The sequence below is a fragment of the Oryzisolibacter sp. LB2S genome (assembly GCF_040732315.1).
Classification (GTDB): domain Bacteria; phylum Pseudomonadota; class Gammaproteobacteria; order Burkholderiales; family Burkholderiaceae_C; genus Alicycliphilus; species Alicycliphilus soli.
Genome location: NZ_CP160388.1, coordinates 646,161 through 1,322,500, shown reverse-complemented (window position 1 = coordinate 1,322,500; position 676,340 = coordinate 646,161). Strand labels below are relative to the sequence as shown.

The window sequence follows — 676,340 nt, the reverse complement described above, 5'->3', positions numbered from 1 at the left end:
CCATGCTCTCGCGCAGCTTCGCGAGCGACATCCAGCGCCACATGAAATGGCAGGATCAGAGGGCAGGCTTCGGAAACACGCAGGCGCGAACGCACCTCGACACCAGCCCTTTCCAGCCCTTCGATCTCCTCGAACAGCTTTGCGGCGGACAGCACAACGCCGTTGCCGATATAGCATTTCACACCAGGACGCATGATCCCACTGGGAATGAGGTGCAATGCTGTCTTCACACCATTGATGACCAGCGTGTGCCCTGCGTTGTGACCACCCTGGAAACGCACGACGCCCTGCGCGCTCTCGGTCAGCCAGTCAACCAGCTTGCCCTTGCCCTCGTCACCCCATTGGGTGCCAACCACGACAACGTTGCGCCCCTTGCTTGCTTTCATGTCAATCCCGATCTAAGAACCAAAATAACTCAAATGGCACGAACGACCCACTGGCCAGCGATCTGAACCAATTCCCTGTCACAGTGGAATTCGTCGACTTCTGCGCCACGCCCAGGAAGCATGCACACCACGGTTTCGCCATTGGCGCGCAAGTCAGCAATGGCCACGTGAACAGCGCGCTCCGCCCCCCAGGGAGCGCGGATGGCTGCCTTTAGCGGACGCGGAGCGACCACTCCGACCAATTGCTTGACATCCAGGCTGAAGCCCGCTGCCGGTCGGTTGCGCCCAAACACCGCTCCAACCTCGTCATAGCGCCCACCACGCACAAGCGCATCGCTGGCTCCGGAGGTATAGATGGCAAAACGAGCGCCGCTGTAGTACGCGTATCCACGCAGGTCCGCCAGGTCAAAAGTCACCTGTGCATCCTGAATCGTCGAAGAGATGGCCCGCAGGTCCGCCAGGACAGCACTCACGCCAGTAACCGATTTCAGAGCTACTTCGGCCTCATCCAACACATGTGCGTCGCCGTACAACTGCAGCAACGCCATGAGCCCCTCACGTGAAGTGGCGGGAAAATCTGCCGTCAGTGACTGCAACTCACTTGCGTCCTTGGCCGCAAGAGCCGCGTGCACCCGCCCCAAAGTCTGCCAGCCGACAGGAACACCGGCCAAAAGGCTGCGGACAATGCGCACATCAGCCAGGTCCACGGTCACGTCCCGCACATCGGCAACACGCAAGCACTCGAGCGAAAGCTGTACCGTTTCAATGTCGGCCTCTATGCCGGAATGCCCATAGATCTCTGCGCCAAACTGCAAGGGCTCACGCGTTGCGTGCGGACGATCTGGTCGCGTGTGCAGCACCGGACCGCAGTAGCACAGCCTGGTCACGCCACCGCGGTTCAGCAAATGCGCGTCAATACGTGCCACTTGTTGCGTGGTGTCGGCGCGCAGACCGAGGGAGCGTCCAGAGAGTTGATCCACCAGCTTGAACGTCTGGAGGTCCAGCGCCTCTCCTGTACCCGTCAGCAGCGATTCGAGATGCTCCAGCAGTGGAGGCATGACCAACTCGTAGCCATAGCTGCAAGCGGTGTCGAGCAGACCCCGGCGAAGTTCTTCGATATGCCGCGCCTCGGACGGCAGGACATCGGCAATGTGATCCGGCAGGACCCAGGCAGACATGGGAGAAGGTGGAGCGGTTAAAAGAGGGATTCTACCGGCTGGGGCATGAATACCCCTCATCGACGACAACTTGCGCTAGCTGAGCAGCAGCACAAGTGCGCCGGCGCACATACTCAGCAACGCGACAAAGCGAATCTGACCATCGCGCAGTTGCAGAATCTGCGTGAACATGCGCCGCCAAAATGACGGTGACACCAAGGGAATGGCGCCCTCAAGCACCAAGACCCATCCAAGTGCGAGCCCTAACCCGCTCAGCCAATCCACGGCATCAATACCAGAGATCAGGGCTTGCGCGCCGTGGCCGACGCTGCACTCGCCGGCACAGCGCCACGAAACACCTTGAAGAACTCGGCGGACGACGGATCGAGCACCATCACATCGCTCTTGCGATTGAAGCTGGCCTTGTAGGCGTCCAGGCTGCGATAGAACTGGGCAAACTGCGGATCCTTGCCGAATGCCTCGGCATATTGACGCGCCGCCTCGGCATCACCCTCCCCCTTGACCTTCTGGGCATCGCGATACGCATTGGCGATGGTGATCTCGCGTTGGCGATCGGCATCGGCACGGATCTTTTCACCTTCTGCGGCGCCGGTGGAGCGCAGTTCGTTGGCAACGCGCTTGCGCTCGGCTTCCATACGCCGGTACACGGACTCCGTGATCGCCTCCACGTAGTCCACGCGCGTGATGCGCACATCCACCACGTCCACGCCCCATGGTTTGGCGCCACGCACGGCTTCGAGCACCTCGCGCTTGACATCGGACATCAGTGCATCGCGCTTGACTGACAGCAGCTCCTTTACCGTGCGACGGTTGACCTCTTCCTGGAACGCGTTGCGCACGACGCGATTGAGCTGCATGGCACCGGCATTCTCATCAAGCCCCACATTGCGGATGTACTCCGACGGATCAGTGATGCGCCAGCGCACATACCAGTCGATGACCACGCGCTGCTTTTCCGCGGTCAGCATGGACTCGGTATCCGAGCTGTCGAGCGTCAGCAAGCGCTTGTCGATATAGCGAACGTTCTGAAATGGTGGCGGCAGCTTGAAGTTCAGGCCAGGCTCGGTGATCACCTCCTTGATCTGCCCCAAGGCGTACACCACCCCAAACTGACGCTGGTCGACCACGAACAGCATGGAGCTCAGCAGCCCGAGCAGCACCAGGACCGTCGACACAAAAAAACCGATTCTGTTCACACAGATCTCCTATCGGGACTCGCGCTCGCGGGAGCGACTGACATCGCGGGCCCGGGAATCACTGGAAAATTGCGAGGAAGGGACAGACGGAGCGCTGCTGCCGGCCGCGGTGGCCGGAGCCTCGATCGCGGCAGCGGGTACAGACTGCGCCACACCTTGCATGATCTTGTCGAGCGGCAGGTACAGCAGATTCGAGCCCTGACGAGACTCCACCAACACCTTGGTGACGTTGGAGTAAATCTGTTGCATGGTTTCGAGATACATGCGGTCGCGCGTCACCTGCGGCGCCTTCTGGTACTCGGCCAGCACCGCGCTGAAGCGCTGCGCATCACCCTGGGACTGCGCCACGATGCGCGCCTTGTACGCGGCAGCCTCCTCTCCGAGACGCGATGCCGTACCAACGGCTCTGGGAATCACGTCGTTGGCATAGGCCTGTGCCTCGTTCTTGGCGCGCTCACGCTCCTGTCCCGCCTTGAGCACATCATCAAAAGCCGCCTGCACCTGCTCTGGAGGGCGCACCCCCCCCTGCTGCAGATTGATGCCAACCACCTCGACGCCGATCTTGTAGCGATCCAGGATGGTCTGCATGAGATTGCGCACACGCGGGGCGATCTGATCACGCTCTTCGGCCAGGGCCGTGTCCATCTTCATCTTGCCCACCACCTCGCGCACCGCGGTCTCGGCCACCTGCACCACGGCATCCGCGGGGTTGCGACTCTCGAACAGCCACGCGCGCGCATCATTCAGACGGTATTGCACGGCAAACTTGATCTCGACGATGTTCTCATCCTCGGTCAGCATGGCCGATTCGCGCAGGCCGGTGCTTTTGATGATGGTGTCGCGCCCCACATCCACCGAGCGGATCTGGGTGACGAACACCAGCTCATGACGCTGAATCGGATACGGCAGACGCCAGTTGAAACCGGCGTTGACGGTGCTCTTGTACTTGCCAAACTGCGTGATGACCGCTTGCTGGCCTTCCTGGACGATGAAGAAGCCCGTGCCCAGCCAGATTAGCACCGCAATCGCGGCGATCAACCCAATGCCCATGCCGGCGTTCTTCATGTCGGGCTGAAAACCGCCATTGCCTCCATTGGAAGAGCGCCCCCGGTTGCCACCACCCCCACCGAACAGGCCGCTGAGCCTGCGGTTGAGGTCGCGCCAAAGCTCATCGAGATCGGGCGGCTGTCCAGCCGGGCCACGATCACGTCCCCGGCCCGATTGCGGGGCATCCTCGGAAGGGCGCTCTGACGGAGGTCGATCCTGCGACTCGCCCTTGCCGTCGTCACCGCGCCCCCAGCGCGGGTCGTTGAGATTGAACATCCCTCGGATGCGCTCCGGCAGCATGGCCCAACGCGAGGCGCGGTTATGAACGTTCATGCGCAATTTCTCTGGTTCTCTATGGATCTGTGTAACAGCCGGCATTGTGCCCAATCAACTCGATGGGCCCGACAAAGGCGCAGCCTGTTCAGGGGACATGGTGCGCGATGATGCTTCCGCGACCATCCCTGCCAGGCACTCTCGCAACAGCGGAACGCCCTCCCCCATCCGCGCACTGACGAAGACACGGGGCACGGGCCGGCCATCGAGCTCATACACATCGCGTCTATGCGCGGGCCTGCCCTCGGGCGCCATGGCATCGAGCTTGTTGAACACCAGCAGCTGAGGGATGTCCGAAGCGCCGATCTCCGCCAGCACCTGTTGTACCTGAACGATCTGCTCCGGAAACTCCGGATTCGCGGCATCCACCACATGCAGCAGCAGGTCGGCGTCCACAGCCTCCTGCAAGGTGGCCTGAAACGCATCCACCAACCCATGCGGCAGATCGCGGATGAACCCCACGGTGTCCGAGAGGGAGATCGAGCCCACGCCCTCGCCCAGATAGAGCTGGCGCGTGGTAGTGTCAAGGGTGGCAAACAACTGGTCGGCCGCGTACGCACGCGCCTTGACCAAGGCGTTGAACAGCGTCGACTTCCCCGCGTTGGTGTAGCCCACCAGCGAGATATTGAACGTGTTGCGCCGCTCGCGCTGACGCCGCTGGGTGGCGCGCTGACGCTTGACCTTCTGCAGACGCTCTCGTGTGCGCTTGATGGCATCGCCAATCATGCGCTTGTCCAGCTCGATCTGCGTCTCACCCGGGCCGCCACGCATGCCGATGCCGCCCTGCTGACGCTCCAGGTGCGACCAGCGCCGCACCAGTCGCGTGCTCAGGTACTGCAGACGCGCGAGTTCCACCTGCAGCTTGCCCTCATGGCTGCGGGCACGCTGGGCAAAGATCTCCAGGATGAGCATGGTCCGGTCATTGACCGGCAGCTGCAGATGGCGCTCCAGATTGCGTTGTTGCGCCGGGCTCAGGGCCTGGTCAAACAACACTTCGCGCGCGCCATGCATTTGCGCCAGGGTACGCAGCTCGTCGGCCTTGCCGCTGCCCACAAACAGCGCGGCGTCGGGCGTCTTTCGCTTGCAGGTCAGACGCGCAACCGGGTTGAGCCCCGCCGTCTGGGCCAGCAAGCCCAGTTCCTGCAATTCGGCATCGAAATGCGGAGCGCCGAAATCCACGCCGACCAACAGAACCGGCGTGGAGCGGGAATCATGGGAAGCGTGGGAACTCAAGGCCGCGGGCCCTTGCGTGCGAAGCGCGTGCGCCCAGGCAATACCTCAAGCCGCACTGCGCGATTACTGCGCGGCTCCGTCGGCAGGCTCGGCCGCGGAAAAGTTGACGGCACGCCCCGGAACGATGGTCGAGATGGCGTGCTTGTACACCATCTGGGTCACCGTGTTGCGCAGCAGCACGACGTATTGATCGAAGGATTCGATCTGCCCCTGCAGCTTGATGCCATTGACCAGGTAAATGGACACCGGCACATGCTCGCGACGCAGTGCGTTGAGGAAGGGGTCTTGAAGAAGCTGACCTTTATTGCTCACGATATTCTCCGTGTTCAAAAATGTTGTTGTAAAGCGGCACCTTACCACAGCCCAGCGGCCCTGGACGGCACAAGGGCACCCGAAATCACTTGTCCACGTAAGGATTGCTGGACGTTCGCAGCTCGATGCGCAGCGGCGTACCCACCAGATCGAACTCCTTGCGGAAGCGCCCCTCCAGGAAGCGCTTGTAGGCGTCGGAGACATGCTCGAGCGAGTTGCCGTGGATCACGATGACCGGCGGGTTCATGCCGCCCTGATGCGCATAGCGCAGCTTGGGGCGATAGCCTCCGGCACGCTTGGGCGTCTGGAACTGGACGGCCTCCTGCAGCAGGCGCGTGAGCACCGGCGTCGGCATCTTGCGGTTGGCCGACTTGTAGGCCTGGACGATGGATGACCACAACGGGCCTATGCCCTGGCGCCTGATGGCCGAGATGAAGTGCAGCGGCGCGAACTTGAGGAAGGACAGCCGCGTCTCGATGGAGCGCTCGAGCTGCTGGCGCGCGTAGTCGTCCACGGCGTCCCATTTGTTCACGGCGATGACCACGGCCCTTCCGCTCTCGAGGATGTAGCCCGCGATATGCGCGTCCTGATCCGTGACGCCCTGCGTGGCGTCGAGCAGCAGCAGCACCACATGGGCCGACTCGATGGCCTGCAGCGTCTTGACCACGGAGAACTTCTCGATGGCCTCGAACACCCTGCCCTTTCGCCGCAGACCTGCGGTGTCGATGAGCTCGAACTTCTGGCCATTGCGCTCAAACGGCACCGAGATGGCATCGCGCGTTGTGCCCGGCATGTCGAAGGCCACGAGACGCTCCTCACCCAGCCAGGTGTTGATCAGCGTGGACTTGCCGACATTCGGTCGCCCCGCGACGGCCAGGCGTATGACGTTGGTTTCGGCGTTGACGTCACCCTCGTCCGTCTCGGGCAGCGCAAGCGGCTCGAGCGCGCGCTCCACCAGACTGCGTATGCCCTGCCCGTGCGCGGCGGAGACGGGGAACACCTCCCCCAGGCCGAGTTCATAGAACTCTGCGAGGTGGGCGCTGTCCTGCATGCCCTCGGCCTTGTTGCCCACGAGCACGCAGGGCTTGCCCAGGCGGCGCAGGAAGTTGGCAATGTCGTGGTCCTGTGCCGATACGCCGGCACGCACATCCACGACGAAGACGACCACATCGGCCTCGGCCACGGCCTGGCGCGTCTGCTTGGCCATCTCGCGGTAGATGCCGCTGCCGGCATCGGGCTCGAAGCCGCCCGTGTCGATGACGATGTACTCGCGCTTGCCCAGGCGGCCATTGCCGTAGTGGCGGTCGCGCGTGAGGCCGGCAAAATCGGCCACGATGGCGTCGCGCGACTTCGTCAGGCGGTTGAACAGGGTGGATTTGCCCACATTGGGCCGCCCCACCAGGGCGATGACCGGTTTCATCCCTGAGTCCTTCGCTTGTCCATCACTCGGGGCGGAAACCGTAGACGGCACCCTTGCGCGTCACCACCACCAGGGTCTCGCCGGCGGCCACGGGTGCGGCGGCAATGCCCGAGCCGTCCGTCGTCAGCCGGTTCAGCGGCGCGGCATCCTCGCGCGACAGCAGATGCACCAGGCCCGTGTCGTCGCCTATCACCACCGATCGACCCAGCAGCAATGGCGCCGTGAGCTTGCGAAACTGCAGGCGCTGCGATGTCCATGCACGCTTGCCATCGGCACGCTGCCACGCCACCACCGCGCCGTTGCTCTCGGTGCCAAACACCATGTTCTCGTCGCCGTCCACGCCCTCATTGCCGCTGGCCGGCTGGGTCCAGAGCACCGCGCCGCGTGCCGCATCGATGCAGCCCACGGTGGCCTGGAACGCGCGTGCGCAGAGGTTGTCGCCCACGCGGCTCGTGCGGCCCACGATTTCCACCAGACGCTCGACGTCGTTCGTGCCACGCGGACTGGCCAGCGGCGCCTCCCAGCGCACCACGCCGTTGTCAGGGTTGAAGCCCACGAGGCGCCCGGACAGCCCAGCGACCAGCGTGTCACCCACGGCCATCAGCACGCCACCCTGGCGCAGGATCAATGGCTCACCCGTACGCTGCTGCCCCCAGAGGCGATAGCCGGTGGCGGCATCGAAGGCGACGACGGTGCGATCGGCCGTCAGCACGAAGACCCGGTTGCCCGCCACGAGAGGTGCCGTATAGGCCTGCGCAGGCAGGGGCTTGCGCCAGATCTCGCGCCCGCCATCGAGCACGATGAGCTGCGCGTTGGCGGACACCACGGCCGCCCAGCGGCCATCGCTGCCCACGCCCGCGGACAGCGGGGTGTTGAGCTGGGCGCGCCAGACATCACCGCCCGTGCGCGCATCGATGGCCGCCACCTCGCCCTGTGCCGACGCCAGCGTCACCGTCGTGCCGTTGACGTGCACGTCCAGCGCCAGGCGATCCACGGCGCCGGTACGGGCCACCCAGGCCTGGCGCACGCCGAGCACCGGGACATTGGGTCCCAGTTCGGCCGGCTTGGGCTTGGAAGACCCACCCCACAAGGAGCAGCCGCTCACACCCAGCAGCGTGGCCAGGGCCAGCGTGCCCAGCATCATCCGGGAATACATGCGGGCGACCCTCACTGTGCACCTCCGGCTGCGTCGGCGGCGGCCACGGCCACGGCCTGTGCCCCCAGCGCATTGAGCTTGGCCTCCACCAGACGGCGGTAGTCCACCTTGTCGCCCAGCGCCAGATAGGCGCGGCGGTATTCGGCAATCGCCTCCTGGTTCTTGCCCTGCAGCGCCAGCACGTCACCCTTGCGGTCGGCGACCACGCCGGCGAACTCCGCGGGCGTGCTGGCCGACAGCTGCGCGAGCGCCTCGTCATAGGCCTTTTGCTCGATCAGCACGCCGGCCAGGCGCACCCGTGCCAGGGCCTTGTAACCATCATCGGAAGACTTTTCGGCGACCCAGGTCAGCACGCCCTTGGCAGCATCCCATTTGCCGGCGTCGGCCAGGGCCTTGGCTGCGAGCAGGCCGGCCTGACCGGCCTGGGTGGTGCCGCCATAGCCGGACTGCAGATCGCCAAAGGCCTGCTCCACGCGGGCCATGTCGCCCGACTGCGCGGCCAGCTCGACGGCCTCGACCAGGGCCGTGGCCTGCTGTGCCTGGCGGCTCTGCCAGAGCTGGTAGCCGTTCCACGCGGCGAAGCCGCCCATGACGACGATCAGCGCCCAGGTGATGGGTGTGCCCCATTTGTTCCAGAAATGCTTGAGCTCCTCAAGCTGTTCTTGTTCTTGCAGGTCGAAGTTGTTGGCCATATTGGTGGTTTCTCGTTCAGCGCGGCGATTGTAGGCTGGCCGCCCAGTCGGCCAGGGAGGCCAGCGGGCGTTCGATCTGCTCGCCGCCGTCGCGCAGCGGCTTGATGGTGACGGCGCCGCGCGCGAGCTCGTCGGCGCCGAAGATCAGCGCAAAGCGTGCGCCGCTCGCGTCGGCCTTCTTGAACTGCGACTTCATGCTGCCCATGCCCTCGCCCGACTGCGCGGGCGCGTGCATCTGCACCGCCACACCCAGGGCGCGCAGCCGCTGCAGCGCGGCCATGACCTGGGGCAGCGCGGCGGCATCGGGCACGACGGCGTAGGCGTCGGCCGCAAGCCCCGGGGCCTGCGCCTCCTGCTCCTTGATGAGCTCGAGCACGCGCTCCACGCCCAGGGCCCAGCCCACGGCGGGCGCGCTCTTGCCGCCGATCTGCTCGATGAGGTAGTCGTAGCGGCCACCGCCGCAGATCGTGCCCTGGGAGCCGAGTTGATCGGTGATGAACTCGAACACCGTGAGGTTGTAATAGTCCATGCCGCGCACCAGGCGCGGGTTCAGGCTCCAGGCCACGCCGTTGGCGTCCAGGATGGCCTTGACGGTGTCAAAGTGCCTGAGCGAGGCCTCGCCGAGGAAGTCGATGAGCCGGGGCGCGGCATTCACCATGTCCTGCATGGCCGGGTTCTTGGTGTCCAGCACGCGCAGCGGATTGGTGTACATGCGGCGCCTGGCTTCCTCGTCCATCACGTCCTGGTGCTGCTCCAGATAGGCGATGAGGGCGGCGCGATGGGCGCGACGCTCGTCGGGCTGGCCCAGACTGTTGAGCTCCAGGCGCACGTTCTTGAGGCCCAGTTCGGCCCAGAGCGCATGGGCCAGCAGGATGATCTCGGCGTCCACCTCGGGGCCGCCAAAGCCCAGGGCCTCGGCGCCGATCTGGTGGAACTGGCGGTAGCGCCCGCGCTGCGGCCGCTCGTGGCGGAACATCGGGCCCATGTAGTACAGACGCTTGCCGCCGTCGTAGAGCATGGTGTGCTCGACCACGGCGCGCACCACGCCGGCCGTGGCCTCGGGGCGCAACGTGAGCTGCTCACCGTTCAGGCGATCCTCGAAGGAGTACATCTCCTTCTCGACGATGTCGGTGACCTCGCCCAGGCCGCGCACGAACAGCGGCGTGGGCTCGACGATGGGGGTGCGGATGTTGCGGTAGGCGTAGCGCGCCATGAGCGTGCGCACCACCCCCTCCAGCCATTCCCAGCGCGCCGAGTCGGGCGGCAGGATGTCGTTCATGCCCTTGATGGCAACCAGCTTCTGCATCTTGTATGGATTTTCGTTTTGAATGAAATTGACCTTCAGCGCTTATCCACCAAGCGCCGGCAGCTATCAATTTTGCGTTATCGCCCCGCTCGTGCCGCCAAAGCGCCGGGCGATGTAGTCCTCGACGACGGTCTGGAACTCGCGTGCGATGTCGTCGCCGCGCAGCGTCATGGCCTTTTCGCCATCGATGAACACGGGGGCGGCAGGCGCCTCGCCCGTGCCGGGCAGGCTGATGCCGATATCGGCATGCTTGCTCTCGCCCGGGCCGTTGACGATGCAGCCCATGACGGCCACCTTGAGCCTTTCCACGCCCGGGTACTGCTTGCGCCAGACCGGCATCTGCGCGCGCAGGTAGTCGTCGATCTGCTTGGCCAGCTCCTGGAAGGTGGTGCTGGTGGTGCGCCCGCAGCCGGGGCAGGCGGTGACGCTGGGCACGAAGGCACGCATACCCAGCGACTGCAGTATCTCGGAGGCCACGACCACCTCCTGGGTGCGCGCCTCACCGGGCTGGGGCGTGAGCGACACGCGAATGGTATCGCCAATGCCTTCCTGCAGCAGGATGGACAGCGCGGTGCTGGATGCCACGATGCCCTTGGTGCCCATGCCGGCCTCGGTCAGGCCCAGGTGCAGCGCGTAGTCGCAGCGGCGGGCGAGTTCGCGGTACACGGCGATCAGATCCTGCACGCCGCTGACCTTGCACGACAGGATGATCTGGTCGCCGCTCAGGCCCATCGCCTCGGCACGGCGTGCCGATTCGATGGCCGAGGTGATCAGCGCCTCGTACATGACCTGGCGCGCGTCCCAGGGCGTGCCGCGCCGGCCATTGGCGTCCATCAACTGGGCCAGCAGCTCCTGGTCCAGGCTGCCCCAGTTGACGCCGATGCGCACGGCCTTGTCCCAACGCATCGCGGCCTCGATCATCTGGCCGAACTGCTTGTCGCGCTTGTCGCCCTTGCCCACGTTGCCGGGGTTGATGCGGTACTTGGAGAGTGCCTGCGCGCAGTCCGGAAACTCGGTCAGCAGGCGGTGGCCGTTGTAGTGGAAGTCGCCCACCAGGGGCACGTCCTGTCCCATGCGGTCGAGCTGCTCGCGGATGTAGGGCACGGCCTGCGCGGCCTCGGGCGTGTTCACCGTGATGCGCACGAACTCCGAGCCCGCCTGGGCCAGCTCCTTGACCTGGATGGCCGTGCCTATGGCATCGACCGTATCGGTATTGGTCATGGACTGCACGCGCACCGGCGCGTCGCCCCCGACCGTGACGACGCGGCTGCCCCAGACGATGCGCGCCTGGCGCGTGCGGCGCGCCCGGGGCGCGGCCATGGCAATGGGGGCCGCTGTGTCAGACATGTTCATTCACTTCACCTCGAAACGCGCGACGTTGTTGCGCGCAATCGCCTTCAGGTCCATGGCCTGTCCGCGCACGACGGCCTCGGCCGCGTCGGCCCGCCCTATCACCACGGACCAGGGCGGCGAACCCTCGGCCGAATAGCTCTCACCGCTGGCCAGCTCCTTCTGCAGCAACACCTGGCCCGCGGCATTGCGCACCTGCACCCAGGTCTGCGCCTTGGCGCGGATGACCAGCGTCGGCTCGGGTACTGCGGCCTTGACAGCTTCGGGCTCTGGCGTGGCCGGCACGGTACTGGCCGCGACCGCCTGCGTTGCGACCGATGTGGCGACATCCGGCGCCTGCGCCTCGGACGCCACCAAAGCGGCATCCTGGCCGCCTGCCTGGGCCGCGGCGCCATGCGCCACGGACTGCACGACCGAGCCTGCGGGCGTGCCCGGAACCTCCCCTGCCGCCGTCGGTTCCACATCGCTTGCGCCATCGCCGCCCATGGGCAGCGGCAGGAAGGCGACCGCCACAGCGGCGAGCAGCAGCACCACGACGGCGATACCGATCAGGCGTGACTTAGGCGGCTCGAATCCGCCGCTCTTGCCGATGCGGCGCCCGGCCGAGCCCTTGACGGCCGTATTCAACGCCCTGTCGGGCGGCAGGTGGATGGGAGCCCCCTGGGGCAACAGAGCCAGTATCGGCGCCGGGTCGGCCTTCAGCGTCCGGCACATGCTCGATGCCAGGGCACGCATGAAGACGGTATCGGGAAACGCGCCGTAGTCATCGTCCTCCAGCGCCTGCAGCCTTGCCACCGGCACCTTCAGGGCACCGGCCAGCATGTCGATATGGACGCCCGCTGCCTCCCGCATCTGCCTGAGCATGGCGCCTGCCGTCATGGTGGCAGCGCCGTCCGCGGTCGGGCCGGCGTCCTGCATTGCCATCGACTCATTCATCAAATGCTCCCCTCTCAAAGGCGTGCGTTTCCCGCGCATCGGGGAAACGCTTGCGCAGCTGGTCGCCCAACTGGCGCATGGCCACCGCATCGCCCACGGCACGCTCGACCTTCACGCCCAGCCACAGCGACTCGGCGTTGGCAAACTGGCCGTTGTTGACACGGCGGATATAGAACTGTGCCCGTTGCGTTTCTCCGCGGGCCAGCAGGATGGAGGCCAGGTGGTAGCCCACCATCGGGTTGCCGGCATCGATCTCATAGGCACGCAGCAAGGCCTTTTCCGCATCGGCCACCCGTCCGGCCTTCTGATGGCACAGGCCCTGGGACATCAGGGTCTTGCTGCGCGCCGCATAGGTGGGCACAGCGAGCGCCCGCTCGAACTGCTGCTGCGCCTGGTCGTACTGCTGGCGCTGGCAAAGCAGCCAGCCAAGGTTGTGCATGATGTCCGGGTCGGCCGGCTTCATGGCCTGAGCGCGCCTGAGGCTGTCCTCGGCCAACCCGAGATCCGGCATGGCCATGTACACCAATCCACGCAGGTGGTAGGCATCGGCATAGGCGGGGTCGGTGGCAAGCGCCTGATTCACCTCTTCGAGCGCAACACTCTTCTGCCCGGCCTGGAGATAGCTGGCGGCGAGCTCCAGCCGAATGCGGGCGCGCCGGCGCGCATCGGCCTCGCCCGCGGCACTGTCCGTGGCCGTGGCCCCGGGATCCCGCGCCGCCTGGTGGGCACAGCCGGCAAGACCCGAAACGAGCAGCGCCACAAGACAGGGCGCCAGCCACCGGCTGCGCATGCGATCCGTCCTCCACGTCGTCATGATGTGCCTCTCCTCCTTGCTCAGCCGGTCAGGCGGCCGGCTTGATCGTTATGGTGCGTCGCTTGGCCATGCGCTCGTGCACGCGCGTGCGGTCCTGCACGTCGCCCGCGAGCTGACCGCAGGCCGCATCGATGTCGTCGCCACGCGTCTTGCGCACCGTGGTGACGATACCCGCATCCGAGAGCATCCTGGCGAACGCCGTCACCGCAGCCGCAGGCGAGCGCTGCAGGCCGGACGCCGGGAACGGATTGAACGGGATCAGGTTGAACTTGCAGGGCACGCCACCGTCCGCGGCCTGGGGGCCGACCAGGGCGATCAGCTCGCGCGCATGCTCGGGCCGGTCATTCACGCCGTCGAGCATGCAGTATTCGAAGGTGATGAAATCGCGCGGCGCATGTTCCAGATAGCGCCGGCAGGCCGCCAGCAGCTCCTGCAGCGGGTACTTGCGATTGAGCGGCACCAGATGGTCACGCAGCGCATCGTTGGGCGCATGCAGGGACACGGCCAGCGCCACCGGGCAGTCCTGCCCCAGGCGATCCATCATGGGCACCACGCCCGAGGTGGACACCGTCACGCGTCGGCGCGACAGGCCATAGCCATGGTCGTCGAGCATGGTGCGCAGCGCGGGCACCAGGGCCGAATAATTCTGCAGCGGCTCGCCCATGCCCATCATCACGACGTTGCTGATGACGCGCTCGGCCGTGCCCAGGCGTGCGCGCAGCTGGTGCTCGGCCCACCACAACTGGGCGACGATCTCGCCGGTGGTCAGATTGCGGCTGAAGCCCTGGTGACCGGTGGAGCAGAAGCGGCAACCCACGGCGCAGCCCGCCTGCGAGGAGATGCACAGCGTGCCACGGTCGTCTTCGGGGATGAACACGGTCTCGATGGCATTGCCGCCGCCCACGTCGAACAGCCACTTGATGGTGCCGTCGTGCGAGACATGTTCCTTCAGGATGGGGGGCGCGGCCACATGGGCGCAGCCCGCGAGTTTCTCGCGCAGCGACTTGGCCAGGTCGCTCATCTGCGCAAAGTCGCTGGCGCCGCGCTGGTGGATCCAGCGAAACAGCTGGGTGGCGCGAAAGCGCTTCTCTCCCAGTCGCTCGCAGAATGCCGCCATTCCTTCGAGGTCAAGATCCAGGAGATTCGTCGTCATCGTGCAGTCCAGTGCGCGTGCGCAGCAAAGTCAGGCGACCGGGCGGCGTGCACGCGAGGCGCAGCCCGGCCGCCGGCGCATCAGCGTGCGTAGACGTTCAGGCCGGGGAAGAAGAAGGCCACTTCCACGGCAGCCGTCTCGGCGGCGTCGGAGCCGTGCACGGCGTTGGCGTCGATGCTGTCGGCAAAGTCGGCGCGGATGGTGCCGGCCTCGGCCTTCTTGGGGTCGGTGGCGCCCATCAGCTCGCGGTTCTTCAGGATGGCGTTCTCGCCCTCCAGCACCTGCACCATCACCGGGCCGGAAATCATGAAGTCCACCAGGTCCTTGAAGAAGGGGCGCTCCTTGTGCACGGCATAGAACTGCTCGGCCTCGGCGCGCGACAGGTGAATCATGCGTGCTGCAGCGATCTTCAGGCCGGCGGCCTCGAAGCGGGCGTAGATCTGGCCGATCACGTTCTTGGCAACGGCGTCGGGCTTGATGATGGACAGGGTGCGTTCGATAGCCATGTTGATTTCCTTCTGTAAGGTGTTGCGGATTTTTTTGCGACTCAGGCAAAACCCAGCATTCTAACTTTTCGTCAAATCCCTAGCGGCTGCCGCGGCGCGGCCCATTGCCGCGCTGCTGCTTGCGCTGGCGCATCAGGCTGTCGGCACCGATGTAGCCGACCGAGGTGCGCATGGGGTCGGGCTGGGAGCCTCCCCCCGAGCGGCCCGCGCGGCCGGGCGCCTTGTCGCGCGCGCCGCCGGCCTTGGGGCCGAACGGCTTGCGCTCGCCGCGGCGCTCGTTCCTGCCCGGGCCGCCGCGCGCGGCACGCCCGCCCGCCAGATCGGCCGGAGCCCCTGCGGCCTGCATCAGCGCCCGGATGTCCTGCTCGTCGAGCTCGATCCAGGCGCCACGCTTGAGGCCGCGCGGCAGCATCATGGCGCCGTAGCGAATGCGGATCAGCCGGCTGACGGCATGGCCCACGGCCTCGAACATGCGTCGCACCTCACGGTTGCGGCCTTCGGAGATCGTCACGCGATACCAGCAGTTCGCACCCTCGCCGCCGCCCTCCTCGATGGCGCCGAAGGCGGCCATGCCGTCCTCGAGCTGCACACCGCTGGTCAAGCGCTGCTTTTCTTCCTCGCTCAGGGCGCCGAGCACACGCACGGCGTACTCGCGCTCGAGCCCGAAGCGCGGATGCATGAGCTGGTTGGCGAGCTCACCCGAGCTCGTGAACAGCAGCAGGCCCTCGGTATTGAGGTCCAGCCGCCCCACGGACTGCCACTTGCCCTGCTGCAGGCGCGGCAGCCTGCGAAACACGGTGGGGCGATTCTGCGGGTCATCGTGCGTGACGATCTCACCCGCGGGCTTGTGGTAGGCGAGCACGCGCGCGGGCGGCGGTGCGATGCGAAAACGGATCGGCTTGCCATTGACCTTGATCTGGTCGCCAAACTGCACGCGCTGGCCGATGTGCGCGGGCGCGTTGTTCACCGATATGCGCCCCTCGAGGATGAGTTGCTCCATCTCCAGGCGCGAGCCCATGCCCGCCTGCGCCAGCACCTTGTGCAGCTTGGGCGTCTCCGGCTGGGGCAGCAGCACGCGCTTAGGAAGAGTCACCTCGGCGTTGTCCTCGTCCTGGTCGAGCCGGCCCGACACCACGTCGACAAAGCGATAGCCGTCGCGATCCACAGGGCGCGCCGCATCGCGCCGGCCTTGGCCATGCGACCGCGCCGGGCGCCCCTCGGGCTGATCTGCAGCGGCCTGCGGCTGTTGCGCTGCTTCCCCCTGCATGGTGCCCGCAGGCCTGCGCTGCGGCGCGCGCGCGCGCCGACCGCGGGCCTTGCTCACTTCATCGGTGGCCCCGGCCACAACCTCGGCCGGTTGCTGCTCTGCCGCATCGGGGCTCTTGTGCGTATCGTTCATATCAACTTTCCGTGGCTTCATCGCCCGCGTCACTGCCGCCCGCTTCAGCCTCGGCTGCGGGCATGCCTTCCATCTGAGCCCCGGGGACATCCGGGGGCATGTTCGATTCCGACTCCGACGGCTCCGATCCCTGCGGCCCATCCACACCCAGGCCGGCCAGCGCGTTGAGCACCGAGGCCTGCGCGCGCGGGTCTTCCAGCGTGGGCAACTGGTCCAGGGACTGCAGGCCCAGGTCATCGAGAAACTGCCGCGTGGTGGCGAACAGCGCCGGTCGGCCCACGGTCTCGCGATGACCGATGACCTCGACCCAGCCCCTGTCCTCGAGCTGTTTGATGATCAGGCTGTTCACGGTCACGCCCCGGATGTCCTCGATGTCGCCACGCGTCACGGGCTGACGATAGGCGATGATGGCCAGCGTCTCCAGCGTGGCGCGCGTGTAGCGCGGGGGCTTCTCCGGGTGCAGACGGTCCAGGTACTCGCGCATCTCGGGGCGGCTCTGAAAGCGCCAGCCCGTGGCCACCTGAACCAGCTCGACACCGCGCAGGCTCCACTCCTGCTGCAGCTCGAGCAGCAGGGCCTTGACCGTGTCCGCCCCGAGCGCATCATCGAACAGAACGCGCAGCTCTCGCACCGTCACGGGCTGTGCGGCGCAGATCAACGCGGTCTCGAGAATCCGCTTGGCATCCACCGAATTCATGCTGCGGCTGTTCCGATAGAGGCAACCGCTCGCCATGATGGGGCCGGTGCCTGGGATTGGGGACATCAGTGGCGCGTGGATGCTGCAAGTGGCAGCGCGCCATCACTGGACAGGCAAGGCGCAAGAAATGAAACCCTGGCGCCTGCTACGAGTCAATCGTCAACGCGCATTGTACTGCAGAGCCCAGAAATCAAGGGCCTGCGCCATGTCCTGCGGCAGCGGGGCATGAAAGTCCAGCGCCTGCCCCGTCACCGGATGCGCGAACGCCAGGCGAAACGCATGCAATGCCTGGCGCTGCAGCGGCCCGGCGGCCGCGCCACCATACAGCGCATCGGCAACCAATGGGTGGCGCAGGGACGCCATATGCACGCGAATCTGATGCGTGCGCCCGGTGTGCAGCGTGCAGCGCACCAGACAGACCTGCTCGTTGCCGGCAAGGCACTCAAAGTCCGTGCGCGCGGGCTTGCCCGGATGCTGCTGCAGGTCCACGACGGCCATGCGCAGGCGATTGCGCGGGTCGCGCCCAATGGGCGCCTGCACGCTGCGCGCGGGCGCGCCATGCCATTCGCCCCAGGCCAGCGCCAGATACTGCCGGCTGACCTCGCGCGCCGCAATCTTGGCCACCAGCGCATCCATGGTGCTGCGGCTGCGCGCCACCACCATGAGACCGCTCGTGTCCTTGTCCAGCCGGTGCACGATGCCTGCGCGCGGCACCATGTGCGCCTGCGCGTCGCGCCCGAGCAAGGCATTGAGCAGCGTGCCGCTCCAGTTGCCCGGCGCCGGGTGCACCACCATGCCGGCCTGTTTGTTGATCACCAGCAGGTGCTCGTCCTCGTACACCACGTCCAGCGGCAGGGACTCGGGCTTGAAGGCCTGGCTTTGCTGGGTGGGCCGCATCTGCACGACCACCCTGTCGCCCACCCTGACCTTGTGCGCGGGCTTGGTGGCCGGCTGGCCGTTGATGCTCACCGCGCCATGGGCGAGCAACTGCTGCAGATAGCTGCGCGAGAATTCGGGCACCAGCTCCGCCAGCGCCTTGTCGAGCCGGCACTGGTGCTGCGCCGGCGTCATCAGCACGTCGCGCAGCTCGCATTCGGCCTCGTCGACCGGCGAGGCGGCCTCGTCATCCGGCCACAGGGGCGATGCGCCGGACACCTGCAGGCTCAACGCTGAGGCAGGTAGCGCGCCGGATCCACGGGCTTGCCCTGCCGGCGAATCTCGAAGTGCAGCTTCACGCGATCGGCATCCGAGCTGCCCATTTCCGCGATCTTCTGGCCCCGGCGCACGTTCTGGTCTTCCTTCACCAGCAGCGTCTGGTTGTGCGCATAGGCCGTGAGGTAGACGTTATTGTGCTTGAGGATCACCAGGTTGCCGTAGCCACGCAGACCAGCTCCGGCATAGACCACACGGCCGTCGGCCGCCGCCAGCACAGGGTCGCCGGCCTTGCCCGCGATGTCGTAGCCCTTGTTGCGCGCCTCGTCGAATCCTGCCAGCAGGGGGCCGGAGGAAGGCCAGATGAAGCTCATGCCATCACCGTTACCCGCCACGGTGGGTGCGGGCGCAGGCGCTGGCGCCGGTGCAGGGGCTGGCGTCGCATCGGCCGCGGCGGGAGCGGCACCCGACGGTTCCGTCGTTCCCGCGGGCTTGGACGCACTTGTCGCAGTCGCGGAAGCCACGGGCGAGGAGGCCACAGGCCGGGTCACGACACCCGTGTCAGAAGCCACGGCACTCGCAGGCGTGGAAACAGTGGGAGGAACCACGCGCAGCACCTGCCCGACCTCGATCAGATTGGCATTCCCCAGGTTGTTCCAACGCGCGATGTCCTTCCAGCTCTGGCCATTCTCGAGCCCGATGCGAATCAACGTGTCCCCAGGCTTGACCGTGTAGTAGCCAGGCTTGCCGGCGTTCTCGGCACCGGGCAGGGGCTTGACCTCCGGTGCGGCTGGAGCGGACGTAGAAGCCGTACCGCCATTGGCAAACGTGCCACGATCGACTACAGGAGCCCTGTTGATGGGAGTGGTGCAACCTGCCAGCCATGCACCGGCCAAGGCCACCACTCCACATATCACAAGACCACGCGAAACCAACATAAGCAATTCCTTCACACAACCCCTGATTTTAGGGGTACGAAATGCACGGCCTCCAGAACACTCTGTTTCAAGCCATGCGGAGTTTTGTCCACAACCAGCAACAGCTGGCGTCCATCGGCAGCGGCCATGGGCGCGACAAGGCGTCCGCCAACGGCCAGTTGCGCGCACCATTCGTCGGGGATGCTGTCACCGCTCGCCGCGGCAATGATGCCCGCATAGGGCGCGCCGGCCGCGTAGCCATGCATGCCATCACCAAGGATCAGATGCACATTGGCCAGACGCAGCGGGCGCAGGTTGTCCCGTGCCTTCTCGTGCAACGCACGCAGGCGCTCGATGGTGTACACCTCGCGCGCCAGCCTGGACAGCACGGCCGCCTGGTAGCCACAGCCGGTACCGATTTCCAGCACCCTGCCGAGTCCGCTCGCGCGTGCGCAATCCGCGCCCAGCAGCAACTCGATCATGCGCGCCACGACACTGGGCTTGGAGATGGTCTGCCCCAGCCCTATGGGGAGACTGGTGTCCTCGTAGGCCTGGTTCACCAGCGCGGAGTCGACGAATCGGTGCCGCTCCACCGCCCCCATGGCATTCAGCACGGACGCGGCGCCGATGCCACTGGCCGCAAGGCGCTGCACCATCCTCGTGCGCACGGCCGCGGAATCGAGTCCCACGCCCTGGGGCGTGGGTGACTGGGCCGGTCGCGCGGCGCCGGGGACGCCCTTGGTGGGCGCCTGCGGCATGTCAAGGCGCGCGGGAAAGGCGGGGCGGCGCTGCATCATGAGGCCCCACCGCCCTGCGCGGTGATGGCCAGACGCGCTGCCGTCTGCGCCCAGTACCCAAGGCCATCGTGGTCGGTCAGGTCCACCTTGAGCGGCGTCATGGACACATGGCCATGGGCCGTGGCGTGGAAATCCGTTCCCTCGGCCGCGTCCTTGGCCGGGCCGGCGCCACCGATCCAGTACATGGTCTCGCCACGCGGGCTTTGCTGCTCGATGACGCGCTCGGCCGCATGGCGGCGTCCCAGACGGCACAGTCGCAGGGGACGCAGGGCCTCGAAGGGCATGTTGGGAATGTTGATGTTCAGCAGCCAGGGGGCTTCTCCCACGAGCCTCTGGCGCAGCATCTGCTCGACGATTTCGCGCGCCTTGCGCGCCGCCGAGTCGATCTCGCCCCAGCCCTTGTCCACCTGGGAAAAGGCGATGGACGGTATGCCGAAAAGATAACCCTCCATGGCCGCGCCCACGGTTCCCGAGTAAATCGTGTCGTCCCCCATGTTGGCGCCGTTGTTGATGCCCGAGACGACCAGGTCGGGCCGGTAGCCGAGCAAACCGGTCAGCGCAATGTGCACACAGTCGGCCGGCGTTCCGTTCACATAGCGAAAGCCATTGGACGCGCGATGCACATAGAGCGGCGAATGCAGGGTCAGGGCATTGGACTTGGCGCTGTTGTTGTGCTCCGGCGCCACCACCTCGACGTCGGCAATCGCACTCAGGGCCTCATGCAGCGCGACGATCCCCGGCGCCTGGTAGCCATCGTCGTTGGAAATCAGGATTTTCATGATCGCAGTGACTGAATGCAACGCATTGTAGGAGGCGCAGCGTTCCGCGATTGTCGTGTGGCCACCTCGGCGGCGATGCCGGGCGACAGGCCGATGCTGTTCAAAGCATGCGCGCTCTGTCACACTTCGCAATAACAAAATCATCCTGCCTGCCTTGCAGATGGACCCCGTCAAATCTCCGTCCGAAATCGCGCGCGAAACACTCAAGCTCCTGGCTGCTCGGCGCCTCCCCCCCTCCCCTGAAAACTACAAGGCCCTCTACGAGGAGGTCGCCGGTGTGCGCTCCACCCCGCAGTTCCCGGCGGCGCAGCTGCGCCAGATCCTGCGCGTCATCCCATGCCAGACGCCCGGCCAGCAGCGTCAACTCAAGCTGCTGGAGAAGGCCATTGAGCAGCAGGACTGGTCCATGCTGCAGAACGTGCTGGTCGGCTATGCCAACCTGGGGCTGGCACCCATCGCCACGCCACCACCGGCGCGCACCCAGATCTCCCTGCTGCCCCCTGCACTTGCGCAGAGTCTGTCGCGCGTGGTGGACAACATGCTGCCGGCCCTGGGCGACGACGATGTCCGCGTGCGCGAACTCGCGGCCCAGCTGTGCACCTTTCTGCGCGAGGCCGATCCGCAGGTGGCCACGGCCGAACGCATGCTGGCCGACTTCGGCTACCGCGTGGCCTTCGCGGCCGAGGACCAGGCAGCGGTACGGCAGAACCTGCTCGCGCTGCTGCGCCTGATGTTCGAAAACATTGCCGCACTGAGCATGGACGAGCCCTGGCTGCATGGTCAGGCCGAGGCGCTGCTGCAGGCCTCCACGCCGCCGCTGACGCTGCGCCGGCTCGAGGATGTCCACAAGCGCCTCAAGGACGTGATATTCAAGCAGAGCGAGGCCAAGGACAGGACGATAGAGGCACAGGCCCAGATGCGGGAGCTGCTCGCAACGTTCATCGAGCGCCTGGCGCAAATGGACGCATCCAGCGGCAGCTATTCCGAAAGAATGGAGGCTTGCGCGGAGCGCATAGGCCAGGCCACGCAGCTGCAGGAGATCATGCCGCTTCTGGAGGAAGTGGTGAGCGCCACGCGCGCCATGTCGCTCAACAGCCGCATGGCACGCGCGGAACTGCATGAGCTGCGCGAGCGTGCCGAGGTCACGCACGCCGAGATCGACCGGCTGCGCCGCGACCTGGACCTGGCCAGCGCCATGGCGCGCCACGACCCCCTGACCGGAACGCTCAACCGCAAGGGACTGGACGAAGCACTGGAGCGCGAGATCGCCCGAGCGCGCCGCCAGGAGGTTCCGCTGTGCGTGGCGTTGCTGGACGTGGACAACTTCAAGTCCATCAACGACCGTCTCGGCCATGACGCGGGTGACGAGGCCCTCAGGCATCTGGTACAGGTCACGCGCGAGGTCATGCGCCCCCAGGACCAGCTGGCGCGCCACGGCGGCGAGGAGTTCGTGCTCATCCTGCCCGACACCGCGCTGGCCGATGGCGTGAAGGCCATGGAGCGGCTGCAGCGCGAGCTCACCACGCGCTACTTTCTGCAGGGCCGCGAGCGCCTGCTCATCACCTTCAGCGCCGGCGTGGCCCAGCTGGAGGACGACAAGGGCCATGCCGACGCGATACGCCGTGCCGACCAGGCCATGTACCTGGCCAAGCGCAGCGGCAAGAACCGGGTCGTGGCCGCATAGCCGCGGCCCGCATCAGGCGCGGCCCCTGTCAGGCGCGCGCCGCGGCGCTCGCGTGCAGGCAGATGGCCGCTGCTGCGCCGACGTTGAGCGACTCCTCGCCCCCGGGCTGGGTGATGCGGATGTGCTGGCGCGCGCGCTGCTGCAGCGCCGGAGACACGCCCTGCCCCTCATGGCCCATGATCCAGCCGCAGGGCCAGGGCAGGCGCGCGCGGTGCAGCCAGTCGCCCTGGTGGGAGCTAGTGGCCAGCAGCGGCACGGCCAGGCCGTCGATGTCCGCGGGCTCCAGCCCCTCGACGAGGCGCAGCGCAAAATGCGCCCCCATGCCGGCGCGCAGCACCTTGGCCGACCACAGCGCCGCCGTGCCCTTGAGCGCGGCAATCTGCGTGAAGCCAAAGGCGGAGGCACTGCGCAGGATGGAGCCCACGTTGCCCGCATCCTGCAGGCGGTCGAGCACCACCGTGGGCGCCTGGGCGTCCAGCGTCCGCTCGGCCGGCAGCGCGAGCACAAAGCCCATCTGCGCGGGCGATTCCAGACCGCTGATATCGCGCCACAGCGCGTCCGCAATAACTATGGTTTTAGGAGCTGCTTGCGCATACTGGACGGGCGCTAGCGGCCAAAAAGCCTCTGAAAACACAGCCAGGGCCGGGCGCTGGCCGCGCGTCAGCGCGGCGCTGCACAGATGGTCGCCCTCGAGCCACAGGCGACCTTGCTTGCGGTAGGCCGTGCTGTCCTGCGCCAGGCGGCGCAAGTCCTTGAGCAGCGCGTTGTCGCGCGAATGGATGAAGGTGGGCTTGGCAGTCATGGGCGTGCGCACGCGGCCTTCAGGGCGCGCGTGACCGGGGCGAACGAGCGGCGGTGCTGCGGACAGGGGCCATGCCGCTGCAGCGCCGCCAGATGCTCGGCCGTGCCATAGCCCTTGTGGCCGGCAAAGCCGTATTCGGGGTATTGCGCGTGCAGCTCGGCACACCAGCGGTCGCGCGTGACCTTGGCGAGGATGGAGGCGGCCGAGATCGCCGCCACGCGTGCATCGCCCTTGACGATGGCCTCGGCCGGCATGTCGAGCTGCGGCAGGCGGTTGCCATCGACCAGCGCCAGTTGGGGCTTGAGACGCAGGCCCTGGACGGCGCGGCGCATGGCGAGCAGCGTGGCCTGCAGGATGTTCAGGCGGTCGATCTCCTCCACGCTGGCCTCGGCAATGCTGCAGCACAGGGCCTTGGCGCGGATTTCGTCGAACAGGCGCTCGCGCCGCGCGGCCGTGAGCGCCTTGGAATCCGCGAGGCCAGCGATGGGCTGCATGTCGTCGAGGATGACGGCCGCCGCCACCACGGGCCCGGCCAGCGGGCCACGGCCAGCCTCGTCCACCCCGGCGACCAGGCCGCCGCCATGCCAGTCGAAGCGCGCCTGCTCAGGCAAGGATTTTGCGGATGGCATCGGCTGCAAGGCGCGGCGTGTCGCGCCGCAGGTCTTCGTGCAGGGTGGCAAAGCGCCGCTCGAGCGACGCGATGCGCGCGGGATCCTGCCGGGGCGCATCGAGCCACTGCTGCACGGCGGCGGCCAGCGCCTGGGGCGTAGCCGCGTCCTGCAGCAGCTCGGGCACGACGAAGTCGCGGCACAGGATGTTGGGCAGACCCACCCAGGGCTGCAGCTGCTTGCCGCGCATCAGGCGCCAGCTGATGGGGTGCATGTGATAGCCAATCACCATGGGGCGCTTGAACAGCGCCGCCTCCAGCGTGGCGGTGCCGCTGGCGATCAGTGTCACGTCGCAGGCGGCCAGCACCTGGTGCGACTGGCCGGTGACGATGGTGAGGGAATCCTGCACACCGCATTCGCGCGCGATCTGCGCGATGCGCTCACGCTGTGCGGGCACCGCAGGAACTATCATTTTGATAGCTTGTCGCGCTTGTTTGACAAGGGCTGCGGCCTGAAAGAAGGGTCTTGCGATATAGGCCACCTCGGCCGAGCGGCTGCCGGGCAGGATGGCCAGCACCTCGTCCCCGCCCGCCAGGCCCAGCTGGGCGCGCGCGGCCGCGCGGTCGGGCTGCATGGGGATGACGCTGGCCAGCGGATGGCCCACGTAGGTGGCGGCAATGCCGTGGCGCGCGAGCAGCTCGGGCTCGAACGGGAAGATGCACAGCACATGGTCGGCCGCGGCGCGGATCTTCTCCACGCGGTCGGCGCGCCAGGCCCAGATCGAGGGACAGACGAAGTGCACCGTCTTCACGCCCGCGGCGCGCAGGTCACGCTCGAGGCCGAGGTTGAAGTCGGGTGCGTCCACGCCGATGAACACATCGGGCCGGTCGGCAAGCAGGCGCGCACGCAGCGCGCGCCGGATCTTCAGAATGCCCAGCAGGCGCCGCACGAGCTCGATGCTGTAGCCATGCACGGCCAGCCGCTCACTGGGCCACCAGGCATCGAAACCACGCTCCTGCATGCGCGGCCCACCAATGCCCATGGCGGCCACATCGGGCCACTGGGCGCGCAGGCCGTCGAGCATCAGGCCCGCGAGCAGATCGCCCGACGTCTCGCCGGCCACCATGGCAACGCGGGGGCTGCGGGGCTGCATGGCGCCGGACGGCCGTTCAGCGCGCAATGCCACGCTGCGAGGCGGCGATGAAGTCGCGCAGCAGGGCGATGTCGCCCTCGGCCTCCGGGTGGGCCAGCGGCAGCTCGGCCATGGCCGACAGCGCGGCCTCGAGCGTGAGACCCTGGCGGTACAGCAGACGATAGGCCTGCTTGAGCGCGGCCACGCGCTGGGCCGAGAAGCCCCGGCGGCGCAGGCCTTCGAGGTTCAGGCCGCGCACGGCCAGGGGATTGCCGTCCACCATCATGAAGGGCGGCACGTCCTGCGAGACATGGCTGGCAAAGCCCGCCATGGCGTGGGCCCCAATGCGCGAGAACTGGTGCACGCCCGTCAGGCCGCCGATGATGACCTGGTCACCCACATGCACGTGCCCTGCGAGCGTGGCGTTGTTGGCCAGGATGGTCTGATTGCCCACCACGCAGTCGTGCGCGATGTGTACGTAGGCCATGATCCAGTTGTCGTCGCCCACACGCGTTTCGCCCCTGTCCTGCACGGTGCCGGTGTTGAAGGTGCAGAACTCGCGGATGGTGTTGCGGTCGCCAATCACCAGTCGCGTGGGCTCACCCGCGTATTTCTTGTCCTGCGGCGCGGCGCCCAGCGATGCGAACTGGAAGATGCGGTTGTCCTCGCCGATGCGGGTGTGGCCCTCGATCACGCAATGCGCGCCCACGCTGGTGCGCGCACCGATGCGCACATCGGCACCGATGACGGCGTAGGGCCCCACGGTGGCGCTGGGATCGATCTCGGCCCCGGGCGCGACGATGGCCGTGCTGTGGATGTTGCTCACGGGTTGGTGCTTCAACCGCCGACGTTGCGCATGGTGCACATGAGCTGGGCCTCGCAGGCCACATCCTCGCCCACGCGGGCCACACCGTTGAAGCGCCAGACACCGGCGCGCACGCGGTCGATCGTGATCTCCAGGATCAGCTGGTCGCCCGGCTCCACGGGACGCTTGAAGCGCGCGCCGTCGATGCCGACGAAGTAGTAGATGTTGTTCTCGTCCGGCACCTGCCCCATGGCGTCGAAGGCCAGCAGGCCCGCGGCCTGGGCCAGGGCTTCGAGGATGAGCACGCCGGGCATGACCGGACGGCCGGGGAAATGGCCCGTGAAATAGGGCTCGTTGAAGGTGACGTTCTTGATCGCGCGAATGCGCTGGTTGCGCTCAAGCTCCACCACCTTGTCCACCAGGAGGAACGGGTAGCGGTGCGGTAGTTGCTTGAGGATTGCGTGAATGTCCATCATTGTTGTGTTGCGGCTGAGCCGTCCTTGAGTGTTTGTTCCAGCGCCTTGATGCGCTCGCGCAGCCGGTAGAGCTGGCGCAGCGTGGCCGCGTTCTTTTCCCACCTGGCGTTGTCATCCATGGGAAACACCCCGGTGTACTGGCCCGGCCTGGTGATCGAATGGGTGACGACCGTGCTCGTGGAAACGTGGACATTGTCCGCCAATTGCAAATGCCCCACGATGCGCGCCGCGCCAGCGATGGTGCAATGCGCACCGATGTGCGTGCTGCCCGCCACGGCCGCACAACCGGCCATGGCCGTGTGCCGGCCCACATGCACGTTGTGGGCGATCTGGATGAGGTTGTCGAGCTTGACGCCGTCCTCGATCACCGTGTCGTCGAGCGCGCCACGGTCTATGCAGGTGTTGGCGCCTATCTCCACATCGTCACCAATGCGCACGGCGCCGAGCTGCTCGATCTTGACCCACGCGCCGCGCTCGTTGGCAAAGCCAAAGCCGTCTGCGCCTATCACCACGCCCGGATGCAGGATGCAGCGCGCGCCCACCACGCAGCGCTCGCCCACCGTGACGCGTGACTTGAGCACGGTGTGCGCGCCGATCACGGCGCCGCGCTCGACCACGCACAGCGGGCCGATGCTGGCCGTGGGATGCACCTGCGCCTGCGGATCGACCACCGCGCTCGCGTGAATGCCGGGCTGGGCGCCCTGCCCGTGTGCGCGTGCCCACAGCTGGGTGACGCGCGCATAGTAGGCATAGGGATCGGGCGCCACGATGCAGCCGCCGCGCGCGAGCGCCACGTCGCGCATGGCCGGGGCCACGATCACACAGGCCGCGCCGGAGGCAGCGAGTTGCGAGCGGTAGCGGGGGTTGCTCAGAAACGTCAGATCCCCGCCGCCGGCCGACTCCAGAGGCGCCAGACGCTCGATCTCGGTGTCCCGGCCGACGCCCTCGAGCTGCCCACCGAGCGCATCGACGATCTGCCCGAGTTGCAAACTCACGCCCTGCCCATCCGTGCGTTGGGGAAATGAATCACTTGCCGCCGTTGCCGGCAGCGTTCATGGCCTTGATCACCTTGTCGGTGATGTCGTGCTTGGGGTTGATGTAGACGGCCTCCTGCAGGATCACGTCGTACTTCTCGGACTCCGCGAGCTGCTTGACGACGCGGTTGGCGCGCTCGAGCACCTGGCCGAGCTCCTCGTTCTTGCGCGCGGCCAGATCCTCCTGGAACTCGCGGCGCTTGCGCTGGAAGTCACGGTCCTGATCGACCAGCTGGCGCTGGCGCGTGACGCGCTGGCTCTCGGCCATGGTAGGAGCCTCGCGCTCAAACTTCTCGGTCGCGCTCTTGAGGGAGTTGCCCATGTCGACGAGTTCCTTCTCGCGCTTGGAGAACTCCTGCTCCAGCTTGGCCTGGGCCGCCTTGGCGGTGTTGGCCTCACGGAAGATGCGGTCGGTGTTGACGAAGCCGGCCTTGAACTCCTGGGCCTGGGCCGGCACGGCAGCGGCCAGCGAGCCCAGCAGGATAACCAGGGGAATATGGCGGGAAAGGGATTTCATTAGAAGGAGGTTCCGATCTGGAATTGCAGTTTCTGGATTCTATCGCCGGCAAATTTGCGTACCGGATGTGCATAGGCCAAACGCAGGGGGCCAAGTGGAGAAATCCAGCTCAGGCCCAGGCCCGCGGAGGCGCGCAGCTCGCTGAGTTCCCAATTGTCCTTCTCGCCATACACATTGCCCGCATCGACAAACGCGAACCAGCGCAGCGTGCGGTCGTTGCCCGCGCCGGGGAACGGCGCGATGAGCTCCGCGTTGAGCGTGATCTTCTTGGGGCCGCCGAGCGACGCGCCGGTCACGTCACGCGGGCCCAGCGTGCCCTGGTCGAAGCCGCGCACGGAGCCCAGGCCACCCGAATAGAAGTTCTTGAACACCGGGAAGGGCTGGCCGTTCATACCCTTGCCCAGGCCCAGCTCGCCATTGAAGGCGAAGGTGTACTGCTTGGTCAGCGGAATGTACTGCTGGTACTGGTAGTTGCCGCGGATGTAGCGCGCATCACCGGCCACGGACCATTCGGTGTTCAGGCGCTGGTAGCGGCCCGAATTGGGCGCCAGCGCGCTGTCGCGGTCGTCGCGCGACCAACCTATGGTGAGCGGCAGCGACCAGCTCGTCTCGCCGAACTCACGCGCATAGGCCAGATAGGCCGCGGGAATGTTGGTGCCGGACTTGATCTCGGTGCGCTCCAGGCCGCCGCCGAAGAACACGGTGTCGGTCTCGCTGAAGGGCACGCCAAAGCGCACGCTGCCGCCGGCCGTGACCAGCTCGTAGTCGCCGCCCTGGAACTCATAGGGCTTGGCCGTGCGGTAGTACAGATCGAGCGTGCGCGAGATGCCGTCCTGTGTGAAGTACGGGTCGGTGGTCGAGAACACCAGCGTGCGGCGGTACTTGCTGGTGTTCACATCGACACCCAGATAGTTACCCGAACCGAAGACGTTCTCCTGCTTGATGCCGAAGGACAGCGAAACCTTCTCGGCACTGGAGAAGCCCGCACCCAGCTGCAGCGAGCCCGTGGGCTTTTCGACCACGTTGATCACCAGGTCCACCTGATCGGGCGAGCCCGGCACGTCCTGCGTCTCCACGTTGACCTCGGTGAAGAAGCCCAGACGGTCGACGCGGTCGCGCGAGAGCTTGATCTTGTCACCGTCGTACCACGAGGCCTCGAACTGGCGGAACTCGCGCCGGATGACTTCGTCGCGCGTGCGGTTGTTGCCGCTGACCTGGATGCGGCGCACATAGGCGCGGCGCGAGGGCTCGGCGCGCAGCACCAGGGCCACGCGGTTGTTCTCGCGGTCGATCTCGGGCACGGCCTCGACGCGCGCAAAGGCAAAGCCGAAGTTGCCGAAATGGTCGGTAAAGGCCTTGGTCGTCTCGGCCACCTTGTCGGCGTTGTAGGGCTCGCCGGGGCGGATGGTGATGAGCGACTTGAACTCGTCGTCGCGGTCGAGGTAGTTGCCCTCGAGTTTCACGCCCGAGACCACGTAGCGCTGGCCCTCGGTGACGTTGATGGTGATGGTGATGTCCTGCTTGTCCGGAGAAATGGCCACCTGCGTGGAGTCGATGCGGAACTCCAGGTAGCCGCGCGCCAGATAGTACGAGCGCAGCGTCTCCAGATCGGCATTGAGCTTGGCGCGCGAGTAGCGGTCGGACTTGGTGTACCAGCTCATCCAGCCGCCCGTGTCCTGATCGAACAGCCCCTTGAGCGTGGACTCGCTGAACGCGTGGTTGCCCACGATGCGGATGTCCTTGATCTTCGCGGGCTCGCCCTCGGTCACCGTGAACGTCAGGTTCACGCGATTGCGCTCCATCGGCGTCACCGTGGTCACGACCTCGGCGCCGTACAGGCTCTTGTTGATGTACTGGCGCTTCAATTCCTGCTCGGCACGGTCTGCCAGGGCCTTGTCAAAGGGGCGGCCCTCGGCCAGGCCCACGTCGCGCATGGCCTTCTTGAGCGTGTCCTTGTCGAACTCCTTGGTGCCGGCAAATTCCACGTCGGCAATGGTCGGGCGCTCCTCGACCACGACCACGAGCACATTGCCCACGGCCTCCAGGCGCACGTCCTTGAACAGCCCCAGCGCAAACAGCGCACGGATGGCGGCCGCGCCCTTTTCGTCGTTGTACTCATCGCCCACACGCAGCGGCAGCGACGCGAAGATGGTGCCGGGCTCGACACGCTGCAGGCCTTCGACGCGGATGTCCTGCACCTGAAACGGCGCCAGGGCCCAGGCATGGGAGGCAAGAACCATGGCCGCAACGGCCGACGCTGTGCGCACGCCCAGGCGATTGATGTGTTTTCTCATGAGTGAAAAGCTGGAGCCGCTGCCGCCGCTGGGGCAGCGTCGAATAGGTTAGCCAAATAGCCGGGTGAGATCGTTGAACAGGGCGATGGACATCATGAGAAGGAGGACTGCGACGCCCCCACGCTGCAAGCGTTCCATCCAGGCTTCGGACACGCTGCGTCCCGTGAGCCCTTCCCAAAGATAATACATCAGGTGCCCCCCATCGAGGACGGGCAGCGGCAGCAGGTTGAGCACGCCCAGGCTCACGCTGATGAGCGCCAGAAACGCCAGGTACTGCGTCAGGCCCATGCTGGCCGAGCGGCCCGCATAGTCGGCGATGGTCAGCGGCCCGCTGAGGTTCTTCACCGAGGCCTCGCCGATCACCATGCGCCCCATCATGCGCAGCGTCAGCGCCGACACTTCCCAGGTGCGCGCAATGCCCTTGGTGAGGCCTTCGATGGGCCCGTAGCGCACATCCACCATCTCCGGCACCGCGCCCACATAGGCGCCGATGCGGCCCACCGTGGCGTCGCCGTCCTGAACCGTGTCGGGCTGCACCAGGAGCTCGAGCGTCTTGCCCTCGCGCTCGACGCGCCAGTACTCCGCCACGGCCTTGCCGCCCTGCACGCCCGCGCGGATGAGCTGGCGCAGCTGCCCGCCATCGACCACGTCGTGCACGCCCATGCGCAGCACCAGATCGCCCGCGCGCAGGCCCGCGCGCTGGGCCGCCCCGCCCTCCATGACCTCGCCGAGCACCGGACGCGTCCAGGGGCCGACGATGCCTATCGTGCGAAACAGCTGCGGATCGGCGTCGCGCACCTGCAGGCCGCTCAGGGGCAGGACGAGCTCGTGCTCGGCGCCACCCTGCGCCGCACGCAGCCGAAGGCGCACATCCTCGCCCTCGAGCGCGCCGCGCGTGAGCGTCCAGCGCAGGTCCTCGAACGAGCGCACGGGCTCTGCCTCCTGCTCGCCCATGGCCGCGGCGACGACCAGCTCGCCGCCCTGCACGCCCGCGCGCTCGGCGATGGAGCCTGTCACGGGGCTGGCGAGCAAGGCCCTGGGTTCCTCGACGCCGCTCCAGTTGACGAGTGCATAGAGCAGCACGGCCAGCAGCAGATTGGCCAGCGGCCCCGCGGCGACGATGGCCGCGCGCGCGCGCAGCGGCTGGGTGTTGAAGGCCAGGTGGCGCTCCTCGGGCGCGACGGGGGCCTCGCGCTCGTCGAGCATGCGCACGTAGCCGCCCAGCGGAAACGCGCCGATGACGAATTCGGTGGGCGAGCCCTTGGGCTGCCAGCGCAGAAGCGGCCGACCAAAACCCACGGAGAAGCGCAGCACCTTCACGCCACAGGCCACGGCCACGCGGTAGTGGCCGTATTCGTGCACGGCGATCAAGAGGCCGAGCGCGACGACAAAGGCAACAATGGTGAGCATGTGGTTCAACCCCAAAAACAATAGCTGTCGACGCCCTATCTACACGGAATTCAAGGCAAAAACCACTTGAAAGCGTTGTAATCCAAGCGTGAACAGCTCTATTAACTGAAGCGCTGCGCCAGCTGCCGGGCCGCCGCACGCGTCTGCGTGTCCAGCTCCAGCAGGGCCTGCACGGTGTCCGGGTTGGAGGGCTGGACGGTCTCCAAAGTTGCAAGATTGAGCGCGTGGATCTGATCGAAGCGTATGCGCCGCTGCAGGAACGCCTCCACCGCCACTTCGTTGGCCGCATTCAGCACGGCCGTGGTGCCGGGCGCCGCGGCCAGCGCCTGCCAGGACAGGTGCAGGCCCGGAAAGCGCACGGCATCGGCCTGCTCGAAGGTCAGCGCCGCCAGCTGTGTGAAGTCGAGCACGCTCGCGCCGCTGGCGATGCGCTCGGGCCAGGCCAGGCCGCAGGCAATGGGCACGCGCATGTCGGGCGTGCCCAGCTGGGCGATGATGGACGCATCCTTGAACTGCACCATGGAATGGATGATCTGCTGCGGGTGGATCACCACCTTGATTTGCTCGGGCGCGAGATCGAACAGCCAGCGCGCCTCGATGACCTCGAGCGCCTTGTTCATCATGGTGGCCGAGTCGATGGTGATCTTGCGCCCCATGGCGAAGTTGGGGTGGGTGCAGGCCTCCTCCACGGTCACGTCGCGCAGCGTGGCCGGCTCGCGCGTGCGAAACGGCCCACCCGATGCGGTCAGCAGCACATGGTCCACGCGCTGCGCCCAGGTGGCAGGGTCCTCGGGCAGGCTCTGGAAGATGGCCGAATGCTCACTGTCGATGGGCAGCAGCGTCGCCCTGCCCTCGCGCACGGCGCGCATGAAGACCTCGCCGCCGACGACCAGCGCCTCCTTGTTGGCCAGCAGCAGGCGCTTGCCCGCGCGCGCCGCAGCCAGGCAGGGCGCCAGGCCCGCCGCGCCCACGATGGCGCCCATGACGGCATCGACCTGCTCATGCGAAGCTATTGTTTCAAGAGCATCCGGCGCTTGCAGCACCTGCGTTGGAAGGTCGTTCTGCTTCAACTTGTCGGCCAGCTGGCGCGCGTGCGCCGCGCTGGCCATGACGGCGTAGCGCGGCCGCAGCTGCGCGCATTGCGCGAGCATCAGCTCCACCTGCGTGGCGGCGCTCAGGGCAAAGACTTCGTAGCGGTCGGGGTGGCGTGCGAGCACGTCCAGCGTGTTGGTGCCTATGGATCCTGTGGAGCCCAGGACGGTGATTTGTTGTTTCATGCGTCAAAACCGAGAAAGCATCATGGCCAGCGGCAACGTGGGCAGGAGCGCGTCGATGCGGTCGAGCACACCGCCATGGCCGGGCAGCAGGCCGCTGCTGTCCTTGACGCCGGCGCTGCGCTTGATGAGCGATTCCACCAGGTCGCCGACCACGCTCATGGCCGTCATGAAGACGGCGCCCAGGGCCAGCAGCCACCAGCCATGGCGGACCAGCTGCGTGTACAGGCTGGGCGCCTGGGCCTGCCAATGCGCGTCGCCCGCCACCCAGGCGGTGGCCAGAACCAACACGCCGAGCATGCCGCCCCAGGCGCCCTCCCAGCTCTTGCCGGGGCTGATGGAGGGCGCGAGCTTGGCCCGGGTGAAGCGCAGGCCGAAGGCGCGGCCGGCAAAGTAGGCACAGGTATCGGCCATCCAGACCAGGGTCAGCACGGACAGCAGAAAGTTGACGCCGGCCACGCGCGCCTGCGCCACGGCCAGCCAGGCCAGCCACAGCGCGAGCACCCCGCCCACGATGCGCACGGCGCGCGGCACCTTCGGCCAGCCCGGCACGCCGCCGCGCAGCAGGGCCGCGCCGCCCAGCACCCAGGCCGCGCCGCCCAGCGTCCAGAGCCAGGTCAGCGGCTGCTGCAGCCAGCCGCCTGCCCAGCTCGCCGCGCACAGGGCCAGGCACAGCGCGCCCAGCGCCAGGCTGGCGCCGCCGCCCAGGCCATTGAGCCGGCCCCATTCCCAGGCGCCGGCGGCCATGAAGAGCAGCGTGATGGCCGCGAACGGCACGAAGGAGGGATAGAACAGCGCCGGCAGAAAGATCGCCAGCAGGACCAGGGCTGTGATGACACGTTGCTTGAGCATCGAAGCCCTTTCACGGAAACGGGGAAGCCGGTGCGCGGATCAGGCGCGCATCGGGGCGGGCGGCTCCTGCTGCAGTTGCTCGGAGGTGCGGCCGAAGCGGCGCTCGCGCCCGGCGTAGTCGGCAATCGCCTCGTCGAGCGCGGCCTCGTCGAAGTCGGGCCACAGGCGGTCGCTGAAGAACAGCTCGGAATAGGCGGCCTGCCAGAGCAGGAAGTTGCTGATGCGCTTCTCCCCGCCGGTGCGGATCAACAGGTCCGGGTCGGGCACATGGGCCATGTCCATGGCCGCATGCAGGCTGGCCTCGGTGATCGCCTCGCCGCGCTCGGCGAGCCTGGCCGCGGCCTGGGCGATGTCCCAGCGGCCGCCGTAGTTGAAGCAGACGTTGAGCGTCATGCGCACATTGGCGGCGGTGGCGGCCTCGGCCTGCTCGAGCGCCGCGCGCATGGCGGGCGACAGGCTGGCGCGCTCGCCCACGAAGCGCAGACGCACGCCGTCATTGGTCAGCTGCGGCACCTCGCGCACCAGGGCCTTGCCCATGAGCTCCATGAGTCCCGAGACCTCGTCCTGCGGGCGGTTCCAGTTCTCCGACGAGAACGCGAACACCGTGAGCACCTTGACGCCGCGCGCCACGCAGGCGCGCACGCAGCGGCGCAGGGACTCCACGCCCTGGCGGTGGCCGGCCAGGCGCGGCAGGAAGCGCCGCGTGGCCCAGCGGCCATTGCCATCCATGACGATGGCGATGTGATGGGGAACGACGGCTGCGGACGCCTTGGACATGGGCGTCGCGATCAGATGGCCAGAATGTCCTGCTCCTTGGCCGCGACCAGGGAGTCGATCTCTGCGATGTGCTTGTCGGTGACCTTCTGGATGTCGGCCTCGGCGCGCTTTTGCTCGTCCTCGGATGCGAGCTTGTCCTTGACCAGCTTCTTCACGGCCTCGTTGGCATCGCGGCGCAGGTTGCGCACGGCCACCTTGGCGCTCTCGCCTTCGTTGCGCGCGAGCTTGGTCATCTCCTTGCGGCGCTCCTCGCTCATGGGCGGCATGGGCACGCGAATCAGGTCGCCCATGCTGGCCGGGTTCAGGCCCAGCTCGCTCTCGCGGATGGCCTTCTCGATCTTCGCGCCCATGTTCTTCTCCCAGGGCTGCACGCTGATGGTGCGCGCATCGATCAGGGAGACGTTGGCCACCTGCGACAGCGGCACCATGGAGCCGTAGTACTCGACATGGATGGCGTCGAGCAACTGCGGGTTGGCGCGGCCCGTGCGCACCTTGGAGAGGTTGTTCTTGAGCGCGTTGATGGACTGGTCCATCTTGGCGTCGAGGTTCTTCTTGATGTCGGCAATCGTCATGTGAATTCCTTCAGCGGGCTGTCGGCGCGCACGTGCGGCAAAGCGCTCAAGCGTACACCAAGGTGCCCTCGTCCTCACCCATGACCACGCGCCTGAGGGCGCCGGGCTTGAGAATGGAGAACACGCGGATCGGCAGCTTCTGGTCGCGGCACAGCGCAAAGGCCGTGGCATCCATGATGCCCAGGTTGCGCACCATGGCCTCGTCGAAGGACAGGCGGGCGTAGCGCGTGGCCGTCGGGTCCTTCATGGGGTCGGCGGTGTACACGCCATCGACCTTGGTGGCCTTGAGCACGAGCTCGGCGCCGATCTCCGCGCCGCGCAGCGCAGCGGCCGTGTCGGTGGTGAAGAACGGGTTGCCCGTGCCCGCGGCAAACACCACCACCTTGCCCTCTTCGAGGTATTGCAGCGCCTTGGGACGCACATAGGGCTCGACCACCTGCTGGATGTCGATGGCCGACATGACGCGCGCGGTCACGCCCTGCTTGTTCATGGCATCGGCCAGGGCCAGCGAGTTCATCACCGTGGCCAGCATGCCCATGTAGTCGGCCGTGGCGCGGTCCATGCCCTCGGCACCACCGGCCACGCCACGGAAGATGTTGCCCCCGCCGATCACCACCGCCACCTGCACGCCCAGGCGCGTGACCTCGACCACCTCCTGCACCATGCGCACGATGGTGTTGCGGTTGATGCCGAAGGCGTCGTCGCCCATGAGCGCCTCGCCAGACAACTTGAGCAGGATGCGCTTGTGGGCTGGTGCGGCGTGGTTCATGGGCTGATTCTCCATAAGGTGAGGAACGGGATGGGACGGGGAAGCGGTGGTATCAGGCGCCGGCCTTGGCGGCGGCGACCTGGGCGGCCACTTCGGCGGCGAAGTCGTCGGCCTTCTTCTCGATGCCTTCGCCCACCACGTACAGCGTGAAACCCTTCACGGTGGTATTGGCGGCCTTGAGCATGGCGGCCACGGTCTGCTTGCCGTCGGCGGCCTTCACAAAGACCTGGTCGGCCAGCGACACTTCCTTGAGGTACTTCTGCACCGAGCCTTCGACCATCTTGGCGGCGATGTCGGCGGGCTTGCCGGACTCGGCGGCCTTACCCTCGGCCACGGCGCGCTCCTTGGCGATCAGGTCGGCGGGCACGTCGGCGCTGGTCAGGGCCACGGGCTTCATGGCGGCCACGTGCATGGCCACGTCCTTGGCGGCGGTGGCGTCACCGTCGAACTCCACGACCACGCCGATGCGCGAGCCGTGCAGGTAGTGCGCCAGGCTCGAGCCGGCAAAGCGCTTGAAGCGGCGGAAGGACATGTTCTCGCCGATCTTGCCGATCAGGCCCTTGCGCACGTCCTCCAGCGTCGGGCCGAAGCCGTCCTGCTCGTAGGCGAGTTGGCCCAGGGCGTCGATGTCGGCGGGGTTGTGCTCGGCCACCAGCCTGGCGGCGGCGTTGGCCATGGCGATGAAGCTGTCGTTCTTGGACACGAAGTCGGTCTCGCTGTTGACCTCGACCAGCGCACCCACGTTGCCGTTGATGCTTGCCGCCACGACGCCTTCGGCCGTCACGCGCGATGCGGCCTTGCCGGCCTTGGTGCCGAGCTTGACACGCAGCAGCTCCTCGGCCTTGGCCATGTCACCACCGGCCTCGGTCAGGGCCTTCTTGCATTCCATCATGGGAGCGTCGGTCTTGCCACGCAGTTCGGCGACCATGCTTGCGGTAATAGCAGCCATCGTATTTCTCCAGTATTTCAGTTTGCTTCGTTACAGATATGAGAGCTAAAAAAAAGGGGGCTCACAGGGGCCCCGCTTTTTTTGCGACGCATCGCGCGGCCTGTTGATCAGGCGGCGTTTTCGTCCACTTCCACGAATTCGTCTGCGCCTTCTGCCACGGCCTTGACCACTTCCTCGACGGCGCTGTTCTTGCCTTCGAGGATGGCGTCGGCGATGCCACGGGCGTACAGCGCCACGGCCTTGGCCGAGTCGTCGTTACCGGGGATCACGTAGTCGATGCCCTCGGGGTTGTGGTTGGAGTCCACCACGCCGATCAGCGGGATGCCCAGCTTCTTGGCCTCGGACACGGCGATCTTGTGGAAACCCACGTCGATCACGAAGATGGCGTCGGGCAGGGCGTTCATGTCCTGGATGCCGCCGATGTCCTTCTCGAGCTTCTCGAGCTCGCGCACGAACATCAGCTGCTCCTTCTTGCTCATGGACTCGAGACCGGCTTCCTGCTGGGCCTTCATGTCCTTCAGACGCTTGATCGAGGTCTTGACGGTCTTGAAGTTGGTCAGCATGCCGCCCAGCCAGCGCTGGTCGACATAGGGCACGCCTGCGCGCTGCGCCTGCTCGGCCACCAGCTCACGGGCCTGGCGCTTGGTGCCGACCATCAGGATGGTGCCGCGGTTGGCGGCGAGCTGCTTGGCGAACTTCTGCGCCTCCTGGAACATCGGCAGCGACTTTTCCAGGTTGATGATGTGAATCTTGTTGCGATGGCCGAAGATGTAGGGGGCCATCTTGGGGTTCCAGAAGCGGGTCTGGTGGCCAAAGTGGACACCGGCTTCCAGCATTTCGCGCATGGTGACGGACATATGGGTACTCCAAAGGTTGGGTCTGAAATCCAGCCCCCATAATTGCGCCCTGCAGCACACCTGCCCGGCATGCCTGATGCAGACCACAACACCTGGACGGGGCTGGTTTGCGATTGGTCCTGCCGCATACCACCCAGATTCACGGGCAGTACTCGGCAAAACCCTGGGATTCTAGCACACAGCCCATGTTCACCGACCTTGTCTCCACCCGCGCGCGGCTCGCCGGCAGCCACGGCAGTGCCAGCGCCGAGCTCGAGCGCTGCATAGCCGCGGCCCAGGGCCCCGCCTGCGCCCATGTGTTTCGCGACTGCTGCCACGACGAGGCACGCGCCGCCGCCCGCGCCCCCGGCGTGGAGCAGCTGCCGCTCGCGGGCCTGGCCGTGTCGGTCAAGGATTTGTTCGACATCCGCGGCCTGACGAGCGCCGCCGGCTCCACGGTGCTGGCCGACGCGCCGCCGGCCCCGGCCGACTGCACCGCCGTGGCGCGCCTGCGCCGCGCGGGTGCCGCCATCGTGGGGCACACGCACATGGTGGAGTTCGCCTTCTCCGGCGTGGGCGTGAACCCGCATTTCGGCACCCCCGCAGCATTCGATGCACGCCATGGCGCCCTGCCCGGCCCGGCGCGCGTGCCGGGCGGCTCGTCCTCGGGTGCGGGTGTGTCGGTGGCCACGGGCGCGGCCTTCGTCGCGCTGGGGTCGGACACGGGCGGCTCCATCCGCATCCCCGCGGCGCTCAACGGCTGCGTGGGCTTCAAGAACACGGCGCGCCTCGTCCCCACGGACGGCGCCGTGCCGCTGTCGACCACGCTGGACACGGCCTGCGCGCTCACGCGCAGCGTGCGCGACGCCATCGTGGCGCACGAGGTCCTGGCCGCGCGCCGCGTCACGCGCAGCTCGGCGCCGCTGTCCGCCTGGCGCCTGGCCGTGCCGCGCACGCTGATGCTCGACGCGCTCGACGCCCCTGTCGCGCGCGCCTTCGCGCGCACGCTCGAGCGCCTGCGCCGCGCCGGCGCGCAGATCGTCGACATCACCCTGCCCGAGATCGGCGAGCTCGCCCACATCAACGCCACGGGCGGCTTTTCCGCGGCCGAAAGCTACGCCTGGCACCGTGCGCTGCTCGCGCGGCACGCCGAGCAGTACGACCCGCGCGTGCGCGCCCGCATCGAGCGCGGCGCCGCCATGTCCGCCGCCGACTACATCGACCTGCTGCACGCGCGCCGCGCCTGGATGGCGCGCATGCAGGCCGCCATGGACGGCTTCGATGCCCTGCTCTCGCCCACCGTGCCCATCGTGGCGCCCACGCTCGCATCGGTGGCGCCGGGCAGCGAGCGCGACGCGGAGTTCTTCCGCGTCAACGCCCTGCTGCTGCGCAACACCAGCGTGGTGAACATGCTCGACGGCTGCGCCCTGTCGCTGCCCTGCCACGAGGCCGGCGAACTGCCCGTGGGCCTGATGCTGTGGCATGGCGCGCTGCGCGACGACGCGCTGTTGAACATCGCCCTGCTGATCGAGCAGGAACTACAATAACAATAGCTGCTCGCGCTTGTCCATCAAGCGCCACAGGTCAGTTTCATGCTCAGGTGGCGAATCCTGTTGATTCGCCTGCCAGGCCCGTCAACACCCAGCGCCGCTTGAGCCCAGTTTCACCAAGAATTTCATGCAGATAGCCATCGTGGGCGCCGGCATCGTCGGCGCGGCCACCGCCTATGAATTGGCCGCCGACGGCCACCAGGTCACCCTCTTCGAACAACGCGCCGCCGCCGCCGAGGAGGCCAGCTTCGGCAGCGCCGGCCTGCTCGCGCCCGCGCTGCTCCTGCCCTGGGCCGTGCCCGGCGTGGGCGCCGGACGCCTCTGGCGCGACCCGTCGAGCCCGCGCCTGGCACGCGGCGCCGCCAGCGCTGGTCTGGCCTGGCGCTGGCGCTGGTCGAAGGCCGGCCGCAGTCCCGGCATGCCCGCTCTCTTGAGCGCGCTCGACGGCCTGGGCCGCTACAGCCTGGCACGCACGCGCGCCCTGGCCCAGCGGTTCGACATGGACATGGAGGCCAGCCGCGGCACGCTGGTGCTGCTGCGCCGGCCCGAGGATATGGAGCCGCTGCAGCCCCTGCTGCAGAGGCTGCGCGAGGCCGGCGAGGTGCTGCAGGAAGTGGATGCGGACACGGCGCGCCTGATCGAGCCCGGCCTGTGCACCGACGCGCCGCTCGCCGGCGCCCTGCACGCACCCGACGGCCAGGCCGGCAACTGCCGGCTGTTCGCCCAGATCCTGCGCCACGCGGCCCAGGCGCAGGGCGCGCAGTTCGTCTTTGGCGCGCGCGTGCAGGCGCTCGGCCGCGGCCATGCCGGCGTGCAGATCGCGGGCGAGGCGGCGCCCCGGCGCTTCGACGCCGTCGTGCTGTGCGCGGGTCTGGCCAGCGCCGCCCTGCTGCGCCCGCTGGGCCTGCATCTGCCCATGGCGGCCGTGAACGGCTACAGCATCAGCGCGCCGCTGCGCGAGGACAGCCATGCCCCGCAGGGCAGCGTGATCGACCCGCTGCACCGCATCACCATCACGCGCCAGGGCCAGCGCGTGCGTGTCTCGGGCGGCGCGGAGCTCGGCCACGGCGGCGGCACGCCGCACGCACCCACGCTGCAGACGCTGTACCTGGCGCTCTCGGGCTGGTTTCCGGGCGGCGCGCTCACCTCGTCGCCGCAGGTGCAGGTCTGGCGCGGCGCGCGCCCCACGCTGCCCGATGGCGCGCCCGTGATCGGCGCGAGCGGCCACACCGGCCTGTGGCTCAACACCGGCCACGGCGCCTGCGGCTGGGCCCAGGCCTGCGGCAGCGCGCGCGCACTGGCCGACCTGATCGCCGATCGCGCGCCCGCCAAAGACCTGCAGCCCTTCGGCATGGGGCGCTTCTGACCTTCGGCCACAGGACGAGGCGCGCACGGGGCGCCACAATGCGCCCATGCAGCGCATCACGACTGACCAGCCCCATCCCCTGTTCGACAGCGCGGCCACGCGCCGCATCGAGGCCGCGGCCGCCGCCACCCTGCCCGCGCACACGCTGATGCAGCGCGCCGGCCGCGCCACGGCCCGCCTGGCGCTGGCGCTGGCGCCGCATGCGCGCTGCATCTGGATCGCCTGCGGCGGGGGCAACAACGGCGGCGACGGGCTCGAGGCCGCCGCGCTGCTGCGCCGCGCCGGCCACCCCGTGCTCGTCACCTGGCTGGGCACACCCGATGCGCTGCCGGCCGACGCGCGCCTGTCCTGGCAGCGCGCACGCGATGCCGGCGTGCCGTTTGCCGACACCCCGCCCACGCTGGGCCCGCAGGATCTGTGCGTGGACGCGCTGCTCGGCCTGGGCCTCACGGCCGCGCCGCGCGAGCAGCCGCCCGACGCGCGCCTGCTGGCCTGGCTCGCGCAGATGCGTGCAAGCCCCGCGCCCACGCTCTGCGTGGACCTGCCCTCGGGCCTGATCGCGGACACGGGCCAGTACGCACCCGGATTTGCCGCCAGCGGCACGGCCCTGGCACCACGCCACACCCTGACGCTGCTCACGCTCAAGAGCGGGCTGTTCACCGCCCACGGGCGCGACGCCGCGGGCAGCGTCTGGTTTGACGACCTGGGGGTTGCGCCCACCGAGGCCCCCTCCGAAGCTCCCTGCGCCTGGCTCGCCGGGCCACCACCCGCCGCCCCGCGCGCCCACGCCAGCCACAAGGGCAGCCGTGGCGACGTGGCCATCATCGGCGGCGAGGGCCTGGCCGCGCGCGGCATGGGCATGACGGGCGCGGCCCTGCTGGCCGCCGGCGCCGCCCTGCACGCGGGTGCCGGGCGCGTGCTGCTGGCCCTGCTCGACGCTGGCGCCTGCACGGCCCTGCCAGGGCAGCCCGAGATCATGCTGCGCCGCGTCGACGCGCTCGCCCTGCACCAGGGTGCCGTGGTCTGCGGCTGCGGGGGTGGCGCGGCCGTGGCCGGCGTGCTGCCCCAGGTGCTGCAGCAGGCCACGCGCCTGGTGCTCGACGCCGACGCGCTCAACGCCATCGCCGCCGATGCGGCGCTCCAGCAACAGCTGCGCGCCCGCGGCCAGCGCCCGGGCTGCGCCACCGTGCTCACACCCCACCCGCTCGAGGCCGCAAGGCTGCTGGCCTGCGACACGGCCCGCGTGCAGGCCGACCGCCTGGCCGTCGCCCAGGCGCTGGCCGATCGATTCGACTGCACGGCGCTGCTCAAGGGCTCGGGCAGCGTGATTGCCGCGCCGGGCCAGACGCCGCGCATCAACCCCACGGGCAACGCGCTGCTGGCCACGGGCGGCACGGGCGACGTGCTCGCCGGCCTGGTCGGCGCCCACCTGGCCGCCGCGCGCGAGGCCAACGCCACGGCCGCCTTCGACGCCGCCAGCCACGCCTGCTGGCAGCATGGCGCCGCAGCCGACCTCTGGCCCCCGGGGCAGGCGCTGACGGCCGGGCGGCTCGCGCGGGCGTTGGCCCGTTGAGCCTGCACAAACTCGGCCCGAACACATGCGGGTTTGCCCCAGCCGCGGCGGGCCTGCCGCGCCGCGCGCCTGCAGCACAATGCCGTCCACCCTCTTGCCCCCTCCAACAGCGCATGGACAGCATGGCAGTGACGCATTTCATACTCGCAGGGATGTTGGCCCTCTCGGTCGTGGTGCCCTTTGTGGCGCTGTACGCCGTCTCGCGCGTCAGAATGGGCCAGTACGCCACGCACGCCAGGATCCAGAAGCGGTTGTTCTGGGCCTGCATCGCCGGCGCGATCATTCTGGAGGTGCAGATCAGGCTCGCGGGCGGCTCGGGCAACTTCCTGCCGCAGGACGCCGTCGCGCGCGCACCCTTTCTCAAGCCCCTGCTGCTGGCCCATGTGGTGGGCGCGGTGCTGACCTACCTGGCCTGGGCACTGCAGCTCTTCAAGGCCGCGCGCAGCACCCGGGTCGCCGGGGTGTCGCCCGGGCATGTGCCGGCGTGGCACAGGCCACTGGGCTACTTCACGATCGCCGGGCTGTTCTACACGGCCATCACCGCCGTGCTGCTGTTTGTCTACGCGTATGTCCAGTAATGGCGTGACCCGGCGCGCCATGTAGCGTCGGCGTCGCCTTGCGATCAGCGCGCCGGTTGCCCCGCGGTTTCCACGATGGCGATCTGCCGCTCTAGCTGCGCTGCCAGTGGCGCGTCGCCCGCGGCCCGGGCCTGTTCGGCGCGCAGCCGCAGCCAGGCCCGCAGCGGGCGTGACCAGCCCTGGGCGGCGGCGGTGTCGCTGGCCAGGGCCAGCACCGCGGGCGTGGCGCGGCCGGCCTGCACGGCGGCGCCGGCGGCGACCAGGCGCGAGAGCGGGTCGGCCATCTCGGCCATTGCGCTGGCAGCCACCGCGCCGGTGGCGGCGGCGCGCTGGGCGGCGGGCAGCAGCGCGGCCTGCTCGGGCGCTAGCCGGCCGCCAAGATAGTCGGCATAGGCCTGCTCCTGCGCCGTGGCGTCCTGGCGCAGGGGCGCGAAGGCCGGGCAGTCGCCGCCCTCCAGGCTGGCGAGCCGCACCGCGCAGCGCATGAGCTCCACGCGCGCCAGCAGCTCGGGGCGGCCGGTGCGCGCCACCTCGGCACGGGCGCGCGCCCATTCCTGGCGGGCCACGCGGTCGTTGCCGGCCAGGTCGGCGGCCGTGGCGCGCTCGGCCGCGCCATGGGCGTTGGCCTGCCAGTCGGGCACGGCGGGCTGGTTGCCGCAGGCGGTCAGCAGTACGGCCAGCAGCAGGGCCGCGGCGGGCAGCGGCAGGTGGGGCGAACGTGGCGTGGAGGTCATGGCAATTTCAGCTCCGTGTCGCGCGCAAACGGCCATTTGCGGTTGATGTCGCTCACCAGGCCATCGACCTTGCGCAGGCTGGCCTCGACCTGGGCGCGCAGGGCGTCGAGGTCGGTGGTGGCCATGCGGGCGTTGGCGCCCACGGCCTTGGCCTCGGCGAGCACGGCGTCCAGCCGCGTGAGGCTCTGGCGCGCGTCCTGCAGCAGGCCGGTCAGCTGCTGTGCGCTGGCGCGCAGCTCGGGCACCAGGCCGGCCGCGCCCGGCGCGCCAAAGACCTGCTGGTCGGCCCGCGCGGCAAGCCCGTCCAGGCGCGCGAGCAGCTGCTGGCTGCGCTCAAGCGTCTGCAGCACGCGGCGCGCATCGCGCTCGTTGCCCATGAGCACGCCCAGGGCGCCGCCGGGGGCGTTCAGGCGCTGCGTCGTCTGCTGCAGCTGGGCCAGCGTGGCGGCCAGCGGCGCGTCGGGCGCGGTGATCTGCTGCAGGTTGCCCAGCAGCTCGCGCGCCGTGGCCATGAGCTGGGGTATCTCGGCCGCCGCGTCGCCGCGCAGCACGGGGCGCTCGGCGCCGGCGGGCAGCGGCGGGTCGGTCAGCACGCCGCTGTAGGCCTTGATGGTGGTGCCGCCGACCAGGCCGCGCACCAGGGTGAAGACGCTGGACTCGCGCAGCCAATGCGCGTCGCGCCGCGCCACGTCGATGAGGATGCGCACATTGCCGTCGCCGGCCAGCTCGATGCGGCGCACGCGGCCTATGGGAAAGCCCGAGAACGTCATGTCCATGCCCACGCTCACGCCCTCGGAGTCGTCGGCGATCAGCACCAGCGGCTGCGTGGGCTCGAAGGCGCCGCGCGCGTACAGCAGGTAGAGCACGGAGCCGGCGACCAGCGCCAGCGTGAGCAGCAGCAGCGCCGCGGCCTTCAGGCGCAGGTGGCGCACGGGGGGCAGCAGCTCCTCGGGCGCGGGTGCGGGCGGGGGTGCGGGCGGGGTGGGGGACATGTGGGGATCGTGCATATCAGTAGTAGTTGCCCAGCAGCGAGATCACCTCGATCAGCAGCAGCACGGCGAACATGCGCGCCAGGCCCCCCTGGCTCTGCCCACCCTGCAGCAGGCTGCGCGGCGGCGGGTACATGGCCGAGGCCATGGGGATGAGCGCCACGGCCATGCTGAACAGCAGGGTCTTGAGGCCGAACACCAGCGTGATCGAGGGCGTGAACACCTGGCCGAACATGCGCGTGTAGGCCGGCAGGCCCGCGGTGGTGAGCCCGTACACGCCAAGATAGGCCATGAACAGCGCCACTACGCAGGACAGCGCGGCCAGCGTGATGCAGGCGTGCACGCCCGCGAGCACGCGCGGCAGCAGCTCCATGCGCACCGGGTCTGCGCCGCGATCGGCCAGCGCCTGCAGGTGCCCGGCCGCGCGCAGGCGCGCGAGCTGGGCGCCGCTCGGCATGGTGCTGCGCATGGCGACGAAGAGCGCGGCCGTGAGCGGTATCAGCTCCAGCACCAGCACGCGGATCACCATCTCGAGTGCGTAGCGCGTCAGGCCATAGCTGTGGGCGGTGACGACGACGATGTGGGTGATGACCAGGCTCAAGAGCGCCGCCAGCGCCGTGAAGCCCAGCAGTATGGGCGCCGTGTCCATGAGCATCTGCCGCGCCAGGCGCGCGCGCGCCGCGGGCCGGTAGCTCGACGGCGAACAGGTCAGCACCAGCACCACGGCGCCCAGGTCGATGATGCGCCACCAGGCCAGGGCCCAGCGCAGGGCCAGCGCCCAGGCGCGCCGGGGCAGGTTCACGGACTGCAGGGCGATGCTCATGCGGCGATCATACGGGCACATGCCGTCTTTTTGGTAACAAATTGGCCTCCAGCGCCCTGCTGGCAAGCGCGAGCAGCTATCACTTGCATAGTGAACAGGCCACAGCCATCACACATGGCGGCGGGCCAGCGGGGCCAGGGCCGGCACGGGTTCGGCGTCGGCGCGCTCGTGCAGCGCCTCTATCACATGGCATTGCCCGCCCGTGCCGTCGCAGCGCGCGCGCAGGGCGAGCAGTTCCTGCTCCAGCGTGGCGAGCTCGGCCAGGCGCGTGCGCACATGCTGCAGATGGTCGTCCAGCGTGGCACAGGCGGCGTGGTCCGTGCCGCCCGCGGCCATGTCCAGCGCCAGCAGCGTGCGCACCTCGTCGAGCGACATGTCCATGGCCCGGCACAGGCGGATGAAGCGCAGCCGGTGCAGGTCGGATTCACTATAGAAGCGATAGCTGTTGCCGCCCCGCACGCCTGGCGCAAGCAGCCCTTCCTTCTCGTAATAGCGGATGTTGGCGGCCGATACGCCCGAGAGCCGGGCGGCGTCGCCTATGCGGTGGCGGGGGTGATGCTCTGCCATGCTTGACCTTGAAGTGACTTGAAGGTTTCCAATGGTCGCATGAACCACAGCCACGTTCCACATGTGCCCGGCCAGCCCCCTGCCGGCGCACACCCCCATGACCACCACCACGGCCATGGTCATGCCCATGCCCATGCCCATGCCCATGCCCATGACCATGACCATGCGCACGCCCATGCCCATGACCATGACCATGCGCACGCCCATGCAACGCCCACGGCGCAATGCGCCACGGGCGGCGCGGCCTGCGGCGGCTGCGCGGGCGAGCATGGCCACGACGCCCTGCCCCGCTGGCCGCGCATTGCCGCGGCCCTGGCCCTGGCCACGGGCGCCGAGGTCGCGCACTGGCTCGAGCAGGACATGGCCGGCATGGCGCTGGCGCTGCTGGCCATCGCGCTCGCGGGCCTTGGCGTGTACCGCGCGGGCCTCAAGGATCTGGGCCGGCTGCGCCTGGGCATCAACGCGCTGATGACGGTGGCCGTCACGGGCGCGGTGCTGATAGGCCAATGGCCCGAGGCCGCCATGGTCATGGCGCTGTATGTGGCGGCCGAGCGCCTCGAGCATGGCGCCATGGACCGCGCGCGCCACGCCATCCGCGGCCTGCTGCAGCTCGCCCCCGCCACGGCCGATGTGCTGCAGGCCGACGGCAACAGCCTGCGCCTGCCCGTGGACCAAGTGGCGCAGGGCGCCGCCGTGCGCATCGCACCGGGCGCCCATGTGCCGCTGGACGGCACCGTCACCCAGGGCATGAGCGCCGTGAACCAGGCGCCGATCACCGGCGAGAGCCAGCTGGCCGACAAGGCCCCGGGCGACCCGCTCTACGCCGGCAGCGTGAACCAGCATGGCGAGCTCTTGATGCGCGTGACCGCGCCCGCGGGCGACACACTGCTCGCGCGCATCGTGCGCGCCGTGGAGCAGGCCCAGGCCGGCAAGGCGCCGCTGCAGCGCTTCGTGGACCGCTTTGCCGCCGTCTACACGCCCATCGTCTTCGCGCTGGCCCTGCTGCTGGCGCTGGCCGCGCCCACGCTCATGGGCTGGAGCTGGCACCAGGCCGCCTACCAGGCGCTGGCGCTGCTGGTCATCGCCTGCCCCTGCGCGCTGGTCATCTCCACGCCGGTTACGGTGGTCAGCGCGCTCACGGCGGCCGCGCGCCGCGGCATGCTGATCAAGGGCGGCGGCGCGCTCGAGGCCGCGCGCGGCCTGCGCGTGATGGCGCTGGACAAGACCGGCACGCTGACCACGGGCCAGCCCACGCTGGTGCACTGGCAGGCCCTCGCGGGCATGGACGAGGCCGGCGCCGCCGCCATCGCCTGGCAGCTCGCGGGCCGCTCCGAGCACCCGGTCTCGCGCGCCATCGCCGCGGGCCTGCCCGCGGCCGAGGCCAACGGCGTGCAAAACCTCGTCGCCCTGCCCGGGCGCGGCGTGCAGGCCGACATTGCCGGCCGGCGCTGGCAGCTCGGCAATCTGCGCTGGATGCGCGAGCAGGGGCTGGCGGGCGACGATCTCGAACGCAGCCTCCAGCAACACGAGGAACTGGGCCGCAGCGTCACCCTGCTGGCCGACGGCCAGGTCGTGCGCGCGCTGTTTGCCGTGGCCGACCCGCTGCGCCCGCATGCGCGCGATGCCATAGTGCAACTGCGCGCGCTCGGCGTGCGGCCCCTGGTGCTCAGCGGCGACAACCCGGCCACCGTGCGGGCCGTGGCGGCCGAGGCCGGCATCACCGGCGCCGAAGACGCGCGCGGCGGCCTGCTGCCGCAGGACAAGCTCGACGCCCTGGCCCAGCTACAGCGCGGCTGCGGCCCCACGGGCATGACGGGCGACGGCATCAACGACGCGCCGGCCCTGGCCCAGGCCGACATCGGCTTTGCCATGGGCGGCGCGCAGGGCACGGCCATGGCCAGCGAGACGGCCGACGTGGTGCTGATGCACGACGACCTGCGCCGCATCCCCGACACCATTCGCCTGTCGCGGCGCACGCACCATGTGCTGTGGCAGAACATCACCCTGGCGCTGACCGTGAAAGCGGCCTTCTTTATGCTTGCGCTGCTCGGCATGGCCACCATGTGGATGGCCGTGCTGGCCGACATGGGCGTGAGCCTGCTGGTCGTCGCCAACGGCCTGCGCCTGCGCCGCGCCCTGCCCCCACAAGAGCCCGAGCCACAGACACCATGAGCCAGACCCGCCAACGCGCCGCCTTTGACTACCTTGTGCAGCAGTTTCACGCCAGCACCGGCCAGGCCAAGGCCGATCGCTGGCGCTACCTCGAGGCCGCCCATGTGCTCGGCCAGAGCCGCCTGGCCCTGCACCTGCGCGCGCATTGGCTGATGCTGCGCTTTGCCCGGTCGCTCGGTGACCAGTTCGAGGCCCAGGGCCAGCTGCGCCACCTGTGCATGGCGCCGTGGGGCCACCTGGTGCGCCGCATGCCCTACGGCAACAACGGCCGCGCCATCACGGCCCCGCTGCAGCCCATGGTGCCCAACGCCGCGCTGCGCGCCTGCATCGCTGAGGCCATGCGCGCCTGTGGCGGCGCGGCGCCCGACTATCCCGGGCAAAAATCCTGAGCGGATTTGACGCAACCGCACCCGGGGGCGCCCGCCGCCGGCGCACAATGGCGCCCCCATGCCATCCACCGCACAGACCACCGCACCGCTGCCCACAACCCGCCCGACACCGGCCCCCGCCCCGCATTCGCGCGGCGAGGACGCGGTGGCCATCATCACCGGCGTGGCCATGGTCTCGGTGGGCGTGGCCATGGTGGGCGGCGCTGGCCTGCTCACGGGCGGCATCACCGGCCTGGCCTTTGTGCTGCACTACGCCACGGGCTGGGGCTTTGGCAAGCTGTTCTTCGTGCTCAACCTGCCCTTCTACTGGCTGGCGCTGCGCAAGCTCGGGCTGGGCTTCACGCTCAAGACCTTTGCGGGCGTGGCCCTGCTGGCCGTGATCACCGAGGTGCAGCCGCACCTGATGCAGATCGCGCGCATAGAGCCGCTGTACGCCGCGCTGGTCGGCGGGCTGTGCATGGGCATGGGCTTTCTGGTGCTGTTTCGCCACCACTGCAGCCTGGGCGGCATAGGCATTCTGGCGCTGTACCTGCAGGGGCGCTTTGGCTGGCGCGCGGGCGCCGTGCAGATGGTGGCGGACTTCTGCATCGTCGCCGCGGCCCTGGCCACGGTGGAGCCCATGCGCGTGCTCTGGTCCATCGTGGGGGCGCTGGCGCTCAACCAGGTGCTGGCCATCAACCACCGGCCCGGGCGGTACATGGCGGCCTGAGCCCACGCCGGGAACTTCGCCAACCGCCCCAGTATCATTCCCGCCATGCGTCGCCTCCTGTCCCTTGCCCTGGTCATGCTGCTGGTCCTGCGCGGCCTGCTGGGCGACGCCATGGCCATGGGCCTGGTTCCCGCGACGGCAACGCCGCAGACCATGCACGCCGCCGGCGACCAGGACCATGGCGTGCACGCACACCAGGCCATGGAGCGGCATTGCTGCGACGCCGCGGGCGACACACATGCGGCCCATCCCAGCGGCTGCGGCGCCTGCGGCATCTGTCATTCGGCGCTGGCGCTCTCCGCCTGGATGACGCCGCCGGAGACGGCGCCGGGCCACACGCACCACCCAACACAGGGCGTGCGCTTTGCCAGCGCCCCGGCCGCTCAGGCCATCAAGCCCCCCATCGTTTGAGATGAGAGGCTGTGAGTTTTTCCCCTGTGCCCGCCTTGCACGCCAAAACACCCCCGCTCATCGTTGCAAATACTCGCCATAGCCCGAGCTATGGCTGCGTTTTGCGCCTCGATCGGGTGCGTTTTCGCGCGCCTTTCGGGCACGAGGGAAAGACTCACAGCCTCTGACGCCCAAGCTGCGTCCGCCACCGACCGCCCGCGCCCCAACGGCGCGGCATGGCGGCGCCGCGCATCCTCCGACCAACGAACGAACAATCCCATGAATACTATTCAATTGATAGCTGCTTGCGCTTTACTGGCAGCCGCCACAGCCGGTTTCTCTCATGAAAACACAGGCCACCACGGCCACACCGACGCCGCACCGCAGCAGCAGGCCTGGGGCATTGCCGGCGACGCCGCCCGGGCCACGCGCACCATCACCCTGCGCATGACGGACGACATGCGCTTTGCGCCCGCGCACTTCAGCGTCAGGCAGGGCGAGACCGTGCGCCTGCGCGTCGAGAACAAGGGCCAGGTGCTGCACGAGGTGGTGCTGGGCACCCAGGCCAGCCTGGACGAGCATGCGGCCATGATGCGCGAGCAGCCCGGCATGGAGCATGGCGAGGCGCACATGGCCCATGTCAAGCCCGGGCGCAAGGGCGACCTGGTCTGGCACTTCAACCGCGCCGGCCGTTTCGACTTTGCCTGCCTGGTCCCGGGCCATTTCGAGGCCGGCATGCGCGGCAGCTTCACCGTCACACCCTGAGGTCACGCCATGCACAGCACCAATCGCCGCCAATGGATGACTGCCATCGCCGCCGCCGCGGCCTGCGCCGCCCTGCCCGCCTGGGCCACCAAGGACAACGCCGTGGAGGTCTGGAAGGACCCCAACTGCGGCTGCTGCCAGGACTGGGTCGAGCACATGCAGGCCAACGGCTTCACCGTCACCGTGCACGAGAGCGGCAACACCGCGGTGCGCGCCCGCCTGGGCCTGCCCCAGCGCCTGGGCTCGTGCCACACAGCCCTCGTGGGCGGCTACCTGCTCGAGGGCCATGTGCCCGCGGCCGATGTGAAGAGGCTGCTCAAGCAGCGCCCCAAGGCCCTGGGCCTTGCTGTGCCCGGCATGCCCGTGGGCAGCCCCGGCATGGATGGCCCCGAATACAAGGGCCGCAAGGACCCCTACGACGTGCTGCTGGTCACCAAAAACCTGATGAACAGCGACGTCTCCACGCGCGTGTTCACCAGCCATCGCTGAAACCATAATCGGCGCCCATGCAAGCCAGCCCCCAGCACGGCGCCAGCGGCGCCATCACCGACGTTGCCGGCATCACCGTCGGCCACTACAGCGACACGCGCCGCCCCACGGGCTGCACCGTGGTCATCGCGCGCGAGGGCGCCGTAGCCGGCGTGGACGTGCGCGGCGCCGCGCCCGGCACGCGCGAGACCGATCTGCTCGCCCCCGGCAACCTGGTGCAGCAGGTGCACGCCATCATGCTCGCGGGCGGGAGCGCCTGGGGGCTGGAGGCCGCCACGGGCGCCGTGCGCTGGCTCGAGGAGCAAGGCGTGGGCCTGGACCTGGGCGTGGGCCGCCTGCCGCTGGTGCCCGCCGCCGTGCTGTTCGACCTGCATGTGGGCGACATGAGGATTCGCCCCGACGCCGCCGCCGGCTACGCCGCCTGCCAGGCCGCCAGCGGCGCGCCCCCGGCCGAGGGCAATGTGGGCGCGGGCAGCGGCGCCGTGGTCGGCAAGATGTTCGGCCTGCAGCACGCCATGAAGGGCGGCCTGGGCACGGCCTCGGTCACCGTGGCGGGCGTCACGGTGGGCGCGCTGATCGCCTGCAACGCCGTGGGCGACGTGGTCGACCCCGGCACCGGCCTGCCGCTGGCCGGCGCGCGCACGCAGGACGGCCGGGGCCTGCGCGACACGCGCCGCGCCCTGCTGGCGGGCGAGCCGCCGCAGCCGCTGCTCGCGGGCAGCAACACCACCATAGGCGTGATCGCCACCGACGCGCGGCTGACCAAGCTGCAGGCCCAGCGCCTGGCCGTGGTGGGCCACGACGGCCTGGCGCGCGCCATCAACCCGGTGCACACCATGAGCGACGGCGACACGCTGTTCACCCTGGCCACGGGCCGGCATGCCAAGCACCCCGGCATGATGGTGCTGGCCACCATGGCAGCCGAGGCCGTGGCCCGCGCCACTGTGCGCGCCGTGCGCGCCGCGCGCACGCTGACCACGGCCGAGGGGCTGCACCTGCCGGGCTGGGCCGACATGGGCGGCGCGCCTGCCGGCACCGGCGCATAGTGCCGGCCCCAGAAACAACAACGGGCCTTGCGGCCCGTCGTCATGCTGGTGCTTACTTGAGCGCCTTGTAGCGCATGCGCTTCGGGGCCGCGCCCTCCTCGCCCAGGCGCTTCTTCTTGTCGGCCTCGTACTCCTGGTAGTTGCCGTCGAAGAACACCCACTGGCTGTCGCCCTCGGCGGCCAGGATGTGGGTGGCGATGCGGTCGAGGAACCAGCGGTCGTGGCTGATGACCAGCACCGTGCCCGCGTATTCGAGCAGCGCGTCTTCCAGCGCGCGCAGGGTTTCCACGTCCAGGTCGTTCGAGGGTTCGTCGAGCAGCAGCACGTTGCCGCCCTGGATCAGCGTCTTGGCCAGATGCAGGCGGCCGCGCTCGCCGCCCGAGAGGTTGCCCACCTTCTTCTGCTGGTCCTGGCCGTTGAAGTTGAAGCGGCCGCAGTAGGCGCGGCTGGCCATCTGGAACTTGCCCACGTTGATGATGTCCAGGCCGCCCGAGACGTCTTCCCACACCGTCTTGTCGTTGGCCAGCGCATCGCGCGACTGGTCCACATAGGCCATCTTCACGGTCTGACCGATGACGACCTGACCGCTGTCGGGCTGCTCCTTGCCGGCGATCATCTTGAACAGCGTGGACTTGCCGGCGCCGTTGGGGCCGATGATGCCGACGATGGCGCCCGCGGGGATGGTCATCGACAGGTTGTCGATGAGCACGCGGTCGCCAAAGCTCTTGGTGACGTTGTGGAACTCGATGACCTGCGTGCCCAGACGCTCGGCCACGGGGATGAAGATCTCCTGCGTCTCGTTGCGGCGCTGGTATTCGTAGTCGGACAGCTCCTCGAAGCGCGCGATACGCGCCTTGCTCTTGGCCTGGCGCCCCTTGGCGTTCTGGCGCACCCACTCGAGCTCCTTCTTCAGGGCCTTGGCGCGTGCCTCCTCGCCCTTTTGCTCCTGCTCCAGGCGGTTTTGCTTTTGCAGCAGCCATTCGGAGTAGTTGCCCTTGTAGGGAATGCCGTGGCCGCGGTCGAGTTCCAGAATCCACTCGGCCGCGTTGTCGAGGAAGTAGCGGTCGTGGGTGATGGCCACCACGGTGCCGCTGAAGCGGTGCAGGAACTGCTCCAGCCATTCGACCGATTCAGCGTCCAGGTGGTTGGTGGGCTCATCGAGCAGCAGCATGTCGGGCTTGGAGAGCAGCAGCTTGCACAGCGCCACGCGACGCTTTTCACCGCCCGAGAGCTGGCCGATCACGGCATCCCAGGGCGGCAGGCGCAGCGCGTCGGCGGCGATCTCGAGCTGGTGCTCGCTGTCGGTGCCGGCGGCGGCGATGATGGCCTCGAGCTCGGCCTGCTCGGCGGCCAGGGCGTCGAAGTCGGCGTCTTCCTCGGCGTAGGCGGCGTAGACCTCATCGAGGCGCGCGCGCGCCTTGTTCACCTCGGCCATGGCCTCTTCGACCTCCTGGCGCACCGTGTGCTCGGGGTTGAGCTGGGGCTCCTGCGGCAGATAGCCGATCGACAGGCCCGGCATGGGAATGGCCTCGCCCTCGATCTCCTTGTCGATGCCGGCCATGATCTTCAGCAGCGACGACTTGCCCGAGCCGTTCAGACCCAGCACGCCGATCTTGGCGCCCGGGAAGAAGGACAGCGAAATGTCTTTCAAGATCTGGCGCTTCGGGGGCACCGTCTTGGTGACGCGGTTCATCGAAAAAACGTACTGAGCCATGGATTCTTCAAAAAAATGAGCAAAAAGAAGGCGCCGCGAACTGCGGCGCGCAACATAGATTATCGGCGCATGCGACAATAACGGGCGTCGTGGGTTCCAGTTGCCCCGACATCAGCCTAGACAAGCTGGGGACGATGGAAGCAATTTCCGGGCTCCCACCCTTGAAATCATCTGCCCAAAGAACTGGCCCAGCGGCTTGCAAGGTCGCGGGCAACCGGCAGGTACCCAGCGCCCAGGACGGGCGCAACCAACGTACATGACATTTGAAGAACTGAAGCTGACGCCAGCCATATTGCAGGCCGTACAAGAACAAGGCTATCAATCTCCAACCCCCATCCAGGCCCAGGCCATTCCCGTGGTGCTGCAAGGCCATGACCTGCTCGCCGGCGCGCAGACCGGCACGGGCAAGACGGCCGCGTTCACCCTGCCCATGCTGCAGCGCCTGGCAGGCGGCAGCGCCTCGACGAGCAAGTTCGGCAACCGCGGCGTGCGCGCCCTGGTGCTCACCCCCACGCGGGAACTGGCCGCGCAGGTCGAGGAATCCGTGCGCGCCTACGGCAAGCACCTGGACATCAAGTCCACCGTGATCTTCGGCGGCGTGGGCATGAACCCGCAGATCGAGCGCATCAAGCGCGGCGTGGACGTGCTCGTGGCCACGCCCGGTCGCCTGCTGGATCTGCAGCAGCAGGGCTTCATGGACCTGTCCACGGTCGAGATCCTGGTGCTCGACGAGGCCGACCGCATGCTGGACATGGGCTTCATCCACGACGTGAAGAAGATCCTCGCGCTGCTGCCCGAATCCAAGCAGAGCCTGCTGTTCTCGGCCACCTTCAGCGACGAGATCCGCGAGCTGGCCAATGGCCTCCTGAAGAACCCGCAGAGCATCCAGGTCACGCCGCGCAACACCACGGTGCAGCGCATCAGCCAGGTCATCCACCCCGTGGGCCGCGGCAAGAAGAAGCAGGTGCTGCTGCACATCATCCAGGAGCACAACTGGAGCCAGGTGCTGGTCTTCACGCGCACCAAGTTCGGCGCCAACAACGTGGCCGACTACCTGACGAAGAACGGCGTCTCGGCCATGGCGCTGCACGGCAACAAGAGCCAGAGCGCCCGCACCCAGGCCCTGGAAGGCTTCAAGACCGGCCAGATCAGGGCGCTGGTGGCCACCGACATTGCCGCGCGCGGCATCGACATCGACGACCTGCCGCATGTCGTGAACTACGAGATCCCCAACGTCCCCGAGGACTACGTGCACCGCATCGGCCGCACCGGCCGCGCCGGGCGCGAGGGCCAGGCCGTGAGCCTGGTGTGCATGGACGAAGAGGGCTTCATGATGGAGATCGAGCGCTTCACCAAGCAGGAGATCCCCGTGCAGCCCATCGAGGGCTTCGGCCCCGAGGAAGGCGAGAAGGCCGAGCCCATCGCCATGGGCCGCCAGACCATCTGGGGCGGCGCGGGCAAGCCGCCGAGCCGCGAGGTCATGCAGGCCGCGGCCAAGGCAGCGCGCCAGGAGATGATGGAGCGCATCCGCGCCAACAAGGCGGCCCAGGGCAGCGCGCGCGGCGGCCGCCAGGGCGATGGCCAGCGCGGCGATGGCCAGCGCGGTGACGGTCAGCGCGACGGTCAGCGCGACGGACAGCGCAACGCCCAGGGCCGCGGCGGCAATGGCGCCAACACCGGCCAGCCCGGCGCACGCGGCCCGCGTCCGGCCCATGGCGGCATGGGCGGTGCCGGCGGCGGCCGTGGCCGCGGTGGCAATGCCAACCCGCGCCGCCACGACGACAGCCAGCCGCGCGGCGAGAACGCACACCTGGGCACCCAGCTCAAGCATGTGAGCCTGGATCCGCGCCGCGGCGCGGGCAGCCGCGGCGGCCAGCCCGACCCCATGCGCACCAGCGTCGACAGCATGGCCGACCGCGGCCGCCGTGGCGGCGGCTTTCGCGGCGGCCGCGGCCAGCGCGGCGGCGGTGGCGGCGGCTTTGGCCGCTGAGCACCTGATGCATTGAAGGTCACGGGCCCGGTACCATTGCCGGGCCCTTTTTTCTGGGCGCTCGGCCATGGCGCCGCATGCGCGAAGTGCCACAGACGCCCGGTAACATCCCGCACACCATGAAGACGACCACAGCCCTGCCCCTGACCTGCGCACCGCAGCCTGTCGCCCGCCCGCGCATGAATGCGAGATTCACCGCCCCCCTGCTGACGCTCTCGGCGGCGGTGCTGTTGTCGGCCTGCGCGAGCACGCCACTGCCGCCCTGGCCCGCCGCCACGCCCGCGGCCAAGCCACCCGTGGCGGCCACGCAGGCCACCAGGCCCGTGCCCCCGCCCCTGGGCCTGCCGCCGCGCGACGAGGCCATAGCCACGCCGGTCACGATCACGCCGGTCGCGCCCAGCACTCCCGAGTCGGCCACCGCCGCCATGCCCTACGGCGAGGCCGTGGCGGCGCGCTTTCCCGAGCCGCCCGTGCGCTACGAGACACCGGGCCTGGCCGAGGGCCGGCGCGCCTTCACGACCAATGCCGAACTCTCGCAATGGCTGCTGCGCCTGGCCACCGACACCCAGGGCGCCACACGCTCACGGTTGCTCGACCTGGGCCTGTCCCAGCGCGGCACGCCCATCCAGGCCCTGCTGCTCACGCAGGCCGCGGGCACCGACATCGCCACGCTGGAGGCCAGCCGCCGCCCCACAGTGCTGCTCGTCGGCCAGCAGCATGGCGACGAACCCGCGGGCAGCGAGGCCCTGCTGGTGGTGGCGCGCGAACTCGCCCAGGGCCTGCTAGAGCCCATGCTCAAGCGCATCAACGTGATCATCGTGCCGCGCGCCAACCCCGACGGCGCCGAGGCCGGCAAGCGCGCCACCGCCAGCGGCGTGGACATGAACCGCGACCATCTGCTGCTCAAGACGCCCGAGACGCGCGCCCTGGCCGCGCTGGTGCGCGACTACCGCCCCATGGCCATCATCGACGCGCACGAGTACACGGTGGCCGGGCGCTTCCTGGAGAAGTTCCACGCCATCCAGCGCTACGACGTGCTGCTGCAGCATGCCACCACGGCCAACCTGCCCGAGTTCATGACGCGTGCGGCCCTGGAGTGGTACCGCGCCCCCATGATCAAGGCCCTGGACGCCGAGAACCTCACCCAGGAGTGGTACTACACGACCTCCACGCGCATGGACGACCTGCGCCTGTCCATGGGCGGCACGCAGCCGGACACGGGACGCAACGTCAACGGCCTGAAGAACGCCGTAAGCATGCTGCTGGAGACGCGCGGCGTGGGCATTGGCCGCGCCCACATACAGCGCCGCGTGCATTCGCATGTCACGGCCCTCACGAGTGCGCTGCGCAGCACCGTGGACCGCGCGGACAGCCTGCAGCAGGTGCGCTCCTACGAGGCGCGCGACATCGCGTCCCAGGCCTGCCGCGGCGAGATCGTGGTCGAGGCCGCCCCCACGCCGACCCAGCACGAGATCATCATGCTCGACCCCGCGACCGGCGCCGACCGCACGCTGCGCGTGGACTGGAACTCGTCGCTGCGGCTGCAGGCCCTGAAGAAGCGCCCGCGCCCCTGCGGCTACTGGCTGGCCGAGAGCGCGGACGACGCCGTCGAGCGCCTGCGGCTGCTGGGCCTGCAGGTGCTGCGCGTGGCCGAGCAGGGATCGGTGCTGGCCGACACCTACCACGAGGACAGCCGCGACACCGCCACGCGCAAGGATGTGCGCGGCAGCGTGGAGGGCGACCAGCCCATCATCCGCGTTCAGGTCACGCCCACGCGCAGCGCCATCGACATACCGGCCGGCAGCTATTACGTGCCGCTCAACCAGCCGCTGGCCAACCTGGCCATCGCGGCGCTCGAGCCCGACACGCAGAACAGCTACTTCGCCCACCACCTCATCGCCAACCTCGGCGACACGGCGCGCGTGATGGTGCCGCCGTCCCTGGTGTTCGAGGACACGGACTGAGAGACCGGGCAGGACCATCAAAAACAATAGCTGCCAGCGCGCCCACAGAGCGCGCTGCAGCCATTTTTTCATCAGATTCCATCGATTCGGCCACATCGCCATGGCGGCATTGCCGGAGCAGGCCCCGCGCCCCGGTATGATCCTGCACCTTGGCTGCACCAACTGCCCGTAGCTCAACCGGATAGAGCAATTGCCTTCTAAGCAATAGGTCGGGGGTTCGAGTCCCTCCGGGCAGGCCAGAATCCCCACTCCCACCCGCTCCACCAGCACCGCCGGCCCTGCGCCGGGCGCAGTCCCTTGATGCGGCCGGCGTCGACGGGGCCCGTCACTCAGACGGTATCGCAGACCTCGGACGGGCTCGTCTGCGGCCGGGCCTGGCCCGGGGCCAGCGGCTCGATCGCGAGCAGCGCGTCGCCGGCCGCGACTGTCTTGCCCGCCTTGCAGTACAGGGCGACCACCGTGCCCGCCTGGCTCGCCGTGACCTGGAACTCCATCTTCATGGCTTCGAGTATCACGAGCGGCTGACCGGCCTCCACCTGCTGGCCGACCTCGACCAGCAGCTTCCACACATTGCCCGACATGTCGGCCGCCACGGCGTTGTCATGCGCCGCCTGGTGGGCCGGGCCGTCCCCGTCGTCGCCCGCGTGCGCGGCCGCGTCGCTCTGCCACAGCGCCACCTCGGCCGCGTAGGCCGCCTGCTGGCGCTGCTGGAAGGCCGCGATGTCGTGCCGGTCACGTTCGAGCAGCCGCTCGTGCTCGGAGAGGTCGAACACCGCGTCCTCGACGCGCACCTGCGCCCGCCCGGCGCGGAAGTCGGCGCGAAAGCGCTCGAGCTCGGCCTCGCTGACCGGATAAAAGCGCACGCGGTCGAAGAAGCGCAGCAGCCAGGGCTCGGCGCCGAACTGGCGGTTGCTCAGAAACTTGTTCCAGATCGGCACCGTGCGGCCGACGAGCTGGTAGCCGCCCGGCGAGTCCATGCCATAGATGCACATGTAGACGCCGCCTATGCCCACCGTGCCCTCGGCGGTGAACGTGCGCGCGGGGTTGTACTTGGAGGTCAGCAGCCGGTGGCGCGGATCGAGCGGAACGGCGCAGGGCGCGCCCAGGTACACGTCGCCCAGGCCCATGACCATGTAGCTTGCATCGAACACCGTGCGGCGCACGTCCTCGCGGCTGTCCAGGCCGTTGATGCGCTGTATGAAGTCCACGTTGTTGGGCAGCCAGGGCGCCTCGGCCTTGACGGTCTCCATGTAGCGCGTGACCGCGCCCAGCGTGGCCGAGTCCTCGAAGGCCATGGGCAGGTGCACGATGCGGCTGGGCACCCTGACGCCGTCGACATCGGGCAGCTGGCGCTCCAGCGCGATCAGCCTCTGCACCAGGGCCGACTGGCCGATCACGCGGCTGTCGTAGTGGATCTGCACCGAGCGCACGCCGGGCGAGAGCTCCTGCACGCCGTCGATGCGCGCGGCCGCCATGGCCTCCATGAGCAGATGCACGCGCAGCCGCAGGCGCAGGTCGAGCACGTTCGGGCCGTATTCGAGCAGGATGTACTTGTCGCCGGCCTGGCGGTAGGCCACGGCCGGGCGATCGCCCTCGGCGGGCAGTTCGGCGAGCACGCATTCGGACACGGTGGCCGGCGCGGTGGGCAGGGCGAGCGCCGGCAGATCGGGCATGGGGCGCAGCAGGCGGATGGCCTCGTCCTGCGCACGCTCGAGCGCCAGCGCCTCGTCGAAGCCTATGCGCCGAAAGCGTATGGTGTCGCCCGGCTTGACCTGGCCCACCTTCCACAGCTCGGCCTGCGCGATGGTGGCGGCGCAGACGAACCCGCCCAGGCTCGGGCCGTCGCAGGTCAGTATGACCGGCGTGTCGCCCGTGAAGTTGATGCTGCCGATCGCGTAGACGCAGTCGTGCACGTTGGACGGATGCAGGCCGGCCTCGCCGCCGTCGCTGCGCGTCCATTCGGGCCGGGGCCCGACCAGGCGCACGCCGAGGCGGTTGGAGTTGTAGTGCACCTCGTAGTCGGTGCCAAAGAAGGTGGCGATGCTCTCGGGAGTGAAGAAGTCCGGCGCGCCATGCGGGCCGTAGAGCACGGCGATGTCCCAATGTTTGCCGTAGGTCGGGATCAGCTCGTGCGGCGGCGTCGCGGGCACATAGGCCGGCGCGGGCGTGTTGCACGCGGCCAGCTCGGGCCGGCTGATGGACAGCACGTCGCCCACGCGCAGCGTGCGGCCCGCATGTCCGCCGAACTGTCCGAGCACGAAGGTGGACTTGCTGCCCAGATAGTCGGGCACGTCCAGGCCCCGGCGAATGGCGACATAGCTGCGGCAGCCGCTGCTGGCGCGGCCTATGCGCAGCACCTGGCTTGCGCGCACGGCGATGGGCCGCCACCAGGGCAGCGGGTCGCCGTTGTCCAGCGTGGCCAGCGCGGGCGCGCCCGTGAGCGCGATCACCGCATCGCCGTGGAACTTGAGCGTGGGCCCCTGCAGCGTGCATTCCAGGCCGGCCGCGCTTTCATGGTTGCCGACGATGCGGTTGGCAAGCCGGAAGGCGTAGCCATCCATGGGCCCGGACGGCGGCACGCCGATGTCCCAGTAGCCCGTGCGGCCGGGATAGTCCTGCACCGTGGTGTAGGTGCCGGGCTCCAGCACCTCGACCACGGGCGAGACATATTCGTAGCGGTCGAGAAAGCGCGTGGACACCGTGCCCTGCGCGAACTCCGGGCTCTGCAGGATGCTGCGCAGGTAGTCGAGGTTGGTGGCGCTGCCGTGCAGGCGCGTGAGCTCGAGCGCCATCAGCAGCTTGTGGCGCGCCTCCTCGCGGTCGGCGCCGTGGGCGATGACTTTGGCGATCATGGGATCGTAGTGGGCCGACACCTCGGTGCCGGTCTGCACCCAGGTATCGACGCGCACGCCCTCGGGGAACTGCACGTCGGTGAGCACGCCCGGCGCGGGCTGAAAGCCGCGCACGGGGTTCTCGGCATAGACCCGCACCTCGATCGCCGCGCCCTGCGGCTCGGGCAGCTGGTCGAAGCTTGGCGGCTCGCCCGCGGCGACGCGCAGCATCCACTCGACGAGATCCAGCCCCGTCACCTCCTCGGTGATCGGGTGCTCGACCTGCAGCCGGGTGTTGACCTCGAGGAAGTAGAACGCATCGCGCGCGCCGTCGTAGATGAACTCGACCGTGCCGGCCGAGACATAGCCCACGGCCTCGCCGAGCTTGACCGCGGCGGCCAGCAGGGCCGCGCGCGTGGCCGGCGGCAGATGCGGCGCGGGGGTCTCCTCGATCACCTTCTGGTTGCGCCGCTGCACCGAGCAGTCGCGCTCGCCCAGCGCCACCACGCGGCCCCGTCCGTCGCCGAAGATCTGCACCTCGACATGGCGCGCGTCGGCGACGAAGCGCTCGAGGAACACGCCGCTGTCCTTGAAGAAGTTCTGGCCCAGGCGCTGCACGGACTCGTAGGCCGCAAGCAGCTCGGTCTCGTTGTCGCAGCGTGACAGGCCGATGCCGCCGCCACCCGCCGTGCTCTTGAGCATGACGGGGTAGCCTATGCGCTGGGCGGCCGTCATGGCCTCATCGAGGCTGTGCAGCAGGCCCGTGCCGGGCGTGAGCGGCACGCCCGCGGCCTCGGCGATCTCGCGCGAGGTGTGCTTGAGGCCGAAGCGCCGCACCTGCTCGGGCGTGGGGCCGACGAAGACGATGCCCGCGGCCGCGCATTGCTCGGCGAACTCCATGTTCTCCGACAGAAAGCCGTAGCCGGGAATGATGGCCTCGGCCCCGGTCTCGCGGGCGATCTCGAGAATGCGATCGCCGCGCAGATAGGTGTCGGCGGGCGCGCTCGAGCCACCGGCGTTGAGCGCCACCGCCACATCGGCGCAGGCCACATGCAGGCTGTCGCGGTCGGCATCCGAATACACGGCGACCGAGCGTATGCCCATCTTCTTGAGGGTGCGCGCGATGCGCACGGCGATTTCACCTCGGTTGGCGATGAGAACGGTCTTGAACATGGCATCAGGCTCCAGGCAATGCAGCGGCCCGGCCTGCCGCCCAGGCCGCTGGAACAAACGACGAAAGAAACGAACGGCGAGCTACTTCCGCACCAGAAAGGCGCGCCAGCCGCCGAGCGCGGTGATGTCCTCTGCGGCCTGCGTGGCCCAGGGCTCGCAGACGAAGCCCTGCACCATGCGGCCATCGATCAGCTCCAGGCTCCCTATGCCCAGCGGCGACGGAATCAATGCGACGAAGGAGCCATAGTGCTCGACCGGCATGGCCCACAGCTCGACCGCGATGGGCGCGCCGTCGCCGGTGCGCACCAGCCCGGGCTTGGGCGGCACCGTGCCAGGCAAGGCGTAGAGGCGATAGGCGGCGCTGGTGTGCGTGGCCTCGAGCAGCGTGGCGCCGCGCTCGGTGAGCTGGCCGTTGAGCGGCATGCCCGACAGATGCGCGCCCACCACGGCGACGATGACCTGGCCCGCCATGTCGCGCGCGGCCGGCGCGGACAGGGGCGGCAGCGCCTGCTGCGAGGCGCCGCGCTTCCACGGCATCGCCTCCTGCCAGAGCCTGCCGAACTCGGCCAGCCGCGCCTCGTGCCAGGCCGGCGCGATCAGCGTGATGCCCGCGGGCAAGCCGTCGGCGCGCATGCCGGCGGGCAGCGCGATGGCGCTCCAGTCGAGCAGGTTGACGAAGTTGGTGTAGACGCCCATGCGCGAGTTCAGCGCCACCGGGTCGGCCAGCAGCTGGTCGATCCTGTAGATGCTGGGCGCCGTGGGCACGAGCAATCCGTCGAGCCCCGCCATCAGCTCCTCGGCCCGGCGCGCCAGCGCCATGCGGCGGTATTCGGCCTTGTAGGTGTCGACGGCGCTGAAGTTGCGCGCCTTCTCCACGATGCCGCGCACCACCGGGTGCACGATGTCGGGGCGGGAGTCCATCACCTCCTCGAGCGCGGCATAGCGCTCGCCCACCCACGGCCCCTCGTAGAGCAGCGCGGCCACCTCGAGCAGGGGCGCGAAGTCGATGACGCGCAGCTCCACGCCCAATGCCTCGAGCCTGCGCAGCGCCTGGTCATGCACCTGCGCGGCGTAGCCGTCGCCAAACCAGTCGATGCTGGCCGGAATGCCCAGCACGGGCCTGGCCGGCCAGGCGGCGGGCCGCGCGGGCGCTCGGCGCGAGTACGGGTCGGCGGCATCGAAGCCCGCCATCACGCCAAGCGCCGCATCGGCATCGTCCACGCTGAGCGCAAACACGGTGATGCAGTCCAGCGAGCGGCAGGCCGGCACCAGGCCACCGTTGCTGACCAGCCCGCGCGTGGGCTTGAAGCCCACGAGGTTGTTGTGCCCCGCGGGCACGCGGCCCGAGCCGGCCGTGTCCGTGCCCAGCGCCAGCGGCACGAGCCCGCGCGCCACCACCGAGGCCGAGCCGGAGCTCGAGCCGCCGCTGATGTATTCGGGCCGGAAGGCATTGGGCACCACGCCATAGGGCGAGCGCGTGCCGACCAGGCCGGTGGCGAACTGGTCGAGGTTGGTCTTGCCGATGACCACGGCGCCCGCGGCCTCCAGGCGCTGCACCACGGTGGCGCTGCGCTCGGGCATGTAGGCGAACTCGGGGCAGGCGCAGGTGGTGGGCAGGCCCGCGAGGTCGATGTTGTCCTTGACGGCAATGGGGACACCGTAGAGCGGCAGGCGCGAGACATCGCCCCCCGCCTGCTGCAGCTGCTGCGCCAGCAGGCCCAGGCGGTCCTGCAGGCCGTCGGCCGACAGGCGGGTAATCCAGGCGGTATCGCCCGCGTCGAGTTCCGCGAGCAGGGTTGAGAGCAGTTGCGCAGGATCTGCGCCTTGCGCATAGGCCAGGCGCCAGTCGGCGAGCGTCCAGAAGGCAGTCGAGGGCATGGTGGCAGGGGTTGTCATCGGCATGGATGGCAGAGGTTCAGCAAACTTCATGCCCACGCCCGCCGCGCACGGGGCCAATGCCAGCGCCGCCCGGCGACCGCCCGGCATGGCCTGGCCACGGTGCATGGCGCGCCCCGCCATGGGGCATGGACCGCACCAACTTGGCCGCACCCATGGCCCGCGGCATTGCGCTGCGCGCGCGCCGCCGCAGCGGGACATGCAATGGCACACGGCTTGCTTGAAGGCTGGTACCAAGCCCGGGAAACGGTTCCCGGCCTGGCTTCGGAACCCCGCTCACTTGAAAGGTCAAACCATGCTCGAACGTCGTACCGCCATGAAAACCCTCGCCGCCGCGGCGGCCGTCGCCAGCCTGTCGCTCACGGGCCTGAGCGCACAGGCAGCAGACACCATCAAGGTCGGCGTGCTGCACAGCCTCTCGGGCACCATGGCGATCTCCGAGACCGTGCTCAAGGACACGGTGCTGATGGCCATCGACGACATCAACGCCAAGGGCGGCGTGCTCGGCAAGAAGCTCGAGCCCGTGGTGGTGGACCCGGCCTCCAACTGGCCGCTGTTCGCCGAGAAGGCCAAGCAGCTGCTCACCCAGGACAAGGTGGCCGTGGTCTTCGGCTGCTGGACCAGCGTCTCGCGCAAGTCCGTGCTGCCGGTGTTCGAGCAGAACAACGGCCTGCTGTTCTACCCCGTGCAGTACGAGGGCGAGGAGCTGTCCAAGAACATCTTCTACACGGGCGCCGCGCCCAACCAGCAGGCCATTCCCGCCGTCGAATACCTGATGAGCAAGGAAGGCGGCGCGGCCAAGCGCTTCGTGCTTCTGGGCACGGACTATGTGTACCCGCGCACCACCAACAAGATCCTGCGCGCCTTCCTCAAGTCCAAGGGCGTGAAGGACGCGGACATCATGGAGACCTACACCCCGTTTGGTCACAGCGACTACCAGACCATCGTCGCCGACATCAAGAAGTTCTCCACCGGCGGCAAGACGGCCGTGGTCTCGACCATCAACGGCGACTCCAACGTGCCCTTCTACAAGGAGCTGGGCAATGCCGGCCTCAAGGCCAAGGACGTGCCCGTGGTGGCCTTCAGCGTGGGCGAGGAGGAGCTGCGCGGCGTGGACACCAAGCCCCTGGTGGGGCACCTGGCCGCGTGGAACTACTTCATGAGCGTGAAGAACCCCACCAACAGCGCCTTCATCAAGCAATGGAGCGACTACGCCAAGGCCAAGAACATCGCGGGCCACAAGGACAAGCCGCTGACCAATGACCCGATGGAGGCCACCTGGGTCGGCATCCACATGTGGAAGCAGGCGGTGGAGAAGGCCAAGACCACCGATGTGGACAAGGTCATCGCCGCCATGGCCGGCCAGACCTTCACCGCCCCCGACGGCTTCACCGTGAAGATGGACGAGAAGAACCACCATCTGCACAAGCCCGTGATGGTCGGCGAGATCAAGGCCGACGGCCAGTTCGGCGTGGTCTGGAAGACCAAGGGCCCGATCCGCGCCCAGCCCTGGAGCCCGTTCATCGAAGGCAACGACAAGAAGAACGACGAGCCCAGCCTGTAGGCCCGCAGGCCACTCCTGCGGCACAGGAGTGGTCACCCCATTGCTACTTAACCCATAGCTGTCGGCGCTTGCTGCACAAGCGCCAGCACAGGATTGAACCATGAAACTCATGCACAAGCCATGGCGCTGGGCCCTGCTGGCCGGTCTGGGCACCATGCTGAGCCTTGCCAGCCACGCGCTGACGGCCGAGCAGGCCCATGCCATGGCCGCGGCCGACGATGCCGAGCAGCGCGCACAGGCCATACACGAGGCCGTCATGGACCCCGCCGCGCAGGCCGACGGCGGGCGTCTTGCGGCCTATCTCGCGGCACTGGCCAATGACGAGGTGCGCGTGGCCGGCGGCAAGGCCTTCGTGCTGAGCGGCGACGGCGCGAGCGACCCCGTCACGGGCGCGCCCGCGGCCCTGCCTGCCGATGCCGAGGAGGTCGTCAGCAACAACTACCTGCGCGGCGTGGTCGACTCGGCCCGCGCCGTCCTGGCGCTCGGCAGCGGCGACGTGCAGGCGCGCCGCGAGGCCGCGGCCCTGCTGGCCGCCGAGCCCGACGCCGCGCGCCTGCCGCTGATCGAGAAGGCGCTCGCGGGCGAGACGGACGCGCAGGTCAAGGCCCTGCTCGAGCGCAACCGCGCCGCCAGCCTGCTCGACAGCGGCGACCGGCGCCAGCGCCTCAAGGCCGTGGAGCTGCTCGCGCGCACGCAGACGCCCGAGACGCAGCTGCTGCTGAACCAGCGCCTGGCCGACGAGAGCGACCCCGCGGTGAAGAAGGCCATCCAGACCGCGCTCGCGCGCATTGCCGACGCGCTGGCCTGGGGCGAGCGCATGGGCGCCATTTTCAGCGGCCTCAGCCTGGGCTCGGTGCTGCTGCTGGCGGCCCTGGGCCTGGCCATCACCTACGGGCTGATGGGCGTGATCAACATGGCGCATGGCGAGCTGATCATGATCGGCGCCTACGCGACCTACCTGGTGCAGGTGCTGTTCCAGCGCTGGCTGCCTGCAGCCCTGTTCGACTGGTATCTGGTCGTGGCCCTGCCCGTGGCGTTCGCGGCCGCGGCGCTCGTGGGCGCGGTGCTCGAGCGCGGCGTGATCCGCTTTCTCTACGGCCGGCCGCTGGAGACGCTGCTGGCCACCTTCGGCATCAGCCTGGTGCTGCAGCAGACGGTGCGCAGCCTGTTCGGCGCGCAGAACGTGGGCGTGGAGAACCCCAGCTGGATGAGCGGCGGCGTGGCGCTGCTGCCCAATCTCACGCTGCCCTACAACCGCATCGCCATCATCGCGTTCGCGCTGGCGGTGCTGGGCGCCGTGGCCTTCCTGATCGCCCGCACGCGGCTCGGCCTGTTCGTGCGCGGCGTCACGCAGAACCGCGCCATGGCCTCCTGCGTGGGCGTGAACACCGCGCGCACCGACACCTATGCGTTCGCGCTCGGCGCGGGCCTGGCGGGGCTGGCCGGCTGCGCCCTGAGCCAGATCGGCAACGTGGGGCCAGACCTGGGGCAGAACTACATCGTCGACAGCTTCCTCGTCGTGGTGCTGGGCGGCGTCGGGCAGCTCGCGGGCACGGTGTATGCGGCGCTGGGCCTGGGCGTGCTGTCCAAGCTGCTCGAGGGCTGGACCGGCGCGGTGCTCGCCAAGATCGCCGTGCTGCTGTTCATCGTGGTTTTCATTCAGAAGCGTCCGCAGGGCATCTTCGCCCTGAAGGGCCGCAGTGTGGAGGCTTGACATGACTGCTGCCAACACCCCATCGCGCGCCATCGCCCTGCCCGCGCCGGCGCCGCTACTCGGGCGCCGGGGCTGGGCGCTGTGCCTCGGCGCGCTGCTCGTCATCTGCGCCCTGGCGCCGGCGCTGAACCTGCTGCTGCCCGAGGGCCATGCGCTGCATCTGTCGGACTACCTGATCGGCATCCTCGGCAAGTTCATGTGCTACGCCATCGTGGCCCTGGCCATCGACCTGATCTGGGGCTACACGGGCATTCTGAGCCTGGGCCATGGCCTGTTCTTTGCGCTCGGCGGCTATGTCATGGGCATGCACCTGATGCGCGAGGCCGCGGGGCCGGGCGCGCTGCCGGCCTTCATGGGATTTCTGGACTGGAAGGAGCTGCCCTGGCACTGGGCGCTGTCGGACAGCTTCGTCGCCACGGTGCTGCTGGTGTTTCTGCTGCCGGGCGCGGTGGCGGGCCTGTTCGGCTACTTCGCGTTTCGCTCGCGCATCAAGGGCGTGTACTTCTCCATCATCACGCAGGCGCTGACCTATGCCGCCATGCTGCTGTTCTTTCGCAACGAGACGGGCCTTGGCGGCAACAACGGCTTCACGGGCTTTGCCACCGTGCTCGGCCATTCGCTGAACACGCGGGCCATGCATGTGCTGTTGTTCGTGCTGTCGGGGCTGGCGCTGCTGGGCTGCTTTCTGTTCTCGCGCTGGCTCATCCGCAGCAAATATGGCCGCGTGCTGCAGGCCGTGCGCGATGCCGAGTCGCGCACCATGTTCTGCGGCTACGACCCGCTGCCCTACAAGCTCTCGGTCTGGGTCATCTCGGCCATGATGTGCGGCCTGGCCGGCGCGCTCTACGTGCCGCAGGTGGGCATCATCAACCCCAGCGAGATGAGCGTGGGCAACTCCATCGAGATGGCCGTGTGGACGGCCGTGGGCGGGCGCGCCAGCCTCATCGGCCCCATCGTCGGCGCCTTCGCCGTCAACGGCGCCAAGAGCTGGCTCACGGTCGCCGCGCCCGAGTACTGGCTCTATGTGCTGGGCATGCTGTTCATCGTCGTGACGCTGTTCATGCCCGGCGGCCTGATCCGCCTGCCCGAGCAGATGCGCCAGTGGCGCGAACGGCGCCGCGCCCAGGCCCGGCCATCGTCACCGCCCGCGGCCCCGGCAAGGCCGGCCGTCACCCCGCCCATGAAAGGAGCGCGCGCATGACCCCCGACCTCATGGAAGACGGCGCGCTGCGCACCGACGCGGGGCGCCAGGGCGTCGGCGCCGGGCATGTGGTGACGCCCGGCGAGGTGGACCTGCGCCACGGCCGCATCCTGTACCTTGAGGATGTGCATGTGAGCTTCGACGGCTTCAAGGCCATCAACGGCCTGAACCTGGACATCGCGCCCGGCGAGCTGCGCTGCATCATCGGCCCCAACGGCGCGGGCAAGACCACGATGATGGACATCATCACCGGCAAGACCCGGCCCGACAGCGGCACGGTGTTCTTCGGCTCCACCATAGACCTGCTGCGCCACAAGGAGCCCGAGATTGCCGCCATGGGCATTGGCCGCAAGTTCCAGAAGCCCACGGTGTTCGAGCAGCTCAGCGTGTTCGAGAACCTCGAGCTGGCGCTCAAGACCCACAAGGGCGTGGCCTCGTCCATGCGCTTTGCGCTCGACGGCGCGCAGAAGGACCGCATCGCCGAGGTGCTGCACACCATCCACCTGGCCGACAGCGTCACGCGCCAGGCGGGCCTGCTGAGCCATGGCCAGAAGCAGTGGCTGGAGATCGGCATGCTGCTCGTGCAGGAGCCGCTCCTGCTGCTGCTCGACGAACCGGTTGCAGGCATGACGGACGAGGAAACCGCGCGCACGGCCGAGCTGTTCCTCTCGCTCAAGGGCAAGCATTCGCTGATGGTCGTCGAGCACGACATGGGCTTCATCAACACCATCAGCGAGAAGGTCACGGTGCTGTGCGACGGCGCGGTACTGGCCGAGGGCACGCTGGCCGAGGTGCAGGCCGACGAGCGCGTCATCGAGGTCTATCTGGGGCGCTGATTCGATTTTTTGATAGCTACCAACGCTTGATACACAAGGGCCAGGTGCCAAAAATGCTCAAAGTCCAGAACCTGCACCAGTACTACGGCGGATCCCATATCCTGCGCGACGTCCACCTCACGGCCGAGATCGGCAAGGTCACGGTGCTGCTGGGCCGCAACGGCGTGGGCAAGACCACCCTGCTCAGGAGCCTCATGGGACTGGTGCCCATCAGGAGCGGCAGCATCCAGTGGCAGGGCCAGGACATTGCGCGCAAGACGCCCTACGAGCGCGCCCGCGCCGGCATGGGCTATGTGCCGCAGGGGCGCGAGATCTTCTCGCGCCTGTCGGTCGAGGAGAACCTGCGCATGGGGCTGGCGTACTGCGCCGCGCGCACCCGCATACCGGAGGAGCTCTACACGCTGTTCCCCGTGCTCCGGCAGATGCTGCACCGCCGCGGCGGCGACCTCTCGGGCGGCCAGCAGCAGCAGCTGGCCATTGCGCGCGCGCTCGCGCCCCGCCCCCGGCTGCTGATACTGGACGAGCCCACCGAGGGCATACAGCCGAGCATCATCAAGGACATAGGCCGCGTCATCCGCATGCTCGCGGCGCGCGGCGACATGGCCATCCTGCTGTGCGAGCAGTACTACGACTTCGCCGAGGAGCTGGCCGACCACTACGTGGTCATGGAGCGCGGCGAGGTGATTGCCACGGGCCCGGGCAGCGAGATGCGGGAGAGAAACGTGCGCTCGCTGGTGGCGATCTGAGGCGGCGCCCGCCACCGGGCGAGGTCGGGGCACGCAGCATGGACAATCGCCCTCCTCGGGGCTTTTCCCATCTTCTTGAGCCAGACACATGAAACGACGGGCCATCCATCGCCTCGCGCTCGCCGCATGCGGCATGCTGCTGCACGGGGCCGCGCGCGCCGACACCCGCGCGGCCGCGCCCGCGCTGTGGCAGGACATCGAGCACGCCGCCCAGGGCCGCCTGGGCGTGGCCGTGATCGACACGCAGACCGGGACGCTCACGGGCCATCGCCTCGACGAGCGCTTTCCGATGTGCAGCGTCTTCAAATGGCTGGCCGCGGCCCATGTGCTGCACAGGGTGGACCGCGGCGTGGAGCGGCTCGATCGTGCGCTGGCCATCGATCGCGCAGCGCTCCTGCCCTGGTCGCCGGTCACCGAGCAGCATGCCGACGCCAGCCTGCCCCTGTCCGCGCTGTGCGAGGCGGCCGTCGCCATGAGCGACAACGCGGCCGCCAACCTGATCCTCCAGACCCTGGGCGGGCCCGAGGGGCTGACGCGGTTTGCGCGCCGGCTGGGCGACCCGGTCACGCGGCTCGACCGCTGGGAGCCCGACCTCAACACGGCCACGCCCGGCGATGCGCGCGACACCAGCAGCCCACGCGCCATGGCGCAGCTGCTGCAGCGCTGCGTGCTGGGCGAGGTGCTCTCGGCCGGCGGCCGCCGGCAGCTCGCGCAATGGCTGCAGGCCACAACGACCAATCGCAAGCGCCTGGGCGCGGGCCTGCCCGCATCGTGGCGCCTGGGCAGCAAGACCGGCACCGGCGCCCATGGCACGACGAACGATGTCGGCATCTACTGGCCGCCGGGGCGCGCCCCCCTCGTCGTCGCCCTGTTCCTCACCGAGTCCCAGGCCAGCCTCGAGACCCGCGAGGCGGCGCTGGCGCGCGTGGCCGGCGCGGTCATGGGGCATTTCGCGCGCTGAGTCGCCCGAGCCGCCCGGGCCAACAGGTGGGCCGATGGGCCGCTTCCCGCACGCGCGTCTGCCCCAACCCCGGGCAGCACGCACCAGCATGGCGCATGACGGGCCGCCCACGCCCCTGAAAACCCAGTCGACAGGCCCTGGCACGCCGCTTGCGTAAGACCGTGCATTCTTATTCTTACAGCCGCAGGAGCCTGCCACCATGGCCTATCTCTCACCCGCCGAGTTCGTGACCAAGATGGTCGATACCGGCGAAGCCAAGATCTACATGTCCACGCGCGACACCTTGATCCGCGCCTTCATGGCCGGCGCCATCCTGGCGCTGGCGGCGGTGTTCGCCGTCACGGCCTCGGTCATGAGCGGCTCGGCGCTGATAGGCGCGCTGCTCTTCCCCGTCGGCGTGTGCATGCTCTACCTGCTGGGCTTCGACCTGCTCACGGGCGTGTTCATGCTCACGCCCCTGGCCTGGCTGGACAAGCGCCCCGGCGTGACACTGGGCGGCATCCTGCGCAACTGGGGCCTGGTGTTCCTGGGCAACTTCCTGGGCGCGCTCACCGTCGCGGCCATGATGGCCTTCATCTTCACCTATGGCTTTTCCGTGCCGCCCAATGAGATCGGGCAGAAGATCGGCCACATCGGGGAGGCGCGCACCCTGGGCTATGCGCAGTACGGGCTCATGGGCTGGATCACCATCTTTCTGCGCGGCGTGCTGTGCAACTGGATGGTCTCCACGGGCGTGGTCGGCGCCATGATCTCCACCACCGTGAGCGGCAAGGTGATCGCCATGTGGATGCCCATCATGCTGTTCTTTGCCATGGGCTTCGAGCATTCGGTGGTGAACATGTTTCTGTTCCCCTCGGGCCTGATGATGGGCGGCAACTTCTCCATCATGGATTACTTCCTCTGGAACGAGATCCCCGTGGTGCTGGGCAATCTGGTCGGTGGCCTGGCGTTCACGGGCCTGACGCTCTACACCACCCATGCGCGCACCGCGCCAAAGCGCAACCTGGCCTGAACGGCCAAGCCCACGCACGGCGCCCGCCTCAGCGGCAGATGCATATAGCGGCCAGTCACTTGGCATGGCGGACAATGCGCCCCTCCACGCAACACACATCACCATGGGCATCAGCCACTACATCAAGGAAATCGGCCGCGGCGCACGCGGCGCCAAGGCGCTCGATCGCGCCCAGGCGGCCGATCTGTTCGGACAGGTACTCGACGGCCGCGTGAGCGACCTGGAGGTCGGCGCCTTCTGCGTCGCCATGCGCATCAAGGGCGAGACCGTGGACGAGATGTGCGGCTTTCTGGACGCGGTGCAGGAGCGCATCGCCCGCTTCCCGGCCTGCGCTGAGGGCCGGCCGCTCATCGTGCTGCCCAGCTACAACGGCGCGCGCAAGCTGCCCGTGCTCACGCCGCTGCTGGCGCTGCTGCTCGCGCGCGAGGGCGAGGCCGTGCTGCTGCACGGCATGCGCACCGAGGCGCGCCGGGTTCTGGCATCCGATGTGCTTGAAGCGCTTGATATTTCTATGCTGACAGCTCCCAAACCAATAGCACCTGGCGAGGTGGCGCAGATCTCCACCGCCGCCCTGCTGCCGGGCCTGGCGCGCCTCCTGGCGGTGCGCGAGGCGATCGGCCTGCGCACGCCCGCGCACAGCGCCGTCAAGCTCATCACGCCCTGTGCGGGGCCGTCGCTGGTCGTGGCCAGCTACACCCACGCCGAATACTTCGAGCTGCTGGGCGCGACCTTTGCCGCGCGCGGCGCCCATGCGCTGCTCTCGCGCGGACTCGAGGGCGAGGTGGCCGCCGACCCACGCCGCCAGCCGCGCTACGACGCCTACCTGGCCGGCGCGCACCGGCTGCTGCAGGACCAGGGGCCGGGCACGCTCGAGACCGTGCCGGGCCTGCCCGCCGAGATCGACGTGGCAAGCACCGCCGACTACACGCGCCGCGTGCTCGCGGGCCAGGCCCCGGTGCCCGAGGCACTCGCGCAGCAGGTGCGCCACATCGTGCGGCTCTCGCGCGAGATTGCGGGAGAGAGCGCATGACGCCCAGCCAGACCACCGGCCGCTGCACGCTCGTGGGCGCGGGCCCCGGCGACCCGGAGCTGCTCACGCTCAAGGCGCTCAAGGCCATCGAGGCGGCCACCGTGCTGCTGGTCGACGACCTGGTCAGCGACGCCATCCTGGCCCTGGCGCCGCCCGGCGCGCGCGTGGTCTACGTGGGCAAGCGCGGCGGCTGCAGGAGCACGGCCCAGGCGGACATCGAGGCCCTGATGGTCGAGGCCGTGCGCGCGGGCGAGACCGTGGTGCGCCTCAAGGGCGGCGACCCGTTCATCTTCGGCCGTGGCGGCGAGGAGGTGCAGCACCTGCGCGCCATTGGCATAGAGCCCCAGGTGGTCAACGGCATCACCGCGGGCCTGGCCGGCATCACGGCCCTGGGTGCGCCGCTCACGCACCGCCGCCATGCCCAGGGCGTGATCTTCATCACCGGCCACAACCAGCCGGCCAGCGACGCCACCGACTGGCCGCTGCTGGGCGCCACGGCACGCGACGCGCGCCTGACCCTCGTGATCTACATGGGCATCGCCAGCTGCGCGCACATCCAGCAGGGGCTGCTTGCCGCCCTGCCCGCCCACACGCCCGCGGCCGTGATCCAGCACGCCAGCCTGCCGCACCAGCGCCATGCGGTGACCACGCTGGGCGCGCTGCAGGAGACCATCGAGCGCGAGGGGCTCGCCAGCCCCTCGGTGATCGTGATCGGCGACGTGGTGCGCGGCGTCACCGCGGTCGCGCAGGGGGCTACGGCATAGGCGCCCGAGACGGGCATGGATGTCGGCGCGGCCTATACCCTGGCCGATCTTGCGGCGGAGATTTCCAGGCAGACGGGCCGCGCCATCCCTTATGTCAACCTGCCCGAGGCAGAGTACGCCGCCGCCCTCAAGGGAGCCGGCCTGCCCGAAGGCCTGGCAGACGGAATCGCATCCTGGGATGTCGGCGCATCGCAGGGCGCGCTGTTCGATGACGGCCATGTGCTGTCGCAGCTGATCGGGCGGCCTACGACGTCGCTGCAGGAGTCGGTGGCTGCGGCGCTGCGCGTCGGGGGCGGGCCTCGCCCTGGCGGGTGGCGCCCCGGGCCGAGGTTTGGGCGATCTCGGCCTTGATCCGATCAGTCACTTGCATGCGGTCTGCGTCCCGCGTACAGGATGCAGGGGGCGACATGTTCGGCGTTGCCGGTCCAGAGCCAGAGCGCAGGCTGGTTTCCATGTTCCGCCTGTCCAGACAAGAAAAAAGCACCTACGGTTACCCGTAGGTGCCTTATTTCATTGGTAGGCGCGATTGGACTCGAACCAACGACCCCCACCATGTCAAGGTGGTGCTCTAACCAGCTGAGCTACGCGCCTGTTGTTCGTTCGAGAAGCTGCAAGTATAGCAGCAAAAAACGTCTCCAAAAGAAATTGACTCAACGTCTGCGCGCGGAGCGCACGCCCTGGACGGTGGCGACCAGTGCCAGCACCTTGTTGAGCCGCCCCGCATCCGACACCTCGACGGTGAAGGTCATCCAGGCCGTTCCCTTGACCGACTGGGTCTGGACGCCGATGACATTGGTCTTCTCGCGAGCGAAGACCTCGGAGATGTCGCGCAGCAGGCCTTGCCGGTCTGCGGCCTCCACGGCGACATCGACGGGATAGACGGCCGCGCTCGGGACCCGCCGCTGCGGTGCCCCCCACTGCACTTCGATGACACGCTCGGCATTGCGGGCCACCATCTCACGGAAGTTGCGGCAATCGGCGCGGTGCACGCTCACGCCCTTGCCGCGCGTGACAAAGCCACGGATGTCGTCGGGTGGCGCGGGCTTGCAGCATTTGGCCAGTTGCGTCATGAGCGAGTCGACACCGACCACGAGCACGCCGCCCTTGTGCGCGCCACCGGACTGGCGCGACTTTCTCACCAGCAGATCGGGCTCGGGCGCAACGGGCTCGGGCGGGCGCAGCAGCGTCTCGATGGATCGCAGCGAAAACTCGTCCTTGCCCACCATCTCGAACAGCGCATCCGCCGACTTGAAGCCCAGCTGCGTCGCCAGATCGTCATGCTTGAGCGCCGTCTTGCCCTCGCGCTGCAACAGCTTCTCGACCAGCTCGCGCCCGCGTGCCACGGTCACCTGTGTGGCCTGCGCATTGAACCAGGCGCGGACCTTGGCCTTGGCGCGGTTGCTAACGAGGTAGCCCAGATCGGGGTTGAGCCAGTCGCGCGAGGGGCGCCCCTCCTTGACGGTGGTGATCTCCACGGTCTGGCCGTTCTGCAGCGGTGTGTTCAACGGCACCATGACGCCATCGACACGTGCGCCCCGGCAGCGATGGCCAACATTGGTGTGGACGGCGTAGGCGAAGTCCACCGGAGTTGCGCCCTGCGGCAGCTCGACCACGGCGGCGTCGGGGGTGAGCACGTAGATGCGGTCCTCGAACAGGCTGCTGCGGCTGGCCGCGCCGACGAGGTCACGCTCCCAGGCCAGCAGCTGGCGCAGCACGGCAATCTTGGCGTCGTACTCGCTCGCGGCGGAAACGCCGGCATAGCCCTTGGTGCCCGCCTCCTTGTAGGCCCAGTGCGCGGCCACGCCATGCTCGGCATGGTCATGCATGGCCTGGGTGCGGATCTGGATCTCTATCGCCCGCCCGGCCTCGTCGCGCACGACGGTGTGCAGCGACTGGTAGCCGTTGGGCTTGGGGCGGGCGATGTAGTCGTCGAACTCAGCCTCGATGGAGGTGAACTGGCTGTGCACCCAGCTGAGCACGGCGTAGCAGTCCTTCACGCTGGGCACGATGACGCGCAGCGCGCGGATATCGAACACCTGGTCGAAGTTGAGCGACTTGCCGCGCATCTTCTTGACGATGCTGTAGATGTGCTTGGGACGCCCCGTGACGTCGGCGCTGATGCCCTGCGCGCGCAGCTCGGTCTCGATGCGCAGGCGCAGCTGCTCCATGTACTGCTCGCGCTCGACGCGCTTTTCATCGAGCAGGCGCGCGACCTCGCGGTAGGTGTCGGGCTCGAGGAAGCGAAAGGCCAGGTCTTCGAGCTCCCACTTCATCTGCCAGATGCCCAGCCGATTGGCCAGGGGCGCAAACACCTGCTGGGCCTCGCGTGCGATCGCCGGTGACACCGGGCGCTTGGTCGCGGCGTAGTAGCGCAGCGTCTGCAGGCGCGATGCCAGGCGCAGCATGACCACGCGCAGGTCGCGCGAGAAGGCGAGCAGCATCTTGCGCACGTTCTCGTTCTGCGTGGCGGCGTCGTCCACCTGCAGGCCGGCGACCTGGGCCTCGCGCGCCTGCATCTGCACGCGCATGAGCTTGGTGGTCTCCACGGCCAGGGCCGCGAAGTTGCTGCCGAAGGCCTTGCCGATGACCTCCTCGGGCTTGTTCAGATGCGGGCAGGTGTAGACCAGATAGGCGGCCGCCTGCGTGGTCTCGGAGCTGCCGAGCTGCTCCAGGATGGCGGCCACGGCGTCGGCATGGGCCAGCGTGTTCTCGCCGGTCTCCAGCGTCTCGCCGATGAGCAGTGGCTCGGCAAAGGCACGGGCGCGCACCAGGGCATCGGCCTGACCCGGCTCGGCCTGCGCCGTCGCGGCGATGAGCCGGGGCACGGCAGCATTTGCCTGAGTCACGGGCGCGGACTGCCCGATGACGCTGCTTTTCATGCGCTGGCCTCCCCCGATCGTTCAAGAAGAAAGCCCGCCACCGCCTGCAGCTGGTCGTCGCTGATCAGCGTGGGGGCGTGACCGACGCCGGCAAACTCCACCAGGCGCGCACGCGGCCCGCGCGCCACCATCTCCTGCGCGGTCTGCGGCGACAGCAGATCGGACTGCGCACCGCGCAGCAGCAATACCTGCGCCGTGATGCGGTCATACATCTGCCACAGCTGCTGCTCGCCGGCGCTCGCAGCCTCCTGGGTCAGGCCCTTGAACGCCACGGCGATGGCCGGGTCATAGTGCAGCCGGAACCCGCCTTGCGGCACGGGGCGCACCATGTGGCGCGACAGTTCCAGCCACTGCGCCGCCGTGTGCGGCCCAAAGCTGCTGGAGACGGCCCACAGCGCATCTGCGGCCTGCTGCAAGGAGTCGAAGTGCAGCGGCTGCCCCAGGTACTGGCCGATGCGCTGCAGTGCCGACCATTCGATGCGCGGGCCCACGTCGTTGAGCACCAGGCGCCGCACGGGCGCGGGCAGCGGCAGATCGGGGACGCCACACACACCCATGCCGATGAGGCCGCCCATGCTCGTTCCCACCCAATCGAGCGTGCCTATGGGCGCCTGCCCATGCAGGTGCTGCAGCAGCGCCAGCATGTCGGCCGCATACACCGGCACCTGGTAGGCCATGGGATCGGCCAGCCAGTCGCTGTCGCCGCGGCCGGCCACGTCGGGGCAGATCACGCGCGCATGGCGGCTCAGGTGACGCGCCAGGGTATCAAAGTCGCGCCCCTGGCGCGTGAGGCCGTGCACGCAGACGATGACATGGGGATGGGCCAGATCGCCCGTGGCATTCCATTCCCAGTAGGCCATGCGGTGGCCTTGCTCGGCGGCGCCGTCTGCGGCTGCGGGACCTGGGCACGGTACGTATTTCAGCGTAGGTTCAATCATGGGAACGATACCGTCATGCGGCGCAAGATAATGGCTCGACTGCATCGTAATTCATTCGGAGAGACTCATATGCTGAAAGGCAAGACCGCCCTCGTCACCGGCTCCACCAGCGGCATCGGCCTGGGGATAGCCCAGGCCCTGGCCCGTCAGGGGGCCCATATCGTGCTCAACGGCTTTGGTGACGTGGACGGCCCGCGCGCCCAGGTACTGGCCGCGGGCCAGGCGCATGGCATACGTGTGGAGCACCACGGCGCCGACATGAGCCGCCCGGCCGACATCGAGGACATGCACCGCTTCGCCACCGACCGCTTCGGCCGGGTCGACATCCTGGTGAACAACGCCGGCATACAACATGTGGCCAGCGTGCAGGACTTTCCCGTCGAGCGCTGGGACGCCATCATCGCCATCAACCTCACGAGCGCCTTTCACACCACGCGCCTGGCGCTGCCGGGCATGCTGGCCAACAACTGGGGGCGCATCATCAATGTGGCCTCGGTGCACGGCCTGGTGGCCTCGGCGCAGAAGTCGGCCTATGTGGCGGCCAAGCATGGCATCGTCGGCCTGACCAAGGTCACGGCGCTGGAGAACGCCACGACGGGCGTGACCTGCAACGCCATCTGCCCGGGCTGGGTGCTCACGCCCCTGGTGCAAAAGCAGGTGGACGCCAAGGCCGCGGAGCACGGCCTGTCCAACGAGGACGCCAAGAAGCTGCTGCTCGGAGAGAAGGAGCCCTCCATGCAGTTCACCACGCCCGAGGAACTGGGCGAACTGGCCGTGTTCTTCTGCTCCCCGGCCGCGAACAACGTGCGCGGCGTGGCCTGGAACATGGATGGCGGCTGGGCCGCCCAGTAAGGCTTTTACTACTGTTTACATAGCTGCCAACGCCCATCCACTGGGCGTTGGAAGGCAAAAACTACCGCAGCTGGACCGAGCCCGAGATGGTCACCGTCACCTGGGCCTTGCCGGCCTCGACGGGCACGGCGGCATCGGCCGACATGGCCGCGCTCTTGGCCTCCATGGCCAGCATGCGCGGACGCGGTCCGGGGGCAGACTCGTTGCTGTGCACCGACACCTCGCGCAAGGTGTAGCCCGCAAAGCCAAAACCGCGCGCCAGGTCGGTGGCACGCTGCCGGAAGGCCTCGATGGCCTTGCCCTGCGCATCGCCCTCGACCTTGGCGCGCGCCTCGCGTGACAGGTCGAAGGCGATGTGGCTGATGGCCATGGTCTGCACCTTGCCCGCCGTGGCGGTGATGCGCGCAAAGTCCCGCCCCTGGAGCACCAGCTCCGCACGCCCCTGCCAGCCGCTGATGCGGCCATCCTTGCCATGGCGCGGGTACATGCCGAAGGCCCCCGTGCGCACATCCATCTGCTGGGGCTGGGCTGCGACCCGCGCGACGCCGAGCGCCGCATCGAGGGCCTGCTTGAGCTGGGTCTGCACGGCCGCCGCATCGCCCCCCTCCTTGGTCGTCGCCAATGTCAATACCAGCAGATCCTGCGGCACGTCCACCGACGCGGACGCCGACAGCTGCAGCACATCCTGCGGGGGCGAGGTCAACAGGGTCTGAGCAAAACCGCCTGAAACGCCCGTCAACAAAGCGCAAGCAGCTACCATTTTCATCAAGTTGGTCATCTTCATCCTTGTCGTGACAGGCGCGCCGACGACGTCCGTCGGCGCGCCATTGCGGTGATACCAGCACTCCATGGCACTGGGCCGAACGCCGTTGCGCTGCAGGGCAAAACCTGTAACAGTTGGTCAAGCATACCGGGCAAACACGGATTTTTGCCGACAAACTGGTCAGAATCGGCGCCGTTACAAATTGGATTGGGGAAAGACAGCATGGCTTCTACGACAGGCAACCGCACCGACAAGATCCTCGTGGTGGACGACGATGCACGCATCCGCGACCTGCTGCGCCGCTACCTCACGCAGGAAGGCTTCGAGGTCATGGTGGCCGAAGACGGCAAGGCGCTCAACCGCATCCTGTTGCGCGAAACCGTGGACCTGATCGTCCTCGACCTCATGATGCCCGGCGAGGATGGCTTGTCCATCTGCAGGCGCCTGCGCGCGGCCAACGACCGCACGCCCATCATCATGCTCACCGCCAAGGGCGAGGACGTGGACCGCATCGTCGGCCTGGAGGTGGGCGCCGACGACTACCTCGGCAAGCCCTTCAACCCGCGCGAACTGCTCGCGCGCATCCACGCCGTGCTGCGCCGCCGCCCACCGCAGGAGGCCCCGGGCGCCCCTTCGGGCGACAACGAGGTCGTCACCTTCGGCCCCTTCACCTTCGACATGGGCACACGCGCATTGCAGAAGAACGGCGAGGAACTGCCCCTGACCACGGGCGAGTTCGCCATGCTCAAGGCCCTGGTGCGCCACCCGCGCCAGCCGCTGTCGCGCGAAAAGCTCGCCCTGCTGGCGCGCGGCCGAGAGTTCGAGCCCTTCGACCGCAGCCTGGACGTGCAGATCTCGCGCCTGCGCAAGCTCGTGGAGGTCGATGCCGCAGCGCCACGCTACATCCAGACCGTCTGGGGCGTGGGCTATGTGTTTGTGCCCGACGGCACCAACTGACGCGCATTTTTCCCGGACAATCGCCGGCAAGATTGTTGCCCGCAACATGGGACGCGACGCCCGCAGGCGCCGCGTCCCCAGTCATTTCTGCACCCAGCCCCTGCCATGAGCGAATCCCACGACGTGCCTCCCGACGCCACCAGCCCCGCGCCGCTGGAGACATCGGCCCGACAGGCACAGCGCTCGCGCATGGGGCTGAACCTGTTCTGGCGCACCTTTTTCCTGCTCGCGCTGCTGCTCGTCGGCTGCATCCTCGCCTGGCTGCAGACCCTGCGCGCGCTGGAGCTCGAGCCGCGCACGCTGCAGTCGGCCCAGCAGATCGCATCCATGGTCAATCTGAGCCGGGCCGCGCTGGTCCACTCCGACGCCATCGCCCGCGTGTCGCTGATCAAGACCATGGCCGACCAGGAGGGCATGCGCATATTGCCGCGCGAGCCCAAGGACACCTTCGATCTGCTACCCCCCTCGCCCCTGGGCCAGCGCCTGACCGAGGAGCTCACCCGACGCCTGGGACCGGACACCATCGTGGCCAGCAGCGTCAATGGCGAAAACGGACTGTGGGTGGGCTTTACCATCAATGGCGACCCCAACTGGCTGCTCATGGACCGCTCGCGCCTGGTGGCCCCGAGCGTCAAGACCTGGCTCATCTGGCTCATCACGGTCGGTGCGCTGTCGCTGGCCGGCGCCGCCATCATTGCCCGGCTCATCAACCACCCGCTCAAGCAGCTCAGTCACGCGGCCAACCGCGTGCGGGATGGTGACTTCGCCGTCAGCCAGCTCGACGAGGAGGCTGTCACGAGCGAGATCCGCGAGGTCAACATCGGCTTCAATCGCATGGCGCAGAAACTCGCCAAGCTCGAGCAGGACCGCGCCGTGATGCTCGCCGGGATCTCGCACGACCTGCGCACGCCATTGGCTCGCCTGCGCCTGGAGACCGAAATGAGCGTCGCCGACGAGGTGGCGCGCGAGCACATGGTGGCCGACATCGTCCAGCTCGATGCCACGATCGACAAGTTCCTGGACTACGCGCGCCCCGACAACGTCACGCTCAACCCCGTCAACCTGCATGGCGTGGTCTCCTCCTGCGTGTACGCGGTGCAGGATCACCGCGAGCTGCAGGTCAGCGTCAACGTGCCCGAAGACCTGATGGTGCTGGCCGACGAGGTGGAGCTCGCGCGCGTGATCTCCAACCTGCTGGAGAACGCACGCCGCTACGGCAAGAACAGCGACACCGGCATCACCACGGTGGACATCGCCGCCAAGGCACGCGAGAAATGGGTGCTCATCAAGCTGCGCGACCATGGCCCGGGCGCGCCTCCGGAGCAGCTGGCCAACCTGACCAAGCCCTTCTTTCGCAGCGATTCGGCGCGCACCGCCGCGGCCGGCGCGGGTCTGGGCCTGTCCATCGTGGACAAGACCGTGCAGCGCATGGGGGGCATCTTCGCGCTGGCCAATTCGGCCTCGGGCGGTCTCGTTGCCCACATACAGCTGCAGCGCGCCGGTGACCTCGAGGATGGCCAGAGCCCCGAGCAGCGCCTGCAGCGCCCCCAGGTCAAGCGCCACCTGCCGCCGACCTCGCGCCTGCCCAAGCGGCCGGTGTAGGCCGGCCCCTCCTGCCGCCGGGAAGCCTCAGGCGGCTCCTGGCGGCGCGTGCATCGTTCAATCGGCCGATGCGCCGCCATCTGCCGGCAGCCATCATGCCCAGTGAACCACCAGCCCCACCGCAGGAGACACTCGCATGAGCGCAGGCACAGCACCCAGCTTCACCCCCGGCCGCCCCATCCGCATGGCAGACGTGGCGCAATGGGACATCGAGACCGATGTCGCCATCGTCGGCCTGGGCGCGGCAGGCAGCTGCGCGGCCATCGAGGCGCGCCAGGCCGGCGCCGACGTGCAGGTGTTCGAGGTGGCCGCGGCCCCGGGCGGCAGCGCCGCGCTCTCGGGCGGCGAGGTCTATGTCGGCGGCAGCGGCGGCACGCGCATCCAGCAGGCCCATGGCTTTCACGACCAGACCGAGGACCTGATCGCCTACCTGATGATGGCCGGCGGCCCCGGCGCCGACGCCGAGCGCGTGCGCGTCTATGCCGAGAACGCCGTCGCGCATTTCGACTGGCTCGAGGCCCAGGGCGTGCCCTTCAAGGGCACCTACCTGCCCGGCAAGTGGATCGAGCCCGTGAGCGACGACACCCTGCTGTGGTCGGGCAGCGAGGCGGCCTGGCCGTTCTCGGCCCAGGCCAGGCCCGCGCCACGCGGCCACACGGCCCAGCTCGAGGGCTGGGGCGGCGGCGGCAAGATGCTCATGGGCACGCTGTGCGAACGCGCCGCCGCCGTGGGCGCCAACATCCACTGCAACAGCCGCGCGCTGTGCCTCATCGTGGACGACCGGCGTCGCGTGCAAGGCCTGGTGGTGCGCATCGACGGCACAGCGAAGTTCGTGCGCGCGCGACGCGGCGTGGTGCTGTGCGCGGGTGGCTTCATCGTCAACCGCGACATGGTGGCGCGCTTTGCGCCGGCCGCGCTCGCCTGCACCAACGTGGTCAGCGGTGGCAACGACGATGGCTCGGGCATACGCATGGGCATGAGCGTGGGCGGTGCCGCCATCCACATGGACCAGTTCTTCACCACCCTGCCCTACTTCCCGCCCAACTCCCTGGTCAAGGGAATCTTCGTGAACCAGCGCGGCGAGCGCTTCATCAACGAGGACGCCTACCACGGCCGCGTGGCCCATTACGTGCTGCGTCAGCCCGGCGGCAAGGCCTGGCTGCTGGTGGACAACGAGATCTTCGGCCGCCCGCTGCTGCAGCCCGACATCGAGGTCGCCGCCGCGGGCGATACCTGGGCCGAGGTCGAGGGGGAGCTCGGCCTGCCCGCCGGCAGCCTGGTGCACACGGTGGAGGAGTTCAACCGCCACGCCGCGAACGGCGAGGACCCCATGCTGCACAAGAGCGCCGAGTGGCTGCGCCCGCTGACCCAGCCGCCGTTTGCCGCGCTGAGCTACTGCGCGGGCGACTACCAGGTGCACGCCTTCACCATGGGCGGCCTGCACACCCGCCCTGGTGGCGAGGTGCTGGACGCCGACGGCCAGCCCATTGCCGGCCTGTACGCCGCCGGGCGCACGGCCTGCGGCCTGCCGCGCTGGGGCGAGGGCTACAGCTCGGGCATGTCCCTGGGCGACTCCACCTTCTTCGGTCGCCAGGCCGGCATCAGCGCGGCGCGCAACACCGACTGAGCGGCGGGGCCGGCTGCGCTACGCGGGGCTGCGCTCAACCTAGAAACCGCAGTTGGATGCGCCTGCCAGTGCCGTGATCGGTGCGCCAGGCAAGACGTGACGACGCAGCGCACTCCTGTGCGCAAGGAGGAGCAACGCCGCATGGCGCGCCGAGCATGGTGCTGGCGGGTGCATAGCGCCCTCACCCAGAAGGTGAGGGTTCCGAAGTGGCGCCAGGTCAGAGTTCACGCGGCATTCTCAAGGATTGTCAGCGGTCAACTACGGTTTCTAGGTTCAAGCAGCACCACGGCGCGCGCCTCCATGGCCAGGCCCTGGCCCACGGGGCCCAGGCGCTCGGCCGTCTTGGCCTTCACGTTGACCTGATCGCCCTGCAGGCCCAGGGCGGCGGCGATGCGCTCGCGCATGGCAGGGATATGGGCCGCCAGGCGCGGCGCCTGGGCCACCACGGTGCTGTCCACATTGCCGATCTCGTAGCCCGCGGCGCGCACGCGCCGCGCCGCCTCGGTGAGCAGCACGACCGAGTCCGCGCCCTTGAAGCGCGCATCGCTATCGGGGAAATGGCTGCCAATGTCGCCCAGCGCCGCCGCGCCCAGCAGCGCGTCGGTGATGGCGTGCAGCAGCACGTCGGCATCGGAATGGCCGAGCAGGCCCATGTGGTGCGGCACCTCCACCCCGCCTATGACCAGGCGCCGCCCGGGCACAAGCGCGTGCACATCCCATCCCTCGCCAATTCTGAAATTCATCACATGTACCTTGCTGCTCAGCGCGGCGCCGGGCGCGCGAAAAACGGGTTGATCGGTTCGGCCGCCGCCGCGCCGCGCTCACCGCCAAAGCGCGCCAGCGTGGCGCCATGCATGCGCTGGGCCAGCACGGCCTCGGCGAGGGCGAAGTCCTCGGGGTAGGTGACCTTGAAGTTCTGCGCGCCGCCCGGCACCAGGCGCGGGCGCAGGCCCATGGCCTCCATGGCGCTGGCCTCGTCGGTTGCGGCCGCGCCCACCTGCTCGAGCGCGCGGCGCAGCGCGCCGATGCGAAACATCTGCGGCGTCTGCGCCAGCCATTTGTCGCTGCGGTCCACGGTGGCGGCCACGCGCACGCCGCCGGGGCCGTCGGTGGCGGTCTTGAGCGTGTCGGCCAGCTTGTGCGCGAGCAGCCCGCCCACGCTGTCGTGCTGGCAGGCGTCGATCAGCGCGTCGATCTGCGCCGTGGTCACCAGGCAGCGCGCGGCGTCGTGCACCAGCACCCAGTCCTCGTCCAGGGCGCCACGCCCTAGCAGCGCCTTGAGGCCGCCGAGCACCGTCTCGGCCCGCGTAGGGCCGCCGCAGGGCACGGCAAAGCTGCCGGGGTGCGGCGCGCCGTCGAAAAACGTATCGCCCGGCGCCACCGCCACCAGCGTGCCCGAGAGCCGCGCCACGCCGGCAAAGGCCGCCAGCGTGTGCAGCACCATAGGCTGGCCGGCGACGGGCTGGTATTGCTTGGGCAGCACGGCGCCCGCGCCGGGCGGTGCGCGCAGGGCGCGCGTGCCCTGGCCCGCGCAGGGCAGCAGGGCCCAGAAGCGCGCGGGCATGGGGCGAGCAGGGTTGTAGGCGGGCGGCAGGTCGCTCATGGGTGGGCATTCTAAAATCGCCGCTTCCCGCCAAAAGCCTGCCGCCGCGCGCACCAGGCGACCGCTCCCGCATGGATCTGCCCAAACTCTCCCCCGGAAAACGCTTCACCCTGCCCCGCCCCGTGGGCAGCAGCGACGCCCTGCTGCTGGCCCGCCTGGGCGAACGCGAGAAGGCCGCAGGCCGCGTCACGGCCATCGTCACGGCCGACGCGGCCGACGCCCAGCGCCTCATCGACGAGATGGCCTTCTTCGCGCCCGAGCTGCGCTGCGCGCTGTTCCCGGACTGGGAGACGCTGCCCTACGACAGCTTCTCGCCGCACCAGGACCTGATCAGCGAGCGCCTGGCGACGCTGTGGCGTATCTCGCAGCGGGACAAGGACACGGGGGCCGACGTGGTGCTGGTGCCCGCCACCACGGCGCTGTACCGCCTGGCGCCGCCGGCATTCCTGGCAGGCTACACATTCCACTTCAAGGTCAAGCAAAAGCTCGACGAGGCCAGGCTGCGCGCCCAGCTCACGCTGGCCGGCTACCAGCATGTATCGCAGGTGGTGGGCCATGGCGAGTACGCGGTGCGTGGCGGGCTCATCGACCTGTTCCCCATGGGGTCACTCCAGCCCTACCGCGTGGACCTGTTCGACGATGAGATCGACTCCATACGCACCTTCGATCCCGACAGTCAGCGCAGCCTCTACCCCGTGCCCGAGGTGCGCTTGCTGCCCGGTCGCGAGTTCCCCATGGACGAGGCCGCGCGCGGCAAGTTCCGCCAGCGCTGGCGCGAGCTGCTCGAGGGCGACCCCACGAGGAGCCGCATCTACAAGGACATGGGCAACGGCGTGGCGACCGCCGGCATCGAGTACTACCTGCCACTGTTCTTCGACGACACGGCCACGGTGTTCGACTATCTCGGGGACGAGGCCACGGTGGTGCTGCATGGTGACCTGGAGGCCGCCTTCCAGCATTTCTGGCAGGACACGCGCGAGCGCTACCGCCTGCTGCAGGGCGACCCGGACCACCCCGTGCTGCCACCCGAGGCGCTGTTTCTGTCTGCCGACCAGTTCTACGGCCAGGCCAAGCCGCACGCCCAGCTGTCGCTGCGCCCCGGCGTGGAGGATGTGCAAGGCAGCGCCCTGTTCCAGAAGCTGCCCGACCTGTCCGTGGTGCGCGGCGCCGACGACCCGCTGGCGCGGCTGCAGGCCCATATCCGCGGCGCGACACAGTCCGGCCAGCGCGTGCTGCTGCTGGCCGAGAGCGACGGCCGGCGCGAGAGCCTGCTGGACTTTCTGCGCGCCTCGGGACTGAACCCGCCCACGTTCGACTCGCTGGCCGAGTTCCAGGCCACGCCCGCCGAGCCCGTGGGCATTGCCACGGCGGCGCTGGCCACGGGCTTTGCCTGGGTCGAAGCCGGGCTGGACCTCGTCACCGAAACCGAGCTGTTTGCCGCGGGCGCCACCACGCGCCGGCGCAGGAAGCAGGAGCAGGCCAGCGACGTCGAGGCGCTGATCAAGGATCTGTCCGAGCTGAAAGTGGGCGACCCCGTGGTGCACAACCAGCACGGCATTGGCCGCTACCGCGGGCTGATCCACATGGACATGGGCCAGAAGAACCCCGACGGCAGCCCGGCGCTGCAGGAGTTTCTGCACCTGGAATACGCCGACCAGGCCGTGCTCTACGTGCCCGTGAGCCAGCTGCAGCTCATTGGCCGCTACACGGGCGTGAGCCCCGACGAGGCGCCGCTGCACAAGCTCGGCAGCGGCCAGTGGGAAAAGGCCAAGCGCAAGGCCGCCGAACAGGTGCGCGACGCGGCGGCCGAGCTGCTCAACATCTACGCCCGGCGCGCCGCGCGCCAGGGCCATGCCTTCCGCTATTCGCCGCAGGACTACGAGCAGTTCGCCAATGACTTCGGCTTTGAGGAAACGGCCGACCAGAACGCCGCCATCCACGCCGTGGTGCAGGACATGATCAACCCGCGCCCCATGGACCGTCTGGTCTGCGGCGACGTGGGCTTTGGCAAGACCGAGGTCGCGCTGCGCGCCTGCTTCGTGGCCGTCACGGGCGGCAAGCAGGTGGCGTTTCTGGCGCCCACGACGCTCTTGGCCGAGCAGCATTACCGCACGCTCTGCGACCGCTTCGCCAAATGGCCCGTGAAGGTGGCCGAGGTCTCGCGCTTTCGCTCGGGCAAGGAGATCACGGCGGCGGTGAAGGGCATTGCCGACGGCACGGTGGACATCGTCGTGGGCACGCACAGGCTGCTCAGCGAATCGACGAAGTTCAAGAACCTGGGCCTCTTGATCATCGACGAGGAGCACCGCTTCGGCGTGCGCCACAAGGAGGCCATGAAGGCCATGCGCGCCGAGGTGGACGTGCTCACGCTCACGGCCACGCCGATTCCGCGCACCATGGGCATGGCGCTTGAGGGCCTGCGCGACCTGTCGGTGATCGCCACGGCGCCGCAGCGTCGCCTGGCCATCAAGACCTTTGTGCGCAGCGAGAACCAGGGCGTGATCCGCGAGGCCGTGCTGCGCGAATTCAAGCGCGGCGGCCAGTGCTACTTCTTGCACAACGAGGTCGAGACGATAGAGAACCGGCGCCAGAAGCTCGAGGAGATACTGCCCGAGGCGCGCATCGCCGTGGCCCACGGCCAGATGCCCGAGCGCGAGCTTGAGAAGGTCATGCGCGACTTCGTGGCCCAGCGCTACAACATCCTGCTGTGCTCGACCATCATCGAGACCGGCATCGACGTGCCCACGGCCAACACCATCCTCATCTCGCGCGCCGACAAGTTCGGCCTGGCCCAGCTGCACCAGCTGCGCGGCCGCGTGGGCCGCAGCCACCACCAAGCCTATGCCTATCTGATGGTGCCGGACATGGAAGGCCTGACCAAGCAGGCCGAGCAGCGCCTCGATGCCATCCAGCAGATGGAGGAGCTGGGCAGCGGCTTTTATCTCGCCATGCACGACCTTGAAATCCGCGGCGCGGGCGAGGTGCTCGGCGAGAACCAGAGCGGCAACATGCTCGAGGTGGGCTTTCAGCTCTACAACGAGATGCTGTCCGAGGCCGTGCGCTGCCTCAAGAACGGCAAGGAGCCCGACCTGCTCTCGCCCATGCAGGCCGCCACCGACATCAACCTGCACGCCCCCGCCCTGCTGCCCGACGACTACTGCGGCGACGTGCACCTGCGCCTGTCGTTCTACAAGAAGCTGGCCACGGCGCGCACCAGCGAGCAGATCGACGGCCTGCTCGAAGAGATCGTGGACCGCTTCGGCAAGCTGCCGCCCCAAGCCCAGACCCTCATCGACGTGCACCGCCTGCGCGTGCTGAGCCAGCCCTATGGCGTGGTCAAGGTGGATGCGGCGCCGGGCGTCATCAGCATCAGCTTCAAGCCCCAGCCGCCCGTGGACCCGATGGCCATCATCCACCTGATCCAGAAGAACAAGCACATCAAGCTGGCCGGCAACGAAAAGCTGCGCATAGAGCGCGCACTGCCCGAGCCGGCCGCGCGCGCACAGATGGTGCGCGACGTGCTGCGCAGCCTGGGCCAGCCGCTCACGGAGGCCGCCACGGCCTGAGCAAGCTATGTTTTTGGAAGCTGCCATCGCTTTACTGGCGCTGCTTACAGCCATTTTCATGCATCCATGGCGGCTGCTGGGCAACCAGAGACCGCTGGTGCATGAGGCCCATGGCCGCCCCTCGGCGCTGTGGACGCCGCTGCTCGCCACCCTGGTCATCCTGCCCTGGGCCTGGGCCCTGCCCACGCTGCACCACATGCCGCTGCAGCTGCAATGGTCGGGCGCCTGTCTGGTGCTGCTGACGCTCGGCTGGCCTCTGGCCATACCCGTGCTGCTTGCCGTGGGCGTGATCGCGGCCCTGGTCTCGCCCGGCCTGTCCTGGGGCGACGCCCTGGGCCTGGCCGTCTGGCAGGGCGTGGTGCCGGCCACGCTGGCGCTGCTGCTGGGCTGGCTCATGCGCCGGCTGATCACGACGCGCGCCTTCACGGGCGCGCGCATCTTCGTCTACGTGCTCGGGCGCGGCTTTCTGGGCACGGCCGCATGCATCTTCCTGGCCGGCACGCTGTCGCAATGGGCGGGCCATGTGCTGCCCGGCGTGGGCGAGCATCTGTCGCTCGTGGCGCGCTGGCTCATGGCCTGGGGCGATGCCGTCGTCACCGGCATGCTGTGCGCGGTCTTCGTGGCCTTCAAGCCCGGGTGGCTGGCGACCTGGTCCGACCAGCTCTATCTGCCCAAGCCCTGAACGACAATTCCCTCTTTGCCTGCACCCCGTTTGCCATGTCATCCATTCCCACCGAATTCGCCCCCGGCCTCGTCATTCAGGGCATCACGCCGCCGCTGAAGCTGAGCAACTACAAGCTCATCGCCTTCGACATGGACTCCACGCTCATCAACATCGAATGCGTGGACGAGATTGCCGACTTCGTCGGCTGCAAGGCCGAGGTCGCGGCCATCACCGAGGCCGCCATGCAGGGCGTGATCACCGACTTCAAGGACAGCCTGCGCCAGCGCGTCGCGCTGCTCAAGGGCGTGACCATCGCCGACCTGGAGCGCGTCTACAGCGAGCGCCTGCGCATCAACCCCGGCGCGGCCGAACTGGTGCGCGCCTGCCGGGCGGCCGGCCTCAAGACCCTGCTGGTCTCGGGGGGCTTCACCTTCTTTGCCCACCGCGTGCGCGAGCAGCTGGGCATAGACTTCGTGCGCGCCAACGTGCTGGAGGTACGCTCGAGCACCAACTGCGGCGAGCTCACGGGCGCGCTGGTCGAGCAGGCCTGGGGCGACATCTGCGACGGCGCCGAGAAGCGCCGCACCCTGCTCGAGGTGGCCTCGCTCCTGGGTATTGAGCCCGAGGAATGCATCGCCATGGGCGACGGCGCCAACGACCTGCCCATGATGCGTGCGGCCGGCCTGTCCGTGGCCTACCACGCCAAGCCCGCGGTGCGCGCCCAGGCCCAGGTGGCCATCAACCAGGGCGGGCTCGACAGGCTGCTGGAGCTACTGAAGTGATCATAAAAAACCACTTCGTTATATCAATATGAATTTAATTGCGTCGTAAGCATGGCGCCAAGACCGTAAACTTGGCCCCTGCGTCGCGCCCTGGCCGACCCGGTCCGGGCGCTTTTTCTTTGCTTCATTCCCAAGGTTGCATTTGATGTTCAAGCAAACCCTCTCTGCCCTGGCGGTTGCCGCCCTGGCGTTTTCTGCACAGGCCGCCGACGTGCTCAAGGTCGCGGCCACGGCCGTGCCCCACGCCGAGATCCTGAACTTCATCAAGCCCCAGCTCCAGGCCCAGGGCGTGGACCTGCAGGTCAAGGAGTTCAGCGACTATGTGCAGCCCAACATGGCCGTGGAGGACAAGCAGCTCGATGCCAACTTCTTCCAGCACCAGCCCTATCTGGACAGCTTCAACAAGGACCGCAAGACCAGCCTGGTCGTCGTGCCCAACGGCAAGGTGCATGTGGAGCCCTTTGGCGCCTACTCGAGCAAGATCAAGAACATCAAGGACCTGAAGGACGGCGCCACGGTGGCCATCCCCAACGACCCGTCCAACGGCGGCCGTGCGCTCATCCTGCTGGCCAAGCAGGGGCTGATCGAGCTCAAGGACCCCAAGAGCCTCACGCCCACGCCGCTGGACGTGGTCAAGAATCCCAAGAAACTCAAGTTCCGCGAGCTCGAGGCGCCCCTGCTGCCGCGCGCCCTGGCCGATGTGGACCTGGCCCTGATCAACACCAACTACGCCATCGAGGCCAAGCTCAACCCCACCAAGGACGCGCTGTTCATCGAGGGTGCGGATTCGCCCTACACCAACATCGTGGCCGCGCGTGCCGACCGCGCCAACGGCGCCGACATCGCCAAGCTCATGAAGGCCCTGCACACGCCCGAGGTGAAGAAGTTCATCCAGGACAAGTACAAGGGCGCCGTGGTTCCCGCGTTCTGAGGAGCGTCCCACTCCACGCGCCGAGCGCCGCCCATGGGCGGCGCTTTTTTTTTGGTTCTTCACGGATTCCCGGGGAACGCTGCCTTGATTTTGAGGAAGAAGTAGTCGGTATCCCGATACCCGTAAGCCATGCGCTTAATGACCTTGATACGGTTATTGATGCCTTCGAGCTGCCCGGTGTGCATGGGCCAGCGCACCCGGGCCAAAATACCTCGCCAGTACTTGCGCAGCCTGGCTGCAAATTGCTGCAAACACACAATGGCACTTTCCTTGCAGTGGCTCAGCCACTGATTCCAGCGCCTGCGCCACTCCCACGGATCGGGCGCATCCCATAAGCTCTTGAGCGTTTGCTTGAGCACGTACACCGTCATCAAGGCCTCATTGGCCTGCAGCACCTCCTGCAGACGCACTTGCTCACTGTCCTTGAGGTTGTCTGCGTTGCGTAGCAGCAGCCAATGGGCCTGCTTGACCACCTTCCTGCCCGGCTTGTCGTGGCGCAAGGCGTTGGCCGCATCGACTCTGACGCGGGAGATGACCTCACGACCATACTTGGCCACCACGTGAAAGAGGTCGTAGACGATGCGGGCCTTGGGGCACCAGTGGCGCACCTCCAAGTCAAATGCCGTATTCATATCCATGGCAACGGCCTCGATACGTCTGCAGCCCTGTGGGCCCAGGGCCTGGAAGAAGGGGCGTATGGCCTTGCGACTGCGATCCTTGGCGATATAGAGCACCCGGCGTGTATCCGCATCCAGAATCACCGTGGCATAGCGATGGCCCTTGTGCAGGGCAAACTCATCCATGACCAGCCTGGTGGGCTGGGGTGCGGGTAATTCTCTGACCACTTCTTGCAAGTGGCGCTTGTCGATCTGGCGCACCGTCGACCAGTGCAGCCCAAACATCTGGGCCACATGCTTGATGGGCATACGGCTGCAGCAACTGGCCACCGTCTGCGCCATCGCATCGGTGATGCGACTGAAGCGCCCCAGCCAGCGTACGTGCTGCAGGCAAGGCCCACAGTGTGGGCAGTTCACGCGCAGCAGCTGCACCTGCAGTGTCAGGATCCTGCCCACCAAAGGCAAATCGCGTACCTTGCGTTCGGTGTATTCATGCACCGAGTTCACGCGGGTCAGGCACGAACCACAGCGCAGTTGCGCCCTGTCGGGCAGCAGACGCAATTGGGCTGTATCGGCCTGTATGTAGGAATCGGCAACGTAAAAACCGGGCCAAAGGGTTGGCCAGCAGGTATCCTGATGCATGCAGCGGTGCTCCGAGGAGGATGGGTTGGTCGCACAACCATCATGCTTCGGATGTCACCGCTGTTTTTATTGCCAATGCGCTCGGCTCCACGCAAATCCGTGAAGAACCTTTTTTTTTGGGGGCCTCAGCGTCCCTCGCCCGTCTCGGGCACGTAGACCATGGAGCCGTCCTTCATGCGGTAGGCGACGCCGGCCTTCTCGCCGTCACCCTCGCCGATCTCGCCGCTGGCCTTGTACTTCTCGATCTTCTCGCCGCGCTTCTGTATGACCTCCATGCTGGGCTTGCCGGCGTCGGTGATGACCGTGACGTCCTGCTTGGAGAACGGACTCAGCAGCGGGTTCTTGGCCACGGTGATGAGCAGCGCCGCGATCACCACGAGGAACACGTCGATCAGGTTGACGACCGAGAGGATGGGGTCGTCGGCCTCGGTTTCGTCGAGGAACTTCATGCTTCGCTCCCCGCCTCGGCCATGTGGCCCGCGCCCGGCGTGCGCACGCCCTGGCGCTGCAGCCACACCAGCTCCTCGGCCAGCCAGCGCCGCTGCACCGACACCACCCAGAAGGTGATGGCCGCGGCAATCAGCGACAGGATCACGGCCGCAAAGGCCACGGCCAGGTTGTCCGACACCTGGGCCAGGTTGCCGTCGGACAGGCCCTTGAGCGCCGGCCCCATGGGAATCATGGTGGCGATCAGCCCCAGCATGGGCGCCACGCGCGTGGCGATGCGCGGCAGCTCGAGCAGTTGGTGCGCCTTCACGTCGAGCTCGTCGGCGCTCGCCTGGGGCTGGGCCTGCGCCCAGGTCAGCAGATGGTGGCCGCGCGTGGGCGCGCCGTCGCGGGCCTGGCGCCTCTGCCACCACTGCATGGCAAACATGCCGAGCAGAAAGAAGGCGTAGACGAACAGCAGGCTGATCACCACCAGCGTGGGGAACAGAAAGACCTGGCTGGCCTGGTACATCAGGGATTCAAGCAAATGGCTCACGAGTCACTCCGGAAGAAAAGAAAAAAACAAGGGGTTCAAGCAGCCGTCACAGACGACCGGGTCGCGTGGACCGGGACAACGGGATCCCCGCCTTCGCGGGGATGACAGGGACGCCGCGCCGAGGCGCCGGCATGGACCGGGGCTGCCGGCTCCCCGCCCTTGCGGGCATGGCGTTTGGGGGGCAGGGCCATCACCACTTGCCCTCCAGCGCCAGCAGCCAGGTGCGCTGGCCGGCCTCATGGGCGTCGAGCACCCAGCCCTGGCCGCCCTGGCTGGACGTGGCGCTGCGCGAGCTGCCCTCGGCGAGCAGGTTCTGCGCCGACAGGCGCAGGTTGAGCGCGGGCGTGAGGCGGCGCACCAGGTGGGCGTCGAGCAGGTTGCGCGAGCGCGTGCGGGCCTGCACCTCGCCGGGCACCTGGGTGCGCACGGCCGCGTGGTGCTGCCACTGAAAGCCCCAGGTGGACTGCCACGCGGGCAGGCTGCCCTCGTAGCCCAGGGTGAACTGGTAGCGCGGCAGCTCGCGCGGGTCGCGCGTGATGCCGAGCACCGCGTCATCGACGCGACCGCGCGGCAGCGTGAAGCTGGCGCGCAGGCTGCCCTGGCGGCCGATCAGCCCCTGCAGCCAGGGCGCCTCGCCCGTGAGCTTGGCCGACAGCTCCAGCCCCCAGTGGCGCGCCTCGCCCTCGTTGTAGGGGCGCTCCACCCAGCGCCCGCCCTCCCACAGCGTGCGCCGCTCGATGAAGTCCTGCGTGCGGCGCAGATAGGTGTTGATGCCGAGCACGCCACCCTGCACATGGCGCTCTATCCCGGCCTCGAGGTTGGCCACGCGCTCCGGCCGCAGCCAGGGATTGCCGCCGCGGTCGGGCTCGAGCGGCGTATTGGCCAGCGTGCCGCGCGAGGCCACGCTGCTCAGCTCGTCGAGCTTGGGAAAGCGGATGGCGCCCGAGAGCGAGGAGCGCGCCACCCAGCCGGGCGCGGCCTCCCAGCGCAGGGCCAGCGACGGATCGACGGCGCCATGGCTGCTGTCCCTCTGCTGCGCGTGGATGGCCATGCGCTCGCCGCGCAGGCCGCCGGTGAGCGTGAGCGCATCACTGAGCGCCCATTCGTCCTGCAGCCACAGCGTGCCCTGGCTGGCGCTGCCGGCAAAGCGCGAGTCGCCCGTGAAGGCGCCGGTCAAGGCCTGGCGGTCGTCGCGCGCGTGGCGTGCCGCGTCCAGCCCCACGGACCACAGGTGGTCGCCCGTGGCGCGGTCAAAGCGCAGCGAGGCGCTGCGCTCGCGGTCCTCGCGGTGCTCGCTCTCCTGCCAGGCGGCCGCACTGCCCTGGCGCAGGCGGTCGGCGTCGCGCCGGCCCTGCATGATGGCCGCGCGGCCGGTCCATTTGCCGCCCCAGGCGCGCCATTCGCCCTCGCTGCGCAGGCGCGCGATGCGGATGCGGTTGTCCTCGCTGTCCTGGCGCCAGCTGCCGTCCGAGCGCGCGGTACGCGTGCTGCGCTCGCCCTCGTTGTAGTACAGGCTCGGCCAGAGCGTGAGCTGGCCCGTGGCCCCGCGCCAGGCCAGGCGCGGCGAGAGGATGAATTCACGCAGGCCGTAGCGGCCCTGCTCCACATCCTGCTGGCGCACGCCGCCGGCCAGGCTGCGCGTGGTGGTCTGATCCACCGGCATGGCATGGCGGTTGAGCGTGAGCGGCAACAGCCAGGAAAAGCCCCCCTCTCCGCCGCTGCGGCTGGCGGTGAACTGGGCGTTGTTGCGGTCGCCACGCTGGCCCGCCGCCAGCTTGACGCTGGTGGCCGCGCGCGCCACCGGGCGGCGCATGATCAGGTTGACGGTGATGGGCGCGGCGCCGCCGAACTCGGCCGAGCCGCCGCGCAGTATCTCCACGCGCTCGAGCTCCCCCGTGGGCATGCGGCCGACCTCGGTGAGCGCAAAGCGCGCGTTGGCCGTGGGGCGCTCGCCGTTCACGAGGAACTGCACGGCGTCGCGCGACATGCCGCGGGCGCGCGCGCTCATGCCGCCGTCGGCGCCATGCTCGCCCGCGTCTATGCCGGGCAGCTTGCGGATCAGCTCGCCCACGGTCAGGCCGCCCAGGGCCTGGATTTCGCTGCGGTCGATGATGGTCTTCTGCGTGGCGGCGGCGCGCTGCTCGTCGAGTGCGCTGCCCTCGGCCTGCACGGTCACCTCGCCGAGCTGGCGTTCGGCCGCGGGCGGCTGCTGCGCCTTGGCGCCGGCGCAGGCCAGCGCCAGCAGCAGCCCTGCGGCGCCGGGGCGCGTCATGGAATGGGACAACATAAAACTATCAAAAAAATAGCTGTCAGCGCTTGCCCATCAAGCGCCAACGGCCGATTTGATGCCAAACCTGCCACGGCGCTGCCACCAGCCTCCGCCCAGCATGACGGCGCCCAGCACCAGGGCCACCGACAGCGTCTGCCAGACGGGCACGGCGCTGTCGCGGGGCTGCTCCTGCACCTGCTCCAGGCGCATGCCGGAGATGGGCGGCGGGGGCGGCTGCGGCGGGGCCTCGTCCTGCGGCGGGGGCTCGGCGGGCTGGGCCTGATCCTGGGGCGCTGCCTGCGCGGCGGCCGCCGGCGCAGCAGGAGCGCCGGGCGCAAGGCCATAGCCCGCGCCGCCCTGCGCCGCGCCCACAAAGCGCTCGAAGGCGGCGTTGTCGCTCCGCACATCAAAGCGCTTGGACAGATCGCGCCAACGCTCCTTCAACTCGCGCAACGTGGCCGGGTCGGCCTTCCAGTAGCCCTGGCGCGCGGCCTCGAGCATGCGCTCCATGGTCTGCGCCAGCGCATGCGGGTTCCTGGATTCGAACCAGTCCTTGAGGCCGAGGTTGTGCTTGTCGCGCACGTAGACGTCGACCATCTCCTGCCACTGGTCGTCGCGCACGATCTCGCGTGCGGTGGCCGTCCAGCCCCAGAAGTTGTTGGTGGCGTCCAGCACCTGCAGCGTGCCCGCGTAGCCCTCCTTCATCAGGCCCTGGATGTAGCCGGGGTGGAACTGGCGCGTGGCCAGCTCCTTGGCGAGGAACTGCGCCGCACCCTCGACCTTGCCACTGCCCGCGCCGCGCAGGTTGCTGATGTAGAGCTCGGGCGCCTTGCCGTCGAGGTGCCGCACGGCCAGCGCGATGCCGCCAAGGTACTGGAACGGGTCGTCGGTGGTGAGCATGCCGTAGAGGTTGGAGCTGCGCGAGAGCACCGCGCCCTCGGTGCCGCTCAGGTGTTCGGCGTAGAGGTTGACGGCCTTGCCGCCCTTGCCTGCCGCCCCCGCGACGCCGGCGCTGCCCCATTGCGCCTCGTCCGGCCCATAGGCGAACTGCATCTTGGAGAGGTAGAGCTGGGCGAGCTTTTTGTCGCCCTCGGCCTTGCCCTTCCAGGTGTCGGTGGCCAGGGCCGCGTCGTCCAGCCCGGTGCCGTAGCGCCCGCTCTCCGAGGCAAAGATGCGCGTGGCACCGGCGAGCTCCGCCGCCTTGGCATCGGCGCCCTGGGCGATGAGTCTTTGCGCGATGCGCTCGCTGTTGGCGGCCACGGGGTTGTCGGCCTCGTCCCGGGCGCGGGACGCCAGCAGCACGGCCTGGGCGAGCTGCTTCATGACGTTGGGGAAATGGTCGCGGTACAGGCCCGTGGCCGACAGCACCACGTCCACGCGCGCGCGGCCCAGCTGCTGGCGGTCGACGAGCTTCACGCCGGTGACGCGCCCGCCGTTGTCCCACACGGGCTCGACGCCGAGCAGCCACAGGGCCTGGGCCTCGAGCATGCCAAAGTGGCGCATGGTCTCCACCGACCAGAGGCTGAAGGTGAGCTTCTTCGGCTGCCTGCCGTGCAGCTTGCGGTGCTCGGCCAGCATGTTCTCTGCCGCCTGCTTGCCGGCCTCCCAGGCCTGCTTGGTGGGGATGCGCGAGGGGTCGAAGCCGTAGAGGTTGCGGCCCGTGGGATAGGCGTCGGGGTTCTTGATCGGGTCGCCGCCGTAGGAGGTAGCCAGGTAGCGCCCGTCCAGCACCGTGAGCAGGCCCTTGAGCTCGTTCTGCGCGCCGATGTCGGCATAGACCTGCGCCGCCTTCTGCAATGCTTTCTGTAGCTGCTCGGGCAGGTCGGTCGTGGCCTGGCCATCGACCACATGCTTTTTCAGCAGTTGGTAAGGCACGGTCTGCGCCAGCCTGTCCCAGGGGCCGATCAGGGCCTCGTCCAGGTCGGCGGCGCTCACGCCCGCGTGGCGCGCCGCGGCCTCCCAGAAGTCGCTGCCCAGCATGAGCAGCACGGTGCCCAGGCGGTGCAGCTCCTCGGGCGCGCGGCCCAGGGTGTGCAGGCCCTGGGGCTGGGCGGTCTGGGCGAGCTCGTGCAGGTGGTTGTGCAGCTCCTGCACGAAGTCGGCGAACTGCGCCTTGGCGCGCGCCTCGGTCCAGCCCATGTCGGCGATCACGCGCTCCTTCTTCGCGGCGGCCAGCAGGTCGGCTGCCATGCGCACGCGCACCGCGCCCTCGTCCTGGGCCTGCCACTGGTGCAGCAGGTCGTGCATCTGGGTCAGGGCCTCGTGCAGGCCGCCGGGGGCGAACGGCGGGGTCTGGTGGCTGATGATGGTGGCGCGCCCGCGGCGCTTGGCCTGGGTGGCCTCGCCGATGTTGTCGGCGATGTAGGGGTAGGCCACGGCGATGTCGCCCAGCGCCAAGAGCGGCGCGTCGTACACCGACAGGCCGCGTTCCTTGCCCGGCAGCCATTCCTGCGTGCCGTGCGTGCCGTAGTGCACCAGCGCGTCGTTGTGCCGGCGCGTCCACAGATAGGTGGCCAGGTAATGGTGCGGCGGCAGGTCGGTGGTGGAGTGGTAGATCTCCTTTTCCTTGGCGCGCGCGTCCTGGCTGCCCGGCGCCATGCCGCTGCGGCCGGGCTGGGGCAGCAGCGTGATGTGGCCGAGCTGCAGGCGCGGAATCACGAAATGGTCCGCGCCGTTCTGGCGCAGCACCCAGGGGGATTTCTCGGGCGCGCCCCAGGCGCTGGCCAGCGCCTGCTGCGTGGGCCGCGGCAGGCTGGCGAGCCAGGCGCGGTAGTCCTTGACGGGCAGCAGCACGGCCAGGCCGTCGCGGAGAAGCGGCTCAAGCTCGCCGCCGCGGTAGGCCGGGGCCAGCAGGCGCTGCAGCAGGGTGATGAGGTGCGTCTCGTCGGGCGGCACCTCGGTGCGGTAACCCGAGGCCGCCATCGCGGCCAGCGTGGTCTGCAGGCTGCGCGGCACGTTGAGGAACGAGGCCGAGAGGTTCTTCTCGCCCGCGGGGTAGTTCCAGAACATCACGGCCACGCGCTTGTCGGCGTTGGGCTTGCGCTGCAGCTTGACGAGGTTCAGCGCCTTGGCGGCCACGGCCGCGGCCTGGGCCGTGATGGGCATGATCTGCTCGTCACCCTTGCGCGTGGCAGACGCCACCTGGATGTCGGTGATGCCCGCGTACTCGGCCTGGGCCAGGTAGAAGGGCACGTCCATGGTGGCGATGCCCTGCTGGCTCGCGGCCCACTCGGCCTCGTCGCCACGGCGGTAGGTCATGGCCTGGATGACGGGGATGCCCATACGCTCGAATTCGGCGCGGCGCTCGTCGGCAAGAAGCGTGATCTGGGTGTTGATGAGCACGTCGGCCAGCACGGGCGTGCCGGGTCCGCCGGGTTGCAGCACCTTGGGGAAACCGCCCTCGCCCATCATGGGCGTGTAGAACGGCAGGGCCACGGCGCCGCCTGCCTCCACGCGCGCGACCATGTCGTCGATGTAGGCCGTCTGCATCGAGCCTATGTACTGCTGGTGCAGCGCAATCGCGATGACGGGCTTGTGCCCCGCGGCCGCCCGGTCTACACCCTGGCCGCGCAGATAGGCGTGCACGTCGCCCGTCACCAGGCCGGGCCAGCGCGGGTGGTAGATGCCGGTCTTGGGGAAGACCACGGGGTCGGGCGCCGCGGCCAGCGCGTTGCCGCCCTTGAGCTGCGCCGCCAGCGTGGCGAAGAAGCCCTCGTAGTTCTGGCGCCCGCCGCTCGCGTAATAGGTGATGAGGCGGCGCGCCACGGCCTCGGGTAGGCCCCCACCCCAGGCCGGGCGTGCGTCGTACAGCCAGGCATTGGGCGCGGCCAGGCCGGGCAGCGCGCGCACCAGGCGGTCGCGCACCTCGTCCTGCTGGTAGCTGTCGAAGAACACCGCGTCACGCCCGCGCCACAGGCCGGCATCGACGTCGGCCGGCAGGCTGTTCAGGTAACGCACCTCGACCTCGATGCCATGGGGGCGCGCGATCTCGGCAAGCTGGTGGAACTTGCCCTGCGGCACGTTGCCCGTGGCGATGAACAACACCGACGCGGCACGCGCCACGCCGACCAGCAGGAGCAGCGCGGCGCACAGCAGCCAGCGCATGTGTTTCATAGTCAAATTGGCCTCCTGCGCCCTATGGACGGGCGCTAGCAGCTACTATTTTTATAGTCAAAAGTCCAGGCGCGCCGACGCGAACACGCGCCGCCCCTGCTCGGCAAAGCCGAAGTTGGGCGACTTCTCGGCCAGGCGCAGATTGCCCATGTTCTCCAGGCCCGCGCGCAAGGTCAGGCTTTGCGTGGCATTGATCTTCCAGCTGTGGCCCAGGCTGGCATTCCACAGCGTGTAGGCCGGCAGCCTTGTGCCGTAGCTGTCCTGCTTGCCCGTGTACTCCAGACCCAGGCGCGCATCCCAGCCGGCCGCGCGCCAGGCCAGGTGCGAGGCCACGGTGGTCGTGGGGCGGTCGTTCAGGCGCTTGCCGGTCGTCTTGTCACGCGTGTGCAGCACGGTGGCGTCGGTGCTCCAGGACAGCTGCGGCGTGATGGCCCAGGTGAAGCCCGCCTCCAGGCCCTGGATGCGCGCGGCGTCCACGTTGTCGTACTGGTAGATGCGGCGTATGCCGATCTGCTGCAGCAGGCGGTAGGTGATGAGCTGCTTGACCTCGGTATGGAAGGCCGTGGCGCGCAGCGACCAGGTGGGGCTGGCCTGCCAGTCGGCGCCGATCTCGAAGGAGTTGGACGTCTCGGGCTGGATGTTGCCGTTGCCCAGGAAGCTGTGCGGCCCCTCGGCGCCCACGTAGTTGGGCGAGATCTGCTTGAGCGTGGGCGCCTTGAAGGCGTGGCCATAGCCGCCCTTGACGACCAGGCTGGGGCTGGCCTCCCAGACCAGGTAGGCGCGCGGGCTGAGCTCGGAGCCGAAGATGCCGTGGTGGTCGGCGCGCAGGCCCAGCGTGGCCATGAGGTTGCGCGTGAGCGCGAACTCGTCCTGCACGAACAGCGCCTTGTGCGTCACGTCGTCGCGTCCGCCCGTGAGGCCGGCGTTGACCAGCTCCTCCTTGCGCCATTCGCCGCCAAAGGCGATCTGGTGGCTGCCGCGGCGCATGGTCACATGGCCGTCGACCACGTCGTCCTGCATGTCCTGCGGACGCGTGGCCGACACGCCGTTGGTGCGCGTGTTCCTGATGCTCATCTCGCTGCGGTAGGCGCGCAGCTGCGCCTTGGTATCGCCAAAGTCGCCCACCCAGCCCAGGTGGGTCTGGCGCCGATCCAGGTCGTAGCGGTTGCGGTAGACCTTGCCGGCCGTGCTCACGTCGTCATAGCGGCGAATTTCCTTGCCGTCGCTGATGCCGGCCTGCAGGCGCTGCTGGGCCGTCAGGTCGTACTCGGCGTTCAGCCCCAGGTTGCGCGGCTTGCGGCCCTCGATCTCGCTGTAGCGCGGATCGTCCACGTCGGGCGTGGCATTGCGGTGGGCGTATTCGGCGTTCACCGACAGGCGCGCGCGCTCGCCCAGCGGCCCGCCCGCGTAGATCGAGGTGCCGCCCTCGCTCGCCGCGTCGCTCGACAGCCCCGTCGCGCCCGAGACGCCGATGGAGCCGCTCCAGCGGTCCTTGGGCCGCTTGGTGATGAGGTTGATCACGCCGCCCAGGGCCTCGGAGCCGTACAGCGCCGACATCGGGCCGCGGATGATCTCCACGCGCTCGATCGCCGAGATCGGCAGCCAGCCGTACTGGTAGTCGGAATGGCCGATCACGTCGTCGCTCGCGCTGATGCGCCGCCCGTCGATCAGCGTCAGCGTGTGCTTGCCCTCCAGGCCACGCAGCGCCAGCGTCTTGCGCCCGCCCACCTGGCGCCCCTGCAGCGTGATGCCGGGCGCGCCGCGCACGGCGTCCAGTAGGTCAGTGGCGTTCTTCTCGGCCAGCTCCTCGGCCGTGATCACGGTGACGCTGGCCGGCGCGGTGCGCGCGTCCTGCTCGGTCATGGTGGCCGTCACGGTGACGGCCGGCAGACCCTGGCTCGGGCCCATGGCCACGGTTTGCGCGGGCTCGGCCTGCTGGGCATGGGCGGCGCCGGCCAGGCACAGCGCGGCCGCGGCGGCGGCGAGGGGATGCGGGCGGCAGAGCCCGCGCACGGTACGGGTAGGTGCAGAAAGCATGAACGTCCTGGCGAAATACCGCGGTGGCTGGACGCTTGCATGCCTATGCGCGCGTGGGGCTGGGCGGATGGGTTGGTATGGGTGGAGTGCGTATTCCGGCAGCCGTCGATCGGGTGTACCTGCGCACAGGCGCGGCCGACATGCTCGGAGCGGCACAACTCAAATACAAATCATTGTCATTCGTATCAATGCAACTTTACCATGGGCAGCTGAACGAGACACACAGATTCGTTAATCCAGATCAACTCCCCGCTACGCGGCCGGCCCTTCGCAGCCGTCGCGCCCGTCGGTGCGCGGGCGCCACAGGCCCGGACCCACGCGCCACAGCAGCACGGCATAGGCCAGGCACCAGAGCGCGGCCGATGCCGCGAGCGCCCCCCCGCCCCACCCCAGCAGAGCCGCCAGCACACGCAGGCCCGTGGCCGCCAGGATCAGCGCGCCGCCCAGCGGTATCCACGGCCCGGCATCGGGCCACAGACCCGCGTGGGCGCGCCCGGCGATGGCGATGACCACGAACACGCCCATGCCCACCGCGCCCGCGCCCAGCAGGTGCCAGCCCGCACCCGTGCCCGCAAGCGCGCCCAGATGGGCCAGCCCCAGCGCCGCATAGCCCAGGGCCATGCAGGCGTACATGGCGTACAGCAGCAGCGGAAAGCGCCGGCGCCACAGCGCCGCTCCCACATGCCAGTCGCTCATCAGATGGAACATGGCGGCGGCCGCGGCGAGCGCAAGCCAGCCCACGAGCGCATCGCCCGGCCGCACGAACTGCGCGAGCGTCGCCAGCGTGATGCACAGCGCCGCGAGGTGGCGCTTCGGGGGCCGCGCCAGATAGGGCGGCGCGCCCGGCGTGACTTGCTCTATGGCGCGGTTGACCATGCGCATGGAGATGCGGCTTGCCGCCACCACGATGAGCAGCATGAGCACGCCCAGCGTCGCATGCAGCCAGCGCAGGCCGGCCGCGCCGCGCAGCGCATCCACATAAAAGCCCAGCGCCATGGCCGCCAATGCCAGCAGCGCCCAGCCAAACGACCAATGCGCGCGCCCCGCGGCCGTGCGCAGTGCGGGTGCCAGCACCGCGAGCACGGCCAGCGGCAGCGCCACCTGGGCCGCAGCCGCCAGCCACAGCGCCACCGCGCCGCCCCAGCCCGAGGCCCAGAAGCCCGCGCGCGCGATGAGCCAGAGCAGCACCAGCGCGCGCAGCTGCACGCGCGAGACACCCGCCACGCCCGTGAACTCGGGCAACGCCGTGAGCGCAAACCCGGCCACGCCGGCCATGGCAAAGCCGAACACCAGCTCATGCACATGCCAGACGATGGGCCCGCCCTCGACCTGCGGCGGCGCCACGCCCGCACCCAGCACCAGTCCCCACAGGCCCAGCAGCCCCAGGGCCGAGACCATGGCCAGCAGAAAGAACGGACGCATGCCGCACATCCATATCGGATGGGCGCTGCGCAAGGGGTTTCGGGAGGAATTCATGTCAAAAAAAGGAGCTGCCTGCGCTTATGCAACAAGCGCTGGTGGGCAATTTCATTCAATAGTGGTGGCTGGTATCAACGAGCCTCTGAAAACCCGCCGTCGTCCCCGCGCAAGCGGGGATCCACGGTGATGACGCATCCGTCGTATCGGTGGCGGCGCCTGGATCCCCGCTTGCGCGGGGATGACGAGCCAGGAGGCGCTGTGACGCGTCTGGCGGCGCCTGGATCCCGCATGCACGGGGATGACGGGCGCATGGCCATGTCGCACGGCGGCCAGCTGCGCCAATGGAAGCCGTCGCCCGCGCTCAGGGGATGGGTGTTCAGCATCCATCTCCCGCACGCGGTGCCGGGCAATGCGCGGCCTGCAGCCACAGCCCCGCGCCGTCGGCGTCAGGGGTTGTGGCGGCGGCATCGCGCGCCTCCTGCGCCGGCAGATCGAACGCGGCGCGCACGGCCGGGTGCTGCAGCAGCTCGGCCGCAGAGCGGTGCACCAGCGCCTCGCTGCGCGTGCGCGCCGCACCCGGCGGGCGGTAGCGCGCCACGATGCGCCCGGGCGCGGCGGCGAGCACCAGCACCTCGCCGGCCAGGCGCACTGCCTCCATGAGGTCGTGGGTGATGAGCAGCACCGCCATGCCCGACTGCGCCTGGCGCGCCAGCAGCAGCTGGTGCAGCTGGCCGCGCAGGCCCACGTCGAGGGCCGAGAACGGCTCATCCATGAAGAGCAGCGCGGGCTCGAGCACCAGCGCGCGCGCCAGCGCGGCGCGGCTTTGCATGCCGCCCGAGAGCTCGGCGGGGTATTGCGCGAGCGAGGCCTCGGGCAGGCCCAGGGCCAGCGCCACCGCGCGTGCGCGCTCGTGGCGCTCGGCGCGCGCCATGCCGCGGGCCTTCAGGCCCAGGGCGATGTTGTCCAGCGTGAGCATCCAGGGCAGCAGGCGCGGCTGCTGGAACATCACGGCCGCGGGGCCGGCGGCCCGCTCGATGCGCCCCTGCTGCGGCGCGAGCAGGTCCGCGCACAGGTGCAGCAGCGTGGTCTTGCCGCAGCCCGAGGGGCCGACGAGCGCCACGATCTGGCCCGCGGGCAGGTCCAGGTTGATGCCCTGCAGGACGGTGGTGGGCCCGTAGGCATGGTCGAGGTCGCGCACGCGCAGCGACAGGGGTGAGGTGGGCTGGGTCGTCATTTGCTTGCCTTGCCTGTGGTCACGCCTGGGGCTGTGCTGTGCCGGCGCTGCGCCAGCGTTCGAGCTCGCGCTTGATGGGTTCGAGCACGCCGTATTCGAGCAGCAGCAGAATGCCCACCACGGCGCAGATCCAGGCCAGCGACGCGCCCATGTCCAGGTGCGAGCGCGTGACGGCCAGGGCCGCGCCCACGCCGTCGCTCGTGGCCAGCAGCTCGGCCATCACGGCCACCTTCCAGGACGAGCCCAGGGCCGTGATCCAGGCCGGAAACAGATAGGCCGCGACATGCGGCAGGTACAGGTCAAAGAGGCGCATGCGCCAGGGCAGGCGGTAGGCCCGCGCCATGTCCTTGAGGTGGTGGTCCAGCGTGCGCGTGCCCTGCAGCGCGCCGATGAAGACCACGGGCAGGCAGGCCACGAACACCGTGAACACGGGCGTGCCGTCGCCCGCGCCGAACCACAGCATGGCCAGCACCAGCCAGGCAATTGGCGGCATGCCCAGCAGCAGCGTGACCCAGGGCCGCGCCATCATCGAGGCCGTGACTGACAGGCCCGCGAGCAGCCCCAGGCCGCTGCCCACGCACACGGCCAGCAGCAGCCCGCTGAGGGCGCGGCGCGCGGTGATGGCGAGCTCGGGCCAGGCCGCGCCCGATTGCAGCAGCGCCGCGAGCGAGGCAAAGGTGGTGCGCGGGTCGGGCAGGATGAGCGCGCCGTACCAGGCTGCGCCCAGCTCCCACAGCGCCACGAACAGCAGCAGGCTGGCGCAGGCGCCCCAGCCGCTCCACAGATACGCGGGCATGCCGCGCAGCAGACGCCACAGCAGGCCCACCGTCAGCCCCCGATGAAGCCCGCGTCGGGCAGCCTGCCGCCGAGCAGGGCCGGGTCCTGGGCCAGCAGCTGCTCGAAGAAGAACTCGATGTCGGCGCGCGCGGCGCCCGCGTCCACGGCCTCGAGCTGGCTGTGCGGCATGGCGTCGGCCACGGCCTCGGGCGTGAGCAGCTCGACATGCTGCGCGACCAGCTTGCCGCATTCGAGCGGGTTGGCGCGGCACCAGGCCACGGCGTCGGCATAGGCCTGCTGCACGGCGGCCAGCACCTGGGGCTGCTCGCGCACGGCGCCCACTGCGGCGATGCCGGCCTGCGGAATACGCGGCGGGCGCTCGAACAGCCGTCCCCATTCCTGCTGCAGGTCGGCGCCGCGGTAGAGCTCGGGCGCGACCACGCTGACCGGGAAGGAATGGGTCTTGCGCAGCGCCATCGACACGCCGGGCTCGACCAGCAGCGCATGGCGCACGCGGCGCGTGATGAGCAGCTGCATGGCCTCCATGGGCGAGGGCACGTAGCGCAGCCGCATGTCGCGCCGGGCGTTGATGCCCTGCCTGGCGCACAGGAGCTGCAGCATCAGGTCGGGCATGTCGCCGCGGTAGGGCACGGCGATCTCCTCGCCCTTGAAGTCGGCCAGGCGCTTGCGTTCGCCGTCGCGCGTGACGATCCACAGCGCGCCCCAGGTGGAGATGTTGAGCAGGCGCACGCCCGCGCCGCGGTTGTAGAGGTTGGCCGCCACATTGCTCGGCATGGCCAGGATGTCGGCCTTCCTGCCAATGGCCATGGCGCGCAGCTGGTCCGGGTCGCGCCAGGGCGTGAACTCGGTTTGCTGCGCGACACCGGCCAGGGCATTGCCCTGCGCCATGCGGATCAGCGGCGCCGAGACGATGGCCGGCGGCCCGGCCAGCACCAACCTGGGCAGGGGCGCGGCAATGGCCGCGGGCAGCAGCGCCGGCGCGGCCAGCGCGGCGCCGGCCTGCAGCCATTGGCGGCGGTTGAGGAGATCGGTCATGGCCTGCCCCCCTTCGTCAGAACAAATAGCTCACACCCACGGCAACGCTGCGGCCCAGGCCCGGCAGGTAGCCGGGCTGGGCGGCCGTGGCCTTGTCGCGGATGGCAAAGCTGCTCGCGTAGCGCCGGTCGGTCAGGTTCTCGGCCATGAGCCAGGTGCGCCAGGGGCCCTGCGTCCATTCGAGCTTGAAGCCCAGCAGGGCGTAGCTGTCCTGCGTGGCGCCTGCGGTGTTGGCATGGTCTATGGGCGTGTCCTGCGGCATCCAGCGCAGGTTGGGGCCCAGGCGCAGGCTGCCGTTGGCAACGGCCGTGCGCCACATCAGCTCGGCGTTGATGAGCTGGCGCGGCACGCCGGCGATGCGGTTGCCGGCGTAGGCGCCGTCCTTGAAGCGGAAGTCGCTGTAGGTCCAGGAGCCGCGCCAGTCGAGCGCGCCCGCCGCGCCCAGCGCCCAGGAGCCGGACAGGCCCGCCTCCACGCCCTGGTGGCGCGTGCCACCCGCGTAGTTGGTCGTTCCCAGCGCCTGGCCATAGGCGTTGGAGACGCTCAGGATCTCGTCGGCCACCTGGCTGCGGTAGTACACGAGCTGCCATTGCGGCGCATGCGCGCCCTCGCCCCAGCGTCCCTGGCCGCCGATCTCCCAGGTCGTGGCGCGCTGCAACTCCAGCCTGGTGAGGCTGCTCTTGGCCGTGGCCGGGTTGGCGGGGTTGGGCACGGTGCCGGCGACGATCTCCCAGAAGGTTGGCGCCTCCTGGCTGCGGCTCAGGTTGGCCCAGACGCGCGTGGCGGGCGTGGCCTGCCAGTTCACGCCGATCTTCGGCGTGGCAAAGGTCCATTGCTGATCGAGCCGCTGGCCAGTCTGGCGGCTTGCGGCGTCGCGGCTCTGCCGGCTCCAGCCGATCTGGCCGACCACCGTCCAGTCCCGCGCCACGCGCCAGTCGGCGCCCAGCTGGCCCTGCAGGTTCTCGGCCTGCAGGTCGTAGTCGCCAAAGAGCTGCAGCTCGCTGCCGTTGGCCGGGCTCACGGCGCGCAGGCTCCGGTCCATGTCGCTGCGCGACCAGGCCAGGGCCATGTGCCAGGCCAGCTGCGCGCTGGCCTGACCGTCCGCGCGCCACTGCGCGCCCAGGGTGCGGCTGTCGGTGCGCGTGCCCATGGTCGGGTCCTTGAACCAGTCGTCCGTGTCCTGCCAGTACAGGCCCAGCTCCTGGCGCAGCGCGTCACTGCCCCAGCGCGTGCGGTTGGCCAGGCGCAGCTGCCGCGCCTCGCGGCGCGGGTCGCGCCGGTAGATGTTGAGCAGCTGGTCCTGCGGCGTGCTGCCGTCGCCCATCACGCCGCGCGGGTTGCTGCCCACGCGGTCCTTGGGCACGACATTGGGGATCTCGAACTCCAGATCGGTCCACGACAGGTAGGTGCGGTTTTCCACACCACCACGCTGGAAGCCCAGATTGGCATGCAGGGCGTCACGCCGCGAGGCGCTGTGGTGGCGGTAGCCGTCGAAGCGGTCGCCGCTCACGCCGATGCGCCCATCCCACTGCTCGCCCGCCACGCCCACGGCGCCCTGCAGCGCCTTGCGGCCAAAGCTGCCGTATTCGGCGCGCACCTGGCCCTTCTGGTCGGCGCCCGTGAGCGACTGGAAATCGAGCTCGCCCCCCAGCGTGGTGGCGCTGGGCGTGAGCGTGTTGGCACCGCGGCGCACGCTGACCAGGGCGGCGTTGCGCGGCTCGAGCAGGCCGATGATGAAGGAACCGTCGGCCTCGTTGAGCGGCAGACCGTCCTGCAGCAGCACCACGCCGCGGTTCACGGGGTTGCTCTGAATGCCCGAGCCGCGAATCGACAGGCGCGGCTGGTCGGTGGCGCCGAAGAAGTCCTGCAGCACCACGCCGGGCTGGTAGTCGAGCACGTCGCGCAGCGTGGCCAGGCGCGCCTCCTGCTGCGGCAGCGCGAGATTCGTGCCCCCGGGCACGCGCGCGAGGCGCTCGCGCTCGGCCACGGCGGAGGGGCGCAGCGGGGCCGTGCCCTCGCCCGCGGCATCGGCACGCACGGTGACGGAGGGAAGCAAGGCCGCAGGCTCGTCGGCATGTACGGACGAGGCCAGCAGCGCGAGCGCACAGGCGATGGGGTGCATCAACGCCCGTGGCCGGGACGGACGCAAGACTGGGGATGGGACGGAAGACATGCGGTGGTTCTTGTTGAAGCAAATGCGATTGATTAGCGTTTGCAAGCATGCCAGAACGAAAGTGGAATGTAAAATGACTTTTATCAAGCGATGCTGTTTTTGTGTCGCATGGGTGCCGACGATCGGCATGTGGCCAGCCCCCGCAGCCTGGCGCGCGGGCCGATAATGGCCACCACCTATGCAAGCCCTGCGCCGCTCCCACCGCCCGGCCCGCCTGCTGCTGGCCCGCCTGCTGCTGGCCTGCTTTGCGCTGGCGCTGGGCGCGGCCATGCTCTCGCCGCTGGTGCGCGCCCAGGGCATGGAGCGCATCTGCAACGCCGCGGGCGAGCCGCGCTGGGTAGCAGCAGGCGGCAACGACGCCGCCGCGCAGGACGCGCAGCAGCACGGCCTGGAATGCGTGCTGTGCCTGCCCGCCATGCTGCCGCCACCGGCCATCGAGGCCCCGGGTGCCGCGCAGGCTTTGCCGCCGCATGTGCCGGCGACGCTCGCACGCGGCCATGTGCCGCCGCTGAGCCGTGCGGCGTTCCCGCCACGCGCTCCGCCCGCCCGGGCCTGAAATCCCCTCGCCGACGGCGCCCTGCCCTGCCCCTGCGGCGGCAGCCCGTTGCCTCTCCCGTTTTTTGATTTCAGGAATTTCTCATGCCAAGCAAACCCTTCACCCCCCGCCTGGCGCTGGCCGCCGCCCTGCTGCTCTCCGGTCTGGCCCATGCCCAGGTCAGCGTGCAAGACCCCTGGGTGCGCGCCACCGTGCCCCAGCAAAAGGCCACGGGCGCATTCATGCGGCTGACGGCCGCACAGGACATGCGCCTGGTCGGCGCCAGCAGCCCGGTGGCCGGCGTGACCGAGGTGCACGAGATGAAGCTCGTGGACAACGTCATGAAGATGCGCGCCATCCCCGCGCTCGATCTGCCCGCCGGCCAGGCCGTCGAGCTCAAGCCCGGCGGCTACCACATCATGCTGCTGGATCTGAAGCAGCCCGTGGCCCAGGGCGCCAGCGTGCCGCTGACCCTGGTCTTCGAGGGCAAGGACGGCCAGCGCCAGTCGCAGGAGCTGCAGCTGCCCGTGCGCGCCCTGAGCGCAACGCCCGCTCCCGCCGGCGGCCATGGCAAGCACGGTGGCCACTGAGCGGCCGTGAGCTCCGCCCGGGGAATCTCGGGCGTTTCATGACCTCAGCGCTTGTCCATCAAGCGCTGACAGCTATTGTTTACATAGCTATCCATGCGGGTCACGGGCGGCACGCGGTGGCGGCTTGACCCATAATCTGGCGCTTTGTGGCGCGCCAGCGCCGCCTGCCCTTCATGCACCCTCAAGCACCACATCTCTGGCGCGGCCCGCGCTGGGCCCTCGCCGTCCTGCTGGCATTGCTGGGCATGGTGGGGCCCTTCTCCATAGACACCTATCTGCCGGCCTTTCCGGCCATCAGCCAGGCGCTGGCGGCCACGCCCGTGGAGATGCAGCAGACGCTGTCGGCCTATCTGTTCGCGTTCGCCTTCATGACGCTGTTCCACGGCTCGCTGTCGGACAGCTTTGGGCGGCGCCCCGTGGTGCTGTGGGGGCTGGCGGTGTTCACGCTCGCATCCCTGGGCTGCGCGCTGGCGCAGAACATCGGGCAGCTCGTGGCCTTTCGCGCGCTGCAGGGGCTGTCGGCGGGCGCGGGCATCGTGGTCTCGCGCGCCGTGATCCGCGACCTGTTCCCGCCCACCCAGGCCCAGCGCGTGATGAGCCAGGTGACCATCTTCTTCGGGGTGGCGCCGGCCATTGCGCCCATGGTCGGGGGCTGGCTGTCGGTGCATCTGGGCTGGCACAGCGTGTTCTGGTTTCTGACCGGGGTCGGCGTGCTGCTGTGGCTGGCCAACTGGCGCCTGCTGCCCGAATCTCTGCCCGAGCAAAACCGCCAGAGCCTGCACCTGGGCGACCTGATGCGCGGCTACTGGGAGCTGGGCACGAGTCCGCGCTTTCTGCTGCTGGCGCTGGCCAGCGGCGTGCCCTTCAACGGCATGTTTCTGTACGTGCTGTCGGCGCCGGCCTTTCTCGGCGACCTGCTGGGCCTGTCGCCCACGCAGTTCTTCTGGTTCTTCATGACGACCATCGCCGGCATCATGGGCGGCGCGTGGGCCAGCGGGCGCCTGGCGGGCCGGATTGCGCCGAAGCGCCAGATCCGCCACGGCTTCGTGATCATGCTGGTCGTGGCGCTGCTGAACCTGGGCGCGAATCTGCTGTTCAAGGCCCACGCGGCCTGGGCCATGTGGCCCATAGGCATCTTCTCCTTCGGCTGGGCGCTGATGGTGCCCGTGGTCACGCTGCTGGTGCTGGACCTCTACCCGCAGCGCCGCGGCATGGCCTCGTCGCTGCAGGCCTTCGTCGGCTCCATGGCCAATGGCCTGGTCGCGGGCGTGGTGGCGCCGCTGGTCATGCACTCCACGGTACTGCTGGCGCTGGCCTCGCTGCTGATGATGTGCGTGGGGCTACTGTCCTGGATCTACCTGCACCACCGCTGGCCCGAGATCGGGCGCACGGCAACGGCGGCCTGATCTCGTCGGCAGGCCCGCAAGGAGCGCGGGCCGCGCATGGGCGGGTACAAAAAAGCCAGCCCCGTTGCCAAGGCTGGCTGCGGCCGGCGCCCTGCGGCGCCACGCCCTCGATCAGCGGCCGCCGCGCTGCGTCTGGCGCTTGCGCGCGTCGTGCGGCGCATAGGGCTTGCCGCCGCCCTGGGGCCTGGCAAAACCGCCGCGCCCCGAGTCGCCCCGGCGGCCAAAGTCGCCACGCGGTGCCGCGCCCTCGCCACGGCCAAAACGGGACGTTTCACCAAAGCGGGGGGCATCCTTGAAACGAGGGCCTTCGTTGAATCGGGACGTGTCACCAAAGCCGCTCTTGCGGCCATAGCCTTCTCCGTCACGGCGGCCGCCAAAGCCGCCGCGCTCGCCACGACCGCCGCGGTCACCGAAGCCACCGCGATCGCCGTGGCCGCGGCCTGCGCCACCGAAGCGCTGGCCACGCCCACCCTCGCGGCCGCGGCCGCCGAACTCGGGGCGGCCGCCCTGCGGGAAGCGCTGCGTGGGCTCCAGTCCGGCGATCACGTCGGCCTTGAACTGCTGGCGCGAGTAGCCCTCGATGTCGAAGATCTTGCGGCGGTCGCGGAACTCGGCAAAGGTCACGGCCAGGCCGTCGCGGCCGGCGCGGCCCGTGCGGCCGATGCGGTGCGTGTAGTCCTCGGCCTTCATGGGCAGGCCAAAGTTGAACACGTGAGTGATGCTGGGCACGTCGATGCCGCGCGCGGCCACGTCGGTGGCCACGAGGATCTGCACCTGGCCGTTACGCAACGCCATCAGGCGGCGGTTGCGCAGGCCCTGGCTCAGGGCGCCGTGCAGGGCCACGGCCGAGAAGCCGTCCTGCTGCAGGTCGTTGGCCAGGCCGTCGCATTCGACCTGGGTGCTGGCGAACACGATGGCCTGGTCGATGGAGGCGTCGCGCAGCCAGTGGTCGAGCAGCTTCCGCTTGTGCTCGGCGTTGTCGGCCCAGTAGAGCTTTTGCTCAATGTTGGCGTGCTTTTCCTGCGGCGTGTCGATCTGGATCTTCTTCACGCTGGCGCCGCCCTCGTGCATCACGCGCATGGCCAGCTGCTGGATGCGCGGCGCGAAGGTGGCGCTGAACATCATGGTCTGCTTGCGCTGGGCCGTCAGCTGGTTGATCTCGGCCAGGTCGTCGGAGAAGCCCAGGTCGAGCATGCGGTCGGCCTCGTCCACGACGAGGAACTGCACTTGGTCGAGCTTGATCTGCATGGAGCGCTGCAGGTCCAACAGGCGCCCGGGCGTGGCCACGACGAGGTTGGCGTTCTGCAGCTTGGCGATCTGCAGTTGGTAGGGCATGCCGCCGACAACGTTGGCGATGCGCAGGCCCTTGCAGTGCTTGACGAGGTCGATGGCGTCATGCGCCACCTGCTGCGCGAGCTCGCGCGTCGGGCACAGCACCAGGGCGCCGGGCACGGCGGCCTTGAAGTTGCGCGGATGCATGGGGTTCTTGCGCTTGGGGCGCTTGGGCGGCGCCTCGCCGCGCGCAGCGGCCTCGGCGGCTGCGCGCTCGTACTCGGCGCGTGCTGCGGCCTCGGCCTCGGCCTGCTGGTGGATCAGCGTGTGCAGCACGGGCAGCAGAAAGGCCGCGGTCTTGCCGCTGCCGGTCTGGCTCGAGACCATGAGGTCGATGAAGCGGCCGGAATCGTCGCCCGTGCCCATGGCCAGGGGGATGGCCTTTTGCTGCACCTGCGTGGGCTCGGTGTAGCCCAGGTCGGCCACGGCGCGGACCAGCTCGGGGGCCAGGCCCAGGCGCACGAAACCTTCGGGCAGTGCGGTCTGCCCTGCGGCGTTGGCGGTGGAAATGGTGGACTCTGCAGGCGCGTCTTGGCCCTGCAGCAGAGTTTGCTCGGTCATGAATGGCTCACACGAAGACGGCCACGGGCGCTTTCCCGGGCAGGCCTCGTCAGATGGTTACAAAACATCAACCATCAAACGAAACCAAAGGGCCGTAGCGGAAGGCCCCGGTGGGCATTGGCTGCAGTGCGCCGCGTGCCTGGCACGCCGGCGTGCAGCGCCCGGTGTGTGAAGGCAGATGCACAAAAAAATTGCACCGCGCATGAGGCGGTGCAAGCGGCGGATTATGGCACGCCTGGGGTTTTCCCGCAAGGCGTGTTCAAGACTCAATAGCTGGCCAGCGGCTTGGCCTTGCCGGCCTCGAAGGTCATCACGACCACCGGCGCCTTGATGCGGTTGCCCTTGTCGTCATAGGCATACTCGCCCATCACGCCCTTGTAGGCATGCTGGTGGATGTAGGCGCCGACCTTGGCCGGGTCGATGGAGCCGCTCTTTTGCATGGCCTCGCCGATGTTCATGACCTGGTCGTAGTAGAACGGGCCGTAGACATCGGGGTTCTGGCCGAAGCGCTTCTTGAACCTGTCCTGGAAGGCCTTGGCACCCGCGTCGCTGTCCATGAGCATGCCGGCATAGGCGCAGTAGACGACGTTGTTCACGGCGTCGCCGCCGAGCTTGGTCATCTCGGGGCTGCACAGGGTGTCGCCACCGAGCAGCTTGGCGTTGATGCCCAGCTGCTTCATCTGGCGCGCCATGGGCGCGGCCTGGGGCGCGTAGCCGCCGTAGAAGATGGCCTCGGGCTGCTTGGCCTTGAGGTTCGTGAGGATGGCCATGAAGTCCGTGGCCTTGTCGGTCGTGAACTCGCGTCCCACCACGGTCAGGCCGAGCTTTTGCGCCTCCTTGGCGAACTCATCGGCCAGGCCCTGGCCGAAGGCCGTGCGGTCGTCGATCACGCCGACCTTCCTGGCCTTGAGCACATTGGCGGCATAGGCCGCCATGTTGGCGCCGGCCTGCACGTCGCTCGCGACGATGCGAAACAGGTTCTTGTAACCAGCCTGGGTGATCTTGGGGTTGGTGCCCACGGTGGAGACCATGGTGCCGCCGCCGTCATAGACGCGCGAGGCGGGAATGGTCACACCCGAGCAGTACGGCCCCATGACGTAGCGCACGCCCGAGTCCACGAACTTCTGCGCCACGGCCACGCCGGCCTTGGCATCGCATTGATCATCCTCGGACACCAGCTCGAACTTCAGCGTCTTGCCGCCCACGTTGATCTTGCGCGCGTTCAGCTCCTCGATGGCCAGGCGCACGCCGTTATCGTTGTCGCGCCCGGCGAAGGTGTTGGGACCGGACAGGGGGCCGCTGTGGCCGATCTTGACGATCTGCTCCTGCGCAAATGCGCCCGTGGCGCAGACCAGGGCGGCGGCGGCCACCAGCGAGGATGGGACGAACTTGTGTTGCATGGCGAGGATTCCGGTAGAGAGTGCGCAAGAGAACCCGCAGGCGCCCGCATGGTGAGACCGGCGCCGCAGGGGGACATGCCGACCGGGTACGGAAGGCAGCGGATTATCTACCTGTGCCCGCCGGTTTCACAATGCGAGCAAATGCTGGCGGTAATGCGCGAGCTCGTCGATGGACTCGTGCACGTCGGCCAGGGCCGTGTGGCGCTGCGCCTTCTTGAAGGAATCGTAGGCCGCGGGCTTCCAGCGTTTGGCCAGCTCCTTGAGCGTGCTCACGTCCACGTTGCGGTAGTGAAAGAAGGCTTCGAGCCTGGGCATGTACTTGACGAGAAAGCGCCGGTCCTGGCCGATGCTGTTGCCGCACATGGGCACCTTGCCCTTGGGCACGTAGCGCGAGAGGAAGTCGATGAGCTGCTGCTCGGCGTCGGCCTCGGTGATGGTGGAGGCGCGCACCTTGTCGATCAGGCCGCTCCTGCCATGCGTGCCCTTGTTCCAGGCATCCATGGCGCCCAGCACGGCGTCGCTCTGGTGGATGGCGAACACCGGGCCTTCGATGCGCGGCTCGAGGCTGGGGCCGGTGACGACGACGGCGATCTCCAGCAGGCGCTCCTTCTCGGGGTCGAGGCCGCTCATTTCACAGTCGAGCCAGACGAGGTTCTGATCGGACTTGGCGAGGGTGGATTCGGCAGTAGGGGTGGTTTCAGACATGGCGCGGATTGTCGCCGTAAACTTCCACGCCCATGCCGCACGAACCTGCCACCCTTTCCACGCCATCGTTTCTCACGCCATCGACATTGACGACGCTGGTGTTTGCCGCCCTGCTGCTCCTGGGGCTGGCGCTGCGCCTGTGGCTGGCCTCGCGCCAGATCCGCCATGTGGCGCGCCACCGCGACGCCGTGCCCGCGGCCTTTGCGAGCCGCGTCAAGCTGGCCGCGCACCAGAAGGCGGCCGACTACACGGTGGCCAAGGCGCGCCTGGGCCTGCTGGAGATGTCGCTGGCCACCGCCGTGACCCTGGGCTGGACGCTGCTGGGCGGCCTCGACCTGCTGAACCAGACGCTGCTGACCTGGCTGGGCGGCGGCATGGTGCAGCAGCTCGCGCTGCTGGCCTCGTTTGCGCTCGTGAGCGGCGCCATCGACATGCCGGTGCAGCTCTACCAGACCTTCCGCCTGGAGCAACGCTTTGGCTTCAACCAGATGACGCTCGGCCTGTGGCTGGCCGACCTGGTCAAGTCCACGCTCGTGGGCGCCGTCATCGGCCTGCCCATCGCGGCGCTGATCCTGTGGCTCATGGGCGCGGCCGGCCCGCTGTGGTGGCTCTGGGCCTGGGGCGTGTGGATGGGCTTCAACCTGCTGCTGATGGTGGTGTTTCCGCTGTTCATCGCGCCGCTGTTCAACAAGTTCCAGCCGCTCGCGGACGAATCCCTCAAGGCGCGCGTGACGGCCCTGATGCAGCGCTGCGGCTTCACGGCCAAGGGCCTGTTCGTGATGGACGGCAGCCGCCGCAGCGCCCATGCCAACGCCTATTTCACGGGCTTTGGCGCGGCCAAGCGCGTAGTGTTCTACGACACCCTGCTCAAGCAGCTCGCGCCCGGCGAGGTCGAGGCCGTGCTCGCGCACGAGCTCGGCCACTTCAAGCACAAGCACATCACGCGCCGCCTGGTCGGCATGTTTGCCATCAGCCTGATCGGCTTTGCGCTGCTCGGCTGGCTGACCACGCGCGGCTGGTTCTATACGGGCCTGGGCGTGCAGCCCAATCTGATGCTGCCGGGCCTGCCCGCCTCGGCGCCCAACGACGCGCTGGCGCTGCTGCTGTTCGTGCTCGTCATGCCCACGGTCACGCTGTTTCTCACGCCGCTCATGGCGCAGATCTCGCGCCGCCACGAGTTCGAGGCCGACGCCTACGCCGTGGCCCAGGCGAGCGGCGCCGACCTGACCTCGGCCCTGCTCAAGCTCTACCAGGACAACGCCTCCACGCTCACGCCCGACCCGGTGTACGCGCGCTTCTACTACTCCCACCCCCCCGCCACGGAGCGCCTGGCGCGCCTGCCCGCGGCCCTGCAGCCATGACGACGACGATGTTCCCAAAGAAAGACTGGTCCACGCAGACCAGGAAAGCGCTGACAGCTACGCAAATAGTAGCAAAACTGGCGGAGCTGCAAGGCTGGCAGCTCACCGGCGATGGCAGCGATGTGGCGATCGAGAAAACCTTCCGCTTCGCCGACTACCACGAGACCATGGCCTTCGTGAACGCCGTGGCCTTCATCGCCCACGCCCAGGACCACCACCCCGACCTGTCCGTGCACTACAACCGCTGCGTGGTGCGCTTTTCCACCCACGACGTGGGCGGCATCTCGGCCACCGACATCGACTGCGCCACGCGCGTCGATGCCCTGCTGGCCGCGCCATGAGCGGCAGCGGCGGCCTGCAGGGCCTGGTGGTGGGCAGCCACGGCCGCCACTGCGTGGTGGAGACGCCCGACGGCCAGCGCCGCATCTGCCACCCGCGGGGCAAGAAGAGCCAGGCCGTCGTGGGCGACCATGTGCTCTGGCAGCCCGCCGCGCCGGGCCAGGGGCGCGGCCAGGGCGACGAGGGCACGATAGAGCGCGTGCTCGAGCGGCGCAATCTGTTCTACCGCCAGGACGAGGTGCGCACCAAGTCGTTTGCAGCCAATCTAGACCAGGTGCTGATCCTGATCGCGGCCGAACCCGTGTTCTCCGAGAGCCAGCTCGCGCGCGCCCTGATCGCAGCCGAGGCGGCGCAGATCACACCGCTGATCGCGCTCAACAAGAGCGACCTCGTCGAGCCCTTCGCGCGCGCCTGGGAGCGCCTCTGGCCCTACCGCCACATGGGCGGCGAGCAGGCCAGCGGCCGCCACTACCGCGTGCTGCCGCTGTCGCTGACCCAGTCGGGCGAGGTGGACCGGGGCGTGCTGCTGCCGCTGCTCGCCGGCAAGACCACGCTGGTGCTGGGGCCCTCGGGCTCGGGCAAGAGCACGCTGGTCAACCTGCTGGTGCCGGGCGCCGCAGCGCAGACGGGCGAGATCTCGCAGGCCCTCAACTCGGGCAAGCACACCACCACCACCACCAGCCTCTACTGGATGGATGGAGCGCGCACGACGGCGCTCATCGACTCACCAGGGTTTCAGGAGTTCGGCCTGCGCCACCTCGCGCCCACCGAGCTGGCGCGCTGCATGCCCGACATTGCGGCGCATGCGGGCGCCTGCCGCTTCTACAACTGCACGCATCTGCACGAGCCCGGCTGCGGCGTGATGGCCCAGGTGCGCGAGGGTCAGGACGCCCTGGCCATCAGCCCGCAGCGCTACCGCATCTATGGCGAACTGTTTGCCGAGCTGAGCCAGAGCGCGTATTGATAGCCAAATCGGCCTCCAGCCCTTATGCAGAAAGCGCTGGCAGCTATTAAATAAATAGTTTCAGCCGAGCAGGCGCGCCAGCGTGAGCAGCGCCAGCAGCAGCATCCACACCACGACCGAGCGCCACACCAGGCCGACGACACTGCGCAGATGGCCGACCTCGGGCTCGCGCCCTGGCGTGGCGTCGCTGTCGCCCAGGTCGGCACCGGCCTCGAAGCCCGCCTGCACCTCGGCGCCCGCGTGGCTGCGCAGGGCCTCGCCGCCCAGGCGCACATTGATGGCGCCGGCCGTGGCGGCCAGCACCACGCCATCGTTGTCATTGGGGAAGCGCTGCGCGTGAAAGCGCCAGCCCTCGATGGCCTCCTCGAAGCTGCCCACCACGGCAAAGCTCAGGGCCGTCAGGCGCGCCGGCAGCCAGTCGATCACCGTCCACGCCTGCTCGGATGCGCGGCGCAGCGCTTCGCTGGGCGGATGTGCCGTCACCACGCGCGAGCGCGATCCCCAGTAGCGCGCGACGAACTCCGCCATGCGGTAGAGCACCGCACCCGTGGGCCCCAGGCCCAGCGCCGCGAAAACGGAATACCAGGCGAGCACGCCGAACACATGGCGATGCGCGGCGATCACCGAATACTCGAGCACATGGCGCACGATCTCGCTGCGCGGCAGTTCGCTGGCATCCACCTGCTTCCACTGCGCCAGCCGCGCGCGCGCCTCGGTCGCATCGCCCTCCTCGAGCGCATCGCGTATGGCCGTGAAGTGGTGACTGAACTGGCGAAAGCCCAGCGTGATGTAGAGCACGGCCACGCTCCACACCAGGGCCAGGGGCCATCCCACCCAGTGCAGCAACGCCCAGTGCACGGCCAGCACGATCAGCGGCGGCACAAGCACCGCAAGCCCCCAGGCCATCCAGCCATGGTGCCGCTGGCCGGCATCGAAACTGCGACACACCGACAGCGCCCACGCGCGCAAACCATCGTGGATGGGGTTGCTGCGGGCCAGCGGCCTGGCCTGCTCGATGAGCAAGGCGAACAGGATGGCAAAGAAACTCATGGCGGCAATGATAGCGGCGCGGCCCGGCGGGCCCTGGCAGCGCGCGTCACGCCAGCATGAAGCGATAGAAGTTGCGCAGCATGGCCGCCGTCGCGCCCCAGATATAGCGCTGGCGCTCGCCATCCTGGTAGGGCATGGCAAACCACTCGCGCCGCAGGCCCTGCCAGTGCAGCGCGTGGCGTTCGTGGTGCGCGGGGTTCATGAGGAAATCGAGCGGCACCTCGAACACGTCGGCCACCTCGTCGGGGTTGGGCCGAAGCACGAAGCCGGGCCGCACCAGCGCCACCACGGGCGTGACGATGAAGGAGGAGCCCGTGACATACATAGGCAGGCTGCCCAGCACCTCGATACGACTCGCATCCAGCCCCACTTCCTCGTGGGCCTCGCGCAAGGCAGTCGCAGCCGCATCCCGATCCTCGGGGTCGCTGCGGCCTCCGGGGAAGGCCACCTGGCCCTTGTGCGTGGACAGATGCGCGGTGCGCTCGGTCAGCAGCACCGTGGGCCGCTCGCGCTGCACGATGGGCACGAGCACGGCGGCCTGCGCGGGAGTGCGCTCGACAAACTTCTTCTCGCGCACGATCTCGGGCGTCCACGGCGGCGGGGCGGCAAAGCGCTGGCGCAGCGCCGCGGGCGTCTGCGCAGCGGCGGGCACGGCGGGCAGGTCGGAGTCCACACCGACGAGCGGCACGGCACGCGGGTCGAAGTCGGGCAGCGAGGACAGCGAGGCCATCACCGACGCTGCGTCAGAACCGGAAGGACGAAAGGAGCTCACGAATTGCCGCCACCCAAGAAAAAACCGCTACAGGCCATGCACTGTAGCGGTTTCGCGGGAATGCGGACGACGGCGTATTACGCGGCGTCGGCCACCTTGACGCGGGACGGCAGCTTTTCCTTGATGCGAGCCGACTTGCCGCTGCGCTCACGCAGGTAGTACAGCTTGGCACGGCGCACGTCACCGCGGCGCTTGACCTCGATGCCGGCGATCAGCGGGCTGTAGGTCTGGAAGGTACGCTCCACACCCTCGCCGCTGGAGATCTTGCGCACGGTGAAGCCGCTGTTGAGGCCACGGTTGCGCTTGGCGATCACCACACCCTCGTAGGCCTGCACGCGCTTGCGGTTGCCTTCGACCACGTTCACGCTCACGACGACGGTGTCGCCAGGCGCGAATGCGGGGATGTTCTTGTTCAGGCGAGCAATTTCTTCCTGCTCGAGAATTTGAATCAGATTCATGTTCAGATTTCCAACGATCATGTCCGCACCAGGATTGGCTGTGGCGCCCCTATTGGCGCCTTGTGGCTACCCCATCACGGATAGGAGTAGCGGCCGGCCAGAGGATCGAGAACCCGTGAGTATAGCATCTCGGATGGAACCTGGGCCCGGGCGCCGCGCCTGCCTCAGGCCCCATCCTGCGCCGCCGGGCGCGGCACCTTGATTTCCACCTTGAAACGCTGCTTGAGCAGTTCGTAGTAGGCCTGCATCTCCGCCATGCCCCAGGCCTGCAGGTACTGCTGGCGCTCCATGCGTGCCGTGGCCTCATCGACCGCCTCACGCGCCACGACGCGGTTGACCTTGACCACGGCATAGCCCTGTCCGGACAGATCGACGCCCACCCAGGAGGGCAGCTTGTCGACCGGCGCGTGCAGGGCGCCGTCCACAACGGCACGCGGCTGGTTCTGCAGCTGGTCGCGCGACACCGTCACGGCGCCGGACAACCCGCTGGCCGCTGCCGGATCGGCCTTCCACGCCTCCAGACGGGCCTCGCCCTCCTTGCGCGCCAGTTCGGCGGACTTGTCGGCCACGAACAGTGCGCGGACCTTCTCGCGCGCCTGGTCCAGCGGCACGGTCAGCGCGGGCTGGTAGGCAGTCACGCGCCCGGCCGCCAGCATGCTGCTGCCGATCTCCACGGCCTCGGTATTGCGCTTGTTCTGCAGGGAGTCGGGCTGGAACAGCGCCTCCAGGAAGCGCGGATTGGCCAGCGGGCCCTGCGCGCCCGCGGCAGGCGTGCGCGTCACGCCGGTGGCGGTGTGGATCTTGAGCTTGAGCTTCTCGGCCACCGGCTGCAGGCTGTCGGCCTGCTCGTAGACGGCATTGGCAAAGGTCTCGGCCACCTCGGCAAACTTGCGCTGGGCCTGCTGCTGCTTGAGCTCGGCCTCGAGCGACGGCCGCAGTTCCTCGAATGTCGGCTGGCGCGGCGTCTTGATGTCCGTGAGCATGATGATGTGGTAGCCGAAGTCGGTTTCCACCACATCGCTGATGTCGCCCTTCTTCATGGCGAACACCGTATCTTCAAAGGGCTTGACCATGGCACCGCGCGCGAAGAACCCAAGGTCACCGCCGGCGGCCGCGGAGCCCGGATCCTGCGAATCCTTCTTTGCCAGCTCGGCAAACCGGCCCGGCGCCTTGCGCAGCTCGGCCAGCAGTTCCTCCGCCCTGGCCTTGGCCTTTTCGCGCTCGGCGGCAGGAGCGTCCTTGGCGGCGCTGATCAGTATGTGGCTGGCGCGGCGCTCCTCGTTGCCGGCCAGACGACTGAGGTTTTCCTTGTAGTAGGTGCGCAGGTCATCCTCGCTCACCGAAATGCCCGCCTTCACGGCATCGAGATCGAGCACCACGTATTCGACGCTCGCCTGCTCGGGCTGCTGGAACTTGGCCGGATGCGCCTGGTAGTAGGCCTGCAGATCGGCATCCGACACCTGGACCCTGGAGGCGAAGTCCGACGCATTGAAGCGCGCGACCTGAATCTCCCGACGCTGGAAGATGGCGTCGAGCGCCTGCTTGGATTCGGTGGGGCCGGCAAATGCCGACGCCATCACACTGCCCATGACCTGGCTGACGGAAATATCGTGGCGTATGCGCGCCTCCAGTCCTTCGGGAGTCAGGCCCTGGGCACCCGCCAGCGCGCGATAGGCCTCGGTATCGAGCGTGCCATCGGGGCGCTTGAGGGCGGCAATCTGCGGAATGCTCTGCAGCTCGCGCGCCAGTCGCGCATCACTGGTCAGCAGGTGCATCTTCTGCGCCGCAGCCTGCAACACGCTGTCACGCACCAGGCGCTCCAGCGTCGCATAGCGCGCCTGCGGCGAATCCAGCAGCTTGGCATCGATGTCCGGAGACTGGGCGCGGATGCGATCACTCTCCATGCGATGGGCATTGTCCCAATCCGCCTGCGTGATGTCCTTGCCATCGACCCGCGCCACCACCGGGCTGCCGCCGCCGAAGTAGTTGCGGTCAATGCCCACCAGGATGAACGAAGGGATGATCAGCAAGAACAGCAAGCCCATCACCCACTTGGTGTGCTTGCGTATGGATTCCAACATGGTCGATCTTTCAACTGCAGCAAAAGAAAAGGCGAACTCTCGTTCGCCTTTGCGTGGCGTGGGGGTCGCAACGGACTTGGACCATGGATCATGCCAAGCACACCAACCACGACGATTAGCGGGCGCATTCTATCGTAGGCGCGAGCCGTCCCTTCACACGGCGTCAGGACGACACAACCTGACATGCGCCACGCAACCGCTGACGGTCCGCGCTCACCGCACCGCGCATCCTCAAACCATGGCATGCGTGCCATCAATGGCTGGGCCAAACCTCCGATGCAACCTGAGCTCAAGCTTCGCATCATGTTGCCTCAGCGATAAGACTGCGATTTCGTACGGCGCAACGGCGAACACATCGCTCGTTCAACACCGCAAAAGTGTCGGTTTTTTTTACACCAGTCAGCTTTGCAAACCAACGCAACTGCGTAAGTTATTGTTTACTAACACTAGCTCCCACTAGGTACGCATTTTGCTTGCCGTATTGTCAGGTTTGTCGCGTACGAATCTATAACCAACAACCTTTTTTGAGGGAATCACACATGATCAAGAAATTCGCTGCTGTTGCTGGTGCTTCGCTGCTGGCACTGACAGCCCAGGCCGGCGTCGTCACCCAAAGCTTCACCGTGCCGTCGCACATCACGGAGCTCGTACCGGCTGTCGATTTCGGCACCTTCAACAAGTTCGACAGCACGCTCGGCACGCTGACCGGCGCGACACTGACGCTCAACGGCGAGGCGATATTCGCGTTCGATGCGACCAATACGGCGCTCCAATCGCAGCGCGCCAACCTGACCTCCGCAACCGATCTTTTCTTCTCATCGGATCTGGCTGGTCTCAATGCGTTGCTGAATCCCATCACCATTGGAATGTCCTACTCCACGGGTGCTCTTTCGTATGCAGCCGGTGAAACCAAATCCTTCGGTCCGGCCAACGACTCCGACAGCTTCGCACTCGATCTCTCGTCCATCCTCGGTGACCTGACCGGTACCGGCACCTACATGGTCATGTGCGAAACCATTTCCTCCTTCACCGTTGGCGGTGGTGGTGGCAATATCAGCACCAATCAACAGACCCAGGCTGGCTGCGGCGCGACACTGACGTACACCTACAACGAGGTAACGCCGCCCAACGACGTACCTGAACCGGCCAGCCTCGCCTTGGTGGGTGCCGCCCTGGTGGGCTTGGGCGCTACACGCCGCCGCCGCAACGCAGCCTGAAGCTGCCACGCCCCCAGCGCCCCAAGCCCCGGCTCGCCGGGGCTTTTTTACGTCTGCATCGGGCATAAAAAAACCCGCAGTGATGCGGGTTCAGCGATATTGCAGCGCAGCTTGCGCCGCCTCACTCCCACTCAATTGCATTTTGACGAATTTAATCATTACAAATCAATAGCCTACACACAGACAGCCAACCGATGCCATGAAAAATACCATGATAAACAAGTCAGCTTCGCGCCCCACTCCACGGCCAATTAGAACTCGTACTTCTCTTTGCGCTGGATGAAGGCGTCGCGCCCGCCTTCCAGAATGCTGGCCACCTGATCCCGAATCACGGGAACGTCAATCGAGCCTTGCGCTTCCAGTCCGAGACGCCCTTGGTTTTCAGCGGCCGTGAACACGCCAATCCACTCGGCATCACCGAACACCGGAATGTTCGCGTTGTGTGTGGCGAACAAGAACTGCCGACTGGTCTTTGCCTCCCTCAACTCAGCGACGATCCGATCTGCGATGAAGGCATTGTCAAGGTTGTCCTCCGGCTGATCCATGAGAAGGGGATCAACGTTCTCAAGCAGCAGCATGTGCAGGATTGCAGTGCACTGCTGCCCCGTAGAGAGCTTGTTGAGCGGCCGGAATACCGTATCGGCTTGGCCGTGCGCGACATTCAAGAAAATGTCCACGCGATGCTCCAGCTCCAAGGCCTCCAACTCCATGAGCTGAGACGACTGGAGCTTGGTGAGTGCGTCGGCCACCATCTGCGTGACGCCCCAATCGAGTTGCACGTCGGCAGACCCTTTCTGAATCGACTGGGCCATCGACAGCGGGCTGATCGTCTCAGCATCCTCAATGAACGCAAGCCGCTTTTCACCAACACCGTCCAGCCTGCAACCCAGCAGGAAGGTCATCAAGGGCGTGCGGTCAGCCTCCGGCACGATCTCCACCTTGAGCTTGCCCTCAAGTCGTCTGTTCAGCTTCTTCGCGGCCTTCTGCAACGCCTGTATGCGTTGCGCACGCAAATCAGACAGCTCGGCCAACAGGTTGCGCCGTTCCTGACGCAAGGTGTCGCGCTGGGACTCGTGCGTAGTCGCCCGCGACTTCATGGGCTTGATGCGCTCGATCTCCCCCATCAACTTCTGATAGGCAACACCGACCTCCTGCCCGCTCTTTCCAGCAGTGGCGGGTAACGTGCGCAGCGCCTTCTCCAACTCGACATCGTGCGCCTGAATCGCCTGCTGCCATGCGTCATGCTGGGTGGAGAACTGTCCTGCCTTGTCATCAAGCAAGGCCTGCATCGCGGTCAGATGGCCTGTGAACCCCTGCTTGAGTCCATCCAGCGTCGTACGCATAGCGAGCAACTGGGCGGCGTCAGGCAAACCTTCAAGCGCCTCATCGTTGATGAAGTCAAGGTTAGGCAAGCTGTCACGCAGGTCTGTCAGCGCATCGCGAAAGCTCTGTACGCCCTCGGCCGCGGTCTTGGCAATCTCTCGCTCGCGCGCGAGCAATGAGGTCTTGGCCAGCTTCTCCTTGATCCCCAGCTCATCAAAACCGCGAAGCTGCTCTTCCAGCTTGGGCAAGCGCTCAACTTGTGCATTCAGCTCGTCGAGATCGGTCAGGGACTTGGTGAGCGTCTGCTGGTTCTCCTTCAAGCGCCTATGCACGTCGGCGCTCTTGGACTCGTACTCTCCGTCTTGAGGAAGGAAGCGATCCAGCAACTGCACCCGACTGGTTTCATCTTGGGCCAGCTCGTAAATCTCGTTCTGCCCATAAATGTCGATGCCTGGCAGCAAGTCGCGCGGGAGCAGGGTCGAGACGTTGCCATCCATGTCACGCACCATAGGCGGCTCGCCATGACGGCGCGAAATGGTGTACTGCTTGCCGTTCTGGGCAGAGGACACCACTGTCAGCTCAACCCGACCGGCCGAGCGACCAAGGTTCTCCTTGATGATCTCTTGGTGGAGCTTCTGCGCCTGCTTGCCTTTGGGTGGCAAGTCCAAGGCGAAGCGCAGGCATTCAAGCAAGGTTGACTTACCCGTTCCACGGCCGCCAATCACCGTGTTGAGATGGTCTGAAAAATCCACCCGGACGCCATCAAGGTAGCCACCGGCCACCGTCATGCGTACCACCTTACCAATTGGGCTTTGGGCCTGCTGCGAGTTGAGCCGGACACGCGATCCCGGATCGAGGAAGGCCACCTTGAACGCAGCGAAAGTGGGCCGTGTCATCTTGATGAAGCACGTTGCGCTCGGCTGATCCAAGTCATCAGGCTTGGCAACATCCTTGGCATTGATCGCTGCCACAGGGCGCTCACGCCGGTAGCCGTCGTCCTTATTCAAGAACACCTTGCGATAGAAGTCGCCCTCGATGCTCGTGAGGTCGTCTATCGACCCCGGAATTTGGGCCGCGCGCAGCTTTGGATGTTTCCATACGTGATTCAGGCGGTTTTTCAGCAGCCCGCTTTCCTGCGTGCAATGTGCAGCGTAGATGAACCCACCCAGTAAATCGACTTCTTCGATCAGTTCTTCCGAACTCAGCCGAGAAGGCCGAATGCCATCCGCTGGGTCATGCAGCTTGAGGTTGCCAAGGTAGCGATCAAGCTGCTGCACCGTGGTGTCCTCCGGGAAGAGACAGACGTAATGCGTCTTGTCGTTCGAGGCGATCTCGAAACCCGGAAACACCACGATCCCGTGCGGCTGGAGCACCTGACGTAAGGCATCGACGCTGGCCACGCTGCCGTGGTCGGCCAAACCAACAACCTTGATACCCAGATCAAGGCATTTTTGAAGCAGGGCTTGGTTGTAGCCGCCCTCATCCAGCCCGTGGTCGGCTCCCCTGTAGGTGCCGTTGTAGCCGACAGGATTCACCTGTAGAGCGCAGCGCCAAAATCTCGCGTAGGTGTATTGATCGCTCATATTCCTCCCTGATTTCAACAGTTGCGATGCACGGCGACGCGCAAAAGGACTATCGGCTGCACCTGCTATTGGTTTTCCGTCATCGAACTCATTTACTGGCGAAGTGCGATTTCAGCTTCAATGATCTCAGCAGCAGCAGCCCTGACCTTGGCGACGATATTGGCACGCTTCTTAGAGTCATGCTCTTGATGGGCCCGCTTCACTAGCTCAGCAAGCGCCTTATGCTCGGCCAAAGTGGCGTCATACTCAGGCAGGCTCACATGCTTGAATATGTCGCCCATATTGGTTGCCACGTTGTGCGCCTCGATCATCTCCTTGACGATCTCTGAGTGCAGCAATCCGCACAAGTAAAAAGCTGGCTCCGGTTGGTCGAAGTCGGCAAAGTAGAGCTTGTGGTCAGGAACATAAACACGCGGCCCGTAGCCTGGTACCGAGCCTGACGCCACTACGGCCGCCGAGAAGTCGCCCGTCATCTCAGCCCAAATGACCTTGTACGGCGCGAAGGTGTAATCGCCCACGTTGTAGATAGCGAAGAAAGGAGCGGCCTTCATACGGGTCTTGAAGGTGGAACGGGACTCCAGGAAAGACTTATACGCCTTGAAAAACTTGAAGGTCTTCGGATTCGTGTGGCTGCTATAGCACGCCGCTGCAGTGTCCAATGAGGCCCGGTCGATGCCCTTATTGGGCACGAACGCATATAGCGTGTTCTCCGGCAGGAAGTAGCAGGGATGCAGGTCGCCTGCACCCTTTGCAAGGGGAAACAAGCTCTCGGCTTCAACCCAGAACTCGCGCGGCTGACCCAAGTCAGTCTTGCCCTCATGCGGCCGGGTGCGCACCTTGACCGTCTGCGTCGCTGGGTTCGAGTCGATGACGTCCACGAAATAAACCCCGTTGAGGTCGGTCGTGATGCCCTTGCGACCGTTGACCCAAGTCGAAGCTCCAAACATCGGTTGACATGCTGCGAAGTGCCCCGGCTTCATGATGGCCCAGGGTGCGCCCTCCATCGTCTGAGAGACGGGATTGGCCTCCATCTGGATCACATCCACAAGGGCGGTCACCTCGGCACGATTCAAGCGTGGGTCGATGGCCTTCAAGCGTGCAACCTGACCGCCGCGCCCTTTCTTCGGATTGCCAGCATCGTCCGTCTTAGGTTTGCCAAGCCAGACCCGGTAGTCCAGCGGATAACGGGTCGTCCCCCGCACCTTCTTCGTGAACATGGCGACAGCCGTCTTGTTGGCCGCGTCCGGGAACGGCTTTAGCTCTTTCATGTCATCAATGGAGATTGGCACCAAACGGTCGGTCGCATTGATGCGGAAACGCCGGAAGCCTTGCGACGAAGGGGACTGGAAAACCGTCTGCGTGATGACGAACACCAACCGCCCATCCTCTACCAGCCACTTGTCCGCTGTCGTGTAGGTGATGATGGCGGAGATGTCTAGCTCATTGCCCCCGTGGAACTTGGTGTCCGAGAAGATGGCGTACTTCTCGCAGGTCGGCTTGGCTCGGTTCCGATACGCTTCAGGGAGATTCGACCATCGCACCCAAGGCGGATTGCCAACGATGGCGTCAAACTGCCCGGCCGTGGCTGACCAGAAGAAGTTGCGCACGATCCTGAACCAGATTCCATTCCAGTTCTGCCGGTGCAGGGCGAGTACCTGGTCGTAGGTCGTCTTGAGGTTGTCATGCCATTCGTCGGCCTGCGCCTTGCTCAGAATTCGAGCTTTCACTAGCGCCTTCGCGACAGGAGGGTACTCAGTGTCGTTTTCGACCTCTTCACCCATGAGTTGAAATACCTTGTCCAGCAGCACACGATCACGTGCCAGATCGGCAGGGAGAACGACTTGTAGATTCGCCTGCTGGCTGCCGATGCTGTATTCAATAACCTTTTGGTCGCCGTCTGGATGCGGGGCCGGGGAGTACACCGCATCTGCCAGGAGCACGGGAATCTCAACGTCCTTGCCTTTGCACTGCTGCAAAAGGTCTGCGATAGCGATCAGGAAGTTGACACGAGAGGATTGCACAGCAAGTGGGTTGAGGTCGAAGCCCCAGACCGTCGTGGTCAGCATGTCCACCGTCTGCTCAGCAGTCCATCCTGCCGTCAGCGCTGCTCGGCGCTTCTGCTCAATAGCCTCCAGCAAGAACGAGCCAGACCCGCATGTCGGGTCAAGTAGCCGAGCGGCAAGCCACTTGTCTCGCTTGTAGCCGAGCTTGGCCACAGAGTGCTCGACCAACCAGTCAGGCGTGTAGAACTCGCCAAGGCTCTTGCGCAATTCCTCCGGCACCAAGTCCTGATAGAAGTCACGCAGAACATCGCGCGAGCGGCCGGTTTTCTTGATGGTATCGAAGCGATAGACCGAAAGCTGGGCCAGCAAGGTGCGAATCGCCAAGCACATCGACGTGCGGATCGCCTTCTTGGTTGTGGCATCCAGATACCAACTAAAGATGGCTTCTTCGACGAAGCCATGCAAGCCGACTGCGTTGAAGAACCCGCCGTTCTCGACATCCGAGCGTAGGGCCTCAACCAGAGCGTCGTCCGATCCGAGAGCCAGTAGCTCATGGATCAGGGAAGTGCTTGACGCCATGCCATGTGCAGCCACGATCTCGGCCGCGATCAGCTTCATCAGCAGAGAATGAAAGGTGTGGGTAACGAAAAGCTTGGCGGGCAAGTCAATGGCGGCCGGGCCTGAGAAGTCAAATCCCAACGACCCATTGATCTTCTTGCGCTGTTGAATGCTGAGGTCAGCAGCCTGCCCATACAAGGTTGCCCATTCCTCGAAGAGCATCTTGATTTTGCGGTTGCCGGGCTGCCCAAGAGCGTCAGCAAGAGCATTGGACAGTTCCTGCATGAACTCGCGGCCTGTCTCGGATAGATGCCCAAAGTCCTCGGCTAGGTTCTCTGATGTGATGGCTCGCCGGAAATTTGCTCTCAGCGCATCGACCACCATCTGGAAGGCAATGGTCGAGAACGGCATCAGTGGCTGGTGAACGATCTTGCCATCTTGGACTTGCGCAAAGCCCACATGATCGCCGTCGATGGCAATACCGATGTAGGCCTTCTCATCCAGCCCTTGCTCAGCAGCCAAGCGGGGGATGTATTTCAAGAGACGACCATCGGTCGCCTCGATGAACTTCGGACTTGTCTCACTTCCCTTGAAGAGGCCGGGGCCTTTGAATTCGATGACGACGTTGTTGTAGCTGGAGTCGCGCTTGGCTCTCTCCGCGTCCAAGTCGATCTGCAAGGCCTCTTCAAGCCCCTTCATCCATGCGTGGCGTACTTCTTCCTCGTTGACCCACTGCTTGCGGCGGCGATTGATGAGGTCGTAGCCCTTCTTGGTATTGGTGTCCATTGTTGTCCTTCTGTTTTCAGTTCTGCCGCTTCGGCTCGGGCCGCCCAATAGGAGCTACCTTGTAAATTGTGGTTCGCGAGACACCGTACAGCTCGGCGATTCGACCGATGGGGAGCTTCTGCGCGTCCACCATCTCGTTGATCTCTTTGATCTGGGCCTCGGTGAGCTTTGGCTTCCTCCCGCCGGCGCGGCCTCTGGCTCGGGCTGCGGCAAGGCCAGCGCGGGTGCGCTCCCGGATCAGGTTGCGCTCGAACTCGGCGAGCGCTGCAAAGACGTGGAAAACCAGCTTGCCTGCCGCGCTGCTCGTCTCGATCTTCTCCGTCAGGCTCTCGAAGCTGACGCCCTTCTGTTCCAGCTCTCCAACGATGCGCACGAGGTCAGGCAGGCTGCGGCCAAGGCGATCCAGCCGCCACACGACAAGGGTGTCTCCCTCGCGCAGCGCCTTGAGGCACGCTGCTAGTTCCTTGCGCTCAGCATCCTTGCCGCTCGCTGTGTCAGAGTAGAGGCAGTCGTCGCCGATGCCAGCCTTGTGCAGCGCATCGAACTGCAAATCAAGGTTCTGGTCATCTGTCGAGACTCGGGCGTACCCGATGCGCTGCCCCATTGGCCGATACCCACCTTCCAGACACAAAAAATGTCCAGCAAAGGAGTGTTTGCTGGACGTTGATAAGTTGACGCCAATTTTAACAGCCGGACGGCACTTTGGACAGGCAAAACCACCCATTGCAAAAACTGTCCAACAAATCACCGTTTGATGAACACAATGGCTGCATGAATTCCGTGGCTAAGCCACGTTCGTAATGGCGAGGGGCCTTACGCCGAGGCTGGCTTCTCTTGCGTGTGCGCCTTCCACGGCGTCACGGGCGCGCTCACTCAAACCCGATCCAACCAATCGCGCCCGTAGGCGGCGTCGGCATCGGCGGTGTTAAAGCCATGCTCCCGGATGAAAGCCGCCCCTTGCTGGTCTTTCAGGAAGGCGAGTGAGTGCGCTGGTAGTTCTGCCAGCGCCAGCCATGCCCACGCGGCCTCCTCGTCGCCCGCGTGGTCGGCTGCACGGGATTCCGCCATCAGGATTGCGTTCTCCGACATGCCGCCAGCTCGCCGCCGCGTGCGGTCTTCTTCGGTCATGTAACTTTTTGGTTTGGTGCTCATCAACGCTCTCCGAACTTCAAGGCTTGAACGGCGGCTGCGGAAGCAGGCGAGCCTGCGCGATGGAACTGTAGCCGCAAGGTGAAGCGCACCCAAGTGTCAGAGCCACCACGTTCAATCACCACGCACCACGCGCCCCATGACGTCCAGGACGCGGGTTTGCAGGGCGCGGAACTCGATCATGAGGCTTTCGACCTCCACCGGACGTCCGCCCTGCCCGCGTTTCTCGGCCAGCCAGAGTTTCAGCAGGCCCGCCACCCGGCCAAGGTCGCCGTTGACGTGCCCGAGGTCGGCCACCGCTTTCAGGTCAACCACTGACCGCACCGGCTGGTTAAGGCCTACCGCTCGCAGGTAGCCCGAGTTGGACAAGCCGGCCTGTGCAGCCAGGTCGGCAATGGTCGCTTCTTCCTCTGGTGTCACCCACACCTCTATGCGCCGCCCACGCGGCCGCCCACCCCGCACCTTGGGAGGCAGGGCGGCCGGCTCTTTGGGGGGGCGCTGGGGCAGCTTTGGCATCGCTTGGCTCGTTCGGCTTAGGGCTTGGTCGCGGCAGCGACGGTCAGCCTCGCAGAGCAAGATTCCGTCGAACCGAAGGCGAGTAAGGGGCGGTGGTGGACAGGTGCGGGCGCAGCCCGTACCGGTACAACACACATCTTGCCGTCACTTACGACGCAAAGTAGTGCAATTGAATGCAAGAGGTTCTTTCTTTTCAGCCAATTGCATTGAATTGCGCTCTCTTGCGCAAAATTGCGCTTGCGGCCGTCGATTAACCGCTGAATTGCCTTGTTTTGCATAAAGTTGCCTAAAGAACACCGCTTCCACGAAAGGTCAGCCAGCCCAAATGCTGCGCGCTGTCCATGTTGTCCACAGCCGCAATGCGTTAAAGAGCTTTTAAAGTTAAAAAAGCAGTTAAAGCGCGCGCGCGTTACACTTTTTGAAAGCCTTGTGCCGCAAGGGTTTGAGGGGTGGTTGCGTTCCTGAAAGCACGAAGTGAGCGTTCCTGAAAGCACGTGTCTGGTGTTCCTGAAAGCACGTGGCTATCCACAGAAAGCGTTCCTGAAAGCACGTGGCTATCCACAGGTCAGAGCTGCCTCTTGGGCTTCCTCGCGACAACCCTCTTGTGAGCCGTCAGCGTGGCATGTGGCCGTCCGGTCTGAATGTCGCATGCCTCCGCCCTCCGGCCCTTGGGGCCGATGGCATAGATTGCCACCACGTCCCGTTCCACATCGAAGGCCATCAGGTAGTCTGGCAACCCACCACTCTCCGCCAACGCTTTCACGTCAAAGCGGAATCGACGCAGCGACGCCATGCTGCCGCTCTTTTGGTGCAGAACCGTCATCGAGACGCGCCAACGCGATTGCGAACCGCAATGCTTGCGGGCCAACTCGTAGATGCGGCGATCCAACGCCTTGCGCAGACCCCAATAGTCATCCGATAGCGTTAACACTTTCCCAGCATCCACCGAACGGAAGAGCCAGCGTGGCAAATCCACCTCGACGGCTACCATTCGATCATCGACGGGAGACTTCTCGACCACCCGCCAACTGTCGATCAAGCCAAAGCCACGTCGTTCACGCTGCCCATTCGTCTCGATGTTGGTTTCGACCACCGTGCCTTTCAGGCGGCGCAGCATGTCTTCCATGCGTTCGTAAGCCCGACCGCTGGCACCACGTCCCGTTGCGATCAGGAAGTCATAGGCGGTAAAGCGCACGGTCGGCGCGATGACGCGGCCCCGGTTCCTGGCATCCATCAACTGGCTGATGCAGTAAATCCACAGGTCTTTGTCGTAGATGGTGGCGCAGCCACAAGACCCGGGCATCACAGTCACGGTGTTGCCATTGCGTTCGTAGGTACGCACCCGCTTGTCGCCAGCCTTCAACGCGAACAATGGATACTCCATGCTGGCAATATCATCTTTCGGCGAGGCACCAAAGATGTCCGCTATGAAGAAATCGCCTTGCTGACAGCGGCCTGATGCGAGCCGCAAGGCAACCTCGCAGTCGATGCGCTCAGCCCGGCTGGTGTTCGGCGCGATGAGCACGAACTAGCAGCTCAGTGCCCGACTCCGGGGCGTATGGCTTGGACACCCGACAACCTGCGGGCATCAACCCATGCTTCAACCTCCGCCAGATCCCATGCGACGTTTCTGCTGGTGAGCACGATGCGACGGGGAAACTCTCCGCGCTGCTCCATGTTGTAAATCGTGCGCTCTGCCAGCGGGATCATCGCCAACAGTTTCTTGCGGTTGATGAGCGTCCTGTTCGTTGTTGCCAGCATGCCGTGTTTCCTTCAGCCACTTTAGACGTGCCTGATGGTGCCCCGTGATGCCAGTTGCGTCGGCGTATTAGTTGGCTAAAATGGTTGACATGAGGAATCCTTCAATCCCGATCTGGGAAGGCTGCTGTCCAGCCATTTCGGAAGCCATAGGGCGATTCCAAGGTCGTTGGCGGGCATCTTCAACGGACAAGCACAGCGTCCGATTGTTGAAGGAACTGATTGATCCCGTTGTGACCGCCTATGCAGCTACCCTTCCCTTGCGCTATTTGGGCCATGTACCGGGTGTCGGGCCAGACGTGAAGCCATTCAGCGAAATCGCACGACTGATCGGGTTCAACGCAATGGCTCGGCTGCAACGGCAGCTACTGCGCGCTTTCACGCTCACGAACAACCGGTGGTCTGCGCGCGAAAAGCAGTTTGTCGCAACGCTCGAAACATTGATTGAGTTGGTCAGCGCCTGTGCCCGCAAGCGACCAACAAAGTCGAAGATTCGCGACACGAATTTGAAGAGTGGGCGCACTCGGGGGTTTTGCCGATTTTGCGGGGCAATGGCCGAACTGACTCTATTCGGCAATGGAAGCGAGGCACCAAAGGCAAATGACCCGGAAGACATACTGAGACTAAGCAACCTGTACTGTCCTGAACACCGGCCAAGATTGCCAACCGGCGAATGGAATCCCGCATATCGAAGGGCCAAACGGTCACTGGCGCAGTTCGATCAGGAACTAGCCAGACTTGGCCTGCAATCCACAAAAATGCAAGCAGGCCAAGCGCAGTCAGGCGACGCGCTTATCGACAGCTACGTCTTTCACTATGTCCGCAAGTATGGCTTTCAGCCTGCGGACGAGGCCGAACTGCGCCACCATGCGCGATGGATGGTGGACAACAAAGTGACGGATCGGAAGAAGCAAATGGTGATTCTGCACCGGTACGGCATGAGTCAGTCAGACATAGCGCGAAAGCTGAGCATCAAGCGCCAAGCTGTGTTCAAGGCGCTTGCGTCGATCCCGGAGGACGCCCGCCAACTACCCATTCTCCCCGGTTTCCCATCTCATTTTCTTTCGTCAACCAAATCGTACAATTAGTTTGCATCAAAATTCACGCCGACAAACGTGACTTGAGCGTCCACTCGTCGATCATGTCCGCCCAGTCTTGCAACATGGCCGTGCGTTGCTCGCGATATTCAGCCTTGTTGTAAACCGCCCTGACACCCCGTTGCTCGTGGGCGAGGCACTTCTCGATCCAATCGGTGTTGTAGCCGGCTTCGTGAAGTAGCGTGCTGGCCGTGCGCCGCAAATCATGCGGCCCGAAGTTTGCAAGAGGCCTCCCCTCTTTTTGCGCCAGCCGATAGGTCAGCGTCAGCACGCGATTGAGCGTGGCACTGCTCATCTGCACGTCGGCATCGTAGCGCCCCGGAAACACATAGTTCGAGCCACCGGCAAAGGTTTTCAGCGCGATGAAGATATCCAGCGCCTGCCGGGAAAGAAACACCAGATGGGGGTTGCGTCGCTTCATCCGCTCTTTCGGGATCGTCCAAAGCGCCTCGCTGAAATTGATTTCGTCCCAGGTCGCATCGGTCAGCTCGCTCTTGCGCACCATTGTCAGAAGCAGCAATTTGACCGCCGCCCGAATGGTTGGCGTCGTGCCAATACGCTCCATGTACTGGTACATCAAGCCGATTTCATCAGGCGTCAACGCACGGTCGCGCGGCTCGAATTTGGCGATGGAAGTCGGGCGCACCAGCTCGGCTGGGTTCTCGACCTTCTGACCACGCTCGATAGCCCAGCGATAGACCTGCAATACGATCTCCCGAACATGCACAGCCGTCGCTGGCGCACCGCGGCCGACGATGGCATCGGTCAATGCCCGCAAGTCCTCGTGGGTGATCTCAGTCAGCTTCCAGTTGCCGAACTTGGTCTTGAGGTCGCGCTCATAAACGGAGCGGCGCATGTCGCGGGTGGAATCGGCCATCTGGTAGCCGCGCAACCACTTCTCGGCCCATGCCCCGAACGTCTCGGCATCCTTGGTACGCGCCTTGTCGCGTGCCTTCTCCTTTGCCGGCGACTTGCCCGCCGCGATCATCTTCTTGGCCTCATTAAGCCGCTCGCGCGCTTCTGCCAAGGTGATGCCGCCAACTCCGTAGCGGCCGAAGGTCATCGTCTCCTGCCGGCCATTGATCGCGTAGTTGTAGCGAAAAGAGATGGCACCAGCCGGCGTGACGGCCACATAGAGGCCGTCACGATCGACGGCCTTGTACAGCTTGTCCTTCGGCTTGAGGTTGCGCAGCTTGGTATCGGTCAACATGACAAGGCTCCAGAGTCCGGACTGGATACCATGATCAAGAACTGCCAAAAAATCCCACTTTAATCGTTAAAAATCAACAATTTATCAGAATTAAATACCATGCAAACAACCGCCGAGCGCACATGGTATCGAGGCAACATCATGGCATCAGGCGGGATACTACCATCGCCCATGCCATCAGGAGAAATTGCTTGCTGGTGCCAGAACCTGCCAGACAGCGCCAGGAAGAACAATCAAAATGTCCACCTAAAACATCCACTTAGGCGGCATTTATTGCCCGTAGTTGCCAGTGCGTACCAGACGCAAAATCACTCCCACTCGATCGTCGCCGGCGGCTTGCTCGAGACGTCGTAGGTCACGCGGTTGATGCCACGTACCTCGTTGATGATGCGGCCCGAGACCTTCTTGAGCAGGCCGTAGGGCAGCTCGGCCCAGTCGGCGGTCATGAAGTCGGACGTCTGCACGGCGCGCAGCGCCACCACGTAGTCGTAGGTGCGGCCGTCGCCCATCACGCCCACGCTCTTGACCGGCAGGAAGACCGTGAAGGCCTGGCTGGTCAGGTCGTACCAGCTCTTGCCGGTCTGCGGGTCGATGGCGGCGCGCAGCTCCTCGATGAAGATGGCGTCGGCGCGGCGCAGCAGGTCGGCGTACTCCTTCTTGACCTCGCCCAGGATGCGCACGCCCAGGCCCGGGCCGGGGAAGGGGTGGCGATACACCATCTCGCGCGGCAGGCCGAGCGCGACGCCGAGCTCGCGTACCTCGTCCTTGAACAGGTCGCGCAGCGGCTCCAGGAGCTTCAAGCCCAGCTGCTCGGGCAGGCCACCGACGTTGTGGTGGCTCTTGATGGTGACGGCCTTCTTGCTCTTGGCGCCGCCGGACTCGATCACGTCGGGGTAGATGGTGCCCTGGGCCAGGAAGGTCGCGCCCTTGACGGCTGGTCGGCCGTCAACTCCAGTTCCGCCGTCATTGGCGGCCTTGAGCTTGGCGGCCTCGGCCTTGAACACGTCGACGAACAGGCCGCCGATGATCTTGCGCTTTTGCTCCGGGTCGCTCACGCCTGCGAGTTTGGAGAGGAACAGGTCGCTCGCGTCCACACGGATCACGCGCGCGTGCAGCTTGCCCTCGAACATGTCCATGACCATATCGCCCTCGTTCAGGCGCAGCAGGCCGTGGTCGACGAACACGCAGGTCAGCTGGTCGCCGATGGCCCGGTGGATGAGCGCGGCGGCGACGCTGGAATCCACACCGCCCGAGAGGCCCAGGATGACCTCCTCGTCGCCCACCTGCTCGCGGATCTTGGCCACGGCCTCTTCGATGTGGTCCTTCATGATCCAGTCAGCCTGGGCGCCGCAGATCTCGTGCACGAAGCGGTTCAAGAGCGCCGCACCTTGCACGGTGTGCGTGACCTCGGGGTGGAACTGCACGGCGTAGAAGCGCCGCGCCTCGTCGGCCATGCCGGCGATGGGGCAGGCCGGTGTGCTGGCCATGAGCTTGAAGCCCGGCGGCAGCTGCGTGACCTTGTCGCCATGGCTCATCCAGACCTTGAGCATGCCGTGGCCCTCGGGCGTGGCGAAGTCCTCGATACCCTTGAGCAGCGCGGTGTGCCCGTGCGCGCGCACCTCGGCGTAGCCGAATTCGCGCGTGTGGCCGCCCTCGACCTTGCCGCCGAGCTGGTTCGCCATGGTCTGCATGCCGTAGCAGATGCCCAGCACGGGGATGCCCAGCTCGAACACGGCATCGGGCGCCTTGTCATCGACCTCGTAGACGCTGGCGTGGCTGCCCGAGAGGATCACGCCCCGGAGCTTGCCGTCGGCGGCGAACTCGCGCACCCAGTCGCTGCTGACGTCGCAGGGATGGACCTCGCAGTACACATGGGCCTCGCGCACGCGGCGCGCGATCAGCTGGGTGACCTGGGAGCCAAAGTCGAGGATGAGGATCTTGTCGTGTTGCATGGCGATTTATAAAGAAATCGGCCTCCAGCGCTTATCAGGCAAGCGCCAGCAGCTATCAAAAACAGAGCTTCACTGCGGGCGGTGGCCCGCAGTTTTCCGCTCAATCGGCGCGGTAGTTGGGCGCTTCCTTGGTGATCTGCACGTCGTGGACATGCGACTCACGGATGCCGGCGGCCGTGATCTCAACGAACTCGGCCTTGTCGTTCATCTCGGCAATCGTCGCGCAGCCGCAGTAGCCCATGGCGGCGCGCACGCCACCGGCCATCTGGAAGACGATGCTGACCATGGAGCCCTTGTAGGGCACGCGGCCCTCGATGCCCTCGGGCACGAGCTTGTCGGCGTTGGGGTTGCCGGTGGTCGCCTCCTGGAAGTAGCGGTCCGCGCTGCCCTGCTGCATGGCGCCGATCGAACCCATGCCGCGGTAGCTCTTGTACGAGCGGCCCTGGTAGAGGATGACCTCGCCCGGTGCTTCCTCGGTGCCGGCGAACATGCCGCCCATCATGATGGTCGATGCACCGGCCGCAATCGCCTTGGCGATGTCGCCCGAGTAGCGGATGCCGCCGTCGGCGATCAAAGGCACGCCCGTGCCCTTGAGCGCCGTGGCCACGCTGTCGATGGCCATGATCTGCGGCACGCCAACGCCGGCGACGATGCGCGTGGTGCAGATCGAGCCGGGGCCGATGCCGACCTTGACCGCGTCGGCACCGGCCTCGACCAGCGCCAGCGCCGCGGCGCCGGTGGCGATGTTGCCGCCGATCACTTCCACCTGCGGGTAGTTCTGCTTGACCCAGCGGACGCGGTCGATCACGCCCTTGCTGTGGCCATGGGCGGTGTCGACCACGATGGCGTCCACCCCGGCCTTGACCAGGGCCGCCACACGTTCCTCGGTGCCCGCACCCACGCCCACGGCGGCGGCCACGCGCAGGCGCCCCTCGGCATCGCGCGCGGCGTTGGGGAAGGTGGTCTGCTTGTTGATGTCCTTGACGGTGATCAGGCCCTTCAATTCGAAGGCGTCGTTGACCACCAGCAGGCGCTCGAGCTTGTGCTTGTTCAGAAGCGCCTTGGCCTGGGCGGGGCTGGTGTGGTCCTTCTCGTTGACGGTAATGAGCTTTTCGCGCGGCGTCATGATCTGGCTGACCTTGACGTCGTAGCGCGTCTCGAAGCGCACGTCACGGCTGGTGACGATGCCCACCACCTTGCCGCCGTCGCACACCGGAAAGCCGGAAATACCCAGGTTCTCGGAGAGTTCGAGCACCTGCAGCACCGTGTGCTCGGGGGTGATGACCACCGGGTCGTGCACCACGCCCGACTCATGGCGCTTGACCTTGGCGACCTCGGCCGCCTGCTGCTCGGGCGTCATGTTCTTGTGGATGACGCCGATGCCGCCCTCCTGCGCGATGGCGATCGCCAGGCGCGCCTCGGTCACGGTGTCCATGGCGGCGGACACCAGCGGCAGGTTCAAGGTGATGTTGCGCGTGAAGCGCGTGGCGAGAGACGTGTCCTTGGGCAGGACCTGGGAGTACGCGGGCACCAGCAACACATCGTCGAAGGTGAGCGCTTTTCCGAGAAGGCGCATGTGAAAGCTCCAAAAAGTCGATTGTACTTGGGCGCCGATTCACGATGCATGTGGCGGCCATGCCCCGCTATTGGCCCGGATGCCGCGCATGGTTACACTTGCTTGCATGAAACACATCAAACATCTTCTGCTGGCCCTGCTTTGCTGCGTCACGACGGGCGCCTTTGCCCAATGGCAATGGATAGACAAGGATGGGCACAAGGTGTTCAGCGACCGGCCGCCACCACAGGATGTGCCCGAGAAAAACATTCTCAAGCAGCCACGCGCCGCAGGCATGCCTGCGCAGGCGGCAGCGCCCGCCGCGAGCGACACCAAGGCAGCCACCCCCACCGAGGCGGCGTCGGGCAAGGACCGGCGGCTCGAGGAAAACAAGGCCAAGGCCGAGGCCGCCGAGGCCGCGAAGAAGCAGGCCGACGAGCAGCGTCAGGCCCAGGCCAGGGCCGACAACTGCGCACGCGCCAAACGTGTCAAGACGCAACTGGCCGATGGGCAATTGGTGGGGCACGTCAACGCCAAGGGCGAGCGCAGCTTCATGGACGACGCCACGCGCCAGGCCGAGCAGCGCCGCGCCGACGAGATCATTGCGTCGGACTGCCGGTAGGACTGTCAGTAACCCGGCTTGGCACCGGGTCTGCGCCTGGCAAACAGGCCCGCGGCACGCGCGCCCTGGCTCTTGAAGCGCTGACGGCGGGCCAGCTTGGGGTCCACCAGCAGCGGCCGGCAGCATTCGACACGGTCGCCGTCGCGCAGCCGCTCCTGCTCTGCCACCACCCTGCCCCAGATGCCGCACACCAGGCCGGCGTCCGCAGGCACGAGCCGGCAGGCGCGGAGCGCATCGGCCACCGTGGCGCCGGCGGGCAGGGACAGTTGCCACTCCTGCACCTCACCCGCGTGCAGCGACGCGACCACCGTGACGTGCAGCACGCCAGGTTCAGCCATAGACCTGTTCTGCCCGCTTGATGAAGGCATCGACAAAGGTCGCCGCGATGCGATCGAACACCGGCCCGACCAGCGCGGCCAGCGTTCTGCTGCTAAAGCCGTAGTGCAGCTGGAGCTCGACCCTGCAGGCCCGCTGCGTGCCATCTCCCACGGGGTGAAAGTGCCAATCGCCGTCGAGCCGGGAAAACGGCCCCTCGATGAGCTCCATCTCCACGCGGCGCCCCTGTTCATGCGTGTTGCGCGTCACAAAGGACTTGTGCAGCCCCCCGAGGGAAATGCCGACCTCGGCCTTCATGCCATCGTCATAGTGCTCGAGAACGGTGGCATGGTCGCACCAGGGCAGGAACTCGGGGTAGCGCGCCACGTCCGTCACGAGTGCGAACATTTCTTCGGGGCTGTACCAGATGAGGACGGATTTGTTGACTGTTTTCATGAAGACGGGGCGCCTAGAATGGCGGGCGCGAGACGACAACGATTGTAGGGAGGCCTTGGAACTCCCGGTTTGCGCCGCATTTGAAAGACCATGGCCAAGAAACCCGACACATCGTCACGCATCGCCGACAACAAGAAGGCGGCCTACAACTACTTCTTCGAGGAACGCCACGAGGCCGGCATGGTGCTGCACGGCTGGGAGGTCAAGGCCCTGCGCGAGGGCAAGGTGCAGCTGACCGACGGCTACGTGATCATCAAGGACGGCGAGCTGTTCCTGATCGGCTGCCAGATCAACCCGCTCAAGACCGCCTCCACCCATGTGAATCCCGATGCCACGCGCATCAAGAAGCTGCTGCTGCACAAGGAGGAAATCCGCCGCCTGATCGGCAAGGTGGAGCAGAAGGGCTACACCCTGGTGCCGCTGAACCTGCACTGGAAGGACGGCCGCGCCAAGTGCGACATCGCCCTGGCCAAGGGCAAGGCCGAACACGACAAGCGCGACACCATCAAGGAGCGTGAGGGCAAGCGCGAGGTCGAGCGCGCCATGAAGAGCCGCCACCGCTGACCGGTTTTTTGCGCGGGCATGGAATAAACGCCCGCGCTGCGGTGTTCATCCCTGCGACCGGCCGACATTTGCGGCGGCCGGCGCCTCAACGGAGAACACCATGAGCAAACTCGGATCCCTGCTTGCCGCGCTGGCCCTGGCCAGCGGATATTCCATGGCCTGTGCGCAGGTGAGCGCCCAGGGCGGCGTGCTCGTCGGCCCCAATGGCATGACGCTCTACACCTTCGACAAGGACATGGCCGGCAGCGGCAAATCGGTCTGCAACGGCGGCTGCGCCACCAACTGGCCACCGCTCACGGCCACCATGGCACCCAGCGGCGAGGGCTACAGCCTGATCCAGCGCGACGACGGCAGCCAGCAGGTGGCCTACAAGGGCAAGCCGCTGTACTACTGGGCCCAGGACGCCAAGCCCGGCGACAAGGGCGGCGACGGCAAGCTCAACCTGTGGCACGCCGCCATGCCGTGAGCGGGACAATGCGCGCATGAACCGCGCCCAGATCGTGGAACAACTGCCCGGGCTGCGCCGCTACGCGCGCGCACTCACCGGCGATGCCTGGGCGGCCGACGACCTGGTGCAGGACACGCTCGAGCGCGCCTGCCACAAATGGCTGCTGTGGCGCAGCGGCAGCAACCTGCGCGCCTGGCTGTTCACGCTGATGCACAACCTCTACCTGAACCAGCGCCGCGGCCTGCAGGTGGTGCAGCCACTCGATGACGAGACCCTGGCCACGCTGGCCGGCGCCGACGGCGTGGCCTCGGACACCACGCTGGATCTGGACCGCTGCCTGCAGCGCCTGCCGCCCGAGCAGCGCGCCGTGCTGCTGCTGGTGACGCTGGAGGACATGGCCTATGCCGACGTGGCGCGCGTCCTGGACATACCGGTGGGCACGGTGATGTCGCGCCTGTCGCGCGCCCGCGGTCGCATGCGCGAGCTGATGGAGGCGGCGCCCACGCGCGACGCCAAGACACCCGCACCCGGCCCCTTGCGCCGCATGAAGTGAACCACGGCTGCGCCCATACCGCCATGAAATGACCGCCATGAACGCACCCCACCCTCCACGCCCCGACGAATCGGCGCTGCACGCCCTGGTCGATGGCCGCCTGCCGCCCGAGCAGGCCGAGCGCCTGCACGCCGGTCTTGCCGCCGCCATGCGCGAGGAGTCCGACGCCTGGGTGCGCCAGCGCGCATTGCTGCAGACGCTGCACGCGGATTGGCTGCAGCGCCCCCTGCCCGACGCCCTGCGCCAGGCCGCCGAGCGCCTCGACGAGACCCAGGCCGCGCGCAGACGCTGGGCCGTCGGTACGGGCCTCGCCGCAAGCTGGGTGCTGGCCTTTGGCCTGGGCTGGGGCCTGCATGGGCCATGGGGGGGTGATGCCACACCGGCCGCCGCAGCCTCGGCGCCGCAACAGTTCGCGCGCCAGGCCGCCGTGGCCCATGCGGTCTACCAGCCGGAGCGGCGCCACCCCGTGGAGGTGACGGCCGCCGAGCAGGAGCATCTGGTGCAGTGGCTGTCCAGGCGTCTCGCGCGGCCGCTCACGGTGCCGCATCTGGAGGCGCAGGGCTTCGAGCTGGTGGGCGGCCGCCTGCTGCCCGGCGGCGATGGCGCACGCGCCCAGTTCATGTACCAGAACGCCGAGGGCGTGCGCATCACCCTGTACCTGGGCGCGCTCGACGATGGCCAGGCACCGGCCTTCCATTTCTACAGCGAGGGGGCGGTGTCGGGCTTTTACTGGGTGGACCGCGGCTTTGGCTACGCGCTCAGCGGCGCGCTGCCGCGGCCGGCGCTGCAGGCGCTGGCCACGGCCGTGTACCGGCAACTCAGCCCAGCGCCGCCAGCGGGTGCGCATGCGCCGGCCAGGGGCTCCTGAAGAAGTCCTGGACCAGTTCGGGGCTCACGTCCTCGATGCGCGCGGGGTTCCAACGCGGGCTGTGGTCCTTGTCCACGGCCAGCGCGCGTATGCCCTCTATGGTCTCGCTCTGGCCGGGGCGCAGGTAGAAGCAGTGGCGCACCATGTCGCGCTCCATGCGCAGGTCATCGGCCAGGCCCATGGTGCGCGCGCGGCGGATCTGCTCGAGCACCACATGCAGCATCAGCGGCGAACGCTTGCGCAGCGTGGCCGCCGTGGCGCGCGCCCAGTCGTCGTCCGCGCCCTCCAGCGCGGCCACGATGGCGGGCACATCCTTCAAGGCGAAGTATTCATCAATTTGACCTCTGACGCTTATCTGGCAAGCGCCAGAAGCTACCAATTTTGAAGCAATCCACTGCTGCACGGCGGCGCCGTCGGCAAAGGTCTCAGTGCCCAGTCCCTCCCACACTGCGGCCTGCTGCTCCGACGGCAGGAAGCCGTCGGCAAGCCCAAAGGCGATCGCATCGGCCGCGCCAATGGTCTCGCCCGTAAGCGCCAGCCATTCGCCCACGCGGCCTGGGCAGCGCGAGAGGAAGTAGCCGCCGCCCACGTCGGGGAACAGGCCGATGGCCGTCTCGGGCATGGCCATCTTGGTGCGCTCGGTGACGATGCGCAGGGTGCCGCCCTGGCTGATGCCCATGCCGCCGCCCATGACGATGCCGTCCATGAAGGCGATGTAGGGCTTGCCGAAGTTGTGGATCAGGTGGTTGAGGGCATATTCCTCGGTGAAGAAGTCCTCGATCTCGGGGTTACCCACGGTGCCCGCGGCATGCAGAAAGCGGATGTCGCCACCGGCGCAGAAGGCGCCGAATGCGCCCTCCTTGTTGCTGCCGCGGATGGCCACGGCCTGCACGGCGTCGTCATGCTGCCAGGCCAGCAGCACGGCCATCAGGTCGCGCACCATCTGCAGCGACAGGGCGTTGAGCGCCTTGGGGCGATTCAGCGTGATGCAGCCCACCTTGCCACGCAGCTCCGTCACGATCTCGGTCATTGTCAATCCTTCCATCCATCCATAGGTTTGTTGAAGACATATGCGCCACATCACGGCAGGGGCGCGCCGGCGCCACCCTGCGTGCACGATTTGAAACCGCGTCCCTCCCACAGGGCGGCGCAAAGACGTTAATCTTGACACAGCACAAGCACGCGCCGGCGCATGCTTGCCCCACAGCGGCCAGGCGCGTAGATTGAGAGCGGATAGAACGCCCTCGGGGCACAGAGGGACACCCACGCGATCCAGGCTCACCGGAGGAGACATGACAATGCCCACCCCTTTGAACTGGCATGGCGCAGCGGGCGCCAGGAAGGATCATGCCCGGCAAGCGCCCCCCCATCACGCGCCGCAGGGGCAGGCCCCTGGCGCGCCGGCCGGTCGCATGTGGGCATCGACCAGCGACATGGAGCGCCCTCCCCTGTCGCTCGATGCCGTCCCCAGCACCCTGGTCATTCCCCTGGCCGCACGGGCCGCGGGCGGCAGCTTCTTCCCGAGCCTGGCCTGCAGCGATGCAGACGCCGCGCGCCTGCTGCGCAGCCTGGGAGTGGATGTCGACGCCTACCTGGCCGACCGCCCCACCGTCCTCAACGTCCTGTGGCGCACCCGGCATATCCAGCGCGCGGGCCAGGCCTTCTTCGCACGCCACCCCAAGGCCTGGGGCATCAACCTGGGCTGCGGACTGTCGAACTACTTTCAATGGCTGGACAACGGCCAGAACCACTGGGTGGACGCCGATCTGCCCGAGGTCATTGCGCTGCGCCTGGCACTCGACCCGCCCTGCTCACGGCGGCTGCGCAGCGTCGCGCTCGACCTCACGCATGCCGACTGGTGGCAGGCCCTGCAACTGCCGCCCGAGGCCATGGAACACCCGCTGTTCGTGGTCTGCGAAGGAGTGCTCATGTACCTGCAGCCAGCGCAGGCCCAGCAGGTGCTGGCAGACTTTGCCAGCCATGCGCCCGCGGGCTCGCGCCTGCTGATCGACACCTTGCACCAATGTGCCGTGGGGCGCGCGCGCTGGCACAGCAGCGTGGGCCGCACGGGGGCCGAGTTCCGCTGGGGCATTCAGCACCCTGACGAGCTGTGCAGCAGTCACCCGCGGCTGCGCCTTGCGCACCTGCACAGCGTGAGCGAATGCTATGGCTGGTGGGGCCGCACCTCTGACGCGCTGTGGCGGCCCTGGCTGGGCGCGCCGCTGTACGGGCTGGCCGAGCTGGCCGTGTGACCCCCCTGGCGAGCGCCATGAAAAAAGGGAGCCAGAGCGGCTCCCTTTGCTGTTGTGGCGCCTCGGCGGGCCAAGGTCACGCGCCCTCGCGGCTGGCGCGCTTGCGCTCGTGCTCCTTGAGGTGGCGCTTGCGCAGGCGGATGCTCTTGGGCGTGATCTCGACGAGCTCATCGTCCTCGATGAACTCCACGCCGTACTCCAGCGTCAGGTCGATCGGCGGGGTGATCTTGATCGCGTCTTCCTTGCCCGAGACGCGGAAGTTGGTCAGCTGCTTGGTGCGCGTGGCGTTGACCACGAGGTCGTTGTCGCGGCTGTGCACGCCCACGATCATGCCCTCGTACACCGGATCGCCCGCCTTGACGAACATGCGGCCGCGGTCATCGAGCTTGCCCAGCGCGTAGGTGAAGATCTCGCCGTCGTCCATGCTGATGAGCACGCCGTTCTTGCGCCCGCCGATCTCGCCCTTGTGCGGCTCGTAGCTGTCGAAGATGTTGCTGATCAGGCCCGAGCCACGCGTCAGGTTCAGGAACTCGTTGGTAAAGCCGATCAGGCCACGCGCCGGGATGCGGTATTCGAGGCGCACGCGGCCACGGCCATCGGGCTCCATGTTCACGAGTTCGCCCTTGCGCTCGCCCAGCGCCTGCATCACGCCGCCCTGGTGGCCTTCCTCGATGTCGGCCGTGACCAGCTCGATGGGCTCGCAGCGCTCGCCGTCGATGTCCTTGAACACCACGCGCGGCTTGGAGACGGCCAGCTCGTAGCCCTCGCGGCGCATTTCCTCGAGCAGGATGGTCAGGTGCAGTTCACCGCGGCCCGAGACCTCGAACACGCCGTCCTCGTCGGTTTCCTTGACGCGCAGCGCGACGTTGGAGCGCAGCTCCTTCTGCAGCCGATCCCAGATCTGGCGGCTGGTGACGAACTTGCCCTCACGGCCGGCCAGCGGGCTGGTGTTGACGCAGAAGTTCATGGTCAGCGTCGGCTCGTCGATCTTGAGCATGGGCAGGGGCTGGGGGTTGGCCGGGTCGGTCACCGTCTCGCCAATGCCGATGTTCTCGATGCCGTTGATGAGCACGATCTCGCTCGGGCCGGCCTCGCTCACCTGCACGCGGTCCAGGCCCTGGAACTGGTGGATCTGGTTGATGCGGCCCTTGTAGCTCGCGCCATCGGGCCCGGCCATGACCAGCACGTCCTGGCCGGCCTTGAGCGTGCCCTGGGTGATGCGGCCCACGCCGATACGGCCGACGAAGGTGGAATAGTCCAGCGCCGACACCTGCATCTGCACGGGCGCGGCCGCGTCGCCCTTGACCGAGGGCACATGCTGCAGGATGGTGTTGAACAGGGCCGACATGTCCGGGCCCCATTGCTCGCCCGGCGCGCCCTGCTCGAGGGAGCTCCAGCCGTTGATGCCCGAGGCATAGACCACGGGAAAGTCGAGCTGCTCGTCGGTCGCGCCCAGCTTGTCGAACAGGTCGAACGCGGCGTTGACCACGTAGTCGGGGCGCGCGCCGGGCTTGTCCACCTTGTTGACGACGACGATGGGCTTCAAACCCAGGGCCAGCGCCTTCTTGGTCACGAAGCGCGTCTGCGGCATGGGGCCTTCCTGCGCGTCGATGAGCAGCACCACGCCGTCCACCATGGACAGGGCGCGCTCGACCTCGCCGCCGAAGTCCGCGTGGCCGGGCGTGTCGAGGATGTTGATGTGCGTGCCCTGCCAGGACACGGCGCAGTTCTTGGCCAGGATGGTGATGCCACGCTCACGTTCGATGGCGTTGCTGTCCATCACCGTGTCCACGACCTTCTCGTGTGCGGCAAAGGTGCCGGACTGGCGCAGCAGCTGGTCCACCATGGTGGTCTTGCCATGGTCGACGTGGGCAATGATGGCGATATTGCGGATTTGTTTGCTCATAGCGTGGTTTCCAATGTGCCGCGTTCTATGTCGGCGCGCGGCGCGCCTTGCAGGATTTGCTGAATCTCCAGCGGGCTCAGCAGACGATCGGGGATGAGTTCGCCACGCACCACGTGGCCTACGCCGAGCAGCGCGTGCGGGCGCTCGCCATAGACGGCGACGGCGGCCGCATCGGGCCAGGGGCCGCGGCGGCGCATGCCCGAGAGAAAGCGCGCCGCATCCTGCTCGGTCAATGTGACGGGCCTGTGTCCGGCCAGCAGGGTGTCGACGGGCTGGACCTGGCCGAGCCGCTCGTCCTCGCCCATGGCCTCGAGCGCGGCCAGGCTCACGCAGCGCGCCACGCCCAGGCCGCCGGTGTCGATGCGGCGCAGGAAGCTCAGGTGCGCACCGCAGCCCAGGGCCAGGCCAATGTCCTCACCCAGGGTGCGAATGTAGGTACCCTTGCTGCAGGTAACTACAATTTTTATAGCTGCTTGCGCTTGCTGGTCGTGCGTCAGAGCCAGATTCAATGCATGAATGGTGACATCGCGCGCCGGACGCTCCACCTCGACACCGGCGCGCGCGTATTCGTAGAGCGCCTTGCCGTCCTTCTTGAGCGCGCTGTGCATGGGCGGCACCTGGCGGATGGCGCCGGTGAACTGCGCCTGCACGGCGGCCAGGCGCTCGGGCGTGAGTGCCGCGGCATCGACCGGCCGGCGTTCGAGCACCTCGCCCTCGGCATCGCCCGTGGTGGTGGTCGTGCCCAGCAGGGCAATGGCCTCGTAGGTCTTCGGAGCGTCGAGCTGGAGCTGACTGAACTTGGTCGCCGCGCCAAAGCACAGCGGCAGCACGCCGGTGGCGAGCGGGTCGAGCGTGCCCGTGTGGCCGGCCTTCTCGGCGCGCAGCAGCCATTTGACCTTCTGCAGGGCGTCGTTGCTGGACAGGCCCAGCGGTTTGTCCAGCAGCAACACTCCGTGCACCGGGCGTCGCTGCACCCGGATGCGGGGAGCGCGTGCCGTCATTGCGTGTCGTCGTCCTTGGAACGCGAGGCCACGGCGCGCGCGATCAGCGCATTCATGTCGGCCGCGCGCTCGGTGGTGCGGTCATAGACGAAGTGCAGCGTGGGCACGGTGTGGATGTGCAGGCGCTTGAACAAGCCGTTGCGCAGAAAGCCCGCCGCCTGGTTCAGGGCCTCATGCGTGGCCTCGCCGTCGCCCACGAGCACGCTGAAGAACACCTTGGCGTGCGCATAGTCGGGCGTGACCTCCACGGCCTGCAGCGTCACCATGCCGATGCGCGGGTCCTTGAGCTCGCGGATCAGCTCGGCCAGGTCGCGCTGGATCTGATCCGCGACCTTGAAGCCGCGGTTGGGCGTGGAGGACTTCTTCGCAGCCATGCTCTTGCCGCCTTACAGCGTGCGGGCGATTTCCTTGATCTCGAAGAGCTCAAGTTGATCGCCTTCCTTGATGTCGGTGTAGTTGCGCAGCTTGATACCGCACTCGAAGCCTTCCTTGACCTCCTTGACATCGTCCTTCATGCGACGCACCGACTCCACCTCGCCCGTGTAGATGACCACGTTGTCGCGCAGCAGGCGGAACTTGCAGCCGCGCGTGACCTGGCCCGAGGTGATGTAGGAGCCCGCAATCGTGCCGATCTTGGACGCCACGAACACGGTGCGGATCTCGGCCGTGCCGATGGCCTCCTCGCGCTGCTCGGGCGCGAGCATGCCGGACATGGCGGCCTTCAACTCATCGACGGCGTCGTAGATGATGTTGTAGTAATGCAGCGTGACGTCGTTGGCCTCGGCGTGCTTGCGCGCATTCGCGTCGGCACGCACGTTGAAGCCGATGATCAGCGCCTTGGAGGCAATCGCCAGGTTGACGTCGCTCTCGCTGATGCCGCCCACGCCGGCATAGACCAGCTGCACCTTGATCTCGTCGGTCGAGAGCTTGAGCAGGGATGCGGCCAGCGCCTCCTGCGAGCCCTGCACGTCGGCCTTGATGATGATGGGCAGATGCTGGATCTCGCCGGCCTGCATCTCGGCGAAGACGTTTTCCATCTTCGCGGCCTGCTGCTTGGCCAGCTTGGTGTTGCGGAACTTGCCGGCGCGGTAGGTCGCGATCTCGCGTGCGCGGCGCTCGTCGGCCAGCACCATGAACTCGTCGCCCGCCTGCGGCACCTCCGACAGACCCTGGATTTCCACCGGGATCGAAGGCCCAGCCTCCTTGGCGGCCCTGCCGTTCTCGTCCACCATGGCGCGCACGCGGCCGAAGGTTTGACCGGCCAGCACGATGTCGCCCACCTTGAGCGTGCCCGACTGCACCAGCACCGTGGCCACGGGGCCGCGCCCCTTGTCGAGCTGCGCCTCGATCACCAGGCCCTTGGCCATGGCTTCCACAGGCGCCTTCAATTCCAGCACCTCGGCCTGCAGCAGCACCTGCTCGAGCAGCTCGTCGATGCCCATGCCGGTCTTGCTCGAGACGGCCACGAACGGCGAATCGCCACCGTATTCCTCGGGCACCACCTCTTCGGCCACGAGCTCCTGCTTGACCTTCTCGGGGTTGGCCTCGTGCTTGTCGGCCTTGGTGATGGCGACCACGATGGGAACGCCCGCGGCCTTGGCATGCTTGATGGCCTCGCGCGTCTGCGGCATCACGCCGTCGTCGGCCGCGCAGACCAGGATGACGATGTCGGTGGCCTGCGCACCGCGGGCACGCATGGCCGTGAAGGCCTCGTGACCGGGGGTGTCGAGGAAGGTGACCGTGCCACGCGGCGTATCCACATGGTAGGCGCCGATGTGCTGGGTGATGCCACCGGCCTCGCCGGGCGCCACCTTGGAGCGGCGGATGTAGTCCAGCAGCGAGGTCTTGCCATGGTCCACGTGGCCCATCACGGTGACCACGGGAGCGCGCGGCAGCGCCTCGGCCTGATGGCTGGAGACCTCCTCGGCGGTGAACGCCTCCGGGTCGTCCAGCGCGGCGACCAGCGCCTTGTGGCCCATTTCCTCGACCACAATCATGGCCGTGTCCTGATCCAGAGGCTGGTTGATGGTGACCATCTGGCCCATCTTCATGAGCGCCTTGATCACCTCGGAGGCCTTGATGGCCATCTTGTGCGCCAACTCGGACACGGTGATGGTCTCGGGCACATGGACCTCGAGCACGCGGAACTCCGCCGGAGCCTGCTGATGGCGCTGATCGTCCCGATCGTTGCCACGCCGGCCCTTGGGACCGGAGCGCCAGTTGCTGCGCCCCACGCCACCGCTGCTGTCGCCGCGGGTCTTGATTTCCTTCTTCTTGGTGCCTTCATTGGCCCAGCTCGACGAGAGCTTGGCGGACTTCACTTCCTTGCCCGCGCCTGCCGCTGCCGTCGCGCCCGGACGTGCGCCAGCACCTGCGGCAGGCTTGTGCAGCGTGCCCTTCTTGGCGTCCTTGGCATCCGCCGCCTTGGCGGCCGGCTTGGGTTCTTCGGGCTTCTTGGCCACCAGCACCTTCTTGGGCGCAGCCATCATGGCGCGGATGGCCTCGGCCTCGGCCAGCGCCTTGCGCCGGCGCTCGTCCAGATCCGCGGCGCGCGCAGCCTCTTCGGCCGCCCGTGCCTTGGATTCGGCCTCGGCCTTGGCACGCGCCTCGGCCTGCGCCTTGGCACGCGCATCGGCCTCTGCCGCGGCCTCACGCCGAGCCTCTTCAATCTCGGCCGTCTCCTGGGCCTTCTTCTCGGCCAGCTGAGCGGCATAGGCGGCGGCACGCTCCTCGGCGGCGCGCTCACGCTCCTCGCGTTCCTCGCGCTCGCGGCGTTGCGCCGCCAGTTCCTCTTCCTGGCGACGAATCAACTCGGCATGGCGGCGGGCCTCTTCCTCGCGGCGGGCAAGCTCCTGCTCCTGCTGCAGGCGTGCAACGGCCGCCGGATCGGCAGCCGTCTCCGCAGCGTCATCGCGCTTGATGAAGGTGCGCTTCTTGCGCACCTCCACCTGGATGGTGCGCGCCTTGCCCGTCGCATCGGCCTGCTTGATCTCGCTGGTGGATTTCTTCACCAGCGTGATCCTCTTGCCCGCGCTGGCCGTGCCGTGACTGGCCTTCAGATAGGCCAGCAGCTTCTGCTTGTCGGCCTCGGTCAATGCATCGGTGGGCGAGGCCTTGGTCACGCCGGCAGTGTTGAGCTGCTCCAGAAGGGTTTCCGGAGACTTCTTGAGTTCTGCAGCGAACTCGGCAACGGTGTTACTCGACATATTCTGCTCGTACCTCCCTGACCCTTACTGCTGTCCCGTGAACCAATGTTCACGCGCCTTCATGATCAAGGCCGTCGCATCTTCGGCGGACAGCCCGGTCAGCTCGGTCAGTTCATCAATGGCCAGATCCGCAAGATCGTCGCGGGTGTTCACGCCGGCCTGTGCCAGCTTGGCGATCAGTTCGGGCGTGACACCCTCGAGATCGCGCAGGTCCTGAGACACACCGCCGACGCTTTCTTCCCGTGCAATCTCCATGGTCAAGAGCGCATCCTTGGCGCGGGCGCGCAGCTCGTTGACCGTATCCTCGTCCAGGCTCTCGATCTCGAGCATTTCCTGCAGCGGCACATAGGCCACCTCCTCGAGGCTCTCGAAACCTTCCTGGATCAGGATGTCGGCAATCTCCTCGTCCACGTCGAGCTTTTCCATGAACAGCTGACGCGTGGCGCTCGTTTCCTCGGCCTGCTTCTGCGCCGACTCGGCGGCATCCATGATGTTGATCTTCCAGCCCGTCAGGTCGGACGCCAGTCGCACGTTCTGCCCGCCGCGGCCAATCGCGATGGCGAGGTTTTCCTCGTCCACGACCACGTCCATGGCATGCTTTTCCTCGTCGACGACGATGGAGCTCACATTGGCGGGCGCCAGCGCGCCGATGACGAACTGCGCCGGGTCATCGCTCCACAGAACGATGTCCACGCGCTCGCCGGCCAGTTCGTTGGTCACGGCATTGACGCGCGTGCCGCGCACGCCGACACAGGTGCCGATCGGGTCGACGCGCTTGTCGTGGCTGAGCACGGCGATCTTGGCGCGGCTGCCCGGGTCACGCGCGCAGCTCTTGATCTCGAGCAGGCCCTGCTCGATCTCGGGCACCTCGTTGCGGAACAACTCGATCATGAACTCGGGCGCGGAGCGCGAGAGGATGATGGGCGCGCCGCGCAGCGTCAGATCCACCTCCATGATCATGGCGCGCACGCGGTCGCCATTGCGCAGGTTTTCCTTGGGGATCATCTCGCTGCGACGCAGGCGCCCCTCGACGCGGCCGCTCTCGACGATGATGTCACCCTTGTCCATGCGCTTGACCGTGCCGGTGAAGATCTTCTCGCCACGGCTCATGAAGTCGTTGAGCAGCATCTCGCGCTCGGCGTCGCGAATCTTCTGCAGGATGACCTGCTTGGCGGCCATGGCACCAATGCGCCCTATGGGCACGGACTCGACCTGCTCCTCGATGTATTCACCGACCTCGATGTCGGGCACGCGGTCGCGCGCGTCCATGAGCAACTCTTCGGCATCGGGGTTCTGCAGGCCGGCATCGTCAGGCACCACCACCCAGCGGCGGAAGGTCTCATACTCGCCGGTGTCGCGATCGATGGACACGCGGATGTCCACCTCGCCCTGGTAGAGCTTCTTCGTAGCCTGAGCCAACGCCGACTCCACGGCACTCAGCACCACCTCGTGCTCCACGTTCTTCTCACGCGAGATGGCTTCTACCAACATCAACAGTTCGCGGTTCATGCGACGACTCTCCTGTTTCTCAATTCCCGGCCAGCCCGCTCACGAAGAGCGGACTCCCATGCATTCATTCCCGGCAGCCCTATTGGTCTGCAGCGCCTGGCTTGGCTCCCCGCCCCTTGAAGTTCACGATGGGAGCGAGCCGCGCCTCGCGCAACTCGTCCAGCGTGAAGCCGAGCGCCTGCAGCGGCGCCGGCTCGCGCTTCTTGCTCACACGCTGACCGGGCTTGACGGGCGGCGCATCGCTCCAGACGATCTGCCATCCGCCGCCGGCGGCACGCTCGAGCGTGCCACGGAACTTCTTGCGATTGGCGGCCACCTGACCTCCCGCCGCGGCACCCAGGGGCTCCTTCAGCGTGATGTCGACCACCTCCCCCTCGAAGCGTGCAAAGTCCTGCTCATTGCGCAACGGGCGATCTATGCCCGGGGAGGACACCTCGAGGCGCTTGTAGTCCACCCCATCCACCTCCAGGGCAAACTGAAGCTGGCGCGTGACCTTCTCGCAATCCTCCACCGTGATGAACTGCTCCACCGGCGGCAGCGCCGCCCCCTCCGCAGGTGCGACCCAGGGAAGATCGATGGTGATGCGCAGCAGCCCCCCTGCGGAGCGCTCGATCTCCACCAGGTCATAGCCCAAGCCGGCCACGGTTTGTTCAACGATTTGCTGCAATGCCACAGATATGCGCTCTACCCAATGCGAATGGAAAACACCAAGCCCCCCTGGGGAAGCGGGGGCCAACACACGCCCAATAAGCAAACGCCCAAAAAAAAAGGGCGGTTGGTACCCGCCCGTTTTGGTCGTGAAGCGCGTATTGTATCCGCTAACACGTCAACACGCAAAGGCCAACGGCACGCATCTTGCATCCCGCGTCATGCGGCGCGCCGGCTTGCGACGATGCGCTCGAACAGGGCCTGCGCCTGCACTTCAGCGGGCGCGTGCCCCGCGTCGCGCCGCAGGACCTCGAGCATGCGCCCCAGAACCTGGGGCTGCGGCAGAACGGGACCCAGAAAGCGGACGAGCCTGCCATCGGCGATCAGAATGGTGGGAAAGGTCTCGACATCCACGTCGCCCACGACGGCCTCCTCGTCCTCCACATCCACCCATTCGAACCTGACCTGCGGCCAATCGCCGGCCAACGCTTCAAACGCTGCACGGTACTCCCTGCAGGTCGTGCACCACTGGGCGCACAGGCAAACCACCCACCATGACTGTCCGCCCCCGAGAGGCGCATCGGCCGCCGGCACTGCGCTTTCCATACCCATGCCTTCCATCCTTGTGCTCATGAACCGCGCCGTTCACGCGCACGGTAGACGTCTATCGTATCCACTCTGGACGCAGCATTGCCCCAGGCATTGCGGATATAGGACAGAACCGCGGCGATCTCCTGGTCCGACAGGCTCTGCATGAAAGGTGGCATGCCATGGGGCCGCGGATTTCCCCTGGTGGCCGGCTGGTAGCCGCCGTGCAGCACCACACGCACGAGGTTGGTGCTGTCCGCCAGCATCACCGCACGGTTACCTGCCAATGCAGGCAGCTCACCCCGACGCCCCTGTCCGTGCATGCCATGGCATTGGGCACATTGCTGCCCATAGATCTCACGGCCCAGCGCCATCGCGGCGGAAGGTGGCTTCACGGCCGGCGGCGCGGGTCTGTCCAGCCGCGGCAGATCGCGCAGGTACTCGGCCATGGCCTGCAGATCGGCGTCGCTGAGATATTGCAGACTGCGAAACACCACCTCGGCCATGGGACCGGACACTCCGGCCCGGGGCGACACGCCCGTCTTGAACAATGCCACCACATCCGCCACGGGCCAATCGGTCACGGCAGCCTCGCGCCCATCGTTGAGCGCCGGCGCATACCAGTTCTGCACGGGGATCAATCCCCCGCGAAACGGCGCATCGGCGCGCGACGCGCCCAGTGCATTGCGAGGCGTATGGCATGCGCCGCAATGACCAAGCCCCTGGACCAGATACGCGCCCCGGTTCCACAGCGCAGATCGGGTCGGGTCGTCTACCAGCCTGCCCGGCCGGAAAAACAGGGCGCGCCAGACGGCGAGCGCAGCCTGCGTTTCGAAGGGAAAGCGCAGAGCGTGAGGCCGATTCGCCTGCCGCACCGGCGCCAGGCTGCGCAGATACGCGTAGATCGCATCCGAGTCTGCGCGCGTCACATAGGTGTAGCTCGGATAGGGAAACGCGGGATAGAGCAGCCGCCCGTCGCGCGAGCGGCCATTGTGCATGGCACGCCAGAACTCCGCGGCCGACCAGCGCCCTATGCCCGTTTCCTCGTCCGGCGTGATGTTTGGCGCATGAACGGCACCGAACGGCGTCGCGATGGGGCGACCTCCGGCATAGTCCGCCCCGCCCTGCCGGGTATGACAGGACACACAGTTGCCGGCGCGCGCCAGATATTCACCTCGTGCAACGAGCTCCGGAGTCACGGACAGTGCAACCGCCTGGGCCGGCAGCGGCTCTTCGTCCAGTCGATTCAATACCCCGACGGCCATGACCGCCCCCAGCAAGAGCGCCGCAACCACGCCACACGCCATCACGACGCGACGCGCCGTCATTGCGCGACCCCAGAGGCTGAAGGCGCAACGACACCTCCGCAGGGCATGGGCAGATCGGCATTGAACTTCGCCGCGGCCTGCCCCCCGCCAGGCACGGCCCGCGACGCAAGCCAGGCCGACACGGCACTCACATCGTCCACGGTCAGCTGCCGCGCCACACGCGCCATGCAGTCCGGCTCCTGAGCCTGGCGCTGTCCGGTCTTCCAGGCTCCGAGCTGGCTTGCCACATAGTCTCGCGAAAGCCCGAGCAGCCCCGGAACGAAAGGCGCAACCCCGGTCATGGCGACGCCGTGGCACCGCGTGCAGGCAGGAATCCCCTTTTCGGCATCACCATGGCGCACCAACTGCTCGCCACGCGCGAGCAGCGCAGGCGGGGCAACAACAGGTGCCGGTGGCGCGTAAGGCAGTTCGAGTGCAGAGAAGTACCCCGCGATCTCGCGCAAGTAGTCGTCCGTCAGGTACTCGAGCAAATAGCCCATCTGCGGATAGCTGCGGCGGCCATCGCGAAAATTGAGCAGCTGGTGGTACAGATAGCCCGCAGGCTTGCCCGCTATGCGCGGGAAATACCCATCCGGCGTGGCCCGACCCTCCTTGCCGTGGCAGGCGGTGCACGCAAGCACTCTCTCTGCCATGCCCGCCACAGGCAAGACCGCGCCATCCCCATCGCCTGCGACGACACCACCCCACCACAGGCATGCGCACAAGGCGATCGCGAGGTGCAGCCGGCCACGCATGGCGACTCAGCCACGCCCGGCAAAAGGCATTTTCGTTGCCATGACGGTGTGGAACATCACATTGGCCTCGAGCGGGAGATTGGCCATGTACAACACGCTCTGCCCCACGATGGACACGTCCATGAGCGGCTCGGCCGCAATCTGGCCGTTGGCCTGCGCAACGCCCTGGGTCATGCGCTGAGCCAGTTCCGTTGCCGCGTTGCCCACGTCGATCTGGCCGACGGCAATGTCGTACTTGCGCCCATCGAGTGATGCCGTCTTGGTCATCCCCATCACGGCGTGCTTGGTTGCCGTGTAGGCAATGGAATTGGGACGCGGCGTGTGCGCCGAAATGGAGCCGTTGTTGATGATGCGTCCACCCCGCGGCACCTGAGACTTCATGACGCGAAACGCGTTCTGAATGCAATAGAACATTCCGTTCAGGTTGATGTCCACCACATTCTTCCACTCCGCCACCGGCAGGTCCTCCAGCGCAACAGCCGGCGCACCCACGCCCGCATTGTTGAACAGCAGATCCACGCGGCCGAAACGCTGAACCGTCAGGTCGAACAATTTGCGCACCGCATCGGGGTCTGCCACGTCGGTGGGAACGGACAGCGCCCGTGCGCCGGCCCCCGACTCACGAACCACATCCAGCAACGGTTGTTCACGCCGCCCCGCGAGGGCCACAGTCCAGCCATCGCCGAGCAATGCCAGCGCCGCAGCCTTGCCGATGCCCGAGCCTGCGCCGGTGACGATGGCAACTCTCGAATCCTGTGTCATATGCCCCATCTCCTTTTCCATCTGTCAGTCATCTGTCAGCCGCGTGGCTTGCGGCCCTTGGTGGCCGATTTTCCGGCTCGCCCCTTGCCCGTGTCACGCTTGGCCCCGGGTGCGCCCTGAAGTCGATCCCTGTCCTTGCGCGAGCGCACATCGACGCCCTTGGCCGGCCCGCGCGCTGGTGCGGCCTCCCAGAGACGGGCATCCTCCGACCGAGAGCGCCTGGAGGTATCACGCGCCTTGGACGGCAGGTTCAACCCCTTGTCCGCCACCTCGTCAACGAGGCGGAAATCGATCCTGCGTCCATCGAGATCGACGCGGCTGACCTGCACGCGCACGCGTGCCCCTATGGTGAAGCGAATGCCGGTGCGCTCGCCGCGCAGCTCCTGACGCGCCTCGTCAAACTTGAAGTATTCACCGCCCAGTTCCGTGATGTGCACCAGCCCCTCGACGTACAGGGAGTCCAGGGTGACAAATACGCCGAAGCTGGTGACGGCCGTGACCATGCCGGCGTATTCCTCGCCCAGATGCTCACGCATGTATTGGCATTTGAGCCAGGCCTCGACGTCCCGGCTGGCCTCGTCGGCCCGGCGCTCGTTTGCGCTGCAGTGCAGGCCTGCCGCCTCCCAGGCCTGGGTTTCGCGCACGCTGATCCCCGTCTTGTCCGTTCGGATGACGGGCTCGGCGACCTTGGAGGCCAGTCGCCGGGCCAGCTTGAACTGCGCCTCACCGGGTGTCGGCAATGCCGGCAGGGCGTACTTGGTGCCCGCCAGTATCGACTTGATGACCCGGTGCACGAGCAGGTCGGGATAGCGGCGTATCGGGCTCGTGAAATGGGTGTAGGCCTCGAACGCCAGACCGAAATGGCCGCTGTTGACGGGCGTGTAGATCGCCTGCTGCATGGAGCGCAGCAGCATGGAGTGAATCTGCTGCGCGTCCGGTCTGTCCTTGGTCGCGTCGGCGATGACCTGAAGCTCCCGAGGCTCGGGTTCGTCCGAGATCGTCTGCGCCACCCCCATGGCCTTGAGATAGCCGCGCAGGATATCGAGCTTCTCCGGCGTGGGCCCCTCATGCACACGATAGAGCGCGGGCCGCTTGGCCTGCTGCACGAATTCGGCACTGCACACGTTGGCGGCCAGCATGGCCTCCTCGATCAGCCTGTGGGCCTCTGTCCGCACACGGGGGACAATCTTCTCTATTCGGCCGTTGTCGTCGCAGATGATCTGCGTTTCGGTGGTCTCGAAGTCGACCGCCCCGCGTGCCTGCCTGGCCGCCAGCAGCGCACGGTATACGCCATGGAGGTTCAACAGATCACCCACGCGGTCCTGGTATCTGGCCGCCTCGGGGCCGCGCGTGTTGACGAGTATGGCCGACACCTCGTTGTATGTCAGTCGCGCATGGCTGAGCATGACGGCCGGGTAGAACTGATAGGCGTGCAGTTCCCCCTTGGCAGTGACCAGCATGTCGCAGACCATGCACAGCCGCTCCACATGGGGATTGAGCGAGCACAGTCCGTTGGAGAGCTTTTCCGGCAGCATGGGGATGACCCGGCGCGGAAAGTACACGCTGGTGGCACGGTCGTAGGCGTCGACGTCGATGGCGTTCCCGTTCTCCACGTAGTGGCTGACATCGGCAATCGCCACCAGCAGGCGCCAACCCTTGCTGCGCCCCACCTTTGCAGGCTCGCAATACACGGCGTCGTCGAAGTCGCGCGCGTCCTCGCCATCGATGGTGACGAACGGAACATCGGTGAGATCCACGCGCCGCCGCTTGTCCTGCGCCCGGACAGAGTCCGGCAACGCCTTGGCCTGTGCCAGGCAGGCATCGGAGAACTCATGCGGCACACCGTATTTGCGCACCGCGATCTCGACCTCCATGCCCGGGTCGTCGACCTCGCCCAGCACCTCGACCACCCGCCCAACGGGCTGGCCAAACAATGCCGGCGGCTCCGTGAGCTCGACCACGACCACCTGTCCCGTGGCGGCCGTGCCGGTCGCCCCCTTGGGGATCAGCACATCCTGGCCGTAGCGCTTGTCCTCGGGTGCCACCAACCACACACCGCTTTCCTGGAGCAGCCGGCCGATGATGGGTTGCCGGGGCCGCTCGATGATCTCGAGCACGCGCCCCTCGGGCCTTCCTCGCCTGTCCTGACGCACGATGCGCACGCGCACACGATCCTTGTGCAGCACGGCGCGCATTTCGTTGGGAGGGATGTAGATGTCGGGCTCGCCATCGTCGCGAGTGACAAATCCATGTCCATCACGATGGCCCTGCACGGTGCCTTCAATTTCATCCGAAGAAAATTGCCCGACCGAATGGCCGACATGTTTTTTTTTGCTATACAATCTATTTCTTTCCTGAAATGCCCAGGTGGCGGAATTGGTAGACGCACTAGTTTCAGGTACTAGCGCTGAGAGGCGTGGAGGTTCGAGTCCTCTCCTGGGCACCAAGTTTAACGAGATCCCACAGGGGTTTTGAGACACAAAGACCGCTTTCTACGAAAGCGGTCTTTTGTTTTTTTGCACCCCGCAAAGCCCCGGCAAGGGCATGCATGATGCCCCTGCGGGAGCCCGATTTCACTCGCCCAGGTAGGCCGCCCGCACCCGCGGATCGGACAGCAGCTCCTGCCCCGCACCCGTCATGGTGATCAGACCCGACTCCATCACATAGCCGCGATCGGCAATGGCGAGAGCACGGCTGGCGTTCTGTTCCACGAGCACGATGGTCACGCCCAGTGCATAGACATCGCGCACCACCTCGAAGATCTTGTCCACCATGATGGGCGACAGCCCCATGGAGGGCTCGTCGAGCAGCAACACCTTGGGCTGGCTCATGAGCGCACGGCCCATGGCCAGCATCTGCTGCTCGCCGCCACTCATGGTGCCGGCCAGCTGGTCCTTGCGTTCGCGCAGACGCGGGAAGATGGTGAACATCTTCTCCACGTCGGCGGCAATGCCGGCCTTGTCGCTGCGCGTGTAGGCGCCCATGAGCAGGTTCTCGGTGATGGTCATGCGCGCAAACACGCCGCGCCCCTCGGGCACCATCACCAGACCATCCTTGACCAGATCCCAGGCTCCGCGGCCCTTGATGCTGCGGCCCAGATACTCGATGTTGCCATCGCTGAGCGCAAGGCCGCCGGTGATGGCCTTCATGGTCGTGGTCTTGCCGGCGCCGTTGGAGCCGATCAGGGTCACGAGCTCGCCCTCGCGCACCTCCATGTCTATGCCCTTGACGGCCTGGATGCCGCCATAGGCGACCTTGAGCCCCTTGACCTGCAGCAGTACTTGCTTGGATTGTTCGGCCATTTTTTCTCTGTCCTTCAGTGCCCGCCGGTACCCAGGTAGGCCTCTATCACTTTGTCGTTCTTCTGCACCTCGGCCGGCGTGCCCTCGGCAATCGGCTTGCCGTAGTCGAGCACCGTGACGCGATCGCACAGCCCCATGATGAGCTTGACGTCGTGCTCGATGATGAGGATGGTGCGGTTGTCGCGCCGGATGCGGTCGATGAGCTCGCGCAGCTGCAGCTTCTCGGTGGCGTTCATGCCGGCGGCGGGCTCGTCGAGCGCAATCAGCTGTGGATCGGTGGCCAGGGCCCGGGCAATCTCCAGGCGACGCTGGTCGCCGTAGGACAGCGTGCGCGCCTTGAAGTCCGCGTACTTGCCCACGCCCACATAGTCCAGCAGCTCCTGTGCCCGGCGGCGGATTGCCGCCTCCTCGTCCCGAAAGCCCTTGGTGCGAAAGACCGCACCGAACAACCCGGAGCGTGTGCGGATATGCCGTCCGACCATCACGTTCTCCAGCGCCGTCATCTCGGCAAACAGGCGTATGTTCTGAAAGGTGCGCGCAATGCCCGCCTGCGCCACCTTGTGCACCGCTGTAGGCTCGTAAGGCTTGCCCGCCAGCTCGAATGTGCCCGCATCGGGCGTGTACAGGCCTGTGATGACGTTGAAGAACGTCGTCTTGCCCGCCCCATTGGGCCCGATCAGGCCGTAGACCTGTCCGCGCTCTATGGTGAGCCCCACGTCCGACAGCGCCTGCAGGCCGCCGAAACGCTTGGAGATGCCTGCGACCTTAAGCACCACTTCCTTCGATGTATCTGCCATGTTCTTGCTCTGCCGGTGGTGTCAGGACTTCTGGGTCAGGCTCTTGCCATGCTCGGGCGATGGCCACAGGCCACGCGGGCGCATCAGCATGATGATGATCATGGCCAGCGCAATCAGCAGCTGGCGCAGGATGGAGGCGTCCAGGCGCCCATCGGTCATGCTCTGCAGCGGGCCCGCCACGTAGCGCAGCACCTCAGGCAGCGCCGACAGCAACACGGCGCCCAGGATCACCCCCGGAATGTGGCCCAGGCCGCCGAGCACGACCATGGCGACAATCATCACCGACTCCATCAGGCTGAAGGACTCGGGCGAGACAAAGCCCTGGAAGGCCGCGAACATGGCACCCGAGACGCCGCCGAACGACGCGCCCATACCAAAGGCCAGCAGCTTCATGTTGCGCGTGTTGATGCCCATGGCCTTGGCGGCGATCTCATCCTCGCGGATGGCCATCCAAGCGCGGCCTATGCGCGAATCCTGCAGGCGGTAGCAGATCACGATGGTGATCAAGACCAGCACCAGGAACAGGTAGTAGTAGAGAGTGACGGAGTTGATGTCGTAGCCGAACAGCTCCAGCCTGCGCGCCAGGTCCAGCCCGAAGATCTTCACGGAGTCGATCTGCCCCAGCCCCTTGGGGCCGTTGGTGATGTTGACCGGGTGGTCCAGGTTGTTCATGAAGATGCGGATGATCTCGCCAAAGCCCAGCGTGACGATGGCCAGGTAGTCACCGCGCAGCTTGAGCACCGGGATGCCGAGCAGCACCCCTGTGACCGCCGCCAGCAGCAGCGCCAGCGGTATCACCATCCACAGCGACAGATGCAGCCCGTCGGGAAAATGCGCCGCAAACCAGGCGAAGTTGTCCGTCAGATGGGGGGACGCCAGCAGGCCGAACATGTAGGCCCCCACGGCATAGAAGGCGACATAGCCCAGGTCCAGCAGGCCCGCGTAGCCCACCACGATGTTCAGGCCCAGGGCCAGCATCACGTACAGCAGCGCCAGGTCGGCAATGCGCACCCAGGCGTTGCCGAAGGACTGCAGCACCAGCGGCAGCACCAGCAGCGCGATGCCGCCGAGGATCCATTGGATCTTGTTGTTTTTCATGCTGAGCCTCCCTTACGCGCGATCGGCCACGCGCTCGCCCAGCAGGCCCGAGGGACGCAGCGTGAGCACGATGATGAGCACGATGAAGGCGAAGATGTCGGTGTAGTGGCTGCCCAGCACGCCCCCCGTGAGCGTGCCGATGTAGCCCGAGCCGATGGCCTCGATCAGACCCAGCAGGATGCCCCCGACCACGGCACCCGCCAGGTTGCCGATGCCGCCGAACACCGCCGCCGTGAAGGCCTTGAGCCCCGGCAGAAAGCCCATGGTGTGCTGGGCCGTGCCATAGTTGGCGGCCCACATGATGCCGGCAATCGCCGCCAGCACCGCGCCGATGATGAAGGTGGCGGAGATCACCATGTCGGGCTTGACGCCCATGAGCGCAGCCACGCGCGGGTTCTCGGCCGTGGCGCGCATGGCGCGGCCCAGGCGCGTATAGCCCACGAGGTACACCATGGAGGCCAGCGCCAGCACCGTCACGGCCAGGATCAGCACCTGGGTCACCGTGATCACCGCCCCGCCCACCTGAATCGGCACCGAGGGCAGCAGCGTGGGGTACGGCTTGTAGTTGGGCTTCCAGATGATCATGGCCAGCGTCTGCAGCAGGATGGACATGCCGATGGCCGTGATCAGGGGCGCCAGGCGCGGGCTGTTGCGCAGGCGCTTGTAGGCCACCTTCTCGATCGTGAAGTTGAGCGTTGCCGCCACCACGCACGCAATCAGCGTGGCCAGCAGCAGAATCAGCCAGCCGGGCGCGTTCGGCATGGCGCCCTGCATCAGGCCGATGCAGCTCCAGCTGGTCAGCGCGCCGACCATGAGCACTTCCCCGTGGGCAAAGTTGATGAGCTGGATGATGCCGTACACCATGGTGTAGCCCAGGGCTATCAAGGCGTACATGCTGCCGAGAACCAGACCGTTGATGATCTGCTGCAGCAAGATGTCCATAAAAGAGTCCTTCGTGTCGACCGGATCGTCAGCAGGCGTGCACGATGGCTACGGCCTTGTGGGCCCGCCTGCCTTCTGCCGTCATTACCAAAAAACCCGCGAGTCCAAAGCCTGCGCGGGTTCGTGGTGGAAATTTTGTCACGGGAGTGGAGCGATCCCGAGCTGGCAAGGGGCGGGTTTTCCCTTGTATCGCCCCCCAACCCGCCGTCCCTCGCTATTGCCGCCCCGGGTCGGTCGCCGCGGCGTTGCGCGCGCGCAGCTCTTCGAGCTTCTGGCCAATCTTGATCTCCAGCCCCCGCGGCACCGGCGCGTAGAAGCCCGGCGGCTCCATGTCCTCGGGCAGGTAACTCTCGCCGGCGGCAAAGCCATCCTCCTCGTCATGGGCGTAGCGGTAGCCCTTGCCGTAGTCGAGCTCCTTCATGAGCCGGGTCGGCGCGTTGCGCAGATGCATGGGCACGGGGCGTGTTCCATCCTGCTTCACGAAGGCGCGCGCCTTGTTGTAGGCCATGTAGCCCGCATTGCTCTTGGGCGCCACGGCAAGGTAGATCACGGCCTGGGCCAGGGCCAGCTCGCCCTCGGGGCTGCCCAGGCGCTCGTAGGTCTGCGCTGCCTCATTGGCGATCTGCATGGCGCGCGGGTCGGCCAAGCCTATGTCCTCCCAGGCCATGCGGATGATGCGCCGCGCCATGTAGCGCGGGTCGGCCCCGCCGTCGAGCATGCGCACCAGCCAGTACAGCGCCGCGTCCGGGTCGCTGCCACGCACCGACTTGTGCAGCGCGCTGATGGTGTCGTAGAACTGCTCGCCCCCCTTGTCGTAGCGGCGCATCTGCTGGCCCAGGACCTGGAGCAGCCAGGCATCGGTGATGCTCTGCACCTGGGCCTGCGCGGCCGTGATGGCCAGCGTCTCCAGCGTGTTGAGCAGGCGCCGGGCGTCGCCGTCGGCGTAGGCGATCAGGCGCTCCAACGCTTCATTTTCAATAGCTGGAAGCGCTTGCAGGGATTGGGCCTTGGCCACAATTTGCTTCAACTCGTCACCGGACAGGGGTTGCAGCACATAGACCGTGGCGCGCGACAGCAGGGCCGAATTGACCTCGAACGAGGGGTTTTCGGTGGTCGCACCCACGAAGGTGAACAGCCCGCTTTCCACATGCGGCAGAAACGCATCCTGCTGGCTCTTGTTGAAGCGGTGCACCTCGTCGACGAAGACGATGGTGCGCTGCCCCATGAGCCCGTCGCGCGCGCTCTCGGCCTGGACCACGGCATCGCGGATGTCCTTGACGCCTCCGAGCACGGCGCTGATGGCGATGAACTGCGCATCGAACGCCTGCGCCATCAGGCGCGCTATCGTCGTCTTGCCCACACCGGGTGGCCCCCAGAAGATGCACGAATGGGGTCGCCCGGACTCGAACGCCAGGCGCAGCGGCTTGCCGGGCCCGAGGATGTGCTGCTGGCCAATCACCTCGGAGAGCTGGCGCGGGCGCAGCCGCTCGGCCAGCGGCTGGTGGGAGGAAGGGCTTGTCGTCATCGAGCCGCGATCGTAGCGCCTGCGCCCGCCGCCCATCCCATGCGCGCACCAGGCAGACCGTGGATTTCTATGATGGCACCATGCCCCGCCCGCCATCGCCTCACCCACGCGTACCCAGCAGCCAGCCCCTGGAGCAGCTGCTCACGCGGGTGCGCGCATGCCGCATCTGCGCCGCCCACCTGCCGCTCGGGCCACGCCCGGTGCTGCAGGCCGCAGGCGGCGCACGCATTCTTCTGGCCAGCCAGGCACCGGGGCGCAAGGTGCACGACAGCGGCATTCCCTTCAACGACGCCAGTGGGGCACGCCTGCGCGACTGGCTGGGCGTGACGCCCGCGCAGTTCTACGACCCCGATCTGTTCGCCATCCTGCCCATGGGCTTTTGCTATCCGGGCAAGGGCCCGTCCGGCGACCTGCCGCCGCGCCCCGAATGCGCGCCCGCCTGGCGCGCGCCGCTGCTCGCGCGCCTGCCGCGCATCGAGCTGACCCTGGTCATCGGCCAGTACGCGCTGGCCTGGCACATGCCCGACGGTCCGCGTGCGCTCACGCGCGCCGTGCGGGATTGGCAGCGCCACTGGCCCCACGTCATCGCCCTGCCCCACCCCAGTCCGCGCAACAACGGCTGGCTCAGTCACAACCCGTGGTTCGAGGCAGAACTGCTGCCGCTGCTGCGCAGTCGCGTGGCCCAGGTGCTCGCATCGACAGCACCTAGCAGCGACGATCATTGAGGTAAATCAATACAAGTTTGGATTGCACGCCTCCGCGGCAGCTCGACCCCAACGGCGGCCATATCGCAAGTACGCGTCAGACAAGCATTTTTTCATCACCGCCGCCCCACACCGCAGGTCAATCCAGGGTTTTCCCCAGGCCGACCCCAAAACGGAAAATTGACATAGTTCAATTCACATCCCAGCGCGATAGTCAAGATTTAAGGCCGCCACAAGGCCCGACAAGGAGACGACTATGAGCCACCGTGACGACGAGAACGAAGAAGTTCCGCTCATACAGCGCTTGCTGGACAGCCCGTTCCTGCTGCTGTTTCTGGGGGTGATGATTCCCATGGTTCTCTACAACCTCTGGGGCATCATCGACATTCTCCTGATCCCGCTGTCCAAGTGAGAGGAGCACCCCATGAGCGCGATACTCCCCCCCGCAGAGCGGCTCTGGTGGAAGCACCCGCTGGACCGCGTCGAAGGTCTGTGGATCTTCATCTCCTTCGTCTGGTGCATGGTCATGTTCGCCATGATGGTCGGCTGGCACATCTACGGCAAACAGAACCTGGCCACCGAGACCTACAAGACCACGCCCGAGAAGTTCTCCGCGCTGGCCCAGGCCGCCGTCGACAAGTGGACGGTGCGCACCGAGACCGAGCAGAACATTCCCGTGGTGGCGCCGCCCGAGGGCGCGGATGTCTACCTGATCGGCCGACTGTGGAACTGGTGGCCCATCATCGAGCTGGAGAAGGGCAAGACCTACAAGCTGCACCTGACCTCCATGGACTACAACCATGGCTTCTCGCTGCAGCCGACCAACATCAATATCCAGGTCGTGCCGGGCTACGAGCATGTGATCAAGGTCACACCCAACGAGTCCGGCACATTTTCCGTCGTGTGCAACGAGTACTGCGGCATTGGTCACCACGAGATGGTGGGCCGCATCTACGTGAAGTGAGCGGAGGTGCGACATGACTACGACTTACCGTACCTGCCCGCGCACGGGCCTGCAGTTCGAGGCACATGCCGAGAAGCTCATGATCGCCAACGCCTTCATGGCCGTGGTCGCCCTGCTCGTGGGCGGGCTGCTGGCCATTGGCGTGGTGCTGACGCGCTGGCCCGCCGTGCACTGGCTGCCCGCAGACACCTTCTACATGGTGCTCACGGCCCACGGCATCGACATGCTGATTTTCTGGATCATCTTCTTCGAGGTTGCCGTCCTGTACTTCGCCTCGTCCACGCTGTTGCGCTGTCGCATTGCCACGCCAAAACTTGCCTGGCTGGGCTTTGTGCTCATGCTCGTCGGCGCGGTGTGGAACAACATCAGCGTGTTCCAGGGCGAATCGAGCGTGATGATGACCTCCTACGTGCCCATGATGGCGCATTGGTCGTTCTATCTGAGCCTGATCCTGTTCGCCGTCGGCGCGCTCATTGCCTGCGGGGTGTTCTTCGGCACGCTGGCCGTGGCCCGGCGCGACAAGACCTATGAGGGCTCGGTGCCGCTGGTCACGTTCGGCGCCACGACGGCGGCCATCATCGCCGTGTTCACGATCCTGTCGGGTGCAGGCATCCTGGTGCCGACCTTCTTCGTGTCCGTGGGGCTGCTCGAAAGCGTGGACCCGCTGATCTACCGCGTGGTCTGGTGGGCCTTCGGCCACTCGTCGCAGCAGATCAACGTCGCGGCACATATCTCCATCTGGTATGCCGTGGCCGCCATCGCGTTTGGCGCCAAGCCCATGTCCGAGCGCGTCAGCCGTGGCGCCTTCCTGCTGTACATCCTGTTCCTGCAGCTGGCCAGCGCACACCACATCCTGGCCGATCCCGGCGTCAGCACCGAATGGAAGGTGGTCAACACCAGCTACTTCATGTATTTCGCCGTGCTCGGCTCCATGATCCACGCCCTGTCCATCCCCGGCGCCATGGAGGTCGCGCAGCGCGCCCGTGGCTACAACAAGGGGCTGTTCGAATGGCTGCGCAAGGCGCCCTGGGGCAATCCCACGTTCTCGGGTGTGTTCATCGCGCTCGTGGGCTTTGGCTTCCTCGGCGGCACCACGGGCGTGATGATGGGCACGGAGCAGCTCAACCTGCTGATCCACAACACCATCTACGTGCCCGGGCACTTCCACGCCACCGTGGTCGTGGGGACGACGCTGACCTTCATGGCGCTGACCTACTTCCTGATCCCGTCGCTGTTCCGGCGCGAGATGATCGCGCCCGGCCTGGCGCGGCTGCAGCCCTACCTGTTCGGCTTCTCGATGTATTTCTTCTGCCTCGTGATGATGGGTGCGGGCACGCTGGGCGTCTCGCGCAGGCACTGGGACATGGCCTTCAGCGGCAATGCCCTGGCCTACGAATGGCCCGGGGCAGCCTATCTGATGATGGGCATGGTCGGCGTCGGCGGCGTGGCCGCCATCGCAGGCGGCGCGATCTACATCTATGTGACCGTGGGTTCGCTGCTCTGGGGCAAGCGCCTGGACGCCGGCGCCACCAGTGCGAGTTTCACGCGCCTGTCGCGTGCCGCGCCCACCGCTGCCGCGCAGACCTATGGTTCCGCCGGATTCGTGGCGCCCGGCACCTTTGTGCTGGCCATGTTCTTCCTCGTGACCTTCGTGCTGTACTACTTCGTGAACTGGAAGTACCTTGGCCAACTGTGGGGCCTGAGCTGAAGCGGAGCACGGCCATGCACACCACCATGCTCAAACCCGCCGGGCGCAGTGCGGCGCAGGTGGCACGCGACGTGATCTCGCTGTTCAAGCTGCGCATCGGCGTGCTGATCATGATCACCGCCCTTGTCGGCATGGCCGTGACGCCGGGGCCCGCGCCCAGCGTCGCGCAGGCGCTGGTGCTGGCGCTGTCGGTGCTGGTCGCGTCTGCCGCCGCAGGCGCGTTCAACCAGTATGTGGAGCATGAGACCGACCGCCTGATGAAGCGCACCAGCCGGCGCGCCTTCGTCACCGGCGCCCTGCCGCACCATCCGGCCTGGCTGGTGATGATGGCCGTGCTGCTGGCCGTGGCCGTGGCCGCGGCCTGGTGGGTGCTCAATGCCGTGGCGGCCTTGCATGTGTTCCTCGGGGCGTTCTTCTATGGTGTGGTCTACACGCTGTGGCTCAAGCGCCGCACGGCCATGAACATCGTCATCGGCGGCCTGGCCGGCAGCTTTGCCGTGCTCGCCGGCGCTGCCGCCGTGGACCCGTCCCTGGGCCCCCTGCCCTGGCTGTTGGCGCTGGTGCTGTTTCTCTGGACACCGCCGCATTTCTGGAGCCTGGCAATTGCCAACAGGGCCGACTACGCCCAGGCTGGCGTGCCCATGCTGCCCGTGGTCGTGGGCACCGAGCGCGCGGCGCGCATCGTCTTCCTGAGCACCCTGGCCCTGTTCCTCGCGTCGCTGGCGCCGCTGGCCTTTGGCGCCGGGCCGCTCTATGGCGTGGGTGCGCTGCTCGGCGGCCTGCACTTCGTGCGCAAGTCCTGGCAACTGGCGCGCAGGCCTGAGCGCAGCACGGCCATGGGCTCGTTCTTTGCCTCGCTGGTGCAGCTCAGCCTGCTGCTGCTGGCCGCCAGCATGGACGCGCTGCTGCGCTGACGTGGAGCATGCACCATGACCCGCGCCCCGCGCCCCTTCTGCCGACTGGCCGCCGCCAGCGCAGTCGCCTGGGGGCTGGCCATGGTGGCGATGGTGGCGCCGCCAGCCATGGCCGCATCCCCGGCCACGGCGGACCTGGGGCTCGACCGTGAGGCCGCCCTGCGTGCCAGCCAGGAGGCCGTGGGCCGCACCATAGGCGAGCATGTGCTGCTCGACCGCGAGGGCCGGCCCGTGTCGCTCGCATCCTTCCGCGGCAAGCCACTGCTGGTGAGCTTCATCTACACCGGGTGCTTTCAGGTCTGTCCGACCACCACGCGCTCGCTGCAGGAGACGGTCGAAGGCCTGCAGAAGAGCGTGGGACCGCAGCAATTCAACGTGGTCAGCATAGGTTTCAACCAGCCCGCCGACTCGCCGCAGGCGCTCAAGGCCTTTGCCACGCAGTTCGGCATACGCCAGCCCAACTGGGAATTCCTCAGCCCGCCGGCGGCCATCGTGCCGGCACTGGCGCGGGATTTCGGCTTCGTGTTCCAGCCCTCCCCGGCGGGGTTCGATCATGTGCTGCAGGTATCGATACTCGACGCGCGCGGGCGCATCGTGCGCCAGGTCTACGGCGAGGGCCTGGTGCCCGCCGAGCTCGGCGAGCCGCTGAAGATGCTGCTCGCGGGCCAACCCGTCGAAAACAACACACTCATGGATCAGCTCCTGGACAGGGTGCGTATCCTCTGCACCGTGTACGACCCAAAGACCGGTGCCTACAAGGTGGACTACACGCTGCCCCTGCAGATTGCCGGCGGCATCACGTTCTTCATCGTGATGCTGGTGTTCTTCATCAACGAATGGCGCTCCAGCCGGAAATTGGCTCGCAACCAGGGAGTGCGCAACGCCTGAGAGGCAACGCACCAGAGCCATGCCGTCGCCCGCATCCACCCTGCCCCTGGGCGGTCTCGCGCCGCCGGAGCCAGCCCCAGCGCCCCTGCCCCTGCCCCGGCTCGCCCGCGCCTATCGCCGGCTCGAGCATGGGCTGGACACCGCCCTGGGCGCGCGCGCCAACCCGCTCAAGCACCTGGGCGCGCTCGGCTTCATGCTGCTGTGGCTGCTGGTGGCCAGCGGCAGCGTGCTGTACATCGTGCTCGACACCTCGGCCGCTGGGGCCTATGGGTCCATCGACTCGCTGGCCGATGTGCCCTGGATGCTGGGCACCATGCTGCGCGGGCTGCACCGCTATGGCGCGGATGCCTTCGTGCTCGTCATGGCCGTGCACATCCTGCGCGAATGGCTGCTCGGGCGCTACCGACATTGGCGCCGGGCCATCTGGTGGACGGGCGTGCCCCTGGTCGGGCTGGCCTTCGTGAGCGCGATAGGCGGCTTCTGGCTCAACTGGGATCGCCTGGGCCAGTACTCGGTCGTGGCCACGGCCGAGTGGCTTGATGCCCTGCCCTTTCTGGGCGCCCCCCTGGCACGCAATTTTCTGGGCGACGTGAGCCTGAGCGACCGGCTCTTCACGCTGTTCATCTTCATCCACATCGGCATGCCGCTGCTCATGGTGTTCGGACTGTGGTTCCACATACAGCGCATCAATCTGGCCAAGGTGTTTCCACCGCGCCCGCTGGCGTGGGCCGTCCTGTGCATGCTGCTGGCGCTGTCCTGGGCCCTTCCCGTGCTCAGTCAGGGGCCTGCGGACCTGCGCAGCCAGCCCACGGCGCTGGCGCTCGACTGGTGGCTGCTCTTCATCCACCCGGTCATGGACGCGACCTCGCCGGCCTTCGCCTGGGGCCTGGTGCTGCTGGCCTTTGTCCTGCTGGTCGCGCCGCCGCTGTGGCCGGCCCCGGCCCGGGAGCCCGTGGCTTTGGTCTATCCACAGCATTGCAGCGGCTGCGCGCGCTGCTTTGACGACTGTCCCTACGCCGCCATCACCATGGTGGCGCACACCAACGGCAAGCCCGGCATGCGCCTGGCCGAGGTGAACGCCGACCTGTGCGCCAGCTGCGGCATCTGCGCGGGTGCCTGCCCTTCGTCCACGCCATTTCGCAGCACCGAGCAACTGGTCACGGGCATTGACATGCCGCAGTGGCCCGTGCACGCGCTGCGCACGCGGCTCGTGCAGGGTTTGCAGGCCATGCCGGGGCCGCAGCGCCTGGTGGTCTTCGGCTGTGCCCAGGGCGCGCGCATGGCGGTGCAGGCGAGCGACGTACTGCACCTGCCGCTCGCCTGCGCCGGGGCGCTGCCGCCTGCGTTCATCGAGTACGCCTTGCGCCATGGCGCCGATGGCGTGCTCATCCACGGCTGCCGCGAGGGCGGATGCGAGTTTCGCCTGGGCCAGCGCTGGACGGCCGAGCGCCTGACGGGCGCGCGCGAGCCCCACCTGCGCCGCTCGGTCCCGCAGGGCCGCTGGCAGGTGGCCTGGACCGACGCCGGCGATGAGCGCCGGCTGGCGGCCGCAGTGCAGGCGCTGCGCCAGAGCTGCCCCGCCGGCGCGCACCCTGCTTACGAGGAGAGCCCCCCATGAACCCAGCCCTCAACTGGCTAGGCCAGGCAGTTCTGTACGGCGGCTTTGCCGTGGCGCTGGGCGTGTTCTCGCGCTGGCCCGTGTACCACCCGGTTCCCGAAGGCATGGCGCAGATCAAGGTCAGCTTTGCCCACCACGGCGCGCGCCTGGCGCCCTGCCGCCCGTACACGCCCGAGGAGCAGGCCAAGCTGCCGCCCAACATGCGCAAGGCAGAGAAATGCGAGCGCGAGCGCTCGCCCGTCTCCATCGAGGTGGACATCGACGGCAAGACCGTGCTCGCACGCACCTCCCCGCCGTCGGGCCTGTCGCGCGACGGTGCATCCACCTTGTACCAGCGCATGAACGTGCCGGCGGGGCAGCATCAGATCGCGGTGCGCTTCAAGGACGACCAGAAGGCCGAGGGCTACACATCTGAGCTCAAGGAAACCATCACGCTGCAGCCGGCCCAGGTGCTGGTGATCGACTACAGCCCCGACAAGGGAGGCATTGTTCTGCAATGAGCATCCACATTCCCCTGTTTCCCAATGGCTCTCCCGAGCATGCGGCGACTGGTGATGGCCCCGCCACCAGCCCCTCCACCAGTCCCGTAACCGGCGCGGCCACGAGCTACCAGCTCAGCCTGCCGGGCGACGCCCGCCTGGCGCTGGCACGCGGTTGGCTCTGGCTCGGGCTGGCGGCCCTGATCGCCTCGGGCCTGTTCTCGGTGCTGCTCGTCGCCTCTCGCACGCCCTATGTCAATCAGTGGCTGCCCACGGCCAACTTCTTTCACATCGCCCTGGTGCTGCATGTGGATCTGTCGGTGCTGGTGTGGTTCGTCGCCATGGCCGGGCTGCTGTGGAGCCTGCATGGCAGCGCCCGCGCCACCGGTCTGGGCTGGCTTGCATGGTGGCTCACGGGAGGCGGCACGCTGGCCATGGCGCTGGCGCCGTTCGCAGACCCGGGCGAGCCCATCATGGCCAACTACGTCCCAGTGCTCGAATCGGGCCTGTTTCTCACGGGCCTCTCGGTGTTCGGCCTGGGCGCAGGGCTGCTGGTGCTGCGCAGCCTCAGGGCCGCCCCCGTCCTGGGCCTGCCGCTGCGCGGGCCCGGGGTGCTGAGCTTCGGTCTGACGGCCGCGGCCGTGGCAGGCGCCGTGGCCCTGCTGTGCTTTGCCTGGTCCTGGGCCGTGCTGCCCACGAGCCTGCACGGCAAGGCCTATTACGAGGTGCTGTTCTGGGGTGGAGGCCACGCGCTGCAGTTCACCTGGACACTGCTCATGCTGGTGGCCTGGCTGTGGCTGGCCAGCGCCTGCGGGGCGCGCATATTGCTCAGCCCGCGCGTCACCCTGCTGCTGCTGCTGGTGGGGCTGGCGGGCGTCTTCGTCACGCCCGTGGCCTATCTGGCGCACGAGGTGACATCGGTCGAGCACCGCGACCTGCTGACCTGGGCCATGCGCCTGGGCGGCGGCCCGGCCATCGTGCCCGTGGCCCTGGCCGCCGTGCTCGGCGTGCTGGCGCAGCGCCCTGACGACGCGCGCCTGCGCCCGCTGCGCGCGGCGCTGCTGTCCTCGGTGCTGCTGTTTGGCGCGGGCGGCCTGATAGGCATCTTCATCCACGGCAGCAACGTGCGCATTCCGGCGCATTACCACGGCGCCATCGTCGGCGTGACGCTGGCGCTCATGGGCGTGGTCTACCGCATCCTGCCGGCGCTCGGTTACCAGGCGCCCCAGGATCGCCTGGCCGCATGGCAGCCATGGGCCTATGGCCTGGGCCAGCTCATGCACATCATCGGCCTGGTCTGGTCCGGCGGCTACGGCGTGCAGCGCAAGGTGGCCGGCAGCGACCAGGTGCTGCGCAGCACGGCCGAGGTCGCGGGCATGGGGCTGATGGGCCTGGGCGGTCTCATCGCCATCATTGGTGGGCTGCTGTTCATCGTCGTTGTGCTGCGCGCCATGCGCCCGTCCGGCACCAGGTCCACCTGAGGGAGGCAAGCCATGATCAAGAAGCTACAGGACCTGTTGCAGTGGCTTTTCCTGCGTGTGGAGGGGCTGTTCAACGCGGCCTTCGGCGACCGCATCAACCCCTTCTATCACCTCGGCGCCATCACCTTCTTCCTGTTCTGGGTCGTGGGTGCGAGCGGCCTGTACCTGTATGTGTTCTTCGAGACCGGGGTGGACGAGGCCTATGCCTCGGTGGTCACGCTCACCACCCGGCAATGGTGGCTCGGCGGCATCATGCGCAGCGTGCACCGCTACGCATCGGACGCCATGGTGCTGACCATGGTGCTGCACATGCTGCGCTACTTTGCCTTCAACCTGTTCCACGGCTTTCGCTGGTTCTCGTGGATCACCGGCGTGATGCTGATCTGGATGGTCTACGCCGCAGGCATCAACGGCTACATGCTGCCCTGGGATCAGCTGGCGCAGTTCATCACGGTGACCAGCTTCGAATGGCTCGACTGGTTGCCCATCTTCAACGGCAGCCTGATGCGCAACTTCCTGTACTCCGACCATGTGGGCGCGCGCTTCTTCACGCTGTTGTCCTTCATGCATCTGGGGGTGCCGCTGGTGCTGCTGATGCTGATGTGGATCCATGTGCAGCGCGTGCCCAAGGCTCGCACCGCGCCACCCGGCCCCATCGTCTGGGGGCTGCTGGCCACCTTGGTCGTGCTGTCGCTGGTGGCGCCGGTGCACAGCCAGGGCGGGCAGACCGACCTGGCCCGCGCCGCCACGCAGATCGAGCTGGACTGGTTCTACATGGCCATCTTTCCGCTGCTCACCGAATGGCCGCTGGGCCGCGTGTGGGCGCTGGTGATCGGCGTGACCGTGGTGATCGCCCTGCTGCCCTGGTGGCCGCCACAGTTCCGGCGCGGCGAAAAGCGCGTGCATCGCGTGCAGATCCACGGCGAACAGGGGGCGCTGAGCACCATCACCGTGCGCCAGGACGAGACCATTCTCGACGCCGGCCTGCGCCAGAACCTGGCCCTGGCCTACGAGTGCCGCAATGGCGCCTGTGGCCTGTGCGTCTGCTCCATCGAGCAGGGCCAGTACCGGCATCGCCCCTACCAGAAGACGGCCCTGTCCGATGCCGACAGGGAGCGTGGCAAGGCCCTGATGTGCTGCGCCGTGCCGCAGGAGGACATGGCCATCGACGTCGCCGGATTCACCGGGGCCGCGGCGCAGACGCGCGAGGTCTTTCACGCCACGGTGGCGCAGCTCGAACGCCTGAGCCCCGACGTGATGCGTGTGGAGCTGCAGTTGCCCGCGGGCCAGGTGCTGCAGTACGCGGCGGGCCAGTACATCAACATCCTGCTCGAGGACGGACAGCGCCGCGCGTTCTCCTTCGCCAACCGGCCGGGCGCGAGCAACCTGATCGAGCTGCATGTGCGCCTGGTGCCCGGTGGGCGCTGGACCACCCATGTGTTCGAGCAGATGAAGCCCGGCGAGCATGTGCGCTTCGAGGGGCCGCTCGGCCAGTTCACGCTGCGCGAGAGCCCGCACCCGATTCTGTTCATCGCCGGCGCGACGGGCTTTGCGCCCATCAAGAGCATCGTCGAGGACGCGTTCGCGCGCGGCGTGCAACGGCCCATGCGGCTGTACTGGGGCGTGCGCCGCCCGCAGGACCTGTACATGCTGGCGCAGTGCGAGGCATGGCAGAGCGAGCACCCCAACTTCACCGTGGTGCCCGTGGTGTCCGAGCCTCTGCCCGAGGATGGCTGGAGCGGCCGCACGGGCCTGGTGCACGAGGCCATGCTGGCCGACTTCCCCAGCCTGAGCGGCAACGAGGTCTACCTCTGCGGGTCGGTGCGCATGGTGGAGACCGCCGTGCCCGCCTTCATCGCCCATGGCCTGGACGAGAGCTTCTGCTTCTCCGACGCCTTCGTCATGGCCGCACCCGCGGCCCAGGCGGCGCCCTCGGCGGGCAGCGGCGCCGCTACTGCCTGAGCACATCCGCCCCCGCGGGCGGCTTGAACTGAAAGCTGCCCGCGGGCAGCTGCGGGTTGAGCTGCATGCCCGTGAAGCGGATGAGCGAACGCTGGCCAAAGCTGTCCAGAATGTCGAGCGCGGCCAGCCGATCGCCCTCCAGGCCCACGCGCACGCTCTTGAGCTGGCCGCCCTGGGCCTTTGGTGTCGCCAGCACCCACTGCAGGCCATCCTGATCGGGGGCGGATTCGAGCTGGTAGTCGGCGCGCAGCGCCGCCAGGTCGGGGGCCGACGCCAGCAGCGCCGCGGGCGTGCTGCCCAGCGCCTGGGCCTGGGCGCGCTCGGTCACCTGGTTCAGGTCCACGTCATAAAGCCACAGGGTCTTGCCATCGGCGACGATGGTCTGCGCAAACGGCTTGGTGTAGACGAACTTGAAGCGCCCGGGGCGCTGGAACTCGAAGCTGCCGCTCGACACCTTGGGGCGCTGCGCCTGACCGTCCTTCGGGGGGGCCGTCACGGTCTGGGTGAAATCGGCCCGGCCACTGTGGGCCGATCTCATGAAGTTTTCAAGGCTTTTCAGGCCGTCAGCGCTTACCCACTGGGCGCTGACAGCTATCAATATTGCAGTAATCGATCGTTTCATGCACTGCTCTCCTACTCCGCGCGCGCGGGCACCAGCACCTCGCGCTGGCCGCTGGCCGTCAGGGCGCTGACCAGGCCGGCCTTCTCCATGTCCTCGAGCAGCCGCGCCGACCGGTTGTAGCCAATGCGCAGCTTGCGCTGCACGTAGGAGATGCTGGCCTTGCGGTCCTTGAGCACCACCTCCACGGCCTGGTCGTACATCGGGTCCTTCTCGCCGTCGCCGCCCTCGCTGTCGCCGAAGCCAAAGCCGCTGTCCTCACCGTCCGCAGAGCCGCCCTCGAGTACACCTTCGATGTAATCGGGCTCGCCTTGTTCCTTGAGGTAGCTCACGACGCGGTGCACCTCGTCGTCGGAGACGAAGGCGCCATGCACGCGAATCGGCATGCCCGTGCCGCTGGCCATGTAAAGCATGTCGCCCATGCCCAACAGGGCCTCGGCCCCCATCTGGTCGAGGATGGTGCGGCTGTCGATCTTGCTGCCCACCGAGAACGCGATGCGCGTGGGGATGTTGGCCTTGATCAGGCCTGTGATCACGTCGACGCTCGGGCGCTGCGTGGCCAGGATCAGGTGGATGCCCGCGGCGCGCGCCTTCTGCGCCAGGCGCGCGATCAGTTCCTCGATCTTCTTGCCCACGACCATCATCAGGTCGGCCAGCTCGTCGATGACGACCACGATGTGCGGCAGGCGCTCGAGCGGCTCGGGCGCCTCGGGCGTCAGGCTGAAGGGGTTGGGGATGGACTCCTCGCGCGCCTTGGCGTCGTCTATCTTGGCGTTGTAGCCGGCCAGGTTGCGCACGCCGAGCTTGCTCATGAGCTTGTAGCGCCGCTCCATCTCGCCCACGCACCAGTTCAGGCCATGGGCGGCCTGCTTCATGTCGGTGACCACGGGGCACAACAGATGCGGAATGCCCTCGTAGACCGACATTTCCAGCATCTTCGGGTCGATCATCATCAGGCGCACGTCGCGCGCCTCGGCCTTGTAGAGCAGCGACAGAATCATCGCGTTGATGCCCACGGACTTGCCCGAGCCCGTGGTGCCGGCGACGAGCACATGGGGCATCTTGGCCAGGTCGGCCACCACGGGCGCGCCCACGATGTCCTTGCCCAGGCCCATGGTCAAGAGGCTCTTGGCGTCGTGATAGACCTGCGAGCCCAGAATCTCCGACAGGCGGATCATCTGGCGCTTGGCGTTGGGCAGCTCCAGCGCCATGTAGTTCTTGCCCGGAATGGTCTCGATCACGCGGATGGACACGAGAGACAGCGAGCGCGCCAGGTCCTTGGCCAGGTTCACGATCTGCGAGCCCTTGACGCCCGTGGCCGGCTCGATCTCGTAGCGCGTGATCACCGGGCCGGGGCTGGCCGCCACCACCGTGACCTCCACGCCGAAGTCCTTGAGCTTTTTCTCGATCAGGCGGCTCGTCATCTCCAGCGTCTCGGGCGACACCGTTTCCTGGCGCGCCTGGGCCGGGTCGAGCAGATCCACCTGCGGCAGCGGGCTGTCGGGCATGTCGCTGAACAAGGGCTTTTGCCGCTCCTTGACCACGCGCGTGCTCTGGGGTGGGTCGACGAGCACGGGCTCGACGATCTGCACCGGCTGCGGGTGGTGCGCCGCGATCTCGTGGCGCTCCTCCTGCACCACCTCCTCGCGCTCGCGCGCGGCGCGCTTGCCCACGGCCACATCCTTGGCCTTCTCGCGCTGCGCGCGGCCGGTCTGCACCAGCGCGTCGATGCGCGCACCCAGGCGTTCGGCCAGCTGCCCCCAGGAGAAGCGGAACACCAGCGCCAGACCCAGCACCACCAGAATCACGCCGGCCAGGCCCGAGCCCGTAAAGCCCAGCCATTTCACGGCCGCCGGCCCCGTCACATAGCCCAACATGCCGCCGGCATGGCCCGGCAACAGCCCTTCCAAGCGATACAGACGTGACCATTCGAGCGCCGTGCTCGCCAGCATCAGCAGCACCAGCCCGCCCCAGAACAGGGCCAACCTGCCCCAGGCGCCAAACCTGGAAGCGCCGGCATCACCCCCGCGCATCCAGCGCGCCAGCGACGACAGCCAGGCACGTATGCCCGCGGCCACGCACCACCAGACGGACAGGCCGAACATGAAGTAGCTGCCATCGGCCAGCCAGGCGCCAAGGCGCCCCACCCAGTTGGCCAGCGGCCGCCCGCCACCGGCGCCGGAGGTGGACCAGGCCGCATCCTGCGGCGAATAGCTCACCATGGCGAGCAACCAGAAAACCAGGGCCAGCAGGCCCAGAATGAGGCCGATTTCGTGACCCAGGCGCGCCGCTGCCGAACGCGGCCCGGATTTGCCCGCCGCCGAGGCATTCAATGTATTCAGTGAATAGGTCAAGAGATCGCGAACCGGTTGGGAAAACAGCCGTGAAGCTTACCCCATGAGGGGGACTGCCAGTCCCTTGCCAGGGGGCTGCAGCCGCCATGCACGTAGCCGCCCGACGTTATTCGTGGATTCATACAATGGCCGCGCTGACAGCCCATGACGCCACAACGCGTTGTTACACACGACAAACATCAACACATCGCCATGACCACTGCCCAACACGCCAAAGTACTCATCCTCGGCTCCGGCCCCGCGGGCTACACCGCCGCCATCTACGCCGCGCGCGCCAACCTGAACCCCGTGCTCATCACCGGCATGGCCCAGGGCGGGCAACTGACCACCACCACCGAGGTGGACAACTGGCCTGCCGACGTGGCCGGCGTGCAGGGACCGGAGCTGATGCAGCGCTTTCTCGAGCATGCCGAGCGCTTCAAGACGCAGATCATCTTCGACCACATCAACCAGGTGGATCTGTCCAAGCGCCCGTTCACCCTCACGGGCGACAGCGGCCAGTACACCTGCGACTCGCTCATCATCGCCACGGGCGCCTCTGCCAAGTACCTGGGCCTGCCCTCCGAGGAGGCCTTCATGGGCCGCGGCGTCTCGGCCTGCGCCACCTGTGACGGCTTCTTCTACCGCGACCAGGAGGTGTGCGTGATCGGCGGCGGCAACACCGCCGTGGAGGAGGCCCTGTACCTGGCCAACATCGCCGCCAAGGTGACCCTGGTGCACCGCCGCGACAAGTTCCGCGCCGAGCCCATCCTGGTGGACAAGCTCATGGAGCGCGTGGCCGAGGGCAAGATCGTCCTCAAGACCTTCTTCACCCTCGACGAGGTGCTGGGCGACGCCAGCGGCGTGACCGGCATCCGCATCAAGAGCACCGAGGACGGCCACACCGAGGACATCGCGCTGCAGGGCTGCTTCATCGCCATCGGCCATGCGCCCAATACCGACATCTTCCAGGGCCAGCTGGAGATGGAGGGCGGCTACATCGTCACCCAGGGCGGCCTCAAGGGCTTTGCCACCCAGACCAGCGTGCCCGGCGTGTTTGCCGCAGGCGACGTGCAGGACCATGTCTACCGCCAGGCCATCACCAGCGCCGGCACGGGCTGCATGGCCGCGCTCGATGCCCAGCGCTATCTGGAGCAGCAGGGCTGAATTTTCATGTCGCGCTATAATGCGCGGCTTTGCTGAATTCGGGCCCGCCCGAAAGACGCCGGGTTACCGCCACCCGATTCAACTGGCGAGGTGAGGCTGCCAGCCGCAAGGGCCGGCAGCCGTGCAACTACCGGAGTGTCCTCATGGCACGCGTATGTGAAGTTACGGGCAAGAAGCCCATGGTGGGAAACAACGTTTCCCACGCCAACAACAAGACCAAGCGTCGTTTCCTGCCCAACCTGCAGTACCGTCGTTTCTGGGTGGAAAGCGAAAACCGCTGGGTGCGCCTGCGTGTCTCCAGCGCCGCCCTGCGTCTGATCGACAAGAACGGCATCGACTCCGTGCTCGCAGACATGCGTGCCCGTGGCCAGGCCTGATTCACTGAAGGAGAACCACCATGGCTGCAAAAGGCGGACGCGAAAAGATCAAGCTGGTTTCCACGGCTGAAACCGGTCACTTCTACACCACCACCAAGAACAAGAAGACGATGCCCGAGAAGATGAGCATCATCAAGTTCGATCCCAAGGCTCGCAAGCACGTCGAGTACAAGGAAGCCAAGCTGAAGTAATTCGGCACCGCTCCCACGAAAAAACCGCCACGGCGCAGGCTCTGGCGGTTTTTTCATGGGCTTGCGTCGCCTCCTCTGAGGATCCCCGCCTTCGCGGGGATGACGGTGGCAACAGACGGTGGCAACAGCCCTGTGGCCTTCAGGGCCGCATCACCCTACTTTCTCTGCCACACGGCGGCAAAGAAGCCGTCGGTCTCGTGCCGATGCGGCCACAGGCGCAGGTAGCGCTGGCCGTCCTCGCCGCCGCTGCACAGGCCGGCGGCCTGCTCCACCTTGAGCTGCGCCAGCAGCTCGCCCGCGCTCAGCGGCACGAAGTCGGCATGGGCCGCACCAAAGGCCTTTGCAATGGCCTCGTTCTCCTCGGGCAGCACGCTGCAGGTGGCATAGACCAGGCGCCCGCCGGGTTTGACCAGGCGCGCGGCGCTGGCCAGGATGGCGGCCTGCTTGGCCGTGAGTTCCTGCACCGCCTGTGGGCTCTGGCGCCATTTGAGGTCGGGGTTGCGCCTGAGCGTACCCAGGCCGCTGCAGGGCGCATCGACCAGCACGCGGTCTATCTTGCCGGCCAGGCGCTTGACGCGCTCGTCCCTCTCATGCGCCAGGGCCGCCGGGTGCACGTTGGACAGGCCCGAGCGCGCCAGGCGGGGTTTGAGCGCATCGAGCCGGTGGCCCGACACGTCGAACGCATAGAGCCGCCCGGTGTTGCGCATCTGCGCGCCGATGGCCAGCGTCTTGCCGCCCGCGCCGGCGCAAAAATCGACCACCATCTCGCCGCGCTTGGCGTCCAGCAGCAGCGCGAGCAGCTGCGAGCCCTCGTCCTGCACCTCGAGCGCGCCGCGCGTGAAGGCATCGAGCCGATTGAGCGCGGGCTTTCCCGCCACACGCAGGCCCCAGGGCGAATACGGCGTTGCTACGGATTGAATAGCTGCCTGCGCAAGTTCCTTCTGGATCTGGTCGCGTTTTGCCTGCAGAGTGTTGACGCGCAGGTCCAGCGGCGCCTGCTCCTGCAGGCTGCGCGCCAGGGCCCAGAATTCGTCGCCCAGCTGGGCCTTGAGCGGCTCGGCCAGCCATTGGGGCAGATTGTGGCGCTGGGGTTCGAGCAAGTCCTCCTCGCGCACGGCGTCGCAGGCGTCCACCCAGTCCTTCTCTTGTGGCGTGAGGGCGCTCTTCAGAAAATCGCGCGGGCCGAAAAAGCCCAGGATGGCCAGGCGCCGCTCCTTCGGGCCCGAGCCCGAGCGCGCGAGCTGCTCGAACAAGGGCTTTTTGCGCAGCACGGCGTAGGCCGTCTCGGCCAGCGTGGCGCGCTCGCGCGGGCCCAGGTTGCGATGGTCACGGAAATAGCGCGACACCACGGCGTCGGCCGGGTGTTCGAAGTTCAGGGTCAGACGCACCAGCTCGGCGCAGGCGTCCAGAAGGGCTTTGGGATGCATGGGCGTGATTGTCCCATCTTGCCGCCCGGCCGCGCCGCACCCCGGATAAATGGCAAAAACAGCCTCCAGCCCTTGCTGGACAAGCGCGGCAAGCTATGGTTAACGTAGCAGATGCGCGAGCACCGCACGCGGGTAGATCACATGCTCCTGCGTGAGCACGCGCGCGGCCAGCGTGTCGGCCGTGTCGTCCGGAAGCACCGGCACCACGGCCTGGTCGAGGATGGGGCCGACGTCGAGCTCGGCCGTCACCTCGTGCACGGTGGCCCCGGCAAACCTGCAGCCCGCGTCGATGGCCCTCTGGTGCGTGTGCAGCCCGGTGAAGGCCGGCAGCAGCGAGGGATGGATGTTCACCAGCCGGCCTGCGAAATGCGCCACAAAGCCCGGCGTGAGGATGCGCATGAAGCCCGCCAGCACCACCAGCGCCGGGTCATGGGCGTCGATGGCCTGGGCCAGGGCGGCGTCGAAGGCCTCGCGCGAGGGGTAGGCCTTGTGGTCCAGCACCTCGGTGGCAATGCCCTGCTCGCGCGCCAGGGCCAGGCCCTTGGCATCTGCCTTGTTGCTCAGCACCGCGGCCACGCGGATGCCGTGGCGCCCCGCCCAGTCCTGCTGCTGGGCCGTACGAATGATGGCGGCCATGTTGGAGCCACCGCCAGAGATCAGAATCACGATGTTTTTCATGTGATCCGGATTATCCCGCCATGCCCTTCGACCCCCGACAACGCCCCCTCTCGGCCCCCGAGGCCCGCGTGCTCGCCACGCTGCTGGAAAAGTCCCGCACCGTGCCCGACAGCTACCCGCTCACGCTCAACAGCCTGGTCACAGGCTGCAACCAGAAGACGAGCCGCGAGCCCGTCATGCAGCTCACGGACGACGAGGTGCTGCAGGCGCTCGAGACGCTGCGCGAGCAGGCGCTGGTGGTGGAGATAGGCGGCGCCCGCGTGGCGCGCTGGGAGCACAACTTCGAGCGCGGCATGGGCGTGCCAAGCCAGGCTGCGGCGCTCCTGGGCCTGCTCATGCTGCGCGGCCCGCAGACCGCGGCCGAGCTGCGCCTGAACGCCGAGCGCTGGCACCGCTTTGCCGACACCTCGTCGGTCGAGGCCTTTCTGAACGAGCTGGCCGAGCGCGGCGACGACAAGGGCGGCCCGCTGGTCACGCTGCTGCCGCGTGCGCCCGGCGCGCGCGAGAGCCGCTGGGCCCAGCTGCTGTGCGGCCCGGTCGATGTCGAAGCACTGCAGGCCGCTGCTGGTGGCGGTGGCGGCGCCCCCGCGGCCCCGGCCCTGCAGGCGCGCGTGCAGGCGCTGGAGTCGGACGTGGCCCAGCTGCAGGCCACCGTGCGCCGCCTGTGCGCCGAGCTGGGGCTGGACCCTGCGCTGGACTTGGACTCTGCGCTGTCGCCGCCCGGACAGGAATAGCGCGAACGTCCATGCTACAACCGTCCGCGACATACAAGGAGGCACAGCATGGATCTCGCATTCACCCCCGAAGAACAGGCCTTCCGCGAGGAGGTGCGCGACTGGGTGCGCGCCCATCTGCCGCCCGAGATCGCCCACAAGGTGCACAACGCCCTGCGCCTGACGCGCGACGACATGCAGGGCTGGGCCAGGATCCTGGGCCAGAAGGGCTGGTTGGCCTTTGGCTGGCCCAGGGAGTTCGGCGGCCCGGGCTGGACGGCCGTGCAAAAGCATTTGTTCGAGGAGGAATGCGCCATGGCCGGCGCGCCGCGCATCATGCCCTTCGGCCCGGTGATGGTGGCGCCCGTCATCATGGCCTACGGCACGCCCGAGCAGCAACGGCGCTTCCTGCCCGGCATTGCCGACGGCTCCGTCTGGTGGAGCCAGGGCTACAGCGAGCCGGGCTCGGGCTCGGACCTGGCCAGCCTCAAGACCCGCGCCGAACGCCGCGGCGACAAGTACATCGTCAACGGCCAGAAGACCTGGACCACGCTGGGCCAGCATGGCGACTGGATGTTCAACCTGGTGCGCACCAGCAATGAGGGCAAGCCGCAGACGGGCATCAGCTTTCTGCTGCTGGACATGAAGTCGCCCGGCGTCACCGTGCGACCCATACGACTGCTCGATGGCGAATGCGAGGTCAACGAGGTGTTCTTCGACAACGTCGAGGTGCCGGTGGAGAACCTCATCGGCGAGGAGAACAAGGGCTGGACCTACGCCAAGCTCCTGCTCTCGCACGAGCGCACCAACATCGCCGACGTCAACCGCGCCAAGCGCGAGCTCGAGCGTTTGAAGCGCATCGCCAAAAACGAAGGCCTGTGGGACGACAACCGCTTTCGCGACCAGATCGCCCTGTTGGAGGTGGACGTCGTGGCGCTGGAGATGCTGGTGCTGCGCGTGCTCAGCATGGAAAAGAGCGGCAAGAACCCGCTGGACATCGCGGGCCTCTTGAAGATCCGCGGCAGCGAGATCCAGCAGCGCTACAGCGAACTCATGATGCTGGCCGCCGGCCCGTTCGCGCTGCCGCTGATCCACGAGGCCATGGACGCGGGCTGGCAGGGCGACGCTGCCGCAGGGGCGATCGGCGGTTTCCCTGGCGGCACGCTGGCCAACGCGCCGCTGGCCTCCACCTACTTCAACATGCGCAAGACCACGATCTACGGCGGCAGCAACGAGGTGCAGCGCAACATCGTGGCCCAGACCGTGCTCGGCTGACAGGAGACAACCCCATGGACTTCAACTTCTCCGACGACCAGGAACAACTGCGCGACGCCGTGCGCCGCTGGGTGGACAAGGGCTATGGCTTCGAGCGCCGCCGCGCCATCGTCGCCGCGGGCGGCTTCGACCGCGCGGCCTATGGCGAGCTGGCCGAACTCGGCCTCACGGCCCTGACCGTGCCCGAGGCCCATGGCGGCATGGGCCAGGGCGCCATCGACGCCATGATCGCCATGGAAGAGCTGGGCCGCGGCATCGTGCTCGAGCCGCTGGCGCAGACCTTCATCGCCACCAGCGTGCTGAGCCAGTACGCCAGCGCCGAGCTGCAGGCCGCCTGGCTGCCGCGCATCGCCAGCGGCCAGGCCCTGGTGGTGCTGGCACAGCAGGAGCGCAAGGCCCGCTACCACCTCGATCAATGTGAGGCAAAAGCAGTTGCAACGCCCACCGGATACACGCTGACAGCTATCAAAAACATAGTCCCCGCGGGCGACCAGGCAGACGCCTTCATCGTGCCCGCGCGGCTCGATGGGCAGATTGCGCTGTTTCTGGTGGAGCACGGCGCCGCCGGCAGCACCACGCGCGGCTACGGCCTGCAGGACGGCAGCCGCGGCGCGGATCTGCAGCTCGTCAACACGCCGGCCACGCTCATCACCACCGACGGCCTGGCCGCACTGGAGCTGGCCCAGGACACCGGCATCGCCGCCGCCTGCGCCTACGCCGTGGGCGTGATGGACCAGACCTGCGCCGTCACCTTCGACTACCTGAACCAGCGCCGGCAGTTCGGCGTGCCGATTGCGAGCTTCCAGGCCCTGCGCCACCGCGCGGCCGACATGAAGATGCAGCTCGAGCTCGCGCGCTCCATGAGCTACTACGCCAGCCTCAAGCTAGGCGCCGCGCGCGACGAGCGCCGCCGCGCCCTGTCACGCGCCAAGGTGCAGCTGGGCCAGTCGATGCGCTTCGTGGGCCAGCAGGCCGTGCAGCTCTCCGGCGGCATAGGCGTCACGGACGAGTACATCGTCAGCCACTACTTCAAGACGCTCACGCAGCTCGAGATGGGCTGGGGCGACACCCTGCACCACCTGGGCGAGGTGTCGGCGCGCATGCAGGACCAGGCGGGGGTGTTCGCCTGAATCGGCGCGGCGCCCATGAGGTGCCGTGCGGGGCCGAGGTCAGACACGCGCCGCAACGCCTTTTCGGCGCGGCCTACGGCTAGGCAGAGGGCGCGGGCACGCTGTGCAGCAGCACCGGCAAGGCGCCGTCGCCATTGACGCTCTCGAGCTGCACGCCAAAGCCCCACAGGCGCGCCACATGCTTGAGCACCTCCAGCGCGTCGTCGGCCAGGGGCCGGCCCTGGTACTGGGTGTGGCGCAGGGTCAGGCACCGGTCGCCGCGCAGGTTCACGTTCCAGACCTGGATGTTGGGCTCGCGCACGCCCAGGTCGTACTGCTGCGAGAGCGTCTGGCGCAGCTCGCGGTAGCCGTCCTCGTCATGGATGGCGCTCACCAGCAGTTCGCGCTCGCTCGCGTCGTCGTGGATGGCGAACAGGCGCATCTTGCGCATCAGGTGCGGGCTCAGGTACTGGCCCACGAAGCTCTCGTCCTTGAAGTTCTGCATGGCGTGGTGCAGCGCCGGCAGCCAGGGCGTGCCGGCCAGATCAGGGAACCAGCGTCGGTCTTCCTCCGTGGGCTCCTGGCAGATGCGCTGAATGTCCCGGTACATGGCAAAGCCCAGCGCGTACGGATTGATGCCGCTGTAGGCGGGGTGCCCCACGGGCGGCTGGTAGATCACGTTGGTGTGCGAGGACAGCCATTCGACCATGACGCCGTCGGTCAGCCAGCCCTCGTCGTACAAGGTGTTGAGCAGCGTGTAATGCCAGAAGGTGGCCCAGCCCTCGTTCATGACCTGGGTCTGGCGCTGCGGGTAGAAGTACTGGGCGATCTTGCGCACGATGCGCACGATCTCGCGCTGCCAGGGCTCGAGCAGGGGGGCGTTCTTCTCGATGAAGTAGAGGATGTTCTCCTCGGGCTCCTTGGGGAAGCGCTCCGCCCCCTGCACCGCGCTGTCCTTGCCCGGGCGCGTGGGCAGCGTGCGCCACAGCACGTTGACCTGCTGCTGGGCATAGGCCTCGCGCTGCTCGCGCTCGGCGCGCTCGCGCGCCAGGCTTTTCTTGGACGGGCGGTGATAGCGGTCCACGCCCAGGTTGGTCAGCGCGTGGCAGGAATCGAGCCACTGCTCCACGGTGTCCAGGCCGTAGCGCTCCTCGCACTGGGCCACGAAGTCGCGCGCGTAGACCAGGTAGTCGATGATGCTGCCCGCGTCGGTCCACATGCCGAACAGGTAGTTGCCCTTGAAGAAGCTGTTGTGCCCGTAGGCGGCATGGGCGATGACCAGCGCCTGCATGGCGGTGGTGTTCTCCTCCATCAGGTAGCTGATGCAGGGGTTGGAGTTGATGACGATCTCGTAGGCCAGGCCCATGTGGCCGCGGCGGTAGCGCCTCTCGGTGGCGAGAAACTCCTTGCCGTAGCTCCAGTGGCGATAGCCCACGGGCATGCCCACGCTCGCATAGGCGTCCATCATCTGCTCGGCGGAGATGACCTCGAGCTGGTTGGGGTAGGTGTCCAGGCCATAGCGCTCTGCCGTGGCGGCAATCGCGCCGTGATAGCGCTCGATGAGCTCGAAGGTCCAGTCGCTCGGGTCGGGCAAGGGATGGGCGGGCCGCTTGCCCGCAGGCAGCAGGACGCGGGGCACGCCGCGCTGGCGGCGCTCGGCCGCAGCGGCCTGCTTCCAGGAGTGATGTGCGGCACGGCGCGCCAGCACGGGGTATTGCGAGAGGTTCATGCCGCGGCCCCCTCTTTCTTGAACAGGTCGCGAAACACCGGGTAGATCTCGCTCGCGGCGGCCACCTTGCGCATGGCGAATTGCGGAAACAGCGCCAGCAGCTGGCTGTATTCCTGCCACAGGCTCTGCTCCTCCTGGGCCACCTGCACATAGGCGAAGTAGCGCACCTGCGGCAGGATCTTGCTCTCGAGCAGCGCGCGGCAGTTGCCGCCGTCGTCGTGGAAGTTGTCGCCGTCGCTGGCCTGCGCGACGTAGATGTTCCAGTCGCCCGCAGGGTAGCGCGCACGCATGATCTGCTCGAGCAGTACCAGGGCGCTGCTGACCACGGTGCCGCCGCTCTCGGTGGAGTGAAAGAACGCCTCCTCGTCGACCTCGGCGGCCTGCGTGTGGTGGCGTATGAAGACGATGTCGATCTTCTCGTAGTGGCGCGTGAGAAACAGGTACAGCAGGATGAAGAAGCGCTTGGCCAGGTCCTTGCGCTCCTGGTCCATGGAGCCGGAGACATCCATCACGCAGAACATCACGGCCTGGCTGCTGGGCACGGGCACCTTGGTGCGGTTGCGAAAGCGCAGATCCAGCGGGTCCAGAAAGGCCACCTTGGACACGCGCTCCCTGAGCGCGTCGATGCGCCGCTGCAGCTCGGCCACGGCCTCGCTCGTACCGTCGTCCTGCGCCAGCAGCGCATCGAGCTCCTGCTGCAGCGCGTGCAGCTCGCGGTGCGGCGCCTTGGTCAGCGCAATGCGCCGGCCCAGGGCGCCGCGCATGGTGCGCAGCACGGCCAGGTTGTGCGGCGTGCCATCGTGGCTGTAGCCGGCGCGGCGCGTCTTGTACTGCGGGGTCTCGCCCAGCTGGGTGCGCTGCATGCGCGGCAGGGCCAGGTCCTCGAAGAACAGCTGCATGAACTCCTCGCGCGTGAGCGTGAAGGTGAAGTCATCCTCGCCCTCGCCGCTGTCGCTGGCCTGCGAGCCGCTGCCGCCCGCGCCGCCCTGCGGCCGGGCGATGCGGTCGCCGCGCACATAGTCCTTGTTGCCCGCGTGCACCATGTCGCGAATGCCGCCCTGACCATGGCGGAACACCGGCTCGCGGATGTCCTTGCGCGGGATGGTGATGTTCTCGGCCTGCTCGATATGGCGAATGTCGCGCTTGTCCACGGCACGGCGCACGGCCTCGGCGATCTGCTGCTTGTAGCGGCGGATGAAGCGCTCGCGGTTGCCCACCGACTTGTTCTTGCCGGAGAGCCTGCGGTCGATGATGTGCAAGGCCATCTGTGCTCCCTGGGTGAGGTTGGGCTTGGCGTCAAAACAGGCTGCAGCGCCCTACAGAAAAGCGCAACCAGCTATCAATATTGCAGTATTCAACTGCTCTTGCGCACGCGTAGATACCACTCGCACAAGAGGCGCACCTGCTTGGAGGTGTAGCCCTTGGCCACCATGCGGGTGACGAAGTCCTCGTGCTTGCGCGCATCCTCGGCGCTGGCCTTGGCGTTGAAGCTGATGACGGGCAGGAGCTCCTCGGTGTTGGAGAACATCTTCTTCTCGATCACCAGGCGCAGCTTCTCGTAGCTCGTCCAGCTCGGGTTCTTGCCCTGGTTGTTGGCGCGCGCGCGCAGCACGAAGTTGACGATCTCGTTGCGAAAGTCCTTGGGGTTGGCGATGCCCGCGGGCTTTTCTATCTTCTCGAGCTCGGCGTTCAGCGCATTGCGGTCGAACACCTCGCCGGTGTCGGTATCGCGGTACTCGCTGTCCTGTATCCAGTAGTCGGCATAGGTCACGTAGCGGTCGAAGATGTTCTGGCCGTACTCGCTGTAGCTCTCGAGGTAGGCGGTCTGGATCTCCTTGCCGATGAACTCGGCATAGCGCGGCGAGAGGTATTCCTTGATGAAGCCGGTGTACTTGGTCTCGAGCTCGGCCGGGAACTGCTCGCGCTCGATTTGCTGCTCGAGCACATACATCAGGTGCACGGGGTTGGCCGCCACCTCGGTGCTGTCGTAGTTGAAGACCTTGGACAGGATCTTGAACGCAAAGCGCGTGGAAATGCCGCTCATGCCCTCGTCCACGCCCGCATAGTCGCGGTACTCTTGGAAACTCTTGGCACGCGGGTCGGTGTCCTTGAGGCTCTCGCCGTCGTAGACCTGCATCTTGCTGAAGATGCTGGAGTTCTCCGGCTCCTTCAGGCGCGTGAGCACGGAGAACTGCGCCATCATGCGCAGCGTGCCCGGCGCGCACACGGCGTTGGCGAGCGAGGATTCGCGGATGAGCTTTTCGTAGATCCTGATCTCCTCGGACACGCGCAGGCAGTACGGCACCTTGACGATGTAGATGCGGTCGAGAAAAGCCTCGTTGTTGCGGTTGTTGCGAAACGCCTTCCACTCGCTCTCGTTGCTGTGCGCGAGCACCAGCCCGTCGAACGGAATCGCGCCAAAGCCCTCCGTACCCTTGTAGTTGCCCTCCTGCGTGGCCGTTAGCAAGGGGTGCAGCACCTTGATGGGCGCCTTGAACATCTCGACGAACTCAAGCAGGCCCTGATTGGCCAGGCACAGGCCGCCCGAGTAGCTGTAGGCGTCGGTGTCGTCCTGGGCAAAGTTCTCGAGCTTGCGTATGTCCACCTTGCCCACCAGGCTCGATATGTCCTGGTTGTTCTCGTCACCCGGCTCGGTCTTGGCGATGGCGATCTGCTTGAGGATGCTCGGGTAGCGCTTGACCACGCGGAACTGGCGGATGTCGCCGCCGTATTCCTCCAGGCGCTTGACGGCCCAGGGCGAGAGCACATGCTGCAGGTAGCGGCGCGGAATGCCGTACTGCTCCTCGAGCACCGGGCCGTCCTCGGCCACGTCGAACAGGCCCAGCGGCGACTCGTTCACGGGCGAGCCCTTGAGCGCATAGAACGGCACCTTCTGCATGAGGTATTTGAGGCGCTCGGCGATCGAGCTCTTGCCACCGCCCACCGGGCCCAGCAGATACAGGATCTGCTTGCGCTCCTCCAGCCCCTGCGCGGCGTGGCGGAAGAAGCTCACCACCTGCTCGATGGCGTCCTCCATGCCGTAGAACTCGGCAAACGCCGGGTAGCGGCGGATCACCTTGTTGGCGAACAGGCGCGACAGGCGCGGGTCGTTGCGCGTGTCCACCATCTCGGGCTCGCCGATGGCGGCCAGCATGCGCTGCGCGGCGCTGCCATAGGCCATGGGATCACGCTGGCACAGGGCGAGGTATTCGTCGATCGACATCTCCTCCTCGCGCAGGCGAACATAGCGTGCTGCGTAGTTGCTGATGGCGTCCATATGGCCCTCCTGTGGCGGCACCCCCGGAGCCAACAGTGCCGCAAAGTTGCATGGCTTGATCACTCGTTCGGGATCGTTGTAGCACCTTGTTCCGACTTTGGATAGCGGCGCAAGCCCCACCACACCCCGTGCCCCGAGAGATCATCATCACCCGCCGGAGGTTCCCTGCCACACCCACCGGCGAGCGCCTGTGCCGCGGCGAGGGAATGGCCGCCTGTTGGAGCGTCTTGCACAATGCGTGGCAGCCCCACGGCAGTGGATCAGCCCCGATGTCGCTACATAATAAATAGCTTCTCGGGCTTTACCGGCGGGCACTAATGGCCGATTTTGTTAGAAGCCGCGCAGAACCTGCGGCAGGCCCGGCACCCAGCGCACGGGCTGGACCGCCGCCCTGCCCGCTTGTGCTGCGGCGGGCAGCGGGGCCACGAGATCGGCCACGCTCAGTGCGTCCAGCACCGCCAGGTAGGCGCGCGTGGCGTCGGCCAGCACGCCCTGCAGGCGGCAATGGCTGCTCATGCGGCACTGGTTCAACTCGGGGTTGAAGCACTCGACCATGTCGAAGTCGGTCTCGGTCATGCGCACGATGGCGCCCACATTGATCTCATTGGCAGGCCGCATCAGGCGCATGCCGCCACCGCGCCCGCGCGTGGTGTCCAGCAGCCCCTGGGCGGCAAGCTGCTGCACGATCTTGGTCAGATGGCTGCGCGAGATGGCATGCGCCTCGGCCACCTCGCTGATGGTCACGGGCTGCTCGCGATCCTGGCAGGCCGCGCAGTACATCAGCACGCGCAGCGCGTAGTCGGTCCACTGGGTCAGTCGCATGGGAGATAGCCGTCCATTGCAAAAGATGCACACCCGATGAAGTTTAAAGAATAAAATATTCAAACCACATGAACCTTTAAATACCCGACTATGAGCCTCATCGATTCCAGCCAGGCCATTGGCCAGATCGCCGTGCAACTGCCCGGCGCGACCGCGGTGTTTCGCCGCCTGAAGCTTGATTTCTGCTGCGGCGGCCATATCAGCCTGGAGCAGGCCGCCGGCGACAAGGGCCTGGACCTGCAGGCCGTGGTCGACGAGCTGTCGGCGCTGCAGCGCCCGAGCGAGCTGCCCGACACGGGCACGCCCTCCGAGCTCATCGACCACATCGTCGCCCGCTACCACGAGGTGCACCGCGCCCAGCTGCCCGAGCTGATCCGCATGGCACGCCGTGTGGAGGCCGTGCACCGCGAGAACCCCCACACCCCGCGTGGGCTGGCCGACGCGCTCGAGGCCATGGAGCAGGAGCTGACCCTGCACATGCACAAGGAAGAGGCCGTGCTCTTCCCCATGCTGCGCGCCGGCGGCAACAGCTTCGTGAGCCAGCCCATCGCCATGATGCGCCACGAGCACACCGACCATGGCGAGGCCCTGGAACACATCGCCCGGCTGACCAACGACATCACGCCCCCGGCCGAGGCCTGCAACACCTGGCGCGCGCTGTACTCGGGCCTGGCGCAGCTCAATGACGACCTGATCAACCACATCCACCTCGAGAACAACGTACTGTTCCCGCAGTTCGAGGCCAGGACCGAGCAGGCCGGCTGCGGCTCGGGCTGCGGCTGCAGCTGAGCATGGACACGGCAACACAGACCAAACGCCCGCTCGATGTGGCGGGCATCACCGCGCTGGTGCATGGCTTCTACGCCGACGTGCGCGCCGACGCCCAGCTCGGCCCCCTGTTCGACCGCGTCATAGAGCCGCACTGGGACGCTCATCTGGCGCGCATGGTGGACTTCTGGAGCACGGTGATGCTGGGCGCGCGCAGCTTCAAAGGCGACGTGTTCGGCAAGCACATGGCCGTCGATGGCGTGGAGCCCGAGCATTTCGCCATCTGGCTGCGCCTTTGGGGCCGGCAGACCGATGCGCTGTTCGAGCCCGAGGTGGCGCGCGAGCTGCAGCAGGCGGCGCGCGGCATTGCGCGCAACCTGTTTCGCGGCTATTTCGGCTGAACCGACCTGCGCAGCGGCGCGAGCAGGTCGCGCAGGCCGTTGAGGTCTATCTCGTACATCAGCGCAAGAAGCTGCCCGATCTCGCCGCGCGGAAAGCCCTCGCGCGCAAACCAGTGCAGGTAGTTGGCCGGCAGCTCGGCAATCACCGTGCCGCGGTGCTTGCCGAACGGCATCTCGCGCGTGAACAGCAGCGCCAGCCGCTCGGGCGTGCAGCCCGCGATCTCCATTGCCACCCTCCCCTCACAGCCCGCCGTAGCGGAAGCTGATGCCCGTGAGCACAAAGCCCACCGACAGCAGCGTGACGGCCGCCACATGCCAGGCCATGAGCGGCAGCGTGGCGGCGCTCAGGCGCGGGATCACGCGCAGACGCGCATGCGCGGCCACCAGCGCCGTGCCGGCCAGCAGCAGCAGCTTGGCGGCCACGGCCGTCTCCAGCGCCGAATCGGGGTTGAACCAGCGCACCCAGTCGGGCACGAGCTGCAGCGCCATCCACAGGCCGGAGGCCACCTGAAACGCCAGCGCCGGCATGCCGATTCTTTCGTAGCCCTGCTCGAAGTCCAGCAGCACCTGGGGATTGCGCGCGCGCAACGCGCGCGGCAGCACGGTGAGGGCCAGCACCAGATGGCCACCGGTCCAGACGGTGGCGGCCAGCACATGCAGGGCAAAGATGTAGGGATACATGCGGGAACTTCTGTGGCTAGGCCCTGCGCTGCCTGCAGCGGATAGGCCGGATCGGCAAGTCAGGGCGTGGACGGATGCACGGGCGCTACATTACTACAAAAAAAAGAGCTGCCTGCGCTTTGCTGACAGGCGTTTCAATGGATTTTTTTACCTGATTTTCGATATGCCTCAAGCAGCGCCCGGGCCGGCGATGCGACATCGTTCTGGCTCAGCGCAGGAACGGCAGGGAGGTGAAGATCGACAGCACCGTGGCGTTGATGATGTCGACAAAGAATGCGCCAACCAGCGGGATGATGAGAAACGCCTTGTGCGAAGCGCCGTATTTGGAGGTGATGGCCTGCATGTTCGCCACCGCCGTGGGCGTGGCGCCCATGCCGAAGCCACAGTGGCCCGCGGCGACAACGGCGGCATCGTAGTCCTTGCCCATGGCGCGGAAGGTCGCCACGCTGGCGAACACCGCCATCACAACGGTTTGCACGGCAAGAATCGCCAGCAACGGAATCGCCAGATCCACCAGTTCCCACAACTTGAGCGACAGCAGCGCCATGGCCAGAAATAGCGACAGCGCGACGTTGCCGATCACGTCAACGCAGCGGTCGAACACGTTGAAGTTGAACAGGGGCGTGACCAGATTGCGCACCACCACACCCGTTGCCAAGGCCCAGACGAAGGTCGGAATGGTGATGGGCGCGTTGGGGAAGTTGGTCGAGAAGAAGGTGGAGATATAGGACGAGACGGCCAGGCAGACGGCGAACAGGCTCAAGGTCTCCAGCGCGGACTGTGCGGTGATGAGGCGCACTTGCTCCGGGTTCTCGAATGGATACTGGGCGACATCGATGTAGCCATCCTCGTTGAGCGCAGGCTCGGCCCCGGTGGCATCCAGTGCCTGCTTGTCCGGGGTCGCACCCGAGGAGGTGTGACGCGTGTTGGTCAGATGGTGCTTGGCGATCAAGCGCCGGGCCACTGGCCCGCCCAACAAGCCGCCAATGACCAAACCAAACGTGGCGCAGGCAATGCCCAGCGTCGTTGCGCCGGTAACGCCGATTTCTTCAAGCCGTGGCCCCCAGCCTGCGGCGGTGCCATGCCCGCCGGTCAGCGTGATGGAGCCCGTCACCAGCCCGGTCAGCGGGTGCATGCCAAACAGGGTTGCCACCGTGATACCGGTGATGTTCTGCACCAGAATGAAAATACCCACCACGATGGTCAGTACCACCAGGGGTTTGCCACCTGCCTTGAGCTTGCTGAAATCGGCACCCAGGCCAATGGAGGAGAAAAACATCAGCATCATGGCGGTTTGCAGGCTGCCGTAGATGCTGATGACAAAGCCGAACATGGCATGGGCAATGGTCAGCAAAACCGCTGCCACAAGCCCGCCGACCACCGGCTCGGGGATGTTGAAATCGTTGAGAAGCTTGACCTTCTGAACCAAATACCGGCCAACGATGAGCACGATCGTGGCGACGATCAAGGTGTAGTAGCCATCAAGTACCACGGGTTGCATGTTCACTCCTCTTCTGTTGCCGCACGAGCTTCAATAATGCGGCGGCAGCTCGTCGCGCAGGCTGCGCACTGCCGCTCCACCCTCGGGCTGCTGCTGGCGCAGCTGCACCACTTCGCGCACGAGCTGCTCGATCTGTTGCTGCTGGCGGTAGATGGTCAGGTTGAGCTGGTCGAGCATGTCCTCGGTGAAGGCCACCTTGACCTCCAGCGCCTCGAGGCGCTCTTCCAGCCTCTGCCGTGCGTCGTCCATGGCGTCAGCCTCCGTCAGCCCCGCAGCGCAGCGCCCAGGCGCGCCACGCCCTCGCGAATCTTCGCCACATCGGCCGTGGCGAACGACAGGCGCAGCGTGGCCGGGTCGGGCTGGGCGCAGAAGAACGGCGCGCCCGGCACAAAGGCCACGCCCTGGTCGATGGCGCGCTTGGCGAGCACATTGCCGTCGGCCAGCACGCCGCCCGCACCCGTGAGGCGCGCCCACACGAACAGGCCGCCGCGTGGCTGGACGAAGTCCACGGCCGCGCCCAGTTCGGCGCGCAGCGCATCGCCCATGGCCTGGGCGCGCTCGGCGTACACGGCGCGCACATGGGCCAGCGTGGCCGGCATGCGCCCGGCCTTGAGGTATTGCGCCGCCGTGGCCTGGGCAAAGGTGCTGGTGTGGGCATCACTGAACTGCTTGCACATGGTGGCCTTGGCCAGGAGCTCGGGCGCGGCGATGAGCCAGCCCACGCGCAGGCCGGGCGAGAGCACCTTGCTCAGACTGCCGCAATGCGCCAGCAGCGCGCGGCTGCCCGCCACCTCGTGCGACAGCGCCAGCAGGCTGGGCGGCGGGGCCTCGCCAAAGTACAGGTCGCCATAGGGATCGTCCTCGACGACAAGCGTCTGGTACTTGACGGCCAGCTCCAGCACCTTCTTGCGCCGCGCCAGACTCAGCGTGGCGCCACTGGGGTTGCCGAAGGTGGGAATCAGGTACACAAGCTTGGGCCGGTGCTCGGCGATGAGCCGCTCCAGCGCATCCGTGTTCACGCCATCGCCGTCGATGGGCGCGCTGATGAGCTCGGCGCCATAGAGGCGAAAGCACTGGATGGTGGCGAGAAACGTCGGGCCCTCGACGATCACCTTGTCCCCAGGGCTGATCATGGTCTTGCCCAGCAGGTCCAGCGCCTGCTGGCTGCCGGTGGTGACGATGAGCTCGCCCGGGGCCACGTCCCGCGCGCCCTTTTCGGACATGAAGGCCGAGAGCTGCGCGCGCAGCGGCTCGTAGCCCTCGGTGGCACCGTATTGCAGTGCGGCGCCGGGCTCCTCGGCCAGGGCGCGGGCGCTGGCCTCGCGAATGCCCTCCACGTCGAACATGGCGCTGTCGGGAAAGCCGCCCGCAAAGCTGATGATGCCGGGCTTGCCCAGCAGCTTGAACAGCTCGCGGATGGCGGAGGTTTCTACGTTGTCGAGACGGTCGGCAAATTGCATGGCGTGGGTGGCAGAGCGGTTGGCGAACAATCCTGCATTGTCGCCAATCGCGGCGCCCTCGCCGGCGCGGTGACAATCACCGCCATGAAGCCCCGCGATATAGAAGCCTTCTTCGCCACCCTCAAGGCCGCCAACCCCCAGCCCAATACCGAGCTGGAATACACCAATGTGTTCGAGCTGCTGGCCGCGGTACTGCTCTCGGCCCAGGCCACCGACGTGGGCGTGAACAAGGCCACGTGCCGGCTGTTCCCGGTGGCGAACACGCCCCAGGCCATCCTCGACCTGGGCCTGGAGGGCTTGGAGGGCTACATCAAGACCATAGGCCTGTACCGCACCAAGGCCAAGAACCTGCTGGCCACCTGCCGCATCCTGGTGGAGCAGCATGGCGGCCAGGTGCCGCGCACGCGCGAGGCGCTCGAGCAGTTGCCCGGCGTGGGGCGCAAGACGGCCAACGTGGTGCTCAACGTGGCCTTCGGCCAGCCCACCATGGCGGTGGACACGCATATCTTTCGCGTGTCCAACCGCACGGGCCTGGCGCCGGGCAGGAACCCGCTGGAGGTGGAGCAGCGCCTGCTCGAACGCGTGCCGCAGCAGTACCTGGTGGACGCGCACCACTGGCTGATCCTGCTGGGCCGCTATGTCTGCCAGGCGCGCAAGCCACGCTGCTGGGAATGCGCTGTGGCGCCCTATTGCGACTACGAGCCCAAGACGCCGGCGCCTTGAGCGGCGCCGGCAATCTGGGCCATCACAGCCCTTCGTCGGCCTGCATGTCCTTGCGGTAGGTGCTGTAGACGATCACGGGCACGCCCAACTCGCCCAGGTATTGCGTGATGAGCGGCCTGACCTCGTCCCACTCCAGGCCGCCCACACCCGTGGCCAGACGCGGCAGGGCGACGCTGGTGATCTGCTCCTGGCGCACGAAGCGGGCCAGGTTCTGCAGCGCGGCGCGCACGTTTTCGATGCTGGCCTTGCCAGGTTTTGCCGTCGGGCCCTGGCCCAGCGTGTTCTGCGTGACCAGGTTCATGATGCGGCGCACGCCGCCGCCTTCCTGCACGCCCGTCCACGCCCAGACCTCGCCCGCGCCTATGGCGTTGGAACGCGTGTCGTGGCGGTAGTCCTTGACCAGCGAAGGCCAGCGCTCGCGCAGCGCCAGGGCCAGGCCGCTGTCGAAGGGGTCCTGGGCCGAAATGCCATGTGCCAACAGATCCGCCTTGCTGAGCAGGATGTCGCCGGTGACTTCTTTGATCATTCGCTGTCCTTTCTGTGATGGAGGTGGGCAATACCGTTTGCCCTTCCCTCACAGAAACCATAGCACCCCAGGGTTTACCCGCATTAACCCAGATCAAGACTCGCTGGGCCCGGCGACACCCGCGCTCTCGAAGCTCGCCATCTCGCGCAGCACGCGGCAGGCCGATTCCAGCAGCGGCCAGGCCAGGGCGGCGCCCGAGCCTTCGCCCAGGCGCAGGCCCATGTCCAGCAGCGGCTCGGCCTGCAGCGCCTGCAGCATGAACGCATGGCCGCGCTCGCCCGAGCGGTGGGCGAACACGCAGCGCTGCAGCACATGGGGCGCCAGGCGTGCGGCCACCAGCACGGCGGCGCTGGTGATGAAGCCGTCGACCACGATCACGCGGCGCTCGGCCGCGGCCTGCAGCACGGCGCCCGTGAGCGTGGCGACCTCGAACCCGCCCAGGGCCGCGAGCGCGGCCAGCGGCTCGGTGGCACCGGCGTTGGCATCGAGCGCCCGCTGCAGCACGGCGCGCTTGCGTGCGATGCCCGTCTCGTCCAGCCCCGTGCCGGCGCCCACGCAGTCGGCCAGCGCCACGCCGGCGAGCCGCGCCAGCAGCAGCGAGGCCACCGAGGTGTTGCCTATGCCCATCTCACCCAGCAGCAGCACATTGCCGGGCAGGCCGCGCACGATGGCCATGCCGTTGGCCAGCGCCTGCTCGCACTGCGCGGCGCTCATGGCCGGGCCGCCGCTCGCGTCCTGCGTGCCCGCGGCAATGCGGCAGCTGACCAGGCGCGGCGCCCCCGGTGCGGCCGCGCGCGCGGGAATCTCGCGCGCCACGCCGCAGTCGGCCACGGTGAGCTGCAGGCCATGCTGGCGTGCCAGCACGCTCACGGCAGCGCCGCCGGCGAGGAAGTTCTCCACCATCTGCCAGGTCACGTCGCTTGGGTAGGCGGACACGCCCCGCGCCGCCAGGCCATGGTCGGCCGCGCAGACCAGCACCTGCGGCGCGCGCAGCACGGGGGTGTCGGTGCCCAGGATCTGGCCCAGGCGCAATGCGAGCGCCTCCAGGCGCCCGAGTGCGCCCAGCGGCTTGGTCTTGTGGTCCAGCCGGTGCTGCAGGGCGACCGTGAGCTGCGGGTCTGCGAGGTCGGCAATCGGAGGCAGCGTGAAGGACGTAGAGGTAGTCGATGGGGTGGTCATGGATGTTGCAACTATGGACAAAGAAAGCGCGGCCCGCGCACGGGCCTGCGCATCGATGAAAGCAGGTGGAATGGGTGGGCTCGGCGTCTCACACCGCGCCGGCGCGCCGGCTGCGCTGCGCCGCGGCCTGGTCGCGCCGCAGGTGCTCGACGAGCGGCTGCCGGTCGTCGCGCCGGCCCCACTGCTCGAAGTACACCAGCTCTTCCATGGGCAGGCGCGGCAGCCAGCCGGCGGTCTCGAGCTCGGGCCGGTCGTGAAAATGGCTCACATAGCCCACGCACAGGTAGGCGATGGGGGTGATGTTCCTGGGGATGGCCAGCGCCTGCTGCAGGTCGGCCTGGTGAAAGATGCTGACCCAGCCCACGCCCAGCCCCTCGGCGCGCGCGGCCAGCCACAGGTTCTGCACGGCGCAGACGCTGCTGTACAGGTCCATGGTCTTCATGTGGGTGCGCCCCAGCACCACGGGCCCGGTGCGCTCGCGGTCGCAGGTGATGCAGATGCCGACGGGCGCCTCCAGAATGCCCTCGAGCTTGAGGCGCTGGTACATGGCGCGTTTTTCGTCCTGGAACATGTCGGCGGCCTCGGCATGGGCCCTGGCGAAGGCGTCGTGCACGCGGCGCTTGGCGTCCTGCGCGCGCACCACGAGGAAGTTCCAGGGCTGCATGAAGCCCACCGAGGGCGCATGGTGCGCGGCGGTGAGGATGCGGCTCAGCACCTCGTCGGGCACGGGCGTGGGCAGAAACTGCCCGCGCACGTCACGGCGCGAAAAAATGGCGTGGTAGACGGCGTCGCGGGCCTCGGGTGTAAAGGCGTGCGCGCCTGGCGTGGCTTGCGCCTCGTCGGTATTCATGGCAGTCCCCTGTGCGTGAATAGATCGCACGCTGCCCGGCCTTGCAGCGCGTTGAACGTTCAGGCCGGTCTTCTGGCTCGGACTCCACTGGCCCCCGCGCCTTCCCGGCCTTGGCGGCCAGTGGCATCGAGCGGGGGTCATCCTCCTTACAGCGTTGGGCACGCGGCGGACTTGCACCGCCTTCCCGATTCTCCCCCGGCCTTGCGACCACGGGCACCTGAGGGCGCGGATGATAGCAACCGCGGCAGGCGCCCCACGCAATCAATGCGCGGCCAGGGCGTCCAGCACCCCGGGCGCAAAGTGCCGCGCGATGCAGCCGGCCAGGCCATCGAGCGCGGCGTCCAGCGTGGGCGCGCCGGCGCCAAACAGCGCGCGCAGCACGGCCGCATCCTCGAACATGCCGTGCAGGTACAGGCCGAGCACGTTGCCGCCCTGGTTCTGCCAGGCCAGGCCGGGGATCAGCTCGCGCGCCACGTCGCCCTTGGCGGCCATGGCCGGGTGCTGTGCGGTCTGGCCGTGGTGGATCTCGTAGCCCTGCACGGCCACGCCCGCCAGCGCCTGCCAGGCGCCCTGCGCGGCGCCAAAGCGCGCCTGCGTCAGGCGCACGGTCTTGGTGGCCTCGAAGCTCGTGACCAGCGGCAGCAGGCCCAGGCCCGGACCGTTGCCGTCCACGCCCTGGGTGTCGATCAGCGCCTCGCCCAGCATCTGCAGGCCGCCGCAGACGCCCAGCACGCGGCCGCCGCGCGCGGCATGCTGGGCGATGGCGGCATCGAGCCCCTGGGCACGCAGCCAGGCCAGGTCCGCGGCCGTGGCCTTGCTGCCGGGCAGGATGATCCAGTCGGCGCCCTCCAGCTCGGCCGGGCTGCGCGCCCAGGCCAGGTGCACGCCGGGCAGGTTCTTGAGCGGCTGGAACTCGTCGAGATTGCTGATGCGCGGATAGGCCACCACGGCGATGCGCGTGTGGATGGCGCCCTGCCCGGTGCTGCGGGCGTCAAAAACACCATCTTCTTCCGGCAGGCCATGGTTCCATTGCATGGGGATGGTGGCGACCACGGGCACGCCCGTCTTTTCCTTCAGCATCTCGGGCGCGGGGGCCAGCAGCGCCGCATCGCCACGGAACTTGTTGAGCACAAAGCCCGCGATCAGCGCGCGATCCTCCTCCGGCAGCAGCGCCCAGGTGCCGTACAGATGGGCAAAGGCGCCGCCGCGGTCGATGTCGGCCGCGAGCAGACAGCGCGCCTGGACGTGGCGCGCCACGCGCATGTTCACCACGTCGCTCTGCATCAGGTTGATCTCGGCCGGCGAGCCCGCGCCCTCGATGACGACCACGTCGTTCTCGGCGCGCAGCGCGTCGAGCGCCGCCGCAATCTGCGGCCACACCTGCTGGCTGCGGCCGCGCCAGGGCATGGCGGACAGCGACTCGCTGACCTGCCCGAGCAGCACCACCTGGCTGCGGGTGTCGGCCTCGGGCTTGAGCAAGAGCGGGTTCATGCGCACATCGGGGGTGGCGCGCGCGGCCAGGGCCTGGAAGTACTGGGCACTGCCGATCTCGCCCTGCCCGCCCGCGGGTGTGGCCACCACGCGCGCGTTGTTGCTCATGTTCTGCGCCTTGAAGGGCGCGACCTTCAGACCCTGGTTGGCGTAGTGGCGGCACAGTGCCGTGGCCAGCCAGCTCTTGCCCGCGCCGCTGCTCGTGCCCAGCACCATGACGCAGCGCGCCGGGCCGGGGAATGTCTTGTTCGTCATGAGGTGGATTGTCGCCAATCGAGCGCCAGCGCCCGCTGCGCCGCAGGCGCCAGCACGCCCAGGCGCACATGGCCGGCCAGGCCGAACGAGGCGCAGTCGCGCAGCTTGATGCCGCGCGCGCGCAGCGCGTGGAGCGCCGCGCCCAGGTCGTCCACCGGCGGGCGCGCGGTGAAGAAGTTGGCCAGGCTGCCCGGCAGCACGGCCCAGCCCAGATCGGCGCACAGGCGCAGCTGGGCCGCCTTCCAGTCGCGCAGCGTGGCGAGCGACTGCGCCAGCCAGGCCTGCGTGTCGCCCTGCGTCCAGGCCGTGAGCAGGGCCACGCCGTCCGCGCCCAGCGGCCAGGACGGCGCCAGCGCCCGCACGGCCGCCACCGCGCCGCTGGCCACCGCGGCGGCCGGGGCAATGGCATAGGCCGCGCGCACTCCGGTGAGGCCCAGGGCCTTGTTGGGCGACCAGAGCTCCCAGGCATCGTCGGGCGGCACCGTCGTCAGGCCATCAAGGCGCAGCGGCGCATAGGCGCAGTCCAGTACGCGCAGGCTGCCGGCCGGGCCGGCGCGCCGCGCCCACAGGGCCAGGGCCGGGTCGGGTGTGCCCAGGGGGCTTGCGGGCTCGCAGGCCCAATGCAGCGCGGGCAACCCTGTGGCCGGGGGCGTATTGCCCAGCATCAGCCCCCAGGCGTCGGCGGCACGCGCGTAGTCGCCATAGCCATGGGCGGGCACGACGGCATGGCGCAGGCCGGCGCGCGCCGCGTACACCGTGATGCGGTGGATGAACTCGCTGGCGCTGGCCGCCATCACGATGCGCGCGGCATCCACACGATGCCGGGCGGCCAGCCGCGCGCGCAGTTCGGTATAGGCCGGGTCGGGGTAGCGGCTGCGGTCGGCGCGCGCCAGGGCGTCCAGCGCCTGCGGGCAGGGGCCGCAGGCATTGGCGTTGGTGGAAAAGTCGTGGCGCGGCACGCCCAGGGCGTCCGGGCCGCCGTGCAGCGGGGCTTGGTCAGGCATGGGTGCGCACTATAGCTATCAATACAAGAGCTGTCAGCGCGCATGAGACAAGCGCTGCAACCGATTTTGACGCCAATTTCACGGCACGCCGCGTATCCACGGCCTGCGCCGCCCGTCCCGCGGCGTTGAGCGCATACACCCCGGGCTTGGCCAGGCGCACGCCCAGCGCCAGCGCCATGGCGCCCATGGGCCAGCCGCCGTTGGGCGATGGCGTGACCCGCGCCTGCGCCCTCAAAGCGCCCAGGCGCACGCCGCCGCCGGCCACCAGCCACAACAAGAGCGCCGTGAGCCGCGCGGGCAGCCACGACAGCACATCGTCGGCCCGCGCCGCCCATTTGCCCGCCCATTGCCAATAGCGCCCGCCGCGCATGCCAGGGTAGCCCCACATGGCGTCTGCGGTATTGGCAAAGCGGTACAGCGCCGCGCCCGGCAGACCCAGCAGCACAAACCAGAACAGCGGCGCGATCACCGAGTCGGAAAGGTTCTCGGCCAGGGATTCGATGGCGCTCTCACGCACGGCCGTGGCATCGAGCGGCTGCACATCGCGGCTCACCAGCCAGGCCAGGCGCGCGCGGCCGGCGGCCAGCGACTCGCCCAGCGCCGCCTCCACCGCCAGCACCTCACCCGCCAGCATGCGCCAGGCCAGCAGGGGCTTGAGCAGCAGGCCCAGCGCCAGCGCCGCGCCCCAGGCCGGCAGATGGGCCAGCGCCGCCCATTGCAGCATCGCAGCCGCAATAAAAACAATAGCTGACAGCGCGCACCAGGCAAGCGCTGCAAGCCAAAAAGACCATAAATCGCGCCCTGTGGGCTGTGCGGGCGCCAGGCGCTGCCCGCAGGCCCCCAGGGCCCAGCCCATCCACACCACGGGGTGCAGCCGCGCGGGCGGCTCACCCCACCAGCGGTCAATGGCCAGGGCCAGCAGCAGGGCGGCGGCGGGTATGGCGGCTTCAAACATCCAGATCGACATGGGGCGAGCCTACCGCGCCGGCGCGGCTGCGACGCCCGCAAGCAACACCTCGCACCGCTCGTCGGGATCGGCACACCGCTCGTCCACCTCGGAGGTTTCAAAGTGCAACGACACAAATAGCATCACAAACATGCAATCGTTGCGTTCAAGTTACTCTTCGAAAACACACCGGCAGCCCGCGCCAGGTTCGCGCATGCGGGGCTTCACGGCGATTGAGCTGATGGTGACCATCGCCATCCTCGCGGTTCTCGCTGCGCTGGCTGCCCCCAGCTTTACGCCACTCATCGAGCGCTGGCGGGTGCGTCAGGCGGTCGAGGCCCTGGAATCGACAATCCATCTCGCCCGCTCCGAGGCCATCAAGCGCGGCGGCAATGTCGTCATTGAGAAGCTCTCCAACAACGGCAGTTGCACAACCGCGAGCGGCTCAAACGATTGGGGCTGCGGCTGGGAGGTGCTGGCCTGCAGCAGCATCAATGCCAGCGGCAACTGCGTCAGCCCCACGACACTGCAGCGCTTTGACACACCGGCGAACCTGAAGGTCACCCGCACCAGCGGCGGCAAGAACATCAAGCTCAACCGCTGGGGCCTGGTCGATGGCACCTGGATCGGCGTGAGCATCGTTCCGAAAGACAAGTCCATTTCCGATGCGGCTGCCAGAGGTGTGTGCGTCAGCTCCGGCGGGCGCATTCGCGTCATTTCCGATCCTCCATGCACATCCGGTTGAGTCCTATGCGCTTTGCCAAATCCTTGCATCACCAGAGCGGCATCACGCTGATCGAGTCGCTGGTTGCCATCGTCGTGGCAGCCCTGGGCATCCTGGGCATCCTGGGCGTGCAGATGCGCACCCTGACCGATACACAAACCACCGTGCGCCGCGCACAGGCGATTCGTCTGATCGAAGACCTTGGCGAGCGCATGAAGGCCCACCCCAACGCCCTTCTGACCCTGGGCAGCTACGCCAGCGCCTGGACAACGCCCTCCACGCCTGCACCGACCCCTTCCGTCAACTGCGCAACCACGGCATGCAGCAGCACGCAGCTAACGACCTACGACGTGGCCCAATGGCTCGGCACCGTCCAGCGCACCCTGCCTCTGGGAGATGCCACCATTTTTCTGGCCCAGGGCGATGATGCAGCCAACCCGCGCCAGCTTGGCGTGATGATCCGGTGGCGCGAAAACGAGAGCGTGGCCAAGACATCCGACAGCGACGATCAGGACGTCACTTCATACCGGGGCGCCATCAACACAGCCATCGGTGGCGGCAACACCACCTGTCCCAACGGCTTCACCTGCCACCTGCAGTACCTACCCGTGTCCGCGCGCTGCGCACCCTATGACGCCGGCGGCAGCGCAAAGATGTACTACTGCCCCGGAGCCTGACCCATGCGACCGATCACCACCGCTCCAGCCACGCCCTTCATCAAGGTTGTCCGCCCGTCATGGGTGCCCAGATACCAGCGCGGCGTCTCGTTGCTCGAACTCATGGTGGGTGTCGCCATCGGCCTGCTGGTCGTGGCGGTGGCCATGGGCGCACTCATGGTCTCGCGTGGCGTCTCCGGCACGGTGAGTGACGCCAGCGCCATCCAGCAGCAGGCAGCCTATGCCATGCGCGTCATAGGCCTGCAGTTGCGCCAGGCGGGATCGCTGTATCTCAACCCCAACCCCACCGATGCGGCGGCCAGCGAGGTTCTCTCCGCCCCCGTGGCGTTCGAAGCCAAGGCCGACCCGCCATCGGGCTCCAGCAGCACATACAGCTTCAACCCCACCACAGACACCGTCAGCGGCACCAGCAACCCGGCCACGCTCACCATCAGCTACCGTCGTTACAAGGAGTCGGTTCATACCAGCGCAACGCAACAGACCATCTCCCGCAACTGCCTGGGTGGCCCATCGGACGACACGGCGCCCCGCAAGGACGACCAGCGGGTGGAGAGTGCCTTTCGATTCGACGCCACGAAGAATGAACTGAGGTGCGGAGGCAACGGCGCCTCTGACCAGCCCATCGTGCAGAACGTGGCCGACTTCCAGGTCCGCTATCTGCTGCAGGACAACAGCAACCCGGCGGACACACATATTCAGTACGTCGATGCAAGCGCCGTCGGATCCAACTGGAGCCGCGTGCAGGCGGTAGAGGTCTGTCTGGTGCTCTATGGCAGCGAACCCATCGACATGCCGGCGGGCAGCACCTACACGGGTTGCGGCAACGACGCCACGCCCGCGAACAACCTGGTCGACATGACCACGCTCACCGGTGCACGTGCGCGACGCATGCACATCGCCTTTCGCAACGTGTTCCAGCTGCGCAGCCAGGGGCTGGTAGGCACGGTGCTCTAAGCCCCCATCCGACTACGACTACCATGCTCCGCGCACCACAAGCCCGCCACCGCCGCCACCGACAGCGCGGTGTCGCACTGTTTGTCGTCATCGTGTTCGTCATGCTCTCCATGCTGCTGGCATTGTGGGCATCGCGCACCTCACTGTTCAACGAAATGGTGGTCGGCAACGACGCCGACTATCAACGCGCTTTCGAGGCCGCACAGGCCCTGTTGCAGGACGCGGAACTGGACATCCGCAACCAGAAATCCGATGGCTCGCCATGCGCCGGAACAGGCGATGTCTGCCGCGCCGGGATTGGCGAACAAATCCCCCTGGAAGCCAAGGACGTCGGCCCCTTGCTGGCCAGCCTGGAGGCGCACGCCAGCAAATGCAGCAAGGGGCTGTGCCTCAAGCGCGTCGGAAAGCAGGACTTCTGGAACAACTCCGACGCCAGCGAGGGAGTGACGCTTGCGCAAATGGCTGATGCCGCCGTCGGCGCTCGCTATGGCCAGTTCACCGGCGCCGGCACGGGCGACAGCACAAACCCCATCAACCCGATCCTGCAATGGGACAGCAACACTCCTGCAACCCAGGGCGGCTGGTACTGGATCGAGGTGCTGCCCTATGACGAGAGCGCCAAAACCGCCGCCCTGATCGTCGACGCGCCAAACAACTACCTGCCGCTGAACCTGACGCCCAGCGTGGTCTATCGCATCACGGCGCTGGCCTATGGGCGCAAGCAGGGAACCCTGGTCGTACTGCAGCAAACCTATGCGCCGCAAAAGACCAAGGACTGAGGGCATCACTATCAATACATGAGCTGACAACGCCCAACGCGAGAGCGCTGCAGCCCGATCCACTTATCACATCTACAGCATCAGGAGGAGCCCGCCATGCACTGCACAACGCCACCTCGCTTTCACAAGAAACTGCTTTGCATCGCCATTGGCGCAGCGCTGGCACCCCATGGCGTCTGGGCCGTCGACCTCGTGCAGGCGCCTCCGGGCACGGTGCAACCCTATGTGACGCCCAACGTCATCATCTCGGTAGACGATTCGGGCAGTATGAATTTCCGACTGGACTACGAATCCACCCAAGGCGCAAGCAACACCACCTCACCGAGTGCAGACGGCACCTGGCCCACGAACAGCCGCCGCATGAACGTGCTCAAGTACGCGCTTAAATCCATTTTTGATCCCACCCACCCCAAGTACGACAGCACCCTGCTGCCGGACAAAAAAATCCGTCTCGCCTGGCAGACCATGTGGAACAACGGGAAATCACCCGGCGTCGGCACTCAATGGAAGTCCGGGAATACCACCAGCCACGCGGGAGCAAACAGCGTGGACAGCAGTTCCCTCGGTGAAAACTCGATGAAGGTGCTGGAGGGCGCCCACCGCACCAACTTTCTCAGTTTTGTCAGCAAGCTAACTCCAGGCGGGGGCACGCCATCGCACCAAATGCTTGCTCGGGCCGATGCCTACATGCGCCGAACTTTGAACAAGAACGGGCCCTGGGCCTCGATACCTGGCGACCAGGAGACGCCCTACCTGGGATGTAGGCGCAACTACCACATCTTCATGACCGACGGGCGCTGGAACGGCAGCGCGTCTGGAGGCTCCCAGGACAACAACACCACGAATATCACCCTTCCCGATGGCACGATCTATGGCAGCACCAATGCCACCAACCGTCCCAAGAGCAACCTGTATTCAGACACTCACAGCAACACCCTAGCCGATTGGGCGTTCAAGAGCTGGGCCACACCGCTGCAAACGGCCGTAGATCCCAATGGCGTCTCCGGGCTCAAGGGCAATCCGCAGACAACCGCCGAATACAACAAGGCTCCTGTCACGGAAGACTTTGGCAAGGACTCCGCTGGAAACGACGCCAAACTGGATCGCTTCTGGAACCCGCGCTACAACCCTGCCACCTGGCCGCATATGGTGACCTACACCATTGGCTTCAGCAAAATGGCGTTTCAGTGGAGCTATCCGCAGATCACTGCTCCCACATCCATGCTGCCATTCGGCTATGACGGCAGCTTCCCTGACCTGGTGAATGGAAAAGTGAGCTGGCCTCAGCTGACCACAGGCACAGAGGACCGAAACGCCCTTGACTTGTGGCATGCCGCGCTCAACGGGCGAGGCCGCTTCTATGCGGTTGAAAAGGGTGAGGATCTCGCCAAGGCCTTTCGCGACATTTTTCAGCAGATCAATACCCAGGTTGATCCCAACCTGACTTCCACAGCGACCAGTGGCTCCAATATTTCGCGCACCGATGTGGGGAAGTTCACCGGCAACTACGAACCCAAGAACGCCTGGAAGGGTTTCGTTACGGCCGAAACGGTCCAAAAGGATGGCACCACCGTGCCCACAACGAGCTGGGGTGGAAAGAACACGGCCGACAAGCTCGATGCCATGGACATCAACAGCCGGCTGATCCTGAGCTGGAGCGATGAGTGGGTGACCTCCGGGGAAAAGGGCGGCGTGGCTTTCAAGTGGAGCAACGGCCAGACCTACCTCAGCACCGCACAGAAGGCCCTGCTGGGCAAGGACCCGAGCGACAGCACCGTCACGGTAGCCACCAATGCAGAAAACCGGCTCAACTTCATCCGCGGCGATCAGTCCAAGGAGGGTTCAGAAACCACCGGCTATACGACCAGCAAACCTTTGCGCGAACGCAAGAGCCGTCAGGGCGACATCGTCAACTCGGTTGTCTGGTACACCGGCGCGCCAGCGAGCAACTACGCGCTCAAGGGGTATGGCGCCTTTACGCTTGCCAGAAAGTCCCGCACACCCATGATTTATGTGGGTGGCAACGACGGATTGCTGCACGGCTTTTCTGCCACCGATGGGACAGAACAGATCGCCTACGCGCCGCGTGGCGTGATTGCCAGCCTTCCTCTGCTGACCGATCCCAGCTACAACAACAAGCACAAATTCTTTGTCGATGGCTCGCCCATGACCGGCGACGTGGATCTGGGCGGCCCCGACCCGTCGGACCCCACGACCACCATCCCCGATTGGCGCACCGTACTGGTCGGCACCATGGGCGCTGGCGGCAAGGGCTACTTCGTGCTGGACGTGACCAACCCAGCAAGCAGCGATGCGGGAACGCTTCCCGGCTTCAGCGAGGGCAATGCACAGAAGCTGGTAGTGCTTGATCGCACCCGTGGCAGCGAAGCGGCCCCCAACTGCGCCGTCATGACCGGAGCACAGCAAACCGCATGCAACACGACGGTGGCGGAGGACAGGGACATTGGCTACATCACTGCCCGCCCCGTGCTGGACGAAACCAACCCCATGCGTACCACGCAGATCACGCGCATGAACAACAACCGCTGGGCCGTGGTCATGGGCAATGGCTACAACAGCGCCAACCAGCGCCCCGTGCTGCTGATCCAATATCTGGACGGAGCCAAGGAGCTCAAGCGCCTCTCCGCGGCTCTGGCCGATGCCACGGGAACCGGCAACGCCAATGACAATGGCCTGTCTTCCCCGCGCCTCGTGGATCTCAATGGCGACAATCGTGCCGACATTGCCTACGCGGGCGACAACCTGGGCAACCTGTGGAAGTTCGATCTCACCAACGAAGATGATACGCAGTGGAACGTGGCCTTCGGCGGCCAGCCATTGTTCACGGCCACGGGCCCCGCGTCGCTGGGCAGCGCACGCACGCAGGTTCAGCGCATCACATCAGCGCCCACGGTGCGTGCCAACGATCGCACCATGCAAGTCGGAACGGGTACGAGCGCCAAGACGGTATCGGTCGGCGGCATGATGGTGGCCTTCGGCACGGGTCGCAACGTCACCAAGGCGGACGAGAGCGACGCCAAGGTGCAAACGCTGTATTCCGTGCTCGACAACACACGCTACCGCACCGTCACCGGCACCAAGGGCAAGCGCCTGGAGGTCCATCCGGGAGGCGGCAGCTGCCCGGCTGGCCCCAATTGCGTTCCCGCACCGGCCGCGCTGGGCAAGGGCGTGGCGACGGCCAAGCTGGCCATGCAGTCCATCACGGCCGTGGGCTCCGATGGCCATGCGCGTGTGGATGCGACAGATGAGCTCAAGAAGGAAACCTGGGCCAACTACAACGGCTGGTACATGGATTTGCCGGCCGTTGGTGAACGGGTCCTCAAGCCCCTCGAGTTCTACGACGGAAGCAATATCCTCGCCATGTATTCGCAAGTCCCGGCCAAGGGGTCCGATGCCGATCCGAACGTGGAAAGCTGCGAATCGACCACGGTGGATGAGGAGCGCCAATACCTCACCCTGGTCAACATCATGGACGGCAAGCGCCCGACGGTGCAGCTGCTTGACCATGACGGCAACGGGATGTTCTACAGCCAGCCGCCCAGCCAGCCTCCCAGTGGCGGTTGCTCGTCTTGCGGGGATGACTTGCTCGTGACGCGCATGCCAGTGGCCAAGGGCTCTCACACCCTGATCAAGAAGGGCGGAAGCGGCGACTGTCTGAACTACGACATTGACGTGAAGAACAACAAAATCGCCATGGCATGCATGCCCGAGCAATCCCTGCGCCCCAGCTGGCGCCAACTGAAGTGAGAATCGCACAATGATTCGACAATCGCTCAACAGACAGCATGGCTTCACGCTGATCGAGGTCATGATCGTGGTGGCCATTATCGGCATCCTGTCATCCATCGCCTATCCCAGCTATACCGAGTACGTGCGACGAGGGCACAGGGCAGATGCCCGCGCCGGCCTGATGCAGGCGGCGCAGTGGCTGGAGCGAGCGGCCACTGCCACGGGCACCTACCCCACGACGCTGCCGGCGACTCTCACCTGGAGTGGCGACGCCAGCAAACGCTATGACATTGCCTTTGCTTCAGGCAACTCCGGGGCTGCCTTCACCCTCACAGCCACACCCAAGGGGGCACAGAGCGGCGACAAGTGCGGCACCTACACATTGAGCAATACCGGCCTGCGCGGCGCCAACGGACAAACATCCGGCGCCATCGTGTCCGACTGCTGGGGCAAGTAGCCCCCACATCACCCAACCAGGCGCGCCCGACATTCCCTTTCGGGGATGTCGGGCGCCCTGCCTCGACCCAAGCAGCGCACATCGATCAAGCGGCGCGCGGGTTTCTACCAAGCTGTTGAGTCTTATGAACTGTATACACTTTTTCCATACCAACTAGCCACGACCTTGACATGGCTGTGGCTTCATCCGGGCGCGCCGGCCCGGCTCGCATTTCTGGAGACGAAGCGATGAGTTCCGCAGTCCATCCTGTCGATGAAACTCTGCCACTGGGGCGGTTGACTGCCCTGGGCCTGCAGCATGTGCTGGTGATGTATGCGGGTGCCGTGGCCGTGCCCCTTATCGTCGGGCGCGCGCTCAACCTCCCTCCCGAGCAGGTGGCACATCTGATCTCGGCCGACCTGTTCGTCTGCGGCCTCGTGACGCTGATTCAGGCCTGGGGGGCGACACAATGGTTTGGCATCAAGTTGCCCGTGATGATGGGTGTCACCTTTGCCGCCGTCGCACCCATGGTTTCCATGGCGCAGTCCACGGGAGGACACGCCGGGGCCGGACTGATATTCGGTGCGGTCATTGGCGCAGGGGTTGTGTCCATCCTGATTGCACCCTTCATGAGCCGCATGCTGCGCTTCTTTCCGCCGGTGGTCACCGGCACCATCATCGCCGTCATCGGCATCAGCCTGATGCGTGTGGGCATCAATTGGATCTTTGGCAATCCGGTGGGGCCCACCGCGCCCAACATCCCCAACCCCGAGCACCTGAAATGGCTCGCCGATGCCCAGGCCGCCGCGGGCGCCCCGGGTTCCAACCTTCCACCCGTCCCCAAGGGCTTTGCCATCGTCCCGACCATCCCCAACCCGAAATACGCAGACCTCACGGGAGTCGGCATCTCGGGCATTGTGCTTCTGACCATCCTGATGATCGCTCGCTTCGGCAAGGGCTTCTGGGCCAACATCTCGGTGCTGCTGGGCATTGCCGTCGGTGGCGTGATCACGGCGGCCATGGGTCTGATGGATTTCCACAAGGTCGGCAGCGCGAAGTGGCTGGACGTGGTTCTGCCGTTTCAGATTGCCATGCCGGTCTTCGACCCGATACTGATCCTGACCATGACGCTGGTGATGATCGTTGTCATGATCGAGTCCACCGGCATGTTTCTCGCACTGGGCGAGATGACAGGCAAGGAGATCACGCCCGAAGACCTCAAGCGCGGCCTGCGTACCGATGGTCTGGGTACGCTGATCGGCGGCATCTTCAACACCTTCCCCTACACCAGCTTCTCTCAGAACGTGGGACTGGTGGCGGTCACCGGCATCAAGAGCCGCTGGGTGTGTGTGGCCGGCGGCGTGATCCTGATCGTGCTGGGCGTGCTTCCCAAGATGGCCGCGCTGGTCGAGTCACTGCCCACCGTGGTGCTGGGCGGCGCAGGTCTGGTGATGTTTGGCATGGTGGCGGCGACCGGCATTCGCATACTTTCGAAGGTCGACTTCCAGCACAACCGCAACAACGCCATGATCGTCGCCGTATCCATCGGCGTGGGCATGATCCCGCTGGTGGCACCCAACTTCCGCCAGTGGATGCCACATTCCATCCATCCGTTGATCGAGTCGGGAATCCTGCTGTCCTCCCTGGCTGCCGTGCTGCTCAATCTGTTCTTCAACGGAGCAAAGCACGACACGCAGGCCAGCATCGAGGCCGCACGGCAAGCAGAGGCGCATTGATATCGGCAGGCGCGAGCCTGATCTACATCAACTCGCGCGGCAGCGACGACGTGGCGCCCCCCCAAAGCTGCACTACAGCACTTCGCTCGCAAAGTCCGCCAGACGCGAGCGCTCCCCGCGTGCCAGCAGGATGTGACCACTGTGGGGCCAGCCCTTGAAGCGATCCACGGCGAAGGTCAGCCCGGATGAACCCTCGGTCAGGTACGGTGTATCGATCTGAGCCAGGTTGCCCATGCAGATGATCTTGGTGCCCGGCCCGGCGCGTGTGATCAATGTCTTCATCTGTTTCGGGGTCAGGTTCTGCGCCTCGTCGATGATGACGTACTTGTTCAAGAAGGTACGCCCACGCATGAAGTTCATGCTCTTGATCTTGATACGGCTGCGGATCAGTTCATTGGTGGCAGCACGTCCCCATTCGCCGGCGTTGCCTCCATCGCCCTTTGCGAGGAACTCGAGGTTGTCGTCGAGGGCGCCCATCCATGGCCCCATCTTTTCTTCTTCGGTGCCAGGCAGGAAGCCAATGTCTTCGCCAACGCTGACCGTGGCCCGGGTCATGATGATCTCCGTGTAACGACGCTCATCGAGGACCTGAGTGAGGCCTGCGGCCAATGCCATCAGCGTCTTGCCCGTACCTGCCGTCCCGGTGAGGGTCACGAAGTCCACATCCGGGTCCATGAGCAGGTTCATGGCGAAGTTCTGCTCACGGTTGCGGGTATTGACGCCCCAGACGGCATTCTTGGCCGAGCCGTAGTCCTTCAACGTTTCCAGGACGGCCGTCTTGTCACGTATCTCGGTCACGCGCGTGTACATACTCGTTTCCCCCGGAGCCTCGAAGTACACGAACTGGTTGACCATGAGTTGGGCGACGAGCGGGCCACCGATGCGGTAGTACATGTGCGCACCGCTCTGCCAGCTCTCGACATTTCTGCCGGCCTTGGCCCAAAAATCGGCTGGAAGGGCCAGGCTGCCGGAATACAGCAGATCACCATCCTCCAGGGTCTTGTCGTTCTGGTAGTCCTCGGCAGCGAGGCCCAGGGCGCGCGCCTTGACACGCATGTTGATGTCCTTGGAGACCAACACCACCTCGCGCGGAGCGTGCAGTTTGCGCAGTGCCTCGACGACACCCAGAATCTGGTTGTCAGCCTTGCCCTGGGGCAGGCTGGAAGGCAACTGGTACGACAGCGGTGCAGTCTGGAAGAACAGACGCCCCGTTGCCGCACGTTGGCCCGTGGCATCGAGCTTCAGTCCATGGGCCATGTCGGCCGCACCATGGGCTGCTGCCAGCGCGTCCAGCGTACGGCTCGCCTGGCGTCCGTTGCGGGCCACTTCCGTCATGCCCTTCTTGTGCGCGTCAAGTTCCTCGAGGACGATCATCGGCAGAAAGATATCGTGCTCCTCGAAGCGGAAGAGGCTCGTCGGGTCGTGCAGAAGGACATTCGTATCCAGCACAAACATCTTCTTCGGGCCTGCGGCGCGTCGCTTGCGCGAACTGCCGGCGGGTGCCACGGCACGAATGGGCGTCACGTTGCTGACCTCGGCAGTGGCGTCATCCACGGGCACGCTCCGTGTCGATCGGTCACGAGCCTGCTTTACCGATGCAATGTCGGATATCTGGTTTGAGGCGTCTGGCGCGGTGACTGTGACGCCGACAGATGCTGCGCTTGCCGTCGCCGGAGCCTTCCTGGCAGCACGTTTGCGTGTCGCGCCGGAAGGGGGTTGCACGGTCGCCGGCAAAGGTGCTTGAGCCTCCTCCTTTGGCTCCTTTGGCGCTGTCAGCAGGTAGGCCTCGGGTGCGAGCAGCGCGGCGCGCTTGGTCGGTGCGGGGGGCAGGGGCATGGTGTGAAGGCCTCGCTCTAGGGCATGTCAAAAAACACAAAGCCGCCTGGAGACCGAGGCGGCTTTGATGGGAGGGCGTATAGCGTCTTGCGTCCGCATGGACCCATTATGCACACCCGCTGTGACGGCCCGGCGACGGACCGTGGGGCATTCCGTTCAGGCGGCCTGCTTGATCGGCGTCTTGATGGTCTTGACAGCCTTGAGCACTTCGTCGACATGGCCCGGAACCTTCAGTCCACGCCATTCCTGCACAAGCACGCCTTCGGGATTGATCAGGAACGTGCTGCGCTCAATGCCCTTGACCTTCTTGCCATACATGATCTTGTTCTTGACCACGCCGAACATGTGGCACATCTTCTCTTCGGTGTCAGCGATGAGTTCGAAAGGAAGTTCGAGCTTTTCCTTGAAGTCGTCGTGAGACTTCATGTTGTCGCGCGACACCCCAAAAACGACGGCTCCGGCCTTCTCGAAGTCCTTGAACTTGTCACGGAACTGCATGGCTTCGGTGGTGCAGCCCGGGGTGTTGTCCTTTGGATAAAAGTACAGGACCAGAATCTGGCCTAGATGCGACACATTGGAGACCTTGATCCCTCCAGTCGCATTAGCTTCAAATTCGGGCAGGGGCTTGTTGACAACGATCGCCATGGCACTTCTATCTCTCAGGAATTAGTCGATGAAAAGCCGGGGGAGTAGGTGTGGGTGGCTTATAGGCTTTGTGCCCCCGACCGCAACCGGTTATTTTACCTTGAAACACCTGTCGATGCATCTATGGGTGCGCCGCAGCCAGTGTTTAGCCGATCGAGCGGTGCTCGTGCCAGATGACACGCCAGCAGCACCAAAAAACAAAAACCCAGGCAACTCAATTGCCTGGGTTTATGCTTTGGCGGAAACGGAGGGATTCGAACCCTCGATGAGGCTCTACACCCCATACTCCCTTAGCAGGGGAGCACCTTCGGCCACTCGGTCACGTTTCCAATCCGGCTATTGTAGCCTGATTTCTACCCTTCCCGAGACAAACTCAGGCCGTGGGCTGGTCGAGGTCGAAGGCCTTGTGCAAGGCGCGCACGGCCAGCTCGAGGTACTTGTCCTCGATCACCACCGAGGTCTTGATCTCGGATGTGGAGATCATCTGGATGTTGATGCCTTCTTCGCTGAGCACGCGGAACATCTTGGCGGCCACGCCCACATGGCTGCGCATGCCGATGCCGACGATGCTGACCTTGCTGATGGCGGTGTCGCCAACCACTTCCTGGGCGCCCAGGGCGGGCACGACCTTCTCGCGCAGCAGCTCCAGCGTGCGGGCATGGTCGTTGTGGTTGACGGTGAAGCTGAAGTCGGTGCGGCCGTCCTTGCTGATGTTCTGGATGATCACGTCGACTTCGATGTTGGCATCGGCCACGGGGCCCAGGATCTGGTAGGCGATGCCGGGCTTGTCCGGCACGCCGAGCACGGAGATCTTGGTTTCGTCGCGGTTGAACGCGATGCCGGAAACGACGGCTTGTTCCATTTGTTCGTCTTCCTCAAAGGTGATCAGGGTGCCGGATTTGGCCTCTTCGTTGATGTCGATGTCCCAGGGCGTGAAGCTCGAGAGCACGCGCAGCGGCACCTTGTACTTGCCGGCAAACTCCACCGAGCGGATCTGCAGCACCTTGCTGCCCAGGCTGGCCATCTCCAGCATTTCCTCGAAGCTCACGGTCTTCAGGCGCCGGGCCTGCGGCACGACGCGCGGGTCGGTGGTGTAGACACCATCGACGTCGGTGTAGATCAGGCACTCGTTGGCCTTCATGGCCGCAGCCACGGCCACGGCCGAGGTGTCGGAGCCACCGCGGCCCAGCGTGGTGATGTTGCCACCCTCATCGATGCCCTGAAAGCCCGTGATGATGACCACCTTGCCCGCGTCCAGGTCGGCGCGCACGCGCTTGTCGTCGATGGATTCGATGCGCGCCTTGGTGTAGCTACTGTCGGTGCGCACTGGCACCTGCCAGCCGGTGTAGCTCACGGCGGGCATGCCTTCGGCCTGCAGGGCGATGGCCAGCAGGGCCGAGGATGCCTGCTCGCCCGTGGCGGCCAGCATGTCGAGCTCACGGAAATAGGCCGTGGTGGCATGCGAGGGGGTGAGCTCCTTGGCCAGAGCCAGCAGGCGATTGGTTTCGCCACTCATGGCACTGGGCACCACCACCATCTGGTGGCCGGCCCGTGCCCACTTGGCCACGCGCTTGGCGACGTTGCGGATGCGCTCGGTAGAGCCCATCGAGGTGCCGCCGTATTTATGAACGAACAGTGCCATGAAATATCTGCAATGACGGAACGCTGAAGAAGCGGCGCTATTGCGAAGACTGTTTTGGTGCGCCGCCGTCCCGTGCGGAAATGAAATCCAAAACTTGCTGATTGTACCAATGCAGCGCCTCGCCCTCGCGTACCACATGGCCGCGGCCGACTTTCAGATGGATGCGGTGGCCGCGCGTGGTGCAGGCGGCGATCTGGCGCAGCAGCGCGTCGAGCTGCGCGGCCGAGGGTGTGGTGCCATGGTCGCTGCGCAGCCAATGGCGCAGCACATTGGCCTGGCGAGCGCGGCTCAGAAGCCGCAGCGCCGCGATGCGCGGCGGCCGGCCTGTGGCAGCCAGGTCGGCCACGGCCAGCTCCTGCAGCAGTTCGTCGGCCTGGGCGGCATGGGCGCAGCTGCGTGCAAAGGTGTCGCGAAACTGCGGAAACGCCTGCTGCAGCGCCGGCAGCAGCCGATGGCGGATGCGGTTGCGCGTGTAGCGCTCGTCGCTGTTGGTCGGATCCTCCACCCAGGGCTCGCCCTGCGCGCGCAGCCAGGCGCGCACATCGGCGCCGGCCACGCCGAGCAGAGGCCGGCACCAGTGCAGGCCGCCGCGCTGCCACTGCGCGGGCATGGCTGCCAGGCCCGCGACGCCAGCGCCGCGCGAGAGCGCCAGCAGCAGCGTCTCCACCTGATCATCGGCATGCTGGGCCAATGCTATTGTTTGAATAGCTGACTGCGCTTGACTGTCAAGCGCCATGGCCTCAAAAGCCTTGTAGCGCGCCTGGCGGGCGGCGTCTTCGGGGCTTTGCCCCGGCGCGTGGCGCGCATCGACACGACGCACCGTCAGGGGCACCTGCAGCCGCGCGCACAGAGCGGCGCAGTGGCGCTCGAAGTCATCGGCCGCGGCCTGCAGGCCGTGGTGCACATGCAGGGCATGCACCTGGCCCGGCCAGCGCCTGGCGCTGGCCAGCAGCAGCGCGGTCGAGTCCGCCCCGCCGCTCAAGGCCACGGCCAGCGGCAGCCTGGGGGTAAAGGCCTGCATGGCGGCGGCAAGGCTCTGGGTCATGGGCGGATGCTCGCACAAGGCACAACGGCCCCAAAGGGCCGTCGTGGGTCGTCGTCGATCGGAATGCCGCTGTCGGTCAGCGCTCGGTCTTGGTGTCGTTGAAGCGGCCGTAGCTCTGCAGGCGCTCGTAGCGGCGGTCGATCAGCTCCTTGGGCTTGAGGTCGGAGAGCTGGCGGAATGCGTCGCCCAGGGCGCGCTTCAGGAATGCCGCCATCTGCTTGTGGTCACGGTGCGCGCCACCCACGGGCTCGTTGACGATCTTGTCCACCAGGCCCAGTGCCTTGAGGCGATGCGCCGTGATGCCCATGGCGTCGGCCGCGTCCTTGGCCTTGTCGCTGGTCTTCCAGAGGATGGAGGCGCAGCCCTCGGGGCTGATGACCGAGTAGATCGAGTACTGCAGCATGATGACCTGATCGGCCACGGAAATCGCCAGCGCGCCGCCCGAGCCCCCCTCGCCGATCACGGTGGTGATGATGGGCACCTCGAGCTGGGCCATCTCGTAGATGTTGCGGCCGATGGCCTCGGACTGGCCGCGCTCCTCGGCGTCGATGCCGGGGAAGGCGCCGGGCGTGTCGACAAAGGTGAACACGGGCAGCTTGAACTTCTCGGCCGTCTTCATGAGACGCAGCGCCTTGCGGTAGCCCTCGGGCCGGCTCATGCCGAAGTTGCGCGCGGCGCGCTCCTTGGTGTCGCGGCCCTTCTGATGGCCCAGCACCATGCAGGCATGGCCGTTGAAGCGTGCCAGACCGCCGACGATGGACTGGTCGTCCGCGAAATGCCGGTCGCCGTGCATCTCGACGAAGTCCGTGAAGATCTCGCGCACATAGTCCATGGTGTAGGGACGCTCGGGGTGGCGCGCGATCTTCGTGATCTGCCAGGGGCTCAGGTCACTGTAGATGTCCTTGGTGAGCTGGTGGCTCTTCTTGCTGAGCTGGTCGATTTCTTCCGAGATATCCACCGCGCTCTCGTTCTGCACATAGCGCAGCTCTTCGATTTTGGATTCGAGCTCGGCAATCGGTTGCTCGAAGTCCAGAAAGGTTTTCTTGGCCAAATTGTTTCTCCTCGGGGCGGCGCCCGAAACCAGCCGCCCTGCTGTTCTCGGTTCGTTATCAATAGTCAACCGGCAGGGGGGCGAGCGACCGCCAAATATACCAACTTGCCACGCTGCACCAGGGCTTCCACGCCTCGCCCACCTCGCGCGCATCGCTGCGGCTCACGGGGTCGCCGGAGAAGTAATGCTGGCTGATGCCCTGGATCAACGTCGCGTCGTCGAGCGGCAGCACATTCGGTCGCGCCAGATGAAAGATCAGGAACATGTCGGCCGTCCAGCGGCTGATGCCGCGTATGGCGACCAGCTCGGCGACGATGTCGGCATCGTCCATCTGGCTCCACTGCTTGACATGCAACTGGCCGTTGTCGAAGTGCAGCGCCAGGTCGACCAGGTAGTCCACCTTGCGCGCCGACAGGCCGGCCGCACGCATGTCGTCGACCTTGAGCTTGAGCACCCCACGCGGCGTCATGCTGCGCGGCAGCAGGGCGAACTTGTCCCAGACACGCTGCGCGGTGGCCACCGACACCTGCTGACCCACGATGGAGCGCGCCAGCGTGCTGAACGCGTCGCCGCGCCTTTGAAACGCCACATCCCCCACCTGGGGGATCAGCCGGCGCATCACGCGGTCCTTCTTGCTCAGGTGCTTGCAGGCCTCGGCCCAGTAGTCCGGAATGGCAGGGGTTTCTGTTTTTTTTATAGCTGCCATCGCTTACCCCATGCGCGTTTGCAGTCGTTTTGATTCGGAACGCATTTACTGCGCCACCTCCCAGGTCGTGCCCGCGGCGGAGTCCTTGAGCACGATGCCCTGGGCCAGCAGCGCGGCGCGGATGCGGTCGGCCTCGGCAAAGTCCCTGGCGGCCTTGGCGGCTGCACGGGCGGCAATCTGCGCGGCGATGGCCGACTCGTCCAGGCTCGCCCCGGCCTGCAGAAAGGCCTGCGGATCGTCCTGCAGCAGCCCAAGCTGCGCGCCCAGGGCCTTGAGCAGGCCGGCGAGCGCGGGCGACTTGCCGCGGTTGACTTCGCCGGCCAGATCGAACAGCACGGCCACGGCCTCGGGCGTGCCGAAGTCCTCGTCCATGGCCGCCTTGAAGCGCGCGGCATAGGGCTCGGCCCAGTCGATCTGCACCGGCGCGGGCGCCACCAGGCTGAGCGCGGTGTACAGGCGCTTCAGGGCCGCGCGGGCGTCGTCCAGGTGCACATTGCTGTAGTTCAGCGGGCTGCGGTAATGGCTGCGCACCACGAAGAAGCGCACGACCTCGGTGTCATACTCCTTGAGCACGTCGCGGATGGTGAAGAAGTTGCCCAGGCTCTTGGACATCTTCTCGTTGTCCACGTTGATGAAGCCGTTGTGCATCCACAGCCTCGCAAAGGGCTGGCCCGTGGCGCCCTCGCTCTGGGCGATCTCGTTCTCGTGGTGCGGGAAGGCCAGGTCGGCGCCGCCGCCGTGGATGTCGAAGCTCTCGCCCAAGAGCGCACAGCCCATGGCGGAGCATTCGATATGCCAGCCCGGACGCCCCGCGCCCCAGGGGCTGTCCCACTTCACCTCGGCCGGCTCCTCGGGCTTGGCGCTCTTCCAGAGCACGAAGTCGAGCGGGTCGCGCTTGCCGTCCTGCACCGCCACGCGCTCGCCGGCGTTGAGCTCGTCGAGCGACTTGCCCGACAGCCTGCCGTAGCCAGAGAACTGGCGCACGGCGTAATTCACGTCGCCGCCCGCGGCCTGGTAGGCCAGGCCCCGGTCCTGCAGGCGGGTGATCAGCGCCTGCATCTGCGGCACATAGTCGGTGGCGCGCGGCTCGTGCGTCGGGCGCTCGATGCCCAGTGCGTCGGCGTCCTCGTGCAGCGCGTCGATCATGCGCGCCGTCAGGCTGCGGATGCTCTCGCCGTTGTCCACGGCGCGGCGAATGATCTTGTCGTCGATGTCGGTGATGTTGCGCACATAGGTGACGCGATAGCCCGAGGCGCGCAGCCAGCGCTGCACCACGTCAAAGGCGATCATGGAGCGCGCATGGCCCAGGTGGCACAGGTCGTAGACCGTCATGCCGCAGACATACATGCGCACATGGCCGGGCTCGATGGGGGAAAAATCTTCCAAGGCACGCGACAGCGTGTTGTAGATGCGCAAACTCATGGAATCAAGGTCAGAGAAGGAAGTGGCAATTGCAGCTGCGATGACGGCGCTTGCAAGGGGCAGGACGGGCTCACCGAACTGCCCGAAAAGATGGCGCCAGGCCCCGCGGACGCCATGACAGGGCGGGCGGCGGCATGGCGGCGCGCCAGCACCCCTCGGCTACAATCCCTTTCAGTATAAGCCCGTCGCCGGCTCCGGCATTCCCTCCCCCTCCTCCCATGAAGCACGCACGCCGTCCCCTTGCCCAACTCCTGCGCACCGTTGCCCTGACTGCGCTCTTGGGACTACCGCTGGCCCATGCGGCGGATGACTACGCCGAGATCACCCAGCTGCTGCGCTCGGGCAAGGCGCAGGAGGCGCTGAGCAAGGCCGACCAGCGCATCGCGGCCAACCCACGCGACCCGCAACTGCGCTTTCTGCGCGGGGTGGCCCAGGCCGACATGGGCAAGCAGGCCGACGCCATCGCCACCTTCACCAAGCTCACCGAGGACTATCCCGAGCTGCCCGAGCCCTACAACAATCTGGCCGTGCTCTACGCCAACCAGAACCAGCTGGACAAGGCACGCGCCGCGCTGGAGATGGCGATCCGCACCAATCCCAGCTACGCCACGGCCCATGAAAACCTGGGCGACATCTATGCCAAGCTGGCGGGCCAGGCCTACAACCGGGCGCTGCAGCTCGACGCCACGCAGGCCAACACGCTGCGCCCCAAGCTCGCACTGATCCGCGAGCTGTTCTCCAGCGACGCCAAGGCCCCGGCCGCCAAGACCGCCGCCCCCGCGGCGTCCAGCACGGCAGCGCCCGCCAAGCCGACCGTCGCCACGGTGGCGGCACCGGCATCCACGCCGGCATCGACACCCGCACCAGCGGCAGCCCCCGCACCGGCGGTCGCACCCGCCGCTGCTCCAGCCGAAGCAGCGCCCGTGCCAGCCCCGGCCAAGGCGGCCGCGGCGCCTAGCGGCAGCGAGCAGGAGGTCGAGAAGGCCGTGCGCGCCTGGGCCTCGGCCTGGGAGGATCAGGACATGGGGGCCTACCTTGGCGCCTACGCCAAGAGCTTCCAGCCCAAGGGCCAGGCCAACCGCGCTGCCTGGGAGAAGGAGCGGCGCGAGCGCATCGTCGGCCGCCCCAAGATCACCGTGGGCATCAGCGACCTGCATGTGCGTGTCGACGGCGACAAGGCCCAGGCGCGATTTCGCCAGCAGTACCGCTCGGGCAGCCTGAACGTCAGCAGCCGCAAGACCCTGGATATGGTGAACCAGGCGGGCCGCTGGGCCATCGTGCGTGAATCCACGGGTGGCTGAAACGCCTTGCGCGCACAGCATTCAGACGATATGCGGCGCGGACGGCGCCGCTGACCGTATTTTCGAGAAGCGCACGCCACGCATGCCTCCGACGCCCGCATCGTTCCATCAGGCCTTGACCGCGGCAGCCGTGGCGGCCGGCCTGGCCCTGCCCCTGCCCACGCTGGCCAGGAAGCAGACCGATGTGGCCGCGGAGGCCGCGAGCAAGCCCGCCGTGCGCAAGAAGGCCAGAAAGGCCGCCCCCGCTGCACGCGACGGCGATGCCGAACGACGCCTGCTCGAGATTTCCCGCCTGACGACCCAGGGCCGGGCCCGCGAGGCCCTGCCGCTGGCCGAGCGCCTGGTGCGTGATCACCCGAACTTCCAGCTCGCCCAGCTCACCCTGGGCGATCTGCTGGCCGCGCGCGCGCGTCCCGTGGCCCGCGTGGGTGACGTGCAGCCGCAGCCGGCCGCCCCGGCCCAGCCGCCCGAGCCCCTGCCCGGCCTGCGATTTGCCACCGCCATCGCCGCGCCCCGGCCCCAGACCCCGGCTGGCGCGGCGCCCCTGCCCGAGGCGGCGACGCAGACGCTGGCCAGCCTGCGCAGCGAGCTGCGCCTGCGTGTCGACTCAAGCAAGGCCCCGCCGCCGGCGGGCAGCATCCCCTCGCAGTTCCTGCAGCTGCCCACGCGCACGCGCCACGCCATCGCCATGGATGCCTCGCGCTCGCGCCTGTACCTGTTCGAGAACACCGACCGGGGCCTGGTGCTGCTGGCCGACTACTACGCCTCGGTCGGCAAGCTCGGCACCGACAAGGTCGTCGAGGGCGACCAGCGCACGCCGCTGGGCGTGTACTTCATCACCAGCCGGCTCGATCCGGCCACGCTGCGGGACTTCTACGGCGCGGGCGCCCTGCCCATCAACTACCCCAACCCGCTCGACAGGAGCCGGGGCAAGACGGGCAGCGGCATCTGGCTGCATGGCACACCGCCCGAGCAGTTCTCGCGCGCGCCCCTGGCCACCGATGGCTGCGTGGTCGTGGCCAATCCCGACCTGCAGCGCATCCTGCGGACCGTGGAGCCGCGCAGCACACCGGTGGTGATCGCCCAGCGCCTGCAATGGGTCAGCCCCCATGCGCTGCAGGCCGAGCGCCAGTCCTTCGACGCCGTGCTCGACGCCTGGCGCGCCGCCAAGTCCCAGGGCGACATGCAGCGCCTGCTGCGCTTTTATGCACCCGAGTTCCAGGGCCTGCGCAACACCGGCCTGGCCGACTGGACCCACACGCTGCGCGCCGAGAGCCGGGCGCTGGCCGGGCGCGACCTGCAGCTCAAGGACAAGAGCCTGCTGCGCTGGACCGACAGCAGCGACACCATGGTGGTGACCTTCGGCGAGGTCGCCGAGGGCGCACGCGGCGGCGCCATCAAGCGCCAGTACTGGACGCGCAAGGGCGCGCACTGGCAGATCTTTTTTGAAGGAGTGATTGGATGATTTCCAGAAGAAATACGGCTCTGACGCTTGCTGGCATTGCGCTGGCAGCTATCGTCGGCGTAGCAAACGCCGACACGGCGGCGCCGCGCGTCAAGCTCGCCACCAGCATGGGCGACATCGTCGTGCAGCTCGACCCGGCCAAGGCGCCCAAGACCGTGGAGAACTTCCTGGCCTACGTGCAGGACAAGCATTACGACGGCACCGTGTTTCACCGCGTGATCGACGGCTTCATGATCCAGGGCGGGGGCTTCACGGCCGACATGGTGCAAAAGCCCACCAAGGCGCCCATCCCACTCGAGGCCAACAACGGCCTGAAGAACGACACCTACACCATCGCCATGGCGCGCACGGCCAACCCGAATTCGGCCACCTCGCAGTTCTTCATCAACGTCAAGAACAATGCCATGCTCAACGCGCCCAACCCCGATGGCTATGGCTATGCCGTCTTCGGCAAGGTGGTGAGCGGCACCGAGGTGGTGGACAAGATCAAGGCCGTGGCCACGGGCAACCGCGGGCCGCACCAGAACGTGCCCACCACACCCGTCGTCATCAACTCCGCAACGCTGGTCAAGTAACCCCGAAAGGACACACCATGAGCAACCCGCAAGTCGAACTGCATGTCACCATCAACGTCGCCGAGACCGCAACCCAGGGCGTGATCACGCTCGAGCTCGACGCCGTCAACGCGCCGAAGTCGACCGCCAACTTCCTGGCCTACGTGAACAAGGGCCATTACGACGGCACCATCTTCCACCGCGTGATCAAGGGCTTCATGATCCAGGGCGGGGGCTTCACCGCCGACATGAAGCAGAAGGCCACCGACGCCCCGATCGAGAACGAGGCCGCCAACGGCCTGAAGAACGACAAGTACACCATCGCCATGGCGCGCACGGGCGAGCCGCACAGCGCCACGGCGCAGTTCTTCATCAACGTGGTGGACAACGCCTTCCTGAACCACACCTCGCCCACGCCCCAGGGCTGGGGCTACGCCGTGTTCGGCAAGGTGGTCAAGGGCGAGGACGTGGTCGACGCCATCAAGAAGGTGCGCACCACGCGCAAGGGCTTCCACGACGACGTGCCCTTTGACGCCGTGGTCATCGACAAGGCCGTGGCGCTGTAATTCACGCCATGGCCCACACCGTGCCCGCCATGACCGAGCTGGCCGCGCCAGCCGGCTGGCGCACGGTCGACTTCCTGGCCGACCTGCACCTGGAGCCGGCCCAGCCCGCCACGCTGGACGCGCTGCGGCGCTATCTGGACGCCACGCCCGCCGACGCGGTGTTCTTCCTGGGCGACCTGTTCGAGGTCTGGGTCGGCGACGACGCGATGGCCGAGCCTGGCAGCTTCGAGGGCCAATGCTGCGCCCTGCTGGCCGCCGCTGCCGCGCGCCGGGCGCTGTTCTTCATGCATGGCAACCGCGACTTTCTCGTGGGAACGGCCTTCACGCGCCAGACCGGCGTGGGCCTGCTCGCCGACCCCACGGTGCTGAGCTTTGCAGGCCGGCGCTGGCTGCTGTCGCACGGCGACGCACTGTGCCTGAACGATGTCGAGTACCAGCGCTTTCGTGCCGTGGCGCGCAACCCCGAGTGGCAGGCCCGGCTGCTGGCGCGCCCGCTCGCCGAGCGCCGCGCCCAGGGCCGCAGCGCGCGCAGCGAGAGCGAGGCACGCAAGCGCTCGGGCAGCGCCGTCTATGCCGACGTGGACGCCGATGCCGCCGTGGCCTGGCTGCGGGCCGCACGCGCCCAGGCGCTCATCCACGGCCACACCCACCTGCCCGCCGACCATGTGCTGGCGCCGGGCCTGGCGCGCCATGTGCTCACCGACTGGGACCTGCAGGCCCACCCGCCGCGCGCCGGCGTGCTGCGGCTGACGGCAGACGGCTTGCAGCGGCTGGCCGTCGCCCCCACCTAGCGTCCTGAATTGGAAATTCGATGAGCAGATCACCCGAATATCGGCGCCATGCGGCGTTGCGAACCCTCGCCATAGCTACGGCTATGGCTGCGGTTCGCGCCTTGCCTGGCACCGATCTCGGTCGATTTGTTTTTCAACGAACCTCCAACCCAGGACACTAGCGGCATGGCCGCCGCCCTGCACTTTCTGCGCCGCATGGCCCGGCGCCTGCGCGCCGCCATCGCGCCGGTCCCCGAGATCTCCGCCGCCCTGTGGCTGCAGACGCTGCAGCGCCACGCCTTTCTGGCCGCCCTGCCCCTGCAGGACCAGGCCAAGCTGCGCGCCCTGAGCGCGCTCTTCCTGCAGCACAAGGAGTTCAGCGGCGCCCATGGCCTGCAGGTGACGGACGCCATGGCCGTGGCCATCGCCGCCCAGGCCTGTCTGCCGCTGCTGCACTGGGGCGCGCCGGAGACGGCGCTGGCCTGGTATGACGACTTTGTCGGCATCGTCGTGCACCCGGCCGAGGCGCTCGCGCGGCGCAAGGCCGTGGACGAGGCCGGCGTGGTGCACCACTACGACGAGGTGCTGCTGGGCGAGGCCATGGAGCATGGCCCGGTGATGCTGAGCTGGCCCGCCGTGGACGGCGCCGGCCATGGGCAGGCGAGCAGCGTGGTGATCCACGAGTTCATGCACAAGATCGACATGAGGAACGGCCCGGCCGACGGCAACCCGCCGCTGCCGCCGGGCTTCATGGGTACGACCGGCGTGCGCGCGGCCCATGCGGCCTGGCGCGCGGCCTGGGAGCCGGCCTACGAGCAGTTCCGCGAGCAGGTCATCATCGCCGAGCGCTTCGGCGGCGACTGGCCCTGGCTCGACGCCTATGGGGCCACGGCACCCGCGGAGTTCTTCGCCGTGGCCTGCGAGGCCTACCTCATTGATCGGCCACGCTTTGCGCAGGAGTTTCCCACGCTGGCGCCGGTGCTCGACGCCTTCTTTCGCCCGTAAGCCGTGAGAGCAGCCGTGAGAGCAGGCTTCAGAGCGCCAGGCGCTCGCGCGCTGCCTGGTACTCGCGGCGCAGGCGCGCAATGAGTTCGGCGGCCGACGTGACCTCGGTGATATGGCCGATGCCCTGGCCGCAGCCCCAGATGTCCTTCCAGGCCTTCTTCGCGTCGCCTCCGAAGTTCATCTTGCTCGGGTCGGATTCGGGCAGGTTGTCCGGGTCCAGCCCGGCCGCGCGGATCGAGGGCGCAAGGTAGTTGCCATGCACGCCCGTGAACAGATTGCTGTAGACGATGTCGTCGGAGCTGCCATCGACGATGGCCTGCTTGTAGGCGTCCACGGCTCGCGCCTCGTGCGTGGCGATGAAGGCCGAGCCGATGTAGGCGAAGTCCGCTCCACAAGCCTGGGCCGCGAGGATGGCGCCGCCCGAGGCGATCGAGCCCGACAGCGCCAGCGGCCCGTCGAACCACTGGCGGATTTCCTGAATGAGCGCAAACGGGCTCTTCACGCCCGCATGGCCGCCTGCGCCGGCCGCCACGGCGATCAGGCCGTCGGCGCCCTTCTCTATGGCCTTCTTCGCAAACTTGTTGTTGATGATGTCGTGCAGCACGACGCCACCCCAGCCATGCACGGCCTGGTTCACATCCTCGCGCGCGCCCAGGGACGTGATGACGATGGGCACCTTGTACTTGGCGCAGACCTGCATGTCGTGCTCCAGCCGCTCGTTGCTCTTGTGCACGATCTGGTTGATCGCAAACGGCGCCGAGGGGCTGTCCGGATGTGCCCGGTCCCAGGCGGCCAGGGTCTCTGTGATCTCGTGCAGCCACTCGTCGAGCTGGGACGCAGGCCGGGCATTGAGCGCGGGCATGGAGCCCACGATGCCGGCCTTGCACTGCTCGATGACGAGTCTGGGATTGCTGATGATGAACAGCGGTGAACCAATCACGGGCAGCGTGAGCTTTCGCAAAGCCGGCGGCAGCTTGGACATGCGGGCAGTCTCCATAGTCAAATCAGGCTCCAGCGCTTGCCAGGCAAGCGCGGACAGCTATCAAAACAAGGGGTCGATCAAAAGGCTTCCAGCGCCATTGCCGTGACGCTGGAGGCGCCCTCGACGATGGCATCGCGCTGCGCGCCCGCCTTCACGAGGATGTGCTCGGCGTAGAAGCGCGCGGTAGCGATCTTGGCCTGCATGAAGCCTGCGTCCTGTCCCTTGTTTGACAGCTCCTGCGCCACGAGCAGCGCGCGGCCCAGTTGCCAGCCGGCCACTACGTTGCCCGCCAGCATCAGGTAGGGCACGCTGCCGGCAAAGGCGGCGTTCGGGTTGGCGCGGGTGTTGGCGGCGATGAAGTCCACGGCGTCCAGGAAGGCCTGGCGCGCGGCCGTCAGGCGCCGCGCCACGGCCAGCGCGTCGGCCGTGCCGCTGGCACGCAGCGCGCCCTCGGTGGCCTCGATCTGCGCGGCCACGGCCTTGGCCATCTGGCCACCGTCGCGTGCGGTCTTGCGGCCCACGAGGTCGTTGGCCTGGATGGCCGTCGTGCCCTCGTAGATCGTCAGGATGCGTGCGTCGCGGTAGTACTGCGCGGCGCCGGTTTCCTCGATGAAGCCCATGCCGCCGTGCACCTGCACGCCCAGGCTGGTGACCTCCTGGCTCATCTCGGTGCTGTAACCCTTGACCAGCGGCACCATGAATTCATAGAAGGCCGCGTTGTCCTTGGCCACCTGTGCGTCCGGGTGGTGGTGTGCGGCGTCGTAGGCGGCCGCGGCCACCGTGGCCATGGCGCGGCAGCCCTCGGTGTAGGCGCGCATGGTCATGAGCATGCGGCGCACGTCGGGGTGGTGGATGATGGGGCCGGCACCCGGCAGGCTGCCGTCCACGGGGCGGCTCTGCACGCGGTCGCGGGCGTATTGCACGGCATGCTGGTAGGCGCGCTCGGCCACGGCAATGCCCTGCATGCCAACGGCGTAGCGGGCGGCGTTCATCATGATGAACATGTATTCGAGGCCGCGGTTCTCCTCGCCCACGAGGTAGCCCACGGCGCCGCCATGGTCGCCGAACTGCAGCACGGCCGTGGGGCTGGCCTTGATGCCGAGCTTGTGCTCGATGGAGACGCAGTGCACGTCGTTCCTTGCGCCCAGGCTGCCGTCGGCGTTCACCATGAACTTGGGCACGACGAACAGGCTGATGCCCTTGACGCCCTCGGGCGCGCCGGCCACGCGCGCCAGCACCAGGTGCACGATGTTCTCGGCCATGTCGTGCTCACCGTAGGTGATGAAGATCTTGGTGCCGAAGACCTTGTACGTGCCGTCACCCTGCGGCTCGGCGCGCGAGCGCACCAGGGCCAGATCCGAGCCCGCCTGGGGCTCGGTCAGGTTCATGGTGCCGGTCCATTGGCCACTGATCAGCTTTTCGAGATAGGTGGCCTTGAGCTCTTCGCTGCCGGCCGTGAGCAGCGCCTCGATGGCGCCGTCGGTCAGCAGCGGGCAGAGTGCAAAGCTCAGGTTGGCGCTGTTGAGAATCTCGCCGCAGGCCGCGCCAATGGTCTTGGGCAGGCCCTGGCCGCCGAAGTCCGCGGGGTGCTGCAGGCCCTGCCAGCCGCCCTCGGCAAACTGGGCAAAGGCCTGCTTGAAGCCGGGCGTCGTCGTGACCTCGCCATTGGCAAACGAGGAAGGGTTCTTGTCGCCTTCGACATTCAGCGGCGCCACCACCCCCTCGTTGAACTTGGCGCATTCCTCGAGCACGGCGGCGGCCGTGTCCAGGCCGGCATCCTCGAAGCCGGGGATCTGCGCCACCTGGTCGATGTGTGCCAGATGCTCGATGGCAAACAGCATGTCCTTGATGGGGGCGGTGTAGCTCATGGGGGTCCTTCAATACAGAATCGATGCCAATGGCAGTCAAAAAAAAGGCATCGCAAGCGATGCCTTGGATCGGTGTGCTGGCTTACAAGGCCTTGACCAGCTCAGGCACGGCCTGGAACAGATCGGCCTCCAGCCCATAGTCGGCCACGCTGAAGATGGGCGCCTCGGGGTCCTTGTTGATGGCCACGATGACCTTGCTGTCCTTCATGCCCGCCAGGTGCTGGATCGCACCCGAGATGCCGCAGGCGATGTAGAGCTGGGGCGCGACGATCTTGCCCGTCTGACCCACCTGCAGGTCGTTGGGCGCATAGCCCGCGTCCACCGCCGCGCGGCTCGCGCCAATGGCCGCGCCGAGCTTGTCGGCCAGCGGCGTGATGACCTCGTTGAACTTCTCGGCGCTGCCCAGCGCGCGGCCGCCCGAGACGATGATCTTGGCTGCGGTGAGCTCGGGCCGGTCGCTCTTGGTGACCTCGCGGCCCACAAAGCGGCTCTTGCCCGCGTCCTGCACGGCGGCGATGGTCTCGACCTGGGCGCTGCCACCGGTGGCAGCGGCCGCATCAAAGCCCGTGCCGCGCACGGTGATGACCTTCACGGCGTCGGCGCTTTGCACGGTGGCGATGGCGTTGCCCGCGTAGATGGGGCGCTCGAAGGTATCGGGGCTGTCGACGCGGGTGATGTCGCTGATCTGCGCCACGTCGAGCTTGGCGGCCACGCGCGGGGCCACGTTCTTGCCGCTGGCCGTGGCCGGGAACAGGATGTGGCTGTAGCCGCCGGCAATGGCGAGCACCTGGGCGGCGAGGTTTTCCGCCAGGCCGTCCTTCAAGGCGGCGCCGTCGGCGTGCAGCACCTTGGCGACGCCGGCGATCTGGGCGGCGGCCTGGGCGGCGGCGCCAGCGTTTTCTCCGGCGACGAGCACATGGACCTCGCCCCCGCAGGCGGCGGCGGCCGTGACGGTGTTGAGGGTGGCGCTCTTCAGGCTTGCGTTGTCGTGTTCGGCAATAACGAGTGCGGTCATGGTCTTGTTCTCCTACCGGTCCTTAGATGACCTTGGCTTCATTCCTGAGTTTGGCGACCAGCGTGGCCACGTCGGGCACCTTGATGCCGGCGCCGCGCTTCGGGGGCTCGGCCACCTTGAGGGTCTTCAGGCGCGGGGCCACGTCCACGCCCAGGTCCTCGGGCTTGACGGTCTCGAGCGGCTTTTTCTTGGCCTTCATGATGTTGGGCAGCGTGACGTAGCGCGGCTCGTTCAGGCGCAGGTCGGTGGTGATGACGGCCGGCTGGCTCAGCTCCAGGGTTTCCAGGCCGCCGTCGACCTCGCGCGTGACGTTGACCTTGTCACCTGCGACCTCCACCTTGCTCGCGAACGTGGCCTGGGGCAGGTCGGCGAGCGCGGCGAGCATCTGGCCGGTCTGGTTGGCGTCGTCGTCGATGGCCTGCTTGCCCAGGATCACGAGGCCGGGCTGTTCCTTGTCGACCAGGGCCTTGAGCAGCTTGGCCACGGCCAGGGGCTGGAGCTCTGCGTCGGTCTCGACCAGGATGGCGCGGTCGGCGCCGATGGCCAGGGCGGTGCGCAGGGTTTCCTGGCATTGCGCCACGCCGCAGGAGACGGCGATGACCTCGGTGGCGGCGCCCTTTTCCTTGAGGCGCACGGCCTCTTCGACGGCGATCTCGTCAAAGGGGTTCATGCTCATCTTGACGTTGGCGATGTCCACACCCGTGCCGTCCGACTTCACGCGGACCTTCACGTTGTAGTCCACCACGCGTTTGACGGGGACCAAGACCTTCATTGCTGCGGCTCCTTCAATGGTTGATTGATTGACGTGTACGTAAACCCGTCCATTCTATTGCGCACTGCAACACGCGCCATGCGCAAGCCAACAGGTACGTAAAAACGAACGATCGTGCTTTTTGGCGATTATGCCAGCGAGTTCCCGTATGGTCGAGAGGCATTCCGTAGGGCCTGCAGGGGGTCTTGGAGCCGGGGCGGTCAACCCCGCTTCCAGGCCGGCTGGCGCTTTTCGGCAAAGGCGCGTGCGCCCTCCTGCGCGGCCTCGTCCATCATGTTGGTGGCCATGGTCTGGCCGGCGAGCTGGTAGGCAGCCTCCAGGCCGAGCTCGCGCTGCTGGTAGACCAGGGCCTTGCCCATGGCCACGGCGGCGCGCGGCTTCTGCACGATGGCCTGCACCAGGGATTCGACCTCGGCGTCGAGCGCCTCGTGCGCCACCACGCGGTTGACCAGCCCCTCGGCGAGCGCCGTGCGCGCGTCGATGAAGTCGCCCGTGAGCAGCATTTCCATGGCCCGCTTGGCCGGCACGTTGCGCACCAGCGGCACGCTGGGCGTGGCGCAGAACAGGCCGTAGTGAATGCCGCTGGTGGCAAAGCTCGCCGCCTCGCTGGCCACGGCGAGGTCACATTGCGCGACGAGCTGGCAGCCCGCCGCCGTGGCCATGCCATGCACGCGTGCGATGACCGGCACGGGCAGCCGGTGGATGGCGAGCATCATGCGGCTGCAGCGCGTGAACAAATCCTGGTACCAGGCCAGGTCCGGGTGCGCCGCCATGTCCTTGAGGTTGTGGCCGGCGCAAAAGGCCTTGCCCGCAGCCGCCAGCACGACGACGCGTGCCTCATCGTCCTGCGCCACATCGGCCAGGGCGCACTGCAGCGCGGCAAGCATGTCGTGGCCCAGGGCGTTGAAGCGCGCCGGGTCATTGAGCGTGAGCGTGACCACGCCGCGCCCGTCGCGCGCCACCTGCAGCAGCTCCGTTGCATTCGTCATCGGTCCCATTCCTTCACAGATCGGCCAGCACGCGCACATGGGCCTCCACGCTGCGCGCGAGCGGCCCCATCACATATCCCCCCTCGAGGCAGGAGACGATGCGCTTGTGGGAGAAGCGCCGCGCGACATCCTTGATGCGCATGGTGATCCACGCGTAGTCCTGCTCGGTCAGGCCGAGCTGGCCCATGTCGTCATCGCGGTGAGCGTCAAAGCCCGCGCTGATGAAGATCATCTCGGGCTTGAATTCCTCCAGGCGCGGCATCCACACCATCTCGACGATCTCGCGCACGTCCATGCCCTTGGTATAGGCGGGCACGGGCACGTTGAGCATGTTGGGCGCCGGGTCCTTGTCGCCGCAGTAGGGGTAGAAGGGATGCTGGAAGATGCTGACCATGAGGGCGCGCTCGTCGCCGGCCAGGATGTCTTCGGTACCGTTGCCATGGTGCACGTCGAAGTCGACCACGGCCACACGCTTCAAGTTGTAGCGCTGCAGCGCGTACTTGGCGGCGACGGCCACGTTGTTGAAGAAGCAAAAGCCCATGGCCTTGTTGTGTTCCGCATGGTGGCCCGGCGGGCGCACGCTGCAAAAGGCGTTCTCGAGCTCGCCAGCCATGATGGCATCGACGGCGGCCACGGCGGCGCCGGCCGAACGCAGGGCCGCGGTCCAGGTGTGGCGGTTCATGGCGGTGTCGGTGTCGAGCTGGATGTAGGGCGAGCCGCCGGCATCCTCTTCCTCGGCAACCCTGAGGGCCAGCCCTCGCAGCGCCGCCACATGCATGCGGTCATGGGCGAGCTCGATGTCCGTCAGCGACGCCAGCGGCGCCTCGCGATGATCGAGCGCATCGGCAACGCCCGTGACCAGCAGCCTGTCCTCGATGGCATCGAGCCGCGCCGGACATTCCGGGTGACCGGGCCCCATTTCATGCTTGCGGCAATCGCTGTGGGTGTAATAGCCCGTCTTGCTCACCGTTCATCTCCGTTGTATCAATTGTTTTCAGGTAACGTCGCACCATGCACGCACAGCACAAGATCCAATCCCTGTTGGACCAGCTTAACACGGTGATCACCGGGAAAAGCTTACAAGTCCAGGACTGCGTGACCTGCCTTCTGGCCGGCGGTCACCTGCTCATCGAAGACGTACCCGGTGTCGGCAAAACCACGCTCGCCCATGCGCTCGCGCGCACCTTCGGCCTGCAGTTCACACGCGTGCAGTTCACCGCCGACCTCATGCCCAGCGACCTCACGGGCGTGTCGGTGTACGAGCGCGGCACGGAGGACTTTCGCTTCCATCCCGGCCCGGTGTTCACCCAGGTGCTGCTGGCCGACGAGATCAACCGCGCCAGCCCCAAGACGCAGAGCGCGCTGCTCGAGGCCATGGAGGAAAAGCAGGTCTCGGTGGAGGGCGCGACGCGCCCCCTGCCCCAGCCGTTCTTCGTGATCGCCACGCAGAACCCGTACGACCAGCTCGGCACCTATCTGCTGCCCGAGAGCCAGCTCGACCGCTTTCTGATGCGCATCTCGCTGGGCTACCCCGACCGTGCCAGCGAGCGCGAACTGCTCGCCGGCGGCGACCGCCGGGACATGGTGGCCCATCTGCCCCCGCTGCTGTCGCAGGGCGAGCTCGACGCGCTGCAGCGCCAGGTGCTGGCCGTGCATGCTGCCGCACCCCTGCTCGGCTATGTGCAGGACCTGATCGCGGCCACGCGCTCGGGCCAGTGGTTCGTGCAGGGCCTGTCGCCGCGCGCCGGCATTGCGCTGATGCGCGCCGCCAAGGCCCGGGCCCTGATCGAGGGGCGCGACTACGTGGCGCCCGACGACGTACAGGCCGTGCTGCCGCAGACCATCGCCCACCGCCTGGTGCCCGTGGGCAGCGCCGGGCGCGGCAGCGTGGAGCAGGTGCGTGCCATGCTCGAATCCGTGCCCCTGCCCTGATGTTCGGCAGACTGCACTCCCACTGGACGGCCGTGACCAGACGCTGGCGGCGCTGGTGGACCCTGCGCCTGCCGCAGAGCGACACCCTGACGCTGACGCAGCGCAACTGCTACATCCTGCCCACGGCCTCGGGCTGGATGCTGGCGCTCACGCTGCTGGTGCTGCTCGTGGCCTCGATCAACTTCCAGCTCAACCTGGGCTATCTGCTGACCTTTCTGCTCGCCGGCAGCGCCATCGTGAGCGTGCACCTGTGCCACGGCACGCTGCGCGGCCTGCAGCTGCGGCTGTTGCAGCCCGAGCCGCAGTTTCTGGGAGCGCGCGCGGCCCTGCAGGTGCAGCTGCACAGCGCCACGGCGTCCGTGCGCTATGGCATTGCCGTGGCCGTGCGCGGCAGCCAGGCCGCGCAATGGGCCTGGACCGATGTGCCGGGCCAGGGCAGCGCCATGGTCGAGCTGTCCTTCCAGCCCACGCGCCGCGGCCTGCAGACCGTGCCCACGCTGCGCCTGGAGACGCGCTACCCGCTGGGCACGTTTCGCGTCTGGGCGCTGTGGCGCCCGGCCGCCCAGGTCATGGTCTATCCACGGCCCGAGACGCCCGCCCCCCCGCTGCCGCAGGCCGAGGCCCAGCAGACCGGCGCCGGCGCGGCCCAGGCCCGCGGCGGCGTGGAGTTCGATGGCGTGCGCGCCTACCGGCGCGGCGATCCGCTCAGGCTCGTGGTCTGGAAGAAAGCCGCCCGGTCGCTGGCCACGGGCAACGCCGACCTTGTCAGCCGCGACGCCCAGCAGTCGCGGCGCCAGGGGCTGTGGCTGGACCATGGCGCCACGGGACTGCAGCAGCCCGAGGAGCGCCTGTCGCGCCTTGCGGCCTGGGTGCTGCAGGCCGACCGCCTGGGCGTGGACTACGGCCTGCGCCTGCCGGGCCAGCAGATCGCGCCCGACCATGGACCGGCGCACCGGCGCCGCTGCCTGGAGGCGCTGGCGCTCAGCTGAAATTCGAATGAAATCGACGATCACCCTAATACCGTCAAGCGCGGACAGCTATTTTTTCAATAGCTTACCCGCATGCTGTCCGGGCCGCGGAGGCCGGTCATGAACCTCGCCGGCGAGCTCGCGCGCCTGCCGCGCGACACACGCGACACGCTGTTCCTGCTGGCCGTCATCGCCTGCTGCATCGGCCCGCTGGTGGCGCACCTCCCGCCCTGGGCCAGCGCCATGACGGCGCTGCTGCTGGCCTGGCGCGCCTGGCTGGCCTGGCGCGGACAGCCCCTGCCGGGGCGCTGGCTCACGGCGCTGCTGCTGGCCCTGGTCGTGCTGCTGACGCTGCTCTCGCACGGCACCATCATCGGGCGCGACGCGGGCGTGACGCTCATCGCCATGCTGCTGGCGCTCAAGACGCTGGAGCTGCGCGCGCGGCGCGACGCCATGGTGGTGTTCTTCCTGGGCTTCTTCACGCTGCTGAGCAACTTCTTCTTCTCGCAGGCGCTGCCCATCGCGGCCGTCATGCTCGTGGGGCTGCTGGGCCTGCTCACCGCCCTGGTCAACGCCCACATGCCCGTGGGCCGGCCACCGCTGGCCCTGGCCATGCGCCAGGCCGCGCGCATGATGCTGCTGGGCGCACCCATCATGGCGCTGCTGTTCCTGTTGTTTCCGCGCATGGCGCCGCTGTGGGGCATGCCGGCGGACAAAACCAGCGCGCGCACCGGCCTGTCCGCGCAGATGAGCGTGGGCAGCATGGCCTCCCTCGTGCAGGACGGCAGCGTCGCCATGCGCGTGCGCTTCGACACGCCCGACGGCGCGCCACCCGCGCCCCGGGATCTGTACTTTCGCGGCCCCGTGCTCACGGTCTTCAACGGGCGCGACTGGTGGGCCCTCTCGCAGCCCGAGGCGCGCGCCATCACCGCGGCCATGCCCACGCCCGCGCTGCTGCAGGTGCGGGGCCCGGCGCTGCACTACGAGGTCACGCTCGAGCCCCACCGCAGCCCCTGGCTGCTGACGCTGGACGCGGCCCTGCAGCGCCCCGAGCTGCCGCCGGGCCAGTCGGCCCTGATGTCCCCCGAGCTGCAGTGGAGCTCCAGCCGCCCCGTCAACAGCCTGCTGCGCTACCGCGCGAGCAGCCACCTTGACTTCTCCCACGGGCCGCTGCGGCGCACACGCGCGCTGCAGGCCTATGTGCAGCTGCCCGCGGGCCTAAACCCGCGCACCCAGGAGCTGGCGCGGCAGATGCAGGCCGACGAGCGCCTGAGCCGTGGCGGCGCCCAGGCCTATGTCGATGCCGCCCTGCAGCGCCTGGCGCGCGGCGGCTACGAATACACGCTCGAGCCCGGCCTGTACGGCGAGCACACGGCAGACGAGTTCTGGTTCACGCGCAAGCAGGGCTTCTGCGAGCACATCGCCTCGGCCTTCGTGGTGCTCATGCGTGCGCTGGACGTACCCGCGCGCATCGTCACGGGCTACCAGGGCGGGCAGCTCAACGCCATCGACGGCTACTGGACGGTGTACCAGAGCGACGCCCATGCCTGGGCCGAGGTCTGGATGGACGGGCGCGGCTGGGTGCGCGTGGACCCCACGGGCGCCGTGGCTCCGGGCCGCGTGGGTACGCTGCAGCGGCTGCAGGCGCCGCGCGGCATGTTCGGCACGGCCATGGACAGCGTGGTCAGCCCCACGCTGCTGCAGCACCTGCGCACCGTGTGGGAGGCCGTGAACAACGGCTGGAACCAATGGGTGCTCAACTACACGCAGGGGCGCCAGATGAACCTGCTCAAGGCCCTGGGCATGCGCTCGCCCAGCTGGCAGGACCTGGTGCGCCTGCTGGGCCTGGCGATTGGCATCACGGCCGCCGCGGGCGCGCTGTGGGCTCTGTGGGAGCGCAGCCGCCAGGACCCCTGGCAGCGCCTGCTCGAGCGCTGCCGCACGCGCCTGGCGCGCGCCGGCCTACCCCTGGCCGCCCATCTGCCCGCGCGCACCATGGCCCGCATGGCGCAAGGCCACTGGGGGGAGCCCGCCGAGGCCGTCGCCCAATGGCTTGTGCGCCTGGACCAGGCACGCTATGCCCCCCGGCCGGGCACCGCCCTGCCCGAGCTGCGGCGCGAGTTCGCCCGCCTGCCCTGGCCCACGGCACAATCGCGCAGCACGGAAACGCCATGACATCCCTGACCCGCAAGACCATAATTTTGATAGCTGCCAGCGCCCTGTCCATGGGCGCTGCGGCCAAAAATGACCATAAAAAACACGGCACCAAGGCGGCGCCCGCACCGCAATATGCCCAGCGCGCCGAGGCCATGCGGTTTGCCGACGACCTGGCCGAGCGCCGCGGCCTGGACCGCGAATGGGTGCGCCAGGCCATAGGCCAGGCGCGCCTGCTGCGCGAGGTGCCACGCCTGGTGCTGCCGCCCCCGAAGGGAAGCCCCAAGAATTGGGCCGCCTACCGGGCGCGCTTTGTCGAGCCCACGCGCATACGCGCGGGCCTGCGCTTCTGGCAGGAGCATGCCGACACCCTGGCGCGCGCCGAGACGCAGTACGGCGTGCCCGCCGAGATCATCGTCGGCATCATCGGCGTGGAGACGCTCTACGGCCGCCACATGGGCGGCTACCGCGTGATCGATGCACTCGCCACGCTGGCCTTCGACTTCCCCGACGCCCACCCGCGCGCGGCCGAGCGGCGCGCCTTCTTCCAGCGCGAGCTCGAGCAGTTCCTGACCCTCATGGACCGCACCGGCATGGACCCGCACAGCCCGCGCGGCAGCTACGCCGGCGCCATGGGCATGGGCCAGTTCATGCCATCGAGCTGGGCGCGCTGGGCGGTGGACTTCGACGGCGACGGCCGCATCGACCTGTGGCAAAGCGCCGAGGACGCGATCGGCTCGGTCGCCAACTACTTCGTCGGCCATGGCTGGACGGCGGGCATGCCCACGCATTACGCCGTGCAGTTCGACCCCGCCCATCTGCAGCTCGATGCACTGCTCGCGCCCGACATCCTGCCCACCTTCAGCAGCGCCCGCATGGCCGACATGGGCGTGCAGCTGCCGGCCGAGGCCGCGCAGCACACCGGCGCGCTGGCCCTGGTGGAGCTGCAGAACGGCGCGGACGCGCCGAGCTACGTGGCCGGCACCGAGAACTTCTACGCCGTCACGCGCTACAACTGGTCGAGCTACTACGCCATGGCCGTGATCGAGCTCGGCCGGGCGGTGGCGGCGGCGCGGCCCTGAGCGCCACCCAACGCGGCTCAGGGCCGCTGCATCTGGCAGGTCGTGGGCAGCTGCGCCTTGTCGGCCGCGATCTGGCGCACCACGCGAAAGCCGTAGCCCGAGCCTTCGACGTCGAACTTCACGCCCGGCGCGCCGAGCCGGTCCATCACGCCCACGACCAGGCCCTGCTGGAACTGGTGGTCCGCCGCGCGCATGCGGCCGGACTGGCCGTAGAGCGTGACATCGGCCTGCTCGAGCGCGCGCGCCACGGGCAGCGGGTCAACGCTGCGCGCCTGCTCCATGGCCTGGGTCAGGGCCTCGATCATGAGCTGCATGCGCATGTGCACATAGTCGTCCTGCGGCTGCGGAAAGCGCGCGCGAAACGCGCGGTAGAAATCCTCGCTGCCCTTGGTGGGCAGGTTGGGCAGCCAGTCGGCCACGGCCACCACCTTGCCCACGCCGGCCTGGCCCAGTGCCGCGGGCGCGCCCAGCGCGTTGCCGTAGAAGGTGTAGAACATGCCGTCGTAGCCCACCTCGCGCGCGGCCTTGACGAGCAGCGTGAGGTCGTTGCCCCAGTTGCCGGTGATCACCGCCTGCGCGCCGCTGGCCTTGATCTTCACGGCATAGGGCGCGAAGTCCTTGACGCGGCCCACGGGGTGCAGCTCGTCGCCGACGATGGCGACATCGGGGCGCTGGGCCGCCAGCTGGCGCCGCGCCTCGCGCAGCACGGCCTGGCCGAAGCTGTAGTCCTGGCCGATCAGATAGACGCTCTTGAGCGCCTTGTCCCCGCGCATCACGTCCATGAGCGCGGCCATGCGCATGTCGGCATGGGCGTCGAAGCGAAAGTGCCAGAAGTTGCAGCGCTCGTTGGTCAGCGCCGGGTCCACGGCCGAGTAGTTGAGGAACACCACGCGCTTGGCCGGCTCGCGCTGGTTGTGCTTGGCGATGGCCTCGACGAGCGCGGTGGCCGTGGCCGAGGAATTGCCCTGCATGACGAAGTGCACGCCGTCATCGATGGCCGCGCGCAGCGCCGACAGCGCCTCCTCGTTCGAGCCCTTGCTGTCGTAGCGCACGATCTCGAGCGGCCGGGCGCCGCCGGGCAGCTTCACGCCGCCGCGCGCATTCACGCGCTCGGTCGCCCAGAGCAGGTTGCGAAACACCGCCTCGCCGGTGTTGGCAAAGCTGCCCGACAGGCTCTCAATGAGCGCGAGCCTGATGGGCGGCGCAGCGGAAGCGGCGCGGCCATGGGCGCCCGTGCCCGCCATGGACAGCAGGGCCAGGGTGCAGGCGTGGACGGCCTGGCGACGGGAGATCGAAGACATGGACAAAGCAAACATGAATGGGTCGGGCGCTCAGCCCCTCACTGGGCCATGAGCTGCTCAATGCTCAGCGGCGGCGCGTCGTCGCGCTGCTCGGGCGTCTGGAGCGGGCCCGCGGCCTGCTGCTCGACAGGCTCCTGCTGCGGCAGGGGCTGGACGCTGGCGGCCGGCGCATGCACGGCCGCCGTGGACGCAGCCGCCGCCGGTGGCGCGGCCTGCGCGGGCGCAGGGTCGGCGGCCTGCGCGGGCGCCGGAGCCTTGGCCGCTGCGGCCTCCACCGGCAGCTGCACGCTGGTGCTGCCGGGCGGGGCCAGGCGCACATAGCGCTCGAAGAGCTGGAAGAAGCGCTCGTAGAACTTCGCGTCGGTGATGGTCTCGCTGCCGACCTTGACCAGGGTGTCGTCGGTGGCCGAGACGGGCAGCGACACCGAGCCCACGCCGCCCACGCCCAGCGAGGCGGAGTTGTTGACCTTCTTGATCACATAGCGGTCCTGCAGCGCGCTGGCGAAGGCCGCGGTGCGCGCGTCGCCCTGGCCCTCGGGGGCGCAGACCACGCGCATCTCGACCTCGTAGTGCACGTCGTGGTGCGGCTGGTAGTACTTGCGGCCCGCCACCATGTCGGCGGTGGCCTGGTTGACCACATAGCCCTGGCTGAGCAGCGCGCGGCGCGCGGCCTCGCAGGTCAGCGCCTGCGAGGCCAGCACATGGCGCGTGTGCATGCTGCTCGCGTCGAAGTCATTGGGGGTGAACTGCAGGCCGCGCTCCAGACCGGGCATGGCCTCGGGCAGGCGGGCGCAGCCCGCCAGCATGGCGCCGGCCCACAGGCCCAGGCCGGCATGGAGAAGAAAACGTTGCAATCGGGTCACGGAACAATCGGGCAATACGAGTTTGCGCAGCCCGCATTGTGCCGGCGCGCGCGGGGCGCGTGGCCGTCACCGGCCTCGAAACCACGGATCTCACGCAAGTTTGGCCCGCGGCGCGCAGCCCATCGCCCATCACAAGTCAAAGCGTACGCCCTGGGCCAGCGGCAGCGCGCCGCCATGGTTGATGGTGTTGGTTGCGCGGCGCATATAGCCCTTCCAGGCGTCCGAGCCCGACTCGCGCCCGCCGCCCGTGTCCTTCTCGCCGCCAAACGCCCCGCCGATCTCGGCGCCCGAGGTGCCGATGTTGACGTTGGCGATGCCGCAGTCGCTGCCCGCGGCGGACATGAAGCGCTCGGCCTCGACCAGGCCCTGCGTGAAGATGGCCGAGGACAGGCCCTGGGGCACGGCGTTGTGCAGCGCGATGGCCTCGTCCACGTCGCCCGCGTAGCGCAGCACATAGAGGATGGGCGCAAAGGTCTCCTGCGCCACCAGCGCGCTCTGGCGCGGCATCTGCACCAGGGCCGGGCGCACGTACCAGGCATCGGCCCCGAGGTCCTCGCGCACGCGCTCGCCGCCCAGCACCTGACCGCCCTCGGCGCGCGCCTGCGCGAGCGCGGCCTGCATGGCCTCGAAGGCCGCGCGGTCGATCAGCGGGCCGACCAGCGTGCCATCCTGCAGCGGGTCGCCGATCGTGATGCTCAGGTAGATCCGGGTGAGCCGCGCGAGCAGCGCGTCGGCCACCGAGGCGTGCACGATCAGGCGGCGCAGCGTGGTGCAGCGCTGGCCCGCCGTGCCCACGGCGGCGAAGGTGATGGCGCGCGCGGCCAGTTCCAGGTCGGCCGAGGGCGTGACGATCATGGCGTTGTTGCCCCCGAGCTCGAGGATGGCGCGGCCCAGGCGCTCGGCCACCCTGACGGCCACCTGCCGGCCCATGCGCGTGGAACCCGTGGCGCTGAGCACGGGCACGCGCGGGCTAGCCGCAAGCGCCTCGCCCAGCTCGCGCCCTCCCACGACGAGCTGGCTCAGACCCTCGGGCACGGTGCCCGGCCGCTCCTGGTTGAACTCGGCCATCACCTGGCGCAGCAGATGCTGGCAGGCCAGTGCCGACAGCGGCGTCTTTTCCGAGGGCTTCCAGACGATGGCGTCGCCGCAGACCAGGGCCAGCGCCGCGTTCCAGGACCAGACGGCCACGGGGAAGTTGAAGGCCGTGATGATGCCGACCACGCCCATGGGGTGCCAGGTTTCCATCATGCGGTGGCCGGGGCGTTCGCTCGCGATGGTCAGGCCATGGAGCTGGCGCGAGAGGCCGACGGCGAAGTCGCAGATGTCGATCATCTCCTGCACCTCGCCCTGGCCCTCGCTGAGGATCTTGCCAGCCTCCAGCGACACCAGCGCACCCAGCGCCGCCTTGTGCCGGCGCAGCCGCTCGCCCAGGCGGCGCACGAGTTCGCCGCGCACGGGTGGCGGCACCTCGCGCCAGGCGAGGAAGGCCTGGTGGGCCGCGTCGATGGCGGCCTGCGCCTGCTGCGCGCCCTGGACCGCCAGGCGCGCGAGCTGCACACCGTCGCGCGGCGCGCGCACGCTGAGGTCGCGGCCCTCATGGGGCCCGAGGTCGAGGCCCAATGCCTGCAGCACCTGCCGCAGGCTCGCATGGGAATCCGTCATGGCCGGCCTCCTTACAATGAAATCGGCCTCCAGCCCTTGTCAGACAAGCGCTGGCAGCTATCAATTCAGAGATGATCAGTAGTCATCGCCCGAGCCCATGGCCAGGTTCTCGAAGCGCGTCTGGTTCTTCTGGAAGAACAGTTTGACCGTACCCGTGGGGCCGTTGCGCTGCTTGCCGATGATGACCTCGGCGATGTTGGGCTCCTTGGAGTCCTTGTTGTAGTAGTCGTCGCGGTAGATGAACATGATGATGTCCGCGTCCTGCTCGATGGCGCCCGATTCGCGCAGGTCGCTCATCATGGGGCGCTTGTCGGTGCGCTGCTCCACCGAGCGGTTGAGCTGCGAGAGCGCGATCACCGGGCATTGCAGCTCCTTGGCCAGCATCTTCAGGCCGCGCGAGATCTCGCCGAGCTCGGTGGCGCGGTTGTCGGAGCTGCTCGAACCCGAGCCGCTCATGAGCTGCAGGTAGTCGACCACGATGAGCCCGAGCTTGCCGCACTGGCGCGCCAGACGCCGCGCGTTGGCGCGCAGCTCCGCGGGGGTGAGGCCCGGCGTCTCGTCGATGTGCAGGCTCACGGTGCGCAGGCGCTCTATGGCCTCGGTCAGGCGCGGCCATTCCTCGTCGGTGAGCTTGCCGGTGCGCAGATTGCCCTGGTTCACGCGGCCGATCGAGCCCACGATACGCACGGCCAGCTGGGCCGCGCCCATTTCCATCGAGAAGATGGCCACGGGCAGGCCCTCGTTGAGCGCCACATGCTCGGCGATGTTCACGGCGAACGAGGTCTTGCCCATGGAGGGGCGCGCCGCCAGCACCACGAGGTCGCCGGCCTGCAGGCCGCTCGTCATGCGGTCGAGGTCGACGAAGCCCGAGGGCACGCCGGTCACGTCCATGGGGTTGTCGGCCATCTCCTGCACGCGGTCGAGCAGGTCCACGACCAGGGTGTCGAGCGACTGAAAGCCCTGCTTCATGCGCGAGCCCTCTTCGCCGATGGCGAATATCTTCTGCTCGGCCTCGTCCAGGATGCGGTCCACCGCCTTGCCCTGGGGGTTGAAGGCGTTGGTGGCGATCTCGTCGCTGGCCGTCACGAGCTTGCGCAGGATGGCCCGCTCGCGCACGATCTCGGCGTAGCGGCGGATGTTGCTGGCGCTCGGCACATATTGCGCGAGGCTGTTCAGATAGGCCAGGCCGCCGGTCTCCTCGGCCTTGCCCATGCCCTGCAGGTGCTCGTGCACCGTGATCACGTCAGCCGGCTTGCTGGCGTTGATCAGCGCGCCGATGGCGGCGTAGATCTGCTGGTGCTCGTGGCGGTAGAAGTCGCCATCGACGAGCAGATCGCCCACGCGGTCCCAGGCCATGTTGTCCAGCAGCAGGCCGCCGAGCACGCTGGACTCGGCCTCGATGGAATGCGGCGGCACGCGCAGCTGGGCAACCTCGCGGTCGGGCGGCGCGGAGACAAGGCCTTCAAGGGGATCGGACAACACGGCGGACATGGGGCAATGGCTTGGGATGGAGGGCAGGCGTGAAATGCTAGCGGGCGCCGGCGGGCACGTCATTGCACAACCCTGTGGATAAGCAGTGCACTGGCGGTGGGCCGCGGGTGCACAAGGGCGCGGCGCAAAAAACAAAAGCCGCCCCAGGGGCGGCTCTTGTCGGCGGTGCCGGAACGCGGGGCGATCAGGCGGTTTCGCCGTAGACCGAGACGGTCACGTCGACGACCACATCGGTGTGCAGGGCCACGCTGATGGTGTTGTCGCCCACGGTCTTGATCAGACCGGGCATGCGGATCTGCGACTTCACCAGGTTGAAGCCCAGCTTGTTGATCTCTTCGCAGATGTCCTGGTTGGTCACGGAGCCGAACAGGCGGCCGTCCACGCCGGCCTTCTGGGTCAGCTTGACGCTGGTGCCGGCGAGCTTCTCGCCCTGTGCCTGGGCGGCGGCCAGCTTCTCGGCGGCAGCCTTTTCCAGCTCGGCGCGGCGGGCCTCGAACTCGGCCTTGGCGGCGGCGGTGGCGCGGCGGGCGCGGCCCGTGGGGATCAGGAAGTTGCGGGCGTAGCCGTCCTTGACCTTGACGATTTCGCCGAGGTTGCCGAGGTTCACGACCTTGTCGAGCAGAATGATTTGCATGGCTTCGGCTCCTTAGATCTTGTGCTGATCGGTGTAGGGCAACAGGGCCAGGAAGCGGGCGCGCTTGATGGCGGTGTTGAGCTGGCGCTGATAGATGGCGCGCGTGCCGGTCAGGCGGGCCGGGATGATCTTGCCGTTTTCGGCGATGAAGTCACGCAGGGTGTCGACATCCTTGTAGTCGATTTCCTCGACGCCGGCGACGGTGAAGCGGCAGAAGCGCTTGCGCTTGAACAGCAGCGACTGGGTGTTGCGCTTGGGGCGCTTGTCCTTGTTGAATTTCTTGAACGTGGCCATGTGTAGCCTCTTGAAAATTAATCTTGTTGACGGATGTCCTGGATGTGGAACACCAGACCCTTGCCGCCGCGCCCCTGGGCCACAAAGCCCTGGAACAGCCAGCGGCTTCCCAGTGCCTGTCGGGCCAGCCGCTCGGCCAGCGCGCCAAAGGCAAGCGCCTTGACGCTGGCCCTGACGATGCGCACCACACCTGCCTCGCTCTGCTGCGACTCGTGCTCGAGCCGCAGATCCAGCGCCGGCAGGCCGGCGGGCGTGTAGCGCAGGGGCTGTGCCTCGGCGATACAGGCCGTCAGGGTCCAATGGTTGTTCACACCTCCTGGCGAACAGGTGGAGCTATCAGCGCTCGGCGGCGGCTTCGGCCTGGCTGGCCTTGCGTGCCTCTTCGCGCTCGACGGTCTTCATCATCGAAGATGCGCCGGTCTCGGCCTTCTTCTTCTGCACCGTCAGGTGGCGCAGCACGGCGTCGTTGAACTTGAAGGCGTGCTCGAGCTCGGCCATCACGGCCTGGTCGGCCTCGATGTTCAGGCACAGGTAATGGGCCTTGGCCAGCTTGTTGATGAGGTAGGCCAGCTGGCGGCGACCCCAGTCTTCCACGCGGTGCACCTGACCACCGCCGGCGGTGATCATGCCCTTGTAGCGCTCCAGCATGGCTGGAACCTGCTCGCTCTGATCCGGGTGGATCAACAAAATGATTTCGTAGTGACGCATGCAAACTCCTTTTGGATGGCACCACCCGCAGCGTCGCGTAGCGGTGTGGCAAGGCAAAGCCGGGCATTATAACTACGGGAGCGCCGCCTGTACACTGCAGCCCCGGCACCCAGGCAGCGACGGACGAGCCCGCAGGCACCCATCCAGCCCCGGACGCTTGAAGTCCGGCGCGCCGCCCCTATCTGGGGCGCATCACACATCGATCACCCCTATCACGCAACCGCAGTCGACATGTCCGATAACGCAAATTCCGCACCCGCACCCGAAGAGATCGAAGCCGCCATGGCGGCCAATGCCGCCGACGAGCTGGCGCGCCTGCAGGCCGAGCTGGCCGAGCTCAAGGCCAAGAGCGCCGAACTGGCCGACCAGTTCCTGCGCGCCAAGGCCGAGGCCGAGAACACCCGCCGCCGCGCCGAGGAGGAGGTCTCCAAGGCCCGCAAGTTCGGCATCGAGAGCTTTGCGGAAAGCCTGCTGCCCGTGTGCGACAGCCTGGACGCGGCCCTGGCCATCGAAAGCGCCACGGCCGAGCAGCTGCGCGAGGGCTCGGACGCCACGCTGCGCCAGCTGGTCGGCGCACTCGAGCGCAACAAGGTGGTGGTGGTCAACCCCGCCGCCGGCACCAAATTCGATCCGCACCAGCACCAGGCCATCAGCATGGTGCCCGCCGACCAGGAGGCGAACACGGTGGTCAGCGTGCTGCAAAAGGGTTACCTGATCGCAGACCGCGTGCTGCGCCCGGCCCTGGTCACGGTGGCGGCACCAAAATAAGCGCCCGCCCTTGAAAACGGCGCCAGTCATTCACAGTTAAGACACATCCAAACATTTCAGCATTCGGAGAAAAACATGGGAAAAATCATCGGTATCGACCTGGGCACAACCAACAGCTGCGTGTCCATCATGGAAGGCAACACCACGCGCGTGATCGAGAACAGCGAGGGCGCACGCACCACGCCGTCCATCATTGCCTACCAGGATGACGGCGAGATCCTCGTCGGCGCCTCGGCCAAGCGCCAGGCCGTGACCAACCCCAAGAACACCATCTACGCCGCCAAGCGTCTGATCGGCCGCAAGTTCGAGGAAAAGGAAGTGCAGAAGGACATCGACCTGATGCCCTTCAACATCGTCAAGGCCGACAACGGCGACGCCTGGGTCGAGGTGCGCGGCCAGAAGCTGGCCCCGCCGCAGATCAGCGCCGAGGTGCTGCGCAAGATGAAGAAGACCGCCGAGGACTACCTGGGCGAGCCCGTGACCGAGGCCGTCATCACCGTCCCCGCCTACTTCAACGACAGCCAGCGCCAGGCCACCAAGGACGCGGGCCGCATCGCGGGCCTGGACGTCAAGCGCATCATCAACGAGCCCACGGCAGCCGCCCTGGCCTTCGGCCTGGACAAGCAGGACAAGGGCGACCGCAAGATCGCCGTCTATGACCTGGGCGGCGGCACGTTCGACGTGTCCATCATCGAGATCGCCGACGTCGATGGCGAGAAGCAGTTCGAGGTGCTGGCCACCAACGGCGACACCTTCCTGGGCGGCGAGGACTTCGACCAGCGCATCATCGACTACATCATCACCGAGTTCAAGAAGGAGCAAGGCGTCGATCTGTCCAAGGACGTGCTGGCCCTGCAGCGCCTGAAGGAAGCAGCCGAGAAGGCCAAGATCGAGCTCTCCAACTCGTCGCAGACCGACATCAACCTGCCCTACATCACGGCCGACGCCACGGGTCCCAAGCACCTGAACATCAAGCTCTCGCGCGCCAAGCTCGAGTCCCTGGTGGACGACCTGATCGAGCGCACCATCGCGCCCTGCCGCACGGCCATCAAGGATGCCGGCATCAGCGTGTCCGACATCAACGACGTGATCCTCGTCGGCGGCATGACGCGCATGCCCAAGGTGCAGGACAAGGTCAAGGAATTCTTCGGCAAGGATCCGCGCAAGGACGTGAACCCCGACGAGGCCGTGGCCGTGGGCGCGGCCATCCAGGGCCAGGTGCTCTCGGGCGACCGCAAGGACGTGCTGCTGCTGGACGTCACCCCCCTGTCCCTGGGCATCGAGACCCTGGGCGGCGTGATGACCAAGATGATCAGCAAGAACACCACGATCCCGACGAAGTTCGCGCAGACCTTCTCCACGGCCGAGGACAACCAGCCGGCCGTGACGATCAAGGTGTTCCAGGGCGAGCGCGAGATCGCCAGCGCCAACAAGCTGCTGGGCGAGTTCAACCTCGAAGGCATTCCGCCGGCCAGCCGCGGCACGCCGCAGATCGAGGTGACGTTCGACATCGACGCCAACGGCATCCTGCATGTGAGCGCCAAGGACAAGGGCACGGGCAAGGAAAACAAGATCACCATCAAGGCCAACTCGGGTCTGTCCGAGGAGGAAATCCAGAAGATGGTCAAGGACGCCGAGCTCAATGCCGCCGAGGACCACAAGAAGCTCGAACTCGTGCAGGCCCGCAACCAGGGCGAAGCCGCCGTGCACAGCACGCACAAGGCCCTGGTCGAGCATGGCGACAAGCTCGACGCCGGCGAGAAGGAGAAGATCGAGGCCGCGATCAAGGACCTTGAGGCCGCCCTCAAGGGTGAGGACAAGGCAGCCATCGACGAGAAGACCGTGGCCCTGATGACCGCGAGCCAGAAGCTCGGCGAGAAGATGTACGCCGACGCCCAGGCGGCCCAGGGTGCGGGTGCCGACGCCGCCGCGCAGGCCGCGGCCGGCGGCGCAGCCGGTGGCGCCGCACAGGACGACAACGTGGTGGACGCCGAGGTGAAGGAAGTCAAGAAGGGCTGATGCAGCCGCCACGCCGATGCCACCGCCGCGCCGCGCCCCGTGACCGGGGACGGCGCGGCGCAATCACTTCAACGGCCTGACAGACCACCATGTCCAAACGAGACTTTTACGAGGTCCTGGGTGTTCCCAAGAACGCCTCGGACGACGAGATCAAGAAGGCGTACCGCAAGCTCGCCATGAAGTACCACCCTGACCGCAATCAGGGGGATGCCGCCAAACCCGCCGAGGAAAAGTTCAAGGAGGTCAAGGAGGCCTACGAGATCCTGTCCGACGCACAGAAGCGCGCGGCCTACGACCAGTACGGCCACGCGGGCGTGGACCCGAACATGCGCGGCGGCATGGGCGGGGCCGAGGGCTTCGGCGGCTTTGCCGAGGCCTTTGGCGACATCTTCGGCGACATGTTCGGCGGCGGACGTGGCGGGCGCGCAGGCCGTCAGGTCTATCGCGGCAACGACCTGTCCTACGCCATGGACATCACGCTCGAGGAAGCTGCCCACGGCAAGGACGCGCAGATCCGCATCCCGAGCTGGGAAGGCTGCGACACCTGCCATGGCAGCGGCGCCAAGCCCGGCACCAGCGCCAAGACCTGCGGCACCTGCGGCGGCAGCGGCGCGGTGCAGATGCGCCAGGGCTTCTTCAGCGTGCAGCAGACCTGCCCGCATTGCCGCGGCAGCGGCAAGATCATTCCCGAGCCCTGCACGAGCTGCCACGGCCAGGGCAAGATCAAGCGCCAGAAGACGCTGGAGGTGAAGATCCCCGCGGGCATCGACGACGGCATGCGCATCCGCTCCACCGGCAACGGCGAACCCGGCACCAACGGCGGCCCGCCCGGCGACCTGTACATCGAGATCCGCATCAAGAAGCACGACATCTTCGAGCGCGATGGTGACGACCTGCACTGCCAGGTGCCCGTGAGCTTCAGCACCGCGGCGCTGGGCGGCGAGATCGAGGTGCCCACGTTGAACGGCAAGGCCGCCATCGACATCCCCGAGGGCACGCAGGCCGGCAAGCAGTTCCGCCTGCGCGGCAAGGGCATCAAGGGCGTGCGCGCGAGCTACCCCGGCGATCTCTATTGCCACATCGTGGTCGAGACCCCCGTCAAGCTCACCGAGCACCAGCGCAAGCTGCTCAAGGAGCTCGACGAGTCACTCAAGAAGGGCGGCGCCAAGCATTCGCCCTCGACCGAGAGCTGGACCGACAGGCTCAAGAGCTTCTTCAGCTGACGCCCCGCCCGGAGTCCAAGGAACGGCACGCCCCGCGTGCCGTTTTTTTTTGGCTCACACCCAGGCGCATTCGCAGGTGAAGTGGCGCAGGAACCTGGGCTGCTTGGTGATCCTCACGCCGCGAATGCCCGCGGCCTTTTGCCGGACCTCGGCAATCACCTCGGCCGCGTAGTCGAAGTGGCTCTGCGTGTACATGCGGCGCGGGAAGGCCAGGCGCACCAGTTCCATGCTGTGATAGGTCTCCGTGCCATCGTCAAGGCGCTTGCCGAACATCACCGAGCCTATCTCCACGCCGCGAATGCCGCCCTCCAGGTAGAGCGCATTGCACAGCGCCCAGGCCGGGTAATGCTGCACGGGCATGTCGGGCAGGACGGTGCGCGCGTCAATATAGACGGCGTGTCCCCCGGTAGGCTTGACGAAGCCCACGCCCGCAGCCTCGAGCTTTTCGCCCAGGTATTCGGCCGTGCGCAGGCGGTAGCGCAGGTAGTCCTCGTCGAGCCCCTCCTGCAGCCCCACGGCCAGCGCCTCCAGGTCGCGCCCGGCCATGCCGCCGTAGGTGGGGAAGCCCTCCATCATGATCAGGTCGTTGCGCACCTCATCGAGCCATTCGTCGCTCCTGAGCACGATGAAGCCGCCGATGTTGACCATGCCGTCCTTCTTGGCGCTCATGGTCGCGCCGTCGGCGTAGGAGAACATCTCGCGCGCGATGTCGCGCACGCTGGTGTGCTCGTAGCCCGGCTCGCGCATCTTGATGAACATGGCGTTCTCGGCAAAGCGGCACACGTCCATGATGAAGGGCTTGCCGTGCTTCCTGAGCAGCTGCGCATAGGCGCGGATGTTGGCCATGGACACGGGCTGGCCGCCGCCCGTGTTGTTGGTCACCGTGAGCATGCCGAACGGGATGCGCGCGCCCTCTTTTTGGAGCAGCGCCTCGGCGCGCTCGAGGTCGATATTGCCCTTGAAGGGGTGGATGGTGGCCGGCTGCAGGCCCTCGGCGATGACGAGGTCGACGGCCTCCACGCCCAGGTATTCGAGGTTGCCGCGCGTGGTGTCGAAGTGGCAGTTGTTGGGCACCAGGTCGCCCTTCTTGCACACGGCGGTGAACAGCACCTTCTCGGCCGCGCGGCCCTGGTGCGTGGGCACGAAATGCGGCATGCCGGTGATGTCCTGTATCACCTTCTCGAGGCGGTAGTAGCTGCGCGCGCCGGCATAGCTCTCGTCGCCCTCCATGATGGCGGCCCATTGGTGCGCGGACATGGCGCCCGTGCCGGAATCGGTGAGCCAGTCGATGAGCACATCCTCGGCGCGCAGCTTGAAGACGTTGAGTTTGGCCTCTTCGAGCAGGCGCTCGCGCTCGGCGCGCGTGGTCATGCGTATGGGCTCGATGCTCTTGATGCGAAACGGCTCAATCAGGGTCTTGGGCATGGTCTGTACCTTGGCTGTCAGTGGTGATGCATGCGCGAAGGTAGCGCCGCGTGCAAGACCGTGGTGTCGGTCATTTCCAACAGAGCGGCGATTTTTCGCGCGGCCCGCGCGCCCCACCGTCCCGGAAACGCCACCGACGCATTCCCGATGCTTTTCCTCGGAAAACCCGCCTCTCTTGACAAAAATCAGGCTGTGGTCTTTGGCATCGCCCTAAGGTGTGCGGCCTGCGGAGCAACGACCCGCACGAACCGCACCGGAACCCGCCGTGAACGCATCAGTCAGTCCCCCACAAGCCATTCCCATCACAACGACGGCCAGCACCACCGCCCCCGAACTCGTCTGCCCCGCGGGCAGCCTGCCGGCGCTGAAGAACGCCATCGACGGCGGCGCCGACTGCGTCTACCTGGGCCTGCGCGATGCGACCAACGCGCGCAACTTCGCCGGGCTGAACTTCGACGAGGCCGCGATCCAGTCGGGCATTGCCTACGCCCATGGCCGCGGCCGCAAGGTGCTGCTCGCGCTCAACACCTATCCGCAGGCGAGCAACCCCGCGCCCTGGCGCGCCGCCGTGGACCGCGCCGCCGCCTGGGGCATAGACGCCATCATCCTGGCCGACCCCGGGCTCATGCGCTACGCCTGCGACAAATACCCGGACCTGCGCCTGCACCTGTCGGTGCAGGGCTCGGCCACGAACCACGACGCCATCAACCTCTACCACCATCAGTTCAACATCCAGCGCGCCGTGCTGCCGCGCGTGCTCTCGCTGGAGCAGGTCAAGCAGGTCGTGCAGCGCACGCCCGTGGAGATCGAGGTCTTCGGCTTTGGCAGCCTCTGCGTGATGGTCGAGGGCCGCTGCGCGCTCTCCTCCTACGCCACGGGCGAATCGCCCAACACCCATGGCGTGTGCTCGCCGGCCAAGTTCGTGCGCTGGAAGGAAACGCCGAGCGGGGTGGAGTCGCGCCTGAACGGCGTGCTCATCGACAAATACGGATCGGGCGAGAACGCCGGCTACCCCACGCTGTGCAAGGGTCGCTTCGACGTGGGCGAGGAGAGCAACTACTACGCGCTCGAGGAGCCCACGAGCCTGAACACCCTGGAGCTGCTGCCGCAGCTCGTGAAGATGGGCGTGCGCGCCTTCAAGATCGAGGGCCGCCAACGCAGTCCCGCCTATGTGGCGCAGGTCACCAAGGTGTGGCGCGAGGCCATAGACCACTGCATGGCGCAGGGCCACCTCTACGCGCCCAAGACCGCCTGGATGGCCAGCCTGGACCAGGTCGCAGAGGGTCAACAACACACGCTCGGCGCCTACCACCGCCCCTGGAAATGACGACCATCCCCCTGAGCCGCTGCGCGGCTTCCCCCTTCTCTCACGCTGCGCGTGGGAAGGGGGACGACGCCAGCGCGGCGGGGCGGCCCTTGCGCGGCGTCCGCTGGCCTGGGTCGCGCCCCATCGAAACAATGTGGGCGGCGCATGCCACCACGAACAACCGACAACCATGATGAAACTAGCCCTGGGCCCGCTGCAGTACTACTGGCACCGCGACACCGTCTTTGACTTCTACCAGGCCGTGGCCGAGATGCCGGTGGACATCGTCTACCTCGGCGAGGCCGTGTGCTCGCGCCGCCACGAGCTGCGCAGAAGCGACTGGCTGGACATCGCACGCATGCTCAAGGACGCGGGCAAGCAGGCCGTGATGTCCACCATGGTGCTGCTCGAATCGACGAGCGACGTGGCCGACATGCACAAGATCGTGCGCGACGAGGAGTTCCTCGTCGAGGCGGGCGACATGGGCGCGGTGCACAACGTCGCGGGCAAGCGCGGCTTTGTCGCCGGGCCTCAGCTCAACATCTTCAACCCGGACACCCTGACCTGGATGGCCGGCCTGGGCGCGACGCGCTGGGTCATGCCGCTGGAGATGAAGCAGACCGACCTGACCGCCATCCTGCGGCACAGGCCCGCGGGGCTGGAGACCGAGGTCTTCGCCTATGGCCGCATGCCGCTGGCGTTCTCGGCGCGCTGCTTCACCGCGCGTCACTTCAACCTGCCCAAGGATGACTGCGGCTTTCGCTGCATCGAGCATCCCGACGGACTGGTGCTGCAGACACGCGAGAAGGAGGCCTTCCTGGTCATCAACGGCATACAGACCCAGTCGGCGAGGGTGCACAACCTGATCCAGGACGTGCCGCAGCTGCGCGCCCTGGGCGTGGACGTGCTGCGCCTGTCGCCGCAGTCGCGGCACATGGACAGAATCGTCGCCGCCTTCGACGCCGCGCGCCGCAGCGCGCACCCTGACCCGGAGGCCCTGCGCGCCATGCGCGCCTTCATGCCCGAGGCCTCGTGCAATGGCTACTGGCATGGCAGGCCGGGCCTTGATCTGATCGAGCCGGCCACCGCCTGAACCCCCTGGAGACGCACCACATGACCGCGACCCCACCCGCCCCCTTCACCCTGCCGCGCCCCGTGGGCGCCCTGCTCGCGCGCCTGCCGGCCTACCCCGGCTCCATGTTGCTGGTGACGGCCATCAACCTTGCCCTCGCCAAACAGTTGCCGCAGGACGTCAAGGACATGCTCCGCGCCAAGCGCCTGGCGATCCGCGTGCGCGACGCGCGCCTGGGCTTCGACTTCTCGTGGAACGGCCAGCGCTTCGTGCCCTGCAGTCCCCAGGCCGACACCGACCTGACCATCAGCGCCAATGCGCAGGACTTTCTGCTGCTGGCCCAGCGCCGCCAGGACCCGGACACGCTGTTCTTCAACCGCCGCCTGGTCATGGAGGGCGACACCGAGCTCGGCCTGGTAGTCAAGAACGCGCTCGACGCGCTGGAGCTGCCCGTGCTCGACCCGGCGCACTGGAGCCCGCGCGCCGTGCTCGAGCGCCGTGCCCCGCAGCTGCTGCGCCGCCTGCCGCCCCTGCCCGGTCTTCCGAGGACCCGGCCATGAACGACGACCCCTGCAACGATGACCCGGACCGGCTGCCGCTGGTCTATTCCTGCTCCGGCTGCTCCAGCGCCGCGCAGCTGGCCAACCATGTGGCCGTGCAGATGGACAGGAGCGGCATGGCCGAGATGTCCTGCATCGCCGGCGTCGGCGGCGACGTTCCCAAACTCGTCAAACTGGCCAAGAGCGGACGGCCCATCATCGCGCTCGACGGCTGCCCGCTTGAATGCGTCAGCAACAGCCTGGCGCGCCACGCCGTAGCGCCCACCCGCCACTACCAGTTGCACAAATACGGCGTGAAGAAGCGCAACCACCAGGACTTCGACCCCGCCCAGGCGGCCGAGGTGCTGGGCCACATCCGGGCCGATCTTGCGGCCCATCCCTTGCACGGGGGCGAGGCATGAACCAGGGCCGCAAACGCATCATCGTCGGCATCTCGGGCGCCAGCGGCGCGGTCTACGGCGCACGCCTGCTGCAGGCGCTGCGCGAGATCGGCGGCGTGGAGTCGCACCTCGTCGTCTCCAACGCCGGCTGGCTGAATCTGCGCCACGAGCTCGACATGGAGCGCGCCGAGGTGGAGGCCCTGGCCGACCAGGTGCACGAGCTTCAGGACGTGGGCGCGAGCATCGCCAGCGGCTCGTTTGCCGCGCACGGCATGGTGGTCGCGCCCTGCTCCATGCGCACGCTCGCGGCCATTGCCCATGGCCTGGCGGACAACCTGCTCACGCGCGCGGCCGACGTGGTGCTCAAGGAGCGGCGCCGCCTGGTGCTGATGGTGCGCGAATCGCCCCTGCACCTGGTCCACCTGCGCAACATGGCCACCGTGACCGAGCTCGGCGGCGTCTGCTGCCCGCCCATGCCCGCCTTCTACCTGCGCCCGACGACGATTGGCGAGATCGTGGACCACAGCGTGGCGCGCGCCCTCGACCTGCTGGGTCTGGAGCATGAGCTCGCGCCGCGCTGGCAGGGGCTGCCCAAGGACTCTTGATTTGATAGCTGCCCGCGCTTGAGGACCAAGCGCTGGAGCCCGATTTGGCTTAAGAATGCATTACCGCGACCTGCGTAACTTCATGGCCCAGCTCGAGGCCGCAGGCGAGCTGCGCCGCATTGCCGCCCCTGTCTCGCCGCATCTGGAGATGACGGCCCTTGCCGACCGCGTGCTGCGCGCGGGCGGCCCGGCCCTGCTGTTTGAAAACCCCACGGGCCACCGCATGCCGGTGCTGGCCAACCTGTTCGGCACACCCGGCCGCGTGGCGCGCGCGCTGGGCGTGGCGGGTTTGCCCGAAATCCGCGCCTTTGGCGAGGTGCTGGCCCAGCTCAAGGAGCCCGAGCCGCCGCGCGGCATGAAGGACCTCTGGGGCCGGCGCGATCTGCTCAAGACCCTGTGGAGCATGGCGCCCGCGGTCGTGCGCCGCCCGCCCTGCCAGCAGATCGTGTGGGAGGGCGCGGAGGTCGATCTGGCCAAGCTCCCCATCCAGCATTGCTGGCCCGGCGACGTGGCGCCGCTCGTCACCTGGGGCCTGACCATCACGCGCGGGCCGAACAAACCGCGGCAAAACCTCGGCATCTACCGCCAGCAGGTCATCGGCAAGAACCAGCTCATCATGCGCTGGCTCTCGCACCGCGGCGGGGCGCTCGATTTTGCCGAGCATTGCCGCAAAAACCCCGGCCAGCCCTACCCCGTGGCCGTGGCCATTGGCGCGGACCCGGCGACCATCCTGGGCGCGGTCACCCCCGTGCCCGACGCTTTGTCCGAATACCAGTTCGCGGGCCTGCTGCGCGGTGCGCGCACCGAGGTAGCCGACGCACTCGGCGTGCCGCTCTCGGTACCGGCCCAGGCCGAGATCGTGCTCGAGGGCCATATCCATCCCGACCCCGGCCACAAAAGCGGCTGGCAGCACGCGCTCGAAGGGCCGTATGGCGACCACACGGGCTACTACAACGAATGCGCCGAGTTCCCGGTGTTCACCGTCGAACGCATCACCCAGCGCGAGGACGCGCTCTACCACAGCACCTACACCGGCAAGCCGCCCGACGAGCCCGCCATGCTGGGCCTGGCATTGAACGAGCTGTTCGTGCCGCTGCTGCAGCGCGCCTTCCCGGAGATCATCGACTTCTACCTGCCACCCGAGGCCTGCAGCTATCGCATGGCCGTGGTGCGCATCAGAAAGGCCTACGCCGGCCACGCGCGGCGCGTGATGATGGGCGTGTGGAGCCATCTGCGGCAGTTTCTCTACACCAAGTTCGTCGTCGTCGTCGACGAGGACATCGACGTGCGCGATTGGAAGGAAGTCGTCTGGGCCATGACCACGCGCATGGATCCGGTGCGCGACACCATGCTCATCGAGAACACCCCCATCGACTACCTCGACTTTGCTTCCCCCGTGACGGGCCTCGGGGGCAAGATGGGCCTGGACGCGACCAACAAATGGCCCGGCGAGACGCAGCGCGAATGGGGCCGGCCCATGGCCATGGACGCCGAGGTGCAAGCGCGCATGGACGCGCTGGCCGACGATTTAGGCCTGTAGAGCGCGCGCAAGAAAGGAGCCCCGCATGACCACCCCCACCCCCTGGAACCCGCAGGACGCCGAGGTACAGCGCGACCAGCGCGCCGCCTACGACGCCCTGCGCGAGCGCTGCCCGCTCGCGCACAGCCAGGCGCACCAGACGTCGGTGCTGCGCCACGCCGAGGTCATGCAGGTGCTGCTTGACCACGCCACGTTCAGCAGCGCCGTATCGGCCCACCCGGCCGTGCCCAATGGCTACGACCAGCCGCAGCACACGGCCTACCGCCGCGCGCTCGACCCGTTTTTTGCGCCCGAGCGCATGGCGCGCTTTGAGCCCGTGTGCCGCGCGCTCTGCGCCGCCACCGTGCAGGAGGCGCTGGCCCTGGGCGGCGCGCTGGAGGTCATGCAGGAATTCGCCCTGCCCTTTGCCGTGCGCGTGCAGTCGGCCTTTCTAGGCTGGCCCACGCTCTTGCAGGACGAGCTGCTGCAATGGCTGCGCCGCAGCCAGCAGGCCACGCGCTCGGGTGAGCGCGCACAGACCGCCGCCGTGGCGCAGGAGTTCGAAGACCTGGTCGCGCGCGTGTGCCAGGCCCGGCGCGGCGCCCCGCCCACGCAGGACGTGAGCTGCGAGCTCATGCACACCCAGGTCGATGGCCGGCCGCTCGATCTGCGCGAGCTCGCCAGCGTGCTGCGCAACTGGACCGTGGGCGAGGTCGGCACGATTGCCGCCTCCATAGGCATATTGCTGCACTGGCTCGCCAGCCACCCCGACTGGCAGCAGCGCCTGCGCGGCGAGCCCGCGCTGCTGGCGCTCGCCATTGACGAGATCCTGCGCATCGACGGCCCGCTGGTCGCCAACCGCCGCATCACGACGCGCGCCACCGAGCTGGGCGGCTGCCCGCTGCCAGCGGGCGAGCGCATCTCCATCAACTGGATCGCCGCCAACCGCGACCCGCGCGTGTTCGGCGACGCGGACGCCTTCCGCATCGACCGTGACCCCGAGCTGAACCTGCTCTACGGCGCCGGCATCCATGTCTGCCCGGGCGCGCCGCTGGCGCGGCTGGAATTGCGCATCCTGATGGAAGAGGTGCTGGCGCGCACCACGCGCATCACGCTCGACACGAGCCACGCCCCCACGCGCGCCGTGGCGCCCGACGCGGGCTGGGCCACGCTGCGCCTGACCCTCGCCTGACCCAAGGCACTCAAGACCGAGGGCCGCGCCCCGTCCGTATGCAGGCCATGGCCATGGCCATGAGGGCGTCGAGAAATTCTGCGGACTGCACCTGCTCGGGCATGTCCTGCACGGCGTTGTGAATGACCTCGCGCATCCCCTTGCCCAGCAGATAGGCGGCCAGCTGCGGGTGCTCGGTCTGCACCTGCGCCTCATGCATTTGCAGCAGCACCAGCCAGGTGGTGTTGATGAATTCCTGCGCGTTGGCCTGGGGTGCATGCCACAGCCCCAGGTGCAGGGCGCTGCGGTAGCGCGCATGAAACGCGCGGCTGAGCCGGTGCAGTTGCAGCTCCACGCGAATCATGTTGGCAAAGACCTGGCGCAGGATGGCATCGAGCGGCAGATCCCGCATCTGCTCGCGCATGCGGTGGAGCTGCTCCGACTCCTGGTCCAGGACGCGCTCGAAGACCGCGGCAATCATGGACTCCTTGTTCGGAAAGTACTGGTAGATCGACCCCACGGTGGCGCCCGACACCTCGGCGATCCGGTTCACCGTCAGGGCCTCCTCGCCCTCCTTGTCGAGGATGCGCTGGCAGGCCTCGGCAATGGCATCCACCAGCGCCCGCGAACGCGCCTGCACCGGCAGCTTGCGCGGTTGCGGCAGCTGGTTCTTGGGCAGCGGGGGCGGTGTGGGTTTCATGAAATGCAAGCGCCGCGCAGAACGCGCCACGCGACAAAGATTTTATCTTTCATATCAATGGCTTACACACATTCTTAACACGGATCAATGCGAGTGGATCAAGCGTTCTGCGACATCTAGACTTTGTCCCCAGGTGGTCCGGCAAGCGGGCCCACCGCCCGGGCCGGCGCCATGGCACAGACCATGTCACGGCCGCGCACAAGTCACAAGATCAAGGAGCAAACACCATGTCCCCACCGATTTCCGTTCGCGCCCTGGGGCCGCGCATAGGCGCCGAGGCGCTCGCGCTGGACCTCTCGGGCATGCTGTCCGCCCAGACCCTTGAGGCGCTCGAGGCCGCGCTGGTCCAGCACGAGGTGCTGGTGCTGCATGTGCCCGAGCTCTCGCCCGACCAGCACCTGGCCATTGCCCGCCATTTTGGCGAGCCCGAGGTCCACACCTTCTACCCCAACCTGGGCGCGGGCCATGAGCAGATCACCGTGATCGACTCCAAGCTCGGCGACCGCGCCGACATGTGGCACCACGACGAGAGCTTTCTGCCCAGCCCGCCCATCGTCACCATGACGCAGGCACGCATCCTGCCGCCCCTGGGAGGCGACACCTGCTGGATCAGCATGACCAGCGCCTATGACGCGCTGTCCGCGCGCATGAAGCAATACCTCGACGGCCTGTCCGCCTGGCACGACATGAACGCCCCGATGACGGCAGCGCTGCAGCATGGCGTGGTGACGCATGAGCGCTATGTGGAGGTGGTGGCGCAGAACCGGCGCCATCTGCACCCCCTGGTGCGCGTGCACCCCGTCACCGGTCGCCGGGCGCTGTACCTCAGCCCCACCTATGTCACGCACATCGACGGCCTGGCGCCCGCCGAGAGCCGGGCCATTCTGGACTACCTGTTCGGCCACTGCATGCAGGTGGAATACCTGTTCAAGCACCGCTGGACGGTGGGCGACATGGTGGTCTGGGACAACCGCAGCGTCATACACAACGCCATCCTGGACTACGCCCCGCACCAGCGCCGCATGCATCGCGCATCGGTGTTTGCGCGCCAACGCACGAACAGCGCCAGCACACACCCGGAGGAAGCCGCATGCGCCACGACGATCTGAACCACGAGCTGCTCGCCCGCTACGCCCCGCGGCCCGGGCGCAGGCCGCTTCTGCCCGAGCTCAGCGAGCGCCAGAAGCTCGCGCTGCTGTGCCGCGTGCTCTCGCGCGAGGGCTACAACGACCATATCGCCGGCCACATCACGCTGCGCCTCGATGATGGCAGCTATCTCGCCAACCCCTGGGAGCTGACCTGGGGCGAGCTCACGGCCTCGGACATTCTGCGGCTCGACGAGCGCGGCGGCGTGATCGAGGGCGACTGGAACATCACGCCCGCCATCGGCCTGCACCTGGACGTGCACAGGCTGCGCCACGATGTGCGCGTGGTGATCCACAACCATCCCGAGTGGAGCTCGGTCTGGTCTGCCACGGGCCGCGTGCCGCCGGTGTATGACCAGACCTCGGCCCTGGTGGACACCGACCCCGTGGTGTACGACGAGTACCGCGGCACCGTCGAGCAGCGCGACCTGGGCCAGGCGGCGGCCAGCGCCCTGGGGCAGCACAAATGGGCGCTGCTGGCCAACCATGGCGCCCTGGTGGTGGGCGCGAGCATCCGCCAGGCCCATCTGCGCGCCATCACGCTCGAATGGCGCTGCCGCCTGGCCTGGCGCGTGCAGGCGCTGGGCGGCGGCCATGCGCTGGGGCCCGAGGTGGTGCAGGCCACGGGCGCGCGCACCGACCAGAACGGCTTTCCCTTCCTGTGGGAGGCCATGTGCCGCGAGGAGATCCGCCGCGACCCCACGGTACTGGAGTAGGCGGCCGGATGCCACCGGCCCCTATGCGGCCTATAGTGCGCCGATGGCATCCGTACAGATCACCTTCCTCGGCGGGGCCGGCACGGTCACCGGCTCCAAGTACCTGGTGCGCCATGGCGGCCAGGCCCTGCTCGTCGATTGCGGGCTGTTCCAGGGCTACAAGCTCCTGCGCCAGCGCAACTGGCGCGCGCTGCCCGTGGCGCCGCAGGACATCGACGCGGCGCTGCTCACCCATGCGCATCTGGATCATTCGGGCTATCTGCCGCTGCTGGCGCGCGAAGGCTTTGCCGGGCCGGTGTTCTGCACCGGCGGCACGCGCGACCTGTGCGCCATCCTGCTGCCCGACAGCGGCCACCTGCAGGAGGAAGAGGCCGCCTACCTCAACCGCCACCAGCTGAGCAAGCACCAGCCCGCGCTGCCGCTGTACACGCGGCTCGATGCGCAGCACAGCCTGGAGCTGCTCCAGGTGCGGCCCATGCGCGAGGCCTTCGAGCCCCTGCCCGGCTGGCGCGCCACCTTCTCGCGCGCGGGCCACATCCTGGGCGCGGCCAGCGTGCTGCTGGAGGTGGGCGGGCGGCGCATCCTGTTCTCGGGCGACCTGGGCCGGCCCGACGATCTGCTGATGTGCGCGCCCGACGCCCCGCCCGCGGCCGATGCGGTGCTCATCGAGTCCACCTATGGCGACCGCAGCCACCCGCCGGGCAACATCGTCGACGAGCTGGGCCCGCCACTGGCGCGCCTGGCCGCGCGCGGCGGCGTGGCCGTGGTGCCGGTGTTTGCCGTGGGGCGCGCGCAGACGGTGCTGCACGCCATCGCCAGTCTCAAGCAGCGCGGCGAGCTGCCGGCGCGCCTGCCGGTCTACCTGGACAGCCCCATGGCCGTGAGCGCCACCGAGCTGTTCGAGCGCCATGTGGGCGAGCATTGCCTGAGCCATGCCGACCTGCGCGCCATGGCGCGCGGCACCACGCTCGTGCACAGCGTGGACGAGTCCAAGGCCCTGGCGCGCCTGCACGGGCCGCGCGTGATCCTGTCGGCCAGCGGCATGGCCACGGGCGGGCGCGTGCTGCACCACCTGCTGCTGCACGCGGGCGACCACCGCAACATGATCGTGCTCACCGGCCACCAGGCCGGCGGCACGCGCGGCGCGCGCATCGCCAATGGCGAGAAAACCATGCGCATCCTGGGCCGCGAGGTGGAGATACGCGCCGAGGTCGTGCAGCTGGCCACGGCATCGGCCCATGCCGACGGCGACCAGCTGCTCGACTGGCTGCGCGCCATGCCCGCGCCACCGCAACGCGTGTACGTGGTGCATGGCGAGCTGCCCGCGGCCGACATGCTGCGCCAGCGCATAGAGCACCGGCTGCACTGGGACGCCGAGGTACCCGAGCATGGCGACACCGTGACAATTTGAATGAAATAGGGCTCCAGCGCCCGTCCATAAAGCGCTGACAGCTCTCTTTTTTGAGGTTACGCCATTCCGATGGCCCGCATGATGGCATGCAAGCCATCGTGGTTAACGATGGCATGGACCGGCTTTCAAGGGGACAATATAGGCAAAACTTCTCCAAACGAGAAGACGCCACCCCACCATGAAAAGCTCAGAGCGCAGTTTTGCGCGCCGTATCGACCTGACCTCGCTGCAACTGTTCGTCGCCGTCTGCGAACTGGGCAGCATTGGCCGCGCGGCCGAGCGCGAGTTCATTGCCGCATCGGCCGTGAGCAAGCGCCTGTCCGATCTGGAGGCCGCCGTGGACACGCAGCTCCTCTACCGCCACAGCCGCGGCGTGACGCTGACCCCCGCGGGCGAGAGCCTGCTGCACCATGCGCGCGCCGTGCTGTTTGGCCTTGAGCGCATGCAGGGCGAATTGAGCGAATACGCCGAGGGCGTGCGCGGCCATGTGCGCATGCACGCCAACATCTCGGCCATCGTGCAGTTCCTGCCCGAGGACCTGGGCCAGTTCGCCCGCGCCCACAGCCAGATCAAGATCGACCTGCAGGAGCACCTCTCGCCCGACGTGCTGAGCGCCGTGCACGAGGGCGCGGCCGACCTCGGCATCTGCAGTGTTGGCAGCAGCAATGGCAATGGCGCCGCAGCCGAGCTGCAAAGCCGCCCCTACCGCAGCGACCATCTGATGCTCATCGTGCCGCAAGGCCACGCCCTGTCTGCGCGGGAAGCTATCCAATTTGATGAGGTACTGGACTGGGACATCGTCGGCCTGCACGCGGGCAGCAGCATCAGCCTGGCCATGCGCGCCGCCGCGGCCCGGGCCGGCCGGCCGCTGCGCCAGCGCATACAGGTCACGGGCCTGGACGCCATGTGCCGCATGATCGACAACGGCCTGGGCGTAGGCCTGCTGCCCGACCGCGCCTTTGCCCTCATGCAGGGCGTGGGGCGGCTCGCCGCCGTGCGCCTGGATGAACCCTGGGCCCGGCGCGAACTGCGCCTGGTGGCGCGCGACTTCGACGCCCTGCCGGTGACCGCGCGCCTGCTGGTCGAGCACCTGACTCCTACAATTTCTCCATCTCCCTGAACCCACGATATCCACGAAACGAGACCGCCATGGGACGCACCCTGTACGACAAGATTTTCGACGAGCACGTCGTCCACACCGAGGAGGACGGCACGTCCATCCTCTACATCGACCGCCATCTGGTGCACGAGGTCACCAGCCCGCAGGCCTTCGAGGGTCTGCGCGAGGCCGGGCGCAAGGTCTGGCGCACGAGCTCCATCGTCGCCACGGCCGACCACAACACCCCCACCACGGGCTGGGAGCTGGGCTATGACGGCATTGCCGACCCGATCAGCCGCGAGCAGATCACCACGCTGGACAAGAACATTGCCGAGTCGGGCGCGGCCGCGTTCTTCCCCTTCCTCAGCAAGCGCCAGGGCATAGTCCACGTGATCGGGCCCGAGAACGGCGCCACCCTGCCCGGCATGACGGTGGTCTGTGGCGACAGCCACACCAGCACCCACGGCGCCTTCGGCGCGCTGGCGCACGGCATCGGTACGAGCGAGGTCGAGCATGTGATGGCCACGCAGACCCTGCTGGCCAAGAAGGCGAAGAACATGCTCGTCAAGGTCAATGGCAGGACGGCGCCCGGCATCACGGCCAAGGACATCGTGCTCGCCATCATCGGCAAGATAGGCACGGCCGGCGGCACGGGCTACACCATCGAGTTCGCGGGCGAGGCCATCCGCGACCTGTCCATGGAAGGCCGCATGACGGTCTGCAACATGGCCATCGAGGCCGGCGCGCGCGCGGGCCTGGTGGCGGTGGACGACAAGACCATCCACTACGTCAAGGGCCGGCCGCTGGCGCCCACGGGCGTGGAATGGGACCAGGCCGTGCAGTACTGGAAGACGCTGCACTCCGACGCCGACGCGCAGTGGGACGCGGTGGTGGAACTGAGCGGCGCCGACATCGTGCCCCAGGTCACCTGGGGCACCAGCCCCGAGATGGTGCTGGGCGTGGACGCCGCCGTGCCCGACCCCGACCGGGAAAAGGACGCCAACAAGCGCGGCGCCATCGAGCGCGCGCTGACCTACATGGGCCTGGAACCTGGCAAGCCCATCGCCGACATCTTCGTGGACAAGGTGTTCATCGGCTCCTGCACCAACAGCCGCATCGAGGACATGCGCGAGGCCGCCGCCGTGGTGAAAAAGCTGGGCCAGAAGGTCGCAAAGAACATCAAGCTCGCCATGGTCGTGCCCGGCTCGGGCCTGGTGAAGGCGCAGGCCGAGGCCGAGGGGCTGGATCAGATCTTCAAGGCCGCGGGCTTCGAGTGGCGCGAGCCCGGCTGCTCCATGTGCCTGGCCATGAACGCCGACCGCCTCGAGCCCGGCGAGCGCTGCGCGTCGACCAGCAACCGCAACTTCGAGGGCCGCCAGGGCGCGGGCGGGCGCACCCATCTGGTGAGCCCGGCCATGGCCGCTGCGGCCGCCATCCACGGCCATTTCGTCGACATCCGCAAGTTCGTCTAACCCCTATCGCAGCGAGCCCCCCATGAAGCCCTCCTTCTCCATCCTGCTCGTCGGCCTGGCCCTGACCCTCGGGGCCTGCAACACCATCAAGGGCATAGGCCAGGATGTGCAAAGTGCCGGCAGCGCCATAGAGCGTGCCGCTCGCTGACAACCTCACCGCTTCAAACGCCATGCAGAAATTCACCATCCACCAGGGCCTGGTCGCCCCCATGGACCGCGAGAACGTCGACACCGACGCCATCATCCCCAAGCAGTTCTTGAAATCCATCAAGAAGACCGGCTTCGGCCCGAACCTATTCGACGAATGGCGCTACCTGGACCAGCCCGGCCAGCCCGGCGTGCCCGAGGAGCAGCGCAAGCCCAACCCCGACTTCGTGCTGAACCAGCCGCGGTACAAGGGCGCCTCCATCCTGCTCGCGCGCAAGAACTTCGGCTGCGGCTCGAGCCGAGAGCACGCGCCCTGGGCGCTGCAGCAGTACGGCTTTCGCGCCGTCATCGCGCCGAGCTTTGCCGACATCTTCTTCAACAACTGCTTCAAGAACGGCCTGCTGCCCATAGTCCTGCCCGAGGCCACGGTGGCCCGGCTGTTCGATGAGGTCGCGGCCTTCCCCGGCTACGAGCTCAAGATCGACCTCGAGCGTCAGGTCGTGATTCGCCCCCAGGGCGAGGAGATCGCCTTCGACGTGCTGCCGTTTCGCAAGTACTGCCTGCTCGGCGGCTTCGACGACATCGGCCTGACCCTGCGCCACAAGGACAAGATCGCCGCCTTCGAGGCCGAGCGCCTGGCGACCAAGCCCTGGCTGGCCCATACCTTGCCTGCAACCCCCTGAGCCGCTGCGCGGCTTCCCCCTTCTCTCGCTTCGCGGGAAGGGGGACGACGCCGGTGGCCTGGCAAAGCCAGCTCCACGGCGTCCCTGGCCTGGGTTGCGCCCGGCGCCGCAAGTCGCTATTTCTTCAGCAAACTGGCCTGTAGCACCCGCCCATCAAGCGCAAACAGCTATCAACTTTGAGTATCGCAACCATGAAAATCGCAGTTCTCCCCGGTGACGGCATTGGCACCGAAATCGTCGCCGAGGCCGTCAAGGTCCTCAAGGCCCTGGATCTGAAGGTCGAGCTGGAAACCGCCCCCGTCGGCGGCGCCGCCTACGAGGCCGCAGGCCACCCGCTGCCCGAATCGACCCTGAAGTTGGCCAAGGAGGCCGACGCCATCCTGTTCGGCGCCGTGGGCGACTGGAAGTACGACAAGCTCGACCGCCCGCTGCGCCCCGAGCAGGCCATCCTGGGCCTGCGCAAGGCGCTCGGCCTGTTCGCCAACTTCCGCCCGGCCATCTGCTACGAGCAGCTCACCCATGCGTCCAGCCTCAAGCCCGAGCTGGTCGCGGGCCTGGATATCCTCATCATCCGCGAGCTCACGGGCGACATCTACTTCGGCCAGCCGCGCGGGCGCCGCGTCGCCACCGATGGCCATTTCCCCGGTGCCGAAGAGGCCTTCGACACCATGCGCTACTCGCGCCCCGAGATCGAGCGCATCGCCCGCGTGGCCTTCGATGCCGCGAGGAAGCGCAACAAGAAGGTCACCAGCGTGGACAAGGCCAACGTGCTGGAGACCTTCCAGCTCTGGAAGGACGTGGTCACCGAGGTGCACAAGGACTACCCCGACGTGCAGCTCGACCACATGTACGTGGACAACGCCGCCATGCAGCTCGTCAAGGCGCCCAAGGCCTTCGACGTGATCGTCACCGGCAACATGTTCGGCGACATCCTCTCGGACGAAGCATCCATGCTCACCGGCTCCATCGGCATGCTGCCCTCGGCATCGCTCAACGACAAAAAGCAGGGCCTGTACGAGCCCAGCCACGGCAGCGCCCCCGACATCGCCGGCAAGGGCGTGGCCAACCCGCTGGCCACCATCCTCAGCGCCGCGATGATGCTGCGCTTCTCGCTCGGCCAAGGCGAAGCCGCCGACCGCATCGAGGCCGCCGTCAAGAAGGTGCTGGCCCAGGGCCTGCGCACGCCCGACATCTACAGCGAGGGCACGACCCGCGTCGGCACGGTGCAGATGGGTGACGCTGTCGTCAACGCGCTTCGCTAAGGCTGCGTTAACCAATGGATGCGGCGCCTCACGCCGCATCCTCTACAATGTTTCCCCATGTTTGCCGCCCGCCCGTTCCCCATGACGCACAGGCCTGCCACCCCGGCAGCGCCGGCCGCGCGCGCATTCACCATCAAAACCACGACGATCATTAAGGGCTGAACCAGCTCCGGTATCGTCGTGCGCCCTCCCTGGCCCAGACGAGCCGGGGGCGAGAAAAGCAGCCACAGGTCTTGTGCACTGTTTTTTAACTTGAAAGGGCGTTTGATATGAGCAAGCAATTGGTAGGTCTGGTCGGCTGGCGCGGCATGGTCGGCTCGGTGTTGATGGACCGCATGCAGGCCGAGGGCGATTTCGACCTCATCGAGCCGGTGTTCTTCTCCACCTCGAACGCCGGCGGCAAGGCCCCGGCGATGGCCAAGGCGCACACCCAGCTCAAGGACGCGAACGACATCGCCGAGCTCGCCAAGTGCGACATCATCATCACCTGCCAGGGCGGCGACTACACCAAGGAAGTCTTCCCCAAAATCCGCGCCGCGGGCTGGAAGGGCCACTGGATCGACGCCGCCAGCGCGCTGCGCATGGAGGGTGACGCCGTCATCGTGCTCGACCCGGTCAACGACGGTCTGATCCGCTCCAGGCTCGCCGCGGGCGGCAGGAACTGGATCGGCGGCAACTGCACCAACTCCATCCTGCTCATGGGTCTGGCCGGCCTGTTCAAGGCCGATCTGGTGGAATGGGTCAGCTCCATGACCTACCAGGCGGCCTCGGGCGGCGGCGCCAACCACATGCGCGAGCTGCTCAAGGGCATGGGCGTGATCCATGGCGCCGTGGCGCAGGAGCTGGCCACGCCGGCATCGGCCATCCTCGAGATCGACCGCAAGGTAGCCCAGACCATCCGCCAGGACGTGCCCACCGAGTTCTTCGGCGCCCCTCTGGCCGGCGGCCTGATCCCCTGGATCGACTCGCAGCTCGACAACGGCCAGTCCAAGGAGGAATGGAAGGGCCAGGCCGAGGTCAACAAGATTCTGGGCACGGCAGCCACCATCCCCGTCGATGGCCTGTGCGTGCGCATCGGCGCCATGCGCTGCCACTCGCTGGCGCTGACGCTCAAGCTCAAGCGCGATTTGCCGCTGGCAGAGATCGAATCCCTGATCCAGGGCGGCAACCCCTGGGTGAAGTTCGTCGCCAACGACAAGGCCCTCACGGTGAAGGAACTCACCCCCGCCTCCATCACGGGTGGTCTGCAGGTGGGCGTGGGCCGCGTGCGCAAGCTCAACATGGGCCCCGAGTATGTCTCGGCCTTCGTGATCGGCGACCAGCTGCTGTGGGGCGCGGCCGAGCCGCTGCGCCGCATGCTGCGCATCCTGCTGGACGCTTGATCGCACCGGGTGGCGCCAGGCCGCTGGCGCTACCCATTTCCGGCGACGTGTTCATGGTTCGCCGGCAGTCCGTTGCCGCTTACCAACATGGAGGGGCATTTTGAGCTCCTTCCAATGAGGTAGAAAATAGAGGCGTGAGGCACCAGCTTGTCAGTGCTATGCAATGATGTTATGGTGCTTTTTACATATTTTCACGCTTTGGGGCTGCCCGCGCCATGAGGCAAGGAGTGCAACCCTATTTGCCAGCGCCCTCACATTCACACGTCGCACACATGCATCGCTTGAAATTTTCTGTACTGGCCACCGCGGCCGCTTTGTCCGCTGGCCTGTTCAGCGTCGACGCCAATGCCCTGGCGCTGGGACGGGTGAATGTGCAGTCGGCACTGGGCGAGCCACTGCGCGCAGAGATCGAATTGCCGCAGATCACGGCCGCAGAGGCCGAGTCGCTGCGTGTGACCACCGCCAATGCCGACGTGTTCCGCAGTCAGGGCATGGAGTATTCGCCCGTGGTGGGCAACGTGCACGTGCAGGTGCAGCGCCGTGCCGACGGCTCCGTCGTGCTGCGGCTGAGCAGTACCCGGCCCATCAACGAGCCCTTTGTGGACCTGGTGCTCGACGCCACCTGGGGCGCAGGGCATATCGTGCGCAGCTACACCATGCTGTTCGACCCGCCCACGCAGCATCGTGCTCCGCCGGCGGTGACCGTGGCCCCGCAGCTCACGGCGCCCCGCGCCGAGGCGGCGCCGGCAACGCGACGCGCAGCGGCGCCGCAGGCGAGTGCATCTCCCTCACCTTCGGCCAGCGCTCCCGCTGCGGCCGCCCCAACGCGCCCCGCTCCACGCGTGGCGCGTGCGCCCAGCCCGCCCGCGGCGGCAGACAGCCCAGCGGCCGAGACCGAATCGGTCACGGTACGCCCGGGGGACACGGCGGGCCGCATTGCCAACGCCCACCGGCCTGCAAGCGTTTCGCTCGAGCAGATGCTGGTGGCCATGGCGCAGGTCAATCCCAAGGCTTTCGTCGGTGGCAATGTCAACCGCCTGCGTGCCGGTACGGTCCTGCAGATACCCAGCGAATCCGACGCGCAAGCCACCCCGGCCGCACAGGCACGCCAGATCGTTGCGGCGCAAAGCCGTGACTTCAACGAATTCCGCCGCCGCCTGGCCGCGTCCGCTCCCACGGCCCAGGTGGCCGCCGCAGAGCGCTCGGCCGCGGGCACCGTGCAAACCCAGGTCGACGAGGCCAAGCCTGCAGTGACCAGCCCCGACAAGCTGACCCTGTCCAAGGGCGGCATTCAGGCGCGCAGTGCAGACGAGCAACTGGCCCAGGCCAAGCAGAGCGATCAGAACACGGCCCGTCTGGCCGAACTGTCCAAGAACATCGCCGAACTCAACCAGCTCAGCGGCGCCTCGGAAAATGCCGCCGCGCCCGCAGCAGCAAACGCCGGCGGCCCCGGCATTGCCGTGACGGCGCCCGAAGGGCTGCCACAGGCGCCAGAGAGCACGGCAGCTGCTGGCAGCGAGGCCACGACTCCGTCCGCCGAGGCCGCTGCCGCCACAGCCGCAACGGCCGCAACGGCCGAAGAGTCAGCCCCGGCTCCTGCCCCTGCGCCCGCTGCCGCAGCGCCGCGCCAGCCCGCAGCGCCTGCCGCGCCCGTCGAGGAGCCCGGCATTCTGGATTCGCTCACCGAGGATCCCTTGCGCCTGGGAGGTGTAGCCGCCCTGCTACTGGCCCTGCTGGGCCTTGGAGGCTATCGCGCGGTACGCAATCGCCGCCTGCAGGCGGCGCCCACCAGTGCCTTCGGCGACAGCAAGGATCACCAGGACTCCTTCTTTGGCGCCAGCGGCGGTCAGCGTGTGGACACGGCCGACAGCAGCCTGACCATGGGCGCATCGTCCATGGCCTACTCTCCGAGCCAGCTCGATGCAGGCGGAGACGTCGATCCCGTGGCCGAGGCCGAGGTCTATCTGGCCTATGGCCGCGACTTGCAGGCCGAGGAGATCCTCAAGGAAGCCATGCGCCAGCATCCCGAGCGCACACAGATCCCCGTCAAGCTCGCGGAGATCTACGCCCGGCGCCAGGATCGCAAGGCCCTCGAGGCCATTGCCGGCGACCTGTTGGCACAGACCGGTGGCCAGGGACCGGACTGGAGCCGCGTCGCCGACCTTGGCCGTACGCTGGACCCGGAAAACGCCCTCTACCAGTCGGCAGGTCATGCGGCGCTGACGACGGCAAGCAGCCCGGGAGCCGCCCAACCCGCCACGGCGGTGGATACGCCCGCTGCCGCCTCGTCCGCCGGCGGTACGGACTCTGTGCTCCCGGCACTGGACCTCGATCTCGATCTGGATCTGGACCTGCACGAGGCGCCGCCGGCCCCGGCACCGGCACCCAGCGCCTTCGCGATGGCGGCTGCCGCCAGCCAGCAACCGGATCCGCTGCCCCCCGAGAGCAAGGCGAGCCGGGATGAAGACCCCATGCCTGCGCTGGATCTGAGCGACCTTGACCTGGATCTGGAGTTGCCCCAGCCCCATGCCGAGGAACAAGCCACCGCGCCACAAGGCATTGCCCCCACGGAGATCACGGCCCTTGCGACCGAGCCCTCGCCGCTGGACATCGCGGACGAAGTCACCGCAGCACTGGATATCCCTGCCACGACAGCCGACGCAGAGCACGCCGTCAGGGATTCGGCACCGGCGCCCCTGGAGTTCGATCTCGGCGACCTGTCGCTGGACCTGAACCTTCCCGCCAGTGGCGACACCGCGGCGTCCAAGGACGCGGACACCGCGCTGCCCGACGATCCGCTTGCGACCAAGCTCGCCCTGGCCGAGGAGTTCAACACCATTGGCGACAGCGAAGGCGCGCGCACGCTGGTGGAGGAAGTGATCGCCGAGGCCTCGGGCGATCTCAAGGCCCGCGCCCAGCGCCTGCTGACCGAGCTGAGCTGATGAGCATGCATTGGGCCGGGCGGGGCGTGCGTCGCGCCACCGCCGCAGCGGGAGTCCGTCAATGAGGGTTGCGCTGGGCGTCAGCTACAACGGCCAGGCCTACAGCGGCTGGCAAAGCCAGCCCGGCGGCAACACCGTGCAGGATCATCTCGAAGCGGCCTTGGGCCGCTTTGCCACTCACAAGGTGTCCACCATCTGCGCCGGCCGCACCGATGCCGGCGTGCATGGCCTGATGCAGGTCGTGCACTTCGACACCGAGCTGCAGCGCGCACCGTTTTCCTGGGTGCGCGGCACCAACACCTTTCTGCCGCCCGACATCGCCGTGCAATGGGCGCAGAGCGTGCCCGACGCGTTTCACTCGCGTGCCTGCGCCGTGGCGCGGCGCTACGCCTATGTGCTGCTGCAATCGCCCGTGCGTCCCAGCGTGGATGCAAGGCGCGTGGGCTGGGTGTTCCATGAGCTCGACGAGGGCGCCATGACTGCCGCCGTGCAGCACCTGCTGGGCGAGCACGACTTCAGCTCGTTTCGCGCCAGCGCCTGCCAGGCCAAGTCGCCCATCAAGACGCTGCACCGCATCTCCATCACGCGCCGCGGCCCGCCCGCGGGTGAGTCGGCCGGCAACCATGGCTGCGCGCCCGCCTACTGGCGCTTCGAGTTCGAGGGCAATGCGTTTCTGCACCACATGATTCGCAACATCATGGGCTGCCTGGTCGCCATAGGCCAGGGGCTGCACCCACCCGCGTGGATGCGCGAGGTGCGCGACGCACGCTCGCGCGACGCGGCCGCGCCCACGTTCTCGCCCGACGGCCTGTATTTTCTGGGGCCGGTCTACGCACCGGAGTGGGGTCTGCCCACGCGCACGGCTGCGTATGATTGGCTGCCATGAGCCGCCCTGCCCCAGCCAAAGCCCCCACCCCCTGCCCCACCCGCACGCGCATCAAGATCTGTGGCCTGACGCGCGAGCAGGACGTGGACGCGGCCGTGGCCGCGGGCGCGGACGCCGTGGGCTTTGTGCTCTATGCCAAGAGCCCACGCGCGGTGACGCCCGAACGCGCCGCAGAGCTGGCCCGGCGCCTGCCGCCCTTCGTCACGCCGGTGCTGCTGTTCGTTAATGCAAGTGCTACTGATGTGATAGCTTCTTGCGCTTGCGTACCGGGCGCTATCGTGCAATTTCATGGTGATGAATCGCCCGAGGACTGCTGGGCCGCGAGCGACCAGGGCCGCATTCCCTACCTGCGCGCGGCGCGGATTCCGCTGGGCGACGAGGGCCCGCAGTTCGACCTCGTAGAATATGCGCGTGTTCATTCCCGCGCCCGCGCCATATTGCTCGACGCCCATGTCGATGGCTATGGCGGTGGCGGCAAGGCTTTCAATTGGTCACTCCTTCCAACAAGCGTCGCCTCTCACCTCGTTTTAAGTGGTGGACTCACGCCTGCAAACGTGACCGATGGCATCCTGCAGGTGCGCCCGCGAGGCCTCTCGCTGGCGGTTGATGTCAGCTCCGGCGTGGAGCTTGACGGCCCCGACGGCAAGCCGCTGCGGGGCATCAAGGACGCCGACAAGATCAAGCGCTTCGTCGCCGCCGTGCGGGCGGCCGACGAGCAAGCTGCCCAGGAACACCATGTTTGAATACCACCAACCCGACCCCTCCGGCCATTTCGGCCCCTATGGCGGCAGCTTCGTCAGCGAGACGCTGACGCACGCCATCGAGGAACTGCGCGCGGCCTACGCGCGCTACCAGCACGACCCGGAGTTCCTCGCCGAATTCCGCCACGAGCTCGCACATTTCGTCGGCCGGCCCTCGCCCGTCTACCACGCCGCGCGCACCAGCCGCGAGATGGGTGGCGCGCAGATTTTCTTGAAGCGAGAGGACCTCAACCACACGGGCGCACACAAGATCAACAACGTCATCGGCCAGGCCATGCTCGCCAAGCGCATGGGCAAGCCGCGCATCATTGCCGAGACCGGCGCCGGCCAGCATGGCGTGGCCACGGCGACCATCTGCGCACGCTACGGCCTGGAATGCGTGGTCTACATGGGCGCCGAGGACGTCAAGCGCCAGAGCCCCAACGTCTACCGCATGAAGCTGCTGGGCGCGACCGTGGTGCCCGTGGAGTCGGGCAGCAGGACGCTCAAGGACGCGCTCAACGAGGCCATGCGCGACTGGGTGGCGAATGTGGACAACACCTTCTACATCATCGGCACCGTGGCCGGCCCCCACCCCTATCCGATGATGGTGCGCGACTTCCAGAGCGTGATCGGCGAGGAATGCCTCACGCAGATGCCCGCCATGCTGGCCGAACAGAAACTGGCCGCCGAGCAGCCCGACGCCGTGGTGGCCTGCGTGGGCGGCGGCAGCAACGCCATGGGCATCTTCTACCCCTATATCCCGTTTGAGGCCACGCGCCTGATCGGCGTCGAGGCCGCGGGCGAGGGCCTGGACTCTGGCCGCCATTCGGCCAGCCTGCAGCGCGGCTCGAGCGGGGTGCTGCACGGCAACCGCACCTACATATTGCAGGACGAGAACGGCCAGATCACCGAGACGCACAGCATCAGCGCCGGCCTGGACTACCCCGGCGTGGGACCCGAGCATGCCTGGCTGCAGCAGATCGGCCGCGCCGAATACGTGGGCATCACCGACGCCGAGGCGCTGGCCGCCTTTCACTACCTGTGCCGCACGGAGGGCATCATCCCCGCGCTCGAATCCAGCCACGCCGTGGCCTACGCGATGAAACTCGCCAAGACCATGCGTCCGGATCAATCCATACTCGTGAACCTGTCCGGCCGCGGCGACAAGGACATAGGCACGGTCGCCGACCTCTCGGGCGTGGACTTCTACGACCGACCCAGCATGCGCGGCCACACCGTCAAGGGAGGGCCCGCCGCATGAGCCGCATCCAGAACACCTTCGCCGAGCTGCAGGCCAAGGGCCGCAAGGCGCTGATCCCCTATGTGACGGCGGGCTTTCCGTTCGCCGACATCACGCCCGCGCTGATGCACGGCATGGTCGAGGCCGGCGCAGACATCATCGAGCTCGGCGTGCCCTTCTCCGACCCCATGGCCGACGGCCCGGTGATCCAGAAGGCGGGCGAGAAGGCCCTGTCGCTCGGCATTGGCATGACCCAGGTGCTGGACATGGTGCGCGTCTTTCGCCAGCGCAACCAAACCACACCCGTGGTGCTCATGGGCTACGCCAACCCCGTGGAGCGCTACGAGCAGCGCCACGGCCAGGGTGCGTTCGCGCGCGATGCGGCGGCCGCCGGCGTCGATGGCGTGCTCATCGTGGACTACCCGCCCGAGGAATGCACGCAGTTCGCCGCCGACCTGCGCGCGCATGGCATGGACCTGATCTTTCTGCTCGCCCCCACCTCCACGCCCGAGCGCATGCAGCAGGTGGCGCGAGTCGCGAGCGGCTATGTGTACTACGTCTCGCTCAAGGGCGTGACCGGCTCCGGGGCCCTGGACACCGCCGCCGTCGAGGCCATGCTGCCGCGCATCCGCGAGCATGTGAAGATCCCCGTGGGCGTGGGCTTCGGCATCCGCGACGCGGCCACGGCCCAGGCCATAGGCCGCGTGGCCGATGCCGTGGTCATAGGCAGCCGCATCATCGGCCTCATCGAGGACCAGCCCCACGAGAAGGTGGTCGCCATCACCGTGGACTTCCTGCGCCAGGTGCGCAAGGCCCTGGATTCATAATCGAGCGTTCTACGCACAACAGATATCGGAACCGCCATGTCCTGGCTAGAAAAACTCCTGCCCTCCAAGATTCAGCAGACCAACCCCACCGAGCGTCGCCAGATGCCCGAGGGCCTGTGGGTCAAATGCCCGAGCTGCGATGACGTGCTCTACAAGACCGACCTGGAACACAACCAGAACGTCTGCCCCAAGTGCGGCCACCACCACCGCATCGGCGCACGCGCGCGCCTGAACGCCTTCCTCGATGGCGAGGGCCGCTACGAGATCGGCCAGGAGGTGCTGCCCGTCGACGCCCTCAAATTCAAGGACAGCCGCAAATACCCCGAGCGCCTGAAGGAAGCACTGGAGAACACCGGCGAGACCGACGCCCTGGTGGTCATGGGCGGCGCCGTGAAGAGCATCAACGTCGTGGCCGCCTGCTTCGAGTTCGACTTCATGGGCGGCTCCATGGGCTCGGTCGTGGGCGAGCGCTTCGTGCGCGGCGTCGAGACCGCCATCGAGCAGAAGGTGCCCTTCATCTGCTTCACCGCTACGGGCGGCGCGCGCATGCAGGAGGGGCTGCTGTCACTCATGCAAATGGCCAAGACCAATGCCGCGCTCACGCGCCTGGCCAAGAAGGGCCTGCCCTACATCAGCGTGCTGACCGACCCGACCATGGGCGGCGTGTCCGCGGGCTTCGCCTTCGTGGGCGACATCGTGATCGCCGAGCCCAAGGCGCTGATCGGTTTTGCCGGCCCGCGCGTGATCGAATCAACCGTGCGCGTCAAGCTCCCCGAAGGCTTCCAGCGCGCCGAGTTCCTGCAGGACAAGGGCGCGGTCGACATGATCGTCGACCGCCGCGAGCTGCGCGACACCGTGGCCAACTGTCTGTCCATGCTGCAGCGCCTGCCCGCGGACGCCGTAGCCTGATTCGGTTACTACAAAACAAATAGCTGCCAGCGCTTATACCAAGGGCGCTGGCAGTATTTTTTTACATCAAGACACTGGCCTGCAGGTGGCCCAGCACCATGGACAGCACCTGCAGCAGCACCAGCACCACCAGCGGCGACAGGTCTATGCCGCCGACCAGCGGCAGCACGCGCCGCACGGGCCGCAGGAGCGGCTCGCACAATCGCGCTATCACATCGCCTATGGGCGAGCGCGTCTGCACCCAGGACAGCACGGCATAGACGATGAGCAGGCCCATGAGGCCCGACACGGCCACACGCACGAGGCTGAACACCGCCATCCACGGCAGCCAGGCCAGGCCCAGGCCGGCGCCCAGCAGCAGCCACAACAGCAGATACTGCACCAGCTGCAGCGCGAAGGCGGCCACCAGACAGGACAAGTCCCAGCGCCCGGCCGCGGGCACGAGCTTTCTCAGCGGCAGCACCAGCCAATCGGTCAGCGCGAACACAAACCGCCCGACGGGGTTGGCAAAGGACACGCGCTGCAACTGCATGTACAGACGCAGCAGGCAGGCGCCGGTCAACAGGCTGCTGGCAATGTCGAGAAGAAAGGAAATGATCTGGAACAGCATGGATGGACAGAGTGACAGGCCGCAACCCGCCCTGCGACAGCAAGGCCAGGCGCGCCACTGCACGCGATGATAGCGACGCCGCGCGGGCGAGCAGGATTGCGAACAAGGCCACACAGCCCGGTCATACGCGGAAACCCTAAAATTGCGGGTTTGCCTCTTACCGCCCCTTGGCACCATGTCTGAACACAACCAAGCCCCCTCCCAGCCCCAGGACGAAAACCAACTCATCGCCGAACGCCGCGAGAAGCTCAAGGGCCTGCGCGAAGCTCAGGCCCAGGGCCGGGGCGTGGCCTTCCCGAACGACTTCAAGCCGCAGCACCACGCCGCGGCGCTGCAGCAGCAGTACGCAGCGCTCGATGCCGAGACCCTGGAGGCCCGGGACATCGGCGTGAGCGTGGCCGGCCGCATGATGCTCAAGCGCGTCATGGGCAAGGCCAGCTTTGCCACGCTGCAGGACGGCTCGCTCGGCGAAACCGGCGGACGCATCCAGCTCTATGTGACGCGCGACGCCCTGGGCGAGGAGCTCTACGCCGACTTCAAGCGCTGGGACCTGGGCGACATCGTGGGCGCCGAAGGCACGCTCATGAAGACCAAGACCGGCGAGCTGTCCGTCAAGGTCACGCGCCTGCGCCTGCTCACCAAGAGCCTGCGCCCCATGCCCGACAAGTTCCACGGCGTGGCCGACCAGGAGGTCAAGTACCGCCAGCGCTATGTGGATCTGATGACCGACGAGACCGCGCGCCGCCGCTTCGTCGCACGCAGCAAGGCCATTGGCTCGATCCGCAACTTCATGGTCGAGCATGGCTTCCTTGAGGTGGAGACGCCCATGCTCCACCCGATTCCGGGCGGCGCCAACGCCCGACCCTTCGTCACGCACCACAACGCGCTCGAGCAGGAGATGTTCCTGCGCATCGCGCCCGAGCTGTATTTGAAGCGCCTCGTGGTGGGCGGCTTCGAGCGCGTGTTCGAGATCAACCGCAATTTCCGCAACGAAGGCATCTCGGTGCGCCACAACCCCGAGTTCACGATGATGGAGTTCTACGCGGCGTACTGGAACTACCGCGACCTGATGGACTTCACCGAAGAACTGGTGCGCGACGCGGCCCTCAAGGCCACGGGCAGCCTGCAGCTGACCTATGGCGGGCGCGCCGTGGACCTGTCCCAGCCCTTCCAACGCCTGACGATACGCGAGGCCATCTACGAATACACCGAGGCCGGCGCCCATGTGGACGACGCCGCCTGGCTCGTGAGCGCACTGAAAAAGCTCGGCATGAGCGAGGAAAAGGACCGTCTGTCCACCCGCTCGCTCGCCAGCCTGCAGGTGCTGTACTTCGAGGAAACGGTGGAGGACAAGCTCTGGCAGCCCACCTTCATCATGGAGCACCCGACCGAGATCAGCCCGCTTGCGCGCGCCAACGACGCACGCCCCGAGGTCACCGAGCGCTTCGAGCTCTACATCACGGGCCGCGAGTTCGGCAACGGCTTCAGCGAGCTCAACGACGCCGAGGACCAGGCCGCGCGCTTCAACGCGCAGGTGGCTGCCAAGGACAGCGGTGACGACGAGGCCATGTACTTCGACCATGACTTCGTGCGCGCACTCGAATACGGCATGCCCCCCACGGGCGGCTGCGGCATCGGCATCGACCGCCTCATGATGCTGCTCACCGACAGCCCCAGCATCCGCGACGTGATCCTGTTCCCGGCACTGCGCCGCGAGCAATGAACCCGCCATGCTCGAGCGCCTGAAGAACATCCTCCCGCCCTGGATGCACGACTGGCTCGACATCATCGTGCCGGGCACGCAGATCGCGCTCATTCTTCTGGCGGCGCTGCTGCTGCACTACCTGCTGCGACGCCTGATCCGGCGCGCGAGCGACCACTACCAGTTTCCGCACGAGCTGCTGACACCCATCAATGCCGTCGTGCGCTGGCTGGTCCTGGGCGGTGCCGCGCTGCTGGCGCTCGAGCGCCTGGGCGTGTCCGCCACCGTGCTGTGGACGGCCTTCACCGGCTTTGCCACCGTCGGCGCCGTGGCCTTCTTTGCGGCGTGGAGCGTGCTGTCCAACCTGTTCTGCGCGTTTCTGATCCTCACCGTGGGGCCGTTTCGCGTGGGTGACCACATCGAGCTGCTGGACACGGCCGAAAAGCCCGGCGCCCTGGGCCGGGTGCTGGACATCAACCTGCTCTACACCACACTCGAAGATGCCACGGCCCCCGACCCCGGCACGCTGCTGCAGATACCCAATGCACTGATCTTCCAGCGCGTGGTGCGCCGCTGGCGCGCGGGCACGCCGGTGCCGGCCCACAAGCTTCATCCCACAGCGGCTTCACAGGCCGCGGCTGGGGCAGAATCGGCATCTGCCCCGAAGGCGGTCAGCTTTCCCTGATGGCACGAGGGGCAGGACCAGGAAGTTGACCCATGACAACTGCCTGCCCGCCGTAGCAAAAAATTGGTATCAGTGCCAGCCTTGCTTACCCTGTTGCCAATACCATGCACACGGCCAATCATGGCGGTTTGATTGCAGGCCCCTACCGGGGCCTGTCGATTGTTCAGACCGCTTTACCAAAAGTTGGAGATCGTTTTTATGAGCATCCCGTTCCGCATGCATACCATCGTCGCCGCACTGGGCGTGGCCAGCGCAGCCCTGCTGTCCACTGCACATGCGCAGGTCAAGATCGCCATGGTCATCCCGGCCACCGGCCCGCTCACCCAGTACGGTGACATGGTCAAGGAAGGTGTACTCACCGCCGTCGAGCAGGCCAACGCCGCCGGCGGCATCAATGGCAAGAAGATCGAGACCGTGATCGTGGACGATGCCTGCGAACCCAAGCAGGGTCCCGTGGCCGCCAACCGCGTGATCAACGACAAGATCCACTATGTGGTCGGCCCCGTGTGCTCCGGCGCCGCCATTGCCGCCGCTCCGATCTACAACAACGAGGGCGTGGTCGTCGTGACCCCGTCCGCCACCTCGCCCGCACTCACCGAGGGCAAGAACTTCCACTTCATCTTCCGCACCATCGGCCGCGATGACCAGCAGGGCCCGGCCGCTGCCAAGTTCATCGCCGAGAAGGTCAAGCCCAAGAAGGTGGCCGTGCTGCACGACAAGCAGTCCTATGGCCAGGGCATCGCCTCCTCGGTGCGCGACGACCTGAAGAAGGCCGGCATCAACGTGGCGCTGTTCGAGGGCATCAACGCCGGTGACAGCGACTACTCCGCCGTCATCACCAAGCTCAAGAGCGCCGGCGTGGACTTCGTCTACTACGGCGGCTACCACCCCGAGATGGGCCTGCTGCTGCGCCAGGCCGGCGAACAGGGCCTGAAGGTCAAGATGATGGGCCCCGAGGGCGTGGGCAACCCCGAGGTCAACGCCATTGCCGGCCCCGCCGTCGAGGGCATGCTGCTGACCCTGCCTGCCGACTTCTCCACCAACCCCAAGAACGCCGCCATCGTGAAGGCCTTCAAGGACAACAAGCGTGACCCGGGTGGTGCCTTCCAGATGACGGCCTATGCCGCCGCGCAGGTCATCATCGACAGCGTCAAGGCCGTGGGTGACAACCCCACCAAGGTGGCAGACCACATGCACAAGACCAGCTTCGAGACGCCCCTGGGCGCCATCAGCTGGAACAAGAACGGTGACCTGAAGTCCTTCGACTTCCAGATCTTCGAGTGGCACAAGGACGGCAGCAAGTCCGTCGCCAAGTAAGCATCCCGCCTCCGACACCCCGACGCCTCCCCCCTGAGGAACCACGGCGATCGGGGTGTTTTGCCGTTTGCCCCAGACACTGTGACAATGCCCGGCATTCGCGTCGGGCGGGTTCTCCGTGTCCGGGACCTGCCTCCCCTTTTCTTCCCATCTCTTTATCGAGAGGCCCAGGATGTCTGAATTCCTGCCGCAGCTGTTGCAACAGCTCTTCAATGGCCTGTCGCTCGGAGCGATCTACGCACTGATTGCCATCGGCTACACCATGGTGTACGGCATCATCGGCATGATCAACTTCGCGCACGGCGAGATTTACATGATCGGCGCCTATGCCGGCCTCGTCACCCTGGCCGCCATAGGCACGCAAAGCGGCCTGCCCATCGCCGTCATCATCGCGCTCATGCTGCTCGTGGCGGTGCTGGTCACGGGCGTCTACGGCTTTGTCGTCGAACAGGTCGCCTACAAGCCGCTGCGCAATGGCCCCCGCCTGGTGGCCCTGATCTCGGCCATCGGCATGTCCATCTTTCTGCAGAACTGGGTGGCCCTGGGCCAGGGCGCACGCGACATGGCCGTGCCCTCGCTGCTGCCCGGTGCGCTGCGCTTTGGTGCCGAAGGCGGCTTCGAGGTCTACGTGCCCTACACCCGCGTGCTCATCATCGTGGTCACGGTGGTGCTGATGATCGCCCTCACGCTCTACATCAAGCATTCGCGCATGGGCCGCGCCAGCCGCGCCTGTTCGCAGGACATGCACATGGCCGGGCTGCTCGGCATAGACGTGAACCGCGTGATCTCCTTCACCTTCATTCTGGGCGCGGTGCTCGCCGCCGTCGGCGGCGTGCTGATCGCGCTGGCCGTGGGCAAGCTCAACCCCTTCATCGGCTTCATCGTCGGCGTCAAGGCCTTCACGGCCGCCGTGCTCGGTGGCATCGGCTCCATCCCCGGCGCCATGCTCGGCGGCGTGTTGCTCGGCGTGGCCGAGACCTTCGCCGCCGCCTACATCTCGTCGGAATACAAGGACATCGTGGCCTTCAGCCTGCTGGTGCTGATCCTGCTGTTCCGCCCCACCGGCCTGCTGGGCAAACCCGAAGTGGAGAAAGTCTGATGAGCACCGCTGTCACCTCCTCCCGCCCGAGCTGGCGCCAGAACCTCGCGCACGCCCTCACCGCGACGGTGCTCACCGCCGTTGTCGTCACGCCCATCTTCGGCCTGCATCTGGAACGCGCCGGGGTGCGCACCATCATCACCCAGCACTGGAGCAATGTGGCCTGGGCCTGCCTGCTGGTCTTCATCGTGCAGATGCTGCGCCCGCTGTGGGCCGGCCGCGGCCTGAGCCTGCCCTGGCCCAAGCTGCCAGCCATTCCGACGCGCCAGCGCGGCGTGTGGATTGCCGCGGCGCTGCTGCTGGCTGTCGTCTGGCCCTTCTTTGCCGGCCGCAACGCCGTCGACATCGCCACCCTGGCCATGATCTACGTGATGCTCGGTCTGGGCCTGAACGTGGTGGTGGGCTTTGCCGGCCTGCTGGACCTGGGCTTCGTGGGCTTTTATGCCGTCGGCGCCTACACCTACGCCCTGCTGTTCCACTGGGCCGGCTGGAGTTTCTGGGAGGCTCTGCCGCTGGCCGGCGCCGCGTCCGCGCTGTTCGGCTTCGTGCTCGGCTTTCCGGTACTGCGCCTGCGCGGCGACTACCTGGCCATCGTGACCCTGGGCTTTGGCGAGATCATCCGCCTGCTGCTGACCAACATGACTGGATTCACCGGCGGGCCGGACGGCATCTCCGGCATCCCCAAGCCCAGCGTGTTCGGCCTGGAGATGGCGCGCAGCGCCTCGGCCGAAGGCGCGACCACCTTCCACCAGTTCTTCGGGCTGGAGTTCAACTCCATGCACATGGTGATCTTTCTGTACCTGATGGCGCTGCTCTTGGCCGTGGTGACGCTGTTCATCAGCAACCGCCTGATCCGCATGCCGATTGGCCGCGCCTGGGAGGCGCTGCGCGAGGACGAGATCGCCTGCCGCTCGCTGGGGCTCAACCCCATGAAGATCAAGCTCTCGGCCTTCACGCTGGGTGCCATGTTCGCGGGCTTCGGCGGCGCGTTCTTCGCGGCGCGCCAGGGCATCGTGAACCCCGAGTCGTTCACCTTCATCGAGTCGGCGCTGATCCTGGCCATCGTGGTGCTGGGTGGCATGGGCTCGCAGCTGGGCGTGATTCTGGCGGCTATCCTGCTCACGGTGCTGCCCGAGTTTGCGCGCGAGTTCGCCGAGTACCGCATGCTGATCTTCGGCCTGGTGATGATTCTGATGATGATCTGGCGCCCGCAAGGCCTGCTGCCCATGCAACGCCACCATGTGGAGGTGAAGTAAATGGCCGGCAGCAGCAACAACAGCTTTCTGCAGGTCGAGGGCCTGAGCATGCGCTTTGGCGGCCTGCTGGCCGTCGACGGCATCGCCTTCGACGTCAAGGAACGCGAGATCTTCGCCATCATCGGCCCCAACGGCGCGGGCAAGACCACGGTGTTCAACTGCATCAGTGGCTTCTACCGACCGACCACCGGCAAGATCCGCCTGCAGGGCCAGGACATTGCCGGCCAGGGCAGCCACAGCGTGGCCCTGCACGGCCTGGTGCGCACGTTTCAGAACGTGCGCCTGTTCAAGCACATGACGGTGCTGGAAAACCTGCTCGTGGCCCAGCACCGGCATCTCTCGACCAATCTGCTGTCGGGCCTGTTCAAGACCCGCAGCTACCGCGAGAGCGAGGAAAAGGCCTTGCAGAACGCGCTGCACTGGCTCGACTACATGGGCCTGCGCGAGTTCGTGAACCGCGAGGCCGGCAACCTCGCCTACGGGCACCAGCGGCGCCTGGAGATCGCGCGCTGCATGGTCACCAAGCCGCGCGTGCTCATGCTCGACGAGCCCGCGGCGGGCCTGAACCCGCAGGAGAAGAAGGACCTGCAGGGCCTGATCGAGAAGCTGCGCCAGGAATACGGCGTGGCGGTTCTGCTCATCGAGCACGACATGAGCCTGGTGATGGGCGTGTCCGAGCGCATCCTGGTGATGGAATACGGCCGCCCGATCGCCCTGGGCACGCCCGAGGCCATACAGAAGGACGAGCGCGTGATCAAGGCCTACCTCGGAGAAGAATGATGCAAGCCATGCTCGAACTCAAGGGCATCAGCACCCACTACGGCGCGATCTGCGCCGTCAACAATGTCAGCCTGCACGTGAACCAGGGCGAGATCGTCTCGCTCATCGGCTCCAACGGCGCGGGCAAGACCTCGCTGTTGATGACGCTGTGCGGCAACCCGCGCGCCAGCAGCGGCCAGATACTGTTCGAGGGCGAGGACATCACCAACGCCCCCTCGCATCTGATCATGAGAAAGGGGATCGCCATCTCACCCGAGGGGCGGCGCATCTTCCCTGCACTCACCGTGGCCGAGAACCTGCAGATGGGCGGCTTCTTTCAGACCAAGGAGGCGATTGCCGAGGGCATGGAATACGCCTACAAGCTGTTTCCCCGCCTGAAGGACCGGGCCAACCAGCGCGCCGGCACCATGAGCGGCGGCGAGCAACAGATGCTGGCCATTGGCCGCGCCCTCATGAGCAAACCACGCCTCTTGCTGCTCGACGAGCCCACGCTGGGCCTGGCACCACTCATCATTGCGCAGATCTTCGAGATCATCCAGGCCATTCGCGCCCAGGGCGTGACGGTGTTCCTGGTGGAGCAGAACGCGAACCGGGCGCTGTCGATTGCCGACCGTGGCTACGTGCTCGAGACAGGCCGCCTGGTGCTCGAGGACACGGGCGCCAACCTGCTCACCAACCCCGACGTGCGCAAGGCCTATCTGGGCCATTGACCCCGCGTCCTGCCAATCCGAAAAAAGGGGAGCGTGCAATGCACGCTCCCCTTTGTGTTTTTGGCAGCCCGCAGGCCGCCGACATCAGACTCGGTCAGGAACCGGATCAGCCGCAGCAGGCGCCGCCCGAGCAGCAGGAATCCTCGGCGGAGTTCTTGGATGCGGCCTGCTTGCCGATCTGCACACGCCACAGATCCGGGCCCTGCTGCAGATAGGTCCAGGCCAGCTGACCGGGGGCGCGGCCCTCGAGCTGCATGTGCAGCGGCACGGGGTTGTGGTCATTGACGATCACGAACGACTCGCCCGGCTGCAGGGCGTCGAAACGGCCAAAGATCTGCGCGTGGCGCTCGTAGGGGGGGATGGTGCGCACGTCGATTTCGGCAACGGTGGTGCTCATGGTTCAACCTTTCAGGTAAAGAAATCGGGAAGAGGAAGGGGAATCGGCTCAGCCGTCCTTGCCATCAAGGCGCGTCTGCGTGAGCCAGGGGGTGTAGATCACCAGGTAGATCGCAAAGGCCACGGCCCACAGGCAGGCGGCGGCCTCCACGGCGTAGGCATACCAGGCCGGCTGAAGCGCGGGCACCAGCACGCGCGCCACGGCGGCCAGCAGCACCAGCACATAGGCCACGACCTCGCCACGCGAGGCCATCAGCGGCCGGCCCGTGTGCCCGCGTGCGGTGCGCGTGATCATTCCGATGATCAGCCCACCGATCACGCCGATCGCAAACGCATGCACGGCGAGCGACACGCCCACCAGCCCCCATTGGGCCAGTGCCAGCAGCGCAAAGCCCAGCGGCGTCCAGGCATAGGACAGATGCAATATCCACAGGATGGGGCGCTTGAGCGTCACCTGGGGATGCCAGTGCCACAGGCGCACGGCATGCAGCACCGCCGCCAGCGCGCTGGCGAGCCCGAGCAGCGCGGCGGGCGCCTGCAGCACCCACAGCGCCAGCGTGACCGCGGTCACGGCCAGCAGCGTCATCTCGAACCTGCGCGAGACGTTGATCACCAGACCGGGCGTGACGTTCTTGGTGAACATGGGCACGACGCGTCCCGTCATCACGCACACCACCATCATGATCAGCGCGAGCTGCGCATACAGCGCCGACACGGCGGACCAGGTGATCACGCCCAGCACCGAGAGGTGGAAGGCCAGATTGGCCAGCGTCATGAGCAGCAGCAGCGAGACGAGCGGAATGTTGCGCTTGTTGCCGGCCTTGATGAGCACGCGCAGCAGCACCAGCGCCGCGGCCGGCAGAAGCGCCATGTCCAGCGCCATGAACACGCCATAGGGCGCGCCCAGCGCCGCGATGCGCGCCGCCAGCCACAACAGGATCAGCGCGCCCAGCAGCGGCCCGCGCGCGGTCTCCAGCCCCGTCCAGGCCTTTACGGCGGTGAGCAGAAAGCCCACGACGACACCCGCGGCAAAGCCGAAAAGCATCTCATGGCCATGCCACAGGAGCGGCGGCAGATCCAGCCGCAGATCGAAGTAACCCAGGAACGCCGCGGCCCACACCGGCACCGACAGGCAGGCCAGCAGCGCCGCGCCCAGATAGAACGGCCTGAAGCCCAGGCGCAGCACGGGCCAACCCGGCAGCGCGGCGGCCGGTTGCGGTTTGTCAGAGATTTGGTGGAGTTGCATCATGAAATCAGGAGATGTGGAACCAGTCCGAAACGGCGACCACCTTAAGTTTCATTTTACATGAATCTTTATGAAAACCCCAACCGGCCGCGCACTCGGCGCGCCGGTGTGGGCTCAGGCCCGATCAATCGCCCAGGCAGACGCCAATGTCGCGTGCGGTGACGATGAGCTCGTGGTCCAACGGCACCTTGCGCTGGGTGTTGGCCACCCGCGCAATGTCCACGCTGCCCGTTCGTCCGTCCTGCAGCGTGACCATGCGGCCCAGGCGCCCCTCGATGACGAGCTGCGCCGCATGGTGGCCAAAGCGCGTGGCCAGCACGCGGTCGAACGGCGTGGGATCGCCGCCGCGCTGCACATGGCCCAGCACGGTGGCGCGCACCTCGCTCCTGAGGTGCGGCTGCAGTTGCTGGCGCAACACATGGGCCACGCCGCCCAAGCGCACCGGGTCGGGGCTGCCGGCGACATGCTCGCGCACGGTGAGCGTGCCGCCGCGCGGCTTGGCGCCCTCGCCCATGCAGATGATGGTGTAGCGCTGGCGCTGCTCGCGCTCGCGGCAGCGGTCGATGATGGCGTCGAGGTCGTAGTCGATCTCGGGCAGCAGGATGATGTCGGCCGCGCCGGCGATGCCGGCCTCCAGCGCCAGCCAGCCGGCGTTGCGGCCCATGGTCTCGACGATCATCACGCGATGGTGGCTGCTGGCCGTGCTCTCCACGCGGTGCAGCGCCTCGGTGGCCGTGGCCACCGCCGTGTCGAAGCCAAAGCTGCGCTCGCACAGCGCGATGTCGTTGTCTATGGTCTTGGGCACGCCCACGCAGGACAGACCGATCTGCCTGAGGCCATGGGCCAGGCTCATGGTGCCATCACCGCCGATGGCGACCACCACGTCCAGGCCCAGCGCACGCACGTTGCGCTCGACCTGCGCCAGCGTGGCCGCGTCCTTCAAGGGGTTCGCGCTGTTACTCGTGCCCAGGATGGTGCCGCCCATGTGCAGAATGCCCGAGACCTGCACCCAGGCCAGTGGCAGCGTGCGCGGCGTGTCGCCCATCAGGCCCTCGAAGCCGTCGGCAATGCCCAGCACCTCGCAGCGGCCATGGTGGATGAGCGACTTGGTGACGGCGCGAATCACCGCATTCAGCCCCGGGCAATCGCCGCCGCCGGTCAGCACTCCTACGCGCATATCGCCTCCTCCGGCCTTCAGGGCAACAGGTCCAGCGCGTGCATATAGGCCGGCTGCAGCATGAGCTCGTCCCAGGGCTGGGGCAGGGTCTCGGGCAGCAAGGCCTGGCGGCGCGCCTCGCTCGCGCCGCTCGCCTGCCAGCGGCCCGCGGCCTGGGCGGCGGCCAGGCCGGCTATGAGCTCGTCCACGGCCGTCCCCTCACCCAGGCTCTGGTTGCACAGCAACACCAGGTCGCAGCCGGCGTTCAGCGCCGCCACGCCCGCGTCGGTGTAGCTCACCACCTGGCCATCGATGCGGCGCGCGCCCTCCATGCTCAGGTCGTCGCTGAAGATGGCGCCGTCAAAGCGCAGGCGGCCGCGCAGAATGTCCTGCAGCCATTTGCTGGAGAAGCCCGCGGGCCGGCCGTCCACCTTGGGGTAGATGACATGGGCGGGCATGACGCTGGTCAGCACCGTGGACAGCCAGGGGTACGGCGCGGCGTCATCCTGCAGGATGGCCTTGAGGCTGCGCCGGTCCACCGGAATCTCGGTGTGCGAATCGGCCTTGACGAAGCCATGGCCGGGGAAATGCTTGCCGCAGTTGGCCATGCCGGCCTGCAGCAGGCCCTGCATGAGCGCGCGCGCCAGCATGGCGACCACGCGCGGGTCGCGGTGGAAGGCCCGGTCGCCAATCACGCCGCTCTCGCCCCAGTCGAGGTCGAGCACCGGCGTGAAGGAAAAGTCCACGCCGCAGGCGCGCAGCTCGCTGCCCAGCACATAGCCCGCTGCCGTGGCGGCCTCCATGGCGCGCATGGCGCCGCTGCCCTGGCCGGACTTGCCATCCTGCATCCACAGCTCGCCCAGGGCGCGCATGGGCGGGACATGCGTGAAGCCATCGGTGCGAAAGCGCTGCACGCGCCCGCCCTCGTGGTCCACGCAGATCAACAGATCATCACGCACGGCCTTGATGGCGGCCGTGAGCCGCACAAGCTGCGCGCGGTCCTGCCAGTTGCGCGCAAACAGGATCACGCCGCCGACCAGCGGATGCTGCAGGCGGCGGCGGTCCACGTCGGACAGCTCCTGGCCGGCCACGTCGATGATCAAAGGGGCGTGTTCTGTCATTGAGTTACTTTCGTTTTGATAGCTGGTTGCGCTTTCTCGGTGGGCGCTGGAGGCCGATTTTGCTTTGATTCTCTGACGCTGGCCGCCACGGCCTAGCAAGCATAAACCACCGTCATCCCCGCGAAGGCGGGGATCCACAGTCACCACGCCACCCCTGGCCGTCGCCGCTGGATCCCCGCCTTCGCGGGGATGACGGCCATGGTGGATTCTTTGCCTGGCGTGGCCGGAGCGCGCAACGGGCACCGCGCGGGCTGCCTCAATCCTTCTCGACCACGCAAAAGCTCGCCGCGTAGTCGCTCTCGTCGGTCACCGAGAGGTGCACGCGCAGGCCGCGCGCCTCGCACCAGTCCTTGAGCGCGCCATGCAGCACGATGCTCGGCTGGCCGCTCGCCAGGTTCACTACCTCGCAGGCGCGCCAGGTCATGGGCATGGTCATGCCAAGGCCAATGGCCTTGCTGAAGGCCTCCTTGGCGGAAAAGCGCGTGGCCAGAAAGCGCACGCCGCGCTCGGGCCAGCGGGCGCTGCGCGCGCGCCAGGTGGCGAGCTCGCCGGCGGCGAGCACGCGCTCGGCAAAGCGGTCGCCATGGCGCGCAAGGCTCTCGCGGATGCGGCGCACGTCGCAGATGTCCGTGCCTATGCCGTAGATCATGGTTTGTGAATCAAATATGCCACCAGCGCTTGTGCAGCAATCGCTAGCAGCTATGAATTCAGGAGTCTCGCTCTAGCATGCCCTGGTCTATGCAGCGCTGGTAGGCGCGCACCGTGTCGTCGTAGCCCAGCTCCAGCGCGTCGGCGATGAGCGCGTGGCCAATGGACACCTCGAGCACGCCTGGCACGGCGCCCAGAAAGTCGGCCAGGTTGTCGCGGTTCAGGTCATGCCCGGCGTTGATGCCCAGGCCCGCGGCCGCGGCCGCCATGGCGGCCAGGCGGTAGCGCGCGAGCTCGGCCGACTGCTGCGGCCCGCCCCAGGCGGCGGCGTAGGGTTCGGTGTAGAGCTCCACGCGGTCGGCGCCGACGGCGCGCGCCGGGGCCATTTGCTCGGGGATGGGGTCCATGAACAGGCTCACGCGTACGCCAAGCTCGTGGCATTCGGCGATCAGCGGGGCCAGGCGCTCGGCGTCCTCGGGGAAGCGCCAGCCATGGTCGCTGGTGAACTGCTCCACGCTGTCGGGCACGAAGGTGGCCTGATGCGGGCGCACCTGGCGGATGAACTCCATGAGGTTGTGCGTGGGGTTGCCCTCGATGTTGAACTCGGCCTCGGGCCATTGCTTTAGCAGCTCGGCCAGCTCGTACACGTCCTGCGCGCGGATGTGGCGCTCGTCGGGCCGGGGGTGGATGGTGATGCCCTGGGCACCGGCCTCCAGGCACAGCTGCGCGGCGCGCGTGACGCTGGGAATGCCCAGATGGCGCGTGTTGCGCACCAGGGCGACCTTGTTGACGTTGACCGAGAGGGCGGTGCGTGGATGTGAGGTCATAGCGATTGCAGGTCCATCATGAGCTGGCGCGTGCGCAGCAGGGGGCTGCCGCAATGGTATTGCAGCAGCGTGCGCAATTGTGCTTTGAGCTCGGCCGCGGCCTGGGTTCCCGCGTCGGCCACGGCGCGCAGCACGGCCGTATAGCCCGCGGCCCCGCCCTGCTCCAGCGCGGCCTGCAGCGCCAGCCACTGCGCGCCCGTGAGCGCCGCGCGCTCAGCCGCAGCGGCCGCGCGCAGGCCGCCCTCGGCCACCAGGGTATAGCGCGCATCGGGCGCCAGGGCGGCGAGCGTCGCGGTCTCGGCATCGAGCGCGGGCAGCAGGCCGATCTCGCGCAACAAGAGCAGCTCGAAGGCGCGCAGCACGGGCTCAAGCGTGTCGCCATGCGCACCGCTGCCCAACACGCGCACCACGCCGGCATAGAGGTCGAACAGACCAGCATGCGTGTCCTCGCGCGCGAGCAGGCGCAGCAGCAGTTCGTTCAGGTACATGCCGGCGAGCAGCGCGTCGCCCGTGGGCAGCACATGGCCCCCGGCCCATTCCGCGCCCTTGAGGGCGTGGATCTCGCCCTGCCCGACCTCGCCCGCCCAGCCCCAGGCGAGGCGCAGGGGCTGCAGCGGCAGCAGCACGGGGCGGAAGTTGGAGGTGGGCTTCTTCGCCCCCTTGGCAACCAGCGCCACGCGGCCGTAGTGGCGCGTGAACACGTCCAGGATCAGGCTGGATTCACTCCAGTCGTAGGCGTGCAGGACATAGGCGGGTTCGTCGGCAATGCGGCGTGTGGCCATGGGGATGCTTACCCCCTCCTCCCCTGGGGCGCGGCCTGCGGCGCCGGCGCATCAGTACCGGCAGGATGCCGGCGCTCCAGGCCTGCATGCCAGGCGCAGAGGGGTTCACTCATAACCAAAAGAGCGGACGCGCGCCTCGTCATCGGCCCAGCCAGAGCGCACCTTGACCCAGACCTCGAGGAACACCTTGGCGTCCATGAGCTTTTCGAGCTCCAGGCGCGCCTCGGTGCTGATGCGCTTCAATTTCTCGCCCTTCTCGCCGATCACCATGGCCTTGTGGCCCTCGCGCTCGACGACGATGGTGGCCGCAATGCGGATGAAGCGCTTGTGCTGCTTGCTCTTTTCCTCGTCCCACTTGTCGATGACGACCGTGGAGGTGTAGGGCAGCTCGTCGCCCGTGAAGCGGAACAGCTTTTCGCGCACCGTCTCGCTGGCGAGGAATTTTTCGCTGCGGTCGGTGAGCTCGTCCTCGGCGTACCACCAGGGCTGCTCGGGCAGGTATTTTTCGCAGATGCCGAACAGGCGCTCGATGTCGCCCTTGTTCTTGGCCGACATGGGCACGAACTCGGCGAAGGGGTGCCTCTCCTGCATGCTCTTGAGCCAGGGCGCGATCTCGGCGCGGCGGTGCACGGTGTCGAGCTTGTTGGCGATGAGCAGCGTCGGGATGCCGGGCTTGAACAGACTCAGCACCTTGGCGTCGGCCAGCGTGAAGCTGCCGGCCTCGACGACGAACAGGATCAGGTCCACGTCGCCGATGGCGCCCATCACGGTCTTGTTCAGCGACTTGTTCAAAGCCGTGCTGTGCCGGGTCTGAAAGCCAGGCGTGTCCACAAAGACGAACTGCGTGCTGCCGAGCGTGCGTATGCCGGTGATGCGGTGGCGCGTGGTCTGGGCCTTGCGGCTGGTGATCGAGATCTTCTGGCCCACGAGGGCATTCATCAGCGTGGACTTGCCCACGTTGGGCTTGCCCACGATGGCGATCAGGCCGCAGCGCTGGCCCTCGCCGCCGCTGCCTGCGGGACGGGCCGCGGCGAGCATGGATTCAAGGTCATTTTGGCCTCCAGCGCCCGACTGATCAGCGCCTCCAGCTTCTGTATTCATAGCATTCATGGCTGTTTCGCCTTCAGTTGGGTCAGCATGGCGGCGGCGGCAGCCTGCTCTGCCGCGCGGCGCGACGCGCCGCTGCCGCGCGCCACGAGCCGCAGCGCGGGCACCTCGCAGACAACGTGGAACTGCTGCCGGTGGGCAACGCCCGTGGTGCCCTCCACGCGGTACTGCGGCAGGCTCATTTTGCGACCCTGCAGCCACTCCTGCAATGCGGTCTTGGCGTCCTTTGCGGCCTCCTGCAGGCGCGGGCTGAGCTCCACGCCCTCGAACAGGCGGTGCACCAGGGCCTGGGCGACCTCATAGCCCGCGTCCAGATAGACGGCGCCGATGATGGCCTCGAGCGCATCGGCCAGGATGGAGGGGCGCTGCTTGCCGCCGGACTTGGTTTCGCCCTCGCCCAGGCGCAGCACCTCGGGCAACTCGAGCCGCATGGCGATGCCGTGCAGCGAATCCTGCTTGACCAGCAGGGCGCGCACGCGCGAGAGCTCGCCCTCGGGCAGGTCCCGCATGCGCTTGAAGAGCAGGCTGGAGACGGACAGATTGAGCACCGAATCGCCGAGGAACTCCAGGCGCTCGTTGTGCTCGGCGCAGTAGCTGCGGTGCGTGACGGCACGCGCAAGCAGCGACGGGTCGGAAAACCGGTACTGCAGGCGCTGCTGCAGCGCCGAAAGACTGTCGGATGGCACTAGTTCGTCGATTCCTGGAAGCGGTAGACCAGATAGGCCGGTCCCGCGAGCGCGATCTCGCGCGAGTAGTTGAAAGAGACAACGACCTTGTCGTCGCGCTTGGTGATCTCCAGGTCCTTGCCGGAGATGGAATGGATGTCGTCGATCTGCGCGGCGCGGTCGAACGCGGCGCGGACCTCGGGCACGGTGGTGCCGTCCCTCGCGGCCTTGGCGGCGGCCTTCTTGATGGCCATGTATTCAACGAAGATCGGCACGGACTGCCCGCCTATGGCAAACGCCGCGACGGCGATCAGGCCCACGAAGATCACCCCGATGAACGACAGCCCGCGCTGACGCGAACGAACTGCAATGCGTTGCCGCCCCATATTGCTTCTCCCTCTCTGTACTGTGTCTAGTTGAACGAGCCGATGCGCTTGAGGTTGCCGAAGTTCATCCACACGAAGAAGGCCTTGCCCACGATGTTCTCGTCCGGCACGAAGCCCCAGTAGCGCGAATCGAGCGAATTATCGCGGTTGTCCCCCATCATGAAGTAATGCCCCTCGGGCACCGTGCAGGACACGCCCTCGACGCTGTAGCGGCACAGATCGCGCGAGGGGAAGTTGCTCGCGCCCTGGATGAAGGCAGGCATCTCGGGGTTGTTCAGGATGCGGTGCCTGTGCGTGCCCAGCTGCTCCTCGAACTGCTTGAAGTAGCGCATCGCGTCCTTGTCGAAGAAGTCGGGCAGCTGCGTGGTCGGCACGGGCTTGCCATTGACGGTGAGGCGCTTGTCCAGGTAGGCCACCTCGTCGCCGGGCAGGCCGACGACGCGCTTGATGTAGTCCATGCTGGGCTGGGGCGGGTAGCGGAACACCACGACGTCGCCGCGCTCTATGGGCTTGCCCTCGGTGATCTTGGTGTGGATCACGGGCAGGCGCAGGCCGTAGGTGAACTTGTTCACGAGGATCAGGTCGCCCACGAGCAGCGTGGGGATCATCGAGCCCGAGGGAATCTTGAACGGCTCGAACAGAAAGGAGCGCAGCAGGAAGACGACGGCGATCACGGGGAACAGCCCCGCCGTCCAATCGAGCCACCAGGGCTGCATCAGCAGGCGGCTCCTGGCCTCGGACACGTCGCTCACGCCGCCATCGACCTTTTGTATGCCCATGCGGTCGAGCTCGGCGCGGCGCTGGGCGGCGGCGTCCTCGAGTGCCTGGGCTGCCTGGCGCCGGCGCGGCAGGAACACGAAGCGCTCGGCCAGCCAATAGGCGCCCGTGACCACGGTGGCCAGGAACAGCAGCAGCGCGAAGTTGCCCTCGATGGCGCCCAGATACCAGGCGGCGATATAGCCCACGAAGGCCGCGAGCACCACGCCCGTGATGTATTGCATGGCTTGCATCGTCTATCAATCCTCCACCTGCAGAATGGCCAGGAAGGCCTCCTGCGGAACTTCCACCGAGCCGATCTGCTTCATGCGCTTCTTGCCGGCCTTCTGCTTTTCCAGGAGCTTGCGCTTGCGCGTGATGTCGCCGCCGTAGCACTTGGCGAGCACGTTCTTGCGCAGCGCCTTGATGGTCTCGCGCGCGATGATGTTGGCGCCGATGGCCGCCTGGATGGCCACGTCGAACATCTGGCGCGAGATGATCTCGCGCATCTTCGCCGCCACGGCGCGGCCGCGGTAGGCGGCCTGGCTGCGGTGCACGATGATGGACAGGGCGTCGACCTTCTCGCCGTTGAGCAGGATGTCCACCTTGACCACGTCGGACGCGCGGTACTCCTTGAACTCGTAGTCCATCGAGGCATAGCCGCGGCTGACAGATTTGAGCTTGTCGAAGAAGTCGAGCACGATCTCCCCGAGCGGCATCTCGTAGGTCAGCATGACCTGGCGGCCGTGGTACTGCATGTTGATCTGCACACCGCGCTTCTGGTTGGCCAGCGTCATCACCGGGCCCACGTAGTCCTGCGGCATGTACAGGTGCACCGTGACGATGGGCTCGCGCACCTCCTGGATGCGGCCCTGGTCGGGCATCTTGGACGGGTTCTCGACCTGGATGACCTCGCCGTCACCCTTGACCACCTCGTAGACCACGCTGGGCGCGGTGGTGATGAGGTCCTGGTCGAACTCGCGCTCCAGGCGCTCCTGCACGATCTCCATGTGCAAGAGACCCAGAAAACCGCAGCGAAAGCCGAAGCCCAGCGCCTGCGACACCTCGGGCTCGAAGTGCAGCGAGGCGTCGTTGAGCTGGAGCTTTTCCAGCGCGTCGCGCAGCTGGTCGTACTGGTTGGCCTCGGTCGGGTAGAGACCGGCAAACACCTGGGGCTGGATCTCCTTGAAACCCGGCAGCGGCGTGTCGGCCGGCCCCAGGTTGTTGGGCAGCTTCTTCTCCAGCGTGATGGTGTCGCCCACCTTGGCAGCCTTGAGCTCCTTGATGCCGGCGATGATGTAGCCCACCTCGCCCGCGCGCAGCTGCTCGCGCTGCGACTGCGCGGGCGTGAACACGCCGAGCTGGTTGGCGTCGTAGGCGGCGCCGCTGGCCATCATCTTGAAGCGCTCGCCCTTCTTCAGCTCGCCGTCGACCACGCGCACCAGCATCACCACGCCCACGTAGCTGTCGAACCAGCTGTCGATGATCATGGCGCGCAGCGGCGCGTCGCTCTTGCCGCGCGGCGCCGGCACCTTGGCGACGATTTGCTCGAGCACGTCGTCGATGCCCATGCCGGTCTTGGCCGAGATGGCGATGGCCTCGCTCGCGTCGATGCCGATCACGTCCTCGATCTCGGCCTTGGCGTTGTCGGGGTCGGCCTGGGGCAGGTCCATCTTGTTGAGCACGGGCAGCACTTCCACGCCCAGGTCGAGCGCGGTGTAGCAGTTGGCCACGGTCTGCGCCTCCACGCCCTGGCTCGCGTCCACGACGAGGAGCGCGCCCTCGCAGGCCGACAGCGAGCGGCTCACCTCATAGGAGAAGTCCACATGGCCCGGGGTGTCGATGAGGTTGAGGTTGTAGACCTGACCATCACGCGCCTTGTACTGCAGGGCCGCCGTCTGAGCCTTGATGGTGATGCCGCGCTCCTTCTCGATGTCCATGGAGTCGAGCACCTGGGCCTCCATCTCGCGCTCGGCCAGGCCGCCGCAGCGCTGGATGATGCGATCGGCCAGCGTGGACTTGCCATGGTCGATGTGCGCAATGATCGAAAAATTTCTGATGTGGTTCATCAATGAGATACGACAAATGAGGGCCTGGCCCCACCAGGGACAAGAAAAAAGGGCGCGTCAAGCAAGCGACGCGCCCTGAACCAACAATCTTTGGCAACTGCGATGGTTGGAGCCTCATTGTAGGCAAAAAGGTCCTGACACCAAGGTCAGCCCGGCCGGGTCCAGGGTCGTTGCCGAGTCACAACAACCACCTATCAACAGAATATCCACAGATTCAGGGTGATTTCCGTAGGCAAATCCTCGCAAGCTGTGGATCAGCTGTGGATGACCCATGCACAAATGCATGGCGCGCACGCTTATAACGGATATCTCCAATCTAGGGGCGTCATTCTATCGAACCAGGCCCATGGAAGCGGGCGCCACCACCTGTGGTGACGGCCCGCCCGCATCAGCGCTCGGGACGGATCAGCGTGTACTGCGCCCATTCGCCACGTCGCAGCAGGACATTGATGGGCTTGCCCTTGTCCAGGCGAGACAGGACGGACTCGAAATCCTTGAGATTGCGCACCTCGGTGTTGGCCAGGGCCACGATCACGTCGTCGGTACGCAGGCCGGCGCGGGCGGCCGCATCCTCGGCCGACACCACGCGCACGCCGCCCTTGATCTTGAGCTCCCGCGCCTGGGCCGGCGTGACTTCCGCCACCACCAGCCCAAGCTGCCGCGCCGCCTTCGCCGCGCCGCCCTTGGTGCCCGGCTCGGCCGCGGTGGCGGCCACCTTCTCATCGGGCTCGACCTCGCCAATGGTGATGGTCAGGTCGCGCGTCGCCCCGCGGCGGAACACCGTGATGCCCGTGCGCGTGCCCGGCTTGGTGTTGCCCACCAGCCGCGGCAGATCGGCCACCTTGTCGACCGGCTTGCCGTCGTAGCGCACGATGATGTCGCCGGCCTCTATGCCGGCCTTTTCGGCGGGCGAGCCCGACTCCACCCCGCGCACCAGCGCGCCCTGCGTCTTGGACAGACCGAGCGATTCGGCCACATCCTTGGGCACGGAGTCGATCTGCACACCGATGCGCCCACGGCTCACGCGGCCCGTGGCGCGCAGCTGGTCGCTCACACGCATGGCCTCGTCCATCGGAATCGCAAACGATATACCCATGAAGCCGCCGGAGCGCGAATAGATCTGGCTGTTGATGCCCACCACCTCGCCGCGCATGTTGATCAGCGGACCGCCCGAGTTGCCGGGGTTGATCGCGACATCGGTCTGGATGAAGGGCAGATAGTCGCCCGTGTCGCGCTGCTTGGCGCTCACGATGCCCGCCGTCACGGTGTTGTCCAGGCCGAACGGCGAGCCGATGGCCATGACCCACTCGCCCACCTTGAGGCGGCTCACGTCGCCCACACGCACGGCGGGCAGGCCCGTGGCGTCGATCTTCACCACCGCGACGTCGGTACGCTTGTCGGCGCCGATGATCCTGGCCTTGAACTCGCGTTTGTCGGTCAGGGTGACCAGCACCTCGTCCGCGCCGTCGACGACATGGGCATTGGTCATGATGAAGCCGTCGCTGCTCAGGATGAAGCCCGAACCCACGCCGCGCGGCTGCTCCTCGGGCTGCGGCCCCTGCCCGCGCGGCACGCGGGGTACGGGGATGCCAAAGCGCCTGAAGAACTCCAGCATTTCCTCGTCCATGCCGTTCATCGCCGGACGGGAACTGAGCTTCTCGCTGGTGCGGATGTTCACCACCGAAGGCCCCACCTGCTCCACGAGCTCCGTGAAGTCCGGCAGGCCACGCAGGGCCGGTGCCGACTGCGCATGCACCGGCGCAGGGCCTGCAAGCATGCCGGCAGTGCCGCCGACGGCCACCATCAATGCCAGGGCGCCAGAGCGCAGCCCTTGCCGCCAATCCATGCTGGACATCATCAAGCCATTCCTCCCGAAAGAACATGAACCCCCTGTTGCCGGGGGAGTGAAAGCCGCGCGATTTCGCAACGCCGTCCCGGGGCGCCAGCGCGCCCCGCGTGACGGCCGTGCATCAGCGCTTGGGTGCCTCGAAGGTCGCATTGCGCAAGAACCCCGCGGGCATCTGCAACGCGGTGGTCTTGCCGAACTGCTGTGCGGCCAGCAACTCGTCCAGTCGCGGGTCGCGGATCATGACCTGTTCCTCCTGTGCAGGATGGGCTGTGGCAACAAATGCCTGCGCAGGTGCGGGGGGCTGAGCCTGCGCCATCTGCGCACCCGCCGCCGCGCCCTGGGGCCCTGCCCCACCAGCCAGCTCGGGGTAGGCGTTCCAACCCACGGCGACCACAGCCGCCAGGGACGCCAGTCCCGCGACCAGCTTCCAGCGAAAGACCGAGGCATTCGCGGCATCCCTGTCCGGCGACGCCACGGTGGAAACGGCTATCACCTCCTCGTCCCTGGAGGCGGCCAGGACCGCACCGGGTTGCGGCTCGAGTGCAAGCTGCTCGCGCAGCCGCCCCAGCAGATCCGGGTCGACCGCATGCACAGGCTGGGTGCTGCGCAGGGTGTCTCCGATCAGGTGATACATGCGCCAGGCCGATTGACCCTGGGGCGTGCCCGCATAGCCCACGGCATCGGCGAAATCCTGGTCGTGCAGCTCACCGTCGGCCAATGCCGAGAGCTGTTCACGCTTGATGTCCTCTTCGTTCATGGTGTCACCTACCATCGCTTGCCAGTCTGCTTCTCCAGCAAGGGCTTGACCTTGGCAGAGATTGCCTCGCGCGCGCGAAAGATGCGCGAGCGTACGGTTCCAATGGGACAGGCCATAGCCACGGAAATTTCCTCGTAACTCAAACCTTCGATCTCCCTGAGCGTGATGGCCTGGCGCAACTCGTCGGGCAAGGCCTCCATGGCCGCATTCACCGCGGCCGCAACCTCCTGGGCTGCGAGCACGGTTTCAGGGGTCTCGTCGGTGCTTAGTTCACGATCGAGCAAGGAAGTTTCATCGTCCTCGTCACCACCGCCACGCAGGCTCGTCTCCGCGATCACGGGGTTGCGCTTGATGTCCACCAGCGCCTTCTTGGCGGTATTGACGGCAATGCGATAGAGCCAGGTGTAGAACTGCGCCTCGCCACGAAACTGGTGCAGCGCGCGGTAGGCGCGCAGAAAGGTCTCTTGCGTGATGTCCGGAATCAGGTCCACATCCCGCACCATGCGACCGACCAGGCGCTCGATGCGGCGCTGGTACTTCATGACCAGCAGTTCGTAGGCGCGCTGGTCGCCTGCAACCGTGCGTTCCACCAGACGCAGATCGCCGTCGACGGGTTCGGGGGAGGCTGGCGAAGTGGCTGTCATGGTATGTGGTTTGCTCCGTCATCCTGCCGCGAGGAAGTGGCGCTCATTGTCGCCGTCGCGCCCCCGACCTGCGACTGTGCCGGTGAATAAATTGCGCGCCGCAATGCAAGCCATTGCATCGCGTCGCTGCGGCGCTCGAGCCAGATCCATGCGCCGTGTCCCCGGCCCGGCCTCAGGGACAAGAGCATGACGGCCTGCAGATCCAGATGCACACAGGGCCCCCGCTGGAGCGCCTGCACATCTTCCTGCGCCACGCCTTCGGTGAGCCATTGCCCGCCGTCCCAGACCAGGAAACCCCGGGGCAGGTGGCGCCAGCCATGCCAGGCAGAGCCCGCGCAGAGGAGCCAGACGCTCAGACCCACGCCGGCCTTGAAGGCCACATCGTCACCCCCCGTCCCCACGACAAGCCAGGCCAGCAGCAAGACCAGCCCGCACGAGGCCAAGGTGGCAAGCATCAGGCCCAGGGCCCGCGAGGGGCCATAGGCGTAGCGCACGGCGGGCGCATGCGCCGGATTGCGCATCGCTGGCGGCCCTGGAATCCGGCTCAGGCGGCCAAAGCGGCGCCCGAGCCCCGGCGATCAAACGCGCCGGAACACCAGCGTGCCGTTGGTGCCACCAAAGCCGAAGTTGTTCTTCACCGCGACGTCCATCTTCATGTCGCGCGCGGTGTTGGCGCAGTAATCCAGGTCGCATTCCGGATCCTGCTCGAACATGTTGATCGTGGGCGGCACCTTCTGGTCGTGCAGCGCGAGCACGGTGAACACGCTCTCAATGCCACCGGCGCCCCCGAGCAGGTGACCGGTCATGGACTTGGTGGAGCTGACCACCATCTTCTTCGCATGGTCGCCCAGTGCGGCCTTGATGGCGTTGGTCTCGTTGATGTCCCCGAGCGGCGTGGAGGTGCCGTGGGCGTTGAGATAGCTCACCTGGTCGGCGTTCACACCGGCATTGCGCAACGCAGCCAGCATGGCGCGGCGCGGGCCGTCCATGTTGGGCGCGGTCATGTGACCGGCGTCGGCACTCATGCCATAGCCCGCCACCTCGGCGTAGATGCGCGCGCCGCGTGCCTTGGCGTGCTCGTATTCCTCGAGCACGAGGACGCCGGCGCCCTCGCCCAGCACGAAGCCGTCGCGGTCCTTGTCCCAGGGGCGGGAGGCCGTCTTCGGATCGTCGTTGCGCGTGGATAGTGCGCGCATGGCAGCAAAGCCGCCCACGCCCAGCGGAGACACCGTGGCCTCGGCACCGCCGGCGACGATCACGTCGGCGTCGCCGTACTCGATCTTGCGGGCGGCCTCGCCAATGCAGTGCAGGCCGGTCGTGCAGGCCGTCACCACAGAAAGATTGGGCCCTTTGAAGCCGAAGCGCATGGACACATGGCCCGCCACCATGTTGATGATGGACGCCGGCACGAAGAACGGCGTGATGCGGCGCGGGCCGCGCTTTTCCAGTTCGGCGTGGGTGTTCTCGATCAGCGGCAGGCCACCGATGCCCGAGCCGATGATGCAGCCGATGCGGGTGGCCAGATCCTCATCCAGCGCCTCGCCCGTGGGCAGGCCCGCATCGCGCACGGCCTCGTCGGCAGCGGCAATGCCGTAGTGGATGAAGCTGTCCATGGTGCGCGCATCCTTGGCGCTGATGAACGACTCCAGGTCAAAACCCTTGACCTCACCTGCGATCCTGCAGGCGAAGTTCGATGCATCGAACTTGGTGATGAGGTCAATACCGGACTTGCCGGCAAGGATGTTGGCCCAGGCGTCCCGCACCGTGTTTCCCACGGGGGTGACGCAACCCAGGCCGGTCACGACAACGCGACGACGGCTCATGCGTTAAACCTTTTGCTGATCGGATACCGCGCCCCGCAGCACACGGGGCCGCAGCGACTTAGCCCTTCTGGTGGGCGTTGGCGTAGTCGATGGCGTTCTGCACCGTGGTGATCTTCTCTGCGTCCTCGTCAGGGATCTCGATGCCGAACTCGTCTTCCAGAGCCATCACCAGTTCCACCGTGTCCAGAGAGTCGGCGCCCAGGTCGGCCACGAAAGCCTTTTCGTTGGTGACTTGAGACTCTTCCACGCCGAGTTGCTCGGCAATGATCTTTTTGACACGTGCTTCAATATCGCTCATGGTTTCCCTTTGGGGGTTGTGAATGAATCCGCGATTCTAGCCGCATCGGGAAAAGTCCCCTAGCGGCCCGCCGTACGGACGAATCGGCGTCAACTTGCTTCAACTACATGTACATGCCGCCATTGACGTGCAACTCCTGCCCCGTCACATAGCCGGCGCCGGCCGAGGCCAGGTAGGCCACGGCATGTGCGATGTCGCTGGGCTGGCCCAGATCGCCCATGGCGATCTGCGACTTGAGCGCCTTCTTCTGCTCTTCGGGCAGGTCGGCCGTCATGTCGGTGGCGATGAAGCCGGGCGCCACGCAGTTCACGGTGATGCCGCGGCTGCCGAGCTCGCGCGCCAGCGCCCGCGTCATGCCGGCGACGCCGGCCTTGGCCGCGGCGTAGTTGGCCTGGCCCGGGCTGCCCGAGGCGCCCACCACGCTGGTGATGCTGATGATGCGGCCAAAGCGCTGCTTCATCATCGGGCGGATGGCGGCGCGACTCACGCGGAACACGGCCTTGAGGTTGGTGTCGAGCACCGCGTCCCAGTCGTCATCCTTCATGCGCATGGCGAGCGTGTCGCGCGTGATGCCGGCGTTGTTCACGAGCACATGCAGGCCCCCATGCTCCTTCACGATGGCGTCGATGAGCGCGTCCACGGCGGCGCCGTCGGTCACATTGAGCTTGACGCCCTTGCCGCCCTGTGCGGCCAGCGCCTGGGTGATGCGCTCGGCGCCGTCGTCGGTTGTAGCCGTACCGATCACGCGCAGGCCGCGTGCGGCCAGCTCGGCCGCGATGGCGGCGCCAATGCCGCGCGTGGCGCCGGTGACCAGCGCGATCTGGGGAGTCGTCTCGCTCATGCCAGCAATTCCTTGGTTTCGGCCAGCGTGGCCGGGTCGAACAGAGAGGCGCCCACCAGCTCGGGCGCGATGCGCTTGGTCATGCCGGCCAGCACCTTGCCGGGGCCGCACTCGATCACATGGGTGACGCCGCGCGCCTTCAGCGACTGCACGCATTCCACCCAGCGCACGGGGCCGAAGGCCTGACGGTACAGGGCGTCGCGAATGGCGTCGGCGTCCTGTTGCACGGCCACGTCCACATTGTTGAGCACCGGGATCTGTGGCGCGGCCAGCGTGGTCTGCGCCAGCGCGGCGCGCAGCTTCTCGGCCGCGGGCTTCATCAGGCTGGAATGGAACGGCGCCGACACTGGCAGCGGCAGGGCGCGCTTGGCGCCTGCGGCCTTGAGCACCTCGCAGGCCTTGTCCACGCCGGCCTTGGTGCCGGCGATGACGGTCTGGGCCGGGTCGTTGAAGTTCACGGCCTCGACCACGTCGGTGGCACCGGCGCCAAAGCTGGCCGTGGCCTCGGCGCAGCCGGCGATGACCTTGGCGGCGTCCAGGCCCAGGATGGCGGCCATGGCGCCCGCACCCACGGGCACGGCCTCCTGCATGGCGGCGGCGCGCAGGCGCACCAGAGGTGCTGCCTGGGCCAGCGTGAGCACGCCCGACGCCACGAGCGCGGAATATTCACCGAGCGAATGGCCGGCAACGAAGGCCGGCAGCGCCCCGCCCTCGGCACGCCAGACGCGCCAGGCGGCCACGCCCGCGACCAGCATCACGGGCTGGGTGTTGGTGGTCAACGCCAGGGCCTCCTTGGGGCCGGAGTGGATCAGCGCCCCCACGTCCTCGCCCAGGGCATCGGAGGCCTCGCGCAGCGTCTCGGCCACGACGGGGTGCTCGCCCCAGGCGTCCAGCATGCCCACCGACTGCGAGCCCTGGCCCGGGAAGACAAAAGCAAATGTTTTCGACATGGTCAGAAATATTGGTAAAAACTGGCTCTAGCACCTATACAGCAAGCATGAGTAGCTACATTTTCAGGAGCACCGCCCCCCAGGTGAAGCCGCCGCCCACACCCTCGAGCAGAACCGTCTGGCCGGGCTGTACCTGGCCCGCGCGCACGGCGTGATCCAGGGCCAGCGGAATGGATGCGGCCGAGGTATTGCCATGCTGATCGACCGTGACCACCACCTTGTCCATGGACAGCTTGAGCTTGCGCGCCGTGCTTTGCATGATGCGGATGTTGGCCTGGTGCGGGATCAGCCAGTCGATGTCGGACTCCGTCAGGCCGGCCTTGTCCAGCGTGGCACGGGCCGCCTTCTCGAGCACGCCCACGGCCAGCTTGAACACCGCCTGGCCATCCATCTTGAGCACCGGGTCGCCCAGAATCTGCCCGCCGTAGACATTGCCCGGCACGCACAGAATGCCGACATGGCTGCCGTCGGCGTGCAGGTCGCTGGCCAGGATGCCAGGCGTGTCGGAGGCCTCGAGCACCACGGCGCCGGCACCATCGCCGAACAGCACGCAGGTCGTGCGGTCGTTGAAATCCAGGATGCGGCTGAAGACCTCGGCGCCCACCACCAGCGCGCGGCGCGCGGCGCCGGACTGGATCATGGCGTCGGCCACGGTGAGCGCATAGACGAAGCCGCTGCAGACGGCCTGCACGTCGAACACCGGGCAGCCGTTGCTGATGCCGAGCTTGTGCTGCAGGATGGCCGCAGTGGAAGGGAAGACCATGTCCGGCGTGGACGTGGCGACGATGATCAGGTCGATGTCCTGCGCCTGGCGGCCGGCGGCCTCGAGCGCACGGCGCGCGGCCTGCAGCGCCAGATCGCTGGCGGCCACGTCGCGCTCGGCGAAGTGGCGCGCCCGGATGCCGGTGCGCTCCACGATCCAGTCGTCGGAGGTCTCGATGCCCTGGGCCGCCAGTTGGGCCACCAGATCATCATTGGTCACGCGGCGCGGCGGCAGCCAGCTGCCGGTGCCGGTAATGCGGGAATAACGTCTCATCAATCGTAGGACCTGGAAGGGCCACGACCGGTCAGGAAGCGGGCTGGGCACCTGCGGCCGCCAGCAGGGGCGCCGCGTGCGCAACCCGCGCACGTACGCGGTCGAGCAGGTTGTTGCGGGCCGCATCATACGCCCGGTTCAACGCCTGCTCGAATGCCAGCACGTCGGCCGAGCCATGGCTCTTGAACACCAGGCCGCGCAGGCCGAGCAGCGCCGCGCCGTTGTAGCGGCGGTGGTCCATGCGCCGCATGAGCGCGGACAGCACCGGATAGGCGATGAGCGCGGCCAGCTTGGTGAAGATGTTGCGCGAGAACTCCTCCTTGAGCCCGCCGACGATCATCGCCGCCACGCCTTCGCTGGCCTTGAGCGCCACGTTGCCGACAAAGCCGTCGCAGACCACGATATCCACCGTGCCCTTGAAGATATCGTTGCCCTCAACATTGCCATAGAAGTTCAGATCACCGGAGTTGGCCGCAGATCGCAGCAGTTCACCGGACTGCTTGATGACCTCACTGCCCTTGATGAGCTCTTCGCCGATGTTGAGCAGACCCACGCTGGGCGCATCCCTGTCCTTGAGCGCGGAGACCAGGGCCGAGCCCATGACGGCAAACTGCAGCAGATGCTCGGCCGAGCAATCCACGTTGGCGCCAAGGTCGAGCATGGTGGTGTCGCTGCCCTTCGCATTGGGCATGCCGAAGGCAATCGCCGGACGGTCTATGCCGTCGAGCGTCTTGAGCAGGTAGCGTGCAATCGCCATCAGCGCACCGGTGTTGCCGGCCGACACCGCCGCCTGGGCCGCGCCATCCTTGACCTGCTGGATGGCCACGCGCATGGACGAGTCCTTCTTCTTGCGCAGCGCCACCTCCACCGGGTCATCCATGGACACGACCTCCGTGGCGGCAACCACGGTGGCGCGCTCATGCGCGAGGCCTTTCAGGCGCTCGGGCTGACCCACGAGCAGCAGGCGGGCCTCAGGGTGGTGCTCAAGAAACTGGCGGCACGCGGGAAGCGTGACGTCGGGGCCATGGTCGCCCCCCATGCAGTCAACAGCCAGTGTGATCATCGGCGCAGAGTCGATCCGTCAATTGTTCTATGAAAAGCGATGGTACAGGCGCAAAAACAAAGGCCCGCGCTACACCATATGTAGCAACGGGCCCCGCGCCGAGCAGCCTGGGATCAGGCTTCGGACTTGTTCTTCAGCACCTGGCGGCCACGGTAGAAGCCGTTGGGGCTGATGTGGTGACGCAGATGGTTTTCGCCGGTCGTGGGCTCGACGGCAACGCCGGGCACCGTCAGGGCGTTGTGCGAACGGTGCATGCCGCGCTTGGAGGGGGACTTCTTGTTTTGCTGAACAGCCATGGTGGCTCCTGGGGTCTTGAAAGGGTTGGTAAAAAACGCGATCAGCCCATTGAAGACACGAGGGGGTTTCGCGCGAAGCCTGCCATTATATGCCAAATGCGTTTTTGGCCTTTGCGCTCAGTCCGCGGACTTGTCCTTGCACAGGCTGGCCAGCGCTGCAAACGGGTTGGGCTTTTGCGCGTTGGCTTCCTCGAAGTCCTCGGCGCTCGATTCGAGCCGCACTTCCACGGGACATTCGTCGTGGCGCGGCACCGCGGGCAGGGCCATGATCAGTTCGTCCTCGATGAGCTCGCGCAGGTTGAACTCGCGGCTGATCACCAGCAGGTCTTCCTCGCTGTCACCATCGAGCGCCTCGGCCGTGGCCTCGTCGGCGACGAAGCGGAACTCACGCTCCACCTCCAGCGGCACATCGACGGGCTGCAGGCAGCGCTGACAGGTCATGGGCAGCGTGGCGCTGGCCTTGAGATGCAGCCACACCTGGCCCGCCAAGCCATGGGTGGCGCGCAGCTCCCCATCGGCCATCCAATCCACGCGCAGGTCGGGGTGCAGGCCACGGGCCTCTTCGACCAGGCGTTGGTATTTCAGCAGAGTGTCATGACCGGACAGGTGAGCGCCGGCCTGGGCAAAGGCCTTGACGTCCAGCCGGTCGGGAGAATGTTCCTTGGTCATGGCGGGCAGTGTAAGAGAATCACGCCATGCTGGAACCCTCCCCCCCGTCCCGCCCTCTGGTATTGGGATCGACCTCGCGCTACCGGCGCGAGCTGCTGGCCCGCCTGGGCCTGCCCTTTGACGTCGCCGCCCCCGCGGTCGATGAAACCCCGCAGCCGGGCGAGGCCCCGCACGCGCTGGCGCTGCGCCTGGCGCTGGCCAAGGCGCGTGCGGTCGCGGCGCTGCACCCCGAGGCCATCGTCATCGGCTCGGACCAGGTCGCAGACCTCTCCGGTGCGCCGCTGGGCAAGCCCGGCAACCACGCGCGCGCCACGGCCCAGCTGCGCCAGATGAGCGGCCAGACCGTCGTCTTCCAGACCGCCCTGGCCGTGGTCTGCCTGGCCACGGGCTTCGAGCAGGTGGACCTGGCGCCGGTGCGCGTGCGCTTTCGCGCGCTGTCCGACGCCGAGATCGAGCGCTATCTGCAGGCCGAACAGCCCTACGACTGCGCCGGCAGCGCCAAGAGCGAAGGCCTGGGCATCGCCCTGCTCGACGCCATAGACAGCGACGACCCTACGGCGCTGATCGGCCTGCCCTTGATTCGGACGGCGCGCATGCTGCGTGCCGCAGGCCTGGTGCTGCCATGAACGAGAGCGCCCCCCCGAAGGGCCGCCTGTTTCTGGTGCCCGCGCCGCTGGACTTTGGCTGCGACAGTGAAACCGCACTCACCGAGGTGCTGCCCGAGGGCACGCTGCGCCAGGCCGCGCGGCTGACGCACTGGGTCTGCGAGAACGCCAAAAGCTGCCGCGCCTATCTGAAGCGCATTGCCGCCCTGCATCCCCTGGCCCTGCCCCTGCAGGAGCAGCAGATCACCGAGCTGCCGCGCGAGGTGCACAAAAAGGGCGATCATGGCGGCAAGGACCATGCGCGCTTTGACGCACGCGCCCTGCTCGCCCCGCTGCTGGCCGGCCATGACATGGGCCTGGTGAGCGAGGCCGGCATGCCTGCCGTGGCCGACCCCGGCAGCTCGGTGGTGCGCGCCGCGCACGAGCTGGGTGCGCCCGTGGTGCCGCTCGTGGGCCCGGTGTCGCTGCTGCTCGCGCTCGCGGCCAGCGGGCTCAATGGTCAGAACTTCGCCTTCATCGGCTACCTGCCGCAGGACGCGGGCGAGCGCGCACAGCGCATCCGCGCGCTCGAGGCCCTGGCGCACAAGACCGGCCAGACCCAGCTCTTCATCGAGACGCCCTACCGCAACGCCGCGCTGTGGCAGGCACTGCTGCAGCACCTGCAGCCCACGACCCGCCTGGCCATGGCCGCTGGCCTGACCCTGGCCGGCGCCCAGGTGCAATGCCGCAGCGTGCGCGACTGGCGGCAGCAGGGCGCGGCGCCGCACAAGCACCTGCCCGTGGTCTGGGCGCTGGGCGGCTGAAGCCGCCGCGGCACCTGCGGCCACTGGGGCTGCAGCGTTCCGGGACGAGCGGCCCGGCGGAAAAATGCCTGCGGCGCAGGCACCGATTGGCTCCCCGTGCGAGTCCGGTTGCAGTAAGCTTGTTCGCCCTGCAATTGCCGTCCACCGCACGTCATTGGATTTCCCATGAACCAGTCACTCTCTGCTGCCGAAATCGCCCTGCGCGAAGCCGCCCTCGAATACCACCGCAGTCCCAGCAAGGGAAAGATCTCGGTCACCCCGACCAAGCCGCTGTCCAACCAGCGCGACCTGTCGCTCGCCTACTCCCCAGGCGTGGCCTATCCCTGCCTGGACATCCAGGCCGACCCGAGCAAGGCCTTTGACTACACCTCGCGCGGCAATCTGGTCGGCGTGATCACCAATGGCACGGCGGTGCTGGGCCTCGGAGACATCGGACCGCTGGCGGGCAAGCCCGTGATGGAAGGCAAGGGCTGCCTGTTCAAGAAGTTCGCTGGCGTGGACGTGTTCGACATCGAGCTCGATGCCCGCGATCCGGACAAGATCATCGAGATCGTCGCAGCCCTCGAGCCCACGCTGGGCGGCATCAACCTCGAGGACATCAAGGCGCCCGAGTGTTTCTACATCGAGCGCGAGCTGTCCAAGCGCATGAACATTCCGGTGTTCCATGACGACCAGCACGGCACGGCCATCATCTCCAGCGCCGCGCTGCTCAACGGCCTGGAGCTCGTGGGCAAGCAGGCCGACAAGGTCAAGGTCGCCGTCTCGGGCGCGGGCGCCGCGGCGATCGCCTGCGTGGACGTGATGGTCGGCCTCGGCGTGAAGCGCGAGAACGTGTACATGGTCGATTCCAAGGGCGTGATCTACGAGGGACGTCCCGGAGGCATGGACGAATCCAAGGCACGCTACGCGCAGAAGACCGATGCCCGCACCCTTGCCGATGTGGTCAACGGCGCGGATGTGTTCCTCGGTTGCTCGGCGCCCGGCGTGCTCACGGCCGAGATGGTCAAGACCATGGCCGACAGGCCCATCATCCTGGCGCTGGCCAATCCCGAGCCCGAGATTCGTCCCGAGCTGGCCAAGGCCGTACGCCCCGATTGCATCATCGCCACGGGGCGCTCGGACTACCCCAACCAGGTCAACAACGTCCTGTGCTTCCCGTACATCTTCCGCGGCGCGCTGGACTGCGGCGCAACCAAGATCACCGAGGCCATGAAGCTCGCCTGCGTGCGCCAGATCGCCGCTCTGGCCAAGGAGAACGTCAGCGAGGAGGTTGCCAATGCCTATGCCGGCAAGGAGCTGACCTTCGGGCCGGACTATCTGATTCCGACGCCGTTCGATTCCCGCCTCATCCTCAAGATCGCGCCGGCCGTGGCGCAGGCCGCTGTGGACTCGGGCGTGGCGTCGCGCCCCATCGCCGACATGGACGCCTACCGGACCCATCTGACACGCTTCGTGTATCAGACGGGCCTGCTGATGCGCCCCGTCATCAGCGCAGCCAAGTCGCTGCCCGCGGACAAGAAGCGCGTCGCCTACGCGGACGGCGAGGACGAACGTGCTCTGCGTGCGGCGCAGTTCGCCATCGACGACAACATTGCGCGCCCTATCCTCATCGGTCGTCCCGCCGTGATCGCCGCACGCATCGCCAAGGCGGGTCTGCACATGGAGCCGGGCAAGGACGTCGAGATCTGCGACCCCGCAGACGACCCTCGCTTTCGTCAGTATTGGGAGGCCTATCACGAACTCATGAAGCGTGATGGCGTCACGCCCGAGATGGCCAAGGCAGCAGTGCGCCGCTCCAACACCATCATTGCGTCGCTGATGGTCAAGCTGGGCGATGCCGATGCAATGATCTGTGGCCTGGTCGGCAGCTACGAGACCCACCTGGAGCGCATCCACAGCATTCTGGGTCATGCACCGGGCGCCAAGCAGTATGCGGCGCTCAATGCGCTGATGACGCCCAACAATGGCACGCTGTTCATCACCGACACCTATGTCAACGAAGACCCGACGGCCGAGCAGCTCGCCGACATCGCCTGGGCTGCGGTACAAGAGGTGCAACGCTTTGGCGTCCCGGCGACGGTCGCGTTTCTGTCGCATTCCAGCTTTGGCTCATCCAAGCGCGCCTCGGCCCGCAAGATGCGCGCGGCACGCGATCTGTTCGTTGAGCGTTACCCAGAAATCGAATGTGACGGAGAGCTGCACGGAGACGCGGCCCTTGACCCCAAGATCCGCAAGACCTACCTGGGCGACTCGACGCTCAGTGCGCCTGCCAACCTGCTGGTCTGCCCGAACATCGACGCGGCCAACATCCTCTACAACGTCCTCAAGACAACCAGCAGCGGCGGGGTGACCGTGGGCCCGGTCCTGATGGGCACTTCGGCAACCGCCTACATCCTGACCCCTGCGGCCACGGTGCGTCGGGTGCTCAACATGACCGCGCTCGCGGTCGTCAGCAGCGCCACGCGCGACAAGTAGTCCGCCAGGCAGCAGATGCGCAAAGAGGGCTGGCCCAGCGACGGGCCAGCCCTCTTTGCATGTACGGTCGGGTGATTACTGCTTGATGGCCTCGATCTGCGCCACGATGCGCACGTTCTTGGGGAAGCCGTACTGCACGCCATAGTCCACACCAAAGGCCGTGCGGTCTATGGTGGTCTCGAAGTCCCCACCGCAGACCTCGCGCTTGAGCATGGGGCTGTCGTAGCAGGCGAACTGGTTGGTCTTGAAGGTCACCGGCTGGGTCTTGCCCTTGATCGTCAGGTTGCCGGAGACGGCCGTCACCTTGTCGCCGTCGAACGTGAACTTGTCACCCACGAAACGCGCCGTCGGGAACTGGGCGGCATCGAAGATTTCGTTGCTCAGCAGATGCTTGTCAAACGGTGCCGTGCCCGTGTTGATGGAGTTGATGTGCAAGGTCAGGTCCACCTTGCCGGTCTTGGCCGCCTTGTCCAGTTGGACGGAGCCTTCCTTCTTGTCAAACCGCCCACGGTTGACGCTGGCGCCGAAGTGGCTGATCTCGAAGGTGGCAAAGGTATGGGTGGGGTCCACGGCGTAGGTCGCGGACTCGGCCAATGCGGTTCCAGCGGTCAGGGCTGCGGCAGCGGCAAGGGTCAACAGGGTCGAACGCATGGGTGGTGGTACTTTCGTGCAAAGAGTGGATGAAAGGGAACGGAATCAGAGTTTGGGCACTCCGGAGAGCGTCAGCTTGAGCTTGACCTGAACGTCATCGGCCACCATGGAGGTGTCTGCCCATTCGTTCTCGCCAATCTTGAAGGCTAGTCGCTTGATCACAAAGCTGCCGGTGGCCAGGGTGTGGGCACCGCCTTGCGTGAGGGTGACGGGCACCACCACATCCTGCGTCGCGCCCTTGATGCTGAGCTTGCCCGCGACCTCGTACTTGCCCCCACCCAGAGTCTTGATGGCACTGGACTCAAAGGTGGCCTGCGGAAACTTGGGTACGTTGAACCACACGGGCTTGGGCAGCTCCGCATCGGTCTCGCGCACGCCCAGCGTCGCGCTGCCGGTATCCACGGTGAATGTCACCCTGCTTGAGCCGAGCCTGGCCGGATCGAATGCCACGTGAGCGTCGAACTTCTTGAACTTGCCCTCCACCGGCACGCCCATCTGCCGGCTCACGAACGCGATCTCGCTCTGCTCTGGCAACAGCTTCTGCTGGGCCAGGGCCGGTCCGGCGACCAAGGCGCCAAGACCTACCAGCAAGACCCCGATGTTGCGGCTCCAGGACATGTCTTTCATGAGAGGTTTTTCTCCAACGATTGAATTGTGAAAACGCGATGCACAGCGGTTTCAGTCGCGGCCAGGCAGCATGCGCGTGAGCAAGCCATCGCGGTCGACGAACTGGTGTTTGAGTGCGGCCAGCACATGCAGCGCGGCAAGTATTGCCAGGCCGTAGGCGGCCAGCCCGTGCATGGGCTTGAGCATGTCGGCCAAAGCGGGGCTGACGGGCACAAAATCAGGCAGGGGAATCACGCCAAAGACCACAATGGGAAACCCCGCGGCCGAGCTGTAGGCCCAGCCTATCAGGGGCACGACAAAAAACAGGGCATACAGCAGCAGGTGGGTCCCGTGATGCGCCAGCTGCTGCCAGGGGGGCATTGCCGATCGAATGCTCTCGGGCAGCACCGGAGGCCGCTGGACCACGCGCACGAGCAGGCGCAAGACGGACAACGCCAGAATGGTCATGCCCGCCCACTTGTGCCAGTTGTAGAGCTTGAGGCGCTGCGGCGAGAACGGAAGGCCCGTCATGTACCACCCCATGGCGAGCAGCGCCACGATCGCCGCCGCAAGCACCCAGTGCAGTGCCATGGCGGTCTGGCCGTAGCGGGCAGCGCGTTGCGTGATCGCAGGAGTCATTGAATGCATGTGAAGAAACAAACCATCGATTTCTGCGCTTGGAGGCCACAAGGCCTTGCAAGTTCGCATGCGGCGCAGTCTAAGACGCGCCGGATCGGTGGAGTTTCAATCGGGTTGATGTTTTTGTTCGAAAAATATGAACAAAAAGCAATCAACCCTTCACATTTTCTAAGGCACCCCTTCGTTCCGCCTGCGCCGGCGCGACTGCGAGATGCGCAGACGCCGCAATGAGGTCAGCGCTTTGCAACAGGAATCTCAGCGCAGCGTCGGCGCCGCGCGCATGCCGCGCAGCACGACCTCACCAAAGGTGGCGCCAAACTTGCGCGCCAGGCGCTCGGCGACATTGTCGCGGCGCGTGTAGTCGATCACATCCTCGGCCTTGACGACCTCGCGCGCCACATAGTCCAGGCTGCCGTATTGGTCGGCCAGGCCCATTTCCACGGCCTGCTGGCCGGTCCAGAACAGGCCGCTGAAGGTCTCGGGCGTGGTCTTGAGGCGCTCGCCCCGGCCCTGCTTGACCGCAGCGATGAACTGCTGGTGGATCTGGTCGAGCATGGTCTGCGCATAGCCGCGCTGCTCGGGCGACTGCGGACTGAAGGGGTCGAGAAAGCCCTTGTTCTCGCCGGCGGTGAGCAGGCGCCGCTCCACGCCCAGCTTTTCCATGGTGCCGGTGAAGCCAAAGCCGTCCATGAGCACGCCAATGCTGCCGACGATGCTGGCCTTGTCGACGAAGATCTCGTCGGCCGCGGCCGCGATGTAGTAGGCAGCCGAGGCGCAGGTCTCCTCCACCACCGCGTACACGGGCTTGTTGTACTTGGCCTTCAGGCGCGTGATCTCGTCGTTGATCATGCCCGCCTGCACGGGGCTTCCGCCGGGCGAGTTGATGAGCAGCACCACGGCCTGCGAGCCCGAATCCTCGAAGGCGCTCTTCATGGCCGCGACGACGAACTCGGCGCTGGCCTCGGCGCCCGCGGCGATTTCGCCCTTGACGTCCACCACGGCCGTGTGCGGCGTGCTCTTGGCGGTGCTGGCAATGTCGCGCTGCAGGGTTCCCCAGACGATCAGGCCCAGCAGCACGAGCCAGCCGAAGCGCCAGAAGTTGCGCCAGCGCCGCGCCGCGCGCTGCTCGGCCAGGGTGCCGAGCACGAGCTTCTCGAGCACCTCGCGCTCCCATCCCGGGGCCGATGAAGCGAGCTTTTTTGCTTCAGAATCAGTAGCTGTCCGCGCCCACAGATCGGGCGGTTGAGACGAATTTTCATCAAAGCCACTGGGTTCGCGGCGGGTGGGGTCGGTCATGATGTCAAAAGGCCACGGGCTGTAGATCGGGGGCAGTATGCCAGTACACCATGCCCGCTTCCTCGCTCAGCGCCACCTTGACCAACGGACCGCGCGCCGGGCCGCCCAGACAGGCGCCGGTGTCGGGTGCAAACAACGCTCCATGGCTGGCACAGATCAACAGGCAGCCGCTGTCGTCGAAGAAATGGCCTTCGCGGAAGTCCAGCTCCATGGCCACATGGGTGCAGCGGTTCAGATAGGCATGGACCTGGCCCTGGTAGCGGATGGCAAAGGCGCGCAGGTTCTGACCACGGTGGCAGACGTCGAAGGCCACGGCCAGGCCGCCATCGACCAGGGCCGCGCTCTCGCACAGGGGCAGGCGCCCTTCGTCGGCGGGCGCCATCAGGCCTGCTCCAGCAGCCAGCGCTCGAGCTCGGCCACGGACGGCGCCACGCACAGCGGCCCGAGCGCGGCGAACTCCCCGGGGTCATGCGCGCCATAGGCCACGCCGACACTGGCGCAGCCGGCGGCGCGCGCCATCTCCAGGTCGTGCGTGGTGTCGCCAATCATCAGTAGGCGCTCGGGCGCGACGTCGAACTCGGCCATCAACTCCTGCAGCATCAGCGGGTGCGGCTTGCCCGCCGTCTCGTCGGCCGTGCGCGAGCCATCGAACATGCCGCGCAGCTGCACCATCTGCAGCACCTGGTCCAAGCCACGCCGGCTCTTTCCCGTGGCCACGGCCAGCAGATGGCCGCGCGCGCGCAGCGCCTGCAGCATGGGCAGCACGCCGGGAAACAGCGTCACGTCCTCCTGGCGCTTGAAGTAGTGATAGCGGTAGCGGTTGGCCAGCTCGGTGTATTTCTCGCGCGGCACGTCGGGCGCTGCATGCGCCAGTGCCTGGGGCAGGGCCATGCCTATGACCCAGGCGGCGGCCTCGTCGCTGGGTCTGGCATAGCCCAGGTCGCGCACCGCGTCCTGGATGCTGCGCACGATGATGGCGGTGGAGTCGAACAGCGTGCCGTCCCAGTCGAAGGCGATCAGGTCGAAGCGGCGCGGGCGGGATTCAGGCATGGGAGGGTTCTGCGTAGAGGAAGGCCGCCAGCTCGGGCGGCAGCTCGGCGTGCAGCGTAAGGCGCTCGCCGCTGTGGGGATGGTCGAACTGCAGTCGCCAGGCGTGCAGAAACATGCGCCTGAGGCCCTGCTTGGGCAGCCGCCGGTTGAGGTCGAAGTCGCCGTACTTGTCGTCGCCCACGATGGGGTGGCCCTGGCTTGCCAGGTGCACGCGGATCTGGTGCGTGCGCCCGGTCTTGATGGTCACCTCCAAGAGGCTCATGGCGGGCAGGCCCTGGAGCGCGCGCGCGGGGATCTGCTCGCGCACGCGCACCAGGGTGATGGAGCGCATGCCGTCGGGATCATCCTGCGTGGTCACGCGCACGCGGCGCTCGCCGTCCGCCTGCAGGTATTTGTGCAGCGGCAGGTCTATGACCTTTTTGTTCGCGGGCCAGCTACCCTGCACCAGGGCCAGATAGGTCTTGCCGGTCTCGCGCTCGCGAAACTGGTCCTGCAGGTTCTTGAGCGCCGAGCGGCGCTTGGCCACGAGCAGAATGCCCGAGGTCTCGCGGTCCAGGCGGTGCACCAGCTCCAGAAAGCCGGCATCGGGCCGGGCGCGGCGCAACTGCTCGATGACGCCGAAGCTCACGCCGCTGCCGCCATGCACGGCCACGCCGGCGGGCTTGTCCAGCGCAATGAGCTGCTCGTCCTCGAGCAGGATGGGAAATTCGCGTGCCGGCGCGGGGCGCTCGGCCTTTTCCTGCGCGCGCTCGGACACGCGCACGGGCGGCAGGCGCACCAGGTCGCCCACGGCGACGCGCGCATCGGCGCTCGTGCGGCCCTTGTTCAGGCGCACCTCGCCGCTTCGGATGATGCGGTAGACATGGGTCTTGGGCACGCCCTTCAGGTGGCGCAGCAGAAAATTGTCCAGACGCTGGCCCGCGGACTCGGCATCGACCTCGACGATGCGGGCCGCAGGGGCTTGGGCCGCAGCCGGGCCCGGGGCGGGTTTGCCGCCTATAATGTGTTTCACCTGCGTGACGAATGTGTAAGCGGTTGATTTGTCTGAAGTTTAAAGGACACGGCCCGGCTCGGCGCGCAGCATGGTGGATGCCCCGGTGCGTAGTGCGCAGTTTGCAAGGCTGCACGACACGCCAGTGGCTGACGCATCGAATGACCGAAACACGGAATACAGGCCGACACTGACTCCATCAGAGCGCAGTGCCCGGCGGATCAAAGCGAAATCATGTGGGTTGTACTGGCTTGGATATCGTCCCTGTGGCAGGAGCGCCAGCGCCTGCCTATGGCACGAAAAACGCCGGAAACGCCCAACCGGAAAGCGCCAACAGCTCCTCTATTGATAGCTGACAGCCCCGCCATCCGGCTCGCCCCCATCCACGCCCCTCCTCCCCGACCACGCGGCTGACCGGCCCCGTGGCCGCGGTGTGCCCGGCCCTTTCCCTTTCTTTGGTTTCGATGCGCCAGTCCAGGCATTGACCGCCCCTCACGGGGTGTTTGTTGGGACATGAGACGCGGGTCGCGCCATGCGCGCCCGCACAAGAACAACGCATTGAAGCAAAGGACACGCATCATGAAACGGATGCTCATCAACGCCACGCAGCCCGAGGAACGCCGCCTGGCCATCGTCGACGGCCAGAAGCTGCTGGACTACGAGATCGAGATCGAAGGGCGCGAGCAGCGCAAGGGCAACATCTACAAGGCCGTCGTGACGCGCGTCGAGCCGTCGCTGGAGGCCTGCTTTGTCGACTACGGCGAGGACCGCCACGGCTTTCTGCCGTTCAAGGAAATCTCCAAGCAGTACTTTGCCGAGGGCGTCTCGCCCAGCCAGGCCCGCATCCAGGACGTGATCAAGGAAGGCCAGGAGCTCATCGTCCAGGTCGAGAAGGAAGAGCGCGGCAACAAGGGCGCGGCGCTGACCACCTTCATCAGCCTGGCCGGGCGCTACGTGGTGCTGATGCCCAACAACCCGCGCGGCGGCGGCGTCTCGCGCCGCATCGAGGGCGAGGACCGCGCCGAGCTCAAGGAGGCGATGGACCAGCTCGAATACCCCAAGGGCATGAGCATCATCGCGCGCACGGCCGGCATCGGCCGCTCCGCGCCCGAGCTGCAGTGGGACCTGAGCTACCTGCTGAAACTGTGGGGCGCCATCGACGGCGCGGCCAAGGCCGGCAAGGGCGCCTTCCTGATCTACCAGGAATCGAGCCTGGTGATCCGCGCCATCCGTGACTACTTCAACAGCGACATCGGCGACATCCTGATCGACACCGACGACATCTACGAGCAGGCGCAGCAGTTCATGGCGCATGTGATGCCCGAGCATGCCGCGCGCGTCAAGCGCTACCGTGACGACGCGCCGCTGTTCTCGCGCTTTCAGATAGAGCACCAGATCGAATCGGCCTACGCGCGCACCGTGCAGCTGCCCTCGGGCGGCGCCATCGTCATCGACCACACCGAGGCGCTGGTCTCGGTGGACGTGAACTCGGCGCGCGCCATCAAGGGCGGCGACATCGAGGAGACCGCCACGCGCACCAACCTCGAGGCCGCCGACGAGGTGGCGCGCCAGATGCGCCTGCGCGACCTGGGCGGCCTGATCGTCATCGACTTCATCGACATGGAGGAGAGCAAGAACCGCCGCGAGGTCGAGAACCGCCTGCGTGACGCGCTGCGCCAGGACCGCGCGCGCGTGCAGTTCGGCACCATCAGCAAGTTCGGCCTCATGGAGATGAGCCGCCAGCGCTTGAAGCCCTCGCTGTCCGAGGGCGCGCACATCCGCTGCCCGCTGTGCGACGGCACGGGCCATGTGCGCGACACCGAGGGCTTTGCGCTGCAGATGCTGCGCATGATCCAGGAGGAGTCCATGAAGGACAACACCGCCGCCGTGCACTGCCAGGTGCCGGTGGAGGTGGCGAGCTTCCTGCTCAACGAGAAGCGCAACGAGATCGCCAAGATCGAACTGAGCAAGCGCGTCTCGGTCATGCTCATCCCCAACAAGTCGCTGGAGACGCCGCACTACAAGCTCGAGCGCCTCAAGCACGACGACGCGCGTCTGGACAACCTGGACGCCAGCTACAAGCTCGCCGACGTGGCCGAGGAGCAGACGCGCATCACGCGCCGCTCGCAGGAGCCGACGAACAAGCAGCAGCCCGTGATCAAGGGCGTGCTGCCCGACGCCCCCGCCCCCGTGGCCGAGCCGCGCCCCGAGGGCGCGCAGCGCGGCGGCGCGCGCGGCCAGGGCCAGCAGCGTGGTGCGGCCGCACCGGCGCCCGAGCCGGCACGCCCGGCACCGGCACCTGCGCCGGAACAGGGCTTCTTCGCCTGGCTCAAGAGCCTGTTCGGTTTTGGCCCGGCACCCGCACCGGCGCCCGTGGCCGCCCCCGTGGCGCAGCCGGCCGAGCCCGCGGCGCGCACCGAGCAGCGCCGTGACGGCCGCAACGGCGAGCGCGGCAACCGCCGCGGCGAGCGTGGCGGCAACCGCGAGGGCGGCAACGCCGAGGGCCGCGGCCGCCGTGGCGACCGCCAGACCGAGGGCCGCGAAGGCCGCGAGGGCCGTGACAACCGCGAGGCACGCAACGGCCGCGACGGCGCACGTGATGCACGTGAGGGCGCACGCGACAACGAGCGCCGCAACGAGCGCGCCGACGGCGAATCGCGCCGCGAACCGCGCGAGGGCCGCGGCAACCGCGAGCGCGGCGAGCGCACGCCTCAGCAGCAGCCGCAGCAGGCCGTGGCCGACCAGTCCATGAACGGCGGCGACAGCGCGGCCAGCACCACCGAGCGCAGCGAACGCGCCCCGCGCAACGGTGAACGTGGCGAGCGCGGCGAACGCCGCGAACGTGGCGAGCGCCGTGAGCGCGCGCCGCGCAACGAGGACGGCACCCCGACCGCGGACTTCGTCGACACGGCCCCCCTGGCCGCCCTGCCCGACCTCGACCTGACGCTGGGCGACGCGCCAGCGGCCACCACGCCCGAGGCACCCGCCGGTGGCGAGGAACGCCGTGAGCGCCGTTCGCGCGACCGCTACGGCCGTGACCGCCGCGAGCGTGGCGAACGCGGTGAGCGCGGTGAGCGCGGCCCGCGCAACGCCGAGGCCGCGCCCGCCGCGCCTCTGATGGACTTCGACCTGCCCGCTGCCCCCGCCGAGGCGCCGGCACCGCAGGCCGAGGCCCAGCCCGCGCGCCGCAGCTACTTTGCGCAGCCCGCAACGCCCGCCGAGGCACCCGCCGAGGCCGCTGCCGAGGCGCCCGTGACCGCGCCTGCCGCCGAGGAGGCACCCGCAGCAACTGCAGCACCGGCAGCCCAGGCCAGCGTGGCCGAGGCCGAGGTCGCACCCGCCCCGGCCCAGGCCGAGGTGGCGCCCGCCGCCGAGGCCCAGCCCGCCGCACCCCAGGCCGCCCCCACAGGCGCCCTGCCGCGCGTGCAGGGCTTCACGCTGCCCGTGGCGGCGCTGCAGCAGATCGCCCAGGCATCGGGCCTGGAGTGGATCAACTCCGACGCCGACAAGGTCGCCGCCATCCAGGCCGCCATCGCCGCCGAGCCCAAGCCCATCCATGTGCCGCGCGAGCGCCCGCCCGCCGTGGTGCTGGACGAAGGCCCGCTGGTGCTGGTGGAAACGCGCCGCGACCTGCGCGAGCTGCAGCTTCCGTTCGACCAGGAAGGCCGCGCCTGAGCGTGACCTTCACCCCCGCGCTGCCGGAGATCCTGGCAAGTGGTGTGCAGGCTGCGCACCACACCGCCGTCATCCCCGCGCAGGCGGGGATCCACGGCAGCGACGAAGGGGCCGCACGGGTGGCGCCTGGATCCCCGCCTGCGCGGGGATGACGGTCGAAGCGCTCGGCCGCTGCCCCGTGGCACATGGATCCCCCTGCCGTCGATGACGTGACATGCTGCCGCGCGGTGGGCCCATCGCAACCCAGCTCAACGTATCTTCAATACATCAAAACCATAGCTGCCTGCGCTTGACACACAAGGGCTAGGAGGCTGTCGGGCTTGGAGCGCCGAAAGCGAAAATCGGCCCCAGCGAGACCAGTTTTTGCCGGGTTTGCAGCCCAATAGCCAAGCTATTGGGCAAAAACACGGTGAAAAATGGGCCGCTGCGGTCGATTTGCAGCCGGCGATTTCCAAGTCCGACAGCCTCCTAGAGCCCGATTTGACCTGAAGTCTGGCAGCCTGGAGCCACGCATGCTGTTCCTGCTCTCCCCGGCCAAGTCGCTGGACTACGACAGCCCCCTGCCCGAGGGCCTGCCGCACACCGCACCCACCTTCATGGCGCAGGCCGCGCGGCTCATAGACGTGCTGCGCGAGAAGTCGCCGCAGGACATTGCCTCGCTCATGTCCATCAGCGACCCGCTGGCCGCGCTCAACGTCGCGCGCTACGCCGCCTGGCGTGCGCGCGCGACGACGGCCAATGCGCGCCAGGCCGTGCTGGCCTTCAATGGCGACGTGTACGAGGGCCTGCAGGCGCAGAGCCTGTCGCGCGCCGACCTGGACTGGGCCCAGCAGCACCTGGCCATTCTCTCGGGCCTGTACGGCGTGCTGCGCCCGCTCGATCTGCTGCAGCCCTATCGCCTGGAGATGGGCACGCGGCTGGCCACCGACGCCGGCGCCAACCTCTACCAGTTCTGGGGCAAGACCATTGCCGAGCATCTGAACCAGCGCCTCGCGGCAGACGTCACGCCGGTCGTGGTCAACCTGGCCTCGCAGGAATACTTCAAGTCCGTGGACCGCAGGACGCTCAAGGCGCGCGTCATCGAATGCGTGTTCGAAGATTTCAAGGGCGGCCAGTACAAGATCATCAGCTTCTACGCCAAGCGCGCGCGCGGCCTCATGGCGCGCTACGCCATCGAGCGGCGCGTGACGACCCCGCACCAGCTCGAGGGCTTTGACCTCGAGGGCTATGCTTTCGACCCCGGCGCGAGCACCCCCGAGCGCCTGGTGTTTCGCCGCAAGAGCGCCTGATACACGGAACATCGCCATGCCCCCATCCCAAACCGTCACGCCCGAGCTGCGCCAATGGATCATCGACCAGGCCGGCGCGGGCATCACCGCACCCGCACTGATCGCCGCCATGCAGGAGTCGGGCTGGAACGAGGATGTCGCCGTGCAGGCCGTCGAGGAGGTGCTGCGCGCCCATCTGGACGGCCTGGCGCAGTCCAGGGGCCTGCCCGCGGCCGTGCCCGTGCCGGAGCCGGACATTGCCGACTCCCCGCTGTGCATCGACGTGGGCGACCGCCAGGTCGAGGTGCTGATGGCCATGGCCAATCCGCGCGTGGTGCTGTTCGGCAACCTGCTCTCGCCCGAGGAGTGCCAGGCCATCATCGACGCCGCCCGGCCGCGCATGGCGCGCTCGCTCACGGTGCAGACGCGCACCGGCGGCCATGAGGTCAATGCCGACCGCACGAGCGACGGCATGTTCTTCCAGCGCGGCGAGAACGAGGTCGTCGCCCGGCTCGAGCGGCGCATCGCGCGCCTGGTGAACTGGCCCCTGGAAAACGGCGAGGGCCTGCAGGTGCTGCACTACCGCCCGGGCGCCGAATACAAGCCGCATTACGACTACTTCGACCCGGGCCAGCCCGGCACACCGAGCATCCTGCAGCGCGGCGGCCAGCGCGTGGCCACGCTGGTGATCTACCTGAACAACCCCGCCAAGGGTGGCGGCACGACCTTCCCCGACGTGCCGCTCGAGGTCGGCCCGCGCCAGGGCAATGCCGTGTTCTTCAGCTACGAGCGCCCCCACCCGAGCACGCGCACCCTGCACGGCGGCGCGCCCGTGACCGAGGGCGAAAAATGGATCGCCACCAAATGGCTGCGCGAACGTGAATTCATATAAAAATGGCCTCCAGCGCCCAGTGGACGGGCGCTAGCAGCTATTCAACAGATAGCACACCATGACCACCCCGGAACAATCCCAGCTCGGCCGCGCATCGGCCTACAAGGACCAGTACGACGCATCGCTGCTGTTTCCCCTGCCGCGCCAGCCCAAGCGCGCCGAGATCGGCATCACGGGCAGCGCGCCCTTCTTCGGCGCCGACCTGTGGACGGCCTACGAGCTGTCCTGGCTCAACCCGCGCGGCAAGCCGCAGGTGGCCATCGCCCACATCACCGTGCCCTGCGAGACGCCCAACATCGTCGAGAGCAAGTCCTTCAAGCTCTACCTGAACAGCTTCAACGGCACGCGCTTTGCGAGCGCCGACGAGGTGCGCGCGCGCATACGCCAGGACGTGAGCGAGGCCGTCTGGCGCGGCGCCGAGCATGGCGGCACCGTGGGCGTGCGCCTGGTCACGCCGGACCTCTTCGAGCAGGAGCGCGTGCACGAGCAGGAGGGCCTGCTGCTCGACCGCCTGGACATCGAGTGCACACGCTACCAACCCGCGCCCGAGCTGCTGACGGCCAACCATGACGAGGCCCCGGTGAGCGAGACCCTGGTGAGCCACCTGCTCAAGAGCAACTGCCTGGTCACGGGCCAGCCCGACTGGGGCAGCGTGCAGATCGAGTACAGCGGCGCGCAGATCGACCAGGAGGGTCTGCTGCAGTACATCGTGAGCTTTCGCGGCCACAACGAGTTCCACGAGCAATGCGTCGAACGCATCTTCATGGACATCTGGCAGCGCTGCCGGCCCATCAAGCTCGCCGTGTACGCGCGCTACACGCGCCGCGGTGGGCTCGATATCAACCCGCTGCGCACCAGCCACCCCATGCCGCTGCCGGACAACCGGCGCACGGCGCGGCAGTAGCCATAGCCATCAGAACAGCGGCGCCGTGAACGGGTCGGCCTGGGCGTCGCGCGCGGCCGCGTCGCCTTCGCGCACCAGCTGGCCCACGCGCACGCCCAACAGGCGCAGCGGCCTGTCCAGCGGCACGCGCTTGAGGCATTGCCCCGCCACGCGCCGTATCGCGGCCGCGTCCTGGGTGTACTCGGCCACGGTCTGGTCGCGTGTGGCGATGCGAAAGTCGTCGTAGCGCAGCTTGATGCCTATGGTCTTGCCCACATAGCCCTTGCGGTGCAGATCGTGCGCCACCTGCGTGCACAGCGCGGTGAAGATCTCGCCGAGCAGCGCCTTGTCGCGCACGGCGTGCAGGTCGCGCTCGAAGGTGGTCTCGCGGCTCATGGAGACGGGCTCGCTCTCGGTCACCACGGGGCGCTCGTCGCGGCCCCAGGCGGCGTCGTGCAGCCAGGCGCCGCTGCTCTTTCCAAACTGCGCCATGAGCCAGTCGCGCGGGCGCGCCGCGAGCTCGCCAATCGTGGTGATGCCGTGTTGCGCCAGCCGCTCGTTGGTCTTGGGGCCTATGCCGTTGATCTTGCGGCAGGCCAGCGGCCAGATCCTGTGCTGCAGATCCTCGGGCTGCACGATGGCGATGCCACCCGGCTTGTTGAACTCGCTCGCCATCTTGGCGATGAGCTTGTTGGGCGCCACGCCGATGGAGCAGGTCAGGCCCGTGGCATCAAGAATGCTCTTCTGGATCAGGCGCGCGAGCACGCGCCCACCCTCCCTCTGGCCACCGGGCACGCGCGTGAAGTCGATGTAGACCTCGTCCACGCCGCGGTCCTCCATCAGCGGTGCGATGTCGGTGATCACGGCCTTGAAGCGCTGCGAGAAGCGCCGGTACTCGGCAAAGTCCACGGGCAGCAGGATGGCGTCGGGGCACAGCCGCGCGGCCTTCATGAGGCCCATGGCCGAGCCCACGCCGAAGGCGCGCGCGGCATAGGTGGCGGTGGTGATCACGCCGCGGCCCACATAGCCCGACAGGCGCGGGAACTCGTGCAGTGGAATGTCCTGCAGCCGCCCCGCGTATGCGGCGAGCAGCGCATCGTCCTCGCGCCTGCGCCCTCCCCCTATGACCACGGGCAGGCCCTTGAGCTGCGGGTAGCGCAGCAGCTCCACGGAGGCGTAGAACGCATCCATGTCCAGATGGGCGATGCGGCGCGGCAGGTCGGGAGCGCAAGGGGCAACGGGTTCGGCGGTGGTCACGGCCGCCATTGTGGCGCGCGGCTCACAGCCCCTGCAGTGTGATCAGCACCAGCCCCACGAGCATCAGCACCATGCCGATCTTCTCGGGCCGCGTGAAGGCCTCGCTGAGCAGCCGGCGCGACACCAGGTAGCTGAACACCACCTCCACCATGCCCAGCGTGCGCACCGCCGCCGCGCCCTGCATGGCATAGGCCGTGAACCAGGCGAGCGACGCGGCCGCGCCCATGCTGCCGGCCACGAGCGACAGACGCCAGGCCGGCCACAGCGGCGCCAGGCCCCGCTCCGTGCGCAGCGCCACCCAGGCGCCCAGGCCCAGGGTCTGCAGCGCCTGGGCGATGAGCACGCCCCAGGCGCCCGACAGCCAGGGCGTCTCGGCCGCGAGGGCCAGCGCGCCGCCGCGAAAGCCCACCGAGGCGATCGCAAAGCTCGCACCACAGGCCAGTCCATAGAGCGCGGGCCGGCTGGCCCAGGCCGACAGTGACAGCAGCTGCCCGCGCGGCGGCAGCGACAGCAGCAGCACGCCCAGCGTGGCCACCACCATGGCGAGGAGCGCCAGGGGCGTGGGCAGCTCGTGCAGCAGCAGCGTGGCGAACAGCGCCACCTGCAGCACCTCGGTCTTGGACAGGGTCACGGCCACGGCGAAGTTGCGCTCGCTCATGGCCAGCAGCAAAAAGGCCGTTCCCGCGATCTGGAAAAAGGCCCCGAGCGCAATCCAGCCCAGGTAGGCCGCGCCGAACTGCGGCAGCGCCGGCGTGCGCTCGGGCCAGGCGTACAGCAGCGCCAGCCACAGCGCGGCAAACGGCAGGCCATAGAGAAAACGCACCAGCGTCGCGGGCAGCGTGCCCAGCTCCGCCGTCAGGTTGCGCTGGGCGGTGTTGCGCGCGGTCTGGGCCAGGGTGGCAAACAGCACCACCGGCACCCAGAGCCAGGGGAGTACGTCAGGGGATATGGGCATGAAAGGGAGACACGGGCAAGGCCCCGGAGCATAGCCAGCGCCCGCGCCTCACGCCGCGCCCATTGGCGAGGCCGGCCGGAGCGCATGGCGATGGCGCGTGCGGCACCTCAAGCAGGGCGCTGCGATCAATCCATACGCCGTCATCCCCGCGAAGGCGGGGATCCACCCCCAAAACCTCATCGGCTGGCGCGCCGGGCAGTGACCGTCATCCCCGCGCAGGCGGGGATCCAGGTGCCAGCCCGGCAATTGCTTCGTCACTGCTGTGGATCCCCGCATGCGCGGGGATGACGGAGGAGAGATGGCGCCGCAATGCGAGCCAACTCAGCCCCGCGGTGCCACGGGATAGGTGCCCGGCACCAGGATGGTCTTGTCCACGTTCTGGATATTGGTGTGGCCGCAAAACGCCATGCTCACGTCCAGCTCCTTGTGGATGATTTGCAAGGCCTTGGTGACGCCGGCCTCGCCGAAGGCCCCCAGGCCGTAGACCATGGCGCGGCCTATCATGGTGCCGCGCGCTCCCAGAGCCCAGGCGCGCAGCACGTCCTGGCCGCTTCGGATGCCGCCGTCCATCCACACTTCCAGCCTGTCGCCCACGGCGTCCACGATGGCCGGCAGCGCCGCGATCGACGAGGGCGCGCCATCGAGCTGGCGACCGCCGTGGTTGCTGACCACGATGGCGTCCGCGCCGTTCTGTGCGGCGAGCAGCGCGTCCTCGACCTCCATGATGCCCTTGAGGATGAGCTTGCCGCCCCACTGCTGCTTGACCCAGCGCACGTCCTCCCAGGACAGGCGCGGGTCGAACTGCTCGTTGGTCCAGGCCGCGAGCGAGCTCATGTCGGACACGCCCTTCACATGGCCCACCAGGTTGCGAAACGTGCGCCGCTGCGTGCCCGCCATCCCCAGGCACCAGCGCGGCTTGGTCATGAGGTTGACGATGTTCTTCAGCGTGGGGCGCGGCGGCGCCGTCAGACCGTTCTTGATGTCCTTGTGGCGCTGGCCGATGACCTGCAGGTCCAGCGTGAGCACCAGGGCGCTGCACTTGGCGTCCTTGGCGCGCGCAATCATGCGTGCCATGGCGTCGCGGTCGCGCATCATGTAGAGCTGGAACCAGAACGGGGCGCTGGTGTTTTCCGCTATGTCCTCGATGGAGCAGATGCTCATGGTCGAGAGCGTGAACGGAATGCCGAACTTCTCGGCCGCGCGCGCGGCATGGATCTCGCCGTCGGCATGCTGCATGCCCGTCAGCCCCACGGGGGCGATGCACACGGGCATCCTGGCCTGCTGGCCCACCATGGTGGTGGCGGTGCTGCGCCCCTCCATGTTCACGGCCACGCGCTGGCGGAACTTGATTTTCTGAAAGTCGCCCTCGTTGGCGCGATAGGTACCCTCGGTCCACGAGCCCGAGTCGGCGTAGTCGTAGAACATGCGCGGCACGCGGCATTCGGCCACTTGGCGCAGGTCTTCGATGCAGGTGATTTTGGAAAGGTCGGCCATCAAGGCTACTCCGGGAAGAATTTGCAAACGGCAGGCCACAGGGCCTGCTCCGGTGATGGTGGGTGGATCGCGGCTCGATGGTGGCTATTGCACCGGCACGGTCAGCGCGACACGCCGGTTTTCCTGGCGCGCGGCCTCGCTGGTGCCGGCCGCCACGGGGTACTTGGCGCCGAGGCCGCGCACCTCGATATGGTCGAGCGCGATGCCGGAATCGGCCAGCGCCTGGGCCACGGCCTGCGCACGGCGCAGGGACAGGCGCTCGTTGTACTCGGGTGCCCCCTGGTCGTCGGCATGGCCATCCACGCGCAATGTGCGCACGCCCACCTCGCTCAGGGCGCGGCCCATGTGCAGAAGCTTCCGGCGGCTCTCGTCGGTCACGACATCGGAGTCGAAGCCGAACAGCAGCTTGCCCGGCAACTGCAGCTCCCAGCCCTGCTCCGTCTGCACAAAGCCCTGCTCGCGCAGCACCTGGGCGCGGCGCGCCTCATCGCTCATGTGCGGCGCACTCTGGCAGGCGCCCAAGGCCAATGCGGCGGCAACCAGCCACAGCAGGCGCAGCATCCATGCACAAGGAGTTTGCTTCACCATCTCTTTACCCTCTCTACCTGTCCGTCGCACGCCGGCGCCGGCGTGCCTTCACCTCGTACATGGCGGCATCGGCGCCATGCAGCAGGGACTCCATATTGTCGCCCTGCTGCGGGAACACGGCCACGCCCGCACTCACCGAGGGCTGAATCACGCCGCCATCGGCCAGGACCAGGGGCTCGCGCATTGCGGCCACCACCCGATCCGCCATGGCCTGCGCTTGCGCCTGCCCCGTGGGCGCGGCCAGGATCATGGCGAACTCATCACCCCCCAGGCGCGCCGCCACGTCACCGCTGCGCACCAGCCCGTCTAGCCGCCTGGCCACCTCGACCAGCAGCGCATCGCCGGCGCCATGGCCGAGGCTGTCGTTGATGAGCTTGAAGCGATCGCAGTCCATGAACAACAGCGCCATGGGCTGATCCGTGTCGCGCGCATGCGCGATGGCCAACGGCAGTTGCTGCTCGAAGTTTGCGCGATTGGGCAGGCCGGTCAGGCTGTCGTGCAGGGCCAGATGTGTCAGCGCCTTGTTCTTCTGCTGCAGCAGTGCTTCGCGATCCTCCAGCTCGGCCAGCAATGCGTTGAAGTCATCGCCCAGTTCGCGCAATTCGGCCAGGCGTGCCGGCGGCACGCGTTGGCCCTTGGCATGGTCGCGCCGCACCGCGCGCGCCACCTGCGCCAGCGCCTGCAGCGGCGTGACCATGTCGCGCAACATGCGCCGCGCGAGCAACAGGCCCACGGCGCCGCTGACGGCCAGGCAGGCAAGCAGCGCCACCAGCCCCGCGATCAGGAAATTGAGCAGCGCCTGGCCATCGCCGTGCAGCTCGACCTCGCCCACGGGCCTGCCCTCGTACACGATGGGCGCGACCGCCGGGGTCAGCAGCGTCATGCGCGCGAGCGCATACCCGGTGCGCTCGCGCAGGCTGGGGTCACTGCCGCGCCAGCGTGCAAACACGGCCCCGCGTGCATCGCGCACGACGGCGTGGGCCACGCCCTCGCGCGCCAGCATGTGGGCCAGGGTCTGATCGGCCGCCTGCACGTCCTTGAAGACCACGGCGGCCTCGACCGTGTAGGCCACGGAGCGCGCCATCAGCTGCAGATTGCTTTGCTGGTGTACGCGCAGCGCCACCAGCGCCACGACGAGCAGCAGCGACCCGGCCAGTGCCATGGCCATGAGGGCCATGCCCAGATGCGCGCGGCGCACCACGCCGCGTAATGTCGTATTCCTTCCCACTACCGCGCCCGCCGACCCTTCAGGTGGATCCCTTGCGCCGCGCGAGCTGCAGCACACGCGGATTCACACGCACGCCGCTGCGCGCCACGGAATCGAGGTTGGTCTCGAACGTCACGCCGCCCGCGCGAACGTCCAGGCAGAACATGCAGCCGATCAGGCACAGCTCCTGCCGCTCGCTGATGGACAGCAGCGGTTGCGCCTCCAGGCGCGCGCGCAGCTCGCGCCAGGCCGCGTCGTCGAGCATGCCCGCGTAGATGCCGTCGCACAGTTGCAGCAGCTCGGCATCGTCGAGCCGCATGCGCCGCACCTGCACGCTGCGCTCGCCGGGCAGCGTCCCGCCCTTGAGCAGCTCATCGGCGTATTCCGTGGGGCCGACCACGCACAGGCGCACGACGGGCGAGGCCGATGGCCAGCGCGTGTAACCGAGGATGCCGAGCACCGTCTGGGCCACGGCCTGCGACCGCTCGTCGGTGACGATCTCCTGGGCACGCAACGGGGCGCCCGTGAGCCACAGCGCGCACAGGGCAGCCAGCGCCGCGGCCTGGCGGCCGCCCACCCATGTCGGCAGGAACCTCGCGAATATCACCACACCACAGCCTCTCTCCACACAAGTGGCCAGTGTAACGGCCGGGCCGATCGGGCCTTGTCAACCGCCGCGCACGCCCGCGCCGCGCACCTCGAACTGCAGCCGGTCGAGCAGCCGGCCACGCGCGTCGCGCAGCTCCAGCCGGTGGCGGCCGGGCCAGGGCGGCCAGGCCTGTTGCGCGCCGCGGCCCACGGGCCGGCCGTCGATGTACCAGCGCAGCCCGGGTGTGGCGCCCGCGGCCCGCAGCTGCAGGCGCTGGTGCGCGGGCGGTATGTCCGGGTCCAGCGCCAGCACGCTGCCCGGCGCAGGTGCCACGATGCGCGCCGGGCCACCGGCCTGATCGGCGGCCATGGGTTTGAAGCTTTTTTGGCCTCCAGCACTTGCTGCATAAGCGCTGGCAGCTTCACTATTCATAGTGAAAACGGCCTGCTCCGTGCCACGCAGAAACCATTCCTGGCGCGCGCTCTCGAGTCCTTCGGCAAACCGCACCGGCTGGTGCACCAGGCCGGCCGGCGGCCGCGGTGCGGCGCTGGCCTCGCGCCGGTGCAGGTGGGCCATCACCTCGGCCCAGACGGGCGCGGCGCCGCTGATGCCGCTGACCTCGTGCATGGGGCCGCCGCCCGCGTTGCCCACCCACACGCCCACGGTGTAGCGCGCCGACCAGCCCAGGGCCCAGTTGTCGCGCATGTCCTTGCTGGTGCCGGTCTTCACGGCCGTCCAAAAGCGCGTGTTGAGCACGCTGTCCGCGCCGAAGGTGGGCACGCGCGCCTGCGCGTCCGCCAGCATGTCGCCCACGATGAAGGCCGCGCCCGCATCGATCGCCTGCGTGAACGGCGCGCGCCTGCCGGGCGCGGTGACGGTGTAGGCCACGGGCCCCAGGCGCCCGCCGTTGGCCAGCGCCCGGTAGGCGTTGGTCAGCTCAAGGAGCCGCACCTCGCTGCTGCCCAGGGCCAGGCTGTAGCCGTAGTAGCCGCCCGACTCGGCCAGCGGCAGGCCCAGGCGCCGCAGCTGCTCGAAGAAGGCATCGGGCGTGACCATGACCAGGGTGCGCACGGCCGGCACGTTGAGCGAGGCCGCGAGCGCCTGGCGCACCGACACCCAGCCGCTAAAACGCCGGTCGTAGTTCTGCGGCATGTACAGGCCACCGGCCGTGGGAATCTGCGCGGGCGAGTCGTGAATGAGCGAGGCGGCCGTCAGGCGCCGCTCGGCGATCGCCTGGGCGTACAGAAAGGGCTTGAGCGTGGAGCCGGGCTGGCGCGGCGCGAGCACGGCATCGACCTCGGCCGCGCGGCTCAGGGGGCCGGACGAGCCCACCCAGGCCAGCACCTCGCCCGTGGCGTTGTCCAGCACCACGAGCGCGCCGTCCTCCACATGGCGCCCGTGCAGCTCGCGCAGCTGGCGCTCCAAGGCCTGCCGCGCCACGCGCTGCAGCGGCGCACTGATCGACGAGTGCAGGCGCTGCGGCGCGCCGCCCTCTGCGCGCACAGTGCTCTGGCGCAGCAGCTGGCGCGCGAAATGCGGGGCGATGCCCTCGCTCGCGTCCCAGGCGCGGCGCTCGAGCGCGCCTGCGGTGAACAGCGCGAGCGTCTCGCAGTCGGCGCCCTTGTCCATGTCGCGCAGCACGCCGCAGGCACGCCGCGCGACCTGCGCCGGCCTGGCATTGGGCGCACGCACCAGGGCCGCGGCCACGGCGGCCTCGCGCGCGTCCAGGCCATGGGCGGCCTTGCCGAACAGCGTGCGCGAGAGCGCGTCCAGCCCCACGATCTCGCCGCGAAACGGCACCAGGTTCAGATAGGCCTCGAGGATCTGGTCCTTGCGCCAGTGGCGCTCGAGCCGCTTTGCGGCCACGGCCTGGCCGAGCTTTTGCGCCACGCTGCGCCCGCCGCTGCCCGCGCGCCAGTCCTCGTCGAGCAGGCCCGCGAGCTGCATGGTGATGGTGGAGGCGCCGCGCGTGCGCTCATGCCACAGATTGGCCCAGGCCGCGGCCGACACCGCAGCCCAGTCCACGCCGCTGTGCTCGTAGAAGCGCCGGTCCTCGCTGAGCAGCAGCGCCTGGCGCAGCGCGGGCGAGATCTCTCCAAGCCGCAGCCACTGGCCGCGGCGCACCTTTGCGTCGGTGCGCAGGCGCTGGATCACCTCGCCTTCGCGCGAGAGCACCAGGGTCTCGGACGAGCGAAAGTCCGCGCGCACCTCGTCAAAGCCCGGCAGCGCCCAGGCGCGCAGGGCCGCCGCCGCGAGCCAGAGGGCGACGGCCGCCCGGCGCATCAGCGCTCCACGGCCCTGGCGCGCAGGAGCGCCGCATCGCACCAGCGCTGCGCGACCCGGGGCGAGGTGGTGCACACGGCGTCATGCGTGGCCGTGGCCACGGCGCGCTCGAGCAGCTGGATGTCGGCCTCGTGCTGGCGCGCCACATGCGGGTCCTCGAAGAAGATGGCGCGCTGGCAGCGGCGCTCGAGCACCAGATCGGCGATCTGCGCGTCGCCGCCCAGCGGCCCGCTGTTGAAGCGATCCACCCAGGGCTGGTCCGCGGGCCAGCCGCGGCTCCAGGCCAGTTCGTTGAGGCGCTGGCCCGTGGTGCCCGTGGCCACGCGCCGGCCAAAGCGCGAGAGCAGATCGAAGTTGCGCGCGGCAAAGTCGAGCATGGTGGCCTTCATCGCGTCGTGCGCGATCAGCGCCAGGGTCTGAGTGCCATGGTCGTGAAAGCGGTCGGCATGGCGGTCGGGGGCCAGGCCGGCATGCACGCGCTCCATCTCCACCCAGTCGCGCGCGCTGGCCACGGTGGACAGAAAGGGCTTGCCGTGGATCACGCATTGGCGCTTGAGCGCCAGCGCCTCGGGGAAGATGGACGAGGGGTCCACGGGGTCGATGAGGTAGATGGCGCCATCGAGCGTGCGGCCCGGCTCCGCCATGCCCACCACCTCGGCCACGAGCTTCATGAGCCCCCCGTCGCGCCCATAGGGGTAGCGCAGCAGCGGCGCATGGCCGCGCAGCATGCCGGCGGCGGCGATCGCGTCATAGGTTCGGCCCACGGCATGCAGGCCGAGGTCGAGCTCGCGCATGCCCGCTTCGCAGGCGCGCAGCAGGGCGAACAACGCGGCGTCCTCGGTCTGATGGTGCAGGCGGTTGGCGGCCAGGCCCATGCGCATGGTGGTGCTTCCTTTGCTGTCTGACAAACGGACATCCATGGTACGCGCCGCGCCGCCCCCCGAGCCGCTCGTGCGCCGCAGAAGATGCCCGGCCCAATGCACAGGCACATGGACTGCGGTCGCGCGAAGCCCTGGGTTCGGCCCTCCTGCTCACCGCATTCGAAGACCTGCGCGCACTGTACGGGGGCGGTGTGACGCCCGCATGACTGCGGGGCGGACCGGGACCTCACCAGGCAACGACCAGGCTCTGCTGCTCCGCCCCGGGATAGACGGCCTGGTAGCCGAGCTGCGCCTGCAGCGCGGGCGACTGCCATTCGCGGTTGCGCTCGCTCAGGTAGTTGAAGAACAGCGTCGGCCGCGGGTGCGCCGAACGGGCGATCACGCGCTGCACGGCCTCGCGGTCCGGGTGGCCGAACTGCGCGCCATTGCTGCTGAACAGATAGCGCGGGCTGGTTATCAACGCCATGAGCTCGTCGGTGGTGTTGCCCTTGCTGCCATGGTGGGCGAGCTTCACGGCATCGACGGCGAGCCGCTCGATTCCGCGCGCGGCCAGCAGCCGGCGCAGCGACGCGCAGACCATGTCCGGGTGTGCATCGGCCAGGAACAGACAGCTCTTGCCCGCATGTTCGGCCAGGAAGGCGATGCTCGAGCCATTGGCCGCGGCGCTGTCGGGCTTGGACTGCTTCTGCAGCAGGCGGTCAAGCTCGGGCGTGCTGCCCAGCAGTCCCTGCCCGGGCAGGTAGCGCTTCTGCGTGGCCAGATGCTGCCAGGCGGCGTCGAGGTCGCCGGGATCGAAGGCGCCCGCGATGTCCTTGCGCCAGGCGGCGCGCATCTTCTCGAGCTTGTGCGGGCCGGGCGAGAGCAGCGTGAGCCGCAGGCCGCCGGCCAGAACGCGCTCGGGCAGCGGCCCCGCGTCGGGCACGACCACGGCATGGCCGTCGAAGGCACCGTTCCACTGGCCGTCGTCCAGGCGCCGCGCCAGCAGCGCGCTGAAGTACTCGCCCTGCTTGCCGCCCAAGAGGCCATGGGCCTGCTCCAGATGGCGCCAGCCGTTGAACCAGCAGTCCTTGACGACGAAAGGCCAGGGCCGGGGGGTGGCGAACAGCCGCACCAGTCCGTCGATATGGTCGGTATCGACATGGGTGAGCACGATGAGCTCGAAGCGCCGATCGCCGGCCGGCAGCCGCGCCAGACGCTGATCCAGCGCCTCGAACGCGCCTATCGGGCCGCCGTCTATGAGCAGCCGGCGCGTGCGGCGCGCGTCGCCGTATTCGACGAACAAGCAGTCGCCGTGCAGCGCGGGCAGCATCTCCACGCGCATGAAGGCCGTCGACGGGTCAGCCTGGGTCATTGCAGCCTCCAGTCGGCGTCGCCAAACGCCACCACGCACAGGGCCATGGGCACGCTCTCGAGCAGCGCGGCGCGCTTGGCGTCGCGGATCAGCTCACCCAGGTAGGGTTTGGCCTTCGCATCGCGCGCCGTCAGCGCGGCCAGGATCAGCTCGCCCACGCGCACCGCATGGGCGCCGAACACGGTGGCAATCGTGGAGACCACGACCGCCGCGCCCGCCTGGCGGAAGAAGCGCACATGGCTGGAAAAATCCTGCGCCGTGCCCGCGACGTCGCAGCCGAGCAGAAACACCAGCGGCGGCGGCCCTCCCGCGGCGCGCACGTAGTCTCCGGGCAGGTCCAGCGTGTAGAGCTTGTTGCCGCCGATCTCGAGCAGCACATCCTCTTCCTTGCCCTCGTTGTGTGGGAAGGCCACGAGCAGCGCGGGATGGTGCTCCGATACCAGCCTGCGCCATGCGTCCCAGTCGCCCGCGAGCGCCGGGGCATGGCCCAACCCCGCCCGCAGCGCCTCGACGAGCGGCTGCACCTGGGCATCCTGCACCTCGCGGCTGTGGCCGAGCACGGCGCCGCTGCCCAGCGCGAGCCGGTCGCGGCCCTCGCCGGCCTCGGCCAGCACGGCCACCTGGGCACCCTCGGGCAGGCGCGCGCGCGGGTCGAACAAATGGCGCTCTATCACCTTCTTCAGGCCCCAGAAGCCCATGGGGCAGACATGCGCGCGCGGGTTGGCGCTGCGCGCGCAGCCGGCCGGGCAGCACCCGTCCTGCAGGGCCTGGCGGTGCTGCGGGCAGAGCGTGGCGTCGGGGCTGGGCGCGTTGTAGTCGTACATGAACTCCAGCGGCACGACGGCATCGGGGCGCGCGCTGACCACCTGCACATGGCTCACCGCGGGGTCGCCGACGTCGAAGCCATCGCTGGCGAGCGGCTTGAGCTGGTCGCGGTAGAGCAGCGAATACAGGTTCGCACCCACGCGCGCGAGCCGCGTGAGCAGGCGCGGGTTCTCGCCCTGGTCGAGGCCCTCGTCATAGTCGGCCACGCTCAGCGCCACGGCCGAGAGCAGGTCGTTGATCTTGCGCACGGGACTCTCGATGCCCTCCAGGCTGCAGGCCCAGGCGCGCCCCCCGGCCACGCCCGTGGCCAGCGGCGTGCCGGCGGCCGTGTGGTTGAGCACCAGCGCCAGGTCGAACTGACGCCTGCTGCCCAGGTCGGACCAGTCCTGGCGCACCTGGGCCTCGTCCTCGAGCGTGATGCCCGCGCCGCCGGCCTGCGCGGTCGCGCCGTCGAGCACCTCGGTCCTGAGCAGCACGGTCTGCAACACCCTGCCCCGGTGCAGCACGGACAGGCGCGCGGCGAAGGCACCGGCCACGCGCGGCGTGAACACAAAGCGCGCGGCGCTGCTGTCGCCCGTGCGCGGCAGGTGGACTTCGCGCAGCAGCGGCGCGTCGAACTGCCGCGGCTCGTGCAGCACGAGCTGCAGCCTGTGGCCGGACTCGCTCGCGGGCAGTCTGTCCTCGGGGAAGGCCGTGGGCGCGGCCACGCTGTCCGCGCGCCTCGGGCCGATGTGGATGCGCACCTGCACCGGCACGCCCACGGTGTAGGCCCTGCGCTCGCGCGCGAAACGCTGCCCGCGCCGGCAATAGCTTTGCTGCTGGATGTGGCGCGGCACCGGGGCCTGGCGCTCGGCGGCACGCTCGGCCTCGGCCAGGCGCTGGTTCAGCTCGGCGATCGCCGTGGCCTCGCCGGCCTCGCTCCTGAATTCGTAGAGATCGCGCGCCGCCTCGATGGCATTGGCCAGCTCCGCGGGCGCCAGCGCACCGGCGCCGGGGGGCGGTGCGCCCATGGCCGCACCGACGGGGGGCGCGCCGGCGCCGGCCGGACTCCTGCGCAGCAGCTCCAGCGATCGCTCCGACAGCTCCAGCCTGGCGCCCGGCGCCATGCGACGCAGGCGCTCGGTGGCGCGGGTGACGCTGCGCTCCAGGCGCGCACGCTCGAGCAGGCCGGGCTCGGCGACCAGCAGCGCACCATCGCCAAACGCCGCCTTCAGCGCCTGATCGATGGTCAGGTTGTGCGACAGCGCAAAGCCAAAGCCATCGAGCCTGCCGGCGAAGTCCTGCAGCGACTCGCCCGCGTCGAGCACGGCCACGCCGTCGGCAGACACGCGCGACGCGAGCGCGCGCAGCAAGGCCCCTTCCCTGTCCGGTGGTTCGGTGCGCAGGCCGGCGACCAGCACCAGGCCGCAGCGCAGCGTCAGCCGGCTCGCAAGCAGCCTGGCCAGCGCATCGCCCATGCCCGCGCCCACGACCAGGACCTCGAAGCGCGAGACGGCACGCGAAGCCTCCCGCACGCGGATCGGCCAGTCGCCGGGCTTGCCCTGCTGGCGCTGCGCCAGCGCCTCGCCCAGCGGGTCGCCGGGCAAGGTGGCCATGGTCACGGGCCAGCGCCAGTCTGCCCTGCCATCCGCCGCAAACCGGGTGCTGACGAAGACCCCCGCCGCCGCGGCAGCGGGCCGCGCCAGAATGCCCGCCACGGCCATGAGGCGCGCCATCTCACGCGCCTGCCCCTGCAGGGCCAGCCGTGGCGCCTGGGCCCTGCCATTGACCCATGCGCGCCAGAGCCGGGCGAGCATGTCGGCCGCCGGGGCCGGCAGGTCGGCGGCGCGGCGCCGGCCGGCCCGCATGACGGCCAGGCGCGGCACGGTGGCGCGCGCGGGGCGCCTGGGCAGCCGCCAGGGCAGGATCAGCGAATGCGGGTCGATCGCGTCGGCAAGCAGACGCTGCAGCTCGCCCTCGAGCCAGCCATGCCCATCGTGTGCGGCGGCCAGGCGGTCGGCGCCGAGCGCCGCCAGCGCCCCCAAGGCCGCGAGCGCCGCGGGCAAGGCGTCGTCACCAAGCCCCAGGCTCCATTCGTCCAGCAGAAAATCGCCCATGTCGCGCTCCCTCGCCGCGTCATGGCTCGGCTGTCACCGCGGCCAGGCCCGCGCCGATGTCGATGGCACTCGCGCGCGGGCGATGCACGGCGCCGCGCCGACCATGGGCCGGCCGCCCGAGTTGTCCATCGACTGCCATCTGCCTGCCCTCCGCGCCATCCCCATGGATGGGCCGGGACCATGGTAGGTCCGCCCCCGCGCAAACACAAGAAAGCCGCGCATCCGCGGCGCGGCGGGCGCCTACAGGCCGGCTTGGCCTGCGGGCACCCTCATGGGCACGCCAAACCCCTGAGAGTTGTGCCGCGTGCCGTCGTCGAAGCGCAGCTCGCGCTCGGGCCAGCGCATGGCGGCGAGCTTGAAGCGCCGGGCCGGGTCCTCGCCCTGGTGGCGCGCGAGCCAGCGCCCGCCCACCGAGTAGTCCACGCAGAACACATTGCCGCGCAGGCCATGCCAGGCCAGCGGCGCGGTGTGGCCGAAGAGGTTTTCCGCCTGCGGGCCATGGGCCGGGGCGTCGCCGGGCTGCAGGCGGCGCCAGTAATGGCCGACGATGACGGCCTGCTCGTCCGCGTAGTCGTTCCACCAGGCCACGCGCTCGACGAAGCGCCACTTGCCGCCCGCGTAGAAGGGCGTGCGGCATTCACGCTCCACACCGGCCGTGAGCACCTTGAGCGGGTTGACCATGGACTTCCCGAGCTCGCGCTCGCTGTGCGCGGGCAGAAACGGCGGGCGCCGGTCGTGGTCCTCCAGGCTGTGCGGCCATTGTTCGCGCTCCTGCTGCACACGGCCCGCCACATTGCTGGCCAGCGCCTGGCGCGCCGCCAGGTCCTCGTACTCGTCATAGGCGCCGCGCGCGCTGCCCGCGGTCAGGGCGCGCGCGGTGGCGATCTGCGGCGCCATCCAGGCCGCATGGACCACGCGCAGGTCGGCGCGCTCGAGTGCGATCGGCAGCCGGCCCAGCTCGGCGAGCATGGCCGGCGCCTCGTCCATGGGCAGGCGCGCAAACGGCGCATACCTGGGCGCATCGGACGCCATGCGGCTGTCGAAGTACCAGCCCGAGCCGTCCTTGGCGTCGCCGCGCAGCAGGTTGATCTCGTGGTTGCCGAGCACCGCCAGGGCCTGGCCGCTCGCGAGCATGGGCAGCACCAGGCGCAGCACCGCGGGGCTGTCGGGACCTCGGTCGCAGAAGTCGCCCACGAACACCAGGCGCCGCCCCTCGGGGTGGCGGCCCGCGTCGTCATAGCCCAGGTGCGCGAGCAGCTGCCGCAGGGCCCCGATCTCGCCGTGGATGTCTCCGACGATGTCGAGGGGCCCCTCGGGCAAGCGCTGGACCAGGCTCATGGTGGGTATGGGTAGTGACATGTGGATACATCATCCTAGAAACCGCAGTTGACCGCTGACAACCCTTGGGAATGCCGCATGAACTCTGACCTTGCGCCACTTCAGAACCTTCACCTTCTAGGTGAGGGCGCTATGCACCTGCCAGCACCGCGCTCGGCGCGCCATGCGGCGTTACTCCTCCTTGCGCACAGGAGTGCGCTGCGTCGTCACGCCTTGCCTGGCACACCGATCACGGCACTGGCAGGCGCATCCAACTGCGGTTTCTAGGATCATGCCCGGTTTGCCGCTACCCGCCTGTCGCTAGGGTTGCACCACCTTTACGCGCGCATTGGGCGCGGCGCCGAACATGTCGGGCGCGTACAGCGCCTCCACGCGCGTGGGCGGCAGCGCGAAGTCGCCAGCGTTGTTCAGGCGCAGCGTGTACTGCAGCGTCACCCGGCCCTTGGGCAGGTACTCGTAGTAGCTGCGCAGGGCCTCGAAGCCGCGCTCCTCGAACGCGGGCCAGCCGTTGCCGCTATTTTTCTCGCCCTGGGTGGCGATGGCCGAGTCGCGCCCCAGGCCGGTGCCGAGGATGGTGGCGCCGGCCGGAATCGGGTCAGTGATGGCCACCCAGGTCATGTCCGCCTGGCTCGTGACCTCCAGCGTCACGCGCAGCACGTCGCCGCGCGTGTAGCTGCCCGCGGGCAGGCCCGGATTCGCCTGCTCCACGGGCGTGACGCTGCGCCGGATGGCAAAGCCCGCAGTCACTGCATCCTTGAGCGGCACGGCCGCCACCGACTGCAGCGTGAGCCAGGGCCGGCCCGCCCCCTGGTGCGTGACGGCCAGCCGCTGGCTGCCGGCCCAGGGCAGGAACATGGTGTTGTTCTGGAACATGCCGGGCGCGGTCGGCGCGCCGAACGCGCTGGCCTCGTGCGCCGCACCCGCGGCGTCCGCCGCCGCACGGCGCGTCACCCTGGCCCAGTCGACGCTGGCGCTCTCGCCGCCCATGCGCGCGCGCGTGGTGCCGGCGACGGGCGTGGCCTCGAGCTGCGCGCCGAACCGCGCGAGCGCCAGTCCACCCCACAGGTTGGCCGTGGTGGTGGGCCAGGCACCGCCCTGCTGGCGCGCGATGAAGCCCGTGGCCAGCCGGCCCAGCTCGTCCTTCCAGGCCGGGTCATCGAGCACGGCGAGCAGCAGGCGCGCGCCGTTCACGTCGGCGTTCTGCATCAGCCACCACCAGGCGTCATCGCGCTCGGTGGCAAAGCCCAGGCGGCTGCCCTGGTAGGACAGGCGCGCGCGCAGGATTAGCGTGGCCTCCTGCAGGCGCTGGGCGCGCTGCGGAATGTCGGGCATGCGCCGCAGGATATTGAGCCAGTCGATCACCGCATGCGTGGGCCATTGATTGGGTGTGATGGACAGGCTCGTGAGCCAGCGCGCCTGCGCCTTGCCGTAGCGCGACAGCGCCTCGATGGCGGCGAGCTTGCGCAGGTCCAGATCCTTGCGCGGCGCCCAGAAGTCGCGCTCTATGCGCCCCTCGACAAAGGCCGTGAGGCCCTGCTCGAGCGGCGCGCGCGCCTCGGGCGGCAGGGCCAGCTCGGGCGTCAGGCGCGCGGCCTCGTGCGCGGCCGCGAGCAGATAGGCGCTCAGCGTGTCGCTGCCGCGGTCGGCACTGCCGGCCTGGGGCGGGAAGTAGTAGGCCAGGCCGTCGCCATCGAGATACGTGGGCAGCCTGGCGACAAGCTTGTGCCAGGCCTGGGCATCGGCCAGCCCCAGGGCCTTGCTGGCCTGCTGCTCCAGGCAGGCATGGGGGTAGCGCGCCCACCAGTCGCGCACGCCGGGCAGTCCTGCGGCCAGGCCCGGCTGCAGCGCCAGCGCCACGCCCCCGCGCCCGGGCAGCGCGAGCGCGGGCGGGGCCACGTCCACTGCGTATTCGCCGTCGATCTGCACCAGCGTGGCCTGCTGCACCGACAGCGGCACGGCCGGCACCAGGCGCTGGCTGGCCTTGAGCGCGTCGCGCGCGCCGCCCACGGTATCGCGCGCCTCAATCTCCCAGAGCAGGGCCTGGGCGCGCGTCTGCTGCGCCGGGGCGGTGACGTCCCAGGCCAGCTCGCGCGCCTCGCCCGCGGGAATGTCCACGGTCTGTGGCGCGAGCGTGAGCAGCGTGGCACGCGGCGCGACCTCCACCTTCATGGCGCGGGCCGTGGTGTTGCGCAGCGTGAGCTGGGCGCGGAACTGGTCGCCTTCACGCACCAGTGGCGGCAGGCCGCTGATGATCTGCAGGTCCTGCGTGGCGCGGATCTGCGTGGAGCCGGTGCCGAACAGGCCCAGGCCCGAATCGGCCACGGCCACGACCTCGAAGGTGGTGAGCGCGTCGTTGAGCGGCACCGTCACCTTGGCCTGGCCCTGGGCGTCGAGCTTGACCACGGGTTGCCACAGGAGCAGGGTGTCGAGCAGCTCGCGCGTGGGCGCGCGCCCGCCGCCGCCGCCCGCGGGCACGGCCTTTCTGCCGTAGTGGCGCCGGCCGATGATCTCCATCTGCGCGGTCGATGTCTCCACACCCCAGGCACGGCGCTGCAGCATGGCGCCGAGCAGGTCCCAGCTGCGGTTGGGCATGAGCTCGAGCAGCGCCTTGTCCACGGCGGCCAGCGCCACCTCGGCACTCGCTGCGGGCTTGCCGTCCGGCAGCGTGGCGCTAATCGTGACCTGGGCCTTGCCGCGCACGGGGTAGCTGTCCTTGTCGGCCTTGACCTGCACGGCGATCTGGTGCGCCTGGCGACCCACGCGCAGCTCGGCCAGGCCCAGGCGGTAGGCGGGCCGGGACAGGTCCACCATGGCCGTGGGCGCGCGGTATTCGCGCCCGTCGTACCAGAACGCGCCCCACCATTCGCGCGGCGCCTTGTAGCCCCAGGTGAAGAAGCTGTACCAGGGCACCTCGTGCAGGCGCCCGCGCAGCACCAGCGCGCTCACATAGACATTGGGCGCCCAGTCCTCCTCGATCTTGAGCTCTATGGTCGGGTCCCGGCCGCTCAGCTGCACCACGCGCGTGCTGATCACGCCCTCGCGCTCCACGCTGACCAGCGCCGTGGCCTGGCGAAACGGCATGCGCAGCTGCAGACGCGCCGTCTCGCCGGGCGCGTAGTTCTTCTTCTCGGGCAGCAGGTCGATGCGGTCATGGTCCTGACCGCCAAACCAGAGTTCGCCGCGCCGCGTGACCCAGACCGACGACGCTGCCTGGGCCTCGTTGCCGTCCTTGTCGCGTGCGGTCACGATGAGCTCGACCTCGCCCGGCTGGTCGAGCTGGGCCTCGCACAGCAGCAGGCCGCGCGCGTCGCTCTTGCCCGTGCACAGCGTGCCCAGGTCCTTGGTTTCGACATGGTTGTCATAGCTGTAGAAGCCCCCCACCATGCGCTTGCGGCTCGTCGTCGTGCTGCGCGCAATGGCCTGCACGGCCAGCGGCACGCCGGCCTGCGGCCTGCCGGCCGCCGACAGCGCCAGCGCCTGCAGGCGCACGCGTTCGCCGCTGGCCACCCAACCCTCGGTCTTGACGCCGGCCACCACGGCCGCGGGCCACAGCGTGGTGCTGCTGCGCAGGGTCTGCAGCTCGCCATTGGGGTCGGCGTAGCTGGCCTCAAGCACCAGCTCCTGCGCCTGGTGGCCGCGCGGCAGCTCGTCGATGGTGACGCGGCCCGCGCCGTTGGCGTCCAGCGTCAGGGGCAGCTTGTCGGCGATCACGCGCGCGTCACTGTGCGCGTCATCGCCCTGATCCTGGTCCGCGTCGTCGCCAGGCTCGGGGGCATCGCGCCCGCGCGGGGGGGCAAAGCTGAACTCGTCGAAGTCGGCAAACTGCAGCGACCTGGCGCGCACCATGGCCGACACGCGAACCGGCAGGCGCGCCGCGGGCCCGCCCGAGACATAGTGGACCTGCACGTCGGCGTCCACGCTGCGCGCGCGCACCAGCGTCTGCGCGCCCACGGGGGCGATGCGCCCCTCGAACACGGGCAGGCGGAATTCCTCCACGCGAAAGCTGCCCGAATCAAGCAGGCGCCCGCCCTCCTCGCCACGGCCCTCGCGCAGCGCCACCTGGTATTCGCCGAGCCGCGCCGCCGGGGGCACGGCAAAGCTGCTCTCGGCCGACAGCCCGCCCGTGGCCGTCTTGCGCCAGGCCAGCGGCTGGGTGAACTGCTGGCCGCTGCCCACATGGGTGATGACAAGCTCGGCGGGGCGCGCATCGGGCAGGCCGAAGCCGCGCCCGGTCTGGCTGCGCAGCACATGCTTCATGGACAGGGTCTCGCCCGCGCGCAACAGCGTGCGGTCGAAGATGGTGTGCGCCACCGCGTCGGGGCGCGGCGCGCTGCTCGTGGGCACGTTGAAGCGCCAGGGCTCTATGCCGCGCTGCCAGTCGCTCCAGACAAAGGCCAGCTCGTCGCCGCTGCGCGCGCTCACGAAGTAGGCCTGGCGCCATGCGCCGCCATCGCCGCCTTCTTCGACCGATCCGCCGCAGGCGGGCGGCTCGCTGGCCAGGCCCGAAAGACGCGCCACGCCGTCGGCGCCCGTGCGCGCCGTGGCCAGCACCCTGCCGTCGCAGGCCGAGACCTGCACCTGCGCGCCCGCGACGGGCCGGCCCTTGTCCAGCGTGGTCACCCAGGCCACGGCGTTCTCGCGCCCGAGCTTGAAGTGCACGCCCAGGTTGGTGACGAGCACGCCGGTGCGCACGTACATGGTGCGCGGGTCGCCATGGCCGGCATCGAGCAACGAGCGGCCCAACAGCGGCGAGGCGATCTCCACCACCGAATAGCCCGGCGGCAGCGGTATGCCCACGACCTCGAAGGGGCGCGGGTCGCCGCGCTCGGGCCGCGGCAGGGCAAGCCGCTTCACGCCCGGCCGGCCCTGGAGCAGGGACAGCATGCGCGTCTGCACCTGGTCGCCCTGGTCGCCCCGATCGCCCTGGTCGCGCACATCCAGCGCCTTGGGCAGCGGCCCCTGCACGTCGCGGCGCGCCTGGGCGCGGTTGATGCTGAAGTCTTCATAGCGCTCGAGCCGGCGCATCCAGGCAATGATGTCGGCGTCCCTCTGTGGCTGCAGCGTGCCGACCTGGGCCGCACTGGCCGCACCGGCCGGGCGGGTCTGCCCCGGCTGCAGGCCCTGCACGGACAGATCGGCCTCCACGTTGCGCAGCGTGACGGGCAGCAGCGCCGGGCCATCGGGGCCCTCGGCGTAGCGCTCGACCACGCCGAAGGGCGCGGCGGCAAACTTGGCCAGCGGCGGCATGGCGCCTGTTGCCACCTGCAGCGGAAAGCTCTGCGCATTGGCCGGCACGCGGCCCGCCGCGTCCTTGAAGCCCGCGGGCAGCGAGAGCAGATACTGCGTCTGCGGCGCAAACGGCGCGGCAAACGTGACGCCATTGACCAGGGCGTCGCCCCTGCCTTCGCCCCCTCTTTCGCCCTCTGCTTCGCCCTCCATGGTCGGCGCCAGCGTCTGGTCGCCGCCCTTGAGGCGTATGTCCTGCGCCAGCCGGCGCGCCACGGGCGCGTTGAAGGTCACGCGCATGGGGCGCACGGGCAGGCAGGCGGACTGGGCGTTCTCGCGCTCGCAGCCGAACTCCACGGCAAAGGGCTGGCGCACCTTGAAGTCAAAGCGCTTCTCCACCGCGTTCGCCACGCCGCTGGGCGTGGCCACGCCCCGGCCATAGACCAGTTGCACCTGGCTGCCGGCCGTCAGGCGCCGGCCGCAGCTGAGCGTGGCGTAGCGCAAGGGCTCCTTGGCCGCGGCCTTGTCCAGGCGCAGCGCCTTGAGCAGCTCGGCGCGCTGCGCGCCCTCGATGAGGCGCACGGGCAGGCGCTCGCCCACGCCCTCGGCCTCGCACCACAGGTGCTGCTGCAGGCTGGCCGGCGTGGCCGGGCCATTGAGCCGCAGCACGAAGTACTGCTCCTCGTCGATCTCCTGCCAGGTGCCGGGCCGCACGCTCTGCACAAACGGGCCGCCGGTATTGAATTGATAGCTGCTCGCGCTTGCCAGTTGGGCGCCGGAAGCCGATTTGAACCCTGGCCTGACGCTGACCGTACAGCGCACGCCGGGCGGCAGGTCCTGGGCAAAGTCGTAGACCCATTCGCGCTCGCTGGTCCAGCGGCCGCGGCCGCGCGCGGCGTCGGCGTCGCTGCAGGCCACGGTCAAGGGCGCGGCGGCCTGGGCATCCCCCAGGCGCACGGCCGGGCCGTCGAAGCGGGCCACGACCTGGCGCACCTGCGCCACCTCGCCCTGGGGCGACAGGCGGCTCACCGTGAGGGCCTGGGCGGGCGCGGCGGCCAACACGCAGGCCAGCAGCGCCGCGTACTGCAAAAGAGGGCTTGCGGCAATGCGGGTAGTCATGGATAAATCGGCTTCCTACGGCAGGTTGACAGGGTAGATTAGCAAATGCACCCCTGCCCCAGGGCCCGAACAATGCCGATGCGCGACCACGAACAAGCCCGGAGGTGAACCATGCCCGCGCCCCCTTCACCCGAACGGATGTCGCGCCTGGTCGGCCTGATCTACGACTGCGTGATCGAGCCGAGCCACTGGCAGCTGGCCATGGACAGCCTGCGCTCGAGCCTGGGGTTTGCGACCGCGGAGGTCGCCGTGCTGCGCCTGCCCGACGGCGAGGCGCTGATGGCCTGGACCTCCGGCATACCACCCGAGTGGATTCAGCCCTTTCAGGAGGCGCGCGCGGCCGGCCTGATCGACCTCTGGGGCGGCCCCGAGCGCGTGCGCCAGTACCCTCTGGCCGAGCCCATCGTCCTGTCGCAGGCCGTCGAGCGCGGGCGCCTCGATGGCAACCCCTTGCACGAACGCTTCGCCAAGCCATTCGGCCTGTCGGACCTGGTCGGCATGGCCTTGGTGCGCGATGCCGATGCCGTGGCCGGTATCGGCCTGGGCTGGGCGCACGGGGCCATCACCGACGGCCATATCGCGCCACTGCGCATGCTCGCGCCGCACATGCTGCGCGCCCTGACCATATCGCGCCTGATGCACACCGAGCGCCAGCTCACGCAGACGTTCGCACAGGCGCTCGATGCCCTGGCCTCGGCCATGCTGCTGGTCAATGAGCAGCTGTGCATCGTGCATGCCAATGCCGCGGCCGACGCGCTGCTCTCGGAGGGCGATGCCCTGACCATGCAGCCTGGGCGCAGGCTGCACCTGTGCAGCCCCAGGGCGCATCACGCCCTGAGCGACACCATCGCGCGCATCACCGCGGGCAGCATGACGCTGGGCCAGCGCGGCATAGGGATTCCCCTGACCCGTGCCAGCGGCACGGCACCGCTGATCCTGCATGTGTTGCCGCTGAAGGCGGGCGAGTTGCACAGCGGACTGCCGCAGCGCGCCGTGGCCGCCCTGTTCATCGCCGACGCCGCAGCGCCCGCACCCATGCCGGCCCAGGCCCTGGCGCTGCTGTACGAGCTGACACCGGCCGAGGTACGCGTGTTCGAGCTGATCACGCACGGACACACGCCCACCGAAATCGCCACGCTGCTCGGACTGTCGGCAAGCACCGTGAAGACGCATCTGCTGCGCGTGTTCGACAAGACCGGCTGCCGCCGCCAGGCCGAGCTGGTGCGCCTGGCGGCGGCGCTGGCCGCGGCCTGAACGACGCATTGCACGCCGCATCCACCAAACGGTGGACGCGGCCGCATGCCGCGCGCACTACATTGGTGCGACGTGCCGACCGTGACTGCAGCGGCCATGGAGACGGCGCCAGGCAGCAATGCCTGACCGGGGCGGCGACGCCCAAGGAGGCGATCGTGTACGTATCGGTAGAAGGCGCCATGGCGGCAACCATTGGCTGGCTGTATCTGATCACCAACGCGGCGCGCGTTTTTGCCTACGCTCCGCAAATCGTCGCCGTCTGGCGCTGTCACGACGGGGCTTTGGCAATCTCGCTGTTCACCTGGAGCATGTGGACGATCTCGCATGTGGCGGCGCTGCTGTACGGCGCGCTGCTGATGCATGACATGTATTTCGTCCTGATCTCCACCGTCAACGTGCTGGGCTGCGCCCTGATCACGGGACTGACGGCCTGGCGCCGGATGGAGTTTGCACGCCCACCATGCAGCTCGGCGGAGCCCGGCCAGGCAGCGCCTACCGATGGCACGCCGCAGCCGGCCTTCCCGATTGACCAGAGGCAATCGCGCATGGCCGAATGAACCGCGCCTGCCATGTCTACTGCGGCGTGAAGCCCGACTCCCGGATGATGCGCGTCCAGACCCGGGTGTAGGCCCGTTCGCGCGCCGTGAGCTGTGCGGGCGTCATATAGCCCACGGTGAGGCCCATGGTGGTCAGCGTCTCGCGCACCTGGGGCTGGGCGACGACCTGGGCCAGGGCGTCGGAGAAGCGCGCCAGCGCCGCTTCGCTCGTGCCCGCGGGCGCGTAGAAGCCGTAGTACGGCTGGTCCTCGAAGCCGGCCAGGCCCAGCTCGGCAAAGGTGGGCACGTCGGGCAGTGCCTGCTGGCGCTGCGCGCCGAGCACGGCCAGCATGCGCAGCTTGCCCGCGCGGTGGTTTTCGATGAAGTCCTGCACCGAGCCTATGCCCGCCGCGATCTGGTTGCCCAGCATGTCGGCCATCATGGGCGCGCTGCCGCGGTAGGGCGCGGCCACCAGGTCCAGGCCGTAGCGCCGGCCCAGCAGCCGCACCAGAAACTCGGGCGTGGAGGCCGGCGCCGGTATGCCCACGGCGCTCTTGCCGCCCTGCGCGCGGCGCACCCAGTCCACATAGTCGGCAAAGCGGGCCGCGGGCGTGCCCGGCGAGACGGCCAGGCCGTTGACGAAGGTGGCAAAGCCGCCCGCGGCCACAAAGTCGCGCGCCGGATCGAAGCCGGGGTTCTTCACGACCTGCGGCAGGATGGAGATGGTGTGGTCGTGCGTGAGGAACAGCGTCAGGCCGTCGGCCGGCGCGCTCTTGAGCACCTGGGCCGCGATCTGTCCGCCCGCGCCGGGGCGGTTGTCCACCACCACGGTCATGGCCAGCACATCCTTGAGCCGGTCGGCGAGCAGGCGCGCGATGGCGTCCGAGCCGCCGCCGGGCGGAAATCCCACGAGGATGCGCAGCGTCCTGGACGCATCGGCCCGGGCGGGCAGCAGGGGCGCGGCACCGAGCAGGGCGGCGCTGGCGAGCAGGTGGCGGCGGGTCAGGCGCATGGTGATCGGCCGTTCAATGGACTCAGGCCGCCAGGCGTGCGCGGTGGCGCGCGAGTTGCGCGCGCACCTGCGCGGGCGCCGTGCCGCCCAGGGTGTTGCGGGCGTTCAGCGATCCCTCCAGGCTCAGTGCGTCGAACACGTCCTTCTCGATGGCCGGGTGAAAGCCCTGCAGCACGGCCAGCGGCAGCTCCGACAGGTCCACGTTGTGCGACTGGGCGGCCTTGACGGCGTGGGCCACGGTCTCGTGCGCGTCGCGGAACGGCAGGCCCTTCTTGACCAGGTAGTCGGCCAGGTCCGTGGCCGTGGCATAGCCCTTTTGCGCGGCGGCGCGCATGGCCTCGGCATTCACGCTGATGCCGCCCTCCTTGGCGCCGGTGGCGGGGTTCACCTGGCCGCCGATCATCTCGGCAAAGATGCGCAGCGTGTCCTTCAGGGTGTCGACGGTGTCGAACAGTGGCTCCTTGTCCTCCTGGTTGTCCTTGTTGTAGGCCAGGGGCTGGCCCTTCATCAGCGTGATCAGGCCCATGAGGTGGCCGACCACGCGGCCGGTCTTGCCGCGCGCCAGTTCCGGCACGTCGGGGTTCTTCTTCTGCGGCATGATGGACGAGCCGGTAGTGAAGCGGTCGGCGATGCGGATGAAGCCGAAGTTCTGGCTCATCCAGATGATGAGCTCTTCAGACAGGCGCGAGACGTGCACCATGCACAGGCTGGCCGCGGCCGTGAACTCGATGGCGAAGTCGCGGTCGGAGACGCCGTCCAGGCTGTTCTGGCACACGCCGTCCATCCCCAGCGTGCGCGCCACGCGCTCGCGGTCCAGCGGGTAGGTGGTGCCGGCCAGCGCCGCGCTGCCCAGGGGCAGCAGGTTCACGCGGCGGCGGGCGTCCAGCATGCGCTCGGCGTCGCGGCTGAACATCTCCACATAGGCCAGCAGGTGGTGGGCAAAGCTCACGGGCTGGGCCACCTGCAGGTGGGTGAAGCCGGGCAGGATGACATCCACGTTTTTCTCCGCCACCTCCACCAGCGCCAGCTGCAGCTCGGCGAGCAGGCCGGCGATCAGGTCGATCTCGCCGCGCAGCCACAGGCGCACGTCGGTCGCCACCTGGTCGTTGCGGCTGCGGCCCGTGTGCAGGCGCTTGCCGGCGTCGCCCACGAGCTGGGTCAGGCGCGCCTCGATGTTCAGGTGCACGTCCTCGAGGTCCAGCTTCCAGTCGAACTGGCCGGCCTCGATCTCCTGCCGGATCTGGGCCATGCCGCGCTCGATGTCGGCCAGGTCCTGCGCGCCGATGATGCCCTGCGCGGCCAGCATCTCGGCATGGGCCAGGCTGCCCGCAATGTCGGCCTGCCACAGTCGCTTGTCGAAGAACACGCTCGACGTGTAGCGCTTGACCAGGTCGCTCATGGGCTCGGAGAACAGCGCCGACCAGGCCTGGGCCTTGGTGGCGAGCTGGTCGTGGGAGGGTTGCGATGCGGGGGTGTGGGACATGAGGGCAATAATCAGAGGGTTACGACAGCCGGAACGCCCGGATGCCGCGATGCAGGAAACGCAAATTTTATCGACCCACCCCGCCCCCTTGCCCGAGCCCGCGCCGCGCGGCGCGCGGGCGGGCCGCGCGCTGGTGTTCGACGCCTGCCAGGTCGGCGTGGTGCTGCGCGCCGTGCTGTTCGTGGAGGCCGTCCTGGGCGTGGGCGCGATGTTCGGCGCGGGCGGCGCCGGCGAATGGCTGGCGCGGCTGGCCCTGTACACGGGCGGCGCGCTGCCGGCGACGCTGGCCTGGCTGGTCACGGCCTGCAGCCTCAAGAAGGCGCTGCAGCGCCTGGGCGAGCCGCTGCAGTACGTGGCCGGCGTGCTCTTGGGCATGCTGGCGGGCCTGTACGCCTGCGCCATGCTGGTGCTGGCCGGCGCCGCCGAGGGCGGCCCGCCCTGGCTGGCCTGCGCGGCCAGCGGCGCGCTCTTGGCCGCGCTGCTGGTCACGGCGCTGCGGCTGCGCGCCCGCGCACGCGCGCCGGCCGCCACCACGGCGCGCCTCGCCGAGCTGCAGGCGCGCATACGGCCGCACTTTCTGTTCAACACGCTCAACAGCGCCATCGCCCTGGTGCGCAGCGAGCCGGCGCGTGCCGAAGCGCTGCTCGAAGACCTTGCCGACCTGTTTCGCCACGCGCTCGTCGAGCAGGGCGAATCGGCCACGCTGGACGACGAAATCACGCTCGCACGCCGCTATCTGGACATAGAGCAGGTGCGCTTTGGCGAGCGCCTGCGCGTGCAGTGGCAGATAGACCCGCGCGCGGGCGCGGCGCGGCTGCCGCCGCTCCTGCTGCAGCCGCTGGTGGAGAACGCCGTCAAGCATGGCGTGGAGCCCACGCCCGGGCTGGCCAAACTGCGCATCGCCGCCGAGCGGCGCGGCAGCCGCGTGGTGCTCAGCATCGCCAACACCCTGCCGCCCGAGACCACCGCCCCCGCCACGCGCGGCCACGGCATCGCCCTGGCCAATGTGCGCGAGCGCCTGCGCCTGCTGCACGACGTGGACTGCGACTTCAGCGCCGGCGTGGAGCAGGGCCTGTACCGGGTGCGCATCGCCATACCTGTTTCATGAACGCCGCCCCGCGCCTGAATGGCGCATTCGGCGCAGCACCAAGAATGAATGCACCATGGATATCCTGATCGTTGACGACGAGCAACTCGCGCGCAGCCGGCTGCGCACGCTGCTGGGCGACTGCGACGCGCGCCACCGCGTGAGCGAGGCCGCGCATGCCGGCGAGGCGCTTGCGCAGCTCGCCATCAGCGGCGGCCGCGCCGTGGACCTGGTGCTGCTCGACATCCACATGCCGGGCCAGGACGGCCTGTCTCTCGCGCAGCAGATCCGCGCCCTGCCCTGCCCACCGGCCATCGTCTTCGTGACCGCGCATGCCGACCATGCGCTCTCGGCCTTCGAGCTCGACGCCGTGGACTACCTGACCAAGCCCGTGCGCCTGCAGCGCCTGCAGCAGGCCCTTGCCAAGGTGCAGCGCGCCGGCGGCCAGGCGCAGGCCATACCGGCGGCAGCGCCCGCCGCGGAAGGCGAGGCGATGCTGATCCAGGACAGGGGCCGCACCGAGCGCGTGCCGCTGGCCGAGGTGCTGTACCTCAAGGCCGAGCAGAAATACGTGACCGTGCGCACCGCCACGCGCCACTATGTGGTGGACGATGCGCTGTCGGATCTGGAGGCGCGCCATGCGGCGCAGTTTCTGCGCGTGCACCGCAGCACGCTGGTGGCGCGCCACGCCCTGCGCGCGCTCGAGCGCCACTACGACGCCAGCGAGGGCGAGGGCTGGGCCGTGCGCCTGCAGGGGCTTGCCGAGCCGCTGCCGGTCTCGCGCCGCCAGGTGGCCACGGTGCGCGAGGCGCTGGCCGGTCTATAGACCGGCGGGCTGCGCCACGCCCCTCCCCGACGTCATCCCCTCGCCCACCTCATCCCCTCCCCGACGTCATCCCCTCCCACGTCATCCCCTCTCCCACGTCATCCCCGCGAACGCGGGGATCCACCGTGGTTGAGGCACTCCTCTGGATCCCCGCCTTCGCGGGGATGACGAAGAAAGCGGGCCGTTGTCCACGATCCGACCGGCGCGCCTCGATCCCCGCCTTCGCGGGGATGACGAAGGGGCCAGCGTCAATGCCCGTGCCCGTGGTGCGCCAGCGCGCCCACCACGGTCACCATCACGATGCCGCCCGTGAGCCAGGCGATCTGCACCAGGGTCTGCGCGGCCGTCAGGCGCTTTTGCAGCTGGGGGATCAGGTCGGCCAGGGCCACGTAGATGAAGCTGCTGGCGGCAACCGCCAGAAAGTAGGGCAGCGCCCCGTCCCACAGCCCGACGACGTAGTAGCCCACGAGGCCGCCCAGTGCCGTCACGGCGCCGGCCAGCGACACCTTGAGCAGGGCCGCGTTGCGGTGCTGGTGGCTGTGGCGCAGCACCACCAGGTCGCCGATGTGGTGCGGCACCTCGTGCGCCAGCACCGACAGCGCGGCCACCAGGCCCAGGCGCATGTCGGCCACGAAGGCCGAGGCGATCAGCACCCCGTCGCCAAAGCAGTGCACGCTGTCGCCCGTGAGCAGCGACCAGCCGCCATGGCCATGGTGATGATGATGGTGGTCATGGTCGTGCCCCCCATGGCCGTGGATATGCCGCTCGCCCGCGCCGTGCTCGTGGCCGTGGTGCCAGAGCTCGGCCTTGTCCAGCAAGAAGAAGAACACCAGCCCCAGCAGCAGCGTGACGAACAGGTCATGCGCATCGACCGGCCCCTCGAAGGCCTCGGGCAGGATGAGCGTGAACGCCGTGGCCAGCAGCGCGCCGGCCGCCAGGCTCAGCAGATGCTGCGGCCCCACGCGCCCACGCCCGCCCAGACCGACGCGCAAGAGCGCCGCCGCGATCCATACACTGCCAATGCCTGCGGCCAGGGTGGCCAGGATGATTGCTACCAATGTCATAGCTTTTTGCGCCCGTCCCTATTGGGGTAGAGGCCAATTTCTTATCAAAAACACCATCAAAAAAAGCCCCGAGGGGCTTTGCGGTCGCAGCCGGCGCGCCGGCCCTCACGCCACGCCATGTTGCCTGAACCAGGCCAGCATGCGGCGCCAGCCGTCCTGCGCGTCGTCCTTGCGGTAGCTGGCGCGGTAGTCGGCGTGAAAGGCGTGGGGAGCGTCGGGGTAGATCACGAACTCCGAGCGTTTGGCCGCCGCGGAGCCCGCACCGAGTGCTGCCCTCATCTTATCAATCGTGTCAAGCGGTATGCCGCCGTCCTGCGCGCCGTACAGGCCGAGCACCGGCGCCTTGAGGGTGGGCGCCACGTCCACGGGCTGCCTGGGGTGCAGCACGCCGGTCTGGCCCACGAGGCGCCCGTACCAGGCCACGCCGGCCCGCACCGGGCCGTGCTCCGCATACAGCCAGGTGATGCGCCCGCCCCAGCAAAAGCCGGTGACGGCCACCTTCTGCAGGTCGCCGCCATGGGCGCCGGCCCATTGGACGGCGCCGTCCAGGTCGGCCATGACCTGGGCGTCGGGCACCTTGGCGATGAGCTCGCTCATGAGCCGGGCCACCTCGGTATAGCTGGCCGGGTCGCCCTGGCGCGCAAACAGGTCGGGCGCGACCGCCAGATAGCCCTCGCGTGCCAGGCGCCGGCAGACGTCGGCGATGTACTCATGCACGCCAAAAATTTCCGAGACCACCAGCACCACGGGCAGGCCCGTCTTTCCCTGCGGCGCGGCGCGGTAGGCGTGCACCTGGGCGCCATTGACGGCAAAGCTCACCTCTCCGGCCGTGAGCCCCGCGGCCGGCGTGGCAATCGCCTGCTGCGCCAACACGGGCGCGGCCGCCGCCGCGTAGCCCGCGCCCAGCACCAGGCCGAGCGCCCGGCGCCGGCTGGCCACGCCGCGCCCGGGCAGCAAGGCATGCAGATCGCGTTGGAGGTCTGGGTTCAGGTCGTCGTCCATTGCGGGCTCCCGTGTCGGCGCGGTGGTGCGTGCGGTGGATTCTAGGGACAGCCCGCTGCAGGCGGCTCTGGCAATCGCTACAGTGGGCCCCGTCCCGTCGGACATGCAGACGACACAGGCAGACAACAAAGACACAGGAGACCGCCCTTGAGCAACGCCCCCGAACTCGACACCACCCGCTTTGGCAGCGGCCAGGCCGTGCAGCGCCTCGAAGACGCGCAGCTGCTGCGCGGCGAGGGCCGCTTTGCCGACAACTTTGCGCCCGAAGGCCTGGCCCACCTGGGGTTCGTGCGCTCGCCCCACGCCCATGCGCGCATCACCGGCATCGACAAGGCCGCCGCCCAGGCCCTGCCCGGCGTGCTGGCCATATACACGGGCGCCGAGCTGGTGGCCGCGGGCGTGCAGCCCCTGCCCGGCCCGGGCATGAAGCGCGCCGACGGCACCCCCGGCGCCAGCCCCGCGCGCCGCGCCCTCGCGCACGAGCGGGTGCGCTTCGTGGGCGAACCCGTGGCCGCCGTGGTGGCCGAGACCCTGCAGCAGGCCCGGGACGCGGCCGAGGCCGTGTGGGTGGATTACGAGGAACTACCCGCCGTGGTCGACGTGCGGGGCGCGCTCGCCGCGCACGCGCCGCAGCTCACGCCGACCGCGCCCGACAACATCGCCGCCGAGATGCGCCATGGCGACGCGGCCGCCACCGCCGCGGCCTTTGCCCGGGCCGACCATGTGGTTCGCCTTCACATCACCAACCAGCGCGTGGCCGCCGTGACGCTGGAGCCGCGCACGCTGCTGGCCTGGGTGGCGCCCGAGGATGGGCGGCTGACGCTGCGCATGAGCACGCAGATGCCCAGCGGCGTGAAGAAGCTGGTCTGCGCCTGCCTGGGGCTGGCCGATGCCCAGGTGCGCGTGGTGGTGGGCGACGTGGGCGGCGGCTTTGGCATGAAGACCGCCGCCTACCCCGAGGATGTCGCCGCCGCCTGGGCCGCGTGGCAATTGAAGCGCCCCGTCAAATGGGCGGCCGAGCGCGGCGAGGAATTTCTCTCCTCCGCCCATGGGCGGGACGTGCAGAGCCAGGCCGAGATGGCGCTCGACGCCCAGGGCCGCATCCTCGCGCTGCGCCTGCACTCGCAGGCCAACGTGGGCGCCTACGCCACGCCCACGGGCGTGGCGATCCAGCTCTTGATCGGCCCCTGGGTGCAGACCAGCGTGTACGACATCGCGCCCATCGACTTTTGCTTCCAGGCCGTGCTCACACACACCGCGCCCACGGGCGCCTACCGCGGCGCGGGCCGGCCCGAGGCCATCTTCCTCATGGAGCGGCTGATCGACGAGGCCGCGCGCCAGACCGGCATGGACCGCGTCGAGCTGCGCCGGCGCAACTTCATCGCCCCCGCGCAAATGCCCTACACCAACGCCATGGGCCAGACCTATGACAGCGGGCGCTTCGAGCATGTCATGGATCAGGGCCTGCGGCTGGCCGACTGGGACGGGTTCGAGGCGCGTGCCGCGGCCTCGCGTGCGCGCGGGCTGTGGCGCGGCCTGGGGCTTGCGACCTTTCTCGAATGGACGGGCGGCAATGCCTTCGAGGAGCGCGTCACCATGAGCATCGGCGCCGACGGCGTGGTCGAGGTGTTCTCGGCCGTCAACGCCATGGGCCAGGGCATAGCCACCTCGCTCGCCCAGCTGGTGGTGGACGCCTTCGGCATCCCGCTCACCCAGGTGCGCGTGGTACTGGGCGACACCGACCGCGGCGACGGCTTTGGCAGCGCGGGCTCGCGCTCGCTGTTCACGGGCGGATCGGCCGTGCGCATAGGGGCCGAGCGCACCATAGAGCATGGCCGCGCGCTCGCCGCAGAGGCGCTGGAGGCCGCGGTGCACGACGTGCAATACCAGGCCGGGCGCTACCGGGTCGCGGGCACGGACATGCAGCTCACGCTGGCCGAACTCGCCGCGCGCCAACCCGATGCACGCATCTTCATGGACAGCACCAGCGCCGTCGCCGGCCCCTCCTGGCCCAACGGCTGCCATGTGTGCGAGGTGGAGCTCGACCCCGCCACCGGCGCCGTACAGGTCGTGGCCTATGCCAGCGTCAACGACGTGGGCCGCGTGGTGAATCCGCTCATCGTGCGCGGCCAGCTCGACGGCGGCGTGGTCCAGGGCCTGGGCCAGGCGCTGTGCGAGGCCGTGGCTTACGACGCAGGCAGCGGCCAGCTGGTGAGCGGCAGCCTCATGGACTACGCGCTGCCGCATGCCGACCTGGCACCGCCCATGGTCCACGAGATGGACGAGTCCACACCCTGCCTGAACAACCCGCTGGGCGTCAAGGGCGTGGGCGAGCTCGGCACCATCGGCGCCGCGCCCTGCGTGGTCAACGCCGTGGCCGATGCGCTGGCGCGCGCCGGCCGCGCGGATCTGGCGCCCAAGCTGCAGATGCCGCTCTCGCCCGGGAGGCTGTGGCAGCTGCTGCAACAGCAGCCCTGATCAGGCCCCGGCCCAGCGCAGCAGCGCCGCGGCCGCCGCGCCCAGCACCACGACGAGCAGAAACGGCGCGCGCAGCGCCAGCGCCAGCGCCGCCACGGCCAGGGCGGCAAGGCGCGCATCCAGCGCCAGCGCCGCGCCGCTGGCCAGGGTGTTCATCACCGTGAGCGAGGCCAGCAGCGCCACCGTGAGCGCCCCCGCCACGCGCAGCATGCGCGGGCTGTGCAGCCAGCGCGCGGGCACGGCGTAGCCCGCGAGCTTGATGGCAAAGGCCGCCAGCCCGGCAAGCACGATGGCGCTCCACAGGCTCATGCGGCCTCCCGCGCGGAGCCTGGTGCGGGCCGCAGCCACCCCCAGGCCGCGCCCACGGCCGCGGCCAGCAGAATGGGCAGGCCCGGAGGCACCAGCGGTATGGCCAGCGCCGTGACCAGGCCGCAGACCAGGGCCAGCGCCACGGGCTCGCGCCCGCGCAGGCGCGGCCAGAGCAGGCCCAGAAACGCGGCCACGGCCGCGCCGTCGAGCCCGAAGCGGCGCGGGTCGCCCAGCGCGTCGCCGAGCAGCGCGCCGAGCAGCGTGAACGCGTTCCAAAGCACGAAGACGCCGATGCCTGCCGTCCAGAAGCCCAGCCGCTGCTCGTCGCGCGATTCCTGCGCGAGCGCCGTGGCGGCCGATTCGTCAATGGTCAGCTGCGCCATCACGGCGCGCCGCCAGCCGCGTGGGGCGAGCAGCCGCTGCAGCTGCATGCCGTACACCGCGTTGCGCACCCCCAGCAGCGTGGCCGCGCCCACGGCCGCCGCGCCGCTGCCGCCGCCCGCGATGACGCCTATGAAGGCGAACTGCGAACCGCCCGTGAACATCAGCAGGCTCAAGCCCATGGCCTGCGCCACCGTGAGCCCCGCGGCCACGGCCAGCGCGCCGAACGAGATGCCGTAGAGCCCCGTGGCCAGGGCGATGGACAGCCCCATGCGCACGGCCGGGGTCATGGCGGGTCTGGCCGTCAATGCGCCTTGTCCCAGTTCGGCCCCACGCCGACCTCGGCCAGGAGCGGCACCCTGAGCTCGGCGACGCCGGCCATCAGCGCCGGCACCTCGGCGCGCAGCCAGTCCACGTCGCCCTCGGGCAGCTCGAACACCAGTTCGTCATGCACCTGCATGATCATCAGCACCTCGGGCCTGGTCGCATCCAGCGCGGCCTGCACGGCGACCATGGCCTTCTTGATGAGGTCCGCGGCCGTGCCCTGCATGGGCGCGTTGATGGCGGCGCGCTCGGCCCCCGCGCGGCGTGGGCCGTTGGGCGAGTTGATCTCGGGCAGGTACAGGCGCCGGCCGAACACGGTCTCGACATAGCCCTGCGCCTTGGCCTGAGCCTTGGTGTCCTGCATGTACTGCCAGACGCCGGGGTAGCGCTGGAAGTAGCGGTCGATGTAGTTCTTGGCCGCCTGGTTGTCTATGCCCAGACTCCTGGCCAGGCCAAAGCTGCTCATGCCGTAGATCAGGCCGAAGTTGATGGTCTTGGCGTAGCGCCGCTGCTCGCTCGTGACCTGATCCACGGCCACGCCGAAGACCTCGGCGGCGGTGGCGCGGTGCACGTCCAGGCCCTCGTGGAAGGCACGCAGGAGTGCCGCGTCGCCGCTGATGTGGGCCATGATGCGCAGCTCGATCTGGCTGTAGTCGCAGCTCGCGATCACGCGGCCCGGCGGGGCGACGAAGGCCTCGCGCACGCGCCGGCCCTCGGGCGTGCGTATGGGGATGTTCTGCAGGTTGGGGTCGTTGCTCGACAGCCGGCCCGTCACGGCCACGGCCTGGGCGTAATGCGTGTGCACGCGGCCGGTGCGCGGGTCGGCCAGCTGGCTGAGCTTGTCGGTATAGGTGCCCTTGAGCTTGGACAGGCTGCGGTGCTCGAGCAGCTTGGCGGGCAGCGGGTAGTCCTCGGCGAGTTTTTCCAGCACCTCCTCGTCGGTGCTGCGCGCGCCGGTGGCGGTCTTCTTGATGACGGGCATGCCGAGCTTGTCGAAGAAGATCTCGCCGAGCTGCTTCGGGCTGCCGAGGTTGAAGGGCTGGCCCGCGATGTCGTAGGCCTCCTGCTCGAGCTGCAGGATGCGCTGGCCCAGCGCGTGGCTCTGGCTCGCGAGCTGCTGCGCGTCGATGAGCACGCCGTTGCGCTCGATGCGAAACAGCGTCTCGCTGCAGGCGATCTCCAGCTCGTAGATGGCGCGCAGCCGCGCGTCGGCCGCGAGCTGCGGCCAGAGCACGCGGTGCACGTCGAGGGTCTGGTCCGAGTCCTCGCAGGAATAGGCCGCGGCCTTGTCCACGGCCACCTGGGCGAACGGGATCTGCTTGGCGCCCTTGCCGCACAGATCCTCGTAGCTGATGCCGGTGCGGCCCGTGTGGCGCTCGGCCAGGCTCGCCAGGCCGTGGGGCTTGTGCACCTCCAGCACATAGCTTTGCAGCATGGTGTCGTGCGCGTAGCCGCGCACCGTGATGCCGTGGTTGGCGAACACATGGCGGTCGTACTTGATGTGCTGACCGAGCTTCTGGCACGCGGGGTCTTCGAGCCAGGGCTTGAGGCGCGCCAGCACCTGATCGAGCGGCAGCTGCGCCGGCGCGTCCGGCCCGCAGTGCGCGAGCGGGATGTAGGCGGCCGAGCCGGGCTCGACGCTGAAGGAGATGCCCACGATCTCGGCGCGCAGCTCGTCGAGCGACGTGGTCTCTGTGTCCACGGCGGCCAGCGGCGCGGCCTGCAGGCGCGCGAGCCAGGCGTCGAGCTGCTCCCAGGTGAGGATGGTGTCGTAGGCCACGTCGCGCTGCTGGGCGGCGGTGGCGACGATGCTCGCGTCGGGCTGGGCGAACAGGTCGCCGCTCGTGGCCTGGGCCTCGCTCTGCAGCGCACGCGCCAGGCTCTTGAAGCCGTACTTTTGATAAAAATCGGCCAAAGCGCCCGTCTGTTCTTCGCCAACAGCTATTGAATCAAGAGCAGGAAGCCCCGCCACATGCGCACCCAGATCGCAGTCGGTCTTGATGGTGACCAGGCTGCGCGCCGTGGGCAGCCAGGCCAGGGCGCCGCGCAGGTTCTCGCCCGCCACGCCCTTGATGGCGCCGGCGCTGGCCACCAGCGCGTCGAGCGAGCCGTATTCCATGAGCCACTTGGCGGCCGTCTTGGGGCCCACCTTCGGAACACCCGGCACGTTGTCCACGGCGTCGCCCACCAGGGTCTGGAAGTCGATCATCAGCGCCGGCGGCACGCCGAACTCTGCCGTCACGCCGGCCACGTCGCGACGCTTGCCGTTCATGGTGTCGATGATGGTGATGTGCTCGTCGACGAGCTGGCTCAGGTCCTTGTCGCCGCTGGAGATCACCACGCGCACGCCCTGGTCGGCCGCGGTGCGCGCCAGCGTGCCGATGACGTCGTCGGCCTCCACGCCCTCGATGGCCAGCACCGGCCAGCCCAAGAGGCGCACCACCTCGTGGATGGGCGCGATCTGCGCGCGCAGATCGTCGGGCATGGGCGAGCGGTTGGCCTTGTAGTCGGGGTAGATGGCGTCGCGAAAGGTCGGGCCCGGCGCGTCGAAGACGCAGACCGCATAGTCGGCCGGCTGCTCTTTCTTGAGCGCCTGCAGCATGTTGATCATGCCGCGTATGGCGCCCGTGGCCGCGCTCGTGGGGTCGCCCGGCACGGCGCGCAGGTCGGGCATGGCATGGAAGGCGCGGTAGAGGTAGCTGGACCCATCGACCAGCACCAGGGTTTTGATGTCGCTCATGAACGGATTGTGCAACCGAAGCACCCCGGCCCGAACCGGCCGCACAATCGACACTTCTGCCCATCACCCGCCGCTACCGTCGCCATGAAACACCTGCTCGCACTGCTGGCCTGCGCCGCATCCACCCTGGCCCTGGCCGATGCTGGCTTCAAGAATGTTCCGCCGCTGCTGGACAAGTCCATCCGGGCCGGCGGCGTGACCGCGGCGCAGTTCGAGGGCGGCGTGCTGCGCGCGCGGCTCGGCAAGAGCGAGGTCAGCGAGCTGGTCTACGACACCTTCGTCTTCCACCACATCTGCGCCAAGCAGTGGTACGAGCCAGCGCAGTTCGCCGCCCTGGGCCTGGACCGCGTGGAACTGCTCAACGCGGCCGGCGACCAGGGCTTTGCCTTCGACGCGCGCGGCGATGTCTGCGCCGAGATGGGCCGGCTCGGCAAGAACTTCCGCAGCTTCATCGGCCAGCACACCGTGGCCTGCGCGGCGGGCGGCTGCCCACCCCTGCGCTGACACCTACAATCGGTGCCATGCGCGCCGTTCATTCATTCTTGCTGCTGGCCCTGGCCAGTGCCCCTGCCCTGGCTCAGAATACCAGTCAAAACTCGCCCAACCCCAACGTGGACGGGCGTGAACAGCTATCAACACAAGAGCAAAAGACCCATGATCGGCCCGAGCCGCGCGTGCAGCACATCGTGGTCGAGGACGCGGGCAGCCGCATCCAGGAGCTGCGCGTGGGTGGACAGACGCAGAACATCACCGTGCAGCCCAAGACCGGCACGCCCCTGCCCTCCTACGAGGTGCAGTCCAACGACGGCGCACGCGCCCGTCCCGGCAACTTCAACGAATCGGACTCCGTGAACGCCCCGCGCGTGTGGAATCTGCGCAAGTTCTGAGAGGCCCTGAGCCTCGCCGCAGCGCCCGCGCCCGGCGGCGCCCGCTGCAACCACCGTTTCACAGCCTGTTTTCTCGCTGACCCATGGCCGTTTTCACCGAAGTCTCCAACAACGAGGCGCAGGCGCTGCTGCAGCGCCTGCAGCTGGGCAAGCTGATCTCGCTGCGCGGCATAGAGGGCGGCATAGAGAACACCAACTACTTCCTGACCAGTGACGCGGGCGACTATGTGCTCACGCTGTTCGAGCGGCTCAGTGCAGAGCAGCTGCCCTTCTACCTGCACCTGATGAAGCATCTGGCCCATGCCGGCATTCCCGTTCCCGACCCGCAGGCCGACAAGCATGGCGAGATCCTGCACCAGGTGGCGGGCAAGCCCGCGGCCCTGGCCACCAAGCTGCACGGCAGGAGCCAGCTCGCGCCCGAGGCCGTGCATTGCGCGGCCGTCGGCCGCCTGCTGGCCCGCATGCACCTGGCCGCACGCGACTACGAGCGCCAGCAGCCCAATCTGCGCGGCCTGCCCTGGTGGAACGAGACCGTGCCCGTGGTGCTGCCGCATGTCGGCGCCGAGCAGGCCGAGCTCCTCACGTCCGAGCTGGCCTACCAGAACCATGTGGCGGCCGGCAGCGCCTACGCGGCGCTGCCGCGCGGCCCGGTCCATGCCGACCTGTTCCGCGACAACGTGATGTTCGACGGCGACGAGCTCACGGGCTGCTTCGACTTCTACTTCGCGGGCGTCGATACCTGGCTCTTCGATCTCGCCGTGTGCCTGAACGACTGGTGCATAGACCTGGCCCAAGGCCGCCACGACGAAGCGCGCGCCGCGGCCCTGCTCGCCGCCTACCAGGAGGTTCGGCAGCTCACGGCCGCCGAGCGCGAGCTGCTGCCGGCCATGCTGCGCGCGGGCGCGCTGCGCTTCTGGATCTCGCGCCTGTGGGACTTCTACCTGCCGCGCGAGGCCAGCATGCTCAAGCCCCACGACCCCACGCATTTCGAGCGCGTGCTGCGCGAGCGCGTGCGCCATCCGATACACCTTTGACCCGCCGCCCTGTCGGGGTCGCCACCCCCTGGGGTAGAGTCACCACACCATGAAACTGCACATCGTCCCCGCGCGCACGGGCCTGGAATGGGTACGCCTGGGCATCACCGTGTTCTGGCGCCAGCCCATGGCGCTGGCCGCGCTGTTCTTCATGACCATGGCCGCCATGTCGCTGGCCACGCTGCTGCCGCTGGTGGGCCCGGCCGTGGCCCTGTCTCTGCTGCCCTCCGCCACGCTGGCCATGATGGTGGCCGCGGCCGAGGCCAGCCAGGGCCGCACGCCCACGCCCACCCTGCTGCTGGTGGCGTTTCGCACCGGGCGCCAGCGCCTGCACGCCATGATGACGCTGGGCGCGCTCTATGCGGTGGGCTTTCTCTCGGTGATGGGGCTGTCGGCGCTCATAGACGGCGGCCAGTTTGCCGCCGTGTACCTGGGCGGCGCGCCGCTCACGCGCGAGGTGGCCGAGGCCGGCGACTTCCAGGCCGCCATGTGGCTGTCGCTGCTGCTGTACGTGCCGCTGTCGCTGCTGTTCTGGCATGCACCGGGCCTGGTGCACTGGCACAACGTGCCCCCAATCAAGGCGTTGTTCTTCAGCATCGTCGCCTGCTGGCGCAACTTTGCCGCCTTTGTCGTCTACGGCCTGGCGTGGATGGGTGTGTTCCTCGGCGCGGGCCTGGGCATCAGCCTGCTGGTGACGCTGCTGGCCGCCCTGGGGCTGGGCGCCGCCATGGCCGGTGGCGCCATGGTGGCCACGGCCATGATGCTGGCCGCGATGTTCCTGACCTCGGTGGTGTTCACCTTCCGCGACTGCTTCGAGCCGCCCGAGGCCCTGGAGCAGTCGGACGGACAGCCCGAGCCGTCCGAGCCCACGGGCGACTGACGCCGGCCGGCGCGGCACGCTACTGCCGCAGCACCACGGCATGCACCCGGTCGCGCCCGGCGCGCTTGGCGGCATACAGCTGCTCGTCGGCCTGCGCGAGCAGGTCCGCCGCGCTGCCGTTGCCGCTCTCCAGCGTCGCAACGCCTATGCTCACGGTGAGATGGGGCGGCTCGGCCTGGGCATTGGGCAGTTGCAGATCGGCCACGCCCCGACGTATGCGCTCGGCGAGCATGAAGGCATCCTCGGCCGAGGTATCCGGCAGCAGGCAGACGAACTCCTCGCCGCCATAGCGCGCCGCCACGTCCGTGGCACGGGCCACCGATGTCTGCAGCACGCGCGCGACGGCGCGCAGATAGTCGTCACCCACGGCGTGACCATAGTGGTCGTTGACATGCTTGAAATGGTCGAGATCCGTCATCAGCAGGCTCAGTGGCGAGCCCGTACGCTGCTGGCGCGCATGCTCGCGCAGCAGCGTGTGATCGAACTGGCGGCGGTTGGTCAGGCCCGTCAGGCCGTCTGTCTGGCTGAGTCTCTCGAGCTCGCGGTTGGCCGCCTCCAGGGCATGCTGCTGGCGCAGGATCTGCTCGTTGCTGTGCGCCAGCCGCTGCAACATGCGGCGGTAGCGGTGCAGCACCAGCACCAGCGCGAGTATCAGCACCACGGCCACGGCCGCCGCCACCTTCCAGAACAGCTGCCGGTTGCGCTGCGTCACATAGCGCTCGATGAACTGGCGCTCGCCATCCTCATGCGCCCGTACCGCACCGGACATGTCCATGACGGCCAGATGGCGGTCGAACGCCTGCACGATGCGCTGGTTGCGCCGCGACGGATGAAAGTAAAAGCCGTAAACGCGCGGCGCATCGTGCAGCGTGTGCACGACCTCCAGGTCGAAGTATTCATGCTGGAAGCGCTTTTCCTCGAACACGCGCTTGCTGAACACGGCCACGTCAATCCGGCCCTCGCGCAAGGCCTGGAACAGCCTTTCGGTCGCCGCGTCGTAGGCGATCAGCCTGCCCGGCGTGACCACGCCCTCGAGGACGCCCTGGAACTCCGTGCCCTCGGCCACGCCCACACGAAAATGCGTCAGGTCGGTCAGCCCGCGTATCTCCGGGCGCCAGCCCTTGCGCGCGACGACGGCGTAGTGGCTCTCGTAGTACGGCAGGGTGAACAGGCCGCGCTCGGCCCGCTCCACGCTCTCGCTGAGCGGCAGGAAGACATCGGCCTTGCCCTCCTGCACCAGCCGGATCTTGTCCGCCGTGCTCAAGCCGCGGCCCGACAGGATTTCATAGCGCAGCCCCAGGCGCGTGGTGACGAAGCACAGCACATCGACGCCAATGCCCGCGTGACGCCCCACCCGCTCGTCGTAGCGCGCCATCGGTGGCACGTCGGACGACAGGACCCGCAGGGGCGGCATGGCATGGAACTCGTCCCGCTCCTGCGCGCTCAAGGTCACGGGCTGCGTCAGACGGACGCGCTGCGCCCCCTCGCAGGCCGCCGCATGCCCCCAGGGCAACGCGCACCAGGCCCACAGCAGCACACGCCACAGGCGCCACCGCCCAGGGCTCGCGCCCCCGGCGACATGTCGCAACAATGCATGACAGGTGGGGTAAGGGAACACGCCAGAATTGGAAGAATTGCAGGAATCCACCGGGCCGTGCGGTCACCCGGGAGCAGATGCACAACCCAGGTGCCTGCAACGATTGTGCCATTGCCCCAACCGACGAAACCCGACCCCATCGGGCGCCACAAATAAGAAAAAACCCGCACGCGGCGGGTTGCTGTGGGATGTGGGCGGCGGGCCGCACAGGGGCAGCCCGTCCATCCACGATGGTTAGATGGCGATGGTGCCGCCATCCTTGCGCGTCACCACCACGGTGGCCGAGCGCGGGCGCTTGTGGCCCTTGTGGCCGCTGGTGATGCCGGGCTGGTTGCCGGGCCAGTGGCTGGTGAAGCTGCCCGCGGCAAAGTCGGCCTTGTCGGCGTCCTCACCGGGGTGCTGCACGTTGAAGAACAGGGTCTTGCCATCGGGCGTGACGACCACGCCGGTGATCTCGCAGTCGAACGGACCGACCAGGAAGCGCCGCACCGTGGCGTCGCTGGCCTTGGCGCCCATGATGGTGGCCTGGCCCTCCTTGGTCGTGGTCTTGCCGCCGTCGCCCACCCGGCCGGGGATGGCGGCCAGCATCATGCAGTTGGTCACATCGGTGTAGGCGCCGTCGTCGGTCTGTATCCACAGCAGGCCGCCGCCGCTGCTGCGCTGGTCGAAGTACAGGCCGTCGGGGCTGGAAAAGTCGTTCACGTCGGTCAGGCCCGACAGGTTCTGGCTCTGCTTTTCATCGACGCGCGCGCCGAACAGGTACACGTCCCACTGAAAGCGCGTGCCGGCCTGGCCGCCCTCTTCCCGCCAACGGATGATGTGGCCGTTGGCGTTGCCCTTGCGCGGGTTGGCGGCGTCCAGCGGCACCTTGCTGCCGTCGCGCTGCGAGTTGTTGGTCATGGTCATGTAGACCTCGCCATTGAGCGGGTTCACGCCACCCCACTCGGGCCGGTCCATCTTGGTCGCGCCGCGGAAGTCGGCCGCCAGGCGGCAGTGCATGACCACGTCGCCCTGGTCAGCAAACGGGTAGAGCGCATTGCCCGCATCGATGCCGTGCTTGCCGTGCGTGAGCTCCAGCCATTCGCCGCTGCCGTCGTTGTTGAAGCGCGCAACATACAGCGTGCCCTTGTCCAGGTACTTGGCGCCCGCGGCCGCGCCGCCGTCGATGTCCTTGGGGTCCCAGCGGGCGTCGGAGACGAACTTGTACACGTACTCATTGCGCGCATCGTCGCCCGAGTAGATGACGATGGGTTCGCCCGCCTTGGCCGGTGCGGGCCAGGCGCCCTCGTGGTTGAAGCGGCCGAGCGCCGTGCGCTTGACCGGTTTGCTGTCGGGGCGGAAGGGGTCGATCTCGACCACCCAGCCGAAGGTGTTGAAGCTGTTGCGGTGGTCGTCCGCGGCGCTCGCGCCGCTGACCTTGCTGTTCCAGCGCTGGTACTGCTCACCATCGGGCGTGTCCCAGAGGTAGGGATTCTTGCGGTTTTCCGGCAGGCCGTAGCGCTTCAGGGCCACGATCTCGGAGGCCGAGCGCTGCGCGTCGTCGCCCGCGGCGCGGCCGATGACGTTGAGGTAGTTCTCCTCGCAGGTCAGATAGGTGCCCCAGGGCGTGTAGCCGCAGGCGCAGTTGTTGTTCATGCCGAAGGCCTGCTTGCCGTCCGGCGAGAGCTTGTTGACCAGCTTGGCGTGGCCCGCGGCCGGGCCGCCAATGTCCATGGGCGTGGCCGAATGGATGCGGCGGTTGTAGCGCGAGCCGCGCACCATCTCCATGTCCATGCTGCCGGCCTTGCGCCTGACCTCGACGACGCTGGCGCCGTGGGCGTAGATCTCCTTGTCCACCTGCTCGGCGCTGCGCTTGCCGGCGGTGACGACACGTCCGCTGGCGTGCAGGCCGTAGGGCGCCACCACGTACTCGTGGTTCACGCACAGCAGGCCGCGGTCGGAGCGGCTGGCGTCGAACGTGCCCGCATCGGACAGGCCGAAGTAGTACATGCCGTCATGGCCGTCGCCGATGCGGCGCTCGTAGGACTCGGCCGTCTCCGAACCGTCGTCCTTCCAGGACGCGTCGCCATAGTGCATGGGGTCGCCCAGCGCGTGCAGGATGCTGACCTGGTAGCCCTCGGGCACGGTCACCTGGTCCGCATGGGTCTTGGCCACGGCGGCAAAGGACAGGCGCAGCGGCTCTGCGGGCTTGGCGGGAGCCTCATCGTCGCTGCCGCCGCCGCAGGCGCTCAGGCTCAGGCCACCGAGCAGAGCCGCCGTGGTTGCGCCCACGCCACCCCTGAGCGCGCTGCGGCGGCTCAGCCGCGCGGCCAGGATGGCGTCCATGTGCGGGTTGGACGAAAGGTTGACGATCTCGTTGTCGTCGTACTCGGAAGCGGGGGTGCTGTGCGTGGGGCGCATGGGGTGGAAAACTCCGTTGTGGGTCGTCAAAACCCCTGCATCGTCACGCGCGCACATTGCAGCACCGTGACAGCCCCATGACGTCTGCGTGACGTGCGGCAGACGCTACACATCCACCTCCACCGCATCGCCATGCAGTTCCATGAGCTCGCGGCGCGAGGCGGCCTCGCCCTTGCCCATGAGCTTGGTGATGAGCCCTTCGGTACCGGCAAAGTCCAGGCTGCCGAGCTGCACGGGCAGAAGGCGGCGCGTGTCGGGGTTGAGCGTGGTGTCCCAGAGCTGCTCGGCATTCATCTCGCCCAGGCCCTTGAAGCGGCTGATCTGGCATTTCTCGCGCGCCACGCCGTCCTTGGCGGCCTTGTCGAGAATGGCCTCGAGCTCGCCCTCGTCCAGGGCGTAGAGCTTGGCCGCGGGCTTCTTGCCACGCGCCGGGATGTCCACGCGGTAGAGCGGCGGGCGCGCCACGTAGATATGGCCAGCCTCTATGAGCTTGGGGAAATGGCGGAAGAACAGGGTGAGCAGCAGCACCTGGATGTGCGCGCCGTCCACGTCGGCGTCCGACAGGATGCAGACCTTGCCATAGCGCAGGCCCGAGAGGTCGGGCTCGTCATTCGGCCCATGGGGATCGACGCCGATGGCGACCGAGATGTCGTGCACCTCGTTGTTCTTGAACAGCAGGTCGCGCTCCACCTCCCAGGTGTTGAGCACCTTGCCGCGCAGCGGCAGGATGGCCTGGGTTTCCTTGTCGCGCCCCATCTTGGCGCTGCCACCGGCGCTGTCGCCCTCGACCAGAAAGACCTCGTTGTACTGCGTGTCCCGGCTTTCGCAGTCGGTGAGCTTGCCGGGCAGCACGGCCACGCCCGAGCCCTTTTTCTTCTCTATCTTCTGGCCTGCCCTTTGCCGGGTCTGTGCCGCCTTGATGGCCAGCTCGGCGAGCTTCTTGCCGTAGTCCACATGCTGGTTCAGCCACAGTTCGAGCGCGGGGCGCACAAAGCTGCTGACCAGACGCACCGCGTCGCGAGAATTGAGGCGCTCCTTGATCTGGCCCTGGAACTGCGGGTCCAGCACCTTGGCCGAGAGCACGTAGCTGGCGCGCGCAAACACGTCCTCGGGCATGAGCTTGACGCCCTTGGGCAAGAGCGAATGCAGCTCGATGAAGCCCTTGACGGCCTGGAACAGGCCATCGCGCAGGCCGCTGTCGTGCGTGCCGCCGGCGGAAGTCGGTATCAGGTTGACGTAGCTCTCGCGCACCGGCGCGCCCTCTTCGGTGAAGGCCACGGCCCAGGCGGCGCCCTCGCCCTCGGCAAAGCTGTCGCTGCCAGCGTCGGCAAAGCCCTCGCCGGCAAACAGCGGAATCACCGGATCCTGCGCCAGGCTTTGCGTGAGGTAGTCCGCGAGCCCTCCCTTGTACTGCCAGGTCTGCTGATCCTTGGCTTTCTCGTTGACCAGCGTCACCGACACGCCGGGCATGAGCACGGCCTTGCTGCGCAGCAGGTGGGTGAGCTCGCCCAGGGGCAGGCTGCTCGATTCAAAGTATTTCGCGTCGGGCCAGACACGCACCGTCGTGCCCTGCCGGCGCTCGCCCGCCTCCAGCGGCCGCGCCACGAGCGGCTCGACCACGTCGCCACCTGCAAAGGCCAGGCGCGCCACCTGCCCCTCGCGGTGCGTGGCCACCTCCAGACGCGTGGCCAGGGCATTGGTCACCGAGACACCCACGCCGTGCAGGCCGCCCGAGAAGCTGTAGGCGCCACCCTGGCCCTTGTCGAACTTGCCGCCCGCGTGCAGGCGCGTGAACACCAGCTCGACCACGGGCGCGCCCTCCTCGGGGTGCAGGCCGAAGGGAATGCCGCGGCCGTCGTCCTCCACGCTCACCGAGCCGTCCTGGTGCAGCGTGACCTTGATCTTCTTGCCATAGCCGGCCAGCGCCTCGTCGGCGGCGTTGTCCAGCACCTCCTGGATGATGTGCAGCGGGTTGTCGGTGCGGGTGTACATGCCCGGGCGCTGCTTGACGGGCTCCAGGCCCTTGAGGACGCGGATCGAGCCTTCGGAATACGCGGGTACGGGGGTGGGTTTGCTTGCCATGGCGGCGCATTGTAGTGCTGGATATAAAGCCAGGGTTTCTATCATTTCAACGATGGCGCAAGCAGCAACTACGGGTTTTCGCTACATTCGCCCGATGCGCGACGCGACCCGAAAACTCTCCATGGCCCAGGTGCTGATCTGCGGTGCCACCATCGTTACCCTGTCCATGGGCATACGCCATGGCTTTGGCATGTGGCTGCAGCCCATCACGCAGGACATGGGCTGGACGCGCCAGACCTTCGCGCTGGCCATGGCGATACAGAACCTGTCCTGGGGCCTGTTCGGCATCTTCGGCGGCATGCTGGCCGACCGCTTCGGGGCCTTTCGCGTGCTCATCCTGGGCGCCCTGCTCTACGCCCTGGGGCTGGCCGGCATGGCGCTGTCGCCCACGCCGCTGTTGTTTTCGCTGACCACGGGCGTGCTCATAGGCGCGGCCCAGGCGGGCACGACCTACGCCATCATCTACGGCGTGCTGGGCCGGCAGATTGCGGCCGAGCGGCGCTCCTGGGCCATGGGCGTGGCGGCGGCCGCGGGCTCGTTCGGGCAGTTCCTCATGATGCCGCTGGAGGGCCAGCTCATCCTGCGCCTGGGCTGGCAGGATGCGCTCCTGGTGCTGTCGGCCATGGTGCTGCTCATCGTGCCGCTGGCCTTCGGCCTGCGCGAGCCGGGCTTTCACGGCAGCGCACCCGTGCAGCGCACGCAGTCCGCGCGCCATGCCTTTGCCGAGGCGCTGCGCTACCCGAGCTTTCTGCTGCTCACCGCGGGCTACTTCGTCTGCGGCTTTCAGGTGGTGTTCATCGGCGTGCACATGCCGAGCTATCTGCGCGACCACGGCCTGTCCCCCCAGGTGGCGAGTTACGCGCTGGCACTGATCGGGCTGTTCAACGTGTTCGGCACCTATGCCGCGGGCACGCTGGGCCAGCGCCTGCAAAAGCGCCACATCCTGGCCTTCATCTACTTTGCGCGTGCCGTGGTCATCAGCGTCTTTCTGCTGGTGCCGCTGTCGCCGCTGTCGGTCTATGTGTTCTCGGCCGTGATCGGCGCGCTGTGGCTGTCCACCGTGCCGCCCACGAATGCCGCCGTGGCGCAGATCTTCGGCGTGCAGCACCTGTCCATGCTGAGCGGCTTCGTGTTCTTCAGCCACCAGATCGGCAGCTTCCTGGGCGTGTGGCTGGGCGGCTATCTGTACGACACCACGGGCAGCTACGACATCGTCTGGTACATGGCCATTGCCCTTGGCGTGGCCGCCGGCCTGATCAACCTGCCCATCCGCGAGGGCGCCATCGCGCGCGCCACGCCCCGGGCCGCCTGACCATGCGCGCCGCTCACAAACGCTGGCTGGCCCTTGCGATGGTGCTGGCCGTGCTGCTGGCCGTGTTTGCGCTCTACCTGCGGCCCGAGTTCATGCTCACCCTGGCCGACCAGATCTGGGCCTGTTTCTGACATGCACGCCGGCCTCCCCCCCTCGGACTGGATCCGGCGCTGGAGCCATCTGGTGCCGGCCGGCGCCAGCGTGCTCGACCTGGCCTGCGGCCAGGGCCGGCACATGCGCTGGTTTTTTGAGAGAAATCACCCCGTAACGGGCGTGGACAAAGCGCAGGAAGCTATTGAATCAGTAGCGCACCTGGGCGAGACCATCTGCGCCGACATCGAAGCCGGCCCCTGGCCGCTGCCGGGCCGGCGCTTTGGCTGCGTGGTGGTCACCAACTACCTGTGGCGCCCGCTGCTGCCCACCATCGTGGACAGCGTGGCGCCGGGCGGCGTGCTGCTGTACGAGACCTTTGCCCAGGGCAACGAGACCGTGGGCCGGCCCGCGCGCGCGGAGTTTCTGCTCGCCCCCGGTGAACTTCTGCGCGCCTGCGGGAGTCTGCACATCGTCGCCTATGAGAATGGCCTTCTCGACGCGCCCGCGCGTTTCGTGCAGCGCATCGCCGCGGTGCGCGCGGCGCCGGGCGCACCGCCGCGCCTGCCGCTCGTGGCGCACCCTAGTTAGAATGCTCTTTTACCGTTTTCGACCGCGGACATGACCTCTTCCAGCGCCACCCTCACGGGCAGCATCGTCGCCCTCGTCACACCCATGCACGACGACGGCAGTGTGGACTACCCCACCTTGCGCAAACTCATTGACTGGCATGTCCAGGAAGGCACCGACTGCATAGGCGTGGTCGGCACCACGGGCGAATCACCCACAGTGAACGTCGAGGAGCATTGCGAGATCATCCGCGTGTCCGTCGAGCAGGCCGCCGGCCGCGTGCCCATCATGGCCGGCTGCGGCGCCAACTCCACCGCAGAGGCCATCGAGCTCGCACGCTTTGCCAAGAAGGTCGGCGCCGACAGCCAGCTGCAGGTTGTGCCCTACTACAACAAGCCCACACAAGAGGGCCAGTACCGCCACTTCAAGGCGATCGCCGAGGCCGTGGGCGACCTGCCCATGATTCTCTACAACGTGCCCGGCCGCAGCGTGGCCGACATGCACCACGAGACCGTGCTGCGCCTCACCCAGGTGCCGGGCATCGTGGGCATCAAGGAAGCCACGGGCAATATCGAGCGCGCGCAGTGGCTGATCCGCGACGTGCCCAAGGGCTTTGCCGTGTACTCGGGCGACGATCCGACGGCCGTGGCCCTGATGCTGTGCGGCGGCCAGGGCAACATCAGCGTCACGGCCAACGTGGCGCCGCGCCTGATGCACGAGCTGTGCGTGGCCGCCATTGCCGGCGACACGCGCCGCGCCATGGAGATCCAGTTCCAGCTGATGCCCGTGCACAAGCATCTGTTCGTCGAGGCCAACCCCATTCCCGTGAAGTGGGCCATGCAGCGCATGGGCCTGTGCGGCGGCGCCATGCGCCTGCCCATGACCCCGCTGTCGCAGGGCAACGAGGCCGTGGTCGAGGGCGCGCTGCGCGCCGCCGGCCTGCTGCCGGCCCACAACGCCTGACCCGATACCGCCGGACACCCCCCGGATCCACAAGGATTTTTTGCGTGAACGCCACCACCCGCCTGGGCCTGCTGGGCCTTGCCATCTCCCTGTCCGCCTGCTCCGCCCTGGAGAGCGACAAGATCAACTACAAAAGCGCCACCAAGGGCGCGACGCTGGAGGTCCCGCCGGACCTGACCCAGCTCTCGAAGGAGTCGCGCTACACCGTGCCCGGCGGCGTGGTGTCTGCAGCAGCCTTCGAGGCCGGCCAGGCCCAGCAGCCACGCAGCGCCGACAACGCCGCCCCCCGTGCCATCGGCGACGTGCGCATCGAACGCGACGGCAACCAGCGCTGGCTGGTGGTGAACCGCACACCCGACCAGCTGTGGGAGCCCGTGCGCGAGTTCTGGCTGGAAAACGGCTTTGTCTTTACCCAGGAGCAGCCCAAGCTCGGCATCCTGGAGACCGACTGGGCCGAGAACCGCGCCAAGCTGCCGCAGGACATCATCCGCTCGACCATCGGCAAGGTGTTCGACTCGCTGTATTCCACGAGTGAGCGCGACAAGTTCCGCACGCGCCTGGAGCGCACGGCCAATGGCGCCACCGAGATCTTCATCACCCACCGCGGCATGGAAGAGGTCTATACCAGCGCACAGAAGGACAACACCATCTGGCAACCGCGCCCCGCCGACCCGGAGCTCGAGACCGAGTTCCTGCGCCGCCTGATGCTCAAGCTCGGCGTGAGCGAGGAACAGGCCAAGGCCGCCACCGCAGCCCCCGTTCCCGTCGCAGCCGGCGCACGCATGGCCACCGTGAACGATGCGCCCGTCGTGCAGCTCGATGAGGGCTTTGACCGCGCATGGCGCCGCGTGGGCGTGTCGCTCGACCGCACGGGCTTTACCGTGGAAGACCGCGACCGCAGCCAGGGCGTGTACTTTGTGCGCTATGTGGCGCCCGCCGACAAGAAGGAACAGGGCTTCTTCAGCAAGCTGTTCTCGAGCACTCCCGAGACCGGAGCGCCGCTCAAGTACCGCATCGTCGTACGCAGCGAGGGCAACCAGAGCACCGTCTCGGTGCTGAACGCCACGGGCGCTCCGGACAATTCGGCCAACGCCCAGCGCATCGTGCGCGTGCTGTTCGATGATCTGAAGTAAACCCGCGACCACCGGGCCTGCGCCGACGCGCCGGGCCCGGGTCACAGGCAACAAAAAATTGCTCATGTCAAGCCCTGGCCCGGAATTTCCAGGGTTTGAAATCATAAGCAGGGCAATAGGTTAGCTCTGTTTTGGGCCACTTGAAGTGACTGCTGCGTCGTGGGCTAGGTGCCACATAAGAGCGTCGGGAGAGAAAGCCGGATCGCACTTGGTCGTGCTGGATTGCCGGGAGGCGGCGGGCTTGTCGCACCATGATAGCCCAAGTGGCTTCGCAGCATCCAGAACGAAGAACGCGCAGCCGAAGGCTGCGCGTTCGATGAATGCCGTTGGATGGCACGCGACGCCATCAGGCCGGTTTCGTTGGCGCGCTCCGTATCGCCGAGCCCTTCCTGAATCCCCTGTCCCCCGCCATGAAGGCTTCCAGCATGTACGGAATCAGCGTCATGGCATCGACCACCTCGCCATACGCTTGAGCGTGCAGCGCGGCGTAGCAGTCGAGGTCGGCCTTGAGGCTGGCCGGGCACGAGAACGTGAGCTTCGTGCTCTCAGTCTTGGGAAGCGGCCCGAGCCGCAGCTTCTTGGTGGTGTTCATCGCATTGCTCCCCGGTTGAAGAACATTGGCTGGTACGGTCGCAGCACCAGATCGCGGTTGACGATGATCCGCACCGGCAGGCCCGGCCGCTCCGTCAAAGTCGGCTGGATGTTCATGTTGCGCCTGGTCATCTCCTGGCCCACCTGGTTGATGCTGTCTTGTGCGCTGTCGCGCCCAGCGATCACGATGCGGTTGCCGTTCTGCCGGTTCTCCGGCGCGGCCAGCTCGGCACCCACGCCCAGCAATGTGGTCAGCGCCGCACCGGCAAAGACGCGATCCCAGTGCCAATCGACACCATCCTCCAGGCCGGCATAGCCGGCCGGATCGGTGCCCGCGAGGTTGTCGAGCTTCAGCGAAGACGTGTCCGGCAGGATGATTCGGTTCCACACCACCTGCACGCGGCTTTGCCCGTAGCTCACCTGGCTGTTGTACTTGCCCAGGATGCGCGATCCCTGCGGGATCAGCAGGAACTTGCCCGTCGCCGTGTCGTAGACCGGCTCCGTCACCGTGGCGATCACGTCGCCCGGCAAATCAGACTTGATGCCCGTCACCAGCGCACCGGCGATCACCGTTCCCGCCATGACCTGATACGGCGAGGACGGCATTTGCAGACTGGTGGAATTACGGGTTTCCGTAGAGGCGCCTTTCAGGAAAGCCTCTTTCTGGTTTTGCCGGTTCTGCACGGCGGTTGGGTCGGCAGGCTGGGCCGCCGTCGAGGCCGGGCCAGCGGCCAGCGGGTCGAAGCCCGCCAAGGCCGATGCCGGGCCAGCTGCTTGCGCGGTCGCTGGCGCTGCGGTCTTGCCGGGAGTGCCTGAGCGGAAAAACACCGACGAGGCTGCGGCTGCTTCGGCCTCCTTGCGCCGCGCATCCTCCGGGTCATGACCCGGTGGCGCATAGGTCGGCGTCACCGGCTGCTGCGACTTCACGATGGCCGGGCCAAGGTCGCCGGGCAGCGGCGGCCCCAGCTCCGGCACCTTCGGCAGCTTGGAGTAGTCGGAGGGCAAGCCATCCAGCCCTTCAGACTTCGACACGCGATCGACGTTGTACAGCTCGGTCCGCTCGCCTGCGCCGCGCCGATGTGACTGCAATGACCAGATCGTGGCTCCCAGCACGGCGACCGACAGGCCGCCGGTGAGCATGGCCAAGGTGCGCCGGTTCAGGCGCGTTACCGGGCGCGGCTGGGCGCGCAGCGCCACCGCCTCGGGCGCGACCTTGCCCGCCTGCGCCGCAAGATCAGGGGAGTCGTCCTGGCTCATGGTCAGTTCCTCCGCGTTCCGTCCGTGCGCTCGATCCGAACCACATCGCCCTTGTCACCGCCCAGGCGCAACTCGGCCGCGCCGAACAGGCGATCCACGATGTAGTACGGCGAGCGGAAGCGGTAATTCACCAGTTGCCCATCGCCCTGCGCGCCGATGACGAACAGCGGCGGCAACTCGCCTTGCGCGATGCCAGCGGGGAACTGGATGTAGACCTTCTCGCCATCGTCGAAGGCGCGCAGCGGCTTCCACGGCGGGTTGCTGCCGCTGACCGCGTAGCGGAAACGGATCTTCTCCAGCGACAGGCCAGCATCGACCGGCGCGGCGGCGCTGGCCGCCTGCGCCTGGCGCTGCAAGGCCAGCATCTTGTCCTTGGGGTACTCCCAGGACACCGACGCCATCCACGTCTTCTCGGTCGAGGTCAGCTCCAGCAGGTACGTCCTGCGGCTGGTCGTGATGACCAGATTCGTCTTCAACCCCGAGCGGATCGGCTTGACCATCACGTTGACGCGCAACGCATCGCCGCTGCCGCTCGATGTATCCCCGACGATCCAGCGCACGGTATCGCCGGCGGCCACCGTCACCAGATCTTCACCGGGCTGGAGCGCGATCACCGTCACGCGGCCCACTGCCGCATAGACCTGGTACAGCGCCCCATCCGTGAAAGGCCACACCTGAATTGCGTTGACGTACCCCTCGCGCGTGGGTGCAATGCGCGCCTCGGCGTTGGCGCGGGACACGCGCACGGTTTCATCGGCGGGTTCTGGGGCGGGCTTGGTATCCGGCACAGGTTTCATTTGCGTCGGCATCGGCAGCACCTGTGGCACGGCCACCACCTCCACCGGCGCAGGCGGCTCCGGCAGCGGCTGGGCCTGCACCGGCTCATCGAGCGAAATGGACGGCGGCGGCTTGCCCTGCGTGGCGCAGCCCGCGAGGGCAAGCAACATGATCGGCAAGGCGGATTTACGGAAAAGATCATTCATGGTTTTGCTCCTTCGTTTCCTTCCAGTTCGCGGCTCCACGACAGCCCGTTGACGTAGATGCCCAAGGGGTTCTTGCGCACCCGCTGCTCGGTGCGCGGCGTCTGCTGCACGATGGAAACCACCGCGTTCCAGCGCTCGGTGCGATCCAGCGCACCGTTGACAAAGCGCGTCTCCGTCCAGCGCACGTTGAAAGACGTGTCGCTGGCGCGCGTCACGCTGCTGATCTGCACCGTCACCGACTCCTTGCCGATGCGCGTGAACGGATCGGCCACCCGCGCGTACTCGTTGAGCACGACCGCCCCCTTGTCGGTCGTGTAGTCGTAGGCATCCAGCCAGTTCTGCCGTACCACGATGGGATCGATGGACAGCGAGCGCACCAGGCCGATGAAGCGGCCCAGGTGGTAGGCAATCTGCGCATCGCTGGGCCGGTACGGCGTGGCGGCTTCGCCGACGGCACGCACCTGGCCCGCGTTGTCTACCTCGATGACGTAGGGCGTCACGATGGACTGCGCGGAACGCCAGACCAGGCCGCCGGCCATCAGCACGGCCAAGGTGAGGCAGCCAAAGGCCATGAAGCGCCAATTCCTGGCCTGCACGCGGGCCGAGCCGATGCGCTCGTCCCAGACCTGAGCTGCGGATTGGTACGGAGTGGCAGGCTGCGGCGTGTCGGCGTAGCGCACCTGCGGTCGTTTGAATCGCATGGAAGTTCTCCTCATGAATCGGAATCACGCAGGCTTGGCCCCTGGCTGGAGCTGCCACCGTCGCCGCCGCGCAGCGTGTGGGCGGCGGTCGTAGCGGCATGGGTGAGCTGTTGCCTTCGATGCAGGCGCTTGGCCCAGGCGGGTTGTTCGGCAGACGGAGCCGATCCGGCAGCGTCAGGGCCGGCGGGTGCGGCGCCGGAGGCTGGCGCGTCATCGGGCCGAAAGGCCGCCGCCATGCGCTCCTTCATCGAGCGCGCCCCATCGGCCACCTTCTGCCCGGCCGCCTGCGCGCCAGTCTTGGCGACATTGCCCACGCCAGCAGCGGCACCCTTCAGGCCGCCACCGGCCGAAGCGGAGCCCGCCTGGTACGCCGACCTGGCGCTGCTGGCGGTCGATGCCATCGAGCGAGCGGCGGCGGGTGCCATGCGCGCCCCGGCCGCCACGGCACTTCCGACGCCCGTAGCCGCGGCACCGACCGCCACAGCGGTTCCGGCTGCGCCGATGGCGGCACCGGCCATCGCGCCCGCGCCGAGCTGCGGCCCGCCGGACACCAAGCCAGTTGCAATGCCCGGCCCGAAGATGCCCAGCGCCAGCAGGGACAGCGAAGCCAGCATGATGACCAGCGCCCGGTCGATCGAGGGCTCCGAGCCTGCCGGTATGTTGAACTCGGAGAACAGGCCCGAGCCAATGCCCACGATGACGGCCAGCACCAGCACCTTGATGCCCGACGACACCACGTTACCCAAGACCTTCTCGGCCAGGAACGCCGTCTTGTTCCAGAGAGCGAACGGCACCAGCACGAAGCCCGCCAGCGTGGTCAGCTTGAACTCGATCAGCGTGACGAAGAGCTGCACCGCCAACACGAAGAAGCTGACGATGATCACCAGCCACGCGAAGAACAGTACGACGATGGGCGCGAGGTGGATGAACACCTCGGGGAAGCCCGACAGCCCCTTGATCTGGTCGAGGATCGGCGCCGCTGCGTCGATACCGGCCTTGGCCAACCGTCCCGGCTGCAAGAAGTTGCCCATGCTCAGGCTGGAGCCGCTGGCCGTCAGGCCCAAGCCCGCGAAGGAGCGGAACACCACGCTGGCCAGCATGTTGAAGTTGCCGATGATGTAGGCGAAGGCACCGACGTACAGCACCTTGCGGATCAGCTTGGCGATCACGTCCTCGCCCTGGCCGGTGGCATGGCCCATCGCCCAGAACAACCCGGCGAGCGTCATGTCGATGACGATCAGCGTGGCCGTGAGAAACGCCACCTCGCCATGCAGCAGCCCAAATCCCGAGTCGATGTAGCGCGAGAACACATCGAGGAAATGGTCAATGATCGAAATGTCATTCATGGCAAGTCCTCCTGCCCAGGCGAGGCCGTTGCCACCGCATTGCGGTCCTCGGCGGGTTCATCGAAGCTGGGCGGAATCGGCGGCAGATCGGCCAGCGTCCGGTACTCATCCGGCCCGGCCAGGCCGGAGAGAAAGCGGCGCAAATCGGCCTGGGCCACCTGCGCGCAAGACGCGCCGTCGAGCTGGCCCGCCCGGCATTGCTCCTTGAGCAAGCGCAGCCGCGACGGATCTGCCGAGAGCGCATCGACCGAAGGCACCTCCTGCTGGCCGCAGCCGGCCAGCAGGAGCACAAAACCGCAGAGAGCAGGCGCGCGGGTCATGGCAGCACCCGTCAACGGCTGTAGAAATCGACGGACTGCGGCGTGTACGGCGTGCCTTCACCCAGGAAGCGCCGGTTCACCTCGCGGCCTCGCTCCACAGCGGCGGCCTGCCGCGCCAGTTCCAGCGAAGCGGCACGATCCTGGGTGATGCTCAGGCGCTGCGTCTGGATGGACTGCTTGGCCTGCAAGGCCAGAAGCTGGTTCATGGCCTGCATCGCCTGCAAAGCGCCCACGGCCGACTGGCTCTTGCCCACGAGGTCGGCCAGCACGCCTTCGTCGTCGCTCAGGTTCTGCGACGCCTGGGCCTGCATCTGCATGGTGGTCTGCAGGCCGCTGAGCGTGTTCTTCCAACGCTCCTGCGCGTCGCGGTACATCTGATTGCCGCTGACGGTGGCGGCGTACTGCTCCGGGTACAGGCGCTGGAACTCCCGATCCAGATTGGTCACGTCATAGGCCAGGCCCTTGGCCTGCGCGATCAGCCGCTGCGTGGTCGCCAGGTTGGCGCGCAACTGGCCCACTACGCTGGACGGCAGGCTGGCGAGGTTGCGCGCCTGGTTGATGAGCATCTGCGCTTCGTGCTGGAGCTGCTTGATCTGGTTGTTGATCTGCTCCAGCGTGCGGATCGCGGTCAGCGTGTTCTGCACGAGGTTCGTAGGGTCGATCACGACCCATTGCGCCTGCACGGCGGTAGCGGTGCAAAGCATGGCCGCGACGGCGGCGGCGAGAAGACGCTTCTTCATGATGGGTTCTCCTTGGGGTGGGTGGACGGGAACGAGGACAGCAGTTCGGCCGCCCAATGCAGGCCGCGGTGGCGCAGCCAGGCGGCTGCGAACGGGGTGGATGCAGATGTAGCGGCGAGCACCGCGTCGATGTCGCGCTGGTCTTGCGGCGTGGAAGCACCCGCGAAGGCCAAGGTCGCGGCGCCCAGGTCGAGGTCGAACAGGCGGTTGCCGAGACGGGATTGGTAGTAGTAGTCGCGCTTGGGCTGCGCGGTGGCGACGATTTCGATCTGGCGCGAGTTCAGCCCGAAGCCTTCGTAGATAGCCCTGATCTGCGGCTCGGTCGCCTGCGGGTTGGGCAGGAAGATGCGGCTGGCGCAGCTCTCGATGATGGCCGGCGCGATGCTCGAATCCTTGATGTCGGCGAGGCTCTGCGTGGCGAAGATGACGCTGACGTTCTTCTTGCGCAGCGTCTTGAGCCACTGGCGGATGCGGGCCGCGAACACCGGGTCATCGAGAAACAGCCACGCCTCATCGAGGATCAGCAGCGTGGGCGCACCGTCAAAGCGTTCATCGAACCGGGCAAAGAGGTAGTGCAGCACGGCCATGACGGCGGCCTTGCTGTGCATCAGCTCTTCCATCTCGAAGCACTGCACGGCGCCGGAACCCAGGCGATCCGAATCCGCATCCAGCAGCTTGCCGTGGGCGCCGCCGAGCACGTAGGGCGCGAGCGCCTGGCGCAGCGCGTTCGATTGCAGCAGCACCGACAGGCCGGTCATCGTGCGCTGCTCCAGCGGAGCACCGGCGAGGCTGCCGAGCGCCGACCAGATGGCAGCCTTCTCCTCCGGGCCGACGGTCACGCCTTCATGCCGCAAGCGGCCTTCGATCCACTCGGCGGCCCAGGTTCGATAACCCTCGCGGTCGATGCGGGCCAAGGGCTGGAATGCGATCTCGCCATCCATACCGAGGTCGTAGTGCTCGCCGCCCAGACCCAGCACCGTTGCCCGGATGGAGCGGCCCATGTCGAACGCGAGGATGCGCGATCCGCGATAGCGCCGGAACTGCATCGCCAAGGTGGCGAGCAGCACCGACTTGCCCATGCCGGTCGGCCCCGCGACCAGCGTGTGGCCCACGTCGCCGATGTGCGTCACCAGCCGGAACGGTGTCGCGCCGTCGGTGCGCGTCACGATCAGCGGCGGGCCGTTGAGATGGTTATTGCGCTCGGGGCCGGCCCATACCGCCGACACCGGCATCAGGTGCGCCAAGTTCAGCGTCGAGACGATGGGCTGGCGCACGTTGGCGTAGGCATGGCCGGGAATGGACGACAGCCAGGCATCCACCGCGTTCAAGGCCTCGGGCATCGTCACGAAGCCCCGGCCCTGGATGACCCGCTCCACCATGCGCAGCTTCTCGTCGGCCTTCGCCGGTTCGGCATCGAGCACCGTCACCGTGGTGGTGACATACCCGAAGGCCACCTGATCGCTGCCCAGTTCCTGCAAGGCCGCGTCCGCATCGGCCGATTTGTTGCTGGCGTCGGTATCGACCAGCGGGGTTTCCTGCTGGAAGATGGTTTCGCGCAGCAGCGCGATCACGTTCTTGCGCTTGGCGAACCACTGGCGGCGCAGGCGGGACAGCTCCTTTTCCGCATCGGCTTTGTCCATGCAGAGGAACCGGGTGGACCAGCGATAGCCAAAGCCGAGGCGGTTGAGGTCATCCAGAATCCCCGGCCAAGTCGAGGTCGGGAAGCCACGCACCGACACCACGCGCAGGTGCTGGCCGCCCAGCATGGGCGCCAGGCCACCGACCAGCGCGGAGTCGGTCAGCAGCGCATCGATGTGGAAAGGCACTTCAGGCACGCCGACGCGATAGCGCCGCGTCGAGATGGTGGCGTGCAGGAAGGTCAGCGTCTGGCTGTCGTCCAGCCACGCGATTTCCGGCATCACGCCATCGAGCAGGTCGAAGATGCGATCGGTTTCCGCGACGAAGGCCGTCAGGCGCTCGCGCCAGTCCACGCCTTCGGTGGGCCGGTTCTCGTACAGCATCCCGGCCGCGCGGGCGCGTGATTCCTCGGGCGGCAGGTACACCAGCGTCAGGTGGTAGCCGCTCTCGAAGTGGTTGCCCGAGTCCTCGAACGTAGCGCGGCGTTCCTCGTCCACCAGCCACGACAACGGCTCGGGAAACTCCGAGTGCGGATAGTCGGCTGCGGGCCGGCGCTCGGCTTCGATGAACAGCGCCCAGCCCGAACCCATACGACGCAGCGCGTTGTTCAAGCGCGCCGACGTGGCAATCAGTTCGCCTTGCGTTGCGCTATCGAGGTCAGGCCCGCGAAACCGGGCCGTGCGCTGGAAACTGCCGTCCTTGTTCAAGACGACGCCCGGTGCGATCAGCCCGGCCCAGGGCAACCAGTCGGCGAGCAAGGCCGGGCGCTGGCGATATTCGGCAAGGTTTAGCATGGCGGCGTCCCCTCACACGTCCAGCAGCGGGCGGTGCTTGATATGCCGGGCGAACACGGCCATGAACTGCGGATCGACGCGCGCTCCCCACACCGCCAGCGAATGGCCGACGATCCAGAGCACCACGCCCGGAATCCACAGTTGCAGGCCCAGCCCGACAGCGGCGGCCAGCGTGCCGTTGGCAATCGCCACGGTACGAGGTGCGCCGCCCAGCAAGATCGGCTCGGTGAGCGAGCGGTGCAAAGGCACCTCGAACCCTGCCGCGTAGCTGTCCGGCGCGTTCATACGACAGCCCCGCCAGAGAACGAAAAGAACGACAGGAAGAACGAGGACGCGGCGAAGGCGATGCTCAAGCCGAACACGATCTGGATCAGCTTGCGGAAGCCGCCCGACGTGTCGCCGAAAGCCAGCGCGAGGCCTGTGGCGATGATGATGATGACGGCCACGATGCGGGCCACCGGCCCCTGGATGGATTCGAGGATGGATTGCAGCGGGCCTTCCCACGGCATCGAGGAACCGGCGGCCTGCGCAGTTCCGGCCAGGAACAGCAGCAGCGCGGACAGCAGCAGCCCTTGCCCCGCAGGGCGGGTCAGGCAGCGCAGCCGCGCGAGGTTGGACGGGTGAGAAGGCGGATTTACGGAAACACGGAAAGCATGGGCGTGCGTCATGGCAGTTCTCCAGAGGGATTGAGGGACGGGGATGAGGAAGTCGCCGCAGCGGATGCGGCATCGAGAACTGGCGACAGCTTGGGAAACGGCGTGTCCATCGCGTCCGCCAGTTGGTAGCCGACGCCGTCGAAGCCGACGACGCGGGCGATGCTCTCGATGCGGCGCTTGCGCCCGCGTCCGGCGATGTGGATCACCACATTGACCGCCTCGGCGATCAGCGCACGGGGCGGGTTCACCGCCACTTCGAGAATCAGTTGCTCCAGGCGCAGCAGCGCGCCGAGCGCGGAGCCGGCATGGATCGTGGCGATGCCGCCCGGATGGCCTGTGCCCCACACCTTGATGAGATCCAGTGCCTCGGCACCGCGCACCTCGCCGACGACGACGCGATCAGGGCGCAAGCGCATGGACGAGCGAACCAGCTCGGTCATCGACACCACGCCTGCGCGGGTGCGCAGGGGAACGTGGTCACGGGCCGCGCATTGCAGCTCCACCGTGTCTTCGAGCACCAATACGCGGTCGCCCGTGGCGGCGATCTCGGCCAATAGCGCATTGGCCAAGGTGGTCTTGCCGGTACTCGTCCCGCCGGCGATCAGGATGTTCTGGCGTTCGCGCACGGCGCGCACCAGCAAGCCCGCCTGCGCGGCGGTCATCATTTCGTCCTCGATGTAGCGCGACAGCGGGATCACGCCAAAGGCGCGCTTGCGCAGCGCGAAGGCCGGCCCTGGCGCTGCCGGCGGCAAGATGCCCTCGAAGCGTTCGCCCGTCTCGGGCAACTCGGCGGACAGCAGCGGCTGGCCGCGATTGGCTTCCGCGCCGACGTGGGCCGCGACCAGGCGGATGATTCGCTCGCCATCCGCCTCAGGCAGTTCCACGCCCATCGGCGCACGCCCACTGGAAAGCCGATCCACCCAAAGGGTGCGATCGGGATTCAGCATCACCTCCACCACGTCCGGGTCTTCGAGCGCAGCGGCGATTAGTGGCCCCATAGCCGTGCGCAGCATCTGGATGCGGCGGTCGAGCGACGTGGCACTCATGGACTGCGGAATGGCGCTCATGACGCACGCTCCTGCGCTTGCGCGGCTGCCGCCGCGTCTTCCATCCGCATCGGGTCGGGATGCAGTTCCTCCACCACGTCGCGCACCAGGCTGCGGCCCCGCAGCAGATGGCGGCCAAGCTGCTCGGTGAACTGCTCAAACCGCGCCTTTCCCTGCGCGCGTGCCGCGTCTTGGTGCGCCTCGGGAACTGGCGTGCTCACGGTCAGGTAGTAGCGGATGAACAGCGCCAGCGTTTCGATGGCGATGTTCTGGTCGCGCTCCATGCGCTCGGCTTGGCGCGACAGGCGATCAAGCCGCTTGGCAATGGCCGCCTCGCGCTGGTCGGCAGCATCGGGCGAAAGCCACGATGCGAGCGCCGCCGCGACGATGGACGACTTGGACACGCCTTTCTTGGCGGCCAGCTCATCGAGCCGCTTGGCGTGCTCCGGCTGGATGAACAGGTTGAGGCGGTAGTGACTCATAGCTCGATTCCGTCGTTGGGGTCGAGGGAAGCCAGCCGGGCCGTGCGCTGCATGGCTGGATCGAGCTGGCGAGGAAGGGGAAGCGGCAGGTCGTCGTCGTCGAGCAGCCCAAGGTCGGCCGCGGGAGCGGCCAGCTCGGGGTCGTAGGCGACGGTTTCGGAGAGTTCGGGCTGACGGCGCGGGCCGCCGTCGTCGGTCGAACCCAAGTTCTCCAGGCCGTCGGCGGATGCCGTGGCTGGTGCGGTGGGCACAGCAGGAATCGCCAGCCCACTCCAGTCGTCGGGCCGCGACGGCGGCGCGTCTGCGTACTGCCCATCCGCCAGCGCGGGCGGTGGCAGCACGCGACGCTTGAAATTGGCGTCCGCGTAGTAGCGCAGCTTCTTCGCCTTGATCGGCGCCACGCTGGACACCATCACCACGGCCTCGTCAGGCGGAAGCTGCATGACTTCGCCCGGCGTCAGCAGCGGGCGCGCGGTTTCCTGGCGCGACACCATCAGGTGCCCCAGCCACGGCGCGAGTCGGTGTCCCGCGTAGTTGCGCTGGGCGCGCAGCTCGGTGGCGGTGCCCAGCGTCTCGGAGATCCGCTTGGCGGTGCGCTCGTCGTTCGTGGCGAACGTCACCCGAACGTGGCAGTTGTCCAGGATCGAATGGTTCTGGCCGTAGGCTTTGTCGATCTGGTTGAGCGACTGCGCGATGAGGAAGCTGCGGATGCCGTAGCCCGCCATGAAGGCCAGCGCCGTCTCGAAAAAGTCCAGGCGTCCCAGCGCCGGGAACTCATCGAGCATCAGCAGCAGCTTGTGGCGGCGCTCGATGCCGTCGGAGCCATCGAGCGATTCGGTGAGGCGCCGGCCGATCTGGTTGAGGATCAGGCGGATGAGCGGCTTCGTCCGCGAAATGTCCGAAGGCGGCACCACCAGATACAGCGACACCGGATGCTCGGCTGCGATCAGGTCGGCAATGCGCCAATCGCACCGCGACGTGACTTCGGCCACCGTGGGATCGCGGTACAGGCCCAGGAACGACATGGCCGTGGACAGCACGCCCGAGCGTTCGTTGTCCGACTTGTTGAGCACTTCGCGCGCCGCCGAAGCGACGACAGGATGCGGCCCATCGCCCAAGTGCGGCGTGGTCATCATCCGGTGCAGGGTCAGCTCGAACGGGCTGGCCGGGTCGGAGAGGAAGTTGGCGACGCCGCGCAGCGTCTTGTCCTCGCCCGCGTAGAGCACATGCAGGATGGCGCCGACCAACAGCGCGTGGCTGGTCTTTTCCCAATGGTTGCGCTTCTCCAGCGCGCCTTCGGGATCGACCAGAATGTCCGCGATGTTCTGCACGTCGCGCACTTCATACGCGCCGCGCCGCACCTCCAGCAGCGGGTTGTAGGCGGCCGACTTCGCATCGGTCGGGTTGAACAGCAGGCAATGCGAGAAGCGCGAACGCCAGCCTGCGGTGATCTGCCAGTTCTCGCCCTTGATGTCGTGGATGACGGCGGATGCAGGCCAGGAAAGCAGTGTCGGCACCACTAGGGCCTGTTAACACATCCGAAGCCCATCAGCGACGAGTACAAAGCTGATGAAGCCGAGGAACATGATGTCGAGTTTCTCGAACCGCGTGAAGATGCGCCGGAAGCCCTTGAGGCGGCGGAATAGACGCTCAACCTCGTTGCGGCGCTTGTACATCTCGCGGTCGTACTCCCAAGGCTCGACGCGGGTACGCAGCGGTGGCACGACGGGGATGTAGCCCAAATCGAGCGCCAACTGGCGCGTCTCGTTGCCCTCGTAGGCCTTGTCCATGAGCAGGTGCAGCGGCCGGTTCGGGGCGCCCAGGCTGGCGAGCAGTTCGCGCCCTTGTGGGGCATCGCCGGCCTGGCCCGGCGACAGTGAGAACGTTATGGCCGTTCGAGCATCCGCGGCAACCATATGAATCTTGGTTGTCCATCCACCTCGAGACTTGCCGATGGATTGGGGGCCGTTTTTTTTAGGTTCTTCACGGATTTGCGTGGAGCCGAGCGCATTGGCAATAAAAACAGCGGTGACATCCGAAGCATGATGGTTGTGCGACCAACCCATCCTCCTCGGAGCACCGCTGCATGCATCAGGATACCTGCTGGCCAACCCTTTGGCCCGGTTTTTACGTTGCCGATTCCTACATACAGGCCGATACAGCCCAATTGCGTCTGCTGCCCGACAGGGCGCAACTGCGCTGTGGTTCGTGCCTGACCCGCGTGAACTCGGTGCATGAATACACCGAACGCAAGGTACGCGATTTGCCTTTGGTGGGCAGGATCCTGACACTGCAGGTGCAGCTGCTGCGCGTGAACTGCCCACACTGTGGGCCTTGCCTGCAGCACGTACGCTGGCTGGGGCGCTTCAGTCGCATCACCGATGCGATGGCGCAGACGGTGGCCAGTTGCTGCAGCCGTATGCCCATCAAGCATGTGGCCCAGATGTTTGGGCTGCACTGGTCGACGGTGCGCCAGATCGACAAGCGCCACTTGCAAGAAGTGGTCAGAGAATTACCCGCACCCCAGCCCACCAGGCTGGTCATGGATGAGTTTGCCCTGCACAAGGGCCATCGCTATGCCACGGTGATTCTGGATGCGGATACACGCCGGGTGCTCTATATCGCCAAGGATCGCAGTCGCAAGGCCATACGCCCCTTCTTCCAGGCCCTGGGCCCACAGGGCTGCAGACGTATCGAGGCCGTTGCCATGGATATGAATACGGCATTTGACTTGGAGGTGCGCCACTGGTGCCCCAAGGCCCGCATCGTCTACGACCTCTTTCACGTGGTGGCCAAGTATGGTCGTGAGGTCATCTCCCGCGTCAGAGTCGATGCGGCCAACGCCTTGCGCCACGACAAGCCGGGCAGGAAGGTGGTCAAGCAGGCCCATTGGCTGCTGCTACGCAACGCAGACAACCTCAAGGACAGTGAGCAAGTGCGTCTGCAGGAGGTGCTGCAGGCCAATGAGGCCTTGATGACGGTGTACGTGCTCAAGCAAACGCTCAAGAGCTTATGGGATGCGCCCGATCCGTGGGAGTGGCGCAGGCGCTGGAATCAGTGGCTGAGCCACTGCAAGGAAAGTGCCATTGTGTGTTTGCAGCAATTTGCAGCCAGGCTGCGCAAGTACTGGCGAGGTATTTTGGCCCGGGTGCGCTGGCCCATGCACACCGGGCAGCTCGAAGGCATCAATAACCGTATCAAGGTCATTAAGCGCATGGCTTACGGGTATCGGGATACCGACTACTTCTTCCTCAAAATCAAGGCAGCGTTCCCCGGGAATCCGTGAAGAACCTTTTTTTAGCGCGCCCGTGCCGTCTGGGTGCACCTTGATGCTTGTGGAGTCCAGTGACACCGCCTCGATCTTGATGCGCACAACCTGAGCCTTCTGCAGTTCCTCGAACATTCTGTCGAGGACCCCAGCCTTGGTCCAGCGGTTCATGCGCGTGTAGATCGTGTGCCAGTTACCGAAGCGCTTGGGCAGTCCACGCCACTTGCAGCCATGCTCGGCTACGTAGAGGATGGCGTTGACGACCTGCAAGTTGCTCAGGCTGACGTTTCCTCGCTGCGTGGGAAGGCAGTGCTCGATCTTGGCGAATTGTTCTGGCGTTATCTCCATGGCTGCCAGTCTGTGCCATGGCGGGCGCAAAAACAATTAGTGTTAACACGCCCTAGGCCGACGCCTTTGCCGCTGCGCGTGGGCGCAAAGGTCAGGACGTGCTCCGGCCCCTCATGTCGCAGGTACTGGCGATCGTGCTGGCCGAGGAACACGCCGGCCGGTTGCGTGAGGCCGGCCTTGCGAATGTCATCCGCGTTCGCCCAGCGGGCCGAGCCGTAGGTCGTGACCAGGCGCGACTGGCGCGAGCGCCATATCGACATGCCGATGGCGACCACCACCGCCAGCAAGCCGCTGCCGCCCGCGATGGCGCCGCCGGTGTCGAACACGCGCGGCGCGTAGGCGTCGAAGACGAACCACCACTCGAACAGCCGCCACGGGTGATAGACCGGCGTACCGAAGAAATCGAACCAGGGCGAGCCAAGGCGTAGCTGATAGCCCAGGGCGGCGGCTGTCCATTGCGTGGCGCTCCACACCCCAGCGATCACGATGCCGAACACCACGGCAATCTGACCGAACAGCACGTTCGTTCCCTGCATCATCCAGCCTCCGATCGCAGCACAGGCATGTGCCGCCCTCGTGAGGATCAGTGCCGCTGGGCGTGCCGGTCAAAGACCGTTATCGGCATGTTGATGCCGCAAAAAGCATGGTTTCCGGCAGGGAAGAACTGGGGCGAAAGACCGCCACAACGGGCGCGCTGCTGCGCAGCGCGCAAAAAGGCGCAGGCACGCGCAGGTGCGTTGCGGCAAACCGACCATCAGAACTTCGGCGGTTCCTTCGGCGGCGTATAAGGCACCTTGCCGTCACCCAGGAAACGCCGGTTCGTCGCTTCGGCCACTCGGTTGCACAGCACGTCGCCCATCGTCGGACGATCCGTCTTGCACTGCTGGCGCAGTTCTCGCAAACGCACGGGGTCAGCAGCCAGTTGCTCCACGCTGGGCACGGCGGCGGGCTTGGACGGCTCAGACTTGCCGCAGGCGACCAGCAGAACTGCTAGCGACGACATAGCGATGATCTTGGATAGGTTCATGGCTTGAATCCTCCGAAGTGAAACGGGGCCAATGGCTAAGCGTCTCCCGGTACCAGGGCTTCGACCCGCTCGATAAAGCGGGCTAGCGCCTGCGACGGCTCGGCGTCGCGGCGCAGCAGATAGGTGGTGAGCATGGGCGACTTTCCCGCGAGCGGTCGGCCCACCACGCCCGGCTCGTGGCTGGAAGCGATGTGCGCGGCGCCTGCGAGCCCCAGCGCCAAGCCGGCCGACACGAAAGTCATCATCACGTCGAACGTGGCGACGTACTGTTCGATCAAGGGCTCCCGGTCCTGCTTGCGCAGGATGCGGTCGATCTGCTTGGCATGGCCTTCGCAAACTGCCGGGTCGCCCAGCACCAGGGGATGTTGCAGCACTTCATCCAGCGGTACCCGCCTGTGGGCCAGTAGTTCATGGCGCGCGGGCATGGCGACCATCAGCTCATCCTCCCAGGCGGGTTCGATGATGATGCCGTCGCCCACCTCGTCGGCCATCGAGAAGCCCGCGTCGTATAGATCGTCACGCAGGCCGCTGAGCTGCTGGGCCAGCGGCACCTCGAACAGGCGGATCTCGATCTCCGGGTCTTCCTCGCGGCAGCGGGCCAGCAGTGCCGGCAGGCGCGAGGGGCTGATGCCGTCGGACAGCGCCACGCGCAACCGGCCGTGAAAGCCATTGGCCGCTGCCTTCACGCTCTCACGCGCTTGGTCCAGCGCCAACAGCACGCGAGGCGCGTTCTCCATCAGCAGCTTGCCCGCAAGCGTCAGGCGCGTGCTGCGGCTGGTACGCACGAACAGTTGTGCGCCCAATTCTTCTTCCAATTCCCTGATGGCGCGCGACAGTGGTGACTGTTCGATATGCAGCCGCTCCGCAGCGCGGGCGAAGTGCAGCTCCTCAGCAACGGCCAGAAAGTACCGAAGGTGACGGAATTCCATGAGTCGATGTCCCTGTAAAGCTTGAAGGGGTCTGTCGTGGTGCCGTAACGGCGTTCATCGCTGTTCCTTTCAAGCGGTTACGCCCTCATGTGCGGGCTCTGCCGTGACATCCTCTTCTTGCTCGTCCGGGCGATGGGCCAGCCGATACAGAATCGGTAGCACCAGCAGCGTCAGCACGGTGGAAGACAAGATGCCTCCGATCACTACGGTAGCCAGGGGGCGTTGCACTTCCGCGCCTGTTCCCGTGGCAATCGCCATCGGGATGAAACCCAGCGACGCCACTAGGGCTGTCATCAGCACCGGCCGCAAGCGTGTCAGCGCGCCCTCGCGGATGGCTTCATCCAGCGGTGTTCCGTCCTCGCGCAACCCGCGGATGTAGGAAATCATCACTAGGCCATTGAGCACGGCCACACCTGACAGCGCGATGAAGCCCACGGCAGCGGAAATCGACAGAGGAATGTCGCGCAGCCACAGCGCCAAGATGCCGCCGGTCAGCGCGAACGGAATGCCAGTAAAGACCAGCAAGCCGTCCTTGACATTGCCGAACATGGCGAACAACAGCAGGAACACCAGCAGCAGCGACACCGGCACGACGATCTGCAAACGCTGCGTGGCTGATTGCAGATTCTCGAAAGTACCGCCCCAACTCGTCCAGTAGCCCGTGGGAATCTTGACCTGTGCCAGCGCCGCCTCGGCGTCGGCCACGAATGAGCCCACGTCACGGCCGCGCACGTTGGCGCTCACCACGATGCGGCGCTTGCCGTTTTCGCGGCTGACCTGGTTGGGGCCGGGTGCCAGCTCGAAGCTCGCCACCTCGGCCAATTGGATGAAGTTCGTCCGTCCTTCGGCACTGCCGGTCCCACCCGTTCCGCGCGGCAGCGGAATCGGCAGGCGCTTCATGCTGTCCAGGTCGTTGCGCAAGGACTCCGGCAGGCGAACCAGGATGTCGAAGCGGCGGTCGCCCTCGAACAGGGTGCCAGCCTCACGCCCGCCGATGGCGGTGGCCACGGCATCTTGGATGTCGGCCACGTTAAGCCCATAGCGCGAGGCTTTTTGGCGGTCGATATTCACGGTCAGCATGGGCAAACCGGTGGTTTGCTCCACCTTGACCTCGGACGCGCCGGGAATCTTCTGCAACATGGACGAGATCTCTTCACCCGTCTTATTCAGGACATCCATGTCGTCGCCAAAAATCTTCACCGCCACATCGCTGCGAACCCCTGAAATGAGTTCGTTGAAGCGCAATTGGATAGGCTGCGAGAACTCGTAGTTGTTGCCCGGCACCTTGCCCACGACATCCTGAATGGCCGCCAGCAATTCGTCGCGCGACTTGCGCGGCTCCGGCCACTCGGACACCGGCTTGAGCATGATGTAGCCGTCGGAAATGTTCGGCGGCATGGGGTCGGACGCGATTTCAGCCGTGCCGGTGCGCGCGAAAATGCGGTCGATCTCGGGGAACTTAGCCTTCAGCGTCGCTTCCAGGCGCTGCTGCATCGCGACCGATTGCGATAGGCTGGTGCCAGGAATGCGCAGGGCCTGGATGGCGAAATCGCCTTCGTTCAGGCTGGGCACGAACTCGCTGCCCATACGGGTGGCGATCAGGCCGCACAGCACCACTGCCACGGCGGCTGCCGCGAGCACCACCGCTTTAGCCGTCATCACGCGATCCAGCAGCGGGCCATACCAGCGCTTGGCCTGCACGACCAGGAAGTTCTCTGTCTCGCTGACCCGGTGGCCGATGAATAGGGCGACCGCTGCCGGAATGAAAGTCACCGACAGGATCATGGCCCCCACCAGCGCGGCCACCACCGTGAACGCCATCGGGTGGAACATCTTCCCTTCCACCCCCGTCAGGGCGAAGATGGGCAGGTAGACCACCATGATGATGAGTTGCCCGAACAGCAGCGCGCGGCGTGATTCCTTCGATGCCAGGAACACCTCGTGAAAGCGTTCCGCCCGCGTCAACGGTCTGCCGTAGTGCGCCTGTGCATGGGCCAAGCGTCGCACGCAGTTCTCGACGATCACCACCGCTCCGTCGATGATGATGCCGAAGTCCAGCGCCCCGAGGCTCATCAGGTTGGCGCTCACCTTGTAATGCACCATGCCAGTGAAGGTGAACAGCATCGACAAGGGAATCACCGTCGCCGTGATGATGGCCGCGCGGATATTGCCCAGGAACAGGAACAGGATCACGATCACCAGGATCGCGCCTTCCAGCAGATTCTTCTTCACCGTGGCGATGGCCTTGTCCACCAGCACAGTGCGGTCGTAGACCGTCACCGCATGCACGCCCTCGGGCAAGCTGCGGTTGATCTCCACCATCTTCTTGTCCACGGCCTGCGAAACCGTACGGCTGTTCTGGCCGATGAGCATGAACACAGTGCCCAGCACCACCTCGCGGCCGTTGTCCGTGGCCGCGCCGGTGCGCAGTTCACGCCCCAGCCCCACGTCCGCCACGTCACGCACCCGTATCGGCACACCGCCCGCACTGCTGAGGATAACGTTGCCAATGTCCTCCAGGGTCTTGACTTGCCCAGGCGCACGGATCAGGTACTGTTCGCCGCGCTTCTCGATATAGCCCGCACCCACGTTGCCGTTGTTGCGATCCAGTGCCGTCACGATGTCTTGCAGGGTAACGCCGAGCGAAGCCAAGCGAGCGGGTATAGGTGCGATCTGATACTCCTTGGCATAACCGCCAATCGAGTTGATTTCAGTCACACCGGGCACGTTGCGCAACTGCGGCTTGATGATCCAATCCTGAATCTCGCGCAGGTCTGTTGCCGTGTAGGGCATGCCGTCGGGTTTCTTCGCACCGTCCTTCGCCTCGACCGTCCACAGGTAAATCTCCCCCAGGCCGGTGGAGATCGGCCCCAGCGCAGGTGTGATGCCGACCGGCAATTTATCCCGTGCTTCCTGGATGCGCTCATTGACCAACTGGCGCGCAAAGTAAATGTCGGTGCCGTCCTTGAAGATCACGGTCACTTGCGAGAGGCCATAGCGCGAAAGAGAGCGGGTTTGCTCCAGGTTGGGCAGGCCCGCCATCACGGTTTCAATGGGGTAGGTCACCCGTTGCTCGGTCTCCAACGGTGAATAGCCCGGCGCCTGGGTATTGATCTGCACTTGGACGTTGGTGATGTCCGGCACGGCGTCGATGGGCAACTTCTGGTAGCTGAACACGCCGACGGCGGCCATGCCAATGGCAGCTAACAGCACTAGCCATCGGTGCTCGATGGCCGCGCGAATAAGTTTTTCAAACATGGGCGTAGCTCCGGCATCAATGGGTGTGCTCGGCAGAGGCTTTGCCGAGTTCAGACTTCACGACGAAACTGCCTGCGGCCGCATATGCCGCACCTGCTTGAAGACCTTGCAGTACCTCGACCCGCTTGCCATCGCTGCGGCCCAACTGCACAGGCTGGGCCACAAAGCCGTCCTTCACCTTGACGAAAACGACCGGCTTGTCCCCCACGCTCTGAATAGCGTCGCTAGCCACGCTGACTGTCACGGCGGTTTCGGACGCAATCACTTCCACATTGACGAACAGGCCGGGACGCCACGCGCCCTGGGGATTGGCCAAGACCACACGAGCCTTGGCCATGCGGGTTTGTTCGCCGATCAGCGCACCCACGAAAGTGATGGTCCCTTGCGCGCTGGCATCGAATGCCGTGGCTTTGATGCTGACCTTTTCACCCACTCTGACCAGCGGCAAATCCTTGGCGGGCACGTTGATCTCTGCCCAGACCTGGCCCAGGTCGGACACCGTGAACACGGCGGCGTCTTCCTTGACGGCCTCGCCCAGGCTGAGGTGCTTTTCAATCACCATGCCATCGAAGGGCGCACGCAGCTCGAAGCGGTTCAGCCCGCCCGAGGAACCTGGGGCCAAGCCCACGGCCGACAGCTTCTGCTGCGCGTTGGCTACGGCGACCTGCGCCTCGTTCAGCGCCTGGCCGGCTTGCAGGTAGTCCTGCTCGGCGGAAATCTTCTGTTCCCACAGCCGCTTCTCGCGTTCAAAAGTTGTCTGGGCCAAGGCCAGCCGCTTTTGCGCCGTCTGCAACTCGCTGCGCTGCTCGGATGCGGCAGGGCTGGCGATAACGGCGAGCACCTGCCCCTTCTTGACCGTTTGCCCCAAACTGGCCTGCACACTTTCGACAACACCCGCAATGCGCGGAACAACGTGCGAGGTGCGGTCTTCATTCAGCCTAATCTCACCCGGCAATTGCAGGGCAGACTTGATGCTTGCAGCCCCTGCGGTGTCAATGCCGATGGATGCAGCCTTGATTTGCGCATCGCTGAGTTCGACTTTTCCTTCCTCCTGGCTGAAGCTGAACGTGAAAGGCGCGTTGGCCGTCTGAGCCACGATGCTGATCTCGAACGCATGAGGTTCCGGGACAATCTCTCGACTCAACAGGCTGTCCTTGTCGGGAGTGAAGTTGAGCGCCTGCTTTTCCCCAGTCAGGCGTGTAACGGTAGCGCTAACCTTGGCGGCGCTGCTGGCTAGCGCCTTTTCCCTTTCGTAGAGCCAGATTCGCAGGCGTGGTTCGCCGCCGTCCTCAGCGAGTAAGGCTTCCAATCCGATGTCCCCTTCTTTGAACAGCTTGCCGCCATGCGGCCCCTTGCTTGACCCCTCGTGGTGCTCGCCGTCCGCATGGCCTTTGTCGTCCTCGTGGGAGTCTGCGCCCGTCTTGCCATGATGCTCACCATCACTGTGGGCCTTGGCTTCCACGTGGCTGCCGTGACCCTCACCCTCAGCGCTCTTATCCGTCTTGCCGCCGAGAATGGCGCTGCCCAGTCCTATGCCCACTGCGGCGATCACGGCGATGGCAAACCACTGCTTCTTGCTGACGTTCAGTTTGTTCGTTTCGGGTTTCATGTTCATTCCTTGTTTGCAGGCAGGGTGGTCGTGGATTCGGATGCGCCGATCACGCGATCCATGTCCGCCGCCGCGCGGTGCGCATCGGCGAGCGCCTTGAGGTATTGGGACTTGGCGGCAAAGTAGGTGCGTTGCGCGTCCAGCACTTCCAGAAAGTTGAACTTGCCGTAACCAAAGCCCACGGTGGCCGCGTCATAGGCGCTCTTGGCCCCTGGCAGCACCTCTCGCTGCAATACGTCGATCTCGCCGCGAACCGACGCCAGCCGCTCGCGGGCTTGCAACACCTCTGTGCTGAGGCGCAGATTCAACGCCTGAAGTTCATCCCTCGCCTTGTCTTCACGCTTCAACGCTTCCAGCAGATTGCCCTGATTGCGGTCGAACAAAGGCAGCGGCACGGAAATGCCGAGCATTAACTGATTGCGCGCTAACTCGTTCGGACGCTTCACGCCCAGGCTGACCGTGACATCGGGCGTCTGCTTGCTGCGCTCCACGTCGGCCAGCGACCGGCGACGTTCGATCTCCAACTGCGCCCGGCGCAGTGCCGAAGAGGCCGACAGGCGCTGCTGGATGTCATCCAGCGAAGGGACGTTGGGAAGATCATCCACGCTGCCCGCTACCTGGGTGAAACGCGGCGGGTTGGCCCCGAGCAAACTAGCCAGCCGCGCGCGGGCACTGCGTTGTTCGCTCTGCGCCTGTGCCAGTTCAACCCGCACGCCGGCTTCGGCCACCCGAGCCTTGGTTTCTTCGACCGGGGACACCTTGCCCGCCGTCACGCGCTTGGCAACGGCATCCGTCGCTTGCCTGGCCAGGTCAACGCTGTCCTGGGCTAAGGCCGTGCGATCCTGGGTGGCCAGCGCCTCAAAGAAGGCGGCAACCACAGCGGCGCGAATTTCGACGCGCCGCGTGTTCAGTTCTTCAACTGCGACGTCACGCCCTCGCTCTGCCGCGGCAATGCGGGCAGCGCGCTTGCCCCCCAGCTCGATGGGCAGATTGATCTGGACGCTTTGCGTGCGGGTTGGCGTGCGTTGGTCTTCGAGCGAGTACGCCAGCTCGGGATTAGGACGTACTCGTCCCTGAATTACCTGGCCCTCCACGGCCTCGATCTCCCGTTGGGCGACAGTCAGGTCAAGATTCGCCTCCAAAGCCAGCGCGACGGCCTTTTGCAGGGTCAGGGGCGTTGCTGCTTCAATCTGCTCTACGCCGTTGGCGCTCTGCCCAAGAGCTGGTGCCGTCGGCAATAACTGAGCGAAAGCCGTCCCCGTCATGAGCGCAAGGAGCAAGCCTGCCGCAACCGCCCTCGCGTTGTAATTGTGAATATCCTTCAGCATCCGATTCTCCAGTGATTTGAAATACACAAGGGAATCGGCGGGGGGCAATCCAGATGATCGCCAGCAACGTCATCACATCAGCCGCGCGAAGCCGGCTGGATACCGTAGCGCGCCATGCGCGACGGCAGGGGTGAGGACGAAGGGAAAGGAACGCGCTCCCCGCCGATCAGGCGAGGACACGCCACTGAGGGCGCTCTAAACGTTCAGGTGGAGGCGCAGCAAGGTGCTCCGGGGGATACCCCGTAACCAGGGACGGGCTGACTGGCGACGCCAGCTTCACATCCCCTGACAAGACCGAGAAGCACCCGGCATGACAGGACGCGCAATCAGGATCGCCACCCAGGGTCTTGGCCGGATCAGGGCTGGCATCCTTGCCGTCGGCCGCCTTGTGCTGATGCGCATGGTGGCCGAAGTGCTTGGCCGCAGCTCCGGTTTCATGCTGGCAATAACTGGCCACTGCCGCCCAACTGAATTGAAGCGGCAAGAACACCAGCAAGACGAGGGCCAGCCATTTGCGCATAGGGGTAACAGTGTAGCAGCTACAGGCTTTACTTTGCCACTCCTCGCTGCTTGGGTTTTCTCAGAGCCCCGTGCGCGTAGCGTGCCTCCTCTCAGGTTCATCCTGCATCAAATCAGAGCCGCTTCGATATTCGGCGAGTTGTGGCCGCTTTGACGACTGGGGCGACACGAGGGGGCGCCACAGCGCAGGGTACGGGCAGCAGCAGGTCAACCGCCGGAGTACATTTCGAGCCGCGCACGTCGAGCTTCTGGTGATTCGCTGCGCATCTCATCGAGAACCTGCTGGCGCGTCTTCGGCGCTTCGGAACTCTTGATGGGCAACGGTGCTCCACGTTGCAGTATCGCCAGCGTACCGTCCTTACGGGCGGCCTCGACTTCGGCCATCACCTGGGCGCGTGTCTTGGTACTCTGGAAGTGATCCGGGTGGTACGTGAAGCCCTCCTCGGTGGGGGCCGGGTGCCACATCGAACTGGCCTGGGCCGTCAGGGGGAGTGCCGTAGCCAGGATGATCGCCTTCAAGGCAGCAAGATGGGTCAGTTTCATTTCATGGTCCTTTCCATTGCTAAGTGCAGATAATCGATATGCCCGAAGCCATGAGGACAATGTAAGAACCGGCACAGAACGGGAGTAAAACGTGCAGATGACAATTTGGACAGGTTGCGAGAGGCCGCAGCGGGAACGCTGCGCATGAAGCTGCTGATCGTTGAAGACGAAGCCAAGCTCGCGGACTATCTTCGCAAGGGTCTCTCTGAAGAGGGCTATGTGATCGATGTGGCTGCCAACGGCATTGATGGCCTCCACATGGCCTCCCACGGCCACTACGACCTGATCGTCCTCGACACCATGCTGCCGGGCATTGATGGCTTCGGCTTGCTGGCCGCGCTGCGGCAGAGCAAGCAGACGCCGGTGATCATGTTGACGGCCCGCCATCGCATCGAGGATCGCGTACGCGGACTGAAGGCGGGAGCGGACGACTACCTCGTTAAGCCGTTCGCCTTTTCCGAACTGGTGGCACGCATTGAGGTGCTGCTGCGCCGCGCTGCTGGTACTGCACCCGCGCCTGATGCGCTGGTGCTGTGCCTTGGGGACTTGCAAGTGGACCTGGCGAGGCGGCGCGCTACTCGGGCCGGCCAGCGCATCGACCTGTCCGCAAAGGAGTTCCAACTGCTGACGCTGCTCTTGCGCCGCAAGGGCGAGGTTCTGTCACGTACTGAAATCGCGGAGCAAGTATGGGACGTGAACTTCGATCACGGTACCAACGTGATCGACGTCGCTGTGCGTCGCCTTCGGAGCAAGCTCGACCTGCCCTTCGAGCGCCCACTGCTGCACACCGTCCGTGGCATGGGCTACGTACTCGAAGATCGGCAACCGTGAGACCCAGGCGTGCCGGATCGCTGGGGCGGCGGCTTGCCCGCTGGCTCGCACTTCTCACCCTGGTCGGGCTGGCCTTGACCTGTCTGGGCATTTACACCGTCACCGCACTGAGCTTCAAAGAGCGGCAGATGGACACGCTGCGGCAACAGCAGATCCAGGTGAACCATCTCATTGCTGAGGCAGCAGGGTTGGGAAGCGGTACGCTTGCACACAAGCTTGACGATGGCATGGTCGGCCGACAGGACATGAAATTGATCCTGACCCGTGCCGACGGCAGCGTCATCTATGCCAGCGCCGGCATTCCAGTGCATCACCGCGTGATCGACATGCGATTCGAGGCTACGACCGGCACTCCCCCCATCCAGGCGGTGCTGAGTCTTGATGTCAGCGAGGACGATCGTGTGCTAGAGCGTCTAGCCCGCACGCTCGTCGCCGCCGCACTCGCTGGCGCAGTGGTGATTGCTGTTGGCGGATTTACGCTGGTGCAGATCGGGCTGCGTCCAGTGCGCGACCTCTCGGCTCAGATCCAGGCGCTGGAGGCCGATACTCTGCACCGGCTTCTGGATGGCTCCGCTCAACCCGACGAACTGGCTCCGCTGGTGGCCCACGTCAACGAATTGCTGAAGCGTCTGCACAAAGCCTACGAACAACTGGAAGCCTTCAATGCTGACGTTGCGCATGAACTGTTCACGCCGTTGGCGACGTTGATGGGGGGCACCGAAGTCGCTTTGCGCAAAGCACGCGATGCCGACACGCTGCGGGATGTGTTGGGCTCGCACCTCGAAGATATCCAGCGCATGTCGATGATCGTGCAGGACATGCTCTTCTTGTCGCAAGCCGACCGAGGAGCTGAAGCCCGCCGCGAGCATGTCGCCAGTCTGGCCGGCGTTGCGCGCGCGGTGGTGGAATTGCACGAGGCGGCCATTGAGGAAGCCGGGCTGAAAGTTCGTATCAATGGTGATGCCACTGGCTTGGCCGACGTGCGCCTATTGCAGCGCGCATTGTCCAACCTGATCGGCAACGCAACCCGGCACGCGCATCCGCACAGCACCGTTGTCGTGCAAATCGACCGACTGGATGGTGAGATCGCCCTGCGGGTGATGAACGAAGGGCCGACGATCTCAGCCGAGCATTTGCCCAATCTGTTCAACCGCTTCTACCGGGCAGATGCAGCGCGGTCGGATGCCGCCCGCAATCATGGACTGGGCTTGGCCATCGTGGCCGCCATCGCCCGCATGCACGGAGGGCGGACTATGGTCGATTCGAGCAACGGCGTCACATCTATCGGGCTCGCGGTGCCTACCCCGAACACGCAATAGTTCAACGGGTCGCGCCCTACCAACAGGCTGGCCTACTAGCCAATTACTTCTTCTAGCAGGAGAAGCGCCAGAAAGCCGACAAAGAACATCGCCGTCACCCAGGGACGATCTGGCGTTTCGTGCGCTTCGACCAACAGTTCTTCGGTCACGAGGTAGAGCAACGCAATCAGACCAAACGCGAAGAAGCCAGTCAGAAGAGGGTTGGGCAACAGCGCCACCGGCGCTCCAAGCAAGGCCCCGATCGGCAGCAAGAGCACGAGCGCGGACGTAATCCAAATGACCTTGGCACGAGAACGAACGCTCTCGCCGAGTTCCGTCGCCACCGTCAATCCCAGGAACAGAACCTCAATGGTCAGGGCGATGGTCAGAAGCAAGCCGACCTTTGGGCCAGCCGCAAACCCGATACCAAGCACCAAGCCATCAATCAGGATGTCGATGCCGATCACGGTCAGGAGACCGGCTGGCCCCTTCGCCAATGCTTCCAGATGCTTCACCAGCAGCATGGTGGCGACGCCGATTCCGCCGCCGATCATCGTCGCCAAAGGTGAGGCGCGGTGCATGATGTCGGGCAAAATTTCGCCGGCCGCCGCCGCGAACACGACGCCAGCGGCAAAGTGCTGAATCGCACTGACCAGTGTTGGCCCCGGCCGCACGTTCACCGCGACCGTAGCTCCGATGATGGCGGCCGCTGCCGGAATCAAGGTGTAGATCCAGGCCGAGATCACCATGATTCAAGTTACTGCGTTGCCGCACTGAGCGCAGAATTTCGCGCCGATGGGAATGACGCTACTGCACTTCTTACACGATGCTGGCACCAGCGATGTCCCGCACTGGCCGCAAAAGCGGGAGCCTTGCGGATTGATCGTTTTGCATTGCGGGCATGGGATGCCACTGGCCGAAGGCGTTGGATTGCGCCCCCAATCATGACCGCTGGAGCTGCCGCGGCCGTGGCTATTGCCATGCCCGTGGGAACTGCCATGCCCTCCGCTGTCTCCGCCAAAAATTCGACCTAAGATTCCCATTTTCAAACTCCGTATTCCGTTTTATCGACCCGCCCGCTGTCTGAGCAGCCTCAGTCCGTTGAAGACCACCAGCAAGCTCGCCCCCATGTCGGCGAACACGGCCATCCACATGGAGGCATCGTCGAAGACGGCCAGCAACAGGAAAACCGCCTTGATGCCCAGCGCGAGCACGATGTTCTGCCACAGCACGGCGTGGGTGCGCTTGGACAGTCGGATCGTTTCGGGTAGTCGGCGCAGGTCGTCATTCATGACCACCACATCGGCAGCCTCCATCGCGGTGTGGGTGCCAGCGCCGCCCATAGCGAAGCCGATGTCAGCCTTCGCCAGCGCGGGGGCGTCGTTGATGCCGTCGCCGGTCATCGCCGTGACGCCCAAGCGCTGCTGAAGCTCTCCGATGGCCTGCAACTTGTCCTCGGGCAGCAGGTTGCCACGCACCTCGGCGATGCCCGCCTGGGTGCCGACGGTTTGCGCCGTCGCCAGGTTATCGCCCGTCAACATCACCGGCGTCACGCCCAATGCCTTCAGGTCGGCCACGGCCTGCGCGGATGAGGATTTAATGGTGTCGGCTACTGCACAGATGGCCATGACCCGTTCGCTGCTGGCCAACAACGTGACGGTGCGGCCAGCTTGCTCATGCACTGCAAGGCGGGCTTCGAGGTCAGCCGAACACTGCCCGCGCTCTTCAATCCAGCGGTGGTTAGCCAGCACATAGGTATGGCCGTCGATCACCCCCTGCACGCCGCGCCCGGCAACAGCCTGAAACTCATCCACTTCTTGCGTGGCGGACGACACGCCGTCCGCAATGGCCTTGGACACTGGATGATCCGACCGCGCTGCGAGGCTCTTGGCCAACCCCTCCAGGGCTTGCTGGCCGAGTCCTGTGTCCACGGGCTCGAAAGCCACCAGCTTGGGCTTGCCTTCGGTGATGGTGCCGGTCTTGTCCAGCGCCACGGCCTTGATCTTGCGCGCCTCTTCCAGGTACACACCACCTTTGATCAGGATGCCTCGCCGCGCCCCAGCGGCCAAACCGCTGACGACGGTGACGGGCGTGGAAATCACCAAGGCGCAAGGGCAGGCGATGACCAGCAGCACCAGGGCCTTGTAGGCGGCCTGCGTCCAGGTCAGCCCCATGAGCCAGGGCGCCAACAACGCAACGGCAACGGCCAGGACGAACACCGCAGGCGTGTAGACGGCGGCGAAGCGATCCACGAAACGCTGCGTGGGCGCACGGGAAGACTGGGCCTGCTCAACGGCGTGGATGATCCGCGCCAGCGTGCTGTCGGACGCGGGGGCCGTGACACGGATTTCCAACGCCGCAGCCTGATTGATGGTGCCGGCGAAGACTTCATCGCCGGGGCTCTTGTCCACCGGCAAGCTTTCGCCGGTCACGGGGGACTGGTCAATAGCGCTCTGACCTAGGCTCACGATGCCATCCAGCGGAACGCGCTCGCCGGGGCGAATACGCACGGTCGTGCCCACGGTGACTTCCTTGACTCCCATGCGCACCCAATTGCCATCGTCTTGACGCACTTCAGCTTGCTCCGGCGCGAGCGCCAGCAGGCTCTTGATGGCGCCGCGCGCCCGATCCACGGCGCGGGCCTCAATGGCTTCCGCAATCGCATACAGGGCCATCACCATCGCCGCTTCGGGCCACTGGCCGATCAGGAAAGCGCCGGTCACGGCCACGGTCATCAGGGCATTGATGTTCAAGCGGCCCTGCCGCAGTGCAGCCAGCCCTTTGCCGTAAACCGAGAAACCCGACAGCGCGATGGCCGCCGCGGCCAGCGCCATTCCCAGCGCCTTGACAGGTACGCTGTCTGGAAAGGCGAATGCCAAGCCCTCGGCCGCCACAGCCAACCCAAGGGCGCCCAGCGATTTGCCCCATCTCGTCCAGAAGCCCGTTGGCGAGGCAACCGCAGCAGCCGACGAGCCTGTGTCGCCAAGAGGTTCCGGCTTGAAGCCTGCCTTGCGGATTGCGTCCAGCGCCTGCTGCAAGACAGGATCATCGGCGGCAATGGCCAACTCGCGTTCGCCCAGATTGAATTGCAGGCTACGAATTCCCGCCATGCCGTCCAACGCCCGGCGGATTTCCGACTCCTCCGAGGCACAGTCCATATTCGCAATGCGGAAGCGCTGGACATTCTTCGCGCCGAGGGGTTCTGGCTTGAAACCCGCTTTGCGGATCGCTTCCAGGGCCTGGGGCAGCGCGTGGTCATCGGCGGCAATGGCAAGCTCTCGATCCCCCAGGTTGAATCGCAGGCTGCGAATCCCCGCCATGCCTTCCAGCGCCCGGCGGATTTCCGACTCCTCCGAGGCACAGTCCATGTTCGCTATGCGAAAGCGTTGCGGCTCGATAGTCGTTCCATCAGACGCTGTTGGCTCGGGCACCGCAGGCACTGTTGCACAGCCACTCCCGCAGCAGGCAGGGTCAGCGTGTTGGCGTTGGCGGGCAGAGTTCATGAAATTCTCCTTTTCAGGCAAATTGGAAACCCTGTACCCACTACAGAGTCAAGCTCCTACAATGAGCCTTGGAGAAAAAACCCGCGACCGCTCAAGATGAAGCTATGAAAATCGGCGAACTGGCTAAGGCCGCACATACCCAGGTAGAGACGATCCGGTACTACGAGCGTGAAGGCTTGCTACCAGAAACGGCCCGTACAGATGGCAACTACCGCATGTACGCAGAAGAACACGTTGACCGACTGTCCTTCATCCGGCACTGCCGGGGTTTGGACATGACACTGGATGAAATCCGGGTTCTATTGCGCTTCAAGGATGCTCCGCACGAGAACTGCGCCCAGGTGAATGACCTGCTCGACGAGCACATAGACCATGTGGCTACTCGCATCAAGGAATTGAAAGCGCTGGAACGACAACTCAAGACCTTGCGGGAAAGCTGCCGGGAATCCCAGCAGGCCAGTCAGTGCGGCATCTTGACCGAACTGTCCTCAGCATCGCGCCAGGTGCACGAGCCAGCAACGCGCAGGGGTCATGTTCATGGGGCGCATAGCCTCAAGTGACTAGCTCAAAGAAACTCCAAGCCGACGCCCGATTTCCCATGAGGCCGCTCCGCCACGCACCGTCGCCGCAAGCTGCTGCCCCAGTCGCTGCTCGATCGCTGGCTTCCACGGCACCAAGCTGAACCCCATGCCGTCGTCCAGCATCGCGTACCGTCCGCTGGCGAGCATCACGCTCCGGCGGTAGATGCCAGCCACGCGCTGCCCGTCCGCCGTCGGGCGGTGTTCCAAGCCAGTTTCCGCAGCGATGTCCTTGGCGACCTGCGCCAGTTCTCGATTGCGCAGCGTGCCCAGCAGGTTGCGCGCCAGGATCACGCGCTGCCCGCGCCGCTCGGCCAGTCCCTGTTCGGCCAGGAAGTCGGCGCGCTGCTGCATCGCCTGTTTGGTCTCGCTGCCAAAACCCAGGTCACCCAGCCCCGAGCCGCCGCCGATCAACTGCTGGTCGAGCCAGGTGGCCCCGATCACGCGGGCCTGCCGCTCGATGGGCAAGTGCGATTTCAGTTCTGCCGCCACGCCGCCCAGGCGCTGCGCGTCGTACTGGCGGCCACGCTCGGGCAGGTCGTCCGGCACCTTCCATAGCCCCTCGGCCACACGTTCCACGATGCCTGCCCGGCGCAAGGCTTCCAGTCGGCGGACGTGGGTGGCTACCACCTCTTGCGGATCACGGCCCGGTACGGCCTGACCCTGGGCGATCGCAAGGTGATGGTCGGTGCGGTACAGGCCATCGCTCGCCAACGCGGCGATGTTGCGGTCGGCCGCGCGCACGTCGGCCGATCCCTTCACCTCCACCACGGCGCCCATGGGATAGTTCGCCAGCTCGTCGCGGGCGTTGAGCGCGACGTAGTGGGCCTTGCCGTCCACGCCGTCGATGACCAGATAGCCCCGGTCGTGCAGCTCGTCGGCCAGCCCCTTCGCGACCACGCGACCGAGAATGGTTCGGCCATCGTCTCCCGGCTCGAACACCGCCAGCTCGCGGGGCTCGCCGCGCATGGCCCGCTGCATGGTGCGGATGATGTCGCCACGCTCGCCCAGGGCGCGCAGCGTCTTTTCGGCATCGGAATGGACAGCCCAGGTGCCGGGCTGCATCTCGTCGGCCAGACCCAGGCGCTGCAAGCGTTGCAGCCGGCCGATCAGCAGCAGGCGCTGGCGTTGCAGCCGCGGTTCGTTGAACCGTTCGATCTGCACTCGGACATCCTCGCCGGCTTCGCGTTGCAGCGTGCGATCCAGGCTTGTCCATCGCTCCTGCTCTACCTCGCGCTGCAAGGTCTGCTGGATCTCCAGCTCGGTGCGTGGCCCCAGCCATTCGGTCGCCAGTTCAGCGGCGCGATGGCGGAAGCCATCGGCGATATAGTCGCCAGCGATGATGAGGTCTTTGCCGGTGTCGTCGCGCCCGCGCACGACGATGTGCGTGTGCGGGTTGTCGGTGTTCCAGTGGTTGACGGCCACCCAATCAAGGCCGGTGCCCAGGTCGGCTTCCATGCGGCCCATCAGGTGCCGCGTGTAGGTGCGCAGGTCTTCCAGCTCGGCGCCGTCCTCGGGCGAGAGGATGAAGCGGAAATGGTGCCGGTCATCGGCGCAGCGTTCCTTGAAGGCGTCGAGGTCGGCGGCATCGGTCTGCGGCCCGTAGGCTTGGCCCGGCTCGCCATCGCGGCCCACGCCATCGCGCTCGATGTAGCGCAGGTGCTTGGCGAGCGACTGCGGGCTGACCTGGCGCTGGTTGACCAGCAGGATCTTGATGGTCACGCGCCGCGACATGGGCGTCAGCTTCGCCCCGGCGAAGCGCGCCGCCGTGTGGCCGCGCCCCAGGCGCGAGCCGGGCCGCTGGCCAGTGCCCCTCCCGGTGCCCCCAGCCGTCCCAAGACGGCGCACTGAGGATTTGCCGCTGCTGGCCTTGCCTGCCTGCTTGAGCACCTTGGAGACAAAGCACTGGCCCCGGTTCTTCGGGGCGCCGGGACGCACCCGAAAATCGTCGTCGCGGCGGTCGGTCATGGCCGCGCTCCCTGCAAGCTATGGCGTGTCCGGTCGTGCGAAGCACGCGGACATGCCTGCATCGGCGCGGGCCTCGCGCCCCACGCGGCACGGCGGCGTAGCCGCTGCGTGCCGCGCCACCCCCACGTGCAGACTGGCTTTGCGGGCCGACAGGTGCCGCACCCTTTTGTCTTGCCTTCCGCCTTTGCCCCTCGCCGGCGCTCCGGGCAGCGGCGGCCCGGCGGCGCTGCGCGAGCAGCCAGCGCGCCGGCGAACGCGCGAACAAGCGCGATGAGGGCCGCAGGCCGGGCGCGTTCGAGGCAAGACGCCTGCACATGGGACGGCTGCGCCGGAGGCAGCGTGAAGTGCGGTAAGAATGCACCCGCACTGCACGCGCGACGACACGCCGACGAACAGCAGAACGTCACGCCCGATGGCACGACAAGATGCACGGCAACGTGCAGCGAGTCGGCGGCCATCATGGGCGGGACTCCAGCCAGACCGGATGCGCGACGCCGATCACGGCAGATGCGCTGACCGGCCCGAAATACCGGCCGTCGAACGACGCCGGGTTGGTCACACTCAAGAGGAACAGTTCCCCGGCTTCGAGGCGACGGCATTGCTGCCAGGATGGCAGCGGCCGGCCCCAGCGGTCAGCGGGCAGCACGGCGGCCGAAGGCACGCCGTCGATGCGGACGACGCGGCCAGTGATGCACACCTCCTGCGGCGCGACGGCGCCCACGCGCTTGAGCAGCGGCACGCGCGCCGGCAGGTAGCCGCGCTGCGCGGCCAGCGCGGCGGCGTCTGGCGGAAGTGTGGTCAGGACGATGCTGCCCACGGACAAGGGACGTGGCAGCGAGCCGGTGCCGTGGCCCAGCGGATCGACGCGATACCAGCCGACCGCCACGCTGTCGGACGGGTTGTAGATCAGGCGCGGCAGCGGATGCACGAAGGACGCTCAGGCCAGCGCAGCCAGGCCGCAGGCGGACAGGCCCGCCAGCACGAGGCGAGCGCGCAGGCGCGAGCGAGGACGCGGCGGAATGCCGTCTGCGCCGGCAGCGGCGGATGGAAGTGTCATGGCAGCGCCCTCCCGGTCAGCCAGGCGGCGTGCCGCTCGGTGGTGTATTCGGGCAGCGGCAGACGCGCGGCGAGCCGATTGGCGAGCGTGCGCCAGTAAGCGGGCGAGACAGCGGCGGGCGTGATGCCCAACGCCTCGATGGCGTCGATGCGCTCCAGCACGGCGCGCACCTGGCTCTCGCCCTCGGCGTGCAGCAGCAGGCGTGCGCCGGGCTGCACACCGGGAATGCGCTGCGCCGCATCGAGCGGCGTGCAAGCCTGCATGACCATGAGCTGCCAGCGCACGGTGCCATAGTCGTTGGCCTGCCAGCGGATGCGGCAGAACATGGCACCCGGCAAGAACACGGCGCAGCGGCGCCAGCGGTCGAGCTGGTGCGTGCGCGCAGGTTCACCGAAGCGCAGGTAGAGCTTGAAGAGCGGTTCGATGTAGGCCAGTGCCACGCGCGTCAGCGGCGCGCTGGCAGACTGGCCGGATGGTGCTGCGAGCGCGGCCGTGACCGCGCCAGCGGCAGGTGAAGCGGATGCGGTCATGGCGTGTTCTCCCTGCGGTGTTCTGGAAACTCGCGCTCCAGCAGGCCGCGCAGCAGATCGGCCACCGTCACGCCTTGACCGAAGGCGGCGATCTTGATGCGAGCGCGTAGCGCGGGCGTCACGTCTAGGGTCAGGCGAGCGGTGTAGAGGTCGCCTTTGTTGAGCGCATCGGCGTTGCCCTGGCGAATCCACGCCTCGGCGTGCGGATTCGCGGGCGGACGCGCGCCGATGCCGACGCGCTTGGCCGTGCGTCTGCTGTTCGGTGGCGGCTTCGCTGTCATGTCGGCCACCGCAACAGTTCATCCACCAGCGCGGTGATTTCGCGGGCGGCGGTGCTGTCGGGCGCCGTTTCGCGTGCAAGCCGGCCAGCGGCCACGCTGTCGGCGAACACGATGCGCTGATGCACTTCCGCGCGCAGCGCAGGAAGCGGCTGGTCGGCGAGCGCCTGGCGTGCTTCGCGCCCGATGACGGTGGTGCTGACGCGCCGATTGATGACGAAGGCCGCGCGCAGCGCAGGCCGAAAGACTTGCGCCTCGCGGATCAGCGCCACCATCTCGGCGCTGGCCCACAGGTCGTAGGGGCTGGGCTGCACGGGGATCAGCACGCGCTCGGCCGCCAGCAGCGCGGAGCGCGCCAGTGCCGCGATGCGTGGCGGGCCGTCGATGATGACGTGATCGGCCCGCCTGGCGAGTTCTGGCGCCTCTTGGTGCAGCGTTTCGCGTGCGAGGCCCAAGGCGCTGAACAGCCGTGGCAAGCCTTGCTGGCTTCTGCGCTGTGTCCAGTCCAGCGATGAACCTTGCGGGTCGGCGTCCAGCAGGACGACGTGCTGGCCGCGCATCGCCAGCTCGCCGGCGATGTGCGTGGCGAGCGTGGTCTTGCCCACGCCGCCTTTCTGGTTGAGCAGAGCGACGATCATGGCGCGGCCCTCCGTGTTGGAAAGCCGGGCTTTTGCTGCTGCGCTTGTGGCCGAGTGATGGTTGTCCACCGTGGCGCGGCGCTTCTACTACCAGTTAGAGGTTTTAAGTTAGGGAAGTTAGAGGGGCCGCAAACCCGCGCCGTTATTGGCTTTGCGGCCGATTCGTACTCCTGATAGCACGATAGCCGTACTCCCGATAGCACGACACCTCGTACTCCTGATAGCACGAGCCCGTCCACAAGTTGCGCACCGTTTATCCCCGTGCCGTGTATGGCACGGGCCGAAAGGTCAGCAGCTCGGCGCCGTTGTCCGGCATCCGCTCGATGCCCAGGGCGTAGCCCGGCAGCGACTGCCGCGCGACCAGCGTGCGCAGGTCGTAGGCGAAGTCCGAGAAGCGCGTAGCGCTGCCCGATTTCCGATACAGGTGTCGGAAATCGAACTGCCAGCCGCCCGGCTGTCGGCCACCGTGCTTGCGCACCAGCCGGTACAGCCAGCGCTCGATGCCGCCCGTCAGCCGGAAATACGCCGGGTCGATGGTCAGCACCAGGGCGGCGTCCACGACGCCGGCATAGAACCAGTCCGGCAAGATCAGCTCCAGCCCCAAGGGCGTGCCCTTGGCATCGGCCAGTTCCTTCCACTCGTTGATCCACGAGAAGCGATGCAGGCGCCGTCCGGTCGTCTCGCGGATCGACGTGGCCACCGTGGTCGATTGCAGCCGGTCGAGGGCGGCCTTGAGGCGCTGGTAGTCGCGCAGCGACGTACCGCGCCCGATGAACCGCAGGATCTCGTAGGGCGTGGCCTGCATCAGCCGCGACGAGCGGAAGCCCGCGTCGCGGGCTTCCACGATCTGCGAGGCCGCCCATATCAGCACGTCCGCGTCCCAAATCGTGGCGATGCCATGCTCGGCCGTGCCTTCCACGCGGATCGTGACGTTCCCCGCCCGGAAGTCGATCGGCGCGACGCGCCGCGACTTCGCCAGCGAGAAGAACGGAAAGGCCATCAAGTCCTGGCTGTCGCGCGGCGCCATGTCGCCGGGCAAGGCGCGGAACAGGTCGAGCTGTTCGCGCTCTTGCAACGGCCGCTGCCGGGACGGCAGCGCAGGGCTGGACATGGCGATGGCCTCCCGCGCTCCAGTGGTCAGCGCGCACGGCTGTCGGCCGAGTGGTGCTCGGCGTATTCGGGATCGGAAGTCGTCTCGAAGCTGCGGTCGGCGGCCCAGGCATCGAGGTCGGCCACGGCGTACATGACGCGCCGGCCGAACTTGCGAAAGCGCGGGCCGCCGCCGATCACGCGCTGCTTTTCCAGCGTGCGCGGCGACAGGCGCAGGTATTCGGCGGCTTCGTCGTTGGTCAGATAGCGTTGGGGCTGCGCGGCAGCAGTTGAGACAGCGGCGGCAGGCCGCAAAGGAGCGGGACGCATGAGATGAACCTCCATCGGTTGCAAAGCTCCGGCCACACAGCGCAACCGGATGGAAGCCAGTCTCAGAAAACGAAGCTGCTCTGCTCAGGGACGTTTTGCGTCTCCATCAAAACGGCCCTTCTCAGGCGGCGGAAGCTGTGCTAATCGGCGATAGCCGCCGCGCATCAATTCATCGCCACGCCGTACCAGGCGGCGCACCTTCGAGCGCAGCCCGCCGTCGCTGTACCAATCGGCCACGGCGTCCATGCCGAACAAGCCTTCGCCGACCTCGCGCAAGGACGCGCCCGCCAGGGTCGCGTCGAGCGCCTGCAGGGTATGCAGTTCCAGCAGCGCGGAAGGTGTTGGCCTGGGCTTGGCATCGACCAGGGCCGCACCGGGTGCTTGGCTGCGCGCAGGCGCTGCAGCACCGCCGCGGTGGGCATAGGCGACAGCCATGCCGTCTTCCAGTCCAGGCGCGAGCGCGAAGCGCAGGCAACGGCCTGGGCTGCGCGCGATCAACGCCAGCCCTTTGCCGTCGTGGAGCAACTGCTTGTGGCCGGGGATGCGCCAGAACGCGAAAGCGGCGGCATCCTGTGGCGGGTCAGCGTCGGGATAGAGCTGCACTACGGCTGCATGGCCAGGCAGCCAAGCCGGATGCGCGTCGCGTGCATCCAGTATCGGGTCTTCCAGCAGGCGCAAGCCCCAGCGGTGCGCCGCTTCCTGTGCCGCCTGTGGCCGACGGTGACAGCGCAGCCAGTCGAGCCGGTAGTCGGGATGCCTGCGCAGGTATTCCCAAGCCAGTGCGAGCGCATCCAGCCACAAGACGTATAGGTATGCCGCAGTTGGATACCAATGCACGACGTGATGGGGATCGACCATGACGCAACCTCCCGCGAACAGGACTCGCCGCCACGGCAGGGCTACGCGCTACATCGCCATCGTCAGAACGTCATGGGTTAAAAAGTGGATTGGGGCTGTCAAGACCGATTGGCTCCGATGCGTTGCGGTATTCGTCTCAATGCTGCGGCGGCAGCGCCCCGATGTGGGGCGCCATACAAGCCAGCCTGCCGCAGCCCGCGCCGGGCATCATGTCTATTTGGATCAGATTGGTGCGGCTACGCCGCAAGAATCTCGATTGAGACCTATCTGGTATGACACCAGACTGAGAAAGCCACAGTAGGCTGTGTTCAGTCCGGGATGGCCCCGTCGCGCTCGGCCAGCCGGGTGTATTCCGACAGCGTGCGCGTGGGGCGGAAATAGAGGTCGCGCATCACGGGCTGCTGATGCGGCCCGACGATGCCAGCCAGCTCGGACAGCTTGACGGTTCCTTGCGCCGGCATTCCGATTCCCAGGTCGATGAGGCCCCAGGCGGTGTCGCCATCGGCGGGATCGAGCGCAGCCAGCAGCCAGGTCACATGCGCGTCCGGCGTGAACAGCCGCACCACGGGCACCGGGTCGATGGCCCGGCCAGCGGCGCGGGCCTCGCCGTTGGCGAGCAGTTGCGCGCGCTCCGGGACGGTGGCGAGTGGCTGGGGCATGGTCGGCAATCCCACAAATCCAATGATGCACGGATGCGGTTTCACGCCCAAGCGCAGAACCGCCAAACCGGATTTACGCCTTCGTGCGCAAGCGCGGATGCGCTTGCGTGGCTTTGCTGGAACCCGCCGATGCGGATTTCCGTAAAGGCACAAAAACGTAGAACACCAAATGAACACTATAGATTGTAGCTCTATAGGACGCAATGGGCTGTCATCTTGGTTTTTCGAGGGAAACCATAGGTGGCGGCTGGGAACTCATTGGCGAAGGCGTTGAAGACAGTTAGAAAGGCCCGTGGCTTGAGCCAGGAAGCCTTCTCTGACGTGTCCAGCCGTACCTATATGAGTACCCTCGAACGCGACCTGAAAAGCCCGACCTTGAACAAGCTGGCCGAGCTGTGCGAGGTGATGGAGATCCACCCGCTCACACTGCTGACGCTGGCCTATGCGGGCAATAGCCCGCACAAGGCCGACGAACTGCTGGCGCAGGTGCGCCAGGAGCTGGAGGCGGTGTTGAAGGAACGCGACGCGGCGAAGCCGCGCGCGTGACGTTGTGATGTGCTGCGACCAGCAGCACAGCGCCCCGCCGCGATGGGCGGGGCGCTGCGGCGGTCACGCCGCCTGGGGCTTGCTGCGCGACCAGATAAGGTCGTGCGTGCCGTCCTCGCCTTCGATCAGGCGGGCATAGACCGGAGCCGGGAACGAAGGATCGTCGAGGGTCACGGACAGGTAATCGCGCCCGGCCTCGCTTGTCTTCTTCCACGCCGCGCCGATGTCGTGGCCGGCGGCCTGGAGGCGGAAGTCGGGGGCGTTCTCGCTGCTGCCCTTGTCGTTGGGAACCAGCTTGGCCTTGACGTTGAGTGTCAGGGTGCGAAGCGTGCCGGTGAAGCCGTCTTTGTCTGCGGTGAAGGTGCCGATGTTGGCCATGATGTTTTCTCCTTTCGGTTGAACAAGGTTCGCGCCCATCGCGTCCTTGTTGTGATCCGGCCGGCAGGGGACGGGCTGGCCGCACCGCTTGCGGTCGAAACGCAGTGGAGAGCCGGGAGGCGAAGAGAATTTGCTGCGCGAGGAAGCCGTGCAGCGGCGGGGAAATTGTTTTCGCCGGACGGTTGCAGCCATGAAGCCCGAGGCGCAGCCGCGCCACCGCCAGGATTCACAACGAGACAAGGACGCCTTGGGCCGAACCGCTCCGAAAGGAGATGGGGCCGGCTCGGCATCCCCGCTCGAAGGCTTCTCCGGCTCGCCCGCTGACGCGGGCGAGGTCAACCCCGCAACGACAGGCGAGAACGCCTCCACCACACCTTGCGGCGCCGGTCTTGAGGCGTGGCGTGGAAGCTCCATAGCGATGCCGGGCGGGTTGTCCGTGAACCGTCCTTCGTGACGTGATGGGCAGGAACCGCCAGCGTTGAGGACGGCACGCACCTGCACAACCTGCCGCAGCAAGCGCCAGCGTGTTCGCCAGCGCCCCGTTCATCGCGGCGGGGCGCTGGACGGGCCGATCCGGCGCAGCCGGTTCGGCCACATCGAGGGGCGCCAAGCTGCGCGCGGCGGGGATAGCCCGCAGGGCTTTCCCCTGGAGGCAAGCGAAGCGCGCAGCGCCGCAGGCGCGAAGGCGTGAGCAACTGTCTTGAAAGTCAAGCCTCGCAAGCGCGCAGGCTCCATTCAATTGAAGCGTTTTGCCAATGATTCAATAAATGTTGTATTATCGAATCATGAACGAGACCCAAGCCATTTCCGCCCTCGGCGCCCTGGCCCATACCCAGCGGCTGCGCGTGTTCCGCGCCCTGGTGGTCGCCGGCCCCGAAGGGCTGACACCCAGCGTCCTCGCCGACCAGCTCGACGTGGCCCGCAACTCCCTGTCCTTCCACCTGAAAGAACTGGCCCATGCCGGCCTGGTCACCATCGAGCAGCAGGGCCGCAACCTGATCTACCGCGCCGACTTCACCCAGATGAATGGGCTGCTCGGCTATCTGACCGAGCACTGCTGCCAGGGCGGCGCGTGCGAGGTCACCGAATCCTCCTCTGCCTGTACTTCCTGCTGAAAGGATCACCCCCATGAAGCGCTTTCACGTCCACCTGCACGTCGATGACCTGAACCGCAGCATCGGCTTCTATTCCCAACTGTTCGCCGCGCAGCCCGCGCGCGTCGAAGGCGACTACGCCAAATGGATGCTCGAAGACCCGCCGGTCAACTTCGCCATCTCCACACGTGGCAACAAGCCGGGCATCGACCACCTGGGTATCCAGACCGACGATGCCGAGGAATTGGCGGTGCTGAAGGCCCGCGCCGAGGCGGCCGACATGACGCTGCTGGACGAGGGCACCACGACCTGCTGCTACGCGCGCAGCGAGAAGCACTGGATCACCGATCCGCAGGGCGTGGCCTGGGAGCACTTCCACACGCTGGGCAACATTCCGGTCTTTAACGAAGCGGCGCCTGCAGCGACTTCCGCCGCAGCGTGCTGTACCCCGGTGCGCGGCAAGCCGGTGGGCGTTGCGGTGAAGCCGGCTTCCTCCTGCTGCTGATGTGAGATACCCATGACCACCGACAAGACCTACAACGCCCTGTTCATCTGCACGGGTAACTCGGCCCGCTCCATCCTGGCCGAAGGCATCCTCAATGAATTGGGCCAGGGGCGCTTTCGCGCCTACTCGGCGGGCAGCCACCCCAAGGGCGAAGTCCACCCACTGGCGCTCGCCACGCTGGAGCGGCTGCACATGCCGACCGCCGGCTACCGCAGCAAGAACTGGGACGAGTTCGCGGCGCCCGGTGCGCCGGAGCTGGATTTCATCTTCACGGTCTGCGACAACGCCGCCGGCGAGGTCTGCCCCGTGTGGCCGGGACGCCCGATGTCGGCGCATTGGGGTGTGCCTGATCCCGCAGCCGTCGAGGGCACCGACGAACAGAAGCGCAAGGCATTCACGGATGCGGCGCTGACCTTGCGCCGGCGCATCGAGCTATTCCTGTCGCTGCCGATGCAACGCCTGGATGCCATGTCGCTGCAGCACGAGCTGCGCAGCATCGGCACGAAGTGAGGTCTGCGCGATGAGTGTTGGAACCCAAACGGCCAGCCGCGTGCCGGCCGCCCCCACCATGAGCGTCTTCGAGCGCTACCTGAGCGTGTGGGTACTGCTGTGCATCGTCGCCGGTATCGCGCTCGGCCAGTTCGCGCCCAGCGTGTTCCATGCCATCGGCCGCATGGAGATCGCGCAGGTCAACCTGCCGGTGGGCCTGCTGATCTGGGTGATGATCATTCCCATGCTGCTCAAGGTGGACTTCGGCGCTCTCGGCCAAGTCAAGCAGCATTGGCGCGGCATCGGCGTGACGCTGTTCGTCAACTGGGCCGTCAAACCCTTCTCGATGGCGCTACTCGCCTGGATCTTCATCCGCCAGGTCTTCGCGCAGTGGCTGCCCTCCGACCAGCTCGACAGCTATGTCGCGGGCCTGATCCTGCTGGCCGCCGCACCCTGCACGGCAATGGTGTTCGTCTGGAGCCGGCTGACCGGGGGCGATCCTGTGTTCACGCTGTCGCAGGTGGCGCTGAACGACACCATCATGGTCTTCGCCTTCGCCCCAATCGTGGGCCTGCTACTGGGCTTATCGTCCATTACGGTGCCGTGGGACACCTTACTGGTATCGGTCGGACTGTACATCGTGATTCCGGTCATCCTGGCCCAGCTCTGGCGCCGCGCGTTGCTGAGCAAGGGCCAAGCCGCCTTCGACCGGGCGCTGGAGCGCATCGGCCCTCTGTCGATCGCGGCGCTGCTGCTCACGCTGGTGCTGCTGTTCGCCTTCCAGGGCGAGGCCATCATCCGCCAGCCGCTGGTGATCGCCATGTTGGCGGTGCCGATCCTGATCCAGGTGTTCTTCAACTCCGGGTTGGCCTACTGGCTCAACCGTCGGCTGGGCGAGCAGCACAACATTGCCTGTCCCTCGGCGCTGATTGGTGCCTCCAACTTCTTCGAGCTGGCCGTGGCCGCCGCCATCAGCCTGTTCGGCTTCCAGTCCGGCGCGGCGTTGGCCACCGTGGTCGGCGTGCTGATCGAGGTACCCGTGATGCTGCTGGTCGTGCGCGTGGTCAACCGCTCGCGCGGCTGGTACGAATGCGGCCCGAACTCCGCCACCCGATAACCAACCAGGTCACTCCCATGAGCACCGTCACGATCTACCACAATCCCGACTGCGGCACCTCGCGCAACGTGCTGGCCCTGATCCGCAACAGCGGCGAGGAGCCCACGGTCATCGAGTACCTGAAGACCCCGCCCGATCGGGCGACGCTGATGGTGCTGATCGCCGCAATGGGCGTATCGGCGCGCGCCGTGCTGCGCGAGAAAGGCACGCCCTATGCCGAACTGGGCCTGGGCGACCCGCAGTGGGGCGATGACCGGTTGATCGACTTCATGCTCCAGCATCCCATCCTCATCAACCGGCCCATTGTGGTCACGCCGCTGGGCACGCGCCTGTGCCGGCCTTCGGAGGCCGTGCTGGACATCCTGCCGCAGCCGCAGCGCGGCGCGTTCCGCAAGGAAGACGGCGAAGCCGTTGTGGATGCGGAGGGTCGCAGGGTCTGAGACCTCCCGCACAAGCGGCAGGCAATCTGAAGTGAGGCTGGTATTATCGAATTTCGTTATCGATATTCGATATGAAAGAGAAACCTACTCCACGTGCCATGGAGCACCACGACCTGCTGTCGGGGTTGATCCGCCTGCATGTGCTGCACCACGCAGCCGAGCAGGAGATCTACGGGCAATGGATGATCGGCGAGCTGGCCCACCACGGCTACCGCCTCTCCCCCGGAACGCTGTACCCGATGCTGCACAAGATGGAGCGCGACGGCTACCTCGTCTCCCGCCAGGAGCGTGAAGGGCGCACCGTGCGCAAGCTCTACACGATCACGCCCAAGGGCAAGGAAGGCTTGGCGCTGGCCAAGGACCGCATCCGGGAGTTCACCGGGGAGGCGATGCACAAATGACAGATTCCACCAACACCTTGCAGCATGAGGCCGCTGCCGCGCGCGGCTCACCCGTCGAAGTCTTCGGCGCCTTCCTCAAGCTGGGGCTGACCTCCTTCGGCGGGCCGATCGCGCATCTGGGCTATTTCCGCTCGGAGTTCGTCGAGCGTCGCCGCTGGCTGGATGACCGCAGCTACTCCGATCTGGTCGCCCTGTGCCAGTTCCTGCCGGGGCCGGCCAGCAGCCAGGTCGGTATGGCGCTGGGGTTGGGCCGCGCGGGCTGGCTGGGGCTGCTGGCGGCCTGGGCCGGATTCACCTTGCCATCGGCGATTGCGCTGATCCTGTTCGCCTTTGGCATCGCCGAGTACCAGGGGCTGGCCCAGTCCGGCTGGGTGCACGGGCTCAAGGTCGTCGCCGTGGCCATCGTGGCGCAAGCGGTCTGGGGGATGGCCAAGTCGTTGTGCCCGGACCGGCCGCGCGCCGCGCTGGCCATTCTGGCGGCGCTGCTGACCATGGTCCTGCCCTCGGCCGCGGGACAGCTTGCCGCCATCGCGGTGGCAGGGCTGCTGGGCTGGTGGACATTGAAGATCGCGCAACCCGGCGGCGGCCACGCCCACAGCTACCCCGTCTCGCGCAAGCTGGGCATCGTGGCGCTGCTGCTGTTTGCCGCACCGCTCGTCGGGCTGCCCCTGTGGGCGGCAGCCACGGACTCGTCCACGATAGCCCTGCTGGAAGGGGTGTACCGCTCCGGTGCACTGGTCTTCGGCGGTGGACACGTTGTGCTGCCGCTGCTGCAGGCCTCGGTGGTGCCCAGCGGCGTCGTGAGCAATGCCGACTTCCTGGCCGGCTACGGTGCGGCGCAGGCCGTGCCGGGGCCGCTGTTCACTTTCTCGGCCTACCTCGGCGCGGTCGCCCACGGACCGCTGCATGGCTGGATCGGCGGGCTGGCACTCCTGGGCACGATCTTCCTCCCCGCTTTTTTCATGCTGGTCGGTGCACTGCCGTTCTGGGAAGGGCTGCGCCACCGCGCGGGCATCCAGACGGCCATGGCCGGCATCAACGCCGGCGTGGTCGGTATTCTGGTGTCCGCCCTCTATGACCCGGTATGGACGAGTGCCATCCACAGCAAGGCGGATTTTGGGCTGGCGCTGCTCTCGTTCGGACTGCTGACGGTGGGGCGCGTGCCGCCGGCGCTCGTGGTGCTGTTAGCCGGGCTGGTGGGCTGGGTCATGGCGATGGGCGTCTGAATCTCATGTGGCACACCCTGACCATCCAGCTCCGACACGAAACCGCCGACGACATTGCCGCCATCGAAGCGGTCACGACCGCCGCCTTCGCTGATGCACCACACACCAGCCACACCGAGCAATTCATCGTGCGCGCCTTGCGTGCCGCCAACGAACTGACGCTTTCCATCGTGGCCGAAGAACATGGGCGCGTCGTCGGTCACGTCGCGCTGTCGCCAGTAACGATCACCCATGAGCACAGGCGAAAGACCGAGGGCTGGTATGGGTTGGGGCCGATCTCCGTCCTGCCGCCAAGGCAGGGGCGAGGCATCGGTTCGCGCCTGATGGAACAGGCGCTGTCTGAACTGCGGGCTATGCAGGCCGCAGGCTGCGTGCTGCTGGGAGATCCAACGTACTACACGCGCTTTGGCTTCCAGGCCCATGCGGGCTTGCAACTGCCGGGCGTGCCGCCCGGCTATTTCATGGCGCTGGCCCTGCATGGGACAGTGCCGGAAGGCATCGCGCACTACAGCGATGCCTTCAACGCCGCCGCCTGAGCCAGCGCGAAGGCGGCGGCGTTTTAATTCGGCTATTGGCCTTGAACACCGGGCGCGGCCACTGTCGCACCCGGATTTCGCGTCCACCGCGCCCAGGGCGGAACGGCCTGGGCGCGGTGCTGATCGCGGTTATTCCTTCGTCTCGATGCGCCACCACACAAAGCGAAGCGCCCCGGTCGAGGCCGGGGCGCTTGCCTTCGGCGCGGGTCAAGCGGCCAGTGCCTCGGCGGGTTCATCCGCCATTGCCTCGGTATCCTCCGGGGCGTCCTGCTCCGGGCCTTCTTCCTGCGCGGCCTCCTGCGGGCCTTCGGCCTTGAAGATGGCGGGCATCCAGCCGGTGCCATCGGCCAGCCGCTCGGCCTCGCTGGCAATGTCGGCCTTCTTGAGCTTCGCCAGCCGGGTGACGAATTCCGGTGCAAACGCGCCCACGGCATCCAGAATCACGGCCTTGGAAACGTGCTTGAAGTAGCCTTCTGCGGTCGGCTTCCACCATGCGGCCATGTCGAGGGCCACGGCCTGCGCCAGTTCCTTGCCGGGCTGGTGCGGCGTGGCACGGGGCGTCACCACGTCCACCGTGGAAGCCACGCACACGGCCAGCAGCCGCACCAGTTCGTCTTGCGACTTCGCCAGCAGCGCGGCGAACAGTTCGGCGCTGTGCTCCGGCAAGGCTTCACCGGCTACCTGTTGCAGTTCGCGCAGCGCCACGGCGGCAGGCGATTCCGGCCAGTCCGGGGCCATGTCTTCCAGCCGGTCTTGCGCCGTGAGGCGCACGCCGAGTGGCAGTCCATCGCCGTAGGCGTCGGGCTGCAAGACCTTCTGCACCATGCCATGCACCAGCGCGGCCAGCGCGACCTGCGGATGCCGGGCGACTTCGATTTGCAGCGCGGCGGTGCGGTGCGCGCTCAACCGCTGCGCCAGCCGGTCGGACAGGCTCGCGGCCTTGGGCTGCTCGGCGTCCTCGCCTTCGTCGTCGTTCCCGGCTTCGCCTTCCGCGCCGCCGAAACCCTGCCGCAAGCGTTCCAGCGTGCGCAGCGCCTTGGCTTCTGCCTCGCGCAGCAGCCCGCGATGAATCACGGGTTCGCCGCTGCGGTCGAGGGTGACGATGGCACCGGCCACGGCGCACACGTCCTGGGCGTAGCCCTGCAAGGCTTCCTCCACGGCTTGCAGTTCCCCGGCAACCTGTTCGCGGCGCGGTTCCAGCGCTTCGGTCTTGTCCTCGTCCTCGGCGTCGTAGGCGTCTTCCAGTTCGGCGTCGATCTTGTCGAGGCGGGTTTGCAGCGAAGCGATGCGGCGGGCTTCGCGGGCGTTCGGTTCGCGGCGCTGGCGCGGTGCGTTCTGGAACGCCTGCCGTTCGGCGTAGCTCATGTGCGGCACGGCTTCCACCCACGCCCAACCCTCGGCGCGCACGTCCCCGGCCAGCGCATCCAGCTTGCCGCGCACCAGCGTTTCCAGCAGCGCGGCGTCGGTCAGGTAGGTTCCGGCATCGCCTTCCGCGAACAGGTCGCGGCGGATGCCACCGCCCGCCGCCGTGTAGGTGTCCAGCCCGGCGAAGCGCACCAGCGGATGCGTGGCGTCGATTTCGCGTTCGGTCAGGCGTTCGCGCAGCGCGGACGCGCCACGCTGCCATTCGGGCGCACCGTAGAACGCGGCTTCCTGCGCGGCATGGTCGTCGGTGATGGTCAGGGCCATCAACTGTTCCAGCGTGACGGCTCCGGCCCGGTAGTCGGCCAGCAGGCGCGGCGAGACGTTGGCCAGCTTCAAGCGGCGCTGCACCACCAGCGGGGACACGCCGAAGTCGGCGGCAATGTCTTCGATGGGGCGGCCTTCCTTGACCAGTGCGGCGAACGCCTCGAACTGGTCGGCGGGGTGCATCTGCTCGCGCAGCAGATTTTCCGCGAGGCTGACGGTACGGGCCGAAGCATCCGGCACCAGCAGGCAAGGCACCTCAAAATCGGCGGCGATGCGCTTCTTCTTCGCCAGCAGCTTCAACGCAGTCAGTCGGCGGTCGCCGGCCACCACTTCGTACTGCTCGCCATCGGCGGCGAGGATGACGACGAGATTTTGCAGCAAGCCGATGCGGGCGATGCTCGCGGCCAGTTCGGGAATGGACAGGCGCGGGGTCTTGCGTGCGTTGCGCTTGGAACGGCGCGGCAGCAACTGCGAGAGCGGAACCAAAATCAGGTTCTTGGTCGGGTCGGCCACTTCTAGCGGCGCGGCGGTTTCGATGGCGTGGGTTTCGGTTTGGGTAACGGCGTTCATGGTGATAACTCCTAGCGGTTGGGATGCAGCAGCGAGAGAAGCGGCAAGGGCTGCTGCCTGCCCCTGCCGCGTGGGGATTCAGGCTTTCAACTGGCGCATGCCATCGGCCAGCAGCCAAAGCGCACGGTTGAGGCGGATGTTTTGGTCGATGCCCTGCACCGGGCGGGTTTGCTGGCGGCGTCCGTTGGCGCTGCGCCCACGCAGGCCGCCTTGGGTCAGGTTCTCTTGCGTGCGGTTGAACACGCTCCACAAGTCCGGGCGGCGGTCATCAAAGCGGCGCGGCATCAGGATTTGCGATTCCGTGATGGGCGCGGGCTTGTCCTCGTCGTACTTCAACGCCAGCGCAGCGCGGGCGAACACTTCCGATTCCCCGGCGTCCAGCGTGATTGCGCGCATGGCATCGCGCGATTCCTGCGCCCGGTCGAAGCCGTGCAGGACTTCGTAAGCGCCTTCGATGACCTGCGCCGCCACGTCGCCCTTGTGCGGCACGCGCACGTCGGCCACGGTGTCGCCGCAGACAAGGCCATTGCTGCAAACGAAGCGGAACATCCCGGCCAGCATCTGATAGCTGCTGGTGCCGTCATGGGAGTTCAGCAGGATGATTTCGTTGGCCTCGCGTCCGTTGATCTGGCTGGCATGGCGCAGCCGGATCATGTGCTTGGTGTAGTCGCGGCGGTCGTCGTGGCGCACGCGGGTCTGCGTCACCATGAAAGGCTCGAAGCCTTCTCCGCGCAGTTCTTGCAGCACGGTCGCGGTGGGGATGTAGCTGTACCGCTCGGAGCGGCTTTCGTGCGGGGCGTCCGCGAAGATGGACGGGGCCACGGCCCGGATTTGGTCGTCGGACAAGGGACGTTCCGAACGCAGCACCGGGGAACGGGAAGCGAATCGGGATGCGAGTTGCATTGCATTTCTCCTGACGAAAAGGGTTTGCTGTTCAAACCGCACACCGGATTCCAAGATTCGGAGCCCAGCCTTTCGGCTGTTCGGTGCGGTCGGCACGAGGAACCCGGTTGGCCCTGTTGCCACCGTCTTTCCTGAGTTCATCGCCCGCGGCCAAAGGAGCGCGCGGACGGGGGCCGTCAAGGAGACAAGCGCAGGGTTGGTGCGGCCCGCAGGCGCAGCCGAGGACACGGCCCTGCGCGCCTTGACGGCACGCGGGAGCGGGCTACGGTCGCGGGTAAGGTGATGAAGTCAGGGGAGACGGCTGGACAAGGCAACGGCCATCCCTGTGTGCCGACCGCACGCAAGCGAAGCGCGCAGGCCCGAAGCTGGAAGCCGGGCCGTAGGCGTCAGCCGAGCGGAGCGAGGGAACGATGGAAGCCCGTCAGGGGCGAGACGCCGCAGGCGGCTCGATGCGAAGCACGACAGCGCGACCGGCCATGTTTCTTGGCCGGGGACGCCCATGCAGTGGTGGAGATGCAGCGTGGATCTTCTGTGGTGGACAAGCAGCCTTTGCGGCATCGGTATTGCCGCGCCGGCGCAGCCGGGGCGGCGGTGTTGCAGGGGCGCCAAGCGAAGCGCGGCGGGGATGTGCCGAAGGCACTTCCCCTGGAGTGCAAGCACCAGCGCGCAGCGCCGTAGGCGCGAAGTCATCGGCACCAGGGCGCAGCAGAAAAAAAGGTGCGCCGCCCCGCAGGGCAGCGCACCGGATGGCACCAGGCGCGATCAGTTCGCAGTCATCGTCTGCAACTGCTCGATCACGCCGGGTTCGACGAAGACGCACGGCTGGTCGGCCGCGATCGGTACGTCGAACACCTGCGCGAAGGCTTCGCGCTTGAGGTGCGCCAGGCGGCCCGTCCGGTATGCCTGTTCGGGCTTCACGCGGCCACCGCCCGCCGGCGAGCCGCTGCGCTGCGGGTCGCACTCGACCAGCGCGACAAAGCCATCGTCGGACAGCTTCTGATGTTCGGGGCACAAGCCCCAGCCGGTTGCCGTGTGGCGCTCCATGCTCGCGCGCAGGCGGCGATCCAGCAGGACGCCGCCGGTGTCGAAGCGAGTACCGCAGACAAGGCAAACGTGTTGTTCAAGCGAAACGTGCGATTTGTCGTTCATGACGATCTCCGGTTGCACGGGCGGAATTGCCCGGAACCGTCGCCAGCACGGCGCAGCGCAAGCAGTCAGGGGTCGCAGACGGCCGCCAGGACGCAAGCGCGCAAGGCGCGTGCAGCCCTTGACGGCGAGAACGCCGTGATACGGTGAAGGGACACAGCAAGACCGCCCCCTCAACGCGACACTCACACCTGCCTTTGGCAAGTGCGCAGCACGCGCAGGCCCGCGAGGGCCGGAGCTGCGCCACCGGGCACAGCAAAAAGGGGGCCGAAGCCCCCTCGATCAGATCAAGCCACGTTTGGCGAAAGACGTGGTGGTGCCGCCCGCCACGATGATGTGATCCAACGTGCGAACGTCCACCAGCGCCAGCGCCTGCCGAAGCTGCGAGGTCAGTGCCCTGTCGGCCGCGCTCGGCTCGGGGTTCCCGCTCGGGTGATTGTGCGAAATGATGACCGCTGCCGCGTTGAGCCGCAGCGCCTCCTTGACCACTTCGCGCGGATGAACCTCCGCGCTGTCGATCGTGCCGCGGAACATCTCGGCATAGTCGATCAGCCGATGGCACGTATCGAGGAACAGCACCGCGAAGACTTCTTGCTCGAAGCCGGCCAGCTTGGCGCGCAAGTAATCCTTGACCGCCGCCGGCGAAGTGAACTCGTCACCGCGCTGCATCTTCTGGTCGATGACCTGGCGCGCGGCTTCGAGAATCTGGTCGGCCGATGCCTGACGGTAGCGCCCGCGCGAGTCACGCAGCATCAACGGGGAATCGAAGGAAGGAATGGACAGTTGCGACATGATCGTGCTCCGGTTGCTCGGGCGGAATTGCCCGGAACCGTCGCCAGCACGGCGCAGCGCAAGCCGTCACAGGGGCAAAGACGGCCACGGCCGCAAGCGTGCGAGCACGCGCAGCCCTTGACGGCGAGAACGCCGTGGTAGGGTGAAAGGGAACAGCAAGACCGCCTACACCCGCCCACTGCCCACCCCCGCCTTTGTGCAAGCGGAGTGCGCAGGCCCGCAAGGGCCGAAGGCGTCAGGGGTCAAAGCCGGACGGCCGCGATTCGGAACGAAGCGCGGGGCGCAGCCCGCGAACCCGACGGCGGCACGCCGAGACGCAAACAATGTAGTCAGCAGAAAATCAAAATGGTGCTGACCTTCTGTCGAAGTCAGTTCTCTTGATCTTCGGGATATGGCGCCTGAGGAATCGGCACCCAGCCATCACGGGTGATGCCCGCGCCGATGCGGATGTTCTTGCTTTCAGTTGCCGCCCAGTGCCCGCCCCGGTGCAATACAGCGCGAATCACCGACTTCCGCGGGTGATCCTCGTCCGCTTTGGCGGAGCTGCATATGGCATTCCAGTGGTGATTGTCAGGCATCGCGTCCAAGCGTGGCCCCAGCAATTGATCCAGAATTTCCGTCGAGACGTTGTGCCGACCTCCGTGGTGAGGCACTTGGAAGTATCGAATTCCGGGCAACGTCAGTCCCGCAAAGGGGGCATAGTCGATCACTTCCTGCAACGCTTCTCGTCCGGCATCACCAGTAAGCATAATGCGATGGCCGTTCAGCACAGCCGACTGCACCACACTCATTTCATTCTCCCTACTGGTGGGAGCAGGTGGAAAATACTCCTCGCCCCACAGGGACTTGATATAGGCCGTCGCGGCCTTTACTACCCGGAATAGGCTGCTCAGCGCACTATCCCTAGCGCTTTCCTCAACAGCTTCCGGTGTCTTCGATGAATCTGCGATCAGGTCAAGATAGCGGCCCAAAGTTGGTGCCATTACCATGAATGGGCCAATGCTTTGCCCCTGAAGAGGGGCATGGATAGAAACTCCCTTCTCCAGCGCAATATCCTCAAGAGCTGCCGAAGCATCGTAGATGGATCGCAACTTCCTTCTCAGGGCTTCAACTGACTCATAGTTCTCGAAGCGATCAATCAGTTGATCTGCGTATATCCATGGTCTGTTGATCCAGAGATTCTTGACTGTGCATTGCTCCAAGACCTTCCGCAGCCCATTGGCGTGGTCGCGGTCAGGGTGCGTGAGGATCACATGGTCGATGACAGTTGTTCCGTAATAGGTTTTCAGGTGCTCGACGATCTGATCTCCCGTATCCAGATATCCACCGTCAACGACGTGCACGCCCTCAGTGCCATCCACCGAATAGCGTAGCGTGATCGCATCCCCACTTTTCGCTGTTTCGACGCCTAAAAAATCAATCTCGAAGTAGTCAGCCATAAATCCCCCTCGTTTCCTGCCAAAAAAAGTGCCGGCGACTTTGTTCTTACCAGCGGTCAACCGCGCACGTGAGTCCTGTCGGAGTCCATACCAACGACACGGCGGGAAGGCCACCGGCATCCTCTGCGATGCTGCGCAATGTATTTCGGTCTATCCCCGAATGAGCCCCGCCTTTCGGGTGGCTGTGCCAGGTGCCAATGAAAGCGAGATACCCTAAAGAGGCCGCGTTTGCAGCGCGCAAACTTTGGACAAGCCCACTGGTTCCAAGGACAAAACGAGCGGCCTCGCGAACGCTGTCAGACGGTGCCTCAACAAGGCCCGCAATGGTGATGGTTCGATTTTCAAACGAGATACGGCCAACCAAGGCGCCTCCTGTTTCCACCGCACCCCAGTGCAGCGCATCAGCATCGATCGCGTGCGCCACAGGGTGCAGAATCCGAATGCTCCAGCCGCCATCGTCCACTACATCGAGCACAGTGGTCGGGCCAAGACTGGCGCGGCTCCATGCCATGCCAAGGCCTTCGGCGTCCGAGATACCAGCACAAAGCGTCGCTTCCTCCGGAAGCCCATCAACGAGCCAGCGTTCCAGTTGCACTCCAGCCAGTGATGCAGACCGCGAAACAACGGCATCTGACATTGGCATGGTCAGTGAGCGGCAGTTGTCCCCTACAAAAATGCGCGTCGGCTCAGACGTATCACCGGCAATCGACGCACGAAGTTCTGGCACAAACCGGCAGCACTCGAACAAGAATGCCGTGAGGTCATCAACCCGACCAGCGCGACTTGGCCCTTCAAGCAAAACCGCGACACAACGCCCCTGGCCATACATCACTACCCGTGTCAGTCGAGCTGGGGATTGGTCCAATGCTTTTGATTGCGTTTCTGCGGCCAGCACTTGAAGTGAAGCCGTCGTGTCCACGATAAGGGCAGCATCCTGCGGAACAGTTGTGGCGAATCGTTCCGGATCGACCAAGAGAGTCACAGCATCAGCGTCGAACGCGCGCGATTGAAGATGCGACAGTTCCTCAAAGACCGTCTTCATCAGCGCCGACTTCCGGGGTGGGACCAGCACCGATGCTCGCTCAATGAGTGCATGCCGAGCTGCGTTGTGAGGTGACATGGATTCGTTGTCAACGAAAGTCATTGAGCCGAAACCAGCCCGCCCGAGGTGCATCGCGATTTTTGATCCCACACTACCGCAGCCGAGGATGACCAGCGGCTGCGATGTGGCTGCTGACGGGATACCGGATGTCCTTGCCAGCAGTTCGGGAGACAACGCATGCGCGTGAAAGGCGGGGTGAACCGTGGCATTTCGCTCTAGGAGCGATTGAGCGTTGAGTTCATAGCGCACCACATAGGGCAATACCTCGACACTCCGGCCTGGTGATCCAACAAGCGGCGCTGGTCTTTGTACAGTCAGAATCACAATCGCGTACAAACCGTGAACCCAACCACGCGAGTCTTGTTGCATATCCAGAATCGAGCGCCCGTAATAACCCTCCAAGCTTTGGGCTAAAGCGTCACGATCGATACCAAGCTCCGCTGCTCGATCTAGCAGTGTCGTGAGATCGACAACCGTCTCCGGTTGATAGCGTTCGACTACATACGGGTGGCCATCGGTGATTGGTCCCCGCGCAATGAAGGTCGCGGTATGGCCATTCCCCCACTTTCCCAACTTGTCGTTGTGAACGCCTTGGGAAAACACAGGATCGACTTGTGCGCTCAGCTCGTCATCGATGATGGCGTATAGCCCGCCATCAATCGTCACGTAGCCCGCGGAAACCACCAAAACCGCGCCGTCAACGGGGGCGGCGGCCGCGACCTTTTCGGCACTGAAGACAACGGTCGAAGGACAACTGTCTCGCCGCGTCGGTTCCCACCCTTGCTCCAGGTCCAACAACGTTCCGGCAGCAGCCTTGTGCAGCCAATCAACCAACTGATCGACAATGGCGTCGAGACCAAACCGATGCAGCAGTTCGTTCAAAGATCCTTCGAACAGGCATGGCGAAACCAACTCGCCTTCGCGATGGGGGTTTATGTGTGGCAAGTTGAGTGGGAAGTCCGCACGCAAGAAGGGCTTGGGCGCGGATAGGGGCCAGTCACTGCCCAATACCAGCACGCATGTCTCGACGGCACGCACCCCGGTTTCGGAGACGCCGCTACGCCGAGACCTGTTTGGCAGTTGCACGGCAACATCGACCTCTATCTGCGTCGATGCACCGATTACCTTTGGTTCGCCAACGCGGGTCAAGCCCCGATGTCGCTGAAGTTGATGCAGTGCGTCTGCGATAGCGTCCGTCATGATGCCCCGTGCGGCATGGGAGTTCGCGCGGAGGTGATCACGGCGGCGGCCTTCGATCCAGCTTCCTTCTTCGAGGGGGGCTGCACACCTTGGGAAGTGACGGTGAAAACGAGGGGCTCCACAGATTTCTCGCTCGGGTACTCGCCCGTGCAGTAGAACTCACCTTTTGCTTCCTCCACGATTTCTACATATTCACGCTTTGCACGGATGCAGGGCGGATCGCTGTCATCATCTTTGATGGGCTTGCAACTTGCGACGATGACGGCGCCGTCACGGGTCTGTGAGAGCGCCTTTCTTGCATCTGCATCCAGTTTTGCTTTTTCTCCGCACTTCGACCAACTGTCATAGGACAAAGAGTGCCAAGAGCAATGATGAGGCGTCTGCATGATGTCGTACTCCAGCACCTCAGTCTCGGCCTCATGGCGCTGCCATTGGCGGTTCCAGATGAATACTTCAGCATCCCCGCCAGTAAGAAACTTCGCGCCATCTGGTGTCGCTGCATCGGCAGCTAATGTGAAGTTCAAGATCACACTGGACTGATTTTTGACCAGGCACTCTTCCTCTTCCTCATCGTCCTTGGCCTCCAAAGGTGCAAGAAGAAACGCAGAGAAGAATGCAGAACTCTTGCCGTTGATCGTAGAGAAGCGCGTATCGACCTTCCGCACGATGGAGGTGAGGTCATCGGTCTTTCCATTGATGTCCTCCCCCATGATCTGGATGCGATCACCGGACCCAACGGTGAAGTTTTTGTCTCGATTCAACTGAACACGTCGGCGCGCCTCGGTAGCCCACGCCTTCGCGTCATCACACAAGGTGAGGGTCTTGCTCGCACGGCGAAACACAATGGGAGACGACCACATCTCGCGAATGACGATCTTCTTGTCCTTGTCGTCCTTCTTGTCGTCCGGGTACTTATCCAACTCGCCCAAGTAGAAGTGACGAGTCAGCCCTCGGCAGTGGTCGTCGTCGGGGTGGCTCAGCAGGAAAGCATCAACATATGGTCTGCCGTTTTCATCCTTCTTCAGTCGATCACGCAGGTCCTTGGCGACATCACGCGCCTCCCCCTCTGGATCGTCGGCATCTTGTCGGATGTTTACGTCGATCAGCAGGGTGGTGGCATCAAGATCACCGAACTTGATGAGGGTCATGTCCCCGTTGTCAACGGGGAAAAAGGTGATGGTGGTGGGCACTTGGGGTCTCCGAGTAGACGACTGAGGAGTGATCGCGTATAGTTAATGTACGACTATTTTTTCGATCCGTCTACTTTTTAGGTGCTACTGATGCAAGAGCCCCCCGTTGCTACTGCCGAACCTGTTGAGCCCAAGGGGCTGAGCTGGGGGCTGGAGAGCAGACTTCAGTTCATCGATTTTCGGTTGCGCTGGGAGCGGCGCATCAATCGAATGGATCTCACTGAGCACTTCGGCATATCAGTGCCTCAAGCGTCACTTGACATTGCCAAGTACACAGAACTGGCACCGAACAATCTGACATACGACCGCAGCTCCAAGACCTACACGGCAGCGCCGAGTTTTCGTCCGCTTTACCAGCGAAGCTCTGCACAACGTTATCTGGCAGAACTGTTGGCAACCAAGATGGGGGTGGTTGAGTCAACTGCCAGCTTTATCGGCTCCGCGCCGGAGACAGATTGGGCTCCTTCCCCCTGGCGCACCATCGACGAGCAGACTGTCGAATTGGTGGTTCGTGCAATACGGCAGCAGGAAGCTATTCGAGTCAGTTACCAGTCCATGACGTCCTTGAACGAGTCAATTCGCCTGTTGTCGCCACACGCTCTTGGCTACGATGGCTTTCGTTGGCACGTGCGCGCGTTTTGCCACAAGCGCCAGCGTTTCAGCGATTTCGTCCTCGCTCGAATCCTTCGCATCGATGGTATAGAGCCGAGCCAAGTGGACTTCAGTCAGGATACGCATTGGCATACTGTGCTGACACTGATCCTTGCGCCACACCCCGACTTACCGGCGGCCAAGAAACGAGTGTTGGAGTTGGACTACGGCATGGAAGACGGGCAGGTCAAGCTTCCATGCCGTCAAGCATTCCTTTACTACACACTAAGACGTTTGGGCTTGCACACCAAGGAAGCACCAGATCCGCTCGCACAACAGATCGCGCTGAAAAATCGTGACGATATTCAACCCTACATCGATGCCCTTACGGCACAGGCTTGACTCCGTATGACAACAATTTTTGAACTGGTCAAGGACCCTTATGAGCGCAAGGCGCGGGTTGTTCCTGGGCTTCTTGTGGCCTTGCCGGTACTGGTTCCGTTGTTGTGCGTCTACGGAGCCAAGCATCCTGTGCTTACGAGTGTGATTGGCCTGCTTGGTGGCTGTGGGGCCATTTATGCGCTTGCGAGCGTTGCCCGTGGCCGCGGTAAGAAACTCGAAGAAACCTTAGTTGCCAAGTGGGGGGGCATGCCCACCACCATTGCACTGCGCCACCGCGACAGGTTTCTCGATGGTGTCAGCAAGCAGCGCTACCACACGGCGATCACTGCCAAACTTGGCATCGCGATGCCAACAGCGGAAGAAGAGTTGGCAGCCCCTGAACAGGCAGACGACACGTACATAGGGGCAACCAAACGACTTCGCGAACTCACGCGCTCGAACAAGCAGCTCTTGCTGAAGGAGAACATCGCGTATGGATTCCATCGCAACATGTTGGCGATGAAGCCCGTCGGTGTCGCGTCGTGTCTCGTGGGCATCCTTTACGGACTTTTGATCGCGAAGGTCCTACGGGTAGCACCGCCTCACTTCAACCCAATGAGTTTTGCTGATCCAGGGCTCGCAGCCGGCTTGACACTACTCATTTCCCTAGCGCTGCTTGCCGCTTGGCTGCTGTATTTCGATCAGGATTCTGTCAGGCGAATGGGCTTCGTCTATGCAGAACGCGGCGGTCTCAACTCCGAAGTGCAACACCCGCACCCGGGGTAATGTACGCAAATGGGATCGACATACACGCACTTGCAGCCTGAAGAGAGAATGACGCTGGCCTCGCTGCACCAGCAGGGCTGGAGCCTCAGGGCCATTGGCAAGCTGCAAGGGCGCAGCCCCAGCACCATCAGCCGCGAGCTGCGGCGCAATGCCTGCGAAGGCAGCTACGCCAGCGCAGTGGCCCAACGCCTGTGCACGCAGCGACGCATTGACTCCCGCCCCTTGCCCAAACTGCATGGCGATGGTTGTCTGTGGTACCTGGTGAGCACCATGCTCAGCTGGTTGTGGTCGCCTCAGCAAATTGCCCGCACACTCAAGCGCATGTACCCCAACGATTCGGCCATGCACGCCAGCCACGAGAGCATCTACACCGCCATCTATGCCTACCCGCGAGGGGAGTTGCGTCGCCAGCTCATCTCGCTCTTGCGCCAGGGCAAGAGTACGCGCCGCCCCCGGTCGGCGGGCCAGGACAGGCGCGGGCAGATTCCCGACATGGTCTCTATCCATGTGCGCCCGCCCGAGGTCAATGACCGCGTGATGCCGGGCCACTGGGAGGGCGACCTGATCAAGGGAGCGGGTAACAAGTCTGCTGTGGGCGTGTTGGTGGAGCGTTCGACCCGCCTGGTACTGCTGTGCAAGATGCCCGACGCTTCGGCCGAGAGTGCGCTTGCCGCGTTTACCAACAAGCTGCGCCAGATCGCCGAGCCCATGCGCCAGACGCTCACCTACGACCAAGGCAAGGAGATGGCGCGGCACAAGGAGCTCGCGGCGGCCACGGGCATGCGCGTGTACTTCTGCGATCCGCACAGCCCTTGGCAGAAGGGCAGCTGCGAAAACACCAATGGCTTGCTGCGCCAGATGCTGCCCAAGGGCACAGACTTGAGCGTGCATGACCAGGATGCGCTGGACTCCATGGCCGACTTGATGAACAACCGGCCCAGGCAGACGCTGGGCTGGGACTCGCCCTATCAGGCGTTCCAGAAATTCATGGCCGCCATCAACGAGAAAAACGCAGCTACCATTCATTGAATATCAACCAGTGGTGTTGCACTTCGGAGTTGAGACCGCCCGCCTATTCGAGTGCTTGCCATCTTTGTCTTCTTCGGCCCCTCGGAAAAAAGCGCAAAAAACAGCTATAGATTGAAATTCAGTATGGGAATGGTCACGCCTCTTGGCTGGTTGCCGCGTGATTGCGATGCAGGTCCGAAACCACCGCGATCAACCTGTTGATCGGTTCAGACAGTCGCTTGGGCAATACGCGGTGCTGGGTATGAGTTTTCAGGTCGGCGATCCAGCGAGGCGCAACCCATACATCTTCTTCGGGGTGGTTGTTGTCCACACCGTTGCAATACTTGTAGCCAACTAGCGCATCGGTGCGCGACAGCAGAACGCGCGCCATCGTCATGTGGAAGCGATGAGCCTGGAGATCAGCCGGACCTTTTGGCCGCGGAAGAGTCAGACGCAGGCATCGTTGGTCGTTGAATTCAGCCCAGTCGGGGCCAACCACTTGTCCGGCGCGTTCCAGCATCTTGCGCGACTGTTCGTTCTTGCCATTGACCAGGGCAACGGCGACCGTACCCTTCGAGTACTCCAGCTTTTCGGCCAGCGCGTTCATCCAGCGCACCAGCTTGTTTAGAGTGTTGTCGTCCGCAAACACCAGAAACTGGTGGCGCTGTTCATCGTCGAGAAATGCCGGTAGCTGCGCGTAGAGGGGGTACAGCAGATCATGCAGGTAGATGTAGGTCTGCCGGCGCCCTTGCTCATGACTCCGCGTGGTTGCGGTCAGCACCTTCTGCGCCCATTCTGGTGTGAGTTCTGCCAGCGTCATCTCAGTAATGTCGATGGAGATGAGGGGGAATCCGAGCGATTTTCCGATTAGCGCCTTGCGCCCATCAAAGGCATGCCCGAGTTCGATTTCGACGCCCCCCAGCACCATCGGCTCGGTCTGGACAGGCGGCCCGATCACGGCAACGTCGAGTCGGAATTTGCTGCCGAATGGTGTCTCCAGCGGGTGCTCGATCGCCACCCGATCGGCGCCGAGCAGCAAGTTGCCTTCCAGCGAATAGTCAGACGCATCCGCGTCCTTGAACGCCCAGGGCATTGCAAGTCCGGCGTTCAAGCGTCGGGCTAGTTCAGCCGCGACAAGTTCCTTCGCACGTCGGTGTTCAGCGCTTTCCTGCACTGTGCGCCACCGGCTGGCTTCTTCATCATCGAAGTGCGCTTTTGGGTTATAGGTGTGCTGGGCAGGAAGCATCCGGAAATGGGATCGCCGGCGCAGCTTCCCGCTTTCAAAGGATGGGCTGACCCATGTCACCATCTGCCGTGATGCGCCGGGAGATACCAGGGGCCAGAGCTTGCGCGCATGTTCCCGGCTGCGAACGTCGCGCGCGGCGATCGTGGTCTGAAAGATCCCTTTCCGAGAGAAGACAACGATCGCCTCGTCCATTCTTCTCTTTCCGTTATTGCGATACGGCGGCGACTTTCGTGGCGCCATCCAGCTTGCGGTGGATCAGCGACACCAGCGTCAGGATGTCCAGTGCGTCCTGCTCGGACATAGGCCAATTCGTCTTGGGTGCATGGGCCAGCGGATTGCGCACGGCGCCAAAGAGGCCGATCAGCAGGTTAGCAAAGCCTTTCTGCTCGCTCTTTTCGGACTCGGTGGTGAGCGATCCCAAGGTGAGAACGGGTTGCTGGCCTGCGAATGCCTTGCTCACTAGGTCGGCGCCATCGCCGTTCAGGCCCGACAGCAGGCGAATCCGCTCCGCAACACCTTTCGTTTCCTCGAACACGGCATGGAAGTAGTTTTCGTCCAGCAGCTCGGCACGGCAATAGTTCAGCACTTCCGCGTGGACGACGCGGCTTTCGAGCGCAGCCTTTAGTCGTCCAGCTCGGGCACGCGCGGCATCAAGCGTCGTGGCCTTGTCGGCGTGCCCAACCTTACCGTCTTCGCGCACGTAGAAGCCGGAGAAGGCCAGGACGACATTGAGTTCGTCGCGCCGCCAGGTGAACGTCGCGGGGTCGCGGGCGTAGTTCACCGGGTTCATCGCGCGATTGATGAACATGATGAGATGGTTCCCGATCTGATGCCGGTTCTGCGCGCCAGCCAACGCATTGAACAACCGCTTCCATTTGGTGATGCCGGGCGACGTGTCAGCAACCTCTATTTCTTGCAGCAGGCGCTCGATCTGCGTTCCGCTCAGGCCCCGCTCAGTATCTGCAAGCACACGGCAAGCGGCTTCAAGATTCTGTGAGCTGAAAGGGTCAATTCGCGTCGCCAATGCCTGTCTCCCTCGTCAGGCATCAGATGATGGCCTGCAAGCCCTTGTCTGCAATGACGTTGAGCAGCTTGAGGGCCGGACCGGCCGGGCGAGTCTCGCCTTGCTCCCATTTGCGCACCGTCGAGGCTGTGGTGTGCAGGTGAAGCGCGAACACCGGCTGGCTGAATTTCAAGGCTTCGCGCAGGCGTTTGATGTCGGCAGCACCGAACTCCCGCACCGGTGGCGGGCAGATCGCGTCGAACTTGCGCATCGTCACCTTGCTGATCGCGCCCACTTCGTGGAGCGCAGCCAGGTCGCCACGCAGCGATTCAATGATCTTGCTCACAATGCACCTCCAATAACACGCCGGTCTGCAATGCTTTCGACAGGGCTTCCGCGGACAGTTCCAAGAACACCTTGCCTGCGAATTGCAGCGCCTTCTTTTCGTCCTGCGTGATGTTCGCCTTGTCGTTCTTCGGGAACCCATACAGGAACACGTAGCGGCTGCCGATCCTGGCCGATACCAGCGTGCGGTAGCCGCCGCTCTTGCCTCCGCCGGGGCGGGCCACCCGCTTCTTGTAGAGGGAGCCGCCCAAGTCCGCGTCGATCAGACCGCTTTCCATCTCTTGAACCGCCTTGCACAACACGGCATCGGGCAGCTTCTCGCCCGACTGCCAGCGTGCAAAGTCCTTGCGCTTCAGGATGTCCGTCATTTCGACCTCCAAACTATACCCGAAACGGGCATACTTTTCCAGTCTCCGGTGTAGCACCTAGATAGAAGGGATGACCCGCCCGATTGTCGTGACGCCGGCACGACAATCGGAGCCGACGGGACGGGATGCCGGCCACCGGTCACGCGGGCATCCATGGCCGAAATCAACAGCGCATAGGCCGACCACGGCAGCGCGAAGACCTTGGCTAGGGCGTGTTAACACTAATGGCGACGGCGACGATTGCGCCAGAAAATCTCCGACATGGAGATCACGCCCGAACAATTCGCTACCATTGAACACTGCCTGCCCAGGCAGCGTGGCAACGTCAGCCTGAGCAATCTGCAGGTGGTCAATGCGATCCTTTATGTGGCCGAACATGGTTGCAAGTGGCGCGGACTGCCCAAACGCTTCGGCAACTGGCACACGATTTACACGCGCATGAATCGCTGGACCAAAGCTGGCGTCCTGCATCGCATGTTCGAGGAGTTGCAGCGTGCGCAAGTCGTGCGTATCAGGATCAAAGCCGTCTCGCTGGACTCCACAAGCATCAAGGTCCATCCCGACGGCACAGGGGCACTAAAACGGTCCGCAGTCCATCGGAAAGTCCCGAGGCGGATGGAACACCAAGATTCATATGGTTGCCGCGGATGCTCGAACGGCCGTGACGTTTTGCCTCTCGCCTGGGCAGGCACACGACGCACCCGAAGGCCGGCGCCTGCTCAGCAGTCTTGGGCCCGCCAGCAGGCCGGTGCATTTGTTGATGGACCGCGCCTACGAAGGCAACGAGACACGGCAGCTGGCACTGGATCTGGGTTTCATTCCGGTGGTGCCACCAATGAAGACGCGGATCGAACCGTGGGACTACGACCGCGAGATGTACAAGCGCCGCAATGAGGTGGAGCGGTTGTTCCGTCGACTCAAGGGCTATCGCCGTATCTTCTCGCGGTTCGAGAAACTCGACCTCATGTTCCTGGGCTTCATCAGCTTCGTGCTCGTCGCTGATGGACTGAGGATGTGTTAACAGGCCCTAGCTCGGCGAGGCCGAATTTCCCAGACTCTGTCTGGGAAATCGCGGAACGGGGATAGTCGGCCGGCAAGGCGGCGGGAGGTTTCCCCGCCACTGAAAGCGTCTTCTTGCTCATGCCGTGGCCTCCGCAGGGCGCCGCGCGCCCGTGATGGCCTGCCGCCGGCTGGCCACCAGCTCGGCCGCATCGCGCACCGGCTTATCCTCGGTGTGGACATAGTGCATGAACATCGCCACGGTCTTGTGGCCGGTGAGCTTCATGCCTACCTTGGTCGGCACGCCCGAATTGGCAATGTCGGTGGTCGAGCGATGGCGGATGCCGTGCGTGCCGACGTGCGGGACGCCGGCGGCCTTGAGCACCCGGCACCAACCGCCGTAGTGCTCGCCAAAGGTTAGGTGCTTGGTCGGGTCGTTGGGCGACGGCAGGACGTAGGGGCAGCCCTCCCGGCGCGGAGCCGTCGAAAACAGCCGATAGGCTTCCGCGCTCATGGGCTTTGAAAGGCCGCCGGTCTTGCTGTCGGGCCAGACCACACGCCGGTTCTCCAGATCGACCCAACCCCATTCGAGCATGCAGATTTCGGAGCGGCGTCCGGCGAACTCGAATTGCAGGCGGATCGCCAGCGGGATGACGTAGTTCTCCAGTCCTTCCGCCTCCAGCTTCGCCAACTGGCGGAAGATCAGCGCCAGCTCGTCGTCCACGATGAGCCGGGTTTCCTCGCCGGGCGGGTACATCGGGACGTGTCGGCACGGGTTCGTGCCATCCGGGCGGTAGCCCCACACTTCGGCCAGGTTGAACATCTTGCGCAGCACGCCGAAGGCGTTGTTCGCTTCGGCCGGCTTGTAGGCCAGCTTCTCCATCAGCCCGGCAATGTCGGGCCGCTTCACGTCCTGCACCTTCTTGCGGCCGATCAGCGGGACGATGCAGCGGTCGATGACCGCCTGATAGCCGCGCTGCGTGCTCGGCTTGTTGCGCTTCTTGGAGTAGTCCTCCATGAACTTCTTGCACAACGCTTCGACCGTGGGCGCCTTGCGCGCCTCGGCCTTGGCGCCACCGGGGTCGCCGCCCCGGCGAACCTCGGCCAGCCAGTCCTGCGCCATGACGCGGGCCTGCTCCACGGTCAGTTCCCCGAACAGGCCCAGCGAGGGCTTGCGGGGTTGCCCGGAGTTCGTGCGGTACTGGAGCATGAACACCCGGCGGCCCTTCGGGGTAATCTTGCACAGGAAGCCCGGCACCACGGTATCCCGTAGTTCGATGTCCTTGGCCTGGGGTTGCGCTGACTCTACGGCGGTCTTGGTGAGCTTGATCTTTGCCATGATGACTCCTTGGAACGACCCGGATTCCAAGAGCCAGATAGGAGCGGCGCGAGGGAAAACCGGGTCAAGTTTCAGAAAGCACCGGCATATGATGGACGCGCGTAAGTTCTTGATAAACCTGCTGTATCGAGCTGCGACGCAGTCCAGCGAAGTACCGGGCTGGAGTCATCGTCAAACAAAAAACCCCGACCGCATGGCCGGGGTTTTTTTGTGGCGACCGGGTGACGACACCCGGCGGTACCGCGATGTGCTTACTTGGAAGCGCCAGCGGCTGCATCGGCAGCGGCATCGGCAGCCTTCTTGGCGGCTTCGGCCGTGGCGTCGACAGCAGCGGCAGCGGCGTCCTTGGTGGCCTCGGCTGCGTCCTTGGCAGCGTCGGTAGCAGCGGCAGCGGCGTCCTTGGTGGCGTCCACGGCGGCGGCAGCAGCGTCCTTGGCAGCGTCGGCAGCTTCTGCTGCAGGAGCCGGAGCGGGAGCTTCCACGGGAGCAGGTGCGGGAGCGGGCTCTTCCTTCTTGCCGCAAGCGGCGAGGGCAGCAGCAGCGATCAGGGCAGCCAGAACAACGGAGTTCTTCATTTCAGTTTCCTATAGGAACAAGAGAGAGTCAGTAAAAGGCCGTGGCGCCCGCCTCTTGCAGCGGTGAGCCCGACATGGATGCAGGGCTTGATCAAAAGCAAACACCCGGCGATTAACCAACTACGAATTATAGAAATAATTCGTCAATAGTGGATAACACGCAGGAATCATTACCCTCGTTACAACACCCTGCGTCAGTCCATCAGAGCCCCAGGGTGGATGCCGGAAAGCCCGGCCCGCTCTTGCGCTCGAGCCACTCGTCGAGGGCTTCGCGCAGCAGGATGCGCCGCTCGGGCTCGCGGCCCGCCACGCCGTTGCAGCGCAGCGGGTCATGGCGCTGCAGCACCCACTGCGGCGACCAGATGGCGCTGGGCAGTTCCAGCGCGTCGGCAGCGCCCGCGCGGCGGCAGACGATGATGTGGTCCCAGCGCACGCGCCATTGCACGAAACGCGCATGGCGGCGCTGCAGCGGCGCATAGTCGGCCGCCAGCAGGGTCAGGCGCCGACCGGTGCGCGCCCATTGCTGCAGCGACTCGGCCACAGCACGCTCGCCCAGCGGCCAGTCGTGAAAATCCGCGTCGCTCAGCACCAGCTCGGGCCAGCCCTCGCGCACCGCGCAGGCCAGGGCGTCGCGCACCAGTTGCTGGAAGGCCTCGCGCCCCTCGAAGCGGCCGGTGGGCAGCGGCGGCATCACCGAAACTGCGTCGTCCATCTCAGGCGGCAGGGCCGGGGTGCAGCCAGCCCGCCTCGCACCATGAGGACAGCAGCTCGAGCGCATCGTCACTCGCGCGCGCCAGCGCTCGGGCGTCGAGCCGGCGCTCGTCGGCCAGGCGGCGCATGAGCGTGGCGTCGCGCCCGCTGGCGCGGTAGCTCTCGCCGTTGATGAAGACATGGCGTTCGTCGTACATCATGCGCGTGCGCCGATCGAGCACCACGCTCTCGAGCATCACCCGCCCCGCGGCGGGCTCGAACCAGACATTGGGCTTGGGTTCGGTCAGCGCCTCGCCCAGCGCGCATTCGAGCGCCTGGGGTTCGTCGAGCGCCATCTGCACGGCCTTGCGCGCAAAATCCTGCAGCGCGGCCGGAATCGCGCCGGGCCCGTCCACGGCGGGCTGCTGCGGGTCGCGGTAGATGGCGCCGTCGGCATCGGCCGCGGCCTCGGCCATGCGCTGCAGCACCTCGTGCGCGATCTGCGCGCCGTTGGGCGAGCGAAAGCCGATGGAATAGGTCATGCACTCGCCCTCGGCAATGCCGTCATGCGCCCAGCCCGGAGGCAGGTAGAGCATGTCGCCGGGCTCGAGCACGTACTCCTCCTCGGGCGCGAAGGCCGCGAGGATCTTGAGCGGCAGGCCGGGGCGCAGCGTCTTGTCCTTCTGCCGGCCAATGCGCCAGCGCCTGCGCCCATGGGCCTGCAGCAGGAACACGTCGTAGTTGTCGAAATGCGGGCCCACGCCGCCGCCATCGGTGGCGTAGCTGATCATCAGGTCGTCAAGGCGCGCCTCGGGCACGAAGCGAAACTGCTGCAGCAGTGCATGCACGGCATCGCTGTGCAGGTCCACGCCCTGCACCAGCGCCGTCCAGCGCGGCGTGGACAGGGACGGCAGGGATCGGCGTGCGAGCGGCCCGTGGCGCAGCACCCATTGCCCCTCGCGGTCCTGGATGAAGCGCGACTCCACGCCGTCGCGGCCGGCGAGCTCGAGCAGCTCGGCACGCGAGAGCAGCGGCTTGAAGCCCGGGATGGCCTGGCGCACCAGCAGGGGCTTCTTGTGCCAGTGGCGGCGCATGAATTGCGCCGGGCTCAGGCCCCCGAGCAGGGCCAAGGGTTGTTGTACGTCCATGGGGTGATGAGGGCCGCGGGCGCGGCAGGGCAGCGAACTGCGACAATTGTCCTATGGAAATTACCGAACAATGTGTGGTGGCCCTGACCTGGGTCCTGAAGGACACGCTGGGCGAGGAGCTCGACGTGCTCGACGATCCGGTCGAGTTTCTGGTCGGCGGCGACGATCTGCTCAGGCGCATCGAAGAGGCGCTGCAGGGCCATGGCGTGGGTGCCGAGCTGGCGCTGCACCTCGAGCCCGAGGACGCCTTTGGCGACTACCAGGACAAGCTGCTGTTCCTGGAGCCGCGCCATCTTTTCCCCGACGACCTCGAGGAAGGCATGACCTTCGACGGCACCGCCCTGCCCCAGGGCGTCAACCCCGAGGCGCCGCGGGACGGCCTCTACACCGTGGCGCAGATCTATCCCGAGCATGTGGTGCTCGACGGCAACCATCCGCTCGCGGGCATCGCCCTGCGCCTCACGCTCAAGGTGCATGGCGTGCGCGAGGCCACCGAGGAGGAGATCGACCGCGGCACGGCGGGTACGGGCTTTTTCCGCGTCCAGCCCCAGGCACCGGGCAGCGACCTGCTGCACTGAGAGACTGTGAACTCGGATCAGACGGCAAACCGCGTCCAGACTCGCGCCATGACACAGCCCTCCACGGAACCGGCCAGCAGCCGCGCCTATCGCGTCACCGGCGCCATTCTCGGGGCCATGTTTGTCGCCTCGGGCCTGTACGTGGCGCTCACCGCCTTTGACGCCCTGCCGCTCGTCGGGGCCGCAGTGTTGCTGGGCTTGGGCGGCAATCTGCTGTGGTCTGCCTGGCGCGGCCGCGCGTCCTGGCTCGGCAGGATCGGCCCGCTGCCATAGCACGGGCAGCGCGGGCAGCGCTCGCTCAATGCTTGCCGGTGGAGCCGTAGCCCCCCTCGCCGCGCTCGCTCGCGGGGAAGTCCGTCACCACGTTGAACTCGGCCTGCACCACGGGCACGATGACGAGCTGCGCCAGACGCTCCATGGGCTGGAGCGTGAAGGCCTGGTCGCTGCGGTTCCAGGCGCTGACCATGAGCTGGCCCTGGTAGTCGCTGTCGATCAGCCCCACGAGGTTGCCCAGCACGATGCCATGCTTGTGGCCCAGGCCCGAGCGCGGCAGGATCAGCGCCGCGTAGCCCGGATCCCGCAGGTAGATGGCAATGCCGGTGGGCACCAGCTGCCAGGCGTTGGGCGCGAGGTGCAGCGGCGCGTCGATGCAGGCGCGCAGGTCCAGCCCGGCGCTGCCGGGCGTGGCATAGGTGGGGAGCTGATCCGCCATGCGCGGATCGAGAATCTTGACGTCTAGCTTCATGGGAACGAGAGGGGTTGTGAATCAGCGGTCCTGGGAGGCCGCATGGCCGCGTCCTGCCTGGCCGCGTCGGGACTTCCATACGCCGTAGCCCACGCCGAACACCACCGCCATCCCGATGGCCATGGGCAGCAGCGCGGGCGCGAACCACATCAGCAGCACGAACGATGCCCAGAGCAGCAGCGGCCACTTGGCCGACAGCCGCAGGCGCACGGCGGGCCTTGGCTGCGATCCGGACTTGGCGGTGCCGCGTGCAGCGGCGGGCACGGGCCGGGTCACGGCCGGTGCAGCCTTGGCGGCGGCGGGAGACTGCGCGCCATGCGCTGCGCCGCGGCCCTGCAGCAGGCGCTCGACATAGCGGGCGTAGTCGCCATCGGGCGGCTCGCCATAGTCGCCGGCGGGAGGAAGGCTCATGGCGTAACGGCCTGCGCCAGGCGCCGCGCGATCTCGGCGACGAGTTGGCGGCCCAGCTCGGACTTGGACGCGCGCGGCAGCTCGCGGTGGCCCTGGGCGTCGACGAGCAGCAGCGCATTGTCGTCCTGGCCGAAGGTGGCCGGGCCGATGTTGCCCACCAGCAGCGGCACGCCCTTGCGCGCGCGCTTGGCCTGGGCGTGGGCGAGCAGGTTCTCGCTCTCGGCGGCAAAGCCCACGCAGTAGAGCCGACCGGAGCGCGCGCGCTCGGACTGCGCCACGGTGGCGAGGATGTCGGGGTTTTCGACAAAGGCCAGCTGCGGCGTCTGGCCCGAGCCGTCCTTCTTGATCTTGTGCTCGGCGCTGCTGGCTGGGCGCCAGTCGGCCACGGCCGCGGTAGCTATAAAAATAGTAGCTTCCCGCGCTTGCCCCTCAACCGCTGCAAGCATATTTTGCGCAGAACGCACGTCGATACGCCGCACGCCGCGCGGCGTCGCCAGATGCACGGGGCCGGCGACCAGCGTGACCTCGGCCCCGGCCGCATGGGCGGCGCGGGCAATGGCAAAGCCCATCTTGCCGGAGGACAGATTGGTGATGCCGCGCACCGGGTCTATGGCCTCAAAAGTGGGGCCGGCCGTGATCAGCACCTGCTGGCCGGCGAGCAGCTTGGGCGTGAAGAAGGTCTCGAGCTCCTCCAGGATCTCCTCGGCCTCGAGCATGCGCCCGTCGCCGGTCTCGCCGCAGGCCTGGGGGCCGTTGCCCACGCCGAGCACGGTGGCGCCATCCTGCGCGAGCTGCGCCAGGTTGCGCCGCGTGGCGGGATGCGCCCACATCTCGCGGTTCATGGCCGGGGCGACGAGCAGGGGCACGCGCTCGATGGGTCGCGCCAGGCACATCAGGCTCAGCAGCTCGTCGGCGCGCCCTTGCACCAGGCGCGCGATGAAGTCGGCGCTGCAGGGCGCGATGAGGATGGCGTCGGCCTCGCGGCTCAGGTTGATGTGGGCCATGTTGTTGGCCTCGCGCGCGTCCCACTGCGAGGCATAGACGGCGCGGCCCGAGAGCGCCTGCATGGTCACGGGCGTGATGAACTGCTCGGCCGCCTCCGTCATCACCACCTGGACGCTGGCGCCGGCCTTGGTGAGCAGGCGCGTGAGCTCGGCGCTCTTGTAGCAGGCCACGCCCCCCGACAGGCCCAGGACGATGTGTTTTCCGGCAAGTGCATTCATGGGCGCAATTTAGCAGACGGTGCGCGGGGGCAAGCGCTCGGCGGCCGGGTCGTGGCGGGCGCAGTTCTTATAATCGGCATTTCCCACCTCCCCTTACGACATGACCAAATTCGTCTTCGTCACCGGCGGTGTGGTGTCTTCCCTGGGCAAGGGAATCGCCTCAGCCTCCCTTGCCGCGATCCTCGAATCGCGGGGTCTCAAAGTCACCCTCATCAAGCTCGACCCGTACATCAACGTGGACCCGGGCACCATGTCGCCATTCCAGCATGGTGAGGTCTTCGTGACCGACGACGGCGCCGAAACCGACCTGGACCTGGGCCACTACGAACGCTTCATCGAGACGCGCATGAAGCAGGCCAACAACTTCACCACCGGCCGCATCTACCAGAGCGTGCTCGAAAAGGAGCGCCGCGGCGACTACCTGGGCAAGACCGTGCAGGTCATCCCGCATGTGACCAACGAGATCCAGGAGTTCATCAAGCGCGGCGCCGGCATTGGCACGAGCGACGCGGTCGACGTGGCCATCTGCGAGGTCGGCGGCACGGTGGGCGACATCGAGTCCCTGCCCTTCCTGGAGGCCGTGCGCCAGCTCTCGCTCAAGCTCGGGCCCAACAACTCGGCCTTTGTGCACCTGACCTACCTGCCCTGGATCGCCACGGCCGGCGAACTCAAGACCAAGCCCACGCAGCACACGGTGCAGAAGCTGCGCGAGATCGGCATCCAGCCCGACGCGCTCCTGTGCCGCGCCCAGCATGCCGTGCCGCAGGACGAGCAGGAAAAGATCTCGCTGTTCACCAACGTGCCCGAATGGGGCGTGATCAGCATGTGGGACGTGGACACCATCTACAAGGTGCCGCGCATGCTGCACGAGCAGGGGCTCGATGGCCTGATCTGCGACAAGCTGCGCCTGAACACGCCGCCCGCCAACCTGAAGCGCTGGGACGCGCTGGTGCACGAGACCGAGCACCCGCAGGGCGAGGTCAAGATCGCCATGGTGGGCAAGTATGTGGAGCTCTCGGACGCCTACAAGTCCGTCAACGAGGCGCTCAAGCACGCGGGCATGCAAAGCCATGTGCGCGTGAAGATCACCCACGTGGATTCGGAAACCATCACCGACGACAACGCGGCGCAGCAGCTCGGTGCCTACGACGCCATCCTGGTGCCGGGCGGATTCGGCTCGCGCGGCGTGGAGGGCAAGATCTCCACGGCGCGCTATGCACGCGAGCACAAGGTGCCGTATCTCGGCATCTGCCTGGGCATGCAGGTGGCGACCATCGAGTACGCGCGCCATGTCGCGGGCCTGAAGGACGCCAACTCCACCGAGTTCGACCCCGCCACGCCCCACCCGGTAATTGCGCTCATCACCGAGTGGAAGGACGAGGACGGCACGATCAAGACGCGCGACGAGAACTCCGACCTGGGCGGCACCATGCGCCTGGGCGCGCAGAGCTCCGACGTGGAAAAGGGCACGCTCGCACACAGCATCTACGGCGACGTCGTGACCGAGCGTCACCGCCACCGCTACGAGGCCAACGTGCAGTACCTGGATCAGCTGCGCAAGGCGGGCCTGGTGATCTCCGCGCTCACGCAGCGCGAGCATCTGACCGAGATCGTCGAGCTGCCGCAGTCGGTCCATCCCTGGTTCATCGGCGTGCAGTTCCACCCCGAGTTCAAGTCCACCCCCTGGGATGGACACCCGCTGTTCAACGCCTTCGTGAAGGCGGCGATCGCCCACCAGAAAAAGGCCTGAGCCATGCAACTGTGCGGTTTTGATGTCGGCCTGGAGCAGCCCTTCTTCCTCATCGCGGGCACCTGCTCCATCGAGGGCCTGCAGATGTCGCTGGATGTCGCCGGCCGCCTCAAGGAAGACTGCGCCGCCCTGGGCGTGCCGCTGATCTACAAGGGCAGCTTCGACAAGGCCAACCGCTCGTCCGGCACAAGCCGGCGCGGCGTGGGCATGGAGGCGGGATTGAAGATCCTCGACGAGGTGCGCCGCCAGCTCGGCCTGCCCATCCTGACCGACGTGCACGAGGCCGGCCAGGTGGCCGAGGTCGCGAGCGTGGTCGATGTGCTGCAGACGCCGGCCTTTCTGTGCCGCCAGACCGACTTCATCCGCGCCGTGGCGCAGTCGGGCAAGCCGGTGAACATCAAGAAGGGCCAGTTCCTCGCGCCCTGGGACATGAAGAACGTCATCGACAAGGCGCGCGCGGCCGCCGCCGAGGTGGGCCTGTCCGAGGACCGTTTCCTGGCCTGCGAGCGCGGCGTGAGCTTTGGCTACAACAACCTCGTGGCCGACATGACCAGCCTGGCCGAGATGCGCAACTCCGGCGCGCCGGTCGTGTTCGACGTGACGCATTCGGTGCAAAAGCCCGGCGGCATGGGTGCCGTGAGCGGCGGCGCGCGCGAGATGGTGCCGGTGCTGGCACGCGCGGGCGTGGCCGTGGGCGTGGCGGGCCTGTTCATGGAAGTGCACCCCAGGCCCGCCGAGGCCTGGTCCGACGGCCCCAACGCCGTGCCGCTGCACCACATGCGCGCGCTGCTCGAATCCCTGGTCGCCATCGACACCGTGACCAAGAAGAACGGCTTTCTGGAAAACGACTTCACGGCCTGATACCTATTGTTTCAATAGCTGCTTGCGCTTGACTGAAGCGCGCTAGAGGCGAATTTGACCCTTCATCCATCCGATTTCAAGCAACCCTGAGGAAACACCATGAGTGCCATCGTTGACATCGTAGGCCGCGAAGTGCTGGACAGCCGCGGCAACCCCACCGTCGAGTGCGACGTGCTGCTCGAATCGGGCGTGATGGGCCGCGCGGCCGTGCCCAGCGGCGCCTCCACCGGCTCGCGCGAGGCCATCGAGCTGCGCGACGGCGACAAGGGCCGCTACCTGGGCAAGGGCGTCCTGAAGGCCGTGGAGCACATCAACACCGAGATCTCCGAGGCCGTGCTGGGCCTCGATGCCTCCGAGCAGGCCTTCCTCGACAAGACCCTGATCGACCTGGACGGCACGGACAACAAGAGCCGCCTGGGCGCCAACGCCATGCTGGCCGTCTCCATGGCCGTGGCCCGCGCCGCCGCCGAGGAAGCCGGGCTGCCGCTGTACCGCTACTTCGGCGGCATGAACGGCTGCCAGCTGCCCGTGCCGATGATGAACGTCATCAACGGCGGCGCGCACGCCAACAACACGCTCGATCTGCAGGAATTCATGATCATCCCCGTGGGTGCGCCGAGCTTCCGCGAGGCCCTGCGCTGGGGCGCCGAGGTGTTCCACGCCCTCAAGAAGATCATCAACGACCGCGGCATGAGCACGGCCGTGGGCGACGAGGGTGGTTTTGCGCCTTCCGTGGAGAACCACGAGGCGGCCATCCAGCTGATTCTGGAGGCCATCGACAAGGCCGGCTACACGGCCGGCGAGCAGATCGTGCTGGGCCTCGATTGCGCCGCGAGCGAGTTCTACAAGGACGGCAAGTACGTGCTCGAGGGCGAGGGCGGATTGCAACTCACGGCCCAGCAGTGGACCGACATGCTGGCCACCTGGGTGGACAAATACCCCATCATCAGCATCGAGGACGGCATGGCCGAGGGCGACTGGGACGGCTGGAAGCTGCTCACCGAGCGCCTGGGTCAGAAGGTCCAGCTCGTGGGCGACGACCTGTTCGTGACCAACACCAAGATCCTCAAGGAAGGCATCGACAAGGGCATCGCCAACTCCATCCTCATCAAGATCAACCAGATCGGCACGCTGAGCGAGACCTTTGCCGCCATCGAGATGGCCAAGCGCGCGGGCTACACCGCCGTGATCAGCCACCGCTCGGGCGAGACCGAGGACAGCACGATTGCCGACATCGCCGTGGGCCTGAACGCCGGCCAGATCAAGACGGGCTCGCTCTCGCGCTCGGACCGCATCGCCAAGTACAACCAGCTGCTGCGCATTGAAGAGGACCTGGGCGACATTGCCGAGTACCCTGGCCGCGCCGCGTTCTACAACCTGCGCTAAGCCCAGACGCAGCGCCGCGCCACCATGGTCACACGCCTCATCCCGCTGGTATTGCTGGCGCTGCTCGTGGGCATCCACGTGCAGCTGTGGTCGGGGCGCGGCAGCATAGGGCGCGTGCAGGAGCTGCGCCAGCAGATCGCCGCCCAGCATGCCGAGAACGCCCAGGCACGCCTGGCCAACGAACATCTGGCCGCCGAGGTCAATGACCTCAAGGACGGCCTGGAGATGGTCGAGGAAAAGGCGCGCAGCGAGCTCGGCATGGTGCGCCAGGGCGAGATCTTTGTGCAGGTGGTGCGCACCCCGCAGCGCTAGCCATTGCAAGTCAAAAGAGCTCCCAACGCTTGATGGATAAGCGCTGGCAGCTCTTTTTTTATGAGCAGGCCTATTTGAGGTTGCCCGACAGAAAGCGCGCCAGGCGCTCGCTCCTGGGGTTGCTCAGCACCTCGCGCGGGTCGCCCTGCTCCTCGACCAGGCCCTGGTGCAGAAAGATCACCTGATTCGACACCTCGCGCGCAAAGCCCATCTCGTGTGTGACCACGAGCATGGTGCGCCCCTCCTGCGCGAGCAGCTGCATCACGCGCAGCACCTCGCCCACGAGCTCGGGGTCGAGCGCGCTCGTGGGCTCGTCGAACAGCATCACCTCAGGCTCCACGGCGAGCGCCCGGGCGATGGCCACGCGCTGCTGCTGGCCGCCGCTCATGTGGTTGGGGTAGGCGTCCTCGCGCCCCTCCAGGCCCACGAGGCGCAGGTACTTGCGCGCGCGCTCCACGGCCTCGTCGCGGGACAGGCCGAGCACATGCACCGGCACCTCGGTGATGTTGGCCAGCACCGTCATGTGCGCCCACAGGTTGAAATGCTGGAACACCATGGCCAGGCGCGTGCGCAGGCGCTGCAGCTGCTTCTGGTCGGCGGCCTCGAGCGCTCCATCACGCCCCGGGCGCAGCCCGAGCTCCTCGCCCGCGACGAGGATGCGGCCCTGCTGCGGCCGCTCGAGCAGGTTGATGCAGCGCAAGAGCGTGCTCTTGCCCGAGCCCGAGCTGCCGATGATGCTGATCACGTCACCCGCATGGGCGGTGAGCGAGACGCCCTTGAGCACCTCGTTGGCGCCGTAGCGCTTGTGGATGTCCAGGGCCTGGAGTTTGATGGGGCGGTTCATGTCTCGGGATGTCAGTGTTTGCGCGGCGCCAGATAGCCCAGGAAGCGGCGCTCCACCAGCCTGGAGACGCCCAGCAGGCACATGGTGATGCACAGGTAGATGGCGGCGGCAAACAGATAGGCCTCGAACGGCAGGTAGAAGTCGGCATAGACGCGGCTGGCCGCGCCCGTGAGGTCCAGCAGCGCCGGCACGGTGCTCGCGAGGCTGGAGCTGTGCAGCATCATCACCACCTCGTTGCCGTAGGCCGGCAGCATGCGGCGGATGGCGCTGGGCAGCACGATGCGGCGCATCAGCAGCCACTGGCCCATGCCCATGGCGCGTGCAGCCTCGACCTCGCCCTTGGAGGTCTCGCGGATGCTGCCCGCGAGCGTCTCCGCCGTGTACGCCGCAGTGTTCAGGCTGAAGGACAGGAGCGCGCAGAAGAACGGCTCCTTGAAGTTGGTCCAGGGCCAGACATCGTCCCAGCGCGCCTGCACCCATTCGAGCTGGGCCACGCCGTAGTAGATCAGGTAGACCTGTATGAGCAGCGGTGTGCCGCGCATGAAATAGGTGAAGGCCTGGGCCGGCCAGCGCAGCCAGGCCCGGCTGCTGACCAGCGCCAGCGCGCAGGCGAGCGCCAGCACCGCGCCCAGTCCCAGGCTGTAGAGCGTGAGCTGCAGCGTGACGACCAGGCCCTCGGCATACAGGGCCAGGGTGTCGGGCTCGAAGATGACGGCCCAGTTCATAGCAGCTGCACCTTGTCCGTGCCCAGGCTGTAGCGTGCGCTCACGCGCCGGAGCGCCCACAGCGACAGCGAGGTATAGGCCAGATAGATGGCGGCCGTGAACAGAAAGAAGGCAAAGGGCTCGCGCGTGGAGGCGCTCGACTGCTTGGCCAGGTAGGTCATGTCCTGCAGGCCGATGAGGCTCACCAGGGCCGTGGCCTTGATGAGCACCAGCCAGTTGTTGGTAAAGCTAGGCAGCGCATAGCGCACCATCTGCGGCAGCGTGATGCGCATGAAGGTGCGAAACCGCCCCATGCCAAAGGCCCAGGCGGCCTCCATCTGGCCGCGCGGGATGGCCAGGATGGCGCCGCGGAAGGTCTCGGTCATGTAGGCGCCGTAGATGAAGCCAATCGTCAGCACGCCGGCGACGAAGGGGTCGAGGTCCACGCCCTCCTGGTTGCCCCAGAGCTCCACCAGGCTGTTCAGACCTATGGCGCCGCCATAGAACACCAGCAGCATCATGAGCAGCTCGGGCACGCCGCGCACCACGGTGGTGTAGAGCTGGGCCAGCCCCATGAGCGGCCGGCTGCCCGAGAGCTTGGCCGCCGCGCCGAGCAGGCCCAGCAGCGTGGCCACGGCGAGCGAGGCCAGCGACACGCCGACGGTCAGCAGCGAGCCATTCAAGATGGCCAGGTAGTAATCACGCATCAATCAATCAACATTCATTGGCAACGCCGGGCATGGACGGCCGCCACTCGCGCAGGCCGGATCGGTGGTCACCGCGCAAGGGCCGCCCCGCAGCGCCGGCATCGCCCCCTGCCCCGGCGTCAGCCGAGAGGCAAGAGGGGAGCGGCGTGGCCGCTCCGGGGCTTACTTCCCATACGGGTCGAAGTCGAAGTACTTCTTGGCGATCCTGTCGTAGGTGCCGTTGGCGCGGATCGCGTCGATGGCGTCGTTGAGCTGCTTCTTCAGGTCGCCCTGGCCCTTGCGCAGCGCAATGCCAATGCCCTCGCCGTAGTACTTGGTGTCGTACTGGTCGGGACCCACGTAGCCATAGTCCTTGCCCTCGGGCTTGCGCAGGAAGCCGCCGTTGACCTCGACCTTGTCGGCCACGGTGCCGTCGATGCGGCCGGCCTGGATGTCCAGATAGACCTGGTTCTGTGACTGATAGGGCACGACGTTCACGCCCGCGGGCTTGAGTTCGCCCAGCGCCCATTTCTCCTGCGTGCTGGCCTTGAGCACGCCGATCTTCATGCCCTTGAGCGATGCCGGGCCGTCGTACTTGACGCTCTTCTTGACGACGATGGCGCTCGGCGTCTTGTAGTAGCGCTTGGTGAAGTCCACCACGCGGGCGCGCTCGGGCGTGATCGACATGGAGCTGATGACCACGTCGAACTTCTTGGCCTGCAGGCCGGCGATGATGGAATCCCACTCGGACTCGACGAACACGCATTTGCGCTTGATCTGCTCGCACAGGGCGTTGGCGATGTCCACGTCGAAGCCGACGATCTCGCCCGTCGCGGTCTTGGATTCAAAGGGTTCGTAGGCCGGGTTCAGGCCGACGCGCAGGTCGGCGGCAACGGCGCTGCCTGCCAGGCCGGCGAGCGCCAGGGCAATGATGCTTTTGCGCATGGGTTGGGTTCCTTGGAACAGAAGGCAAAACGCGTATTGTCGCCGCAGCGCGCGGCGACCCCGCCGGGAAGGCCCCGCCGGCGCGACACGGGCACGCGCTCGTGGGCTATTGCACGGACGAGGAGACCGGCGGCTGCTGCCCCGGCGCAGTGAACAGCTGGGCCGCATCCACGGCGTCGAACCGGTATTGCTGGCCGCAGTATTCGCAGCCCACCTCGATGCTGCCGCGCTCGTCGAGAATGCTCTGCACCTCGTCCTGCCCCAGGCTGCGCAGCATGCCGCCCACACGCGTGCGGCTGCACGAGCACGCAAAGCGCGGGCCGCTCTCGCCGCGCTGGGGCACGAAGCGCAGCAGCGTCTCCTCCCAGAACAGGCGGCGCAGAATGGTCTCCACGTCCAGCGTGAGCAGTTCCTCGCGCGTGAGACTCGCGGCCAGCGTCGCGATGCGGTTGTAGTCCTCGTTCTGGCCTATGCGGTCCTCGTCGCCCTGGCCGCGCGTGCCCTCCAGATTGCCCTCGCCCTTGGCGGGCATGCGCTGGATCAACAGCCCCGCGGCGACCTGGTCGTTGGCCGCCAGCACCAGCGTGGTGTCGAGCTGCTCGGACTGCAGCATGTAGTGCTGCAGCACGTCGCTCAACTGGTCGAGCTTCTCGCCGCGGTCGCCATGCAGCGGCACCACGCCCTGGTAGGGCTGCTGGCCCGGCAGGCGGTCCTGCGGGTCGAGCGTGATCGCGCAGCGCCCGCTGCCGCCCCTGTTGACCATGTCGGCCAGGCCGGCATCGGCCCCCACCTCGCCCGTCACCGACGCCGTCGCGCGCAGGCTCAGGTCGGACTGCACCTCGGCCACGGCCAGCTTGACCGGGCCGTCGCCGAACACCTGCAGCACCAGCGCGCCGTTGAACTTGATGTTGGACTGCATGAGCACGGCGGCGGCCGTCATCTCGCCGAGCAGCTCGCTCACGGGCGCGGGATAGGGCCCGGTCTCGGTATTGCCCGCGCGGCGCGCGAGCAGCTGCGTCCACGCGTCGGTCAGGCGCACGATCATGCCGCGCACCGGCAGGCCCTCAAACAAAAACTTGTGCAGTTCAGACATCCGCTTGTATCAATCCAGTTTGCGCAGGCCCGCCTTGAAGCGGCGCGCGTTCAGCATGTAGTTGTGCGCACTCTGGCGCAGCCCCTCGATCTGCTCGGGCGTGAGCTGGCGCACGACGCGCGCCGGGCTGCCCAGGATCATGGAGCCATCGGGAAATTCCTTGCCCTCGGTGACCAGCGATCCGGCGCCCACCAGGCAGTTCCTGCCGATCTTCGCGCCGTTGAGCACCACGGCACCTATGCCGATGAGCGACTCGTCGCCCACGGTGCAGCCATGCAGCATGACCTTGTGGCCCACGGTCACGCGCTCGCCGATGACCAGCGGCTGGCCGAGGTCGGCATGCAGCACGCTCGCGTCCTGCACATTGGTGCCGGCGCCGATGGTGATGCACTCGGTGTCGCCGCGCACCACGGTGCCGAACCACACGCTGGCATCCTCATGCAGCACCACCTTGCCCATGACCTGGGCGCTGTCGGCCACCCAGGCCGACTCCGCCACCTCGGGAGCGACGCCATCGAGTTCATAGATCGCCATTGCCCGCTGCCTCCGTTGTTCAAAACCTACAATTGTAGGGATGGAGCTTCGTCAACGTGCGCTGGAGGTCTTGCGCATTTCAGACCCAGAGGAAAAATCGGATGCAGCGCTTGACATGCAAGCGCGGGCAGCTTCCTTTTCAATAGCAACAGAGTCCCTGATCACGCCCGCCGACGCGGCCGCCCTGCCCGGCCGCCCGGCCCGGCCCGAGCTCTTGCATCACACGGCCGTGGCGCGCCGCTCGCCCGCCACGGCCGAGGGGCGGGCGGTGCTGATCCATGCCATTGCGCACATCGAGTTCAACGCCATCAACCTCGCGCTCGATGCCATCTGGCGCTTTGCCGGCATGCCCGAGCGCTTCTACCTGGACTGGCTGCGCGTGGCGGGCGAGGAGGCGAAACACTTTCGATTGCTGCGCGACCATCTGCGCGCGCACCTGGGCCATGACTACGGCGACTTTCCCGCGCACCAGGGCCTGTGGGCCATGTGCGAGAAGACCGCGCCGGACATCGTGGCGCGCATGGCCCTGGTGCCGCGCACGCTGGAGGCGCGCGGCCTGGACGCCACGCCGCTGATCCAGCACAAGCTGCGCCAGGTGGGCACGCCCGATGCGCTCGCCGCCGTTTCCATCCTCGACATCATCCTCGCCGAGGAGGTGGGGCATGTGGCCATTGGCAACCACTGGTACGGCTGGCTGTGCGCGCGCGAGGGGCTCGATCCCATCGCGCACTACCCGCGCCTCGTGGAGCAATACCAGGCGCCCCAGCCCAAACCGCCCCTGAACGAGGCGGCGCGGCGCGCGGCTGGTTTCAGCGATGCCGAAATCCTTTGGCTGCAATGTCGTTAACATTGGTTACCAAACAACACCCCGAGAAACTTTAGTACGCACTTACCTACAATGAGGGATGAAGACATCTTCGTGAAATCCATCTCCCCATGTCGACCCTGATCTCCGCACCCGCCCCTGTCAGAGCAGCAGCCCCGGACACACTGCATGGCGGCGCCATGATTGCGCGCCAGGCCATCATGGACGAACAGCAGCAGGTCATTGGCTACGAGCTGTTCAATCGCTCGCGCATTCATGGCGATCACACGGCGGCCAGCGACGTGCTGCTGGTGTTCACCGCACTGTCGCATGCGGGTACCGAGGAGCTGTTCGGCAAGACGCTGATTTTTGTCAACTGCACCCATGAGAGCCTGAGCGGCGGCCATCTCGAGCTCGTCAACCCGGACAAGGTCGTGCTCGAGATCCCCCCGCTGGGCCATGCGGCCATCGAGGAGGTGCTGGCCCGCCGGCCCATGCTGATGGCCCTGCGCGAGCGCGGCTTTCGCCTGTGCTTCAACCGCCAGGTGCTGGAGTCGGCATATGCCCCCTGGCTGCCCCTGGCGGACTTCATCAAGCTCGACGTCAACGTGCTCGCACCCGACCAGTTCGGCGCCTTCGTGAACTACGCCGGCCGCCACAGCAAGGCACGGCTCATTGCCGAGAAGGTGGAAACGGTTCAGCAGCACAAGCTTGCGCTGGCTCTGGGCGTGCGCCTGTTCCAGGGCTACTGGTTTGCGCGCCCCAGCCTGGTCCACGCCAAGCTGCTGGCCCCCTCTCAGGCGAACATCGTGCAGTTGCTCAATCTGCTGCGGAGCCAGGCCAGCACCGATGCCATCGAAGAGGTCCTCAAGAAGGACGCCGGCCTGGCCTTCAATCTGATGCGGCTGATCAACTCGGCGGGCCTGGGGCCGGCGCGCGAGATCTCCTCGGTGCGCCAAGCCGTGCTGCTGCTGGGCCTGAAGAAGCTGTTTCGCTGGGCCGCCATGCTGCTCACGGCCGCCCGCAACGGCGTCCCCCCTCCTGCCGTGGGCCAGGCCGCCGTGGTGCGCGGCCGTCTCATGGAGCTGCTGGCGCGCGACCTCATGCCCCCCGAGGAGGCCGATCAGGCCTTCGTGATCGGGATCTTCTCCCTGCTCGACCGCATGCTGGAGATCCCGCTCGACGCCGCCGTGCGCCTGCTGCATCTGCCGCCGCATCTGGCCGCGGCCCTGCTCGAGCACGACAACGTCTTCGGCCACCTGCTCACCCTGGCCGAAGCCTGCGAAAGCGGTGACGACGCAAGCTTTGACCGCGTGGCCAAGGTGCTGTCGCTGTCGAGTCAGCAGATCAACATGGCCCATCTGCAGGCCCTGGCCTGGGCAGACCAGATCACGCAAGCCTGAACGCGGCCGTCCTCATCGCCCGTACCGAACCACAACGCCATCCATCATGTCCAGCACCCCAGACTCCGCAACCGCACCGCAGACCGCACCGGCAGACGCAGACAACCTGGTTGTCATCGCCCGCCAGGCCATCCTGGACGACAAGCGAGCCGTGTTCGGATACGAGCTCTTCGACCGCGTCACGGCCGCCAACTGCCACACCGCAGCCAGTGACGCGGCCATGCTGTTCAACGCCCTGTGCTATGCCGGCTCCGAGGCGCTGGGCGGCAAGAAGACCGTCTTCATCAACTGCACGCACGAGAGCCTGGCCGGCGGCCATCTGGAGTTGATCCACCCCGAGAAGGTCGTGCTCGAGGTCCCCACCTTCGGCGCCGACGCCACGCCCGAGCAGATCGCACAGCTCATCCCCACCATGCAGGCGTTGCGCACGCGCGGCTTTCGGCTGGCCTTCAACCAGGAGGTGCTGCGCCGCGCCTATGCGAGCTGGCTGCCGCTGGCCTCCTTCATCAAGCTCGACATGCAGGCCATCAAGCCCGAGCTCGCCGAGCCCCTGGTGAAGTACGTGCAGGCCAACTGCCAGGCGACGCTGGTCGCCGAAAAGGTTGAAACGGCCGAGCAGCACGAGCGTATGGCGGCACTGGGCGTCAAGCTGTTCCAGGGCTACTGGTTTGCCCACCCTTCGACGGTCAAGGCGCAGACCATTCGCCCGTCGCAGGCCATCATCATCCAGCTCATCAATCTGGTGCGCCAGCAGGCCAGCACGGCCGAAATCGAGGACCTGCTCAAGAAGGACCCCACGCTGTCGTTCAACCTGCTGCGCTTCATCAATTCCTCGGGCTTCGGGCTGTCGTGCGAGATCACGTCGTTCCGCCATGCGGTGATGATCCTGGGACTCAAGAAGCTGTTCCGCTGGGCCGCGCTGCTGCTCACCACGTCGAGCAAGGACGGCGCACCTCCCGCGGTCGGGCAGACCGCCGTGGTGCGCGGCCGTCTCATGGAGCTGCTCGCGGCCGAGCTGCTGCCCAAGGAGGAATGCGACAACGCCTTCGTGGTCGGCGTGTTCTCGCTGCTCGACAGCATGCTGAACATGCCCATGGAGCGCGCCCTTGAAAGCGTGGCCCTGCCCGAGTCGGTGCAGGACGCGTTGCTGCACAACAAGGGCGTGTTTGCGCCGTTTCTCGAACTCACAAAGGCCTGCGAGAGCGGCGACGACGAGGCCTTTGCGCGCACGGCCAATGCGCTGCACCTGTCCAACCGCCAGGTCAACTGGGCCCACCTGCAGGCCCTGACCTGGGCCGAGAGCCTGACCGCCGAGGCGTAGCCGGGCCCGGCTCAGTTGAGCCGGATGCCGGCGGCACGGATGATGCGCGCATTGCCCTCCGACTCGGCGGCAATCTGACGCCGGAACTCGGCCGCCGTGCCGCCCGTGGGCACGTTGTCGGCGGCCTCCAGGCGCGCCCGGATGTCGGGCAGCGCCAGCGCGCGGTTGATCTCGGCATTGAGGCGCTCGAGGATGGGCGCGGGCGTCGCGGCCGGCGCAAAGATGCCGAACACCGAGTTCAGGTTGGCTGCTGCAAGTCCGAGCTCCTGCAGCGTGGGCACATTGGGCAAGGATTCAAGCCGCCTGGGCGCCCCCACGGCCAGCGGGTGCAGCTTGCCGGCCCTGATGTGCGCCATCACGGCCGGCCCGGCGTTGGTGGAGAGCACCTCGAACTGGCCGGAGAGCGCATCGTTGAGCTGCTGGCCGCCGCCCTTGTAGGGCACATGCGTGATCTGCACGCCCGCGCCCTGCATGATGTGCTCGAGCATGATGTGGCCGAGCGAGGCCAGGCCCGACGTGGCCCAGCGCACCTGTCCGGGATGCGCCTTGGCATCGGCCAGCAGGCCTGCAAAGTCGCGCGCCTTCAGCGCCTGCGTGCCCAGCAGCAGCACGGGCGAATACATGACGCTGGCGACGGGCGCGATGTCGCGCCCGGGGTCGAACGGCGGCTTGCCCAGGTGCGGGTTGAGCACCAGCGGGCTGATGGCGGAAAAGCCCAGCGTGTAGCCGTCGGGCGCGGCCTTGGCCACGGCGTCCATGCCTATGCTGCCGCCGGCGCCGGCCTTGTTCTCCACCACCACCGAGGTGCCCAGGCGCTCGGCCAGCTTCTCGCCCAGGGCGCGCGCCACCACGTCGCTGACGCCGCCCGCAGGGTAGGCGACGACGATGCGTATCGGGCGCGTGGGCCAGTCGGGCTGCGCGAGGGCGGACAAGGGCGCGGCCGCGCAGGCGGCGGCGCAGGCCAGAACAAGGCGGCGGGAATGTGCAGTCATGAAGTGGGTCGTCCTCGGTCAAAGCCCCATGCTAGCCACGCGGGTGGTGCTGCGCATGCAGCTGCTTCAGGCGCTCGCGCGCCACATGGGTGTAGATGGTGGTGGTGGAAATATCGGCATGGCCCAAGAGCAGCTGTACCACGCGCAGATCGGCGCCGTGGTTGAGCAGGTGTGTGGCAAAGGCATGGCGCAGCGTGTGCGGCGACAGCGGCGCGGTGATGCCCGCGAGCTGCGCGTACTTCTTCACGATGATCCAGAACATCACGCGCGTCATGGCCGAGCCGCGCTGGGTCACGAACAGGTCGTCAGTCTGCTGGCCCACGAGGATGGCGCCGCGCCCCTCGGCCAGGTAGAGCTCGAGCCAGCGCCTGGCCTCCTCGCCGAACGGCACGAGTCGCTCCTTGCCGCCCTTGCCCATGACGCGCAGCACGCCCTCGGTCAGGCCCAGGTGAAAGGTCTTGAGCATGACGAGCTCGGAGACGCGCAGGCCGCTCGCGTACATCAGCTCGAGCATGGTGCGGTCGCGCAGGCCCAGGGGCGTGGCGTCGTCGGGCGCCTGCAGGAGCGCCTCGACCTGCGCCTGCGTGAGCGTCTTGGGCACGCGCAGCGGCTGGCGCGCGGCCAGCAGGCGCACCGTGGGGTCCTGCGTGATGCGCCCCTCGCGCAGCGCCCAGTGAAAGTAGCGGCGCAGCACCGTCAGCCGCCGGTTGGCCGTGCTCGCGCGCGTTTCTGGGTGGCGCGCGGCAAAGTAGCCGCTCAGATGGTGCTCGGCCGTGGCGTCCAGCGCCAGCGGCGGCTGCTGGGCGGCGAGCCACTGCGCATACAGCAACAGGTCGCGCCGGTAGGCGGCCAGCGTGTTGCGCGACAGCCCATCCTCGAGCCACAGGGCGTCAAGAAACAGGTCGATGGCGTTCTGGCTTTCGGCAAGCATGGGCAAAAAAAGCCGCCCGCGGGTGGCGGGCGGCGCGTGGTGGTGTGTGCGCGGAGCTTACTCCAGCGTGAGCTTTTGCTTCTTCACCACTTCCTTGTAGACGGCGTTCTCGGCCTTGATCTGCTCGGCGAACTGCTCTGGCGTGTTGGCCACGATGAGCGAGCCCGTGTCCTCGATGCGCTTCCTGACCGCGGGATCCTCCAGGGCCTTCCTCACGCCGGCGTTGATCTTGTCGACGATGTCCTTGGGCAGGCCCTTGGGGCCGACGATGCCGTAGAAGGCCAGGCGGTTCACGGGCTCCAGGCCCACTTCCTTGAAGGTCGGCACGTTGGGCAGCACGGCCAGGCGCTGGGGCGCGGCGACGACGATGGGCACCAGACGGCCATCCTTGATGAAGGGCAGCGAGGACGGCAGGTTGTCCAGGTTCATGCTCACCTGGTTGGCCACGACGTCGTTGAGGGCCGGACCCGCACCGCGGTAGGGGATGTGCGTCATGAAGGTGCCCGACAGGTCCTTGTACAGCTCCATCAGCAGATGCTGGATGGTGCCGGTGCCCGACGAGGCGTAGGAGTACTTGCCCGGGTTCTTCTTCAGCTCCGCGACGAAGCTCTGGTAGTCCTTGGCGGGGAACTTCGGGTTCACGCTGATCACGTTGGGCGTGGCCGCAATGTTGACGATGGGCGTGAAGTCCGTCAGCGGGTTGTACGGCACCTTGGGGTTGATGGCCGGGTTGGCGGCCATGGTGGACACCGTGGCGATGCCGAGGTTGTAGCCATCGGGGGCGGCGCGCGCCGTCTCCTGCGCGCCGATGATGCCGCCGCCGCCGCCACGGTTGTCCACGACCACGGGCTGGCCCAGGGCCTTGCCCAGCGGGTCGGCGATGGCGCGCGCGATGATGTCGGTCGTGCCGCCGGCGGCAAACGGCACCAGCAGCTTGATGGGTTTGGCGGGATAGCCCTGGGCAAAGGCCGTGCCGGTCGCGGCCAGGAGTGCCAGGGTCAGGCAGTTGCGTCGCAGCATGCGAGATCTCCTCTTGTGGAAGTGAAACAAAAAACGGTGTGGGCGCGATCCTAATGCCTGTGCAACCACCGATGACGCCGCCGCGCCACGGATTTCTCGGTGACAACCCGGTCTTCTGTCCTCCAGGCGACGGTGTGCGGCTGATCCGGCGCCGCGCTATGCTGCGCGCCGTGAACTTCGCACAGCTGCTCTTCCCCGACTTTTCGCTCATCCTGTGCGGCTATCTGATCTGCCGCTACACACCCCTGAATCGCAGCGTCTGGCAGCCGGTGGAGAGCCTGGTGTACTACCTGCTGTTTCCGGTGCTGCTGTTCCAGTCCATCGTCAGGAGCCCGATCGACATCGGCGAGGCCACGGGTCTGGTCATCGCCGGCATGGCCACGGGGCTGTGCGGCATTGCCCTGGCCTACAGCCTGCCGCACCTGCCCTGGCTGGGCCGGCACATCGACCGGCGCGACCATGCCGCGGCCGCGCAGGTGGCGTTTCGCTTCAACTCCTTCATCGTGCTGGCGCTGGCCGAGCGCCTGGCCGGCGCCCAGGGCCTGCTCATGGTGGCCGTGCTCATCGGCGTGTGCGTGCCCATGTTCAACGTGGCCGCGGTCTGGCCCATGGCGCGTGGCAGTGGTCAGGGCCTGCTGCGCGAGCTGCTGCGCAACCCGTTGATCATCGCCACGGCCACGGGCCTGGCGGCGAACCTGCTGGGCCTGCGCATCCCGCCCTGGCTCGAGCCCACGGTGAGCCGCATCGGCGCGGCCTCGCTCGCCCTGGGCCTGATGGCCGCGGGCGCGGGCATGCAGTTCGGCCTGCTCACGCGCAGCAAGCTGCTGTCGATCTCGGTGCTGTCCATACGGCACCTGGCGCAGCCGCTGATTGCCTGGCTGCTGGCGCGGCTGCTGCAGCTCGATGCCACGCAGACCACGGTGCTGATGATCTTCTGCGCCGTCTCCACGGCCTCGAGCTGCTACGTGCTCGCGGCGCGCATGGGCTACAACGGCGCCTACGTGGCGGGACTGGTCACGCTGTCCACGGTGCTCGGCGTGGCCAGTCTCACGCTGGCGCTGGGTGTGTTGCGCTGAAGCTATTGTCTTTGTAGCTTATGACGCTTGATACACAAGCGCTGCAGCCATTTTTCATTCAGAACCCTGGGCCAGCGCCCAGGCCACATGCTCGCGCACCAGGGCGCTGTCGTGGTCGGCACGGGACTGCAGCGCGGCGCGCAGCTGCCCGGCCTGCTCGGCGTCCTGCGCGGCGCGCAGCGCATTGCCCAGGGCCACGGCGATGTTGCGCAGCCAGCGCTCGTGGCCTATGCGGCGTATCGGCCCGCCCTCGGTCTGGCGCAGAAAGGTGGCCTCGTCCCAGGCGAACAGCTCCACCAGCTGCTGGCCCACGAGCGGCGCGCGTGCGTCGAAGTCGGGCAGATGGCTGGGCTGGGCGAACTTGTTCCAGGGGCAGATGAGCTGGCAGTCGTCGCAGCCGTAGATGCGGTTGCCCATGAGCGGGCGCAGCTCCAGCGGGATGGGCCCGCCATGCTCTATGGTCAGGTAGGAGATGCAGCGGCGCGCGTCCACGCGGTGCGGCGCGACGATGGCCCGCGTGGGGCAGATATCCATGCAGGCCTGGCAACTGCCGCAATGCGCGGTGACGGGCTCGGTGGGCGCAAGCGGCATGTCCAGATAGATCTCACCGAGGAAGAACATCGAGCCGGCCTCGCGACTGAGCACCAGCGTGTGCTTGCCGCGCCAGCCCTGGCCGCTGCGGCGCGCGAGCTCCGCCTCGAGCACCGGGGCCGAATCGGTGAACACGCGGTGGCCGAACGGGCCCACGGCCTCGGCAATGCGGTCGCTCAACTTCTGCAGGCGCGCGCGCAGCACCTTGTGGTAGTCGCGCCCTCGCGCATAGACGGAGACGATGGCCTCCTGCGGGCGCGCAAGGCGCTCGAACTCCACCGCCTGCCAGCCGTCCGGCGTGCTGCGCGGCAGATAGTCCATGCGCGCCGTGATCACGCTCACCGTGCCGGGCACGAGCTCGGCCGGGCGCGCGCGCTTGAGACCATGGGCCTGCATGTACTGCATCTCGCCGTGGAAACCTTCTGCGAGCCATTGCATCAATCCAGGCTCGGCGCTGGACAGGTCCACGCCGGCCACGCCGATTTGGGAGAATCCCAGCTCACGCGCCCAGCCCCGGATTTGAGGAAGAAGTTGACTGCTGCCGACCATCACCGCCCGATTGTAGAAACGCCGTCACGGCTGACCCTGCGCTGGCAGGACGAGGACGACACCGCGCACTTTGCCGCGCGCCTGGCCGCGCAGGGCGGCATCGCCAACGCCTTCATCGCCCTGCATGGCGACCTGGGCGCGGGCAAGACCACGCTGGTGCGCCACCTGCTGCGCGCGCTGGGCGTCACCGGCCGCATCAAAAGCCCGACCTATGCCGTGGTCGAGCCGCACCAGGCGCCGGGTCTGAACATCTGGCATTTCGACTTCTACCGCTTCCATGACCCGCGCGAATGGGAGGACGCTGGCTTTCGCGACATCTTCGCGGGCCCGGGCCTCAAGCTCGCCGAATGGCCGGACAACGCAGCCGCGCTGATGCCGCCTGCTGATCTTGCTATTTACATTGAAGCAGAGGATGATCTGGCCCGGCGCGTGACGTTGCAGGCGCACACCGCCCATGGCCAGGCCATGCTGCAAGGACTAGAGACCCCATGAGCGACAGGCTCCCCTCCCCACCACAGCCCGACCGGCGCCGGCTGCTGCAGGCCGGCAGCCTGGTGCTGCTGCTCGGCGCCCAGCAGATCGCGCGCGGCGCGAGCATCGTGGCCGTGCGCGTCTGGCCCGCGCCCGAGTATTCGCGCGTGACCATCGAATCGGACCGCCAGCTCGTCACCAGGCACACCTTTGTGCCCACGCCGCCGCGCCTGGCGGTGGACATCGAGGGCCTGGACCTCGACCCTTCGCTGCGCGAGCTCGTGGGCAAGGTGCAGCCCGACGACCCCAACATCGCCGGCATCCGCGTGGGCCAGAACGCCCCGGGCGTGGTGCGCCTGGTGGTGGATCTGAAACAGGCGGCGCGGCCCCAGGTGTTCACGCTGCAGCCCATCGCTGCCTACCAGCACCGACTGGTGTTTGACCTCTACCCGGCCGAGCCGCCCGACCCGCTCGAGGCCCTGATCGCCGAGCGCCTGCGCGACGCCGCGCCCGCCACGGCGCCGGCGCCACCGAACGCGCCTGAGATCGCCAAGGCACCCGCCCCAGCGGCCGCGACCGACCCGCTGGGCGAGCTGATCGCGCAGCATGGCCTCAAGCTCGACACGACCGTCGTGCCCAAGCCTGGCGCGTCCAGCGCCCCGGCCCCGGCAGCGCCACCGGAGGTGGCCAAGGCGCCCGCGGCCCCGCCGCGCACGCGCGGCACGGCCACTGCGCGCGCCACGGACCGCCTCATCATCATCGCCCTGGACCCCGGCCATGGCGGCGAGGATCCGGGCGCCATAGGCCCCGGCGGCACGCGCGAGAAGGACGTGGTGCTCAAGGTGGCACACCTGCTGCGCGATCGCATCAACGCCACCCAGGTGGGCGGCAACCCCATGCGCGCCTTTCTCACGCGCGACGGCGACTACTTCGTGCCGCTGGGCACGCGCGTGGAGAAGGCACGGCGCGTGCAGGCCGACCTGTTCGTCTCCATCCACGCCGACGCCTTCACCAACCCGGCCGCGCGCGGCGCCAGCGTGTTCGCGCTGAGCCAGGGCGGTGCATCGAGCTCCGCCGCGCGCTGGCTGGCCAACAAGGAGAACGAGGCCGACCTGATCGGCGGCGTGAACGTCGGCGGCCAGGACCGTCATGTGCAGCGCGCGCTGCTGGACATGAGCACGACGGCACAGATCAAGGACAGCCTGCAGCTCGGCAGCGTGCTGCTCGGCGAGATCGGCGGCATGGCCCGGCTGCACAAGCCGCGCGTGGAACAGGCGGGCTTTGCCGTGCTCAAGGCGCCCGACATCCCGAGCGTGCTCGTGGAGACGGCCTTCATCAGCAACCCCGAGGAAGAGGCCAAGCTGCGCAGCGCCGCCTACCAGAATCAGCTCGCCGACGCGCTGATGCGCGGCATCGTGCGCTACTTCGCCAAGAACCCGCCGCTGGCGCGCAGCCGGTCGGTGTAAGCCCATCACAGGAGAACATGCCATGGCCCTGCCCCACGCCTCCCCAGGACAGATCGTTCGCCTGGACCCGCTGGGCGAGCGGTTGACCGAGTCCGTCTCCACGGCATTGTTCAAGGCCGCGCAGCTCGAGGTGGTGCGCCTGGTCCTGCCCCGCGGCCACACCATGCGCGACCACCGCGTGCAGGGCGAGATCACGCTGCACTGCCTGGAGGGCGTGATCGACCTCACCGTCGACGGCCGCACCCAGCCCATGCATGCGGGTGACCTGGTCTACCTGGCGGCAGGCCAGCCCCACGCGCTGCATGCCGTACAGGACAGCTCCCTGCTGCTGACCCTCTGCCTGCTGCCCGGCGTCTAGGCACCCCTGCCGCGTCGGCAAAACCCGCGGCGCACACATCATCGAATCCTGCCTGGGATCTGCACCATGCGGCGCGGCCCTCGTTCGCGCGTGCGCACCCGTAGGTGATAACCCGGGTGTTATAAGACTTATCGCATATCGAATATCGGGTGGCCGGGATGCGCACCCGCATCGCATGCGTGCACCATTGCACTCACGCCGGTGCGGCCCCGCCCGGCGCCCGATTCGCGCATCTGGATGGCCCCATGACGTACACCGCAACATCACCGACCGCAAGCCGCGGCATCCGCTTCTACCATCGCGGCGCCATCGTCACCGTCGAGGGGCAGCCGACCACGCGCTCGGTGCTCGACTGGCTGCGCGAGGACGCGCATTGCCGCGGCACCAAGGAGGGCTGCAACGAGGGCGACTGCGGCGCCTGCACCGTGGTGCTGGGCGAGCTCGACGCCGATGGCCATCTGCAGCTCGCCAACATCAACGCCTGCATACAGTTCCTGCCCACGCTCGACGGCAAGGCCTTGTTCACCGTCGAAGACCTGCAGGGCATGGCCCAGGGCGGCTGCGGCGCGAGCGGCCAGGATGGTGACCTGCACCCCGTGCAACAGGCCCTGGTCGAGTGCCATGGATCGCAATGCGGTTTTTGCACGCCGGGCTTTGCCATGTCGCTGTGGCACAGCTACGAGCGGCACCAGCAGGCCGGCACCCGGCCCACGCGCCAGCAGCTGGCCGATGATCTGTCGGGCAACCTTTGCCGCTGCACGGGCTACCGTCCCATACTCGACGCGGGCGAGCGCATGTTCGACCTGCCGGCGGCGCGCTTCGATCGTCAGGCCGTGGAGGCCGCCTTGCGCACCCTGGCCCAGGCACCGGCCCTGGACTACAGCGCGCCCAACCCCGCCGCGCCGGGCGGTCGCGTGGACCACTTTCACGCCCCGCGCAGCCTCGACGATCTGGCCGCGCTGCGTCTGGCCAAGCCGCAAGCGCGGCTGCTTGCCGGTTGCACCGACATCGGCCTGTGGGTCAACAAGCAGTTTCGCGACGTGGGCGATCTGATCTACATCGGCAACGTGGCCGAGCTCGGCATCGTGGAGGAGCGCGATGGCGCACTCTGGATAGGCGCGGGCGCCACGCTGGAGCAGGCCTGGGCGGCGCTGGCCGAGCGCGCACCGACGCTGACCGACGCATGGCTGCGCTTTGCCTCGGCCCCGATACGCCACAGCGGCACCATGGGCGGCAATGTGGCCAACGGCTCGCCGATTGGCGATAGTGCTCCCATACTGATAGCTTTGGACGCTTGTCTGGAGCTGCGCAAGGGCCCAAACATTCGCAAGCTGCCTCTTGCCGACTTCTACCTGGACTACATGAAAAACGACCTGCAGCCGGGCGAGTTCGTGCAGGCCATCGTCGTGCCGCTGGCGGCCTTTGCGCGCCAGGTGCGCGGCTACAAGGTCAGCAAGCGCTTTGACTGCGACATCTCCGCGCTGTGCGCGGGCATGGCCATAGCGCTCGACGGCGACCGGGTCACGAGCGTGCGTCTGGCCTATGGTGGCATGGCGGCCACGGTGCGCCGCGCATCCCATGCCGAGGCCGCGCTGCTCGGCCAGCCCTGGAGCCAGGACAGCGTGCGCGCCGCGCAGCAGGCGCTGGCCGAGGACTTTGCACCCATGACGGACATGCGCGCGAGCAGCCAATACCGCCTGAAGGTAGCGCAGAACCTGATCGAGCGCCTGTGGCTCGAGACGCGCAGCACGGCGCCGCTGACAGCCAGCCAGACCAGCGTGTTCAGCGTCATGCCGCATGCCGCGGTGGGCGCGTAAGGAGGCAGCACCATGAACAAGCCCGTACCCGGCCACCTGCTGAACCGCCCCGCCGCCTTCGCCCCTTACCAGGACAACCAGCGCCTGCGTCTGGACAGCGCCGCCGAGGCCAGCGCGCACCAGGCCGGGGCGCGCGTGGGCATCAGCCAGGCGCATGAATCAGCCCCGCTGCACGTCACCGGCGGCGCCACCTACACCGACGACATCCCCGAACTGGCCGGCACGCTGCACTGCGCGCTGGGCCTGGCGCCGGTGGCGGCTGGCCGCTTGCTCGGCGTGGACCTGGACGCCGTGCGCGCCATGCCCGGCGTGGTGCGCGTGTTCACCGCCGCCGACATCCCCGGCAGCAACGACTGGGGCTCCATCGTGCACGACGACCCCATCCTCTGTGACGGCGAGATCCGCTACCTGGGCCAGCCCGTGTTTGCCGTGGTGGCCGAGACGCGCGAGCAGGCGCGCCGCGCCGCGGCGCTGGCGAAAAAGGTGATCCAGACCGAGGCCGCCACGCCCGTGCTCACGCCCCAGCAGGCCCATGCGCGCGGCCAGTACGTGGTGCCGCCCATGCATCTGGTGCGAAGCAGCAGCGGCCTCGATGAGGCAGGCATCGTCGCGCGCATCGCACAGGCGCCGCACCGCCTGCAGGGCGAGCTGAGCGTGGGCGGGCAGGAGCAGTTCTATCTCGAGGGCCAGATCAGCTACGCCATCCCGAAGGAAGGCGGCGCCATGCATGTGCACTGCTCGACCCAGCACCCGAGCGAGATGCAGCACCTGGTGGCCCACGCGCTCGGCGTGCATGCGCACGCCGTGCTGGTGGAATGCCGGCGCATGGGCGGCGGCTTTGGCGGCAAGGAGTCGCAGTCCGCGCTGTTTGCCTGCATGGCCAGCGTGGCCGCGCAGCAGCTGCGCCGTCCGGTCAAGCTGCGCCTGGACCGCGACGACGATTTTCTGATTACCGGCCGGCGCCACTGCTTTTGGTACGAGTACGACGTGGGCTACGACGACGCGGGCCGCATCCTGGGCGCTGCGGTCACCATGGTCTCGCGCGCCGGGCATTCGGCGGATCTGTCGGCCCCGGTGATGACGCGCGCGCTGTGCCACTTCGACAACGCCTACTGGCTGCCCGAGGTCGCCATGCACGGCTTCTGCGGCAAGACCAACACGCAAAGCAACACCGCGTTTCGCGGCTTTGGCGGCCCGCAGGGCGCCATCGCCATCGAATACATCATGGACAGCATCGCGCGCAGCCTAGGCAAGGATGCGCTGGCCGTGCGCCGCGCCAACTTCTACGGCCAGAGCGAGCGCAACGTCACGCCCTACCAACAGACCGTGCGCGACAACGTGATTCATGAGCTGGTCGACCAGCTCGAGGAGCGCAGCAGCTACCAGGCGCGCCGCGCCGCCGTGGCCGAGTTCAACGCCACGAGTCCGGTGCTTAAGCGGGGCCTCGCGCTCACGCCGGTCAAGTTCGGCATCAGCTTCAACGTCAAGCACTTCAACCAGGCCGGAGCGCTGGTGCATGTGTACACCGACGGCTCCATCCTCGTGAACCACGGCGGCACCGAGATGGGCCAGGGCCTGAACACCAAGGTGGCGCAGGTGGTGGCGCACGAGCTCGGCGTGGCCTTTGAGCGCGTGCGCGTCACCGCCACCGACACCAGCAAGGTGGCCAACACCTCGGCCACGGCCGCGTCCACGGGCACCGACCTCAACGGCAAGGCCGCGCAGGACGCGGCGCGTCAGATTCGCGAGCGCCTGGCCGCCTGCGCCGCCGCGCGCCACGGAGGAAGCGCGGCCGACGTGCGCTTTGCCAACGACATGGTGGCCGTAGGCGGCAAGCAGATCGCCTTCGAGACCCTGGTGGGCGAGGCCTATCTGGACCGCGTGCAGCTGTGGTCCGACGGGTTCTACGCCACGCCCGGCCTGCACTGGGACAAGGAGCGCATGCAGGGCAACCCTTTCTACTACTTTGCCTACGGCGCGGCCGTGAGCGAGGTCGTCATCGACACGCTCACCGGCGAGTGGAAGCTGCTGCGCGCCGACGTGCTGCACGACGTGGGGCGCTCGCTCAACCCGGCCATCGACATCGGCCAGGTCGAAGGCGCCTTCATCCAGGGCATGGGCTGGCTGACCATGGAGGAGCTGGTCTGGCACCCGCAAACCGGCATGCTCATGACGCACGCGCCCAGTACCTACAAGATTCCCACGGCCAACGACTGCCCGCCCGAATTCCACGTGCAACTGTTCGAGGGCGCCAACGCAGAGGACTCCATCCACCGCAGCAAGGCCGTGGGTGAGCCGCCGCTCTTGCTGCCGTTCTCGGTGTTTTTCGCCATCCGCGACGCCATTGCCGCCGCAGGCAGGCCGGGCGCCACGCCGCCGCTCCAGGCCCCGGCCACCAGCGAGGCCATTCTGCGCGCGCTGGCCGCCGTGCAGGCCGGCTGAACTCCCGCCCATGCCCATGGATCCGCACCACGCCCCGCCGGTTGCCGCGTCCGCGAGTGGCGCGCAGGACCGCGCGCTGTTCGACCGCATAGACCTGCACCTGATCCGCGTGCTGCACACCGTGCTCACCGAGCGCAGCGTCTCGCGCGCGGCGCTGCGCTTAGGCATGCACCAGCCGGCGGTGTCCACGGCGCTCAAGCGCCTGCGCGAGCTCGCGGGCGACCCGCTCCTGGTGCGCAACGGCGCGCACATGGTGCCCACCGAGGCCGGCCAGCGCATGCTCGAGCCCGCTGCCAACGTGCTGCGCGCGGCCGAGACGCTGTTCACCGAGGCGCGCAGCTTCGACGCGCGCACCAGCCGCCTGACCTTTCGCATCGCGGCCAGCGACTACCTCGATCCGCTGTTTCTGCCGCGCCTGGTGGCCGACATCCAGCGCCAGGCGCCGCTGGCCAAGGTCGAGATCCATGCCCTCACGCGCGAGGGCGACTACCGCGCGCAGCTGGCCCTGGGCGAGATCGACCTGGTCATAGGCAACTGGCTGCAGCCGCCCGAAGACCTGCACATGGCGCGATTGTTCAGCGACGAGGTGGTCTCGCTCGTGAGCCGCGATCACCCCGCCGTGCGCCGCGGCTGGGACCAGGCCGCCTGGCTGGCCGCCGAGCACATCGCCCCCATGCCCACGCACCCGGGCGCGCGCGGCATCATCGACCAACTGCTCGACGGCATGGGCCTGCAGCGTCACATCGCCGCGCGCAGCGCCTACTTCGGCCTGATACCGGAGATGGTCGCGGGCACGCGGCTGGTGCTGACCACGGGCCGGCGCTACTGCGAGCGCGTGGCCGCCCGCCTGCCCCTCGTGCTATTGCCCTGCCCCATCGCCATGCCGCCGCTGCTGTACTACCAGCTGTGGCATGCGCGCAGCCAGCATTCGAGCAGCGCGCGCTGGCTGCGCGAGCGCACGCGCGATGCCATCGCGGCGCTGCAGCCGCAGGACAGCCACTTCCCCCCCACGCACCTCGCGCCACCACAACAAGCAAGGAGTGAAGCACCATGAGCGCCAAAGACCTGTCGGGCGTGCAAACCCCGTCCACCCCGACCCCGCCGGCCACGGGCCTGGCCGAGCGTTTGTTCAAGCTGCGCGAGCACGGCACCAGCGTGCGCACGGAGCTGATCGCGGGCCTGACGACCTTTCTGACCATGGCCTACATCATCTTCGTCAACCCCTCAATCCTGGGTGATGCCGGCATGCCCAAGGACGCGGTGTTCGTCGCCACCTGCCTGATCGCGGCGCTGGGCTCGGTCATCATGGGGCTGTACGCCAACTACCCCATCGCCATGGCGCCGGGCATGGGGCTGAACGCCTACTTCGCCTACGCCGTGGTGCTGCACATGGGCTTCACCTGGCAGGCGGCGCTGGGGGCGGTGTTCATCTCGGGCTGCCTGTTCCTCATCGTCACGCTGTTCGGCCTGCGCAAGCTCATCATCGACGGCATTCCGCAGTCGCTGCGCAATGCCATCACCGTGGGCATAGGCCTGTTCCTCGCGCTCATCGCGCTCAAGAGCGCGGGCATCGTCGTGGCCGACAAGGCCACGCTGGTCACGCTGGGCGACCTGCACTCGGCCCCCGTGATCCTCGCCGTGCTCGGCTTCATCGCCATCGTGGCGCTGGACAGGGCGCGCGTGCCCGGCGCCATCCTGATCGGCATCGTGGGCGTGACCATTGCCTCGTTCTTCTTTGGCGGCAACGAGTTCCGCGGGCTGTTCTCGGCCCCGCCGTCGATCGCGCCCACCTTTTTGCAGCTGGACATCCACACCGCGCTCACCAAGGGCCTGCTCAACGTGGTGCTGGTGTTCTTCCTGGTCGAGCTGTTCGACGCCACGGGCACGCTCATGGGCGTGGCCAAGCGCGCCGGCCTGCTGGTGCCGGGCAAGATGGAGCGCCTGAACAAGTCGCTGCTGGCCGACAGCAGTGCCATCTTCGCGGGTGCGCTGCTGGGCACGTCGAGCACCACGGCCTATGTCGAGAGCGCCGCGGGCGTGCAGGCGGGCGGGCGCACCGGGCTCACGGCGCTGACCGTCGCCGTGCTGTTCCTGGCCTGTTTGTTCATCGCCCCTCTGGCCGGCGTGGTGCCGGCCTATGCCACGGCGCCCGCGCTGTTCTTCGTCGCCTGCCTGATGCTGCGCGAGCTCACCGAGCTTGACTGGAACGATTCCACCGAGGTCGTCCCCGCGGCCGTCACCGCGCTCATGATGCCCTTCACCTACTCCATCGCCAACGGCCTGGCGTTCGGCTTCATCACCTATGCCGCGATCAAGCTGTTCACCGGCCGCGTGCGCGAGGTCCACCCCATGGTCTGGATCATCGCCGGCGTGTTCCTGTTCAAGTTCTTCTACATTGGGGGGCACTGAGCCATGTCCACGTCGATGCAAGCCTGGCGCGCACAGCTGCTGCGCTTCGATGGCGCGGGCCGGCCGCTGTACGACAGCGACGGCCTGCTGATCACGGCCCAGGGCGCGGACGGTGTGCGCCGCGTCGTCGATGCGGGCGCACATGACGCCGTGGCCGCGCGCCATCCGGGGCTGGCGGTCGAGCATCTGCCCGGCCGGCTGATTGCGCCCGGCTTCGTCGACATGCATGTGCACTACCCGCAGCTCGATGTCATCGGCTCGCCCGCCGACGGCCTGCTGCCCTGGCTGGAGAACTACACCTTTCCCGCCGAATCGCGCTTTGCCGACCCGGCCCATGCGGCCGAGGTGGCGCGCTTTTTCTTTGACGAGCTCGCACGCCACGGCGTGACCACGGCGCTGACCTTTGCCACCTCGCACCCGGCATCGGCCGAGGCCTTCTTTGCCGAGGCCCGGCGGCGCGGCCTGCGCATGATCGGCGGCAAGGTGCTGCAGGACCGCCACAGCCCCGACGGCGTGCGCGACGCCACCGAGCAGAGCCTGATCGACACCGAGGCGCTGATTGCACGCTGGCATGGCCAGGGCCGCCTGGGCTATGCGATCACGCCGCGCTTTGCGCCCTCCTGCTCGGACGCCCAGATGCTGGGCGCGGCCGAGCTCGCGCGGCGCCACCCCACGACCTGGATACAGTCACATGTGGCCGAAAACCGGGACGAGGTACGCTGGGTGCGCGAGCTCTACCCCGAGGCACGCTCCTACCTCGACGTCTACCGGCGCTTCGGCCTGCTGCGCCCGCGCGCCGTGTACGCGCATTGCATCTACCTGGACGAGGCCGACCGCCGGCTGATGCACGAGACCGGCACGGCCGCCGCCGTGAGCCCGACAAGCAACCTGTTCCTCGGTAGCGGCTTCTTCGACTATGCGGCGGCGCAGCGCCACGACATGCTGCACGGCCTGGCCAGCGACGTGGGCGGCGGCACGAGCTTCTCGCCGTTTCACACCATGCTCGCCGCCTACTACGTGGGCCGCGAGGGGCAGAGCAAGACCGGACTGAGCCTCGCGCCCTCCAACCTCTGGTGGCAGCACACGGGCGGCGCGGCGCGCGCGCTCGGCCTCGCCGGCACGATGGGCACGCTGCAGGACGGCACCGAGGCCGACTTCGTGATCCTCAATCCCCAGGCCACACCGCTGCTGGCGCGCAAGACGGCGCAGGCCGGCAACCTGGAGGAACTGCTGTTTGCCCTCATCGTGCTCGGTGACGACCGGCTCGTGGAGCGCACCGTCACGGCATGAGCTTCAGGCCGCCTGCTGTCGCCCCCCTGCATCACTTCTCACGCATCCCCCGCACCGTCGTCCCCAGCCCGTCCCCTCCCCCGTCATCCCCGCGAAGGCGGGGATCCATGCACGCCCCCAACAACCGTGGATTCCCGCGTTCGCGGGAATGACGGGGGGTACAGATATTGGGGTATTGGGCAGCAACGCCTTCAGGCCGCCTGCTGCCGCCCCGCGCGCCAGGCGCCGAAGATGGCGATCAGCCCCGGCACCAGGATCAGGCCCCAGATGATCTTCTCCAGGTGCTGGCGCACCCAGGGCAGGTTGCCGAAGAAGTAACCGGCCGTGGCGATGCCCAGCACCCAGATCACGGCGCCCGCGACGTTGTAGGCCGTGAACTTGGCGCGGCTCATGGCAGCCACGCCGCCCACGAAGGGCGCGAAGGTGCGGATGAAGGGCATGAAGCGCGCGAGCACGATGGTGATGCCGCCGTAGCGCTCGTAGAACGCATGCGCCTGGTCGAAGGCCTTCTTGTTGAACCAGCGCGAGTTCTCCCACTGGAACACCTTGGGGCCGAAGTAGCGCCCTATCTGGTAGTTGCACTGGTCGCCCAGGATGGCGGCTGCGAGCAGCAGCGCACAGGCGAGCGGAAAGTTCAGGAGCCCCGCACCGCTGAGCGCACCGACGATGAACAGCAGCGAATCACCTGGCAGAAACGGCATGACGACCACACCGGTCTCGACGAAGACGATGAGAAACAGGAGCGCATAGACCCAGGCCCCATAGCTGGCCACGAAGGCCTCCAGGTGCTTGTCCACATGCAGGATGAAATCGATCAGAAACGCAATGATGTCCACGGGCCGGGTCTCTTGGTTGTCGGGTTGCGGCGCGTACTGTACCCGCGACGCCATGGCGGCCGCCGACAGTCGACCATCGTCACCGGTGGCCGCTGGCAATTTCACACACTTGTTCGCATTTGGCTACCGAACGGCCGTACACACTTCACGCCCTGCCTGCACAGTGCAGGCATGCGCACCACTGTACCGGGCGCGCCTCCCCATACCCACTACTAAGGAATGTGTTTCATGATTCTGCATCGCACCTTCTCCGTCCGCGCCCTGGGCATTGCCGCCGCACTGCTGGGCGCCCTGGCACTGGGCGGCTGCGCCCATCGCCCGAGCAATGCCCAGATCGGCACGGGCGTGGGCGCCGTGGCCGGTGGCCTGGTGGGCAATGCCGTGTTCGGCTCGACGCTGGGCACCGTGGGCGGCGCGGCCGCCGGCGCCCTGATCGGCAACGAGGTCGGCAAGAGCAACGACCGCGGCCCGCGCCGCCATCACCGTCACTGAGACCCATGAGGCCATGGAGTCCACGGGGCCGGCACCTACAATCGCCGCGTGACCGCTCCCCCCCCCGACTCCCCCGCCTCCTCGGCCTCCCCCACCGCCGCGCCACGCCGCCCGATACGCGACCTGCCCGATGAGCTGATCAGCCAGATCGCCGCGGGCGAGGTGGTGGAGCGCCCGGCATCGGCCGTGCGCGAGCTGGTGGACAACGCGCTGGACGCAGGCGCCAGCCAGATCACCGTGCGCCTGCTGGCCGGCGGTGTGCGCCTGATTGCCGTCGAGGACGACGGCCAGGGCATCCCGCAGACCGAGCTGCCCGTGGCGCTGCGCCGCCACGCCACGAGCAAGATCAGCAACCTGCACGACCTCGAATCGGTCGCCACCATGGGCTTTCGCGGCGAGGCGCTGGCCGCCATCGCCTCGGTGTCCGAGATGGCGCTGCTCTCGCGCACCGCGGAGCAGGCCAGCGCCTTCATGCTCGACGCGCGCAGCGGCGAGCTGCGCCCCGCGGCGCGCAGCCGAGGCACGACCGTGGAGGTCAAGGAGCTGTTCTTCTCCACCCCCGCGCGGCGCAAGTTCCTGAAGAGCGACGCCACCGAGCTCGCCCACTGCGTGGAGGCCGTGCGCCGCCACGCGCTCGCGCGGCCCGACGTGGGCTTTGCCATCTGGCATGAGGGCAAGCTGGTCGAGCAGTGGCGCGCCACGCTGGCCCCGGATGCCGACGAGGCCGCGCAGCAGCAGGCACTCGAGCGGCGCCTGGCCGACGTGCTGGGCGAGGACTTCATCGCCAACTCGCTGCCCGTCCAGCTGCGCCTGGGCGCCGTCACCGTCACGGGCCGCGCGGGCCTGCCGGACGCCGCGCGCTCGCGCGCCGACCAGCAGTTCTGCTACGTCAACGGCCGCTTCGTGCGCGACAAGGTGCTGACGCACGCCGCGCGCAGCGCCTACGAGGACGTGCTGCACGGCCAGAAGCAGCCCGTGTACGCGCTCTACGTGCAGATCGACCCGCAGCGCGTGGACGTGAACGTGCACCCGACCAAGATCGAGGTGCGCTTTCGCGACAGCCGCGAGGTGCACCAGGCCGTGCGCCACGCCGTGGAGAACGCCCTGGCCGCGCCGCGCGCGCAGGCGCTTGCATCTGTTTCTGTAGCGCCTGCCGCTTCACTGGCGGGTGATTCAGAAAAAAAATTGCATCAAACGCCCATATGGCAAGCGCAAACAGCTATCAAATTTGATGAGCGTGCGGGCCACAAGGTATCCGACCTGCAGGCGCTGTGGGGCGCGCCGACGACTCCCGCGCAGCCCCCGGCACCCGCCACGGACGTCATGCCGCGCGCGGCAATGCCTGTCGTCGCCGCCGCCACCGCCAGCGGCAATGCCCCCGCCGCGCCACCAGCAGACACCAACTGGCCGCTGGGCCGTGCCGTGGCGCAGATCCACGGCGTGTACATCCTGGCCGAGAGCGCCCAGGGCATGGTCATCGTGGACATGCACGCGGCGCACGAGCGCATCGTCTACGAGCGCCTCAAGGCCCAGGTGGACCAGGGCGCGCGCATCGCCAGCCAGCCCCTGTTGATCCCCGCCACCTTCGCCGCCACGCCCGAGGAGGTGGCGACGGCCGAGGCCCATGCCGACACGCTGGCCCTGCTGGGGCTGGAGGTCGTGCCGTTCTCGCCTCGCACCCTGGCCGTGCGCGCCGTGCCCACCCCGCTCGCCCAGGGTGACCCGGTGGAGCTTGCGCGCAGCGTGCTGGCCGAGCTGGGCCAGCATGACGCCAGCACCGTGGTGCAGCGCGCGCGCAATGAGATCCTGGCCACCATGGCCTGCCATGGCGCGGTGCGCGCCAACCGCCGCCTGACCATCGACGAGATGAACGCCCTGCTGCGCCAGATGGAGGTCACCGAGCGCTCCGACCAGTGCAACCACGGCCGCCCCACCTGGCGCCAGCTCACGATGAAGGAGCTGGACGCGCTGTTCCTGCGCGGACGCTGAGGCTCAGTCGTCGCGCGCGGCCTTGGCGTGATCGGGGAAGTCGGCGAACACGCCGTCCACCCCCAGCTCGTAGAACAGCCGGTACTCGGCCTTGGGGTCGCCACGGAAGCTGGAGGCCAGGCGCCGCGCCTCGCTGCGGAAGGTGTAGGGGTGCACCATGAGCCCCACGGCATGGGCGTTCTTGACCACGTCGGTGGCGGCCATCATCACGCGGTCGCGCTCGTCGATCCTGCCGTCGCCGTTGAGGTCGTCGGGCTTGCCGTCGTTGTTGGCATCCACCTGCTTGGACGGGATCAGGTACGGCTTCCACGGGCCTATGCCGTCGGCGTAGGTCTTGACCTCTTTCAAACCCTCGGGCGTGAGCAGGCTGGCAAAGGTGCGCGCGTCACCGGCCACGGCAAAGTCGTAGGGTTTGTCGTAGGGTGCTGTCAGGTCCATGCTGCCGTCGGGGTTCACGTCGTAGGCGTCCACCAGCTGCACCAGACGCACCTGGGTCTTGCTGCGCAGGTACTTGAGGTTGGACACCTCAAACGACTGCACGATCACCGGAGACGTCTTGCTGGTGTAGCCGTAGGCCTTGAGGATGGCAAGCAGCCGGTCTTCCAGCGGCAGGCCCAGGTTGGCATGGTAGGTGGGGTGCTTGGTCTCGGGGTAGACGCCGATCGTGCGGCCCAGGCGCTTGCCCTCCTGCTGGGCCAGGTCGATCACCTCCTCGAGGGTGGGCACCTGGTACTTGCCGTTGTGGCTTTGGTCACGCTCGGCCATGGGCTGGACGGCGCGCAGGGTCTTGAGCTCGGCCAGCGTGAAGTCGGAGGCAAACCAGCCCTCCTCCTCCACGCCATCGACCACCTTTTTCGTTTTGCGGCTGGCAAATTCGGGTCGCTGGGCCACGTCGGTGGTGCTGGTGATGTTGGGCTCGTGGCGCGCCACCAGCACGCCGTCCTTGGTGGCCACCAGATCGGGCTCGATGAAGTCGGCGCCGAGTTCGATGGCCTTCTTGTAGCCCTCCAGCGTGTGGTCGGGCAGATAGCCGCTTGCGCCGCGGTGCCCGATCACCAGCGGCTTGCTGCCGTCGAGCGTGGGGTAGGACTCTCCATCGCTGCCGCCGCACGCGGCCAGCGCCGCCACGGCCAGCAGCGAGACCGCCATCGCCTTGATACCCGTCGCCTGCATGGTTTGCTTCTCCAGTCTGATTGAAACGCTCAATGTGACATGGCCATGTGACAGCCACAAGACGGTCATTCGCCCCATTTGAGGGCAACAAAACGCACGGCGACAGTGCATGCAAGGAAAACCTGTGCCCGCTTGTGAGGCGCAATGCCCAATTTGGTGCATAGCGGCATGCTTTTTTGGCATAATCGCGTGCCGCACCGCAGCATGCGTCCCGCCTTCCTCGTTTTCCCTGTTGAAAGATCGTTTATGAAGTACCAATCCGTGGGCCAATTCCTGGAACAGCTCGCCCAGCGCAACCCCGGTCAGCCTGAATTCCTGCAGGCCGTGACCGAGGTCATGGAAAGCCTGTGGCCGTTCATCGAGAAGCACCCACGCTACGCCGAACAGGGCCTGCTCGAACGTCTGGTCGAGCCCGAGCGCGTGATCATGTTCCGCGTGTCCTGGTTCGACGACCATGGCAACGTGCATGTCAACCGCGGCTACCGCATCCAGCACAACATGGCCGTCGGGCCGTTCAAGGGCGGCATTCGCTTCCACCCCTCGGTGAATCTGTCGGTGCTCAAGTTCCTGGCTTTCGAGCAGACCTTCAAGAACGCGCTGACCACCCTGCCCATGGGCGGCGGCAAGGGCGGCTCGGACTTCGACCCCAAGGGCAAGAGCCCGACCGAGGTCATGCGCTTCTGCCAGGCCTTCGTGACCGAGCTGTTCCGCCATGTCGGCCCCGACACCGACGTGCCCGCGGGCGACATTGGCGTGGGCGGGCGTGAGGTCGGCTTCATGGCCGGCATGTACAAGAAGCTCGCGAACAACTCCGCCAGCGTGTTCACGGGCAAGGGCCTGTCGTTCGGCGGCTCGCTGATCCGCCCCGAGGCCACGGGCTACGGCTGCGTGTACTTCGCCCAGGAAATGCTGGCCACGCGCGGCCAGGGCCTGGAGGGCAAGACCGTTTCCGTCTCCGGCTCGGGCAACGTGGCCCAGTATTCGGTGGAAAAGGCCATGCAGCTCGGCGCCAAGGTGGTCACGGTGTCCGACTCCTCTGGCACGGTGTACGACCCGGCGGGCTTCACGCCGGAAAAGCTCGCCATCCTGATGGACGTGAAGAACCACCTCTACGGCCGCGTGAACGACTACGCCGCCAAGGTGGGCGCCGAGTTCCTGCCCGGCAAGACGCCCTGGCATATCCCCGTCGACGTGGCACTGCCGAGCGCCACGCAGAACGAGCTCAACGAGCAGGACGCGCGCACACTGATCGCCAACGGCGTGCAGTGCGTGGCCGAGGGCGCCAACATGCCTTCGACCAACGAGGCGGCCAAGGCCTTCGAGACGGCGGGCGTTCTGTATGCGCCCGGCAAGGCAAGCAACGCCGGCGGCGTCGCCACCTCGGGCCTGGAGATGAGCCAGAACGCCCTGCGCCTGTCCTGGCCGCGCGAGGAGGTTGACGCACGCCTGCTGCAGATCATGAAGAGCATCCATGGCGCCTGCCTGCAGCATGGCAAGCGTGCCGACGGCAGCGTGAGCTACATCGACGGCGCCAACATCGCCGGCTTCGTCAAGGTGGCCGACGCCATGCTGGCCCAGGGCGTGGTCTGATCCTGCCCCTTGCACTGCGCGCACCCGCGCGCGGTGCGCCCTGCCCTACAGGGCCAGCGTCCGGCGCCAGGGCAGGTCACCGAATGCCTCGTAGTGGGCCACGATGAGCAGGCGCCGCGGCTCGCCCGGCAGCTCGGCCTCGGCGCGAAGGGCTGCCGTCAGATAGGCGATGGAGCTTCTGTCGAGCGCAGCGACGGGCTCGTCGATCAGCGTCAGCGGCGCGCCACTGGCCAGGGCCGCGGCCAGCAGCACCTTGCGCTGACTGCCCGTGGACAGCTGCGACATGGCCTTGTGCAGATGGGGCTCGAGCCCAAAGCCGGCAACATGGCTGTCCCATTCCCGCTCCGACCACGCTGCATGGGCGCGCCGGCAATCCTCCATCCACACCAACGGCGTCATGCCTTCCGGCCAGGGCGCACGCGGATCACGCCAGAACACCTGGGCGCGATGGTCCTGAGGACGCTCTTCGGCACCGACACCGTGGAAAAGCACCTGCCCCGACTCGGGGCGGACATCGCCTGCGATCAGGCGCAGCAGACTCGTCTTTCCCGCGCCATCGCCACCCAGGATCAGTGACAGGCCGGTGGGAAAATCGGCCGTCAGCCCCGCGAACAGGGGCGCGCCGCCATGACCGAACCGCAGTTGCCTCAGCTCCAGCGCGGCAGCCAAGTCGGCATGGCCCGGCGATCGTTGATTCACAGACATTGGCTCTCCCTCATGCGCCTGCACTTTCTGGATTTTGACTATAGCGAGGACATGGAAGCCACCTCGACCTGGGACGCGGTGGCCAGCGTGCCCGCCTCGCGCCTGCCACAGTTGCTGGGCGAGGTCAGCGCCCTGCTCGCGTGGGCGCACGCGCAGTTCGGCCCCTTGCGCGGCCCCGTGGAATCCGGCGGTCTGTGGGACTATGACCTGCAATGCGAACGCGAGGGACAGCCGCTCGCCGCCATGCATTACGACCCGGAATCGGGGCAATTGCTGCCTGCGCCCCAGCCTGAACCCGACGAACGGGTGAGCGTGACCTTGTCGCTGGCCGGCGGCCCGGCGTTTGCCCAGGCGTTCAACGCCGAGTTCACCCCCGAGTCATGATGCGCAGCCAGCGCTATTGCAGGGGCTCCTTGGCCACCTCCGGCAGCAGCAGGGGCAGCACGGCAATGCCCTCTTCGAGCAATTCCACCGTCTGCTCGGGCGTGGCCTGGCCGCGGATGGCGCGCTCCTCGATCTCGCCGTAATGCATGCGCCGCGCCTCCGAGGCGAAGCGCTGTCCCACGTCTTCGGTGCGCGCCATGACCTGTCGGGCCATGTGCAGCCAGGCGGCCTGCAGCGCCTGAGGCGACGCATCGGCGGGGAGTTCAGGAGCGGACACCTGCCGCCTTTCCTCGGCCGCAGTGGAGGCTGCATGCAGGTTCAGGCGCGGTGCGCTCAGGCCCTTGCGGATCTCGCCGCTGCCGCACATCGGGCATTGCACCAGCCCCCTGGCGAGTTGGGACTGATAGTCTTCCTCACTGCCGAACCAGCCCTCGAAGGCATGGTCGCTCGCGCACAACAGATCCAAGACTTTCATGATCGTCCCCGTCAGTCGCCGCCCGGACGCCACCGTCCGCGATGCAGCAGGTAGCGATAGACGAATCCCGGAAACGCCAGTGTAATGAACAGGGCCGCGGTGACGGCGTAAAACTCCCAGCCCTGCGGGGCGATCTGTCCCGCGCGCTTCTCGATGAAGAGGGCCAGCGCACCGACCACAAAGTACAGCAGCAGCATCTCGAGCGCTCGCACATAGAACGGTTTGCCGTTCCTCGCGCGGGCGCCCACGATCAACCAGCGATCATTGAGAAAAGGAAGATTGGCCGCCACGAAGGCGGCCAGGATCACGAGCCAGATGGCCGCGTTCTGGGTCATGGACAGGACTGAGGATCAGGTCAGGTCGCCAGCGCGCGAACGATGGCGTCGGCGCAGAGGGCCATGAGGCCGCCGGGCACCACGCCGAGGATCAGGATCAGCGCGCCGTTCACGGACAGCACCACGCGTGCGTCGAAGGGTGCGGACACGGCACCAGCCGTCAGCGGCGCATCGAAATACATCACCTTGACCACGCGCAGATAATAGAAGGCGCCGATCAGCGACATGACGACGGCAAACACCGCAAGCGCGATATGGAGGGCATGGCCCGAGGCCACCAGGGCCTGCAGCACGGACAGCTTGGCGTAGAAGCCCACGAGCGGAGGAATGCCCGCCAGCGAGAACATGCACACGGCCATCACGCCGGCATAAAGCGGGCTGCGCTGGTTCAGGCCCGCCAGGTCGGCGATTTCGTCGCTCTCGAAGCCCTCGCGGGCCAGCATGGCAATCAGCCCGAATGCCGGGAGCACAGTCAGCACATAGGTGACGATGTAGAACATCGCCGAGCTGTAAGCCGCCTCGGCGGCGTTCGCATCAACCATGCCGTTGACCACCCCGGAGAGCAGCCCCAGGAACAGAAAGCCCATGTGCGAGATGGTCGAGTAGGCCAGCATGCGCTTGAGGTTGGTCTGCATCACACCCGCCACATTGCCCACGAGCAAGGATGCGAACGCCAGCACCGCAAGCATCTGCTGCCAGTCGATCGCCAGCGGCAGCAGGCCATCGACGAGCAGGCGCATCGCCATGCCGAACGCGGCGAACTTCGGCGCGCTGCCGATGATCAGGGTGACCACGGTCGGCGCGCCGTGGTAGACGTCAGGAATCCACATGTGGAAGGGCACAGCGCCGAACTTGAACGCAAGGCCTGCCACGATGAAGACCACGCCGAACACCAGGATCTGATGGCGGATCTGGCCTGCGTTGATCGCCTTGAACACCTGACCGATGTCGAGGGACCCGGTCGCGCCGTAGACCATCGACAGGCCATAGAGCAGAAAGCCGCTGGCCATGGCGCCGAGCACGAAATACTTCATCGCGGCCTCGGTGGCCGTCGTGTGGTCCCGGCGCAATGCCACGAGCGCATAGCTCGAAAGCGTCAGCAGCTCCAGCCCCAGGTAGATGACCAGGAAGTTGTTGGCCGAGATCAGCACGCAGATACCCAGCAGGCCGAGCATGGTCAGGGTGAACAGCTCACCGCCGCGCAGCATGTCGCGGTCACCGGCATAGGGACGCCCGTAGACCAGCGTGGCCATCAGGGACAGGGTGGCAAAGCACTTGAGCCAGTTGCCCATGGCATCGCTGACCACCATGTTGTTCCAGCCGTAGAAGGTGTTGCCGCTGCTGGCGTACATGCCCTGAAGGGCTGCGACCACGGCCAGGGTGAGCATGGTCAGAACATAGGTGCCGGTACGGCGGGCGCTGCTCACCCCCAGATCGACGAGCGCGATCACGCAGGCCATGACCAGAAGCACGATCTCGGGGTAAATCGCCAACCAGCTGATGTTGTCAATCATCTTGTTTCTCTCGCTTCGCTAGTCGGTCAGTTCAGCTTGGATTGCGCCACATGCCTGAGCAGTTCGGCGACGGACACATCCATCACGTCGGTGAAAGGCTTGGGATAAATGCCCATGTAGAGCACGGCAATCGCCAGCACGCCCAGCACCAGGAACTCGCGTGCGTTGATGTCGCTCATGCCGCGCACGTTGTCGTTGGTCACGGGCCCGAGGTAGACGCACTTGTACATCCACAACGAATAGCTGGCGCCGAGGATCAGTGCCGTGGCGGCGCCCAGTCCGGTCCAGAAGTTGAAACGCACGGAGGCGATGATCACCATCCACTCGCCGATGAAGCCGGCCGTCGCGGGCAGGCCGCAATTGGCCATGAAGAACAGCAGCGCGAACGCGGAGAACTTGGGCATCCGGTTCACCACACCGCCGTAGTCCGCGATCTGGCGCGAGTGCAGGCGGTCATAGAGCACGCCGATGCACAGGAACATGGCGCCCGAGACGAAGCCGTGCGCAATCATCTGTGCGAGGCCACCCGACACGCCCAGGTCATTGAAGATGAAAAAGCCCAGCGTCACAAAGCCCATGTGCGCGACCGACGAGTAGGCCACGAGCTTCTTCATGTCCTTCTGCACGATGGCCACGAGCCCCACGTAAATCACCGCGATCAGGGAGAACGTGATCATCAGCCAGGCCCATTCGTGCGCGGCATCGGGCGCGATGGGCAGGGAAAAGCGCAGGAAGCCGTAGGCGCCAAGCTTGAGCATGATGGCGGCCAGCACCACGGAGCCGCCCGTGGGCGCCTCCACGTGCACATCGGGCAGCCAGGTGTGCACCGGCCACATCGGTACCTTCACGGCAAACGCCGCGAACAGGGCAAAGAACAACAGCGTCTGCGCCGTAGCGCCCAGGGGGAGCTTGTGCCAGGACGCGATGTCAAAGCTGCCGCCTGCCTGGTTGTACAGGTAGATGAAGGCGATCAGCGTGAGCAGCGAGCCCAGCAGGGTGTACAGGAAGAACTTGAATGCCGCGTAGATCTTGTTCGGCCCGCCCCACATGCCGATGATGAGGTACATCGGAATCAGCGTCGCCTCGAAGAAGACGTAGAACAGCATGCCGTCGAGCGCGCAGAACACACCGACCATCAGACCGGACAGGATCAGGAACGCGGCCATGTACTGATAGACGCGCTCCGTGATGGATTCCCACGAGGCAATGATCACTATGACCGTGATGAAGGCCGTCAGGGGAACGAACCACATCGAGATGCCGTCCACCCCCAGGTGGTAGTGCATGTTGAAGCGCGCGATCCAGGGCGCCTTCTCGACGAACTGCATCGCCGCCGTGCCGGTATCGAAGCCGCTGATCAGCGGCAATGTGACCGCCAGTCCGAGCAAGGATCCGATCAAGGCGATCCAGCGTACCGCCGGTGCATGTCTGTCACTGCCGAAGGCAAGCAACAGGACGCCGAAAACGATGGGCGTCCAAATGGCTAGACTCAACAAACCCATTTGTTATTCGCTCCTATTTGTTGAGCCAGACGAAGTACGTCATGAGGACAAACACACCCAGAATCATGACCAGTGCATAGTGGTACAGGAAGCCCGTCTGCACACGCCGCAATGCGGCCGAAATGCGTGCCACAACCTTCCACGAGCCGTTGACGATGGCGCCATCGATCAGGCCCTGGTCCGCGCCCTTCCACAGGCCGACGCCCAGGCAACGCGCACCGGCGGCAATGACCCGCTCGTTGAACCAATCCGCGTAGTACTTGTTTTCCAGCACGGTGTAGATCGGCTGGCAGGCACGCTTGATGGCCGCGGGCAGCGCAGGATTGACGATGTACATGTAGTAGGACAGTGCCACGCCTGCCAGTGCCAGCCAGAACGGTACGGTCTGCAGGCCATGCACGGCCATTGCGACGGGCCCATGGAAGGCCTGCGCCAATTGCGCCATTGCCGGGTGCTTGGCCGCGTCGACAAAGATCACATCCTTGAAGAAGTCGCCAAACAGCATGGGCTGTATGTACATGAAGCCGATGACCACCGAAGGTATGGCCAGCAGCACCAGAGGCACCGTCACGACCCAGGGCGACTCATGAGGCTTGGAGTGGTCCCCGTGGTGGTGGTGCGGATCGGGCTCCTCCTGCACATCCTCATGCACATCGGGGTTCTGGTCGTAGCGTTCCTTGCCGTGGAAGACGAGGAAATACATGCGGAACGAATAGAACGCCGTGACGAACACACCGGCAAGCACGGCGAAATGCGCAAACCCTGCACCGGGCAGCTGGCTGAAGCGCGCGGCCTCGATAATGTTCTCCTTGGAGTAAAAGCCCGAGAACAAGGGGGTACCGATCAGCGCCAGTGAGCCCAGCAGCGAGGTGATCCAGGTGATGGGCATGTACTTGCGCAGGCCACCCATCCAGCGAATGTCCTGGTTGTGGTGCATGCCCATGATGACGGAGCCGGCGCCGAGGAACAGCAAGGCCTTGAAGAAGGCATGGGTCATCAGGTGGAACACGGCCACCGAGTAGGCCGACACGCCGAGCGCCACCGTCATGTAGCCGAGCTGGGACAGCGTCGAATAGGCGATCACGCGCTTGATGTCGTTCTGGATGATGCCGAGGAAGCCCATGAACAGCGCCGTGATCGCGCCGATGACCAGCACGAAGTTCAGGGCGACGTCCGACATTTCGAACAGCGGCGACATGCGCGACACCATGAAGATACCGGCCGTCACCATGGTTGCCGCGTGGATCAGCGCGGAAATCGGCGTGGGGCCTTCCATGGAATCGGGCAGCCATGCGTGCAGCGGCACCTGTGCGCTCTTGCCCATCGCGCCAATGAACAAACAGATGCAGGCCACGGTGATGAGCTGCCAGTCCGAACCGGGCAGCAGCACGCCACTCAGTTCCTGCTTCTTGGCAAAGATCTCGCCATAGTTGAAGCTGCCCGTGTAAGCGGCAATCAGACCGATTCCAAGAATGAAGCCGAAGTCGCCCACGCGGTTGACCAGAAAGGCCTTCAGGTTGGCAAAAATGGCCGATGGCTTGTTGAACCAGAAACCGATGAGCAGATAGGAAACAAGGCCCACGGCTTCCCAGCCGAAGAAAAGCTGCAGCATGTTGTTGCTCATCACGAGCATCAACATGGAGAACGTGAACAGCGAGATGTAAGAGAAGAAGCGGTTGTAGCCGTCATCCTCCTCCATGTAGCCGATGGTGTAGATGTGCACCATGAGCGACACGAAGGTCACCACGCACATCATCATGGCCGTCAGACTGTCGATCAGAAAGCCGACCTCCATCTTCAGGCCACCAACCGTCATCCAGGTGTAGATGGTTTCGTTGAAGCGGGCGCCATCGAGCACCACGCTGCTGAGCGTGAGCGCAGACAGCACGAACGACACCAACACGCCGAGGATGGTCAGCGAATGCGAGGCACGCCGACCGATCAGGTTGCCACCAAAGGCCGTGCCCAGAACACCGGCCAGCAGGGAGCCCACCAGCGGCGCCAGGGGCACCGCCAGCAGCGTCGAAGCAGATAGGGTTTGACTCATTCTTGAGAACCTTGCAAGTACCGGTTAGCCCATCACCCCTTGAGGATGTTGAGGTCTTCCGCATTGATGCTGGTCTTGTTGCGGAACAGCAGCACCAAGATGGCCAGGCCAATGGCTGCCTCGGCGGCCGCCACGGTCAGGATGAAGAAAACGAAGACCTGCCCGTGGATGTCGCCAAGGTAGTACGAGAAGGCGACGAAGTTGATGTTCACGGCAAGCAGCATCAACTCGATCGCCATCAGCAGGACGATGAGGTTCTTGCGATTGAGGAAGATACCCACCACCGCGAGGGCAAACAGCATCGCCCCGAGCGACAGGAAATGGCCAAGGGTCAATGTCATGCTTTCTTCTCCTGGGCGCTTGCGGCCTCGCCCTCTACCGGTGCCGGCTCCTGGGCGGCCTGCGTCACGGGCATCTTCACCATCACCAGGCGCTCGCTGGCACGCGCACGCAGCTGAGCGGTCGCGTCGTTGGCCTTGACGTCCTTGCGTTCGCGCAGCGTCAGCGCAATGGCAGCAATCATGGCCACCAACAGAATGACAGCAGCCACCTCCACCGGGTAGAGGTACTCGGTGTACATCAGTCGGCCCAGGGCCTGGGTGTTCGAGTACGGCAGAACCTGACCCGCGGCGTCAAGCAATGCCGGCGCGGGCTTTGCCTCCTCCACGCCGCGAAAGCCCGTCATCAGGATCGCGGCCATCTCAAACGCTATCAGGGCGCCAATGAGCGCAGCCATGGGGAAATGGTTCCAGAATCCCTTGCGCACGATGTCGAAACGAATGTCGAGCATCATGACCACGAACAGGAACAGCACCATCACCGCACCCAGGTACACCAGCACCAGGGCGATGGCCAGGAATTCGGCCTTGAGCAGCAACCATATGCCCGCAGCCTGAGTGAAGGCCAGTATCAGATGCAACACGGCATGGACCGGGTTGCGCGCCGTGACGACCCGGAAGGCTGCAAAGAGCAGCACCGCCGAGAAGAGATAGAAGAATCCGGTTTTGACGTCCATGGATCGGGTCTTTTCAAAAAGTCAGGTGTGACACGCAATCCGCTCAACGGTATTTCGCATCCGCAGCCTTGGCCGCCGCAATCTCGGGCTCGTAACGGTCTCCCACGGCCAGGAGCATGTCCTTCGTGAAGTACAGATCGCCGCGCTTCTCACCGTGGTATTCCAGGATCTGGGTTTCGACGATGGAATCGACCGGGCAGCTCTCCTCACAGAAGCCGCAGAAAATGCATTTGGTCAGATCGATGTCATAGCGCGTGGTGCGGCGTGTGCCGTCGGCGCGGACGTCGGACTCGATGGTGATGGCCATGGCCGGACAAACTGCCTCACACAGCTTGCAGGCAATGCAACGCTCCTCTCCGTTGTCGTATCGACGCAGCGCATGGAGGCCGCGAAAACGCGGCGACAGAGGCGTCTTCTCTTCCGGAAACTGAACGGTGACCTTGCCACGGAACGCGTAGCGTCCCGTCAACACCATACCCTTGGCCAGTTCCCAGAGCATGAAGCTCTTGAAGAAATCCTTGAGAGAGAAGGATGCAGGAGCAACAACTGCAGACATGAATGTGTCCCCGCTTATTTCCAGATGTTCCAGGGCGAGATCAACCACGCGCCCACGATCAGCAGCCACACCAGGGTGACCGGAATGAAGATCTTCCAACCCAGACGCATGATCTGGTCATAGCGATAGCGCGGGAAGGTGGCGCGAATCCAGATGAACATGGACACCACCACGAATGTCTTGATTCCAAGCCAGATCCAGCCCGGGATGAAGGCCAGCGCCTCCACCGGTGGCAGCCATCCGCCGAGGAACATCAGCACCGCCAGAATCGACACCAGCCACATGGCCGCATATTCGGCCAGGAAGAAAATCGCAAAGCCCATGCCGGAATACTCGACCATGTGCCCGGCCACGATCTCCGCCTCGCCCTCGACCACGTCGAACGGATGGCGATTGGTCTCGGCAACACCGGAGATCAGGTACACGAAGAAGAGCGGCAGCAGCGGCAACCAGTTCCAGGACAGGAAGGTCAACCCCATGTCCGCCATGCCGCCACGCGCCTGGCTCAAAACGATGTCGGTCAGGTTCATGCTGCCCGTCACCATGATGACGACCACAAAGCAGAAGCCCATCGCGATCTCGTAGCTGACCATCTGCGCCGAGGCACGCAGGGCGCCCAGAAGCGCATACTTGGAATTGGAGGCCCAACCGGCAATGATCACGCCATAGACCTCGATCGAGGCGACGGCCATGACCAGCAGCAGTCCGGCGTTGACGTTGGCCAGGGCCGCATCGGGCGCAAAGGGCACCACCACCCATGCAGCCAGGGCCGGCATGATGGCCATGATGGGCCCCAGAATGAACAGCCCCTTGCTCGCAGCGGTGGGCTGGATCACTTCCTTGGTCAGGAGCTTGAGACCATCGGCCATCGGCTGCAGCAAACCAGCCGGGCCCACGCGGTTGGGACCGACACGGGCCTGCATGAAACCGAGCAGCTTGCGTTCCCACAGCGTGAGATAGGCCACGGCGCCCATCAGCGGAGCGAGGACGCACACGATCTTGATCAGGTTCCAGATCACGGGCCAGGCCATACTGGACCACCAGCTCGCAGCCACCATGTTCAGGCCGCCGTTGTAAATCGCGTCGATCATGCAGCAGCTCCTTCACGTGCCGCACGCGCGTCGGCCGTCAGTTGCAGGGCCGGTGCGCGGCGCACCAGTCCATCCAGCTGATAAATGCTCGCAACCGCAGGCCCTTGCGACGGCCCCTGTGCGACGGTAATGGGTGCCTTGGTGGTGTTGGACAGTTGGTCTGCCGACAACTGCTCAACACCTGCCGTCACCTGGTTCAGGACATCCTGGGACGATTCGAAGTCCACGCCCTGCAGGCCCATGATGTTCGCCAGCACGCGCAACACCTTCCACGCGGGACGCGTCTCGCCAAGCGGTCGCACGACGGCGTGGAAACTCTGCACGCGCCCCTCGGCGTTGACGAAACTGCCCGATGTCTCGGTGAACGGTGCGATGGGCAACAGGACATCGCTCACGTCCATGTTGGTCTTGAACGGGCTGAGCGTGACAACCATGTCCACATCCGCCAGTCCCTGCGCCGCCTTGGCACCGGCCGCGCTGTCGAACTCGGGCTCGGTGTTCAGCAACAGCAGCGCCTTCGCCTGACCGGCGAGCATCTGAGCCGCATTCAGGCCGTCCTGGCGCGGCTGAGCACTCACCAGCTGCGCGCCGACGGTGTTCGCCGCCTCGGTCAGATAGCCGAACGCCGCGCCGGTTTCCTGGGCGATCCATTGCACCAGGGCCAGCAGGCTGCTTGCCTGCGCATGGTGCGCGGCAGCGTTGCCGAGGAGCACGGCCTTGCGCTCGCCGCCGACCAGCGCGCGGGCAATGGCCAGCGCCTCTGCATTTGCGGAGCCGGCCTGCGCCGGCGGGTTGACACCTTTTTCCTGAGCAACGGCCGCGGCCACGTCCGCGAGCGCCTGCGTCCAGTCGGCAGGGTTGACCACGGAATGGACGGCGGGCAAGGCCCAGTCATAGGCACGTCCATTGATGGCAAAGACCTTGCACCCCTTGCGCGCCGCCTGGCGGATGCGCTGTGCAAACAGCGGATGGTCCTTGCGCAGGTTGGAGCCGAGCACGAGCACGGCCTGCAGGTCGGACAGCGCCGCAATGGGCATGCCGAGCCAACGGACGCCCTCAGGCTGCACGAATTCGGCATTGCGCAGGCGATAGTCGATGCTGTCGCTGCCCAGGCCGCGCACCAGCGTCGTGGCCAGATGCAGTTCCTCGAGCGTGCTGTGCGGACTGACCAGGGCACCAATGGCGCGGGCACCATGCTTGTCGCGCACGCACTTGAGGCCATTGGCCACATATTCCAGGGCCGTCTGCCAGTCGACCTCCTGCCACTGGCCGCCCTGCTTGAGCATGGGGCGCTGCAGGCGCTCGTCGCTGTTCAGGGCCTCGTAGGAGAAACGGTCACGGTCGGCAATCCAGCATTCGTTGACGGCTTCGTTCTCCATCGGCACGACACGCATCACCTTGTGATTCTTGACCTGGACGATGAGATTCGCACCCGTCGAGTCATGCGGGGAGATCGACTTGCGGCGCGACAGCTCCCAGGTGCGGGCGCTGTAGCGGAAGGGCCGGCTGGTCAGTGCACCGACGGGGCAGATGTCGATCATGTTGCCCGAGAGCTCGGAGTCGACCGTATCGCCCTTGACCGTGGTGATCTCGGAATGCTCACCCCGATTGACCATGCCGAGCTCCATGTCTCCGCCGATTTCCTGGCCGAAGCGCACGCAACGCGTGCAATGAATGCAACGCGTCATCTCTTCGGTGGAGATCAGGGGCCCAATGTCCTTGCGCAGGACCACGCGCTTTTCCTCGCCATAGCGCGATGCCGACATGCCGTAGCCCACGGCCAGATCCTGCAACTGGCATTCGCCACCCTGGTCGCAGATGGGGCAATCCAGCGGGTGATTGATGAGCAGGAACTCCATCACCGATTGCTGCGCCTTCAGGGCCTTGTCGCTCTTGGTGCGCACGATCATGCCCTGCGTCACCGGCGTGGCGCAGGCGGGCATGGGCTTGGGTGCCTTTTCCACGTCCACCAGGCACATGCGGCAGTTGGCCGCGATGGAGAGCTTCTTGTGGTAGCAGAAGTGCGGAATGTAGACGTTGGCCTTCTCGGCTGCATGCATGACCATGCTGCCCTCGGCGACCTCCACCTTCTGACCGTCCAGTTCAATTTCAACCATATGCTTTTCTCGCGATCAGGCGGCAGACGCCTTGGCTGCGGCCTCGATCTTGGCCTCGAACTCGTGGCGGAAATGTTTGATCATGGCGCGCACCGGCATCGCCGCCGCATCACCGAGCGCGCAGATGGTGCGGCCCATGATGTTGAACGCCACGGAATCGAGGAGCTCGATGTCTTCCTTGCGTCCCTGGCCGTGCTGTATGCGATCGACCACACGCCAGAGCCAGCCCGTGCCCTCGCGGCAGGGCGTGCACTGCCCGCAGGACTCGTGCTGATAGAAGTAGGACAGGCGCAGCAGCGACTCCACCATGTCGCGCGAATCATCCATGACGATGACGGCGCCCGAGCCCAGCATGGAGCCAGCCTTGGCGATGGAGTCATAGTCCATGGTGCACTCCATCATGATGGAGGCCGGCAGCACCGGAGACGACGAGCCGCCCGGAATCACGGCCTTGAGCTGCCGACCGTTGCGCACGCCACCGGCGAGCTCGAGCAGCTTGGCAAACGGCGTGCCCAGGGGAATCTCGTAGTTGCCCGGGCGCTCCACGTCACCGGAGACGGAGAAGATCTTGGTGCCACCGTTATTCGGCTTGCCGCACTCGAGATAGGCCTGGCCGCCGTTGCGGATGATCCAGGGAACCGCCGCGAAGGTCTCGGTGTTGTTGATGGTGGTCGGCTTGCCATACAGGCCGAAGCTGGCCGGGAACGGCGGCTTGAAGCGCGGCTGACCCTTCTTGCCCTCGAGCGATTCGAGCAGCGCGGTTTCCTCGCCGCAGATGTAGGCGCCGAAGCCATGGTGCGCCTGCAGCTGGAAGCTGAAGGCGCTGCCCATGATGTTGTCACCCAGGTAGCCGGCGGCGCGCGCCTCCTCGAGGGCGGCCTCGAAGCGCTCGTAGACTTGGAAGATCTCGCCGTGGATGTAGTTGTAGCCCAGCGAGATGCCCATCGCGTACGCGGCAATGATCATGCCCTCGATCACGATGTGCGGGTTGTACATCAGGATGTCGCGGTCCTTGCAGGTGCCGGGTTCACCCTCGTCGGAATTGCAGACCAGGTGCTTCTGCCCCGGGAACTGGCGCGGCATGAAGCTCCACTTGAGGCCCGTGGGAAAGCCCGCACCGCCGCGGCCACGCAGGCCGGACTCCTTGACGGTGGCGATCACCTGATCCTGCGTCAGACCCTCGCCGCCATCCTTGCCCAGGATCTTGCGCAGGGCGGCATAGCCACCGCGCGCCTCGTAGTCCTTGAGGCTCCAGTTGCTGCCATTGAGGCCGGCATAGATCTGCGGGTTGATATGGCGGTCGTGGAAGCAGGTCTGTACGCCCGTGGCCTGGAACTGCGCCAGAACTTGTGCGGCCGTGGTCATTGCTTGCCCTCCGCGGCGCGCAGGCCGTCGACCAGCTGATCGAGCTTGTCGTTGTCCATGAAGCTGCACATGTTGCGGTCATTGACCAGCATCGCGGGCGCATCGGCGCAGGCGCCCAGACATTCGCACTGTTGCAGCGTGAACATGCCATCCGCCGTGGTCTCGCCCATGGCGATACCGAGCTTGGACTCGAGGTGATGCAGCGCTTCGTTGCCACCGCGCAGCTGGCACGGCAGATTGGTGCACACGGCCAGCTTGTATTTGCCCACCGGCTGCTGGTTGTACATGTTGTAGAAGGTGGTGACCTCGTGCACGGCGATCTCGGGCATGCCCAGGTACTCCGCGATCACCGCTTCGCTCTCCTGGCTCACCCAGCCCTGCTCCTGCTGCACGATGGACAGGCAGGCCATCACGGCGGACTGCTTTTGCTCGGGCGGGTACTTCGCCACTTCGCGCGCGAAACGCGCCTTGGTCGCTTCGGTAATCATCGATCAATCTCTCCGAACACGATGTCCATGGTGCCGATGACCGCAACGGCGTCGGCGATCATGTGACCGCGTGTCAGTTCGTCATACGCGGCCAGATGTGCAAAACCCGGCGCGCGGATCTTCAGGCGATAGGGCTTGTTGGCACCGTCGCTCACCAGGTAGATGCCGAACTCGCCCTTGGGGTGCTCGACCGCGGCGTAGGCCTCGCCCTCGGGCACGCGGAAGCCTTCCGAGAACAGCTTGAAGTGGTGGATCAGATCCTCCATGCCGGTCTTCATGCGCTCGCGCGACGGGGGCGCCACCTTGTGGTTGTCGATGATCACGGGGCCGGGATTGGCGCGCAGCCAATCGACGCATTGCTTGATGATGCGGTTCGATTGACGCATCTCGGCCACGCGCACCAGATAGCGGTCGTAGCAGTCGCCGTTCTTGCCCAGTGGCACATCGAAGTCCACGCGGTCATAGGCATCGTAGGGCTGCTTCTTGCGCAGGTCCCAGGCCACGCCCGAGCCGCGCAGCATCACGCCGGACATGCTCAGATTCAGCGCACGCTCGGGGGAGACGACGCCGATGCCGACGGTGCGCTGCTTCCAGATGCGGTTGTCCGTCAGCAGGGTCTCGTACTCGTCCACGTAGCCCGGGAACCGGGCGCAGAAATCGTCGATGAAGTCGAGCAGGCCGCCCTGGCGATTGCGGTTGTATTCATCCACGGCCTTGGCGCTGCGCACCTTGCTCGGCTTGAGCTGGGCCATGGTGTCGGGCAGATCGCGGTACACGCCACCGGGACGGAAATAGGCGGCATGCATGCGCGCACCGGAAACCGCCTCGTACATGTCGAACAGGGTCTCGCGCTCGCGGAAGGTGTACATCAGTACCGTGGAGGCACCCAGGTCCATGCCATTGGAGCCCAGCCACATCAGGTGGTTGAGCAGGCGCGTGATCTCGCCAAACATCGTGCGGATGTACTTGGCACGCAGCGGCACCTCAATGCCCAGCATCTTCTCGATGGCCAGGCAATAGGCCTGTTCGTTGCACATCATCGACACATAGTCCAGGCGGTCCATATAGGGCAAGGACTGGATGTATGTCTTGTGCTCGGCCAGCTTTTCGGTCGCACGATGCAGCAGGCCGACATGAGGGTCGGCGCGCTGCACCACCTCGCCGTCGAGCTCGAGCACCAGACGCAGCACACCGTGCGCCGCAGGGTGCTGCGGCCCGAAGTTCAGGGAATAGTTCTTGATTTCAGCCATGATTGGACACCCCGGCGAACCCGCGCCTCAGTGCAGGCCTCCATAGTTGTCTTCACGGATGATGCGCGGCGTGATCTCACGCGGCTCGATGGTCACGGGCTCGTAGACGACGCGACGCAGCTCGGGGTCGTAGCGCATCTCGACATGACCCGACAGCGGGAAATCCTTGCGGAACGGATGACCGATGAAGCCATAGTCCGTGAGAATGCGGCGCAGGTCGCTGTGACCATCGAACACGATGCCGAACAGGTCGAAGGCCTCGCGCTCGAACCAGTTGGCGCCACTCCAGATATCGGTCACCGAGGCGATCACGGGAAAATCGTCGTCGGGGCAGAACACCTTCACGCGCAGGCGCTGGTTCAGCGAAACGGACAACAAATGCGTGACCACCGCATAGCGCGGACCATCCGTTCCGACCTCGCGGTACGTGGAATAGTCGACGCCGCACAGGTCCACGAGTTGCTCGAAGCGGCAACCAGGCGCATCGCGCAGAGTCTTCATGACGTCCAGGTAGTCTGCGGCGGCAACGACCACCGTGACCTCGCCGAGCGCCACTGTGATGTCGCGGATCTTGTCGCCGAGCGCTTGGGCCACGGTGCTGCGCAGCGCTTCAGGGTGAATGGCAATATCGGTCATCGAAACCCCTCAAACGCGCGCAATGGTTTGCGTACGGCGAATCTTCTGCTGCAGCTGGATGATGCCGTAGATCAAGGCCTCGGCCGTGGGCGGGCAGCCGGGCACATACACATCCACCGGCACCACGCGATCGCAACCGCGCACCACCGAATAGCTGTAGTGGTAGTAGCCACCGCCGTTGGCGCACGAACCCATGGAAATCACCCAGCGCGGCTCGGCCATCTGGTCATAGACCTTGCGCAGCGCGGGCGCCATCTTGTTGCACAGCGTGCCCGCCACGATCATCAGGTCGGACTGACGGGGGCTGGCACGAAATACCTCGGCACCGAAGCGCGCAAGGTCGTAGCGCGCCGCGGCGGCATGCATCATCTCCACCGCGCAGCAGGCCAGACCAAAGGTCACGGGCCAGAGCGATCCGGTCTTGGCCCAGTTCACCACCGCGTCATAGCTGGTGGTGACAAAGCCTTCCTTCATCACACCTTCAATCATTGCGTCATTCCTTGTGCTGCACGCGGCTCATTCCCAGTCCAGGGCGCCCTTCTTCCACTCGTAGGCAAAACCTATGACCAGGATGGAGAGGAACACCACGACGGCCACAAAGCCCGTCACCCCGACATCCTGCAAGGCAACCGCCCAGGGAAAGAGGAAAGCGATCTCCAGATCGAACAGAATGAACAGGATGGCAACGAGGTAGTAGCGCACATCGAACTTCATGCGCGCGTCATCAAACGCCTCAAAGCCACATTCGTAGGGGGAGTTTTTTGCCGGATCGGGGCGATTGGGCCCCAACACATAACCCAGCACGAGAGGCACGACACCGACGCCGATGCCGACCAAGATGAACAGGAGAACTGGGAGGTATTGATCGAGGTTCATCTAGCGACGCTCTCACCGTTGAAAAACCGCCCCCAAGTCGCGCATTGCGGACCCGTGAGACGGTTTTTTATTTTGGTGCCGTCGGCGAGACTCGAACTCGCACAGCTTTCGCCACTACCCCCTCAAGATAGCGTGTCTACCAATTTCACCACGACGGCTTCTGTGTGCATCTGGATGGCTTGAGGACCAGTGATGCGGTTTTTGCTTTCCAGACAGCAGAGGATTCTACCTCGGAAAAACCCTGGCACAAACCAAGAGGCGTTTTTTTCGCGACGCCTCGTTGAACTTACTTGGTGGGAATCTGATCCGCGCCCGTGGCAGGCTCGGCGGCCGGCGTCTCCGTCGCAGGTGCCGTGGTCGCGGGCACCACGGCAGCAGGCTGCTCCAGCACGCTGCCGGTGCTTGCCGGACGCTGGTTGCCGAAATAGGCCAGTGCCAGCGTGGCCACGAAGAACACCGTCGCCAGCACCGCCGTGGTGCGCGACAGGAAGTTGGCGCTGCCGCTGGCGCCGAAGAGGCTGCCCGCGCTGCCGCTGCCAAAGGCCGCGCCCATGTCGGCGCCCTTGCCATGCTGGATCAGGATCAGCCCGATCATGCCCAGCGCGGTGAGCATCTGCACCGCCAGAATCACATTCACTATTGCGTTCATGTTCCATCAACTCCTAATTCAGTAGCCGCCTACGCCTGCACAGTCTGCGTTGCAGCAATAATTTGTAGAAAATCTGCGGCCTTGAGCGAGGCGCCGCCCACGAGGCCGCCGTCGATATCGGGCTGCGCGAGCAGCTGCGCGGCATTCGCGGCGTTCATGCTCCCGCCGTACAGCAGCGGCACATGCGCGGCACGCTCGGTCGCCGCCGCCAGTTGCGCGCGCAGGACGGCATGCACGGCCTGCGCCTGCTCGGGAGTGGCCGTGCGGCCCGTGCCTATGGCCCAGACCGGCTCGTAGGCGACCACCATGTCGGCGACAGCGCCGCCGCTGGCCTCGATCACCGCCGCAAGCTGGCGCCTGACCACGACCTCGGTCTGGCCGGCCTCACGCTCTTCGAGGGTCTCGCCCACGCACACGACGGGCGTGATGCCCGCCGCCAGCGCCTGCCCGGCCTTGGCGGCCACGACGACATCGGTCTCGCCATGGTATTGACGACGTTCGGAATGACCGACGAGCACATAGCGCACGCCGAAGTCGCGCAGCATGGCCGTCGACATCTCGCCCGTGAACGCGCCCGCCGCATGTTGCGAGACATCCTGCGCGCCGAGCGCGATCGGAGAACCCGCCACCAGCGACTGCACCTGCGCGAGATACGGCGCGGGCACGGCAACCGCGACCGCACAGGCGGGCTGGCCCACACCCTCGCGCAGCGCCTGCAGCAGTGCGGCGTTGGCCTCCAGGCTGCCGTTCATCTTCCAGTTGCCGGCGATGAGTTTTTGCTTCTGTGTCATGTCGTCCACCTCAAAACAATCTTGCCAATATGTTGGTTCGACTCCATCAGCGCATGGGCTTGGGCGGCATCCGCCGCTGCGAACTCGCTGTGGATCACGGGTCTGATCTGGCCCGCCGCCAGCAGCGGCCACACCTGCTCGCGCAGCGCCTGGGCGATCGCGGCCTTGAAGGCCACGGGCCGCGGGCGCAGCGTGGAGCCGGTGATGGTCAGGCGCTTGCGCAGCACCAGCGCGGCATTGAGCTCGGCCTGCACACCCCCCTGCACGGCGATGATGACGATGCGCCCATCCTCGGCCAGGCACTCGACCTCACGCGCCACATACGGGCCGGCAACCATGTCGAGCACGACATCGACGCCGCGCCCGCCGGTGATGCGCTGCACCTCGGCGACGAAGTCCTGCGTGCGGTAGTTGATGGCGTGATGCGCGCCCAGCGACATGCAGGCCGCGCATTTCTCGTCGCTGCCCGCGGTGACGATGACCGTGGCACCGCGGGCGCGCGCCAGCTGGATGGCCGTCACGCCTATGCCGCTGCTGCCGCCCTGCACGAGCAGGGTTTCACCCGCCTGCAGATGCGCGCGATCGAAGACATTGCTCCACACGGTGAAGAAGGTCTCGGGCAGCGCAGCCGCCTCCACGTCGCTCAGGCCCGCCGGCACCGGCAGGCATTGCGCCACGGGTGCCACGCAGTACTCGGCATAGCCGCCGCCCGCGACCAGCGCGCAGACATGGTCGCCCACGGCAATGCCCGCCTGCGCCATGGCCTGCGCGTCACCGCCTTCGACGACGCCCGCGACCTCAAGCCCCGGCAGGTCGGAGACCCCTGGCGGCGGCGCGTAATGCCCCTTGCGCTGCAGCACGTCGGGGCGGTTCACACCGCTGGCCGCAACGCGGATCAGCAGTTCACCGGCGCCAGGCTGCGGCAGAGGGCGCTGCACGAGGCACAGCCCTTCGGGCGGGCCAAAGGCCGCGATCTCCACCGCTTGCATCACAGTCTTCATGTGCAATTTGGATCAATTTATGGCTCAGACGATTGCTGCGCAAGCGCCTAAAGCTCATATTTCAATAGCATCACCTGCATCAGGCCAGGGGACTGCCGGCGGTTTACTGCTGCTCTGGGGCGCCGTTGCCGTTGCCGTTGCCGTTGCCGTTGTCACGGCGCTCGCGACGCTCGCCCCGGGGTTCACGCGGCTCGCGCGGTTCACGCTCGGGCATGCCGGCCGGACGCTCGGTCAAGGCCTTCAGGGACAGCTTGACGCGACCCTTGTCGTCGGTTTCCAGAACCTTCACCTTGATGATCTGGCCTTCCTGCAGGTAGTCGCTGACCTTCTCCACGCGCTCGTGGGCGATCTGGCTGATGTGCAGCAGGCCATCCTTGCCCGGCAGCAGATTGACCAGGGCTCCGAAGTCCAGGATCTTGGTGACCGGGCCTTCGTAGACCTTGCCCACCTCGACCTCGGCGGTGATCTCCTCGATGCGGCGCTTGGCCTCGTCGGCCTTGGCCGAGTCGCTCGACGCAATGGTGATGGTGCCGTCTTCCTCGATGTTGATCTGGCAGCCGGTCTCATCGCACAGCGCACGGATGGTGGCGCCACCCTTGCCGATCACGTCGCGGATCTTCTCCGGGTTGATCTTCATGGTGAAGAGCTTGGGCGCGAAGCTGGAGATCTCGGCCTTGGCCTCGCCCATGGCTTCCTGCATCTTGCCGAGGATGTGCATGCGCGCCTCCTTGGCCTGGGCCAGGGCGACCTGCATGATTTCCTTGGTGATGCCCTGGATCTTGATGTCCATCTGCAGTGCCGTGATGCCGGCGGTGGTGCCTGCCACCTTGAAGTCCATGTCGCCCAAATGATCTTCATCACCCAGGATGTCCGTCAGCACGGCGAACTTGTTGTCTTCCTTGATCAGGCCCATGGCGATGCCAGCCACATGCGCCTTCATGGGCACGCCGGCGTCCATCATCGAAAGGCAGCCGCCGCAGACCGAGGCCATGGACGACGAACCGTTCGATTCCGTGATTTCCGACACCACGCGAATGGTGTAGGGGAACTCTTCCTTGCTCGGCAGGCAGGCGACGAGCGCGCGCTTGGCCAGGCGCCCGTGGCCGATCTCGCGGCGCTTGGTCGAGCCCATGCGGCCCACTTCGCCCGTGGCAAAGGGAGGCATGTTGTAGTGGAACAGGAAGCGGTCCTCGAATTCACCGGCCAGCGCGTCGATGCGCTGCGCGTCGCGCTCGGTGCCCAGCGTGGTCACGACCAGGGCCTGCGTCTCGCCACGCGTGAACAGGGCCGAGCCGTGGGTGCGCGGCAGCACGGAGCTGCGGATCTCGATGGGGCGCACGGTGCGGGTGTCGCGGCCGTCGATACGGGGCTCGCCGGCCAGGATCTGGCCGCGCACGATGCGCGCCTCGATGTCGAACAGCATGTTGTCGACCTTGACGGCGTCGAACTCCACGCCCTGCTCCGTCAGACCGGCCTTGACGGCCGCATACGCCTCGCGGCAGGCCTGGGTGCGCAGCTGCTTGTTGCGGTTCTGGTAGGCGGCGCGCAGCGGGCCCTCAGCCAGCGCGGTCACCTTGGCGATCAGGGCCTCGTCCTTGGGCTCGGGCTGCCAGTCCCACACGGGCTTGCCGGCATCGCGCACCAGTTCGTGGATGGCGTCGATGGCGATCTTGCCCTGCTCGTGGCCGAACACCACGGCGCCCAGCATCACGTCCTCGGGCAGTTGCAGAGCCTCGGACTCGACCATCAGCACGGCGGCCTCGGTGCCGGCGACGACCAGGTCCATCTGGCTGTTCTTGCGCTGCGTCTGGCCGGGGTTGAGCACGTATTCACCGTTGATGTAGCCCACGCGCGCGGCGCCGATGGGGCCGTTGAACGGGATGCCCGAGACGGCCAGCGCGGCGCTGGTGGCGATCATGGCGGCGATGTCGGCGTCGACCTCGGGGTTGAGCGAGATGGTGTGGATGACCACATGCACCTCGTTGTAGAAACCCTCGGGGAACAGCGGGCGGATGGGGCGGTCGATCAGGCGGGAAGTCAGCGTCTCCAGCTCGCTGGGCTTGGCCTCGCGCTTGAAGAAGCTGCCGGGGATCTTGCCGGCGGCGTAGGTCTTCTCGATGTAGTCCACCGTCAGCGGGAAGAAGTCCTGGCCGGGCTTGGCGGACTTGCTCGCGACCACGGTGGCCAGCACCACGGTGTCGTCGATATTGACCAGCACGGCGCCGGAGGCCTGGCGCGCGATCTCGCCGGTTTCCATGGTCACGCTGTGCTGACCCCATTGGAAGGTCTTGGTGACCTTGTTGAACATCGTCATGGCGGTTTGCTCCTGAAAATGCAGCTGTTACCGCAGTAGCAGCCTGGTGTTGGAGGTCAAACAGACCGCGATGCCATTCCATACACGCGCGGGCAGCTACGAATTACGCAGCACGTACGGGTATGGAATGACACAGCTTCGCTCTGCTTGAAGAGCCTCCGTGGAAGGGTGAAGTAAAAAACGCCTGAGTCAGCACGCTAACCCAGGCGTTCTTTCATGTGGTACTGCTTACTTGCGCAGGCCCAGCTTGGCGATCAGGGCGGTGTAGCGGTCAGCGTCCTTGGCCTTGAGGTAGTCCAGCAGCTTGCGGCGGCGGCTCACCATGCGCAGCAAGCCGCGGCGACCGTGGTGGTCCTTGGCGTGCTGCTTGAAGTGGGGCGTCAGCTCGTTGATGCGTGCCGTCAGCAGCGCCACTTGAACTTCGGGGCTGCCCGTGTCGTTTTCGGCGCGCTGGTTGGCCTTGACGACTTCGGCCTTGATGGAAGATGCAATCATGATGTTTTCCTGAAGCGGGGCCGCACGGAACGCGCCCCTGGTTTTACTTGCGCCGGCGGCTGGAATGACCACCGGCGTGCGTTCTGCACCATGCAAAACCTGTTGATTGTAATGCCTGCACCCTTGTTTGCCTACCCGGACGGCACCGAATGCCCATGGCCGGCGGCAGTATTCAATCTTCCACCCCACAACATTGACAGCCGAGGGGCGTCGCGAGGACGCCAAGGAGAAGCCATGACCACACCACCTGCTCAACGCACCCCCACCCTTTTGCTGGCCCTGGGCGCCGTGGCCCTGCTCCTGCAGACAGCCACCCCCTGCCACGCGACAAGCGGCGACTCGAGCCGCCAGGCCAGTAGCAAGTCAACACAGCCAAAGGCCAAATCCCGCGCCGTGAAGATCAAACACCAGCAAAACCATTCCGGCGAGAGCACGGCGGAACGCGATCGCCGCCTGTACCGCGAATGCCAGGGCCTGCCCAACGCGGGCGCCTGCCGTGGCTACACGCGCCGCTGACAAACATGCGCACCCGCACACGACTTTGCGTGAACGGGTCAAAAACTCCGCTACAATCACGCCATCGCCACCGCGGCGGGGTCTGCAGATGATCTTCACAAGCAAACCTCACCAAAACGGCGATTTTTTGAAGAAGCATGAAATTTTCATGCTACAATTCAAAGCTTAGCGGCTGTAGCTCAGCTGGATAGAGTACTTGGCTACGAACCAAGGGGTCGTGGGTTCGATTCCTGCCAGCCGCACCAAACGACAAGCCCTGAGTCTGAAAGGACTCAGGGCTTTTTCGTTTCCGTGCATCATTGACGCATGAGCAAGGCTTTCACCAAGGAATCGGATGCCGATGACGACGACATCATGCCGGAGACTGGCGTCGTCGGCGGCGGCAAGAACTACATCACGCCACAGGGCTATGCACGGCTGCGCGCCGAGCTGCTTTCCTTGATCGATGAAGAGCGCCCAAAGGTGGTCGACATCGTGCACTGGGCGGCCAGCAACGGCGATCGATCGGAAAATGGCGACTATCTGTACGGCAAGAAGCGGCTGCGCGAGATAGACCGCCGCATCCGCTTTCTGACCAAACGCCTGGAGATTGCCGAGGTGGTCGACCCGTCCGTGCATGCGGGCAGCGATCAGGTGTTCTTCGGCGCCACCGTAACCTATGCCGACGATGAGGGCACGGAGCGCACGGTGACCATATTGGGCGTGGACGAGGCGGACAACGCACTGCAGCAGGTCAGCTGGGTCTCGCCCGTGGCGCGGGCCCTGATCAAGGCCCGCGAGGGAGACGAGGTGGTGTTGCAAACACCCGCCGGGACCCGCACGTTGGAAATTGTGGCCGTGTCCTACCCCCAGCCGCAGAAATCGCAATAGGCTTGCTCAGCCCGGTTGTGGCAGCACACGGAACGCGCGCAGGACTGCATGGGTGCGGCGCAAGGCGCGCAGCACGGCCTCGACATGGGCGAGGTCGCGCACGGTGACGACGAAGCGCAGGTCCGAGGTATCCATCGCGTCATCCATGTCCACGCGCACGATGTCCGCCTCGCAGTCCGCGAACTCGGACGCAATGCGCGCGAGCACGCCCTTGCCGTTGGCCACGGTGACGGTAATCCCCGTCTCGAAGCTGCGCGTGGGTTCATCCGACCAGTCCACCGTGATGAAACGCTCACCATCCTTGTGCTGCAGCTTGTTGGCCACGGCGCATTGCGCATGGTGCACGACGAGGCCCTCACCGCGGCCGAGATAGCCGACGATGGGGTCGCCCGGCACGGGGCGGCAACAGGTAGCGTATTGCACGGTCGCGCTTTCGCTGCCATCGAGGGTGATGCCCCCTTGCGACACCTTCTCGTGCGCACCAAAGCGCTCACGCGTAAGCAGCAGCGCGTCGGGTCGCTGGCCGTCCTCGGTCAACAACACCACGAGACGCTTGGCCACGATGCCGGCGATGCGCTTGCCCAGACCAATGTCGGTCATGAGCTCGGCGCGCGTCTTGTTGCCGGTGAAGCGCAGCAGCTTGTCCCAGATCGCGGCATGGGTCTGCTCGTCGGGCAGTTGCTCCATGCCCTCGGCACGCAATGCCTGCGTCAGCAGCTTCTCACCCAGGCCCGCCGATTCGCTCTGCGCCAGGGTCTTGAGGTAGTGGCGAATCTTGGAGCGTGCCCTGCCCGTGCGCACAAATGCCAGCCACGCGGGATTGGGACGCGCCCCATCGGCGGTGATGACCTCGATCACGTCGCCATTTTTGAGCTCGGTACGCAAAGGCACCTGCTCGTCGTTGATGCGCACGCCCGTGGTTTTGTCACCCACGTCACTGTGGATGGCATAGGCGAAATCGACCGCCGTCGCACCGCGCGGCAGCGCCAGGATCTGGCTGCGCGGCGTGAACACATAGACCGCATCGGGATACAGGTCGACCTTGACATGGTCCCAGAATTCCGCGGCGTCACGGGTCTCGTTCTGAATGTCGAGCAGCGACTGCAGCCATTTCGTGCCCATGCGCTCGGCTGCGGCGCCGCCTGCATCCTGTGCCTTGTAGAGCCAATGCGCGGCGACGCCGGCCTCGGCCACGATATGCATTTCCTCGGTACGGATCTGGAACTCCACGTTCAAGCCCGCCGGGCCCACGAGCGTGGTGTGCAGCGACTGATAGCCATTGGCCTTGGCTATTGCGATGTGGTCCTTGAACTTGCCTGGAGCCGGCTTGTAGAGTTGGTGCAGCACCCCCAGCGCGGTGTAGCAATCGGTCACCGACGGGACGATGACGCGAAAGCCGTACAGATCACTCACCTGGGCGAAGCTCAGGTTCTTCAGGCTCATCTTCTGGTAGATGGCATAGAGCGTCTTCTCGCGCCCCGCGAGTCGAACCTGCATGCCCAGTCGCGCGAAGGCCGCTGCCACATCGGCCTGCACCTTCTGAACGATGTCGCGGCGGCGGTTGCGCGACTTGCTGACGGCCTTGGACAGCGTGGCATAGCGCCAGGGATGCAGATGACGAAACGCCAGATCCTGCAGTTCGCGATAGGTCTGATTGAGCCCGAGCCGATGTGCGATCGGCGCGTAGATTTCCAGTGTCTCGGAAGATATGCGACCCCATTTGCTGCGCGGCATGTCCGACATCGTGCGCATGTTGTGCGTGCGGTCGGCCAGCTTGATGAGGATGACGCGCACGTCGCGCGCCATGGCCAGCAACATCTTGCGAAAGGACTCGGCCTGGCTTTCCTCGCGCGTGTTGAACTGCAGCTTGTCGAGCTTGGTCAGTCCGTCCACCAGATCCGCGACGGGTGCACCGAAGCGCTCGATCAGATCTGCCTTGGTGATGCCGCAATCCTCCATGGCGTCGTGCAGCAATGCGGCCATGAGTGCCTGCGCATCCAGCTTCCAGCTCGCACACAGCGCGGCGACGGCGATCGGATGGGTGATATAGGGCTCGCCGCTGTTGCGCAGCTGGCCCAGGTGGGCCATGTCGGCATAGCGATAGGCTTGGCGCACCTGCTCGATGCCGGCGGCGTCGAGGTAGTCCAGCTTTTCCAGCAGCGCAGCAAAACTCGCAGCCGCCGCATTGGCCACGGCCGCCGATGCGCCGCTGGGCGCAGCAGACTCGGCCTTCGCGCCGACTGCAACTGCCTTGTTGAACCCGCCATTCATAGCGTAAATGTAACGTGCACCGGTGCCCATGGTGCATCTGCAAAAAAAAGCACCGTATCAACGGTGCTTTTTTGCCATAGCGGCCAGGGATCAGACTGTCGTCAACTCAGCCTGGAACCTTTTTCAGCATCTCCAGACCCACCTTGCCGGCGGCGATCTCGCGCAGCGCGGTCACGGCGGGCTTGTTGCGGCTCTCGATCTTGGGTGCATGCCCCTGGCTGAGCATGCGGGCGCGATAGGTGGCGGCAAGCACCAGCTGGAAACGGTTGGGAACTTGCTCGAGGCAGTCTTCCACGGTAATGCGGGCCATGGGTTCTCTCCAAGGGGAAATCAGGGGATGTTGAGCGATGCAAAGGTCTCGGCCCGGGCGCGACGCTGTGCGGCATACTTGAGGCGCTGGGCATGGACTATGGTTTTCAGGTCGAAAAGCGCTCGCTCGAAAACTTCGTTGATTATAACGAAGTCGAATTTGCAGGCCTGCTCCATCTCGAGCGCGGCGTTCCTCAGGCGCAGGTCGATCACGTCGGGCGCATCCTCGCCGCGGCGCTCCAGGCGCGCGCGCAACTCGTCCCAGCTCGGAGGCAGGATGAAGATCAGCACGGCGTTCACAAAGGTCTGCTTGATCTGCAGAGCACCCTGAAAGTCGATCTCCAGCACCACGTCGGCGCCCACGGTCACGCGCTCCTCGATGGCACGGCGCGATGTCCCGTAACGACGCCCATGGACGTTCGCCCATTCCACGAAGGCATTGCCCGCCACCATGGCGTCGAACTCCTGCTCCGAGGCAAAGAAGTACTCGCGTCCATGTTTTTCCTGGCCACGCGGGGCGCGCGTGGTGTGCGACACGGAGGGCTGCACGCGTGCGTCCAGTTCCATCAGGGCCTTGACCAGGCTGGACTTGCCCGCCCCACTGGGGGCGGAGACTACAAACAAATTTCCGGGGTAATCCATAGGTGACATGCGCTTGGAGCGATATCGGTCGAAGTCTACCAGCCGCTCCATGCACCCCTGGGATGTGGGTGCTCAGTGCCGCTCCACCGTGGGCTCGCGCTCCATCAACGTGGCCACCGCGTCCGCCGCGCGCAGTCGCCCCTCGAGCAGCGCCAGCACGCATTCGGCGATGGGCATTTCCACGCCGGCCGCGCGCGCGCGCTGCACCACCGTGCGGGCGCTGTACACGCCCTCGGCCACATGGCCGAGCGAATCGACGGCCTGTTGCAGGCTCTTGCCCTCGGCCAGCAGCAGGCCCACGCGTCGGTTGCGCGACAGATCGCCCGTGGCCGTGAGCACCAGGTCGCCCAGGCCGGACAGCCCCATGAAGGTGTCGGGCCGCGCGCCCAGGGTCAGGCCCAGGCGCGTCATTTCGGCCAGGCCGCGCGTGATCAGCGCGGCACGCGCGTTCAGGCCCAGTTGCAGGCCGTCGCACAGACCCGTGGCGATGGCCAGCACGTTCTTGACCGCGCCGCCCACCTCCACGCCCGCGATGTCTTCGCTCGCGTAAACGCGCAGCGCCGGGCCGTGGAATGCCGCCACGAGCGCGTCACGCACGCTGGCATGGCGGCTGGCGGCCACCAGGGCCGTGGGTTGGCCGCGCGCCACCTCCTGGGCGAAGCTCGGCCCGCTGAGCGCACCGCTGGCGAGTTGCGGGGCGACCTCGGCGCAGACCTCGTGGGCCATCAGCCCGGTGTCGGCCTCGAAGCCCTTGCACAGCCAGGCGACCGGCGCACCCGTGTCGCGCAGTCGCTGCAGCATGCCGCGCAGCGCCGCCATGGGTGTGCCGATGATGACGAGATCCGCCCCAGCAGCCAGCGCCAGCGCGTCGCCCGCCTGCACCTGCAGACGCGGCGGGAAGCTCAGCCCCGGCAGGTAGCGCTGGTTGCTGCGCGCCGTCTGCATGGCCGCGGCCTGGGCGGCGTCGCGCGCCCAGAGGACGACCTGGTGGCCCGCGGCGTGCGCCGCGCCGCTCATGGCCATGGCCGTGCCCCAGGCACCAGCGCCAAGAACTACTATTTTCATAGCTATTCGCGCTTTATTCACGGGCCTCAGAGGCCAAAAACACCCCTAAAACCCGCCTCCCCGGCTTACTGCGTCGCGCCGTTGCCAGCCTCGGCCGCTGCGGCCTGCTGCTGCTCGTACATGGCCTGGAAGTTGATTTCGGCCAGGTGCACGGGAGGAAAACCGGCGCGCGTGATGGTGTCGGCCACGCTGGCGCGCAGGTAGGGGTAGACGATCTGCGGGCAGGCGATGCCGACCACGGCGCCCATCTGCTCCTCGGGCAGGTTGCGGATCTCGAAGATGCCGGCCTGCTTGGCCTCGACCAGGAACACGGTCTTGTCCTTGATCTTGGTCTGCACGGTGGCCGTCACGGCCACTTCGAAGATGCCCTCGACGACGGGGGTGGCCTGGACACCGAGCTGGATGTCCACGCTGGGCTGCTCCTGCTCGAGCAGGATGGCGGGGGAGTTGGGCTGCTCCAGCGACAGGTCCTTGAGGTACACGCGCTGAATCTGGAACACGGGGGTTTCTTCGGTGGCCATGGTTTTCGCTCTTTCGTTCAAGACAAAGCCCGCCCGGGAATCGCTCCCGCAGCGGGCCACTTGGGGCTGCATTATGCAGCCTTGATCGGGGCAGTCACGCGCCGAGCAGGGGCATGAGTGCGCCGCGGCCGTCGAGCGCCGCCAGGTCGTCGAATCCGCCCACATGGGTGTCGCCGATGAAGATCTGCGGCACGGTGCGCCGCCCCGTGATCTCCATCATCTGCTGGCGCGCGGCCGGGTCGGTGTCGACGCGAATCTCCTCGATTTGCTCCACTCCCTTGGACTTGAGCAGCTGCTTGGCACGTATGCAGTAAGGGCATACGGCGGTGGTGTACATCTTCACGGCTTGCATGGCGAACCCTCTGGAAAACAATGGAAATGACGGGCGGAAGTCAGGATTTCTCGACCGGCATGTTGGCCTCGCGCCAGGCCGCCAGACCGCCCGCAAGCGTCTGCGCCTTGTCGTAGCCCAGACCCCTGGCGATGCCCACGGCGCGCGCCGCGCGTCCGCCCTTGGCGCAGACCATGATGATGGGCACGGCCTTGTTCTTGGCCACCTGCGGCAGGCGCTCGGGCAGCTGCGCCAGCGGAATGTTGCGCGCGCCGCCCACGTGGCCGGCGGCGAACTCCGCAGGTTCACACACGTCGATGACCATGGCCTTCTCGCGATTGATGAGCTGCACGGCCTGGGCCGCGCTCACGCCGCCGCCCGCGCCCTTGACTGCAGGCACGAGCAGCATGACGCCGGAGGCCAGCGCGAGAAATATCAAATACCAGTTGTCGACGATGAAGTTCACGGTGATCCTTGGGCGAGTGCAAAGTGCGTGATTCTAAAATGGCGGGTTTTGACTTAGACCACCGAGGGACACCATGCACAAGCTCGTTCTGATCCGCCACGGCGAATCCACGTGGAACCTGGAAAACCGTTTCACCGGCTGGACCGACGTGGATCTGACGCCCACGGGCGTGGAGCAGGCCAAGAACGCGGGCCGCCTGCTCAAGGCCGAGGGCTACGAGTTTGATCTGGCCTACACCAGCGTCCTGAAACGCGCCACGCGCACGCTGTGGCACTGCCTGGACGAGATGGACCGCACCTGGCTGCCCGTGGAGCACAGCTGGCGCCTGAACGAACGCCACTACGGCGCCCTGCAGGGCCTGAACAAGGCCGACATGGCCAAGCAATATGGCGACGAGCAGGTGCTGATCTGGCGCCGCAGCTACGACACGCCGCCGCCGGCGCTCGAGCCCACCGACCCGCGCTGCGAGCGCAGCGACCTGCGCTACGCGGGCCTCGCGCCCGAGCAGGTGCCGCTGACCGAATGCCTGAAGGACACGGTGGCGCGGGTGCTCCCCTTCTGGAACGACAGCGTGGCGCCGGCCATCCGCTCGGGCAAGCGCGTGGTGATTGCCGCGCACGGCAACTCCATCCGCGCGCTGGTCAAGTACCTCGACGGCATCTCCGACCAGGACATCGTGGGGCTGAACATCCCCAATGGCATTCCGCTCGTCTATGAGCTCGATGCCGACCTCAAGCCCCTGCGCAGCTATTACCTGGGCGACGCCGAGGCCGCCGCCAAGGCAGCCGCCGCCGTGGCCGCCCAGGGCAAGGCCTGAGCCTCGTCGCCGAACAAACAGGCACGACCGCGGGAACTGACCAGGCCCGCGCACTTCCAAGGTGTATATTGGTCTGAAGCGGTAAAGGTGTTATTTATGGGCCACAAACTGAAAGTTGCTGGATGGATATCGGTCGGTGTCATGGCCGGTGCCCTGACCACGGTGTCGCTGCAGACCGTGGCGCGCGGCGCCATGACACCGCTGCCGCTGGAGGAGATCCAGCAACTGTCCGCCGTCTTCGGCCTCATCAAGACCGACTACGTGGAGCCGGTCGATGACAAGAAGCTCATCACCGATGCCATCGCCGGCATGGTCTCCGGGCTGGACCCGCATTCGCAGTACTTCGACAAGAAGTCCTTCAAGGAATTCCGCGAGGGCACGACCGGCCGCTTCGTCGGCGTGGGCATCGAGATCACCCAGGAAGACGGCCTGATCAGAATCGTCTCGCCCATCGAGGGCTCGCCCGCAGACCGCGCGGGGCTCAAGACCAACGACCTGATCACCAAGATCGACGACACGGCCGTCAAGGGCCTGACGCTCAACGAGGCCGTCAAGCGCATGCGCGGCGAGCCCAACACCAAGGTCACGCTGACCATTCTGCGCAAGGACGAAAGCCGCAGCTTCCCCGTGACCATCACGCGCGAGGAAATCAAGACCCAGTCGGTCAAGGCCAAGGTCATCGAGCCGGGCTATGCCTGGATTCGCCTGTCGCAGTTCCAGGAGCGCACGGTCGACGACTTCGTGCGCAAGCTCGAAGAGATCTACAAGCAGGACCCGCGCCTCAAGGGTCTGGTGCTGGATCTGCGCAACGACCCGGGCGGGCTGCTCGACGCCGCCGTGGCCGTCTCCGCCGCCTTCCTGCCCGAGAACGTGACCGTGGTCTCCACCGACGGCCAGCTCGCCGAGAGCAAGGCCACGTTCAAGGCCTCGCCCGAGTTCTACCAGCGCCGCGGCAGCGGTGACCCGCTCAAGCGCCTGCCCGCGGCCATCAAGACCGTGCCGCTGGTGGTGCTGGTCAACGAGGGCTCGGCCTCGGCCAGCGAGATCGTCGCCGGCGCGCTGCAGGACCACAAGCGCGCCACCATCATGGGCAGCCAGACCTTTGGCAAGGGCTCGGTGCAGACGGTGCGCCCGCTCGGCCCCGACACCGGCATCAAGCTGACCACGGCGCGCTACTACACGCCCAGCGGCAAGTCCATCCAGGCCAAGGGCATCGTGCCCGACGTCATGCTCGACGAGACCGCCGAGGGCGATGTATACGCATCGCTGCGCATGCGCGAGGCCGATCTGGAAAAGCACCTGAGCAACGGCCAGGGCCAGGAGGAAGCCAAGGACCCGGCGCGCGAAAAGGCGCGCGAGGAGGCCATGAAGCGCCTCGAGGAAGAGTCCAAGAAGCCGCTGGCCGAGCGCAGGCTGCCCGAGTTCGGCTCCGACAAGGACTTCCAGCTGACCCAGGCACTGAACCAGCTCAAGGGCAAGACCGTGGTGGCCAGCAAGACGCTGACCGAGCGCAAGGAAGAGAAGAAGGACAACTGAGGCCCACCCGCCTCGCCATCGGGCCGGGCCCTCGCGGCGCCCGGCCTTTTTCATGATGAACGACGACCAGCTGCTGCGCTACTCGCGCCATATCCTGCTCGACGAGATCGGCATCGAGGGCCAGGAGCGCATCCTGGCCGCCCATGCGCTGATCGTGGGTGCCGGCGGCCTGGGCTCGCCGGCGGCGCTGTTCCTGGGCTCGGCCGGCGTGGGCCGGCTCACGCTGGTCGATGACGACGTGGTCGACCTGACCAATCTGCAGCGCCAGATTGCCCACACCACCGAGCGCGTGGGCTGCACCAAGGTTGCATCCGCGGCGCAGGCCGTGCATGCCATCAACCCCCAGATTCAGGTGGAGGCCATCGCGCAGCGCGTGGATGGCCCCGCCCTGGACGCGCTGGTTGCGCAGGCCGACGTGGTGCTCGACTGCACGGACAACTACCGCACGCGCCAGGCCATCAACGCCGCCTGCGTGCGCGCGGGCAAGCCGCTGGTGGCGGGAGCGGCCATCCGCTTCGACGGTCAGATCTCGGTCTATGACCCGCGCGGTCGTGACACACCCTGCTACGCCTGCCTGTTCCCGCCCGACGCACGCTTCGAGGAGGTGGCCTGCTCCACCATGGGCGTGTTCGCGCCCATGGTCGGCATCATCGGCACCATGCAGGCGGCCGAGGCGCTCAAGCTCATCGCGGGCGTGGGCAGGTCGCTCGCGGGACGGCTCTTGATGCTCGACGGCCGCGACATGCAGTGGACCGAGATGCGCACCCAGCGCGACCCCGGATGCGCCGTGTGCGGAGCCCGGCACATGCGGCAAGAGTAGGAACCAGCCTACGGCGGCAGCCCGCGACTGCTGGCACCGCCGCCACGCCCTCGCCCCTACAGTAGCGCCCAGGGCCCGTGAGCGGGCCGGACGGGAACAGGGCCGTGAAGCTGCGCACCTACATCATCGAAGACAACGCCACCATCCGCGAGAACCTGATCGGCACCCTGGAGGAACTCGCCGACGTGCAGACCGTGGGCAGCGCCGAGACCGAGGAGGAAGGCACGACATGGCTCACCGCCCATGCCTCGCAGTGGGATCTGGCCATCGTCGACCTGTTCCTGCGCCAGGGCAGCGGCCTAGGCGTGCTGGCGGCCTGCGCGGGCCGCTCCAGCCAGCAGAAGCTCGTGGTGCTGAGCAACTACGCCACCCCCGACGTGCGCGTGCGCTGCGCGCAACTGGGCGTGGACGCGGTGTTCGACAAGTCCAACGAGATCGATGCGCTGGTCGACTTCTGCATCGTGCACGGCACGCGGCGCGCCTCGGCCGGCGCACCGTCCGCGGCGCCATAGGCTTTGATCGGCCTCAGTCGATCAGGCGATTCTTGAGCGCGTAGTAGGTCAGGTCGCTGTTGGACGACAGGCCCATCTTCTCCATGAGCCGCGTGCGGTAGGTGCTCACGGTCTTGACGCTGAGCGACAGGGACTTGGCGATGTCGCCGGCCGTCTCTCCCCTGGCGAGCTTGAGAAAGACCTGGAACTCGCGCTCGGACAGCTGCTCGTGCGGCGGCGCGCCGTCCTTGCGGTGCAGTTGCTGGGCCAGCAGATCGGCCACGGCCGGCGTCAGGTAGCGCCGCCCCAGGGCGATGGTGCGCACGGCCTCGACGATCTCGCGCGGCTCGCATTCCTTGTTCAGATAGCCGCTCGCGCCCTGGCGTATGAGGTTGATCGCGTAATGCTCCTCGGGGTAGCCGCTCAGGATCAGAATGCCCATGTCCGGCGCCTTGGCGCGCAGCATGGCGAGCGCATCCAGCCCGCTTTGGCCCGGCATGGCCAGGTCCATGATGAGCACGTCGATCTCCTGCGCGCGCACCAGGTCGATGGCCTCGCGGCCGTTGGCGGCCTCGCCGACCACACGCAGATCCACATGGTCCGACAGAAACTGTCGCAGGCCGGAGCGCACGATTGCGTGGTCATCCACAATGCCGATCTTGATCATCCCACCATCCTCCCGCGCGCCGCAGCAGCATGTCCATAATGGCTCTCACGGGCCGATCATAGGCGTTTCGGCCCTGCCCCATCGCCCCGGAGGAGCCCTCCCATGAACTGGTCGCGCCTGTGCAAGATGGCATTCAGCCTGCCTCTGGCCCTGCTGGCGGCGCTGCTGCTCGTGGGCATCAACGAGATCGGCTACATGGGCTCGCGCGACGCGGTCACCGCGCTCGCACGCTCGCACGCCACGCGCAATGCGCTCGATCGGCTGCAGCTCGACATGCTGAACGCGGAGACCGGCCTGCGCGGCTACCTGCTCACGGGCGACGAGCGCTACCTGCAGCCCTACCGCCAGGCGCTGGAGTCGATCCACACCAATGTAGAGGAGCTGCATCAGACCTACCTCCACCAGCCGCAAGAGCGCGACGAGTTTGCCCGGCTGTCGGAGCAGGTGGCACACAAGCTCGCGGAACAGGACCAGCTTCTGCGCCTGCGCCGCGAACATTCCGACCCGGCCTGGCACCCGGCGCTGCCCGTGGGCACCGGCAAGGACAGCCTGGACGCGATCCGCGCCAGCGCCGCAGGCCTCGTCGCCCACAGCGAGCAACAGGCACGGGACAGCGCCCAGGAGATCATGCGCTCGCTCAGGCTGTCGCGCCTGGGCATTGCGGCCGTGGCCCTGATCGGCCTGCTGGCCTTCTACATGTATCTGCGCCAGACCCATGCGCTGCATGCGGCCCATGAGCGCGCGCAGACGGCGCTGGCGCGCGAGCGTGACCGGCTGGAGCAACTGGTGCGCGAGCGCACGGCCACGCTGTCGCAGCTGGCCAACCACCTGCAGCAGGTGCGCGAGGACGAGCGCGCGCATCTGGCGCGCGAGCTGCACGACGAGCTGGGCGCGCTGCTCACGGCCGCCAAGCTCGATCTGGCGCGCCTGAAATCCCGCATGGACATGCAGCAGCCCGAGAACGCCGAGCGCATACAACACCTGACGGACACGCTCAACAGCGGCATCGCCCTCAAGCGCCGCATCATCGAGAGCCTCAGGCCCTCTTCGCTGTCCAACCTCGGGCTGACCGCGGCGCTGGAGATCCTGGCGCGCGACTTCGCCCAGCATGGCAACCTGCAGGTGGACACCAGCCTGGAGGACGTGCCACTGTCCGACGCGGCCCAGCTCACCGTCTACCGCCTGGTGCAGGAGTCGCTCACCAACATCGGCAAGTACGCCCATGCGCGCAAGGTGCTGATCTGCGTGCACCAGCACCCGGACCATGTTGCCGTGCAGGTGCGCGACGACGGCAGGGGTTTTGACATGGCCCGCATCCCGGCCGACGCCCATGGCCTGCTGGGCATGCGCCACCGGGTGGAGGCGGCGGGCGGGCAGTTTCACGTGCAGTCAGCCCCGGGCCAGGGCACCGTGGTTAGCGCAACCCTGCCTCGCCACGTTGCAGCATGAGCCATGGCGGCCGCCACAGGATGACGGGGCGGTGCAACAATGCACAGGCGGCGCCATGGACCGGCCGCATCGCCCTTTCATCACCAACCAAGGACTTCAGCATGAAATACGCAAGTGCCATCGCCTTCGCCCTGCTGACGGGCGTCACCATCGTCTCCACCGGCTGCTCCGTGGCGCGTGACCAGCAGACCGTGGGCTCCTATGTGGACGACACCGCCATCACCACGGCCGTCAAGGCCAAGATGGCCGAGGACAAGACCGTGTCCGCCACCGCCATCAGCGTCGAGACGCTCAACGGCACGGTGCAGCTGTCGGGCTTTGCCAAGTCGCAGGCCGAGAAGGACCGCGCCGAGTCCATCGCGCGCACCACCAAGAACGTGCGCGCCGTGCGCAACAGCATCGTCGTGCGCCCCTGAGAGGCCGTGGCCCTGCGCGCCCGGTATCAGCGCCTGCCGACCTTGTCCTGCAGGCGCGCGAGCACGCCGGGCGAGACAAACTGCGCGACATCGCCGCCGAGCGTGGCGATCTCGCGCACCAACGTGCTGCTGATGAACTGGTACTGGCTGCTCGGGGTCAGGAACACGGTCTCAATCTGCGGCATGAGCGCGCGGTTCATGCCGGCGAGCTGGAATTCATAGTCGAAGTCCGTCCCCGAGCGCAGACCGCGCACCATGGCCGCGGCGCCATGGGCGGCCGCAAACTCGGTCACCAGCCCCTCGAAGGGCTCGACCCGCACCTGCGGGCAGTCGGCCAGCGCCCCGCGCGCCATCTCCATGCGCTCGTCCAGCGTGAACAAGGTCTTCTTGTGATGCGCAATGGCCACGGCGACGATGACGCGGTCGAACAGCCGGGCCGCGCGGCGCAGCAGATCCTCATGACCGAGCGTGATGGGGTCGAAGGTTCCGGGATATACGGCAACAACATGCGCCATGGCGTCAAGTCTCCTGGTCTGTGGCGCCCGGCGCGGGCCCCAGGGGCGGATTATGCAGCGGCGCACCCGCCGCGCAGTTTCAACGCAAAACAGGCCTCCAGCGCCCTGCCATCAAGTGCTGAAAGCTCACTTATCAGTAGCATCCACCGCCCTGCGCAGCAGATGGGCATGCACAGCACCGGCCTTGAGGTGGCGGTGCAGGCACAGGCCCAGGGGGGTGAGCCGGTCCTCGCCCCAGGCCTCGGGCGCCTCGAGGTAGATGAAGCCGCCGGGCGCCACGGCCTGCGCGGCGGCCTGCAGCGCGGGCGCAAACAGCTCGCCGGCAAACGGCGGGTCGATGAGCAGCAGGTCCATGCTGGCGGGCGCGCATTGGCGCAGCGCGGCCAGGCCGTCGCCGCGCTGCACGCGCACGCTGGCCGCCTGCAGGCGCTGGCGCAGGGTCTCGAGCTGGGCGGCCAGGCCCGCGTCGCTCTCGACCAGCAGCACGCCGCCGGCGCCGCGTGAGGCGGCCTCGAACCCCAGGGCGCCCGTGCCGGCAAAGGCGTCCAGGCAGCGCCAGCCGGCGAGGTCCTGGCCCAGCCAGTTGAAGAGTGTCTCGCGCACGCGGTCCGGCGTGGGGCGCAGGCCAGGCCGGTCGGCCACGGGCAGGCGCGTGCGTCGCCACTGGCCGCCGATGATGCGCACCTCGCCCGCGCCTGCGCGCCCTCCCCTGGCCGGCGCGGGCCTGCGCGCGGGGCGGCTCAAGGCTGGCCCCCGACGACCACGGTCACCATGCGATCGGGCTGCAGGTGGCGCTCAAAGGCCGCGCGGATGTCGGCCACCGTGAGGGCCTGCACGCGGTCCGTCCAATGCTCGAGGTAGTCGAGCGGCAGACCGTTCCAGGCGATGTTGGCCACATTGGCCAGCAGCTTTCGGTTGCTGTCTATGCGCAGCGCAAAGCCGCCGATGAGGTTGTCCTTGGCGGCGCGCAGCTCGGCCTCGGTCGGGCCCTGGGCGACAAACCGCGCAAGCGTGTCATGCGCCACCTGCACGGCCTGCGCCGCCTGATCCGGCCGGGTCTGCAGGCCGATGACGAAGGCGCCCCGGTTCAGCCCCGGAGAGAAGTCGCTGTACACGCTGTAGCTCAGGCCGCGCTTCTCGCGCACCTCGGTCATCAGGCGCGAGGTGAAGGCCCCGCCACCCAGAATGTGGTTGCCCACGAGCAGCGCGAGGAAGTCCGGGTCGCGCCGCGCAATGCCCAGCTGGCCGATCAACACCTGGGCCTGCGCGGCGGCGAAGGGGATGGACTCCTGCACCGGCTTTTGCAGCGGCTGCGCGTCGGGCACGGGGGCCAGCGGCGCGCAGTCGGCGCCGCTGCGCTCGGGCAGGCGGGACAGCAGCCGGCGCACCAGGGTCTGAGCCTGGGCCCGGTTCAACGCCCCGACGATGCTCACGCGCGCACCGCAGGCGCTCACGGCACGCTGGTGGAAGGCCTTCAGATCGGCCACGTCAATGCGCGCCAGCGTCTGCTCGTCGGGCTTCTGGCCATAGGGGTGGCTGCCGTAGACGGCGCTGGCAAAGGCCTTGCTCGCCACCGGGCCGGGGCGGGTGTAGGACTCCTTGATGGCCGCGCTCCAGCGCGCGCGCTCGCTGGTCCACACGGGCTCGGGGAAGCTCGGCTGGGCGATCTGGCGCGCGGCCAGACGTGCGGCGCGCTCGAGCAGGTCGGGCTCGGTGAGCGAGCGCAGCGCGTACTGGAAGCTGTCGCGCCCGGCCTGGGCGCCAAAGCTCGCGCCCAGGTCGGCCCAGGCCTCGCCGAGGTCGTTCTCGTCGAGCGCGGGCTCGTCCACCCCACCCACCGTCACGCCCGCCGTCACGCCCTTGGAGCTCATGAGCGCGGCGGCCGCGGCCAGTCCGGCCTGGGGCGCGGGGTCGCGACGCGCGCCGGCATCGAAGTCCACCTGCACGTCCACCATGGGGATGGCCGGGCTCTCGACCAGCCAGACACGCGCGCCGTTCGGTTCCGTCCAATGCTCTATCGGCAGCAGCGCCCAGGCGCTTTGGGCATAAAAAACGGCTCCAGCGCTTACCAGCAAAGCGCGAGCAGCTATCAATTTAATTATCTTGATCATTTCCGTTGTCCTTCACTGTCACGACGCCCCACGCGGGGGCCGCCGTGCAAGGGCCGCCCCGCGGCACCGGCGGCGTCCCCCTGCCCGCGCAGCGCAGCGAAGCGAGTGCGGGGGGAAGGCGCGCAGCGCCACAGGGGGGTGTGGCATGTCAATGCATGCGCCCACCGGCGTCGGTTGCGGGGGCGGCGCGCTTCTTCGCGCCCTGTGCCACGGGCTGGGGCAGCAGCGTGGCCACGGTGAGCTGGTCGTCGCCAAAGTAGCGCGCGGCCACGGACTGCACCTCCTGGGGGGTGACGCCGCGCAGCAGCTGGAGCAGGCGCTCGTCCGCGTCCAGCGGCAGGTCCTGCACCCAGTTGCTGCCCAGGTCGCTCGCCTGGCTGTAGAGCGAGTCGCGCGCGTAAATGGTCGATGCCGCCCACTGCGTCTTCACGCGTTCGAGCTCGGCCGCGCTCACGCCATCGCGCGCCACGCGCGCGAGCTCGGCGCGCAGCGCCTGCTCGACCTGGGCCGCGGTCTTGCCCGCGGCGGGCACGCCGGTCATCAGAAACAGCGAGGGCCCACGCCCGAGGATGGAGGCCTGGCTGCTCGCGCTGTCGGCCACGCGGTCGTCGCCCTGCGTGAGGGCGCGCTCCAGGCGCGCGCCGTCATAGCCGCTGAGCACGGCCGAGAGCACGAGGAGTGCCAGCGCGTCGCGGTCGTCGGCATCCATGGGCGCTATGCGCTTGATGCCCGGCACATGGAAGGCCAGCGCCACATAGGCCTGCTCGGCCGGCGCCTTGAAGGCGATGCGGCGCAGGCCCTGCTGCTCGGGCTCGGTGCGCGGCTTGCGCACGGGCAGCGCGCGCTCGGGGATGACGCCATAGGTCTTCTGCGCGAGCGCCAGCACCTGGGCCGGCTCCACGTCGCCGGCCACCACCACGACGGCGTTCTGCGGCACATACCACCGGCGGTGAAACTCGCGCACGTCGTCGGGCGTCATGGCATCGAGGTCGCTCATCCAGCCCACCACGGGCCGGCGGTAAGGCGAGGCGATGAAGGTCGAGGCGTAGAGCTGCTCGATGAGCGCGGCGCGCGGCTGGTCCTCGGTGCGCATGCGGCGCTCCTCCTTGACGACCTCGATCTCCTTGGCGAACTCGGCGTCGGGCCACTGGTTGTGGGCAAAGCGGTCGGACTCGAGCCGCATCACGTCAGCCAGACGGCTCGCCGGGATCTGCTGGTAATAGCCCGTGTAGTCGCGGCTGGTGAAGGCGTTCTCCTGCCCGCCCAGGGCCGCCACGCGGCGCGAGAACTCGCCCGGCGGCAGCTTCTTCGAGCCCTTGAACATCATGTGCTCGAGCACATGGGCCACGCCCGAGGTGCCGTCGACCTCGTCCATGGAGCCCACACGCAGCCAGACCATGTGCACCGCCGTGGGCGCACGCCGGTCAGGCTGGACGATGAGCTGCATGCCGTTCCTCAAAGTGAACAGCTGCGCCCCCGTGGAGTTCGTGGCGAGCGGCGCAACGGTGGGGAAAGCCGATGCGGACTGTGCCCCCGCATGCAGGCAGGCCAGCAGGCCCAAAAGGGTGATAGCGCGTTTCATAGAATGGCTGCGATTCTAAGAACCCAGCGATGTTCAGTTTCTTCAAGAAAAAATCCCCCTCGCCCGCCGCGCCCACCGAGACGCCGGCGCCCGATGCCGCACCCGCCACCCCTGTCTCCGCCCCACAGGCCGACACGCCTGCGACCGACACGCCCAAGAGCGGCGGCGCCCTCGGCTGGTTGCGCAAGTCCCTGGGTGGCCAGGATGCACCCGCAGCCCAGGCTCCAGCCACACCGGACGCGGCCCCGCCCGCCGTGCCCGAGCCTGCCCCAAAACCCGAGGGCGCGCGCCAGGGCTGGATGGAGCGCCTGAAGTCCGGCCTGCGCAAGACCGGCAGCTCCATTGCCACGGTGTTCACGGGCACGCAGATCAACGACGCGCTCTACGAGGAGCTCGAGGACGCGCTGCTCATGGCCGACACGGGCGTCAAGGCCACGCAGCATCTGCTCACCGACCTCAAGCGCCGCGTGAAGGAGACCAAGACCACCGAGCCCGCCGCCGTCAAGGCGCTGCTGGCCGACGCCCTGGCCGACCTGCTGCGCCCGCTGGAAAAGCCGCTGGTCATAGGCGAGCACAGCCCCACCGTGATCATGGTGGCCGGCGTGAACGGCGCGGGCAAGACCACGTCGATTGGCAAGCTCACCAAGCATCTGGCCGACCATGGCGAGAGCGTGCTGCTGGCCGCGGCCGACACCTTCCGCGCCGCGGCGCGCGAGCAGCTCGGCGTCTGGGCCACGCGCAACACCGTGGAGATCATCAGCCAGGAAGGCGGCGACCCCGCCGCCGTGAGCTTTGACGCCGTCACCGCCGGGCGCGCGCGCGGCAAGGACGTGGTGCTGGTGGACACGGCCGGCCGCCTGCCCACGCAGCTGCACCTGATGGAGGAGCTGAAAAAAATCCGCCGCGTGGTCACCAAGGCCGAGGCCAGCGCCCCGCACGAGGTACTGCTGGTGATCGACGGCAACACCGGCCAGAACGCCCTGACCCAGGTGCGCGCCTTCGACGATGCGCTGCAGCTCACGGGCCTGATCGTCACCAAATTGGACGGCACGGCCAAGGGCGGCGTGCTCGCGGCCATCGCCCAGGAGCGGCCCGTGCCGGTCTACTTCATCGGCGTGGGCGAGAAGGTCGAAGACCTCGAAACCTTCAACGCGCGCGAATTCGCCCAGGCGCTGCTGGCCTGAGAGGCCTTGAGGCAGCGCGGGTTCCTATCCATCCACCTGCTGCACCACCCAGTCGGCGTAGTCCGCTTCAGCCTGCTCGGTGCGCGTGAGCAGCTGCGGCACCTCATAGGGGTGCTGGCCCCGCAGCCAGGCGCAGAGCGCGGGCGCGGCCTGGGGCAGGGTCTTGCAGACCAGACGCCACTCGGCATCCTCCTGCTGCGCGCCCTGCCAGACATAGTGCGAGTCAATCGCCTGCACCTGCACGCAGGCGGCCAGCCGCGCCTGCACGGCGCCCGCGGCCAGGCGCCTGGCGTCGGCGGCACTGGCGACGGTGGTGGTCACGACGGCGATGGATGGCGTGGTGTCAGGCATGGCGCAAATCCCCAGAAAGGCTGCGGTTCTACCACCCTCGGGGGAACTTTGCGATTAGCACTCCCTCCAAGAGAGTGCTAACATGCCCCTGTATGGAAGAAAGGATTTCTGACATGAACCTCCAGACTGCCTCCACCGCGACGACGCTGGCGCCCGCCAACCCCTGGGCCCTGGTTCCTCCGCTGGGCAACCTGGACGCGTACATCTCGGCCGTCAACCGCCTGCCCCTGCTGACGCAGGAGGAGGAGCAGCGATACGCGCAGCAGCTCAAGAACGACAACGACCTGGAGGCCGCGGGCCGTCTGGTGCTGTCGCACCTGCGCCTGGTGGTGTCCATCTCGCGCCAGTACCTGGGCTATGGCCTGCCGCATGGCGACCTGATCCAGGAAGGCAACGTGGGCCTGATGAAGGCCGTGCGCCGCTTCGACCCGGACCAGGGCGTGCGCCTGGTGAGCTATGCCATGCACTGGATCAAGGCCGAGATCCACGAATACATCCTGAAGAACTGGCGCATGTTCAAGGTGGCGACCACCAAGGCCCAGCGCAAGCTGTTCTTCAACCTGCGCTCCATGAAGCAAGGCTTCAAGGCCGATGCCATCGACGCCGACACGCACCGCGAGACCCTGTCCGAGCATGAGATCGACCTCGTGGCCGAGCAGCTCAACGTCAAGCGCGAAGAGGTCATCGAGATGGAAACGCGCCTGGCCGGCGGCGACGTGCTGCTTGACCCGGCCCCAGCGGACGACGGCGAGCAGGCCTTCGGCCCCATCGCCTATCTGGCCGACGCGGCCCATGAGCCCACGGCCATGATCGAGTCGCGCCAGCGCGACATGCTGGCCACCGACGGCATTGCCACGGCGCTGGCCGGCCTGGACGCGCGCAGCCGCCGCATCGTCGAAGAGCGCTGGCTCAAGGTGAACGACGATGGCTCGGGCGGCATGACGCTGCACGAGCTGGCCGCCGAATACGGCGTGAGCGCCGAGCGCATCCGCCAGATCGAGGTGGCGGCGATGAAGAAGATGAAGAAGGCGCTGGCCGAGTACGCCTGAGCGTCTTTGAGCTCCTTGGAGCTCCTTTCGGCGCCCGGCCCGGCAGCCAGACAACCCAGGCGCGCAGCCCTTGCAGGCCGCGCGCCTTTTTTCTTTCCAGAGGTTTACCCATGCACTCCCATTTCCGCGCGCGCCGCGACCTGCTGGCCCTGGGCCTGGCGTCGGTCTGCGGCGCAGCCCTGGCCGACAAAGGCGCCACGTCGGCCACGCCAGGCTGGCCAACCAGGCCTCTGCGCATCATCGTTGGCTTTCCGCCGGGCTCCTCGCCGGATCTGACGGCGCGCACCTTTGCCGAGCCCCTGTCCAAGGCCCTTGGGCAGCCGGTCGTCGTGGAGAACAAGGTGGGCGCGGGCGGCAACATCGGCGCCGACGCCGTGGCCAAGGCGCGCGACGGCCACACGATCGGCCTGTTCATCAACGGCAATCTGACGATCGCCAGGCTGCTCAACCCTCAGGTGCCCTACGACCCGGCGCGCGACCTGGCACCGCTGTCGCTGATCGGCGTGTCGCCGCTGGTGCTGGCCGCACCCGCAAGCCAACCCGGCATGCCCGCGGGCAACGACGCCCGCGCCTTTCTGCAGGCCGCGCGCCAGGCCGGCGACCGCTGGAACTACGGCACGCCCGGCGTGGGCACCGTGGGCCATCTGGGCATGGAGCTGCTCAAGGCGCGCACCGGCATCGCCCCGGTGCATGTGCCCTACCCCGGCTACCCGCAGGTGGCCAGCGCCATGCTCGGGGGCCAGCTGCAGATGGCGCTGCTGCCGCCGGCGCTTGCGCAGGCGCAGGAGCGCGCGGGCAAGCTCAAGCTGATCGGCGTGACATCTGCCGGGCGCAGCGCGCTCGCCCCCCATGTGCCCAGCCTGTCGGAGGCGGGGGTGCGCGACTTTGAGCTCGAGATCTGGAATGCCTTTGCGGCCCCGGCCGCCATGCCCGCACCGGTGCGCGCGCGGCTGGCCACGCTGATCGGAGGCATCGCCCGCAGCCCCGAGGTGCGCAGCCAGCTGTTCCAGCAGGGCTGGCAGGCCGTGGGTTCGTCGGCCGAGGGGCTGGCCCGGCGCATGCAGGCCGACACGGCCACCATGGGCCGCGTGATCCGCGAACAGGGCATTCGGGCGGAGTGAGAGGCTGTGCGCGTTGCCGGTGTCAGAGGCTGTGAGCATTTCCCTCGTGCCCGAAAGGCGCGCCACAACGCACCCGATCGAGGCGCAAAACGCAGACATAGCCCGGGCTATGGCGAGTATTTGCAACGACGAGCGGGGGTGTTGTGGCGTGCAAGGCGGGCATAGGGGAAAAACTCACAGCCTCTCAGCGCGCCTCGGCCAGCAGCGCGCGCACGTCGGCAGTCAGGGCCTGCGCCCCGCTGCCGTAGCGGTGGTACACGCGCAGGCGCCCCTGGGTGTCGTAGATGTAACTGCCCGCGGAATGGTCCATGGTGTAGCTCGTGGGCGTCTGGCCGTCCACGCGCTTGTAGTAAATCTTGAAATCCTTGGCCACGGCCGCGAGCTGCTCGGGCGTGCCACGCAGGGCGATGAAGCTGGGGTCGAAGCTCGCCATGTAGGCCTTGAGCATGTCTGCCGTATCGCGCTCGGGATCGACGGTGACGAAGATGCCCTGCAGCCTGTCGCCGTCGGCGCCCAGCGCGCGCTTGACCTCGGCGAGCTCGGACATCGACGTGGGGCACACGTCGGGGCATTGCGTGTAGCCGAAGAACACCACCACCACCTTGCCGGCAAAGTCCTTGAGGGTGCGATTCTTGCCGTACTGGTCCTCCAGCGGCAGGTCGCGCGCGTAGTCCATGCCGGTCAAATCCACCCCCTGGAACTTGGGGCCCTGCGGAGAACATGCAGAAAAAATGCCTGCAGCGCCCATCCACAAAGCGCAAGCAGCTATTCTTTTGAGAGTATCGCGTTTCAACATCACAGCACGTAGTGATCCACCAGCAGCGCCGCGAAGAGCAGGCTCAGATGGATCAGGGAAAAACGAAAGGTCTTGCGCGCGAGCACATCGGAGTAGTCGCGCCAGAGCCAGTAACCATATACGCAGAACGTGGCGCTGAGCAGCACGGCGGCGCCCAGGTAGATCCACGAACTCATGCCGCAGATGAAGGGCATGAGGCAGCCGGCAAACAGGATCAAGGTGTACAGGAATACCTGCAGCCGCGTGTACTCGTTGCCATGGGTGACGGGCAGCATGGGCAGGCCGGACTTGCGATAGTCCTCCACGCGGTAGAGCGCCAGGGCCCAGAAATGCGGCGGCGTCCACAGAAAGATAATCAGGCACAGGATCAGCGACTGCGCCTCCACGGCGCCCGTCATGGCGGCCCAGCCGAGTACCGGCGGCATGGCACCCGACGCCCCGCCGATGACGATGTTCTGCGGCGTGAGCGGCTTGAGGATGACGGTGTAGACCACCGCATAGCCGACAAAGGTGGCGAAGGTGAGCCACATCGTGAGCGGGTTGACCCACCAGTACAGCAGCGCCGACCCGACCACGCACAGCAGTGCGGAAAAGCCCAGTGCCTGCCCGCGCGTGAGCTCCCCCTTGGCCGTGGGGCGCCAGGCGGTGCGCTTCATCCGGGCGTCGATATGGCGTTCGACCAGGCAGTTGAAGGCCGCGGCCGCGCCCGCCACCAGCCAGATGCCCAGGCTGGCCAAGGCCATCACGCCCCATTGGGCAGCGCTGGGCAGACCCGGCACGGCCAGCACCATGCCAATGAAGGCGCAAAAGACGATGAGCTGCACCACCCGCGGCTTGGTCAGCGCGTAGAACTGCGCCATGCGCGAGGGCAGCGTCGGCTGTCCCCCCATGGCAAAGGATGCCGCACCGGCAGACACAGGGCTGGGTGCGGGGGCTGGTACTACGCTCATGCGGACACTCCATGGGATGCAGACACGCGCGCCCGGGCAGCGGGCGCGCCGGCGGCAACGGGGCGGCTGGCTGCCAGCGCCCAGGTCAGCACCACGACCAGGGCCGCGGCCCCGCCCGTGTGCAGCACCGCGGCCACCAGGGGCCAGTCCAGAATCACGTTGGACAGGCCGGTGATCAATTGCAGCAGCGCCAGCGCCGCAAGCCAGCGCGCCTGATCGGGCAGCACCTGCGCACGCCGCATGCGCCAGACGAGCAGCGCCAGCACCAACAGCACGCCATAGGCCGCGAGCCGGTGCACGTAGTGGATGGCTGTCAGGGCGGCAAATCCGATCAGGCTGCCGTCGCGCAGCATGCCCAGGGGGCGCCAGAGCTCGAACCCCTGGGCGAAATCCATCACGGGCCACCAGCTGCCCTGGCAGTGGGGAAAGGTGGTGCAGGCCAGCACCGCATAGTTGGTGCTGACCCAGCCGCCCAGCACGCATTGCAGAGCCACCAGAGCCGCCGCCGCCCCGAGCAGCCGGCGCAGTCCCACGGCCAGCGGCACGGGCGCCGTGCCACGGCTGTGCTGCGTCTGGCGCACGGCCTGCACACACAGCAAGGCCAGCAGCACCAGCCCGCCGATCAGGTGCAGCGTGACGATGGCCGGGAACAGCTTCATGGTCACCGTGAGCGCGCCGAACGCCCCCTGCAGGCAGACCCAGACCAGCGTGGCCGTGGGCCACCAGGGGCTCAGCACACGATGGGCGGCGCGCTCGCGCCATGCCCCCACGGTGAGGGCGATGATGAGCACGCCCACGCCCGTGGCCAGGTAGCGGTGGATCATCTCCACCCACGCCTTGCCATGCGTGACCGGCCCCGTGGGCAGGGCCTGCTGCGCGGCCGAGATCTCGGTGTGTGCGCCCATGGGACTGGCGCTGCCGTAGCAGCCGGGCCAGTCGGGGCAGCCCAGGCCCGAGTCGGTGAGCCGCGTGAACGCACCGAACATGACCAGGTCGAAGGTCAGGAACAGCGTCAGCAGCGTGAGTGCCTGCAGGCGCCGCACCGGTGTGCTGCCACGGCTTCTCCACCACACCCACGCCAGCGGCCCGAGGGCGATCGCCGCACCCAGGGCCATGATCTCCAGCAGCGGCGCCAGATCGTAGAGCGGCTGCGCGCCGTTCATTGCGCGCCCTCTTGCCGGCCGGCCTGATCCCAGGATGCGGAGGCGCGCAGCAGCCGGTCCAGGTCACGCCTGGCCTGGCCTGCGCCGGCCTTGTCCAGCCGCGGTGCAAAGCGCATCATCCAGTTGCCCATGGGGTCGACGACGTACAGGTGCTCGGACAATGCGTGCCCCTGTGCAGGTGCAAGCCAGTCCGCGAGCGCCCGGCCATCGACGCGCAGCACGGTGGCCTGGGCAAGTGCCGCCGCGATGTCCGCGGGGGGCTGGACATCGTCCGTCACCAGCCACACCCAGTCCACGCGCTCCTTCTCGCGGCCCATGGCCTCGCGCAGCTGACGCTGCAGGTACAGGTTGTTGCGGCAGTCGTCGGCGCAGGCGCCGCCGGATGCGCTGACCAGCAGCCACTGGCCGCGCAGCTCGCCCAGCGCCAGCTGCCGTCCATCGGGCGCGGCGACGTGCAGGTCTGCCGGCATGGGCCGCTGCGGCACGATGAGCTCACCGAAGTTGCGTCGGCCTTCGGGGCGGATCACGTAGTAGGTGAAATACGAGGCAATCACGGGCGCCGCGCATACCAACAGCAGGGCCAGCAACTGCCAGCGCCCCACGCGCCGACGCCGCTGCGTTGCCGGCTCAGGCCCGGGACTTTGCACCACGGCGGGAAAAACGTCGGACGAACTGGAACCAGACATAGAGAACAACTACCAGAGCACAAAGCCCAAACCATTGAAACGCATAACCATAGTGCTTGTCCACTCCGGTATTCACGGGTGCCCAGTCGCGGCGCAGGCCGTCGCTGGCGTCATCCGTCTGCAAGACCATCATGGGCAGCAGCGGCAGTCCGGTCTCCGCAGCATACGCCGCCACGTCGAGGTTTTGCCGTATGCGCGCCTCCCGGTCACCGCCTGCCGACGGGCCAAACTCGTACAGGCGCACGACATGGTCGGTCACGCGGCCCTGCAGCTGCACCTGGGTGGCAGGTGTCTGCACCTGCGGCAGACGCGTGCGCTCCTGAAAGTCGCGCGGCACCCAGCCCCGCTGCACCAGCACCACGGCCTGGCCGCCGCTCAGGCGCAGTGGCGCAAGCACCCAGAAACCAGGCTTGCCCTGCATCTGGCGATTGTCCAGATACACCATCGCATCCGGCAGCCATTGCCCCTGCAACACGACCTTGCGATGCAGGACCGCACCCAGGTCCCCGGGCTGCAGCTGCAGCAGATCGCCATTGCCCAGCGCCGGCATCTGCGCCCGTGCGTCGATGTCGGCCTGCATGGCCTGCTTCTCTGCGGCCCGCGACAGCTGCCACGCTCCCAGCATGCCCGTGGTCACGGCAGCCGCCAGGGCAGCCAGGGTCACGAGCCAGAAGCGCAGGCCCATACGCGCGTGTGCAATGTTCACCTGATAATGGGTCCCATGAAGATTCTGGTGGCCTTGGCGTTTCTCGCCATCATCGCAAGCCTTGGTTCAGCGCTGTTTTTCATGATGCGCCGCGATGGCAACGATAGACAGCGCGGCAGGCAGATGGCGCGCGCCCTGGCGCTGCGCGTGGGTCTGTCGGTGGTGCTGTTCCTGTGCCTGTTGGCGGCGTGGAAGCTGGGCTACATCCAGCCCACGGGCTTGCCCGTCGGCCCACACTGACCATCGACGCCAGCAAAAAAGCGCCTTGCGGCGCTTTGTCTGTGTGGCCGCAGGCCCTCACATCCAGTAGACGAGTATATACAGCCCAAGCCAGACCACGTCCACGAAGTGCCAATACCAGGCCGCGCCCTCGAAGCCGAAATGCCGCTCGGCCGTGAAGTGACCGCTTTGAAGGCGCAGGGTGATGAAGAACAGCATCAGCATGCCCACGAAGACGTGAAAGCCATGGAAGCCCGTGAGCATGAAAAAGGTGGAGCCGTAGACGCCCGATGTCAGCTTGAGGTTCAGGTCGGTGTAGAGATGGAAGTACTCATAGCCCTGGACACACAGAAAGGTGAAACCCAGCAGCACCGTGAGCCACATGAAGCCTATGGCCTTGCCACGCTGGTCCTCGCGCAGCGCGTGGTGGGCGATGGTCAGTGTCACGCCCGATGACAGCAACAATGCCGTGTTGATGGTGGGCAGCCAGAATGGCCCCACGGTCTGGAAAGGTTCGACCACATTGGCCGGCGAGGCCGTGGCGCCGGCCACCACGCTGGGCCAGGCCGCCTTGAAGTCGGGCCACAGCAAGGCATTGTCCAGGCTGCCCAGCGCGGGCACGGAATGCGCCCGGGCCCACCACAGTGCGGTGAAGAAGGCACCGAAGAACATCACCTCGGAGAAGATGAACCAGCTCATGCTCCAGCGGTAGGAGATGTCGATCTTGCGCCCGTACAGACCCGACTCGCTCTCGTGTGCGGCATCGCGGAACCACTGGAACAGCACCACCAGCCACCAGGCAATGCCGAACCAGAAGGCGTACTGGCCCCATTGCTCGCCATTGATCCACTGGCTCGCCCCCAGGATCACGAAGAACAGGCCGAACGCCGCCATCACGGGGTGGCGCGACGGTGCAGGTACGTAGTAATGGGGCTGCGCCGTGCCCGGGGTCGATGTACTCATGTCAGCTCCTCGATCTCTTGTTGATGTCTTTCCATGTAGCCCGCCTGTCACACCACCCAGCGGACCACGCCTATGAGCAGCAGTACCAGCAGAAACAGCCCCACCAGCCCGACGACCAGCACCTGCAGGGGCCGCAGCGCGTGCTGGTCCTTGCGGAATTCGTCACCGTTGCGGATGCCGAGCATGGCCCAGGCCACGGCGCGCACGGTGCGCCACAGCGACGCGTCGGCGCCGGCCGGCTGCCGCTCGCCATGGCCGGTCATGAGGCACCCGCCCCGGCCCCTGGAACCACGCCCACGGTGGACTGTGGCGCAGCAGGGATCTTGCCGCCGACCTCGAAGAAGGTGTAGGACAGCGTGATCGTCGTGACATCCCGGGGCAGTCGCGGGTCGATGACGAAGACCACCGGCCATTCGCGCTTTTCGCCGGGGTCCAGCGTGTACTCGCTGAAGCAAAAGCACTCGAGCTTGTTGAAATGCGGCGCAGCCTGGCGCGGTGCGTAGCTGGGAATCGCCTGGGCGGACATGCGCCTGTCCTGCACGTTCTCGAACTCGTAGAGCACGGTCGCCATCTCACCGGGATGAACCTGCATGGTGCGCCGTGCCGGCCGGAACTGCCAGGGGCCGCGTGCATTGGCATCGAACTCCACGGTGATGGTGCGGCTGGTGTCGACCTGGGTGTTCTTGACCCTGTCACGCGCGTCCTGCGCGGCCACGCCATTGCCCGGCACCTGACGCTCGGTGAGCGACAGGATGTTCACACCCGTGGCCTCGCAGATGGCCTTGTAGGCAGGGATGAGCAGGTAGCCGAACGAGAACATGCCCAGCGTCACCACCACGAGCTTGCCGAGCATTCTGAGGTTGTCACCGCGCCGCGCCATGCCCGCCTCCGCCGTCAATGCGCCAGCAGCAGGTAGCGCTGGACGATGAAGCCGACGAACAGTGCCAGCACCACGGCCGCCAGCATCAGCCCCAGGCGCAGGTTGCGCCGACGTTGCTCCCTGTTCGTCATGAGGTCATCACTCCTGTCGCGGCCGCGCGCTCAACCCACCACCCGCGTGGCCGTGGCATCGAGCTTGGGCGGGGTTTCGAAGGTGTGGAAGGGCGCGGGCGACGGCACTTCCCATTCCAGGCCCTCGGCAGCTTCCCACGGGCGCTGCGGCGCCTTCTCGCCCTTGCCGCGCAGCATGGGCAGGACCACAGCGAAGAAGAAATACACCTGGGCCGCGCCGAAGAAGAAACCGCCGATGGAGGCAATCATGTTGAAGTCGGCAAACTGCATCGGGTAGTCGGCATAGCGGCGCGGCATGCCGGCAAGACCCAGGAAGTGCATCGGGAAGAAGGTCACGTTGAAGGAAATCATCGACCACCAGAAGTGGATCCTGCCGCGCGTCTCGCTGTACATGACGCCGCTCCACTTGGGCGACCAGTAGTAGTACGCGCCATAGATGGCAAACAGCGAGCCCGCCACGAGCACATAGTGGAAGTGGGCAATGATGTAGTAGGTGTCCTGGATCTGCGTGTCCACTGGCACGACGGCCGGGATGACGCCGGTGAAGCCGCCGATGGTGAACACGAAGATGAAGCCCACGGCCCAGAGCATCGGGGTCTCGAAGCTCATGGAGCCGCGCCACATGGTGGCCGTCCAGTTGAACACCTTCACCCCCGTGGGTATGGCGATCAGCATGGTGCCGTACATGAAGAACAACTGGCCCGTGACCGGCATGCCCGTGGTGAACATGTGGTGCGCCCAGACGATCATGGACAGTGTGGCAATGGCGGCAATCGCGTACACCATGGAGGTATAGCCAAACAGCTTCTTGCGCGCGAAGGTGGGCACGATCTGACTGATCATGCCGAAGGCCGGCAGGATCATGATGTAGACCTCGGGGTGGCCGAAGAACCAGAAGATGTGCTGGTACATCACCGGGTCGCCACCGCCCGCGGGGTTGAAGAAGCTGGTGCCGAAATGGCGGTCGGTCAGCGTCATGGTGATGGCACCGGCGAACACCGGCATCACGGCGATCAGCAGGTAGGCGGTGATCAGCCAGGCCCAGCAGAAGATGGGCATCTTCATCAGCGTCATGCCCGGCGCACGCATGTTCAGGATGGTGACGATGATGTTGATCGCCCCCATGATGGACGAGGCGCCCATGATGTGCAGAGAGAAGATGGCGAAGTCGAGCGACTTGGGCATCTGCGCCGACAGCGGCGCATACAAGGTCCAGCCGCCCGCGGGCGCGCCGCCATCCATGAAGAAGGTGGCCGAGAGCATGATGCCTGCCGGTATCAGCAGCCAGAAGCTCAGGTTGTTCATGCGCGCGAACGCCATGTCGGAGGCGCCGATCTGCAGCGGAATCATCCAGTTCGCAAAGCCCACGAAGGCCGGCATGATGGCCCCGAACACCATGATCAACCCATGCATGGTGGTGAACGAGTTGAACATCTCCGGGTTCACGATCTGCAGGCCGGGCTGGAACAGCTCGGCGCGGATCAGCATGGCAAGCAGCCCGCCCACCATCAGCATGGTGAACGAAAACAGCAGGTACAGCGTGCCTATGTCCTTGTGGTTGGTGGCGAACACCCAGCGCCTCCAGCCGACGGGCTGATGGTGGTGATCGTCATGGCCGGCGACATGCCCGTGGTTGTCCAGAACTGCGCTCATGGTCGAATCCTTGATAGTTTGCGTTGGGCCTTGTGCCTTGCCTTCACTTGCGGCGCTGGGCCACGACCTCTGCGGGCTGCACCAGCTGGCCCGTCTTGTTGGACCATGCGTTCTTGGTATAGGTGATCACGGCCGCCAGATCGGTGTCGCTGAGCGCCGCCCAAGAAGGCATGGCGCCATTGCCCGCTCCCTTGAGCACCAGCTGGATCTGCTGCGCATGGTCTTCGGCCTTGACGATGGCCGAACCATCGAGCGCCTTGATGGCTCCCGCACCCTTGCCATTGGCCTGATGGCAGGCCGCACAGTTGGCGGCATAGACCTTCTCGCCACGCGGCAGCAGGGCCTCTAGGGTCCAGACCTTGTTCGGGTCGTCGCGCCGGGCTGCGGCTGCCTTCTGCTCCGCATTGACCCAGGCGGTGTACTCGGCCTGGGGCAGCACCTTCACGTGGATGGGCATGTAGGCATGCTCCTTGCCGCACAGCTCTGCGCACTGCCCGTAGTAGTCGCCGGGCTTTTCGGCACGAAACCAGGTGTCGCGCACAAAGCCGGGAATGGCGTCCTGCTTGACGCCGAACGAGGGCACCATCCAGGAGTGGATGACATCGTTGGCCGTGGTGATGATGCGGATCTTCTTGTTCACGGGCACGACCAGCGGGTTGTCGACCTTGAGCAGGTAGTCGTCACCCTGCGGGGTGCCGGCGCTAGAGAGTGCGCGCTGCGAGGAGTCCAGCGTGGAGAGAAAGCCTATGCCCTCGCCCTCGCCGGCCAGGTAGTCATAGCCCCACTTCCACTGGTAGCCCGTGGCCTTGATGGTGAGCTCGGCGTTGCTCGTGTCCTTTTGCGCCACGATGACCTTGGTGGCCGGCGCCGCCATGGCGATCACGATGAGGAAGGGGACGACCGTCCAGGTGACTTCGATGGCCGTGGATTCATGAAAATGCGCGGCCTTGGCGCCGCGCGACTTGCGGTGATGCCAGATCGAATAGAACATGACACCGAACACGCCGACAAAGATGATGGTGCAGATGATCAGCAGCATCCAGTGCAGGTCATGCTGTGCATCGGCGATACGGGTGACTGGAGGGTGCAGATTGAGCTGCCGCACAGCGGGGCCGCCGGGCAGATCCTGCACCGCATGTGCAGCCCCTCCCAGGGATGTGAGCGCTATCAGCAACAGCGAGGCCAGTTTGTTGGAAGTGCTTGTCATGGTTCCTCTTGTCTCTCAGCTCCAGTTGACCAGTCCCTTGTGGCCCCGCCGGCCGCCCGGCGCTGCGCAAAGCCTTGCGACGGTGGGGCCATCGCTTGTTCAATCAGTCAGACCGCTCTACCGGCAGCCTGTTGTCTCCGTGGCACGGCATCACGGGGCACACCCCGCATGGACACTCATGGCCGCATTCAGCATGCCCAGCCCCGCAACCAACGGCAATACGCGTTAGTCCCAGGGGAAGAACATCGTGCAGCACGACACAGACAGAGCACCGAAGGCGTCGGGACACTCATCGGCAGCTTCCGAGGATGTGCACGGCAGGCCCCACAATGACCGGGCCATGCCGCGCCGGGAGAATCCAGATTCCGTAGCCGAGGATCATTCTAGCGATCATTGACAAAGATCATTGACCGCGTGAATCACAGCATTTACAGGCTCAGCGTCCCGTGGTACGGCCTGCGTGCAGCATGGCGCGCATGTCCTGCAGCGACACGGCGCTGCTGCCCTCCACGCGCACGCGCGGCGCGGGCTTGAAGGCGTGGCCATAGACGATCTCGAAGGTCAGTGCCAACTGCCCGTCATGCTGCGGGTCGGCCAGGCGGCTGGCCAGCGCCTGCTCCAGTCTTTGCCGCCAGCGCCTGCCGCGCAGGGCCGCAAAGCGCTGCGGATGCAGGTTGCGCCCCAGGCCGCGCAGCTCCTGCAGCAGCCGCGCGGGCGTGGCAAAGGTGAGCGTGATGCGCTCCATGTCCATGACGGGCTCGGCAAACCCGGCATGCACCAGCATGTCGCCCCAATCATGCATGTCCGTCAGGCTGTGGCCCGGCGCGGGCCAGCCCAGCTCGGCGTACAGGGCACGCAGCTCGCGCAGCGTGTCCGGCCCGAGGCAGGAAAACATCAGATAGCCATCGACGGCCAGCGCCCTGTGCCACTGCCCTATGAGCGCCTGCGGATCCGCCGCCATGTGCAGCGCCATGTTGGCCCACAGCATCTGCTGGCTGCCGGGCTCTGGCAGGCCAAAGCGCGGCGTGGCCGATGTCCAGCGCGCCGGGCTCCACCAGCGCGGCGCAAGCCGCTCGCGCGCCACGCGCTCGCCCTGGGCCGACGAGGTTTCGGCAATCAGGCAGCTCGCTTGCGCATATCGCTCGCCGACGAGCGCATGCCCCTCTGTGCCGCCACGCAGCGGATCCCAGTCGCACCAGGTGGCAGGTGCGCGGGCGATCCACTGCAGCCTGTCCTGCATGCGCCGGGCCACCTCCTCGTGCAGCCAGGGCGATGCCTCATCCACCCGGGCATGCCAGCGTGCGGCGGCAGTCGGGTCGATGGTGGGCGGGAGTGGTTCGGACATGGGGCGGGCCGCAAATGGCCGCGAGTATATTGAGCCCATGCCTGACACGCGCCCAGCAGGGATATGGCGCCGGGGCCTGCGCGCCCTGGCCTCTTTCACGCAGCGGCTGCCGAGCCAATGCGCGGTATGCCACGCCTGGCCGGCAGAGCGACTGTGCAGCGCCTGCCGCGCGCAGTTCGCGCCGGAGCGGCCGCGCTGCGCCACCTGCGCCCTTGCAGTGCCCGAGGGCGTGGTGCAATGCGGGCAATGCCTGCTGCACCCGCCGCCGCTCGACGCCTGCATGGCGGCCGTGGACTACGGCTATCCCTGGGCGCACCTGCTGGCGCAGTTCAAGTTCCATGCCGATCCGAGCTGGGCCGGGGCGCTGGCCCGGCTCATGCGCGAGGCGCCAGGCGCACGGGCGGCCCTCGCGCAGGCGGACTGGGTGCTGCCCGTGCCGCTGGCGCCAGGGCGGCTGCGCGAGCGCGGCTACAACCAGGCACTGCTGCTCGCGCGCCAGCTCGCCGCCGGGTGCGTGCACACCCACCTGCTGCTGCGCACGCGCGAGGCCGAGGCGCAAAGCCACCTCACGCGTGCCGAGCGGCTGCGCAACCTGCGTGGCGCCTTCATGCTCGAGCCGCTGCGGGCCCAGCAGGTGGCGGGCCGGCGCGTGCTGCTGGTCGACGACGTGATGACCACGGGCGCCACGCTGTATGCGGCCAGCGCGCCGCTGCGCGAGGCGGGCGCGGCCCATGTCGCGGCACTGGTGCTGGCGCGCACGCCGTGAAGCCCGCCGCCGACGGCAGACAATAGCGCCATGTTCCACATCGTCCTCGTCGAACCCGAAATCCCGCCCAACACGGGCAATGTGATCCGCCTGGCAGCCAACACCGGCTGCATGCTGCATCTGGTCGAGCCCCTGGGCTTCTCGATGGAGGACCGGCTGATGCGCCGCGCGGGGCTCGACTACCACGAGTACGCCGAGGTGCGCCGCCACAGCGACTGGGCCGCGCTGCGGCACGCGATGCGGCCCGACCCTGCGCGCATGTTCGCGCTCACCACGCATGGCCAGCGCCTGGTGCATGAGCAGGTCTTTCTGCCCGGGGACTGGTTCGTCTTCGGCGCCGAATCACGCGGCCTTGCGCCCGCGCTGCGCGAGAGCTTCGCCCCGGCGCAGCGCCTGCGCCTGCCCATGCTCGCAGGCCAACGCAGCCTGAACCTCTCGAACGCCGTGGCCGTCACGGTGTTCGAGGCCTGGCGACAGAACGGCTTTGTGCCACCGTCTCCACCCGCCTGACCACATTCAGGCAGCGTTCAGGCGGCGTCAAGCCAGTCGCAGATGCCCTGCCATTGCTCCAGGTCGCGCGCCACGCGCGAGCCCGTGACGTCGAAGATCGACTGCCCCTGGGCCGCGAGCTGCACGTAGTTCTGCGTGTTGCGCAGATAGCCGAGCACGGGCAGGCCCAGGCTGTCGACGAAGTTGCGCAGCTTCTCCGCCACGAGGGTGCGCGGATCGACGCGCATGCCGACGATGGCCACCCGGGCCAGGCCATCCTTGCGCTGGGCGGCCAGCTCATCGAGATACTGTCCGGTGGCAAAGATGTCGAACAGGCTGGGCTGCAGCGGCACGATGATGCGGTCGGCGATGTTGAGCGCGTCCTTGAGGCGCCAGCCACCCAGGCCCGCGGGCGTGTCCAGCACGGCATGCGTGGCCTGCTTGGGCGGGGTGCTGATCCAGTCGGCATTGACCTCCCAGACGCCTATGGGCCGCGCCGTCTGCGGCCGCTGCTTGAGCCACAGGTGCGCGGACAGCTGCCGGTCCGCATCGCCGAGCACGACGCTGTGCCCACGGCTGGCAAAGTAGCCTGCAATGTTCGTGGACAGCGTGGACTTGCCCACGCCGCCCTTGGGACTGGCAACCGCAATGACTGGCATACAACCCTCTCCAATATCAAGTAAAAACCGGCTCCAGCGTGCTTCCACAAAGCGCTGGCAGCTATTATTTTGAAAGCATCACCCCTGCTGTGCACCCCGCTTGACGAAGAACAGGCCCGCGCCCACCAGCATCAACAGGCCACCAAAGACGCGGTTCTGCGCGCGCATGGCGCCGGCGTTCTGCATCAGGCGGCGCAGCGCGCTGGCGCCCGCGGCATAGCCGTTCATGACGATCAGATCCACCGACACCAGGGTCGCCGCCATGACCAGCAACTGGCTCCACAACGGGCGCGACTCGCTCATGAACTGCGGCAGCACCGCCACCATGAACAGAATGCCCTTGGGGTTGGTGGCATTGGTGAGCGCGCCCATGAGCACGCGCCGGCGCCAGGCCAGGGGCGCGGCAAGCAGGTCGCCGCCCAGCGTGCCCGCAGAACCCGCGCGCCACTGGCACAGGCCCAGGTAGATGAGATAGCAGGCGCCCAGCACCTTGACCACGACGAAGGCCGGCTCCGAGGCGATGAGCAGTGAGCCCACGCCGGCACCCGCGACGACGAGGATGAACAGCAGGCCGAGCTCGAGCCCGAAGATGGTCGCATTGGCCTGGCGCACGCCATAGGACAGGCCATGGCTCATGGACAGCACGGCGCCCGAGCCCGGCGAGATGGCGATGACCCATGATGCCACGAAAAAAGCCATCCAGGTATGCCAGTCCATATCGCGCCCGTCGGGATAATCCGCTTGAGAAGAAGGCGGCCATTCTATCGGCGGCGCCAGCGCGACCGGCTGCGGGCGCGCGGCCGCGGTGTCAGAATTTCACCCTGCCTGCCCGCCTGCCCTGCGCCCCGTCCTGCACCATGAACCAAGCCCCTCTCTGGCTCACCTACGGCTTCACGTATCTCGCCGCGGCCGTCATCGCCGTGCCCATTGCGCGCGCGCTGGGCCTGGGCGCCATCATCGGCTACCTGGCGGCGGGCATCACCATCGGCCCCTGGGGGCTGGCCCTGGTGAGCAACGTGCAGGACATCCTGCACTTTGCCGAGTTCGGCGTGGTGCTCATGCTGTTCCTCGTGGGCATGGAGCTGCAGCCCGCCCGGCTGTGGAGCATGCGCCGCCCCATCCTCGGCCTGGGCATGGCGCAGATGGCGGGCTGCGCGCTGCTGCTGTGGGCCTGCGCCTGGGCCCTGGGCCTGCCGTGGCGCGTGGCCCTGGTGGGCGCGCTGGGCCTGGCGCTGTCGTCCACGGCGATCTCGCTGCAGGTGCTGGGCGAGCGCAACCTGATGCGCACCGACAGCGGGCAAAAAGCCTTCTCCATCCTGCTGTTCCAGGACGTGGCGGCCATTCCCATCCTGGCGCTGCTGCCGCTGCTGGGCGTGGCGGCGCGGGCCGCGGCCCATGCCCATGCGCCGCAGGACCTGCTCATGGAGGGCCTGAAGATCGCCGGCGTGGTCGGCGCCATCGTGCTCGGCGGCCACCTGCTGCTGCGCCCGCTGCTGCGCTGGATCGCCAGGAGCAAGACGCCCGAGATCTTCACGGCCACCTCGCTGTTTCTGGTCGTGGGCATCGCCATGCTGATGCACGCGGTGGATCTGTCCATGGCGCTGGGCGCGTTTCTGGCCGGCGTGCTGCTGGCCGACAGCGAATACCGGCGCGAGCTCGAGACCGACATCGAGCCCTTCAAGGGCCTGCTGCTGGGCCTGTTCTTCATGGCCGTGGGCATGAGCATCGACTTCGGCGTGGTGCTGCACCGGCCCTTCGTCATGCTCGCCCTGGTGCTGGGCTTTCTGACCATCAAGGCCGCGGTGATCTGGCTGCTGGCGCGCGTGACCGGCATGCCGTATCAAGAGCGGCCTGTGTTCACGCTGCTGCTGGCCCAGGGCGGCGAATTCGCCTTCGTGGTGTTCCAGACCGGCGTGACCTTCCACGCCATACCGGCCGAGACGGCATCACTGCTCATCGCCGCCGTGGCACTGTCGATGCTGCTGGGCCCGCTGCTGCTGGTGTGGCTCGACCGCGTGCTGCCCCCGCGCCATGCCACGCTCAAGAGCGAGCCGCAGGAGCCCGAGATCTCCGAGCCGCAGGATGCGCCGATCATCATTGCCGGCTTCGGCCGCTACGGGCAGATCGTGGCGCGCATGATGCTGGCCCAGGGCGTGCCGGCCACGGTGCTCGACCACAGCGTGGAGATGCTGGAGGTGGCACACACCTTCGGCTACCGCGTGTTCTATGGCGACGCCACGCGCGTGAAGCTGCTGCGCCTGGCGGGCGCCGAGCAGGCGCGCATCCTCGTGGTGGCGGTGGACGCGCCGGACCAGTCGCTCAAGATCGTGCAGCTCGCGAAAAAGCATTTCCCGCATCTGCAGGTGGTGGCACGTGCGCGCGACCTCACGCACTGGCATGCCCTGCGCGACCTGGGCGTGGAGCATGTGGAGCGCGAGCTGTTCGAGTCCAGCCTGCGCACGGCGCGCACGGTGCTCGAGCTCACGGGCCTGCCCGCCCCAGAGGCCGAGCGGCTGGCCGATCGCTTTCGCAGCCACAACATCGCGCTGTCCGAACGCATATATGAGCTGCACAACGACCGCGAGGCCATGATCGCCGCGGCCAAGCAGGGGCGCGCACAACTCGTGGAGCAGCTGGCCAAGGAGCGCCAGGAGCGCATGGCCGCGGCCGAGGCCGGCAGGGGCCTGACGCCGGACAGGCCGCAGCCGGACATCGCGCCATGAAACGCACCATGAGAGACGCCATGAGAAATACCGCCGTCATCCCCGCGAAGGCGGGGATCCACGGCCATGACGAACCCGCCGCGGGAGCGCCTGGATCCCCGCCTTCGCGGGGATGACGCGGCAAAGGGGATCACCGCCCTCGGGGGAATGACGAAGGGTAGACCTCAGTCCACGGTGGCGCCCGAGGCCTTGACCACCTTGCCCCATTTCACGGACTCGCTCTGGATGAAGGCGGCGAACTGCGCGGGCGTCTCGGCCACCACGTCACCGCCCTGCTCGGCGATCTTCTTCTTCACGTCGGGTTGGTTCAGCACCTTGACCAGGGCCGCGTTGAGCTGGTCAAGCACGGGCTTCGGGGTCGCGGCCGGCGCAAACATGCCGAACCAGGACATGGCCTCGTAGCCGGGCACGCCGGCCTCGGCGATGGTCGGAATGTCGGGCAGCTCGGGCGAGCGCTTGGCCGTGGTGATGGCGATGGGGCGCAGCTTGCCCGAGCGCACATGCTGGATGGCCGAGGGCAGGTTGTCGAACATGATGGAGATCTGGCCGCCCAGCAGGTCCGTCATGGCCGGTGCGCTGCCCTTGTAGGGCACGTGCAGCAGTTCGGTGCCGGTCATGCTCTTGAACAGCTCGCCCGACACATGGGGCGATGAGCCACTGCCCGGCGAGCCATAGGTCACCTTGCCCGGATTGGCCTTGGCATAGGCGATCAGCTCCTTGACGGTCTTGTAGGGCTGGCTCGGGTGCGCCACGAGCAGATTGGGCACGGTGGCCACGCGCGAGATGGGCGCGAAGTCCTTCACCGGGTCGAACGGCATCTTCTTGTACAGCGCCTGGTTGATGGCATGCGTGCCCACCGTGCCCATGAACAGCGTGTAGCCGTCGGCCGGTGCCTTGGCGGCGAGCGATGCGCCGATGTTGCCGCCAGCGCCGGCGCGGTTGTCCACGATGAAGGGCTGGCCCAGCTCGCCCGAGAGACCCTGGCCCACGATGCGCGCCAGGATGTCGGTGGTGCCACCGGGCGCGAACGGCACGACGATGGTCACGGGCTTGGTGGGATAGCCCTGGGCGAACGCGGCATGAGGCAGCGCGGCGGCGGCAGCGGCCGTCAGGCCGGCGATCAGCGTGCGGCGGGTGATGAATGTGGTCATTGCATGGTCTCCTTGTGTCTGTGTGATGCCGTGCTCCATCGCGGTCAGACGCGTTCGAGCACGACGGCGATGCCCTGGCCCACGCCAATGCACATGGTGCACAGCGCGTAGCGGCCACCGAACTGGTGCAGCTGGTTCACGGCCGTGGTCGCCAGGCGCGCGCCGGACGCGCCCAGCGGATGGCCCAGGGCGATGGCGCCGCCCCATTGGTTGACGCGCGCATCGTCGTCGGCCAGACCGAGGTCGCGCAGCACGGCCAGGCCCTGGGCGGCGAAGGCCTCGTTGAGTTCGATCACGTCCATCTGCGCCAGCGTCAGGCCCGTCTGCGCGAGCACCTTGCGCACGGCCGGCGCGGGGCCGAAGCCCATGATGCGCGGCGCCACGCCCGCCACGGCCATGCCGACCACGCGGGCGCGCGGCGTGAGGCCGTAGGCCTTGGCGGCCTCCTCGTTGGCCAGCAGCAGCGCGCAGGCACCGTCGTTCACGCCGCTGGCGTTGCCGGCCGTCACGCTGCCGTCGGGCCGCACCACGCCCTTGAGCTTGGCCAGCGCCTCGAGCGTGGTGGCGCGCGGGTGCTCGTCCTGGCTCACGACGATGGGGTCGCCCTTTTTCTGCGGGATGGTCACGGGCACGATCTCGCGCGCCAGATGACCCGCTGCAATGGCGGCGGCGGCCTTTTGCTGGCTGGCCAGGGCCATGCGGTCCTGGGCCGCGCGCTCGATCTTGAAATCGTCGGCCACGTTCTCCGCCGTCTCGGGCATGGAGTCGACGCCGTACTGCTGCTTCATGAGCTTGTTGACGAAGCGCCAGCCTATCGTGGTGTCGTACACCGCGTTGCTGCGGCTGAAAGCGGACTCCGCCTTTGGCATGACGAAGGGCGCGCGGCTCATGCTCTCCACGCCGCCGGCGATCACCAGCCGCGCCTCGCCCGCCTTGATCGCGCGCGCGGCCGTGCCCACGGCGTCGAGCCCCGAGCCGCACAGGCGGTTGATGGTGCCGCCGGGCACGTCGGTGGGCAGGCCCGCGAGCAGCGCCGCCATGCGCGCGACGTTGCGGTTGTCCTCGCCGGCCTGGTTGGCGCAGCCGTAGAGCACGTCGTCCACGGCCTTCCAGTCCACGCCGGCGTTGCGCTCCATCAGCGCCTTGATGGGCAGGGCAGCGAGGTCGTCGGTGCGCACGCTGCTCAAGGCACCGCCGTAGCGGCCAAAGGGGGTGCGGATGGCGTCACATATAAAGGCTTGGGTCATGATGTCTCCTTGCGGGTTTGATGTGAAAAAGTGAGCTGTTCGCGCTTGCTGGATGGGCGCTGGAGCCCGATTTGGCAACTAATGTGCAATGGGCAGACCGACGATGCGCTCGAGCTCGGCATGGGTCAGGCCCGGCACGGTGTCGACGAGGCGCAGGCCCTCGCTCGTGCACTCGAGCGTGCACAGGTCGGTGTAGATGCGCTTGACGCAGGCCAGGCCCGTGAGCGGGTAGCTGCATTCCTTGACCACCTTGCATTCGCCGGTCTTGGTGAGCAGGTCCATCATCACCCAGGTGGACTTGGCGCCCACGGCCAGGTCCATGGCACCGCCCACGGCGGGAATGGCGCCGCTCTCGCCCGTGCTCCAGTTGGCCAGGTCGCCGGTGCTTGACACCTGGAAGGCGCCGAGCACGCAGATGTCCAGATGGCCGCCGCGCATCATGGCGAAGCTGTCGGCATGGTGGAAGAAGCTGCCGCCGGGCAGCAGTGTCACGGGCTGCTTGCCGGCGTTGGTCAGGTCATAGTCCTCCTGGCCCGCGGCGGGCGCCGGGCCCATGCCCAGGATGCCGTTCTCGGAATGCAGCACCACCTCGCGTCCCGCAGGCAGGTGGTTGGCCACCAGGGTGGGCTGGCCTATGCCGAGGTTCACGTAGGCACCGTCAAAGATGTCCTGGGCCACGCGCTGGGCCAGTTCGGTCTTGCTTCGTTTCTGATAGCTACTCACGCTTGTGTCTCCTGTGCTGGTGCCGTTTTATTGCCTGATGCCACCGGCCCGGGTGGCAACGCGCGGCACCTTCACCACGCGGCTCACGAAGATGCCGGGCGTGACCACAGACTCGGGGTCCATCTCGCCGAGCTCGACGAGCTCATGCACCGTGGCCACGGTGTATTTGGCGGCCATGGCGCACACGGGGCCGAAGTTGCGCGCCGACATGCGGTAGGTCAGATTGCCCCAGCGGTCGCCGCGCTCAGCCTTGACCAGGGCCACGTCGCCGTGAATGGGGTACTCCAGCACATAGTGGCGGCCGTTGATCTCGCGTGTCTCCTTGCCCCTGGAAAGCTCGGTGCCGTAGCCCGTGGGGCAAAAGAAGGCGCCAATGCCGGCGCCGGCGGCGCGCATGCGCTCGGCCAGATTGCCCTGGGGCACGAGTTCGAGCTCGATCTTGCCGGCGCGGTAGAGCTCATCGAACACCCAGCTGTCGGCCTGGCGCGGAAAGCTGCAGATGATCTTGCGCACCTGGCCGCTCCTGAGCAGCGCCGCAAGGCCCGAGTCGCCATTGCCGGCGTTGTTGTTGACCACGGTGAGGTCGCGCGCGCCCTGGGCGATCAGGCCATCGATGAGCTCCACGGGATTGCCCGAGGTGCCAAAGCCACCAATCAGCACCGTGGCGCCATCCTGCACGCCCGCGAGGGCCTCGGCCACCGAGTCCGCAATCTTGTTGATCATGCGCTGCCTTGTCTCCTGAAGAAAAACCGGCCGCCTACGGGCCGATTTGTTCGCATACAGAACAACTGTTCGTATAATGAATTTTAGGACAGATCGCCATGAATGACACCCCCCTTCCCATCAGTAGTTCCCACAAACCTGGTGACAGCTATGTGCAGTCCTTCGCCCGCGGGCTGGAGGTGATCCGCTCCTTCAGCGCCAGCGCGCCGCAGCAGACGCTCAGCGAGGTGGCCGCGCGCACCGGCCTCACGCGCGCCGGCGCCCGGCGCATCCTGCTCACGCTGCAGACCCTGGGCTATCTGGAGAGCGACGGCCGGCTGTTTCGCCTCACGCCGCGCATCCTGGACCTGGGGTTTGCCTACCTGAGCTCCATGCCCATCTGGGACCTGGCCGAGCCGCTCATGGAGGCGCTGACCGACCGCGTGCACGAGTCCTGCTCGGCAGCGGTTCTCGACGGGCTGGACGTGGTCTATGTGCTGCGCGTGCACACGCACAAGATCATGAGCACCAACCTGGCAGTGGGCTCGCGCCTGCCGGCGTTCTGGACATCCATGGGCCGCGTGCTGCTGGCCGCCCTGCCCGAGGACGAGCTGCGCGCACGCCTGGCCCGCCTGCCACGCCAGGCCTTCACGCGCCACACGGTGCTGGACGACGAGACGCTGCTCGCCCGCATCGCCGAGGCGCGCACGCAGGGCTGGAGCCTGGTGGACCAGGAGCTCGAGGAAGGGCTGATCTCGGTCGCCGCACCGCTCAAGAACCGCAGCGGCGCCGTGGTGGCGGCACTCAACATCAGCGGCCAGGCCAACCGCACCAGCACCACCATGCTGCGCGACGAGCTGCTGCCCGAGCTGCTCGAGACCGCGCAGACCATCTCGCGCCTGTTGCGCACGCGCTAAGCTAGGCGCCTATGTTCAATCCCACCCAAGCCGACGTACGCCGCTTTTTCTGCGGCGTGCACGCCAAGCAGCAGGCCGGCCAGCCCATGGAGGCCATAGAGACCCTGGCCGGCCTGTGGATCGCCGAGCACCCCGAATACCACGCCGAGCTCGCCGACGTGGACGCGGCGCTGGCGCGCAACTACGACGAGACGCCCACGCGCACCAACCCGTTTCTGCACCTGTCCATGCATCTGTCCATCAGCGAGCAGTGCAGCATCGACCAGCCGCGCGGCATACGCCAGGCCGTGGAACTGCTCAGCCGCCGTCTGGACTCACTGCACGACGCGCACCACGCGGCCATGGAATGCCTGGGGCAGATGTTGTGGGAGGCACAGCGCTCGGGCCGCCCGCCCGATGGCGACGCCTATGTCGCCTGCGTGCAGCGGCGCGCCACCAAGGATTGAACCCGTCGGCCGGCCCGGGACAAAACAAAACCCGCGGCGGTCCGCGGGTTGTGTGCTTGGGGCAGTTTCAGAGGTCAGCGAAAGCGCGACTCCGGCACCACCTGCAGGTCGCCGGGCAGCGAGCCCACATAGCCCGCCAAGGCCTTGAGCTCGGCATTCGTGAACTGCTTGGCGATGCCGGCCATGATGGCGTTGCTGCGGCCCACGTAGGTCGTCGGGTCGTCCTTGTACTGCCTGAGCGCGGCGAAGAGGTAGTCGGGGTATTGACCGGCAATCTTGGGATAGGTCGGGTCGATGGGCTTGGCGAAGTTCTCGCCGTGGCAGGACACGCAGGCGCCCTTTTGCAACAGCTGCGCCACCTGGGCATCGGGCGCGCGCGCGGGCTGGGCCGGCACCTCGCCCTGCTTGCCATGCTCTGCGTAGTAGGCGGCCACGTCGGCAATGTCCTGCGCGGTCAGCGTGTCGGCAATGGCGTGCATGCTCGGAAACTTGCGCTCGCCCTTCTTGTAGGCGTCGAGTGCCGCGGCGATGTAGCCGGCGCCCTGCCCGCCGATCTTGGGCACCTTGTACACCTGCGGAAAGCTCGACTGGTAGCCAGGAATGCCGTGGCAGCCAATGCACATGGCGATCTTGCCCGCGCCGGCCTTGGCGTCGCCCTGGGTGTCCTGTGCGTGGAGCAGGCCGGTCGCGCAGGCGACGGACAGCCCCAGTAACGTGGTGAATGTCTTTTTCATTTTGCGCGCACAATCAAACGATTGTCTGTCTCCGCCTGTGTATTGAAAAAGATTATAGGCAGCGCCTGTCAAGCCTTTTCATCAACGATTTCCCTATCCCAAGGCCCATGAAATTCCAAGGTTCACAGAATTACGTTGCCACGCAAGACCTGATGCTGGCCGTCAATGCCGCCATCAAGCTGCAGCGTCCGCTGCTCGTCAAGGGCGAACCCGGCACGGGCAAAACCATGCTCGCCGAGGAGGTGGCGCAGGCCCTGAACATGCCGCTCTTGCAGTGGCACATCAAATCGACCACCAAGGCCCAGCAAGGCCTGTACGAATACGACGCGGTGAGCCGCCTGCGCGATTCGCAGCTGGGCGACGAGCGCGTCAAGGACATCCACAACTACATCGTCAAGGGCGTGCTGTGGCAGGCCTTCACGGCCGACCAACCCGTGGCCCTGCTCATCGACGAGATCGACAAGGCCGACATCGAGTTTCCCAACGACCTGCTGCGCGAGCTCGACCGCATGGAGTTCTACTGCTACGAGACGCGCGAGATGGTGCGCGCCAGGCACCGCCCGCTGGTCTTCATCACCTCGAACAACGAAAAGGAACTGCCCGACGCCTTTCTGCGCCGCTGCTTCTTCCACTACATCAAGTTCCCCGAGCCCGAGACGATGAAGAAGATCGTCGACGTGCATTTCCCCACGCTCAAGGCCGACCTGCTCACGGTGGCCATGAAGACCTTCTACGACGTGCGCGGCCTGCCCGGCCTGAAGAAAAAGCCCTCGACCAGCGAGCTCATCGACTGGCTCAAGCTGCTCGTGGCCGAGGAGATCCCGCTCGAGGCGCTGCAGAGCCAGGACAACAAGGTCGCCGTGCCGCCGCTCGTGGGCGCGCTGCTCAAGAACGAGCAGGACGTGAGCCTGTTTGAAAAGCTCGTCTTCATGAACCAAAGGAATCGGTGACATCCCCCTGTGTCGCTTCGCTCCTTCCCCCTTCTCTCGGCTGTTGCCGGGAAGGGGGACGACGCCAGCGCGGCGGGGCGGCCCTTGCGCGGCGTCTGCTGGTATCGCGCACGCCCAATTTCACCGTCAAGGATCATTGCAATGGCCTTTGTTGAACCCGTCACGCTGCGCAGCAACGGCCTGCGCCTGGAGCCCCTGGCCCTGTCGCACGAGGCCGGCCTGGCCGCGGCCGCGGCCGATGGGGAGCTGTGGAGGCTGCGCGTCACCTCGGTGCCCGAGCCCCAGGACACGCGCACCTACATCGAGACCGCGCTGAAGATGCGCGAGGAAGGCAACCGCTTCGCCTTTGCCGTGGTGGACGAGGCCGCGGGCCGCGTGCTCGGCAGCACCAGCTACCACGACATCCTCCCGGCCGTACGCCGCGTGGAGATTGGCTGGACCTGGTACGCCAAGAGCGTGCAGCGCAGCCATGTGAACACCACGGCCAAGCTGCTCATGATGGGGCACGCCTTCGACACACTGCAGTGCCATGTGGTCGGCTGGCGCACGGACAACTACAACTTTGCCAGCCAGCGCGCCATAGAGCGCCTGGGCGCCAAAAAGGACGGCGTGATCCGCGGCCACGCGCTGCGCCGCGACGGCACCATACGCGACACCGTGATGTACAGCATGCGCGCCGGTGAATGGCCCGAGGCCCGCGCCCAGTTGCTCTATCTTTTGCAGCAGCACGCGCCCGTCCAGCAAGTGCCAGGGGGCTGATTCATGCTGATCGACTTTTTCTACACCCTGCGCGCGGCCAGGCTGCCCGTATCCGTCAAGGAGTTCATGGGCCTGCTCGAGGCGCTGCAGGCCGGCGTGGTCGGCCCTCGCTCCGACGACGCCTGGAGCCTGGACGACTTCTACTACCTGGCGCGCACTGCGCTGGTCAAGGACGAAAAGCATTTCGACAAGTTCGACCGCGCCTTCGCCGCCTATTTCAAGGGCGTGGAGATGCTGGCCGATTTCACCAAGGAGATCCCGGCCGACTGGCTGCGCAAGATGCTCGAGCGCGAGCTCTCGCCCGAGGAAAAGGCCGCCATCGAGAAGATGGGCTGGGACGAGCTCATGGAGACGCTGAAAAAACGCCTGGAGGAGCAAAAGGGCCGGCACGAGGGCGGCAACAAATGGATAGGCACGGGCGGCACCAGCCCGTTCGGCCATGGCGGCTACAACCCGCAGGGCGTGCGCATAGGCGGGCCGGGGCGCAACAAGAGCGCCGTCAAGGTCTGGGAGCAGCGCGCGTATCGCGACTACGACGACAGCCAGGAGCTGGGCACGCGCAACATCAAGGTGGCGCTGCGGCGCCTGCGCAAGTTCGCGCGCGAGGGCCATGAGCTCGAGCTCGACCTGCCCGACACCATCCGCGCCACGGCCGCCAACGCCGGGTATCTGGACATCAAGATGGTGCCCGAGCGCCACAACAACGTGAAGGTGCTGCTGCTCATGGACGTGGGCGGCACCATGGACGAGCATATCCAGCGCGTGGAGGAGCTCTTTTCCGCCGTCAAGAGCGAGTTCAAGCACCTGGAGTTCTATTACTTCCACAACTGCGTCTACGACTTCATGTGGAAGAACAACCGGCGCCGCTTTGCCGAGAAGTTCCCGACCTGGGACATCATCCGCAGGTACAACAAGGACTACAAGCTGATCTTCGTGGGCGACGCCACCATGAGCCCCTACGAGATCCTGCAGCCCGGCGGCAGCGTGGAATACATGAACGAGGAGCCCGGCGCCGAATGGCTGCAGCGCCTCACGCATGCCTTCCCCAAACACGCCTGGATCAACCCCGAGCCCCAGGGCGTGTGGCAGTACCGCCAGAGCATCAGCATCATCCAGCAGCTGATGGGGCAACGCATGTTTCCGCTGTCGCTCAAGGGCCTCGAGGACACCATGCGGCTTTTGTCAAAATAGCCCGCATGATCCACAAGCCCACAGCGCCGGCCCGGTGGCCGGCGCTGCTGTTTTTCTGCCTCGCCATCACCCTCCTGCCCGCCTGCAGCCTGCTGCGGCCGGGGCAGGACACGGCCAGCGCGCAGGACGCCGAGCGCGATGCCTTCACCCTCGAGATCGAGGCCGACGACGAGGACGTGCGCGACTATCTGAACCAGCACCTGGAGCTGCAGCGCTATCGCAAGCTGCCCGACCTGCAGGCCAGCGAGCTCACGCGCCTGCTGCAGGCGGCAGATGCCAATGCGCGCGACCTGCTCGCGACGCTGGGCTACTTCAGCCCCGACATCACGCTCGAGCTCAAGGACAGGCCCGAGCCTGCACAGGACGAGCCCGCGCACCACGTGCGCATCGCGGTGCAGCGCGGCGCGCGCACGCAGATCGCCCACCTGGACCTGCGCGTCACCGGCAATGGCGACGCGGGCGGCGCCGATGACGCAGGCCTGGCCCGACGCCAGGCACAGATCAAGCGCAACTGGGGCCTGCCCGAGGGCGAGCCCTTCACTCAAAGCGCCTGGGACGACGCCAAGACCGACGGCCTGCGCCGCCTGCAGGCGCGCCGCTATCCCACGGCGCGCATCGCGGACAGCCGCGCCGACATCGACGCCGACCTGGCGCGCGCCGACCTGATGGTGCATTACGAGAGCGGCCCCGCCTACCGCTTCGGCCCGCTGCAGATCCGTGGCGGCGAGCGCTATGACGACGTGGGCCTGTCGCGCATCGCGCGCCTGCCCACGGGCGAGGACTACAGCGAGGCCCGGCTGCTCGACACCCAGCAGCGCCTGGCGGCGAGCGGCTACTACGACTCGGTGTTCCTCACGCTGGACACCGATGCCGCCGACCCCCAGGCCGCGCCCGTCATCGCCCAGGTGCGCGACGCGCCGCTGCAAAAGCTGGTCTTCGGCGTCGGCATCTCCACCGACAGCGGGCCGCGCCTGTCCATGGACCATATCCACAACCGCCTTCCCGGCCTGGGCTGGCGCGCCGTGAGCAAGGTCAGCCTGGACCGCAACCTGCGCCTCGTCGCCAGCGACTGGACCGCCCTGCCCGCCGCCAACGGCTGGCGCTGGTTCACCGGCGTGCAGCTGCAGCGCGAGGCCACGGGCAGCTTCGACGTGGACAGCACGCGCCTGCGCGCCGGCCGCACGGAGAGCAGCGACCATATCGACCGCAGCTACTACCTGCAGCACGACACCTCCAGCAGCCACGGCACGGGCGCGCCGCCCTCGAGCAGCGCCATCAGCGCCAACCTCGCCTGGACGGGGCGCTACTTCAACAACAACAACGCGCCCACGCGCGGCTGGGGCCTGGCGGGCGAGCTCGGCGTGGGCACCACGCTGCGGCCCGAGCGCGACCCCTTCGTGCGCACGCTGCTGCGCTGGCAGGCCTTCCACAACCTGGGCCGCGTGGACCTGGGCCAGAAGGTGCGCCGCTCGAGCCGCCTGTCGCTGCGCCTGGAGGGCGGCGCGGTGCTGGCACGCGAGGGCGCCGACATCCCCGCGACGCTGATGTTCCTGACCGGCGGCGACACCACCGTGCGCGGCTACGGCTACCGCAGCATTGGCGCGGGCATTGCCAACGATCAGACCTACGGCGGACGCTACATGGCCGTGGGCAGCGTGGAATGGCAGCGCCCCATCACCGTGCGCGGCAACCGCACGGACTTCGAAAGCGCCGTGTTCGTCGATGCCGGCGCCGTCGCCGACAAGCCCGCCGAAATGAGCCTGCGCCTGGGCGTGGGCGCCGGCCTGCGCTGGAGGAGCCCCGTGGGCCCGCTGCAGGCCGACCTCGGCTACGGCCTGCAATCGCACGAGCTGCGCCTGCATCTGCGGCTCGGCTACACGTTCTGAACCAGCAAAAAAGTGAGCTGCTTGCGCCCACCACACAAGCATTCGCGACACATTCACCACTGAAACTCAATCACCACGACCGACAGCAGCTATCGTTTTTTGACTCATGACATCGTCCTACGACCCCAAGCCCTATGCCGCGGCCGCCGCGCCCAAGCCACGCCCGCCGCGCGCAAGCCGCTCGCGCAGGCTGGCGGTCATGGCGGCCGGGCTGCTGGTGCTGGCGCTGGCGCTGCTGGCCGCGCTGTGGTCGTGGGCCGGCAGCAGCGGCTCGCTGGCGAGCACGCTCACGCGCGTCGCGCGCCTTCTGCCCGAAGGCCAGAGCCTGCAGGCCGACGATGTCAGCGGCTCGCTGCGCGCAGGCGGCCGCATAGGCCGGCTGCGCTGGGCCAGCCCGCAGCTCACCGTGGAGGTCGAGGATGCCCGGATCGCATGGCGCCTCGCGCCGCTGCTGCGCCGCGAGCTGCGCATCGATGCGCTCGAGATCGCGCGCCTGACCCTCACGCCCGGTGAGCCCAGCCAGGAGCCCTCCCGGCCGCTCGAGCGGCTCACCCTGCCGCTGCGCGTCACGCTGCCCTATCAAGTACAGCAGATCACCTGGGCCGGCCCCAGCCCCGTCACCATCGCCGATCTGGCCGGCAGCTACCGCTATGACGGCGCCGAGCACCGCTTCGCCATCGACCAGGTCGCACTGGCCCAGGGCCGCTACACGCTGCAGGCCCGTCTGCAGGGGGACGCGCCCATGGCGCTGTCGGCCAAGCTCGAGGGCCGGCTGCAGACCGAGGTGCCGGGTGCCGCCCAGCCGCTCGAGGCCCAGGTGAATGCCGAGGTCCAGGGCCAACTCGCCACGGCCGACGCGCGGCTCGAGGCCAAGGCGCGGCTGCGCGGCAGTGCGGAAGCCGCCACCGACACCGACCCACCGCTGAGCGCCGATCTGCAGGCGCACATCGCCCCCTGGGCCCCGCAACCCCTGCTGCAGGCCACGGCCGAGCTCCAGGGCCTGGACCTGGCCGCGCTCTGGCCCCAGGCGCCCAGCACGCGGCTCTCGGGCAGCGCCAGCGTCGCGCCGCAGGAGCAGGGCTGGGCCCTGCAGGCCGAGCTGCACAACGCCGCCGCGGGTCCCTGGGACAGGCAGCGCCTGCCGCTCGACACGCTGCGTGCCCAGGCCCGCTACGACGGCGATGTCTGGACCGTGCCCGAGGCCGAGCTGCGCCTGGGCCAGGGCAGCGCCACGCTGCAGGGCAGCTACCGCTCCGCCACGCAGCAGCTGCAGGGCCGCGCCGAGCTGCGCGCGATCAACCCCGCGGCCCTGCACGGCCTGCTGGACGCCGCGCCTTTGAGCGGCCAGATCAGCGCCGACGGCCAGGACGATGGTGCCGTGCGGTTCACGGCCGACCTGCGCAGCGCCGGCCGCGCACGCGCGCAAGCAGCAGGCGGCGCATTGCGCCTGGAGCGGCTGAGCGCCCAGGGCCGGTGGCTGGACGGCGAGCTCCAGATCGCTCGCCTGCAGCTCGACGCGCTGCAGGCCAACCTGCAGGGCCAGGATCTGCGCCTGCACACCGCCGCACCCGCGCTGCAGGGCAGTCTGCAGGCCAGCCTGCCGGGCGCGGCGCTGCGGTTCAATGGCCAGATCGCGCCGCACACGGGCAAGGGCAGCCTGAGCCTGGACCTGCAGGACGCAGAGCGCATGCGCCGCTGGCTGCAGGCCCTGCCCGGCATGAAGCAGGCCGTCGCGCCCTGGGGCCTCGAGGGGCAGGCCCAGCTCGGCGCCGACTGGCAGGGCGGCTGGCAAGGCCTGCAGCAGCAGCTGCGCGCCGCGGGCCTGCTGGCCGGTGCCGCCGCTGAAGCAGGCACGGCCGGCACGGCCCAGGGCCGGTTTGCGCTGCAGGCCCGGCTGACCGCCCCGCGCCTGCAGATCACCATGGCGCCGCACGACGGCGCGGCGCCGCTCACCCTGGGGCTGGAGCGCACGAGCGCCAGCCTGTCGGGAACGCTGGCCCAGGCCAGCCTGCAATGGGACGGGCTGCTGCGCCAGTCGCAAGGGGGGGAGCAGCCCGAGCTGCGCGCCCAGCTGCGCCTGCGCGCCGACGCCGGCAGCCGCGGCGCAGGGCGCTGGCAAGCGCAGGTCCAGACGCTGGAGCTGCAGGCCAGCGCCGCGGGCCAGCCCGGCCCGTGGACGCTGCATCTGGCCCAGCCCGTCTCGGTGGACCTGCGCCAGTCGCCCCGGCTCGAGCTGCAGGCCACGGCCGGCCAGGCCCTGCTCAGCGGCCCCGTGCCCGGCCGGGTGGAGCTGCGCTGGCAGCCGCTGCAGTACGCCCAGGGCGGGCAAGGTGTGGACCGGCTGCGCAGCCAGGGCGAGCTCATCGGCCTGCCGCTGACCTGGGCGGGTGCCTGGAGGCTCGACGGCCAGGACGCCCTCACGCGCCTGGGCCTGCGCGGCGACCTGGTGCTCAACGCGCGCTGGGACCTGGACATGGGCGAGCGCCTGCAGGCCAGCGCAGTGATCGAGCGCGCGAGCGGCGACCTCGCCGTGCTCACGGGCGATGCCGATGCGCCCACCGTGCTGCACAGCAGCGGCCAGGGTCAGGCCGCCGCCCTGCCCCGGGCCGCGGCCAGCACGCCCGCCGGCCTGAAGCAGGCGCGGTTGCAGCTCAGCGCCGAGGGCGACGCCCTGCGCGCCCGGCTGGACTGGGACAGCGAGCGCGCCGGCCGTATGCGCATCGACGGCAACACCCGGCTGGCGCGCCGCGACGGCGCCTGGACCTGGCCCGAGGACGCGCCGCTGGCCGCCACCGTGCGCGCCGAGCTGCCCGACATCGGCGCCTGGTCCACGCTCGCGCCGCCGGGCTGGCGCGTGCGCGGTACCCTGAACGCCGATGTGCGCCTGGCCGGCACGCGCGCCGCGCCGCAATGGAGCGGGCAGATCGCGGCCGACCAGTTCGGCGTGCGCGCGCTGCTCGACGGCGTGGATCTGCGTGACGGCCGCCTGCGCGCGAGCCTGCAGGGCCAGCAGATCCAGATCACCGAGCTCAGCCTGCACGGCGGCCAGGGCAGCCGCGCGCGCATCGCCGGCATGAGCGGCAACCGCACGGCCGCGCCACAGGACGGCGGCACGCTCACGGGCAGCGGCACCATCGCCTGGGGCGCCGCGGGCCAGGGCGGCGGCCTGTCCGGCATCACCATGGACCTGCGTGCGAGGGCGCAGGCGCTGCAGCTGCTGGTGCGCGCGGACCGGCAGCTCAGCGTCTCGGGCGAGTTGCAGGCGCGGCTCGCGGGCGGGCAGTTCAGCCTGCGCGGCAAGCTCAGGACCGACCGCGCCACCATCATCCTGCCCGAGTCGGGCGCGCCCACGCTGGGCAGCGACGTGGTCGTGCACTCGGCCGCCCTGCGCCGCGCCGCCGCCGCCAAGGCCGCACAGGCGGACCAGGCCAGCGGCCGGGTACAGGCCGCGCGCACCCCCGACATCGCCGTCACGCTGGACCTGGGCGAGGACTTCGCGCTCCAGGGCCATGGCATCACCACGCGCCTGGAGGGCGAGCTCGACATCCACAGCAGCAGCGCCACGGGCGGCCAGCCGCGCGTGACCGGCGAGCTGCACACCGTGCAGGGCCGCTACCGCGCCTGGGGCCAGGCGCTGGATGTGAAGAGCGGCCTGCTGCGCTTCTCCGGCCCCTACGACAACCCGGCGCTGGACGTGCTGGCGCTGCGCCCCAACATCAGCGTGACCGCCGGCGTGCAGGTCACGGGCACAGCGCGCAGGCCGCGCGTGCGCCTGTATGCCGACCCCGAGCTGCCCGACGCCGAAAAGCTTTCATGGGTGGTACTGGGCCGCAGCGCCAGCGCCGGCGGTGCCGAGACCGCGCTGCTGCAGCAGGCGGCGCTGGCCTTTCTGGGCCGCGGCGGCGGCGACGCGACGGCCGGCATCGCGCAGCAGCTGGGCCTGGACGAGATCGGCCTCAAGGGCCCGCAGGAGGGCGCCGACGCCAGCGAGACCGCCCTCACCCTGGGCAAGCGCCTGAGCAAGGACCTGTACGTGACCTACGAACGCAGCCTCTCGGGCGTGCTGGGCACGCTCTACATCTTCTACGACCTGACCAAGCGCCTCACGTTGCGCGGCCAGACGGGACTGCAGAGCGCGCTCGACCTGATCTACACCGTGCGCTATGACTGATTGCAGAGGAAATGGCGCTCCAACGCTTGCGCAGCAAGCGCAGGCAGCTATCAATTTGCGTGCGCAAGAACGGCGCCGCCAGGCCCTTACAATCTGGCCTCCCTCTCCGTAGTTCAATGGATAGAACGAGCGCCTCCTAAGCGCTAGATACAGGTTCGATTCCTGTCGGAGGGACCACATGGAAGGCCGCACGCCCGCAAGGACGTGCGGCCTTTTTTCATGTTCATGCGGCGTCCCGCCCGGCATCGCACGGACGGCCGCATGCCCGCCGTGTCAGCGCGCCCTGCGCCGCCGGGCGCCAAGCCATGCCAGCAGGCCCGCGCCCAACAAGGCCATCGCGCCGGGCTCCGGCACCTCGAACCACTCGCCAGTGAAGTGAAGCCGATGGCTAGGAATGCTGTCCGAGCCATAAAACCCGCTCCAGAGGCCCGCGCTGTTCGACAGCATGTCGACCTGATCAAGCGCGTTCAGTATGTACAGGCTGCCGAGCAGCGCCTGCAGAATGCCATCGAACGTCAGGCTCGCATCCACGCGGCAGAAGGCGCCAGCAGAGCCGTCGATGCACAGCCCGGCATCCATGTCCACCGTTGTCCCAACCCGGCCAAAGTTGCTGTGGTACAGGTTGGAATTGCTGTAAGTGGTCCAGTAGTCCGACGGTGAATACCAATGCGTCAGGACGCTGAGAGACCCCGCACCACCCGACAGCCCCACGCGCAGTCCATTGACATCGTCAAGGCCGAATGTCCCCCCGCAGGCAGGCCCTACCACCTCTCCCGTGTCAATGGTTCGGCACTCGGATGAGAGCGTCCTGAATTCATAGACCGCCGCAGACGACTGTCCGGGCAGAGCCGCGGCGGCAAGCACGGCGATGGTTGCAAGCGTTTTCTTCATATCTCCTCCAGACGCCAGCATCAAGGCCTGCCGACTTGGCCATGGACTGTTCATCGCGCCGCCGGGGCCGACACAATTGCAGCAATCTATCGATACCCCCGCAGCATTAGTAAAAAAACGGTTGGCAGATGCTAACAGCGAAGCGGCGACGGTTGAAGCGTCTGCACCCGCGCCCTGCATCGGGCACCGCGCTAGAGCTGAAAGCCCAGCGCCCGCACCACGCCCTCGACGATGTCGCGCAGCCACGACGGTCTGCGTGCGCGGTAAGGGTGCGCGCCGGCGATGAGGTGCGCGCACCATTGCGAGAGCCAGCGCAGTTCCTCGGCGCCATAAAACGCCGTCATGGCCTCGTAGTTCAGGAACAGGCTGCGCGCATCCAGATTGAGCGACCCCACCAGGGCCAGCTCGTCGTCGATGAGCACGGCCTTGGCATGCACCATGGCGGGCGCGAGCCAGATCTGTGCGCCCGCGGCGGCGAGCTCGCGCAGGGCGCGCTCGCGCGCGATGTCCGCCAGGCGGTGGTTGGAGCGCGCGGGCACCAGCAGGCTCACGTGCACGCCGCGGCGGCAGGCCAGGCTCCAGGCGTCGAGCAAGGCCTGGTCGGGCACGAAGTACGGCGTGACGGCCACGATGCGCCGCTGTGCATGGTAGGCCCCAGCCAGCAGCAGGGCATGGACGGTGTCGTCGGCATGGTCGGGGCCGCTGGGCAGCCACTGCGCGAGCGCGCCGCGCGCGGGCGGGTGCAGCTCCGGCATGCGATGGGGCCGGCGCGCCTTGCGCAGGGCCAGGCCCCGGGCCACGCGCCAGTCGGTGTTGAACTGGGCCTGGGCCTGGGCCGCGAGCGGCCCGTGCACCTCGTAGCTCAGGTCTGTCCAGGCGGGCTGGCCGGGCCGGTCCACGAAGTATTCGCTGGCCAGGTTGCGCCCGCCGCTCCACAGGCGCCGGCCATCGGCCAGGGCCAGCTTGCGGTGGTTGCGCAGATTGGTGCGGCCATGCAGCGGGTTATGCAGGAGCGGCATGAAGCGCCGCACCTGCACGCCCTGGCGCCTGAGGGTGCGCAGCATGCCGCCGGGCAGGCCCAGGCTGCCCACGGCGTCGACCAGCAGACGCACGCGCACGCCGCGCTGCACGCTCTGCGCCAGCGCCTGGGCGATCAGCTGGCCCGTGGCATCGTTGGCGAGCACGTAGGTGCAGACATCGAGCCGCTGGCGCGCCGCGGCGATGGTGGCCAAGAGCGACTGCAGCGACTCGGCCCCATCGGCATGCAGCAGCACGCGCGCATTGCGCACCGCGGGCGCCATCTCCAGGCCCGCGAGCAGCCGCGTGGCCCAGGCCGGCGCGCCATCGGGCAGCGGCGGGCCATGGACATGCGTTCGGCGCTCGGGCCGCGCAAACTTGCGCGTGCCAAAGAACAGGAACAGCGGCAGCGTCAGATAGGGAAAGGTGATCATGCCCAGCACCCAGGCCACGGCGGCCGAAGGGTGGCGCCGCTGCTGGCCCACGCGCGTGCCCAGCACATAGACCAGCAGGCCTGCGGCCACGAAGACCGTGTGGCCCAGGCCCGAGAGCAGGCTCACGCGGATCATGGGCGCGCACTCTCCCCGCCGGGCGTGGACCGCGCCAGGCTCACGCGCACGCGCAGCCCTCCGAGCCCGGGTGCGCTGCCGAGCACCAGCCGCGTGCCATGCATGCGCGCAATGCTCTCGGCAATCGCCAGGCCCAGGCCACTGCCGGTCACGGGCTGGCCCTCACCCGGCCGCTGCGCGCCGCGGTGAAAGCGCTGCAGCACGCGCTCGCGCTCCTCGGGCGCGATGCCCGGGCCGCTGTCGTCGACCTGCAGCGTGAGCTCTCCGGGCGTGGCCAGCAGCGCCACGTCCACCCTGCCGCCCTCGGGCGTGTACTTGATGGCGTTGTCCAGCAGGTTGCGCAGCAGGATGGCCAGCGCCTGCGCGTGACCGCTCACCCGGGCAGCATCGACCTCGGCGGAAAGCGGCGCAAGCCCCAGGTCCAGTCCGCGCTGCAGGGCCGCGGGCGCGGCCTCCTGCACGGCCTGGCGCAGCAGATCGGCCAGCACCAGCGGCTGCGCCGGCGCGCCCGAGGCCAGCTGCGCCTCCTGGCGCGCCAGGGCAAGCAGCTGCTCGACCAGGCGCGTCGCGCGGTCTATGCCGCCGGTGAGCCGCGCGATGGCGGTGGCACGGGCGTCGGCGTCGCCGGCACGCTGCAGGCCCTGTATCTGCAGCTTGAGCGCGGCCAGGGGCGAGCGCAGCTCGTGCGCTGCGTCGGCCACGAAATGCTGCTGCGCCTCGAAGGCCTGCTGCACGCGCGCCAGCAGCGCGTTGAATTCATGCACCATGGGCCGCAGCTCGCTGGGCAGGCCGGCCTCGCTCACGGGCACCAGGTCGTCCGGCCGGCGCGCGGCCAGCTGGCCGCGCACGCGCTCGACAGGGGCCAGCAGCCGGCCCACGGCCCACCACACGGCCAGCGCCAGCAGCGGCGCCATCACGGCCAGCGGCAGCAGCGAGCGCAGCGCCAGCGCCCGCGCCATGGCGCGGCGCGCGGCCATGTCCTGCGCCACCTGTATGACCTGCGAGCGCGTCTGCAGCGAGAACACGCGGTAGGTGATGCCGCGCGCCTGCACCTCGGTGAAGCCGAGCACGGCCTTCTGCGGCAGGGCCGCGCCCACGGCGGATTCGAAGATGCGCAGGCCCTCGTTGGTCCAGACCTGGACGATGAGCTCGTCGTTGCGGTATTCGGGCAGCGCGCTGCCGCTGGCCTTGGCGTCGGGCGGCAGGCCGGCGCGCAGCGCGTAGGCGGTCTGCTGCATCTGGTAGTCGAACAGCGCGTCGGCCTCCACCAGCGCGCTGCGGTAGGCCAGCACGCCCTGCACGGCTGCGGTGATGGCAATGGCCGCGAGCAGAAACACCAGCAGCCGCAGGCGCAGCGAGCCGGGTCGGGCGAGCAGGCTCATGACTTCGGCACCATGTAGCCCAGGCCACGCACGTTGAGTATGAGCTGCGCCCCGAGCTTCTTGCGCAGGCCGTGGATGTAGACCTCGACGGCGTTGCTGCTGACCTCATCGCCCCAGCCGTAGAGCTTGTCCTCGAGCTGCTGGCGCGACAGCACCATGCCGGGGCGCGCGAGCAGCGCCTCGAGCACCGCCCATTCGCGCGCCGACAGCTGTACCGGCCGGCCCTGCACCGTGGCCTCGCGCGTGCCGGGGTCGAGCGTCACGCCCTGGTGCTCGTACACGGGCTCGGCGCGCCCGGCCGCGCGCCGCAACAGCGCGCGTATGCGCGCCAGCAGCTCGTCCATGTCATAGGGCTTGAGCACATAGTCGTCGGCGCCCGCGTCCAGGCCCTCGACGCGCTGGGCCACGCCGTCGCGGGCCGTGGCGATTAGCACCGGCGTGCGGTCCTTGCGCGCGCGCAGGCCGCGCAGCACCTGCAGGCCGTCGCGGCGCGGCAGGCCCAGGTCCAGCAGCACCAGGTCGTAGGGCTGGGTGGCCAGGGCGGCCTCGGCCATGTCACCGTCGGTGGCCCAGTCGACGGCGTAATGCTCGGCGCGCAACAGGTCGCGCACGGCCTCGCCGATCATGATGTCGTCCTCAACAAGCAGCAGGCGCATGGATGGCAGCATAAGCCAATCCATGCGCCCGCCGCGAGCTCCGCGCCCTTAGCCCAGGCGTACCGGCACGAAGATCTGGTTGCCGTCGCGCTCGATCAGGAGCGCCACCGACTTGCCCGCATGGGCCATGGCCGCGCGCACCTGTTCCACGCCCGTGACCGGCGTGCCATTGATGGCCAGCAGCACGTCGCCGCCCTGCACGCCGGCCACGGCGGCCGGGCCGCGTGCGTCCTCGATCATCAGGCCCTGACCCTGCGCCACGCCGGCGGCGCGCGCCTCGTCGGGCTGCAGCGGGCGCAGCATCAGGCCGAGCTGGCCCTTGCCCACGGCCTCGTCGCCGCGTGCCACCTTGGCTGACTTGTCGTTGGCATTGCCCAGCGTGGCGGCCAGGGTCTCGCTGCGGCCGTGGCGCCAGACCTCGAGCTGTACCTTCTCGCCCGGCGACTGCTGGCCGACGAAGGCCGGCAGGTCGCCCGAGGCGACGATGCCCTGGCCGTTGATCTTGAGGATCACGTCGCCCACCTTCAGGCCCGCCTTGTCGGCCGGGCCGCCCTCATCGACATGGGCCACCAGCGCGCCCTCGGGGCGCGGCAGCTTGAACGAGTCGGCGAAGGCCTGATTCACCTCCTGCACCGCCACGCCCAGGCGCGCATGCTGCACCTGGCCGGTGGCGACGATCTGCTGCTCCACGCGCGTCGCCACCTCGATGGGGATGGCGAACGACAGGCCCTGGAAGCCCCCCGAGCGGCTGTAGATCTGCGAGTTGATGCCCACCACCTCGCCCGCGGCGTTGAACAGCGGGCCGCCGGAGTTGCCGGGGTTCACGGCCGCATCGGTCTGGATAAAGGGCACGAAGCTGTCATCGGGCAGCGTGCGGCCCTTGGCGCTCACGACGCCCGCGGTCACGGTGTTCTCGAAGCCGAAGGGCGAGCCGATCGCCAGCACCCAGTCGCCCACCTTGAGGCTGTTGGAGTTGCCGAGCTTGACGGTGGGCAGGTTCTTGGCGTCGATCTTGAGCACGGCGATGTCCGTCTTCGGGTCCATGCCCAGCACCTTGGCGCGGAACTCGCGCCGGTCGGTGAGCTTGACGGTGACATCGCTCGCGCCCTTGACCACATGGGCGTTGGTCAACACGATGCCGTTCGGGTCGATGATGAAGCCCGAACCCTCGCCGCGCACGGGCACGGCGTGGCGGCCCTGCGGCCCCATGTCCGGCATGGGGATGCCGAAGCGGCGGAAGAACTCGTAGAACGGGTCGTTCGGATCCATACCCTGCGGGCCGCGCTGGCGCGCCGCGGGGCTGTTGTCGCCCTCGTCGTCCGAGACATTGCGCATGCCGCTGACGCTGATGTTGACCACCGCCGGGCCATAGCGCTGCGTGATGGCCGAGAAATCGGGCAATGCCGCGGCCGGGCCGGCCACGGCGGGCGCCACGGCCGTGGCCACCGGTGTGGCCAACTGCGCCTGCGCCCGCGCCTCGTGCGATGTGATCAGGCCCGCGCCCGTGGCGCCCAGGGCGCCCGCGGCCACCAGGGCCAGAACGAGACGGCGGGGAGTGGTGAGTAGCGTATTCATGGTCTGCCTTTCCATAGCATGTAGTGCCGATGGAAGGCAGTGTGAAAGCGCTGACTTAGGCGAGGCTTAAGGAATCAAATCCAGCACCAGCTCGGGCGGCCGGCACAGGCGCGCGCCCTTGGGCGTGACGACGATGGGGCGGTTGAGCAGCACCGGGTGCGCGGCCACGGCGGCGATGAGCTGCTGCTCGCTCAGGCTGGAGTCGCCCAGGTTGAGTTCCTGGTAGACGGCCTCCTTGCTGCGCAGCAGCTCGCGCACGGGCACGGCCAGGCGCGCCACCAAGGCCGTGAGCTCGGCCTCATCCAGGGGGTGCTTGATGTAGTCGACGATGTGGGGCTCGATGCCGCGCGCGCGCAGCAGCTCGAGCGCGCCGCGCGAATTGCTGCAGCGCGCGTTGTGGTAGATGGTGATGTCGCTCATGCGCGCCAGTGTAGGGCTCAGCGCGAGGCCCCACGCAGCGTACGGCTGAGCAGGATGACCGGCACCAGGCCCACGGCCACCAGCGCCAGCGAGGGCAGCGCGGCCTCGCCCAGGCGCTCGTCGCGCGCGAGCTGGTAGGCCACGACGGCGAGCGTGTCGCTGTCAAACGGCCGCAGCACGATGGTGGCCGGCAGCTCCTTCATCACGTCCACGAACACCAGCAACGCGGCCGCGGCCGTGGAGCGCCTGAGCAGCGGCCAGTGCACGCGCGCCAGCAGCCCCATGCCGCCCACGCCGAGCATGCGCGCCGAATCGTCCAGACTGACCGGCACGCGCGCATAGCCGCTTTGCACCGACTGCAGCGCCACGGCGCAAAAGCGCACCAGATAGGCCCAGACGATGCCCACTGCCGTGGTGGTCACGAGGGCGCTCACGCCCGAGTCGGGCGCCGCCGCCTGCAGCCAGCCCACGGGCAGCAGCAGGCCGACGACGATGACCGCGCCCGGCACGGCGTAGCCCAGGCTCACAAGCTGCACCACGGCCCGCGTGGCCGCGCCCGCGCGGCGGCGCACGGCAAAGGCCAGGGCCAGCGCAATGCCCACGGCCAGCACGGCGGTGATGGCGCCCAGGCGCACGCTGTTGCCGGCCCATTGCACGAAATGGCCCCAGGGCAGCACGGACCAGTCCGCCGCGAGCGGCCTGAGCATGAACAGCACGGGCGCCACAAAGCCCATGAGCACGGGCAGCACGCAGACCAGCCAGGCGGCCACAGCGCGCAGGCCGCAGAGCGCGACGGGCCGCGCCTCCGCCGAGCCCGCGCGGCCCACGCCGCCCGTGGCAAAGCGCATGCGCCGCTGGGCGCGCAGCTCCAGCTGCAGCAAAAGCAGCACCAGGGCCAGCAGGAACGTGGCCAGTTGCGCCGCGGCCAGGCGGTCGTCCATGGACAGCCAGGCCTTGTAGATGCCGGTGGTAAAGGTCTGAATGCCGAAGTAGGACGCCACGCCGAAGTCGGCCAGCGTCTCCATCAGCACCAGGGCCACGCCCGCGGCCACGGCCGGGCGCGCCAGCGGCAGGGCCACGGCGCGCAGGCGCCGCGCGGGCGAGGCGCCGAGCAGGCGCGCGGCCTCCATCAGGTGCGCGGCGCGCTCGCCCAGCGCCGTGCGCGCCAACAGGTAGACATAGGGGTAGAGCGAGAAGATGAACACCCAGATGGCGCCGCCGAGGCTGCGCACCTCGGGCAGCAGGCGCCCCTCCAGGCCGAAGCTCTCGCGCAGCCAGACCTGCAGCGGGCCGCTGAACTGCAGAAAGTCGGTATAGGCATAGGCCGTCACATAGGCCGGCATGGCCAGGGGCAGCAGCAGCAGCCATTCGAGCTGGCGCCGCCCCCAGAAGTCGAACAGCGTGACCGCCGCCGCGCTGGCCGTGCCCACCACGGCCGCGCCCAGCGAGACGAACAGGCCCAGCCACAGCGTGGTCCACAGATAGTCGGGCAGCACGGTGGCCGCCATCTCGCGCAGGATGGCGCCCGACTGCGCACCATCCTGCCCCCAGGGCAGCCAGGCGCCAAGCACGGCGAGCACGGGCAGGGCCAGGAGCAGGGCAAGAAGAACGGGGGCGATGGAGCGCAGGGCGCGCGAAATGGGTGGCAAGAGACGGCCCGGGGCGGTATGCGGTGGCGAGACAACGCGCATGACACAGGGCGCGCGCGATGCAAATGGGAACGATTCTACGCAACTGGCTTCTACAATCGCCCGATGTTTCTAGAAGTCTCCCAGCTCGACGTGCGCTACGGCGGCCGCCAGAGCCCCGCCGTGCATGGCGTGACCCTGGGCCTGGCCGCGGGCGAGATCGGCGTGCTCATCGGCCCCTCGGGCTGCGGCAAGACCACCCTGCTGCGCGCCGTCGCGGGGCTGGAACCCGTGGCCGCCGGCAGCATCAGGCTGGGCGGCGAGCTCGTGGACACGCCCGAGCGCAGCATGGCGCCCGAGCAGCGGCGCATCGGCATGGTGTTCCAGGACTACGCGCTGTTTCCGCACCTCACGGTGGGGCGCAACGTGGCCTTCGGCATCCACGCCCTGCCGCGCGGCGAGCAGCAGCAGCGCGTGCGCGAGGCGCTGGAGCTCGTGGGCCTTGCGGGCAGCGAGTCACGCTACCCGCACGAGCTCTCGGGCGGTCAGCAGCAGCGCGTGGCGCTGGCGCGCGCGCTGGCGCCGCGGCCACGGCTGATGCTGCTCGACGAGCCCTTCTCCAACCTCGACGTGGATCTGCGCGAGCGCCTCGCGCACGAGGTGCGCGCCATCCTCAAGACCGCGGGCGCCACGGCGCTGTTCGTCACGCACGACCAGCTCGAGGCCTTTGCCATCGGCGACCGCATCGGCGTGCTCGAGCATGGCCGGCTGCACCAGTGGGACGACGCCTACGCGCTCTACCACCGCCCGGCCACGCGCTTCGTGGCCGACTTCATCGGCCACGGCGTGTTCGCCCCGGCACAGCTCGTGCAGCAGGGCAGCCATGTGGTGGCGCGCACGGCGCTCGGCGACCTCACGGACGTCGACGGCTGCCCCCTGCCCTCGCGCTACCCTGGAGGCGAATGCGACATCCTTCTGCGTGCCGACGACGTGGTACACGACGACACGGCACCAGTGCAGGCGCGCATTGTGCGCAAGGCGTTCAGGGGATCGGAGTTCCTCTACACATTGGAGCTGGCCAGCGGCCTGACCGTGCTCGCCCATGTGCCCAGCCACCACGATCACGGGCTGGGCGAGTGGATCGGCATTCGCGCGCAGGTTGATCACGTCGTGACCTTCCCACGCGGCTGAACTCAGCCCCGCCTCAGCGCGTCCACGGCCGAATGCAGCGCATCGGCAAAGGCGCGTCGGTCGCGCCCCTGGGCGTGCTCGGGCGTGCCGAAGTGCACCACGGCCGTGATGCCCGGCACCGACAGCGTGCGCCAGACGGAGCCGAGCAGGGTTTCGTCGCCGACGAAGCTCGGGGCAAAGCTGGTCGCGCCGCTGCTGCTCTCGACAAAGCGCAGGCCCACGGGCTGCACGGAGGCGTCGGCCTCCAGCGCCGCCTGCAGCAGATTGGCATGAAAGGGCAGCAGCCGGCGTCCGTCGCCCGTCGTGCCCTCGGGAAAGACCGCCAGCACCTCGCCGGCGCGCAGCGCGTCGCGCATGCTCAGCACCATGCGCAGCGCGTCACGGCGCGATGCGCGCTCGATGTAGAGCGTGCCCGCGGCCGTGGCCAGCGTGCCGACGATGGGCCAGCCCTGCACGTCGGACTTGCTGATGAAGCGGCAGTAGCGCGCCGCATGCAGCACGGGAATGTCGAGCCAGGAGATATGGTTGGCCACGATCAGCACCGGCCCGGTCTGGGCCGGGCGGCCGCGCACCTCCAGCCGCACCCCGGCGCAGGCCAGCAGGCCCAGCGACCAGGCCTGCACGCGCGCCTGCTGCTGATCGGGCGAGAGGCGCGGAAAGCGCAGCGCCACGACCCACAGGCCAAGCACGATGTGCAGCAGCAGGCGCAGCACGCGCCAGCAGGCGCGCAGGGTACGCGGCATGCGATGAAGAAGTAAGGCGCTCAGCCGCGCTCGAAGGCCAGATGACCGCCGACCAGCGTGCAGCGCACGCGGCCCGGCAGCTCGTAGCCGGAGAACGGCGTGTGCTTGCCCTGGCTGACGAGGGCGTCGGCCTGCACGGTCCAGCGCGCCTCGGGGTCGAACACGCACAGGTCGGCCACGCCGCCCACGGCGATGCGGCCGACGCTGGCCTGCAGCGTGCCCAGGGCGCCGCCGAGCACGCGCGCGGGCTCGCTGGTCACTGTGGCGAGCGCGCGCGCCAGCGGCACACCGCCATCACGCGACCATTTGAGGGCGATGGACAGCAGCAGCTCCAGGCCCGTGGCGCCGGGCTCGGCCTCGGCAAAGGGCATGGCCTTGGCGTCCTCGTCCACGGGGTTGTGGTCGGAGACCAGCGCGTCGATGGTGCCGTCCCTGAGGGCCGCGGCCAGCGCGTCGCGGTCGCGTTGCTGGCGCAGCGGCGGCACGAGGCGCGCGCGGCTGTCGAAGTAGCCGATGTCCAGGTCGGTGAGCAGCAGGGAATTGATGCTCACGTCGCAGGTCACGGCCAGGCCCGCGGCCTTGGCCTGACGCACCAGATCCACGCCCGCGCTGCTCGACAGCCGGCACAGGTGCACGCGTGCGCCCGTGGTCTTCTGCAGCTCGAAGATGGTGTAGAGCGCAATGGTCTCGGCGGCCACTGGCACGCCCGACAGGCCCATGCGCGTGGCCAGCGGCCCGCTGGCGGCCACGCCACGGCCCAGGTAGAGCTCCTGCGGGCGCAGCCACACGGTGTAGCCGTAGGTGGCGGCGTATTGCAGCGCGCGCTGCAGCACCTGGGTGCTGGCCAGCGCCACGTCGGCCTGGCCAAAGCCCACGCAGCCGGACTCGGTGAGCTCGGCCATCTCGGTCAGCACCTCGCCGGCCAGGCCGCGCGTGAGCGCGCCCAGCGGGAACAATCGCGCCTGGTGCAGCTTCTCGGCGCGGAACTTGAGCATCTCGACCAGGCCGGGCTCGTCGAGCACGGGGTCCGTGTCGGGCGGGCAGACCAGGCTGGTCACGCCGCCGGCCACGGCCGCCGCCATCTCGGACTCGAGCATGCGCTCATGCTCGTGGCCGGGCTCGCGCAGGCGCGCCGACAGGTCCACCAGGCCCGGCAGCACCAGGCAGCCGGCGGCGTCGATCACGCGGTTGGGGGCGAAGTCGGCGGGCGCGCCATCCACGGCGATGATGCGGCCGGCCGCCAGGGCCAGGTTGCAGACCTTGTCGAGCCCGCTGGCGGGGTCGATGACGCGGCCGTTCTGGATGAGTATCTTCATGGTTTCAAGCCAAATATGCCTCTGGCGCCCGTCCATCAAGCGCAAGCAGCTATCAATTCAATAGTATTCAACCCTCGTTGCCGGCGACGATGGACATCACCGCCATGCGCACCGCGATGCCGAAGGTGACCTGCGACAGGATCACGGCCTGCGGGCCGTCGACCACGGCGGAGGCGATCTCCACGCCACGGTTGATGGGGCCGGGGTGCATGACGATGGCGTCGGGTTTGGCAAGCTGCAGCTTCTCGGGCGTGAGGCCGAAGCTCTTGAAGTATTCCTGGCTCGAGGGCAGCAGCGCGCCGCTCATGCGCTCGTTCTGCAGGCGCAGCATGATGACCACGTCGCAGTCCTTGATGCCCTCCTCGAGGTTGTGGAACACGCGCACGCCCATCTGCGAAAGGTCGGACGGCACCAGGGTACGCGGGCCCACCACGCGCACCTCGGCCGCGCCCAGCGTGGTCAGCGCGTGGATGTCCGAGCGCGCCACGCGCGAGTGCAGCACGTCGCCGACGATGGCCACCGTGAGGTTGGAGAAGTCCTTCTTGTAGTGGCGGATGGTGTACATGTCCAGCAGCCCCTGCGTGGGGTGGGCGTGGCGCCCGTCGCCGGCATTGACCACGTGCACATGCGGGCCCACATGCTGGGCGATGAGATAGGGCGCGCCCGATTCGCTGTGGCGCACGACGAAGATGTCGGCCGCCATGGCCGTGAGGTTGTCTATGGTGTCGAGCAGCGTTTCGCCCTTGGACGTGGAGCTGCGCGCAATGTCCAGAGTGAACACATCGGCCGACAGGCGCTTGGCCGCAATATCGAAGGTGGTGCGCGTGCGCGTGCTGTTCTCGAAGAACAGGTTGAACACGCTCTTGCCGCGCAAGAGGGGCACCTTCTTGACCTCGCGGTCGTTGACGCTGGTGAAGTTGGCGGCCGTGTCCAGGATATGCGTGAGGATCTCCCGGGGCAGGCCCTCCAGCGACAGCAGGTGGATCAGCTCGCCGTTCTTGTTGAGTTGGGGATTGCGCTTGTACAGCACCGTCAGACCTCTTTGACGTCGAAATGGAAAGTGCCGTCGGCGGCACGCGCCAGCGACAGCGATTGCGTGGCCGGCAGGCTCACGCGCGCGGCGGCGAACTCGGCCGCCACGGGCAGCTGGCGCCCGCCGCGGTCGACCAGCACCGCCAGGCGCACGCTGGCCGGGCGGCCGTAGTCGAACAGCTCGTTGAGCACGGCGCGTATGGTGCGGCCGGTGTAGAGCACGTCGTCGAGCAGCAGGATGTCGGCCCCGTTCACGTCGAACGGCAGCGCCGTCTGCGCGCTGGAAGCCAGGCCGCGCTGGGCAAAGTCGTCGCGGTGCAGGCTGGACGAGAGCACGCCCGCCGCGCCCGGCAGCCCCAGGTCCTTCTGCAGGCGCTCGGCCAGCCAGGCGCCGCCCGAGGCGACGCCCGCCAGATGGGTGTGCGCGCCGCGCAGCGCACGCACGCCGCGCAGCAGTTCGGCGTAGAGCGCCTCGGCATCCAGCGTCAGCTGGCCGCCGCCGGACGGGGAAATGCTTGAAGTCATGACAGATTCCTCAAAAACTGTTCCAGGATGATGCAGGCGCTGGCCGCATCGGCGTCGGTCGCGCCCGCGGCCAGGGCCTCGGTGGTGCTGTAGCGCTCGTCCACCTCGAACACCTGCAGGCCAAAGCGCCCGCGCAGCTGGCGCGCAAACTTCTGCGCGCGGGCCGTGTTCTCGTGCGGCGCGCCGTCGGGGTGGCGCGGCACGCCGACGACCAGCGCGTCGGGCTGCCACTCGCGTATGCGCTCGGCCACCTGGGCAAAGCGCGCATCGCCCTCGGCGCGTATCGTGCCCTGGGGCGTGGCCGTGCGCAGCAGCCGCGTGCCCACGGCCACGCCCGTGCGTTTGAGACCGTAGTCGAAAGCCAGAAAGGATTGGAAATGGGCAGGGACGACGGCCGTGGCAGGGTCGCCGCTCATGCGTGCCCCGCGTCGCGCGACAGCATCCACGACTGCAGGCCCAGCAGGCCCAGGGCGCGCTCGTAGCGCTCCTCCACGGGCGTGTCGAAGATGATCTCGGCGTTCGCGTCCACCGTGAGCCAGCTGTTCTCGGCCAGCTCCGATTCGAGCTGCCCCTCGCCCCAGGCCGAATAGCCCAGCGTGACCAGCACGCGCCGCGGGCCCGCGCCATGCGACAGCGCTTCGAGCACGTCCTTGGAGGTGGTCATCTCCAGGCCGCCGGGAATGCGCATGGTGGAGGCATAGGGCGGCTCGTCCTCGGCGTCGTCATCGCTGCCCGATGGGCTGCTCATGGGGTCGTGCAGCACAAAGCCGCGCTCGGTCTGCACCGGGCCGCCCAGGAACACCGGCTGGCGCGTGAGGTCCGCGCGTCCCAGGGTCAGATCGACCTTCTCGAACAGGCCCTCGAGGCTGATGTCCGTGGGCTTGTTGATGATCAGGCCCAGGGCGCCGCGCTCGCTGTGCTCGCACAGGTAGACCACGGTGCGCGCAAACGACGCATCCTCCATGCCCGGCATGGCAATGAGGAAATGGTGCGTCAGATTCATGGGCGCGGAAGTGGCGGGCATGGGCCGATTTTAGGTCAACCCAGCCGCGCCGGCGCCCGCGCACCGGCCGGTGCCGGCCGGGTGGCGCGGCCGCGGGTCAGGCCTCGGCCTCTGCCGTCACCTGCGCATAGTGGCGCACCAGACTCAGCAGTTCCTCGTCCGCATAGGGCTTGCCCAGATAGTGGTTCACACCGAGTTCCTGCGCATGGTCGCGGTGCTTCTGCGCGATGCGCGAGGTGATCATGATGATGGGCAGATCCTGCAGCGCCGCATCACCGCGGATGTTGCGCGCCAGATCGAAGCCATCCATACGGGGCATCTCGATGTCGGACAGCACCACCGCGGGCCGCTCCTGCTGCAGCCGCGCCAGGGCCTGCAGCCCATCGGCCGCCAGGGCCACGCGGTAGCCTTCGCGCTGCAGCAGGCGCTGCGTGACGCGGCGCACGGTGATGGAATCGTCCACCACAAGGATCAGGGGCACCTGATCTGCGGCGGAGTCGGCGACCAGGTCCACCTCGCCGCCCGCCGGCAGGGTCACGACCGTGCCCATCTCCTGCGTCGCAGGCGGCTGCGTCGCGGCGCGGGCCTGCTCCCCATACACGGTGGCCAGGGCGACGGGGTTGTAGATCAGCACCACGGCGCCCGAGGCCAGGACCGACATGCCGGCGACGCCCGGCAGGCGCGAGAGCTGCGGCCCGAGGTTCTTGACCACCACCTCCTGGTTGCCCAACACCTCGTCCACATGCAGGGCGATGCGCTGTGCGGCGCTGCGCAGCACGACCACGGGCCTGGACTTTCCTGCGGCCTCGGTGCTGCGCGGCGCGACCTGCAGCAAGGCGCCGGCCCAATAGAAGGGCAGCTCATCCGCTCCCTCGGCAAACACCTGGCTCGCATAGGCCGCCTCGATGTCCGAGGCGCGGGCGCGGCGCACGATCTCGACGAGATTGGCGGGAACGCCCAGGGTCAGTCGGCCGGCGCGCAGCATGACCACCTGCGTCACCGCCGTGGTCAACGGCAGCACCATGCAGAACGATGTCCCCTGCCCGGCCGTGGTCTGTGTCTCTATGCGTCCGCCCAGGGCGCTGATCTCGGAGCGCACCACATCCATGCCGATGCCGCGGCCCGACAGCTCCGTCACCTCGCTGGCCGTGGAGAAACCGGGCCTGAAGATCAGCTGGGCCGCCTGCGCAGGCGTGAGCACCTCGTCCGGCGCCACCAGCCCCTGGGACACGGCCTTGGCGCGGATGCGATCGAGGTCCAGACCGGCGCCATCGTCGCGGAATTCGATGGACACGTCGTTGCCTTCGTGGCGCAGCGCAATGGTGATGCTGCCGACGGCCGGCTTGCCGGCGGCCAGGCGCTGCTCCGCACCCTCGATGCCATGGCCCGCGCAGTTGCGCAGCAGATGCTCGAACGCCGGCGTCATGCGGTCGAGCACGCCGCGGTCGATCTCGATGGAGCCGCCCGAGATATCGAGCTTGATCTGCTTGCCCGTGTCCTTGGATGCCTGGCGCACCACGGCATACAAGCGCTCGGCAATGCTTTCGAACTCCACCATCCGCGTGCGCAGCAGGTCCCGCTGCAGCTCGCGCGCCTGGCGCCCCTGGGCAACCAGGTCGTCCTCGGAGCCCTCGAGCATGCGCTGCAGGTTGCGCTGCACCGTGGCGACGTCGTTGACCGACTCGGCCATCATGCGCGTGAGCTCCTGCACACGCGTGAAGCGGTCGAACTCCAGCGGGTCGAACCCCGCCGCCGAATCCTTGGAGAATGCCAGACGCGACTGCATCTGCGACTCTGCCTGGACCTCGATGTCCCGCAGTTGCTGGCGCAGGCGCTCGAGGTTGCCCGTGAGGTCATTAAGCGACAGGCGCATCTGCCCGATGCGCGCCTCCAGGCGGGAACGGGCGATCATCACCTCACCCGCCTGATTCACCAGGCGATCGAGCAGCTGGGCGCGCACGCGCACCACCTGGCCCGCGGCCACGCGCGACGATTGCGCGGCAGCCGCCGGCGTGCGCCAGGAAAGCGGCATGGCGACCGGCGCCGCCGCCGCAGGCTGGGCAACTTCTGCCGCGGGCGCGGCAGAAGGTGCGGAATCGGCCACCGGCGCAGGCGCGCCCCCCGCGTCCGCTTCCGGCGCAGCGACGACGACCGCCTCGGTCAGGGGTTGGGCTCCTATGGAACGCAGGACCTCGAAGTCGGCCTGCAAGACGTCCAGTCCGACGAGCAGGGGGTCTATGTCCGCCGTCGTGACACCCTCGTCGCCAACGCGTTCGATGGCCGTCTCCAGACGGTGCGCCATCTCGCCCAGGCGCATGGCACCGGCGAGGCGGGCGCTGCCCTTGAGGGTGTGCAGTGCGCGCAGCAGCTCGTTGCGTGCGCTCAGGTTGTCCGGGCGAGCCGCCCATTGCCGCAATGCCCCGCCCAGCGCGGGAAGCAGCTCCGCCGCCTCCTCCTCGAAGATGGGGAAGAGATCGGGATCGATGACATCGAGCACGTCGATGTCTTCGTCAATCCCTTCCGCGGCCGCAACGGCGCGGGCGATGGCATCGTCGATCCTGCGTTCACGCTCCTCGCGCGCCTGCAGATCGCCATCATGCGCATCCATTTCGGCGCCGCCGCCCCCAAGCGCGGCCGACCACGGGCTCGCCGTGTCAAGGTCCTGCGCCGTGACCACGCCATCGTCGACGATGGGCGCCATCGCATGCATGGTGTTCAGCGGGGCCGCGCCGCTGCTGACCTCGGTCTGCAGCACGGCATCGAGACGCTCGCGAACCGCGGAACCGGGAGTCTTGAGGAAGCCCGCGGCGAACTGGTGCAACAGGCGCCGGATTTCATCGGCCGCGGCATTGAAGGCCTGCGCATGCTCCGGCTGGCCGGACGGCAGCAGCTGCACATGCTGCAGTGCATGTTCGAGCTGGCGCGCCAGATCCGACAGGTCGGCAAAGCCCACGGTCGCTGAGCTGCCCGCCAGCGCGTGAGCCAGCACGACGGAAGACTCCGGCAGGGGCCGGTGCAGTTCGAGCGCCCATTCCTGCAGCTCCGTCACAAGGCGACGCGACCATTCGTCCGCCTCGTTGAGGTAGACGTTGTACAGCGGTATGGGGATGCGCAGATGCCCTATGACCTTGACGGCCTCGTCCATCGCGGCGAGCAGATCTTCCTGCGATCCTTGCGGCGCATCCTCGACGGGATCGGCGTCGGAAGGTTCGACCTCTCCCACCGGCTCCTCGTGCAGCGGCTCGGCGTCGGCGATATCCGGGACCGTTGCGGGCTCCACCCATTCGGCCAGCGGCTCGGCCAACAGGGGTACTTCATCCGCCACGTTTTCGGCGGCGTGCGTGGCGGGCTCAGCAACGGCTGGTGCCTGCGCCACCTGCTCGAAGAAGGAAAAGTCCAGCTCGTCCACGCTGATGGACTCGGGCTCTGCGACGGCCTCGGGCAGCATCTCCGAGCCATCGGCGCCACGCACATCGATGCAGGTGTCGGCAAAGTCCGGCTGCGGCTCTTCCTCTTCGATCTGCAGCGCCTGGCCCATGGCATCGAGGTCCGGGTGAGAGGACTCCTCACGCTCCCCTGCAAGATCCTCCGCCAATGCCACCTCCGGGGCCTGCGGGACATGAATGACCTCGGAGGGCTCCAGCGGCTGCGCCACAGGATCCGGCTCCTGCCCGGTCATGAGAATGGGCAGCAGAGCACCCTCCTCCCGCATGGCGGTCGCGGCTAGCACGAAGGCCTGGGCCTGCCAGCGCGGCGCCGCTCCGGCCTCGATGTCGTCGGCCCAGCCCGCAAAGGCCTGCAAGGCCTGTCCCGACAGTTCCAGCAGCGAAGCGGGCATGGGCTTTTGCTCGGCCAGCCATGCGTTGAGCGTCTGCTCCATGGACCATGCGGCCTCGCCGTACTCGCCAAGGCCCACCATTCGGGAGCTGCCTTTGAGCGTATGGAAGGCGCGTCGCAGCGTGGTCTGCTCGCTCAAGTCCTCCGGCGCGGCGTGCAGTGCATCGATGGCCGCCAGGCCCGTGGCAACGACCTCGCGGGCCTCCTCCAGGAAGACCGAGCGCAGATCGTCGTCATCCTCGGGCTCTGGCGCCGCAACGACGGCCGCCTCGCGCGGCGGCGGCTCCGGGGCGGCCGCGGGCAGGATCTCCGGCGCCGCCTCGGTGCCATCCGTCGCATCGTCGGGCATCTCGGTGGCGACAGGTGCCACGGGCTCCTCACTGGTGACGGTGGCGGCAGGCGCGACGGCAACAACAGGCGCCGCATGCACGACTGCCTCGGCAGCCGCCGATACCTGCTCGGGTTCGCTGCGACCCGGCCGCTGTGCATCGACACGACCCATGAGGACACGCAGCTCACCGCGCTCCCTGTCGAATACGAACAGCTTGCGCGCCATGGCACGCTGATAGCTCAGCATATCGATGAGAAAACCCAGCGCACCGATGCTGTTGCCCAGCTTTTCGAACACCTGCTGACGGTCTTCGGGGGCGACTTCGCCCATCAAGAGGCGCTCGACCATGTCGCGCATGTGCACCACGGCCTGCGCGGCCTGATCCAGACCCAGCACCGACAACACGCCGCGCATCTGTTGCAGGGCGCCCGGGACGGGGCGCAGCAGCTCCAGATCCTGCGGATTGCGGAAGAACTGGTCCATGGCCTTTTCCGCCTCGGCCATGGTGGCGTGCAGCTCACCCACCACGCTGCCCATGGTCTGGTGATCGCTGACACGACGGTACAGATCCTCCATCCAGCCCTCGAGCGGCTGCGACTCACCGCCCGCGAGCACGCCATAGAGGCGCTGTGCAAGCGAGGCGGCGCGCTGCGCCATGTCCTGCGCGGAGGCATCGAGCTCTTCGAACGCAGCCTGCAGGTAGAGGACCGACGTTGCGACCTCCATGGCCAGTGCCGCCGAGGGCGGCTCGCCGCTGCGCTGCGTGGCGTCCACGGCGCGCATCAACGCCTGGGCGAGGTCCTCGCTCTCGGGATGAAGCTTGCGAAGCGAATCGCACACCAGGCTGAACTGGTCGACCGCTGGCTTGAGCTTGTTGCGGTCGCCGCCCGCCAGGCTCGACCAGGTCTCGGCCGCCGCCGCGATGCGCTTGCGCGCCTGAGCGAGAAGCGTCGGGTCGAACAGGCCAAAGCGTGTCTGCTCATAGTCCACCGGCCTGTGCCGCCCCAGGGCATAGGCCTCGCGCACGGCCTGCAGCGCGGGCGCGGCGCCCGCCTCGGGCGTTGCCTGGGCACAGAAGAAAAGCAGATCCTGGACCAGCCGCTCGGCAATCGCGGCGTCCCCCTTGGCGAGGGTCGCATACTGCATGAGCACACGCGACGCAACGCGCTTGGCGTAGAGGTCCGGCTTGAGCGCCTGCAGCGACAGCGCCTCGAAGAAGCCCGCGCACACGGCCCAGAAGGAGCGCACCTCGGGCGCGGACTGCGCGGCCGCAAACCCCATGCTGATGGCCTGCATGTCCCGCGCGGCCTGCGGATCGGTGCTCTTGACGATGCGCAGCACGGCATTGTCCAGCCGCGCACGCGCCTCGGGACCATAGGACAGCGGCGCCGCGGCCGCCGGCAGCAAGGGCACGAACTGGCGCGGCGGCATGGCCCAGAGATCGGCCGGGTGCACACGGTCCACGCCCGCGAGCGCCTGGACGTCGCGGTACTGCGGAAACAGCGCCACGGAGGACAGCTGCTTGCCGGCGAGCATGCATTCGAGGAAATCGATCAGCGCAAAGCTGGCCCGCTCGATGGCGCGCGCCGCATCGTCGCTGCACAACTCCGGCCGCTGCACAAACCGCTGCACGGCCGCCTCCATTGAGCGCAGCACCTGCGCCGGCGCGGGCAGCCCGACCATCTCCAGGACACCGCCTGCCTGGTGCAGATGCTGGCGCGCGATGCGCAGGCCTGCGGCGTCGAGAGCGGCCAGATCCGACTGGTGCGCGATCTCGGCATCGCGCACGAACCGGCGCATGGACTTGACGGCGCCATCCAGGGACTTGCGCAGCTCATCGAGCACCCATGCCAATGGCCCGAGGTCTTGTTCGGCCTCAGCCCAATCGGTGCCCGGTACGGTTGTGGCATCAGCAGTTGACATGGATTCGTCCCCGGCGACTGGCGAGCCAGTGCGTTGTAAATTGAACTTCAGGCAATCTTGAAACGGGCCACCGACTGGCGCAGTTCCTCGGCCACATAGGACAGCTCGCGCACCTGTTGCGCCGTGGTGCGCGTGCCCTCCTCTGTCTGCTCCGTCACCGCAAAGATGTGCTGGATGCTGTCGGCGACGCCGTTGGCAAGCCCCGCCTCGCGCGAGGTGGAGGCCGAGATCTGCTCGATGAGCTCGGCCAGGCGGCGCGACACGCGATCGATCTCCGTCAGCGCGGCACCGGCACCATCGGACAGACGTGCCCCCTCGACCACACCCTGCGTGGAACGCTCCATGGCAGCGACCGCATCCTGGGTGTCGGTCTGGATCGCCTTCACGAGCGCCGAGATCTGGCGCGTGGCATCGGCCGAGCGCTCGGCCAGGCGCTGCACTTCCTCGGCCACGACCGAGAAGCCTCGCCCCGCCTCGCCCGCCGATGCGGCCTGGATGGCGGCATTGAGCGCGAGCACGTTGGTCTGTTCGGTAATGTCGGAAATCAGCTCGGTGATCTCGCCGATTTCCTGCGACGACTCACCCAGGCGCTTGATGCGCTTGGAGGTGTCCTGGATCTGGTCACGAATGGCATTCATGCCGCCAATGGCGTTCTGCACGGCCTGCAGACCCTGGTCGGCGGCCTGCAGCGACTGGCGCGCCACAGCGGCCGACTCCTGCGCCTGGGACGAGACGTTGTTGATGCGCTCGGCCATGTCCAGCACGGAGCGGCTGGTGTCGCGAATCTCGCGCAGCTGCTCCGTGGAGGCGGCCAGCAGCTCGGTGGAGGTGGTATCCACCTGCTCGGTCGTCTGCGCCACGCGCGCCGCCGTGGTCTGCACACTGCCGACCAGCAGGCGCAGCTCCTCGACCGTGTAGTTCACCGAGTCGGCAATGGCGCCGGTGATGTCCTCGGTCACCGTCGCCTCCTGGGTCAGATCACCCTCGGCGACCGACTGCAGTTCGTTCATGAGCCGCAGGATGGCGGCCTGGTTGGCGTCATTGACACGCTTGGCCTCCTGCTCCTGGCGCTTGGCATCACGCTGCAGCGCCTCGGCAACGGCCTGGCGACTGCGGCTGTCGAGCAACTGGATGCGGGAGATGCCCAGGCCACAGAGCAGCACGAAAACACTCGTCACAGCGAGCGCCGCAATCTGCCCCGCCCCCATACCGGACTGCGCGGAAAGCCGGCTCTGCAGACCCTCGAGCTCACGGCGCAGCGGTTCGCTGTCGGCGACGATGGCGGCCTGGGCCTGCCTTGCCGACACCAGCGCCTGCAGGTTGCCGAGAATGGCGGCGGCATGCGTGCGCGTCTCGTCATAGAGGCCGATCAAGGCCTGCAGCTGCTCTCGCACCTGCACGTCGCGACTGCCAGCCAAGAGGCCTTGTGCAATGTCCCGGAACGAGTTCAGGTCCTTGCCCAGCAGGAACACCGCCTCCGGGCTCACGGCGTCGACGGCCAGAAACTCGTTGGCGGACTTGCCGATGCGCTGCGTCAGCATGACCAGCTGACCGGCGGCCGAAATGTCCGCGGCTGACGCGTTACGCTCCACTTTCAGCGAGGACACGGTCTCGGCGATCTCCAGCAGGGCGTGCGATTGCTGGTTGATGGTGCGCAAGGCCTTGCCGGCATCCGTCAGTATCTTCTGCTGACCCATGATGACGCCGGCGCTGCGCTCGGCCCGCTCCACGAGAGGCGTCATGGCGTCGATCTCACGCTGGAACGATTCGCCCAGTGCCTGCACGCCGAGGGCGGAATCGCCCGCGCCGAGCGCGCGCAGATTGCGCCCCAGCACGTCGGCACTCTCCTTGACCTCCGCAAACGCCTGCGGCTGTCCGGACAAGGCCTGCGTGACCGACTTGGCGAGTCGCTGCGACTGCATCAGCGACTGCCCCGTGGCAGTCAGCTGCAGCGCCGTGCGCCTCGATTGCTGGAGTGCCCAGCCGGTCAACAGCGCCAGCACCACCAGGCCAACGGCCACCATGATGAACAGGCGGCGCTGATGGACGGCAGCAGGGGCCGTGCCAAGCAGGGGCAACGTCACCCGTTCGGCATCCGCCGCGCCTGGGCCACCTTGCTGGGACGCCGGGCCATAGCTCCCCAGAACACTGTCCAGGCCATCGGCCTGATAGCCCTGGGACAGCATGCCGGGTGAGATGGAATCGGGCGCCACTTCCGACGGGCTCAACTCGATATCCCGCTCGGCGGGCTTGGGCTGAAACAGTTTTCCCAATGTATTCACGACGGACATGTGCTGCCTCACAAAAATCAAACACCGATGCCCAGAAACGCAGAGTCCTGCGACAGAGCCTGCAGGTTCAGCTCCTGCCAGCGCTCACCATGTGCATCGAGATAAGTGCTTCCAAAGTACGCCGGCGCGTCCTTGCCGGGCGACTCGGAGGCAACGAACATCTGGGCCCCGCGCAGGCCCACCAGACGATCGACCAGCAGTGCGGCATTGACCTCCAGGGCCGCATTCAGCGTCAGCAGGCTGGACTCCAACAGCGCCTGCTCCGACCGTGGGCGCGCCACGCCGAGCAGCCCCCCGAGATCCACCACCCCCGTGAGCGTGCCGCGCAGATTGGCCACCCCCAGGAACCAGGGCTGGGTATAGGGCACGGTCTGAACCCCCGCCCACGGAAAGATCTCGCCGGACTGCGCCAGCGGCATCAGGAAATGCTGCCCGCCGACCTGCACCGCCAGCCACGAGGCCACGGCCTGGTTCTGGACCTTTGCTTCCTGCAGACGGGCCGCAAGCCGGGTCTGCAGTTCCTTCAGGGCTTCGCGTTGGGCCATCGAATGCCGCCCCGCCTCAGTTCAACGCGGCGATCTTGGCCTGCAACTCCACAGGATCGACCGGCTTGGTGATATAGCCACGCGCGCCCTGGCGCATGCCCCAGACGCGGTCCGTCTCCTGATTCTTGCTGGTGCACATGATGACGGGCACGTCCGCGTATTGCGGATCGCGCGTGATGGTGCGCGTGAGCTGAAACCCGTTCTGCCCCGGCATGACCACATCCATGAGGATCAGGTCCGGCCTCTCCTCGGCCAGCCGGCGCAGCGCCTCCTCGCCATTTTCGGCCGTGCGCACCTGCAGGCCCTGCTTCTGCAGCAGATCGGACAGGTACATCAGCTCCGTCTTGGAATCATCCACGACCAGCACTTTGCGGATCGGCATTGCATCGCTCCTTATTGCGTGTTCCCGAATTGCTGCACCGCCTGCAGCAACTGATCCTTGGTGAACGGCTTGGTGAGATATTCCTGACAGCCCACCATGCGTCCGCGCGCCTTGTCGAACACCCCGTCCTTGGACGACAGCATCACCACCGGCGTGCCGGCAAAGCGCGCATTGCGTTTGATGATGGCGCAGGTCTGATAGCCATCGAGCTTGGGCATCAGGATGTCGCAGAAGATCAGCTGGGGCTGGTAGTCGTTGACCTTGGACAGGGCATCAAAGCCATCGTCGGCCAGCAAGACCTCATGCCCTCCCTGTTTCAGGAAGATTTCGGCACTGCGCCTGATGGTGTTGCTGTCATCCACCACGAGTACCCTGAATACGGGATCATTTGTCGTCATAGCGAATTCTCACTGCTCCTCCGTGGGACCAAAAACGACGCGGCTCGTGACCGCACCCCATCTCTCCAGCATCTCAAGATGTTCTTCGCGCCCCGCTGCCCGAACCATGACTCGCGCAGGTTGGATGGAATGTCATGCGCCGGGCAGGCCCTGCGCAGAATTCCGACCAACGCCCGGACAGGCCCGGGAGCCTCGGGGCCGGCCACAGCTTAAGCGGCCTTCACATAGAATGCAACGATTGTATCTAGTCATAACTGCAAATCGCAGCTTTCGTGCCACGGGTTACGCTGGCACCCTCCATGCATTCCAATCCCTCCTCCTTGCCGGACAACCCGGATCCGACCGTGGATGACGACGACCAGCCCCCCGCCATCTGCGTCCTGCTTTTCAATGCCAACGACCCCAGCGGGGCAGGCGGCCTGGCGGCGGACATCGCGGCCGTGGCGTCGGTGGGCGGGCATGCGCTGCCCGTGGTCACCGGCATCTACACCCGCGACAGTGTGGAGATCCATGACCACTTCACGCTCGACGATGAGGTCGTCGCCGACCAGACGCGCGCCGTGCTCGAGGACATGACCGTCCAGGCCATCAAGGTCGGCTTTGTGGGCAGCCCGGAAAACCTCAGCGCCATTGCCGCGGTTGCCACCGACTATCCCGAGATTCCGGTAGTCGCCTACATGCCCGACCTGTCCTGGTGGCAGGACGATCTCATAGACCAATACCACGACGCGTTTGCCGAACTGCTGCTGCCCCAGACCTCGGTACTCGTGGGCAGCCACAGCACCCTCTGGCGCTGGCTGCTGCCCGACTGGAGCGGCCAGCGCCCCCCTTCCGCGCGCGACCTGGCCATGGCGCTTGCGGAGACCGGCGTGCCCTACCTGCTCGTGACCGGCATACCCGCGGCCGACCAGCACATCGAGAACACCCTCACCTCGGCCCAGGCCGTGCTCGGCAGCGGCCGCTTCGAGCGTTTCGAGGCCTCGTTCATTGGCGCGGGCGAAACCGTATCGGCCACGCTGACCGCACTCGTGGCCAGCGGCCGTGACCTGGGCGAGGCCACGAGCGAGGCGCTGACCTACCTCGACGGCTGCCTCGCGCATGGCTTTCGCCCCGGCATGGGCCATGTGATTCCCGACCGCATGTTCTGGGCCGAGCCCGATGAGGAGGACAATGACGACACCCTCCCGCCCCCAACGGAGGGTTTTGACATGCCACCCCATGACACACAGCACTGACCGCAACCAAATCCTGTTCGACCGCGCCAAGGCGCTGATTCCCGGCGGCGTGAACTCGCCCGTGCGCGCCTTTCGCGCCGTGGGCGGCACGCCGCGCTTCATCGCACGCGCCCAGGGCGCCCATATCTGGGACGCCAATGGCCAACGCTACATCGACTACATAGGCTCCTGGGGGCCGATGATCCTGGGCCACGGCCACCCGGCCGTGCTGGGCGCCGTGCAAAAGGCCGCGCTCGACGGCTTTTCCTTCGGCGCGCCGACCGAACGCGAGGTGGAGCTGGCCGAGGAGATCATCCGCCACGTACCCTCGATGGAGATGGTGCGCCTGGTGAGCTCGGGCACCGAGGCCGGCATGAGCGCCATTCGCCTGGCGCGCGGCGCCACCGGCCGCAGCAAGATCATCAAGTTCAACGGCTGCTACCACGGCCATGCCGACTCGCTCCTGGTCAAGGCCGGCTCGGGCCTGGCGACCTTCGGCCACGCCACCAGCGCGGGCGTGCCGCCCGAGGTCGTGCAGCACACCCTGGTGCTCGAATACAACGACGTGGCGCAGCTCGAAGAAGCCTTCACCCTGCACGGCAAGGAAGTGGCCTGCGTGATCATGGAGCCCATCGCCGGCAACATGAACTTTGTGCGTGCCAGCGTGCCCTTCATGCGCCGCGCACGCGAACTGTGCAGCCAGCATGGCGCGCTGCTCATCATCGACGAGGTCATGACCGGCTTTCGCGTCGCCCTGGGCGGCGCGCAAAGCCTGTACGCGCAGCAGATCCCGGGCTTCAAACCCGATCTGACGGTGCTGGGCAAGGTAATTGGCGGCGGCATGCCGCTCGCGGCCTTTGGCGGCCCGCGCGCCATCATGGAGCAGCTCGCGCCGCTGGGCCCGGTGTACCAGGCCGGCACGCTCAGCGGCAACCCGGTGGCCACGGCCTGCGGCCTGGCCACGCTGCGCGAGATCAGCCAGCCGGGCTTTCATGACCGGCTCGCGGCGCGCACGCGCGAGCTCACCCAGGGCCTGGCCGCCGCGGCCCGGGCCGCGGGCGTGGACTTCTGCGCCGACAGCGAGGGCGGCATGTTCGGCTTCTTCCTGCTGCCCAGCCTGCCGCAGAACTACCCCGAGGTGCTCCAGACCGAGGGCGCGCGCTTCAACCGACTGTTCCACGGCCTGCTCGATCGCGGCGTGTACACCGCGCCGGCGCTCTACGAGGCCGGGTTTGTCAGCGCCGCCCACAGCGTCGAGGACATCGCCCAGACCGTGGACGCGGCGGCGCAGGTGTTCAAATCACTATAAAAACAAGAGCTGTTAGCGCTTGATTGACGGGCGCTATCAGCCATTCAGACACAAAAAAGGCCCTGACGGGCCTTTTTTGCTGTGTACCCTAGCGCCAATCAGTGGCGGAAGTGGCGCACGCCCGTGAACACCATGGCCACGCCGCGCTCGTTGGCCGCGTCAATCACCTCCTGGTCGCGCATGGAGCCGCCGGGCTGGGCCACGCAGGTCGCGCCCGCGTCCACCACCACGTCCAGGCCGTCGCGGAACGGGAAGAAGGCGTCGCTCGCCACCACGGTGTTCTGCAAGGAAAGACCCGCGGCCTGGGCCTTGATGCTGGCGATGCGGGCCGAGTCGAGGCGGCTCATCTGGCCCGCGCCCACGCCCATGGTCATGCCGCCCTTGCAGAACACGATGGCGTTGCTCTTGACGTACTTGGCCACCTTCCAGGCGAACATCAGATCCTGCATCTCCTCCTGCGTGGGCTGCTTGACGGTGACCACCTTCACGTCGGGCAGCTGCAGCTCGTGGTTGTCGGCCGTCTGCAGCAGCAGGCCCGAGCCCACGCGCTTGGCGTCGATGGCGTTGCGGCCCTGCTTCCAGGCCGTGTCGCCGCCAGCAGGCAGGGCGATCTTCATCAGGCGCACGTTGGCCTTGGCCTTGAAGACCTCGAGGGCCTCGGGCGTGAAGTCGGGCGCCATCAGCACCTCGACGAACTGCTGCGAGACTTTCTGCGCGGCCGCGCCGTCCACCGGACGGTTGAAGGCAATGATGCCGCCGAAGGCGCTCGTCGGGTCGGTCTGGAAGGCCTTGGAATAGGCCTCGAGCGCGCTCGTGCCCACGGCCACGCCGCAGGGGTTGGCGTGCTTGACGATGACGCAGGCGGGCAGCTTGAAGCTCTTGACGCATTCCCAGGCGGCGTCGGCGTCGGCGATGTTGTTGTAGGACAGCTCCTTGCCCTGCAGCTGCACGCCGGTGGCGAGCGAGCCGGGCGCGGGGTACAGGTCGCGGTACCAGGCGGCGCTCTGGTGGCTGTTCTCGCCGTAGCGCAGGTCCTGCACCTTGATGAAGTGGCCGTTGCTCTGGCCGGGGAACTGGCTGCGCTCGGGCACGTAGGACTCGGACAGCTTCTCGGCCTCAAAGTTGACCGAGGACAGGTAGTCGCTGATGGCGCCGTCGTACTGGGCGATGCGGTTGAACGCCGCGACCGAGAGCGCAAAGCGCAGCTTGTCGCTGAGCTTGCCCTGGGCCTTCAGTTCGGCGAGCACGGCCTCGTACTGGTCGGCGCTGGTGACCACGCCCACGTCCTTCCAGTTCTTGGCGGCGCTGCGCACCATGGCCGGGCCGCCGATGTCGATGTTTTCAATCGCGTCGGCCAGCGTGCAGCCGGCCTTGGCCACCGTGGCCTCGAACGGATAGAGGTTCACGACCAGCAGGTCGATGGTGTCGATGCCGTGCTCCTTGAGGGCCGCCATGTGCGCGGGCAGGTCGCGGCGCGCCAGCAGGCCGCCATGCACCTTGGGGTGCAGGGTCTTGACGCGGCCGTCGAGCATCTCGGGGAATTGCGTGACCTCGGCCACCTCGGTCACGGGCAGACCCTCCTTGGCCAGCAGCTGGGCCGTGCCGCCCGTGGACAGCAGGCGTATGCCCAGGGCATGCAGGGCGCGGGCAAATTCGACAATGCCGGTCTTGTCGGAGACGGAGAGAAGTGCGTTCATGGCAGCTCGTGGTGGTTAAGTATGAAAATGGGTTCTGTCGCGCTTGCATCAAGCGCCGAAAGCTATGTTTATTGAAGCATCTTCAGAGGCTGTGAGTATTTCCCTCGTGCCCGAAAGGCATGCCAAAACGCACCCGATCGAGGCGCAAAACGCAGACATGGCCCGAGCCATGGCGAGTATTTGCAACGATGAGCGGGGGTGTTTTTGGCGTGCAAGGCGGGCATAGGGGAAAAACTCACAGCCTCTCAGAGCAGCTTGTGCTCCACGAGCTTCTTGCGCAGGGTGTTGCGGTTCAGCCCCAGCCACTCCGCGGCGCGGGACTGGTTGTTGTCGGCGTGGTGCATCACCACCTCCAGGAGCGGCCTCTCCACCAGGCGCACGACCATGTCGTACACGCCATCGGGCTTCTCGCCGTCCAGGTCGCGAAAGTAGCTCTGCAGGTTTTCGCGCACGCATTGCTCAATGCTGTTGTTCTTGCTCATGGTTTGCTTCCTGCGGCTGGGTCTGCGCGTCGCCACGCGCGGCCGGCAGCCGGTCCATCTGCTGGCCCAGGGCGGCAAAGTAGTCGTCTACCGCCTGCCACTGCGCCGCGCAGTCCTCCAGGTTGTTGATGTGCTGCCGCAGGGCCTCGCCACCGGGCAGGTCGCGCACATACCAGGCGATGTGCTTGCGCGCGCTGCGCACGCCGCTGGCCTCGCCGTACAGGCCGTAGTGGTCCTGCAGGTGCTCGAGCAGCAGGCGGCGCACCTCGCCCACCAGGGGCGGGGCCAGATGTTCGCCCGTGGCCAGGAAATGGCCGATCTCGCGGAAGATCCAGGGCCGGCCCTGGGCCGCGCGGCCGATCATGATGGCGTCGGCGCCCGTGGCCGCGAGCACGGCGCGTGCCTTCTCGGGGCTCGTGATGTCGCCATTGGCCACCACGGGCACGCGCACAGCGGCCTTGACGGCGGCGATGGTGTCGTATTCGGCCTCGCCCCTGTATCCCTGCTCGCGCGTGCGGCCATGGACGGTGAGCATCTGCACGCCCACCTCCTCGAAACGGCGCGCGAGCTGCACGGCGTTCTTGTGCGCCGCGCACCAGCCGGTGCGCATCTTGAGCGTGACGGGCACGCCGTGCGGCGCGCAGGCCGCGACCACGGCCTCGGCGATCTCCACGGCCAGGGCCTCGTTCTGCATCAGCGCCGAGCCGGCCCATTTGTTGCACACCTTCTTGGCCGGGCAGCCCATGTTGATGTCGATGATCTGCGCGCCGCGGTCCACGTTGTAGAGCGCGGCCTCGGCCATCATGGCGGCGTCGGTGCCGGCGATCTGCACGGCAATCGGCCCGGGCTCGCCCTCGTGGTTGGCGCGGCGGCTGGTCTTGAGGCTTGCCCAGAGATCCTTGCGCGAGGTCACCATCTCGCTGACCGCGTAGCCCGCACCCAGGCGCTTGCACAGCTGGCGAAACGGCCGGTCCGTCACCCCCGCCATGGGGGCGACGAACAGACGGTTCGCCAGAGGAATATGGCCGATGTGCATGGAGGGGCGGGCGGGGAAGGTGCGGGGGAGGGGCGAGATTTTACCTGCTCAAAATTTCAGCAAATGAAATCCCGACCCTGCCGCCCGCGTCGGTCGACGGCAAGGCCCCTACACTCCCCATCCGACCATGGAAATCTGGATGCAACAACTGCTGGACCTGCTGGCCCTGCCGCAGTTCGGCCTGAGCACGGTATTCGTCGTGGCCTTTGTCTCGGCCACGCTGCTGCCCATGGGGTCGGAGCCCGCGGTGTTCGGCCTGGTCAAGCTCAACCCCGAGCTGTTCTGGCCCGCCATCTTCGTGGCCACGGCCGGCAACACGCTGGGCGGCGCCGTGAGCTGGTGGATGGGCCTGGGCGCCCACCAGGCCTGGGACGCCGCGCGCCGCCGGCGCCGCGCGGGCCTGCATCAACCGGAAGACACCAAGCCCGCGCGCGAGCTCACGCGCGCCGAGCGCCGCGCGCGCGTCTGGCTGCGCCGCTGGGGCGCCAAGACCTGTCTGCTCAGTTGGCTGCCCGTGGTCGGCGACCCGCTGTGCGCCGTGGCCGGCTGGCTGCGCCTGCCGTTCTGGCCCTGCCTGATGTACATGGCCATTGGCAAGCTGCTGCGCTACACGGTCATGACGGCGGGGCTGGTGTATCTGGTGGGTTGAGCGACTGACATCAGGCATCAGGCATCCGGCGCGCGCCACAGCGCCAGCATCTCGGGCAGCAGCGCGGGCGTGGTCTCGCGCGGATAGGCCACGCCCAGCGGCGCGAGCCGCAGCGCCTCGGGCGGCAGCAGCAGGTCGAGCACGCAGACGCCCGCCGTGGCCGCGCCATGGCCCAGCCCCGGCAGGATGCTGCGCGGCGCCACGGTCACGGCCCCGGGCTGGGCGAGCAGGCTCTCGAGCACCGGCAGCGACACCGTGGACACGGGAAACCACTGTGCCTGCGGCAGCCGCGCCAGCACCACGCGCTCGAACACATCGCGCACCGCAATGCTGGACGTGGGCAGCACCCAGCGGGCATCGGCCAGCAGCTCCAGCGGCACGCACCGGCTGGCGGCCAGCGGGTGGCTGGGCGCGGCGATGAACACGGCCTCGTCGGCCAGCAGCGCGTCGAAGGCATGGCTGGCCGGCAGCTGCGCGGGCTCGCGGCAGAACACGGCATCGAGCGCGCCGCCGATCAAGAGTGACACGAGGCGCGCGCCCTCGCCCTCCTGCACGTCCACATGCACCTGCGGGTGCAGCGCGTAGAAGCGCGCCAGCAGCGGCGCGAGGATGGAATGCGCGGCCGACGGTATGGCCCCCAGGCGCAGCGCCGCCGAGGCCCCCAGGCGCATGGCGGCCAGGGTCTCGGCCGCGTCCTCGATCTCGTGCATCACGCCGCGCGCCGCCTCGGTCAGCGCCTGGCCGGCCTGCGTCGGGCGTATGCCGCGCGCGTGGCGCTCGAACAGCCGCGTGTCCAGCAGGCGCTCGAGCTCGGTCAGCGCCTGCGTGGCAGCGGACTGGCTCATGCCCAGTTGCTCCGCTGCCCGGCCTATGGAGCCGCATTGCTGCAGCGCCAGCAGCAGCTGCAGCTGGCGCAGGCGCGCCTGGCGCGTCAGGCGCGACAGCAGCAGCCGGCTCTCTGGAAAGTGGTCGGATTCATGCATGGGTGCGGCACGGCGGTAGTGGTTCGGACGCCTTGGTTGCAGCCATCGGCAACGCTTATATCTCTACCAAAAAATGACATGCACGCGCAATCTGCGTTTTCTATAGTTTCCACACCATGCGGTGCGCACATGAGCAGACAAGGCGCACGCTGCCGCGGCCCTGCGGGCAAGACGGCACCACCATCAAGGAGACATACATGCACAGCAGCCCCAGCACCACGACCCAAGCCTGCCGCCTGAACCCCAGTGCCATGGCCGTCGCCGCCCTGACGGGCGCCGTCCTGGCCCTGTCCCTGCCGCTGGCCGCGCGTGCCGCCGACATCTACCCGAGCAAGCCCATCAAGCTGGTGGTGCCGTTTGCCGCGGGCGGCTCCACCGACATCGTGGCGCGCATCATCGCCGAGGGCATGCGCAGCACCATGGGCCAGGCCATCGTGGTGGACAACAAGGCCGGCGCGGGCGGCGTGATCGGCACCGAGGCGGTGGCCCAGGCCGCGCCCGACGGCTACACCATCGGCATGGCGACGGTGAGCACCATGACCATCAACCCGTTTCTGTTCACGCGCGCCGCCGGCCTGCCGGCCAAGCTCACGCCCGTGGCCAACCTGGTGAACATGCCGGCCGTGTACATGGTCCACCCAAAGCTAGGCGTGAACACTTTTGAAGCCTTCGTCGCCAAGGCCAAGGCCGAGCCGGGCAAGATCAGCGGCGCCGTGCCCGGCCTGGGCACGCTGGGCCATCTGCTGCTGGCCTCGTTCAACGACACGCTCAAGACCGACATCCAGATCGTGCCCTACCGCGGATCGGGCCCGGCGCTCAACGACGCGCTCGCGGGCATGGTGCAGCTCATGCCCGACCAGCTGCCCTCGGCCATGCCGCACATCAAGAGCGGCAAGCTCATCCCCTTTGTGCAGGCCTCCGAGGCGCGCTCGCCCGAGCTGCCCAATGTGCCCACCTTCAAGGAGCTCGGCTACGACAACCTGAACCAGCTCGGCATCAGCTGGTTCGGCATCGTCGCACCCAAGGGCACGCCCGCGCCCATCGTCCAGCGCCTGCAGGAGGCCGCCGTCAAGGCCGCCCACCTGCCCGAGGTGCAAAAGCGCCTCAAGACCGTGGGCGCCAGCCCGAGCAACATGGACCAGAGCCAGTTCCCGGCGCAGATCGCCCAGGAGTCGCAGCGCAACAAGGCGCTGCTCGACAGGCTCGGCGTCAAGCCCGAATGAGCGGGGGGAGCACCATGGAACAGCTGCAGGACTTCTTCACACGCGAGACCCCGCGCATGACGGCGCTGGCCGACAAGATCTGGTCGCTGGCCGAGCTGCGCTACGCCGAGACGGCGTCGGCGCGGCTGCACATGGAGGCGCTCGCGGCCTCGGGCTTTCGCGTCACGGCGGGCGTGGCCGACATCCCAACGGCCTTCATGGCCGAATGGGGCGAGTCCGGACCCGTGATCGCCTTTCTCGGCGAGTACGACGCGCTCTCGGGCCTGAACCAGCAAAGCGGCGCCCTGGTGTGCACGCCCTCGGTGGACAGCCCGGGCCTGGCGGGCCATGGCTGCGGCCACCACCTGCTGGGCACCTCGGCGCACTTTGCCGCCATCGCGCTGCAGGCGCATCTGCTGGCCAGCGGCCAGAAGGCGCGCGTGCGCTACTACGGCTGCCCGGCCGAGGAAGGTGGCTCGGGCAAGACCTTCATGGCGCGCGCCGGCGTGTTCGACGACGTGGACGTGGCCCTGACCTGGCACCCGGCGAGCTTCACCGGCGTCTTCAGCCAGAGCACGCTGGCCAACATCCAGGCCAAGTTCATCTTCCACGGCAAGGCCTCACACGCCGCGCATTCCCCGCACCTGGGGCGCAGCGCCCTCGACGCCGTCGAGCTCATGAACGTGGGCGTGAACTACCTGCGCGAGCACATGCCGCCCTCGGCGCGCGTGCACTACGCCGTGACCGACTCGGGCGGCCTGTCGCCCAACGTGGTGCAGGCGCGCGCCGAGGTGCTGTACCTGATACGCGCGGCGCGCAACGACGAGGCCGCCGACCTGTACCGGCGCGTGCAGAACGTGGCGCGCGGCGCCGCGCTCATGACCGACTGCCGGGTCGAGATCGTGTTCGACAAGGCCTGCTCCAACCTGCTGCAGAACCGCACCCTCAACCAGGTGCTGTACGAGCGGCTGCAGGCCGAGGGCGCCCTCACCGTGGACGCGGCCGCCCAGGCCCAGGCCGGCGACTTCCAGGCCACGCTGAGCGGCGACGAGATCGACGCCGTGAGCCGGCCGCTGGCCAGCGTGCTGCGCGGCAAGCTGCCCCGGGTGTTCGAGGGCGTGGCGCCCTACGACCCGCAGGCGGACGACATCCTGTTCGGCTCCACCGACGTGGCCGATGTGAGCTGGATCGCCCCCACGGCCCAGGCCTGGGTGGCCTGCTACGCCTTCGGCACGCCCATGCACTCGTGGCAGATGGTGTCCCAGGGTCAGTCCAGCCTGGCCCATGCCGGCATGGTGCGCGCGGCGCGCGTGCTCGCGGGCACGGCGATCGAACTGCTGCGCCGCCCCGAGCTCATCGCCCAGGCCAAGGCCGAGCTGCTCGAGCGCCGCCAGGGCAAGCCCTACACCTGCCCGATTCCGGACGACGTGCCGCTGCCCTTCCAGCGCTCATAAGACAAATTTGATAGCTGCCAGCGCCCTATCCACGGGCGCTGGAGGCATATTTCTTTCACATGGCGAGCCTTGCCACGCGCTGCCGCCACAGGCCCTCCAGCGAGTAGCACAGCAGCGCCGCCCAGATCAGCCCGAAGCCCACCATGCGCGCGGGCGACGCCACCTCGCCGAGCAGCCACACGCCGAGCACGAACTGCAGCATGGGCGAGATGTATTGCAGCAGCCCCAGCGTGGCCAGCGGAATGCGCCGCGCGCCCGCGGCAAACAGCAGCAGCGGCACGGCCGTGATCGGCCCCACGGCCAGCAGCGCCGCGAGCAGCCCCGGGCCGGCCTGCGTCCAGGCCGCCTGCCCGGCCTGCCCCGTCCAGGCGAGGTACCCCAGCGCCAGCGGCAAGAGCAGCGCCGTCTCGAGCGACAGGCCCTCGAGCGCGCCGAGCGGCGCCGTCTTGCGCAGCAGGCCGTAAAAGCCGAAGGTCAGGGCCAGCGCCAGCGCCGCCCAGGGCAGGCGCCCGGTCTGCCAGGTGAGCCAGGCCACGCCCGCCGCGGCGATCGCCACGGCCAGCCACTGGCCGGGCCGTGGCCGCTCGTGCAGGAACACCGTGCCCAGGGCCACGCTCACCAGCGGCAGCATGAAGTAGCCCAGGCTCGATTCGAGCACCTGGCCGTTGGTCACGGCCCAGACATAGACCAGCCAGTTGCCCGCAAGCAGCAGCGCCGACAGCGCAAACACCCCGAGCACGCGCGGCTGGCGCAACAGCGGCGCAAGCCAGGCGAGCCGCCGCCGCCAGATCAACACGGCTGCGAGGAAGACCAGCGACCACAGCGTGCGGTGGGCAATGATCTCCAGCGGCGACACGGACCTGAAGAACTGGAAATACAGCGGGAACAGCCCCCAGATGACGTAGGCGAGGGTGGCGTAGGCAATGCCTGGGTGCATGGGGCGACGGGCCACAAGCCGGCCCGCTCATTGATTCAAGGTAAACACCAACAAAACTGCCGTCATTCCCGCGCAGGCGGGAATCCACGGCCATGCTGAGTCAGCGCCCTGGAACGTCTGCGGATCCCCGCCTGTGCGGGGATGACGGCAAGAAAGCGGAATCAGACGTTGAACGAAAAATGTGGCGTTAAAGCCGCATGGATGCTGGATGTGCCGGCTGGGATTGTCATTTTGTACCCGCCTTCATACCCACTTTTGAAGCTCCTTCTCCGGTCATGCCAAAGCCTCGATAACGGCTTGTGGGTTGCGCTCAATCACGTTGAGCAGCACCAGCGCCGGGCCATGCGGGGTGCGGTCGCCGCGCTCCCAGTGCCGCAGCGTTGCCGTGGAGAATCCGAAGCGGGCAGCGAACTGTTCCTGAGTCATGCCCACCTTGGCACGCACGGCCTTCACGTCGATCTCGCGGGGACGATGCACGCGCACGCCGCGCACGTCACCCTTGGCGTGGGCGATGGCTTCCTGCAAGCCCTGCTTGATGCTCTCGAATGCGGTGCTCATGATGTCTTTCCTCTCCAGATTTCAACCAACACGTCAACCAAGTCGGCCAGGTCGTTGCACTCGGCCTTGGTCAGGTTGGCCTTGTCACCCTTGGCAAACAACGTCAGCAGATACAGCGGCATCAGGTCATCGTGATAGTAGTAGATGACACGCACGCCGCCACTCTTGCCTTGACCACCACGCCGCCAGCGCAGCTTTCGCACCCCGCCCGTGCCCTCCATGACATCTCCGGCCTTCGGATGCTCGGCCAGATAGTCGATCAAATCTTGGCGCTCTTCCGTACTCAAGAGCTTGTCGGCCAGCCGGGTATAGGTGGGCAGCTCAGCGATACCGCGCAGGGCTTCATTCATGAACAATTGTAATCCATTGGATTAGCCTCATCCAAGGCAGAAAAGACGGCCTTTCGACCTACCCTGCTTTCCAAGGCGCGCAAGACCGGTAGCCAACGCCTTCGAACACTGGCGAACCCCGAAGATCAGCTCCTGTTACACATTGAACAGGAAATTCATCACGTCGCCATCCTTGACGACATAGTCCTTGCCCTCGGCGCGCATCTTGCCCGCGTCCTTGGCGCCGGCCTCGCCCTTGTACTGGATGAAGTCGTCGAAGGCGATGGTCTGGGCGCGGATGAAGCCGCGCTCGAAGTCGCCGTGGATCACGCCGGCCGCCTGGGGGGCGGTGTCGCCCTTGTGGATGGTCCAGGCGCGCACTTCCTTGACGCCGGCCGTGAAATAGGTCTGCAGGCCCAGCAGGTCGTAGCCGGCGCGGATCAGGCGGTTCAGGCCCGGCTCCTCCAGGCCCATTTCCTCGAGGAACATGTCGCGGTCCTCGTCGCTCATCTCGGCCATCTCGGCCTCGATCTTGGCGCAGATGGCGACCACGGGCGCGTTCTGCGCGGCCGCGTAGTCCTTCAGGCGGTCCAGGAAGGGGTTGTTCTCGAAACCGTCCTCGGCCACGTTGCCCACGAACATCGCGGGCTTGGCCGTGATCAGGCAGAACTGTTTGAGCAGCGGCGCGTCCTCCTTGGAGACGGGCACGCTGCGCGCGGGCTTGCCCTCGTTGAGCGCGGCCTGCAGCGGCGTGAGCAGCGAGACGAGCTTGGCCGCCTCCTTGTCGTTGCCGCTCTTGGCGGCCTTGCTGTAGCGGTTCAGCGCCTTCTCGACCGTGGCCAGGTCGGCCAGGCACAGCTCGGTCTGGATGACCTCGATGTCGGCAATCGGGTCCACGCGGCCGGCCACGTGGACGACATTCGGATCCTCGAAGCAGCGCACCACGTTGACGATGGCGTCGGTCTCGCGGATATGGGCCAGGAACTGGTTGCCCAGGCCCTCGCCCTTGCTCGCGCCGGCCACCAGACCCGCGATGTCCACGAACTCGACGATGGCGGGCACGGTGCGCTCGGGCTTGACGACCTCGGCCAGCTGGGCCAGGCGCGGATCGGGCACCTCGACCACGCCGGTGTTGGGCTCGATGGTGCAGAAGGGATAGTTTTCGGCGGCGATGCCGGCCTTGGTGAGGGCGTTGAAGAGGGTGGACTTGCCGACATTGGGCAGGCCCACGATGCCGCATTGCAGGCTCATGGCAGGGCTTTCGTAGGTACGGGAGACAAACCCGCCATTTTAAGAGATGAGGCCGGGCCATGCCCCGCGGCGGGCGGCCGGCAGCGACGGGCAGCGGCCGACCTCATGGCGCCGCGCCGACCCTCGCCGCCATGAGGCCGGGGGCGCGGCTCCTACAATCCGCAACATGGCGCAGACTTTTGACGTATGTATCCGCGGGGCCGGCGTGGTGGGCCGCACCCTGGCACTCTTGCTGGCGCGCGAGCGCCTGCGCGTGGCCCTGGTCGCACCGGCTGCAGGGGCCCAGGCGGACGATGTGCGCGCCTATGCGCTCAACACCGCCTCGCGCACGCTGCTTGAATCCGTGCGCGCCTGGCCGGACGCCGAGCACGCCACGGCCGTGCTGCAGATGCAGGTGCATGCCGATCAGGACGGCATGGTGTGCTTCGACGCCGCCCAGCAGGGCTGCGACGCGCTGACCTGGATCGTGGACGTGCCCGCGCTCGAGGCGCGCCTGCAGGATGCCGTGCGCTTTCAGCCTCAGGTCGAGCAGCTCACCGAGCCCGTGGCCGCACCGCTCACCGTGGTCTGCGAGGGCCGCGCGAGCCGCACGCGCGAGGAGTTTGGCGCCGAGTTCGACATCACCCCCTACGGCCAGCATGCCATTGCCACGCGCCTCGTCTGCGAACGGCCCCATGGCCAGGTGGCGCGCCAATGGTTTGCGCCCGACGGCAGCATCCTGGCGTTTCTGCCGCTCGATGGCGCCCAGGGGAACTCCGTGGCCGTGGTCTGGTCTGTTCCCCAGGAGCAGGCCGCACATTGGCTGCAGGCCAGCGACGAGGATTTCACGGCGCAGCTGCGCGTGGCCAGCCACGACAGCCTGGGCGCGCTGCAGGCATTGGGCCCGCGCGCGAGCTGGCCGCTGCAGCAGGCGCAGGCGCGCCACTGGTGCGGCGCGCTGCCCGGCGAGCGCAGCCAGAGCTGGGTGCTGGCCGGCGACGCCGCGCACAACGTGCACCCGCTGGCCGGACAGGGCCTGAACCTGGGCCTGGGCGACGCGCGCACGCTGGCGCGGGTGCTGCACGAGCGCGCCGCCTGGCGCGGCGTGGGCGACATGCGCCTGCTGCGCGGCTACGAGCGCGAGCGCAAGGCCGCACTGCTGCCCATGGGCATGGCCATGGATGGGCTGCAGCAGCTGTTTGCGCGGCGCGAGAGCGCGCTGGCTGCGCTGCGCAACTGGGGCATGAAGGGCTTCGAGCGCAGCGGGCCGCTCAAGGCCTGGGTGGCGCGCCGCGCCATGGGCACCGATTGAGCGATTGAGCGCATGCGCCGACCACGCATGCAAGAGTTGAAGAACGAACGGAACGTCACAATGAAACTTGTCCCCTCCCTTCTGGCAGCCGCCACCCTGTGCCTGGGCCTGAACGCCATGGCGCAGGAGGGCACCATCCGCAAGGCCCTGGCCGAACGCATTCCGCAGCTGCAACAGATCGACGAGGTACGGCCCACGCCCATGAAGGGGCTGTTCGAGGTGCGCATAGGCACGGACCTGTTCTACACCGACGCCCAGGGCAACTACCTGATCCAGGGCGAGCTCATCGACACCAAGGCGCGGCGCAACCTGACCGAGGACCGCATCAACAAGCTCACGGCCGTGGACTTCAAGTCCCTGCCGCTGCAGGACGCCTTCACCATCGTGCACGGCAAGGGCGAGCGCAAGCTGGCCGTGTTCGAGGACCCGAACTGCGGCTATTGCAAGCGCTTCGAGAAGGACATGCAGAACGTGGACAACGTGACCGTGTACCTGTTCCTCTACCCCATTCTGAGCCCCGACTCGGCCGAGAAGTCGCGCAACATCTGGTGCGCCAAGGACCGGGTCGCCGCCTGGCAGGACCATATGCTGCGCGACAAGACCCCGGCCGCCGCGAGCTGCGACACGGCCGCGCTGCAGCGCAACCTGGCCTTCGGACGCAAGTACAAGATCACCGGCACGCCCACGCTGATCTTTGCCGACGGCTCGCGCGTGCCCGGCGCCATCGGCGCGCAGGACGTGGAAAAGCGCCTGGCCGCCGCTGCCACCGCCGACAAGTAAGCCGGCAGGCAGGCCGCACTCCTGATATGCGAGCTGCTCACGCCCGTCATTCAAGCGCTTCAGATACTTTTATATCTGAACACTAGTATTGACAGGCGCGAGCAGCTATTTTTTTGATACCCCTCCATGTCGTCCAGCGCTCCCTCCCCTGCTCCCATCCACTACCGCATCGACCCCGGCAACCGCCACGCCCACCTCTACCGGGTCACGCTCACCGTGGCCGCGCCCGCGCGCGAGCAGGAGCTGTCGCTGCCCGTGTGGATCCCCGGCAGCTATCTGGTGCGCGAGTTCTCCAAGAACCTGCAGTCCCTGCAGGCCCGCCAGGGCGGCGCCAGCGTGCCGCTGCAGCAGCTGGACAAGCACCGCTGGCGCGTGGCCTGCGAGGCCGGCACGCCGCTGGAGCTGAGCTACGAGGTCGCGGCCTACGACCACTCGGTGCGCACCGCCTGGCTCGACGCCACGCGCGGCTTCTTCAACGCCACCAGCCTGTGCCTGCGCGTGCATGGCCAGGAGGAGGCTGCGCACGGCCTCGAGGTGCTGCCGCCCCCGGCCCCGCATGACTGGACTCTGGCCACGGGCCTCACTCCCGAACAGGTCGACGCCGCGGGCTTTGGCCGCTACCGCGCGCGCGACTACGACGAGCTGGCCGACTGCCCCGTGGAGATGGGCGCGCTGTGGAGCACCCAGTTTGTCGCCAGCGGCGTGCCGCACCGCCTGGTCGTCGCGGGCGCCGCGCCCTCGTTTGACGGCGCGCGCCTGGCGCGCGACGCGCAGCGCATCTGCGAGCAGGCCATCCGCTTCTGGCATGGCGACGAGCGCCCGCCGTTCGAGAGCTACCTGTTCATGCTCAACGCCGTCGACGACGGCTACGGCGGCCTGGAGCACCGCAACAGCACGGCGCTGATCTGCGGCCGGCGCGACCTGCCGCGCCTGGGCCAGAGCGACAAGGAGCTGCAGGCGAGCGAGGGCTACACCACGCTGCTCGGCCTGATCAGCCACGAATACTTTCACGCCTGGAACGTCAAGCGCATGCGCCCGGCGGAGTTCGCGCGCTACGACTACGCGCGCGAGAACCACACCGAGCTGCTGTGGTTCTTCGAGGGCTTCACGAGCTACTACGACGACCTGCTGCTGCGCCGCGCCGGCCTCATCGACCACGCCACCTACCTCAGGCTGATCACCAAGACCATCAACCAGGTGCTGCAGACGCCGGGGCGCCACGTGCAGTCCGTGGCCCAGGCGAGCTTCGACGCCTGGATCAAGTACTACCGCCAGGACGAGAACACGCCCAACGCCACGGTGAGCTACTACACCAAGGGCGCGCTCGTCGCCCTGTGCCTGGACCTGGCGCTGCGCCGGGGCGGCCGCACCACGCTTGACGACGTGATGCGCGCGCTGTGGCGACGCACCGGCGCCGGCCCCATGACCGCGGCCGACGTGCTCGCCGTGCTGCAGGAGCTCTCGGGCCGCGACTGGTCGGCCGAGATCGCCCAATGGGTGCATGGCACGCAGGATCTGCCGCTGGCCGAGCTGCTGGCCGCCCACGGCATCACGCTGCAGCCCGAGCCGGCGCAGCCCGCCCAGCGCCTGGGCCTGCGCGTGAGCGAAAACGGCGGCCTGCAGATCAAGACCGTGCTGCGCGGCGGCGCGGCCGAGGTGGCGGGCCTGATGGCCGGCGACGAATGGCTGGGCCTGGAGGCCCAGGGCCAGGCCTGGCGCCTGCACCGGCTGGCCGACCTGGCGCTCTACGCGGGCAGCGCCAGCGAGGTCACGGCCCTGGTCGCGCGCGACCGGCGCCTGCTGCGCCTGCCCCTGGCCCTGCCGACCGAGCAGGCAGCAAGCGACACCGTGCGCCTGGACGTGCAGGACGCCGCCAGCGCCGAGCGCTGGCTGGGCGCCGGCGCAAGTCCGGCGTAGGCCACCTTGGGTATATTCAAACGTCTGACCCTTCACCCACTACATACAGGAGATCACCTTGGCCTACGAATGCATCGAAGTCCGCACCGAGGCGGAAAAAGTCGGCGTCATCACACTCAACCGCCCCAAGCAACTCAACGCCCTGAACGGCCAGCTCATGGACGAACTGGGCGCGGCGCTCAAGGCCTTTGACGCCGACGAGAAGATCGGCTGCATCATCGTCACCGGCAGCGAGAAGGCCTTCGCCGCGGGCGCCGACATCACCGCCATGGCCAAGTACAGCTTTGCCGACGCCTACAAGGGCGACTTCATCACGCGCAACTGGGAGACCATTCGCAGCATCCGCAAGCCCGTGATCGCGGCCGTGAGCGGCTTTGCCCTGGGCGGCGGCTGCGAGCTGGCCATGATGTGCGACTTCATCATCGCCGCCGACAACGCCAAGTTCGGCCAGCCCGAGATCAAGCTCGGCGTCATCCCCGGCGCCGGCGGCACGCAGCGCCTGCCGCGCGCCGTGGGCAAGTCCAAGGCCATGGACATGTGCCTCACGGCCCGCATGATGGACGCCACCGAGGCCGAGCGCGCCGGCCTGGTCAGCCGCGTCGTGGCCCTGGACAAGCTCATGGAAGAGGCCCTGGGCGCGGCCCTCGTCATCTGCGGCTTCTCGCAGATCGCCGTGATGGCGGCCAAGGAGTCGGTCAACCGCGCCTACGAGGGCACGCTGAGCGACGGCGTGATGTTCGAGCGCCGCCTGTTCCACGCGCTGTTCGCCACCCAGGACCAGAAGGAAGGCATGGACGCCTTCGTGAACAAACGCGCCGCAGTTTTCACGCACCAGTGATTTTTTGATTTATACTTCGCAGCTTCGGTGGTATAGCTCAGTTGGTTAGAGCGCAGCATTCATAATGCTGATGTCCCAGGTTCAAGTCCCGGTACCACCACCACAACAAGAAACCCGCAGCGTCCCTGGCGCTGTGGGTTTTTTTCTTGTGCTCTAGCGTCAACAGCCCCTGGATACACACCATGACACGCTGCCCCCCACTGCCCTCCCTGGCGCTTGCCGCCCTGCTCGCCCTGCCCCTGGCCTCCCAGGCGCAGCAGGCGCCCACGCCCGCCGGCCAGCGCCACTTCCCCGAGGCCGCGCTGCGCGGCGAACTCAAGATCCTGAGCGCGGCTGAGGCCGAGCTCAACGGCAAGCCCGTGCGTCTGGCGCCGGGCCTGCGCATCTTCAACCCGGGCAACGCGCTGGTGTTCGCCCACAGCCTCATCAACCAGCCGATCAAGGTCAACTACGTGATCGAGGCCGGCACCGGCATGCTGCACACCGTCTGGATACTCACCGAGGCCGAGGCCAGGCAGCCGCGCAAGGGTGGCGAGGGCGGCAACACCGCGCAGACCGCACGCTGAGGGCCAGGCCATGAGCAAGAAAATCTTCATCAAGACCTTTGGCTGCCAGATGAACGAGTATGACTCGGACAAGATGGCCGATGTCATGCAGGCCGCCGAGGGCTACGAGCCCACGGACAACCCCGACGAGGCCGACCTCATCCTGTTCAACACCTGCTCGGTGCGCGAAAAGGCGCAGGAGAAGGTGTTCTCCGACCTGGGCCGCGTCAAGCATCTCAAGGACAAGGGCGTGCTCATCGGCGTGGGCGGCTGCGTGGCCAGCCAGGAGGGCGAGGAGATCATCAAGCGCGCGCCCTTCGTGGACGTGGTCTTCGGCCCGCAGACGCTGCACCGCCTGCCCGAGCTGCTGAACGCGCGCCAGCGGCAGCACAAGCCGCAGGTGGACATCAGCTTTCCCGAGATAGAGAAGTTCGACCACCTGCCGCCCGCGCGCGTCGAGGGCGCCAGCGCCTTTGTCTCCATCATGGAAGGCTGCAGCAAGTACTGCAGCTACTGCGTCGTGCCCTACACGCGCGGCGAGGAGGTCAGCCGCCCGTTCGAGGACGTGCTGGTCGAGGTCGCGGGCCTGGCCGACCAGGGCGTGAAGGAGGTCACGCTGCTGGGCCAGAACGTCAACGCCTACCTGGGCGCCATGGGCGAGACCAGTGAGAAGGCCGACTTCGCCCTGCTGCTCGAGTACGTGGCCGAGATCCCGGGCATTGAGCGCATCCGCTACACCACCAGCCACCCCAACGAGTTCACGCCGCGGCTGATCGCGGCCTACGACAAGATCCCCAAGCTCGTGAGCCACCTGCACCTGCCCGTTCAGCATGGCAGCGACCGCATCCTCATGGCCATGAAGCGCGGCTACACGGCCATGGAATACAAGAGCACGGTGCGCAAGCTGCGCGCCATCCGCCCCGACATGGCGATGAGCAGCGACTTCATCGTGGGCTTCCCCGGCGAGACCGAGGAAGACTTCCAGAAGATGATGAAGCTCATCGACGACGTGCGCTTCGACAACTCCTTCAGCTTCATCTTCAGCCCGCGCCCCGGCACGCCCGCGGCCAACCTGCACGACGACACGCCGCACGAGGTCAAGCTGCGCCGCCTGCAGGAGCTGCAGGCCGTGATCAACCGCAACATCAAGGAGATCAGCGAGGAGCGCGTGGGCACGGTGCAGCGCCTGCTGGTCGAGGGCTACTCCAAGCGCGACAACGGCGAGCTCATGGGCCGCACCGAGTGCAACCGCGTGGTCAATTTCCCCGGCCAGGCGCGCCTCATCGGTCAGCTGGTGGACGTCAGAATCACTGAGGCCATGACCTACACGCTGCGCGGCGAGGTCGTGACGGCCGAGGGGTAAGGCGCCGCGCGGGCGACAACCGGGCCACGAATCTAGGCGGCGGCCATGCCAAACCGTGCCGCGAGGGCCTGCTCCAGCCCGAACTCCTGCAGGATGGCGCGCAGGCGCTCCTGGGCGCTGCGCTTTTTCTGCCCGGTCCAGCGCGCCAGGATGAGTTCGTTCTTCAGGCTGTGCTCCCAGCCGACAAGCTCGGTCACGGTGACCTGGTAGCCCGAGGCCTCCAGGTGCAGGCAGCGCAGCACATTGGTGATCTGGCTGCCGAGCTCGCGCGTGTGGATGGGGTGGCGCCAGAGCTCGGCCAGCGGCGTGCGCGACAGGCTCAGCGCCTTGTTGCGGCGCAGGCAGGCCGCCACCTCGGCCTGGCAGCAGGGCACGAGCACCATGGCGCGGGCGTGCTTCTGCAGGCCGAAGGCGATCGCGTCGTCCGTGGCCGTGTCGCAGGCATGCAGCGCGGTGACGATGTCAAAGCGTTCGGGCAGTTGCGTGGCCGCTGCGGCGTCCGCCACCGACATGTCGAGGAACTGCATGCGCGCAAAGCCCAGCCGCTCGGCCAGCGCGCGCGAGCGCCGCACCAGCTCGGCGCGCCACTCGATGCCGTATATCTCGCCGCGCCCGAGCTGCTTGAAGAACAGGTCGTAGAGGATGAAGCCCAGATAGGACTTGCCCGCGCCATGGTCGGCCAGCAGCGGCGCGTGGCCGTCCGTGGACAGCTCAGCGAGCAGCGGCTCGATGAACTGGTAGAGGTGGTAGACCTGCTTGAGCTTGCGCCGCGAGTCCTGGTTGAGCCGCCCCTCGCGCGTGAGGATGTGCAGCTCCTTCAATAGCTCGATGGACTGGCCCGGGCGCAGCTCGGCCAGCACCGCCGCCTCGGCCGCCTGGGCCGCATCGGCCCTGGATTTGCCGCGGCTCACGCCCCGCCCTTTTCGCTGGTCTTGTCGTCGCTCTTGGCGCCATGCCCCATCGGGCAGCGCGGCCCCACGTCGAGCTCGGCCCATCCCTGGGCGCCCAGGCGCTCAAGCACCTCGATGTTGCGCTCGAAGATCTCCTCGGCCTCGGGGAAGACCTCAACGGCGCGGTCCAGACTCTCCTCGCGCAGCAGGTGCAGCGTGGGGTATGGCGCGCGATTCGTGCAGTTGCTCACGTCGTCGGCAAGCGTGCCCTCGAACTGGAAGCGCGGGTGAAACGCCGCGACCTGCAGGATGCCGGCCAGGTCCATGGCCTCGACGAGCTCGTCGGCGAGCCCGAGAAAGTCGTTGAAGTCCAGAAAGTCCGGCATGGCCAGTGGCGCCATGAGCAGCGTGGTGTCGCGCTTCTCGGGCGATGCCTCGGCCAGGGCCTCGAGCTCGCGCTGCAAATCCTGTAGCAGCTCGCGCGCATCCGTGGCGTGGCTCACGGCGTAGTGGATCTGATCCTTGGTGTGCACGCCCTTGGCAAACGGGCACAGGTTCAGGCCGATGACGGCGCGCTCGAGCCAGCGCACCGTGTCCTGCACCACGGTGGCGTCGTCGCAGGTGGATGGTTCGGGTTGATCGGAGGTGGTGGTCATGGCGCGCTCTGGTGCATCGAAGGGGCAGGCATTATCCGCCCAGCACGCGGCGCCCGGTCAGGCGCTCGTGCTCGCGCGCGGCGTAGCGGTCGGTCATGCCGGAGATGAAATCGGCCACGGTGCGGGCGCGCTGCTGCTCGTCGCTCGCGAGTGCGGTGGCCGCCTGCGCCGGCGGCATCTGCCGCGGGTCGGCCTGGTAGGTGGCGAAGAGCTCGCGCACCACCTCGCGGGCGCGGTCCGTGGTCTGCACCACCTGAGGGTGGCGATAGAGCTCGCGAAACAAAAACTGCTTGAGCTCGCGCGAGCGCGCGCGCATGTCCTCGGAGAAGCGCACCAGCACCGGCAGGCCGCGCACCGCGTCCACATCGGCCGGCGCATGCGCGTCCAGGGCCGCGCGCGTGGCATCGATCACGTCGTAGACCTGGTCGCTGAGCATGCGGCGTATCGCCTCGGCCAGCAGGCGACGCGGGCTCGTGGCATGGGTCAGCCGTGGGTATTCGGCCTCGGCCTGCGCGCGATAGCGGTCGAACAGCGGCACCTCGCGCAGCTGCTCCAGCGTGATGAGGCCCGAGCGCACGCCGTCGTCGATGTCGTGCGCGTTGTAGGCGATCTCGTCGGCCAGGTTGCACAGCTGGGCCTCCAGGCTGGGCTGGCGGCCGAGCAGAAAGCGCGAACCCACGCCGCCGGGTTCACGCGCCTCGATCAGCTCGGCGTTGCGGCGCGAGCAATGCTTCAGGATGCCCTCGCGCGTCTCGAAGGTCAGGTTGATGCCGTCGTACCGCGGGTAGCGGTCCTCGAGCACATCGACCACGCGCAGGCTTTGCAGGTTGTGCTCGAAGCCGCCAAAGCCCTCCATGCACTCGTTGAGCACGTCCTGCCCCGCATGGCCGAACGGCGTATGGCCCAGGTCATGGGCCAGGCACACGGCCTCGACCAGATCCTCGTTGAGCCGCAGCGAGCGCGCGATGGAGCGCCCGAGCTGCGCCACCTCGAGCGAATGCGTGAGCCGGGTGCGAAACAGGTCGCCCTCGTGGTTCAGGAACACCTGGGTCTTGTAGACCAGGCGCCTGAAGGCCGTGGAGTGCACGATGCGGTCGCGGTCGCGCTGGTACTCGGTGCGCGTCGGCGCGGGCGCCTCGAAGTAGCGGCGCCCCCGGCTGCGCGCCGGGTCACAGGCATAGGGGGCGAGCAGGGCTTCATGCATAAAATATGCCCCTAACGCTTACCAGCAAAGCGCGAGCAGCTATCAAATCAATACCGCTACGCACAGCAGGCGTCGATCACCTCGCGCACCAGCGCATCGGGCGCGGCGCGCATGATGGCCTTGCCCGGGCCGTCGATGAGCACGAAGCGGATCTCGCCGCCTTCGGCCTTCTTGTCCACGCGCATCAGCTCCAGGTAGCGGCCGGCGTTGTCCTGCGCGTCCAGGACCGGCGCGCGCGTGGGCAGGCCGGCGCGGGCGATCAGGCGCGTGAGGCGCTCGACAAACGCCGCATCCACCATGCCCAGGCGGCGCGAGAGTTCGGCCGCCATGACCATACCGGCGGCCACGCCCTCGCCGTGCAGCCACACGCCGTAGCCCATGCCCGCCTCGATGGCGTGGCCGAAGGTGTGGCCGAAGTTGAGGATGGCGCGCAGGCCGGATTCGCGCTCGTCCGCGCCGACCACCGCGGCCTTGATCTCACAGCTGCGCCTGACGGCATGGGCCAGCGCGGCCCGGTCGCGCGCGAGCAGCGCATCCATGTGCTGCTCCAGCCAGGCAAACAGCTCCATGTCGGCAATGGGCCCGTACTTGATGACCTCGGCCAGCCCGGCGGCCAGCTCGCGCGCGGGCAGCGTGTCGAGCGTCGCCAGGTCGCACACCACCAGGCGCGGCTGGTAGAAGGCACCAATCATGTTCTTGCCCAGCGGGTGGTTGATGGCGGTCTTGCCGCCCACACTGGAATCCACCTGCGCCAGCAACGTGGTCGGCACCTGCACAAAGGGCACGCCACGCATGTAGCAGGCAGCGGCAAAGCCCGTCATGTCGCCGACCACGCCGCCGCCCAGGGCGTAGAGCACGGTCTTGCGGTCGCAGCCATGGCTGAGCAGGGCGTCGAAGATCAGGTTCAGGGTCTGCCAGGTTTTGTGTTCCTCGCCATCGGGAAGGACCACCGTGTGCACCTGGGCATATCGATCCCGCAGTTGTTGCTCCAACTGCGCTCCATACAGCGGCTGCACGCAGGAATTGGTCACAACAAGCGCCGCAGAGCCCTTGGGCAACGCCGGATTCCGGCTCAGGCCGCCAAGCAGGCCAGGTCCAACGGAAATGTCGTAACTACGCTCACCCAGGTCGATGGCAATGGTTTCAGGAACTGCATTCATACCCTGAGCTTAACAACGCGCAGCACGGATGAAAAAAACCCCGGCCAAGCCGGGGTACCTATGGGACCGCGAACATACCAACACACTATGTGCTTCATCGCACCGCGTCAGCACTCGTCTGAACCTGAGCTTCACTGCGAAGCCACACAACGCCAGGCGAACATTGGTATGGATGCGCCTCGACTGGTATCGGAGTGCACCACAGTCAGTATTTCGCCCACAGGCATGACTATCCGCGACTCATGGTGCAGCACTCACTGATTGCCGGGTTCGCGCATGGTGCATGCCCTCGAATCTCGGTTCCCCCCAGCCTAACTCACTCGGATGTTGACACTTGCGGAGTGCAGTTTCTTGTCACGCGGATCCTGCACAGAGCAGGTGATCTTCACATCACCCGCTTGATTTCCCGCATGAAAATGAAAGGAGCTCCCCCCGGAATTGGCACCCAAGGTAATGCTGCGGTACGACACTGGCTTTCCATCCTTTTCGTGCTCCTCGTCTCCATCCAGGTAGTACAGCGCACCGGAGTCCAGCCCTTCCTTGATATCGCATGCGAAAACATCCTTTTCGCCGCCAGGTATTGGACGCCCATCCTCAGTCGCATTCACATACAAGGTGGTTGTGAACGGGGCATTCGCGCCAGTTCCCGGCGGATACCCTGCCACGTTCAGTGGCAAAACCGTCCTGTCCGCACGCAAGGTGATTTGGTAGGGCGCATGTGATTCGCCGCCGCTGTCGCCGCCACCACCGCACGCCGTCAATGCCGCCGCACACACCACGGCAACTGTGCAAAAAACAGAAATTTTCATACTTGATTCACTTTCAATCGCTCAGACTCAACGCACTGGCCCACGATCCGTAATGACCTTGGGCGTAATAAACACCAGCATTTCCCTTTTCATGGATTCCTTGGTGCGGTTCTTGAACAGATTTCCGACCACGGGAACGTCACCCAGCAGGGGGATCTTGTTTTCCTGGTTGGTTTCTTCCATTTCGAAGATGCCGCCAATCACCACGGTGCCGCCGTTCTCGACCAGCACCTGGGTCTTGATGTGCTTGGTGTCGATGGCCACGCCCTGGGTCGTGCTCTCGCCTCGGCTGTCCTTGTTGACATCCAGATCCAGAATGATGTTGCCCTCGGGCGTGATCTGCGGCACGACCTCGAGCTTGAGCACGGCCTTCTTGAAGGCGATGGTGGTGGCGCCATTGGGGGCAGTGACTGAATACGGGTACTCGGTACCCTGTTCGATCAGGGCCTTGGTCTGGTCGGCCGTGATCAGGCGCGGACTGGAGACGATCTTGCCCTGGCCGTCGGCCTCCATGGCAGACAGTTCCAGCGTCAGGAAACGGTTGGCTGCGGAATTGAAGATGGACAGGGCAAACGAGCCCACGGCCTGGCCGCTGGACAGTGACGCCGGCAGATTCACGAAGCTGCCACCCACATCGACGGCTCCGCCGAACCCGGCCGAGTTCGTGGCGTTGCTGTAGTTGGTGCCCCAGGCAGCACGATTGCCGCCACCGAGGCTGTATCCGCCATCGCCGCCGCGATTGGCGCGCAGGTCGCCACCACCCAGGCGCACGCCCAGCGAGCGGCCAAAGGTGTCACGTGCCTCGACGATGCGCGCCTCGATCATGACCTGGCGCACCGGCACGTCCAGCGTCAGCAGCAGCTGCCGCACTTCTTCCAGTTTGGCGGGCGTGTCGGTCACGAACAGCTGGTTGGTGCGCGGCTCGGCGATGGCATTGCCGCGCTCGGTCAGGAATCGCGTGTTCTGGCTGCCGTTGCCGCTTCCGCTGCCCGAGGAGGTGTTGGTCGTCAGCTGGGTGACCATGTCGGCAGCCTTGGCGTAGTTCAGCTGATAGGCCTGCGTACGCAGTGGCTCCAGCTTCTGGATGGCCTGCGCGGCCTCGTAATCCTTGCGCGTACGCTCGTCGATCTCGTCCTTGGGTGCGATCCACAGCACGGTGCCGGACTTGCGCATGCCCAGGCCCTTGGCGTCCATGATGATCTGCAAGGCCTGATCCCAGGGCACATCCTTCAGGCGCAGGGTCAGCGCGCCCGTGACGGTGTCGGAGGTGACGATGTTGAAGTTGGTGAAGTCGGCGATCACCTGAAGCAGCGAGCGCACTTCGATGTTCTGGAAGTTGAGCGACAGTTTCTCGCCGGTGTAGTTGGGCCCCTGGGTCAGCTTGGACAGGTCGACCTTCTTGGAGCGCACCTCGACGACGAATTGGTTGTCGCTCTGGTACGCGCTGTGCTCCCAGTCCCCCACGGGGTTGATGATCAGGCGCACGCGCTCGCCCTGCTGGCTCGCGGAGATGGTCTGCACGGGGGTGCCGAAGTCCGACACATCGAGACGCCTGCGCAGGCCTTCGGGCAGGGATGAGCGCAGAAAGTCGATCTCCAGTCCCTTGCCCTGCTGCTTGAGGTCAACACCCACCTGGTTGTTGGCAAGACCTACGATGATGCGCCCCGCGCCATCGCTGCCACGGCGGAAATCCAGATCCTTGAGCGGCAGCACATCGGCGTTGTGCCCCTCGGCAAACGTGGCCGCAGACCCGCTGGACACGCGCGCGTTGCCGGTCACGGCGTCGAGCAGCACCAGCACCGTCTTGCCGTGCAGTTCGGCACGGTAGGACGTGGGCTGCTTCAGGTTCAGCACGATGCGCGAGCGCTCGCCGGCCTCCACGATGTTGGCCGACTTCACGTTACCCTGGTTGATCTCCACCAGCGAACGGCCCGCGCCATTGGTGGTGGCGGGAAAGTCGAGTGCGATGCGCGCGGGCGACTGGATGGCAAAGCCGGTCGGCAGCTCGGTCTGCGGCTCCGAGAAATCGATGCGCAACACCTCCGCACCACCCTGGATGAAACCCGCAACCGATTCAATGGAACCCCGTGCGTGCGAGACCGTGGCGCCCAGAACCACCACGATGGCCGTGCCGACCATCCGCAGGCGGCGACTCCAACGAGATTGCTGTCGAATCATTTCCTCACCTCATTTCCCTCTTGGAGCTCGAGTGTTGTCATGCGCTCCACCCAGTCACCCGTGGGGTCCTGGACGATCTCGCGCAATCGGATAGTTGTCTCCGAAATTCCGATGATCTTTCCGTAGTTCTGCCCGAGGTAGTTGCCCGAACGCACCTGGTACAGGAGTTTGTCCACGCTCACGAGCGCGGTCGGAGCACCTGTCTTGTTCAGACTGCCGACCATCTTCATCGCGTCAAGCGGATAGGCCTCGAGCGGCTCCTTGCGCCTGGACATCTCGGGCGCGATCAGGGACGCGTTGGCCACGGATTCCGACGATTCGCGGCGCAGTGCCTGCGTGAGCTTCATCGGGCTGAACGGATCGGTCTTCCCGTCCCCGGTGTAGTCCTGCGGGTGGAACTGCTTGGGTTCGGTCAGCGGCGTGACGCGCGGCTTGGTGGTTGCACGCAGGTCGCTCATCCACTGGCGCAGTTCGTCCTCGTCACTGCCACCGCACCCCGACAGGATCAGGGCACCCATGAGCGTGGCGAGCAGCCTGGGGCAATGGCGACGCATCATTTCTTGGCTCCCTTCTTCGCAGCGGCCTTCTGAGCCTGTATCTCGTCCTGATCGAGATAGCGGAAGGTTCTTGCCGTCGCCTCCATGGTCAGATTGCCCTGGGCGTCCTTGGTCGGCGGCGCCAACGAAAGATTGTTCAGCGTCACGATGCGCGAGAGATTGGCAACGTCGGATGCGAAGGCCCCAACGTCGTGGTACTTACCCACGACTCGAATCGCAATGGGAAGTTCGGCGTAGTAGTCCTTGACCACCACCTGGCCCGGGCGGAACAGCTCGAACTGCAGGCTGCGCCCCAGGCCGGCCTGGTTGATGTCCGACAGCAGGGCCGACATCTCTGCCTTGCTGGGCAGTTGCTTTTCGAGCTGGGTCACGTATTGCTGGACCTGCTCGCGCTGCTTCTTCAGCGCGTCCAGGCTCACGGCCTTCACGAGCTTCTTCTGATAGTCGGCGCGCAGGGTCTGCTCGGTATTGCGCTCTGCCGTCAGTTCCTCCTCGAACTCAGACAGCTTGAAGAACCACAGAAACGTGGCCACACCGACGGCGATCAGCACACACAAAAGTGTGCGCGGCAGAACCGGCCACAGCGACGGATCCTTGGGGTCGAGATTCTGGAACTGGCGCTGCAGGTCATCCTGGAGCTTGGCGAAGTCGAACTTCGGCGCTTTTTTCTTGGCCATGGCTATTTCCCTGCCGCCGCTTGCGCAGCCGCGCCTGTCGCCGCCTGCATGTCGGAGCTGCGCACGAGGCGAAACCGCAGATTGAACGAGGCCACGCGACGCTGATCCTTGGGCGACAAGGACATGTTGGCGGCGATGATTTCCACCAGTTCGGGCTTGGCCAGCCAGGGCGTGTTGTTGCTCAGGTTTCGCAGCATTTCGGACACCCTCTCATTGGACTGGGCCATGCCCTGCATGGCGACCACCTGATCGGTCTGTTTGAGGCTGGTGACATAGACACCATCGGGCAGCTGCTGGACGAGTTCATTGAGCAGGTGCACCGGCAGGTTGCGGTCGGACTGCAGGTCCTCCACGGCCTTCTGGCGCGCCTGCAGGGCCGCGATTTCCTCTTCGATGGTGGCGATCTCCTTGATCTGGGTTTCCAGTACCTTGATCTCGCCACGCAGATAGTTGTTTCGGTCCTGCTGATCGGAGATCTTCATCTGGAACCACCAGTAGATGGCTCCGGCGATGGCCAGTCCCAGCAGCGCCGATGCCAGCATGGTGGCCTGAAAAAGCTCGCGCCGGCGTTTGCGCGCCGCCTCGCGGTGGGGGAGCAGGTTGATCAGAATCACTGCAGAAACCTCCGCATCGCCAGTCCACAGGAAGTCAGGTAGGAGGGCGCCTCGCGCGCCATCTTCCTCAGACGCACTGCGCCGCCCACGTCCATGCCCTCGAACGGATTGATGATGCTGCAGGCGAAGCCGGTGGTCTCGGTGACGGCCTGGGTCAGGCCATGCAGCGGCGCCGAGCCGCCCGCGAGCATGATGTGATCGACCCGGTGGTAGGGCGTGCTGGTGAAGAAGAACTGCAGCGCGCGCCCAATCTCCTGCGCCAGGCTGTCGACGAACGGGGTCAACACCGCGGACTGATAGTCCTCGGGCAGATCGTTGTTGCGCTTCTTGTTCTCCGCCTCTTCCTGCGAGAACCCGTATTGGCGCACGATGAGCTGCGTCAGCTGCGCACCGCCAAATGCCTGGTCGCGTTCGTAGAGCACGTCGTCGTTGCGGATCACCTGCATGCTGGTGGTCAGCGCCCCCACCTCGAACAAGGCCACGACGGAATCCACGCCGCGATGGGGCAAGGCCTCTATGAGGCGCCCCGCGGCAAGGCGTGCGGCATGGGACTCGATGTCCACGATCACGGGCTTGAGGCCTGCCGCCTCGGCCAGGCCCTGACGGTCCTGGACCTTTTCCTTGCGCGACGCGGCGATCAGCACGTCGACATCGCCGGATCCGTTCTTGCTGGGACCCACCACGCAGAAGTCCAGACTGACCTCATCCAGCGAGAAGGGTATGTACTGATTGGCCTCGGACTCGACCTGCACCTCCAGCTCCTGCTCGGTCATGCCACCGGGCAGGCTGATGCGTTTGGTAATGACCGCGGAGGGCGGCAGAGCCAGCGCCACGTTCCGCGTGCGGGTTCCGCTCTTCTTCACCACACGGCGCAAGGCCTCGGCGACCTCGTCGAATTTTTCGATATTGCCGTCAGTGATCCACCCGCGCTCGAGCTGCTCCATGGCGCAGCACTCGAGAACCAAGGCTCCTGCCTTGTCCCGCCCGAGCTCCACGAGCTTGACGCTTGATGAACTGATGTCGACCCCAAGCAACGGGGCCGGCTGGCGACTGAGTAATGACCCCATGGAGATCACGGTTCCCTCCCCGCAACTTGCAGCTTGTAGCAACAAAACTTAACACTTCAGATGAATACTATCAGTATGCACCTACACCGGCAAAGAAATTTACGGGTTTGATACAGCTCTCACGTTGTCAAAAGCTGACGATTCATGTGCTAGCTGTAGTTTCTCACCACGTTGTTTCCATCGAAGCCGAGGCGTGTGATGGGCGGTTTGCCGGAAGTAGCAGAGTGTGGCCGGTTGAAGTTGTAGTGGTACATCCAAGGAGCCAACTCACGGGCGCGCAGCTCTGAGCTGGGATAGACGAACGCATAGGCCCATTCGCGCAGCAGAGTCTGGATGAAGCGCTCAGCCTTGCCGTTGGTGCGTGGCGTGTACGGGCGGGTGCGGATATGCCGGATGCCCAGGCGGCGCAGCAGTTTGGCAAAGCGGCGCGAGTTGTAGGCCGAGCCGTTGTCCGTCATCACCTGCTCGATCTTCACGCCCAGGCTCTTGTAGTAGCGCAGCGCCGCCAGCACGAAGGTGCACGCACTCTTGGCCGTCTCATCGGCCAGCACCAGGCTGAAGCCCACACGCGAGTGATCGTCGATGGCCACATGCAGCGCTTGCCAGCCCGCATGTGGCGTGTTCTGGGTGCGGTCACCCGTGACGCGGTGCCCCGGTCTGTCGAAACGAGCGAGTTTCTTGGTGTCCAGATGCAGCAGCTCACCAGGCGCTGCGCGCTCGTAGCGCCGCACAGGCACCGCCTGCTGCAGGGCAGGCAGATGGGTAACGCCGGCAGCCTTGCAGGCACGCGCCACCGTGCTGCGCGACAAGCCCACGCGCTCGGCAATGCGCTCATAGGTCAATCGCTGGATTCGTCGCAGCGCCACGGCACGCTCGAGCTTGCTCGCCAGGCTGCGTCGGGGGCTGCGCCGGGGCCGCGAGCTACGATCGATCAGACCGGCAGCGCCCTCGGCCGCGTAGCGACGTAGCCACTTGCGGGCCGTGTGCGTGCTGATGCCGGCGGCCGCGGCCGCCGGCATCAGGCCAATGCGATCGATCTCTTGCATCAAGTGTGCTCGCCCTTTGGGCGTCAATGAGGCATTCTTGTGGATGTTCATCCGGGGAGTCCTGAAGAAAGCTGGTTGGCGTGAGAACCGCCATCTTCCTTCACCTCGGGTGAACAACCTCTTGGGAAACGACAGCTAGCTGGCCGAAGCGTTGTCGGCAAACTCGGGGCGGTCCTGGCGGAGCAGCCCATCTCACGTCACCAGAAATGGGTAAATGCCGCATTTTTATAATGCGGAGTTGCTTGCCGATTGAGCCCTATGCCGCATTCACAGGAATCCTCCCCCACCCCCAAGGCCCCCCGCCATTCGCATTCGCCGCGCTGGCTGCGCTGGCTGCTGCGTGCCGTGGCCTGGCTCGTGGGCCTTGGCGCGGCCGGGGTGCTGGCTGCGGTGCTGGTCGTGGGCATAGGCCTGGCCATGGCCTACCCCAATCTGCCGGACGTGTCCGAGCTGGCCGACTACCGGCCCAAGCTGCCGCTGCGCATTTATTCCACCGAGGGCGCCCTGCTGGGCGAGTTCGGCGAGGAGCGCCGCAACCTGACCCCGATTGCCGAGATTCCGGCCGTGATGACCAACGCCGTGCTGGCCATCGAGGACGCGCGCTTCTTCGAACATGGCGGCGTGGACTACAAGGGCGTGCTGCGTGCCGCACTGGCCAATCTGGGGCGCGCCAAGAGTCAGGGCGCGTCCACCATCACCATGCAGGTGGCGCGCAACGTGTATCTGACTTCGGAGAAGACCTTCACGCGAAAGATCTATGAGATCCTGCTGACGTTCAAGCTCGAGCATCTGCTGACCAAGGACCAGATCCTCGAGATCTACATGAACCAGATCTACTTGGGCAATCGCGCCTACGGGTTTGCGGCCGCTTCCGAGGCCTATTTCGGCAAGCCCCTGAAGTCCATCACCGTCGCCGAGGCCGCCATGCTGGCCGGCCTGCCCAAGGCCCCTTCGGCCTTCAACCCCATCAGCAACCCCAAGCGTGCCCGCATCCGCCAGCTCTACATCATCGAGCGCATGCTGGACAACGGCTTCATCACCGCCGAGCAGGCCGAGACCGCCAAGCGGGAAGACCTGAAACTGCGCTCATCCACGGGCAACACCCACATCCACGCCGAATATGTGGCAGAGATGGCACGCCAGCTCATCTTTGCCCAGTATGGCGCCGAGGCCTACACGCGTGGCCTGAACGTCTACACCACGCTGAACGCGGGCGAGCAGGAGGCCGCCTATACGGCACTGCGCAAGGGCATCATGGACTACGAACGGCGCCAGCATTTCCGCGGACCGGAGCGCTTCGTGACCCTGCCCACCAATCCGGCCGAGGTCGAGGATGCCATCGACGATGCGCTGGCCAGCCATCCGGACAACGGCGACGTGCTCGCGGCCGTCGTGCTGGACGTGACTCCCAAGCGGATCCTGGCCGCTCGCGCCGACGGCGAAGAAATAGAGATCACGGGCGACGGCCTCAAGCCGGCCCAGTCGGGCCTGAGCCCCAAGGCTCCGCCCAACATCAAGCTGCGTCGCGGCGCCGTGATACGCGTGGTGCAGACGCCTAAGAAGACCTGGGAAATCACCCAGCTGCCCGAGGTCGAGGGGGCGTTCGTGGCCGTCGATCCGCGCACGGGTGCGATACGCGCCCTGGTGGGTGGGTTCGACTTCGACAAGAACAAGTTCAACCATGTCACCCAGGCCTGGCGCCAGCCCGGCTCGGCCTTCAAGCCTTTCATCTATTCGGCCGCGCTCGACAAGGGCTTCTCGCCCGCCACCGTCGTCAACGACGCGCCGATCTTCTTCAGTGCCGGCGCCACCGGCGCCCAGCCGTGGGAGCCCAAGAACTACGACGGCAAGTACGACGGCCCGATGACGCTGCGCAGAGGCCTGGCCAAATCCAAGAACATGATCTCCATCCGCGTGCTCCAGGCCGTGGGTCCCAAGACTGCACAGGAATGGGTGAGCCGCTTCGGCTTCGACGCCGACAAGCACCCGCCCTATCTGACCATGGCACTGGGGGCGGGTTCGGTGACGCCGCTGCAGATGGCGACGGCGTATGCCGTGTTTGCCAATGGCGGCTATCGCATCAACCCATATCTGATCACGCGGGTGACCGACCAGAAGGGGCGCATCCTGTCGCAGTTCGAACCCCCGCCCGTATCCAGCAACCCGCGCGCCATCGACGCGCGCAACGCCTTCATCATGGACAGCCTGCTGCAGGAGGTGGCGCGCAGCGGCACGGCCGCACGCGCGCAGGCCACGCTCAGGCGCCCCGACCTGTACGGCAAGACGGGCACGACGAACGACTCCGTCGATGCATGGTTTGCGGGATTCCAGCCCACGCTGTCCGCCGTGACGTGGATTGGCTACGACCAACCGCGCAACCTGGGCAGCCGCGAAACGGGCGGTGGCCTGGCACTGCCGATCTGGATCAGCTTCATGGACAAGGCGCTCAAGGGCGTGCCCGTGGCCGAACCCACCGTGCCTCCCGGCGTGGTCAATGTGAGCGGCGAATGGTTCTACGACGAGTACGCGCACAGCGCCGGCGTGGCCAGCCTCGGCATGGATGCGGCCGCGCCCGCTGATCCCACCGTGGCCCCAGCCCCTGAGGAGCGCAACCGCATCCTGGATCTGTTTCGCAACTGAGCAGCTCGCCAACCAAGAGGCGCAGGGGGATCATGAGCCGACGCCCTCCCTCGACATGAAAAGGCCCCGCCAGGGGCCACCCCTCATGCCGTGAACCGCAGCGCCATGCCGGCCTGACGGCTGGCGTCACGGCTCAGCGCCGCGAAGAACTCCTCACCCCCCTTGGTGTCCACCCAGCGTGTGCCGTCAAAGCGATAGTGATAGCCGCCGGACTGCGCAGCCATCCAGACCTCATGCAGAGGCCGCTGCAGATTGATCACGATCTGGCTGCGGTTGGCAAACATGATGGTGACCATGCCGCCCGAGCGCTGGTTGTCCAGATCCGCATCGGTGGCGTCGTTGATGCGGTCGCAGCCCTGCTCCACGGCGAGCAGCAGTTGTTCGGCGCGGTCCATGAATTCCAGGTCGGTCATTACAATTTGCGTATGTTGAGAGCCCGCCAAATTCTAGTCAGGACCATTCCCCTTGCACTGAGCGTGGCAGCCATGGGCTGCGGGCAGCGCGGCCCGCTGTATCTGCCGACGGAACCCGCGGCAGCGCAGCGCGCCACCCTTCCCGAGACGCTCAACCCGGCCGCCACGCGCGCGCCTGCGCCCGCCACACCCTCTACCGCACCATCATCCCGTCCATGACCTCCCGCCCCCTGCCCGGCCACCCTCAGCTGCATTACCGCGATCAAGCCCTTTATCTCGAAGACCGCCGCCTGTCGGATCTGGCGCAGGAGCACGGCACTCCGCTGTATGTCTATTCGAAGGCATCCATGCTGCAGGCGCTTGCCGCCTACCAGCGCGGCTTTGCCGGGCGCAAGGTGCAGATCTGCTACGCGATGAAGGCCAACTCCTCGCTGGCCGTGCTGCAGCTGTTTGCGCGCCACGGCTGCGGCTTTGACATCGTCTCGGGCGGCGAGCTCTCGCGCGTGATCGCCGCGGGCGGTGATCCGGCCAAGGTCATCTTTTCGGGCGTGGGCAAGACCCGCGCAGAGATGCGCCAGGCGCTCGAGGCCGGCATCGGCTGTTTCAACGTCGAGAGTGAGGCCGAGCTCGAGGTGCTCAGCGACGTCGCCCAGTCCATGGGCCTGCGCGCCCCGGTGAGCATCCGCGTGAATCCCGACGTGGACGCCAAGACCCATCCCTACATCTCCACCGGCCTCAAGGACAACAAGTTCGGCATTGCCCACGAGCGCACGGTGGACATCTACCGCCGCGCCGCCGCCCTGCCGGGCCTGCGCGTGGTCGGCATCGATTGCCACATTGGCTCGCAGATCACCGAGGAGACACCCTACCTCGACGCCATGGACCGCCTGCTGGACCTGGTCGCCGCCATCGAGGCTGCGGGCGTTGCCATCCACCACATCGACTTTGGCGGCGGCCTGGGCATCGACTACAACGGCGACACGCCGCCCGCGGCCGATGTGCTGTGGGCCAAGCTGCTGGCCAAGCTCGATGCGCGCGGCTACGGCGATCGCCAGATCATGATCGAGCCCGGCCGTTCCCTGGTGGGCAATGCGGGCGTGTGCCTGACCGAGGTGCTGTACCTCAAGCCCGGCGAGCAGAAGAACTTCTGCATCGTCGACGCCGCCATGAACGACCTGCCCCGCCCGGCGATGTATCAGGCCTATCACGACATCGTCCCGCTCCAGGCCGAAGCGCAGGCGCCGCAGCAGATGTATGACGTGGTCGGCCCGATCTGCGAGAGCGGCGACTGGCTCGGACGCGAGCGCAGTCTGGCCGTGGCCCCGGGCGACCTGCTGGCCGTGCTGTCCACGGGCGCGTACTGCAGCTCCATGGGCAGCACCTACAACACCCGGCCACGTCCGGCCGAGGTGCTGGTCGACGGTGCCGCCGCACATGTGATCCGCGCGCGCGAGGGCGTGAGCGACATCTACCGCAGCGAAAGGCTGTTGCCGTGACGCCCGTCGCCATCTGCGTTGTGATACATATTTTTACTTGATAAACATCAAGCAATGACCCTTCCGGCGCAATTACCATTGCGCCGTTTTTGTTCTCCTCCGTTCGCATGCCCCTCACGCCGTTAGAGCTGTACCGCGACAAGCGCCATGCCTGCCTGATGTTCACCGACCTGATCGAGGAGGATGGCCAGGCCGTGCAGGCCAACCAGTTCCTGATCGTCGACAACGGCACGGGCGCCATCCTCGACCCGGGCGGCAACCTGGCCTTCAACGAGCTGTTCATGGGCATGTCCCAGCATTTCCCGCCGCACAAGCTGTCGTATCTGCTGGCCTCGCATGCCGATCCGGACATCATTGCCTCGCTCGACCGTTGGCTCACCAGCACCCGGGCCACGCTGGTCATCTCACGCGTGTGGGAGCGTTTCGCCCCGCATTTCACCAAGGTCGGCAAGACCGAGAACCGCATCCTCGCCGTGCCGGACGCCGGCGGCCACCTGCCGCTGGGGCAGAGCGAACTGGTGCTGCTGCCCGCGCACTTCATGCATTCCGAGGGCAATTTCCACTTCTACGACCCGGTCAGTCGCATCCTGTTTTCCGGGGATCTGGGCGTCTCCATGACAACGGGCCCCGAGGCGCGCGTGCCCGTCACCGACCTCGCCGCACACATCCCACGCATGGAGGGCTTTCACCGCCGCTACATGGTCTCCAACAAGATCCTGCGGCTGTGGACGCGCATGGCGCGCGGGCTGGACATCGCGCTGATCGCCCCACAGCATGGCGCGCCCATCATGGGCAAGCGGGCCATCAATGACTTCTTCGACTGGCTCGACGGGCTCGCCTGCGGCATAGACCTGTTCGACGACCGCGCCTACCAGCTGCCCACGGGCCGCCTCGAGCCGCTGACGCATCGCGCCTGAGACTTAAAGCCAAATCGGCCTACAAGGCAGATTCCACAAGCGTCGGCAGCTATCTTGTTGATAGCTTTCCTACCTGCAGCCTGTGCCCGAGGAACAGCACCACCCGTGCCAGCAGCAGCACGGCGACGATGGCCGCGTAGACAAAGACCTCGGCAAAGTCGTTCTTTCCGGCGCGCATCCAGAAGAAATGCAGCAGCGCCAGCAGCGCGATCAGATACACGCTGCGGTGCAGCCGCTGCCAACGGCGCCCGCCCAGCCAGCGTATGGCGCGGTTGAACGAGGTCGCGGCCAGCGCCAGCATCAGCGTGAACGCGCACATGCCCACCAGGATGAAGGGGCGCTTGGCCACGTCGCGCGCGATCTCACCCGCATCGAGCCCCATGTCGAACCAGGCGTAGGCCAGCAGGTGCAGCGCGGCATAGACAAAGGCGTAGACGCCCAGCATGCGTCGAAAGCGCGCCAGCGCGGGCAGGCCGAGCAGCACGCGCAGCGGGGTGACGGCCAGCGTCAGGCACAAGAGGCGCAGCGTCCAGTCGCCCAGGGATCGGATCAGCGCCTCGGCCGGATTGGCACCCAGGCCATCCGCGGCCGCGGCATACACCAGCCAGGCCAGGGGCAGCAGGCACAGCAGGTGCAGCACGGGCTTGGCCACGGCGTGCATGGCGACGGCGTGCAGGGGGCCGCGGGTGGACATCCGTCGTTCTTTATCAGTAGTTCTTGCGCAGGTCCATGCCGGCGTAGAGCTGGCCGACCTGGGTCTCGTAGCCGTTGAACAGCTCGGTCTTGCGCCGCTTGGCAAACAGCCCGCCCTCGCCGATGCGACGTTCCGTCGCCTGGCTCCAGCGCGGGTGATCGACGTCGGGGTTGACGTTGGAGTAGAAGCCGTACTCGTTGCGCGCGGCCTTGTTCCAGGCGGTCGCCGGCTCGTGCTCCGTGAAGCGGATCTTGACGATGCTCTTGGCGCTCTTGAAGCCGTACTTCCAGGGCACGACGATGCGCACCGGCGCGCCATTCTGGCCCGGCAGCACCTCGCCATACATGCCAAAGGCCAGCAGGGTCAGCGGGTGCATGGCTTCGTCCAGGCGCAGGCCCTCGGTGTAGGGCCAGTCGAGGATGCGGCTGCCCACGCCAGGCATGACGGACTTGTCGGCCAGGGTGACGAACTCCACATATTTGGCGCTGCCCAGGGGCTGCACGCGGCGGATCAGCTCAGCCAGCGAATAGCCCACCCAGGGAATGACCATGGACCAGCCCTCCACGCAGCGCAGGCGGTAGATGCGATCCTCCTGCGGGCTCAGTTTCAGCAGCTCGTCGATGTCGAAGCGCCGGGGCCTCGCGACCAGACCCTCGACCTCCACCGTCCAGGGCCGCGTCTTCAGGGTATGGGCGTTGCGCGCGGGGTCGGACTTGTCGGTGCCGAACTCGTAGTAGTTGTTGTAGCTGCTCGCGTCCTTGTAGTCCGTGAGCTTTTCCATGGTCACGGCGCCCGCGACGGCAGAGCGCGCACCGGGCAGCGCAGCCAGCCTGCCCGGGCGGCCCTGCTGGGCCAGCGCCTCGCGCCCGGCCCAAGCGGCAAGTGCCGCCCCACCGGCACCCGCGGCCAGCAGACGCAGCAGGGCGCGGCGCTCTTCATAGACGGGGCGCGGCGTGATCTCGCTCGCGCGCGGGTGATCGAAGCCGTTGTGGCGGTTGGGAATGTGCATGGAATGCCTCCAAAACGGCTGCCGGCCGCAAAAACAATAGCTGCCAGCGCATGCCAGTTGGCACTCTGAAACTCAATACACCGTCAAAGTTCCACAGAACATACGGCAGCAGCTCACATTTTTACAGCGCACCGTAGCTGTGCAGCCCGCTCAGGAACATGTTCACGCCGAGGAAGGCAAAGGTCGTGACGACCAGGCCGACCAGCGCCCACCAGGCCGACATGGTGCCGCGCAACCCCTTCATGAGGCGCATGTGCAGCCAGGCCGCGTAGTTGAGCCAGACGATGAGTGCCCAGGTTTCCTTGGGGTCCCAGCTCCAGTAGCCGCCCCAGGCCTCGGCCGCCCAGAGCGCGCCGAGCACGGTGGCGATGGTGAAGAAGGCAAAGCCCACGGCGATGGACTTGTACATCACGTCGTCAAGCACCTGCAGCGCGGGCAGGCCCTCGGCGATGCGCCGGCGCGCGAGCAGAATGCCGGCCACGATCAGCGCCGAGATGCCGAAATACACCATCCAGTAGGCGCTGCCGCCCTCGGTCGCCCCCTGGCGGAAGACGATGGGCTCGAAACACAGCACCACGCCCAGCAGCCACAGCGGCGCGAGCTTGTACCAGCGCGTCTCCTGCGCCTGCTGCTTGATGAGGTAGGCGAACGCCACCATGGCCGAGAGCGCAAACGTGCCGTAGCCGATGAAGTTGGCGGGCACATGCAGCTTCATCCACCAGCTGTTGAGGGCCGGCACCAGGGGCTGGATCTCGTGCGCCTCGCGCACCACCGTGTACCACAGCAGAAAGCCCACGGCGGCGCTCACCACCAGCATCACAAAGCCGCCGAGCGCGCGCGTCTGATACTGCTGCTCGTAGTAGAGGTAGAACAGGGCCGTCATCCAGCAGAACATGACGAACACCTCGTAGAGGTTGCTCACCGGCACATGGCCGATGTCGGGGCCGATCTGGTAGCTCTCGTACCAGCGCACCATGGTGCCGATCAGCGCCAGGGCCACGGCCACCCAGGCGATGCGCGAGCCTATGCGCATCATGGTCTGGCCCTGGCCGCGCGAGAACATGCCGACCCAGTAGAACACCGTGCTCATGAAGAACAGCATGCTCATCCACAGAATGGCGGACTGGCTCGACAGGAAGTACTTGAGGCCGAACACCGTCTCGGAGCGCGTGAGGTCGCCCACGCCATTGTTCTGGTACAGGCCTATGGCCAGCAGCGAGCAGGCGGCGACGGCCAGCATCAGGATGCGCAGCGGCCGCCAGAACCAGCCCAGCCAGATGGCGCCCGGGATGCTGGCGAGCAGAATGCCCTTCTCATACATGTCCATGGCGCTGCCGTAGCGCTGCAGCGTGTACAGGCCGCCGACCACCGTCACCAGCGCAAACAGCCAGTCCAGCCAGTTGCGGCGCGCGAAGTAGCCTTCGTTCAGGGTCAGCGTCGTGGTGGCGGTGTTCATGGTTGACCTCCATCGGGGGGTTGGCTGGCACCCAGTAGCTGGGTGCGTAGCTGTGCGAATTCGCGGTCCGTGTCCAGCGTCTTGCGGTTGGCCGACAGCGCCATCGTTGCCTGCGCGCCGTCGCCGCCCGGCGCCAGCCAGACCCACAGGCGCCGGTCGCGCACGTAGAGCATGGCAAAAACGCCGAGGATCAGCAGCGCGCAGCCCAGATACACCACGTTCTTGCCAGGGGCTCGGGCGACCTCGAAGACGCTGGCCTGAATCTGCTTGAAGTCGGCCAGCTCGAACACCAGCGGCGCCGGATAGGCCTGGGAGTCGCTGAGCGAGAGCACGGCCTGCGTCATGAAGGCCTGGGTCTTCTCGTCGCGCGGCAGCGGCGGCAGCTGCGCGCGCTCGCGCGTGATCTGCGCGAGCTCGAACAGCGCGCCGTTCATGATGCGCATGAGCACCTCGGCGGCGCGCTCGCGCTCGCCCGCGGGCACATTGGCCTCCATGAACTCCGAGATCGCCGGCAGGCCCGCGAGCGGGCGACCGTTGACGGCGGCCACCTTCTCCAGCGCCGCCGTGCCCGGTGCGGGCGCGTCGCCCGCAAACAGGGCCAGCGCACGCCCCGCGGACTGCGCCAGCTGCTCGGCCAGATCGCTGCGGGCCGGGTCCACGGCCTGGGCCGCATAGCGGCGCACGGCCAGCTCGCGCAGCGCCGGGTCGCCGAGCGCCTGGCGCAGGCGCACAAAGCCGTCCATGCGGCCCTCGGCATCGACGGGCACGCGCAGGTAGCGCATGGGCTCGGCCTGCGATTCGCGCACGCCCAGCATGAACACGGGCTGGCCATCGCCCGTGTCCACGGGCAGCATGAAGTTGTTGTACTCGCGCGCCTGGCCGGAGGCGTCGCGCAGCTTGTAGCTCACACTCGGGCCGACGTTGCGCAGCTCGCGCTTGGTCACGGTCTTGTTGCCCGCACCCAGGCGCGACTCGATCGAGCTGCGCAGGTCCACCTTGCGCACGTCCACGCCCGAGCCGCTGCCGTCGTCGCCGAAGTTCTCGACGTTGAGCACGCGCAGGCCCGTGAACTCCAGCGTCATGGCCTCGCCGGTGACCGCGTTCTTGAGTTCGGTGGAGCCGCCGATCACGCCCTCCACGTCGAACGGCGTGCCGCCGGGCACCAGCGGCAGCGCATGGAGCTTGACCTCGGAGCCGCCGTCGTCAAAGCTCGACTGGTAGATCTGCACCCCGCCGTAGCTCACCGGATGGTTGACCTCCACCCGCGCCGGCGTGGTCTGGCCCGTGGCCAAGTCATGGATCACGATGTCGCTGGCAAACAGCTTGGGCATGCCCGTGGAGTAATGCTCGACGACGAATTTCTTGAGCTCCACGGCAAACGGCAGCTCCTGCAGCAGGATGCCGTCGGACTGGCTCAATATGGCCGTGGCGGCGGTCTTGCCCTCGGTCACCACCAGGTTGCCGCGGAAAGTGGGATTGCTGGCCGACAGGCGATGCTCGGGCTTGACGTCGGCAATGAAGCCGCCGCCCGAAAACGGCGTCTTGCCGCCAAACCACATCTGCGCGCGCACCATGAGGTCGCCATCGAGCAAGCCCCCCAGGCACACGAGCACGATGGCGCTGTGCGCGGCGATGTAGCCGAGCTTGTTGGCCGCTCCGGCCTTGGCCGCCACCATCCAGCCATCGCCGGCCGGCGTCTGGCGCCTTTGCAGGCGCACCTTCCAGCCACCCGAGACGAGCTGGCGGCCGATGCGCTGCGCCGCGGCCTCGGTGCCCTCCCCGTCCAGATGGGCGCTGGTCTTGTGGTGAAAGGCCTGCAGGCTTTGCTCGCGGATGTTCTCCTTGTAGTTGCGCAGATCGGCCAGGTACTTGGGCGCGTGGCGCGCAATGCACAGCGAGGTGCTCACCACCAGAAAGCCCAGGATCAGCAGAAACCACCAGGCGCTGTAGACGGCATTGAGCTTGAGCGCGAGAAACAGCTCGGCCCAGAACGGCCCGAACTGGTTCACGTAGTTGTTCACCGGCTCATGCTGCTTGAGCACGGTGCCTATGACCGAGGCGATGCAGATCACCGTCAGGAGCGCGATCGCAAAGCGCATGGACGCCAGCAGCTCGGTCAGCGAGCGCGTGGCGGGCGAGCGCGGCGCATGGCCATGGCGCTGGGAGGTGTCAGACATGAAGAAGCGAAAGCCCGGATGTGAAAAAGGCGGGCCACCCGTTCAGATGTGCCCGCCCAGCCTTGGGTGCGATTATCGGCGCAAGGTTCCCTGCACGCCGCCCAGCACCCCTACGGCCTTGATATGTATCAACGCAACCCGGCAATGTAGTCGGACACGGCCTTGATCTCGCGGTCGTTGAGCTTGGCGGCCACGTCGCGCATCTGGATGTTGTTGCCGCGCTTGCCGTCGCGGAAGTCCGTGAGCTGCTTGACGGTGTAGTCCGCATGCTGACCCGACAGACGCGGGTATTGCGAGGGGATGCCCGCGCCGTTGGGGCTGTGGCAACCCGCGCAGGCGGCGATCTTGCGATCCTGGATGCCGCCGCGGTAGATGCGCTCGCCCAGGGCGACCAGATCCTTGTCCTTGGCAAAGCCTTCCTTGGCCTTTTGCGAGGCCAGCCAGGCGGCCACGTTGCGCATGTCGTCGTCGCTCAGCATGGCGGCCATGCCCTGCATGACGGCGTCGGCACGCTTACCCGACTTGAACTCCTGCAGCTGCTTGACCAGATATTCCGGATGCTGCTGCGCCAGCGACGGGTTGGCCGCGATGGTGGAATTGCCGTCCGCCGCGTGGCAGGCGGCGCACACCGCCGCGTAGCTGGCCTCGCCCTTGGCCAGGTCGGGCTTGGCGGGCGCCTGCTGCGCGAAGGAGGTAACGGCGGAAGCTGCCAGCGCGGCAGCCGTGAACAGGGAGGCGAGCAACTTCATATCGAGGGTTCTTGTCTTATATGCGCAAAACCCCGCGATTCTACAATGCGCCCCGAATTGTTCCAGTTCGAATACATCAAACTATGCCCACCAAGCCACCCACTGCCGCGGCCGTGACCGGCACCCTGCCCGACGCCAAGGCGGCCCTGGGATGGATGCACACCGCGCGCTTTCTGACCACCGCAGCCCAACTGCACCAGCTGCCCGCCATCGACGTGCCCGAGATCGCCTTCGTCGGCCGCTCCAACGCCGGCAAGTCCACCTGCATCAACACCCTCACGCAGCAGCGACAGCTGGCCTTTGCCTCCAAGAAACCGGGGCGCACCCAGCACATCAACCTGTTCGCCCTGGGCAAGCAGGGCGCCACCGACGCCGTGCTGGCCGACCTGCCCGGCTACGGCTACGCGGCCGTCTCGCGCTCGGACAAGCAGCGCTGGCAGCAGGTCATGGCCAACTACCTGGTGAGCCGCCAGGGCCTCACAGGCATCGTGCTGCTGTGCGACCCGCGCCTGGGGCTCACCGAGCTCGACGAGGCGCTGCTCGAGATCGTGCGTCCGCGTGTCGAGCAGGGCCTCAAGTTCCTGGTGCTGCTCACCAAGGCCGACAAGCTCACGCGCTCGGAGCAGGCCAGGGCCCTGTCCATCACCCGACTCAACGCCGGCGGCGGCGAGGTGCGCATGTTCTCGGCCCTCAAGCGCCAGGGCGTGGAGGATGTGGCGCAGCTGCTGTGGCAATGGGCGCATCCCCCGCTGGCCGAAGCCGCCGACGCCGCACCCGCACCCGCACCCGATTTGCCGTAAGAACGGCTCAAGTAGCGAGACCTGTTGATTGCACGCGGTGCTTGCAAAACCCTCCGTCATCCCCGCGCAAGCGGGGATCCAGGCGCTACACAAGCAGTTGCCTCGTCACCGCTTTGGATCCCCGCTTGCGCGGGGATGACGGGGTCAATAGGTTCGCTACCTGTGCAATGAAAATGCTAGCTACTGACGCTTGCCTATCAAGCGCTGGAGGCCAAAAACATCAATAAACCGATTCCTGCCCCTCGGGCCGCGTCTTGAAGCGCTTGTGCACCCAGTAGTACTGCGCGGGCATGGTGCGGATGGCGGCCTCGAGCTCGCGGTTCATGCGCGCGGTGTCCGCCACATGATCCTCGGTGGGAAAGTTCTCCCAGGCCGGCGTCAGCACCGCCTCATAGCCTTCGGGGGTCATGCGGCTGTACAGCGCCACGACCTTGGCCCGGCCCAGGCGCGCAAAGCGCGACAGTGACGGGATCGTGGCCACCTCGGGCATGGCGAAAAAGGGCACGAAGACCGAGTCGTTGCGGCCATAGTCCATGTCCGGCAGCAGGTACAGCAGCCCGCCCTTGCGCAGGCAGGCGATGATGGGCTTGACGCCGTCGGCGCGGTTGAGCATGCGCACATTGCCAAAGCGCTGGCGCCCGGCCATGAACCAGGCATCGAGCGCCGGGTCGGGGTTGGTGGCGAAGATGGACGTGAACTCACGCGCGGTATTGAGCGGCAGCGCCAGGCCGCCCGCATCCATGCTGTAGAAATGCGGAGCGAAGACGATGGTGGGCGTGTCGCCGTCCAGCTCGTGCACGGCGCCCGTGAGCTTCACACGCGAGCGCACCAGCGCCTCCGAGCCCGACCACAGCCAGCTGCGATCCAGAAACGTCTGGCAGAACACGACAAAGCTCTCGCGCGCCCAGGCGCGGCGCTGGGCCTCGGGCACGTCGGGAAAGCACAGCTCCAGGTTGCGCAGCGCCACCTTGCGCCGCGGCGCGGCGAGCACGAACAGCAGCCGGCCTATGAGCCAGCCCAGCGCCCGCAGCCAGGACAGCGGCAGCCGCGCGAGCAGCCCCATGAATGCGACGGCCACGCGCGTCGTCATGCCCGGCCCTCGTCGGCCGGCGCGGCGCTGGTGTGCGCCTCGGTGCGCGGTTGCTTGTAGCGTGCGTAGCCCCACAGGTATTGCTCGGGGCTTTGGCGAATGAGTTGTTCCATGGCTTGATTGATCTGCAGCACGGCGGCGTCGAGTGTAGGCGCGAGCGGCTCGGGCAAGTCCTGCAGGTGCAGCCGATAGCCGCTGCCGCGCGGCAGACGCTCGCAGCGCGCCAGGACAACGGCCGCGCCCGTCTGCTGCACCAGGCGCGCGGCCAGCGTCATGGTGTAGGCCTGCGCCCCGAAGAACGGCGACCACAGGCCCTGGCCCTGGGGCGGCACCTGGTCGGGCAACAGACCCACGGCGCGGCCCGCGCGCAGGGCCTTGATCATCTGGCGCACACCCTGCAACGTGGTCGGCACGGCCGCAATGCCCGGGCGGTTGCGCGCCGTGCGCATGAGCTCGGCCAGCCAGCGCTGGCGCGCCGGGCGGTACAGGATGGTGATGGGGCCGTGCTGCGGCGCCCAGCGCCCCGCGGCGGCCTGCACCGACATCTCGAAGCAGCCGACATGCGGCGTGAGGAACACGATGCCGCGGCCCGCGGCCCAGGCCCGCTCCACACAGTCGGCGCCGCGAATTTCACATGCGGGCGTCTCGGACGCGAGCCACAGGCGCGGAGCCTCGGCCACCATACGCCCGGCGTGCGCGACGGCCGGGCGCACCTGACAGAACGCATAGCCGGCACGCGCGGCATTGGCCACGAAGCGCCGCCTGTAGGTGGGCGACGCAAGGAACGCCACCCACCCCAGCACCGCGCCGATGGCATGGAGCAACCACAACGGCAGTGCAGAAAACAGGCGAAAAAGCGAAGGCATTAGAATGACGGGGTCGCCGAGTTAAATGAGCAACTTGCAGGGCGACGTTAAACACAACTGCTAAAGCGTTCGCCACAGGGCTCCGAAAAGCTATGGGCAACGCCCAAATGCTGCAAACACCGGAGTTTATTTTCAAATGGCGAACGACTTCCTCTTCACTTCCGAATCGGTCTCTGAAGGCCATCCCGACAAGGTGGCGGACCAGATCTCCGATGCCATCCTCGATGCCATCCTCGAACAGGATCCGCGCTCGCGCGTCGCGGCCGAGACGCTGACCAACACCGGCCTCGTCGTGCTCGCCGGCGAGATCACCACCAACGCCCATGTGGACTACATCCAGGTGGCGCGCGACACCATCCGCCGCATCGGCTACGACAACACCGACTACGGCATCGATTACAAGGGCTGTGCCGTGCTCGTGGCCTATGACAAGCAGAGCAACGACATCGCCCAGGGCGTGGACCACGCGAGCGACGACCACCTGAACACCGGCGCCGGCGACCAGGGCCTGATGTTCGGCTACGCCTGCGACGAGACGCCCGAGCTCATGCCCGCGCCCATCCACTACGCGCACCGCCTGGTCGAGCGCCAGGCCCAGTTGCGCAAGGACGGCCGCCTGCCCTTCCTGCGCCCCGACGCCAAGAGCCAGGTGACCATGCGCTATGTCGACGGCAAGCCGCACTCGATCGACACCGTGGTGCTGTCCACCCAGCACAGCCCCGACCAGAGCGAGAGCGCCACCAAGATGAAGGCCAGCTTCACCGAGGCCATCATCGAGGAGATCATCAAGCCCGTGCTGCCCGCCGAGTGGCTCAAGGACACCAAGTACCTGATCAACCCCACGGGCCGCTTCGTCGTCGGCGGCCCGCAGGGTGACTGCGGCCTCACGGGGCGCAAGATCATCGTCGACACCTACGGCGGCGCCTGCCCGCACGGTGGCGGGGCGTTCTCCGGCAAGGATCCGACCAAGGTCGACCGCAGCGCCGCCTACGCCGCGCGCTACGTGGCCAAGAACATCGTCGCCGCCGGCCTGGCGCGCCAATGCCAGGTGCAGGTGGCCTACGCCATCGGCGTGGCGCGGCCCATGAACGTCACCGTCTATACCGAGGGCACGGGCGTGATCGCCGACGACAAGATCGCCGAGCTGGTGCGCGAGCACTTCGACCTGCGCCCCAAGGGCATCATCCAGATGCTGGACCTGCTGCGCCCGATCTACGCCAAGACCGCCGCCTACGGCCACTTCGGCCGCGAGGAGCCCGAGTTCACCTGGGAGCGCACCAACAAGGCGGCCGCCCTGCGTGCAGCGGCGGGGCTCTGAAAAGCCGGCGCCCCCATGCACGACGCCGCCGTCCTCATAGGGCGCTTTCAGCCGGTACACAACGGCCATCTGGCCCTGCTGCGCGAGGCCCTGGCCCGGGCGCGGCAGGCCATCGTCGTGCTGGGCTCGGCGCACCAGGCGCGCACGCCCAGAAACCCCTTCACCTGGCAGGAGCGTGCCGCCCTGCTGCGTGCCGCCCTGCCCGAGAGTGAACGCGCGCGCCTGACCGTGCTGCCCATGCGCGACTACTACGACGAGCCGCGCTGGGCGCAGGCCGTGCAGCAAGCGGTGGCCCAGACCACCGCGCCCGGCTCGCGCATCGCCCTGGTGGGCCATTTCAAGGACGACACCAGCAGCTACCTGCGCGCCTTTCCGGGCTGGGACCTGATCCGCATGCCGCGCCAGGGCGCCATCGACGCCACGCCGATACGCGACGCCTACCTCGGCGCCAGCGCCGCCACGCTCGATCAGGCCCTGGCACCGTTCGCGAACCAGCTGCCCGCCGCCACGCGCGACTGGCTCGAAGAGTTCAGCCACACCCCGCACTACCCCGCCCTGCAGGAGGAATGGCGCATGCTGCGCGCCTACCGCGAGAGCTGGGCCGGCGCGCCCTACCCGCCCGTGTTCGTCACCGTCGATGCGCTGCTGCGCTGCCAGGGCCGGGTGCTGCTGATCCGCCGCGCCCACGCGCCCGGCAAGGGCCTGTGGGCGCTGCCCGGCGGCTTCGTGGAGCCGCGCGACACCCTCTGGCAGTCCTGCCTGCGCGAGCTGGCCGAGGAAACCCACTGCCCCCTGCCCGAGGAGCGCCTGCGCGCCGCGCTGCGCGCCGTGCAGGTCTTCGACCACCCCGGCCGCAGCCAGCGCGGGCGCGTCATCACCCACGCCTATTTCTTCGACCTGGGCGACGAGGCCCTGCCCGAGGTACGCGGCGGCGACGATGCGGCGCACGCCCAATGGGTGGCGCAGGAAGACCTGGCGGGCATGGAAGACCAGTTCCACGACGACCACTGGCATATCCTCGACCGGCTGCTCGGGCTCACGGAACCGCCCGCGGCGCCTGCTGAGCAACGCCGATGAACGCCACCAAGCCGCCAGATCCAAGCCATTGATTCGCTTGGTTTCTCGCCTGGATGCGTCATTGGCGTTGGGATGGCTGCGCCACTCCGCATTCGTCTGTTGGGCCCTCACGCCCCTGTGGTTTGGTGAATGTGGGGCTCGCATTCGCGTCTCGAGGCCATTTGTCCCATTGGGACCGCAGGGGACGATCAAGGGACGAGGGCTGCCTACGCTGCGCGGACCGAATGCAATCCCGCATCGGTGCCCAACGGAGGTTTCCCATGGCACTTCACGATCAGTACGGCCAGGCCTTGTCCACGGCCAATGCGTCCTCGGTGACGGCTTACGACCGCACCATCGAACTCTTCAGCGGATTCCGGCGAGACCCTCTGGCGGTCATCGGCCAGGCACTCGAGCAAGACCCGGACTTCGTGTCCGGCCATCTCGCACGCGCCGCCCTGATGCTCGGCAGCTTTGACCCCATGCTCGTGACCATGGCAGGGCAATGCCTCGACGTGGCCGCAGCCTGCCGCACCTCGCCGAATGGCCGCGAGCGATCGCTGCAGGGCGCATTGCGGGCCTGGGTCACGGAGGGCATGGACGCGGGCAACCGCGCGCTCGATCGCCATGTCGTCGACCATCCTCGCGACATGCTGGCCATCCAGCTGGCCCACCTGAGCGATCTGATGCTGGGGCGCACGGCCATGTTGCGCGACCGGCTTGCGCGTGTGCTGCAGAAATGGGATCAGGACGAGCCAGGCTACCCATATCTGCAGGCGATGCTGGCCTTCGGTCTCGAAGAGAACGGCTCATATGGACAGGCCGAGGCCCTTGGCCGCCACGCATTGGAGCGCCAACCCAACTGCACCTGGGCTGTGCATGCCGTCGCGCATGTCTACGAGATGAGTGGTCGCACCGAGGCCGGCCTGCGATGGCTGGAGCAGACACGCGCACGCTGGCAGAGTCAGAACATTCTTTCGGTTCACAACCACTGGCACCTGGCCTTGTTCCGTCTCGAACACGACGGTGCCGACGCCGCGATGGCCTTGTACGACGAGGCGATCGCGCCCACGGCGGAATCGCTCGCCATGAACCTGTCGGACGGCACCGCGCTGCTCTGGCGACTAACCCTCCAGGGCGCGGACGCGGGCTGGCGCTGGAGCGCATTGGCCGAACGCTGGCTGCAACGACCCACCTGGGGGCGCACCGCATTCACCGACCTGCATGCAGTCTTGTGCATGGCCGTGAGCGGCAGCGACGAACAGAGCCAGGCCCTGGCAGAGGCCATTCGTCGGGGAGCAGCGGGGCACGGCACGGCAACCGCTTGGAGCAGCGTCGTGCTGCCCGCCCAGCGGGCCTTCATCGATTTCGTGGCTGGTGAATACCGCGCCTGCGCTGACCGGCTGCTGCCCTTGCTGCCGCAGGCACAGGCGGTTGGCGGCAGTCATGCACAGCGCGAGTTGCTGCTGCTGACCGCCCGTTGCGCCGCCGAGCATTGCGGCGACAACGCACTGGCCGACGCCCTGGGCGGACAACTGCAGCAGTCCCGTCGCCTGGCCCATCGCGGACTGTCGCAAGACACTCGCCCGAGGTCCGACTCCGAGGCCTTGGCCGAGTTCGCCATGGCTGTCTGAGCGCGGCGCGACGTCAGCGAACGCACTTGCGCCGTGCTGCCTTCGTGGACGCAGCCATGAATGGCATCGACCGATCGGGCGCGGCAATGCACCGAAACGCAGCGCGTTTAGGATCGCGACATGGAACGGGCAACTATCCCACCCTTGGAACTGCGGCTTCTGGGTGTGCCGGAAGTCCGCATCGGCGGTGCCGCGGTGGCGCTGTCGCTGACGCGCGCGTACGCCTTGCTTGGTCATCTGGCCATCGAAGGCAGGCCACTGCCGCGCGAGCACCTGGCCGCGCTCTTGTGGCCCGAGGCCGGGCCCACCATTGGACGCACCCGCCTGCGACGTCTGATCTACCGGATTGAGGAGGTCTGTGGGCGCTCAATGTTCGATACGCAGGAAGGCAGCCTGGCGCTGAACACGGCGGGCTTGTCCTGTGATGCCACGGCGTTTCGGCGGCGCGCCCGCGAGTTGATCGCCGATAGCGCTCGCGGCCGTTTCGATGCCAAAGCGGAACAACTCGCACAGGACGCCTGCGCGCCCCTGATGGACGGGCTCGACTGCGACTCGGATGCGTTCGACGATTGGCTGCGCACGCAGCGAACCGAGCAGGAGCAGCTGCTCGCGCGGCTCCTGTTGCGGCTGGCCGAACACCAGCGGTCCACGGGTCGACGCGGCGATGCCGAGCAGACCGCTGAGCGACTGTTGTGCGTGCAACCCTACGCCGAACCTGGCTACGTGATGCGCATGGCCTTGGCCGCCGACGCCCGGGACGCGGCCGGTGTGGATGCGGTGTTCATGCGCTGTGCGCAAGCGCTGCGTGACGAATTCGGCGTCAAGCCTTCCCCCGCAACCGAGCAGGCCTACCTGGAGCAGCGCCGGCGTGCCGAGGAGCCCGAAGGCGCACGGCCACGAGACTCCTCGTCCGGACCGTGCCCGATCGACGTGCGCTTTGCGCCGGCGAGTCACGGGCCGGTGGCCTACACCACCGTTGGCGAGGGGCCTCAGGCACTGGTTGTCATGCCCGGCTTCGTGTCCCACATCGAGATCGGATGGGAGCACCCTGGCGTGCGCGACGGCCTTTTGCAGCTGGCCCGGCACTTCCGTCTCGTCCTGTTCGATCGCCGCGGCGTCGGCCTGTCGGAGCGACTCGGTCGGGTGAGCACGGTCGAGTCCACCGCGAGCGACGTGCTGGCCATTCTTGATCACGCCGGCATCGATCGCGCCTGGCTGTTCGGCTCGTCCGAGGGCGGGCCGGCGGCGGTGCATCTGGCCGCCCACCATCCAGAGCGCGTCGACGGCCTGATCCTGTTCGGCGCCATGGCCCGCGGAAGCCAGGACACAGACTATCCATGGGCGCTTCGCCGGGAGGCTTTCGACGCATGGATGCGCGGGCTGGTGGCCCAATGGGGCGGCCCGGCCGACATCGGGACCTTCGCGCCATCGGTGGCCGACGATCCCTGGACACGGGCCTGGTGGGCACGGCTGTTGCGGCATGCGGCCTCACCCGCAAGCTTGCGCGCCGTGCTGGGTGGCCTGCGTGACGCCGACGTGCGGGATCTGCTTGACCGGGTGAGCTGCCCCACGCTGGTGATGCACCGGCGCGGCGACCGCGCCGTGCGCTTTCAGGCGGGCGAGTTCCTCGCCGCCGGCATCCGTGGTGCCCGATTCAAGCCCCTCGATGGCGACTGCCACTGGTGGTGGATTGACGGCAGCGAAACGGTGACGCAAGCCATCATCGACTTCGCGGCTCAGGGACGAAACAGGGACGCCCGCTCGATAACTTGATGGCCTCGGCTGGCGATGTCCGCCAGCCACGTCGGCAAGCGCCGCCGTCCCTTCACCGGAGAGCCGTCATGACCTGGATCGAAACCGCCACCATTGGCATCCTTCCCCTGTTCCTGTTACTCGACTGGCTGCGGGCGCCCGCTGCTGACGCGGGCGCAAGGCAGTGGCGCAGACGAGCAGGGGTCATCACAGCGTTCAACTTCGTTTTGTCGCTGCTGATCGGCAAGACCTATGCCGCCATCGTGGGCGACGCTCATCTGCTCGACGGTGCCTCACTCGGCACCGCACTCGGTGCCATCACCGGCGTCGTGGTCTACGAGTTCTTCCACTACTGGTACCACCGCAGCGCACACCGATGGACATGGCTGTGGCTGTCGGGCCACCAGATGCACCACAGCGCCGAGCGGCTGGACGCCTGGGGTGCCTACTTCCTGCATCCGCTGGACGGTTTCGTCTTCCTCACGCTGTCCAGCCTGGTGCTCTACCCGTTGCTCGGTCTCAGCCCCGAGGCGGGGGCCTGGGCCACCGCCGTGCTGACATTTCTCGCCGTGTTCCAGCACGCAGGGGTCCGCACGCCCGGTTGGCTGGGCGCGCTGATCCAGCGACCCGAGAGTCACGCCATCCACCACCAGCAAGGCGTGCACGCATACAACTACGCCGACCTGCCCCTGTGGGACATGGTCTTCGGAACGTATCGCAACCCGCAGACAGCGCTGCCTCGCGCACCCGTCGGCTTCTACGACGGTGCCTCGTCTCGCATCGTCGACATGCTGCGCTTTCGCGACGTGAGCAAGCCGGCCGGATGTGCCCGGAAATGAAGCCTGTGCTCTTGTCGGTCGGCACGCTTTTGGCCGTGACCCTGATGGCTGCTGCCATCGCCTGGTGGTGGCTGTTGCGTCCGCAGACCCTGTCCTGGCCAGAACACCACGGCTCGTTGCGTGAGCGGACGACCCAGCACGGCGACCGCCTGCGCACCTGGCAGCTCTATCTGCCTGGGAACGGGCGGGCCGCCAACGGGCTCATGGTCGTGCTGCATGGTTCGCGCCAGTACGGCAAGACGTTTCGGCGCTGGACCGCCCATGGCCTGGACGCACTGGCTGATTACCATGGTTTTGCCGTGGCCTACCTCGACGGTGTTGAGGGTCACTGGAACGACTGCCGAAAGCAGGGCAACTTTGCGGCAAAGACGCTGCGCATCGACGATGTCGGCTTCTTGCGGCGTGTCATCGACACCGTCACACGCGAGCTCGGCATTGCCCCTCGAAGAACGGCGTTGCTCGGCTACTCCAATGGCGGCCACATGGCGCTGCGCTTCGCGCTGGAAGGCGCGGACGATCTGGCCGCGGTCGTGATGATCGGCGCCAGCGTGCCGGCCGACGACAACTTCATCTGCGCAGCCGGCAAGGTCGCGGCGCCCATCATGATGGTGTCCGGGACGCAGGATCCGATCAACCCGTACGAAGGCGGGCGCGTCGTGCTGCTCGGTAGCGACCGCGGATCGGTGCGATCTGCAATGGATTCGGCCCGCTGGCTGGCCGGCCCCGAGGCACAGGAAGTCGCCATGCCCGGCGGCGCATGGCCCGCCTCCCCGACGTCGTCCTTGGTTGTCGAAGACCGGCTCTGGCGCCGCACATCCGGGCCACCGGTGCGACTCGTGACCGTGCACGGCGGCGGCCACACCGTCCCTCAGCCGCATGTTCGATTTCCTCGGCTGCTTGGCGACACGGCCATGCACTTCGATGCGCTGGCTCAGGCGGTGACCTTCGCCGGATTCGCCAGTGGAGTTCATCAGCCGTCCGTGCCAGCCGTCGCGTCCCACCCTTGAGAGGTATCCCATGTCCACCATCAGCGAATCCCGCCTGATCCTCCACCAGTTCGCCGCTGCAACCCACGGTGAGGTGGCCACAGCCCTTCCCAGAATACTTTTCGTTCCCGCCATGGGGGTGCCCGCGCGCTTCTACGAGCCGTTTCTCTCGAGGCTGCTTGCCCGCGGTGTCGCAGCGTCCGCCTGCACGCTGGAGCTCCCCGGGCAGGGAGCTCATCCCTCGAGGGCGCGCCGAGGCGACGACTACGGCTACCGCGAGGTCGTCGAGGAACTGATCCCAGGCGCGGTCCAGCATCTGGAGGATGCAATGCCGACGCACCCCATCGTGCTGATCGGCCACAGCTTGGGCGCGCAACTGGCCGTGCTCGCGAGCGCCGAACTCGCAAGCCGCGTCGAACGTTTCGTGCTCATCGCGGCCGGTACGGCCCACTGGCGTCGCTGGCCGCAAGCCCATCGCCTGCGCGCGGCGGCCACGGTACATGCCATCGCCACCGCCGCTGCCGTTCTGCCCTGGTACCCCGGTGTCCGGTTCGGCTTCGGCGGAGACCAATCACGCCGCTTCATGCGCGACTGGTCCTTCAATGCACGCAGCGGCCGCTACCGGCTTTCGGGTAGCACCACATCGCCACAGGAACTCGAGCAACGCCTCGCACGCGTCATGACTCGTGTGCACCTGCTGGGAATCGACGGCGACCGGGTTGCCCCGACAGGAGCCAGCGACGAGCTGCTTGCATTCCTGCCCCAGGCGCGGCTCACTCGTCAGACGGTGACGGGCGTGGCCACCGATGGCCCTTGGCGGCGCCATTTCTCCTGGGCACGCCACGCCAGCGATCTCGACCATGCGGTCGCCTCGCAATTGGCAGAGGTGCATTGCACACGATGACCGCCATGTCCATGCCGACCATGGCGGCAAGGCGGGCACAGGGCGTCGCTGCCACCAACACGCTCTTGGCTCGACCCGGCCGGGAACCGGCATCCCCAGTGGAATGGCGGCAGCACGAAAGCAGAGTGGCGATCGGCAATGGCCAAAGCCCCAAAGTTTCCGGGCCCGCCCTCTTGAAGTCGGGCAAAACAGCCTTATTATTAGCACTCGTAAGAGTTGAGTGCTAACAGCACCACCCTTTCTCTCAGGCAGCCCTTTGGGGCTGCCGCCGTTATCACCCTTTGTTTGTGCATCGCAAGGAGATCCTATGAACCTGCGCCCTCTCGCCGATCGCGTGATCGTCAAGCGCCTGGAGAACGAAACCAAGACCGCCTCGGGCATCGTGATTCCCGACAACGCCGCCGAGAAGCCCGATCAGGGTGAGGTCGTGGCCGTGGGCCCCGGCAAGCTCGACGACGACGGCGACCGCATCGCCATGAGCGTGAAGGTGGGCGACCGCGTGCTGTTCGGCAAGTACAGCGGCCAGACCGTGAAGATGAACGGCGAAGAGCTGCTCGTGATGAAGGAAGACGACCTGTTTGCGGTCGTCGAGCAGTAATCGACTCATGATTTCATAGCTGCCGGCGCTTTCTGGGTAAGCGTTAGCAGCCTGTTTTGCATCAAATTCTGTAGGAGCCACACATGGCAGCAAAAGACGTAGTTTTCGGCGGTGAAGCCCGCGCCCGCATGGTCGAAGGCGTGAACATCCTGGCCAACGCGGTCAAGGTGACCCTGGGCCCCAAGGGCCGCAACGTGGTGCTCGAGCGCTCGTTCGGCGCCCCCACCGTGACCAAGGACGGTGTGTCCGTGGCCAAGGAAATCGAGCTCAAGGACAAGATCCAGAACATGGGCGCCCAGCTCGTGAAGGAAGTGGCCTCCAAGACCAGCGACAACGCCGGTGACGGCACGACCACCGCCACGGTGCTGGCCCAGGCCATCGTGCGCGAAGGCAGCAAGTACGTGGCCGCCGGCCTGAACCCCATGGACCTCAAGCGCGGCATCGACAAGGCCGTCGCCGCCCTGGTGGAAGAGCTGAAGAAGGCCTCCAAGGCCACGACGACCAGCAAGGAAATCGCCCAGGTGGGTTCGATCTCCGCCAACTCCGACAGCTCCATCGGCGAGATCATCGCCAACGCCATGGACAAGGTCGGCAAGGAAGGCGTGATCACCGTGGAAGACGGCAAGAGCCTGAACAACGAACTCGATGTCGTGGAAGGCATGCAGTTCGACCGCGGCTACCTGTCGCCCTACTTCATCAACAACCCCGAAAAGCAGGTCGCCCTGCTGGACAACCCCTTCGTGCTGCTGTTCGACAAGAAGATCAGCAACATCCGTGACCTGCTGCCCACGCTGGAAGCCGTGGCCAAGGCCGGCCGTCCGCTGCTCATCATCGCCGAGGACGTCGAGGGCGAGGCCCTGGCGACCCTGGTGGTCAACACCATCCGCGGCATCCTGAAGGTCGTGGCCGTCAAGGCTCCTGGCTTCGGCGACCGCCGCAAGGCCATGCTGGAAGACATCGCCATCCTGACGGGCGGCAAGGTCATCGCCGAGGAAGTGGGCCTGTCGCTCGAGAAGGTGACGCTGGCCGATCTGGGCCAGGCCAAGACCATCGAAGTGGGCAAGGAAAACACCACCATCATCGACGGCGCCGGCAATGCCGACGACATCCAGGCCCGCGTCAAGCAGATCCGCATCCAGATCGAGGAAGCCACCAGCGACTACGACCGCGAGAAGCTGCAGGAGCGCGTGGCCAAGCTGGCCGGCGGCGTGGCCGTGATCAAGGTGGGCGCTGCCACCGAGGTCGAGATGAAGGAAAAGAAGGCCCGCGTGGAAGACGCCCTGCACGCCACGCGCGCTGCCGTGGAAGAAGGCATCGTGGCCGGTGGTGGCGTGGCCCTGCTGCGCGCACGCCAGGCCGCAGGCGACATCAAGGGTGACAACGCCGATCAGGACGCCGGCATCAAGCTGATCATGAAGGCCATCGAGGCCCCGCTGCGCGAGATCGTGAACAACGCCGGCGGCGAAGCCAGCGTGGTCGTCAACCAGGTGCTGGGTGGCAAGGGCAACTACGGCTTCAACGCCGCCAACGACACCTACGGCGACATGCTGGAAATGGGCATTCTGGACCCGACCAAGGTGACGCGCACGGCCCTGCAGAACGCCGCTTCCGTGGCCTCGCTGCTGCTGACGACCGAGGCCATGGTGGCCGAGGCTCCGAAGGACGAAGCCCCCGCCGCTGGCATGCCCGACATGGGCGGCATGGGTGGCATGGGCGGCATGGGCATGTAATCGGCCCGGCCGCTGGCGCCTCGCACCGGGGCGCCGGACAGCCAAGCAAAGGCCCGCAGGTTCTGCCTGCGGGCCTTTTTCGTGCGCGGCCCGTCAGTCCCGCGCCCACCTCCCGTCATTCCCGCGCACGTGGGAATCCACCGGTCTGCGGGGGGAGCTGGATCCCCGCCTTCGCGGGGATGACGGGGAGATGGATGGCGCCGAGTGCAAGACAAGCACCTGCAGGCGCTGCGGGCGGGCCTTTGATGCGCCGTCATTCCCGCGCACGCGGGAATCCACCGGTGTGCGGGGAGACCTGATTCCCCGCCTTCGCGGGGATGACGGGGTACGGGACGGCGTTCAGGCCAGGCGCCGCAGCAACCCGGCGGTGGAGGCATCGAGCCCGGCAACGTCGCCCGTGGCCAGGCGCGGCTCGAGGTCACGGGCGATGGTCTTGCCCAGTTCCACGCCCCATTGGTCGAAGCTGTTGATGCACCAGAGCGCGCCGCTGGCGAACACGCGGTGCTCGTACAGCGCAATGAGCGCGCCGAGCGCGGTCGGATCCAGTCGTTCGAGCAGCAGAAAGCTGCTGGGCCGATTGCCCGCAAAGCGCCGGTGGCCGCAGGCCTCATTGGGGCGGCCCATCATCAGCGCGCGGGCCTGGGCCAGGGCGTTGGCCACCAGGCGCGGGTGGTGGTCGGCCAGGTAATGGCCGGCCTCGCGCAGCGCGATGAACTCCACGGGCACGATGTCCGGGCCCTGATGGATCATCTGGAAGAAGGCGTGCTGGCCGTTGGTGCCGGGTTCGCCCCAGATCACGGGCGCGGTGGCATAGGGCAGTGGCGCCCCCTGGGCATCCACGCCCTTGCCGTTGCTCTCCATCTCCAGCTGCTGCAGATAGGCCGGCAGGCGGCGCAGTCCATGGCTGTAGGGCGCCATGCTGCGGCTCGTGAAGCCGTGGAAGTTGCGGTACCAGAGGTCGAGCAGCGCGAGGCGCACGGGCAGGTTGGACTCGAGTGGCGCGCAGCGGAAATGCTCGTCCATGGCATGGGCACCGGCCAGCAGCGCACGAAAGCCCTGCGCACCGATGGCGATGGCGATCGGCAGGCCTATGGCGGACCAGAGCGAATAGCGCCCGCCCACCCAGTCCCAGAAGCCCAGCGTGGTGGTGATGCCGAACTGCTGCGCCGCCTCCAGGTTGGTGGTGAGGGCATAGAAATGCCGCTTCAACCCCTCCCGGCTGCCGCCCTGCGCCAGAAACCAGGCGCGCGCGGCCTGGGCGTTGGTCATGGTCTCCAGCGTGGTGAAGGTCTTGGAGGCGATGAGGAACAGCGTGCGCTCGGGACGCAGGTAGCGCAGCAGGCTGCCGAGTTCCATGCCGTCGACGTTGGAGACGAAGTGCAGGCGCTTGCCCGGGTGGCGCAGGTCCTCGAGCGCCTTGACCACCATGGCCGGCCCCAGGTCCGAGCCGCCTATGCCGATGTTCACGATGTCGGTGATGGCCTCGTCGGCGCGCACGCGCTCGGCCAAGGCAAGCATGGCGTCCAGCGTGGCGTGCACGTCGCGCAGGCCATTCACTACGATATCCGTAGCTGCCAGCGCCCGTCCTGATTGGTCTGGAGCCAGAAAATCCTTTGGACATCTCAGCAGCCAGTGCATCACGGCGCGCTGCTCGGTGTGGTTGATGGGTGCCCCCGCGAACATCGCGTCGCGGTAGGCCTCCAGGCCGCATTCGCGCGCCAGGTCGAGCAAGAGCGCCTCGGTGGGAGCGTCGATCAGGTTCTTGGACAGGTCGGCAAACACATGGGGCGCCTGCTGGCTGAAACGCTCAAAGCGCCCCGCGTCCTGCGCAAACGCCGCGCGCAGGTCGAAGCCCCGGCCGGCGGTCTCGAAATGCGCGCGCAGGCGTTGCCAGGCGGTCGTGCGGTCGCAGCGCGTGCGCGGGTCTGCAAAACTCATGCGGCGGCTTGCATCAGTTGTTCGAGCTTGGCCGCGTCTGCGGCAAAGGCGCGTATGCCCTCGGCCAGCTTCTCTGTGGCCATGGCGTCGGCGTTGAGCGCGTAGCGAAAGCCCGCCTCGTCGTACTGCACGGGTTCCAGGCTCACGCGGCGTGCGGCCTCGGGGTCGAGCACGCGCGCCACGGGCGCCTCGCTGGCCGAGAGCTGGGCGAGCAGCTCGGGCGCAATGGTGAGCAGGTCGCAGCCGGCCAGCGCGATGATCTGGCCAGTGTTGCGAAAGCTCGCGCCCATGACCTCGGTGGCGATGCCGAAATGCTTGTAGTGGTTGTAGATGGCGCGCACGGACTGCACACCTGGGTCGTTGGCGCCGGCCATGGCTGCCTCGTCCCAGCTGGCGCCAGCCTGCTTCTTGTACCAGTCGTAGATGCGGCCGACAAAGGGCGAGATCAGCTGCACCCGGGCCTGGCCGCAGGCCACGGCCTGGGCGAAGGAGAACAGCAGCGTGAGGTTGGTGTGGATGCCCTTGGCCTCGAGCCGGCGCGCGGCCTCTATCCCCTCCCAGGTGGCGGCGATCTTGATGAGCACGCGATCGATGTGCACGCCTTCGGCCTGGTAGAGCTCGACGATGCGCTCGGCGCGCGCAATCGTCGCTGCGGTGTCGAACGACAGGCGCGCGTCGACCTCGGTGGACACGCGCCCCGGGATGATGGACAGGATCTCGCAGCCAAAGCGCACGATGAGGCGGTCCATGAGCTCGTCGATGCCGCGGCCATGCCAGCGCGTCACGCAGTCCTTGAGCAGCGGTGCGTATTCGCTCTTCTGCACGGCCTTGAGGATCAGCGAGGGGTTGGTCGTCGCGTCCTGGGGTTGGAACTGCGCGAGTTGCCTGAAGTCCCCGGTGTCGGCCACCACGGTGGTGTATTGCTTGAGTGCGTCGAGTTGGTTCATGCGAGTCCTCGTTGTCGTGCCGGGGCGCGCGTGGCTCCCCGTGGGCAACCGCGTAGTGTAAGCGCCCGCCCTCGCATGAAACCGCGTTACATTCCTGCCCTTGCAGCCCCACGCGCCATCCCGCCCCGCCATGCTCGACCGCATCACCGCCTCCCTCCCCTCTCTGGCTCCGGCCGAGCAGCGCGTGGCGCGCCTGGTGCTCAAGGACGCGCGCGCCTTCGCGCGTCTGCCGGTGCGCGAGCTCGCCGAGCGCGCCCAGGTCAGCAAGCCCACGGTGGTGCGCTTTTGCCGCAGCATGGGCTATGACGGGCTGGCCGACTTCAAGCTCAAGCTGGCGGGCAGCGTGAGCGAGGGCGTGCCCTTCATCCACCGCAGCGTGGACGCCGACGACAAGACCGGCGACGTGCTGGTCAAGGTGGTGGACAACGCCGTGGCCGCATTCCTGCAGTACCGCAACGCCGCCAGCACCCAGCTGCTCGAGCGCGCCGCCGAGGCCATCGCCGCCACCTGGAAGACCGGGCGGCGCATAGAGTTCTACGGCGCGGGCAATTCCGGCATCGTGGCGCAGGACGCGCAGCACAAGTTCTTCCGGCTGGGCATCACCAGCCTGTCGACGAGCGACGGCCACATGCAGGTCATGAGCGCCACGCTGCTCGGCCCGGGCGACTGCGCGGTGATCATCAGCAACTCGGGCCGCACGCGCGACCTCATGGACGCGGCCGACATCGCGCGCAAGAACGGCGCCACCACTATCGCCATCACGGCCAGCGGCTCACCCCTGGCGCACAGCTGCCGCATCCACCTGGCCGCCGACCATCCCGAGGGCTATGACCGCTACAGCCCCATGGCCTCGCGCCTGCTGCACCTGCTCATCATCGATGTGCTTGCCACCTGCGTGGCGCTGCGCATCGGCGAGCCCCTGCAGCCCGTGCTGCAGCAGATGAAGAACAATCTGCGCGCCAAGCGCTATACGTAAAAAGGCTCGCGCAGCGATTTCCGTTGGTCGGCCGTCCACCGTCATCCCCGCGAAGACAGGGATCCACGGAGCCCCCACCTCCCGTCATTCCCGCGCACGCGGGAATCCACCGGTCTCCGGGGAAAACTGGATCCCCGCCTTCGCGGGGATGACGGGGATGACGGGGATGACGAGTGCGCGGGGTGTGGTGTGTGGCGCCTTCTCAGCTCGAACGCCGGCCCTGCCTTACGCTACACAAACAAGAGCTGCTCTCGCTTGTTGAGCAATGGGTTGCACCTTGTTTGATGGTCAAAAACAACCCGCAGGGCCGCCCATCATCGTCCGTAGGTCGCGGTAAAGCTCGCCTTGGCCAGGGTGTTGGCATTGACCATGAAGCCGGTCAGCGCGGCCGGGGCGTCGTCGGGCACGTCGATGCGCGCCACCGACAGCGCATGCACCGTGAAGATGTAGCGGTGCGGCTTGTCGCCGGGCGGCGGACACATGCCGCCCCAGGCGTAGCTGCCGTAGTCGTTGCGGATCTGACGCGCGCCCTGGGGCAGATTGGCGCCGCCCTGGGCGCCGGCATTGGCGGGCAGTTCCGTCACCGTGGGCGGCAGGTCGATCACGTACCAATGCCAGAAGCCCGAACCCGTGGGTGCGTCGGGGTCGTAGACATGCACGGCAAAGCTCTTGGTGCCCACGGGCGCGCCGCTCCAGCGCAGCACGGGCGATTGATTCCGGCCCGTGCAGCCAAAGCTGTCGAACTCAAAGCTCTGGTCTATGGTGCTGCCGGCGGCGATGTCGGGGCTGGTGAGGGTGAAGGCGGTCATGGGCAATGCTCTCCTTTGCTGTGGTGGTCAAGAGGTTGCCAGTATGCCGCCAGCGGCCGCGCCACGGCCCCGATGACGGGCGTCCCGCCCCCGTGAAGAAAGGGACTCGCCTCCGATCCGCTCAGGCGCATGGGGAGCACGTGCGCACGGCGCAGGAATCAAGCAAAAATCGGCTGCAGCCCCCGTCAGTCAAGCGCGAGCAGCTATTCTTTCAGAAGCGCGGCATACCGCCAAGTCCCGGCAGTCCGCCCTTCATGCCGCCCATCTTCTTCATGAGCTTCATGAGGCCGCCGCCCTTCATCTTCTTCATCATGCCCTGCATCTGCTCGAACTCATTGAGCAGGCGATTGACCTCCTGCACCTGCACGCCCGCGCCCAGGGCGATGCGCTTCTTGCGCGTGGCCTTGATGAGCTCGGGCTTGCGGCGCTCGGCCGGGGTCATGCTGCAGATGATGCCCTCCTTGCGACGGATGTCGCGCTCGGCCTTGTCCATGTCCACCTGACCGGCCTTGGCCGTGAGCTGGGTGGGAAGCTTGTCCATGAGGCTGGAGAGCCCGCCCATCTGCTTCATCTGCTGCAGCTGGGCGAGGAAGTCGTTCAGGTCAAAGCCGTCGCCGCTCTTGACCTTGGCGGCGAGCTTTTGCGCGGCCTCCATGTCCACGCCGGCCGTGACCTGCTCGACCAGCGCCACGATGTCGCCCATGCCCAGCACGCGCTGCGCGTGGCGCTGGGCGTCGAACACCTCCAGGCCGTCGATCTTCTCGGACACGCCGGCAAACTTGATGGGCGCGCCGGTGATGGAGCGCACCGACAGCGCGGCGCCGCCACGCGAGTCGCCGTCCAGTTTGGTGAGCACGATGCCGGTGAGCGGCAGCGCCTCCTTGAAGGCCTTTGCCGTGTTGACCGCATCCTGGCCCTGCATGGCATCGACGACGAACAGCGTCTCCACCGGGTTCAGCACCGCGTGCAGGTCCTTGATTTCCTGCATCAACAGCTCGTCGATGGCCAGGCGCCCGGCGGTGTCGACCAGCAGCACGTCGAAGTAATGCTTCCTGGCGTAGTCGAGGGCGGCCAGAGCGATGTCGCGCGGCTTCTGGTCGGGCGTGCTCGGGAACCACTCGGCGCCGGCCTGTTTGCTCACGGTCTTGAGCTGCTCTATGGCCGCGGGGCGGTACACGTCGCCCGAGACGGTAAGCACTTTTTTCTTGCGCTTGTCGATCAGGTGCTTGGCAAGTTTTGCCGTGGTCGTGGTCTTGCCCGCACCCTGCAGGCCGGCCATGAGGATGACGGCGGGCGGCTGCGCGGCCAGGTTGATGTCGGCCACGCCCTCGCCCATGGTGGCGGCGAGCTCCTGGTTGACTATGCCCACCAGCGCCTGGCCGGGCTTGAGGCTTCCCAGCACCTCCTGGCCCATGGCCTTTTCCTTGACGCGGGCGATGAAGTCGCGCACCACGGGCAGGGCCACGTCGGCCTCGAGCAGCGCCATGCGCACCTCGCGCAGCATGTCCTGCACGTTGGATTCGGTGATGCGGGCCTGGCCGCGCATCTCCTTGACGAGTCGGGATAGTTTTTCGGTGAGTGCGGAGGCCATGGTGCCAAGTGTTCCAGATGCGTCGGCCGCGAGACTGCAGCGCCCGCCGACGGCCCGACCCTGGGATGCAGGAGCGAGGGGCTAAACTTCGAGCCCATGATTTTACCCAGTGCATCCCCGTCGGCATGGCTGCTGGCCCTGGTGACCGCTGCCGCCTATGTGCTGGGGGCGGCCGTGGCCTCGCGCGGCCATGGAAGACGCAGCCACCTGGCCATGGCACCGGCCTGGGGGCTGCATGCCATCACCATCGTCTGGAGCCAGCTGGGCAACACGCCCCATTTCGGCTTTGCCGCCGCGCTGTCGATGACGGCCTGGCTGGTCCTGACCATTTACGCACTCGAGCGCGAGCTGTTCCCGCAGATGCGCGCGCGCTGGGCGCTGGGCGCGCTCGGCGGTGTCGCGGTGCTGCTGGCGGCAGTGTTTCCGGGCCGGCCCCTGCATGTCACGGCGTCACCCTGGATGCCGCTGCACCTGACGCTGGGCATTGCCTGCTACGGCCTGTTTGCCGCGGCCGTGGCCCATGCCTGGCTCATGAGCCGGGCGGAGCAGCAGATGCGCCAGGCCGTGCACCTGCACAGCAGCCTGCCGCTGCTGACGCTCGAACGCCTGACCTTCCGCTTCGTGCGCTGGGGCTTTGCCCTGCTGTCGGCCACCCTGGTCGTGGGCTGGCTGTTCAGCGAGCAGCTCTACGGCCGCGCCTGGCTGTGGGATCACAAGGCAGTGTTTTCGGTGCTGGCCTGGATCGCGTTCGCCGTGCTGCTGCTCGGGCGCGCCCGGTTTGGCTGGCGCGGCCGCAGCGCCGTGCGCATGGTCTATGCGGGCGCGATGCTGTTGCTGCTGGCCTATGTGGGCTCGCGCTTCGTGCTTGAGGTGGTGCTCAGGCGCCCGGGTTGAGCAGGCCATGAAGTACCTCATCGTGCTGGCGGTGATCGCCGTCGTCTATGCGCTGTGGCGCAGCCAGCGCAGCGGATCTGCGCGCCCGGGCGCGGCGGCACCGCGCCCGCGCGGCCCCGCGGTGCAGGACATGGTGCGCTGCGCTCATTGCGGCGTGCATGTACCCAAGGACGAGGCGCTGTGGAAGGACGGGCGCAGCTACTGCTGCCAGGCGCACCAGGACCGGGGGGGCTGACGAGCCCATGACAGCCAACACCCTCCCGTCCACCCACGCCAACCGTCAGCCCTTCCAGCGTCTGTGGCACACGTTTCTGACGGCGCGCGTGCTGGTGGCACAGGCCCTGGTGCTGCTGCAGCTGCTGGCCATGGCCCTGAACCAGTCGCGCGACCTGGTCATGCTCGGCGTCGCACTGGGCTATCTGCTGGCCACCGCGCTGGTGCGGATCTTCGATGCGCGCCTGCCGCCCGATCCGCGTCCGGGCATCCAGTGGCTGCCCACGATCGGGCTCGATATCGCCGCCATCGCCCTGCTGCAGACACTGGCCCAGACGGGCAGCATGAACTTCACGGCCCTGTTTGGCCTGCCCATCCTGATGGCCGGCGTGCTGGGCACGCTGACGCTGGCGCTGGGCACGACCGCGTGCGTGACACTGCTGCTGCTGGCCCTGGCCTGGTGGCTGGGCCAGCATGGAGGGGGGGATGCCGCGCAGCGCTACCTGCAGACCGGGCTCACGGGCACGGGCTATTTTCTCGTGGCCTACCTCGTGAACCAGCTGGCCACGAGGATCACGCGCGAGCAGCAGGTGGCCCGGCGCAGCCAGATGGATGCGCGCACGCAGATGGCCGTCAGCGCGCTGGTCATGCAGCATGTCGCCGACGGCGTGCTGGTGCTCGATGGCAAGGGACTGGTGCGCCTGGCAAACCCGGCCGCACTGCTGCTGCTGGGGCCCGATGCCAGGACAGCCATGCCGTTCATGCTGGCCCACACCGAGGCTTGGAAGCCGCTCATGCGGCTGGCGCAGGCCACGTTCGAGCAGGCCCAACCGCAGCATTGCGACGTGAACATCCTGCACGAGGGGCATCCGCCCATGGGGCTGCGCGTGCGCACGCGACTCACGCATGCGCCCGATGCGGCCCGCGGCGCAGACGTTGAGTCACTGTGCGTCATGTTCCTGCACGACCTGCGCGAGATGGAGGCGCGACTGCGCGCCGAGAAGCTCGCCTCCATGGGACGCATGTCGGCGGCGGTGGCGCATGAGATACGCAACCCCCTGACGGCCATTGTCCAGGCCAACGAGCTGCTGGCCGAAGATCTGCGCGACCCCGGCCACCAGCGCCTGAGCCACATGATCGCGCAGAACGCCGAGCGACTGGTGCGCATCACCGAGGATGTGCTCGACATCGCACGCGTACAGCACCAGATCGACCAAGGCCCCTCCGCCACGCTGACCCTTGACGCCTGCGTGACCCAGATCTGGCAGGACTGGCAGGCCCAGGACCCCGCGCGACGCCAGGGCCTGCTGCTGCTGGAGGCCGGCACGGCCCAGGTGGCGTTTGACGCAGAGCACCTGCGCCGCGTGCTGGTGAACCTGCTGGACAATGCGCTGCGCTACAAGGGGCCGCATGAGGACTCCCTGCTGCTGAGCACGCGTGCCACCGAGGGCGCCCCCGTGCACCTGCAGATCTGGAGCGATGGCGAACCGCTCGACAAGTCCGTGGAGCGCCATTTGTTCGAGCCCTTCTTCTCGTCGGAGAGCCGCTCCAGCGGCCTGGGCCTGTACATCTGCCGCCAGCTGTGTCAGCGCCATGGCGCGAGCATCGGCTACCAGCGCGCCACCCGCATGCTCGGCCGCGGCGCCGTGGCCGGCAACGCCTTCACGGTCAGCTTTCGCGGCACCACGCGCCCGGCCGAGACGAATTCACTGTTTGACACCCTCGTGGTCTGAGATTCCCGGATTCCGCATTCATGAACGCCACTGCAGCCAGCATCCTCGTCGTCGACGATGAGCCCGACCTGCGCATGCTCTACGAGCTGACCCTGCTGCGCGAAGGCTACCGCGTGGACACCGCAGGCAGCGTGGGCGAGGCGCGCACGCAGCTCCATGCGCAGTCCTTCGACGCCGTGATCACCGACATGCGCCTGCCCGACGGCCTGGGACTGGAGTTGCTGCATGAGCTGCGCGAGCAGCAACGCCCGGAGCGCTGCGTGGTCATGACGGCCTACGGATCCGCCGAGAACGCCGTGGAGGCGCTGCGCGCGGGCGCATTCGACTACCTGACCAAGCCCGTGGACCTGAAGCAGTTCCGCTCGGTCGTGGCATCGGCCATACAGGGCACGGGCGGCGTGCTGGCGGCCGCCAGGGCCACCCCCGGCGACAGCCCCGGGGCGGCCGCGGACAATCCCACGCTGGCACGCCTGATAGGCGATTCGGTCGCGATGCGCAACGTCAAGCAGCGCATCGCCAAGGTGGCACGCAGCATGGCGCCGGTGCTGGTCCATGGCGAATCGGGCACGGGCAAGGAGCTCGTCGCACGCGCCCTGCATGCGAGCAGCCAGCGCGCCGGCGGACCAATGATCGCGGTGAACTGCGGCGCCATCCCCGAGAGTCTGCTGGAGGCCGAATTCTTCGGCGCACGCAAGGGCTCCTACACGGGCGCCAGCAGCGATCGCGAGGGGTTTTTTCAGGCCGCGCGCGGCGGCACGCTGTTCCTCGACGAGATCGGTGACCTGCCGCTGGCCATGCAGTCCAAGCTGCTGCGCGCGATTCAGGAGCGCAGCATCCGCCCCCTGGGCGCGACGCAGGAGGAAGCGGTGGACGTGCGCATCGTCAGCGCCACGCACCGCGACCTGGCCGCCGATGTGCAGGCAGGGCGCTTCCGCCAGGATCTGTACTACCGACTGAACGTGATCGAACTGGTGATTCCACCGCTGCGCGAGCGCCGCGAGGATCTGCCCGCGTTGTGCGAGGCCCTGCTCGCACGCATCGCACAGGAGTCGGGCATCAAGGTACCGCGCCTGAGCGAGGCGGCGCTTGCGCGCATCGCCCAGCATCCGCTCACGGGCAATGTGCGCGAACTCGAGAACCTGCTGCACCGTGCCGTGGCCCTGAGCGACGGGCAGGAGCTGCATATCGATCTCCCCGCGCCCGCCACCATGGAACCCGGCACATCGCTACCCCAGGCGCAAGCCGCGGACGCGCCCACGCCCCCGACACCCATGACCGCCGGCGCCACAGCGCGCACCGATGGACTGCGCGCCTGGCTGGACGCGCAGGAGCGAAGCCTCCTGGAGCAGACCCTGCGCGAGACGGTCAATGACCAGACGGCCACGGCCACGCGCCTGGGGCTGAGCGTGCGCCAGCTGCGCTACCGCATGCAGCGCCTGCACATCCCTGTTCCGCGAGACGAAGCCCCCCATGGCGCCACGCAGTGAACCCGTGACGCAACCGACCGCACCATGGCAGGGCGGCTGGTACCGAGGCGCACACCGTCTCCCGTCCCCCAACCACGGCAGGCGACCGGAGGGCGCCGTCATCGACCTGATCGTCGTGCACTCGATCAGCCTGCCGCCGGGCGAATACGGCGGCCAGGCCGTGCAGCAGCTGTTCACGAACCGGCTGGACTGGGACGCGCATCCCTACTTCGCGTCCATCCGCGGACTGGAGGTGTCGGCCCATTTCTTCATCGCCAGGGACGGCCGGCTGTGGCAGTTCGTGGACGTTGACAGGCGCGCCTGGCATGCCGGGCGCTCGCACTATCGCGGACGCGACGCGTGCAACGACGACTCCATCGGCATCGAGCTCGAAGGCCTGGAAGGCCTGATCTTTGAGGCCGCACAGTACCGCTGTCTGCTGCGCCTGTGCCGGGCCCTCGCGCAACGCCACCCCATCCGTTACATCGCCGGCCACGAACATGTTGCGCCCCATCGCAAGCAAGACCCCGGCCCGGGCTTTGACTGGCCATGGCTGCGGCACGCGTTCGCCGGCTCGGGGATTGTGTTTCCACCTGTTGCCACGCCGCTGAACAGCCGCGCACGCTGAGCGCGAAGGGCGCCCACACATGCCCCGCCTGCTCCCTCGACGCCGGGGGCATGGGTAGTTTTTTCCTCATTGGACGCAGATTCGAAGAATCGGGCACCATACGGATATACACTACCAATAGTGTCTTGAATCGCAAAGATACCATAGATATAGTGTTACGCAGCACACTCACGCGTCACCACCCCGCCCACCGGCAGCTGCCTGCCCGGCGCGGCCAACCCCAGGACACAGCCCAGAGGAACCCATGCAAGTTGCGCCCGTTCACGCCCATACCCAGCCCACAACACCCTCGCAAACCACGGCCACGCCCGCTCCCGACATCGCTGGCGATACATTCAGTCACTACCAAATCATTCGGCGCAATGGTGCGGTCGTGCCGTTTGAGCCGCAGAAGATCGCCGTGGCCATGATGAAGGCCTTTCTCGCCGTGCATGGCACGCAGGGCGCGGCCTCGGCCAGCGTGCGCGAGGTCGTGGACGAGCTGACCCGCACGGTGGTTCGCGCGCTGATGCGCTCGCGCCCCAGCGGCGGCACCTTCCACATCGAGGACGTGCAGGATCAGGTGGAGCTGGGCCTGATGCGCGGCAGCCACCATGAGGTGGCGCGCGCCTATGTGCTGTACCGCGAGCGCCGCGCCCAGGAGCGCGCGCAGAAGAAGGAGCAGCTGCACCCGCAAATGCCCGCGCTGTACGTGCAGGACCGTGGCCAGCGCGTGGAGCTCGATGTGCTGCGCCTGCAGGCACTGATCGAGTCCGCCTGCGCCAATCTGGGCCAGGAGGTGCAGGCCGCCCCGATCACCGCCGAGACCATGCGCAACCTGTACGACGGCGTGCCCATGGACGAGGTGTACAAGGCATCGATCCTCGCGGCGCGCACGCTGATCGAGAAGGACCCCGGCTACAGCTACGCCACGGCGCGCCTGCTGCTGCACACCATCGTGCGCGAAGTGCTGGGCCAGGGCGTGCAGCCGGCCGACATGCAGGCGGCGTACCAGGGCTACTTCGCCGGCTTCATCCAGAAGGGCGTCGATCACGAGCTGCTCAACCCCGAGCTCCTGACGTTCGACCTGCCGCGCCTGGCCCAGGCGATCAAGGCCGAGCGCGACCAGCAGTTCGACTATCTGGGCCTGCAGACGCTGTACGACCGCTACTTCCTGCACGTGAGCAAGACGCGCATCGAACTGCCCCAGGCCTTCTTCATGCGCGTGGCCATGGGCCTGGCGCTGCAGGAGGACGACCGCAACGCGCGCGCCATCGAGTTCTACGAGCTGCTGTCCTCGTTCGACTTCATGAGCAGCACGCCCACGCTGTTCAACAGCGGCACGCTGCGCTCGCAGCTGTCGTCCTGCTACCTGACCACGGTGCCCGACGAGCTCGGCGGCATCTACGAATCCATCAAGGAAAACGCCCTGCTGTCCAAGTTCGCCGGAGGCCTGGGCAACGACTGGACGCGCGTGCGCGCGCTGGGCGCGCGCATCAAGGGCACGAACGGCGAGTCGCAGGGCGTGGTGCCCTTCCTCAAGGTCGTCAACGACACGGCCGTGGCCGTGAACCAGGGCGGCAAGAGAAAGGGCGCGGTCTGCACCTATCTGGAGAGCTGGCATCTCGACATCGAGGAGTTCCTGGAACTGCGCAAGAACACCGGCGACGACCGCCGCCGCACGCACGACATGAACACGGCCAACTGGATTCCCGACCTGTTCATGAAGCGCGTCATCGACAAGGGCCAATGGACGCTGTTCTCGCCGTCGGACGTGCCCGACCTGCACGACCTCTACGGCCAGGCCTTCGAGCGCGCCTACACGGCCTATGAGGCCAAGGCCGACAGCGGCGAGCTCAGGCTGTTCAAGCGCGTGCCCGCCGTGGACCTGTGGCGCAAGATGCTGTCCATGCTGTTCGAGACCGGCCACCCCTGGATCACGTTCAAGGACCCGTGCAACATCCGCTCGCCCCAGCAGCATGTGGGCGTGGTGCATTCGAGCAACCTGTGCACCGAGATCACGCTCAACACCAGCGACACCGAGACCGCCGTGTGCAACCTGGGCTCGGTGAACCTTGCCCAGCACCTGAAGGATGGCAAGGTGGACCACGACAAGCTGCGCCGCACCGTGGCCACGGCCATGCGCATGCTGGACAACGTCATCGACATCAACTACTACGCCGTGGACAAGGCGCGCGACTCCAACCTGCGCCACCGCCCCGTAGGCCTGGGCCTGATGGGCTTTCAGGATGCGCTGTACGCGCTGCGCATTCCCTACGCGAGCGACGCCGCGGTGGAGTTTGCCGATGCATCGATGGAGGCCATCTGCTACTACGCCTACTGGGCCTCCACCGAGCTGGCGCGCGAGCGCGGTCAGTATTCGAGCTACCAGGGCTCGCTGTGGTCGCAGGGCATTCTGCCGCTCGACTCGCTGGAGCTGCTCGCGCGCGAGCGCGGCGGCCATGTGGAGGTCGATCGCAGCACGCGCCTGGACTGGGATGCGCTGCGCCAGAAGATCGCGCGGGACGGCATGCGCAACAGCAACTGCGTGGCCATTGCCCCCACGGCCACCATCTCCAACATCGTGGGCGTGGATGCGTCCATCGAGCCCTCGTTCGGCAACCTGGCCGTCAAGTCCAACCTGTCGGGCGAGTTCACCGTCATCAACCAGTACCTGGTGCGCGACCTCAAGGCCCTGGGCCTGTGGGATGAGGTCATGCTCATGGACTTGAAGCATTTCAAGGGGTCGCTGCACGCCATCGACCGTGTGCCCGAGCACATCAAGGCGCTGTATTCCACGGCCTTCGAGGTCGCGCCAGAGTGGCTCGTGGAGGCCGCGGCGCGCCGCCAGAAGTGGATCGACCAGGCGCAGAGCCTGAACATCTACATGGCCGGCGCCTCGGGCAAGAAACTCGACGAGACGTACAAGCTCGCCTGGCTGCGCGGCCTCAAGACCACCTACTACCTGCGCACGCAAAGCGCGACGCATGTGGAGATGAGCACGGTGAACACGCGCCAGCTCAATGCCGTGGCATCGGACGCGCAAGCCCCCTCTCCCGCCACTGGCGCCGCGGCCGCAATGCCCGCAACGGACGTGAAGTTCTGCGCCATCGACGACCCCGGCTGCGAAGCCTGCCAGTGAACGGCACCAGGCAGAGGCCGGGAGCACTTCCATGCACCCGGCCTTTGCGGTCGTGAAGCAACAAATCACGGCGTGGCAACGCTTCGGTGCTTTTCATTTTGAAGCACTGCTTCCATAATTCACCAACGGGAAAATCTATGCTTACCTGGGACGACGAAGTCAAGCCCTCTGCGCAAATACTCTTGGATGGCGGCCTCGCGCAGGGCGGCCAGGCCGACACGCCCATCTCTCCCGCAAAGCCCGCCAACGCAGCCCCACAGCACCGGCGTGTGTCGGCCGTCGACAAGCGCATCATCAACGGCCAGACCGATGTGAATCAGCTGGTGCCGTTCAAGTACAAGTGGGCCTGGGAAAAGTACTTGGCCACCTGCGCCAACCACTGGATGCCGCAGGAGATCAACATGACGCGCGACATCGCGCTGTGGAAGGATCCGAACGGCCTGACCGAGGATGAGCGCCGCATCGTCAAGCGCAACCTGGGCTTCTTCGTGACGGCCGACTCGCTCGCCGCCAACAACATCGTCCTCGGCACCTACCGCCATATCACGGCGCCCGAATGCCGCCAGTTCCTGCTGCGCCAGGCCTTCGAGGAAGCCATCCACACCCACGCCTACCAGTACATCGTGGAATCGCTGGGCCTGGACGAGGGCGAGATCTTCAATGCCTACAACGAGATCGCATCCATACGCGACAAGGACGAATTCCTGATCCCCTTCATCGAGGCGATCATGGACCCGGCCTTCCAGACGGGCACACCCGAGAACGACCAGACGCTGCTCAAGAGCCTGATCGTCTTTGCATGCCTGATGGAAGGTCTGTTCTTCTACGTGGGCTTCACGCAGATCCTGGCGCTGGGCCGGCAGAACAAGATGACGGGCGCGGCCGAGCAGTACCAGTACATCCTGCGCGACGAGTCCATGCACTGCAACTTCGGCATCGACCTGATCAACCAGCTCAAGCTCGAAAACCCGCAGTTGTGGACACCCGAGTTCAAGGCCGAGATCACCGCGCTGTTCCACAAGGCCGTGGACCTCGAATACCGCTACGCCGAGGACACCATGCCGCGCGGCGTGCTGGGCATGAACGCCTCGATGTTCAAGGGCTACCTGCGCTACATCGCCAACCGCCGCGCCACGCAGATCGGGCTCGATGCGCTGTTCCCCAATGAAGAAAATCCCTTCCCCTGGATGAGCGAGATGATCGACCTGAAGAAGGAGCGCAACTTCTTCGAAACGCGCGTCATCGAGTACCAGACCGGCGGGGCGCTGTCCTGGGATTGAATCCCGCAACACCAGGTCATGAGTCTTCAACCACGCTCCTCGCACCCGGCGTCCCTAGGCGCCGCGGGGCGGTGGCGTTCCCGCATTCGTGGTGACGCGCATTGTGTCGTTGCCATGGATCGCTCCATGCCCAATGCAGGCGTGGAGTGCTCTTTGCAAATCGACCCAAGGAGAAAATGATGGCAACTGCGAAGAAACCCGCAGCCAAAAAGGCTGCACCCCCCAAAAAGGCCGCCGCGACCAAGAAGGCTGCAGCACCCGCGAAGAAGGCCGTAGCCGCAAAGAAGGCAGCGCCTGCCAAGAAGGCCGCCGCGGTCAAGAAGGCTGCTGCACCCGCCAAGAAGGCCGCAGTGGCCAAGAAGGCAGCAGCACCCGCCAAGAAGGCAGCGGCCGTGAAGAAAGCGGCAGCACCCGCCAAGAAGGCCGTGACGGCCAAGAAGGCGGCAGCACCCGCCAAGAAGGCAACGGCTGTGAAGAAGGCGGCAGCACCCGCCAAGAAGGCCGCAGCAGCAAAGAAGGCAGCAGCACCGTCCAAGAAGGCGGTAGCGGCAAAGAAGGTGGCAGCACCCGCCAAGAAGGCGGCAGCAGCAAAGAAGGCCGCTCCGGCCAAGAAGGCCGCGGCCCCAGCCAAAAAGGCTGCAGCAGCAAAGAAGGCACCTGCAGCCAAGAAGAAGGCCGTAGCCAAGGCTCCCGTGGCTGCGGCTGCGCCTGCAGCGCAGACCACGCTCAACCCCCAGGCCGCATGGCCCTTCCCCACGGGCGGCAAGCCCTGAGGGTACTGGACGCTCATCGCCTGAACCCGGCGCCTGCGCCGGGTTTTCTTATGGAGCCTGCGGCGGCATCTGTCGATTGCGGGCAGGCCTACAGTCCTCGACCGCCCACTCCGTGACGGTGCAGGCAGCGGCAGGGATCAACAGGCATCGCCTCGGACTTCTTCCCAGGCCGCCAGCCCCGGACTACGCTGGCGTGAAATCGAGCACATAGTTCTGCGGTCCACGCTGAGCGATCTTCAGTGCCCCGAGGCGATTGCCCAGCTCCGCACAGCGCACCAGGGGCCAGCCCTTCTCGAGCCCATAGAGCAGGCCGCCACGCCACGCGTCACCGCAACCGGTGGGGTCGACCACCTGCGCCGGCTTGACCGGGGGGACCTTGGTACTCACGCCTTGCTCCCAAACCTCGCAGCCGTCGGCACCAAGAGTGACGACCAGACCACGCACCTGCTGCGACATCTCGGCCAGCGTCCAGCCGGTCCTGTCGCACAGCATCCTGGCCTCGTAGTCGTTGACCGCAATCCAGCTGGCCTGTGCAATGAAGCCGCGCAGTTCCTCGCCATTGAACATGGGCAACCCCTGCCCCGGATCGAACACAAACGGTATTCCGGCAGCGACAAATTCGGCCGCGTGCTGCAGCATGGCCTCGCGCCCATCGGGCGCAATGATCCCGACATGCGCGCCACAGTCGGGAGCTATGTGGTTTCGGTGTGCCTGCATCATGGCCCCCGGGTGGAATGCCGTGATCTGGTTGTTGTCCAGGTCGGTCATGATCATGGCCTGGGCGGTGTAGGTGTCATCGACCTTGCCCACAAGAGCAGTGTCGATACCAAGCTGCTGCAGTCGGTCCAGGTAGTTGACACCATCGGCCCCCACCATGGCCATGGGCTTGGGCTCACCACCGAGCAGCTTGAGACTGTAGGCAATATTGCCCGCGCAGCCGCCAAAGTCGCGGCGCAGCGTGGGCACGAGGAAGGACACGTTCAGGATATGCAGTTGCTCGGGCAGTATCTGCTCGGCAAACCGCCCTTGGAACGTCATGATGTTGTCAAATGCCAGGGAACCGCAGATCAGCGCTGCCATAGGTCAAGTCGTGAAAGGAAAAGTTCAGGGATAGAAGGCCAGCACGCGGTAGCCTGCCACCTGAGCGGCATCCTGCGTGACCAGCACGGGAAGGGTCGCGCTCCAGCTGGCGCCGGGCTCCAGCTGCACGGGCGCGCCCAATTCCTCGCGCAACAGCACGCGCCGCAGCAGTGTCTGGTCGTGCGCATCCGTCAGGGTGAGTTCCAGCGCGGGCATGGCAACCGCAAGCGTCGAGTTGTTCCTGACGCCGACCTTCAGCTGGTAGGTCTGCGCATCGTCGCGCGCCTTCACAAAGGACGAACTGTCGATGACCACCGCATCAATGCGTCGCGGTGGCTCCAGCGTGCATTGCAACACCGCACAGATCCGCACCATGAGGGCATGCGCATTGGGACTTCGCGCGGCAATGGCGTCACGCTCCTGCAAGGCCACCTGCAAGCCCAGGAGCAGCGCCAGGCACAGCGCAGCCAGGCCCAAGGCCGCGCGCACCCCGGGCCGCTGCCACACGGCATTGCGCCGCGCCGAGGTGACAAAGCTGGGCTCGTCGCCAGAGGTATCGGGGGCTGCCTGGGGGCCATCGAGCAGGGCTTCCGCTGGAAGGACCACGGCTTCCTCGACAGGAATCGGCTCCGACGACAGTGATTCAAGCCCATCAAGCGCGGCAGCCCCTTGATCACGCTCCTCATCACTGCCCGATTCGGTCGCGCCCGGCAACTCCTTCGGCCCGTCATGGCGCGCCTCGGGCGATGCAGCGTCTGCCGCAGTCTCCGCCGCATCCAGCGCATCATCGGGCCAGGATGAGTCCTCTTCGGAGGCTCCGGGCAGCTCATAGCCCACAACCGCCGGCGCGATCGGCGCGCCGTCCATCTGGGCATCGGGCGACGCCTCATGTCGAAGCAAGGCGGACAAGGGGGCCGGACTCAGGTCCGCCTCGACCCGGTCGGCACCGTCGTCGTGATCAATTGCCTGCCCTGCCGTCTCACGGCCCGTGTCATCCCCCACCGCATGCGAGCCACCCTCGATCAACGGCGCGCGCTCGACAAGCAAGGCCGAGACGGACACGGGCTGGTCTGCAGATTCTTCGAGCGCCCGATGCTGCCCGACTTCCTCGGGCATGGCGGATGGTGGCGCACCAGAAGGGAGTTCCGGGAGTTCCGGGAGTTCCGGGAGTTCCGGGAGTTCCGGGAGTTCCGGAGGCTGCGAGACGGCTGTCGCGCTGCGAGCATCCACATCATCACCCGACGATGCCTGCGACAACGGCATGCTGGACAGCATGCACTCGGTCGCATCAAAGACCTGCTTGCACTGCCCACACCGCACCCAGCCATCGGATATCCGCAACTGGTCCGCAACCACCTTGAAGGTCGTTGCGCAGTGGGGGCAGCGGGTGATCTGGCTCATGCGCCGTGGATTGTAGGTGTGCGTCCGCTGTCCGGGCGCCTCTCAGCGGCGCGCCGTCATGAGAATCCAACCGTCCTCGCTGTCGGCCACCTCCAGACGCAGCCAGGGCGCGTAGGCCTCCTGCAGTTCCTGCGCCTGGCGCTCGAGGATGCCGGCGAGCACGAGATGCCCGCCTTCGGCGACATGGGCGCAGAGCAAGGGCGCCAGCACCTTCAGGGGGATGGCGAGGATGTTGGCCACAACCGTCTGGTACAGGCCCTGCGCCTGCTCGGGCAGGCCGGCATGGAGCTGCACGCCATTGGCCTGCGCGTTCTGGCGCGTGGATTCCACCGCGGCCATGTCGATGTCCACGGCATCGATATCCACGGCGCCGAACTTGGCCGCACCGATGGCCAGGATGCCGGAGCCACAGCCATAGTCGAGCACCCGCCCGAGGGCAGCACCACCGCCTTCACCACCCTGGCGCGCGATCCAGCGCAGACACATGCGAGTCGTGGGATGCGTGCCGGTACCGAAGGCGAGCCCCGGATCCAGGCGTATGCTGCGCCGCGCTGCGGCGGGCAGGTCATGCCAGGTCGGCACGATCCAGAAATCCGGTGTGATGGCCACGGGATCGAACTGCGACTGGGTCAGGCGCACCCAATCCTGCTCCGGCACGGCCGCGATTCCAAGCACGCTGCAGTCCTCGAAAAAGTCCTGCGCCTGCAGCAGCCGCACGGCCTCGTCGGCCGCCTGCTGCGTGGCGAACAACGCCGAGAGGCGGCTGCGCTGCCAGCCCTCGCGTGGCGCAGGCATGCCGGGTTCGCCAAACAGGGCCTGCTCGGCCTCGGTCTGTGCATCGGCGTCCTCCACCGAGACGCTCAGCGCCTCCAGCGCGTCGAGCGCGTCACTCAGAATTTCCACCCGGTCCTCGGGGCACAGCAGGCTCAACTCAAACATGGCGGCGTCTTTCGGTTCGTCGATAAAAAAATGCTGGCATCCGTCACCAGATGCCAGCATCCTTGTGCCTTGCGGCACGAGGTTGGCTCATCAGCGCTTGCGCTGTTCCAGCCACTCTTCCAGGTAGTGGATGTTGGTGCCGCCGGCGATGAACTTGGCGTCGACCAACAGCTCCCGGTGCAGATCGATGTTGGTGTTGATGCCCTCGACCACCATCTCCGACAGGGCCGTGCGCATGCGTGCCAACGCCTGCTCGCGCGTGTCGCCGTGCACGATGATCTTGCCGATCATGGAGTCGTAGTTGGGCGGCACGTAGTAGTTGCTGTACGCATGCGAGTCCACGCGCACGCCGGGACCACCGGGCGCATGCCACATGGTTATGCGGCCGGGCGAGGGAATGAACTTGTAGGGATCCTCGGCATTCACGCGGCATTCGATCGCGTGACCCTGGATCTGGATCTGGCGCTGCGAAAACGGCAGCTTCTCGCCCGCGGCCACCATGATCTGCGTGCGCACGATGTCCACTCCCGTGATCCATTCGGTCACCGGATGCTCCACCTGCACACGCGTGTTCATCTCGATGAAGTAGAACTCGCCGTTCTCGTACAGGAACTCGAACGTGCCCGCACCGCGGTAGCCGATCTTCTTGCAGGCCGTCACGCAGCGCTCGCCGATGCGCTCGATGAGCCTGCGCGGAATACCGGGCGCGGGCGCCTCTTCGATGACCTTCTGGTGGCGCCGCTGCATGGAGCAGTCGCGCTCGCCCAGGTACACGGCGTTGCGATGCTTGTCGGCCAGCACCTGGATCTCGATGTGGCGCGGGTTCTGCAGGAACTTCTCCATGTACACGGCCGGGTTGCCAAAGGCCGCGCCCGCCTCCGCCTTGGTCATCTGCACGGCATTGACCAGGGCCGCCTCGGTGTGCACGACGCGCATGCCGCGGCCACCGCCGCCGCCCGCAGCCTTGATGATCACGGGGTAGCCGATGCTCTTGGCGATGCGGCGGATCTGCACGGGGTCGTCGGGCAGTTCACCGTCCGAACCCGGCACACAGGGGACACCGGCCTTGATCATGGCCTGCTTGGCCGAGACCTTGTCGCCCATGATGCGGATGTTCTCGGGCGTGGGGCCGATGAACTGGAAGCCGCTCTTTTCCACACGCTCGGCAAAGTCGGCGTTCTCGGAGAGAAAGCCATAGCCGGGATGGATGGCCTCGGCGTCCGTCACCTCGGCGGCCGAGATGATGGCCGGCATGTTGAGATACGACAGCGGCGAGGGTGCCGGGCCGATGCACACAGCCTCCTCGGCGAGCTTGACGTACTTGGCGTCGCGGTCGGCTTCGGAGTACACCATCACCGCCTTGATGCCCATCTCGCGACAGGCGCGCTGAATGCGAAGGGCGATCTCCCCTCGATTCGCAACCAGAATTTTCTTGAACATGAGCGTCGATCCGCCTTATTCGATCACGAACAGGGGCTGACCGTATTCCACCGCCTGACCGTTCTCGCCCAGGATGCGCGTGACCGTGCCGGACTTGTCGGCCTCGATCTCGTTGAGGATCTTCATGGCCTCGATGATGCAGATGGTCTCGCCCTCCTTGACCTGGCTGCCCACCTCCACAAAAGGCTTGGCACCGGGGCTGGGCGCGCGGTAGAAGGTGCCCACCATGGGCGACTTGACGACATGGCCCGTGGGGGCGGCAGCGGCGGCGGCGGGCGCAGGCAGCTCAGCCACCGGCGCAGCAACGGGCGCGGCCGCGGCGACGGGCGCCTGCACGGGAGCAGCGACGAACTGCTGCACCACGGCAGCCCCGCCCTTGACGATGCGAACCTTGCCCTCGGCCTCGGTGATCTCGAGCTCAGAAACATTGGACTCGGACACCAGGTCGATCAGGGTCTTGAGTTTTCGCAAATCCATGGGAACTCCAACGGCTAGAAACAGAATGGGGGGCGAATTTACCTTAATTTCAGGCTATTTCGCCGAACACCGTCAAATTGTCACCATCTCCATTGAGGAAACGCAGCTTTCAGAGTCTTTCGGCCCAGCTTTTGAGGTCTTGCTCCCTCAATTGGCCGATTTTACGCCTTGATATGCTTCCATCTGCTGCAAACATCACCGAAAACGGCAGACCGCCCTTGTCATTGCCCAGTGCCCTGGACAGCTGCGTACCCCCTGCTCCGCCAAGCACCACAGGAAAGTCCAGCGGCATGCGCTGCAGAAACTTGCCAACATTGGCGGGCTGATCGATGGCCAGGCCCAGCACCTGCCAACCCTTTGCGCGGTGCTCGCCATAGAAGGCATTGAGCAGTGGCAGTTCCTGAATGCAGGGAGGGCACCAGGTGGCCCAGAAGTTCAGCAACAGGGGCCGACCACGCAGTGCAGCCATGTGCTGGGGCTGGCCGTCCAGCCCCTCGAAGCTGGCGCTCCAGAAGGCGCTCTCCGCCCCTTCACTCACCTCCCCAGGCCGCAGGCGCCACAGGGCCAGCCCCGCGCCACCCAGACCGGCCGCTGCGCCCGCCCCCCATATCAACAAATTCCTGCGCCGTGCACCGGCGCGCGAATCCAAACTGGTGTTCATGCTGCAATAGACAAAAACGTCACGACTCGGTGACCGACGAAGAGGTCTGCGCGAGCAGCCGGCGGACCGCCGCCGCATCACCCCGCGGAGCCCGGCCACGCGCATCCGGGCGCAATGCGCCGCGCAAATCGTCCAGGTCGTAGATCAGGAAATGCACGCCGACCTCCTCGTCGAGGGTCGGACAGCGGCAGCTCATGCTCAGCACATCGATCTGCTCGCCACGCATGCCCGCCATGCTGCCCACCTCGTAGCTCACACGCTGATTGATGAGCGAGATCTCTGCCGACTTGGAGTCATCGCAGAACAGCGCGATATGAATATCCGACAGGCGCGTGGCCGTGCCGTACCACACGGCGCCGCCCAGATAGGGGCGAAACTCCTGCATGCGCTCCATCCATGCCAGTGCCAGCTCGCGCAGCGCGCACAGCTCCATGGGCTGGGTCTGCGCGCAGAACAGGGCAATGAACTCGCGCACCGCGTCCTCGACGAGGTCATTGCCGGGCAGCGCCGTGCGCGCCGGCAGGCCCAGCTGCCTGATGGCGCGGCGCTTGGCCGGCCCCCACTCCAGCCCCTCCTCGACCACCAGGCGGGCGGCGGTGTTGGCAATTTCGACAGACAGCGCGGGTTCCATGACGGCGGTAGCTTTGGGGTATGAACCGCCGATTGTCGCCTCATCGGGGCGATGGCGATTGCTCCCTAGAATCGGCCCCATGCATATACATATTTTGGGCATCTGCGGCACCTTCATGGGCGGCCTGGCCGCGCTCGCGCGCGAGGCCGGCCACCACGTCACCGGCTGCGACAGCGGCGTCTACCCCCCCATGAGCGACCAGCTGCGCGCCCTGGGGATAGAACTCGTCGAGGGCTATGGCGCGGACCAGCTCGCGCTCCAACCCGACATGTTCGTGGTTGGCAACGTGGTCAGTCGCGCCCGGCTGGCCGACGGCACGCCGAAGTTCCCGCTCATGGAGGCCATCCTCGACGCGGGCGCACCCTACACCAGCGGGCCGCAGTGGCTGGCCGACCAGGTGCTGGCCGGCCGCCACGTGCTGGCCGTGGCGGGCACGCATGGCAAGACCACCACCACCTCGATGCTGGCCTGGATCCTCGAATGCGCGGGCCTCACACCCGGCTTTCTCGTGGGCGGCGTGCCCATGAACTTCGGCATCTCGGCGCGCCTGGGCGCTCCTGCCGCCGGGCAGGCGCGGCCGCTGTTCGTGATCGAGGCCGACGAGTACGACACGGCCTTCTTCGACAAGCGCAGCAAGTTCGTACATTACCGCCCGCGCACGGCGGTGCTGAACAACCTGGAGTTCGACCACGCCGACATCTTCGACGATCTGGGTCAGATCGAGCGCCAATTCCACCACCTGGTGCGCACCGTGCCGCCCTCGGGCCGCGTGGTGGTCAACGGGCTGGAGGAAAGCCTCACACGCGTGCTGCACGCCGGCTGCTGGAGCCAGGTGGCAAGTTTTGGCGCAGCCGTGAGCGACTTTGCGGCGCGCGGCGAGCCGCATGACTTCGAGGTGCTGCGCCGTGGCGAGCCAGTGGCGCGCGTGCAGTGGCAGCTCACCGGCGTGCACAACCAGCTCAACGCGCTGGCCGCGATGGCCGCCGCCGAGCATGTGGGCGTGGCGCCCGCGCATGCGGCCCAGGCGCTGGCGCGCTTCGAGAACGTGCGCCGGCGCATGGAGCTGCGCGGCACGGCGCGCGGCATCAGCGTCTATGACGACTTTGCCCACCACCCCACCGCACTACGCACCACGCTCGACGGCCTGCGCCGACGCCTCGGGACCGAGGCGCGCATCCTCGCGGTGTTCGAGCCGCGCAGCAACACCATGAAGCTGGGCACGATGAAGTCGCAGCTGCCCTGGGCGCTGGAGCAGGCCGACCTGGCCTTCTGCCACACCGCCGGGTTGGACTGGGACGCGGCCGAGGCGCTCGCGCCCATGGGCGAACGCGCGCACACGGCCGGCGACATCGCAACGCTGCTCGCGCAGATCACGGCCGCTGCCCGGCCGGGCGATCACATCGTCTGCATGAGCAATGGCAGCTTTGGCGGCATACACGCCAGGCTGCTCGAAGCACTTCGATAAATATAGCTGCCGGCGCTTATAGGACAGGCGTCAACAGCCATTTTTCCTTAGAACGTCACGGCCATGGCCGGCACGTCCACGCGCACCACGGGGCGCGCGAGGGCGGCCACGGCGGCGCCGGCAAAGCGTGCCGACCAGACCGGGTCGGCCATCAGGCCGGCGCCGGCGGCCGCGGCCACGGTCAGCACCTTGTCGGCCAGCAGCACCTTGCCGCTGGCGCGCAGGGGCTCGCATTCCAGGCGCACAAATTCGTCATCGAGCCAGCGGCGCGCCTCCTCGTGCGTGAGCTTGGGGGCGGACTCGGCATCCAGGGTGAACTCCTGGCCCGGCGACAGGGTGACGAACACTTCGCTTTGCATAGGTGCCTTTCGTGACGTAGGTGTTGACTTGCGCGCGCAGCTTACACCGAGCGGCGCGCCTGCACGGCTGCGGCAAGCTCGGCCAGGCAGGCCACGGAATCATCCCAACCCAGGCAGGCATCGGTGATGCTCTTGCCATATTCGAGCTTCGCCGGATCGTCCTTGCCGGGCGTGAACTTCTGCGCGCCGGCCTGCAGATGGCCCTCGATCATCACGCCGAACACGCTGCGCGAGCCGCCCGCGATCTGCGCCGCGATGTCGTGCGCCACATCGCGCTGGCGCTCGTGCTGCTTGTTGCTGTTGGCGTGACTGCAGTCCACCATGAGCGTGGCCGGCAGGCCCGCGGCCGCCAGGTCCTTGCAGGCCGCGGCGACGCTGGCCGCGTCGTAGTTGGGCGCCTTGCCGCCGCGCAGGATCACATGGCAGTCCTTGTTGCCCGCCGTGCGCACGATGGCCACCTGGCCGTTCTTGTGCACCGACAGGAAGTGATGGCCGCGGCTGGCGGACTGGATGGCGTCGGTGGCGATGCGGATGTTGCCGTCCGTGCCGTTCTTGAAGCCGATCGGCGCCGAGATGCCCGAGGCCAGCTCGCGGTGCACCTGGCTCTCGGTGGTACGCGCGCCGATCGCGCCCCAGCTGATCAGGTCACCGATGTACTGCGGGCTGATCACGTCCAGGAACTCGCTGGCCGCGGGCACGCCCAGGCGGTTGATGTCGATGAGCAGCTGGCGCGCGATGCGCAGGCCCTCGTCGATGCGATAGCTGCCATCCAGGTAGGGGTCGTTGATCAGCCCCTTCCAGCCCACGGTGGTGCGGGGCTTCTCGAAGTACACGCGCATCACCACCTCGAGCTGGTCCTTGTACTGCTCGCGCACGGCCTTGAGCCTCTTCGCGTATTCCAGCGCCGCCTCGGGGTTGTGGATGGAGCAGGGGCCGATGATGACGAGCAGGCGGTCGTCCTCGCCGTTCATGATGCGCTGGATGTTGCGGCGGGTGTTGCCGATCAGCGCCTCGACCTCGGACCCACGGATGGGGAAGAAGCGGATCAGGTGGTCGGGAGGGGGAAGCACGGTGATGTCCTCGATGCGTTGGTCGTCGGTCTGGCTGGTCTTGTCGACGCTGCGATACCAGGCATCGGTGGTGGGGGTGGTGGTCATGGGGCGTCCTTGGGAATGAATGGATGAGACGGAAACGGGGGCAAAAACAAAAAAACCGCCGGGCTTTTCAGCTTCGGCGGTTCTTTGGAGAAGGGGCTCGGTCAGGGTGCGCGTCTACCTCTCTCATCCGCCATGGACAGAGAACCAAAAGTAAAAGTAAAACGCGCTACGGATCGACATGCGCACCAATGTAGCACGATTTGTCGCAGTGCAACATAGGGAAATCGTTTCCATGGTGCTACAACCCTCGGCGCTCAGGCCGTGCCGCCCACGGTGATGCCATCGATGCGCAGGGTCGGCTGGCCCACGCCCACGGGCACGCTCTGGCCCTCCTTGCCGCAGGTGCCCACGCCGCTGTCCAGCCGCATGTCGTTACCGATCATGCTCACCTTCTTGAGCGACTCTGGGCCGCTGCCGACGATGGTCGCGCCCTTGACGGGGTAGAGGATCTTGCCGTCCTCCACCCAGTAGGCCTCGCTGGCCGAGAACACGAACTTGCCGCTGGTGATGTCCACCTGGCCGCCACCGAAGTTGGTGGCGTACAGGCCGCGCTTGATGCTGGCGACGATCTCCTGCGGGTCCTTGTCGCCGCCGAGCATGTAGGTGTTGGTCATGCGCGGCATGGGGATATGGGCGTAGCTCTCGCGCCGGCCGTTGCCCGTGGGCGCCTGGCCCATGAGGCGCGCGTTCATCGCGTCCTGGATGTAGCCCTTCAGGATGCCGTCCTCGATGAGCACGTTCTTCTGCGTGGCGTGTCCCTCGTCGTCCACGTTGAGCGAGCCGCGGCGGTCGGCAATCGTGCCGTCGTCGAGCACCGTCACGCCCTTGGCCGCCACGCGCTGGCCGATGCGGCCGCTGAAGGCGGAGGAGCCCTTGCGGTTGAAGTCGCCCTCCAGGCCATGGCCCACGGCCTCGTGCAGCAGCACACCGGGCCAGCCCGGGCCGAGCACCACGGTCATCTCGCCGGCCGGCGCGGGGCGCGACTCCAGGTTCACCAGCGCGGCGTTGACGGCCTCGTCCACGTACTGGGCAATCTGCTCGTCGCTGAAATAGGCCAGGCCAAAGCGCCCGCCGCCGCCGGCCGAGCCCACCTCGCGCCGCCCGCCCTGCTCGGCGATGACGGTGATGGACATGCGCACCAGCGGGCGCACGTCGGCCGCCAGGGTGCCGTCGGCGCGCGCGACCAGCACCACGTCGTACTCGCTGGCCAGACCCGCCATGACCTGCACCACGCGCGGGTCCTTGGCGCGGGCGCGCTGCTCGGCGCGCTCCAGCAGCTGCACCTTGGCCGTGCTGTCCATGGTGGCGATGGGGTCGATGTGCGGATAGAGCGACCGGCTTTTAGCTATCTTTTCGGCAGCTACTCGCGCCCGCCCCGATTGGGCTGCAGCCGAAATCGACCGCACGGTACGCGCGGCATCGAGCAGCGAGGCCTCGGAGATGTCGTCGGAATAGGCGAAGGCCGTCTTCTCGCCGCTGACGGCGCGCACGCCCACGCCCTGGTCGATAGAGAACGAGCCCGTCTTGACGATACCCTCCTCCAGGCTCCAGCCCTCGCTGCGCGTGTACTGGAAGTACAGGTCGGCGTCGTCGACACGGTGCGCGCGGATTTCGGCCAGGGCACGGCCAAGGTGGGTTTCATCCAGGCCGAAGGGCGTGAGCAACAGCTCGCGCGCCACGGCCAGGCGCTCAAGGGTGGGTTCGCGGGAGATCATGCGGCGATTGTAGGCAGGCGCCGCAGGCCGCGCGGCCCGCGGGCACGGCACCTACAGAGTCGTCTGCATGGACTCGGGCGGATCCTCGTCCGGCTGTCGGCGCGCGCGCGCCACCGACATCAGCACGCCCAGGGCCAGCCCCAGCGTGACCATGGCCGTGCCGCCATAGCTGACAAACGGCAGCGGCACCCCCACCACGGGCAGGATGCCGCTGACCATGCCCATGTTCACAAAGGAATAAGTGAAGAAGATCATGGCCACGGCCCCGGCCATGAGGCGCCCGAACAGCGTGGTGGCGCCGGCGGCGATCGCCAGCCCACGCCAGACCAGCAGCACGAAGCCCGTGATGAGCACGAGGTTGCCCACGAGGCCGAACTCCTCGGAATAGGCGGCGAAGATGAAGTCGGTCGTGCGCTCGGGGATGAACTCCAGATGCGTCTGCGTGCCCGACATGAAGCCCTTGCCCCAGAGCCCGCCCGAGCCGATGGCGATCATGCCCTGAATGATGTGAAAACCCTTGCCCAGCGGGTCGCGCGTGGGGTCGAGCAGCGTGCACACGCGCTGCTGCTGGTACTCGCGCAGCACCACCCAGCGCACGCCCTCGGCGCACAGCTCGGGCTCGAACCAGACCACCAGCCCAATGCCCAGCAGCCCCAGCAGCACCGGCGGCGCCACCAGGCGCCAGGGCAGGCCGGCAAAGAAGATCACCGACAGCCCGGATGCCATCACCAGCAGCGAGGTGCCCAGGTCCGGCTGCTTCATGATCAACCCCACGGGGATCATGAGCAGCACGCCGGCCACGACGAAGTCCGGCGCGCGCAGCTGGCCCTCGCGCTTCTGGAACCACCAGGCGAGCATGAGCGGCATGGCGATCTTCATGATCTCGCTGGGCTGTATCACCACGCCCACATTGATCCAGCGCTGCGCCCCCTTCTTGGTGATGCCAAACAGCGCCACCGCCACCAGCAGCGCCACGCCCAGCGTGTACAGCGGCACGGCCAGCAGCATCAGGCGCTGCGGCGGCACCTGCGCCACCAGAAACAGGATGCCCGCCGCCAGCAGCATGTTGCGCCCATGGTCATAGAAGCGCGTGCCATGGTCGTAGCCGGCCGAATACATGGCCACGAGACCTATGCCCGAGAGCATCAGCAGCAACAGGATGAGCGGCCAGTCAAAGCCACCGAACAGCGGCCAGATGCGTTGCAGCAGGGAGGGTTTGTCGAAGGCGTCGGACATGGGGGCGCCATTATCCAGCGCCCGATAATCCCCCCATGCCCGCCACCCACCTGCTCTACCTGCACGGCTTTCGCTCCTCGCCCCAGTCCACCAAGGCACGCCTGGTGGCCGACCATGTCGCGCGCCACCACCCCGACCTGTTCTTCTGGTGCCCGCAGCTGCCCCCCTCGCCGCGCGAGGCCATGGCGCTGGTGCAGGACGGCATCGCCCACTGGCCCCGGAGCAGCGCCATGGCGGTGATCGGCTCGTCGCTGGGCGGCTACTACGCGAGCTGGGTGGCACACCAGACGCGCTGCCCCAGCGTGCTGCTCAACCCCGCCATCCACCCGGCGCGCGACCTGGCGCGCCACATCGGCGAGCAGACGGCCTGGCACGACCCCGAGGAACGCTTCTTCTTCCGCCCCGAATACATCGACGAACTCAGGGCGCTGGACGTGAGCCACCTGCCCCCCGCCGGCCCCGAACTGCTCATCGCCGCCCAGGGCGACGAGCTGCTGGACTGGCGTGAGATGGTGGCCCGCTATCCCCGCGCCACGCAGCGCGTGCTGCCGGGTGGCGACCATGCGCTGAGCGACTTTGCGCAGCATCTGCAGGCAACGCTGGATTTTTGCCACTTGGTCTGACCCACCGCCCGCGTGTGGCCGGCGTCGCGGCACGGCATGGGAAAATCCCGCCCCTATGCATGCACTGTTCGACGACGCCGGCAAGTTCCTCGCCGGCCGCATCCTCTCCGAAGCCGAGACCTCGGCGCAGATCGAGCTCGACTCGGGCAAGCGGGTCAAGGCCAAGGCCGCCAACATCCTGCTGAAGTTCGACAAGCCCGCCCCGGCCGAGCTGCTGGCCCAGGCGCGCGAGATCGCCGCCACCATCGAGCTGCCGCTGGCCTGGGAATTTGCCCCCGAGGACGAATTCGGCTTTGCCGATCTGGCGCGCGACTATTTTTCCGCCAACGCCCCCGTGACCGAGCAGGCCGGCATGCTGATCGCGCTGTTCGAGGCGCCGCACTACTTCAGGCGCGCGGGCAAGGGTCGCTTCAAGAAGGCCCCGGCCGAGATCCTGCAGCAGGCGCTGGCCGCCATCGAGAAGAAGAAGCAGATCCAGGCGCAGATCGACGCCTGGGCGGCCGAGCTTGCGGCCGGCACCTGCCCGCAGCCCATACGCGAGCAGCTCTACAAAATTTTGTTCAAGCCCGACAAGAACGCGCCCGAGTACAAGGCCGTGGTCGAGGCCAGCCGCCAGACGCACAAGGCGCCGCTGGCGCTCCTGCAAGAGGCGGGCGCCATCGACTCGTCCTACCAGTTCCACTGGAAGCGCTTTCTGTTCGAGAACTTCCCCAAGGGCACGGGCTTTCCCCCGCTGGCCGCGCCGCAGCCGCCCGAGGATCTGCCGCTGGCCGATGTGCAGGCCTATTCCATCGACGACTCGCAGACCACCGAGATCGACGACGCGCTCTCGGTGCGCGGCCTGGGCACGGGAGTCGTCACCGTGGGCATACACATCGCCGCGCCGGGCCTGGCGATACAGCCCGGCGGCGAGCTGGACAAGCTCGGGCGCGCGCGCCTGTCCACGGTCTACATGCCTGGCTACAAGATCACCATGCTGCCCGACGAGGTGGTGCAGATCTACACCCTGGACGAGGGCCGCGCGAACCCGGCCGTCTCGCTCTACGTGACGGTGGACGAGGCCACGCTGGCCATCACCGCCACCGAGACACGCCTGGAGCGCGTGCCCGTGGCCGTGAACCTGCGCCATGACCAGCTCGACCACATCGTCACCGAGGCCTGGCTGCAGGACCACAGCATTGAGCATGAAAACACGCCCCAGGCCTTGCTGGACCTGCGCTGGCAGCTCTCGTTTTTGTACCGATTTGCGAAGCAGCTCAAGGCCGGGCGCGAGCAGGTGCGCGGCAAGCCCGAGAGCTTCAACCGGCCCGACTACAACTTCCGCCTGGAGGGCAATGGCAAGGCCGAGCCGACGGGCAACGAGACGGTGCGCATCAGCACGCGCCAGCGCGGCGCGCCGCTGGACCTGATCGTGGCCGAGGCCGCCATCGTCGCCAACAGCCACTGGGGCCAGATGCTGGCCGACCACGGCGTGCCCGGCATCTACCGCAGCCAGGCGAGTCTGGCGCCCGGCATCAAGGTGCGCATGAGTACCAAGGCGCTGCCGCATGCCGGCATGGGCGTCAAGTGCTACACCTGGGCCACCTCGCCGCTGCGTCGCTATGTGGACCTGGTCAACCAATGGCAGATCATCGCCTGCGCGCGCCACGGCAAGACCGCTGCGCTGGCCGCGCCCTTCAAGCCCAAGGACGCCGAACTGTTCTCCATCATCAGCAGCTTTGACGCCACCTACAGCGCCTACAACGGCTACCAGGCCGGCATGGAGCGCTTCTGGACGCTCAAGTACCTCGAGCAGAACGGCATCACCGAGATCGACGCCACCGTCATCCGCGACGGCATGCCCGGCGGCGACTTCCTGGTGCGCGCCGACAGCCTGCCGCTGGTGCTGCCCGTGCTCGGCGCCCAGGGTCTGTCGCGCGGCGCGCGCGTGCGCGTCAAGCTCGGCCAGATCGACGAGATCACGCTCGACGTGAACGGCACGCTGCTCGCGCGCCTGGACGACCCGCTCGATGCGAGCGACGACGGCCCCGTGGACGAGGACGAGGACGACACCGTGGCCGGGCCTATCGCCATTGCGGTGGACATCAACGAAACCGATGGCGCGGGCAGTGAAACCGGCGCCGGCCAGCCCGGATAATCGCTGGCCGTGAACCCGACCAGCCCCCTTCGCCGCCTGAGCACCCTGCAGATCGCCCTGGGTGTGTCCGTGGCCATCCATGCGCTGCTGCTCACGGTGCGCTTTGTCGATCCCGAGCGCTTCAACCGCGTGTTCGAGGACACGCCGCTCGAGGTCATCCTGGTCAACGCCAGAACCAGCGAACGCCCCGAGAAGGCCCAGGCCATCGCCCAGGCCTCGCTCGCCGGTGGTGGCGATGCCGCGAGCGGCCGTGCGAGCAGCCCCATGCCCTACTCGGCCCTGACCTCGATCGGCGACGACCTCGAGGAGGCCCAGCGCAAGATGGACCAGATGCTCGAGCAGCAGACCCAGCTGCTCGCCCAGGTGCGCCAGCAACTGGCCATGCTGCCCCAGCCCGACCTGCGCAAGGCGAGCGAGAGCACCGAGCGCCAGGCGCAGGACGAAAAGCGCCGCCAGCTCGTCAAGCTGCTGGCCGAGATCGAAAAGCGCATCAACGAGGAAAACGCGCGCCCGCGCAAGCGCTACATCAGCCCCGCCACGCGCGAGGAGGTCTACGCCGTGTACTACGACGCGCTCCGGCGCAAGGTCGAGGACAGGGGCACGCAGAACTTCCCCGAGCAGGGCGGCAAGAAGCTCTATGGCGAGCTGGTCATGATCGTCACCGTCAACCACGACGGCCGCGTGCTCGAGACCGAGGTCGTGCAGGGCTCGGGCAACCGCCTGCTCGACCGCCGCGCCGAGGCCATCGCGCGCGCGGCCGGGCCGTTCGGCCACTTCGGCCCCGCCATGCGCGCCAAGGCCGACCAGATCGCCGTGGTCTCGCGCTTCAAGTTCACGCGCGAGCAGACCCTGGAAACCTCCGTGCGCTGAGATGACCGCCCCCGACCTCTACTGCGTGATGGGCAACCCCATCGCCCACAGCCGCTCGCCCTGGATACACGCGCGCTTTGCCGCCCTCACGGGCGAGGCCATGCACTACGAGCGCCGCCTGGTGCCCGTGGACGGCCTTGCCCAGGCGCTCGGCGAGTTCGCCGCCGCGGGCGGGCGTGGCTGCAACATCACCGTGCCCTTCAAGCTCGAGGCTGCGCGCCTGGCCCAGCATTGCAGCGAGCGCGTGCGCCTGGCCGGCGCGGCCAACACCCTGAGCTTCAAGGACGGCGCCATCCACGCCGACAACACCGACGGCCTGGGCCTGGTGGCCGACATCGAACAGGGCGCGGGCGTGCAGCTGGCCGGGCGCGACCTGCTGCTGGTCGGCGCGGGCGGCGCGGCCGCGGGCGTGCTCGGCCCGCTGCTGCAGCGGCGCCCGCGGCGCATCGCCGTGGTCAACCGCACGGCCGCACGCGCCCAGGCCCTGGTGGCCAGTCACGCGGCCCTCGCATCGCTACAAAATGTAGAGCTTCTCGCGCTTGATATACAAGCTCCAGAGGCCGATTTTGATGTGATCATCAACGCCACGGCCAGCAGCCTCGAGGGGGCGGCCGCCCCCGTGCCCGCGAGCGTGCTGCGCGCGGGCAGCCTGGCCTACGACATGATGTACGGCCCCGCCGCCCAGGGCTTTCTGGACTGGGCCACGCGCCATGGCGCCCAGGCGCGCGACGGCTTAGGCATGCTGGTGCAGCAGGCGGCCGAGGCGTTTGCCATCTGGCGCGGCCTGCGCCCGCCCGCGGGTCAGGTGCTGGGCGAGCTGCGCGCGGCCATCGCGGCCGGCGCCTGACCGCCGCCAAACCGTCCCCATGCGAGCCCTGACGCGCTGGATCGCCCTGGTGCTGCTGGCCTTCGGTGGGCTGCAGCTGTTCTTCGTGCTGCGCATCGCCGCCATGGCCTGGCTGGACCCGCAGTCCACGAGCTTTCAGCGCTCCGAGGCCTGGGCCCAGCTCAGCCAGAGCGGCGACCTGCGCTGGCGCCAGCAATGGCTGCCCTATGCGCAGATCTCCGACCACTTGAAGCGCGCCGTGATCGCCTCGGAGGACGACAACTTCGTGAACCACGACGGCGTGGACTGGGACGCGATCGAAAAGGCCTGGGAGCGCAACGCCCGCGCCGAGGCCCAGGCCGCGAGGCTGCAGGAGCGCGCCCCGGCGCGCCCCCAGCGCGCACCCAGGATCCGCGGCGGCTCCACCATCACCCAGCAGCTGGCCAAGAACCTGCTGCTCTCGGGCGAGCGCAACTACGTGCGCAAGGGCCAGGAATTCGTGCTCACGCTGCTGCTCGAGCGGCTGCTTTCCAAGGAGCGCATCCTCGAGATCTACCTCAACAACGTGGAATGGGGCGCGGGCGTCTTCGGCGCCGAGGCCGCGGCCCGGCATTACTACGGCAAGAGCGCGCGCCAGCTCACGGCCGCCGAGGCCGCACGCCTGGCCGTCATGCTGCCCGCGCCCAAGCGCTTCGAGAAGACGCCCCATTCCGCCTATCTGGCCGGGCGCACGCGCACCATCCTCGCGCGCATGCGCAGCGCGGAACTGCCATAGCCCCCGCCGCCCGACATGAACGCACCCAACCCCGCGCAGCACCGCCCACATCGCCTGCGCAACGCCATGGCCAGCCTCGCAGTGGCACTGCCGCCCGCCCTGCTGCTGGGCGCATTGCTCGCCGCCCTGCTGCCCGGGCCATGGAGCGCTGCCGCGCCCTATGCACTCGCCAGCCTGCTGCCCTGCCTGTGGCTGGGCGCGCACATCGCCCCCCGCCTGATCGCACGCTTTGACAGCGCGCTGCTGCAGGCCCCACCGGGCGCACCATCGAGTGGTTGCGGCAGCACGCACCAGAACGCGGCGCAGCATGCGACATGGAGGGCCCTGCAATCCTGGTGCCAGGCGGGCATGGGCAGCGGACGCGCACCGTTCTGGCAGCCCGCACAACTGCCCGAGGTGACCGAGCGCCTGCGCGTGGCCGTGCTGCGCGCAGGTCGCGGCACGGCTGTGGCCGACCTGGTGAATGCGTTCGCACGGCATCTGGATCGCGACGACGAACTGGCCGCGCTGTCCGCCCGCTCGCGCCTGCAGGCCTGGCGCCTGAAGCTCACCGTGAAATGGCATGAGCTGTGGTGGTGGCGCGCGCGCCACCCCCGCCAGCCCTGGGATTGCGGCCATCTGCTGCAGGCTCCTGAAGCACCGCAGCGGCTCGCCACCTTCACGCCGCGCCGGCCCACGCTCATCATCGCCCGCGAACTCACTGACGACGCGCTGGCACAGGTGCTGCAGGCATTGCGCTGCGCCCAGTCGGGCTACCGCCACCCGGTGCGGCTGCTCATCCTGGATGGCGACGCGCGGCGCTGGCCGCCGGGCACGGAGGCGCTGGGCCCGGTGACGATGATCGAATAGGCCCGGTGGGCGTATCGTGGCAACCGCGAATATCAGTGATATTTCGCTACAGCCCATACCCAGAAAGCGCCAACAGCTCTATAACTGATAGCAATGAGAATCCTCGGAATCGACCCCGGCCTGCAGACCACCGGCTTTGGCGTGGTGGATGTTCATGGTCAGCGCCTGGCCTATGTGGCCAGCGGCACGATACGCACGACGGCGCTGGCGCTCGGTGATCTGCCGGGGCGGCTCAAGGTGCTGTTCGACGGCATCGGCGAGGTCGCCGAGCGCTACCGGCCCGATGCGGCCGCCGTGGAGATCGTGTTCGTCAACGTCAACCCCCAGTCCACGCTGCTCCTGGGCCAGGCACGCGGCGCGGCGCTCACGGCGCTGGTCAACGCCGACCTGCCCGTGGCCGAGTACACGGCGCTGCAGATGAAGAAGGCCGTCGTCGGCCATGGCCGCGCCGCCAAGTCGCAGGTGCAGGAGATGGTGCGGCGCCTGCTCAACCTGCCCGGCCTGCCCGGCACCGACGCGGCCGACGCCCTGGGCCTGGCCATCACCCACGCGCATGCGGGCGCGGCCATGGCGCGCGTGGGCGAGGTGGCGCAGCTCTCGCGCCGCCAGCACGCCATGTACAAGGCCGGGCGCAGCTATTGAGCCTCCCGGGCCCATGCATGGGCCCGGCGCTGGCCAGGCAAGCCCACGGGGCATGCAGTGGGCAGTCGGTAGCTGCTGGCCTGGAGGCTGCATCCCCGCGCAAAGCCATCCTCCCCACCTGGCACCGTCATCCCCGCGAATGCGGGGATCCACAGGTGCGCCGCATGCGCGTGGTGCCGGAGCCTGGATCCCCGCATTCGCGGGGATGACGGGGGTTGGCCGGGGTTGGTGTCGGCGCATTTTTTGCTTGCCTCCATGTCATGGATGAGCAACTTCGCATCGTGGTCGTGGCCCCCGACCTGGCCCCCAGCAACCCGGCCGACGAGCGCGCCATGCGCCAGGCCGAGCGCTCGCGCGCGCTGCGCATAGGCCTGCTGCAGCATGGCTTCAACCTCGTGGCCGTGCTGCCGGCCGATTCGCTGCTGGAGGGGCATCTGACGGCGCTGCAGCCGGACCTGGTCATCGTCGACGCCGAGAGCGAGGCACGCGACACGCTCGAGCATGTGGTGCTGGCCACGCGCGAGGCGCCGCGCCCCATCGTGCTGTTCACCGACGACGAGGACACCACCCATGTCAAGGACGCCATGGCCGCGGGCGTCACGGCCTACATCGTGGCCGGCCTTGCGCCGCAGCGCATACGCCCCATCCTGGAGGTGGCCCTGGCCCGCTTTGCCCATGAGCAGGCGCTGCGCACCGAGCTGGTGCAGGCACGCACCGCTTTGCACGAGCGCAAGCTCATAGACCGGGCCAAGGGCCTGCTGATGCAGCGCCAGTCCATCACCGAGCAGCAGGCCTACGACCGGCTGCGCCGCGCCGCCATGGACCGCGGCCTGCGCGTGGCCGAGGTGGCGCAGCGCATGCTGGACGCGGCAGATCTGCTCGGCTGAGTCAGGGCAGACAAACACTGGCACACCACTTGCTTTAAGTTTTTCAGGCCAACGCAGGTCTGCCCCGCGCACTTTCAACGGCGAAAGCGGCGCACCCCAGGACAAAGGCGTCCTCACGCACCCGGTACCCCACCGGACGGCGTGAGGACGCTTTTTTTTGCCCCGGATTTTTCACAGCAAAGGAACCACCATGACAGAACTGCCCACCCCCACCCCCTCCACCGCCGCCGTCACCACCACTTCCGCGGCCCCCGCCACCGGCCTGCCGCGCCGCCAGTTGCTGCAGGCCGCCGCCGTCGGCGCCGTCGGCATCAGCCCCGCGCTGCGCGCGCTGGTGCATGCCCAGGGCTCGGACGCGCCCGAGAAGAAGGAGGTCAAGATCGGCTTCATCCCGCTGACCGACTGCGCCAGCGTGGTCATGGCCTCGGTGCTGGGCTTTGACAAGAAGTACGGCGTGACCATCACCCCGACCAAGGAGGCGAGCTGGGCCGGCGTGCGCGACAAGCTGGTCAACGGCGAGCTGGACTTCGCCCATGTGCTCTACGGCCTGGTCTACGGCGTGCACCTGGGCACGGCCGGCCCCAAGAAGGACATGGCCGTGCTCATGGGCCTGAACCACAACGGCCAGGCGATCACGCTGTCCAAGGCCCTGGCCGACAAGGGCGCGGTCGATGGCCCGTCGCTTGCCGCGCTGATGGCCAGGGACAAGCGCGAATACACGTTTGCCGGCACCTTCCCCACGGGCACGCATGCGATGTGGATGCATTACTGGCTGGCGGCCGCGGGCATCAACCCATTGTCGGGCGCCAAGCTGATCACCGTGCCGCCACCGCAGATGGTGGCCAACATGCGCGTGGGCAACATGGACGGCTTCTGCGTGGGCGAGCCCTGGAACCAGCGCGCCATCATGGACGGCATAGGCATCACGGCCAACACCACGCAGGACATCTGGCGTGACCACCCCGAGAAGGTGCTGGGCACGACGGCCGACTTCGTCAAGAAATACCCCAACACCACGCGCGCCGTGATGATGGCCGTGCTCGAGGCCAGCCGCTGGATAGACGCCAGCCTGTCGAACAAGACCAAGATGGCCGAGACCATTGCCGCCAAGTCCTATGTGAACACCGGCGTCGATGCCATCAACCAGCGCATCCTGGGCCGCTACCAGAACGGCCTGGGCAAGAGCTGGGACGACCCCAACCACATGAAGTTCTTCAACGACGGCGCGGTCAACTTCCCCTATCTGAGCGACGGCATGTGGTTCCTGACCCAGCACAAGCGCTGGGGCCTGCTCAAGAGCCACCCTGACTACCTGGCCGTGGCCAAGCAGGTCAACCAGGTGGAGCTGTACCGGTCGGTGGCCAGCGCCATGAAGATCAGCGTGCCCAAGGACGCGATGCGCAGCTCCAAGCTGATCGACGGCGTGGTCTGGGACGGCAAGAACCCGGCCCAGTACGCCGACGGTTTCAAGATCAAGGCCCAAGAGGCGTGAACCTTTTTCCGAGAGGAGATCACCATGGTCAGTGCCGTCTTTCATGCCCCGCTGGACTCCAGCGTGGACAACGCAAAAACCATAGCTGCCAGCGCTTCATCCACGGGCGCTGGAGCCCAAAAGGATGCCAAGCCCGTCGAGCCGCCCCCGGCGCGGCCCGCGCGCGACTGGGCCGCCCTCTCGCGCGCCCTGTGGCTCGCGGTGCTCCCGCCCGTGCTCGGCGTGGCGCTGCTCGTCGGCCTGTGGGCGCTGGTGGCCAGCAGCACGGGCGGCAGCATCCCCAGCCCGCACGACACCTGGCTGCAGGCGCAGGAGGTCTTCAGCGACCCGTTCTACCGCAATGGCCCCAACGACCAGGGCGTGGGCTGGAACGTGCTGGCCAGCCTGCAGCGCGTGGCCGTGGGCTTTGGCCTGGCGGCGCTGGTGGGCATTCCCGCGGGCTTTGCCATCGGGCGCTTTGCCTTTCTCGCGCGCATGTTCAACCCGCTCATCAGCCTGCTGCGGCCGGTCTCGCCCCTGGCCTGGCTGCCCATAGGCCTGTTGGTGTTCAAGGGCGCCAACCCCGCGGCCATCTGGACCATCTTCATCTGCTCCATCTGGCCCATGGTCATCAACACCGCCGTGGGTGTGCAGCGTGTGCCGCAGGACTACCTGAACGTGGCGCGCGTGCTGAACCTTTCCGAGTGGAAGGTACTGACCAAGATCCTGTTCCCCTCGGTGCTGCCCTACATGCTGACCGGCGTGCGTCTGGCCGTGGGAACGGCCTGGCTGGTGATCGTCGCGGCCGAGATGCTCACGGGCGGCGTGGGCATTGGCTTCTGGGTCTGGGACGAATGGAACAACCTGAACGTCAAGAACATCATCATCGCCATCTTTGTGATCGGCATCGTCGGGCTGCTGCTCGAACTCGCCCTGGTCAAGCTGGCCACGGCCTTCACGTTTGAAGAGGTCAAGACCTGACCCACCCCTGAGCCGCGCCGGTCGGCGCGTCACCCCCTCAAGGGGGCGCCACCAGTGGCCCGGCAAAGCCGGCTCCACGGTGGCCCTGGCAAATTCAAGGAGCAACATCATGCATGCATCTCTCACTACCAAGTTCATCGAAATCCAGGGCGTGGAGCAGACCTTTCGCACCGCCAAGGGCGTGTTTCCTGCCCTGCGCGACGTGAATCTGACCATCGCCAAGGGCGAGTTCGTGGCCCTGATCGGCCATTCGGGCTGCGGCAAGAGCACGCTGCTCAACCTGATCGCCGGGCTCACCAGCCCCACGGGCGGCGCGCTGCTGTGCGCCAACAAGGAGATCAAGGGCCCGGGGCCCGAGCGCGCCGTGGTGTTCCAGAACCATTCGCTGCTGCCCTGGCTGACCTGCGAAGACAACATCTACCTGGCCGTCGAGCGCGTCTTCGGCGCCCGGGAAACCAAGGCACAGCTGAAGGCTCGCACCGCCGCGGCCCTGGCCCTGGTGGGCCTCACGCACGCGGGCCAGAAGCGCCCGGGCGAGATCTCCGGCGGCATGAAGCAGCGCGTGGGGATCGCCCGTGCGCTGTCCATGGAGCCGCAGGTGCTGCTCATGGACGAGCCGTTTGGCGCGCTCGACGCGCTCACGCGCGCCAAGCTGCAGGACGAGCTGCTGGACATCGTGGCGCGCACGCACAGCACCGTGGTCATGGTCACGCACGACGTGGACGAGGCCGTGCTGCTGTCCGACAAGATCGTGATGCTGACCAATGGGCCCGCGGCCACGATCGGCGAGGTGCTGCAGGTCGACCTGCCGCGCCCGCGCTCACGCGTGGAGCTGGCCGAGGACGCGCGCTACCAGCAGTACCGTAAGGCGGTGATCGACTTCCTCTACACGCGCCAGGGGCATGTGGAGAAGGTGGCCTGACCGCCCCTGCCCTCACGACAGACAGCCCGGTGTCGCCACCGGGCTGTTCTGTTTGGGAAGAGTGTTTGCAACGCGGCCGGCACGGGCAGGGCCTCACGGCCTTGCCCTGCCCTATGCCATGCTGGCCTGCACCATGCGCTGCAGCTGCGGCACGCAGGAGCCGCATTGCGTGCCGCAGCGCAGCTCCTCCTTCAGGCGCGCCAGGCGTGCGCCGGCGTCGCCCGCGCAGGCCTTGAGCAGGCCGGTGATGGCGTTCTCGCCCACGCCCTCGCAGGCGCAGACGGTGGCGCCGCGTGGCGCGAGCGGCTGTGGCGGCTCGGCGCCGGGCTGCAGCAGGGCGCGGCGCAGCGGCTGGGCGTCGTGGCACTCCTGCAGCAGCGGTGCGATCCAGGCGTGGGCGCTCACGTCGCCGGCCAGCAGCATGGCGTGCAGCTGCAGTCCCTTGCCCGCGGGCTCCAGGCGCGCGCGGCGCCACTGGCCGCGGCGCGCGTCGCGGTAGGCCAGCAGCCCCGCGCCCTGCAGGCCGAGCAGGCCGGCGATGCGCTCGATCAGCGCCTCATCGACGGCCTGGTGCGCGGCCGCGCGCAGCTGCAGGCCGCTGCCAACCTCGGCGCGGCCGAACAGGCTGCAGCTCGCAAAGGGGAACTCGTCCATCAGCGCCTCGAGCTGCTGGCGCACGCGCTGCACCTGGGCCAGCGGCAGCCAGGCCTGGGCCCACAGACCCCAGGGCAGCTCGGCCTTGAGCACCTTGATGGCCGCGTGCTTGAGCTCGGGCTGCAGCGATTGCGGGCAGCGCGCGCCGCTGGTCAGGGCGTTGACGCCGGCCAGGCGCCGGCCCGTGCTGCTGGCACCGCCCAGGGCCTCGTCGCCCCAGTGCATGGGCAGAAACACCTGGCCGGGCGCGAGCGTGCCGCTTGCCTGCACCGGCACCACGATGCTGCCGCGCCGGCTCGTAAGGTAGGCCAGGTCGCCGTCCTTCAGGCCCAGGCGCGCCATGTCAGCGGCGTGCATGTCGGCGCGCGGCTCGCTGGCGTGGGCCCAGAGGCTTTCGACCAAGCCGCTGCGGCTCATGCCATGCCACTGGTCGCGCAGGCGCCCGGTGATCAGCGCGAAGGGGTGGCGCGCGTCGGTGGGCTCGGCCACCGTGCCCGGCAACTGCAGGGCAAAGCGCGCGCGGCCGTCGGCGCTGGCAAATTGCCGGTCGGTGTACAGGCGCGCGCGGCCGTGCTTTTCGCCCTCGGGACAGGGCCATTGGCGCGGCGCGATTTCGAGGTCTGCCCAGGTCAGGCCCGTGATGTCGAGGTCGCGCCCGCGCGTGCTCTCGCGGTGCTCGTTCCAGATGGCCTCGGGCCCGTCGTAGGGGAACAGGCTGGGCAGGGCCGCGCGCTCGGGCAAGAGCGGCTGCAGGCGGCGCGCGACCTCGGTGACGATGCGCCAGTCGGCCCAGGCCAGGTCGGGCGCGGGCACGGCGGCGCGCACGCGGGTGATGCGGCGCTCGCTGTTGGTGACCGTGCCTTCCTTCTCGCCCCAGGTGCTGGCGGGCAGCAGCAGGTCGGCGTAGCGCGCCGTGGCGCCGGTGGCGTAGGCGTCCTGCACCACCACGTATTCGGCGCGCTGCAGGGCGCGGCGTACCAGGGCCTGGTCGGGCAGGCTGTGCGCGGGGTTGGTGCAGGCAATCCACAAGAGCTTGATATGACCGTCGGCGGCAGCCTGGAACATTTCGATGGCCGCCTTGCCCGGCGTTGCAGGCACGCTGGGCACGCCCCAGAGCGCGGCGACCTCGGCGCGGTGCTGTGGGTCGGCCAGGTTGCGGTGGGCTGAGAGTGAGTTGGCCAGTGCCCCCACCTCGCGCCCGCCCATGGCATTGGGCTGGCCCGTGAGCGAGAGCGGCCCCGCGCCCGGTCTGCCGATCTGGCCGCAGGCCAGGTGCAGGTTGATGAGGGCGGTGTTGTTGTCCGTGCCGTGGGCGGATTGGTTCAGGCCCTGGCAGTACAGGCTGAGCGTGGGCAGGCGGGCACCGGCCCCTTCGTGCACGCCGGCAAACCAGCGCGCGGCCTGCAGCAAATCTGACGGGGCGATGCCGCAATGGCGCTCGACGGCCTCGGGCGTGGCCTGGGTCACGAGCGCGGCCAGGCCCATCCAGCCCTCGGTGCGCGTGGCGATGAAATCCTCGTCGAGCCAGCCCTGCTCGATCATGCAGCGCAGCATGCCGTGGTAGAGCCACACGTCCGAGCCGGGCCGGAGCGCGAGGTGCAGGTCGGCCAGCTCGGCGCTGTCGGTGCGGCGCGGGTCGCAGACGATGATCCTGAGCGCGGGGTTGGCGCGCTTGGCGTCCTCTATGCGCCGAAACAATATCGGGTGCGCCCAGGCGGGATTGGCGCCGCTGATGAACAGCGTGGCGGCCTGTGCGATGTCCTCGTAGCAGGCGGGCGGTGCGTCGGCGCCCAGCGTGGCCTTGTAGCCGGCCACGGCGCTGCTCATGCACAGGCGCGAGTTGGTGTCGATGTTGTTCGTGCCCAGCAGCCCCTTGGCGAACTTGTTGAAGGCGTAGTAGTCCTCGGTGAGCAGCTGGCCCGAGACATAGATGCCCACGGCGTCGGGGCCATGCTCACGCACGGTGTCTGCGAGGCGCCGTGCCAGGCCATCGAGCGCCTGGCCCCAGGCTATGGGGCGCGGGCCTGCGCCGCGCGTCGCACGCTCCTGCGGCTGCAGCAGGCGCACCTGGGGCGCGAGCTCGGGCCGCGCCGTGAGGTGCAGGGTCGAGCCCTTGGAGCACAGCCGCCCCTGGTTGGCCGGATGCTCGGGGTTGCCGCGCACGCCGGTGATGCGGCCGGCCTCGCTCTCGATCAGCACGCCGCAGCCGACGCCGCAGTAGGGACAGGTGGAGGGGGTGATCGTCTTCATGCGCGCGCCAGCCTTTCTGCTCTGCGGCCTTACGTGCAGCGCAGCGCGGGCCCGGCGACGGGGCGGGTCTGCGTCAGCGCATGGCTGCCCAGTTCCTCGGCGTCAAGGTAGACGGCGCCGTCGCCATCGACCCTGACCTGAAAGGCCGGCGTGCAGCCCTCGTCGGGCGCGGCGGCCTGGCCGTTGCACAGGCCTATCGTCCAGTTGTGCAGCGGACAGGCGACGCTCTTGCCATAGACCGTGCCCTGGCTCAGGGGGCCGCCCTTGTGCGGGCAGCGGTCGAGCAGCGCAAACACCTCGTCGTCGGCGGTACGAAAGACCGCCACTTCGAGGCCCTGGGGGCGGGCCACGCGGCGCGCGCCCTGGCGCGGGATGTCTTCGACCTGGCAGATGTACTTCCAATTCGTGGTCATAGCTATACCTTTCATAGCTTTCAGCGCTTGTCTGTAGCGCGCTGGAGCCTTGTTTTATTCAAAGATGTGGAGCTCAGGCGACGGCGATGGGGATGAACTGGCGCTCGTCCACGCGCGCCTTCTCGCCCTCGAACCAGGGATCGGGCTCGCCCTCGAGCGCGAACTGCAGCCGCGCCCACAGCGCCTTGCGGTTCTCTGCGTCGTCGAGCACCTTCTGCTTGACATGCTCCAGCCCCACGCGCGAGACGTAGTGCACGGTGCGCTCCAGGTACCAGCCCTCCTCGCGGTAGAGCTGCAGAAAGGCGCCGCTGATCTCCATCACCTCCTCGGCCGTCCTGACCTTGGTGAAGAAATGCGCGACCTCGGTCTTGATGCCGCCGTTGCCGGCGATGTGGATTTCCCAGCCGGAGTCGACGCCGATGATGCCCACGTCCTTGATGCCGCTCTCGGCGCAGTTGCGCGGGCAGCCGGACACCGCCAGCTTGACCTTGTGCGGCGCGTACATGCGCCACAGCGCGCGCTCCAGATCGCGCCCCAGGCCGCTGCTGTCCTGCGTGCCGAAGCGGCACCATTCGCTGCCCACGCAGGTCTTCACCGTGCGCAGGCTCTTGCCGTAGGCATGGCCGCAGGGCATGCCGATGTCGTGCCACACGGCCTGCAGGTCTTCCTTCTTCACGCCGAGCAGGTCGATGCGCTGGCCGCCCGTGACCTTGACGGTGGGGATCTGGTACTTGTCCACCACGTCGGCAATGCGGCGCAGCTCGGCGGCGCTGGTCTCGCCGCCCCACATGCGCGGCACCACGCTGTAGGTGCCGTCCTTCTGGATGTTGGCGTGGCTGCGCTCGTTGATGGCGCGGCTTTGCGGGTCGTCCAGCGCCTCCTTGGGCCAGGTGCTGATGAGGTAGTAGTTGATGGCCGGGCGGCACTTGGGGCAGCCGTCGGGCGTCTTCCACTCCATGAAGGCAAAGACCTCTTCCTTGCTGATCAGGTGGTGGGTGCGGATGGCGTCGCGCACGGCCTGATGGCCATGCTCGGTGCAGGCGCACACGGGCTGGGCCGCGCTGGCCGCCTCGTAGGCGCCCCCCACGGTGGCCATGAGGATTTGCTCCACGAGGCCCGTGCACGATCCGCAGCTGGCGCTGGCCTTGGTGTGCTTGCGCACCTCGTCGATGGTGAACAGGCCCTTTTCCTTGATGGCCTTGCAGATCGTGCCCTTGGTCACGCCGTTGCAGCCGCAGACCTCGGCATCGTCGGGCATGCTGGCCGCCTGGTTCTGGCCGGCATGGCCGGCGTCGCCGATGTTGCTCTCGCCAAACATCAGCTTGTCGCGCAGCTCGGCCACGCTGCGGCCCTCGCGCAGCAGCTTGAAGTACCAGCTGCCGTCCACGGTGTTGCCGTACAGGCAGGCGCCAACGAGCTTGTCGTCCTTGAGCACGAGCTTCTTGTACTGGCCGGCGCCGGGGTCGCTGAGCAGGATCTCCTCCGTGCCCTCGCCGCCCATGAAGTCACCGGCGGAGAACAGGTCTATGCCCGTGACTTTCAGCTTGGTCGAGGTCTGCGAACCCTGATAGCGGCCGATGCCGAATTCCGCCAGATGGTTGGCCAGGACCTTGCCCTGCTCGAACAGCGGCGCCACCAGTCCATAGGCCGTGCCCCGATGCGCGGCGCATTCGCCCACGGCGTAGATGCGCGCGTCGGTGGTAGTCTGCATGGTGTCGTTCACCACGATGCCGCGGTTCACATGCAGGCGCATGAATTCGGCCAAGGCGGTGTTGGGGCGTATGCCCACGGCCATGACGACCAGGTCGGCCGGCACCTCACTGCCGTCCTTGAAACGCACTGCCTTGACGCGGCCGTCGTCGCCGCCGAGCAGCTCCTGGGTCTGCGCAGACATCAGAAACTGCATGCCGCGCTCGACCAGCGCCTTTTGCAGCATCTGCCCGGCCACGGCGTCGAGCTGGCGCTCCATCAGCCATTCACCGGCATGCACCACGGTGACCTGCATGCCGCGCTTCATCAGGCCGTTGGCGGCCTCCAGGCCCAGCAGGCCCCCGCCGATGACCACCGCGTGCTGGTATTTGGCGGCCGCATCAATCATGGCCTGGGTGTCGGCAATGTCGCGGTAGGCGAGCACGCCGTCCAGATCCTTGCCGGGAATCGGCAGCATGAAGGGGTTGGAGCCCGTCGCCAGGATCAGCCGGTCGTAGGGCACGCTGATGGTCTCGCCATCGGCCCTCGTCGCATGCACCATGCGCCGGGCTCGGTTGACTTCCGTCACCGTGCAACCGGTGTGCAGGGTGATGCCGTTCTCCTCATACCAGGACCAGTCGTTGAGCACGATCTGCTCAAGGGTTTGCTCGCCGGCCAGCACGGGCGAGAGCAGGATGCGGTTGTAGTTGGGGTGTGGCTCGGCGCCGAACACCGTGATGTCATAGAGATCGGGCGCGAGCTTGAGCAGCTCCTCCAGCGTGCGCACCCCCGCCATGCCATTGCCCACCAACACCAGATTCAATCGCTTCACCATCGTCTCCCAGGGGTCTTGCCCCCAGATGTCATTCAGGACAGGCGTCTGAACGCCACGGCACCCAAGGCGCCGCAAGAAGACGAGAGCAATGACCATGCCAGTTTTCACCGGCCCGGCCGCAAGGGGAAAGCACCCCATGGGCGCACCACAGCGCGGCGCGGGATGCCCTCATTGGGTGCGTAAAGCGCTGTGCAGCCCCCGGTGTCCTGCACCGTTGTGGCGCGCACGCCCGTGGCAATGGTTGCGGGCGTGCGCCGACCGCGCCGGTGTCAGCGGCTCAGGATGAGCTGCGCGATGACCCCGGTGGCGATGGCCACGAGCAGGTAGTCGCCACCATGCTGAACCCAGTGGTAGCCGCGCGGGGGCGCGCTCAGACGATGGGCACGCCAGTTGCTGACCACGTAGTGGTGACTGCGGTATCGGGAAGGCAGGCGGTCGCCGCGGTGCCAGCGGTGATCGGGCCCCGCGCCGCGCCAGGGACGCGGGCCATGGGCGTGGTGGGACGGGCCGGAATGCGAGTGCATGTGCGGGCCGCCAGGCCGCACATGCTTATGGCGGTGATGCGATTCATGGCGATGTTTCTGGCGCTGGTCGTGACGCCCATCGTGGCGCCGCTCGTCGCGGTGGTCATGGCGCGGGTCATGGCGTGGCTGGGCCTGCGCGCCCACCGTGGTCAGCCCCATCGCCAGGGCCGTGCAGGCGGCCGCCCAGGCCATGAGACGACGGCGGGGAGCCAGGGTTGCCGCGGTGGAGACAGAGGACATGTGGCGTGCTTTCATGACGGTGAACATGTGCCTATGGTCGCCCATCCCATGCCTCTCCGGCGGCTTCGCGCCCGGCCTTTACCCAAGTTTGCACGGGCTTCACCGCGCCTTGCCGATGTTTCCTGGTGGCCCGGCGCAGCGCCTGAACGGTGCGAGGTCAGCCGCGCACTGGGTGGATGGGCACGTAGAGCTCGCCGCCCGCGCGGTTGAACTCCGCCGCCTTGTCCTGCAGGCCCTGCTGGGCAAACTCGCGCACCTCCTGCGTGATCTTCATGGAGCAGAACTTCGGCCCGCACATGGAGCAGAAATGCGCCACCTTGGCGCTGTCCTTGGGCAGCGTCTCGTCGTGGTATTCCTGCGCCGTCTCGGGGTCCAGGCCCAGGTTGAACTGGTCCTGCCAGCGGAAGTCGAAACGCGCCTGGGAAAGCGCATCATCGCGCGCACGTGCGCCCGGGTGGCCCTTGGCCACGTCGGCCGCGTGCGCGGCGATCTTGTAGGCGATGATGCCTTGCTTGACGTCGTCGCGGTCGGGCAGGCCCAGGTGCTCCTTGGGCGTGACATAACAAAGCATGGCCGTGCCGAACCAGCCGATCATGGCCGCGCCGATGGCGGATGCGATATGGTCGTAGCCGGGCGCGATGTCTATGGTCAGCGGGCCGAGGGTGTAGAACGGCGCCTCGTGGCAGTGCTTGAGCTGCTCGGTCATGTTGGCCTGGATCATGTGCATGGGCACATGGCCGGGGCCTTCGATCATGGTCTGCACGTCGTGCTTCCAGGCGATCTGCGTGAGTTCGCCCAGGGTGTGCAGCTCGGCAAACTGCGCCTCGTCGTTGGCGTCCGACGCGCAGCCCGGGCGCAGGCCGTCGCCCAGGCTGAAGGCCACGTCGTAGCTCTTCATGATGTCGCAGATGTCCTCGAAATGCGTGTAGAGGAAGCTCTCCTTGTGGTGCGCCATGCACCACTTGGCCATGATGGAGCCGCCGCGCGAGACGATGCCGGTGCGCCGCTGGGCCGTCAGGTGGATGTAGGCCAGGCGCACGCCGGCGTGGATGGTGAAGTAGTCCACGCCCTGCTCTGCCTGCTCGATCAGCGTGTCGCGGAAGATCTCCCAGGTCAGGTCCTCGGCGATGCCGCCCACCTTCTCCAGCGCCTGGTAGATGGGCACGGTGCCAATCGGCACGGGGCTGTTGCGCACGATCCAGTCGCGCGTGGTGTGAATGTTCTTGCCGGTCGAGAGATCCATCACGTTGTCCGCACCCCAGCGGATGGCCCAGACCAGCTTTTCCACTTCCTCCTCGATGCTGGACGTGACGGCGGAGTTGCCGATGTTGGCGTTGATCTTCACGAGGAAGTTGCGCCCAATCGCCATGGGCTCGACCTCGGGGTGGTTGATGTTGGCCGGGATGATGGCGCGGCCGCGCGCCACCTCGTCACGCACGAACTCGGGGGTGATGATCTTGGGAATCATCGCGCCCAGGGGGTTGCCGGCCAGGCGCTTTTCGCGGGCCTGGTCCTGCATGTACTGCGCCATCCATTCACGCTTGCCGTTCTCGCGCAGCGCCACGTATTCCATCTCGGGGGTGATGATGCCGCGCCTGGCGTAGTGCATCTGCGTCACGTTGGCGCCCGCCTTGGCGCGCAGGGGGCGGCGCTGCAGGGCGGCGGCCTCCTGGCGCAGTTGGGCCAGACGCACGGCGTCCTCGCTCTTGCTGCCATCGTCCAGCGCCACGGGCTTGCGGCCCTCGTAGCTCTCGGTGTCGCCGCGCTCGGCAATCCAGGCGCCGCGCACGCTGGCCAGACCCTTCTTCACGTCGATGACGGCAGCCGGGTCGGTGTAGGGGCCCGAGGTGTCGTAGACGCTCACCACCTCGCCGTTGGTGAGTTGAATGTCGCGCACCGGCACGCGCAGGTCGGCGCGGCTGCCGGTGATGTAGCTCTTGGTGGAGGCGGGGAAGGACTCGCGCGTGCGGGCGAGCAAGGTGGCGAAGCTGTCGGGGGCGTTCATGGCGGGCATTCCTCAAAGGTGCTGAATGGAATGCTCCGCAATCGGCGGGACGGCTGACAAACGCACCACGGCACCCACGCCACGGCACGCGCAACCTCCCCACTGCAGCTCTTCTTACGCTGGTACTAACCAGATCAAGTTCGCGGTTCCGGTGGCTTGGGCCACCATCTCAGCACGCCTGGAATCGGATTCCTCGTGCACCCCGGAGCAGGCGCGAGTATAGGTCCAAGCCCGAAAAACCGGTGCCGGCCAGTTGTTACAAGCGTTCCAGGATCAGGACCACGAAGAACATGCCGGCGGCGATCAGCGTCCACTTGAGGATGACCCAGCCCCAGCGCCTGTAGCGTGGCCGGCCGGTGCCGGCATAGAAGGCAAAGCACACGGCCGCCGCGAGCAGCAGCAGCATCACGACCCAGCGAAAGATCAGCATGCGCGCGACTGCCCCTGGCGACTACCAGGCACGCGCCGGCTGGGCAAAGCCCGTCGGCGCCTGGCGTTCGTTGTCAAAGCTCACGACCTCCCAGGCGTCGGGCTGGGCCAGCAGGGCGCGCAAGAGCTGGTTGTTCATGGCGTGGCCGCTGCGAAACGCGCTGTAGGCGGCCAGCAGGGGCTTGCCCACGAGGTAGAGGTCGCCCATGGCGTCCAGGATCTTGTGCTTGGCGAACTCGTCGTCGTAGCGCAGGCCATCGGCGTTGAGCACCTTGTAGTCGTCCATGACGATGGCGTTGTCCAGCCCGCCGCCGAGCGCCAGGCCATGGGTGCGCAGCATCTCCACGTCCTTGGTGAAGCCGAAGGTGCGCGCGCGCGCGATGTCGCGCGCGTAGTTGCCGCTGCCGAGATCGAACTCCACGCTCTGCCCCGTGGAATCGACGGCCGGGTGGGCGAAGTCGATCTCGAAGCGCAGCTTGAAGCCGTGATAGGGATCGAGCCGGGCCCATTTGAGGTCATGACCCTCACCCTCGCGCACCTCCACGCGACGCTTGACGCGGATGAAGCGCTTGGGCGCGTTCTGCAGCTCCACGCCCGCGCTCTGCAGCAGGAAGACGAAGGAGGCCGAGGAGCCGTCGAGGATGGGCACCTCCTCGGCCGTGATGTCGATGTAGAGGTTGTCCAGTCCCAGACCGGCGCAGGCCGACATGAGATGCTCCACCGTATGCACCTTGGCGCCACCCGCGCCTATGGTGGAGGCCATGCGAGTGTCGACCACCGATTCGGCGGAGATCGGGATGTCCACGGGCTCGGGCAGATCCACGCGGCGGAACACGATGCCCGTGTCCGGCTGGGCGGGGCGCAGCGTCAGCTCGACACGCTGACCGCTGTGCAGGCCCACACCCACGGCGCGCGTCAGGGTCTTGATGGTGCGTTGCTGGAGCATGGTTGCAATTTTACCGGCCGCTGCCTCTGCCTGCCCGCCGCGACAGGCTATGGCCGCGATAGGAGCCAAGCCTTGAAACCGGCGTGACCCAAGCCAGCAGCAGCCGCGCAAGGGCAGCCCCGCCGCGCTGGCTGCGTCCCCCTGCCCGCGCAGCGAGAGCGGGGGGAAGGCGCGCAGCGCCGCAGGGGGGTGCTCCGAATCAATCCGCCTGCTTGCGCAGGAAGGCCGGAATTTCCAGCTCGTCCATGCCGCCCGAGGACAGCGCATCCACACGCGCGGTGGCCGCCGTGCGGTTGGTGCGCCAGACGCTGGGCACCTGCATGTTGCCGTACTCGGCCTGGACCGCAGCGCCGCCGACCAGACCGGCCGAGGCACCCAGTGCCGCGCCCCCCATGGGCATCTGGTAGGCCACGTTGTCCGTGCCCGTGCGCAGACCGCCCTGCACCACCTGGATGTTCTGGCGGCGGGCATTGGCGCGCGACAGGCCGGTGGCGACCACCGTGACGCGGATCTCGTCGCCCAGGCTGTCGTCGTAGGCGGCGCCGAAGATCACATGCGCATCGGGCGAGGCGTAGGCGTTGATGGTGTTCATCGCCAGGCGCGACTCGGACAGCTTGAGGCTGCCCTTGCTCGCCGTGACCAGCACCAGCACGCCCTTGGCGCCCGACAGGTCTATGCCCTCGAGCAGCGGGCAGGCGATGGCCTGCTCGGCGGCGATGCGCGCGCGGTCCGGACCGCTGGCGGTGGCCGTGCCCATCATGGCCTTGCCGGGCTCGCCCATGACGGTGCGCACGTCCTCGAAGTCGACGTTGACCTGGCCGTACTCGTTGATGATTTCGGCGATGCCGCCCACGGCGTTCTTGAGCACGTCGTTGGCATGTGCGAAGGCCTCGTCCTGGGTGATGTCGTCACCCAGCACGTCGAGCAGCTTCTCGTTGAGCACCACGATCAGCGAATCGACATTGGCCTCGAGCTCGGCCAGGCCCTCGTCGGCGTTCTTCATGCGCCGGCCGCCCTCCCAGTCGAAGGGCTTGGTGACCACGCCCACGGTGAGAATGCCCATCTCCTTGGCCACGCGTGCGATCACGGGTGCGGCGCCCGTACCCGTGCCGCCGCCCATGCCGGCGGTGATGAACAGCATGTGCGCGCCGGTGATGGCGTCGCGGATGTCGTCCACGGCCAGCTCGGCGGCCTCGCGGCCCTTGTCGGGCTTGCTGCCCGCGCCCAGGCCGTTGCTACCGAGCTGGATGGTGCGGTGCGCCGAGCTGCGCGTGAGGGCCTGGGAATCGGTGTTCGCGCTGATGAACTCCACGCCTTGCACGCTGCGCGCAATCATGTGCTGCACGGCGTTGCCGCCGCCGCCGCCCACGCCGATCACCTTGATCTGCGTACCCTGGTTGAACTCTTCGGACTCGATCATTTCGATGGTCATGGTGCTGCTCCTGTAACGATTTTCTGATTTGCAATTGCCAAAAGTTGATGCTTGTTGTGGTGCCGGGCGACCGTGCAGGGTGGCGGGGCCGTACTTCGCCATCGGCCCCGCTTGCGGTGCCGTGGTCCTGCGCGTGCCAGCCAGAGAAGTGCGGGGGCCATGTCAGAAGTTCCCCACGATGAAGTCCTTGAAGCGGCCGAAGGCGGTCTTGACCGAGCCGCTCTTGGCCGCGACCTTGAAGCCCCTCATGCGCGCCAGGCGCGCCTCCTCCAGCAGGCCCATGACGGTGGCCGCACGCGGCTGGGCGACCATGTCGGCCAGCGCGCTCGAATACTTGGGGATGCCGCGGCGCACGGGCTTGAGGAAGATGTCCTCGCCCAATTCCACCATGCCCGGCATGACGCAGCTGCCGCCCGTGAGCACGATGCCGGACGACAGCACCTCCTCGTAGCCCGACTCGCGTATGACCTGCTGCACGAGCGAGAAGATCTCCTCCACGCGCGGCTCGATGACGCCGGCGAGCGCCTGCTTGGACAGCATGCGCGGGCTGCGGTCGCCCAGGCCCGGTACCTCGACCTGGGTCTCGGGGTCGGCCAGCAGCTGCTTGGCGTAGCCGCTCTCGACCTTGATGTCCTCGGCGTCCTTGGTCGGCGTCCTCAGCGCCATGGCGATGTCGCTGGTGATCAGGTCGCCCGCGATCGGCAGCACGGCCGTGTGGCGGATGGCGCCGCCCGTGAAGATGGCCACGTCGGTCGTGCCCGCGCCGATGTCGACCACGGCCACGCCGAGCTCGCGCTCGTCGTCGGTGAGCACGGCCTGGCTCGATGCCAGCGGGTTGAGCATGAGCTGCTCGACCTCCAGGCCGCAGCGGCGCACGCATTTGATGATGTTCTCGGCCGCGCTCTGGGCGCCCGTGACGATGTGGATCTTGGCCTCGAGGCGGATGCCGCTCATGCCGATGGGTTCCTTCACATCCTGCCCATCGATCACGAACTCCTGCGGCTCCACGAGCAGCAGGCGCTGGTCGCTCGAGATGTTGATGGCCTTGGCGGTCTCGACCACGCGCGCCACGTCGGTCGGCGTGACCTCCTTGTCCTTCACGGCCACCATGCCGCTGGAGTTGAGCCCGCGGATGTGGCTGCCCGTGATGCCGGTGTAGACGCGCTGGATCTTGCAGTCGGCCATGAGCTCGGCCTCCTTGAGCGCCTGCTGGATGCTCTGCACCGTGGCGTCGATGTTCACCACCACGCCGCGCTTGAGGCCATTGCTCGGCGCCACGCCCAGGCCGGCGAGCTTGAGCTCGCCGCCGGGCAGCACCTCGGCCACCACGGCCATGACCTTGGCCGTGCCAATGTCCAGCCCCACGACCACGTCTTTGTACTCTCTTGCCATAGTTCTTTCGTCCTGCCCTCAGTTGTTCTTTGCCGCCGCCGCTGCCGCGCGCGCACGGGCCGCGGCGCGTGCCGCGGCCGCCCTCTCGGCCGCGCGCTGCGCCGCCACGCGCTGTGCCTCCGTTGCCACCGTGGTCACGCCGCGCAGGCGCAGCGCATAGCCCCCGTCGTAGCGCAGGTCGGCGTACTCCAATGCATCCACGCCGCGCCCCTGCTGCTGCGCCACGCCGGCCAGGGTGGCCACGAGGCGCCGCACGCGCGCAAGCACCTCCTCCTGCGTGCCGCTTCCGAGCTGCAACACCGCCCCGCCGGACAGCAGCACACGCCAGCCGCTGTTGCCGGTGAGTTCGAGCTCCTCCATGGCGCGCTCCAGCGGCGCCAGCGCGGGCGCCAGACGGCGCGCCATCTCCAGCATCTCGGCCGCGCGCTCGGGCGCGGCGCCCAGCAGCCGCGGCAGGCCCTCCTGCTCGACATCGCCATGGTCGGCCTCGAACACCTCACCCCGGCTGTTGACCAGGGTGTTGCTGCCCTCCGCGCCCCAATAGGCGGCCACGTCGTGCTCCTCGAGCTGCACGCGCAGACCGCTCGGAAACTCGCGTCGCACATGGGCACTGCGCACCCAGGGCACCTGCTCGAAGGCGTGCTGCGCGGCCTCCAGGTCCAGCGTGAAGAAATTGCCCGTGAGCTGCGGCGCCAGGTTGGCATGCAGGCTCTTGGCGCTGGTGTGCGAGAGCTCGCCCTCGACGGCGATATGCCCGATCGCAAACGCCGGCTGACGCAGCAGCCAGGCCCCGCCCGCGGCCAGCAGGCCCAGGACGAAGCCCACGAACAGGACCGTCGCGGTCATGTTCATGAGGCGCACGTCCAGCGGTGCGGGCAGGGTGGCGTTCATGCGCGCTCCTGTGCTCCGGTCGCGCCACGGCCCTGCAGCGCATCGAGCGATGCGCCCGCCAGGATCTGCAGGCACAGGTCGGGGTAGTCGATGCCGCTGGCCTTGGCCGCCATGGGCACGAGCGAGTGGCCCGTCATGCCCGGCGAGGTGTTGATCTCGAGCAGAAAGGGCTTGCGGTCGCTTCTGCGGATCATGATGTCGGCACGCGCCCAGCCGCGGCAGCCCAGGGTGCGGAAGGCCTGCACCACGATGCGCTGGATCTCGCGCTCCTCGGCCTCGGGCAGGCCGCTCGGGCAGTGGTACTGCGTGACGTCGGTGAAGTACTTGTTCTGGTAGTCGTAATTGCCCTCGGGCGCCACGATGCGGATCACCGGCAGCGCGCGGGCATCTGCGCCCTGGCCCAGCACCGGGCAGGTGGTCTCGTCGCCGTCGATGAACTGCTCGCACAGCACCTCGGGGTCATGCTGCGCGGCCAGGCGGTAGGCCTGCTCGCACTGGCCCAGCGAGGTGACCTTGGTCAGGCCTATGGTCGAGCCTTCGCGCGAGGGCTTGACGATCATGGGCGCGCCCAGCTCAGCAAAGGCCTGGGCCGTCTCGGCGCTGCTGGCCACGAGGCGCCAGTCGGGCGTGGGCAGGCCCTCGAAGCGCCAGATGCGCTTGGTCATGATCTTGTCCATGGCGATGGCGGATGCCATCACGCCCGGGCCGGTATACGGTATGCCGAGCAGTTCGAGCGCGCCCTGCACCGTGCCGTCCTCGCCATGGCGGCCATGCAGCGCGATGAAGCAGCGGTTGTAGCCATGGGTCTTGAGCTCGGACAGGTCGGCGTGCGCGGGGTCGAAGGCATGGGCGTCGACGCCGCGCGAGCGCAGCGCCTGCAGCACGCCGCCGCCGGACATGAGCGAGACCTCGCGCTCGGACGAGGTGCCACCCATGAGCACCGCGACCTTGCCCAGGGCCTGCGCGTTGATCTTGGGGTCTTTTTGGCTCATTGCGCCCCTCCCTGCTGCGCAGGCAGCTCTTTTTGTTGTAGCAATTCGACCACCTTGGCGGGCACGGCGCCGATCGAGCCCGCGCCCATGCACAGCACCACGTCGCCATCCCTGGCGCTGGCCGCGATGCGCTGGGGCAGCTCGGCGATGTCGTCGACGAACACCGGCTCCACCTTGCCCGCAACGCGCAGCGCGCGCGCCAGCGACCGGCCGTCCGCAGCCACGATGGGCGCCTCACCGGCCGCATAGACCTCGGTCAGCAGCACGGCGTCGGCGCCGCCGAGCACCTTGACGAAGTCCTCGAAGCAATCGCGCGTGCGGCTGTAGCGGTGCGGCTGGAAGGCCAGCACCAGGCGCCGGCCCGGGTAGGCGCCGCGCGCCGCGGCCAGCGTGGCCGCCATCTCCACGGGGTGGTGGCCATAGTCCTCGATGAGGGTGAACCGGCCGCCGTCCGCAGCGGGCAGATCGCCATGGCGCTGAAAGCGCCGGCCCACGCCCGTGAAGGCCGCCAGGGCGCGCAGCACGGCCTCGTCGGGCACATTGAGCTCGGTGGCCACGGCGATCGTCGCGAGTGCGTTGAGCACGTTGTGCTCGCCCACGAGGTTGAGCACGACCTCCATGTCGGGCAGCGTCACGCCGTTGCGCCGCTGCACCGTGAAGTGCATCTGCGTGCCCACGGCGCGCACGTTGACGGCGCGCACCTCGGCGTCCTCTGACAGGCCGTAGCTCGTGATGGGGCAGTTCACGCGCGGCAGGATGTCGCGGATCGCCGGGTTGTCTATGCACAGGATGGCCGTGCCGTAGAACGGCATGCGGTGCAGAAAGTCCACGAAGGCCTGCTTGAGTCGCCCGAAGTCATGGCCATAGGTCTCCATGTGGTCGGCGTCGATGTTGGTGACGACGGCCATCACGGGCAGCAGGTTGAGGAAGGAGGCGTCGGACTCGTCGGCCTCGACCACGATGAACTCGCCCTGGCCCAGCTTGGCATTCGTGCCGGCGCTGTTCAGTCGCCCGCCGATGACGAAGGTGGGGTCCAGCCCGCCCTCGGCGAGCACGCTGGCGACCAGGCTGGTGGTCGTGGTCTTGCCATGGGCGCCGGCGATCGCAATGCCC

625 protein-coding genes, 8 tRNA genes, 4 pseudogenes and 2 riboswitches (2 of these 639 cut by a window edge) are annotated in these 676,340 nt (G+C 67.3%); of the genes and pseudogenes, 249 read left to right on the top strand and 388 right to left on the bottom strand.

Annotated elements, in window-relative coordinates; genetic code table 11:
* From ABUE11_RS06230 to surE, 22 genes are all read right to left on the bottom strand, one after another.
* Nucleotides 1-386 carry the 5' portion of an adenylosuccinate synthase gene (locus tag ABUE11_RS06230; RefSeq protein WP_367068200.1) on the bottom strand. The gene continues 991 nt to the left of window position 1, outside the view, so the window shows 386 of its 1,377 coding nt (coding positions 1-386); it begins with the start codon at nt 384-386; its stop codon lies off the left edge, out of view.
* A 29-nt stretch (nt 387-415) separates the two neighbouring features.
* Nucleotides 416-1,564: an ATP phosphoribosyltransferase regulatory subunit gene (locus ABUE11_RS06225; protein ID WP_367068199.1), complete on the bottom strand. Its 1,149-nt coding sequence runs from the start codon at nt 1,562-1,564 to the stop codon at nt 416-418.
* A 75-nt stretch (nt 1,565-1,639) separates the two neighbouring features.
* Complete coding sequence (locus ABUE11_RS06220; RefSeq protein ID WP_367068761.1) at nt 1,640-1,819, bottom strand: DUF2065 domain-containing protein; 180 nt, start codon at nt 1,817-1,819, stop codon at nt 1,640-1,642.
* A 26-nt stretch (nt 1,820-1,845) separates the two neighbouring features.
* Nucleotides 1,846-2,760, bottom strand: a complete 915-nt coding sequence (gene hflC / locus ABUE11_RS06215) for a protease modulator HflC (RefSeq protein ID WP_367068198.1) — start codon at nt 2,758-2,760, stop codon at nt 1,846-1,848.
* Between the two features lie 9 nt (nt 2,761-2,769).
* Nucleotides 2,770-4,140 carry an FtsH protease activity modulator HflK gene (gene hflK, locus ABUE11_RS06210; protein ID WP_367068197.1) on the bottom strand — a complete coding sequence of 457 codons (1,371 nt, stop codon included), beginning with the start codon at nt 4,138-4,140 and terminating at the stop codon, nt 2,770-2,772.
* Nucleotides 4,141-4,194: 54 nt separating this feature from the next.
* Entirely contained in the window at nt 4,195-5,373 is a 1,179-nt protein-coding gene (gene hflX, locus ABUE11_RS06205; protein WP_367068196.1) for a GTPase HflX, read from the bottom strand.
* 63 nt (nt 5,374-5,436) lie between these two features.
* The gene (gene hfq, locus ABUE11_RS06200; RefSeq protein ID WP_367068195.1) at nt 5,437-5,685 is read right to left on the bottom strand and encodes an RNA chaperone Hfq; all 249 of its coding nucleotides are present in this window, start codon (nt 5,683-5,685) and stop codon (nt 5,437-5,439) included.
* 85 nt (nt 5,686-5,770) lie between these two features.
* Nucleotides 5,771-7,105 (bottom strand): ribosome biogenesis GTPase Der, encoded by a 1,335-nt coding sequence (gene der, locus ABUE11_RS06195; RefSeq protein ID WP_367068193.1) that lies wholly within the window; start codon nt 7,103-7,105, stop codon nt 5,771-5,773.
* A 22-nt stretch (nt 7,106-7,127) separates the two neighbouring features.
* A complete protein-coding gene (bamB, locus tag ABUE11_RS06190; RefSeq protein WP_367068192.1) occupies nt 7,128-8,261 on the bottom strand; it encodes an outer membrane protein assembly factor BamB in 1,134 nt (377 codons plus the stop codon).
* A gap of 11 nt (nt 8,262-8,272) precedes the next feature.
* Nucleotides 8,273-8,953: a tetratricopeptide repeat protein gene (locus ABUE11_RS06185; RefSeq protein ID WP_367068191.1), complete on the bottom strand. Its 681-nt coding sequence runs from the start codon at nt 8,951-8,953 to the stop codon at nt 8,273-8,275.
* Between the two features lie 16 nt (nt 8,954-8,969).
* Entirely contained in the window at nt 8,970-10,259 is a 1,290-nt protein-coding gene (gene hisS / locus ABUE11_RS06180; RefSeq protein WP_367068190.1) for a histidine--tRNA ligase, read from the bottom strand.
* A 66-nt stretch (nt 10,260-10,325) separates the two neighbouring features.
* The gene (ispG, locus tag ABUE11_RS06175) at nt 10,326-11,612 is read right to left on the bottom strand and encodes a flavodoxin-dependent (E)-4-hydroxy-3-methylbut-2-enyl-diphosphate synthase (RefSeq protein ID WP_367068188.1); all 1,287 of its coding nucleotides are present in this window, start codon (nt 11,610-11,612) and stop codon (nt 10,326-10,328) included.
* A complete protein-coding gene (locus ABUE11_RS06170; RefSeq protein ID WP_367068187.1) occupies nt 11,613-12,545 on the bottom strand; it encodes a helix-turn-helix domain-containing protein in 933 nt (310 codons plus the stop codon).
* The gene (gene pilW / locus ABUE11_RS06165) at nt 12,538-13,359 is read right to left on the bottom strand and encodes a type IV pilus biogenesis/stability protein PilW (RefSeq protein ID WP_367068186.1); all 822 of its coding nucleotides are present in this window, start codon (nt 13,357-13,359) and stop codon (nt 12,538-12,540) included. Before pilW ends, ABUE11_RS06170 begins: the two co-directional genes overlap by 8 nt.
* 28 nt (nt 13,360-13,387) lie before the next feature.
* Entirely contained in the window at nt 13,388-14,512 is a 1,125-nt protein-coding gene (rlmN, locus tag ABUE11_RS06160; protein WP_367068185.1) for a 23S rRNA (adenine(2503)-C(2))-methyltransferase RlmN, read from the bottom strand.
* An 80-nt stretch (nt 14,513-14,592) separates the two neighbouring features.
* Nucleotides 14,593-15,018 carry a nucleoside-diphosphate kinase gene (ndk, locus tag ABUE11_RS06155; RefSeq protein ID WP_367068183.1) on the bottom strand — a complete coding sequence of 142 codons (426 nt, stop codon included), beginning with the start codon at nt 15,016-15,018 and terminating at the stop codon, nt 14,593-14,595.
* Between the two features lie 79 nt (nt 15,019-15,097).
* A complete protein-coding gene (gene rluB, locus ABUE11_RS06150; RefSeq protein WP_367068182.1) occupies nt 15,098-16,417 on the bottom strand; it encodes a 23S rRNA pseudouridine(2605) synthase RluB in 1,320 nt (439 codons plus the stop codon).
* Between the two features lies 1 nt (nt 16,418).
* Complete coding sequence (gene scpB / locus ABUE11_RS06145) at nt 16,419-17,114, bottom strand: SMC-Scp complex subunit ScpB (protein WP_367068181.1); 696 nt, start codon at nt 17,112-17,114, stop codon at nt 16,419-16,421.
* A 159-nt stretch (nt 17,115-17,273) separates the two neighbouring features.
* Entirely contained in the window at nt 17,274-18,269 is a 996-nt protein-coding gene (locus ABUE11_RS06140; protein ID WP_367068180.1) for an RluA family pseudouridine synthase, read from the bottom strand.
* A gap of 8 nt (nt 18,270-18,277) precedes the next feature.
* Nucleotides 18,278-19,204, bottom strand: coding sequence for a peptidoglycan DD-metalloendopeptidase family protein (locus ABUE11_RS06135; RefSeq protein WP_367068178.1), 927 nt, complete (start codon nt 19,202-19,204; stop codon nt 18,278-18,280).
* An 11-nt stretch (nt 19,205-19,215) separates the two neighbouring features.
* Complete coding sequence (locus ABUE11_RS06130; RefSeq protein WP_367068760.1) at nt 19,216-19,977, bottom strand: protein-L-isoaspartate(D-aspartate) O-methyltransferase; 762 nt, start codon at nt 19,975-19,977, stop codon at nt 19,216-19,218.
* On the bottom strand, nt 19,977-20,759 hold the full coding sequence (gene surE / locus ABUE11_RS06125; RefSeq protein WP_367068177.1) for a 5'/3'-nucleotidase SurE: 783 nt from the start codon (nt 20,757-20,759) through the stop codon (nt 19,977-19,979). Before surE ends, ABUE11_RS06130 begins: the two co-directional genes overlap by 1 nt.
* Before the next feature lie 160 nt (nt 20,760-20,919).
* Between surE and ABUE11_RS06120 the strand changes: the two genes are divergently transcribed.
* On the top strand, nt 20,920-22,443 hold the full coding sequence (locus ABUE11_RS06120) for a GGDEF domain-containing protein (protein WP_367068176.1): 1,524 nt from the start codon (nt 20,920-20,922) through the stop codon (nt 22,441-22,443).
* A 28-nt stretch (nt 22,444-22,471) separates the two neighbouring features.
* Here ABUE11_RS06120 and ABUE11_RS06115 read toward each other — a convergent pair whose 3' ends face one another.
* From ABUE11_RS06115 to rpsB, 16 genes are all read right to left on the bottom strand, one after another.
* Complete coding sequence (locus ABUE11_RS06115; RefSeq protein WP_367068175.1) at nt 22,472-23,245, bottom strand: RNA methyltransferase; 774 nt, start codon at nt 23,243-23,245, stop codon at nt 22,472-22,474.
* Nucleotides 23,242-23,874: a ribonuclease HII gene (gene rnhB, locus ABUE11_RS06110; RefSeq protein WP_367068174.1), complete on the bottom strand. Its 633-nt coding sequence runs from the start codon at nt 23,872-23,874 to the stop codon at nt 23,242-23,244. Before rnhB ends, ABUE11_RS06115 begins: the two co-directional genes overlap by 4 nt.
* The gene (lpxB, locus tag ABUE11_RS06105) at nt 23,849-25,006 is read right to left on the bottom strand and encodes a lipid-A-disaccharide synthase (RefSeq protein WP_367068173.1); all 1,158 of its coding nucleotides are present in this window, start codon (nt 25,004-25,006) and stop codon (nt 23,849-23,851) included. The genes rnhB and lpxB overlap by 26 nt, the downstream gene beginning before the upstream one ends.
* 16 nt (nt 25,007-25,022) lie before the next feature.
* Complete coding sequence (gene lpxA / locus ABUE11_RS06100) at nt 25,023-25,811, bottom strand: acyl-ACP--UDP-N-acetylglucosamine O-acyltransferase (protein ID WP_367068172.1); 789 nt, start codon at nt 25,809-25,811, stop codon at nt 25,023-25,025.
* Between the two features lie 11 nt (nt 25,812-25,822).
* Nucleotides 25,823-26,266: a 3-hydroxyacyl-ACP dehydratase FabZ gene (gene fabZ / locus ABUE11_RS06095; protein ID WP_367068171.1), complete on the bottom strand. Its 444-nt coding sequence runs from the start codon at nt 26,264-26,266 to the stop codon at nt 25,823-25,825.
* Nucleotides 26,263-27,261, bottom strand: coding sequence for a UDP-3-O-(3-hydroxymyristoyl)glucosamine N-acyltransferase (gene lpxD / locus ABUE11_RS06090; RefSeq protein WP_367068170.1), 999 nt, complete (start codon nt 27,259-27,261; stop codon nt 26,263-26,265). The genes fabZ and lpxD overlap by 4 nt, the downstream gene beginning before the upstream one ends.
* 31 nt (nt 27,262-27,292) lie before the next feature.
* Nucleotides 27,293-27,817, bottom strand: a complete 525-nt coding sequence (locus ABUE11_RS06085; protein ID WP_367068169.1) for an OmpH family outer membrane protein — start codon at nt 27,815-27,817, stop codon at nt 27,293-27,295.
* The gene (gene bamA, locus ABUE11_RS06080; protein WP_367068167.1) at nt 27,817-30,111 is read right to left on the bottom strand and encodes an outer membrane protein assembly factor BamA; all 2,295 of its coding nucleotides are present in this window, start codon (nt 30,109-30,111) and stop codon (nt 27,817-27,819) included. The genes ABUE11_RS06085 and bamA overlap by 1 nt, the downstream gene beginning before the upstream one ends.
* Before the next feature lie 48 nt (nt 30,112-30,159).
* Nucleotides 30,160-31,521, bottom strand: coding sequence for an RIP metalloprotease RseP (gene rseP, locus ABUE11_RS06075; RefSeq protein ID WP_367068166.1), 1,362 nt, complete (start codon nt 31,519-31,521; stop codon nt 30,160-30,162).
* A gap of 101 nt (nt 31,522-31,622) precedes the next feature.
* Entirely contained in the window at nt 31,623-32,798 is a 1,176-nt protein-coding gene (gene ispC / locus ABUE11_RS06070; protein WP_367068165.1) for a 1-deoxy-D-xylulose-5-phosphate reductoisomerase, read from the bottom strand.
* A 3-nt stretch (nt 32,799-32,801) separates the two neighbouring features.
* A complete protein-coding gene (locus ABUE11_RS06065) occupies nt 32,802-33,647 on the bottom strand; it encodes a phosphatidate cytidylyltransferase (RefSeq protein WP_367068164.1) in 846 nt (281 codons plus the stop codon).
* 39 nt (nt 33,648-33,686) lie between these two features.
* On the bottom strand, nt 33,687-34,424 hold the full coding sequence (gene uppS / locus ABUE11_RS06060) for a polyprenyl diphosphate synthase (RefSeq protein WP_367068162.1): 738 nt from the start codon (nt 34,422-34,424) through the stop codon (nt 33,687-33,689).
* A gap of 11 nt (nt 34,425-34,435) precedes the next feature.
* Nucleotides 34,436-34,996 carry a ribosome recycling factor gene (frr, locus tag ABUE11_RS06055; protein ID WP_367068161.1) on the bottom strand — a complete coding sequence of 187 codons (561 nt, stop codon included), beginning with the start codon at nt 34,994-34,996 and terminating at the stop codon, nt 34,436-34,438.
* Between the two features lie 46 nt (nt 34,997-35,042).
* Complete coding sequence (gene pyrH, locus ABUE11_RS06050) at nt 35,043-35,765, bottom strand: UMP kinase (RefSeq protein ID WP_367068160.1); 723 nt, start codon at nt 35,763-35,765, stop codon at nt 35,043-35,045.
* Nucleotides 35,766-35,817: 52 nt separating this feature from the next.
* The gene (gene tsf / locus ABUE11_RS06045) at nt 35,818-36,714 is read right to left on the bottom strand and encodes a translation elongation factor Ts (protein WP_367068159.1); all 897 of its coding nucleotides are present in this window, start codon (nt 36,712-36,714) and stop codon (nt 35,818-35,820) included.
* A 107-nt stretch (nt 36,715-36,821) separates the two neighbouring features.
* On the bottom strand, nt 36,822-37,571 hold the full coding sequence (gene rpsB, locus ABUE11_RS06040) for a 30S ribosomal protein S2 (protein ID WP_367068158.1): 750 nt from the start codon (nt 37,569-37,571) through the stop codon (nt 36,822-36,824).
* Nucleotides 37,572-37,756: 185 nt separating this feature from the next.
* On the opposite strand from rpsB, the gene ABUE11_RS06035 reads away from it, so the two are divergent.
* The 4 genes from ABUE11_RS06035 (at nt 37,757) to ABUE11_RS06020 (ending at nt 42,617) form a co-directional block, all read left to right on the top strand.
* On the top strand, nt 37,757-39,097 hold the full coding sequence (locus tag ABUE11_RS06035; protein ID WP_367068157.1) for an amidase: 1,341 nt from the start codon (nt 37,757-37,759) through the stop codon (nt 39,095-39,097).
* Between the two features lie 130 nt (nt 39,098-39,227).
* Nucleotides 39,228-40,466 (top strand): FAD-dependent oxidoreductase, encoded by a 1,239-nt coding sequence (locus ABUE11_RS06030; RefSeq protein ID WP_367068156.1) that lies wholly within the window; start codon nt 39,228-39,230, stop codon nt 40,464-40,466.
* A 46-nt stretch (nt 40,467-40,512) separates the two neighbouring features.
* Nucleotides 40,513-42,039 (top strand): NAD(P)H-hydrate dehydratase, encoded by a 1,527-nt coding sequence (locus ABUE11_RS06025; protein WP_367068155.1) that lies wholly within the window; start codon nt 40,513-40,515, stop codon nt 42,037-42,039.
* Nucleotides 42,040-42,191: 152 nt separating this feature from the next.
* A complete protein-coding gene (locus tag ABUE11_RS06020) occupies nt 42,192-42,617 on the top strand; it encodes a hypothetical protein (RefSeq protein WP_367068154.1) in 426 nt (141 codons plus the stop codon).
* 44 nt (nt 42,618-42,661) lie between these two features.
* On the opposite strand, the gene ABUE11_RS06015 is transcribed toward ABUE11_RS06020, so the two are convergent.
* The 4 genes from ABUE11_RS06015 to ABUE11_RS06000 form a co-directional block, all read right to left on the bottom strand.
* Nucleotides 42,662-43,351, bottom strand: a complete 690-nt coding sequence (locus tag ABUE11_RS06015; protein WP_367068153.1) for a hypothetical protein — start codon at nt 43,349-43,351, stop codon at nt 42,662-42,664.
* Nucleotides 43,348-44,343 carry an MlaD family protein gene (locus ABUE11_RS06010; RefSeq protein WP_367068152.1) on the bottom strand — a complete coding sequence of 332 codons (996 nt, stop codon included), beginning with the start codon at nt 44,341-44,343 and terminating at the stop codon, nt 43,348-43,350. The genes ABUE11_RS06015 and ABUE11_RS06010 overlap by 4 nt, the downstream gene beginning before the upstream one ends.
* A gap of 16 nt (nt 44,344-44,359) precedes the next feature.
* Nucleotides 44,360-45,163 carry an ABC transporter permease gene (locus tag ABUE11_RS06005; protein WP_367068151.1) on the bottom strand — a complete coding sequence of 268 codons (804 nt, stop codon included), beginning with the start codon at nt 45,161-45,163 and terminating at the stop codon, nt 44,360-44,362.
* Nucleotides 45,164-45,271: 108 nt separating this feature from the next.
* Nucleotides 45,272-45,730 carry a MerR family transcriptional regulator gene (locus tag ABUE11_RS06000; protein ID WP_367068150.1) on the bottom strand — a complete coding sequence of 153 codons (459 nt, stop codon included), beginning with the start codon at nt 45,728-45,730 and terminating at the stop codon, nt 45,272-45,274.
* 39 nt (nt 45,731-45,769) lie between these two features.
* Here ABUE11_RS06000 and ABUE11_RS05995 point away from each other — a divergent pair, with 39 nt between their 5' ends.
* The 7 genes from ABUE11_RS05995 to ABUE11_RS05965 all read left to right on the top strand — a co-directional run bounded on the left by ABUE11_RS05995 (nt 45,770) and on the right by ABUE11_RS05965 (nt 51,690).
* A complete protein-coding gene (locus ABUE11_RS05995; protein WP_367068149.1) occupies nt 45,770-47,902 on the top strand; it encodes a heavy metal translocating P-type ATPase in 2,133 nt (710 codons plus the stop codon).
* Nucleotides 47,899-48,291 (top strand): DUF3703 domain-containing protein, encoded by a 393-nt coding sequence (locus ABUE11_RS05990; RefSeq protein ID WP_367068148.1) that lies wholly within the window; start codon nt 47,899-47,901, stop codon nt 48,289-48,291. The genes ABUE11_RS05995 and ABUE11_RS05990 overlap by 4 nt, the downstream gene beginning before the upstream one ends.
* Nucleotides 48,292-48,349: 58 nt before the next feature.
* Entirely contained in the window at nt 48,350-49,000 is a 651-nt protein-coding gene (locus tag ABUE11_RS05985; RefSeq protein ID WP_367068147.1) for a YitT family protein, read from the top strand.
* A gap of 45 nt (nt 49,001-49,045) precedes the next feature.
* Nucleotides 49,046-49,411 carry a hypothetical protein gene (locus ABUE11_RS05980; RefSeq protein ID WP_367068146.1) on the top strand — a complete coding sequence of 122 codons (366 nt, stop codon included), beginning with the start codon at nt 49,046-49,048 and terminating at the stop codon, nt 49,409-49,411.
* Between the two features lie 258 nt (nt 49,412-49,669).
* Complete coding sequence (locus ABUE11_RS05975) at nt 49,670-50,155, top strand: cupredoxin family protein (protein WP_367068145.1); 486 nt, start codon at nt 49,670-49,672, stop codon at nt 50,153-50,155.
* A gap of 9 nt (nt 50,156-50,164) precedes the next feature.
* Nucleotides 50,165-50,644 carry a DUF411 domain-containing protein gene (locus ABUE11_RS05970; protein ID WP_367068144.1) on the top strand — a complete coding sequence of 160 codons (480 nt, stop codon included), beginning with the start codon at nt 50,165-50,167 and terminating at the stop codon, nt 50,642-50,644.
* Between the two features lie 17 nt (nt 50,645-50,661).
* Nucleotides 50,662-51,690 carry a P1 family peptidase gene (locus ABUE11_RS05965; RefSeq protein ID WP_367068143.1) on the top strand — a complete coding sequence of 343 codons (1,029 nt, stop codon included), beginning with the start codon at nt 50,662-50,664 and terminating at the stop codon, nt 51,688-51,690.
* Between the two features lie 52 nt (nt 51,691-51,742).
* On the opposite strand, the gene ettA is transcribed toward ABUE11_RS05965, so the two are convergent.
* A complete protein-coding gene (ettA, locus tag ABUE11_RS05960; protein WP_367068142.1) occupies nt 51,743-53,404 on the bottom strand; it encodes an energy-dependent translational throttle protein EttA in 1,662 nt (553 codons plus the stop codon).
* Between the two features lie 256 nt (nt 53,405-53,660).
* Between ettA and ABUE11_RS05955 the strand changes: the two genes are divergently transcribed.
* The 3 genes from ABUE11_RS05955 to ABUE11_RS05945 all read left to right on the top strand — a co-directional run bounded on the left by ABUE11_RS05955 (nt 53,661) and on the right by ABUE11_RS05945 (nt 57,597).
* Complete coding sequence (locus ABUE11_RS05955) at nt 53,661-55,394, top strand: DEAD/DEAH box helicase (protein ID WP_367068141.1); 1,734 nt, start codon at nt 53,661-53,663, stop codon at nt 55,392-55,394.
* A gap of 179 nt (nt 55,395-55,573) precedes the next feature.
* Nucleotides 55,574-57,358, top strand: a complete 1,785-nt coding sequence (locus tag ABUE11_RS05950) for a M14 family metallopeptidase (protein ID WP_367068758.1) — start codon at nt 55,574-55,576, stop codon at nt 57,356-57,358.
* 162 nt (nt 57,359-57,520) lie between these two features.
* A tRNA-Arg gene (locus tag ABUE11_RS05945) sits at nt 57,521-57,597 on the top strand.
* A 90-nt stretch (nt 57,598-57,687) separates the two neighbouring features.
* On the opposite strand, the gene uca is transcribed toward ABUE11_RS05945, so the two are convergent.
* Entirely contained in the window at nt 57,688-61,362 is a 3,675-nt protein-coding gene (uca, locus tag ABUE11_RS05940) for an urea carboxylase (RefSeq protein WP_367068140.1), read from the bottom strand.
* Between the two features lie 81 nt (nt 61,363-61,443).
* Nucleotides 61,444-63,240, bottom strand: a complete 1,797-nt coding sequence (gene atzF, locus ABUE11_RS05935; protein ID WP_367068139.1) for an allophanate hydrolase — start codon at nt 63,238-63,240, stop codon at nt 61,444-61,446.
* A 313-nt stretch (nt 63,241-63,553) separates the two neighbouring features.
* Here atzF and urtA point away from each other — a divergent pair, with 313 nt between their 5' ends.
* The 10 genes from urtA to ABUE11_RS05885 all read left to right on the top strand — a co-directional run bounded on the left by urtA (nt 63,554) and on the right by ABUE11_RS05885 (nt 73,437).
* A complete protein-coding gene (gene urtA / locus ABUE11_RS05930) occupies nt 63,554-64,822 on the top strand; it encodes an urea ABC transporter substrate-binding protein (RefSeq protein ID WP_367068138.1) in 1,269 nt (422 codons plus the stop codon).
* Between the two features lie 100 nt (nt 64,823-64,922).
* Nucleotides 64,923-66,536, top strand: coding sequence for an urea ABC transporter permease subunit UrtB (urtB, locus tag ABUE11_RS05925; protein ID WP_367068137.1), 1,614 nt, complete (start codon nt 64,923-64,925; stop codon nt 66,534-66,536).
* Between the two features lies 1 nt (nt 66,537).
* Complete coding sequence (gene urtC, locus ABUE11_RS05920) at nt 66,538-67,737, top strand: urea ABC transporter permease subunit UrtC (RefSeq protein WP_367068136.1); 1,200 nt, start codon at nt 66,538-66,540, stop codon at nt 67,735-67,737.
* Nucleotides 67,734-68,573 carry an urea ABC transporter ATP-binding protein UrtD gene (gene urtD, locus ABUE11_RS05915; protein WP_367068135.1) on the top strand — a complete coding sequence of 280 codons (840 nt, stop codon included), beginning with the start codon at nt 67,734-67,736 and terminating at the stop codon, nt 68,571-68,573. The genes urtC and urtD overlap by 4 nt, the downstream gene beginning before the upstream one ends.
* 53 nt (nt 68,574-68,626) lie before the next feature.
* Nucleotides 68,627-69,319 carry an urea ABC transporter ATP-binding subunit UrtE gene (gene urtE, locus ABUE11_RS05910; protein WP_367068134.1) on the top strand — a complete coding sequence of 231 codons (693 nt, stop codon included), beginning with the start codon at nt 68,627-68,629 and terminating at the stop codon, nt 69,317-69,319.
* An 88-nt stretch (nt 69,320-69,407) separates the two neighbouring features.
* The gene (bla, locus tag ABUE11_RS05905; protein ID WP_367068133.1) at nt 69,408-70,280 is read left to right on the top strand and encodes a class A beta-lactamase; all 873 of its coding nucleotides are present in this window, start codon (nt 69,408-69,410) and stop codon (nt 70,278-70,280) included.
* A 199-nt stretch (nt 70,281-70,479) separates the two neighbouring features.
* The gene (locus tag ABUE11_RS05900) at nt 70,480-71,292 is read left to right on the top strand and encodes a formate/nitrite transporter family protein (RefSeq protein ID WP_367068132.1); all 813 of its coding nucleotides are present in this window, start codon (nt 70,480-70,482) and stop codon (nt 71,290-71,292) included.
* A gap of 103 nt (nt 71,293-71,395) precedes the next feature.
* Nucleotides 71,396-72,322 (top strand): DNA-binding protein YbiB, encoded by a 927-nt coding sequence (gene ybiB, locus ABUE11_RS05895; protein WP_367068131.1) that lies wholly within the window; start codon nt 71,396-71,398, stop codon nt 72,320-72,322.
* A complete protein-coding gene (gene cobA, locus ABUE11_RS05890) occupies nt 72,319-73,086 on the top strand; it encodes a uroporphyrinogen-III C-methyltransferase (protein WP_367068130.1) in 768 nt (255 codons plus the stop codon). The genes ybiB and cobA overlap by 4 nt, the downstream gene beginning before the upstream one ends.
* 15 nt (nt 73,087-73,101) lie before the next feature.
* Nucleotides 73,102-73,437 (top strand): hypothetical protein, encoded by a 336-nt coding sequence (locus tag ABUE11_RS05885; RefSeq protein ID WP_367068129.1) that lies wholly within the window; start codon nt 73,102-73,104, stop codon nt 73,435-73,437.
* Nucleotides 73,438-73,600: 163 nt separating this feature from the next.
* On the opposite strand, the gene ABUE11_RS05880 is transcribed toward ABUE11_RS05885, so the two are convergent.
* The 3 genes from ABUE11_RS05880 to ABUE11_RS05870 all read right to left on the bottom strand — a co-directional run bounded on the left by ABUE11_RS05880 (nt 73,601) and on the right by ABUE11_RS05870 (nt 76,903).
* Nucleotides 73,601-73,677 (bottom strand) — tRNA-Val (locus ABUE11_RS05880).
* 59 nt (nt 73,678-73,736) lie between these two features.
* Nucleotides 73,737-75,965, bottom strand: a complete 2,229-nt coding sequence (locus tag ABUE11_RS05875; protein ID WP_367068128.1) for a bifunctional (p)ppGpp synthetase/guanosine-3',5'-bis(diphosphate) 3'-pyrophosphohydrolase — start codon at nt 75,963-75,965, stop codon at nt 73,737-73,739.
* Nucleotides 75,962-76,903 carry an alpha/beta hydrolase gene (locus tag ABUE11_RS05870; protein WP_367068126.1) on the bottom strand — a complete coding sequence of 314 codons (942 nt, stop codon included), beginning with the start codon at nt 76,901-76,903 and terminating at the stop codon, nt 75,962-75,964. The genes ABUE11_RS05875 and ABUE11_RS05870 overlap by 4 nt, the downstream gene beginning before the upstream one ends.
* 69 nt (nt 76,904-76,972) lie before the next feature.
* On the opposite strand from ABUE11_RS05870, the gene ABUE11_RS05865 reads away from it, so the two are divergent.
* Nucleotides 76,973-77,755: a 3-hydroxybutyrate dehydrogenase gene (locus ABUE11_RS05865; RefSeq protein WP_367068124.1), complete on the top strand. Its 783-nt coding sequence runs from the start codon at nt 76,973-76,975 to the stop codon at nt 77,753-77,755.
* A gap of 61 nt (nt 77,756-77,816) precedes the next feature.
* On the opposite strand, the gene ABUE11_RS05860 is transcribed toward ABUE11_RS05865, so the two are convergent.
* Nucleotides 77,817-78,533, bottom strand: coding sequence for an SIMPL domain-containing protein (locus ABUE11_RS05860; RefSeq protein ID WP_367068123.1), 717 nt, complete (start codon nt 78,531-78,533; stop codon nt 77,817-77,819).
* Between the two features lie 207 nt (nt 78,534-78,740).
* Here ABUE11_RS05860 and ompR point away from each other — a divergent pair, with 207 nt between their 5' ends.
* From ompR to ABUE11_RS05845, 3 genes are all read left to right on the top strand, one after another.
* Nucleotides 78,741-79,475 (top strand): two-component system response regulator OmpR, encoded by a 735-nt coding sequence (ompR, locus tag ABUE11_RS05855; RefSeq protein WP_367068122.1) that lies wholly within the window; start codon nt 78,741-78,743, stop codon nt 79,473-79,475.
* A 105-nt stretch (nt 79,476-79,580) separates the two neighbouring features.
* Nucleotides 79,581-81,077, top strand: coding sequence for an ATP-binding protein (locus ABUE11_RS05850; RefSeq protein ID WP_367068120.1), 1,497 nt, complete (start codon nt 79,581-79,583; stop codon nt 81,075-81,077).
* A gap of 136 nt (nt 81,078-81,213) precedes the next feature.
* Entirely contained in the window at nt 81,214-82,704 is a 1,491-nt protein-coding gene (locus ABUE11_RS05845) for an FAD-dependent oxidoreductase (RefSeq protein WP_367068118.1), read from the top strand.
* A gap of 254 nt (nt 82,705-82,958) precedes the next feature.
* Here ABUE11_RS05845 and ispF read toward each other — a convergent pair whose 3' ends face one another.
* Complete coding sequence (gene ispF / locus ABUE11_RS05840; RefSeq protein ID WP_367068116.1) at nt 82,959-83,447, bottom strand: 2-C-methyl-D-erythritol 2,4-cyclodiphosphate synthase; 489 nt, start codon at nt 83,445-83,447, stop codon at nt 82,959-82,961.
* A 17-nt stretch (nt 83,448-83,464) separates the two neighbouring features.
* A complete protein-coding gene (ispD, locus tag ABUE11_RS05835) occupies nt 83,465-84,307 on the bottom strand; it encodes a 2-C-methyl-D-erythritol 4-phosphate cytidylyltransferase (protein ID WP_367068115.1) in 843 nt (280 codons plus the stop codon).
* 71 nt (nt 84,308-84,378) lie between these two features.
* Between ispD and mfd the strand changes: the two genes are divergently transcribed.
* The 4 genes from mfd to ABUE11_RS05815 all read left to right on the top strand — a co-directional run bounded on the left by mfd (nt 84,379) and on the right by ABUE11_RS05815 (nt 90,250).
* Entirely contained in the window at nt 84,379-87,873 is a 3,495-nt protein-coding gene (gene mfd / locus ABUE11_RS05830) for a transcription-repair coupling factor (RefSeq protein WP_367068113.1), read from the top strand.
* 7 nt (nt 87,874-87,880) lie between these two features.
* Nucleotides 87,881-88,555, top strand: coding sequence for a hypothetical protein (locus ABUE11_RS05825; protein WP_367068112.1), 675 nt, complete (start codon nt 87,881-87,883; stop codon nt 88,553-88,555).
* Nucleotides 88,556-88,590: 35 nt separating this feature from the next.
* On the top strand, nt 88,591-89,319 hold the full coding sequence (gene serB, locus ABUE11_RS05820) for a phosphoserine phosphatase SerB (RefSeq protein ID WP_367068111.1): 729 nt from the start codon (nt 88,591-88,593) through the stop codon (nt 89,317-89,319).
* A 145-nt stretch (nt 89,320-89,464) separates the two neighbouring features.
* Nucleotides 89,465-90,250: a MetQ/NlpA family ABC transporter substrate-binding protein gene (locus ABUE11_RS05815; protein WP_367068110.1), complete on the top strand. Its 786-nt coding sequence runs from the start codon at nt 89,465-89,467 to the stop codon at nt 90,248-90,250.
* A 59-nt stretch (nt 90,251-90,309) separates the two neighbouring features.
* Here ABUE11_RS05815 and ABUE11_RS05810 read toward each other — a convergent pair whose 3' ends face one another.
* The 11 genes from ABUE11_RS05810 to ABUE11_RS05760 form a co-directional block, all read right to left on the bottom strand.
* Nucleotides 90,310-91,509, bottom strand: coding sequence for an ISL3 family transposase (locus ABUE11_RS05810; protein WP_367067856.1), 1,200 nt, complete (start codon nt 91,507-91,509; stop codon nt 90,310-90,312).
* Between the two features lie 125 nt (nt 91,510-91,634).
* Entirely contained in the window at nt 91,635-91,958 is a 324-nt protein-coding gene (locus ABUE11_RS05805) for a DUF2149 domain-containing protein (protein ID WP_367068109.1), read from the bottom strand.
* Nucleotides 91,955-92,491, bottom strand: a complete 537-nt coding sequence (locus ABUE11_RS05800; RefSeq protein ID WP_367068108.1) for a MotA/TolQ/ExbB proton channel family protein — start codon at nt 92,489-92,491, stop codon at nt 91,955-91,957. The genes ABUE11_RS05805 and ABUE11_RS05800 overlap by 4 nt, the downstream gene beginning before the upstream one ends.
* A 190-nt stretch (nt 92,492-92,681) precedes the next feature.
* The gene (locus ABUE11_RS05795; RefSeq protein WP_367068107.1) at nt 92,682-94,763 is read right to left on the bottom strand and encodes a TonB-dependent receptor; all 2,082 of its coding nucleotides are present in this window, start codon (nt 94,761-94,763) and stop codon (nt 92,682-92,684) included.
* A 51-nt stretch (nt 94,764-94,814) separates the two neighbouring features.
* Nucleotides 94,815-98,873 carry a cobaltochelatase subunit CobN gene (gene cobN / locus ABUE11_RS05790; RefSeq protein WP_367068105.1) on the bottom strand — a complete coding sequence of 1,353 codons (4,059 nt, stop codon included), beginning with the start codon at nt 98,871-98,873 and terminating at the stop codon, nt 94,815-94,817.
* Nucleotides 98,874-98,930: 57 nt separating this feature from the next.
* Nucleotides 98,931-100,910 (bottom strand): TonB-dependent receptor, encoded by a 1,980-nt coding sequence (locus ABUE11_RS05785; RefSeq protein ID WP_367068104.1) that lies wholly within the window; start codon nt 100,908-100,910, stop codon nt 98,931-98,933.
* Between the two features lie 252 nt (nt 100,911-101,162).
* Entirely contained in the window at nt 101,163-102,332 is a 1,170-nt protein-coding gene (locus tag ABUE11_RS05780) for an NnrS family protein (protein WP_367068103.1), read from the bottom strand.
* A gap of 373 nt (nt 102,333-102,705) precedes the next feature.
* Nucleotides 102,706-103,563, bottom strand: coding sequence for an ATP-binding cassette domain-containing protein (locus ABUE11_RS05775; protein WP_367068102.1), 858 nt, complete (start codon nt 103,561-103,563; stop codon nt 102,706-102,708).
* A 19-nt stretch (nt 103,564-103,582) separates the two neighbouring features.
* Nucleotides 103,583-104,359 (bottom strand): ABC transporter permease subunit, encoded by a 777-nt coding sequence (locus tag ABUE11_RS05770; RefSeq protein WP_367068757.1) that lies wholly within the window; start codon nt 104,357-104,359, stop codon nt 103,583-103,585.
* A 32-nt stretch (nt 104,360-104,391) separates the two neighbouring features.
* Nucleotides 104,392-105,396: an ABC transporter substrate-binding protein gene (locus tag ABUE11_RS05765; RefSeq protein ID WP_367068101.1), complete on the bottom strand. Its 1,005-nt coding sequence runs from the start codon at nt 105,394-105,396 to the stop codon at nt 104,392-104,394.
* A 16-nt stretch (nt 105,397-105,412) separates the two neighbouring features.
* A complete protein-coding gene (locus ABUE11_RS05760) occupies nt 105,413-107,518 on the bottom strand; it encodes a TonB-dependent receptor (RefSeq protein WP_367068100.1) in 2,106 nt (701 codons plus the stop codon).
* Nucleotides 107,519-107,747: 229 nt separating this feature from the next.
* Between ABUE11_RS05760 and ABUE11_RS05755 the strand changes: the two genes are divergently transcribed.
* The 3 genes from ABUE11_RS05755 to ABUE11_RS05745 all read left to right on the top strand — a co-directional run bounded on the left by ABUE11_RS05755 (nt 107,748) and on the right by ABUE11_RS05745 (nt 110,100).
* The gene (locus ABUE11_RS05755) at nt 107,748-108,125 is read left to right on the top strand and encodes a DUF2946 family protein (protein WP_367068099.1); all 378 of its coding nucleotides are present in this window, start codon (nt 107,748-107,750) and stop codon (nt 108,123-108,125) included.
* Between the two features lie 83 nt (nt 108,126-108,208).
* The gene (locus ABUE11_RS05750) at nt 108,209-108,694 is read left to right on the top strand and encodes a copper chaperone PCu(A)C (protein ID WP_367068098.1); all 486 of its coding nucleotides are present in this window, start codon (nt 108,209-108,211) and stop codon (nt 108,692-108,694) included.
* A 173-nt stretch (nt 108,695-108,867) separates the two neighbouring features.
* Nucleotides 108,868-110,100 carry a multidrug effflux MFS transporter gene (locus tag ABUE11_RS05745; protein WP_367068097.1) on the top strand — a complete coding sequence of 411 codons (1,233 nt, stop codon included), beginning with the start codon at nt 108,868-108,870 and terminating at the stop codon, nt 110,098-110,100.
* 111 nt (nt 110,101-110,211) lie between these two features.
* On the opposite strand, the gene ABUE11_RS05740 is transcribed toward ABUE11_RS05745, so the two are convergent.
* The 3 genes from ABUE11_RS05740 to orn all read right to left on the bottom strand — a co-directional run bounded on the left by ABUE11_RS05740 (nt 110,212) and on the right by orn (nt 114,098).
* The gene (locus tag ABUE11_RS05740; RefSeq protein WP_367068096.1) at nt 110,212-111,993 is read right to left on the bottom strand and encodes a DEAD/DEAH box helicase; all 1,782 of its coding nucleotides are present in this window, start codon (nt 111,991-111,993) and stop codon (nt 110,212-110,214) included.
* A gap of 266 nt (nt 111,994-112,259) precedes the next feature.
* Nucleotides 112,260-113,393, bottom strand: coding sequence for a branched-chain amino acid ABC transporter substrate-binding protein (locus tag ABUE11_RS05735; protein WP_367068095.1), 1,134 nt, complete (start codon nt 113,391-113,393; stop codon nt 112,260-112,262).
* Nucleotides 113,394-113,519: 126 nt separating this feature from the next.
* Entirely contained in the window at nt 113,520-114,098 is a 579-nt protein-coding gene (orn, locus tag ABUE11_RS05730; protein ID WP_367068093.1) for an oligoribonuclease, read from the bottom strand.
* Between the two features lie 32 nt (nt 114,099-114,130).
* On the opposite strand from orn, the gene ABUE11_RS05725 reads away from it, so the two are divergent.
* The 3 genes from ABUE11_RS05725 to rsgA are packed head-to-tail and all read left to right on the top strand — an operon-like array spanning nt 114,131 to nt 116,762.
* Complete coding sequence (locus ABUE11_RS05725) at nt 114,131-115,459, top strand: M48 family metallopeptidase (RefSeq protein ID WP_367068091.1); 1,329 nt, start codon at nt 114,131-114,133, stop codon at nt 115,457-115,459.
* Nucleotides 115,456-115,800, top strand: coding sequence for a 4a-hydroxytetrahydrobiopterin dehydratase (locus tag ABUE11_RS05720; protein ID WP_367068090.1), 345 nt, complete (start codon nt 115,456-115,458; stop codon nt 115,798-115,800). The genes ABUE11_RS05725 and ABUE11_RS05720 overlap by 4 nt, the downstream gene beginning before the upstream one ends.
* On the top strand, nt 115,797-116,762 hold the full coding sequence (gene rsgA, locus ABUE11_RS05715; RefSeq protein WP_367068088.1) for a ribosome small subunit-dependent GTPase A: 966 nt from the start codon (nt 115,797-115,799) through the stop codon (nt 116,760-116,762). The genes ABUE11_RS05720 and rsgA overlap by 4 nt, the downstream gene beginning before the upstream one ends.
* 60 nt (nt 116,763-116,822) lie before the next feature.
* Here rsgA and ABUE11_RS05710 read toward each other — a convergent pair whose 3' ends face one another.
* From ABUE11_RS05710 to ABUE11_RS05695, 4 genes are all read right to left on the bottom strand, one after another.
* Nucleotides 116,823-117,812, bottom strand: coding sequence for a CobD/CbiB family protein (locus tag ABUE11_RS05710; RefSeq protein ID WP_367068087.1), 990 nt, complete (start codon nt 117,810-117,812; stop codon nt 116,823-116,825).
* Nucleotides 117,813-117,858: 46 nt separating this feature from the next.
* On the bottom strand, nt 117,859-118,542 hold the full coding sequence (locus ABUE11_RS05705; protein WP_367068085.1) for a CoA pyrophosphatase: 684 nt from the start codon (nt 118,540-118,542) through the stop codon (nt 117,859-117,861).
* Between the two features lie 119 nt (nt 118,543-118,661).
* Complete coding sequence (gene rplS, locus ABUE11_RS05700) at nt 118,662-119,042, bottom strand: 50S ribosomal protein L19 (RefSeq protein WP_367068084.1); 381 nt, start codon at nt 119,040-119,042, stop codon at nt 118,662-118,664.
* A 164-nt stretch (nt 119,043-119,206) separates the two neighbouring features.
* A complete protein-coding gene (locus ABUE11_RS05695) occupies nt 119,207-121,123 on the bottom strand; it encodes a SurA N-terminal domain-containing protein (RefSeq protein WP_367068083.1) in 1,917 nt (638 codons plus the stop codon).
* Nucleotides 121,124-121,662: 539 nt separating this feature from the next.
* Here ABUE11_RS05695 and ABUE11_RS05690 point away from each other — a divergent pair.
* Nucleotides 121,663-122,340 carry a choice-of-anchor E domain-containing protein gene (locus ABUE11_RS05690; RefSeq protein ID WP_367068082.1) on the top strand — a complete coding sequence of 226 codons (678 nt, stop codon included), beginning with the start codon at nt 121,663-121,665 and terminating at the stop codon, nt 122,338-122,340.
* Nucleotides 122,341-122,591: 251 nt separating this feature from the next.
* Here the strand turns inward: ABUE11_RS05690 and ABUE11_RS05685 are convergent, their stop codons facing one another.
* The 7 genes from ABUE11_RS05685 to ABUE11_RS05655 all read right to left on the bottom strand — a co-directional run bounded on the left by ABUE11_RS05685 (nt 122,592) and on the right by ABUE11_RS05655 (nt 132,019).
* Complete coding sequence (locus ABUE11_RS05685; RefSeq protein WP_367068081.1) at nt 122,592-125,246, bottom strand: TrlF family AAA-like ATPase; 2,655 nt, start codon at nt 125,244-125,246, stop codon at nt 122,592-122,594.
* A 92-nt stretch (nt 125,247-125,338) separates the two neighbouring features.
* Nucleotides 125,339-128,593, bottom strand: a complete 3,255-nt coding sequence (locus ABUE11_RS05680) for an N-6 DNA methylase (protein WP_367068080.1) — start codon at nt 128,591-128,593, stop codon at nt 125,339-125,341.
* Nucleotides 128,594-128,609: 16 nt separating this feature from the next.
* Nucleotides 128,610-129,197, bottom strand: coding sequence for a recombinase family protein (locus ABUE11_RS05675; RefSeq protein WP_367068079.1), 588 nt, complete (start codon nt 129,195-129,197; stop codon nt 128,610-128,612).
* Between the two features lie 269 nt (nt 129,198-129,466).
* Nucleotides 129,467-129,745 carry a hypothetical protein gene (locus tag ABUE11_RS05670; protein ID WP_367068077.1) on the bottom strand — a complete coding sequence of 93 codons (279 nt, stop codon included), beginning with the start codon at nt 129,743-129,745 and terminating at the stop codon, nt 129,467-129,469.
* Nucleotides 129,746-129,856: 111 nt separating this feature from the next.
* Nucleotides 129,857-130,258 carry a CopG family transcriptional regulator gene (locus tag ABUE11_RS05665; RefSeq protein WP_104938957.1) on the bottom strand — a complete coding sequence of 134 codons (402 nt, stop codon included), beginning with the start codon at nt 130,256-130,258 and terminating at the stop codon, nt 129,857-129,859.
* 565 nt (nt 130,259-130,823) lie between these two features.
* The gene (locus ABUE11_RS05660; RefSeq protein WP_367068076.1) at nt 130,824-131,783 is read right to left on the bottom strand and encodes a replication initiator protein A; all 960 of its coding nucleotides are present in this window, start codon (nt 131,781-131,783) and stop codon (nt 130,824-130,826) included.
* Nucleotides 131,784-131,794: 11 nt separating this feature from the next.
* Entirely contained in the window at nt 131,795-132,019 is a 225-nt protein-coding gene (locus ABUE11_RS05655; RefSeq protein WP_162109697.1) for an AlpA family transcriptional regulator, read from the bottom strand.
* Nucleotides 132,020-132,225: 206 nt separating this feature from the next.
* On the opposite strand from ABUE11_RS05655, the gene ABUE11_RS05650 reads away from it, so the two are divergent.
* Complete coding sequence (locus ABUE11_RS05650) at nt 132,226-133,104, top strand: LuxR family transcriptional regulator (RefSeq protein WP_367068074.1); 879 nt, start codon at nt 132,226-132,228, stop codon at nt 133,102-133,104.
* 13 nt (nt 133,105-133,117) lie between these two features.
* Here ABUE11_RS05650 and ABUE11_RS05645 read toward each other — a convergent pair whose 3' ends face one another.
* The 3 genes from ABUE11_RS05645 to guaB form a co-directional block, all read right to left on the bottom strand.
* Nucleotides 133,118-134,323, bottom strand: coding sequence for a site-specific integrase (locus ABUE11_RS05645; RefSeq protein ID WP_162109696.1), 1,206 nt, complete (start codon nt 134,321-134,323; stop codon nt 133,118-133,120).
* A 308-nt stretch (nt 134,324-134,631) separates the two neighbouring features.
* Nucleotides 134,632-136,275, bottom strand: coding sequence for a glutamine-hydrolyzing GMP synthase (guaA, locus tag ABUE11_RS05640; protein WP_367068073.1), 1,644 nt, complete (start codon nt 136,273-136,275; stop codon nt 134,632-134,634).
* 100 nt (nt 136,276-136,375) lie between these two features.
* Entirely contained in the window at nt 136,376-137,851 is a 1,476-nt protein-coding gene (gene guaB, locus ABUE11_RS05635) for an IMP dehydrogenase (RefSeq protein WP_367068072.1), read from the bottom strand.
* A gap of 106 nt (nt 137,852-137,957) precedes the next feature.
* Here guaB and ABUE11_RS05630 point away from each other — a divergent pair, with 106 nt between their 5' ends.
* Nucleotides 137,958-138,452 (top strand): DUF4124 domain-containing protein, encoded by a 495-nt coding sequence (locus tag ABUE11_RS05630; protein WP_367068071.1) that lies wholly within the window; start codon nt 137,958-137,960, stop codon nt 138,450-138,452.
* A 5-nt stretch (nt 138,453-138,457) separates the two neighbouring features.
* On the opposite strand, the gene ABUE11_RS05625 is transcribed toward ABUE11_RS05630, so the two are convergent.
* Both ABUE11_RS05625 and ABUE11_RS05620 read right to left on the bottom strand, forming a co-directional pair.
* Nucleotides 138,458-138,790 (bottom strand): RnfH family protein, encoded by a 333-nt coding sequence (locus ABUE11_RS05625; protein ID WP_367068070.1) that lies wholly within the window; start codon nt 138,788-138,790, stop codon nt 138,458-138,460.
* Nucleotides 138,783-139,223, bottom strand: coding sequence for a type II toxin-antitoxin system RatA family toxin (locus tag ABUE11_RS05620; protein ID WP_367068069.1), 441 nt, complete (start codon nt 139,221-139,223; stop codon nt 138,783-138,785). Before ABUE11_RS05620 ends, ABUE11_RS05625 begins: the two co-directional genes overlap by 8 nt.
* A 90-nt stretch (nt 139,224-139,313) precedes the next feature.
* On the opposite strand from ABUE11_RS05620, the gene smpB reads away from it, so the two are divergent.
* The 4 genes from smpB (at nt 139,314) to ABUE11_RS05600 (ending at nt 141,656) form a co-directional block, all read left to right on the top strand.
* Nucleotides 139,314-139,787: an SsrA-binding protein SmpB gene (gene smpB / locus ABUE11_RS05615; RefSeq protein ID WP_367068068.1), complete on the top strand. Its 474-nt coding sequence runs from the start codon at nt 139,314-139,316 to the stop codon at nt 139,785-139,787.
* A 100-nt stretch (nt 139,788-139,887) separates the two neighbouring features.
* Nucleotides 139,888-140,253 carry a hypothetical protein gene (locus tag ABUE11_RS05610; protein WP_367068067.1) on the top strand — a complete coding sequence of 122 codons (366 nt, stop codon included), beginning with the start codon at nt 139,888-139,890 and terminating at the stop codon, nt 140,251-140,253.
* Between the two features lie 16 nt (nt 140,254-140,269).
* Nucleotides 140,270-140,788: a sigma-70 family RNA polymerase sigma factor gene (locus ABUE11_RS05605; protein ID WP_367068066.1), complete on the top strand. Its 519-nt coding sequence runs from the start codon at nt 140,270-140,272 to the stop codon at nt 140,786-140,788.
* 37 nt (nt 140,789-140,825) lie between these two features.
* Nucleotides 140,826-141,656, top strand: a complete 831-nt coding sequence (locus tag ABUE11_RS05600) for an anti-sigma factor (RefSeq protein WP_367068065.1) — start codon at nt 140,826-140,828, stop codon at nt 141,654-141,656.
* On the opposite strand, the gene ABUE11_RS05595 is transcribed toward ABUE11_RS05600, so the two are convergent.
* Complete coding sequence (locus ABUE11_RS05595; RefSeq protein ID WP_367068064.1) at nt 141,607-142,686, bottom strand: enoyl-CoA hydratase/isomerase family protein; 1,080 nt, start codon at nt 142,684-142,686, stop codon at nt 141,607-141,609. The genes ABUE11_RS05600 and ABUE11_RS05595 overlap by 50 nt on opposite strands.
* Nucleotides 142,687-142,954: 268 nt before the next feature.
* Here ABUE11_RS05595 and ABUE11_RS05590 point away from each other — a divergent pair, with 268 nt between their 5' ends.
* Nucleotides 142,955-143,908: a class I SAM-dependent methyltransferase gene (locus tag ABUE11_RS05590; protein WP_367068063.1), complete on the top strand. Its 954-nt coding sequence runs from the start codon at nt 142,955-142,957 to the stop codon at nt 143,906-143,908.
* Between the two features lie 76 nt (nt 143,909-143,984).
* Here ABUE11_RS05590 and typA read toward each other — a convergent pair whose 3' ends face one another.
* The 11 genes from typA to rnr form a co-directional block, all read right to left on the bottom strand.
* Entirely contained in the window at nt 143,985-145,814 is a 1,830-nt protein-coding gene (typA, locus tag ABUE11_RS05585) for a translational GTPase TypA (protein WP_367068062.1), read from the bottom strand.
* Nucleotides 145,811-146,815, bottom strand: a complete 1,005-nt coding sequence (gene truB / locus ABUE11_RS05580; RefSeq protein ID WP_367068061.1) for a tRNA pseudouridine(55) synthase TruB — start codon at nt 146,813-146,815, stop codon at nt 145,811-145,813. The genes typA and truB overlap by 4 nt, the downstream gene beginning before the upstream one ends.
* Nucleotides 146,812-147,189 (bottom strand): 30S ribosome-binding factor RbfA, encoded by a 378-nt coding sequence (gene rbfA, locus ABUE11_RS05575; RefSeq protein ID WP_367068060.1) that lies wholly within the window; start codon nt 147,187-147,189, stop codon nt 146,812-146,814. Before rbfA ends, truB begins: the two co-directional genes overlap by 4 nt.
* 12 nt (nt 147,190-147,201) lie before the next feature.
* Nucleotides 147,202-150,021 carry a translation initiation factor IF-2 gene (gene infB, locus ABUE11_RS05570; RefSeq protein ID WP_367068059.1) on the bottom strand — a complete coding sequence of 940 codons (2,820 nt, stop codon included), beginning with the start codon at nt 150,019-150,021 and terminating at the stop codon, nt 147,202-147,204.
* A gap of 24 nt (nt 150,022-150,045) precedes the next feature.
* The gene (nusA, locus tag ABUE11_RS05565) at nt 150,046-151,530 is read right to left on the bottom strand and encodes a transcription termination factor NusA (RefSeq protein ID WP_367068058.1); all 1,485 of its coding nucleotides are present in this window, start codon (nt 151,528-151,530) and stop codon (nt 150,046-150,048) included.
* A 79-nt stretch (nt 151,531-151,609) separates the two neighbouring features.
* On the bottom strand, nt 151,610-152,203 hold the full coding sequence (gene rimP, locus ABUE11_RS05560; RefSeq protein WP_367068057.1) for a ribosome maturation factor RimP: 594 nt from the start codon (nt 152,201-152,203) through the stop codon (nt 151,610-151,612).
* 194 nt (nt 152,204-152,397) lie between these two features.
* Nucleotides 152,398-152,790 (bottom strand): thioredoxin family protein, encoded by a 393-nt coding sequence (locus ABUE11_RS05555; RefSeq protein ID WP_367068055.1) that lies wholly within the window; start codon nt 152,788-152,790, stop codon nt 152,398-152,400.
* Between the two features lie 17 nt (nt 152,791-152,807).
* Nucleotides 152,808-154,094 carry a cytochrome c gene (locus ABUE11_RS05550; protein WP_367068053.1) on the bottom strand — a complete coding sequence of 429 codons (1,287 nt, stop codon included), beginning with the start codon at nt 154,092-154,094 and terminating at the stop codon, nt 152,808-152,810.
* Entirely contained in the window at nt 154,091-154,726 is a 636-nt protein-coding gene (locus ABUE11_RS05545) for a c-type cytochrome (protein WP_367068755.1), read from the bottom strand. Before ABUE11_RS05545 ends, ABUE11_RS05550 begins: the two co-directional genes overlap by 4 nt.
* A 108-nt stretch (nt 154,727-154,834) precedes the next feature.
* A complete protein-coding gene (locus ABUE11_RS05540) occupies nt 154,835-155,590 on the bottom strand; it encodes an SDR family oxidoreductase (protein ID WP_367068754.1) in 756 nt (251 codons plus the stop codon).
* Between the two features lie 35 nt (nt 155,591-155,625).
* Nucleotides 155,626-157,932: a ribonuclease R gene (gene rnr, locus ABUE11_RS05535; protein WP_367068051.1), complete on the bottom strand. Its 2,307-nt coding sequence runs from the start codon at nt 157,930-157,932 to the stop codon at nt 155,626-155,628.
* Between the two features lie 19 nt (nt 157,933-157,951).
* Between rnr and ABUE11_RS05530 the strand changes: the two genes are divergently transcribed.
* Nucleotides 157,952-158,036: transfer RNA gene (locus ABUE11_RS05530), tRNA-Leu, on the top strand.
* A gap of 127 nt (nt 158,037-158,163) precedes the next feature.
* Here ABUE11_RS05530 and ABUE11_RS05525 read toward each other — a convergent pair.
* From ABUE11_RS05525 to ABUE11_RS05505, 5 genes are all read right to left on the bottom strand, one after another.
* Nucleotides 158,164-158,892 carry an ABC transporter ATP-binding protein gene (locus tag ABUE11_RS05525; protein WP_367068050.1) on the bottom strand — a complete coding sequence of 243 codons (729 nt, stop codon included), beginning with the start codon at nt 158,890-158,892 and terminating at the stop codon, nt 158,164-158,166.
* Nucleotides 158,893-158,906: 14 nt separating this feature from the next.
* Entirely contained in the window at nt 158,907-159,689 is a 783-nt protein-coding gene (locus tag ABUE11_RS05520) for an ABC transporter ATP-binding protein (protein WP_367068049.1), read from the bottom strand.
* 21 nt (nt 159,690-159,710) lie between these two features.
* On the bottom strand, nt 159,711-160,787 hold the full coding sequence (locus ABUE11_RS05515; RefSeq protein WP_367068047.1) for an ABC transporter ATP-binding protein: 1,077 nt from the start codon (nt 160,785-160,787) through the stop codon (nt 159,711-159,713).
* Nucleotides 160,788-160,799: 12 nt separating this feature from the next.
* Nucleotides 160,800-161,729: a branched-chain amino acid ABC transporter permease gene (locus tag ABUE11_RS05510; RefSeq protein ID WP_367068046.1), complete on the bottom strand. Its 930-nt coding sequence runs from the start codon at nt 161,727-161,729 to the stop codon at nt 160,800-160,802.
* A 214-nt stretch (nt 161,730-161,943) separates the two neighbouring features.
* Nucleotides 161,944-163,254, bottom strand: a complete 1,311-nt coding sequence (locus tag ABUE11_RS05505; RefSeq protein WP_367068045.1) for a replication-associated recombination protein A — start codon at nt 163,252-163,254, stop codon at nt 161,944-161,946.
* A gap of 80 nt (nt 163,255-163,334) precedes the next feature.
* Between ABUE11_RS05505 and ABUE11_RS05500 the strand changes: the two genes are divergently transcribed.
* The 10 genes from ABUE11_RS05500 to ABUE11_RS05455 all read left to right on the top strand — a co-directional run bounded on the left by ABUE11_RS05500 (nt 163,335) and on the right by ABUE11_RS05455 (nt 173,972).
* The gene (locus ABUE11_RS05500; RefSeq protein WP_367068044.1) at nt 163,335-163,979 is read left to right on the top strand and encodes a uracil-DNA glycosylase family protein; all 645 of its coding nucleotides are present in this window, start codon (nt 163,335-163,337) and stop codon (nt 163,977-163,979) included.
* Nucleotides 163,980-164,214: 235 nt separating this feature from the next.
* Nucleotides 164,215-164,370 (top strand): hypothetical protein, encoded by a 156-nt coding sequence (locus ABUE11_RS05495; protein WP_367068043.1) that lies wholly within the window; start codon nt 164,215-164,217, stop codon nt 164,368-164,370.
* Between the two features lie 12 nt (nt 164,371-164,382).
* A complete protein-coding gene (locus ABUE11_RS05490) occupies nt 164,383-164,922 on the top strand; it encodes a cytochrome C oxidase subunit II (RefSeq protein WP_367068042.1) in 540 nt (179 codons plus the stop codon).
* Nucleotides 164,923-164,935: 13 nt separating this feature from the next.
* The gene (locus tag ABUE11_RS05485; RefSeq protein WP_367068041.1) at nt 164,936-166,630 is read left to right on the top strand and encodes a cbb3-type cytochrome c oxidase subunit I; all 1,695 of its coding nucleotides are present in this window, start codon (nt 164,936-164,938) and stop codon (nt 166,628-166,630) included.
* Between the two features lie 14 nt (nt 166,631-166,644).
* Nucleotides 166,645-167,544 carry a heme o synthase gene (cyoE, locus tag ABUE11_RS05480; protein WP_367068040.1) on the top strand — a complete coding sequence of 300 codons (900 nt, stop codon included), beginning with the start codon at nt 166,645-166,647 and terminating at the stop codon, nt 167,542-167,544.
* A 15-nt stretch (nt 167,545-167,559) separates the two neighbouring features.
* Complete coding sequence (locus ABUE11_RS05475; RefSeq protein WP_367068039.1) at nt 167,560-168,432, top strand: SCO family protein; 873 nt, start codon at nt 167,560-167,562, stop codon at nt 168,430-168,432.
* Nucleotides 168,433-168,451: 19 nt separating this feature from the next.
* Nucleotides 168,452-170,050 carry a hydrogenase iron-sulfur subunit gene (locus ABUE11_RS05470; protein ID WP_367068038.1) on the top strand — a complete coding sequence of 533 codons (1,599 nt, stop codon included), beginning with the start codon at nt 168,452-168,454 and terminating at the stop codon, nt 170,048-170,050.
* Nucleotides 170,047-170,550: a hypothetical protein gene (locus ABUE11_RS05465; protein ID WP_367068037.1), complete on the top strand. Its 504-nt coding sequence runs from the start codon at nt 170,047-170,049 to the stop codon at nt 170,548-170,550. Before ABUE11_RS05470 ends, ABUE11_RS05465 begins: the two co-directional genes overlap by 4 nt.
* Nucleotides 170,547-172,010 carry a cbb3-type cytochrome c oxidase subunit I gene (locus ABUE11_RS05460; protein WP_367068036.1) on the top strand — a complete coding sequence of 488 codons (1,464 nt, stop codon included), beginning with the start codon at nt 170,547-170,549 and terminating at the stop codon, nt 172,008-172,010. The genes ABUE11_RS05465 and ABUE11_RS05460 overlap by 4 nt, the downstream gene beginning before the upstream one ends.
* A 12-nt stretch (nt 172,011-172,022) precedes the next feature.
* Nucleotides 172,023-173,972 (top strand): FAD-binding oxidoreductase, encoded by a 1,950-nt coding sequence (locus ABUE11_RS05455; RefSeq protein WP_367068035.1) that lies wholly within the window; start codon nt 172,023-172,025, stop codon nt 173,970-173,972.
* Here the strand turns inward: ABUE11_RS05455 and lolA are convergent.
* Together lolA and ABUE11_RS05445 are read right to left on the bottom strand one after the other, a co-directional pair.
* Entirely contained in the window at nt 173,962-174,594 is a 633-nt protein-coding gene (gene lolA / locus ABUE11_RS05450; protein ID WP_367068034.1) for an outer membrane lipoprotein chaperone LolA, read from the bottom strand. The genes ABUE11_RS05455 and lolA overlap by 11 nt on opposite strands.
* Before the next feature lie 11 nt (nt 174,595-174,605).
* Nucleotides 174,606-176,945 (bottom strand): DNA translocase FtsK 4TM domain-containing protein, encoded by a 2,340-nt coding sequence (locus ABUE11_RS05445; RefSeq protein WP_367068033.1) that lies wholly within the window; start codon nt 176,943-176,945, stop codon nt 174,606-174,608.
* Between the two features lie 192 nt (nt 176,946-177,137).
* On the opposite strand from ABUE11_RS05445, the gene trxB reads away from it, so the two are divergent.
* The 3 genes from trxB to rpmG all read left to right on the top strand — a co-directional run bounded on the left by trxB (nt 177,138) and on the right by rpmG (nt 178,659).
* Entirely contained in the window at nt 177,138-178,091 is a 954-nt protein-coding gene (trxB, locus tag ABUE11_RS05440; protein ID WP_367068032.1) for a thioredoxin-disulfide reductase, read from the top strand.
* 143 nt (nt 178,092-178,234) lie between these two features.
* Nucleotides 178,235-178,468 (top strand): 50S ribosomal protein L28, encoded by a 234-nt coding sequence (gene rpmB / locus ABUE11_RS05435; RefSeq protein WP_003058229.1) that lies wholly within the window; start codon nt 178,235-178,237, stop codon nt 178,466-178,468.
* A gap of 20 nt (nt 178,469-178,488) precedes the next feature.
* Entirely contained in the window at nt 178,489-178,659 is a 171-nt protein-coding gene (gene rpmG / locus ABUE11_RS05430) for a 50S ribosomal protein L33 (RefSeq protein WP_013518066.1), read from the top strand.
* Between the two features lie 155 nt (nt 178,660-178,814).
* On the opposite strand, the gene ABUE11_RS05425 is transcribed toward rpmG, so the two are convergent.
* Nucleotides 178,815-180,086: an RsmB/NOP family class I SAM-dependent RNA methyltransferase gene (locus ABUE11_RS05425; RefSeq protein ID WP_367068030.1), complete on the bottom strand. Its 1,272-nt coding sequence runs from the start codon at nt 180,084-180,086 to the stop codon at nt 178,815-178,817.
* Between the two features lie 99 nt (nt 180,087-180,185).
* Complete coding sequence (purN, locus tag ABUE11_RS05420) at nt 180,186-180,764, bottom strand: phosphoribosylglycinamide formyltransferase (RefSeq protein ID WP_367068029.1); 579 nt, start codon at nt 180,762-180,764, stop codon at nt 180,186-180,188.
* A gap of 20 nt (nt 180,765-180,784) precedes the next feature.
* Here purN and ABUE11_RS05415 point away from each other — a divergent pair, with 20 nt between their 5' ends.
* Genes ABUE11_RS05415 through ABUE11_RS05405 form a run of 3 tightly spaced genes read left to right on the top strand, consistent with a single transcriptional unit; the run spans nt 180,785 to nt 183,882 of the window.
* On the top strand, nt 180,785-181,498 hold the full coding sequence (locus ABUE11_RS05415) for a YceH family protein (RefSeq protein WP_367068027.1): 714 nt from the start codon (nt 180,785-180,787) through the stop codon (nt 181,496-181,498).
* Between the two features lie 48 nt (nt 181,499-181,546).
* Nucleotides 181,547-182,752 (top strand): acyl-CoA dehydrogenase family protein, encoded by a 1,206-nt coding sequence (locus ABUE11_RS05410; RefSeq protein WP_367068025.1) that lies wholly within the window; start codon nt 181,547-181,549, stop codon nt 182,750-182,752.
* A 14-nt stretch (nt 182,753-182,766) separates the two neighbouring features.
* Nucleotides 182,767-183,882, top strand: coding sequence for an acyl-CoA dehydrogenase (locus tag ABUE11_RS05405; RefSeq protein WP_367068024.1), 1,116 nt, complete (start codon nt 182,767-182,769; stop codon nt 183,880-183,882).
* Nucleotides 183,883-183,961: 79 nt separating this feature from the next.
* Here ABUE11_RS05405 and ABUE11_RS05400 read toward each other — a convergent pair whose 3' ends face one another.
* The 4 genes from ABUE11_RS05400 to ABUE11_RS05385 form a co-directional block, all read right to left on the bottom strand.
* Entirely contained in the window at nt 183,962-185,590 is a 1,629-nt protein-coding gene (locus ABUE11_RS05400) for a SpoVR family protein (protein WP_367068023.1), read from the bottom strand.
* The gene (locus ABUE11_RS05395; RefSeq protein WP_367068022.1) at nt 185,587-186,855 is read right to left on the bottom strand and encodes a YeaH/YhbH family protein; all 1,269 of its coding nucleotides are present in this window, start codon (nt 186,853-186,855) and stop codon (nt 185,587-185,589) included. The genes ABUE11_RS05400 and ABUE11_RS05395 overlap by 4 nt, the downstream gene beginning before the upstream one ends.
* A gap of 89 nt (nt 186,856-186,944) precedes the next feature.
* On the bottom strand, nt 186,945-188,867 hold the full coding sequence (locus ABUE11_RS05390; RefSeq protein WP_367068021.1) for a PrkA family serine protein kinase: 1,923 nt from the start codon (nt 188,865-188,867) through the stop codon (nt 186,945-186,947).
* Between the two features lie 330 nt (nt 188,868-189,197).
* Nucleotides 189,198-189,689 carry an Rrf2 family transcriptional regulator gene (locus tag ABUE11_RS05385; RefSeq protein ID WP_367068020.1) on the bottom strand — a complete coding sequence of 164 codons (492 nt, stop codon included), beginning with the start codon at nt 189,687-189,689 and terminating at the stop codon, nt 189,198-189,200.
* Nucleotides 189,690-189,779: 90 nt separating this feature from the next.
* Here ABUE11_RS05385 and ytfE point away from each other — a divergent pair, with 90 nt between their 5' ends.
* Entirely contained in the window at nt 189,780-190,478 is a 699-nt protein-coding gene (ytfE, locus tag ABUE11_RS05380) for an iron-sulfur cluster repair protein YtfE (RefSeq protein WP_367068019.1), read from the top strand.
* 2 nt (nt 190,479-190,480) lie between these two features.
* Nucleotides 190,481-190,858 carry a group III truncated hemoglobin gene (locus ABUE11_RS05375; RefSeq protein ID WP_367068017.1) on the top strand — a complete coding sequence of 126 codons (378 nt, stop codon included), beginning with the start codon at nt 190,481-190,483 and terminating at the stop codon, nt 190,856-190,858.
* On the opposite strand, the gene ABUE11_RS05370 is transcribed toward ABUE11_RS05375, so the two are convergent.
* The 5 genes from ABUE11_RS05370 to ABUE11_RS05350 form a co-directional block, all read right to left on the bottom strand.
* Nucleotides 190,846-191,085: a DUF3820 family protein gene (locus ABUE11_RS05370; RefSeq protein WP_367068016.1), complete on the bottom strand. Its 240-nt coding sequence runs from the start codon at nt 191,083-191,085 to the stop codon at nt 190,846-190,848. The genes ABUE11_RS05375 and ABUE11_RS05370 overlap by 13 nt on opposite strands.
* A gap of 13 nt (nt 191,086-191,098) precedes the next feature.
* Nucleotides 191,099-191,539 carry a CopD family protein gene (locus tag ABUE11_RS05365; protein WP_367068015.1) on the bottom strand — a complete coding sequence of 147 codons (441 nt, stop codon included), beginning with the start codon at nt 191,537-191,539 and terminating at the stop codon, nt 191,099-191,101.
* Nucleotides 191,540-191,747: 208 nt separating this feature from the next.
* Entirely contained in the window at nt 191,748-193,040 is a 1,293-nt protein-coding gene (gene gltS, locus ABUE11_RS05360) for a sodium/glutamate symporter (RefSeq protein ID WP_367068013.1), read from the bottom strand.
* A 30-nt stretch (nt 193,041-193,070) separates the two neighbouring features.
* The gene (locus tag ABUE11_RS05355) at nt 193,071-193,289 is read right to left on the bottom strand and encodes a SlyX family protein (protein WP_367068012.1); all 219 of its coding nucleotides are present in this window, start codon (nt 193,287-193,289) and stop codon (nt 193,071-193,073) included.
* Between the two features lie 14 nt (nt 193,290-193,303).
* Entirely contained in the window at nt 193,304-194,500 is a 1,197-nt protein-coding gene (locus ABUE11_RS05350) for a PLP-dependent aminotransferase family protein (protein ID WP_367068011.1), read from the bottom strand.
* An 84-nt stretch (nt 194,501-194,584) separates the two neighbouring features.
* On the opposite strand from ABUE11_RS05350, the gene nth reads away from it, so the two are divergent.
* Nucleotides 194,585-195,223: an endonuclease III gene (nth, locus tag ABUE11_RS05345; RefSeq protein ID WP_367068010.1), complete on the top strand. Its 639-nt coding sequence runs from the start codon at nt 194,585-194,587 to the stop codon at nt 195,221-195,223.
* Between the two features lie 22 nt (nt 195,224-195,245).
* On the opposite strand, the gene ABUE11_RS05340 is transcribed toward nth, so the two are convergent.
* The 6 genes from ABUE11_RS05340 to cbiB form a co-directional block, all read right to left on the bottom strand.
* Nucleotides 195,246-195,749: a macro domain-containing protein gene (locus ABUE11_RS05340; RefSeq protein ID WP_367068009.1), complete on the bottom strand. Its 504-nt coding sequence runs from the start codon at nt 195,747-195,749 to the stop codon at nt 195,246-195,248.
* A gap of 93 nt (nt 195,750-195,842) precedes the next feature.
* The gene (gene cobT / locus ABUE11_RS05335) at nt 195,843-196,928 is read right to left on the bottom strand and encodes a nicotinate-nucleotide--dimethylbenzimidazole phosphoribosyltransferase (RefSeq protein WP_367068008.1); all 1,086 of its coding nucleotides are present in this window, start codon (nt 196,926-196,928) and stop codon (nt 195,843-195,845) included.
* A gap of 88 nt (nt 196,929-197,016) precedes the next feature.
* Entirely contained in the window at nt 197,017-197,778 is a 762-nt protein-coding gene (bluB, locus tag ABUE11_RS05330; protein ID WP_367068007.1) for a 5,6-dimethylbenzimidazole synthase, read from the bottom strand.
* A gap of 44 nt (nt 197,779-197,822) precedes the next feature.
* A riboswitch (cobalamin riboswitch) is annotated at nt 197,823-198,014 on the bottom strand.
* A 25-nt stretch (nt 198,015-198,039) separates the two neighbouring features.
* On the bottom strand, nt 198,040-199,524 hold the full coding sequence (locus ABUE11_RS05325; protein ID WP_367068006.1) for a cobyric acid synthase: 1,485 nt from the start codon (nt 199,522-199,524) through the stop codon (nt 198,040-198,042).
* Nucleotides 199,521-200,528, bottom strand: a complete 1,008-nt coding sequence (locus tag ABUE11_RS05320) for an aminotransferase class I/II-fold pyridoxal phosphate-dependent enzyme (protein ID WP_367068005.1) — start codon at nt 200,526-200,528, stop codon at nt 199,521-199,523. Before ABUE11_RS05320 ends, ABUE11_RS05325 begins: the two co-directional genes overlap by 4 nt.
* Complete coding sequence (gene cbiB / locus ABUE11_RS05315) at nt 200,521-201,495, bottom strand: adenosylcobinamide-phosphate synthase CbiB (RefSeq protein ID WP_367068004.1); 975 nt, start codon at nt 201,493-201,495, stop codon at nt 200,521-200,523. The genes ABUE11_RS05320 and cbiB overlap by 8 nt, the downstream gene beginning before the upstream one ends.
* 220 nt (nt 201,496-201,715) lie before the next feature.
* On the opposite strand from cbiB, the gene ABUE11_RS05310 reads away from it, so the two are divergent.
* The 7 genes from ABUE11_RS05310 to ABUE11_RS05280 all read left to right on the top strand — a co-directional run bounded on the left by ABUE11_RS05310 (nt 201,716) and on the right by ABUE11_RS05280 (nt 210,530).
* A complete protein-coding gene (locus ABUE11_RS05310) occupies nt 201,716-202,219 on the top strand; it encodes a GspH/FimT family pseudopilin (protein ID WP_367068753.1) in 504 nt (167 codons plus the stop codon).
* 5 nt (nt 202,220-202,224) lie between these two features.
* Nucleotides 202,225-202,875: a type IV pilus modification protein PilV gene (pilV, locus tag ABUE11_RS05305; protein ID WP_367068003.1), complete on the top strand. Its 651-nt coding sequence runs from the start codon at nt 202,225-202,227 to the stop codon at nt 202,873-202,875.
* 102 nt (nt 202,876-202,977) lie between these two features.
* Nucleotides 202,978-203,829, top strand: a complete 852-nt coding sequence (locus ABUE11_RS05300) for a PilW family protein (protein ID WP_367068752.1) — start codon at nt 202,978-202,980, stop codon at nt 203,827-203,829.
* Nucleotides 203,830-203,930: 101 nt separating this feature from the next.
* Nucleotides 203,931-204,608, top strand: coding sequence for a pilus assembly protein (locus ABUE11_RS05295; RefSeq protein WP_367068002.1), 678 nt, complete (start codon nt 203,931-203,933; stop codon nt 204,606-204,608).
* A gap of 96 nt (nt 204,609-204,704) precedes the next feature.
* Complete coding sequence (locus tag ABUE11_RS05290; RefSeq protein ID WP_367068001.1) at nt 204,705-208,376, top strand: PilC/PilY family type IV pilus protein; 3,672 nt, start codon at nt 204,705-204,707, stop codon at nt 208,374-208,376.
* Nucleotides 208,377-208,386: 10 nt separating this feature from the next.
* On the top strand, nt 208,387-208,815 hold the full coding sequence (locus ABUE11_RS05285; RefSeq protein ID WP_367068000.1) for a type IV pilin protein: 429 nt from the start codon (nt 208,387-208,389) through the stop codon (nt 208,813-208,815).
* 227 nt (nt 208,816-209,042) lie between these two features.
* Nucleotides 209,043-210,530 (top strand): nucleobase:cation symporter-2 family protein, encoded by a 1,488-nt coding sequence (locus tag ABUE11_RS05280; RefSeq protein WP_367067999.1) that lies wholly within the window; start codon nt 209,043-209,045, stop codon nt 210,528-210,530.
* 72 nt (nt 210,531-210,602) lie between these two features.
* On the opposite strand, the gene ABUE11_RS05275 is transcribed toward ABUE11_RS05280, so the two are convergent.
* The 8 genes from ABUE11_RS05275 to cysS all read right to left on the bottom strand — a co-directional run bounded on the left by ABUE11_RS05275 (nt 210,603) and on the right by cysS (nt 218,877).
* Nucleotides 210,603-212,366 carry a PhoH family protein gene (locus ABUE11_RS05275; RefSeq protein WP_367067998.1) on the bottom strand — a complete coding sequence of 588 codons (1,764 nt, stop codon included), beginning with the start codon at nt 212,364-212,366 and terminating at the stop codon, nt 210,603-210,605.
* A 156-nt stretch (nt 212,367-212,522) separates the two neighbouring features.
* Nucleotides 212,523-213,011, bottom strand: coding sequence for a peroxiredoxin (locus ABUE11_RS05270; protein ID WP_367067997.1), 489 nt, complete (start codon nt 213,009-213,011; stop codon nt 212,523-212,525).
* 236 nt (nt 213,012-213,247) lie between these two features.
* A tRNA-Ser gene (locus ABUE11_RS05265) sits at nt 213,248-213,340 on the bottom strand.
* Nucleotides 213,341-213,384: 44 nt separating this feature from the next.
* Complete coding sequence (locus ABUE11_RS05260; RefSeq protein ID WP_367067996.1) at nt 213,385-214,653, bottom strand: aspartate kinase; 1,269 nt, start codon at nt 214,651-214,653, stop codon at nt 213,385-213,387.
* A gap of 37 nt (nt 214,654-214,690) precedes the next feature.
* Entirely contained in the window at nt 214,691-215,698 is a 1,008-nt protein-coding gene (gene tilS, locus ABUE11_RS05255; RefSeq protein WP_367067994.1) for a tRNA lysidine(34) synthetase TilS, read from the bottom strand.
* Nucleotides 215,699-215,774: 76 nt separating this feature from the next.
* Nucleotides 215,775-216,749 carry an acetyl-CoA carboxylase carboxyltransferase subunit alpha gene (locus ABUE11_RS05250; RefSeq protein ID WP_367067993.1) on the bottom strand — a complete coding sequence of 325 codons (975 nt, stop codon included), beginning with the start codon at nt 216,747-216,749 and terminating at the stop codon, nt 215,775-215,777.
* Nucleotides 216,750-216,807: 58 nt separating this feature from the next.
* Nucleotides 216,808-217,455, bottom strand: coding sequence for a DNA-3-methyladenine glycosylase 2 family protein (locus tag ABUE11_RS05245; protein ID WP_367067992.1), 648 nt, complete (start codon nt 217,453-217,455; stop codon nt 216,808-216,810).
* 45 nt (nt 217,456-217,500) lie between these two features.
* Nucleotides 217,501-218,877 (bottom strand): cysteine--tRNA ligase, encoded by a 1,377-nt coding sequence (cysS, locus tag ABUE11_RS05240; protein ID WP_367067991.1) that lies wholly within the window; start codon nt 218,875-218,877, stop codon nt 217,501-217,503.
* 218 nt (nt 218,878-219,095) lie between these two features.
* Here cysS and ABUE11_RS05235 point away from each other — a divergent pair, with 218 nt between their 5' ends.
* From ABUE11_RS05235 to ABUE11_RS05210, 6 genes are all read left to right on the top strand, one after another.
* Nucleotides 219,096-220,178, top strand: a complete 1,083-nt coding sequence (locus ABUE11_RS05235) for a tetratricopeptide repeat protein (RefSeq protein WP_367067990.1) — start codon at nt 219,096-219,098, stop codon at nt 220,176-220,178.
* Between the two features lie 82 nt (nt 220,179-220,260).
* The gene (locus ABUE11_RS05230) at nt 220,261-221,643 is read left to right on the top strand and encodes a L,D-transpeptidase family protein (RefSeq protein ID WP_367067989.1); all 1,383 of its coding nucleotides are present in this window, start codon (nt 220,261-220,263) and stop codon (nt 221,641-221,643) included.
* A complete protein-coding gene (locus ABUE11_RS05225) occupies nt 221,640-222,218 on the top strand; it encodes a peptidylprolyl isomerase (RefSeq protein ID WP_367067988.1) in 579 nt (192 codons plus the stop codon). The genes ABUE11_RS05230 and ABUE11_RS05225 overlap by 4 nt, the downstream gene beginning before the upstream one ends.
* A 17-nt stretch (nt 222,219-222,235) precedes the next feature.
* Nucleotides 222,236-222,763 (top strand): peptidylprolyl isomerase, encoded by a 528-nt coding sequence (locus ABUE11_RS05220; RefSeq protein WP_367067987.1) that lies wholly within the window; start codon nt 222,236-222,238, stop codon nt 222,761-222,763.
* Between the two features lie 8 nt (nt 222,764-222,771).
* Nucleotides 222,772-223,554: a UDP-2,3-diacylglucosamine diphosphatase gene (locus ABUE11_RS05215; protein WP_367067986.1), complete on the top strand. Its 783-nt coding sequence runs from the start codon at nt 222,772-222,774 to the stop codon at nt 223,552-223,554.
* A gap of 165 nt (nt 223,555-223,719) precedes the next feature.
* Nucleotides 223,720-224,538: a M90 family metallopeptidase gene (locus ABUE11_RS05210; RefSeq protein WP_367067985.1), complete on the top strand. Its 819-nt coding sequence runs from the start codon at nt 223,720-223,722 to the stop codon at nt 224,536-224,538.
* A gap of 28 nt (nt 224,539-224,566) precedes the next feature.
* On the opposite strand, the gene ABUE11_RS05205 is transcribed toward ABUE11_RS05210, so the two are convergent.
* The 6 genes from ABUE11_RS05205 to ABUE11_RS05180 form a co-directional block, all read right to left on the bottom strand.
* Nucleotides 224,567-225,520, bottom strand: coding sequence for a nitronate monooxygenase family protein (locus ABUE11_RS05205; protein WP_367067984.1), 954 nt, complete (start codon nt 225,518-225,520; stop codon nt 224,567-224,569).
* 77 nt (nt 225,521-225,597) lie between these two features.
* A complete protein-coding gene (locus ABUE11_RS05200; protein ID WP_367067983.1) occupies nt 225,598-227,388 on the bottom strand; it encodes an acyl-CoA dehydrogenase in 1,791 nt (596 codons plus the stop codon).
* Nucleotides 227,389-227,470: 82 nt separating this feature from the next.
* The gene (locus tag ABUE11_RS05195) at nt 227,471-228,403 is read right to left on the bottom strand and encodes an electron transfer flavoprotein subunit alpha/FixB family protein (RefSeq protein ID WP_367067982.1); all 933 of its coding nucleotides are present in this window, start codon (nt 228,401-228,403) and stop codon (nt 227,471-227,473) included.
* 22 nt (nt 228,404-228,425) lie between these two features.
* Nucleotides 228,426-229,175, bottom strand: coding sequence for an electron transfer flavoprotein subunit beta/FixA family protein (locus tag ABUE11_RS05190; protein WP_367067981.1), 750 nt, complete (start codon nt 229,173-229,175; stop codon nt 228,426-228,428).
* Between the two features lie 200 nt (nt 229,176-229,375).
* Nucleotides 229,376-230,164, bottom strand: coding sequence for an enoyl-CoA hydratase (locus tag ABUE11_RS05185; protein WP_367067980.1), 789 nt, complete (start codon nt 230,162-230,164; stop codon nt 229,376-229,378).
* 13 nt (nt 230,165-230,177) lie between these two features.
* Nucleotides 230,178-231,083: a histone deacetylase family protein gene (locus ABUE11_RS05180; protein ID WP_367068750.1), complete on the bottom strand. Its 906-nt coding sequence runs from the start codon at nt 231,081-231,083 to the stop codon at nt 230,178-230,180.
* A 92-nt stretch (nt 231,084-231,175) separates the two neighbouring features.
* Here ABUE11_RS05180 and ABUE11_RS05175 point away from each other — a divergent pair, with 92 nt between their 5' ends.
* The 4 genes from ABUE11_RS05175 (at nt 231,176) to mltB (ending at nt 236,300) form a co-directional block, all read left to right on the top strand.
* Nucleotides 231,176-232,096 carry a MoxR family ATPase gene (locus tag ABUE11_RS05175; protein ID WP_367067978.1) on the top strand — a complete coding sequence of 307 codons (921 nt, stop codon included), beginning with the start codon at nt 231,176-231,178 and terminating at the stop codon, nt 232,094-232,096.
* Nucleotides 232,096-233,085 (top strand): DUF58 domain-containing protein, encoded by a 990-nt coding sequence (locus ABUE11_RS05170; RefSeq protein ID WP_367067977.1) that lies wholly within the window; start codon nt 232,096-232,098, stop codon nt 233,083-233,085. Before ABUE11_RS05175 ends, ABUE11_RS05170 begins: the two co-directional genes overlap by 1 nt.
* Nucleotides 233,086-233,184: 99 nt before the next feature.
* Complete coding sequence (locus ABUE11_RS05165; RefSeq protein ID WP_367067976.1) at nt 233,185-235,239, top strand: DUF3488 and transglutaminase-like domain-containing protein; 2,055 nt, start codon at nt 233,185-233,187, stop codon at nt 235,237-235,239.
* A complete protein-coding gene (mltB, locus tag ABUE11_RS05160) occupies nt 235,236-236,300 on the top strand; it encodes a lytic murein transglycosylase B (protein WP_367067975.1) in 1,065 nt (354 codons plus the stop codon). The genes ABUE11_RS05165 and mltB overlap by 4 nt, the downstream gene beginning before the upstream one ends.
* A 17-nt stretch (nt 236,301-236,317) precedes the next feature.
* Here mltB and ABUE11_RS05155 read toward each other — a convergent pair whose 3' ends face one another.
* The 8 genes from ABUE11_RS05155 to rpsF form a co-directional block, all read right to left on the bottom strand.
* Nucleotides 236,318-237,601 (bottom strand): branched-chain amino acid ABC transporter substrate-binding protein, encoded by a 1,284-nt coding sequence (locus tag ABUE11_RS05155; RefSeq protein WP_367067974.1) that lies wholly within the window; start codon nt 237,599-237,601, stop codon nt 236,318-236,320.
* 38 nt (nt 237,602-237,639) lie between these two features.
* Nucleotides 237,640-238,407, bottom strand: coding sequence for a DUF2242 domain-containing protein (locus tag ABUE11_RS05150; protein ID WP_367068749.1), 768 nt, complete (start codon nt 238,405-238,407; stop codon nt 237,640-237,642).
* Between the two features lie 186 nt (nt 238,408-238,593).
* The gene (locus ABUE11_RS05145) at nt 238,594-240,126 is read right to left on the bottom strand and encodes an aldehyde dehydrogenase family protein (RefSeq protein ID WP_367067973.1); all 1,533 of its coding nucleotides are present in this window, start codon (nt 240,124-240,126) and stop codon (nt 238,594-238,596) included.
* A 75-nt stretch (nt 240,127-240,201) separates the two neighbouring features.
* On the bottom strand, nt 240,202-241,617 hold the full coding sequence (dnaB, locus tag ABUE11_RS05140; protein WP_367067972.1) for a replicative DNA helicase: 1,416 nt from the start codon (nt 241,615-241,617) through the stop codon (nt 240,202-240,204).
* 184 nt (nt 241,618-241,801) lie between these two features.
* The gene (gene rplI, locus ABUE11_RS05135) at nt 241,802-242,251 is read right to left on the bottom strand and encodes a 50S ribosomal protein L9 (RefSeq protein WP_367067971.1); all 450 of its coding nucleotides are present in this window, start codon (nt 242,249-242,251) and stop codon (nt 241,802-241,804) included.
* Between the two features lie 12 nt (nt 242,252-242,263).
* Complete coding sequence (gene rpsR / locus ABUE11_RS05130; RefSeq protein WP_042411225.1) at nt 242,264-242,545, bottom strand: 30S ribosomal protein S18; 282 nt, start codon at nt 242,543-242,545, stop codon at nt 242,264-242,266.
* 17 nt (nt 242,546-242,562) lie between these two features.
* A complete protein-coding gene (gene priB, locus ABUE11_RS05125) occupies nt 242,563-242,856 on the bottom strand; it encodes a primosomal replication protein N (RefSeq protein ID WP_367067970.1) in 294 nt (97 codons plus the stop codon).
* A gap of 25 nt (nt 242,857-242,881) precedes the next feature.
* Nucleotides 242,882-243,253, bottom strand: coding sequence for a 30S ribosomal protein S6 (gene rpsF / locus ABUE11_RS05120; protein ID WP_367067969.1), 372 nt, complete (start codon nt 243,251-243,253; stop codon nt 242,882-242,884).
* Nucleotides 243,254-243,484: 231 nt separating this feature from the next.
* On the opposite strand from rpsF, the gene grpE reads away from it, so the two are divergent.
* The 3 genes from grpE (at nt 243,485) to dnaJ (ending at nt 247,263) form a co-directional block, all read left to right on the top strand.
* Nucleotides 243,485-244,021 (top strand): nucleotide exchange factor GrpE, encoded by a 537-nt coding sequence (gene grpE / locus ABUE11_RS05115; RefSeq protein WP_367067968.1) that lies wholly within the window; start codon nt 243,485-243,487, stop codon nt 244,019-244,021.
* Nucleotides 244,022-244,096: 75 nt separating this feature from the next.
* Complete coding sequence (dnaK, locus tag ABUE11_RS05110; RefSeq protein WP_367067967.1) at nt 244,097-246,040, top strand: molecular chaperone DnaK; 1,944 nt, start codon at nt 244,097-244,099, stop codon at nt 246,038-246,040.
* Nucleotides 246,041-246,129: 89 nt separating this feature from the next.
* Entirely contained in the window at nt 246,130-247,263 is a 1,134-nt protein-coding gene (gene dnaJ, locus ABUE11_RS05105; RefSeq protein WP_367067966.1) for a molecular chaperone DnaJ, read from the top strand.
* 54 nt (nt 247,264-247,317) lie between these two features.
* Here the strand turns inward: dnaJ and ABUE11_RS05100 are convergent, their stop codons facing one another.
* Nucleotides 247,318-248,688, bottom strand: a complete 1,371-nt coding sequence (locus ABUE11_RS05100; protein ID WP_367067965.1) for a tryptophanase — start codon at nt 248,686-248,688, stop codon at nt 247,318-247,320.
* A 301-nt stretch (nt 248,689-248,989) separates the two neighbouring features.
* On the opposite strand from ABUE11_RS05100, the gene ABUE11_RS05095 reads away from it, so the two are divergent.
* From ABUE11_RS05095 to ABUE11_RS05065, 7 genes are all read left to right on the top strand, one after another.
* Complete coding sequence (locus tag ABUE11_RS05095) at nt 248,990-250,015, top strand: peptidase U32 family protein (RefSeq protein ID WP_367068748.1); 1,026 nt, start codon at nt 248,990-248,992, stop codon at nt 250,013-250,015.
* A 172-nt stretch (nt 250,016-250,187) separates the two neighbouring features.
* Entirely contained in the window at nt 250,188-251,087 is a 900-nt protein-coding gene (locus ABUE11_RS05090; RefSeq protein WP_367068747.1) for a U32 family peptidase, read from the top strand.
* A gap of 20 nt (nt 251,088-251,107) precedes the next feature.
* Entirely contained in the window at nt 251,108-251,626 is a 519-nt protein-coding gene (locus ABUE11_RS05085) for an SCP2 sterol-binding domain-containing protein (protein WP_367067964.1), read from the top strand.
* A complete protein-coding gene (locus ABUE11_RS05080) occupies nt 251,623-252,027 on the top strand; it encodes a putative zinc-binding protein (RefSeq protein ID WP_367067963.1) in 405 nt (134 codons plus the stop codon). The genes ABUE11_RS05085 and ABUE11_RS05080 overlap by 4 nt, the downstream gene beginning before the upstream one ends.
* Nucleotides 252,024-252,611 (top strand): UbiX family flavin prenyltransferase, encoded by a 588-nt coding sequence (locus ABUE11_RS05075; RefSeq protein WP_367067962.1) that lies wholly within the window; start codon nt 252,024-252,026, stop codon nt 252,609-252,611. The genes ABUE11_RS05080 and ABUE11_RS05075 overlap by 4 nt, the downstream gene beginning before the upstream one ends.
* A gap of 55 nt (nt 252,612-252,666) precedes the next feature.
* On the top strand, nt 252,667-254,151 hold the full coding sequence (ubiD, locus tag ABUE11_RS05070) for a 4-hydroxy-3-polyprenylbenzoate decarboxylase (protein WP_367067961.1): 1,485 nt from the start codon (nt 252,667-252,669) through the stop codon (nt 254,149-254,151).
* Nucleotides 254,152-254,176: 25 nt separating this feature from the next.
* Nucleotides 254,177-255,322 (top strand): cytochrome P450, encoded by a 1,146-nt coding sequence (locus tag ABUE11_RS05065; protein ID WP_367067960.1) that lies wholly within the window; start codon nt 254,177-254,179, stop codon nt 255,320-255,322.
* A gap of 10 nt (nt 255,323-255,332) precedes the next feature.
* On the opposite strand, the gene ABUE11_RS05060 is transcribed toward ABUE11_RS05065, so the two are convergent.
* Nucleotides 255,333-256,001 (bottom strand): TetR/AcrR family transcriptional regulator, encoded by a 669-nt coding sequence (locus ABUE11_RS05060; RefSeq protein WP_367067959.1) that lies wholly within the window; start codon nt 255,999-256,001, stop codon nt 255,333-255,335.
* Nucleotides 256,002-256,228: 227 nt separating this feature from the next.
* Between ABUE11_RS05060 and ABUE11_RS05055 the strand changes: the two genes are divergently transcribed.
* The 15 genes from ABUE11_RS05055 (at nt 256,229) to accD (ending at nt 272,865) form a co-directional block, all read left to right on the top strand.
* A complete protein-coding gene (locus ABUE11_RS05055; RefSeq protein WP_367067958.1) occupies nt 256,229-257,110 on the top strand; it encodes a TauD/TfdA family dioxygenase in 882 nt (293 codons plus the stop codon).
* Nucleotides 257,092-257,862 (top strand): class II aldolase/adducin family protein, encoded by a 771-nt coding sequence (locus tag ABUE11_RS05050; RefSeq protein WP_367067957.1) that lies wholly within the window; start codon nt 257,092-257,094, stop codon nt 257,860-257,862. The genes ABUE11_RS05055 and ABUE11_RS05050 overlap by 19 nt, the downstream gene beginning before the upstream one ends.
* A 43-nt stretch (nt 257,863-257,905) precedes the next feature.
* Complete coding sequence (locus ABUE11_RS05045; protein WP_367067956.1) at nt 257,906-259,273, top strand: MBL fold metallo-hydrolase; 1,368 nt, start codon at nt 257,906-257,908, stop codon at nt 259,271-259,273.
* 178 nt (nt 259,274-259,451) lie between these two features.
* A complete protein-coding gene (locus tag ABUE11_RS05040; RefSeq protein ID WP_367067955.1) occupies nt 259,452-260,393 on the top strand; it encodes a LysR family transcriptional regulator in 942 nt (313 codons plus the stop codon).
* A gap of 29 nt (nt 260,394-260,422) precedes the next feature.
* Nucleotides 260,423-261,844 carry a 3-isopropylmalate dehydratase large subunit gene (gene leuC / locus ABUE11_RS05035; protein ID WP_367067954.1) on the top strand — a complete coding sequence of 474 codons (1,422 nt, stop codon included), beginning with the start codon at nt 260,423-260,425 and terminating at the stop codon, nt 261,842-261,844.
* A gap of 22 nt (nt 261,845-261,866) precedes the next feature.
* A complete protein-coding gene (locus tag ABUE11_RS05030; protein ID WP_367067953.1) occupies nt 261,867-261,992 on the top strand; it encodes an entericidin A/B family lipoprotein in 126 nt (41 codons plus the stop codon).
* Nucleotides 261,993-262,014: 22 nt separating this feature from the next.
* Nucleotides 262,015-262,674 carry a 3-isopropylmalate dehydratase small subunit gene (leuD, locus tag ABUE11_RS05025; protein ID WP_367067952.1) on the top strand — a complete coding sequence of 220 codons (660 nt, stop codon included), beginning with the start codon at nt 262,015-262,017 and terminating at the stop codon, nt 262,672-262,674.
* Between the two features lie 191 nt (nt 262,675-262,865).
* Nucleotides 262,866-263,936 (top strand): 3-isopropylmalate dehydrogenase, encoded by a 1,071-nt coding sequence (gene leuB / locus ABUE11_RS05020; protein WP_367067951.1) that lies wholly within the window; start codon nt 262,866-262,868, stop codon nt 263,934-263,936.
* 269 nt (nt 263,937-264,205) lie between these two features.
* A complete protein-coding gene (gene asd, locus ABUE11_RS05015) occupies nt 264,206-265,318 on the top strand; it encodes an aspartate-semialdehyde dehydrogenase (protein WP_367067950.1) in 1,113 nt (370 codons plus the stop codon).
* A gap of 272 nt (nt 265,319-265,590) precedes the next feature.
* Complete coding sequence (locus ABUE11_RS05010; RefSeq protein WP_367067949.1) at nt 265,591-268,260, top strand: FimV/HubP family polar landmark protein; 2,670 nt, start codon at nt 265,591-265,593, stop codon at nt 268,258-268,260.
* A 61-nt stretch (nt 268,261-268,321) separates the two neighbouring features.
* A complete protein-coding gene (truA, locus tag ABUE11_RS05005) occupies nt 268,322-269,146 on the top strand; it encodes a tRNA pseudouridine(38-40) synthase TruA (protein ID WP_367067948.1) in 825 nt (274 codons plus the stop codon).
* Complete coding sequence (locus ABUE11_RS05000; protein WP_367067947.1) at nt 269,143-269,889, top strand: phosphoribosylanthranilate isomerase; 747 nt, start codon at nt 269,143-269,145, stop codon at nt 269,887-269,889. Before truA ends, ABUE11_RS05000 begins: the two co-directional genes overlap by 4 nt.
* On the top strand, nt 269,882-271,150 hold the full coding sequence (trpB, locus tag ABUE11_RS04995; protein ID WP_367067946.1) for a tryptophan synthase subunit beta: 1,269 nt from the start codon (nt 269,882-269,884) through the stop codon (nt 271,148-271,150). The genes ABUE11_RS05000 and trpB overlap by 8 nt, the downstream gene beginning before the upstream one ends.
* Nucleotides 271,147-271,956 carry a tryptophan synthase subunit alpha gene (trpA, locus tag ABUE11_RS04990; RefSeq protein ID WP_367067945.1) on the top strand — a complete coding sequence of 270 codons (810 nt, stop codon included), beginning with the start codon at nt 271,147-271,149 and terminating at the stop codon, nt 271,954-271,956. The genes trpB and trpA overlap by 4 nt, the downstream gene beginning before the upstream one ends.
* Nucleotides 271,957-271,992: 36 nt before the next feature.
* Nucleotides 271,993-272,865 (top strand): acetyl-CoA carboxylase, carboxyltransferase subunit beta, encoded by an 873-nt coding sequence (gene accD, locus ABUE11_RS04985; protein WP_367067944.1) that lies wholly within the window; start codon nt 271,993-271,995, stop codon nt 272,863-272,865.
* A 61-nt stretch (nt 272,866-272,926) separates the two neighbouring features.
* Here accD and ABUE11_RS04980 read toward each other — a convergent pair whose 3' ends face one another.
* On the bottom strand, nt 272,927-273,475 hold the full coding sequence (locus tag ABUE11_RS04980; RefSeq protein ID WP_367067943.1) for a YggT family protein: 549 nt from the start codon (nt 273,473-273,475) through the stop codon (nt 272,927-272,929).
* A gap of 175 nt (nt 273,476-273,650) precedes the next feature.
* Between ABUE11_RS04980 and lysS the strand changes: the two genes are divergently transcribed.
* The 7 genes from lysS to ABUE11_RS04945 all read left to right on the top strand — a co-directional run bounded on the left by lysS (nt 273,651) and on the right by ABUE11_RS04945 (nt 281,024).
* Nucleotides 273,651-275,198, top strand: coding sequence for a lysine--tRNA ligase (gene lysS, locus ABUE11_RS04975; protein ID WP_367067942.1), 1,548 nt, complete (start codon nt 273,651-273,653; stop codon nt 275,196-275,198).
* 7 nt (nt 275,199-275,205) lie between these two features.
* Nucleotides 275,206-275,862: a mechanosensitive ion channel family protein gene (locus tag ABUE11_RS04970; protein ID WP_367067941.1), complete on the top strand. Its 657-nt coding sequence runs from the start codon at nt 275,206-275,208 to the stop codon at nt 275,860-275,862.
* Between the two features lie 198 nt (nt 275,863-276,060).
* On the top strand, nt 276,061-277,179 hold the full coding sequence (locus tag ABUE11_RS04965) for a branched-chain amino acid ABC transporter substrate-binding protein (protein WP_367067940.1): 1,119 nt from the start codon (nt 276,061-276,063) through the stop codon (nt 277,177-277,179).
* A gap of 172 nt (nt 277,180-277,351) precedes the next feature.
* Entirely contained in the window at nt 277,352-278,278 is a 927-nt protein-coding gene (gene livH / locus ABUE11_RS04960) for a high-affinity branched-chain amino acid ABC transporter permease LivH (protein ID WP_367067939.1), read from the top strand.
* Complete coding sequence (locus ABUE11_RS04955; protein ID WP_367067938.1) at nt 278,278-279,534, top strand: high-affinity branched-chain amino acid ABC transporter permease LivM; 1,257 nt, start codon at nt 278,278-278,280, stop codon at nt 279,532-279,534. The genes livH and ABUE11_RS04955 overlap by 1 nt, the downstream gene beginning before the upstream one ends.
* Nucleotides 279,535-280,314: a high-affinity branched-chain amino acid ABC transporter ATP-binding protein LivG gene (gene livG, locus ABUE11_RS04950; RefSeq protein WP_367067937.1), complete on the top strand. Its 780-nt coding sequence runs from the start codon at nt 279,535-279,537 to the stop codon at nt 280,312-280,314.
* A complete protein-coding gene (locus ABUE11_RS04945) occupies nt 280,314-281,024 on the top strand; it encodes an ABC transporter ATP-binding protein (protein WP_367067936.1) in 711 nt (236 codons plus the stop codon). Before livG ends, ABUE11_RS04945 begins: the two co-directional genes overlap by 1 nt.
* Before the next feature lie 106 nt (nt 281,025-281,130).
* Here the strand turns inward: ABUE11_RS04945 and ABUE11_RS04940 are convergent, their stop codons facing one another.
* The 24 genes from ABUE11_RS04940 to ABUE11_RS04825 all read right to left on the bottom strand — a co-directional run bounded on the left by ABUE11_RS04940 (nt 281,131) and on the right by ABUE11_RS04825 (nt 302,409).
* Nucleotides 281,131-281,421 carry a DUF2249 domain-containing protein gene (locus ABUE11_RS04940; RefSeq protein WP_367067935.1) on the bottom strand — a complete coding sequence of 97 codons (291 nt, stop codon included), beginning with the start codon at nt 281,419-281,421 and terminating at the stop codon, nt 281,131-281,133.
* Nucleotides 281,422-281,469: 48 nt separating this feature from the next.
* Nucleotides 281,470-282,669: an NnrS family protein gene (locus tag ABUE11_RS04935; protein ID WP_367067934.1), complete on the bottom strand. Its 1,200-nt coding sequence runs from the start codon at nt 282,667-282,669 to the stop codon at nt 281,470-281,472.
* Nucleotides 282,670-282,790: 121 nt separating this feature from the next.
* On the bottom strand, nt 282,791-283,843 hold the full coding sequence (locus ABUE11_RS04930) for an ATP-dependent 6-phosphofructokinase (RefSeq protein WP_367067933.1): 1,053 nt from the start codon (nt 283,841-283,843) through the stop codon (nt 282,791-282,793).
* Nucleotides 283,844-283,860: 17 nt separating this feature from the next.
* Complete coding sequence (gene nagZ, locus ABUE11_RS04925; protein ID WP_367067932.1) at nt 283,861-284,943, bottom strand: beta-N-acetylhexosaminidase; 1,083 nt, start codon at nt 284,941-284,943, stop codon at nt 283,861-283,863.
* A 256-nt stretch (nt 284,944-285,199) separates the two neighbouring features.
* Nucleotides 285,200-285,592 (bottom strand): holo-ACP synthase, encoded by a 393-nt coding sequence (gene acpS, locus ABUE11_RS04920; protein WP_367067931.1) that lies wholly within the window; start codon nt 285,590-285,592, stop codon nt 285,200-285,202.
* A gap of 58 nt (nt 285,593-285,650) precedes the next feature.
* Complete coding sequence (locus tag ABUE11_RS04915; RefSeq protein ID WP_367067930.1) at nt 285,651-286,418, bottom strand: pyridoxine 5'-phosphate synthase; 768 nt, start codon at nt 286,416-286,418, stop codon at nt 285,651-285,653.
* Nucleotides 286,415-287,200: a DNA repair protein RecO gene (recO, locus tag ABUE11_RS04910; protein WP_367067929.1), complete on the bottom strand. Its 786-nt coding sequence runs from the start codon at nt 287,198-287,200 to the stop codon at nt 286,415-286,417. Before recO ends, ABUE11_RS04915 begins: the two co-directional genes overlap by 4 nt.
* Nucleotides 287,201-287,305: 105 nt before the next feature.
* A complete protein-coding gene (gene era, locus ABUE11_RS04905; RefSeq protein WP_367067928.1) occupies nt 287,306-288,238 on the bottom strand; it encodes a GTPase Era in 933 nt (310 codons plus the stop codon).
* Between the two features lie 68 nt (nt 288,239-288,306).
* Nucleotides 288,307-288,993 carry a ribonuclease III gene (rnc, locus tag ABUE11_RS04900; protein WP_367067927.1) on the bottom strand — a complete coding sequence of 229 codons (687 nt, stop codon included), beginning with the start codon at nt 288,991-288,993 and terminating at the stop codon, nt 288,307-288,309.
* Nucleotides 288,993-289,358, bottom strand: coding sequence for a DUF4845 domain-containing protein (locus ABUE11_RS04895; RefSeq protein ID WP_367067926.1), 366 nt, complete (start codon nt 289,356-289,358; stop codon nt 288,993-288,995). Before ABUE11_RS04895 ends, rnc begins: the two co-directional genes overlap by 1 nt.
* A gap of 26 nt (nt 289,359-289,384) precedes the next feature.
* Complete coding sequence (gene lepB, locus ABUE11_RS04890; protein WP_367067925.1) at nt 289,385-290,368, bottom strand: signal peptidase I; 984 nt, start codon at nt 290,366-290,368, stop codon at nt 289,385-289,387.
* 6 nt (nt 290,369-290,374) lie between these two features.
* Nucleotides 290,375-292,183, bottom strand: coding sequence for a translation elongation factor 4 (gene lepA / locus ABUE11_RS04885; protein WP_367067924.1), 1,809 nt, complete (start codon nt 292,181-292,183; stop codon nt 290,375-290,377).
* A 388-nt stretch (nt 292,184-292,571) separates the two neighbouring features.
* Nucleotides 292,572-294,041, bottom strand: a complete 1,470-nt coding sequence (locus tag ABUE11_RS04880; RefSeq protein ID WP_367067923.1) for a DegQ family serine endoprotease — start codon at nt 294,039-294,041, stop codon at nt 292,572-292,574.
* 112 nt (nt 294,042-294,153) lie between these two features.
* Entirely contained in the window at nt 294,154-294,789 is a 636-nt protein-coding gene (locus ABUE11_RS04875) for a sigma-E factor negative regulatory protein (RefSeq protein ID WP_367067922.1), read from the bottom strand.
* An 8-nt stretch (nt 294,790-294,797) separates the two neighbouring features.
* Entirely contained in the window at nt 294,798-295,433 is a 636-nt protein-coding gene (gene rpoE / locus ABUE11_RS04870; RefSeq protein WP_367067921.1) for an RNA polymerase sigma factor RpoE, read from the bottom strand.
* Complete coding sequence (locus ABUE11_RS04865; RefSeq protein WP_367067920.1) at nt 295,430-295,954, bottom strand: hypothetical protein; 525 nt, start codon at nt 295,952-295,954, stop codon at nt 295,430-295,432. Before ABUE11_RS04865 ends, rpoE begins: the two co-directional genes overlap by 4 nt.
* Before the next feature lie 57 nt (nt 295,955-296,011).
* Nucleotides 296,012-297,256, bottom strand: a complete 1,245-nt coding sequence (fabF, locus tag ABUE11_RS04860) for a beta-ketoacyl-ACP synthase II (protein WP_367067919.1) — start codon at nt 297,254-297,256, stop codon at nt 296,012-296,014.
* A 58-nt stretch (nt 297,257-297,314) separates the two neighbouring features.
* Nucleotides 297,315-297,554, bottom strand: a complete 240-nt coding sequence (gene acpP, locus ABUE11_RS04855) for an acyl carrier protein (protein WP_106682844.1) — start codon at nt 297,552-297,554, stop codon at nt 297,315-297,317.
* 103 nt (nt 297,555-297,657) lie between these two features.
* Nucleotides 297,658-298,395, bottom strand: coding sequence for a 3-oxoacyl-ACP reductase FabG (gene fabG / locus ABUE11_RS04850; RefSeq protein WP_367067918.1), 738 nt, complete (start codon nt 298,393-298,395; stop codon nt 297,658-297,660).
* Nucleotides 298,392-299,345, bottom strand: a complete 954-nt coding sequence (fabD, locus tag ABUE11_RS04845) for an ACP S-malonyltransferase (RefSeq protein WP_367067917.1) — start codon at nt 299,343-299,345, stop codon at nt 298,392-298,394. The genes fabG and fabD overlap by 4 nt, the downstream gene beginning before the upstream one ends.
* A 55-nt stretch (nt 299,346-299,400) precedes the next feature.
* Nucleotides 299,401-300,381 (bottom strand): beta-ketoacyl-ACP synthase III, encoded by a 981-nt coding sequence (locus ABUE11_RS04840; RefSeq protein ID WP_367067916.1) that lies wholly within the window; start codon nt 300,379-300,381, stop codon nt 299,401-299,403.
* Nucleotides 300,382-300,412: 31 nt separating this feature from the next.
* The gene (gene plsX / locus ABUE11_RS04835; RefSeq protein ID WP_367067915.1) at nt 300,413-301,444 is read right to left on the bottom strand and encodes a phosphate acyltransferase PlsX; all 1,032 of its coding nucleotides are present in this window, start codon (nt 301,442-301,444) and stop codon (nt 300,413-300,415) included.
* Between the two features lie 113 nt (nt 301,445-301,557).
* A complete protein-coding gene (gene rpmF, locus ABUE11_RS04830) occupies nt 301,558-301,740 on the bottom strand; it encodes a 50S ribosomal protein L32 (RefSeq protein WP_055843463.1) in 183 nt (60 codons plus the stop codon).
* A 117-nt stretch (nt 301,741-301,857) separates the two neighbouring features.
* Nucleotides 301,858-302,409, bottom strand: coding sequence for a YceD family protein (locus tag ABUE11_RS04825; RefSeq protein WP_367067914.1), 552 nt, complete (start codon nt 302,407-302,409; stop codon nt 301,858-301,860).
* Nucleotides 302,410-302,435: 26 nt separating this feature from the next.
* Between ABUE11_RS04825 and ABUE11_RS04820 the strand changes: the two genes are divergently transcribed.
* The 3 genes from ABUE11_RS04820 to ABUE11_RS04810 all read left to right on the top strand — a co-directional run bounded on the left by ABUE11_RS04820 (nt 302,436) and on the right by ABUE11_RS04810 (nt 306,292).
* Nucleotides 302,436-303,035 (top strand): Maf family nucleotide pyrophosphatase, encoded by a 600-nt coding sequence (locus tag ABUE11_RS04820; RefSeq protein WP_367067913.1) that lies wholly within the window; start codon nt 302,436-302,438, stop codon nt 303,033-303,035.
* A complete protein-coding gene (locus tag ABUE11_RS04815) occupies nt 303,032-303,817 on the top strand; it encodes an SAM-dependent methyltransferase (RefSeq protein WP_367067912.1) in 786 nt (261 codons plus the stop codon). Before ABUE11_RS04820 ends, ABUE11_RS04815 begins: the two co-directional genes overlap by 4 nt.
* Before the next feature lie 165 nt (nt 303,818-303,982).
* A complete protein-coding gene (locus tag ABUE11_RS04810) occupies nt 303,983-306,292 on the top strand; it encodes an NADP-dependent malic enzyme (RefSeq protein ID WP_367067911.1) in 2,310 nt (769 codons plus the stop codon).
* Between the two features lie 75 nt (nt 306,293-306,367).
* Here ABUE11_RS04810 and ABUE11_RS04805 read toward each other — a convergent pair whose 3' ends face one another.
* Genes ABUE11_RS04805 through ABUE11_RS04795 form a run of 3 tightly spaced genes read right to left on the bottom strand, consistent with a single transcriptional unit; the run spans nt 306,368 to nt 308,188 of the window.
* Nucleotides 306,368-306,943: a YceI family protein gene (locus ABUE11_RS04805; RefSeq protein WP_367067910.1), complete on the bottom strand. Its 576-nt coding sequence runs from the start codon at nt 306,941-306,943 to the stop codon at nt 306,368-306,370.
* Nucleotides 306,944-306,988: 45 nt separating this feature from the next.
* On the bottom strand, nt 306,989-307,561 hold the full coding sequence (locus tag ABUE11_RS04800) for a YceI family protein (protein ID WP_367068745.1): 573 nt from the start codon (nt 307,559-307,561) through the stop codon (nt 306,989-306,991).
* A 60-nt stretch (nt 307,562-307,621) separates the two neighbouring features.
* Entirely contained in the window at nt 307,622-308,188 is a 567-nt protein-coding gene (locus ABUE11_RS04795) for a cytochrome b (protein WP_367067909.1), read from the bottom strand.
* Between the two features lie 3 nt (nt 308,189-308,191).
* On the opposite strand from ABUE11_RS04795, the gene ABUE11_RS04790 reads away from it, so the two are divergent.
* Nucleotides 308,192-308,419, top strand: a complete 228-nt coding sequence (locus ABUE11_RS04790; RefSeq protein WP_367067908.1) for a hypothetical protein — start codon at nt 308,192-308,194, stop codon at nt 308,417-308,419.
* 24 nt (nt 308,420-308,443) lie between these two features.
* Here the strand turns inward: ABUE11_RS04790 and ABUE11_RS04785 are convergent, their stop codons facing one another.
* From ABUE11_RS04785 to ABUE11_RS04770, 4 genes are read right to left on the bottom strand one after another with little or no spacing between them, the layout of a single operon-like run.
* The gene (locus ABUE11_RS04785) at nt 308,444-309,484 is read right to left on the bottom strand and encodes a S49 family peptidase (protein ID WP_367067907.1); all 1,041 of its coding nucleotides are present in this window, start codon (nt 309,482-309,484) and stop codon (nt 308,444-308,446) included.
* 4 nt (nt 309,485-309,488) lie between these two features.
* Complete coding sequence (locus ABUE11_RS04780) at nt 309,489-309,866, bottom strand: Rieske 2Fe-2S domain-containing protein (RefSeq protein WP_367067906.1); 378 nt, start codon at nt 309,864-309,866, stop codon at nt 309,489-309,491.
* Nucleotides 309,866-310,534, bottom strand: coding sequence for an HAD-IA family hydrolase (locus tag ABUE11_RS04775; protein WP_367067905.1), 669 nt, complete (start codon nt 310,532-310,534; stop codon nt 309,866-309,868). Before ABUE11_RS04775 ends, ABUE11_RS04780 begins: the two co-directional genes overlap by 1 nt.
* Nucleotides 310,527-311,546 carry an RluA family pseudouridine synthase gene (locus ABUE11_RS04770; RefSeq protein ID WP_367067904.1) on the bottom strand — a complete coding sequence of 340 codons (1,020 nt, stop codon included), beginning with the start codon at nt 311,544-311,546 and terminating at the stop codon, nt 310,527-310,529. Before ABUE11_RS04770 ends, ABUE11_RS04775 begins: the two co-directional genes overlap by 8 nt.
* A gap of 558 nt (nt 311,547-312,104) precedes the next feature.
* On the opposite strand from ABUE11_RS04770, the gene ABUE11_RS04765 reads away from it, so the two are divergent.
* The 4 genes from ABUE11_RS04765 to queF all read left to right on the top strand — a co-directional run bounded on the left by ABUE11_RS04765 (nt 312,105) and on the right by queF (nt 318,264).
* A complete protein-coding gene (locus tag ABUE11_RS04765) occupies nt 312,105-315,200 on the top strand; it encodes an Rne/Rng family ribonuclease (protein WP_367067903.1) in 3,096 nt (1,031 codons plus the stop codon).
* A gap of 512 nt (nt 315,201-315,712) precedes the next feature.
* The gene (gene yaaA / locus ABUE11_RS04760; protein ID WP_367067902.1) at nt 315,713-316,489 is read left to right on the top strand and encodes a peroxide stress protein YaaA; all 777 of its coding nucleotides are present in this window, start codon (nt 315,713-315,715) and stop codon (nt 316,487-316,489) included.
* Nucleotides 316,490-316,505: 16 nt separating this feature from the next.
* Complete coding sequence (locus ABUE11_RS04755) at nt 316,506-317,360, top strand: 2OG-Fe(II) oxygenase (RefSeq protein ID WP_367067901.1); 855 nt, start codon at nt 316,506-316,508, stop codon at nt 317,358-317,360.
* 58 nt (nt 317,361-317,418) lie between these two features.
* A complete protein-coding gene (queF, locus tag ABUE11_RS04750) occupies nt 317,419-318,264 on the top strand; it encodes an NADPH-dependent 7-cyano-7-deazaguanine reductase QueF (protein WP_367067900.1) in 846 nt (281 codons plus the stop codon).
* 9 nt (nt 318,265-318,273) lie between these two features.
* On the opposite strand, the gene ABUE11_RS04745 is transcribed toward queF, so the two are convergent.
* The 12 genes from ABUE11_RS04745 to ABUE11_RS04690 all read right to left on the bottom strand — a co-directional run bounded on the left by ABUE11_RS04745 (nt 318,274) and on the right by ABUE11_RS04690 (nt 339,452).
* A complete protein-coding gene (locus tag ABUE11_RS04745) occupies nt 318,274-319,509 on the bottom strand; it encodes a DNA polymerase IV (protein WP_367067899.1) in 1,236 nt (411 codons plus the stop codon).
* Between the two features lie 13 nt (nt 319,510-319,522).
* On the bottom strand, nt 319,523-320,455 hold the full coding sequence (locus ABUE11_RS04740; RefSeq protein WP_367067898.1) for a DMT family transporter: 933 nt from the start codon (nt 320,453-320,455) through the stop codon (nt 319,523-319,525).
* A gap of 321 nt (nt 320,456-320,776) precedes the next feature.
* The gene (locus ABUE11_RS04735; protein ID WP_367067897.1) at nt 320,777-321,949 is read right to left on the bottom strand and encodes an alpha-hydroxy acid oxidase; all 1,173 of its coding nucleotides are present in this window, start codon (nt 321,947-321,949) and stop codon (nt 320,777-320,779) included.
* Between the two features lie 84 nt (nt 321,950-322,033).
* Nucleotides 322,034-322,537 (bottom strand): OmpA family protein, encoded by a 504-nt coding sequence (locus tag ABUE11_RS04730; protein ID WP_367067896.1) that lies wholly within the window; start codon nt 322,535-322,537, stop codon nt 322,034-322,036.
* 13 nt (nt 322,538-322,550) lie between these two features.
* Nucleotides 322,551-323,714 (bottom strand): diguanylate cyclase, encoded by a 1,164-nt coding sequence (locus ABUE11_RS04725; RefSeq protein WP_367067895.1) that lies wholly within the window; start codon nt 323,712-323,714, stop codon nt 322,551-322,553.
* A gap of 70 nt (nt 323,715-323,784) precedes the next feature.
* Nucleotides 323,785-324,354 (bottom strand): YfiR family protein, encoded by a 570-nt coding sequence (locus ABUE11_RS04720; protein ID WP_367067894.1) that lies wholly within the window; start codon nt 324,352-324,354, stop codon nt 323,785-323,787.
* Nucleotides 324,355-324,411: 57 nt separating this feature from the next.
* Complete coding sequence (pbpC, locus tag ABUE11_RS04715; protein ID WP_367067893.1) at nt 324,412-326,616, bottom strand: penicillin-binding protein 1C; 2,205 nt, start codon at nt 326,614-326,616, stop codon at nt 324,412-324,414.
* On the bottom strand, nt 326,616-327,497 hold the full coding sequence (locus tag ABUE11_RS04710) for a methylglyoxal synthase (RefSeq protein ID WP_367067892.1): 882 nt from the start codon (nt 327,495-327,497) through the stop codon (nt 326,616-326,618). The genes pbpC and ABUE11_RS04710 overlap by 1 nt, the downstream gene beginning before the upstream one ends.
* Nucleotides 327,498-327,723: 226 nt before the next feature.
* Nucleotides 327,724-328,848: a hypothetical protein gene (locus ABUE11_RS04705; RefSeq protein ID WP_367067891.1), complete on the bottom strand. Its 1,125-nt coding sequence runs from the start codon at nt 328,846-328,848 to the stop codon at nt 327,724-327,726.
* Nucleotides 328,845-331,769 (bottom strand): hypothetical protein, encoded by a 2,925-nt coding sequence (locus ABUE11_RS04700; protein WP_367067890.1) that lies wholly within the window; start codon nt 331,767-331,769, stop codon nt 328,845-328,847. Before ABUE11_RS04700 ends, ABUE11_RS04705 begins: the two co-directional genes overlap by 4 nt.
* Nucleotides 331,770-332,009: 240 nt before the next feature.
* Nucleotides 332,010-333,107: a metallophosphoesterase gene (locus tag ABUE11_RS04695; protein ID WP_367067889.1), complete on the bottom strand. Its 1,098-nt coding sequence runs from the start codon at nt 333,105-333,107 to the stop codon at nt 332,010-332,012.
* Nucleotides 333,108-333,407: 300 nt separating this feature from the next.
* Nucleotides 333,408-339,452 carry an MG2 domain-containing protein gene (locus ABUE11_RS04690; protein WP_367067888.1) on the bottom strand — a complete coding sequence of 2,015 codons (6,045 nt, stop codon included), beginning with the start codon at nt 339,450-339,452 and terminating at the stop codon, nt 333,408-333,410.
* 111 nt (nt 339,453-339,563) lie between these two features.
* On the opposite strand from ABUE11_RS04690, the gene ABUE11_RS04685 reads away from it, so the two are divergent.
* Complete coding sequence (locus ABUE11_RS04685) at nt 339,564-340,706, top strand: helix-turn-helix transcriptional regulator (protein WP_367067887.1); 1,143 nt, start codon at nt 339,564-339,566, stop codon at nt 340,704-340,706.
* A gap of 179 nt (nt 340,707-340,885) precedes the next feature.
* Nucleotides 340,886-341,263, top strand: a complete 378-nt coding sequence (locus ABUE11_RS04680; protein ID WP_367067886.1) for a hypothetical protein — start codon at nt 340,886-340,888, stop codon at nt 341,261-341,263.
* A 16-nt stretch (nt 341,264-341,279) separates the two neighbouring features.
* On the opposite strand, the gene ABUE11_RS04675 is transcribed toward ABUE11_RS04680, so the two are convergent.
* Both ABUE11_RS04675 and argH read right to left on the bottom strand, forming a co-directional pair.
* A complete protein-coding gene (locus ABUE11_RS04675) occupies nt 341,280-342,254 on the bottom strand; it encodes a Bug family tripartite tricarboxylate transporter substrate binding protein (protein WP_367067885.1) in 975 nt (324 codons plus the stop codon).
* Nucleotides 342,255-342,276: 22 nt separating this feature from the next.
* Nucleotides 342,277-343,737, bottom strand: a complete 1,461-nt coding sequence (argH, locus tag ABUE11_RS04670) for an argininosuccinate lyase (RefSeq protein WP_367067884.1) — start codon at nt 343,735-343,737, stop codon at nt 342,277-342,279.
* Nucleotides 343,738-343,786: 49 nt separating this feature from the next.
* Between argH and ABUE11_RS04665 the strand changes: the two genes are divergently transcribed.
* Nucleotides 343,787-344,845, top strand: a complete 1,059-nt coding sequence (locus tag ABUE11_RS04665; RefSeq protein ID WP_367067883.1) for a histidine kinase — start codon at nt 343,787-343,789, stop codon at nt 344,843-344,845.
* A gap of 55 nt (nt 344,846-344,900) precedes the next feature.
* Nucleotides 344,901-345,650 carry a LytTR family DNA-binding domain-containing protein gene (locus tag ABUE11_RS04660; RefSeq protein WP_367067882.1) on the top strand — a complete coding sequence of 250 codons (750 nt, stop codon included), beginning with the start codon at nt 344,901-344,903 and terminating at the stop codon, nt 345,648-345,650.
* A 248-nt stretch (nt 345,651-345,898) separates the two neighbouring features.
* Here ABUE11_RS04660 and ABUE11_RS04655 read toward each other — a convergent pair whose 3' ends face one another.
* Both ABUE11_RS04655 and ABUE11_RS04650 read right to left on the bottom strand, forming a co-directional pair.
* Entirely contained in the window at nt 345,899-346,714 is an 816-nt protein-coding gene (locus ABUE11_RS04655) for a ZIP family metal transporter (RefSeq protein WP_367067881.1), read from the bottom strand.
* Nucleotides 346,715-346,819: 105 nt separating this feature from the next.
* Complete coding sequence (locus ABUE11_RS04650) at nt 346,820-347,716, bottom strand: dienelactone hydrolase family protein (RefSeq protein WP_367067880.1); 897 nt, start codon at nt 347,714-347,716, stop codon at nt 346,820-346,822.
* Between the two features lie 147 nt (nt 347,717-347,863).
* Here ABUE11_RS04650 and ABUE11_RS04645 point away from each other — a divergent pair, with 147 nt between their 5' ends.
* Nucleotides 347,864-350,194 carry a xanthine dehydrogenase family protein molybdopterin-binding subunit gene (locus ABUE11_RS04645; RefSeq protein WP_367067879.1) on the top strand — a complete coding sequence of 777 codons (2,331 nt, stop codon included), beginning with the start codon at nt 347,864-347,866 and terminating at the stop codon, nt 350,192-350,194.
* Here the strand turns inward: ABUE11_RS04645 and ABUE11_RS04640 are convergent, their stop codons facing one another.
* From ABUE11_RS04640 to polA, 3 genes are read right to left on the bottom strand one after another with little or no spacing between them, the layout of a single operon-like run.
* Complete coding sequence (locus ABUE11_RS04640; RefSeq protein ID WP_367067878.1) at nt 350,195-350,503, bottom strand: AzlD domain-containing protein; 309 nt, start codon at nt 350,501-350,503, stop codon at nt 350,195-350,197.
* A complete protein-coding gene (locus tag ABUE11_RS04635; RefSeq protein ID WP_367067877.1) occupies nt 350,500-351,174 on the bottom strand; it encodes an AzlC family ABC transporter permease in 675 nt (224 codons plus the stop codon). Before ABUE11_RS04635 ends, ABUE11_RS04640 begins: the two co-directional genes overlap by 4 nt.
* Nucleotides 351,175-351,188: 14 nt before the next feature.
* Nucleotides 351,189-353,948: a DNA polymerase I gene (gene polA, locus ABUE11_RS04630; protein ID WP_367067876.1), complete on the bottom strand. Its 2,760-nt coding sequence runs from the start codon at nt 353,946-353,948 to the stop codon at nt 351,189-351,191.
* An 84-nt stretch (nt 353,949-354,032) separates the two neighbouring features.
* Between polA and ABUE11_RS04625 the strand changes: the two genes are divergently transcribed.
* The 4 genes from ABUE11_RS04625 to ABUE11_RS04610 all read left to right on the top strand — a co-directional run bounded on the left by ABUE11_RS04625 (nt 354,033) and on the right by ABUE11_RS04610 (nt 356,749).
* On the top strand, nt 354,033-354,452 hold the full coding sequence (locus ABUE11_RS04625; protein ID WP_367067875.1) for a hypothetical protein: 420 nt from the start codon (nt 354,033-354,035) through the stop codon (nt 354,450-354,452).
* A 17-nt stretch (nt 354,453-354,469) separates the two neighbouring features.
* Nucleotides 354,470-354,835, top strand: a complete 366-nt coding sequence (locus ABUE11_RS04620) for a hypothetical protein (RefSeq protein WP_367067874.1) — start codon at nt 354,470-354,472, stop codon at nt 354,833-354,835.
* 83 nt (nt 354,836-354,918) lie between these two features.
* Entirely contained in the window at nt 354,919-355,869 is a 951-nt protein-coding gene (locus tag ABUE11_RS04615) for a homoserine kinase (protein ID WP_367067873.1), read from the top strand.
* Nucleotides 355,870-355,918: 49 nt separating this feature from the next.
* Entirely contained in the window at nt 355,919-356,749 is an 831-nt protein-coding gene (locus ABUE11_RS04610; RefSeq protein WP_367067872.1) for a BPSS1780 family membrane protein, read from the top strand.
* A 19-nt stretch (nt 356,750-356,768) separates the two neighbouring features.
* On the opposite strand, the gene ABUE11_RS04605 is transcribed toward ABUE11_RS04610, so the two are convergent.
* The 3 genes from ABUE11_RS04605 to ABUE11_RS04595 form a co-directional block, all read right to left on the bottom strand.
* Nucleotides 356,769-358,202: a GGDEF domain-containing protein gene (locus ABUE11_RS04605; RefSeq protein ID WP_367067871.1), complete on the bottom strand. Its 1,434-nt coding sequence runs from the start codon at nt 358,200-358,202 to the stop codon at nt 356,769-356,771.
* A gap of 378 nt (nt 358,203-358,580) precedes the next feature.
* Nucleotides 358,581-360,746 carry a PhoX family phosphatase gene (locus ABUE11_RS04600; protein ID WP_367067870.1) on the bottom strand — a complete coding sequence of 722 codons (2,166 nt, stop codon included), beginning with the start codon at nt 360,744-360,746 and terminating at the stop codon, nt 358,581-358,583.
* A gap of 105 nt (nt 360,747-360,851) precedes the next feature.
* The gene (locus ABUE11_RS04595; RefSeq protein WP_367067869.1) at nt 360,852-362,828 is read right to left on the bottom strand and encodes a DNA topoisomerase IV subunit B; all 1,977 of its coding nucleotides are present in this window, start codon (nt 362,826-362,828) and stop codon (nt 360,852-360,854) included.
* Between the two features lie 94 nt (nt 362,829-362,922).
* Here ABUE11_RS04595 and ABUE11_RS04590 point away from each other — a divergent pair, with 94 nt between their 5' ends.
* The 5 genes from ABUE11_RS04590 to bamC are packed head-to-tail and all read left to right on the top strand — an operon-like array spanning nt 362,923 to nt 366,896.
* On the top strand, nt 362,923-364,140 hold the full coding sequence (locus ABUE11_RS04590; protein ID WP_367067868.1) for an MFS transporter: 1,218 nt from the start codon (nt 362,923-362,925) through the stop codon (nt 364,138-364,140).
* 2 nt (nt 364,141-364,142) lie between these two features.
* On the top strand, nt 364,143-364,271 hold the full coding sequence (locus ABUE11_RS04585) for a hypothetical protein (RefSeq protein ID WP_367067867.1): 129 nt from the start codon (nt 364,143-364,145) through the stop codon (nt 364,269-364,271).
* A 1-nt stretch (nt 364,272) separates the two neighbouring features.
* Nucleotides 364,273-364,821: a class I SAM-dependent methyltransferase gene (locus ABUE11_RS04580; protein ID WP_367067866.1), complete on the top strand. Its 549-nt coding sequence runs from the start codon at nt 364,273-364,275 to the stop codon at nt 364,819-364,821.
* Between the two features lie 30 nt (nt 364,822-364,851).
* Nucleotides 364,852-365,763: a 4-hydroxy-tetrahydrodipicolinate synthase gene (gene dapA / locus ABUE11_RS04575; RefSeq protein ID WP_367067865.1), complete on the top strand. Its 912-nt coding sequence runs from the start codon at nt 364,852-364,854 to the stop codon at nt 365,761-365,763.
* Between the two features lie 44 nt (nt 365,764-365,807).
* Entirely contained in the window at nt 365,808-366,896 is a 1,089-nt protein-coding gene (gene bamC / locus ABUE11_RS04570) for an outer membrane protein assembly factor BamC (protein ID WP_367067864.1), read from the top strand.
* A 346-nt stretch (nt 366,897-367,242) separates the two neighbouring features.
* On the opposite strand, the gene ABUE11_RS04565 is transcribed toward bamC, so the two are convergent.
* The 14 genes and pseudogenes from ABUE11_RS04565 to ABUE11_RS04500 all read right to left on the bottom strand — a co-directional run bounded on the left by ABUE11_RS04565 (nt 367,243) and on the right by ABUE11_RS04500 (nt 379,516).
* On the bottom strand, nt 367,243-367,488 hold the full coding sequence (locus ABUE11_RS04565; protein ID WP_038212423.1) for a DUF2274 domain-containing protein: 246 nt from the start codon (nt 367,486-367,488) through the stop codon (nt 367,243-367,245).
* Entirely contained in the window at nt 367,485-368,744 is a 1,260-nt protein-coding gene (locus ABUE11_RS04560) for a TrbI/VirB10 family protein (protein ID WP_038212420.1), read from the bottom strand. Before ABUE11_RS04560 ends, ABUE11_RS04565 begins: the two co-directional genes overlap by 4 nt.
* A 2-nt stretch (nt 368,745-368,746) precedes the next feature.
* Nucleotides 368,747-369,727, bottom strand: coding sequence for a P-type conjugative transfer protein TrbG (gene trbG / locus ABUE11_RS04555; protein ID WP_367067863.1), 981 nt, complete (start codon nt 369,725-369,727; stop codon nt 368,747-368,749).
* A complete protein-coding gene (gene trbF / locus ABUE11_RS04550) occupies nt 369,724-370,428 on the bottom strand; it encodes a conjugal transfer protein TrbF (protein ID WP_317703107.1) in 705 nt (234 codons plus the stop codon). The genes trbG and trbF overlap by 4 nt, the downstream gene beginning before the upstream one ends.
* Nucleotides 370,429-370,439: 11 nt before the next feature.
* Nucleotides 370,440-371,774, bottom strand: a complete 1,335-nt coding sequence (gene trbL, locus ABUE11_RS04545; RefSeq protein WP_367067862.1) for a P-type conjugative transfer protein TrbL — start codon at nt 371,772-371,774, stop codon at nt 370,440-370,442.
* A complete protein-coding gene (locus tag ABUE11_RS04540) occupies nt 371,771-372,094 on the bottom strand; it encodes an EexN family lipoprotein (RefSeq protein ID WP_038212403.1) in 324 nt (107 codons plus the stop codon). Before ABUE11_RS04540 ends, trbL begins: the two co-directional genes overlap by 4 nt.
* A gap of 11 nt (nt 372,095-372,105) precedes the next feature.
* The gene (trbJ, locus tag ABUE11_RS04535) at nt 372,106-372,834 is read right to left on the bottom strand and encodes a P-type conjugative transfer protein TrbJ (protein WP_038212401.1); all 729 of its coding nucleotides are present in this window, start codon (nt 372,832-372,834) and stop codon (nt 372,106-372,108) included.
* The gene (gene trbE / locus ABUE11_RS04530; RefSeq protein WP_367067861.1) at nt 372,831-375,266 is read right to left on the bottom strand and encodes a conjugal transfer protein TrbE; all 2,436 of its coding nucleotides are present in this window, start codon (nt 375,264-375,266) and stop codon (nt 372,831-372,833) included. The genes trbJ and trbE overlap by 4 nt, the downstream gene beginning before the upstream one ends.
* Nucleotides 375,267-375,278: 12 nt before the next feature.
* Nucleotides 375,279-375,551: a VirB3 family type IV secretion system protein gene (locus ABUE11_RS04525; protein WP_367067860.1), complete on the bottom strand. Its 273-nt coding sequence runs from the start codon at nt 375,549-375,551 to the stop codon at nt 375,279-375,281.
* Nucleotides 375,548-375,934, bottom strand: coding sequence for a TrbC/VirB2 family protein (locus tag ABUE11_RS04520; RefSeq protein WP_367067859.1), 387 nt, complete (start codon nt 375,932-375,934; stop codon nt 375,548-375,550). The genes ABUE11_RS04525 and ABUE11_RS04520 overlap by 4 nt, the downstream gene beginning before the upstream one ends.
* Complete coding sequence (gene trbB / locus ABUE11_RS04515) at nt 375,931-376,989, bottom strand: P-type conjugative transfer ATPase TrbB (RefSeq protein WP_367067858.1); 1,059 nt, start codon at nt 376,987-376,989, stop codon at nt 375,931-375,933. The genes ABUE11_RS04520 and trbB overlap by 4 nt, the downstream gene beginning before the upstream one ends.
* On the bottom strand, nt 376,986-377,450 hold the full coding sequence (locus ABUE11_RS04510) for a ribbon-helix-helix protein, CopG family (RefSeq protein ID WP_003111089.1): 465 nt from the start codon (nt 377,448-377,450) through the stop codon (nt 376,986-376,988). Before ABUE11_RS04510 ends, trbB begins: the two co-directional genes overlap by 4 nt.
* A pseudogene (gene traG / locus ABUE11_RS04505) lies at nt 377,447-378,973 on the bottom strand (IncP-type conjugal transfer protein TraG); the annotation flags it as partial. The pseudogene traG and the gene ABUE11_RS04510, both read right to left, overlap by 4 nt.
* Before the next feature lie 6 nt (nt 378,974-378,979).
* Nucleotides 378,980-379,516: an IS5 family transposase gene (locus ABUE11_RS04500; protein WP_367067857.1), complete on the bottom strand. Its 537-nt coding sequence runs from the start codon at nt 379,514-379,516 to the stop codon at nt 378,980-378,982.
* A gap of 20 nt (nt 379,517-379,536) precedes the next feature.
* Here ABUE11_RS04500 and ABUE11_RS04495 point away from each other — a divergent pair, with 20 nt between their 5' ends.
* Complete coding sequence (locus ABUE11_RS04495; protein WP_367067856.1) at nt 379,537-380,736, top strand: ISL3 family transposase; 1,200 nt, start codon at nt 379,537-379,539, stop codon at nt 380,734-380,736.
* 6 nt (nt 380,737-380,742) lie between these two features.
* On the opposite strand, the pseudogene ABUE11_RS04490 reads toward ABUE11_RS04495, so the two are convergent.
* From ABUE11_RS04490 to ABUE11_RS04450, 9 genes and pseudogenes are all read right to left on the bottom strand, one after another.
* A pseudogene (locus tag ABUE11_RS04490) lies at nt 380,743-381,066 on the bottom strand (transposase); the annotation flags it as partial.
* Nucleotides 381,067-381,119: 53 nt separating this feature from the next.
* Nucleotides 381,120-381,602 (bottom strand): annotated as a pseudogene (locus ABUE11_RS04485) (type IV secretory system conjugative DNA transfer family protein); the annotation flags it as partial.
* Nucleotides 381,603-381,820: 218 nt separating this feature from the next.
* Nucleotides 381,821-382,093 carry an EexN family lipoprotein gene (locus ABUE11_RS04480; protein ID WP_038212385.1) on the bottom strand — a complete coding sequence of 91 codons (273 nt, stop codon included), beginning with the start codon at nt 382,091-382,093 and terminating at the stop codon, nt 381,821-381,823.
* Between the two features lie 35 nt (nt 382,094-382,128).
* On the bottom strand, nt 382,129-383,022 hold the full coding sequence (locus ABUE11_RS04475; RefSeq protein ID WP_038212384.1) for a LysR substrate-binding domain-containing protein: 894 nt from the start codon (nt 383,020-383,022) through the stop codon (nt 382,129-382,131).
* A gap of 69 nt (nt 383,023-383,091) precedes the next feature.
* Nucleotides 383,092-386,280, bottom strand: coding sequence for a CusA/CzcA family heavy metal efflux RND transporter (locus tag ABUE11_RS04470; protein ID WP_367067855.1), 3,189 nt, complete (start codon nt 386,278-386,280; stop codon nt 383,092-383,094).
* Nucleotides 386,281-386,296: 16 nt separating this feature from the next.
* Nucleotides 386,297-387,889, bottom strand: coding sequence for an efflux RND transporter periplasmic adaptor subunit (locus tag ABUE11_RS04465; protein WP_367067854.1), 1,593 nt, complete (start codon nt 387,887-387,889; stop codon nt 386,297-386,299).
* A gap of 2 nt (nt 387,890-387,891) precedes the next feature.
* The gene (locus tag ABUE11_RS04460; RefSeq protein ID WP_367067853.1) at nt 387,892-389,217 is read right to left on the bottom strand and encodes a TolC family protein; all 1,326 of its coding nucleotides are present in this window, start codon (nt 389,215-389,217) and stop codon (nt 387,892-387,894) included.
* Between the two features lie 166 nt (nt 389,218-389,383).
* A complete protein-coding gene (locus tag ABUE11_RS04455; protein ID WP_084217330.1) occupies nt 389,384-389,737 on the bottom strand; it encodes a hypothetical protein in 354 nt (117 codons plus the stop codon).
* Nucleotides 389,738-389,943: 206 nt separating this feature from the next.
* Nucleotides 389,944-390,279, bottom strand: a complete 336-nt coding sequence (locus ABUE11_RS04450) for a DUF4148 domain-containing protein (protein WP_038212372.1) — start codon at nt 390,277-390,279, stop codon at nt 389,944-389,946.
* 144 nt (nt 390,280-390,423) lie between these two features.
* Between ABUE11_RS04450 and ABUE11_RS04445 the strand changes: the two genes are divergently transcribed.
* Complete coding sequence (locus tag ABUE11_RS04445) at nt 390,424-391,110, top strand: heavy metal response regulator transcription factor (RefSeq protein ID WP_038212369.1); 687 nt, start codon at nt 390,424-390,426, stop codon at nt 391,108-391,110.
* Nucleotides 391,111-391,238: 128 nt separating this feature from the next.
* On the top strand, nt 391,239-392,429 hold the full coding sequence (locus ABUE11_RS04440; protein ID WP_038212367.1) for a heavy metal sensor histidine kinase: 1,191 nt from the start codon (nt 391,239-391,241) through the stop codon (nt 392,427-392,429).
* A 35-nt stretch (nt 392,430-392,464) separates the two neighbouring features.
* Here the strand turns inward: ABUE11_RS04440 and ABUE11_RS04435 are convergent, their stop codons facing one another.
* The 3 genes from ABUE11_RS04435 to ABUE11_RS04425 are packed head-to-tail and all read right to left on the bottom strand — an operon-like array spanning nt 392,465 to nt 395,776.
* The gene (locus ABUE11_RS04435; RefSeq protein ID WP_348638355.1) at nt 392,465-393,151 is read right to left on the bottom strand and encodes a transporter; all 687 of its coding nucleotides are present in this window, start codon (nt 393,149-393,151) and stop codon (nt 392,465-392,467) included.
* Nucleotides 393,152-393,160: 9 nt separating this feature from the next.
* A complete protein-coding gene (locus ABUE11_RS04430; protein WP_220638740.1) occupies nt 393,161-393,451 on the bottom strand; it encodes a zinc ribbon domain-containing protein in 291 nt (96 codons plus the stop codon).
* Nucleotides 393,452-393,472: 21 nt separating this feature from the next.
* Nucleotides 393,473-395,776 (bottom strand): heavy metal translocating P-type ATPase, encoded by a 2,304-nt coding sequence (locus ABUE11_RS04425; RefSeq protein WP_298430572.1) that lies wholly within the window; start codon nt 395,774-395,776, stop codon nt 393,473-393,475.
* A 239-nt stretch (nt 395,777-396,015) separates the two neighbouring features.
* On the opposite strand from ABUE11_RS04425, the gene cadR reads away from it, so the two are divergent.
* Nucleotides 396,016-396,471 (top strand): Cd(II)/Pb(II)-responsive transcriptional regulator, encoded by a 456-nt coding sequence (gene cadR, locus ABUE11_RS04420; RefSeq protein WP_013517151.1) that lies wholly within the window; start codon nt 396,016-396,018, stop codon nt 396,469-396,471.
* Here cadR and ABUE11_RS04415 read toward each other — a convergent pair whose 3' ends face one another.
* The 9 genes from ABUE11_RS04415 to ABUE11_RS04375 all read right to left on the bottom strand — a co-directional run bounded on the left by ABUE11_RS04415 (nt 396,472) and on the right by ABUE11_RS04375 (nt 403,896).
* Entirely contained in the window at nt 396,472-398,457 is a 1,986-nt protein-coding gene (locus ABUE11_RS04415; RefSeq protein WP_367067852.1) for a relaxase/mobilization nuclease and DUF3363 domain-containing protein, read from the bottom strand.
* A 457-nt stretch (nt 398,458-398,914) separates the two neighbouring features.
* Nucleotides 398,915-399,385 (bottom strand): S26 family signal peptidase, encoded by a 471-nt coding sequence (locus tag ABUE11_RS04410; RefSeq protein ID WP_367067851.1) that lies wholly within the window; start codon nt 399,383-399,385, stop codon nt 398,915-398,917.
* A gap of 125 nt (nt 399,386-399,510) precedes the next feature.
* Entirely contained in the window at nt 399,511-400,044 is a 534-nt protein-coding gene (locus tag ABUE11_RS04405; protein ID WP_367067850.1) for a DUF2840 domain-containing protein, read from the bottom strand.
* Nucleotides 400,041-400,325 (bottom strand): chromosome partitioning protein ParB, encoded by a 285-nt coding sequence (locus tag ABUE11_RS04400; protein WP_367067849.1) that lies wholly within the window; start codon nt 400,323-400,325, stop codon nt 400,041-400,043. Before ABUE11_RS04400 ends, ABUE11_RS04405 begins: the two co-directional genes overlap by 4 nt.
* Entirely contained in the window at nt 400,322-400,960 is a 639-nt protein-coding gene (gene parA / locus ABUE11_RS04395) for a ParA family partition ATPase (protein WP_367068744.1), read from the bottom strand. Before parA ends, ABUE11_RS04400 begins: the two co-directional genes overlap by 4 nt.
* Nucleotides 400,961-401,213: 253 nt before the next feature.
* Nucleotides 401,214-402,071 carry a replication initiator protein A gene (locus ABUE11_RS04390; protein ID WP_367065470.1) on the bottom strand — a complete coding sequence of 286 codons (858 nt, stop codon included), beginning with the start codon at nt 402,069-402,071 and terminating at the stop codon, nt 401,214-401,216.
* 26 nt (nt 402,072-402,097) lie between these two features.
* Complete coding sequence (locus tag ABUE11_RS04385; RefSeq protein ID WP_013721771.1) at nt 402,098-402,379, bottom strand: helix-turn-helix domain-containing protein; 282 nt, start codon at nt 402,377-402,379, stop codon at nt 402,098-402,100.
* A gap of 84 nt (nt 402,380-402,463) precedes the next feature.
* Entirely contained in the window at nt 402,464-403,237 is a 774-nt protein-coding gene (locus ABUE11_RS04380; RefSeq protein ID WP_367067848.1) for a DUF2285 domain-containing protein, read from the bottom strand.
* A gap of 308 nt (nt 403,238-403,545) precedes the next feature.
* Nucleotides 403,546-403,896 (bottom strand): DUF2958 domain-containing protein, encoded by a 351-nt coding sequence (locus ABUE11_RS04375; RefSeq protein WP_015014849.1) that lies wholly within the window; start codon nt 403,894-403,896, stop codon nt 403,546-403,548.
* Nucleotides 403,897-404,136: 240 nt separating this feature from the next.
* Between ABUE11_RS04375 and ABUE11_RS04370 the strand changes: the two genes are divergently transcribed.
* The gene (locus ABUE11_RS04370; protein ID WP_013721774.1) at nt 404,137-404,442 is read left to right on the top strand and encodes a helix-turn-helix transcriptional regulator; all 306 of its coding nucleotides are present in this window, start codon (nt 404,137-404,139) and stop codon (nt 404,440-404,442) included.
* A 63-nt stretch (nt 404,443-404,505) separates the two neighbouring features.
* Here the strand turns inward: ABUE11_RS04370 and ABUE11_RS04365 are convergent, their stop codons facing one another.
* Nucleotides 404,506-404,820, bottom strand: coding sequence for a DUF736 domain-containing protein (locus tag ABUE11_RS04365; RefSeq protein WP_015014848.1), 315 nt, complete (start codon nt 404,818-404,820; stop codon nt 404,506-404,508).
* A 785-nt stretch (nt 404,821-405,605) separates the two neighbouring features.
* Here ABUE11_RS04365 and ABUE11_RS04360 point away from each other — a divergent pair.
* The 8 genes from ABUE11_RS04360 to ABUE11_RS04325 all read left to right on the top strand — a co-directional run bounded on the left by ABUE11_RS04360 (nt 405,606) and on the right by ABUE11_RS04325 (nt 410,628).
* Nucleotides 405,606-405,935 (top strand): helix-turn-helix domain-containing protein, encoded by a 330-nt coding sequence (locus ABUE11_RS04360; protein ID WP_003116799.1) that lies wholly within the window; start codon nt 405,606-405,608, stop codon nt 405,933-405,935.
* A 13-nt stretch (nt 405,936-405,948) separates the two neighbouring features.
* Nucleotides 405,949-406,419: an ArsI/CadI family heavy metal resistance metalloenzyme gene (locus ABUE11_RS04355; protein WP_003107243.1), complete on the top strand. Its 471-nt coding sequence runs from the start codon at nt 405,949-405,951 to the stop codon at nt 406,417-406,419.
* A 12-nt stretch (nt 406,420-406,431) separates the two neighbouring features.
* Complete coding sequence (locus ABUE11_RS04350) at nt 406,432-406,929, top strand: arsenate reductase ArsC (RefSeq protein ID WP_013721777.1); 498 nt, start codon at nt 406,432-406,434, stop codon at nt 406,927-406,929.
* A 10-nt stretch (nt 406,930-406,939) separates the two neighbouring features.
* Nucleotides 406,940-408,025 carry an ACR3 family arsenite efflux transporter gene (gene arsB / locus ABUE11_RS04345; RefSeq protein ID WP_013721778.1) on the top strand — a complete coding sequence of 362 codons (1,086 nt, stop codon included), beginning with the start codon at nt 406,940-406,942 and terminating at the stop codon, nt 408,023-408,025.
* Between the two features lie 17 nt (nt 408,026-408,042).
* Entirely contained in the window at nt 408,043-408,465 is a 423-nt protein-coding gene (arsC, locus tag ABUE11_RS04340) for an arsenate reductase (glutaredoxin) (RefSeq protein WP_013721779.1), read from the top strand.
* A gap of 98 nt (nt 408,466-408,563) precedes the next feature.
* A complete protein-coding gene (locus tag ABUE11_RS04335) occupies nt 408,564-408,866 on the top strand; it encodes a PadR family transcriptional regulator (RefSeq protein WP_366102899.1) in 303 nt (100 codons plus the stop codon).
* Nucleotides 408,863-410,092 carry a chromate efflux transporter gene (gene chrA / locus ABUE11_RS04330; RefSeq protein WP_003107233.1) on the top strand — a complete coding sequence of 410 codons (1,230 nt, stop codon included), beginning with the start codon at nt 408,863-408,865 and terminating at the stop codon, nt 410,090-410,092. Before ABUE11_RS04335 ends, chrA begins: the two co-directional genes overlap by 4 nt.
* A 5-nt stretch (nt 410,093-410,097) precedes the next feature.
* Complete coding sequence (locus ABUE11_RS04325; RefSeq protein ID WP_003107230.1) at nt 410,098-410,628, top strand: GNAT family N-acetyltransferase; 531 nt, start codon at nt 410,098-410,100, stop codon at nt 410,626-410,628.
* A gap of 207 nt (nt 410,629-410,835) precedes the next feature.
* On the opposite strand, the gene ABUE11_RS04320 is transcribed toward ABUE11_RS04325, so the two are convergent.
* The 7 genes from ABUE11_RS04320 to ABUE11_RS04290 form a co-directional block, all read right to left on the bottom strand.
* A complete protein-coding gene (locus tag ABUE11_RS04320; protein ID WP_367067847.1) occupies nt 410,836-412,887 on the bottom strand; it encodes a ParB/RepB/Spo0J family partition protein in 2,052 nt (683 codons plus the stop codon).
* A gap of 78 nt (nt 412,888-412,965) precedes the next feature.
* Nucleotides 412,966-413,790, bottom strand: a complete 825-nt coding sequence (locus tag ABUE11_RS04315; RefSeq protein ID WP_367067846.1) for a DUF932 domain-containing protein — start codon at nt 413,788-413,790, stop codon at nt 412,966-412,968.
* Nucleotides 413,791-414,552: 762 nt separating this feature from the next.
* Complete coding sequence (locus tag ABUE11_RS04310; protein WP_367067845.1) at nt 414,553-414,939, bottom strand: ATPase; 387 nt, start codon at nt 414,937-414,939, stop codon at nt 414,553-414,555.
* A 279-nt stretch (nt 414,940-415,218) separates the two neighbouring features.
* On the bottom strand, nt 415,219-415,728 hold the full coding sequence (gene radC, locus ABUE11_RS04305) for a DNA repair protein RadC (protein ID WP_367067844.1): 510 nt from the start codon (nt 415,726-415,728) through the stop codon (nt 415,219-415,221).
* 368 nt (nt 415,729-416,096) lie between these two features.
* Nucleotides 416,097-417,167 carry a competence protein ComEC gene (locus ABUE11_RS04300; RefSeq protein ID WP_367067843.1) on the bottom strand — a complete coding sequence of 357 codons (1,071 nt, stop codon included), beginning with the start codon at nt 417,165-417,167 and terminating at the stop codon, nt 416,097-416,099.
* 46 nt (nt 417,168-417,213) lie between these two features.
* Entirely contained in the window at nt 417,214-419,469 is a 2,256-nt protein-coding gene (locus tag ABUE11_RS04295) for a ThiF family adenylyltransferase (RefSeq protein WP_367067842.1), read from the bottom strand.
* Nucleotides 419,466-420,659, bottom strand: a complete 1,194-nt coding sequence (locus tag ABUE11_RS04290; RefSeq protein WP_367067841.1) for a metallohydrolase — start codon at nt 420,657-420,659, stop codon at nt 419,466-419,468. Before ABUE11_RS04290 ends, ABUE11_RS04295 begins: the two co-directional genes overlap by 4 nt.
* Before the next feature lie 90 nt (nt 420,660-420,749).
* Between ABUE11_RS04290 and ABUE11_RS04285 the strand changes: the two genes are divergently transcribed.
* Genes ABUE11_RS04285 through ABUE11_RS04275 form a run of 3 tightly spaced genes read left to right on the top strand, consistent with a single transcriptional unit; the run spans nt 420,750 to nt 423,446 of the window.
* Entirely contained in the window at nt 420,750-421,652 is a 903-nt protein-coding gene (locus tag ABUE11_RS04285) for a YafY family protein (protein WP_058172877.1), read from the top strand.
* A gap of 6 nt (nt 421,653-421,658) precedes the next feature.
* A complete protein-coding gene (locus ABUE11_RS04280) occupies nt 421,659-422,417 on the top strand; it encodes a hypothetical protein (RefSeq protein ID WP_367067840.1) in 759 nt (252 codons plus the stop codon).
* 9 nt (nt 422,418-422,426) lie between these two features.
* Nucleotides 422,427-423,446 (top strand): IS30 family transposase, encoded by a 1,020-nt coding sequence (locus ABUE11_RS04275; protein ID WP_367066235.1) that lies wholly within the window; start codon nt 422,427-422,429, stop codon nt 423,444-423,446.
* A 133-nt stretch (nt 423,447-423,579) separates the two neighbouring features.
* Here the strand turns inward: ABUE11_RS04275 and ABUE11_RS04270 are convergent, their stop codons facing one another.
* From ABUE11_RS04270 to ABUE11_RS04255, 4 genes are read right to left on the bottom strand one after another with little or no spacing between them, the layout of a single operon-like run.
* The gene (locus tag ABUE11_RS04270; RefSeq protein WP_367067839.1) at nt 423,580-424,863 is read right to left on the bottom strand and encodes a hypothetical protein; all 1,284 of its coding nucleotides are present in this window, start codon (nt 424,861-424,863) and stop codon (nt 423,580-423,582) included.
* A gap of 13 nt (nt 424,864-424,876) precedes the next feature.
* Nucleotides 424,877-425,695: a TIGR02391 family protein gene (locus ABUE11_RS04265; protein ID WP_367067838.1), complete on the bottom strand. Its 819-nt coding sequence runs from the start codon at nt 425,693-425,695 to the stop codon at nt 424,877-424,879.
* 22 nt (nt 425,696-425,717) lie between these two features.
* A complete protein-coding gene (locus ABUE11_RS04260) occupies nt 425,718-426,020 on the bottom strand; it encodes a DNA-binding transcriptional regulator (RefSeq protein ID WP_005304626.1) in 303 nt (100 codons plus the stop codon).
* Nucleotides 426,004-426,387: a type II toxin-antitoxin system RelE/ParE family toxin gene (locus tag ABUE11_RS04255; protein WP_367067837.1), complete on the bottom strand. Its 384-nt coding sequence runs from the start codon at nt 426,385-426,387 to the stop codon at nt 426,004-426,006. Before ABUE11_RS04255 ends, ABUE11_RS04260 begins: the two co-directional genes overlap by 17 nt.
* 261 nt (nt 426,388-426,648) lie before the next feature.
* Here ABUE11_RS04255 and ABUE11_RS04250 point away from each other — a divergent pair.
* A pseudogene (locus tag ABUE11_RS04250) lies at nt 426,649-427,408 on the top strand (IS5 family transposase).
* A 117-nt stretch (nt 427,409-427,525) separates the two neighbouring features.
* Here ABUE11_RS04250 and ABUE11_RS04245 read toward each other — a convergent pair.
* The 4 genes from ABUE11_RS04245 to ABUE11_RS04230 all read right to left on the bottom strand — a co-directional run bounded on the left by ABUE11_RS04245 (nt 427,526) and on the right by ABUE11_RS04230 (nt 431,138).
* On the bottom strand, nt 427,526-428,725 hold the full coding sequence (locus ABUE11_RS04245) for a site-specific integrase (protein WP_050157710.1): 1,200 nt from the start codon (nt 428,723-428,725) through the stop codon (nt 427,526-427,528).
* A 251-nt stretch (nt 428,726-428,976) separates the two neighbouring features.
* Entirely contained in the window at nt 428,977-429,300 is a 324-nt protein-coding gene (locus tag ABUE11_RS04240) for a hypothetical protein (protein ID WP_367067836.1), read from the bottom strand.
* 202 nt (nt 429,301-429,502) lie between these two features.
* The gene (locus tag ABUE11_RS04235; RefSeq protein ID WP_367067835.1) at nt 429,503-430,012 is read right to left on the bottom strand and encodes a hypothetical protein; all 510 of its coding nucleotides are present in this window, start codon (nt 430,010-430,012) and stop codon (nt 429,503-429,505) included.
* A gap of 1 nt (nt 430,013) precedes the next feature.
* Nucleotides 430,014-431,138 (bottom strand): cupin domain-containing protein, encoded by a 1,125-nt coding sequence (locus tag ABUE11_RS04230; RefSeq protein WP_367067834.1) that lies wholly within the window; start codon nt 431,136-431,138, stop codon nt 430,014-430,016.
* A gap of 53 nt (nt 431,139-431,191) precedes the next feature.
* Between ABUE11_RS04230 and ABUE11_RS04225 the strand changes: the two genes are divergently transcribed.
* Both ABUE11_RS04225 and ABUE11_RS04220 read left to right on the top strand, forming a co-directional pair.
* Nucleotides 431,192-431,716 carry a peptidylprolyl isomerase gene (locus ABUE11_RS04225; protein ID WP_367067833.1) on the top strand — a complete coding sequence of 175 codons (525 nt, stop codon included), beginning with the start codon at nt 431,192-431,194 and terminating at the stop codon, nt 431,714-431,716.
* A gap of 48 nt (nt 431,717-431,764) precedes the next feature.
* Nucleotides 431,765-431,989 (top strand): hypothetical protein, encoded by a 225-nt coding sequence (locus tag ABUE11_RS04220; RefSeq protein ID WP_367067832.1) that lies wholly within the window; start codon nt 431,765-431,767, stop codon nt 431,987-431,989.
* Nucleotides 431,990-432,014: 25 nt separating this feature from the next.
* Here the strand turns inward: ABUE11_RS04220 and dut are convergent, their stop codons facing one another.
* The 3 genes from dut to coaBC are packed head-to-tail and all read right to left on the bottom strand — an operon-like array spanning nt 432,015 to nt 434,095.
* The gene (dut, locus tag ABUE11_RS04215) at nt 432,015-432,461 is read right to left on the bottom strand and encodes a dUTP diphosphatase (protein ID WP_367067831.1); all 447 of its coding nucleotides are present in this window, start codon (nt 432,459-432,461) and stop codon (nt 432,015-432,017) included.
* A 21-nt stretch (nt 432,462-432,482) separates the two neighbouring features.
* On the bottom strand, nt 432,483-432,872 hold the full coding sequence (locus ABUE11_RS04210; protein WP_367067830.1) for a hypothetical protein: 390 nt from the start codon (nt 432,870-432,872) through the stop codon (nt 432,483-432,485).
* Complete coding sequence (gene coaBC, locus ABUE11_RS04205; protein ID WP_367067829.1) at nt 432,869-434,095, bottom strand: bifunctional phosphopantothenoylcysteine decarboxylase/phosphopantothenate--cysteine ligase CoaBC; 1,227 nt, start codon at nt 434,093-434,095, stop codon at nt 432,869-432,871. The genes ABUE11_RS04210 and coaBC overlap by 4 nt, the downstream gene beginning before the upstream one ends.
* A gap of 100 nt (nt 434,096-434,195) precedes the next feature.
* Between coaBC and ABUE11_RS04200 the strand changes: the two genes are divergently transcribed.
* The 4 genes from ABUE11_RS04200 to ftsB all read left to right on the top strand — a co-directional run bounded on the left by ABUE11_RS04200 (nt 434,196) and on the right by ftsB (nt 438,404).
* Entirely contained in the window at nt 434,196-435,845 is a 1,650-nt protein-coding gene (locus tag ABUE11_RS04200) for a CTP synthase (RefSeq protein WP_367067828.1), read from the top strand.
* A gap of 3 nt (nt 435,846-435,848) precedes the next feature.
* Nucleotides 435,849-436,706: a 3-deoxy-8-phosphooctulonate synthase gene (gene kdsA / locus ABUE11_RS04195; protein WP_367067827.1), complete on the top strand. Its 858-nt coding sequence runs from the start codon at nt 435,849-435,851 to the stop codon at nt 436,704-436,706.
* A 99-nt stretch (nt 436,707-436,805) separates the two neighbouring features.
* The gene (gene eno, locus ABUE11_RS04190) at nt 436,806-438,092 is read left to right on the top strand and encodes a phosphopyruvate hydratase (RefSeq protein ID WP_367067826.1); all 1,287 of its coding nucleotides are present in this window, start codon (nt 436,806-436,808) and stop codon (nt 438,090-438,092) included.
* Between the two features lie 24 nt (nt 438,093-438,116).
* Entirely contained in the window at nt 438,117-438,404 is a 288-nt protein-coding gene (ftsB, locus tag ABUE11_RS04185; protein WP_367067825.1) for a cell division protein FtsB, read from the top strand.
* A gap of 70 nt (nt 438,405-438,474) precedes the next feature.
* Here the strand turns inward: ftsB and ABUE11_RS04180 are convergent, their stop codons facing one another.
* The 6 genes from ABUE11_RS04180 to ABUE11_RS04155 all read right to left on the bottom strand — a co-directional run bounded on the left by ABUE11_RS04180 (nt 438,475) and on the right by ABUE11_RS04155 (nt 443,210).
* Complete coding sequence (locus ABUE11_RS04180) at nt 438,475-439,248, bottom strand: ATP-binding cassette domain-containing protein (protein ID WP_367067824.1); 774 nt, start codon at nt 439,246-439,248, stop codon at nt 438,475-438,477.
* 11 nt (nt 439,249-439,259) lie between these two features.
* The gene (locus ABUE11_RS04175; RefSeq protein ID WP_367067823.1) at nt 439,260-439,973 is read right to left on the bottom strand and encodes an ABC transporter permease subunit; all 714 of its coding nucleotides are present in this window, start codon (nt 439,971-439,973) and stop codon (nt 439,260-439,262) included.
* Complete coding sequence (locus ABUE11_RS04170) at nt 439,970-440,659, bottom strand: ABC transporter permease subunit (RefSeq protein WP_367067822.1); 690 nt, start codon at nt 440,657-440,659, stop codon at nt 439,970-439,972. The genes ABUE11_RS04175 and ABUE11_RS04170 overlap by 4 nt, the downstream gene beginning before the upstream one ends.
* Nucleotides 440,660-440,821: 162 nt before the next feature.
* Nucleotides 440,822-441,583: a transporter substrate-binding domain-containing protein gene (locus ABUE11_RS04165; RefSeq protein ID WP_367067821.1), complete on the bottom strand. Its 762-nt coding sequence runs from the start codon at nt 441,581-441,583 to the stop codon at nt 440,822-440,824.
* Nucleotides 441,584-441,689: 106 nt separating this feature from the next.
* Nucleotides 441,690-442,676, bottom strand: a complete 987-nt coding sequence (locus tag ABUE11_RS04160) for an Hsp33 family molecular chaperone HslO (RefSeq protein ID WP_367067820.1) — start codon at nt 442,674-442,676, stop codon at nt 441,690-441,692.
* A gap of 9 nt (nt 442,677-442,685) precedes the next feature.
* Nucleotides 442,686-443,210 (bottom strand): gamma carbonic anhydrase family protein, encoded by a 525-nt coding sequence (locus tag ABUE11_RS04155; protein ID WP_367067819.1) that lies wholly within the window; start codon nt 443,208-443,210, stop codon nt 442,686-442,688.
* Nucleotides 443,211-443,250: 40 nt separating this feature from the next.
* On the opposite strand from ABUE11_RS04155, the gene ABUE11_RS04150 reads away from it, so the two are divergent.
* The 3 genes from ABUE11_RS04150 (at nt 443,251) to ABUE11_RS04140 (ending at nt 446,739) form a co-directional block, all read left to right on the top strand.
* Nucleotides 443,251-444,057, top strand: coding sequence for a ferritin-like domain-containing protein (locus ABUE11_RS04150; RefSeq protein ID WP_367067818.1), 807 nt, complete (start codon nt 443,251-443,253; stop codon nt 444,055-444,057).
* An 89-nt stretch (nt 444,058-444,146) separates the two neighbouring features.
* A complete protein-coding gene (locus ABUE11_RS04145; protein WP_367067817.1) occupies nt 444,147-445,418 on the top strand; it encodes an HDOD domain-containing protein in 1,272 nt (423 codons plus the stop codon).
* A gap of 46 nt (nt 445,419-445,464) precedes the next feature.
* Nucleotides 445,465-446,739, top strand: coding sequence for an HDOD domain-containing protein (locus tag ABUE11_RS04140; protein WP_367067816.1), 1,275 nt, complete (start codon nt 445,465-445,467; stop codon nt 446,737-446,739).
* A gap of 11 nt (nt 446,740-446,750) precedes the next feature.
* Here ABUE11_RS04140 and ABUE11_RS04135 read toward each other — a convergent pair whose 3' ends face one another.
* The 3 genes from ABUE11_RS04135 to ABUE11_RS04125 are packed head-to-tail and all read right to left on the bottom strand — an operon-like array spanning nt 446,751 to nt 449,682.
* Complete coding sequence (locus ABUE11_RS04135) at nt 446,751-447,731, bottom strand: tripartite tricarboxylate transporter substrate binding protein (protein WP_367067815.1); 981 nt, start codon at nt 447,729-447,731, stop codon at nt 446,751-446,753.
* A gap of 31 nt (nt 447,732-447,762) precedes the next feature.
* On the bottom strand, nt 447,763-448,662 hold the full coding sequence (xerD, locus tag ABUE11_RS04130) for a site-specific tyrosine recombinase XerD (RefSeq protein WP_367067814.1): 900 nt from the start codon (nt 448,660-448,662) through the stop codon (nt 447,763-447,765).
* Between the two features lie 57 nt (nt 448,663-448,719).
* Nucleotides 448,720-449,682, bottom strand: a complete 963-nt coding sequence (locus ABUE11_RS04125) for a tripartite tricarboxylate transporter substrate binding protein BugE (protein WP_367067813.1) — start codon at nt 449,680-449,682, stop codon at nt 448,720-448,722.
* Nucleotides 449,683-449,840: 158 nt separating this feature from the next.
* On the opposite strand from ABUE11_RS04125, the gene ABUE11_RS04120 reads away from it, so the two are divergent.
* A complete protein-coding gene (locus ABUE11_RS04120; RefSeq protein WP_367067812.1) occupies nt 449,841-450,758 on the top strand; it encodes an AEC family transporter in 918 nt (305 codons plus the stop codon).
* 54 nt (nt 450,759-450,812) lie between these two features.
* Here the strand turns inward: ABUE11_RS04120 and queG are convergent, their stop codons facing one another.
* Entirely contained in the window at nt 450,813-451,898 is a 1,086-nt protein-coding gene (gene queG / locus ABUE11_RS04115; protein WP_367068742.1) for a tRNA epoxyqueuosine(34) reductase QueG, read from the bottom strand.
* Between queG and tsaE the strand changes: the two genes are divergently transcribed.
* From tsaE to guaD, 8 genes are all read left to right on the top strand, one after another.
* Nucleotides 451,881-452,390 (top strand): tRNA (adenosine(37)-N6)-threonylcarbamoyltransferase complex ATPase subunit type 1 TsaE, encoded by a 510-nt coding sequence (gene tsaE, locus ABUE11_RS04110; protein WP_367067811.1) that lies wholly within the window; start codon nt 451,881-451,883, stop codon nt 452,388-452,390. The two genes, queG and tsaE, sit on opposite strands and share 18 nt — an antisense overlap.
* Nucleotides 452,387-453,835, top strand: a complete 1,449-nt coding sequence (locus ABUE11_RS04105) for an N-acetylmuramoyl-L-alanine amidase (protein WP_367067810.1) — start codon at nt 452,387-452,389, stop codon at nt 453,833-453,835. The genes tsaE and ABUE11_RS04105 overlap by 4 nt, the downstream gene beginning before the upstream one ends.
* Nucleotides 453,836-453,857: 22 nt before the next feature.
* On the top strand, nt 453,858-454,193 hold the full coding sequence (locus ABUE11_RS04100; protein ID WP_367067809.1) for a cupin domain-containing protein: 336 nt from the start codon (nt 453,858-453,860) through the stop codon (nt 454,191-454,193).
* Between the two features lie 245 nt (nt 454,194-454,438).
* A complete protein-coding gene (gene xdhA, locus ABUE11_RS04095; RefSeq protein WP_367067808.1) occupies nt 454,439-456,010 on the top strand; it encodes a xanthine dehydrogenase small subunit in 1,572 nt (523 codons plus the stop codon).
* 12 nt (nt 456,011-456,022) lie between these two features.
* A complete protein-coding gene (gene xdhB / locus ABUE11_RS04090) occupies nt 456,023-458,452 on the top strand; it encodes a xanthine dehydrogenase molybdopterin binding subunit (protein WP_367067807.1) in 2,430 nt (809 codons plus the stop codon).
* A gap of 16 nt (nt 458,453-458,468) precedes the next feature.
* On the top strand, nt 458,469-459,506 hold the full coding sequence (locus ABUE11_RS04085; protein WP_367068741.1) for a LysR family transcriptional regulator: 1,038 nt from the start codon (nt 458,469-458,471) through the stop codon (nt 459,504-459,506).
* Nucleotides 459,503-460,861 (top strand): NCS2 family permease, encoded by a 1,359-nt coding sequence (locus ABUE11_RS04080; protein WP_367067806.1) that lies wholly within the window; start codon nt 459,503-459,505, stop codon nt 460,859-460,861. Before ABUE11_RS04085 ends, ABUE11_RS04080 begins: the two co-directional genes overlap by 4 nt.
* Before the next feature lie 15 nt (nt 460,862-460,876).
* Nucleotides 460,877-462,151, top strand: a complete 1,275-nt coding sequence (gene guaD / locus ABUE11_RS04075) for a guanine deaminase (protein ID WP_367068740.1) — start codon at nt 460,877-460,879, stop codon at nt 462,149-462,151.
* A gap of 191 nt (nt 462,152-462,342) precedes the next feature.
* Here guaD and ABUE11_RS04070 read toward each other — a convergent pair whose 3' ends face one another.
* Nucleotides 462,343-462,987: a DedA family protein gene (locus ABUE11_RS04070; RefSeq protein WP_367067805.1), complete on the bottom strand. Its 645-nt coding sequence runs from the start codon at nt 462,985-462,987 to the stop codon at nt 462,343-462,345.
* Between the two features lie 228 nt (nt 462,988-463,215).
* Here ABUE11_RS04070 and ABUE11_RS04065 point away from each other — a divergent pair, with 228 nt between their 5' ends.
* Together ABUE11_RS04065 and mutL are read left to right on the top strand one after the other, a co-directional pair.
* Entirely contained in the window at nt 463,216-463,479 is a 264-nt protein-coding gene (locus ABUE11_RS04065; protein WP_367067804.1) for a glycine zipper 2TM domain-containing protein, read from the top strand.
* 48 nt (nt 463,480-463,527) lie between these two features.
* Nucleotides 463,528-465,468 carry a DNA mismatch repair endonuclease MutL gene (gene mutL / locus ABUE11_RS04060; RefSeq protein ID WP_367067803.1) on the top strand — a complete coding sequence of 647 codons (1,941 nt, stop codon included), beginning with the start codon at nt 463,528-463,530 and terminating at the stop codon, nt 465,466-465,468.
* 3 nt (nt 465,469-465,471) lie between these two features.
* Here mutL and ABUE11_RS04055 read toward each other — a convergent pair whose 3' ends face one another.
* The gene (locus ABUE11_RS04055; protein WP_367067802.1) at nt 465,472-466,641 is read right to left on the bottom strand and encodes a glycerophosphodiester phosphodiesterase; all 1,170 of its coding nucleotides are present in this window, start codon (nt 466,639-466,641) and stop codon (nt 465,472-465,474) included.
* Between the two features lie 246 nt (nt 466,642-466,887).
* On the opposite strand from ABUE11_RS04055, the gene gdhA reads away from it, so the two are divergent.
* Nucleotides 466,888-468,231, top strand: coding sequence for an NADP-specific glutamate dehydrogenase (gene gdhA, locus ABUE11_RS04050; protein WP_367067801.1), 1,344 nt, complete (start codon nt 466,888-466,890; stop codon nt 468,229-468,231).
* A gap of 45 nt (nt 468,232-468,276) precedes the next feature.
* Here the strand turns inward: gdhA and ABUE11_RS04045 are convergent, their stop codons facing one another.
* On the bottom strand, nt 468,277-468,936 hold the full coding sequence (locus tag ABUE11_RS04045) for an ATP-binding cassette domain-containing protein (RefSeq protein ID WP_367067800.1): 660 nt from the start codon (nt 468,934-468,936) through the stop codon (nt 468,277-468,279).
* A gap of 51 nt (nt 468,937-468,987) precedes the next feature.
* Between ABUE11_RS04045 and ABUE11_RS04040 the strand changes: the two genes are divergently transcribed.
* A complete protein-coding gene (locus tag ABUE11_RS04040; RefSeq protein ID WP_367067799.1) occupies nt 468,988-469,320 on the top strand; it encodes a hypothetical protein in 333 nt (110 codons plus the stop codon).
* A 13-nt stretch (nt 469,321-469,333) separates the two neighbouring features.
* Here ABUE11_RS04040 and ABUE11_RS04035 read toward each other — a convergent pair whose 3' ends face one another.
* From ABUE11_RS04035 to rpsO, 22 genes are all read right to left on the bottom strand, one after another.
* Entirely contained in the window at nt 469,334-469,795 is a 462-nt protein-coding gene (locus ABUE11_RS04035) for a DUF1178 family protein (protein ID WP_367067798.1), read from the bottom strand.
* An 11-nt stretch (nt 469,796-469,806) separates the two neighbouring features.
* Entirely contained in the window at nt 469,807-470,130 is a 324-nt protein-coding gene (locus ABUE11_RS04030) for a DUF2818 family protein (protein ID WP_367067797.1), read from the bottom strand.
* A 20-nt stretch (nt 470,131-470,150) separates the two neighbouring features.
* Entirely contained in the window at nt 470,151-471,644 is a 1,494-nt protein-coding gene (nuoN, locus tag ABUE11_RS04025) for an NADH-quinone oxidoreductase subunit NuoN (RefSeq protein ID WP_367067796.1), read from the bottom strand.
* Nucleotides 471,645-471,670: 26 nt separating this feature from the next.
* The gene (locus ABUE11_RS04020) at nt 471,671-473,146 is read right to left on the bottom strand and encodes an NADH-quinone oxidoreductase subunit M (protein WP_367067795.1); all 1,476 of its coding nucleotides are present in this window, start codon (nt 473,144-473,146) and stop codon (nt 471,671-471,673) included.
* 13 nt (nt 473,147-473,159) lie between these two features.
* Nucleotides 473,160-475,193, bottom strand: a complete 2,034-nt coding sequence (gene nuoL / locus ABUE11_RS04015) for an NADH-quinone oxidoreductase subunit L (protein WP_367067794.1) — start codon at nt 475,191-475,193, stop codon at nt 473,160-473,162.
* Nucleotides 475,194-475,225: 32 nt separating this feature from the next.
* On the bottom strand, nt 475,226-475,534 hold the full coding sequence (gene nuoK / locus ABUE11_RS04010; protein WP_367067793.1) for an NADH-quinone oxidoreductase subunit NuoK: 309 nt from the start codon (nt 475,532-475,534) through the stop codon (nt 475,226-475,228).
* A complete protein-coding gene (locus ABUE11_RS04005) occupies nt 475,531-476,208 on the bottom strand; it encodes an NADH-quinone oxidoreductase subunit J (protein WP_367067792.1) in 678 nt (225 codons plus the stop codon). Before ABUE11_RS04005 ends, nuoK begins: the two co-directional genes overlap by 4 nt.
* Before the next feature lie 43 nt (nt 476,209-476,251).
* Nucleotides 476,252-476,764: an NADH-quinone oxidoreductase subunit NuoI gene (nuoI, locus tag ABUE11_RS04000; protein WP_367067791.1), complete on the bottom strand. Its 513-nt coding sequence runs from the start codon at nt 476,762-476,764 to the stop codon at nt 476,252-476,254.
* A 14-nt stretch (nt 476,765-476,778) separates the two neighbouring features.
* Nucleotides 476,779-477,855 carry an NADH-quinone oxidoreductase subunit NuoH gene (gene nuoH / locus ABUE11_RS03995; protein ID WP_367067790.1) on the bottom strand — a complete coding sequence of 359 codons (1,077 nt, stop codon included), beginning with the start codon at nt 477,853-477,855 and terminating at the stop codon, nt 476,779-476,781.
* Entirely contained in the window at nt 477,852-479,972 is a 2,121-nt protein-coding gene (gene nuoG / locus ABUE11_RS03990; protein WP_367067789.1) for an NADH-quinone oxidoreductase subunit NuoG, read from the bottom strand. Before nuoG ends, nuoH begins: the two co-directional genes overlap by 4 nt.
* 15 nt (nt 479,973-479,987) lie before the next feature.
* The gene (gene nuoF, locus ABUE11_RS03985) at nt 479,988-481,337 is read right to left on the bottom strand and encodes an NADH-quinone oxidoreductase subunit NuoF (RefSeq protein WP_367067788.1); all 1,350 of its coding nucleotides are present in this window, start codon (nt 481,335-481,337) and stop codon (nt 479,988-479,990) included.
* Nucleotides 481,334-481,825: an NADH-quinone oxidoreductase subunit NuoE gene (nuoE, locus tag ABUE11_RS03980; RefSeq protein ID WP_367067787.1), complete on the bottom strand. Its 492-nt coding sequence runs from the start codon at nt 481,823-481,825 to the stop codon at nt 481,334-481,336. The genes nuoF and nuoE overlap by 4 nt, the downstream gene beginning before the upstream one ends.
* Nucleotides 481,822-483,075: an NADH-quinone oxidoreductase subunit D gene (locus tag ABUE11_RS03975; protein WP_367067786.1), complete on the bottom strand. Its 1,254-nt coding sequence runs from the start codon at nt 483,073-483,075 to the stop codon at nt 481,822-481,824. Before ABUE11_RS03975 ends, nuoE begins: the two co-directional genes overlap by 4 nt.
* A gap of 27 nt (nt 483,076-483,102) precedes the next feature.
* Nucleotides 483,103-483,711 (bottom strand): NADH-quinone oxidoreductase subunit C, encoded by a 609-nt coding sequence (locus tag ABUE11_RS03970; protein WP_367067785.1) that lies wholly within the window; start codon nt 483,709-483,711, stop codon nt 483,103-483,105.
* Nucleotides 483,712-483,720: 9 nt separating this feature from the next.
* Nucleotides 483,721-484,200 carry an NADH-quinone oxidoreductase subunit B family protein gene (locus ABUE11_RS03965; RefSeq protein ID WP_367067784.1) on the bottom strand — a complete coding sequence of 160 codons (480 nt, stop codon included), beginning with the start codon at nt 484,198-484,200 and terminating at the stop codon, nt 483,721-483,723.
* A gap of 27 nt (nt 484,201-484,227) precedes the next feature.
* Nucleotides 484,228-484,587, bottom strand: coding sequence for an NADH-quinone oxidoreductase subunit A (locus ABUE11_RS03960; RefSeq protein ID WP_367067783.1), 360 nt, complete (start codon nt 484,585-484,587; stop codon nt 484,228-484,230).
* A 73-nt stretch (nt 484,588-484,660) separates the two neighbouring features.
* Nucleotides 484,661-484,745 (bottom strand) — tRNA-Leu (locus tag ABUE11_RS03955).
* A gap of 128 nt (nt 484,746-484,873) precedes the next feature.
* The gene (gene secG / locus ABUE11_RS03950) at nt 484,874-485,236 is read right to left on the bottom strand and encodes a preprotein translocase subunit SecG (protein ID WP_367067782.1); all 363 of its coding nucleotides are present in this window, start codon (nt 485,234-485,236) and stop codon (nt 484,874-484,876) included.
* 29 nt (nt 485,237-485,265) lie between these two features.
* Nucleotides 485,266-486,027, bottom strand: coding sequence for a triose-phosphate isomerase (gene tpiA, locus ABUE11_RS03945; RefSeq protein WP_367067781.1), 762 nt, complete (start codon nt 486,025-486,027; stop codon nt 485,266-485,268).
* A complete protein-coding gene (locus ABUE11_RS03940) occupies nt 486,024-487,028 on the bottom strand; it encodes an NAD(P)H-quinone oxidoreductase (protein WP_367067780.1) in 1,005 nt (334 codons plus the stop codon). Before ABUE11_RS03940 ends, tpiA begins: the two co-directional genes overlap by 4 nt.
* A gap of 103 nt (nt 487,029-487,131) precedes the next feature.
* The gene (pnp, locus tag ABUE11_RS03935) at nt 487,132-489,342 is read right to left on the bottom strand and encodes a polyribonucleotide nucleotidyltransferase (protein ID WP_367067779.1); all 2,211 of its coding nucleotides are present in this window, start codon (nt 489,340-489,342) and stop codon (nt 487,132-487,134) included.
* A 228-nt stretch (nt 489,343-489,570) separates the two neighbouring features.
* The gene (gene rpsO / locus ABUE11_RS03930; protein WP_367067778.1) at nt 489,571-489,837 is read right to left on the bottom strand and encodes a 30S ribosomal protein S15; all 267 of its coding nucleotides are present in this window, start codon (nt 489,835-489,837) and stop codon (nt 489,571-489,573) included.
* 234 nt (nt 489,838-490,071) lie between these two features.
* Between rpsO and ABUE11_RS03925 the strand changes: the two genes are divergently transcribed.
* The 3 genes from ABUE11_RS03925 (at nt 490,072) to greB (ending at nt 491,223) form a co-directional block, all read left to right on the top strand.
* A complete protein-coding gene (locus ABUE11_RS03925; RefSeq protein WP_367067777.1) occupies nt 490,072-490,353 on the top strand; it encodes a hypothetical protein in 282 nt (93 codons plus the stop codon).
* A gap of 168 nt (nt 490,354-490,521) precedes the next feature.
* Nucleotides 490,522-490,598: transfer RNA gene (locus ABUE11_RS03920), tRNA-Arg, on the top strand.
* A 61-nt stretch (nt 490,599-490,659) separates the two neighbouring features.
* Nucleotides 490,660-491,223, top strand: coding sequence for a transcription elongation factor GreB (gene greB / locus ABUE11_RS03915; protein WP_367067776.1), 564 nt, complete (start codon nt 490,660-490,662; stop codon nt 491,221-491,223).
* 6 nt (nt 491,224-491,229) lie between these two features.
* Here the strand turns inward: greB and ABUE11_RS03910 are convergent, their stop codons facing one another.
* From ABUE11_RS03910 to ABUE11_RS03880, 7 genes are all read right to left on the bottom strand, one after another.
* Nucleotides 491,230-493,494 (bottom strand): bifunctional (p)ppGpp synthetase/guanosine-3',5'-bis(diphosphate) 3'-pyrophosphohydrolase, encoded by a 2,265-nt coding sequence (locus ABUE11_RS03910; protein ID WP_367067775.1) that lies wholly within the window; start codon nt 493,492-493,494, stop codon nt 491,230-491,232.
* Nucleotides 493,495-493,600: 106 nt separating this feature from the next.
* The gene (rpoZ, locus tag ABUE11_RS03905; protein WP_367067774.1) at nt 493,601-493,804 is read right to left on the bottom strand and encodes a DNA-directed RNA polymerase subunit omega; all 204 of its coding nucleotides are present in this window, start codon (nt 493,802-493,804) and stop codon (nt 493,601-493,603) included.
* 20 nt (nt 493,805-493,824) lie between these two features.
* The gene (gmk, locus tag ABUE11_RS03900) at nt 493,825-494,445 is read right to left on the bottom strand and encodes a guanylate kinase (RefSeq protein ID WP_367067773.1); all 621 of its coding nucleotides are present in this window, start codon (nt 494,443-494,445) and stop codon (nt 493,825-493,827) included.
* Between the two features lie 72 nt (nt 494,446-494,517).
* Nucleotides 494,518-495,510, bottom strand: coding sequence for an NAD(P)H-dependent glycerol-3-phosphate dehydrogenase (locus ABUE11_RS03895; RefSeq protein WP_367067772.1), 993 nt, complete (start codon nt 495,508-495,510; stop codon nt 494,518-494,520).
* 65 nt (nt 495,511-495,575) lie between these two features.
* The gene (gene secB / locus ABUE11_RS03890) at nt 495,576-496,031 is read right to left on the bottom strand and encodes a protein-export chaperone SecB (RefSeq protein ID WP_367067771.1); all 456 of its coding nucleotides are present in this window, start codon (nt 496,029-496,031) and stop codon (nt 495,576-495,578) included.
* A gap of 94 nt (nt 496,032-496,125) precedes the next feature.
* Nucleotides 496,126-496,383 (bottom strand): glutaredoxin 3, encoded by a 258-nt coding sequence (gene grxC / locus ABUE11_RS03885; RefSeq protein WP_367067770.1) that lies wholly within the window; start codon nt 496,381-496,383, stop codon nt 496,126-496,128.
* 40 nt (nt 496,384-496,423) lie between these two features.
* Nucleotides 496,424-496,828, bottom strand: a complete 405-nt coding sequence (locus ABUE11_RS03880) for a rhodanese-like domain-containing protein (protein ID WP_367067769.1) — start codon at nt 496,826-496,828, stop codon at nt 496,424-496,426.
* 73 nt (nt 496,829-496,901) lie between these two features.
* Between ABUE11_RS03880 and gpmA the strand changes: the two genes are divergently transcribed.
* The 4 genes from gpmA (at nt 496,902) to ABUE11_RS03860 (ending at nt 500,513) form a co-directional block, all read left to right on the top strand.
* Nucleotides 496,902-497,645 (top strand): 2,3-diphosphoglycerate-dependent phosphoglycerate mutase, encoded by a 744-nt coding sequence (gpmA, locus tag ABUE11_RS03875; RefSeq protein WP_367067768.1) that lies wholly within the window; start codon nt 496,902-496,904, stop codon nt 497,643-497,645.
* 96 nt (nt 497,646-497,741) lie between these two features.
* The gene (locus ABUE11_RS03870; protein WP_367067767.1) at nt 497,742-499,181 is read left to right on the top strand and encodes a S41 family peptidase; all 1,440 of its coding nucleotides are present in this window, start codon (nt 497,742-497,744) and stop codon (nt 499,179-499,181) included.
* A 55-nt stretch (nt 499,182-499,236) separates the two neighbouring features.
* Nucleotides 499,237-500,001 carry a molybdopterin-synthase adenylyltransferase MoeB gene (moeB, locus tag ABUE11_RS03865; RefSeq protein ID WP_367068739.1) on the top strand — a complete coding sequence of 255 codons (765 nt, stop codon included), beginning with the start codon at nt 499,237-499,239 and terminating at the stop codon, nt 499,999-500,001.
* A 104-nt stretch (nt 500,002-500,105) separates the two neighbouring features.
* Entirely contained in the window at nt 500,106-500,513 is a 408-nt protein-coding gene (locus tag ABUE11_RS03860; RefSeq protein ID WP_367067766.1) for a response regulator, read from the top strand.
* 13 nt (nt 500,514-500,526) lie between these two features.
* Here ABUE11_RS03860 and ABUE11_RS03855 read toward each other — a convergent pair whose 3' ends face one another.
* A complete protein-coding gene (locus ABUE11_RS03855; protein ID WP_367067765.1) occupies nt 500,527-501,159 on the bottom strand; it encodes a response regulator transcription factor in 633 nt (210 codons plus the stop codon).
* Nucleotides 501,160-501,261: 102 nt separating this feature from the next.
* Between ABUE11_RS03855 and ABUE11_RS03850 the strand changes: the two genes are divergently transcribed.
* Both ABUE11_RS03850 and ABUE11_RS03845 read left to right on the top strand, forming a co-directional pair.
* Entirely contained in the window at nt 501,262-502,608 is a 1,347-nt protein-coding gene (locus tag ABUE11_RS03850) for a CHASE3 domain-containing protein (protein ID WP_367067764.1), read from the top strand.
* A gap of 101 nt (nt 502,609-502,709) precedes the next feature.
* Nucleotides 502,710-503,024 (top strand): BON domain-containing protein, encoded by a 315-nt coding sequence (locus ABUE11_RS03845; protein WP_367067763.1) that lies wholly within the window; start codon nt 502,710-502,712, stop codon nt 503,022-503,024.
* Between the two features lie 26 nt (nt 503,025-503,050).
* Here the strand turns inward: ABUE11_RS03845 and coaD are convergent, their stop codons facing one another.
* The 4 genes from coaD to ABUE11_RS03825 all read right to left on the bottom strand — a co-directional run bounded on the left by coaD (nt 503,051) and on the right by ABUE11_RS03825 (nt 507,232).
* Nucleotides 503,051-503,539 carry a pantetheine-phosphate adenylyltransferase gene (gene coaD, locus ABUE11_RS03840; protein ID WP_367067762.1) on the bottom strand — a complete coding sequence of 163 codons (489 nt, stop codon included), beginning with the start codon at nt 503,537-503,539 and terminating at the stop codon, nt 503,051-503,053.
* A 126-nt stretch (nt 503,540-503,665) separates the two neighbouring features.
* Entirely contained in the window at nt 503,666-504,283 is a 618-nt protein-coding gene (rsmD, locus tag ABUE11_RS03835; RefSeq protein ID WP_367067761.1) for a 16S rRNA (guanine(966)-N(2))-methyltransferase RsmD, read from the bottom strand.
* Nucleotides 504,280-505,650, bottom strand: a complete 1,371-nt coding sequence (locus ABUE11_RS03830; protein WP_367067760.1) for a pitrilysin family protein — start codon at nt 505,648-505,650, stop codon at nt 504,280-504,282. Before ABUE11_RS03830 ends, rsmD begins: the two co-directional genes overlap by 4 nt.
* A gap of 148 nt (nt 505,651-505,798) precedes the next feature.
* A complete protein-coding gene (locus tag ABUE11_RS03825; RefSeq protein WP_367067759.1) occupies nt 505,799-507,232 on the bottom strand; it encodes a pitrilysin family protein in 1,434 nt (477 codons plus the stop codon).
* Between the two features lie 29 nt (nt 507,233-507,261).
* Between ABUE11_RS03825 and ftsY the strand changes: the two genes are divergently transcribed.
* Nucleotides 507,262-508,416 (top strand): signal recognition particle-docking protein FtsY, encoded by a 1,155-nt coding sequence (gene ftsY / locus ABUE11_RS03820; protein WP_367067758.1) that lies wholly within the window; start codon nt 507,262-507,264, stop codon nt 508,414-508,416.
* A 24-nt stretch (nt 508,417-508,440) separates the two neighbouring features.
* Here the strand turns inward: ftsY and cutA are convergent, their stop codons facing one another.
* Entirely contained in the window at nt 508,441-508,767 is a 327-nt protein-coding gene (cutA, locus tag ABUE11_RS03815; protein ID WP_367067757.1) for a divalent-cation tolerance protein CutA, read from the bottom strand.
* A 113-nt stretch (nt 508,768-508,880) separates the two neighbouring features.
* Here cutA and rpoH point away from each other — a divergent pair, with 113 nt between their 5' ends.
* Both rpoH and ABUE11_RS03805 read left to right on the top strand, forming a co-directional pair.
* Nucleotides 508,881-509,816: an RNA polymerase sigma factor RpoH gene (gene rpoH, locus ABUE11_RS03810; RefSeq protein WP_367067756.1), complete on the top strand. Its 936-nt coding sequence runs from the start codon at nt 508,881-508,883 to the stop codon at nt 509,814-509,816.
* Between the two features lie 110 nt (nt 509,817-509,926).
* Nucleotides 509,927-510,937, top strand: coding sequence for a tripartite tricarboxylate transporter substrate binding protein (locus ABUE11_RS03805; protein WP_367067755.1), 1,011 nt, complete (start codon nt 509,927-509,929; stop codon nt 510,935-510,937).
* A 184-nt stretch (nt 510,938-511,121) separates the two neighbouring features.
* Here ABUE11_RS03805 and ABUE11_RS03800 read toward each other — a convergent pair whose 3' ends face one another.
* From ABUE11_RS03800 to ABUE11_RS03780, 5 genes are read right to left on the bottom strand one after another with little or no spacing between them, the layout of a single operon-like run.
* Entirely contained in the window at nt 511,122-511,685 is a 564-nt protein-coding gene (locus ABUE11_RS03800) for an SCO family protein (RefSeq protein WP_367067754.1), read from the bottom strand.
* 47 nt (nt 511,686-511,732) lie between these two features.
* Nucleotides 511,733-512,623, bottom strand: coding sequence for a heme o synthase (gene cyoE, locus ABUE11_RS03795; RefSeq protein WP_367068738.1), 891 nt, complete (start codon nt 512,621-512,623; stop codon nt 511,733-511,735).
* Nucleotides 512,624-512,679: 56 nt separating this feature from the next.
* Nucleotides 512,680-513,846 (bottom strand): COX15/CtaA family protein, encoded by a 1,167-nt coding sequence (locus ABUE11_RS03790; RefSeq protein WP_367067753.1) that lies wholly within the window; start codon nt 513,844-513,846, stop codon nt 512,680-512,682.
* Nucleotides 513,843-514,496 (bottom strand): hypothetical protein, encoded by a 654-nt coding sequence (locus tag ABUE11_RS03785; RefSeq protein ID WP_367067752.1) that lies wholly within the window; start codon nt 514,494-514,496, stop codon nt 513,843-513,845. The genes ABUE11_RS03790 and ABUE11_RS03785 overlap by 4 nt, the downstream gene beginning before the upstream one ends.
* The gene (locus tag ABUE11_RS03780) at nt 514,474-515,217 is read right to left on the bottom strand and encodes an SURF1 family protein (RefSeq protein ID WP_367068737.1); all 744 of its coding nucleotides are present in this window, start codon (nt 515,215-515,217) and stop codon (nt 514,474-514,476) included. Before ABUE11_RS03780 ends, ABUE11_RS03785 begins: the two co-directional genes overlap by 23 nt.
* 36 nt (nt 515,218-515,253) lie before the next feature.
* On the opposite strand from ABUE11_RS03780, the gene ABUE11_RS03775 reads away from it, so the two are divergent.
* Complete coding sequence (locus ABUE11_RS03775) at nt 515,254-515,478, top strand: twin transmembrane helix small protein (protein WP_367067751.1); 225 nt, start codon at nt 515,254-515,256, stop codon at nt 515,476-515,478.
* A gap of 57 nt (nt 515,479-515,535) precedes the next feature.
* On the opposite strand, the gene ABUE11_RS03770 is transcribed toward ABUE11_RS03775, so the two are convergent.
* The 7 genes from ABUE11_RS03770 to ABUE11_RS03740 all read right to left on the bottom strand — a co-directional run bounded on the left by ABUE11_RS03770 (nt 515,536) and on the right by ABUE11_RS03740 (nt 521,636).
* Nucleotides 515,536-516,420, bottom strand: a complete 885-nt coding sequence (locus ABUE11_RS03770; RefSeq protein WP_367067750.1) for a cytochrome c oxidase subunit 3 — start codon at nt 516,418-516,420, stop codon at nt 515,536-515,538.
* Between the two features lie 47 nt (nt 516,421-516,467).
* Entirely contained in the window at nt 516,468-516,683 is a 216-nt protein-coding gene (locus ABUE11_RS03765; RefSeq protein ID WP_367067749.1) for a DUF2970 domain-containing protein, read from the bottom strand.
* Entirely contained in the window at nt 516,680-517,300 is a 621-nt protein-coding gene (locus ABUE11_RS03760; protein WP_367067748.1) for a cytochrome c oxidase assembly protein, read from the bottom strand. The genes ABUE11_RS03765 and ABUE11_RS03760 overlap by 4 nt, the downstream gene beginning before the upstream one ends.
* A gap of 14 nt (nt 517,301-517,314) precedes the next feature.
* A complete protein-coding gene (locus ABUE11_RS03755) occupies nt 517,315-517,431 on the bottom strand; it encodes a cytochrome oxidase small assembly protein (protein WP_367067747.1) in 117 nt (38 codons plus the stop codon).
* Nucleotides 517,432-517,461: 30 nt separating this feature from the next.
* Nucleotides 517,462-519,084, bottom strand: coding sequence for a cytochrome c oxidase subunit I (gene ctaD, locus ABUE11_RS03750; protein WP_367067746.1), 1,623 nt, complete (start codon nt 519,082-519,084; stop codon nt 517,462-517,464).
* Nucleotides 519,085-519,127: 43 nt separating this feature from the next.
* On the bottom strand, nt 519,128-520,291 hold the full coding sequence (coxB, locus tag ABUE11_RS03745) for a cytochrome c oxidase subunit II (RefSeq protein ID WP_367067745.1): 1,164 nt from the start codon (nt 520,289-520,291) through the stop codon (nt 519,128-519,130).
* A 436-nt stretch (nt 520,292-520,727) separates the two neighbouring features.
* A complete protein-coding gene (locus ABUE11_RS03740; RefSeq protein ID WP_367067744.1) occupies nt 520,728-521,636 on the bottom strand; it encodes a biotin synthase in 909 nt (302 codons plus the stop codon).
* Nucleotides 521,637-521,673: 37 nt separating this feature from the next.
* On the opposite strand from ABUE11_RS03740, the gene ABUE11_RS03735 reads away from it, so the two are divergent.
* Both ABUE11_RS03735 and ABUE11_RS03730 read left to right on the top strand, forming a co-directional pair.
* Entirely contained in the window at nt 521,674-522,402 is a 729-nt protein-coding gene (locus ABUE11_RS03735) for a ComF family protein (protein WP_367067743.1), read from the top strand.
* A gap of 30 nt (nt 522,403-522,432) precedes the next feature.
* On the top strand, nt 522,433-522,912 hold the full coding sequence (locus ABUE11_RS03730; protein WP_367067742.1) for a tRNA (cytidine(34)-2'-O)-methyltransferase: 480 nt from the start codon (nt 522,433-522,435) through the stop codon (nt 522,910-522,912).
* Between the two features lie 17 nt (nt 522,913-522,929).
* Here the strand turns inward: ABUE11_RS03730 and ABUE11_RS03725 are convergent, their stop codons facing one another.
* Nucleotides 522,930-523,550: a ParA family protein gene (locus tag ABUE11_RS03725; RefSeq protein ID WP_367067741.1), complete on the bottom strand. Its 621-nt coding sequence runs from the start codon at nt 523,548-523,550 to the stop codon at nt 522,930-522,932.
* A 78-nt stretch (nt 523,551-523,628) separates the two neighbouring features.
* Complete coding sequence (locus tag ABUE11_RS03720) at nt 523,629-524,267, bottom strand: LysE family transporter (RefSeq protein WP_367067740.1); 639 nt, start codon at nt 524,265-524,267, stop codon at nt 523,629-523,631.
* 140 nt (nt 524,268-524,407) lie between these two features.
* Here ABUE11_RS03720 and kefC point away from each other — a divergent pair, with 140 nt between their 5' ends.
* Complete coding sequence (gene kefC / locus ABUE11_RS03715) at nt 524,408-526,273, top strand: glutathione-regulated potassium-efflux system protein KefC (RefSeq protein ID WP_367067739.1); 1,866 nt, start codon at nt 524,408-524,410, stop codon at nt 526,271-526,273.
* Nucleotides 526,274-526,437: 164 nt separating this feature from the next.
* On the opposite strand, the gene ABUE11_RS03710 is transcribed toward kefC, so the two are convergent.
* The 4 genes from ABUE11_RS03710 to ABUE11_RS03695 form a co-directional block, all read right to left on the bottom strand.
* Nucleotides 526,438-527,424, bottom strand: coding sequence for a tripartite tricarboxylate transporter substrate binding protein (locus ABUE11_RS03710; RefSeq protein WP_367067738.1), 987 nt, complete (start codon nt 527,422-527,424; stop codon nt 526,438-526,440).
* A 44-nt stretch (nt 527,425-527,468) separates the two neighbouring features.
* Nucleotides 527,469-528,671, bottom strand: a complete 1,203-nt coding sequence (pcaF, locus tag ABUE11_RS03705; RefSeq protein WP_367067737.1) for a 3-oxoadipyl-CoA thiolase — start codon at nt 528,669-528,671, stop codon at nt 527,469-527,471.
* Between the two features lie 78 nt (nt 528,672-528,749).
* Nucleotides 528,750-529,394, bottom strand: coding sequence for a 3-oxoacid CoA-transferase subunit B (locus tag ABUE11_RS03700; protein WP_367067736.1), 645 nt, complete (start codon nt 529,392-529,394; stop codon nt 528,750-528,752).
* A 27-nt stretch (nt 529,395-529,421) separates the two neighbouring features.
* Nucleotides 529,422-530,117 (bottom strand): 3-oxoacid CoA-transferase subunit A, encoded by a 696-nt coding sequence (locus ABUE11_RS03695; RefSeq protein WP_367067735.1) that lies wholly within the window; start codon nt 530,115-530,117, stop codon nt 529,422-529,424.
* A 98-nt stretch (nt 530,118-530,215) separates the two neighbouring features.
* Between ABUE11_RS03695 and ABUE11_RS03690 the strand changes: the two genes are divergently transcribed.
* The gene (locus ABUE11_RS03690) at nt 530,216-531,013 is read left to right on the top strand and encodes an IclR family transcriptional regulator (RefSeq protein WP_367067734.1); all 798 of its coding nucleotides are present in this window, start codon (nt 530,216-530,218) and stop codon (nt 531,011-531,013) included.
* Between the two features lie 11 nt (nt 531,014-531,024).
* Nucleotides 531,025-531,459, top strand: coding sequence for a DUF1841 family protein (locus ABUE11_RS03685; RefSeq protein WP_367067733.1), 435 nt, complete (start codon nt 531,025-531,027; stop codon nt 531,457-531,459).
* A 74-nt stretch (nt 531,460-531,533) separates the two neighbouring features.
* Here ABUE11_RS03685 and ABUE11_RS03680 read toward each other — a convergent pair whose 3' ends face one another.
* Nucleotides 531,534-532,193, bottom strand: coding sequence for a c-type cytochrome (locus tag ABUE11_RS03680; protein ID WP_367067732.1), 660 nt, complete (start codon nt 532,191-532,193; stop codon nt 531,534-531,536).
* Nucleotides 532,194-532,300: 107 nt separating this feature from the next.
* On the opposite strand from ABUE11_RS03680, the gene ABUE11_RS03675 reads away from it, so the two are divergent.
* From ABUE11_RS03675 to ABUE11_RS03650, 6 genes are all read left to right on the top strand, one after another.
* Nucleotides 532,301-533,143, top strand: a complete 843-nt coding sequence (locus tag ABUE11_RS03675; protein WP_367067731.1) for a MoxR family ATPase — start codon at nt 532,301-532,303, stop codon at nt 533,141-533,143.
* A 141-nt stretch (nt 533,144-533,284) separates the two neighbouring features.
* Nucleotides 533,285-533,902 carry a GNAT family protein gene (locus ABUE11_RS03670; protein ID WP_367067730.1) on the top strand — a complete coding sequence of 206 codons (618 nt, stop codon included), beginning with the start codon at nt 533,285-533,287 and terminating at the stop codon, nt 533,900-533,902.
* A gap of 3 nt (nt 533,903-533,905) precedes the next feature.
* Entirely contained in the window at nt 533,906-535,093 is a 1,188-nt protein-coding gene (locus tag ABUE11_RS03665; RefSeq protein ID WP_367067729.1) for a VWA domain-containing protein, read from the top strand.
* Between the two features lie 5 nt (nt 535,094-535,098).
* Nucleotides 535,099-536,979: a BamA/TamA family outer membrane protein gene (locus tag ABUE11_RS03660; RefSeq protein WP_367067728.1), complete on the top strand. Its 1,881-nt coding sequence runs from the start codon at nt 535,099-535,101 to the stop codon at nt 536,977-536,979.
* 106 nt (nt 536,980-537,085) lie between these two features.
* Nucleotides 537,086-541,150: a translocation/assembly module TamB domain-containing protein gene (locus ABUE11_RS03655; protein WP_367067727.1), complete on the top strand. Its 4,065-nt coding sequence runs from the start codon at nt 537,086-537,088 to the stop codon at nt 541,148-541,150.
* 102 nt (nt 541,151-541,252) lie between these two features.
* Nucleotides 541,253-541,327: transfer RNA gene (locus tag ABUE11_RS03650), tRNA-Arg, on the top strand.
* 96 nt (nt 541,328-541,423) lie between these two features.
* Here the strand turns inward: ABUE11_RS03650 and ABUE11_RS03645 are convergent.
* From ABUE11_RS03645 to ABUE11_RS03615, 7 genes are all read right to left on the bottom strand, one after another.
* A complete protein-coding gene (locus tag ABUE11_RS03645; RefSeq protein ID WP_367067726.1) occupies nt 541,424-542,041 on the bottom strand; it encodes a PEP-CTERM sorting domain-containing protein in 618 nt (205 codons plus the stop codon).
* A gap of 191 nt (nt 542,042-542,232) precedes the next feature.
* The gene (locus tag ABUE11_RS03640; protein ID WP_367067725.1) at nt 542,233-543,627 is read right to left on the bottom strand and encodes a phospholipase D-like domain-containing protein; all 1,395 of its coding nucleotides are present in this window, start codon (nt 543,625-543,627) and stop codon (nt 542,233-542,235) included.
* The gene (locus ABUE11_RS03635; RefSeq protein ID WP_367067724.1) at nt 543,624-545,009 is read right to left on the bottom strand and encodes an ATP-binding protein; all 1,386 of its coding nucleotides are present in this window, start codon (nt 545,007-545,009) and stop codon (nt 543,624-543,626) included. The genes ABUE11_RS03640 and ABUE11_RS03635 overlap by 4 nt, the downstream gene beginning before the upstream one ends.
* Nucleotides 545,006-545,665 (bottom strand): response regulator transcription factor, encoded by a 660-nt coding sequence (locus ABUE11_RS03630; protein ID WP_367068736.1) that lies wholly within the window; start codon nt 545,663-545,665, stop codon nt 545,006-545,008. Before ABUE11_RS03630 ends, ABUE11_RS03635 begins: the two co-directional genes overlap by 4 nt.
* A 48-nt stretch (nt 545,666-545,713) precedes the next feature.
* Complete coding sequence (locus ABUE11_RS03625) at nt 545,714-547,240, bottom strand: DegQ family serine endoprotease (RefSeq protein WP_367067723.1); 1,527 nt, start codon at nt 547,238-547,240, stop codon at nt 545,714-545,716.
* 66 nt (nt 547,241-547,306) lie between these two features.
* Nucleotides 547,307-547,660, bottom strand: a complete 354-nt coding sequence (arsC, locus tag ABUE11_RS03620; RefSeq protein WP_367067722.1) for an arsenate reductase (glutaredoxin) — start codon at nt 547,658-547,660, stop codon at nt 547,307-547,309.
* Between the two features lie 17 nt (nt 547,661-547,677).
* A complete protein-coding gene (locus tag ABUE11_RS03615; protein ID WP_367067721.1) occupies nt 547,678-549,309 on the bottom strand; it encodes an iron ABC transporter permease in 1,632 nt (543 codons plus the stop codon).
* Nucleotides 549,310-549,414: 105 nt separating this feature from the next.
* Between ABUE11_RS03615 and ABUE11_RS03610 the strand changes: the two genes are divergently transcribed.
* Nucleotides 549,415-550,479 (top strand): ABC transporter ATP-binding protein, encoded by a 1,065-nt coding sequence (locus ABUE11_RS03610; RefSeq protein ID WP_367067720.1) that lies wholly within the window; start codon nt 549,415-549,417, stop codon nt 550,477-550,479.
* A gap of 2 nt (nt 550,480-550,481) precedes the next feature.
* Here the strand turns inward: ABUE11_RS03610 and ABUE11_RS03605 are convergent, their stop codons facing one another.
* From ABUE11_RS03605 to ABUE11_RS03555, 11 genes are all read right to left on the bottom strand, one after another.
* Nucleotides 550,482-551,222 carry a lysophospholipid acyltransferase family protein gene (locus ABUE11_RS03605; protein WP_367067719.1) on the bottom strand — a complete coding sequence of 247 codons (741 nt, stop codon included), beginning with the start codon at nt 551,220-551,222 and terminating at the stop codon, nt 550,482-550,484.
* 20 nt (nt 551,223-551,242) lie between these two features.
* Complete coding sequence (locus ABUE11_RS03600; RefSeq protein WP_367067718.1) at nt 551,243-552,538, bottom strand: dihydroorotase; 1,296 nt, start codon at nt 552,536-552,538, stop codon at nt 551,243-551,245.
* A 67-nt stretch (nt 552,539-552,605) separates the two neighbouring features.
* On the bottom strand, nt 552,606-553,568 hold the full coding sequence (locus ABUE11_RS03595) for an aspartate carbamoyltransferase catalytic subunit (protein ID WP_367067717.1): 963 nt from the start codon (nt 553,566-553,568) through the stop codon (nt 552,606-552,608).
* A gap of 2 nt (nt 553,569-553,570) precedes the next feature.
* Nucleotides 553,571-554,095: a bifunctional pyr operon transcriptional regulator/uracil phosphoribosyltransferase PyrR gene (pyrR, locus tag ABUE11_RS03590; RefSeq protein ID WP_367067716.1), complete on the bottom strand. Its 525-nt coding sequence runs from the start codon at nt 554,093-554,095 to the stop codon at nt 553,571-553,573.
* The gene (ruvX, locus tag ABUE11_RS03585; RefSeq protein WP_367067715.1) at nt 554,092-554,511 is read right to left on the bottom strand and encodes a Holliday junction resolvase RuvX; all 420 of its coding nucleotides are present in this window, start codon (nt 554,509-554,511) and stop codon (nt 554,092-554,094) included. Before ruvX ends, pyrR begins: the two co-directional genes overlap by 4 nt.
* Nucleotides 554,508-555,119: a YqgE/AlgH family protein gene (locus ABUE11_RS03580; RefSeq protein ID WP_367067714.1), complete on the bottom strand. Its 612-nt coding sequence runs from the start codon at nt 555,117-555,119 to the stop codon at nt 554,508-554,510. The genes ruvX and ABUE11_RS03580 overlap by 4 nt, the downstream gene beginning before the upstream one ends.
* A gap of 76 nt (nt 555,120-555,195) precedes the next feature.
* A complete protein-coding gene (locus ABUE11_RS03575) occupies nt 555,196-561,189 on the bottom strand; it encodes an Hpt domain-containing protein (RefSeq protein WP_367067713.1) in 5,994 nt (1,997 codons plus the stop codon).
* A 47-nt stretch (nt 561,190-561,236) separates the two neighbouring features.
* The gene (locus tag ABUE11_RS03570; RefSeq protein WP_367067712.1) at nt 561,237-563,480 is read right to left on the bottom strand and encodes a methyl-accepting chemotaxis protein; all 2,244 of its coding nucleotides are present in this window, start codon (nt 563,478-563,480) and stop codon (nt 561,237-561,239) included.
* A 17-nt stretch (nt 563,481-563,497) separates the two neighbouring features.
* A complete protein-coding gene (locus tag ABUE11_RS03565; protein ID WP_367067711.1) occupies nt 563,498-564,025 on the bottom strand; it encodes a chemotaxis protein CheW in 528 nt (175 codons plus the stop codon).
* A gap of 16 nt (nt 564,026-564,041) precedes the next feature.
* The gene (locus ABUE11_RS03560; RefSeq protein ID WP_367067710.1) at nt 564,042-564,407 is read right to left on the bottom strand and encodes a response regulator; all 366 of its coding nucleotides are present in this window, start codon (nt 564,405-564,407) and stop codon (nt 564,042-564,044) included.
* Between the two features lie 11 nt (nt 564,408-564,418).
* The gene (locus tag ABUE11_RS03555; RefSeq protein ID WP_367067709.1) at nt 564,419-564,805 is read right to left on the bottom strand and encodes a response regulator; all 387 of its coding nucleotides are present in this window, start codon (nt 564,803-564,805) and stop codon (nt 564,419-564,421) included.
* Between the two features lie 299 nt (nt 564,806-565,104).
* On the opposite strand from ABUE11_RS03555, the gene ABUE11_RS03550 reads away from it, so the two are divergent.
* A complete protein-coding gene (locus ABUE11_RS03550; protein ID WP_367067708.1) occupies nt 565,105-566,040 on the top strand; it encodes a bifunctional hydroxymethylpyrimidine kinase/phosphomethylpyrimidine kinase in 936 nt (311 codons plus the stop codon).
* Complete coding sequence (hemL, locus tag ABUE11_RS03545) at nt 566,024-567,328, top strand: glutamate-1-semialdehyde 2,1-aminomutase (protein WP_367067707.1); 1,305 nt, start codon at nt 566,024-566,026, stop codon at nt 567,326-567,328. Before ABUE11_RS03550 ends, hemL begins: the two co-directional genes overlap by 17 nt.
* A gap of 98 nt (nt 567,329-567,426) precedes the next feature.
* On the opposite strand, the gene purH is transcribed toward hemL, so the two are convergent.
* The 3 genes from purH to dusB all read right to left on the bottom strand — a co-directional run bounded on the left by purH (nt 567,427) and on the right by dusB (nt 570,543).
* On the bottom strand, nt 567,427-569,025 hold the full coding sequence (gene purH / locus ABUE11_RS03540) for a bifunctional phosphoribosylaminoimidazolecarboxamide formyltransferase/IMP cyclohydrolase (RefSeq protein WP_367067706.1): 1,599 nt from the start codon (nt 569,023-569,025) through the stop codon (nt 567,427-567,429).
* Nucleotides 569,026-569,270: 245 nt separating this feature from the next.
* Nucleotides 569,271-569,507 carry a Fis family transcriptional regulator gene (locus tag ABUE11_RS03535; protein ID WP_367067705.1) on the bottom strand — a complete coding sequence of 79 codons (237 nt, stop codon included), beginning with the start codon at nt 569,505-569,507 and terminating at the stop codon, nt 569,271-569,273.
* Complete coding sequence (gene dusB, locus ABUE11_RS03530; RefSeq protein ID WP_367067704.1) at nt 569,485-570,543, bottom strand: tRNA dihydrouridine synthase DusB; 1,059 nt, start codon at nt 570,541-570,543, stop codon at nt 569,485-569,487. The genes ABUE11_RS03535 and dusB overlap by 23 nt, the downstream gene beginning before the upstream one ends.
* Before the next feature lie 139 nt (nt 570,544-570,682).
* Here dusB and ABUE11_RS03525 point away from each other — a divergent pair, with 139 nt between their 5' ends.
* Complete coding sequence (locus ABUE11_RS03525; protein ID WP_367067703.1) at nt 570,683-571,192, top strand: YqaA family protein; 510 nt, start codon at nt 570,683-570,685, stop codon at nt 571,190-571,192.
* A 17-nt stretch (nt 571,193-571,209) separates the two neighbouring features.
* Here ABUE11_RS03525 and ABUE11_RS03520 read toward each other — a convergent pair whose 3' ends face one another.
* Nucleotides 571,210-572,175 carry a LysR family transcriptional regulator gene (locus tag ABUE11_RS03520; RefSeq protein WP_367067702.1) on the bottom strand — a complete coding sequence of 322 codons (966 nt, stop codon included), beginning with the start codon at nt 572,173-572,175 and terminating at the stop codon, nt 571,210-571,212.
* 251 nt (nt 572,176-572,426) lie between these two features.
* Between ABUE11_RS03520 and ABUE11_RS03515 the strand changes: the two genes are divergently transcribed.
* Nucleotides 572,427-573,398: a tripartite tricarboxylate transporter substrate-binding protein gene (locus ABUE11_RS03515; protein ID WP_367068735.1), complete on the top strand. Its 972-nt coding sequence runs from the start codon at nt 572,427-572,429 to the stop codon at nt 573,396-573,398.
* 14 nt (nt 573,399-573,412) lie between these two features.
* Nucleotides 573,413-574,831 carry a M20 family metallopeptidase gene (locus ABUE11_RS03510; RefSeq protein ID WP_367067701.1) on the top strand — a complete coding sequence of 473 codons (1,419 nt, stop codon included), beginning with the start codon at nt 573,413-573,415 and terminating at the stop codon, nt 574,829-574,831.
* Nucleotides 574,832-574,886: 55 nt separating this feature from the next.
* Here ABUE11_RS03510 and rarD read toward each other — a convergent pair whose 3' ends face one another.
* The 4 genes from rarD to ychF all read right to left on the bottom strand — a co-directional run bounded on the left by rarD (nt 574,887) and on the right by ychF (nt 577,906).
* The gene (rarD, locus tag ABUE11_RS03505) at nt 574,887-575,768 is read right to left on the bottom strand and encodes an EamA family transporter RarD (RefSeq protein ID WP_367067700.1); all 882 of its coding nucleotides are present in this window, start codon (nt 575,766-575,768) and stop codon (nt 574,887-574,889) included.
* Nucleotides 575,769-576,041: 273 nt separating this feature from the next.
* Nucleotides 576,042-576,326, bottom strand: a complete 285-nt coding sequence (locus tag ABUE11_RS03500) for a helix-turn-helix domain-containing protein (RefSeq protein WP_367067699.1) — start codon at nt 576,324-576,326, stop codon at nt 576,042-576,044.
* Nucleotides 576,323-576,676: a type II toxin-antitoxin system RelE/ParE family toxin gene (locus tag ABUE11_RS03495; protein WP_367067698.1), complete on the bottom strand. Its 354-nt coding sequence runs from the start codon at nt 576,674-576,676 to the stop codon at nt 576,323-576,325. The genes ABUE11_RS03500 and ABUE11_RS03495 overlap by 4 nt, the downstream gene beginning before the upstream one ends.
* A 135-nt stretch (nt 576,677-576,811) precedes the next feature.
* Nucleotides 576,812-577,906, bottom strand: coding sequence for a redox-regulated ATPase YchF (ychF, locus tag ABUE11_RS03490; RefSeq protein ID WP_367067697.1), 1,095 nt, complete (start codon nt 577,904-577,906; stop codon nt 576,812-576,814).
* Nucleotides 577,907-578,072: 166 nt separating this feature from the next.
* Here ychF and ABUE11_RS03485 point away from each other — a divergent pair, with 166 nt between their 5' ends.
* The 7 genes from ABUE11_RS03485 to miaB all read left to right on the top strand — a co-directional run bounded on the left by ABUE11_RS03485 (nt 578,073) and on the right by miaB (nt 584,640).
* Entirely contained in the window at nt 578,073-579,197 is a 1,125-nt protein-coding gene (locus ABUE11_RS03485; RefSeq protein ID WP_367067696.1) for an FAD-dependent monooxygenase, read from the top strand.
* A gap of 60 nt (nt 579,198-579,257) precedes the next feature.
* Nucleotides 579,258-579,977: a DsbC family protein gene (locus ABUE11_RS03480; RefSeq protein WP_367067695.1), complete on the top strand. Its 720-nt coding sequence runs from the start codon at nt 579,258-579,260 to the stop codon at nt 579,975-579,977.
* A gap of 126 nt (nt 579,978-580,103) precedes the next feature.
* Nucleotides 580,104-581,894 (top strand): peptidase M61, encoded by a 1,791-nt coding sequence (locus ABUE11_RS03475; protein WP_367067694.1) that lies wholly within the window; start codon nt 580,104-580,106, stop codon nt 581,892-581,894.
* Between the two features lie 58 nt (nt 581,895-581,952).
* Entirely contained in the window at nt 581,953-582,732 is a 780-nt protein-coding gene (locus ABUE11_RS03470) for an enoyl-CoA hydratase (protein ID WP_367067693.1), read from the top strand.
* A gap of 26 nt (nt 582,733-582,758) precedes the next feature.
* Nucleotides 582,759-582,835 (top strand) — tRNA-Met (locus tag ABUE11_RS03465).
* Nucleotides 582,836-582,914: 79 nt separating this feature from the next.
* Nucleotides 582,915-583,298 carry a hypothetical protein gene (locus tag ABUE11_RS03460; RefSeq protein WP_367067692.1) on the top strand — a complete coding sequence of 128 codons (384 nt, stop codon included), beginning with the start codon at nt 582,915-582,917 and terminating at the stop codon, nt 583,296-583,298.
* A gap of 10 nt (nt 583,299-583,308) precedes the next feature.
* Complete coding sequence (gene miaB / locus ABUE11_RS03455) at nt 583,309-584,640, top strand: tRNA (N6-isopentenyl adenosine(37)-C2)-methylthiotransferase MiaB (protein WP_367067691.1); 1,332 nt, start codon at nt 583,309-583,311, stop codon at nt 584,638-584,640.
* A 32-nt stretch (nt 584,641-584,672) separates the two neighbouring features.
* Here the strand turns inward: miaB and ABUE11_RS03450 are convergent, their stop codons facing one another.
* The 11 genes from ABUE11_RS03450 to ABUE11_RS03400 all read right to left on the bottom strand — a co-directional run bounded on the left by ABUE11_RS03450 (nt 584,673) and on the right by ABUE11_RS03400 (nt 595,549).
* A complete protein-coding gene (locus ABUE11_RS03450; RefSeq protein ID WP_367067690.1) occupies nt 584,673-585,551 on the bottom strand; it encodes an SAM-dependent methyltransferase in 879 nt (292 codons plus the stop codon).
* Nucleotides 585,548-586,186 (bottom strand): DUF1415 domain-containing protein, encoded by a 639-nt coding sequence (locus tag ABUE11_RS03445; RefSeq protein WP_367067689.1) that lies wholly within the window; start codon nt 586,184-586,186, stop codon nt 585,548-585,550. The genes ABUE11_RS03450 and ABUE11_RS03445 overlap by 4 nt, the downstream gene beginning before the upstream one ends.
* Before the next feature lie 31 nt (nt 586,187-586,217).
* Nucleotides 586,218-587,390 (bottom strand): deoxyguanosinetriphosphate triphosphohydrolase, encoded by a 1,173-nt coding sequence (locus ABUE11_RS03440; protein WP_367067688.1) that lies wholly within the window; start codon nt 587,388-587,390, stop codon nt 586,218-586,220.
* Between the two features lie 56 nt (nt 587,391-587,446).
* Nucleotides 587,447-588,550: a 3-dehydroquinate synthase gene (gene aroB, locus ABUE11_RS03435; protein ID WP_367067687.1), complete on the bottom strand. Its 1,104-nt coding sequence runs from the start codon at nt 588,548-588,550 to the stop codon at nt 587,447-587,449.
* Nucleotides 588,551-588,861: 311 nt separating this feature from the next.
* Nucleotides 588,862-589,359, bottom strand: coding sequence for a hypothetical protein (locus tag ABUE11_RS03430; protein ID WP_367067686.1), 498 nt, complete (start codon nt 589,357-589,359; stop codon nt 588,862-588,864).
* Between the two features lie 27 nt (nt 589,360-589,386).
* The gene (locus tag ABUE11_RS03425) at nt 589,387-591,498 is read right to left on the bottom strand and encodes a type IV pilus secretin PilQ (protein ID WP_367068734.1); all 2,112 of its coding nucleotides are present in this window, start codon (nt 591,496-591,498) and stop codon (nt 589,387-589,389) included.
* Nucleotides 591,499-591,533: 35 nt separating this feature from the next.
* Nucleotides 591,534-592,091, bottom strand: a complete 558-nt coding sequence (locus ABUE11_RS03420) for a pilus assembly protein PilP (protein ID WP_367068733.1) — start codon at nt 592,089-592,091, stop codon at nt 591,534-591,536.
* Nucleotides 592,091-592,771: a type 4a pilus biogenesis protein PilO gene (locus tag ABUE11_RS03415; protein ID WP_367067685.1), complete on the bottom strand. Its 681-nt coding sequence runs from the start codon at nt 592,769-592,771 to the stop codon at nt 592,091-592,093. Before ABUE11_RS03415 ends, ABUE11_RS03420 begins: the two co-directional genes overlap by 1 nt.
* Nucleotides 592,772-592,773: 2 nt before the next feature.
* A complete protein-coding gene (locus ABUE11_RS03410) occupies nt 592,774-593,385 on the bottom strand; it encodes a PilN domain-containing protein (RefSeq protein WP_367067684.1) in 612 nt (203 codons plus the stop codon).
* Nucleotides 593,382-594,461, bottom strand: a complete 1,080-nt coding sequence (locus ABUE11_RS03405) for a pilus assembly protein PilM (RefSeq protein ID WP_367067683.1) — start codon at nt 594,459-594,461, stop codon at nt 593,382-593,384. Before ABUE11_RS03405 ends, ABUE11_RS03410 begins: the two co-directional genes overlap by 4 nt.
* Nucleotides 594,462-594,601: 140 nt before the next feature.
* Nucleotides 594,602-595,549: an IS481 family transposase gene (locus ABUE11_RS03400; RefSeq protein ID WP_367067682.1), complete on the bottom strand. Its 948-nt coding sequence runs from the start codon at nt 595,547-595,549 to the stop codon at nt 594,602-594,604.
* 207 nt (nt 595,550-595,756) lie between these two features.
* On the opposite strand from ABUE11_RS03400, the gene ABUE11_RS03395 reads away from it, so the two are divergent.
* On the top strand, nt 595,757-598,138 hold the full coding sequence (locus ABUE11_RS03395) for a penicillin-binding protein 1A (protein WP_367067681.1): 2,382 nt from the start codon (nt 595,757-595,759) through the stop codon (nt 598,136-598,138).
* An 83-nt stretch (nt 598,139-598,221) separates the two neighbouring features.
* Here ABUE11_RS03395 and cyaY read toward each other — a convergent pair whose 3' ends face one another.
* Nucleotides 598,222-598,551, bottom strand: coding sequence for an iron donor protein CyaY (gene cyaY, locus ABUE11_RS03390; protein WP_367067680.1), 330 nt, complete (start codon nt 598,549-598,551; stop codon nt 598,222-598,224).
* Between the two features lie 12 nt (nt 598,552-598,563).
* On the opposite strand from cyaY, the gene ABUE11_RS03385 reads away from it, so the two are divergent.
* The 3 genes from ABUE11_RS03385 (at nt 598,564) to ABUE11_RS03375 (ending at nt 600,964) form a co-directional block, all read left to right on the top strand.
* Nucleotides 598,564-598,770: a lipoprotein gene (locus ABUE11_RS03385; RefSeq protein WP_367067679.1), complete on the top strand. Its 207-nt coding sequence runs from the start codon at nt 598,564-598,566 to the stop codon at nt 598,768-598,770.
* A complete protein-coding gene (gene lysA, locus ABUE11_RS03380; protein WP_367067678.1) occupies nt 598,767-600,047 on the top strand; it encodes a diaminopimelate decarboxylase in 1,281 nt (426 codons plus the stop codon). The genes ABUE11_RS03385 and lysA overlap by 4 nt, the downstream gene beginning before the upstream one ends.
* 107 nt (nt 600,048-600,154) lie before the next feature.
* Entirely contained in the window at nt 600,155-600,964 is an 810-nt protein-coding gene (locus ABUE11_RS03375; protein ID WP_367067677.1) for an MBL fold metallo-hydrolase, read from the top strand.
* Nucleotides 600,965-601,013: 49 nt separating this feature from the next.
* Here the strand turns inward: ABUE11_RS03375 and ABUE11_RS03370 are convergent, their stop codons facing one another.
* The 5 genes from ABUE11_RS03370 to ABUE11_RS03350 form a co-directional block, all read right to left on the bottom strand.
* Nucleotides 601,014-601,658, bottom strand: a complete 645-nt coding sequence (locus ABUE11_RS03370; protein ID WP_367067676.1) for a protein-methionine-sulfoxide reductase heme-binding subunit MsrQ — start codon at nt 601,656-601,658, stop codon at nt 601,014-601,016.
* 13 nt (nt 601,659-601,671) lie between these two features.
* A complete protein-coding gene (msrP, locus tag ABUE11_RS03365) occupies nt 601,672-602,667 on the bottom strand; it encodes a protein-methionine-sulfoxide reductase catalytic subunit MsrP (RefSeq protein WP_367067675.1) in 996 nt (331 codons plus the stop codon).
* Nucleotides 602,668-602,788: 121 nt separating this feature from the next.
* A complete protein-coding gene (gene ccsB, locus ABUE11_RS03360) occupies nt 602,789-604,123 on the bottom strand; it encodes a c-type cytochrome biogenesis protein CcsB (protein WP_367067674.1) in 1,335 nt (444 codons plus the stop codon).
* On the bottom strand, nt 604,120-606,300 hold the full coding sequence (locus ABUE11_RS03355) for a cytochrome c biogenesis protein ResB (protein WP_367067673.1): 2,181 nt from the start codon (nt 606,298-606,300) through the stop codon (nt 604,120-604,122). The genes ccsB and ABUE11_RS03355 overlap by 4 nt, the downstream gene beginning before the upstream one ends.
* 128 nt (nt 606,301-606,428) lie before the next feature.
* The gene (locus ABUE11_RS03350; protein WP_367067672.1) at nt 606,429-607,049 is read right to left on the bottom strand and encodes a c-type cytochrome; all 621 of its coding nucleotides are present in this window, start codon (nt 607,047-607,049) and stop codon (nt 606,429-606,431) included.
* Nucleotides 607,050-607,132: 83 nt separating this feature from the next.
* Here ABUE11_RS03350 and yihA point away from each other — a divergent pair, with 83 nt between their 5' ends.
* The gene (gene yihA, locus ABUE11_RS03345; protein WP_367067671.1) at nt 607,133-607,849 is read left to right on the top strand and encodes a ribosome biogenesis GTP-binding protein YihA/YsxC; all 717 of its coding nucleotides are present in this window, start codon (nt 607,133-607,135) and stop codon (nt 607,847-607,849) included.
* A gap of 220 nt (nt 607,850-608,069) precedes the next feature.
* On the opposite strand, the gene ABUE11_RS03340 is transcribed toward yihA, so the two are convergent.
* Together ABUE11_RS03340 and ABUE11_RS03335 are read right to left on the bottom strand one after the other, a co-directional pair.
* Complete coding sequence (locus tag ABUE11_RS03340; RefSeq protein ID WP_367067670.1) at nt 608,070-608,939, bottom strand: lipid A biosynthesis acyltransferase; 870 nt, start codon at nt 608,937-608,939, stop codon at nt 608,070-608,072.
* The gene (locus ABUE11_RS03335) at nt 608,936-609,805 is read right to left on the bottom strand and encodes a lysophospholipid acyltransferase family protein (protein WP_367067669.1); all 870 of its coding nucleotides are present in this window, start codon (nt 609,803-609,805) and stop codon (nt 608,936-608,938) included. The genes ABUE11_RS03340 and ABUE11_RS03335 overlap by 4 nt, the downstream gene beginning before the upstream one ends.
* Before the next feature lie 136 nt (nt 609,806-609,941).
* On the opposite strand from ABUE11_RS03335, the gene metK reads away from it, so the two are divergent.
* The 9 genes from metK to groL all read left to right on the top strand — a co-directional run bounded on the left by metK (nt 609,942) and on the right by groL (nt 620,622).
* Nucleotides 609,942-611,123 (top strand): methionine adenosyltransferase, encoded by a 1,182-nt coding sequence (gene metK, locus ABUE11_RS03330; RefSeq protein ID WP_367067668.1) that lies wholly within the window; start codon nt 609,942-609,944, stop codon nt 611,121-611,123.
* Nucleotides 611,124-611,138: 15 nt separating this feature from the next.
* Entirely contained in the window at nt 611,139-612,200 is a 1,062-nt protein-coding gene (locus ABUE11_RS03325) for a bifunctional nicotinamide-nucleotide adenylyltransferase/Nudix hydroxylase (protein ID WP_367067667.1), read from the top strand.
* A 260-nt stretch (nt 612,201-612,460) separates the two neighbouring features.
* The gene (locus tag ABUE11_RS03320) at nt 612,461-613,813 is read left to right on the top strand and encodes a tetratricopeptide repeat protein (protein ID WP_367067666.1); all 1,353 of its coding nucleotides are present in this window, start codon (nt 612,461-612,463) and stop codon (nt 613,811-613,813) included.
* A 120-nt stretch (nt 613,814-613,933) separates the two neighbouring features.
* Nucleotides 613,934-615,586: an alpha/beta fold hydrolase gene (locus ABUE11_RS03315; protein WP_367067665.1), complete on the top strand. Its 1,653-nt coding sequence runs from the start codon at nt 613,934-613,936 to the stop codon at nt 615,584-615,586.
* Between the two features lie 68 nt (nt 615,587-615,654).
* Nucleotides 615,655-616,404 carry a sterol desaturase family protein gene (locus ABUE11_RS03310; RefSeq protein WP_367067664.1) on the top strand — a complete coding sequence of 250 codons (750 nt, stop codon included), beginning with the start codon at nt 615,655-615,657 and terminating at the stop codon, nt 616,402-616,404.
* Nucleotides 616,401-617,411: a polyhydroxybutyrate depolymerase gene (locus tag ABUE11_RS03305; protein WP_367067663.1), complete on the top strand. Its 1,011-nt coding sequence runs from the start codon at nt 616,401-616,403 to the stop codon at nt 617,409-617,411. Before ABUE11_RS03310 ends, ABUE11_RS03305 begins: the two co-directional genes overlap by 4 nt.
* 10 nt (nt 617,412-617,421) lie before the next feature.
* Nucleotides 617,422-618,294, top strand: coding sequence for an alpha/beta fold hydrolase (locus ABUE11_RS03300; protein WP_367067662.1), 873 nt, complete (start codon nt 617,422-617,424; stop codon nt 618,292-618,294).
* Between the two features lie 307 nt (nt 618,295-618,601).
* Nucleotides 618,602-618,892, top strand: a complete 291-nt coding sequence (gene groES, locus ABUE11_RS03295) for a co-chaperone GroES (protein WP_367067661.1) — start codon at nt 618,602-618,604, stop codon at nt 618,890-618,892.
* A gap of 83 nt (nt 618,893-618,975) precedes the next feature.
* Nucleotides 618,976-620,622 carry a chaperonin GroEL gene (groL, locus tag ABUE11_RS03290; RefSeq protein WP_367067660.1) on the top strand — a complete coding sequence of 549 codons (1,647 nt, stop codon included), beginning with the start codon at nt 618,976-618,978 and terminating at the stop codon, nt 620,620-620,622.
* Nucleotides 620,623-620,961: 339 nt separating this feature from the next.
* Here the strand turns inward: groL and pgi are convergent, their stop codons facing one another.
* Both pgi and tal read right to left on the bottom strand, forming a co-directional pair.
* Entirely contained in the window at nt 620,962-622,560 is a 1,599-nt protein-coding gene (gene pgi / locus ABUE11_RS03285; protein WP_367067659.1) for a glucose-6-phosphate isomerase, read from the bottom strand.
* On the bottom strand, nt 622,557-623,507 hold the full coding sequence (gene tal / locus ABUE11_RS03280) for a transaldolase (protein ID WP_367067658.1): 951 nt from the start codon (nt 623,505-623,507) through the stop codon (nt 622,557-622,559). The genes pgi and tal overlap by 4 nt, the downstream gene beginning before the upstream one ends.
* A gap of 130 nt (nt 623,508-623,637) precedes the next feature.
* Here tal and ABUE11_RS03275 point away from each other — a divergent pair, with 130 nt between their 5' ends.
* On the top strand, nt 623,638-624,483 hold the full coding sequence (locus ABUE11_RS03275; RefSeq protein ID WP_367067657.1) for an SIS domain-containing protein: 846 nt from the start codon (nt 623,638-623,640) through the stop codon (nt 624,481-624,483).
* A gap of 314 nt (nt 624,484-624,797) precedes the next feature.
* On the opposite strand, the gene ABUE11_RS03270 is transcribed toward ABUE11_RS03275, so the two are convergent.
* A complete protein-coding gene (locus ABUE11_RS03270; protein ID WP_367067656.1) occupies nt 624,798-625,292 on the bottom strand; it encodes a YbhB/YbcL family Raf kinase inhibitor-like protein in 495 nt (164 codons plus the stop codon).
* Nucleotides 625,293-625,503: 211 nt separating this feature from the next.
* A complete protein-coding gene (gene ffh, locus ABUE11_RS03265; protein WP_367067655.1) occupies nt 625,504-626,883 on the bottom strand; it encodes a signal recognition particle protein in 1,380 nt (459 codons plus the stop codon).
* Nucleotides 626,884-626,979: 96 nt separating this feature from the next.
* Between ffh and ccsA the strand changes: the two genes are divergently transcribed.
* The 8 genes from ccsA (at nt 626,980) to ABUE11_RS03225 (ending at nt 636,991) form a co-directional block, all read left to right on the top strand.
* Entirely contained in the window at nt 626,980-627,777 is a 798-nt protein-coding gene (gene ccsA, locus ABUE11_RS03260) for a cytochrome c biogenesis protein CcsA (RefSeq protein WP_367067654.1), read from the top strand.
* A 7-nt stretch (nt 627,778-627,784) separates the two neighbouring features.
* Nucleotides 627,785-628,012, top strand: a complete 228-nt coding sequence (locus ABUE11_RS03255) for a PP0621 family protein (RefSeq protein WP_367067653.1) — start codon at nt 627,785-627,787, stop codon at nt 628,010-628,012.
* A gap of 7 nt (nt 628,013-628,019) precedes the next feature.
* Nucleotides 628,020-629,723 (top strand): HAMP domain-containing sensor histidine kinase, encoded by a 1,704-nt coding sequence (locus ABUE11_RS03250; RefSeq protein ID WP_367067652.1) that lies wholly within the window; start codon nt 628,020-628,022, stop codon nt 629,721-629,723.
* A 20-nt stretch (nt 629,724-629,743) separates the two neighbouring features.
* Nucleotides 629,744-631,210, top strand: coding sequence for a sigma-54 dependent transcriptional regulator (locus ABUE11_RS03245; RefSeq protein ID WP_367067651.1), 1,467 nt, complete (start codon nt 629,744-629,746; stop codon nt 631,208-631,210).
* Complete coding sequence (ampD, locus tag ABUE11_RS03240; RefSeq protein ID WP_367067650.1) at nt 631,194-631,817, top strand: 1,6-anhydro-N-acetylmuramyl-L-alanine amidase AmpD; 624 nt, start codon at nt 631,194-631,196, stop codon at nt 631,815-631,817. The genes ABUE11_RS03245 and ampD overlap by 17 nt, the downstream gene beginning before the upstream one ends.
* Nucleotides 631,818-632,061: 244 nt before the next feature.
* Nucleotides 632,062-634,938: a ribonucleoside-diphosphate reductase subunit alpha gene (locus tag ABUE11_RS03235; RefSeq protein ID WP_367067649.1), complete on the top strand. Its 2,877-nt coding sequence runs from the start codon at nt 632,062-632,064 to the stop codon at nt 634,936-634,938.
* A 137-nt stretch (nt 634,939-635,075) separates the two neighbouring features.
* Complete coding sequence (locus ABUE11_RS03230) at nt 635,076-636,218, top strand: ribonucleotide-diphosphate reductase subunit beta (RefSeq protein WP_367067648.1); 1,143 nt, start codon at nt 635,076-635,078, stop codon at nt 636,216-636,218.
* Nucleotides 636,219-636,397: 179 nt separating this feature from the next.
* The gene (locus tag ABUE11_RS03225; RefSeq protein ID WP_367067647.1) at nt 636,398-636,991 is read left to right on the top strand and encodes a histone; all 594 of its coding nucleotides are present in this window, start codon (nt 636,398-636,400) and stop codon (nt 636,989-636,991) included.
* Between the two features lie 183 nt (nt 636,992-637,174).
* Here ABUE11_RS03225 and ABUE11_RS03220 read toward each other — a convergent pair whose 3' ends face one another.
* The 7 genes from ABUE11_RS03220 to ABUE11_RS03190 form a co-directional block, all read right to left on the bottom strand.
* Nucleotides 637,175-638,071 (bottom strand): carbohydrate kinase family protein, encoded by an 897-nt coding sequence (locus ABUE11_RS03220; RefSeq protein WP_367067646.1) that lies wholly within the window; start codon nt 638,069-638,071, stop codon nt 637,175-637,177.
* 24 nt (nt 638,072-638,095) lie between these two features.
* Nucleotides 638,096-639,472 (bottom strand): zinc-ribbon and DUF3426 domain-containing protein, encoded by a 1,377-nt coding sequence (locus ABUE11_RS03215; protein ID WP_367067645.1) that lies wholly within the window; start codon nt 639,470-639,472, stop codon nt 638,096-638,098.
* Nucleotides 639,473-639,514: 42 nt separating this feature from the next.
* Nucleotides 639,515-640,411: a 50S ribosomal protein L11 methyltransferase gene (gene prmA, locus ABUE11_RS03210; RefSeq protein WP_367067644.1), complete on the bottom strand. Its 897-nt coding sequence runs from the start codon at nt 640,409-640,411 to the stop codon at nt 639,515-639,517.
* A gap of 90 nt (nt 640,412-640,501) precedes the next feature.
* Nucleotides 640,502-641,851, bottom strand: a complete 1,350-nt coding sequence (gene accC, locus ABUE11_RS03205; RefSeq protein ID WP_367067643.1) for an acetyl-CoA carboxylase biotin carboxylase subunit — start codon at nt 641,849-641,851, stop codon at nt 640,502-640,504.
* 15 nt (nt 641,852-641,866) lie between these two features.
* Nucleotides 641,867-642,328: an acetyl-CoA carboxylase biotin carboxyl carrier protein gene (accB, locus tag ABUE11_RS03200; RefSeq protein WP_367067642.1), complete on the bottom strand. Its 462-nt coding sequence runs from the start codon at nt 642,326-642,328 to the stop codon at nt 641,867-641,869.
* 109 nt (nt 642,329-642,437) lie between these two features.
* Nucleotides 642,438-642,989 (bottom strand): TlpA disulfide reductase family protein, encoded by a 552-nt coding sequence (locus tag ABUE11_RS03195; RefSeq protein WP_367067641.1) that lies wholly within the window; start codon nt 642,987-642,989, stop codon nt 642,438-642,440.
* A gap of 19 nt (nt 642,990-643,008) precedes the next feature.
* The gene (locus tag ABUE11_RS03190; protein WP_367067640.1) at nt 643,009-643,620 is read right to left on the bottom strand and encodes a hypothetical protein; all 612 of its coding nucleotides are present in this window, start codon (nt 643,618-643,620) and stop codon (nt 643,009-643,011) included.
* A gap of 79 nt (nt 643,621-643,699) precedes the next feature.
* On the opposite strand from ABUE11_RS03190, the gene mpl reads away from it, so the two are divergent.
* Complete coding sequence (mpl, locus tag ABUE11_RS03185; RefSeq protein WP_367067639.1) at nt 643,700-645,085, top strand: UDP-N-acetylmuramate:L-alanyl-gamma-D-glutamyl-meso-diaminopimelate ligase; 1,386 nt, start codon at nt 643,700-643,702, stop codon at nt 645,083-645,085.
* A gap of 47 nt (nt 645,086-645,132) precedes the next feature.
* On the opposite strand, the gene ABUE11_RS03180 is transcribed toward mpl, so the two are convergent.
* From ABUE11_RS03180 to rodA, 4 genes are all read right to left on the bottom strand, one after another.
* A complete protein-coding gene (locus tag ABUE11_RS03180) occupies nt 645,133-645,444 on the bottom strand; it encodes a hypothetical protein (protein ID WP_367067638.1) in 312 nt (103 codons plus the stop codon).
* Between the two features lie 41 nt (nt 645,445-645,485).
* Nucleotides 645,486-646,601 (bottom strand): 3-deoxy-7-phosphoheptulonate synthase, encoded by a 1,116-nt coding sequence (locus ABUE11_RS03175; protein WP_367067637.1) that lies wholly within the window; start codon nt 646,599-646,601, stop codon nt 645,486-645,488.
* Between the two features lie 254 nt (nt 646,602-646,855).
* On the bottom strand, nt 646,856-648,316 hold the full coding sequence (gene tldD, locus ABUE11_RS03170) for a metalloprotease TldD (RefSeq protein WP_367067636.1): 1,461 nt from the start codon (nt 648,314-648,316) through the stop codon (nt 646,856-646,858).
* A gap of 51 nt (nt 648,317-648,367) precedes the next feature.
* The gene (gene rodA, locus ABUE11_RS03165) at nt 648,368-649,552 is read right to left on the bottom strand and encodes a rod shape-determining protein RodA (RefSeq protein ID WP_367067635.1); all 1,185 of its coding nucleotides are present in this window, start codon (nt 649,550-649,552) and stop codon (nt 648,368-648,370) included.
* 35 nt (nt 649,553-649,587) lie between these two features.
* Here rodA and ABUE11_RS03160 point away from each other — a divergent pair, with 35 nt between their 5' ends.
* The 11 genes from ABUE11_RS03160 to ABUE11_RS03110 all read left to right on the top strand — a co-directional run bounded on the left by ABUE11_RS03160 (nt 649,588) and on the right by ABUE11_RS03110 (nt 660,535).
* Nucleotides 649,588-650,175 carry a YqiA/YcfP family alpha/beta fold hydrolase gene (locus tag ABUE11_RS03160; protein WP_367067634.1) on the top strand — a complete coding sequence of 196 codons (588 nt, stop codon included), beginning with the start codon at nt 649,588-649,590 and terminating at the stop codon, nt 650,173-650,175.
* 55 nt (nt 650,176-650,230) lie between these two features.
* Nucleotides 650,231-652,312, top strand: coding sequence for an RNB domain-containing ribonuclease (locus tag ABUE11_RS03155; RefSeq protein ID WP_367067633.1), 2,082 nt, complete (start codon nt 650,231-650,233; stop codon nt 652,310-652,312).
* A 9-nt stretch (nt 652,313-652,321) separates the two neighbouring features.
* Entirely contained in the window at nt 652,322-653,182 is an 861-nt protein-coding gene (locus tag ABUE11_RS03150) for a TonB family protein (protein WP_367067632.1), read from the top strand.
* Between the two features lies 1 nt (nt 653,183).
* Nucleotides 653,184-654,029: a shikimate dehydrogenase gene (gene aroE / locus ABUE11_RS03145; RefSeq protein ID WP_367067631.1), complete on the top strand. Its 846-nt coding sequence runs from the start codon at nt 653,184-653,186 to the stop codon at nt 654,027-654,029.
* Nucleotides 654,030-654,048: 19 nt separating this feature from the next.
* The gene (locus ABUE11_RS03140) at nt 654,049-654,783 is read left to right on the top strand and encodes a transglycosylase domain-containing protein (protein WP_367067630.1); all 735 of its coding nucleotides are present in this window, start codon (nt 654,049-654,051) and stop codon (nt 654,781-654,783) included.
* Between the two features lie 15 nt (nt 654,784-654,798).
* Nucleotides 654,799-655,632 carry a hypothetical protein gene (locus tag ABUE11_RS03135; protein ID WP_367067629.1) on the top strand — a complete coding sequence of 278 codons (834 nt, stop codon included), beginning with the start codon at nt 654,799-654,801 and terminating at the stop codon, nt 655,630-655,632.
* Between the two features lie 93 nt (nt 655,633-655,725).
* Nucleotides 655,726-656,274: a crossover junction endodeoxyribonuclease RuvC gene (gene ruvC, locus ABUE11_RS03130; protein ID WP_367067628.1), complete on the top strand. Its 549-nt coding sequence runs from the start codon at nt 655,726-655,728 to the stop codon at nt 656,272-656,274.
* Between the two features lie 260 nt (nt 656,275-656,534).
* The gene (locus tag ABUE11_RS03125; RefSeq protein ID WP_367067627.1) at nt 656,535-657,161 is read left to right on the top strand and encodes an ANTAR domain-containing protein; all 627 of its coding nucleotides are present in this window, start codon (nt 656,535-656,537) and stop codon (nt 657,159-657,161) included.
* Between the two features lie 190 nt (nt 657,162-657,351).
* Complete coding sequence (locus tag ABUE11_RS03120; protein ID WP_367067626.1) at nt 657,352-658,653, top strand: CmpA/NrtA family ABC transporter substrate-binding protein; 1,302 nt, start codon at nt 657,352-657,354, stop codon at nt 658,651-658,653.
* Between the two features lie 24 nt (nt 658,654-658,677).
* Entirely contained in the window at nt 658,678-659,613 is a 936-nt protein-coding gene (gene ntrB / locus ABUE11_RS03115; protein WP_367067625.1) for a nitrate ABC transporter permease, read from the top strand.
* 109 nt (nt 659,614-659,722) lie between these two features.
* Nucleotides 659,723-660,535, top strand: coding sequence for an ABC transporter ATP-binding protein (locus ABUE11_RS03110; protein WP_367067624.1), 813 nt, complete (start codon nt 659,723-659,725; stop codon nt 660,533-660,535).
* A gap of 111 nt (nt 660,536-660,646) precedes the next feature.
* Here the strand turns inward: ABUE11_RS03110 and ABUE11_RS03105 are convergent, their stop codons facing one another.
* From ABUE11_RS03105 to murC, 12 genes are all read right to left on the bottom strand, one after another.
* Complete coding sequence (locus ABUE11_RS03105) at nt 660,647-663,439, bottom strand: molybdopterin-dependent oxidoreductase (protein WP_367067623.1); 2,793 nt, start codon at nt 663,437-663,439, stop codon at nt 660,647-660,649.
* Between the two features lie 29 nt (nt 663,440-663,468).
* Complete coding sequence (nirD, locus tag ABUE11_RS03100) at nt 663,469-663,852, bottom strand: nitrite reductase small subunit NirD (protein ID WP_324427043.1); 384 nt, start codon at nt 663,850-663,852, stop codon at nt 663,469-663,471.
* Between the two features lie 73 nt (nt 663,853-663,925).
* Entirely contained in the window at nt 663,926-666,376 is a 2,451-nt protein-coding gene (gene nirB, locus ABUE11_RS03095; protein ID WP_367067622.1) for a nitrite reductase large subunit NirB, read from the bottom strand.
* Nucleotides 666,377-666,645: 269 nt separating this feature from the next.
* Entirely contained in the window at nt 666,646-667,140 is a 495-nt protein-coding gene (locus tag ABUE11_RS03090) for an RcnB family protein (RefSeq protein WP_367067621.1), read from the bottom strand.
* A 157-nt stretch (nt 667,141-667,297) separates the two neighbouring features.
* On the bottom strand, nt 667,298-669,145 hold the full coding sequence (gene thiC / locus ABUE11_RS03085) for a phosphomethylpyrimidine synthase ThiC (RefSeq protein WP_367067620.1): 1,848 nt from the start codon (nt 669,143-669,145) through the stop codon (nt 667,298-667,300).
* A gap of 94 nt (nt 669,146-669,239) precedes the next feature.
* Nucleotides 669,240-669,360: riboswitch (TPP riboswitch) on the bottom strand.
* A gap of 41 nt (nt 669,361-669,401) precedes the next feature.
* Nucleotides 669,402-669,575 (bottom strand): hypothetical protein, encoded by a 174-nt coding sequence (locus ABUE11_RS03080; RefSeq protein ID WP_367067619.1) that lies wholly within the window; start codon nt 669,573-669,575, stop codon nt 669,402-669,404.
* 21 nt (nt 669,576-669,596) lie between these two features.
* Nucleotides 669,597-670,520: a UDP-3-O-acyl-N-acetylglucosamine deacetylase gene (lpxC, locus tag ABUE11_RS03075; RefSeq protein ID WP_367067618.1), complete on the bottom strand. Its 924-nt coding sequence runs from the start codon at nt 670,518-670,520 to the stop codon at nt 669,597-669,599.
* A 199-nt stretch (nt 670,521-670,719) separates the two neighbouring features.
* Nucleotides 670,720-671,952 carry a cell division protein FtsZ gene (ftsZ, locus tag ABUE11_RS03070; protein WP_367067617.1) on the bottom strand — a complete coding sequence of 411 codons (1,233 nt, stop codon included), beginning with the start codon at nt 671,950-671,952 and terminating at the stop codon, nt 670,720-670,722.
* A 162-nt stretch (nt 671,953-672,114) separates the two neighbouring features.
* Nucleotides 672,115-673,344, bottom strand: coding sequence for a cell division protein FtsA (gene ftsA, locus ABUE11_RS03065; RefSeq protein ID WP_367067616.1), 1,230 nt, complete (start codon nt 673,342-673,344; stop codon nt 672,115-672,117).
* 18 nt (nt 673,345-673,362) lie between these two features.
* Nucleotides 673,363-674,235 carry a cell division protein FtsQ/DivIB gene (locus ABUE11_RS03060; RefSeq protein WP_367067615.1) on the bottom strand — a complete coding sequence of 291 codons (873 nt, stop codon included), beginning with the start codon at nt 674,233-674,235 and terminating at the stop codon, nt 673,363-673,365.
* Nucleotides 674,232-675,227, bottom strand: a complete 996-nt coding sequence (locus ABUE11_RS03055; RefSeq protein WP_367067614.1) for a D-alanine--D-alanine ligase — start codon at nt 675,225-675,227, stop codon at nt 674,232-674,234. The genes ABUE11_RS03060 and ABUE11_RS03055 overlap by 4 nt, the downstream gene beginning before the upstream one ends.
* Nucleotides 675,224-676,340 carry the 3' portion of a UDP-N-acetylmuramate--L-alanine ligase gene (murC, locus tag ABUE11_RS03050; RefSeq protein ID WP_367067613.1) on the bottom strand. The gene runs 317 nt beyond the window's last position, so 1,117 of the gene's 1,434 nt are visible here — the last part of the coding sequence; its start codon lies off the right edge, out of view; the stop codon is at nt 675,224-675,226. Before murC ends, ABUE11_RS03055 begins: the two co-directional genes overlap by 4 nt.

Coding starts and splice junctions, on each gene's coding strand:
- ABUE11_RS06225 (WP_367068199.1), bottom strand. CDS start 1,564: ATGTCTGCCTGGGTCCTGCCGGATCACATTGCCGATGTCCTGCCGTCC.
- hflK (WP_367068197.1), bottom strand. CDS start 4,140: ATGAACGTTCATAACCGCGCCTCGCGTTGGGCCATGCTGCCGGAGCGC.
- der (WP_367068193.1), bottom strand. CDS start 7,105: ATGAAACCGGTCATCGCCCTGGTGGGGCGGCCCAATGTGGGCAAATCC.
- bamB (WP_367068192.1), bottom strand. CDS start 8,261: ATGTATTCCCGGATGATGCTGGGCACGCTGGCCCTGGCCACGCTGCTG.
- ABUE11_RS06185 (WP_367068191.1), bottom strand. CDS start 8,953: ATGGCCAACAACTTCGACCTGCAAGAACAAGAACAGCTTGAGGAGCTC.
- hisS (WP_367068190.1), bottom strand. CDS start 10,259: ATGCAGAAGCTGGTTGCCATCAAGGGCATGAACGACATCCTGCCGCCC.
- ispG (WP_367068188.1), bottom strand. CDS start 11,612: ATGAACATGTCTGACACAGCGGCCCCCATTGCCATGGCCGCGCCCCGG.
- ABUE11_RS06170 (WP_367068187.1), bottom strand. CDS start 12,545: ATGAATGAGTCGATGGCAATGCAGGACGCCGGCCCGACCGCGGACGGC.
- pilW (WP_367068186.1), bottom strand. CDS start 13,359: ATGACGACGTGGAGGACGGATCGCATGCGCAGCCGGTGGCTGGCGCCC.
- rlmN (WP_367068185.1), bottom strand. CDS start 14,512: ATGACGACGAATCTCCTGGATCTTGACCTCGAAGGAATGGCGGCATTC.
- ndk (WP_367068183.1), bottom strand. CDS start 15,018: ATGGCTATCGAACGCACCCTGTCCATCATCAAGCCCGACGCCGTTGCC.
- rluB (WP_367068182.1), bottom strand. CDS start 16,417: ATGAACGATACGCACAAGAGCCCCGATGCGGCAGAGCAGCAACCGGCC.
- scpB (WP_367068181.1), bottom strand. CDS start 17,114: ATGAATTCGGTGGATGCCAAGCGGATTCTCGAGACCGCGTTGATCTGC.
- ABUE11_RS06135 (WP_367068178.1), bottom strand. CDS start 19,204: ATGTTGGTTTCGCGTGGTCTTGTGATATGTGGAGTGGTGGCCTTGGCC.
- ABUE11_RS06130 (WP_367068760.1), bottom strand. CDS start 19,977: ATGCAGCGCCGCCCCGCCTTTCCCGCGCGCCTTGACATGCCGCAGGCG.
- surE (WP_367068177.1), bottom strand. CDS start 20,759: ATGAAAATCCTGATTTCCAACGACGATGGCTACCAGGCGCCGGGGATC.
- ABUE11_RS06120 (WP_367068176.1), top strand. CDS start 20,920: ATGGACCCCGTCAAATCTCCGTCCGAAATCGCGCGCGAAACACTCAAG.
- ABUE11_RS06115 (WP_367068175.1), bottom strand. CDS start 23,245: ATGACTGCCAAGCCCACCTTCATCCATTCGCGCGACAACGCGCTGCTC.
- rnhB (WP_367068174.1), bottom strand. CDS start 23,874: ATGCCATCCGCAAAATCCTTGCCTGAGCAGGCGCGCTTCGACTGGCAT.
- lpxB (WP_367068173.1), bottom strand. CDS start 25,006: ATGCAGCCCCGCAGCCCCCGCGTTGCCATGGTGGCCGGCGAGACGTCG.
- fabZ (WP_367068171.1), bottom strand. CDS start 26,266: ATGATGGACATTCACGCAATCCTCAAGCAACTACCGCACCGCTACCCG.
- ABUE11_RS06085 (WP_367068169.1), bottom strand. CDS start 27,817: ATGAAATCCCTTTCCCGCCATATTCCCCTGGTTATCCTGCTGGGCTCG.
- bamA (WP_367068167.1), bottom strand. CDS start 30,111: ATGAGAAAACACATCAATCGCCTGGGCGTGCGCACAGCGTCGGCCGTT.
- rseP (WP_367068166.1), bottom strand. CDS start 31,521: ATGCTCACCATTGTTGCCTTTGTCGTCGCGCTCGGCCTCTTGATCGCC.
- ispC (WP_367068165.1), bottom strand. CDS start 32,798: ATGAAACAACAAATCACCGTCCTGGGCTCCACAGGATCCATAGGCACC.
- ABUE11_RS06065 (WP_367068164.1), bottom strand. CDS start 33,647: ATGCTCAAGCAACGTGTCATCACAGCCCTGGTCCTGCTGGCGATCTTT.
- uppS (WP_367068162.1), bottom strand. CDS start 34,424: ATGTCCAAGGCGTCCGCAGCCGTCGTTCCCCATCACATCGCCATCGTC.
- frr (WP_367068161.1), bottom strand. CDS start 34,996: ATGACGATTGCCGACATCAAGAAGAACCTCGACGCCAAGATGGACCAG.
- pyrH (WP_367068160.1), bottom strand. CDS start 35,765: ATGAACCACGCCGCACCAGCCCACAAGCGCATCCTGCTCAAGTTGTCT.
- tsf (WP_367068159.1), bottom strand. CDS start 36,714: ATGGCTGCTATTACCGCAAGCATGGTCGCCGAACTGCGTGGCAAGACC.
- rpsB (WP_367068158.1), bottom strand. CDS start 37,571: ATGTCCGTCACCATGCGCGAAATGCTGGAAGCCGGTGTCCACTTTGGC.
- ABUE11_RS06035 (WP_367068157.1), top strand. CDS start 37,757: ATGTTCACCGACCTTGTCTCCACCCGCGCGCGGCTCGCCGGCAGCCAC.
- ABUE11_RS06030 (WP_367068156.1), top strand. CDS start 39,228: ATGCAGATAGCCATCGTGGGCGCCGGCATCGTCGGCGCGGCCACCGCC.
- ABUE11_RS06025 (WP_367068155.1), top strand. CDS start 40,513: ATGCAGCGCATCACGACTGACCAGCCCCATCCCCTGTTCGACAGCGCG.
- ABUE11_RS06020 (WP_367068154.1), top strand. CDS start 42,192: ATGTTGGCCCTCTCGGTCGTGGTGCCCTTTGTGGCGCTGTACGCCGTC.
- ABUE11_RS06015 (WP_367068153.1), bottom strand. CDS start 43,351: ATGACCTCCACGCCACGTTCGCCCCACCTGCCGCTGCCCGCCGCGGCC.
- ABUE11_RS06010 (WP_367068152.1), bottom strand. CDS start 44,343: ATGTCCCCCACCCCGCCCGCACCCCCGCCCGCACCCGCGCCCGAGGAG.
- ABUE11_RS06005 (WP_367068151.1), bottom strand. CDS start 45,163: ATGAGCATCGCCCTGCAGTCCGTGAACCTGCCCCGGCGCGCCTGGGCG.
- ABUE11_RS06000 (WP_367068150.1), bottom strand. CDS start 45,730: ATGGCAGAGCATCACCCCCGCCACCGCATAGGCGACGCCGCCCGGCTC.
- ABUE11_RS05995 (WP_367068149.1), top strand. CDS start 45,770: ATGAACCACAGCCACGTTCCACATGTGCCCGGCCAGCCCCCTGCCGGC.
- ABUE11_RS05990 (WP_367068148.1), top strand. CDS start 47,899: ATGAGCCAGACCCGCCAACGCGCCGCCTTTGACTACCTTGTGCAGCAG.
- ABUE11_RS05985 (WP_367068147.1), top strand. CDS start 48,350: ATGCCATCCACCGCACAGACCACCGCACCGCTGCCCACAACCCGCCCG.
- ABUE11_RS05980 (WP_367068146.1), top strand. CDS start 49,046: ATGCGTCGCCTCCTGTCCCTTGCCCTGGTCATGCTGCTGGTCCTGCGC.
- ABUE11_RS05975 (WP_367068145.1), top strand. CDS start 49,670: ATGAATACTATTCAATTGATAGCTGCTTGCGCTTTACTGGCAGCCGCC.
- ABUE11_RS05970 (WP_367068144.1), top strand. CDS start 50,165: ATGCACAGCACCAATCGCCGCCAATGGATGACTGCCATCGCCGCCGCC.
- ABUE11_RS05965 (WP_367068143.1), top strand. CDS start 50,662: ATGCAAGCCAGCCCCCAGCACGGCGCCAGCGGCGCCATCACCGACGTT.
- ettA (WP_367068142.1), bottom strand. CDS start 53,404: ATGGCTCAGTACGTTTTTTCGATGAACCGCGTCACCAAGACGGTGCCC.
- ABUE11_RS05955 (WP_367068141.1), top strand. CDS start 53,661: ATGACATTTGAAGAACTGAAGCTGACGCCAGCCATATTGCAGGCCGTA.
- ABUE11_RS05950 (WP_367068758.1), top strand. CDS start 55,574: ATGAATGCGAGATTCACCGCCCCCCTGCTGACGCTCTCGGCGGCGGTG.
- uca (WP_367068140.1), bottom strand. CDS start 61,362: ATGTTCAAGACCGTTCTCATCGCCAACCGAGGTGAAATCGCCGTGCGC.
- atzF (WP_367068139.1), bottom strand. CDS start 63,240: ATGCCCTCGACTGCCTTCTGGACGCTCGCCGACTGGCGCCTGGCCTAT.
- urtA (WP_367068138.1), top strand. CDS start 63,554: ATGCTCGAACGTCGTACCGCCATGAAAACCCTCGCCGCCGCGGCGGCC.
- urtB (WP_367068137.1), top strand. CDS start 64,923: ATGAAACTCATGCACAAGCCATGGCGCTGGGCCCTGCTGGCCGGTCTG.
- urtC (WP_367068136.1), top strand. CDS start 66,538: ATGACTGCTGCCAACACCCCATCGCGCGCCATCGCCCTGCCCGCGCCG.
- urtD (WP_367068135.1), top strand. CDS start 67,734: ATGACCCCCGACCTCATGGAAGACGGCGCGCTGCGCACCGACGCGGGG.
- urtE (WP_367068134.1), top strand. CDS start 68,627: ATGCTCAAAGTCCAGAACCTGCACCAGTACTACGGCGGATCCCATATC.
- bla (WP_367068133.1), top strand. CDS start 69,408: ATGAAACGACGGGCCATCCATCGCCTCGCGCTCGCCGCATGCGGCATG.
- ABUE11_RS05900 (WP_367068132.1), top strand. CDS start 70,480: ATGGCCTATCTCTCACCCGCCGAGTTCGTGACCAAGATGGTCGATACC.
- ybiB (WP_367068131.1), top strand. CDS start 71,396: ATGGGCATCAGCCACTACATCAAGGAAATCGGCCGCGGCGCACGCGGC.
- cobA (WP_367068130.1), top strand. CDS start 72,319: ATGACGCCCAGCCAGACCACCGGCCGCTGCACGCTCGTGGGCGCGGGC.
- ABUE11_RS05885 (WP_367068129.1), top strand. CDS start 73,102: ATGGATGTCGGCGCGGCCTATACCCTGGCCGATCTTGCGGCGGAGATT.
- ABUE11_RS05875 (WP_367068128.1), bottom strand. CDS start 75,965: ATGAAAAGCAGCGTCATCGGGCAGTCCGCGCCCGTGACTCAGGCAAAT.
- ABUE11_RS05870 (WP_367068126.1), bottom strand. CDS start 76,903: ATGATTGAACCTACGCTGAAATACGTACCGTGCCCAGGTCCCGCAGCC.
- ABUE11_RS05865 (WP_367068124.1), top strand. CDS start 76,973: ATGCTGAAAGGCAAGACCGCCCTCGTCACCGGCTCCACCAGCGGCATC.
- ABUE11_RS05860 (WP_367068123.1), bottom strand. CDS start 78,533: ATGACCAACTTGATGAAAATGGTAGCTGCTTGCGCTTTGTTGACGGGC.
- ompR (WP_367068122.1), top strand. CDS start 78,741: ATGGCTTCTACGACAGGCAACCGCACCGACAAGATCCTCGTGGTGGAC.
- ABUE11_RS05850 (WP_367068120.1), top strand. CDS start 79,581: ATGAGCGAATCCCACGACGTGCCTCCCGACGCCACCAGCCCCGCGCCG.
- ABUE11_RS05845 (WP_367068118.1), top strand. CDS start 81,214: ATGAGCGCAGGCACAGCACCCAGCTTCACCCCCGGCCGCCCCATCCGC.
- ispF (WP_367068116.1), bottom strand. CDS start 83,447: ATGAATTTCAGAATTGGCGAGGGATGGGATGTGCACGCGCTTGTGCCC.
- ispD (WP_367068115.1), bottom strand. CDS start 84,307: ATGAGCGACCTGCCGCCCGCCTACAACCCTGCTCGCCCCATGCCCGCG.
- mfd (WP_367068113.1), top strand. CDS start 84,379: ATGGATCTGCCCAAACTCTCCCCCGGAAAACGCTTCACCCTGCCCCGC.
- ABUE11_RS05825 (WP_367068112.1), top strand. CDS start 87,881: ATGTTTTTGGAAGCTGCCATCGCTTTACTGGCGCTGCTTACAGCCATT.
- serB (WP_367068111.1), top strand. CDS start 88,591: ATGTCATCCATTCCCACCGAATTCGCCCCCGGCCTCGTCATTCAGGGC.
- ABUE11_RS05815 (WP_367068110.1), top strand. CDS start 89,465: ATGTTCAAGCAAACCCTCTCTGCCCTGGCGGTTGCCGCCCTGGCGTTT.
- ABUE11_RS05810 (WP_367067856.1), bottom strand. CDS start 91,509: ATGCATCAGGATACCTGCTGGCCAACCCTTTGGCCCGGTTTTTACGTT.
- ABUE11_RS05805 (WP_367068109.1), bottom strand. CDS start 91,958: ATGAAGTTCCTCGACGAAACCGAGGCCGACGACCCCATCCTCTCGGTC.
- ABUE11_RS05795 (WP_367068107.1), bottom strand. CDS start 94,763: ATGACGCGCCCCGGCGCCGCAGGGCTGCTGCTGGCGCTGGCCTGCGCC.
- cobN (WP_367068105.1), bottom strand. CDS start 98,873: ATGAAACACATGCGCTGGCTGCTGTGCGCCGCGCTGCTCCTGCTGGTC.
- ABUE11_RS05785 (WP_367068104.1), bottom strand. CDS start 100,910: ATGCTTTCTGCACCTACCCGTACCGTGCGCGGGCTCTGCCGCCCGCAT.
- ABUE11_RS05780 (WP_367068103.1), bottom strand. CDS start 102,332: ATGCGTCCGTTCTTTCTGCTGGCCATGGTCTCGGCCCTGGGGCTGCTG.
- ABUE11_RS05775 (WP_367068102.1), bottom strand. CDS start 103,563: ATGACGACCCAGCCCACCTCACCCCTGTCGCTGCGCGTGCGCGACCTC.
- ABUE11_RS05770 (WP_367068757.1), bottom strand. CDS start 104,359: ATGCCCGCGTATCTGTGGAGCGGCTGGGGCGCCTGCGCCAGCCTGCTG.
- ABUE11_RS05765 (WP_367068101.1), bottom strand. CDS start 105,396: ATGACCGATCTCCTCAACCGCCGCCAATGGCTGCAGGCCGGCGCCGCG.
- ABUE11_RS05760 (WP_367068100.1), bottom strand. CDS start 107,518: ATGCACCCCATCGCCTGTGCGCTCGCGCTGCTGGCCTCGTCCGTACAT.
- ABUE11_RS05755 (WP_367068099.1), top strand. CDS start 107,748: ATGCAAGCCCTGCGCCGCTCCCACCGCCCGGCCCGCCTGCTGCTGGCC.
- ABUE11_RS05750 (WP_367068098.1), top strand. CDS start 108,209: ATGCCAAGCAAACCCTTCACCCCCCGCCTGGCGCTGGCCGCCGCCCTG.
- ABUE11_RS05745 (WP_367068097.1), top strand. CDS start 108,868: ATGCACCCTCAAGCACCACATCTCTGGCGCGGCCCGCGCTGGGCCCTC.
- ABUE11_RS05740 (WP_367068096.1), bottom strand. CDS start 111,993: ATGACCGAGCAAACTCTGCTGCAGGGCCAAGACGCGCCTGCAGAGTCC.
- ABUE11_RS05735 (WP_367068095.1), bottom strand. CDS start 113,393: ATGCAACACAAGTTCGTCCCATCCTCGCTGGTGGCCGCCGCCGCCCTG.
- orn (WP_367068093.1), bottom strand. CDS start 114,098: ATGTCTGAAACCACCCCTACTGCCGAATCCACCCTCGCCAAGTCCGAT.
- ABUE11_RS05725 (WP_367068091.1), top strand. CDS start 114,131: ATGCCGCACGAACCTGCCACCCTTTCCACGCCATCGTTTCTCACGCCA.
- ABUE11_RS05720 (WP_367068090.1), top strand. CDS start 115,456: ATGACGACGACGATGTTCCCAAAGAAAGACTGGTCCACGCAGACCAGG.
- rsgA (WP_367068088.1), top strand. CDS start 115,797: ATGAGCGGCAGCGGCGGCCTGCAGGGCCTGGTGGTGGGCAGCCACGGC.
- ABUE11_RS05710 (WP_367068087.1), bottom strand. CDS start 117,812: ATGAGTTTCTTTGCCATCCTGTTCGCCTTGCTCATCGAGCAGGCCAGG.
- ABUE11_RS05705 (WP_367068085.1), bottom strand. CDS start 118,542: ATGGCCTCGCTGTCCTCGCTGCCCGACTTCGACCCGCGTGCCGTGCCG.
- rplS (WP_367068084.1), bottom strand. CDS start 119,042: ATGAATCTGATTCAAATTCTCGAGCAGGAAGAAATTGCTCGCCTGAAC.
- ABUE11_RS05695 (WP_367068083.1), bottom strand. CDS start 121,123: ATGTTGGAATCCATACGCAAGCACACCAAGTGGGTGATGGGCTTGCTG.
- ABUE11_RS05690 (WP_367068082.1), top strand. CDS start 121,663: ATGATCAAGAAATTCGCTGCTGTTGCTGGTGCTTCGCTGCTGGCACTG.
- ABUE11_RS05685 (WP_367068081.1), bottom strand. CDS start 125,246: ATGAGCGATCAATACACCTACGCGAGATTTTGGCGCTGCGCTCTACAG.
- ABUE11_RS05680 (WP_367068080.1), bottom strand. CDS start 128,593: ATGGACACCAATACCAAGAAGGGCTACGACCTCATCAATCGCCGCCGC.
- ABUE11_RS05675 (WP_367068079.1), bottom strand. CDS start 129,197: ATGGGGCAGCGCATCGGGTACGCCCGAGTCTCGACAGATGACCAGAAC.
- ABUE11_RS05670 (WP_367068077.1), bottom strand. CDS start 129,745: ATGAGCACCAAACCAAAAAGTTACATGACCGAAGAAGACCGCACGCGG.
- ABUE11_RS05665 (WP_104938957.1), bottom strand. CDS start 130,258: ATGCCAAAGCTGCCCCAGCGCCCCCCCAAAGAGCCGGCCGCCCTGCCT.
- ABUE11_RS05655 (WP_162109697.1), bottom strand. CDS start 132,019: ATGCTGGCAACAACGAACAGGACGCTCATCAACCGCAAGAAACTGTTG.
- ABUE11_RS05645 (WP_162109696.1), bottom strand. CDS start 134,323: ATGTTGACCGATACCAAGCTGCGCAACCTCAAGCCGAAGGACAAGCTG.
- guaA (WP_367068073.1), bottom strand. CDS start 136,275: ATGCAACACGACAAGATCCTCATCCTCGACTTTGGCTCCCAGGTCACC.
- guaB (WP_367068072.1), bottom strand. CDS start 137,851: ATGCGCCTTCTCGGAAAAGCGCTCACCTTCGACGATGTGTTGCTGGTG.
- ABUE11_RS05630 (WP_367068071.1), top strand. CDS start 137,958: ATGAAACACATCAAACATCTTCTGCTGGCCCTGCTTTGCTGCGTCACG.
- ABUE11_RS05625 (WP_367068070.1), bottom strand. CDS start 138,790: ATGGCTGAACCTGGCGTGCTGCACGTCACGGTGGTCGCGTCGCTGCAC.
- ABUE11_RS05620 (WP_367068069.1), bottom strand. CDS start 139,223: ATGAAAACAGTCAACAAATCCGTCCTCATCTGGTACAGCCCCGAAGAA.
- smpB (WP_367068068.1), top strand. CDS start 139,314: ATGGCCAAGAAACCCGACACATCGTCACGCATCGCCGACAACAAGAAG.
- ABUE11_RS05610 (WP_367068067.1), top strand. CDS start 139,888: ATGAGCAAACTCGGATCCCTGCTTGCCGCGCTGGCCCTGGCCAGCGGA.
- ABUE11_RS05605 (WP_367068066.1), top strand. CDS start 140,270: ATGAACCGCGCCCAGATCGTGGAACAACTGCCCGGGCTGCGCCGCTAC.
- ABUE11_RS05600 (WP_367068065.1), top strand. CDS start 140,826: ATGAACGCACCCCACCCTCCACGCCCCGACGAATCGGCGCTGCACGCC.
- ABUE11_RS05595 (WP_367068064.1), bottom strand. CDS start 142,686: ATGACCGAGATCGTGACGGAGCTGCGTGGCAAGGTGGGCTGCATCACG.
- ABUE11_RS05590 (WP_367068063.1), top strand. CDS start 142,955: ATGCCCACCCCTTTGAACTGGCATGGCGCAGCGGGCGCCAGGAAGGAT.
- typA (WP_367068062.1), bottom strand. CDS start 145,814: ATGAGCAAACAAATCCGCAATATCGCCATCATTGCCCACGTCGACCAT.
- truB (WP_367068061.1), bottom strand. CDS start 146,815: ATGACGGCACGCGCTCCCCGCATCCGGGTGCAGCGACGCCCGGTGCAC.
- rbfA (WP_367068060.1), bottom strand. CDS start 147,189: ATGGCTGCGAAGAAGTCCTCCACGCCCAACCGCGGCTTCAAGGTCGCG.
- infB (WP_367068059.1), bottom strand. CDS start 150,021: ATGTCGAGTAACACCGTTGCCGAGTTCGCTGCAGAACTCAAGAAGTCT.
- nusA (WP_367068058.1), bottom strand. CDS start 151,530: ATGAACCGCGAACTGTTGATGTTGGTAGAAGCCATCTCGCGTGAGAAG.
- ABUE11_RS05555 (WP_367068055.1), bottom strand. CDS start 152,790: ATGGGTATGGAAAGCGCAGTGCCGGCGGCCGATGCGCCTCTCGGGGGC.
- ABUE11_RS05550 (WP_367068053.1), bottom strand. CDS start 154,094: ATGACGGCGCGTCGCGTCGTGATGGCGTGTGGCGTGGTTGCGGCGCTC.
- ABUE11_RS05545 (WP_367068755.1), bottom strand. CDS start 154,726: ATGGCAGAGAGAGTGCTTGCGTGCACCGCCTGCCACGGCAAGGAGGGT.
- ABUE11_RS05540 (WP_367068754.1), bottom strand. CDS start 155,590: ATGACACAGGATTCGAGAGTTGCCATCGTCACCGGCGCAGGCTCGGGC.
- ABUE11_RS05525 (WP_367068050.1), bottom strand. CDS start 158,892: ATGGCCGAACAATCCAAGCAAGTACTGCTGCAGGTCAAGGGGCTCAAG.
- ABUE11_RS05520 (WP_367068049.1), bottom strand. CDS start 159,689: ATGGCAGATACATCGAAGGAAGTGGTGCTTAAGGTCGCAGGCATCTCC.
- ABUE11_RS05515 (WP_367068047.1), bottom strand. CDS start 160,787: ATGAAAAACAACAAGATCCAATGGATCCTCGGCGGCATCGCGCTGCTG.
- ABUE11_RS05510 (WP_367068046.1), bottom strand. CDS start 161,729: ATGGACATCTTGCTGCAGCAGATCATCAACGGTCTGGTTCTCGGCAGC.
- ABUE11_RS05505 (WP_367068045.1), bottom strand. CDS start 163,254: ATGACGACAAGCCCTTCCTCCCACCAGCCGCTGGCCGAGCGGCTGCGC.
- ABUE11_RS05500 (WP_367068044.1), top strand. CDS start 163,335: ATGCCCCGCCCGCCATCGCCTCACCCACGCGTACCCAGCAGCCAGCCC.
- ABUE11_RS05495 (WP_367068043.1), top strand. CDS start 164,215: ATGAGCCACCGTGACGACGAGAACGAAGAAGTTCCGCTCATACAGCGC.
- ABUE11_RS05490 (WP_367068042.1), top strand. CDS start 164,383: ATGAGCGCGATACTCCCCCCCGCAGAGCGGCTCTGGTGGAAGCACCCG.
- ABUE11_RS05485 (WP_367068041.1), top strand. CDS start 164,936: ATGACTACGACTTACCGTACCTGCCCGCGCACGGGCCTGCAGTTCGAG.
- cyoE (WP_367068040.1), top strand. CDS start 166,645: ATGCACACCACCATGCTCAAACCCGCCGGGCGCAGTGCGGCGCAGGTG.
- ABUE11_RS05475 (WP_367068039.1), top strand. CDS start 167,560: ATGACCCGCGCCCCGCGCCCCTTCTGCCGACTGGCCGCCGCCAGCGCA.
- ABUE11_RS05470 (WP_367068038.1), top strand. CDS start 168,452: ATGCCGTCGCCCGCATCCACCCTGCCCCTGGGCGGTCTCGCGCCGCCG.
- ABUE11_RS05465 (WP_367068037.1), top strand. CDS start 170,047: ATGAACCCAGCCCTCAACTGGCTAGGCCAGGCAGTTCTGTACGGCGGC.
- ABUE11_RS05460 (WP_367068036.1), top strand. CDS start 170,547: ATGAGCATCCACATTCCCCTGTTTCCCAATGGCTCTCCCGAGCATGCG.
- ABUE11_RS05455 (WP_367068035.1), top strand. CDS start 172,023: ATGATCAAGAAGCTACAGGACCTGTTGCAGTGGCTTTTCCTGCGTGTG.
- lolA (WP_367068034.1), bottom strand. CDS start 174,594: ATGAAACGATCGATTACTGCAATATTGATAGCTGTCAGCGCCCAGTGG.
- trxB (WP_367068032.1), top strand. CDS start 177,138: ATGACCACTGCCCAACACGCCAAAGTACTCATCCTCGGCTCCGGCCCC.
- rpmB (WP_003058229.1), top strand. CDS start 178,235: ATGGCACGCGTATGTGAAGTTACGGGCAAGAAGCCCATGGTGGGAAAC.
- rpmG (WP_013518066.1), top strand. CDS start 178,489: ATGGCTGCAAAAGGCGGACGCGAAAAGATCAAGCTGGTTTCCACGGCT.
- ABUE11_RS05425 (WP_367068030.1), bottom strand. CDS start 180,086: ATGCATCCCAAAGCCCTTCTGGACGCCTGCGCCGAGCTGGTGCGTCTG.
- purN (WP_367068029.1), bottom strand. CDS start 180,764: ATGAAAAACATCGTGATTCTGATCTCTGGCGGTGGCTCCAACATGGCC.
- ABUE11_RS05415 (WP_367068027.1), top strand. CDS start 180,785: ATGCCCTTCGACCCCCGACAACGCCCCCTCTCGGCCCCCGAGGCCCGC.
- ABUE11_RS05410 (WP_367068025.1), top strand. CDS start 181,547: ATGGATCTCGCATTCACCCCCGAAGAACAGGCCTTCCGCGAGGAGGTG.
- ABUE11_RS05405 (WP_367068024.1), top strand. CDS start 182,767: ATGGACTTCAACTTCTCCGACGACCAGGAACAACTGCGCGACGCCGTG.
- ABUE11_RS05400 (WP_367068023.1), bottom strand. CDS start 185,590: ATGAACCTCTCGCAATACCCCGTGCTGGCGCGCCGTGCCGCACATCAC.
- ABUE11_RS05395 (WP_367068022.1), bottom strand. CDS start 186,855: ATGGCCTTGCACATCATCGACCGCAGGCTCTCCGGCAAGAACAAGTCG.
- ABUE11_RS05390 (WP_367068021.1), bottom strand. CDS start 188,867: ATGGACGCCATCAGCAACTACGCAGCACGCTATGTTCGCCTGCGCGAG.
- ABUE11_RS05385 (WP_367068020.1), bottom strand. CDS start 189,689: ATGCGACTGACCCAGTGGACCGACTACGCGCTGCGCGTGCTGATGTAC.
- ytfE (WP_367068019.1), top strand. CDS start 189,780: ATGAGCCTCATCGATTCCAGCCAGGCCATTGGCCAGATCGCCGTGCAA.
- ABUE11_RS05375 (WP_367068017.1), top strand. CDS start 190,481: ATGGACACGGCAACACAGACCAAACGCCCGCTCGATGTGGCGGGCATC.
- ABUE11_RS05370 (WP_367068016.1), bottom strand. CDS start 191,085: ATGGAGATCGCGGGCTGCACGCCCGAGCGGCTGGCGCTGCTGTTCACG.
- ABUE11_RS05365 (WP_367068015.1), bottom strand. CDS start 191,539: ATGTATCCCTACATCTTTGCCCTGCATGTGCTGGCCGCCACCGTCTGG.
- gltS (WP_367068013.1), bottom strand. CDS start 193,040: ATGCAACCCGTGGTACTTGATGGCTACTACACCTTGATCGTCGCCACG.
- ABUE11_RS05355 (WP_367068012.1), bottom strand. CDS start 193,289: ATGGACGACGCACGGCAGAGGCTGGAAGAGCGCCTCGAGGCGCTGGAG.
- ABUE11_RS05350 (WP_367068011.1), bottom strand. CDS start 194,500: ATGCAATTTGCCGACCGTCTCGACAACGTAGAAACCTCCGCCATCCGC.
- nth (WP_367068010.1), top strand. CDS start 194,585: ATGAAGCCCCGCGATATAGAAGCCTTCTTCGCCACCCTCAAGGCCGCC.
- ABUE11_RS05340 (WP_367068009.1), bottom strand. CDS start 195,749: ATGATCAAAGAAGTCACCGGCGACATCCTGCTCAGCAAGGCGGATCTG.
- cobT (WP_367068008.1), bottom strand. CDS start 196,928: ATGACCACCCCATCGACTACCTCTACGTCCTTCACGCTGCCTCCGATT.
- bluB (WP_367068007.1), bottom strand. CDS start 197,778: ATGAATACCGACGAGGCGCAAGCCACGCCAGGCGCGCACGCCTTTACA.
- ABUE11_RS05325 (WP_367068006.1), bottom strand. CDS start 199,524: ATGACGAACAAGACATTCCCCGGCCCGGCGCGCTGCGTCATGGTGCTG.
- ABUE11_RS05320 (WP_367068005.1), bottom strand. CDS start 200,528: ATGCCTGACCAAGCCCCGCTGCACGGCGGCCCGGACGCCCTGGGCGTG.
- cbiB (WP_367068004.1), bottom strand. CDS start 201,495: ATGTCGATCTGGATGTTTGAAGCCGCCATACCCGCCGCCGCCCTGCTG.
- ABUE11_RS05310 (WP_367068753.1), top strand. CDS start 201,716: ATGGTGACCATCGCCATCCTCGCGGTTCTCGCTGCGCTGGCTGCCCCC.
- pilV (WP_367068003.1), top strand. CDS start 202,225: ATGCGCTTTGCCAAATCCTTGCATCACCAGAGCGGCATCACGCTGATC.
- ABUE11_RS05300 (WP_367068752.1), top strand. CDS start 202,978: ATGGTGGGTGTCGCCATCGGCCTGCTGGTCGTGGCGGTGGCCATGGGC.
- ABUE11_RS05295 (WP_367068002.1), top strand. CDS start 203,931: ATGCTCTCCATGCTGCTGGCATTGTGGGCATCGCGCACCTCACTGTTC.
- ABUE11_RS05290 (WP_367068001.1), top strand. CDS start 204,705: ATGCACTGCACAACGCCACCTCGCTTTCACAAGAAACTGCTTTGCATC.
- ABUE11_RS05285 (WP_367068000.1), top strand. CDS start 208,387: ATGATTCGACAATCGCTCAACAGACAGCATGGCTTCACGCTGATCGAG.
- ABUE11_RS05280 (WP_367067999.1), top strand. CDS start 209,043: ATGAGTTCCGCAGTCCATCCTGTCGATGAAACTCTGCCACTGGGGCGG.
- ABUE11_RS05275 (WP_367067998.1), bottom strand. CDS start 212,366: ATGCCCCTGCCCCCCGCACCGACCAAGCGCGCCGCGCTGCTCGCACCC.
- ABUE11_RS05270 (WP_367067997.1), bottom strand. CDS start 213,011: ATGGCGATCGTTGTCAACAAGCCCCTGCCCGAATTTGAAGCTAATGCG.
- ABUE11_RS05260 (WP_367067996.1), bottom strand. CDS start 214,653: ATGGCACTGTTCGTTCATAAATACGGCGGCACCTCGATGGGCTCTACC.
- tilS (WP_367067994.1), bottom strand. CDS start 215,698: ATGACCCAGAGCCTTGCCGCCGCCATGCAGGCCTTTACCCCCAGGCTG.
- ABUE11_RS05245 (WP_367067992.1), bottom strand. CDS start 217,455: ATGGCAGCTATAAAAAAAACAGAAACCCCTGCCATTCCGGACTACTGG.
- cysS (WP_367067991.1), bottom strand. CDS start 218,877: ATGAGTTTGCGCATCTACAACACGCTGTCGCGTGCCTTGGAAGATTTT.
- ABUE11_RS05235 (WP_367067990.1), top strand. CDS start 219,096: ATGAAGCACGCACGCCGTCCCCTTGCCCAACTCCTGCGCACCGTTGCC.
- ABUE11_RS05230 (WP_367067989.1), top strand. CDS start 220,261: ATGCCTCCGACGCCCGCATCGTTCCATCAGGCCTTGACCGCGGCAGCC.
- ABUE11_RS05225 (WP_367067988.1), top strand. CDS start 221,640: ATGATTTCCAGAAGAAATACGGCTCTGACGCTTGCTGGCATTGCGCTG.
- ABUE11_RS05220 (WP_367067987.1), top strand. CDS start 222,236: ATGAGCAACCCGCAAGTCGAACTGCATGTCACCATCAACGTCGCCGAG.
- ABUE11_RS05215 (WP_367067986.1), top strand. CDS start 222,772: ATGGCCCACACCGTGCCCGCCATGACCGAGCTGGCCGCGCCAGCCGGC.
- ABUE11_RS05210 (WP_367067985.1), top strand. CDS start 223,720: ATGGCCGCCGCCCTGCACTTTCTGCGCCGCATGGCCCGGCGCCTGCGC.
- ABUE11_RS05205 (WP_367067984.1), bottom strand. CDS start 225,520: ATGTCCAAGCTGCCGCCGGCTTTGCGAAAGCTCACGCTGCCCGTGATT.
- ABUE11_RS05200 (WP_367067983.1), bottom strand. CDS start 227,388: ATGAGCTACACCGCCCCCATCAAGGACATGCTGTTTGCCATCGAGCAT.
- ABUE11_RS05195 (WP_367067982.1), bottom strand. CDS start 228,403: ATGACCGCACTCGTTATTGCCGAACACGACAACGCAAGCCTGAAGAGC.
- ABUE11_RS05190 (WP_367067981.1), bottom strand. CDS start 229,175: ATGAAGGTCTTGGTCCCCGTCAAACGCGTGGTGGACTACAACGTGAAG.
- ABUE11_RS05185 (WP_367067980.1), bottom strand. CDS start 230,164: ATGACGAATGCAACGGAGCTGCTGCAGGTGGCGCGCGACGGGCGCGGC.
- ABUE11_RS05180 (WP_367068750.1), bottom strand. CDS start 231,083: ATGGGGCCCGGTCACCCGGAATGTCCGGCGCGGCTCGATGCCATCGAG.
- ABUE11_RS05175 (WP_367067978.1), top strand. CDS start 231,176: ATGCACGCACAGCACAAGATCCAATCCCTGTTGGACCAGCTTAACACG.
- ABUE11_RS05170 (WP_367067977.1), top strand. CDS start 232,096: ATGTTCGGCAGACTGCACTCCCACTGGACGGCCGTGACCAGACGCTGG.
- ABUE11_RS05165 (WP_367067976.1), top strand. CDS start 233,185: ATGAACCTCGCCGGCGAGCTCGCGCGCCTGCCGCGCGACACACGCGAC.
- mltB (WP_367067975.1), top strand. CDS start 235,236: ATGACATCCCTGACCCGCAAGACCATAATTTTGATAGCTGCCAGCGCC.
- ABUE11_RS05155 (WP_367067974.1), bottom strand. CDS start 237,601: ATGTCTTCGATCTCCCGTCGCCAGGCCGTCCACGCCTGCACCCTGGCC.
- ABUE11_RS05150 (WP_367068749.1), bottom strand. CDS start 238,407: ATGCTGGCGGGCTGCGCCCGCCTGCCCGAGGCCATGCCCGGTCTGGAG.
- ABUE11_RS05145 (WP_367067973.1), bottom strand. CDS start 240,126: ATGACGGATTCCCATGCGAGCCTGCGGCAGGTGCTGCAGGCATTGGGC.
- dnaB (WP_367067972.1), bottom strand. CDS start 241,617: ATGTCCGCCGTGTTGTCCGATCCCCTTGAAGGCCTTGTCTCCGCGCCG.
- rplI (WP_367067971.1), bottom strand. CDS start 242,251: ATGCAAATCATTCTGCTCGACAAGGTCGTGAACCTCGGCAACCTCGGC.
- rpsR (WP_042411225.1), bottom strand. CDS start 242,545: ATGGCCACGTTCAAGAAATTCAACAAGGACAAGCGCCCCAAGCGCAAC.
- rpsF (WP_367067969.1), bottom strand. CDS start 243,253: ATGCGTCACTACGAAATCATTTTGTTGATCCACCCGGATCAGAGCGAG.
- grpE (WP_367067968.1), top strand. CDS start 243,485: ATGTCCGATAACGCAAATTCCGCACCCGCACCCGAAGAGATCGAAGCC.
- dnaK (WP_367067967.1), top strand. CDS start 244,097: ATGGGAAAAATCATCGGTATCGACCTGGGCACAACCAACAGCTGCGTG.
- dnaJ (WP_367067966.1), top strand. CDS start 246,130: ATGTCCAAACGAGACTTTTACGAGGTCCTGGGTGTTCCCAAGAACGCC.
- ABUE11_RS05100 (WP_367067965.1), bottom strand. CDS start 248,688: ATGCCCAAGACCCTGATTGAGCCGTTTCGCATCAAGAGCATCGAGCCC.
- ABUE11_RS05090 (WP_367068747.1), top strand. CDS start 250,188: ATGAAACTAGCCCTGGGCCCGCTGCAGTACTACTGGCACCGCGACACC.
- ABUE11_RS05085 (WP_367067964.1), top strand. CDS start 251,108: ATGACCGCGACCCCACCCGCCCCCTTCACCCTGCCGCGCCCCGTGGGC.
- ABUE11_RS05080 (WP_367067963.1), top strand. CDS start 251,623: ATGAACGACGACCCCTGCAACGATGACCCGGACCGGCTGCCGCTGGTC.
- ABUE11_RS05075 (WP_367067962.1), top strand. CDS start 252,024: ATGAACCAGGGCCGCAAACGCATCATCGTCGGCATCTCGGGCGCCAGC.
- ubiD (WP_367067961.1), top strand. CDS start 252,667: ATGCATTACCGCGACCTGCGTAACTTCATGGCCCAGCTCGAGGCCGCA.
- ABUE11_RS05065 (WP_367067960.1), top strand. CDS start 254,177: ATGACCACCCCCACCCCCTGGAACCCGCAGGACGCCGAGGTACAGCGC.
- ABUE11_RS05060 (WP_367067959.1), bottom strand. CDS start 256,001: ATGAAACCCACACCGCCCCCGCTGCCCAAGAACCAGCTGCCGCAACCG.
- ABUE11_RS05055 (WP_367067958.1), top strand. CDS start 256,229: ATGTCCCCACCGATTTCCGTTCGCGCCCTGGGGCCGCGCATAGGCGCC.
- ABUE11_RS05050 (WP_367067957.1), top strand. CDS start 257,092: ATGCGCCACGACGATCTGAACCACGAGCTGCTCGCCCGCTACGCCCCG.
- ABUE11_RS05045 (WP_367067956.1), top strand. CDS start 257,906: ATGGCATCCGTACAGATCACCTTCCTCGGCGGGGCCGGCACGGTCACC.
- ABUE11_RS05040 (WP_367067955.1), top strand. CDS start 259,452: ATGAAAAGCTCAGAGCGCAGTTTTGCGCGCCGTATCGACCTGACCTCG.
- leuC (WP_367067954.1), top strand. CDS start 260,423: ATGGGACGCACCCTGTACGACAAGATTTTCGACGAGCACGTCGTCCAC.
- ABUE11_RS05030 (WP_367067953.1), top strand. CDS start 261,867: ATGAAGCCCTCCTTCTCCATCCTGCTCGTCGGCCTGGCCCTGACCCTC.
- leuD (WP_367067952.1), top strand. CDS start 262,015: ATGCAGAAATTCACCATCCACCAGGGCCTGGTCGCCCCCATGGACCGC.
- leuB (WP_367067951.1), top strand. CDS start 262,866: ATGAAAATCGCAGTTCTCCCCGGTGACGGCATTGGCACCGAAATCGTC.
- asd (WP_367067950.1), top strand. CDS start 264,206: ATGAGCAAGCAATTGGTAGGTCTGGTCGGCTGGCGCGGCATGGTCGGC.
- ABUE11_RS05010 (WP_367067949.1), top strand. CDS start 265,591: ATGCATCGCTTGAAATTTTCTGTACTGGCCACCGCGGCCGCTTTGTCC.
- truA (WP_367067948.1), top strand. CDS start 268,322: ATGAGGGTTGCGCTGGGCGTCAGCTACAACGGCCAGGCCTACAGCGGC.
- ABUE11_RS05000 (WP_367067947.1), top strand. CDS start 269,143: ATGAGCCGCCCTGCCCCAGCCAAAGCCCCCACCCCCTGCCCCACCCGC.
- trpB (WP_367067946.1), top strand. CDS start 269,882: ATGTTTGAATACCACCAACCCGACCCCTCCGGCCATTTCGGCCCCTAT.
- trpA (WP_367067945.1), top strand. CDS start 271,147: ATGAGCCGCATCCAGAACACCTTCGCCGAGCTGCAGGCCAAGGGCCGC.
- accD (WP_367067944.1), top strand. CDS start 271,993: ATGTCCTGGCTAGAAAAACTCCTGCCCTCCAAGATTCAGCAGACCAAC.
- ABUE11_RS04980 (WP_367067943.1), bottom strand. CDS start 273,475: ATGCTGTTCCAGATCATTTCCTTTCTTCTCGACATTGCCAGCAGCCTG.
- lysS (WP_367067942.1), top strand. CDS start 273,651: ATGTCTGAACACAACCAAGCCCCCTCCCAGCCCCAGGACGAAAACCAA.
- ABUE11_RS04970 (WP_367067941.1), top strand. CDS start 275,206: ATGCTCGAGCGCCTGAAGAACATCCTCCCGCCCTGGATGCACGACTGG.
- ABUE11_RS04965 (WP_367067940.1), top strand. CDS start 276,061: ATGAGCATCCCGTTCCGCATGCATACCATCGTCGCCGCACTGGGCGTG.
- livH (WP_367067939.1), top strand. CDS start 277,352: ATGTCTGAATTCCTGCCGCAGCTGTTGCAACAGCTCTTCAATGGCCTG.
- ABUE11_RS04955 (WP_367067938.1), top strand. CDS start 278,278: ATGAGCACCGCTGTCACCTCCTCCCGCCCGAGCTGGCGCCAGAACCTC.
- livG (WP_367067937.1), top strand. CDS start 279,535: ATGGCCGGCAGCAGCAACAACAGCTTTCTGCAGGTCGAGGGCCTGAGC.
- ABUE11_RS04945 (WP_367067936.1), top strand. CDS start 280,314: ATGCAAGCCATGCTCGAACTCAAGGGCATCAGCACCCACTACGGCGCG.
- ABUE11_RS04940 (WP_367067935.1), bottom strand. CDS start 281,421: ATGAGCACCACCGTTGCCGAAATCGACGTGCGCACCATCCCCCCCTAC.
- ABUE11_RS04935 (WP_367067934.1), bottom strand. CDS start 282,669: ATGATGCAACTCCACCAAATCTCTGACAAACCGCAACCGGCCGCCGCG.
- ABUE11_RS04930 (WP_367067933.1), bottom strand. CDS start 283,843: ATGCGCGTAGGAGTGCTGACCGGCGGCGGCGATTGCCCGGGGCTGAAT.
- nagZ (WP_367067932.1), bottom strand. CDS start 284,943: ATGACAGAACACGCCCCTTTGATCATCGACGTGGCCGGCCAGGAGCTG.
- acpS (WP_367067931.1), bottom strand. CDS start 285,592: ATGATCTACGGCATAGGCACGGACATCTGCGACGTGCGCCGCATCCGC.
- ABUE11_RS04915 (WP_367067930.1), bottom strand. CDS start 286,418: ATGACCTCACATCCACGCACCGCCCTCTCGGTCAACGTCAACAAGGTC.
- recO (WP_367067929.1), bottom strand. CDS start 287,200: ATGGCCACACGCCGCATTGCCGACGAACCCGCCTATGTCCTGCACGCC.
- era (WP_367067928.1), bottom strand. CDS start 288,238: ATGCTCGCCGCGGCCCGTCCCGCAGGCAGCGGCGGCGAGGGCCAGCGC.
- ABUE11_RS04895 (WP_367067926.1), bottom strand. CDS start 289,358: ATGGGGCGGCAACGCATTGCAGTTCGTTCGCGTCAGCGCGGGCTGTCG.
- lepB (WP_367067925.1), bottom strand. CDS start 290,368: ATGCAAGCCATGCAATACATCACGGGCGTGGTGCTCGCGGCCTTCGTG.
- lepA (WP_367067924.1), bottom strand. CDS start 292,183: ATGAACCACATCAGAAATTTTTCGATCATTGCGCACATCGACCATGGC.
- ABUE11_RS04880 (WP_367067923.1), bottom strand. CDS start 294,041: ATGATGTCCAGCATGGATTGGCGGCAAGGGCTGCGCTCTGGCGCCCTG.
- ABUE11_RS04875 (WP_367067922.1), bottom strand. CDS start 294,789: ATGAACGAAGAGGACATCAAGCGTGAACAGCTCTCGGCATTGGCCGAC.
- rpoE (WP_367067921.1), bottom strand. CDS start 295,433: ATGACAGCCACTTCGCCAGCCTCCCCCGAACCCGTCGACGGCGATCTG.
- ABUE11_RS04865 (WP_367067920.1), bottom strand. CDS start 295,954: ATGCGCAATCCGGCGCATGCGCCCGCCGTGCGCTACGCCTATGGCCCC.
- fabF (WP_367067919.1), bottom strand. CDS start 297,256: ATGAGCCGTCGTCGCGTTGTCGTGACCGGCCTGGGTTGCGTCACCCCC.
- acpP (WP_106682844.1), bottom strand. CDS start 297,554: ATGAGCGATATTGAAGCACGTGTCAAAAAGATCATTGCCGAGCAACTC.
- fabG (WP_367067918.1), bottom strand. CDS start 298,395: ATGAGCGAGACGACTCCCCAGATCGCGCTGGTCACCGGCGCCACGCGC.
- fabD (WP_367067917.1), bottom strand. CDS start 299,345: ATGTCGAAAACATTTGCTTTTGTCTTCCCGGGCCAGGGCTCGCAGTCG.
- ABUE11_RS04840 (WP_367067916.1), bottom strand. CDS start 300,381: ATGAGACGTTATTCCCGCATTACCGGCACCGGCAGCTGGCTGCCGCCG.
- plsX (WP_367067915.1), bottom strand. CDS start 301,444: ATGATCACACTGGCTGTTGACTGCATGGGGGGCGACCATGGCCCCGAC.
- rpmF (WP_055843463.1), bottom strand. CDS start 301,740: ATGGCTGTTCAGCAAAACAAGAAGTCCCCCTCCAAGCGCGGCATGCAC.
- ABUE11_RS04825 (WP_367067914.1), bottom strand. CDS start 302,409: ATGACCAAGGAACATTCTCCCGACCGGCTGGACGTCAAGGCCTTTGCC.
- ABUE11_RS04820 (WP_367067913.1), top strand. CDS start 302,436: ATGCTGGAACCCTCCCCCCCGTCCCGCCCTCTGGTATTGGGATCGACC.
- ABUE11_RS04815 (WP_367067912.1), top strand. CDS start 303,032: ATGAACGAGAGCGCCCCCCCGAAGGGCCGCCTGTTTCTGGTGCCCGCG.
- ABUE11_RS04810 (WP_367067911.1), top strand. CDS start 303,983: ATGAACCAGTCACTCTCTGCTGCCGAAATCGCCCTGCGCGAAGCCGCC.
- ABUE11_RS04805 (WP_367067910.1), bottom strand. CDS start 306,943: ATGCGTTCGACCCTGTTGACCCTTGCCGCTGCCGCAGCCCTGACCGCT.
- ABUE11_RS04800 (WP_367068745.1), bottom strand. CDS start 307,561: ATGTCCTGGAGCCGCAACATCGGGGTCTTGCTGGTAGGTCTTGGCGCC.
- ABUE11_RS04795 (WP_367067909.1), bottom strand. CDS start 308,188: ATGACTCCTGCGATCACGCAACGCGCTGCCCGCTACGGCCAGACCGCC.
- ABUE11_RS04790 (WP_367067908.1), top strand. CDS start 308,192: ATGCATGTGAAGAAACAAACCATCGATTTCTGCGCTTGGAGGCCACAA.
- ABUE11_RS04785 (WP_367067907.1), bottom strand. CDS start 309,484: ATGACCGACCCCACCCGCCGCGAACCCAGTGGCTTTGATGAAAATTCG.
- ABUE11_RS04780 (WP_367067906.1), bottom strand. CDS start 309,866: ATGGCGCCCGCCGACGAAGGGCGCCTGCCCCTGTGCGAGAGCGCGGCC.
- ABUE11_RS04775 (WP_367067905.1), bottom strand. CDS start 310,534: ATGCCTGAATCCCGCCCGCGCCGCTTCGACCTGATCGCCTTCGACTGG.
- ABUE11_RS04765 (WP_367067903.1), top strand. CDS start 312,105: ATGAAACGGATGCTCATCAACGCCACGCAGCCCGAGGAACGCCGCCTG.
- yaaA (WP_367067902.1), top strand. CDS start 315,713: ATGCTGTTCCTGCTCTCCCCGGCCAAGTCGCTGGACTACGACAGCCCC.
- ABUE11_RS04755 (WP_367067901.1), top strand. CDS start 316,506: ATGCCCCCATCCCAAACCGTCACGCCCGAGCTGCGCCAATGGATCATC.
- queF (WP_367067900.1), top strand. CDS start 317,419: ATGACCACCCCGGAACAATCCCAGCTCGGCCGCGCATCGGCCTACAAG.
- ABUE11_RS04745 (WP_367067899.1), bottom strand. CDS start 319,509: ATGGCGGCCGTGACCACCGCCGAACCCGTTGCCCCTTGCGCTCCCGAC.
- ABUE11_RS04740 (WP_367067898.1), bottom strand. CDS start 320,455: ATGCCCATATCCCCTGACGTACTCCCCTGGCTCTGGGTGCCGGTGGTG.
- ABUE11_RS04735 (WP_367067897.1), bottom strand. CDS start 321,949: ATGGCCGACCTTTCCAAAATCACCTGCATCGAAGACCTGCGCCAAGTG.
- ABUE11_RS04730 (WP_367067896.1), bottom strand. CDS start 322,537: ATGGTGAAGCAAACTCCTTGTGCATGGATGCTGCGCCTGCTGTGGCTG.
- ABUE11_RS04725 (WP_367067895.1), bottom strand. CDS start 323,714: ATGGCCCTCATGGCCATGGCACTGGCCGGGTCGCTGCTGCTCGTCGTG.
- pbpC (WP_367067893.1), bottom strand. CDS start 326,616: ATGCGCCGGGCGGCCGTCGCCCTCTGGCTCGCGGCGGCGGCCCTGCGC.
- ABUE11_RS04710 (WP_367067892.1), bottom strand. CDS start 327,497: ATGCGCATGGGCCTGGCCGCCAACCGCCTGCACCATCAGACCGAGGAC.
- ABUE11_RS04705 (WP_367067891.1), bottom strand. CDS start 328,848: ATGACCCAGGCTGACCCGTCGACGGCCTTCATGCGCGTGGAGATGCTG.
- ABUE11_RS04700 (WP_367067890.1), bottom strand. CDS start 331,769: ATGGGCGATTTTCTGCTGGACGAATGGAGCCTGGGGCTTGGTGACGAC.
- ABUE11_RS04695 (WP_367067889.1), bottom strand. CDS start 333,107: ATGAGCCTGGTCCAGCGCTTGCCCGAGGGGCCCCTCGACATCGTCGGA.
- ABUE11_RS04690 (WP_367067888.1), bottom strand. CDS start 339,452: ATGACTACCCGCATTGCCGCAAGCCCTCTTTTGCAGTACGCGGCGCTG.
- ABUE11_RS04685 (WP_367067887.1), top strand. CDS start 339,564: ATGCCCGCGCCCCCTTCACCCGAACGGATGTCGCGCCTGGTCGGCCTG.
- ABUE11_RS04680 (WP_367067886.1), top strand. CDS start 340,886: ATGGCGGCAACCATTGGCTGGCTGTATCTGATCACCAACGCGGCGCGC.
- ABUE11_RS04675 (WP_367067885.1), bottom strand. CDS start 342,254: ATGCGCCTGACCCGCCGCCACCTGCTCGCCAGCGCCGCCCTGCTCGGT.
- argH (WP_367067884.1), bottom strand. CDS start 343,737: ATGTCCCACACCCCCGCATCGCAACCCTCCCACGACCAGCTCGCCACC.
- ABUE11_RS04665 (WP_367067883.1), top strand. CDS start 343,787: ATGCAGGAAACGCAAATTTTATCGACCCACCCCGCCCCCTTGCCCGAG.
- ABUE11_RS04660 (WP_367067882.1), top strand. CDS start 344,901: ATGGATATCCTGATCGTTGACGACGAGCAACTCGCGCGCAGCCGGCTG.
- ABUE11_RS04655 (WP_367067881.1), bottom strand. CDS start 346,714: ATGACATTGGTAGCAATCATCCTGGCCACCCTGGCCGCAGGCATTGGC.
- ABUE11_RS04650 (WP_367067880.1), bottom strand. CDS start 347,716: ATGGACGACGACCTGAACCCAGACCTCCAACGCGATCTGCATGCCTTG.
- ABUE11_RS04640 (WP_367067878.1), bottom strand. CDS start 350,503: ATGAGCCTGTGGAGCGCCATCGTGCTTGCCGGGCTGGCGGCCTTTGCC.
- ABUE11_RS04635 (WP_367067877.1), bottom strand. CDS start 351,174: ATGACCCCGGCCGTGCGCATGGGGCTGTCCATCGCCCTGGCCACGGGG.
- polA (WP_367067876.1), bottom strand. CDS start 353,948: ATGAGCGACATCAAAACCCTGGTGCTGGTCGATGGGTCCAGCTACCTC.
- ABUE11_RS04625 (WP_367067875.1), top strand. CDS start 354,033: ATGAAACACCTGCTCGCACTGCTGGCCTGCGCCGCATCCACCCTGGCC.
- ABUE11_RS04620 (WP_367067874.1), top strand. CDS start 354,470: ATGCGCGCCGTTCATTCATTCTTGCTGCTGGCCCTGGCCAGTGCCCCT.
- ABUE11_RS04615 (WP_367067873.1), top strand. CDS start 354,919: ATGGCCGTTTTCACCGAAGTCTCCAACAACGAGGCGCAGGCGCTGCTG.
- ABUE11_RS04610 (WP_367067872.1), top strand. CDS start 355,919: ATGAAACTGCACATCGTCCCCGCGCGCACGGGCCTGGAATGGGTACGC.
- ABUE11_RS04600 (WP_367067870.1), bottom strand. CDS start 360,746: ATGCGCCCCACGCACAGCACCCCCGCTTCCGAGTACGACGACAACGAG.
- ABUE11_RS04595 (WP_367067869.1), bottom strand. CDS start 362,828: ATGGCAAGCAAACCCACCCCCGTACCCGCGTATTCCGAAGGCTCGATC.
- ABUE11_RS04590 (WP_367067868.1), top strand. CDS start 362,923: ATGCGCGACGCGACCCGAAAACTCTCCATGGCCCAGGTGCTGATCTGC.
- ABUE11_RS04585 (WP_367067867.1), top strand. CDS start 364,143: ATGCGCGCCGCTCACAAACGCTGGCTGGCCCTTGCGATGGTGCTGGCC.
- ABUE11_RS04580 (WP_367067866.1), top strand. CDS start 364,273: ATGCACGCCGGCCTCCCCCCCTCGGACTGGATCCGGCGCTGGAGCCAT.
- dapA (WP_367067865.1), top strand. CDS start 364,852: ATGACCTCTTCCAGCGCCACCCTCACGGGCAGCATCGTCGCCCTCGTC.
- ABUE11_RS04565 (WP_038212423.1), bottom strand. CDS start 367,488: ATGAACACCACCAAGAAGCTGCGGCTCGGGCCGCTTCCCAAGACTGAG.
- ABUE11_RS04560 (WP_038212420.1), bottom strand. CDS start 368,744: ATGAGCCAGGACGACTCCCCTGATCTTGCGGCGCAGGCGGGCAAGGTC.
- trbG (WP_367067863.1), bottom strand. CDS start 369,727: ATGAATGATCTTTTCCGTAAATCCGCCTTGCCGATCATGTTGCTTGCC.
- trbF (WP_317703107.1), bottom strand. CDS start 370,428: ATGCGATTCAAACGACCGCAGGTGCGCTACGCCGACACGCCGCAGCCT.
- trbL (WP_367067862.1), bottom strand. CDS start 371,774: ATGAATGACATTTCGATCATTGACCATTTCCTCGATGTGTTCTCGCGC.
- ABUE11_RS04540 (WP_038212403.1), bottom strand. CDS start 372,094: ATGACCCGCGCGCCTGCTCTCTGCGGTTTTGTGCTCCTGCTGGCCGGC.
- trbJ (WP_038212401.1), bottom strand. CDS start 372,834: ATGAAGAAGCGTCTTCTCGCCGCCGCCGTCGCGGCCATGCTTTGCACC.
- trbE (WP_367067861.1), bottom strand. CDS start 375,266: ATGCTAAACCTTGCCGAATATCGCCAGCGCCCGGCCTTGCTCGCCGAC.
- ABUE11_RS04525 (WP_367067860.1), bottom strand. CDS start 375,551: ATGAACGCGCCGGACAGCTACGCGGCAGGGTTCGAGGTGCCTTTGCAC.
- ABUE11_RS04520 (WP_367067859.1), bottom strand. CDS start 375,934: ATGACGCACGCCCATGCTTTCCGTGTTTCCGTAAATCCGCCTTCTCAC.
- trbB (WP_367067858.1), bottom strand. CDS start 376,989: ATGAGCGCCATTCCGCAGTCCATGAGTGCCACGTCGCTCGACCGCCGC.
- ABUE11_RS04510 (WP_003111089.1), bottom strand. CDS start 377,450: ATGAGTCACTACCGCCTCAACCTGTTCATCCAGCCGGAGCACGCCAAG.
- ABUE11_RS04500 (WP_367067857.1), bottom strand. CDS start 379,516: ATGGGTTGGTCGCACAACCATCATGCTTCGGATGTCACCGCTGTTTTT.
- ABUE11_RS04495 (WP_367067856.1), top strand. CDS start 379,537: ATGCATCAGGATACCTGCTGGCCAACCCTTTGGCCCGGTTTTTACGTT.
- ABUE11_RS04480 (WP_038212385.1), bottom strand. CDS start 382,093: ATGAACCTATCCAAGATCATCGCTATGTCGTCGCTAGCAGTTCTGCTG.
- ABUE11_RS04475 (WP_038212384.1), bottom strand. CDS start 383,022: ATGGAATTCCGTCACCTTCGGTACTTTCTGGCCGTTGCTGAGGAGCTG.
- ABUE11_RS04470 (WP_367067855.1), bottom strand. CDS start 386,280: ATGTTTGAAAAACTTATTCGCGCGGCCATCGAGCACCGATGGCTAGTG.
- ABUE11_RS04465 (WP_367067854.1), bottom strand. CDS start 387,889: ATGAAACCCGAAACGAACAAACTGAACGTCAGCAAGAAGCAGTGGTTT.
- ABUE11_RS04460 (WP_367067853.1), bottom strand. CDS start 389,217: ATGCTGAAGGATATTCACAATTACAACGCGAGGGCGGTTGCGGCAGGC.
- ABUE11_RS04455 (WP_084217330.1), bottom strand. CDS start 389,737: ATGCGCAAATGGCTGGCCCTCGTCTTGCTGGTGTTCTTGCCGCTTCAA.
- ABUE11_RS04450 (WP_038212372.1), bottom strand. CDS start 390,279: ATGAAACTGACCCATCTTGCTGCCTTGAAGGCGATCATCCTGGCTACG.
- ABUE11_RS04445 (WP_038212369.1), top strand. CDS start 390,424: ATGAAGCTGCTGATCGTTGAAGACGAAGCCAAGCTCGCGGACTATCTT.
- ABUE11_RS04440 (WP_038212367.1), top strand. CDS start 391,239: ATGGACACGCTGCGGCAACAGCAGATCCAGGTGAACCATCTCATTGCT.
- ABUE11_RS04430 (WP_220638740.1), bottom strand. CDS start 393,451: ATGGGAATCTTAGGTCGAATTTTTGGCGGAGACAGCGGAGGGCATGGC.
- ABUE11_RS04425 (WP_298430572.1), bottom strand. CDS start 395,776: ATGGACTGTGCCTCGGAGGAGTCGGAAATCCGCCGGGCGCTGGAAGGC.
- cadR (WP_013517151.1), top strand. CDS start 396,016: ATGAAAATCGGCGAACTGGCTAAGGCCGCACATACCCAGGTAGAGACG.
- ABUE11_RS04415 (WP_367067852.1), bottom strand. CDS start 398,457: ATGACCGACCGCCGCGACGACGATTTTCGGGTGCGTCCCGGCGCCCCG.
- ABUE11_RS04405 (WP_367067850.1), bottom strand. CDS start 400,044: ATGACCGCATCCGCTTCACCTGCCGCTGGCGCGGTCACGGCCGCGCTC.
- ABUE11_RS04400 (WP_367067849.1), bottom strand. CDS start 400,325: ATGACAGCGAAGCCGCCACCGAACAGCAGACGCACGGCCAAGCGCGTC.
- parA (WP_367068744.1), bottom strand. CDS start 400,960: ATGATCGTCGCTCTGCTCAACCAGAAAGGCGGCGTGGGCAAGACCACG.
- ABUE11_RS04390 (WP_367065470.1), bottom strand. CDS start 402,071: ATGTCCAGCCCTGCGCTGCCGTCCCGGCAGCGGCCGTTGCAAGAGCGC.
- ABUE11_RS04385 (WP_013721771.1), bottom strand. CDS start 402,379: ATGCGTCCCGCTCCTTTGCGGCCTGCCGCCGCTGTCTCAACTGCTGCC.
- ABUE11_RS04380 (WP_367067848.1), bottom strand. CDS start 403,237: ATGGTCGATCCCCATCACGTCGTGCATTGGTATCCAACTGCGGCATAC.
- ABUE11_RS04375 (WP_015014849.1), bottom strand. CDS start 403,896: ATGCCCCAGCCACTCGCCACCGTCCCGGAGCGCGCGCAACTGCTCGCC.
- ABUE11_RS04365 (WP_015014848.1), bottom strand. CDS start 404,820: ATGGCCAACATCGGCACCTTCACCGCAGACAAAGACGGCTTCACCGGC.
- ABUE11_RS04360 (WP_003116799.1), top strand. CDS start 405,606: ATGAACGAGACCCAAGCCATTTCCGCCCTCGGCGCCCTGGCCCATACC.
- ABUE11_RS04355 (WP_003107243.1), top strand. CDS start 405,949: ATGAAGCGCTTTCACGTCCACCTGCACGTCGATGACCTGAACCGCAGC.
- ABUE11_RS04350 (WP_013721777.1), top strand. CDS start 406,432: ATGACCACCGACAAGACCTACAACGCCCTGTTCATCTGCACGGGTAAC.
- arsB (WP_013721778.1), top strand. CDS start 406,940: ATGAGTGTTGGAACCCAAACGGCCAGCCGCGTGCCGGCCGCCCCCACC.
- arsC (WP_013721779.1), top strand. CDS start 408,043: ATGAGCACCGTCACGATCTACCACAATCCCGACTGCGGCACCTCGCGC.
- ABUE11_RS04335 (WP_366102899.1), top strand. CDS start 408,564: ATGGAGCACCACGACCTGCTGTCGGGGTTGATCCGCCTGCATGTGCTG.
- chrA (WP_003107233.1), top strand. CDS start 408,863: ATGACAGATTCCACCAACACCTTGCAGCATGAGGCCGCTGCCGCGCGC.
- ABUE11_RS04325 (WP_003107230.1), top strand. CDS start 410,098: ATGTGGCACACCCTGACCATCCAGCTCCGACACGAAACCGCCGACGAC.
- ABUE11_RS04320 (WP_367067847.1), bottom strand. CDS start 412,887: ATGAACGCCGTTACCCAAACCGAAACCCACGCCATCGAAACCGCCGCG.
- ABUE11_RS04315 (WP_367067846.1), bottom strand. CDS start 413,790: ATGCAACTCGCATCCCGATTCGCTTCCCGTTCCCCGGTGCTGCGTTCG.
- ABUE11_RS04310 (WP_367067845.1), bottom strand. CDS start 414,939: ATGAACGACAAATCGCACGTTTCGCTTGAACAACACGTTTGCCTTGTC.
- radC (WP_367067844.1), bottom strand. CDS start 415,728: ATGTCGCAACTGTCCATTCCTTCCTTCGATTCCCCGTTGATGCTGCGT.
- ABUE11_RS04300 (WP_367067843.1), bottom strand. CDS start 417,167: ATGGCTGACTACTTCGAGATTGATTTTTTAGGCGTCGAAACAGCGAAA.
- ABUE11_RS04295 (WP_367067842.1), bottom strand. CDS start 419,469: ATGACGGACGCTATCGCAGACGCACTGCATCAACTTCAGCGACATCGG.
- ABUE11_RS04285 (WP_058172877.1), top strand. CDS start 420,750: ATGCAAGAGCCCCCCGTTGCTACTGCCGAACCTGTTGAGCCCAAGGGG.
- ABUE11_RS04280 (WP_367067840.1), top strand. CDS start 421,659: ATGACAACAATTTTTGAACTGGTCAAGGACCCTTATGAGCGCAAGGCG.
- ABUE11_RS04275 (WP_367066235.1), top strand. CDS start 422,427: ATGGGATCGACATACACGCACTTGCAGCCTGAAGAGAGAATGACGCTG.
- ABUE11_RS04270 (WP_367067839.1), bottom strand. CDS start 424,863: ATGGACGAGGCGATCGTTGTCTTCTCTCGGAAAGGGATCTTTCAGACC.
- ABUE11_RS04255 (WP_367067837.1), bottom strand. CDS start 426,387: ATGACGGACATCCTGAAGCGCAAGGACTTTGCACGCTGGCAGTCGGGC.
- ABUE11_RS04245 (WP_050157710.1), bottom strand. CDS start 428,725: ATGGCAAAGATCAAGCTCACCAAGACCGCCGTAGAGTCAGCGCAACCC.
- ABUE11_RS04240 (WP_367067836.1), bottom strand. CDS start 429,300: ATGAAGAACTCCGTTGTTCTGGCTGCCCTGATCGCTGCTGCTGCCCTC.
- ABUE11_RS04235 (WP_367067835.1), bottom strand. CDS start 430,012: ATGGACGACGCAGTTTCGGTGATGCCGCCGCTGCCCACCGGCCGCTTC.
- ABUE11_RS04230 (WP_367067834.1), bottom strand. CDS start 431,138: ATGGACGTACAACAACCCTTGGCCCTGCTCGGGGGCCTGAGCCCGGCG.
- ABUE11_RS04225 (WP_367067833.1), top strand. CDS start 431,192: ATGGAAATTACCGAACAATGTGTGGTGGCCCTGACCTGGGTCCTGAAG.
- ABUE11_RS04220 (WP_367067832.1), top strand. CDS start 431,765: ATGACACAGCCCTCCACGGAACCGGCCAGCAGCCGCGCCTATCGCGTC.
- dut (WP_367067831.1), bottom strand. CDS start 432,461: ATGAAGCTAGACGTCAAGATTCTCGATCCGCGCATGGCGGATCAGCTC.
- ABUE11_RS04210 (WP_367067830.1), bottom strand. CDS start 432,872: ATGAGCCTTCCTCCCGCCGGCGACTATGGCGAGCCGCCCGATGGCGAC.
- coaBC (WP_367067829.1), bottom strand. CDS start 434,095: ATGAATGCACTTGCCGGAAAACACATCGTCCTGGGCCTGTCGGGGGGC.
- ABUE11_RS04200 (WP_367067828.1), top strand. CDS start 434,196: ATGACCAAATTCGTCTTCGTCACCGGCGGTGTGGTGTCTTCCCTGGGC.
- kdsA (WP_367067827.1), top strand. CDS start 435,849: ATGCAACTGTGCGGTTTTGATGTCGGCCTGGAGCAGCCCTTCTTCCTC.
- eno (WP_367067826.1), top strand. CDS start 436,806: ATGAGTGCCATCGTTGACATCGTAGGCCGCGAAGTGCTGGACAGCCGC.
- ftsB (WP_367067825.1), top strand. CDS start 438,117: ATGGTCACACGCCTCATCCCGCTGGTATTGCTGGCGCTGCTCGTGGGC.
- ABUE11_RS04180 (WP_367067824.1), bottom strand. CDS start 439,248: ATGAACCGCCCCATCAAACTCCAGGCCCTGGACATCCACAAGCGCTAC.
- ABUE11_RS04175 (WP_367067823.1), bottom strand. CDS start 439,973: ATGAACTGGGCCGTCATCTTCGAGCCCGACACCCTGGCCCTGTATGCC.
- ABUE11_RS04170 (WP_367067822.1), bottom strand. CDS start 440,659: ATGCGTGATTACTACCTGGCCATCTTGAATGGCTCGCTGCTGACCGTC.
- ABUE11_RS04165 (WP_367067821.1), bottom strand. CDS start 441,583: ATGCGCAAAAGCATCATTGCCCTGGCGCTCGCCGGCCTGGCAGGCAGC.
- ABUE11_RS04160 (WP_367067820.1), bottom strand. CDS start 442,676: ATGTCTGAACTGCACAAGTTTTTGTTTGAGGGCCTGCCGGTGCGCGGC.
- ABUE11_RS04155 (WP_367067819.1), bottom strand. CDS start 443,210: ATGGCGATCTATGAACTCGATGGCGTCGCTCCCGAGGTGGCGGAGTCG.
- ABUE11_RS04150 (WP_367067818.1), top strand. CDS start 443,251: ATGGAGCTTCGTCAACGTGCGCTGGAGGTCTTGCGCATTTCAGACCCA.
- ABUE11_RS04145 (WP_367067817.1), top strand. CDS start 444,147: ATGTCGACCCTGATCTCCGCACCCGCCCCTGTCAGAGCAGCAGCCCCG.
- ABUE11_RS04140 (WP_367067816.1), top strand. CDS start 445,465: ATGTCCAGCACCCCAGACTCCGCAACCGCACCGCAGACCGCACCGGCA.
- ABUE11_RS04135 (WP_367067815.1), bottom strand. CDS start 447,731: ATGACTGCACATTCCCGCCGCCTTGTTCTGGCCTGCGCCGCCGCCTGC.
- xerD (WP_367067814.1), bottom strand. CDS start 448,662: ATGCTTGCCGAAAGCCAGAACGCCATCGACCTGTTTCTTGACGCCCTG.
- ABUE11_RS04125 (WP_367067813.1), bottom strand. CDS start 449,682: ATGCTGCGACGCAACTGCCTGACCCTGGCACTCCTGGCCGCGACCGGC.
- ABUE11_RS04120 (WP_367067812.1), top strand. CDS start 449,841: ATGCTGCGCGCCGTGAACTTCGCACAGCTGCTCTTCCCCGACTTTTCG.
- queG (WP_367068742.1), bottom strand. CDS start 451,898: ATGGTCGGCAGCAGTCAACTTCTTCCTCAAATCCGGGGCTGGGCGCGT.
- ABUE11_RS04105 (WP_367067810.1), top strand. CDS start 452,387: ATGAGCGACAGGCTCCCCTCCCCACCACAGCCCGACCGGCGCCGGCTG.
- ABUE11_RS04100 (WP_367067809.1), top strand. CDS start 453,858: ATGGCCCTGCCCCACGCCTCCCCAGGACAGATCGTTCGCCTGGACCCG.
- xdhA (WP_367067808.1), top strand. CDS start 454,439: ATGACGTACACCGCAACATCACCGACCGCAAGCCGCGGCATCCGCTTC.
- xdhB (WP_367067807.1), top strand. CDS start 456,023: ATGAACAAGCCCGTACCCGGCCACCTGCTGAACCGCCCCGCCGCCTTC.
- ABUE11_RS04085 (WP_367068741.1), top strand. CDS start 458,469: ATGGATCCGCACCACGCCCCGCCGGTTGCCGCGTCCGCGAGTGGCGCG.
- ABUE11_RS04080 (WP_367067806.1), top strand. CDS start 459,503: ATGAGCGCCAAAGACCTGTCGGGCGTGCAAACCCCGTCCACCCCGACC.
- guaD (WP_367068740.1), top strand. CDS start 460,877: ATGCAAGCCTGGCGCGCACAGCTGCTGCGCTTCGATGGCGCGGGCCGG.
- ABUE11_RS04065 (WP_367067804.1), top strand. CDS start 463,216: ATGATTCTGCATCGCACCTTCTCCGTCCGCGCCCTGGGCATTGCCGCC.
- ABUE11_RS04055 (WP_367067802.1), bottom strand. CDS start 466,641: ATGCAGGCGACGGGTATCAAGGCGATGGCGGTCTCGCTGCTGGCCGTG.
- gdhA (WP_367067801.1), top strand. CDS start 466,888: ATGAAGTACCAATCCGTGGGCCAATTCCTGGAACAGCTCGCCCAGCGC.
- ABUE11_RS04045 (WP_367067800.1), bottom strand. CDS start 468,936: ATGTCTGTGAATCAACGATCGCCGGGCCATGCCGACTTGGCTGCCGCG.
- ABUE11_RS04040 (WP_367067799.1), top strand. CDS start 468,988: ATGGAAGCCACCTCGACCTGGGACGCGGTGGCCAGCGTGCCCGCCTCG.
- ABUE11_RS04035 (WP_367067798.1), bottom strand. CDS start 469,795: ATGAAAGTCTTGGATCTGTTGTGCGCGAGCGACCATGCCTTCGAGGGC.
- ABUE11_RS04030 (WP_367067797.1), bottom strand. CDS start 470,130: ATGACCCAGAACGCGGCCATCTGGCTCGTGATCCTGGCCGCCTTCGTG.
- nuoN (WP_367067796.1), bottom strand. CDS start 471,644: ATGATTGACAACATCAGCTGGTTGGCGATTTACCCCGAGATCGTGCTT.
- ABUE11_RS04020 (WP_367067795.1), bottom strand. CDS start 473,146: ATGGGTTTGTTGAGTCTAGCCATTTGGACGCCCATCGTTTTCGGCGTC.
- nuoL (WP_367067794.1), bottom strand. CDS start 475,193: ATGAGTCAAACCCTATCTGCTTCGACGCTGCTGGCGGTGCCCCTGGCG.
- nuoK (WP_367067793.1), bottom strand. CDS start 475,534: ATGACATTGACCCTTGGCCATTTCCTGTCGCTCGGGGCGATGCTGTTT.
- ABUE11_RS04005 (WP_367067792.1), bottom strand. CDS start 476,208: ATGGACGTCAAAACCGGATTCTTCTATCTCTTCTCGGCGGTGCTGCTC.
- nuoI (WP_367067791.1), bottom strand. CDS start 476,764: ATGTCTGCAGTTGTTGCTCCTGCATCCTTCTCTCTCAAGGATTTCTTC.
- nuoH (WP_367067790.1), bottom strand. CDS start 477,855: ATGATCGACGCGATTTACAACGGCGGCCTGAACATGGTGGCTGCGAGC.
- nuoG (WP_367067789.1), bottom strand. CDS start 479,972: ATGGTTGAAATTGAACTGGACGGTCAGAAGGTGGAGGTCGCCGAGGGC.
- nuoF (WP_367067788.1), bottom strand. CDS start 481,337: ATGACCACGGCCGCACAAGTTCTGGCGCAGTTCCAGGCCACGGGCGTA.
- nuoE (WP_367067787.1), bottom strand. CDS start 481,825: ATGATTACCGAAGCGACCAAGGCGCGTTTCGCGCGCGAAGTGGCGAAG.
- ABUE11_RS03975 (WP_367067786.1), bottom strand. CDS start 483,075: ATGGCTGAAATCAAGAACTATTCCCTGAACTTCGGGCCGCAGCACCCT.
- ABUE11_RS03970 (WP_367067785.1), bottom strand. CDS start 483,711: ATGACCGATATTGCCATTCACCCTGAAGCGCTGCGCAGCACCGTGGCC.
- ABUE11_RS03965 (WP_367067784.1), bottom strand. CDS start 484,200: ATGATTGAAGGTGTGATGAAGGAAGGCTTTGTCACCACCAGCTATGAC.
- ABUE11_RS03960 (WP_367067783.1), bottom strand. CDS start 484,587: ATGAACCTCGATCAATACCTCCCAGTTCTCCTGTTCATCTTGGTCGGC.
- secG (WP_367067782.1), bottom strand. CDS start 485,236: ATGAACGCAATAGTGAATGTGATTCTGGCGGTGCAGATGCTCACCGCG.
- tpiA (WP_367067781.1), bottom strand. CDS start 486,027: ATGACACAGAAGCAAAAACTCATCGCCGGCAACTGGAAGATGAACGGC.
- ABUE11_RS03940 (WP_367067780.1), bottom strand. CDS start 487,028: ATGAAGACTGTGATGCAAGCGGTGGAGATCGCGGCCTTTGGCCCGCCC.
- pnp (WP_367067779.1), bottom strand. CDS start 489,342: ATGACGATGTTCAACAAGGTCACCAAGACCTTCCAATGGGGTCAGCAC.
- rpsO (WP_367067778.1), bottom strand. CDS start 489,837: ATGATTGCATCTTCCATCAAGGCCGAAGTCGTCAAGGCCAACCAGCGC.
- ABUE11_RS03925 (WP_367067777.1), top strand. CDS start 490,072: ATGACCACACCACCTGCTCAACGCACCCCCACCCTTTTGCTGGCCCTG.
- greB (WP_367067776.1), top strand. CDS start 490,660: ATGAGCAAGGCTTTCACCAAGGAATCGGATGCCGATGACGACGACATC.
- ABUE11_RS03910 (WP_367067775.1), bottom strand. CDS start 493,494: ATGAATGGCGGGTTCAACAAGGCAGTTGCAGTCGGCGCGAAGGCCGAG.
- rpoZ (WP_367067774.1), bottom strand. CDS start 493,804: ATGGCCCGCATTACCGTGGAAGACTGCCTCGAGCAAGTTCCCAACCGT.
- gmk (WP_367067773.1), bottom strand. CDS start 494,445: ATGGATTACCCCGGAAATTTGTTTGTAGTCTCCGCCCCCAGTGGGGCG.
- ABUE11_RS03895 (WP_367067772.1), bottom strand. CDS start 495,510: ATGAAAATAGTAGTTCTTGGCGCTGGTGCCTGGGGCACGGCCATGGCC.
- secB (WP_367067771.1), bottom strand. CDS start 496,031: ATGGCCACCGAAGAAACCCCCGTGTTCCAGATTCAGCGCGTGTACCTC.
- grxC (WP_367067770.1), bottom strand. CDS start 496,383: ATGCAAGCCGTGAAGATGTACACCACCGCCGTATGCCCTTACTGCATA.
- gpmA (WP_367067768.1), top strand. CDS start 496,902: ATGCACAAGCTCGTTCTGATCCGCCACGGCGAATCCACGTGGAACCTG.
- ABUE11_RS03870 (WP_367067767.1), top strand. CDS start 497,742: ATGGGCCACAAACTGAAAGTTGCTGGATGGATATCGGTCGGTGTCATG.
- moeB (WP_367068739.1), top strand. CDS start 499,237: ATGAACGACGACCAGCTGCTGCGCTACTCGCGCCATATCCTGCTCGAC.
- ABUE11_RS03855 (WP_367067765.1), bottom strand. CDS start 501,159: ATGATCAAGATCGGCATTGTGGATGACCACGCAATCGTGCGCTCCGGC.
- ABUE11_RS03850 (WP_367067764.1), top strand. CDS start 501,262: ATGAACTGGTCGCGCCTGTGCAAGATGGCATTCAGCCTGCCTCTGGCC.
- ABUE11_RS03845 (WP_367067763.1), top strand. CDS start 502,710: ATGAAATACGCAAGTGCCATCGCCTTCGCCCTGCTGACGGGCGTCACC.
- coaD (WP_367067762.1), bottom strand. CDS start 503,539: ATGGCGCATGTTGTTGCCGTATATCCCGGAACCTTCGACCCCATCACG.
- ABUE11_RS03830 (WP_367067760.1), bottom strand. CDS start 505,650: ATGATCAAGATAATTAAATTGATAGCTGCTCGCGCTTTGCTGGTAAGC.
- ABUE11_RS03825 (WP_367067759.1), bottom strand. CDS start 507,232: ATGAAACGCGCTATCACCCTTTTGGGCCTGCTGGCCTGCCTGCATGCG.
- ftsY (WP_367067758.1), top strand. CDS start 507,262: ATGTTCAGTTTCTTCAAGAAAAAATCCCCCTCGCCCGCCGCGCCCACC.
- cutA (WP_367067757.1), bottom strand. CDS start 508,767: ATGCCTGACACCACGCCATCCATCGCCGTCGTGACCACCACCGTCGCC.
- rpoH (WP_367067756.1), top strand. CDS start 508,881: ATGAACCTCCAGACTGCCTCCACCGCGACGACGCTGGCGCCCGCCAAC.
- ABUE11_RS03805 (WP_367067755.1), top strand. CDS start 509,927: ATGCACTCCCATTTCCGCGCGCGCCGCGACCTGCTGGCCCTGGGCCTG.
- ABUE11_RS03800 (WP_367067754.1), bottom strand. CDS start 511,685: ATGGGCGCTGCAGGCATTTTTTCTGCATGTTCTCCGCAGGGCCCCAAG.
- cyoE (WP_367068738.1), bottom strand. CDS start 512,623: ATGGGGGGACAGCCGACGCTGCCCTCGCGCATGGCGCAGTTCTACGCG.
- ABUE11_RS03790 (WP_367067753.1), bottom strand. CDS start 513,846: ATGAACGGCGCGCAGCCGCTCTACGATCTGGCGCCGCTGCTGGAGATC.
- ABUE11_RS03780 (WP_367068737.1), bottom strand. CDS start 515,217: ATGGGCCTGCGCTTCTGGCTCGTGACCCTGGCTGCCCTGGCGGCTGCC.
- ABUE11_RS03775 (WP_367067751.1), top strand. CDS start 515,254: ATGAAGATTCTGGTGGCCTTGGCGTTTCTCGCCATCATCGCAAGCCTT.
- ABUE11_RS03770 (WP_367067750.1), bottom strand. CDS start 516,420: ATGAGTACATCGACCCCGGGCACGGCGCAGCCCCATTACTACGTACCT.
- ABUE11_RS03765 (WP_367067749.1), bottom strand. CDS start 516,683: ATGACCGGCCATGGCGAGCGGCAGCCGGCCGGCGCCGACGCGTCGCTG.
- ABUE11_RS03760 (WP_367067748.1), bottom strand. CDS start 517,300: ATGGCGCGGCGCGGTGACAACCTCAGAATGCTCGGCAAGCTCGTGGTG.
- ABUE11_RS03755 (WP_367067747.1), bottom strand. CDS start 517,431: ATGACGAACAGGGAGCAACGTCGGCGCAACCTGCGCCTGGGGCTGATG.
- ctaD (WP_367067746.1), bottom strand. CDS start 519,084: ATGAGCGCAGTTCTGGACAACCACGGGCATGTCGCCGGCCATGACGAT.
- coxB (WP_367067745.1), bottom strand. CDS start 520,291: ATGACAAGCACTTCCAACAAACTGGCCTCGCTGTTGCTGATAGCGCTC.
- ABUE11_RS03740 (WP_367067744.1), bottom strand. CDS start 521,636: ATGTCCGAACCACTCCCGCCCACCATCGACCCGACTGCCGCCGCACGC.
- ABUE11_RS03735 (WP_367067743.1), top strand. CDS start 521,674: ATGCCTGACACGCGCCCAGCAGGGATATGGCGCCGGGGCCTGCGCGCC.
- ABUE11_RS03730 (WP_367067742.1), top strand. CDS start 522,433: ATGTTCCACATCGTCCTCGTCGAACCCGAAATCCCGCCCAACACGGGC.
- ABUE11_RS03725 (WP_367067741.1), bottom strand. CDS start 523,550: ATGCCAGTCATTGCGGTTGCCAGTCCCAAGGGCGGCGTGGGCAAGTCC.
- ABUE11_RS03720 (WP_367067740.1), bottom strand. CDS start 524,267: ATGGACTGGCATACCTGGATGGCTTTTTTCGTGGCATCATGGGTCATC.
- kefC (WP_367067739.1), top strand. CDS start 524,408: ATGAACCAAGCCCCTCTCTGGCTCACCTACGGCTTCACGTATCTCGCC.
- ABUE11_RS03710 (WP_367067738.1), bottom strand. CDS start 527,424: ATGACCACATTCATCACCCGCCGCACGCTGATCGCCGGCCTGACGGCC.
- pcaF (WP_367067737.1), bottom strand. CDS start 528,671: ATGACCCAAGCCTTTATATGTGACGCCATCCGCACCCCCTTTGGCCGC.
- ABUE11_RS03695 (WP_367067735.1), bottom strand. CDS start 530,117: ATGATCAACAAGATTGCGGACTCGGTGGCCGAGGCCCTCGCGGGCGTG.
- ABUE11_RS03690 (WP_367067734.1), top strand. CDS start 530,216: ATGAATGACACCCCCCTTCCCATCAGTAGTTCCCACAAACCTGGTGAC.
- ABUE11_RS03685 (WP_367067733.1), top strand. CDS start 531,025: ATGTTCAATCCCACCCAAGCCGACGTACGCCGCTTTTTCTGCGGCGTG.
- ABUE11_RS03680 (WP_367067732.1), bottom strand. CDS start 532,193: ATGAAAAAGACATTCACCACGTTACTGGGGCTGTCCGTCGCCTGCGCG.
- ABUE11_RS03675 (WP_367067731.1), top strand. CDS start 532,301: ATGAAATTCCAAGGTTCACAGAATTACGTTGCCACGCAAGACCTGATG.
- ABUE11_RS03670 (WP_367067730.1), top strand. CDS start 533,285: ATGGCCTTTGTTGAACCCGTCACGCTGCGCAGCAACGGCCTGCGCCTG.
- ABUE11_RS03665 (WP_367067729.1), top strand. CDS start 533,906: ATGCTGATCGACTTTTTCTACACCCTGCGCGCGGCCAGGCTGCCCGTA.
- ABUE11_RS03660 (WP_367067728.1), top strand. CDS start 535,099: ATGATCCACAAGCCCACAGCGCCGGCCCGGTGGCCGGCGCTGCTGTTT.
- ABUE11_RS03655 (WP_367067727.1), top strand. CDS start 537,086: ATGACATCGTCCTACGACCCCAAGCCCTATGCCGCGGCCGCCGCGCCC.
- ABUE11_RS03645 (WP_367067726.1), bottom strand. CDS start 542,041: ATGAAGAAAACGCTTGCAACCATCGCCGTGCTTGCCGCCGCGGCTCTG.
- ABUE11_RS03640 (WP_367067725.1), bottom strand. CDS start 543,627: ATGATCCGCGTGAGCCTGCTCTCGGGCCTGGGCCACACGGTCTTCGTG.
- ABUE11_RS03635 (WP_367067724.1), bottom strand. CDS start 545,009: ATGAGCCTGCTCGCCCGACCCGGCTCGCTGCGCCTGCGGCTGCTGGTG.
- ABUE11_RS03630 (WP_367068736.1), bottom strand. CDS start 545,665: ATGCGCCTGCTGCTTGTTGAGGACGACATCATGATCGGCGAGGCCGTG.
- ABUE11_RS03625 (WP_367067723.1), bottom strand. CDS start 547,240: ATGAATACGCTACTCACCACTCCCCGCCGTCTCGTTCTGGCCCTGGTG.
- arsC (WP_367067722.1), bottom strand. CDS start 547,660: ATGAGCGACATCACCATCTACCACAACGCGCGCTGCAGCAATTCGCGC.
- ABUE11_RS03610 (WP_367067720.1), top strand. CDS start 549,415: ATGTTTCTAGAAGTCTCCCAGCTCGACGTGCGCTACGGCGGCCGCCAG.
- ABUE11_RS03605 (WP_367067719.1), bottom strand. CDS start 551,222: ATGCCGCGTACCCTGCGCGCCTGCTGGCGCGTGCTGCGCCTGCTGCTG.
- ABUE11_RS03600 (WP_367067718.1), bottom strand. CDS start 552,538: ATGAAGATACTCATCCAGAACGGCCGCGTCATCGACCCCGCCAGCGGG.
- pyrR (WP_367067716.1), bottom strand. CDS start 554,095: ATGACTTCAAGCATTTCCCCGTCCGGCGGCGGCCAGCTGACGCTGGAT.
- ruvX (WP_367067715.1), bottom strand. CDS start 554,511: ATGAGCGGCGACCCTGCCACGGCCGTCGTCCCTGCCCATTTCCAATCC.
- ABUE11_RS03580 (WP_367067714.1), bottom strand. CDS start 555,119: ATGCCCGCCACTTCCGCGCCCATGAATCTGACGCACCATTTCCTCATT.
- ABUE11_RS03575 (WP_367067713.1), bottom strand. CDS start 561,189: ATGTCAACTGCTGATGCCACAACCGTACCGGGCACCGATTGGGCTGAG.
- ABUE11_RS03570 (WP_367067712.1), bottom strand. CDS start 563,480: ATGTCCGTCGTGAATACATTGGGAAAACTGTTTCAGCCCAAGCCCGCC.
- ABUE11_RS03565 (WP_367067711.1), bottom strand. CDS start 564,025: ATGGCCCAACGCGAAGCCCTGAAGGAACTGCAGACCCGGCTTGCGGCC.
- ABUE11_RS03560 (WP_367067710.1), bottom strand. CDS start 564,407: ATGCCGATCCGCAAAGTGCTGGTCGTGGATGATTCCAAGACGGAGCTG.
- ABUE11_RS03555 (WP_367067709.1), bottom strand. CDS start 564,805: ATGACGACAAATGATCCCGTATTCAGGGTACTCGTGGTGGATGACAGC.
- ABUE11_RS03550 (WP_367067708.1), top strand. CDS start 565,105: ATGCATTCCAATCCCTCCTCCTTGCCGGACAACCCGGATCCGACCGTG.
- hemL (WP_367067707.1), top strand. CDS start 566,024: ATGACACACAGCACTGACCGCAACCAAATCCTGTTCGACCGCGCCAAG.
- purH (WP_367067706.1), bottom strand. CDS start 569,025: ATGAACGCACTTCTCTCCGTCTCCGACAAGACCGGCATTGTCGAATTT.
- ABUE11_RS03535 (WP_367067705.1), bottom strand. CDS start 569,507: ATGAGCAAGAACAACAGCATTGAGCAATGCGTGCGCGAAAACCTGCAG.
- dusB (WP_367067704.1), bottom strand. CDS start 570,543: ATGCACATCGGCCATATTCCTCTGGCGAACCGTCTGTTCGTCGCCCCC.
- ABUE11_RS03525 (WP_367067703.1), top strand. CDS start 570,683: ATGCAACAACTGCTGGACCTGCTGGCCCTGCCGCAGTTCGGCCTGAGC.
- ABUE11_RS03520 (WP_367067702.1), bottom strand. CDS start 572,175: ATGCATGAATCCGACCACTTTCCAGAGAGCCGGCTGCTGCTGTCGCGC.
- ABUE11_RS03515 (WP_367068735.1), top strand. CDS start 572,427: ATGGCCGTCGCCGCCCTGACGGGCGCCGTCCTGGCCCTGTCCCTGCCG.
- ABUE11_RS03510 (WP_367067701.1), top strand. CDS start 573,413: ATGGAACAGCTGCAGGACTTCTTCACACGCGAGACCCCGCGCATGACG.
- rarD (WP_367067700.1), bottom strand. CDS start 575,768: ATGCACCCAGGCATTGCCTACGCCACCCTCGCCTACGTCATCTGGGGG.
- ABUE11_RS03500 (WP_367067699.1), bottom strand. CDS start 576,326: ATGAGCACCGCATTCGAGAGCATCAAGCAGGGCTTGCAGGAAGCCATC.
- ABUE11_RS03495 (WP_367067698.1), bottom strand. CDS start 576,676: ATGAATGAAGCCCTGCGCGGTATCGCTGAGCTGCCCACCTATACCCGG.
- ychF (WP_367067697.1), bottom strand. CDS start 577,906: ATGAGCCTGCAATGCGGCATCGTGGGCCTGCCCAATGTCGGCAAGTCC.
- ABUE11_RS03485 (WP_367067696.1), top strand. CDS start 578,073: ATGGCGCAGACTTTTGACGTATGTATCCGCGGGGCCGGCGTGGTGGGC.
- ABUE11_RS03480 (WP_367067695.1), top strand. CDS start 579,258: ATGAAACTTGTCCCCTCCCTTCTGGCAGCCGCCACCCTGTGCCTGGGC.
- ABUE11_RS03475 (WP_367067694.1), top strand. CDS start 580,104: ATGTCGTCCAGCGCTCCCTCCCCTGCTCCCATCCACTACCGCATCGAC.
- ABUE11_RS03460 (WP_367067692.1), top strand. CDS start 582,915: ATGACACGCTGCCCCCCACTGCCCTCCCTGGCGCTTGCCGCCCTGCTC.
- miaB (WP_367067691.1), top strand. CDS start 583,309: ATGAGCAAGAAAATCTTCATCAAGACCTTTGGCTGCCAGATGAACGAG.
- ABUE11_RS03445 (WP_367067689.1), bottom strand. CDS start 586,186: ATGACCACCACCTCCGATCAACCCGAACCATCCACCTGCGACGACGCC.
- ABUE11_RS03440 (WP_367067688.1), bottom strand. CDS start 587,390: ATGCATGAAGCCCTGCTCGCCCCCTATGCCTGTGACCCGGCGCGCAGC.
- aroB (WP_367067687.1), bottom strand. CDS start 588,550: ATGAATGCAGTTCCTGAAACCATTGCCATCGACCTGGGTGAGCGTAGT.
- ABUE11_RS03430 (WP_367067686.1), bottom strand. CDS start 589,359: ATGAAAATTTCTGTTTTTTGCACAGTTGCCGTGGTGTGTGCGGCGGCA.
- ABUE11_RS03425 (WP_367068734.1), bottom strand. CDS start 591,498: ATGGTCGGCACGGCCATCGTGGTGGTTCTGGGCGCCACGGTCTCGCAC.
- ABUE11_RS03420 (WP_367068733.1), bottom strand. CDS start 592,091: ATGCGTCGCCATTGCCCCAGGCTGCTCGCCACGCTCATGGGTGCCCTG.
- ABUE11_RS03415 (WP_367067685.1), bottom strand. CDS start 592,771: ATGGCCAAGAAAAAAGCGCCGAAGTTCGACTTCGCCAAGCTCCAGGAT.
- ABUE11_RS03400 (WP_367067682.1), bottom strand. CDS start 595,549: ATGAACATCCACAAGAATGCCTCATTGACGCCCAAAGGGCGAGCACAC.
- ABUE11_RS03395 (WP_367067681.1), top strand. CDS start 595,757: ATGCCGCATTCACAGGAATCCTCCCCCACCCCCAAGGCCCCCCGCCAT.
- cyaY (WP_367067680.1), bottom strand. CDS start 598,551: ATGACCGACCTGGAATTCATGGACCGCGCCGAACAACTGCTGCTCGCC.
- ABUE11_RS03385 (WP_367067679.1), top strand. CDS start 598,564: ATGTTGAGAGCCCGCCAAATTCTAGTCAGGACCATTCCCCTTGCACTG.
- lysA (WP_367067678.1), top strand. CDS start 598,767: ATGACCTCCCGCCCCCTGCCCGGCCACCCTCAGCTGCATTACCGCGAT.
- ABUE11_RS03375 (WP_367067677.1), top strand. CDS start 600,155: ATGCCCCTCACGCCGTTAGAGCTGTACCGCGACAAGCGCCATGCCTGC.
- ABUE11_RS03370 (WP_367067676.1), bottom strand. CDS start 601,658: ATGTCCACCCGCGGCCCCCTGCACGCCGTCGCCATGCACGCCGTGGCC.
- msrP (WP_367067675.1), bottom strand. CDS start 602,667: ATGCACATTCCCAACCGCCACAACGGCTTCGATCACCCGCGCGCGAGC.
- ccsB (WP_367067674.1), bottom strand. CDS start 604,123: ATGAACACCGCCACCACGACGCTGACCCTGAACGAAGGCTACTTCGCG.
- ABUE11_RS03355 (WP_367067673.1), bottom strand. CDS start 606,300: ATGTCTGACACCTCCCAGCGCCATGGCCATGCGCCGCGCTCGCCCGCC.
- ABUE11_RS03350 (WP_367067672.1), bottom strand. CDS start 607,049: ATGAAGTTGCTCGCCTCCCTGTTCACGGCTGCCGCGCTGGCAGCTTCC.
- yihA (WP_367067671.1), top strand. CDS start 607,133: ATGCCCACCAAGCCACCCACTGCCGCGGCCGTGACCGGCACCCTGCCC.
- ABUE11_RS03340 (WP_367067670.1), bottom strand. CDS start 608,939: ATGACGACGCGCGTGGCCGTCGCATTCATGGGGCTGCTCGCGCGGCTG.
- ABUE11_RS03335 (WP_367067669.1), bottom strand. CDS start 609,805: ATGCCTTCGCTTTTTCGCCTGTTTTCTGCACTGCCGTTGTGGTTGCTC.
- metK (WP_367067668.1), top strand. CDS start 609,942: ATGGCGAACGACTTCCTCTTCACTTCCGAATCGGTCTCTGAAGGCCAT.
- ABUE11_RS03325 (WP_367067667.1), top strand. CDS start 611,139: ATGCACGACGCCGCCGTCCTCATAGGGCGCTTTCAGCCGGTACACAAC.
- ABUE11_RS03320 (WP_367067666.1), top strand. CDS start 612,461: ATGGCACTTCACGATCAGTACGGCCAGGCCTTGTCCACGGCCAATGCG.
- ABUE11_RS03315 (WP_367067665.1), top strand. CDS start 613,934: ATGGAACGGGCAACTATCCCACCCTTGGAACTGCGGCTTCTGGGTGTG.
- ABUE11_RS03310 (WP_367067664.1), top strand. CDS start 615,655: ATGACCTGGATCGAAACCGCCACCATTGGCATCCTTCCCCTGTTCCTG.
- ABUE11_RS03305 (WP_367067663.1), top strand. CDS start 616,401: ATGAAGCCTGTGCTCTTGTCGGTCGGCACGCTTTTGGCCGTGACCCTG.
- ABUE11_RS03300 (WP_367067662.1), top strand. CDS start 617,422: ATGTCCACCATCAGCGAATCCCGCCTGATCCTCCACCAGTTCGCCGCT.
- groES (WP_367067661.1), top strand. CDS start 618,602: ATGAACCTGCGCCCTCTCGCCGATCGCGTGATCGTCAAGCGCCTGGAG.
- groL (WP_367067660.1), top strand. CDS start 618,976: ATGGCAGCAAAAGACGTAGTTTTCGGCGGTGAAGCCCGCGCCCGCATG.
- pgi (WP_367067659.1), bottom strand. CDS start 622,560: ATGAGTTTTGCAGACCCGCGCACGCGCTGCGACCGCACGACCGCCTGG.
- tal (WP_367067658.1), bottom strand. CDS start 623,507: ATGAACCAACTCGACGCACTCAAGCAATACACCACCGTGGTGGCCGAC.
- ABUE11_RS03275 (WP_367067657.1), top strand. CDS start 623,638: ATGCTCGACCGCATCACCGCCTCCCTCCCCTCTCTGGCTCCGGCCGAG.
- ABUE11_RS03270 (WP_367067656.1), bottom strand. CDS start 625,292: ATGACCGCCTTCACCCTCACCAGCCCCGACATCGCCGCCGGCAGCACC.
- ffh (WP_367067655.1), bottom strand. CDS start 626,883: ATGGCCTCCGCACTCACCGAAAAACTATCCCGACTCGTCAAGGAGATG.
- ccsA (WP_367067654.1), top strand. CDS start 626,980: ATGATTTTACCCAGTGCATCCCCGTCGGCATGGCTGCTGGCCCTGGTG.
- ABUE11_RS03255 (WP_367067653.1), top strand. CDS start 627,785: ATGAAGTACCTCATCGTGCTGGCGGTGATCGCCGTCGTCTATGCGCTG.
- ABUE11_RS03250 (WP_367067652.1), top strand. CDS start 628,020: ATGACAGCCAACACCCTCCCGTCCACCCACGCCAACCGTCAGCCCTTC.
- ABUE11_RS03245 (WP_367067651.1), top strand. CDS start 629,744: ATGAACGCCACTGCAGCCAGCATCCTCGTCGTCGACGATGAGCCCGAC.
- ampD (WP_367067650.1), top strand. CDS start 631,194: ATGGCGCCACGCAGTGAACCCGTGACGCAACCGACCGCACCATGGCAG.
- ABUE11_RS03235 (WP_367067649.1), top strand. CDS start 632,062: ATGCAAGTTGCGCCCGTTCACGCCCATACCCAGCCCACAACACCCTCG.
- ABUE11_RS03230 (WP_367067648.1), top strand. CDS start 635,076: ATGCTTACCTGGGACGACGAAGTCAAGCCCTCTGCGCAAATACTCTTG.
- ABUE11_RS03225 (WP_367067647.1), top strand. CDS start 636,398: ATGGCAACTGCGAAGAAACCCGCAGCCAAAAAGGCTGCACCCCCCAAA.
- ABUE11_RS03220 (WP_367067646.1), bottom strand. CDS start 638,071: ATGGCAGCGCTGATCTGCGGTTCCCTGGCATTTGACAACATCATGACG.
- ABUE11_RS03215 (WP_367067645.1), bottom strand. CDS start 639,472: ATGAGCCAGATCACCCGCTGCCCCCACTGCGCAACGACCTTCAAGGTG.
- prmA (WP_367067644.1), bottom strand. CDS start 640,411: ATGTTTGAGTTGAGCCTGCTGTGCCCCGAGGACCGGGTGGAAATTCTG.
- accC (WP_367067643.1), bottom strand. CDS start 641,851: ATGTTCAAGAAAATTCTGGTTGCGAATCGAGGGGAGATCGCCCTTCGC.
- accB (WP_367067642.1), bottom strand. CDS start 642,328: ATGGATTTGCGAAAACTCAAGACCCTGATCGACCTGGTGTCCGAGTCC.
- ABUE11_RS03195 (WP_367067641.1), bottom strand. CDS start 642,989: ATGAACACCAGTTTGGATTCGCGCGCCGGTGCACGGCGCAGGAATTTG.
- ABUE11_RS03190 (WP_367067640.1), bottom strand. CDS start 643,620: ATGGAACCCGCGCTGTCTGTCGAAATTGCCAACACCGCCGCCCGCCTG.
- mpl (WP_367067639.1), top strand. CDS start 643,700: ATGCATATACATATTTTGGGCATCTGCGGCACCTTCATGGGCGGCCTG.
- ABUE11_RS03180 (WP_367067638.1), bottom strand. CDS start 645,444: ATGCAAAGCGAAGTGTTCGTCACCCTGTCGCCGGGCCAGGAGTTCACC.
- ABUE11_RS03175 (WP_367067637.1), bottom strand. CDS start 646,601: ATGACCACCACCCCCACCACCGATGCCTGGTATCGCAGCGTCGACAAG.
- tldD (WP_367067636.1), bottom strand. CDS start 648,316: ATGATCTCCCGCGAACCCACCCTTGAGCGCCTGGCCGTGGCGCGCGAG.
- rodA (WP_367067635.1), bottom strand. CDS start 649,552: ATGTCCGACGCCTTCGACAAACCCTCCCTGCTGCAACGCATCTGGCCG.
- ABUE11_RS03160 (WP_367067634.1), top strand. CDS start 649,588: ATGCCCGCCACCCACCTGCTCTACCTGCACGGCTTTCGCTCCTCGCCC.
- ABUE11_RS03155 (WP_367067633.1), top strand. CDS start 650,231: ATGCATGCACTGTTCGACGACGCCGGCAAGTTCCTCGCCGGCCGCATC.
- aroE (WP_367067631.1), top strand. CDS start 653,184: ATGACCGCCCCCGACCTCTACTGCGTGATGGGCAACCCCATCGCCCAC.
- ABUE11_RS03140 (WP_367067630.1), top strand. CDS start 654,049: ATGCGAGCCCTGACGCGCTGGATCGCCCTGGTGCTGCTGGCCTTCGGT.
- ABUE11_RS03135 (WP_367067629.1), top strand. CDS start 654,799: ATGAACGCACCCAACCCCGCGCAGCACCGCCCACATCGCCTGCGCAAC.
- ruvC (WP_367067628.1), top strand. CDS start 655,726: ATGAGAATCCTCGGAATCGACCCCGGCCTGCAGACCACCGGCTTTGGC.
- ABUE11_RS03125 (WP_367067627.1), top strand. CDS start 656,535: ATGGATGAGCAACTTCGCATCGTGGTCGTGGCCCCCGACCTGGCCCCC.
- ABUE11_RS03120 (WP_367067626.1), top strand. CDS start 657,352: ATGACAGAACTGCCCACCCCCACCCCCTCCACCGCCGCCGTCACCACC.
- ntrB (WP_367067625.1), top strand. CDS start 658,678: ATGGTCAGTGCCGTCTTTCATGCCCCGCTGGACTCCAGCGTGGACAAC.
- ABUE11_RS03110 (WP_367067624.1), top strand. CDS start 659,723: ATGCATGCATCTCTCACTACCAAGTTCATCGAAATCCAGGGCGTGGAG.
- ABUE11_RS03105 (WP_367067623.1), bottom strand. CDS start 663,439: ATGAAGACGATCACCCCCTCCACCTGTCCCTACTGCGGCGTCGGCTGC.
- nirD (WP_324427043.1), bottom strand. CDS start 663,852: ATGACCACGAATTGGAAGTACATCTGCCAGGTCGAAGACATCCCGCGC.
- nirB (WP_367067622.1), bottom strand. CDS start 666,376: ATGGTGAAGCGATTGAATCTGGTGTTGGTGGGCAATGGCATGGCGGGG.
- ABUE11_RS03090 (WP_367067621.1), bottom strand. CDS start 667,140: ATGTCCTCTGTCTCCACCGCGGCAACCCTGGCTCCCCGCCGTCGTCTC.
- thiC (WP_367067620.1), bottom strand. CDS start 669,145: ATGAACGCCCCCGACAGCTTCGCCACCTTGCTCGCCCGCACGCGCGAG.
- ABUE11_RS03080 (WP_367067619.1), bottom strand. CDS start 669,575: ATGCTGATCTTTCGCTGGGTCGTGATGCTGCTGCTGCTCGCGGCGGCC.
- lpxC (WP_367067618.1), bottom strand. CDS start 670,520: ATGCTCCAGCAACGCACCATCAAGACCCTGACGCGCGCCGTGGGTGTG.
- ftsZ (WP_367067617.1), bottom strand. CDS start 671,952: ATGACCATCGAAATGATCGAGTCCGAAGAGTTCAACCAGGGTACGCAG.
- ftsA (WP_367067616.1), bottom strand. CDS start 673,344: ATGGCAAGAGAGTACAAAGACGTGGTCGTGGGGCTGGACATTGGCACG.
- ABUE11_RS03060 (WP_367067615.1), bottom strand. CDS start 674,235: ATGAACGCCACCCTGCCCGCACCGCTGGACGTGCGCCTCATGAACATG.
- ABUE11_RS03055 (WP_367067614.1), bottom strand. CDS start 675,227: ATGAGCCAAAAAGACCCCAAGATCAACGCGCAGGCCCTGGGCAAGGTC.